The following is a 922,746-nucleotide window of genomic DNA, read 5'->3' as shown; positions in this document are numbered from 1 at the left end:
GAAGCACACGGTTATCGCAACAGCAGCACCGATCGCGTGCAGTTTTATTCGTTGATTCATTACCCGGCATCGCCGTCCGCGCGATGAGGGATATCGGCTAAACATCCCCTGTTTTTAAGGCGTCTTTCTGACTACAATAGCCGCCTTTCGCCATCAGACAGAAAATGAACAATATGCGCCTGCACGCAAATCATCTTGAATTACTCAGCCCCGCCCGCGACGCCGACATTGCCCGTGAAGCTATTCTGCATGGCGCAGATGCGGTTTACATCGGCGGCCCTGGTTTTGGCGCGCGCCACAACGCGGGCAACAGCCTGCGCGACCTGGCCGAACTGGTGCCGTTTGCCCATCGCTACGGCGCGAAAATCTTCGTCACGCTGAACACCATTCTCCATGATAATGAGCTGGAACCGGCGCGCCTGATGATCCACGATCTTTATCAGGTGGGCGTCGATGCGCTAATCGTGCAGGACATGGGCGTAATGGAAATGGACCTGCCGCCCATTGAAATTCACGCCAGCACGCAGTGTGACATCCGCAGCGTAGAAAAAGCCAAGTTTCTGTCTGACGTTGGCTTCTCGCAGATTGTTCTGGCCCGCGAGCTGAACCTGGACCAGATCCGCGCCATTCACCAGAACGTTGATGCGACCATCGAATTCTTTATTCACGGTGCGCTCTGCGTGGCCTATTCCGGGCAGTGCAATATTTCACACGCCCAGACGGGCCGCAGCGCAAACCGTGGCGACTGCTCGCAGGCCTGCCGCCTGCCTTACACTTTGAAAGATGATCAGGGCCGCGTGGTCGCCTTTGAAAAACATCTCCTGTCGATGAAAGATAACGACCAGAGCGCCAACCTTGCGGCGCTGGTAGAGGCGGGTGTACGCTCCTTCAAGATTGAAGGGCGTTACAAAGATATGAGCTATGTGAAAAACATTACCTCTTATTATCGTCAGCTGCTTGATGAGCTGATGGAGAGCCGTACCGACCTGGTTCGCGCCTCTTCGGGCCGCACGTCCCACTTCTTTATTCCGTCCCCGGATAAAACGTTCCACCGTGGCAGCACCGACTACTTCGTGAATGAACGTAAAATCGACATTGGCGCCTTTGACTCCCCGAAATTCATCGGCCTGCAGGTGGGTGAAGTGCTGAAGGTTGGCAAAGATCATCTGGACGTTGCCGTTAAGGATGAACTAACCAACGGCGACGGTCTGAACGTGCTGATCAAACGTGAAATCGTTGGCTTCCGCGCGAACACCGTCGAGAAAACGGGTAAAAATCAGTATCGCGTCTGGCCGAATGAAATGCCGGAGACGCTGAAAAATCTGCGCTCACACCATCCGCTGAACCGCAACCTCGACCATAACTGGCAGCAGGCGCTGCTGAAAACCTCCAGCGAAAGGCGAGTGGCGGTGGATATGGAGCTGAGCGGCTGGCAGGAGCAGCTGGTACTGACGCTGACCAGCGAAGAGGGCGTGAGTATAACGAAAACGCTTGAGGGGCAGTTTGAAGCCGCGAACAACCCGCAAAAAGCCTATGACAATCTGCGCGACGGTCTGACTAAGCTCGGGCAGACCATGTACTCCGCGCGCCAGGTCAACATCACCTTGCCTGAGCCGTACTTTGTCCCGAACAGCCTGCTAAACCAGCTTCGCCGTGATGCGGTCGATGCGCTGACTGAAGCGCGTTTAGCGCAGTATCAGCGCGGCTCCCGCAAAGCGGTTTCGGTACCTGCGCCGGTATATCCTGAAGAGCACCTGACGTTTCTTGCTAACGTCTACAACCACAAAGCGCGCGAGTTTTATCAGCGCTATGGCGTGAAGCTTATTGATGCCGCGTATGAAGCCCACGAAGAGAAGGGCGAAGTGCCGGTAATGATCACCAAACACTGCCTGCGCTTTGCGTTTAACCTCTGCCCGAAGCAGGCGAAAGGCAATATCAAGAGCTGGCGCGCTACCCCAATGCAGCTGGTCCACGGCGACGAGGTGCTGACGCTGAAGTTCGACTGCCGTCCGTGCGAGATGCACGTCATCGGCAAGATGAAAAATCATATTCTTAAGATGCCGCTCCCCGGCAGCATCGTGGCGACCATCAGCCCGGACGAACTGATGAAAACCCTGCCGGGAAAAGCCAAAGGCTAACGCATCCCTAAGCTAAAAAGTACACACGAACGCCCATTCCGATGGGCGTTCGATTACTGACAAAGAAGGAAAAAGCGTGGTTTTTCCTTCTTTGTGGTAAGCAGGCGAAAATCAATGAATTGATTTTCCTTGTTATCTATTCGGTGAGATCTTTGCGAAATTCGTTCGCTGTAGGTTTGTCATCAGTCTGAAACGCCCATTCCGATGGGCGTTTTTTTGGGCTTCGATCCTGATACATAGATAAATAATCTTTCGGTTTGGTCATCTGGTCCGATAAGTCGTGGGAAAGTAATGGCGGTAGAAAAATAACCGCAAAGCGGGACAAACAGAAACTATTGTTTGCCCATGCACGGCGGTAATTGACTGCTTTGCAACGCGATCTAAGGCTCCTTAGATCGTTCTCCCACCCTGAAACCCAGGATTAAAAGATGACAGTACTAAACCAACCAACCTGCAAATTGTTTACCGATACTGCACGTTTTACTCAGCTGTCGGGTTATTACGAAGAAGAGCGCCGCACGGTGTGGATGATGCTGCGGGCGCAGCCGCGGCCGTGCTTTAACCACGTCCTGATCGAAGAGATCATGAACCTTAGCTATCTGGTCCAGCAGTCGGGATTTGAGGTGGACTTTTGGGTTACCGGCTCGCTGGTCCAGGGGATGTACAATACCGGCGGCGACCTGGGCTTTTTCGTCGAGACCATACGGCAGGGGCGGCGTGAAGCTTTGCGGGCGTATGCTCGCGCCTGTGTCGATTGCGTTCATGCCGCCTCACGCGGTTTTGATACCGGCGCGATAAGCCTGGCGATGGTCGAAGGCAGCGCTCTGGGCGGCGGCTTTGAAGCGGCGCTTGCGCATCATTTTATTCTGGCACAGCGCGATGCGCGGCTGGGCTTCCCGGAAATTGCCTTCAATCTCTTCCCAGGGATGGGCGGCTATTCGCTGGTGGCCAGGCGCTCCGGCATGAAGCTCGCGGAAGATCTTATCTATAAAGGGGAGTCCCATACTGCGGAATGGTACGAACAGTACGGTTTAGTCGATGTATTGTTTGAACCTGACCAGGGCTACGTGGCAACCCGTACCTTTATCGATACGCTGCAGCCCAAGCTGAACGGCGTGCGAGCCATGCTCCGTGCTCGTCAGCGCGTCCTCCAGCTGCCAAGGGCAGAACTGATGGATATTACGGAAGATTGGGTAGATGCAGCGTTCTGCCTGCAGCCGAAGGATATTGCCTATATGGAAAGGCTGGTGCAGCTGCAAAATCGCCATACCTCGACCGCCCTGCGTAAAGCAAGCTAGCCTCTACAAAAGTAAGTAATACGGCTACGGGCCTGCCGTTCTTGACGCCGTTTCTTAACTGCGGCGTCTTATTATAATGAATACCGATGCGTATTATTTGATGCAGTGTTATTCATGCGCCCAATATTATTGGTCGTCACATCACTCAAATAAATAATAATAATTACATTTTTATAATTAGTTAATAGTGTTAATATTGAAGCTCAGCTCATATATAAGAGGTTTAAAATGGCTATGCCCGCTTACCTTTGGCTCAAAGATGATGGTGGTGCTGATATTAAAGGCGCAGTTGATGTCGCTGGTCGTGAACACAGTATAGAAATTTTCGACTTCATCCGGCCGGTTATCAGGGAATCAGTAAGGGCTGCATTACCTTACCCGTAAATCAGATTATCTATTATTACGCGAAGCGCTATTAAATTTGGCCCCGTTCATGGCCACTCCATCGCTTAGAGCATATGGCACAATACAGGTATATTGATGAAGCCTTTTCAATTTGTTATATTCTGGTTGGTTTTTTTATTTCATATTTCCTTTTCGTCCTGATTGGTTATCTAATTATACCCGAAGGTGTTTTGTTGGATGTTGCGATATATTATAAAGTCGATCTCACGAATGAAGCTTGGGATGATTTTATGGGTATTTTAATCTTTATCGGGGCTGCTTTTGTTAACGCGTTGTTTATATGGGGTGTGGTATGGTTTTATCAACGTGCGAAGGCGGTAGTTGGTCATGCCCCGTTAACAAAATAATCCTTGCCATTTTTTGACGCCGTTTTTTTACCTGCGGCGTATTCCTCAGGCTACCTGATTTATTTCAGGGTTGCCTTTTCGAACTTTCAGTTTATTATCGCGGCGCATCTTTTTTGCCACTATCACTTTCTGCCATATTCCCGTAGCTTCAAACGGGACGCCTATTCTCAGATTCATGGTTAAATTATCTTCGACGGCGCGCTTTTTATTATACGGTTTGCCACACAGGTCGATAATTCTAATACCTTCGTCACTCATGATAAAATTATCTTTGTGCGCGTCACCTGAGATAATTTCCAACTCATGCATCTTCTGAACTGCAGTCTTTAGTTCGTTCTTCATATCACGGGTAATAACCGGGAGTTTCGACAATTCTTTGCCCGGAATATACTCAAACAGCATTATGGAAACTTTGGCAAAGTTAATAAAGCGTCGCTCTGCCAGTAAAAAAAAGTCGTTAGGAAAATGAAACCCACAGTTTCGGGCATAGTCGATTTTTTTGATAAGATTGACGTTATAACTTGCCGTAAACAGAGATTTTATGAAGCGTTCTATCAGTTTAGTTCCCGGCGCGTAAATTTTCATGACGTACGGGCCGTGTTGAGTATTCAAAAGTGAAACGTGGGTATGCGACTCACTTTTGAATACTTTGGTAACGCTGATGGATTTTAAATTGCATGTCAATATGTCATCAAATATTTCAATGAACTTGCGATCGCCATCTTTTACGTAAGTATGAAAGCCTTTATGCCTGAGCTTCTTTATCATCGTTGCGCCCATTCTGAAGGTAAATACAGGGGAACGCCAGCGGCGCTGGCGAAGGGTAAATAACAATTTCTCCAGATATATTGACCTATAGGCTACGTATGACAAGCCTGGAATTGTTTAATAATAAATTGCCGGGCTAAGCTGCAGGGATCCTCTACCGTTCAAAGAGTCAGCGTGCCGTCCGCGCCTGATAACGTTTAAACCAGCGTTCAAAGGCGGCGGCGGGCATTGGCTTAGCAAAGAGATAACCCTGCCGTTCGTTGACGCCGTTTTTCGTCAGGAACGAATCTTCTTTTTGGCTCTCCACGCCTTCGGCAATCACCTGAAGATTCAGCGCCTGGGCCACGGCAACGATGGCACGAACCAGCGACTGCGAAACGGACTGCTTGTGAATATCCCGCACAAATGCCTGGTCGAGTTTGATCGCGTCAATCGGGAAGCGGGCGAGCTGCGAAAGGGAGGAGTAACCGGTACCGAAGTCGTCCAGGTGAACCTGCGCGCCGAGTTTGCTGAACTGCTGGATCACCGACAGCGCCAGCTCCTCGTTTTCAATCAGGCAACTCTCCGTCAGCTCTACGTCTATCGGGCAGTATTCAAAATTCAGATCCTTCAGCGCCTGCTTCAGATCGCTGAATATGGTCTGGTCAGCCAGCTGGCGGGCGGAGACGTTCACCGCCACGCGCAGGTTAATGCCTTTGTCACGCCACTTTGCGACCTGTTGCACCACGCTCAGCATTACCCAGCGGCCCAGCGGCACAATCAGGCCGGACTCCTCGGCGTAGGAAATAAAGTCGAGCGGGGGAATCAAACCGCGCTCTGGGGACTGCCAGCGTACGAGCGCCTCAAGGCTGCGGACTTCCCCACGCCAGGTCATTTTTGGCTGGTAGTGAATAACGAGCTGGTCTTTTTCCAGCGCCTTACGCAGATTGGTGTCCAGCCAGAGATACTCAAAGACGCGCTGGTTCATATCCGGCGAAAAGACGCAGAATTTACCGCGTCCGCTCTCTTTCGCCGTATACATTGCCGTATCGGCATTTCGGATCAGGCTTTCGCGATCATCACCGTGCTGCGGAGCAAGAGAAATGCCCAGCGAACAGCCGGTATAGACCTCAATCAGGCCGATGCGGAAGGGGGTTTTGAGTCGCGTAAGAATGCGCGAGGACATCGCCTCAAGCGTTGCCTGGGATGTGTCGGACGCCAGCACGATAAACTCATCGCCCCCCAGTCTTGCCAGTACCTGCCCTTCTTCAAGGCAGCTTAATATTGCCAGCGATACGGCCTGCAGAAGCTGATCGCCAAACATATGGCCGTAGGCATCGTTCACTTTCTTAAAGTTATCGAGATCCAGATAGACAACGCCTACCTGGCCCGCGCCGCGGTTTTCTATCGCGGAGCTGATCAAATCGTGAATGGCATTTCTGTTGGGCAGGCCGGTGATTGTATCCGTGTTGGCCAGCACGCGCAGACGTTCCTGAGCCCGGCGTTCTTCGGTAATGTCGGTGCCGGAACAAATCAGATAGATTTCGTTTTTGCCGCTGCCGCTGTGCACGAATTTATTGCGGAAGAGAAATAGCCGCTGGCCCTTGCGGGTTTTGATCCAGCGCTCCACTTCGTAGGAGTTACCATTGCGGAAAAAGCCGCTGATATTGCGCCTCGAGGCGGCGGCTTCGCTGCGGCTCATAAACAGCTTAAACACGTTCTGGCCGATAACCTCCTGCTCTTTCAGCCCGGTGTACTCTTCGCTGAGGCGATTAAAGCGCTGGATATTGCCCTGGCGGTCCAGAATGACGATAACTGAGTTAGCTTCGGAAACAACCTGCTCTGCGAAAGAGAGGCCCTGGGCCAGGTCGCGGGCGACGGAAGGGGTGTCGTGCCAGGCGGAGGCCGTGCCCGCCCATTCACGCTTTGAGACCTTCCGCCCTACAAGGTGGACGGGCACTTCAGCACCGAACAGTGAGATGGACATGGTGATGCTTGAGGTGATGACGGTCATGCGGCGAATATCATCTGCCTGCTCCGGTGTCAACGCCACAACCTGGCTGGTATCGGCTTGTTCATGAGCGGCAAGTTGCAGAGCATTGCTGTCCAGAAGCAATCGCCAGTATGGACTGGTTGTCCCTAAATAACGGTAAAGCAGGTTCTGCTCCATCTCGTCTTTCATGCTTTCTCCTGAACAGATGCATGGCGCGTCAGTTTAGTATTTATATTAGCAACATATAGCCAATGTCAGGCGTGCGATAGCCGTTAAAAAAATGAGAATTGCGTTAACCGTCAGAAAAATAGTACGAAGGTGCATATTTTCTGGCGTCATGTGGGCGTGAGGGTGATAAAAAGCACCGATAATAGCTTATTAATTTACAGGTGAAATTATAATTAAAGCAATGATATATTCAATGTCGGATAAAAAAACAGCGGCTTTTTGAGCATGAAATAAAGGGAGGCGAGGGCGTCAGAAAAGAAAAAGGCTGAATATTCATTCAGCCTTTGTGCGTCGTTATGAAAAACTAAACGGCGGGACGGGCGATCACGCTGCGGGTTTCCATGCGCACTTCGGCGATGGTTACGTCGATAACGTCAGTCACTTTGAAAGCCACTTCGCCTTTGATCTGGACGGTACCCTGCTCCTGGCTGCAAACCATTTCATCACGCACGGCGTGTATGAACGGGGCAGGAATAAATGCCACGGCCCCGTTGTCCACCAGGCGCACGCGCATACCGCCGCGGCTGACATCAATGATTTCGGCGGCGAAACGGGTGTCCGTGCCAGCCTTGTCCTTCAGGAAGCGGGCGTACAGCCAGTCGCCAACGTCGCGCTCGGCCATACGGTTCAGGCGGCGACGCTCGGCCATCTGGACGGTGGCTTCAGCGGCAGGGCGGTCGATGGTTTCACCTTTGATAATCGCCTTTAGCAGGCGGTGGTTAATCATGTCGCCGTATTTACGGATCGGTGAGGTCCAGGTCGCATAGGCTTCCAGGCCAAGGCCGAAGTGCGGGCCAGGCTCGGTGCTGATTTCAGCGAAGGACTGGTAGCGGCGGATGCGGCTGTCGAGGAAGCCTGTCGGCTGGGCGTCCAGCTCGCGGCGCAGCTTGCAGAAGCCGTCCAGCGTGAGTACTTCCTGCGCGTCGACGGTCAGACCGTGCCCTGCCAGCATGGTTGCCAGCTGCTCGGTGTTGGCCGGATCGAAGCCGGTATGCACATTGTAAATACCGAAGCCGAGCCTGTCGCGCAGCACAACGGCGGCGCAGACGTTCGCGGCAATCATCGCTTCTTCAACGATGCGGTTAGCGATACGGCGTGGCTCAGAGACGATATCCAGCACTTCGCCTTTCTCACCCAGCACGAAGCGGTAGTCAGGGCGGTCCTTAAAGACCAGCGCATGGTTGTGGCGCCATTCGCCGCGGCTTAAGCAGATACGCTGCAGCAGGCGAATTTGTTGGGCTATTTCGTCATTCTGCGGCTGCCATTCGCCTTTGCCTTCCAGCCAGTCGGACACTTCGTCATAAACCAGTTTGGCCTTCGACTCGATGGTGGCGGCAAAGAAGTGAATGTCGCTGGCAATAGCGCCATCCTGTTCGATCGTCATGCGGCAGGCGACGACGGGGCGGGTGACGTTGGCGCGCAGAGAGCAGAGGTCGTCTGACAGCTCACGCGGCAGCATCGGAATATTAAAACCCGGCAGGTAATTGGTGAACGCACGCACTTTGGCGATATTGTCCAGCATGCTGCCTTCGGCTATCCACGCGGTCGGATCGGCGATGGCAACGGTCAGCTGAAGCCTGCCGTCTGCCAGTTCTTGGACATACAGCGCATCGTCCATATCTTCGGTGCTGGCGCTGTCGATAGTGACAAAGTTAAGCGCGGTCAAATCTTCACGCACCAGTCCATCGTCCAGCATCTCGGTCGCCGCGCCGTCCGGCGCTTCACGCTCAAGATTATGACGGGAAAGGGTGACCCACCACGGTGCGAGATGATCGTCGCCGAAGGTAATGTACTGGGTCAGCTCGGCGTAGAAGCCGCGGTCGCCTTTCAGAGGGTGGCGTTTCATTTCCGCCACGGCCCAGTCGCCGTTCTGGAAATCATGCGTAACGTTACGGTCAGCCCGACACTGAATCGCGTCTTTTAACAGAGGATGGTCCGGTACGATGGACAGGCGGTCGTCTTTACGCTGGACGCGGCCAACGAAGCGGGTGAGAAACGGCTCGATAAGCTCTTCTGGCTCCGCGGACTCCCGGTCTTTATCCGAATGGATCACTGCGCTGACCCGGTCGCCGTGCATCACTTTTTTCATCTGCGGCGGCGGAATAAAGTAGCTTTTCTGGGAGTCGACTTCGAGGAAGCCAAAGCCTTTTTCAGTACCTTTTACCACGCCTTCAACGCGTGGAGTCTGGGAATGCAGTTGCTGTTTTAGCTGCGCGAGCAGCGGGTTATCCTGAAACATATTATTTAGTTTTCGTGGCCAAAAGAGCGGCTGACAGTTTTACGCGAATCCGCCCCTGGCAGCAAGTGATGTTTACCGTGAAATCACCCCAGGCGGCTGGGCTGGACGAGGGTGCCGAGACCGATTTTTAGGCGGTTTACCCAGCCAAACAGACCGGCGCTGACCAGCAGCCTCAGAACCTGAGAAGGGGTAAAACCATGATCGAACAAGGGCTGGATATGGGCGGCGCTGAATCTGTCCGGTGCGCGCGTCAACAGCTGCACGGCCTGAATGACAGCCCGTTCACGTGGGTGGTTATGGCTCCATGCCTGGAGCGCGCGCTCGCCGTTGCGCATAGCCTCCGGCAAACCGTTCTCTTCGCCCCACTGTTGTGCAGCCTGAGCAAAGCAGGCAGGGCTGCCGTTGATCCTCGCCGTCAGCATCATGACCAGCTTCTGTTCACCGCTCTGACCCGGGGCGGGCTGCCAGAGCAGGCGAATCAGCTGGCTTAAGCCGTTAAGGGCATGCGCATCGTGGGCCAGCAGCCAGTGCATGCCCTGTAGCGGGCCAAGCGGCTGGCTGACGCTCACTGCCTCAAGCTGCTCTGCCTGGGCGTAGCGCAGCTCGACGGGGGGTAAATCTGCAGCCCAGTCGGCACCTTCCGCGCTGAACAGCTCCACAGCCGCGTCCTGCAGCGTATCCAGACCGGGCAGCCAGCGTACGGGCAGACCCTGAAGCGCCTGCCAGACGGCGATAGCGCGTGCCTGGAAGCCAATAAACCCGATGAGCTGGTTGAAGGTCACCATGTCGTCGACGGACAGGCCTACCTCATCTAAATGGGTCCGGGACGTGCTGTCGATGAGCGTTGGCTGGCTGGCGAGCTGGCGAGCGTACTGGGTAATTTGCGTCAGACGCTGATTGCTTTCGCGGGAGGAGTCAGGCCCGGGCTGAGGAGCAAGACGAGCGGCATAGTGGTTGCACATCCGCTGCACACCGCACACCTGAGCCACGGTTAACGCGGTGCTCAACCTGTCATAGCTGCTCAGCGTGTGCAGGCGAGTCACGGTGACGTTTTCAGGCAGCAGCGTCTGGCCTGCGGTACGGGCCGCGTTAATCCACGAGTGTTCTTCGGCGAGCTGTTGAGGACTTAGCGTCAGGTCGAGTAAAAAACGATCGGCGTGGGCGGCTTCGGGAACTAACGGCAGCGCATCCGCCGGGCAGAGACTTGACTGGGTTTCATGATACCAGTGGTTTTTGCCCAAAATTTGGCGTTGTTCCATGGTCGTTCCTTGGTCAAAGAGTTAACAGGCCTGCCGGAAAGAAGGGGGCCTGGTTCGCTGCTTTATCCTGGCGTAAGCGTGGAAAGTGACAAAAGAATGATCGGTGATAACAAATATCAGTTTGCTATATGGAGAGGTGCGTGGAGGGGGATATGTAGAAAAGTATGGGGCGGACATGGGTCCACCCCATAGTCAAAACTTATTTCAGTTCCAGCTCGTTCATTGCGGCGATACTGAAGCCGCCGTCAACGTGGACCACTTCACCGGAGATACCGGCAGACAGGTCGGAGCACAGGAAGGCAGCAGAGTTACCTACGTCTTCGATGGTCACGGTACGACGAATTGGGGTAACCGCTTCGCAGTGGGCCAGCATTTTACGGAAGTCTTTGATGCCGCTTGCTGCCAGAGTACGGATTGGACCCGCAGAGATGGCGTTAACACGCACGCCTTCTGGACCCATTGCGTTCGCCATGTAGCGCACGTTAGCTTCCAGAGAAGCTTTCGCCAGGCCCATCACGTTGTAGTTAGGGATAGCACGCTCTGCGCCCAGGTAGGACAGAGTAAGCAGCGCAGAACCCGGGTTCAGCATTTCACGGCAAACTTTTGCCATGGCAACGAAGCTATAGGCGCTGATGTCGTGGGCGATTTTGAAGCCGTCACGGGTTACAGCGTTGACGTAGTCGCCGTCCAGCTGATCCGCAGGAGCGAAGCCGATGGAGTGCACGAAGCCGTCAAATTTAGGCCAGCTTTTCGCCAGTTCGGTAAACAGCGCATCGATGCTTTCATCTTCTGCCACGTCGCACGGCAGCACGATGTTTGAGCCCAGCTCAGCAGCGAAACCTTCAACACGGCCTTTCAGTTTGTCGTTTTGATAGGTGAAAGCCAGCTCGGCGCCTTCGCGGTGCATCGCCTGAGCGATACCGTAAGCGATGGAAAGTTTGCTGGCGAGGCCAGTGATCAGAATGCGTTTACCGGTAAGAAAACCCATAGCTTTGAATCCTTATAGTTTCTGCAAATTTATGACTTTAGCATCATGATGTTACTGATTGCTGGTCACAATTATTCAACACGAAACCGAAATTATATCCCACTGACGCCGGGATGTGTCACGTTATTTTTCCACGGCGGGGCGAGTGGTTAACGCCTCGCCAGAGGTCTGAACAGCTGTGCTGCGCTTATCCGGTCTATAAACTACAAACCACAAACTACGAATACGGTTGATGTTGTAGGGTGGATAAGCGCCAGCGTCATCCACCGGGTTAGCGGTCTTTCCGCCACGCATCCGCCGTCAGCGCTTCGCCGAAGTGGCTGGCGATCAGGCGTTTTGTCAGGTCGTGAAGCGGAGAGGCCAGCACGTCGGCGGTTGCGCCACGCTCAACCACTTCGCCCTGATGCATCACCAGCAGCTGGTCGCTGATGTGCTTCATCATGCCGATATGCTGGGTTACATAGACATAGGCGATACCCTGTTTTTCCTGCAGCTCAAGCATCAGGTTGATTAGCTGCGAGCGCATCGACATATCCAGCGAGGCCAGCGCCTGGTCGGCGATGATGACCTTCGGACGCAGGATTAGCGCGCGGGCCAGGCCCAGACGCTGTTTCTGCCCCGGCGCCAGCATGTGCGGATAGTAGCTGGCATGGTCCGGCAGCAGTCCGACCAGACGCAGCGTCTCGACGATTTGCTTATGCCGCGCCTCAGGCTCCATATCGGTATTCAGCCGCAGCGGAAAATCGAGGATTTGCGATATACGCTGGCGCGGGTTCAGGGATGTGCTGGGATCCTGGAAAATCATGCGGATATGCTGGCTGCGGTAAGTGTAGTCCCCGTAGTGCAGCGGATGATCGTCAATCACCAGCTCGCCGCCGGTGGGTTCAATCATGCCCACCAGCATTTTCGCCAGCGTCGATTTCCCTGAACCGTTCTCGCCAATAATCGCCAGCGTTTGTCTTTCGCGCAGGGTAAAGCTCAGCGGCTTGACCGCTTCCACGTGCTGGCGGCGGAACAGGCCAGTGCGGTAGCGAAACGTCTTACTTAAATTACGCACTTCGAGCAGCGTTTCAACCATTACTGACTCTCCATATTCAGCGGGAAGTGACAGGCGTACAGATGCGTTTTTGGCCCGTCAAGGCGCGGTGTTTCAATGCATTTACGCTGGGCGTAAGGACAACGTGGCCCTAAGCGGCAGCCGATGGGCAGATGCTCCAGCAGCGGGATAGCGCCGGGCATGGTATTCAGGCGGCTTTTGTGCGGCATTGAGCTGCCAAAGTCCGGAATGGCCCTGATCAGCGCCTGGGTATAAGGGTGGTGCGGCGTAGCAATCAGGTCTTCGCTGGTGGCGCTCTCTACCGTCTGGCCGCAGTACATGACGTTGATTTTATCCGCCCACTTGCTGAGCATCTGCAGGTCGTGGCTGATAAGCAAAATCGTCGTGTTGTTATACTGGTTAAGCCTGGTGAGCAGCTTAAAAATCTGCGATTGGGTCGTCGGCTCCATGGCGTTGGTCGGCTCATCCGCAATCAGCAGGCGCGGCTGGTTTGCAAGCGCAATGGCGATCATCACCTTCTGGCATTCGCCGTCGGTCAGCTCATAGGGATAGCTGCGCATCGCGTCTTTGTGATCTTTAATGCCCACGCGGTGCAGAAGCTCAATAGCACGACGCTTGCGCCAGCCAAAACGCTTCCACCAGCGGCCTTTATAGGTCCAGCCGGGAATGTTCTGCGTGAGCTGCAGGCCCACTTTTTCGGACGGGTCGAGACAGGACTGGGGCTCCTGGAAAATCATCGACACGTTATGGCCCACCAGACGGCGGCGCTCTCGCGCCGACAGACGAAGCAGGTCTATGTCATCGAAGCGCATACGGTCGGCCGAAATGCGCCAGTTATCTTTGGTCACGCCGCAGATTGCTTTGGCGATCAGGCTTTTCCCCGATCCCGATTCCCCCACCAGACCACGGATTTCGCCTTCATTGAGCGTCATGCTTACGCGGTCAACGGCCTTCACCCAGCCGTCGGAGGTCATAAATTCAATCGTCAGATTGCGGATATCAAGTAGCGGCATTATTGCACCCCCGCGTTAATCGCACGGCGCAGCCCATCGCCCAGCAGATTGACCAGCAGGACGCTAACCATAATCGCCGCTCCCGGCAGCATTACGGTCCAGGGCGCAACATAGATCAGCTCCAGCGCATCGCCCAGCATGGCTCCCCACTCTGGAGAGGGAAGCTGGGCACCGAGATCAAGAAAGCCCAGCGCGGCAATGTCCAGAATCGCCATCGACAGTGCACGGGTCACTTCCGTGACCAGCGTCGCAGCGGTATTGGGCATCACCGCGAACCACAAAATATTCAGCGTTGACGCCCCGTCCAGGCGAGCGGCAACGACATACTCTTTTTCCAGTTCGTCATGCACCGAGCTGTAGACCGAACGTACCATGCGTGGCAACAGCGCCAGCCAGACGGCGAACATGGCATGGATAAGATGCGGACCGGCAAAGGCCACTACAATAATGGCCAGCAGCAGCGACGGTATAGACAGCAGCGTGTCCAGAATGTGATTTAGCACCGCAGAGCGCAGCCCGTGGGTTGCACCTGCAAAGACGCCGAGCACCACGCCAAAAATTGTAGCAGCAAAAGTCACCACGAACGCACCGCCCACGGTCGGGGCCGCGCCGCTGAGCAGGCGGCTTAAAACATCGCGGCCCAGATCATCCGTCCCAAGGAAGAAGGAGACTTCCCCGTAGCGCGACCATGACGGTGGCAGCAGCTGATAGCCAAGGAACTGTTGATCCAGCCCATAGGGTGCAAACAGTCCGCCAAACACGCACAGCAAGACCAGCGCGCCGCAGCCGTACAGGCCAATCATCGCCGGGGTATCGCCGTAGAATTTGCCCCAGGTCAGGCGCAGCGTACTCGGCGGCCGTTTCTCGCGATAGACGCTATCGTAAGGCATACCATTCCTTATGTTTCAGTGGGTTTGCCATTGCACCCAAAATATCGGAAATCACGTTCACGATGATGACCAGCGAGCCAACCACCATCACTCCGGCAGAGATCGCCGCATAGTCCTGCTGGCGAATGGCGTTGATAAGCCAGCGGCCAAGTCCTGGCCAACTGAACACCACTTCAGTGATCATCGCCAGCGTCAGCATGGTCGAAAACTGGAGGCCCAGACGGGGGATCACCGGCGGAAGGGCGTTATGCAGCACGTGGCGGTGTAAAATTGTCAGGCGCGATAAACCGCGCGTAGCGGCAGCGCGAATATAGTTCTGGTCGAAAACTTCTATGGTGCTGAGACGCATCAGGCGAATGACTTCGGTCGTTGGCGCTACGGCCAGCGCTACGACAGGCAGCACCATATGGCGCAGGGCGCTTATGATCATCTCTTCGCGATAGGGCGAGTCGGAAAGCCAGGCGTCAACCAGCGCAAAGCCGGTTACGGATTTTACTTCATAGAGTAGATCAAAGCGGCCTGAAACCGGCAGCCAGCCAAGCGTCAGGGAGAAGAAGAGCGTCAGCAGCAGGGCAAACCAGAAGACCGGGATCGAAAAGCCGACCAGCGCCAGCGCGCTGATAAGCTTGTCCTGCCATCTGAAGCGGGTAATACCCGCCAGCATGCCCACTGGAATGCCAATCAGCAGCGCCAAGCCAAAAGCCAGGATGCAGAGTTCCATGGTCGCCGGGAAGACATCTCGCAGCTGTTCATTGATGGACTGTCCGTTAATGCTTGAAACGCCAAAATCCCAGTGCAGCAAGCTCTCAAACCAGAATACCCAGGCGTTCCAAAGGGAAGCCCCCTGAAGTGGCGCGTGAGGAGTGAAATAGCTCAGGCTGAAGCTGACTATTGCCAGGAACAGCAGCGTGATGAGCAACAGCAGCAAACGTCTTAGGGTGAAGATGATCATGGTTTTTTCACCTCTACGTCTTCGCGGGAGACCCCAGCAAAGGACGCGTTACCAAACGGGCTTAGCACAAGACCTTTAATATCATAACGATAGGCCTGCAGGCGCAATGAAGAGGCCAGCGGGAGCACCGGCAAATCTCTTGCCAGAATATTTTGGGCTTCGTCGTAGGCTTCGATGCGGGACGCGAGCTGCTGGGTGGCAAGTGCCTTTTGCAGCACGGTATCAAACTCAGGGTTACACCAGCGAGCATAGTTGGTCTGTGAGCGGATAGCGGCACAGCTCAGCATCGGACGGAAAAAGCTGTCCGGATCGTTGCTGTCCGTTGCCCAGCCGGCGAGGGTCAGATCGTGGTTCATGTCCATCAGGCGCGCTTCCTGGAAACGCCCCTCGACGGGCACGATCACCACCTTTACGCCAATCTGCGCCATGTCCGCCTGAATGAGTTCAGCGGTTTTCAGCGGGCTTGGATTCCAGGCCTGGGAGCTGGTCGGCACCCACAGGCGCAGTTCAAGATTGCTGATCCCCAGCGCTTTCAGGCGCTGACGCGCCTTTTCAGGATTGTATTCGGTAATTTTCGCGTCGCTGTCGTAGGCCCATGAGGCGCGGGGCAGAATAGACGCGGCGGTTTCAGCCGTACCGTAATAAATGGACTGCATCAGACGCTGGTTATTAATAGCCAGCGCGAGAGCATGGCGAACTTCCGGGTTGTTCAGCGGTGCTTTATTCGTGTTGAAAGCAAGATAGGCAATATTCATGCCCGGACGCAGCGTCAGGCGCAGGCGCGGGTCGTCACGCAGAATCGTTAGCTGACTGGCGGCAGGATAGGCCAGCACATCGCATTCGCCGGTCAGCAGTTTGGACAGGCGCCCGGTGCCGCCGGAGCCTAAATCAAGCACCACCTGCGGCATCAGCGGCACGCCGCGCCAGAACTTAGGGTTACGGGCCAGGCGAACGTACTGCCCGGCACGGTATTCGCTAAGCTGGAACGGACCGGTGCCGACCGGTTGGCGGTCCATCAGCTCCTGACGATCGATTTTTTCGAGCTGTGCCGCATATTCTGCCGACATTACCGAGGCGTAGTGGGTCGCCATATGCCACAGGAACGAGGCGTCTGGCTTCTCGAGCTTAAACTCAACGGTGTTGTTATCCAGCTTGTGGACGCTTTTCACCGAATCCGGGAACTGGAGGCTATCGAAATAAGGATAATTCCCGCCGTTGATGTTGTGCCACGGATGCTTGCGGTTAAAGATACGCTGGAAGCTGAACACCACATCATCGGCGTTCAGGGCACGGGTGGGTTTAAACCACGGCGTAGTCTGGAACTGCACGTTCGGGCGCAGGTGGAAACGGTAGGTCGCGCCGTTATCCAGCACTTCCCAGCTTTGCGCCAGCTCCGGCACCAGTCGGTAAGTGTAAGGATCAACGTCCAGCAGGCGGTCGAACAGCTGTGCGGCAAGCGTGTCGACGGTCAGGCCGCCGCTTGTCATCTGCGGATTAAAGGTGTTGACCTGGCCATTAACGCAATAGACAAACCCACTCTTGCGAATGTCGTCGGGCTTCTGGTCAGGCGTCGCTGCGAGCGCCACGCCGCTGAGGCAGCTCAGAACCAGTAAGAGAGAGGGGATTATTCCACGCATAAGTTTTTGAGTTTTCAAAGGTGATAGCCAAAGTGTATCGCACTCTGCGGAGCTTCCCAAAATATGTCAGGTCGTTTTGCTTTTTTTATAAACAAAGCCCGGTAAAAAGACCGGGTTTTGCTGTTTTTTGCAGCGAAGCGGGCGTTCTGTACTGGTCAGAAGCTGTTGTGAAAAATTAAAAGGCGTAGCTGGCCGTCAGCGTGCCGTTAAATCCGGTGCTGCTATTATCCGCCGCCAGCACATTTGCCCCCGCGGCCAGCGTCAGATTTCCCGTGGTCGCGCTGAGATTAATGCCCGTTTTGTAGAGATTTTTGCTGTTATACGCTGAAACCTGATCCACATTGATGCCGTACAGCGAAGCGTGGGAGGTTATCTGCGCGTCATCCAGCAGTCGTTCGTAACCGAAGTTAATGCCCGGCGTCAGCGCCCAGCTACCCGGCGTGAACGGCTTCAGGTGGATATCCAGATTGCCGACCAGGCTGGTTTGCGTCTCGTTTGTGCCGTCCACGTCCAGCGCCACTTCGCTGTTTGTTTCCTGCACGCCCTTGAGATGCAGATGCGTGAGCTGTACGCCAAAACTCGGGTCAAACGTCACGATGCCGGGAACAAACCAGCCAAGGCCTGCCCGCGCGCTGTAAAACTGTCCGCTGCTGTCGCCACGCGCGGCGTCAAAACCGCCGCCGGGACGGCGCTCGCTGCCGTAATCTACGTAGCCCGCCGTGCCCTGTAAGGTACCGTACGGCCCGTCCTGCAAAGAGCGGAGGGCATAACGTCCGCCAAGGGTGACGAACGTCGAATTTGTTTTTACCTCGTCGGCATTGCTGCTTATCGTCCCGTAGCTATAACCGATGCCGCCGTTAACAGAGATCTGCTCGTTTGCCCGCCAGGTGCTGCCCACGATGGCCCCGGCGGAATGTTCGTTGCTGCTGCTCCGGGCGCTGTTGCCATCGGTACCCAGGTAGCTGTCCATTCCGGTCATCCAGACGGAGGCCGAGCCAACGGTTAATGTGTTGCCCGCAATCCACGGCGATAATTTGTCGTTAATCTGCGAAGGCGCGCGCAAAAGATAGCTCGCCGCGTCGGCATAAACCTGCCCGCCGATGCGTTTTTCCATGCCGCCAAGCGAACCGCCGTCAATCGCCGATTGCAGGTAGTAGTTGTAAGCGGTGTAGCGTCCGGAGAGCGGGGAGTCCTGTAGAGCGTTCAGAAACGCTGCGCCCGCCGCGGCGTTGCCCGTGAAATTCTGCTGGCGGGGCAGCTGCGCGTAGTGAACCATCTTCGCCCGCAGAACGTAAATGGTTGCCTGATCCAGGCCCAGACCCTCTTTAAGATAATTATCGACGGTGCCATAGCTGATCAGGATCTGATCGAACCCTGCCTGCAGCCAGCTGGCCTGTACGCCCATCAGCGTGCGGTAGGTTTCGGCCATTGAGGGAGGAAGTGCAGCGACGGTCGCGTTAATTCTGGCGGCGGTGTACTCGTTGGTCGCCAGATAGTTCTGCATGATGTCGGCGGAGCCAACGCCCGCGATGGATTGTAGAATGGCTGCCGTCCAGCCCGTGCGGTCTTTGCCCGCCGTGCAGTGGAACAGCGCCACGCCGTCCGCCTCGGCAAGTTCACGGAATACCTCGTTCAGCCCCTGGCGGGCGTAGCTGCTGGTAACGAAACTCCGCTCGCCGTCCTCCATCATGGTGTTGACGCCAGCGGGAGTCAGGCCAGCGAGCGAGCTGGTAATGCTGCTGGTGCTGCCAGAGTTGCCAATCAGGTCGACGTTAACGTATCTGGCACCGGAGGGTAACGTATCCGACGTGGTAGCAATCTCTGCTGGCGTCCGTAAATCCACAACGCTGGTGATATTCAGCGTGTCCAGCACGGCCAGGTCAGACGGAGTCGGCGTGACTGCATTGGATCTGTAAAACACACCCTGACGCATAACGCCGTCGTTGGCGGTGGCGTAAGCCGTTGTGGTCCCGGCCACATCACGAAAGTTATCCATGCCCTGTAGATGAGGGGTATTTAACGCAGTATCGGCGGCCTGAGCACCGCAGCACAGCAGATAAACGATTGTTGCAGCGTAGGTTTTCTTGAGTTTCAAAAAGTAATCCTTATCAAAGTTAGGCAAGCGGCGCCGATTGTAGGATTGCTTTGTTAAGGAAATGTTGCAGTGTGGCGAGGGGGATGCTAAGCAGGCTAATTAAGCGCACAGAAAATATTTCAAAAGCGCATAAAAGAAGCGAGTTAAGGGCAGTTAATTGAAAAGCAAAGAATATAACGACTGGCTGACAGCATATGCCAGCCATAAATTTTTATTATTGCTCCAGCGACGGCGTGACATCGTGCTTCCTGAGCAGGGCGCGCAGCTGGTGGTAGGTTAGACCCAGTAAATCTGCGGCCCTGCGCTGATTGTATTTCGCCTGGAGCAGGCTGCGCTCGAGCAGCATTTTTTCCTGTTCGTTCTGCCAGCCGCGCAGGTCCAGCGGCAGCTGAGGAAGAGTGTCAGCGCTGGTTTCAGCTACGTGGACAGACGCCGCCTTTCGGGCAAAGGGGTCGAGAATAATCTCGTCAACTTCTTCTTCACTGCTCCCGTGGCGATAAACAGATCGTTCAACCACGTTCTTTAACTCGCGAATATTGCCCGGCCAGCCGTAATTCAGCAGCGTCTGCTGCGCCTCTTCGCTGAAGCCGGGGAAGAGCGGGAGCTGCAGCTCGCGGCACATCTGAATGGCAAAGTGCTCGGCCATCAGCATGATATCGGGTTTGCGTTCGCGCAGCGGGGGAAGGGTAACGACGTCAAACGCCAGCCGGTCCAGCAAATCCGCGCGGAATTTACCTTCTTCGGCAAGCTGTGGCAGATCGGCGTTAGTGGCGCACACCAGCCGCACGTTTACCTGCAGCGGCTGGCTGCCGCCTACGCGTTCCAGCTCACCGTATTCCACCACGCGCAGCAGCTTCTCCTGCACCATCATCGGCGCGGTTGCCAGCTCATCCAGGAACAGCGTGCCTCCGTCGGCGCGCTCAAAGCGGCCCGGATGGCGCTTTTGCGCTCCGGTAAAGGCTCCGGCCTCGTGGCCGAACAGCTCGGAATCCAGCAGGTTGTCGTTCAGCGCCGCGCAGTTCAGCGAGATAAACGGCCCCTGCCAGCGGCGGGACAGGAAGTGGAGGCGGTTGGCGATCAGTTCTTTACCGGTGCCACGCTCGCCGATGACCAGCACGGGCTTCTCCAGCGGTGCCAGGCGCGAAACCTGCTCGAGCACCTCGAGGAAGCTGTTTGCCTCTCCGATCAGATTATCTTTATGTTCTGCCATGGTGAAATTGACCAACTGTTAGCGAATAAAACCACTATAGCCGCTGCGTCAGCGGAGTCAAATTTTATCATTCCATTTAAAATCAATAGGATAAAAAGTTGGCACGGAGATTGTATTAATCCTATCGAGCAAGGTGCCAGGCACCGAAAATAATGACTTAAGAGGATTGAATTATGGGTATTTTTTCTCGTTTCGCCGACATCGTGAATGCCAACATCAACTCACTGCTGGAAAAAGCAGAAGATCCGCAGAAGCTGGTACGCCTGATGATTCAGGAAATGGAAGACACGCTCGTTGAAGTGCGTTCCACCTCGGCCCGCGCGCTGGCAGAAAAGAAACAGCTGTCCCGCCGCGTAGAGCAGGCAACGGCCCAGCAGGCCGAATGGCAGGAAAAAGCCGAGCTGGCGCTGCGTAAGGATAAAGAAGATCTGGCCCGTGCGGCGCTGATCGAAAAACAGAAATTAACCGACCTGATTGCCACCCTGGAAGATGAAGTGGTTCACGTCGATGAAACCCTGGCGCGTATGAAAAAAGAGATTGGCGAGCTGGAGAACAAACTCAGCGAAACCCGCGCCCGCCAGCAGGCATTAACGCTGCGCCACCAGGCTGCGTCCTCTTCCCGTGATGTTCGCCGCCAGCTCGACAGCGGCAAGCTGGATGAAGCGATGGCCCGTTTCGAGTCTTTCGAACGTCGCATCGATCAGATGGAATCGGAAGCGGAAAGCCACAGCTTCGGCAAGCAGAAAAATCTCGACACCCAGTTTGCCGAACTGAAGGCCGACGATGCTATCAGCGAGCAAATTGCGGCGCTGAAGGCGAAAATGAACGGTCAGGATCGCGGTTAACTATTAATGCTGCGGCTGCGCATGACGCGCCGCAGCTCGTTCGACTTGTAAGGAGTACACATGAGCGCGCTTTTTCTGGCCATACCGTTAACGATATTCGTGCTGTTTGTCGCCCCCATCTGGCTGTGGCTGCACTACAGCAACCGCTCAGCGGGCGGCGAGCTGTCGCAGGGCGAACAGCAGCGGCTGGCGCAGCTTACCGACGAGGCGAAACGCATGCGTGAACGTATCGTTGCGCTGGAGCAAATCCTCGACGCTGAGCACCCGAACTGGAGAGACAAATAATGGTGAATTCATTTTCCGGTCGTAAATTGTGGCGTATCCCTGAGAAGGGGATGCTGAAAGGTGTTTGCGCAGGTATTGCGCAGTACCTGGACGTCCCGGTCAAACTCGTACGCCTGATCGCTGTGTTATCAATGATTTTTGGCCTGTTCTTCTTCGTCATGGTGGCCTACATCGCCCTGACGTTTATTCTTGACCCGATGCCCTACGGTGCGGATCAGGTAAAGCCGCAGCCGACCAGCCGCGATCTGCTTGATGAAGTGGATGCGGAGCTGGCGGCGGGCGAGCAGCGTTTGCGTTCGATGGAGCGGTATATCACCTCTGATACCTTCACGTTACGCAGCCGTTTTCGCCAGCTTTAATCTGTTTGTAGGGCGGATGAGCTAGCGCCATCCGCCACGCCGTTGCGGTGGCTGACACGTTGTTTATCCACCCTATGAATTTTCCTCCCTACGGAGAAAGAACCCATGACTACATTTCGTTCCGCCAGCCAGAAAGCCAAACCCGGCCTGAAAATCGCCGGCAAACTGGTTCTGCTGGTCGCTCTGCGCTATGGCCCGGCGGGTGTAGCGGGGTGGGCTGTCAAATCCGTTGCGCGCCGCCCGCTGAAAATGCTGCTGGCGATGACCATCGAGCCGATGCTTGCACGCATGCTGCGTAAAGTTTCTGCTCGCTATAACGGGGGAGTGACAAAGTAGTATTCCCCCGCTTTCTTTATTTCCTGCCTATTGATTCGCTATATTCGAACCTTATTTATTACAATCAGTGAAGATACTTACCCGTTCGTTAAAAAATGGGTGCAACCAGGACGCATATGAACAGAATCAAGAATGAACTCAATGCGCTAGTGAACCGTGGCGTTGACCGGCATCTGCGCCTTGCGGTTACCGGACTTAGCCGTAGCGGAAAAACCGCATTTATCACGGCTATGGTTAACCAGCTTCTGAGTGTCAATAACGGCGCACGCTTGCCAATGCTTGCCGCCGCGCGGGAAGAGCGACTGCTGGGGGTGAAACGCGTGCCGCAGCGCGACTTAGGCATACAGCGTTTTACCTATGATGAAGGTATGGCGCAGCTGTACGGCACCCCGCCGAACTGGCCCACGCCAACCCGTGGCGTAAGCGAAATGCGGCTTGCGCTGCGCTATCGCTCGAACGATTCGCTGCTGCGCCACTTTAAAGACACTTCAACGCTGTATCTGGAAATCGTCGACTATCCGGGCGAATGGCTGCTGGATTTGCCGATGCTGGCACAGGACTACCTGAGCTGGTCGCGGCAGATGACCGGCCTACTGCAGGGCGATCGTGCGGAGTGGTCTGCCGAATGGCGCAGGCTTTGCGAAGGCCTGGATCCGCTGGCGCCCGCCGATGAAAACCGGCTGGGCGAAATTTCCCAGGCGTGGACGGACTACCTGCTGCGCTGCAAGCGCGAAGGCCTGCACTTCATCCAGCCGGGCCGTTTTGTGCTACCGGGTGATATGGCCGGTGCACCAGCGCTGCAGTTTTTCCCGTGGCCGGACGTTGACGGCTTCGGCGAGTCCAGGCTCGCTCAGGCCGACAAATCTACCAACCTCGGCATGCTTCGTTCCCGTTTCGAGTATTACTGCGAAAAGGTAGTTAAAGGCTTCTATAAAAATTACTTCCTTCGCTTTGACCGCCAGATAGTGCTGGTGGACTGTCTGCAACCGCTGAATAGCGGCCCGCAGGCGTTTAATGATATGCGTCTTGCGCTGACGCAGCTGATGCAAAGTTTTCAGTACGGCCAGCGTACGCTGTTCCGCAGGCTGTTCTCGCCGGTCATCGATAAACTTCTGTTCGCTGCGACAAAAGCAGACCACGTTACCGTTGACCAGCACGCCAACATGGTTTCGCTGTTGCAGCAGCTGGTGCAGGACGCCTGGCAAAATGCCGCGTTCGAGGGTATCGATCGGGAATGCATGGGCATTGCCTCGGTACAGGCCACGCAGAGCGGGCTGGTGGACGTTCAGGGAGAGCAAATCCCTGCGCTGCGCGGTAATCGTCTGGACGATGGTTCGCCGCTTACGGTCTATCCCGGCGAAGTGCCTTCACGCCTGCCGGGCAGCGCCTTCTGGGATAAGCAGGGCTTTAAGTTTGAACAGTTTCGCCCGCAGGTTATGGATGTCGACCGGCCTCTGCCGCACATTCGCCTCGACGCGGCACTGGAATTTCTGATTGGAGATAAATTGCGATGAGCGAACCATTAAAGCCGCGTATCGATTTTGCACAGCCGCTGGAAGTGGAAAAAGATCCCGTATACAAAAGTGCCCACGCCTTTAGCGAGCCGGAGGCCGAGAAGTTTACACCCGCGCTGGCGACCCTCGACGAAGTGGAAGAGGAGAGCCAGGCCGAGGCTGTTGTCGAAGCCGCGCTGCGCCCGAAACGCAGCATCTGGCGACGCATGGTGATGGCAGGGCTGGGGCTGTTTGGCATCAGCGTGGTGGCGCAGGGCGTGCAGTGGACGCATAACGCCTTTGTAACCCAGGACTGGATCGCGCTGGGGGGCGGCGTCGCGGGTGGGTTGATCATCGCCGCAGGCGTGGGTTCTGTCGCCACCGAGTGGCGTCGTCTGTGGCGTCTGCGCCAGCGGGCGGAAGAGCGGGACGAGGCTCGCGATCTGATGAACAGCCACGGCACGGGAAAAGGGCGCGCCTTCTGCGAAAAGCTGGCACGCCAGGCCGGGCTGGACCAGGGGCACCCCGCGCTACAGCGCTGGTACGCCTCGATTCATGAAACCCATAACGATCGTGAAGTCGTCGCGCTTTACGCCCAGCTGGTGCAGCCGGTGCTGGATAACCAGGCGCGTCGAGAAATCAGCCGCTCCGCAGCCGAGTCCACGCTGATGATTGCCGTCAGCCCGCTGGCGCTGGTGGATATGGCGTTTATCGCCTGGCGTAACCTGCGCCTGATTAACCGCATTGCCGCGCTGTACGGCATTGAGCTCGGTTATTACAGCCGTATCCGCCTGTTCCGCCTGGTATTGCTGAATATCGCTTTTGCTGGTGCCAGCGAGCTGGTGCGGGAAGTAGGGATGGACTGGGTTGGGCAGGATATCGCAGCACGTCTGTCCACCCGCGCTGCGCAGGGCATTGGCGCGGGCCTGCTGACCGCACGGCTTGGGATCAAGGCGATGGAGCTTTGCCGCCCGCTGCCGTGGATAGGCGAGGATAAACCGCGCCTCGGCGACTTCCGCCGCCAGCTGCTCGTGCAGCTGAAAGAGACAATGTCCAAAAAACCGGGCAATCCACCTGTCTGACGTCAGTTGACGCTGCGCTTATCCACTCTGCGGTAAAGTTTGGTAGGAAGGATAAGCGTCAGCGCCATCCACTGTGTTTATCTGTCAACTTTTCTTAACACATCTCTTCTGACCGGCAGGCATCTGGAGTATTATCACTGTATCTGATGATTCTGTTTACTGCGATAAAAGGTCACCCCCATGCGTCTGGAAGTTTTTTGTGAAGACCGCCTTGGTCTTACCCGCGAATTACTCGATTTGTTAGTCCTGCGTGGTATTGATTTACGGGGCATTGAAATTGACCCGGTGGGGATCATTTACCTCAATTTTTCCACCCTTGAATTCGACTCATTTAGTAGCCTGATGGGTGAGATTCGCCGTATTCCCGGCGTTAAAGACGTGCGCACGGTACCGTGGATGCCGTCCGAACGCGAACACCGCGCGTTAAGCGCGCTGCTGGAAGCGCTTCCGGAACCCGTATTGTCGCTGGACATGAGAAGCAAGGTCGAACTGGCGAACCCGGCAAGCTGTGCACTGTTCGGGCAGGGCGAAGAAAAACTGCGTAATCACAATGCGGCAAACCTGATCAACGGCTTTAACTTTATGCGCTGGCTGGAAGGCGGGCCTGCGGACTCGCATACCGAACATGTGGTGATCAACGGGCAAAACTTCCTGATGGAGATTACCCCGGTGCATCTGGACGGCGAGGACGGCAAATCTATGCTGGTTGGCGCTGTGGTCATGCTGCGCTCCACGGTACGTATGGGCCGCCAGCTGCAGAACATCTCCCAGGCGGATATTAGCGCGTTCAGCCAGATTGTTGCCGTCAGCCCGAAAATGCGTCACGTAGTGGAGCAGGCGCACAAGCTCGCGCTGCTCAACGCGCCGTTGCTGATCGTTGGGGATACCGGAACGGGCAAAGATTTACTGGCCCACGCCTGCCACCTTGGCAGCCCGCGCGCCCAGAAGCCTTACCTGGCGCTGAACTGCGGTTCAATGCCGGATGACGTCGTCGAAAGCGAGCTGTTCGGCCATGCGCCCGGCGCTTATGCCAACGCCGTGGAGGGTAAAAAAGGCTTCTTTGAGCAGGCGAACGGCGGTTCTGTACTGCTGGATGAAATTGGTGAAATGTCGCCGCGCATGCAAACTAAGCTGCTGCGCTTCCTCAACGACGGCACCTTCCGCCGGGTGGGCGAGGAGCATGAGGTTCATGTTGACGTGCGCGTGATTTGTGCGACGCAAAAGAATCTGGTTGAGTTGGTGCAGAAAGGCGAATTCCGTGAAGATCTTTATTATCGCCTTAACGTACTGACGCTGAACCTGCCGCCTCTGCGCGACCGTCCTCAGGACATCATGCCGCTGACGGAGCTGTTTGTTGCGCGCTTCGCCGACGAGCAGGGCGTGCCGCGTCCTAAACTTGCAAACGATCTCAGCAACGTATTAACGCGTTACGGCTGGCCGGGCAACGTGCGCCAGCTGAAAAATGCAGTCTACCGCGCGCTGACGCAGCTGGAAGGATACGAATTACGCCCGCAGGACATCCTGCTACCTGATTTCGATACGGCGAGCCTGGCGGTGGGGGAAGAGGCGATGGAAGGGACGCTGGATGATATTTCGCGTCGTTTCGAACGTTCCGTGCTGACCCAGCTTTACCGGACCTATCCAAGCACCCGTAAACTGGCTAAACGGCTCGGCGTGTCGCACACGGCGATTGCCAACAAGCTGCGTGAATATGGCCTGAGCCAGCGTAAAACCGAAGAGTAAATCACATAATGCCCCCCAGACAGGGGGGCATTCAGACTGATGACAAACCTAAACCGAATGGAATTCGAAAAGATCTCACCGAATAAATAACAAGGAAAATCAATTCATTGATTTTCGACTGCTAACCACAAAGAAGGAAAAACCACGCTTTTTCCTTCTTTGTCAACAATCTAGATGCCCCCTTTTTAGAGGGGGCATTCACACCTTAGGCCTTCAGGGCTTCCAGCGCAGCAGCGTAGTCAGGTTCGTTAGTGATTTCATTCACTAATTCGCTGAACACCACTTCATCATTTTCATTAATAACCACTACTGCACGTGCGGTCAGGCCTTTCAGCGCGCCTTCAGAGATAGCCACGCCGTAATCCTGCTGGAACTCAGGGTTGCGCAGGGTGGACAGGGTGACGACGTTGCTCAGGCCTTCCGCGCCGCAGAAGCGGGACTGGGCGAACGGCAGGTCGGCGGAGACGCACAGGACAACGGTGTTCTCCAGTTCTGTCGCCAGCTGGTTGAATTTACGCACGGACGCGGCACAAACGCCGGTATCGATGCTTGGGAAAATGTTCAGCACTTTACGTTTGCCCGCGAACTGGCTCAGCGTAACATCGGTAAGGTCTTTAGCGACCAGAGAAAAAGATGCTGCTTTGCTGCCAGCCTGAGGGATCTGACCTGCAACCGCAACCGGGTTGCCCTGGAAATGAACGAGTTGTGACATGTTTAATCTTCCTGTTTACATATAATTAACGCCGCAAACAGTGTATTCCAGGATTCATCGGATGAATATAAAAAACTGATACTGCACACAAAAGTGTTCGCTCCTATACTGAGCAAAACGCCGTTAACAAGGGTAATGATGAGAAAAGTTAAGGTTTATCAGGAAGCATGGCCGCTGCATACGCCATTCGTCATTTCGCGCGGTACCCGCAGCGAAGCTGTCGTTGTCGTGGTAGAGATAGAGGAAAATGGCGTAAAAGGTGTCGGAGAATGCACGCCTTATCCCCGTTACGGTGAAAGTGATGCTTCGGTGCTGGCGCAAATCACTACCATACTTCCGCAGCTTGAACTGGGCATGTCTCGAGATGAGTTGCAAACGGCCCTGCCTGCCGGGGCTGCACGTAACGCCGTGGATAGCGCTTTGTGGGATCTGGAAGCTCGGATTAAAAAAACAACCGTTGCTCACCTTGCAGAAGTGGCGCTACCGGATCTGTTGACTACTGCGCAGACGGTAGGCATTGCCCCGCCCGAACAGATGGCAGCCGCAGCTGCGCTGCTATGGCAGAAGGGCGCGCGGTTGTTGAAAATCAAACTCGACGACAGGCTAATTACCGAACGCATGGTTGCTATTCGTGCGGCGGTACCGGAGGCGGTGCTGATCGTGGACGCGAACGAAGCGTGGAAAAGCGAGGGGTTAGCCGCGCGCTGCCAGCTGCTGGCCGACCTGAACGTGGCGATGCTCGAACAGCCGTTGCCTGCCGGTGAAGACGGCACGCTGGCGAACTTTATTCATCCGTTACCGATCTGCGCTGACGAAAGCTGCCACACCCGCGAAAGCCTGGCGGCGCTAAAAGGGCGTTATGAAATGGTCAACGTCAAGCTGGATAAAACCGGGGGGCTGACCGAGGCGCTGGCATTGACGCGCGCCGCGCGCGAGCAGGGCTTTGATGTGATGCTGGGATGCATGCTCTGTACCTCCCGCGCCATCGCCGCTGCGTTACCGCTGGCGGCGAAGGTGCGCTTTGCCGATCTGGACGGGCCGACCTGGCTTGCGGTGGACGTCGAGCCCGCGCTGCATTTTGAAACAGGAAAACTTTTCCCGTAAAACGCTTAGTGATGCCAATGCAGCAGGCCCATCATGGCGTCCAGATAGCGCTCGCTGGCCTCATCCGCTGAAACAGGCGGGAACTCAGCGGTAATGCACGGCAGGTTAAGATCGGCACACCAGCTGCCGAATGAGCCTGGCGTTTCGTAGCCCACGCTGGTTACCAGCGGCAATTCAAAAGCGTCCGCCAGCCAGCTTCCCAAGGGCGAGCCGTGAGGATCTTCGATGCAGCCCAGCGGGTCGTGAAATGAAACAACCCACGCGGGTTTGAGCGAATGGATTAGCTGACAAAGGGCGGCAGTCTCTGGTTCTGAGCCAGGTGTCGCCCCGGTGGACAGCACTACGTCTCGTTCCTCCGCGCTGCTGTTCCAGCGGTATACCGTTTCCCCTGGCTTCCAGTTGGCCGAAGGGAAATTGCGGTTGAGATCGACGCCGTTGGCGTTGGCGCGCAGGCCAAGCTGACAGCCATCCGGGTTGACGGCGAGCACCACGTGATGGCCGCGATACCTGGATTCAAGCGTGCGTAGCGCGCAGGAAAGGGTGACCATTGCGGCATTTTCATCACCGTGCGTACCGGCAATAATCAGCCCGCTGCGAGTTTCAGAAGGGCTGGCCGGAAACCAGAGCAGGGGGGCGCCGAATACGGATTTACCATAGCGTTCGCTACCTTTAGGCAGATGACCCCGTTGCGGGCGAGGGCGGTGACCTGGCATAGCTGTCCTTAATATCGGGAGATAATGATTCATCAGTAATAGCAGTGTTTAATCACAATCTCATCTAAAACAAGCGGCTGTCAGACGGAAGCGGAGATTATTTAACCTCTTCCCCATAAAGATCGTTGGCGACTTCGCCTTTAAAAGGCTGTAGGCCGTCACAGGCATAGACATGGCTCCCCAGCGCCAGGCTGTACTCCATACCTTTAAGATTGTTTATCGCGCCGCCCCACACGATATTCGGTCGGCCAGTTGAGTCTTCTATAAAGGTCTGGGACAGGCTGTCGAACTTCACCGGTAAATATTTATCGTACTGCTTGTTGGCGGCGTTCTCGGTGGTTGAAGCAAAGAGATCCAGCTCGCCAGATTTATTATTTTTCAGCGCGATAATTGTATGTCCGGCATTTTTACCTTTCATTGCTGCAGACTGGATTTCTATACTTTTCCCGCAAAGCTGATGCTCTGTGGCTTTGAGATCACCAAGCATAGCTGGCGCAGGTTCTGCAGCACAGGCCGTGTTGAGACAGCCGGCAATTAACGCCAGCAAAAGAGAAGTGCGTAACATCTAAAGTCCTTGTAATCAATATTGATAATAAGGTGACAAAGGTGACAATAGTAGGAGGGATTTCTTATGCAGGAACCGTCTGAAAGTGCTATTTCGGGTAAAAAACCATTTTTCGGAATCTAGCGTCTGAGTATTTTTGTTAAAAACGTTGTCTGTCAGGGCTAAATCACGATGCACGGTTGCATAAAAGCAAGTAGTTTGCTTTTCTTATTGGCAAAACAAGCAATTGCGCCACGTAAGCGACCTTACTATCTCTGAAGGGTAACGGATGAAAACAACTTTTCGCATTACCTGCTGTGCGCTGGCCGTAGCGTGCACGTTCTCTACCGCCTGGGCTGCCGATGTGCCTGCCGGGGCTAAACTTGCGCCGAAGCAGGAGCTGGTTCGCCATATTAAAGATGAACCCGCCTCTCTTGATCCGATGAAAGCCGTTGGGCTGCCCGAAATTCAGGTCATCCGCGATCTGTTTGAAGGCCTGGTAAATCAAAATGAAAAAGGGGAACTGGTACCGGGCGTTGCCACCAAATGGCAAAGCAATGATAACCGCACCTGGACTTTTACTCTGCGTGACGATGCCCGCTGGTCTGACGGCAGTCCGGTGACCGCCCAGGATTTCGTCTATAACTGGCAGCGCCTTGTTGATCCTAAAAACACCTCCCCCTTTGCATGGTTCGCTGCCCTCGCGGGCATGACTAATGCGCAGGCGATTATCGACGGCAAAATGCCGGTAGATAAGCTGGGCGTAACCGCTGTTGATGCCAGAACATTACGCGTTCAGCTCGATAAGCCTGTACCTTACCTGCCTAATCTGACGGCTAACTTCTCGCTCTTCCCGGTGCCAAAAGCTACGGTAGAGAAATTAGGTCAGGACTGGACGAAGCCGGGCAACCTGGTCGGTAACGGTGCGTATTCGCTCAGCCAGCGCGTGGTGAATGAAAAGCTGGTCGTGGTGCCTAATACCCACTACTGGGATAACGCCAAAACCGTGCTAACGAAGGTGACCTTCTTGCCGATTAACCAGGAAACGGCTGCCACTAAGCGATACCTTGCCGGGGACATCGACATCACCGAATCTTTCCCGAAGGTGATGTACCAGAAGCTGATGAAAGATATTCCCGGTCAGGTATACACCCCGCCGCAGCTTGGCACCTATTATTATGCGTTCAACACCCTGAAAGGCCCGACGGCGGATCAGCGTGTGCGGCTTGCGCTGAGCATGACCATCGACCGGCGCATCATGGCGGACAAGGTGCTGGGCACCGGCGAGAAACCAGCCTGGCGCTTCACCCCGGACGTCACGGCAGGTTTTAAGCCGGAACAATCTCCGATAGAACAGATGAGCCAGCAGGAAGCAAACGCGCAGGCGAAGACCCTGCTTCAGGCGGCGGGCTACGGTCCGAATAAGCCGCTGCAGTTAACCCTGCTGTATAACACTTCTGAGAACCATCAGAAAATTGCCATTGCGGTGGCGTCAATGTGGAAGAAAAATCTTGGCGTGGACGTCAAGCTGCAAAACCAGGAGTGGAAGACCTACATTGACAGCCGTAATACCGGCAATTTCGACGTGATTCGCGCGTCGTGGGTCGGGGACTACAACGAACCGTCGACGTTCCTCTCTCTTCTTACCTCCACCCACAGCGGCAATATTTCACGTTTTAATTCCCCGGCGTACGACAAATTGCTGGCTCAGGCCAGCCAGGAAGTCACCGATGAGGCGCGAAATAAAGATTATAACCAGGCTGAAAGGATCATCCAGGAGCAGGCGCCGATTGCGCCGATTTATCAGTACACCAACGGGCGTCTGATTAAACCGTGGCTTAAGGGTTATCCGATCAACAACCCGGAAGATGTGGCCTACAGCCGTACCATGTATCTTCTGGCGCACTGACAAAATCCCGGCCCGCCCGCAGGTGCTATTATTGACACAGGCGAGTAGACAAACTTTCGGAGGTGGCAAATGGCATCCGGGTGGGCAAATGATGATGCAGTGCAGGAACAAATCGACAGTACTTTAGACGACGCTATCGCCCGCGCGCGCAGCGAATTACCAAAAGGTGAAAGCCTGGAATATTGCGAAGAGTGCGGGTCCGCCATCCCACTGGCAAGGCGTAAGGCGATTCCCGGCGTGAGGCTGTGTGTGAAATGCCAGCAGGAAGAAGATGCCAGGAAGGCGACCTTCTCTGGTTACAACCGCCGGGGTTCGAAAGACAGTCAGCTGCGCTAACTTTTCTATCCAGAAACCCTCTCTTTCCCTGTTAATTCAGTGTGATTGCAATCAGGTCTGTTGAATAACTAACGAAGATGGCTAGACTGGCAGCAGAGTTTTTGGCTGGAGAGAAAGCAGTGGATGTAATTAAAGGAGCCGATATACAGGTACCAGACGCCGTGTTTGCCTGGCAGTTGGATGGCTGCGGCGGCGTTAAACCTGTCGAAAATGATACCCTCATTGACAGCGAGCATCCTTGCTGGCTGCACCTGAATTATACCAATCGCGACAGCGCAGAATGGCTGGAAAAAACGCCGTTGCTGCCTAACTACGTGCGTGATGCGCTGTCAGGCGAAAGTCTGCGTCCGCGGGTATCGCGGGTGGGTGAGGGAACGCTCATCACCTTGCGCTGCATCAATGGCAGCACCGATGAGCGTCCGGACCAACTAGTGGCCATGCGGCTGTACATGGACGAACGGCTTATCGTTTCTACCCGGCAGAGGCAGGTACTGGCGCTGGACGACGTGGTAAACGATCTGAACGAAGGCACCGGGCCAACGGACTGTGGCAGCTGGCTGGTGGACGTCTGCGATGCCCTGACCGACCACGCAAGTGAATTTATTGAACAGCTGCACGACAAAATCATCGACCTTGAAGATAACCTGCTCGATCAGCAAATCCCGCCGCGCGGTTTCCTTGCGCTGCTGCGCAAACAACTGATTGTTATGCGTCGCTATATGGCGCCGCAGCGTGACGTCTACGCGCGCCTTTCCAGCGAGCGTCTGCCCTGGATGACCGACGACCATCGCCGTCGTATGCAGGACATCTCGGACCGTCTTGGACGCGGGCTCGATGAAATCGACTCCTGCATTGCCCGCACAGCCATAATGACCGACGAAATCTCGACGGTGATGCAGGAGGCCATGGGCCGCCGTACCTACACCATGTCGCTGATGGCGATGGTTTTTTTGCCCAGCACCTTCCTCACGGGCCTGTTTGGCGTCAACCTTGGCGGCATTCCCGGTGGCGAATGGCACTTTGGCTTCAGCCTGTTCTGTATGATGTTGGTGGTTGTGATAGGGGGTGTTGCCTGGTGGTTACATCGCAGTAAATGGTTGTAAAATTTCAGATTATCTGCTCAAGGCAGGGCAGGAAATGCCGTCTAAATTGAGCGAAGTCAATAAATCACCGGGCGGGGAGGTGCAAACTCTCTCTTGCAGGTGAATGCAACGTCAAGCGATGGGCGTTGCGCTCCATATTGTCTTACTTCCTTTTTTTGAATTACTGCATAGCACAATTGATTCGTACCACGCCGGCTTTGATAGTCGGCTTTTTTTTGTCTGCGATTTATTGACTATGCTTAAGGAGAGTAACCACAGGAGGCAAAGATGAACGAACATCGCGGCATGTTTATGAGTGACCCGGTTCCATCCGACCCGGTACCGATTCCCGATCCCATCCCGAAACCGCAGCCAATACCCGATCCGCCAATTGATCCCGATCCGAAACCGATAATCGACCCGCCACCGCATATGTGAAGCGTTCCCTCTCCAGAACGGAGAGGGATGAAGCATTTATTTGATTTCCAGCACGTCCAGACGCTGCAGCGGGGCATCGCTGTCATCTTCTTCAGGCTGCCAGCCAGCAGGCTGCATCGGGAGTTCTTCACGGTCAAAGGCCAGGTCGCCCCCGTCCACGACTTCAGCGCCGTGCTGCAGGCCTTTAAAGTCGAACAGTTCGGTATCACACAGGTGTGAAGGCACAACGTTCTGCATAGCGCTGAACATTGTCTCAATACGGCCCGGATAGCGTTTATCCCAGTCGCGCAGCATATCGCCAATGACCTGACGCTGCAGGTTCGGCTGCGAGCCGCACAGATTACAAGGAATAATTGGGTATTCGCGAGCAGTGGCAAAACGTTCAATATCCTTCTCACGGCAGTAGGCCAGCGGACGAATAACAATGTGCTTACCGTCGTCGCTCATCAGCTTCGGCGGCATGCCTTTCATTTTTCCGCCGTAGAACATGTTCAGGAACAGCGTCTGCAGGATATCGTCACGGTGGTGGCCAAGTGCGATTTTGGTCGCGCCAAGTTCGGTTGCCGTGCGATACAAAATGCCGCGGCGCAGGCGTGAACACAGCGAGCAGGTTGTTTTCCCTTCCGGGATCTTCTCTTTTACGATGCCGTAAGTATTTTCTTCGACAATCTTGTATTCGACCCCGATGCTCTCAAGGTAGGCGGGCAGGACATGCTCCGGGAAGCCAGGCTGTTTCTGGTCAAGGTTAACCGCGATCAGGCTGAAATTAATCGGCGCACTCTGCTGCAGATTGCGCAGGATTTCCAGCATCGTGTAGCTGTCTTTACCGCCGGAAAGGCAGACCATGATACGGTCGCCTTCTTCAATCATGTTGTAATCCGCGATCGCTTCACCCACGTTACGGCGAAGACGTTTCTGAAGTTTATTGAGGTTGTACTGCTCTTTCTTTTTAACTTGTTGATTATCTTGCATTATTTACTGTCTCTAAAACCAAAAGGGGCATATAAGGGGCAAAGTTTTTTAAAGCGCCAGCCTGGAATTTAGCATCAGCACCTGATCGCCGTTCAGCTCTTCGATCCATGCGCCATAAACCTCATAGACCATTTGTGCATTTTCATGCCCCATCTGATTCGCGATAAATGACGGGTTTGCACCGGCTGACAGAAGCCAGCAGGCAAAAGTATGCCGCGTATGGTACGGATTCCGGCGGCGAATGTCAGCACGTTTTACAGCTGCGTTCCATCGGTCACCGATGCTGGAAACGCTGTAGTAGGCTTTTTGCTCACCTTTACGCATGCGAGGCATGAACACAAAGCGTAGGCGCTGGATTTCAGTTTTACCGTATTCGCGATGATAGAACACGATTCTTGATTTTGGCTGGAGAGCCGTTAATTCCCGCTGGGCTTTCAGCGCTTCCAATGCTGGCGCCAGCAACTTTAGCGTTCTGATCCCTGCGTCGGTTTTCGGCGGCCCGAATGTACCGAGGATTGTCAGGTTGCGGTTCACATGGACAGTACCCTGATTATGTCCGATAGTGTTTTTTGCATGAATACATCAACTCACTGATAATAATGAAAAAAATGCATGAAAGAACATGAAAAAATTTTCGACACCCCCATTAGTACACAACTTGAATTTGTCAATGAAAAGCATGATTACATGCTAACATATTGAAATAGTCCATTATATGACTATGCTTGCTAAGTGATGCCTGTAAAATTCTGTGTAGCACTAAAATGGTGAGGTATTAAAATGGGCAGAGAAAAACGGTTAGATGGTGAGGGTACACGCTACGTTTTTTCTGCTGAAGTCGAAAAGCTTTTGAGCACCGACGAGCAAAGGGATATCCGAAGGGCTTTAGCAGGGCGCAATTTATTTGCCAGGCAATTGAAGAGAAATTACAACGTGATAGCTAATGGGTCGTAAATTAAACCTCCTGACCTGGAAAAAGTTAACCAAGCTCGACATGGAACGATATAATGGCAAAGCTTCCGGATTTAGCGATCTATAATTATATTAACGAACGATAATTTATAGGAAGTGGGTATGTTGAAAATGATAAAAATTATACTGTTCGTTCTTTTTGCCTCGTTCGCACAGCAGGGGTTTGCCACAACTTATGTTTGTTATAATCCATCCGGGGCAACATATTTAACGGTAAACTCCGGTGTGACTCAGGTTACTACAACGGATAACGTTGTTGGTTTTATTAAAGATCCGGCATATAGCTGGTCTTCATTAGGAACGTACGTACTGCATTGCGGATGTAGCGCAGGTTCTGAACATGCGTATTTTTGGGTTTTTACCGCCAGAATGTTGATCCCAGATAGTGGTGATGGCTGGTATTCCGTGAATGATTATCTTGATATTAAACAACGAATTTCAGTATCTGGCCAGCTGAAAGATGTACCTTTCACTAATCTTAATGGGGGAGTGGCATCGGATGATAATCACGTCTGCGGGTATGATCAAACCATGGCAAACACAGCTACAGGCAATAGTGGGAATTTCGCGTTAAGGATAAAAAAACCGTTTATTGGAACGGTTAACCTGGGTGTGATCCCAGTATCTGAACTCTATAGTTGTCTTTCCAATGATGGGCTATGCCCAACGTCAGGAGTTGCACCTGTACAGTATAAAATAACCGGCACTGTTGTTGTACCTCAAAACTGTAGCATCAATGCAGGCACTCAGGTTGTCGTTGATATGGGCAAATTCTATTCCGGTGATTTCAGCACCATCGGTCAAAAACCAGAACGTTACACTCCTAAAACCTTTACGATTCCAATAAAGTGCAATGATATTAGTGCATCAGCCAACCTGACGTTGCGTATTCAGGGGACTGCCTCAGCAGGAGTACCCAGTGCGCTTCAATCCGATAACAGTGATGTAGGCGTTGTGATAACAGATGACAGCGGTACCCCGTTGATTCCTAACGATACCGGTAGCGTTATTCCGTTTACTCTGAATGACGGCTATGAAAGTAATATTACCCTCCATGCTTATCCAGTGGGCACAACGGGTAATACACCAGCGCTCGGACAATTTACTACTCTGGCTTATCTCCGAGTGGATTTCTCCTGATTTTCTGAGACAGATAGTTGTGTTTTTTCGAGCCTCGGCATTTGCCGGGGCTTTTTCATATTTACTCCTGAATACAGGCTCACCCCTCAAAGGAAGTCATTATGTTGCGAGCACTATAATCGCCAGGCGCTGGTGAATGGTGTCCGTTCACCGCATCAAACCCGATATGGGGATTCCCATATCGCTCGTTTTTGGGGGCAAATTTGGGGGCAAAAATGGGACACGCCGGTTCCAGAAGGGGCAAAAAAGGGGCTTTTTCAGAGGTTGTTGGCGGGTATTAGCGGAGCTGTAATAGCATCGCAACTATATGAAAAAAGTACAAAAACAAGTAAAAACAAGCCATTGAAAAAATTAGTGCTTTATCTTGAGGTTGTACTGCTCTTTTTGACTGGTCATGGAGTTTTCGGGCTATAAACCAATACGCGTAACGCGCAATGCTGGCGTGTATGGTACGGATTGGCGAGCCGAATGCCAGCATGATTTGCACGCATGCCGCATTACCGGGTACTCAAAAAGGGGAGCCGGACGTTTTGTGTATGGTTGTGTTTATCAGAGACGCAGTTAGCGGGAGGGAGGGGGCGGCGAGACACTGACCTCTTACATGCTGATTATGAGCGGAAATCCATATCCTGAAACCAGCATCTCACCATAATAAAAAGAGCGCCAACGGACATTGGCGCCTGGGCTTAGTTGCCCTAATAAGAAACTGTCACCTGTAAAGTAACGGGGTGATCATAATTAATTGTGTGGAATTAATCATCGGAAAAGTGATTTATAAATAAATTTTGTTGGTAAATTTTTTACATTTTTGATTAGTGCATAATTGGTAAGGTTAAATTGACTTGTGTATTATTCGCCGCCTGACTTTCCAGTCAGGAAAGCCCGAGCGCACGAATTTTTCTCACGCATTGTTGAGAACGACCTCAGGAAGGGTTATTACCACCACTAGCTCATCGGAATAGCGACAACAGGATGTTGTAGTACGGGGTTCGAGGCTCCGGTGGCGGACCAATTTTTTAGGTTCAATCCTCTCTTATCCACGCTGAACGCTCCAGAGGCAACCTGCCACAATTCGCAAGCAATTAAGCCTACATAAATTCGCACTTAACCATGGCTGTAATGCGATGATTTGAATTAAGTTACTTAAAAATCAATAAGAATATATCCGTGCATTCTTCATGGAGGATGTTTATACATAGTGAACCTGTCACGGAAAAGACAGGAAGACTTCTGGTACTGCTGTGTGTTTACGGGGCCTGATCGATGTCGACAGGCTCCCGGATTTTTCTCTTCTTTTACGCCCTTCACAACCCCTGAAACTACTAACGTAAAGAGACACATTAGCGGCCCCGCCAGGTTGTGCTAGTTTTTTTATGGGTAATCATAAGAGAGTGGGTTAATGAGCCAGGATGAAGAGCGGGTACAGTTAATTGGTTGTGCAATCGGGGCTGCGGTAGTGAATCTCATTGCGGAGGGGCAGGAAATTAACCGCGATAATATCGTTAATGAACTTCAGCGGCAGGGTAAAACGTTTGGCGATGGGGTGGGCAGTATTATCAGCCACGAAGCGGTCGAGATTGTTATGCGAGGAATCTGAGGATTAAATTAATGAGGCCTGCGTGTGAAGGCCTTATTCGCTATTCAGGCTCAGCCGTCGCCGTTTTCGTTACGAACGTCGTGATCGCTTTTACGGTTATTCGGACCTCGCGGATCGCTTCTCTTGTTTTCATTAACGATATAATAGTTTAGTTACATTTCAGGATGGCAGGAAATGTGATCTGGTGCAGAGAAATGACCCCATCACGCGATTCTGCTAGACTACGCGCCAGCCGCTGCGTGCCAGCCCATCTAGTGAGAGTAATACTGTGACATCTTTTTCTACCCTGAACGTCCTGCCTGCGGAACAAATCACCAACCTTAATGAGCTGGGCTATCTCTCCATGACGCCGGTTCAGGCGGCCGCACTGCCCGCTATCCTCGCAGGGAAAGATGTCCGTGCGCAGGCGAAAACCGGCAGCGGCAAAACCGCCGCCTTCGGCCTCGGTCTGCTACAGCACATTGATGCCAGCCAGTTCATCACCCAGTCACTGGTGCTGTGCCCAACGCGCGAACTGGCGGACCAGGTTGCCAAAGAGCTGCGCCGCCTGGCACGTTACATGCCGAATATTAAAATCCTGACGCTGTGCGGCGGCCAGCCGTTTGGCGTCCAGCGTGACTCGCTGATTCACGCCCCGCACGTTATTGTGGCCACGCCAGGCCGCCTGCTGGACCATCTGAAGAAAGAGACGGTCAGGCTGGATGCGCTGCAAACGCTGGTGCTGGACGAGGCGGACCGCATGCTGGATATGGGCTTTGCGGACGCCATTGATGAAGTTATCAGCCATGCGCCCGCGAAGCGCCAGACGCTGCTGTTTTCCGCCACCTGGCCAACCGCTATCGCTGCAATCAGCTCCCGAGTGCAGCGTGAGCCGATGACCATTGAAATCGATTCAGTCGATGAGCTGCCGTCCGTTGAACAACAGTTCTTCGAAATCTCCCGCAGCGGCAAAATTGGCCTGCTGCAAAAGCTGCTCAGCAAGCATCAGCCCGCATCCTGCGTTGTTTTCTGTAATACCAAAAAAGACTGCCAGGCGGTCTGCGATGCGCTGAGCGAAAGCAACCAGAGTGTGCTGGCGCTGCACGGTGATATGGAACAGCGTGACCGCGACCAGACGCTGGTGCGCTTTGCAAACGGCAGCAGCCGCGTACTGGTGGCGACAGACGTTGCTGCGCGCGGGCTGGACATTAAGGCTCTGGAAATGGTCATCAACTACGAGCTGTCCTGGGATCCGGAAGTGCACGTCCACCGTATTGGGCGTACCGCGCGTGCCGGGCAGAGCGGTCTTGCCATCAGCTTCTGTGCCCCTGAAGAAGCCCAGCGGGCAAGCGTTCTGGCAGATATGCTGCATTTGTCCCTGAACTGGCAGCAGCCACCTGGCGGCATCACCATTAAGCCTCTTGAGGCTGAAATGGCGACGTTGTGCATTGACGGCGGCAAGAAAGCGAAAATGCGTCCCGGCGATATTCTTGGTGCGCTGACGGGGGACATGGGGCTGGCTGGAGCCGATATCGGCAAGATAGACGTGCACCCGATTCACGTTTACGTAGCCGTTCGGCAGTCAGTTGCCCGCCACGCCTGGAAGCAGCTGCAACAGGGCAAAATTAAAGGTAAGTCGGTTAAGGTTCGTTTGTTCAAGTAGAGTCGATATTAGCGCCTCTCCCTTGGCAAAAGGGGGTAAATTACGCCGACTCTGCCAACACAAACATCCCGTGGAAAGGGATCTCCATATAATAATTGTCCCCCGACGTCATCCACCGTATCGGCGATGGATGACCCTGCGCGGGGCGGTTTATTCGCTCGGTGCTTTTTCGGCTTTCCCTGCCATCTGGGCAAGGAAGTCGTATCTCTTCTGTAAGTCTTCTGCCGCATCCTTCCACAGCTGCTCGGCCACGTCCGGCTGCTGGGCGTTCAGGCGGCGGAAGCGCTGCTCTTTCATCAGCGTATCGGCCAGCGCGTCCGACGGCGGGCGGGAATCCAGCGCCAGCGGCAGTTTGCCTTCGTCCGCGCGGCGTGGATCGAAGCGGTAGAGCGGCCAGAAGCCTGTTGCGGTTAGCTGGCGCATCTGGTCATGGCTTAGCGCCAGATCGTAACCATGCTCCTCGCACGGGCTGTAGGCGATAATCAGCGACGGGCCCGGATAGGCCTCCGCTTCCTGAATCGCCTTCACCGTCTGGTTCAGCTGCGCGCCAAGCGAGATTTGCGCAACATACACATGCCCGTACATCATCATGCTGACCCCGAGATCCTTCCGCGCCTTGCGCTTGCCGTGCTCACCAAACTTGGTGACCGCACCGAGCGGCGTTGCTTTTGACGCCTGGCCGCCTGTGTTGGAGTAACACTGGGTATCCAGCACCAGAATATTGATGTTTTCAGTCAGGCTCAGCACGTGATCAAGGCCGCCGAAGCCGATGTCATACGCCCAGCCATCCCCACCAATCAGCCAGATAGATTTATCGACCAGCGCGTCGGCATCGGTCAGAAGCTGACGGACATCTGCATCGTCAACGTTGGCCAGATACTGGCGCAGAGCGACAACCTGCTCGCGGCGAACTTCTGGCGTAGCCTCAGCGTGAAGCTGCTCGTTGAGCTCCGCTGGCAGCCGGTCGGCAAATTTTTCCAGCAGGCGCATGACGCGGGCACGGTGTTGATCGACCGTTAACCGGAAGCCGAGGCCAAATTCGGCGTTGTCCTCAAACAGCGAGTTCGCCCAGGCCGGGCCGCGCCCGTTGGCGTCGGTGGTGTACGGTGTGGAGGGAAGGTTGCCGCCATAAATCGATGAGCAGCCGGTGGCGTTGGCAATTAACATACGGTCGCCGTAAAGCTGGGTCAGCAGCTTGATATACGGGGTTTCCCCGCAGCCGGAGCAGGCACCGGAGTACTCAAATAATGGCTGCAGCAGCTGCGAAGTACGGATGTCGATACGCTCCAGGCTGGTACGCTCCATTTCCGGCATGCTGAGGAAGAAATCGTAGTTCTCTTTCTCTTCTTCAACGTGCTCAAGGCGCGACATCATGTTGATGGCCTTGATTTCCGGATTCTGGCGGTCTTTCGCCGGGCAGACTTCCACGCACAGGTTACAGCCGGTGCAGTCCTCAGGCGCGACCTGAAGCACGTATTTCTGGCCTTTCATATCGCGGGACTTCACGTCCAGCGATTGCAGGGCGGCAGGAGCGTGTTCCATAACGTCCGGCTGAACCACCTTCGCGCGAATTGCCGAGTGCGGGCAGGCCGCAACGCAGTGGTTACACTGGGTGCAGATGTCCGGCTTCCAGATGGGGATCTCTTCGGCAATATTGCGTTTTTCCCACTGGGTGGTACCCATCGGCCAGGTCCCGTCCGGCGGCAGGGCGGAAACAGGCAGGGCGTCGCCCAGACCTGCCAGCATGGCCGCCGTAACAGTTTTGACGAAATCCGGTGCCGCATCGGAAACCACCGGCGGGCGCATCGGGCTGGTTTCGTTCACTTCCTGGAGCTGAACCTCCGCCAGGGATTCGCGGGCCAGTGCCAGCGCCTGCCAGTTGCGTTCGACCAGCTCCTGACCTTTGCTGCTGTAGCTTTTGGCAATCGCGCCCTGCAACTCGGCCAGCGCGCTGTCGCCGGGCAGGATGTTAGTCAGATGGAAGAACGCCATCTGCATGACGGTGTTGATACGTGCGCCAAGCTGGCATTCACGGGCAATTTTCGCTGCGTTAACCACGAAGAACCGCGCTTTCTTCTGATTTAGCACCGCCTGCACTTCCTGAGGCAGGCGGTGCCAGACCTCATCCGCGCCGTACGGCGTATTAAGAAGGAAGATACCGCCGGGTTTCAGGCGTTCTGCCATCTGGTACTTGTCGATAAACTGCAGCTGGTGGCAGCCGACAAAGTCGGCCCGATCGATCAGATAGGTGGCGTTAATAGGCTGCTCGCTGACGCGAAGGTGGGAAACAGTCAGACCGCCCGCCTTTTTCGAGTCATAAACGAAATAGCCCTGAGTGAAAAACGGCGTCGAGTTACCGATGATTTTAATGTTGTTCTTGGTTGCTGAGACGCTGCCGTCACTCCCCAGGCCGTAAAACAGCGCTTCCAGCTTCGAACGGGACGGCAGGGTGTTTTCCGGCAGCGGGAGGGAGAGGTTGGTCACGTCGTCGTAAATGCCAACGGTAAAGCGAGGGCGAGGCTTTGCCTGTTTCAGCTCATTAAATACCGCCAGCACGCAGTCCGGGCCAAACTCTTTGGATGAGAGGCCATAGCGCCCGCCAATCACGCGCGGCAGCGTTTCGCGGTCGCCACGGTTAAAGGCTTCAGCAAGGGAAGTCATCACGTCCAGATACAGCGGCTCCGCCAGCGCGCCGGGCTCTTTGGTTCTGTCGAGCACCGCAACGTGACGGGCGGTTTCCGGCAGTACTTCCAGCAGATGGTCCGCAGAGAAAGGACGGAACAGGCGAACTTTAAGGACGCCAACTTTCTCGCCGCCCTGTAAAAGCTCATCAACTACTTCTTCGCAGGTGCCGATTGCGGAACCCATCAGGATAATTACGCGTTCGGCCTGCGGATGGCCGTAATATTCAAACGGGCGATACTGGCGTCCGGTTGCGGCGGCGAAGCTGTCCATCGCCTGCTCTACGTGTTCGTAAACCGCGTTGTACCACGGGTTCGTCGCCTCGCGGGACTGGAAATAGGTGTCCGGGTTTGCAGAGATGCCGCGAATAACCGGGTGATCCGGGTTCAGCGCCCGGGCGCGGTGTTCGTCGATCTCTTTTTGCGGCAGAAGATCCAGAATTGTGCTGTCCGCCAGCGGAGCAATCTTGTTGATCTCGTGCGAGGTGCGGAAGCCGTCGAAGAAGTGAATAAACGGCACGCGGCTTTTCAGCGTCGCAATATGTGAAATCAGCGCGAAGTCCTGTGCTTCCTGGACGCTGCTTGCGCAAAGCATGGCGCAACCAGTCTGGCGAATGGCCATGACATCAGAGTGGTCGCCAAAAATTGACAGCGCGTGGGTCGCCACCGTACGGGCGGCAACGTGCAGTACAAACGGCGTTAACTGCCCGGCCAGCTTGTACAGCGTGGGGATCATCAGCAGTAAACCCTGCGATGACGTAAAGGAAGTGGAGAGGGCGCCAGTTTGCAGCGCGCCGTGCACGGTAGCGATAGCCCCGGCCTCGGACTGCATCTCTACCACGCGGGGAGTGTCACCCCAGACGTTTTTACGGTCATCCCCGGACCAGGCATCCGCCAGCTCGGCCATTGTCGAACTAGGGGTGATCGGGTAAATGGCAATAACCTCACTGGCACGAAACGCCACGGAGGCGACCGCACCATTGCCGTCGATAGTGATCATATGGTTGCTCTCATTGCGCAAAGATAAAAGACCCGCATAACCTCGGCGAGCCGAAGAATAATGCTTTAAGTCTAGCAAAGGGCGGGAAGCGCGATTTTCGCTTTTGTGTGATGGTCATTGGCGGAATGAATAATCCCTACCAGGAATTATCTGGAGTTTTATCCTAAAAGGTGATCGGTATTACAAATGTAGACACTTTTTGTTGCGTGACGCCCTCGACCCAGGCAGGGCTGGCACTTATGATTCATAGGTTTTGCAACGTTCAGGGGAGAAGAGGAATGCGCGCTGCGTTTTTAGCCGGCTGTGCCGCACTGGTGTTATCCACATCGCTGTTAACGGCATGTAGTAGTGAACCACCGCAACAGGCGACGGCTGCCCACGTTCCTCCGGGAATGAGAGCGGCGATGTCAGGTCAAAGTGAGGCGAATTGCGCAATGATTGGCGGGACGCTGAGCGTTGCTCGTCAGCTGGACGGATCGTCTGTCGGCATGTGCGCGATGCCCAACGGCAAACGCTGTAGTGAGAACGCGCTTGCCGCCGGAACCTGTGGGTCTTACTAGCCTTAGTTGACCAGATCGGCCAGCTTATACACTAAGGTGTGCTGGCTGGTTTTCAGCGTCAGCTGCTGTTTCGCTAAATCTACCTTCGCGCCGCTGGTCAGCATGTCGTTAAGCATGTGGTCCAGCTGGTTGAGCTGCGGCTCCACGCACATCATCATGGTCATACCCAGGCCTTTTGAAGACAAAATATTGTCCTCAAGCGTTGCCTGCCCCATAAAGCGGTTACACATCGCGCCGTAGATATGCATATTTTCACCGAAGCTCAGCTCCGGCATACGCTTGATGCCGGTCAGCGGCTTGCCGTCCACGCTTTGCAACACGTAGCGGTGATGCTGAAGATCCTGGGCGGTGACCGTTCCTTTATCACCGGACTGCGCACAGCCCGCCAGCACCATCGTGGCCAGCAGCAGTGAAGCTAATTTTTTCATTTCCTCTCCCTAAGGTATTGATTCCGTCAATGAGTTGGCGCCACTGTGGCAAAAAGCGGGCCGGGTTGCAGTAAGGATAATCTTATTTTTTAACTAATTCTCCTGGGGGATGAGGGCAAGCCTCACCAGACACAGCGCTATCGCTTAACTTTTACTCTCACCCAGCCCTCTCCCTCAATCTGCCTCTTAGTCACAACTCATCCCGGTTATACGTCAGGGGGATCTGTTAACCGGCTGGTTTTCCGTTCACCCGACCGTCTGGCTATCTCTGCTACCGTTGCGAACGGTGAACGTGTCATGGGGAATACGCCATCCCCCTGACGACCCCGGCGCCCGGCAAATAAATCGCCGCTGAAGCGGTAAACTCCGGTTTTTACCCAACATGCAGGGTCGTTCGCGATTCGTTCCAGACGATCGCTCTCTCACGTTGTTCCCGACAACGTGACCCTGCCTGAAGGGCAAAAACCGGAGCGATTTAAGCCGGGAACAGGGTGTCGCTTTAAGCCAGAAATAACATCAGAAATAGCATCGCTTTGAAATCTACAGCGACACTGGAGATGGGACATTCTTGGAAGTTAAAGCGAGGGTGTTGGGTCCGGCTTAAATCGCCTCCTTTTTTGGCTTCATGGCCGGGTCCAGCCGTCGGGAACGGCTGGAGGTTGTGATCGTCGGGAACGAATCGCAACCGACCAGGACAGGGAGCCAAAAATGGAGGTTTACCGCCGCAGGTGGCGATTTGTTGCCGGGAGTCGGGAGCCCAGAGGGTGTGACGGCGAACACCCTCTGGACGTTCACCGGTTCGGCAGCAACATATGCCACCTGACGTAAAGTGAACGGAACCTTCTCGATCTCGCCAGTAACTGTTTCAAAGACCTATATAAGAGACAGCTACCTCGAGGGAGAGAGGAATAAAAAATCGGTCAGTTTACCTGGTTAACGCAAGGTTCACCGTTCACAAGCTGACGCAGGTTCTCCAGCGTGGTCTCGGAGATGCTTGTTAACGCCTCGGCGGTCAGGAAGGCCTGATGCCCGGTGAACAGCACGTTGTGGCAGGCGGACAGGCGGCGAAAAACGTCATCCTGGATCACGTCATTGGACTTATCTTCAAAGAACAGGTCGCGCTCGTTCTCGTACACGTCCATGCCCAGCGCGCCAATCTTCTGGGTTTTCAGCGCTTCAATCGCCGCCTGGGAGTCAATCAGGCCGCCGCGGCTGGTATTAATCACCATCACGCCGTCCTTCATCTGGTCGAACGCGCTGCGGTTCAGCAGATGGTAGTTTTCCGGCGTCAGCGGGCAGTGCAGTGAGATAACCTCCGACTGGGCGAAAAGCGTCGGCAGGTCGACATACTCCACGCCCATCTCCAGCGCCGCCGCGCTTGGGTACGGGTCGAAGGCCAGCAGGCGCATGCCGAAGCCTTTGAGGATGCGCAGCGTCGCCACGCCGATTTTCCCGGTGCCGATGACGCCCGCCGTTTTGCCATACATGGTGAAGCCGGTCAACCCTTCGAGGGAGAAGTTGGCGTCACGGGTACGCTGATAGGCACGGTGAATACGACGGTTCAGACACATCATCATGCCTATAGCGTGCTCGGCCACGGCCTCAGGGGAATATGCAGGAACGCGAACCACCGGCAGACCCAGCTCTTTGGCCGCGTCCAGATCCACGTTATTGAAGCCCGCGCAGCGCAGGGCGATAAACCTTACCCCCTGCTTCTTCAGCTCTTCAAGCACGGGGCGGCTGCCGTCGTCATTGACAAAGATGCAGACGCCGTCGCAGCCGTGGGCCGTTTTGGCGGTTTTCTCAGTTAGCAGGAAGTCATAAAATTCAAGGTCGAAGCCATACTCCTGGTTAACATTCTGCAGATACTTCTTGTCATACTGTTTTGTGCTATACACGGCCAGTTTCATAAGACTTTTCTCCAGATGATTTTAAAGCTAAATTATCATGCTTAAAATTTTCTTACAATTCTTAAAAAAGAGTTTTTGAAGGCCTTTCGCCTCCTTCGAATGCCGCTCATCTAAGCTTAGTCGATGGCGCAGCCTTCACGCCCAATGCGAATCATGCCAGAATGGTGGCATCATCCGGCATAAATTGCCGCTGAATCAGGATATTAACCGCCCATGAAGGGTAAATATAAAGCCATAATTGCGCTGATATTGATACTCATTTTGCTGCCGCTGGCGCTGCTGCAGACCGTCGCCAGCTGGCTGCCGACCCTGGCAGGTGTCTGGCTCCCGCAGGGAACGCGCATCGCGCTGGAAAAAAGCCCCCGGCTGAGCCGCGGCGCAGTTATTATTCCCGATCTTCGTTACCTTGCCGAAGACTGCGAACTGGCGAGCCTAAAAGATGCCACCCTAAGCCATCCTTCCCGCTGGCGGCTGCACGTCAATGAACTGAATATTAATCCTGACTGTATCAGTAAAATCCCCGGGGACAATTCTGACCCGGCAGCGCCGCGTACGCTCGCCGAGTGGCAGTCATTGCTGCCCCGGACGCTGCTGACCATTGATAAAGTGAATGTGGCGCCCTGGCAGCAGTTCGCAGGCGGCTTACGCGTTTCGCTGACGCCCACGCAACAGGAGGTGCATTACTCTGGCCCGCTGCTCACCGTGGACGCAAAGTTAAAAGGGCAATCCCTGGAGCTGGAGCAGTTCAAAGTGCGTGCCTTTGAGGGGATGCAACCTGTAGAGCTGGTGGGCAAATTCACCCTGCCGCTTGTGCCGAATGGCTTACCGGAGCAGGGCTATGTGACCTCCACGCTGCGCATCCCGCAGGAGCCCGAGCTAATTCATGCCGTGCTCGACTGGCACGAGGAGCAAGGATCGCTGACCCTGCGTAAGTCACACGACAGCGAACCGCTGGCCAGATTACCCTGGACCATCAGCAGCAGCATGTTTGAGATCAACGGCGGCCAGTGGCAGTGGCCCTATGAGGGCGTTCCGCTGCGCGGCGGCATCGCGCTGCGGATCGATGACTGGCAGCAAGGGCTGGGCGGTGCCACCTTCAGCGGGCGCATGAACGTGGTCACGCAGGGCCTGGCAGGCAAAGCGAATGCGGTACTGAACATCGGCCCGGGCAAACTCAGCCTGACTAACAGTGCGCTGCCGTTGCAGCTGACCGGCGAGGCGAAACAGGATGCGATGGTCTTCTACGCCGTGCTGCCAGGTGAGCTAAGCGGCGCGCTGACCCACCCGCAGTTGCTGTTCAGGCCAGGTGCGCTGCTGCGTTCACGTGGCCGGGTCATCGACTCGCTGGATATTGACGAAATTCGCTGGCCGCTGGCCGGGGTGCGACTCACCGCGCAGGGCGTGGACGGGCGATTGCAGGCGATTATCCGCGCGCATGAAAATGAAATGGGCAGCGTCGTACTCCACCTGGACGGTAAAGCGGACAATTTCCTGCCGGACGCAGGGCTGTGGCAATGGCACTACTGGGGCAGCGGGGGCTTTAAGCCCATGAACGCCCGCTGGGACGTGAGCGGCAAAGGGGAGTGGCGCAACAGCAATATTGAACTGACTTCGCTGTCGACCGGGTTCGACAAGCTGCAATACGGCACCATGCAGATGAACACTCCGCGTCTGGTGCTTGAGAAACCCGTTCGCTGGGCGCGTGATAAAGCCCATCCATCGTTCACCGGGGCGCTTTCCCTTGATGCCGGAAGCACAACGTTCACCGGTGGCAGCACGCTCCCCGCATCCACGCTGAAATTTAGCGTGGACGGCGAGGATCCCACTTCGTTCCAGTTTAAAGGCGATCTTCACGCGGGGGCTATTGGCCCTGTACGGGTTATTGGCCGCTGGGACGGCGAGCGCCTGCGCGGTAACGCATGGTGGCCCGAGCAGGCGCTGATGGTTTTTCAGCCGCTTGTTCCGCCGGACTGGAAACTGGAACTGAAGGAGGGCAGCCTTTATGCCCAGGTCGCGTTCTCGGCGGCCAGCGGGCAGGGCTTTGAGGCCGGGGGCCACGGCGTGGTGAAAAAGGGCAGCGTCTGGCTGCCGGACAACCAAATCAACGGCGTTGATTTTGTCATGCCGTTCCGCTTCAGCGACGCAACCTGGCATCTGGGTACCCGTGGTCCGGTGACGCTGCGCATTGGTGAGGTTAAAAACCAGGTCATCGCGCAGAATATTACTGCCGATCTCGAAGGCTGGTATCCGTGGAGCGAGGACAGGCCGCTGGCGCTAAGCGACGTCAGCGTTGACATTCTTGGCGGCAAAATCCTTATGCAGCAGCTGCGCATGCCACAGCGCGATGCGGCGCTGCTGCGCTTACAAAATATCTCGTCAAGCCAGCTGGTGTCCGCCGTCAATCCTAAGCAGTTCACCCTGTCTGGGCCAATAAGCGGCGCGCTGCCGCTGTGGCTGAACCATCCGCAGTGGATAATCAAAGACGGCTGGCTGACCAATCCCGGCGCGCTGACCTTCCGCATGGACAAAGACATGGCGGACGCCATCGTTGCCAACAATATGGCGGCGGGAGCGGCAATAAACTGGCTGAGGTATATGGAGATTTCGCGCTCGTGGACCAGAATCAACTTAGACAACCTGGGCGAGGTGACGATGAGCGCAAGCGTTACCGGTATCAGCCACGTTGAGGACAAGAAAAATACCGTGCATCTCAACTATACCCATCAGGAAAATCTTTTTACGCTCTGGCGCAGCCTGCGCTTCGGCGACAATTTACAAACCTGGCTGGAAGAGAACGCCGCGATCCCGCGGGCGCGCTGCCAGAAACCCGGTGAAGCATGTGAGGATACACAATGAGATTTTACACTGCCGCAGGGCTGGCTGCCGGGGCAACACTGCTTGTGGGATGTACGCCGCGCATTGAAGTGGCGGCGCCGAAAGAGCCTATCACCATCAACATGAACGTGAAGATCGAGCATGAGATCCACATCAAAGTCGATAAAGACGTGGAAACCCTGCTGAAAAGCCGCAGCGATCTGTTTTGATGAGGGCTAAGACATGAAAACGACACTTAAAGCCGCGCTGATGTGCACGATGCTGTTCAGCCAGCCGCTGCTGGCGGTAACGCTGAATGAAGCGCGGCAGCAGGGGCTGGTCGGCGAAACGCTGAGCGGCTATATCGCACCGATCAAACAGGATAAAGAGACGCTGGCGCTGGTGAACAGCATCAACGAGGCGAGGGCGGCGCACTACCAGCAGCTGGCCGACAGCAATAATATTTCCGTTGATGAAGTGGCGAAGCTGGCCGGGCAGAAGCTGGTGACGCGTGCAGCTCCAGGCGAATATGTGCGTGGCATCAACGGGCAATGGATGAAAAAGTAGCGCCTATTGCCACCTCTTACGGTATTCACCCGGCGACACGCCAAAGCGCAGCTTAAAGGCGGTGGAAAAGTGGCTGTGATCGGTAAAGCCCCAGCTGTAGCCGATCCCCGCAAGTTTTTCGCTGGCGCAGGCGGTGCGTAAGGCCTGGGCGCACAAGTCCAGGCGGCGATTCCTGATGTACTGCGCAACCACCAGGCCTTTATCCGCGAACATGCGGTAGAGGCTGCGCACCGACATTCCCGCCTCGCCGGCAATCCACCCCGGGCGTAAAGCCTCCGACTGAATATTGTTATCGATCAGCGCCATGACCCGCGCGAGCTGCCTTTCTTTTTTAGAGACAGTGGCATCCCGTATCTGCAGCACCGGCCGCAGCAGGCAGATTATCGCTTCCAGCGCGGCCTCACTTTCGCAGGCGTTAAGATCCGGACTCTGCATGCTTTCATGCAGCAGACGCTGGCTCAGCTGAACCACGGGCATCTCACCATTCAGGCGCCTTGCGCAGGGGATATCGCCGCTGCGCAGGTTCTGTTCAACCAGATGGCGCGGCACCAGCAGCGAAACCTGCCTGGCGCGCTGTGAATAGATGAAACTGCTGGGGCGGGAGGCGTCGATGAGCGTAATATCCCCCCGGCGCATCACGGCCTGGCTGCCGCCTTGTTCCATCACCGCTTCCCCCTCCAGCTGGAAAACCGTATAGAACCAGGCGTCGTTGCTGCGGCTGACCTCATGCTGGGTACGGAACAGCCGTGCATGGGCGATATCTACCACGCTCAGCTTCATGTCATTGGCATGGTGTTCCTCAAGCGTACCGCGGAAACCCTCATCCAGCAGCTGCCCGGCAAAATGCCCGCAGGCCCGGTTGATGTGCCCCAGCCAGCTCTCAAAACGTTCTTTATTTTCCGGTACCGCCATTGATCCCCCCACGGCCTGCCAATGTGTTTATCAATACTTACAGGATGCGCGATGCGGTTGAAGCCTTTCGCGTCTGGTATAGGAATTCACTATAGATAAGCGCGGCGCCAAAATGACGGGCAATGTCGCCAAATGCGGAGGCTGTCACAGGGAGCAAAGTCATTGGCAGGAACGTGAAAGGCAATTATGGCGTCTGTGACTAGACTGGAAGCCATAAGCTTTAAGCCATGATAAGGAGAAAATATGTCCGCTCAAACAGTTGCCACTCTGGGATCCGTACAGCGTTTTCTGACGAGAAACCACGGGCTTTATATTGACGGAAGCTGGCAGGAGTCGACAAGCGACGCGCGGCTAAAGGTTTTTAACCCAGCTGATGGCCTGCAAATCGCCACCAGCGCGGACGCCAGCGAGCGGGACGTAGATAAAGCCGTAACGTCGGCCTGGCGAGCTTTTACCAGCGGCGTGTGGGCCAATATGCTGCCTGCCGGGCGTGAAAAAATCCTCCTGCGCTTTGCGGATCTGCTCGAAGAAAACGCCGAAGAAATGGCGCAACTGGAAACGCTGGAACAGGGGAAATCCATCAATATTTCCCGTGCTTTCGAGGTGGGCTGTGCGCTGAACTGGATGCGCTACACCGCCGGGTTGACGACTAAAATCAGTGGCCGCACGCTGGATGTTTCCATCCCGATGCCTGAAGGGGCGCGCTACCAGGCGTGGACCCGTAAAGAGCCGGTCGGCGTTGTGGCGGGCATTGTGCCCTGGAACTTCCCGCTGCTGATCGGCATGTGGAAAGTTATGCCCGCGTTGGCCGCAGGCTGCTCCATCGTGGTGAAACCCTCCGAAACCACGCCGCTGACTTTGTTACGCATGGCAGAGCTGGCCAGCGAAGCGGGCGTTCCTGATGGGGTATTCAACGTAGTAACGGGCTCGGGAGCGGGTTGTGGACGGGCGCTGACGGAGCATCCCCTGATTGCTAAGGTCAGTTTTACCGGCTCGACCGCGACGGGCAAAGGCATCGCGCGGGCAGCGGCAGACCGCTTAACTCGCGTCACGCTGGAGCTGGGCGGTAAGAACCCGGCCATTGTGCTGAAGGATGCCGATCCGGCAATGGTTATTGAAGGGCTGATGGCGGGCAGCTTCCTCAACCAGGGGCAGGTCTGCGCCGCCAGCTCGCGCATCTATATTGAATCTCCGCTGTTCGATTCGCTGGTCGGCGACTTTGAGCTGGCGGTAAAATCTCTTTCCGTAGGTGCGGGCATGGATACGGCCACGCACATCAATCCGCTGGTCTCGAAAGGGCATCAGCAAAAAGTGGCCGATTACCTGATTGACGCCCAGCAGCATAATGCGGAGCTGATAACCGGCAACGCTGGCCCGAAAAACGGGGGATATTACGTTCCGCCGACGCTGGTGGTTAACCCGTCCGCCGAACTGCGGCTGAACCAGGAAGAGGTGTTTGGCCCGGTGGTAAATCTGGTGCGCGTCAGCGATGCGGAAGAGGCGTTGCGGCTGGCGAACGACACTGAATACGGCCTGACGGCGAGTCTGTGGACCAGCAACCTGCAGGCGGCGATGAGCTACACTTCGCGCATTCAGGCAGGCACCGTCTGGGTTAACAGCCATACGCTGATCGACGCCAACATGCCGTTTGGCGGCATGAAACAGTCAGGTACGGGCAGAGATTTCGGCCCGGACTGGCTGGAAGCCTACACGGAAACAAAATCTATCTGCGTGCGTTATTAATCGGCATCTGGCACCTGCCTGGTCGACCCGCGTCGATTTGGCAGGTATATTTCGCTGGGATAACCGCGCACGTTCGCGCATACGAATAAGGGAACTCCATGGCAAAGCACCCCATTGGCAAGCATCTGCGCGCCCCGGTAACATTTAACGAGAAAAACGTCCTCATCTACGTAGTCCGTGGCTCACAAATTGAGCATATGCCGCCGGACGAGGACGAAGATTATCCGGGCGATATGCAGATGCTGATGCCGGTATTAACAAAAGATTTTGACGCGGAATTAAACAGTACGCTGGAGGAGTGCGGCGCTGGAGACGTGATCGTCTTTATGTGCACTACGGATCTTATATTTGAATATGGCTATTCGAAAATAAAAGCGATGCGCAGCGCCTGAAAATAACCCCGAGCGTTCGGGGTTATTATTTCGAATTAGTTACCGTAGAAAATTTCGCCTTTAACGGCACGCACAATTTTCCCTTCCGCATCGGTAATCAGCACGTAGTTGCCGCCCATATAGGTCCAGTGGCTGCCTGCTTCAGGCGCAGGAAGGTGGCGGATCTGCCAGGCGTCTATCTGATAAGGTTTAGTGCGATACAGGTCCGGCACAACGTCGCCAATAGCAAAGTGCTTATAGTCAGCAAAAAACTCTTTTAGCTCAAAAGAAGAAGGGTCGTTAGTTTTGGGAGTGGCTGCGGTTTTTGGCGTGGCGGCTTTTGCCGGTTCACCGTAGGCCTGTGCTGAAAAAGCAACGGGCAGCGTCATCAGAAGGACGGACAGCATTACAACTTTCGACTTACGCATAACTTTCACCTGTTAAAATTTTTGTGCTGATATGACCGTATCATCCCCTAAACAACTCTGTCGAATGATGAACAAACGTAACACAATGATAATGACCGACAAGGTGCCAGGCGGCAAGCAGCAATATTAAGCGTATTCACGCCTTTCGTTTAGGCAAGGTTGAGGTCAGACGGGCTATTTTGAGAGTCATCTGAAGTCTGCGCTTAATAAAACAGCAGGCTCAGCGAACAAAAATAAAATCTATCCATGCATCTTGAACCGTCACCAGAGTGGCGGTTTTTTTTCGTCGCCATAAAAAAGCCCCCCGAGATTTGCATCTGCGAGGGGCCGTGTTGGTGGGGGAGCATCACCGTTCATTAGTCATCCCATTTATGGCTCAGATAAGCGGCCAGAAAACCGGAAAAGACAATAATTCCCAGTACGGCCATAAATACGTTCATATTTCCCAGCATATTTATTCCTCTTTGCTGCGCATTTCGATAGAAATACCTCTCGTTAATTAAATGACTCAGTTGAGTGCCACAATATTAGTGGACACAAGTTAAACAAGAGCTAACCGGCTGTAAACTATTCGCCGGTTGAAGTAAATATTTTTCGCCAGGCCGCGGGGCTGGTGGCAAGCTGTTTACGAAAGTGATGGCGTAACGTCGCCGCGCTGCCAAATCCCGTCAGCTCTGCAATTTTCTCAACGGAAGCACTGCTGTTTTCTAATAAATCACGGCAGCGGGCTAAACGAGCGGCAAGGAGCCATTTTGCCGGTGTGGTGCCGGTAGCCGCTTCGAAACGACGCAAAAAGGTACGCGGGCTCATGCCGACAAATTTTGCCATGCTGGCAACGCTGTGCAGCCGGGCCAGGTTAGCATGCAGATAATCAAAGAGTGGACCCAGGCGATGGCTCTCATAGGCAACGGGAACCGCCTGCTCAATAAACTGTGCCTGACCACCGTCGCGGTGGGGAGGGACCACCAGACGACGAGCGACACTGTTTGCCGCCGCGCTGCCATAATCCCGACGAACCAGGTGTAAACACAGGTCGATTCCCGCTGCGCTACCGGCAGAAGTAAGTACGCTGCCGTTATCAATATAAAGTACGTCTGGCGTTACCTGGATGTTCGGATAGCGCTGCTGGAGCAGATCGGTATAGCGCCAGTGGGTCGTGGCCCGCTGGTTGTCCAGCAGGCCCGCGGCGGCCAGAACAAACACGCCAGAGCAGATAGTCAAAAGCCTGGCACCGCGATTATGCGCCGCAATCAGAGCCGCACACAGATCTGGTGGAACGGGCGCGTCGGCCCCACGCCAGCCGGGTATTATGATTGTTCCGGCTTGTTCCAGCAGATCAAGGCCTCCATCTACCGCAAAGCGTATGCCTCCGGTCGCCCTTAATTCACCCTGTTCGATACCCGCGACGGCAAAACGATACCAGTCGTCGCCCATTTCCGGGCGAGCCAGCCCGAAAATCTCCACCGCAACCCCAAACTCAAAAGTACAGAGGCCGTCATAGGCCAGGGCAACAACCAGCGTATTATTCATGAAATGTTCCGAAGTGAATTTGGCATGATGTTCACGCTATATGGCATTCCTGCCACCTGTCAACAAGGCAGCCGAGCACTATAGTGTTGGCACACCTACTGAGGAGCAGCCCATGAGCTACGTAACTGAATATACACCCGCCGCACCAGAAATCGCCGCCGCCCATTTTTTGCAGCGTCTGACTCTGGAAACCGACTGTGACGATGTGCACAGCTCAATGACAGAAGGGGATATGGATTTCGTGCTTTTGCATGTCGTGGGCACGCCAGAGGCATTTAACCGCCGCCATATCCCCGGCGCGCTGCATCTGCGGCACCGGGATATGACCGTGGAGCGCATGGCCGAGTGGCCGGCCGATACGCTGTTCGTGGTCTACTGTGCCGGACCACACTGTAACGGGGCCGACCGGGCAGCCCTGAAGCTGGCGCGCATGGGACGCCCGGTCAAAATCATGATCGGCGGCATCACCGGTTGGGCCGACGAGGGCTTTGAATTTGCGTGATTAAAACGCGGCGCGCAGAACCATGTCACCGCCAAGCAATAGTAAGCAGATAAGGAAGCCGCGTTTGAAGGTCAACGGGCTGATACGTTTGCGGATGCGCTGCCCGGCGAACAGGCCAACCAAAGCCGCCACTACGGCTATTGCAGAGGTTGCCGGGGAGATGGAGTGAAGCGCGCCGTGCCACCACAATCCTCCCGCCAGCGCCAGCGTTGAAAATGTGAAGGAAAGCCCCAGCGCCTGGACTAACTCATCCCGTTCAAGGCCGAGAGACTGAATATAGGGCACCGCCGGAATAACAAATACGCCCGTGCCGCCCGTCAGAAGCCCGGTCAGGAGCCCGATCAGCGGGCCGAGCCATTTTTCATGGCGGGGAGAAACGCGCAGCGGACGTGCGAATAAAGTCCACAGGGCATAAGACACCAGGGCGATGCCCAGGGCGCAGGTGGTGAGTTTATTGCTCCCAGAGGCCAGCCAGACGCTACCGCCGAGCGTGGCGCAGACAATCATCAGCATCATCGGCCACAGCCGGAAAAGCAGCCGCTTAAGATCTCCTCCTTCGCAGAGCTGGAACAGGTTGGTCAGAAAAGAGGGGAGCAACAGCATTCCCGCCGCCGCTACGGGAGAGATTAAAGAGCCAAGAATCCCCATAGCCACCGTTGGCAGACCCATACCGGTTACCCCTTTTACCATTCCGGCGAGGACAAATGTTGCCACAATGGCATAGCTGATCGATTCAGTCATGATCGTGCACCCCGCGGCTGTCTGTTGGTGCCTGAGCACGTTCGTCCATGCCGTAGTCACGCAGTACGTACGCGATGCGCAGATGATAATTTTCAAAAATTGAAGTTCTGCCTGCGGTCTGCGCCTCGCGGTGAAAAGCGATATTACGCCACTGTTTTACAGCCTCTTCATCGCGCCAGAACGAAAGCGACAGCAGTTTCCCCGGCGTTGCCAGGCTTGCGAATCGCTCAACCGAAATAAATCCTTCTATTTCATCAAGCATGGGTTTAAGTTCAGAGGCCAGATTCAGATACTCTGCCTGTTTATCGGCGGCAGGTTGTGCTTCAAAAATTACGGCAATCATCGGTGTCGCTCCTTTTGTCAGGGAGGGCCACCTTATCTCCCTGACCAACCGGATGCTTCGTTGACCATCGAAATATGGAAAGCAATTATTTAGAAACGCGACTTGCCGCCGTTGCGGCGGCCATTGCCGATAAAACCCGGTCAAGAATTCTGTGTGCGCTGATGGACGGCCGAGCCTGGACCGCCACTGAACTGAGCGTGATGGCGGAGGTTGCGCCCTCTACCGGCAGCAGCCATCTGGCAAAACTTCTGGACCTGTCACTGATTGCCTGTGTGCAGCAGGGGCGTCACCGCTATTACCGTCTGTACAGCCATCAAATAGCCGAAGCGCTGGAAGGGCTTATGGGCCTGGTCAGCGTGGACCGCAGCGTGCTGCGCAGCAAAACGCCGCACGATCTGCGCTACGCCAGAACCTGCTACGACCATATGGCCGGAGAAGTCGCCGTTGTGCTCCACGATCGGCTGTTCAGCCTGGGCTGGCTGGAAGGTGAGGAATACGCGTTAACAGCCGAAGGTTATGCCCAATGCGAAAGACTGGGCATCAAGACGAGAACGGGTAGCTCGCGTCGGCGTCTGGCCTGCGGATGCCTGGACTGGAGCGAGCGAAGGGTGCACCTTGGGGGCGTACTCGGCACTACGCTGTTACAGACCTGTGAAGCGAAAGAGTGGATAAAACGGGATTTAATCAGTCGGGAACTGCATTTTACCGCTGCAGGAAAACGCGGGTTGAAAAAGGTGTTTGGCATTAGCGTAGCCTAAGAAAAGCCCTCAGTAACAGGTGTACCGAGGGTTGCAGAGTGCAAGACTACCAATGCGAATAAACACTTAGGCTAACTTCAGAGGAATAGCCTTGAAGTTAACGCAATGTTAATTATATGTCTATATGTTTGTAAAAATAAGCGGGTTGCAGTATCACTCTCTATACCGACTATGGCATGTTGCCGTTGCGTAGGTCGGATAAGCGCAGCGTCATCCGACACAACCAGCGTTAAAGGTGGATGGCGTTCAAGCTTATCCACCTTATAAACGCTGATTGTTCCTCTTTATCATCCGCCCGGGTAAAGCAGTTTTCAGTTACTTCGCATCAGGCAGCGCGTAGGCAATAATGTAATCGCCGCGGTCAGGGGACTGACGCGCCCCGCCTGCGTTGATCACAATGTACTGCTTACCGGTTTTCGGTGACACATAAGTCATCGGGCCGGATTGGCTTCCCACTGGGAGACGAGATTTCCAGATCTCTTTACCGTTGGCGGTATCAAACGCACGCAGATAGAAGTCCTGGGTGCCAGCAAAGAACAGCAGGCCGGACTGTGTGGAGAGCGATGCTCCCAGCGTCGGCATACCAATTGGGATGGGCATATGCATGCGAATGCCCAGCGGGCCGGTGTCCTGCACGGTGCCCACCGGTACCTGCCAGACGATTTTTCCGGACTTCAGATCAACCGCTGACATCGTACCGAACGGGGGCTTCTGGCAGGGAATGCCCAGCGGCGACAGGAAACGTTCGCGCATTGCGCCGTATGGCGTCCCGTCCATCGGTACGATACCCATCTCGATGCCGCTGGCGTCTTTCGCCACGTTCGCGCGCGGCACCATATAGTTCGCAAGACCCAAACGCATATCGTTGACGAACATCAGGCTGTTGTTCGGATCCACCGAGACGCTTCCCCAGTTCATGCCGCCCAGCGAGCCTGGGTACTGCAGAGAGCGGTCCAGACCCGGTGGGGTGAAGACGCCCTGATGACGCATCCCCTTAAACTCGATGCGACAGATCAGCAGGTCTATTGGCGTGGCGCCCCACATATCCGATTCGGTCAGCGTTTCGTTGCCGATCATCGGCATGCCGACAGAATACGGCTGGGTTTTCGAATAGCGCTCGCCTTCCACGTTACCCTGCGGAACAGGGCGCTCTTCCACCTTCGCGACAGGCTCCCCGGTCTCGCGGTTGAGCATGAAAATCATGCCCTGCTTGGAGGTCTGCACGATAACCGGCGTAGTGCCGCCTTTGCCGTTCGGCAGGTCGTACAGCAGCGGCTGAGACGGCAGGTCGAAGTCCCACAGATCGTGGTGTGTAGTCTGGAAATGCCAGCGAACTTTCCCGCTGGTGGCATCCACCGCCACAAGGGAAGAGCTGTATTTATCATCTTCGGGGGTACGCGTGCCGCCAAAGAAGTCAGGCGTGGCGTTACCGGTAGGCAGATAGACCAGGTTCAGCTTCGCATCGTAGGACATAGCGGACCAGACGTTCGGCGTGCCGCGAGTATAGGTCTGGCCTTCAGGCGGTACGCCGGTAATGTTCGGATTACCCGGATCCCAGGCCCATGCCAGTTTACCGGTGTGAACGTCATAAGCACGTACCACGCCCGGAGGCTCGCCGGTAGAGAAGTTATCCGCTACGCGGCCGCCAACGATAACCACGTTCCCCGCGACGAGCGGCGTAGAGGTTTGCTGGTAATAGCCCGGTTTTACTTCGCCCATGCCGACTTTCAGATCCACGGTGCCGTGGTCGCCAAAGTCTTCGCACAGCTTGCCGTTATCGGCGTTGATCGCCAGCAGGCGAGCATCGGTAGTTGGCAGGAACAGGCGACGAGGACAGGCGGCTGGCTGTGCTGGCTCTGCAAGCGTGGCGGCGGCCTTTTGCGTGGTCTCTTCGAAATAACCTAAGCCACGGCAGCGCTGCCAGTTTGGTGCGGTCGCCTTGCTGTCAAAGCGCCAATTTTCTTTGCCGGAGTCCACGTCCAGCGCCAGCACCTTGCTGTACGGCGTACAGACGAACAGCGTGTCGCCTACCTGCAGCGGGGTGTTCTGGTCTTCCGCGCCAGAGCCGTTGCTCTGCGGAATGTCGCCCGTGTGCGCGGTCCACGCCACTTTCAGCTCAGAAACGTTGCCTTTGTTAATTTGGTCGAGCGCCGCAAAGCGGTCGCCGTGGGTGGTGTTACCCCAGTGCTTCCAGTCCTTTTGGGCTTCGGCAGGGGTGACCGGTTTCACCGGTACATCTTCTTTTGCCGCAACCTGAACCTGAGGCACAAACATCCAGCCAGCGCTCACCAGCATACAAACGGCAAGCACGGCGGCAATCCCGTAGGCGGGCGCTTTTTTTACCGTAGCCGCACCGTTAGCGGCACGCAGGATTGGCCAGGCGATAGCCGCCAGAAAAGCCAGCACGGCGAAGGTGAACAGACGTGAAAAGAGCGGCCAGAAATCCATACCGGCATCGCTGATGGCCCAGAAAATCGTGCAGATAAAGGCCAGCGCGTACAGCACCAGCCCTGAAGTTTTTTTGCGGAAAATTAAAACGGCGGAAACGAGCATCACGATGCCCATCAGCAGGAAATACCAGCTGCCGCCCAGCGAGACTAAATAAGCCCCGCCAATGCCGATGGCGAGGCCAATGAGGGCCATCAGTCCGCCAAGTAACCACAGCAGCCCTGATGCCAGGCCGCGCGGAGGGGAATTGCTTACCATATTGTTCTCCTGTCAGAACAGTGTCCTTGTACTGCACGTGCGAAAGCGACTCCGTAGCCGGAGATCGCAAAAGTGTACCGATTGGGGTAAACATGAACGCATCTGTTCGCGGTGGGTGCCATTTCAGGCAATAATTACGAACCAAATGGTGAATGTTGCGGCTATCATAATCCTCAGTGAGGATATTGCAAAGTTGTTAACGAGAAATTTCGCATTTATTGCGAACAGGAAATGATGCGGTGGATGACGCTGCCGCTTATCTCCCTATAAATTCATTTTGCAGGGAGGAAAAGCGGCCTCCGACAATCAGGCGATACGGCTGGTTTTTACCTGCCCGGTAAGGCTAACTTTTACCGGCACAGACTTAGACGTCGGCGTGCCCGTACCGTCACCGATGCTGTCCAGAGGAACCAGCGGGTTCGTCTCGGGGTAGTAAGCCGCAAGATTTCCACGCGGGATGGCGTACGGCACGATCTTGAAGCCGCTGACCTTACGGAGGATGCCATCGTTCCAGACCGTTTCAATATCCACCAGATCCCCATCCTGCAGGCCAAGGGCTGCCAGATCTTCCGGGTTAATGAACAGCACTTCGCGCTGGCCGTAAACCCCGCGATAGCGGTCGTCCAGCCCGTAGATTGTGGTGTTGTACTGGTCATGTGAACGTAATGTTTGCAGCACAAACGGGGCGTCCAGCTCGCCAGACAGAGAATCAGGCAGCGGGGCGGCGCTGAATTCTGCTTTACCGCTTGGCGTAGCGAAACGCAGCTCTGCCGCCGCGTTCCCCAGATAGAAACCTCCGGGAATATCGCACTGCTGATTGAAGTTCGCAAAGCCGGGAAGGGTAGCGGCAATGTGGTCGCGGATCAGGTTGTAATCGGCGGACAGGGCCAGCCAGTCGAGTTTATCCTTACCCAACACCGCATCCGCAATCCCCGCCACAATGGCCGTTTCCGAACGCTGAGTGACGGCAATCGGATTACCGATACCTTCTGAGGCATGAACCATGCTGAAAGAGTCCTCAACGGTGACAAATTGACGCCCCGTCGCCTGCACGTCAGCCTCGGTACGCCCGAGGGTTGGCAGAATCAGACCGTCTTTGCCCGGAACCAGATGGCTGCGGTTGAGTTTGGTGCTGATGTGCACCGTCAGGCCGCAGCGGCGCAGCGCCTCTTCGGTACGCGGGCTGTCCGGCGCGGCGGCGGCCAGGTTGCCACCCAGCGCTATCAGTACCTTAACTTCGTCACGCAGCATGGCCGCCAGCGCCTGAACGGTATTGTGGCCCGCAGCGCGAGGAGGCTCGAAGTCAAAATGTTCGGCCAGACTATCCAGCAGGACGGCAGAGGGCTTCTCATCGATACCCATGGTGCGGTTTCCCTGGACGTTACTGTGGCCGCGAACCGGACAAAGACCCGCGCCCGGTTTACCAAGATGCCCGCCCAGCAGCTGCAGGTTAACGATCTCGCGGACCGTATTCAGCGAATGTTTATGCTGGGTGATGCCCATCGCCCAGGTGCAAATCACCCGGTCGGCCTGCTGCCAGATAGCGGCGGCGTCGCGCAGCTGCTGTTCGCTTAATCCAGACTGACGGACGATATGCTGCCAGCTGGTGCCGTCGATTTCCGCAAACCAGGCCTCCGCACCGTGGGTGTGCTCAGCGAGGAACTGCTCGTCGAAAACGTCGCGCTGGCCGCCGCTGCGCCAGCTTTCCAGCAGCGCTTTCGCCATCCCGCGCACGGCGGCCATATCGCCGCCGAGATTCGGCTGGTAGTAGCTGGTGCTGATGGACCCGGCCATTGGCGTCACAACTTCGAGCGGCTTCTGCGGATCGGCAAAACGCTCAAGCCCGCGTTCGCGCAGCGTATTAAAGGTGACAATCTGTGCGCCGTTTTCCGCCGCATGGCGCAGGCTGTGCAGCATGCGCGGGTGATTTGTCCCCGGATTCTGGCCGAAGACGAAAATGGCGTTCGCCTTCTCAAAATCATTCAGGTGGAGGGTTCCCTTGCCGACGCCGATACTGCGCTTCAGGCCGCTACCGCTGGCCTCGTGGCACATATTCGAGCAGTCCGGGAAGTTGTTGGTGCCGACCATGCGGCCAAACAGCTGATAAAGATAAGAGGCTTCGTTGCTGGCGCGGCCTGAGGTGTACAGCTCCATCTGGTCAGGGTTGTCCATCTGGCAGATATGCGTAGCAATCAGCGTAAAGGCGTCGTCCCAGCTGACAGGCTCGTAATGGTCAGTCTGCGCGTTGTAGCGCAAAGGTTCGGTCAGTCGGCCCTGATATTCCAGAAAGTAGTCGCTTTGTTGGTACAGCTTGCTGACGCTGTGCGCTGCAAAAAATTGCGCGTCGATAAAGCGGCGCGTAGCTTCCCAGGTCACGGCTTTAGCACCGTTTTCGCAGAAGCTGAAGGTGCTTTTGTTATCGTCTCCCCAGGCACAGCCGGGGCAGTCAAAGCCTTTGGCTTTGTTCATACGCATCAGGTTGCGCAAATTTTTCAGGGCGTGCCTGCTGTCGAGAACGAAGCGGGTAGTGGCTTCCAGGGATCCCCAGCCGCCGGCTGCGGCAGAATAGGGCTTTATGGCAGGTTTAAATTTCATCGGTGTCTGTCTTGTTGCGCAAATAATTACAGCAAGTTTACTCCTGTTTAACAAAATAGCGCGGTCAAAAAGCGCCGTGCCGGGCGTTTGTTAAGATCACTATACTTGCTACCATGGCACGGCCTCGTCACCTGCACCTATAAAGGGCCCTGAAATGAAACACATTTTACCTCTTTCTCTGCTCGCTATTTTTCTTGCCGGCACCCCAGCCTGGGCCGCGTCCTCGTCCCTGGATGCGCAGCTTGCGGCGCTGGAAAAAAGTGCCGATGGCCGTCTTGGCGTCACGCTTATTGATACCGCCACGGGCAAGCGCTACAGCTATCGTGGAAATGAACGCTTTCCGATGACCAGCACCTTTAAAGTGCTGGCCGCAGCGGCAGTGCTCAGGAAAAGCGAACGGCAGCCGGATCTGCTGGATAAAAATGTTACCTGGCAGCAAAGCGACCTGGTGAGCTGGTCCCCCGTGACGGAGAAGCACGTCGGGAAGGGCATGAAAATGACGGATATCGCAGCAGCGGCAATTGAATGGAGCGATAACACTGCCGGGAATATCCTGCTTAAAGAAATTGGTGGGCCGTCAGGCATTGCCCAGCTTGCCGCAACTTTAGGGGACGGTAAAACCCACCTCGTCCGCTGGGAGCCGGAGCTGAACACCGCCATTCCAGGCGACGAGCGTGATACCACCACGCCGGAGGCAATGGCCGCCAACCTGCAAAAGCTGGTGCTGGGCAATGCCCTTAAAGCAGAGCAAAAACAGCTGCTGCAGAACTGGATGAAACAGAACCAGACGGGCGCGAAAAGTATCCGCGCGGGCACGCCGGAAGGCTGGGTGGTGGGGGATAAAACCGGCGCCGGGGATTACGGCACCACCAACGACGTGGCGGTGATCTGGCCGCCGCAAAAAGCTCCGCAGGTGCTGACCGTCTATTTCACCCAGCATAAGCAGGATGCCGAAGCGCGCCGCGACGTGCTGGCAAAGGCGGCGGAAATCGTTCTGCAGGGGAAATAAGCGGCATTTGTAGATAATTTGTTACGCAGCCCACACTTCTGAGCCATGTCCGTAATGCTTTGCTTTTGCAGGCCGATATCGACTTCACGATACCTTACCTACAAGAGACTCCAGGGACATGGCTACAAAAACAATCTCCTCGCAGGATTCAGTCTACTTCTGGCATCACATCCGCCTCGTTCCGCTGTTCAGCGCCATTCTCGGCGGCATTTTAGTGCTGTTTGCGCTGTGTATCGCGCTGGCGAGCTACTTTCTGATCCAGAGCAATAATGCCCTTCAGGACGTCACCGAGGAGATTCAGGTCAGAACGGGGATCTCGAATAGCTCAAACCACCTGCGCACGGCGCGCCTGAATATCATTCACGCTGGTTCCGCCGTCCGCGTGGGCGAAATGGAAGACAACAAGCGCAATATCGCCGAAGCCGAAAAACGCATTAAACAGGCTCAGGATGGCTTCAGCGCCTACATGAATCGACGCGTAAAAACGCCCGCAGATGAAGCGCTGGATGCGGATTTAAACGGGCGCTTTACCGCCTACGTCGCTCAGGGACTTCAGCCGATGATCAAATATGCCAAAAACGGCATGTTTGAGGCGATCATCAAGCATGAAACGGAAACGGCCCGCCAGCTGGATGCGGACTATAACTCCGTGCTGCTGAAAGCGATTGCCATCCGTACCGAAAGGGCAAACGCGCTGGGCCAGCAGGCGCATGCACGCACGCGGCTGAGCATGATTGTTATGGCGGGAGCCTTCGGGGTTGCGCTGTTTATGACCATTTTCACCTTCGTGATGCTGCGTCGGGTGGTCATTGGGCCATTACAGCAGGCCGCCGTGCGCATCGAAAGCATCGCCGCAGGTGATTTAACCCTGCCGCCGCAGCCGAGCGGGCGCAGCGAAATCGGCAGGCTCAGCCAGCACCTACAGGATATGCAGGCGTCGCTGGTAAAAACGGTGGGAACCGTGCGCGAAGGGGCCGAGGCGATTTATCAGGGCACCAGTGAGATCAGCGCCGGCAACACCGATCTCTCTTCGCGTACCGAAGAGCAGGCGGCAGCCCTGGAGCAGACGGCGGCCAGCATGGAGCAGCTGACCGCGACGGTGAAGCAAAACGCCGATAACGCCCATCACGCCAGCAGGCTGGCGGAAGATGCCTCCCATAAGGCAAGCGACGGAGGACGTATGGTTTCCGGCGTGGTGACGACCATGAACAATATCTCCAGCAGCTCGAAGAAGATCTCCGAGATCACTGCGGTCATCAACAGCATTGCTTTCCAGACCAATATACTTGCACTTAACGCGGCGGTTGAGGCAGCGCGAGCCGGGGAGCAGGGCAGAGGCTTTGCGGTTGTCGCCAGCGAAGTGCGCACACTTGCCCAACGCAGCGCGCAGGCCGCAAAAGAGATCGAAGGGCTTATCGGCGAGTCGGTAACGTTAATCGATGCCGGTTCCCGCCAGGTTATGCAGGCGGGCGACACCATGAACGGCCTGGTGGAGGCGGTGCGCCGCGTTACCGACATCATGCTGGAAATTGCCGCCGCGTCCGACGAGCAGAGCCGGGGAATTGTGCAGGTGGGCCAGGCTATCAACGAAATGGATAACGTCACCCAGCAGAACGCCTCGCTGGTGGAAGAAGCTTCGGCGGCGGCTGTTTCGCTGGAAGAGCAGGCCGCCCGCCTGACCGCCGCGGTAGGGATTTTTCGCCTCAACGCTCAGTCGCCCCAAAAAATGGCAAAACCAGAGGGTAAAATCACGAAGCTAAAAGCCGTGAAGGCGGTGGAAAACGATGACAACTGGGCTACGTTTTAAACGTCTTTTCTGATTAATAAAGAAAAAGCGCCGGATGCCGATGACTCTATTACCGTCGGCGTCCGGTTGCCGCCCAAACCACAGGAACACGCCGCGTGAGCATGATTCAGAATCTGATTAAAAAGGCCTTCGGGACGGTAAACGTCAACGAGGCGGCCAGCTTTTTAGCCAGCGCATGCAACCGGATGAAAAACAGCAGCAGAGCCGAAATCCTCCACGAAATCGAGCAGGCGCTGACTGGCGTTAATCTGCAGCGCGTGCCGGGGCAGGATCCGACCATGGCCGCCCGCTTGAAGGCGGCTGAGGCGGAGGTAGTACATCTGCGGGCCGAGCTGGCGAGCGTGCGGCAAAAAGTCCCGCCCCAGACGGAGGTACAGCGGCTAAGCGCCCGCCTTCACCTGCTGCAAAAGAGCCTGGACGGCGAGCGTGAGCACCATTACCGGGAGCTGGCATTGCTGCGCGAAACGATGCAGCGCCAGCTGGACGATTTGCACTGCACAATGCAGCGGGATACAAAGAGCCAGAGAGAGCTTCGCGAAGAGCTGGTGAAAAATGGTGATGCGCTAGTGGACGCGGTTCAGGCGTGTCAGACTTATATCAACGTGCTGAAAACAGATCTCAGCGAAGCCCGCGCCCTGGCCGAAGGGTACAACAGCGAAATCCGCGCGCAGATACAGATTAATCTAACTCTTCAGTCCTCTCTGGACGAACTGCTGAAAACAACGCAAAATCAGGCCTTCGCAAAAGAAAGCGCGCCGGGCGAACGTCAACAGAGCATCGGGTCGAAAAACTTTACGCGTTGGATTGCAGAAAAATAACTTACTCCCGCAGGATAATAAGCAATGAGTTACCGTTTTACCCTCACCGCCCTGGCGGTTTTTTCACTTTTGGGCTGTGCGAAACCCGTAACCGGCGAACCCGCGGCTGACTTCACCACCGGCCCGACGCTCGTCACCGTGGAACATGCATGGACCCGCGTTGACGATGGCACAACGGTGGTGGTTACCGTTGACGGTAAGGATGCCGCCGCGCTGAAAGTCGGCGAAAGCGTGGCGCTTCGTCTGCCCGAAGGGACCTACCAGATTGGCGGCTACGCAAGATCGCTGATTGGCAAAGTCAGCGTTGATTCTGTCAAGCTCACCACCAGCGTGAAGGGCGAGAAGGCCGTGGAGTATGCGGTCACCAAAAACAAAGCGGGCTTTAAAGAAGTCTCCCCGGACGAAATTAATAAGCCTGAGGACAAGCCGGAAGCCTGACCATTGCGGCGTGACCGCTTCGGGCGCGCCGCTGTAAAGTCATCACTCTTCCTTTCAGCACCATCTGATACCCAGCCCGACCGTGCCGATATATGATGCATACTGGTTTTTTGACACGGAGGGGTTATGTTGACGACAACTTTCCCGGCCTTACAGGCAACAACCATCGGGGCGATTAACACCCTGGGGCAGTGGCTGGCCCGCAATGATTTTGTTGAATCTCCCCAGGCGGATGACGCCGATCTCATCGTGCTGGCGGGTAACGCCGTGATCCCCACCATCGATGCCGCATGCCAGCTTGCCGCGGCCAGCGAACTGCCTTTGCTGATTACAGGTGGGATTGGCCATTCAACCACGTTTCTTTACGGCGCTATTGCCGTCCATCCACGCTATAACACCATACCGACCACCGGACGTGCGGAGGCGGCGATCATCAAAGACATCGCCACGGAGTTCTGGAAAATCCCCGCCGAGCGTATCGTTACCGAAGAGAAATCTACCAACTGCGGCGAGAACGCGAGCTTCACGAAAGAACGCCTTGCAGAGCAGGGAATGGCGCCCGCGCGAATCATCGTGATTCAGGATCCCACCATGCAGCGCCGCACCCTGGCAACGTTTGAACGCGCCTGGCAGGGGGAAAGCCAGCAGCCAGATTGGCGAAGCTGGCCGGGCATCGTGCCTTTGATGGTTGCCGACGAGCGCAGCAGCCAGTTTTCCCCTCCGCAGAAAGGGCTATGGCCCGTTGCCCGCTACATCTCGTTAATTCTGGGGGAAATCCCGCGAATTCGTGACGACCTGCAGGGATACGGACCGCAGGGCCGCGATTATATCGTCCAGGTTGAGATCCCCGTGCAGGTCATGAATGCCTGGCAGCTGCTGCAAAACGACAGCGCGCTGGCGCGCTTAATCGGCGAGCGGGGCCTGTAATTATTTTCTCCCCCGCACAGGCTGTCTCTTATATAGATCTTTGAGTCAGTTACTGGCGAGATCGAGAAGATTCCGTTCACTTTGCGTCAGGTGGCATATGTTGCTGCCGAACCGGTGAACGTCCAGAGGGTGTTCGCCGTCACACCCTCTGGGCTCCCGACTCCCGGCAATAAATCGCCACCTGCGGCGGTAAACCTCCATTTTTGGCTCCCTGTCCGGGTCGGTTGCGATTCGTTCCCGACGATCACAACCTCCAGCCGTTCCCGACGGCTGGACCCGGCCATGAAGCCAAAAATGGAGGCGATTTAAGCCGGACCCAACACCCTCGCGTCAACTTTCATGAATGTCCCACCTCCGATGTCGCTGTAGGTTTTAAAGCGATGCTATTTCTGATGCGATAGTTAACTCAAAGCGACACCCTGTTCCCGGCTTAAATCGCTCCGGTTTTTGCCCTTCAGGCAGGGTCACGTTGTCGGGAACAACGTGAGAGAGCGATCGTCGGGAACGAATCGCGAACGACCCTGCATGTTGGGTAAAAACCGGAGTTTACCGCTTCAGCGGCGATTTATTTGCCGGGCGCCGGGGTTGTCAGGGGGATGGCGTATTCCCCATGACACGTTCACGGTTCGCAACGGTAGCAGAGATAACCAGACGGTCGGGTGAACGGAAAACCAGCCGGTTAACAGATCAATCCTGACGTATGACCGGAGTGAGTTGTGACTAAGAGACAGCGCACTGGGGGAGACCGCCTTTAGCCGTCATAATTATGTCATCAGACTGTTTTATAACTCCGTGACACCAAAACCACGGATCCGTAAAACAATGAAATTAAAACCCCTTGCGCTGCTGGCTCTTTCTCTTTTCCCTCTGTTAAGCCAGGCCGCTGAGCCTCTGGTTAATCGTTACGTTGTCACTTTTCCGCAGGGTGACCGCGTCGCCTATACCGGCACGTACGCCAGCCAGTTTCCCGACGGCCTGCCGGTAGGCGTAGGCTCCGGACTACAGTTTCTGCGTAAAGAAGGTAACGACCTAATTTTCGCCACGGTGACCGATCGCGGCCCAAATGCCGACTCGCCGAAGGCGGGCAAAAAAGATTCTAAAATTTTTGCCAGTCCGAAGTTTACGCCGCTGCTGATGACCATCCGCGTAGTCGATGGCAAAGCGCTGGCGACCGACGCCCATCCACTGCACGACGACCAGGGGCCAGTCAGCGGCCTGCCGCTGCCGGAAGGGCTGATAGGCGCAACCAATGAAGTTGCTCTCGATGATAAATTGATGCGGCTGGCGAGTGACAAACGCGGGCTGGACACCGAAGGCATCACGCCGGACGGCAAGGGCGGCTACTGGCTGTGCGATGAATACGGCCCGTTTATCGTCAATATTGACGCCAGCGGTAAAATCCTTAAAAAGTACGGCCCGCAGGCGGAACAGGGCGAGAAGGGCGTGGCCGGGGGCCTGCCGAACATCATCAAATGGCGTCAGGCCAACCGAGGGTTTGAAGGGATAACGCGGATGCCGGACGGACGCATTATCGCCGCCGTGCAAAGTACGCTGGATATCGACGGAAAAAGTAAAAACAGCGCGCTGTTTACCCGCCTGGTCAGCATCGACCCGGCTACCGGCAAAACGGCGATGTACGGCTACCCAATCGATGCCGACGTCTACAAGAAGGCCAAAGATGCCAAAATTGGCGATATCGTGGCGCTGGACGACAACCGCATTCTGCTGCTTGAGCAGGGCGGTGATAAAAACAAAGTCATGCGCAATCTGGTCTACGTTGTCGATCTTTCCCAGGCTACGGACCTGAGCGGGTTCGATAAAGAGCAGGCACCAGAGTTTAACGATGCGCAGCAGCTTAAGTCGCGCGGCATCAGGCTGGCGGAAAAGAAAGAGGCGCTGGATCTGCGCAAGCTTGGCTGGCAGCAGGAAAAAGCGGAGGGTATGACGCTTATTGATAGCCAGACCATCGCGGTGATTAACGACAATGACTTCGGCCTGCAGCCGGTGCTGGAGAACCCGGACGATTACCAGGTTGACGGCAAAGGCCACCTGATCCGCGACGGCAAGGAAGTGTCTGTCAAAATCGGCCTGAAGCCGCTGGAGAAGCCGCAGTCGCTCAATGAGCTTTGGGTAATTAAGCTGCCGGAAAGTCTGAAGTAACCTTATTCCCATTCGCCCTCTTCCAGTCCGGCAGAGGGCGCACAACCCCAGCTTTATCTCCTGTCGCTGCTGCCAAAATAAGCAAAAAACGCTCAAAATGAATAACAAGATAGACTTTTGTTATTTGCCGCCCGCGCCTGCCTGTGATGATATTAATATTCAAAATAATAATCACACTATCCATTTGGCAAACTAATAAAGGCAACGCTATGACTACAGGGAAAACGCTTCTCGGGTTGTTAATCGCCGCTCTTTCCACCGCCGGTGCCGCGTATGCCGCGCCTGCCAGCACGCTGGTTTACTGCTCCGAAGCCTCGCCGGAATCTTTTAACCCGCAGATCGCCAGCTCCGGCCCGACCTTTGTCGCCAGCTCGCAGACGCTGTATAACCGCCTGATTACCTTCCGTCCGAGCGATAATATGCCCGTGCCGTCGCTGGCCACTGAGTGGAAAATCAGCCCGGACGGCAGAACCTACACCTTCACGCTGCGCAAAGGCGTGAAGTTCACCAGCAACAAATACTTTAAGCCGACGCGTGACTTCAACGCCGATGACGTTATTTTCTCGGTGATGCGCCAGAAAGATGCGAATCATCCGTATCACAAGGTTTCGCAGTCGAACTACGAATACTTCAACGACGTCGGGCTGGAAAAGCTCATCATCGACGTGAAAAAAATCGACGACTATCACGTGCAGTTTACGCTGAGCGAGCCGAATGCGGCGTTCCTTGCAGACTGGGGCATGGACTTTGCGTCTATTCTGTCCTCAGAATATGCCGATGCGATGATGAAAAAGGGCACCCCTGAACTGGTGGATACCCAGCCCATCGGCACCGGGCCGTACGCGCTGCAGGAATATAAGGTGGACTCCCTGATCCGCTACGTGGCGAACCCGAACTACTGGGACGGCGAAGTGCCGACTAAACACCTGATCTTCTCGATTACGCCTAACGTGCAGACTCGCCTGGCGAAGCTGCAAAAAAATGAGTGTCAGATTATCCCCGCGCCAAGCCCGGTCCAGTTCGACGCCATCAAGGCTAATAAAGACCTTGCGCTGCGCTCCATTGACGGCCTGAACGTGGGCTACCTGGCGTTCAACACAACTAAAAAACCGTTTGATAACGTGCTGGTTCGCCAGGCGCTTAACTATGCCGTGGATAAAAAAGCGATCGTTAACGCCGTGTTCATGGGCTCGGGCTCCGTCGCGAATTCACCAATTCCGCCGACCATGATGGGCTACAACAAAGATCTCAAGGATTACAGCTACGATCCTGAAAAAGCGAAGGCGCTGCTGAAGCAGGCCGGGCTTGAGAAGGGGTTTGAAACCGATCTGTGGTCAATGCCGGTGCAGCGCCCGTATAACCCGAACTCCCGCCGCATCGCGGAAATGATTCAGGCGGACTGGGCGAAGGTGGGCGTAAACGCCAAAATCGTCACCTTTGAGTGGGGCGAATACCTCTCCGGCATGCGCAAAGGGGAAGACGCTTCGGCGCTGTTCGGCTGGATGTCCGACAACGGCGACCCGGATAACTTCGCCGATACGCTGTTAGGCTGCGGCAGCATCGAAAGCGGCTCGAACGTCGCCCGCTGGTGCGATAAGGGCTACGACGCGCTGATCCAGAAGGCGAAGCTGACCAGCGACCCGGCTGCCCGTGCGAAGCTCTACGAGCAGGCGCAGGAGATTTTCTATCAGCAGGCGCCGTGGATCCCGCTGGCCAACGGCAAAACATTTTATGCCACGCGCAGCAACGTGAGTGGGTATAGTGTCAGCCTGAACGGCAGTGATTTTTCGAAGGTAAAGATTAACTAACCGGTGGATAAGCTAAAGCGTCATCCACCGACAAGAGGAGAAACCATGGCACATCTGGACGACGTTATCGCACGCGTAGACGCGCAAATTGCTGAGTGCAGCATTGAGCATATGAACGAACTGCTGATTGAGCTGAGCGACGATGCGGAATTAAGCCGTGAAGATCGCTATACCCAGCAGCAGCGTCTGCGCACCGCCATAGCGCACAAAGGGCATCATACCCGCGAAGAGGCGGAGCATCGCCGCGAAGAGTTAACCAAAGGCGGCACGATTATTTAGCAGGTTTCTACGATGGATGACGCTTACGCTATTTTTATTCAGTAAGGCGGATAAGTATCAGCGTCATCCATCGCTTGCACCACGTAAACGTTAATTAATCGAAATTCCGCTCTAGAATAGTGCAAATATATAATAAGAAAATCTTATGTTGAATCTATCCCACTGTAATAAATGCAAAATAAATAACTGGCACGCTTAATGCTTTAATACTCTCATCTTGTATACCAGATGGGATGCCAGCTTATGTCAGTTTCAACCCTATCCGAATGGGTCGCGTTTTATCGCCAGCAGCCGCAGCAGCTGGTGGCGGCTTATCAGAGCCTGGATGCTAATTTATCCCGCGAAGACAGCGCGTGGATATATATCGCCACGCATGACGAAATATATTCTCAGTTAACCTCGATATTCCAGCTGATTAATTCTGGCGAAAAGCAAGTTAATGACTTCCCGCTTTTAGGCGTGCCTTTTGCCGTAAAAGATAATATCGATGTCGCTGGCATGCCCACCAGCGCGGGCTGTCCGGCCTTTACTTATCTGCCGGAACAGGACGCAACGGTCGTCGCCCGGCTGAAAGCGGCGGGGGCAGTTGCCGTCGGCAAAACGAATCTCGATCAGTTTGCCACGGGCCTGGTCGGCACGCGCTCGCCGTTTGGCGCGGTGCAGAACGCTTTTGATCCTGAGTATGTCAGCGGCGGCTCCAGCTCCGGTTCCGCATCCGCGGTCGCTCGCGGGCTGGTTTGCTTTGCGCTGGGGACTGATACCGCCGGGTCGGGCCGCGTGCCGGCGGGGTTCAATAACATCGTGGGCCTAAAACCGACCAAAGGCTGGCTTTCTGCCCACGGCGTGGTTCCCGCCTGCCGCCTGAACGACTGCGTGTCCGTCTTTGCCCTAACGGTTGCCGATGCGCAAACCGTGGCGGCGGTAGCAGGCGGATACGATCCGCAGGATCCCTATTCCCGTGCAAATCCGAAAGCGGCCCCGGCTCGTTTCAGCGATAAACCCCGCTTTGCCATCCCTGACAAGCTGGAATTTTTCGGCGACAGGCAAAGCGAAGCAGCGTTTGCTAAATCGCTGGCACGGTTGCGGGAGCAGGGCGCAGAGCTGGTTGCCATCGACTTCGGCGATTTCAACGCGCTGGCGGAGCAGCTCTATAACGACGCCTGGGTGGCCGAACGCACCGTAGCGGTGGGGGAAATATTCAAAAATCAGCCGGAAGAGATGGATCCGACCGTGCGCGGCATCGTCGCTAACGGCCTGAACTTCAGCGCCTGCGACGCCTGGCAGGCGGAATATACCCGCGCCGAACTCTCCCGGAAAATTAACGCCCGGCTGGCTGAATTTGATGCGCTGGTCGTGCCAACCTCGCCAACAATTCATACCATCGCGGAAATGGCGCAGGAGCCGGTGCGTTACAACTCGCAGTTTGGCACCTACACCAACTTTACCAACCTTGCCGATCTCTGCGCGCTGGCGCTGCCGGGGGATTTTCGGGATGACGGCCTGCCTGCCGGGATCACGCTGATTGCCCCAGCATGGCACGACCAAGCGCTGAGCCACTTCGGCACCGCATGGCAGTCCGCGATAAATCTACCTTTAGGCGCCACGAACATAGCCTTGCCGGATGCGGCGGCGGAAAAACCGTCGGCGGATCACGTCCGTGTGGCGGTGGTTGGCGCGCACCTGCGCGGCATGCCGCTTAACCATCAGCTCACCACTCGCAATGCGGTTTTCATCAAAGAAGCCCGTACCGCCGACAACTACCGCCTTTACGCCTTAGCCAATACCCAGCCCGCGAAGCCAGGCCTGGCCCGCAGCCAGCAGGGACAGCCGATTGCGCTTGAACTGTGGGACGTCCCGCTGGCGCGCTTTGGCGAGTTTGTAGCGGAAATTCCCGCGCCGCTCGGCATTGGCACCCTGACGCTTGAGGACGGCACCACCGTGAAAGGGTTTATTTGCGAATCGTCAGCCCTTGCTGACGCCACGGATATCACCGCGTGGGGCGGCTGGAAAGCCTGGCTTGCCCGTCACCACAGCGCCTGAGGAGGAAATATGTTCAGCACAGTCTTGATTGCCAACCGTGGCGAAATAGCCGTTCGCGCTATCAGAACGCTTAAGAAAATGGGGATGACCAGCGTAGCGGTCTATTCCGACCCGGATGCAAATGCGCAGCACGTAATGGATGCTGACGTTGCCATCGCTCTCGGTGGTGAAAAGGCGGCGGAGAGCTACCTGGATATCGATAAAATTCTCGCAGCGGCAAAACAGAGCGGCGCGCAGGCCATCTTTCCCGGCTACGGCTTCCTGTCTGAACGAGCCGAGTTCGCACAGGCCTGCGAAGAGGCCGGGATTGTCTTTATCGGCCCGACGGCGGCGCAGATCCGTGATTTTGGCCTGAAGCACTGCGCCCGGGATCTGGCTTTCAAAGCGGACGTGCCGATGACGCCGGGCACTGGCCTGTTGCTCACCCTGCAGGAAGCACAGCTGGCAGCGGCAGAAATTGGCTATCCGGTGATGCTGAAAACCACCGCTGGCGGGGGCGGCATTGGCCTTACCCGCTGCGACGATGAAGCAGGGTTAACGGAAGCCTGGGCGAGCGTCAAACGGATGGGACAACAGTTTTTCAGCGATGATGGCGTCTTTATCGAGCGCTTTGTTGATCGGGCGCGTCATCTGGAAGTGCAGATCTTTGGTGATGGCAAAGGCAAAGTGGTGGCGCTTGGCGAACGCGACTGCTCGCTGCAGCGCCGCAACCAAAAAGTGGTAGAAGAAACCCCCGCGCCAAATCTGCCGCAGGCTACACGCGAGGCAATTCATGCCGCCGCAGTTGCCCTGGGTGAGTCCGTTAACTACCGCAGCGCGGGCACCGTGGAGTTTATCTATGATGCGGCTCGCGATGCGTTCTATTTTCTTGAGGTTAATACCCGTCTGCAGGTGGAGCACCCGGTTACCGAAATGGTCACCGGCCTGGATCTGATTGAGTGCATGGTTAACGTTGCGGCTGGCGTTACGCTTGACTGGCAACGTCTTACGAAGCCGCCAAAGGGCGCTGCGATTGAAGTGCGGATCTACGCCGAGGACGCACTGAAAAACTTCCAGCCAGCCCCGGGCGTGCTGACGGACGTTTGCTTTCCTGAGGATGTTCGCGTGGACGGCTGGGTGAGCACCGGCAGCGAAGTCAGCGCCTTCTATGACCCGATGATCGCCAAAGTGATCGTCCACGGTGACGATCGCCAGCATGCATTAAGTAAACTGAACGAAGCGCTGGCGACGACCCGTCTGCACGGCATCGCCACCAACCTGGACTACCTGCGCCAGATTGTTCAGCTGGCAGAATTCAAGGCCGGCGTGATGTGGACGCGCCTGCTGGATACGGTTGTTTACGAAGCCCATGCGATAGAAGTGCTGGAACCGGGGACCTGGAGCAGCGTGCAGGACAGCCCTGGCCGCCTCGGCTACTGGGACATTGGCGTGCCGCCGTCCGGCCCGATGGACGACTTTGCCTTCCGTCTGGCAAACCGCATCGTCGGTAACCATCCTGCTGCCGCCGGGCTGGAGTTCACCCTGCAGGGCCCGACGCTGCGCTTCCACAGCGACGCAACTATTGCCCTGACCGGCGCAGACTGCCCGGCGACGGTTGACGATGAACCTGTCCCGTACTGGCAGCCGGTGATTATCAAAGCCGGACAAACACTCAGGCTTGGTCGCGCCACCTCCGGCTGCCGTACCTATCTGGCCGTTCGCAACGGGCTGGACGTGCCGGTTTACCTCGGCAGCCGCTCGACCTTTGCGCTCGGGCAGTTTGGCGGCCACGCCGGGCGCACTTTACGCGTCGCGGACGTGCTGGCTATTTCGCAGCCGAACCTGCCGGCCTGCACCACGCCTGCGCCTATCTCTCTGCCGCAAACGCCGGAACCGGCGGTCATTCCGCAATATGGTGAAGTATGGGAAATAGGCGTGCTCTACGGCCCGCACGGCGCGCCGGACTTCTTCACCCCTGAATCGATGCAGACGTTCTTTGACGCGGAATGGCAGGTTCATTACAACTCCAACCGCCTCGGCGTGAGGCTTGTCGGGCCTAAGCCAGAATGGACGCGGGCCGACGGCGGCGAGGCCGGGCTGCACCCTTCCAATGTCCATGACTGCGAATACGCCATCGGCGCGGTGAACTTCACCGGCGACTTCCCGGTGATCCTGACGCGGGATGGGCCAAGCCTCGGGGGATTTGTCTGTCCGGTCACCATTGCTAAAGCGGAGCTGTGGAAGGTCGGGCAGGTGAAGCCGGGCGACCGTATTCGCTTCCACGCCATCACTTTTGAACACGCGCAGTCGCTCGAAATCGCGCAGGAGGTGGCGGTCACTAATCTGCTTCACGTTGCCACGCTGCCGGACCTGCATCCGGGAATTTTGCCCGATACCACATCCAGCGCGGCGATCCTGGCTGAACTGCCCGCGCAGAGCGGCTTCCCCGCCGTGGTTTACCGCCAGGCTGGTGATAATTACGTGCTGATTGAGTACGGCGATCAGGTACTGGATCTGGCCCTGCGCCTGCGCATCTACCTGCTCATGAAGGCGATTAAGCAGGCCAACGCGAACGGCGTTGAGGAGCTTTCGCCCGGCGTGCGGTCGCTGCAGGTGCGCTATGACAGCCAGCATATCTCCCAGACGCAGCTTTTAACGCTGCTGCTGGGACTGGAGAAACAGCTCGGCGACGTCACAAAACTCAAAATTCCGTCTCGGGTTGTGCATTTGCCTATGGCCTTCGAAGACAGCGCCACGCTGGCAGCCGTTGAGCGCTACAAAGAAACCGTTCGCCCAGATGCGCCGTGGCTGCCCAACAACGTCGATTTTATCCAGCGCACTAACGGACTCGCGAACCGTGACGAAGTGAAGCAGATCATCTTCGACGCCAGCTATCTGGTGCTGGGCCTGGGCGATGTTTATCTCGGCGCGCCTTGTGCCGTCCCCCTCGACCCACGGCACCGCTTACTTAGCTCCAAGTACAACCCGGCCCGCACCTGGACCGCAGAAGGCACGGTCGGGATCGGCGGGATGTACATGTGCATCTACGGGATGGATTCTCCGGGGGGCTATCAGCTTGTCGGTCGCACGGTGCCAATCTGGAACAAATTCCTCAAAAACGAGCAGTTTGGCGATGAGCCGTGGCTGCTGAAATTCTTCGATCAGGTGCGCTTCTATCCGGTAAGCGAAGACGAACTGACGGCATTCCGTTCGGCCTTCCGGGAGGGGCGTGCGCAGGTTCGCGTCGAAGAGGTCGAGTTTGATTTTGCGCAGTACAGCCAGTTCCTGGACGACAACGCCGACGACATCGCTGACTTCCGCCGTCGTCAGCAGCTTGCCTTTAACAGCGAGGTTGCCCACTGGAAAGAGCAGGAAAGTGCCACCGTGGAAAGCGCAATGCAGGCGGAGCAGGAAGTTGACGAGGATCTGAAGGGCAGGCTTATCAGCGCGGATTTGAACGGCAACATCTGGAAGATCTTAGTCGAGCCGGGTCAGGCAGTGAAGCAGGGCGATCCGCTGATTGTCGTGGAGGCCATGAAGATGGAGCTGATGGTCGCCGCCCCGTGCGACGGCACCGTGCTGCGCATTGGCTGCCAGCAGGGCCGCCCTGTGGGGCCAGGGGACGCACTGCTCTGGCTTGAAGCTTAACGGTGGATGACGCTGCGCTTATCCACCCTACGGCCAGGATTTATAGGGCGGAAAAGCGCAGCGGCTTGAGCGCGGGGAAATTATGCAAATTAGTAAAAAACCAGAAGGTATCGCAGAACGCATCTACCGTCAGCTCAAGCAGGAGATCTTCGATTTCCAGCTGCTGCCGGGCGACCGCTTCAGCGAAAACGACGTTGCCCGGCGGCTGGAAGCCAGCCGTACCCCGGTGCGCCAGGCGCTGTATGCCCTGGAACAGGAAGGTTACGTCGGGGTGCAGCCCCGCAGCGGCTGGCAGATCAAAACGGTGGATTTTGACTTTCTGGAATCGCTCTACGACCTGCGAATTGTGCTGGAGCTTGAAGCGGTGAAGCGGCTGTGTGCGCTACCGCCGGAGGTGAAGCCGCTGCAGACGCTGAAGCACTTCTGGATTGACTCTCCGCAGCTGGCGGACGGCGGCGAGGTTGCCAGCCACGACGAGGCGTTTCACATGACGCTGGTAGAAGCAGCGGGAAACCCTGAAATGGCCCGGGTTCACCGGGACATCACCGAAAAAATTCGTATCGTGAGGCGGCTGGATTTTACCCAACGGCCACGCGTCAGCGCGACGTACCACGAGCACGGGCAGATTTTGCTCGCCATTTTAGACCGTCATTTTCAGGAGGCGCAGAGCCGTTTACACGACCACATTGCCGCAAGTCAGAAAGAGGTTCGTCAGATTACTCTCCATATGCTTCAGCAGGCGAAGCGTGGGGTTTTTCCTTAATACTTTTGGAGTGACAACTATGCACCGTCGTACCTTTGTTAAAGCTTTTGCGCTCTCTGCCTCCGTTATCAGCATGGGGCTGGCGTTCAGCGCGCAGGCCGCCGACACCATCAAAGTCGGCATTATGCACTCGCTGTCCGGCACCATGGCCATCTCTGAAACGCCGCTGAAGGACGTGGCGCTGATGACCATCGCCGACATTAACTCGAAGGGCGGCGTGCTGGGTAAACAGCTTGAACCGGTAGTGGTGGACCCGGCGTCTAACTGGCCGCTGTTTGCAGAAAAAGCTCGCCAGCTGCTGAGCCAGGATAAGGCGGCGGTGGTCTTCGGCTGCTGGACGTCGGTGTCGCGCAAATCCGTGCTGCCGGTGTTTGAGGAGCTGAATGGGCTGCTGTTCTACCCGGTGCAGTACGAAGGGGAAGAGATGTCGCCAAACGTCTTCTACACCGGTGCGGCGCCTAATCAGCAGGCTATTCCGGCTGTGGAGTATCTGATGAGCGAAGACGGCGGGGAGGCGAAACGCTTCTTCCTGCTGGGGACGGACTACGTTTATCCACGTACCACCAACAAAATTCTGCGCGCGTTCCTGCACTCGAAAGGCGTGCAGGACAAGGATATTGAAGAGGTCTACACGCCGTTTGGCTACAGCGACTATCAGACCATCGTTTCCAATATCAAAAAATTCTCCGCCGGTGGCAAAACCGCAGTGATCTCCACCATTAACGGCGACTCCAACGTGCCGTTCTACAAAGAGCTGGCCAACCAGGGCCTGAAGGCAACGGACGTGCCCGTCGTGGCGTTCTCCGTAGGGGAAGAAGAGCTGCGCGGCATCGACACCAAACCGCTGGTCGGCAACCTTGCTGCGTGGAACTACTTCGAGTCCGTGGATAACCCAACCAACAAGCAGTTTGTTGCCGAGTGGAAGGCATACGCCAAAGCCCACAAGCTGCCGAACGCCGATACCGTAGTGACCAACGACCCGATGGAAGCAACCTACGTCGGTATCCATATGTGGGCGCAGGCGGTAGAAAAAGCGGGCACGACGGACGTGGATAAAGTCCGCGAGGCGATGGCAGGCCAGACCTTTAAGGCACCTTCCGGCTTCACGCTGACCATGGATGCTACCAACCATCATCTGCACAAACCGGTAATGATCGGCGAAATCGAAAATAACGGCCAGTTCAACGTGGTGTGGCAAACCGACGGCCCGGTTCGCGCCCAGCCGTGGAGCCCGTTTATCACCGGCAACGACAAGAAATCTGACGCGCCCGTGAAAACGGCGAGCAACTGAGTCAGACCCGCGGGGAAGGCGCTGCGCCATGTAGTGTGGCTAAGCGCAGCGTCATCCACCAAAAAAACAGGAGACGACCATGAAACTAGTTCGCTGGCTGCTTATCGTGGCCTGGCTGCTGCCGTGTCTCGCCCGCGCGGGGGATGCCGAAGATTTTGCGGCGGCTAACCGCAGCCAGCAGGCTAAGCTGCTGCAAAGCTGGGCCACAGCACCTGACACCGCTCGTCTGCCGCTGCTAAGCGCAATCACGCAGGAGAGTCTGGTCATTGACGAGCAGCATCACGCGTTTGCGCAGGGCGATGCCACGCTGAAGCCATTGGGTAACGTCCAGTCTCCGAACGGTGAGGTAAAAAAACTCCGCCTCACCAACCGCCTTCGCGTTCTGGCGGGCAGCGCGCTGGCCAGTCATCGCCTGGTAAGTGACAACGTAACGACAAGGTTAGGGGCGGCAAAGGCGCTTCAGCGCGATGCCGACCCCGATCTTCTTCCTCTGCTGGAACAAAAGCTTAAAGTTGAAGAGGACAGCGATGTTCGTGCTGCTCTTGAGGGCGCGGTAGCCCGTCTCCAGCTGGCAAGCCCGGATGCAAAGACAAGGCTTAGTGCCGTTGAGCTGCTGGGGCATTCCGCTGACCCGGATACCCAGGCGTTGCTCAAACCGCTAACGAACACACAGGCTGAGCCTGACGTACAGGTGCGAGAGGCGGCGGAAGAAGGGCTGCAAAAAATCCAGCACCGGCTGATGCTGGGTGACATTCTGGGCCAGGCGTTTATGGGCCTTTCACTCGGTTCAATTCTGCTGCTGGCGGCGCTGGGCCTGGCGATTACCTACGGCCTGCTGGGCGTTATCAATATGGCCCACGGCGAAATGCTGATGCTGGGCGCCTATTCCGCATGGCTGGTACAAACTGCTTTCCAGCACTACGCACCCGCCTGGCTGACCTTCTACCCGGTAGTGGCGCTGCCGGTCGCTTTTGCGATTACCGGCGGCATCGGCATGGCGCTTGAGCGCACGGTTATTCGCCATTTATATGGCCGCCCGCTGGAAACGCTGCTGGCGACGTGGGGCATCAGCCTGATGCTGATCCAGATTGTGCGCATGGTGTTCGGTGCGCAGAACATGGAGGTGGCTAATCCCGCGTGGCTTTCCGGCGGCGTACAGGTATTGCCGAATCTTATCCTGCCGTGGAACCGGCTGGTGGTGCTGGGCTTTGTCATGCTGGTGCTGCTGTTCACCTGGCTGCTGCTCAATAAAACCCGGCTGGGCATGAACGTGCGGGCCGTGACGCAAAACCGCGCCATGGCGGCCTGCTGCGGCGTGCCTACCGGGCGCGTCGATATGCTGGCGTTTGGCCTCGGCTCCGGGATTGCCGGGCTGGGCGGCGTGGCGCTTTCGCAGCTTGGCAACGTTGGGCCGGAGCTTGGCCAGGGCTATATCATCGACTCTTTCCTGGTGGTGGTGCTCGGCGGCGTTGGGCAGCTTGCCGGCAGCGTTGCCGCGGCGTTTGGGCTGGGCATCTTCAATAAAATCCTTGAGCCGCAGATTGGTGCGGTGCTGGGGAAAATCCTCATCCTCGTGCTGATTATTCTGTTTATCCAGAAGCGTCCGCAGGGCTTGTTCGCGCTGAAAGGGAGGGTAACTGACTAATGAGCCTGCCGCTGACTTTAACCGTGACCCGCCGCGCGCCTCGTTTTAGCGTGGTGCTGGGAACGCTGCTGGTGGCGCTACTGCTGACGCTGCCATTTTTAACGCTGCTGCCCGCCGGGCATCCGCTGGGCTTATCGACATACACGTTAACGCTGGTGGGCAAAATACTCTGCTACGCCACGGTGGCCGTGGCGCTGGATCTGGTCTGGGGCTACGCCGGGCTGCTTTCTCTCGGGCACGGCATTTTCTTCGCCCTGGGCGGCTACGCGATGGGGATGTACCTGATGCGGCAGGCTGCAGGCGACGGGCTGCCCGCGTTTATGTCGTTTCTCTCCTTGAGCGAACTGCCGTGGTTCTGGTGGGGAACGCAGCACTTCGCCTGGGCAATGGCGCTGGTCGTGCTGGCGCCGGGGCTGCTGGCGCTGGTATTCGGCTTCTTTGCCTTCCGCTCGAAAATCAAAGGCGTGTATTTCTCAATCATGACCCAGGCGCTGACCTACGCGGGGATGCTGCTGTTCTTTCGTAACGAAACCGGCTTCGGCGGCAACAACGGCTTTACCGGTTTTACCACGCTGCTGGGGATGCCGATCACCGCGACCAGCACGCGCATCGGGCTGTTCATCGCCACGGTGATCCTGCTGATCGCCTCGTTGGGCATTGGTTTTGCCCTTGCACGCAGCAAGTTTGGCCGCGTGTTGACCGCCGTGCGCGACGCGGAAAACCGGCTGGTGTTCTGCGGGTACGACCCGCGAGGTTTCAAACTGCTTGTCTGGACGTTATCCGCCGTGCTTTGTGGCCTGGCTGGCGCGCTGTACGTGCCGCAGGTGGGGATCATCAACCCTGGCGAAATGTCGCCGACTAATTCCATCGAGGCGGCAATCTGGGTGGCGCTGGGCGGGCGCGGCACGCTGATTGGCCCCATTCTCGGTGCGGGGCTGGTCAACGGCGCGAAAAGCTACTTCACCATGGCGGTGCCGGAATACTGGCAGTTGTTCCTGGGGCTGATTTTTATCGTCGTCACGCTGTTCCTGCCGCACGGCGTCATCGGATTACTGCGCAAGAGGGATAAATAATGCAGCCAGGCGAACCGCTGTTTACCCGTCAGCACCTGACGGACCGCTACCGCGACCAGACGGATCCGATCCTGATGCTGGAAAACATCAACGTGAATTTTGATGGTTTCCAGGCGCTGACGAACCTGTCGCTGAACATTGGCGTGGGCGAGTTGCGCTGCGTGATTGGCCCGAACGGCGCGGGGAAAACAACGCTGATGGACGTCATCACCGGTAAAACGAAGCCACAGACAGGTAAGGCATTTTACGACCAGTCTACGGATTTAATGCGCCTGGAGCCTGCCGATATTGCCAGGTGCGGAATAGGGCGCAAGTTTCAGAAGCCAACGGTTTTTGAAGCGCTAACGGTGTTCGAAAATCTGGAGATTGCGCAGAAAGCGGATAAATCCGTCTGGGCGAGCCTGAAGGCAAAACTCGGTTCGGAGCAGCGCGACCGCATTGACGAAATGCTCACCACGCTGCGCCTCAGCGCCGAACGTAACCGCCAGGCGGGGCTGCTGTCCCACGGGCAGAAACAGTTTCTGGAAATCGGCATGCTGCTGGTGCAGGAACCTCATCTACTGCTGCTGGACGAACCCGCAGCGGGGATGACCGACGCGGAAACGGAATACACCGCAGAATTATTCAAAAACCTCGCGGGCAAGCATTCCCTGATGGTGGTGGAGCATGACATGGGCTTCGTTGAAACCATCGCCGACCACGTAACGGTATTACACCAGGGCCAGGTGCTGGCGGAGGGATCGCTGCGCGAAGTGCAGGCCAACGAGCGGGTGATAGAAGTTTATCTGGGGCGATAATAATTTATGGCGGATGGTGCTGGTTTCGTTGCAGGGCGGAGAAGCGCAGCGTCATCCGCCGAAAGGGGTAATCAATGTTAATAGTCGATGATCTAAACCAGTTTTACGGCGGCAGCCACATCCTGCGCGGCGTATCGTTTGAAGCAAAAATCGGCGAAGTTACCTGCCTGCTGGGACGTAACGGCGTGGGGAAAAGCACGCTGCTTAAATGCCTGATGGGGCTGATCCCGGCAAAGTCCGGCAGCGTAAGCTGGCAGCAGAACAACATCACTTCCCGTAAGCCGCATCAGCGGGTCCAGGCGGGCATTGCCTACGTGCCGCAGGGAAGAGAAATCTTTCCGCGTCTGACGGTAGAGGAAAACCTGCTGATGGGGCTTTCCCGGTTTGCCGGCCGGGACGCTAAGCAGGTGCCTGAAGAAATTTATCAACTTTTCCCTGTTTTAAAAGAGATGAAGCTGCGCCGCGGTGGCGATCTCTCTGGTGGGCAACAGCAGCAGCTGGCGATTGGCCGTGCGCTGGCATGCAGGCCACAGCTGTTAATGCTTGATGAGCCTACCGAGGGCATTCAGCCGTCGGTGATCAAAGAGATAGGCCTGGTCATCAGCCAGCTTGCCGCAAGGGGCGATATGGCCATTCTGCTGGTGGAGCAGTTCTACGATTTTGCCGCCGGGCTGGCGGACAGCTATCTGGTGATGTCACGCGGTTCGATTGTGCAGCGGGGAGCGGGAAGGGATATGGAAACGGAGGGCGTTCGCGGGCTGGTGGCGATTTAATTAAGTGGTCTCCCGGAATAACTTCTTTTTGGCTCTATGGTTAAGGCCACTTTATCACTATAGTCAGGGTCACTGCTCACCGTTCCCGGAGGTTTGTCTTGGCTGGATCTATCAATGAATATCTGCAACCGATTGGCGACCCGATGCCCGACTGGCAGGCGCGTCCGCTTCCCCAGCGCGTGGTGCTGGAGGGAAAATACTGCCGTCTTGAACCTCTGGATCCCGAAGCTCACACAAAGTCGTTGCTCAAGGCCTGGGGCAAGGCGCAGGACGGTCGCGACTGGACCTATCTGGGCACAGGACCGTTTGCCAGTGAAGCGGAGTTTGCGGGGCACATTGACGCTATCGCCGCAAGCAATGATCCGCTGCACTACGCGATTATCGACAACCTGAGCGGATACGCGCTAGGCACCGTTGCGCTGATGCGTATCGACCCGACAAACGGCGTGATGGAAGTGGGTTTTGTGACCTTTTCACCGGAGCTAAAGCGCACCGTGCAGGCCACGGAAGCACACTATCTGCTGATGAAATATGCTTTTGACGAGCTGGGCTATCGCCGCTATGAGTGGAAGTGCGACAGCCTGAACGCCCCGTCGCGCAGCGCCGCCCTGCGACTTGGCTTTCACTTTGAAGGCGTGTTCCGCCAGCTGCTGATCTATAAAGGCAGAACGCGCGACACGGCCTGGTTTTCCATTATCGACGGCGAATGGCCGCTGGTTAAGGAAGCATTTGAGGCCTGGCTGTCTGACGCCAATCTGCCAGCGGGCAAGCAGCAGCGCACGCTTTCCAGCCTGCGTGAAGAGCTGGCCGCGCAGACCCCACGGAATTTGCTTTAAAACATGGAGGGAATGGTCGGTGACTTCACGGCCATTCCCCGCACAATCATGAAATAAGCCAGCACAATCGCCGCCATCAGCACGACGAAAAGTATCGACGGCGCAAACCACGTCAGCAGCAGGCCGGTGATCATCGGATTACAGGCTCCCCCCAGCCATCCCAGCTGTTGTGCCGCGAAGTAGCTCGCCTTCAGGCCCGGCGGGGCAATGTTATCTACCAGCATATATTCCCCCGGCGCGTAAATAAGCTCCCCGACGGTGAACACGGCGGCGGAAATCCCCCACAACAGCAGGTTATTTCCCGACAGCATAAAACCGGCCAGCCCGGCCATGAAAAACAGCGTGCCGTAGAACATCAATTTCCTGATGTTATCCGGGCGGATGCGCTTCCCTATCAGGTATTGAAAAACAACGACGACAAATGCGTTCACCGGCAGCACCACGCCGACGACTTTTTCCGCGAGGCTTGAGTCGGAAATGGCGATGGCGTACTGCGACAGGCAGGCGGCAAAAGATCCGTATACCAGCGAGCCAAGGAATGCCGACAGGGTGAAATACATCAACGCCCGGTCTTGCAACATTGTTCGTGGTGAAAGCACCGTTGTGCCTGGCTGCGCGTTTTCGTTAACCGGGGCACTGTGCACATAGCGGCTGATAAGAATGAACGGGATCACCGCCGTCAGGCCGGAGAGCCAGAACGGCAGGTTTGTGCTGTATAGCACCGCGAGCGTGCCAATCGGCGGCCCAACCGTCCAGCCGATGTTGGCGAAGGTATAGTTGAGCGAGAAAATTTTCGGCTTCTGGTGGATTTCCAGCGTGTCGGAAAAATAGCCTTTCAGCACCGTAGCGAAAACGGAATAGGCGCAGTTAATCAGCGAATAAAACACTACGACCAGCACGGCATTATTGACCAGCGGAATGGCGATAAAGCCGCCGAGGAAGAGAATAATCGACAGCAGCATAGAGATTTTTTTATCGAATTTATCCGCAAGAATGCCGAACCACAGGCTGAAGACAACGCCTGCCGTCAGGGCCAGCGTCAGAGCAAAGCCGATCTCTTTTAGCGGCATGGCGTACTGGCGGGACAGATAAATCGTCATAAACGGCAGCGTCAGGCCGCGTCCCACGGTGAGCAGCAGGGAGGCGATAAGTAACACGCTTGTTGATAATGCCTTACCGGAAAACCACTTCTTATAGATCGTCATTTTATCGTTATCATGGGGATCGTGCTGTCAGATCGTCAGATTTATCATGAAGAAACAGGCGTGTACAGGTACTGATTCTGGCAGGTGCACGCCATAACAAATCTGTATGGCAGTCATTAATTACGATCTGTATCTGTTCAGCGCGCCGTTTTAGGCTTAGGTTTTAACAAAATTGTTACTTACAGGGGCAGGGTATGACGCGTAAAGACGGATTACTGGCGATGCTAGTGGTCGTAGTGTGGGGACTTAATTTCGTAGTGATTAAAATGGGGCTGCATAATATGCCGCCGCTGCTGCTGGCAGGCTTACGTTTTTTGCTGGTGGCGTTCCCCGCGTTGTTATTCGTCGCCCGTCCCCGCATCCCGTTTCGATTACTTGCGGCCTATGCCCTGACCATCAGCTTTGGGCAGTTCGCCTTTCTGTTCAGCGCTATTAAATTCGGCATGCCAGCCGGGCTTGCGTCGCTGGTATTACAGGCGCAGGCATTTTTCACCATTATTCTGGGGGCCTTTGCCTTCCGGGAACGTTTACAGACGAAACAGATTGCCGGTATTACGCTTGCGGTCATCGGCGTGCTGATCCTGATTGAGGGTAGCCTCGGCGGCGAGCACGTCGCGCTGCTGGGCTTTATGCTGACGCTGGCGGCGGCGTTCAGCTGGGCGTGCGGCAACATCTTCAATAAAAAAATTATGCAGCTGGCCTCACGCCCGCCGATTATGTCGCTGGTGGTGTGGAGCGCGCTTATCCCGGTTATTCCGTTCTTTGTGGCAAGCCTGCTGATGGACGGCCCGGCGGTTATGCTGCAAAGCCTGGTGACTATCGATTTTGTCACCGTCGCGTCGCTGGTCTATCTTGCCTTTGTCGCCACCATTATCGGCTACGGCATCTGGGGCAGCCTGCTGGGCCGCTATGAAACCTGGCGTGTTGCGCCGCTGTCGCTGCTGGTGCCGGTCGTCGGCATGGCAAGCGCCGCTCTGCTGCTGGACGAAACGCTGTCTGCCACACAACTGGTCGGTGCGGCACTGATTATGGCGGGGCTGTATATCAACGTGTTTGGGTTGAAAGTCAGAAGGGCGGTTAACGGTTAAAAGCGGAGGGTGACGCTGCCTTCAGGCCGGATAAGCGCAGCGTCATACGAAGATTATTGAATCACTCGTGGCCGTTATAGTACGGTGTCCCCAGATGCTCGGACTTGTCGCTGATGGTGTTGCCGGCAGGGCTATCAGCAGGGGGCATCATCATGCCGCCGTGGTTGGCCTGGGAGGCGTTATAACTACCTGATTGTTCCGCCAGAACGTTGCCCGATACCAGCGCCAGTACCAGGGCTGCAGCGGCGATAAAGCGTTTCATGATTTCCTCGTTTACGCCTTAATAAACAGGCGCTTACAGCATTGATGACTTAATGATTTAGCGGATGAAGATACTTTCCGTCGCCGGCAAGGTGCGTGATGCGATACTTGTGCGGCGGCACGGAAAAATAGTTCTTGAACGTGCGGGTCAGCGTCTGCTGGGATTCAAACCCGTACCGTTCGGCTAAATAGAGAATCGGCTCGTCGCTCTCTTTCAGCTTCTGGGCGATCTCGGTCAGTTTGCGATTGCGAATATATTGTCCCAGGGAGTGCCCGGTCTCTTTTTTAAACATTCTTTGCAGGTGCCACTTAGAGTAGCCTGAACGCTGGGAAACCTTCTCTAGCGATAAAGGGGTTTCCAGGTTCTCTTCTATCCAGTCCAAAATGCTATGTACTGTCACTGCATCGTTATTGCGTCTGGACATCGTCTCACCTCATTTCAGCTTTACGGCAAAACCTTTGTCAGCAGGTGATAAAGCGCGTCGACTTCATCTGCCGTCAGGTTTTTAGTTAGTTCCTGGTGCAGGTCCTGGCCTACGAGGCTGTGGCATTTCTCACACAGCGTTTTCCCTTCGGGCGTCAGCCTCACCAGAACGCCGCGTTTATCGTTCGGGTTAGGCAAACGCTCGATCCAGCCCTTACAAAGCAGGCGATCGAGCATGCGGGTTAACGCGCCGAGATCTACCGACAGCACTTTCTTTAACTCAACCGGCGTTATGCACACCTGGCAATAGATGGAGCAGAGCACCTTAAATTGCGTGGCGGTGATATCCAGCGGCGAAAGATAATCGTTGAGCAGGCGGTCTTTATGCTGATTAACCATGTGAATCAGCCGACCGAGTGGGATCATTTCATTAAACAGATCGCTTGTACTTTTCACTATGGTTGCCCAGGCAAGTAGATTAATCACGCGAGATATTATTGCCAGGGCAAGTATAAGTCAACGTGATGGTCCATCGGCGAAAAAAAATGACACAAATAGCTAAAACGTTTCAGTGGGCAGGGCAAGTTTAACCCTGCAACAAAACCCTGACGGCATTAAGCGCAATTGATTAGTATACTCGGCTGAAATAACGTAACGGACATAGGGGCTTACTGATGATTGAATTACTGCAGGCCATTGGGCTTGGGCTGATGGTGCTCTTGCCGCTGGCAAACCCCCTGACAACGGTTGCGCTGTTCCTGGGGCTCGCAGGGAATATGAACGGCAAGGCGCGAAATCGCACGGCGGTAATGGCCTCGGTGAACGTGTTCATCATTATGATGGTTGCGTATTACGCCGGTCAGGTCGTCATGAGCACTTTTGGTATCTCAATTCCGGGCCTGCGTATTGCGGGCGGGCTGATCGTCGGGCTTATCGGTTTCCGCATGCTGTTCCCGCAGCAGAAGGCGCACGAGTCGCCGGAATCCAGAAGCAAGCATGAAGAGCTGAGCGAGGAGCCGGAGACCAATATTGCCTTTGTGCCGCTGGCAATGCCGAGCACCGCCGGGCCGGGGACCATTGCGATGATCATCAGCTCAGCCTCAACCATTAAACACGGCGTCGACTTTACTCCGTGGGTTGTACTGGTTGCGCCACCAATTATCTTCATGCTGGTGGGGATCATTCTGTGGGCAAGCCTCCGCAGCTCCGGTGCCATTATGCGCATGGTAGGTAAAAGCGGCATCGAGGCCATATCGCGCCTGATGGGCTTCCTGCTGGTCTGCATGGGCGTGCAGTTCATCATCAACGGCGTAATTGAAATCATTAAAACGTGGCCTGCGTAAGCCACAAGGAGGCGGATATGAAAAATCTCAAACTACCCCAGGATGACTACAACGCGGTAGTAGGGCATATCGTTGATTATATGGAGGACAAACACGATCTGCAGCTCGGCCAGTTCGAAGCCGAGTTCTTTCTTGACGATCTGGTGAAGAAGATCGCACCGCTCTTTTATAATCAGGGGCTTAACAAGGCGATGGACGTGATCAACAACAACGTGCTGACGCTCGAAGAGCTGCTGGATCTGGAGAAGGAAGTGTGAAATGAGGACGAGGGTGACAAACCATATATAACGCATATAATGGATATAACCGCGTAAGTAATAGCCGTACGGAGGTGACAAATGGTTTCGAAGGCAAATCTCGCCCGGCGTAATGATATGCCCTGTAACGTGCAGGCTTTGAGCGGCAAAGAACTGCATCATTTGAAGCTCAATAAGGAATCTGAATATCTCCTCATTGATTTAGGTGACATCTCCGGACGGCATGCTGCTTTTGGCGAAATGATGGAAATAGCGATAGAAGCTGCCGTAAACGCGGCGCTGTCATCGCTCATTTCACTGAACGATGAGGTGAGTCGCTCATCGCATCTGGCTGCTGCAGAAAAAAAGCAGCAGAGAGCCGAACGGAATGCTCGTCGTCTTGATAAGCTTAATGAGCAGATTTTGCAGGATTCTGTCTGGTTGTCGGCCCGTGAACTCTCCGATAAAGCCAATTTTAAAAATGGTAATCCAAGCGCTGGCCCAAATCGCTGGAAGGCATCCGGGGCAATTTTTGCTGTTCCAGTTAATGGCAAAGACAATTATCCCAGATATTTACTGGACGAAGGATACCGCCCGTTACCCGCGGTAAAAAAAATCCTCAGTATTTTTGGCGATAGCAAAACGCCCTGGGGCCTGGCAATCTGGTTTGGCTCAGGCAATAGCTGGCTTGATGGTCAAAAACCAAAAGATGTGCTGGCCACAATGTCCGAACGGGTAATTGCTGCCGCTAAGGAAGAGTGCGAGGGAGGACTCCATGGCTAAAGGACACAAGGAGGTGTCTGAAGCATCACGCGAATTTCCTGTCCCGCCCCGGAATTTAAGAGTCAATACCACACTCTGGCTCGCCGGGACTCAAATCTATCGTATCCATTCAAAACAATTTACGGCAGCCCAGTTTAACCCAGGTGCGGGTAATGCTCGTTTCAGCCCCTTGAGAAATGGTGTCAGCACGCTTTATGGCGGGGTGAGCACAGGCGTGGCTTTAATGGAGACGCTATTTCACGATCTCCCAGTCCATACAGATGGCGTATCGTTCGATCTCCGACGGGCCGAAAATGCGGTCCATTCTGTTCTCGCCCCCGTAAGTGATTTAATGCTGGCAGATCTGAATCCCAGGACGCTCCGCAAAATAGGCGTTACGCGCGCCGAACTGCTGGACTCATCGGCGTCACAGTATCCTTTAACGCGAGAGTATGCGCTGGCTATTTATGAGGCTCACCCGGAACTCCATGGGTTGCAGTGGTCATCCCGGCAGCACGGCGGATTTGCCATAATGCTGTTTGGCGACAGGGTTAAACATGACCTGCTTCAGGTGCTCGTTGAATCAGAATTATTGCTGGAGTCTGAGATGTTAATGGATATTCTTGAAGAAGAAGCCGATCAGCTTGGCCTGATATTGCTGGAGCCCGGCGGGGGGAGGAAATGAGCGGGTGGCGTAACGGCCACCCGAATTTGTTTAACTATGATGAGCCTGCTCTTCCAGCGCAGCGGGCCAGCGGCGGAAAATCAGTACCGACCAGATCAACGCCGCCAGCGCCGGTATCGCGCCCACCCAGCCGATGCTGGCCATCGACAGGTGCAGGCTGACCTGATTTCCCAACAGCGCTCCCGCACCGATGCCGATATTAAATATCCCGGAAAAGAGCGACATGGCCACGTCCGTGGCGTCCGGCGCCAGCGCAAGAACCTTCACCTGCATCCCCAGCCCGATCACCATGATGGCGATCCCCCAGAACATACACAGAATCGTCAGGTTAACGTTGCTGTCAGAGGCAGGCAGCAGCAGTACCAGGCACAGCACCAGTAAGGCAATGGCGCCGCTGATAAGCGTGGAAGCATGTTTATTGCCAAGCTTGCCAAACAGCACGCTGCCAATAATACCCGTGCCGCCAAGCACCAGCAGCAAAAGCGTCGCAAAATTCGCGCTTAGCCCGGCTACAGTGTTCACAAAGGGTTCAATGTAGCTGTAAGCCGTGTAGTGAGCGGTAACAACGACTGCCGTCAGCAGATAGGTGCTCACCAGCGCAGGACGGCGGAACAGCTGCGGAACGCTGCTCAGCGAGCCTGAGTGTTCGCTCGGCAGTTTCGGCAGCAGTTTTGTCAGGCAGACCAGGGTAATCGCCGCAACCACGCCGATAGCAAAGAAGGTGGTACGCCAGCCAAAATATTGCCCGACTATACGTCCCAGCGGCAGGCCGAGCACCATCGCGAGTGCTGTGCCGGTAGCAATCAGGCTCAAAGCCTGAGCTTTTTTCCCCGCCGGGGCCATGCGAATTGCCAGCGAGGCGGTTATCGACCAGAAAATAGCGTGGGCAAAGGCGATGCCGATGCGGCTAATAACCAGCACGGTAAAGTTCCACGCGAGGAAAGAGAGCACGTGGCTTGCGATAAACAGCATGAAGATGCCAATCAGCAGCTTGCGCCGTTCAACCATGCTGGTCATCAGCATAAACGGCAGCGACATCAGTGCCACCACCCAGGCGTAGATCGTCAGCATAATGCCGACCTGCGCGGTCTCCATGCCGAAACTGTTGGCAATATCCGACAGCAGGCCGACGGGCACAAATTCAGTGGTGTTAAAGATAAACGCCGCGACGGCAAGAGTGACGACTCGCAGCCACGCGGTTTTGCGTGAGACCGTGTTTAAAGTCATAAGAGAGTTTCGCGTAGGTCAAACAGACGGGAGAAAAGCGATCATAAAACCATCGATCGGGGCATACAACTCATTTTGTGATATATATCTCATTTATTTGCGGGGCGGCGAGGGTGTGAAAAATTGTATACGCTTACTCAATGGCTTATGGCAGTGTAAGCGTGATGCACAGACAAATAACAACGAGAGGTTTAGCTATGCAACCCATTGACTTTTACATGGTGGATGCTTTCGCCGACACCACCTTTGGTGGCAATGCCGCCGCGGTTTGTCCGCTCACGGAATGGCTGCCGGATGAAACGCTGCTAAATATGGCGAAGCAGCATAACCAGTCAGAAACGGCATTCTTCGTCACCACTGATTCAGGTTTTGAGCTGCGCTGGTTTACCACGCAATATGAAATCAATCTCTGCGGCCACGCCACGCTGGCGGCGGCCCACGTAATTTTTGAGCATCTCGATTATCCCGATGCGGTCATCCAGTTTGATACGCGCTTCGTGGGGCCGCTGAAGGTCACCCGTAATGGCGAATGGCTGACAATGGATTTCCCGGCCTGGGCAACGGAGCCGGTAATGCCTCTGCCGCTGCTGCTGGAAACGCTGGGGATCAGCGAATGCAAAGAAGTCCGCGTAGCGCGGGACTATATAGTCGTTCTGGAAAACCAGCAGCAGGTGGAAGCGGTTAAAGCAGATATCAACGCCATGATCCCGTTGGAAAAAATGGTCTGCATTACTGCTCCTGGTGACGGCGATTACGATTTTGTCAGCCGCTTCTTCTGCCCTGGCGAAGCCGTGGCGGAAGATCCGGTGACCGGCTCCACGCACAGCATGCTCATTCCTTACTGGGCGGAAAAACTGGGTAAAACGCAAATGCTGGCGCGTCAGGTATCCGAACGCGGCGGTGATTTGCGCTGCCAGCTCGAGGGAAGCCGCGTGCATATTGGCGGCAAAGCGTCAACCTATCTGATTGGCAAAGTCCTGCTACGCTAATGCATACGTGCCTCCACCGCGGTGGCACGCTCTAAACCCAGTGAGATTGCATATGGATTTGGTTAAAAAAATTCTGGCTGTATCCGTCGCCGCGCTGCTGTTTTCGCAGGCTGCTTTTGCCGCTAAAACAATAATCTACACCGACCATGAAGCGCTGGGCGGTATGCGTACACGCTTTCTGAACGATGTTTTCTTTCCAGCGGTGGAAAAAGAGTCTCATGGGCGGTTAAAAATAGAGCCGCACTGGGACGGTAAGCTTTCCACAAGCTACCGCGCCTTACAGACTGTTTCGAAAGGGGCCACGGCAGATATGGCCGTTGTGGTACCCGAATATTCCGCTGGCGAACTGCCGCTGCATCAGATTTTCAAAAGTTTTCCCGTCGGGCCTGCTGCCGATAAACAGGTCGCTTTTTTTCGTCGCGTGTATAAAGAAGTACCCGCTTTTCAGGCCGAGCTGCTTAGGGCTAACATCATGCCCGTCTTTATTGCTACAGGGTATCCCGTGGCATTTTTCAGCACCCATGAAATCAAAAAGCTCGACGACCTGAAGGAGACCAAATGGCGCACGGCGAGCTTCTGGCATCAGGACTTTCTGCGCAATGCCGGGGCCACGCCGGTCACCATGCCCTGGGGCGACGGCATCTACAAGGCGCTCGCGAACGGCAGACTGGACGGGGTGATGGTCAACGTGGACAGCGGCTATGAGCTCGAAGTGCATGAGGCCGCACCGTACGTGCTGATCTCCCCCGAGCTGTGGCTGGGGCATGTTTATCTGGTAGCGATGAATAAACAGACCTGGGATGGGTTAAGCAAGGAGGATCGGCAGGCTTTACGGCGCGCCGCGGCGTCCTCCTATATAACGCTGGGGGATATTATGAAGCAGAAAATGCTCATGCAAATCAGCGATATGAAAAAGCAGGGCGCACAGGTCAGGCTCGTCCGGCATGCGGAAATTCTGAAGTGGGAAAAGGCCACCCGCTACCAGGACGTTCAGGCAGACTGGGTGAAGGAGCAGGAAAGCAAGGGCATCACCGAGGCCGGGCCGGTTATGCACCGCGTCACCGAAATTATGAAAGAGAGTCGATAGAGGAGCTGGCGTGCAGGAGGATCGCCAGCATCGTCCAGGGTTAAGCGTCCGGGTTCAGCAGCCCCATAAACACATCCAGCTGGCGGGTTTTAGCGCCGCGGCGCCAGATAAGCCAGGTTTTCAGATAGCGCCAGTCGGGCGGCAGCGGCCAGGCGCTGGCCTGATGGCTGCCGGGCATGCTCTCCAGCATGCTGCGCGGCATCAGTGCAATGCCCGCTCCGGCGACCACGCAGGCCAGCATACCGTGGTAAGACTCCATTTCGTGAATTTTCCCCGGCATCGCGCCGTCGTGGTGAAACCAGCTTTCAAAGTGGCGGCGGTAAGAACAGTTGGCCCGGAAAGCATAAATGTCAGACCCGTTAACCTGCCGCGCATCCCTGATGGCAGGATGATCGCCCGGTGTGACTATCACCATTTCTTCTTCGTATACGGGCACGCCGTCGAGCGACGGATGCAGTACCGGGCCGTCGACAAAGGCGGCGGAGAGCTTGCCCTCCAGCACACCGTCAATCTGATCTCCGGAAGGGCCGGTCGCCAGCGAGAGCTGAATTTTAGGGTAGCGCTGGTTGAAAGAGGCGAGAAGCGGCGGGATCCTGACGGCGGCGGTACTTTCCAGCGAACCCAGTGCCAGCATGCCCTGCGGTTCATCGCCGGCGACCACCATTCTGGCCTCGTCCACCAGCATAAGAATGCGTTTGCTGTACTCGAGGAAGCTGTGTCCGGCGGGCGCCAGCTTCAGGCGCTGGTTTTCACGAATAAACAGATCGACGCCGAGATCGGCCTCCAGTTGCTTGATGCGCGTGGTGAGGTTAGAGGGCACGCGGTGAACCTTCTGGGCGGCGGCGTTAATGCTGCCTGTTTCGGCCACGGCGTTAAACATCTCCAGCTGTATCAGGTCCATTTTTATTCTCATTTCGTGAATGGTACGCTTAGTATTATTCATTTTTAAACATTTCGCCTCTAGGATAAGGTAGCCTTACATCCACTGAACGAGGAATAACAATGCATTCTGCAAACCCGCAAACGCACGCCATCTCCCTTAACCCGGCGAACGGAAAGCAGCTCGCCGCTTATCCCTTTGCCACCGATGCCCAGCTGGATACGGCTTTGGTCAACAATCACCGCGCTTTCCAGTCCTGGCGAAATAGTCCCCTTACTCAAAGGGCACAGAAACTCAGAGATCTCGCCGTCGTGCTGCGGGATAACGCGGAAGAAATGGCCTGTATGATTACCGCTGAAATGGGTAAACCGATTGCCCAGGCGAGGGCGGAAGTCACTAAATCAGCAAATCTGTGCGACTGGTACGCGGAGCACGGTCCGGCCATGTTGAGTACGGAATCAACGCTGGTGGAGGATAATAAAGCGGTGATTGAATACCGTCCGCTGGGTCCGATTCTGGCCGTTATGCCGTGGAACTTCCCGCTGTGGCAGGTACTGCGCGGTGCCGTGCCGATCCTGCTGGCAGGAAACAGCTATGTGCTGAAACATGCTCCCAACGTGATGGGATGCGCGGCGCTAATTCAGGAAATGTTTATTAAAGCCGAATTCCCGCAGGATTTATTCTCGGTAATTAACGTCATGCCCGAAGGCGTCAGCAGGGCGATAAAGGATCCGCGCATCGCCGCCGTCACGGTAACCGGCAGCGGACGTGCAGGCGCGGCCATTGGCGCTCAGGCTGGAGCAGCGCTGAAAAAATGCGTGCTTGAGCTGGGCGGTTCCGATCCTTTTATTGTGCTCAATGATGCCGACCTTGAAGAAGCGGTCAAAGCCGCAGTCGCCGGGCGCTACCAGAACACTGGGCAGGTCTGCGCGGCGGCAAAACGCTTTATCGTTGAGGCGGGCATCGCGGATGCGTTTACCGGTCTGTTTGTTGCCGCTGCGGCAAAGCTGGTATCCGGTGATCCGCTGTCAGAAACCACGCAGCTTGGGCCGATGGCGCGCTACGATCTGCGCGACGAGTTAAATCAACAGGTGACAACGTCACTTCGTGAGGGGGCGACGCTGCTGCTGGGCGGGGAGAAGATGGCCGGAGAGGGAAATTATTACGCGCCAACCGTGCTGGGCAACGTCACCCCTGAGATGACGGCCTTTCGTCAGGAGCTCTTCGGGCCTGTTGCCGCCATCACCGTTGCACGAGACGCACAGCACGCGGTGGAGCTGGCAAACGACAGCGATTTTGGCCTCTCCGCCACGATTTTCACCGCAGACGAGCAGCGTGCCGAAGAAATGGCGGCACGGCTTGAGTGCGGCGGAGTATTTATCAACGGCTATAGCGCAAGCGACCCGCGAGTAGCGTTCGGCGGCGTGAAGAAGAGCGGATTTGGGCGCGAGCTGTCCCACTTCGGGCTGCACGAGTTCTGCAATGTGCAGACCGTCTGGAAAGATCGTCGTTAGAAACGTCAGGCAGCGGGTGTCCACCGCACTCGCTAAGCTTTTAAAAGCAACTTTACAGCCGATACACAGCGCTTTACCGTTTCGATAATGCAGTTATTTTGCGTGATACCTCTTTCTGTCAGGCGCTCGGTAAGAACGGGCCGCGCACAACAAGCTCTGATATAATAGCGGGCGTAAAATTCCCGCCACTTCAGGAGCTTTGGGTGCCCGTTCAGTTAGATAGCCATTTGCTGGAAGAGATTCTGGCGCAGGTCAGGCCCCTTATCGGCCAGGGGCAGGTGGCGGACTACATTCCCGCGCTGGCAGAGGTTCAGGCTGATAAGCTGGGCATTGCCGTCTGCACCGTTGACGGCGATCTGTTCACCGCCGGCGACGCGCAGGAGCGATTTTCCATCCAGTCTATTTCTAAGGTTCTGAGCCTGGTCCTCGCCATGGGGCGCTACGAAGAGGCGGAAATCTGGCAGCGCGTCGGCAAAGAGCCCTCCGGCCAGCCCTTTAATTCCCTTGTGCAGCTAGAGCTGGAGCAGGGGAAACCCCGCAACCCCTTTATTAATGCCGGTGCGCTGGTAGTCTGCGACATGCTGCAAACCCGCCTCAGTGCCCCAAGGCAGCGCATGCTGGAGGTGGTCCGTCAGCTCGCGGACCAGCAGGATCTGGCCTACGATGCCCGTATCGCAAAATCAGAGTTCGAACATTCGGCGCGCAACGCCGCCATCGCGTGGCTGATGAAGTCCTTCGGCAACTTCGACAACGACGTCATCACCGTTCTGCAGAACTATTTCCACTACTGCGCGCTGAAAATGAGTTGCGCGGAGCTGGCTAAAACGTTTCTGTTTCTGGCAAACCAGGGGCAGACGCTGCAGCATGATGAGCCGCTAATCACCCCGCAGCAGACCCGCCAGATTAACGCTCTGATGGTGACCAGCGGCATGTACGATGGGGCTGGTGAGTTTGCCTACCGGGTTGGCATGCCGGGCAAGTCGGGCGTCGGCGGAGGGATAATCGCCATCGTCCCGCACGAGATGTCGATTGCCGTCTGGTGCCCGGAGCTGGACGCCTCCGGCAACTCGCTGGCGGGCACCGCCGCGCTGGAGATCCTGGCGAAGCGTATTGGCCGCTCTATTTTTTAAGTAAGCTGCAAAGAAAAAGCAGGATGATGGCCAGACAACATCCATTAAGAATTTATAACCACTGCCCCGTGCCGGGCCTTTGCTGACGTCTTTGGGCTACCAGAAAATCATGGTACCCGGATGCGTCAGCAGCAGCAGGCTGACCGAACTCACCGTTACCAGCACCGCGCCCATAATTATTGTCACCATCACCGCTTCAGCAAGCGTCGACTTTCTCAATCACTTCTCCAGGTAATCATTAGTCTGGCCAATATAATGCCGCCACCGTAAACGACGCGTAAACCAGCGCCTGAGTACAACCTGTTGTACTCGCTGAAAATAAATCTGCGCTACTTGTCACATTTTTACCCGCGAGAGATCGCTTCCCGACGGCTGAAAAGCAAAGTTTGATCCGTTTCACATTTGACGGCTCCCCTGACCGCCACACTGATTCCATCAGACCAGACCGGAGTCCAGCATAGTGGAATCAACCAAAGTCCCCGCCCTGACGCGATCTATTGAGATCATGAATTTTATTGCCCGGCACGGCCCGACCAGCGCCGCGACGCTTATCAGCGAACTGGCTATCCCAAAAAGCACCCTTTATCTGCTGCTGGGCGAGCTGCGAAAGCACCGTTTTGTATCGGTAGATGCTCAGGATAACTATTGCCTGTGGACAAAACTGGTGGAGCTGGCGGAGCAGGCGCTAAGCAAAATCGATCTGCGCGACACTGCCCGCAGGCGGCTTACCCGGCTGATGGAGCTGACGGGGCTGCTGTGCCATCTGGGGATCATTGATGATGGCAACGCCTACTACATTCTGAAAATTGAATCCTCCTCGACGATAAGCGTGCGCTCCCACGAAGGCAAAAGCCTTTCGCTTAGCCGCTCCGGAATCGGCAAATGCCTGCTGGCATGGCAGCCTTCGCCGCTGCGGGAGAGCATTATGGACGGGCTTGATTATTCTCCCCGCACGCCGACTTCCATCACCACGCCCGAGCAGATGCGCCAGGAAACGGACAAAATCCGCCGCCAGGGCTGGAGCTATGACCACGGAGAAGACTACCCGGACGTTCGCTGCGTGGCCGCCCCGGTATTTAACGGTCATAACGCGCTTACCGCCGCGATTTCCGTAGTGGGTACCCGGTTACAAATCAACGATGACAATCGCGATCTTATCGCCAGTCAGACCATAGCCTGCGCGAAAGACATTTCCCGCCTGCTCGGCTGGCGCAGCCCGTTCGACTTAAAAGCGTCTTAACGTAACGTAAGGAGACAGACTCATGAACTTACCTAAAATCAAAGAAGTGCGTGCATGGTACCTGGGCGGGGCAACCGCCGAAAAGGGCAGCGGCGGGGCGGACTATCACGATCAGGGCAATCAGCACTGGATCGACGATCATATCGCCACGCCAATGAGCAAATACAAGCAGTATGAGCAGTCGCGCCAGTCGTTTGGTATTAACGTGCTGGGCACGCTGGTGGTAGAGGTGGAAGCGGATAACGGGCAGGTTGGTTTTGCCGTGTCCACCGCCGGGGAAATGGGCTGCTTTATCGTTGAAAAACACCTCAACCGCTTTATTGAGGGCAGGTGCGTCAGCGACATCAGGCTTATCCACGATCAGATGCTGGGCGCCACGATGTATTACTCCGGCTCCGGCGGCCTGGTGATGAACACCATTTCCTGTATTGACCTTGCGCTCTGGGATCTGTTCGGCAGGGTCGTCGGGCTTCCCGTCTACAAGCTTCTGGGCGGTGCGGTGCGTGACGAAATACAGTTTTATGCGACCGGCGCACGCCCGGATCTTGCCAAAGAGATGGGGTTCATCGGTGGGAAAATGCCCGCCCATTATGGCCCGCACGACGGCGATGCCGGGATCCGCAAAGATGCGGCGATGGTGGCTGAATACCGCGAGAAATGCGGCGATGACTTCTGGCTAATGCTCGACTGCTGGATGAGTCAGGACGTGAATTACGCCACGCGGCTTGCCCACGCCTGCGCGCCCTACAATCTGAAATGGATTGAAGAGTGCCTGCCGCCGCAGCAATACGAAGGCTACCGCGAACTCAAAAGGAACGCGCCTGCGGGGATGATGGTAACAAGCGGCGAACACCACGGTACGCTACATTCCTTCCGCACGCTTGGGGAGACCGGTATAGATATTATGCAGCCGGACGTGGGCTGGTGCGGCGGGCTGACTACGCTTGTTGAAATTGCCGCCATCGCGAAGTCGCGCGGCCAGCTGGTTGTGCCCCACGGTTCTTCGGTTTATTCCCACCATGCGGTGATCACTTTCACCAATACGCCGTTCAGCGAATTCCTGATGACCAGCCCGGACTGCTCAACTCTGCGACCGCAGTTCGACCCTATTCTGCTCAATGAGCCGGTGCCGATGAAAGGGCGCATGCATAAGTCAGTGCTGGATAAGCCCGGCTTCGGCGTAGAGCTAAACAGGGATCTCAAGCTGAAACGTCCTTACAGCCATTAATTTTAAGCGTCACGTTTTGCAGCCAAATAGCATGAAGTAAACGTGACGTTGTCACTTAAAAACGACCTCATTGAGGATATTCGCTATGGATTTAATTCTGAAGAGCGCGGTGAAGAAGAATCGGGCGCGGCTGATCCCGTTCATGCTGGCGCTTTATATTCTGGCCTTTCTTGACCGCTCAAACATCGGCTTTGCCAAAGAGACCTATCAGATTGATACCGGGTTGAGCAACGAAGCCTATGCTCTTGGCGCCGGTATATTTTTCGTGGTGTACGCTCTGCTTGGCGTTCCGGCGAATCTTTTGATGCGCAGGTGGGGGGCGCGCAGATGGATTGGGGGGACCACGCTGCTGTGGGGATTACTCTCTGCCGCCATGGGTTATGCGGACACGGAAGCAAAGTTTCTGCTGGTGCGCACCCTGCTTGGGGCCGCTGAAGCAGGCTTCTTCCCCGGCATGATTTATCTCACCTCCCAGTGGTTCCCGCAGCAAAACCGCGCCGCCATTATGGGCATGTTTTACATGGGGGCACCGCTGGCCTTAACGCTTGGCTCGCCGCTTTCCGGTGCGCTGCTCGAGATGCATGGTTTTATGGGCAGCCCGGGCTGGTACTGGATGTTCCTGATTGAGGGACTTCTGGCGGTGGCCGCCGGGGTCTTTACCTTCTTTTATCTGGACGATACGCCGCAGAAAGCCCGCTTTCTGAGTGATGAGGAAAAGCAGGTGCTGTTAGCGCAGCTGGCGAGCGAAGAGCAAACCAAAACTGCTTCTCGCTTCAGGGATGCCATCAGCAATGGCCGCGTCTGGCAGCTCGCGATTATCTACATGACTATTCAGATTGCCGTGTACGGGCTGATTTTCTTCCTGCCGACCCAGGTCGCGCAGCTGATGGGCACTAAAGTCGGTTTTACTGCTTCCCTGGTCACCGCCATTCCCTGGGTGGCCGCGCTGTTCGGCACCTGGTTCATACCGCGCTATTCCGACAGAACCGGCGACCGCCGCAACGTGGCGGCGCTGACGCTGCTTGCCGCGGGGCTTGGCATCGGTGTCTCCGGACTCGTCAGCCCTGTACTTGCCATTTTGGCGCTGTGCATCGCGGCGGTTGGATTTATCGCCGTGCAGCCCGTGTTCTGGACGATGCCTACCCAGCTGCTGTCCGGCACGGCGTTGGCCGCAGGCATCGGCTTTGTGAATTTGTTCGGGGCCGTGGGCGGATTTCTCGCACCGCTTATTCGCGTGGAGGCAGAGAAGGCTTTTAACAGCCACGCTGCGGGGCTGCTTGCTCTGGCGGGGATCGCCGTTGTTGGCTCGTTAATTATTTTTACGCTGAGCGTGGCAAAGCAGAATCCGCTTGCCGATCCGCAGCGTTCCTAACCTGGAGGGAAGTTTATGAATTCGGTTTTAAGCAATCCGTTTAAGCAGGGCTTACTGGCGGGCAGGGTGCAGCTGGGGCTGTGGCTCAGCAGCACGTCATCGTATTTAGCGGAGATCGCCGCCACGGCGGATTACGACTGGCTGTTAATCGACGGAGAACATGCCCCCAATACCGTACAGGACCTTTATCATCAGCTGCAGGCTATTGCGGCCTACCGCAGCCAGCCGGTGATCCGGCCCGTTGAAGGGCAGAAAAGCCTCATTAAGCAGATGCTGGATATCGGGGCCAGAACGCTGCTGATACCGATGGTGGATACCGCAGAGCAGGCTCGTGACATCGTCAGCGCGACCCGCTATCCGCCGCTGGGGACGCGGGGCGTAGGGGCAAGCGTTGCCCGCGCTGCCCGCTGGGGGCGCGTGGGAAACTACATGGCGCAGGCAAACGAGGAGCTGTGCGTGCTGATTCAGGTTGAAAGCAAAATGGCGCTGGATAACCTCGACGAGATTCTGGAGGTGGAGGGCATTGACGGCGTCTTTATCGGTCCGGCGGATCTCTCCGCCTCGCTTGGATATCCTGATAATGCCGATCATCCCGAGGTACAAAAAATAATAGAGCAGAGTATTCGGCAGATTCGCCGCGCGGGTAAAGCGGCGGGCTTTCTGGCGGTGAGCCCGGATATGGCGCACAGGTGCATTGAGTGGGGAGCAAACTTCGTCGCCGTAGGCGTGGATACCATGCTTTATACCCAGGCCCTGGACGCGCGTCTCGCGCTCTTCACCGGCGGTATCCCCGAGAGCGATAAGCAGAGCTACTAGAGCCTGCGGCGACTCAGGGACGAGTCGCTATCACCGGCCACAGCTGAATGTGTACGACATCACATTACTTAAAATCACTTCGGCGAACGTAGCCGGGCAGGCAGGAGCGTAAAATAAAGATTAGCAGGCTATTAATGTGCAGAACGCATCAATAGATGCATAAATTGCACTTATGTCCGCGTCGCGGCGGGCGCACTCTGTTGGTTATCAAAAAGTTACTGACAATTAACGAAGTTGTTAATAATGGAGTGCTGAATGCCAGCTGCTATCCCTCTTACCACCGTCCGCGCGAAGGCCAAAGCGATCCTGCAGGTCACGTCGGGAAACTTCCTCGAGCAGTTCGACTTTTTCCTGTTTGGCTTTTATGCCACCTACATCGCCCATACCTTCTTCCCGGCGGAAAATGAATTCACCTCGCTGATGATGACCTTTGGCGTCTTCGGGGCAGGCTTCCTGATGCGCCCGCTGGGCGCGGTGATCCTCGGTGCATGGATTGACAAAGTAGGGCGTCGAAAAGGCCTGATTGGCACCTTGTCTATTATGGCGACGGGGACGTTTCTGATTGTGCTCGTGCCGGGATACGACACTATCGGCATCTGGGCGCCGCTGCTGGTGCTCAGCGGGCGCTTACTGCAAGGATTCTCTGCCGGAGCAGAGCTGGGCGGCGTGTCCGTCTATCTGGCGGAGATGGCGACGCCGAACCGCAGGGGGTTCTACACCAGCTGGCAGTCCGGCAGCCAGCAGGTTTCCATTATGGCGGCGGCAGCGCTGGGCTATATCCTTAATCAGGCCCTTAGCGAATCGACGATTCATGACTGGGGCTGGAGAATACCCTTCGCCATCGGCTGCCTGATCGTGCCTTTTATTTTCATCCTGCGTAAAAATCTCAACGAGACGGCGGAATATGCCAAACGCCAGAGCCACCCGACGTTAAAACAGTCCGTCAGGATTTTAATGGCGAACTGGCACGTGGTGCTGGCCGGGATGTTTATGGTGGCGATGACCACGACGGCTTTCTACCTGATCACGGTGTACGCGCCAACCTTTGGCAAGAAAGTGCTGCACCTTAGCGCATCGGACAGCCTGCTCGTTACTTTGCTGGTCGCCATTTCCAACTTTATCTGGTTGCCGATTGGCGGCATGGTTTCTGACCGCATCGGACGCAAACCCGTGCTACTGGCGATGACCGTGCTGGCAATCGCCACAACCTGGCCCGCGCTGCGGATGCTTACCCACGCCCCCGATTTCAGCATGATGCTGGGCGTGCTGCTGTGGCTGTCATTTATCTATGGCATGTACAACGGGGCGATGGTCCCTGCGCTCACCGAAATCATGCCGCTGGAGGTTCGGGTTGCGGGCTTCTCGCTGGCCTACAGCCTGGCGACAGCCCTGTTTGGCGGCTTCACCCCGGCTGTCTCAACGGCGCTGATTCAGTACACCGGCGACAAAGCCGCCCCCGGCTACTGGATGAGCTTCGCTGCTGTCTGCGCGCTGCTGGCAACCCTGTATCTCTACCGCCGCGCTTCACATCAGCAGTTCGGTACCGCCCGTCTGGCTAAGGAGAAGGCGTGAAAAATCAGGCCGTATTCATCCCGCTGCTGCTGGTAGCGGGCAGCTTCAGCGCCGTTGCTAACGCGCAGGACATTACCGTAATGATCTCCGGCGGTTTTTCCGCCGCTCTTGACGGGCTGGCTCCGGGATATCAACAAAAAACCGGCGATACGCTGCGCATCATTCACGGCCCGTCGATGGGAAAATCTCCCGAGGCGATCCCTAATCGTCTTGATAACGGCCAGCAGGCGGATGTGGTGATTATGGTGGGCTACGCGCTGGATGCGCTACAGCATTCCGGCAGGATCGCGTCCGGCAGCAGAACGGAGCTGGCGGATTCCCGTATTGGCGCCGTGGTGCGCAAGGGCAGCCCCGTGCCGGACATCAGCACCGTGGAGTCACTCAGGAAGGTGTTATTGCAGGCGAAATCTGTCGCCTATTCCGACAGCGCCAGCGGGCGCTACGTGCAGAGCGATTTTTTCATCAAGTTAGGCATTGCGGACGAGGTCAGGGCGAAGGCGAAGATGATCGAAAAGATCCCCGTTGCCACGGTGGTTGCGAAAGGTGATGAGGAGATCGGCTTTCAGCAGATAAGCGAGCTGCTGCCGGTGCCAGGAGCCACATTTATTGGCCCCGTACCCGAGTCTGTGCAGTATGTGACCCGTTTTGCCGGAGCCGTGGTGGCGAAATCTTCCCACCAGCAGCACGCCCGCCAGCTGCTTTGCTATCTTGCCTCCGCAGACGCGAAGGCCACGGTAGAGAAAACCGGGCTTACTGTTTTGCCAGCCAAACTGAACGACTGCGCAGCTTAAGCGCTGGCCTGATAAAAAGAGACGATCTCGGCTTCAAGCCCGGCGGCAAGCGGGGAGAGCGCTTTACCCGCTTTTTTGACGAGCCCGACCTGGCGTTTTACTACCGGGTCGGTGAGGGGAATCTGCACCAGTGACGAGCCAGCGTAGTCCGGCACGGCCATCTCCGGAGCTGCCGCTATACCCAACCCGGCATTGACCATGCTGAGCATCGCCGTAACGTGTCGCGTTTCACATACCGGCGGCCTGGCGGGCTTGATGCTGCCGAGAGCCTGATCGAGAAGCTGCCGGTTCCCCGACGGTTTATCCAGCCAGATATAGTCGCCCGCGAAAAACTCCGCCCAGCTGAGGCTGGCGCGCCGGGCCAGCGGATCGTCCCGGCGGCAGACGGCGCGGTAGGTTTCATCTACCAGCGGCATAAAGATCAGGCCGATGTCGATACTGGACAGAAAGCTCAGGCCAAAATCCGCCTGGTGGTGCTGAACAGCCGAAGCAACTTCCCCCGCGCTGGTGTCGACAACTTTAATCCTCGCTTTCGGGAAGCGCGTTCTGAAGCGGGTTATCACCTGCGGCATAAAATAGTTCGCCGCGGAGGGAACGCAGGCAACCGTAACCAGCCCCGTTCCGTGCGCCGCGCGGTCGCCAATCCCCGCTAAAGCATCCTCAAATTCAAGCAGCAGATGCTGCGCCCGCGGCGCGAAGGTTTTGCCGATCTGCGTTAGCGTGACCCGGCGGGTGGTTCTGTCAAACAATCTGACGCCCAGCAGGTTCTCCAGCTTTTCAATGCGGCGGCTCAGCGCGGACTGTGAAATACAGATAGCCTCGGCGGCGTAGCGGAAGCTGCCGTGCTCGCTCAGGGCGAGGAAGGCGTAAAGATCCTGTAAATCGAAGTTGGGCAAGGGGCGTTCCTTAACAATTTATCAACATCCCACTGTAGCGCATTGATGTTTATCAGGGACAGGTTTTTGTCTTTTTCCTCCCGGACGGACGACAGCCGTGGAGAGCGGCCAAATATCCTGAAAAAACGCCAGCCCAAATACCCTTTGGTATATTGCGGTTAATGAAAGATTATTATCCTCGTTATCAGCAGGGTTTTGAATTTATTACTTAATCAGACTCATCCGATCGGGTGGTGGGAAAACATGCTACTATAAATTCAAATTTCCTCTCTCTCCCACGGGCTTATTTTCCCGTCACGTGAACGCCTACATATGAATCTGAATCGCATGGCTAGCCACAAGAAGTTGGTTCTATTTTCCCCGGACAAAACGCTGGTCAATGCTATCGGGATATTTGTTATCACCACGCTGTTTTATTTCTTTGGCGCCGCGCTGCGTCTGATAGACGAACTGTCGCTTTTCTGGCCGCTAAACGCCGTGCTGGCGGCGGTCTTCGTTCGCAATCCCTTTCTTAACCGTGCGCTTTACTACGCCCTGTGCTACTGCGCGATGATCGTCTACGACGCCTTCACTGCCTCCTGGGGCTGGCAGTCGTTAATCATCAATTGTTCAAATATGGTATTTATTATTACCGTCGCGCGATTATTACTTCGTTATTCTTATCAGCACAGCGACAATAACTGGGCGGTTAACGCTTTTAATATTTTTCACTTTAGCCTGATTGGCGCGATATTTTGCTCTTTAGTCGGCGCACTTGGTTCAGTTGATAACATTGGCGATTATCCCAGATTGTTACCATTATATGCCGACTGGGTCAGCGAGCAATTTTCCACCGGGGTGCTGATGCTCCCGTGCCTGCTGTCGGCAAAATGGCCGGACTGGAGCAAAATCCCCCCGTTCAGACTCTCAAAACTCTATCCCCTGGTGGGGCTGGTGGTTTCTCTTTGTGCCTCGGTGGTCATCGGCGGTGCGGGCAGCCTGGCGTTCCCGCTACCGGCGCTTATCTGGTGTGCCATTCGCTACCCGCTGCCGATTACGGCGCTGGTCACGCTGCTGACCGGCGGCACGGAAATCATTCTGGTGGCCAGCTCGGTGATTAGCATTAATGCCGACCAGCCGCTGCTGGTAAACCAGATGTTTTCCGCACGGCTGGGGATCGCCACCATTGCCATCTGCCCGCTAATTGTGTCCGTGAGCGTGGATGCCATTAACCAGCTGATTAAGCAGACCTCGCTGCGCGCCGATTTCGATTATCTGACCGGCGTCTATTCCCGCTCTGGCCTGTTTGAATCGCTGAAAACGGCGCGGCACCCGTTAGCCGGAAAAGATAATTCCATCCTGTGCGTCATGCTGCTGGATATCGATTTCTTCAAGCGCATTAACGATAACTACGGCCACGAGTGCGGCGACATAGTCCTGGCCTCTTTCGCCACTAAGCTACGGCAAGCTGTCGGGGAAAAAGGGCTGGTGGCACGCATGGGAGGCGAGGAGTTTGTAGTCGTGGCAGGCGTAGAAAATGAGGCTCAGGGCTTTGCCCTGGCAGAGCGGGTGCGCAAAAGCATAGAGCTGGATTCTTTCCGCTATCAGCAGGAGAGCCTATATGTCACCGTCAGCGTCGGGCTTGCAACGGCCAGCATCACCCGTAGCCCATTACTGGATCTTTTTAACGAGCTGGTCCATGAGGCGGACAGGAACCTCTATACTTCGAAACGCAATGGCCGCAACCAGACCAGCACATCATCCGTTGGCCCGCAGGACGTTAGCGCCTCTTTACAATCTGCTCCCTAAGCCGAGGACGAAGCGTAGCTGGTCTTTTATCTGGAAATTTTACCCACAGGAAGGCAGCTCATGAATTCTGAATCCCCACCGCGTGACGTCGCAACCACTGATGAACTCACCGGCCTGCTGAATCAGCGGGGGTTCAATCTCCTTGCGGATTACCTGATGGTGGCGTCCCAACGCCGGGCCGAGCCGCTCAGTATTACGTTTATCGGTCTTGATAATTTTGGGCAGATCAATAGCCGCTGCGGTCTTGAAGAGGGCGATAAAGCGCTTGTAGCAATGGCTGGCCTGATGAAAAATGCTTTCCGCGATACTGACGTCATTGCCCGTGCCGGCGGTGACAAGTTTGCGATTATTTTTGCCGATACGGACGAAGCCGGTGCCTTTATTGCGCTGGAGTATCTGCGTGAGCAGGTAGGTGACTTTAATCGCACCTCCGGCCAGCCGTGGCAGCTCAATTATTCGGTGGGCATTGTCGAATACAATGAGCTGGTGTTTTCCGGCAGGGCGGATATTCTCCGTCGCGCTGAAAATGAGATGCAAAAGATGAAAGCGATCCATCAAAAATCCGTCGGTCATTGAGTTTTTACATTCCGTGCTCAATACCGACCGGCCCGAAGTTTTCATAACGCCGTTGTAATTACGTATAAGTTCCCCCTCATAAACTTTGCCCGTTGAATTTAAGGATTCTGAGGCGAGGGGAAATGACTATTCTTGACCAGCACGAGACGCTGCAGGCTGAAAATACAGGGCTGTCGACGATTATGGCTTTAATTGGCGGAGGACTTATTCCCGCTGATATCTGGCGTGAAAAAGCCTATCGGGCAAAATTCTGTCTGCGCACGCTCTTAGCCCCCCGCCAGACGCTGCGTTTCTTTAACGAGATGACACGCAATCGTCATTTTTCGGCGCTGCTTTCGGCCCAGAAAACATTACCCAGTAAAATCCATCGTCATTATTTGCATCTGGGCCTGGGCGCGGCTTCACGCGTCGATGCTATTGTTAGTCACTACGCGTTTATAGACAGGCTTGATGCAGGACAGTTAGGCCAGGCGCTGACCTCAGTGGATAAAGTCCCGTTAATTCACCTGACGGGGAAAGAGGGTGAGGAGATAACTGTTCGCGCCAGCTCCGCCAGCGGTGCGGAGCGTGAAGGGGAAAGTACGCTGTGGCTGTATATGAACGAAACGCTGCTGGCATCGGTTACTTTTTGCGTCACGGGTTCAGCGGGCAAGCAGCAGATTGTCATCGGCGGGCTGCAGGGCGCGAGCCGTCACGTACCGCATCAGACAATTAAAATCGCTACTAAAGTCTGTCATGGCCTTTTCCCCAAGCGACTGCTGATGGAAACTCTGTGGCTGCTGGCGCAGCGGCAGACTATCAAGGCTGTATACGGCGTCAGCGACGAAGGCCATGTATTTCGCGGGCTGCGCTACCGCCTGAGCAAAGGCAAGCACTTTCACGCCAGCTATAACGAATTCTGGAAATCGGTCGGTGGAGAAAAATATGACACTCATCTTTTCAGCCTGCCGCTTTCGCTGCCGCAAAAAGATCTGAGCGAAATTCCCAGCAAAAAACGCTCGGAATACCGTAAGCGTTATGCGCTGCTGGATGCGCTGAAGCAAGAATTTGCCCTGCTGAGATAAGTAATTCCTCTGACCCGGGCGATTGACGCCGGGCACCAGCTCTCTACTATGGTATGGCAAAAAACCGCCATTTAACGGAGAGATAGCGATGACCGATCGGCTCATTCGCGCACTGCCATTTTCCGAGTTTGCCTCCCGTATCCCGCAGCTCAATGAAGTCCTCATTGAATGCGTGGCCGGTGGGGCATCCGTCAGCTTTATGCACCCGCTTTCCGTCAGCAAAGCGACACAATTTTGGCAAAGCGTCGCGCTAAGCGTGGGCAATAACGAACGAATCGTGCTGATTGTCGAAGATGAAAACCAGCAGATCGTCGGCACCGTTCAGCTGATTACCAGCCAGCCGGAAAACCAGCCCCATCGTGCAGACGTCTCCAAATTGCTGGTGCATCCACGCGCACGCCGCCGGGGCATCGCGCAAAAACTCATGCGTCAGCTTGAAGCTACTGCCAGACAGGTCGGCAAAACGGTGCTTGTGCTGGACACCGCGACGGGAAGTGACGCTGAGATGTTATACCAAAGCCTGCGCTGGGTCAGAAGCGGAACCATCCCTGATTATGCGTTAACGCCCGATGGTGCCTTATGTTCAACGACTTTCTATTTTAAGCATCTGAAATTGGTATAATAACTTTGACTTGATCAAAACGGGGTTTTAGCGCTAAAGATTCTGCTACGTTAGCTGGACGTGTCTGTCGTCGTCCTTACCTCTGCTAACGAAGGAATCCTATAGTGAAAACGCTTAATCGTCATGATTTTCCCGGCGCTCAGTATCCCACCCGCATTATTCAGTTTGGTGAAGGCAACTTTTTGCGTGCCTTTATCGACTGGCAAATCGATTTACTCAATGAACACACCGATCTCAACGCGGGCATCGAAATCGTTCGCCCGATTGACAGCGCGTTTCCGCCATCGCTGTCCACTCAGGATGGGTTGTACACCACCGTAATTCGCGGCCTGAACGAGCAGGGCGAAGCCGTCAGCGATGCGCGTCTGATTCGCTCCGTTAACCGTGAGATTAATGTCTATCAGGATTACGAGTCCTACTTGAAGCTGGCGCACAATCCGGATGTTCGCTTCGTCTTTTCAAACACCACCGAAGCAGGCATCAGCTATCACGCAGGCGATAAATTTGAAGATGCGCCTGCGGTGAGCTACCCGGCTAAACTGACGCGCCTGCTCTTCGAGCGCTTCAGCCATTTCGACGGGGCCGCCGACATGGGCTGGGTCATCATTCCCTGCGAGCTTATCGACTATAATGGCGAAGCCTTACGGGAACTGGTGCTCCGCTATGCGCAGGAATGGGCGCTGCCAGCCGCCTTTACCGAATGGCTGGATGAGGCCAACACGTTTTGTTCAACGTTGGTTGACCGCATCGTGACCGGCTACCCCCGCGAAGAAGCCTCCGCCATTGAGCAGGATCTGGGTTACAAGGACACTTTTCTGGCAGCGGCTGAACACTTCTATCTGTTCGTTATCCAGGGGCCTGCGTGGCTGGAAAAAGAGCTGCGTCTGGATAAATATCCCCTCAACGTGCTGATTGTTGACGACATCAAACCCTACAAAGCCCGAAAAGTTGCCATTCTGAACGGCGCGCACACCGCGCTGGTGCCTGTGGCGTATCTGGCCGGGCTGAATACCGTTGGCGAAGCGATGAACGACCTGGACGTGTGCCGCTTTGTGGAAAAGACCATAGCCGAGGAGATTATTCCGGTGCTGGATTTGCCGCGCGACGAGTTGTTAACCTTTGCGGAAGCGGTCACTGGTCGGTTCCGCAACCCATACATTCAGCACCAGCTGCTGTCTATTGCGCTGAACGGCATGACTAAATTCCGCACCCGTATCCTACCGCAGCTCCTGGCCGGACAGCAGGCGAACGGAATATTGCCACCGCGCCTGACCTTCGCGCTGGCAGCGCTGATCGCGTTTTATCAGGGCGAGCGCAACGGTGAACGTTACCCGCTGCAGGACGATGAGCACTGGCTGGTACGCTACCAGCAGCTGTGGGCGCAGCTGCGTGACCAACAAATTACCATTCAGCAGCTGGTTGCAGAAGTCCTTAGCGACAGCGCGCACTGGGAACAGGATTTAACGCAGGTGCCGGGTCTGACCGCCCAGGTGGCTGCTAATCTGCAGCTAATTCAGAGTCTGGGCATGCGTACAGCCATGGCGAAGATATAAAGCGAAGGTCGGAAAAGCGCAGCGTCTTCCGACAGATCATTATGCTGCGGCTCATGCTACGGGCCAGACCCAGCGTGATATAGTGCCTGTCATTTCGGCTGGCAGGCACTTTTCATGGACAATACCGCGCTCTGGTTTCGTCAGTTCGGGCACCCCGAAGATGTCTTAACACTTGAATCTTACCCCCTCCCAGCTTGTAAGCCCGGCATGCTGCGCGTGCAGATGCGCTATTCACCCCTTAATCCTTCCGATTTGATCCCTATTACCGGCGCTTATCGCCATCGTGTTCTGCCGCCAAAAATTGCTGGCTACGAAGGCATGGGTGTTGTGGTTGAGGCGGATAATCTGGCGCTGTCGGGCCTGCGCGTTCTGCCGCTGCGTGGGGAGGGGACATGGCAACGGTTTGTGGATTGTGATGCAAGCCTTGCGGTACTCGTACCGGACGAGATCCCCGATATGCTGGCAGCTCGCGGCTATATCAACCCGCTGGCCGCCTGGGTGATGCTGAACCAGTGGCCCGTGCGGGGGAAAACGGTGCTGCTGACCGCCGCGAACTCTTCCTGCGCCGGGCTTCTGGCGCAGTGGGCAAGGCGGCAGGGGGCGAAAAAGATTTTTGGGGTTTATCGCTCTGCTGTCACAGAGCAAAGCGGAATAATACCGTTAGAAAAGGACGATCTTGCGGGGCTGGCGGAGGCGGCACGGCGCACGGACGTCGTTTTCGATGCCGTCGGCGGAGAGCTGGCTACAACACTGCTGCAGCGGCTGCCCGCCGACGCAAACTTTGTCTCTTATGGCCTGCTCAGCGGCCAGCCCTATCAGCTGAATGGCAGCAAGGTTAACCCCCAGCGCTTTCATCTGCGCGATACGCTCTCTACAACACGGCCTGACGTTTGGCAGCAGTGGTTTAAGGGGATCTGGACGCTATTACCCGAAAGTCAGCTGCCGGATGTGAGCGTGTTTGCGCTGAAGGAATGGCGGGAGGCTTTGCGGGCGTTCGCGGTGCCGGGAAGACGCCGCAAACCTGTTTTAGTGTTCTGAATATGAGGCCTTACGGTGGATGACGCTGGCGCTTATCCACCCTACGAACAACCGACGATGGTGGATGACGCTGGCGTCGCCTTACGAATAACCGGCAGTTCGTAGGTCGGATAAACGCTGCGTCATCCGACACAAAATTACGGCTTACCGCCCATAATCGCTTGCAGCGTCTCGGCATCCGGCAATCCCTGATGCTGCTGAAGGCGCCCGCTGTCATTCAGATAGTAAATGGATGGCGTGGCGTTCCCCCCCAGCTCGTCCATCAGCGCCAGATTGTTTTTCAACGCCTCGTTGATGACGGGCTTAATGGCCTCTGGTTTCTTCAGCGCCATCTTTCCCTGGCTGTTTTCATAATCCGCCAGGGCTTTCGCCGGGTCGTCGGCCATCATGATTGCCGCGGCTTTCTGCGCGCTGTCCGGGCGCAGCATGCCAACCATCAGCACCCGTAGCTGAACCTTGCCTGATTTCAGCCACGGCTGTGCGCTCTGCCAGAACTGTGTGCAGTACGGGCAATACGGATCCGCAAAAGCATAGACGATACGCGGCGCATCTGCCTTCCCGGCGGCAATCCAGTGGTTTTTCTCCAGCTTCTGCCACATCTCTTTAGCCATCGGGGCATAGATCCACTTTTCGACCTGCGCATCGCTGAGGTTTTTGCCACCGGCATCCACCATATTCCCCATGATGGCATGCTGCTTATCCGGGGTGAGATAAACTGTGGTGCCTTGTCCCTGATACTGCATGGCGTACCCCTGAAGATCGCCGGGTGCTTTAAATTCGCCTTTCAGTTCAAAGCCCTGTTTTTGCAATGCTTCAATGGGGGCCGGGAGCTTCGTTTCCGCCGCCAGCACGCCTGTGCTGGCAAGCAGAGTAAACGAGGCAAGCCAGGTTGATGCACTATTCATGTATTGTCCTTAGAGTTAGCGAATTTTTACCAGCGTTCGGCCCTGAATGGCGTTGTTCAGGAAATCTTCGGCAACGTCAGGCGCTTCTTCCAGGGCAATTTCCGTGGTGGCAGTTTCGTAGAAACTTTCTGGCAGAAGGGTTGCCAGGCGCTCCCAGGCTTCTGTGCGGCGTTCGAAGGGCGCGCTGACGGAATCCACGCCCTGTAAACGCACGTTGCGCAGAATGAATGGCATGACGGTCGTTGGCAGGTCGAAACCGCCTGCCAGGCCACAGGCTGCGACGCAGCCGGAGTAGTGAGTCTGGGCCAGAACCTTAGCCAGCACGCCGCCGCCGACGGTATCGACAGCACCTGCCCAAATCTGTTTTTCAAGCGGGCGGGTTTCCGCAAATTCGCTGCGTGGCACGATGCGTGACGCACCAAGTTTTAAAAGATAATCATGAGTGCTTTCGCGGCCCGTTACCGCCGCTACCTGATAGCCAAGCGCATGCAGAAGCGCGACTGCCGTGCTGCCAACGCCGCCGCTTGCGCCGGTTACTACCACTTCACCACTCGCTGGCTTCACGCCTGCTTCTTCCAGCGCCAGAACGCAAAGCATCGCGGTCAGCCCGGCCGTACCAATAATCATTGCTTTACGGGCAGACAGACCGGCAGGAAGAGGGACCAGCCAGTCGCTTTTTACCTGCGCCTGTTCAGCAAGGCCGCCCCAGTAGTTTTCACCCACGCCCCAGCCGGTTAACACGACCTGCTGGCCTGCGGTGTAACGTGCATCGTTGCTGTGCTTAACGGTACCGGCAAAATCAATGCCGGGAACCATCGGGAATTGACGAATAATTTTGCCTTTGCCAGTGATTGCAAGGGCATCTTTATAGTTCAGACTCGACCATTCCACGTCTACCAGCACGTCACCCGCCTGCGCGGCAGGCAAATCGGCCTGTTTAATCGTGGCCTGGGTTTTGCCTGCAATTTGCTCGAGCACTATCGCTTTCATTATTTTTCCTCTGCTTACGCCAGCATTTTTTATAAAATTGAGTCCGAAGGGTACCCTAAGCCTGTTTGCCAGCCGAATCAACACCGTGGTGAATGGGTTGCGGAGTAAGTTGATTTCGCTCAGTATGGCGCCCGTCATTTATACAGAATTCAGGACCCGCGCAATGAACACCCCTCCTTCAAAAGATCCTCTCCATGGCGTGACGCTGGAAGCCCTGCTGAACGCGCTGGTAGCACAGTATGGTTGGGAAGAGCTGGCTAAGAAAATCAATATCAACTGCTTTAAAAGCGATCCGAGCGTGAAGTCGAGCCTCAAGTTTTTGCGCCGTACGCCCTGGGCACGCAAAGAAGTTGAAAATCTCTATCTGGATTCACTGGAAGTACGGGCGGAAACCCCGGCGGACAGCCCGTGGGCCAACTGGCGCAGCAAGAAAACGGATTGATCGGCCTATAAAGGCTTATATTTTTCCTTAAGGTGCCGATAAAGACAGGGATCTTTCATCTTCAAGGGGAAAAATATGAACATAGGCTCCGCGGGAAACGCCGCTGCCGCAGCGAAAATGGAACAGCTATCGGCCCCCTCCGGCGGCGGCGGGAACATTGCCGCGCAGATCAGAATCGTCATGAATAAAATTACCGAGCTTGCGGAGTTTATTCAGAAAAACGCCGCCGGGATGAGTAAGGAAGAGCAGCAGAGCGTGCAGGAGCAGATGGCGATGCTGCAACAGCAGCTTGCAGACCTGATTCAGAAGCAGGCGCAGGAGGCGCAGCGCAGGCAGCAGATGTCCAGCGCTGACAGCATAAGCGCCGTCGAGACGCAGGTGAAGTCTACCACCATCGATATACGGGTCTGATGACCGGGGCCGCTCTGGCGGTCCCTTATCATTCGCCAATTTATTTTTAGATAAAATAATCACCAGCAAAGCACGATAAACGCAGCGTCAAAAGTCTCAGGCGACTAGCATGCGAATTCTTTTAACATTATTCATAACCCAGCGTTATTTCCGGGTTCTGTTTTGATATGGAATGCACATGCGATTTAAACAAATAATGCTTATTGCCGCCGCGGTGCTGGCGCTAACAGGCTGTAGCGCGGATGGCGACACCGCCAGCCAGCAGCGCGCCGCCATTGAGCACATGCGTAACGATACCCTCACTCAGCTATATAAGCTTCATCCTGAAATCAAAAATGAGATCAAAAAATCTCAGGGCTACGCCGTCTTTTCGAGCAACAGCAGCAAAATTTTTGTCGTCGGCTTCGGCGGCGGCTACGGGGTCGTCAAGGATTTCCGCTCCGGTAAAAATACCTATATGAAAATGGCGCAGGGCGGAGCGGGCCTGGGAATCGGCATTAAACAGCTGCGTACCTTGATGATCTTTAACGACAGTAAAGCGCTGGCCGATTTCATCACCAACGGCTATATCGTGGGAGCCGATGCGAACGTCGCGGCGAAATACGACGATCAAGGTTTGCCGGCAGTAGGCGCTTCCGCAAGCGCCGTGGCGCCAAGCAGCGTAGAAATACCGAAACCTGTTAGCGTTTATGAGCTGACGGAAAAAGGTCTTGCGGCCCAGGCGATGATCAACGGCTACAAATACTGGCCGGATGATGAGCTGAACGGGGTTAAATAACGCGGCTTGATCAGCTAATGAATTAAAATGTTGAGGCGCCTGACGGCGCCTTTTTTATGTGCGAGGCGAGCGTTTGTGGGTGCAGGGGAGGAAGGATAGTTGTGCGGTTATTGTGCAGGGCGTGCTACGATGAACCTCACTCATGGAAAGGTCAGCATCATGTCTCTCTTAGATTTCGCAATGAAGCGCTTCGGCAGCGCGGGCACCAGCTCCGCGACATGCCCGGTCTGTGGCAGTAAATCCTCTCACCCCAACGCTAAAATTCGCCAGGGGCAGACGCTGCTCTGTCCGAAGTGCAAGTCGATGTTTGTTGTGCCACGAAAGGGCGACTAAACGGGCAGGCCTGCCCGTTTGCGAGTCGAAAAGTGAAAGGGTGAGCAGCGTTGCTGCCTGATAAACACTGAGCTTAATGGCCAGAGCACAAGCACCTTCAGACGCTCCTCAGTCAGCTGCTCTTCAACGATCCCGACGTTGCCTGTCCCATACTCTTTACCCAGCAGATTTGTCAGCAAACAGTGGTTGCTGAGGTACAGCAGAGCAATCATGTTTCGCCCGCGGTACAGCTCCTGCCGGTTGCACAGGCTGGTAAATGTCATCATCCTTATCATGCTCAATGCCCTTCTGGCGCGCATCCAGCATCTCCATGATCAGTCTGGATTTATCGTCCAACGCGCTGGCAAGTTTTGCGACTTCCGGAAACATAGTGCCCTGTGCGGTAGTTTTCCATAATGGCGTCCCCAACAGATGGACGTGGTTAATAAGGGAGAACAGAGGGCGGGAGAAACGCACCATCATGAAAGTGATAAGCAGTAATGCAAGGGTGATGAAAATGGTGAGTCCGACAAAGTTATGTTGATGGTAACGGTTGATGCTGGCCTGCCACTGGTTGTCCGGCGTCAGCATAACCAGCGTCCATTTCAGCTTGCCCTCCGCATCGGAGATGGCTTTGCTTAGCATCAGGTTGTGATCAACGGCGGGACGAAGCAGGCTATCAGTACGGCCTGGGGAGGGCAGATGCTGGCCGGCATTCTGAATTTCATCTGCCGACAAGGGGGATGCGGCGGCAATCAGCTTCCCTTTTTCATTGAGCAGCATCAGCCGATGAGAATTATTGGTATCCAGTGACTGTAGCCAGCCTGACATCGCTTCCGGCTGAATTTCCGCCGATAGCACGCCCAGGAAACTCCCCCTCCGATCCCTGACCGGCTGTCGCCAGGTCATCGCCATACCCTGTCCAGCCGCATGGCGGTGCGTATGTTCCGTCCAGAATGGCTGGCTGGTTTCACGGGCATGCACGAACCAGAGCTGTTTCAGCACGGCCTGGTTTGTCTGGGCTGATGCATGAATCGTTTTAAAAGTGCCGTCTGTCGGATCGCGCTGAAGCACCGTGTAACTCCCGTTCGCGGTGGCAAAACTAAGTTTGCTGAGCGGCTGACCGTTGTTGAAATTAAGCTCGATAATCTGCTGGAGAATTCCGGCGACGGACGCCGGTTTGGCCGCAGACTCACCCGCTGAAAGCAGCGCCATCAGTTTTGCGGAAGCCTGAGGTTGATTAAGATATTTGCCGATTTGCTGTGACACCTGTTCACCGTCATTTTTCAGCAGCTGTTCGTTCATATCGGAGTAAATTTGTTTTACCGCCCGATCGAGGTAGCTGTTCAAACACAGCGCCACGATGGCCGAAGATATAATCATCAGAATGACCAGCGCTTTAGTCAACGAAACCGGGTATGTTTTAAATTTTGTCATGGCTTCCAACGATTACTCTGCATAAAAACAGGAAATGGTATTAATAAAATTGAGTTAATCGCATATATTGCCAAACGAACAATGCGAGTGGAATAGCTGCACGGTGCAGGATTAATGTTTTCTTGTTTAAATATAAATTGCCGACGCGATGCAATAACATCCCTGCTGCACAGTGTGTTTGTGTCGCCAATCTTTATGCACGGTTATGTTGGTGAATAAATAGAGATATTGCATTCAATCAATAAGCTTAAGTTATTTATTGCGGCCACCTTTTTTCTCTCGCTGCACAAGGTTGTGCGAAAGTGAGTTTATGATGAGATTTTAATTGGCTAAAAATTAAAAAGTGCTGTTGGTCTTTCATGGTGAAAACACGGTGTTACTGCATGCCTTAAATATGCACCCGCGCATCATAGACTATAACCGGACACATGCTGGTTATTCCCGCGCCGATGATGCTCGCAATGAACCTTGTCGCAAGCAGGCTGAATAAGCGGTAGCGCTGTCCGCCAGTTAATCCTCATTTATTGCTCTCGCGGACTGGTAACAAATCCGGTCACGGCCATTGTTTTTCGCTTTGTAGAGCTCGAGGTCTGCTTCTGAAAGCAGGTTGGGAAGGTTTTTTTTGATAACCCGAAGCGATGCCAAAGCTGGCGGTGAGGCGCAGTGTTTCATTAGCTTGTACGGTAATTTCAAGGCTGCGAATCTGCTCCAGCAGCCTGAAAGCATATTTCAGTGCCGCATTGGTATCGCCATTCTCGAATACCACGGCTAACTCCTCGCCGCCGATGCGGGCAACAACATCTTCACCCCGGCACACATTCTTTAGCATGGTGGCAAAGGCTACCAGCACCGCATCCCCGACCGGATGGCCCCAGGTATCGTTTATCGACTTAAAGTGGTCAATATCAATCAGCATAACCCAGGCGAAATTCGACTCGCTTGACCTGTGGACGATGTCACCCGCCAGCTTTTCGAATGCCCGACGATTAAGTAGCGAGGTGAGGGTATCCTCCTCGGAAGACTTTTGAAACTGCTCGCTCATTTCGGCCTGCTCGTTGAGCTTATTGCCAAGTGCACCAAGCGAAGACCACAGCTGCTGTACTTCCCCGGCGCTGTTGTTGGTCAGCAGCCCGATGGTTTTTCTGTCGCCTGAAATTAAACCGTGGGTAATTTCATTGAGCTTCATAATGGGCTTTAACACCCGCGTGCGGATGTAATAGACGGCCCCAATCACCAGAATATAAAGAATCAGCAGGATGCAGCACACCAGCATCAGGTTCATCATGGCCTTATTTTCACTGGCGATATAATTCTCTTTCAGATCGCTCAGGTAAACGTTTAACAGGTTGTTAAAAGATTTCAGGCTCGAGTGATATTTAACCGCAAAAATATCCGCATCCATCGTATAGCTGGCACCGTTATCACTTTGTTTTTGTAATTCTTCAATCAGCGTCATCCCCTGGCTTTCAAAGCGGTGCCGCGTCTGCGCCAGCAGCTCAGTGAACCGGGAATGTTCGCTGATTTCATTACAATGCATTCGGAAGTTTTGCGGTACAGCGCCTTATGGTAGAAATTTGTGGCAGCAACCATTTCGTCAATGGCATGCTGCTCGGCGACAGGATCTCGCGGCTGTACGGTCTGGTAACGATCCATCGTCCTACGCGAGTTAATTAAGTGTACTTTTGTAGCGTTGAGCAGGGAGTGCGTCAGGAATTTATGCGGTATCGTCCTGATGGCGGTTCTTTTATTAAGTCTTTACAGGAAATGAGCGGAATTTTATCAATGTCAGCGCTGGTCGGAGTTAGGGTTTGGACGTGGGCTATGCTTACAAAAGGATATTGATAGCATTTTTAAGAATCTGTTTGCTTGCACATCGTGCGTCAGTACACGTTTTTACAGTTAATTAAATTTTGTAATGTTGGTTTATTTTTAAATTTAAACTTTGCCGGCCCTGGCGCACGGTATATTCTGGGTTAAGATTTTTAATAAACAGCGCAACAATAACTTAAGAAATTAATTTTACACATGCTAGTCTTCCTTCTCGTTCTCTTCGCTAGTTCATTTTATTGTTCTGCCGATATGGCCCGCTTTGTTATGAACTATAGTAAAGAGCCAGCATTCGCCTGATAAGAAACAGAATATGCACAAAAATATCTGCCCGCTGCTGATTTTAATTCCTGCGTGTTTACTGTCAGCCTGCTCCGTTTCGCCGTCGTTACCGGTCTTTGGCGCCTCTTTCCCTGACTGGTTGTTCTGTCTCACCGGTGGGGTTATCGCAACCTGGTGCCTGCATCTTTTTCTGGTGAAAAAGAAGAAGGCCTGGTTTGCCCCTCATATTATTGGTTATCCACTGTTCACCGCGCTGGTAGCGATGGTGGCGTGGCTACTGATTTTCAGCCAGTAGAACAGGAAAATTATCATGTTAAAACTGCAAAAGTCTTTTTCGTTACTCCTGTTACTGCTGCTGGCGGCCATGGTTTTTATTATTGTGCTGTGGCGTATTGATAGCAGCCCACGCACCGACGATGCTTATGCCTATGCGGATACCATCGCTATCTCCCCGGAGGTGAATGGCCGAATTATCGCGCAGCCGGTACGGGATAATCAGCGGGTGCATAAAGGCGATCTGTTATTTCAGATTGACCCTCGGCCTTATCAGGCTGCGCTAAAGCATGCTCAGGCGAAGCTCGAAGGGCTGAATCAGCAAATCGAACTAACCCAGCGATCCGTCAATGCGCAAAAATTTAGTGCGGACTCGGCTCATGCCGCCATTGCCAGCGCCAGCGCCGCTGCGAAGCAGGCCACCGCCACGCTGCGCCGCCTGGAGCCGCTGCTCGCGCAGGGCTTTGCATCCGCCGAAGAGGTGGATCAGGCCCGCACGGCGAAACTTAGCGCAATCTCGAAGCTGGACACCCTGAAATTACAGGCCAGACAGGCAAAGGCAGGGGTGAGCGGGGTGGAAGCACTGGTCGCCCAGCGGGCGGAAGTGGCGGCGCTTATCGACGTGGCAAAGCTTAATCTTGAGTTTACAGAGATACGCGCCCCTTTTGATGGTCGTGTCGCTTCGCTGAAAACCACCGTTGGCCAGTTTGCAAGCGCAGGCAAACCCGTGTTTACCCTGATCGATACCTCGCACTGGTACGTCATTGCCAATTTCCGTGAAACCGAGCTTAAAAATATTAAAGAGGGTACGGTGGCGCAGGTTTATTTAATGAGCAATACCGGCGTTAAGTTCGACGGTCATGTTGATTCCATCAGCTACGGGATCACCCCGGAGGACGGCGGGAATCTGGCATCCGGCCTGCCTGACGTCAAACGCACCATAAATTGGGTACATGTTTCCCAGCGTTTTCCGGTGAAAATTCGCATCACCAATCCTGACGAGAGCCTGTTCCGTGTTGGGGCGTCCGCCGTCGCGACCCTGAAAACCAGGTCCTAACGGGGCGATATGAGCATCCATCCAACCAAATCGCTGGCTGATAAAATAAGCGCGCTGCTAGAGCTGCTGGCGGATTACCCGGGGCGGAGCAGCGTGATGATGCGCTGCCTTATTACCAGCGCGCTGGTCATTACGCTGTCAATGACCCTGCAGATCCCCTTTTTAGCCCTGTCGCTGATTGTCGTCTTTTACGTCACGCAAAAGAACGTTGTGCTGTCGAAGATGACCGCGATACTGTTTTTCTCGGGTACCACGCTTGCCGTAGGCCTGTCGATATTGACATTGAAATTAACCTATAGCTATCCAATGCTGAGGATCCTGCTGGCTTATGGGCTGTTCTTCTGCAGCGTTTATATGATGCGCGCCAGCAAAGCCGGGATAGTCTTCTTCCTGACCAGCGTGGTCATTATTTACAGCCATACGTTTGCCGATGCCACGGATAACCCCGAAATCGTGGTCAGGCTGATGCTCTGGCTCTGGGTGGCAATTAATTACTCGATTCTGCTGACGCTGATTACCAACCTGCTGTTTATCCCCCAGGACCCCGTTCAGCAATTTAAGCAGGTTGTGCTGCAGCAGAATAACGAGACAATTCGGCGGCTCGAGTGCCTGATTGAAAACACCTCACCCCCCGAGCCCGTGAGCGCGGAGACTTTGCAGAGCAAGATCCTGTCGGTTCAGCATTTGCTCGCCTTTGCGGTGATGCATAACCGACGCTATCGGGACACTAAAGCCTTTCAGCTTGCGCGTCTGAATACTATTTCAACTCTGTATCTGGCGGCACAGCACCTGGAGCCTGCGAATGATGGCGTCTGCAAAGAACAGCTTCAGCTGCTGCGTGATGCCTGCCTGGCGCTTAATACCTCAGTTGCAGAAGACTGCCCTTTCTTGCTGCCCGACAGGCAGGTCCCCGAAACCACGACGCCAGTGCTGAAGAAGATGCTGGACGCCCTGGTGGCTTTTTCACATCACGAGGAGAGGACCGATCCCTCGTCTCCGACGGTGCAAGCGGGAAAAAACTTTCAGCTCAACCCGACCTTCATAAAATTTGCCTTAAAAACGGTGCTGTCCAGTTTCATCTGTTATCTGCTCTACGCGGCGACGGACTGGCAGGGCATCCATACCATCATGCTCAGCTGCGTGATCGTGGCGCAGTCCAGCCTCGGTACCACCACACAGCGGGCGCTGCTGCGTGCGGTTGGGGCCGTCATTGGCAGCCTGATTGCGCTGCTGATGGTGATCCTGGTGATGCCGCACATCGACAGCATCGTTGGCCTGCTGCTGATGACGCTTCCCGTGGTTGCGCTGGGTGCCTGGGTGTATGCCGGAAGCGAGAAAATGAGCTATGCCGGGATCCAACTTATGTTCACCTTTGCGCTGGCGCTGCTGGAGACATTCGGGCCGACCTTCGATCTGGTTGAAATCCGCGACAGAATCATCGGTATCCTGCTGGGTGTGGGAATTGCAACGCTGACCCACGTGCTGTTATGGCCGGAGGTTGAAGGGGAGCAGCTGTGGAAAAGCATTGCGCGCATATTGCAGGACGCATCTGTGCGCATCAGACGTCAAACGGATCAATCGCTGGTTTCCCTGCAGCTCTGGCAGGCGCTGGCGAACTGCGAAAACACTGCCGCTCGGGTTGCCCTGGAACCGGGCGGGGCGCCTGGTGATGACCAGTCTGAATACGATATTTTCACCACGCAGGCCGTGCTGGGACACGTGCGCGAGGTGCTGTACATCATGGACAGCATAGCGGTGGGATCCAGCCTGGGACAGGATGAGATCTACGCGCCGCTACGGGAGCAGGCCGGAGAGCTTCTGGCGCTGAGTGCTCAGGCGGTGAGCGAACCTTCAGTGCTTGCCAACTGGCAGCGCGAGCACGCCATTCCTGACTCTCTTATCAACACGCAACCCCACTCCGTGCTGGTTAAAAAAGTGCAGCACCTCTTCTACGAAATTACCGAGCTGCTGGCGAGCCAGAAAAGCAGGCTTGCCCAGGAACGTGAGTTTACCAACTTATGAAAAATTCGATTACGCGTCATAATCTCAAACCGTTTAGCATGCTGCTTTGCGTGCTGCTGACTTCCTGTGCCTTAATGAATAATGACGACACGCCGCTGAAGCAGATCCAAAGCAGCGATGTGGTTCTGCCCGCTGATTTGCAGCTAACTAACGCCAGCTGGCCGCAGGAGCAGTGGTGGAAGACCTACCGAGACCCTCAGCTGGACGCGCTCATCGATCGGGCGATTAAAAACTCGCCGACCATGGCGCTGGCCCATGCCAAAGTGCAGCAGGCCCGCTCGGATGTGCAGATGATTGAGTCCGGGAGCAACCTGAAGATTTATGGTACGGCCAGCATCGATCAGGCACATGTTTCATCTAACGGCTACCTCGGGCCTTTTGCCAACGACCGCCCGGGGCTGGGGCTGACTGGCCCCTGGTATACCGAAGGGATAGTGGGCCTTGGTGCCACGCTGGACATCGATATCTGGGGCGAGCATCGCTCCAGGCTTGAGGCGGGCATGGGGGTACAGAATGCCCGCAGGCTTGAAGCTTCTGCGGTAAGCCTCGAAATTTCTGCCGATACGGCACAGCTCTATTATGCCCTGCAGACCTCCACCCAGCTGATTGCGCTGCTTGAAGAACAGAAGCGTATCGAATCCTATGCGTTACAGGGGCACGAAGCGCGGGCGGCACGCGGGCTGGAATCGCACGCGGAGGCAGAAGCCGCTAAAGCGCACCTGTTGAGCGTTGAACAGCAGATCTCTTCTGCCAGACAGCAGCGGATTAAACACCGTGAGTCGTTACGGTTGATAGTGGGCGGTGGTGAGCTTCCGGAACTGAAGCCGGTGACGCTTCCCGTACCGTCCACCGGGCTGCCAGCCTCCCTTAACTATCAGCTTCTGGCTCGTCGCCCCGATCTGCAGGCGGCGCACTGGTACGTGAAATCATCTATGAGCCAGATCGATGCTGCCAAAGCGGCGTTTTACCCTAAATTTGATATCAAGGCGTTCTTCGGCTTTGATGCGCTGCATCTTGACGACCTGTTTAACCACTCGAGCCAGCAGATCAACATCGTGCCTGGCCTGTATCTGCCTATTTTCTCCGGCGGCCAGCTGGAGGCTAATCTGGATAAATCCCGGCGCCAGCGCGACATCATGATTTCCCAGTACAACCAGGCGGTGCTAACGGCAGTGCGTGATGTGGCCGTCGTGGGGAGCGAAATAGAGTCCCTGCATGAGGAGGCGGAGCTTCAGGAACAGAAAATCTCTGCGGCGTCGTTTACGGCAAACAACGCCACCGCGCGTTATAAGAGGGGGCTTATCAGCAGGCAGGCAGCCACTTCCGCGGGCAGCCTGCTGATTGCTGAAAGGATCAAACAGCTGACGCTCAACAGCAGCATCGTCAGTAGCGATATCCTGCTCAATAAGGCACTAGGCGGTGGGAAAGCGGGGAAGTAAAGGGCTTCCCCGTTCCGCTAACCTACCAGGAATAGCCGACGGCCAGAATGGTATACAGCTCGCCGCTGTGCTGGACGAGCGGGCTGTCGGCGATGCTTTTATCGTAAAATTCATAGTTGGCGGCAAACAGCCCCATCCACCTGTCGGTAAAGCGGTAGCTGGTAATAATCGCCGTCATCGGGGAGAACGTTGTCCCGGTGTCCCACTCTTTGCGCTGCGGCGTGGCCTCACTGGCCGAGACGCCGCCAAAGTAGTAGTTCGCCATATTGGAACTGCGGATCATCATGCCCACCCCAGGCATAATCAGCAGCTTATCGCGGACAATAGGGAAGTCAGCCCACAGGAGCAGCTCCTGGCCATCGCTCTGGCCCGTGACGTCCGAACTGATTCGGGCGCTTAGCAGCGCATAGGGGGTGATCACCGTGCCGCCGACGCCCGCTTCAAACTCCGCCCTGCGTTTATGCATCCCTTTAAACTGGTCATGATCGTCAGGATCCAAATTGCCAAAGCGGAACCTGCCGTAGCCGTAGGCGGCAAATGAGTCGTTTAGCGCGAAGTAATAGCGGGCGCGATCGCCAAGATACATAAACTGGTCGCCAAAATAGAGCGCGCCGGGAATAAAATGAGTTTCAGTATCGTCAGCCTGATAGCGGTGCGTACCGGTAACCGCCGCGCCGCCGACCACCAGCCCCTTTGGAATAGGGCTTGTCGCACTGTCTTTGGAGAATAAATCAATCGATCCAAGGTCGACTTCGGCATAGGCAGAAGTTGAAAGCAGCAGCGCTGAACAGAGTGCCGAAAAAGTAATTTGCTTGAGTCTCATCATTGTTCCAGAATTGGTGAGTCGGTCATATTTTTGGCATCCTTGCCTTGCAGCCATCCGGAAGTTTACCCTATCTCTATCTCTCAAATTCCTCGCTGTAATTTAATTATCAACGAGATAGGGCAAAAAACGTTCGTTCAGGGCAATGCCTCGCTAAGATCGTTTATCTGCTCCGTACTGGCTGGCGCGTTTACCGGCTCACAAATGGGGTAAACGCCGCAGAGTGTAAAATCGCGATAGGCCTTCTGGGTGATATGGCTATGGCTGCCTTGCCCGCTACGCAGCTTCGTTGCTTCCAGCAGCTCCAGTAAACTGGCTCTGCCCATCTGAAGCGGGAACTCTTCAGGGGCATAGTGCGTCCCCCTTGGGTAATCATAGTAGGGCGCGCGACGTTCAACATGCGTACCAAGTATCTGCGCAACCGGACGGGTAGCGGTGAAATCGACCAGGCGCTGTGCGCTTGCTTGCATAAGATCTGGATTTCGCTCATTGATATACAGCCTTCCGGGATACAGCACATCGCCAGTCAACAGTATGGCTGTCTGTCGGTCATAGACGGCGATGCTGGTCGCGTCATGTCCGGGCGTTGGAATAATATCCAGAACTCGCCCACCAAGATCGAAACGTCCTGTCTCCTCCGGCCACTTATGAATGCCAAAGAATTGCTTCAGCGTCTCCACATCGCCCGGCTTAACGAAGGTGGTATCAGGACGCTTGATAAACTGCGCGTCTCCCCAGATATGATCGAAGTGCGAATGCAGGTGCGTGACGACTAAGGGAACAGACTGGCGATGGTTTTTTTTCAGCCATAGATTTATGACGCTGTCGACGGCTCCCACAACGTCAGGCACGCGGCCTGTAGTCGGGTCGGTGTCTTTCCCCGCGCCGGTATCAAAGAGAATCGCCCGGTCTTTTCCGAACAAAAGATAAAGGAAAGGTTTCTCGGTATGCACACAGCCTGATTCCCGCAGAATATAAAAATTTTCGTTGTACTGGTGCACCTGAAAATCGTCGCGGAAAGTGGTGCATTCCGGGCCGCCGGTACGCCATTTTTCCGGTAGCGTTCCTGCCTCATATTTCACCTGTGGCGCTCGTTCGGCTGCTTTGACGTTCGTCGATGCGATAATCACAATGCCTATGCAGCAGGCTTTAATCCAAAAGTTGGGGCTGGATTTCATCAATGCATTCCTTAAAGGAGTTGAACTCATTGTGGAGCGCCGGTTCAGTTTACCTGTTTTATTATTTCGCCGGGCTTCCTGCTAAGTCATCTCAGTATAGGAACGATGAGGGAAAATGCTTCGCCGTTTACTTGATAGCAAACCCCGCAGGCATTCACGGGCCAATTCCGCTGCCAATACTGCCCGGAAGACCTTAAAGATGCGATAGGTAACCGGGAGCATTACAAAAATAAGATTAATAAGGTTGCTGGAGGGGCAGTGCACACATATTCTGAATAGAACGGTCATATATTACGGGGTGATTTATGTTTAAGCGTCGAGGATTACTTTCAGCTGTCACCGTAGTTGTTTCACTGGCGCTGTTTACTGCTCCCGTTTTTGCTAATCCGGGTAACGGAAATGGCAACGGGAACGGTAATGGCAATAGCGGTAATCAAGGGCACGGTAACGCTCATAGCAACAAAGGCGGGCAGGGCAACGGAAAGTCTGACCAGGATCACGGCAGCCGTAAGAACTATGGCAAGCCGGATCACGTGGATTCGGACATCAGCTTTAAAGATGCACGTAGCCTGGCGGTTAACTATGGCCTGACCGGCTATAAATCTCTGCCTCCCGGCATCGCCAAAAACCTTGCAAGAGGTAAACCTCTTCCTCCGGGAATAGCCAAAAAGGCCGTACCCCGCTCGATGCTTGACCAGCTGCCGTATTATCCCGGCTACGAATGGCAGGCGATCGGGGACGATTTGGTGCTGGTTGCGCTCAGTACGGCTATCGTAACCACCATTATTAATGGCGTATTTGACTAACCCCCCCGCTATGTACGAAGCCCTGGCGTCCGTCGGGGCTTTTTTTCGTCCGCGGCAAGCGTGTTGTAGGAGATCGCCCAGCCAGCAGGCTTCCGGGCCCTGCTGGCGTCAACGCTTTCAAAGCTGCTGACCGCCACCATCGCAGGATTCTTCATTGGCCTGGCGTGGCCGGCCGGGCAAAGAGGTACCCGTTTTACGTAAATTCTGAGTAAGGTTTCATACTGTACTGGAGCCAGAATTTACGTTGCGCACCTAAAAAGTCTGGCGGTCATTACCACGGCGGAATGAGGACATCTTTATGACAGCAGAAATTAAGGGCGGTATCGACATCGCCATCAAAGTTCCCACCCATCAGTACCAGCAGACTCTCGACTTTTACCGCACCGTGCTCGGCCTTCCGGAGATCCTGGATAAGCCACCGGCGACCGGTTTCCTGCTTGGCCCCAATCGCTTGTGGATAGATGAAGCCCCGGCAATGAGCCAGGCTGAGGTCTGGCTCGAGCTGTTTACCCCCAATTTCCGACAGGCCGCGAAGCAGATGGAAGCCAATGGCGTTGTCCGTTGTGACGCGGTCGAACCGCTGCCCGATGGCTTCAAAGGGGGGTGGGTAATGAGCCCCTGTAATATTGTCCATATGCTCCGTGAGCCGGAAGCATGGTAATCAGCGGCCTGGCTACCAGCATTCAAGACGCCAGCCGCCGGGAAACAGCGACAGACGGTCTGTCAGATTCAGGCTGTCGAGAAAAACCTCATCGTGGGAGACGACTATCAGCGCGCCCTGATACGTGTGGAGCATAGTTTCCAGCGCCTGGACGGATGGCAGGTCCAGGTGATTGCTGGGTTCGTCGAGCAGCAGCAGCTCGGGGGCAGGGCTGGCATACAGCACGCAGGCGAGGGCGGCTTTAAGGCGTTCTCCCCCGCTTAACAACCCGCTGGGGATCTGAATTTTATGCGCGTCCAGGCCAAGCTGAGCCAGCCGCGTGCGCAGATCACCTTCACCTGCGGTGCGGTTAGCTTCAAGTATCTGCTCCAGTATCGTCCGCCGGGGATCCAGGCTTGCAAGATGCTGATCGAGCCAGCAGGCATCGGTAATGACCCGGCACCGCCCGCCGGATGGCACGAGGTGTCCGGCCAACACTTTCAGCAGCGTAGATTTCCCGCTGCCGTTATCACCTACGACGCCGACGCGCTGGCGCGCGGTCAGCATCAGATTCAAGGGCGGGGTAAATTTCGCAACAAAGGGGAGCTGCACGTCAACCAGCTCGACGATCTGACGCCCCGAAGGGAGGGTAACCTCCGGGGAGTGCACGACTATAGCTGCACTTTCTTCAACGTTTTTGGCCGCGTCGCGCACCCGCTGGTCGAGCGCGGCGTGGACAGCAAGATGCTGCTGGTTGAGCTTTCCTGCGGAGGCTTCGCTCCGCTGCCTCTGTCCGCCGAGCAGGATTTTGGCCTGGTTGGCCACTTTGCCCTGGCGATTGCCACGGGACTGACGCCTTGCAAGCCGCTCTTTCTGATTGCTCAGCTTTTTCTTTTCACGCTGCCGTTCGTTTTTCCGTTGCTCAAGCAGATGCAGCGCATTCTGGCTTTCCGCCGCTTTCACCTGCGCATAAAACGAGTAATTCCCGCCATAGACGCTAAGCCCCTGGGGAGAAAGCTCAACGATGCGGCTCATTGATTCGAGCAGTTCCCGATCGTGGCTTACCGCGATCAGCCCGCCAGGCCAGCGTGCAAGCTGAGCAATCAGCGCCTGCCGGCAGTGACGATCCAGATGGTTGCTGGGTTCGTCGAGGACCAAAAAATCAGCCTCCGCCAGCCAGGCGCCGATAAGCGATACGCGCATGGCCTCGCCGCCGCTTAGCTGATGCGCTGGGGTCGAGGCCTGCAGATTTCCCAGCCCATTTATTTCCAGCTCAAGCTTTAGCCGCTGGCGGATATCCCACCGGTCGCCGACTATCTCGAAATCCCGCCCGGATACGCTGCCATTTTCGATACGGCCCAGCGCGTCGATAACAGCCTGAACGCCAGCAAGCCCGGCGACGGTGGCCTCAGGCTGATGTGCAATGTGCTGTCCCAGATAATGCGTGGTTCCTGATGCTGTGCGGCTTCCTGAAGAGGGCATTAGCGTGCCCGCCAGAATTTTTGAGAGTACGCTTTTACCCACTCCGTTACGGCCAACCAGGCCCGTGGGACATGCGTCAAAGGTTTCGTTCAGCTGTGAGAACAGCGGGGTGCCGTCAGATAAGGTAAAGGCAACGCTTTCCAGCGCGATATAGCTATTCGTCATAATTACTCCATAGATGCCAGAACTGCCCGCAAAAGATCGGGACAATCGTTTGGCCGTCGGACGGACGGCAGCATCAATAGCGCATTGGACGAATACCTTTAAAGTAGGGAGGAATGGGCTATTTTAAATAGGATGAAGATAAAGTAAAGCGCACTGGCTGATGGACCGGGACGCAAGTACGAGCGGTCATCGGCAGGCCATTGATTGTCTGGAGAAAAATATGAGCCAAAAATTATCAGCGAGCTGCCACTGCGGCAACGTCAGATTTACCGTTGAGCTGGCCGAGGGGGGCTTTGACACGGTTCGCCGCTGTAACTGCTCTTTCTGCCGCATGAGGGGGGCGGTGGTCGTGTCCGCGCCTCTTTCCGGCATTGAGGTGCTGGCAGGGAAAGAATTTCTTACCGAGTATCGGTTTAACACCCGGCAGGCGGTGCATTATTTTTGCTCGGCGTGCGGGATTTATACCTTCCATCAGCGCAGATCTAATCCTGAACAGTATGGCGTGAACGTTGCCTGCCTGGAGGGCGTCTCTCCCTTTGATTTTGAAAGCGTTGATGTGACGGACGGCGTTCAGCATCCTAATGATGGCGCCAGCCGTGGCGTTGTTGGACACCTGATTTACCGCCCCGTGGAAAAAAAGAGTGGTTCTGAAGCAGGTAGTTAAATTCGTCCTGCTAACACCAGTCGCAGGCAGGCATCGTGATGGCCGCAATAAAACCTCGCCGGTCATGGCATGAGGGAGGCCATTCAGGCATTCCCGTGCCGTGCGCGATAACTGTGCGTTATCTATCCAGTGCGTGATAGGATGAATTTCGTTCCCTGAACCGCTAAGCGGCTGAAATTCCGCACAAGAACATCGCATAATTTTTAACCTATACTGTTAAGAAGACTCTTGCAGCTGTTAAATCCCTGATGCCTGACACCCCATCCTGAGAGAACGTTTCTGATCTGATTGAACAACTGCTTCTGTGCGTTCACCTCGCCTGTTGAGCAAATTCATGAAATTAATTCCTGCACGGTGGTTTACACGCGTTAAGCCACTGGATCTCCATCCTGATATTCCCGACTGGCTGGTCGCCGGGCCTGCCAGCGATAGCCCCATGAAAGCCGAACTGTTTTCTGCCGCCCAGATGGAGCGCTACGGCCAGAAGCTGGCTCGCTCGCATAAATTATCGGCCACCCGGCTGCCTTACTATTTACTGAAGCGTCTAGAAGATAACGAAGCCATCATTACCCGTAACTGCTATCTGCTCAACGCGGGCGAAAAGGCCGGCATCACCCCTGCGGGCGAATGGCTGCTGGATAACTATTACCTCATCGAAGAGCAGATCCGCGTGGTCCGCCATCACCTTCCCAAAAATTTTGGTAAAGGATTGCCGCCGTTAACGGCTCCACACAACTGTCCGCGCATTTATGCGATAGCTTCCGAAGCTATAGCCCATGCCGACGGACGCTGGGACGCAGCGAGCCTGGCGAGCTATATCGCAGCCTATCAACAGGTAACACCGCTAACGCTCGGCGAGCTCTGGGCGCTGCCGGGCATGCTGCGCCTGGCGCTGATTGAAAATTTACGTCGGGTCAGCATTGAGGTGGCCGGAGCGCAAAAAGAGCGCAATCTCGCTGACGCGTGGGTGACGCGAATTTTTGAGTGCGCCGAAAACGCGCCTGCGGATCTGATCATGGTGATTGCTGATATGGCGCGATCGCGTCCGCCGTTAAGCAGCGCGTTTGTGGCGGAGCTGGTTCGTCGGCTGCAGGGGCGGGGGAATATGCTCTCTTTACCGCTGACCTGGGTTGAGCAGCGCCTGGCCGAAACCGGCGTGACCCCGGACTACCTGATTCACCGCTTTAACCAGCAGCTTGCCGCAAACCAGCTCTCCGTCAGCAACAGTATTGTTGGCCTGCGGCTGCTGAGCGAAACCAACTGGGCCGACTTTGCCGAAGCCATGAGCCTGGCCGAACAGACACTGCGCCAGGATCCCTCAGGGATATACCCGGCGATGCACTTTGACACTCGAGACCACTACCGACACATTATTGAGATCCTCGCCAGGCACAGTCATTACGGCGAACCGGAAGTCGCCCGCCATATTCTGCAAATGGCGCAGGGCGCCGATCCAGCAACGCCTGCCCACCACGTTGGCTATTACCTGATTGGTGAAGGGCGCGCTGCGCTTGAACATGAACTCGGCGCTAACATCTCCTGGGGCGTACGGCTGCGCCATAGTTTTAACCAGATCCCGCTGCTTGCCTGGCTTGGGAGTTTAAGCCTGTTAACAACGGCCTTTACCGCCGACATTTTATTCCGCACCTGGCTTCAGGGTATGCACTGGCCGCTGGTGCTCCTTGCGTTGCCGCTGGTGGTGCTGGTTAGCCAGCTGGCGAGCAATTTACTGAGTGAGGCAACGACACGCTTCCGCTCACCGCTGCCGCTGCCAAGGATGGATTTCTCCACCGGCATTCCGGCCGGGTTCAGCACCCTGGTTGTTATTCCGTGCTTACTCACCAGCCGGGCAGGAATTGACAAGCTGTTCAATAGCCTGGAAGTTTGCTATCTCGGCAACAGCACGGCGAACCTGTATTTCGCGTTGCTGACTGATTTCGCTGATTCCCCCGATGAAAACTCGCCGGAAAATAGCAAGCTGCTTCACTGGGCTGAGGCTCAGATGCAGAATCTTAACCGTCGCTATGCTTCCCGCTCACAGCCACTTTTCTTCCTGCTGCACCGTCCGGCGCAGTGGAATCCTCAGCAAAACGTGTGGATGGGCTACGAGCGCAAGCGCGGCAAACTGTCGATGCTAAACAGTTGGCTGCGGGCGCCTGCGGCACAGTTTTCAGATGTGCATAACAACGAAATCGCGCCCCCGCAGGGGGTGAAATATGTCATTACGCTGGACAGCGATACCGTGCTGCCCCGGGATACAGCGCACAAGCTTGTCGCGACGATGGCGCATCCGCTCAACCACCCGGTCTACGATCCTTTAAAGCAACGCGTCGTGAAGGGTTACGGTATTTTACAGCCGGGCCTTGCTGAGGAAATCCCACGCAACGGGCAGGGGCGCTACGCGGCCATGTGCAGCAGCGTGCCGGGTAACGATCCGTACTCAATGATGGCTTCGGACATCTATCAGGATCTGTTTGGTGAAGGCTCGTTTGTTGGTAAGGGTATTTACGACGTGGATGCTTTTACGCAGGCCACGCACAATACTTGCCCGGAAAACCTGGTGCTGAGCCATGATTTACTGGAGGGATGCTACGCCCGCTCGGGCTTGCTCAGCGAGGTTCTGCTTTATGAACAATATCCCAATAATTACCTCACCGACGTGGCGAGGCGCAGCCGCTGGATACGCGGCGACTGGCAGCTGCTGAACTGGCTCAAATTTCGGGTCAGAAAAGAAGACGGAACGCGGGACAAAAATCCGCTCACTGCGCTTTCCCGCTGGAAGCTGCTGGATAATCTGCGTCGTAGCCTGGTGGCACCGTCACTGCTGGTCCTTATCTTTTGCTCGCTTTTACTGGTTCCCAATCCCTTTTACTGGCTGATGGTGATGGCCGTTGCGCTGCTGCTTCCCGGCGCGTTGGTGTTAGCTCAGGGCATGATTAACAAGCCAGCACGACGCCCGTTCCTCCAGCACTGGCTGCTGGTGTCATCCGGAGGGCTAAAGCGTCTGCTGCGTGTTGGCCTTGGATTTATCACGCTGCCCCACGAGGCAGGGTATTCGCTACATGCCATAGCCGTGACGCTGTGGCGGCTGGGTATCAGCCATCATAACCTTAATCAGTGGGCAAGCTTTGAGCAAATGACCGACGGTGCCAGAACCTCAACTCTGCGGTTTTACCGTGCGATGTGGCTCAATGTGGCTACCGGTGCCGCACTTATCCTGCTTACCGCATCCCTTGCCCCGATGCTGCTGTTTATTGCCGCCCCCATAGGCGTGCTGTGGTGTCTGGCTCCGATGATATTAAGCTGGTTAAGCCGCGAACCCATCAGGCCAGGCCTCGCATTTACTGCTGAAAATCAACGTCTGCTGCGTCAGAGCAGCCGGGAGATTTGGGCCTTTTTTGAAACTTTTGCCACCGTAAAAGAGAACTGGCTGCCGCCGGATAACTTCCAGGAGTTTCCCCATCCCGTTATTGCGCACCGCACCTCGCCGACCAATATCGGCCTGTCGCTAATGGCTAACCTGACGGCATGGGATTTTGGCTATATCCCTCAGGGTGAAATGCTGCAGCGTATTACGCTGACCCTCGATACGCTGGATAAAATGGAGCACTACCGCGGGCATTTGTATAACTGGTATGACACCCGCACGCTGGTGCCGCTTAATCCACGCTATATCTCAAGCGTGGACAGCGGCAATATGGCCGGGCATTTGCTCACCCTTAGTGCAGGCTTAACGGGCTTGCGTAACCAGCCGCTGCTCGACACGACGCAGGTGCTGACGGGTCTCGATGATACGCTGCAAATTCTCGAAAAAGCCTGGGGGCAGCATGCTCCGACGCTGCTTCGCCAGCTGCGTAGCCATTGTAAAGGCGCCGGCATGCTGTCCCCGGCGCTGCTCTTTGCTGAGCTGAAAAATATGCGCGCGCAGAGTAATCGTCTGCATGCGCTTTGCAGTCACGAAGATGGCCGCATCCGCCGCTGGGTGGAGCATCTTCAGCGTCAACTGGTGCTTATCTGCCATGAATGGACACATTTTCTGAGCTGGCTTCCCGGCAGCTGGCAGAACCAGGCGCTGCCGACTCTTAGCTGGCTTGCTCAGGCAACACATACCGGCGAGGGGACACCGTCAGAATCGGCGATTCGTCAGGCGCGCACCCGGCTGGATATTGTTTCCGAGCTTGAACAGCGGCTGAACGAGCACGCGAGAATGGATTTCGCCTTCCTGTATAACGAGGTTACCAGCCTGCTCAGCGTGGGGTACAACTGCGATAACAATAAGCTCGATAACAGCCATTACGACCTGCTACCCTCGGAAATTCGACTTACCAGCTTTCTGGCGATTGCCACAAACCAGCTGCCGCTGAAAAGCTGGTTTGCGCTGGGAAGGCTGTTTACCACCATTGATAACGAAACGGCGCTCATGTCGTGGAGTGGCTCAATGTTTGAATATTTAATGCCAAACCTGGTGATGCCGACCTATCCGGGTAGCCTTCTTGAAGAGATGAGCCAGTCGGCGGTTAAACGCCAGATCGACTGGGGCAAAGAGCGGGGCGTGCCGTGGGGGATCTCGGAGTCGGGCTATTACTCGTTCGATGCGCTGCAAAATTATCAGTATCACGCTTTCGGCGTTCCCGGCCTTGGCCTGCGGCGAGGGCTGGCCGATGACATGGTTATTGCTCCATATGCCACGCTTATGGCGCTGACTGTCTCGCCGCATAAAGCCTGTGAAAATCTCCGCAGGCTGGAAGAGAGCGGTTCGCGCGGCGAATATGGCTTCTATGAAGCGCTGGATTACACGCCTTCGCGCCTCGCCAGCGGCCAGATGTACGCGATCGTCCGTTCGTGGATGGCGCATCATCAGGGCATGGCCTTCCAGGCACTTTCTCACGTGCTGCTGGGTGCCCCAATGGTCGATCGGTTTATGACGAGTCCGTCGTTTCAGTCGGCCCGTCTGCTGCTGCAGGAACGCGTGCCTGACGCCGTAGAGCTGTACAGCCCACGTCGCCATTTCGAATCTCACGAAGGGGTATTACAGCCCGTACAGTACGAAACCCGTGAGTTTACCGACGTGGACAGCGTCATCCCTGAAGTTCAGCTTCTCGCAAATGCCGATTACCACCTGATGGTCAGCCAGTCCGGCGGGGGCTACAGCCGCTGGAAAGACCTGGCGCTAACCCGCTGGCGCAGCGACCCAACCTGCGACGGCTGGGGCGCATTTTGCTTTGTAAGTGACCCTGTCACAAATGAGGTCTGGAGCAATACCTGGCAGCCGCTGGGGGCGTCCGCCAGCCAGTATGATGTGGTCTTTACCGACGCCGGCGCGGAGTTCAACGTGGTGGCGGGCACGGTCAGCGTAAAAACGCAGATTGTCGTCTCGCCAGAAGATGATATTGAGCTTCGGCGTGTCACGCTTCTGCACCGCGGACGGCAGCCGCGTACCCTGGAACTGACAACCTACGCGGAGGTGGTGCTGGCACCAAAAGAGAGCGATCTGGCTCATCCGGCCTTCAGCAATTTGTTTATCCAGACCGAGCTGCTTGCCGACCAGCATGCGATACTTTGCCACCGCCGCCCCCGTTCGCCTGATGAACGCTGTCCGTGGATGTTTCACACGATGGTGGTACACGGGCAGCCGCAGAGCGAAACCTCGTTTGAAACCGACAGGGCTAAATTCCTCGGCCGGGGACGAACCCCGGCAAACGCCGCCGCAGTCGAACAGGGCGGCTCATTGAGCAACAGCGTCGGCCCGGTGCTGGATCCCATTCTTGCCATCCGCCGGTCCATCGTTCTGCAGCCCGGGCTGCCCGTTACCGTCGACATTATTTATGGCGTAACGGAGAGCCGTCAGCACAGCCAGGCGCTGGTGGAGAAATATCACGACCACCCGATTGCGGATCGCGTCTTTGAGCTTGCGTGGTCGCACAGTCAGATCGCTCTGCGTCAGATTAACGCCAACGAAGACGACGCTACGCTCTTCAACCGGCTGGCAGGCGCGGTGCTGTTCCCAGGACCAGAGCTGCGGGCTGATGCCAGAACGCTTAGCCGTAACCGGCGAGGGCAGCCAGGCCTGTGGGGATGGTCAATTTCAGGTGACCTGCCGATTGTTATCCTTAACGTCACCAGCGACGAAAGCGTTCTGCTTATCACCACGGTGATTCAGGCGCACCACTACTGGCGGTTAAAAGGACTGGCGGTGGATCTGGTTATCCTCAACGACAGCCACGGAGGCTATCAGCAGGAGCTGCAAAACCAGATAGTCGAGCTGATCGCGGCGGGATCTGAAGCCAGCCAGATGGACAAGCCCGGCGGTATTTTTGTGCGCAACGGTGAACAAATGTCGGCGGAAGACAGGCTGCTACTGCTGAGCGTGGCGCAAATCGTTCTTGATGACCGCGGTGGTGGCCTGAAAGAGCAGCTGAATCAGCGCCTTCAGCCGACACTGTCTTCGCAACAGGCTTTTACTCCGCGTGCGGGTCTTCCCGACAATCAGCACGATCCCTGGCAGCCCGATACCAGCGCGCTGGTGTTTTTCAACGGCCGCGGCGGGTTTTCGCAGGATGGCCGTGAATACCAGATTGTTCTGGATGAAAAGGACCAGACTCCGGCACCCTGGGCGAACGTTCTGGCCAATGCGGGATTTGGTACCGTTATCTCCGAAGCGGGACAGGCCTATACCTGGTATGAGAACGCGCATGAGTATCGCCTTACTCCCTGGGAAAACGATCCCATCAGCGACCGTTCCGGCGAGGCGTACTATCTGCGTGATGAAGAGAGCGGTGCCGTCTGGTCGCCGACGACGTTGCCGGTGCGTGGCAGCGGATATTATCTTTCACGCCACGGCTTTGGCTACAGCGTTTTCGCCCACCGTGAAACAGGTATCGATACGGAGCTGACTATCCTGGTGGCGGAACATGCTCCCGTAAAAATCGCTATTTTAACGCTCAGCAATACTTCGGGGCGTACCCGCAAAATTTCCGTGACCGGCTACGTGGAGTGGACGCTGGGTGAATCGCGCAGCAAATCAGCAATGCATGTCGTGACCCGGGCGTCCACAACGGGACGCGGCTGCGGGGTGCTGGCAAATAACTTCTATAGCAGCAACGGTTCGGAAAGAACCGCTTTCTTTGCGGTAACGGGGGTCCATTGTTCCGTGACGGGAGACCGCCGGGAATTTCTGGGGCGTAATGGTTCGCAGCGTGATCCGGCCGTCATGCAACAGCGCACGCTGTCTGATAAAACTGGCGCGGGGTTAGATCCGTGCGGAGCGGTGCAGTCCGCGACGACGCTGATTGACGGAGACCAGCGCACGTTTATCTTTGTACTCGGCACGGGCCAGAATCACCAGGACGCGGAAGCGATGATCGATCTGTATCTTAGCGAAGATGCTGCTCGCGGTGAGCTGGCAAATGTACACGCCCACTGGCACCGCATGCTCGACCAAATCGTCGTGGCGACGCCCGATCCTGCCGTTAATCTGCTTGCCAACGGCTGGCTGCTGTACCAGACCATTGCCTGCCGTCTGATGGCTCGTAGCGGCTACTACCAGTCCGGCGGGGCTTTCGGTTTCCGCGACCAGCTTCAGGACACCCTGGCGCTGAGCCATGCGGCTCCGGAGCGGCTTCGCGAGCAGATCCTGCTTTGCGCATCGCGCCAGTTCACCGAAGGCGACGTTCAGCACTGGTGGCATCCACCGTCAGGCAACGGAGTCCGCACCCGTTGTTCAGATGACTATCTCTGGCTGCCGCTGTCCATCTGCCACTACGTCGCCACAACGGGGGATACCGGTTTGCTCGACCAGCGCCTTCCGTACCTTGAAGGCCGCCAGCTCCAGCCCGGCGAAGAGTCGGTATACGATCAGCCGGTTGTCAGCGCCCTTGAAGACTCGCTGTGGCAGCACGGCGTGAAAGCCATTCGCCATGGCTTGCGCTACGGTCAGCACGGTCTGCCGCTGATGGGAGCAGGCGACTGGAACGACGGAATGAATCTGGTCGGGCTGGAAGGCAAGGGCGAAAGCGTCTGGCTAGGCTTCTTCCTGTATGACGTACTGCAGCGCTTTGCGAAGCTTGCCGGGCGTATTAACGACGAAGAAATCGCCACGCTTTGTCGCAGCGAGGCGACAAAACTACAGCGCAGCCTTGAGGCGGCCGGCTGGGACGGAGCCTGGTATCGCCGGGGCTACTTTGATAGTGGAGAAGCACTTGGCTCACAGAGTGCAATAGAGTGCCAGATTGACGCCATTGCCCAAAGCTGGGCGGTGCTGTCCGGGGCAGGGAGCGCAGAACGATGCTCCCAGGCCATGCAGGCGCTGGACGCGCGGCTGGTAGATAACGAGGCGGGGCTGATAAAACTGCTTACCCCGCCGTTTAACGGCAACGGCCCTAACCCCGGCTACATTCAGGGTTACCTGCCGGGGGTACGCGAGAACGGCGGGCAGTATACCCACGGCGCCATCTGGGCGGTAATGGCCTTCGCCCGCAGCGGCAACACCGAGCGGGCCTGGCAGCTCTGGTCGCTGATCAACCCGATCAATCACGGCCTGACGCCGGACGCCATCGAACGCTATAAAGTCGAGCCGTACGTCATGACGGCGGACATCTATAGCGTAGCGCCGCACACCGGGCGCGGAGGCTGGAGCTGGTACACAGGTTCTGCAGGCTGGGCGTATCGATTAGTCATCGAGACGTTACTGGGTATCGAGCGGCACGGTGATGCGATAACCGTTCTTCCATTGCTGCCCAAGAGCTGGCCATCCGTGAGCCTGGTCTACCGCCACGGTTCGAGTGATTATCAGATAAATGTATCGCGAAGTGAAGGTAGCTATCAGGTCATGCTGGACGACGTTCTGCTGCCGGAAAACCGCATCCCACTATGTGATGACGGGCAGCGGCATAGGGTGGAGATAAGCGCTGGAGAGGAAGACTATCACTCATTCTCAATCATGATAGATCGGTAATGCCTGTCATTTGGACTGCTGTGTAACTGCCGGTACGCGAGGTTCCGCAGGCTGGAGTTGCACAGACCTCCTTTATTGCGTGGATTTATAAATCTCGTCATTTTCACGCTTGCCAACGCCGATGACATAGACAGTCACCACATCCTCCTGAACGATATAAACAAGCCGATAGCCCGACGATTTTAGTTTTATTTTGTACTGATCTTTACGTCCGTGAAGTTTATCGCCAGGGACGCGGGGGGGGTGTAACCGCTCTGCTAATTTCTTTTTAAATTGGTCACGAATAACGGGCGAGAGTTTTTTCCATTCTTTCTGCGCCCGCTTTTCAAATAACAACCTATAGGTCATTGATATCGACCTCTATAAATTCAGCAACTTTCATGCGTTCATCGACCATGCGACCTAATTCGATATCTTCGGCGATTTCCATCAAATAAGCATAGACCGCAGGCGAAACACAATAGAACGCCGGTTCGTTACGATTGAGGATAGCCACAGATTCACCTTCGCCTGCCCGGAAGGTGCCCATAGGGTCCCTTTTCAGCTCGGTGATGCTTGCGGCAGTAGTCGTCAGGATTTCAAAAGCCATAATAGTGCTCCTCTAAATAATGAGCACTAACTATAGCATCTTTAAAAGCACTCCACCACGCGTTGCGTGAAGCGGATGATCCCTGGAGCGATGCCTGGTGTCTTTTATCCTGTTCGGCCTGAACCAGTTGAGCCATTTCCAGTGCCCACCGCTTTAGTCAAAATATCCAGCACCACCTCCGATGGCCTGCATAAACGAGTGCCCAGCGGGGTAACGACAATTGGCCGGTTAATCAGAATAGGGTGCTGCAACATAAAATCGATTAACTGCTCGTCAGTAAAGCGGTCTTCCGCCAGCCCTAACGCTTCAAAAGGTTCGACATTCTTGCGCAACAGCGCTCGAACCGTGATCCCCATATCTGCAATCAGCTTTACAAGTTCCTCGCGGGTTGGCGGTGTTTCCAGATAAAGAATAATCGTGGGTTCAGTCCCGCTGTTACGGATCATTTCAAGGGTATTGCGTGACGTGCCGCAGGCCGGGTTGTGATAAATAGTTATATTGCTCATATCAATATCTCATTACAAATTGAAAGACAGACGCAGCGCCAGTGCTGCCAGCGTGACAAGCAGCACCGGGATTGTCATGACAATGCCCACCCGGAAGTAATATCCCCAGGTAATTGTGATGTTTTTCTGCGAAAGAACATGCAGCCAAAGCAATGTTGCCAGACTCCCGATAGGGGTGATCTTTGGCCCGAGATCGCTGCCTATGACATTGGCATAAATCATCGCTTCTTTGATAACACCGGTTGCGGTGCTGCCATCAATCGACAGCGCACCGATTAACACCGTTGGCATATTGTTCATCACGGAGGAGAGGCAGGCCGTCAGGAAGCCTGTACCCAGGGTTGCCGTCCATAATCCTTGCTCTGCCAGGTGATTCAACACGGATGAAAGATAATGGGTCAGCCCGGTATTTCGTAAGCCGTAGACAACCAGGTACATTCCCAGCGAGAAGATAACGATTTGCCAGGGCGCACCACGTAACACTTTGGCTGTGTTTATGACATGGCCTTTCTTCGCAACAGTAAACAGGAGCAGGGCACCAACAGCAGCGACCAGACTGACAGGAACGCCCAGCGGATCCAGTCCGAAGAATCCTACCAGCAGCAAAACCAGAGCCAGCCAGCCGGCTTTAAAAGTCCCGACATCACGAATCGCATCTTTAGGTTCTTTCAACAGGGAAATGTCGTAAACGGCTGGAATGTCTTTGCGGAAGAACAGATGCAACATCACCAACGTAGTCGCTATGGCCGCCAGGTTTACCGGTACCATCACGGCTGCGTATTCAGAGAAACCCAGCTTAAAGAAATCCGCAGAGACGATGTTTACCAGATTCGAGACAATAAGCGGCAGGCTTGCCGTGTCCGCGATAAACCCTGCGGCCATGATAAACGCTAAGGTTGCCCCCCGGCTGAACCCCAGCGCCAGCAGCATCGCAATAACGATAGGCGTCAGGATCAGTGCGGCACCGTCGTTGGCGAACAGTGCAGCGACCGTCGCGCCAAGCAGGACGATCCAGGTGAAGAGCAGCCGACCCCGGCCATTTCCCCAACGGGCAACGTGCAGCGCGGCCCATTCAAAGAAGCCGGATTCATCGAGCAGAAGACTGATGATGATCACGGCAATAAAGGTGGCGGTCGCATTCCACACTATTTGCCAGACCACCGGAATATCCCCCAGGTGAACGACGCCAGTCAGCAATGCCAGAATTGCGCCCAATGCGGCACTCCAGCCAATCCCCAGCCCTCTGGGTTGCCAGATAACCAGGACGAGCGTGAATAAAAAGATAGCACCAGCCAGTAACATCAGAAACTCCATTCACATTTGTTTATTCGAATATATACATCGCCATCAGCAGGGGGCCGATGCCGCGCTACTGAGCTTGTTGCGTATGTTTTCTCGTTCACAATTCCAGGCTGTATCAATAATACCCGCAGCCCATGCAGGCATGTGTGGCGACAGGCGGTAATGTACCCATTTTCCTTCACGCCGGTCGATGACCAGTTCTGCTTCACGTAACAGCGCCATATGTCGTGATATTTTTGGCTGAGACTCTGCGGCTGCCGCACAGATGTCGCAGACGCACATCTCGCCGGACTCCCTGAGGAGCATCACGATAGTCGAACGGGTTTCGTCTGCGAGCAGTTTAAAAAGCTGAACAGGCTGTAGCATGCTTAACCTCGATAAAAATCAACAATACATATGATATTTCACATGTGATAGATTTTAAAGCACAGCTTATAAGATGGAGAGTTTTTTATGACGCACTTACCAGCAATAGAACCGGGGTGCTTTGATGCGACCATGCCAGCAACTTCTGGACGGCCCTGAAACCATACTGCGAATTCCTGTCCTTTAAGGCTCAGTTCGAGAGCGCTCCTACACAGGAAAAGGCTGGAGAAAAACACGAAGCTGATAATCGGGGCGATGATGCGCGAGCTGGAGTAGGGTGTCCTGAAATCAGGACACCCGTTCGATATACCGAAAATTCTTGTGCGCCATAACAGTATCTACAGAATTTCGGAGGTCGGACACTGTAGCTTATTTCATGTGGTGAGTTGTTTTGATCTCGGTAGCTTCTTTAATAACCTGGTCTGCGGTTTTATCGTTTAATGTCTTCTGCCATTTTTTCTCCAGCTCAGAATCATAATTCTTACCGCCCGATTGGATCAGTTCTTTGGCATTAAACTGACTCATCATCACAATTTTCATGGCATTACCAAATTCGGTGCATTTTTGAGGAGTAAGCGTATTGCAGATTTTTTCGGCTGAGGCTTTAAGCGACTCCTCACTTGTAGCATCAATTTTAGGCTCGCCACATCCGGTCAGCAGAAAAGCCAGTAAGGTGATGCTAATAATTTTTTTCATTGTGACTCCATCAAAAATAAAAACGTTAATTAATAACGGTTGTGATGATATGTTATACATTACCACTCAAGGGATTTATTGGAATCTTCAAGGTTTTTATTGTACATCATGTTAATGGTAGTGTAGTTACACATGTTGCTGGATGAATAACAATAATCGTGGATGACCTGATCCATAATCTTTTTGTTGGTCGCTTTCGTTGCTTCCTTAAACGCATCCAAATTACTTTTTTCCATCATTCTGAGTATTGACTCCTGGCACATTTGCGCCGGGCCATCACAGTAGTCATGTTTGACTCTTTCTTTGATGTACTGAATCACTTCTTCCTTCTGAACATCGGAATTATCAAATTCCATAGGATTGATGAGCTTAGCAAAGGCTAAAGCAGGGACGACACTCAGAGCGATGATGAACAGATTACGCATTACAAACCTCTAAAAACAGTAAAGAGTGTAGATAAACCTCGCTGTCAGCAGCCTCTTGCAGAGCACAGCAGTCGTTTATTCATAACGAATTGAATACTACAGCCTGATTAAGGAGGTAATGTGTATAAAATGTAATAAATTTTATTATGTACAAAATCACTTATTCCATCATCAATTAATGGTGTGGCCGTACAGGCTGTAATAACCATGAAATGGTATTGTCGGGTGAATATCGTTTTTTTAAAATAACTTCACATGGGGTTTATGTTGCCACTCCTTACAACATAACCCTTATTAAGGTGACGCACTTACATTTGTCATGATATTGTTCTACCAGTTTAAATTGCATTTTTTATTTCAAAGAAAGGGTGATTATTTATGGCGTTATTTATTGCGAAGAAAAATTACAAGATAACTGACATTAGCCGAAGAGTGAAAGTATGAATTCACTTTTAAAGAAAAAACTCCTGGTGTCATTAATCTCGATTGGCATCGCAGGCCTTGGCGCTCATGCTTGGATAAAACTCAGGGGACAGACGTCGTCAGTTTCTCAACAATCCACCCTCCAGGACACATTTAGTGCACAAGAACTGGATCAGCTGACAGCCCCTGTCGCTCTTTATCCTGATGCGTTGTTGTCACAAATATTAATGGCCTCAACCTGGCCTGCGCAGGTTATGCAGGCTGTGCAATGGTCTCATGATAACCCCGGTTTTGCCGGTGATGCCGCGCTCAGGAAAGTGACGAAACAAACCTGGGATACCAGCGTGAAATCGTTGGTAGCTTTTCCGGACCTGCTGGTGTCGGTGGGCCGTAACCCTGGCTGGATGCAAAATCTTGGAATAGCCTTTCTGAATCAGCCAGATGAACTGCTCGCCTCGGTGCAGCGATTACGCTTAATGGCGCAGAAAGAGGGCGTACTCAAATCCACACCACAACAAAAAATCACGTTCCAGTCTCCGTCGTCATTTACCTCAGCGGGTGAGACACCATTAGTCATGATTGAATCCGCCGATCCTCACATGGTTTATCTTCCTAAATATGACTCCCAGGAAATATTCACTGACTGGGAAGCGAATGCTTATCCTCCGGTAAGTTTCATAACGTCACCCTCGAGCGACTACTCCAGCAGCGATGGTGACTATGACACCGATATCACCATAGATAACGATAATACCTACATTATCGATGACAATAACGCCGATGATCAGGGTGATGATACGGGGGGGCACCCTCACCACCGCCGGCGTCTTATCCTTGCTTTCGGGGTTGGGGTGGTCACGGCCTATGCGCTGTACAGTTATATCGACTGGCCGCACCATGATCATGACCACGATCGCCATAACGATGATCCTGACAGAAAGGATCATGATTTTATCAGGATTAATACCGGTAAAGTGAATGTCATCAACGGTAAAAAAGCCGCTGCCGAGGATGGCAATACTGTTAAATGGCAGCACAAATCTCCCGCCCAGCCAGCAGGGAAAGTTCTGTTGCCCGCTCTGGCTGCTGAAAATAAAAGTATTGTCCGCGAACAGAATGATGTTTCCCGTCAGAGCATTGGCGAAAAATTACAACGTTCTTCAGAAGCAGGAGCATCCGGCACGACTCACCTGCACCAGACGCTCGTGCAGCATTTGCAGCAGACACATGAACATTCAGGCCAGTCTTCACCCTCCGATGAAAATGAGCTGCCGCAGAAGAGCAAATTAGCAAAAACGGCGCAGCAACTTGCCGACAAACGAAACAAGGAGGATGAGCCTCAGCCACATCCTGCTAAGCAAACGCAGGCAGAGCAGCAGCAGAGAGAAGTAGCCGTGCCAGCACTGGTTGAGAAGAAACAACAGGCTGAGGAAGTTCGCCAACAAGCAGAACACGAGCAGAAAGAAGCAGCCGCACAGGCGCTGGCTGAGAAGAAACAACAGGCTGAGGAGGTTCGCCAACAAGCAGAACACGAGCAGAAAGAAGCAGCCGCACAGGCGCTGGCTGAGAAGAAACAGCAGGCTGAGGAGGCGCTCCAACAAGCTGAGCAAGAGCAGAAAGAAGCGGCCGCACAGGCGCTGGCTGAGAAGAAACAACAGGCTGAGGAGGCGCTCCAACAAGCTGAGCAAGAGCAGAAAGAAGCGGCCGCACAGGCGCTGGCTGAGAAGAAACAACAGGCTGAGGAGGCGCGCCAACAAGCTGAGCAAGAGCAGAAAGAAGCGGCCGCACAGGCACTGGCTGAGAAGCAAAGGCAAGAAGCAGAAAAACAGCGGGCAGAAGCCGCCGCAGTCGCGGCACAGGAGAAGTTACGGCAGTAAAAATAGCGGCATTGCGACAGTGATGCCCTATGCCGGATGAAGCCCGAAGGTTTAACACCGTCAGGCTCGTGCTTTAGATGGAGGTACGACGGCAGCTGCGGTATTCGTCTGCGGGAAGGCTCACACCAGAAGATGGTAACGACTGTGACCGGTTATTGTCGCGTTTTCTCTTGACCTGCCGGGCAACGTCCAGCACATGGCCCAGCCTTTTATTATCTACAATCGCGACGGGATCAACTTCCGACAACCGGTCATAGGTGGAATAGGGGAGCAGCACACCGTTCAGGCGCAGTCCCTTACGCCCGTCAGGATAATGCCAGACATCGATACGCTTACCGATGGCCCGGCGGCTGTACTCACAATCTGCGGGGGATCCAGAGTCCGGCTTTTATCATGAGGCGGCTGATGGTTTCCTTGCCAAGGATCAGACCATGAACTTCCTCGAGCTTTTCCTGTGCAAACGTCGGTCCAAAATCGGGGTAGCATTCCCTAAGCGGACGTTACAACTTTGCTACTACAACGTCAGTGCGCATAATGTATATTATGTTAAATAGCTTTTGGGGGTCCTTTACTTCATAAATCCAACCCTTCCCCGCGACTTTACCTCCCTTTACGTTACGTGCGCACCACATGTTCTACATTTTAGACTTGCGCCAACCGGCGGTCCATTTTGCTGCTTATGGAGAAACTTACATGTCATTGCATCGATTATCCCGTCTCGGACTTTTATTAATGCTCTCCGCACCGCCTGGCTTTGCGGCAGATTCGCCCTCTTATGGTGCCAGGCTCGAAGGTTTTGACTACGGCTGGCCAACAAAGAATTTTGCCTTTACCTCTCAACAACAGACGCTGGAAATGGCTTATCTGGACGTCCGCCCCGAAAAATCAAACGGACGTACCGTCGTACTGATGCACGGTAAAAATTTTTGTGCAGGCACCTGGGAATCCACCATCCGGGCGCTGACCAATACTGGATACCGTGTCATCGCGCCCGATCAAATTGGCTTTTGTAAATCGAGCAAACCCCAGCATTATCAATACAGTTTTCAACAGCTTGCTAATAACACCCATGCGTTACTTAAAAAGCTTGGAATTGAACAGATTACGCTGATTGGGCATTCCACCGGAGGGATGTTAGCCACCCGCTACGCCCTGATGTATCCGCAGCAGGTTGAGAAGTTAGTAATGGTCAATCCCATCGGACTCGAAGACTGGAAGACCCGTGGCGTGCCCTATCAGTCAGTGGACCAATGGTATCAGCGCGAACTTCGCACCAGCGCCGAGGGCATCCGAAAATATGAAAAGAACACCTATTATGTCGGGCAATGGAAACCAGAATACGAACGTTGGGTGACCATGCTGGCTGGCCTGAATTACGGCCCGGGCAAAGAAATAGTGGCCTGGAACTCTGCCCTCCTCTACGACATGATCTATTCCCAGCCGGTTATCTATGAATTTGGCGAGCTGAAAATGCCGGTGCTGCTAATGATCGGTACCAAAGACAACACCGCCATCGGCAAGGATACCGCATCGGCGGAAGACCAGAAGAAATTAGGCAACTACGCGGTTCTTGGCAAAGAAACAGCGAAACGCATTCCTAATGCCACGCTAGTCGAATTTGACGATCTGGGACACGCTCCGCAAATGCAGGATCCTTCACGTTTTCATAACGCGCTGTTGAAAGGACTCGAGTGAAAAATCAGTAATATAGCCGCCATAACCCGATAACAACACTCTCCATTCGGGTTATCTCAATTCGCCGCCAAACTTTTATTTTAAATAATTTTACGGATCTCGTGTGCCCTCCTTTTTATATAATGGCCTGTTATTGTTAATCGTACACAACAAATATAGTTCACCTGGAGCACACTTGATGGAATCTAGCGATTTGATTACCGTTGAAAGAAGACTTGTCACCCGTTTTATGGATATGTTCATTAAATTCGGACTTATTCTGGCGTTGGCTACTTTCTGTTTTACCGTTTTTTCCCCCTTCCTTAATATGATGCTGTGGGGGCTAATACTGGCTGTCACGCTCTACCCTCTTCACCAGTATATCGCCGCCCGACTGGGTGGAAAACAAGGCTGGGCCTCAACTGTTCTGGTTTTGCTGGGGCTGCTGATAATCGTCATCCCGACCATTATCATGGTCACATCCCTTGGAGAAAGTGCCACCGCGTTGGTCGAGCAGGTAAACCAGGCTCACCTGGTTATTCCACCACCTAAAGCCAATATCGGTGCCATTCCAGTGATTGGTGACAAGCTTTATGCCTTATGGTTAAAAGCCTCAATGGATTTACCGGGCTTAATCAGTACTTACCACGCTCAGGTAGCGAAAGCCGCCAAACTGGTGCTGGTCGTTCTGGCGAGTATGGGCGGCGGCTTATTAGGTTTTGTTGCTTCGTTTATTGCCGCAGGAATTATGATGGCGGTTGGGCCAGCGGGTGTTAACAGTGCCACACGTATCGCCATGCGCATCACCGATGAAAAAAAAGGTGTCGCTCTGGTTACACTCTGCACGGGGACGATTCGTGCAGTGGCCCAGGGGGTGATCGGAGTCGCACTGCTTCAGTCATTGTTGGTGGGTATTATTATGGCTCTGGCGGGGATCCCGGCGGTAGGGATTTTCTTCATTGTGGCCCTGATTTTGGGGATCGCACAGGTTCCGCTGCTACTGGTTACCTTACCCGCAATAGCGATTATGTGGATGACAGGTGACCACGGCACCGCCATGAACGTCGTTTACACCCTTCTTTTAGTGGTGGCAGGCATGGTTGATAACGTGCTTAAGCCGATGATGCTTGGCCGCGGCGTCGATGCGCCAATGCCCGTGGTGCTGCTCGGTGCGCTCGGCGGTATGGCGGCAGACGGCATTCTTGGCATGTTTATCGGCGCAACGCTGCTGTCTATTGGTTATCTCATCTTTATGGCATGGGTGGACGAAGGCCTTAAAAAAACGGCTCTCGAAAACGCATCGCGATAAACGCCTCATCAGAAGTCCCGATGCGTCGGGGCTTCTGACAATGGCTGCAAAAAAAGTTATCCCTTGATGGTGGTGGCCAAAAGAGTCCCTTAACCGCTGCTAAGTTTGCTGTCTGACTCTATTCTCCATTGCCATCATCCGCTGATAAATGCGTATACCCCGGTGTATCCATGCCACAGCTGAACTAGGTGTTTCCGGAATCCGCATCCAGCAAGCGCATGCCACTTACTTTCCGGAAGAAATATCCGGGCGCCGTCATTAAATTCATAATGCGCATAACCCGCCCTTCATAAACAAGCGTGAAGGGCTTTTAGCGTTTACACTGCCAGCAATGTTTAGTTTTTGCAGGTGCATGGCCTGTCAGACGAGTCTTAATTCCTAAAATGCCTCTGATAAGGCTTCGGAGTATAACTTTCCCCCTCTAAGCCGTTGACATATATCTGGGGCGTAAGAAAATGCTGTGACTTTCCACGCGATGACCACACTCTGGAGCACACCATCAGCGATTCACTCAGCTTTCAATCCGTATCAAAACTCGGCGCGCTTGTTGCCGGTGCTCTGTTACTTGCCAGCTGTTCTTCGGAGCCGCCGAAATCTCTCGTCACGCCAGTTACGGGTAAGCCCTCGTTGCCAGCCAAACCTCAGCAAAGTCAGGAAATGCGCGGCGTGTGGCTGACTACGGTTTCGCGCCTGGACTGGCCGCCGGTAGCCTCGGTGAACAGCAGCCCCGCCCTGCGCATCAGCCAGCAGCAGCAGGCGCTGCGGGTAAAGCTTGATAATCTGAAAAGCCTTGGCATCAATACCGTATTCTTCCAGGTGAAGCCTGATGGCACCGCCCTCTGGGCGTCAAAGATTTTGCCATGGTCGGACATGATGACGGGTAAAATCGGCGAGGATCCGGGCTACGATCCGCTGAAGTTTATGCTCGACGAAGCGCACAAGCGCGGCATGAAGGTCCACGCTTGGTTTAATCCATACCGCGTCTCTACCAATACCAAACCTTCCACCGTTAGCGAACTTAACCGCACGCTGTCGTTAGATCCGGCGAGCGTTTTTGTTCTACACCGTGACTGGATCCGCACCGCGAGCGATCGGTTCGTGCTCGACCCAGGGATTCCTGAAGCGCGAGACTGGATAACCAATATCGTTGCCGAGGTGGTAACCAATTATCCCGTTGATGGCGTGCAGTTTGATGATTACTTCTACGCAGAATCGGCAGGCTCCGCACTTAACGACAGCCAGACGTTCATCAAATATGGCAAAGGTTACCATTCCAAAGCAGACTGGCGTCGGCATAACACACAGCAGCTGATTGAACAGGTCTCCCGCACAATCAAGCAGCTCAAACCCGGCGTCGAATTCGGCGTCAGCCCTGCCGGCGTGTGGCGAAACCTTTCTCAGGATTCAGCGGGTTCAGACACCCGCGGTGCCGCAGCCTATGATGAAGCCTATGCCGATACCCGTCAGTGGGTGCAACAAGGGCTGCTGGACTATATTGCTCCCCAGGTTTACTGGCCTTTCTCCCGCAAAGCGGCCCGTTATGACGTACTGGCGAAATGGTGGGCAGACGTAGTGAAACCCACGCATACGCGCCTGTATATCGGCGTTGCGCTCTATAAAGTGGGCGAGCCTTCAAAGATGGAGCCGGACTGGACGGTTGGCGGCGGCGTGCCGGAGCTGAAAAAGCAGCTCGATTTGAATGCCTCTACGCCGCAAATCAGCGGAACTATTTTGTTCAGAGAAAATTACCTCAACCAGCCCCAGACGCAGGATGCCGTAAACTATCTTCGCAGCCGCTGGGGAAGTTAATATGCAATTAACTCATTGAATGTGATGAAGTTATCTTAATATGACGCCGCTACGTGAATTTTGATTATTTTCCGGCCCCACTGGCCGTCAGATTTAACGTAGCGGCGCGATATTTTCAGCGCATAATTCCGGCCTGGGGGAATATTCCGCGCAGGCCGGTAAAAACCTACTGCGCTGCGCTTACCCGCCAGACGGTGTTCCCGGCGTCATCGGCAATCAGCACCCCGCCCTGTTTATCCATCGCCAGACCAACCGGCAGGCCCCGCACCTGCTTCTGGTCGTCGGTTAAGAAGCCGGTCACGAAAGGCTGAGGTAAACCAACGGGTTTGCCGTTCTCGAACTTAACCCAGGTCACCTGATAACCGTTCAGCGGCTTACGGTTCCAGCTGCCGTGCTCGCTGACGAACGCGCCGTCGCGATACTGCGGCATAGTGTCTCCGGTATAGAACAGCAGGCCCAGCGGTGCAACATGTGAACTGAGCGCGTAATCCGGCTTGAGGGCTTTCTCGACCAGATCCGGGCGAGGCGGTTGCACCCGCTCATCAACGTGCTGACCGTAGTAGCTGTACGGCCAGCCGTAAAACCCCTTATCCACCACTGACGTAAGATAGTCTGGCACCAGATCGGAGCCAATTTCGTCCCGCTCGTTGACAATAGCCCATAATTTACCGCTTTTCGGCTCCCACTGCAGGCCCGTTGGGTTACGCAGGCCGCTCGCAAAGATCCTGCTGGCCCCGCTTGCTGCATCAACTTCAAGGATTGCTGCGCGGCGATACTCTGCGCCAACGCCATTTTCGGTGATGTTGCTGTTGGAGCCAACGCCAACGTACAGCTTGCTGCCGTCAGGGCTGGCAAGCAGGGATTTTGTCCAGTGGTGGTTAATCGGACCGCCCGGCAGTTCCGTTACCACTTCTCCCGGTGCACGGATCTCCGTCTGCCCCTGCTGGTATGGGTATTTCACCAGGCTATCGGCGTTCGCCACCCACAGCATGTTGCCGATAAGCTGCATACCAAACGGTGAATTTAGGTGTTCGATAAAAATATGCTTCTCCCACTTCCCGCTGACGTTACGCAGCAGCGTGATGCGATTGCCGCCGTCGCCACCTTTACCGGAAGATTTTTGCACCAGGCTCATGATGATTTCTTTCGGGCGCGCTGCGGCCTTCTTCTCAGGAGCGTTTGCCTCCGCAACCAGGATGTCATTGTTCGGCAGAACGTACACCTGGCGAGGATGCTTTAAATCCCCCGCGATCTTTTCAATCTTCAGCCCCGGTCCTACTTTTGGCGTTTCACCCTCTTTCCAGGCCACGCCTTCAGGCACCTTCATCGGCGGCAACAGAAAGTTCTGCGCTTTGGGCAGCTCAGGGTTTGCTCCGATCTGCTTTTGCGGGTCGATTTGCGAGCTGTCATCGCAGCCGCTCAGCGCTGCTGTCAGGGCGATGGCGAACATTATTGGATTATATTTCATGGCCAATTTCTCCCTGAATGCTGCGCCCGCGCAGCGCAAGCTGAACGTTTGCCAGCAGCAGCAATACCACGACCAGCGTTGAAAGGATCGCGCCCACAGGCACTACGCCGAACGCGTCACGGCTGTGAATGAAGGCGTTAAAAATGGCGAATACAATCGCCAGCAGGTTCAGCCAGAAATGCGTTTTGAATGCTGTCGTGACAGGGTAACGTTTTCCACCCCACAGCCAGACCACGCTAATCAGACGCGGAATAACGGCAATCAGCAGGCCAAAAACAATCAGCCAGTTAGCCGCGTCGGTCCACGTTTGCATAAAAGTTTTCATGTAGATGACGTCGAAGATCCAGGCCGCGACAAAGAAACCGAGTGGTACCGGATTTAAGAGTTCATAGAGCGCCACGGCAACTGCCGGGCGCGTGTAGCGGGGGTACGTCTGCATGTCCTTCTCCTGCCTTACAGTGGATGTGCTGTAAAGGTTAGTAAAGAACCGGTTGATTAGCAGACACATTGTTAAAAGAGTTCATAAGCTGCTGCCCCGCCGGAGGCGGCAGCAGATTGTCGATGATGTTCCTCGACACTTCCACCCTGTCGATTTCGCCATTGTCATGATGATAAACGGTCAGCACCCGGCCTTTATTCAGCTCCATGGCAAGTCCGGACGTTATATGCAGACTGGCGGCCAGCTCGTTTTCTTTCAGCCCTGGCCTGCGACTGCGCCGTTCGACACCCCGGAAACGACGCTGGTTGTATTTTGCCCATGCAATCAGCACCAGACCGTTAAGCATCCCGATGACGGCATAAATCGTCACCGTATCAAGCGTAGAGAAGAACGGCCGGATGCCCAGGAACGGCGAATGCGCCAGGGCGGTCATCAGTCCGTTGTAGATAAGATAGCTAAAGCCGAACCAGGCAATCAGCGTCAGCAGTGTATCCAGTACTCTGGGGAGCGGGCGTCGTTCGGTAAAAATCAACGGTTGATTCATGGTTTTATCCTCCCAATACCGCGGTCCGGGCTGATCCAGCGTGCCCTTGTCCGCTGGCGTCTGAGCATGACTTTCGGAAATGCCACAAGCGTGGTGAACAGGCTAAGCATCCAGTAAACCACCGGGAACCAGATTATCCAGAACAGCGAGGCGACAATGCCCTTTTCGTACCGCCTCTCAATCACCAGACTCACCATAAACTGCAGCAGACACACCACGCCCAGCATCAGCCCGGTAAACGCAGGTGGAAACAGGTGGGCAACGTGCAGCGAATTCGGCAGCGGCACGAGCAGGCCAACCACAAACAGCAGGATGCTTACCGCGTAGGCGAAGGCCCATGCGGTTGACAGGCAGAACTCAATGAACAAAGGCCACATGCGGCGATACTCCCACGCCCACAGGCGTCGCATATTGACGATAAACACCTCTGCGCCTCCCTGCGCCCAGCGCAGACGCTGCTTCCACAGCCCTTTTAGCGTCTCCGGCATCAATATCCAGCACAGCGCCCGTGGCTCAAAGAAGACCGACCAGTGCCGCAGCTGCAGCTTCCAGCTGATGTCGATGTCCTCGGTTATCATATCGGGACTCCAGTAGCCCACCTCCGACAGCGCCCGACGGCGGAAGGCGGCAATCACGCCCGAGACGGTAAACACCTGCCCGTAAATGCGCTGGGTGCGCTTGATAAGCCCGATGATCGATGTAAACTCGCCGACCTGCACCCGACCGATGAGCGTTGAACGCGTCCGGATACGTGGGTTGCCGGTCACGGCCCCTACGCGTGGATACTGCAGCAGCGGCGCAACCATATAGGCTGCCGCGTCCTTATCCAGCAGCGCGTCACCGTCGATACAGACCAGGAAGTCGCTGCGCGCGGCGGCGGCCCCGGTTTTAAGCGCCACCGCTTTGCCCTGGTTTTCCGCCAGGTGAATGATGCGCAGCCGGGGATGCTCGTTTGCCAGCTGGTCAAGCACCTCGCCTGTGTTGTCCTTCGAACCGTCGTTAATGGCAATAACTTCGATATTGGTATAGCGCTGGCGAATGGCCGCTTCGATGGTTTCTCTCGCGTTATCCCCTTCGTTATAGCAGGGGATCAGAATGGAGATCAGTGGGTTGCCCTCAAGCGTCGGCGCTGGTGTGCCCTCGCCCCATTCCCAGTGGCGCTCGCGGTAGAACCAAAAATACAGCCCGCCGCTCATCCACAGCGCGGACATAAACAGCGGCCAGAAGAAAACGAAATTCAGGATCGCTTCGCCGGTAAAGACGGCCGCCATCCCCAGCGGCAGGCTGAACATCAGGCAAAGGATGAGGAAAGCTACAAGGCGATCGGTCATTTTTGCGGATACCAGTATGAGGAGAACGTCGACCGGATTGCCGACATCTCGGGTTTATCGTTAATGAAATCGTCCGGGTAGTAACCGTAGTTTTCCGCGCCGCTCAGCTTCAGCTGGCGCATCCAGTCGGCGATCCGCTTCCCGCTGATTTCGTCCTGCCCGCCGGCTTTGCGCCAGTCACGGGCCTGAAGCTCAAATACCGTTTTATCCAGCGCGCCGGGGTGCTGGCCTACGGCATTCACCAGCCTGTCCAGCCAGGCGTTGCTCTTATCCGCCGGGACTTTTTCCATCAGCGGCATTGCCATAGGGGCGGTCCAGTCATAGGCACCCAGGAAGTCGGTGAGGTTCTGCGCAAACCAGGCTTCGCTTTCAGGCTCCAGTATCGGCATGGCATAAATGTTACGGGCGGTTTTGACCTGCGGCCCGCGTATGTCCTTCACCGTCCGGGCAAGCTGTCCGGTAAAATCGATAAGCGCCCTGCTCTTGAAGCGTGTCCAGCGCTCAAAGGTCTGCGGGTCGCCGCGAATTTGTTCAATGCCTGCCGGGAACCCTGCGGCCTGATAAGCGGCCAGCGCGTCGGGCGAGGCATCTTCAAAGTCGGTCAGGAAGGCGTCGTCATGGAAGAGAATGCCTCTGAAGTTGGTGTTTTTAGCCAGGTCCTCATAGATTTCCGTGATGCGCTGTCGCGCCTGCTGGCTCCACGGGGAAAGGCGAATGTACTGCCCCTTGTCCACCGCGCTGCGCCCGGTTTTCGGATCCCAGGCGGTCACGCGCGGGATAGACTTATCCAGGTCGAAGGCGAGTACCGGCATCCAGGCATACACGGCGACGCCTCCCCGGGTCTGAAGCTGCCAGGCGACAAAGTTAAACAGGTCGGCGCGCATCGGCAGCCAGCGGTTGGGGAAATAGAGCTCGTGGATGTTGCCGTCGCCCGTCGGGTCCGCATAGGCCTGCAGGAAAACGTGCGAGATGCGCATGTCGAAAACGCGCTGGATGAGCTTATCGATGTTTCTACGCTGCTGCGCCGGATCCTTGTCATAGACGTAGTCCAGGTCCACGTGCATCACGCGCATCGTTTCGGTTTCGCGAACCTGTGCGACCTGGTTCGCAAAACGCTTCAGCCCCGGGTTGTTAGAAATCAGAATACGCGGCACATCGTCCAGGTTTGCGGCGTTAGCAAGCCCTTCGTTCAGGGTAAATGCCATCCGATAGCCGTGTTCTTTGGCAAGGCGCAGCGTTGTGCCGCTTGCGGCACCGTACGGCCAAACCCAGGCGCGGGGTGGCTTGCCGGTCACGCTTGTTATCTTATTCGTAATGAGATTCAGGTCTGCGGTAATGCGTTTCTCAAACTGCTCGTCCGTTTCGTACTGGCCGGTAGATTTATTGTACAGCCGGTTTGCCACGGCTGGCTCCTGGCTGCCCTGAGGGTTGGCGGTGCTGCCGTAGTGCGAAGCCCAGGTATGGGCACCGATTTCAACCAGCGGCGACTCACTCATCTCCTTCACCATCTGCCAGGTGGCAAACTTATTGCGGGGGGTGACCAGACCGCCGAAATCCACCGGCTTACCGGCTGGTGCATCTACCCAACTGCCCACCGGGGCCCACAGCGCAGGCCAGTTATAAGCTTTCAGCAGCGGCCAGACGCGGCTATAGAAACTGCTGTAACCGTCGTCGAAGGTCAGCAGCACGGCTTTTTCCGGCAGCGTTATTTTACCGTCGTGAGCATCCAGAATCTGCTGCACGCTGACCGGGTTGTAGCCGTTATCGCGCAGCCAGGCAATCTGGTCGTTGAGCGCGCTGGTGCGCACTGACAGATAGCGCTGGTCCGCTGCCTCATCCTCCACGTCGTGATAGGCCAGCACCAGAAAGCTGTTCTTCTGCCAGGGCTGGTCGGCGTTTAAAGGTACACGTTGTTCGGGAGGCACGTATCGCGGCGTTTCAGCATTGCCACAGGCGGTTATCAGGATCCAGCCTGAGATTAAAAGTGCGGCCCGCAGCCATTTAGTTAACATATCCATTCCTTAAAACCTGACGTTCAAATCGAAGGCGAGAGCGATGTTCCGCTCACGCTTCCCGTCGTACGGGCGCTTGTCCCAGGTCAGCATTAGTCCACCGTCCACCACGTTGTTCCACTGCACGCGCTGGCCGTAGCCGAGCTGGGTAATGGCGCCGCTGCCCTGCTTCTTCTGCCAGTAGCTGCCCAGTCCCGCCGTCATTTGCTGCTTCCACACGGTGTCGTACCGGCGATAGATAACCTGTTCCGCCCTCAGGCCAGGCACCACCGAGAAGTCACTTTTCGGGTTGTAGTAAGGGACGTTTTCTTTGGTGTTGGTGCTGCCGCCGATGCCGGGAACAAAATCAAGGATGAAGCGCGGCGTGGTGAGCAGACGCTCTTTGCCGCTAATGCCGTATTCAATACGGTCGTTACCGTCAGAGAAATGCGAAGCGGCGAAAGACAGCTGGTACTCACGCCTTTCATTTTGGTACCAGCGCAGATAAGCCTCGCCGCCGTTGGCGCTTACCCCGTTGCGCAGGGCGCGTAGCGGAGTGTTTTGCGACAGGCGTTCGGCAGAGCCGCCGATTCGCCAGCTATCATTAAAGTCGTGCCAGCCGGAAAACCGTCCACCGATCTTCTGCCCGTCGCCGTAGTTGTGGCCTGAAACTTCCATCTCTGCCCAGTAATTGCGGGAGGTCCATTCCGCCCCAGCGGCCAGTTCGCGATTAATCCCCTTACCCTCTTCGAATTCGCCTGTGGCAAAGTTAAAGCCGGTGAACAGGCGCCAGTTATCGTTGATGGGAGGGCTGTAAATCGCCGAGTTCCAGGTAAAGTCATGCTTGCCCGAAACGGGGCTGTCAGAGGCAATCCCCTGCGAGCCGCTGATGCGCAGCTCGGACCTTTTATGCACGTCGCGGATGCGTCCCAGCCGCAGACTCGCAGTATCGTCAGGGCTACGCGCCAGTACGTCGTCGGTCAGTTCATCGGCCTGCTTCCACTCCTGCAGATCGAGAGCGACATAGGCCTGCTGTCTCTCAAGCTCCAGATTGCTTGGTTCGAGCACCTCAGCAAGTTTTAACTCGCGCTCCGCCGCCCGCGGCAGCCCCCTGGCCTCAAGAACGGCGGCATAGCTAATGCGCAACCCCTGGTTACCGGAGCCGGTACGGGCCAGATGCTCAGCAAGCTTCTCGGCTTCGGGTAAGTCGTTAGTCGCCACCTGGTACTGCGTTAGCAGCGTTTGTCCCAGCAGCCAGTAGTCGTTCGGCTGCGGCGTGGGCGAACCGTATATGCGGCGCAGGTACGGGCTGTCTTTGATGACGGCGTATACCTGCCTTCTCGCAGCGTCGAAGTTTTCGCTGTCGATATGCGCGTAAAAAAATTCCTGATGATCTTCAGGCGTCAGCTGCGGGACAGGGGTACCAACGGGGGGAGAATAAATCTCCGTCAGCATCGCTTCGGCTTTCTCCGGCTGGCGCTCTACAAGCCAGGCTGTGGCAACCCAACGTTTGGCATAATCCGGCACCGGCTGCTCATCCGCGGACAGCTGCTGATATTCGCTAAGCACTTCTTTTGCACGTTTGCGAATCAGCAGGGCTCCCATGCGGTCTATTCTGGCTCGACGCAGGTCGGCCTGGGCGGCGGGGACGTTTTGCCACTCATTAATCAGCCGGTCGTAGCGGGCCAGAGCTTTGTCTGCCACCAGGAAACGTTCATCTTCATTACGCGCGGGCGTAAAGGCGACGCGCACTATCTCAGCTGCGGCGTCGAGTTCAAGCCTGCGCGCCAGCGGATCGGTCGCGGAACCGCTTCCGGAAAGCTCAAGCGCCGGGGCAGCAACCCGATTGGCTGACAATGCTGAAACTAACGTGGATTTCGTCGCATTATTCTGGGGATCCTCCTCGTCTGCCAGGCTTGCCGCCAGCAGCGCATCCCAGTTTTTACCCTGCGAGTGATAAACGTAGGCAACCAGCGCGTCGCGCTCCGGTCCGGGCTCGCTTTGCGCCCAGCTTTTGGCCTCCGTCAGCGCCTGTTGATGACGTTTCGCGTCGGCGAGCGTCATAATCCAGCCTGTGCGGGCATCCACATTGCCCGGCTCGGCGCGCAGCGCGCTCTGCCATATGGCCAGCGAGTCATCCCATTTTTTCTGGTTACGCAGGGTTCGGGCGACGGCAACCTGGCCACGAGCCGGTACGACCATGCTATCGCGATAGCGCTGCCAGACGCTAAGCGTCTGTTCATCGTTCTCCGCCCAGCTGGAAACCTGCAGCCAGTCAGCCACCTGTTCGGGCGTCAGGGTCGTGCTTTTTTCCTGTTGCTCCAGGTAGTTAAACAACGGCGTTCGGTCACCGCCTCGCGCCTCAATAATTAAATCATCGTAAGCGGTATTTGCGGCGAAGCAGTACGCCGGAAGAAGAAAAGCCGTGCTAATAATGCAGGCCCCTGACCGGAGGTAATAACCAGGAATGGTATGATATCGAATGCTAAACATAGCGACACTTATATCCTTCTGTCGGAATAAAGTAAGCATTATCATTTATTTGTTTCTGCTGTGTGACACTACAACCTCATTTCAATCCTCACGGAAAAAATGAAATTAATACTTTCTTCGTATTGCATGTAGTAATAAGCCGTTCTGCAACAAAGGTTTTATGTTAGATCGGCATCGGTCAAAAAGTTATCACTTAGTTACGAAGCAAACCAGAAATTATTTTAGACGCTCATTCATTAAAGTGTTTTCGGCCAATTTATTCTAATACTTCCAGGACGCCATGCTGCCGGAAGTGAAAATCAATAATATTTACCTGATAGCCAGCCTCTCTATTTAATTAATTAGTCGGCGATAAGATTCTTATAAAAATGATGGTGTTTTTTCATCACCTGATTATAAAAATTATTTCTCATCCCAATTAAAAGGGATATTTATCAACGGCTCTTCGTCGCCAGGGGGCATTGCCCTCTGTCCATGACAACAACGATCGTCGATCGGCTATCGCGTAGCTTCCAGCTGTAATGATTTGGTTACACTCGGCGTAAGGCTGATTTGACGGCATTTGCGATTTCCCTTACCCTGCGCGGCACAATGTCGTGTGTACAATTATAAATTCAGAGGGAAGCGTGAAGAATCGCACTCTTGGTAGTATTTTTATCGTGGCCGGAACCACCATTGGCGCAGGGATGCTGGCGATGCCGCTGGCTTCCGCCGGGGTTGGGTTTGGCGTAACGCTGCTGCTGCTTCTGGGTCTGTGGGGGCTGATGTGCTATACCGCGCTGCTGCTGGTTGAGGTCTATCAGCATGTCTCCGCTGACACTGGGCTTGGTACCCTCGCCCGCCGCTACCTTGGTCGTCCTGGCCAGTGGCTCACCGGCTTCAGCATGCTATTTCTGATGTATGCCCTGACCGCCGCTTATATTAGCGGCGCGGGGGAGCTGTTAGCGGCCAGCCTGAGTCAATGGTTAGCAACGACTATTCCGGCCACAACCGGCGTGCTGTTGTTCACCCTGGTTGCCGGCGGCATTGTTTGTATCGGCACCCATATGGTGGATATGTTTAACCGCGTGCTGTTCAGCACCAAAATTGTTTTGCTGGTTGTTATGCTGGCGCTGATGATGCCGCATATTCACCACACCAATCTTTTAACCTTACCCCTTGAACAGGGTCTGGCCCTATCCGCCATCCCGGTGATCTTTACTTCTTTTGGCTTCCACGGCAGCGTGCCGAGCATCGTCAGCTATCTGAACGGCGACATGCGCAAACTGCGCTGGGTGTTTATCATCGGCAGTGCCATCCCGCTGGTCGCCTACATCTTCTGGCAGCTGGCGACGCTTGGCGCCATTGATTCTGGCGTCTTCAGCTCGCTGCTGGCGGATCATTCCGGCCTGAACGGCCTGCTGGCAGCCGTACGCCAGGTCGTTGCCACGCCGCACGTTGAGCTGGCCGTTCATTTGTTTGCCGACCTCGCGCTGGCAACTTCGTTCCTGGGCGTCTCCCTGGGGCTGTTTGACTATCTGGGCGACCTTTTCCAGCGTAACCGCAGGGCCTCCGGGCGGATGCAGACGGGGCTGATGACCTTTGTTCCGCCGCTGATTTTTGCGCTCTTCTACCCGCAGGGCTTTGTAATGGCGCTGGGCTATGCGGGCGTGGCGCTGGCGATCCTCGCGCTGATCGTGCCGTCGCTGCTGGTCTGGAAAAGTCGGCAGCAGGATAACGCCGGAGGCTACCGTGTTGCTGGGGGCAAACCGCTGCTGATGCTGGTTTTCGCCTGCGGCGTGGCGGTAATTGTCATTCAGGCGCTGATCGCCACCGGCGCGCTGCCTGAGGTGGGGTAAGCCACCAGCAAAAGTCCCGGCCATCCGACAATGACAAAGGCGCGTCAGATTGTTATCTTGCGCGTCTGCTCAACGTTAATGAAGAAGCCGGGATGAAAGAAAAAGGCACAGAACTCAAAGCTAAAATTCTCGACGCGGCCATCACGCTGTTTACCGAAAAAGGCGTCGAGAAAGTAACGACCCGCGATGTCACCGAGCAGGTCGGCATTGCCCGCAGCCACATCTATCATTACTTCCCGGACTGGCAGACGCTTTGCCTTGAAGCCTTCACCCGTTTTATGTACGCCGAGCTTGAGGCCTACACCCAGAAAACCCAGCCCCTTTCTCCGGAGCAGGCCCTTAACGTTTTTATAGAAGACTATCTGCCGGATCGCGCCGATGCCATCTGGGAGCTTTACGGCTCTTTATGGCGGCTGGCGGTGCACAACAAAGCCTATGCCGACCTCGCCCTTGAAATGACGGAAAAGTGGGATGACCTGCTCGCAGGGATCCTTGAAAGAGGGATTTCAGACGGGGTATTCCGGGAAACAAACGTCCGGCGTGTTGCCAGGCAAATCAGCGCCCTGCTGAACGGCTATTCCGATCAGCTGATCATCGACAGCGCCCCGCTGGCCCGCCGACAGGCGCTGGACGATATTCAGGCATTCGTGAAGCAGGTATTGTAGACCGGCTATGTCGGATGGCGCTGCCGCTTATCCGACCTACAAAACTGCCAACCAGTCCCTTCGTAGGGCAGATAAGCATATGCGTCATCCACCAGAATCAGCACTCGGCTAAGGATAGGTAATCCCCGGCGGATTCACCTTCGAAGCCTCTACCTCTTCGCCCTTTTCTCCCCAGCGGTCAAGAACCTGCTGGTACTCACCACTTTTTGCAGCGCCATCCAGCGCAGCCTGTAACGCATACACCAGGCCATTGCCTTTTTTGGTCGTCGTTGCAACGTAGGCTTTCTTTGGCCCGAGCCCAACAACGCTGGTCTTACCGGTAAGCGCCAGTGCTCCTGATTTCATCTTCTCTCCTTACAGCACTTTGGATAAAAACTGCTGCGTCCGCACCTGCTGCGGGCGATTGAGCACCTCGTCGCTGCTGCCCTGCTCGACGATTTTACCGTCCACCATAAACACCACTTTGTCCGCCACCTCGCGGGCAAAACCAATCTCATGCGTCACCACCACCAGCGTCGTACCGGAGCGGGCCAGCTTTTTGATAACGTCGAGCACTTCCCCCACCAGCTCAGGATCCAGCGCCGAGGTCGGCTCATCAAACAGCATCACCCGTGGGCGCAGCGCCAGAGCGCGGGCGATGGCAATGCGCTGCTGCTGGCCGCCGGACAGATGGCGTGACCAGGCATCCGCCTTATTGCGCAGGCCGACAACATCCAGCAGCTCGTAAGCCCATTCGATAGCCGCTTTGCGGCTCAGCTGCCCATGGGCGATGGGGGCCTCAATCAGATTATCCAGCACCGTGAGATGGGGAAAGAGATTGAAGTTCTGAAACACGTAGCCGACGTTTACGCGCTGGCGGAGGATCTCCTTCTCTTTCAGCTCATAGAGCTTGTCGCCCGCCAGCCGGTAGCCAATGTAGTCGCCGTCTATCTGGATGAACCCCTCATCCACGCGTTCGAGATGATTAATCGCCCTAAGCAAGGTGGATTTCCCCGATCCTGAAGGGCCGAGGATCACCGTCACCGATCCCGGCGGCAGCTCGAGGGAGACGTCGTCCAGCGCTTTATGACGGCCAAAATATTTGCTGACGCCGGTAATGGAAATGTGTCCCGGCTGATTAAGAGCCTGATACATGAGCGGCCTCCTGGGTCTGTAGCGCGGGCTGACGAACGACGGAGCGGGACGCGCTCTGCGGATTAATGGCGGAACGACGCTCGCTGCGCGCAAGCCAGCGCTCAACAAGATGCTGAATAAGCGACAGGACGCTGGTGATCGCCAGATACCAGACCGCCCCCACCATCAGCAGCGGGATCACTTCCTGAGTACGGTTGTAGATCATCTGGATCGTGTAAAAGAGTTCCGGCATCGCCAGCACGTAAACCATCGCGGTCCCCTTAGCTAGGCTGATGATTTCGTTGAAGCCCGAAGGTAAGATCGTGCGCAGCGCCTGGGGCAGGATAATGCGCACAGTACGCCGCCAGGCAGGTAAGCCGAGCGCCGCAGCCGCTTCATACTGGCCGTGATCGACCCCCAGAAACCCGCCGCGAATTATTTCTGCGGTATAGGCACTCTGCACCAGCGTCAGGCCGACAACCGCCGTCGAGAACTGGCCTAGCACGTTTATCGTATCAACGCTGCCCCAGCTGATACGGGTGAACGGGATCCCCAGCGTCAGCGTGTCGTACAGGTAGGAGAAGTTATAGAGGATGATCAGCACCACAATCAGCGGCAGCGAGCGGAACAGCCAGATATATCCCCAGGCCAGCGCGTTCAGCAGCCATGACGACGATAGCCGCGCCAGCGCCAGCATGCCGCCTATTATCACGCTCAGCACGGTGCCTATCAGCGTCAGCTGCAGCGTCCGCGCCAGCCCTTCCAGTATCACCGGGTCGAAGAACCAGCGGGCAAAGACGCGCCACTCCCAGCGCGGATTAAACGCGACTGACTGAATAACAATCGCCAGCACAAAAAGCGCGGCAACGGCCCCGACGATGCGTAACGGATAGCGCGCCGGAACAACTTTAATGGTAGAGGGTGTTGTCATGTCGGATCCTCAGGCTGTTTTGCGGCTGTCCAGCGCCAGCGGTTTGCTAAAACGCAGCCGACCATCGTACGGTTCGACGCTGTACTCTTCAGGGTTGCGATGAATATCAAACTGCGGCTCGTACCCTTGCCCGAGGTAGAGCCTTACGGCCTCCGGCTGACGGAACCCCGTGGTCAGATAAACACGGCTGTAGCCTGCCAGCAGCGCCCTTCTTTCCAGCTCGCGCACGATGCGGCCTGCCAGTCCCTGCCTGCGTAAACCCGAATGCGTCCAGATGCGCTTCAGCTCGGCGGTATGCTCATCAAACGGCTTGTAGGCACCGGTCGCGATTATCTCCCCGTCGCGCTCCAGCACGATAAACAGCCCCTGCGGAGCGAGATACCACTCCGTCAGCTCCACTTCCGCATCGCGGGAGAAATAGTCGCCGTAGCGGGCCTCATACTCACCGAACAGCCCGGTAATAATGGGCTGCAGCTCCGACGCTTCCGGCGAGACGTCACGAAATTGTTCGCTCATCCTGTTCTCCTTAGTCGCCAAGACCGGCGGGGTTGATTTCAGACGCCGGGATCTGCTCGACGCTCTCCCCCCAGCGGCTCAGCACCCTGCTGTAATCGCCGTTTTTAATTACGCCGTTCAGCGCGGTTTGCACCGGCTCCGCCAGGCCGCCGCCTTTTTTCAGCGTTACCGCGATATGAGCCGCCTTCGGCCAGCCGCCGTCCACGCTGCCCACCAGGCGCGTTTTACCCGTCAGCGCGGCTTTCCACGCGCCAATGACGTTCGGGCCAAAAAAGGCGTCCGCGCGCCCGGACTGCAGCGCCAGCGTCAGGGCGGCGTCATCTTTGGTATACACCGGCGTGAACGGCTTCAGCCCCTTCTTCAGGTTCTCTTCATTCCACGCCAGCAGGATAGATTCCTGATTGGTGCCCGAGCCGACGATAATGCGCAGCCCGGCAATGTCCTCCGCTTTCTTTATGGCCTTGATCCGGCTGGAAGATTTGACGTAGAAGCCGAGGGAGTCTTTGCGGTAGGTGGCAAAATCAAACTTCTCTTTGCGGTCTCTGGTGACGGTGATGTTGCTGATCGCCGCGTCGTATTTGCCGGAGGTGACCCCCAGCGGCCAGTCCTCCCAAGACGTGGGCACCACGTTCAGCTCAAGACCCAGGCTGTCAGCGACCAGACGGGCAATATCCACCTCGCTGCCGAGCAGCGTTTTGTTATCGTCGGCAAATACGGTCAGCGGAGGCGAATTCAGCGCGGCCACCGCCACGGTAAACTTACCCGGCACGGCAAAGCGATACCCCTTCGGCAGTTCGGTGATGGCCTGGGGGTTCCTGGCGGTATTAACCGGCGTTTTGTTGGCCTCAAGGCTTACGCCCGCGCCGTTAATGGTGACTTCCTGTGCCTGAGCGGCATACGAGGACAGCGCCAGAGCGATAGCCAGGATCAGCGTAGATTTCTGCATAGAGGATTCTCTTATTATTGTTGTTGGCTGTATTGGTTGGCGGGCACGGAAAGCCCCAGGGTTTCGCGCAGCGTCGTGCCCGGATACTCCTTGCGGAACAGCCCTCTGGCCTGTAGTACCGGCACAACCTCATCCACAAAGCGCGGGAAGGTGTCCGGCGTACCGCCCTGAATAATGAAGCCGTCTGCGCCGTGGCTTTCAAACCAGCGCTGCAGGCCGTCGGCTACCTGCTGCGCCGTGCCGGAGAAGCGCGGGCGCGGTGTGGCTGACTCCAGCGCAACCTGCCGTAAGGTCAACTGGCGTTCGTGGGCGTTACGTTTGATTTCATCCGTCGTGCTGCGGAAGCTGTTCTGCCCCAGTTCGCCAATATCCGGGAACGGCGCGTCCAGCTCGTACTGGCTGAATTCATGATGTTCGAAGTAGCGCCCAAGATAGTTCAGCGCGTCCTCAACGGAGACGAGGGCGGCGGTCGTCTGATACTGGTTTTCCACGTCCAGCGCGTCAGAGCCGACAATCACGCTCACGCCCTGGAAGATATGCAGCTCTTCCGCTGTGCGGCCATGCGCCGCGAGCTGGCTTTTCACGTCGCGATAAAAATGTTGCGCCTCTTCCAGCGTTTCATGGTGGGTGAATATGGCGTCCGCGTGGCGGGCCGCTAATTTCTTGCCGTCATCGGATGCGCCGGCCTGAAATACGATGGGCCTGGCCTGCGGCGTGCGACCAATATTCAGCGGGCCAGCCACCTTAAAGAAGTCACCGTGGTGATTAAGCGCATGTAGTTTACCGGCATCGAAAAACTGACCGCTCGCTTTATCTCGAATAAAGGCATCTTCTTCCCAGGAATCCCACAGGCCTTTGACAACGTCCAGATATTCATCCGCTATGCGATAACGCAAAGCGTGTTCCGGATGTTTATCTCTTGAGAAGTTTTTAGCTGAACCTTCCAGCGGAGACGTCACGACGTTCCAGCCCGCGCGGCCCTTGCTCAGATGATCCAGGCTTGCGAACTGGCGTGCAACGGTGAATGGCTCGCTGTAGGAAGTAGACAGCGTGCCGACAAGCCCCAAATGCGTGGTAATACTGGCCAGCGCGGATAACAGCGTCAACGGTTCAAAACGATTGAGAAAATGGGGGATCGATTTTTCATTGATATATAAGCCGTCTGCTACAAACAGAAAATCAAGCTTTCCCCCTTCGGCCTTGCGGGCGGTCTGTTTTACAAACTCAAAATTAATACTCGCATCGGCCACGGCGGCGGGATGGCGCCATGCGGACATATTGCCGGACGCGCCGTGTAATATTGTGCCAAGCCGTAATTGTCTTTCAGCAGACATAACTCATCCTCATGGTCAGACATTATAAAGGTCGTCGGGGTAATTAGTTTTCGATCAGCGCCAGTTCAGCCAGCGAGGCGAAATATCGCGCGGCCTCATCTATCAGCGCCTCGTCAGGATCAAATGCAGGGTGGTGCAGACCGAATTCGCTGGCGCTGCCGATGCTGACAAACGCGCCGGGTATGGTTTTCAGGTAGACGGCGAAATCCTCCCCGCCCATATGTACGTCCGCCGTTTGCGTGCTGTAGCCGGTATCCTGCGCCACGCGGGTGGCAAACGCGGCCCATTTTTCATCGTTTACTAACGTTGTCGGCCCGGCATACCATTCCACTTCGAGCTGCGCGCCGAACGCGGTGGCGAACCCTTCCGCCAGTTCGCGGATGCGCTTCTCCACCTGCCGTTGGATATCTGCCCGATGCGTGCGTACCGTTCCTTCCAGCTCTACCGACTCCGGGAGCACGTTCCAGGTGTTCCCTCCCTGAATCCGCGTCACGCTCACCACAACTGATTCCAGCGTGCTGATATTGCGGCTGGCGATGGATTGCAGCGCGGTAACCAGCTGGCTCGCCAGCAAAATGGCGTCGTTTCCTTCGTGCGGTCGGGCCGCATGTGCACCTTTGCCTCTCACGCGGATCACAAAGCGATCGACGTTGGCATAAAAAGCTCCGCCTCGGGTGGCAAACGTGCCCACGGGCAGGCCGGGTTCGTTATGCATACCAAAAATAGCGCTGACGCCCTCCAGCGCACCGGCTTTGATCATTGCTTTTGCGCCGGTAAAGTTCTCCTCTGCTGGCTGGAAGATGATCCTCACCCTTCCCGGCAGCTGTTTTTCATGCTCTTTGAGCAGCAGCGCGGCCCCCAGCATCACGCTGCTGTGTACGTCATGGCCGCAAGCGTGCATGATACCTGGGTTAACGGAGCTGAAATCTACGCCGCTGGATTCTTCAATGGGAAGTGCGTCAATGTCCGCCCGCAGCGCGATGACCTTTTCGCCTTTTCCTAGCTCCGCCACGACTCCCGTGCTGAGCGGATACTGCGGAAGCCGTAGCCCCGCGCCTGCCAGCCATTTACGCAGGCGTGCCGTCGTTTCTACTTCCTGGCCCGAAAGCTCAGGGTGCTGGTGCAGCTCACGCCGCCAGTTAATAAGCTGTTGTCTGAAGGTCAATGTCACGTCTGTCACCTGTTTCCCCTTATCCGGCTTCATGTAGGGCAGCAGGTTTTGCATTTGCCGGATACGGCATACCTGCCGCCAGCAGGCGCAGCGAAAGCGTGCGGGCATGCGCTTCGGCAACCGGCGTGTCGATAATAAATTCATCGATACCGTATTGTTTCTGCAAGGCGGCCAGCCCGGCATGGACCGTTTCAGCGGTGCCTTTCAGCAGCGAGGGTTCACGTCTTACCAGGTTTTTGATCGGGCTACCGGCCTGGCGGGCAAAAGATTGCGCCTGACCCTCGCTGCCGACCGAGACGCGTTGCCCGTTTTCAAGCTCCACGCCCCAGATTTCCACCTGACCTGCCAGCTCATCGGCCTCCTGCGCCGTACCGGCGACGATGACCTGCACCGCGACCAGCGTCTCGCGCTGGCTGTGCCTGCGCCACGTAGTGAGAACCTCATCCAGCAGCGTCCTGTCGCCGTTAAGGTGCGCAGCAAAGACAAAATCCCAGTCCAGCTGGGCGGCCAGCAAAGCGCTTTCCCTGCTTGCGCCCAACAGAAAACGGTTGGCTCCACGCTGTGGAACAGGCGTGGCACGCAGCGCATTTTCATCTTCATCGGCAGCGGCGGGCAAAGAGAGCCAGTTGTCGAGCTGGGCCAGCTGGTCGGCAAAGGTGCCTTTCTCATCCTGATGCAGGCCGGTCTGCAATGCGCGGGTGGAGAGCGGCAGCCCGCCCGGCGCTTTCCCAACGCCAAGGTCGACCCGACCAGGGGCAATGGAGGCCAGCAGGTTAAAGTTTTCTGCGACTTTGTAAGGACTATAGTGTTGCAGCATCACCCCGCCGGAGCCGACGCGGATATGGCGCGTCTGCCCGAGAATCCAGGCAATCACCAGCTCCGGCGAAGGGCTGGCCAGCCGGGACGTATTGTGATGCTCCGCGATCCAGAAACGGTGATAACCCCAGTTTTCCGCATGCTGTGCGAGGCTGAGCGTACGCCTTAGCGCCTCCTCGGATGTTTCATTGACGGCAACCGGGCTTTTATCCAGCAGGCTGATTCGATAGGACATATCACGCACTCAATTTACTTAACATGTGTTCATTAATAGAGCGTCGCGTGGCCGCTGAGAAACAATTTATTTACATTTGGATAGTTGAATAACGGGAAAGGATAACCGCAAGAAATATGAGGAGAGGAAGGGATAAGAGCTTTATTTAAAGCCCTTAAGCCCATTATTTGGTGTTAATAGACACAAATAAAGCTCTGATTTTGAAAACCCCTCTCCTTGCGGAGAAAGGTTGCGGGAAGCAAATCAGAAGGTTTCCCAGTTTTCATCGGTGGCTGCTGTTTTCACCAGTTTGCGAGGTGCAGCGGCAGAGGCCGGAAGCTTAGGGGTTTTCAGCTCGGCGCCTTCGCCTGCCGCATTGTGGGTGATGCGGAACACGGAAACGGCCTGGGTCAGACGGCTGGCCTGCTCTTCCAGCGCGGCGGCGGCGGCGGCGGACTCTTCCACCAGCGCGGCGTTTTGCTGGGTCACGCGGTCCATTTCAGATACCGCAAGGCCGACCTGGTCGATACCCCGGCTTTGCTCGTCGGAAGCGGAGGCGATTTCACCCATAATATCGGTCACGCGGGTAACGGCATTGACGATTTCATCCATTGTTTCACCGGCACTTTCTACCAGCGTGGAACCGGTATCCACCTTGCTGACGGAATCCTCAATCAGGCCCTTAATCTCTTTAGCAGCCTGAGCGCTGCGCTGGGCAAGATTGCGCACTTCCCCTGCTACCACGGCGAAACCTCGACCCTGCTCGCCTGCACGGGCAGCTTCAACCGCCGCGTTCAGGGCCAGGATATTGGTCTGGAAGGCAATGCCGTCGATCACGCTGGTAATATCGGCGATCTTCTTGGAGCTGCCAGCGATATCGTTCATAGTGCGAACTACGTTATCAACCACTTTTCCGCCGCGCTGGGCCGTTTCCGAGGCGCTCAGGGCAAGCTGGCTCGCCTGGCGTGCGTTTTCGGCGTTCTGCTTCACGGTGGCGGTCAGCTCTTCCATGCTCGCTGCCGTCTCTTCAAGAGAAGCAGCCTGCTCTTCGGTACGAGAAGAGAGATCGTTATTACCAATGGAGATTTCACTCGCACCGCTGTAAATGGCGTTAGCGCCGTTACGCACGTCGCTCACTGTGCTGACCAGTTCGGCCTGCATGTGCCGCAGGCTGTCGGCCAGCTGACCCATCTCGTTGGTGCCTTCCACTTCAATTCTGCGTACCAGATTGCCACCGGCGATATGGCGGATGCTGGCGATCAGGCTGGTCAGCGGTGCGATCAGCGTCCTTTGAATGCCCAGCCAGACAATCACAATCACCACCAGCACGGCGAGCAGAATGGAAATCAGCAGCCAGATGGCCAGATTGTAGGAGCTGCCGTTGTCCTCTACGGCCAGCTGGTAGAGATGATCGTTCTGTTCGAGATAGCTGACGTACTGCTGCTCAAAGCCGTCCTGATATTTCTGCGTTGGCTGGTCAAAGAACTCGTTAATCTTACCTGCCCCCAACAGCTGAATCAGCTCGGCCAGTGCACCGTGGTAGATATCGTAGTTGCGCTTGATTTCAGCGATCGCCTGTTCGCTTTGACGAGGATCGCGCGGCAGGGCTTTATAAGCCGCCCACTGCTCTTCGGCACGCTTCAGGGAGGTGCTGGCGATTTGCATCAGCTCAGGGACGGTAGAGCCGCTGCCGGTGTTGGTAGTATCCATCATGTAACGGATGCCGGCGCGGTTGAGGGTATTACGGGTTTGCAGCAACGCAACCCAGCTTCCGTTCAGCGTGGACTGTTGCTGACGAATGGTTTGCAGGACGGTGAAGTTTTCCTTGTCGTTTTTCAGGGCGTTAAAGAACAGCCCGCCGGAGGTTAATTGCAGAATTCCGAACAATGCCAGCACAATCAGCAGGCTGGTAACAACTTTTATACGATTTAACATGCTTTCCCGATCTCATTCCAAAAGATGCATTGGGTTTCGGCACATTGGAGCAAAACTTTATGCTTAATCGTCTGCTGACTGGTATGACTAGCTGCGTTCGATCTCTTTTGCCGCCCGATCCAGGGTATCGATAATCTGATAGACCGTCTCCTGGGACAGATCGCCCTTGCCGAGACGGGTATTCAGCGCCATCCTGAAGTTGTGGATTGCCCGCTGCATTTCAGGAATGCGGCGGTTATCCCCCAGCACGCCCAGCGACGCCAGGCGCTGAATGACCTGGTCCACTTCCTGCTGTTGCTGCCCCAGGAAAGTGCTGCCTTCCGGGGTTAGCGTCCAGACTTTCTTGCCTCCTGACTCTACCGTGGCGCAGATCGCTCCCATCTCTTCAAGCAGCGTCAGGTTTGGGTAGATAATGCCCGGGCTGGGGACATATTCCCCTTTCGCCATCGCCTCAATGGTTTTGATTAGCTCATAACCGTGCGCGCTATTACCGGCAAGGCAGTGCAGGATCAGCAGGCGAATATCCTGGGCATCAAACAGCTTTTCGCGGCGGTGCCGCGCTTTTCCTTCCGGGCCGACGTGGCCGTCGTTGTGGATGCGCATATGCTCTCCCTTATTTACTGTGCCAGTAGGCAACGGCGCGCACGAAATCACTGTCAAGATTGCAGGAGGTTATCAGCTCGTCGCTCATACGTTTCACATCGGCACCTTCACCGGTTATCCAGACGAAGTAATCTTCTTCCGGGATAGCCAGCGTTTTTAATCGTTCAGTAAGGGAAGCTTCATTAAGCCATTCCACCGCGGCATGAGAGAACTCGCTCAGATAAGACTGGGTGTCGCTGTGATGACTGTTCACCAGAACCTGAACCGTCACGTTGTCGGGCAGCGAACGCAGGCGGCGGCGCACGGCGGGCAGCCCGCTTTCGTCGCAGACATAGAGCTGGTAAGCATACTCCGTTGGGATCACCAGCGATCCGCGTGGCCCACCGATCATCAGCGTGTCGCCTGCTTTGGCCTCCGCTGCCCAGCCGCTCGCCACACCGCCGTCATGAATATAGAAGTCGATGGTCAGCTCACCGGCGGCAGCGTCAAAAGCCAGCGGCGTATAGTCGCGGGAAAGCGGGCGCGGTCCGTCTCCCCAGACGATGCCCTCTTCTGTAATTGCGGGCATCTGCAGCTCACCGTTTTCTGCCGGGAAAAAGACCTTGATATGGTCATCGAAACCGTGGGAAGCAAAGCCGTTCAGCTGCTCGCTGGTGAAAACAATTCGCCAGAAGCAACCCGCCACGACCTGCTTACTTTTAACCACCAGCTTGCGAAATTTAAGCTCATTCTTGACGCGTTTTGGTAATTTTTCTTTGTTCAGTTGGGAAGTCATAGCCTGCTCCGCTGGATCATTAAGATATATCATAGCTATGTTTTAACACGCCATGGCAGACCCTGTCTTTCACAATTTGCGGCACTAATTCCTAAGACGTTGCCGGGTCGTGCAAACCTGTCCCGGAATGCGCTACCCCGATCGCAAATTGACAAACCCATACGATTCTAAGCTTCCCTTTGATTCCGTCTCGCCTCTACACTGGCGCTGGCAGCTAAGACTTATGCCCGGTAATACTCCATCCACCGACAAACGTCCCAGGGAGGTCAGATATGTTTCCAGAATATCGCGAGCTTATCACCGAGTTAAAATCCGCCAATCCACGCTTCCTCAGCTTGTTCGACAAACACAATAAGCTAGATGATGAAATCCTGCGCAGGGAGGGCCCGCAGGGTAACGGCTACTGCGAGAAGGTCATGCAGTTGAAAAAAGAGAAGCTGCGGCTCAAAGACGAGCTCTATCAGATGCTAAAACAAGCCAGCCGGTAGCGCCTCTTCAGGAAGGGGCTGTCCCCTTCCTTATCCACTTTCAGACAAAAGGGTTTTTATTGATATTTATTAGTCGGTTGGAGGGAATAACCCGGACAAGTGCATGATTTAGGAATATGAAGATATAGAAATTATGCGAACTGATGGTTACTCTATGTACGCCAGATTACTGCCGGTGCCACAAATATATCCTCTTTGAGGCATGGCTTTATTTTTAAATTTTTTATTCCGCTATCTCTTAATCAATTAAGATGATGTGCATGTATGCAGAGTGTCAATGGTGTTGAAGTTTTTACTTAAATTCGTTTTATTAGCGGCCTTTATTATTTCGCCATTTTTTGCTCCCCATGCCTCCATGGCGCATATGAGCGAGCAGCAGCCCCAGAGCGGTCCGCTGGTGCAGGCTAACCCTTTCCTGCCGGCAGAGTAACCGCCGGACGCTGGGGCAACCCGTAATACAGGCTGCCCTTTCCTGACCACGCAGCCAGCCATAAACCGGCGGCGCTCTTCGTGCACTTCGCCTGTTACTGTACCAGCGTGAAAGAAATAACGTACAGCTCATTCAGCCCAGGATATATTTCGCCAATCACCTGCTTTAACTGCGGCAGCGTCATATTTTCCTGACGGGCATGTTCATCGGTCAGCTCATCCATTTTTACTGGCAGCACGCTTTTTACGTCAATAGTACAAAAGTAAACATTATCCTCGTAGCGTCCTACCCGAAGCCGCTGTCCCTGCTGAAAGTGGGATTCAGCCTCATCGCGCAGGGTGATGGTCTTTCGTCCGGTGACAATGTCGGCTTCGAAACGCGCAAAGAAGGTAATATCGTTGTTCATGACGGGCACCCTGAAGAATCTAAAGCAAGACGCCCATCATACCTTTGCTCAGACAAACGCTGCCAGCGGATCTGCGGTTTCAAACGCAATCTTGCGATCCGCCTTCGGCGGGTAGATAAGTTCGCTGGTGATCGAAAGCTTAAGCTTTTTCGCTTCCGCGCGCGTCAGCTTCACATCCTGCTGCCACCCTTCGGTATAGACCGCGCCCCAGCCGCCCAGATCCAGACAGGTCACGTAGTTTTCCTGGCGATAGGTCAGCGGTGCGACGCCCAGCAGAGAAGCCGCGGCGTTATGCCCGACAAAGCGGCCCAGCATGATGGCATGCTGGCAGGTCATCAGCGCCACGTTGCCCTTGTCGTCGGTTGCTGCACGGGCAACGTCCCCGGTGGCGAAAATAGCGTCATAGCCCGGAACCTGGAGGAATTCGTTAACGTGTAGACGGCCCTGACCGTCACGTTGCGCAGCAATTTGCTGCGTCAGCTCGTTAGCCTGTACGCCTACCGTCCAGATGACCGTATTTGACTCAATGACTTCGCCGTCCGCCAGAATAATACCCTGCCCGTTCACTTCCGCAATCTCTGCGCCCAGACGCCATTCAACGCCCAGTTCGTCGCTGGCCTCACGAATCACTTCTCGCAGCTCTTCGCTCCAGCGGCCGCCAATCACACTCCCACGTTCAACGACAATGACGCGTGGCGTACTGCCTTCACCCAGAATCTTGCGCAGACGATGTGGCAGCTCGGTGGCAACCTCAATTCCCGTGAAGCCGCCGCCGCAGACGACGACGGTATTGCGTGCCTCGGTCTCAGGCTGCTCGCCGAGATGGCTAAGATGTTGTTCAAGGCGCAGCGCGGTTTCCAGCTGGTCAAGATCGAAGGCATGCTCTGCAGCCCCTTTCACTAAATCGCGGCGCAGGTGGCTGCCGGTTGCCAGTACCAGGCGATCGTAATGTTCAGGCGTGCTTTCATTTTTTGCGTTGCGATACCAGACGCATTTTCCTTCGGCGTCGATGCGCTGGGCTTCACCCTGCACAAACTTCACGCCGGTTACGTCAAACAGCGGCAGCAGCGGAGAAACTAACGTTTCCACCTTCTCTTCATAGAAGCGGGGGCGAACGCGCAGCTCAGGCTGGGGAGCAAGCACCACAATTTCGATATCGCTACGCTCGTGCATCGCCGCTAAACGAGCGGCGCTGAGCGCGGCCCACATGCCGGCGAAACCGGCGCCGAGAATAAGGATCTTTTGTTTCATTGGATCTTCCTTTACGAAATGAAGCCGACTCCGGCTGGTGACTACGACTATACTTGTCGCAGTTAACTCCGACAAGTATAGTCGTAGTTAGATTTAATCTCGCTTAAGACATGGCTTTCCATTGCATGCGGGAGAAGATATGCCTACATTACTCGGATTATTCACGGTGGGGGTTTTATGGCTTTTTACAGCGCGGGCGTGGAATACGGCATTCACAGCCTGGTGTGCATGGTGGACAGCAAAGGGAACGGCGTGGAGATGAGCGTGCGTGAAATCGCCGAGCTTCAGGGCGTACCCTACGACTACCTCGCCAAGATCTTCACCAAACTTTCAAAAGCCGGGCTGGTCGTCAGCAGCGAAGGCAAAGGCGGCGGTTTTACCCTGGCTCGCCTGCCGGAGCAGATAAGCGTACTGGACATCGTCGGGGCGATAGACGGCCCTAAAACAATCTTCGATTGTAAAGAGATCCGCCAGCGCATAGCAGTCTTTGACGACTCTCCCCCCGCCTGGGCCTGTGAAGGTATCTGCGGTATCCGCGCCGTGATGAATACCGCCCAGCAGCGTATGGAAGAAGCCCTGTCTCAGCACACGATTTTAGATCTGGCCCGCCGCTTCTACCGCAAAGCGCCGGATGAGTTTGTGGTAGAGGTGCAAGAGTGGATCAGGGATAAGCGCAGCCAGTGAATTGTCAGTTAAGTAGCGCTTAATTAGATTTTATGATTAATAGCTGCTTAATAAGATAAGAGGTAATTAAGCAGCTGCTTATTTATCCACCCACATCGACATGTCATATCGGGCTAACTTTATGTACAAAATGGCCTTCTCTGCGCGCTGATAATATTCTTCCGGGCGGAATAAAGGCCACGCTTTTGCTACGGATTTTATAGTTTATGACGGTAATTAATCGTCAGCAAAAATATTGATTCAATAAAATCGTTGCACCGTCATCAATAGATTTCAGCACCGCTTTTACGCAGCGGTTGACATCTTTTTCCGCCAGTCCTTCCAGTAAATCATCATAATTATGATGCCCCTGCGCTGTCTCTTGCGACTGCGGGTACAAATAGTTAAAACAAGGGCCAATACGCACCCATAACTGCTCGATGAGGACCGAGAGCGTCGGCATCTGCGCGTAGTCGTAGAGCTGAAAACGGAATGTGCGGTTGGCCTGTAACGCCTGTTCTACGTTGGCAGACAGTTTTGCCGTCCGGAAATGATCGTAGAGCTGGCGCAGCCTCTCAAGCTTCTCTGCGTCCATTAAGCGCACGGCTTCCGTCACCGCCATCACCTCCAGGCTCTTACGGATGGTAATAATTTCCTGATAGCGGCTTAATGAGATTTCCGGCACAAGAAACGCCTGTGCCGGGGTAGCGTCCAGCGCACCGGAAGAGACCAGACGTAATAACGCTTCCCTGACGGGAGTAATACTGGTGCCCAGCTGCTCAGCAATATCTTTGGTTACAAGCCGGGCGCCGGGTTTCAGTGCCCCGACAATAAGCGCACTTTTTAACCGGGCTTCAACCTGCAGAGTTAAACTCATTCTTTGCGCTTTTTCCAAATCGAACATGTTTATTTCCTATAGCAAAAAAACTATTTTGTATTTGTTTTTGCAGAACTGGTTTGTCATAAAGGGCAACTCTAAGATACAGGATGATTTTGCCCTTATCATTTTAATAATTAGCACGATTTTTATGTTAACTTTCCATAAGTTTTTAAACGCCAATAATGCACAGGATTGACTATAAATGAATCGACCGGGCCTTAAATTTACCACGCTGGCTGTCCTTTTAGCTTTATCCTCTTCGGTTAGTTATGCAAGTGAACTCACTATTGCCCAGCCTGCCTCCGCTGCAGCTATGGATCCGGGCTTTCTGAAAGAGGCGGCCACGCTGGTCGATAACATATTCGATACGTTAATCCTGCGCGACAGCGCCATGCAGCTCCAGCCGGGCCTTGCCACCTCATGGAAAGCGCTCGATGATACCACCTGGCAGTTCGACCTCCGTAAGGGCGTAAACTTCACCAACGGTGAGCCGGTTAACGCGGCGGCGGTGAAGTTCTCCATCGACCGTATTCTCGATCCGGCGAACCATGCCCCTACCATATCTTATATCCGAACCATAAAATCTGTTGAAGTATCTGGAGACTATCAGGTACGTATCCACACGGACGGCCCCGACCCGCTTTTGCCCACTCGCATGAGCCGTTACCCGACGTACATTGTCCCGCCTGCCTATCTAAGTAAAGTCGGTGCTGCAGAATTTGCACGAAAACCTGTCGGCAGTGGCGCGTATACATTAAAAGAATTTATACCAGATGAGCGGGTTGTCATGCAGGCCAACCCGGATTACTGGCGCGGTAAGCCGGCAATCGACACCGTCACCTGGCGCCCCATTCCCGAAGCCACGGCCCGTATTACCGCCCTGCTGACCGGTGAAGTCCAGCTGGTGGACAGCGTGCCGGCCGATCTGGTTGGCGCGCTGAAAAACAAACCCGGCATCCACCTGGAGCAGGTTAAAGGCGGCGGCCTGACGATTTATCTGGGCCTGAAAAATAACGAAAAACCACTGAATGACGTGCGCGTACGGCAGGCGCTGTCTTTAGCGCTTAACCGTCAGGCCTACACCAGTCAGCTGCTGCACGGTTTTGCTACGCCAACCGGTACCATGGCGGGGGCAAAAGATTTCGGCTATCTGAACGTCCCGGCTCCGGCGCAGGACATCGCCAAAGCTAAAGCGCTGCTGAAGGAAGCCGGTTACCCGGACGGATTTACTCTTAAATTCCAGGCTCCCCGCCGCTATATCGCCAGTGCCGAAGTCGGCCAGGCGATCGTACAGGATCTGGCGGCGATCGGCGTGAAGGCCCAGCTCGAAGTGCCTGAATGGTCGGTTTACACCCAGCAGGTGGCTTCAGGCAAGCAGGCAGATATGTACATGCTGGCCTGGGGATCAACACAAACGCTGGACGCCGACGCCGCGCTGTATCCTATTCTCCACTCCGGTGAACCGTACTCAACGGTCAATTCACCCGGGCTGGATAAGCTTCTTAACGCCAGCCGCAGCACCGTAGACAGCAAAAAGCGCGAACAGCTGCTGCAGCAAATCCAGCAGGAAGTGGCGAAAGAGCAGCCGCTGATCCCGCTGTACCGTGAAGATTCGCTTTATGCAAACGGCGACAGCGTGACGTTTAAAGGCCGTGCCGACGCGCGTATTCCGCTGTTTGACCTGAGAGTGAAATGATCTTCCCGAATAAATCGCTGACACGCCGTCCCCGGAAGCGCTTTTCCGGCGACGGTATCGTTGGGGGGGCCCTGCTGGCGATTGTCATACTCGCCGCGCTGATTTCCCCCTGGCTGCCCCTTCCCGATCCGTTAACCAACAGCCTGGCGGAGTTGTTCCAGCCGCCGGGTACTGCTACGGCTGGCGCGACCCACTGGCTTGGGACCGACCAGCTAGGGCGGGATCTGCTTTCCCGCATCCTCTCCGGCACAAGGCTGTCGCTGATGGTCGTCCTGCTGGCCGCGGCGATTGCCGCCGTCATCGGGACGCTGCTGGGGATGATCGCCGGCTACGTCGGCGGCTGGGTGGATGCCACCATCATGCGCCTGATGGATATTCAGCTCGCCGTGCCGTTTATCCTGCTGATCCTGCTGGTGATGGCGCTGTTTGGCACGACGCTTGAGAACATCATTATTATCATGGGCGTCACAAGCTGGGCGATTTACGCCCGCGTCGCGCGCGCCAAAACGCTCGAAATTCGTGAGCTGGAATATATCGAGGCCGTTCGCGGCATGGGGTTTTCCACCCCACGGATTCTGCTGCGCCACGTCCTTCCCAACCTGGCCACGCCGCTTATCGTCCTGCTGACGCTCGATATCCCCCGCCTGATTGTACTGGAAGCCTCAATTGGCTTTCTGGGCATGGGCATTCAGCCGCCAACGCCAACCCTGGGCAACCTGATCGGCGAGGGCCGCTCGTACATGCTGCTGGCCCAGTGGCTGGTGCTTTACCCCGGGCTGGTGATTGCCGCGCTGGTTATCGGCTGCAACCTGCTTGGCGACAGCCTGCTGCGCAAAACCCACACGAGGCTTGACTGATATGCTGCGCTACATTCTCTCGCGCCTCGGGCAGTCCGTGCTGGTCATGTTCGGCGTCTCGGTGCTGATTTTTTATAGCCTGCACCTCACCGGCGACCCGGCTGCGGTCATGATGCCGCCCGGCTCGAGCCAGGCAGAGATTGACCATTTCCGCCAGGCGATGGGCTTCGACAGGCCACTGCTTTGGCAGTACGGCCATTACCTGAATGCGGTTCTGCACGGCGACCTTGGCCAGTCACTGCGTTATGACCAGCCGGTTACGGAACTCATCGCCCAGCGCGTGCCGGCGACCCTGCTGCTGGCCGTGACTGCGCTGGCATGGAGCACGGTTGTTGGTTTACTGCTCGGGCTGGTGAGTGCCATCTGGCGTAATAGCTTTTGGGATCTGCTGGCGCGTTTGCTTGCCTTCAGCGGCCAGGCGATACCGGTGTTCTGGCTCGGCCTGCTGATGATTTTACTCTTCAGCCTGCAGCTGCGCTGGCTTCCTTCCAGCGGCTACGGCAGTGCCAGCCAGCTGGTCATGCCTGCCGTCAGCCTCGGTGCTTATTATATGAGCGCAATTGCCCGCCTGGTCCGCGCAAGCCTGATTGATGTGCTACACCTGGATTATATTCGCACCGCGCAGGCCAGAGGGCTGAGCCCGTGGCGCATCCTGATCCGCCACGGGTTGCGAAACGCGCTGATCCCTGTGGTCACCGTCCAGGGCATGTATTTCGCCTCGCTGCTAGGCGGCGCGCTGGTCACCGAAATCATTTTTGCCTGGCCGGGCATCGGCCGTCTGGCGGTGCAGGCCATTCAGAATCGCGACTTCCCGCTGGTGCAGGCGATCGTCCTGCTGGCGGCCCTGGTTTTTGTAATGGTTAACCTACTGATTGATTTGCTGTATGTCGTGCTGAACCCGAGGATCAGGTTATGACTCAACTTGACGCTACGCTTGCCCTGCTCCGGCAGCTCACGCCTTTTGAGAGCGTGGCGGGCAATCTGCCCCAACAACAAACCCTGGCTAAGTGGCTGGAAGAGTGGCTGGCCCACGAAGTGGATGCGCGGGTGATTTACCCGGTGCAGATGCAGCTGGGCGAAGATGCCCCGCCGCTGGTTCATGTCCGCATTGATATTGGCGCGCCCGAAACCGTCGTGCTGTACAACATGTATGATGTCATGCCCGCCACACCAGAAGGCTGGGACGTCGATCCCTTCGTGGGCGGCATCGTACACTGGCCCGAAAAGGGCGATGTGTTTATCGCCCGTGGCGCGGAGAATAATAAAGGTCCGCTGGCCGGCATGCTCATGGTCGTCCGGGATCTTTACCATTCAGGCCATTTGCACACCAATATAGAAATCCTGCTTGAGGGCGAAGAAGAGACCGGCAGCGGCCATCTGCGTCGCTATCTTACCCGTACGCCGTGCCCTGTCGACCCTGCTGCTGCGGTGCTGTTCCCTTCGCTTTGTGAATACGGCGGCGGCGTCCCGCGTCTTTACCTGGGCTTTACCGGCATGAGCGCAGGAAGGCTGAGTGTTAAAGGCGGAAGCTGGGGAGGGCCGACGGCGGCAATTCATGCCAGCAATGCGGCGTGGATCGCAAACCCCGTCTGGCGGCTGGTGCAGGCTCTTGGCACTCTTGCCCCCGCTCAGGCCAACGGAGTGCTGCAAACCCAGTCGCTGGATGAAGAAGCTGGCCAGCTGCTGGATGAGCTGGCCCAGGCGTTTAACCTGCAGGATGAACTGCGCTTCAGGCGCAGCGAAAAAATGGTGGTAGCGGGCGATACGTACAGCAGCCTCGCCTGGCTTCTTGGCAGTGCCGTGCTGAACATTTCGGACATCAGCAGCAGCCCGCAGGGGGGACGCGGGGTGATCCCATGGCAGGCCTGCGCTGAATTTGCGCTGCGTACTCCGCCCGGTATTGATGCCGATGCCCTGCTCAACCGCATGCGTCATCAGCTGCAAAATCCCGCTCTGGAAGGCGTTGAGCTATTGCTGAACGACAGCTATCCCGGACACCGCTTTAATCTGCACGACGCCGGGGTGCTGGAGCTGATGACCAGCTATCACCAGCAGCAGGCCCGACCGCAAATCTGGCCCTGGGCACCCGGCTGCGCGCCTGCCTACGCCTTTGCCCCCGTCGCCCCCGCCTTCCTGATTGGCGGGCTTGGCGAAGGCGGCAACGCCCACGGCATCAACGAATTTGTGACGCTGCGAGGATTAGCGCGGTATCAACAGTCGATTCGCGACTGGCTTCTGGCTTTCTAAAGGGAAATATCATGTCGGTAATGCGCTACTTAACTTACTCACAGGTAGCCGCTCTGGGGGGAAACGATCCGCTCAGCGCATTTGATGACGTTGTGGAGACAGTAAAGCTACTGCACAGCGGTGAGGCCAGCATGCCCGCTGAAACGCATGTGGATCTCACCTCGCCGCAGGGTAAGGTTTATTCCCTCCCAGCAACCGTCGGAGGTCGCTTTAACGCAGCCGGAGTGAAGTGGACGGCACACAGGCCGCAGGCACGGGACGGCTACCCGATGGCGATGGCCATGACGCTGTTAAACCGCGCGGACAACGGCCTGCCCGTGGCGATAATGCAAAGCGGATCGCTGACGGCGACCCGTACAGCTGCAGTCTCCGCACTGGCGTTACGCTATGCCAGCCCGAAACCGCCGCGGCGTATTTTATTGCTGGGAGCTGGCGTGCAGGCAGCAGCTCATCTGAAGATGCTTGCCGCACATTTCCCCGGGCTTGAAAAAATTTACTGCTGGAACCGCACGCCTTCACATCTGGAGGCCATGCTCAACCAGGCCGAAACGCTGCCCTGGCAAACAGAGAAGCTCACCAGCATCGAATATGCCCTCGCCCAGCCGTGGGATGCACTTATCACCTGCACCAGCGCCAGCCAGCCGTTCATCGGCCAGCAGTTTATCCAGCCGGGGCGAATGGTGATGCAGATTGGCTACCATGAAGTGAGCTTTGAGGCGATTGCCCGTGCAGATAAAGTGGTGGTAGACGGCTGGGGAGACTACTGCAATACCAGCGCCAAAAGCCTGTTCCAGATGTACCGTGCGGGAGAGTTCGTGGTGGATAGCGTGGGGGCAGATTTAAATGACCTGGTAGTAAACAACTGGCGCGCCAGCCCGACGGACAGCGTCTATTTTTCTTCGTTTGGACTGAACGTGTTTGATATCGCCCTTGCCGCCCGTGTGGCGCATGAGGCAGAGCGACAGGACGTCGGTACTGCGTTACCGCTGGAGTTCGCGCTCTCTTAGAAGCAGCGCCTGTCTGATATCGGGCGCCGCAGCCAGAAGCTGGCGGGTGTATTCATGGTTCGGACTTTCCAGAACCCTTGCCGTGTCGCCCATCTCGACGACCTTACCCCGGTACAGCACGACCACGCGGTCGCAGACCTGGCGCACAGCGCCCAGGTCGTGGCTGATAAACAGCACGGTTAAACCGAGCTTGTCACGCAGTGCCGCAAACAGCGCCAGGATTTGCCCGCGCACGGAGAGATCCAGTGCCGAAACCGCTTCGTCTGCCACCAGTAAATCCGGCTCCAGCGCTAACGCCCGGGCGATAGCGATACGCTGACGCTGGCCGCCGGAAAACGCCGCGGGCATGCGTGTCGCGAAGGCTGCATCAAGGCCAACCAGCTCAAGCAGCTCCGCTACACGCGCCGGAATTTGCGAAGCAGGCCGCAGTTTATGCACCCGCAGCGGTTCGGCGATCTGCTCGCCGACGGTCATTTTCGGATCGAGACTGGCGTAGGGATCCTGAAAGATAATTTGCGCCCTGCGCCGCATTTGCTGCAGCTCGCGCGAACTCGCACGCGATAAATTTAGCCCGTCGAACATCACCGTGCCGCTGTCCGGTGCAAGCATGCCGGTCGCGGTGCGGCCCAGCGTGGTTTTACCGGAACCCGATTCCCCAATAAGGCCGACGATTTCCCCCCGGCCAATGTCCAGCGTGGTTGAATGAAGCACCGCAGTCCGCTTTGGGGCAGCAAACGGCAGTGATGAAGTGACAGGGTAACTTTTTGTGACCTGAGACAGGTGAACCAGCGGCGTGCTGGCACGGCTGCGCCTGTCGAGCGGCATAATTACGGCTTCAGAGGCGGCGATTAGCCTGCGGGTATAATCCGCCTGCGGGCTGCCCAGCAAAACCGGCACCTCTCCCTGCTCAATAATGTTGCCCTGGTGCATGACGTACGCACGGTCGGCGTAGCGCGCCACCACGCTAAGATCGTGGGTGATAAATAACACGCCCATGCCCATGTCGCGCTGAAGCTCCTGCAGAAGCGCCAGAATCTGCGCCTGAATTGTTACGTCCAGCGCGGTCGTTGGCTCGTCGGCGATCAGCAGCGAGGGCTGGCAGCAGATGGCGCTGGCAATCATTACCCGCTGGCGCATCCCGCCGGACAGCTGGTGGATATACTGCTTTGCCCGCGCGGCAGGATCGACAATGCCCACCCGATCAAGCAGCGCGACCGCCTCACGGTGGGCCTGCTTCCAGCCCATATTCTGGTGGCGAACCAGCACTTCGGCAATTTGCTCGCCCACCTTCAGCACCGGATTCATGCTGCTCATCGGCTCCTGAAAAATCATCCCGATTTGCCTGCCGCGCAGGCCTTTTACAAAGGGTTTTCCAGGGGTTGCCACAACATCGTCGTTAAAACAAACCTCTCCGCCTGTTTGCCGGACACCCTCAGGCAGCAGGCCCATTACCGCGAGCGAACTCAGGGTTTTCCCCGACCCTGACTCACCGACCAGCGCAACGATTTCGCCCTTTTCAACGGCAAACGAAATGCCCTTTACCAGCGGGGAGTCATCCGACGTTGAAATCGCCAGTGAATTAACGGTTAGCAGAGATGGCTGGCCAGACATAGGCTTCCTGCGGCAGAGAAAACAAGGAGTTCCGAGACTATAAGATCGCGCTGCGGGGAACAAGATGAAATGCTGTTACCTTATTCATTTGTTTTATCTAGAGATAGCTACTTATACTTTGCCTGTTTATCACCAGAATGAATCCGCCATGACAGCCAAAGCCCTGAACCGCACAATGAGTCTCTCCGGTGGGATGATCCTGCTGGTGCTGGCCGCGCTTGCCATCATCACCGCCTCCCAACACTGGAGCGCCTTTATTCAGTGGTGCCTGAGCGTGCAGATCACCCTGCATCGCTACCTTGTGCTCTATCTGTTGCAGATTAATAACGCCCAGTACAGCGGTGGCATCTGGTTGCTGACCGGCAGCTTTATCTATGGCGTGCTGCATGCCATAGGGCCGGGACATGGAAAATTTATCGTCACCACCTACCTGAGCACCAACAATGAAACGCCTTTCGTCAGCCGTGCGGTGCCGTTTTTAGGCAGCCTGATGCAGGGCCTCACCGCCATTGCCTTTGTTTTTATCCTGTCGGTGTTGCTCAATCTTTCAGGCGGGGATTTAAGCCAGAGCCGCTGGTACGTTGAGAAGCTAAGCGCAATGCTGATCGGTGCGTTCGGGATGTTTATTATCTGGCGTGCGGTTCGCGGCTATCGGCCAGCGAAAATGCAGATAAAAAGCCTGGTGCCTGCCGGTCAGTCAGGCCATCAGCATGATGACCAGTGCGCTGCGGGCACAACCATGGCGTGGGCTACAGCGGACGGGACGGTAGCTGGATGACGCATCTGGGGGTGATTCTGGCCATCGGCGCAAGACCGTGCAGCGGCGCAATCATGATCCTGCTTTTCTCTAACGCGCTGGGGTTTATCACGTGGGGCATAATGGCGGTGATGACAATGGCGCTGGGGACAGCGCTGTCCATTATGACGCTCTCGGTAGCGGTGACCTGGGCGCGAGACGGTATCAGCAAACTCTATCTGACCCGCTCACCGCGGCATCGTCGCATGCTGACGCTAGTCCTGAAGGTCGTCGGCGGGGTTTTACTTATTCTCTTTGCCTGCGTGCTGTTTCTGACGGTGATACCGGTGAGCGCTAACGGGGATTATATCGCTGCGGGCTGCTGAATAAAAAAGGCCGGTCATCAAGACCGGCCTTTAGCGTTTCAACTGAAGTTACTTTGTATGAGTCCGTTTCAAACTATTAGTTACCTCCGTTCCGCCGTTACTGACCCCAACATACTCCTTCCCGTAACCCAGAAACAAAACCTGACTCACACTTTTGGCCTGGCGTATGTTTGAGGTTTATCAGAACAGCGAGAACATCAGCGCAACCGGAAAACTCATCGGCCAGGTCGCCCCAACCAGCACGGAACTTAACAGTTTGATTCGTTTAGATTCGTGAGACAAAAACCAGGTGATCACCGCAGAGATGCCCGACATTACAGCGTAAAAAACCAACATATGTTGATAAAGCGTCATTCTAATTTTTAATAATTGATAAAGAAATTTGGCAAATTATGCTCTTTTTATATGACGCAGATCAAGTTTTTACATCCCGAGAACAACGCTACGCGAGTGGTATCAGACAAAGCGTAGCGTCATCCCGCCTTCTAATGCTTTATCATCACGTGCCGGACTACCGTGTAATCCTCAAGCCCGAACAGCGACATATCTTTGCCGTAGCCCGACAGTTTCTGCCCGCCGTGCGGCATTTCGCTGACCAGCATAAAGTGCGTATTAACCCAGGTGCAGCCGTACTGTAACCGGGCGCTCATCCGGTGCGCGCGGCCTACATCCTGCGTCCAGACGGACGATGCCAGCCCGTAGTCAGAGTCGTTCGCCCAGCCCAGCACTTCCGCTTCATCGCTGAACGACGTCACGCTCACCACCGGACCAAAGACCTCTTTCTGCACGATGTCATCTTCCTGCTTTGCCCCGGCGAGCAGCGTCGGCTGGAAGTAGTATCCCGGGCCTTCCACCTTCGCGCCGCCTGCCACCACTTTCACATGCGGCAAAGCTTTCGCGGCCTCGACGGCTTTGCTCACCCTTTCAAGGTGCGCCTGTGAGCTGAGCGGCCCCAGCTCGGTGGATTCGTCATCCGGTGAGCCATACTTCAGACTGGCAACCGCCTCCCCAAGCTTTTCGACCAGCCTGTCGTAAATGCCCTTTTGCGCGTAAATGCGGCATGCTGCGGTGCAGTCCTGCCCGGCATTGTAGTAGCCAAAGGTACGGACACCTTCCACCACGGCATCCAGATCCGCGTCGTCAAAGACAATCACCGGCGCTTTGCCGCCCAGCTCCATGTGGGTGCGCTTAATCGAAGGCGCAGTATGGCTGATGATGTGCTCCCCCGTCGCGATAGAGCCAGTCAGCGATACCATCCTGACTTTATTGTGGCCGGTCAGCGCGTCTCCCACCGTTTGCCCACGCCCAAAAAGCACGTTCAGCACGCCAGCCGGAAAAACCTCTTTTGCCAGCTCTGCAAGTTTAAACGCGGTCAGAGGCGTGATTTCCGAAGGCTTAATGACGACGCAGTTCCCCGCAGCCAGCGCCGGGGCCAGCTTCCAGGCCGCCATCATCAGGGGATAGTTCCACGGCGCAATCGACGCCACCACGCCCACCGGGTCGCGGCGGATCATGGAGGTATGCCCGCTGAGGTACTCCCCGGCGGCCAGGCCATTCAGGCAGCGGCTCGCACCGGCGAAGAAGCGGAAAACATCTACCACCGCAGGAATCTCATCATTCAGTACGCAGTGGTAAGGCTTACCGCAGTTCTGCGATTCCAGGCGGGCGAAAACCTCAGCATTTTGTTCAATAACATCCGCCAGCTTCAGCAGATGCTCCGCTCGTTCTTTAGGGGTTGTCTGGCCCCACGACGTAAACGCCGCGTCTGCCGCCGTCACCGCCTCATTAACCTGCTCAACCGTCGCTTCGGCTATCTCCAGCAGCACTTCTCCGGTGGCCGGATTATAAACCGGCAGCTTCTCGCCCAGCCCATCCACTAACTGACCGCCTATCAACAGCTGGCTTTGCATAGTGATACCCCTGAAGTTATTCCCCATCCAAAAACAATAGCCTGAGCCAATATATCCTGTATGTACCAGGTGAAAAATTTCGTCAGCCTGTGATAGACCGCGCAGTAAACCCGCACGCAGGATCGCAGGCGCGGGTTAACATAAGCCTGTGTTTTTTAAGTGTAGACAGCAGGTCACCGCTGCGCTTCCTGGCAGCCCGCTTATTGCAAATTATAATAATTTCATATGGATGGAGGGGGTGAATGCAGGTTGCGCATATTGCACTATGGACCAACAATCTTGACTGGGGAAAGCTTCAAGGAAGCGGTAATTGGGTAATCTTGTTGAGATTACCTCCTGACTGCTGGCGGATGACGCAGGCTTATCCGCCCTACAGGCGACCTAACTACAGGGCGGATAAGCTTTAGCGCCCCGCCGCCGTGCCTTATTTATTCATTAACTGCAGATCGGCTTTACGCTGGCGCTTTAGCATCTGGTAGAAGTTTTCATGTGCGCCGAGGCTTAACAAGTAAAGCGCCAGGCGCGCATCAACCCAGCTGTAGCCCAGCAGCGCGAGCTGGCTGTTCAGATGAAATTTATGGACGCGCAGGTAGGCAAGATCGCCTTTTTTGCGCTCACCTATTTCCGGGTGAGCAATGACTTTCTCAATTTCATCTTCAACCTGCGTCAGCAGCGGGTACGGCAACTTTGCCAGCGCCTTGCCGAAGCGGGCCGTTTCATAGACAGTCAGGGGTTTGCTTTTTCGTTCTGCGGACATATTTCTGCACTCTGCCATTTTCCATTTCGCTTTGTGCCAGCATCGTCTCTTTGATAAAGCTGAACGGAAGATCCGGGTTATCCTCAACAATTTGCCCAATCTTCGCCCAGTATTCGATCTGCTTCGGCACGCTTCGGCTGCAGGCGTCGGCGTGAATTTTGACATCCGCTACAAACTGGTCATCTAACCGTATGCTAATAGCCATGTTCATGCTCCATCACCTCCTTGTGACCTTCAGTTATAAAGAGTAAAGCGCAATAAATCGCTACGCGCGACAAAATGTCGCACAAATGCGAGGCGTCTTCCAGAATTAAATTTCGCCGCTGTGATTCAGCTCTTTTTTATCCGATAAACCACATGCCGCCGCAGCGGATGGCCTGCCTCAAGCGCCGGATGGTCGAATTCCTCACCGCGCACCATGCCGATTTTGTCCATCACGCGCTGAGAAGGGGTATTCACCATAGCCGTGAAAGAGACAATTTCTGACATCCCATACTGTTCAAAGCCAATCTCCAGAGCTTTGCGTGCGGCTTCCGGCGCATAGCCTTTGCCCCAGAACGAGCTATCCAGCCGCCAGCCAATCTCAATACAGGGGGAAAATGGCAGCGGGTAAGACGGGACGTTAAGCCCGACGAAGCCGATAAACGCCCCGCTGCGCTTTTCCTCCACGGCCCAGAGGCCCCAGCCGTTGATTGCCATCTTTTGTTCGATAACATCGACCATGCCGTTGCTTTCTGCTGGCGTCAGCGTGTTAGGGAAATAGCGCATGACGTCAGGGCTGGCGTTCAGGCTGGCAAAGGGCCGCCTGTCGCTTTCTCGCCACGGGCGCAGTATTAGCCGATCGGTCCGGTAGTACATCAGGACTCCCTCATCTCTTTGATTAAACGTGACAACGTCACCACCGCCTGCTGCTCTCTTTCCCCCCACAGCCAGGAGGCATTAAGCCGGAAATAGTTGGCCCAGGCGTTCCCTGTGGTAAACATCTTCCCGGGCGCGATGCTGATTTTGTGGGCGATGGCCCGCTCGCTGAGCACGCTGGCGTCCATCCCCTCCGGAAGCTCCAGCCATAAAAAATAGCCGCTTTCGCTGTGGTGAATTTTTACGTCCACAGGCATGACCGCGTGCAGCGCCTGCCAGGCATGCTGTTTGCGTTCGGCCAGCACCCGCCGCAGGCGGCGCAGGTGCGTGTCGTAACGTTTGGTCGCCAGATAGTCCACCAGCGCCAGCTGCATCGGGGTGCTGGTGGATAACGTGCTCATTAACTGTAGCTGCTGGATGCGCCTTGCATGTTTCCCTGCCGCCACCCAGCCAATGCGAAAACCAGCCACCAGGCACTTCGAAAAGGAGGAGCAGTGCAGCGTGATGCCCTGCTCGTCGTAGGCGCGGGCCGGAAGCGGTCGCTCCCGTCCGAAGTACAGTTCGCTGTAAACATCATCCTCGATAAGCGTGACGTTATGCTCCTGCAGCAGCGTCACCAGCTGCCGTTTTTTCTCCGGCGTCAGGGTCACGCCAAGCGGGTTCTGGCTGTTGGTCATCAGCCAGCAGGCCTTAACCGGATAGTCGTTCAGCGCCTGTTTCAGCGCCGCCATATCGATGCCGTGCTGCGGATCGGTTGCCACTGAAACGGCCTTAAGCCGTAAACGCTCCAGCGCCTGAAGCGCGCCGTAGAAACAGGGGTTTTCGACTATCACCCAGTCCCCCGGCCCGGTGACGGCCTGGAGGCTTAAATTCAGCGCCTCCAGCGCCCCCGCAGTAATAACAATTTCGTCAGGCGAAACCTGCATCCCCTGCTGGGCGTAACGCCTGGCGATGGCGTGACGCAGCGCCTCGTTGCCCGGCGGGAGATTTTCTATCACGCTCATTGCCGCAACGGTACGCCCCACCGTCGCCAGGGATCGGTTTAGCTGCTGGAGTGGAAACAGGCGGGGATCGGGAAAAGCGGAGCCAAACGGCACCACCGAGGCGTCGCAGCTGGCCTGGAGAACGTCGAAGATATAGGTGTTAATGTCTACCGTTTCGTCGCTCATCACCTTTGCGGGCGCGGGAGTCGTCCGGGCAACCTGGCGCGGCGCAACGTAATAGCCGGACTGCGGACGGGCCACAATCACACCCTGGCTTTCCAGCACCTGATAAGCGTGGCCGACGGTCATAAAGCTCATGCCGCTGTTGGTCACCTGCTCGCGCAGGGACGGCAGTCTGTCCCCCGGCAGCCAGACGCCTAGCTCAATCTGGTCTTTAATCTGCTGCGCCAGCTGCTGATATTTCTTCATCTCGATTCCGCTCTCCGTGTCTATATCAGTCCGTTAAAAATACGCCATTTTCAAAAACTGTTATAGCTAAATAAGCGCTTTCGGTTTCTGCCATGGCCTGCAGCAACGCACTACCATAGCCTCGTCGTTATTGTGCTTTGAGGTTGTAAATGTTCGGTTTAGATGCGTTTCACCTGGCGAGGATCCAGTTTAATCGCGACATCGATAAATATAGATTTTTCAGCAAGTTGAGCAACAACTATGAGGCTCACCCCTATCAATCCCAGCATGAGTAATTGCTTAAAAACAATAAGATATAAATAGTTTTGCGGGTTAGGGGAAGAATGTGTAAGGGAGGAAACTGTTATGGTTTTATGCTTACAGTTTGTTTCTACAACCCAGACTTAGTGCGGCCTACAATCGAGATGAATGTTTTTTATACGGAGATTTGCATGTTCGGTTTAGATGCGTTTCACCTGGCGAGGATTCAGTTTGCATTTACTGTCTCCTTTCACATTATCTTCCCGGCCATCACTATTGGGCTTGCCAGCTACCTGGCGGTGCTTGAAGGGCTATGGCTGAAATCCAGAAATCCCGTTTACCGCTCGCTTTATCATTTCTGGTCGAAGATCTTCGCCGTTAACTTCGGCATGGGCGTGGTCTCCGGGCTGGTGATGGCCTACCAGTTCGGCACTAACTGGAGCGGTTTTTCCCAGTTTGCCGGGAGCATTACCGGCCCGCTGCTGACCTACGAAGTGCTGACCGCCTTCTTCCTGGAGGCCGGCTTTCTTGGCGTGATGCTTTTCGGCTGGCAGCGCGTCGGCCCGGGCCTGCATTTCTTTGCCACCTGTATGGTCGCGTTGGGCACCATTATTTCAACGTTCTGGATCCTCGCTTCCAACAGCTGGATGCAGACGCCGCAGGGGTTTGAAATCCACAACGGGCAGGTTGTCCCGGTGGACTGGTTCGCGGTGGTGTTCAATCCTTCCTTCCCTTACCGCCTGTTGCATATGTCCGTCGCAGCGTTTCTTAGCAGCGCGTTTTTTGTTGGCGCTTCTGCGGCCTGGCATCTGTTGCGCGGCAACAAAACGCCGGCCATTAAAACGATGTTTTCTATGGCGCTGTGGATGGCGGTCATCGTCGCCCCGCTTCAGGCGCTGATTGGCGATATGCACGGTCTGAATACGCTGAAGCATCAGCCTGCAAAAATTGCCGCCATTGAAGGCCACTGGGAAAACATTCCCGGCGAGCCAACGCCGCTGCTGCTGTTCGGCTGGCCGGATATGGAACAGGAGCGCACGCGCTACGGGCTGGAAATCCCCGCGCTTGGCAGCCTGATCCTCACGCACAGCCTGGAGAAACAGGTTCCCGCGCTGAAAGAGTTTCCGAAGGAGGACAGGCCAAACTCGACGATGGTGTTCTGGTCGTTCCGCATCATGGCCGGGCTCGGCATGCTGATGATCCTCCTCGGCGCCATCAGCCTTTGGCTGCGTTACAAAGATCGGCTTTTTGAAAGTCGCCCCTTCCTGCATTTCGCGTTATGGATGGGGCCGTCCGGGCTGATAGCCATTCTTGCCGGCTGGGTGACCACCGAGGTGGGACGCCAGCCGTGGGTGGTTTATGGCCTGCTGCGCACCAAAGACGCGGTATCCGCGCACGGTAATCTGCAAATGAGCATCAGCCTGCTGACGTTCTTTGTGGTCTATACGTCGGTATTCGGCGTGGGCTACAGCTACATGGTGCGGCTAATCAAAAAAGGCCCGCAGCCCTTTGATGCGCATCCGCCCGCCGCCCCTGGCACCCCTGCCCGCTCGCTCTCTGCGGTGAATGAATCTCTGGAGGAGACACGCTGATGGGTATCGATCTTTCCGTTATCTGGTTTGTGATTATCGTCTTTGCCACGCTGATGTATATCGTCATGGACGGTTTCGATCTGGGCATCGGCATCCTGTTTCCCTTTATCCGCAGCGCTGACGACCGGGATGTGATGATCAACAGCGTCGCGCCGGTCTGGGACGGCAATGAAACCTGGCTGGTGCTGGGCGGCGCGGCGCTGTTCGGTGCGTTTCCGCTGGCCTACGCGGTGATTGTCGACGCGTTGACCATCCCGCTGACGCTGATGCTGATCGGCTTAATCTTCCGCGGCGTGGCGTTTGAGTTTCGCTTCAAAGCGACGCCGGAACATCGTTCGTTCTGGGATAAAGCGTTTCTTGGGGGATCGATCCTGGCGACGTTCTGCCAGGGTGTGGTGGTGGGTGCTGTGATCACTGGCTTCCCCGTGGCGGGCCGAACGTTCGCGGGGACGCAGCTCGACTGGCTGACGCCGTTCAATCTGTTCTGCGGCGCGGGCCTGCTGGTGGCCTATGCCCTGCTCGGCGCCTGCTGGTTGTTGATGAAAAGCAAGGATCCTCTGCAGATCAAAATGCGCATGATAGTGAAGCCGCTGCTGCTGGCGCTGCTGATTATTATCGCTATCGTCAGCGTCTGGACGCCGCTATTGCATGAGCAGATTGCCGCCCGCTGGTTCAGCCTGCCGAACCTGTTCTGGCTGCTGCCCGTGCCGGTACTGGTTCTGCTTTGCAGCCTGTGGCTGTGGCGCAGCGCGGGCAGCAGTACCAGCCTGCACAGCACGCCGTTTGTCCTTACGCTTGCGCTGGTATTTCTGGGCTTCAGCGGTCTTGGGATCAGCATCTGGCCCTGGATTATCCCGCCGTCCATCACGCTATGGCAGGCCGCCGCCCCGCCGCAAAGCCAGGGGTTCATGCTGGTTGGCGCGCTGTTTATTATCCCGATCATTCTGGTTTACACCTTCTGGAGCTACTACGTATTCCGGGGCAAAGTGCAGCACGGCGAGGGGTATCACTGATGAACAAGATAAGACAGCTGTTATGGATGGTGGCGCTCTGGGCAGGCAGCGTGCTGTTGCTCGCCGCCGTGAGCATGGTGTTCCGGCTGCTGATGAACGCAGCCGGATTTAAATCATGACTGGCAGACTATCGGGCTATGGAGCTGCTGCCTGCGCAGAAGCGTAATCACCGCCAGCAGCAGCATGATCGCAATTTCCACTCCCGTAAATCCCATCATCGCCGTGAGATAATTCCCGTGGCTAAGGTCGCGAAACTGCAGGAACAGCGCGCCGAAGATTGCAGGACCAAGCCCAAGGGTGGACTGCTGGAGCGTGCTTAAAATCGCGCTTCCGGCCCCCGCATCGTTCGGGGCGATATCTCTCATCCCCAGCCGATAAAAGCTGTTGACGATCAGCGCCTGGCCATACCCTGTAAGGTGCGGGCTGCCAGCAGTTTTTCAACGCTGCGGGCAACGCCGCAAAACAAAGAGGCGATGCCAAACAGGGCCACGCCCCACATCAGCACGCGCCTGCGCCCCAGGTTATCACCCAGCTTGCTGCCCACCGCCAGGCAGACCGCAAAGGCGACGCCGTACAGCGCGACGATAAGCTCCAGCTGCGTGTGGCTGGTTCCCAGCGAACGGGTGATTGAGTCGAGGGCGACATTGGTGATTGAAGTATCGATCAGCGGCAGCATCTGGCTTGTCAGCAGCAGGATTAATCCGGCCCGCCCGAGAGAAACAGGGGTGATATTCATCAGGAACTCCATTGCATGGTTCAGGTTACCGGGCTAGCATTCACCAATCCATAACCGGGTACCAGTTCCTGCTTATACTGGTACTGGCACTACCCTGCAGGAGTTTGCTATGGCCACCGTAACCGACTTTGAACCGCGCCTCACCACGCTTGAGGACAATCGAAAAATGCTCGCTGCTTTTCTGCGAACCCGCAGGGAAAGCCTTGACCCTCAGCGTCTTGGCCTGCCGCGCAGCGGTCGCCGCCGCACACCCGGGCTGCGTCGGGAAGAGGTCGCCCTGCTGGCGGACGTCGGCGTCACCTGGTATACCTGGCTTGAGCAGGGGCGCGAGGTTAATCCCTCCGTCAGCGTCATGACCGCCATCGCCAGCGCGTTGCAGTGCAGTCCTGTAGAAACACGCCACCTGTTTATCCTTGCGGGGCTGTCACCTTCTGAGATCCCCGCATCGGCAATCTGTGAAAACCTCAGCCCCGCCTCACGCCGCCTGCTGGACGCGCTGATGCCCAACCCGGCCTGCATGCAGACCCCCAATTTCGATATCCTCGGCTACAACCGCAACTTTTGCCTGCTGATGGGTGTGGATCTGGATAGCGTCCCACAGGAAGAGCGCAACTGCATTTACCAGTATCTGACCAGTGAAACCTGGCGCAGCCGGCTGGGCGATAAAGAATCGTTGATGCCGTTGTTCGTGGGCTACTTTCGCGCGGGCATGACGGAAAACAGGGGCAATCCACGCTGGGAAGCGCTGCTGGAGCAATTTACCCGCGTCTCCGCAGAGTTTAAGACCTTGTGGCAACAGCGTTATGAAGTGAAAGGAATTGAAAACCATCTCAAAGAGTTCATCCACCCGCAGATTGGCACCGTTCAGATGCAGCAGGCCAACTGGTTCTCTACCCCACGAGACGGTGCTCGCCTGCTGGTTTACCTGCCGGTGGATGATGCCGGAGAGCGGGCTCTTGCGGGGCTTTCGGAATATTAGGTTGCCGGCAAGAAACCGCTTTATCACGCGGCTGCGCTTGCCCGGTAAACTAAATATCGCTACATTCCTCGGCTCCACGCTGGTCCTGACTGAAACGGATAACTGAAATGACCTATACCTGGCTGATTATTGCCATTGTGGCGGAAGTGATTGCCACCACCTCCCTGAAACTCTCCGAAGGCTTCAGCCGCCTGTGGCCGAGCGTTGCCACCGTGCTGTTTTACGCCGTGGCTTTTTATTGCCTGTCGCTGACCATGCGCACCATCCCCACGGGCGTGATTTACGCCATCTGGTCCGGCGCGGGCATTGTGTTGATTGGAGCAGTTGGCTGGATTTTCTTAGGCCAAAAGCTGGACTGGCCCGCAATCGCCGGTATGGCGCTGATTATTATTGGCGTGCTGGTGATAAATTTATTTTCGAAATCCGTCGCGCACTGATTGTTTGCGGTGGATGACGCTCGCGCTTATCCACCCTACAAAGACTTAACCTTTCATCAACAGAACTCAGTCTCCCTCCTCTTTTACACTGCTGACAATTCTTTAACGCTCTTTTGAATAATCAAATAGTCACTTACCGGAATTATCTATACAGTGTGGCCGTCACGTTAATGAGGTTTGGGAAAATGGTTAATAAACTGCGCGCAAGGCTGGGAATGATTTTACTGCTGATGAGCGCCGCACTCTTCTCCGGCCAGACGATGGCGGAGTCACACGGGCATCTGTTTCTGGTAGTAAAAAGTGCAGACATGCTGCTACGCCATCAGGCCGACAGCGATGAGATCCGCCAGAGCGCGGAAGAAGCCGCAGCGGATTTTCGTGAACGTTACCACCACGTACAAATAAAGAAAGCGCCAACGACCATTGGCTAAATAAACGGGCGGAGTAGCACGTATGCCATCCGCCGCATGAGTTTACTTCTCGCCGAAATGAATCACGGTACGAATCGATTTCCCTTCGTGCATGAGGTCAAACGCTTCGTTAATCTGCTCCAGCGGCAGGCGGTGGGTAATAAACGGATCGAGATTGATCTTTCCAGCCATCGCGTCCTCTACCATGCCCGGTAACTGCGTACGGCCTTTTACGCCGCCGAATGCGGAGCCACGCCACACGCGGCCGGTCACCAGCTGGAACGGACGGGTTTTGATCTCCTGGCCCGCACCGGCCACGCCGATAATCACGCTTTCGCCCCAGCCTTTATGGCAGCATTCCAGCGCGGAACGCATCACGTTCACGTTGCCGATGCACTCGAAGCTGAAGTCCACGCCGCCGTCGGTCATCTCAACGATGACGTCCTGAATCGGCTTATCGTAATCTTTTGGGTTGATGCAGTCGGTCGCGCCCATCTCCGTGGCGAGCTTAAACTTCTCCGGGTTGGTATCGACAGCCAGGATACGCCCGGCTTTTGCCTGTACGGCACCCTGAATGACCGCAAGGCCAATACCACCTAAGCCAAATACCGCTACGGTGTCGCCTTCTTTAACTTTTGCGGTGTTATGAACCGCACCGATACCGGTCGTCACGCCGCAGCCCAGCAGGCAGACTTTATCCAGAGGAGCCTGTTCGTTTACTTTCGCCAGTGAGATCTCCGCCACAACGGTGTATTCGCTGAAGGTGCTGGTGCCCATGTAGTGGTAAATTGGCTCGCCGTTGTAGGAGAAACGGGTGGTGCCATCTGGCATAAGACCTTTGCCCTGCGTGGTGCGAACGGCCTGGCACAGGTTGGTTTTACCGGATTTACAGAACTTACATTCTCCACATTCGGCGGTGTAAAGAGGGATAACATGGTCGCCCGGCTTCAGGCTGGTAACGCCCTCGCCCACTTCAACCACGATACCGCCGCCTTCATGGCCCAGCACCGCAGGGAATACGCCTTCCGGATCGTCGCCGGACAAGGTAAAGGCATCGGTATGGCACACGCCGGTATGGGTAATTTTTACCAGCACTTCGCCTTTTTTCGGCGGTGCGACGTCAATTTCTACGATTTCCAGAGGCTTGCCCGGACCGAATGCTACTGCTGCACGTGATTTCATTGTCTTCTTCCGTCGTCAGGTGGGAATGTATTTATTTTAGATAAGAGCGGATCAGATTACCGACTTCCGCCATACGCACGGCGCGCTGCTCCTCGGAGGTCTCCCCCGCGACCAGCTCATCCTTCAGGTGGATTTCCATCATCTCGCCCATCAGGCCGTTAGCGGCACCGCGAACGGCGGCGATCTGCTGCAGAATAGCGATGCAGGGATCGCCGTTTTCCAGCGCGCGCTCAATCGCCTCCGTCTGACCGCGAATGCGGCGCACGCGGGTCAGAATGCGTTTTTTGTCTTCCGGTGAATGGGGCATAGCGGCCTCCTGATACTATAGGGGGGTATCGTACATGTAATTAGGGCCCGGGTAATCATTATCTTTTAACTATTTTCACGGTACGGGCTAACCTTCACAGTGTTATCCGGCGCCAGCAGGCCGAGGAATGGCATCCGTGCCAGACGGCTCAAACGTGGCCGCGCTGTCGACACTGAATATCTGGTCCGGCAGCGTGAAACCGCGAAGTGCCAGCAGTGCCAGCGGTCCTTTGCCCAGCTGTGAGCGCAGCACCCACTGCAGGGTTCGACCGTCCGGCGCGGTAAAGCTCATCATCCACTGGCTGCGGTCGAGCTGTCGGCGTTTGCCCTGCTCCAGCCAGCGAATGAAGCCCCAGGTCCCGCTGTAATCCCCGAACAGGCGCGCGCCGGCGTTAACGGTGGTCCAGGTCAGCATGGTTCCCGGCCTGTACGTGTCTCCCGGCCAGCGGAAGGACTGCCAGTCAGCCATCTGATTGAAGTAGTGCAGCTTCTGACCGTCAATGGTCAGCTGGGTTTCCACCACCTGCGGTACAGGACGCGCCTGCAGCTCAAAGCTGATGCCCTGGCTGCCGTCGGTGAACAGAATGTCTGACAGCTGGCTCAGCTGATTCATCGCCCGCAGGAAGGCCGGGTTAAAGCTCAGCCCCTGGCCGTTGACCTTATCCGGCACCCACTGGCTGCCCTCCTTGTGCAGCACGCCGCTGAGCTCCGTCGTCAGGAAGCGCTCAATGCGTCCGCTGTCCTTGCGCAAAAACTCAGCCAGCATCGGCAGGGAGGCATCACTTTTGCTCGCCGCAAACGGGAAGCGCCCGTCAAAGGCGGTGTGCCAGTTCGCCACCACGGAGCGGCTCCACTTGTCATTGAGGCTGGCCGCCGACGGCTGAAGCACGGTCTCCCAGGCCTGGGTCAGCGGCTGCACAAACATCGTGCTGCCAAAGCCGCTCCACTCCTCGCCAAGGCTTGCGGAAATCAGGCTGCCGTACTGCTGGGTGTCGGTCAGGTCCACGCTTTTCCCCTGGAACACGGTCTGCGCCAGGGTCTGCATCATCTCCTGCGGGTCGGAAGCGCTGGCCACCTGTTGCAGACGCAGACGCACGCGGGTGATGCGGGTCAGATACGTCTGCAGGCTCAGGGAGGTGTCAGCCGGCATGACGTTGCTGCCTTTGTTTTTACCCATCAGCATCAGCAGCGGGCTAAAGGTTTCATCGAGCGGCCCCTGCGGGCCTGATGCAGACTGGTCAATCGCGGGTTTGTCTTTTCCACCCACCAGGTCTTTAGCCGATTTGAGGATGGAATCGGAAAGCCCTTCGCTTTGCTGGCCGGTCTGCCCCTGCCAGGCAATGGTGTTCATCAGGGCAATCAGCGGAGACTGGCGGACATCGCTCATCAGCGTCAGCTGGTCGGTGACGTCCGCAATATTATTTGCCGGATTAAGCCGCAGGCCGTTGAGGAAGCTCAGCCAGCTGCCGGCAAAGTCGGCGAAGTAGCGCTGCGTCAGACGCGCCTTCAGGGCCTCCGGCGACAGGTCAGCCGATACGGCCTGATGGGAGTCGCTGAGCACCCAGTCAATTTCATCCCGGCGTGAACGTGCCGCCTTCTCAATCGCCTGCTGAATGCCCCCTTCCCATGCCTGGCGGGTGAACATGCCCGGCACCACCTCATCGGTGGTAAACAGGCGGCGGGCGTCGGTACCGCTGGTCATGTCCTCCAGAGAGACATCGGCAAAGTTACGACGCACGGATTTGAGCATGTTCTCGTACAGCGTGCTTTCCGCGTTGCGCCGCCCTATCTGCTGCAGCAGCACCTGGCGGCTCTGGCTGACCAGCTGCATGTCCGGGGTGATTTTCCACTGCGGCTGCGCTGGCAGTGCGGAGAGATAAAACGCCCACAAATCCGGCGACAGGCTTTGCCACAGGCCGGTTGAGATACCCGTGCGCGTCGGCTGCACGGCCTTCATGGTCTGCGCGAAAAATGCGCCGTCGGCTTTATCCGGACGGGACATCATCAGCCAGGCTTTCAGCTGGTCATAGCCCGGCTTCGCCAGCCGTGCCCGCTGGTCGCCGTTGGGCGCGGAGTTTGCCAGCGCGCTGAGCTTCTGCGTCAGGGCGGCATTTGCCGGGTCGCGTATCAGGCGGTTGTTCGCCACGCCGTACCAGGGCAGCATCGCGTCGAGCAGCTGCCGGTTATGGTCCAGACCGAAGCGCTGGTACCAGGGTGCACCTTCCTGAACACGGTGCTGCAGGCGGCCGGCGTCATTACGCAGCGTATGCAGGGCCGTCAGCTGGTAATCCGAGACGGAAGGATGCTCCACCAGGGCATGCGCCTGCTGCGCCACAGAGACAATCTGCAGACGGTTGACCGCAAACGACAGCAGCGTCCCCGCCCCCCAGACACCAATAATAGCCATCAGCGTCCAGGCAAGCGTCTGCTCCCAGGCCATGCCGACACGGCTGCCACGAATACGGATACAGTCGTCCACGATGCCCTGCCAGGTTACCGGCAGGGTCAGCGCATGGCGTTGTGATTCAGGGATATATTTTTCTGCATCGGCCAGTGCAGAGGCAGCGGCTCCCTCTGACGTATCAGCGGGTTGATTCTCCGGCAGGCTGAACATCAGGCCACGCAGCGGCACGCGCTGCTGTGAGGCAGACAGCCATGGCACCAGCTGCTGGGCCCAGCGGGCGATACCGCCGTCTTTGAGGTGCTGGCCCAGGCGCAGCAGGAAGTCGTGGCCGTTGTTCTCAGCGACCTGACTCACCCCCTGCGTGCGCAGTGCCGGCAGCATCAGCTCAAGCTGGCGGGTAATATCGTCAGGCTTAGCACGCAGCGGGAAACTGGCCCCTACCGCCTGTTCAGTGCGTTTTGCCTGCGGCCAGGTGCTGTCGCACAGCTGCCACAGCCAGACCGGGGCGGAATAACGGAGCAGCTCGCTGATTTTTTCCAGGCCGCGTAAATCGTTGTCACTTATCCGCGGGGTCAGATTAAGCGACTGCGGCATGACACGCACAATCCCGTCCAGTGGGCGTCCGCGGCGCAGTTTGCGCAGCGCGGTGTATTTTTCCTTGTCGGGCTCAGCGGTCAGGCTGCCGCCGTAAAGCAGAACGGTACGGTTACCTTCAAGCCACTGGTTTTCCTGCAGGCCAGGTACCAGCTGCCCGATTGCGGCTTCGTCGCCGGTGATCAGCAGCAGGCGGGTTTTACGACGCCAGAAGATCAAGTACCGTCTTCTAAGATGTTTGATCAGTGCTGAATAATCATATTGATCCGACGCTCTTTCTCCATTGTGATTGTTTTCACCATCAGGCGTAACGGGAGAAGGATTTTGTTGCCAGAGCAAAGTAAAAAATACCACGGTGCATAATGTGGCACTCAGGATGATGAAACCTGCCAGCACATACCAGAAATTATCGTCACCGCTACCGGAGGGCAACTGTGCTGTCTGTGCAAGAACAAAGAGCACCATAAACAGGATTGCCACGATAAGTAGCCCCGCTCCCATGGGTTTCGAAACCTTTTTCATGCCGGTTATTCCTTTCCGGAGTGTCGTGCAACCCTGATAAATTCAGGGCGCTGAAAATGGGCTATAATTCGTCTCAACAAAATGGCCAGCCCGGGCAATGTCACTATTAGTGACAGCAGAAGAAGAGCGATCCCTGACGAGGAGAATGCAGTTGAAGGGAAATAGTGGATCATCAGGCTGTACAGTCCTGCGTTGAGCAGTAATGCCATCAGCACAGACCCCCCGGGAAAGGGTGGCTGAATAACCGAATGATCGTGCCCGACTGCGGGGGCAGAGTTTCCGAGTGCCACCGCCCAGGCATCATCTTCACCTTCGAGGAGGAGCCACTGGCAGGCGGGGCCATAAGCCGCCATCTCGGCCGCAGCCCCAATCATTGCCCAGCCAGCAAGACCGCTATACCGGACGCATGCACTGTCATAGTCAATAACACCGCCAGTACCAATGCCATCGTACAGAGGAACCGACAGATCATTCAGCACCCTGCTAATCGACTGCCGTGGTGCATCTGACAGCCCACTGTGCCAGATAAGGTGTTTTTTGCTGGCAGGCGTGAGGGCCATATCCCGTAATTCACTGAGTTCCGTTTCAAGCGTACGGGTGTTGAGCGGCATCGCCCGGAAAAGCCGCAACGCATTTTTTCCTTCACCTTGATTTAGCATCGACGGATGTACCATAAACAACGCGCTGGCAAATTCAGGCAGAACATCATCGGGTAGCCGATAGTGCATCACCAGAACCAGAACGGGCCGCTTTGTTGGCCCCATAAACTGATTCCAGTCATCAAAGGATGGGTCTACGTCCTGAAAATGAATCTCAGCTTTCCAGGGAGGGGAACCAGCTGACCAGATACGATGGAATAAATGAGATTCACGGTTTTTGTCGCTACCGTTGGTCTGAACAATAATCTGGAGCGAGCCCGAGGGATAACGTCGACGAACAGAAGGCGTTATCTGAGCAATGAGATGACGAAGTAGCTGCTCAAAACGTGAAATACCGGGCGTAAGGGGCTCTTCCGGCAACAGCGTTAAAGGCGGTATGTCCGCACTATCCCCTTCTTGTGTATGTGCAAGACGAGACAGCAATCCCGTATCTGCGGCGATGAAAACATGGCTGAGAATGACAAGATGCTGATGCGCGCGTAAGCGCCATTTCAGACGCGTGTTCCGGCACCACTCATTCCAGTTCCAGACACGAGTTGCCAGCATTTCCCAGCAGAAACTGTAGACAGCAATGACGGCCAAAATGCCCGTAAATGTCCAAATTGTCAGCGGCAGCCAGTACCCGCTGCTTAGCGAAGGTAATCCTGTGGTTGGGGATTTTAGTACAGCAACAAGCAACCCAATGAAAAAACCCAGGATAATAATCAACAGACAGATCCACGGCGACCAGGCTGGTGCCCGCTCTTTTTCAGGCACCTCCGGCAGAGACCATCCCATCAGCTAACCTCCATATCCTGCCGGCTTGCAATGACACGCGCGCCGCACTGCGTTTTACAACCATGCAATACGATTCCACGACCGTTTTCTTCATATGCAGAAACATCGCACTCAATGATTTTGTTTGTGCCGTGCTTCGGGCATGAAACAGTATCGTGTAAAAGCGCAGCATTCTTCCCTGAGATATCGAAGCTGGACGAGGCTGAAGTGACTTTGCCACCATGCGTAGTGGCATCCCCTAAAACAACAACGTTTTTCTCCATTTTCCATTTCCTTTTTAACTATTTCATTTGACTCTATAAAGCACGCTAAATATAAAAAATAGTATAAGCATACTCACGCCTTATTTAGGAGTGGCAAAGCTTTTCCAGGAGGCACGCCCATTATCATCAATACAGGTATCCAGGACCCGCGTTGGCTCAGCGCTGTTATTATTCACTTTTCATCTCCCTTTTAAATTTCACAAATCGAATTTTCGTTGGCTTAATATTGCTATCACAATGAAAACGAATGTCGTATTTTCTGTTTTTCAGGGTTTCCTTATCAAATTTAACGCTTCTGTTTTCAGTAACGTTATCCGAAAGGCTTTTACCATAAACAAAAGGTATCCTCTTTATCCCATAGTCATAGTCATCACCTCTAAAGAAAACATTATTACCAACCGTAAAAACAGTACCACTATGAGGATGACTTGAGGATTTTTCGTAAATTCGATCGTAAAATGTTTTCCCTCCATCCGTTGAAACCATCGCTCCCTGATAGCACCCCCGGTTATTATCGCATCCGCTCCATGTATTATTAACATAGGGAAAAGCCAGCGCGCCATTAGTCGCGTCGTACAGCAATATTCCTCTATAGGCCATAATACCATTTTTTACATTCTTTAACTGGATCTGCTCATCGCCTACCAGATAGTTTTTTATCACTGTTCCGTCATCTTTATGGTAATCGCGATCAACGGTATCAACCCTGGTCTTAATGCCCAAATTTGTATCATGGTAATAAATCTGCCCGCTTTTATCACAGGCAATATAGTTCTCCAGCGTCAGAAAACGGTGATCGTCAATGCGGAACACGACCTGCGGCGGTGCATCTGTCACCACGACCCTGTCGTCATTATCAGCCCTGGCTGGACGGGGCATTCCATAGCCAAAACTCCCGCCCACAGTGGGTAAATTGGATAATATTATCAATCCAACAATAAATAACACACAGAAGCCAGCTATAATGATTAACGTTTTATCCTTCATTTAATTACTCTCTCCAGCCAGGTGATTTCCATGTCATCAGTCGCCTGCGATTGGGTTAAAGAGGTTTCTCCAGCTTCAGAGGTAATACCTTCAACCACTTTTCCACCAGGTAACCTGGTACGGTATCTTAATTCCCTTTACCAGTGGTTTTTGGCTACAGGCCGTCCCATGCTACGATTCTTTCTCTCGGTCACATCAGAGGTAGACTCATCATTTAAGATTTCAGGTTTTGGAGGCACATTCAATATCCCTTTCTCCATATAACTGTCATAACCCTGCGTCCAGTCAGCAAAAGCCCTTAACTTTGCCATGAAGGCTTTATTTCGACTGGCATCACAAAACCCGATCGGAATATCATAGGCGACAACCCGACGCATAAACATTTCGCTTTTAGGCAAGGTGCTGTGATCCGTAGGTTGGGAGATATATTTCCCCACGCGGATATGGCGTTCTTCCACCGTTTCACGACGATAGCGGGGAAGACGGGTATAACCAACCTGCTCATACCCCGTCAGAACCTGTTCAAATGGGTACAGATTGATATAGTTCTGATAGGTATCGTCATTGGGAATATCTAAATTATTTTTTTCATGCGCATCTTTATCAAGCTGTCCCCATCCATAACCATATTTTTCACCCGGAATTTCTTTTTTACCACCACGTGTCTGATCAAATCCTAATTGTGTTAACTCAACTACCTTAATTGGTTTAGGAACCTTTTCACCATTAACATTCAGTGTCCAGTAGCCCGGATTGTTATAGGTTAACCAGTCGCCATCATCATCCCAGAATGGCTTACCATCGGTTGGGGTAAAGGAGGTTCTGGGCTCCGGGGTATCGCCGCAGGGGAGCCAGCGTGCCAGAATACGCTGGTAAAGGTGCCCTTTATGCTGTTCAAGCAAAGGGTGGGGACTGCCATCCGGGTTGTTTTTCAGCCCCTGCCAGCCAAGGCTCAGGAGTGGGCTGGCGCCCATCACCCTGTCATGCGGGTTGCAGTAAATATAAAACCGCCCATGGTTATCGCGCTCCGGGATTCTTGCTTCAACACTTGCTGAGGGCAAGGTTACATCCGGCGCCCAGCGTTTTTTATCGTCCGTTTTTCCGACGCACAGTGCATTATAATCGTCGGGTTTTAAGACCCCGGCCCGTGCGGCAATTTTATCCACAATTGCCGATAACGTCTGGCTACGGGCAGTGCCCGAAGAGACTTCATCAGCAGGCAGGGCCAGGCTGTCTGTCATTTTGGCTTCCATGGCATACGGCGAGTTAAGAATAAACAGCGCATCAGGTGCTTTTTTAGCCAGCGCTGTCGCCGCCATGGCAATCATCGTCCCCTGGCTGTGGGAGATAATACTTACCGTATCGTGAGGGTATTGTTCACGAATTAAATCCACTAAATCCGCCAGGCGCTTTGCCGCATGGGCGTAGTATTCTCTGGGCGGGGCGTCAGTTAACAGACGATCCAGATCGGGGGCAAACTGCTGAACGGGAACCACGCCCAGAACGTTCGCTTTAAACCCCGCTTTACTCCACAGTGACACCAGTTGGGTGGTACCGTTCTGAAACGGCCCCCCGCCCCAGAAAAAGGGGCCTTTTTTCCGAACCTCTTCTTCAGGCATGCCCTCCGCGATAAGCTGGTGATAATCTTCATTACGAATATTGACCAGCGGGATTTTATATTTCCCCTCCTCCCCTTCGGCAGAACGATAACCCCAGTAAAACCGGATCACCGGAGAACGACCTTCCTGCACTAATCGCCTGAATCCCTTATCAGCAGCGTCGCCATCGCAGCTATAAATATTTTTGCTTAACTTATAGCGGGTATCGGTAAGCCCAAGCCGATCGTTAAATCCTGCACAAAGGTTTTTTTCCGCAATTTCATACCACTCTCCGGTAGAGTTAACACCGTGAACAAAAATAACAATCCCAGGTAAATGGGGCGGAAGCTGACACTCACCACGCACTTTCACAGATTTAGGAGAAGCAAAACTTTTCCAAAAAGGGCGACCATTATCATCAGCGCAGGTTTCCAGTACCCGGGTTGGTTCCGTATTATTTTTACTCATTCTTCCATCGTCCGTTTGAATTTAACAAATCGAATTTCCGCTGGCTTAATCGTGTTATCACAATGAAAGCGAATATCGTATTTTCTGTTTTTCAGGGTTTCCTTATCAAATTTAACCTCGTTGTTTTCAGTGACATTATCCGTAAGTTTTTTTCCATAAACAAAAGGTATTTTCTTTACTCCATAACCGTAATCATTACCTCTGTAGAAAGCTTCATTACTAACAGTAATCACAGTACTAATACTTGGCCCATTAAAAGACTTTTCATAAATACGGCCATAGAATGTTCTGCCTTGATCTGTTGAAACCATCGCTCCCTGATAGCACCCCCGATTATTATCGCATCCGCTCCATGTATTATTAACATAGGGGAAAGCCAGCACGCCATTAGTCGCGTCGTACAGCAATATACCGCTATAGGCCATAATGCCATTTTCGACATTCTTTAACTGGATCTGCTCATCGCCTACCAGATAGTTTTTTACAACTATTCCGTCATCCTTATGGTAGTCACGATTAACAGTATCGACTCTCGTTTTAATCCCCATCTTCGTATCGTGGTAATAAATCTGCCCGCTTTTATCACAGGCAATATAGTTCTCCAGCGTCAGAAAGCGGTGATCGTCAATGCGGAACACGACCTGCGGCGGTGCATCTGTCACCACGACCCTGTCGTCATTATCAGCCCTGGCTGGACGGGGCATTCCGTAGCCAAAACTCGCGCCCACGGTGGGTAAATTGGATAATATTATCAATCCAACAATAAATAACACACAGAAGCCAGCTATGATGATTAACGTTTTATCCTTCATTTAATGACTCTCTCCAGCCAGGTGATTTCCATGTCATCAGTCGCCTGCGACTGAGTTAGCGATGTTTCTCCAGTTTCAGACGTAACGCCTTCAGTCATCAGCGCAGGTTTCCAGTACCCGGGTTGGCTCCGTATTATTTTTGCTCATTCTTCCACCGTCCGTTTAAATTTCACAAACTGAACTTTTGTTGGCTTAATCGTGTTATCACAATGAAAGCGAATATCGTATTTTCTGTTTTTCAGGGTTTCCTTATCAAATTTTACGTCTCTGTTTTCTGTGACGTCTCTGGTAAGGCTCCCCTTTCCAGTAATCTCACCATAAGCAAAAGGTATTCTCTTCACCCCATAGCCGTAATCATTACCTCTGTAAAAAGCATCATTACCGACTGTAAATACTGTCCGGACACTGGGGTTATTAGAAGATCTTTCATAAATGCGATCATAAAATGATCTTCCCCCATCCGTTGAAACCATTGCTCCTAAGTCACAGCCCCGATTATTATCGCAACCGCTCCAGGTATTATTGACATAGGGAAACGCCAGCGCCCCATTAGTCGCGTCGTACAGCAATATACCGCTATAGGCCATAATGCCATTTTCGACATTTTTTAACTGGATCTGCTCATCGCCTACCAGATAGTTTTTTATTAACGTTCCGTCATCTTTACGATGATCCCGGTTAACCGTATCGACTCTGGTTTTAATCCCCATCTTCGTATCGTGGTAATAAATCTGCCCGCTTTTATCACAGGCAATATAGTTCTCCAGCGTCAGAAAGCGGTGATCGTCAATCCTGAATACCACCTGCGGCGGTGCATCTGTCACCACGACCCTGTCGTCATTATCAGCCCTGGCTGGACGGGGCATTCCGTAGCCAAAACTCCCACCCACGGTGGGTAAATTGGATAATACTATCAATCCAACAATAAATAACACACAGAAGCCAGCTATAATGATTAACGTTTTATCCTTCATTTAATTACTCTCTCCAGCCAGGTGATTTCCATGTCATCAGTCGCCTGCGATTGGGTTAGCGACGTTTCTCCAGTTTCAGACGTAACGCCTTCAACCACTTTTCCACCAGGTAACCTAATACGGTATCGCTGGTTAGCTAATGGTTCTTGTGTCAGGCTATGGGTCAGTTTAAATTTCTCATCAAAGCTCTCCGGCTCAAACGATTTCATCACCCCCTGCATACTGCCGGAGCCGGCCTTTTTAATACCCGTATTCTTAATCAGCAGTTTGCCCGGCCCGCCAATCTCAACGTTCCCGCCTTTGATTTTGATATATCCCCCGCCGCAGACCAGCGTCAGCTCATCCTGGGCCGTGACGACCAGCTTCCTGCCACTCGAAATATGCGTGTCCTGCGTCGACCAGGTGGTGATATTTCCGCCCTGCGCCTGAATATCAATGTCGCTGTGCGAGCTGAACAGTTTTGCCCCTTCACGACTGTACAGGCTGAGCTGCTTTCCTGCCGCAAGGGTGAAGTCCTTCCGGACACCAATATCCAGCTGCCTGCCCGCCGTCAGCGTCAGATTTTCGCTGGCTGACAGCTGCATATCTTCACCGCTCACCAGCGCCATGCCTTTCGGTGCGCTCGCCAGGATCACCTCTTCATGCAGCCGTTCTATTTTTTCCTTCAGGCGTTTTTGCTGGCGACTCACATCTGCAGCCAGCGCCTGGGCCTGCAGTGCGCTGGCGGCAAGCGTTTCCATTTCCACTAATGCTGCTGAAAGCCGTGCGAGCGCTGGCTGCATCTCCAGCACCTGGCCCTGCGCTTTCGTCTGGCCATCAGCGCTGATGAACAGCCCCTTCTGTGCCCGTATCGCGCCCCAGCCGTCGGTTCTGAGCTCAAAGCCCTCACCGCGCTTCTGTTTTTCACTGTCGACGAGATGGCCCAGGTTCAGCTGACTCTTGCCGCCGTACTCCGTGGAGACCTTGATATGCTCCTGGCCGCGGCTGTCATCGAGGCGGATTTTGTTGTTCGCAGGCGTCCGCAGGACGTTACGCTTGTAGTTGCGGATGGTGACGTGGTCGCCGTGCGCCGAGTCGTGCAGCACGCCTGCGATGTACGGCCTGTCCGGGTTACCGTCCTCAAAGCCAATCGCCACTTCGGTGCCCGCCAGCAGCGGCAGGTGCAGGCCGTAGGTATCCCCTGCATACGGGCGGGACTGACGCACCCACAGGCTCTCGAACCCGGTTTCCCAGTTATCACGGTCAAACAGCATGCTGACGCGATAGCGACCGTCTTTATCGATGTGGCCGTAGGTGTCGTTCTCGGTGGTACTGGTCACGCGGGCCGGTAAGGTGCCGGCCATCACCGGGCGTGAGCCAGGCTGCGGGCGGAAACTAAAATCAGGGTTGTTCGGGATACCGTCGAAGTGAACGCCAAAGTCCTCATCCCGCCGCGCATGGCTGTGCATCGCCGTAATGACCACACCACGGGCAAATACGTCGGCCACTTCGTACCCGCCGGTGACTTTCAGCACCTGCCCCGGAAAGAGCGTCGGGCAGCTGGTGATGGCACGGGTCTGCGTCTGGCCGTTCAGGTAGCGCTCATGGCGAATGCGGGCGTAAAACGCCCCGGACTCCGGGGCCGGATGGCGGTCATACGCACTTCCCGGTGTCAGATAATTATCGCCGTAGTGATAGGCCTCCCCACAGGTGGTGGCGTCTCCGCGCGTCACATCCACCTGCGTATTCATATCTTCGGTGGCCTGCCGGTAGTTGTAATCCCGGGTGCTGACCTGCTTCTGCACCACGTTATGATGGCTCTCCATCCCCCACACCGAGTCCACACCGTCCGAATGCTGGCCCGACGGCGGCACCGATGGCAGCGTCAGGCCTTTTTCATACCCCTGCTGACCGTCGTAAAACTCCACCACGTCGATGTTCAGGCGCGTGTCGGTGGTAAAGCGGAACCAGATGCCGACCTCACCCAGCAGGCGGGTAATAAAGTGCAGGTCATCCTCGCCGTACTGCATCACCTGCTCACGGCGCGGGTACTCTTTTGAGAGCGAGAACAGAAAATCCTGACCGCGCATGCTGTGGCGCTCGCGCAGGATTTTTTCCACAATCTGCGGGACCGACATATCCTGATAAATGGCGTTCTGGTGCGAACGGTCAAGCAGCGCCAGGCGCGGCTGCAGCGTCAGGGCGTAGTGGGTTTCATCCTTTGAGGTGCTGAGGCGTTCAAAGCCGCTCACCACCCCCTGAAGGGTACGCACGGCCTGCTGCATTTTGATGCCGTAGCCCTGGTCCACCGGGGCCTGCAGCGTCAGGGAGGCTGCTTTCATCAGCATCATTTCTTTACTGATGGCATGGTCAGCGCTGGTGAATTCAATCCGGTAGCTGAACGGCGCGCTCATGGCCTCATCGCCTTCAAACGCCAGCACGTCCAGATCCGAGCCGCACCCTTTTACCGCCAGCAGGTGGTGGCTGTGGCTGAATCTTACAACAGGATTTGCACTCATAATTCCTCCACATTGCTGAACTCACAGATATCAGGAGCTTTAGGAACGGCTCAACTTTTTTATTTGGGAACCGCTCGTCAGACGATGTAAATTAATAATTTCGCTCGCGAGATATTTCTTTCTAAAATGATTCAGGCAAAAAATATTCATCCGCTGAATAAATTAATTTCTTTGACGAGTACAGTGTCACCACGGAAAATATACATGTTGATTCTAACGTCAACTTTGCTGCGGCGTAAAGCAAATAAAACGGAAGTGATGACTCCAGCAGGCAATAACAAAAGTTAAGCACTGCTACAATCTACCAATATAATTAGGCTAAGCCGTAATTATGTCTCGCGCATTCGAATAAAATAAAATTGATTGCGAACAAACTTAATAATCTTCACGCGTTTTTCTGAATTTACAGGCGGGTTAATATATATAAAAAAGAACGAACTTCCCCCTTCACATTATTTCCAGGCGATCTGACTTAGCATAACAGAGAGATCATTCTCTGCCCGGAGTGGGGTAACCCCTGTAAAGCCTTATCGCCCGGTAGTCGGCGTGTTCTGCAACTACCTTGTTTCCTCCCCCTTACGGAAAACCTGCGTGGTTTGGCCTAAAAAATTACTCCCGCTTACCCGGCAGCATGCGCACCAGCGTGTTGTCCTTCCAGATGTAATGATGGAACAGCGCCGCGAAGGCATGGATAGCAATCACGAAATAGCCCGTATTGGCAATCAGCTCATGGATTTCCTTCATGGTGAACTGGCGATCTTCATCCAGTTCCGGCGCGTGCGGCATGGGAATACCCAGAACCGACCAGTCGCTGCCTTTGTAGTAGACGGTGAGGAAGCCCATAACCGGCAGCACGATAAACATCAGATAGATGATGGTGTGCACCAGATGGGAAACGCCGATAATGGCAGGATGGGGTTTTGGCGTGATGGCCGGCGCGCGGTATTTGAGTCTGACCAGCAGGCGCAAAACCATTAGCACCAGCACGCTTAGCCCACAGGTTACGTGGGTGGCGTTAATCACCGGACGGTAGCTGCGCGGGAAAAAGCCTTTCAGCTCCATGGCGCAGTAGGCCGTGACGATTAAAAGAAAAACCAGCCAGTGGAGGGTTATCTGTAACGAGGTGTATTTGCTGCGCATTTAAAAGTCCTGACCCAAATCGCTAATGGCACCACGATAGCGGCTACATCTTAAAAAATCATTAACATCTGACGAAATTAGCCAGCAAATCACGCCCGTCGGCCCGGTTTGCGGCCCCTCTCATTATGAGCTATCACTAGTGGTGATTACGGTTTTTGCTACTTCCAACTGTAAATAATGAGGATCCCGTCATGAAAAAAATTGGTATTAATGGCTTTGGCCGCATTGGACGCCTGGTGCTGCGCCGTGTTCTGGAAACGAAAAGCGACGTGGAAATCGTTGCTATTAACGACCTCACCTCCCCGAAAGTGCTGGCCTACCTGCTGAAGCACGACTCCAGCTACCGCAACTTTGACGGCACCGTGGAACATACCGACGACGCGCTGGTGGTCAACGGCAAGACAATTAAGGTTTACGCCGAGAAAGACGCGAAGAATATCCCCTGGGGCAATGATGGCGTGGAGATTGTCATTGAATGCACCGGGTTCTACACTTCCGAAGAGAAGGCCAGCGCGCACCTGGATGCGGGAGCTAAAAAAGTACTGATCTCCGCTCCGGCTGGCGACATGAAAACCATCGTCTTTAACGTCAACTGCAACACTATTACGCCGGAAGATAAAATCCTCTCTGTTGCCTCCTGTACCACCAACTGTCTGGCCCCTATGGCGAAAGCCCTGCACGACAACTTTGGTATTAAGCTCGGCACCATGACCACTATTCACGCTTATACCGGGACGCAGTCGCTGGTTGATGGCCCGCGTGGGAAGGATTTACGCGCTTCGCGCGCCGCCGCGCAGAACATCATTCCCCACACTACCGGGGCAGCAAAGGCCATCGGGCTGGTTATTCCGGAACTTCAGGGCAAGCTTAAAGGCCATGCCCAGCGCGTGCCGACGCTGACCGGTTCGGTCACCGAACTGGTATCGATTTTAGAGAAAAAAGTCACGGTCGATGAAATCAACGCCGCGCTGAAAAAGGCCACCGAAGGCAATGAATCGTTCGGCTATACGGATGAAGAGATCGTCTCGTCTGATATCGTTGGCACCCATTTCGGCTCGGTATTCGACGCCACGCAAACCGAAGTTACCGAGGTCGGTGACCTGCAGCTGGTGAAGACCGTTGCCTGGTATGACAATGAATATGGGTTTGTTACGCAGCTGGTTCGCGTGCTGGATGCGGTAGCAAAAGAGTAGAAAAACGGAGAATGACGCCCATCAGCGTCATTCTCCGTTTAGTTAATCCGCAATCCGCTCTGCTCATCAAACAGATGCATCTGTGACACGTCCGGCTGTAATTGCATGGCGCTGCCCGGCGTCGTCTGTACCCTTTCGCGAAACACGGCGATAGCCTTTTGTTTACCGATATTAAGGGCGATTTGCGTTTCCGCTCCCGTCGGCTCCACCACGTTGACCTCCGCGACTACCCCGCCCTGATTAACCTGGGTGAAGTGCTCCGGGCGCACGCCGTAGAGCACGCGTTTGCCATGGTTCGCCGCCGGGACATTGTTCAGCGGCAGGCGCAGGCCATCGTCGGTAATAAACGAGTCACGGTCGACCGTCCCGCTCAGCAGGTTCATGGATGGCGAGCCGATAAACCCGGCGACAAAGGCATTGCGCGGGCGATCGTACAGCTCCAGAGGCGTACCAACCTGCTCGATAACCCCGTCTTTAAGCACCACTATTCTGTCCGCCATGGTCATCGCCTCCACCTGGTCGTGGGTGACGTAGACCATGGTGGCGTTCAGCCGCTGGTGCAGCGCTTTGATTTCGGTACGCATCTCAACGCGCAGTTTTGCATCCAGGTTGGAGAGTGGCTCGTCGAATAAAAAGACGCGCGGGCTGCGCAGAATGGCCCTTCCCATCGCCACGCGCTGCCTTTGCCCACCGGAGAGCTGGCCCGGCTTGCGTTTCAGCAGGTTGCTCAGCCCGAGCGTGGCGGCAACTTTCGCTACCCGCTCGTCTATTTCAGCTTTCTTCACGCTCTGCATTTTCAGCGAGAAGCCCAGGTTGTCCTCCACCGTCATATGCGGATACAGCGCGTAGTTCTGGAACACCATCGCGATATTGCGCGCCTGCGGAGAGAGGTCATTGATGACTTCGCCATCGAGCGCTATTTCCCCGTCGGTGATGCTTTCCAGCCCGGCAATCATGCGCAGCAGGGTCGATTTCCCGCAGCCGGAGGGCCCGACCAGCGCCACGAATTCTCCTTCGCGGATGGTTAGATCCAGCCCTTTAATAATCACGTTATCTTCATAACGCTTGTGGATGTTGCTTAAGGTAATAGTCGCCATAAATCAGTCCTTCAGGCCGCCAGCGGTCAGGCCGTGGACCAGATAGCGCCGCACCAGCAGCGTAAACGCCACCACCGGCAGCATCACCAGCGTGCCGCTGGCCGCTATCTTGCTCCACTCCCACCCTTCGTACTGGAGAAAGTTAACGATCGCCACTGGCGCCGTGACGGCCTGGGTGCGCGTCAGGATCAGGGCATAAAAGAAGTCGTTCCACGAAAAGATAAAGCAGAGGATGGCGGTTGCGGCCAGCCCCGGAGCCACCAGCGGCAGCGTTATCGTCCAGAAGGTCCGCCAGATGGAACAGCCGTCGAGCCAGGCCGCCTCCTCAAGCGCGGGCGGCACGGCGGCAAAAAAGGTCTGCATCAGCCAGATGACGATCGCCAGGTTAAACGTCAGATACACTATCGCAAGGCCGATCACCGTGTCCTGCAACCCGAGCCAGCGCCAGGCCAGATAAAACGGAATGGTGAAGGCAATCGGCGGAGCCATGCGGGTCACGAGGATCCACAGCGCCACGTGCCTGCGCCCCGGAAACTGCCAGCGCGTTAATACCCACGCCGCCGGAACGCCGATAATCAACGACAGGCCGGTAGAGAGCGTGCTGACCAGCAGGCTGTTGCCAAACGAATGCAGGAAATTGCCCTGCCACAGCGAGCGGAATGCGTCCAGCGTTGGCGTGAACCACAGCGTTAAATCAAAGGCCTCCATGGCCGGGCGAAACGCCATGATCACCATCCACATGAACGGCGCAAGCATTGCAAACAGAATCAACCAGGCTGCAAAGGCCCGCCCGCCCGGCAGCCGGAACGGCCTGCCTCTGCGTGCCGTTAAGGTATGAATAGTTTCAAGCGTCAGCTTTTCGCTCATCGCTCCACCCCGCTTTACCCACGATATAGCTCAACACAAAGACCCCGACGAGGATCACCACGGCGATAGCGCTGCCGTATCCCCAGTACGAGAAGTTAAAGGCCTGAATAAAGCCGTAGTAGTTAGTGACTTCGCTTACCGAGCCCGGCCCGCCGTCGGTTAACACGTAGATCAGCGGAAAGGCTTTGAAGCTGTCGATAAGGCGGAACAGCGCGCAAACAACCAGTACCGGCTTGATATACGGCAGCACGATATAACGAAAGATATTGCCGGGGCTGGCACCGTCAAGGCTCGCCGCCTCCAGCGGATCTTTGGGGATCATCTGTAACGCCGCCAGCACCATCAGCATGGTAAAGGGAAACCACTGCCAGATATCCGCTACGGCAATCGCCCACAGCGCCGTCGCCGGGTTAGCGATCAGCGACGGCAGCGTGATCCCCCACATGTCCAGCACCTGGTGCAGCGGGCTGATGTCCGGCGTGTAGATGATTTTCCAGATCAGCGCCACGATAATCGGCGGCAGTACCATCGGGATCAGAAATAGCGTCCGGGCGGTATGTAGCCATTTAGATGCGCCGTTGAGCAATAAGGCCAGCCCGAGCCCGATGATCACCTGAAACAACACGCTAACCAGCGAGAGCTTTAACTGCGTGACCACCGAGTTCAGGAATCTTGGGTTATCCAGCAGCTGGCGATAGTTAATGAGCGGATCGCTGAAAGTAAACGTTTCCTGCGGGTTCGTCAGGCTTAGCGGCGTCAGGCTGGTGACAATCAGCGCCACGGCGGGCAGCAGCGTGATTATCGCCAGCACGACGATGGACGGCACCAGCCCCGCAAGATACGCCATTTTTTGCTGGCGCTGCCAGTTGGATTTCGCGTGCATGGTCGCTCCTCAGATCTTCGCGCCGGAGCGTTTAAGATCGGCAATCGACGCGGTCTGCGCCTGCTGCATCGCCTGTTTTGCAGAAAGCTGGCCGGAGACAATCAGGGCGATGGCCTTGTTGAGCTGCTGGTCGACCTGCGGGAATACGTCCACCGTACGGTATTTCATGTAGCCGCCCTGGGCCGCGCGATCCACCGCGCTCAGGGAGAGTTGAGCCAGGTCGACGCCGTTGATGACCTGCCTGCTGCGGAACGCCTGCGAATCGATATCGCTGCGCCTTGTAGGCGAACCATAGCCCGCCGCCACCGCACGCTGGGTGTTCTGCTTCGAAAGCGCCCACTGGATAAACGCCCACGCGGCCTCTTTGTTCTTCGAACCTGCCGGAATGCCCAGCGCATGAACCGCCATGCCCGGGAAGCGCCCCGCTGGTCCCTGCACCATCTGGCCGAAGTTCACCGTTTTCAGGGTGCGCGAGGTCGCCGGATCGCCAAGCTGGGCCAGATAGGCCTGGCTCGAGTCGGAGAAGTTAACCCGGCCAAGTTTCAGTGCCTGGGTGGACTGGTCGGCGGTATAGGTCAGGCCGCCGTTCGGGCCGAACTCCCGGATCAGACGGGCAAAATAATCCGCGGCGGCAACGGCTTCCGGCGTATCCAGCGTTGGGAACAAATCGTCCGGCGGATTGCGGAATACGTTGCCGCCGAAGGCCTGCAGATAGGGAATAAACGTCCAGCCGTAGTGGTTATCCGTCACGTAGCCCGCTACGCGCTGCTTCTTGTTGACCGCCTGTAAAACCTTAAGCAGATCGTCAGTGGTGTCGGGGAATTTAAAGCCCGCCTCAGTTACCAGATCAAAGCGCGAAGAGCCTGCCAGCATCCCCTCTACCACCCACGGAATGCCATATAGCTTGCCGTCGCGCCCCGTTTCCGGCACCAGCCCGCCCTGCAGGAAGTCATGCACGTCCCATTCGGCGCTGGTCAGGTTCGGGTTGGCGATAAACTCGTCGAGCGGCGTCAGCCAGCCGGAGTTAATCCAGCGGCTGGTGTAGATAAAGGTGACGTTCACCACGTCATAGGCCGAGCCCCTGGTGGACAACTCCAGGTCCGCCCGCTGGTTGTACACCGGGAAGGACGGCGTGTCGAAGTTGACCTTTGCGCCGGTCAGCGCTTCAAACTCCGGCAGCCACTGGCGCAGCAGGGTTGGATAAGCGGTGCTAAACGTCGAGACATTCAGCGTAACGCCCTCGTATTTTTTCGCGCCGTTTGCCCCGCGGGCGAACGCAGGCACCATGGCGTATACCCCAAAGGCAGCCATCGCCTTCAATAAATCTCGACGTTGCATCATCATTATCCTTTTTATTATCGGCTGTCAGGCTACGGCGCTAACCGGCGACTGCTGTGCTGGATGGGAAACCGTGCGGCTGCGCGTGCCGTCAACGGCAACGGCAGCATCGCCTTCAATGGTCACGCGACGCACCAGACGCGGCTGATTGCCATAGTCGTTAACCGCATAGTGCTGGGTGGCGCGGTTATCCCAGATGACCACATCGTCCTGCTGCCAGCGCCAGCGCACGGTATTTTCCAGCTGGATGACGCGGTTTTGCAGCAGCTCGAACAGGCGTGCGGACTCGCGGCTGCTGAAGCCGGACAGGCGCTTAAAGAAGTGCCCTAGCAGCAGGGCTTTTTCGCCGCTAACAGGATGAACGTGAACAACCGGATGCTCGGCTTCATACACTGCGGAAACGAACACTTTGCGATGGTGATCCAATCGTTGCTGCTCGGCGACAATGCGCTCTGCGCCGTAGTCATAATCGTTGCTGTGCACGGCACGCAGGCTCTCGGCAAAGCGCTTCAACTCTTCAGGCAGTTTTTCATAGGCGCTTGCGGTATTCGCCCAGACGGTATCACCGCCGTACTCGGGGATTTTTAAGCCGCGCAGAATGGAGATTTTCGGGAAGGCTTCCACAAACGTAACGTCGGTATGCCAGGAGTCCGCCCTGCCGCCGCCTTTTGAAGCATCCAGCTCGAAAAGTTTGGTGCCGGTTGGTGCAGGAACGGTCGGATGCGCGACAATTTTGCCGAAGCGCGCGCCAAAGGCCTGGTGGCTTTCATCGGTTAGCTGCGTCTGATTACGGAAAAAGAGAACTTTATATTTCACCAGCGCGGCTTCGATCTGGGCAAATATTGCCGCGTCGATATCCGGCGAAATTTTAATATCCAGAATTTCAGCGCCAATATTACCGGCCACGCGGCGAATGGTCAGATCGGGAAAATCAGTATCAACAGAAGCGGTTGTCATAGCGGCAGACCCTTATTGTGAAATGGATCCGCAGTATAGAAACAGAAAATTAACACTTAAAAGAATCGATATTTATATCAATAGACTTTTCACCTGGCAAAGCTAAGCAGAAATTTAGCTAACCGAAAACTTGCGCTTTCGTTTATTCGCCACTGCTTGTTGAAATGCCCAATACCATGGCGTGATATATATCACAGAAAATTGATCACGAATGCGTTCCCCAAACTGTGACTCCCCCGCATCCCCTCCGCGTAAGAATTCCCTATCATAAACTCGAAGTTGTACATGATTGTCCATAGACAACTCTGAATGTTCAGGTGCGCATCATGAAAACGTTGAGTAAGAGTTCACAGATTCCCCTCTACCAGCAGGTAGTGGAGTGGATCAGGGAAAATATCTATAGCGGCGATCTGGCCGAAGACGACCGCATTCCGTCCGAATTCCAGATCATGGATATGCTGGACGTCAGCCGGGGGACGGTGAAAAAGGCAGTCAACCAGCTGGTTCGTGAGGGTCTGCTGGTACAGGTGCAGGGAAAAGGAACCTTCGTCTACGCGATTTTCTATACCCTCTCCAGTAACATCGGGCCGGCCGCGCAGGCAATGGTTGAACGCACCGGCATCAGCCTGCCGGTGGTTGACCTCGGCTGGCCGCCGCTGACAACCATTACCTAGGGCTCTCCGATTGCCCCCTTAGTGATCCGCTTAATCATGCTGATTAAGGTCGCGATGCTGGCGCTGAATAAAACGCGCACGGTGGGCGTAGACATGTGGAACTACTGGCACTTTGCGCTGGCCGGAACGCTGGTCTACCAGGGCTCCGTTTGGGAAACGGAAAATATTGTACATTAAGGCCGAATTTTGACCATTTCGATACGAGAGAACCGCTATCTGAAAGATTTCTCGTATCTTCTGAGGAAGCTCGATACGGCGCACTACCTAAACGATCTTAAGAGGATTCTTCTGAATCTTTGATCGTAATAGTATATGTTTTATCGAATTCTCCTGATTTTGAAAGCATTCCGCCACCAAAGCCGCCATGTACTCGCACTTTAACGATAGCTGCTTTTGTTGGCGTCCCCCTAATCTGAATGCAATTATTGAACTCATCATCATCACAATACTGTAGGTAGAGACCTAAATTATCTGGATGAATATCTCCTGCAATGACTTGCTTACCATAAATATCATAAGAAAGAACCACTCCGCCAAATATATTTATTTGATTATAATAGGGAATCCCAACAGTTGCATCATTAAGAATTTCTCCTTATGGAGTAAACTCTGCCTGTAAAGAACAGGCAGATAGTAAAAACAAAGATAAAACAAAAAATATTCTTCTCATTATTATTTCAATGGTTTAAAAACCATCCCTCCAAAAAATCTGTTAATAAAAAATTGCAAATCTCTTTTAGGTCTTATCCAGTTTCTTGTATTCCCCCAAGAAAATAATTCCAAACTAATATATCCGTTGGGATCTTGTGTGACTGAACCATCCCAGACAATCCAGAGTGTAGGTAACGTTGTTTTGTTTGAACTACTTACAAGAAGCCCATCATTTATTAATGTGACGACTCTATATCCTTGCTCTATATATTTATTTAAATCTCTGACTCCCTGGACGCCTGCCTGAGTGATTCCTACATTACTAAAGATCATTTCATAACCGGCTTTTTCAAACCACTCCGTCAGAGTTTGCCACATTGTATTATATTTTTATTAAAAGGGTCTCTGGAATCACCAATGGGATATTCTTTCGCAACAAATGGACGTTCCGGGATAGTGATTCTAATCTGCTTTGTTTCGCCCCCCTGACTCTCAGGCTTCATTGTCCCTTTTGACTCAAAATAGCAGGGATTTTCCCGTTTCACCGGCGACCAGGCTTTGCCTGATGCAAATTCTTCCAGCGTATACATTTTTGTGAACGGAACAGGCGTTACACAGTGCGTATGCAACATGGTTTTTCGGTAAAGTTTCATTTCCATAATATAAATAGTCGATAGTGACTCATTTATATTTCCGGTCATGTGGCTCTGTGTTTCATAATTCCCCTGAAAAGGCTGTTGTTTCACATCTACCAGGGGGTGTTTATTCCTGCTGGAGTCCATGCGATAAATACACAGGTCATACAGCAAAGAATCAGCCGGGGCGTTAGAGTTAACACGGGTACTGAGGTGGTAAATAGCCATAATTAATCCATTAATATATGCAGGTTAATATTTTCAGCGGATTCAGCATAATGCCACGCTGTCATCCCCTGGCTATCCGTATTCCCCGTTTCCGTGTGGCCATCCGGGAACATCAGAACATACCGGCAATCCACCATCAGTCTGCCATCATCATCTGCACACTGAAAACGAAGGGTATTACGTGAAGAATGTTGCCGGGCAGACCGGCTTTGTGCGCTGGCAATTTTTGCCGTTAACGGATTTCCTGCCGCAATAACGAAGTTCGTGCCGGTCGCACACCCGCAGCGTACTGGTGAACCATCGACGGCTACTGCCCTCCCTTGTGGATTGGTCTGCCGGAGATCGCCGGAAGCAATCACTCCAGGTTGTCCGCATTTCGGGCAGGGTGACGTTTTATCACCCACGTAGAGCTTTCGCCTTCCGTTCACTGACCAGCCCTGGCTTCCTGCATAACAGACTGCCCCTGTTGATGTTTTATCCCCATCAAGCCCGGAGTTTTTACCGTGCACACCACTCCATTTGTTGTCTGACATACAAGTTTTCCTCAGTCCGTAAGAATATGCAGGTTGATATCGTCTGCCGATTCGGCATAGTGCCACCCCGTAGCCCCGTGCTCATCGGTAACGCCAGCTTCAGAACGTCCGTCCGGGAGCATCAGGGTGTAGCGACAGCCAGCCATAAGCTGGCCATCGTCACCGGAGCATTGAAAGCGAATACAGTTCCGGGCGCTGGGATCCTGTGCCTACTGCGCCGGTACAGGAGACTGGCTGGTATTACGGGAGGTCAGAGAGCCAGTACCTGTGCTGGTAGACTGCGTGGCTGAACCGTAAACATAGTGATCGGGGCAACGGCACAGCACTCTGTCACCTGTGGCAGCATACGCTTTGCCTTCTTCTGCCCAGTCCTGTGCGGAGGCAAGGATTTCAAAATACCCGGTGCATTTGCTGCATGATGCCTTGTCGCCGGTTCGGGCTATTGCTTTACTTCCTTCGAACCAGGACGCAGTCGCTGAAATAATTTCTCCATAACTCGTTTTATCGCCCAGGCAGGCCAGTGCTCTTGCCATTATTAATCCCTCAATATATAAGCGGTTATACTCACCGGCAGCATACAGCAATCACGACTTAATCAAAATCACTCGCTTCTGATTATCGTTACGGTGCCTGGATGAAGCATATCTTTGGAGGGCCGAATCCTGTTGCATCCGCTGTTTCCCTTATGGACCCGTTCAATTCCCTGCTTCTGGCGCTTGTGGCAGCTCAGTAAGTCCCTATGCTACATCGCAGCCATCAGGTCGATAAGCATGTTATTGATGACGGTTATCACGGGGCTGGCGTTAAAGGAAACACGACGATTGAGCTTATCTGCGAAGGCCAGGACGAGCAGGCGTTTATGAACGAGCTGACAAACGGTTTCGCTCAGGGATTTGGCGAGACGGTGATGTAGGCCGGATAAGCGAAGCGTCATCCAGCAGTGTTATTGGATGACGCTGACGCTTTCATACCCTCTATCGGCAGGTTATTTAAAACTAATCCGAATCACATCATCCGGGCTGGTTGGCTCTTTTTCACGGGAACCCGCCTGCTTGACGCTGACAAACAGCGTTTGTCCATCGGCAGACAGCGCCATGCTGTTCGGGTGCGTAGGCGTATCGATGCTATCCATCAGGCTCAGGCTTTTCGCGTCAATCACGCTGACCTTACCGGCAGCACGATGCGTGACGTACACTTCATTACGCTTTTCGTTGTACAGCACGGCAAGGGAGACCGGCAGATCGATTTTCTTTATCACTTTGCTGGTTTCGGTATCTACTACCAGCAGCTGCGGTGATTTGGAATCGGTAATAAACGCGCGATGGTTCGCCGTATCCAGCGCCACGTTCAGATAAAAGTGTTCGCCGTCCTGGTCGAGCTTAGTGCGGCTGATCACCTTGTTGGTCCTGGTATCAATCACGATAAATTCATTATCGGCGTTGGTCATATAGATGCGCGATGCTTTTGCGTCGATGGCCAGACCGGTCGCTGACTTGCCCAGCCCTTCGATGGTGGTGCGCAGCGTTAAATCTTTACCGTCTACAACCCACAGCACGCTGGATTTACCCAGCCCACCTACATAAACGGTATCGGTCGCTTCGTTGACCACCAGTTCACGCGGCGCGAACGGGCGGAAATCTTCCGTGCGCTTACGGGCATCCAGAACCAACGTGTTCTTCACCTCACCCGTTTTCACATCAACAGCGGTAACCGCGCTGTTGACCGTATTGCCCAGGAACAGCGTCCCGGTCGCGTGATTGACGGCCACGCCAAACGGTTTAAGGTTATTGTGGATCACCTGGTTAACCGCAAGCGTAGCCGGATCCAGCCGATAAACAATGCCGCCCTTATCGAGCTTACGGCTCTGGGAAGTAGCGACATACAGCGCGGTAGGCTCGCCGGTCAGCGCCATCTCGTAGGCGCCCTTGCCTACCGGCTTGCGCTCAAGGGTGAAATTATCGTTAGCGAAAAGTGCCGATGAGAACAGAAGGGTTGAAAGTGCAAGCACAGGTAAAACGCGGCGTTTTGAATCCGTTACGGTAAACATAACTCTCCCTGATGGGTTGATGAATGTGGTAATGATTATCATTATCTAAAATAAGAAGTAAACGATTATCATTAACAAATCATTCATCGCTGGCAGAACGTGCGTTTCATGGCTACAATCCACTCACTCATCAACCAGCTGAATATAAGGAGGATCCCCATGCTGTACTGTAAAACGCTTATCGTTTTGCATACTTTTGGCGATCGCCGTTGCTCAAGCGTTATCGATGCCGTGCTGCGATAACTTCGGCTTGAGCGAAGACACCCCAATCTAAATCCTTCCCTCAGGCTTACTGAGTTATCGTCAGCTTTGTATGACGAGGCATTCCCATGCCCAACTCTTGAGTAAGCACAATGAGCACATTATTAACCGCACAATCCCTTAGCCTCGACACGGCCTTCGGCCCCCTGCTGGCTGACATCACTTTTACGCTTAAAAAAGGCGACCGCCTGGGTCTTATCGGCCATAACGGCTGCGGCAAAAGCACCCTCCTGAAACTGCTGGACGGCACCCTTGCGCCTGACAGCGGCAGCGTAACCCGCGCAAACCACTGTCTGATGGCCCGGGTTGAACAGCATCTGCCGGAATATCTCCATCCGCTGACAATGCTCGAGGCGGTGCTGGCGCAGCTACCCGCCTGCGAACACCACGGCGAAAGCTGGCGGGCCGAAGCGCTGCTGGCTGGCATGGGCTTTAGCGAAGAGGACTGGCATCTCACCGCCGGTACGCTGAGCGGCGGGCAGCATACCCGACTGCTGCTGGCGCGCGCGCTGATAAGTGAGCCGGATCTCATGCTGCTGGATGAACCCAGCAACCACCTCGATCTGCCCACTTTGCTGTGGCTGGAACAGTTTCTGAAGAGCTGGAGCGGCAGCTTCGTGCTGGTTTCCCACGACCAGCATCTGCTGGATACCGTTACCAATGGCACCTGGATCCTGCGTGATAAAATGCTCAGCTTCTTTCAGCTTCCCTGTTCACAGGCGCGGCAGGCGTTAGAAGAGCGGGACAGGACAGATGCCCACCGCCACCTGGCGGAGCAGAAAGAGATCGACCGTATAGCGGCCAGCGCTAAACGGCTGGCCGTCTGGGGCCGCGTGTATGACAACGAGGATCTGGCGCGCAAGGCCAAGCAGATGGAAAAACGCGTCGATAAGCTTAAGGACGAACAGACCGATCTGAGCGCCGGAAATCAGTGGCAGCTTATCCTGCGCGGCGAGCGGCTCCAGGCTGACCGACTGCTGGAAATGGAAGGCCTGTACGTCAGCCCTGCGCCTGACGCCGAACCGCTTTTCCGCCTGCCGTTACAGCGAGTGAAGAGCGGTGACCGCGTGGCGATTATTGGCCGCAACGGCTGCGGTAAATCCTCCCTGCTGCGCCTGCTGTGGCAGGAATATCAGCAGCCGGAACGGGAGGAAGGTATCCGCCTGCATCCTCGCGCGCAGATGGGTTATTACGACCAGACGCTGCACCAGTTGCGGGATGAGGATTCTCTGCTGAAAGCGCTCGAACCGTTTGCTCCTTTAACCGAACAGGACAGGAAAATGGCGCTGATCGGCGCGGGTTTCCCGTGGCTGCGCCATCAGCAGACGGTCAGTACCTTAAGCGGCGGCGAACGCTCTCGCCTGCTGTTCGTTGGGCTGACGCTGGCACGCTACTCGCTGCTTATGCTCGATGAGCCAACGAACCACCTGGACATGGAGGGCAAAGAGGCGCTGGCGGAAACGCTGCAATCCTTTGAGGGCGGCGTGCTGCTGGTCACCCACGACAGAACGCTGATCGCGAAAAGCTGCAACCGCTTCTGGCTGGTGGATAACGGTGAGCTGAGCGAATGGCACGATCTGGATCGGATGTACGAGCTGCTGACGGCGGAGGAAACCGGGGAGACGAGAGTTAAAACTGTACCCGGAGCCGTGGCGGTGGTTAATGAGGCAGACGCGCTGCTGGAGAGGCTGATAGAGCTGGAAGTCAGGCTGGCAGAGGATCTGGCGCGCAAGGAGAAGCACCAGAAACCAGCGTTACAACAGGAATGGCGGGCGGAGATTGCAGCCTTGTACGCTTTGCTTTCGTAAAACAAACGGCGGATGACGCTGTCGCTTATCCGCCCTACCAGACTATTTTGTAGGTCGGATAAGCGCAGCGTCATCCGACACCTTTACCAGACTTTATCCGCAATAGCCGTCACCAGGCGCACCTTATCCCACTGCTGCGCTGGCGTCAGGCTATTGCCCTCTTCCGTGGAGGCGAAACCGCACTGCGGGCTGAGGCAAATCTGGCTGATATCCACAAACTGCGCGGCTTCCTTAATACGCGCCTGAATTTGCTCCGGGTTCTCCAGCTCGCCATTTTTTGTAGTGATAAGGCCCAGCACAACCTGCTGTTTCCCCGGACGCACAAAGCGCAGCGGCGCGAAATCACCGGAACGATCGTTGTCGTACTCCAGGAAGAACGCATCGACATTCACGCTGCCGAACAGCACTTCAGCCACCGGCTCGTAACCACCTTCGGAAATCCATGTAGAGCGGAAATTGCCGCGGCAGACGTGCAGGCCAATAGTCAGGTCGTCCGGCTTGCCTTCCAGCGCTTTGTTTAGCACGCGTGCATAGATTTTTGCCAGCTCTTCCGGGTTATCGCCACGCTCGCGGATCTCTTTACGCTGCGCGTCGGAACATAAATAGGCCCACACGGTGTCATCCAGCTGCAGATAACGACAGCCGGCAGCGTAAAACGCCTGAATCGCATCGCGCCAGGCCGTGGCTAAATCATCAAAATACTCGTTCAGATCGGGATAAACGGTACTGTCGATGGCGTTACGGCCACCGCGGAAGTGAAGCACGCTCGGGCTTGGAATGGTCATCTTCGGCACCGCATTACCGCTGATGCTTTTCAGGTAGCGGAAATCCTCCAGCATTGGATGGTCACCAAACGCTACTTTGCCCACCACGCGCACGCTGTGCGTTTTAGTCTGTACACCGTTGAACTGAATCCCCTTTTCCGATTCATAACGCTCCACGCCTTCCAGGCCGTCGAAGAAATCGAAGTGCCACCAGGCGCGACGGAACTCACCGTCCGTTACAACATGCAGGCCGCATGCACACTGCTGTTCAACCGATGCTCGTATCGCTTCATCTTCAACTTTACGCAGTTGAAGTGCATCAATTTCACCCGCAGCGAACTGCAGGCGGGCTTCTTTAATTGCATCCGGGCGTAAAAAACTGCCGACGATATCGGCGCGGAACGGGGCGTGTTGACGTGTGGTGTGCGGCATGTGCATTCTCCTGATACCCCGGCTAACTAATTTAGCGAGGTGATAATTCATTATTTGAATATTTAGACGTCTGGACGTCTGTTTGTTGGGCGAGGATGCCACGCGCCGGGCTGCCCGGCAAACGAGGAAAATTCATGGTTATTGAAAATAATTCATGTTGTTAAAATAATGTGAAACAAATATTGATCTGGCTCACACTCTGCCGTTAAATATGGCGTCCTGCTTTAGAGCCTTGTCACTATGATTGTTCGTCCGCATCAACACTGGTTCATCCGCCTGTTCGTCTGGCACGGCTCCGTGCTGGAAAAGATCTACTCCCGCCTGCTGCTTAACCTTGTCCTGTCCATCTGCGTGATCTTCTTCCTGCCGTGGTACGAAAAGCTGGGTATCAAGCTCACCATGGCGCCGTTCAGCATCCTGGGCGTAGCGATTGCCATCTTCTTAGGCTTTCGTAACAGCGCCTGCTACGCCCGTTTCAACGAGGCTCGCCTGCTGTGGGGGCAACTTGCGATAACTTCACGCTCGCTGCTTCGCGAAGTGAAGAGTTTGCCCGCCGCAACGGATATCGACATTAATTATTTTGTGAATCTCCAGGTGGCGTTCTGCAACTGCCTGCGGCTGACGCTGCGTAAAAAGCCGATCGACGTCGCTCTGAAGCCCTGGCTTCCTGAGGTTGAACTGGCCTGGGTGATGCAGAGCCATGCGCCCTGCAACCGTATACTGATGCTGATGGGTAACTGGCTGGCGATGCAGCGGGCGAACGGCGTAATCTCCGATGTACTGTGGCGCAGCCTGGATAATCATCTTAATGAATATTCCGCCATAGCAGGGGGCTGTGAGCGCATTGCCAGCACACCGCTGCCGTTTGCCTACACGCTGATCCTGCACCGCACGGTTTATCTGTTCTGCATCATGCTGCCCTTCGCGCTGGTGACAGATCTGCATTACATGACGCCCTTCCTGTCGGTGTTTATCTCCTATACCTTTATTTCGCTGGACTGCCTTGCTGAAGAGCTGGAGGATCCATTTGGGACGGAGGATAACGACCTGGCGCTGGACGCCATTTGCAATACCATCGAACGCGACCTGCGGGATATGAACGGCGAGAGCGAACTCCCTGCAAAGCTGCTGCCAAACGCTTATTACCGCCTGAGCTAAAGCAAAATTAGAGGCCTGCAATGACGGGTGACGCTACGCTTACCCGACCTACGTAACTCATTGAAATCTAGGGTGGATGAGCATTCGCGTCATCCACCAAAATTTTCTCTCAGCCGCCGTTAATAGACGCGCCGCCATCCACCAGTGAGGCGGTACCCGTCACAAACGATGATTCGTCCGAGGCGAGCCACAGCGCGGCATAAGCAATCTCGTCCGGTTTACCGACGCGCTTGAGAGCGTGCAGGCTGGCAATGGCGTTCTGCGACTCTGCGGTATTATTCGCTTCGCGGTACATATCCGTCTCCACCGCACCGGGCAGCAGCGCGTTGACGCGAATGTTTTTCGGCCCAAACTCGGTGGCCAGCGCCTGGGTCAGCCCGATCAGCCCCGCCTTGCTGGCCGCGTAAGAGGCCATCTGGGGAAAGGCGACCGTGTAGCCCACCAGCGTCGAGGTAAAAATCACCGAGCCGCCGCCTTGCTTGAGCATCTCCGCAATCTGATGTTTAGCGCCCAGGAAAGAGCCGGTTAAATTCACCGCAACGGCATTAGCAAACCCTTCGGCGGAAACGTCGGTGCTTGGCCCTGCTTCCCCCAGCGTGCCCGCATTGTTGAAAGCGATATCCAGCCGTCCCCAGGTTTCCACTGCCTTCGCCACCAGCGCTTTGCCGTAAGCCTCATCGCTCACGTCGCCCGCCAGCGACACGGCTTCGCCTCCGGCGGCTTTGATTTCATCCACCAGCCGCGCAAGCTCCGCTTCACGCCTTGCTCCCACAACCACTTTTGCACCCTGCGCCGCAAACAGCTTCGCGGTGGCATAACCAATGCCGGAACTGGCACCCGTAACGATGGCAACTTTGTCAGCTAAACGATTCATGAGGAGACTCCGGTGAAGCGGTCAGAAATTGACCGCTTCAGGAGTATGGTACCGGCGGGAGATTATTGCATGTTTAGTTTTGGGCTGGATTTGTCGGATGGCGCTGGCGCCTATCCGACCTACGAGACCGGCCTGGGAAGTCTTCATCCGCCGATCGTTAACCGGTAATGGCTTCCATCGCCTGCAACACGCGCTTGTCGGAAATCGGATAAGGCGTGCCAAGCTGCTGGGCGAAGAAGCTGACGCGCAGCTCTTCGATCATCCAGCGGATCTCCTTCACGTCATCGTCTTCACGGCGTTTTGGCGGCAGCTTGTTGAGCCACTGTTGCCACACCTGCTGGACGCTTTCCACTTTCAGCATTTGCACGCGATCGCGGTGGGGATCGATAGCCATTTTCTCGAGCCGTTTCTCAATAGCCTGAAGGTAACGCAGCGTGTCGCCCAGCCGCTTATAGCCGTTGCCCGTGACGAAACCGCGATAAACCAGTCCCGCCATCTGCGCCTTCACGTCCGACAGCCCCAGCGCCATGGTCATATCCACGCGCCCTTTCAGCCGCTTGTTGATGCTGAACACGGCAGTCAGAATTTGTTCGACCTGCTTCGCAATTTCCACCACGGTTTCGTTGAGTTCTGCGCGCACCTTCTCATGCAGCTTCGCAAAGCCCTCCTCCGTCCATACCGGGCCGCCCGCCTGGGCAATCAATTTATCCACGCCGCAGGAGATACAGTCGTCGATTAAATCCATCACCTTGCCGTACGGGTTGAAGTAGAGCCCCAGCTTGGCCTTGTTCGGCAGCTTCTCGTGCAGATACTTAATCGGCGACGGGATATTCAGCAGCAGCAGGCGGCGCAGGCCTCGCCACATGGCCTGCTGTTGTTCAAGCTGGTTATCAAACAGCTTGATCCCCACGCTCTCTTTTTCATCCACCAGCGCCGGGAAAGCCTTCATCCGGTAGTTACCGCGTTTCTGCTCGTAGCTTTCCGGCAGCGCGCCAAAGCTCCAGATGTGCAGGCCGCTCTGCTCGATGCCGTCATCAGCAACGGCGGAGAGCGTTTGCTGAACTTTATCTTTCAGGCCGCCGCGAAGCTCGCTCAGGTCTTTGCCTTCTTTGAGCTTTTTGTTGTTCTCATCCACGACCCGGAAGGTCATTTTCAGGTGATCGGGCACCAGATCCCAGTGCCAGTCTTCCCGGTCGATGGTCACGCCCGACATGCGGCGGAACTCGCGCTCTAAGCTTTCCAGCAGCGGCAGTTCCAGCGGCGTGGCGCGGCCCAGGAATGCCTCGGCGTAGTTCGGCGCGGGCACAAAGTTGCGGCGCACCGGCTTGGGCAGCGATTTAATCAGCGCGATAACCAGCTCCCGCCGCACGCCCGGGATCTGCCATTCAAATCCCGCGTCTTCCACCTGGTTGAGCAGCGGCAGCGGGATGTGAACGGTTACGCCATCGGCGTCCGCGCCCGGCTCAAACTGATAGGTCAGGCGCAGCTTGAGGTTGCCCTGATGCCAGAAGTTCGGGTAGTCCAGCTTACTGACCTGCTCCGCGCCTTCTTTTATGAGCATGCTCTTTTCGAAGTTGAGCAGATCCGGCGTCTCTTTAGCGACCTTTTTCCACCAGTTGTCGAAGTGGCGGGCGGAGATCACATCGTGGGCGATGTGCTGGTCGTAAAACTCAAACAGCGTGTCGTCGTCGACGAGGATGTCGCGGCGGCGGGACTTATGCTCAAGCTCTTCAATTTCGTTGCGTAATTTAAGGTTTTCCCGGAAGAACACGTGGCGAGTCTGCCAGTCGCCCTCAACCAGCGCGTGGCGGATAAACATCTCGCGGCACAGCGCCGGGTCGATCTGGCTGTAGTTCACGCTGCGGGCAGCAACAATCGGCAGGCCATACAGCGTGACTTTCTCGGTTGCCATGACCGCGCCCTGCGCTTTCTCCCAGTGCGGCTCGCTGTAGGAGCGTTTAAGCAGATGCTGGGCCAGCGGCTCCACCCATTCCGGGTCGATACGAGCAGCAATCCGGCCCCACAGGCGGCTGGTTTCCACCAGCTCAGCAACCATCGTCCACTTTGGCGGCTTTTTAAACAGTCCGGAGCCAGGAAAAATGGAGAAACGGGCGTTGCGCGCCCCGGTGTACTCCTGCTTATCGGCATCTTTCTGGCCGATATGCGACAGCAGCCCCGTCAGCAGCGCGCAGTGAACCGAGCGGAAATCCGACGGCTCGCTGTTAATCGACAGACCAAGTTCTTTGACCACCTGGCGCAGCTGGGTATAGATATCCTGCCACTCGCGCACACGCAGGTAGTTGAGATAGTCCACCTTGCACTGGCGGCGGAACTGGTTAGACGACAGCTCTTTTTGCTGTTCGCCCAGGTAGTTCCAGAGGTTCACATAGGCCAGGAAGTCGGACTCTTTGTCGTGGAAGCGGCGATGCTTTTCATCCGACGCCTGCTGTTTGTCCATTGGGCGCTCGCGCGGATCCTGAATGGAAAGCGCAGAGGTGATAATCATCACTTCGCGTACGCAGCCAAACTTCTGCGCCTCCAGCACCATTCGCGCCAGGCGCGGATCCACCGGCAGCTGTGCAAGCTGGCGGCCAGAAGGCGTTAATTTATAAACGCTGTGATCCTGTTCGCTGGTGATGGCCCCCAGCTCTTCGAGCAGGCGCACGCCGTCCTGGATATTGCGCTTATCCGGCGCTTCCACAAACGGGAAGGCGGCGATATCGCCGAGGCCTAGCGAGGTCATTTGCAGGATAACGGACGCCAGGTTGGTGCGCAGAATTTCCGGGTCGGTAAACTCCGGGCGCGACAGGAAGTCATCTTCAGAATAAAGCCGGATGCAGATCCCTTCCGACACGCGGCCACAGCGCCCCTTACGCTGGTTGGCCGAGGCCTGGGAAACCGGCTCAATCGGCAAACGCTGGACTTTGGTGCGGTAGCTGTAACGGCTGATACGCGCCGTGCCAGGATCGATAACGTATTTAATGCCCGGCACGGTAAGCGAGGTTTCAGCCACGTTGGTAGCCAGCACGATGCGGCGGCCCGCGTGTGACTGGAACACGCGGTTCTGCTCGCTGTTCGACAGGCGTGCATATAAAGGCAGCACCTCGGTATGCGGCAGATTCAGCTTATTCAGGGCATCGGCGGTGTCGCGGATTTCGCGCTCGCCGCTCATAAAGATCAGGATATCGCCCGCGCTTTCGTGGCCCAGCTCATCAACCGCGTCAAAAATCGCCTGCAGCTGGTCGCGGTCGGTGTCGTCCGCGTCTTCGACAATCGGGCGATAGCGCACTTCCACCGGGTAGGTACGGCCCGAGACTTCAATAATCGGCGCGTTGTTAAAGTGGCGCGAGAAGCGCTCCGGGTCGATGGTGGCCGAGGTAATAATGATTTTCAGGTCGGGGCGCCGCGGCAGCAGCTCGCGCAGGTAGCCGAGCAGGAAATCGATGTTCAGGCTGCGCTCGTGGGCCTCATCGATGATGATGGTGTCGTACTGCATCAGCAGCCTGTCCTGCTGGATTTCCGCCAGCAGGATCCCGTCGGTCATCAGCTTGACCATGGTGTTATCGCCGACATGGTCGGTGAAACGCACCTTGTAGCCTACGCAGCCCCCCGGCTCCGTTTGCAGCTCTTCAGCAATACGGTTAGCCACCGTGCGTGCCGCAAGGCGACGAGGCTGCGTGTGGCCAATCAGCCCTTTCACGCCGCGGCCCAGCTCCATACAAATTTTTGGCAGCTGGGTTGTTTTGCCCGAGCCAGTTTCCCCGGCCACGATAACAACCTGGTGGTCGCGTATGGCTTCGAGAATGTCCTGCTTTTTCTGGCTGACCGGCAGGTTTTCCGGATAGGTAATCGCCGGACGGGAGGCTTCGCGCAGCAGGACTTTACCGGCGGCCGCTTCGATCTCCTGTTCCAGGCCATCTAACACCGCCTGCTGGGATTCAGGATTTTTCACCTTCTTCGCGCCGTGGATACGACGGGAGAAGCGCTGGCGGTCGCGCAGCATAAGGGCTTCTAAACGGGAAGATAACGAGGAGACTGAAGGTTTTGTGTTTTGCATAGCGTCATCATCATGGCAGCGCACTGCCGGAAAAGTCTTGTACGAGAATTCTCGCTAGATTATCACATCGCGGTTATCCGCGCCTTGTTCAAAAAAAATGAACGTAGGGTTCGATATATTGCGCTATCACTGCAATCGGATTGTGAATAAAGTAAGTCTCAGCGAACGGGCAATCTGTCCGAATGACCAAAAACAAAGGAATCACCCATGAGCAAAGTATTAGTTCTTAAGTCCAGCATCCTGGCAGGTTACTCTCAGTCTAATCAGCTTTCCGACTATTTTGTTGAACAATGGCGTGAAGAGCACTCTGCGGACCAGATCACCGTGCGCGACCTGGCGGCCAATCCGGTTCCGGTTCTGGACGGTGAATTAGTTGGCGCGCTGCGCCCATCAGATGCGCCGCTGAGCCCGCGTCAGCAGGAAGCGCTGGCCCTGTCCGACGAACTGATTGCCGAGCTGAAAGCGCATGACGTGGTGGTTATCGCCGCGCCAATGTACAACTTCAACATCCCAACCCAGCTGAAGAACTATTTTGACCTGGTTGCCCGCGCAGGCGTCACGTTCCGCTACACCGAAAAAGGCCCTGAAGGTCTGATTACCGGTAAGCGCGCCGTGGTTCTGACCAGCCGTGGCGGTATCCATAAAGATACCCCTACCGATCTGCTGGTGCCTTACCTGAACCTGTTCCTGGGCTTCATCGGTATTACCGACGTGAACTACGTGTTCGCAGAAGGTATCGCCTATGGTCCGGAAGTTGCAACTAAAGCACAGACCGATGCTAAAGCTGCCATCGACAGCATCGTTACCGCTTAAGCTTTAAGGTTAAATGGTGGATGGCGCCTGCGCTTATCCACCCTACAAAATTATCCGCCCTGCTTCACTTTATGGGCATCGTCGAACGTTATCTTACGGCGATGCTCCTCCACCTCGCGCAGCGGCTCGACCTGATGCATGGTCTGCTGGCAGCGGATGACTAAATCCTGATACTCCCGCGTCCCTTTCTTCTTCCATTCGATCTCTTCAGGACTCAGTTCACGAATTGCCTTTGCCGGGCTGCCGACGATGAGCTTATTGGCCGCAAACTCCGCTTTGGCTTTAATAAACGCCGCCGCGCCAACTATGCTGTTTTCGCCAATCTGCGCCCCGTCGAGGATCACCGCATTCATGCCAATCAGCGCGTTTCTGCCCACCACACAGCCGTGAAGTATCGCCCCGTGGCCGATGTGCCCGTCTTCTTCAACGACGGTCTCCTGCTCCGGGAAGCCGTGCATCACGCAGTTATCCTGCACGTTTGCACCATCTTTGACGATGATGCGCCCAAAATCCCCGCGCAGGCAGGCACCCGGCCCGATATACACGCGATGGCCGATAATCACATCGCCAATCAGCACCGCCATAGGGTGCACATAGCTGTCTTCCGGCACGACCGGGGTCAGGCCGTCTATCTGGTATACAGGCATACTTTCTCCTTACTGGCTCGGGGTCAGTCCCCCGAAGCGCTGGAAATAGCCGCTCCCCGGCTGCGGGAGTTCCCCTACCGAGGTTTCACCCTGCTCGCTGACGAACGCCAGCGCGCCGGGAGCAACGCGTTGATAGATATTGATGCATAGCTGGCGGGCGCTTTGCCCCTGCCAGTGCGGCGGCAAAAGCTCATCCGGAAGCAGCGGATCCTTAAGCACTACGCGGCGGTAGAAGTGAATGAGCAGCAGCTGGATCTGGAAGCAGCGCAGCGGGGTAAGCTCGCTGTCGTCGGCTTCGCGCAGCAGAGGCAGCAGAGGCCGAAACGACTGAATAAATTCGCCGTATCGCTCGTTTTTTTCCGTCAGCAGCCAGCACTCTTCGACTCTCGCTTTAAGTGCGGTTCTGGAAGTCTGAAGCGGCGAAGTCGCCTCAAAGCACATCACATTATCCGCCACGCCCGCTTCGTGCAGCAGATTCTGAACATCGTTGAGATTCTGTGAAGGGGATGCCATCAGGCTGGGGGCTAACGTGCCAAAACCCTGCCAGATCAGCTGTTTTTTGACCTGTGCGAGGGTGTTTTTCTCCAGCCCTTCGGAAAGCAACAGCAGCCATTTCCCATCCCACTCCGGCTGTCCTGCCCGGTAAATTTTGGCCTCTGCCCGCCGCGTCATGCGCTGCCCCATCTCCGTCAGGCGATAAAAACTGCGCCGCCCTATGCGTTCTACGTCAAGCCAGCCTTCTTTGTTCAGGCGGAATAACGAAGTGCGGACAAAGCGCTCGCCAAAGCCCAGCGACTCCAGCATGGTCGCAAGGCTCCCGAGCCAGACCTCACCGCCACGGTGCGCCAGCGCATCGCCGTACAAAGAGACTATCAGCGACGTCCCACTGATGGGCACCGCATTCACCGCCTGCCCGATAAACTGTTCCAGTTTGTTGCTCATTAGCCGCCAGAAATGTCGTTAAATTCCATAACAGCCTAAAACATAGCACAAAAAAGACACCTGAAATCATGTCATTAGCTATGCGATTCACAATTTTGAAAATTGACGAAAAAATGCAGCGCAATGGGTCTACCAGGAATGAAGATAAGGGATAAATTGCGTTAATATTTTCGTTTTGCGAGGTGTTTCCACATCACGGAATAAGCACATTGCCGCCCTTTAATTTTCCTTTTATTTTTCCGTTGAATATTAATTGTACGTATTTTATTCTCTGGAAACATAAGGAAAGCCCCTATGGAATGGGATGATACTGGTCTGGACGATCTGCTGAATTACCATGGCGCAATCTCTTACCGCACAGATGGTTACTGGTGGAAAATTGAAGCATGGTTGATACAACCAACGGTCTTTTGTCCACATGGCGTTAGATACAATCTGACCTTGCATAACCCCTCCAATAGAAGAATCCTGGGTTATGACAATGCGCATAGTATTAAGATCCCTGCCAAAAGTAACTTCAGTAACAGGATAGTTCGCGATCATATGCACCTTACATCGCAGGACAAAGGCCGGCCCTATGAATACACAACTGCAAGAAAATTAATGGCTGACTTTTTTACTTCAGTTGATGAAGTCATAAACTTGTTAGAAGGAAAAAACAGATGAAAGCGCATATAGGCATTTTGTCCGAGGAGCTTCAACGAAAGCGTATCCTTGCTGGTGTCTCAGGGAAATATAAAACCATGCCCGACGAGCCAAAAATATGGTTTTGCTCTTTTAGTTCACTCGGGAAAGTATTAAGCCCTGAAAATCTCGCACTTCTGCAAACCATGAAAAATAATCAGCCGGAAAGTATTGAGAAACTTGCCGAACTGTCTGGCCGAGAGCTGCCGCAACTGTTGATCGTCCTGGGAAGATTAAATGGACTTGGCTTCGTTGAACTTGAGCGGCAGGGTAAAAACGTCAAACCAAAAGCTCTGTTCACCGACTTTGTTATCCATGTCGACAGCACGTTAGAAGCTCGCATCAACGCCGCCTGAACAACGGGTTAAATTGCGTTATTCGCTCTACAGATAGCAATGTAGAGCGGATAAAAGGCGTGTCATCCACCGTTTGTTTACTGGTTCGCCGCCGTGCGCAGATCGCTTACACGAATGGCTTTGCCTTCCGAACGTGGCAGGCTACCGCAGTTAACGATGCTGATGTCCGTGGAGATGCCGACCATCGATTTTATGCGGTGGCGCAGCTGGTGACAGACCGAACAGCGCTGCTCGTGGCTCAGGTACAGGCTGCTCTCTTTCAGCTCCACCTTTACCGACAGCGTGTCCAGGTGGCCGTCGCGGTGCACTTCAAGCTGGTAATGCGGGGCGAGATGTTCAAATTTGACGATCTCCTCTTCCAGCTGCGACGGGAAGACGTTCACTCCCCGGATGATCAGCATGTCGTCCGAGCGCCCGGTAATTCTATCCATGCGGCGCATGGTGCGCGCCGTTCCCGGCAGCAGGCGCGTCAGGTCTCGGGTTCGATAGCGGATCACCGGCAGTGCCTCTTTGGTCAGCGTGGTAAACAGCAGCTCACCCTGCTCACCGTCATCCAGCGGCGTACCGCTAATCGGGTTAACGATTTCCGGGTAGAAATGATCTTCCCAGATGGTTGGCCCATCGGTGGTCTCCAGACACTCCATCGCCACTCCAGGCCCCATCACCTCCGACAGGCCATAGATATCCAGCGCGGTAATGCCCAGGCGGCGTTCGATTTCGCGACGCATGGCGTTCGTCCAGGGCTCGGCACCGAATACGCCAACGCGCAGCGAACAGTCACTCGCATCGCCGCCCATCTGGCGCTCCAGCTCTTCAATCAGGTTCAGGCACCAGGACGGCGTCACCATGATCATATCCGGCTGGAAGTCGCGGATCAGCTGCGCCTGTTTCTCCGTCTGGCCGCCGGACATGGGGATAACCGTCGCGCCAAGGCGTTCTGCACCGTAGTGCGCGCCCAGCCCGCCGGTAAACAAACCGTAGCCGTAAGCGACGTGGATTTTGTCTTTTGGCGTGCCGCCCGCGGCGCGCAGCGAACGGGCAACGATATCGGCCCAGGTATCAATATCTTTTTGGGTGTAGCCCACCACCGTTGGCTTGCCGGTCGTACCCGATGAGGCATGAATACGTACAATCTGCTCCATCGGCACCGCGAAGGTGTCGAACGGATAGTTGTCGCGCAGATCCTGTTTGGTGGTGCAGGGGAAAAGCTGAATGTCCTTCAGCTCTTTGAAATCGTCAGGGTGTACGCCCACCGCGTCAAACTTGCGTTTGTACATCGGCACGTTGGCGTAGGCGTGGTTAAGCGTCCACTTCAGGCGCTGCGTCTGCAGGGCCTGCAGCTCGTCTTTTGACGCGGTTTCAATCGGTTCCAGCTTTGCAGTAGAGGTTATCATTATAGGGTACTCGCAGGTTTGATTAGCTCACACGCTCAAGGATCAGGGCAATGCCCTGGCCAACGCCGATACACATCGTACAAAGGGCATAGCGGCCCTTCCGGCGATGCAGTTCGTGGCTGGCGGCCAGCGCCAGTCGGGCTCCACTCATGCCCAGCGGATGGCCTAAAGCGATGGCGCCTCCGTTGGGATTAACATGGGGGGCATCGTCAGGCAGCCCCAGCTGTCGTAATACGCCCAGCGCCTGCGCGGCAAAGGCTTCATTCAGTTCTATTACGTCCATGTCGTTGATGGAGAGTCCCGCCAGCTCCAGCACCTTGCGCGTAGCGGGTACTGGGCCAAGCCCCATATAGCGCGGTTCTACACCTGCGGTAGCCATTGCGACGATGCGGGTCTTTGGCGTCAAACCGTGGCGTTTAGCCGCTTCTGCGCTGGTAACGATCAGCGCCGCCGCCCCGTCATTTACCCCGGACGCATTCCCGGCGGTAATGACGCCGTTTTTACGGAACGGTGCTTTCAGGGCGTTAAGTTGTTGCAGAGTTGTTTCGGGGCGAGGATGTTCGTCGTCGCGAACTTCTGTCACCGCCCCCTTCTTGCCTTTCACCCTAACCGGCACAATTTCCTGCGCAAGAATGCCATTTTTCTGCGCCTCTTCGGTACGCTGCTGGCTGCGCCAGGCAAAGGCATCCTGGTCTTCACGGCTTATATTTAACAACTCGGCTACATTCTCTGCCGTTTCGGGCATGCTGTCAGTACCAAAATGCTCAGCCATGAGCGGGTTCACAAAACGCCAGCCAATGGTGGTATCGAACATCTCTGCCTGGCGCTGGAACGGCGCGGTTGCTTTGCCCATCACAAAAGGCGCCCGGGACATGGATTCCACGCCGCCCGCAATCATCAGCTGTGCATCCCCCGCCTTAATAGCCCTGGCAGCCATGCCGAGTGCGTCCAGGCCGGAGCCGCAAAGGCGGTTAATCGTTGTGCCGGAGATCGTCTGCGGCAGCCCCGCCAGCAGCGTAGCCATCCGTGCTATGTTGCGGTTGTCTTCCCCCGCCTGATTAGCACAGCCCATAATCACGTCGTCCACCGCGCTCCAGTCCACGGACGGGTAGCGCGTCATCAGCTCTTTCAGAGGAACGGCGGCGAGATCGTCCGCCCGCACTGACGACAGCGCCCCGCCGTAGCGGCCAATGGGGGTTCTCACGCCGTCACAGATAAATGCGTCATTCATAGCGTTGCTCCAGAGACAGGGGGGCCGATACGGTGCGAGCGCCCACGGAACAGGGCGACGGTTTTCTCGTGCTGATTGATGATTTCAATGTCGTATACGCCGGTCTGCCGTCCCTGGGTGCGCATCTGCGCCACGGCAGTTAATGTGTCGCCCGCTTGGCCCGGGCGAACGAAGTCAATACTGCACCCGGAAGCCACTGCCGCCAGCCCCTGGCTGTTGCAGGCGTAGGCAAAAGCGGTATCCGCAAGCGTGAAGAGCTGCCCGCCGTGACAGGTCTGATGGCCGTTGAGCATCGCTTCGGTCACCGTCATGGTCAGCTTTGCGAAGCCTTCCCCCATCTCCACAATCTCAATGCCCATCTGGTGGGCGCAGTTATCGTGGGCGTACATCTCGCGGGCGTTGGCCCAGGCATCAGTGTTCATGTTGCGTCTCCAGCAGCGCGCGCTGGCGCAGTAGCGAAGCCGGGCGATAGCGTTCTTCGCCGTAGTGTTGTTGCAGATTTTCCAGCAGGGTCAGCACCCGCTGCCAGCCGAGTTCAGCGCCCCAGGCCAGCGGCCCGTGGGGATAGTTGACGCCAAGGCGCATCGCGGTATCGATGTCCTGCTCGCTGGCAACGCCCTTTTGCAGCGCGTCCAGCGCTTCGTTCGCCAGCATTGCCACCGTGCGCCAGACCAGCATGCCCGGGTAATCGTTGATCAGCAGAACCTGCTTGCCCTGCAACTGGAAGAAGTGGACGGCTTTTGCGGTTTGCTCGGGTGTATTGCCAGCCGCAGCGGCCAGCACGACCAGTCCGGTTTTGCGCCAGTCGTTAATTAAATCGACCAGCACCACAGGACGTTTCAGGCGAAGCGCCAGCTGCGAGGCGGTTTCACCCTCGGTAACCTGAACCAGCACTTCATCAAGTTCAACGGAAGAAAACGTGACAACGTCACATAAAGCGTCGGAAATCTCACCGGTTTCGTAAGGTAAAGATTCGTTCAGCGGCCAGCGGTAGACGCCCTGCCCGGTTTTCTTGCCAAGGCGTTTGCCGAGCACCAGCTCCTGCTGAATCAGCGACGGCAGGAAGCGGCGCTCCTGCCAGAAGCCGTTAAACACCGAACAGGTGACGGCGAAGTTCACGTCCTGGCCAATCAGATCGGTCAGCGCCAGCGGCCCCATCGGAAAACCTCCGCAGTCGCGCAGCGCCGCATCTATAACGGCTGCCGGAGCAACCTGCTCCTCTAGCGCGCGCCAGGCTTCTGAATAGAACGGACGAGCCACGCGGTTGACGATGAAGCCCGGCGTGGAGTGACAGTGCACCGGCTGTTTCCCCCAGCGCATCGCCAGCCCGGTCAGGCCGTCCAGCACGGCTGGCGCGGTTTCCAGCCCGCTGACCACCTCAACCAGCCTCATCACCGGAGCCGGGTTAAAGAAATGCAGCCCGACCACGCGTTCCGGGTGCGGAATGCCGCTGGCAATCGCGGTGATGGAGATGGAGGAAGTGTTGCTGGCGAAAATCACCTCTGCTGAACAGACCCCCGCCAGCTCTCGGAAAATGGCCTGCTTGATATCTATCTGCTCCGCAGCGGCTTCGATAACCAGATCGGCCTGCGCCAGTTCGCTAAGCGTTTGTGCGACGGAAATTCTGGCAACGGCGGCGTGTCTGTCATCTTCGCTGAGCTTACCCTTCGTGACTCGTGCGCTAAGGGCGGTGGCAATACCGTCAACGGCACGGCGGGCCGCGTCGGGCTGAATATCGTATAGCTTCACGGCGTGACCGGCCTGTGCCGCCACTTGGGCAATGCCTGCGCCCATGGTACCACCGCCAATCACCGCAACAATGGAGTGAGGAGTCAGCATTATTATTTCCCCTTAAAGACCGGCGGGCGTTTGGCCAGAAACGCCGCCACGCCTTCGCGGTAGTCGTCGCTGCGCCCGGCAATGCGCTGGTAATCACGCTCCAAATCCAGCTGCACGTCCAGCGTGTTGCTTTCCGAGGCGAAGAGGGCTTTCTTCACAAGCCCCAGGCCGAACGTAGGCTGGCTGGCGAAATGCACGGCGAGCGCGCGGCTGGTGTCGGTGAGCGCGTCGTCATCCACCACCTGCCAAATCATGCCCCACTGGTGGGCCTGCTCCGCGCTGAGCTTATCGCCCAGCAGCGCAAGGCCCATCGCACGGGCACGCCCTGCGACTCGCGGCAGGAACCAGGTCCCGCCGCAGTCAGGGACCAGCCCTAACCTACTGAAAGACATGATGAAGTTAGCAGAGCGCGCGGCGATGACCATGTCACAGCCCAGCGCCAGCGTCGCTCCGGCTCCGGCGGCAACGCCGTTTACAGCAGCTATCACCGGCTTCGGCAGCTTGGCCAGCCGCCTGACCAGCGGGTTATAGAAGTTTTCGACGGAGGCACCAAGGTCTGGCGCGGCCCCGTTCGGATCGACGTTACGATCGTTAAGATCCTGGCCCGCACAGAATGCACGGCCCTCGCCGGTAATTAAAAGGCAGCGGATAGCGTCGTCATGCTCGGCCTGGTTCAGCGCCTCAGCCAGCTGCCGGTGCATCTCGTCGTTAAAGCTGTTCAGGCGCTCCGGGCGATTCAGGGCCAGCGTCATCACGCCGTTTTGTACATCGCTGAGAATGAAAGTCATGGCTATCGTCCTTTGAACGCGGCGGGTCGTTTTTCCAGGAACGCGGCAATGCCTTCCTGACGGTCGGAGGTGGCGGCAAGCAGCGTGAAGAGCTGGCGCTCCTGCTGTAGCCCCTGAGTCAGCGAAAGTTCGTGCGCCTGACGCAGAGCAATTTTTGCAGCCTGTAACGCAAGCGGCGCATGTTGAGTTATGCGGGCTGCAAGCTTCTGCGCATATTCCAGCGTCAGCGCTGTGGAGCAAACTTCAGCCGCCAGGCCCGCCTGTAGCGCCTGTTCCGCAGTGATAGCCTCTCCCGTCAGCACCATGCGGTAAGCCAGCGCCTTACCGATGGATCGGATAAGCCTCTGGGTGCCGCCAGCGCCGGGCATGATGCCCAGCGTGATTTCCGGCAGGCCAAAGCGGGCGTTGTCCCCCGCCAGCACGATGTCGCTCAGCATGGCAAGTTCGCAGCCAGCGCCCAGCGCATAGCCGTTAACCGCCGTCAGCAGCGGTTTGGGGAATCGTTCGATGCGTGCCCACAGCTGCGGGCGCGGATCGTTAAGCGTGGCAGGCATATCACGGCTCGCCATCTCTTTCAGGTCGGCACCTGCTGCGAAGCAACGCTCGCTGCCGGTAATGACCACCGCACCGATACCGTCATCGCTTTGTGCCGCTTCCAGCGCATCCGCAAGCTGCTCCAGCAGCGCGTTATTCAGCGCATTGCGGGCCTGCGGGCGGTTCAGCGTCAGCGTTAAAACCCGGTCGTTCTGGCTGCTAAGAAGTTCTCTCATCACAACCCCTGCGCGTCAAAGTCGAGCACCACGTCATCGCCTTTCGGCAGCGTCTGGCAGCTCAGGACGTAGCCCGCCGCCAGCTGATCGGGTTCAAGACTGTAGTTGATACCCATCTCAACCTCACCGCTCACCACCTTACAGCGGCAGGTGGCGCAGACGCCGCCTTTGCAGGCGTAAGGCAGATCCGCGCCCTGCCGCAATGCCGCATCAAGAATGCTTTCGTCGTGGGCGTCGAGGGTGATTTTGCGGTCGCGTCCGTCCTGGCGCAGAGTGACGACTTTGCCCGCCGCCTGTTCGCGACGGCGCAGGCTCGGTGCGGTACCCGGCGTATTGAAATGCTCGATGAAGATGTTCTGCTGCGCAACGCCCAGCGCCAGCAGCGCCGCTTCGGACTCCTGCATCATGCTTTGCGGGCCGCAGATAAAGGTGCGGTCGAAGCCGTTCAGATCCAGCAGCTGATCGCCCAGAGCCTTTAGCTTCGCGCCGTCAAGCCGCCCGCTGAGCAGATCGCTCTCCTGGCTTTCCTGACTGAACAGATAGATAAGCTGTAAGCGCTGCGGGTAGCGGTCTTTCAGATCGGCCAGCGCCTGGCGGAACATCATGCTGCGGCTGCTGCGGTTGCCGTAGACCAGCGTCACGGTGCTTTGCGGCTCGGTGGCGAGCGTGGAGCCAATAATCGCCAGCATTGGGGTTATGCCGGAGCCCACCGCCAGGGCCAGATAATTGCCCTGGGTTTCAGGCTGCGGCTGATAGCCAAACGTTCCCTGCGGGATCATCACGTCCATCGCCATACCGGCCACCAGGTCGCTGACCGCGTAATGGGAGAAGCGCCCGCCCTCGATTGCCTTCACGGCCACACAGATTTCACCTGGCTGCTCGGCCCGGCAGATGGAGTAGCAGCGGCGCAGTTCTTCGTCCCCGAGGCGGGTTTTCAGCGTCAGATGCTGGCCGGGTTTAAAAGCGTAATGGCTGCGCAGCTCTGCGGGAACCGCGAAGGTGATGGCCACCGCCTCCGGGGTTTCCTGTTCAATGCGTGCCACCTTAAGCGAATGAAACGTCGTCATGGCAACCTCAAATACATTTAAAGTAATCAAAGGGTTCGCGGCAGCTGTCGCAGCGGTAGAGCGCTTTGCAGGCCGTGGAACCGAATTCGCTAATCAGCGAGGTATGCAAACTTCCGCAGCGTGGGCAGCTGACTTCTGCACTCGCCGACGAGGCGTGACAGGCGTGGCCCTGCGGCGGGCTGATGCCGTATTCGCGCAATCGCGTTTTCGCCGCGGGGGTCATCCAGTCCGTTGTCCAGGCCGGGTGAAGCACCTGATCGATGTGCACGGGCTGCAAATCGGCTTCGGCCATCGCTTCGCGGATAGCCGCCAGCAAAAAATCCGTCGCCGGGCAGCCGGAGTACGTCGGCGTGAAGCCGATGTGCCAGCCGTCGTCACGATGGTGTACGCTGCGCACCATGCCCAAATCGGTGATGGTCAGCACCGGAATTTCCGGGTCGCTGATTTGCCCGAGAATGCGCCATACGTCGCGAACCTTAGCCGGCTCCAGCGCGTCGAGAGTTTGCATAGGCTGCCTCGCTACCATTGCAGTTCGGGATAAGCGCGCTGCAGGTACTGCATCTCCGCCAGCAGCGGGCCGAGGTGCTCGGTGTGCAGCCCCTGTTTTCCGCCGGTGCGGTACTGCGCTTCCTGCGGTTTCACCAGCGATGCATCATTCAGGGCGCTGAACACTTCCGCTTCCCATTCGTCACGCAGGCCGCGTGGATCGACGGCGATACCCTGCTCTGCCAGGCTGATTTCCAGCTCGTCGGCGTGAAACAGTTCACCCGTGAAGCGCCAGAGCTTGTTCAGTGAACTCTGCATCTTCTGCTGTGAAAGCTCGGTGCCGTTACCCAGCCGCACCAGCCAGCCGCGGCTGAAGCGCAGGTGGTAGCGCACCTCTTTAATCGCTTTTGCGGCGATGGCAGCCAGCTGCAAATCTCGGCTGTGCAGCAGGCGGCTGAAAAGGGCGACGTGCCAGGCGTCCAGCAGATACTGACGCATGAGCGTATCGGCGAAATCGCCGTTCGGCTGTTCTGCCAGCAGCAGGTTATGGTACTGGCGCTCGTCGCGTCCAAAAGCCAGCTTGTCCTCATCGAACTGCTCGCCCTGAATCTCTGCGGCATAGGTCAGAAAGTTGCGACCCTGGCCCAGCAGATCCAGGCCGATATTCGCCAGCGCCAGATCGATCTCCAGCTCCGGCGCATGGCCACACCAGCCGGTCAGGCGCTGGGCCAGCACCAGACAGGTATCGCCCAGCCGCAGGGTGTAGGTGGTTAACGGGGAATAAGTCATGGCGCGCCTCACATGTGCTCGATGCCGTCGGGCAGCGTGTAGAACGTTGGGTGGCGGTAGATTTTGCTTTCCGCCGGATCAAAGAACGCCGGGCGTTCCTCCGGCTGCGAGGCAACGATTTCGCTCGCCTTCACCACCCAGATGGAACAGCCTTCGCTGCGGCGGGTGTAGGCATCGCGGGCGTTTTCCAGCGCCATTTGGTCATCGGCTGCGTGCAGGCTACCGACGTGACGATGCGACAGCCCCTGTTTGCTGCGGATAAAGACTTCGTATAACGGCCAGTGGACATTGCTCATATGATTTTCCTTTTCTGGTGGATGGCGCTGACGCTTATCCCCCTACAAACTTCAAAATCTGCTTTCGGTGGATGGCGCTACCGTTTATCCACCCTACACATTCTGCTTTCGTATTTTCGTAGGTCGGATAAGCGCAGCGTCATCCGACATTTTTAGCAGCGTACGCAAGAGCGGCTTCGCGTACCCACGCGCCCTCTTCCCAGGCTTTACGCTTGGCGGCCAGGCGCTCCTCGTTGCATAACCCTCGTCCGGCAACCACTTCGTTAAATTCGTGCCAGTCGATTTCGCCGAATTCGTAATGACCGATTTCTTCATTCCAGCGAAGATCTTTGTCCGGCACGGTCATACCCAGCAGCTCAACCTGCGGAACGGTGTTGTCCACGAAGCGCTGGCGCAGCTCGTCATTCCCGAAACGTTTAATTTTCCAGGCCAGGCTCTGCGCGCTGTTCGGGGAGTTGTCGTCGTTCGGGCCAAACATCATCAGCGCGGGCCACCAGAAGCGGTTGATGGCGTCCTGCAGCATCTGCCGCTGGGCCTCACTGCCCTGGGCCAGCACATTGCAGGCCTCAAAACCCTGGCGCTGATGGAAGCTCTCTTCTTTACAGATTTTCACCATCGCCCGGGCATACGGCCCGTAGGAGGTCCGGCACAGCGCGACCTGGTTTACAATGGCCGCACCGTCAACCAGCCAGCCGATTACCCCGATATCCGCCCAGTTCAGCGTCGGATAGTTAAAGATCGATGAGTATTTCATCCTGCCGTCGAGCATCTTCTGGTAGATATCCTCCCTGGCGCAGCCCAGCGTTTCCGCGGCGCTGTAGAGATAAAGCCCGTGCCCGGCTTCGTCCTGCACCTTCGCCAGCAGAATGGCTTTGCGTTTCAGACTCGGGGCGCGGGTCAGCCAGTTTCCTTCCGGCAGCATGCCAACAATCTCCGAATGGGCGTGCTGCCCGATCTGGCGGATCAGCGTCTTACGGTATTCATCGGGCATCCAGTCCTGCGGCTCTATCGCAATCTCCCGTGCGATTCGCTCCTCAAAGCGGTGTTGTTCAGTCACGGCATCACCTTTTATGATTCAAATTAGATTCAATAAACGCGTTAAATGAATCACTTGATACCTAAAAGTTACAGACAAGTTAACGAAAACAGCAAAATTAATCCGCGTACTTTGTGAGCACTATCACGATAAATATTGCTAACTCACCATACTTCAGGATGTTAGATAGCAGACCCTCATCACTCCATTTCACATTGTTAACAAATTATTAAATTACACCTTGATTTTTATGATTCACAAATCAAACATTGGATGTATTAAATGTAATACTTATTGGAGAGTGTGATGCAACAGTTAACAAGCTATCTGGCAGGCGGCTGGGCAATGGGCCACGGAAAAGAACGTACGATCAATCATGCGATTAACGGCGAGGTGCTGTATCAGGTGACGAGCGAGGGGCTGGATATGGCAAAGGCGCGCCGCTACGCCATCGACCACGGCGGAAAGGCGTTAAGCGCCATGACGTTCGTAGAGCGTGCCGCCATGCTGAAAGCCGTGGCGAAGCATTTGCTGGCTAACAAAGAGGCGTTTTATGAGATCTCCTGGCAGACGGGCGCCACGCGTGCCGACAGCTGGGTGGACATTGAAGGCGGCATCGGCACCCTTTTCGCCTACGCGGGCATGGGCAACCGCGAACTGCCGGACGACGTGCTGTGGCCGGAAGATGAAATGATCCCCCTCTCAAAGCAAGGTGGCTTTGCCGCCCGCCACGTGCTGACGTCAAAATCCGGCGTCGCGCTGCATATCAACGCATTTAACTTCCCGTGCTGGGGAATGTTGGAGAAGCTGGCGCCAACCTGGCTTGCGGGCGTGCCTGCCATCATCAAACCCGGCACCGCCAGCGCGCAGGTTACGCACGCGATGGTGAAGTCCATCGTCGAGTCCGGTCTGGTGCCGGATGGCGCCATCAGCCTCATCTGCGGCGGCGTCGGCAACCTGTTCGATCTGCTGGATGAGCAGGACGTGGTGACCTTCACCGGCTCCGCCAGCACCGGGCAAAAGTTACGTTGTCACACCAATATCATCGCCCGCTCCGTGCCCTTCACCATAGAGGCGGACTCGCTTAACTGCTGTGTGCTTGGCGAGGACGTCTCCCCTGAACAGCCTGAGTTCGCGCTGTTCATCCGGGAAATAGTGCGTGAGATGACGGCTAAGGCCGGACAAAAATGTACCGCCATTCGCCGTATTATCGTTCCCAGTCAGCAGTTGGAGAACGTCACCCTGGCGCTGAAAGCCAAACTGGAGAAAATTCAGCCTGGCGACCCAACGCAGGAAGGCGTGCGCATGGGCTCTCTGGTCAGCCTTGAGCAGCGTGATGACGTGCAGCAGAAAGTGGATCTGCTTGTAGCCGCGGGTTGCAAAACCGTGGTGGGTGGCAAAGCAGATACCTCCACGGCTGGCGCTTTCTTCCCGCCTACTCTCCTGCTCTGCCAGCAGCCGGACGAGACGCCAGCCGTCCACGAGCTGGAAGCCTTCGGCCCGGTCGCGACCGTTATGCCTTATCGGGATGCAGAACATGCAATGGCCCTGGCGCGCGCGGGCCAGGGCAGCCTTGCGGGAACGCTGGTCACCGCAGACGGGAATATCGCCCGCCAGTTTGTTCTGGGCGCTGCCCGCGCGCATGGGCGTATTCAGGTGCTGAATCAGGAGTCGTCCGTCGAATCCACCGGCCACGGCTCGCCATTGCCGATGCTGGTTCACGGTGGGCCTGGGCGCGCAGGCGGCGGTGAAGAGCTGGGCGGCCTGCGTGCGTTGAAACACTATATGCAGCGCACGGCGATTCAGGGCAGCCCGACCATGCTCGCCGCAGTCAGCAGGCAGTGGAGCTACGGCGCGGCGGTCACAGAAGATCCGGTTCATCCTTTCCGCAGGCACTTCGACGACTTACAGATTGGTGAGAGCCTGCTGACCGCGCGCCGGACCATCACCGAGGCGGATATCGTCAATTTCGCTAACCTGAGCGGCGACCATTTTTATGCCCACGTCGACAAGATCGGCGCTGCGGAGTCGTTTTTCGGCGAACGCGTGGCACACGGCTACTTCGTTGTTTCTGCGGCAGCCGGGCTGTTTGTCGACCCCGGCGTGGGTCCTGTTATCGCCAACTACGGCATGGAAAATCTGCGCTTTATCGAACCGGTGAAAATCGGCGATACCATCCAGGTGCGCCTGACCTGCAAACGCAAAACGGCTAAACCGCAGAAAACGCCGGAGGACAGGCCCGTTGGCGTTGTGGAGTGGGCGGTTGAGGTGATGAATCAGGACGGCCAATCGGTGGCGCTGTACTCCATTCTGACGCTGGTTGCCCGTAAAGAATAATTTGCCGGATGACGCTGCGCTTATCCGGCCTACGGCTCCGTAAACGTAGGGGGGATAAGCGCAAGCTTCATCCACCGAGAAAATTGGCAAAATCAGCAAAGAGGTTGGCAAGCAGCACAATATATCCCGCCTGAGAAGTTGTTATGTTGAATTCAGTCCCGTCCAGCAAGCACACAACAACAAACGCCAGGAGTGAGACCTGTATGACTTTAACAACCGGAAAGAAAGCGCTGGCTGTAGCTATTGCCCTCCTGACCTCCCCAGCGGCCTTTGCCCACGGCGGCGAGGCCCATATGGTGCCGATGGAGAAAACCCTGACGGAGTTCGGCGCGGACGTGCAGTGGGATGACTACGCACAGATGTTTACCCTCGCCAAAGATGGCGCTTATGTAAAAGTTAAACCGAACGCCAAATCCGCCATCGTGAATGGCAAAACGCTGCAGCTGCAGGTGCCGGTGATCTTTAAAAACAAGACCGCGTATATCTCGGACGGGTTTATTAATGAAGTCTTCCAGTCGGGGCTGGATCAGACCTTCGCCGTGGAGAAGAAGCCGCATCCGCTGAACTCCCTGACCTCCACCGAAATTGAAAAAGCGGTATCCAGCGTTCAGGCTGCCCCTGACTTTAAACCAGGGATTCGTTTTACCGAGATCTCCCTGCACGAGCCGCCTAAAGAGCAGGTCTGGAAATTTGTCATGGACGGCACGCCGGTCACTGCCCCGCGTACTGCGGACGTTATCATGCTCGATGGAATGCATATTATTGAAAGTACCGTAGATTTGGACGCCGGAAAAGTGCTCTCCTGGCAGCCGATTAAAGGCGCGCACGGCATGGTGCTGCTCGATGATTTCGCCACCGTGCAGTCCATCATCAACGGCAGTAAAGAGTTTGCCGAAGCGCTGAAAAAACACGGCGTGGACGATCCCACTAAAGTGGTGACGACGCCGCTCACCGTTGGCTACTTCGACGGTAAAGATGGGCTGAAGCAGGATCAGCGGCTGCTCAAAGTAGTGAGCTATCTGAACACCGGCGACGGCAACTACTGGGCGCACCCGATTGAAAATCTGGTAGCGGTTGTCGATCTGGAAATGAAGAAAATCATCAAGATTGAAGAAGGCCCGGTCGTTCCGGTGCCGATGAATCCGCGCCCGTTCGACGGACGTGACCGCAAGGCTCCAGAAATCAAACCGCTGGAGATTATCGAGCCGGAAGGGAAAAACTACACCATCACCGGCGATACCGTTCACTGGCAGAACTGGGACTTCCACCTGCGCCTTAACTCCCGCGTAGGGCCGATTCTGTCCACCGTGACCTATAACGATAGCGGTACGAAACGCAAAATCATGTACCAAGGCTCGCTCGGCGGCATGATCGTACCTTACGGCGACCCGGACGTGGGCTGGTATTTTAAGGCGTATCTTGACGCCGGAGATTACGGCATGGGGACGCTGACTTCCCCTATCGCGCGGGGCAAAGATGCGCCGGGCAACGCCGTGCTGCTCGATGAAACCATCGCCGATTACACGGGCAAACCGACGACCATCCCGCACGCCATCGCCATCTTCGAGCGCTACGCCGGGCCGGAATATAAGCATCAGGAGATGGGCCAGCCGAACGTCAGCACCGAGCGCCGCGAGCTGGTCGTACGCTGGATAAGCACCGTGGGTAACTACGACTATATCTTCGACTGGGTATTTCATCAGAACGGCACCATCGGTATTGATGCTGGGGCGACGGGGATTGAAGCGGTGAAAGGCGTAAAGGCAAAAACCATGCATGATGCCACCGCCAAAGATGACACGAAGTACGGCACGCTGATAGACCATAACATCGTCGGCACTACACACCAGCATATCTACAACTTCCGTCTCGATATGGACGTGGATGGCGAAAACAATAAGCTGGTTGCGCTTGACCCGGAGGTGAAACCAAACGCCGCAGGTGGCCCGCGCACCAGCACCATGCAAATCAAACAGTACGACATCAACACCGAGCAGGAAGCCGCGCAGAAGTTCGACCCTGGGACCATCCGCCTGCTGAGCAATACCAGCAAAGAGAACAAAATGGGTAACCCGGTTTCCTACCAAATTATCCCTTACGCAGGAGGGACACACCCGGTCGCCACGGGCGCGAAGTTTGCCCCTGACGAGTGGATTTATCATCGCCTCAGTTTTATGGACAGACAGCTGTGGGTGACGCGCTACAGTCAGGACGAACGCTACGCGGAAGGAAAATATCCGAATCGCTCGGCGCACGACACCGGCCTGGGCCAGTACACAAAGGACAACCAGACATTAAACGACGGTGATGATGTGATCTGGATGACCACCGGCACCACCCACGTCGCCCGCGCCGAGGAGTGGCCAGTCATGCCGACGGAATGGGTTCACGCGCTGCTGAAGCCGTGGAACTTCTTCAACGAAACGCCAACGCTGAACCTGAACGGGAAGAAGGAGAAGTAAGGGTAAATCTGCCGGATGGATGAGCGACGCGTCATCCATCGGCAACTATTGCCCTGCTTGATGAAGGTCTAAATAAAGTCTATATTTAGTCCTTCATCCGTTTTAAGGAGAGTGATGATGAGAATTGAAACGATCAGCTTCGTTAAGAAAAATGCCGCATCTCTTGATGTTTCCGAACCCATCCTCGTCACGCAAAATGGTATCCCTGCTTACGTTATCGAGTCCTGGGAAGTGCAGCAGGAACGTGAGAACGCCATTGCCCTGCTCAAACTGATGACGTTGTCAGAACAAGACAAAGCCGAAGGCAAGGTTTTCACCAAAGACGAACTGTTGGCAGATTTAGGCATTAACAAATAATAATCAGGATCTTATATGGACAGTAAGAAGATTGTTATTGAGTACACCAGGACCGCAAAAGAGACGCTAAGGACGATTGCCAGTTTTCTGCAAATCACCGGTGGTGATTTAAAGATCATTTCTGACACGCTTGCAGTCTTTGAATCAAAAGCCCGTGAATTTCCACTTGGTAGCCAGATTTGCCCGGAACTGTTGAATCTTGGCTGCGCAAAGTATCGTGAATGTAATACCGAACAGGGGTATCGGGTTATTTATTCGGTCGATAATAATCTCCTCACGGTCCATGCCGTCCTTGCCCAGCGCCAGGATATCAAACAGCTCTTGTTTAAGAGACTGATCCAACCTTAATCAGACCAGCAGGCCCATACGCAAGACGTTGCATACCACAATATTTACATGACATTACCGCGTTTTGCGGGAGCGGTGAGTCGCCGGGTAACTGAATTTGCGGCTATGCTTAGGGCAATTTTAGCCTGAGGAGAGAAGCATGCAGGACTGGAACCCGGCACTTTATCTGCAGTTTGAAGCAGAGCGCACCCGCCCGGCAGCCGAACTGGCCGCGCGTATTAACCACCCTTTTGCAAAGCGGATTTCTGATTTAGGTTGTGGTCCGGGCAACAGCACCGCGCTGCTGCATGAACTGTGGCCCGACTCTCAGGTGACCGGGTTAGACAACTCCCCCGCCATGCTTGAAAAAGCCTCCACCGCCTTGCCTGGCTGTAAGTTTGAGCAGGCAGATATTGCCCGATGGCAGCCTGAAGAAAAGCAGGATGTGATTTACGCCAACGCCTCGCTGCAGTGGATCGGCAATCATCACGCGTTATTCCCGCACCTGGCTGAACAGCTGGCGGAAAACGGCGTGCTGGCCGTACAAATGCCGGATAACTGGCAGGAGCCGACGCACGGCTTTATGCGCCAGGCAGCCAGCGAGCTGGGAAATCCACCCGCCGGACGCGAAGCTTTGCTGGAAGCCAATGAGTATTACGATTTACTGACCGAACAAGGCTGCCGCGTGGACCTCTGGCGCACAACCTATTTCCATGTGATGCCTTCACATCAGGCGATCATCGACTGGCTGAGCTCCACCGGCCTGCGCCCTTACCTGGAAAATCTGGACGCCATTCAGCAGAAGGCGTTTCTGGAGCGCTATCACCACCTGCTGCAACAGGCTTACCCGGTACAAAAGGACGGCAACGTGCTGATGCTCTTCCCACGCCTGTTTATTATTGCCCGTAAAACTTAGGCTGACGAAGCTGCCCTGTCGCAGGGCAGCCTGCTGATTATCTGCTCGCCAGGTACTGCAGGCGACGGTTACGCAGCGCGTCGTAGCACCAGTTATAGATAACCGTGTACGGCAGGAAGAACAGGAAGAAGCCAATTTCCACCATAAATGCTTTCAGTAAAGTGACGTCCAGCATCCACGCTGCCAGCGGCAGGCCGATCAGGATAAAACCACCCTCGAAGCCCAGCGCATGGGCAATACGCAGCGGCAGACGACGCGGCTGGCCAACCGGGAAGAATTTATCGAAGCCGGTGTTATAGATAATGTTCCAGATCATCGCGACGGTAGCCAGCATGACGGCCAGCGCCCCCATCTGGAAAATAGGTTTGTTCATCAGCCACGCGGCGGCCGGGGCCGAAATACAGATAGCGATGACTTCAAAGCCGACCGCGTGCACCACGCGCTCAGCGAAAGATCTTTTTTGCGAATGCATAAATAACTCCAGTGTATTGCCTTGCGCCCTATTCTCATCGTAATTCCTGATAGAATGAAATGAAGAGCCATCGATAAAAGCGATAGATAATGCACTTCTCTCCTGAGTCACTCGAAGCATTCCTCCAGGCGGTGGAAACCGGATCTTTTTCGGCGGCGGCGCGCAAGCTGCGCAAAAGCCAGTCCACCATCAGCAACGCTATCGCCAATCTTGAGGCGGACCTGGGGATTACGCTGTTTGACCGCAGCAGCCGCCAGCCGGTACTCACCTCGCAGGGCTACCGTGTGCTGCCTTACGTGCAGTCAATTATTGCCGCCAGCGAACGGCTGGATGAAGTGTCGGTACGGCTGGCGGGCAACATCGAGCCGCGCCTCAGCTTCGTGCTTTCCGACGTTTGGCAAACCGCGCACCACGAATCGATCCTCAAACGCTTTTCCGGGAAGTTTCCGGATATTGAGTTTGAATGCCTGATTGCAGAAGACGAGGACGTTATTGATCTGATTCAGTCAGGCCGAGCCCACGTCGGTGTGCTGCGCGTACAGGAGCGTTATCCGGTTGACGTCACCGTCGCACGTTTGCAGGTTGGCGCCGAGATGTCGATTTTTCTGCATAGCCAGCACGAGCTGGCGCAGCTGCCATCCGTGGAACTGGACCAGCTGCATACCGTGCGTCAGCTGTGCCTGAAAACCTATAAGGACCCAACGCGGCAGACGGGCGGCGGCCCGGCCTGGTCATCCCCTTCACTTCTGATGCTGCTGGAGATGGCGGAGCAAGGCTTCGGCTGGGGAATATTACCCCGCTGGCTGGTGCAGCAGTTCGGCCACAGCGTGCTGAAAGAGCTGCCGGTGGCAGGTTGGCCCCAGCGCATTGACGTGGACGTGATGTGGTCAAATAAGGTGCCGCCCGGTGCGGCGGGACGCTGGATGATTGACCAGCTGCGGGCGCAGCAGGCCTGAGCCAGACGGCGAACATTCCTAAAGCGGCTGGCAGGTTCCGGGCTTTGGCTATACTCAATGGTGAATACACACCTAAGGAGTCCGACATGTTTGAGAAAGCCGAAGATAAATTGAACGAAGCAGCGGGTAAAGCACAGGAAGTTTTCGGTCGCGAGACTAACCGCCCTGACCACGCTGCGGCGGGTGCGGCAAAAAAATATGCCTCGCAGGCGAGCTACGCCGTAAGGGATGCCGCAGACACCGTGCGCGATCAGGTTTCCTCTAACCCACTGGGTGGCTTAGCCGTCGCGGGTGCGATTGGTGTAGTGATCGGTTTTCTGTTAGGCCGTAAATAACCGACTTTGTTTGCCGATAGTTCAACAGCAATAAAACAAAAAAGCCACTGTTTACAGTGGCTTTTTTTACAACAGGAGCTCAGGAATCAATGAATACCGAGGCTGTGTGCGTGGGAAATTTCTTCGCGCAGTTCTAGCGAGGTCAGCTCCATTAAGTCCGCAAACTCAAGCTTAAGCTGGTTGAACTTGACCAGGTACTGGGCCGGGGTCAGGCTCTCTGCTTCGCGACGAAGAAATTCAAACGCAAGCGTGGCCGGGCTGGTTTTGGTATTCATTGCAATCCTCAATATGTTCGTTGTGAAACCGACAATGATTGTAGCATAAATAGCCAGCTCAAAAAACCGTCAGTTTTATTCGGGCCGCTCATCCGTCCTCCAGCCACCGGTTTTGTAGAGTGGATAAACGCCATCCACCCTTTATTGAGCCAGACCGCGATTCTTCAGCATCGGTTCGCTGTAGGGATCGTGCCCGCGCCAGTCGCGATAGAGCTGAGACAGATCGCTGCTGTTTCCGCGGGACAAAATCGCCTCGCGGAAACGCTGGCCGTTCTCCGGCGTTAATCCGCCCTGCTCCAAAAACCACTGGTAGCCGTCGTCTGCCAGCATCTGCGTCCAGATATAGGCGTAATACCCTGCCGCATAGCCGCCGCCGAAGATATGGGCGAAGTAGCTGCTGCGGTAACGTGGTGGCACCGCCGCCAGATTTATCTTTTCTCGTTCCAGCGCGCCGCTTTCAAACTGCGCCACGTCTGAAACATCCGTTCCCGGCTGCAGGCTGTGCCAGTTCATATCCAGCAGCGCGGCGGCCAACAGTTCCGTCATGTCGTAGCCTTTGTTGAACTGCGCAGCTTTGAAGAGCTTTTCACGCAGTGGTTCAGGCATTGGCTCGCCGGTCAGATAATGGCGTGCGTAGTTGGCGAAAACTTCCGGCTGGCTTGCCCAGTGCTCGTTGATTTGTGAAGGAAACTCGACAAAATCACGCGGCGTATTAGTGCCGGATAACGTGGCGTAACGCTGGCTGGCGAACATGCCATGCAGCGTGTGGCCGAACTCATGGAACAGCGTCACCACGTCATCCCAGGAGATAAGCGCGGGTTCGCCTGCCGCGGGCTTCACGTAGTTACAGACGTTGTAAATCACCGGATCGTTTTCGAACAGGGTTGACTGTTCAACAAAATTCCCCATCCAGGCGCCGCCGCCTTTGCTGTCCCGCGCAAAGTAATCGCCGTAGAACAGCGCCATGCCGCGCCCGTCCTTATCGATGATTTCCCACACGCGCACGTCCGGGTGATAAGTCGGGATATCAAAGCGTTCAACAAATTTAAGGCCGAACAGTTTGCTCGCCGCCCAGAACATGCCGTTGTCCAGCACGCCGTTCAGTTCGAAGTAGGGTTTGATCTGCGCTTCGTCGAGGTCGTACTTCCCCCGGCGCACCTGCTCGGCGTAAAATGCCCAGTCCCAGACCTGCGCCTTAAAACCGCCCTGCTGTGCATCTATTACCTGCTGGATATCCGCAAGTTCGCGCTGCGCGCGCGCCGTGGCGGCAGGCACGATGTTACGCATAAACCCGAGCGCCGCATCCGGCGTTTTCGCCATCTGGTCGGCGATTTTCCACGCCGCGTAGTTGTCGAAACCTAACAGCTGAGCCTGCTCCGCGCGCAGCGTCGCCAGCCTTGCCACAATGGCGCGGGTGTCGTTGCCATCGCCGCGCTGAGTGCGTTCCCATCCGGCTTTGAAAAGCTTTTCACGGGTCTGACGGTCGCTCAACGATTGCAGCGCGGGCTGCTGAGTAAAATTCAGCAGCGGGATCAGCCAGCGCTCTTTCAGCCCCTTGTCTTCGGCGGCCTGTGTAGCCGCGGCGATTTCGCTGCTGCTGAGCCCATCCAGCTGAGAGGCTTTTTCAAGCACCAGACCGCCTGCCTTGCCCGCCGCATGCAGGCGGTTATTAAACTGGCTGCTGAGCTGCGCGGCTTCTTTATTGAGTATTTTCAGCCGGGATTTTTGTTGCGCATTGAGCGTAGCACCCGCCAGATGGAAATGCTGCCAGATGACCTCCACCAGGCGCAGAGACTCGCTGTCCAGATCCAAACCATGACGCTGCTGATAAACCGCATCGATACGGCTAAACAGGGCTTCATTAAGGCGTATGTCATCGCCCAGCTCCGCCAGCTCGCTGGCAAACTCTTCGTCCAGCTGCTGCAGATAATCGTTGGTGTGGGCCGCCGTCATGGCGAAAAAGACGCTGGTCACGCGGGACAGCATCCGCCCCGTTTTTTCCAGCGCCAGGATAGTATTTTCGAACGTGGGTGCTTCACCGGCCTGCGCGATCAGGGCCACTTCAGCGAGCTTAAGACGTTTAGCCTCATCGAAAGCGGGACGGTAATGGCTGTCTTTGATTTCGTCGAAGCGCGGTGCCTGGTACGGTAACAGGCTGACGTGGAAGAACGGGTTGTCGGACATTTAGGCCCCCGGAAAGGAGTGAACGGAAAGTATTGCCTTGATTGTAGGGCGGATAAGCGCCAGCGTCATCCGCCTGATTCAGAGGGCTGCCTGATAAACGGCAATAATCTCTGCCGCAATCGCCACGGCAATTTCCGCCGGGAGCTTGCCCTTCACGTCCGCAAGCCCCACCGGGCAGCGCATCGTATTAAGCTGCCGGGTGCTCACTCCCTTTCCTTCCAGACGATATTCAAAACGCTGGCGTTTGGTCTGCGAGCCAATCAGGCCAAAATAGCGGTAATCCCCGCGCCTGAGTATCGCCTCGGCCAGCTCCAGATCGCGTGGATGATGGTGGGTCATGACGACAAAGTAGCCGTCCGGCGCGGCAGCCGCCACCGCATCAAGCGGATCCTCAGCGTGAACAGCCTTTACCCCATCCGGCACGTTTAACAACTGATCCGGACGCTCATCGACCCAGGTAATACGACATGGCAGCGTTGCCAGCAGTGAGACGAGCGCTCTACCAACGTGACCCGCGCCAAATACGATGATCTGCGGCTGCGGCTGGATGAGCGGCTCGAACAGGACCTTCGTCATCCCTCCGCAGCACTGGCCCAGCCGCGCCCCCAGATTAAAGTGCTCCACCCGTGGCGTGCTGGCACTGTTTCCCAGCATTTCACGGGCCATCGCGATGCACTGAAACTCCAGGTGCCCGCCGCCGATGGTCAGCCAGGTTTGTTCCGGCCCGACCACCATTTTTGTGCCGCCGTTACGCGGCACAGACCCTTTTTCCTCCAGCACGGTGAGCAGGACGCAGGGTTCGCGACGCTCGCGCAGCTGCGACAGAATACCGATCCACTCGTCGTTCATCGTGCCTCCTGACAGCCCCAGAAGACGCGTTCAGGCGTGGCGGGCGCATCCAGTAAGGGATGTTTGCGATAGCCGCTGACGCTGGCAACCGCGTCCTGCAAGGCGCACCACACTGAAATGCCCAACATAAACGGCGGCTCGCCAACGGCCTTTGAGTGATAAACGGTCTGCTGCGGATTGGCGTGGCCGGCCAGCAGCGATACGCGAAAGTCCGCAGGCGCATCGCCAATCGCCGGGATTTTGTAGCTCATCGGGCTGTCGGTCATCAGCTGGCCTTTGTCGCTCCATACCAGCTCCTCACAGGTCAGCCAGCCCGCGCCCTGAATAAAGCCCCCTTCTATCTGGCCGATATCCAGCGCCGGGTTCAGGGAGGTGCCGACGTCATGCAGTATATCCGTGCGCAGCAGGCGATATTCCCCGGTCAGGGTATCGACAATCACCTCCGAGCAGGCCGCGCCGTAGGAGAAATAGTAGAACGGCTGCCCGCGCCCGGCGGCACGATCGTAATGAATGCCTGGCACCTTATAAAATCCGCTGGCGGAGAGCGGCACCTGGTTCAGCCACGCCATGTTTGCCACTTCTGCAAAAGTAAAATGATGGCCGGGTACTTTTACCACGCCGTTGCGAAACTCAACCTGCTCTGCAGAACAGCGGTGTAACCCGCATAGCATCTCCACCAGCCGGTCTTTTATGGTCTGCGCCGCGCTTTCTGCCGCCTTGCCGTTGAGATCGGTTCCGGAAGACGCCGCCGTCGGCGAGGTATTCGGCACTTTACCGGTGTTAGTGGCACAGACCTGAATCTGCTCCAGAGGAATTTGCAGCACGCTGGCGACAATCTGCGTCACTTTGGTGTTCAGCCCCTGGCCCATTTCCGTGCCGCCGTGGTTGAGCTGTACCGTACCGTCGGTGTAGATAACAATTAGCGCCCCGGCCTGGTTCAGGAAGCTTGATGTAAATGAGATGCCGAATTTGACCGGCGTCAGCGCCAGCCCGCGTTTGAGCACGGGACTCTGGCGATTAAATATTTCTATTTCTGCGCGCCGTGCCGCATAGCCTGCGCTCTCTTCCAGCTGGCGTGTGATTTCCGGCAGGATATTATGTTCCACCGTCTGATGGTAGTGGGTAACATTGCGCTCGTGCTCGCCGTAATAATTACGTTTGCGTACCTCAAGGGGATCCAGTCCCAGTTCGCGGGCAATGTGGTCCATGATCTGCTCGATGGCCACCATGCCCTGCGGGCCGCCAAAGCCCCGGAAGGCCGTATTGGAGGCCAGATTCGTACGGCAGCGGTAGCCGGTAATCAGCGCGTCGCCAAGATAGTAGGCGTTGTCCGCATGGAACATCGCCCGGTCGCAGATCGATCCTGAAAGATCCAGCGAATAGCCGCAGTTGGCCGCCAGATCAATAACCACGCCGTTCAGCATTCCTTCATCGGTAAACCCTACGTCATAACGCACAAAGAACGGGTGGCGTTTGCCGGTGATGCGCATATCGTCGCGTCGGGAAACGCGCATTTTTGCCGGGCGGCCGGTCAGCGTTGCCGCCAGTGCGGCATGGCACGCAAAGCTGGCGGCCTGCGTCTCTTTACCGCCGAAGCCGCCGCCCATGCGGCGCATATCGACGGTCACTTTATTCATTGAAATGCCCAATACCGAAGCCACCAGCTTCTGCACTTCCGTCGGATGCTGGGTAGAGGACCAGACCGTGACGCTGCCGTCCTCGCCGGGCTGCACCATGGCAATCTGCCCTTCCAGATAAAAGTGTTCCTGGCCGCCAATGTGAAACTGCCCCTGAACGCGATGCGCAGCAGCCGCCAGCGCGGATTTCGCGTCCCCGCGCTTGTGGATATGCGGCTCCTGAACGTAGCTCTTGCGCGCCAGAGCGGCCTCTACATCCAGCACAGGCTCAAGAATTTCATATTCAATTTTTGCGAGCTGGGCCGCAGCGCGCGCGGCTTCGGGCGTTTCGGCGGCGACGGTCAGCACGACCTGTCCGTGATACTCGACAATTTCTCTGGCAAACAGCGGATCGCCCGGCTCCAGCGGCCCGATATCCAGCTCGCCCGGCACATTCTGCCAGCCGAACACCCGCACCACGCCGGGGGCGGCAAGACAGGCGCTAACATCAATATTGACAATTCTGGCGTGTGCATGTTCGCTGAGCACCGGACACAGATGCAGCAGGCCGGGCAACGCCGGCCTGTCGTCGATATATTCCGCTTTGCCGCTGACCTGTTTATCGGCGCTTTCATGCCTGCTGCTGCTGCCCGCTCCGCCGGTCAGCTCGCGGGTAAACTGTTCAATCAGGGCCTGTTCAGAGAGGCGAACCGGGTTAGCTGACATAATTGTGTACCTCCAGCGGCATTTGAACGTCGCCGCTTTGCAGCATCAGGCGGCGCAGCAGGTTTTGCGCCACGGCAAGGCGGTAGCGACCGCTGCCGCGAAAATCACTCAGCGGCTGGAAGTCCTCACTCAGGGCACGGCTTGCCCTGGCAAGCGTCTCTTCATTCAGCGGCTGACCGATCAGCGTCTGTTCACAGCATTTTGCTCTGGCGGGGACGGCAGCCATCCCCCCGAAGGCTACTCTGGCGCTCATCACTACGCCTTCGTTGAGATGAAGGTTAAACGCGCCGAGCACGGTAGAAATATCGTCGTCCATGCGTTTCGACACTTTCCAGACGCTGAATTTTGGTGACAGTGTCACGCGAGGTATAACGATACGGCTGATAAACTCACCCGCGGCCAGGGCGGTCTGCCGGAAGCCGAGGAAGAACCGATCGAGCGGCAGCCTGCGAGTCTCAGCCCCGCTGCGCAGTTCAAGTACCGCATCCAGCGCTAACAGCACTGGCGCACAGTCCCCTATGGGTGAAGCGTTTGCCAGATTGCCGCCGAGGGTGCCGTGGTTACGAATCTGCCGGGAGGCAAAGCGCTCCAGCAGCTGGCTGAACGCCGGGATATGACCGGCCAGCGCCTGCTGACAGGCCTGTAAAGTGGCGGCGGAGCCAATGCGGATCTCATCGGCGGTGACGGTTATCTCCTGCAGCTCTTTTATCTGGCTGATGCCGATGATTAAAGGCATCGTTTTGTACTGCTGGGTGATGCTCAGCGCCAGATCGGTACCGCCCGCCAGCAACCGGGCCTCAGGGTTTTGCAGATAAATCTCTGCCAGCTGGTCGAGATTTTTCGGCAGCAGACAGCGATTGGATTTCATTAATACTGCGGTATCCGAGCTGCTCATCGCCTCCAGCCGACGGGCGGTCTGCTCTTCCTGCAGAGTGAACCGATCTGCGGACATGTTACAGGCCCGCTCCGCCGCCTCGATAATTGGCCGATAGCCAGTGCAGCGGCACAAGTTGCCGCCAAGATGCTGTTCGATATCGTGGCGGGTGGCTTCAACCTGCGTTTTTTGCAGCGCAAACATGGACATCACGAAGCCCGGCGTACAGAAGCCGCACTGTGACGCGTGGCAGTCCGCCATCGCCTGCTGCACCGGGTGAAGCGCGCCGTTATCGGCAAGATCTTCCACCGTCAGCAGCTGCTTACCGTCAAGCTGGCCGATCAGCGTAATGCAGCTGTTCGCCGTGTCATACCGCATCTTCCCGCCGTGGCTGCTGCCCAGCACAACGGTGCAGGCCCCGCAGTCCCCGGATGCGCATCCCTCTTTTGTACCGCAGCGCCGTTCACTGCCGCGCAGCCAGTTCAGCACGGTGGTATTCGGATCGACATCATCCAGCGTTTTCACCGTCTGATTAAGCAGGAACTGGATCATGCCGCCACCTCCAGCTCGTCTCGCTGCCAGGCGCATTTTCCGTCGACCCATGTTTGCCAGATATTGCGGTCATCCCCGAGCGTCATCAGGATAAACAGCTTCTCGTAGATATCGCGGCTATTGGCGTAGCGCAGTTTTTGCAGCGGGGTAACCGCCGGGTCGAGGATCACGAAGTCGGCCTCTTTGCCGGTCTGGAAGTTGCCAATCTTGCCGTCCAGATCCAGCGCGTGTGCGCCGCCAAGGGTGGCATGGTAGAACGCTTCACAAGCTGACAGGCGATAACTCTGCAGCTGCGCCACCTTGTAGGCTTCCGCCAGGGTTTGCAGCATATTAAACGTCGTCCCGGCGCCAACATCGGTGCCGATTCCCATGCGTACCTGCTTATGCTGACACTGTTTCAGGTTAAACAGGCCGCTGCCGAGAAACAGGTTTGAGGTCGGGCAAAAGGCCAAAGCTGAGTCGGTGTCGTGCAGACAGTCCCACTCGCACTCCTGAAGATGGATACCGTGGGCAAACACGCTGCGTTTACCCGTTAGATTGTAATGATGGTAAACGCCGAGATAGCTGGCGTGCGCAGGCCACAGGGCTTTGACCCAGTCCACTTCGCTGGTGTTTTCGCTCAGGTGGGTATGGACCCAGGTGTCCGGGAATTCTTCGCGCAGCTTCTGCACCGCAGCCAGTAACTCCGGGGAAGATGTTGGGGCAAACCGTGGGGTCAGCGCGTAATTGAGACGGCCCCGCTTATGCCAGCGCAGAATCAGTTCTCGCGTCTGCTGATAGCTCTGCTCCGGGGTTTCCGTCAGGTACTCCGGCGCGTTGCGGTCCATCATGACCTTTCCGGCGATCATCCGCATGCCGACATGTTCAGCCGCGCTGAACAGCGCATCTACGGACTGCGGGTGTACCGTACCAAACACAAGGGCTGTCGTCGTGCCGTTGCTTAGTAGCTGATTAAGGAAAAATACAGACATCCGCGCTGAATGGTCACGGCATTGATACTGGCTCTCCACCGGGAAAGTGTAAGTTTCCAGCCATTCCAGAAGCTGCTCGCCGTAGGCGCCAATCATCTCCGTTTGCGGATAGTGCAGATGGGTATCCACAAACCCCGGCAGGATAAGTTTGTCGCGACTATCCAGATAATCAGTTTCATGGCGCAGCAGGCCGCGCCCTTCTTCCCAGGGTAACAGCGCGGCAATGGTGCCGCCGTTCAGAAACAGAAGACCGTCGTCCAGATGACGAGCGTTGGTCTTCAGCGCCTCGGGGCTGGCCCCCACTTTCGCGATATCAAAAAACTGGCCGCGTATCGCCTGCGTATAATTAACCACCATCGCCGTACCCGTAAATGCTGAGGAATAGTCAACGTACTGTTGCAATCTTGATGCCAGATTAAAAGGTGATTGCAAACGGTTGCTTTGTAAACGGGTTGCGCAACAAAAGAGCAATGTTCACAAACTGCACCTTCATATAGCAGCAGATGCTTAGCGCTGCACTACTTTTGCGCAGCGGAAAACTTCGTTTATCGCAGGCCCGACAGCCATGCTAAGGTATAAAGACGTAAAAGCGTTGAGGAACAGTGACATGATTATTATGGTAACCGGCGCCACCGCTGGCTTTGGTGAGAGCATCACCCGTCGTTTCATCCAGAACGGACACAAAGTAATTGCTACCGGCCGTCGTCAGGAGCGCTTACAGGAGCTGCAGGAAGAGCTGGGCGACAGCGTCCTCACCCTGCAGCTGGACGTGCGTAACCGCGCCGCCATCGAACAGGCGATGGAACACCTGCCTGCCGAATGGCGCGACATTGATATTCTGGTGAACAACGCCGGTCTGGCGCTCGGTATGGAGCCTGCCCACAAGGCCGATGCCGACGACTGGGAAACGATGATCGACACCAACAATAAAGGGCTGGTGTACATGACCCGCGCCGTACTGCCGGGCATGGTCGAGCGCAACCGTGGGCATATCATCAATATCGGCTCAACCGCCGGGAGCTGGCCTTACGCTGGCGGCAACGTTTACGGCGCAACCAAAGCATTCGTTCGCCAGTTCAGCCTTAACCTGCGTACCGACCTGCACAAAACTGCGATTCGTGTGACCGACATCGAACCCGGTCTGGTGGAAGGCACCGAGTTTTCTAACGTGCGCTTCAAGGGCGATGACGAAAAAGTGGGTAAAACCTACGAAAACGCTAACGCCCTGACGCCGGAAGACGTGACGGAAGCCGTCTGGTGGGTCGCGACACTGCCGAAGCACGTCAACATCAACACCCTTGAGATGATGCCGGTCAGCCAGACCTTTGCCGGACTAAGCGTTCACCGCGAAGGCTAATGCTTTTCCCCTACCCGGATTAAATGTTCGGGTATGGGAGATCCCTCCGATCGGTGGTAAATTTAGTTAAGTTTTCTAAATAAGAACAAAGCCATGCCATCACCTTCGGTTCTCAATCCTACGCAGCCCGTTAATCAGCAAATTTATCGTATTCTGCGCAGTGATATCGTTCGTTGTCTGATCCCGCCGGGCACGCCGCTCTCTGAAAAAGAAGTTTCCGTACGTTTTAACGTTTCCCGTCAGCCGGTGCGCGAAGCGTTTATCAAGCTCGCCGAAACGGGCCTGGTGCAGATACGCCCGCAGCGCGGAACCTACGTGAACAGGATTTCCGTCACGCATGTTAAAAACGGCTGCTTTATCCGCGAGGCGATTGAGCGCGCGGTGGTAAAACGGGCGGCAAGCATGGCGACGGACAGCCATCTTTATCAGCTTGAACAGCTTCTGAGCCAGCAGCGCGTGGCGATTGATCGTCACCAGCTGGACGACTTTTTCCAGCTGGATGACGAGTTTCATCATCAGCTCGCGCTGGTGGCAGACTGCCAGCTTGCGTGGGACACGGTGGAAAACATTAAGGCGACAATGGACCGGGTGCGTTACATGAGTCTCGATCACGTCTCACCGCCAGACATGCTGCTGGCGCAGCATTACGACATTTTCGAAGCGTTACAAAGGCATAATGAGCACGATGTGGATCAGGCAATGCACCGACATCTGCATGAGATAAGTCAGTCCATCCTGTTGATCCGTCAGGAGAACAGAGATTGGTTTAGCGAGGATTGATAGTAAAGTAGGGTGGAAGGCGCTAAGGCTTTCTTAGTTCGGATAAGTACAGCGTCATCCGACATTCCAGCTTTCGTAGGTCGGATAAGCGCAGCGTCATCCGACAAAATCTGACGGATGACGCCCGGCCAATCAGTACTTCGCCACTGTTGCTTTAGCGCCGTTTTCGCGCACCGCAAGGTAAGCTTCTGTCACCTGCTTCACGAATTTCTCGTTTGCCGGTAAATCTTCGCCAAAGATGGTTTTCAGCCCCAGCAGCGCCTGCACACGGTTTTCCCCTTCTTTGCTTCCTGAAACCGCCTCCTGAATTGCCGACAGAAGCGGATCGCTGACTTCGATTATTTCGCCCTGCTCGTCCACGCCGCCGACATAGCGCATCCAGCCCGCCACGCCCAGCGCCAGCAGATCAAAACGGCTGCCGTTCGCCAGATGCCAGCGAATGGAGTCCAGCCAACGCTGCGGAAGCTTCTGGCTGCCGTCCATGGCGATTTGCCAGGTGCGATGCTTCAGCGCCGGGTTGGTGTAACGGGCAATCAGCGAATCTGCGTACTTGCCTAAATCAACGCCCTGCACTTTAAGCGTAGGAGCCTGTTCGTTAAGCATCAGCGCATGGGCGGTGCGGCGGTAGTTTTCATCCTGCATGCAGTCAGAAATATGCTGGTAGCCCGCCAGATAGCCCAGATAGGCCAGGAAGGAGTGGCTGCCGTTAAGCATCCGCAGCTTCATCTCTTCGTACGGCAGCACGTCCTTAACCAGCTCAGCGCCTGCTTTTTCCCACGCCGGACGCCCGGCAACAAAATTATCTTCGATAACCCACTGGCGGAACGGTTCACAGGCCACCGCCGCCGGATCCGCTACGCCTGTCGCCTGCTCAACCAGCGCCAGAGTTTCTGGCGTCACGGCTGGCACAATGCGGTCTACCATTGTTGACGGGAACGTGACGTTAGCTTTGATCCAGGCGCCCAGCTCCGGACTGATAGCGTCGGCTAAAGCGGTGATCACGTTGTGGGTCACGTGGCCGTTCTCAGGCATGTTGTCGCAGGACATCACGCTAAACGGAGGCAGTCCGGCGGCTTTACGGCGCGCCAGCGCTTCGACAATCACGCCCGGTGCGGACTGCGGCTGGTGCGGGTTTGCCAGGTCATGCACGATAAACGGGTGATCCATCAGGATGGTCCCCGTGGCCGGAGCGTGGCAGTAGCCCTTTTCCGTCACGGTGAGGGAAACAATCGCCACTTCCGGCTGCATCATGGCATCAAATACGGCTTCCAAGCCGTCAACCTGTCCGTGAATCGCCTTCCTCACTACGCCTACCACACGGCACTGCCAGCCGTCGGCGGACATTTCAGCCACGCTGTATAAATTATCCTGCTGTTTGAGGTCGGTAATCTGCTGTTCACCGCCGACCAGGTTTACTTCGCAATAGCCCCAGTCGCTGCCGTGCTCCTGGGCAAGGATATCGGCATAGACGGCCTGGTGCGCCCGATGAAATGCGCCGAAGCCCAGGTGAATGATGCGCGGAACAAGTTTGTTACGGTCGTAGCGCGGGACGGTGGCTTTTGCATTTAAAAACTTGTTTTCCATTTTTAAACTCGCTGATTAGGGATCTCGGGACAGCCACAGACTACCTGCCATGGTAGTCTGCATGTTGATTTGAGTTAATGTTACGTCATTTGGTATGACACTCCTTCAAAAGTTGTATGACAACTCACACTTCTTTCAGTTAATGCGTCACCGCCAGCGGCTTAACCGCTTTTGGCTGTTTGATGACGAAGAAGACTAAAACCGCACCGACGGCAGCCACGACCCCTGCGAGGATAAAGGCGCTATCAAACTTGCCGGTATTCTGCACGATGAAGCCGGTGACAATCGGGCCGATAATCCCGGAGATGCTGCCGACAAAGTGAATAAACCCGCTGACGCTACCGATACGCTTTTTAGTGACCACGTCCTGAATAATTGCCCAGTAAATAGAACCGGTGACGTACAGGAAGAAGATCGAGATGGACATCAGGATGACGGCCGGAACAACCGAGCTGACCGAGCCTGCAAGCGCAACGCAGATAGCCGCCGCCAGTAAGCAAACCACTAAGACAATTTTTCTGGAGAGCAGTAATTTTCCGGTGATGCGTAAAATAGCGTCGGAAATAACGCCGCCGAGTGCCAGGCCAACAAAGCCAACGATCCACGGGATCACGGTAGTGATACTCATCTCCTTAATATTCAGGCCGTGAGCCTGTACCAGGTAAGACGGGAACCAGCTCAGGAAGAAGAATAAAATGTAGTTGTAGCAGAAGAAGGCAAAAGCGGTGACCAGGATAATTGGCTGCTTGAGGTAGTGCCCCAAAGTATGGTCGGAAGCATCATCATTCAGGCCGCTGTTAGCTGCGTCATCCTGTGCTTTAAGCTCAGCAATAAAAGCCTGTTCTTCCACGCTGACGCGACGGCTTTTCTCCGGGCTGTCTGCCACGATAAAGAACCAGACCAGCATCCAGATGATACCGATGGAGCAGATGATCATAAACGCCGGGCGCCAGCCGAACGAAAGTGCCAGATAACCCACGATTGGCCCGGCAACCGCACCGCCCAATGGCGAACCGGCGCTGAGGAAGCCGACAGCAGTCGCCGCCTGTTTTCGCGGGAACCAGCCGTTGATCATCTTGTTAGCAGAGGAGCAAATCGGTCCCTCCGCCATACCGAACAGCACGCGCAGAATGAGCATCGACCAGAAGCCGGTGGCGAGCGCCGTCATCCCGCAGAAGATAGACCACAGGCCGACCGCGCTGCCCAAAACGACCATCGGGCCGAACTTATCCACCGCCAGACCGCCGATGAAATTAAATAACGCGTAGCCAAAGAAGAAGCTGCCGAATATCATCCCGAACTCTTCGGCATTAATGGTCAGATCCTTTTCGATCATCGGTAAGGTAATAGATAACGCGACCCGGTCGAGATAATTGATCATATAGACTAAAAACAGCAACAGTACGATTATCCAGCGTAAATTCTTAGCCATAACTACTCCATAAATACGGTCTTACTATTTTGTAGGGTACGCAAAACAACGAAATGAGCGTAATGATGTGTGGTTTAAAATTTCAAAAGAACCTTGCAGCAGTGCTTCTGGTCTTCTTCAAATATCTTCATCGCCTCCAGCACCTCGGTATAAGGGTACTGGTGGGTTATTAATTTCTCCGGCTGGATTTTTTTCTCCACCATCCAGCTGATTACCTGCGGGAAGCGGTTACTGTTCAGGCGTGAGCTGAAAATAGACAGCTCTTTACTGGTTATGCCCTGCTGGCTGATAACGCAAGGATCCGAGGAGAAGCCCATAATACCGATGCGTGCGGCCGGGGATGCGAGGCTAATGGCTTCCGGCAGAATTGATGGATGGCAGGCGGCGTCAATAATTACCGTTGGGCGAATGCCCTTTTCTTCCAGCCAACTTTTTAAATCGATATTCGTGTTGTTGATAACCCCGTCAGCACCGTTAAGCTTTGCCATTGCCAGACGCTCATCAATGCGGTCCGCCACGATAATCTCTTTCACGCCGTAGACGCCACGCAGCACCTGGATCGAGCTCAGCCCCATTGGGCCTGCGCCATACACCAGCGCCGTGTCTAACGGGCCAGGGTTTAGCTGGCTGCAAATGTTGGCGGCAATGGTGAACGGCTCCACCATCGTTGCTTCGTTATCGGGAATACTGTCCGGCACCACGTGGGCATTTTTAGCGGGCAGCGTAACAAACTCGCTGAAACCACCATCGCGGTGTACGCCAATGACCTGAAGCTCAGCGCATACGTTAGGACGACCAACAGAACAGGGATAACAGTGTCCGCAGCTCACCACCGGGTCGCCTACTACACGCTCTCCAATGCGCGACGCGTCCACGCCCTCGCCGACCGCGTCAATATGGCCAAAGAACTCATGGCCGATTACGCGCGGGTATTTCGCAAATGGATTGTGTCCACGATAAATATGTACATCCGAACCACATATTCCGGCGCTGGATACTTTAATACGGACTTCGCCAGACTGGGGATTAATAAGCGGGCGTTCCTCAATCTCTAATTTTCCTGGTGTCTGAATAGTGATGCTTTTCATTTCTTATTCTCCTGTTACCAGTTCCACAAGGTGCCATCTTCCAGACGGGCTACCGGCAGATGAGCGGGTTCATACGGGTATTTCGCCGCCAGCTTTTCATCAAATTCGATGCCCAGCCCCGGCTTCTCGCCCGGATGCATATAGCCGTTATCGAACGTCCAGCTGTGCGGGAACACTTCCAGCATCTGTTCGGAGTAGCCCATATATTCCTGCACGCCGAAGTTCGGTACCCACAGGTCAAAGTGCAGCGCGGCGGCCATGCAGATCGGGGAGAGATCCGACGGGCCATGTGAACCGGTACGCACCTGATAAAGCGAAGCAAAATCGGCGATGCGGCGCATCCCTGTGATGCCGCCCGCGTGGGTAATGGTGGTGCGGATATAGTCGATTAGCTGCTCTTCGATAAGCTGCTTGCAGTCCCAGATGCTGTTGAAAACTTCGCCGACGGCAATCGGCGTGACGGTGTGCTGGCGAATGAGACGGAAGCACTCCTGGTTTTCCGCAGGCGTCGGGTCTTCCATCCAGAACAGACGGTAATCTTCAATGCTCTTGCCGAAGCGCGCCGCTTCGATCGGCGTCAGGCGGTGGTGCATGTCGTGCAGCAGATGTTCTTCATAGCCGAACTTGCTGCGCACGGCGTCGAAAAGCTTCGGTGTGAAGTCGAGGTACTTTTCTGTGGACCACAGCTGCTCTTCCGGCCAGACCCCTTTTGTAGCAGGCTCGTAAGCCAGCCCCTTACCTTTTGACATGCCGTAGGTGGTTTTCATACCCGGCACTCCGCACTGCACGCGAATGGCTTTGAAGCCCATATCCTTATGACGAGCGTAATCCTCAAGCACATCATCAAGCGAGTGGCCGGTGGTGTGACAGTAAACCATCACGCCCTCGCGGGATGCCCCACCCAACAGCTGGTACAGCGGCATGCCTGCGGCTTTGGCTTTAATATCCCACAGCGCCATATCAACGGCGGAAATCGCAGACATGGTTACCGGACCGCGACGCCAGTAAGCGCCTTTATAAAAGAATTGCCAGATATCTTCGATGCGGTGTGCATCACGCCCTATCAGCTGCGGGCAAACATGATCCTGCAAATAAGAAGCCACCGGCAGTTCGCGTCCGTTAAGGGTGGCGTCGCCTATGCCGGTCATTCCATCGTCGGTGGTAATTTTTAACGTAACAAAGTTACGGCCGGGACAGGTGACAAATACTTCAGCCTTCACAATTTTCATTCTGCTTTCCTTACTACGGAGGTTTCCAGGTCGACAATGAGCAGAAAACTACCGCTGAACGAACTACCATACAAGTATATTTATTCGATTTTGACAGACTGAGTCACACTTTTCAGCGTGACTTAAGGATGGCTAACGGGAAGGGAAACAGAGGGTAAAACCGGCAGTAACAGAGTTCAGGCGCGGCCCCAGCCGGCCACGATAATCAGCATGCCGCAGAAAGCTACGCCGGCGCCAATCCAGTCGTAATGGCTAAGTTTTACGCCATCGACCACCCTGAGCCAAAGCAGCGCCGTGACAACATAAACGCCGCCGTAAGCGGCATACACGCGCCCGCTGGCGGCAGGGTGTAAAGTTAAAAGCCAGACAAAAATAGCCAACGAACAGGCGGCTGGCAGCAGGAGCAAAGGCGATGCCCCACGCTTGAGCCACAGCCACGGCAGGAAGCAGCCGAGAATTTCAGCAAGCGCGGTCGCAAAAAACAGCAATGTTGTTTTGATCATATTGAACTATGTCAGGGATAATAATGACTAACTGGCTCACCCTGTGGCGCACTGGATCCACAGTGGTATAGTAATGATGAATCGTGCTTCACCTTAAAAGGAAACTGCAATGAACACAATCCTTCGTAAACGTCTTTCTCAGGCTTTACTGCCACTGGCGTTACTGATGAGTGCATTTGCGTTAACCCAACCGGCTCAGGCAGAAACCAGCAAGCTGATTATTGAGTCCGGGGACAACGCGCAAACACGTCAGGATGCAGCGATGGACAAAGAACAATGGAATGACACACGCTCTCTGCGTCAAAAAGTGAACAAACGTGCGGAAAAAGAGTGGGATAAAGACGACGTCGCCTTCGACAACCGCGACAACTGCCAGCAAAGCGCGAACGTGAACGCCTACTGGGAACCCAATACGCTGCGCTGTCTCGATCGTCGTACCGGTCGCGCCATCACGCCGTAATAGCTGCATTGAACCGATAGGGCTTCTCTTCTGAAGCCTTATTTATCCAGAAAGGAATCCCCATGAGTACCGAACTCAGCATCAGGCTGCGCCCTCTTGAACGTGAAGATTTACGTTTCGTCCATCAGCTGGACAACAACGCGAGCGTGATGCGCTACTGGTTTGAAGAGCCTTATGAAGCCTTCGTTGAGCTTTCCGACCTGTATGATAAGCACATCCACGACCAGAGCGAACGCCGCTTTGTGGTGGAATGCAACGGCGAGAAAGCAGGCCTGGTGGAATTGGTCGAGATCAACCACGTTCACCGTCGCGCCGAGTTTCAAATAATCATCGCACCGGATTTTCAGGGCAAAGGGCTGGCCTCCCGAGCCGCTAAGCTTGCGATGGACTACGGCTTTTCCGTCCTGAATCTCTACAAGCTCTACCTGATCGTGGATAAAGAGAACGCCAAAGCCGTGCACATCTACAAGAAATTGGGTTTTATGGTGGAGGGAGAGCTCATACACGAGTTCTTTATCAACGGCGAGTACCGCAACACGATCCGCATGTGCATTTTCCAGCAGCAGTATCTGGATGCCCATCGCCCAACTGGCTCGATTTTAAAACCGACCGCGCAGTAAATTATTGCTGGGGGCAAGCCCCCAGCATTGAAGGCTAAGCCTGCAGATAGACCATCTGGGTCTGCAGGTATTCATTCAGGCCGTGACGCCCGTCCGCTCCACCGATCCCCGATTTGCGCCAGCCCGCATGGAACCCCTGCATCGCTTCAAAGTGCTCGCGGTTTATGTATGTTTCGCCGAACTTAAGCCCTTTTATCGCCTTCATGGCGGTATTCAGGTCGCGGGTATAGATTGAGGACGTCAGACCGTAGTCGCTGTCGTTCGCCATCGCCACCGCTTCGTCCAGCGTATCAAAGGTTGTCACAGGCAGCACCGGACCAAAGGTCTCTTCGTGCATGATGGTCATATCCTGGCGCACGTCGACCAGCAGCGTTGGCGGATAAAAGTAGCCTTTGCCCTCCGGCGTTTTGCCCCCGGTCAATACGCGAGCGCCTTCTTTCACCGCCTGTGCCACCTTCTGTTCCACGCGCTCAAGCGCGGCGGCGTTAATCAGCGGCCCCATTGCCACGTCGTTACGCTCCCCGGTGTCCCCAAAGCTAACCTGTTTAAATGCTTCGCTGAGGCGGGTAATAAACTCGTCGTAAATGCCCTTCTGCACGTATACGCGTTCCGCGCAGTTACAGACCTGCCCGGTATTGATCATGCGGGAGTCCACGACGGCTTTTACCGCGATGTCCAGATCCGCATCGTTCATCACGATAGCCGGGGCCTTGCCGCCCAGCTCCAGACAGACTTTAGTGATGTTTTTAGCCGCTGCCGCCATGATTTTCTCGCCCGCAGTGACGCTGCCGGTCATGCTGACCATCGCCACTTTCGGGTTACCGGCAAGCTCCTGGCCCACGGTTTCGCCACGACCCAGCACCAGGTTGAACACGCCTTTTGGCAGGCCGATGTCGTGAACTATTTCTGCGAAAGCAATCGCGTTATTCGGCGTGAACTCACTCGGTTTAATGACGATGGTATTGCCGGTGATTAACGCTGGCGCAAGCTTGCGGGCAATCAGGAAGAACGGGAAGTTCCACGGCAGGATGCCGGTGGTGACGCCCAGCGCACGCTTAAAGACCAGAATGTTTTCGCCAGGCCGGTCGCTTTGCAGGATTTCACCTTCGTAGCGGCGCGCCCACTCGGACATGTAATCCAGATAATCGGCGGTAAAGGCCACTTCCACCTCAGCCAGCTGCTGGGTTTTGCCCCCCTCGGCAACAATCAGCGCGCTGATGGCCGCCGCACGTTCACGAATGCCAACGGCGATTTTACGCAGCCAGCCCGCCCGCTCGATAGCAGGCAGCGCTTCCCACGCATCCTGCGCGCTGGCAGCGGCATCAATCGCGTCGCGAGCCTGCTGCGCGCTGCCGTCCGGAATGCGGGAAATCACCTCTTCGGTAGCCGGATTAATCACGTCAATCCACTTATCGCCCTGCCACTGAACAAACTGACCGTTGATGTACATCGGGTGCTGTACGGGTGCCGTCATGACCGTCTCCTGAATGTGCAGATGAATGTCTGCTGTTATCGATGCGTAAAGTATTTGTAACCATTTTAGGCATTTAAAAGTCCTGTTCGGGCAAAACGGTCATTTTTTGTGATGACACTCAATATATTCAACCCAAGAAGGATATTTTATTTACATATTAACAACATGAGGCTGACCGTTTTAGCGGCATTGCATTTAAAACGGTCAATACGGGCATATTTCAGCGGCTGCTGATTGCCAGTTTTGCGGCAAACAGCATAAATAAGCCGCCCGTTGCTCGGTCCATCCATTTCACTACGGCGGGAATGTTGAACAGGTTCGACGCGTAGCGGGTAGTGACAATCAGCGTCAGCGACCAGAGCGTACCAATAAACACGTGAATCGCGACGAGGAGAAAAGTCCAGATCACCGGGGAGTGCCCCGCCGGGATAAACTGCGGCAGAAAAGAGACGTAAAAAACGCCCATTTTGGGATTGAGAACGTTGCCCAACATCCCCCGGAAAAACCAGTTATCGCCGGGTTGGGCATCGGACTGAAAAGCATCAAACGTATGGCGCGGTCGGATGAGCAGCTGAACGCCCAGCCAGCATAAATACGCCGCTCCGCAGTATTTGAGTACGTCATAGGCCAGTTCAGAAGCAGCGAGTAAAGCACCGAGGCCAAAAGCAACCACCGCTCCCCAGATAAAACACCCGGCGTCTATGCCGAGCGCGGCATGAAATGCTTTCTTACCGCCTTCAACGGTGGCGGTGCGCAGAATAAGCGCGGTATCAAGACCTGGAGTAAGCGTGAGGAGTAAGGCGGCGAGGGAATAAGCAAGAAGTGCATCAGCGACGGACATTTTGTCTCTCCGAAAGAGTGGATGTTACTGAAAATTTGACATCCGCTCAATTGAAGAGATCTCATGATTGATGAATCACCAGTCCATCCATACCCCGCCCTGGTTGCTGCTGGCGCGCAGGGTTTCGATAAAGCGCATGCCGGACAGGCCTTCAACAATTCCCGGTAATAAGGGCGTCGTGCCACCGCGAATTTTCGTTGCCGCCTCACGGTAGATTTGCGCGAAGCCTTCCAGATACCCCTCCGGGTGGCCCGCCGGGGTGCGGCATTGGTGGCGGATTGAATCATGATTATTGACGCCGTTGCGCGTGACAACGTAACTATTTCCGTGCAGCGGATGGATCTCCAGCATCTCCGGCTGCTGCTGGCGGAAGCACATACTGCCCCTGCTGCCGACTATCCGCAAACGTAGATCGTTTTCAAAGCCCGGGGCAACCTGGCTTGCCCACAGGCGGCCCCGCGCGCCGTTGGCGTAACGCATTTCGGCATAAACTTCGTCGTCCAGCTCACGCCCTTCAATGCGGGTCAGCAGCTCACCGCGAATGGCTTCCGGCTCCATACCGGTGACAAATGCCGCCAGCTGCCAGGCGTGGGTGCCAATGTCGCCAATCGCCCCGGCCCCAGCGAACTGTGCTTTGCCGCGCCAGCTCGCCTGTTTGTTATCCGTCAGCTCCAGCCGGTCGTTCAGCCAGCCCTGCAAATATTCCACCTCTACGTTGCGGATATCGCCAATCTCACTGTTGGCGATCCGCGCTCGCGCCTCGCGCACCATCGGCAGCGCGCTGTAGTTATGGGTCAGAATAAAATGCGAGCCGCTCTGGTTGATGAGAAACGCCAGCTCTTCCCCTTCCGCAAGGCTGACGCCCAGCGGCTTGTCGCAGATGACATGAATTTTCTTTTCAACGAACGCTTTGGCAATGGGAACGTGCAGGAAGTTAGGCGTGACGATGGCTACGGCTTCAATACCATCCGATCTTGCGGCCTCTTGTTCTGCCATCTCCTGCCAGCTTTCATAGCTGCGGTCTGGCTCAACAAACAGCGCTTCACCGCTGCGTTTTGCTACCTCCGGGGATGAGGAAAACGCGCCCGCAATCAGCTCAAACTGGTCGTCAAGACGTGCGGCAATACGATGCACGCCGCCGATAAACGAACCTTCACCGCCGCCCACCATGCCTAACCGTATGCGTTTCATCGTTAACCCTCCAGCCCGAGCATTTTACGCACCGCCGCACCGTTGCTTTCGCTATGGGCAAAATCATCAAAAGCGTAGTCGGCAACGGGAATGATGTGGTCGGCGATAAATTTCGCCCCTTCGCGCGCGCCCGCTTCGCCCGATTTCAGACAGCACTCCCATTCAAGCGTAGCCCACCCTTCATAGCCGTACTGCGCGAGCCTGCTGAAAATGCCTTTGAAATCGACCTGCCCGTCCCCCAGCGAACGGAAACGCCCCGGACGCTCCACCCACGGCTGGAATCCCGCATATACGCCGCTGCGGGCAGAGCGTTGAAACTCCGCGTCTTTTACGTGGAATGCCTTAATACGGGAGTGATAGAGATCGATAAACCCGAGGTAATCCATGTGCTGCAGCAGCATATGGCTCGGGTCATAAAGGATATTGCAGCGCGGATGATTATCAACCAGTCCTAGAAAACGCTCAAATGTGACGCCATCATGCAAATCTTCACCGGGATGCAGCTCAAAACAGACGTCGACGCCTGCCTCATCAAAGACGTCCAGCACGGGCCGCCAGCGGTTTGCCAGCTCCTTAAAGGCTTCATCGATAAGTACGGCATTGCGCGGCGGCCACGGGTAGAAATATGGCCAGGCCAGCGCGCCGGAAAAGGTAGCATGGGCCTTCAGGCCCAGGTTTTGCGAAGCCCGTGCCGCCTGCTTCAGGCTTTCAACGCCCCACTGCTGGCGGGCTTTTGCATCGTGCGCCAGCTCCGGCGGGGCAAAGCCAGCAAAGGCGGCGTCGTAAGCAGGATGCACGGCGATAAGCTGGCCCTGCAGATGTGTAGAAAGTTCGCTGATTTGCAGGCCGACATTAGCCAGCGTGCCGCTGATTTCCGCGCAGTAATCTTTGCTTTCAGCTGCTTTGCGCAGATCGAAAATATGCGGCAGATGCGTCGGGATTTGCACCGCTTTGTAGCCCAGCCCGGCAGCCCAGGCCGCCAGGGTTTCCAGGGAGTTAAACGGCGGCCTGTCGCCGATAAACTGGGAAAGAAAAATGGATGGCCCTTTTAGCGTTTTCATTACAACACCTCCTTAATGTTCACCATGCGCTGCTCGCGCGCCGCGAGGTCAGCCGCCAGCACCACAGCCAGGCTCTCGATAGCCTGCTGCTGGTGCTGCGTTAAATCGTTATCGTCAAAAATTGCGCGGGCAAAGAACTTCTGTTCCAGGCGGCAGAGTTCGTAGTGGTCGGGTTCGCCGTCGGCACTTATCCACTCGTCCGGCGCGGCAAATTCGCCGTCGGCGTTCAGCCGGGAATGATGCAGGCGCAGGGATTCGGTGAGGGTATGGGCTTCAACGCTGGCGGACCGCCCTTCGCCGCCCGCCTCGCAGGCGACGATGGAGACGGAACCCTCCGGCCCGATAACGTCCTTAATAAAGAACGCCATCTGGCTCATCATCGGCCCCCAGCCCGCCTCGTACCAGCCCACCGAGCCGTCGGCAAAGCGCACCTGAAGCTGGCCGTAATTAAACTGTTTTGCCGGGATTTGATCGGTTAACCGCACGCCTATGGCGCTGACCGACAGCGGGCTGGACTGGGTCATCTGGCACATCACGTCCAGATAGTGCACGCCGCAGTCCACGATCGGCGACAGCGACTGCATCAGCATTTTATGGGTGTGCCAGGCGGCCCCGGCGCTCTGCTGGTTGAGGTTCATGCGCATCACCAGCGGTTTGCCGAGGGTATGCGCCAGTTCGATAAACTGCTGCCAGACCGGGTGATGACGAAGAATATAACCAACGACGAGTTTTTTACCCGCCAGCTGGGCCGTTGCCACCACGCGCTTCGCGCCGGATACGGTGGTGGCGATGGGTTTCTCGATAAACACATGGCAGCCCGCAGCGAGCGCCGTCAGCGCCAGCACTTCATGGCTGTCCGGCCAGGTGGCGATGCAGACCGCATCCGCCTGTGTTTGTATAATTGCCACCTGCATATCGTCGAACAGCGGAATATCGGCCCCCAGCTGCTGCCGGAGGCGATGTTTAGAGTCCCCACGGGCGAGCAGCCCGCAGAGAGTAAATTCCGGTAGCGCCTGATAGGCCAGAGCGTGAGCCGCGCCCATATTGCCGCAGCCCACTACCAGCACCCGGAGTGCCCTATCTGCCATTATTCGCACCTTCTTTGTAATGGAAGGTGAAGAAGAAAATGGCGGCAATCACGACCGCGGCGATAGCAGGCATCCACCAGAAGTGCTGCCACTGTACCAGCGCCTCGGCCCCCTGCGCGGTGACCGAGCGGTTGAATACCGCGCCGCTGATCTGCGAGCCGATGAGCATCCCCAGCCCGTAGGTGAACAGCACCAGCAGGCTCTGCGCCTGGCCTTTCACCTTGTCCCCCGCCACCTTATCGGTATAGATAAAGCCGATAACGAAGAAGAAGTCGTAGCACACCCCGTGCAGGATAATGCCGATGTAAATCATCCAGCGGGTTTCCTCCGCGATACTCAGCGCGAACATGGCGTAGCGGGCAAACCACGCGAGCATGCCGATCAGCAGCATCATCTTGATGCCGAGGCGGCGGAAGAAGAACGGGATCAGCAGCATGAACAGTAGCTCGGACATCTGCCCGAAGGCCATTACCCCGCTGACGTTCTCGAAGCCCAGCGCGGAGATAAACGGTGCGGCATAGGCGTAGTAAGCGGCCAGCGGAATGGAGATCAGCGTGGCGCAGATGATAAACACCATGAAGTGCTTTTGTTTCAACAGCGCGAAGGCGTCGGCGCAGACCAGGTCACGCAGGGAAAGTGGTTTGCCGCGATCCGGTGCTGGCGTGTTTGGCAGCGTGAAGCTGTAGATGCCCAACACCACCGAGGCGACGGCGGCCATGGTAAAGATGCCGGTACTGTCGGACAGCCCGCTCATCCCGACAATCAGCCCGGCAACAATCCAGCCGATGGTGCCGAAGGCGCGCACTATCGGGAAGCCCCTCTCGCTGTTTGCCAGGCTGTGGAACGCAACGTTGTTGCTGAGTGCGATGGTCGGCATATAGCAAAGCATGTAGGCGAAGACCACCCACAGCAGGCCGCTTTGCCCGCTTTCAAACATGCCCGGCAGCCACCAGAGCAGAGCCGCGCCGACCAGATGCAGAATGCCCAGCACTTTCTGCGAGGCAAAGAAGCGGTCAACCAGCATCCCGAGCACGAACGGCGAAAGAATCGAGGCGATTGGCCCGGTGGAGTACGCATCCCCTATTACCGCGCTCAGCCCGTATTTGCCCATCACCACGCCCAGCGTCACGTACCAGGCACCCCAGACGAAAAACTCCAGAAACATCATTAACGACAGGCGCGGGATAACCCACTTATGGGTTAACACCTGAGCCCCAACGGCTGATTGAGAAGACATACATCCTCCACGACAGAGTATTGAATTAAGGGTAAGAGGTTATTTTTGTAATCGATTACATTAACAGATCATTAAAAATGTAATCGATTTCAGAAGGGTTGCCATCATGCCTGCGGATTATTTGATACTATTGATGCAAATCTGGAATGTGCTTCACAAATAGCCAATGCGCTCAAAGGATCAGCATGTCGATAGATAAAGTCGCCCGCACCGCCGGAGTTTCCACCGCCACCGTCTCCAGAGTGCTGAACGGCAATCCCGCAGTGAAGCCCGATACCCGCGACAAAGTGCTGGCTGCTATAGAATCTTGCGACTACCAGCCCAACCTGCTGGCCCGCCAGCTTCGCACGGCTCGCAGCCGCATGCTGCTCGTTCTTGTCTCCAACATCACCAACCCCTTCTGCGCCCGCGTGGTGCGCGGCATTGAAGAAGAAGCGGAAAAACACGGCTATCACATTCTTCTGTGTAACTCTGAATCCCGGCTGACGCGCGAGTCCGCCTATCTGCAGCTGCTGAGCGGCAAAGTCGTGGACGGCGTGATCACTATGGACGCCATCAGCTGTCTGCCGGGCTTAACCACGCTTATCGGCGATTCCCCGTGGGTGCAGTGCGGCGAAGGCGATCCGGGTTATAACGCCTCTTCCGTCACGATCGATAACTTCAAAGCGGCGGCGGCTGCGGTGGATCACCTTACCAGCGCGGGCTACAAACGCATTGCGCTGATCAACGGCGATCTGCGCTATCTCTATTCCCAGCAGCGTGAGGCTGGGTATCGTTCCGCAAGAAGCAGTGCGTGGCAGGCCGTGGTCTATGCGGACAGCCTCGAATATCAGGCGGGCGTACAGGCAATGGCGGAACTGTTCACCCTGCCGGAGCCGCCGGACGCGGTGTTTGCCATCTCCGACGCCTTAGCCGGTGGCGCCTTGCATTACGCCCACATCAACGGACTGCGAGTCCCGCAGGACGTGGCAATTATGGGCTTCGACGGTGTGCCGTTCGGCTCGGTGACCAGCCCGCCGCTGACCACGGTCGAGCAGCCAATGCACCAGCTGGGCGTGCGCAGCGTGCAGCTCCTACTGGAGAGAATTGATAACCCAGAGGTGGAAACGGTGAATGAAATTCTGGACTGGAAGCTGGTGGTGCGGGGATCGGTGTAGGGCTGCGCACTGGTAATATGCCGGATGACGCTTCGCTTATCCGGCCTACGCAACTGTATTGATCGGTTGGTGGCGCTGTCATTGCTCATTTCGTGAAAAAACCGGGCCAATCTTAATCGATGTGGCTGGCAGCTTAGAGCGAGGAGCGGACGTACAGGAAATCACTACATCCATTGTCGATATCCCACTCACTGTTCCAATTCAGTCATCGCCAACTCGGCAACTTTTATAGTTGTTGAAACCGTATCGTTACTTGAGAGGGACCAGGCGGTTGAAAGCCCACACCATGCAATTATCCATTTGAGAAGACGATCTCTGTCCAGATCTGCCGTCTCGGCAACAATACTTAACCTCTGTTTAAATATCTCCGGTACAGTCGCGACACGAGGCACTGGATTACCAAGATCCGGATTAGTGAAAATATTGGCAAAGTCGAATCCCCGTTCCCCTATTAGTCCTTTTGGGTCAATGGCTAACCAGCCCGACGTTTCAAAATCAAGCACGTTACCGTGATGTAAGTCACCATGTAATGCGACCACATCTCGTGGAGAAGAAAGCAAATCTTCTGAAATTTCTGCGCAACGTGTCAGGATACCGCCATACTTCAATGCCGCTCGTTTTAGAGGATAAAACCACTCATGTAGAGGCGTAAGCTGGGGTAATGGTCTTTTGGGGAATGTATGAAGCCGGTTCGCAGTAATACACAAAATACGACAAGCTACATCATCCTGATCTTCACGGGACATAGCTGATAAAGATGCGGAACCTATGGCTCTTGAGAGAAGAATTGCTTCATTTTCATGTGCAAGAACCTGTGCCGCACCATTCCCTTCCCACCATGCCATGAGTGAATTACCGGCTTGTTCATCCGCATCATCCGTAACTTTTAACATGGCTTTAATACCATGTGCTGCCGTTTTGACCGGATATAACTGGGATGTATGAGTTATAAATGGAGTGCCATCAGGAATGAGGTTCCAGCGATTTAGCCAGGGTTTTAACTTGAACGTATCCATAAAGTCTTCTTAAACATCCTTATAGCACAAGCGGGAGATGGGTATGCATTCAGGCATTTTAAGCCATAGATGAAGCGCTTTCCTGCATGCTGATTTCTGGTAAGGCAACTTTCGTTCATTGTCGGTCGTTCACTAACCCTTCACCGAAAAAATACCGGATGGCGCTTCGCTTATCCGGCCTACGATACTTAATCGCCGTACGTAAGGTGAATAAGCATTAGCGTCATCCACCGAATACAAACCGCTGCAATAACGACCGGGACTCTGGCGTATCGCTCACGCGCGACAACAGCGCATCCCGATCTTTGCCCTTCATGGCAATTCTTTCGCTGCGGCTGGTGATGATTTGGCTCATTACCGGCGCGGTAAACTCCGGATGGAACTGCACCGAAATGGCCGTTGGGGAGTAGCGGATAATCTGATGCGGGTCGTGGCTGGATGCGCCCAATGCCGCTGCGCCCGGCGGCAGCGTCAGCACGCTTTGCTCGTGGCTCAGGAATACGTCAAAGGTATCGGGTAACTCACCCAGCAAGGCATCCTGTCTGGCAGCCGCGCTTAGCGTTACCGGCAGCTGCCCTACTTCGCTGCCCTGCGGATGGTAGTCCACCACGCCGCCCGTTGCGTAGGCCATAAGCTGATGACCGTAGCAGACGCCCAGCATCGGCACCCCGGCCTGCATCATTTCTCTTGTCCATTCGGCGGTGCGCTCGCTCCACGCCTCGTGGTCCGTCACCATCGACCATGAGCCTGAAATCACCGCCGCGCGAAACGTTCCTGCCACCGGCAGCGGGTCGCCGTCGAACGGGCAAACCACTTTCACCGATACCCTGTCGCCGAGCGCGGCGCGAAACCATTGCGGCTGTTCACCCACCGCATCACGAATATCCGCAGGCGGATGGCCCATCTGCACCAGCAGGATCGGAAGGGACTCAGGCATCGGGTTAATCCTTAATCGTTGTGGAACCTAATGATTAGCACAGATTGCAGCACGCCCCCAACGTCGATTTTCCCAATCCCCCAATAATTAGAAAAATATGGCGTCTCTTCTGCCGTTTGCTTCACGCACCGGTCGGTAAAATGTAATGCGTGAAGATGGCTCGAAAGGAGTCGTTAACAGCGGGATGATGACGTGGCAAAAACTTTACTGCGCAGCGGCAGTCTTGACGACTTTCTGGCGCTGGGTGAAAACGGACAGGCGGTGTTTGACTCGGCGCTGCAGATACGCGAAACCCTGCGCCTGCGTAAACAGCATGCGGTGGCGGACAGCCTTGCAATCCCCCAGCCGAACGACGAGGGCGACCGTGTTGACTGGTATGCGCCGCTCGAGGGCAGCGTGCTGAGCTGGGCCGCCGCCAGCGACGAGCAGCGAAAAAAAGCGCTGCGCTATTTGGATAACGGACTGGCGAACATCGCCACGCTCATTCAGCGCTGCCAGCAGGCGGAGAAAACGGCCATTCAGCTGTTTGGCTCGCTGCTCTCCAGCGCTTTGCAGTTCCCCGGCAGCCAGCATGTTTATCTGGTTAACGGCAAACCGGTTATCACTTTCTGGGGCTTTGTGAATCTTAATCAGGGCGCGCGTGATGACGTGCTGGACTGCCTGCGCGCGGCTGAACCCCATGAGCCGGTTATCGAATTTGTTCCCGAGCCTGATTTACCAGAAACTGCTCCCGCTCCCACCCAAATAAGCTCCCCGGACGAGCCGCTGGTTTATTCCCTGCCGATGCAGGCTGCTCCTGCCCCCGTTATCGTTCAGGAAGAGCCCGAAGCGCTACCGGCTGCGAAACCTAAATCCCGCTTATGGATGCTACCTGTTGCCGCAGCAGCGCTGGTTTTGATGGCGGCTCCCGTTGCCTGGAACTCTTTATCGACCCCGGAAGCAAAACCTTTAGCGTCGGTAAAAGCGAAGCCTGCATCCATTGCGCCTGCCGCGATCAAAACCGTCGATCAACCCGTTCCGCAGTCCACGCTGCCGCTGGCCCAGGCCAACGTAGTTGCCGCCCCCGCTCCTGAACCTGAGGCAGCACCAGAGCCCGCTCCCGCTTCTGCCCCTAAGCATGCCCTGATGCTCCCGGCGGAGGCGCTGAAAATTGGTTCGACGAAATTCCTTAACGGCTCCTGGCGCGTGACCATCGATGCCAGTAACCCGATCACCGGTAAACCTCCGGTGCTGCGCTATCAGATTGCGGATAACAAAGGCACCGCGCGGCTGGTTCATGGCGATAACATCAGCTGCAAAGTGGCGGTGTTCTCCGGCCTGCACAGCAACGGCGTGCTGATGATTAAAACCCGTGGCAGCGCGCGCTGTAGCGACGGCTCCCGCTATCCGATGCCGGAAATCTCCTGCAGGCCCGGCGATAACGGCGTGGCCCAGTGCAGCGGACGCTACGCGGGCGACACCGTAGTGCCGTTGACGTTTAAGAAAGTGGGTGACTGACCATGCTTGCCAACCTGTTCCATTACAAACCGGGCGTGACGCTCATTAAAGACAGCGGCATCCAGCTGCTGGACTTTGGCCTTGCCCCTCAGCCAGACGCCCCGCACACCGGGCGCTTCGTGCGTAAAACCGCCAATGGCCCGCTGCTGCGCCTCGATTACGATATCGTCCCCGGTAAGTTCACGCTGCCGGAAGGCCAGGGTGGCGCGCCGGAGGTGGTGAAGCCTGAGAGCACCGTTACCCTTGGCCATTCGCTGAAGGTGATGGATAAAACCTGGCTGCCGCTGCCGTTTGGCCGTTTCAACCCGCCGCGCACCTTCGTTGGCGGACCGGATAACTGGGCGCGCGTGCAACTCCGCCGTCTTGACGAGCCAGACTCTGCGGGCAACACCGTACGAATAAGCATTGCGCTGGATACAAAAATCTACGCGGATGACCACCCTGCCGCGCATCTGGCCCCCACGCAGAACGACGTCCGCAACGGCGCTCGCTTCACGCTGGCCTGGCAGAACCACGAAATCCACGATTTCCTCGACCAGACCTGGGTAGATGGCTGGCTGCGCGAGGTATTCACCCAGTTCGTCTCGCGCCACGAATCCCGCACGGAGCGTGAAATCGCCGGTGCGATGAAGATGTTCGAGTACCAGGCGCATTACCTGAATATCCTGGAAATGCTCGGCGCGCAGCTCTCCGTGCCGGAAGTGAAAATTGTCACCGCTACGCTGCAAGCCCCTGCTATCCCTGTGGACCTGGTGCTCGACGTTGGCAACACCCACACCTGCGGCGTGCTGATTGAAGATCATTGCGAAGCCAACGACGGCCTGCGCCAGACCGCCGAACTGCAAATCCGCTCCCTGAGCGAACCGCAGTTTATTAACGAGGCAATGTTCACCAGCCGCCTTGAGTTTTCCGAAGCCAGATTCGGCAAGCAGCACTTCTCGGTGGAGAGCGGGCGCGATGACGCCTTCGTCTGGCCTTCTATCGCCCGCGTGGGGACCGAGGCCCGCCGTATGGCGAGCGTGCGCCTGGGAACGGAAGGCGCCAGCGGTATCTCCAGCCCACGCCGCTACCTGTGGGACGAAACCCCGGCGAGCCAGGACTGGCGCTTCAGCCAGATGGGCATCAAAACCCAGCGCGAACCGCTCGCCACCGCCTTCCCGCTGATGAACCTGATGAACGACGACGGCCAGCCGCTCTACGATCTGCCAATGGACGAGCGCCTGCCGGTCTTCTCGCCGCAGTACAGCCGCAGTTCGCTGATGACGCTGATGCTCTGCGAGCTGCTCGCCCAGGCGCTGATGCAGATCAACAGCGTCGGCTCCCGCCAGAGCATGGGGCACCTGAACGCGCCCCGGCAGCTGCGCAATCTTATTCTTACCCTGCCTTCCGCCATGCCGAAGCAGGAGCGCGAACTCTTCCGCCAGCGCATGCGCGAGGCCGTCGGCCTGGTGTGGAAAGCGATGGAATGGCACCCGGCGGATGAAGGCTTTACCAACGAGCGCGATAAGCAGAAGAGCGTTGTCCCGGTCCCGGAGGTTCATATGGAATGGGACGAGGCGACTTGCGGCCAGCTCGTCTGGCTGTATAACGAAGCCATCGTGAACTACGCCGGGCAAAGCGGCGCTTTCTTTAAGCGCCTCGCCCGCCCGGACCGTCAGCTTAGCGAAGATGAACCTGCGGGCAAAACACTGCGCGTTGCTTCTATTGATATCGGTGGCGGCACGACGGACATGGCTATCACCCAGTATCAGCTGGACGACGGCGTGGGCAGCAACGTCAAGATCGCTCCGCGCCTGCTGTTCCGCGAAGGTTTTAAAGTCGCGGGTGACGATATTCTTCTGGATGTCATTCAGCGCTGCGTGCTGCCAGCTTTACAGGCGCAGATGCATAAGGCGGGCGTGGCGGATGTGACCGGGCTGATGACCACGCTGTTTGGCGAGTCGGGCCGCATGGATACGCGCGGCACCCTGCGCCAGCAGACTGCCCTGCAGCTGTTTATTCCGCTGGGCCATGCGGTGCTGGATTTCTGGGAAAACAGCGATCCGGACGATCGCCATGCGACGCTGGAAGCCACCTTCGACGAGCTGCTAACCCAGCGGCCAACGGATAACGTGATTAATTACGTTCAGCAGGCCGTACAGCACGCGCTGCCAGTCGACGCGCCGCAGTTTGACCTGTTCAGCGTACCGATCCAGGTCGAGCTTTCTTCGCTGCAGGAAGCGCTGATGGCCGGGCAATTCACGCTCACCGCGCCGCTTCAGGCCTTATGTGAAGTTATCAGCCACTACTGCTGTGATGTCCTGCTGATTACCGGCCGCCCGGCCTGTCTTCCGGGCGTGCAGGCGCTGCTTCGCCACCTGCAGCCGGTGCCGGTTAACCGCATCGTCTGGCTCGATAGCTACCAGACGCACGAGTGGTATCCGTTCAGCCAGCAGGGGCGCATCGGCAACCCGAAATCCACCGCGGCCGTCGGGGCCATGCTGTGCAGCCTGGCGATGGACCTGCGCCTGCCTGGCTTTAATTTCAAAGCCAGCGATATCCAGGCGTACTCGACCATTCGCCATCTGGGCATGCTCGACGGCAACAACGTACTGAGCGATGAAAACGTCTGGTACAGCGATATCGATTTGGATAATCCAAAAGCAACCCTGGATACCCGCCTGCACTTTCCGCTGCGCGGTAACGCCTGCCTGGGCTTCCGCCAGCTGGATAATGCGCGCTGGCCCGCAACGCCGCTCTATACCCTGGCGATTAACTCGGCCTCGCTTGCCAAATCTATCGCCGGAGACGGCGTCTTAAACGTGCGCTTACAGCAAACCCGCGATGCGGACGCCTTTGTATTAGCCGAAGCCTGGCTGCAGGACGGCAGCAAAGTGCCGCTCAGCCAACTGAGCTTTAAACTGAACACGCTCGCCGGCAGCTACAGCGGCGCGAGCCACTACTGGATCGACAGCGGGAGCGTCTATCAAAAATGAATACCCCCCCCGTACTGCCAGAGCTGGCGAACTGGGTGCAGAATACCCGCCAGCACGCCCCGCTTTTAGAAAACGAGGCGGACAGCCTGCTTGCCCGGCTTCTGCCGCTGCAGCGTCGCCAGCAGCAGCTGAATGCGGCGCAGCACGCACCGCTGACATTAGGCATCTGCGGCCAGTCACTGGCGGGTAAGCGGCACCTGCTGAGCGCGCTGCTGGCCAACCACGCAGGCCGCATTGAAGTCGAGCCTGGCGAGAAAACGCTGGATTACCTGACGCATATCGTTCCCGGACACGCCGCAGCTTCGCTGGCCGTGCGTTTTACCCAGCGCCAGGCACCGTCCAGCGATAAATTCCCGCTGCTGCTGACGCTGCAGGACGAAAGCGATCTGACGCAGCGAATGATTCGCCTGTACCACGCGCGCCCGCAGCAGCGCGTCGCCCAGTCCAGCACGGTTGCCGCCCGCCTGGCCGAATTGCAGCCCCACCGCCAGGCAGGAAGCGTGCCGGGTATCAGTAGCCACCAGATTGCCGATATCGCCCATTGTTACCATGCGCAGCTGCGTCGGCAGCACCATCTGGACGACGCGCTTTGGCAGCAGATGGCTGAGCTGATCCCCTGGCTGACCACCACCGACCGCGTTTCCCTTCTGGGGATGCTATGGGGAGAAGATGCGCAGCTTAGCGCGCAGTGGCAGCATCTCAGCGAAACTCTACATCACATCGGCGAGGCGCAGCAGTTTCTGGCCCCTGCCAGCCTGCTGGTCGACTCGTTCCTGCTGCCTGCCGAAGGTTTTCTGATCCCCGCAGCACCGGATGAAACGGACGTCCAGGCCGATGTGCTGATTTGCCCGCTCCGGGGGGACGAAATCGGCTCGCCGGTCAGCCTGCCACAGTCCGACCTGCTGGAACTTTGTGCTGAGGTCTGCCTGACGCTGTGTCATGCCCCCGCGCTGCAGGGCGTGGATATCATTGATATTCCCAATCGGCAGATTGACTATTATGCCGACCGTTTGCAGCCCGATACCCTGCTGGTCTGCAATGCTGCTGGCGATCGGGATGAGGTAAAAGCCATCGGCAAAACGCTTTCCCGCTGGGTTGACGATACCCAGGGAGCGCATGCCGCGCTTCCGGGGCTGATCTGGACGATAACGCCGCATGATGCACGCTTCACCAGCGGCGTCAGCGTGGACGACGGCGTGCAGCGCATGGTAGGCCAAGCCGGAAAGCGCTGGGGAACCCTCCAGACGCTGGACAGCCGCAATATGCAGCGTCTGCTGGAGTGGCTTTCTGACGCCGTCAGCGTCGTGCGCCGGAATAGCCGTCTGGCAGGGTTACAGGCCGAGCTGGATGCGAAAACTAAGGAGGTTTTCCACCGCTTCACGGACGGTCATGGCGTGGCCCCCGAAACGGCTCGTCTTCAGGCCGAAGGGCTGGTTCGCGCCCTGCAGTCCAGCGCAGCTCTGCACGGCGAGCTGCTGGCAGGCCTGGTGCCCGATCGCCACGCTCTTCAGCAGTGCTGGCTGCGTCATTACCATCAGCAGCAAAGCAAACCGGCTGGGTTCGTGCTGGATATTAACCTGTTCGCCGACGATGACGTTGAGGCACGCGGTCAGGCTGCGGCCACCAGCTATGCGCTGGCAGTTCATCAGCTGTGGGTTACCCACCTGCGCGGGCCTGGTCAACGGGCCGGAGCGGCTCAGCGGCTGGGGCTGGATGCCAGCCAGCTGCGGGCGCTGTGCGAACTGCTGATTGCCACCGGCTACCGGCTCGGTCTGCCGGATCTTCTGGAAGAGATGCTGGCATCCGGCGACGGCAGCATGGCGCAGGAGATCACCTGTGCGGCAGGCGTGCTGGGAGATTTTGTTAACTGGCTCGGTTATGCCAGCGCTGCGCAGGAAAACCGACCGGCAAGCCGCGTGAACAAAGGTGCGAAGGTGTTTTCACCTGCGGTGCAGGCCAGGGCGGCTACGCGCCTCACGCAGCTGGGGGAAACGCCAGCCCGCGGCAACGCCAGCTACGTTTATGACTGGCTGGTCGCCCTGTACGCTCGCGCAGTGGAAAATATCGATTATCGCCACCCGCACGACGTCAGCGAAGATCATCGGGCAAAACTGCGCGGGCTGCTGGCGAAAATTTAAAGCAGGATAGCCACGACGAGGGCAGAATCTGCCCTCGCTTATCAATAGTAATCAATCGTGTTTTTAATCGAGTAACGCGTGGTGGCGGGCGGAGTCACGCTGTCGTCGACGATATTAAGCTCGCAGGCGACCGGATTAAAGTGGCCGTCGTAATCACAGCTTTGCTTCGCCTGGGCGATGGCCTTGCCGTTAAGCGAGCTGGTCGCCGTATAATCCAGCTTTTTTTTACTATCGGCACCTGCTTTCGCCTCCACCGTCAGCGTGGCATCTTTCGCGGTAGTGATTTTCCCCAGCGGGTAGCCATCCGGGTCGTAGGAGTATTTCACTGAAACCTCTTTGCCATGCGCGGCTACCACGAAACCGTTGTCATCGGTATCGTAGGTAATCTGCGCGGCGGGCAGTTCGGCCAGCTGACATTTTCCCTGAAGCCTGACGCGTTTTTCCTGGCTGGTTGCGTCAACATAATAGTTCGCATCCAGCACCAGCGAAGCACCGCTGTTCTCTTCCAGGTCGTGGAACTCAAGGGTGTCAAAACAACCTTCCGCAGAAACCGATCCTGACACGCGCTTGACCACTTCGCCCTTTTCGTTCATCAGCGTCTGGCTGAAGTCTTTTACCGGCCCACGCAGCGGATCGAAATCGAACTCATTCGAGAAGCTCGCCATCTCCGGCGTGTAGCTCAGCGGAGTAGCCGGCTTATCGCATCCTGCCAGGGTCGCGACCAGCGCGCTGAGAATGATGATTTTCTTCACGTTAGTTCTGTTCCCGTTTTGAAATATCTCAACATGATATAAGCAAATACAAATATTTACAGCAGTTGGTCTATGATTATTGAACATCCTCAAGATAAAGGAAGAGATGATGAAGAAGTCAATCTGGCTGGCAGCTTTTGTACTGATGTCCGCCACCCCGGCGCTGGCGGCACAGGGCTCCTGCGATAAAGTTAAGGCCGACATTCAGCAGAAAATTATTAACAACGGCGTGCCGGAGTCAGGCTTTACCCTGACCATCGTGCCGAACGACCAGGCGGATAAGCCTGATGTTCAGGTCGTTGGGCACTGCGCAAACGATACGCAAAAGATACTCTACAGCCGCACCGGCAGCGGTAACGACTCCGCCGAAAACGCAGCCACCCAGGATGCGCCACAAGCGGAACAGCAGCAGTAACCTTTGGGGCGCCATGTGCGCCCTTCAGACTGATGACTAACCCAAACCGAATGGAATTCGAAAAGATCTCACCGAATAAATAACAAGGAAAATCAATTCATTGATTTTCGGCTGCTAACCACAAAGAAGGGAAAACCACGCTTTTTCCTTCTTTGTCAGCAATCCAGGGGCGCCATGTGCGCCCTTTTCTTGCCTGCATTTTCCCTTCCCCAATCACGCCAAAATTGACGGATGTTAATAAGTCATACCCCCAAGTAAGTACAATTTCTTTCAGAGGGTATTATTTGCCTGTTAATTAGTTAGGCATTTGCCCACCTCAGCTGCAATCACTAACAAAAACCTAAAATGACGCACCTTCTCAGGGAGTAGTCATGGAGTGAGCTATGTCTGATATAAACAACCCAGGCGGGATCAGCCGCCGAAGCCTGATGAAGTCAACGGCAATCGGGAGTCTTGCTCTCGCCGCCGGTGGGATTTCACTGCCCTTTGGACTGAAAGCCGCTGCCGTCGCCGTTAACGGCGCGCTGGAAAATCGCGACGATAAAGTGGTCTGGGGTGCCTGTTCCGTCAACTGTGGAAGCCGCTGTGCCCTGCGTCTACATGTGCGTGATAACGAAGTCTACTGGGTGGAAACGGACAACACCGGGCACGATGAGTACGGCGATCACCAGGTTCGCGCCTGCCTGCGCGGCCGTTCGATTCGCCGTCGTATTAACCACCCGGAACGCCTGAACTACCCAATGAAGCGCGTAGGCAAACGCGGCGAAGGGAAATTTAAGCGTATATCCTGGGACGAGGCGCTGGACACCATTGCCAAAAGCCTGAAAGGCACCGTAGAAAAATACGGCAACGAAGCCGTATACATTAATTACTCCTCGGGGGTGGTCGGCGGCAACATTACCCGCTCCTCCCCTTATGCTTCGCTGGTTGCTCGCCTGATGAACTGCTACGGCGGCTTCCTGAGCCATTACGGCACTTACAGTACAGCGCAGATTTCCTGCGCCATGCCGTATACCTACGGCAGCAACGACGGCAACAGTACTTCAGATATTGAAAACACGAAGCTGGTGGTGTTGTTTGGAAATAACCCGGCTGAAACCCGCATGAGCGGCGGCGGCATCACTTATTATCTGGAACAAGCGCGTGAACGTTCTCGCGCCCGCATGATCGTTATCGATCCGCGCTATACCGACACCGCCGCAGGCCGTGAGGACGAGTGGATCCCAATCCGTCCGGGCACCGACGCCGCGCTTGTCGCCGGTATCGCCCACGTGCTGATTAACGAAAACCTCGTTGACCAGCCGTTCCTCGATAAATATTGCGTAGGCTACGACGAGAAAACGCTGCCGGAAGGCGCTCCCGCTAACGGCCATTACAAAGCCTATATTCTTGGCGAGGGCGAAGACGGCATTGAAAAATCGCCGCAGTGGGCTTCTGCCGTCACCGGTATTCCGGTGGACCGCATCATCAAGCTTGCCCGCGAAATCGGCAGCACTAAACCCGCCTGTATCGTGCAGGGATGGGGGCCGCAGCGCCAGGCCAACGGCGAACTGACCGCCCGTGCTATTGCCATGCTGCCAATCCTTACCGGTAACGTGGGAATCAACGGCGGCAACAGCGGTGCACGTGAATCCACCTACAACATCACCATCGAGCGTATGCCGGTGCTGTCCAATCCTGTCAAAACGCAGATCTCCTGCTTTAGCTGGACGGACGCGATTGTGCGCGGCCCGGAAATGACAGCCAGACGCGACGGCGTGCGGGGCAAAGACAAGCTGGACGTGCCCATCAAGTTCATCTGGAACTACGCGGGCAACACCATCATTAATCAGCACGCTGAAATCAACAAAACGCACGATATCCTGCAGGATGAGAGCAAGTGCGAGATGATTGTCGTCATTGAAAACTTCATGACCTCCTCTGCCAAGTACGCCGATATTCTGCTGCCGGACCTGATGACCGTGGAGCAGGAAGACATTATTCCGAACGACTACGCCGGGAACATGGGCTATCTGATCTTCATTCAGCCCGCTACCGCACCGAAGTTCGAGCGCAAGCCTATTTACTGGATCACCAGCGAAGTGGCCCGCCGTCTGGGGCCGGACGTTTACCAGAAGTTCACCGAGGGTCGCACCCAGGAAGAGTGGCTCAGGCACCTTTACGCCAAAATGCTCGCCAAAGATCCGGCGCTGCCTTCTTACGAAGAGCTGCGCACCATGGGCATCTACAAGCGTAAAGATCCGAACGGCCACTTCGTCGCCTATAAGAAATTCCGTGAAGATCCGGCGGCCAACCCGCTGAAAACACCTTCCGGCAAAATCGAAATATACTCCGACCTGCTGGCGAAAATTGCTGCGACCTGGGAGCTGCAAAAAGACGAAACCATCAGCCCGCTGCCAGTTTACGCCTCCACCTTTGACGGCTGGGACGCACCGGAGCGCAGCTCTTATCCGCTGCAGATGTTTGGTTTCCACTACAAAGCCCGTACCCACTCCAGCTATGGCAACGTTGACGTGCTCAAGGCCGCCTGCCGCCAGGAAGTGTGGATAAACCCGATTGACGCGCAGCAACGCGGTATCGCCAACGGCGATCTCGTCAGCGTATTCAACGGGCGCGGTGAGATTCGCGTTGAAGCAAAAGTGACCCCTCGCATCATACCGGGCGTAACCGCAATGGGCCAGGGCGCCTGGCACGACGCCAACATGAACGGCGATCGTATCGATCACGGTTCCTGTATGAACACCCTCACCACGCAACGCCCGTCGCCGCTGGCGAAAGGCAATCCACAACATACCAATCTGGTCGAAATCAAAAAGGCGTGAGGCGTAGCGAATGACAACCCAGTACGGATTTTACATTGACTCAAGTCGCTGCACCGGCTGCAAAACCTGCGAGCTGGCCTGCAAAGACTACAAAAATTTAGGCCCGGACGTCAGCTTCCGCCGCATTTATGAATACGCGGGCGGCGACTGGCAGGAGGATAACGGTGTTTATCATCAGAATGTCTTCGCCTATTACCTGTCGATAGCCTGTAACCATTGCGAAGACCCGGCCTGCACCAGGGTCTGTCCGAGCGGTGCAATGCACAAGCGTGAAGATGGTTTTGTGGTAGTTAACGAAGATGTGTGCATCGGCTGCCGCTACTGCCACATGGCCTGCCCTTACGGCGCGCCGCAGTATAACGCCGAGAAAGGCCACATGACCAAGTGCGACGGCTGCTACGACCGCATCGCCGACGGCAAAAAGCCGATCTGCGTCGAGTCCTGCCCGCTGCGCGCGCTAGATATGGCACCAATCGACGAGCTGCGTAAAAAGTACGGCGAACAGGCCGCGATTGCGCCGCTGCCGTCCGCGCACTTCACCAAACCAAATATCGTCATTAAACCTAACGCCAACGGTCGCCCCTGTGGGGATAAGACCGGTTATCTGGCCAATCCGAAGGAGGTATAAGATGGGCAGTGGATGGCATGAATGGCCGCTGGTGTTATTTACCGTGCTGGGCCAGTGCGTCGTTGGCGGCGTTATCGTGATGGGCATGGCGTGGATGTCCGTCAGCAATAACAGCGAGCTGCAAAACAAGATTGTCCGCTCGATGTTCTTCCTGTGGGTGATTATGGGCGTGGCATTTGTCGCCTCCATCATGCACCTTGGCTCGCCGCTGCGCGCCTTTAACTCCCTTAACCGCGTGGGGCACTCCGCCCTGAGTAATGAAATCGCCAGCGGCTCGGTGTTCTTCGCGGTGGGTGGTTTCTGGTGGCTGGTTGCAGGACTGAAAAAGATGCCGGCTGCGCTGGGGAAGTTGTGGCTGGTGGTGTCAATGCTGCTGGGCCTGGTCTTTGTCTGGATGATGACGCGCGTTTACCAGATAGATACCGTGCCCACCTGGCACACTGGCTACACAACGCTGAGCTTCTTTATGACGGTAGTGCTGGGCGGTCCGCTGCTTGGCGCCGTGCTGCTGCGTCTGGTGAACTATCCGCTCGCGGGGACCAAACTCGCCGCACTTTCCGTGCTGGCGCTGCTGGTAACCGTTGGGGTAATTGTGCTTCAGGGCTTCAGCCTCTCCGGCATCAGCAGCTCCATCCAGCAGGCTTCCGCGCTGCTGCCGGACTACGCTTCGCTGCAGGTCTGGCGAATTGTGCTGCTGGCGCTGGGCCTGGGCTGCTGGATTTGCCCGCTGGCCCGCCGCCTGACGCCTTCCACCGCCACGTTACTGGCTGGTTTTGTGCTGGTGGTAGCCGGTGAGCTTATCGGTCGCGGCCTGTTCTACGGTCTGCATATGACCGTAGGCATGGCGATTGCAGGTTAATTAGTTCAAAATGCGCGGGAAACCCCGCGCAAATTTTTTGCAGGTATTACCAGGAAAAGAAATATGTCATCTCAAGATTCGCAACGACTGGCGGTTATCGCCCTTACGGGCCGCGTGCTCGGTGTGCTGTATCACCAGGCCCCTCAGAGCCGGGATGCGGCTCCGCTTTATGCCTCCCTTGCGAACCCTGTCTGGGCCGTCGAATGGCCGGTACAAGTGCCTGAACTTGCGGATATCGCACAGCGCATGGCGGAAGGCTGCAACTATCAGCAAGAGACGCTGAACGAGGCGTTCCAGCGCCTGTTCATCGGCCCTAACGCACTCCCTGCAGCGCCATGGGGTTCCGTTTACCTCGACAAAGAGAACGTGCTGTTTGGCGATTCGATGATTGAACTGCGCCGCTGGATGCGCAAGCACGAGATCGGCGTGGAGCTCGACCAAAACGAACCAGACGACCACATTGGCACCCTGCTGATGATGTGTGCATGGCTTGCAGAGCAGCGTCAGCCGCAGCGCGTGGACGAGCTTCTGGCCTGGCATATCCTGCCGTGGGCAGGGCGCTTCCTGGAGCTGTTTATCGAGAAGGCTGACCATCCGTTCTATCAGGGCCTGGGCGAACTGACCCGCTTAACGCTGGCCAACTGGCGCGAAGGTCTGCTGATCCCCGTCGCCAGCAAAGAGCTCTATCTCTAAGATTCTGAGTAGCGGTGGATGGCGCTGGCGCTTATCCACCCTACAATACTGAGGCAGGTTGCGCACGTTAGAGCGCATTCAGTCGCTGAACATTCAGACTTTCCAGCTTTCCATCCAGAATTTCCAGAAAATCATCGTGATACGGCATCGCGACGTGCTTCACCAAATCTTCCTCTGATTTCCAGCGCTCAATAAAGACAAATGACACTGCGCCCTCATTTGCCAGTTCGCGAACGTCCGCAATCGCCCGGCTTTCATGCAGATCGTATTGCAGACATCCGGCTTCCTGGTGCGTGAGCGGTACCATTGTTTGCGCAGCTTTTCTTATCGCAGGGATATGTTCAGGAAAAGGTGTCAGAGTAGCTACGATCTGAACTTCGCTCATTGAAAATCCTTGATTTATTGTTGCTGCCTCGGGGCCTACCCCCGGGAACTTGAACCAATCAGGCTAGCAGCGGGCGGGCTTTTACGCCAACCTTCTATCGGGGCCGGGCTGCCCGGTGGCGGATGGTGCTTATCGACCTTACAACTCCTCCCGTAGAGTAGGCCGGATAAGCGAAGCGTCATCCGGCACCCCGACGAAAGTTACAACGTCACGTACCGTTAACATTTTTAAGACAATTCTTTACGAAGCGTAACCAAGCGAGGCGGCAGAAGGCTCCTCAATGATTCACCGCATAAATCATTAGCCCCTTAATCATCACCCATGCTGGCATCCTCCCCGCGCCGTTGCTATAGCTTTCAACACCCTGCCGACACAAGGCATAACAACAGGCGCCTCTGGCAAAGCTCCACGGGCTGCTATAACGCGTGCAACAGGGAGACACACTGCAATGCAAAACGCATCCTTCGTAAAACGTACCCTTTTGGGTGCTCTGGCGCTGATTGTCGTGCTCGGGCTGCTGGTCTGGGGAATCGGGCCGGATATCATCCGGGCGCGAAAAGTCGATTTACTGTATCTGGGGCAGCAGCATCTGATTTTAGTCTTCAGCTCTATGGCGCTTGCGCTGCTGGTGGGCATTCCGAGCGGCATTATGCTCAGCCGCCCCGCCGCCCGCCGCTGGGCTGAATACGTGATGCAGATCTTCAACGTCGGCAACACTTTGCCGCCGCTTGCCGTTCTCGCGCTGGCGATGGTGATTCTGGGCATCGGCGACAAACCGGCGATTATCGCCCTCTTCCTGGCCTCTTTATTACCGATTGTCCGCAATACCTATGCGGGATTGTGCGGCGTGCCCGCCTCGCTTATCGAAGCGGCAAACGGCATCGGGATGACCAAATGGCAGCGCCTGCGTCAGGTGGAACTGCCAAACGCCTGGCCGGTCATTCTTTCCGGCATCCGCATTGCGACCGCCATCAACGTGGGTACCGCCCCGCTGGCGTTCCTGATTGGCGCAAGCAGCTACGGCGAGCTTATCTTCCCCGGCATCTATCTGAATGATTTCCCGACGCTGATCCTCGGCGCGGCGGCGACGGCTCTGTTTGCGCTGATCCTGGATATAGCCCTGGCGGGCCTGGGCCGCGTACTGAGCCCGCACATCGCGAAATAACAACAATAAGGAACGTTGCATGAATCCCTTAAAACGTCTGGTAACGGCCATTGCCGCCACGACTTTGCTGGCCGGAGCGGCCCACGCCGACCCCATTGTGCTGGCGACCAAAAGCTTTACCGAACAGCATATTCTTTCGGCTATGACCACCCAGTATTTGCAAAAGAAGGGGTTTCAGGTCACCCCTAAAACCAACATCGCCACGGTAATTTCCCGTAATGCGATGATCAACAAGCAGATCGATATGACCTGGGAGTACACCGGGACGTCGCTGATTATCTTTAACCACATCAACAAGCGCATGACGCCGCAGGAGTCTTACGACACTGTCAAAAGGCTGGATGGCAAGCTTGGTCTGGTGTGGCTTAAACCTGCGGATATGAACAACACCTACGCCTTTGCCATGCAGCGTAAGCGCGCCGAGAAAGAAAACATCAACACCATGTCGGAGCTGGTTGCCAGAATCGAACATATTCGCCAGACCGATCCGAATAACAACTGGATGCTGGGGCTGGACCTGGAGTTCTCCGGGCGCAGCGACGGCATGAAGCCGCTGCAGCAGGCCTACAACATGCCGCTGGAGCGATCGCAAATCCGCCAGATGGACCCGGGCCTGGTTTACAACGCGGTGCGCGACGGCTTTGTTGATGCCGGACTTATCTACACCACGGACGGCCGCGTGAAGGGTTTCGACCTCAAGGTACTGGAGGATGATAAAGGCTTCTTCCCGAGCTACGCCGTCACGCCGGTGGTGCGCAAAGATACCCTGGAAGCGAATCCAGGACTGGAAGAGGCGATGAACACCCTCTCCTCCCAGCTTAATAATGACGTGATTTCCACCCTGAACGCGAAAGTGGATATCGACCATGAAACCCCGCAGCAGGTCGCCCGCGAGTTCCTGCAGCAGAAAGGCTTGCTCTAAGGAGGCATCATGGACACGTTGCATTACATGATTGATAACGCCGGTTACCTGGGCAGCCTGACATTGCAGCACCTCTGGCTGGTGCTGATGGCCGTGGGCCTGGCGATAATTATTGGCGTGCCGCTGGGCATTCTTATCGTCCGTCACAAATGGCTGGCTACGCCGGTGCTGGGCATCGCCACCATCGTGCTGACCATTCCGTCCATCGCCCTGTTTGGCCTGATGATCCCGCTGTTTTCGATGGTCGGTCAGGGCATTGGCGTGCTGCCCGCCATCACCGCAGTGTTCTTATATTCGCTGCTGCCGATTGTGCGCAACACCCACACCGCGCTCGACAGCCTGCCGCCGGGCCTGCGTGAAGCGGGACGAGGCATCGGCATGACGTTCTGGCAGCGTCTGCGCTGGGTTGAAATCCCTATGGCCCTGCCCGTTATTTTTGGCGGTATCCGTACCGCCGTAGTGATGAACATTGGTGTAATGGCCATCGCCGCCGTGATCGGCGCAGGCGGTCTGGGTTTATTACTGCTTAATGGTATCGGCGGCAGCGATATTCGTATGCTGATTGCCGGAGCCGTCATGATTTGTGTTTTAGCCATTGTGCTGGACTGGCTGCTTCATCGCCTGCAGCTGGTACTGACACCGAAGGGGATCCGATAATGATAAAACTAGAAAACCTCACCAAACAGTTCGTTCAGAAGAACGGTCAGAGTATGAATGCGGTTGATAACATCAGCCTTAACGTGCCCGAAGGGGAAATGTGCGTACTGCTCGGCCCTTCCGGCTGCGGTAAAACCACCACGCTTAAGATGATTAACCGTCTTATTGCCCCGACCAGCGGCAATATCCTGATTAACGGTAAAAATACCAACGAGCTGGATACGGTAACGCTGCGCCGCAATATCGGCTACGTGATCCAGCAGATCGGCCTGTTCCCCAACATGACCATTGAAGAGAATATCACGGTCGTGCCGCGCATGCTGGGCTGGGACAAAGCCCGCTGCAAAGAGCGCGCCAGCGAATTAATGAGCATGGTGGCGTTGGATCCGAAAAAATTCCTGCATCGCTACCCGCGCGAAATGTCCGGCGGCCAGCAGCAGCGCATCGGCGTTATTCGTGCGCTGGCGGCGGATCCTCCGGTACTGCTGATGGATGAACCGTTCGGCGCGGTCGACCCGATCAACCGCGAAGTGATCCAGAACGAGTTCCTGGACATGCAGCGCCAGCTGAAGAAAACCGTCATGCTGGTAAGCCACGATATTGACGAGGCGTTGAAACTTGGCGACCGCATCGCGGTATTCCGCCAGGGTAAAATCGTGCAGTGCGCAAGCCCGGACGAGCTGCTGGCAAAACCGGCCAACGAATTTGTCGGCTCGTTTGTCGGCCAGGACCGTACCCTCAAGCGTCTGCTATTGGTACAGGCGGGCGACGTTACGGATCAACAACCGACGATTACCGCCCGTGAATCCACCCCGCTGCCGGAAGCTTTCGGCACCATGGACGATAACGATATGCGTTCAATTACGGTGGTAGACAGCGACGGCAAGCCGCTGGGCTTTGTAAAACGCCGGGAAGCACGAGGCGCAACCGGGGTCTGCTCGGAAATGCTGCACCCGTTCCGCATCACCGGGCGAGCGGAAGATAATCTGCGTATCGTGCTGTCGAAGCTGTACGAACACAACATGGTGTGGATGCCGATTACGGATGAGGACGGACGCTACAGCGGGGAAATTTCGCAGGATTATATCGCGGACTACCTCAGCTCCGGCAAGACCCGCCGGGCATTGAATATTTATCAGCCATAAGCAAAAACACGGTGGATGGCGCTATCGCCTATCCACCCCGCGACCGATTTGATAGGTCGGAAAAGCGCAGCGTCATCCGACAATTCTCGCTGGATGGTGCCGCGCTCCTCAGGCCTACACACTTCTTCTGAATTAATCCCGCTTGCCGCCCGTGATCCCTTCAATTTCATCCGGACGTAAACGAATTTCTGCCGCACGGCGGTGCGCCTGCATGCCTTCGGTACGGCTCTGGCGAATCGCCGGTTCCGCAATCGCCGCGATGCCGTGGTCGTCAATCCACTGATGCGTGCAGATCTTCACGTATGCGCCCACCCACAGACCACCGGTATAGCGCGCGGCGGCCATCGTTGGCAGCGTGTGGTTGGTGCCACAGCATTTATCAGAGAAAACCACGCTTGCGTTCTGGCCGATAAACAGTGAGCCGTAGTTGCGGATTTTGCTCGCCGTGGCGTGCGGATCGCGGGTATGGACCTGGAGATGCTCCGTTGCCATATGGTCCGCCCATGCAATCAGCTGCTCCTCATCGCGGCAAATCACAATCTCGCCCTGACGTCGCCACGCTTCCCCCGCCGTTACCGCCGTTGGCAGCGTTTTGAGCTGGCGTTCGATTTCGCTGAGGGTTTCGCTGGCGATACGCTCGCTGGTCGTCGCCATGCCTACGCGTGTATGAACGTCGTGCTCCGCCTGCGCCAGCAGGTCGGCGGCTAATATCTGCGGATTCGCGCTGTCGTCAGCAATCACGTAGATTTCGCTCGGGCCTGCCAGGGCGTCAATTCCTACCTTACCAAATACCTGGCGCTTGGCTTCGTTGACGAAGGCGTTGCCCGGCCCGACAACTTTATCCACCACCGGCACGGACTCCGTGCCCCACGCCATGGCGGCAATCGCCTGCGCACCACCGACCTTAAAGATTCGGTGCGCCCCGGCCAGGTGGCAAACGGCGATCATCGCCGGATGCGCGCCCGGCGGCAGACAGGCAATAATCTCGTCACAGCCTGCCACCACGGCCGGCACTATGGACATCACCGGCGCGGACAAGATGGGATAGCGCCCGCCCGGCACGTAGCAGCCGACCTTTTCGATAGGGATAATGCGGTGCCCCAGATGCACGCCAGGCAGCGTTTCCACCTCCAGCGGCTTCATGGTTGCCAGCTGCGCCTGGGCAAACCGCTTCACCTGGGCAATGGCAAACTCGCTGTCCCTGCGGGTCTGCGGGTCGAGATCCGCCAGTGCCGCTTTGATCTCGTCTGCCGATACTTCAAAGCTGTCCGGCACGGTTTTATCAAACTTCGCCGAAAAGTCCCGCAGCGCGGCGTCCCCTCGCGTCTTTACCTGTTCGATAATGTTATGAACGGTGTCCGTCAGCGTCCTGTCCGCCTGCGCGTCCTGCCCCTGCGGGCGTTTAAGAAACTGCACGTCTGCTTCACTGATTGCGCCCATCTCTTACTCCTCCATTTGACCCAGTTTGATTTGCGCCAGCAGCGCCAGGTGGTCGTAGACGACCCATTCATCGACGATTTTGCCGTTGACGATGTGGTAGTGGGACATGCCCATCACGAACAGGCGTTCGCCGGTTGGTTTGCCCAGCTCGCCGTAGCCCAGGTGGTGACCTTCCATAATCCAGCGTACCGCGACCTTGGTACCGCCCTCTTCGCACGGGTTGGAGCAGACGTGCTGCGGCAGCCACGCGCCGTCCGGGATCATGCCAATCAGCGCCAGCGTCTGGTGGATCACCGCCGCCTGGCCGTACAGCTCTTTCATCAGCGGGCCGTGCCACTGGACGTTGGTCGCGTACACGTCTTTGATTTTGCCCAGCATGCGGCGGTTGTAGATCTCATGCAGCCAGCGCAGGCACTGCTCTTCTGTGTCGGTATGGGCGATGGAAACGTCACATTCCATTTCCGGTGGATACTGACCTACCATGCGGCGGTTCTCGCCGATATCGGTCACGCGGAAGCCCTTATCAAACTGCTCTTTCGCCATGCCATACGCCACCGCGTCGGTATCCAGGCCAAGCTGGCGCATCATCGCCATGTTGTCGCTGACCACCCACTCGCGGTAGATTTTGTTCTCGTGGATCATGCAGTCCGCTACGGTGCGGGTTACAAAGGTGCGGTTCGTCGGCTTGCCCAGATGGCTGAACTGCGTATGACGACCGGTGCCGGTTACCAGGTGCGAGGTGTAGAAACCGTCAACGTCGTTACCGTTCCAGATAACCTGGGTCGCCATACCACGGCGCTCCGGGAAGGCAATCAGGCGCTGCAACGTATCCTGCACGACCTGCTCGCGGTTATACATGGTGCCCAGCGCGTTATATAAAACGCAGTTATGCGTGTAGTGTGAGTAAATTAAACCCACGTCGCGCTCGTCCCATATTTTATGCGTACAGCGCACGATATAATCCACAATATCGGTATAACAGTCGTCAAATCCTCTTAATGACTGTACGCGGGGACGTTTTTCTGGAACTAAATCCACAAAGTCACGGCGCTCAACCTGTAATACAGGCTCATCGCGAGTGGATTTAGTATTGGTTTTCTCAGCTACTACCGGCGTTTTATTTGTCGCTTCAGTTGATGACATATAACCTCCTGCGTTCGATGGATGCACTGAGAAATTTCCCGGCGCACTGTATTCGGGATGTAATTACCCCTCGCCTGCAAATAGTGACAGTTTGTTTTCAGAATCCAGGCAACAGCAGCCCCTGACAAATAAATTATCATTTACACGGGCTTTATTTATTCGGGGGGAGCTATCCCCCGCAGACTTAATTAAATATTTGTGACCAGATAGCTAACTCATCAATGCCCAGATATTCACGGATAATTAATCCGTCTCGCAGTTCCAGCTGGCTGATGCCGGTAATAGAGATCGGCCGACGCGTCGGCGCGCCGAATCGGCCATAGCCGTCGTGCCAGGTTAACAGCGACCAGCGCAGGGAGAGGCGCACGGGTTCGTTGGCGTCACGGCGGACAATAAGATGGTGCAGCTGCGTTTCGCTGTCGGCAAAGGAAGCCCGGTAGCCCGAGAGAAACGCGCCAATATCCTGCTCGCCGGTGCGCAGCACGTGCGCCGGACCGTGGAAGGTAGCCGCCGGATGATAAAGCCCCGGTACCACGCCGCTGTTACCCCCGGCCCACATAGAGAGATAGCGTTCAACGAGCCCGGCCAGCGGGCCGTCAACATCGTCGCCTTCCGGGCCACCTGCCCAGCGCGCGTCCATCTCCTCGGCGGAGGTATTCTCCAGCCCCAGCTCCTGACGGGCCGTCGCCAGCTGTAACGCAAAATCGCGCGCGCTGAGGCCAATCTGCGAGACAATCGCCGCGCGATCCTGCAGCAGCCATTCCTGCCGCACTGCGCCATCGGCACATACCCGGTCAGCCCAGGTGCGGACCCAAACCGCCTTGCCGCTAGGTTTACCGAAGAAGCCTTCACCCTGGTGCTGAATGCAGGCCAGCGTGCGCTGTGCCGCATAATACTCGAACTCCGGCGTGTGGGTGGTCAGAATATCTTCTGTCAGCACCGTGCGCTGCGGGAAGCTGTGCATGGCCTCAAGCGTCAGGCGCATAAAGCCGGAAAGATCGTTCAGCTGCTTTTCAGGCGTGTGGAAGACCACCGGCGTGGCGTAAAAATCCGCGAGCTGGCCGATGTCCTTCTGCTCCCAGACCACGTGGGTCAGCGTCAGAATAAACTGCTGTATGGAATCAAACTGAGGGCTAAAGCCCGGCAACCTGGTCATTCAACCTCCTGCGGCTGGAACAGAGACAATCCGTCTTTTTCGATTACGCCTGAGCGTGGGCGGCGCGCAGAGTGGCGGACAATCAGCGCCCCCTTGACCACCAGCTGTTCGGGTTCGATGTTTTCACTTTCTATCTGCTTCATCAGCAGCGCCACCGTGGCGCTGACCATCTCGTCCACCGGCTGCGAGGCGGAGGTCAGCGCGTAGGATGGCCAGCCGGACGGGCCGGTGTCGTCGTAGCCGATGACAGACAAATCGTCGGGGATACGCAGGCCGAACTCGTAGCGGGCGATATCCATCACGGTTAAGGCCATATGATCATTGGCCGCAAAGATGGCGTCCGGCGGCTGCGGTGACGAGAAAAGCTCCCGGGCGGCGCGGCTGGTTTGCTGCGCATTGTAATTACCCTGCACCACCCGGATATCCTCGACGCCTTTCGACCGCAGCGTACTGACGAACCCGCTCTGGCGCGCAACGTTTACCGATGAATCGGCAATCCCCGCAACATAGGCAAAGCGCTGGTGCTCACCGGCCAGTAAAAACTCGGCTATCTGGCATGCGGCGGCTTTGTTATCCGTGTTGACGCTGGAAACTATGCCGTTCTCATCGTCGCGGTTAAACAGCACCACCGGGATCCCAGCGGCCAGGCACTCTTCCGACAATTCAATGGATAGCGAAACGGACGCCAGCACGATGCCGTCTACCCGGTACTGCATGATCTGGTCAAAAATTCTGTCCACGTTGCCGTCGCGGTCGCCCACGAACAGCAGCAGGTGGTAGTTCAGCTCATCAAGCTTCTGCGCCAGCGCCTCAAGCACCTGCGGGTAAAACTGGTTGTCAAAATAGGACATCACCACGCCGACAATGCGTGAACGAGCGGTATTCAGCGACCGCGCGATAGCATTTGGCCGGTAGCCCAGCTCCCGCGCCGCTTTCAGCACTTTTTCACGCGTGGCCGGCGAAATGCTGGCCCCAGGCGTGAACGTGCGGGACACCGCCGATTGTGACACTCCCGCGATCTGCGCCACCTGCTGCGAGGTCACGGGTCCAAAAGTCTTACGTTTCATTGTCGCTGTTCCTTATCAACATTCCCGCCACGATGCATCTTACGTGAAAACAAGGCGTTGCATCAGTGTAACGGACCGCGAGGGGATTGCCAGCGTGGCCCTTTTTCCGCTCGCCAGAATGCCTGTTTTTAAGTCTTACACCATCTTTGCATGCGTATGCAACAGGCAATATTATTTTTTTCACATTTACAATCCTACCCTTTACAAAATTGAAACCTTTTCGTAACTTTCATTTTTGAATACGTATGCATGCAGTGCAAAAACGCCGTCAGTTTTTACCGGGGACAGGAGTCTCAGCCAAAGGATTGAACCGGTTTATGCCGTACTTGATTGGTTATAACCCATTAATTTTAGAGGTTCACCACCATGTTTCGTGCACTATTTAATCGATCCGAAGTCAGGCTGTTTTTCACCATCAGCGTCCTGTTCTTCATCTGTATCCACAGCATTGACGCCTTTCTGGCACCGATGCTGATCAGCGAAGGCATGCAGCCCGAAGTGGTCGGCATGATCATGGGTGCCAGCGGCCTGGCTACCCTGCTCGTTCGCTTCCCCATCGGCATTCTTTCGGACGTGGTAAAGAGCCGTAAGATATTTATTCAGGTCAGCCTGCTGCTGCCGCTGGTGACCTGGCCCATCGCTTACTTTGAACCAACCGCCGTTACGCTCTACCTCGCCAAGGCTGCCGACGGCTTCACGGCGGCCACCTGGGTGCTCTATAACATCCTGTTTATTCGCTACTTCGATCGGAAAGACGCGCCTGCTGCCGTTGCCCTGCTGGCGCTTGCCGGGCCGCTGGGCGTCTTTCTGGGGAACTGTATCGGCGGGACGCTTATCCACTTCTTTGATAAAAGCATCGGCTACTTCGTTTCAAGCGTTGCGGCGCTGCTGGCGCTGATATTGACCTTCCACATTAAGGAGTTTCATGATGCCGCCCTCGCGCCAACCCTCAGGGCCTGCGTTACCAGCGCTAAACGCCAGCTGGGCGACTCCTCCGTGTGGTTTATCGGCCTGCTGGCGACCATTGTAATTCTGGTGCCGTTTGCAACGCGCGATACCCTGACGCCGATATATGCCCAGCAGCTCGGGGCTAAAGCGGGCATTCTGACCCTGCTGAGCAACCTGCACCTGATTTTCTACGCGCTGGCTATCGCCCTGTGCAGCTCGGTGTTCTATAAGCGTTTAGGCCTGGCGAACACCGCCGTCATCGGCATTATGCTTCAGCTCGTCTCGACGCTTGGCGTGCCTTTCACCAGCAATATGTACCTGATCTACCTGCTACAATCCGTGGGCGGCTTCTCCTTCGGGATGGCGTTCGCGGTCTTTATGTCCCTGAGCGTGGTCAACACCGTCGAGGACGAGCAGTCCACCCGCATGGGCCTGTTCCAGACCATTTACTCCTGCGGGATGTTTGCCGGGCCGGTATTAATGGGGGTGATGCTGCAGCATATTAATTTATCCTCCGGCTATCTATTCATTTCAGGCCTGTGCCTGCTGGCGGCGGTATTAACTCCGTTAGCGGTTCGTAGCGTAAATCAGCGGCAGAATAAAAAGCCCGACGCCATAGCGGAAACAAATAATCTGGCTCCGGCACAGGATTACGGCAACAAAATTTAATTTACCACCCTACTTTCATAAAAAGAGTTTTCCTCCCGTTCAGTCGGGTGGGACAGACTCGCAAAATATTCATGGAGAACATCATGGCGCAGTATTTAAAAACCAGTAAATCTTTATCTGAACGCCAGCAGGCAAATAAACAGGTGAGCATGACCGTTGAAAATATCCTCGCCGATATTGAACAGCGCGGGAACGCCGCTATTCGCGAGCTGTCAATTAAGTTTGATAATTACGACCGCCAGGATTATCGCCTGTCGCAGTCTGAAATTAACAGCTGTATTAAACAGCTGAGCCGCCAGGACATAAAAGATATCGAATTCGCCCAGCAGCAGGTGTTTAACTTCGCCAGCGAGCAGAAAAAATGCCTGTTGGATCTGGAGGTGGAAACGCGTCCTGGCGTGATCCTCGGCCATAAAAACATTCCGATTAACTCGGTCGGCTGCTATGTCCCCGGCGGTAAGTACCCGCTTCTGGCATCGGCCCATATGTCCATCATCACCGCAAACGTAGCGGGCTGTTCGCGCATCATCAGCTGCGCCCCGCCGTTCCACTGCCAGCCCGCTCCGGCGATTGTGGCGGCACAGGCGATGGCTGGCGCAACCGAGATTTACGCGCTGGGCGGCATTCAGGCGATTGGCGCAATGGCGCTGGGGACAGAATCCCTGCAGCCGGTAGACATGCTGGTCGGGCCGGGCAATGCCTTTGTGGCGGAAGCCAAGCGCCAGCTGTTCGGACGCGTGGGCATCGACCTGTTCGCCGGGCCGACCGAAACGCTGGTCATCGCCGATGAGACCGTAGACGGAGAAATCTGCGCCACGGACCTGCTGGGCCAGGCCGAACACGGCATCACCACCCCCGCTATTCTGCTGACCAATTCCATGAAGCTTGCCCAGGAGACGCTGCGCGAAGTCGAGCGCCTTCTCACCCGCCTCCCAACTGCAGAAATTGCCAGCCAGGCGTGGCGCGACTACGGCGAAATTATCGTCTGCGACAGCTACGAAGAGATGCTTCAGGAAGCTGACCGCATTGCTTCTGAGCACGTGCAGGTTATGACCGACCGCGATGACTGGTTCCTGCAAAACATGACCAACTATGGCGCGCTGTTCCTTGGGCCGCGCACCAACGTGGCCTACGGCGATAAGGTCATCGGCACTAATCACACCCTGCCGACGCAAAAAGCAGCGCGCTATACCGGCGGCCTGTGGGTCGGCAAGTTTATGAAAACCTGTACCTTCCAGAAGGTGCTTACCGACGAAGCCTCCACGGAGATTGGCAGCTACTGCTCCCGCCTCTGCCAGCTGGAGGGTTTCTCCGGTCACGCCGAGCAGGCCAATATTCGTGTGCGCCGCTACGGCAACATGGACGTGCCTTACGCGGGGTCGGTGCCTCCCGTCGACGTGGCGAAGGCAAGCTGATGAGCCTTCCCCGCACCCCTGATTTCCGACTCGATAACCGTCGGGCGCTGGTCACGGGCGGCTCACGCGGTATCGGTTTCGCGGCGGCCGTTGCGCTGGCGCGGGCCGGGGCGGAGGTCTGGATTATCGCCCGCGATGCAGCACAGCTTCGCAAAGCGACCAATGCAGCCGCGCAGGAAGATCTGCGGCTGCATCCCGTCACGCTGGATATCACCGATACGCATCAGGTCCGTGAGACGCTTGCCGGGCTGCCCGCCTTCGACGTTCTGGTCAACAGCGCGGGCCTGGCGCGTCACCGGCCTTTTCTGGAGGTCAGTGAAGAGGACTACGACGCGGTAATGGCGCTCAACCTGCGGGCGACGTTCTTTCTCAGCCAGCAGGTTGCCCGCCGGATGAAAGAGAGCAGTATTGCCGGATCCGTTATTCATATTTCCTCCCAGATGGGGCACGTCGGCGGCCCGGCGCGCAGCGTTTACTGCGCCTCAAAGTTCGCGCTGGAGGGGCTGACCAAAACTATGGCGCTTGAACTGGGGGACGCGGGGATCAGGGTGAATACGCTGTGTCCGACGTTTATTGCGACCGAGCTGTCCCGCACAAACCTGGCCGACCCGTCGTTCCGCAGCTATGTGCTGGACAATATTAAGCTCGGGCGGCTCGGAACGATCGAAGACGTCATGGGGCCGGTGGTGTTTCTGGCCTCTCCGGCAGCGGCGCTGATCACCGGCTCCGCGCTGATGGTGGACGGAGGCTGGACGGCGACATGATGTTGGATAATCACGACACACCGCTGATTTTGCTGGGTGGCACGCTGTGCAACCACCGCCTGTGGCAGCCGGTCATCGAACGGCTTCGCGTCAGCCACGTAACCAGCATTGTCACCAGCGGCGCAGATTCCGCGCGGGAGCTTTCTTCCCGTCTGCTCGTGACTTTGCCACCGCGCTTCTGTGTGGCGGGGTTTTCCCTTGGCGCTATGGTCGCGCTGCAACTGCTGGCCGACGCCCCGGAGCGGATTGCCGGGCTGGCCCTGCTCTCGGTGAATCCACTTGCGGATTTGCCCGCTAACGCCGTCGGTCGGCGGGCGGCAGTTTCTGAAGCGCAGGCACTGGGTGCCGAACGTTGGGTGAGCGAAAAGATGTGGCAGAAGTACGTCGCGCCGGGGCATCTGGACGATGCTGGATTGCATTCGGTTATCACGACCATGGCTGACGAGTCCGGCATCGAAACCTTTTCCCGACAAACAGAAATAGCAATTTCCCGCGCCGACCACCGTGCACCCCTGGCAGCGTTCAGCAGACCTTCGTTAATCCTCAACGGCGCGCATGACGCCATTTGTACCCCACAACATCACCAGCTCGCCGCCGAAGCGGCTAAAACCGCACGCTGGTTAACCCACTCAGATAGCGGCCACTTTCTGCCGCTGGAAGCCCCTGACTGGGTTGCCACGGCCCTGCGGGTCTGGATCAAGGAGTCACAAGCATGAGAAAAAATTCGCTTAAAGAGGCCTTTCGCCGGCAGCAGCCGGTGATTAACGGCTGGCTGGCCATCCCTTCCGGCTACAGCGCTGAAATCGCTGGTCATCAGGGATACGATTCCGTCACCGTTGATATGCAGCACGGCATGATCGACTTTGCCAGCGCACTCGCCATGCTGCAGGCCATTTCCGCTACCCCGGCCACGCCGCTTGCCAGGGTGAACAGCAACGATCCCGCGCAGATCATGCGGCTGCTGGACGCCGGTGCCTGGGGCATTATCTGCCCGATGGTTTCCACGCCTGAGCAGGCGCAGCAGTTTGTTGCCGCCTGCCGCTATCCGCCGCTGGGTAACCGCTCATTCGGCCCCGCGCGTGCCCTGCTCTACGGCGGTAAAGATTATCCGCAGTATGCCAACGAAGAGATCCTGACGCTGGCGATGATTGAAACCCAGCAGGGGCTGGACAATCTTGACGCGATTCTGGCCACCGACGGGCTGGACGGCGTGTTTATCGGCCCCAACGATCTCTCGCTTACCCTCACCGGCAGCGCCAGCGCCGAATCACAGCACCCGAAAATGCTGGCCGCCGTGGAGCTCGTCGTTGCCCGCAGCCGGGCGCATAACAAAGTCGCCGGTATCTTCTGTACCTCCGGCCAGGCCGCCGCAAAGCGTCTGGCAGAAGGCTTTTCTTTTGTTACCCCCGCCAATGACGTCATGCAGCTTGGCCGCGCGTCCCGCGAGGCCGTGGCTTATGCACGCGGCGAAACGCCGTCCGCAAGCGGCTCTTCAGGCTATTAAGGAGAACAACATGCAATACGTAACACTGACTCAGGAAGAGGCGCGCCGCCGTCTCGTGCTTCCGGAAGACCGGGTTTCATGCAGCGTGGCGTTTATCGACTGCAAGCTGCCGGGTTCACACCTCAAGCAGAATTATTCGTTTATCGGGCCGGGCGTCACCCAGTCCGCCTCGCAGGTGGTGAACATTCCTGAAGCCCACGGCTTTAATATTGGCGCGGCCGCCATGCCCAAAGGCGTGACGAATAACCTCCATCTGCACTTCACCGCCGAAGTGTTCCTTATTCATGAAGGGAGCTGGCGCTTCCGCTGGGGGGCGAACGGCGAGCATGAGGCAGAGTTCAGCGCTCCGGCAATTCTGTCGATCCCGACGTGGATTTTCCGCGGCTTTACCAACGTCAGCCCGCAGGACACCAGCGGCATGGTCTTTACCGTGCTCGGCGGCGACAACACTGGCGGAATAATCTGGCACCCGTCGATTCTGGACGCGGCCAGCGAATACGGCCTGTATCTCAGCCGGGATAATATGCTGATTGACGTTGAGGCGGGCGCGCCGGTACCGGCGGAAAGCGAGCGGCTACAGCCTCTTGCCCCGGAGCAGATCGCTGCGCTGCGGGATTATTCCGTAGATGAGATGAGCCGCCGCGCGGTAACGGGTGAGCAGCGTCAGTGGTCCCGCGATGGGCTGCTGGATGCGGTTCTGCCCGGCCACGGCGGTGAAATCGCTCCGGTTATCGGCTTCGGCATCTCCCAGGATCGCAACAGCGCGCCCGCTATCGTTAACCCGCACGGTTTTTCCGTTGAGTGGCTGCGCATTCAGGACGGTTGCCTGGTTGGCCTGCACTGCTGCCCGGAAACGCAGGTGCTGATGGTGTTTAAAGGCACCCTGGAGGTGACCTGGAACCGCCAGGGCGAGGAAGTGTCGATTGTCGCAACCGAAGGTTCGGTGATCTCCGTGCCCGGCGGCAGCTGGCGTCGCTACCGCGCCACCGACGGCGTAATGGAGGCAATCCTGACCACCAAAGGCGACCAGCGCAAACGCCTTTATTGGGACAAAGACATTATCGAACGTGCCCGTGAAAATGACCGCTGCCTCGATCCGGACGGCTACGTTGCTATCGCCAGCATTTTGCCCGCCACCGCCCGTCGCGCGGGGCTGAAAATCGAACAGCCCGTATAATTACCCAGCCAGGGGTCCTGTAACGGACCCTTTTTCTTTCCGGAAGCTTAAGGGAAAGCAGTTTCTGCCGCACAATATCCCCCTTTTCCCGCTACGCTATTGTTTATGCAACGCTTAAATCACTTCCCCGATATCCATGGCATGCTCAGACGGCTGGTTTTCGCCGTCGGGATCGGCATAGCCTCCGCCGTTGTAGTCTGGCTGTTCCGCCAGTCGATGTATCTGCTTGAAGGCCTTTTTCTGGGCGACCACGGCGGTAGCCTGGTTGCGGCGGCTGCGGCCCTGCCTTCCTGGCGCAGGCTGATTACCCCCGCGATTGGCGGGCTACTGGCCGGTTTACTGCTCTGGGGTTGGCAGCGTGCAACTCGTCAACGCCCCAGCGCGCCCACGGACTACATGGAAGCGATTGAAACCGGTGACGGGCGGCTGGACGTGCCCGCAAGCCTGGTAAAATCCGCCGCCTCGCTGCTGGTTGTCGCCAGCGGCAGCGCCATCGGGCGGGAGGGGGCCATGGTTTTACTGGCGACGGTCTTCGCGTCGGTGTTTGCCCAGCGCTTTACCCGCAGCGATGAATGGAAGCTCTGGGTGGCCTGCGGGGCCGCCGCCGGGATGGCCAGCGCCTATCACGCGCCGCTGGCGGGCAGCCTGTTTATCGCTGAAATTCTTTTTGGCACCCTGATGCTCGCTTCGCTTGGGCCGGTAGTGATCGCGGCCGTGACCGCCCTGCTGGTCACTAACCTTCTCAGCGGCGGGCAGACGCTGCTTTATACCGTCAAAATTCTCAGCGCCCCAATCCCTCTCCAGTATGGTTTGATGGGCATACTTGGCGTACTGGCCGGCGTTGCCGGTCCCCTGTTCCTGTGGATGATGGCAACAAGCGGCGAGCTGTTTCGTCGCCTGCATCTGACGCCGCCATTACAGCTGGCTCTTGGCGGGCTGATTGTCGGCCTGCTTTCGCTTATCACCCCGCTGGTGTGGGGGAACGGCTATAGCGTGGTGCAGTCGTTTCTTTCGCGACCGCCGGCCCTGCTGTTTGTGGCAGCTATTTTGCTCTGTAAGCTTGCGGCGGTGCTGGCAAGCAGCGGGTCGGGGGCACCGGGAGGGGTATTTACGCCAACCCTGTTCGTGGGCGCGGCGCTGGGAATGTTGTTCGGGCAGTTCTGCGGCGTGTGGCCCGCAAGCGGGGAGTCGGTGGCTATTCTGATGGCGTTAACCGGCATGGCAACGCTGCTGGCGGCAACGACGCATGCGCCGATTATGGCGACGCTGATGGTTTGTGAAATGACCGGGGAGTTTTCGCTGCTCCCCGGCCTGCTGGTAGCCTGCGTGGTGGCATCCGCGCTGTCGCGCTGGTTACGCCCCCACTCGGTCTACCGTCAGAGCGCTGTCGAGCACGGATAAATCGATGTACTGCGCCAGCTCGCGCTGTTCGGCACGCGGCAGATAAGGCAGTTCGCCCATCAGCGGCCCCGGCAGCTTTTTGCTCAGCACGTCGATGATTTCAGCGTAGTGCGCCAGGCACGGATTAATACGGTTAGCCACCCAGCCCACCAGCGGCAGGCCGTCGTTGGCGATGGCCTGGGCGGTCAGCAGCGCATGGTTGATGCAGCCCTCCTGAATACCCACCACCATCAGCACCGGCAGCTGTTCCTGCACAACCCACTCCGACAGTGGACGAAGATCGTTCATCAGGCTGCGCCAGCCGCCTGTTCCCTCAATTACCACATGATCCGCCATACGGCTGAGGTTTTGCAGGCCATCCGACAGCAAAGTGTAGTTAATTGGGCAACTGTGGCTGACGCTGCTCTCCACTTCGCTTAGCGCGATTGGGTTAATGGCATCGTAGGGCAACTCCAGAGTAGAAACGCTCTGTAAAACCAGCGCGTCTTTGTTACGCAGTCCGTCCGGCGTCTCTTTGCTCCCTTTGGCTACCGGCTTGTAGCCGACAACACTTTTGCCACTGGTTGCCAGCGCCTGCAACAGCGCGCGTGACACCACCGTCTTGCCGACTGCGGTATCGGTACCTGTGATAAAGAAACGCTTAAGCATGATAACTCCCGAGGGTAATACGCAAAAAACTTTATTGAAAAATGAATAGTTCAGTGCCGGAAGTCTAAAAGATGCGGGAAAGGGGCGGTTTGAGATAGCGCAATATTTATTGCATCAATGAAAAGGATCATCCCTGCAGCAGGCGAATCAGTAACGAACCGTTATACATTGCGTCTTTGACCAGCGCCGCCCCGGCCATGGTGCCGCGGTGGTTGTACTGGGTGCTTTCCACGACCATGTGCTGGCTGTATGCGGGTAGCGACTGCTGACGGATACAGCTGGTGATCGCCGGATGCAAAATGTCGGCCGCGCGGTTAAGGGGGGAACCAATAAGTATCACTTGAGGATTAAATAAATTAACCATCATGGCCAGGATGCGGCCAACGTTAATCCCCACGCCCAGAATAATATCTTTCGCCAATAGATCGCCCTGTAAGGCAGCATCACAAAGCGATTCGACGGTGAGCGGCTGGCCGTGCAACATCGAACCCATCGACTGGTTCATGCGCTGTTGGGCAAGCTCGAGGATGCTTTCAATGCTGGCAATTGTCTCGAGGCAGCCGTGGTTTCCGCAGTAGCAGCGCTTGCCGTACGGGTCGACCTGGGTATGGCCAATTTCGACCAGGCTGCTGCTTCCCGCGTGCAGCAAACGCCCATCGGTGATAACGCCCGCCCCGACGTTATGATCGATAACAACCTGAATCACATCGCGGGCGCCGCGTGAAGCGCCAAACAGCCCCTCCGCCATCGTCCACGCGCTGATATCATGCTGAATAAACACCGGTACGCCGGTGTGCTTCTCCAGCTCTTCGCCCAGCGGCATATCACAGACGTCATAAAACGGCATCCGATGGACGATACCTTTTACCGTGTCGATGATGCCCGGCAGCGTAATGGCGATAGCGGTTAAGCGTTCGAGCCTGTGCTGATGGCGGATGAAAAACTGGTCGACCTGGCTAATAACGCGGGAAAGCAGCGGATTCGGGTCATCCAGCGGCAGAGAAACGGTATCCTCAACGATAAGCTGGCTACTGAGATCGTGCAGGCCAAGGGAGATTTCGCCGCGGTTAATGCGCACGGACAGATAGTGCCAGGCTTCTGTTTCCACCATTAAGCCCACCGCCGGGCGGCCCCGGCTGCCGGGATCCTGAATTTCCGTCTCCTGCACCAGGTGGGCTTCGAGCATTTCACGGACTATTTTCGTAATGCTGGCGGGGGCCAGCTGCGCCAGACGGGAGAGATCGATGCGCGAAACAGGGCCGTGCCGATCGATGAGGCGGTAAACCGCCCCCGCATTCGTCTGCTTAATCTGATCGATGTGCCCCGGCTGGCTATCAGCAACCACGTCATGCTCCCTTTATTTTCGCGCTTCGAAATAAACTTTGGGCTATGGTGAAACACTTCAAGCAGAGGAGTCAAATATTTACGTAGGGTTGTGATTTGCCGCACATATTTGAGCTTATTACGGCGCAGAATTTCCTATATTTGCCTCGGTCAGCAGGGCGCTGATGCGAACGGCAGCGGCGCTAAGCTCGCGATGTTTTGGCCAGACCAACCACATTTCCGACTGCGCTTCCGGCTCGCGGATAGGCAACCAGACGACGTCGCTAAGGCGCACGCGTTTGAAGGAGGCTGGCAGAATCGACACGCCCAGCCCGGCGGAGACCAGCCCAATAATCGTCATCGCCTCGCCCACTTCCTGGGTGATGTAGGGGGTAATTTCGTTACGGTGTAACAAACCGATGATGTCGTCGTACAGCCCCGTCCCGACGTGGGCGTCAAAAAAGACGAACGGCTCAAGGGCCAGATCCTGCAATGAGATAGCGGCCGCCCCGGCAAGCGGATGGTCCCGGTGCACCATTGCCAGCAGCGGCTCACGCAGCACCAGCTTCCAGTCCAGCGTGTCCGGCAGGCGCGTGTTACGCATCAGCCCGAGCTCAAGCTCGCCATCGTTGAGCGGCGCTATTTGCTGACGGGTATTGATTTCGCGCATCTGAATATGCACGTCCGGGTAGCGCCTGCGGAAGGTCGACAGGCTATCTGATACGCCCTTAATAAACGGCGCTGAAGAGGTAAAGCCAATGCGCAGCTCCCCCGTCTCGCCGCTGTGCAGACGCCAGGCGCGAACCGCCGCCGCCTCCACCTGGCTCAAAATCTGCCTGGCATCGTTCAGATACTGGCTCCCTGCCGCCGTCAGGCTCACGCTGCGGTTGGTGCGCGCCAGCAGCCTTGCACCAATCTGCTGCTCAAGGATCTGAATCTGCTGGCTTAGCGGAGGCTGCGAGATGCGCAGGCGCGCGGCGGCCCGGCCAAAATGCAGTTCTTCCGCCACCGCCACGAAGTAGCGCAGGTGTCTTAATTCGATAGTCATATCTGATATGTATCAATTGAGATTATTAATATATTAGACAGAACATTTACATTTTTCTACTCTCAGTGGACAGACCGTAAAGCGTAGTAAGGATTGATTTTGAGCCGTACATCTACCGTCAGCACTGCCCCCACAGAGGACGTTGACGAACGCATTTCAGCCAGCCCCCCTCTTTATATTAAGCGTGGTACGCCGCAGTTTATGCGCGTAACCCTGGCGCTGTTTTCAGCCGGGCTTGCCACTTTTGCCCTGCTGTACTGCGTGCAGCCGATCCTGCCCGTCCTGTCGCAGGAGTTTGGCGTTACGCCTGCCAGCAGCAGTATTTCCCTCTCCATTTCTACCGGCCTGCTGGCCATCGGCCTGCTGTTTACCGGCCCCCTGTCCGATGCGATTGGCCGCAAACCGGTGATGGTCACCGCCCTGCTGCTGGCTTCCTGCTGCACACTGCTGTCGACCATGATGACCAGCTGGCACGGCATCCTGATTATGCGGGCGCTGATTGGCCTGTCGCTCAGCGGGGTAGCGGCGGTGGGCATGACTTATCTCAGCGAAGAGATCCACCCGAGCGTGGTGGCTTTCTCTATGGGGCTGTATATCAGCGGCAACTCTATCGGCGGCATGAGCGGACGCCTGCTGAGCGGCGTGATAACGGACTTCTTCAACTGGCGCATTGCCGTCGCCGCGATCGGCTGTTTTGCTCTGGCTTCGGCCCTTATGTTCTGGAAAATCCTTCCGGAATCACGGCACTTCCGCCCTTCTTCACTGCGCCCAAAAACGCTGTTTATTAATTTCCGTCTGCACTGGCGCGACCACGGGCTGCCGCTGTTGTTTGCCGAAGGCTTCCTGCTGATGGGCGCGTTCGTCACGCTCTTTAACTATATTGGCTACCGGCTGATGGAAGCGCCCTGGTTCCTGAGCCAGGCCGTGGTGGGCCTGCTGTCCGTGGCCTATCTGACCGGGACATGGAGCTCACCGAAAGCGGGCGCTATGACGGCGAAATTTGGGCGTGGCCCGGTGATGATTTTCTCGACCGGCATCATGCTGCTGGGGCTTGTCCTCACCGTTTTTTCTCCGCTGGTTGTGATATTCGGCGGTATGCTGCTGTTCTCCGCAGGCTTTTTTGCTGCCCACTCGGTCGCCAGCGGCTGGATTGGGCCACGCGCGAAACGCGCAAAAGGCCAGGCTTCCTCTCTTTACCTGTTCAGCTATTACCTGGGATCCAGCATCGCCGGTACACTCGGCGGCGTGTTCTGGCATCAGTTCGGCTGGAACGGCGTAGCGGGCTTTATCGGTGCGCTGCTGGTGATTGCCCTGCTAACCGGTTCCCGTTTGCACCATCGCGCACAGTAACTACCGTCGGGCCTCGTGTTTTTCAACGCTTTTTGCTATTTTTTGCAGCGTCGATAACACTCGCGAGGCCCTATGGAAAAGCAAAACTATAACCATCTCACCCGCACCTTCCGCCGCCTGTCCCGCTTTGGACATCTTTCCGCCATCGCTGGCTGGGATATGTTCACCAATATGCCGCCAAACGGCAGCACCGCCCGGGGTGAAGCTCTGGCAGAGCTGAGCGTTCTGCAACATCAGATCCTGACCGACAAGAAAACCGTTACTTTCCTGCAGGCCGCCGCTCAGGAAGATCTTAACGATGTTGAACGCGCTAACCTGCGTGAAATGACGCGTCAGTATCAGGAAGCGGTAGTGTTGCCGGACTCGTTGGTTGAAGAGAAATCGCTGGTCGGCACCCGCTGTGAACACGGCTGGCGTACGCAGCGCCCGGCCAACGACTGGCAGGGTTTTGCCGCCAATCTGAAAGAGGTTGTCCGCGTGAGCCGCGAAGAGGCAAGGCTGCGCGCTGAAGCCAAGGGGAAAACCCCTTACGATGCGTTGCTCGATCTCTACGAGCCGGGCATGACCAGTGAAAAGCTGGACGTGCTGTTTGGCGATCTGCGAGGGTGGCTGCCTGATCTGCTGCAAAAAGTGGTCGATAAACAGTCTCAACGTCCTGCCCTCGACCCCATCGGCCCTTTTGCCATCCAGACGCAGCGTGAGCTGGGCCTTGAAACCATGCAGATGCTGGGCTTCGATTTCAACGGGGGGCGTCTGGACGTCAGCGCGCACCCGTTCTGCGGCGGCGTACCGGAAGACGTCCGTATCACCACCCGCTATGACGAAAGCGATCTGATTACCTCGCTTTTTGGTGTTATCCATGAAACCGGTCACGCTCGTTATGAGCAGAATCTTCCACGCGAGTGGCTGGGGCAGCCGGTGGCGCTTGCCCGCTCAACCGCCATCCATGAGTCCCAGAGCCTGTTCTTTGAGATGCAGCTGGGCCGCAGCAAAGCGTTCCTTAACCTGCTGCTGCCGAAGATTATTGCGCGCTTCGGGAACCAGGCCGCCTTCGATAAGCAGAATTTCATCGCCGTGAACCAGCGTGTGGAACGCGGGTTTATTCGCGTGGATGCGGATGAGGTAAGCTACCCAGCGCACGTCGTTCTACGCTACGAAATTGAGCGTGCGCTGATTAATGGCGATATTGAGGTGGACGACATTCCGGCGCTGTGGGATGAGAAGATGCAGCACTGGCTGGGCCTGTCCACCAAAGACAACTACCGCAACGGCTGTATGCAGGACATCCACTGGACGGACGGCGCCTTCGGCTATTTCCCGTCTTATACCCTGGGCGCAATGTACGCCGCGCAGCTGTTCAGCGCCGCCAGCCTCGCCCTGCCGCAGCTCGACAACGACATTGCGCAGGGAAATTTCACTGCGCTGTTCGACTGGCTACGCCAGAATATCTGGCAGCACGGCAGCCGCTTCACCACCTCGCAGCTGATGACCAATGCGACGGGGGAAGACCTTAACCCGCAGTATTTCCGCAAACATTTAGAATCGCGCTATCTGTAAGGCCCGTCGCCGGGAGCCTCCGTTCCCGGCGTTTTAGCCCCCACATCCCCCTTTTGTACATTGCGTTACACGCCGAAACCAATCACTCACTGAAGGCACTGGGCCGCAGGCCTATAGTTCATCTCAACGGCCCCATAGTGGGGTTACACAAAAACCAAATTCGAGGATGTCGAGATGAATAAAGTATTAGCGCTGACCGTTGCTGCACTGATGGGTTTGTCTTCCGCCGCTTTCGCTGCTGAAACTACTGCCGCTCCAGCACCTGCTGCCACCGTCGCCGCACCGGCTAAAGCACCAGCAAAAACTACCCATCATAAAAAGCACAAAAAAGCAGCTACCGAGCAGAAAGCTCAGGCCGCTAAGAAACACAAAAAAGAAGTGAAGAAAACAGAAGCTACCGCCGCTAAACCAGAGCAGAAAGCTCAGGCTGCTAAAAAGCACCATAAAAAAGCGACTCACTCTGCAACCAAGCCAGCTGCACAGCCAGCAGCATAAGTTTGTCGGGTTGATCCCGCTAACGACGTCCCCCCATAGAAACACCCGGCCTGCCGGGTGTTTCTTTCTGGAGACCGGATGATGCTGCGGCGCTACGGTTTTGAAATCATCCTCTCGCTGCTGATTATCTGCGGCATCATTACCTTTAGTTTTTGGATTTAAGAGCGTAGCACGCTGTTTTTACTCCCACTTTCGGCGTTACCCGTCTATAGTTATCCCATTCGTCGGGTTTATACATAATCATAATTAATCGCCCCATTAGAGAGTGATATGCTAAGAAAAGTTGTGTTGCTACTGGGAGCTTTGTGTTTACTTCCTGCCCTCTCCCATGCTGATGATGACAGCGCTGCAGATGTTAAAACGCTATTTTATGGCCACGATGACCGCGTACACGTCTCTGATCCGGAAAACAGCCCCTGGGATGCTATTGGTCAGTTAGAAACCGCCAGCGGTAATCTCTGCACGGCCACCCTTATTTCCCCTCATCTGGCGTTGACCGCCGGGCACTGTCTGCTGCAGCCGCCTCGCGGCAAACCTGACCGCGCGGTGGCGCTGCGTTTCATCTCGAACAAAGGGAAATGGCGTTACGAAATTCATGATATTGAAGGCCGCGTGGAAAGCACCCTCGGCCGTCGGCTGAAGGCGGATGGCGATGGCTGGATTGTCCCGGCCGGGGCTGCGCCGCATGATTTTGGGCTGGTTATTTTGCATAATCCGCCTTCGGGCATTACCCCGCTGCCGCTCTTTGAAGGCGACCGCGATGCGCTGACGGTGGCGCTGAAAGCCAGCGGCAGACAGGTCACCCAGTCCGGCTATCCGGAAGATCATCTCGACGATCTTTATACCCATACCGGCTGCCTGATCACCGGCTGGGCGCAAAAAACGGTGCTTTCCCACCAGTGCGATACCCTGCCGGGCGACAGCGGCTCGCCTTTGATGCTGAAAACGGACAAGGGCTGGCAGCTGATTGCGGTGCAAAGCTCGGCACCCGCCGCGAAAGACCGCTACCGCGCTGATAACCGTGCCATTTCCGTCACCGGCTTCCGCGACCGTCTGGAACAGTTAGCTACTCAGTGATTCGCTGTCATTGCTAACCCGCAGCCTGCGGTCCCGCGGGCTGCGAAGCTCCCTCAGGCAAGCTTAATAATCACCATACCCGCCAGCAGAATAACCAGCCCCAGCCAGCCCTTCCAGTTCAGCCGCTGGCCGAACAGGATCCAGCCCGCGGCGACGGTGGCAACGATGCCGAAGCCCCCCCACAGGGCATAGGCCACGGAAAGCTCGATGCCCTTTACGGCCTGCGCCAGCGCGCTAAACGCAGCGAGGACGGAGAGCAAGGAAAGCAGGCCGTAACCCAGACGGCGGAAACCATCGGAATGCTTAAGGAAGATGTTTGCCGTTATCTCCAGCACGATGGCGATCAGCAGCCAGCCCGCGTGAATCCATTCAAACGATTGCATGATCCCCTCCACGTTTCGCTTTATCGTCACGCCTGGTTCTGGTGGTGGTGCCTGATTTAATTAATACGATCCCTACTACCAGCGTGGTCAGCCCGGTAATTTTAAGCAGTGAGACCGACTCATCAAACAGCAGAACGCTAAACAGGGTGATGAATAAAATACCTATCCCTTCCCACATGGCATACGCCACGCCCAGCGCAATGCGCTTGATGGAGAAGGACAGCAAAATATAAGAAAGGGTGATCATGCCCAGCATGAAAATATAACCGAGGTTACTGTCGTTCACGCTCGACCATTTCATCGACAAGGTGCCAATAATTTCAGTGGCGATTGCCAATCCTAATAAAATCCAGTAAATCATGATTTCTCTCCTGACAGAGAAAATAACGGTGCAGCAGCATGCAATATCGCCAACGGCGACAGGCAGGCTAAAAATAGATCGTCAAAAAGCCTTGCAGCGCAAGCGTTTTGCGTGCAGGAATGTGCAGGAGAGCGGGGCTACAGCGCGTTGCGCCAGTGTTGTTCGCCGGACAGGGGGAAAGCAGAAGAGAAGATAACGCGGTGGTGCATTAATAACGTTTTGAACAGCTTGTTCGCACACATAATGTCCATAGTTTTTACAACATATCCGCGGTGTTGCTTCTCATCGGTTGCGGATAGTAAATTGTCCTCGGTAGTTAAACACGCCGGATTTATACCATATTTAAGGATTATCCTGCCTTCCCTTTTCACTTCTTTACTTTGCAATAACGCAGAAAATAAATGTACCGCGGCTTGCCCTTCCCCGTATTATGTCTCTAAACTCGGATAAATTAATCGCCCGGACAGATACCGGAACGACATTTATCTCACAATGATGTGGAGAACCTCATTTCATGGCAAAACCCATTGTCACCCTCAGCGGATTAAAAATTGTCATCATGCTGGGGATGCTGGTCATCATCATGGCGGGGGTGAAGATCGCCGCCGATATGATCGTGCCTTTTATTCTGGCGATGTTTATCGCGGTGATCCTTAACCCGCTGATCCGCCGTCTGGAGCGTTTGCGGGTGCCGCGGGTGCTGGCGATTTCACTCGTTGTGATGACGATTGTCATGCTGATGGCGCTGCTGCTGGCCTATCTGGGAACGTCCCTTAACGAGCTGGCGCGGACCCTGCCGCAGTACCGGTCATCGCTGATTACGCCGCTGCAGGCAATCGAACCCTGGCTGCAGCGCGCGGGAATTACGGTGTCGGTGGATGAACTGGTGAAGTATATCGATCCGAATGCTGCCATGACGCTGGTCAGCTCGCTTATCACCCAGCTTTCAAACGCCATGACGTCTGTCTTCCTGCTGCTGCTTACCGTAGTGTTTATGCTGTTCGAAGTGCCTCAGCTGCCGCTAAAACTTCAGCAGCTTATGTCACGCCCCGCCGAAGGGATGGGGGCCATTCAGCGAGCGCTGGACAGCGTCAGCCAGTATCTGGTGCTGAAAACGGCCATCAGCCTGGTAACGGGGCTTATTGTGTGGGTAATGTTAGCCACGCTGGACGTGCGCTTTGCCTTTGTATGGGGGCTGCTGGCCTTTTCGCTCAACTATATTCCTAACATCGGCTCGGTGCTCGCGGCCATCCCACCCGTCGCACAGGTACTGGTATTTAGCGGTCTCTACGATGCGTTACTCGTGGTGGCCGGGTATCTGGCCATCAATCTGGTGTTCGGCAATATCATTGAACCGCGCATCATGGGGCGAGGACTGGGCCTGTCGACGCTGGTGGTTTTCTTGTCGCTGATATTCTGGGGGTGGCTGCTTGGCCCTGTGGGCATGCTGCTCTCCGTTCCGCTGACCATCGTAGTGAAAATTGGCCTCGAACAAAGCGAAGGCGGCAAAGGGATTGCCGTACTGCTGAGCGATATGTCGAAAGCGCAAAGTTAACTGCCGCAGGCAGCCAGCGTAGGCTTCAACGGCTCTTATTATTATTGAAGCGATTAAGTGCTATCTGGAACATCCTCTAACTTATACCTTCAGAGATGCTTTCGGGAGTTGGGGAAATCATAGCGTTGATGACCTGAGTTACGAAACACAATGCAGGCAAGAATGGTGACAAAAAGATCTGTCGAAAAATGAGGTGCAATTACCAACGTTGAGAATACGTTAATACCCGCACCTCATCCAGCCGTTACAGGCTGTAGCCCGGTTTTCTGGCTAAGTTTTCAAGCTCTGGCGCTATTTCAACGTCGTAGACCTCTGCCTTCCAGCGCTCCTGCTCTACCGGGATAAGCGCCACAGACAGCGACGCATCCTTAGAGCCAAAGTGCTTCTTCACCGTCTCGCAGAGATCGTCTGCCAGGGCTTTTTTCTGTTCTTCGTTCAGTTCACGCGGGAAATGCTTAACGGTAATATGCGGCACGGGTCTTCTCCATTGGGGTGTTAATTTGTCTTCTGCATCACAAGATTAAACGCAGCGGTGAAAGTAGCAAGCCCGATACCATGCTGCTTATCGTCAAGGCGCAGGCCGAGCTGGGTTTGCAGCGCGTTGTATACGGCAACGGCATCGGGCAGCGCTTGTTTCTGCCCCGCCGCGTTCAGCTGATTATTACTGAGCGTGACGGTCTGCCCCTCTTCCCCTTTCAGGCACAGCGTCAGATTATGCCTGAAGTGGGAGGCGGGCCATGTAGCAACATAGTGATTCGCCATTTCATAATCGGCAAAGTACTGCGGTTGCAGATCGAAGCGGTACAGCGGCAGCCAGTCACTCTCTTCTTTTACGCTCAGCAGATAATCGTCATCAGCAGGCGTAAGTCGATACACGCCGTGTGGCGTAACTTGTTCGCTGTTCAGCTCCAGCTTAATCGGCGCCGTCAGCGTTTTACCGCCAAACCCCACATCCGCCAGCCAGCGTTCCTCACCAAGCGTCACCAGCTGCAGGCGGTGGGTTCTGGGCGGCATCTCCTGCGGGCGCATAATCACCACCCGCGCGGCTAAGTCAGCAACCTGAAAGCCAATTTCGACAAGTGCCCGCCGCAGCAGGGCGTTTTGCTCGTAGCAGTAACCTCCCCGCCCGGCAGCGACCAGCTTCGCGTAAACGCTGTTGTCATCAAGCAGAATCTGGCGTCCCAGCAGCACGTCCAGATTTTCAAAGGGGATGGTGCAGGTGTGGCGCAGATGTATCTGCTGCAAAGTTGCTAAGTCCGGTGCGCAGCCGCCGCTAAAGCGGATACGCGCCAGATAGGCCTTGAGATTGAACGACATGGACAGGCTCCGCTGTGTTAATTGAGTTCACTATAGCGAAAATGCGGAGGGCCATATGATCGATGGTGCGATCGCTACAGTTCATTGCGGCTCAAAATTTCATGCAATTCTTCGCGTGCCCGCACAGCCTGGGCAACGGCGTAGAGTTTAGGTGTATTTTGTTCAAACCAACCCTGCCGGGGGCGCCAGCTAATCATTGCGGCGAGGTAAGTATCCAGTATCGAGATGTGGTCGCCGAATACGTACGGCCCGTGCCCAAGCTGCGACTCAAGCCACAGATACAGCTGCTGCCGGTAGCGATTGGTGCTGTCGCGAAGCTCTTCGGCACCACTCTGTGTCCAGCGGTCGGGGTAGTCGCCGTAGGTGAATGTGGGATAGACATTCGCCACCAACCAGATCAGGAGGTGATGAAAGCGCTGGCGTTCGGATGAACCTGCAGGCGGGGCCAGCTCAGGATGACTATCAAGCAGATTCAGCGCAATGGCCGCGGTTTCCGTCAGGATGCTGCCATCGTCGAGCTTTAGCGTCGGCACCTGGCCAAGCGGGTTCAGCTCAAGCAGAGCGTCACGCTGCGGCCCCGGCTCGTCAAACCCCTCAACGTTAATCCAGCGGTACTGCTCACCCGCCAGCACAAACATCATTTCAACAATCGCCGAGCCGCACCCCGGCGCACCATAGAGTTTCATCATAATGGACTCCTCTCCTGCGATGACTTTATAGACCTTAGCGCATATTTTTCCCGTGTGTGATCGCCCCCGGAAGAACCCATCATGATTCTTTACAGCCCGGCGTTTAAAAATCATAGTGGCCGACAACTTTGAGCGCATCGCAACCCAGGATATCCATCTATGATCGTCAAAACCGGCACCTGCGCCGCTTCTCTTGCCGCCGTTCTGGCCCGCCGCGACTGGGAAAATCCTGGCGTAACGCAGATAAACCAGCTTCCTGCGCACCCGCCCTTTAACAGCTGGCGAGCGTCTGACCACGCCCGTGACGATCGCCCCTCCGCTTCGTTACGCTCCCTCAACGGCCGCTGGCGATTCAGCTATTTCACCCGGCCCGAAGCGGTACCGGAAAGCTGGCTGGAGCAGGATTTACCTGACGCAGATGACGTTGCGGTGCCTTCTAACTGGCAGATGCTGGGCTACGACGCGCCGATATATACCAACGTCACCTACCCGATCCCGCTAAACCCACCTTATGTACCGCAGGAAAACCCAACCGGGTGTTATTCGCTGCTGTTTCAGGTTTACGATGAGTGGCTAAGCGAGGGGCAGACGCGCATCGTGTTCGACGGCGTGAACTCCGCGTTCCATCTGTGGTGCAACGGCTGCTGGGTGGGCTACGCGCAGGACAGCCGCCTGCCCGCTGAATTCGATCTCAGCGCTGTGCTTACCCCCGGTGAGAATCGCCTGGCCGTGATGGTGCTGCGCTGGAGCGATGGCTCATATCTGGAGGATCAGGATATGTGGCGAATGAGCGGCATCTTCCGCGACGTCACCCTGCTGCATAAACCGCAAACCCAGATTGGCGATCTGCGCGTCACCACGCATCTTTTTGACAGCTTCACCAGGGCCGAACTGGAAACGCTGGTGGTCGTGACCGGCCATGCAAAAGCAGAAACGCATATTAACGTCCAGCTCTGGCGGGCCGACCAGCTTATAGCTGAAAAGCAGCAGCCCTTAGGCAGCGATATTATTGACGAGCGCGGGGCCTATGCTGACCGGACAACAGTTCGTATTCCCGTCGAGCGGCCTGAGCTGTGGAGCGCTGAAGTCCCTAATCTTTACCGTGTCGTCGTTGAGCTGAAAGATAGCCAGGGCGCGCTGATTGAGGCCGAAGCCTGCGATGCGGGCTTCCGTCAGGTTGGAATCGACAACGGGCTGCTGAAGCTCAACGGCAAGCCGCTGCTGATCCGCGGTACCAACCGCCACGAGCACCACCCGGTAAACGGCCAGGTGATGGACATCGAGACCATGCGCCAGGATATCCTGCTGATGAAACGGCATAACTTTAACGCCGTGCGCTGCTCCCACTATCCCAACCACCCTCTCTGGTATCGTCTTTGCGACCGTTACGGCCTGTACGTGGTGGATGAGGCAAACATTGAAACGCACGGCATGGTGCCGATGAACCGTCTCAGCGACGACCCCGTCTGGCTTCCTGCGATGATCGAGCGCGTCACGCGCATGGTGCAGCGCGACCGCAATCACCCCTCTATCATCATCTGGTCGCTCGGCAACGAATCCGGGCACGGGGCAAATCACGATGCCCTTTATCGTTGGATTAAATCCAACGACCCGACCCGTCCGGTGCAGTATGAGGGCGGCGGCGCGGACACCGCGGCAACCGATATCATCTGCCCGATGTATGCGCGCGTGGACCAGGACCAGCCCTTCCCGGCGGTGCCAAAATGGTCAATCAAAAAATGGCCTGGCCTGCCCGGCGAAAGTCGTCCGCTGATTCTTTGCGAATACGCCCACGCCATGGGCAACAGCTTTGGCGGCTTCCACAAATACTGGGCCGCCTTCCGCCAGCATCCCAAATTACAGGGCGGCTTTGTCTGGGACTGGGTGGACCAGTCGCTGATCAAACTTGATGAAAACGGCCAGCCGTTCAGCGCCTACGGCGGTGACTTCGGCGACAAACCGAACGATCGCCAGTTCTGCATGAATGGTCTGGTGTTTGCCGATCGCACGCCACATCCAGCCCTGTACGAGGCCCAACACGCCCAGCAATACTTCCAGTTCAACCTGGTTCGTGAGCCGTCATTGAAGATTGAAATTACCAGCGAGTATCTGTTTCGTACGGCAGATAACGAACGCCTGATCTGGACGGTAAAACAATCCGGTGAAGTGCTGGCGCGCGGCGAAGCGCTGCTTGAAATTAAGCCGCTGGGTAAGCAAGTTGTCGCGCTGGAAAATATACCGGACATCGTCAGCAGCGGCGACGTATGGCTGACCGTGCGGGTTCAGCAAATCGCAGCCACGGGCTGGTCCGACGCGGGCCATATCTGCGCCTGGGACCAGTGGCCGCTACCGGGCATTTTGTCCGTACCGGAATCTGTCCCGCAGAACGAAGCGCCGCATCTGCAAACAACAGACGCTAATTTTGAGATCGTTCACCGCAATTACCGCTGGGCGTTCAGCCGCGAAAGCGGTCTGCTGACGCAGTGGTGGAAGGACGGGAAAGCCACGCTGCTTTCGCCGCTGCAGGATCAGTTTACCCGCGCGCCGCTGGACAACGACATTGGCGTCAGCGAAGTCACCCGCATCGACCCGAACGCATGGGTGGAGCGCTGGAAAGCCGCTGGCCACTACGTTCTGGAACCTGAGCTTGTAAATTTTGAGGCCTTTACCGCGGGTGATGAAATTCAGATACGTTCCGTTCACCGCTGGCAACTCGGCAATCGAACCCTGTTTATCAGCAGAAAAACCTACCGCATTGATGGTCAGGGCGAACTGCATATCAGCGTGGACGTGGAGATTGCCTGCGGTACCCCGCCGCCGGCCCGTATTGGGCTAAGCTGCCAGCTAGCGGAAGTCCAGCCGACGGTAAGCTGGCTGGGGCTTGGCCCCCACGAGAATTACCCGGATCGCAAGCAGTCGGCGCTGTTCGATAAATGGCGCCTACCGCTCGACGAGATGTACACGCCGTACGTGTTTCCAACCGAGAATGGCCTGCGCTGCAATACGCAATGCCTGGAGTATGGCGATAACGAATGGCGGGGTGACTTCCAGTTCAACATAAGCCGCTATAGCCAGCGGCAGTTGCGGGAGACCTCCCATCGCCATCTGTTAAAACCGGAGGCGGGAAGCTGGCTCAACATCGATGGTTTTCACATGGGCGTCGGCGGGGACGATTCGTGGAGCCCGAGCGTGTCGCCGGAGTATCTGCTGGATAAACAGCGGTACCATTACGCGTTAAGCTGGGTGAAACGTTAAAACCGCCGGTGGATGACGCTGCGCTTATCCACCCTACGACTCACAACCGTAGGCCGGATAAGCATCAGCGTCATCCGGCAAATCCATCCCGCAATTTCCCAGCCGTAGACCGGGTAAGCACCAGCGTCATCCGGCAAATCCATCCCGCAGTTCCCCAACCGTAGGCCCGATAAGCACCAGTGTCATCCGGCAAATCCATTCCACAGTTCCATAACCGTAGGCCGGATAAGCACCAGCGTCATCCGGAAGAATCAACCCCCCAGGCTTCCTGCATTGCATCCAATAACTGCGTTAACAACGGCTGCGCTATTTGCCCCGGTTTTGACAGCGTCACCATCGGATGCGACAGGCCTGAATCACCAAATTCCGTTTCGACCCGTTCAACGTCGGGCCAGTTTTCCGCCCGAAAATGGTCCGGCAGGAACGCCCAGCCGTCTCCCGCCCCAAGCAGCTTCTCCAGCATGGCGATTTCATTTACACGCACCGTACGGTCAGCAATCCGTAACCGCTGCGCTAACCAGTCCGGCATGGCCTGGAAAGGGATCAGCTGCGTACTGGAAGCAAGCTGCAAAATGGAGACAGGCATTGCGGGGAAGAATCCCTTCGCGGCGTACACCGCCAGCGAAATGCTGCCGGTCACCCGCCAGCGCAGCGTACCGTTTACAGAACGGTTCATCGCCTGGAACAGGCCGATGTCGGCCAGCCCCTCCTCCAGCCACTGCTCCGCCTGGCTACGCTCGCACATAATTAGCTCTGGCTGAATCTGTCTGCTTTGCAAAAGTCTGGTCAGGCGGTACAGGAAATCACGCGGGGTAAACGGGTCGTAACACAGGGTGATATGCGCGCTCATCTGCTGGGGGATCTGCCTCGCTATCTGGGCAAACGCCTGCGCCTCGTGCAAGAACAAGCGGGCCTGACGATAGAGCAGCTGCCCGGCTTCGGTGAGCGTCAGCGGACGCGTTGAGCGGTCAAACAGCGGATAGCCGAGATCAAGCTCCAGATAATCCACCAGCTCGCTGATGGTCGTGCGGTCTTTCTTCAGTTTACGCGCCGCCTGGGTCAGGGTGCCGCTTTCACAGACGCACGCAAAGGCTTCGATTTGCGCAAGGGTAAAGTTGAGCAGGCTCATGCATCCTTCCTGAAGGGAATTAGCGGGTTAACTGATAGCTCTCATCGAGCAGCCCGAGGATCTCTTCCTCTGGCACTTTATCCAGCAGCACGGTCACCCAATGCTCTTTGTTCATATGGTAAGCGGGCAAAACACCCGGCATCATGCGCAGCGAGCCAATCATTGCCGGCTGAACTTTAAGGTTCATCGCCTCAACCAGCCCTTCTCCTTCCAGTCCAAGCTTTTGCGGCTCTATGCGGTAGACCAGCGCAAACCATTTACGTTTGAATTTGTGCCGCAGCACCGCGTAGTCGCTTAACTTCTGCCAGGGGTAATCAGGCTCTACCTGATACTTTTCATAGACGGCGGCAAAGAGATTTTCTCGTTTCACAGGCTGCTTACTCACCAGGGACGTTGCGAAGAGAATGAACGTTAACACATCGCCAGCTGAGATTACGATTCTTAAGCAATAACAGTGACATCATGAATAGCAAAGCAGGTTTTGCGTTGCCGCTAATTTCCTGCCAGGATTCACCGCCGAAATTTGTCATGTCCGCGATCCACAAACCACAGGACAGGCAGTTTCAAGGGTTAACACATCGAGACAAACAGGACAATAATGAAAACAACGCATAAAACCGAGGCTGAGCATCGCGCTGCCAAGAGGCGCTGGCTTAACTCTCACGACGCCGGCTATCACAAAGCAATGGGCAATAGACAGGTGCAGATGATCGCCATCGGCGGCGCCATCGGTACGGGGTTGTTTCTTGGCGCGGGTGCCCGTCTTCAGATGGCAGGCCCGGCGTTGGCGCTGGTCTATCTGGTCTGCGGCATCTTCTCCTTCTTTATACTGCGCGCGCTGGGCGAACTGGTTCTGCATCGCCCTTCAAGCGGCAGCTTCGTCTCTTATGCCCGTGAGTTTCTCGGGGAGAAAGCCTCCTACGTGGCGGGCTGGATGTATTTTGTAAACTGGGCGATGACAGGGATCGTTGATATCACCGCCGTAGCGCTGTACATGCACTACTGGGGTGCGTTTGGCGACGTGCCGCAGTGGGTTTTTGCCCTGGGCGCGCTGGCAATTGTCGGCACCATGAACATGATTGGCGTGAAGTGGTTCGCCGAAATGGAGTTCTGGTTCGCGCTGATTAAGGTGCTGGCGATCGTGGCGTTTCTGGTGGTCGGGACCGTGTTCCTGGGCAGCGGAAAAATGCTCGACGGCAACGCCACCGGCTTCCACCTGATCACCGATAACGGCGGCTTCTTCCCGCATGGCCTGCTGCCCGCGCTGGTGCTGGTGCAGGGCGTCGTCTTCGCATTTGCCTCTATCGAGCTGGTGGGCACCGCGGCGGGAGAGTGTAAAGATCCGCAGAATATGGTGCCGAAAGCGATCAACAGCGTGATCTGGCGTATCGGCCTGTTCTACGTTGGCTCCGTAGTGCTGCTGGTTCTGCTGCTGCCGTGGAATGCTTATCAGGCGGGCCAGAGTCCGTTTGTGACCTTCTTCTCAAAGCTTGGCGTGCCTTATATTGGCGACATCATGAACATGGTGGTTCTTAGCGCGGCGCTCTCAAGCCTGAACTCCGGTCTTTACTCCACTGGCCGTATCCTGCGCTCCATGTCTATGGGCGGTTCGGCACCAAAGTTTATGTCTAAAATGAGCAAACAGCAGGTGCCGTACGCGGGGATTTTGGTCACACTGGGAATTTACGTGATTGGTGTGATACTCAACTATTACGTGCCTTCGCAGGTGTTTGAGATCGTGCTGAACGTGGCGTCGCTGGGGATTATTGCTTCCTGGGCATTTATCGTGGTCTGCCAGATGAAGCTGCGTCAGGCCATCAAACAGGGCAAGGCGGAGGACGTCAGCTTTAAGCTGCCGGGCGCACCGTTTACCTCATGGCTGACGCTGCTGTTCCTGCTGAGCGTGCTGGTGCTGATGGCGTTCGACTACCCGAACGGCACTTATACCATCGCGTCCATCCCGCTGATTGCCGTTATTCTGGTGCTTGGCTGGTTCGGCGCGCGCAAGCGCGTGCATGAGCTTGCACATCAGGTGCACGATCACCACGAAGAAACGCCAGCGGAAAAGCTGACGCCGGCTGACGATCTAAAAGGCTAATCGCCTCAGGGTGGGTACCGCCTGGTATCCACCTTTCCCTCCGTACTCCCTACCCTGACGAACATCACTGGTTTCGCTAATTAAATCTCTCCAGCTTCCCCCCAATAAAAACTTGCAGCGTCCTGATTGATTTAATAACAAATATCCGTGCAGTTTTATTAACGTCGCTATTATTTTATTTTTATTGTCAGCAGCCATTTTATGGACTAGCAAATAAAATCCACTTCAACCGCAACTGATATTTAATGATATTAACGTCATGACATTGTCAAGCTGACGTTTTATTTATCAACTTATGCCATCCTGCCGCTAACAGACTATTCTTAACAAGACCGCCATGTTTTATAGGCATGGCTCCCGTTGGGCTTTCTTCGCTATCACAAAAAACGTGGAGTTCACTATGACCGACCGTAACTTTGCTGATACCAGAACTTATGACCCTGAATTAATTCCGGTACAGGGAACCTTCCTGAAGCGTATCTCCTGGAGCGCTATTTTTGCCGGTGTGGTTATTTCTATGGTGATCTATCTACTTCTCATGGTGTTAGGTACCGCAGTGGGTACCACGACAATCGATCCGCTTAAGGAACAAAATCCGCTGGACGGGGTGGCGACCGGCGCGGCTATCTGGACCGGCGTAAGCATGCTCATTGCCATCGCCGCCGGGGGGTATCTCAGCGGCTATCTGGCACACCGCGACGGCTGCCTGCACGGCGTCATGATGTTTGGCGTTAACACGCTTATTTGCAGCGTTTTTCTTCTCGCTATAGCGAATTACGCCGTAACCGGAGCGGCTAACGTGCTGGGGGCTGGCGTGCAGACGCTGGGCAACGGCCTGTCGGCTGCTGCGCCTTCGGTAGCCAATATGGCTAAAGAAAAGCTCGATGAAAACAACATCAATCTTGATGATCTACAGAATCAGCTGATGACAACGTTAAGGCAAACGGGTAAACCTGAGCTGCAGCCGGAGGCGCTGCAACAGCAGGCGACTAATGAAGGGCAAAGAGCACAGGATCAGTTAGGCCAGGGGGAAGACATCACCAGTTTCGTGAAGGGTCTGGCTTCCCGTAACAGCAGCACCTTTGAGGCGGCTGATAAAGAAGCGCTGAAGAATATTATTATGGCGCGTACGGGCAAAAGCGATGCGGAAGCCCAGCAGATAGTTGATCAAACCGAAAAGAACTATCAGGCGGCACAGGCGAAATACGCCGAGCTGAAAAAGCAGGCTGAACAAAAAGCTCGTGAAGCAGGCGAAAAAGCGGCTGCGGCAACGGCGAAGGCCAGCTGGTTCACCTTCTTTATGCTGATCGTCGAAGCCGTTCTGGCGGGTGCTATGGGGATGCTTGGCTTCCGTGGCTATTCGCGCAGGGTCGTCACTCATCCACGCTCTTTATAACTGGTGCCGCATACGCAGATCAGACTTAGCCAGGATTTATCTTAAACCGTTAAGTCTTTCCGGTGAATGATGCAGTATCGTCTATAAATAAAAGGCTTTTTAGCAGGTGAAGCAAGGGATGCTTTACCTGCTTTATTCCGGAAATTTTCCGGCTCTCCCCCTGACCTGTAAATGATGATCAACCTTTGAGGATCGTTTTGAATGACTGATATGCATATGAACAACTCTGTTCATACTATTCCCACGCAGTTTTTATCAGAATCGGCACTGGTTAATGCGGTAAAACAAAGATTAGTTGCGGAAAAAGGCTTTGCCACGCCGCGCGATTTAAAAATGGTGATTACTCAGCAACTGGAAAGCGAAACGAATGAGATTCTGGCGGATATATATCGCCAGACGCTGGCATTTTTATTTAGCGGCAATAAAACGCAGTCCTGGGCAGGCGTAACGCAACGGTAATATCCTTTGAAGCCCGGTTAAATTTGCTGGTTCAGTAAATCCGGGCGCTCTCTCTAAAATTCTAAGCCGTATGGCTGTACATGGTATATCCCTGCTCCTGCCAGTGGTCCAGCTGCTCTTTCTGACGCGGCGACATTTTGGGTCCCGCCCACACAAAAATATGCTGTCCTGGGAACATTTCCGGTCGCGGCGAATCCAGCGGCTCGGCCAGCACGTCAATGTGCCACCCCTGCTGCGACAGCCGCCAGGCTTCGAGCCACAGGCGCGTGCGGTCTTCGGTGTCCCACCCGATTAGCAGCGCTTCTTTGCCAGCTTTTTTCAGGGATTCCGCAAGCGACAGCACGGCAAAGTTTATCAGCGCGCCATCCAGCAGGCTGCTCATCACGCGTGCGGTGTTCTGTTCCAGACAAAGCCGCTGGCGTACCGGGACAAATACCCGGTCAATCAGATCGTCAACGGGATAATCGCGCCCCAGCGTGGCGAGGTTTGCCCGCAGCCTGGCCGGACGCACCTGGCGCAGGATGCCCATCATCTCTTCCTGTAGCGATGTCCAGCTATCGTCTGAGGTGATTTTTTTGCCTTCCAGCAGCGCTTTAACTTTGCCAACAGGCACGCCGTTTTTCATCCAGCGTTTTATTTCCTCGATGCGCTGGATATCTTCCTCGTCAAACTGCCGGTGCCCGCCTTCGCTGCGCTGTGGCTTCAGTAAGCCATAGCGTCGCTGCCAGGCGCGAAGCGTGACGGGGTTGATTCCGCATCGTTCGGCGACGTCACCGATACTGTAATAGGCCATAAGCTCTCCCCTGCGCAAACCCGATACGTCAATCTTTAAACTAACCATTCCGGTTAAGTTGTACAAATTTTATTTACCTGTACAAGCAGAAAAAGACTGAATAATCAGATCATCTTACACCAAGTGAGCATAGCAAATGGAAGTGATTGAAAATACATGTACAGCCGTTTGTACTGTATCAGCTGGGGATATCAGGAGAGAGTTGCGGCCGGAACGAATGAAGTCATTCTCCGACCACCGTGCAAAGGCTTAGATGAAGGGGACTTTTTTTTCTGGCCACGCAATCGCCGGGATGCCCGCCAGGCAAGGCCGGGCAAACAAGTGCCCCTGAAACTGATAAACGCCTGCGGACTCTAGCCACATCCACTCTTCCGCCTTTTCAACGCCTACGGCAATGACCGTGATTTCCAGCGATGTACAGCACCGGATGATGGCCTGAATAATGGCCTGACGCGGACCGCTTTTGTGCACGTCGCGGATTAAATCGCGGTTGATTTTAATCTTATCCGGCTGAAACTGCGCCAGTAGCGACAGCCCGGCAAAGCCTTCGCCAAAGTGCTCAATGGCAACCCGAATACCCGCCGCTTTCAGCTGCCGTACCGCATCGGTGAAGGCATCAAGGCGGGAAATTATCTCGCGCTCGGTGAACTCCACAATAATCTGTTCCGGTACCAGGCCGTTAATTTCAATCTCCTGCAGCAGAAAGTTGACCGCACCAGGAATATTCACCAGCGTCATTGGCAGCAGGTTCACGGTCAGGGTCTGCTCCCGCAGATTTAATTTCCGGGCCATGGCAAAGGCAACTTTTTTGCAGTCCAGGTCCGCTTCATAACTCTCATTGCCCGTCAGCCCTGCAAACCACGCCTCCGGGGAACCACCATCAGGCGTACGGAGTAAAGCCTCCAGCGCCACAACTTCCCTGGCCAGAGGATCTACGATCGGCTGAAACGCGAAGTTGCACTCCGTCTTGCTATCCATCGTCACCGTCGCTGGCGGCAGGATGGCGTCGTCGGCGATAAATTCCCAGGAGCCAGCGGGCGGAATTTCAAAGTAGTTTTCTTTTTCGGTCGATTCCACGAACGTCCGGAAGAACTGCAGCGCGCGATCGTCATAAATTAACTGGTACTTCGACGTGCCTTTATCCAGCACCGTTTGCAGGACGTCCTCCCTGTCATGCTCTCTTAAATCAAAGAGTTCCATCCCGGATTTCCCAAAACGTCGCGAGGGGGCGTAGTCGCGCATCAGCTCCACAACGTTGTAGTGCCGGGTATCTTCGCAAATGTGCTTATAGATAGCTGAAACGCTTTCGTCCGGCCCCTCAAGCAGCTGGAAAAAGTGCGTGCCGTTGAACAGCAGAATGCCCGTGACGTCCGCCTCGCCGTTTCGGCAGCTGGCAGCGGAAACCATATCCTCGAGTGATTTAACCGAGACGTTTTCGCAAATATGGCTGCGATAAAGGATTGTTGTGAGCATGAAGTTTCCGAAAGGGGTAAGCGTTAAGCTGTTCACATTAGCAGATTGTTGCCGTTTCGTCTCGAAAGTACACGTAAAATTAACAGGGAATTTACATAAGTTAAGCCTTTCGGCTCAGCAACTTAGCGCCAGACACAGCTTCGACTTTTCAGTTTTACCACAGATGTACAATATTACCGGTGCGTTACATTGCCCACCACCCTATAACTATATGTATTATAACGATTAGCACTTTTTGATCAAAAAACTTTAATTTTTTTGTACAGCTTTTATGTACAGCTTTGCAAAATGTGTATAGTTTAAATGTAACTTTTTGATGACCTAAATTTTACAGGAGCGAAAAATGCGCCAGAACAGTTACCTACCGGACACTGCCAACGATATCGCCCAGTACTTTAACAAAGCTGGCATGCCTTCTCAGCAGGAGACGCTGGGGCAAATCGTGGTGGAGATCCTGGGAGACGGCCGTAACCTGAACCGAAAAACGCTGTGTACTAAACTGCTCTCCCGCCTCGAGCATGCATCCGGGCCGGAAGAAGAGAGCCATTATCACGCGCTGATTGGCCTGCTGTTCGAGCGCGAGGTATAAGACCACCAGCAACGCTTTACCCGTTTATTTTTGTCAACTCTGGCAGAGGTAAGTTCACGATTTCACTTCTGGCTGCCAGTCTCCGGCGGACCTGTTCCATCGGAAAGTTGGCTTCTTGCTGCGCTTCCGGTGCTGGATAGTGTGGCCATCAGAGACGTAGTTATGAAAAGTAGTGAATTTGATCGACAGGCAGATGAACTTATTGGTGAAGCGGTTTTGGCCCTTCTGAAGGGCAAGGGGGCGATTAACACGCAAACCCTGGTAGCAAAACTGCGCGCCATGGAGGCTGGAGAAACCGACGTTCAGCGCCGTGAGGCCATCGTGCGTGTGATTAATGATGTAACAACGATGGCAACGAAACGCCGCCGTCTCAAGCATAAGTTAAGCGAAAGAGATCAAAGTAATAGTGAAATGCCCGGTTCGTTTTTCCGCGACGGGCAGCCGCAGGGCAAAGACAACATCCACTGACTTACAAAGGTCACTAACAATCAACTTACGGTGAAACGACATGATACAGGCTACGCAACAGCAATCCGATATCTATAAAGCCCTGTCAAACACGGCTATGTCAGAATATTTTCGTTGTGCTGGCGACCTGCTGGCCGAAGAGTCTGCCCTGTTGGGTTCCGCGATTAGCAATATTCTCGCTTCGGAAGGCCATGTTACGAACAAAGCGATCATTTTGTGGCTGGTGAATGCTCTGGAATGTACCGACGATGTTGTCACGGCTGACGTCATTCGTAAAACGCTGGAAATCGTTGTTGGTTACACAATGGACGACATCTGAACATAACGTTTGATGCTATCCATGGATGGATAATATTCCCCCCTCTGAAATTATTTCACATCCTGCTGACCTCTCCCCAAATCTCTAACGCTTTGTAGTGGCACAGAATAAACATGCCATTTACGCAAAATCGGCACTTCAACATTTTTGAAAACATAATATATTTACGACACCATAAGAAAACAATATTACTTTTCTGTTTTATTGCTATTCCGTTGGCGTTATTTTTATTTGCAGAAGGTTCTTTTATTTGTATAGTCACGGTGAGAAAATTAACAACTTATGCTCTCATAAAAACTCAGACCAATAATTTACTTTACATTAATCACTTTAGATAGATATCACCCCCTGCATATACAATATATTTCTTGTGCTGATACGCACATGACAACATTCGTTGTATTAATTATATTTCTATGAGGGCGTTATGAAAACTGCAACAGAAAGTGAAGTTTTTCTCAGAGCACTCGGTCCACTAGAAAGTTATGCATGGTTAATCGACCCAGTTAGCCCAAAACATTTCACGGTTACCGCCGAGATCGCCGGTAATACAACTATAGATGCCTGGACCGCAGCCCTGTATGCTGTCCAGTCGCGTCATCCATTAATTAACGTGCGCGTGAAGGCTGACAATGGATGGCCCCTGCATTTTGTTGCAGATTCCTCGGCCAAAATTCCATTACGCGTTGTCAGACTTGATAATACAACTGATATAGAACACGAAATTAAGCGGGAATTCTCCGCCCCGTTTGGTACAGGCGATTTGCCTTTACTCAGAGCAGCGCTGCTTTACAGCGATACGCGTTGCATTCTTATCATGACCTCACACCATTCTATTGCTGACGGCCTTTCTCTGACCCATTTTATTCGGGACGTACTGTCAGTCCTGACGGATGAAGTGCTGGAAGCTCTTCCGCTGCGGCTGGCCGTTGAAGATATTTGCACTAACGCTCAAACACCCGTTGCTGACATTAGCATGCCAGCAGGAAGACCAACGTCAGTGCCCTATACTGAACGCAGCCTGGCAAAACTAAACATCGTCAGAAGACGGCTTTCCGCAGAGCTTTCTGTCGGTATCCGCCTGCGAGCCAGAAGAGAAAACACCACCGTGCATGGTGCGCTGGCAGCCGCCTTTGCGCAGGCTTATTCTCGCTATTTTATCGATTCAAACAACCCTGTGCGTATTTGTACTCCCATTGATGCACGCAAGTTTTTCGATTTAGATTACGGGATGAGCTTTTCAGTACTTTTCCCAACCTATAGCTATGAGGCCTGCGCCACTAAAGCATTCTGGAACCTTGCCCGAGCGGTGACAGGCGATCTGCAGCCTGTCCGAACCCGATCGGGCATGGCCACATTTATTCATCATTTTCAGAGCTTTATGAATAATCCTGAAATAAATGCGTTAATTAATTTTGATAAGCAAAGCTGCGCTCCGGATATTTTAATCTCTAACCTTGGCGCGCTCCCTTTTCCCTGTAATTTCGGCGAGTTAACCTTAGAAGCGGTTTGGGGACCGAATGTTTTGATTGGTACAGAGGGGGAGCAAACCATCGGCGTTTCCACATTGCATGATGCCATACATCTTATACACACCAGCTACCAGCCATTACCTGAATTTTTAAAAACGGCTGAGGGGATTTTAACCTCGGCGTTAAATGACGCGTGACAAAGCTAATAGAACGCATCGCTTATTGATATTTAAAATTCGAACATCTGATTTAATTAATAATCAAGAGGTGATTTATGAGTGATTTAATTCAACGGGTTGTCGTCGTTACCGGAGCAAGCAGTGGAATTGGTGAAGCTATCGCTCTTTTTCTGGCCGAAAAAGGGGCAACGCTGGTGCTCGTTGCCCGGCGCATCGATCGCATCAATTCCCTGGTCGATAAAATTACCCAAACCGGTGGCCAGGCTATTGCTATTAAAGCCGACGTGACCCGCCTCAGCGAGGTTAAAAGTGTAGTGGACGTTGCTGTTGCAAAATTTGGTCGTGTTGATGTGTTCATCAACAACGCAGGCTATATGGCAATTGCTCCCCTGGCCTCGCTTAAAACGCAGGAGTGGGATCAGATGGTTGATACCAATATTAAAGGGGTACTTAACGGTATCGCTGCGGCGCTGCCCGTTTTCGAAAACCAAAAGTCAGGACATTTCATTAACGTGGCCTCGGTCGCCGGGATAAAAGTGCTGAGTCCGGGAGGTGCGGTTTATAGCGCGACAAAATTTGCCGTCAGGGCGCTAAGCGAGGGGCTGCGATACGAGGCTGGCAGTCATATCCGCACAACGCTTATCTCTCCAGGCGCCGTTGAAAGTGAATTGCAGCACGGTAGCTCTGACTCCGACAGCAAAGCGTTTCTGGGCGAATTCTATCAGCAGGCCATTCCGGCGCTGTTTATCGCCAAAGCGGTTGCTTACGCCATAGAACAGCCCGCGGAGGTTGACGTGAATGAGATAGTCATCCGCCCTACTCGCGAAGAATACTGAAGCCGCATGACGTTCCTCTGAATAAGGTAGACAGGCCATGAAATCCATCAATACGCTTGCAGACTTCTCGCTGCGTTCGGGTGCAGATATGCTGCTTGAAGTGCTTGAAAGCGAAGGCGTTGAATATATTTTTGGCAATCCTGGCACCACAGAGCTGCCGCTCATCGATGCCCTGCTTCGCCACGAAGATATTCATTATGTTCTGGCATTGCAGGAAAGCAGCGCGGTGGCTATTGCTGACGGATACGCAAAGGCATCAGGTAAAACAGGTTTTTTGAATTTGCATACCGCAAGCGGACTGGGCCACGGCATGGGTAACCTGATTAACTCACGAATCATGAAAACACCGCTTGTCGTGACGGTCGGCCAGCAGGACACCCGGCACTATGTGCGCGAGCCTTTACTTTATGATGATGTGGTGTCCATTGCTTCCCCCGTCGTGAAGTGGACAAAAGAAGTGACCAGCGCCGCTCAGCTTCCGGTGCTGGTAAGGCGAGCGTTTCACGATGCCAGCTATCCCCCGGCAGGTCCGGTGCTGCTCTCGCTCCCCATGGACGTTATGGAAGAGATGCACGATGCCAGCATTCTTGCCTCTTCGCGGGTGAATTACCATACCGTCGCCAGCTCGCTGGATGAGCTTGCGGTTGAGCTAAGCCATGTGCAGCCAGGTAAGCTGATGATGATTGCCGGTGATGAAATTCACAGCAACCACTCAACGGATGAGACTGTTCTGCTGGCAGAAATGCTGGGGGCGCACGTTTACGGTTCATCCTGGCCGTTAAATTTGCCCTTCCCGCCCCATCATCCCCTGTGGCGAGGGAATATGCCGACGGTGTCCCGGGATATCGCAAAAATCATTATGAACTACGATGCCGTCTTCATACTGGGCGGCAAAAGTTTAATCACTATTCTCTACAGCGAAGCTGAAGCTATTCCGCAGGACTGCGTTGTGTATCAGCTTTCTTCAGATATGAACGAGTTAGGCAGAACTTATCCCACCAGGCTGTCGCTGATGGGCGATATCAAAATCTCGCTTCAGCAGCTGTTACCTAAGCTCGAACGCCTGACCTATCGTAAGAAAACTCTTTTTCAGAAGCGTATTAACGAAGCGAAAAGCGAGCGTGAAAAAAGTCAGCAGCTGCTTGAGGCTGTTTTCACATTGGAATTTACTCACCCTGTTATTTCGCCCCTGGTCGCAGCCCACGAGGTTCTCCGCGCTATCCCGCCGGGCCTCACCCTCGTTGATGAGGCGATTGCAACAACCAACCACATCAGGAAATTTATTTCCGACCAACAATACCAGCGATATTACTTTATGCGCGGTGGAGGCCTGGGATGGGGCATGCCTGCTGCGGTAGGCCATTCGCTGGGGCTCGGCCGCGAGCCGGTAGTCTGTCTGGTGGGCGACGGCGCAGCAATGTATTCACCGCAGGCGCTGTGGACTGCCGCCCACGAAAAACTGCCGGTGACGTTTATCGTCATGAATAATTTTGAGTACAACGTGCTTAAAAACTTCATGAAAAGCCAGTCATCCTACACTTCCGTTGCCCAGGGGCGATTTATCGGCATGGATCTCGTCAATCCCTGCATTGACTTTCAGTCGCTCGCGGCGTCGATGGGTATTAGTGCGTGCCGGGTCACCCAGGCAGTGGACATCGCAACAGCGGTGAAGAGCGGCATAGCCAGCGGGAAGACTAATCTCATTGAGGTGATAATCTCAGCGGATTAGATAGCCCTGCCTGACGTTTGGAGCGGTTTTCCCGCTCCTCGTTTGTTTACAGCACTCTCCTTGCTCTTCGCCCCTTCTTCACCAACACTTATCATTAACGTAAAGTGCCTTTACAGTTTTCAAACTTTCTTCATAAGTATTAACATATGCGTAAATGTTCCAGATGGTTCGTCTGGACGCTCGCCCTTCTCACCTGATGAATTTGTACTGATGAAAATGATGCCACACGGAAAGTCCCGCCTGTCCCTGCTCCTGCTGCCAGCCCTGTCGCCATGGGTTTCTCCCGCCTTCGCCGGGGAGACGCCTAAAAATAACGAACAAACCATGGTGGTAACCGCCACGCCTGGCGTAGTTTCTGAACTCGACGCTCCCGCCGCAGTCAGCGTCGTTTACGGCGACGATATGCGCCAGGCCGCGCCGCGCGTGAACCTCTCGGAAAGCCTGAGCGCAGTCCCCGGTTTGCAGGTGCAGAACCGCCAGAACTACGCGCAGGATTTACAGCTGTCGATTCGCGGCTTTGGTTCACGCTCAACCTACGGCGTGCGTGGCGTAAGGATGTACGTTGACGGTATTCCTGCCACCATGCCGGATGGGCAGGGCCAGACGTCTAACATTGATATCAACAGCGTGGACAGCATCGAAGTCCTGCGCGGGCCGTTTTCTGCGTTATACGGCAACTCATCCGGCGGCGTAGTCAACGTTACGACCACAACCGGCACACAGCCGCCAACGCTTGAAGCCAGTACGTACTACGGCAGTTTTGGCAGCTGGCGCAACAGCGTCAAAGCCACGGGCTCTACCGGCGACGGCACGCAGGCTGGCGATGTCGATTATTCTGTGTCCGCTTCACGCTTTACCACCCACGGCTATCGTGACCACAGCAGCGCGCAGAAAAACCTCGGCAATGCCAAACTGGGCGTGCGCCTGGATGATGCCAGCAAGCTGACTTTCCTGTTCAACAGCGTGGATATCGATGCAAACGATCCGGGCGGCCTGACCGAACAGGAGTGGCACGACAACCCAACCCAGGCCCCGCGTGCCGAGCAGTACAACACCCGTAAAACCACTAAACAGACGCAGGCTGGCCTGCATTACGAGCGCCAGCTGACGGCGAATGACGATCTCAGCATCATGGCCTACGCCGGTGAGCGGGAAACGACGCAGTACCAGTCGATTCCCGTTGGGCCACAGCTTAACCCTACCCACCCGGGCGGCGTGATCCAGCTTTCCCGCCACTATCAGGGCATTGATTCCCGCTGGACGCACCGCGGCAACCTGCTCTCCATGCCGTTCACCTTCACGACAGGCCTTGACTACGAGACGATGTCCGAGAAGCGTAAAGGCTTTGAAAACTTTGTGGTGGAAAACGGCACCACGGTACTGGGGGAAAAAGGCAATATGCGCCGCGATGAACGCAACCTTATGTGGAACGTTGACCCTTATCTGCAGACTGCCTGGCAGTTCACCGATAAGCTCAGCCTGGACGCGGGCGTGCGCTTCAGCTCGGTCTACTTCGACTCCAACGATTTCTACGTTACCGGCGCCAACGGGGATGACAGCGGCGACGCGAGCTATCACAAATGGCTGCCTGCGGCGTCGTTAAAGTACGCGATTACGGATGCGTGGAACGTCTACACCTCGGCGGGCCGCGGTTTTGAAACGCCAACCATCAACGAGCTGTCCTATCGCGATAGCGGCCAGTCCGGGCTGAACTTTGGCCTGAAACCGTCCACCAGCGACACCATTGAAGTCGGCAGCAAAACCCGCGTTGGCAACGGTCTGTTCACCGCAGCCGTATTCCAGACGGATACCGACGATGAGATCGTCGTGGATCAAAGCAGCGGCGGGCGCACCACCTACAAAAACGCCGGTGAAACTCGCCGTCGCGGCGTTGAACTTTCGCTCGATCAGCAGTTTGCGTATGACTGGCGGGTGAAAGCAGCATGGACTTATCTTGACGCCACCTACCGTACTAACGTTTGCGGCGACGAAAGCTGTAAAGGCAACCGGATGCCGGGCATCGCCCGCAACATGGGATACGCGGCGGTGGAATACGCCCCTGCGGAAGGTTTTTATGCCGGTGCGGACGTGCGTTATATGAGTGATATCCAGGCCGACGATGAAAACGATGCGAAAGCGCCGACCTACACCGTCGCGTCGCTGAACAGCGGCTATAAATTCCGTATCCGCGAAAGCTGGCTGCTGGACGTCTGGGGACGGGTGGATAACCTGTTCGACCGGGATTATGTCGGGTCGGTCATCGTTAACGAGGGCAACGGGCGCTATTTCGAACCCGCACCGGGCCGTAATTACGGCGTTGGCGTAAACCTGAGTTATTCGTTCTTATAATGAGTTCTCCGTGGTGGATGGCGCTTGCGCTTATCCACCCTACGTACCCCCTCTCATCCGCGATTGCAAGCCTGCCCGCCAGGTAAGCAATGCGGTGAGTCTTTTATTACATTTCCGGGCATTCCACTTTGCCAATCGCGTCCCAGTAGTTTTGCTGATTGTTACGCTCCAGGGCTATTTTCGCATCGCGGACGTGGCGCTGGTTCTCTTCCGTAGACATGATTTTTGCGGCCAGCGCATCGTCAGTCATGGGCTTTTGGGTGTGGCAGGCCTTTTTCAGATCGCCCAGGATCTGTAGCTTGCTGTTCCCAAATTGCAGGTCCTTGAACGGGGAGTCGGCCAGCGCGCTGGTACAGAACAGGCAGCTTAAAAGCAGGACGGTTACTTTGGTAGCACTCATAAGATCTCCTTGAAGCATGAGCAGGGTGAGGTTTTCTTAACTATATGTACAGCGCTGTCAATGCGCAACCGGGCTGAGGCTTCGGTTCAGTCCGGCACCAGCCGACGACAGACGCCCAGCACCAGCGTTCTTAGCCAGCGGTGAGCCGGATCGACTTCGTTGCGCGGGTGCCACATCTGCGAAACGGTCAGGCCGCGAGTTTTCACCGGCAGCTCGAATACGTGAAATGCATAGTCTGCCTGATTCAGCAGGAAGGAGCCCGGCACCAGCGCAATGAGGTCGGACGCCTTTGCCACCGCAAGCGACGCCGGAAAGCCCGGCACCACGGCAGCAATATTGCGCTGCAAACCAATATCGGCCAGCGCTTCGTCTACCGGCCCCGTCACACGCTCCCGGCGGGATGCCACGACATGGCCGAATGCCACATAATGTTCAGCGTTTATCACGGGCATTGCGGCCAGCGGATGTCCTTTTCTGACGACGCCGACAAAGCGGTCCCGGAACAGCGCCTGCAGGCGGATCTCCGGCCCCATCTCCCCCAGCGTGCCAATCTCTAAATCCACCAGCCCCTCCCGCAGATGCTTTGCGCTTTTTTCAGGCTTTGGCGCAAAGCGTAAACGCGCCTTTGGCGCTGCTGCGGCAACCTCCGCAATCAGCTGCGCGCCAAACGCCTCGACAAATCCGTCGTTGGCCCGAATGACAAAGGTGCGGTCCAAAGCCGTCAGGGAGAGTCCGGCGGAAGAGGGGCTGAGCAGCGCGCGGGCCTCAAATGCCGCGTTTCTTGCCCGCTCGCGTATCTCCTGCGCGTAGGGCGTGAGCACCATGTTGCGCCCGGCTCTCACCAGCAGAGGATCGCCCGTAGCCGTTCGCAGGCGGCCTAGCGTGCGGCTCATCGCCGAAGCGCTTAATCCCAGGCGGCGGGCAGCCCCGGCCACGCTTCCTTCAGCCAGAAACGTGTCGAGGGCGATGAGTAAATTGAGATCGGGTTCAGTCATACCGCATCTTAGCATCAGATACGGCGTCTTGTGCAGGTAATAACTGCAACCGCTGCGTCTTCCGCCTTATCTCCTCGCTGGCTATAGTCCCCGCATCGACAATTCCCCACCGAACGGCAGAGGTAGTTAATGGCACTTTTTTCAGATCAACCCGGCGATGAGGGACTTCCGGGTCGCGAGCGGCGTTTAGCGACAATCGCCGTAATGACCACCACAACGATGGCGGTCTTCGACGGTTCGATGGTTAATATCGCGCTGCCGCAGATTGCAAAGGCGCTGAACGTAACGGCAGGCGCGTCCGTCTGGGTCGCCAACGGCTATTTATTATCTGCGGCAATGACGCTGGCGATTTTCGCCGCCCTTGCCACCCGCCTTGGCTTCCGCCGCCTGTTCACCTTTGGCCTGGCGCTGTTCACCTCTGCCTCACTCGGCTGCGCACTCTCTTCCTCTCTCGATATGCTGGTCGTGATGCGCATCGTTCAGGGGATCGGCGGCGCGGCAACGCTGAGCATTGCACCAGCTATCCTGCGGACAATATTCCCCAACCGGCTGCTGGGGCGCATCCTCGGTATGAACGCCCTGCTGATTGCCACCAGCACCGCCGTCGCGCCGCTGCTCGGCGGCACCCTGCTCTCTTCTTTAGGCTGGCCGTGGCTGTTCGCCATAAACGTCCCGCTGGGCGTTACCGCGTTTCTGCTCAGCCTGCGAGTTTTACCCGCTAATCAGACTAACCAGAGCAAACCCTTTGACTACGCGGGCGCCCTGCTTTCGGCTGTTATGCTGGGGGCACTGATCATGGCGGCGGTCAGCTTTGCCAAAGCAGACGCTCACGAGCTGCTCACCGCATCGGCCTATGGTCTGACCGCCGTCGCCGCAGCCGGGCTGTTTATCTGGCGTCAACGTCGTGCCGCGCAGCCGCTGCTGCCGCTGGAAATGTTCGCCTCAGCGCGATTCTCTCTTGCTGCGCTCACCTCGCTTGCTTCTTTTGTCAGCCAGGGCATCACGTTCGTCGCCCTGCCGTTCCTGTTCCAGAGCGTCTACGGCCACAGCGCTTTCGTTTCGGCGCTGCTGTTTATGCCGTGGCCGGTTGGCATCATGCTTGCCGCCCCGCACGCCGGACGCCTGGCGGACCGCTATCCGCCCGCAATGATTTCCACCGTTGGGCTCTGCGTATTCGCCGCCGGTCTGATCCTGCTCGCGCTCCTGCCGGAACAGGCTCAGATCTGGGATATCGCCCTGCGCAGCCTGATTTGCGGCCTCGGGTTCGGCTGTTTTCAAAGCCCCAATAACCGCGAGATGCTGGCTAACGCGTCGCGAGAGCAAAGCGGCTATGCCTCTGGCGTGCTGGCGATAATGCGTACTTTTGGACAATGCCTGGGCGCGGCGCTGGTCGGGGTTATTCTGTCGTTCTGGCTGCACACCGGAACCGGCGTGGTGCAGGAAGCTCAGGCGGTGCGCATGAGCCTGTGGCTGGCTGCGGCCGCTACGATTTTAGCCGTTGGCTTCAGCAGCCTGCGTAACCGACGCCGCCTGCCGCAGCGGGCCTGAGGCTATTTAAATCCGTATTAACGAGGCGCGGCGGCTGGCGTTTTGCTGGCCTTCGCCCCGTTCACCGTGATCTGACTCGCAAATTTCAGGCCGTTTTGCCTCCCCTTAACCGCTTATTCCGTCAGATAACCGCTTATTCCCCCCATTGACCGTTAAGCAGGTTTTCCCCTCCTTCGTGGTCAAATTTGGCACCCTGTTGCCCGAAAACAGGCCTCCTTCTCAGACATCAATTTTAAACATACAAATCTGAGAAGGCTTTTTCATTTGTCAGTAAATCACTGGGTTAATTATGAACAGAAACAATTTATTAAAGCATCTGCCCTGGATGGTTATCGCCATCCTCGGTGCCTGCTGCCTGGGCGTGGTTGCCCTGCGGCGGGGTGAACACATCAGCGCGCTGTGGATAGTCGTGGCTTCGGTCTCGGTTTATATCGTGGCCTATCGCTACTACAGCCTCTACATCGCGCAAAAGGTCATGCAGCTCGACCCTAACCGCGCGACGCCAGCCGTGCTGAACAACGACGGACTGAACTACGTGCCAACGAACCGCAACGTACTGTTCGGCCACCATTTTGCCGCTATCGCCGGGGCGGGTCCGCTGGTCGGGCCGGTGCTTGCCGCGCAGATGGGCTATTTGCCCGGCGTGCTGTGGCTGCTGGCGGGCGTTGTGCTGGCCGGAGCCGTGCAGGACTTTATGGTGCTGTTTATCTCCTCGCGCCGTAACGGGGCTTCCCTGGGCGAGATGATCAAAGAAGAGATGGGCCCGGTTCCCGGTACTATCGCCCTGTTCGGCTGCTTCCTGATCATGATTATTATTCTGGCCGTGCTGGCCTTAATCGTGGTTAAGGCGCTGGCAGAAAGCCCGTGGGGCGTGTTTACCGTTTGCTCTACGGTGCCGATTGCCCTGTTTATGGGGATCTACATGCGCTACATCCGCCCGGGACGCGTGGGCGAGATCTCGGTGATTGGCGTGATCCTGCTGGTGGCTTCCATCTGGTTCGGCGGCGTGATTGCCCACGACCCGTACTGGGGCCCGGCGCTGACCTTTAAAGATACCACCATCACCTTTGCCCTGGTTGGCTACGCGTTTGTCTCCGCCCTGCTGCCGGTCTGGCTGATCCTGGCCCCGCGCGACTATCTGGCGACCTTCCTGAAAATTGGCGTTATCGTCGGGCTGGCCATCGGCATCGTGATCCTGAATCCTGAGCTGAAAATGCCTGCCCTGACCCAGTACACGGACGGCACTGGTCCCCTGTGGAAAGGCGCCCTGTTCCCGTTCCTGTTTATTACTATTGCCTGCGGTGCGGTGTCGGGTTTCCACGCGCTGATCGCCTCCGGCACCACGCCAAAACTGCTGGCCTGCGAAACCGACGCTCGCTTCATTGGCTATGGCGCCATGCTGATGGAGTCATTTGTGGCGGTGATGGCGCTGGTCGCCGCTTCAATCATCGAACCCGGCCTCTACTTCGCCATGAATACGCCGCCTGCGGGCCTGGGCATTACCATGCCAAACCTGCATGAGCTGGGCGGAGAAAACGCACCGCTTATCATGGCGCAGCTAAAAGACGTGACCGCCCATGCCGCCGCCACCGTCAGCTCCTGGGGCTTTGTTATCTCGCCTGAGCAGATCCTGCAAACGGCGAAAGACATTGGTGAGCCTTCTGTGCTGAACCGCGCGGGCGGCGCTCCTACGCTTGCGGTCGGGATTGCGCACGTATTCCACAAGATCATGCCGCTGGCTGACATGGGCTTCTGGTATCACTTCGGTATTCTGTTTGAAGCCCTGTTTATCCTGACGGCGCTGGATGCGGGCACGCGTTCCGGGCGCTTTATGCTGCAGGATCTGCTGGGTAACTTTATTCCGGGACTGAAAAAAACCGATTCGCTGGTGGCGGGTATTATCGGCACCGCTGGCTGTGTTGGCCTGTGGGGCTATCTGCTGTATCAGGGCGTGGTCGATCCGTTAGGCGGCGTGAAAAGCCTGTGGCCGCTGTTCGGTATTTCGAACCAGATGCTGGCCGCCGTCGCGCTGATCCTCGCCACCGTCGTGCTGGTGAAGATGAAACGCACCCGCTATATCTGGGTTACCGTGGTGCCTGCACTGTGGCTGCTGCTCTGCACTACCTGGGCGCTGGGCATGAAGCTGTTCAGCACCAATCCGCAGATGGAAGGCTTCTTCTATATGGCCGGCCAGTATAATGAGCGCATTGCTAACGCCGGTGCGGATCTGACGCCGGAGCAAATCAGCAACATGCACCACATCGTCATCAACAACTATACTAACGCCGGGCTGAGCATCCTGTTCCTGATCGTGGTGTACAGCATTATTTTCTACGGCATCCGCGCGATTAAGCAGGCCCGTAATAACGACCAGCGAACCGACAAAGAGACGCCGTTTGTGCCGGTGCCTGAAGGCGGCATTGAGATCTCCAACGGCCATTAATCCTCCCTCTCAAGGCCCCGGATTGCCGGGGCTTTCTTTACGATCTAAAGGAGGAAAAATGTTTGATAACTTAGGTGCGGCAAAAAAGTATCTCGGCCAGGCCGCCCGCATGCTGGTGGGCATCCCGGATTACGATACCTACGTTTTGCATATGCAGACTAACCATCCGGATAAGCCCGTGATGACCTACAAAGAGTTTTTCCGTGAACGCCAGCAGGCGCGCTATGGCGGGGACGGTAAAGGCGGAATGCGTTGTTGTTAACAGGAAAAATTATGACCCCGATTGCGGTAACAGTTTTAACCGGCTTTCTCGGCGCAGGGAAAACCACCCTTTTGCAGCAAATCCTCCATAAGCAGCAGGATCATAAAATAGCGGTTATCGAGAATGAATTTGGTGAGATGCCCATCGACAGTCAGCTGCTTGGCGACGGCGCTACCCGCATCACCACGCTTGCCAACGGCTGCATCTGCTGTACCCGCTCCGGCGAGCTGGAAGCGGCGCTGCTGGATCTGCTGGACGGCTACGACAAAGGCGAGGTTTATTTTGACCGGCTGGTTATCGAGTGTACCGGCATGGCCGATCCGGGGCCGATTTTACAGGCCTTTTTCGCCCATGAAATTATTTGCGCACGCTATCTGCTGGATGGGGTTATCACGCTGGTGGACGCGGTGCATGCGGGTGCACAGCTGGATAAGTTCGCTATTGCCCAGTCGCAGATTGGCTATGCCGACCGCATCCTGCTGACCAAAACGGATATTGCCGGTGACAGCCCGGAGTTGATTGAGCGGCTGCAGCGCATTAACGCGCGGGCGCCCGTCTATAAAGTTGTACAGGGTGAGATCGACCTGGCGCTGCTGTTTGATACCCGTGGATTTATGCTGGAAGAGAACGTGGTGGTTGCGAAACCCCTCTTCCACCGCATCGCGCCAGCTGAAAACGCCGTCTCGTCCATTGTTGTGGAACTGGACTACCCGGTCGCGCTGGCCGCGGTGTCTGCCGTCATGGAAGGCCTGCTCAGCAGCTTTGCGGATAATTTGATGCGCTATAAAGGCATGCTGTGGATCGAAGAGCAGCCGTGCCGCCTGCTGTTCCAGGGCGTGCAGCGGCTGTACAGCGCCGACTGGGATCGCCCCTGGCAGCCGGACGAAACGCCGCGCAGCGCGCTGGTGTTCATTGGTCTGCAACTGCCCGAAGCCGAAATCCGCGAGGCCTTTGCCCGGCTACGGCCTGCCTGATACAACGGTGGGCTTTACAGCCCCACCGTCTCCTTCAGCGCTTTCAGATAGCGGCGGCTGACCGGCACGATTTGCCCGTCGCGCAGCAGCAGCTCCGCCTGATTTTTATCCTCCAGGCGGATCTCCTTCAGGTAATTCATGTTTACCAGGTACTGCCGGTGGCAGCGCAGCAGCGGCGTTCGCGTTTCCAGCGTGCGCAATGTCAGCTCGGTGAAGCTCTCCGTGCCGTCCTGACGGGTGACGTACACCCCGCCCACCCGGCTGCTGACAAAGGCGACATCTTCCAGCTGTAGCAGCCAGATCCGGCTGCTACTGAGGCAGGGGATAAATTTCAGCGGCTGCTGGTAGTCAGGCAGCTGCGAAACATCCTGCTGCTGATTTCCCTGCCGGAGCCTGTCCAGCGTCTTTTGCAGACGTGCCGTCTGAATGGGCTTCAGCAGGTAGTCAAAGGCGCACTGTTCAAAGGCCTGCACCGCGTACTCATCAAAGGCGGTGAGAAAAACAATGTGCGGGCGATGCTGCTCGTCGAGCATGCCGACCATCTCCAGCCCGCTGATGCGCGGCATGTGGATATCCAGAAATACCACGTCGGGACGGAGCTTATGAATGGTGCCAATCGCCTCTATGGCGTTGGTGCACTCCCCGACGATCTCAATATCGCTTTCGCCCTCCAGCAACAAACGTAAATTCTCGAGCGCCAGCGGCTCGTCATCAACAATCAGTATTCTCAACATGCGGATCCCTCCACCGGCAGTCTTAAAGTGACGCGAGTAAACTCATCGGGTTTGCAGCTTACGGTAATACCGTAATCGTCGCCAAAACGCGCGCGCAGACGTTTATCAACCAGGCTCATGCCCAGTCCATCGCTGATTTTTTCCGGCTGGTACAGCCCGGCGTTATCTTCCACCTCAATAACCACCAGCTCGTTTTCGGCGTAAGCGCGAATAATGATATTGCCGTTGCACAGCAGGTGCGAAGTGCCGTGTTTAATCGCATTTTCCACCAGCGGCTGCAGAGTGAATGCGGGCAGGCTGTGCTGTGACAGCATGTCCGGCACCTGTAAATCCACCTTCAGCTGGGTCGGGAAGCGCGCCAGCTCAATTTGCAGATAGGCGTTCACATGCTCCAGCTCGTCGGCCAGGGAGACCGTGCCGGAGGAGCGCTTAAGATTTTTGCGAAAGAATGTCGACAGGTAGTGCACCAACTGCCCGGCCTTCTCGCTGTCGTTACGGATGACCGCCATCAACGTATTCAGGGCGTTGAACAGGAAGTGTGGATTCACCTGGGCATGCAACAGTTTGATTTCAGACTGCGCCAGCAGCGCCTTTTGCTGTTCGAACTTGCCGGCCAGGATCTGGGCCGACAGCAGCTGGGCGATGCCTTCCCCCAGCGTGCGGTTGATGGAGCTGAAGAGCCGGTTACGTGCCTCGTACAGTTTTATCGTACCGATAACCCGCTTATTTTCACCGCGCAAAGGGATCACCAGCGTTGAACCGAGCTTGCAGTTGGGATGCAGCGAGCAGCGGTAAGGCATCTCGTTGCCGTCCGCATAGACCACCTCGTCATGCTCGATGGCCCGCCAGGTATAGTCAGAAGAGATACGTTTACCCACCAGATGGTGATCGTCACCGATGCCGGTAAAGGCCAGCAGCTTTTCGCGATCCGTGATCGCCACGGCACCGATATCCAGCTCTTTAAGCAGCACCTGCGCCACCTTCATACTGTTCTCTTCGTTAAAGCCCCGCCGCAGGATCCCTTCCGTAGAGGCCGCCACTTTCAGCGCCGTTGCCGAGAAAGCCGAAGTGTATTTTTCAAACATGGCGCGCCTGTCCAGCAGGATGCGCATAAACATCGCGGCGCCCAGAGTGTTGGTCACCATCATCGGCGCGGCAATATTGCTGACCAGCGACAGCGCGTCCTGAAAAGGCCGGGCGATAAGCAGAATGATCGCCATCTGCACCATTTCCGCCACAAATGTGACGCCGCCTGCCACCAGTGGATTAAAAATTTTATCGGGACGCCCGCGCTTGATAAGCACGCTGTGAACAAGGCCGCCCAGCAGCCCCTCCGCAATGGTGGAGATCATGCAGCTGAGCGCCGTCATTCCGCCCATGGAGTAGCGATGAATGCCCCCGGTCAGCCCCACCAATCCCCCGACCGCCGGCCCACCCAGCAGGCCGCCCATCACGGCACCAATGGCGCGAGTATTGGCAATCGAATCTTCGATATGCAGGCCAAAATAGGTGCCCATAATGCAGAAGATGGAGAAGGTGATGTAGCACAGCAGCTTGTGCGGCAGCCGCACGGTAACCTGCACCAGCGGAATAAACAGGCGTGTTTTGCTCATCAGCCAGGCGATAACCAGAAACACGCACATTTGCTGTAACAGCAGCAAAACTAAATTGAATTCATACATATCCGGACATCCGTTATCCAACACGCCGCGACTGTACCCTGCAACGGAAACTATTTCTTTGAATCAGCCTGAAGTTACCGAAACGCGCCGTGATAACGAGCTAAATTCATCAGCACATCAAGCGTTTTTTAGAAAGTGTCGGCAAGCGGCTTGATCGCTACAGCCTCCGGTCCAAGACTGGATATAATCACAGTATATAAAGGCGTCTTTTGAGGCATTTATGCTTCTGCTATGCTTCTGTAGTGCCTGGTAAATACGTAGCGATCCGCTCACGCTGCCTATATTGTCCACTATACTCAGGAATACTTATTTATGCTGTGCAGTAGCGTTTCTGAATAAATCGTCCGTAACAATATACAAGTATAATTTTGAAGCGAATTAACCAACGGTATAAAAATGAACAGAGAACATATATCAGACAAACTTATGGGCGTCACTTCTTTCAACCTGAACTTATTAACTATTTTCTGCCTTATCTATTCCACAAGAAGCATTACTGCTGTATCAGAGATATTGGGGGTAACTCCGCCCTCGGTTAGTCAGTCATTGCAAAAGTTGCGGCTTCATTTTCAGGATCCCCTTTTCATTCGTCATGGCAACTCTATTTCCCCTACTCTTTTTTCTGACGATCTTTATGTACAAACGCATAAACTTATTGAACAAATAAGTGACGCTGTCAATCACGTTGAAAAAACAAACAAAAGGGAAGAACTGGTAATCTACTCTCCCTTCTCTCTCGTGCTGCACGATCTACCCACCCTGCTAAAAAAGATAAAAGATGACAAAATACCTTATAAAATAAAATACATAGAAACGAACGTCTATCTACCTGATGCAGATGAGCTCCTCAACTTACGAAAAGTGGATGTTATTTTCTCCGCGGCACCTATCATCAATCCGGCATTGAAGTGCATTCAATACTCTAAAACAGAATTCGTTTTGGTTTGCCGTAGCACCAATCCTTACCATGAAAAAGACATCACATCAGAGCAACTAGAAACGCTTGATTTTGTTGGGTATATAAACTCAGACAGTTACGTAAAATACATTCAAAAGACCTCTATGGAGAGTGTTGGGAGTCGGCATTTCGTCTTTGAAACCAATTCTGTTCTGGCTCAGTTATCCGTCCTTTCACAAACTGACTGCATTGGTTTTGTTTCCAGCAAAACATTTTTTGACCTGGCTGGTTTTTTTAATCTGCGAGCGATAAAGCCTTTATTTCCTGTTCCAAAAATAGATATCTACATGACGTACCGCAAGGAAATGGAAGCATCAAATAATTTTCGGTTTTTTTTACAAATCCTTTTAAATAGGACCAGGCCATAATTAATTTTAAGTACGCTCATATGAATACGCTATGAAATTTAAAACTTTATTTTAATACCGACGATGCCACCATAATTTTTATTCTCTCCCGCCAGGGATTTTTCGTAGCTCATTGTACCGGTAAGCGAAACGCTGTTGTTAAACTGATGATCTTTCCCGGCAATAACCTGCCCCGATGTTCCTGATGTATTAGCGGTGAAAGGCACAGCGCCATCCTGCGAACTAAATTCCGTGCTGCTTTTCCCTTTGAACTCATGCAGGAGCCCCGGACGTAGCCAGAGCGTCGTTTGGGTCTGTTTATTCCTGTTTTTCTCTTTGCCGTTATGATCCCAGGTCTGGTGAAAACGTAAGCTTACCCGGCCTGTAAGCGACTCGCTTTTACTAAAGTTAACGGTAGCGGCATCATCATCAAGACGGTCCAGCTTTGCGGTTGAATAAACCAGCTGCGCCTGGGGTTCAACGAAACGCTTCACGTTTTTGTCAGGCTGCCATGGGTATCCTGTCTCCAGCGAGGCAGCTAAACCATAGCCCTTTGTCTTCACCGTAGCCAGGTCGTGCGGTGAAGACTCCGCATAATAGCGATTGTATTGCGCAACGGCATCCAGATAGGTGCCCGATGGTGTAAAATGAGTCCAGTAAACGCCTGCACCCCACGATTTGAGGGCATTCCTGCCCGCAAATTCACCCTCAGCGTGCGTGACCTTGCTATTAATTTTGCCCAAACTCCCCGTCACGCCGGCAAAATCGGAACGCCCTTCTTCATTCCTCCTACGGTATAAATCGATGCCCAGCTGAATGGCATTCAGCGTAAACCGTGATTCGGATTCATTTAAATCCAGACGTCCTTTTTTATAGATGGCACGCCCCCAGCTCATTGAAGGCGATGCTTCGGCTCTTTTAATATTTTCCGGGCTGGCGAATTGCTCGCCGGTACGTTCATGGAGGCTGTCCATGAGCATGCGATTGTAGAGTAAAGCCAGCTGCGGAAGCTCTTTATACAGCGAGGTTTCAGCTCGGTAATCAGGGACGACAGGTCGCTCAACAACCGGATCAGGGGGTGCCCCTTCCCCATCATTGCCTGTCTCATCGCTGCCTTCTGGCGGTTGTTTTCCCGGATCAGGCTTATTATCTGATGGAACGGCAGGGATTTCATCATCAGGTTTATTATCTGGTGGAATGGCAGGCGTTTCATCATCAGGCTTATTATCTGGTGGAATGGCAGGCGTTTCATCATCAGGCTTATTATCTGGTGGAATGGCAGGAATTTCATCATCAGGTTTATTCGGCGGGATAACGATATCATTGCCCGGGCTATCGGTTTCTTTATGTGAACGCAGGTACCACGCCTGCTCATTACTCCCGTCCACGCTTGATCGATATAGTGTGTACTGATACGGCCCCGCCTTCACTTTACTTAACAAGCTGAACGCTCCGGCTGTCGTGGTCCCACCATTGATGGCATCCACGACTTTAATACCGTTGCCGCGAGTCAGTGCGCCGCTGCCGTTGGTATTCGAGATTTTAAGATTGGTTGAGCCATCGGCATGTCCGCGATTAATCACCACCTGGTCCGAGGGGGAATTGTCATCGTGCAGATGCGTATTTAACGCAATTGTTCCGTTGTCGCCGTGATAATTATTCACCGTCAATGACTTATACTGATGGTTCTCTGACGTACTGAAATGAATAAGGCTTTGATTATTACTTAGCGTACCGAGCACAGAATTATCGGTTAAGAACCACAGGCTGGTGTTGTTCAGCGCGACTTCTGAATGTGCATTGTCCTGCGTTAACGCCGCACCGGTAGCCACACTCCCGGACAGATTAATATTAGCGTGACCCTGCAAATTACCCGCCCCATTGTTTACCTGTAACCACTGCCGTTCTCCTGTCACCCGGCTGTTCTGCATAGTGATATCCGCATAACCGGTGGTTTCAATGCCGTGGCCATGCTCCCCTGAAAGGGTCGTGTTCATTAAATTTGCCTGCCCGGTCCAGGCATCTGTTCCCTGAACGGCCAGCGCCGCCGCATTTTCGCCGTGCGCTGTGACCACGACATTATTCGCCTGAACCCGCCCGCCGTTGCTCGCCAGAATGCCGTGAGATAGCGCACCGTCGGTGGTTATCACAGTATTATTAGCCGTCAGCCCGGCACCTGCTTCAGCCCAGAGCCCAAGTGAATTATCACCATGCGTTGCCAGCGCGACGCCGTCCAGCGCCATTTCAGCGGTTTCAGATTTATATTTGCGGCCAGCAAACGCACCGGCCGCATTATCACCCAGCGTTTCGACGGAAACATTTGTCGCGGTCAGCCCCACGCTGCCCGGTTTTAGCACGCCGATACCGGCATATAAACCGATTGAGTTTTCCCCCAGCGTTTTGACTGACAGATTTCTCAGGATGATGCTTCCGCCGTCATCGGCGGTGGCACCGTAGGCCTGAGCGCCTTTTGTCACCAGGGTGGTTCCATCAACGGTGAGCATTGCACCGGGGCTGCGTGAGGCCAGGGCGTGAGGGAACGTGAGATTTGACTGTACCGGCGAGCCGTTGCCAGTCGTGGTGACGCTGCCTCCCGTTACCGTTACCGTAGCACCGCCGTTCGCCACAATCCCCATCGCATTATCATTGCCGGAGGTATTAATATGGCTGTTGGTGATGACTGCGGTGCTGTTGGCGACGCCAATACCGGTACCATAATCACCGGAGGTGGTTATTCTGCTTGTGTTCACCTCAAGCTGGCTGCCGCTGCCGGCACTGATCCCGCCGCTGGGGCTTTGCGTAGTGAAAATCTCGCTGTCTTTCAGAAGCAAGGATGAACCAGCTCCCTGAAGCAATATCCCCGGCGACCACGGACCAGTGATGCCCGAGCCTGCGGTAGTCAGCATTTTACTGCTGTAGATTTCGGCACTAGCTCCGTCGTTGATGTTCACACTTGAGCTGCGTGCGCCACGCGTTTCAATAGTTGTGTCGCGGATCAGGGCGCGGGAACCCGCACCTTCCACGGAGACACCGTGGCTTGTCATGCCGGTGGTGGTTAAGGCAGAGTGGGTCACGGAAACAGACGCCCCCGAAATGGCGCGAGCAGCGGCACTGGAATGCAGCGCATTTCCCGGACCGCTGACGGAGACCGTGCTGTTAACAAGGGAAATTTCGCTGTTCGCGCCTTCGGCACGGATTCCACCCTGATTTGTTCCGCTAACGTCGACAGACAAACCGGTCCCGCTGATAGCCGCACCAGACAATGCGTGCAGGGCTGCGGTGGTCGTCGTGCTGGTTGCCGTGCCGGTGGTCTCAACAAGAGTGTCAAATAAGGAGATCCGGGCATTATCTTCGGCTCTTACAGCACTCGCGCTCACGGCAGAAGAAGTTAACTGGAGGTCTCGTCCGGTAACCACGGTGTTTTCACCACTGGCCAGTAATACATGACTCAGGCTGAGCGTTTTTTCGTTATCCAGCGGGGCGGTAGCTGATATCGCTGCCCCTGACGTCTCTATTTTTCCACCGTTCTGCAGATTAACGTTGGCACCGCTACGCGCCCATAATCCAGTAGCCCCTTTGCCCGTAGTCTGGATGAGGCCGCCTGAAATCGTCGCCTCCGATGGACCATCGATGACTACCCCATGTCCATAGCCCCCGCCGGTGTAGATGGCGGTATCTTTTAAATCGAGTTTCCCCCCTTCGGTTGCCTTTACACCATATGCCGAGCCGCCGGTCGTGTTGATTGAGGCGTTTTCTGCATACAGCTGGCTTCCAGCGCTCTCTACAGTAATGCCATGACTGCCGCCATTATTCCCGCGAGTCCCGGTGGTCAGAATTTTGGTTCCCTCCGTAAGATTGATTCTGCCTCCTTGTCCTGCTGCTACGCCTACCGCCCCCCATGAAGACGTCAGTAGAGAGGAATTTTTCAGGGAAATTTCAGCGTCATCGCCGGAGACGACAGCGCCCCCATTATTATTCCCCTTTGCTCCCCCGCCGAGGATAACACTGGTGTTATCCAGAACCACACGGCTGCCAGAATTAACAACAATTCCTCTCATGTCATTTGCGGTCACTGTTGCGCCAGTACCCGTTTTGGGATCCATTAATACGGTAGTATCCGTGAGGGAAATATGACTATTCTCAGCGGCGCTGATTCCGACCTGACCCTTTGCTCCGGCAGCGGAGACAGCATTGTTTTTAATGCTTCCCAGGCTTAGAGAAATATTCGTATTGTTTTCTGCTTTGATGCCTGTGGTCCTGGTCGCATACATTTTTATATTTTCATCAACATATAAACCTGAACTGGTAATACCTGCATTTCCGGATGTGTTCACGTCGATGTCTGCATTTGCATCCATGCAACCAAAGCTTAGAACCCCGGCAATCAGGCTCGCGGATGTTTTTAAATGAAGAGAACAAGGGGCGTGATGAGCGTCCGTTGACAAAATTTTAATTATTTTCATATGAATGCCTCCAGACACCATAGTATTCTTGCAGCAGTGATCAATAAAAATTCATGGCAAGCATGAACCTTCCCATTACGCTCAAGGCAATGACGAAATAAATGCCTTAAAAAATAACCAGCGCACCTTATTCAATCATGTTAAATAAATATGCCAGCCACTAACATAAGCAGAATTTAATTGCGAATTAATTTGTGTTTAATCGTATGCAAGTGAAAATGTAATAAAAAATTAAATGAGAGGCGTGGTAGATCGCGTGATGCATTCCTGGAAAGGTATTTTCTCTTTCTCTGCTGCGACTGCTGGCTCCCGACCCTGCAAAAATAAATTCATCAGCACATCAAGCGCTTTTCAGAAAGTGTCGGCAAGCGACTTGATCGCGATAGCAATTCAGTTAACACTGTATGTATTCACAGTACATATGAGTAACCGATCATGATGTTGTACCGTCTTGACGTCAGCCTGAACTCCCCGACGCTTCCCCTTTACCTGGAGCGCATCTCTGCGGGTTTCCCCAGCCCGGCGGCAGATTATATGGATGAGGGGATCAACCTAGTAAAGCACCTGATCTCCCACCCTTCTGCAACCTACGTGCTGCGAGTCTCGGGCGAATCGATGCGGGATGCCGGTATTCTGGACGGCTCATTGCTGCTGGTAGACAGCAGCCTGCGGGCCGACCATCACGATATCGTTGTCGCCTGCCTGAACGGTGAGTTCACCGTGAAACGCCTGGTGCTGCGCCCCACCCCGCACCTGCGAGCAGAAAACCCGGAGTATGCGCCGATTTTGCTTAATGATGAGGACGATACCCGCATCGTGGGCGTTGTCACTACCGTCATTAATACTTTTCGTCGCGTTTGCACCCGCCAGTCAGCAAGTTGATCGCGCTATGTTTGCCCTTGTCGATGTGAATTCATTTTATGCCAGCTGCGAGCTGGCCTGGAATCCAAAGCTACAGGGCCTGCCGGTGGTGGTGCTTTCCAATAACGATGGCTGCGTGATCGCCCGCTCGGCAGAAGCTAAAAAGCTGGCTATCACCATGGGGGCGCCCTACTTCAAACAGCGGGATATCTTCGAGAAGCATAACGTTATCACCTTCAGCAGCAACTACGAGCTGTATGGTGATATGAGCTACCGGGTAATGGATACGCTGGAAGAGATCTGCCCACGCGTGGAGGTTTACAGCATCGATGAAGCCTTCGCCGACGTAAGCGGTATCCCCGATCTGGACGCTTTTGGACGAGAGATCCGCAGGACTATTTATAAACGCACCCGGCTGACCGTAGGGGTGGGCATAGCGCCCACCAAAACGCTGGCAAAGCTCGCCAACCATGCGGCCAAGCTTTGGACGCAGACCGGAGGCGTGGTCGACCTTTCCAGCCGTGAGCGGCAAAGAAAGCTGATGGCGCTGATGCCTGTCAGCGAAGTGTGGGGCGTGGGGCGGCGAATTGGTAAAAAGCTGAACGCAATGGGGATCGACAACGTAATCCAGCTGGCAGACAGCGATCTGCGGTTTATCCGCAAACACTTCAGCGTCGTACTGGAAAGAACGGTTCGCGAATTGCGCGGTGAGCCCTGTCTGGTATTTGAGGAGTTTGTGCCGATAAAGCAGGAAATTATCAGTTCCCGCTCGTTCGGCGCCCGCGTGCAGGATTACCGCTCCGTTCGGGAAGCGATATGCAACTATGCCGCACGCGCCGCCGAAAAACTTCGCGCCCAGCACCAGTATTGCTGCTACATCAGTGCCTTTATCAAAAGCAGCCCGTTCGATCTTCACGAACCTTATTACGGCAACAACTGCGGCACCCGCCTTATGACCCCCACGCAGGACACGCGCGATATTATGGCGGCGGCGACTCGCTGCCTGGATGAAATCTGGAAGAACGGGCCACGCTATCAAAAGGCGGGGGTCATGCTGGGGGATTTCTACAGCCAGGGCGTAGCGCAGCTGAATTTGTTTGACGATCGTGCTCCGCGCCCCAACAGTGAAGCCCTGATGAGCCTGCTCGACGAGGTGAAAAAGAAAGGTATGGGTAAACTCTGGTTTGCCGGGCAGGGCATTCAGCAGGAGTGGCAGATGAAACGCGCTCTGCTTTCCCCAGCCTGGACAACAAAAATTACGGATGTTCCTGTTGCTTACGCCCGCGGCTAGTTCCCCTAATAATCATTACTTATATCTTGTGCGATAATCTGTTGATGAATAGCGGAAAAAACGGCGCTTTCGCCTTCTCTTTGGCGGCCTTTTTTTGCATTATTCGCAAACGATAACCCGCAGATAAAAGGATGCACTATGCCTACAGTGGACCCGCAGCAGCTCGCCAGACGTATTGATACGGTGCTGGATATTCTGGTCGGCGGCGATCACGCCTCGGCGATTAACAATCTTGAGATCCTGAAGGCGGAGCTGCTGAGCATTGCCCGCGGCAAAGCGCCGCAGGACGGCGAGTTGAAAAAATCGCCGTGGGAGATTTGAGACACCTGATATTTCCTCTCCCGCAGGAGAGGAAATCATTTATCAGAGGCTTAAAGAACCAAAAGCGCCCTGCCAGTCTTTTTCAAAGGTAGCGATGGCGGCGGTAACGGCGGGTGTCGTCAGCAGCTGATCGGCGACGTCTACCGGTAAGGTGATGGACTCACAGCCCGCCAGCAGGCAGGACATGGCCTGATGCGGCGTGCGGAAGCTCGCGGCCAGCACTTTGGACCGTGGCGCATGCAGCGTCAGCAGCTGCTGCAGGTCCTGAACCATCTGAATGCCGTCGCCGCCCTGCGCGTCCAGGCGATTCACATACGGCGCAACATATTCCGCACCGGCCAGCGCGGCCAGCAGCCCCTGTGCCGCACCGTAGACAGCGGTGCCAAGCGTTGGGATGCCCAGAATTTTCAGCTGTTTCATCGCCGCAAGGCCTTCAACCGTCGTCGGTACTTTCACTACAATTCCCGGTACGCGGCTGGTCAAAAGCTGCGCTTCACGCACCATCTCATCCGCATTTGCCGCAATGACCTGGGCAAACAGCTTGCCTCCTCCACCCAGCGCATCCTGCAACGCAGGTAATACCTCCCAGATCGGCTTGCCAGCTTTGGCAACAATCGATGGGTTAGTCGTCACGCCCTGCAGTGGCAGGACGCGGGCCAGCCGCTTAACGGCAGCCGCGTCGGCGGTGTCTAAATACAGTTCCATAAGGTTCTCCAGATTCGTTGCAGATCTCATTGCCGTCATCATAGCTTCGCCTTCTGATTGATTCCTGATCGAAATCAATAAAACTTTCATTCGAAACCTATTTAATTTACGAAGGAAAGTTAAGGGGCGTAATTATGCTTTTCAATATCCAGCGTTACTCGACACATGACGGCCCGGGCATCCGCACGGTCGTCTTCCTGAAAGGCTGCTCTCTTAGCTGCCGCTGGTGCCAGAACCCTGAAAGCCGCGCCCGCACGCACGACATCTTATTTGACGAACGTCTCTGCCTCGCCGGGTGCGAGCTTTGCCAGCATGCCGCGCCGCAGGCGATCTCCCGCATAGATGAAAAAATGGTTATCGCTCGGGAAAAGCTCACCGAGGGCGACATTCTTGCTTTAAACGACTGCTGTCCGACGCAGGCGCTGACCGTGTGCGGCGAAACCCAAAGCGCAGACGCCATTATGGAAAAAGTGCTGCGCGATAAGCCATTTTACGACCGCAGCGGCGGCGGCATTACCCTCTCGGGCGGCGAGCCGTTTATGCAGCCTGAAATGGTACGCACGCTGCTGCAACGCAGCAAAGAAGCCGGAATCAATACCGCCGTAGAATCCTGCCTGCACGTGCCGTGGAAATATCTCGAACCTTCACTCCCGCATCTGGATCTGCTGCTGGCGGATCTGAAACATGTAGATAAACAACGCTTTAAGCAGTGGACGGACGGCAATGCCGACCGGGTGCTGGATAATTTTCGCAGGCTTGCCGCCCACAATGTGGAGATGACCATTCGCGTGCCGCTGATCCCCGATTTTAACGCTGATAAGCGGTCAATCCGTGCTATCAGCGATTTTGCTGCCGACGAAATCGGCGCGAAGACAATTCATTTTTTGCCCTACCACACCTTAGGTATTAACAAATACAAACTCCTGAACGTGCCCTATCTGGCAGCGCAGAAGCCCCTTGACGCGCCCGACCTGCTGCAGTTTGCCGAACAGTATGCCAGCCAGAAAGGCATGACCGCCTGGATAAGAGGATAAACATCATGACCGAACTCAACCTGAACTTTCTCAGCCCGCGCGTCAAAGCGCACAAAGAAGCGCTGATCCATATCGTGAAGCCGCCGGTGTGTACCGAGCGCGCCCGGCATTACACCGCGATTTATCAGCAGCATCAGGATAAGCCGCTGCCGGTTCGCCGCGCGCTGGCGCTGGCGCATCATCTGGCCAAACGCACCATCTGGATCAAACACGACGAGCTGATCGTCGGCAACCAGGCCAGCCACGTGCGCGGCGCGCCGTTCTTCCCGGAATATACCGTGGGCTGGATTGAAACAGAGATCGACGAGCTGGGCGACCGTCCGGGCGCGGGCTTCTCTATCACGGAAGAAGACAAAGCCGTGATGCATGAAATCTGCCCGTGGTGGAGGGGCCAGACGGTGCAGGATCGCTGCTACGGTATGTTTACCGACGAGCAGAAAGCGCTGCTGGCAACCGGCATTATCAAAGCCGAAGGCAACATGACCTCCGGCGACGCGCATCTGGCGGTGAATTTCCCGCTGCTGCTGGAACTGGGGCTTGATGGCCTGCGCGAAAAGGTCGCCGAACGCCGCGAACGTCTGCACCTCACCGACTGGGACGATCTGCATAAAGAGCAGTTCCTGAAGGCGATCGATATTACTTTCTGCGCCCTGAGCGAACATATCCTGCGCTTTGCGGCGCTGGCAAAAGAGATGGCGGGCAAAGAGTCCCGCCCTGCCCGCCGCGACGAGCTGCTGGCAATGGCGGATAACTGCGAACGCATCGCCCACCAGCCGCCGAAATCCTTCTGGCAGGCGCTACAGCTGAGCTACTTCGTACAGCTGGTGCTGCAAATTGAGTCCAACGGCCACTCCGTCAGCTTTGGTCGTCTGGACCAGTACCTTTATCCCTGGTATCGCCGCGACGTTGAGCTGGAGCAAACCCTGGGCCGCGACCAGGCTATCGAACTGCTGCAAAGCTGCTGGCTTAAGCTGCTGGAGGTGAACAAAATCCGCTCCGGCTCGCATTCCAAAGCCTCGGCGGGCAGCCCGCTGTATCAAAACGTGACCATCGGCGGCCAGACGCTGCTCAACGGGAATGCGGTCGATGCGGTCAACCCGCTCTCTTATGCCGTACTGGAATCCTGCGGCCAGCTGCGCTCAACCCAGCCAAATCTCAGCGTGCGCTACCACGCGGGAATGAGTAATGACTTCCTGGACGCCTGCGTTCAGGTCATTCGCTGCGGCTTCGGTATGCCTGCCTTTAACAACGACGAAATAGTTATCGACGAGTTCATCAGGCTCGGCGTCAGCCGCGAAGATGCCTACGACTATGCGGCGATTGGCTGCATCGAAACCGCCGTCGGCGGCAAGTGGGGCTACCGCTGCACCGGCATGAGCTTCATCAACTTTGCCCGCGTCATGCTGGCAACGCTTGAGCATGGCCGTGACGCCACCAGCGGGAAAGTATTCCTGCCGCAGGAAAAGGCGCTATCTGAAGGCAGCTTCACCTCTTTCGACGAGGTGATGAACGCATGGGACGAGCAGATTCGCTACTACACGCAGAAATCCATTGAGATCGAATGCGTGGTGGATACCGTTCTGGAAGAAAACGCCCACGATATCCTGTGTTCTGCGCTGGTGGATGACTGCATCGAACGCGGTAAGAGCATCAAACAGGGTGGCGCGAAGTACGACTGGGTTTCTGGCTTGCAGGTGGGGATCGCCAACCTGGGCAACAGCCTGGCGGCGGTGCGTAAGCTGGTGTTTGAACAGGGTGTGATTGGTCAGCAGCAGCTCGCCGAAGCGCTGGCGAACGATTTTGACGGGCTTAGCGGCGAACAGCTGCGCCAGCGTCTGATCAACGGCGCGCCTAAGTATGGCAATGACGAAGATGAAGTGGATCTGCTGCTGGCGCGAGCCTACCAGACCTATATTGATGAACTGAAGCAGTATCACAATACCCGTTTTGGGCGCGGGCCAATTGGCGGAACTTACTACGCGGGCACCTCGTCAATCTCTGCAAACGTCCCATTTGGCGCCGCAACTATGGCAACGCCTGATGGCCGTAAGGCGACAACTCCGCTGGCGGAAGGGGCAAGCCCGGCATCGGGTACTGACCGTCTGGGACCGACTGCGGTAATAAGCTCCGTTGGGAAATTGCCAACCAGCAAGATTCTGGGCGGCGTACTGCTTAATCAGAAACTGAATCCCGCCACGCTCGATAACCCGCGAGACCGTGAGAAACTGATGTTTATGCTGCGCACCTTCTTCGAAGCGCATAAAGGCTGGCACGTGCAATACAACATCGTTTCCCGTGAAACGCTGCTCGATGCCAAACAACATCCTGACAAGTATCGTGATTTAGTGGTGCGTGTAGCAGGTTATTCGGCATTCTTTACGGCCTTATCTCCGGACGCGCAGGATGATATTATAGCCCGAACTGAACATACTCTTTGATAACTTCGGCGGTGGCGAAAACCACCGCCTATAATTGGCTGACATGAATTCCAGACAACAAATCATATTACAGATGGTGATTGATCAGGGCCGCATGAGCGTGGCCGATCTCGCTAAAACAACCGGCGTTTCCGAAGTGACCATCCGTCAGGATTTGAATCTTCTGGAAAAGCTGAGCTACCTGCGTCGCGCCCACGGTTACGCTGTGCCGCTGGAAAGTGACGACGTCGAAACCCGCATGATGAACAACTTCACGCTTAAGCAGAATCTTGCCGGGTTTGCGGCATCGCTGGTTAACGATGGTGAGACGGTGTTCATTGAAAACGGCAGCAGCAATGCCCTTCTCGCCCGTACGCTTGCCGAACGCAAGCGCGTGACGCTTATCACCGTCAGCAGCTATATCGCTCATCTTCTGAAAGATACCAACTGCGAAGTAATTTTGCTGGGCGGCATTTATCAGAAGAAAAGCGAAAGCATGGTCGGCCCTCTGACCCGCCAGTTCATCCAGCAGGTTCACTTCAGCAAGGCGTTTATCGGGATTGACGGGTTCCTGCCGGAGACGGGGTTCACAGGGCGCGATATGATGCGTGCCGACGTGGTAAACGCGGTGCTGGAAAAAGGCAGTGAAGCCATTGTGCTGACGGACAGCAGCAAGTTTGGCTCAACCCACCCATACACCCTGGGCCCAATGGCACGTTTCAGCCGCGTCATCACCGATGACGGCCTGAACGATACCGCCCGACAGCAGCTGCAGGACAGCGGCATCCATATTGATATTGTCAGACAGTTCCCTCTGAGCTGACGCTATTCCCTGATACTGTCTGTCACGTTACAGACAGTGATCTAATCAGATTAATCCTGCCTCGCCTTTAAGAGTTTTCACCTGTATTAATTTTCTGTAACATTTAGACTAATTATTAGCGATATAACAGGAAGTAACAGCTATCCCAATTATATTTTGGGTTTATATCGCTATGCAGTTTCACGGAATCACCGCTTAAGAAGCTATACTTGTAGAGAGGCTTTGTTTCCGTGGATCAATTATTCAGGAGAAAAAATGATGACCTTAAATAACAAAAAAATTGCCGCCGTCGTGCTGGCTGTAACCGTTGCGATGTCACTGAGTGCTTGTTCAAACTGGTCCAAACGTGATCGCAATACCGCTATTGGCGCGGGTGCTGGTGCGCTGGGCGGTGCGGTACTTACCGATGGCAGTACCTTGGGTACCCTGGGTGGCGCAGCGGTAGGTGGTATCATCGGTCACCAGGTCGGTAAATAAGGCTGGATGCCAGCAAAAGCTTAATTGCTTTAACGAATTAAAAACGTTACGACTTTCAGGTCTTGCAGCAGACATAACAAAAGGCCACGGCAATTACCGTGGCCTGATCGTGCTGACAAAGAAGGAAAAAGCGTGGTTTTTCCTTCTTTGTGGTTAGCTGCCGAAAATCAATGAATTGATTTCCCTTATTTATTTTTTGTGAGATCTGTTCGATTCTCAAACGTTTTATGTTTGTCATTAGTCTGAGGCCACGGTAATGACCGTGGCCTGATAATTTCTATGAAATAAAAGCGTTAGCCGCCCGCCAGTTTTACTTTCATTCCTTTTGCTTCCAGCAATGATTTAATCAGGTCGCGTTTATCGCCCTGAATTTCAATCACTCCGTCCTTCAGCGCCCCCCCGCAGCCGCATTTTTTTTTCAGCTCGGCGGCAAGGGTTGCAAGAGAGGCATCATCCGCATCGATACCGGTAATCAGGCAAACCCCTTTGCCTTTTCGCCCGCTGGTCTGACGCTGAATTCGTACAATTCCGTCCCCTTTCGGACGCACCACTGCCGCTTTAGGCTCGTCAATTCGTCCCGTGTCCGTTGAGTAGACCAGACGGCTGTTCTCATCTTTCATGTTTATGCCCCCTGTTGCAGCGACGCGCGAATATCACGTAGCGTTTGCGCCGGATCGGCAGATTGGGTGATCGGACGCCCGATCACCATATAGTCCACGCCCGCCGTCTGCGCCTGAAGCGGTGTCATAATACGACGCTGATCGCCCGCCTCGCTGCCAACCGGACGAATGCCAGGCGTGACCAGCTTAAATGCCTGACCCAGCTCATTTTTAAAGCGCGCGGCTTCATGAGCCGAACAGACCACGCCGTCCAGACCGCAGTCTTGCGTCAGGCGCGCGAGGCGTTCAGCGTAATCTGCCGGGCTTGCGTTAATCCCTAAATCAGCCAGATCGCTGGCATCCATGCTGGTCAGCACGGTGACGGCGATCAGCAGCGGAGCATCTTTGCCAAATGGCGTTAACGCCTCACGTGCTGCGCTCATCATACGCGCCCCGCCGCTGGCGTGGACGTTAACCATCCATACGCCAAGCTCGGCCGCTGCCGCCACCGCACGGGCGGTAGTGTTTGGAATATCATGAAATTTCAGGTCGAGAAAGACATCAAAGCCGCGCTGCTGCAGATCGCTGACGAACTGCGGCCCGAAAAGCGTGAACATCTCCTTACCGACCTTCAGGCGGCAGTCCTGCGGGTCGATACGGTCGACGAATGCCAGCGCGCTGTCGCGCTTGTCGTAATCGAGCGCAACGACAAGTGGCGAATCGGTGGCAACACGGGAGGAGGATGCGGTTGAATTCATGACTTAACCTTCTGACTGTTGGGCACCAGCGCGGCGCAGGGGATAAACGGCAAGCATTCTACTCGGGCGCGGGGGAAATTTACAGTTGCCATTTAGGCCTGCCAGGCGATGGCTGCTCGATGCAAAAATGAGGAGGCAAAAACAGAGAAGTATGTTGTAACTAAAGTGCGGGCTTTTTTAAAACGGCGCTAGCCTGCCGCCGTTTTATTGTCCGTCCAGACCCCGAATGGGCTTAACGGTTGACCATGCCCGGCACGACGGGCAGTGCCAGTACATGGTGAAGGCGGTGAAACCACACTTCTGACAGCGATAACGCGGTTTGGTCCTCACCTGCTCGCCCACCATATCACGTAATACGATCAAACTCTCTTTCGCCCGCCCTTCTTCTGCTTCATGAAGATGGTAATCAATCAGGCGGTGGAATACGCGCATTGTCGGGTGGCGCTGCAGCTGCCGGTTGATATATACCTGCGCCGTATCGGCACCCTCTTTCTGCTCCAGAATACCAGCCAGCATCAGTTCCGCGACGGCACCGGCATTCTCTTCAACGCAGCGCTTGAGGAACGCTTCCCACTCGTCGGGCTTATTGAGCTGCTGGAAACAGACCTGCAGCATGTCCAGCGTTTCGCTGACCAGCTCGCTGTCCTGGTCGATAACGCGCTGTAAGGATTCCACGGCTTTGGCATACTCGCCTGTTGCCATGAAAATGCGGCCCATCATGATAGAGACGCGGGCACAGTTTTTGTCCGACGCCGCGCCCTTCTTCAGCAGCGACATGGCGCGATCCAGATCGTCGCTGCCCATCAACTGCAGCGCAAGCTCACAGTAAAAATGGGCAATTTCCGTACGCTGTTTGTCTTTACCAAGCTTGACCAGGCGTTCTGCAACGTCAATGGCTTTCTGCCAGTCGCTGGTTGCCTGATAAATCTGCAGCAGCTGTTGCAGCGCGCTGACTCGGAAGTCGGTTTCGTCTACCAGCTGGGCAAACATGTCTTCTGCCCGATCGTATAGCCCGGCAGCCATGTAATCCCGGCCCAGCTGTTGCACGGCCAGCAGACGCTGCTCGTAGGTCAACGAAGCGCTTTCCATTAGCGACTGGTGGATACGGATTGCGCGGTCGACTTCACCGCGAGAACGAAAAAGGTTACCAAGCGTAAGGTGAGCCTCTACGGTGCTGGTATCTTCTTTCAGCATATCCAGGAAGAGATCGACCGCTTTGTCCTGCTGATTAGACAGCAGGAAGTTCACCCCGGCGACGTAGTCTCGCGACAGGCGGTTGGCTTCCTGTTGTTTATCTTGATGCGCACTTCTGCGTCCCATGTACCAGCCGTAAGCGGCAGCCACGGGCAACAGCAGAAACAGCAGCTCCAGCATATACGGTTATTCCTTCACTGCCGGAACGGAGGTCGCTGGCACCACGGGCTCCACGGTCACCTGTTGCTCAAGGCGTTTAACTTTACGATCGGCACGCGCAAGAAGAATACGCACGCGCAACCAGAACAGGCTACAAATCAGCCAGCCGATGATAAAGCCAGCGGCAAAGAGTGTTGCCAGCAATGTGGAGACCCGGTATTCGCCCTGCGCCAGCAGGTAATTAAAGTTAACGACCTGATCGTTTTGCGCACCCAAGGTAACGGAAACCACAAAGATCGCCAGCAGCAGTAAAAAGATGAATAAATATTTCACATTACTTCCCGTTATGTGGTCTTGCGCGACTGTTATGCCCTAATGCTGTTCAACGGTATAAATTACCATTTCCGGGGAGCCCGGGGAATCCATTAGCGACGTCCAATTCATTAGAAATGGGGATTAAATCAATAATCTCAAGGTTCTTCATCCCTTTCGGCTATTTCCTGGTCTTCTTCCGCTGGCGGCGTAAGCGGTCCGCACCACTTTTGAGCAAGCCAGGTGGCAAGCGTGACCAGCAGCCAGGAGATGAGCGTAGCCACCGCCAGATCCCGTGGCCAATGCATGCCCAGCAGCAAACGGCTACCCATTACGCCTGTAGCCCATACCAGCAGCAGGACGAGGGTAAACGTGCGGCGACGCGGCCAGAGCAGCCCAACACCTAATAATGCCCAGCTGGCGGCAAACATAGTGTGGCCTGAGGGAAACGCAAAGCCGGTCTCTTTTTGCCAGTGCTGACGCAGCCAGCCAGGCACTTCGCTGTGGGTGGAAAGTTGATTTTTAACCAGCTCACCGCGCTGCTTACGCTTTAAATTGTAGAACTCATCGGTCGGAACATGCTGCGTTTTTTCAAGCCAGACCACAAACGGACGCGGCTCCTGGACTTTATCTTTAATCACCGACTTAACACCCTGACCAATAAGGATAGCCGAACCAAGGATAGCAAAAAGCATCAGCGCCGCTTTTAAGCGGAACCTGAGGCACCACAGGAACCAGCCGCAGAGCAAAACGTGCGTGATAATGCCCCAGGGCTGAGTCACGGTCTCTGTGACCCAATACATCGCTTTTAGCCAGGCGTTACCGCCGTCAGGTGCCCATTGCCAGCCAGAAAACCAGACGGTTAACGGCATGATTAATAGCAGTCCGGCACCGGCAGCCGTTCGTTTAGCGATAGCCCGCATTGTTGCTCCTTAACAATCAAAGTCGCCCAAGGATACCCGAAAAAGTGCACAGAAGGGAAAACGGCACGTTCTGCTACAGGTAAAAATAGCAGACCGGCCAGTCTATTAGGCGAAGTGTTCCGCCTTGTGGCAAAATAACGATAATCATTGCCGCCAGAAAGCTGGCAGTCGCCCCCGGGCGTCAAAATAAGTACCTGGAGAATCACATGCAGCTTAAACGTGTGGCAGAAGCCAAACTGCCAACCCCATGGGGCGATTTCCTGATGGTGGGTTTTGAAGAACTGGCAACCGGGCAGGACCACGTGGCCCTGGTTTTTGGTGATATTACCGGGGATCAATCCGTACTGGCCCGTGTGCATTCTGAATGCCTGACGGGTGACGCGCTGTTTAGCCTGCGCTGCGACTGCGGTTTCCAGCTCGAAGCCGCGCTGTCGCACATAGCAGAGGAAGGCCGCGGCGTGCTGCTTTACCATCGTCAGGAAGGCAGAAATATTGGGCTGCTGAATAAAATCCGTGCCTACGCCCTGCAGGACAAAGGTTACGACACGGTTGAAGCAAACCATCAGTTAGGCTTTGCGGCGGACGAGCGTGACTTCACCTTATGCGCGGATATGTTCAAGCTGCTGGGCGTGGACGCGGTGCGCTTGCTGACCAATAACCCGAAGAAAGTCGAAATTCTGAGCGAGGCGGGTATTAATATCGTTGAGCGAGTGCCGTTAATTGTGGGGCGTAACCCGAAGAACGCGCACTATCTGGACACGAAAGCGGCGAAGATGGGGCATTTGCTTTCCGAATAATTCTCGATCAATTGTAGGGGGGATAAGCGGCAGCGCCATCCACCAGACAACCCAGCGGCGGATGACTCTTCGTTTATCCGCCCTACGCTTCGGGCGGATCTCCTTTCTCACTTCAGCATATTACGGATCACGTAGTGCAAAATGCCATCGTTACGGAAATAGGTTAACTCATTGCCGGTGTCGATTCGGCAGCGACACTCCACCACCTCTTTGCGACCGTCGGCATGAATCAGCGTCACCGGCACCGTCGCGCCCGGCTTCAGGTCGTTCAGGCCGGCGATATCGAGCGTCTCGTCTCCCGTCAGGCCCAGCGTTTTGCGCGTCACGCCCTGCGGGAACTCCAGCGGCAGAATGCCCATGCCAATCAGATTTGAGCGGTGGATACGTTCGAACGATTCGGAAATAACCACCCTCACCCCCAGCAGACGCGGGCCTTTTGCCGCCCAGTCGCGGCTTGAGCCAGAGCCGTACTCTTTACCAGCGATGACCGCCAACGGAATGCCTTTGGCCTGATAGCGCATTGCCGCATCGTAGATGGACATCAGCTCATCGCCGGGCAGCAGGCGCGTCATGCCGCCTTCAATGCCGGGAACCATTTCGTTGCGGATACGGATGTTGGCAAAGGTGCCGCGCATCATCACTTCGTGGTTGCCGCGGCGCGATCCGTAGGAGTTGAAGTCTTTGCGCTCCACGCCGTGATTTTGCAGATAGCGTCCCGCCGGGCTGTCTGGCTTGATACTCCCCGCAGGTGAGATGTGGTCCGTAGTGACCGAATCCCCCAACATGGCCAGCACGCGGGCACCGTGGATATCCTCAACGGGCTTCGGCTCCGCTTCCATATCATCGAAGAACGGCGACAGACGGATATAGGTGGAATCGCTCTGCCAGCCATAGGTGTCAGACCGGTCAACCTGGATGTTGCGCCACTCCGGCGTGCCTTCGAAGACCTCAGCATATTCTTTGTTGAACATTTCAGTGGAAACCTGGGCTACCGCACGGGCGATCTCCTGGCTGCTCGGCCAGATATCTTTAAGATAAACCGGGTCACCTTTGCGATCGTGTCCCAGCGGATCGGTCACCAGGTTAACGTTCATGTTCCCGGCCAGCGCATAGGCAACCACCAGCGGCGGCGAAGCCAGCCAGTTCGTTTTTACCAGCGGGTGGATACGGCCTTCAAAGTTACGGTTACCGGAAAGCACCGCACCGACGGTAAGATCGCCTTTTTTGATGGCCTGCTCAATGGGATCCGGCAGCGGCCCGGAGTTACCGATACAGGTTGTGCAGCCGTAGCCTACAAGGTTGAAGCCAAGATCGTCCAGATACGGCGTCAGTCTCGCCTTCGCCAGGTAATCAGAAACAACTTTGGAGCCCGGAGCCAGGGAGGCCTTGACCCACGGCTGTCGTTTCAGCCCCAGCGTCAGAGCCTTTTTCGCCAGCAGCCCCGCAGCCATCAGCACGCTCGGGTTAGACGTGTTGGTACAGGAGGTAATGGCGGCGATAACAACGGCCCCGTCAGGAAGCTGATATTCGTGCCCGCCCATCATGTAATTAACCGGAGCGCGGTCTTTTTGCGATGAATTGACTTCGAGTTCGTTGCTGGCGCTAAAGGCTTTTGGCACATCACCCAGCGCGACGCGATCCTGCGGGCGTTTTGGCCCGGCAAGGCTCGCCTCAACTTCGTTCATATCCAGAGACAGCGTGCTGGTAAAGACAGGTTCATCACCGGTGTTGCGCCACATGCCCTGTGCTTTAGCATAGGCTTCAACCAGCGCAATCTGATCTTCCGTGCGGCCGCTGAGGCGCATGTAATCCAGCGTCACGGCATCTATCGGGAAGAAGCCACAGGTTGCACCGTACTCTGGTGCCATGTTGGCGATGGTGGCGCGGTCCGCCAGCGGCAGCGAGTCCAGCCCGTCACCGTAAAACTCAACAAATTTACCCACAACGCCGTGCTTACGCAGCATCTGGGTGACGGTCAGCACCAGGTCGGTGGCGGTAATGCCTTCGCCCAGTTTGCCGTCGAGCTTAAAGCCCACAACATCGGGGATCAGCATTGATACCGGCTGGCCGAGCATGGCGGCTTCCGCCTCGATGCCCCCCACTCCCCAGCCCAGAACGCCGAGGCCGTTGATCATCGTGGTGTGGGAGTCGGTGCCGACCAGCGTGTCCGGATAGGCCACGAGCTCATCGCCCTGCATTTCGCTCCAGACAGCTTTCCCGAGATACTCAAGGTTTACCTGATGGCAAATGCCGGTGCCCGGTGGCACGACGCTGAAACGGCTGAAAGCCTGCTGCCCCCAGCGCAGGAAGACATAACGCTCGTGGTTACGCTCCATCTCAAGGCGCACGTTCTCTTCGAAAGCATCATCATCGCCGAAGTGGTCAACGGTAACGGAGTGGTCAATGACCAGGTCGACGGGAGAAAGTGGGTTTACTTTGGCGGTGTCGCCGCCGAGACGTTTGACGGCTTCACGCATTGCGGCCAGATCGACGACTGCGGGAACGCCGGTAAAATCCTGCATTAATACGCGCGCAGGGCGGTAGGCAATTTCACGGTCGGCGTGGGCGTTTTTCAGCCAGCCCGCCAGCGCATGAATATCCTCTCGGGTCACCGAATCTTCATCCTGCCAGCGCAGCAGGTTTTCAAGCAGAACTTTTAGCGACTTGGGTAGACGGGTGATATCCCCAAGTTCCTTTGATGCCAGCGGCAGGCTGTAGTAGTGATAGGTTTTATCCAGCGCCTGTAGCGTATCCTTACTGGCTTCTCGTAGGGTTGACGACATAGCTCCTCCTTAACGATGTCCTGAGTGAATTCAGGGTCACTATTAAAGATAACACAAACATGTCGTAACGTTTTGATAACAACCCAAAATGATAAATGGCATTTTAGCGGCTGCGGAGACGAAAACGCCCGGGCTCGGAGCCAGGGCGTTTGAATTAGTTAGCCAGCGTGGCGATCAGTTGCGCCCAGAACAACACCGATACGGTGAACGCGCCAACCCATGACCAGTATTTAAGACTTCCGAAGTTAATCATAAGCATTACTCTTTTAATATACGCTATGCACATTGACTGACTAATTAAGCAGTCGCGAAGAATATTGCCGTGTGTAGTTATTAATAAGTACGCCAGTTTGCTGCCGCTAATATAAAAAGTGTGATTGACAGCAAGTTAATTAAACGTAAATGAAATGAGTAATTATTGTTTTTTGTGATCGTCAGCAGCAAAAAGATCGATAAAATCCTGCTGCTGCTTTGACAGTTTCCAGCGCTCGGGGGACACGTTTTTGGCGTTTTTTGCTCCCTTCTGCGTCTGAATGGCTTTGTCATCCTGTTGACACACAGGATTGGACTGCTGCACTTGTCCGTGAGTCACCATGTTCAGCTCCAGTAATGCCAGGCCACCAGCGCGACCACCAGCCAGAACAGGCCTGAAACCACAAAGACCGCAAGCCATGCTTTGCGTTTAAGCTCGGGATCCCTTTGCGGTTGTTCACGTCCTGCAGGCATTGCTAACCTCATACAATCGACACCACTTATCAGAAATTCATTAACAATCGGTATAAACAATCGTCTGTTGGGATTAATCCTAAAGAAACTCTAGCTCAAAAGCCAGCGAATTTGCGCGCTGTTTTCAGGAAAAGATTTAATCTTTTGACATGAAATAAGTTATTGAACACTGGGATTTGCGCTGCGGTTAATTGTTAACTACGCCTGTCGCATAATAGAGACATATTAACCATTATAATGTGAGGGGTATTAAGTGCGGGATTTAAATCCGGATGAGTCTAATTCGTATTCCTCTGTCGGAAAAGAACGGTACCCTCTTAAGCACAAGAAGATACCGTGCGTCATTATTTGGCAGGTAATTTAATATCTTTAAACATTGCTTCAATATCTTCATTGGAACGTAGCGCAACGGCGGTATCCACAACGTCTCGCGTCAGGTGCGGTGCAAAGCGCTGAATAAAATCATACATATAGCTGCGCAGGAAGGTGCTGCGGCGGAAGCCAATTTTGGTGGTGCTGTGGCTGAATACGCCCTGGGCTTCAATTCTTACCAGATCCGGGTCGGAGACCGGATCTACCGCCATGCTGGCGATGACCCCGACGCCAAGGCCAAGGCGGACGTAGGTTTTAATCACGTCCGCGTCGGTCGCCGTAAAGACGATGCGTGGCGTTAAGCCTGCGCGGTTAAACGCGGTGTCCAGCTCCGATCGCCCCGTAAAGCCGAAGGTATAAGTAACCAGCGGGTACTGCGCGAGCTCTTCGATGGTTACGGACTCTTTGGATGCCAGCGGATGATCCGGCGTAACGACAATGGAACGATTCCAGTGGTAGCAAGGCAGCATCACCAGGTCGTCATAAAGATGCAGTGCTTCGGTCGCGATGGCAAAGTCCGCATTGCCCTTAGAAACGGCCTCAGCGATCTGCGTAGGGGAGCCCTGGTGCATGTGTAAGGAAACGCGCGGGTAACGCTCAATAAAACCTTTGATTACGCCAGGCAAAGCATAACGTGCCTGTGTATGCGTGGTTGCCACGTACAGCGAGCCTTTATCCGGCCATGTGTGCTCACCGGCGACGGATTTAATAGCGTCCACCTTTGAAAGCACTTCCCGGGCAATACGAATAATCTCCTGCCCTGCCGGTGTGACCTGGGTGAGATGCTTACCGCTACGAGCGAAAATCTGGATGCCCAGTTCATCTTCCAGCATGCGTACCTGCTTGCTGATACCCGGTTGAGAGGTGTAAAGCCCTTCCGCCGTCGATGAGACGTTAAGATTGTGGTTAACCACCTCAACGATATAACGAAGCTGCTGTAGTTTCATGACTTACCATCCAGGTCAAAACGCCCCGTCGCAGGCGATGCGGGGAGTAAGACGATATGAAAGTGAAAAATGCAATGGGATCACTATATCAGTTATATCTTCTCTGTATAGATATTAAGAAAAAATAATAAAGATGTTATATAAGGGGATATAAAAAAACCGGAGCCAGGCTCCGGTTTTTCATTTCACAGGAAAATTACTTCTTCCCTTCGACCCATTTCCCGTCAACGAAGAAGGCGGACCAGCCGGTGGCCTTGCCGTCTTTCTCGGAGGAAACGTACTGCTGTTTGGTCTTACGGCTAAAGCGTACCACCGACTTATTACCCTCCGCGTCCTGCTGCGGGGCATTTGCCAGATAGCGCAGCTTTTCCGGCAGACGGTCACGGAAGCGGTACAGCTCTTCCACTAACGGCGCGCGGGTTTCACGCGATTTAGGGAAGGTGTTGGCTGCCAGGAACACGCCAGCTGCGCCGTCACGCAGAACAAAGTAGGCGTCTGATTTCTCGCACGGCAGCTCCGGCAATGGAACCGGGTCTTCCTTCGGAGGAGCCACTTCGCCGTTGCGCAGAATCTTACGGGTGTTCTTACAGTCTTCGTTGGTGCAGGCCATGTATTTACCGAAACGCCCCATTTTCAGGTGCATTTCGGAACCACATTTTTCGCATTCAACGATAGGGCCGTCATAACCTTTGATACGGAACTCGCCCTCTTCGATTTCGTAGCCGTCGCAGGTTGGGTTGTTACCACAAACGTGCAGCTTGCGCTTCGGATCGATAAGGTAGCTGTCCATCGCGGTGCCGCATTTAGCACAGCGACGCTTCGCGCGCAGGGCGTTAGTTTCCGCGTCGTCGCCCTCAAGGACGTTGAGCACTTCGTTTTCCGGCACCAGGTTAATGGTGGTCTTGCAACGCTCTTTCGGCGGCAGGGCGTAGCCGGAACAGCCCAGGAACACGCCGGTGCTGGCGGTACGGATACCCATCTGACGGCCACAGGTCGGGCAGTCGATGCTGGTGAGCACCATCTGGTTCGGGCGCATCCCGCCCTCTTCCGGTTCCTGCGCCGCTTTTTCAAGCTGGCCGCTGAAATCGGTGAAGAACTCGTCCAGCACCCCTTTCCACTCGGCCTGATTGTTGGCCACCTGGTCGAGGTTGTTTTCCATCTGCGCGGTAAAGTCGTAGTTCATCAGCTCGCGGAAGTTCTCTTCCAGGCGATCGGTGACTATCTCGCCCATTTTTTCCGCATAGAAACGACGGTTTTCCACACGCACATAACCACGATCCTGGATGGTGGAAATGATAGAGGCGTAAGTGGAAGGTCGACCGATACCACGTTTTTCCAACTCTTTTACCAGCGACGCTTCGCTAAAACGAGCGGGTGGCTTGGTAAAGTGCTGGCCCGGCAGCAGTTCAACCAGCGACATCGCGTCACCTTTGTTCACCGCAGGCAGCGTTTTGTCTTCGTCACCTTTGCGCAGCGCAGGCATCACTTTTGTCCAGCCGTCGAAGCGCAGGATACGGCCACGCGCTTTCAGGCGGTAATCACCGGCGGCGACGGTTAAGGTCGTGGAGTCGTACTGTGCAGGCGTCATCTGACAGGCCACGAACTGGCGCCAGATCAGCTGATAAAGCTTCTGCGCGTCCGCTTCCATATCCTTCAGGGATTCAGAAACTACGCCGACGTCAGAAGGACGAATCGCTTCGTGCGCTTCCTGAGAATTCTCTTTATTGGAGTACTGAAGCGGTGACTCAGGCAGGTATTTCTTGCCAAAGTTCTCGCCGATGTACTCACGCACCATGTTCACCGCGTCCTGGCTCAGGTTAGTGGAGTCGGTACGCATGTAGGTGATGTGGCCTGCTTCATACAGGCGCTGCGCCATCATCATGGTTTTCTTGACGCCAAAACCAAGACGGGTGCTTGCCGCCTGCTGCAGCGTGGAGGTGATAAACGGCGCGCCAGGTTTGCTACTGGTCGGCTTGTCTTCACGCTCAAGTACGCTGTAGCTCGCTTTTTCAAGCTCGCTGACCGCCGCCATGGTCTGTTCACGATTGACCGGACGGAAGGGTTTATCTTTGTGGTGGCTGACCTGAACCGGCAAATTGTCGCCCTTAGGCGTTGCCAGGTTGGCATCAATTTCCCAGAACTCTTCCGGCACGAACGCTTTAATTTCGCGCTCACGCTCCACAACCAGACGCACCGCAACGGACTGCACACGGCCTGCGGACAGGCCACGGGCAATTTTCTTCCACAGCAGCGGAGAAACCATGTAGCCCACGACGCGGTCCATAAAGCGACGCGCCTGCTGAGCGTTCACACGGTCAATATTCAGTTCGCCCGGCTTTTCGAATGCCTGCTGGATAGCATTTTTGGTGATTTCGTTAAACACCACGCGGCTATAGCGCGATTCATCGCCCCCGATCACTTCCCGCAGGTGCCATGCAATGGCCTCCCCTTCGCGGTCAAGGTCGGTTGCGAGATAGATATGGTCGGCTTTCTCAGCAAGGGATTTCAGTTCTGAAACCACCTTTTCTTTGCCCGGCAGCACTTCATACTGGGCTTCCCAGCTGTGCCACGGGTCGACACCCATACGGTTTACGAGCGCGCCGCGTTCATCCTTTTTGACCTTTTTGGTCGTTTTGGTGGAGGCAGAGTCAGCGCTCTTCTTGGTGGTTGATCCACTGGTCGGCAAATCACGGATATGGCCTACGCTGGACTTAACCACGTAGTCATTACCGAGATATTTGTTGATCGTTTTGGCTTTTGCCGGGGACTCAACGATGACGAGAGCTTTACCCATATTCACCTTTACCTAATTTAATTCATCCAGAATACGTCGCACGCTGTCTCAATCTCTCACAATCGGCGCGCCTTTTTTATATTGCGGCAGCCGCAAGGGAGATCAACTCTTTTTTCAAGCACCTAATCCGAAAGCTGAAGCAGCGCAGGTGATTGAGATAACGGCTCTTTCGTACAGGTGACATAGCACGACGGAAGTTTGGTTGAATGTCAAGCAAATCCTTTGCCAGATTTGCGAAAGCGTCACACTCTACCTGATAAAATCCGATACGCAACTTTATTAGCATGCAAAACCGTTTCTCGCCAGCATGGTCAACTTTTTGCAGGTCCACACTTTACAGGGAGATATTGCCCAACGCCGTCATGTGGACGTAAACTAACGCCAGTTTTCTGGAGGAGACAACATGCAATCTACTACTCAGCCTATTGACCGTGAGACGCTTCTTGCCGAGGCCAACAAGATCATCCGTGAACATGAAGATTTCATGCACGGCATGCATGCTACTGGCGTTGAGCAAAAAAATGGCGTGCTGGTATTTAGCGGCGAATACTTCCTTGATGAACAAGGCTTACCGACCGGAAAAAGCACTGCGGTATTCAATATGTTCAAACACCTGGCTCACCTGCTTTCTGAAAAATACCATCTACAGGACTGAAGCCGCCTGAAGTAAAAAGCGAGGCTATCAGCCTCGCTCTTAATCCTTCCTTTACAATAGCGGCTTTTCACCGCGTTGCCACCAGCGCAGCAACAAACGATCCAGACTGTTTGCCGCACTGCCCGTGAAACGATCCATCATTTTCTTGCGCTGGGCATAACGCACGCCAATGACATCATGGTTTGCCATCAGGCTGATAAGCAAATCGTCGCTGGTACTGACGTCGTCCACTAAGCCTTTTTCTTTTGCCTGCAGGCCGTACCAGTGTTCACCGGTAGCGACAGCTTCAATGTTCAGACTCGGGCGCATTTCGTGTACGAAAGACTTAAAAAGAAGGTGCGTTTCGTTCAGGTCTTCCCGGAACTTCTCGCGTCCCTGCTCGGTGTTTTCACCCAGCAGCGTCAGGGTACGTTTGTACTGCCCAGCGGTATGTAACTCGATATCAATATCGTTACGCTTTAAAAGACGGTGGAAGTTAGGCACCTGTGCCACGACGCCGATGGAGCCAATAATAGAAAACGGCGCGGCAACAATGCGATCCGCCACGCAGGCCATCATGTAGCCGCCGCTGGCAGCGACTTTATCTACTGCTACGGTCAGGCGAACTTTATGATCGCGCAGGCGCTGCAACTGGGACGCCGCGAGGCCATATCCATGCACCACGCCACCCGGGCTTTCCAGTCGCAACAGCACCTCATCTTCCGGTTTGATAACGGCCAGCACGGCGGTGACTTCTTCACGTAGAGAAGTGACCTCGTGGGCGTCCATACTGCCTTTAAAATCCAGCACATAGAGCGTTGGCTTGTCAGAACTGACTGTTTCACCGCGTTTGGCCCGCGCTTTGGCTTGTTTTGCCTCAAGCTTATGCTTTTTCTTCTGGCCTTTATGCCACTGTTTCTGCTGATGGTTATCAAGACGAGCGACCTGCATTTCTTCACGCATCTCCTGATACTGTTCGCTCAGGTTGGTGAGACGCAGTTCACCACGCTGGTGTTTTTTACGCACCGCGGCATTCACAACAATGAGAACAACAGCCGCGATCGCGACGACAACAGTGACAATTTTGGCCAGAAATAGTCCATAATTCGCAATTAATTCCATGCATTCCGCCTTTATTTCAGAGCATTAATCATCCGTGGAGTTTACCTGAGGGGGCAATCCACGTCTCCAGGCAACTTTATACGCTGCGAGACGCCTTCCTGAATCGAAAAATTGCCGTGAAACTTTTGCAAAATGTTAATCAACGGTAATGTCTCCTGATGGCTGATTGAAATACCCCCTCCTTTCAGGCATAAAGCCCTGTGAGTAAGACACCTTCAGAAATAAGACGTGAGCGTCTGCCTGCATCACGCGAGGAGTGAATTTTGCATTACCAACCGAAAATTGACCTGCTACAAAACCGCATTATTCTGGTCACGGGCGCAAGCGACGGCATTGGCCGTGAAGCCGCCCTGACCTACGCCCGTTACGGCGCGAGCGTGATCCTGCTCGGGCGTAACGAAGACAAACTTCGCGCTGTGGCGCAGGAATTACATCAATTAAACGGCGACACTGCACACTGGTTCACCCTGGATCTGCTGACCGCCACGCCGCAGGATTGCGAGCATCTGGCGCAGAAGCTAACTGGTCTGGTACCGCACCTTGATGGCGTGCTGCACAATGCCGGAATGCTTGGCGATGTGGTGCCGATGGACCAGCAGGATCCGCAAACCTGGCAAAATGTCATGCAGGTCAACGTCAATGCCACCTTTTTCCTAACTCAGGCGCTGCTCCCGCTGCTGCTGAAGTCCGATGCGGGCTCTTTAGTGTTTACCACTTCAAGCGTGGGTCGCCAGGGTCGCGCCGGATGGGGAGCCTACGCCGCGTCCAAATTTGCCACCGAAGGCATGATGCAGGTGCTGGCAGAAGAATATAAGCAGCAGAATCTTCGCGTGAACTGTATTAACCCCGGCGGCACCCGCACCACAATGCGCGCCAACGCCTTCCCGACGGAAGATCCGCAGAAGCTGAAAACGCCACGTGATTTAATGCCGCTGTATTTGTGGCTGATGGGCGACGACAGCCGTCGCAAAACTGGCATGAGCTTCGATGCGCAGCCTAACCGCAAACCAGGAATTTCCGAATGAGTGACGATCGTTACCAGCAGCGCGCCCAGCGACAGAAAGAAAAAGTTGATGCCCGTATTGAATCAGCGCAGGAAGAGCGTGGGATCCTGATTATCTTCACCGGCAACGGCAAAGGTAAAACCACGGCGGCGTTTGGCACAGCGACCCGCGCGGTGGGCCACGGAAAAAAAGTCGGCGTAATCCAGTTTATTAAAGGCCAGTGGCCAAACGGCGAGCGTAATCTGCTGGAGCCGCACGGCGTGGAGTTCCAGGTCATGGCCACCGGCTTCACCTGGGAGACGCAGAACCGGGAGACGGATACCGAGGCCTGCCTGACAGTCTGGCAGCACGCAAAGCGTATGCTGGCGGACAGCTCGCTGGATATGGTGATCCTCGATGAGATCACCTATATGGTGGCCTACGATTACCTGCCGCTTGCGGAAGTGATGGAGGCGCTGCAGCAGCGTCCGGCAAACCAGACGGTCATTATTACCGGCCGCGGCTGCCACAGGGATATCCTGGAGATTGCCGATACGGTCAGCGAGTTGCGTCCGGTTAAGCATGCGTTTGATATCGGCGTGAAAGCACAGATTGGAATCGATTACTGACGGGTGGGTGACGCCATCGCTGATCCCCTGCATAACCAAACGTAGGCCGGTTAAGCGAAGCGTCATCCAACAAGTCACATCACCTGTTGCCTACTGCGTAACCTCGCAGTGGCTGACCATACGCCATTGCCCCTGCAGAACATGAACGTCCCCCTCAACATTCAGCACGTCACGGCTGCGAATATCGCCGCTTGAGGCACCCACTCTTATTTCAAATTCGCCAGGCTCCACCACGCGCTGTCCGTAACGGCGGGTAAAGTTGAGCATATCCGTCGGCACATTGAACGTCAGCTCTGCACTTTCTCCGGCCTGTAAATATACGCGCTGGAAAGCCTTAAGTTCCTGCACTGGACGTACCATTGAGGCGACTTTGTCGTGAACGTAGAGCTGGACGACCTCACTCCCTGCTTCGCGACCACAGTTTGTCACCGTGACGCTTGCGATTATTTCACCGCCCTGGTTTTCAATCTTTTTACCGGCAAGTTTCAGCGGACCGTAGCTGAAGTCCGTCCATGTTTTTCCGTAACCAAATGGATAGCGCGAGCCAAAGTGGAAGGCGAACGGGGTGCCGCCGCTTTTTAGCTTGTGGTTATAGTAGTAAGGCATGGCCCCAGCGCTTTTCGGGACGGAAACCACCAGCCTGCCTCCCGGCTCGGCCTGCCCCGTTAGCACGTCCGCAATCGCATAGCCTCCCTCCTGCCCCGGTGCCCACGCCATCAGCAGCGCCGCCACATTATCTTCCTGACCGCCCAGGTTATAAGGACGCCCACCCGTCATTACCACCACCACTGGTTTGCCCGTTGCCACCAGCTCATCCAGCAGCTGCTGTTGAACGCCGGGTAGCGCCAGGCTGTCGGTATCTGACCCTTCCCCCACGGTGCCGCTCTGGAACAGCCCGGCCAAATCGCCGACGCAAAGTACGACAACATCACTCTGTTGCGCGATAAGCACCGCTTCCGGGATAAGGCTGATATCCTGCGAGACCGGGGAGCTTTGCATAGGTTTAGCGCCGCTATCGCCGGGGAAGACCGGCGCACCAGCCATGCGTTTTTCTATAATATGGCAGCCTTTAGCATAGCGGACATTTTCGCTGCCAAGCCGCTCACACAGCGCGGCCAGCGGGGTTACCACCTGCGACGTCTGCTCCAGCATATCGCTGATGATCAGGTGCACCGGGAAGCTGTAGCCGCTCAGCAGCGCCAGCGGGTCGTCTGCGGTAGGCCCAATGACGGCGACTTCAGGTGTGCCTTTTAGCGGCAACGTGCCGTCATTTTCCAGCAGGGTGATGGAGCGGGTGGCAACCTCGCGGGCAAGCTGTTTTGCCGAGTCACTCTGCAGCGCTACCTGGTTTTCATCGGCATAAGGATGTTCAAACAGGCCCAGGCGGAATTTTTCCTTGAGCACGCGAGCAACAATTTCATCAACTTTTGCCATGGTAATCAGCCCGCGCTCGACGGCCCCGGCCAGATGGCGTGCGCAGTCATCTTTGGGCAGCTCTACGTCCAGACCGGCATTAAATGCCAGCGCTGCCGATTCTGCAGGATCATGAGAGATACCGTGGTGCTGATGCAGGAGGCTGACACCGCCATAGTCCGCCACCACCAGCCCGTCGAAGCCCCACTGCTCGCGCAGAATTGTGGTGAGCAGGAACTCATCAGAGTGCCCGGGCTGGTTATCGATATCGTGATAGGCAGGCATCACGGAGCCTGCGTTCGCAAGCTTCACCGCCATCTCAAAGGGCAGCAGGAAAGTGTCGTTCAGCTCGCAGAAACCGAGGTGAACCGGGGCATGGTTGCGCGCGCCTTCGCTAAATGAGTGGCCGACATAGTGCTTAAGCGTCGCCAGCAGGTCACGTTTTTTACCCTGTAAGCCTTTCACGTAGCTGGTTGCCATCGTGCCGACCAGCCACGGATCCTCGCCAAAGGTCTCCTCCGTCCGGCCCCAGCGCACATCTCGCGAGACGTCCAGCACCGGTGCCAGCCCCTGATGGCAGCCCGTCGACCGGGCCTCTTTGCCTATCGCCTCAGCGGCACGTTCGATAAGTTCCGGATCCCAGGTTGAACCATAATTCAGCGGCGAAGGAAACAACGTGGCATCTTTGCACAGCAGGCCAACCAGGCACTCTTCATGGAACAGTGCCGGGATCCCCAGCCGCGTATCTTCCACCAGCGTTTTTTGCAGGCGGTTAGCTGCCCGGACGCCCTCTTGCGCATCGATGATGTGTGTGCCCAGCGGGCGCGTAATTTGGCCGATGCCGAGCTTTAAACGTTCGGCGAGGCCGGCCTGCTCCGTAACACCAGCAAACTCATCGCTCAGATCGGTTCTTTCCCGGTGATTGCCATCACTCGACAAAATCAGCCAGTACGCGTGCATCTGTGCGAATTTTTCTTCCGGCGTCATGCGTGAAAGTAAATCGGCAACGCGCTCGTTAACCGAGCGGCGGGCATCCTTATAGATAGCAGACATTATTTTCCCCTTAGAGGCTCATCGAATTTTGGCTCGTTAATTTCTCCATCGTTATTAGTGATATTGCGGATGAACCTCGCCCGCGGCAATTGCCGAAACAGACTGCGCGTTTACGATATTTGGTTTTCTCGACCGAATGTGATGAGTCTCAAAAACAGCATGAAAATATCTGCAACCGGTTACCTAAAATGCTTCACGGTGTGCATCTGCGTCACAATTGATAAGAAACATAATTTATAAGTTAAAAATCTCAATACCCGCCCCGACATTCACCGCTTACCTTCTTCTACGTACCCAGGGCTATTAAAATAGGTAAAACCATGTCGACAATAACGGGAAGAATTAGCAGTAAAGAAAAACTAGGCTTCGGGCTGGGTGATGCAGCAAGCCATATCGTGTTTGATTCTTCGGTGGCTATTCTGGCCTATTTCTACACGAATATTTACGGCCTGCCCCCTGCGGTGATGGGCACGCTTTTCCTGGTGGTCCGGGTGCTGGATGCAATAACAGACCCGATCATGGGCGCTATTGCCGATCAGACCAAAAGCCGCTGGGGAAGATTCCGTCCCTGGCTGCTGATAATCTGCGTACCATTTGCCGTAAGCTGCGTGCTGGTCTATTCCACGCCCGACTTCGAACAAACCGGAAAAATTATCTACGCCGTTCTTGCCTATATTTTTATGACGCTGATGTACACAGCAATCAATATCCCCTATTGCTCGCTGGGCGCCGCCATTACGGCGGATCCGCAGGAAAATTTATCGCTGCAGTCCTGGCGTTTTGCCATTGCGCCAATTGGCGGCGCAATGGGTACCGCTCTCATCCTGCCGCTGGCAGATTTTATTGCGCCGGGTGACCGGGCCAGCGGCATGCAGTGGGCAATGGGAATTTTCGGCGTGATTGGCTGCCTGATGTTCCTGGTCTGTTTTGCAACGACCCGTGAGCGCATTACGCCGGTTAAAGAAGAAAACCTTAATATTTATCGCGACGTCCGCATTCTGATGCAAAACGACCAGTGGCGTATATTGTCAGTTTATAACCTGGCAATGCTGTGCGGCGTTGTGGTTCGCGGCAGCTTACTGGTTTACTTCGTACAATATATTCTTAACCAGGGAAGCAATATTATTTCGCTCTTCATGCTTGCAACCACCGTTGCGGCTGTAATAGGCAGCTTATCCGCGAAATGGGTTGGCGCATGGATGTGTAAAATCCGTGCTTCGGTATGGGTTAATATTCTCAGCGCGCTGGTCGGCCTGCTGTTCCTGGTATTACCGACGGATTACTGGGTTCCAGCGTTTATCGTGCATATTATCCTTAACATACTTCAGGGTATTAACGCGCCACTTCAGTGGTCGATGATCACCGATGCGAATAACTATGGCGAATGGAAAACCCAGCGGCGGATCACCGGCATGAACGTCGCGGCGAATATATTCATTATTAAACTCGGCGTAGCTATCGGCGGCGCGTTAACGGGCTGGGGGCTGGCGTTTTATGGCTATCAGGCTGGCGTAGAGCAGCAGTCAGCGGAAGCGGTACGCGGCGTATTAATTCTATTCACCGTTTTACCGGCCGTGTTTTATCTGATTACCGCCTTCTCCATTCGTTACTATCGTTTAACCGAAGCGAGAATGAACGATATAGTCAGCGACCTGAGCGAAGGGAAATTCCAGGCTCAGGCGGAGTTAACAAAAGCATTGCCACAGTCGCACTAGAGATAAGTAAGGCGGGTGTTTTATCACCCGCCTTAGATTTTACTTATTAATTTCTGCCAGACTGAGCCAGGTTTGCACTACGGTGTCCGGGTTCAGGGAGAGGCTGTCGATCCCCTCTTCCATAAGCCAGGCAGCAAAGTCTTCGTGATCGGATGGACCCTGCCCGCAGATACCCACGTATTTTCCCTGCTTCTTCGCGGCTTTAATGGCCATCGACAGCAGCGCTTTCACCGCGTCGTTACGCTCATCAAACAGTTCAGACACCACGCCGGAGTCGCGATCCAGGCCCAGCGCCAGCTGCGTCATGTCGTTGGAGCCGATAGAGAAGCCATCGAAGTACTGCAGGAACTCATCCGCCAGCAGGGCGTTAGACGGGATCTCACACATCATGATGATTTTCAGCCCGTTCTCGCCGCGCTTCAGGCCCTGACGCTCCAGCTCTTCCACCACGGCTTTCGCCTGGGCGACGGTACGTACAAACGGTACCATCACTTCGACGTTGGTCAGCCCCATGTCGTTGCGCACGCGCTTCATGGCGGCGCACTCCAGGGCGAAGCAGTCACGGAAGCTGTCCGCCACATAGCGGCCCGCGCCGCGGAAGCCGAGCATCGGGTTCTCTTCTTCCGGCTCGTAGCGCTCTCCGCCGACCAGGTTGGCGTATTCGTTAGATTTGAAGTCTGACAGGCGAACGATGACGCGCTTCGGCCAGAACGCAGCGCCCAGCGTCGCGATCCCTTCGGTCAGACGTCCAACGTAGAACTCAACGGGGTCGTCATAGCCTTTCATCATTTCGCGGATTTCTTTTTGCAGCCCAGGCTCCTGCTGGTCAAACTCCAGCAGCGCACGAGGGTGTACGCCAATCATGCGGTTAATGATGAACTCCAGACGGGCCAGGCCCACTCCCTCGTTAGGCAGACAGGCGAAGTCGAACGCGCGATCGGGGTTGCCGACGTTCATCATGATTTTCAGCGGCAGGTCCGGCATGGTATCTACCGTGGAGCTCTTCACGCTGAAGTCCAGCAGATCCTGATAGACATAGCCGGTGTCGCCTTCTGCGCAGGAGACGGTCACGTTCTGATCGTCCTTCATGCGCTCCGTTGCATCACCGCAGCCAACCACGGCCGGGATGCCCAGCTCACGTGCGATGATCGCCGCATGGCAGGTTCGCCCGCCGCGGTTGGTCACGATAGCGGACGCCTTTTTCATGATCGGCTCCCAGTCCGGGTCGGTCATGTCGGTCACCAGCACGTCGCCGGGCTGGATAAGGTGCATTTCTCTGATATTGTGAATGACCTTCACCGGACCCGCACCGATGCGGTGGCCGATGGCACGGCCTTCCGCGACGATTTTTCCCTGGGAGTGCAGCTGATAGCGCTCCATAACCTGCCCCTGAGAGCGCACAGTTTCCGGGCGGGCCTGGACGATAAACAGCTTGCCGGTGTGGCCGTCTTTCGCCCATTCGATATCCATTGGGCGAGCGTAGTGTTTTTCAATCTGTACGGCCTGCTTCGCCAGCTCCTGCACCTCTTCAGGCGTAATGGAGAACCGATCGCGGTCCGCCTGCGGCACGTCTTCGATGCGTACCTGCTTGCCATGCTCCTGGCTTGGGGCATAGACCATGCGGATTTTTTTCGAGCCCATGTTACGGCGCACGATGGACGGCCTGCCGGCTTCCAGCGTCGGTTTATGGACGTAGAACTCATCCGGGTTAACCGCGCCCTGCACCACCATCTCGCCCAGCCCGTAGGCAGACGTAATAAACACCACCTGCTCAAAGCCGGATTCGGTGTCGATGGAGAACATCACGCCCGACGAGGCCAGATCAGAGCGAACCATGCGCTGAACCCCGGCGGAAAGGGCCACGCCGCGGTGGTCGTAGCCTTGGTGTACGCGGTAGGAGATGGCCCGGTCGTTAAACAGCGAAGCAAACACATGCTTCACCGCCACCAGCACCGCATCATACCCCTGTACGTTGAGGAAGGTTTCTTGTTGCCCGGCAAACGACGCATCCGGCATATCTTCTGCCGTAGCGGAGGAGCGCACGGCAAAAGAGGCTTCAGCGTCGTCAGCAGAAAGCTGTTCGTAGGCGTCGTGAATGGCTTTTTCCAGCTCGGGCTGGAAAGGCGTGTCGATGATCCACTGGCGGATTTGCGTTCCGGCTTTGGCAAGCGCGGCAACGTCGTCAATATCCGTTTTGTCGAGCAGCTCATAAATACGCTGGTTTACACCACTTTGGTCGAGAAAATAATTAAACGCTTCGGCGGTGGTGGCAAAACCGTTCGGCACGGAGACGCCCATACCTGAAAGGTTGGTAATCATTTCACCCAGGGAGGCATTCTTTCCCCCGACCCTGTCTACATCATTCATGCCGAGTTGGTTATACCAAAGCACCAGCGGTGACGAATTGGACATCGAGACAATCCTTTTGTGATATATGAATGGGTACAAGAAACGCATTACATCGTTATTAGCCTGCCATATTTGACCCGCTGAGTGAAACGGGTGAATCGTTCAAGCAAAATAAAAATATGAATTTTTCAGATACATTAACCCTCATTGTAAATCTTTGATTATTCATTTAATCCTCTTTTACTGTGTGGTTAATCTTTCATTTGATAAATGACGTAGCCATTTCATTAAAAATAAAAACACCTGTTCATTTTTCATTTTGCGATAAGGATTATCCCGATTCCCGTTGTTTTAATTTATGCTTTACGCAATTGCCGCAAATGTCAGGGACAAAACATGGATAACGCCGTAGACCGACAGGTTTTTTATATTTCCGATGGCACCGCCATTACCGCTGAAGTGCTGGGCCATGCGGTGATGTCTCAGTTTCCGGTTGCGATTAACAGCATCACGCTACCGTTTGTGGAAAATGAAAGCCGTGCCAGGGCCGTGAAAGAGCAAATTGACGCCCTTTATCAGCAGACCGGCATCCGGCCGCTGGTGTTCTACTCCATCGTGCTGCCCGAAATTCGCGATATCATCGTGACAAGCGAAGGCTTTTGTCAGGATATCGTTCAGGCGCTGGTCGCTCCTTTACAGCAGGAGCTGAAGCTGGACCCGACGCCTGTCGCCCACCGTACCCACGGTCTGAACCCCGGCAACTTAATCAAATATGACGCCAGGATCGCCGCCATTGACTACACGCTTGCCCACGATGACGGCATTTCCATGCGCAATCTCGATCAGGCGCAGGTGATTCTGCTGGGCGTCTCCCGCTGCGGCAAAACGCCGACCAGCCTGTACCTCGCCATGCAGTTTGGTATCCGGGCGGCAAACTATCCGTTTATCGCCGACGATATGGACAATATTCAGCTTCCCGCCGAGCTGAAACCGCTTCAGCATAAACTGTTCGGCCTGACAATTAACCCGGAACGCCTTGCCGCCATTCGCGAAGAGCGTCGTGAAAACAGCCGCTATGCCTCTCTGCGCCAGTGCCGCCTCGAAGTGGCTGAGGTCGAAGCTCTGTTCCGAAAAAATCAGATCCGCTACCTCAACAGCACCAATTATTCCGTCGAGGAGATGGCCACAAAGATTCTGGATATCATGGGCCTGAATCGTCGCATGTACTAAGAAACTAGTACACAAGATTTACATTGTATGTCAGGATAGACAGATTGCGATGGCGTTATTCCCGTTGTGCGGTTGAAATCGGCATAAATTGGTTTATCGTGATCGCCATCACTTCCCGGCACTCTCGCCGCGCAGAAGACAAAAATTTCTGAGACACACAATGAATAAAACAGATGAACTGCGAACAGCGCGCATCGACAGCCTGGTCACTCCCGCAGCGCTGGCCGACCGCTTACCTGTCTCGCCTGAGGTGGCACAAAACGTTATCGCCTCCCGCCGTCGCATCGAAAAAATCCTTAACGGTGAAGATAATCGCCTGCTGGTGATCGTGGGGCCATGCTCAATTCACGACCTGGACGCGGCCATGGATTACGCCCGCCGCCTGGAGGGGATGCGTCGGAAACATGGCGATCGCCTGGAAATCGTGATGCGCACCTATTTTGAAAAGCCGCGCACCGTGGTTGGCTGGAAGGGGCTTATCTCCGATCCTGAACTGAACGGCAGCTACCGCGTGAATCACGGCATTGAGCAGGCCCGCCGCCTGCTGTTGCAGGTGAACGAACTGGGCGTACCGACGGCGACAGAGTTTCTGGATATGGTGATCGGCCAGTTTATTGCCGATTTAATCAGCTGGGGCGCAATTGGGGCACGCACGACGGAAAGCCAGATCCACCGTGAAATGGCCTCGGCGCTCTCCTGCCCCGTTGGCTTTAAGAACGGCACTGACGGCAATACCCGCATCGCGATCGACGCGATTCGCGCTGCCCGCGCCAGCCACATGTTCCTCTCTCCGGACAAGCACGGCCAGATGACGATTTACCAGACCAGCGGTAACCCGTACGGCCATGTGATTATGCGCGGCGGCAAACAGCCGAACTACCACGCGGCGGATATCGCCGCGGCCTGCGACAGCCTGCAGGAGTTCGATTTGCCGGAGCAGCTGGTTGTCGACTTCAGCCACGGTAACTGCCAAAAGCAGCACCGCCGCCAACTCGAGGTGTGCGAGGACGTCTGCAGCCAGATCCGCAACGGCTCCCGCGCCATTGCCGGCATCATGGCAGAAAGCTTTATCCTCGAGGGCACCCAGAAGATCGTTGCCGGACAGCCGCTGAAATATGGCCAGTCCATCACCGATCCTTGCCTCAGCTGGGAAGATACAGAGACCCTGCTGGCAATGCTGGCGGACGCCGCCGGTAGCCGTTTTTAATTTTAATGGTGGATGACGTTTACGCTTATCCACCCCTCTCAATGCTTCCTTGCCGTGCGGATTAGCGAAAACGCATCCGCCTTTTTCCCTCTTCGCTCAAAATTGGTCCATTCACATTTTTCTTACAAATAACGCTTGCTGCTGCAATCGAGTTTATTGATATTGATTATCATTGTTACATTAATTGTCATTTGCACATGGAATGAATCGTATGGATAAACCTTTCACTTCTACCCTCCCGCAGCAGCCTGCTGGGCGGGCCGTGGTTCCTGGCGCTGATATTTCGTCAACGGAGAGAGACAGATGGCTGACATTCTTCAGGCACAGCGCATCTCGCTGCACGCAGCCGGTCGTAAGCTGCTGAATAACGTCAGCCTGACCCTGACGCCGGGCGAGGTTGTTGCGCTAATCGGGCCGAACGGCGCCGGGAAATCAACATTGTTACGGGTACTGACCGGTTATCAGCCGCCAGATGAGGGCATGGTGATACTGGCGGAAAAACCGTTAGGAGAGTGGTGCAATGAAGCCTTGTCGCGCAGGCGAGCGGTGATGCGTCAGCGCAGCGGCATGGCGTTTAGCTGGGCGGTGGAAGAAGTCATCGCCATGGGCCGCGCGCCCTGGCCTGCGGCACAGACCCCAGACGTGGTACAGGAAGTGATGGCGCTGACCGGCTGTGACGATCTTGCGGGACGGGATTTCTGCCAGCTTTCCGGGGGTGAGCAGCAGCGGGTTCAGCTGGCAAGGGCGCTCGCCCAGCTTTGGCATAACGGGCAGCCGCGCGGCTGGCTGTTTCTGGATGAACCCACTTCCGCGCTGGACCTCTACCACCAGCAGCATATTCTGCGTCTGTTGCGCAGGTTGGCACTGATGGGGACACTCTGCGTTTGCGTGGTGGTGCATGACCTGAATCTGGCGGCGCTGTGGGCGGATCGCATTGTACTTCTGCACGGCGGCAGGCTGGTTGCGCAGGGTACGCCGCAGGAGGTGCTCAATGAAACGACGCTTCAGCACTGGTATCAGGCCGAGCTAAAAGTGTCCAGCCATCCCGAACACTCCGCTCCGCAGGTCTGGCTGAAGCCGTAATGCGTTATCCGCCTGGAGGCTAGCTTGAACAGCTAACTTCCAGATGTTTACCCCAGTCCGGCGGGCGCTGGGTTAAATCCTCTTCATGGTCGGCAAACGGCTGGCTCAGCGCCTCATGCAGACGGACCACTGCGCTGATGTCCCCTGCTTCAGCGGCGCTGATTGCCCGCTGCGCCAGCCAGTTTCTCAGCACCACTGACGGGTTCGCTGAGGTCATCACCGCCTGTCTTTGCGCATCGCTCACCTGCTCAATCTGCAACCTTTCGCGATAGCGCGTAAACCAGCTGTCAAACGCTACCCTGTCGATAAACTCATCCCGTAGCGGCGAGGCGGCGTCGTTTTGTTCAGTTTGGCTCAGCATACGAAACGTTCGCGTGTAATCGCTGCGCTCTGTGCTCATCAGGGCAAACAGTTCGGTGAGCAAATCGTTGTCAGCCTTCTCCTCGGTGAGGAAGCCCAGCTTCGCACGCATCTTAGCCCCAAACGTGCGCATCAGCGCAAACTGATAGTGATCCAGCGTATCGTTCAGCACGTCCACATCAATAAACGGCGAAAGCGACTGCGCCAGACGCTGCAGATTCCACAGCCCCACGGCAGGCTGATTATCAAAGGCATAGCGGCCCTGATGATCCGAGTGGTTGCAAATAAAATCAGGCTGGTAGTCGTCGAGGAAGCCGTACGGACCGTAGTCCATGGTCAGCCCAAGAATCGACATATTGTCGGTGTTCATCACGCCATGCGCAAAACCAACGGTCTGCCACTGGGCTATCGTGCTCGCCGTGCGCTCGACGACATCACGGAACCAAAGCGCATAACGTTCTGGCTGTTCCGCCAGCTGAGGCCAGTGGTGGGCAATGACGTAATCCGCCAGCTGCTGGACTTTTTGCGGCTCGCGCCGGTAGTAGAAATGCTCAAAATGACCGAAGCGCACGTGGCTTTCTGCTATACGCATCAGCATAGCGCCCTGTTCGGTTGTTTCACGTCTTACCGGCGTTTCGCTGGTGACGATGGTCAGCGCACGGGTTGTTGGGATCCCCAGCGTATGCATCGCCTCGCTGGCCAAAAACTCACGAATCGTTGAGCGTAAAACTGCCCTGCCGTCGCCCATACGGGAATATGGCGTGAGCCCAGCGCCTTTCAGATGCCAATCGAATTTGCGGCCGTCGGAGAGCCGTTGTTCACCCAAAAGGATCCCTCGCCCGTCCCCCAGCTGGCCCGCCCAGACGCCAAACTGGTGCCCGCTATAGACCTGGGCTACGGGCTGCATGCCGGGAAGCAGCATCTCACCGCTCCAGACGCCGATATGCGCCGCGTCAAACAGCTCATTTCCCAGGGCAAGCTCGCTGGCGAGCTGGCGGTTATGATAAAGCAAACGCGGGTTGCGCAGCGGCGTAGGGCTTAATTCGCTGTAAAAGCTGGCGAGCTCGTCGTGCCAGCTGTTTTTAAATACGGGGTTATCAGTCATGGATCCTCCTGACTGATAGTGTAGTGGTTACGCCCGGAATAAAACACGGTCTGACAACAGGGTCTTTAAGGTCGCAGTATCAGTTCGCTAAGCGAATCCACCGGCACGGCAGGCCAGAACCCGCCCTGCATGGCCCTGAACCCCAGGGGAGCAGCTTTGCTAAGTGCGGCTTCATCGTCAATACCCGCAATTATCATATCGCGACAGAAAGGCGTCAGCTGAGAAAGTATGGCCAGCATAAACGGCGCGAAAGAGCGTGCATGTAGCTGTTTCTGAATAAATGCCCTGTCCAGCATTACGGCGGTAAACAGGCCATCGAGTATTGGTTTAGTCGTAATAACCCCCGCGCCAAAGTTAGCCAGCACCAGAGGGAACCGCCGGGAGAACGTGCGTAATTTTAAATTGTCGGCACCGAGATTTAAATCATTAAAAGATTCGGTAATAGTAAACGCCAGAAAAGGCAGCTGGTCGATAAGGGTAATGAGTTCCGGCGTGTCCGGAATAGCATTAACGATTTCTTCGCTTATATTTAGCCAGGTAACGAGTTGCTGAGCCTTAAAGAAATCTTGATGATTCACGAGTAATGATAATTTTTCGCGAAACAATTTTAGTTCTTGTTCAGGAGTAATATAAGGGGAAATGAGTTCCGTTGGAATACGGACGGGGGCGTCAACGCCGACAAAGTTAGTGATTAGCTCCACGCCAAAGAGCCGCCCTTCCGGCGTTCGCAGCGGCAGGAAATAAAACTGAGAGTGATAAACAATATCGAGAGTGACGTTCATGTTGCCAGCCATGATTCTAAAAAGGCGGACGACACCGTCGCGCGATGAACATCCAGTATCCACTGGATTGATTTTACATGGATTAAGTTCACTTGCTTCCCTGAAATACTTAAGATTATTCCTTTAAGATTATATTCAGCTTATCCTGGATACCTCTTTAAGGCTAGTTTTACTGATTGCCCCGCACTGAATCACGGTGAACAATCTGCGGCAGGAAACTTTCTTTCTCGCAGTGTTCATTCAATAATTTCCACGTCGCGTAGCGTGCCATTTCGCTAATCGGGAAATGGACGCTGGTTAATGCCGGGCGGACAAACGGGGCACGCTCCCCGCTGTCGTAGCAGATTAACGAGATATCCTGTGGGATGCGCAGCCCGCGTTCGTTAATCGCCAGCATCGCGCCCAGGGCCATCTCTTCATTACAACAATAGATCGCCGTGGGCCTGGCTTCCTGAAGCAGAAGGGTTGTCTGCTGATGCCCGCTCGGCATGTCGTAATCCCCCTCAAGCGTCGCAACAGGCTCCAGACCGGCCTTATGCATAGCGTCCAGAAAGCCCTGCCTGCGCAGCAGGCTGGAGGCTCGGCTGGTGGGGCCGTGCAGACAGGCAATTCTGGTATGCCCGCCGTTAATAAAGACTTGGGTGGCCAGTTCGCTTGCGCTGCGGTGATCGAAGACCACACAGCGATCCTCAAGGCCTGCCACTTCGCGATCCAGAACCACAAATTTGCGCCCCTGCTCCGCAAGCCTCAGCAAAGCCTCATCTTCAAGGGCGCGAATATGCAGAACCAGCCCATCGCAGCGCAGATTATATAACCGCTGAATAGCTCCCAGCTCATTTTCGGCAGAACTACGCCCCTGTGTCACCAGCAGCTGCATGCCGTGAAGCTCAGTTTCGCTCTGCACGGTATCCATCAGCGCGCCGAAGAAGCCGCCGCGATAATTGGTGGTGACCAGCCCGAGCGTATTACTCTGGCTGGAAGCCAGCGCGCGGGCGGCAGGATTAGGGGAATAGCCGAGTTCAGCAATAGCCGCTTCGACGATGAGGCGCGTCTGAGTCCTGACATTAGTGTCACCATTCACCACCCGCGAAACGGTCGCGCGGGATACCCCGGCGAGTGCGGCAACATCTTCCAGAGTAACCATCAGGCCCCTTTACACCAAATTTGCGACTCGCCGAATCAGATGCGGCGGGCCTGCCAGAACTTTTTCCGCCAGTAGACGTTATCCAGCGAAGAGCGCATTACGCCCCGGCTGGTGGAGGCGTGGATAAACTGATTGTCGGTGTCGTAGATGCCAACGTGTAGCCCGCTATCTCCAGCACCGGTTTTGAAGAACACCAGGTCGCCGGGCAGCAAATCACTTTTATCGATTTCCGTGCCTATTTCGGCTTGTGCGCTGGTTTCACGCGGAAGCTGCAAATCAAACTGGTCACGGAACGTGGTTAACACAAATCCGGAACAGTCGACGCCATGACGGGTCATACCGCCGTATCGGTATGGCGTGCCTCGCCAGCCGCTTAGCTGGTCGTTGAGCTTTGCTATTACCGTTATTGAGTCTGAAAGTCGCCCATTCGGCGGCGGAGCGTGATGACTACACCCTGCGAGTATCAGACATGCCACTGCTATAAGCCATACGCGCATTTTTCAGGCTAATCCTAAGCGTTTATAATTGTCTGTAATTTAGCGCTTACCGATGAATTGATGCAAGTTTTAGCCCCCAGAAAGCGGCGTAATCAGCATACTATGCCCCTCAATTTGTAACCGTCTGAAATGCATGTTGTAGGCTTTTGCTAAATGTTGCGGAGTAAGAACGTCGTCTCGTGCGCCTTGTGCAACCATTTTACCAGCCCTTAACAGCCAGGCAGTATGAGCATGGCGCAGCGAATGGTTTAAATCGTGGCTGCTCATTATGACCGCGATGCCTGACTCGCATAGCGCCATTAGCTGACGGTCAAGCGCCGCCTGCTGCGCCACGTCCAGGCTGTTCATCGGCTCATCCAGCAGCAGCAGGCTTCCCTGCAAATTAACGTCTGGATGAATTTGGAGGATCACTGCCGCCAGGCGCACCCTTTGCCACTCTCCTCCGGAAAGCTGATTCACCTGGCGGTTGAGCTTGTCCGTAAGCCAGAAGGCTTCCACCAGCCGCAGCATGACGCTTTCAGCCTGCTTTGCCGCCTGATGAAGCTGCAGGTAGTGCCAGACTGGCATGGCAAAGGGAGGGAGCTGCTGTTGCGTGAGATACGCGCGGCTGCGGGAAAGCTCTAAAGGAGACCACTCGGCAAGAGGCTGCTCCTTGAACACAATCTCCCCTTCCCCTGAAGACAGCCCCGCTAAACGAGTAATAAGGGTGCTTTTGCCCGCGCCGTTAGGCCCGACAAGGTGAACCAGCTCGCCGGGCTTTACCGAGGCAGTAATGGGGCCAAGCCTTCCGGCGACCCCGACATCCGTTAGCTGCAAAAGCGGCATAGTTTACTTCGCTAGCGCCATTTTGATGGCTTCCATGACGATAGGATCTTCCGGCGTCATATCCGGCGAGAAACGCTGCACGACCTGTCCGTCGCGACCGACCAGAAACTTTTCAAAGTTCCAAAGAATATCGTCCGGATAGAGCGGCGCACGGCCTTTGCTGCTGAGGCGTTCGTAAAAACCGCTCTCTTCAGGTGCGACAGCTGTCGGTGCTGCTTCGATCAGCTTCTGATACAGCGGGTGGCGGTTTTCACCGTTTACTTCCAGCTTGCTGAACATAGGGAATGTTACGCCGTAGGTCGTGCTGCAGAAGGTTTTAATCTCTTCTTCGCTGCCGGGCTCCTGACCAAGAAACTGGTTGCACGGGAAACCGAGCACGGTGAACCCTCTGTCTGCCCAGGCTTTATGAATATTTTCCAGCTGTTCGTACTGCGCAGTCAGGCCGCACTTCGAGGCGACGTTGACCAGCAGCAGCACGTTTCCCTTCCAGCGCTCAAGCGTCGTCGTTTCGCCATCAATGGTTTTGATCTCGGTGTTCAGAATATCCTGCATAGCATCCCCTTAATGTTTCGCGCGGTGAGGTGAACCCGGTAACAGACCGGTAGCCTGCTAAGCTACCATCCGGCCTTTAATAATAGCTATAGCAGCAAAGGTTTTTTGGTTTTTTTACCCGCGCCGGGGCTAAAATAGTGAATAACTTCAATCATCAACGACAGGAAAAGTCCATGAGCACCTTTTCACCTTCCATCGATCCCTCCCTTAGCCGTATTGCGCCGGGCTTCAGGGCGCTGAGCATCCTCGTTGAAGCCGCTCCGCTTCTTCACCCGGAAGTGGCAGAGGCCGCTTTAAAGCAGGCGTGCAAAGACGTAGTTGAAAATGATGTTCCCTGGGCGACAGCCCATCTGGATGCCTGGCATGAGGTGTTCAAAGCATTTGGCGCTAAGCCGAAGCGCACGCCAAACTCTGCCGATGCGCTGCGTAAACGCGTCCTGAAAGACGGCGACCTGCCCGCTATAGATCCCGTGGTCGACCTTTATAACGCCATCAGCATTCGTTACGCCCTGCCCGTTGGCGGTGAAAATAGTGAGGCCTACGTCGGCAACCCTCGCCTCACCTTTGCGGAAGGCAACGAAGCGTTTGATATCATGAAGGAAGGCGAGCCTACCGTTGAGTCCCCGGATGCCGGTGAAGTTATCTGGCGGGATGATAAAGGCGTAACCTGCCGCCGCTGGAACTGGCGCCAGGGCATCAGAACCCGCCTGGACTCTAAGGCGCGGCATATGTGGTTTATTCTTGAAAGCCTGCCCACTATGCCACTGGAAGCCCTGCAGCAGGCGGGGGAAGAATTTATTGCCGGTCTGCACAGCATGATGCCAGGGGCAATTATCACAACGCAGTATCTCAGCACCGAAGGGTAAACGCTCAGGCCGCCTGCTCGGGCGGCCCGCCAACCCATCACGTCTTTATTCCATCAAACCCAATCACTCTATAAATATTTTATTCCGCCGCACAACATTTCATGCATCTTTGAGATAGATATAGGCAGGTTAACGGCTGGATTTTAGCAATAAACCAATGAACACGGGAGCCCCGAGCGTAGCCGTCACCACGCCAATCGGAAGCTCGGCGGACGTCAGGGCCAGACGGGCAATAACATCAGCCCCCAGCAACGCCGTAGCCCCAGCCAGGGCGCTGGCGGGCAACAGAACCCGGTGATCGGTCAGCCCATTAAGGCGCAGCATATGCGGGATCACCAGGCCAATAAAACCAATAGCGCCAGCAAGCGCCACGCTTACCCCCACCAGCCAGCCGGTTGCAATCACCAGAATATTACGCCACATCGAGACGGACAGACCGAGCTGACGGGCCGACGTCTCCCCCAGGGCCATCAGATTTAACGGCGCGTAGCTGCGGCACAGCCAGGCCATAACCGGCAGCAGCGTGACCATCATCCACCACTGGCTCCAGTCCACGCCGCCAAAGCCACCCATCATCCAGTACATCAGTTGCCGCAGGTCCAGACTGCTGCTGAAGTAAACGGCCCATGTCATCAGCGCGCTGCAGATAATCCCCAGCGCCACGCCCGCCAACAGCAAACGGCTGGTAGACAGATGACGACGAGAAAAACGCAGCAGAATGAGCGTAATCAGCAAAGCGCCAGCGATGGCGCACAGGCCCAGAACCCACGTCGGCAGCATGCCATGACCCAGAAGCACACCGGCAATCAGCGCCACGCCAGCGCCGTTAGACACGCCCAGCAGGCCCGGTTCCGCCAGTGGATTTTCAAACAGCGCCTGCATAATAGTGCCTGAAATCGACAGCGCCGCCCCTACCAGCAGTACGGCGAGGGTACGCGGTAAACGTATCTGCCAGAGAAAGATTTGCGCGTCATCGTTGAGCCAGCGCTGCGGTGCGAACCACTGGTCCCCCGCGCACAGGCTCAGCACGCTCATGGCGATCAGCGTCACCAGCAAAGTAATAAGCCAGAAGCGTTCAAGGCGTCGTTGGTGGGTGACAAAAGTGAGCATCAGGCTGGTAGATCCATTCAGTGGCGGTCAGGCCGTTGATTTTACGAGGTGGATGTTGGAAAGAACAAGCAAAGAAAAAGGCCGCATCAGCGGCCTTTTTGGTTAACTCAGGTTACTCGTCTTTTGGCGACGCGTTTTCAACCCGACTCTTCAACTTCTGACCAGGTCGGAACGTCACTACACGGCGGGCCGTGATAGGAATGTCTTCACCGGTCTTCGGGTTACGCCCGGGACGTTGGTTTTTATCGCGTAAGTCAAAATTGCCAAAACCTGATAGTTTAACCTGCTCACCGTTTTCCAGAGCGCGACGGATCTCTTCAAAAAACAGCTCTACCAGCTCTTTAGCGTCTCGTTTGCTAAGCCCAAGCTTATCAAACAGATATTCTGACATTTCAGCTTTTGTAAGCGCCATACGTTCAATCCCTCAATGATGCCTGGAATCGCTCTTTTAATGCCTCTACGCATTTTGCAACGGTAGTGGCAATCTCCTCTTCTTCAAGTGTACGGCCGGTATCCTGAAGGATAAGGCTAATGGCCAGGCTCTTATAACCTTCGGCTACGCCCTTGCCACGGTACACATCAAATAAGTTTACGCCAACTACCTGATTTGCGCCAACTTTCTTACACTCGACCAAAACATCTGCTGCGGGAACGTTTTCAGCGACCACCACTGCGATATCGCGGCGGTTAGCCGGGAAGCGAGAAATATCCTGCGCATCAGGCACCACGCGGTCTGCGACCTTGTTCCACAGCAGTTCAAAGACCAGCGTACGGCCGTTCAGAGAAAGCTTACGTTCCAGCTCCGGATGGACAACGCCAATGAAACCAACGTATTCGCCCGATAAATAAATGGCAGCGCTTTGGCCTGGATGCAGGGCCGGGTTGCTCGCCACCCTGAATTCGATATCAGAAAGCTTACCCGTCAGATCAAGAATAGACTCAAGATCGCCCTTCAAATCATAGAAGTCGACGGTATTGCGCGCCAGATCCCAGTGTTCTTCAAAGCGGTTGCCGCAGAGAGCCCCTGCCAGCATAAGATCCTGGCGGATACCAAGGTCTGCCTGCGTATCAGGAACAAAGCGCAGGCCCGATTCGAAGATACGCGCGCGGCTCTGCTGGCGGTTCTGATTATAAACCACGGTATTCAGCAGGCCGGTCAGCAAAGAAAGACGCATCGCCGACATCTCGCTGGAGATTGGGCTTGGCAGAATCAGGTTCTCCTCACCCGGGTGCACCAGCTGCTGAATTTTTGGATCCACGAAGCTATAGGTGATCACTTCCTGATAGCCTTTGTCCACCAGCATGGTTTTCACACGCTTAAGAGAGAGATCCGCTTCACGGTGGCTGCCCATGATTAGACCAGCCTGCACCGGCTCGTCCGGGATATTGTTATAACCATAGACGCGGGCTACTTCTTCAACCAGATCTTCTTCGATCTGCATGTCGAAACGCCAGCTCGGCGCCACGGCGGTCCATTGATCCTGGCCTTCGGCCACTTCGCAGCCCAGACGGCGCAGAATGTCGCTTACCTGCGCGTCATCGATGTGATGGCCAATCAGGCGATCCAGTTTGCTGCGGCGCAGCGTAATAGTGGCGGCTTTTGGTAGATGCGTTTCGCTGGTTACGTCGATAACCGGGCCTGCTTCGCCGCCGCACAGATCGATCAGCAGACGGGTTGCACGCTCCATCGCTTTATATTGCAGTGCAGAATCTACGCCGCGTTCATAGCGGTGAGAGGCATCGGTGTGCAGACCGTGGCGACGCGCGCGGCCTGTGATGGACAGCGGGCTAAAGAACGCGCATTCCAGCAGGACGTTCTGGGTTTCATCATTCACGCCGGAATGCTCGCCGCCGAAGATGCCGCCCATGGCCAGCGCTTTGTTATGGTCGGCAATAACCAGCGTATCCGCTTTTAGTTTTGCTTCGTTGCCGTCGAGCAGGGTCAGGGTTTCGCCCTCTTCTGCCATACGAACCATGATACCGCCGTCGATGCGATCCATGTCAAAAGCGTGCATCGGCTGACCAAGCTCCAGCAGAACATAGTTGGTCACGTCAACCACTGCGTCTATGGAGCGAATACCGCAGCGGCGCAGCTTTTCTTTCATCCACAGCGGTGTAGGTGCCTTAACGTTGATGCCTTTAACTACGCGGCCCAGATAGCGCGGGCACGCTTCAGGTGCATCGACTTTAATCGCGATTGTATCGCTGATTGTCGCTGCCACCGGAGCCATCTCCGGCTCTACCAGCGGCAGCTTGTTCAGCACGGCAACATCACGCGCAACGCCGATGATCCCCAGGCAATCCGCACGGTTTGGCGTAACGCTAATTTCAATGGTGTTGTCATCAAGCTTCAGGAATTCGCGGATGTCGGTGCCGACTTTCGCATCTGCAGGCAACTCAATAATGCCGTTATGGTCGTCGGAAATACCCAGCTCTGAGAAAGAGCACAGCATGCCTTCAGACGGTTCGCCTCGAAGCTTGGCCGCTTTGATTTTAAAATCACCCGGCAGCACAGCGCCGACGGTTGCAACCGCAACCTTCAGGCCCTGACGGCAGTTTGGCGCACCACAGACGATGTCCAGCAGACGGTCACCACCTACATTTACTTTTGTGACGCGCAGTTTGTCAGCGTTAGGATGCTGACCACATTCAACGACTTCACCCACTACCACGCCGTGGAACGCGCCAGCAACGGCGTCAACGCCGTCAACTTCCAGGCCTGCCATGGTGATTTGATCGGAAAGCGCTTCGCTGCTATTGGCTGGGTTTACCCATTCGCGTAACCAGAGTTCACTGAATTTCATTGGCTATCCCGCCCTTATTTAAACTGTTTGAGGAAACGTAAGTCATTTTCGAAGAAGGCTCGCAGGTCTGTCACGCCATAGCGCAGCATGGTCAGACGCTCCATCCCCATCCCAAAGGCGAAGCCGGAGTAAACTTCTGGATCGATACCCACGTTACGCAGAACGTTCGGATGCACCATGCCGCAGCCTAACACTTCAAGCCATTTGCCGTTTTTACCCATCACGTCGACTTCCGCAGACGGTTCAGTGAACGGGAAATACGAAGGACGGAAGCGGATCTGCAAGTCGTCCTCAAAGAAATTATTCAGGAAGTCGTGCAGCGTACCCTTCAGATTGGTAAAGCTGATGTTTGTATCAACGATCAGCCCTTCCATCTGGTGGAACATCGGGGTGTGGGTCTGGTCATAATCGTTACGGTAGACGCGGCCCGGTGCGATAATGCGGATCGGCGGCTGTTTGTCTTTCATAGTACGGATCTGCACGCCTGAGGTCTGCGTGCGCAGCAGGCGCTTAGCGTCGAACCAGAAGGTATCATGGTCCGCACGTGCCGGGTGGTGGCCCGGGATATTCAGCGCGTCAAAGTTATGGTAGTCATCTTCGATCTCAGGACCGGTAGCCACAGTAAAGCCAAGCTCGCCAAAGAACGTCTCGATTCTGTCGATAGTACGGGTAACAGGATGCAAGCCGCCATTCTCAATGCGGCGGCCCGGCAGTGAGACATCGATGGTCTCCTGAGCCAGACGGGCATTCAGCGCAGCACTTTCAAGTGCCGCTTTACGGGCGTTTAACGCTTCCTGCACCTGCTCTTTGGCTTCGTTGATAACAGCCCCTGCCGCCGGACGCTCTTCTGCCGGCAGCTCACGCAGGGTGGTCATCTGAAGGGTCAGGTGCCCTTTCTTCCCTAAATATTCGACGCGTACGGTGTCTAACGCGGCAACATCCTGGGCCTCGTTTATGGCGGCCGTTGCACTGGCAACCAGCTCTGCGAGATGTGGCATGGTATTCCTCTTGTGCCGGTAACTTACCGGAGTAGTTTGTCTCAGTGAATTCGACATGCAAAAAAAAAGCCTCCACAAAGGAGGCTTTCAGCGCTGTTTTTCGTTTCTTCTCTTACGCGCAAAGCCCCCTGAGTCAGGCGCTAAAGTAAAAAAAGAAGCGGAAAATAGCAGCATTCATGCTTGCAGTTACCTTAATTAACGATTTCGTTGGGTGTATTGAAAGACCTCACACCTGAAATGTCAATATATTGATTTGGTTAGAAATTAAAAGAGGGAGACAAGCTCCCTCTGATAACTGGCTTACGCCAGAGCTGCTTTCGCTTTTTCGACCAGGGCAGAGAATGCCACTTTGTCGAATACCGCGATGTCAGCCAGGATCTTACGGTCAATTTCAACAGAGGCTTTTTTCAGGCCGTTGATGAATTTGCTGTAAGAGATACCGTTCTGACGAGCTGCAGCGTTGATACGTGCAATCCACAGCTGGCGGAACTGACGCTTACGTTGACGACGGTCACGGTAAGCATACTGACCAGCTTTGATAACAGCCTGGAAGGCAACGCGGTATACGCGAGAACGCGCACCGTAGTAGCCTTTAGCTTGTTTGAGGATTTTTTTGTGACGAGCACGTGCGATTACACCACGTTTTACGCGAGCCATATTAGCTCTCCTGTTCTATATTCTGAAAAAATTAAAAGTTGCTTATGCGTACGGCAGACATGCGACGACCAGACCCAGATCTCCTTTGGAGACCATGCCTTTTGGACGCAGATGACGTTTACGCTTAGTAGACTTTTTAGTCAGAATGTGACGCAGGTTAGCGTGCTTACGCTTAAAACCACCACCGGCGGTCTTTTTGAAGCGCTTAGCGGCGCCGCGTACTGTTTTAATCTTTGGCATTTGATTACTTTCCACTTCGCATTGTTAATTAAACGAACCAGAAGGCGAACAAATCCGGCGAGGCGAGCCTCACCGGAACTGTTACTTGTGTGCCTTACTGTTTCTTCTTAGGAGCGAGCACCATGATCATCTGGCGGCCTTCGATCTTCGATGGGAAGGATTCGACCACTGCCAGTTCACTCAGATCGTCACGGACGCGGTTAAGCACTTCCATACCGATCTGTTGGTGAGCCATCTCACGACCGCGGAAACGCAGCGTGATCTTAGCTTTATCACCCTCTTCCAGAAAGCGAACCAGGCTGCGGAGTTTTACCTGGTAGTCGCCATCGTCAGTGCCAGGTCGGAATTTAATTTCCTTAACCTGAATAACTTTTTGCTTTTTCTTCTGTTCCTTAGAAGATTTGCTTTTTTCGTAGAGGAACTTGCCGTAATCCATGATGCGGCACACAGGCGGTTCGGCATTGGGACTGATTTCGACTAAATCAACCCCAGCCTCTTCGGCTTTTTCCAAAGCTTCATTCAGACTGACAATACCAATAGGTTCGCCGTCTAAGCCTGTCAGACGAACTTCTGTGGCACGAATTTCTTTGTTTATGCGATTAGGACGCGCCGGTTGAACTCTTTTTCCGCCTTTAATAACTCTATTCCTCTAGTTGATTAAGATTGCGACTGCGAATTTCTAATTGCAGTTTTTCAATCATTTCGTTTACGTCCATGCTCCCTAAATCTTTGCCACGGCGAGTACGAACGGCTACTTTGCCTGCTTCGACTTCTTTATCGCCACAAACCAACATGTAAGGGACACGACGTAACGTGTGTTCACGGATTTTAAAGCCTATCTTCTCATTTCTCAAGTCTGCTTTTACTCGAATGCCTGCATTTTGTAGTTTACGGGTCAATTCGTTAACGTATTCAGACTGTCCATCAGTGATATTCATGACCACTGCCTGGACCGGAGCAAGCCAGGTTGGGAAGAACCCAGCGAATTCTTCGGTGAGGATACCGATAAACCTTTCCATGGAGCCGAGAATGGCGCGGTGAATCATAACCGGCACCAATTTCTCATTGTTTTCGCCGATGTACGACGCATTTAGACGCGATGGCAGGGAGAAGTCCAGCTGGACGGTACCGCACTGCCATGCACGATCGAGGCAATCATACAGGGTAAATTCAATCTTCGGACCGTAAAACGCGCCCTCACCCGGTTGGTATTCAAACGGGATTTCGTTCTCCTGCAGCGCGACCGCAAGGTCAGCTTCTGCACGATCCCACATTTCGTCTGTACCGATGCGTTTTTCTGGACGAGTGGACAGTTTTACGACGATTTTTTCAAATCCGAAGGTGCTGTACATGTCATAAACCATGCGAATACAGCTGTTCACTTCATCGCGAACCTGATCTTCAGTACAGAAAACGTGTGCATCATCCTGGGTAAATCCACGCACACGCATCAGGCCGTGAAGCGCACCTGACGGTTCGTTACGGTGGCAGCTACCGAATTCGGCCATACGCAATGGCAGGTCACGGTAGGATTTCAGCCCCTGGTTGAAGATTTGTACGTGGCCTGGGCAGTTCATCGGCTTGATGCAGTATTCACGGTTCTCGGAAGATGTCGTGAACATCGCATCTTTGTAGTTGTCCCAGTGGCCGGTTTTTTCCCACAGCACACGGTCCATCATGAACGGGCCTTTTACTTCCTGATATTGGTATTCTTTGAGCTTGGAACGCACAAATACTTCCAGTTCGCGGAAGATAGTCCAGCCGTCATTGTGCCAGAACACCATGCCCGGCGCTTCTTCCTGCATATGATACAGGTCGAGCTGCTTACCAATTTTACGGTGGTCCCGCTTAGACGCTTCTTCCAGACGCTGCAGGTAGGCATTGAGTTGTTTTTTATCTGCCCATGCGGTGCCGTAAATACGCTGCAGCATTTTATTGTTGCTGTCGCCACGCCAGTAGGCACCGGAGGTTTTCTGCAGTTTGAAATGATGGCAGAAACGCATATTCGGTACGTGCGGGCCGCGGCACATATCAACGTATTCTTCATGATGATACAGACCTGGCTGATCATCATGGCTGATGTTTTCATCAAGAATAGCAACCTTGTAGCTTTCGCCACGGTTGACGAAGGTTTCGCGCGCTTCGTGCCAGCTCACCTTCTTCTTGATGACATCGTAATCTTTCTCAGCCAGCTCGTGCATACGCTTTTCGAGCAGCTCAAGATCTTCCTGGGTCAGGGTGTGGTCAAGATCGACGTCGTAGTAAAAACCGTTGTCGATAACCGGGCCAATTGCCATTTTGGTATGTGGCCACAGCTGTTTAATAGCATGACCCAGCAGGTGGGCGCAGGAGTGGCGCAGGATTTCTAAACCAGCCTCATCTTTTACGGTGATGATGGCAAGTTTTGCATCGTGGTCAATCACATCGGATGCGTCAACCAGTTCACCGTCTACACGGCCTGCGATACAGGCTTTGGCAAGACCAGGACCGATATCAAGTGCGACATCCAGCGGGCTAACAGCATGGTCGTAATGGCGTTGGCTGCCATCAGGAAGGGTAATAACGGGCATGATGAGTCCTTATTTGCAGTGGTGACCCACACGTAAGATCACATACAATTTTATATAGTTTAAATAAATCAGCTAGTTAGGATGGGTTGAATGCTTCACTCTGCACACTGCGTCCATTGGAGAGTATAAAATACCGAATGTACCCACATCCGTCAGCTGATTACACCCGGCAATAGTACACGTCATTGAAAGAGGGATAAAGGCAGAACTTGGTTGCAACATGACGAACCAACAACAAATGCGTAAAGAATTTCACTTAGATCTATATTTTCGGATTATGTCAGGAATTGATTATGGATAAACGCTCACCCACTCCCAAAATGTGAAGAATATCTAGCCTTTCTCGCTGAAGAAGCTGAGGAAGATATACCCTATGACTCGGAACCTGTCGAGTGTTACAATCTACCGAGAGAAAAACAAATCAAACGTGGGCTTGTTGAGACAGATGCCAGTGAAAACCATAGTAGAGACATACAGAGTATAAATTTCAGAATGGTGAATTCGATGCATTTTGAGGCCGCCCTTCAGCATGTAAGGAGTGAGATAGTACCCTCATAACATTCCTCGCTACTGCCCTGTCCAGAGTTGACATACTATTTACCTCTGAAACCCATTGGGCACGGTAGAGCACCACTGTCCTGATGCCCTGATGCCCTGATGCCCTGATGTGCATGATTTTAAGCGTCCAGCCGATATTAATTTGATAATTAAGCTTTTAATACCGTTCAGGAATCTCACGATTTATAGAAACGAGCTTCCCGTTGCAAATTGTAATATAACCACCTCGCTTTAGGGCGGAAAGTACTTGAAAAACATAGCTTCGTGATAATCGGGTTCTCTTTAAAATAAAGGAGGCAACGCCTACATTAATGACTGTCCCCTCCTCAATTTTGAAAAGATAGCGATGAAGCATTTCCCTTATCGTAGCATAGCCAGAATCATTTACCCGTTCGTAATAGGCATGAATTAACCTCACGGATATAATAGACATAATTCGAGTGAGAAGCTGGGCATATTCCGGGTTATAAAAAAACAATTTATTAAAATCCTCAACCGTAAGTTGCACAACTGTTGCTTCGTTTTCAATATAATAGAAAAGAGGGATTTTATAATACTCTTCCATCAGCCCCACTGGAAAAAAAGGAACTGTATCACCAATGATAAGACTGTTTTTTTTACTGGTTGAGACGAGCATCCTCCCAGAAATGATTACTAGCACCTCATTTTTACCTGATTGAATAGTCATCCCTTTAGAATATTGCAACTTGCGGCCCACCGACAGTAATTGCTGTTTTAACGCCTCGAAATCATTCTTTGCAAATAATTCTTCGGCTTCGCTAAATTGTAAAATCATATTTTTATTCCTCTCCGTGCGGTTAAAATATGTTACGCAAGTTAACATGAACTCACACATCAATCACAAAATAAGCCAAAAATGAATGAAAAGCTAACATTGTCAGAGCAGAAATTATGTCATTCACCTCGTAGCATGGGTTGTCAAGTTATATGAACCGCACCGTTTCCGTACGTTTCAACGTATCCAGGAATGTTCCTTTGCTCGCATCGTGATGGAGATACGCCCGAAATAGCCAAGCCTATGATGGGGCTGGAGATGCTGCTGTGGGGTAGCGCAAATAGCTCCCGATGGGGCCATAAGAAAAAACCGGGTCTGGTAACCCGGCTTCGGTAATTACATTTTATAGCCGAGGGTAATGGCGGTCTTACGATCGGTGTGCTCTGGCGCAGAATCAGGCGGATTGGAGTTCCAGGTCAAGTTGTAGGAAACCTTAAGTCCAAAGTGTTCGTTGATTGCCACTTCCAGCCCGGTTTCTGAGTTAACCGTTGTATCTTCACTCCCCAGAACGGAGACGCCCTGAATGAACTTCGCGTTGTCCGTCAGCTGCCAGTTATAAATCCCGGAGGCATAGCCCAGCGCCTGGGTTTCATTGCCGCCATCGGTGTATGCGTCGTAGCGCACCCCAGGACCAAATTCCAGACGGAAGAAGTGTACCGGGCCGCTCAGGAACTGACGACCGTAACCCGCGGTCAGTACGTCTCGCGCCTGGTAGCCATTGAACCTGTCGGTTAACCAGCTTGCCTGTCCGAACAAATAGTCGCTGTCCGTCATGTTGTAACGGCTACGGCCACCCGCAGCGTATGTCTCTGAGGAGCGCTCGTCGTTAGCAGAGGTATTGTTGGCGTTACCCCAAAGAGACCAGGCCGTTGCATCGTTATACCAGGTCATATTGGTATTGGCAGTCAGCGTGGAGCTTTTGGTATTGCCCGACTGGGCAAGATAACCGGCGTTTAGGTTACCTTCAAAAGGTTTTTTTGCGGTGCTTGGGTCATCCATGACAGTGAAAACCGTGGTATCTGCAACTGCAAAGTGACTCAATAGCGCACTTCCGGTCAGCAAAATTGCAGCCGGTACTGTCTTAACAAGCTTCATTTATTAATCCGTACGACAAAAAAAGAAACCACCAAGGTTCCGGAATATTCTCTCGGGATCAAACGTTTGCGCCCCAGAGAAAGGTTACAAATTATAAAAAAGCCCGAATAACATAGCAATGAATTCATCTTTCATTTTTTGAATAAGAAGGCTCTCAAAACATGTTTATTTTCATATAGATAGCCAGCACTTGCTTTTTGACAATTAATTGAAAAATCATGACGTTAATTAAAATTTATCTCCGCGCTTTGGTGCTAAGCTCAAGATTCATGAAAAAGGAGGCCCCATGACACGCATCTATACTTTGACTCTTGCTCCCTCTCTAGACAGCGCAACCCTTACGCCGCAAATTTATCCGGAAGGTAAATTACGCTGCACCGCACCGGTCTTTGAGCCCGGCGGAGGCGGGATTAACGTCGCGCGCGCTATTTCACATCTTGGCGGTAAAGCAACCGCTATCTTCCCGGCAGGAGGCGCAACCGGCGAGCACCTCTCTACCCTGTTGCTTGATGAACAGGTCGCCATTGATACCGTAAATGCGCATGACTGGACGCGCCAGAATCTGCACGTGCACGCTGAATCAACCGGCGAGCAGTATCGTTTTGTGATGCCGGGTGCCGCACTGACGGATGAGGAGTTTCGTCGTCTGGAAGAAAAAGTGCTGGCCATTGAATCCGGCGCCATCCTGGTTATCAGCGGCAGCCTGCCGCCGGGAATTGAAGTTGCGAAACTCTGTTCATTGGTACAGGCAGCACAAGAGGCGGGCATCCGCTGCATCGTGGACAGCTCCGGCGAGGCGCTGAAGGCGACGCTGGAAATCGGCAACATTGAGTTGGTGAAACCTAACCAGAAAGAGCTGAGCGCGCTGGTGAATCGCGATTTGTCCCAGCCGGACGATGTGCGCCAGGCCGCCCAGGAGATCGTCAGCAGCGGTAAAGCCCGACGCGTTGTTGTCTCCCTCGGCCCGCAGGGTGCCCTGGGCGTGGATGCCACGGGCTACGTGCAGGTTGTCCCACCGCCAATCAAAAGTCAGAGCACCGTTGGCGCAGGCGACAGCATGGTCGGTGCCATGACGCTGAAGCTGGCGGAAGATGCCCCGCTGTTGGATATGGTGCGCTTCGGCGTGGCGGCCGGTAGCGCCGCAACGATTAATCAGGGAACTCGCCTTTGCTCCCTTGAAAATACGCAGAAAATCTACGATTACCTTCGCAGTTAGGCCCGGATGGCCTCCGTCTCAGGGGCCGCTACGCCAAAAGTCGCCATTTCATGCAGATCAACTATGCTAAAACCTTTGGGATAACAACGAGGTGAACCATGAGTAGTGGAGACATCGTGCGCTATGTCGTCACCGTAAAGTACAAAGAAGAGAGCCTTACGGATATCAATGAGCTCAATAACCACCTGACACGTGGAGGTTTTCTGCTAACCCTGAGCGATGGCGAAGGGAAAATCCATGAGCTTGGCACCAACACTTACGGGCTGGTCAGCGCCCTTAGCCCGCAGGAAGTGGAAGTGCTCGCGAAGGGTTTAGGGCACGTTGCCCTTGGCGTCGAGCCGGAAGTTACTGTGACTACCTGGGATGCGTGGGAAAAGCACCGCGAGCAATAATTTAATTTAAATCCTGACCGGGGTTGTGCGTTGGTTCCAGGTTTTTACCCGGTTAACAGTGCAGGCTAATGATCTACCAGAGCAACTGGGAGGAAATATCATGTGGCAAGCCATCAGTCGTCTGTTAAGTGAGCAGCTGGGAGAGGCTGAAGTTGAACAACGCACCGAACTGCCCGGCGGCGAAATCCACGCCGCCTGGCGGATCCGTTACGCCGGTCACGAGATTTTTGTCAAAAGCGATGAACGGGAAATGCTGCCGATCTTCACGGCGGAAGCCGATCAGCTGGAGCTGCTCGCACGTAGTAATACTGTGCGCGTACCGAAGGTATGGGGATTAGGCAGCGACAGAGATTATTCCTTCCTGCTGCTGGAGTATCTGCCCGCAAAACCGCTTGATGCCCACAATGCTTTCCTGCTTGGGCAGCAGCTTGCGCGGCTGCATGAGTGGAGCGATCAGCCGCAGTTCGGGCTCGATTTTGATAACGATCTGTCCACTACGCCGCAGCCCAATGCCTGGCAGCGCCGCTGGTCAACGTTTTTTGCGGAGCAGCGCATTGGCTGGCAGCTCGAAATGGCTGCTGAAAAAGGCATTCATCTGGGGGATATCGATCTGATCGTCGATTTTGTTCACCAGGCGCTCGCCTCCCACCAGCCGCAACCCTCTTTACTGCACGGGGATTTATGGTCCGGCAACTGCGCTCTGGGGCCTGAAGGGCCGTTTATTTACGATCCTGCCTGCTACTGGGGCGACAGGGAGTGCGATCTGGCCATGCTACCGCTGCACCCCGATCAGCCGCCGCAAATCTACGATGGCTATCAGTCCGTCTCCCCGCTTCCTCCAGGCTTCCTGGACCGCCAGCCCCTCTATCAGCTTTACACTCTGCTCAACCGCGCCATCCTGTTTGGCGGGCAGCACTTAGTCAACGCGCAAAAAGCCCTCGATCGCGTTCTGGCGGCATAAACGGAATAATAAAGAAAGGCCACTCCCGAACGGGAGTGGTTGTCTGCTAGATAAAGCCAAGCAGCGAGAAGAAGAAGTAGCCCGCCACAATCACAATCACCGGCAGAATATACAGCGGGAAGAACTGGAGAAAAATAGTGTGGCGTGGCACGACGATTTTCGCATCCAGCTGCGCCTTACTTAATCCCTCGGCCCCTTTCGCCTGCTCGAGAATCAGCTGATCCTGGACGCCTTCACGCAGGAACTTCGCCTGGCGGCTCATTCGTGCGCCTGAGGCCTGCAGCGCCAGCCCCACAAAAACCAGCGCAAAAATCACCCAGAACAGAATATTTGTCTGCTGATGAAAGTCTGGCTGCGGCGAGTTGTACCAGAAGAAATTGAGGAACGGCGTATTAAAACGCATCATCTCAATCATCACGTGGGCGAAGTCCATCATTACGGCGTCGATGCCCGGCTGCTTTTCGCTGTGCTGATACATAAATTTCAGAACTGAAATCAGCGTAGAGAGCACGGCGGGTATGAAAATCACCCAGCCGGCAACGCGCTTAAGAACAGCAATGCGTCCAGCTTGTTGATACGTCATTCTTTCCCCTTTGTTAAGACGTAACTTACTGGCACAAAGTCTACAAGGATTTGCTGCATTTCGCCTGAGCTTTGCGGGCGATTTTCACAAAAGCGGTGGCATCCGCCGATTTTTCCCGCTATTCATAAGGGCAACATTTTAAAATAAACGCTGACAGGAGTCCTGAGATGGCCGACACGCGCCAGGTAGTAGCCGCAATTTTTGATATGGATGGTTTGCTGATTGATTCAGAACCGCTGTGGGATGAAGCAGAATTAGAGGTGATGACAGGTCTTGGCGTGGACATTACCCGCCGTAATGAACTACCGGATACGCTCGGCCTGCGTATCGATCTGGTCGTGGATTTGTGGTTTGCCCAACAGCCCTGGAACGGTCCTTCACGCGAAGAAGTTACCCAGCGGGTGATCGCCCGCGCCATCAGCCTGGTTGAAGAGCGTCAGCCGCTGTTACCCGGCGTCCGTGAAGCCATCAACCTCTGTAAGGCGCAGGGGCTTAAAATCGGCCTTGCCTCCGCCTCTCCGCTGCACATGCTTGAACGCGTGCTGGCAATGTTTGCTTTGCGCGAGCAGTTTGATGCCATCGCCTCCGCAGAGCACTTACCATACAGCAAGCCTCATCCGCAGGTTTACCTGGATGCCGCAGCAAAGCTTGGGGTTGACCCGCTCTGCTGCGTTACGCTTGAAGACTCCGTTAACGGAATGATTGCCACTAAGGCCGCTCGTATGCGCTCTATTGTAGTGCCGGCAGAAGAAAGCCGAGCGAACGCGCGCTGGTGCCTGGCGGACGTAAAATTAGAATCGCTGCTTGCCCTTTCAGCGGATAATCTGCTGGGCTGAAATACCCGGGGCGGCAAAGTCGCCCCTCGCAATGCCACCTGCATCATATTTTTGAAACGCCATTTCACATTAATTTGTAATTCTAAGCCCCCCTACCTATCCTCATAAAACATGCGCCGCTGCGCGCCCGACTTTTACTGGGGATATTATGATTCTTGATGCTTTTAATTTGCAGGGCAAAGTCGCTCTGGTCACCGGGTGTGACACGGGCCTGGGTCAGGGAATGGCGCTGGGGCTGGCTGAGGCGGGCTGCGACATTATTGGCGTGGGCCGTAAAACTCCCCGTGACACGGAAGAAAAAGTCGTTGCGCTGGGCCGCCGCTTTAGCGCGATCCAGGCCGATTTGAGCCAGCCGTCCGTCATTCCGAGCGTTGTTGAGCAGACCATTGAGCAGCAGGGCAAAATCGACATTCTGGTTAACAACGCGGGTACCATCCGCCGACAGGATGCGCTGGCGTTCAGCGAGCAGGACTGGGACGACGTGATGAATCTCAATATTAAGTCATTATTTTTCCTCTCCCAGGCCGTGGCAAAGCAGTTCATCAGGCAGAACGACGGAGGAAAAATTATTAATATCGCCTCGATGCTGTCATTCCAGGGCGGGATCCGCGTGCCCTCTTATACCGCTTCGAAAAGTGCCGTGCTGGGCGTGACGCGCCTGCTGGCCAACGAGTGGGCGCAGTACCGTATTAACGTCAACGCTATTGCGCCCGGCTACATGGCAACGAACAACACGCAGCAGCTTCGCGAGGACGAAGTCCGGAACAAAGAGATACTCGACAGGATCCCCGCTGGCCGCTGGGGAACGCCGGAAGACTTACAAGGTGCCGTCGTGTTTCTGGCCTCCGGGGCGTCTGATTATGTCAACGGCTACACAATTGCCGTCGACGGAGGCTGGCTCGCCCGCTGAATTCCTTCACTGCTCAATATTCACGGCAGTGATAAAATGTTACAGCGTCACCTCTTCCGTCTACTGTACAAAAACCCTATACTGGATGAATCGACAGTTAGCATCCAGGTAGTATCATGACGGCGGAAGGCCACCTGCTTTTTTCTATAGCCAGCGCAGTATTTGCAAAAAACGCCGAACTCACCCCTGTGCTTGCACAGGGCGACTGGTGGCACATTGTGCCGTCTGCCATTCTGACCTGCCTGCTGCCGGACATTGACCACCCTAAGTCTTTCCTGGGCCAGCGCCTGCCGTGGATTTCAAAGCCCATCGCCCGCGCCTGTGGTCATCGGGGCTTCACCCACAGCCTGTTCGCCGTGTTTGCCGGACTGGCCCTCTTCTATCTTAAAGTGCCCGAAAGCTGGGTGATCCCGGCCGATGCACTACAGGGTATGGTGCTGGGCTATCTCAGCCATATTGTGGCCGATATGCTCACACCGGCAGGTGTTCCCCTGCTCTGGCCGTGCCGCTGGCGCTTCCGCTTCCCGGTTATCCGGCCGCAAAAAGGCAACCAGCTGGAACGTTTTCTGTGCATGGCGCTGTTCGGTTTTGCCGTATGGATGCCGCAGAGTCTGCCCGATAACAGTGCAGTGCGCTGGTCGTCGCAGATGATTAATTCCCTCCAGATGACCTTCATTAGCCTGGTAAATCATCATGCTGAACAATAAATGGACGAAACAATCCATTTAGTAATAATCAATTCCTTTTGAATATAAGTGACCTCGCGCACATCTGATACGATTTACAGCATAAAGATGGGCCAGCCTCATCTGCCTACAATAAATATCAGGAGATACGGGGATGAATTTTCCACTTATAGCGAACGTTATCGTGTTCGTTATTCTGCTGCTGCTGCTGGCGCAAACGCGTCACAAACAGTGGAGTCTGGCGAAAAAAGTACTGGTTGGCCTGGTGGTCGGCGTAGTGTTTGGTATTGCCCTGCATACCATCTACGGCGCGGACAGCCCGGTACTGAAGGATTCTATTCAGTGGTTTAACGTGGTCGGTAACGGCTATGTTCAGCTGCTGCAAATGATTGTTATGCCGCTGGTATTTGTCTCTATACTGAGCGCCGTGGCGAAACTGCACAACGCATCTTCACTAGGCAAGATTAGCTTCCTGACGATAGGCACCCTGCTTTTCACCACGCTGATTGCAGCGCTGGTAGGCGTGCTGGTAACTAACCTCTTCGGCCTTACGGCTGAAGGTCTGGTTCAGGGTACGGCAGAATCTGCTCGTCTGAGCGCAATTCAGTCCACCTATGTCGGTAAAGTTGCGGACCTGTCTGTGCCTCAGCTGATCCTTTCTTTCATCCCGAAAAACCCGTTTGCTGACCTGACGGGCGCAAATCCAACGTCCATCATCAGCGTCGTTATCTTCGCTGCATTCCTGGGCGTGGCTGCGCTGAAGCTGCTGAAAGACGATGCGCCGAAGGGCGAACGCGTGCTGGCAGCTATCGACATGCTGCAAAGCTGGGTGATGAAACTGGTTCGTCTGGTTATGCAGCTTACGCCGTACGGCGTGCTGGCGCTGATGACCAAGGTGGTTGCCAGCTCTAACCTGCAGGACATCATTAAACTCGGCAGCTTCGTGGTGGCATCTTACCTGGGCCTGGCAATTATGTTTGGCGTGCATGCCGTGCTGCTGGCCGTGAATGGCGTCAGCCCGCTGAAATACTTCCGCAAGGTCTGGCCGGTACTGACGTTTGCCTTCACCAGCCGCTCCAGCGCCGCAAGCATTCCGCTGAACGTTGAAGCGCAGACCCGTCGTTTGGGCGTGCCTGAGTCAATCGCCAGCTTCTCTGCCTCCTTTGGCGCGACAATCGGCCAGAACGGCTGCGCGGGGCTTTACCCGGCGATGCTGGCGGTAATGGTTGCCCCAACGGTGGGTATTAACCCGCTCGACCCAATGTGGATCGCCACGCTGGTGGGCATCGTTACCGTAAGCTCCGCTGGTGTAGCCGGCGTGGGTGGCGGCGCAACGTTCGCAGCCCTGATTGTGCTGCCAGCCATGGGCCTGCCGGTAACCCTGGTTGCCCTGCTGATTTCCGTTGAACCACTGATTGATATGGGGCGTACCGCGCTCAACGTCAGCGGCTCCATGACTGCCGGGACCATCACCAGTCAGATGATGAAGCAGACCGATAAAGAGATCCTCAACAGCGAAGAAGAGATTGAACTGGCTCATCGCTAAGCGCTAAACGATATGACAAGGCCGCAGATTCTGCGGCCTTTTTTTTGCTTATCAGTCAGATACGGTCGGCTTCGCTAACGAAGTATTCATCGGCTGTCCTGCTGCCATATAAAGTTTCATCACCGCAAACGCGGTCAGCAAACAGCACACTGCCAGATACATCGAAACATATACAGGTTTCCCGTCTGCAAGATTAACCAGCAGCGTACAGATAAGCGGCGTCGGCCCGGCCACCAGCATGCCATTCAGCTCGCGGGACACGCTGATCCCCGAGAAGCGATAGCGGGTCGGGAACAGATTGGCCAGCAATACCCCCTGCGGCCCAGCCATCCCGCCGTAGCTCACCAGGAAGCCTATCGACATGCCAAGGGTAATCAAAAAGAGATTGCCGGTATCAATAAACATAAACAGTGGCCAGGCGAACACCGCCGTGAAAAGCGCCGCGCCGATATATATTTTTGCCGGACTAAATTTATCTGCCATCCATCCCATAAAGGGCGCGCTGAAGACGCCGAATAATGCAGAGATAAAGACTGCGGTCAGCGCGGTTGAACGTGAAAGATGCATTGTGTTGGTCATATAGCTGATGCTGAACGCGCTCAGGATATAAACATTGGCATTGTGCCCGGTCATCGCCAGAAAACCCCATATCAACGACTTCGGGTACTTTGTCAGCACCACGCGCAGCGGGATATGATTCTCTTTCTTCTCCTGTGCCGCATGCTTCATTGCTTCAATATATTCCGGGGTTTCATCCAGATGACGACGGATATACAGCGCAATCACAAACAGCACGGCGGAGCTAAGGAACGGGACTCGCCAGCCCCAGCTTGTCATCGCCTCTTCCGACATCTGGGATACGCCCCAGAATGCTACGCTTGCCAGGATAATCCCCACCACCGTGGCCGACTGGAGCAGCGCAGTATAAAAGCCTCGTAAACGCTTGGGGGCATATTCATACAGCAGCGTCAGGGCGCCTGCGTATTCCGCCCCGGCGCCAAACCCCTGCGCCATACGCATCAGCACCAGCAATAAAGGTGCATAAATGCCGATTTGCCTGTAGTCAGGCAGCAGGCCTATTGCCACCGTGCCAAACCCCATCAACGCAATGGAGAAGACCAACGCCGGTTTTCGACCGTAACGATCGCCGATATGAGAGATAATAAGCCCCCCCAGCGGCCGGACAAAAAAGCCGACGGCAAAGGTGGCAAATGCGGCAAGCGTCCCGGCGAAAGCAGAGAGATCGGGGAAGAATATTTTATTAATAATAAGCCCGGCGGCGGCGCCATAGAGTGCGTAATCAAACCACTCGATAACCGTTCCCACCACCGACGCAGTGACCGCTTTTCTCAGTCCTGGTGTGTGTGCATGCTGCATAGCCTTCTCCCTGTGTTTATGGATGAATGTTCTTATGGTTAAGGGTTGTGTTTCTGCGATGTATTGTTGTGCGGATCAGGTGCGTTGTTCAGCCAGACAAATTGCGCCGGGTTAAGCCATATACCGTGCAGACGTGCATGTTGTAAGCTGTGCCAGCTCCGTTCGCCCGGCAATCGAACGGAAGAATACGGGTGAGCAGGAGCAGCACCATGACACTGGCGAATCAGCGCATTGAGCTGTGAATTCCAGACTTTTTCGCCGCAAATAAGACCCGGTGCGTACAGCGTGACCGTAAAAGAAGCGCCCCATCCTGAAGGGGGTTCTGCTCGTCCACCCCCACTCAGACAGCCCGCCAGAATTTCAACCATGAGGCTCAGTGCATAACCTTTGTGGCCGTGGCTCTTACCACCTAAAGGTAAAATGGAGCCCGGAGGCCGATCGTTAATCACCGCGGGGTTGCCCGTGGCTTTACCATGCCCGTCCAGCAACACTTCAGAACTAAAGTTTTCCCCGGCGTTGAGCTTGTGCTGTACGGCTCCGTTAGTCACACTCGAGGTCGCCATATCAATCCAGATCGGCGTCGCCTCGCCCGGCGCGCCAAATGCAACAGGATTAGAAGTCATTACAGGGGTTGTTCCTCCCCATGGAGCGACGCTGCTGTGCGCCGGATCGGTTAACGCTATCGACGCGACATAGCCCTTCGAAGTCGCCATTTCCAGATAAGCCGCCAGGCAGCCTGTATGGTGGCTATTTTTAACCGCCACCACCGCCACCCCATAGGCGGCAGCTCGCTGCATGCCACAGGCGATAGCCTGTTTCATCAGCCACGCCCCCGGTAGCTTTCGCCCGTCCCAGACCTGACATGCGTGAAAATCGCTCAGCACTTCATAGTGGCCTTCCAGCGCCATGCCACCGCTGGCAATCGCCTCCAGATAGGGCGTCAGCAGAGACAGACCGTGGGTTGCGGAACCTGTCGCTTCACCAAACACCAGAGCATCCGCCATCGCGGCGGCATAGTTTGCTGGTACACCATGGCTTTCCAGCTCGTGCTGACATGCGCTGTGCACGTCACTTAATGAATAGTGCTGCACCGGATGCTCCCCCTCTGCGGACAGATAATGAATTGTTTGTTTAATGTGATCGAAATGTAACCACAAAAACGAGATCATTCAAAAATGAATTTTGAATTTATATATGAAGATCACGCAATCCCCGCTCCATCAGCAATGAACAGAGACCTGGCTCGCAAAAAAGGAAAAACAGAGGGGGCGACCTGGGGATGGCCGCCAGAAGATAAATGATTTATCGGGTGGGGATGCCGCTGCGGATGTGCCGGGCGGTGGCCGTAAGCAGTTCGACGACGCTCTCAGGGGAGGGAGAATTCATGTGGTCCAGGTGCTTAACCCACGGACAGGCAAGCGCGGCAATAGCGTTCTCACCGCTGACCAGAAGCGGCACCGCGATGTTGTAAACGCCTTCAACCTGCTGGCTGGGCATAATTTCATATCCCTGCTCACGCACCTGCAGCAGGTGGTTACGCAGCTTTTCATCTGGCTCACCCGCCAGCTCGCCGCTCTCCTGAATCATATAGCGCTGCTCTTCGGGGGAGGCGAATGCCAGCACGACGTGACCTGAACCGGTATCCAGCAGCCCGATACGGGCCCCAACGCGGATACCAAGCCCCCAGTAGCCGGGAGCATCTACCTGCGCAATCGAGGTTAACGCTCCCCGCTCGTATATAACGATATGACAGCCCTGCTGCGCCCTACGGGAAAACTCCCGCAGATGGGGTAGCGACTGGGAGGCCAGACGACGCATTGGCGAATGGCGGTGTGCCAGCTCAAAGAGCTTCAGCGACAGCTGGTATTGATCGACGCTGGTGCGCACCACATAGCCTCTGCGGACCAGGCGATCGAGCATACGATAAATTTCATTTGGCTTACGTTCGAGCGCGGCGGCCAGTTCTGCCTGGGAAACGCCCTCCTCAATTTCTGCCAGTTTTTCCAGAATATCCAATCCCTTATCCAGGGCTGGTGCGCGATAGCGCTCCTCCTGAAGCTCCGGATCCAGCTTGTTTTGCGCCATACATCCCTCATCAGTCATCGCAGGAAGTTCAACCCTCTGAATATTACCACTTAATCCATCCGCTGCCCGCTTTGCCTGCAACAGACAAAATGTGATCATCATATATAAATTATAAATTCATATTTGAATTAAAATTAGATCTGTTTACAGTGAATTAACATCCAGAGCGTCACTTAACGAGGAACGAGCGATGGAAAGTGAAAAAAAGACGACCGTATTGATCACCGCCGCAGCCCAGGGTATCGGCTATGCGACCGCCAGACGACTTGCGGAAGCCGGCTTCCAGGTCATCGCGACAGATATAGACGAAGGGAAGCTCCATGAGCTTTCTGACATCCCCGGCATCCGAACCGAAGTGCTCAACGTTCTGCAACCAGAAGCTATCAGCGCACTCGTTGAGCGTCACGCCGTCATCGATGTGCTGTTCAACTGTGCCGGGATTGTCCACAGCGGGGACGTGCTGCATACCGAGAGCGACGAGATGAATTTTGCCTGGCACCTCAACGTGATGGCGCAGTATCACCTGATCCGCGCCGTGCTGCCGGGCATGCTCGCGCAGCAGGACGGCTGCATCATTAATATGTCCTCCATCGCCTCCAGTCTGAAAGCCGTACCTAACCGCTGCGCCTACAGCGTCAGCAAAGCGGCGGTCATCGGCCTGACAAAATCAGTGGCCGCGGATTACATCACCCAGGGTATCCGCTGTAACGCCATCTGTCCCGGCACGGTGGAAACGCCCTCCCTGCACCAGCGTCTTCGGGATACGGGAGATTATGAAACGGCACGAGCGGCGTTCATCTCCCGCCAGCCAATGGGCCGCATCGGACAGCCGGAAGAGATCGCCGGGCTGGTTCACTATCTGATTACCGCCACCTTCACGACCGGTCAGGTGCACCACATCGACGGCGGCTGGTCTGCCTGAATGACAATAAGGAATTACTGAAATGCGCTTACTTCGCTATGGTCAACCAGGGAACGAACGCCCCGGCCTGCTGGATTCAACCGGCAAAATTCGCGACCTGTCACAGCATATTGATGACCTGGATGCAAAAACGTTGACGCCAGAACTGCTCACCAAACTTGCCGCACTGCCTGAGGACGCTCTCCCTGTCGTAGCTGGCAGTCCCCGGCTCGGGCCCTGCGTGGGCGGAAGCCGGAAATTTATCTGTGTGGGTCTGAATTACTCAGACCACGCCGCTGAAACTAACGCCGTTGTGCCGCCGGAACCCATCATCTTTATGAAATCGCCCCACGCCATTGTCGGCCCTGACGACGACGTGGAGATCCCACGCGGCTCGCAAAAGACCGACTGGGAAGTGGAACTCGGCGTGGTTATTGGGAAAACGGCGAAATACGTCAGTGAAGATGAAGCGCTGGACTACGTAGCAGGCTACTGCGTTGTTAATGACCTGTCCGAACGAGAATTTCAGATTGAGCGCCAGGGTCAGTGGGTGAAAGGCAAAAGCTGCGACACCTTCGGCCCGATTGGCCCGTGGCTGGTGACCCGCGACGAAGTAGCCGACCCGCAGCAGCTCTCAATGTGGCTGGAAGTCGACGGCCATCGCTATCAGTCCGGCTCGACCAGCACCATGATCTATAGCGTGCGCTATCTGGTCTCCTACATCTCACAGTTTATGAGCCTGCACCCCGGTGACATCATCTCAACTGGTACCCCACCCGGAGTGGGCATGGGACAAAATCCGCCCGTTTATTTGCGCCCCGGTCAGACAATGCGTCTGGGGATTGAGGGACTGGGTGTTCAGCAACAGCGCACCTTTAGCGCAGAAGTACTGATGCAATGTGAGGGAGTGAAATAATGGCCGTCATCACCAGCGTTGAGATTTTCATGGTTGCGCTCGCGCCGAAAACCGTCCGCGAAGATGCCATCCAGTCATTTGTCTGCCAGGAAACGCCTTTCGTACGCATTATTGACTCCGAAGGCGCAGAAGGGTTGGGCTACAGCTACACCATCGGCACAGGCGGCCCGGCTGTCCTCTCGCTGCTGGAGAAAACCCTTGCACCGGCGTTGATTGGCAAAGAAGCCAATTGTATTGAGCAAATCTGGCGTGAGCTGCTATTTATGACGCACGCGACGGCAGTCGGAGCCATAACGTCTCTGGCGCTGGCCGCGATAGACACCGCGCTGTGGGATTTACGCTGTAAACGTACTGACCTGCCGCTGTGGCTGGCGGCGGGTGGCGCTCAGCGCAGCATTCCACTTTATAACACTGAAGGCGGCTGGCTGAACCTCTCCCCGGAGGAGTTAGTGGACAATGCCGTTGAGAGTCGTGAAAACGGCTTTGGTGCCGTCAAAGTCAAAGTAGGTCGTCCGGTACGGGAAGATGTTGCCCGCCTTCGCGCGGTGCGAGACGCGATGGGCGACGGATTCGAGATTTTCACCGATGCAAACCAGGCATTCCAGGTCGACGATGCCATACGGCGTGCGCGACATTACGAAGAGCTGGATATCGGTTGGTTCGAAGAGCCGCTACCCGCCGACGATGTTCAGGGGCATGTCAGACTCAATCAGCAAACTACCCTTCCGATAGCCGTGGGTGAAAGCATTTACAGTATCGGACAGTTCCGGGAATATTTGCAGCAGAACGCCTGCTCGGTAGTCCAGGTGGATGTTGCACGAATAGGGGGGATTACGCCGTGGCTTAAAACCGCGCACCTGGCGGAGAGTTTCAACGTCGCCGTCTGCCCCCACTTCCTTATGGAGCTGCACGTCTCGCTTTGTGCCGCCGTGTCGAACGCCCGCTGGCTGGAATATATTCCGCAGCTGGACAGCCTGACCTACAGCACGATGAAAGTTGACGCAGGACGAGCCATACCGTCGGATAAGCCAGGGCTTGGCATTGACTGGAATATATCGGCCTTAAAAGAACAAACGGTTGCAGGCAGCAGACGCCAGATCGCGAGTAAGTGAAATCTGAAAAGTCCCCCCGGTTCTGTCGCCGAACCGGGCTTCTCTCCACATCAGGAAATTTCATTCTCCTGACGTACCTGTGCCGCCCAGCGCTGCGCGGCTTCCGGTAGCGTAAACGCCGGGGACTGACGGAAGGCATCCCCCACCAGCACAAAAGCCACGTATCGGTTGCGCAGCAGCCAGACATCCTTAAACCCTTCCACCCGCCAGGCGTGGGAAGGCGGCGCGGGTTCGACACGCGGCTTGTAGGTGATAACGGGACGGTTGTTCTGTTGGCGCAGTGGTTTCATAGGCAATGGCATTCGAAACAGGATTAATGAATAACTTCACTATGATAGCGGATCCTCCCCCCGTTCGTCGCCTGGAGAAAATCATCGCCCCTTTTAGGACTGTTACCCGGCCCTCCGGGAAGCAGAGTTAGCGCATTGTTCTATAGTTAGAGGGGTTTTCCTCTTATAACAACCGGTTCTTCAGCAATGGAAACAGGAGACGAGTTCAATGTCGACGCATGATAAAAAACCTTTAAGCCATAGCGCACCGATTCACGACGCCGATGAATCTAAGCCCGGCATGGATTCACTTGCCCCGGCAGATGGTAGCCACCAGCCGGCCCAGGAGCCTACCCCACCAGGCGCACAGCCTACGGCGCCTGGCAGTTTCAAAAGCCCGGATACCTCTAATGAAAAACTGAAATCCCTGGATCCTCTCCGCAAAAATGGTGAAAACGTCCCCCTGACCACCAATCAGGGCGTGCGTATTGCCGACGATCAGAACTCCCTGCGGGCAGGTACGCGTGGGCCTACGCTCCTGGAAGATTTCATCCTGCGGGAAAAAATCACCCACTTCGACCATGAGCGTATCCCCGAGCGTATCGTGCATGCCCGTGGCTCAGCCGCCCACGGCTTCTTCCAGCCCTATAAAAATCTGAGCGACGTGACGAAAGCCGATTTCCTTTCAGACCCGGACAAAATCACGCCGGTGTTCGTGCGTTTTTCAACGGTACAGGGTGGCGCAGGCTCAGCGGACACGGTGAGGGATATTCGCGGCTTCGCGACAAAATTCTATACCGAAGAAGGGATCTTCGATTTAGTGGGCAACAACACCCCTGTGTTCTTTATTCAGGATGCCCACAAATTCCCGGACTTCGTACACGCGGTGAAACCCGAGCCGCACTGGGCGATTCCGCAGGGCGGCAGCGCGCACGATACTTTCTGGGACTATGTTTCCCTGCAGCCTGAAACGCTACATAACGTGATCTGGGCAATGTCCGACCGCGGCCTGCCGCGCAGCTATCGCACCATGGAGGGCTTCGGTATTCACACCTTCCGACTGATCAACGCCGAGGGCAAATCGACCTTCGTGCGCTTCCACTGGAAGCCAGTTGCCGGTAAAGCCTCGCTGCTGTGGGATGAGTCGCAGAAGCTCACCGGGCGCGATCCGGACTTCCACCGCCGCGATTTGTGGGAGTCCATTGAAGCAGGAGACTTCCCGGAATATGAACTGGGGCTGCAGCTGATCCCGGAAGAGGACGAATTTAAATATGATTTCGATCTTCTGGACCCTACCAAGCTTATTCCGGAAGAGCTGGTGCCGGTACAATTGGTCGGTAAGATGACGCTCAACCGTAACCCGGACAACTTCTTCGCCGAGAACGAACAGGCTGCCTTCCACCCGGGCCATATCGTCCCCGGTCTGGACTTCAGTAACGACCCTCTCCTACAGGGGCGACTCTTCTCCTATACGGACACGCAAATCAGCCGTCTGGGCGGACCAAACTTCCACGAAATTCCGATTAACCGCCCGGTCTGCCCGTATCACAACTTCCAGCGTGACGGCATGCACCGTATGGATATAGACAGCAACCCGGCGAACTACGAGCCAAACTCCATCAACGATAACTGGCCGCGCGAGACGCCGCCGGGGCCAAAACGCGGCGGCTTTGAAAGCTATCAGGCCCGTGTGGAAGGCCATAAAATCCGCGAGCGCAGCCCGTCGTTTGGTGAATACTACTCCCACCCTCGTCTTTTCTGGCAGAGCCAGACGCCAGTGGAACAGCAGCACATTATCGGCGCGTTCAGCTTCGAGCTGTCGAAAGTGGCGCGTCCGTATATCCGCGAGCGCGTGCTGGATCACCTGACACATATCGATATTTCACTCGCCCAGGGGGTAGCAGAAAACCTGGGGATCGAACTGTCTGATGAGCAGATGCACGTCGCCCCGCCAAAAGATGTGAATGGGCTGAAGAAGGACCCAAGCCTGAGCCTGTATGCCGTACCATCTGGTAATATTAAAGGGCGTGTGGTCGCGGTCTTGTTGAGTGAGAACGCCAGTGCGACGGATGTGCTGGCCGTGGTTAAAGGCCTTAAGGCTCAGGGTGTTCATGCGAAACTTCTGTTCTCCCGCATGGGGCAAATCACCGCCGATGACGGTTCAGTCGTGCCGATTTCCGCTACCTTCGCGGGTTCACCGTCCGTCAGCGTTGATGCAGTTATCGTACCTGGGGGGGATCTGAGCAGTATCCTCAACGACGGTCAAGCAGCCTACTACCTGCTGGAGGCGTATAAGCACCTGAAAGTCATCGGTCTGGCCGGGAACGCCCGTAAATTCAAGGCGAAACTGCACATTGACGATCAGGGTGAGGAAGGCATCGTTGAAGCGGATGACGCGAGCGGTAATTTCATCGATGAGTTCCTTAAATTACTTGCCGGACATCGTATCTGGACGCGCAGTAATAAGGTAGCGCACATCCCTGCATAATAATCTGCGCCATAGTCGCAATGGCTATGGCGTATTTTTCGTGCGTTTTAACTTGCGATAAAAATAAAAAAAGCCCGAGCACGATAATAATCGTATTCAGGCTTTTCTTTTCGTGCACGTTAACTGCTCCGGGCTATCCCATCTTCGCTATCGTAACGCAACACGAATTCCATTCATCCTTCAAGTTGCAGGGGTGTTGGCTGCTCTCTCTCACCCCAGTCACTTATTTATATAAGCTCCTGGGGATGAGTTCCCTTGCCGCCTACCTGCAAACTTGAATGCTAAAAGGAATTTAAAATGGAAATTACAGAGCGATAACGTTCGCTGCTGACGGGCCTTTGGCACCGTTTTCCACGCTGAATTTCACCTGCTGACCTTCTTCAAGCGTCTTGAAGCTGTCGCTCTGGATTGCAGAGAAGTGCACGAACACGTCCTTGCCGCCGTTGTCAGGAGTGATAAAGCCGAAGCCTTTATCAGCGTTAAACCATTTTACTAAACCAGTCAGTTGGGTAGACATAGATACTTCCTCAAAAAATTATTTCGCTACGCTGTAGCCACGTGGTCTGCGTTTCAGAATTACTTATGGGACTTTAGGAGAGACTCACGGAGAAGAGGTATCGGAGGATAACGCTTGAACTGAGAACTGCTTTACTAAAATGCTTTACATAAGGCCTGATGAACAAACCGAGGACGTCATTAACGCATGACGCGAAATATTAAGCAAGCCCCATTTGCATATAATCCGATTAAAGACACTTCTTTACTTAACGACCGGGAAATAACGAAACCGCAGCAACAAAAAAACCGCCTGAAGCAGGCGGCTTTCTCAAAGACAATTATTACTTAGCTGCCTGTGGGTCAGTATCGTATTCCGCACAGGTCTGATAACCAGAGTTAATCACGTGGCCTGTATCATCCAGCGCAACGAAGTAGGTTTCAGTTTTGCCGTCACGTTGACCCAGAATGTAGGTCTGGCAGGTACCACGAGCGTGGATCATGGTAACTTCTGAAGAAGGCTTACCGGCAACCTGCTGAACCTGCTCACGACTCATGCCCTTTTTCACATCCTTCACGACCGGGGTGGCAACCTGATCTTTTGTACGATCGTAAGCGGTACAACCTGCCAGCATTGTCATCACAGCCGCTGCACTTAAAATTCCTGCTAAGTTCTTGTTCATTTTATATCCTCTATTATCAGCGTATTGCTTGCGCGTGTAAGATAAGCCTGGAATATAAAAGAACATTTTTCAACTTGTTAGCGAAAATGATTCAAAATTAGGACAATTGGCTATCTCCGCAGGGTGGATCGCCCGATCGCTCTAAATCGCGTCAGTTAATCCCCCTTCTGCCCCCCTGAGCCTTGTCGTTTCTGCCGCAACGGGTTAGTTTTAACGGATGTGTTTTTTGCTGCCTGCACGCTGCAGGTATACCGTAACAGGAGGGGTTAAATGGCTCTGCAACAAGAGATTATCCAGGCGTTAGGCGTCAAACCACAGATAGACCCACAGCAGGAGATCCGCGTCAGCGTCGATTTTCTGAAAGCGTATCTGAAAACTTATCCATTTATTAAATCTCTGGTTCTGGGGATCAGCGGCGGCCAGGATTCCACGCTGACCGGCAAACTCTGCCAGATGGCTATCAGCGAGCTGCGCGCAGAAACCGGTGACGAGAGCTATCAGTTTATTGCCGTACGCCTGCCGTTTGGCGTGCAGTTTGACGAACAGGACTGCCAGGATGCGATTGCTTTTATCAAGCCCGATCGGGTGCTGACGGTAAACATCAAGGCCGCCGTGCTGGCAAGTGAAGAAGCCCTGCGCGAGGCGGGCATTGAACTAAGCGATTTTATTCGCGGCAACGAAAAAGCCCGTGAGCGCATGAAAGCCCAGTACAGCATCGCAGGGATGACCAAAGGCGTGGTGGCAGGTACGGACCATGCGGCAGAAGCCGTGACAGGATTCTTTACGAAGTACGGCGACGGCGGCACGGACATCAACCCAATTTTCCGCCTGAATAAACGTCAGGGCAAACAGCTGCTGAGAACCCTCGGCTGTCCGGAACATCTTTATCTGAAAGCGCCTACCGCAGACCTTGAGGACGATCGCCCTTCTCTGCCGGATGAAGTCGCCCTCGGTGTGACCTACGAAAACATTGACGACTATCTGGAAGGTAAAACGCTTGATAGCGCCATCAGCACCATCATTGAAGGCTGGTACACCCGCACCGAGCACAAACGCCGTCCGCCAATCACCGTTTTTGATGACTTCTGGAAGAAATAAAACGGTGGATGACGCAAACGCTTATCCGACAGTTTTTTGTCATTAGTTTTTTGTAGGTCGGATAAGCGCAGCGCCATCCGACAGCTGTTTTGAAGCCCTTTGTAGGTCGGATAAGTGCAACGTCATCCGACAAGCTTTCCCCCTTTGAGATCGCATGGACAGTTTCGCACAACGCGCCACCGCTTTTGGCCTTACAGCAATTCTTCTGTGGAGCACCTCCGTTGGGCTGCTGCGCAGCATCTCTGAACATTTTGGCCCCGTCGGTGGCGCAGCGCTGATTTATACCGTTAGCGCGCTTTGCCTGTGCATTGCCCGCGGCCTGCCAAAATTACGCGAGATGCCGCCCCGCTACCTGTGGGCTGGCGGCACGCTGTTTGTCACCTATGAGATTTTCCTGGCGCTGGCCATCGGTCTTGCCCACAGCCGCAGCCAGTCGCTGGAGCTGGGGATGATCAACTACCTGTGGCCCAGCCTGACCCTATTTTTCGCGCTCTTCATTAACCAACAGAGAGCGAGCCTCTGGCTCTGGCCCGGCCTTGCGCTCTCTCTGGCCGGTATTATTCAGGTCATGAAGGGTGACGGCAGCTGGTCGCCCGTTCAGATGTGGCACAACATTCTCGATAACCCCGTTGCCTATGGGCTGGCCTTCGCCGCCGCGCTGATCTGGGCGCTGTACTGCAACCTTACCCGCCGCTGGAGCGAGGGAAAAAGCGGCGTCACGCTGTTCTTCTGCGCGACGGCGCTGGTGCTGTGGATAAAGTACGCCTTCGTCAGCGAAGCAGCGCTTGGTTTCACCCTTCCGGCTACGCTTCAGCTGCTGTTTATGGGCATCTCGACCGCCGTTGCGTATTCGGCCTGGAACTACGGAATTCAACGTGGAAACATGACGTTGCTGGCGACTGCCTCCTACTTCACCCCCGTACTCTCCGCGTTGATTGCCAGCCTCTGGTTGGGTCTGCACCCCGGCTGGCCTTTCTGGCAGGGCGTGGCGATGGTAGTGGGCGGCTCGCTGCTCTGCTGGCTTGCCACCAGACGCTACGATTAAATTGCCGCTTTTTTGCGCTTCGCCTCCCTGCTACACTGTACGGGTAAACAGTATCAGGAGTGAAAAGTGGTCAGACGTATCAGCGCGCCGCGCCTGCAGTTTGAAGCGGCGGCGGTCTATGAATATCCCGAACATCTGCGTCCCTGGCTCGACTTCCTGCCGAAGCAGCCGGGGGTGTATGTCTTTCACGGTGAGAGCGACGTTATGCCGCTCTATATCGGCAAAAGCATCAATATCCGCACCCGGGTAATGTCCCATTTCCGGACGCCGGACGAAGCCGCCCTGCTGCGCCAGGCGCGGCGCATCACCTTTACCCGCACCGCCGGTGAACTCGGGGCCCTGCTGCTTGAAGCCCAGATGATCAAGGAGCAGCAGCCGCTGTTTAACAAGCGCCTGCGCCGCAACCGCCAGCTCTGTTCGCTTCAGTTTACCGGCGGCAGGCCGCAGGTGGTCTATGCGAAGGATGTGGATTTTTCGCGGCAGACCGATCTCTACGGCCTGTACGCTAACCGCCGCGCCGCGCTGCAGACCCTGCAAACGCTGGCCGATGAACATCAGCTCTGTTACGGTCTGCTGGGGCTTGAAGCGCTGAGCGCCGGGCGCGCCTGTTTCCGCGCCGGGTTAAAACGCTGTGCCGGGGCCTGCTGCGGCAAAGAGACCGTCGAAATGCACCACGGCCGTTTTCTGGCGGCGCTCGAGCGTATCCGGGTAATCTGCTGGCCATGGCGCGGCCCTGTGGGGCTGAAGGAAACCGGTGAGGGCATGACGCAATATCACATCATCGACAGCTGGTTTTATCTGGGGTCGGTGGAAAAGCTAAGCGAGGCGAAAACCCTGGCCGCGCCGCCAAAAGGCTTTGACAACGACGGCTACAAGATCCTCTGCAAGCTGGTGATGAGCGGGGACTATGAAGTGGTGGAGCTGGGCTGCCCCACCACGGCCTGACGGCTTATTTAATCATCGGCAGGTTCAGATCGTGTTCACGGGCGCAGTCCGCTGCGCTTTCGTAGCCGGCATCCGCATGGCGCATAACGCCGGTGGCCGGATCGTTCCACAGCACCCGGTCCAGCCGCACGTCCGCTTCCGGCGTGCCGTCCGCAACAATGACCACGCCAGCGTGCTGCGAAAACCCCATCCCCACGCCACCGCCGTGATGCAGGCTCACCCAGGTTGCCCCTCCGGCGGTATTCAACAGCGCGTTGAGCAACGGCCAGTCGGATACGGCATCGGAGCCATCTTTCATCGCTTCCGTTTCACGGTTGGGGGAAGCAACCGAGCCGCAGTCCAGATGGTCACGCCCAATCACAACCGGTGCTTTTAATTCGCCGCTGCGCACCATCTCATTGAAGGCCAGCCCGGCGCGATGGCGCTCGCCCAGCCCCAGCCAGCAAATCCTCGCCGGTAACCCCTGAAAGGCAATGCGCTCCTGGGCCATATCCAGCCAGCGGTGCAGGTTCTGGTTTTCAGGGAACAGCGCCTTGAGCTTCGCGTCTGTTTTCGCGATATCCTCCGGGTCGCCGGACAGCGCCACCCAGCGGAACGGGCCCTTGCCCTCGCAGAACAGCGGGCGAATGTATGCGGGGACGAAGCCCGGGAAGTCGAACGCGTTTTCCACGCCCTCGTCAAAGGCAACCTGGCGGATATTGTTGCCGTAATCCACCGTCGGCACGCCCATCTGCCAGAAATCCAGCATCGCCTGAACATGAACCGCCATGGAAGCGCGCGCGGCTTTCTCCACCGCTTTAGGCCGCGAGACGCGTTCCTGCTGCCAGCGTTCAACGGACCAGCCGGCGGGCAGATAGCCGTTCAGCGGATCGTGGGCCGAGGTCTGGTCAGTGACGATATCCGGGCGAACGCCTCCGGCTTTTGCACGCTTCACCAACTCCGGCAGAACTTCAGCGGCGTTGCCGAGCAGGCCAACTGAGATAGCCTTCTTCTGGCCGTTCGCCTCTTCTATCATCCCCAGCGCCTCATCAAGCGTGGTGGCTTTGAAATCGAGATAGCGGGTGCGCAGGCGAAAATCGATGCGGGACTCCTGGCACTCGATGGCCAGCACCGACGCCCCGGCGAGCACGCCCGCCAGCGGCTGCGCGCCGCCCATACCGCCAAGCCCGGCGGTCAAAATCCATTTCCCTCTCAGGTCGCCGCTATAGTGCTGACGCCCCGCCTCCGCGAACGTTTCAAACGTGCCCTGCACAATGCCCTGCGCGCCAATATAGATCCACGACCCCGCTGTCATCTGGCCGTACATCATCAGCCCGGCCTGGTCGAGCTTGTGGAAATGATCCCAGTTCGCCCAGTGCGGCACCAGATTGGAGTTGGCGATTAATACTCGCGGCGCATCGGCATGGGTGCGGAATACGCCGACGGGTTTTCCGGACTGCACCAGCAGCGTTTCTTCGGCTTTCAACGTCCGCAGCGAGGCGAGAATTTGTTCGAAGCATTCCCAGTTGCGGGCCGCTTTGCCAATGCCGCCGTATACCACCAGATCCTCCGGACGCTCGGCGACGTCAGGATCCAGGTTGTTCTGGATCATGCGGTACGCCGCTTCAATCAGCCAGTTTTCACAGTGCAGTTCGCTGCCGTGGGGCGCTCGTACCGTGCGGGCTACCGCCTGTTTTACAGATTCAGTCATGTTGGCTCCCGGCGTCAGGCCGAAGTAGAAGGAAGAAGATTAACGATGGCCGCAGGCCAGCGGTCGCTGCAGCCCCACAGGCGCATCTGCTCGATGTCCGGGGCCAGCAGGCGATCTTTTTCAAGAAAGGCAACGCGCTCACGGATGCCGCTAAATATCTTTTCCATGAGCGGTGAGCTGCGCAGCGGGCGGGTGAACTCAATGCCCTGTGCGGCGGCCATTGCTTCGATGCCGACAACCGCCGCGGTGTTAAAGCACATTGCGCCGAGGCGGCGTGCGGCATACGTTGCCATCGACACGTGGTCCTCCTGGTTCGCCGACGTCGGCAGGCTGTCCACGCTGCCGGGATGCGCCAGGGATTTATTTTCCGAGGCGAGGGCCGCCGCCGTGACCTGGGCAATCATGAATCCCGAGTTGATCCCGCCCTCTTTCACCAGGAACGGCGGCAGGCCGGACATCCCGGTATCGAGCATCAGGGCCAGGCGGCGCTCTGAGATAGCACCGATTTCGGCAATTGCCAGCGCCAGAATATCCGCCGCAAACGCAACCGGCTCGGCGTGGAAATTCCCGCCGGAGATGACTTCCCCCGTCTCGCTGAACACCAGCGGATTGTCCGAGGCGGCGTTGGCCTCAATTTGTAATACCCGCGCCGCGTGGCGCAGGTTATCAAGGCATGCTCCCATAACCTGAGGCACACAGCGGATGGAGTAAGGATCCTGAACGCGCCCGCAGTGCCGGTGCGAATCGACAATTTCGCTGCCTTCGAGCAGCGTGCGAACCGCTGCCGCAACGTCGATCTGCCCTGTCTGCCCCCGCGCTTCATGGATACGCGCATCAAAAGGTTTCACCGAGCCTTTAATCGCCTCAAGGGATAGCGCCCCGGCGACCAGGCCCGCGGCAAAGACCTTCTCGCCTTCAAACAGGCCGCGCAGAGCAAGGGCGGTGGAAACCTGCGTGCCGTTAAGCAGCGCCAGCCCTTCTTTCGGCCCCAGAATCAGCGGTTCGACGCCCGCAAACTCAAGGCCCTGAGGCGCAGGGATCTCTTCGCCATTTATGCGTACATTTCCCTCACCCAACAGCATCAGCGAAAGATGCGCCAGCGGCGCGAGATCCCCGGATGCCCCCACCGATCCTTTTTCCGGTATGACCGGCATCACCCCAGCGTTAAACAAAGCCAGCAGATTGTCGATAACCTGTAGCCGCACCCCGGAATGCCCGCGGGCGAGGCTGATAACCTTGCTGGCCATAACCAGGCGCACCACGTCGTCCGGCAGCGGCTCGCCAAGGCCGACGCTATGGGACAGCACGAGGTTCCTTTGCAGCTCGGCCAGGTGGTCGGCGGCGATAGTGGTTTGCGCCAGTTTGCCAAAACCGGTATTAATGCCGTAAACCACGTCGCCATGGTTAACAATCGCTTCTACCGTTTGCTGCGCTCGCTCCACCGCGCCGACGGCCTGCTTATCCAGCTCCAGCGTAACGTTGCCGTGGTAGATATCGCGCAGGGTGGACAGCGAGACGTGGCCGGGCGTAAGGGTACAGCGCTTCTTTTGCATCAACATAAGGACATCCTGTGGCATCAATTCATTTGAACGTATAGAGTTGTATAGACAAGTTAACTAACAAACCAAAAGTCCCGCCAGTCGGCCACAGGGAATTTTTATCGAACAGTGAGCGGGATCTCGCCAGGACCCTGCTAATTACAAGGACAAATCATGTTTGAGCTGCAGCCTCTGGAGCAGTTACGCTCCGCCATCAGCGACCTGCCCGCGCCTATTTATCTGCGCGTCAAGCAGGCAATCATCAGTCAGATCAGCAGCGGAGTCTGGCAGCCGCACCAACGTGTGCCGTCTGAAACCGAGCTGGTCAACGCCCTGAACGTCAGCCGCATGACGATTAACCGTGCGCTGCGGGAATTAACGGCTGAAGGCTGGCTGGTGCGGATGCAGGGGGTCGGAACATTTGTGGCGGAGCTGAAGGGCCATACCGCGATGCTGGAAGTCCGCAGCATCGCCGAGGAGATCGCCGCGCGTGGGCATCGCTATCGCAACTACGTTGTGGCGCTGGAAGAGGTGGCGGCATCGGAAGAGCTGGCGCTGGCGTTTTCCGTCCGGCCGGGTGACGCGCTGTTTTATTCGCAAATGGTGCACTACGACAACGACCAGCCCGTCCAGCTGGAGTCGCGCTATGTGAATCCCTCCCTGGCGGCAGATTATCTCAGGCAGGATTTCCGCCTGTTTACGCCGCACCACTACCTTAGCCAGATTGCGCCTCTCACCGCCGGAGAGCACGTGGTGGAGGCTGTGCTGGCCGACAAAACTCAGCAGACCCTGCTGGAAGTGAACGACCGCCAGCCCTGCCTGCTGGTTAACCGCCGCACCTGGCACCATTCGCAGGTGGTGACGGTAGCCCGGCTGCTGTACCCAGGCTCTCGCTACCAGCTGACGGGCAGCTTTACCGGCCAGTGATCACAGATAGGTAATTTCGCTGAACAGCAGCTGCCCTTCCGGTTTCAGCAGCCGCAGCGTATGGCGGCCCTCCTGCCACCATGCGCCCTGATCCGGTTTGAGCAATTTATCCCCCAGCTGCCACTCACCGCTCAGCACGTACACAATGCCGCCCCGTGGCGCAAAGGTGGTGAAAGTGCGATCGGCAACGCGCACCTTTGCCCGGCAGCGGTCGCGGCGGGTCATCACGTTGAAATCCATCGACATACCGTGAGTCAGTTCCGCCTTCACAGCCTGTTCGCCCGCAAAGGCAAACGGCTGATGCTTCCTGAGGGTATGGCGAAATGCCCTGCCGCCGTCCAGCACGACTTCCCCTCCCTCAAGCAGGGTAATCACCCGATCCACCTGAGGAAACGCAGAAAACTCACCGCTGCTGGCAATCGAGGCAATGCTCGCTCGCCAGTTAAAATCGCGTGTGGCAGGGGGAAAGCAGCAGATCTCGCGGGTTTCCCCGGCGCCGTTGCGCCAGAGGCTGACCGGCACTTTCCGGATATCGAAAAATTCCATTACTACTCCTGGAGGCTGCGCATCACCTGCGCAAATTGACTATTGCTCTGTTCATCGAGTGGGTGCTGCCCGTCAGTTATCACCTGCCTTCCAGCGACCCACACGTCTTTAATGTGTTCTTGTGCTCCGCCAAACAGCCAGCGGTTTATCAAGGCGTAATCTTCTACGTGCGTAAGCCATGCATCCTTTTCCAGCACCAGCCAGTCGGCGCGGTAGCCCGGCGCGATAGCCCCAAGCGCAACGCCGCACGCCTGCGCCCCACCCGCTACCGCCTGCCGCCACAGCACTTCGCCAACCTGCGGCAGCTCTGGCAGCACAATACGGTTACGGCGGCGGTCTCTGAGCCGCTGTCCGTACTCCAGCCAGCGCAGCTCTTCCCTGGCGCTGACCGACACGTGGCTGTCCGAGCCAATCCCCCAGTGTCCGCCCCGGGCAATAAAATCGCTGGCCGGGAATATCCCGTCGCCGAGATTAGCCTCGGTTGTCGGGCAAAGCCCCGCGACCGCCCGGCTTTCAACGATTTGCGTCACCTCGTCCGCCGCCAGGTGGGTGGCGTGAATCAGGCACCAGCGATCATCAACCGCAAAACGGTTATACAGCCAGTTGACCGGGCGCTCCCCGCTCCATGCCAGACAGTCTTCCACCTCTTTTTCCTGCTCGGCAATGTGGAGATGCACCGGCAGGCGAAAGTCGCTGGCCTCCAGCACGTCCTCCATTTGCTCCTGCTTCACCGCGCGCAGCGAGTGGAAGCACAGCCCCTGGTTGATGAGCGGATAGTTTTGCAGCGCTTTCGCCAGCGCCTGCTGCTGACGCAGATACCTGTCCACATCCTGAATAAAGCGTTTTTGCCCGCTCTGGGCAGGCTGCGCCCCAAATCCCGCGTAGCTATAGAGCACCGGCAGCAGCGTCTGGCCGATACCACTCTTATCGGCAGCAACCACCAGTTGCTGTAGCATCAAATCGCCTGCCGGATAGTGTTTGCCATTAACGTCATGATGCAGATAGTGAAATTCCGCAACCTGAGTGTATCCCCCTTTCAGCAGGTCAATGTACAGCCGGGTGGCAATTGCCCCCATTTGTTCCGGCGATAGCTTTTCAACCATGCGGTACATCAGCTCGCGCCACGTCCAGAAACTGTCCTGTGGGTTACCCGCCACTTCGGTCAGACCCGCCATCGCCCGCTGAAAAGCATGGGAGTGAAGATTGGCCATGCCGGGGATAACGACGCCGGGCAGCAGCGTGGCGTTTTCCGCGCTGGCACCTGCTTCGATATGGGTTATCACGCCCTCGTCACTGACGGAAATACGCACGCTGTGTCCCCAGCCCTGCGGGAGCATCACGATCGGAGCAAAAAATGCCGGCATAGATTTGGTTCCTTCTGATAACGATGACAATGATTTAGCGTTAAATCTTCGCCGACGCAAAAGATATATCGTCTGCTGGAAGGCAGCCCAACGTTTTTGCGTCGCCCTCGACAAAATCCTGCAACAGCGTCACCAAAACACCCGGCGACTGTTGATGAATTTAGCATGCTGTGCCAGGTTGAATGCAATTGTCTATACAACCTGACCGGAGCATGCCATGTCCCCTCCCCTTACCTGCGACAGCCTGTGGAGCGGTGCCACCTTTGTCACCCTGCGGGCAGGCCAGTACCACGCCATTGAAGACGGGGCGCTCGCCGTGCTGCGCGGTAAAATCCTCTGGATCGGCCCGAAAGCGGAAATGCCGGAAATCCACGCCGTCGAATATCATCGCTTTGAGGGCGGCATTGTGCTACCGGGGTTTATTGACTGCCACACCCACCTCGTCTTTGGCGGCAACCGCAGCGCGGAGTTTGAAAAACGTCTTAACGGCGTAAGCTATGCGCAGATCGCAGCCGAAGGCGGCGGCATTATCTCCACGGTGAAGGCGACCAGGGCCGCGAGCGAAGATGAGCTGCTGGCCTCTGCCCGACGGCGGCTGAAGCCTCTGCTGGCGGAGGGGGTGACAAGCGTAGAGATAAAGTCCGGCTACGGGCTGGATATCGACAATGAGATTAAAATGCTACGCGTCATCCGCAGGCTGGGCGAGCAGGAGCCGGTGGAGGTCTACGCCACCTGCCTGGCGGCCCACGCGATCCCGCCTGAGTTCAACGGCGACGGCGATGGGTGGATTGAGGTTGTCTGCAACCAGCTGCTGCCGCGCGTCGCCCAGGAAAAGCTCGCCGATGCCGTCGATGCCTTTTGCGAACATCTGGCGTTCAGCCCGACCCAGACCGCGCGGGTCTTCACGGCGGCCCGGGAACTTGGACTGCCGGTTAAGCTTCATGCCGAGCAGCTATCGCCGCTGGCGGGGAGTAGCCTGGCCGCAGGATTTGATGCCCTTTCAGCCGATCACCTCGAATACGCCACCGAAGCGGACGCCATAGCGATGGCCGAAAGCGGAACGGTTGCCGTCCTGCTGCCCGGCGCTTTTTATCTGCTGCGCGAAAAGCAGCTTCCTCCGGTGGCGGATTTTCGCCGGCATAGCGTTCCCATGGCAGTCGCCAGCGATGCTAATCCGGGCACCTCGCCCGCGCTGTCGTTGCGTTTGATGCTTAACATGGCCTGTACGCTATTTGGCCTGACGCCGGAGGAAGCGCTGGCAGGCGTGACGATCCACGCGGCGCAGGCTTTGGGCATTCAGGCCAGCCATGGCAGCCTCGAGACCGGCAAAATTGCCAACTTTGTGCACTGGCCCGTGGCGCGTCCTGCCGAACTGGTCTATTGGTTAGGGGGGCAATTGCCCTGCACCGTGATTTATCAGGGAGAGAGACGTGAAAGCAGCCTTTGAATTTAGCAAAGGGAAACTGCCGCTTCTGGTCAGTATTCCCCACGCGGGTACGGCATTAACGCCAGATGTTGAGGCAGGCCTGAGCGAAGCTGCCCGCACGTTGCCGGATACCGACTGGCACATTCCCGCACTGTATAATTTTGTTCGCTCCCTTGGCGCAAGCGTGCTGGTGGGCAACTACTCCCGCATGGTCATCGACCTGAACCGCCCGTCAGATGACAAACCGCTCTATACCACCGCCACTACCGGGCTTTTCCCGGATACGCTGTTTGATGGCTCAGCCACTTTTATGCCCGGCAAGACTCCGGATGCGCGGCAGCGTCAGGCCGCCCTGGACGCCGTCTGGCTACCGTATCATCAGCAGCTCCGGGATGAACTTGAGCGACTAAAAGCGGAGTACGGTTATGCGCTGCTGTTTGATGCGCACTCTATCGCCAGCCGCATTCCGCGCCTGTTCGAGGGAACGCTGCCTGACTTAAACCTCGGCACCCACGGAGGGCGCAGCTGCGATGCGCTGATTGAGGAGCACCTGGTCGCCCGTATGGCCAGCCAGCAGCAATACAGCTGGGTCGTCAACGGGCGGTTCAAAGGGGGATACATTACCCGCGCCTACGGCAACCCGGCGCAGGGCGTGCATGCCGTTCAGCTGGAGCTGGCACAGCGTAATTATATGGATGAGCAGCCGCCGTTCGGCTATCGCGAAGAGCGGGCAAACGCACTGCGGCCGCTGCTTGAACAGCTTATCAGCGCCATGATGAGCAGCGCCCAGCAGATTGCATAAAAAAGAAAACCGCCGGTCCTGTCCACAGCGATAACGCTTTGTGGACAGGACCGGCGGTCTTAAGCCAGTCGATCGATTATTGCTGATCGGTTGGCATTTTACCTTCATGGGCGTGACGTTCTGTCAGACGCTTCTCAAAATTGGCATTAAACTGCTTTTTCTGCTCCGGGGTCAGAATGTTGTAGATCTTATTCTGAGTTTCCATGTGGGCCAGCATGCGAGCCTTGTTCTGCTCGGCCATTTTGTCGATCTGTGCCTCAGCCTTCGCTTTATCGAAGCTGTCGCTGGCGATAATGCTATGTGCCGCACGACGCTCATCTAATGAAGGACGCTCCATTTTGCCACGCTGCGCTTTCATGATATCGCGCACCTGCTGTTTCTGCGCGTCGGTCAGGTTCAGGTCCTTAAACATCATGTCGTGGTGGCCGCCGCGCATGCCTTTATGATGCATCATCGGCGCGTCGGTTTTCGCCGCAGTGGTGGTCGTTGTGTCTGCCGCATGAGCCAGGTTCGCTGCGCCCAGAGCCAGAGTTGAAGCAACAAAGAGAGCTGTTAATTTACGCATGTTTTTTATCCTTCTCATTTAATTTATTTCTTTTCACGACTGGTTTGCCGTGTTGACGAGATTGAGTTTACGGGGTCAATCGTCAAGGAGTAGATTGCCGGAGTAAAGCATTGCAAGTATAAAAAATAATGACGCATCAATTATGGAGAAAATAAGGATTAAGGCGGGGATTATTGCTACAAAATATATCAATAAACTGATTTTCAAGGAATAATGGAGAAAGTGTATAGTAATTTTACCGCTGAAGAAAGCAGCAGGCTAGGAATTGTCTGTATATTTCTAAGCGATCGGGGAAAATACTGGCTCCCGTCCCTGAGAGCCCTGTTTTTATATTTCCCTGAGCATTAATCCTGCCCGCAGGCCCGGCGCAACGTCTGGATTAGGGAATAAAACAAATTCCTTATCTTCTTTCACTACGTAACGCGTATTGCCATCTTCTGCCAGCAGCGTGTCCTTCGGGAAGGCGGTGAAGTTTTGCGTCTGCGCGCCCATATGCAGTACGAAGGAGTCAGAAAGCCGGGTAATTTGCTGGGCTACCTCATAGCGCAGCGGCTCGGCTTCCGCTACCGGCACCTCTCCTCCGGTCAGCAGCGCGCTCAGCGCCGCTTTGGTGACCCCAAACTGGCTGAGATCGTTTTCGCCGAACGGCTGCGCCTTGCCTAACTCCAGCGTACAGCTCAGCGCGGTAAAGTGCTCGCTGCTGAAATGGGTGAAGGTGCCTCCCGGAGCCTTATGGAACACCAGCGCCTGCAGCCCAGCGCAGCCGAGCCATGCAAGGAAGGCTTCATCATAAGGAAGCGGACGCACGGGCAGCACGCCGAAACGAGGATGGTACGAGCTGCGGATAGCGGTATGCATATCCAGATGCCAGAGAATGGTTTCATCCCCCTGAGACCAGAACAGCTCAAGGGCATGCTCCAGGCGTCCCGCCCGCTGGGTCTCAATGCTTTCCGGGAACTGCTGCCAACGCCCACCGAACATGCGGTTCATGTCGCTATGCATATAGCGCTTATTACTGCGCAGTGCCGCCGGGTTGCCGAGGATCACCAGCAGGCGCCACTGCAAGGCCAGCCTGCCCGCCAGTAGATCATCCACCAGCTCCGCAAGGATTTCGACCGGTGCGGTTTCGTTACCGTGCACGCCAGCCGAGATCACCAGCGCTTTTTCCACCGGCATAAGCGGCGTGAGCGTTAAAATGCCCTCATCGCACCACTGCCAGCTAAGGTGGGCATTCTTTCCTTCCGTTTGCTTTGGCGCTTTCCCCGCCAGGGTCTGCGCCAGAAAATCCAGCATTTTGCCTCCTGAATGACCGAATGGGTGGGTAAATTGTCCACTCAGTAAATTATAGGTTCAAAACAGTAAGCTGATATACCTGATTTTAGTAGTGTTATTTGCAGATAAAAGCAAAGGCTGCCGGAAATCTGCAACTTTCACGCTGCAGATCCCCGCGCACTGTTACCGGTATCACAAAAAGCAATTCTCACAACACCGGTACAAGATCTCGCAATTGCCCCTTCTGATCGCTCTGGTCAATGATGAATACCGGTAAAGCATCATTTTATTTTCACCCCACCACCACAGGCGCAGAAAATGAAAGAAAAGATTACCCTGAAGGAAAAAATAAGCTACGGTCTCGGGGATATGGCCAGCCATATTGGCCTGGATAACGTCATTATTTTCCTGACATTCTATTATACCGATGTTGTAGGATTACCGGCGGCCTTCGTCGGCACCATGTTTTTACTGGCACGATCCATAGATGCCATTATCGATCCAGCAATGGGTTATCTCGCGGATAATACCCGGACAAAATGGGGTAAATTCCGCCCTTATTTATTATGGCTGGCCCTGCCCTTTGGCATTAGCTGTCTGCTGACCTATGCCGTGCCGGAATCTTTATCGCTCACCGGCAAAATGATCTTCGCCAGCGTCAGTTATTCTTTCATGATGCTAATGTATACGGCGATTAATATCCCCTACTGTTCTATGGGGGCGGTGATCACTTCCAGCAACGAACAGCGTATTTCTTTGCAGTCATACCGCTTCTTTCTGGCGACCCTGGGCGGGGCGATGTCGACCTTCCTGATGATGCCGCTGGCGACCTGGCTTGGCGGCGACGATAAGCTTTCCGGCTACCGCATGGCAATGGGAATTATGGCAGCACTTGCGGTGGTGATGTTCTGGATCTGCTTCGCCAACACCCGCGAGCGCATCAAAGCTCCCGCCTCTCACTCCAATTACCTCAGCGATTTAAAGGACTTATTCGCCAACGATCAGTGGCGCATCGTAGCCATGCTGGTGCTGACCAACATCGGCTTCGGCGTTATTCGTCTGGGCGCCATGATGTACTACGTCACCTACTATCTTGGCAGCGCCAGCTGGTTTATGTGGCTGCTGGGCGCGCATATCGCCGGTAAAGCGGCAGGCAGCGCAATGGCAAAACAGCTTACTCGCAAATATAACAAAGTGCAGATGTTTGGCACCTGTTCGGTGCTGGCAGGTGTATTAAGCATCGCGCTGTTCTTCGCGCCCAAACTGGTTATTGTGCTGGTCGTAATGACATTTATTATTTCCACCTTCTATCAATGCACCACAACATTAATGTGGGTAATGATGGCGGACGTGGCGGATTACGGCGAATGGAAGCAGGGTAAAAGAATGGACGGCATTGTCTTTTCAACTTTACTGGCCGTGCTGAAATTAGGCATGGCATTAAGCGGAGCTATTGTTGGCTGGACATTAGGATTTAGCGGCTACGTCGCCCATGCCGATATGCAAAATAGCACTGCCCTGCTGTGCATTATTTCATTATTTACCGTCGTGCCAGGAATACTTTCCCTCGCCGCTTTCGTCATGCTGCGCTGGTACAAACTTGACGACAGCGTGATGCACGAAATTAATCTTGCCAAACAAAATGCCTGAAGAATTTAAGGAGTAGGTCATGAGTGAATTATTTAAACGCGACAACGCTATCGAGTGGCATTTTGACCGGCAGACGCTGCGAATCGAACCCTGGGGTAAAAACAGCCTGCGCGTGCGGGCAACGCAGCGCGGCGCATTCTCTGAAAATCTCTGGGCGCTGTTACCTGTAACTTCACAGCAGGCGAGCATCAGCGAAGGAAAAGAGTCGCTGACCATCCGCAACGGCAATCTCTCCGCCACCGTTAACAGCAAGGGCCAGCTGGCTTTCCACAACCAGCACGGCGCACTGCTGCTTGAAGAGATGTGGCGCCAGCGCTCCACCGTAGGCATTGGCGCGACGGAAAAGAGCCAGGATAAATATATCAGCGCGCTGAAGCTCGATGGTCGGGAATTTAAGCCCAATCCGGGCGGGAAATATCAGCTCACCGTCCGCTTTGAGGCGGCCAAAAATGAGAAAATCTACGGCATGGGGCAATACCAGCAACCGTGGCTGGATCTGAAAGGCTGCACGCTGGAGCTGGCGCAGCGTAACTCCCAGGCCAGCGTGCCCTTCATGCAGTCCAGCCTGGGCTACGGCATGCTGTGGAATAACCCGGCGATTGGCGAAGCGAGTTTTGCCAAGAACGGCACCCAGTGGAAGGCGCTGGTCTGCGAAGAGATGGACTACTGGATCACCGCAGGGGATAGCCCACTCGAGATAACCCGCCAGTACGCCGAGGCCACGGGAAAAGCGCCGCCAATGCCGAAGTTTGCGACGGGTTTCTGGCAGTGCAAGCTGCGTTATCGCACCCAGCAAGAGGTGCTGGATGTCGCCCGCGAGTACCAGCGCCGCAACCTGCCGCTGTCGGTTATCGTTATCGACTTTTTCCACTGGCCGAATCAGGGCACCTGGTGCTTCGACCCTATCGACTGGCCCGATCCGCAGGCAATGGTCAGCGAGCTTCGCGAAATGGGGATCGAAACGATGGTCTCCGTCTGGCCAACGGTAGACAGCCGCACCGAAAACTACAAGGAGATGAAATCCAAAGGCTATCTGGTGACCACCGAGCGCGGCGTATCGGTCAATCTGGACTTTATGGGTAACTGCACATTTTTCGATGCCACCAACCCTGCCGCGCGCCAGTATGTGTGGAATAAGGTTAAAGAGAACTATTACGATGCGGGCATCCGCCTTTTCTGGCTGGACGAAGCGGAGCCGGAATACCGCGCCTATGATTTCGATAACTATCGCTATCACACCGGGCCGGTGCTGGAGGTCGGCAACAGCTACCCGCGCGATTTCGCCCAGGGCTTTTATGAAGGTTTGCAGGCGCAGGGCGAAAAAGAGATCGTTAACCTGGTGCGCTGCGCCTGGGCGGGCAGCCAGCGCTACGGCGTGCTGGCCTGGTCCGGCGACGTCCATTCGTCATTCCATGCGCTGCGCAACCAGCTTGCCGCCGGGCTGAATATGGGGATGGCGGGTATCCCATGGTGGACCACAGATATTGGCGGCTTCCAGGGCGGCAATATCCACGATCCGGCCTTCCACGAGCTGCTGATCCGCTGGTTCCAGTGGGGCGCATTCTGCCCTGTCTTCCGCCTGCACGGTTACCGAGACCCGCAGGTTCAGCCCCCGGAAGCCTTCCGCAACGGCATCCCGCAGTGCAACAGCGGTTCCCCGAACGAAGTCTGGAGCTACGGGGAAGAGAACTGCCAGATAATGTCCCACTGGCTGCAGGTTCGCGAAAGCATTCGCCCCTATATCGACGGCGTGATGGCGCAGGCAAGCGAACACGGCGATCCAGTTATGCGGCCGCTCTTCTACCACTATCCGCAGCAGAGCAACAGCTGGGAGATTGAGGATCAGTACCTGCTGGGCGAAGATCTGCTGGTTGCGCCGGTCATGCAGGCGGGCCAGCGCCAGCGCGATGTATGGCTTCCGGAAGGAGAATGCTGGATTTCCCTGCGCGGGGAGAACTATCAGGGCGGCCAGCTAATAGCCGTTGAGGCACCGCTCGAGTCTATTCCGGTGTTTATCCGCGCTGGAAGCGACGTGGAGAAGCTCTTGTTGAAATAAAACGCTGCCGGATAAGACCAACGCTTATCCGGCAATATTAGCCGTTAGATCTGGAAAGGATAGACCGATCCCAAATCCAGAATTCGCGTCAGCTCGTCCAGCGCTTCCCGCCCCTCGCGCAGCAGCTGCGGGTCGGCCAAATCAGCCTGGGTCAGACGGTCGCGATACCAGCGGTCCACCCAGCCGTTCAGCGTGACGAACAGCTTATCGTTCATCATCACCGCCGGGTTGACCGCCCGCTGCTCTTCCGCGGTAAGCACGACGCGCAGGCGCAGGCAGGCAGGGCCGCCGCCGTTCGCCATGCTTTCACGCAGGTCGAAAACCTTCAGCTCGCCGATGGGGTTATCGGCGGCCAGCAGCTCGTTCAGGTAGCCCCACACGCCCTCATGCTGGCGCGCCTCTTCAGGTAGCACCAGCAGCATGCTGCCATCGTCGCGGCTCAGCAGCTGGCTGTTAAACAGATAAGTTGACACGGCATCCGCCACCGATACCCGGCTGGCCGGGACCTCCAGCGCCGTAAAGCCGGGGATTTTCTGGCGCAGCGTGCCGTACAGCTCCTGCTGGTGCAGGAACGCCTGCTCGTGGCAGAACAGCACCTGGCGGTTCGATACCGCAATCACGTCATTATGAAATACGCCCTGGTCGATAACCGCCGGGTTTTGCTGGGCATAAACCACCAGTTCAGGCTCCACCTGGTTCAGGCGGGCTACGGCCTGGCTTGCCTCCAGCGTTTGCCTGGCCGGATAGCGCGCCGGTATTAGCCCGGCCTTCGCCTCTTCCCGCCCGTAAACAAACAGCTGGACGGACGGATCGCCGTATCCCCCACCGAGGCGGTTATGGTTCGCCGCCCCCTCGTCGCCGAACATGCCTACCTGCGGCAGCGCGCCGTGGACGGCAAAGTGGTGTTCATCGCGGAAAATGGCGTGCAGCAGGCTTTCAGTGGTTGGCGCTTCGCTCGCCCGGTGAAATTTGTTGTTCAGATTCGCGACCGTCAGATGCACTTTACCGTCCAGGCTGTCGGCGGACGGCGAGACGGTGGCGGCGTTTGCCACCCACATCGACGAGGCTGAGCTGGCGGCAGAAAGCAGCTGCGGAGCCTGTTTCGCCACCTTCTCAACAATCTGCACATCCGTGCCGGTAAAACCGAGCTGGCGCAGCACGGGAACGTTCGGTCGTTCCTGCGGGGGAATAACACCCTGCGGGAATCCGGCATCCGCCAGCGCTTTCATCTTCAGCAGCCCCTGCTTCGCCGCCAGCTTTGGGCTGGAAACACGGAACTGGTGTTTCGTCGAGGCCTCGTTCCCGAACGACAGCCCGGCGTAGTGGTGGGTCAGCCCCACCAGGCCGTCAAAGTTGGCTTCGCGGGCCTTCATGGCTGCTCCTTACGGCTGAAATCCAGCCCGGGACTTAATGTTTCAGGCAGTGGGAACGCCGGGCTCTCCAGCGTCGCCATCGGCCACGCGCAGTAATCAGCAGCATACCAGGCGCTGGCGCGATGGTTGCCCGAGGCCCCCACGCCGCCAAACGGGGCGGTACTGGCCGCACCGGTCAGCGGTTTGTTCCAGTTAACAATTCCCGCACGCGCCTCCAGCAGCAGCTGGTCAAACTGTTCGCGGCTCGGTGAAATAAGCCCGCTTGCCAGCCCGAAGCGGGTATTGTTCGCCATGCGGATAGCGTCGTCGAAGCTGTCATAGCGATAAACTGCCAGCAGCGGCCCGAAGACCTCCTCGTCCGGCACGTCCCGCAGGTCGGATAATTCAACAATGCCCGGCGTCAGCAGTGAGCCCCCCGCCTTCACCAGCTTCGGCTCCAGCAGCGGTTTGCCGCCGCGCGCCAGATGTTCCTGCCAGGCGCTCAGCACGCGCTCAGCCGCCTGGGCCGAAATCAAACCGCCGATAAACGGCTGCGGCGTCGCATCCCAGGCGCCTGGCCGTATACGCGCGGCCACTTCCACCAGCCGCTCGATAAATCTGTCGCCCTGCTCGCCCTTCTTCACCAGCAGGCGGCGAGCGCAGGTGCAGCGCTGCCCGGCAGTAATAAACGCTGACTGGATTGCCACATGGACCGCGCCGTCGAGATCTTCCGGGTTTTCAACGATCAGTGGGTTATTTCCCCCCATCTCAAGGGCGAGGATTTTTTCGGGCTGGTCCGCATACTGACGATGAAGCTGGTAGCCGGTATTGGCGCTCCCGGTAAACAGTAGCCCGTCGAGGTCGCCCTGCTGCGCAAGCGCCTGTCCGGTTTCACGTCCGCCCTGCACCATGTTCAGCACGCCTTCCGGCAGGCCAGCCTGTTGCCACAGTTTCATGACCTGCTCGCCAGTACGCGGCGTCAGTTCGCTGGGCTTAAAGATTAAAGTATTGCCCGCCAGCAGCCCCGGCACGATATGCCCGTTAGGCAAATGCCCCGGCAGGTTATACGGCCCGAATACCGCCAGCACGCCGTGTGGACGATGGCGCAACGTAGCCGCACCGTCCGCCATCGGCGTATGGGTTTCGCCGGTCCGCGTGTGGTACGCCTTAATCGAGATGGCAATTTTATTGATCATCGCCGTCGCTTCCGTTGCCGCTTCCCAGCGCGGCTTCCCTGTTTCCTGCGCGATGGTCGTGGTCAGCTCGTTTTTGTTTTCTTCCAACAGGCGGGCGAATTGCTCAACTATTGCCTGACGTTCGGCAAAGGATTTTTTAGCCCACGCAGGGAATGCCGCACGCGCCGCTTCGCAGGCTTGTACAACCTGTTCGGCGCTGGCGGAGACGCCTTCCCAGAGCAGCTCGCCGTTAACCGGATTATGCTTTTGCATCGCCTCGCCGAGGCCAGCCGTCCATTGTCCATTGATCCACTGGGTCATACTTTTTTCTCCTCAGGGCACAGGCGAACCAGGCGAACCTTGTCGCCGGTAGAGCAGTTCAGGGCTTCCGCCGTGGTGGCGTCGATGATCAGTCGGTCACCTTTCGGATTGGCTTTAATCAGCATCGCGCGGAAGTTGTGATAGTTTTCGTTGGCCACCAGGCAGACAGGCAGATCGTCCGTGGCGGGCTGGCCGATGACCACCTCCGTCATGCGGCTCTTGCGGATGGCCCGCACGCGGTCAATGTCGCACTCCAGCGTCGGGCCGCCGTCGAAGATGTCGACATAATTACGGTAGCGGAAGCCTTCGGCCTCCAGCACGGCGCGGGCGGGAGCGGTCTGCGGATGCACCTCGCCAATCACCGCCTGCGCTTCAGGTGAGAGGAAATCCGTATAGATAGGGTGCTTTGGCATCAGTTCGGCAATAAATGCTTTTTGCCCGGTGCCGCACAGATAGTCCGCGCGGCTGAACTCCATCGAGAAAAAGCGGTTGCCCAGGCTTTCCCAGAAAGGCGAATGACCGTGTTCGTCAATGACGCCGCGCATCTCCGCCACGACCTTGTCGTTGAAGCGTTCGCGGAAGGCCGCCATAAACAGAAAGCGGGATTTTGACAGCAGGTAACCGTTGCCCTCTTTACGCCAGTCGGCATCGAGGAAAAGCGTGCACAGCTCGCTGCTGCCGGTGTGGTCGTTGCTCAGGAACAGCGTCGGCAGCGCGTTATAGATATTCAGCTCTTTTGAGGCGTGTACCAGCGTGCCGAAGCGGTAGTTATACCAGGGGTCGTTCAACCCCACCGCAACTTCGATGGCGCAGATGCCTACCACTTTGCGGCTCGCCGTCTCCTCGAGGACAAAAACGTAGCCCTGGTCGCCCTTCGGCAGGCCGCCCTGCCAGGTATTAATGGAGCGTTCGATGCGCTCTGACAGCGTTTTTTCATCGACGGGCAGCGAGGTCAACCCACCCCCCGTTTTCCCCGCCAGCGCCATCAGCCCGGACAGATCGCCGCGCTCAACAGGACGGATGACCATCATGATGTCTCTCCCGCAGTGAAACGTTCGCAGGCGCGCTCAAAGCGGTCGAGTCCTTTGCGCACGTCCGCCTCGCTGATAATCAGCGACGGGGCGAAGCGCACCACGTTGGCACCCGCGATCAGGATCATCAGCCCTTCCTGAACGGCGGCCTGCAGAATAAGTTTAGCCTTGCCCGCGTGTTCCTGTTGCAGCACGCAGCCAATTAACAGCCCCAGCCCGCGGACTTCGCTGAACAGCTGATGTTTCTGATTGATCTTGTTAAGGCGCTCGACAAACCACTCGTGGCGCTGCTTCACGCCGTTCAGCACCTCCGGCGTATTAATCAGCTCCATGACGCGCCCGGCGACCGCGCCCGCCAGCGGGTTGCCGCCATAGGTCGTCCCGTGTGTGCCGACTACCATCACCTGCGAGAACTTATCGGTGGTCAGCATCGCGCCAATCGGGAAGCCGCCGCCCAGCGCTTTTGCGGTTGATAGCACGTCCGGCGTAATGCCGTAGTGCATATAGGCATACAGGGAGCCGGTGCGCCCGACGCCGGTCTGCACCTCATCGAAAATCAGCACCGCGTTATGGCGGTCGCAAAGTTCGCGCAGGCCCTGAAGGAACGTTGGATCCGCTGGCACCACGCCGCCCTCGCCCTGCATTGGCTCAACGATCACCGCGCAGGTGTTTTCATCGATAAGCTCGCTGGCGGACTGCAGGTCGTTATAGACGGCATGGCTGATATCCGCCGGCAACGGCGCAAAGTCTTTTGAATAGGCAGGCTGCCCGCCTGCGGAGACGGTAAACAGCGTGCGCCCATGGAAGGCGTTTTTGAAGGCGACGATGCCGCTTTTTTGCGGACCATAATTATCGTGAGCGTATTTACGGGCCAGCTTCAGGGCCGCTTCGTTGGCCTCCGCCCCGGAGTTACAGAAGAATACTTTGTCGGCAAATGTCGCGTCGATAAGCTGCTTTGCCAGACGCAAAATCGGCTCGTTGGTATAGCCGTTGCCGGTATGCCAGAACTTTTCGGCCTGGCCAACGAGCGCCGCGCGCAGGTCCGTGTTGGCGTGCCCCAGCGCGTTAACCGCAATCCCGCCCGCAAAATCGATGTAATCCTTACCCTGCTGATCCCACAGGGTGGATCCTTCACCGCGCACCGGAATAAAAGCCGCAGGGGCGTAAACGGGCATCATCCAATCGTCGAAGTTCTGGCGTGTAATTGATTGCGGCATAGTGACCTCTTCCGGTAAATAATAAGTAACTTAAATGTTAAATAACTGAGTGTTTGCACTGTGAATGTAGATTGCACGCTTCGTGCCAGCCAGCGATAAAAGTGCATAGCGAAGAGGTCAGAAAGGAAAATCAAGGAGTTACAAAATTAACCTATGCAATAAAAGTGAATATTAAGTGCATAGTTTTACCTGCGGGGCGGGTTGACCGGAGGAAAACAAGAAATATTATGCAACCGTAAAATATAATGCTGGAATTGTGATCGCTCGCGGGATTTGACCGCCATTTATGCACCAGTTCGGGGCGAATCGGGTCATTCTGGTGCAGATTTTGCCCGGTGGATGACGCTGCGCTTATCCCCTATCGCTTGTAGGTCGGATAAGCGTTAGCGCCATCCGACAATATGCTGGTACGCGGCGCAGCATTCACAGCGATTTTCTGCTACCATCCTGCAACCTTAACCTGCTATCCAGGCTGCGACTTATGAAATTTGTCTCTTTTAATATCAACGGCCTGCGTGCCCGTCCCCATCAGCTACAGGCTATCGTCGAACAGCACCAGCCGGACGTCATCGGCCTGCAGGAAACCAAAGTTCACGACGATATGTTTCCGCTTGAGGACGTGGCGAAGCTGGGCTACAACGTCTTTTATCACGGCCAGAAAGGCCATTACGGCGTGGCGCTGTTGACCAAAGAGACGCCCGTTGCCGTGCGCCGTGGCTTCCCAGGCGATGATGAAGATTCTCAGCGCCGCATTATCATGGCCGAAATTCCTTCCCCGCTCGGCAACCTGACGGTGATCAACGGCTACTTCCCGCAGGGCGAAAGCCGCGACCATCCAACCAAATTCCCGGCTAAGGCGAAGTTCTACCAGGATCTGCAGGACTACCTCAACAACGAGCTGAATAAAGACAACCCGGTGCTGATTATGGGCGACGTCAATATCAGCCCGACGGATCTGGATATCGGCATCGGCGAAGATAGCCGCAAGCGCTGGCTGCGCACCGGCAAATGCTCCTTCCTGCCGGAAGAGCGCGAGTGGATGGATCGCCTGATTAGCTGGGGTCTGGTGGATACCTTCCGCCACGCCAATCCGGAAACTCAGGATAAATTCTCGTGGTTCGACTACCGTTCGAAGGGCTTTGACGACAACCGCGGCCTGCGTATCGACCTGCTGCTGGCAAGCCAGCCGCTGGCGGAGCGCTGCGTGGCGACGGGTATCGACTACGCTATCCGCAGCATGGAGAAGCCGTCGGACCACGCCCCGGTCTGGGCGCAGTTCAAGCTGTAATTTGCCACAATAAGGAGCCGTTCGAGAATGCGTAAGCTGCTGTTCGTTGCGCTGCTGGTTATCGTTACGCTGCTCCTTCTACTTCTGCCGCCTGGCACCATTAGCCTGGCGACGCTTCAGCACTACCAGTCTAAGCTCTTACTCTGGCACGCCCTGCATCCATGGCTTGCCGCGCTGGCGTTTTTTGCCAGCTACGTTCTGGTCGCCACCCTCTCCATCCCCGGCGCGACGCTGTTGACGCTGCTGGGCGGCGCGCTATTCGGGCTGGTGCAGGGCACTCTGCTCGTGGCGCTGGGAGCCACCTGCGGCGCGACGCTTGCCATGCTGCTCAGCCGTTACCTGCTGCGCGACTGGGTGCAAAAGCGCTTCTCGAAAATGATGGCAAAGGTGAATAAAGGCATGGCGCAGGACGGCACGCGCTATTTGTTCGCACTGCGCCTGGCCCCCGTTTTCCCCTTCTTCCTGGTTAACCTGCTGATGGGGCTGACGCCGGTTTCCGCTGGCCGCTACTTTGCCGTCAGCTTCGTGGGCATGCTGCCCGCCATCGTTGTTTATCTGAACGCCGGTAAGGAATTGAGCCAGCTGCGCTCGGCTGCGGATATACTCTCTCCGGGTATGATCCTGACCTTCGCGCTGATCGGCTTTCTGCCGCTGGTCTCCCGTTGGGTTATCCGGAATACCGTTTCCCGTAGGGTGGATAAGCGATAGCGCCATCCACCAATTTAACGTTGAGGATCTCTTCGTGCGTTTACGCTCCCTGTTTTTGTTGCTCATTGCCCTGAGCTTTTCCGCCCTCGCCCAGCCTACCGCCTGGAACGATCTGCGCCAGCAGGCCAGCGGTCAGACGGTCTGGTTCAACGCCTGGGGCGGCGACCCGGCGGTAAACAGCTATCTGGACTGGACAAGCGCACAGGTGAAGGAACGTTACGGCATAACCCTTAAGGTTGTGCATCTGGCGGACGCCGCTGAAGCAGTGAAACGCATCCAGAGCGAGGACGCGGCGGGGAGAAAAACTAACGGTTCCGTCGACCTGCTGTGGGTGAACGGCGAAAACTTCCGCACCCTGAAAACCGCCGGATTGCTTAGCGAAGGCTGGGCGGAAACCCTGCCGGACTGGCAATATGTTGACGTTCAGAAGCCCGTGCGGGAAGACTTCTCCCAGCCGGTTGACGGCGCGGAGGCCCCCTGGGGAAGCGCCCAATTGATGCTGATCGGCGACGGCCAGCGCACGCCTGAACTCCCACGCAGCGCCGAAGCTTTGCTGACGTTTGCCAGAGCTAACCCGGGTAAGGTGAGCTACCCTCGCCCGCCGGACTTTACCGGTACGGCCTTGATCGAACAGCTGCTGATTGTGCTGACCGATGACCCGCATGCGTTACGCCAGGCGCCGGATCCGTCATCCTTTGAGAAAGTCACGGCCCCGCTGTGGCGCTATCTTGACAAGCTTCACCCTTATCTCTGGCGCAAGGGCAAAAGCTTCCCGGCAACGCCCGCCCGCATGGACCGCATGCTGGCGGACAGCGAGCTGCTGCTTTCCATCACCTTTAACCCCGCGCACGTGGACAACCTGATTGCCCGCAAGCAGCTGCCCGCCTCGGCACGCGCCTTTGGGTTTGAGAAGGGCATGCTCGGTAACGTTCACTTTGTGGCTATCCCCGCCAATGCAAAATCTAAAGCGGCAGCCATGGTGGTGGCCAACTTCCTGATGTCGCCGGAAGCGCAGATCCGCAAGGCAGACCCCGCCGTCTGGGGCGACCCGACTATTCTGGACAGCAAGCTGCTTCCCGCGCCGCTCGGTACGCGGCTGGCGGCGCACGTTCCGGCCAGCCTTGAGCCGGTGCCGTTCCTGGCAGAGCCTCACGCCGCATGGGTTGCCGCCCTCGAAAAAGCCTGGCTTGCCCGCTACGGTGCCCGATGAACCAAAAGATTACCCTCGCCGGGGTTCTGGCAGCGCTTGCGGTGGGCGTCGTTTTTTTACCGCTGCTGCCGGGCATGGCGCTCATAGCCTCACCGTTGCGCGAAGGTGAAATCTGGCTAAAGGTTTTGCAGGACGGTCAGTTTCCTCTCGCACTTCAGTCGACCGTGGTCTCAGCGTTAATCAGCGTTTGCGGCGCGCTGGCCCTAACGGTACTGATTATCTGCGGGCTGTGGCCCGGGCCGCGCTGGCAGAGCTACGTCCGCCGCCTGCCGCTGCTGCTGGCCTTTCCCCACGTGGCCTTTGCCAGCGGCCTGCTGTTTATGTTCAGCGCCAACGGCTGGCTCTCTCGCCTGCTTCACGTTGCCTTCCCCGTCGACGGCGCCAGCCTCGGGCTGGGCTTGATGCTGGCCTTCAAGGAAGCCTGGTTTTTATTGTGGTTTGCCAGCACGCAGCTAAGCCGGAGCGAGCTGGAGCAGCAGCTTATCGTGTCGCGCTCGATGGGCTACGGCCCGCTCCATAGCCGCCTGCTGGTTATCATCCCCCAGCTTCTGCCGCGCCTGGGCTGGGCGCTGGTAGCGGTGATGACGTACAGCCTGTCAGTAGTGGATGTGGCGATAATCCTCGGGCCGGATAATCCTCCGACGCTGGCGGTGCTGGCCTGGCAGTGGATGAACGACGGCGACCCTCAGCGGCAGGCAATGGGCATGGCGCTCTCTGCGCTGCTGGTCGTTTTACTGGCCGGATCCGGCACCGGCGGCTGGCTGCTGTGGCAAGGTTTACGCCGTCGGCTGGGGATGTTCTCAGGGCGGCGCAGGCAGACTGACGCCCGGCTGTTTTCGTCCGCGCTTGCATCAGGATTAACCGTTATCGTCATGGCCGCAGGCGCTATTCTGCTCTGTTGGTCGCTGGCGGAAAGCTGGTTTTATCCGTCGCTGCTACCGGAGGCCTTCAGCTTTTCCGGCTGGGAGCTTGCCCGTTACGACAGGCTGTTAACGACGCTTTGGCTGGCGCTGGCGAGCGGGCCTATCGCCGCGCTATCCGTTCTGCTGTGGCTGGAGGGCATCCCGCGCCGCTTCGACGTTCTGCTGCTGCTGCCGCTGTTCCTTCCTGCCCTGCCGTTGGCCGCCGGGCAGTATCAGGTGCTGCTGCGCCTGGCCCAGGAAGGCACCTGGCCTGCGGTAGTCTGGAGCCATCTGCTGTGGGTCATCCCTTATGCTTTACTGGTTCTGCGGCCCGCGTGGCAGCAGCTCGATCCCCGCCACGCCATTGCGGCGCGGACGCTGGGCCGGTCGGGCTGGCAGGTTCTGTGGACGATCAAAACGCCGCTGCTGCTGCGTCCGCTGCTCGGGGCGCTGGCGGTTGGCTTTTCCGTGAGCGTTGCGCAATATCTCCCCACGCTTTACGCCGGGGCCGGACGCTTCGCCACCGTGACCACCGAGGCCGTGGCGCTCAGCAGCGGGGGCGATCCTCAGCAGATGGCGATCCAGGCGCTGCTGCAGGTTATGCTGCCCGCCGGGATGTTTATCTTTACGCTGCAGGCTGCCCGCCTGGCCGGTCACTATCGACAAGGATTACGCTAATGCTGAGCGTTCGTAACTGTTCCCTTTCCCACGGCCCGCGCCCGCTGCTGCGCAACATCAGCTTTGATGCGCCAGCCGGTGAAATCATCACCCTGATGGGGCCATCGGGCGCCGGAAAATCCAGCTTTCTGAACTGGGCGGTCGGCGCGCTTCCAGCCGCGTTTACCGCAGAGGGTGAACTGTGGCTGAACGGGGAGCGCCGCGACACGCTGCCCATTGAACGGCGCCGCATCGGCATTTTGTTTCAGGACGCGCTTCTGTTCCCGCATCTTAACGTTTTGCAAAATTTGCTGATGGCGATCCCGGCGGAGCTTAAGGGAGCCGCTCTTCGACGGGAACTGGCTGAACAGGCGCTTGCGGGCGCAGGGCTTAAAGGTTTTGCCAGCCGCGACCCTGCTACGCTTTCCGGCGGCGAACGCGCGCGTATTAGCGTGCTGCGCGCCCTGCTCGCTAAGCCCGAAGCGCTTCTGCTCGATGAGCCGTTCTCCCGTCTCGATTTACCTCTTCGCGCTCAGTTTCGCGAATTCGTATGGGAGGCCTGCAGGCAGCAGTCGCTGCCCGTTGTGCTGGTGACTCACGATCCGCAGGATATTCCTCCGGGCGGCAAAATCGTCACTCTATGAGGTAACGCAAAGAACTCTGCGCCTCTCACGCGCACAATTGCGCCTCTTTGATTATCCTTCAGGTTATTAGATGAAACGTGTTTCTCAGCTAACCACCGCCCTGCTGCTTGCCGGGCTGTCATTCTCCACCCTTGCCGCGGCCCAGCCCATGAATTTTGCCCAGCTTCAGGCGCAAAAAGGAACGTTAATTGATACCCGTCCGAGCGCGTTTTATAACGGCTGGCCGCAAACCCTGAACGGTGCTGGCGGCCACGAGCCCGCCGCGCTGAATCTGTCCGCCTCCTGGCTGGACCTGATGAGCGACGAGCAGATAAGCCAGTGGGCGAAACAGCACCAGCTTACCGACTCCGGCCCGATCGCGCTTTACGGCGATAAAGAGGAAACGCAGGCGGTTAAATCTCGCCTGGAAAAACTCGGTTTCAGCCATATCGCCCTGCTGTCGGACGGCCTGCAAAACGCCGCCCGGCTGCAAAAAACGCCCCATTTCGAACAGTTAGTGTATCCGCAGTGGATCCACGACCTTCAGCAGAAGAAGCCTGTCACCGCCGCCCCTGCCGGGGAGTGGAAGGTCATTGAAGCTGGCTGGGGCGCGCCGAAAAAATACCTGCTGAGCCATATTCCTGACGCAGGCTATATCGACACCAACGAGGTGGAAAGCGAGCCGCTGTGGAACAAGGTTTCCGACGAGCAGCTTAAGGCGATGCTGGCAAAACACGGTATTCGCCACGACACCACCGTGGTGCTCTACGGTCGCGACGTTTATGCCGCCGCACGCGTGGCGCAGATCATCCTCTACGCCGGAGTGAAAGACGTCCGCATTCTGGACGGCGGCTGGCAAACCTGGAGCGATTCAGGCCTGCCCGTTGAGCGAGGATTACCTGCCAAAGTTCAGCCTGCCCCTGACTTCGGCGCGCCCATTCCGGGGCAGCCGCAGCTGATGCTGAACACGGAGCAGGCCCGCGGGCTTCTGCACCGCAAAGATGCGTCGCTGGTGAGCATTCGTTCCTGGCCTGAGTTTATCGGCACCACCAGCGGCTACAGCTACATTAAGCCAAAAGGCGAGATCGCCGGCGCCCGCTGGGGCCACGCCGGTTCAGACTCCACACACATGGAAGATTTCCATAACCCGGACGGCACCATGCGCGCCGCCGATGACATTGCCGCAATGTGGAAAAGCTGGAATATCACCCCGGATCAGCAGGTCGCGTTTTACTGCGGCACCGGCTGGCGCGCATCGGAAACGTTTATGTATGCCCGAGCGATGGGCTGGAAAAACGTGGGCGTTTACGACGGCGGCTGGTACGAATGGAGCGCGGATCCTAAAAACCCGGTAGAAAGCGGGGATCGCAAGCCGGAGTAAGCTGGCGTCATGGTGATGAGCCCTTATCGAAAGCAAAAAAATACCCGGCCTTAGCCGGGTATTAGATTGCTGACAAAGAAGGAAAAAGCGTGGTTTTTCCTTCTTTGTGGTAAGCAGGCGAAAATCAATGAATTGATTTTCCTTGTTATTTATTCGGTGTGATCTTTGCGGAATTCATTCGCTTTAGGTTTGTCGTCAGTCTGATACCCGGCCTTAGCCGGGTATTTGCTTTTCGGGACGAAGATCAGCGGCGGGCGCGAACGACCTGATACTTGCGGGTCAGGTACTCGACCGGTGCGCTCCAGACGTGCACCAGACGGGTGAACGGGAACAGCAGGAACAGGGTCATGCCCAGCACCAGGTGCACGCGGAAGATAAACGCCACGCCGTCCAGATGCTCAGATGCGCCGCCGTGGAAGGTCACCACGGATTGCGCCCAGCCCACCAGCTTCATCATTTCGCTGCCGTCCATATGCTGCGCCGAGAACGGAATGGTCAGCAGACCCAGCGCGCACTGAACCACCAGCAGCGTGAGGATCAGGATATCTGCTGCGGTAGACGTAGCGCGAACGCGTGGGTTGAACAGACGACGTTTAAGCAGCAGGAAACCGCCAACCAGCGTCATCACACCGCAGGCACCACCGGCGAGCATCGCCATTTTCTGCTTCACTTCAATCGGCAGGAAAGACTCATACATCCAGTGCGGCGTCAGCATGCCCAGGAAGTGCCCGGCAAAAATACCCAGAATACCGATGTGGAACAGGTTCGACGCCAGGTTCATGCCTTTTCTGTCCAGCATCTGGCTCGATCCCGCTTTCCAGGAGTACTGGCCATAGTCGTAACGCAGCCAGCTCCCGACCAGGAATACCGTACCGCAAAGGTATGGATAGATGTCAAAGAAGAATACATTCAGAAAATGCATTATCACTGTCCCCCAATATTCAGATACTGCGGAGCCACAGCCCCGGCAAAACGACGCTGGTGGCTGCTGATTTCAGATTCGCCGCAGCCCTGGTCGGCAATAAATTTCACCTGCTCTTCTTCCCACACCGCATCCAGAGCCTGAGGCGTATCGTCACGGGCTTCATCGGCGATCTGCTGGCTGACGCTTTCCACCGCCACGTTGCTTTGGGAAAGGCCAATCATCACCTCGAACAGCACCGCATACTTGCTTTCGCGCTGCTTAAGGCGTGCGCCCAGCAGGGCCAGAATCGGCGCGATGTCCTGCAGGCCGCCGCGAGCTTCCTCAGCAGAGCGCTGGGAGAGGTATTCCAGATAGAGCGGCAGGTGGTCCGGCAGCTCGCGGCTGTCGATTTCCATGCCGGCCTGTTCATACTGGCCCATCAGGTTCACCATCGCCTGACCGCGGTCCCGGGACTCACCGTGAACGTGTTCAAACAGCAGCAGCGAGGTTGCGCGGCCGCGGTCGAACAGTTCGCTGTAGCTCGCCTGGGCGTCCAGCAAATCGCCGCCGCAAAGCGTGGCGATAAACTCGTTCAGCTGCGCGGCCTGTTGCAGATCCAGAGCAACGCCATCGGCTAACGCATCGCGAAGCTCCTGCTGATGCTGCCACAGGGCAGCATCCGGGTATTCGAGCAGGCGTGAAATTACCAGAAGTTCAATCATGCTTGCGGCTCCGTTTTGCTGGAAACATCAATGGCGTCGATGCGTCGGCTGTTGAACAGGTTGAACTTAGAGTCCGACCCGTGGCAGCCGTCGCCGAAGCTGAAGCCGCACCCTTTGCTTTCCGGGAAGGCTTCTGCTGCCAGCTCGCGGTGGCTGGAAGGCACGACGAAACGGTCTTCGTAGTTGGCAATCGCCAGGTAGCGATACATTTCCTGCGCCTGGGCTTCGGTCAGGCCGACCTCTTCCAGCGCGCGGGTATCGGTAACCCCGTCAACGGTTTCGGCACGCTTATAATGGCGCATCGCCATCATACGTTTCAGGGCGCGTAGCACCGGCGCGGTATCCCCTGCGGTCAGCAGGTTCGCCAGATATTCAACCGGGATACGCAGGCTTTCCACGTCAGGCAGAATGCCGGTATGCGGCAGCTCACCCGCGTCCGCCGCAGACTGAATCGGCGACAGCGGCGGCACGTACCAGACCATCGGCAGAGTGCGGTATTCCGGGTGCAGCGGCAGCGCCAGCTTCCAGTCCATCGCCATTTTATAGACCGGCGACTGCTGGGCGGCGGTGATGACGCTGTGCGGAATACCGTCTTTCAGAGCCTGCTCGATAATTTTCGGGTCGTTAGGGTCAAGGAAGATCCCCAGCTGACGCTCGTACAGGTCTTGCTCGCTCTCGGTGCTTGCTGCCTGCTCGATGGCATCCGCATCGTAAAGCAGCACGCCGAGGTAGCGGATACGGCCTACGCAGGTTTCGGAGCAGACGGTCGGCTGACCGGCTTCGATACGCGGGTAGCAGAAGATGCACTTCTCTGACTTGCCGCTCTTCCAGTTAAAGTAGATTTTCTTGTACGGGCAGCCGGTGATGCACATGCGCCAGCCGCGGCACCTGTCCTGGTCGATCAGCACGATGCCGTCTTCTTCACGCTTGTAGATGGCGCCGCTCGGGCAGGTCGCCACGCACGCTGGGTTCAGGCAGTGCTCGCACAGACGCGGCAGATAGGCCATGAATGTATTTTCGAACTGGCCGTACATCGCCTTCTGCATGTTTTCGAAGTTCTGATCTTTGGCGCGCTTTTCAAATTCGCCGCCGAGGATCTCTTCCCAGTTCGGGCCCGCTTCGATTTTGTTCATACGCTGGCCGGTGATCAGCGAGCGCGGACGGGCGATCGGCTGATGCTTGCCTTCCGGCGCGTTGTGCAGGTGCTGGTAGTCGTAGTCAAACGGCTCGTAGTAATCGTCGATGCCCGGCAGGTGCGGGTTGGCGAAGATTTTACCCAGCAGCAGAGCACGGTTACCCATGCGCGGCTGCAGCTTACCGTTGATTTTACGGATCCAGCCGCCTTTCCACTTCTCCTGGTTTTCCCAGTCGTTCGGGTAGCCAATGCCCGGCTTGGTTTCCACGTTGTTAAACCACGCGTACTCCATGCCTTCACGGCTGGTCCAGACGTTTTTACAGGTCACAGAACAGGTGTGACAGCCGATGCATTTATCAAGATTCAGCACCATGCCGACTTGTGAACGAATTTTCATTTTACGCTCTCCTGTTTCTGGTCGTTGCCTTCACCGTCTAACCAGTTAATGTCTTTCATCTTGCGGACCACCACGAACTCATCACGGTTGGAGCCCACGGTGCCGTAGTAGTTGAAGCCGTACGCCAGCTGCGCGTAGCCACCAATCATATGGGTTGGTTTCGGGCTGATGCGGGTCACCGAGTTATGGATACCGCCGCGCTGGCCGGTAATTTCAGAACCCGGCAGGTTCACAATACGTTCCTGGGCGTGGTACATCATCGTCATGCCTTCCGGCACGCGCTGGCTGACGACCGCACGCGCCGTCAGCGCGCCGTTTGTGTTGAACACTTCGATCCAGTCGTTGTCTTCAATACCCAGATCTTTGGCATCGATTTCGCTCATCCAGACGATCGGGCCGCCGCGTGACAGGGTCAGCATCAGCAGGTTGTCGCTGTAGGTAGAGTGAATGCCCCATTTCTGGTGCGGCGTCAGGAAGTTCAGCGCCTTCTCAGGGTTACCGTTGGATTTTTTACCCATCACGCCTTTTACCGAGCGGGTATCAATCGGCGGACGGTAAACCAGCAGGCTTTCGCCAAAATCACGCATCCACTGGTGATCCTGATACAGCTGCTGGCGACCGGACAGGGTGCGCCATGGGATCAGCTCGTGGACGTTGGTGTAACCTGCGTTATAGGAAACGTGCTCATCTTCAAGGCCGGACCAGGTCGGGCTGGAGATGATTTTGCGCGGCTGCGCCTGGATATCGCGGAAGCGGATTTTCTCCTCTTCTTTGTTGGTCGCCAGGTGCGTGTGGTCGCGGCCGGTGAACTCGCTGAGCGCGGCCCAGGCTTTCACCGCGACGTGGCCGTTGGTTTCCGGTGCCAGGGTCAGGATCATCTCTGCGGCGTCGATGGCCGTATTGATCATCGGCTGGCCTTTCGCCGGGCCGTCTGCCTTGGTGTAGTTGAGCTTGCGCAGCAGATCCATTTCGGTCTGCGTGTTCCAGGCAATGCCCTTCCCGCCGTTGCCGATGGTTTCCATCAGCGGGCCGATGGAGGTAAAGCGCTCGTAGGTCGCCGGGTAGTCACGTTCAACCGTCACCAGGTGCGGAGCCGTCTTGCCCGGGATCAGGTCGCATTCGCCTTTTTTCCAGTCCATTACGCCGAACGGCTGAGCCAGCTCTGCGGCGGAGTCGTGCTGGATTGGCAGCGTCACCACATCGGTTTCTTTCCCTAAATGGCCGACGCACACTTCAGAGAATTTCTTCGCGATATCCTTGTAGATATCCCAGTCGCTCTTCGAGTCCCATGCCGGGTCAACGGCGGCGGAAAGCGGGTGAATAAACGGATGCATATCCGAAGTATTCATGTCGTCTTTCTCATACCAGGTCGCCGTTGGCAGCACGATATCGGAGTACAGGCAGGTGCTCGACAGGCGGAAGTCCAGCGTCACCACCAGATCCAGCTTGCCGTCGAGGCCGTTATCTACCCACTCAACTTCTTCCGGCATCACGCCGCCTTCTTTGCCCAGATCCTTGCCCTGAATACCGTTTTCGGTACCGAGCAGGTACTTAAGCATGTACTCGTGGCCCTTACCGGAGGAACCCAGCAGGTTAGAACGCCAGACAAACAGGTTGCGCGGATGGTTGTTGCCCGCATCCGGCTGCTCCGCCGCAAAGCGAATGTCGCCGCTTTTCAGCTGCTGAGCGGTGAAGTCAGCCGCGCTCATGCCCGCGGCCTTCGCCTGCGCCGCGATGTTCAGCGGGTTGGTGTTCAGCTGCGGTGAGGATGGCAGCCAGCCCATGCGTTCAGCGCGGACGTTAAAGTCAATCAGGTGGCCGCTATAGCGGGATTTATCCGCCAGCGGGGAGAGCAGTTCTTCCGCAGTCAGCGACTCGTAGCGCCACTGGCTGGAGTGGTTATAGAAGAACGAGGTGCTGTTCATGTGGCGCGGCGGGCGCTGCCAGTCAAGTGCAAACGCCAGCGGCGTCCAGCCGGTTTGCGGACGCAGCTTTTCCTGGCCCACGTAGTGCGCCCAGCCGCCGCCGCTCTGGCCGACGCAGCCGCAGAAGATCAGCATGTTGATCAGGCCGCGGTAGTTCATGTCCATGTGGAACCAGTGGTTCATCCCGGCACCGACGATGATCATCGAGCGACCGTGCGTTTTATCGGCGTTGTCCGCAAACTCACGGGCGATGCGCACGATGTTCTGACGGGAAACGCCGGTGATCTGCTCGGCCCACGCTGGGGTATAAGCTTTGACTTCGTCGTAGCTGGAAGCGCAGTTTTCATCGTTCAGACCGCGATCCAGGCCGTAGTTCGCCAGGGTCAGATCGTAAACGGTGGTTACCAGCGCGCTGCTGCCGTCTGCCAGCTGGATACGCTTAACCGGCAGCTTGTGCATCAGCACGCTGTCGAGCTTGACGTTGCTGAAGTGCTCGGAGCTTTCGCCGCCGAAGTAAGGGAAGCCCACTTCGGCCACTTCGTCGTGGCTGCCCAGCAGGCTCAGGCGCAGCTCGGCCTCTTCGCCGCTGGTGCCGTCGCGCTGCTCAAGGTTCCACTTGCCCTTCTCGCCCCAGCGATAGCCGATGGAGCCATTCGGTGCCAGCAGCTCGCCGTTCTGGTTATCCAGAGCAACGGTTTTCCACTGCGGATTGTTTTCCTGGCCCAGGTCGTCAACCAGGTCGGATGCACGTAGCATGCGGCCCGCGGCATAGAACCCGTCGCGCTTTTCGAGCATCACCAGCATCGGCATGTCGGTGTAGCGACGCACGTAGTCGGTGAAGTACTGGCTTGGGTTATCCAGGTGGAACTCACGCAGCATGACGTGGCCCATCGCCAGCGCCATGGCGGCATCGGTACCCTGCTTAGGTGCCAGCCACTGATCGCAAAGCTTAGCGATTTCCGCGTAGTCCGGCGTTACGGCTACTGTTTTAGTCCCTTTGTAACGCACTTCGGTAAAGAAGTGGGCGTCCGGGGTACGGGTCTGCGGCACGTTGGATCCCCAGGCCATGATATAGCTGGAGTTGTACCAGTCGGCGGACTCAGGCACGTCGGTCTGTTCGCCCCAGGTCATCGGTGACGCAGGCGGCAGGTCGCAGTACCAGTCGTAGAAGCTCAGGCAGGTCCCGCCAATCAGGGAGATATAGCGAGCGCCAGCGGCGTAGGAAACCATCGACATCGCCGGGATTGGCGAGAAGCCCGCGATACGGTCAGGACCGTAAGTTTTCGCGGTAAAGACGTTAGACGCCGCAATCAGTTCGTTCACTTCCTGCCAGCTTGAGCGGACAAAACCACCGCGACCACGGGCCTGCTTATAGCTTTTTGCTTTTTCCGGATCGTTGATGATGGATGCCCACGCGTCGACCGGGTCGGCGTGTACGGTTTTGGCTTCGCGCCACAGTTTGATCAGGCGCTTACGCATCAGAGGGTATTTCAGGCGGTTCGCGCTGTAGAGATACCAGGAATAGCTGGCGCCGCGAGGGCAGCCGCGTGGCTCATGGTTTGGCATGTCCGGGCGGGTTCGCGGGTAGTCGGTCTGCTGGGTCTCCCAGGTAACGAGGCCGCTTTTGACGTAAATCTTCCAGCTGCATGAGCCTGTGCAGTTTACACCGTGGGTGGAGCGCACAACTTTGTCGTGCTGCCAGCGCTGGCGGTAGCCTTCTTCCCAGTCACGGTTGGTATCGAGCAGCTGGCCATGTCCGTCGGCAAAGGTGTCGCCCTTCTGTTTGAAGTAACGAAACCGGTCAAGAAACTTACTCATCGGGATTCTCCTGATGTGGAGCCTGGAGGCTCTTCTGTGAAATCAACATTGCAGATTTGCCTGGCACGGTAGCGCGCGGTAATGACGTGAGAATTGATAACGATCAACACCGATGGCGCTGGCTGACGACAAAAAAAAATCAAATACCACCAAAGTGGCATAATAAAAAACTTCACATGATATTGTTTCATATAATGTATTTTCTAAAATTCGGTTCTGACAGGTAGGATAACGTAGCCTGGAGGTATTAAGGGGTAGGTACTACCAGATCCGCACTTCGGAGGAGCCAGTATCAGGCCAAATCAAAAAAAATATGTTGTAACTAATAACCAGAGAATATAAAAAACGCGGCCGAAGCCGCGCAAAAAATAACCAAAATGGCCATTCGGTTAAAATTTTTATTTGGCTGATTTACGCCCATAAACTGCCCAGGTGATCGCCACACAGACAATGTAAAACACCAGGAAGATTTTCATTGCCCCTGCCGGAGAACCGGTCAGTGCAAGCGAAGTTCCGAAAGCTTTAGGAATGAAGAATCCGCCTACGGCACCAATCGCTGAGATAAAGCCAAGTGCCGCCGCCGTGTCGGTTGCCGCTTCGCGCAGAGCATGTTCTTCCGTACCGCCCGCCGCTTTGACACGATCCATAGTCAGCTTACGGAAGATAACGGAGATCATCTGGAAGGTCGAACCACTCCCCAGCCCGGCAGTCAGGAACAGCATCAGGAACACGCCGAAGAAGGCGATAAAGTTGCCGCCCACGCCGTTATGCGGAAGCGTGGTGAACAGCAGCGCGCTGAATACGGCCATGAAAATGAAGTTAATCAGCGACACTTTTATCCCGCCAAAACGGTCAGAAATCGCGCCGCCCGCAGAGCGAGCCAGCGCGCCAAATAGCGGGCCGAAGAACGCAAAGTGCAGGATGTTAATGTCAGGGAACTGGGTTTTTGCCAACATCGCGAAACCAGCGGAGAAGCCGATGAACGAGCCGAACGTTGCCAGGTACAGCACGCCCATGATCCACAGATGCGTACGTTTCAGTACCGGCAGCTGCTCACGCAGCGAGGCTTTAGAGGCGGACAGGTCGTTCATGCCAAACCAGGCAGCGAGGGTGAAGATAGCCAGGAACGGCACCCAAATCCACGCGGCATTTTCGAGGAACAGCACGGTGCCGTCGGCCTGCTCAACGCCGGTACCGCCAAAAAAGGCAAACATGGACAGAGAGATAACCAGCGGCGCTACCAGCTGCATCACGCTCACGCCCAGGTTGCCCAGGCCGCCGTTGATACCCAGCGCCCCGCCCTGTTTGGCTTTCGGGAAGAAGAAGCTGATGTTGGCCATGCTCGAGGCGAAGTTGGCACCCGCGAAGCCGCAAAGCAGCGCGATGATGATAAAGACGCTGAACGGCGTGGTGGTATCCTGCACCGCAAAACCAAGCCAGACGCAGGGCACGATCAGAATGCCGGTACTAAAGGCCGTCCAGCGGCGTCCGCCGAAGATAGGCACCATAAAAGAGTACGGCACGCGCAGCAGCGCACCCGACACCGAAGGCAGCGCGGTGAGCATAAACAGCTGGTCGGTCGTGAAGCTGAAACCAACCTTGTTCAGGTTAACTGCTACCGCACTGAACAGCATCCAGACGCAGAAGGCGAGCAGCAGGCTCGGTACGGAGATCCACAGGTTTCGGCTCGCAATGCGATGCCCTTTTGTTTGCCAGAACTCTGCTTCTTCCGGACGCCAGTCCGTAATCAGCCCCGCGGATTTCTGCCCATTGGTCGACGACGCAGACATAAACACCTCAAATGTGTAAGAGTAATTGCCGCCACATTAGGGAGTATTGGTGAATCTAAATTGATGCATATCAAGGGATAATCGGACAGAATAGCGCTTATATTTTGACCATGACTCTTTGTGAGTAAGCCACAACTTCAAAAAAACTGTGGATTTTCACTGTTCTGGAAGGGTTTCAACAGGGTTGCAACCACCGCCATGTCATTCATGGCAATTAAGGGGTAATCATTAGGGGGTATGGGTATACTCCGGGGGATGACTGAAAATGTGCCCACTCAAGCATGGAGGATACCCGATAAATGTTGAAACGCCTGCTTTCCCCTCTCACTCTGGTTAACCAGTTAGCGCTGATTGTGCTGCTGCTGGCAACGCTCGGCGTGGCGGGAATGAGCCTTGCCAGCTGGCTCGCGCAGGGAATTCAGGGCAACGCCCACGCGATTAACAAAGCCGGGTCGCTGCGGATGCAGAGCTACCGCCTGCTGACGGCCATTCCGCTTACCGAAAAAGACGCCCCGCTGCTGGACGAAATGGCGCAAACTGCCTGGAGCAGTGACCTGCAGGAGGCCGCCCGCCGGGACGGGCAGCAGGTACAGCTGACCCAGCTGCAGAACTACTGGCGCGGCACGCTGGAACCCGCCATTAACCGTGCTAAATACGCCAGTCAGGTCACTCCCCACGTAGCGCAGTTTGTCGGCCGTATCGATCAGCTTGTCAGCTCGTTCGATAAAACCACCGAGCAGCGACTGAAGCGCATCGTTCAGTTACAAAGAGGCATGGCGGGGCTGATGGGGCTGCTGCTGATCTTCACCGTCGTCTGGCTGCGTAAACGCCTGCTGCGTCCGTGGCGGCAGCTGCTGGCGATGGCCTCGGCTATTGGGCAGCGTGACTTTACCCACCGGGTTAACGTGTCGGGCCGTAACGAAATGGCATCGTTGGGGAGTGCGCTTAACAGCATGTCCGCCGAACTGGCGGCAAGTTACGCCGTGCTGGAGCAGCGCGTACGGGAAAAAACAGCCGGGCTGGAGCAGAAAAATCGCATCCTCTCCTTTTTATATCAGGCAAACCGCCGCCTGCACTCCCAGGCTCCGCTCTGCCAGCGGCTCTCACCGGTACTAAGCGAGCTGCAGCACCTGACGCCGCTGCGCAACATCGAGCTTCGCGTGTACGAATACGAAGACGAAGAGAACTACGACGAATACACCTACCAGCCGGATAACAGCTGTGAGGCACAGGGCTGCCATCTTTGCCCGCGAGCCCCAGCGGCGGAGCCTGCCGAAACAAGCGCCGTGAAGTGGCGGCTCACGGATAACCATATTCAGTACGGCCTGGTGCTCGCCCAGCTTCCGCATGGCAGCAGCCTGACCGCCGATCAGCAGCAGCTGATAGAAACGCTCATCGAACAGCTTACCGCTACGCTTGCGGTTGAAAGGCAGCATGAGCACCAGCAGCAGCTGGTGGTGATGGAAGAGCGCGCGACGATTGCCCGCGAGCTGCACGACTCCATCGCACAGTCGCTCTCCTGCCTGAAAATGCAGGTGAGCTGCCTGCAGATGCAGGGTTCGGCGCTGCCGGAGGAGATGCGTGAACTGCTCGCTCAGATGCGCAACGAGCTAAACACCTCATGGCGCCAGCTGCGAGAACTGCTAACCACATTCCGCCTGCAGCTGGTTGAACCGGGCCTGCGCCCCGCCCTCGAAACGAGCTGCCAGGAGTTCAGCGTGAGGCTCGGCTTTGCCGTTGAGCTGGACTACCAGCTGCCGCCTCGCCTGGTGCCGTCGTATCAGGCCATTCACCTGGTGCAGATCGCCCGTGAAGCGCTGAACAACAGCTTTAAGCACGCCCAGGCCACCGCCTGCGGCGTGATCGTCGAACATCTCGACAAGCAGGTCAAACTAACCGTATGGGACAACGGCTGCGGAATACCCGATAACGGCGAGCGCAGAAACCATTACGGACTTATTATTATGCGAGACCGTGCGCAGAGCCTGAAGGGCGACTGCCAGATACGGACTCGCGCTGGTGGCGGCACCGAAGTGGTCGTCAGTTTTATGCCCGAATCACATTTGTCTTCTGCCACAGGAGTAAGCGATGAGTAACCCGGAAGCAGCAACTATTTTGCTGATTGATGATCACCCGATGCTAAGGACCGGCGTCAAACAGCTAATCAGCATGGCGCCCGAGCTGGCCGTCGTCGGCGAAGCGGGGAACGGGGCTCAGGGCGTTGAACTCGCGGAAGCGCTCGATCCCGACCTGATCCTGCTGGATCTGAATATGCCCGGCATGAACGGTCTGGAAACCCTGGACTGCCTGCGTGAAAAACCGCTGTCGGGACGTATTGTCGTGTTCAGCGTCTCTAACCACGAAGAAGACGTTGTTACCGCGCTGAAGCGCGGTGCGGACGGCTATCTGCTGAAAGATATGGAGCCAGAAGAGTTGCTTAAAGCTCTGCAGCAGGCGGCGGCAGGTGAGATGGTGTTAAGCGAAGCGTTAACCCCGGTGCTGGCGGCAAGCCTGCGCGCTAACCGCGCAACGTCCGACCGCGATGTGAATCAACTGACCCCACGCGAGCGCGATATCCTGAAGCTCATCGCCCAGGGGCTGCCAAACAAGATGATTGCCCGCCGCCTCGATATCACCGAGAGCACCGTCAAGGTTCACGTAAAGCACCTGCTGAAAAAGATGAAGCTGAAATCCCGCGTCGAAGCGGCGGTCTGGGTGCATCAGGAGCGTATTTTTTAGGGCACTATCCCCCTATTCCGGCAACTGTCTTTTATACAGATCTTGTAAACAGTTACTGGCGAGATTGAGAAGGTTCCGTTCACTCTGCGTCAGGTGGCATATGTTGCTGCCAAACTGGTGAACGTCCATAGGGTGTTCGCCGTTCGCAACGGTAGCAGAGATAGCCAGACGGACGGGTGAACGGAATACCAGAGGTTAACAGATCCCACCCTGACGTATGACCGGGATGAATTATGACTGGGTCAGTTTGGATATTGAAAATTATTGTACGTTAAGGTTTTTTTTTACCACTAAGGTGTGAGAAAACCGCTCTCTGAGCGGATTCTCGTATCTTGATGGGCGATGCTGAGAGCACCGCTTAAACGATCTTAAAAAGACCCTTCTGAATCTTTGATCTTAATAGTATATGTTTTATCAAATTCCCCACCTGTCGCTACATTAGTGCCAAACAATCCGCCTGATACTCGTACGGTGACGATCCCCGGCTTTACTGGTACTCCCTGAACCCTGACGCAATTGTGAGCTGGAGAATCATTACAATACCTTAAAGTTAATCCTGTATCGGATGGAGTTATTTCACCTACGAATCTTTCTTTTCCTCTAGAATCTAAAGATGATACAGCACCACCATTTATATTTATTTCACTGGCATACGGTGTTCCTACTATAGCATAGTTAAGTGAATTACCATCAGGAGTAACATCAGCATGTAAAGTACATGCTGATACTGCAAATGAAACAAAAATAACAGAAAATATCCTCATTGCTACTTTAATGGCTTGAAAACCACTCCCCCGAAAAATCTATTGATAAAAAATTGCAAATCTTTTTCCTGTTTAACCCAGTTAGTTGATTGCCCCCAGGAAAATAATTTTAAATTAACATACCCATTATTATCCTGTGTTACAGAACCATCCCATACAATCCAGTGCGTAGGTAATGTCGTGTTGTTTGTACTACCTTCAAGCAGTCCATCATTTATTAATGTCACAACTTTATAACCTTGCTCTACATATTTATTTAAATCTCTGATTCCCTGGACACCTGCCTGAGTGATTCCTACATTACTGAACACCTTTTCATAACCGGCCTTTTCAAACCATTCAGTCAGTGTTTGCCACATTGTGATACCAGCCACTGGCGAATCAAGAGCATCAAAGCTCAGCATGGTATTTTCTGAATCCCTGAGCCCAGCCAGTGTCATCCAGTCAAGCCCTAAGATCCTTGGCTGACCTCCACCTGTATAAAACATACCTGAAGGGTGCTTACACCCTTCGCCAGGGGAGATGGTCAGTGCACCTATTTTAGTCTTTCCATACCGCCATAATTCCCTGGCAGCTTGTGCATATACATCAGGACGGTCCATTTGAACACAGTAAAAAAATGCAGCAGGTCCACATACACTTGCCCTATCCTGATAAGGGTAAGAATAATGATAAAATCTGTCGTTTATTTCAGAATCAATTTTGTTTTTTTCAAACGGATCCTGCGGCGTTCCGATAGTATATTCTTTCGCTATAAATGGACGTTCAGGAATGGTGATTTTTATCTTCTTTGTTTCGCCCCCCTGACTTTCAGGTTTCATTGTCCCTTTTGATTCAAAATAACAGGGGTTCTCCCGCTTCACCGGAGACCAGGCTTTGCCTGACGCAAATTCTTCCAGCGTGTACATCTTAGTGAACGGAACAGGCGTTACACAGTGCGTATGCAACATGGTTTTTCGGTAAAGTTTCATTTCCATAATATAAATAGTCGAGAGTGACTCATTTATATTTCCGGTCATGTGGCTCTGTGTTTCATAACTCCCCTGAAACGGCTGTTGTTTCACATCTACCAGGGGGTGTTTATTCCTGCTGGAGTCCATGCGATAAATACACAGGTCATACAGCAAAGAATGAGCTGGGGCGTTAGAGTTAACACGGGTACTGAGGTGGTAAACAGCCATAATTAATCCATTAATATATGCAGGTTAATATTTTCAGCGGATTCAGCATTATGCCACGCTGTCATCCCCTGGCTATCCGTATTCCCCGTTTCCGTGTGGCCATCCGGGAACATCAGAACATATCGGCAATCCACCATCAGTCTGCCATCATCATCTGCACACTGAAAACGAAGGGTATTACGTGAAGAAGGTTGCCGGGCAGACCGGCTCTGTGCGCTGGCAATTTTTGCCGTTGACGGATTTCCTGCTGCAATAACGAAGTTCGTGCCGGTCGCACACCCGCAGCGTACTGGTGAACCATCGACGGCTACTGCCCTCCCTTGTGGATTGGTCTGCCGGAGATCGCCGGAAGCAATCACTCCAGGTTGTCCGCATTTCGGGCAGGGTGACGTTTTATCACCCACGTAGAGCTTTCGCCTTCCGTTCACTGACCAGCCCTGGCTTCCTGCATAACAGACTGCCCCTGTTGATGTTTTATCCCCATCAAGCCCGGAGTTTTTACCGTGCACACCACTCCATTTGTTGTCTGACATACAAGTTTTCCTCAGTCCGTAAGAATATGCAGGTTGATATCGTCTGCCGATTCGGCATAGTGCCACCCCGTAGCCCCGTGCTCATCGGTAACGCCAGCTTCAGAACGTCCGTCCGGGAGCATCAGGGTGTAGCGACAGCCAGCCATAAGCTGGCCATCGTCACCGGAGCATTGAAAGCGAATACAGTTCCGGGCGCTGGGATCCTGTGCCTACTGCGCCGGTACAGGAGACTGGCTGGTATTACGGGAGGTCAGAGAGCCAGTACCTGTGCTGGTAGACTGCGTGGCTGAACCGTAAACATAGTGATCGGGGCAACGGCACAGCACTCTGTCACCTGTGGCAGCATACGCTTTGCCTTCTTCTGCCCAGTCCTGTGCGGAGGCAAGGATTTCAAAATACCCGGTGCATTTGCTGCATGATGCCTTGTCGCCGGTTCGGGCTATTGCTTTACTTCCTTCGAACCAGGACGCAGTCGCTGAAATAATTTCTCCATAACTCGTTTTATCGCCCAGGCAGGCTAGTGCTCTTGCCATTATTAATCCCTCAATATATAAGCGGTTATACTCACCGGCAGCATACAGCAATCACGACTTAATCAAAATCACTCGGCAGATCCTTTAGCTGTCGGAAAGAGAATCATTGCTGGTGTTACCAGAGGATGAGTTAACGCTGACCCAAATGGCGTATTTCAGTTAGCATGATCTGGCGCTTATCAGTGCTCACCGTAAACCCACCAGCCGTTTTGGTTTTGCCGTTCTTCTCTGTTACCTGAAAAATGCAGGCTTTGCCCCAGATAAAAAAAACACCCCCAGATGCGTTGCTGAAGCATATCGCCAGCAGGCTGAAGATTAGCAGGGATCTCTGGCCTGCTTACCTTTACGGCGGGGATACAACTCGACGTGAGTATTTAACCGAACTGTATCTCTATCTTGGCGTAAAGTCGTTCACCGGCAGAAGGTTGTAGCGCGGATCTTCTGCCGGAGTCACCACCAGCGGCTCAGCCTGCTTAAGCGTAATCCAGTTCGACGTCACCTTCTGCCCCTTGTCATCCTCAAGCGTCACGGAGAGGTGGTATTCCCCCGATTCGCCATTCTGCACCGCAGGCATAATCACGCTCCAGCCGTCAGTGCTGCGGTTGTTGGCCGGAGGCGTCAGGCTTAGCACCCGGGTATCTCCCTGCCAGGTGATATTGCGGATGGCGTGGTTCGCCCGCACCTGCAGCTTGAGCTCGACGGTTTCACCCGGGTGCAGCTCCCACGGCGGCGTCGCCAAAAACACCGACAGGGTTTTACGCTGGCGATATTCCATCACCGGTAAATCATTTCTGTCGACGCTGTCGTAGCGGCTACCACGAAGCGAGCTGGTCGCCGCCACCTCCGCAGAAGAAATCTGTTTGGCAAAGGGCACGCCAAGGCGATAGTTCAGCTTCAGACCAAGGTTATTCTGCCCGACGCCGTTTTCCCCCTGCTTATGCTGGGCGGTAAAGGTCACCAGCGGCACCGGCGTATAGCTCAGGCCCATGGTCACCGCAACCGGGTTACGGTATCCCGTGCCGCTGTCGAACAGATCCACGCTGTCGCCAAAATACTGCTCGAGGCTCAGGTTTGTATTAATATGCCGGTAGAACGGCAGCCACGCCTTCGCCGTAATGTCATACCCCCGCGCCAGGCGCTGCTCCTGCGTGTCGGTATCGTCCTGCCAGCCCTTCATCGGATGGTAGTAGTTGGCGGACAGGCGCAGGAATTCACCCCACGCCTCAGCGCCCAGCCCGGCGCGCTGAAGATGCTTCGACAGCTGGGTATCGTAGAAAGTGTTGTAGCCCAGCAGCCAGCTGCCCGCTACCCAGCGCTGCCCGACGCCGAGGTTGCCGACCGTGCCCTCTTCCTGCTGGGTGAAGCCAATCTGACTCCAGGTAAGATAGCGCTCGTTATCCTGCCACGGCGAAAACAGCGAACCGCTGCTGCCGTTCCAGCTGCCGTGCTGATCCACCAGCAGGTTAAAGCTGGCTTTACCCCACGGGGAGAGCAGCGATTCAGCCTCGTCCACGACCCTGTCGGCCAGCGCGTCCCGCAGGCTGGTGAATGCCATAAGCCGTGCCTGGTCTCCGGCGTCCAGCCCGTTGTCGATCATGCTTGCCTCGCCGAATTTTTTAGCCATTTCAGCAATGTGCTTAGCGGCGGCGTCGGTTTCCGGGGCCATGCCTAAGTCGGGAAGTTCTGGCGGAGCAGGAGACAAAAGCGTATCACCCTGTTCGACGAAAGGCTGACGGGTAGCGGCGGCTCCTCCGGTGCTCAGGAGTGTGAAGTTCAGGATTAACAGCGGGACAGCTTTTTTAAACATCTGGAAATTATAACATCATGCGTGTTCTGAACACGCTTAAAGTCCCTGCCCGCACGCCAACTTATTCCTAAATTCGCGCTACGCTTATAGTTCCAGCCCTTTGAGCAACCCACTATGAAAACCTCGCTACGCTGTTTGTCCGCCCTGCTTTTGTGCGGCTGTTTTACCGCTCAGGCTGAAGGCTTGTTTATGCTGCAGTCCCCGGCGTTTGCCGATAACGCGATGCTGGATAAGCAGTACGCGGGCAACGCGAAGAATAACCCGAACTGTACCGGTCAGAATCTTTCCCCCCCGGTAGTCTGGAGCAATCCTCCTGCCACTACGCAGAGCTTTGCGCTGATAGTGCACGATCCGGAAGGGGCAAAAGGCCTGGGCGTGACGCATCTGGTGGCCTATAACATCCCGGCCAGCGCGACTGGTTTTACCGCTAACCAGCTGCGGGACGGTAAAGGTTTCACCGGAGGTAAAAATACCCCCGGCAGCCAGGCCTGGCACGGGCCGTGTCCTCCGCCAGGAAGCGGTGCGCACCACTACACCTGGACGCTGATCGCCACGGATTTGCGCGCCAATGCTCTTCCCGCTGGCCTGACCCGCGAAGAGCTTTTCGCTAAGCTCAAGGGGCACGCCCTGGCGGCGGCGGGGCTAATCAGCCGCTTTGGGCAGTAACGCCTTCAGCTCCGGGATGCAGGAGCCGCAGTTGGTGCCGCACCGCAGCTTCTCGCCCAGCATCGCGACGGTGTGACAGCCCGACGCGATGGCGCCCAGAATTGTCATCTCGCCCACGCTAAAGCAGCTGCAAACCGTTCTGCCCGGGGCCGCTGCTCCTCCGGGCGCCCGGCCCGCCAGCAACGAATGCCGCCCATGCGGCGCATTTTCAAACGCCGCCAGCACGGCCTGCCGGTCAATGTCCGGCCAGGCTTTTGCGGCATAGAAGGCCAGCCTTAACCTGCCGTCGTGCCACGCCAGCAGATGATACAGCTCCCCGTCGCAGCTGGCGTACTGCAGCTGCCAGCCTCGACCGGCTGTCAGCGTTGCCGCCCAGGCCCGCGGATCGCTGTCCGCCGCGCAAAGAAAATGCGCCGCGCCCGGCGACGCCTGCCGCCACCACTGAATATCCTCCGCAAAGACAATTTCACCGACTGTGAAGATCTCGCCGTACCACGCAGGCTGCCAGCGCTGAAGGCGGACTGCCGTCTGTTTGCTCTCCGGCTGGCCGGAATCGACATCGCATACTTTCGCCACCAGGCTGTTTATCTGCCCCTTACGGGCAAACTGCTGGCTCCAGTGCATCGGAGAAAAAAGGCTTCCCGGCTGCTGGTGTTCGCTCAGCTGCGCTCGGGCGATCATGCCGCCCAGCGGGGATGCAATGCGTACCAGCCCTGCATCCGTTATGCCATAGCGTTGTGCGTCCAGCGGATTAATCTCCAGGTACGGCATAACGGTATGCTGCATCAGGCCCGGCACGTACCCGGTTCGCGTCATGGTGTGCCACTGATCGCGAATTCGCCCGGTGTTAAGCAGTAACGGATAATTACGGTCGGTCAGGGCCGCTGGCAGCCGGGGATCACCCCCCGCCATCTGAAACCTGCCGCTTTTGCGCCAGCTTTTCACCGGGCCGTGGGGGGCTGCGGCAACGGGCCAGCGCACCGGCTCAAGCTCGTCGTACTGCTGGCGGGTCAGCGCTGCCAGCCCGCTGATATCAAAGGCGCGTGAGCCGTTATTCTCATAGCCCGACAGCGCCGCATGTTCGCAAAAAATTTCCTGTGGATGCTGCCAGGCGAACATTTTTTCATAGCCGAGCCGCCGGGCAATCTGCGACAAAATCCACCAGTCGGCGCGGGCTTCCCCCGGCGGCGACAGAAAGTCGCGCTGCCGCGAAATCCTGCGCTCTGAGTTAGTGACCGTGCCGTTTTTTTCTCCCCAGGCCAGCGCCGGAAAGCGCACGTGGGCGTAGCGTCCGGTGTCCGTTTTATCCACCACGTCGGAGACAATGACCAGCGGGCATTTCGCCAGCGCCCGCTCCACGCCGGAGGCATCCGGCAGCGAAACCGCCGGATTGGTGCCCATGATCCACACGGCTTTTATCTCTCCCCGCCCTATGGCATCAAATAGCTCCACCGCCATCAGGCCCGGCGTTTCGGCGATTCGCTCGCTGCCCCAAAAGCGCCCGAGCCGGGCGATGTCGGCAGGTTCAAAATTAAGGTGGCAGGCCAGCTGGTTTGCCAGCCCCCCGACCTCCCTGCCGCCCATGGCGTTTGGCTGTCCGGTCAGCGAAAACGGCCCGCAGCCCGCGCGCCCAAGCTTACCGCTGGCCAGATGCACGTTGATGATGGCGCTGCACTTGTCGCTGCCGCTTGAGGACTGGTTGATGCCCATGGTGTAGAGCGTCATGGCGCGCGGGCTGTCGGCAAACCACTGCCAGAAGGTGCCGATAGCCCCCGCATCCAACCTGCAAAAGTCGGCGCATTTCTCCAGCGGCCACCCGGCAGCCAGCGCCAGCGCTTCGGCCTCGCCGTCGAACGTCTGGCCCGGCGGCCTGTGCCGCGTCAGATAATGAAGCAGGCCGACAAACAGCCCGGCGTCGCTGCCGGGCCGCAGCGCCAGGTGCAGATCGGCGATATCGCAGGTCGGGGTGCGGCGCGGATCTATCACCACGACTTTCATCTCCGGGCGCTGCCGTTTGGCCTCCGCCAGCCGCTGATAGAGCACCGGGTGCGTCCAGGCCGCGTTTGAGCCTGCCAGCACCACCAGATCCGTCTGCTCAAGATCTTCATAGCTGCACGGCACGAAATCCGCGCCGAACGCACGTTTGTAGCCAACCACCGCCGAAGCCATGCAGAGCCGCGAATTAGTGTCGATATTCGCCGCGCCGATGAACCCCTTCATCAGCTTATTGGCAACATAGTAATCCTCGGTGAGCAGCTGGCCGGAAGCATAGAACGCCACCGCCTTTGGACCGAACTCCCGAATGATGTCCTGCAATTTTTGCGCGGTATGGTCCAGCGCCGCCTCCCAGGCAACGCGCTCGCCGTTAACCTCCGGGAACAGCAGACGCTCTTCCAGACCGAGCGTTTCGCCAAGCGAAGCTCCCTTTACGCACAGCCGCCCGAAATTGGCCGGATGCTGTTCGTCCCCGGCTATTTTCATGCCGCCGTTCTCATCGGTCCGGGCCGTTACGCCGCAACCTACCCCGCAATAGGGGCAGGTTGAACGCACCGGGGCGCTCATGATGCCTCCGCGCGCGTAATCAGCGCCTGGCTCCCAACCCAGACCAAGCCCTGCTCTACCTTCACCGGCCAGGCGCGAACCGCCAGCTCGCCGTCCGGGCTTCGGCCGTCGCGCAGGCGGAACCTGTGTTTATAAAGCGGAGAGATAACCACCGGTTCGCCTGCTACATCACCTACGATCCCACGCGAGAGCACGTTCGCCACGCTGCCCGGCTCGTGGTTATCAAGGGCGTAAATCGCCTCGCCGAAGCGGAACAGCGCAATTTGCAGATCCCCCAACCGGGCGCCAATGCCTGCCTGCGCCGGTATCGCGCTGATATCGCAGACGGCCTGCCACGGTTTCACCGGCGGTACAATCTGTTGCCGCGGCTCAGCATCCGCTGGCTGCAGCTGTCCACGCAGCATCTGCCGCTGCACGGCTTCGTCCGGTTTGTCGCTGTTAACGGTAGAGCGGAACAGCGCGAGGCGGTCCGGGCTGTTCAGCGTGGTCTGCCACTCGCACTGATAAGTAGCCACCACGCCCGCCATCTCTTTCTCCAGCTCTTCGCCCAGGCCCAGGCTGTCGTTGAGCACCACGTCGCGCAGGTATTCCAGCCCACCTTCGAGGTTATCCATCCAGGTGCTGGTCCGCTGGAGCCGGTCGGCGGTGCGGATGTAGAACATCAGCAGGCGGTCGACGGTGCGGATCAGAGTTTCGCGGTCAAGATCGCTGGCGAACAGATCCGCGTGGCGCGGCTTCATGCCGCCGTTGCCGCAGACATAGAGGTTCCAGCCCTTCTCAGTGGCGATGACGCCGATGTCTTTGCTTTGCGCCTCCGCGCATTCGCGGGTGCAGCCCGAAACGGCCATTTTGATTTTGTGCGGCGAGCGTAGCCCCTTGTAGCGGTTCTCCAGCTCAATCGCCAGCCCGGTGGAGTCCTGCACCCCGTAGCGGCACCAGGTCGATCCCACGCAGGATTTCACCGTGCGCAGCGACTTGCCGTAGGCGTGGCCGGTCTCAAAACCAGCCGCCACCAGCTCCTCCCAGATCGCAGGTAGCTCTTCGAGACGCGCGCCAAAAAGGTCGATGCGCTGTCCGCCGGTGATTTTGCTGTAGAGCCGATAGCGCTTCGCTACCTGCCCGATGGCGATCAGCCCGTCCGGCGTGATCTCCCCGGCGGGCACGCGCGGCACGATGGAATAGGTGCCGTCTTTCTGAATGTTGGCGAAATAGCGATCGTTGGTATCCTGCAGCGGCAAATGGGCCGGCTTGAGCAGGTATTCATTCCAGCAGGATGCCAGCACCGACGCCGCCAGCGGCTTACAGATTTCACAGCCGTGTCCCTGCCCGTAGCGGCTGATGAGCTGGTCAAAAGTATGCAGATGGTTGACCCGCACCAGGTGGTAGATCTCCTGGCGGGAGTAAGCGAAGTGTTCGCAGATGTCTTTTTTGACCTCTACGCCCTGCTGCTGGAGCTGGTACTCCATTACCTGCTTCACCAGCGCGGAGCAGCCCCCGCAGCCCGTCGCGGCTTTGGTGCAGGCTTTTATCGCCGCCATATCCCCCGCGCCGCCGTTTACCGCCGCGCAGACAGCCGCCTTGCTGACGTTGTGGCAGGAACAGAGCTGCGCCGTATCAGGCAAAGCGCCGACGCCAGGCGTTTTTGATGTCGCCCCCGGCGAGGCGGGCAGGATCAGCGTTTCGGGCTGCGCGGGCAGCGCCATGCCGTTGAGCATCATCTGCAGCAGCTGGCTGTATTCGCCGCTGTCGCCCACCAGCACGCCGCCAAGCAGGGTTTTGCCGTCCGCCGAAACGACGATTTTCTTGTAGATCTGCCGTGGGCCGTTGGTCCACCGATAGCTCTGGCTACCCGGCGTGCGCCCGTGAGCGTCGCCGAAGGAGGCGACCTCCACGCCGAGCAGTTTCAGTTTGGTGCTCATGTCGGCGCCGCGAAACGCCGTGCTTTCCCCGGCAAGGTTCGCCGCAGCCACCCGCGCCATCTGGTAGCCCGGCGCGACCAGGCCAAAGATTTTGCCCTCCCACAGCGCGCATTCGCCGATGGCGTAGATTGCGTCGTCGCTGGTCTGGCAGCTGTCGTTAATGACAATGCCGCCTCGCTCACCCAGCGCCAGCCCGCAGCCGCCCGCCAGCTTGTCCTGCGGGCGAATACCTGCGGAGAAAACGATCAGATCGGTATCCAGACTCTCTCCGTCGGCAAAACTGAGCCGCAGGCCTTCGGCTTCGGTGATCACCGTCGTCGCCTTGCCGGTCAGCACCCTGACGCCGAGGTCGGAAATTTTCGCGCGCAGCATGGCGGCCCCGTCGTTATCGAGCTGGACGGCCATCAGGTTTGGCGCAAACTCCACGACGTATGTCTCCAGACCGAGCTGTTTGAGGGCGTTAGCGGCTTCCAGTCCCAGCAGCCCTCCGCCGATGACCACGCCACGCGAGGCGCCGCGCGCGCGCTCCGCAATGGCATCCAGATCGTCGAGCGTGCGGTAGACAAAGCAGCCGGGTAAATCATTGCCGGGTACCGGCGGCACAAATGGCCAGGAGCCGGTTGCCAGCACCAGCTTGTCCCACCACGTTTCATGCCCTTCGCTATCCCGTACCAGACGCTGCTGGCGATCGATCTCCACGATGCCGGTGTGGCTGCGCAGTTCAATACCGTGTTCGGCAAAGAAATCTCCCTGCACCATAGACAGCGACTCCGCGCTGCGCCCGGAGAAGTATTCGGAAAGATGCACGCGGTCGTAGGCCGGATGGCGTTCTTCCCCGAACACCACGATATGGTGCGTTTTATGTAAATTCAGCGCGACGCACTGTTCGAGGAAGTGATGCCCGACCATGCCGTGCCCAATCACTACCAGCGTTGATTTTTTCATGTCGCCATCTCCGGCAGCCCGCGGCTGCATCTGGTGGGTAAAGTCGTCAAACAGGACGCCCGGAGTAACGGGAGCCGCGTTCAGAAGCACGTCTGTCAGGGCGCTGGCGGACTGAATGTCACCCATCAGCAGCGCGCCGGTGAGCCTGTCATCGCGCAGATGCAGGCAGCGGTAGTGTCGGGAAAGAGGATCGAACGCCGTCAGAATCCGGGTGCCGGGCCGCTCGCTTAAGTCGCCCGCTGAAAATAATGGAATGCCGCTGACCTTGAGCCGCGTGCCGCGATCCTGATAGCTGAAATCAGCGACAGGCAATCCCGCCAGCCTTGCGGCGAGCACGTCGGCCTGCTGCAGACAGGGAGCCACCAGCCCCCAGGTTTGCCCGTCAATCTCACAGCATTCCCCCAGCGCGCTGACGTGTGGGATCTGGCTGCGCAGCTGGGCGTCAACGCGAATCCCCCGTTCACAGGGCACGCCGCTTTTCTGCGCAAGGGAGATATTCGGCCTGACGCCGGTGGCGATAACGACCCGTCCGGCAGCCAGCTCGCGGCCATTGCTGAGCAGTACGCGGTCATTGCCGATGCTTTCAATGCCGCAGTTCAATTCGCTCACAATGCCGCGGGCCGTTAAAGACTCTTCCAGCAGCAGTCCCGCCTGCTGGTTAAGCTGAAGATCCATCAGCCAGGGCTGGCGGTGGATAAGCGTGACGGGGATACCCCGCGCGTTTAAGGCCGCGGCAGCTTCTACCCCAAGCAGGCCTCCGCCCAACACCGCCACGTTCCCCGCCCCGCGCAATATCGCCTCGACGTCCGCCAGGGTGCGGAAACAGTGGACGTGAGGCTGAGCATGGCCGGGGATCGGCGGGATAAAGGGCAGCGAGCCCGTGGCAAATACCAGCTCGTCGTACTCCATGCTGCGTCGGGAAGTACGAACAGTTTTGTCGGCGGTAGAAACTGAAAGAACGGCCTCACCGAACAACAAATTAATGCCCCGCTCCTGATACCAGGCCTGGTCGTGCAACTGCGTCGCGGCGGCAGGCCTCTCTCCTGCCAGAACCGGCGACAGCAGGATGCGGTTGTAGCTCAGCGTTGGCTCCTCACCAAATACCGTGATCTCCAGCCGGTCGGCCGCCAGCGAGGTGAGCTGTTCCACCAGGCGGACAGCCGCCATGCCGTTGCCGATAACAAGCAGGCGTTGCTTCATGGTCGGCTCCTCAGGCGGCCTTAGGCTGCTTTTCATAGAGGAATCGCAGCACCTGCTGGCGCAGAAGGTGGTAGCGTCCGTCCTCCGCAAGGGCAACCCGGTTGCGTGGTCGAGGCAAGTCAACGTGCAGCGTCTCGCCAACCGTAGCCGCCGGGCCGTTGGTCATCATCAGCACGCGGTCAGAGAGCAGCACGGCTTCGTCCACGTCGTGCGTTATCAGTACGATGGTCGTTTGCAGCTCCTGCTGGATGTGCATCACCGTATCCTGGAGATGCGCCCGGGTCAGCGCGTCCAGCGCGCCGAAAGGCTCATCCATCAGCAGAACCTTCGGCTTCATGGCCAGCGCCCGCGCGATGCCCACCCGCTGCTTCATGCCGCCGGAAATCTCCCCGGGATGTTTGTTTATCGCGTGGCCCATCTGCACGCGTTCCAGGTTGTGCACGATCCACTCCCGGCGTTCGACACGGCTCATGGTGCGGCTGAAAACCTTGTCCACCGCCAGCTCAACGTTCTCAAAACAGGTCATCCACGGCAGCAGAGAGTGGTTCTGAAAGACCACTGCGCGATCCGGGCCCGGGCCTGCTATCTCCCGGTTGTCGCACAGCAGCCCGCCTTCGGAAGGCAGCGTAATGCCCGCAATCAGATTAAGCAGCGTGGACTTGCCGCACCCGGAGTGGCCGATAAGGCTGATGGTTTCCCCCTCATGGATATCGAAACTGACGTTGCTTAAGGCCAGAAACTCACCGCTGGCGGTGGAGAAACGCTGGCTGACGTTCTGCAGCTGAATGATTTTTTTCATGGTTATCCCCTTATTTTTCCTGCCAGCTGAAGCGGCGGGCGAGCCACATCAGCCCCTGCTCAAGCAGCAGCCCCACCACGCCGATGATGACAATCGCAATCAGGATGTTTTCGACGTTGAGGTTGTTCCACTCGTTCCAGATCCAGAAGCCGATCCCCAGCCCGCCTGTGAGCATTTCCGCCGCCACGATCACCAGCCAGGCGATGCCGATGGAGAGCCGGACGCCGGTCAGCACGGCGGGCAGGACCGCAGGGAATAAGATGCGGCGCATCACCGTCCACTCGGAAAGCTGCAGCACGCGCGCCACGTTGTGATAATCCTCCGGGATGCGCTTTACCCCTTCGGCGGTGTTGATGATCATCGGCCAGATCGAACAGATAAAAATGGTCCAGCCCGAGGCCGGCTCGGCCTTCTGGAACAGCAGCAGGCCGATAGGCAGCCAGGCCAGCGGGCTGACCGGCCGCAGCAGGGCGATGACCGGGTTGAACATTCTGCCCATAAAGGTGAAACGGCCAATCAGAAAGCCTGCCGGGATCCCGACCAGCGCAGCCAGGCCAAAGCCCACCGCCACGCGCTGCAACGAGGCGAGCACGTTCCAGCCGATGCCCATATCGTTAGGCCCGGCGTCATAAAACGGATCGGCAAACAGGGTAATGGCCGAGTCCAGCGTGCTCAGAGGCGTGGGGAAACCTTTGCTGGTGACGGCGGCAATTTGCCAGCCGACCAGCAGCAGCACCATGCCCAGCCCTGCCGGGATCAGCCGTTCCAGCAGGCTCTGGCTGGTCTGCCGCCATCGCGGTTTACGTCGGCGAACCGTTACCGGCGGCAGGATAATCACTTCCGCCACCGGCGGCGCTGCGTCTTGCTCTGCTGTTTTTTGGGCCTGTGGATTCATCATATTTCCCCTCAACGTTTTATGGCGAAGCTTGCTGCGTAGGCGGCAGGGTTGCTGCCGTCCCATTGGCTGCCGTCCATCAGCGTGCTGGCGCGCATCGTGCTGGCAGGCACGGCTACGTTGCCTGCGGCCGCGGCGGCCTGCCGGTAAATATCAAGACGATTGATGCGCGTGGCGACGGCTAAATAATCAGGATCGCTATCCAGCAGCCCCCAGCGGCGGTGCTGGGTCAGGAACCACATGCCATCCGAGAGCCACGGATAGTTCACCTCGCCGTCACGGAAAAACTGCATGCCGTGGTCGTCGTGCCATTTTTTACCCAGCCCATTGTCGTATTCGCCGAGCATGCGCGGGGTGAGGTAGCCGACTTTAGTATTCAGGTAAGCTCGCCCGGCAAGCACGCTGGCGGTTTCGCGGCGGTTTGCCTCACTGGCATCTATCCAGCGGGAAGCCTCAAGCACGGATGCCACCAGCGCGCGGGCGGTATTGGGATTCTGGTCAGCCCATGCGCTGCGCGTGCCCAGAATCTTTTCGGGATGATCGGCCCAGATGGACTGGGAGGTTGCCGCCGTAAAGCCGATGCCGTCGTTGATGGCCCGCTGGTTCCAGGGTTCACCCACGCAGTAGCCGCTCATATTGCCGATACGCATGTTCATCACCATCTGCGGCGGCGGGACGACCACGGTGCGAACGTCGTTGAACGGATGGATCCCGGCGGCGGCCAGCCAGTAATAGAGCCACATGGCGTGGGTCCCCGACGGGAACGTGTGAGCGAAGGTGAAAGTACCGGGCGCGTTGGCGGCAATCAGCTTTTTCAGGCTCGCGGCATCGGAGACGCCTTGCTTCGTCAGCTCCATGGCAAGCGTAATGGCCTGGCCGTTGTTATTGAGCGTCATCAGGTTCGCCATCGCCTGCTGTTTGCCCGCGATGCCCAGCTCAAGGCCGTAAATCAGGCCGTACAGAACGTGGGCCGCATCCAGCTCGCCGGAGACCAGCTTGTCGCGCACCGCCGCCCAGCTCGCCTCTTTGCTCGGTACAATCGTTATGCCGTGTTTTTTATCGAAGCCCTTAACCGAGGCCATCACGATGGAGGCGCAGTCTGTTAGCGGGATAAAACCAACCTTCACCGTTTCCTGCTCCGGCCCGTCGCTGCCCGCTGCCCATGCGGCATTCATCAGGCCAGGCAGTAAATAAGCCCCGCCCAGCGCGGCGCCTGCCTGTAAGAATCGTCGGCGGGAAAGCGTTGTTGCGTTAACACCCATCTGCCTGCTCCTGAAAAAAAGTAAAAAAAAAGCGCCCGTCAGTGTGGGAATACACTGAAGGACGCCTTTGTCCGGCCAGGCCCGCCCCGCCGTTGGGGAAGCCTGAGAAAACCATATTGTTAAAGGAGTAATGCAACCCGCGTGCCAGCTTATAAACGCGATAATTCGGCATTATGATGCTTCACGCGAGTCAAAACGCACCAGGAAAATGCATCAAATGCCCACTCTCTGTGCAGCTACTCCTTTGGGGGTAATGTCCAGATGTCTGCCACGGCTACCATCGCGCCAGCCACTTCAACCATGCGCTTATTCTGATTCATCGCCATTTTACGTAGCGCCTGCCAGGCCTGCTCTTCGCTGTAGCCCTGATGGCGGATCAGCAGCCCTTTCGCCTTTTCGATAACCTTGCGTTCAGCGAGCGTCGTCTCCAGCGAGGCGAGCCTGCGGGCCATAGACTCAAGCTGCTGCGCCTGCTGGCGGACAAGCACCAGCAGATGGCGGTCGAGATAATGCTCGCCTGGCCGGAACTCTTTCACTCCCGCGATGAAATTCGCCATCACGTCGTCGCTGATATCCGGCTCTTTAAGCGCCTGCCCCAGCGCGCGCTGTGCCTGAGCCAGAACGTTGTGGATTAGCATTTCTTCTATGTCCCTCAGCGCATCAATGCGGGCTGTCAGCAGCGTGAACCAGCGTGAAACAAGCGCTGACGCATCCTCTGCGCGGTTAAGCCTCGTGCAGGCCTGTCGCCTGAGCTGCTCCATTTCCCGGCAGGGTTCGGCGCAGCGACGATACCGTTCGCGCAGCGGCTCGTCCGCCATGCTGTAGAAGGTGTCAAAACAGTGCTGCTGGCCGTCGATTCTGTCCACCAGCTGCTGGCGCAGCGATTCGTCAAATTCGCCCCGGATGAGGCCGAGCGCGCCAATTGCCCTCTCCTGCCCTGCAAGCTCCTTGCCCTGCATAAAGCTGAATAAGGTGGCCAGCGCCTGCGCCACGCCCGGTTCGTCCACCACGTTGCTGGTTTGCGGGACGATGCACAGTAAATGCCTCAGCGTGGTGTTGAACTGCTCCATGGCGTCGAAAGGGTCAATTTGCCGGCTGGCGATTCGCTCGCGCAGCGCCGCAAGCTGCTCAAGCGAGTACAGCGCGCAGGCGAGGCTGGCGACCAGCCCGCTGCCGGGAAGATATTCCGGCTGCAGCAGGCTCTGCTGAAAGCAGGCAATTTGCTGGTCAACTTCCCGCGCATAAACGAGACGTACTTCGCCAAACTGACGTCCCCCAGAACACAGCCAGATATTGGAGGCTCCGCGTTCACGCTGTAGCATATGGACCAGCTTCGCGATCCGCCCGGTAAGCTGCCCTATTTGCAGCAGATCCTGGAGCTGTGCGCGCTCCCGTGCCTTAGCAACAAGCAGAAAGTCGTGGGCAGTGGGATTCATAAACGCTCCTGAAGGATCTTTGCCGCTGATATCCTTTAGCGAAGCAAAAGTCGTGCCTTAAGGAGAAAAGGAGAGAGAAATGCAGAAAATTGTGATTATCGCCAACGGGGCCGCCTACGGCAGCGAGTCTTTGTTCAACAGCCTGCGGCTGGCTATTGCCCTGTGCGACCAGCCGCAGGCACCCGAGCTTAAGTTGTTTTTAATGTCCGATGCCGTCACCGCCGGCCTGCGGGGCCAGAGGCCCGCCGAGGGGTATAACATCCAGCAGATGCTGGAGATCCTTACCGCGCAGAACGTGCCGGTGAAATTGTGTAAAACCTGCGCCGACGGGCGGGGCATCACCAGCCTCCCGCTGGCGGACGGCGTGGCTATCGGCACGCTGGTGGAGCTGGCCGATTGGACGCTGCAGGCCGATAAAGTTTTGACCTTTTAACTCAGGTGGCGGCAAATCCCGACTCAAAGCTGCCGCCTTCCTGCTCCGGTTTCCGGAGCCAGTCGCGAACCTGATTGACCAGTTCATCCATGCAGTCGTCGTGCATGCCGCGATTTTTAAGCTCCTGTTCAAGGGAGAAAAGATACTGGGCGTTGGTGCCCAGCGGGCCGCTGGCGGCGGCGATAAGCGGGGCGATGATTTGGGCGCGGGTATCGGCTTCATACAGCGGGTGACGGGGATCCATAATAAATACCAGCGCGTTGACGGTGCGGCCATCGTCCAGCACCAGCCGGCACCAGGTCGGCAGATAGCAGCCGGTGATCATTTCACGTTTCCAGACCAGCGTCAGCTCTTCTTCCAGAATCGCTTCCGGTAGACGATACGCCAGGCCGGTGGTTCGGCCCCCCTCTTTCAGCGCCAGCATTCTACCCGGCTGGCAGACGGTGCCTCGCCCGACCGTCAGGCGCAGGCAGAAGGCGCGATGCCAGCCGACCAGCGTGCCGGGCGCTGACTCTTCGAATTCGAACGCCGGGTTCCACATTAAGGAGCCGTAGCCAAAAATCCATACCGGGCTCTGGTCTGGACGACAGGCAAGCGTTGCGGCAAGGGATGCCAAGCGCTGCTCCGGGGTCCACAGCAGCGATTCCTCTATGGAACCGAAAGCCGTTTTACAATCCGCTTTCATTAAGAAATCACGCGTTAACACCCTACACCTCCACCACCGCATACTTCCCTGTGACTACGTCAGATACGCCTTCCCGGCTTTATTTACTGCTCACTTATAAAGCAGTATTTTATTGACGATATGCAATTAGCGAGTCGCTGGCAAGTTTGATGACGATCACAAAATAATAAAAATGTCATCAAAACCTGCCAGGCTGTGGGAGGGGGTGGGGAAAGTGAAGCAAAAACATTCAATTATGCAGCGCTACTTTTTCCTGTGCCATTTCTCGTCGTCGCCCTTTTCATACTGATACTTCACGGCGGCCCAGGCGACTTTGTGGGCCGTCTCTTCGCGGCTGGCGTCACCCTTACGGTCTTCTTTATCTTTGTATTCGTCCCAGGCGCTGTTAAACGCCTCTTTATAAATAGCCTGCGCATGGGCAGGCAGCACGTTTTGCACGCTGTCCGGAAGGTCACTTTTGCTTTTGTATGGCATAGGTTCGTCTCCTGTTTGGGTAATACTTAAGTCTGAAACAGACGAGACCAGGACGCCAGCTTTTGGAGAATTTCTGTAAGTGACAACTTTTATCATCATGTTTTAAAATGGTTATTATTAAATAAGTATTACTTATACCCAATTCAGATGATTAACATGCTAAACCCGTAAAACTAGGTAAACTTTTCCGAATTGTTGCGGTTTTTTGCTATGGTTATACCGTCAAAAACTATGACTATAATGAAGAAATTGCATAACACCTGCGTAAATGGAGTAGCAGAATGACTAAAACAGCACACGAGGCGGTTAAAACCCGCCATAAGGAGAGTTCTCTCATTTTCCCGATTCTGGCGCTGGCCGTACTGGCAGTGTGGGGGTCCGGCCAGTCGTTGCCAGTGGTGATAGGCATCAATATTCTTGCGCTGGTAGGTATTTTAAGCAGCGCCTTTAGCGTCGTCCGCCATGCCGATGTGCTGGCCCACCGCCTGGGAGAACCTTACGGCTCCTTAATTCTTAGCCTTTCCGTCGTTATCCTTGAAGTCAGCTTAATTTCCGCCTTAATGGCAACGGGCGATGCCGCACCGACGCTGATGCGCGACACGCTCTACTCCATCATTATGATTGTTACCGGTGGCCTGGTGGGTTTCTCCCTGCTGCTGGGCGGTCGAAAATTCGCAACCCAGTACATGAATCTCTTCGGCATCAAACAATACCTGATAGCGCTGTTCCCGTTGGCGGTGATTGTGCTGGTGTTCCCGACAGCCCTGCCGGAAGGCAATTTCAGTACCGGACAAGCGCTGATGGTGGCGGCTATCTCTGCGGCCATGTACGGCGTGTTTCTGCTTATCCAGACCAAAACGCACCAGAGCCTGTTTGTCTACGAGCATGAAGATGAGGCCGACGACGATGACCCGCAACACGGCAAACCGTCGGCGCACAGCAGCACCTGGCATTCCTCCTGGCTGATTGTGCATCTGGTTGCGGTTATCGCCGTCACCAAGATGAACGCAGGCCCGCTGGAATCGCTGTTGGGTACGCTCAATGCTCCGGCGCAGTTCACCGGCTTCCTGGTCGCGCTGCTGATCCTCTCCCCGGAAGGTCTGGGCGCCCTGCGGGCGGTCCTGAACAATCAGGTACAACGCGCAATGAATCTGTTCTTCGGCTCGGTGCTGGCCACGATTTCCCTGACGGTGCCGGCGGTAACGCTGATCGCAATGCTGACGGGGAACGACCTGATCTTTGGTCTCGGCAAACCGGAAGTCGTGGTGATGCTGACCTCGCTGGTGCTGTGCCAGATCTCGTTTTCGACGGGGCGCACCAACGTCCTCAACGGTACGGCTCATCTTGCGCTGTTCGCTGCTTATCTGATGACGATATTTGCCTGATTTTGCCCCGGACATAAAAAAGCCCTTATCGCGAGATAAGGGCTTTTTTACTTTGGCATTGTCGGATGACGCTCCGCTTATCAGACCTACGAAAGTCTGTAGGGTGGATAAGCGTCAGCGTCATCCACCAACGAAAGCAATTTAGTGGCTGGTATCCAGCGGCTCGAAGCCTTTCACCAGATCGTCAATCGCTTTGATCTGCTTGAGGAACGGCTCGAGCTTCGCCAGTGGCAGCGCGGATGGGCCGTCGCAGCGGGCGTTGTCCGGGTCCGGATGCGCTTCGATGAACAAACCTGCCAGGCCCGTTGCCATACCCGCGCGCGCCAGCTCGGTAACCTGAGCTCGACGACCGCTGGACGCCGCGCCAAACGGGTCACGGCACTGCAGCGCGTGGGTAACGTCGAAGATAACCGGGGAACCTTTAGAAACCTGCTTCATTACGCTGAAGCCCAGCATGTCGACGACCAGGTTGTCGTAACCGAAGTTAGCGCCACGATCGCAGAGAATAATCTGGTCGTTGCCGCCCTCCTCGAATTTATCGACGATGTTGCCCATCTGGCCCGGGCTTACGAACTGCGGTTTCTTCACGTTAATGACCGCGCCGGTTTTCGCCATGGCTTCGACCAGGTCAGTCTGGCGAGCCAGGAACGCCGGCAGCTGGATAACGTCTACCACGTCAGCCACAGGCTGCGCCTGACTTGCTTCGTGCACGTCAGTAATGATTTTAACGCCGAAGGTTTGCTTCAGCTCCTGGAAAATCTTCATTCCCTCTTCCAGGCCCGGGCCACGGTAAGAGTGAATGGATGAACGGTTTGCTTTATCGAACGAGGCTTTGAACACGTAAGGGATACCCAGTTTCTGGGTCACGGTCACGTAGTGCTCGCAGATGCGCATCGCAAGATCCCGCGACTCCAGCACGTTCATGCCGCCGAACAGCACAAATGGCAGGTCGTTTGCGACCTTGATATCGCCAATCTTAACCACTTTTTGTTCCATCTTTATCTCGCCTTGTTGGGAAACATGTAAAAACTTAGCATCAGTGCAGGGTAATCTGCTTATGCGAAATCGAGTTAATTTGTGCCTTGATCATTTCGCTGACCGGGTCTTCAGGGCACTGCTCAACGAAATAGCTGAGATCGCTGAGCGCCACATGTTCGCAGTCGAGCTGCGCGTAAATCAGGCCGCGATCCCGGATTTCGTACGGATCTTCCGGGTTGAACTGCAGCAGGGCTTCACTTGCACGAAGCGCCAGCTCCATCTGCCGCTCTTCCATCAGGGCGGATTTCAGCGTGTCTAGCAGCTTTCGGATCACCTCGGCATTGTCGGACTCATCGAGGTCTTCTTCAAACAGCTCCGCGCCCGGGCTGATGTTGCCCTTCAGCCATACTTCCAGCGTATGCTCGTCCAGGGTATCGCCGTTGAACGGGTTGATCAGCCACATTTCGCCGTCCAGCCAGTCGCCGCGCAGAATCAGCTGCGTCGGGAAGATAACCGGCATCAACGGGATATCCAGGCTTTCGGCGATCCACAGCAGAATGGCTCCCAGCGAAACCGCGCTGCCGCGACGGTTCTTTAAGACCTGATCGAGCCACAGCACGTCTGAAAGACGGTAAACGCCGCCCGCATCTTTGAAACCCCATTCGCCATAAAACAGCTCCAGCAGCTTCTCCAGCTGGAGGTCCGCATCATCTGCCTCACAGATATCTTCACGGGCCTGGCGGACCAGCTGATCCAGCTGCGCACGCACTTCCGCAACGGGAAAATCATCACGAATTACCTGCGAAACTAAAATCATACCTTCACATAACGGCGCCTGATTGAATTCAAAATCGGCTAACGGACTCATACAAACCCCAATAACGGTATTTTTGTGGTGGCGAGTTTAACGATGATGTAGAGCACCACCAGGGCCAGCAGGAAGGCAATCCACCGTAACTGCTGGCTGCGCGGGCGTCGGCCCAGCACGATAAAACCCAAAGCGATGTAAATGATAACGCCAAACAGTTTCTCAGTCAGCCACGCCCCCTGTGGGGTGAACGGATAAAAGTGCGTCACCATCACCAGTGCGATACCGCTGCCCAACAATAGAGTGTCGTTGATATGCGGCACGATGCGCACCCAGCGCCTGCCGGACATCGGGCTTTCGCGGTACTGCCACCAGTAGCGTAGTACAAACAGGCTCACCGAAATGATGACCGTTAAAATATGCAAATGCTTGAGCGCAAAGTAAGTTGCCATCAAAAGCGTTCCTTATCTTAAAAATAGCGTCCCAGTGTCAGGCGGTCGTTGCCGCCGTAGTCCTGACAGGTCTCAACCTCAGCGAAACCCGCGGCATGGAACAGTTGCCGTACCTGCTGCGCCTGCTGCCAGCCATGCTCCAGCAGCAGCCAGCCACCGGGTTCAAGATGCTGTCGGGACGACGTAATCAGCGTGTGTAAATCCGCTAGCCCGTGATTATCGGCAACCAGCGCGCTGAGCGGCTCAAAACGCACATCGCCCTGCGCAAGATGCGGATCTTCGCGGTCGATATAGGGCGGATTGCTGACAATAATCGAAAAACGCTGGCCATTGAGCACACTAAACCAGTCGCTTTGCAAGACCCTGATATTGGTAATGCCAAGACGATCGGCATTCTCGCGAGCAAGCTCAACGGCTTCGGGAATGAGATCCATTGCGGTAACGGAACAGTCAGGGCGTTCGCTGGCGAGAGCAAGGGCAATCGCCCCCGTCCCCGTACCGAGATCGAGCACGGCACAAGGCTCAACGGGCATGCGGGCCAGGGCCTGCTCAACCAGACATTCGGTATCCGGGCGGGGAATAAGCGTGACGGGGGAAACTCGCAGGGGCAGCGACCAGAACTCTCGCTCCCCTACCAGATGCGCGACAGGCTCGCCTCGTACACGACGTGACAGCAGTTCATCGAGCTGCTGTTCCTGCGCTGTCGTAAGCACCGTCTCACCAAAGGCCAGAATGAACGTGCGGGCTTTTCCAGTGATGAATCCCAGCAAAATCTCCGCGTCGCGGCGCGGACTTTCACTTTCAGTAAGCTGGGCTATAGCCTGGTTAAGCCAGTGCTGAAAATCCATTAATCCTGCTCGGAGAGCGCCGCCAGCTGGTCGGCCTGGTATTCCTGCACGATAGGCTCAATCAGCCCGTCGATTTTCCCTTCCATCACTTCGTCCAGGCGGTAGAGCGTAACGTTGATGCGGTGATCGGTCACGCGGCCCTGCGGGAAGTTGTAGGTGCGGTTGCGGTCGGAACGGTCGCCGCTGCCCAGCAGGTTACGGCGCGTGGACGCCTCTTCCTGCTGACGTTTGGCCATTTCCGCCGCGCGGATACGCGAGCCGAGCACGGAGAGCGCCTTCGCTTTGTTTTTATGCTGGGAACGTTCGTCCTGGCATTCAACCACGATGCCGGTCGGCAGGTGGGTAATACGGATAGCGGAGTCGGTGGTGTTAACGTGCTGACCGCCCGCGCCCGAAGAGCGGAAGGTATCGATTCGCAGATCGCCCGGGTTGATATCCGGCAGCTCTGCTTCCGGGATTTCCGGCATCACGGCAACGGTACAGGCGGAGGTATGAATACGCCCCTGCGATTCCGTGGCCGGAACGCGCTGTACGCGATGGCCGCCGGACTCAAACTTCAGGCGGCCGTAAACGCCCTCGCCGCTGATCTTAGCGATCACTTCTTTATAGCCGCCGTGCTCACCTTCGTTGGCGCTCATGATTTCCACCTTCCAGCGGCGGGATTCCGCGTAGCGGCTGTACATGCGGAATAAATCACCGGCGAACAGCGCGGCTTCGTCACCGCCGGTCCCGGCGCGAACTTCCACGAACGCGTTACGTTCGTCATCCGGATCTTTTGGCAGCAGCAGGACCTGCAACTGCTGCTCTAACTCTTCGCTGGCACTTTTCGCCTCGTTGAGCTCTTCCTGCGCCATTTCGCGCATTTCCGGGTCGTCGAGCATGCTCTGTGCGGTTTCAATATCTTCCTGCACCTGGCGCCATTGCAGGAAACAACGCGAGACATCGCTCAGCTGAGCGTATTCACGGGAAAGCGCGCGAAAGCGGTCCTGATCGGCGATGGTGGTTGCGTCTCCGAGCAGGGCCTGAACTTCTTCATGGCGCTCCTGCAAGGCTTCCAGTTTGGCAACAATAGAAGGCTTCATGGGCGGTGTATCACCTTGTAATAAGAGTTGTTGTGCTAATCCAGCCCGAGGCTGTTACGAAGGATCTGCAGGCGTTCGTCATCCCCGTCACGGGCAGCCTGCGCAAGTGATTTGGTTGGTGCGTGGATCAGGCGATTGGTTAACTTCCATGCCAGATCCTGAAGTACGGCTTCGGCGTCGGCACCCTGAGAGAGCGCGGCAAGCGCCTTGCCGGCCAGATCGTCGCGAATCAGCTCCGCCTGGCTGCGGTAATCGCGGATGGTCTCGGTTGCGCTCTGTGCGCGCAGCCAGGCCATAAATTCACTGCATTCCTGCTCGACGATAGTTTCCGCTTCCACCGCCGCGGCTTTGCGCTGGGCAAGGTTGCTCTGAATAATCGCCTGCAGGTCGTCAACGCTGTACAGATAGGCGTTGGCAAGCTTGCCTACCTCCGGCTCCACGTCGCGCGGCACAGCGATATCCACCAGCAGCATCGGCTGGTTACGCCGCGCTTTCAGGGCGCGTTCAACCATGCCTTTACCGATGATCGGCAGCGGGCTGGCGGTGGAACTGATGATGATGTCGGCGTCGCGCAGGCGTTCGTCGATATCGCTCAGGCTGATGACTTCTGCCCCCACTTCATCGGCAAGCAGCTGTGCCCGCTCACGGGTACGGTTAGCGATAACCATCTTCTTCACGTTGTGCTCGCGCAGATGCCGGGCAACCAGCTCAATAGTTTCGCCCGCGCCGACCAGCAGCACGGTAACCGTTGAGAGCGATTCGAAGATTTGGCGGGCCAGCGTACAGGCTGCAAACGCTACGGATACGGCGCTGGCACCGATTTCGGTTTCGGTACGCACGCGTTTAGCAACGGAAAAGGATTTCTGGAACATACGTTCCAGCTCGCTGGAGAGCGAGTGGCCTTTTTGTGAATCGGCAAACGCCTTTTTCACCTGGCCTAAGATTTGCGGCTCGCCTAGCACCAGCGAATCCAGCCCGCTGGCCACGCGCATCAGATGGCTGACGGCGTGATTATCGTGGTGCCAGTACAAGCTTTTACGCACTTCCTCTTCGTTGAGGCTGTGGTAATCACAAAGCCAGCGCACCAGCTGTTCGTGGAGGTTATCCTGCTCTTCAACGCTCAGGTAAAGCTCGGTCCGGTTACAGGTAGACAGCACGACGCCGCCCTGTACGCTCGGCTGTTCAAGCAGGCTACCTAATGCCTGGTCGAGCGTGTCCGGCGAAAACGTGACGCGTTCTCGCAGCGATACGGGAGCAGTTTTGTGGTTGATGCCTAGCGCTAACAGGGTCATTGAGCGGTCTGAGTAATACCGATGTTGATAAGGATTTCTGCGCGCATCATACAGGATGCGCCCCCTCAATAAAAGAGAGCCATCCCTTGCGGCTAGCAGGCCATTTTTTGATTTAGGATAACATGACCATAGACGCCCCGGCTGTGCGCCGCTAGCATGAACGGTTAACTACAATAACGATTTATAAGGATTCATTGCGCTATGTTAATGCCAAAAGCCCGTCTGATGCGCCTTCTGCCCCTCGCAAGCCTGGTTCTGGCGGGGTGCGCGCTCAACCAACCTACCGGTCCTGGCAAAAGCCCGGATTCGCCGCAGTGGTTACAACACCAGCAACAAGTGCAAAAAATCACCCAGTATCAGACCCGCGGCGCTTTCGCCTATCTTTCTGATAGCCAAAAAGTTTACGCGCGCTTTAACTGGCAGCAAGCCGCGGCGGACAGATACCGCCTGCTGCTGACCAACCCATTAGGCAGCACCGAGCTTGAGCTGAATGCCAAACCGGGCGAGGTACAGTTAACCGACCGCAACGGCAAGCATTACGTTGCCGACGACGCCGAAGAGATGATTGGCAAGCTGACCGGGATGCCAATCCCGCTTAACAGCCTGCGCCAGTGGATGCTTGGCCTGCCGGGCGAAGCGACAGACTATAAGCTGGACAGCCAGTATCGCCTGAGCGAAGTCAACTACACTCAGGACGGCAAAACCTGGAAAGTGGTTTATAAAGACTACGACGATAAAGTACAGCCGTCCCTGCCGTCGAATATGGAACTGCGCGAAGGCGACCAGCGCATCAAGCTGAAAATGGATAACTGGACCGTTAAATAATGCAGACCCGCTGGCCGTCCCCGGCAAAACTGAATCTTTTCCTGTATATCACCGGCTGTCGTGAAGACGGCTACCATAATTTGCAGACGCTGTTTCAGTTTCTTGATTATGGCGACACCATTCTCATCGAGCCGCGTAGCGACGGGGTAATAAACCTGCTGACGCAGATAGAAGGCGTTCCGGACAAAGAGAATCTGATCGTCCGCGCAGCCCGTCTGTTACAAAAGGAAGCCTTTCGTCTGGGCGCGCTGCCCGACGGGGCCGGCGCTGATTTAGGTGTTGTAAAACGCCTGCCGATGGGCGGAGGACTGGGTGGAGGGTCTTCCAATGCGGCGACGGTTCTGGTGGCGCTTAACTATTTGTGGCAAACCGGTTTGAGCGAAGACCAGCTTGCTGAGCTGGGCATCTCGCTTGGGGCGGACGTCCCGGTGTTTGTGCGGGGTCACGCAGCCTTTGCTGAGGGCGTCGGGGAGAAGCTGACCCCCGTTAATCCCGAAGAAAAATGGTATCTGGTGGCCCACCCCGGCGTAAGCATTCCGACCCCCGTTATCTTTAAAGATCCTGAGCTGCCGAGAAACACCCCGAGACGCTCCGTCGAAACGTTACTAAAATGTGAATTTAGTAATGATTGTGAGCTTATCGCAAGAAAACGATTTCGTAAGGTTGATGAGCTGCTTTCCTGGCTGTTAGAATACGCGCCGTCGCGCCTGACTGGCACCGGCGCTTGTGTGTTTGCTGAATTTAACACCGAGTCCGCAGCCCGCCAGGTGCTTGAGCAAGCCCCGGAATGGCTGCACGGGTTTGTTGCGCGAGGCGTCAATCTCTCCCCGCTGCACCAGGCCATATCCGGGCAAGCTGAGTATTGGTGACAACGTCACCTCGTTTCAGACGTTGCATCAAGCTCTTTATACACCGCCTGGATGGGTGTTGCCCCACCCTTACCTGCCGCATCGTTGCGGTAGCATCCATCCGCCACTGGACGCATGCCTGAGGTTTTCTCGTGCCTGATATGAAGCTTTTTGCTGGTAACGCCACCCCGGAACTAGCACAACGTATTGCCAACCGCCTGTACACCTCTCTTGGTGACGCCGCCGTCGGTCGTTTTAGCGACGGTGAAGTAAGCGTACAAATCAACGAAAATGTACGCGGTGGTGATATTTTCATCATCCAGTCCACCTGTGCTCCCACCAATGACAACCTGATGGAACTCGTTGTTATGGTCGACGCCCTGCGCCGCGCCTCTGCAGGTCGTATCACCGCTGTTATCCCTTACTTTGGTTACGCTCGTCAGGACCGCCGCGTGCGTTCTGCTCGTGTGCCAATCACGGCAAAGGTAGTAGCTGACTTCCTTTCAAGTGTTGGGGTTGACCGTGTTCTTACCGTGGACCTGCACGCAGAACAGATTCAGGGCTTCTTCGATGTGCCGGTAGACAACGTCTTCGGTAGCCCAATCCTGCTGGAAGATATGCTGCAGATTGGCCTGGAAAACCCAATCGTGGTTTCTCCGGACATCGGTGGCGTAGTGCGTGCCCGCGCGATCGCTAAGCTACTGAACGATACCGACATGGCTATCATCGACAAACGTCGTCCACGCGCTAACGTCTCTCAGGTTATGCACATCATCGGTGATGTGAGCGGCCGTGACTGCGTGCTGGTTGACGATATGATCGATACCGGCGGTACCCTGTGCAAAGCAGCGGAAGCACTGAAAGAGCGTGGTGCGAAACGCGTATTCGCTTATGCCACTCACCCAATCTTCTCCGGCAACGCGGTTCACAACCTGCGTAACTCAGTCATTGATGAAGTGATTGTCTGCGATACCATCCCGCTGTCTGATGAAATCAAAGCGTTGCCTAACGTCCGCACCCTGACCCTGTCCGGTATGCTGGCCGAAGCTATCCGCCGTATCAGTAACGAAGAATCAATCTCTGCGATGTTCGAACACTAATCGGACCCGCTAAAAAAACCCGCTCCGGCGGGTTTTTTCGTTTTACCGGCCCCTATTGTTAAGCACAGCCTCCTTCACCTGCCTTTATGACAGATGATGCGCTCACGGATGAATTAAGTGAAAAACGTATCTTCTCGAGTTTTGCCTTTCCGCGCCCTGATTGACGCCTGCTGGCGCGACAAATATACCCTTTCCCGTTTTACCCGCGACGCCATCGCCGGTATCACCGTTGGGATCATCGCTATCCCGTTAGCCATGGCGCTCGCTATCGGCAGCGGCGTGGCCCCGCAGTATGGCCTCTACACGGCAGCCGTCGCCGGGATTGTCATTGCGCTCAGCGGTGGCTCCCGCTTCAGCGTCTCAGGCCCAACCGCCGCCTTTGTGGTTATCCTCTATCCCGTCGCCCAGCAGTTCGGTTTAGCGGGCCTACTTGTTGCCACGCTAATGTCCGGGGTTTTCCTGATCCTCTTCGGGCTGGCACGGTTTGGCCGCCTGATAGAATACATTCCGCTGCCGGTGACCCTCGGCTTCACGTCGGGGATTGGCATCACCATTGCCACGATGCAGATCAAGGATTTCTTCGGGCTGCAGCTTGAGCACGTGCCGGAACACTACCTGAATAAAGTCGCCGCGCTGGCGATGGCTATGCCAACCCTGAATGTTGCCGACGCCGCGATTGGCATCGTGACACTTGCCGTTTTGATCCTCTGGCCGCGCCTGGGCATTCGCCTGCCGGGCCACCTGCCCGCGCTGCTGGCGGGCTGCACCGTGATGGGCGTTATGCATCTTGCTGGATGGGACGTGGCGACTATCGGCTCCCGCTTCCATTACCTGCTGGCAGACGGCACCCAGGGCAACGGCATTCCGCAGCTGCTGCCGCAGCTGATGCTGCCGTGGAATATTCCGCACTCCAGCTTTACGCTGAGCTGGGATTCACTGACCGCCCTGCTTCCCGCCGCCTTTTCAATGGCGATGCTCGGGGCCATTGAGTCCCTGCTGTGCGCCGTCGTGCTGGACGGGATGACGGATACCAGGCATAACGCTAACGGCGAGCTTATCGGCCAGGGGCTGGGTAACCTGATCGCACCGTTCTTTGGTGGGATCACCGCTACTGCTGCTATTGCGCGTTCTGCGGCTAACGTCCGCGCGGGCGCGACGTCTCCCATTGCCGCCATCATCCATTCGCTGCTGGTGATCATGGCGCTGCTGGTGCTCGCCCCCTTGCTGTCATGGCTGCCGCTGTCGGCTATGGCCGCGCTGCTGCTGATCGTAGCGTGGAACATGAGCGAAGCGCACAAGGTTGTGGATTTGCTCAGGCGCGCACCGAAAGATGACATCATCGTCATGCTAATGTGCCTGTCGCTGACCGTACTGTTTGATATGGTTGTCGCTATCAGCGTTGGGATTGTTCTGGCTTCGCTGCTATTTATGCGCCGTATTGCCCGTTTGACCAGGCTGGCTCCGCTGAATATCACCGCGCCGCAAGGCGTGCTGGCGCTGAGGGTTACCGGACCGCTGTTCTTTGCCGCCGCAGAAGGGCTGTTCAGCCAGCTGGCCCAGCGGGTTGAGCAAAACCATCTTATTATTCTGCAGTGGGATGCCGTGCCGGTACTGGATGCGGGCGGGCTGGATGCTTTTATGCGCTTTGTGACAAAGCTGCCGGAGGGCTGCGAACTACGGGTAACGAATCTTGAATTCCAGCCGCTGAAAACGCTGGCTCGCGCGGGGGTAAAACCAATCCCCGGCAGGTTAACCTTCTTCCCTGACGTACAGGCCGCGCTGGAGGAATGACACAAAAAAGCTCAGCAATTTAGCTGAGCTTTTTTTAATTCCGCTTAATACTTAACTGTGGCGATGCTGCTCGTCGCGGCGGCAGCGTTTGTCATAATGGCGTATCCACCAGTAGCGGTCGCAGACCTGTTCACGTCCGCCCGCTCGCGCGCCGGCAAGCCAGAGCACCGCGCCGACAAAGATGCTAAGCACTGCTCCGTGGGCGAATATCTGTGGTAAATTAAACTGAGGCAGCTGGTTCAGAATGGAGTAACCAACGCCACCCACCATGACGAACAACCCCAACCCCATGAGAATATTACCGAGTAACGAAGCGTTTCTGCGTTTCATGTGTCACCTCCGGATGGTTCCTGGGTCGGCGGGGAATATCCCCTCTCCTTGTGTGTAAAGTATAGACAACACTGCCGCTTGCTATATGCGATGGCGATCGCAATTACGAATGAAATTATGACAAAAGTTTACAAATAAGCTGCTGAATTGCATGAGATTCTAATTGTTCAGTCGTTGAACTATTCATTAATTGAGCCAGCTGCGCATTGCGCTTTGTCATCGCGGCGGCGGCGCAGTAAACTACGCGGCTTGAGTCTGCTTTCAGGAAAGAAAACGTGAGTATTAAATTGATTGTCGGCCTGGCCAATCCGGGTGCGGAATACGCGGCAACCCGCCACAACGCCGGGGCCTGGTATGTTGATCTGCTGGCCGAACGCCACAACCAGTCGCTGAAAGAAGAAGCGAAGTTTTTTGGCTATACCGCGCGCATTAACCTGGCCGGTGAGGACGTTCGCCTGCTGGTGCCGACCACGTTTATGAACCTGAGCGGCAAAGCGGTCAGCGCGATGGCAACTTTCTTCCGCATCGCGCCGGACGAAATTCTCGTTGCCCACGACGAACTGGATCTGCCGCCTGGCGTGGCAAAATTTAAGCTCGGTGGCGGCCACGGCGGCCATAACGGCCTGAAAGACATCATTAACAAACTGGGCAATAACCCGAACTTTCACCGCTTACGGGTGGGAATTGGCCATCCGGGCGATAAAAACAAAGTTGTCGGCTTTGTACTGGGCAAGCCGCCGGCCAGCGAGCAGAAGCTTATTGATGACGCGGTAGACGAAGCGGCACGCTGCACGGAAGTCTGGCTGAAAGAAGGCCTGACGAAGGCGACCAACCGCCTGCACGCTTTTAAAGCTCAGTAAGGCCGCGCGCCCCGGGCCGCGCCATTTCCACGCACCTTTAAAACAGTTTAGGTGTATAATAGGCAAAGTTATTTCCATTTTTTCATTGAGTTAACATTAACTCATTGATATCAAAGCTATTAAGGTGATTTAAACCATGGGATTCAAATGCGGTATCGTCGGCTTGCCGAACGTCGGTAAATCCACCCTGTTCAACGCGCTCACCAAGGCGGGAATTGAAGCAGCAAACTTCCCGTTCTGTACCATTGAGCCGAACACCGGCGTGGTGCCGATGCCGGACCCTCGCCTGGACAAGCTGGCCGAAATCGTAAAACCTCAGCGTATCCTGCCTACCACCATGGAATTCGTTGATATCGCCGGCCTGGTGAAAGGCGCGTCTAAAGGTGAAGGCCTGGGCAACCAGTTCCTGACCAACATCCGTGAAACCGAAGCTATCGGCCACGTGGTGCGCTGCTTTGAGAATGACAACATTATTCACGTGAACAACAAGGTTGACCCTGCTGACGACATCGAGGTTATCAACACCGAGCTGGCCCTGTCCGACCTGGATACCTGTGAACGCGCTATGCACCGCATTCAGAAGAAAGCTAAGGGCGGCGATAAAGACGCGAAAGCCGAACTGGCCGCGCTGGAAAAATGCCTGCCGCAGCTGGAAAACGCCGGTATGCTGCGCGCGCTGAACCTGAGCGAAGAAGACAAAGCGGCAATCAAATACCTGAGCTTCCTGACGCTGAAGCCAACCATGTACATCGCCAACGTCAATGAAGACGGCTACGAGAACAACCCGTACCTGGACAAAGTGCGTGAAATCGCGGCAGCCGAAGGCTCCGTGGTTGTGGCGGTTTGCGCCGCGGTTGAGTCTGATATCGCCGAGCTGGACGACGCCGACCGTGACGAGTTCATGGCCGAAATGGGCCTGGAAGAGCCGGGCCTCAACCGCGTTATCCGCGCCGGTTACGAACTGCTGAACCTGCAAACCTATTTCACCGCTGGCGTAAAAGAAGTTCGCGCATGGACAATTCCTGTTGGGGCTACCGCGCCGCAGGCAGCAGGTAAGATCCATACCGACTTCGAAAAAGGGTTTATCCGCGCACAAACCATCGCCTACGAAGACTTTATCACCTACAAAGGTGAGCAAGGCGCGAAGGAAGCAGGCAAGATGCGAGCGGAAGGCAAAGACTACATCGTGAAAGATGGCGACGTGATGAACTTCCTGTTCAACGTTTAATCATCTTTCTCGTCATGAAAAATCCACGCTCAGGCGTGGATTTTTTTATGGCTGAAAAGCTAATTTCGCCAGAAGCACCGGAATGGCATAAACTGATCTGCCTGAGTAAACTCCAACGACAAAAGGCAGGCCAACAGCATGTCCGAAAATAACTATCAGCCACCGAAAGTGTGGACCTGGAACAAATCCGAAGCCGGGCAGTTTTCCAATATCAACCGTCCGGTCGCCGGGCCAACGCATGAAAAAACGCTGCCGATCGGCAAACATCCGCTGCAGCTCTATTCCCTGGGTACGCCAAACGGTCAGAAGGTCACTATTCTGCTTGAAGAGCTGCTGGCGCTCGGCGTCAGCGGAGCGGAATATGACGCGCACTTAATTCGTATTGGCGAAGGCGATCAGTTTTCCAGCGGATTTGTGGAAGTGAACCCTAACTCGAAAATTCCGGCGCTGGTTGATAACTCGGCCACCCCGCCGGTTCGCGTCTTCGAGTCCGGTTCGATTCTGTTCTATCTGGCCGAGAAGTTCGGACACTTCCTCCCAAAAGACGCTGCCGCCCGCGCCGAGACGCTGAACTGGCTGTTCTGGCTGCAGGGCTCCGCGCCTTATCTGGGCGGCGGTTTCGGCCACTTCTTCCACTACGCGCCGGTGAAAATCGAATACGCCATCAACCGCTTTGCGATGGAAACTAAGCGCCAATTAGACGTGCTGGATCGCCAGCTGGCCGACCACCGCTTTATTGCGGGCGATGAGTATTCCATTGCGGATATGGCAATCTGGCCGTGGTACGGCGCGCTGGCGAAAGGTGGCCTGTATGATTCAGCGGAATTCCTCGACGTCGCCTCTTATAATCACTTCCAGCGCTGGGCAGACGAAGTGGCAAACCGCCCTGCGGTGAAGCGTGGATGCATTGTAAACCGGACATGGGGCGAACCTTCAGAACAGCTGCATGAACGCCACGACGCCTCGGATTTTGAACTGCGTACTCAGGACAAGCTTGCATGATTTAAAAGGGCCTCCTGGCAGAGGCCCTTCATGGGTGGGTGGTGCTTGCACTTATCCCCCTACAAACCCCAAAATCAGCAGGTCGGAAAAGCCGGCGTCATCCGACAAAACAACGGCGCATGGCGTTGAAGCTACTTATTCATTCTCTGCAGCTGGATCTGGTCGGCCTGCTTCGCCTGCTCCGCCAGCGCTTTAAACTGCGGCGGCGTATAAAAGCCGTCCGGCACTTTCAGCCCTTTCATATTGCTGCCTTTGTGGATTTGTAATTCCCCGAGGCTGCTCAATGTCATGCCAGCCACCGTAGCGGGCATCACAAGCCGGTAGCGTTCCCTCTGCTCAAACGGGACTTCCGTCGGCAGGCGGTTTTCGCTCAGATCGTAATTACGGTTCAGCACCAGGAATTTATCCGGCACCCGGCGTTTGCTGTTCCACCAACCGCCGTCCACGTCGCGGAACTCTTTTTGGGTCTCTTCTTTGCTGACGGCCCCTAACTGTATCAGCGCAGCGTGCAGAGCTTTATCCATTGCGCGATCGTAGGCTTCAATGGAACCGGCCTGGCCCTGCAAGATTACATTGATTGCCAGACGCGCGCCGAGCAGGTTGGAGTAGAGATCTTCCGGTGAGAAAGCGGAAATCTCTTCAGAGAAACCCGGGACGGACTGAAAGCCGTACCACTGAGCAACTTCATGCCACTGGGCCATCTGAAATGCCAGATGGCCTGCCAGCCACGCGGCCAGGCTGTAGCGCTCCGCCATCGCGGCAGGTGGGGTAAAAGCATGCAGCTGGATACGTCGCAGGCCAAGTTCTTCGCTGAAGAATATCCGCCGCTCGTGGCCCAGTCGCGCATGGATTTGCGAGAAGAGATAGAGCGTGTTGTCGGCGGTATCACGAACGTGGGCAATATCAATGAAACCGCCGCGGTGAGTGTAGATCAGGCCGCTTTTCTCGTCGCTTAAGCCGACGATATTTTTAACAGCCCCGAACGCGCTGTCGTTGTAATGATGGTGCCCGAGGGTCGATACCGTCAGGACGTTACCAATCTGGTAGATTGGAATAGGTATGCCCATTGCCCGAACGTGCAGGTCATAGCCGAACGCACAGCAAGGGCGCAAGGACTCCGGCGGGGTAATGTTTTCCACTACGGGCCAGGCGCGCCTCGCCTGTTCAATGGGTAAAATATTCGCGACGGGTGGTTGAGCGCCGTAGCTAAAGGTTGCTATGCCAAGCAGCAGTGTGAAAAGCCATACCTGCATTAAAATGCCTCCGCGACCTGGAAGTAAAATCCAGCGCTCTCTTTCCCAAATCCTAAATCAAGACGAATGTTCATGTCCGGTTTCACCTCGAAGCGATAGCCGACGCCCGTTGTCGGCAGCGGCGCGTTATCCAGCAGATCGCCCATGCTGCCTCCCAGCGCGCCCATTCCCAGCCAGAGCACGTAGCCATTTCGCCAGTCGAGTTTTTTGCGGTATTCCAGCTGGGTGCTGACCACGTCTTTATCGCGATAGCGCCCCTGATAGTAGCCCCGCATCCGCTTGTCGTCCCCGAGTTCAGACAGGCGATCCCACGGCACATCGCCACGGGAAAAACGTCCCCAGAGGTCGAACGCCAGTACGTCCTCCTCGTTCAGGGGATGGTAATAATTATATTGCAGCTGCAGAACGGTAAAGTGAGTATCCGAGCCAAACGAAGGATCGAAGTTGCTGTATTCGGCGCTGAAAAATTGCCCACGCCGTGGCCGGGTGATGACATCACGCGAATCATAATTAAGCGTTGCCGTTATGCCCGAGCTTTTGGAGTCTTTAACCGCGCCGTAACGGGTGAAGTTATCGCCCGGATGCGTATCTTCCAGCTCAGTTGCATGCATGGTGGAATAGTCCCAGCCCACGCCTGCGTAGAGGTTATCAACGATCTGGCGCATGATCTGCGGATGCACGCTGACGGACTGGTCCGTGTATTTTTGTTCGTTCCCCTGCGCCGCGTCGTAACCGATACCCCAGAATCCCGTTGGGATATTCGCCAGCGAGCCGTCGATAAACATGCGCCATTTGTCGCCGCTGAAGAAAGTGTAAGACTTCATACCCACGCCAAGCGCACCGCTGCTGCTGACAAAGCCTGTGAATGAAATCGATGAGTTTTGCGTGGTTTTATCATTTGGATCGACGCGGTAAACCCCGGCAATCGCCGCGCCGAGGCCAAGTTTTAACTCGGGGGTATAGAACGGGCCGGGCAGCACGCTCCAGTTGATACCTTTGCTGGCATCATATTGATTGTCCGCGCCCAGCTTGCCGAGAAAACCGTCAATCTCCTCGCGGCTAACGCCCCGGGCGCTTTGCGAAATGGACAGCAGGCTCAGCACAGCAAGGAACAACGTTCCATATCTGTTCATCAGAATCGATATTCGCCCGCCACGAAGAAGCTGTTGCGCTCGTTAAAGCCAATTTCGGTCAGTACGTTAAAGTTTTGCGTAATTTCATACTGTGCGCCCAACAGCGTGTTCCACGGCGACGTGAGGTGCTGCTTAACGTCGAAACGGCCCTGATCGTCCTTGTTCACTGTGTTGATCAGCGGCTGAAGCTGCGCGGGCATGTGCAAATCAGACAGGCTGCCTTTGAATTCCTGCTGCACGTCCTGGTACATCGCCCCTACCCAAAGGCTCAGATGCGATGGCCCGGAGATGCCCTGAAGCTCAAAACGATAGCCAACGCGCGGCGAGACGGTCAGCGCTGAGATTTTACCGTCCAGAATATCAAAGTCTGTCCGGGTGTAGTTGGTATCTACCAGGCCGAACCAGTTTTGATAGCCTCCGGCGAGAGTAAAACCGGCCCCGTAGGTCTGGCCTTTGAAATCCAGCTGGAAGTCGATATCTTTCAGGTCGCCGCTTCGATTCAGGTTATGCACGGAGGAAGCGATAATGCGATCGATACCCGTATACAAAGACGGATCGGCATCTACTGAAACGTTAGAAACGGATGAGCCCTTGGTGTAGCCAACCAGGCCGTAGACGTTGAGGAAGGGAAAAACCCACATGTCCAGACGCAGATTCTCCGTTTTGCTGCGCTCGCGGGTGCTGCCGACGTCAATATTGAACATATCGGTCGGGATCGCGTGCGTACCAAGCTTCAGGCCGGAAAAAGTAATGCTGTCAACGTCAACGTTCTGACGCATATTCATGTAGCTAAAATTTACCCCAAACGGCAGTGGTATAGAGTAGCCGCGCGCGCGGGCCTCATCTCCCCAGATTGGAAATGTACTGCTGTCTGAGGTTGATTCTGTGTCAGCCGCCGCCAGCGCATGCCCGGATAACAGCAGCAGCGGCAGTGCAAGCATCCGGTACTGCTGTTTACCCTTAAAAATCGTCTTCATCCGAACCCTCTCAAAACTGCGCCCATGCGGAGGAACAGCCATGCTTTTATATATATGTTAGCGTTATCGTCTGGGGCAATAAATTCCTTTTACAGGCCCGCGCCAACGTTGAAATATACCGCCTGCTCGCTGTCGCTGAAAGCGACGTCTATCCCCGTGCGCAGGCCGAATTTGCGGGCCACCAGGTAGCGAAAACCGCCGCCCCATGCTACTTCCGTCTGGTGATAAAGCTCATCCGCCTCTTTGCTGGCGCTTCCGGCACCGACAAATCCCTGCAGCGTCCAGCGCGGCGTCATCTGCCATTCCAGCTGCGTTTGCACTGTGCTGACGTAATCCCCCTGGTAGCGGTAGCGCGAGATGCCCCGCAGATTAATATAGGGCCGAGCCATCGGCGGCAGATGCCCATCGTGGTTCGACAATGACTGATAGTCCCCCGCCAGCACCAGCGTCAAATCATGACCAAGGGGCTGAAAATATTTGCCGTCGATGGACAGTTGGTTGTAGCGATAGTCCCCGCCCAGGAAGCTGGAATAAAACTGGTACTGGCCCGTTACCGATAGGCCGCGCTGGGGATAAAAAAAGTTATCCGTCGTGTCGTACTGCACCATCAGCCCTAACGCGGAAGTCGTACTGTTTTCGCCCAGCACACGCTGCAGCGCCCGGTTAATAACCCTGTTGTCCGCAGAAATATCCATATTGGCGTAAAACTGCGATGCACCAACGAAGAATGGCGTATCGCTGACCCGAAACAGCAGCCTTTGCATACCGCCATAGCCTTTAGTCTGGGTGCTGACGCCCTTCCCCCCACCAAACCCCAGCGTATCGCCGGAATAAATGTCGAGATTGACGTCCGCATAGCCCAGCGCCACGAGGTAGCGGATGCTGTCATTATTCCACGTGTGGCGGTGTCCCCCGCCAACAAACCATGTCCCGTTCTGGGTCCCCCCCCCGCCGAACGCCGTCATGGCCGGGGGGATCATTTTGCCGCTCTGCCTGGCTTTTGAGTTTTCGCTGTCCGCCGTGTCGTGAAGGAACAGGCCAAACAGCCCTCCGCCGTAGCCCACCGCCGGTTCGGTGATCACTAGCGGAATGGGCAGAAAACCGTAACGGTTATCCGTCAGGTAATCACTCATATCAAGCATGCCATCCGTATCGTCTATAAAACCGCTGGCACAGGCGGCCACGGGCAGCCCAAGCCCAACGCTCAGAAGGTACAACAGCATCCTGTTCATAAGCAGTATCCGGAAAAAGGGTGATTTTGTTTTAATTTTCAAACACACACAATGATCTTTGGTGCTATATCACTGAATTGAGCATAGACCAGCATGAAACTTATACAAGAACGTCGCCCCACTGGAGCCGGGCGGTCATCAGCGTTCAGGATTACATGTTTTTGCCGTCAGGCCTCGCGGTTATTTATTTGTAGACAAAACTCGCCGCGATCCCCGGTTTAAAGCCTGCTGCTCTGGCCACACCGGGCAGATTGCCCCGAACAGCAGCTTCGCTTAAGAAATGATTAATGATTAAAGGAGTGAAATAAGATTTGCCAGCATGGCGAGGCTAAACGAAATTCTCGCTGCGAATAAATAAGGGCGGATGACGCTAAGCTTATCCGCCCTACGTGAAAGCTACTCGTAGAGCGGATAAGCCACTATTAAAGAGCTCTACGCCGCCATGATCTGCTGCGCCGTTTTCTCAACCAGCGCCAGCAGGATTTTAATGTCCTCCAGCGTCACCGTTGGGTTCAGTAGCGTCAGCTTCAGGCAGGTCACCCCGCCATGCACAGTGACCCCGACGTTGGCCCGTCCGCTTTCCAACAACGCGTCCCCCGTTTTCTGGTTCAGCAGAGCCACATCGGCGCTCTTCTCCAGCGGCCATTCAGCCGGGCGATAGCGGAACAGCACGCTCGCCAGCTGGGGCTGCATCACGAGTTCAAGCGCTGGCTGCTCGTGAACGTAATGAGCCACGTCCTGCGCCAGGCTCACGCCGTGGTCAATAATAGCCGCGTACTGCTTCTGGCCCAACGCCTCCAGCCCCATCCACAGCTTCAGCGCGTCGAAACGGCGCGTGGTCTGTAAGGATTTCGACACGAGGTTCGGCACGCCCTGCTCTTCGTCAAACTCGGAGTTGAGGTAGGCAGCCTGATAGCGCATCAGCTCGTAGTGGCGGGCTTCTTTTAGCAGGAAGGCGCCGCAGCTGATGGTCTGGAAGAACTGCTTGTGGAAGTCGAGCGTAATGGAATCTACCAGCTCGATGCCGTCCAGATAGTGGCGATACCGCTCTGAAAGCAGCAGCGCACCGCCCCATGCCGCATCCACATGCACCCAGATAGCGTTTTCGGCGGCCAGGCGTGCAATATCGCGCAGGGGATCGATCGCTCCGGCATCCGTGGTACCCGCCGTCGCCACAATAGCCATGACGTGCTCACCGTTGGCCTTCGCCAGCTCCAGCTTGTGGGCAAGGTCGCTTATGTCCATGCGCGCGAAGCAGTCGGTTTTGACCAGCGTTACCGACTGGTAGCCCAGCCCCAGCAGCGCCATATTTTTCTGTACGGAGAAGTGGGCGTGCTCAGAACAGAAAACTTTCATCTTGCTGAGATTGCCCACCAACCCGTCCTGCTGAACGGAATGCCCCTGACGCGCGAAGAAAGCGTCGCGTGCCAGCATCAGCCCCATCAGGTTGCTTTGGGTGCCGCCGCTGGTGAAGACGCCCGCGTCGCCCGCCCGGTAGCCCACAAGGTTACGCAGCCACTCGACCAGCTTCATTTCGATGAGGGTGGCCGACGGGCTCTGGTCCCAGGAGTCCATGCTCTGGTTGGTGGCGTTGATCAGCACTTCCGCCGCCTGGCTAACCACCAGGCTCGGGCAATGCAGATGGGCAACGCACTGCGGGTGATGCACCGACAGGCTGTCCTTTAAAAAGTATTCAACAGCACGTTCGATGGCGGCCTGGTTGCCCAGGCCCTGCGGGTTGAAGTCAAGCATGATGCGCTCGCGCAGCTGAGCAACGCTCTTACCCTGATACATTTCAGGCTGCTTAAGCCACTGCACAACGGCCTCGCTGCTCTGGGCGATGGCCTGCTGATAGGCCTCAATACTTTGCAGTGAAGAGGAAAGAATTGGGTTTTGCTCGGACATTACGCTTGTTCTCCGCCAACGGGCTTCAGGCCTGCGCCCAGCATTGCCTGCTCGAATTTGTCGAGGAACATACCCAGCTCTTCATTAGTAATGAGCAGAGAAGGCAGCAGGCGCAGCACGCTGCCGTGACGGCCGCCGCGCTCGAGGATCAGCCCTGACTCAAAGCATTTCTTCTGCAGCAGCGCCGACAGCTCGCCGTCCGCCGGGTAGCTGCCCATGTGGTCCTGCGCTTCGGACGGCTTGACAATCTCGATGCCGATCATCAGGCCCAGGCCGCGTACATGGCCGATAACCGGATAACGTTTTTGCAGCTCGCCCAGCTTCCCCTTCAACCATTCACCCTGCGCCGCCACTTTGTCGGCCACATTGTTATCTTTCAGCAGCTGTAATGTCTTAAGCCCGGTTGCCATCGCCAGCTGGTTGCCGCGGAAGGTGCCTGTGTGGTGGCCTGGCTCCCAGGCATCGAATGCTTTTTTGATGCCGAGCACTGCCAGCGGCAGGCCACCGCCCACGGCTTTGGACATCACGATAATGTCAGGTTCAATGCCCGCGTGTTCAAAGGCGAAGAATTTACCCGTACGCGCGAAGCCAGCCTGAACCTCGTCAATAATCAGCAGAATGCCGTGCTGCTGGGTCACCTTACGGATGCGCTGCAGCCACTCGACCGGGGCCGGATTCACGCCACCCTCGCCCTGAACGGCTTCCAGAATAACCGCCGCAGGTTTGCGCACGCCGCTTTCCACGTCGCCTATCAGATTTTCGAAATAGTAGGTCAGGGCTTTAACGCCGGCCTCACCGCCAATGCCCAGCGGGCAGCGGTACTGGTGCGGGTAAGGCATAAACTGCACTTCCGGCATCATGCCGTTGACGGCTTCTTTGGGTGAAAGGTTGCCGGTGACGGACAGCGCGCCGTGCGTCATGCCATGGTAGGCCCCGGAGAAACTGATGATACCGCTTCTGCCGGTGACTTTTTTAGCAAGCTTCAGCGCCGCTTCTACCGCGTCCGCACCGCTTGGGCCGGTAAACTGCAGGCAGTACTCTTTCCCCTGGCTGGGTAATAAAGAGAGCAAATACGCGGAAAACTGGTCTTTCAGGGGGGTGGTCAGGTCCAGTGTATGTAACGGCAAGCCGCTGGTAAGGACATTTTGGATGCTTTGCAGTACGTCAGGGTGGTTATGACCCAGCGCCAGCGTTCCCGCGCCGGCCAGACAGTCAAGATAGTGATTATTCTCAACATCGGTTATCCAGACGCCTTCGGCTTTGGCTATAGCCAGCGGCAGCTTACGGGGATAACTCCTGACATTCGATTCATATTCAGCCTGTCTTGCTAAATACGCTTCGTTGTTACCATTTAATGAATTTGCACCTAAAGTATCAATACGGACTTTATCCGTCATCATATCACTCCTACAACTGGGGGCATTCGTAACGCCACAGTTGAATAATTGAAAAATAAAAGTAACGAGCGTGAGAAAAGCGCGGCCAATATAGAGCCTTTTCCCCTGCGGCTCAATCATTAATTTCAATCCGAAATAATTAATTTAATTGTTATGTATCAATAGTTTATAAACAATATGGCCTTTCATGCTGCGTTAAGTGCGTTACACGGCTATTAATATGGAATGTAAAAAAATGTCACAAAAGCATTCTGCCTGCGGCCTGCCAATATTTTTGCTTACCGGCAATAGCGCTATCTTCTCCCTACTATTGCCGATCGCAATGTGTGCGGCGTGACTTTCCTGCTCTTTTATTAGGGACGTTATTTAGCACAGCAATTAAATAACGCTGGCCTTTTAATTCCGAGGATTCTGGCTAGCGGTAAAGGAATAAAAAATTGATTTAAGATTATCCTCAGGTTCACTTTTCCAACCGACAAAATGCGCTTTTTGAAGGGCAGGCTCCGTGAGACTTATCTACAATTTACTGTCTATTATTCAGCAAGATAGTATAAAAACCGAGTTTTTGCGCTGATTTTTCACGCTGACGGAGCGGTGGGAAGCAGGAGAATTATTATTGTCTGTTTTTCCCGCGATTTGTTAGCCGTCTCATTTAATGTTCTGGCGATGTTATCTCGCCATTGAATTGTTAATCAGGCTATGTAAAATCACGACTACTATGCTTAACCCATACGCTTAATTTTCTATCCCGGGCCAGGACTTCCCTGCCCACACGATAAAATTTTCAGGGAAAGTCACGATGAAATTGCGAAATCTGTTAGCCCTCCTTGTCGTCACAAGCGTCGTTGGCTGCAAAGCGCCGCCTCCGACCATGACAGATGACACCATTGTGACCAGCGTGGTGAACGGCGTTACGCTCACCCACCGCTATGCCGTATCCCCTCCTGCGGAATTCACGGCGATTGATGCGGACTACCGGGCGCTCTATCCGGGATCTATTTTGAGCAAGCCAGACTTCGGGGGCAAAGTTATCGGTCAGCTGGAAAACGGCCAGACCTATCGCGTGCTGGGCCAGGTTGAACATTCGTGGCTTGCCATCGCGGAAAAAGACAAGCAGCAGCTGACAGGCTACGTGCCGATGCGCGCGCTGGTTAAAAGTGAGCTGTACGCTCAGACGCTGAAAAAAGATCGCCCACGCCCCCGCAAAGCGGCTAAGAAAACAACCTGTGTTGCGGTGGACAACGCCAGTAAAGCCTGCCAGAACGCCAACAACGGCACCTGGATCATCGATTAGTCGTCCTGGCTGGTAGAAAGAAAGATTTAAAACAAACAGTTACCATGAGAATATAGGGGCGCATCCGGCATTTCTGCCCGGCTGCCGCGCCCCACTCATCATTCACTTTGGCTCAAGGATTATTATGAAACTCTGGCTGTCAGGCGTTGCGTTGCTGCTGGCATCAACAACCGTATGGGCAGGGAATTATCGTATTGTGCAGTCTCCCTCCCAGAAGCTGGACGTCTGGATCGACAACATCAAAAATAATTCGCCGCAGAGCTGGTGCGACACCGAGCTTCCCCTGCGCATTGTTGCCAACGGTGAGAAAACACCGTCAATTCTCAACAGCTTTATGCCCCGTCTGGGCGCGCTGCTGGAAAGCCAGTGCGAAAAAATCGAGCTGGTTAACTGGCGAATGGAAGACGATAAGGGTGACACCCTTGCCTTCGGCACGGCCACGAAAAACAGCGACTGGGCGGTGACCGTCGCGCCGGTCATAACGGAAAACACCTCTTCTGCCGAGCAGGCAAAAGAGATGTCGCCCCAGGCTGACCGCACGCCGTGGCAGGAGTTTACCCTGCAGGACGGCTGCCATCTGCGCACTTTCTGGCGTGGGGATGAAAACGCCTCCGCGCTCTTTATTCCCGATGGCAAATGCGAAAAAGGCGGCTGGCTGAACGGCCGCAGCGAAGTCATCCAGAGCGGGAAAAACGGCGAAAAACGCCTCGAAATGACCTTTGTTCACGGCTTCCCGGTCAGCGGCTTAAGCAACAATGCCAACGCGGATACGCTGCTTATCACCAGCCTGAACAACGAGCGTATGGTGGTCAGCAACGAACACGCCCCGCTTAGCTGGATGATCCTGCCCTACAAACCCGAGCTCAACGGCTGGCAAACCACCGGCACCATTGCCGTCGAAGTTCCCCGCGAAATGGCCCTTGATGAGTCCCGCCTGCAAACCCGGCTGAATGAGATCCGCAAGGTGTGGTCGGCCTGGCTGGAGCCCGACACAACCATTACGCTGTTGTTGATTGACTCCCTGCATCCGCAACTCCGGGACCCGGCGGTCGGCGCATGGCGCGCCCAGAAATAGTCCGAAAACTTTTTAATTTTGAGCAGAGAAGGCATCATGATAGTTAACGACTACACGCCAGGTGTCCCCGACGCGCTGCCGCCCGGTTATCGCTTTGACGAGTTTGAAATTCAGGAAGTCATCGACTCCACCAACACGGGCATTGTCTACCGTGCCTGGGACCATCAGCTTGAAAGGCCAATAGCAATTCGGGAGTTTATGCCCCGCGCACTAACCGTTCGCAGCGACGATATGCGCCTGGTCCTGCGCAGCAAGCAGGACAGCACGGAGTTCACTACCGGCCTGAACCGCTTTATTCAGGAAGCGCGTCAGCTTGCCCACTTCAACCATCCGAACCTGCTTCAGGTGCTGCGCTTCTGGACGCTTAACGAAACGGCCTATACCGCCACCCTGTTCTACAGCGGCATCAGCCTTGCGGAGCTGCAACAGCAACAGCCTGAAATCATCGATGAAGCCTGGCTGCGCCGCATGCTGCCAATGCTCTGCGGTGCCCTCGCGGCGCTGCACAGCGGCGGGTATATTCACCGCGATCTGTCGCTAAAAAGCGTTCAGATCCAGGACAGCGGCATTCCGCTACTACTGAATTTTGCCGCCTCACGCCGCAATGTCAGCGGGATGAGCGACGAGAGTAAAACTCTGCTGCACCCTGGTTTCGCGCCGCTGGAGCAGTACACCGAAGATCTTGAAAACCAGCTTGGACCGTGGACCGATATTTATGCCCTTGGCGCCATCCTCCATACGCTGATCGCCGGTAATACGCCGCAGGCAAGCGTGGCGCGCAGTATTCAGGATACGTGCGCGCCGCTGGTGCAAAGCCAGATTGAAGGCTATTCCACCAGCCTGCTGCAGGCTATCGACAAAGCCCTCTCGCTAAAGCCCGAGGATCGCCCGCAGTCCATCGAAGAATTTGCCACGCTGGCCGACATCCCGTTGGGTGAGGCTGGCGACGTGCCGGGGACAAAACAGCCTGGGACGATGCTGGTCGCGGTGGAAGAAGAAGAGGATGTTGCTGCAATCGCCGGATGGAAGCGCTATAAATCCCCGCTACAAATTGCCGCAGGCGTTGTCGTCGGCGTAATTGCCGGCGCGCTGATTTTTGGCCGCTCGTCGCCGGATGTGTCGGCAAAAGCTGTGAAAAGCCCAGCTGAACCCGCCGCATCTGCGCCTGCAGCTAAAACTGCCCCTGCTGGAGCGAGCCTGCTTGCCCGTGTTTACATTCATCTGAACGATGGCGACCAGATGGAGGTCAACGGCAAGCCACAGAAAAACGTTCCCACTACAAACGGCTATGGCATTCTTCAGCTCCCGGCGGGGAAATACGACATCACCCTGCGCAATCAGAGCCAAACCCGCACGGCCTCATTGTCCGTCGACAAACCCGGCACCTGGCTGTTAAACCCGCCGGAATAGCAAGCCGCGAGGAGGGTAATTTGTCTGCTTTCCTCACTTTTGCTACCTGACGACACGCAGCGGCTGTGAAATTCGTCTAAGGTTTTCATATGGTTGATCGCAGTAAACTTTCGCTGCGGTCCTGCAAAGGAGAACAATAGATGATAAATCCTGGTTTGCGCCGTCCGCGTACGTTACTGCTTGCTGTTCAGATGGCGCTGGGATGCGCCTTCGTCACCTTTACCCTTCCGGCTTCCGCCGATGAGACACCTCAGCTGCGGACGCAGCCCCAGCCGCCTGACGCGCTGCTTGGGCCGCTGTTCACCGATGTGCAGACTGCAAAGCTGTTTCCCGATCAGAAAACCTTCGCCGATGCGGTTCCCAACAGCGACCCGCTGATGATCCTTGCGGACTACCGCATGCAGCGGAATCAGTCCGGCTTTGACCTGAAGCATTTTGTGCAGGTTAACTTCATTCTGCCTAAGGAAGGCGAAAAGTACGTGCCACCGAAAGGGCAAACCCTGCGCGAGCATATCGACGGGCTGTGGCCGGTGCTGACCCGGACTACCGACAGCGCAGGTAAGTGGGATTCCCTGCTGCCGCTGCCGAAGCCGTACGTCGTGCCGGGCGGACGTTTCCGCGAAGTTTATTACTGGGACAGCTATTTCACCATGCTGGGGCTGGCGGAGAGCGGGCACTGGGATAAAGTGCAGGATATGACCGATAACTTTGCAAGTGAAATAGACACCTGGGGCCATATCCCTAACGGTAACCGCAGCTATTACCTGAGCCGCTCCCAGCCGCCGTTCTTCGCGTTTATGGTTGAGCTGCTCGCCAGCCACAGCGGCGACGAGGTTTACAGCAAGTACCTGCCGCAGCTCAAACAGGAATACGCATACTGGATGGAAGGCAGCGATGCGCTGACCGCAGGCCAGGCGAACAAGCGGGTAGTCAAACTTAAAGACGGGGCAATCCTCAACCGCTACTGGGATGACCGGGATACGCCGCGTACCGAATCTTACCTCGACGATGTCACCACGGCGAAGAACAACCCCAACCGCCCCGCCACTGAAATCTATCGCGATCTGCGCGCGGGCGCGGCATCCGGCTGGGACTTCAGCTCGCGCTGGATGGACAACCCTGAGCAGCTCGGCTCGATCCGCACCACAACCATCGCGCCGGTGGATCTGAATGCTTTGATGTATCAGCTCGAGAAAACGCTGGCCCACGCCAGCCAGGTGGCGAAGGAAGATGTCGCAGCGGCGAAATACCAGAAGCTGGCGGACGACCGCCAGAAGGCTATCGAAGCTAATATGTGGAACGCGAGAGAGGGCTGGTATGCGGATTACGATCTTAAACGTAACGCCGTACGCAGCCAGCTGACTGCCGCCGCGCTGTTCCCGCTCTACGTGCACGTAGCCTCGAAAGAGCGCGCCGATAAAATGGCGACGGCAACGCGCGCTCAGCTCCTCAAAGCAGGCGGTCTTGCCACCACCAACGTGAAGTCTGGTCAGCAGTGGGATGCGCCAAACGGCTGGGCGCCGCTGCAGTGGGTGGCAACCGAAGGGCTGCAAAATTATGGTCATAAAGATCTGGCCATGGAGGTCACTTGGCGATTCCTGACCAACGTGCAGCACACCTATAACCGCGAGCAAAAACTGGTGGAGAAATACGATGTATCAACCACCGGGACCGGCGGCGGTGGCGGTGAATATCCGCTTCAGGACGGCTTCGGCTGGACTAACGGCGTAACGCTGAAAATGCTGGATATGCTGTGCGGTAAAGAAAAACCGTGTGATTCGACGCCGGATAAGCTGCCCTCTGCAACACCGGGGCCGGTGACGAATGCCGAACCTGTGAAAGCAGTCCAATAACCTCACAGGGTGGGAGAGCCTGCTCATCCGACATTTTAGTCAGGCTTAACCACCCTTTTCAGCGTCTGGTAGCCACTCCATATGCGGGTCAACGTCGTCATCCAGCACAGCGCGCCAAACCCCCATGCCAGCCAGACAAAGGCCTCCGGCAGTAGGCACGCCAGCACAAACAGCGCGAGGGTTTCTGTGCCTTCGGTCAGGCCTCCCAGATAGTAAAACGACTTGTGCGCATAGCCGGGGTTCTCCAGGCTGTGCTTTTGCGCGACCGCTGCAAAGGCCAGGAAGCTGCTGCCGGTCCCGATAAACGCAAACAGCAGCCAGCCGCCCGCCACGGCGTTGTGTACCGGGTCCGCAAGGATAAAGCCGAACGGCACCAGCGCGTAGAACAGAAAATCTAGCGCGATATCAAGAAAGCCCCCCGCATCCGTCAGCCCTCGTCTTCTGGCCAGCGCTCCATCCAGACCGTCAAATAAGCGATTAAGCAGAATGACCGCCAGCGCTGCGCCATACCACTGTAGTGCCAGAAACGGCAGCGCCAGCACGCCAACGGCGAAGCCGAACAGCGTTAAGCCATCAGGGGTAACGGAGGGTTTATCCAGGACGCTCACCATCTGGTTAAGCGCGGGCTTAATGCGTGGATGCAGGTAACTGTCAAACATTGCGCTTTTCCCCGCCGTTCGGCACGCAAAGGCCCTGAGCGGGAATATCCAGCGCCGCGTTAAACCGAGCGGAGAGATTCTGAAAAGCGATCAGGGCGGTCAGTTCGGTAATCGCCTTGTCATCGAAATGGGTTTTAAGCGTGGCTTTCAGTTCATCACCGATCGCGGGCGGCGTAGCGGTCATAGCGTCCGCATAGGCCAGCACGGCGCGTTCACGCTCGCTGAACAGCGTCTCCTGCGGCCAGTTCGCCACCGCCAGCACTTTGTCCATCGACCCGCTGCGCTCTGCGAGCCGCAGGCTGTTGGCATCAATGCAGAACGCACAGCAGCACCGCTGGGACACGCGGGTCATCACCAGCGAGCGGGTGACAGCGTCGATCTTCGCGCGGCGACGCTCAAGGAAGCCGACAAACAGCGCGATCAGCCAGAAGAGGTACGGGGAACGCCCCCACCAGCGGGTGGGGTTCAGCACCGCGCCAAAATGCTTTTCCTGCATGGTCACAATCGGGCGCAGGCTCGCGGACAGCTTGTTAAGCGGCGCCACCCACGGGGATTTATTTGTCATGATTCAGCACGGCTCTCAGGGTTTTACGCGACGCCAGACCAGCGGGTTGGTACTCAGCGTTTTATCATCCCGCTGGCACTGCAGCAGGACACCGCCCTCGGCTTTTACCACCGCACCTTCGGAATAGTTTTTATCTTCATAGATACAGCACTGGCTACACGGCTGCGCGCGCTGAGTCTGGTTGGTGAAAACCTCCGGCGGGACGTTGATGTCAAGCTGTGAATCAAGACGCTGCGCCATCCCCGGCAGGCTCACCATCAGCGCCGCGACGCCGACGAGCAGGCTTTTTGTTCGCATCCTCACTTCCCTCTTTTTTTGCCCAGCTTTTGCGGGATTTTTTATTGTCTTCCGGTGCTTTTATACCTTTGAAGGCATGACGGACCGGGGTCGTTCTGGCCTGGTGAATCAGCTCATAAAGCGTATTCACCAGCGGCTGCATAAAGTCCTGATAGCGGCACTGCTTTTCACTGATTTGCGTTAGCGTTGATTCCCAGTGCGCAGTCATATCTGGTCTTGCGGCCAGCTCGGGCAGGGAGTGAATCAGTGCTCGTCCCGGAGGGGTGGAGATAATATAGCGCCCTTTTTTCACCAGGAAGGAGCGCTTGAACAGCAGTTCTATAATCCCCGCGCGCGTAGCTTCCGTACCCAGGCCATCCGTTGCGCGCAGGATCTTCTTCAGATCTTTATCCTGCACAAAACGGGCAATGCCGGTCATGGCCGAAAGCAGCGTGGCGTCTGTGAAATGGCGCGGCGGCTGGGTTTGTCGTTCCACCACCTCCCCCTTCTCGCACAGCAGCTCGTCCCCTTTAGCGACGACCGGCAGCGGGGTGCCGTCGTTTTCCTCGTCGCGCTCTTTGTTGCCCAGCAGCGTGCGCCAGCCAGCCTCGGCCAGGAATCTCGCTTTGGCGTTGAACTTGCCGCCCGCGATGTCCAGATCGATGGTGCATTTGCGGAACACCGCATCGGCGCAGAACTGCATTAAGTATTGTCGGGCAACCAGGTTATAAACTTTAGCTTCATTTTCCGTCAGCGAGACGCGGGAGCTGCGCGCCGTCGGGATAATCGCATGGTGGGCATCAACTTTTTTGTCATCCCAGCAGCGGTTGCGAATATCGGTGTCCACCGCAGGCTGCGGCAGCAAATCTGGCTGATGCACGCTGATGGCGTTCAGCACCGAATGCCGCCCGGCGTAATGCTCTTCCGGCAGATAACGGCAGTCGGAGCGCGGGTAAGTGATCAGCTTGTGGGTTTCGTACAGCTTCTGGCAGACGTCGAGCACGTTTTGCGCGCTGAGGCCGAAGCGCTTCGCCGCTTCGATTTGCAGGCTGGAGAGGGAAAACGGCAGCGGTGCCACTTCGGATTCCCGTTTATCGTTATAGGCGGTGACAATGGCGGGCTGCCCGCCAATGCGGTTAACGACGTGCTCGGCAAGCGGACGGTGTAATAAACGCCCCTCTTCATCCTGGTAGGGCTCGCAGGATTCGCTGGGGATCCAGGTCGCCACAAAACGTTCGTCTGCCGGGGTGACGATATGGGCTTTTACTTCGAAGAAGTCTTTCGCAACAAAGTTTTCAATCTCTTCGTCGCGCCGCACCACCAGGCCCAGCACCGGCGTCTGCACGCGCCCAACGGACAGCACGCCCTGGTAGCCCGCGTTGCGCCCAAGAATGGTGTAAGCGCGGGTCATATTGATACCGTAAAGCCAGTCCGCCCGGGCGCGCGCCAGGGCAGAGACACAAAGCGGGATGAATTCGCTGTTGGAACGCAGGCGGGAAATGGCGCGCTCTACGGCCTGCGGGTTGAGGTCGTTAATCAGGCAGCGCTGCACCTGCTGGCGCTTTTCAGGCGGAAGCTGGAGATAATCCAGCACTTCATCCACCAGCAGCTGCCCTTCGCGATCCGGGTCACCTGCGTGAACCACTTCGGTAGCCTGATCCAGCAGCCTGCGGATGGCATTGAGCTGTTTGGTGACCGAAGGACGAGGCTGCAGCTGCCACTTTTCCGGCACGATGGGCAGGTCGGCAAGATTCCAGCGCGCATAGCGCCCGTCGTAGGCGTCCGGCTGCGCCTGCTCCAGCAGGTGGCCGATACACCAGGTGACCACCTGCCCGTTGCCGCACTCGATAAAGCCATCACCTCGACGGTGGGGCTTAGGCAGCACGTCCGCTATCGCACGCGCCAGGCTCGGTTTTTCCGCAATAAACAGCCGCATGAGATTACAGGATCTCGATCATCGGTCGTCCCGCACGGGCGGTTTTCAGTTCGCCTATGGCGGTAAGTTTGATGCCATTTTTCTCTGCCACGGCGGCAACGGCCCGTTCGGCATCTTCACGAACGGCCAGCAGCAGCCCGCCGGAGGTCTGGGGGTCGCAAAGCAGATCGCGATGCGCATCGGACATCTCTCCCATCAGGTGGCCATAGCTGGCGAAGTTACGACCGGTGCCGCCCGGCACGCAGCCCTGGGCGATGTACGCTTCGACATCCGGCAGTTTTGGCACCTTATCGAACCACACCTCCGCCTGAACGCCCGCCCCCTGACACATTTCACTGAGGTGGCCCAGCAGCCCGAAGCCGGTCACGTCCGTCATCGCCGTAACGCCTTCGATGTCGGCAAACTCCGCGCCGGGCTTGTTGAGCTGGCACATCACTTCGGCGGCAAGGCCATAATGTTCGGGTTTGAGCAGGGATTTTTTCTCAGCGGTGGTCAGCACGCCAATGCCCAGCGGCTTGGTGAGATAGAGCTTGCAGCCCGCTTCCGCCGAGCTGTTTTTCTTCACGCGGTCTGTCGGCACAATGCCGGTAACAGCAAGGCCAAAAATCGGCTCCGGTGCGTCGATGGAATGCCCACCCGCCAGGGAAATCCCCGCCTGCTGGCAGACAAAACGTCCGCCTTCAATGACTTTACGGGCGATTTCCGGTGCGAGGGTATTCACAGGCCAGCCAAGAATAGCAATCGCCATAATCGGTTTGCCGCCCATGGCGTAGATATCGCTGATGGCGTTTGTCGCCGCGATGCGCCCGAAGTCAAACGGGTCATCCACGATTGGCATAAAGAAGTCAGTGGTGCTGATGACACAGGTACCGTTGCCCAGATCGTAAACCGCCGCGTCGTCGCTGGTTTCGTTCCCCACCAGCAGGTTCGGGTCGACAAACTTCGCCTGCTCCGACTGCAGAATAGTTTGCAGCACCTTCGGGGAAATTTTACAGCCGCATCCGGCACCGTGGCTGTACTGCGTTAAACGAACGGTTTGCTCACTCATGGACATCTCCTGTCATTGGCAATCGCTCTATGTTAGCGCTCAAATCAAGGAGTAGTAAGTGTGTGTGTCTGAATTGCGCTGCTTTCGCTCACAATCCAGACAGCTTTGCGTTAATTGCTCAGAAATGCCGCACGAATGGTGTGGTATCCGGCACGGAAATGGTAGTGGAGGCTTTCAGCTGCGGGGTGCCCAGATAGAGGAAGCCGACAACCTCGTCCTGCTCGCGGCAGTGAAGAGCTTCGCGAACCGCTTCGCTTTCGGTCCACAGCCCGGTGCGCCATATACCGTTAAAGCCCTGGGCCACCGCGGCCATCTGCATCGCCATGACGGCACAGCCCGCAGAGACAACCTGCTCCCAGACCGGAACTTTGTGCTCGTCATCGCAGTGGGCGACTACGGCCAGGATCAGTGGCGCACGGAACGGCGCGGTGCGCGCTTTCTCTATACCCTTCTCGTCCAACTCTTCGGCAACGGCGGCGGCTTCCAGCACTTTACTGAACCGTTCGCGGCCCTCGCCTTCAATCACGATGAAGCGCCACGGCTTTAATGTGCCGTGATCGGGCGCACGCATACCGGCGCGGAAAATGTTTTCCAGCGTTTCACCCGCCGGGGCTGGCTCGCTCAGTCGTGAGGCGCTGCGGCGATTTAGCAGTAGTTCGAGTGCATCCATTAGGTAACTCCTGTAGTGATTTTCATTCACAAAATTAACACGCCCGTGCTTTTTGTTACAGCGCCGGGCCGAATTCCTGCTGACTTTTGTCCGAGGGCTATTTAGGATAGCGGTCACTTTGGCTGTCATTCTGGACAGTCCTGGATTCAGACGGCGACGGAGAAGACATGCGTACCCTGGGGCGTTTTATTGCCGGTTTTTTCAAGTGGACATGGCGTCTGCTTAATTTCATCCGAGAATTCATTCTCAATATGTTCCTGATCCTGCTGGTGCTGGTTGGCGTCGGCATCTGGCTGCAGGTGAGCAGCACCTCTTCCGAGCCGTCCCGCGGCGCGCTACTGCTGGATATTACCGGCGTGGTGGTCGATAAGCCGTCGGTGAACAATAAGCTCGGCGTCATTGGCCGCCAGCTGCTCGGGGCCAGCTCCGACCGTCTGCAGGAAAATTCCCTGTTTGATATCGTGGATGCGATTCGCCAGGCGAAAGACGACCGCAATATCACCGGCATCGTGCTGGATCTGAAAGAATTCGCCGGGGCAGATCAGCCTTCGATGCAGTATATCGGCAAAGCACTGCGCGAGTTCCGCGACAGCGGTAAACCGGTCTACGCCACGGGCGACAGCTACAACCAGAGCCAGTATTACCTCGCCAGCTTCGCCAATAAAATCTGGTTGTCGCCGCAGGGTATGGTCGACCTGCACGGGTTTGCTACCAACTCGCTCTACTACAAATCCCTGCTGGATAAGCTGAAAGTCTCCACGCATATCTTCCGTGTGGGCACCTACAAATCAGCCGTTGAGCCTTATATTCGTGATGATATGTCCCCTGCCGCCCGCGAGGCGGACAGCCGCTGGATTGGCGAGCTGTGGCAGAATTATATCGGTACTATCGCCGCTAACCGCCAGATCACCCCTGAGCAGGCGTTCCCAGGGGCGCAGGGCCTGCTGGATAACCTGACTAAACTCGGTGGCGATACGGCGAAATACGCGCTGAACAGTAAACTGGTTGATGAGCTGGCGTCCGGCGCTACCGTCGACAAAGCGCTGATCAAGCAGTTCGGCTGGAGCAAAGAGAACAAAGACTTCAGCTACACCAGCATGTACGACTATCAGGTGAAGAAAGCGCCTGACCAGGGCGGCTCCATCGCGGTGATCTTCGCCAACGGCGCCATCATGGACGGCGAAGAAACGCCGGGCCAGGTCGGCGGCGACACCACTGCGATGCAAATTCGCGAAGCGCGCCTGGATCCAAAAGTGAAAGCCATTGTCCTTCGCGTTAACAGCCCTGGCGGTAGCGTATCCGCCTCAGAGGTTATCCGCGAAGAGCTAGCCGCAGCGCGTGAGGCGGGTAAACCTATCGTTGTTTCTATGGGCGGCATGGCGGCCTCAGGCGGCTACTGGATTTCAACGCCTGCGAACTACATCGTGGCTAACCCAAGCACTCTGACTGGTTCAATCGGGATCTTTGGCGTGATTAACACCGTGGAGAACTCCCTGGACAGCATTGGCGTGCATACCGACGGCGTGTCAACGTCGCCGCTGGCAGACGTTGCGGTCACCAAAGCGCTGCCGCCGGAAGTCGGGCAAATGATGCAGCTGACCATTGAAAACGGCTACAAACGCTTTATCGGCCTGGTCGCCGAGTCCCGTAAGAAAACCCCAGAGCAAATCGACCAGATAGCCCAGGGCCACGTCTGGACCGGTCAGGACGCGAAAGCTAACGGCCTGGTGGACAGCCTTGGCGACTTCGACGACGCCGTTGCCAAAGCGGCCGAGCTGGCGAAGCTGAAAAGCTGGCATCTGGACTTCTGGCAGGATGACCCGAGCTTCGTGGACATGGTGTTTAACAGCATGAACGGCTCAGTGCGCGCCATGCTGCCGGAGGCGATTCAGGCTTATCTGCCTGCCCCGTTGGCGAACGCAGCGCTGGCGGTGAAAGCGCAGAACGACAAGTTCGGCACCCTGAACGATCCGCAAAACCGCTACGCCTTCTGCCTCACCTGCGGAGATGTAAGGTAAGCATTAATTTCAGCCCGGCAATCGCCGGGCTGATTTTTTCCCACCAGCCCCTTATACTGCGCCCCATAATGTAAAAAGCCCTGAGTCCACTCATGCAAAAAAAATCCATCTACGTTGCCTATACCGGCGGTACCATCGGTATGCAGCGCTCCGAACACGGCTATATTCCGGTCTCCGGCCATCTCCAGCGCCAGCTGGCGCTGATGCCTGAATTTCATCGCCAGGAGATGCCCGACTTCACCATTCATGAATACCAGCCGCTGATGGACTCCTCGGACATGACGCCGGAAGACTGGCAGCATATCGCCGACGACATTAAAGCCCATTACGACGAGTACGACGGCTTCGTGATCCTGCACGGTACGGACACCATGGCGTTCACCGCCTCGGCCCTGTCGTTTATGCTGGAGAACCTCAGCAAGCCGGTTATCGTCACCGGATCGCAAATCCCGCTGGCGGAGCTGCGTTCCGACGGGCAGATCAATCTGTTGAACTCTCTGTACGTGGCGGCCAATTTCCCGATCAACGAAGTGACGCTGTTCTTCAATAACCGTCTCTATCGCGGGAACCGCACCACCAAAGCCCATGCCGACGGTTTTGACGCCTTCGCCTCCCCGAACCTCGCTCCGCTGCTGGAAGCAGGCATTCATATTCGCCGTCTTAATACCCCCGCTGCGCCGCACGGTGAGGGTGAGCTAATCGTTCACCCTATTACGCCGCAGCCGATTGGCGTGGTGACCATTTATCCTGGGATTTCCGCCGACGTGGTGGGTAACTTCCTGCGCCAGCCGGTCAAAGCTCTGATCCTTCGCTCCTACGGCGTGGGCAATGCGCCCCAGCACGGCGCGTTTCTGAAAGAGCTTCAGGAAGCTTGCTCGCGGGGCATTGTGGTGGTTAACCTGACCCAGTGCATGTCCGGAAAGGTGAATATGGGCGGTTACGCTACGGGCAACGCGCTGGCCCAGGCGGGAGTGATTAGCGGCTATGATATGACGGTGGAAGCCACGCTGACTAAACTGCACTATCTGCTTAGCCAGGGGCTGGACGTACAAGCCATCCGCGAAGCAATGTCCTGCAACCTGCGTGGCGAACTGACGCCGGACGAGTGAGGAGAGCCTATGAATAAGCGTGCATTGTTACTGGTCGATTTGCAGAATGATTTCTGCGCGGGCGGCGCGCTGGCCGTGCCGGAAGGCGACAGCACCATCGACGTGGCTAACGCGATGATCGATTACGCGAAAGCCCGTGGCGAACTGGTTATCGCCTCCCAGGACTGGCATCCGGCGAACCACGGCAGCTTTGCCAGCGTGCAGGCCACAGAGCCGTATACGCAGGGCGAACTGGACGGCTATCCCCAGACCTGGTGGCCGGATCACTGTATCCAGAACGGCGATGGCGCGGCCCTTCATCCGCTGTTGAACGCGGAAAGCATCGATGCAATCTTTCACAAGGGTGAAAACCCTGCCATCGACAGCTACAGCGCATTTTTTGATAACGGTCGCCGTCAGAAAACGGGCCTCGATGCCTGGCTGCGCGAGCGCGGCGTTTCAGCGCTGGCTATACTTGGCCTCGCCACCGACTACTGTGTGAAATTCACGGTGCTGGACGCGCTCGATCTCGGATACGAGGTCACGGTCATTACCGATGGCTGCCGTGGCGTGAACATCTCCCCGCAGGACAGCCTGCTCGCCTTTCAGGATATGTCCGCCGCGGGCGCGGGGCTGATGACCCTCTCTGATTTCTTCTGCCAGTAAATTATGGGCGCAGCCGCGCCCGGTTACTTTTCGACGCCGCTCTCATTTTTAACTTTCTTTCCTCGCGCTTGAATGAGAGCGCTCTCATAATAATCTTGCTTATTTATTCAGCGCTTTAGCTGATTTTAACCTGCTCGTTGTGGATCCCCGATGTGAGCAGGTTTTCCTGTATTGCCCGTCAAAGAGGAACCGCTATGAAATTCACGCGCAAGCTGCTGCCGCTGCTGGCAGTCATGCAACTCGTCTGGGCCAGCGCGGCCCAGGCAGAAAACTATCTTTCCGTCGGCTACTTCAACGGCGGCGGCGACGTTACCGCCGGTCCCGGCGGCGATATCGACAAGCTTGACGTCCGTCAGATAACCCACCTTAATTACTCGTTTGGACTGATTTATAACAACGAGAAAGGCGAAACCAACGTCGCCCTGAAGGATGCCGCGAAGCTGCACCAGATCTTGCTGTCGCCAAAAGTGATGTCCGATCTGCAAAAAGTGCCGCAGCTGCGTAATCAGAACCCGCAGCTGAAGGTCCTGCTGTCGGTCGGAGGCTGGGGCGCCCGGGGCTTCTCCGGTGCGGCCGCCACGCCGGAAAGCCGGGCAGTGTTTATCAGGTCCGCACAGGACGTCATTAATCAATATGGCCTGGATGGCATCGATCTGGACTGGGAGTACCCGATTAATGGCGCTTGGGGGCTGGTGGACGCAACCAAAGCCGACCGCGACAACTTCACCGCCCTGCTCAACGAGCTGCGCCAGGCTTTAGGCAAACAAAAACTACTGACCATCGCCGTCGGGGCCAACGTACAGAGCCCTAAAGAGTGGGTCGACGTGAAGGCCATTGCGCCCGCGCTGGACTACATCAACCTGATGACCTACGACATGGCGTACGGCACGCAGTATTTCAACTCTAATCTGTTCGATTCGAAAGCCTGGCCGACCGTCGCCGCTGCGGATAAATACAGCGCTGATTTCGTGGTAAACAACTATCTGGCCGCTGGTCTGAAGCCTTCGCAGATGAATCTGGGGATTGGCTTCTATGGTCGCGTACCCAAACGCGCCACGGAGCCTGGCATTGACTGGGACAAGGCTGATGCCGCCAAACATCCGGTTACCCAGCCCTGGTTCGGCGCACCAGAAAGGGCTGTTTTCTCTGCATTCGGATTAGACCTCACCAAAGACAGCTACTTCAAGTACAACGACATCGTCAGCAAACTGCTCAACGATCCGCAGAAGCGCTTTACCGAGCGGTGGGATGACGACGCAAAAGTCCCTTACCTGACCATGAAGTCTGCCGACGGCAAAGATCTGTTTGCTATCTCATACGAGAATCCAAAATCGGTGGCAATTAAAGGCGAGTACATCAAGAGTAAAGGTTTAGGTGGTGCGATGTTCTGGGAGTATGGCGCGGACGATAATAATCAGCTGGCGAAGCAGCTTGCGGAAACGCTGGGGATTAAGACAAAACACTGACCGTTAAACTAAACCCTCTCCGCTTCGGGAGAGGGTTTAAACACTTGGGGGATTCATCCACCTATAAAACGCTACAGCTTTACCGTCACAATCGGCGCAGGCTCAATGCCGAATTCCGCCTTCAGCTGCTGCTTGCTCTTCATCACGATGTTGCCGTCGGTGCCGATGGTCATATGCTGCGGATCGCTGTTATGGCGTGTCTGCCACATCATCACCAGCTGCATGCTGTTCTCTTTCTGTTCCGGAGTCAGCACCACGCCGTCCGGCCATTTTCCCGTTTCAACGGCGGTCATCAGCCGCTGATACACTTCCGGGGTCATCGATGCCAACATTTCGTCCAGATTCATCATGATTTACGCTTCCTGTGGAATAATTTGCTGAATCGATTCTTCAACCTTCAGTCTGCTCGCCGTTTTCCTCGTCGGTGAAGCTCAGCGAGGCGGAGTTGACGCAGTAGCGCTCACCCGTAGGCTGCGGGCCGTCGGGGAAAACGTGTCCCAGGTGCGCTTCACAGTTTCCACAGCGAATTTCGACCCGCTCCATGCCGTGGGAAAAGTCTTTGATGTAGGTGATAGCCGTCTCGCTGACCGGCTCGTAGAAGCTGGGCCAGCCGCAGCCCGAGTCATATTTCGAGTCGGACATAAACAGCGGCGCGTCGCAGACCAGGCAGTGGTAAACGCCTTCCCGCTTGTTGTGCAGCAGCCGCCCGGAAAATGGCGGCTCGGTGCCATGTTTCTGGGTAACGTAAAACTGCATCTCATTGAGATTTTTCTTCGCTGAATCAGGAGGTAATTGGTTAGCCATGGGCGTAGCTCTCATGCGGTTGCAACTGTTACTGATAACAGTATGATTCTAACAAAAAATTAACAACACCGCGCGGCTTTTTGATCTAAACTTAGCCCTGAATTTCTGGCCCGGCATCATATGTGATCGCAGTCACATTTTTGTTTCTGATGCCCTTTAAAATGCTCAAAACTGCCCCCATGTGCTTAGAAGCTCAAAGGGAAACGTGAAGCGGTTTTATCGTACAATTGCTGCTCCGATGATTGATTTGTCGCAATGATTGACACGATTCCGCTTGACGCTGCGTAAGGTTTTTGTAATTTTACAGCCAACCTTTTATTCACTAACAAATAGCTGGTGGAATATATGACTATCAAAGTAGGTATCAACGGTTTTGGCCGTATCGGCCGTATTGTTTTCCGTGCTGCTCAGGAACGTTCTGACATCGAAATCGTTGCAATCAACGATCTGTTAGACGCAGACTACATGGCTTACATGCTGAAGTACGACTCCACTCACGGTCGTTTCAACGGTACTGTAGAAGTGAAAGACGGCCACCTGGTTGTTAACGGCAAAACTATCCGTGTTACCGCAGAACGTGACCCGGCTAACCTGAAGTGGAACGAAGTCAACGTTGACGTTGTTGCAGAAGCAACGGGTCTGTTCCTGACTGACGAAACTGCTCGTAAGCACATCACTGCTGGCGCTAAGAAAGTTGTTCTGACTGGTCCTTCTAAAGACAAAACGCCAATGTTCGTTAAAGGCGCTAACTTCGATAAGTACGAAGGTCAGGACATCGTTTCTAACGCATCTTGCACCACTAACTGCCTGGCTCCACTGGCTAAAGTTATCAACGACAACTTCGGTATCGTTGAAGGTCTGATGACTACCGTTCACGCAACCACCGCAACTCAGAAAACTGTTGATGGCCCGTCTCACAAAGACTGGCGCGGCGGCCGCGGCGCAGCTCAGAACATCATCCCTTCTTCTACCGGTGCTGCTAAAGCTGTAGGCGTTGTTCTGCCAGAGCTGAACGGCAAAATCACCGGTATGGCGTTCCGCGTTCCAACTCCAAACGTGTCTGTTGTTGACCTGACCGTTCGTCTGGAAAAAGCAGCGTCTTACGAAGAAATCAAGAAAGCAATCAAAGCGGCTTCTGAAGGCCCAATGAAAGGCGTTCTGGGTTACACCGAAGACGACGTTGTTTCTACTGACTTCAACGGCGAAATCTGCACTTCCGTGTTCGATGCTAAAGCTGGTATCGCACTGAACGACAACTTCGTGAAACTGGTTTCCTGGTACGACAACGAAACTGGCTACTCAAACAAAGTACTGGACCTGATTGCCCACATCTCTAAATAAGTTGAGATGAGCAGTTGATTCCATAAGGGCGACCATCACGGTCGCCTTTTTTTTTCGCTTTCGATATATAGGTTGAGTCAATGATTAGTAAAATTTTTGCCCTTCCGGTTATTGAACAGATCGCTCCGGTTCTCTCACTTCGCAAGCAGGATGAGCTGGACGTGATTGTTGTCGACCATCCACAGGTTCGCGCATCCGTGGCTTTACAGGGGGCGCATCTGCTCTCCTGGCAGCCAGCGGGTGAGGAAGAAGTACTGTGGCTGAGCGACATCACGCCGTTTAAACACGGCAAGGCCCTGCGCGGCGGCGTGCCGATTTGCTGGCCGTGGTTTGGCCCGGCAGAACAGAAAGATCTGCCAGCGCACGGTTTCGCCCGTAATCTGCCGTGGACGCTGAGCGCCCATAACGAAGATGAAAACGGCGTGTCGCTGACCTTTGAGCTGCAAAACAGCGAAGAGAGCCGCAAACTGTGGCCGCACGACTTTACGCTGTATGCGCGTTTCAGACTCGGTAAAACCTGCGAAATGGAGCTGGAAGCACACGGTGAGTTCGAAACAACCGCAGCCCTGCATACCTATTTCACCGTCGGTGATATCAGCGCGGTTAAGGTCAGCGGCCTCGGCAAGGCCTACATCGATAAAGTGCTGGACGGCGCGAAAGGCGAGCTGACCGACGGCGTGCAGACCTTCCCGGACCGAACCGACCGCCTCTACCTTGAGGCAGACGACTGCAGCGTGATCCACGACGCCAGCATGAAACGCACCATCGACGTTGTGCACCATCATCAGAGCAACGTTGTGGGCTGGAACCCGGGCCCTGCGCTGTCCGTTTCGATGGGCGATATGCCGGATGACGGCTACAAAACCTTTGTCTGCGTTGAAACCGCGTGCGTGACAACGTCACAAAAGGCCACCGCTGACAAACCTTCTCGCCTGGCGGCCACGCTGCGCATCGCGAAGAAGAGCTAGACCATATCTAACGGCGTTTTGCGGCCCGGCGCCGGGAACGCCTTTTCCATCACCGCCAGTTCATCTTTGCTTAGTTCAACCGCCAGCGCCGCGGCATTCTCCCGCACGTGTTCGGTGCTTCCCGCTTTGGGGATTGCCATCACGCCCTCGTGGCTGATTACCCAGGCTAGCAGAAGCTGCGCCATAGTAACGCCCTTCTCCGCCGCCAGTTCGTTGAGGCGGGAGTGATTAAACAACCCGTTACGCAGGCGGCCTGCCTGGGCCAGCGGGCAATAGGCCATGACCGGGATAGCGTGCTGCTGGCACCACGGCAGTAAATCATGCTCGATACCGCGTGAAGCCAGATGATAGAGCACCTGATTAGTCGCGCACTCACCCCCGCCCTCAATGCCCAGCAATTCCTGCATATCGTCGGCGTCCAGATTTGACACGCCCCAGCGGCGGATTTTGCCCTGCTGCTTTAGCTTTTCCATCGCGACGACGGTTTCTTCAAGCGGGATATCGCCGCGCCAGTGGAGAAGATAGAGGTCGAGATAGTCGGTCTTCAGGCGTTTGAGGCTAGCCTCGCAGGCCGCAGCTGCCCGTTGCCCGCCCGCGTTCCAGGGATACACTTTTGACACCAGAAAAACGTCGTCGCGGCGTCCGGCCATGGCCTCACCAACAACCAGCTCCGCGCCACCGTCGGCATACATTTCCGCCGTGTCGATCAGCCGCAGGCCCAGATCGATGCCCGTTTGCAGCGCACGGACTTCATCCGCCCGTTTCGACGGTTCAACACCCATATACCACGTTCCCTGGCCGATAGCCGGTAACGCCGGAGCATGAGGAAAGAGAATTTGTTTTGTCATGACGCCTCCTTATTCGGTTGCACCACCATAATGCAAACGGGGCGAAAGCGCCCCGTGATAATACACAGATGCACCATCAGAAACTGTAGGTAATCCCGGTGAGGAGCACCCCGGTCCACTGCTTCTCAATCATCGGGCTATCCGTGACCTCATCGGCCAGGCGGATATAGCGGCCCATGCCGAAGACGTTCCAGCTGTCCGTCAGCTTATAGTTCACGGAAAGCTCCACGTATGGCGACCAGCTGTCGTCCGGATCGTACGAACGCAATCCGCTGCGGCTGGACTCTTTCTTGCTTATGCCATAGTAGTATTCATTCTGATTTTCGCTGCTCCACTGCACGCCGATGCCCGGCGTCAGCGTCAGACGATCGGTGTTATAGCGGTACAGCCACGCCATATCCCAGTTGATACCGTTACTGTTACCCAGCATGTCGCCTGCCAGCACGGTGCGCAGGAAACCATAATCGGTGTTGTGGACGTAGGATAGCCCGCCCATCATCGTCGATTTACGGCTGTCGAGCGAACGCATGCTGCTGTAGTTGCTGTCTTTCGGTTTGAAGTGCAGTGAATCGTAGTAAACGATCGCTGCGAGCTTGTCGACCTTGTCATTCCACAGGTAATAGCCGGCGTTAAAGCCGCGCAGGAAGAAGTCTTCTCCTTCATAACCAATCATGGGTACCGGATAAACCCGGTCCTGATCGCCTTTATACGGATTCGGGGTCACCAGCACTGCGGCGCCTAACGACCACGGGCCTTCGGCATGGGCTGCCGTAAAAGATGAGGCAATCAAAGCCCCTAATGCCAGAATTTTGAATTTGCTCACAATCCATTAAGTCCTTTAATCAAATAATCAGCGCTGGCAGTTTAACCGCCTCCGCCGCGTATCCCAAATTTTTTACCGATCATTGTTAACATTCAAACCACATACCATCACGGATGAACATGACGACGGGCTGTCAGTTTTGTGACGCCTGTATGAAAGCGCTTAGCCTTTGCGCAGATATATTAGGATGAGTTATTGATAAGTCATTGAAATTGGACCGCGGCCGTATGCAAGTTTTGCAAATGCCATCTACGCTTTATTTTAAGAAGGTGAATTACTCTGACGACAGTCCCACAAGCACCATGACAGAGAAGTTGGCATAAGGGTTGCTGTACTCAGAATACGTCTTCCGGGAGCCCCCATTACTATTACCTTCGGCTCTCTAACCTGTGCTAAAAACGAAAGGACGGCATGCCATGAATATATTCGATCACTATCGCCAGCGTTATGAAGCTGCCAAGGACGAAGAGTTCACACTGCAGGAATTTCTTGCCATCTGTAAGCAAGATCGCAGTGCCTATGCCAACGCGGCAGAAAGGCTATTGATGGCCATCGGTGAGCCAGTGATGGTGGACACTGCCACGGAGCCACGTCTATCCCGTCTCTTTTCGAACCGGGTTATCTCCCGCTACCCGGCATTTGAAGAGTTCTATGGCATGGAAGAAGCCATTGAACAGATTGTTGCTTACCTGAAACACGCAGCCCAGGGCCTGGAAGAGAAGAAACAGATCCTGTATCTGCTGGGGCCGGTGGGTGGCGGTAAGTCTTCACTTGCCGAGCGTCTGAAAGCGCTGATGCAGCGGGTGCCTATTTATACCCTTAGCGCCAACGGCGAGCGCAGCCCGGTGAATGACCACCCGCTATGCCTGTTTAACCCTCAGGAAGATGCGTCGATTCTTGAAAAAGAATATGGCGTGCCTAACCGCTACCTCGGCACCATTATGTCGCCGTGGGCGGCAAAACGTTTGCAGGAGTTCGGCGGGGATATCACTAAATTCCGCGTCGTAAAAGTCTGGCCGTCAATTCTCGCGCAGATTGCCATTGCCAAAACCGAGCCGGGCGACGAGAACAACCAGGATATCTCAGCGCTGGTCGGTAAGGTGGACATTCGCAAGCTTGAAAACCATGCGCAGAATGACCCGGATGCCTACGGTTACTCAGGCGCGCTGTGCCGGGCAAACCAGGGCATCATGGAATTCGTCGAGATGTTCAAAGCGCCGATTAAAGTGCTCCATCCGCTGCTAACCGCAACCCAGGAGGGGAACTACAACGGCACCGAGGGGATCTCCGCCCTGCCGTTCAACGGCATTATCCTGGCACACTCCAACGAATCAGAATGGGTGACTTTCCGAAATAACAAAAACAATGAGGCGTTCCTTGACCGCGTGTACATCGTCAAAGTGCCTTATTGCCTGCGCATCTCCGAAGAGATCAAAATCTACGAGAAGCTGCTTAAACACAGCGAGCTGTCCCATGCGCCTTGCGCCCCGGGCACGCTGGAAACCCTGTCACGCTTCTCCATTCTGTCGCGTCTGAAAGAGCCGGAAAACTCCAGCATTTACTCCAAAATGCGGGTGTACGACGGTGAAAGCCTGAAGGACACCGATCCGAAAGCGAAATCCTACCAGGAGTATCGCGATTACGCCGGTGTGGATGAAGGTATGAATGGGCTGTCGACGCGCTTCGCGTTTAAGATCCTCTCTCGCGTGTTCAACTTTGACCATGTGGAAGTGGCGGCTAACCCGGTGCACCTGTTCTACGTTCTGGAACAGCAGATTGAGCGCGAGCAGTTCCCTCAGGATATCGCCGAGAAATATCTTGAACACCTGAAAGGCTATCTGATCCCTAAATACGCCGAATTTATCGGCAAAGAGATCCAGACGGCGTACCTGGAATCCTACTCAGAGTATGGGCAAAACATCTTCGACCGTTATGTGACCTATGCTGACTTCTGGATCCAGGATCAGGAGTACCGCGACCCGGATACCGGCCAGCTGTTTGACCGTGAATCCCTGAATGCGGAACTGGAAAAAATTGAAAAACCAGCCGGCATCAGCAACCCGAAAGATTTCCGTAATGAAATCGTTAACTTCGTGCTGCGCGCCCGCGCCCACAATAATGGTCGTAACCCTAACTGGACCAGCTACGAGAAGCTGCGCACGGTCATCGAGAAGAAAATGTTCTCGAATACCGAAGAGCTTCTGCCCGTTATCTCGTTCAACGCCAAAACCTCGACCGACGAGCAGAAGAAACACGATGACTTTGTCGATCGTATGATGGAGAAAGGCTACACCCGTAAACAGGTCCGTCTGCTGTGCGAATGGTATCTGCGGGTGCGCAAATCTTCATAAACGTCTTAAGTCACCACCGGGTGCCACAGCCGTGGCACCCCTGCGCAGTTGGCAAAGAAGTTTGGGGGAACTATGGCCTATTTTATTGACAGGCGACTGAACGGCAAAAACAAGAGCGCGGTTAACCGCCAGCGCTTCCTGCGCCGTTACAAAGCGCAAATCAAACAGTCGATTTCCGGGGCCATCAACAAGCGTTCGGTCACCGACGTCGACAGCGGCGAATCTGTATCCATCCCCAGTGAAGATATCAGCGAACCGATGTTTCACCAGGGACGAGGCGGACTGCGCCATCGCGTCCATCCCGGCAACGATCATTTTGTGCAAAACGACCGCATCGAACGCCCGCAGGGCGGCGGTGGTGGCGGTGGTGCCGGGCAGGGCCAGGCAAGTCAGGATGGTGAAGGGCAGGATGAGTTTGTATTTCAGATCTCAAAAGATGAGTACCTCGACCTGCTGTTTGAGGATCTCGCCCTGCCCAACCTGAAGAAAAATCAGCACCGGCAGCTCAACGAGTTCAAAACGCACCGTGCCGGGTACACGTCCAACGGCGTGCCGGCCAATATCGCCGTGGTGCGCTCGCTGCAAAACTCACTAGCGCGGCGTACGGCAATGACGGCTGGTAAGCGTCGGGCGCTGCATGAGCTTGAAGACAGCCTGGAGATCGTCAGCAAAAGCGAGCCCGCACGGCTGCTGGAGGAAGAACGGCTGCGCAACGAAATCGCCGAACTGCGCGAGAAAATCAAGCGCGTGCCGTTTATCGATACTTTCGATCTGCGTTATAAAAACTACGAAAAGCGTGCCGAACCGTCGAGCCAGGCCGTAATGTTCTGTCTGATGGACGTCTCCGGCTCCATGGACCAGGCGACGAAGGACATGGCAAAGCGTTTTTACATCCTGCTCTATCTGTTCCTGAGCCGGACCTATAAAAACGTCGAGGTGGTCTATATCCGCCACCACACCCAGGCAAAAGAGGTGGACGAGCACGAGTTCTTCTATTCACAGGAAACCGGCGGCACCATTGTGTCGAGCGCCCTGAAGCTGATGGATGAAGTCGTGAAAGAGAGGTATGACCCGGCGCAGTGGAACATCTATGCCGCGCAGGCTTCGGACGGCGATAACTGGGCCGATGACTCCCCGCTGTGCCATGAGATCCTGGCGAAGAAACTGCTGCCGGTGGTGCGTTATTACAGCTACATCGAAATCACCCGTCGCGCGCACCAGACGCTGTGGCGCGAGTACGAGAATTTACAGTCAACGTTCGATAACTTCGCCATGCAGCACATCCGTGACCAGGACGATATCTATCCTGTGTTCAGGGAGCTGTTCCAGAAGCAGACTTCAGAATCTCATAACTAACTAATCAAATCAGCCAGTTAAAATAAAACCCTGGCTGATTTCTTTCTTTATCAATAGCTTATTCATGTTCAGAAAAGTCGCTGTGGGTTTCTGCGCCCTTTAATAAGCCTTCTCTTCATGGCTGCGTATCACCGCAGTCGCGCAGTCGGTCAAAAACACCGATGTAAAGGTGCAGAAGCACCTTTATGGCATCCTGCATACTTCCTCTTTTCAGTTAAAGTTAATTTTTCAATAATCCCACGCTTGTGGAAGGAATAGAGATAACTCTTCATTCTGAAAATGTTGCAAATCAATCAACTTTGATAAAAATAAGGATAAATGTAATATTCGTGTCATTTAAAATTAAATAAAAACGCTCTGTTAATAAGATCTCATTTAGCTTATCAATATAGGGTGCTTTCTCCAGCAGGTGAGAAATGCATTTGGAACATCGCTGCCTGAAGTCGCTTACCTGCCATTTGATGCAGACTGAACAGCCAAGGCGGTCGGTGTTTCATCTTATGAGAAATATTGCGAACTATTTAGAATACAGTTTCACCTAAATAATTCAGATTTAAGATTAGGAGTAATACTATGAAAAAAATGATTTTAACGCTTGTCCTGACTACCGCTACGTTTTCTGCATTTGCCAACCATCCGATTGCACGAACTACCGCAGTGGCATCCGCCGATCATCCTGTAGCGGTCGCTGCGGCTACTGGTGAAGGAAACAATCCTGTGGCCCGAACCGCCGCAGTAGCATCAGCCGATCATCCTGTAGCGGTCGCTGCAGCTACCGGTGACGGGCATCATCCTGTTGCCCGCGCTACCGTTGTAGCAAACTCTGATCACCCTGTCGCAGCGGCAGCCGTCACCGGTAACTAAGGGTATTCCTTCCCGGCTTATAAGGTCGGGAAGTCTTCTCCTACATTAATAAAACGCTTCACTAAAACGTCACCATAATGATTGTTAAAACTTAAATTCTATACATTAGGATTTAGTGATGTGTTTCATGATATGCCATCAATGTTTCACTGCAAACCGTAGGCTGGGTGTTTCCTTATTTAGCTGATTAATTAACCCGTTAAACCCTTCCTCATTACCTGACGATAGTCAAGCTTAGATATTACTCCTATGCAATCGCAGCGAGAAGCAATCCACCATCAGTCTGTCCGAAATATCTTTGAATGGCACTTTAGACAGGTCCGAAGAACTCACATCCCTGACGTGTCGTTCAAGCTTGATTTCTCTAAGCGAATTGAATTTTCTGAATTTATGAAAAGATAACCATCATCAGCGCGCCCGCGCGTTGATGATGGTTATATTACTGAGGCTACTTAGGTACGCGAAGCACCTGGCCAGGATAGATTTTATCCGGACTTTTCAGCATCGGCTTATTGGCTTCAAAAATCTTGTTGTACTGATTCGCATCGCCGTAAACCTGCTTTGAGATAGCGCTTAGCGTATCGCCTGATTTCACGGTGTAGTACTGGCTTTCTTCTGCAGCATCTTGCACCGTAACGTTGTCTTCAACGCCGGCAATTCCCTCTACGTTGCCGACGGCAATCAGGATCTTCTCTTTTGCTTCCTGACTTAACCCATCCCCGGTGACCACCGCCTTTCCGTTTTCTACCTTAACGTCAACTTTATCGGCGTCCTGTAGCCCTGTTTTCTTCAGATGCTCTTTAAGAAGTTCATTTTGATCCGCGGCGTGCGCCGTGCCGGTGACCGCGTGGAGTATCTTTTCACCTGCTTCCTTCACGAAACTGATTAAACCCATACATCCTCCCGTTCTGGTTGAAATACAGAATAGCGAAAACTTACGGGGTTAAGTTTAGCAGAGGCCTGAGCGGGTCGAGGAGAATGCCCGTTTAAGAGCCGTTTCCACTCTGGAAAGGGTTGTTACCAGCGATAGCGATCGAGTAGCAATACCGATGCCACCAGCGTGGAGATCATCGCGATAAAAGCACCGGTAATGTAAAGCACCTCGTAAAACAGCGGATCGTTCATCTCACTCTCCCACGTCAGGCCTGATTTGTCGGGCCGCAGGAGCAAGTAATATCAGCTTTCTGTTGCATATTTATGATGTAGGCCGCCGTCCGAGCTGGGCATTCGGTCACTTGCACAAATAGACGCTGCGCGGTGAAAAAGCGAAGCGAAATTAAAGCGCGACAGGTAGAGTGTTTATCAACAATAAAAAAAACACCTTCCCTTTGTTTTGCAAGGAAATGCCATGATCTTCGACTCAACGTTACTTATTTTACTTGGCCTCGCGGCCCTCGGGTTCGCCAGCCATAATACTACCGTTGCGGTTTCCATACTGGTGCTGATCATCGTGCGGGTCACGCCGCTCAGCCAGTTCTTCCCGTGGATTGAAAAACAGGGTCTTACCGTCGGGATAATCATTCTCACCATCGGCGTGATGGCCCCCATCGCCAGCGGCACCCTCCCCGCCAGCACGCTGCTACACTCCTTTACCAACTGGAAGTCGGTCGTCGCCATTATCGTCGGCGTTGCCGTCTCCTGGCTCGGCGGCCGGGGCGTTACGCTGATGAGCAGCCAGCCGACGCTGGTAGCGGGCCTGCTGGTCGGCACCGTGCTGGGCGTGGCCCTGTTCCGGGGCGTGCCCGTTGGCCCGCTGATTGCCGCAGGACTGGTCTCGCTGGTTATTGGTAAGCAGTAGCCCGGTGAAGGTCATAATGGCCGCCGGGTAGATCGGAACCCGGCGGTTAACCTGTTCCGCGACCGTAGTCAGCACGGTCTAAGCGCTCAGCGACGCCAGGTATCGCCCCGGCGTCGTCCCCAGCGCGTTTCTGAACATGGTAATAAAGGCGTTGGTGGACTCATACCCCAGCGCCTGCGCCACCTTCTGCACCGTTTCGCCGTCAATCAGCAGCTGCAGGGCAATAATCACCTGCAGCTGCTGACGCCAGCGGCGGAAGTTCAGCCCCGTCTCCTTCACCACCAGCCGGGCGAGGTTTCGCTCGCTCATCGCCAGCACCGACGCCCACTGCGCCAGCGTACGTCGCTCGGCGGGGTACGCTGCCAGGCGCTCGGCTATCTGGCGGATTTTCGGATGGCGGGACATGGGCAAGCGTAGCTGCTCCACCGGCTGATGCGGCAGCTCGTCAAACAGCACCTGCACAAGGCGCTCCTGGGCTGGCGTGGCTTCATCATGGGGCTGCTGCGCAAGCCTCAGTATCAGCTCCCTGACGAGCGGTGATATTTTCAGCGTACAGCACTGGTCCGGCATGGCAATCGCCCCGGGTTCGATAAACAGAAAGCAGATGCGGGCATGGGTCGTGGCACGGTTGCTGTGCGGCATTGAGCCGGGGATCCATACGGCGTACTGCGTCGGCACCATCCACATCGCCTGCTCAACTTCGCAGGTGATGCCCCCGTGCAGGGCGAGGATCAGCTGGCCTTTGCGGTGCTGATGAAACGGGATCTCCTTTACGCTCTCTGCCACACGGATACGAAACGCCTGCGCGGCCCGGATGTTACTGTCCGGGTCAAACCCCTCTAAGGCTAAGCCTCGCTCCATCACAATGTCCGATTTTAGGGATAATCTGGCATTTTACGTTGATTAAAACCATCCCGGAAGCGTGTATCTTCGTGGCTCGATTTTAAGGGATAACAACAATGACGACTTCCTCTTCGGCGAGCATCAAAAAGCACGGCCTGCTGCTGCTCGGTATTCTGATGATTGCCACCACGCTGCGCGTGACGTTTACCGGGGCGGCACCGCTTCTGGATATGGTCCGTGACGCCTTCGGACTCACTACGGCGCAGACCGGCATCCTTACCACTCTGCCCCTGCTGGCCTTCGCTATCGTCTCCCCGATGGCGGCAGGCATTGCACGCCGCTTTGGTACGGAACGCAGCCTGTTCGGGGCCATGCTGTTTATTTGCGCCGGTATCGCCGCGCGTTCTGCAGGCAGCATCGCATTGCTTTATGTCGGGACGGCGATGATCGGCTGCGGCATCGCCATGGGTAACGTGCTGCTCCCGAGCCTGATTAAGCGCGATTTCCCCGGCCAGGTGGCCCGCCTGACGGGTGCCTACTCGCTGACCATGGGCGTCGCCGCCGCGCTCGGTTCGGTGATGGTTGTTCCCGTTGCGCTGCACGGCTACGGCTGGCAGGGCGCAATGCTTTCGCTGATGATCTTCCCGATTGTCGCCGCGCTGCTGTGGCTTCCGCAGCTGAAAAATCATGCGCCCGCCAGCCTCAGCACCAACGCTGCGCTGCACAATCGCGGCATCTGGTCTTCGCCGCTGGCCTGGCAGGTCACGATGTATCTGGGCATAAATTCGTTTATTTACTATGTGATTATCGGCTGGCTCCCCTCCATCCTTATCAGCCACGGCTACAGCGAAGCGCAGGCGGGCTCTCTGCACGGCCTGCTGCAGCTGGCCACCGCCATTCCCGGCCTGTTTGTCGGCATGATCCTCAGCCGCCTGAAAGACCAGCGAGGCATCGCGCTACTGATGGCAGCGCTGTGGTGTGTCAGCGCTCTGGGGCTGTGGCTGCTGCCGGACTATGCCAGCGTGTGGGTCTGCGTGGGCGGCTTCGGCTCAGGCGCGGCGATGATCCTCGGCCTGTCATTCATCGGCCTGCGTACGGGGTCCGCCCACCAGGCGGCAGCGCTTTCCGGCATGGCGCAGTGCGTAGGCTATCTCCTCGCCGCGTTCGGCCCGCCGCTGATGGGGAAAATTCACGATATGTCCGACAGCTGGAGCATGCCGCTGCTGGGCCTCGCGGTATTGTCAGTTGTAATGGGGATCTTCGGCGCCAGGGCCGGGCGTAACGTGGAGATTGGTGCTACACCGGCCCGCTCCAACACTTAGAATTATTCCCTCGCCGCGCGAAGTAAAGCTTCCACCAGCGGGGCTGGCCGGTCTTTTAATACGTTTCTTTCGTGCTGAAAAAGCGTGCCCACGAAGAACGGGTGATCGGTCAGCTCAATCGCGCGGATGGCGCCCTGGTTATCCCAGCCGGTAGCTTTGAGCGGCTGCTGCTCCAGCGCTTCGATGAACAGGTCAGCAACACCGTAGCTACAGTGGTAGCCCTCTTCAATCTCAGTCCTGCCGTAGGCAGCCGCGATCTTTGATTCCGCTGCCAGCCTGATAACGTCCTTTTTTTCTACCAGCGAACAGGCAAGCGGGGCTATGACCAGGCGGCCCTCTACGTCGGTCTCTGCGTGGCCCGCATCGTCCCACCCCATTACGTTACGCGCGTATTCCACGATGGAATACTGGAACCCACCGCAGGTGCCCAGGAAAGGAATGCCGTTTTCACGGGCGTAGCGAATGGCCAGAAACGCGCCGTCGTCATTCTGGTAGGGGCTTGCCGGAACGCACCAGATGGCGTCATAACCCACCAGATCCTCCGGGCTGTTAACTTCGGGAGTGGGTAGCCAGTCATAGTCAGCCGTTACGCCGACGGCAAGCGCAGCGTTGTCTAAGGCCAGCGGTATAGCCTGATGGGCAATCACCGCCGGGTTAAAATCACCGACAAGAGCAATGCGCAGGGTTGATTTAAGGGTTGAGGCAGGCATTTTGTTGATTATCCTTATGAAAGCAGCACGGTACGACATAAGGAATCATAGGTTACCCGCATCTCTTTTGCGCGACAACGCCAAAAATTAGCAGGGTAGCCGCCGCATGCGCTCCTGTAGTAACGTAGCGATCCCCTTGCCTAAAACTTCGTGCTATGAAAGCAAAAATTCTGGTCAGCGCCTGCCTAATGGGTTTAAAAGTCCGCTATAACGGCTCTGAAAAAAGCCCGATGACGGAGCGGCTTGCCCGCTGGCAGCGGGAAGATCGTCTCGTCGTTCACTGTCCGGAGCTTGCTGCCGGGCTTGCCACGCCTCGCCTGCCCGCGGAACTTTACGGAGGTGACGGCTCTGCTGCTCTGCAGGGGACGGTACACATACTCGAAAGTGACGGCAGCGACGTCACGCAGCCCTATCTGTTTGCCGCATGGCTGGCGTTGCAAACGGCGCAGGAGAATGGCTGTCAGTTTGCCCTTTTAACCGACGGCAGCCAGAAGATTTATAACGGTCAGTTTCAGGGCAGTACGCTGCCGGGCCAGGGCGTCGCCGCAGCGCTGCTAAGGCAGCACGGGATTGAAGTGTTTGCCGACGGTCAGTCGGATGCGTTAGAACAGCGCATCGCGCAATTTGAAGGGAGTTCGGATGATTCGCTGTAAACGAGTTTATGATGAGGCTACGCAGGATGACGGTCATCGCGTCTTTGTTGACAGGCTCTGGCCTCGCGGCGTGAAGAAAACGGATTTGCAGTTCGACGAATGGGCCAAAATGCTGGCCCCGTCAAACGAGCTGCGCAAGGCGTTTCACGGCGAAGCCATCGACTTCAATGAGTTTTCCCGCTGCTATCGCGAAGAGCTGAACGCGCAGCGTGATGTGGCAGAGAAGCTGGCGCAGCGGGCAAAGGAGCAAACCGTCACCCTGCTCTACGGATCTAAAAATGCCGAACAAAACCATGCGCAGGTGCTGGCCGAGTATTTACGCCAGCTGGTGGATTAACGGACGGCCTGCTTCTGGGAGGTTTGCGAAACGGAGGGATTATCCAGCGGCATCAGATATTCAGCACGCACGAAAGCATACCCTTCACGACCATCGAACGACACCACGTCGCCCGTCACCAGCCACAGCGGATAGTTGGCCTCGAGGGGTAACTGCGTCACCACGCCGGTAACGGGGTTAACAAATCGTTCGCCCGGCAGGCACTGGCCAAACAGCTCAACGGCCTTGCCGATATTGACCCGGCCCCGGTCGGTACGGGAGCCGATAATTAACGCCTGCGCGCCAGGCTTAAACTGGTACATATCCCATCTCTTATTCTGTTTACTTGCTGCAAATATCAGAACATTCTTAAGCGAAAAAGTAAACAGCGGCAGGTTTTATATGTGTCGGATGGCGCTTCACTTATCCGACCTACGGCATGGGGAGGCGGGTTTTGTAGGGTGGATAAGCGTGAGCGTCATCCCCCATTGCCGCTGAATCGCGGAGGCTTAGCACAGCTGCAAACAGGAGCGGCAATGATGTAAAAACCCGCCGCAGCGGGTTTTGTGTTTAGTTCGGATTACGGGTCTGTACCCAGAACCCATGAATCAGGCCGGGGATATAGCCCAGCAGGGTCAGGATGATGTTCAGAATAAACGCCCAGCCAAACCCTTTACCGATGAGTACGCCAAGGGGTGGCAGCAAAATTGTAATAACGACACGCCAGAATCCCATAAACTCTCCTGTTTGAAATTCATCCAACTGCTTGTTAATAAAATCTATTTTCACTAATAGCATAGCCTGGAATGGGCCAAACGCCAGAGCATGGCCCGGCTTTTACCTTTCTTTAGACATGAAAAAACCCGCCGTGGCGGGTTTTAGTATTCGCTGAAAACTGCGGTCTTTTAAGACTTACAGAGCAACAACGTTCGCTGCTGCTGGGCCTTTAGCGCCGTTTTCGATAGTGAACTCAACTTTTTGACCTTCGTCCAGAGTTTTGAAATCGTTGCTCTGGATTGCAGAGAAGTGTACAAACACATCTTTGCTGCCGTCGTCAGGAGTAATGAAGCCGAAACCTTTCTCAGCGTTGAACCATTTTACTAAACCAGTCATTTTATTAGACATTGAGACTTCCTCGATAATTTTGGCCACTCTGTGTGGCGAACGTGGTCTGTATTCCAGATCGTTTCTTATTCAGGCGCTTAGGAGGAGACTCACGAAGAAGGGTATCTATGGTGAACTGCTTTACTAAAACTGCTTTCATAAGGTCTGTCTTGCAAACCGATGACGCATTTACGCATGCCCTCCGCTACTAAGCAAGAATTATTTTCATTTACGGCTTCGCTATCTCCTTGTTGCCGCTTCGTTTATTTTGCCCGCAGACCTAGTGCCAGTAAGGCCAGGCATAACCTCTTTCATCAGCTCAATAAATTTGCGCAGGCGGGCCGGATAATAGCTCGCGTACGGATATAACAGGTAAATAGGCAGCGGTGCAGCCTGCCACTCCGGTAAAATATGCTGCAGGATACCTGCTTTAAGATCCTCTTTTACCACCCATGATGACACCATACCCACCCCAAGCCCCTTTATTGCCGCTTTACGTACGGCATACAGGCTGTCCGTGCTCAGCCGTGGCGATATATCGAAGCGATAGAGTTCGCCGCTTGCGGAGTGATGTAGTGTCACGTCGTTACGATAAAAACTGCTCAGCGCAACCCAGGGTAAGCGTGCCAGATCTGCAGGCCTTTTCAGCGGCTCATAGCTAGCCAGTACCGATGGTGCCGCCACGACCAGTCGGGGCACCTCGGCCAGCAGCACAGCGACTACGGCAGGATCGGTAACCGGGCCAACGTGAATCGCACAGTCTATCCCTTCTGGAATAAAATCCGGCGAACGATCGTTGAGGATCCATTCAATACTGATTTGCGGATAGCGCTGCAGATAGTCGCCAAGCGCCCCGATGAGCTGATCCTGTCCGAAGGCATGAGGCGCACGTACCCTCAGCACCCCTGCCGGTTCGTCCCGCGCGCCGCTTACTTCATCTTCCAGCATTTGCCAGCTTTCAATGAGCCTGCGCGCATGCTGATAGCAGCGCTCACCGTCATCGGTCAGCTTCATGGTATGCGTCGTGCGCTGGATGAGCTTCACGCCCAGCATCTGCTCGAGCGTCTGTAGCCGTCGGCTGATCGTCGGCTGCGTCGTTTCCAGCTGCGCAGCCGCAGCGGTCAGGCTGCCGCTTTCCACTATACGCACGAAGGTCTGCATTATGGCTATACGATCCCCTGCGGGATTAAAGTTTTTATTCATACGCTTACTGTATAACAGTTGTACCCCCGCCGGGGCTACAGATGTGCGTCATTAGGGATAACAATAGCGGCACATTCACTGATTCAGGAGCGGCCCATGAGCCAGCTTTCCGCAGTCTCCACGCCCGCCGCTAACGCGCTGTCCGGCAAACTTGTTTTTTTGCTCGCCCTAGGGGCAGGGCTTAGCGTAGCGTCAATCTATTACAGCCAGCCGATGCTCGGCGTTATCGGCCGCGCATTTCATGCCAGCGTCAGCGATGTGGGACTGGTCCCTACCCTGACCCAGATTGGCTACGCGTTCGGTATCCTGCTGCTCGCACCGCTGGGCGATCGGTTTGACCGCCGCCGCATCATTCTTGTGAAAGGCACGCTGCTTGCGCTGACGATGCTGCTGTGCGGATTTGCCTCCTCGTGGCACGTTCTGCTGCTGAGCAGCCTGGCGATCGGCCTGGTCGCCACGGTGGCCCAGGATATCATTCCTGCCACCACGACGATGGCCTCTGACCATAGCCGGGGAAAAATTGTCGGAATGGTGATGACCGGGCTGCTGGCGGGGATCCTGCTCTCGCGCGTATTCAGCGGCGTAGTGGCAGAACTGCTGGGCTGGCGGGCGGTCTATGCGATCGCCGCGGTGGGCGTATGGCTGATCACCCTGACGCTCTGGTACGTTCTGCCCGCTTTCAAACCTGAAACAACGCTGCGCTACCCCGCTCTGCTGCGTTCGCTGGGCAAGCTGTGGACTGACTATGTCGCGCTGCGCCGTGCCGCACTGGCCCAGGGCCTGCTATCCATTGCCTTCAGCGCCTTCTGGTCAACGCTGGCCATCATGCTCGCCGAACGTTTCCATCTGGGCAGCGCGGTTGCCGGTGCCTTTGGCCTGGCCGGGGCCGCCGGGGCGCTCGCCGCACCGCTTGCGGGTTCGCTGGCTGACCGCAGAGGACCGAATTTTGTCACCAAAATTGCCTCCGCGCTGGTGGTAGCCTCCTTCGCACTGATGTTCGTCATGCCCCTGCTGCCGCTTCCGGCGCAGCTGGCGGTCATTGTCATCAGTGCGATTGGTTTCGACCTGGGGATTCAGGCCTCGCTGGTGGCGCATCAGACGATAATTTATGCCCTTAACCCGGCTGCCCGCAGCCGCCTGAACGCCATTATGTTTACCGTAGTATTCATCGGTATGGCGGCGGGGGCATCTCTGGGCAGCCTGGCGCTGGCTTCCTTTGGCTGGACAGGGATGGTGGCTCTGGCTACCGCTGCGGCAGCGGGCGGCCTGCTCATCCGCCTGACAACCCGTTAATTTACGTGCGGGGGGCCGCTGGCTCACCTAAATTCACTTGCCCTTTCGCTCACTATTTATTACTGTATATAAATACAGCTTTATTAAGGGTTTTTTGATGTTCGTTGAACTGGTATATGACAAGCGCAACGTGGCGGGGCTGCCCGGCGCAAATGAGAAGATCCTCGCAGAGTTAACCCGCAGGATGGCGTCCCTCTTCCCGGAGGCACTGGTAAAAGTGAAACCGATGCAGACCAACGCAGTACACAGCGACTGCACCAAAACCGAAAAAGAGCGGATCAACCGCCTGATAGAAGAGATGTTTGATGAAGCAGACTTCTGGCTCGTTCCCGACGAGTAAATGGTATTATCAGGCGCGTATCCCCTTTGACCATGGGACAACCGCAATGAGAAAAACCACAGTTGTGCTGATCGTCGTCGCCATCGTTGTCTGGCTGGCCAGCCAGCAGGGCTGGATTTAAGCCGCACCCTGTCGCCCTGTAACCTCCTCGTCGCCAGGGAGGTTCAGGTTGATAATCTGCCCTCTCCTTCAGAACCGCACCTTCCCCAGCCGGGACGGCGTCGCCCAGCGTTTTTATATTCCCACTGCGGTATCGGTACGCCAATGGAGATATTTTTTATTCAGGGAAGCGCACCGCTGACCGTTAATATAAAAAACGAGCCCAGACAGCATTGGTCCGAATAGGATGAGTTAACGCAAAATGTGGATCTAATGTTCGGGGGGAAACAGCCCGTACACGGTTTACACACGAAACCCAGGCGAAAAGCAGCCGAATTACAGGCAAAAAAAAGCCACTCTTAAGGTGGCTTTTTCTGAATGGTGGTGCCGACTACCGGAATCGAACTGGTGACCTACTGATTACAAGTCAGTTGCTCTACCTACTGAGCTAAGTCGGCGACGGGAGGCATACTACACAAAGCGACTCGTCGATGCAATTCCCTTACAAACCGTTTGCCGATTTATTAACCGCAAACAATTAAATAACGAAATCAGCAGTATGCCTTTCAACCCGTTTTAGAACTGATAGCTGTAGTTGACGCTGGCGAACCACATATACGGATGGCTGTAGCTGCCCTGTAACACTTCCGGCGAGGCCACTTTGCCTCCCTGCATGTGCAGGTACTCCATCGCGAAGCCCACGTTGCTGGCTGGAGTGAGCTGATATTGCGCCCCCGTGGCAAAACGCCACTCATCGCCCGTCGGCATCGAAACGGCGACGTCGCCCTGGCTGTGGTATGGCGTGCTGTCAAACGCCACGCCTGCGTTCAGACGCCACAGGTCTGTCGGGCGATACTGGACGCCCACGGCGGTATGCCAGGTATCTTTCAGGCGGCTGCTGTTATCCACCGGCTGGCCACTCACCGCGATCTGCGGCGCGCCGAACCGGCTCCAGTCCTGCCAGCCCAGATCCCCCATTACCGACCACTGAGCGTTGATATCATGAACCAGGCTCAGCATTAGCTGCTGGGGCTGGTAAACCTGAGCGGAGATCGGCAGGTTAAACTCGGTGCCAGGCAGGTTAGGCAGGCGCGCCTTGCCGTCGATGCTGAAATCGTATTTGGTTTCGCTGTTCCAGGTAATACCCGCGCGTGTCTGGTCGGTCAGCTGCATCAGCAGGCCGAGGCGGTAGCTCATCGCCCAATCATGATCTTTCTGCTTATGATCATCGCCGTCAACGGCACGCGTTAGCGACAGGAAACCGTAGTTGACGTTAGCGGAGGCGCCAACGGAAACTTTATCGCTGAGCTTATAGGCCAGAGATGGGCTGAAGGTCATCGCCAACAGGCTGCTTTTTTTAATCAACCTGTCTCCCGCCCAGTTACCATAATCAATACCGAGACCATAGTTGCCGTACATGCCAATGCCGGCGTAGAGATTGTCGGTAATTTTTTGGCTGTAGAAACCGCTGGCGTTCGGCATCACGTTCAGCACGTTGCCGGGGCTTTTAAGCGAAGGGTTGTCCAGCTGGTAGTCAATATTGCCGCCCAGTGCCTGGAGCCCACCGGTGATCATATGGTCCGGCAGCCGGGTCATCCCGGCGGGGTTGGTGACAATTGTGGACGCATCCTGAGCGCGAGCGGCTTGTCCCGCTCCGGCCAGCGCCGTGTCTTCCGTACCAATTTCATAGAAAAAGAGCGCACCCGCGTGGGTGACCGACGTGAATAACAACCCTGAACATACTATGGCTATTTTTTTCATTTACCAGCCGTCTCGTTATTTTCGATGCTCAGAGTATAGATGGATGCGAGATATGTGACAGTCTTGTCCGTTAAAATTCTCAGAAATAGCTTTGTATTCATTACTACTGATTAACTCCGCGATGATGATCTGCTAACACTTCTCATTTTCGAGAATATAGCGCAGAAAAAGTTTAAATATAAATATCACATGGGCGAAATACGACAATAATACCGACTTCAACCCGCAACAATCCAATTCCGGATCATCAATTTCATTTATTATTAAATTTAAATAGGTCCCAAAGGGTACTTTTTCAGAATAAATGATACAATCATCGCTTATTTTTATTGTAAATAGTTGATTAGCAAAATTCATTTCCATTATGTAATGGGAAGTTTCAAGGTTTTACTATACTGACTGTGGCCCTTTAATGACGGAGAGCCAACAGCACCGTTTTCTGGTGGGACTGTCGATTGACGGTCCACGGGAATTACATGACCGCTACCGCGTTATGCGCAGCGGCAAACCGACATTCGACAAAGTGATGAAGGGCGTCGAAGTGCTGAAAAAATACCAGGTTCCGTTCAACGCCCTCGTCACCGTCAACCGCACCAATGCACGCTTCCCGCTGGAAGTGTACCGTTTCATGACCCAAGCTCTTGGTGCCACTTACGTGCAGTTCAACCCCTGCGTCGAGCCTGTGGACTTCAAAAGTACAGCTCCGCAATTCTGGCGGGAAGACACCATTCCGGTAACGGGGACGCGCTGTGCAAAACCCGGCGACCTGGACTCCATCGTCACCGACTGGTCGGTTGAACCGGAAGACTGGGGCAAATTCCTGATTGCCGTCTTTGAAGAGTGGGTAAACAACGATTTAGGCCGCGTGCAGGTCAACTTGTTTGAAACTGCCGTCGCGCAGGTGATGGGCATGCCCGCGCAGATTTGCACCGCCTCAGAATTTTGCAGTAAGGGCTGGCCGTCGAGAAGAACGGCGATATTTATTCCTGCGACCACTACGTCTATCCGGAATATCAGATCGGTAATATTGAAAATACCAAACTGGCGCACATGGCCTTCTCTGAGCGCCAGCAGGCCTTCTGCATGGGGAAAAACGATACCCTGCCGGAATACTGCAAAAAGTGCCCTTACCTGAAGCTGTGCTGGGGCGAATGCCCGAAAAACCGGCTGGTGCGGACCAGGAATCTCTGGTGCGCATGCTGATTCTCGCCCTGCTGTGCGACGGCCACGTGTTGCTGGAAGGCTTACCGAGCCTTGCGAAAACACGTACGGTGCGCGAGTTAGCGACGCACGTAGAAGGCGAGTTCCGCCGCATTCAGTTCACCCCTGACCTGCTGCCGTCGGACATTACCGGCAGCGAAATCTATCAGCAGAACGCCACCCGCGAAGAAGACCAGTTCCGCTTCCGCCCGGGGCCGGGAAAACCTGGCCTCTGACCGGCGTTTTTATGGTGCTGGCGACGCAAAACCCGGTCGACCAGGAAGGCACCTGGCCACTTCCTGATGAAGGTGCTGGTTGACTACCCGTCGAAGGCCAACGAGCAGAAAGTGATGCAGCTGGTGCGCGCTGAACAGCAGCAAAAATATCTGGCAGGCGGCGAAGCGAAGGAAAAACCGGCAGAAATGCTGATGCTGTCGCAGCAGGATATCGCCACCTGCTGGCAGGAAATCTCTGCGGTGTACGTTGCCCCCGGTATCGAAGACTACATTGTGAACCTGATGGACATGACCCGCCATCCGCCTCGCCAGTCGGCCCAGGGCAAAGAGCAGAACTACAAGCCTGATGAAATTAAGCACGATCTGAAAAAAAATCAGGGCGTGAATCAGAAGGCAAGAAGCAGCCGGACCGCTTCTTGCCGGCGGCCAGCCTTGAGATGATGCAAAAAATCAATCAGTTCCATGCCGGTAACGACAGCACGCTGCACGCCGGCGACGTGGTAGAAAGGACCGTGACGGTAAAATCAGTCGGTATTCTGGCAAATCAGGTGCCGCAGCTACTGTATGCCATTCCCGGCACCGGACCCCAGCGGCTCACGCCGGTCAACACACTGCTGAAATCTGGCCGGGGGGATGTACAGGGCGCTCAGCATGTGGAGCGGCTGCGCTATCTGCCTTCGCAGGCAGGGACCATCACGCTGCCCCCCATTAAGTTACGCTGGTGGGATACCGCTCATCCGCAGTGGCAGACGGCTGAGCTGCCCGGCGCGTCATTTAACGTTGCCGGTGCCCGTGCGGCTGGCCGCGAGTCCGTTCTGCGCGGCACCACCGGCGAGGATAAATGGCATCTGGTCCTGTCCGTCGCGGCTATCGCCCTTGTCGGCCTGACTTTCTGGTTTATCCGCCGCCCTCTGTGGCGAAGTCTTAACTACCTGCGCCACGTCTGGCGTCGCTTCTGGGCCCCGGTTCAGCTTCCCGATCTCTCGCCCACTAAAAGGGGAAAATAATGAAACATAAACTGCTGCTTTCCGCTCTGCTCGTAGGGGCCGTTTGCTCCGCCCATGCCGACCCGCTCGCCAGCTGGAACGACACGGCGGCAAAGAAATCCATTGTAGAGTGGGTACAAAACGCCACCAACAAAGACCGCTCCACGTTCATTCCGCCTGAAAAGCGCTACGTGGTGTTCGATAACGACGGTACGCTTTGGCCGGAGGCGCCGCTGACCTTCCAGCTTCAGTTTGCGGTGGATGAAGTGAAACGCCTCGCCCCGGAACACCCGGAGTGGAAAACCGATCCTGTTGTCACCGCCGTGCTGAACAACGATTTAAAGGCCGTAGCGGAGTCGGGTCAGAAAGGGCTGATGAGGCTGCTGGAGCTGACGCACAGTGGTATCACCACCGAAGAGTTTGACCAGCGCGTCAGCAGCTGGATGGACGCGAAGAAAGACCCGCGCTTCGGCTGCCGCTACGATCAGCTGGGCTACCAGCCAATGCGCGAGCTGCTGGACTACCTGCGCGAGAACGGCTTTAAAACCTGGATTGTCTCCGGCGGCGGCATCGACTTTATGCGTGTCGTCTCGCAGAAAATGTACGGCATCCCGCCTGAGCAGGTTATCGGCTCGTTCGCCCTCAGCGACTTTACCCTCACCGACAACGGCACCGAGCTGCGCAAAAATATGAAGGGCGCGTTTTATGATGACGCGACCTCCAAGCCCGTCGCCTTTCATCTGTTTATGGGCCAGCGCCCGGTGGCGGCCTTCGGCAACAGCGACGGCGATCTTGCGATGATGCAGTACACCGCCGCCAACCCGGACTACAAAACCTTTGGCCTGCTCGTTCACCACACCGACGGCGAGCGGGAATATGCCTACGACAGCCACCCGTCCGCGAGCGGAAAACTGATTGAGGGGCTGACGCTGGCACCGCAGAATGGCTGGACGGTGGTTAACATGAAACAGGACTGGAAACAGGTATTTGACCCCAAATTATGCCCCATGAAGAACTGAGCAAAATTTTAAAACTGTGCAATGATTGAATCACTGGCGGCGCGCCAGCTTGCTGATAAAAGAGACAATCATGAGCACATTATTGGGACATCCTTTATTTTTATTCGTTACCTTGCTTCTCGTATTACCGCTGGCATCGGCGTTAGGGGTATATTGCCTGCGCCGACAAGGCAATCTGGATGAAGAGACGCTAAAGGATTTCGGGGTCGTCCAGGCGGCGACCCTCACCCTACTGGGTCTGTTGATAGGCTTCAGTTTTTCAAATGCGGTAGGCCATTACGACCAGCGTAAGGACACCGAATCCGAAGAAGCCAACGCTATTGGCACGGAATTACTGCGTGTTGATTTACTCACCCCGGCGAATGCCACCGTTGCCCGGGAGGAGCTGATTAAGTATCTGGATTTACGCATCGCCTTTTATCAGCTTCACGATAAAAATAAGCTCGCCGAGCTGGATAAACAGACCGCCCTTTCTCAGGCACGGCTCTGGAAAACCATAAAGGATGAAACCGATATCTCTAAAACACCCGTCACTGCGCTGGTCGCATCGGGCATGAACGACGTCATTAATACCCAGGGCTACACCCAGGCGGCCTGGATAAAACACTTTCCGCCTTCAGCCTGGATCCTGCTTATCTCCATTTCGCTGATATGTAATATTCTCATCGGCTATGGTTCGCACAGTAAAAAAGGCAATAAAGTTTACCTATTTATTCTGCCTGCGATTATTTCTATCGCGCTGGCCATGGTGGCGGATATCGGCAGCCCGCGCGGAGGCATGATTCGCATCGAGCCGCAAAACCTGGAGCTGCTGAAAGCGTCGCTGACGCCCGCAGGGGTTTAGGCATTAAAAAAACCGTCGCGTGAAGCTTATACAACAGTTTCACGCAGACGGTTTGAGCCAATGGCTAAAGTGGTTTAAGGGGATCTACCGGTTCCGTTATTCTGTCAGGATCGAACTCCGGATCGTCCGGAATCGGATCTTTATCAGGGACATCTGGAAGCGGTTCGCCATCGGGTAAAGGATCGATAAAATCAGGACGGTCAGACATAGTAGCCTCCGGACAGCAGTCAGCAACTGACACCGAAAGGGCATGACCTATTTTTTCTGTTTAGGTTTTTTCTCGTCATTCTTCGGCGATTTAACCGGGTCTTTTGGCTGCTCTTTCGACACGTTCATTACAATGCTTTTCATCGTTTACTCCGCCAGATTGGACAGCATTTTGCTGCCTTTGAAGTATAGTCTGAAGCCTGGTTAACGCGAGCGAAGCGGCACGCCATAACATCCACTCCTGTTACGGATAAAAATTAAAATTTCCTCGCTACGATCCCCCCGGATGCATGACAATGGGTGCCAAATCATGTAGCAACGAGGTTCTATGTTTACGTTTCCCGCCACCGTCATCTTTGATGAAGAAACCAGCCAGTACGAGATAAGTTTTCAGGATTTAGCCGGCATTGATGCGGTCTCATTTTCTCAAGAGGACGTTGAGCTGGATGCCCTGGATGCCCTGCTGGCGGGCGTGGGTGAACTCATTGATTCACGCAGCAGGATTCCTGCACCCACTGAACTGAAGGACGGTAGTTTCGCCGTTCATCTGCCGGTGCTGGCAAGCCTGAAAGTAGCGTTAAGTAATGCGATGCTGGCTACCGGTACGCCTAAAGCCCAGCTTGCCAGAAAGCTCGGCCTTAACGGCCCGCAAACGGAGCGGCTACTTGATATCGGCTATGCCTCGAAGGTTGAACTGCTGGAGCAGGCGCTCTACCTACTGGGCTGCCAGGTCTCGGTGGTGGTTACCCCACTCTGACACGTTCCCGCGCGCTGAAATCATCGCATGTTAATATAATTACACATGGTTACTGATAGCATGAGGTTATTGGTTTGCAACGGCTGAGATAAAATGGCGATGAAGTGGGATGATAAAGCGGCAACTTTGCTATTATTCTGTCTGGGGTTGCTTTGGCCCCTCATGCTGGTGAACACTTTTGATGCATCGGCTCATCTGGTTTCGTTTCTCGATAAGCTCGAAGGCCTGCACGTGTAAAATGGCCTTCCGGCGCGGCGTTTCCGGCCGAAAGGCGCTTATCTTAGTTCATCGCATTAGCCAGGTCTTCTTTCACCTGGGTGCGCTGCTCCGGCGTCAGCACCTGGTTCACGCCAAAATAGTACTTCACGCGGTAGTAACGAACTTGCTGATCCAGCTGGCCGAACGCGGCAAGCTGCTGCTTTACTTTAGCGTCGTCCCATTTGCCTGACTTCACCACGTCCAGCAGAGCACCTTCTTTAAAGCCGTCGATTTTGATGCTTTTAATATTGCTGTCGAACTGATTGTGCAGATCTTCGAGTTTAGCCACCTGCTCGTTGCTAAGCTTCAGGTGCTGAACAACGGGATCCTGCATCGGCGCAGGCACGGTATCGTTAGTCGCAGCCTGAGCGGCAACGGAGAAACCGGCGGTGATAGCGACGGCGAGTAGGGTGTTACGAAAAAGTTTGTTCACAACAAATCATCCTTAAAAAAAGCAAAAGAGGGTAGATTATCCCCCACGATGAGATGCTGCACTGCAACAAAGTGTAAAATTTAAATATAGATTTTTCAGATGGATAGTCGAGTTATGCGAGGCGGATGAGGTCACCTGGTTAGGCCCCGATCGCGAGGCCTGTTCTGACTCCAGATCTGTTTATGAGCGCTTTTCGCAGCCTGCCTGCGTCCGGTCGATAATCTGCGTCCCTTCGACGCGGTAGCCAAATTTGCCAAACAGGAAGGCGTGGTTAAGCTGGTAAATAACAACGTCGCTCAGGCCTACGGCGCACTTATCCTGTTCAATTGCCCTGTCCATCGCGGTTTTTACGCTTGGAATAGACAGCGGGAAGATAACAATTGTCGCCTTGTCTTCACCCGTAACGCGTTTGCCCTTCACAAATTTCGCAGCGTTAAGATTATAATTTTTGGTGCTGCCAACTGTCATATCCGCCACGCGGACGGTACAACCCGACAGTAATACTGCTCCTAGCGCAACGGCGATAAGTTTCTTCATATTCATAAAATTTTCCTTTTGCATAGACGCCGCCAGCTTATCAGTAATACCCTCACGTTTATAACAATAATAATCTGATAATTCTCTCAGCTGCTCAGAACAAAATCTTTTGTAAATAATGGGTTACGAAATTTCAAGCCGCACCATTTTATGTTACCTTTCCTTACAAGCTCATAAAAAAGAGATCTGACATGAAACTGACCTTATTTGTTAGCCTCCTTGGCTTACTTCCTGCCGCCGTCAATGCGGCTACGGCTACACAACTGTCCTGTTCGCTGCGCAAAAACGTCGTTATTTCACGCTTTAGCCATAATCTATCCACCATGAAATGGGGCGACCATTTCATTATTGCCTCCGGCGTGAAAAAAAATCGTACGGAAGAGAACGTGCCATTTCGCGTGACTAGCTTTCAGAACGGTGACGACCTGGTATTTTTTCCAGAAAGCGAAAAATATTATATGTTTTATTCCGGCAGCCCGGAGCCTGACAGATGTATCGTTCAGGGATCAAAAAATTATGAAATAACTCAGCTTCCCAGGTATGAAAAGCCTCAGGTTTAATACCCTTCGTAATCGAAAGAAACAGCCTGCCAGAAATACAGTTTCCGGCAGGCCTGTTGCGGCTAAAAAACGGGTATGCCGTAGCCAAAGTTATTTTTTGGCTTCGGTATCCGGGGCTGCCGAACGGCGTAAAAATTGCTCGGTGACCTGCGGCAGGTGATCGCGTGCCCAGTCAGCCATCGCCTGTTCCTGCTTGAGTATCGTTCTGAAGACTTCCGCCCCCGCAGGGTCTCCCGCCAGCTCCGCCGCCGCGATCAGAGAGGTGTAGCACGCGACTTCAAAGTTTTCGAAGACATAGCCGCTGATTGCCCCTTTCACCACTTCGTCCGGCGTCATCATGCCGCCCATCGTCTGGCCGAACGCCATCATTTTACTCATCGTATCTTTTAGGGTGGAGTTGGAGATGCCGTTTCTGTCGATCACTTCCTGCAGCAGCATTTGTTGATGGCGGGTCTCTTCAAGGTGCTGGGCAAGCCGGGCTTTTAGCTCAGGATAGTGTTCGATTCGCTCGGACATTTTTTCCAGCATGGATTCCGCCTGCTTCTCCATAGCGTGAGCGTCCCGTAACCAGTCATGATAATTCTCAATGTAAGTTGCCATATGAGTGTCTCCTTCATTAAGTATTTGACAGGGTTAACAGCAGGAAAGTATTCATAGGATCGGGTTAAGTAGTCCTTATTCCTGTGTAATGCAGACACTTCGGCTGAAATACATTCGCCTGAAGCGTAAAAAAATCATAGCAGGTGACAGGATGATCTGCTTTACCGTTCACTTTCTTCAGGAGCTTCATCAGCCCGGACGACGGTATAGCCAGCATTACCCACAGGAATGCCGCACCAGGGGGCTTTTCTTGATTAATTTCGGAGTAATATTCATATCACTCGCTGGTCATTAGTAAGTTAAAACATGTTATCTAACAGGTGACCCCCAGTTTAATTTAACTATTTCATCCGCCTGTTTTATTAACCGCCTCGCTTATTAATGAGGCTAGTTATAGCGTAGCGGCTAATAGTGAAGTCAACGAGATTTCTATTTTAAGAACAGTCCTGGAATTTTTTTCGTTTGTGTTTTCATTGTTTACTTAATGACAGCGAATAAACAATAACCCGAACGAATCAGGAGGCATACCTGTGAAAGCACTTACCTACCATGGTCCCCATAACGTTAGCGTTGATACAATGCCCGACCCGGGGCTTGAGGCCGCCGATGATATTATTCTGCGCGTCACCGCCACCGCCATTTGTGGTTCGGATCTCCACCTTTACCGCGGCAAAATTCCCGGCACCCACCACGGTGATATTTTCGGTCATGAATTCATGGGTGAAGTCGTTGAAACCGGTGCCGACGTCACCGCCGTCAGCAAAGGCGACCGGGTAGTGATCCCTTTCGTTATCGCCTGCGGCGACTGCTTCTTCTGCCACCTTCACCAGTACGCGGCCTGCGAGAACACCAACAGCGGCAAAGGGGCAGCCCTGAACCGCAAGAACATCACGCCTCCTGCCGCCCTCTTTGGCTACAGCAGCCTGTACGGCGGCGTTCCCGGCGGCCAGGCGGAATACGTTCGCGTACCGAAAGCCAATACGGGGCCGTTTAAAGTCCCGGACTCCCTGCCGGATGAAAAAGTTCTGTTTCTGTCGGACATCCTGCCCACCGCCTGGCAGGCGGTAAAAAATGCGGAGATAAAAAAAGGCTCGCGCGTGGCCATTTACGGAGCCGGTCCGGTCGGCCTACTTTGCGCGGCCTGTGCCCGCTACGAAGGGGCGGAGCAGATCTTTATGATTGACCACAATGATTACCGCCTTGCATTTACCCGTGAGCGCTACGACGTTGCTGTTATCGCGCGCTGCCATGCGGGCCTGACGGAAACGATGAAGGAGCCTGAAGAGGCCGGGCCAGGGAGCGCGTGAGTTAGCTTCCTGTCCCTTTGCCCTGAACGTCAGGGTGTAATGGGATCCTGGTGTATTTCATAAAATTCCGCTGAAGACATCTACTTAGGTCCGGGCTGCCGCTTATCATTATTTTTAAGATTATTCCTGGTGAGATATTTTTATTTTAGCCCTTCTCAGAGAGATATTAAATTTCTATACCCCCCCCCCTCCTTTCATTATTAAATCGTTACATTCCGAACAATTTTTTATTCGCCAAATCCTCACGAAAAACATTTACCCAGACAGGCTCCCTAACTTCATGGAATAAAAGGCAGATTTAGGAGGTGTTTTCACCGCTGTAAGGACAACATTGCCGTTTCGCTTTAGAACAATAACGTCGCCATGACATCCCTTATTAATTTGACACTGCCTGAGCATACGCTAATTTTATATTTCGACGCGATTGATATGTTTTTCATATCATCTTTTTCCAAAGCAACATGAGGACGACATTATGGCTGAACAACATAGAGGCGGTTCCGGTAATTTTGCGCAAGACAGAGAAAAAGCTTCGGACGCAGGACGTAAAGGCGGCCAGCACAGCGGCGGGAACTTCAAGAATGACCCGCAGCGTGCTTCGGAAGCCGGACGTAAAGGGGGTGAAAACAGCTATGGCGGCGGACGTAAGACTGAAAAGTAAGCCGGGCCTGACTAAGTAACACCCCACAAGCATGGGCGAATCTGTAATATCGGTTTGCCCATGTTGCCCCTAATGAAATAAAGAGCGAATTCTGGAGCGATCATGCAGATCAAAACCATTGAAGACCTTTTTGTTCATCTCCTTTCAGATACTTACAGTGCAGAAAAGCAGCTTACGCGTGCGCTGCCAAAACTGGCCAGGGCATCTGAAAATCCGAAATTAAGCGAAGCTTTCACCAGTCACCTTGAAGAGACCCGGGGACAGGTTGAGCGCATCGATCAGGTTGTGGACAGCATTCCTGACTTCCGGCTGAAACGCATGAAATGCGTGGCGATGGAAGGGCTGATTGAAGAAGGCCAGGAGATTATCGACGGCGTGGAGAAAGGCGCCGTGCGGGATGCAGGCCTCATCGCGGCAGCGCAGAAAGTGGAGCATTACGAAATTGCCGCCTACGGTACGCTTTGTACTCTGGCAGATTTGCTGGGCTACAGCGAGGCGAAAAAGCTTCTTGGCCAGACGCTTGAGGAAGAGAAGTCCGCCGATAATAAATTAACCACCCTCGCGGAGTCGGGAGTTAATCAAAACGCGAAATAACAGGTTAATTTGCTGCCCGGTTTGCTAACCGGGCCAGTCTCTTATTTATTACAATGGAATACATAAAGGGAGGGCAACTTATTTTCATAAGCAAGTTTTTCGTGATTAATTACTTCCCCACAAGCCCTCTCCCCACAAAGGCGTTTACGTTAATCAGTAAATGCGGAGCAAAATTTATTCCTCTCCTGGCTAACTGAACGGAGAAGAGGAATAAAATTCGTAGCATCTTTTATTTAAAGACACCTTTCGCTCGCGCCTCCTGGCATGAAATATAGCCGTAATGCTTACGGTTACCGCTGCTATCAAAGGCAGCATAGAACGGCATTGTTTCCCCGGCTTTGCGCAGCGTGTAGTTAACGCAGGTACCGTTGATTTCAGGAACGCTGACTTCGCTGTCCGGCTTGCCGCCAGCGGCAATAACCTTACTTTTGGTTGCGCCGTTGGCGTAGGTCGCCTGCACGACCGGCTCGTTGTCATACTTCATAAAAGAGACGCTACAGGCGCTTAAGAGTGGCACAAGTGCCAGCATTGCATAACGCATTACCTTTCCTTTTGTAATTAATAGTCTGAAAAGAAAAAATTAATATCCCGCGGCTTTATTAGCAGCTTTTATCCGTTTATTTCTGGCGTCTTTTTCCTGCTTATCAGTTGCCTGCATGATACCGCCTGCGGCATCCACCCAGTCGCTGGCCGTACAGCCTGATAGCGTCATACTTAAGACCAGTGCAAAAACATACTTCATTTGGCTTCCTACCCCACGCTGTGGAAAATCTTCCGTTTAAAAATCAAAATAATTGAAAAACAAGAGCACATTTTGACAAGAAATTTGATGTGGATCAAGTTCACTGCGGCAAGGTATGCTGTCGGCATAAACGGGAGAAGCGTGCCGCTGGGGCAAATATATGATGTTTAATCTTTTTTTGAGCGTTATTTTGGCGGCAATTTTTAGCTTTGACTAACTCAGCGGATCTGCTTAAATCCTTGTAGATTTACCTGACCACATCCTTATCCACGGGGATTTTCTGGCATAAAAGAGGCTTTATGAAAAATTTGATACTGGGTGTGATTGCTAAAATTTCCAAAATGGATGCCGAAGCCAAGCAGCTGGCGGCGAAGGTTGAGGCGCAGTCCCTGCTGATTGGCGCCCTGCTGCTCACCATTGCAAAAAATGGCGGGATGAATGAAATGTTGGAAAACGTCAGGAAGGCGATCAACGCGGCTTTAGACGCAGCCGATACCCCGCTGAAAACCGATGCGGAGATCCTGCTCAATGAGTTCAACAACCTCATTCAGCTGACGCAACTGCTTGAAACCAACGATGCGGAAATCGATCTGGAATCGTTAAAAACCAGGCCCGGCGAAACGGCGACGGATTAATTTATCCCCGTTTTCTTCGAGCGGAAATCTTGCGTAGCTGCCCCAGCCCTCCCCCAGCCTACCTTCGGGCACCGGTTTCTGACTGCCAGTAAAGTGGTGTCCCGAACGTCTCAACATAGTAATCAATCACCGCCCTGACGGTCAGAGGCAGGTGCCGCGCATGAGGATAGATGGCCGCAATATTCTGCGGCTCCGTCTTTATCGACGTCTCCATCTGCGGCAGGATTGCCACCAGCTCGCCGCTCCGCAGCCTCTCGCCAATCAGCCAGTCCGGAAAAAGCACGATCCCCATGCCCCCCAGCGCCGCGATGAGCAGGGTTTCAGCATTGTTGGATGACATCAGCGCGCGGACGGACTGGTGAATCCACTCCCCACCCGGCTGACGCACCAGCCAGCGGTTAGGCCCGGACGAGCCGCGGTAGACCAGGCAATTGTGGCGGCTTAAATCGCCTGGCCCTTCAGGCGTACCGTATTTGCGCAGGTACGCCGGCGAGGCGGCCAGGTGATAGTACTGCTGCCCGAAGATGCGCGCGTGGAAAGAGGAATCAGCCAGTCCGCCGATGCGGAAAATGACATCGGCGGCATCTTTGTGGGGGTCGATATAATCGTCGGTCAGCGTCAGCTCAATGCTGAGCCGGGGATAGCGATCCGCGAGCCCAGGCAGGCCCGGGGCAACGTGCCGCTGGCCAAAAAATACCGGGGCATTGATGCGGATAAGGCCGGATGGCTCGAGCATTCGCTCATCCAGCTCCCGGCGAGCTTCCTCCATATTATCGGCCATTGCCCTTGCGTAGCGGACAAAAAGATGGCCGCTTTCGGTCGGTATGACGGCGCGTGTATTGCGGTAAAACAGCTGCTGGCCGAGCGCGTCCTCAAGCTGGTGGATAATGCGCGAAACCTGCGAAGCTGAGATCCCCTCCCGGCGCGCAACCACGGAAAAATTCTGCGTTTCATACACGTCGATCAGGATCAGCAGCGAGCGCAGGCTGATGTTTCCGGCATTGTTCATTGATGCATATCATGCACAGGTGTTTACTGCATTATGGCATTTTTCTCACATCTGAACAGGCGTACTCTTCCTCGCCTGGAAACGTGAGAGCGATTGCTATGCAACTGGTACTGATTTTAATTGTTGTCGCGGGCGGCATGGGGCTGTCCGTGGAGGCTGGCCTGCTTGGGCCGCTGGCAGGGGAAGTGGGTGATTTATGGGCCACATTCAGCATCTTCGGCGTGGGGGCCGCGCTGACGTTTCTGCTGATGCTATTTTTCAGCCCGCGCAATAGCCCGTCGTTTTTCGCGCAGCCGTCATGGCAGCTGCTGGGCGGCGTGCTCGGCCCTGTCTACGTCGTCATTCTGACTCTCGCCACACCTGTCATCGGTATCGCCATGACGATGATTGGTATCCTGGCGGGACAAGTGTTTAAGAGCCTGATAATCGACCATTACGGCCTGCTGGGCACGTCACGTCGAAAAATTGACGGAAAACGCATTATTGCGCTGGTTTTCATCATCGCAGCGCTGGTTCTGGTTGCACAGGGGTAAGATAACGCTATGACAATAATCATGATTATTCTGGCCGTGCTCGGCGGTGCCACGCTGAGCATTCAGGCCGCCGTCAACGGACAGCTGGGCAGCAAAGTGGGCGTGTTCAAATGCGCGTTCCTGACCTTTTCCGTCGGGGCGCTGATAACGGGCCTGCTAATCTTCTTCTTTGAGCCCGCCCATACGCTCAGCCTGCTGGACGTGCCGAAATGGCAGCTGGTGGGGGCGCTGTTCGGCGTACCCTATATCGTCATTATGGTGCTCGCCGTGCAGCGAATCGGCACGGCGGTCGCCACAGTCGCAGTTATTTTCGGGCAGCTGACCATGAGCTTGCTCATAGATAATTTTGGCTGGCTGGGCAACGCCTCGATTCCGTTTTCCACCAGTCGGCTTGGCGCCATCGTTTGTCTGGGCATCGCGCTGATCTTCATCTACTCCAGCAGCAAACCGGCTAAGGCGTCAGCTGACCGACAGACGCAGGGCTAAGTCCTGCGGATAGGGGTCAAAATAGTTCTGCGCCAGCAGGTAGCGATCCGGATATTCAGCGAGATAGTGGTTCAGCAGCGTCAGGGGCGCGAGTATCGGCAGCAGCCCCTCCCGATAGCGGAGGATCACCTCACGCAGCTCGCCGCGCTGGCGCGTATTCAGCTGGTTACGGAAGTAGCCCTGAATGTGCATCAGCACGTTGGTGTGGTTTCTGCGCGAGGCGGGCTGCTTCAGGATCGCCATCAGCTTTTCGCGGTAGACAACAAAAAAGGCGTCCAGATCCTCCCACTCGTGCAGCGAGGCGACGAACGGCCCGATTTCACGGTAGCCCGCCTGGTGGTGCGCCAGCAGCTGTAGCTTATAGCGGCTGTGGAAATCCAGCAGCGCGCGACGGGTCAGGCCGCTGGCCCGCAGGGTATTCAGCTCGTGCAGGGCGAAGACGCGCTCGACGAAGTTTTCGCGCAGCACCGGGTCGTGCAGGCGGCCATCCTCTTCAACGGGCAGCCACGGATATTTCTCCAGCAGCGCCCCGGTAAACAGCCCCACCCCTTCTTTGCGTCCCCGGTTGCCTTTCTCATCGTACAGCCTCACGCGCTCCATGCCGCAGCTCGGCGATTTGGCGCAGACGATAAACCCTGCCAGCCCGCTCTGCCCGGGAAGGAAGCCCGCGGCGAACTCGGCCATTTTCTGCGTGACATCGTTATGCGGCGGCTTGCTGAACCACATTTCGGTACCCCCTGCGGAGGTCTGCACCAGGCGCAAAGCCGGACGAGGCACGGGCAGTCCGATAGCCATTTCCGGGCAGACGGGTCTGAAGCTCACCCACCGGGCCAGCTCTTCCATCACAAACGCCATCCGCTTATGCCCGCCGTCAAACCTGACCAGGGAGCCGGTTAAACATCCGCTGATGCCAATAACGGGTTGAGTATTCATGACGTTATCCTCTCTGCTGCGCCGTTCGGGTGAAGAAAAGGGTGACCGTGCCGACGACGATCCCAGACTTCTTAATCTCCGTTTATTAAAAAGATGCGTGCCGCCTGCAATGAGCCTTACCCAGCTGTGAACTACATGGCGGACACTTAAAACTTATACATTTATATTAATTTGCACAAGTTTTTGACGGGTTATATTTATTCTTTTTATTCAATTAATTAAAGTTGCATCAATCCGATCGTTTTTTTACATGCGGACTAAAGCAACCACCCTGGCGGCGGCGGAATGAAGTTCGTATCAGGCTTCCGGGGGCGGAACTAGAGAGGAATAATATCGAGGGAAACGACCTGCTGCTGCCAAAGGTCTATCTGCTTTTTACGTGCGGCGGTAAGTTTGCCGCCGGTGACCAGCAGCCACTTACGATCCGGGAAGATTTCCGGAGCCAGGGCGGCAGGCGGTACGGGAAGCACGTCGATGCGATGCCCCTGGCCCGTGCGCACGAGCGCCTCAAGCCAGATTTCGCAGGGATCGGTCAGATACCAGCCGGTAATCAGGTAGTTGTCACCCGGCGCTTTTTTATCCCCCTCCAGGCAGTAAGAGGTATAAGAGATGATGATGCCGTCGAGGATTTCGCGCAGGGTCATCATCACCGGCACGTTGGCCGAGACTTTACTGCGCAGCGGCCGCAGCACTTCCGTGACCAGCTCCGGGCGGGGGTATTCGCGGCCCGCATCATAAATCAGCTGGCGAAGGGAGTCGATTTTCCCCTCCTTCAGTCGCTGCAGCATGCTTTCCTGCAGGCTGAGCCAGTTGTTTGTACGGCGCACGCCGGGGCGGGCCAGCAGCGGCTTGACCTGGCTGACCGGCACCCCTTTTTTCACCCAGTCGAGAATTTTGAGCGCCTGCTGGATGTCGTCGTCGCTGTACTGACGGTGCCCGCCGTCGCTGCGCTGTGGCTTGAGCAGGCCGTAACGACGCTGCCAGGCACGAAGCGTGGTCGCGTTTATCCCGCAGAGCCGGGCAAATTCGCCGATTGAGTAAGACATAAGGGGCACCTGATGACGGATAATGCTCTCAATATACTACGAAATATGCCGGGATGAGTGCCGCACGGGCAGTTTCACTCTGCTTTATCCGCCGCCGTCACCGGACCGCGGAAAGCCCTGCGCCATTCGCTGGGGCTGACGCTGAACCTCGCTTTGAAGCTCTGGCGGAAAGAGACCGGCGACTGAAAACCGGCCATTTCGGCCACGCGCTCAATGCTGCTGTCCGTGGTTTCCAGCAGCTCCTGGCTTCTTTGCAGGCGCTCCGCGTTCAGCCAGTCTCCCGGCGTTGCACCGGTTGCCCTGAAAAAATGCCGGGTCAGCGTTCTCCGGCTCATATTGACGAATTCTGCCAGCGAGTCCAGATTGTGGTGCTTCTCCAGATTGCGGCGCAGATAATCCATCAGCTCGTTCATTTTGCCGTCGCGCGTCGATACCGGAACGGGGCGTTCAATAAACTGCGCCTGCCCCCCTTCCCGATAAGGCGGCACAACCATGCGTCTGGCTACACGGTTGGCCATCGCCGAACCGTAATGGTCGCGAATAATATTAAGGCAGCAGTCGATACCGGCCGCGGTGCCCGCGGAGGTGATAAGCCGTTCATCGCTGGTGTAGAGCGAGTTGCTGTCCAGATGAACCGAGGGGAATCTTTCGATGAAGTCCTGCTCGAATTCCCAGTGCGTTGCCGCTCTGTGACCGTCGAGCAGGCCGGAGTAGGCCAGTACGTAGGTGCCCAGACAAAGGCCCACCACCTCCGCGCCGCGCTGCCATGCCTTTGTCAGCGCATCCAGCAGCGCCTCGGAAGGCTTCTCTGCCGCATGATTCCAGTAGGGAACGATGACAATGTCCGCAACATCGAGCCGCTCTAAACCGTGCTCTACGTTAATAGAAAGGCCAATATCAGACAGGACCACGCCAGGTTTCTCAGCGCAAATCTCCACCCGGAAGAGATCAGGCTGCGGCATGGCAGACCCAAACAGTATGCAGGGTACGGAAAAGTGAAACGGACTGAATCCGTCCGTAGCGATCACGGCTACCGTCAGTGCAGGCATAATTTTGACCTTACCTTAAGAGGTTCGGGAGGCACGGCGGGAAAACATCTCTTCCCAACCTGCCCCGCTCAGGTAAAGTAGCTTATCAGAAAGCCAGGGTCTCGCCGTCCGCAGGAATAAGAACTTTATCCTCAATGCCGTGTTCAAGCGTGAACTCACGCAGCTCCGCGCGGGTCAGCAGGCAGTGGTTGATTGATTCCATATGCGAAGCCACGATGGTCGCGGCTGGCAGCAGCTTATGGGTGCGCAGCGTGTCCTCTTTGCCCATGATGATTGGGCCATAGAGATCGTTAACGGCATAGCCGGTGTTCAGCACAACAACGTCCGGCTGGAAGCGCTGCAGGCTTCTTACGTAAGGTTTTACCCAGACGGTATCCCCGGCGATATAAAGCGTTTTTTCGTTATGGTGGGTAAAGACCAGCCCACACGCGTCGCCAAGTAGCCCGCCCCATTGGGCATCTGCATACAGCTCGTTGCTGCCGTGCTGGCCGTCGGTTTTATAAATGGTCAGCCCGTCAACAAAATGGTTTTCATCTTTCAGCACGCGGATATTAAGAAAGCCCTGCGAGCGGACCAGTGCGGCGTCGTTCTCATCCTGCGTATAGATAAGCATATCTTTAGGCACGGCCTGCTGCGCCGCTTCGTCCCAGTGATCGGTGTGCGTGTGCGTCAGGATCACGGCATCGACGGCCAGCAAATCCTCTACGGCCATCGGCAGGGAAACCATGGGATTGCGCAGATGGGGACGGGCATTCCCGGCAAACCCGTCCCAGGCCTCTTTTTCCGCCAGCATAGGATCGATAAGAAATCTTTTACCGGCATAGTCCAGTACCAGCGTAGCGTTGCGAACCTGCGTTAATTTCATATTGTGACTCCCGATTTCCATCAGATTTTGTGGTTCAGCCACCGCGGCTGGTTAGCCCGACAAGGTAGCTGCGAGTGGAGCCACTATAAGAGCTGGCGCGAAAGGGCGTGACATGCCCACTGGTCATTAACCGATGAAATCGGGTCAACTGTAAAGTAACGTCGATAAAACGCTGTCAGTGGCGCATATCCTTCGTGCAGCGCTACTTCAGCTTTTTCACCCATTCAGTGCAAAAATCAAGATAAGCCCGCACGAGCGCTGAAGGATGTTTGCGGCGGGCATAGACGAGGTTTAACGGCATGGTTTGTCTGGCGGCTCCGGGCAGCAGCTGTACCAGCTCGCCGCTTTCCAGCCAGGGCCTGGCTGAGAAATCCATCAGCTGGGTAACGCCCATACCGCTCAGAGCATAATGAATTAATCCCTGTAAATTATTGGTGGAGAAAAACGGCTCGTATTTAACTTTTTCTGAGCCAGACCCCCATTCAAAAAAGCCGTGGTTCAGCGTTTCCCAGGCGGCAACCGGCAGCCGGGCCATTTCAGCCAGCGTTTCCGGCGTGCCGTAACGCGCCAGCAATTTCGGGCTTGCCACAAACAGGATTTCCACGTCCATAACGGTTTTTGCAATCACATCGTCCGTATTCAGGCTGCCCATTCTTAGCGCAACGTCTACGCCATCCTCGAACAAATCAACGACTCTCTCGCTCGAGTGGCAAAATACGTGGATATCGGGATAGCGTTGCTGGAATTCGAGCAGCAAATCCCACCACAGCGAGAAATTAGGTGGGACGGACAGGCGCAGCTTGCCCTGAAGCTTGTGGGCAGAGGTGACCGATCTCTGTGCATCCTCCAGTAGCTCGACGCCCGGACGGGCCTGTTCAAAAAACTGCTGCCCTTTATAGGTTGGCTTAACCCCCTGCCTTGAGCGGTCCAGCAGCTGTACGTTCAGGGCCTGCTCAAGTTCATTAATTTTTCGACTCAGCGTTGAGATCGGCACCCCCAACCTTTCGCTGGCCGCTGAAAAACTGCCTGCGTTAACCACCGCGATGAACAGCTTCGTTGCGTTAAAATCCACTTTTCTTTCCATATTTGGACATCAGGTGTTTATTTTTGGTGATTCCATTCCATTTTGCAAAGGGTAAAATTTTCCCATCTTATTTGCACCGGAATTAAAAAATGAACCGCGTCACTGAACTGCTGCATATCCGCTATCCGCTTATCCAGGCACCCCTCTATTTCCTGACCAATGCTGAACTCGTCGCTGCCGTTTCTAACGCCGGTGGCCTGGGCACGCTGGGGCCGCACGCCGGGCAGGACAGCCTGCCGGATTCGCGTTATACGGCCCTGGACCGCATGCGCCAGGAGATCAGAAAAGTCAAAAAGCTGACGGAAAACCCCTTTGCCGTAACCTTAATTAACGGGCCTGACATGAGCTTCTGGCGTCCAACCGCGGAAATGTTCGTTGAGGAAGGCGTGGAGGTGGTGCTTATCAACGAAGTGCTGGACGCCGAAATATATGATTTCTTCAGACGTAACCGCATAAAAACGCTCTACCGCGCCCTGACGCCCACCGTCGCTAATTCAAAAGAGGCCGAGAAATTAGGGGCCGACGTCATTATTGCGACAGGTTTTGACGAAGGGGGCACCGTCCCGACCCGCGTGATTGGTACGTTCAGCATCGTGCCGATGATAGCGGATAGCGTGAATATCCCGGTTATCGCTGCCGGGGGTATAGGTGATGTGCGAGGGGTGCGTGCCGCAATGGCGCTGGGAGCAGAAGGGGTCTTTGCGGGCAGCCTCTTTTTGACGGCCCTTGAGAACCCCGCAGATGAGAAAGTTAAGCGCCTGATCGTCAAGTCCTGCGCCGAAGATTTGCTGCTGTTCCGTACGCTTCCCGCGTATTACCGCACCCTGCCCACCGACCTAAGCCCGAAGCTGGCGGAGTTAGAGGCGCAGGACACCGATCGCGAAACCATGTTTGAAGCAATGAACGGCTACCACTCCCTGTGGCAGGCCATGAGGCTCGGAAATTTTGATCGGGGGATAGTGTCCACGGGCACGGGGATTTCAGTAATCAAATCAATTCGTCCGGCCGCAGAAATCGTAGCGGACCTTATGCAGGACTTTCAAAAGGGAAGCGGCGTCTGATTTGGCGCCGTCCGGTATGACCGTCTGCTCCTCACGAAATCGCATTAAAGGGTGCGACCGACTGACTTCGGCCAACCCAATGGGCCATACCGGATCCCGTATAGATTCCCACGAAGAACGCCTATTGATCTGGGGAGACATCGTCCATTATCCCCACATCCAGTTCGCGCATCCGGCGGCTTCCATTGTCTTCGACAGCAATCCTGCCCAGGCCGAAGCGACGCGAAGAGTATTACTCGACCAGGTAGCCAGGGAGAACATACTCGTTGCAGATATGCATCTGGACCAGACGGGATTTGCCCGCGTCCGGCGGGCCAATGACGGATATCAGCTTTATTGCTAATATAAACGGGAGCCATAAGCCGCAGGGAATCGATGAGGAATCGGAACAGGCAGGCGTAAGCATCACCTGAACCTTCCCTGCATCCCAACTGACCTCAGCCGTTTAATAACGTTTTTCGTTCGTGGTCAAGCAGCCATTCTTTACGGGCAATGCCTCCGCCGTAGCCCGTCATTGCGCCGTCTTTACCAATAATTCTGTGGCATGGAATGACGATGGCTATTCGGTTCGCGCCATTCGCTGCGGCCACAGCGCGTACTGCATTCGGTTTTCCAACCAGGACAGAAAGCGCCAGATAATGTGACGTTTGGCCATAGGGAACTAAACCTGTTTCCTGCCATACGGAGCGTTGGAAAGCAGTGCCGGGAGCATCAAGGGATAAGGTAAATTGCTGGCGATCCCCGCAAAAATATTCATTCATTTCAATTTCCGCCTGACGCGTATGATTATTTTCGCCCGAAATTATCCGCGCTTTAAATAAACGCTGGAGATCGCGAAACTCTCTCTCCAGCATTCGACGATCCGCAAACTCAAGCAGGCAAATGCCGCGTTCAGTGGCGCAAACAAACATAGGTCCGAGCGGTGAGGTAAAACGGTGTATCACAATCACCTCACTTTGACTCGTTGGAGCCGCACCTGTGAGTTGCTTAAAGGTATAACCGAAACCACTTAATGATTCGTAACCGTTATCTAACGCTACATCAGTGGCACCACGCCCCGCCTTTAATTCCTGAAGGGCAGTATTTACCTTCTGCATTCGTTGAAATGCCTGGAAGGTCATTCCATGATTTTGGATAAACCAACGCCGTACCCGCTCCGGGCTAATACCCTGATTACTTAGCGCCATATCGCTTATTCGTGTTTTAGGATTCGCACGCAGCAACGCAAGCGTTTGTTCGATGAGCAAGGGCGCACTGCGCGCGTTTTCTGTGGGGCGGCATACTTTGCAGGGACGAAAACCTGATTCCAGCGCGGATTCAAAATTGCTGTAGAACTCGACGTTCTCCCGTTTCGGCTTTCGCGCCCGGCATACTGAAATACAAAAGACGCCTGTCGTTTTGACGCCGACATAAAACACACCTGTGTACTCTGAGGCGCGATCAAGTAAGGCCTGATACCAGGTATTACATTGGTCTTTATCAGTAACTTTCATCTGCAAAAAGCCCTGCAAATGAGCGATCTGTTTGAATAGCTGACATCAACGCTTCCAGTTTTGACTGAACGGATGAATGCACGAAACTCCCCATAGAAATGCGTTTTACACCCAACGTTTCCAGTTTACTAAAGGTGGGTAGCTCCGGCATACACATGATGTTTAAAGGCAGGTTAAGCGCTTTGGTAATAACTGCAATATCATTTTCCGACGTCAGGCATGGAATAAATATCCCGTCTGCCCCCGCTGCCTCATACAGCTGGCCGCGTAATAACGTTTCGCGCAATGCTTGCTGATGATCAAGTAGGTATGTATCGGTACGAATATTTAAAAACAGATGGCAATTCGCTGAGACCAGTAACTTGCGAATCTCTTTTAATTTAAACGCAAAGGCATCGGGATCGCCCAACTGCCTGACACCATTAACCACGCAGCTGTCCTCGAGATTTACCCCCACAACACCGAGATGGGCCAGCCGCTTAAGATGAGCCGATATCTCTTCAACTGAACCACCAAATCCCGCTTCGATATCAACGCTTAATGGCAGATCGGTGACAGACCGGATACGAGAAACAATATAGAATAGTTCCTCAAACGACATTGCCTCTCCGTCATCGTAGCCTAACATCGCAGCAATCGCTGCACTTGAAGTACCCAGAGCTTTATAGCCCAGTTGGTCGGCGGTAATAGCGCTCACGGCATCCCAGACGTTGGCGATGATCAGAGGTTGGTTTTGATGATGAAGCTCAGTGAAGTTCATGAGTATCCCTCTATTGTTTAGATACAGATGAATCTAGAGCATTCGACAAAGGCCTCACAACCGAAAATTGGACGACCATTTTTTAAATTATCAAAATTAAACGGCTACCGGGGTCAATCTGACTAGAACGGTCATGGATTATCCAGAAGCGAGGTAGCAAAATAGCAATTCCCCTCTCTGAGATACTGAACAAGGAGAAGGCTACAATACCCAAAAACTGCTCGGACATAAGGCTCAAAAACAGACAGATCGTTACAACGATGACAGGGGAAAAGACTGGACGACAATAGCCGTTTAGGAAATTTCAGGAAGGGAGTTTTGATAACTTATTTTGATAAACTTTTGATAACCATTCATAAGCTAATAATAAAAACGGGAACCATCAGGTTCCCGTCGTCACATAACCAAAAAAATTGATTACATGTTTTTAATGATAGCGTCGCCAAACTCTGAACATTTCAGCAGCTTAGCGCCGTCCATCAGGCGTTCGAAATCGTAGGTTACGGTTTTGGCGTTAATCGCGCCTTCCATACCTTTGACGATCAGGTCTGCGGCTTCGAACCATTCCATATGACGGAGCATCATTTCTGCGGAAAGGATGATGGAACCTGGGTTCACTTTATCCTGACCTGCATATTTTGGTGCGGTGCCGTGGGTGGCTTCGAACAGTGCGCATTCGTCACCGATATTGGCACCCGGTGCGATACCGATGCCGCCAACCTGCGCAGCCAGCGCGTCAGAGATGTAGTCGCCGTTCAGGTTCATACAGGCAATCACGTCGTATTCCGCAGGACGCAGCAGGATCTGCTGCAGGAACGCATCGGCGATCACGTCTTTCACAACGATCTCTTTGCCAGTATTTGGGTTCTTGATTTTCACCCATGGGCCGCCGTCGATAAGCTCGCCGCCGAACTCTTCGCGAGCCAGCTGGTAACCCCAGTCTTTGAAAGCACCTTCGGTGAACTTCATGATGTTGCCTTTGTGCACCAGGGTCACGGAATCACGGTCGTTGGTGATCGCGTACTCGATGGCTGCACGAACCAGGCGTTTGGTGCCTTCTTCGGAGCAAGGCTTGATGCCGATACCGCAGTGTTCAGGGAAACGAATCTTCGTTACGCCCATCTCATCGCGCAGGAATTTGATGACTTTTTCCGCTTCGGCGCTGTCCGCTTTCCACTCGATGCCCGCATAGATGTCTTCTGAGTTTTCACGGAAGATGACCATGTTGGTTTCTTCAGGGCGTTTTACCGGGCTTGGCGTGCCCGCATAGTAACGCACGGGGCGCAGACAGACGTACAGGTCGAGCTGCTGGCGCAGCGCAACGTTCAGGGAACGAATACCGCCGCCGACCGGGGTGGTCAGAGGGCCTTTGATGGCCACGCGGTAGTCACGAATCAGGTCCAGAGTCTCTTCTGGCAGCCAGACGTCCTGGCCGTACAGTTCGGTAGATTTTTCGCCGGTATAGATTTCCATCCAGGAAATTTTCCGCTCGCCTTTGTAGGCCTTCTGCACGGCGGCATCCACCACTTTGATCATGGCTGGCGTCACGTCCACACCGATACCATCACCTTCAATGAAAGGAATGATCGGGTTGTGAGGAACGTTCAGTTTGCCATCTTGCAGGGTGATCTTTTTACCTTCCGCCGGAACAACTACTTTGCTTTCCATTAACCTCTCCTTCGAGCGCTTCTGTTTTGTTAATGATTTGTAATATGCGTGTCAATACTACTTGAATATCAGGCCCGCGCCAATCACTGGTGATTTCCGTTATAATGCGTTAATCGCTACCGTCTGAAAACACTATGAATAAAACTTCTTTTAGAAATCCAACAGTTAAACGATTCAGCACCCGCCGTCCTGCCAAAAAACCCGCGGACCGTGGACCGAAGCGGCTGGTTATCTTCAATAAACCCTACGATGTGCTGCCGCAGTTCACAGACGAAGCGGGACGCAGCACGCTGAAAGATTACATCCCGTTACAAGGTATCTACGCCGCCGGGCGTCTTGACCGCGACAGCGAAGGCCTGCTGGTACTGACGAACGACGGCCAGCTCCAGGCGCAGCTCACCCAGCCGGGCAAAAAAACCGGGAAAATTTACTACGTGCAGGTAGAGGGCGAACCAACGCAGGAAGCGTTAGAGTCGCTGCGTAACGGCGTCACGCTGAACGACGGCCCCACCCTGCCCGCAGGCGCCGAGCTGGTTGAAGAGCCGCAGTGGATATGGGCGCGTAATCCGCCGATTCGCGAGCGCAAGGCTATCCCCACCAGCTGGCTGAAAATCACGCTTTACGAAGGCCGCAACCGCCAGGTCAGAAGAATGACGGCGCACGTCGGCTATCCAACGCTGCGCCTGGTTCGCTTTGCTATGGGTAATCTGGAATTATCGGATTTAGCCCCCGGAGAATGGCGGGAAATCCCGCTGGACAGCATTTAAGGAAAACGCATGTTTAAACCGCACGTTACCGTCGCCTGCGTGGTTCAGGCGCAGGGGAAGTTTCTGGTTGTTGAAGAGACCATCAACGGCAGGGCGCTCTGGAACCAGCCTGCCGGGCATCTGGAAGCTGACGAAACGCTGATTCAGGCCGCCAGCCGCGAGCTGTATGAAGAAACCGGCATTCGCGCCGAGCCGCAAACCTTCATCCGCATGCACCAGTGGATCGCCCCGGATAATACGCCCTTCCTGCGTTTTCTTTTTTCAATAGATTTACCGGAGCAGCTGCCCACCGAGCCTCACGACAGCGATATCGATCGCTGCCTGTGGCTGGACGCGCAACAAATTGTTAACGCAGATAATTTACGCTCGCCGCTGGTTGCCGAAAGTATTCGCTGTTATCAGAAAGCGGAACGTTATCCGTTAGCCATGCTCGGCGCGTTCAACTGGCCCTTTAGTTAAGGGTGCCAGGGCCGGGGATGCGTGATAGAATACGCCGCCTTTAAGTTCAATGTCGTGAGTACTCCATGTCTGATAACAGCCAGAAAAAAGTGATCGTCGGGATGTCCGGCGGTGTTGATTCCTCCGTTTCCGCTTACCTGTTGCAACAACAGGGTTACAAGGTGGAAGGCCTGTTCATGAAGAACTGGGAAGAGGATGATGGCGAGGAGTACTGTACCGCAGCCGCCGATCTGGCGGACGCGCAGGCCGTATGCGACAAGCTCGGCATTGAACTGCATACCGTCAACTTTGCTGCCGAATACTGGGATAACGTCTTTGAACACTTCCTGGAAGAGTACAAGGCCGGGCGTACGCCAAACCCGGACATCCTGTGCAACAAAGAGATCAAATTCAAAGCCTTCCTTGAGTTCGCCGCAGAAGATCTAGGCGCCGACTATATCGCGACCGGCCACTACGTGCGTCGCGCCGACGTCGACGGCAAAAGCCAGCTGCTGCGCGGCCTGGACGGCAACAAAGACCAGAGCTACTTCCTTTATACGCTCGGCCACGAGCAAATCGCGCAGAGCCTGTTCCCGGTTGGCGAATTAGAAAAACCAGAAGTGCGCCGCATTGCCGAAGAGCTGGATCTCATCACCGCGAAGAAAAAAGACTCCACCGGCATCTGTTTTATCGGCGAGCGCAAATTCCGCGAGTTCCTCGGCCGCTACCTCCCTGCCCAGCCGGGTAAAATCCTTACCGTTGACGGTGAAGCCGTGGGCGAGCACCAGGGTCTGATGTACCACACCCTCGGACAGCGTAAAGGCCTTGGCATCGGCGGCACCAAAGAAGGCAGTGAAGAGCCGTGGTACGTTGTTGATAAAGACGTAGAAAACAATATTTTGATCGTGGCCCAGGGCGGCGATCACCCTCGTCTGATGTCCGTGGGCCTGATTGCCCAGCAGCTGCACTGGGTGGACCGCGAAACGCTGACTGCGCCGCTGCACTGCACGGTGAAAACCCGTTACCGTCAGACAGATATTCCCTGCACCATCACGCCGCTGGACGCGGACCGCATTGAAGTGCGTTTCGAAGAGCCGGTTGCGGCTGTGACGCCAGGCCAGTCCGCGGTGTTTTACCTCGGCGAAGTGTGCCTTGGCGGCGGCATTATTGAACAGCGTTTGCCTCTCATCGACTAAATTGTGGACAAGGACGATACACTGTGGCTAAGAATTATTTCGACATTACCCTCGCGCTGGCAGGTATCTGCCAGTCGGCCCGTCTGGTTCAGCAGCTTGCCCATCAGGGCCACTGCGATCAGGACGCGCTCCATGTCGCCCTCAATAGTGTTATCGATCTTAACCCCGGCTCTACGCTCGGCGTGTTTGGCGGCAGCGAAGCCAACCTTAAGCTGGGTCTGGAAACGCTGCTCGGGGTGCTGAACGCCAGTAACCGTCAGGGGCTGAACGCCGAGCTGACGCGCTACACCCTGAGCCTGATGGTGCTCGAGCGCAAGCTGCACGGCAGCAAAGGCGCGATGGACAATCTCGGCTCCAGCATCGCCGGGCTACAGCGTCAGCTGGAGCATTTCGATCTGGAATCCGACACCCTGCTCAGCGCCATGGCAGGCATTTATGTCGATGTGATAAGCCCGCTTGGGCCGCGCATTCAGGTTACCGGCTCCCCTGCCGTGCTGCAAAGCCCGCAGGTACAGAGCAAAGTTCGAGCCTCGCTGCTGGCTGGTATCCGCGCCGCTGTGCTGTGGCACCAGGTTGGCGGTGGCCGCCTGCAGCTCATGTTTTCCCGTAATCGCCTGTGCACGCAGGCCAAACAAATTCTTGCTCATTGTTAACCTCTCTGGAGTTGTAACTTATGGAATTATCCTCACTGACCGCCGTTTCACCCGTAGATGGACGCTACGGCGACAAAGTCAGCGCGCTGCGCGCTATCTTCAGCGAGTTCGGCCTGCTGAAATTTCGCGTCCAGGTCGAAGTTCGCTGGCTGCAAAAATTAGCCGCGCACCCAGCGATCAAGGAAGTTCCTGCTTTTGACGCCGACGCAAACGGTTACCTTGATAAAATCGTCGCGGAGTTCAGTGAACAAGATGCCGCACGCATCAAAACAATCGAGCGCACGACCAACCACGACGTGAAGGCCGTTGAGTACTTCCTGAAAGAGAAGGTCGAGGCGATCCCTGCCCTGCACGCGGTATCGGAATTTATCCACTTCGCCTGCACCTCTGAAGACATCAACAACCTCTCCCATGCGCTGATGCTGCAAACGGCTCGCCAGGAAGTGGTACTGCCGTACTGGCGCAAACTGATTGACGCGGTGAAAGACCTATCGGTGCAGTATCGCGATATCCCGCTGCTCTCCCGCACCCACGGCCAGCCGGCAACGCCGTCGACTATGGGCAAAGAGATGGCGAACGTGGCCTACCGCATGGAGCGCCAGTTCCGCCAGTTAGGTAACGTGGAGATTCTGGGCAAAATTAACGGCGCGGTCGGCAACTATAACGCCCACATCGCCGCCTACCCGGAAGTTGACTGGCACCAGTTCAGCGAAGAATTCGTGACTTCTCTGGGCATCCAGTGGAACCCGTACACTACCCAGATCGAGCCGCACGACTATATCGCCGAGCTGTTTGACTGCGTGGCGCGCTTCAACACCATCCTGATCGACTTCGACCGCGACGTGTGGGGCTACATCGCTCTGAACCACTTCAAACAGAAGACTATTGCCGGTGAAATCGGCTCGTCCACTATGCCGCATAAGGTCAACCCAATCGACTTCGAAAACTCTGAAGGCAACCTGGGCCTGTCCAACGCCATGCTGCAACATCTGGCGAGCAAGCTGCCGGTGTCCCGCTGGCAGCGTGACCTGACGGATTCCACCGTGCTGCGTAACCTGGGCGTGGGCATCGGCTATGCGCTGATTGCGTACCAGTCAACGCTTAAGGGCGTGAGCAAGCTGGAAGTGAACCGCGACCGCCTGCTGGCCGAGCTGGATCTGAACTGGGAAGTGCTGGCGGAGCCAATCCAGACCGTGATGCGCCGCTACGGCATCGAAAAGCCGTACGAGAAGCTGAAAGAGCTGACCCGCGGCAAGCGCGTGGACGCCGAAGGTATGAAGCAGTTTATCGACAGCCTGGCGCTGCCGGAAGAAGAGAAAACCCGTCTGAAGCAGATGACGCCAGCCAACTATATTGGCCGCGCAATCAGCATGGTTGATGAGCTGAAGTAAGTTCTCCTGACGCAGGTCTACCCGCCCTACGCTTTTTCCAAAGGTAGGGTGGATAAGCTTGCGCCATCCACCACTTTCCCTCACATTCCCCGTTGTTTATTCAAGGTTTACCCCCTTCCCGCCATAATTAGCGTTAAACTATCTGTGCCATTTATACATTGAGGAAGAGCGATGCGCGTTCTGGTTGTGGAAGATAATGCCCTGTTACGTCACCATCTGCAGGTGCAGCTGCGTGAGGCGGGTCACCAGGTGGATGCTGCGGAAGATGCCAAAGAAGCGGACTACTTCTTAAACGAGCACGCGCCGGACATCGCCATTGTCGACCTTGGCCTGCCCGATGAGGACGGCATGAGCATGATCCGCCGCTGGCGCAGCCACGACGTCACTATTCCGATCATGGTGTTAACCGCACGCGAAGGCTGGCAAGACAAAGTTGAAGTGCTGGGCGCAGGCGCGGACGATTACGTCACCAAACCCTTCCATGTGGAAGAGGTAGTGGCGCGCATGCAGGCGTTGATGCGCCGCAACAGCGGCCTTGCCTCACAGCTTATCTCCATGCCGCCGTTCCAGGTGGATTTGTCCCGCCGTGAGCTATCGGTTAACGACAACATCATTAAGCTTACCGCCTTCGAGTACACCATCATGGAGACGCTGATCCGCAACGCCGGGAAAGTCGTCAGCAAAGACGCCCTGATGCTGCAGCTCTATCCGGATGCGGAGCTGCGCGAAAGCCACACCATTGACGTGCTGATGGGCCGCCTGCGTAAGAAAATCCAGGCGGAGCACGAGCCAGAAGTCATCACCACCGTACGAGGCCAGGGCTACCGGTTCGATCTGGGCTGACCATGAGATACTTAAGCCACCTCCTCCCGCTCTCGCTGCGGGTTCGCTTTCTGCTGGCGACCGCCGCGGTGGTGATGGTGCTGTCCCTCGCCTACGGCATGGTAGCGCTGGTTGGCTACAGCGTCAGCTTCGATAAAACCACCTTCCGCCTGCTGCGCGGCGAGAGCAACTTGTTCTACACGCTGGCTAACCGCGTCGACGGTAAAATCCAGGTCGAGATCCCGGAACACCTGAATCTGCAAAGCCCGACCATGGCGCTGATCTATGACGAACACGGCAAGCTGCTGTGGACCCAGCGCAACGTGCCGCACATCGTCCAGCAGATAAAACCCGAGTGGCTGACCGCCAACGGATTTCACGAGCTGGAAGCCAATTTTGACACCAGCCGCGCGCTGCTGGCGAACGACAGCCCTCTACAGGAAAAGCTCAAAGACATCCACGAGGATGACGACGATTACGAGATGACGCACTCGGTGGCGGTGAACCAGTATCCGGCAACCGCGACTATGCCCGCGTTAACCGTCGTGGTGGTTGATACCATCCCGATTGAGTTGAAGCGCTCGTATATGGTGTGGAGCTGGTTTATCTACGTGCTGCTCGCCAACCTGCTGCTGGTGATCCCCCTGCTGTGGGCCGCCGCCTGGTGGAGTCTGCGCCCGATAGAAGAGCTGGCGAAAGAGGTGCGGGAGCTGGAAAAGCACGACCGCGACAGCCTGAATCCGGAAACCACCCGCGAGCTGACAAGCCTGGTCCGCAACCTCAACCGCCTGCTGCGCACCGAGCGTGAACGCTACGATAAATATCGCACGACGTTAACCGACTTAACCCACAGCCTGAAAACGCCGCTGGCCGTGCTGCAAAGTACCCTGCGCTCTCTGCGCACCCGCAAGCTGAGCGTAGAAGATGCCGAGCCGGTCATGCTTGAGCAGATCAGCCGCATCTCCCAGCAGATAGGCTATTACCTGCACCGGGCCAGCATGCGCGGTAACAGCACCCTGCTCAGCCGCGAGCTGCACTCCGTCGCCCCGCTGCTTGATAATCTCTGCTCGGCGCTGAATAAGGTTTACCAGCAGAAAGGGGTGGATATCTCGCTGGATATCTCGCCGGAAATCACTTTCATTGGCGAGAAAAACGACTTTATGGAAGTGATGGGCAACGTGCTGGACAATGCTTGTAAGTACTGTCTGGAGTTCGTGGAAATCTCTGCCCGCCAGCTGGATAACACGCTGCACCTGTACGTGGACGACGACGGTCCCGGCATCCCGGAGAGCAAACGGGCGATTGTTTTCGACCGCGGGCAGCGCGCCGACACGCTGCGTCCCGGCCAGGGTGTGGGGCTGTCCGTCGCCCGGGAAATCGTTGAGCAGTACAGCGGCGAAATCGTCCCGGCCAGCAGCGAACTGGGCGGCGCGCGGATGGAAGTCATTTTTGCGAGACAGCGTCCAGTCAGCGAAGAAGATTGAAAATACTCCCGTAATCGCCCGCCCCATCCGTTATAATCCAGGCAGGTTCCTTCACCTGCCGGATTAAAAAAAATGGAATACACCCTCGACTTAAACTGGCCCGATTTTATCGAGCGCTACTGGCAAAAACGCCCGGTGGTCCTCAAGCGCGGCTTCAAAAACTTCATCGACCCCATCTCCCCTGACGAGCTGGCAGGCCTTGCCATGGAAAACGAGGTGGACAGCCGCCTGGTGAGCCATCAGGACGGGAAATGGCAGGTCAGCCACGGTCCCTTCCAGAGCTACGATCACTTAAGCGAAAACAACTGGTCGCTGCTGGTGCAGGCGGTGAACCACTGGCATGAGCAAAGCGCCGGGCTGATGCGCCCGTTCCGCGCCCTTCCGGACTGGCGTATCGACGATCTGATGATCTCCTTCTCCGTCCCCGGCGGCGGCGTGGGCCCCCATCTGGATCAGTACGACGTGTTTATCATTCAGGGCGTGGGCCGCCGCCGCTGGTGCGTGGGCGAAAAAGTGCCGATGAAGCAGCACTGCCCGCATCCGGACCTGCTGCAGGTGGAGCCGTTCGCAGGGATCATCGACGAGGAGCTGGAGCCGGGCGATATCCTGTATATCCCGCCGGGCTTCCCGCACGAAGGCTACTCGCTGGAAAACTCGATGAACTACTCGGTAGGCTTCCGCGCGCCGAGCGGCCGCGAGATGATCAGCGGCTTTGCGGACTATGTACTGCAGCGCGAGCTGGGCAGCCTGCGCTATACAGACCCGGACGTGCCGTCCCGTCAGCACCCTGCGGACATCCTGCCGGAAGAGCTAGAAAAACTGCGCGGCATGATGCTGGATCTGGTGAACCAGCCGGAGCACTTCAAAGCCTGGTTCGGCGAGTTTATTACCCAGTCGCGCCACGAGCTGGACGTCGCCCCGGCAGAACCACCGTACCAGCCGGATGAAATCTACGATGCCCTGAAACAAGGCGACTCCCTGACCCGCCTGGGTGGCCTGCGCGTGCTGCGCATCGCGGATGAGGTGTACGTTAACGGCGAGAAGCTGGACAGCCCGCACCGTCCGGCAGTTGAAGCCCTGGCGAACCACATTACGGTGAATGCTGAAGTGATTGGCGACGCGCTGGAAGATCCGTCGTTCCTGGCGATGCTGGCCGCGCTGGTGAACAGCGGGTACTGGTACTTCGAAGACTGATCGCTTTTCTTATACCGCCTTCTTCCCTTCTCCCTTTTCCCCTCTCCTCTTTGGAGAGGGGTGGGATGAGGGAAACTTTACGCTGACCTGGCATTCTTCTTGCCCCCTTTTCCCTTTGAGAAGAGGGCTGGGATGAGGGAACGTTACACTAACTTGGCATTCTTCTTCCCCCTCGCCCCTCCAGGGAGAGGGGCGGGGTGAGGGGAAAAACGCACGCTTGTGTGACAGAACTCATGACCCCCCCCACTATCGGATGATATTTTCTAAATCAACACGCCTCACAATTGCTGAATTTTTTACACTGAACAAAATTGAAGCAAATTTTACTTAGGGATAGTTTAAATCCGCTGCGAAAGCAGCAGATTAGCCGGCAGGGTACAAGCTGGCTCACTCTTTGAAATGGAGTTTAAACTATGGCTATTCCAGCTTATCTATGGCTCAAAAACGACGGCGGCGTGGACGTTTGTCGTCCAATGAAGCGGTTAATCCTTCTGGGTCTGCTCTCTTGTCTGGTCTGGGCGGGTGGAAATGCTATCGACTGGCCCGCTTCGCTGAAGGACGTCGAATCAGGCGAGCAAGACTGGCTTGATAAGGTCCCGGAACTGGCGGCCACGGCGGACGTTAAGCAGGCCGCTGGTCTCGAAGATGCACTTTCTATAGCGTTACCAATGAATACCACGGGCGTTCTGGATACACTCGGCACCATCGACGCAAAATCATGGCCCCATATGATTGGGACGGACCTCGTTTGTGGCGTTCCCGCTGAACTGTTCACCAATGACGCAATGGTTGAAGATTATTACCAGCGAACCCGGCTGGCCCTGCTGGAAATGGACAAAAGAGCAACCTGTCTGTGGATCCTCGAAGCGACATACGAAGAATGGAAAGCAGACAACGCCAGTAAGGCTAAATAATATTTCGCCTTCAGGCACAAAGCACGGTCGACCAATTCGCCTTCGCAACCACCGTCAGGTACTAACTGCGAAGGCGACACCACTGATATTTAATGAATACCCGGCACCGCCTCGCCATCCAACATCGCCAGCCCGCTCTGATTTTTGTGACCAGCGATGAATTTATTCTTCTTAAAATCATAGTACTATGCGCACAGCATCATAAACAAAGGGACATGGAATGAATGCTTCGGATTATTTAAGGACAAGGTTTCAGAGTGACAGACAGCTCGCCATATATGCCAAAAATGGGTTCACCAACACGATGCAGGCAGCAAAGGGTATCGCCTCTGATATCTATTCAGGGCTGGAAAGGGCAAGTTGGTACTCAAGCTGTTTTATTCCCAGATATAACGATGTGTGCCAGGAGCTAATGGCAGAGGAAATCAGAACAGCCTATTCTATTCAGTCAATTTTTAGATACCATGACGTCCTTGGTCATATGCTTTATTTATACTTCCAGACTGTATGTAAGGATGTTAAAGAAGGAAATAAAGAGGGATCTGCACAGAAATTGGTTCGCGATGTGGCCCATCTAACAGCTCATTTTACAGTAGCAGGGGGTACCCGATTCGCTGTAGCATCAGCCATGGCGGTGACTATCGCAAAATCTGAGCTTCTGTCAAAAGTTGTGGCGCAGAAAGTGGCTGGAAAAATGCCGGTAGGAGTCTATCTCATTCAGGTCTTTGGTATTCAACAAAAAGCAGCCATGGCGGCACGCGCATTGAAAGCGATTAATCCAAACTATTACTGGATACTTTATCAAGCGAAGCTGGAGATGCTTTATTATTTCGTAGAACCGGTACTTTCTGAAATTACTGGCAACGTCAATGCTGGTGTCTACTCCACTCTCGATCAGCTTGCAGGGCATATCAGGGAGAAATTCGGTGTTTAAAAGCCTAATCTCACTTTTACTCTATAATCTTGTTCTCCCTGCAATATTGATTGGCTTCGCCTTACTCTGGCTATATTTTTCCCCAGAATATTGGTGGGGATTAATGCTCGTCACCATTATCGCTATTTTTTGGCTCTTTCCGATTATTACTGGCAAATTCGAAGTTCAAATGATGTAATGTTTTCAATATTGATTCAGTGAATACATAAAAGGAGTTTATGATGTCAAATCCAGCTTATCTTTGGTTAATGGATGCCAATGGATCACCGCTTGTCGGTTCGTCTCTGGTTTCGGATCGTATAGGTGCTATCGAAATAAAATCACTTACTCATAATGTGAATATTCCCGCAGATGGGAATACAGGGCGACTTACAGGAACTCGTATCCATGCACCAATTCAATTTCAGAAAGAATTTGATCGTGTAACCCCTCTTTTATACAAGGCCCAGAGCGAAGGAGCGACGCTCCAGTCTGCGACCATAAAAATGTACACCATCACTGAGGCTGGACTGGAAAAGGAATATTTCAATATCCTTCTGAACAACGTAAAAATAACCTCTATTACCGCAGACCTTTATCCTGGTGCTTCAACCGGAACACACCTTGAAACCGTCCTGCTGCGCTATGAAACCATTACCTGGAAGCATTGCGACGGGATATATCATATATACGGATGGATGGAATCAGCGCGTCGTGGCATAGCCATAATACCGATTAGCAGCAATTACGCGCCTTCTCAGCCTTGTTGAGAAGGCGCAATTGATTAGTGAATGCACGGCACGGCCTCGCCGTCCAGCATGGCCAGCCCGCTCTGATTTTTGTGACCAACGATGAATTTATTCTTCTTAAAATCATAGTACTATGCGCACAGCATCATAAACAAAGGGACATGGAATGAATGCTTCGGATTATTTAAGGACAAGGTTTCAGAGTGACAGACAGCTCGCCATATATGCCCAGAATGGGTTCATCAACACGATGCAGGCAGCAAAGGGTGTCGCCTCTGATATCTATTCAGGACTGGAAAGGGCAAGTTGGTACTCAAGCTGTTTTATTCCCAGATATAACGATGTGTGCCAAGAACTGAAGGCTGAAGAAATCAGAACAGTTTATTCCATTCAGTCTATTTTTAGATACCACGATGTCATTGCTCATATGCTTGTATTGTATTTTGAGATGATCTGCAACGATTTAGACAAGGGGAACGAGAAGAGTGGTATGCGTGGGTTGACGCGAAATGTTGCTAACGTTGCATCACATTTCGCTGTAACAAAAGCCACCAGAGGCGCAGTTGTACTGTCATTGGCTCAGGCCCTTGAAAAATCAAACTTTCTGACAAAAACTGTCGCCGAGAAATTAGCCGGTAGAACTGCCTTAGCTGTTGTGGCTGTCCAGTTTTTTGGAATGGAACAAAAAGCCGCAATGGCCGCAAGGGCATTAAAAGCGCTTGAACCTAAATATTACTGGATACTGTATCAAGCAAAGTTAGAGATGTTGTATTACTTCATTGAACCATTACTGTCAGACATCATCAAAAATGTTAATGCAGGATTGTACTCTGATTTTGAAGTTTTAGCCAATGACCTTAAGGGTAAATACGGTGTTTAAAAGTCTAATATCTCTTCTCATATCTGATTTTCTTTTTCCACTACTTATCTTCGCGGCTGCATTATTTTTTATTTATTTACTGCCAGAATACTGGCTTCCTTTAACATTTATATCAATAATACTACTAATTTGGTTTCTGCCAATATTCTCAGACAGGTTTGATAAGTATAAATAATATTCCCGCAGACTCAATAAGTTCAAATAACGTAACATTTTCAATATTGATTCAGTGAATACATAAAAGGAGTTTATGATGTCAAATCCAGCTTATCTTTGGTTAATGGATGCCAATGGATCACCGCTTGTCGGTTCGTCTCTGGTTTCGGATCGTATAGGTGCTATCGAAATAAAATCACTTACTCATAATGTGAATATTCCCGCAGATGGGAATACAGGGCGACTTACAGGAACTCGTATCCATGCACCAATTCAATTTCAGAAAGAATTTGATCGTGTAACCCCTCTTTTATACAAGGCCCAGAGCGAAGGAGCGACGCTCCAGTCTGCGACCATAAAAATGTACACCATCACTGATGGCTGGACTGGAAAAGGAATATTTCAATATCCTTCTGAACAACGTAAAAATAACCTCTATTACCGCAGACCTTTATCCTGGTGCTTCAACCGGAACACACCTTGAAACCGTCCTGCTGCGCTATGAAACCATTACCTGGAAGCATTGCGACGGGAATATCATATATACGGATGGATGGAATCAGCGCGTCGTGGCATAGCCATAATACCGATTAGCAGCAATTACGCGCCTTCTCAGCCTGGTTGAGAAGGCGCAATTGATTAGTGAATACCCGGCACGGCCTCGCCGTCCAGCATGGCCAGCCCGTCGGAAGTGCGGATAAAGCGCGGCGTTTTCAAATCGTCTGCCAGCATAGCCAGCAGTTCGCCCAACAACCCGATAATGTATTCCTGCTGGTCTGCCGGAGCCTGCTGGTTCAGCAGCACCCTAGTTAATGCACAGCAGTATTCCCGGACGGTCTCTGAATCTGTGGCCCGCGGGCTGCGGTACTCTTCTGTAACGCCAGCTTCAACGGTAAGCAGCTCAATAAGATGTTCCGGCAGCGGTGCTTTTAAAACTGCCTTCAACATATTTAGCCCGGCGAGAAGACGCCCGCACAGCGCTAAACATTCAGCGTGATTATTGGTTTCAGTTAATTCATCAGCATAGATCTGGCATATCGCCAGCACCTGGAATAAATCGTGCTCCGCGCCAAGCGGTAATTTCAGTAAGGCTGTGAGATCCTCCGCAAAATCAGAATGATTATGGGTGATTTCAGGGCGAGCGAGTGTGGTACTATTCTTAATAGCCATGGTGTTAGCCTCTATAACATTGTGGTCAGCCCTCGTCTGGTGTTCCACCACCATTCGGGGGCGCTTCTTTTGCAATGCTTTATTGCCTGCCCTACTACTCTCCTCTAAAAACACTGGATGGGTCAACAGGTAAACTGCTGTTAATTATTGGAAACCTGAATTTTACGGCGGGGATCGCAATATAAAATGAAAATCGACTTTTCGTTGCAGGATCTTAAACACAAATACTTTGGTAAAGGCGTCTCAGATATTAATAGGAAGCTAAATCAGAAATTTATCAATTATAAAATATTAACAATGGAAAAAGGTGGCGACAATAAAATATCCTGACTCACCCTATCCAGAATACAGGCTCAGTGGTATCAAGATGGGCTTTGTTGAATAAATCAGATTTGGGGTAAGCATCTTCGTAGCTGGTTGCAGTTGTCAGATAGTACGCACGCTTTCTGGCATGCCTGCCTTCGTCATTTTGTTCAGCGCACGCACCATGGCCAAAGCTTCTGCAACCTGACCATCGTAGTCACGCAACGTCAGCGAACCACCGAACAACTGCTTTAACCTGTACATCGCCGTTTCCGCTATCGACCGACGGTTGTAATCTGTTGTCCATTTCCACCGTGCATTGCTCCCGCTCAACCGTTGATTCGCAACAGCACGATTACGGTCTGCATACTCACCTGGCCAGTAGCCCGCTCCCTTTCGGGGAGGAATGAGCGCGCTGATTTTCTTGCGACGCAGTTCGTCATGACATCGCCGCGTATCGTAAGCACGGTCCGCCGCCGCTGACCTGATTTTTCGGTGGGTTTGCCGGATAAGCCCCGGGAAAGCTTCAGCGTCCGTGACGTTGTTCAGCGACAGGTCCACGCAGATGACTTCATGCGTACTCGCATCAACAGCCAGATGCAGTTTTCGCCAGATACGACGGCGCTCTTTGCCGTACTTTTTGACTTTCCACTCACCTTCACCGAAGACTTTTAGCCCTGTGAAATCAATCACCAGATGCGCAATCTCGCCCCGGGTGGGCGTTTTAAAACTGACGTTAACCGACTTTGCCCCCTTGCTGGCACTGGTGTAATCCGGACAGCGAAGAGGAACACCCATCATGGCAAAAATGGAATCAATAAAGCCCTGTGCGGTTCGCAGGGTCAGGCGGAATACACGTTTAACGACCAGGAAGGTGGTAATGGCGAGGTCAGAATAGTGTTGAGGCCGTCCCCGCGATGAGTGTGTAGCGAGCTCATACCAGGCCTGAATAGCTCGTCATCAAACCAGAAAGTGACGGAGCCGCGGTTGATGAGGGCTTTGTTGTAGTCGCGCCAGTTGGTGACTTTAAACTTCTGCTTTGCCATGGGACGGTCAGTGTTGCCGGATGATGCGTGATCTGATCCTTTAACTCAGCAAAAGTTCGATTTACTCAACAAAGCCCCATGCAGAATATATAACTACCATCACATTATTAGAAATAAACATGCCCTATCTGCTGAAGGAGAGAAATCAACAGGCTTGACTAAAAAATAATCTTGCTATAGTTTTTTTAATGATTTAACCACAAACTTATAAGGGATATATATGGCGTGGACTGGTTTCGGTGGAAGTTGGTCAGGTGGTGTTCACAGCGGTGGAGACAGCTCGGGTAGTATTGGCGGCAGTAGTAGGGGTATGCGAGCACCTTCACCTGCCGATATTGCTTCTCAATTCAATAGTTACGGTGGAACACAAATCACAGCATCGCAAGTCTCGAATATTAAAAGTGATGGATCTGGGGGTTATACTGCGAATATCCAGGGGCAAAATAACACTGTATCTTCTGAAACTGGCAGTCGAACTTCAAACACCGTGGGCGGGTTTTCAGGTGTATTAACTTCTGCGGGAAAAGTAAGCAGTAGTAGCGGTTCAACTAGTTCCAACAATTCCGTTGCTCCAGGAGGATGGAGTATCAAACCAGGGGATTGGAGCAAATTACCTGATGAATTCGATACAACGGTTGATCAATTCAAATATAAGGTGAAGTTAGATCAATTCGGTAAAGCTATTTCGATTACGCAAACAGCTCCCCGCCCATACACCAAAGCTGAAAATTTGAAAGTTGCAGTAGCAAAATCACAGAATAAAAACCCAGGTGATTTATATCCAGAACTTGACTTTTCAAAAGGAGAACCAGAACGACAGGCCAAGGCAAAAAAAGAAGCTGAAATATCTTGGAAAACATTGCCGCCTAATATCAGAACTTTTGATGTTAATGTTGAAGGCTTTAGATACACGGTAAAATTAAACGAGCAAGGAACAGTAATCTCAACCACTAAAATAGCTGATCGTCCCTACACTAAAGCTGAAAATCTCAAGGTAGCAGTAGCAAAAACAAATAAAAAGACTCCTGGGGAAATGTTCCCGGAGCTTGATTTTGCTAAAACTGATCCTGAGAGAAAGCAAAAAGCTTCACAAAGCGCACAGGATTTGTTCAGTTCTTTTCCAACTAATGCCATAAGCATAGCTTCCGATTTTTATAAAGCATTAACAGAAAAATTTGGTGATAAACTATCAAAAGAAGCTAAAGCGCTAGAAGCAGCGGCAAAAGGTAAAAAATTACGTAGTGCATCAGAAGCGATAGCTGCATATGATAAATATAAAGGTAACCTTAACAAAAAATTCAGCGTAGCTGACCGAACCGCAATTGCAAAAGCCCTTGAGTCATTAGACAAAGGTACTATGGCTGCACAGTTACAGAAATTTAGTAAGATGTTCGGTGTAGTTGGCGAAGCAATAGCTTGGGGAGCTTTTGTGAATGGAGTCGTCAAAGGTTTTCGAACAGGCAACTGGAACGATGCGATCATTGCTGGTGAAAAAATTGCCGCTACAAAAATCGCATCTTTATTAGTTGTTACTGCATATGCCGTCATAGCAACAACTCCAATCGGAATTATAGGTTTCTCGGCAATTCTCGCTATGACTGCTGCTTTAATTACAGACAAAGCGCTTGAGGATTTAAATAAATTCATCCTTAGCCTTTAATCCAATGAGCAAGAGATTGTCTATCTCTTGCTCATTTTATATAACACCAAAAAAATCCCCAGAGGTAATGACAAAACTAAGCACAATGTGAAAACACCGTTATTCCAATACTGGAGAGGAATGTCTCCTTTTTTGATTCCACGAAAAAAACTCGCAACAAAAGGAAAAAACAAACTGCTTAATAAGCAATATGAAATTAAGATTAAACTTTCATTTAAATTAAGATTTGAGTTAACCAGAACAAAAACAAAAACAAGGATGTAGAAGCATAAACATAAAAAAAAGTCAGCAAGGTACTTATTCATTATCATCCTCCCATTATCAAAAAATTAATTATCTCTTCCCACAATATTATCATACTCACCTTACTGGTAACCAGATTTATTGGTAGCAGCATGGACAGGTTTTTTATAAAGAGCACGGCTTTGTTGAATAAATCGAACTTTTGGCCGTAATCAGGATCAGATCACCACATTCCCGATCCTTTAGCGGTATCACGTGGCAAAACAAAAGTTCAAAATCACCAACTGTGCTACCTACAACAAGGCGCTCGTCAACCGGGGCTCACTGACATTCTGGCTTTATGAGTCAGCCATCCAGGCCTGGTATGACGAGCCCAACACGTCTTCACGTGGTCGTCCGCAACGTTATTCTGAGCTCGCTATTACCACCGTACTGATGCTCAAACGCATCTTTCGCCTCATTTTGCGCGCCGCGCAGGGATTTATTGACTCCATTTTTACCCTGATGAAGCTCCCACTCCGGTGCCCTGATGACTCCTGTGTCAGCAGACGGGCCAGGTCCGTCAATATCCCGTTCAAAACCCCCACGCGCGGCGAAATAGCCCATCTGGTTATCCACGCCACCGGATTGAAAGTCTTCGGGGAAGGAGAGTGGAAGGTGAAAAAACACGGCAAGGAAAAGCGCCGCGTCTGGCGTAAACTGCACCTGGCGGTGGACGCTGATACGCATGAAGTTATCTGCGCTGACCTTTCCCTGAACAATGTGACGGATGCAGAGGCCTTCAGGGGGCTTATTCGCCAGACCCACAGGAAAATCAGAACCGCCTGCGCCGACGGAGCATATGACACCAGACGGTGCCACGACGAACTGCGGCGTAAGAAAATCAAAGCACTTATCCCGCCGCGAACCCGCGCAGGTTATTGGCCAGCTGAATATGCCGACAGAAATCAGGCGGTTGCCCGGCAACGGCTGGCGGGAAGCAATGCGTACTGGAAATGGCACACGGTTTACAACCGACGTTCGGTGGCTGAAACGGCAATGTACCGTGTCAAACAGCTGTTTGGTGGGCATCTTACGTTGCGGGATTATGATGCGCAGGTTGGGGAGGCTATGGCCATGATCCGCGCATTAAACAAAATGACACGTGCAGGTATGGCAGAAAGTGTACGGATTGCCTGAGGGAGTCAGCGACTTAGAACGCAGCGCACGTGAAACATTGTTTGTATATTTTTTATTGTCATCATTTACTATGTAATCGTTAATTGTTTCTGTTATCTGAGTGCCGATACTGGCCTCAAAACCAAGATAGGAGCGTATCACCAGAGCGACAAAGATGAGAGGGATATACTCACTCCCACTGGACATGGCATTTTCAAGAGATAATGGCTTGAATGAAGGCGGGATATCTTTATCTTCTCCGGATATGCTGTTTTTTTCAATTCCATCGTCGAAATCGAAAGATAAATTACCGTGATCGTCTTTCTCACGGTTAGTTGTAAACTCGTCGTTGTTACCAATGTTACGACTGAACGATGCTATCAGTCGGTTTATGCTTTTCTCCGTTAAGAGCACGTCTGTTTGAGTTCTCAGTAATGATAAAGTCAGTTTTTCTCTTAAATACTCTGATGACAGATATCTTGATATTATAATTGGCATCAGACTTTCTTCGACCAGATCAATAATCTCATGATTGGTGTTAATACTCTTATCATTATAAATTGCATTAATCAGTCTGGTGAGCTCTTGTTTTGCATCGTTATAGGGCTTTTTTTCATGGAAAGGCAAATAAAGAGATGTTAAAGATAGGTAAATTGATGTGTGGCAGATATCGAGTATCAAACAGGTGCCTAAGGGCAATATACGAAATGTATGAACTGAGCTAACAGTGTATTCAATGTTGAAGTCGCTGTCAGAGGGTAGCTCAATACATTCAATAATCCTTTCTTTAACCGAGCTTTCAATTGCTTTGCTAATCCAGTCTTTTTTATAACCGTAAAGTGATGCGAGCCGGATTATCCTTTCAAGGCTAATTCCTTTAGCAATTTCGCCGGGGGAAACAGCGTCATTTAAAAAATAGAGTATTCTTAACTTCAGGAAGTAGCACTGATTTACGTTCTGATAGGGAAGGTAAACATTTGGTATATATGCTTTCTCTGTATGATCGGGATGGTAGGTGAGCGTGGAGATAACATCCTTTTTACGCCACGCTGACTCATTTCCCAATTGGTAGTGTACGTGTTTAATCAACTGATAAAAGTTTCGGATATTATGCCAAGACACAGAAGATAATATTTCCAGAATTGGCATACTATCACTCGACAGTTGAAGATTTTTTCTCAGCACATCAGCGTAAAAATTCATTCTGTCCAAGAAATCTTGAAGCTGATATTTTTTTCTCCAGTCTTTAACCCTAAAGTCCTCACTCAAATATTCTTTGATGTACTTTATCCTGGTCGAAATTAGTTTGTTAAAGTCCGGTGATTTGAGATGAATGATCTTGTCTTCCGGCCTAACGTCCAGAAAGCCTTTATCTTTATTCTTAAAGAAGGTGAATTCCCTGAGTGTGATGATAACTGTTGCACCCGACGCTTGGGTTATTAAATGAGATAAAGCATAAATTTCCTCTTGAAACGATTCGGAAGCACGGTCGACATTATCAATCACAATAATAACGGATTTGTTTTCCTTGACACGCTTTTTGAATATTTTTAATACTAGGCTCTGCCGGTTGATACTTTCCTGCTTAGCAGTTCAGCTTCTTTGATCATAAACATTTGTGGGTTTTTTGAAAATATATCCTTGTAGGGGCCGTTTTTTAAAACTTTAATTTCATGCGCAAATGTGATGCGTAGTTCATCTAGTGAAAACTCACTTTCATACTCGCTTTTTATCTTGTCATAAAGATAAGTGAATACAACATTTTTCACATCAATGCTGTGTTTTGAAACGTCATTTATTAAATCTATGATGATTGGGGTTGCATATATGTTCCTTTGCTGCCTGGCTTCTACTAAACATTTAGTCACCAGAGTAGTTTTTCCACAGCCAACAGCACCAGTGATGATGATTACTTTACCAGTATGGTGCTCCAGGATGAATTCTTTACCTTCAGAAGGTAAGAGATCTAATGCATCATTCGGAAGAAAGCTAGGTTTTGAATCTTTTAACGCTCTTTTTATTTCACCTTTAAACTGATCCAACTTAGAGTCACTGACAAAGCAGTGCTCCAGCATTTTTCGCTGATTGTTCTCTGTTATCTGGGAGAAAAAGTTTTCATAAAAATCGTCGATCCATTAATTGTCTTTGTTACTATCCCAAATGAAATCATGGACATGATCTTTTAGCATGTAACACACTTCTGACGGTACATGATTCAGTTCTGAGAGATAGCTATCCAGATGATTCTTTTCAGTGCTGTCCCTAGAAATGAGGTTGTACATTAGATCAAACGAAAACTCATATCCAAAGATGTTCCCAAAATAAACGCCTTTCATCGAATCAGTTGTTTTACCGGCTTTTGGCAGCATCGGGCAAACAAACCACTCTGCACCATTTGTGATTAATGCATATTGAACCGCTTTTTCGACACAGTATCTTTGTGCCTGATCGATAACCTCAGAAATTTTCTTATTGAATGCTTTTTTGAGATAGGCGACAGAGTATTCGTTCAAGGTTAAGGTGTTTTTTGGAAGTCCGAAAGTCGCGCCGATTTTTTTGGCTTCAACAACAAGGCGTGGCGTTCTTTCCATACTGAGTATATAATCGGCATACCCCGCTGTTCTGCAATAGGCTTCCGGCGTAAATTCTTCTTTATTCCAACCCAGTATGTTCAGGATTTCATCTATCACCAGTAAGCGGCTTTCAGCTTCATTTCCTTAAAAAAGAGTATCCTTTCTAGCGATATACCGTTTCTGAACTTCCTTAAATTTTTCGAAAGCCTTTTCTCTGCTCATACTTAGCCCCAATAAGAGCATTGAGAATTTCTGATCGGCGGCGCTTGCCTCAACGATCATGCTTTGCTGCTTGTTTTATAGCCTGTTATCGCATCTTTCCGAGATAACTGAAATAGGGACGACGTCATTTTCTAATGGGTAAGCCTGCTTTCGTGGCAAAGCATTCCTGAAATACTCCCCCTTGATTAAGGATAGCGTTGCAACGACCCGTTGAACTCACAGCACAAACCAGCCCAATCCAATTAAAAAAAGTGCCGCCCCAAAAGCCAGCACCTTTTAACTATTAGCTCTGTTTAGCCGTTAACTCAGCAATCCGCACAATCACCGCTACCGCTTTCTCCATTCCTTCCAGCGTCACGAACTCATGCTTGCCGTGGTAGTTATAGCCGCCGGTGAACAGGTTCGGGCAGGGCAGGCCTTTGAACGACAGCTGTGCGCCGTCCGTGCCGCCGCGGATTGGCTTCATGATCGGCTCTATGTTGCAGTCCTGCATTGCCTGGCGGGCGACGTCGATAATATAGGGGTGTTCCGCTACCTTCTCGCGCATGTTGTAGTAGCTGTCTTCGATGATAAGCTCAATGTAGCAGTCCGGGTGCAGGCCTTTGCCGACCTTTGTGGCGATGTCCATCATCCGGCGCTTGCGCGCTTCGAACTGCTCGCGGTCGAAGTCACGGATGATGTAATGCATCTCCGCTTTATCCACCGTGCCTTTTATGCCGTGCAGATGATAGAACCCTTCGTAACCTTCCGTGCATTCCGGGCTTTCATCAGTGGGGACTTCCGCGTGAATGCGGGCAGCGAGCGACAGCGCGTTAACCATCACCCCTTTTGCCGTGCCCGGGTGGACGTTGTTGCCCACAATTTTAATGATGACAGAAGCAGCGTTGAAGTTTTCGCTTTCCAGCTCCCCCACTCCGCCTCCGTCCACGGTGTAGGCCCAGCGGGCATCGAACGCCTCGACGTCGAAGAATTTTGCGCCTTTGCCGACCTCTTCATCCGGCGTGAAGGCCACGCGGATATCGCCGTGCGGGATATTCTTTTCTTTTAATACCGCCAGCGCGGTCATTATTTCCGCCACGCCCGCTTTATCATCTGCGCCGAGCAGCGTTTTGCCGTCCGTGGTGATCAGCGTCTGGCCCAGCAGCTGGTGCAGCACCGGGAACATCACCGGCGACAGCACTTCGTCGCCGATACCCAGTGCGATATCCCCGCCGCGATAGTTTTCGACGATCTGCGGATTGACGTTTTTGCCGGTGAAGTCCGGCGCGGTATCGACATGAGAAATAAAGCCGATGGCCGGGACGGGTTTAGCGACGTTGGAGGGCAAAGTGCCCATCACGGTGCCACGCTCGCCCAACGAAACATTCACGAGGCCCATAGCTTCCAGCTGCTCTTTAAGCAGCCTTAATAGCTTCCACTGCCCTTCGGTGCTGGGCACCTGCTTCACGCCGGGCTTTGACTGCGTATCCAGAGAGACGTAATGCAAAAAACGCTCTAATAATTTATCCATTTGGCTACCCTCGTATTTAGTACCGTTATTATCAATATGCCGTCGGGGTAAATATTGTTTCAGGTCACTGTTAGCCCGTTACGTCTAAAATTAGTCCTGATCTGGTGCTCTGACGATAAACTTAGTCGAAACAGGCGATTGAATTGGCTGCGGGGCCTTTCAAAGATTGGCGATTTTCGGACTTTGCCGTAGAATGCCAGCCCTTATCGAAATGTGCCAAACCTCAAGGTGGTTACTCACAAACCCCGCATCGCGGCTTTATCCGGTGCGTTATTTATGGGACAGCGTAAAAAATTGAATAAACAGCAATGTTCGCTCTCTCCGCTGGTTGAACTGGCGGGAGTTGGTAAGAGCTTTGATGGTAAATCCGTAATTTCTGATTTCTCTCTCACCATCAATAATGGTGAATTCCTGACGCTGCTTGGCCCTTCCGGCTGCGGCAAAACCACCGTATTACGTCTGATAGCCGGGCTGGAAAATGTGGATACCGGCACGATTTCCCTTGAGTCGCAGGACATTACCCAGGTCCCCGCCGAGCACCGCCACGTCAATACCGTCTTCCAGAGCTACGCCCTGTTTCCGCATATGACCGTGTACGAGAACGTCGCCTTCGGTCTGAAAATGCAGAAAACGCCCGCGGCTGAAATCCAGCCCCGCGTGCTTGAGGCCCTGAAAATGGTGCAGCTGGATGCGTTCGCACAACGTAAGCCACACCAGCTCTCCGGTGGCCAGCAGCAGCGCGTTGCCATCGCCCGCGCCGTGGTCAATAAGCCCCGCCTGCTGCTGCTTGATGAATCTCTTTCCGCGCTCGATTACAAACTCCGTAAGCAGATGCAGAACGAGCTGAAAGCCCTGCAGCGCAAGCTCGGTATCACCTTTGTATTCGTTACCCACGATCAGGAAGAGGCGCTGACCATGTCAGACCGCATCGTGGTGATGCGCGACGGGCGAATCGTGCAGGACGGCACGCCGCGGGAAATCTACGAAGAGCCTAAAAACCTGTTTGTGGCGAGCTTCATCGGCGAGATCAATATTTTCACCGCCACCGTCATCGAACGCATTGACGAGCAGCGGGTGCGCGCAAGCGTAGAGGGCCGCGAGTGTAATATCTTCGCTACCCTGCCGGTTACGCCGAGGCAGATACTGAACGTACTGCTGCGCCCGGAGGATCTACGCGTTGAGGAGATCAACGACGCCTCCGAGGTCGACGGCCTGATTGGCTACGTGCGCGAGCGCAACTATAAAGGGATGACGCTGGAGTCCAGCGTTGAGCTGGAAAATGGCAAGATGGTCATGGTGAGCGAGTTCTTTAACGAAGACGATCCGGACTTCGATCACTCGCTGGACCAGAAGATGGCCGTGACCTGGGTTGAAAGCTGGGAGGTTGTGCTGGCAGATGAAACGCTCGCGTAAGTTCCAGAATGGGGTGATCCTCACCGTCGTCGGCTGGCTGGTGCTGTTCGTCTTCCTGCCCAACCTGATGATTATCGGCACCAGCTTCCTGACCCGTGACGACGCGAATTTTGTCAGCATGGTGTTCACGCTGGACAACTACGCCCGCCTTGCGGATCCGCTGTATGCGGAGGTGCTGCTGCACTCGCTGAACATGGCGCTGATAGCCACCTTCGCCTGCCTGGCGCTGGGCTATCCGTTTGCGTGGTTCCTGGCCCGCCTGCCGCAGCGCGTGCGCCCGCTGCTGCTGTTTCTGCTGATTGTGCCGTTCTGGACCAATTCGCTGATCCGCATCTACGGGCTGAAGATTTTCCTCAGCACCAAAGGCTATCTTAACGCCGTGCTGCTGTGGCTGGGGGTTATCGACACGCCAATCCGCATCATGTACACCGAAAGCGCGGTGATCCTGGGACTGGTCTATATCCTGCTGCCGTTTATGGTGATGCCGCTCTACTCCAGCATCGAGAAGCTGGACAAGCCGCTGCTTGAAGCCGCGCGTGACCTGGGCGCCAGCAAGCTGCAAACTTTCCTGCGCATTATCATTCCGCTGACCATGCCGGGGATTATCGCCGGGTGCCTGCTGGTGATGCTGCCCGCGATGGGGCTGTTCTACGTTTCGGACCTGATGGGCGGCGCGAAGAACCTGCTTATCGGCAACGTGATCAAGAGCCAGTTCCTGAACATCCGCGACTGGCCGTTCGGCGCGGCCACCAGCATTACGCTGACGCTGGTGATGGGGCTAATGCTGCTGATTTACTGGCGCGCCTCGCGCCTGCTAAACAAGAAGGTGGAGCTGGAATGATCGGTCGCCTGTTACGCGGCGGCTTTATGTCCGCCATCTATGCCTATCTCTATATCCCGATCATCATTCTGATCGTCAATTCGTTTAACAGTTCGCGCTTCGGCATTAACTGGCAGGGTTTTACCACCAAGTGGTACAGCCTGCTGATGAATAACGACAGCCTGCTGCAGGCGGCGCAGCACTCGCTGACCATGGCGGTGTTTTCCGCCACCGCCGCCACGCTTATCGGCACGCTGACGGCGGTCGCCCTGTTCCGCTATCGCTTTCGCGGCAAGCCTTTCGTCAGCGGCATGTTATTCGTGGTGATGATGTCCCCTGACATCGTGATGGCCATCTCGCTGCTGGTGCTGTTTATGCTGCTGGGCGTGCAGCTCGGCTTCTGGTCGCTGCTGTTCTCACACATCACCTTCTGCCTGCCGTTTGTGGTGGTCACCGTCTATTCCCGCCTCAAGGGGTTCGACGTGCGCATGCTGGAGGCGGCCAGGGATCTGGGCGCGGGTGAAATTACTATTCTGCGCAAAATCATTATGCCGCTGGCGATGCCCGCCGTGGCTGCGGGCTGGCTGCTGAGCTTTACCCTGTCGATGGACGACGTGGTCGTCTCTTCGTTCGTGACCGGGCCGGGCTATGAAATTTTGCCGCTGAAAATCTATTCGATGGTTAAGGTTGGCGTCTCGCCCGAGGTGAACGCGCTGGCCACCATTTTATTAGTACTGTCGCTGGGCCTGGTCATCGCCTCCCAGCTTATCCTTCGTGATAAAACCAAAACTCAGGGGTCGTTTAAATGAAAAAATGGTCACGCCACCTGCTGGCTGCGGGTGCTCTGGCGCTGGGCGTCAGCGCCGCCCATGCCGACGACAGCAAGACGCTCTACTTCTATAACTGGACGGAGTACGTGCCGCCGGGCCTGCTGGAGCAGTTCACCAAAGAGACGGGCATTAAGGTTATCTATTCGACCTACGAGTCGAATGAAACCATGTACGCCAAGCTCAAGACCTATAAGGACGGCGCGTACGATTTAGTCGTCCCCTCCACCTACTTTGTGGCGAAAATGCGCAAAGAGGGCATGATCCAGAAGATCGACAAGAGCAAGCTGAGCAACTTCAAAAACCTTGACCCGGAGATGCTCAACAAGCCGTTCGATCCGAACAACGACTACTCGATTCCCTACATCTGGGGCGCGACCGCCATCGGCGTGAACAGCGAAGAGATCGACCCGAAAACCGTGACCAGCTGGGCGGACCTGTGGAAGCCCGAGTATAAGCAAAGCCTGCTGCTGACCGATGACGCCCGTGAGGTCTTCCAGATTGCGCTGCGCAAGCTGGGCTATTCCGGCAACACCACCGACCCGAAAGAGATTGAGGCGGCGTATCACGAGCTGCAGAAGCTGATGCCAAACGTGGCGGCGTTCAACTCCGATAATCCGGCGAACCCGTACATGGAAGGCGAAGTGAATCTGGGCATGGTGTGGAACGGTTCGGCTTATGTGGCCCGCCAGGCAGGCACCCCGCTGGAAATCGTCTGGCCGAAAGAAGGCGGCATTTTCTGGATGGATAACCTGTCGATTCCGGCGAACGCTAAGAACGTCGACGGCGCGCTGAAGCTGATTAACTTCCTGCTGCGCCCGGACGTGGCGAAACAGGTCGCGGAAACCATCGGCTACCCGACGCCAAACCTGGCTGCCCGCAAATTGTTGCCGAAAGAAGTCTCCGGTGACAAGACGCTCTACCCGGACGAAGCGGTGCTGAAGAACGGCGAATGGCAGAACGACGTGGGCGATGCCAGCACGATCTACGAATCTTATTTCCAGAAGTTGAAGGCGGGTCGATAAAGCCTTTCGGCGGATGACGCTGGCGTTTATCCACCCTACACCAGATTGAACGTAGGGCGGATAAGCGTAGCGTCATCCGCCGGTATGTAATGCCGTTTCACACGCCAGCGCCACGCTCAGCAGCAAACTCTCATCCCTCTTCCCGGACAAAATCTCCATCCCCACCGGCAGCCCTCTGCTGCTTATGCCGCAGGGAAACGTCACCGCTGGCAGCCCGCTGATAGCGGCTAGCTCTGGCGCGCAGCCCGGCGGCATCTTATCAAGGCTTACCGGGAGCTGGCTGACGGTTGGATAGAGCAAACCCTGCAGATTGTTTACCGCCAGCACTTCAGCAAGGCTCTGCCGCAAACGACGCTGGAATCTGCGTCCCGCCAGCCATTCCGGGTTTTTCAGGGTTTTCGCTTCCAGCAGCAGGGAGATAAACGGGGAAAATTCGGGCAGAAACTGCCCTGAATCGAAAATAGCCGCCAGACCTGCCGGAGCGTTAGCGTGTCCTTTTGACCAGGCATCAAAGGCAAGCCGAAACTCGTAGACGCTGAGGCAGGTTGCCTGCCGCACGGCATCCAGTTCAGGCAGAGTAATAAGGATGATTGTCGCCCCGGCCCGCCGCAATGTTTCCAGCGCCGCATGCCAAACCTGCCTCTGTACCTTGTCGTTCCCTTCCAGTGCTGAAACCACGCCAAGGCGTATGCCGGACAGCGGCCTTTCCGGCAGGGGCGCTGGTTTAATACCGTGGATAATCGCATGCAGCAGCGCGGCGTCCCGCACGGTATGCACCATCGGCCCTACCGTGTCCTTGCTTAAAGAAAGCGGTGCCACGCCCTCAAGCATTTCACGCCGGTGCGCGGGCCTTAGGCCAACCAGCCCGGTATAGCTTGCCGGAATGCGGATAGATCCGCCGGTATCCGTTCCCAGCGCGCCGTCAGCCATCCCGGCAGCAACCGCAGCAGCGCTTCCGCCGCTCGACCCGCCTGCCGTGACGCCCGTGGCTAAAGGGTTACGGACATCGCCGCCCAGCGAGCTGCGCGAGCGAACATCGAAGGCAAATTCTGACATGTTGGCGCGGGCCAGAATTATCGCTCCGGCCTCGCGCAATCGCCGCACGGCCAGTGAATCAGCTGTGGCATGTAGAGAGGCCAACCCCCGGCAGCCGAGCGTAACGGGCATTCCGGCGCTGGCAATATTATCTTTGGTGATGATGGGGAGGCCGTGCAGCGGGCCGAAAGAGGTGCCGCGCTGTGCTGCCCGGTAGCAGCGTTCCGCCTGGGCTACAGCATCCGGGTTAAGCCCGAGAATGGCATTAAGCGGACCGTTTGTTTCGACGGCATCTAAGCGGCGGGCGATATCGTCGCGGCAGTCGGCGACCGGCTTCAGGCGCATGGCTTTCATTTGCTTCCCAGTTTGAATACGTATGCAAATAAAATAGGCACAAAAGCAGAGGTTGTAAACGTTTGTTGGTGAGAGTTGAACGGGAGATTAAACGGTGGATGGCGCTACGCTTATCCACCCTACGCCATATTTCACGTTGGGCGGAAAAACGTAATGTTGATTAAGCCGACGTCCACTCCTCCCGTAGGTCGGATAAGCGCCAGCGTCATCCGGCACTTAAAGCCCTTTCAGCAACCTGTCGACATATTCAGGCACCACTTCGCTCGCCAGCCCGTAGTGCTTCTCTTCGAATTCGCTGCCGACCTGGCTTGGCTCCAGGTTCAGCTCGACGGTGTGCGCCCCCTGCAAACGTGCTTCATGCACGAAGCCCGCTGCCGGGTATACGTGGCCGGAGGTGCCGATGGCGATGAAGTAGTCCGCCGTCGCCAGCGCCTGGTAAATCTCATCCATGCCCAGCGGCATCTCGCCGAACCACACTACGTGCGGACGCAGCGCGGCGGAGAGCTGGCAGCAATGGCAGCGATCTTCGTTCGTGACGTCGCCCTTCCACTCGAGGATCTGCCCGCTCTGGGAGCAGCGCACCTTGAGCAGTTCGCCATGCATGTGAATGACGTTTTTGTTTCCGGCGCGCTCGTGCAGGTTGTCGATATTCTGCGTCACCAGCAGGAAGTGGTCGCCCAGCTCTTCTTCGAGCTTCGCCAGCGCCAGATGCGCGGCGTTGGGCTGGATCTCAGCCTGCTGGAGCTGCCGGCGGCGGGCGTTATAAAATGCCTGCACCAGCTCAGGGTCGCGGGCAAAGCCTTCCGGCGTGGCAACGTCCTCCACGCGGTGCTCTTCCCACAGCCCGTCCGTAGCACGAAAGGTGCGAATGCCGGATTCGGCGGAGATCCCCGCCCCGGTCAGTACCACTACTCTGGGTTTATCCATCGCTTCCGGTCCTGGTGTGTCTCTGAAAAAGGCGCGCTGGCGCAAACGCTGGCGCAGCAGGCGTTTGGTTTTGCGAAACCGGCTCAGCCGATGCTGACGACGCGAAAACATAGTTTACTCCGTAAGGTGGAGGAAGGCCGCGCCACGCATGCCACCGGCATCGCCATGACGTGCGGGTTCGATGCGCGGCACTTTAGCAACCGGCAATAAGTATTTTGGCAAACGTCCCGGCAGCTGCTTATAAATTTCCTGCAAGTTTGACAGGCCGCCGCCCACCACCACCAGATGCGCATCGATGGCGGTCAGCAGGCTACCCAGGCAAACCGCCAGCAGCTCCAGGAAGCGGTCAACGTGGGCCACCGCCTTTTCGTCACCCGCATAGAAACGGGCCACAATCTCTTTTGACTCCAGCGCTTCAGAGTAGAAGTGCTGGTAGAGCCACGCAAATCCTCGCCCGGAAAGATAGTTTTCGATACAGCCGTTTTGGCCGCAGCCGCAGCGCGTGAGGGGGAAATCGCGACCGACAACGTTCAGCGCGTCTACGGGCAGGCGGGTATGGCCGAATTCGCCGGTGATGTAGTTGCGCCCGGTGATGGATTTGCCGTTGACGATAATACCGCCGCCGACGCCGGTGCCGAGGATCAGGCCCATCACCACCGGATAGTCGCGGAAGTCGTCGTCCCAGGCTTCGGACAGCGCGAAACAGTTCGCGTCGTTATCCAGGCGGACATCACGCTCAAGCAGCCTGGTGAGATCGGCTTTCAGCGGTTTGCCGTTGGCGGCGGGAACGTTGGCGGCGTACAGCGTGCCGTCGTCGGTGACCGGCATGCCCGGAATACCCATCCCCACCGACCCCTTGATGCCAAAACGGCTATCGGCCTCCTTTACGAGGGAGACGATAGCCGCTAAGAAATTCTCATAACTGTCGTGCGGGGTGGGAACCCGAGTTTCCCACTGCAGGCGACGCTCCGCGTCATACACCCCAAGAGCCATTTTAGTGCCGCCAATGTCAAATCCGTAATACATCGCTGCTCCCCTTATCCCGTCATACTTCGAGCTGTAGGGGTGTTGGCTGCAGGAACTCACCCCAGTCACTTACTTAAGTAAGCTCCTGGGAATTCCTTTCCTGGCCACCTACCTACAACTAAAATTATTTAGGCTAATCAATAGATTGCTAATTTATTGTCCGCTTAATACCCGCGCCGGATCGATTCTGCTGGCGCGTCTGGCCGGATACCAGCTGGCGAGCAGGCTCAGCAGCAGCGCGGTGACCAGCACGTAGAACACGTCGAGCCAGTGCAGCTCCGACGGCAGGAAATCGATAAAGTAGATATCGCCGGACAGGAAACGGTGCCCAATAACCTTTTGAATAAAGTTAATGATGTTGGTCAGCTGCCAGGAGGCGAGCACCCCGACAATCACGCCGCTGACGCTGCCGAACAGCCCGGCCAGCAGGCCGTACCAGACGAAAATGGCGCGGATCAGGCCGTCTTTTGCCCCCAGGGTACGCAGCACGGCGATATCGCTGCTCTTGTCTTTCACCGCCATCACCAGCGTGGAGACGATGTTGAAGCAGGCCACGCCGATCACCAGCACCATCGCCAGATACATAATGGCGCGGATCATCTGAATGTCGCGGTACATGTAGCCGTAGGTGCCAATCCAGCTTTTGATGTAGACATAAGCGTTGGTGACTTCGCCCGCGTCGCGCACCAGTTTGTTGGCGTTAAAGACGTCATTCACCTTGATGGCGATGCCGGTGACACTGTCACCCATGTCTAAATAGCCCTGCGCGTCGGCCATCGGCACCATCGCGAAGCTGTGATCCAGCTGGCCGCTGAGGGCTAAAATGCCCGCCACGTGCAGACGCACGCGCTTCGGCTGCAGCAGCTTGGTGCCGCCGTCGCTGTTCGGGATCATAATGGACAGCCAGTCGCCCTGCTTCACCTTCAGCGCGTCGGCAACGCCCTTACCGATGATAATCTGCTGCTGACCCGCTTTGAAATCTTTCCAGGCGTTGTTCTGCACGTACTGCGGCAGCGCGCTGAGGTGCGCTTCCTGTTGAGGATCGACGCCCTTCACCTGGATTGCACGCAGGTTCGCCCCGCTCTCTACCAGGCCGGTAAAGTTAATATAAGGTGCTGCGGCAACAATGCCTTTTACCTTCTCAACGCGCTGCAGCACGCCGTTCCAGTCCTTGAAGGGCTGGTTGACCGGCTCGATTTCACCGTGCGGGACAACCGCCAGGATACGGTTATTCAGCTCGCGCTCGAAGCCGTTCATGGCGCTCAGGCCGACAATCAAAACCGCGACGCCCAGCGCGATGCCGACCGTGGAGATAACGGAAATCAGCGAAACCATGCCGCTGCGGCGGCGCCCGCGGCTAAAACGTAAACCAATCAGCAGGGAGAGCGGCGAAGCCATCAATCAGCCCCCATCAGGGTTAATTCTTGCGTCAGACGCCCGTCGCGCATCTCCAGCTGGCGGGACATGCGCTTAGCCAGCTGCAGATCGTGAGTGACGACAAGGAACGCGGTGCCCTGGCGGACGTTCAGCTCGCCGAGCAGTTCAAAGATGCTGTCCGCGTTGCGGGCATCGAGGTTACCGGTTGGCTCATCCGCCAGCACCAGGCGCGGGTTGTTCACCAGCGCACGGGCAATCGCCACGCGCTGGCGCTCGCCGCCGGACAGCTCCGAAGGGCGGTGGCTGCTGCGGTGCGCAAGGCCCACGGCTTTCAGCATATCCAGCGCGCGCTGCTTAGTTTCATCGGTGTTCTTTTTGCCGATCAGCAGCGGCATGGCGACGTTTTCCATCGCCGTGAAGTCCGGCAGCAGATGGTGGAACTGATAGATAAAGCCCAGCTCGCGGTTGCGCAGTTCGGCCTTGGCAGACGGCGACAGGGTGCTCATCGGCTGGCCGTTGAAAATCACGTCGCCGGAGGTGGGCGTATCCAGCCCGCCCAGCAGGTGTAATAAGGTACTTTTGCCGGAGCCGGAGCTGCCGACGATCGCCATTAGCTCGCCCACGTTGATGCTGAAGCTGACATCGTGCAGCACATCCGTTTGCACTTTGCCTTCCTGATAGCGTTTGCACAGGTTGTCACACTGCAGCAGGACAGAATTACTCATAACGTAAAGCCTCGGCGGGTTGTGTCGCGGCAGCGCGCCACGACGGATAAAGCGTGGATAACAGCGCGACGGCCATTGCCACGATGGCAATCACAATCACCTGTACAGGTTCGATGGCGACCGGCAGGGTTGCGCCGTCCAGCAGCGCGCCAATGATCGGCATCAGATTATTCAGCTGGCTGGCAAGCAGCGCGCCCAGTAGCGCCCCGAGCAGCGCGCCAATCACCCCGGCGCTGGCCCCCTGCACCATAAACACCGCCATGATCTGCCGCCGCGTCAGGCCCTGGGTCTGGAGGATGGCGACTTCGCCCTGCTTTTCCATCACCAGCAGGCCCAGCGAGGTAATAATGTTAAAGGCGGCGACCGCCACGATCAGGCTCAGCAGCAGCCCCATCATGTTCTTTTCCATGCGCACGGCCTGGAACAGCTCGCCCTTGCGTTCGCGCCAGTCCTTCCATTCCGTGCCCTGCGGCAGCTTCTGCTGGCTGAGTTCATCCACCTTCAGCGGCTGGTCGAGCCACAGACGCCAGCCGGTGATATTTCCCAGCGGGTAGCGCATCAGGCGCGAGGCGTCCTGCTGGTTCACCAGCATCTGGTAGCCATCCACTTCGCTGTTGGCGGCAAAGGTGCCAATGACGTTAAACAGACGCTGGCTCGGCACGCGCCCCATCGGCGTGAACTGGCTGGCGGACGGCACCATAATGCGGATGCTGTCGCCACGCTTAATGCCGAGCTGGCCCGCAAGCTGCTCGCCCAGAATGACGTTGTATTTCCCCGCCTCGAGGTCGGTTTGCTTCACGTTGACCAGGTACGGTGAAAGGGGATCTTTTTCCTGCGGCTGAATGCCGAGCATCACGCCCACCGCCACGCTGCGCGCGCTTTGCAGCACCACGTCACCGGTGGTAACCGGCGCAATGCGGTTAACGCCCTGTAGTTTGAGGCTGGCAGCGGGAAGTTTTTCAGGATTGATGGAGCCGGTCGGCGAGGTGATCAGCGCCTGCGGCATCAGGCCCAGAATATTATTCTGCAGCTCGCGCTCGAAGCCGTTCATCACGGAAAGTACCGTCACCAGGGCCATCACGCCGAGCGTAATGCCGATGGTGGACAGCCAGGAGACAAAGCGACCGAAGCGGTCGGATGCCCGCCCGCGCATGTAGCGCAGGCCTATAAATAACGCGACAGGTTGATACATGAAATCCGTCTTGTTGCAGTAGCGAAAGCAAAGTTGGCGAGAAGTATATAAGCGATACCCTATCAAGTAAATGAATTATAAAGTGTTTTTGAGGTTTCAGAACAATGGAAAAATCAATTGAATCAAACTCATAACGCTTTGTTTTTATGACTTTGTTACTGACAATTGCCCCCGTTTAACGCTCGTCACCCTGCGGAATATCCGAAAGCCGTCGGCATCTTTCCAAAAACAGACAAATCGAATTTCAATGTCTTCCCCCGTCCGCCAGCCTTAACGGCCACAATCTGTCAATGAGAGACGCTGTTTCCGGCATGAAAAACAAACAACTTTGGATCAACCACATCAAGGGGCTGTGCATTTGCCTGGTGGTTATTTATCACTCGGTCATCACCTTCTATCCCCATCTGACGTCCCTGCCCGTCGGGCTTAACCTCTATATCGCCAAGAGCTGGACCTACCTGAACCTGTACCTCGCGCCGTTCCGTATGCCGGTGTTCTTTTTCATTTCCGGCTATCTGATCCACCGCTATGTAGAGGAGGTGAAGTGGCGGGCGTGCATTGATAAGCGCATCTGGAATATTCTTTATGTTCTGGTCCTGTGGGGCGTTCTGCAGTGGCTGGGGATCACGCTTATCAATCAGTGGCTCGCGCCGGACCTGGTGCGCAACCCGGCTTCAAACGCGGCCTATGCCGACTCCGTAATGCAGTTTATTGCCAGCATGGCAAAAGCCAGCACCAGCCTGTGGTATCTGTACGCGCTGGTCGTTTATTTCGTGTTCTTCAAAGCGCTGCGCGCCTGGAAGGTGCCGGTGCTGATTGCCCTGCTGGGCATCAACGTGGTCATCAGCTTTATGCCGCTGCCGTGGTGGGGGTTGAACAGCGTGGTACGTAATATGTGTTATTACGGGCTGGGCGCGTGGTTCGGGCCACAGCTGATGGCCTGGATGAAAACCTTCAGCTTCCGCCAGCATCCGCTGATTTGCGCGCTGGTGGCCGTCGGTTCACTGGCACTCTACCTGGTAAACGTTCCGCTGGTAATTTCAGTGGTGTCGATTTTCGCGATCATGAAGATCTTCTATACGCTGGATAGCTGGCGTGAGAGCAGTGCGGACGCGTTCCTCAATGTTGTCGGCTCCAACACCATCGCGATTTACACCACGCACCGCATCGTCATTGAAGCGCTAAGCCTGTTTATGATCGCGCAGATTAACGCCGGTGAGCTGTCCGATAAGCTGGTGATGGCTATACTGCTGGTTTATCCGTTTGTGAGCCTGGCGATTTGTACGCTAATCGGACTGGGGTTCAGAAAGCTTTCCAGCGGCCTGTTCAGCGATATGTTCTTCTCGCCGCCGGCTAAGATTGCCTGACCCTTTCTGGTGGGTTGCTTTGCCAAAGCGATCGCGGATAATAATAACTATCTGAAGTTTATGGTCCGCGACACGCCTGCAACCCGAGAGATTCTGACATCCTGATGGCTGAACAATATCGTTATTCCTTACCTGTAAAAGCAGGCGACCAGCGCCTGCTTGGTGAACTCACCGGCTCCGCCTGCGCAACCGAGGTGGCCGAAATCGTTGAGCGACACGGCGGCCCGGTGGTGTTAATCGCCCCCGATATGCAAAACGCCCTGCGCCTGCACGACGAAATCAGCCAGTTTACCGACAGCCTGGTGATGAACCTGGCAGACTGGGAAACGCTGCCTTATGACAGCTTCTCGCCGCATCAGGAGATCATCTCTTCGCGCCTCTCCACGCTCTATCAGCTGCCAACCATGAAGCGCGGCGTGCTGATCCTTCCGGTGAACACCCTGATGCAGCGCGTCTGCCCGCACAGCTATCTGCACGGCCACGCGCTGGTGATGAAGAAAGGCCAGCAGCTTTCCCGGGATAATCTGCGCAGCCAGCTTGAGCAGGCGGGCTACCGCAGCGTGGATCAGGTGATGGAGCACGGCGAGTTTGCCACCCGTGGCGCGCTGTTAGACCTCTATCCCATGGGCAGTGACCAGCCCTACCGCATCGACTTTTTCGACGATGAAATCGACAGCCTGCGGGTGTTCGACGTTGACACCCAGCGCACGCTCGAAGAAGTTGAGGCGATTAATTTACTGCCCGCCCACGAGTTCCCGACGGACAAAAACGCCATCGAGCTGTTCCGCAGCCAGTGGCGCGATACCTTCGAGGTAAAACGCGACGCCGAGCATATCTATCAGCAGGTGAGCAAAGGCACCCTGCCCGCCGGGATCGAATACTGGCAGCCGCTGTTCTTCAGCGAACCGCTGCCGCCGCTGTTCAGCTACTTCCCGAAAAACACCCTGCTGGTGAATACCGGCGACCTGGAAAGCAGCGCCGAACGTTTCTGGCTGGACGCCAGTGCCCGTTTCGAAAACCGCGGCGTGGACCCAATGCGCCCGCTCCTGCCGCCGGAAAGCCTGTGGCTGCGGGTCGACGAGCTGTTCAGCGAGCTGAAAACCTGGCCGCGCATCCAGCTGAAAACCGAAAACCTTGCCGACAAGGCTGCCAATACCAATCTGGGCTATCAGGCGCTGCCGGACCTGTCCGTGCAGGCGCAGAACAAATCGCCGCTGGATAACCTGCGTAAATTCCTTGAATCCTTCGCCGGGCCGGTCGTGTTCTCCGTGGAGAGCGAAGGCCGCCGCGAGGCGCTGGGCGAGCTGCTGTCGCGCATCAAAGTCGCGCCGAAACGCATTCACCGTCTGGATGAGGCTGAGGGCCAGGGCCGCTTCCTGATGCTGGGCTCCAGCGAGCACGGCTTCATTGATACCCGGCGTAACCGCGCATTGATCTGCGAAAGCGATCTGTTAGGTGAGCGCGTCAGCCGCCGCCGTCAGGACAGCCGCCGCACTATCAACCCGGACACCCTGATCCGCAACCTAGCGGAGCTGCATATCGGCCAGCCGGTTGTGCATCTCGAGCACGGCGTCGGCCGCTATGCTGGCCTGACTACGCTTGAAGCGGGCGGCATCACGGCGGAATACCTGATGCTGACCTACGCGGGCGACGCGAAGCTTTATGTTCCCGTCTCCTCCCTGCATCTCATCAGCCGTTATTCCGGTGGCGCAGAAGAGAGCGCCCCGCTGCACAAGCTGGGCAGCGATGCCTGGTCACGCGCCCGCCAGAAAGCCGCGGAGAAAGTCCGTGACGTGGCAGCGGAGCTGCTGGATATTTACGCCCAGCGCGCGGCAAAACAGGGCTTCGCCTTTCAGCATGACAAAGAGCAGTACCAGCTGTTTTGCGACACCTTCCCGTTTGAAACCACCCCGGACCAGGCCCAGGCCATCAATGCCGTGCTGAGCGATATGTGCCAGCCGCTGGCGATGGATCGCCTGGTGTGCGGTGACGTGGGCTTCGGTAAAACGGAAGTGGCGATGCGCGCGGCGTTCCTGGCCGTGGAAAACCACAAGCAGGTCGCTGTGCTGGTGCCAACTACCCTGCTGGCCCAGCAGCACCTCGACAACTTCCAGGACCGCTTCGCCAACTGGCCGGTGCGCGTGGAGATGCTTTCACGCTTCCGCAGCGCCAAAGAGCAGACGCAGATCCTCCAGGAAGCCAGCGAAGGCAAAATCGATATTCTGATCGGCACCCATAAGCTGCTGCAGAATGACGTGAAGATGAAGGATCTCGGCCTGCTGATCGTCGACGAAGAGCACCGCTTCGGCGTGCGTCATAAAGAGCGCATTAAAGCGATGCGCGCGGACGTGGATATCCTGACTCTCACTGCAACGCCAATCCCGCGTACGCTGAACATGGCGATGAGCGGCATGCGCGACCTGTCGATTATTGCTACTCCTCCGGCGCGCCGTCTGGCGGTGAAAACCTTCGTGCGTCAGTACGACGAGCTGGTAGTCCGCGAGGCAATCCTGCGTGAAGTGCTGCGCGGCGGGCAGGTTTACTATCTCTATAACGACGTGGAAAACATCCAGAAGGCCGCGGACCGCCTGTCGGCGCTGGTGCCGGAAGCGCGCGTTGCCATCGGCCACGGCCAGATGCGTGAGCGCGAGCTGGAACGCGTGATGAACGACTTCCACCACCAGCGCTTCAACGTGCTGGTCTGCACGACGATCATCGAAACGGGTATCGATATCCCAACCGCCAACACCATTATCATCGAGCGTGCCGACCACTTCGGGCTTGCCCAGCTACACCAGCTGCGTGGCCGCGTCGGGCGTTCACACCACCAGGCCTACGCGTGGCTGTTAACGCCGCATCCGAAAGCGATGACCGGCGACGCGCAGAAACGCCTGGAGGCTATCGCCTCGCTGGAAGATCTGGGCGCAGGCTTTGCGCTGGCCACCCACGATCTGGAAATTCGTGGTGCGGGCGAGCTGCTGGGCGAGGGCCAGAGCGGTTCCATGGAAACCATCGGCTTCACGCTGTATATGGAGCTGCTGGAAAACGCGGTGGACGCGCTGAAAGAAGGCCGCGAGCCGTCGCTGGAGGATTTGACCAGCAGCCAGACGGAGGTGGAGCTGCGCATGCCCGCCCTGCTGCCGGAAGATTTTATTCCGGACGTCAACACACGCCTGTCGTTCTACAAGCGTATAGCCAGCGCGAAGAACGGCCACGATCTGGACGAGCTTAAGGTGGAGCTTATCGACCGCTTCGGCCTGCTGCCGGATGCCGCCCGCAACCTGCTGGATATCGCCGCCCTTCGCCAACAGGCGCAGAAGCTGGGCGTGCGTAAAATTGAAGGCAACGAGAAAGGCGGCGTGATTGAGTTTGCCGAGAAGAACCATGTCGATCCGGTGTGGCTGATTGGCCTGCTGCAAAAGCAGCCGCAGCACTACCGCCTGGACGGGCCAACCCGGCTGAAATTCTTCCAGGATCTTGCCGACCGCAAGGCGCGCATGGGCTGGGTGCAAAACTTTATGACCCAGCTTGCGGAAAACGCCGCCGCGTAAGCCAGTCAACGCCTCGTCGCGCGGCGAGGCGTTGCTTTTTGAAACATTTACACATTCTTTGCAATCCACCAGGGTTTCCCGACTCTCCCGCCACGCATAATTACCGATTAACTTTCAGTTACCTTAACCTTAAGAAAAATGAGGTTTTTTATGCGGTCTTTGCGACTCTTTTCCCCTGTACGCTGGCTGGCCTCGGCGCTGCTGGTTACCGCCTCCGTGGCGGCCTTCCAGGTCAGTGCCAACTCTTATCCCCTGCCCCCTGAGGGCAGCCGCCTGATCGGTCAGAATATGTTCCATGAGGTGGCCGACGACGGCGGCTCCCTTGAGGCGATTGCGAAAAAATATAACGTGGGCTTCCTGGCCCTGCTGCAGGCAAACCCCGGGGTCGATCCCTACGTGCCCCGCCCCGGAAGCGTTTTGACTATTCCAGGCCAGATGCTGCTGCCGGACGCACCGCGTGAAGGGCTGGTGCTGAACCTTGCAGAGCTGCGCGTTTACTATTATCCGGCGGGCAAAAATAGCGTCACCGTTTACCCTATCGGCATTGGTCAGCTGGGCGGCGATACGCTCACGCCGACAATGGTGACGCGCGTAAGCGACAAGCGGGCTAATCCTACCTGGACGCCAACCGCCAATATCCGTGCCCGTTACCTGGCGAACGGCATCAAGCTGCCTGCGGTTGTACCTGCCGGGCCGGATAACCCGATGGGCCACCACGCAATTCGCCTGGCGGCCTACGGCGGGGTTTATCTGCTGCACGGCACTAACGCCGATTTCGGCATCGGCATGCGCGTCAGCTCCGGCTGTATCCGCCTGCGTGACGACGACATTAAAGCGCTCTACAGGGAGATGCCGGTAGGCACACCGGTGCGCATCATCAATACGCCGATAAAAGTCTCCGTGGAACCGGACGGGCGTCGCCTGGTTGAAGTTCACCAGCCGCTGTCAAAAGCGATTGAGGACGATCCGAAGGTGCTGCCGATTGTGCTCAGCGAACAGATGAAGCAGTTCCAGAGCGCGCCTGAGACGGACGCGCAGGTCATGGAGCAGGCCATACGGCACCGTTCAGGCATGCCGGTTGAGGTGAACAGCCATCAGGACGTGGCCGACACCATTTAAATTTGTTCGCGCAATGCAAAAAGCCCTGTCGAAAGACAGGGCTTTTTTTATGGCATGGCATCTGAGGGTAAGCGCGTTGAGGGTTACGCTTATTTGTAGATAACAGCCGTGCCGTGCAGGGTGTTCGGGCCGGTCACGGATGTAATACGGAATGATTTAGCGCCCATTTCGTCGGCTTTGGCGGCCAGCTGGTCTTCCAGCGAGCCCAGGTTGGTCCCGGCGTTAGCGCTGATGGTACCGACTTTCTGCTGGTCAGCAGGGGTCGCCTGAACTTCTACGGCGGCGAAGCTTGCGAAAGAGAGTGAACTTAGCAGTGCTGCAGCGATGAGTGTTTTTACGTTTTTCATGATTTATGCCTTCTACAGGTGATTTGTATTGCCGTTAACTTATTTTGTTAACGATCGATAGGTAAATCATAAACGTGATCTGGGTCACACGTCAACATTATTTTATAATGACCGTTAATTAATCAGTAAAAGCCCTATTTTTCATTACCATAGGATTTATTTATTTCTAAGCAGAAGGCGCTGGCTACCTGCGGCGATCCTTTTTATAATGATCGTTCACTAAACAGACAAAGGTTCAACGGCATCATGTCTACCGACACAAGCGTTACTAAAAAAAGCCGTGGCCGACCGAAGGTGTTCGACAGGGAAGCCGCACTGGATAAGGCCATGTCTCTGTTCTGGCAGCACGGCTATGAGGCCACCTCGATGGCCCATCTTGTTGAAGCAACGGGCGCAAAAGCGCCGACGCTGTACGCAGAATTTACCAATAAAGAAGGATTGTTCCGCGCGGTGCTGGATCGCTACATCGCCCGCTTCGCGGAGAAACACGAGGCCTGCCTGTTCTGCGAAGAGCGCAGCGTAGAAGAAGCTCTGGAAGATTATCTCTCTACGGTGGCGAAGCGGTTTACCGATAAAGACACGCCGTCGGGCTGCTTTATCATCTGTACCTCTTCGGTGCTCGCCGCCTCTTCGGAAGATATTGCCGACACCATCAAAGCGCGCCACGCCATGCAGGAAGAGACGCTGGTGCGGTTCCTGGAGCAGCGGCAGGAGAAAGGCGAAATTCCGGCGGAAAGCAACGCTCGCGCGCTGGCGAAATACCTTTGCTGCATCATTCAGGGGATGTCGGTCAGCGCGCGTGAAAACGCCGGCTACGAGGATTTGCTGAGCATCGTGCAGACCACAATGCGGCTTTGGCCGGAGTTAAAGAAGGCGTGAGTGGTTTGTCGGATGGCGCTGCCGCTTATCCGACCTACGAAACTACAAACCTGTAGGGTGGATAAGCGCCAGCGTCATCCACCTTCTTTTCTAGCGTGCCCTTCCCTTGCTCCAGTACGCCATAAAGTTAATGGCGTCATGGTTCACCCCGCGCTCGCCGATCAGATGGCGTCGTAATAACTTCACCACGCTGGATTCCGCCGCCACCCAGCCGTAAAACTCCCGGCTGCAGCTGGTCGCTTTGTCCCACAACAGTTCGCCCTCGGCTTCTTCATGTACGGCTTCATCGCTGCTGTTTGCCTGCAGGGTGCGGGCATGCTGCTTCACGGCTGGAATTAAACATTCACCGTGCGTCGCGCCGTGCGGCTTACGCGGCAGCCAGTTGATTTCAGCAAAGCTGAACGTGCTTAAATCAGCGCAATCTCCTTCTTCCGGCACTTCAAAAAACGCCTGCACCTGCGGTGGATTTGCCTGCGCCGCCAGCATTTCCAGAATACCGCGCGCCGCCGGTAAGGCCGTTTCGTCGGCGATAATCAGCGCTTTCTTCAGCCCCTCCGGCGGCGTCCACTCGTAGCCGCCGCTGTCCTCCGGGTATTCCACGTTTGGGGCAACGATCTGGATAGCTTCGCCCGGCTGCGAATGAATTGCCCAGGCCGAAGCGGGGCCTTCCGTGCCGTGGCTGACAAACTCTACCGTCACTTCCTGACGCTGCCGATCCACATGGCGCAGCGTATAGGTGCGGATAACCGGCCTTTTCTCTTTTGGCAGCTCGAGGGATAACTGATACCACTGTCCGTCGTTCGGCAGCGACGGCGGCGTGCCGTCTTCGGACGGGAACAGCATCTTGATGCGCTGGTCCGGCGAATCACATTTCATCTTCGCCACGTCCTCGCCGCTGAACACCAGGCTCAGCAGCGACGGCGACACGGCCCTCTTACGCGCCAGTTTTACGTTGAACAGGCGATAGCCCTGAACTCCTGCCATAACTCTTCCTTACGCTTAAATTGCAGGCGATGTTCGGCTGCGCCAGATGACGCCCGACACCAGGGTAAATAACACGGCGGTCAGAAACGCCGCCATAATCAGCGCCGCGTCGCCGTGGGCTTTCGCCACCAGCGGCACCAGCAGCGCGCACAGGCCGTAGCCCAGCGTGTGGCTGGTGGCGATCCACCCCGCCCCGGCGCCGTCGGCAAGCCTGTCATTGAGAAGAAGCTGGTATGCCGGGGGAGCCATCGCCGCCCCGAATGAAAGCACCGCGCAGCCGACATAAAACAGCCAGAGCTGGCTGGATATCATCATTGCCAGCCCTGCGACCATCAACGCCCCGGCGGTCAGCAGTAAGGGAATGGGAGTTAATAACTGCGGGCGAAGCACGGCAAACTGCGCAACCAGCGATGCGATCGCCGCCACGCTCAGCAGCCAGGCAACCTGGTGGCTGATTGCCGCCGTGTCGCCCGCAAACTGACCGGCAAGCGCCGGGGAAAGCCCCAGCTGCATCAGGCTTACCGAGGCCGCCAGCAGCAGGGCACAAAGCATATATGGCAGGCAGTCCAGCCGCAGGCGCGCGCTTTTGCGCGTGGTCGCTGGCTGAGGAGGCGTACCCGGCAGGCGCAGCATCATCAGCAACGCCAGCAAAGGGGCCACCATCAGCAGCACCAGCGGCGCAAGCGGATGAATAATCAACATGCCCGCCGCGCAAAGCGGCCCGAATAATCTCCCACAGCTTAATCCCGAGCTGATGGTTGCCAGCGCAGTCATGCGCTTCCCTTCGCCAGCCCGCTGTAGCGCCCAGACCTGGCATGCGGGGACCATTGCCGATACCGTCAGGCCATAGATGACCCTGGCGATAACCAAAATCGCCAGTCCGACGTATCCGTCCACCGCGTTAAGCGCCAGCAGCGCGCAGCCAAGGCCGAGCAGAATAAAACTCAGGCCGTATCCGCCCAGCGAATACAAAACCACGGGCTTGCAACCCTGGCGGGCGATCTGCTTTCCCCACCACGGCGAGGACGGCAGAAACAGCATCGACCCCAGCGTTAACAAACCCGCCCACACCGACAGGCTTAAATGCGTCTGCATCACCAGCACCGGAATGGCCACCAGCAGGCCATTCTGGCCGACGCCAAGCAGCCCGGCGCTGAACGCCAGGGGCCAGCAGGAAAGGGATTTTTGCGGCGCTGCGGCTATGTCAAGGGATGTCACAATATTGCTAACCCGTAAAGTTTATGTATGTATTTGTAAAACTTATTTATCAGATTCTAACAATTGATATTGATAATGAGAAACGTTATCGGCAGAATTCGCATTATCATAACGCGTGGAAACTGTTTGATAATGAACGTGTCGACCAAAACGCAGGCCCCGGATGTGGCTGCGCAGTGCTTCCTGAACTCTCTTATCCGTGAAACCGCAGACTGGCGGCTCAGCGATACTCATCCCGCCGAACTCATTATCCCGCTGGGGGAGCAGCAGGCGCTTCACTGTAAAGTGACCTACTTCTCGCCAACCCAGCATCACCGCTTTGCCTTCCCGGCGCGCCTGGTGAACGGCAGCGGCAGCCGGGCGGTAGATTTTGCCACCCTCGCCCAGCTGATCGTCGATAAGCTGCAGCATCAGCAAATGCTACCGGCCACCGGCTGCGAGGCGTTTTACCAGCGGGTAATGGAAAGCCATGTGCATACGCATCAGGCGATAGATGCCCGCCACGACTGGCCCGCGCTGCGTGAAAAACAGCTGAACTTCGGCGAAGCCGAGCAGGCGCTACTGGTGGGCCACGCGTTCCATCCGGCACCGAAATCCCACGAACCGTTCAGCCAGCAGCAGGCCGGGCGCTATCTGCCAGATTTTGCGCCCCATTTCCCGCTGCGCTGGTTTGCAGTGGACAAAGCGCAGCTGGCGGGCGACAGCCTCCATCTCAGCCTGCAACAGCGTCTTACCCGCTTTGCCGCTGAGAACGCACCGCAGCTGCTAAGTGAACTGACCGACCAGCAGTGGCTGTTCCCGCTGCACCCGTGGCAGGCAGATTATTTGCTTGAACAGGCGTGGTGCCAGCAGCTGGTTGAGCAGGGCCTGGTCAAAGATTTGGGCGAGGCAGGAACGCCGTGGCTGCCCACCACCTCTTCCCGCTCGCTCTACTGCGCCACCAGCCGCGACATGATTAAGTTTTCCCTAAGCGTGCGTCTGACCAACTCCGTCCGCACCCTCTCGGTGAAGGAAGTGAAGCGCGGGATGCGTCTTGCGCGCCTGGCGCAAACCGGGCGCTGGCAGGAGCTTCAGGCCCGCTTCCCGACCTTCCGCGTGATGCAGGAGGACGGCTGGGCCGGGCTGCGCGACCTGCAGGGCAACGTCATGGAGGAGAGCCTCTTCGCCCTGCGCGAGAACCTGATTGTCGACCAGTCGCATAGCCAGACTAACGTACTGGTGTCGCTGACGCAGTCAGCCCCGGACGGCGGCGATTCCCTGCTGGCTGCGGCGGTTAAGCGCCTTAGCAGGCGTCTGAACATTACTGAGAAACAGGCCGCCCACGCGTGGGTTGATGCCTACTGCCAGCAGATCCTGAAGCCGCTGTTTACCGCCGAGGCGGACTACGGCCTGGTGCTGCTTGCCCATCAGCAAAATATTCTGGTGGAGATGCAGCAGGATCTGCCGGTTGGCCTGATCTACCGCGACTGCCAGGGCAGCGCCTTTATGCCCCACGCCGCAGGCTGGCTGGACGTGATTGGCGAAGCGCAGGCGGAGAACGTCTTCACCCGCGAGCAGCTCCTGCGCTACTTCCCTTACTACCTGCTGGTGAACTCCACTTTTGCGGTCACCGCCGCGCTGGGTGCCGCAGGCATGGACACCGAAGTCAGCCTGATGGCGCGCGTGCGCGATGCGCTGGACGCCGTGCGCCGCGAAGTGACGCACAAAACCTGTCTCGACTACGTGCTGGAAAGCCCGCACTGGAACGTGAAGGGCAACTTCTTCTGCTACCTGCACGACCACAACGAAAACACCATCGTCGATCCGTCGGTGATCTACTTCGATTTCGGCAACCCGCTGCTGGCTCAGGAGGGCTAAATGTTTCAGGCAACTATCGTTCACGACGGCCACGGCCTGCGCTGCGAAAAACTCGCTAAAACGCTGGCGCTGGGCTGGGGGCAGGACAACAGCGCGGTGCTGCACTGGCCCGGCATTCTTCCGGCAGGCTGGCTGCGCGACGCGCTGGACCAGATGTTTATCGCCGCGCCGCAGCTGAAAGCTATCGTTCTTCCCTACGCCGAATGGCGCGAAGAGCCGCAGGCGCTGGCCCTGTTTGACGGGCTGAAAAGCGACATCGTTCACCGCGAGGCATTCTGGCAGCTGCCGCTGTGGCTAAGCGCCCCGCGCAAAACGGCTTCCGGCGAGATGATCTTTGATGCCGAACGTGAGATTTATCATCCGCAGCGCCCCGCCCGCCCGGATGGCGAAGTTTACCGCCGTTACGACCCGCGAGTTCGCCGCACGCTGAGCTTCCGCGTGGCCGACCCGGCGCTTGATGCAGAGCGCTTCACCCGCTGGATGAACGATCCGCGCATTGAGTTCTTCTGGGAGCAAAGCGGCCCGCTGGACGTGCAGACCGCCTATCTGGAACGCCAGCTTACCGGCAGGCACGCCTTCCCGCTGATTGGCTGCTTTGACGATCGGCCGTTCGGCTATTTCGAAATTTACTGGGCGGCGGAAGACCGCATTGGCCGCCACTACCCGTGGCAGGCCTTCGACCGCGGCCTGCACCTGATGGTTGGCGAGCAGGAGTGGCGCGGCGCGCACTTTGTGCGGAGCTGGCTGCGCGGCCTGAGCCACTATCTGCTGCTCGACCAGCCCGCCACCCAGCGCCTTGTGCTGGAGCCGCGCGCCGACAACCAGCGCCTGTTCCGCCACCTGGAGCCTGCGGGCTACGCCACGATAAAAGAGTTCGATTTCCCCCATAAACGCTCCCGCCTGGTCATGGCCGAACGCCATAGCTTCTTCAGCGAGGTGGGCCTGTGATGAACCGCAAGGACTGGGATTTCGTTAACCGCCAGCTGGTCGCCAAAATGCTGGCGGAGCTGGAGTACGAGCAGGTTTTTCACGCGCAGGAGCAAGGTGAAAATCGTTTCTGCATCGGCCTGCCCGGCGTCGAATGGCACTTCACCGCCGAACGCGGCATCTGGGGCTGGCTGTGGATCGATCCGCAGTCGCTGCGCTGCGGGGACGAGCCGGTGCTGGCCCGGACGCTGCTGATGCAGCTCAAGCCCGTGCTGTCGATGAGCGATGCGACCGTTGCCGAACATATGCAGGATCTCAACGCTACCCTGCGCGGCGACCTGCAGCTGCTGAACGCCCGCCGTGGGATGAGCGCCGACGATCTTATCGATCTGGATGCCGACAGGCTGCAGTGCCTGCTGAGCGGCCACCCGAAATTCGCCTTTAACAAAGGCCGCCGCGGCTGGGGGCTGGAGGCGCTGGAGCGCTATGCCCCGGAATATGGCAGCACTTTCCGTCTGCACTGGCTGGCGGTTAAGCGTGAGCATATGGTCTGGCGCTGCGACAGTGAGCTGAATGTACGGCAGCTGCTGGCCGCCGCGATGGACGAGGCTGAATCAGCCCGTTTTAGCCAGGCGTGGAAAGAGAATGGCCTGGACGAGAACTGGCTGCCGCTTCCGGTTCATCCGTGGCAGTGGCAGCAAAAAATTGCTCTCGAATTCGTGGCTGACCTGGCCGAAGGGAAGATGGTCTCTCTTGGCGAGTTCGGCGACAGGTGGCTTGCCCAGCAGTCGCTGCGCACGTTGACCAACGCCAGCCGCCAGGGCGGGCTGGATATCAAGCTGCCGCTGACCATCTACAACACTTCCTGTTATCGTGGGATCCCCGGCAAATACATTGCCGCCGGGCCGCTGGCCTCCCGCTGGCTGCAAACCGTCTTTGCGACCGACAGCACGCTCCAGGGAACGGGCGCGGCGATCCTCGGTGAGCCAGCTGCGGGCTACGTTTCCCACGATGGCTACGCCGCGCTGGCGGAAGCCCCTTATCGCTACCAGGAAATGCTGGGGGTTATCTGGCGCGAAAATCCTTCCCGCTGGCTGAATGCCGACGAGACGCCGATCCTGATGGCGACGCTGATGGAGTGTGACGAGAACAACCAGCCGCTGATTGGCGCTTACATTGCCCGCTCCGGCCTCAGCGCCGAAGCGTGGCTGACGAAGATGTTCGAAGTGGCCGTCGTGCCGCTTTATCACCTGCTCTGCCGCTACGGCGTAGCGCTGATTGCCCACGGGCAGAATATTACCCTCGCCATGAAGGACGGCGTGCCGCAGCGCGTCCTGCTGAAGGATTTTCAGGGCGATATGCGTCTGGTGAAGGATGAGTTCCCGGAGATGGACTCCCTGCCTCAGGAGGTGCGGGATGTCACCGCCCGTCTGAGCGCCGACTATTTAATTCATGATTTGCAGACCGGACACTTTGTCACGGTGCTGCGCTTCGTTTCGCCGCTGATGGCGCGCCTCGGCGTGCCGGAACGACGTTTTTATCAGCTGCTGTCCGCAGTGTTGAGTGATTACATGCTGGCCCATCCGCAACTGTCGGCGCGCTTTGCGCTTTTCTCACTCTTTAAGCCACAGATCATCCGCGTCGTGCTGAACCCGGTAAAACTGACCTGGCCTGACCAGGACGGCGGCAGCCGCATGCTGCCGAACTACCTTGAGGATCTGCAAAACCCGCTGTGGCTGGTCACGAAGGACTAATCATGACAAACACTGTTGATTTTATCGGCGTAGGCGTTGGCCCGTTTAACCTGAGCATTGCGGCCCTTGCCCATGAAGCGGAAGGTTTTACGAGCCAGTTCTTCGACAGCCGCCCGAACTTTGCGTGGCACCCGGGCATGCTGGTGCCGGACTGCCACATGCAGACGATGTTTCTTAAGGATCTGGTCAGCGCCGTTGCCCCCACCAGCCCGTTCAGCTTTGTGAACTATCTGGTGAAGCGCAAAAAGTTCTACCGTTTCCTGACCACCGAGCTGCGCACCGTCTCGCGTGATGAGTTTTCGGACTATCTGCGCTGGGCCGCCGAGGGCATGCATAACCTGCGCTTTAACCAGACCGTTGAGCAGATTGATTTTGACGATCGCAACGGGCGGTTTGTGTTGCAGACCGGCCAGGGCGAGAGCTACGCGCGCAATATTTGCCTTGGCATCGGTAAACAGCCCCACCTGCCGCCCTGCGTGAAAACCACTACCTCAACCTGCTTCCACGCCAGCGAGATGAGCCTGCGCACGCCGGAATTAACCGGCAAACGCGTGACGGTTGTGGGCGGCGGCCAGAGCGGTGCCGACCTGTTCCTCAACGCCTTCAACGGCGCATGGGGCGAGGCGGCTCAGGTGAACTGGGTTTCGCGCCGCAACAACTTCAACGCGCTGGATGAAGCAGCCTTCGCAAACGAGTATTTCACGCCGGAGTACGTCACCAGCTTCGTTGGGCTGGGGGAAAGCGCCAGGCAGCTGATGCTTGACGAGCAGAAGATGACCTCCGACGGCATTACCGCCGATTCCCTGCTCAGCATCTATCGCGCGCTCTATCACCGCTTCGAAGTGCTCGGCCTGCCGCGCAACGCTCAGCTTCTGCCAAGCCGCTCGGTCACTGGCCTGCAGGGCAGCGGCCATGGCTGGCAGCTTCAGCTGCAGCATCACCTTGACCACGGCTATGACATCATCAACAGCGACGTGGTGATTTTTGCCACCGGCTACCGCCCCGCGCTGCCGCAGATGCTTTCGCCGCTGATGTCCCGCCTGAGCATGCGGGATGAGTGCAGCTTCAACGTGCGTGAGGACTTCACGCTGGAGTGGGAAGGCCCGCGTGAGAACAGTATTTTTGCCGTTAACGCCAGCATGCAGACCCACGGTATCGCGGAACCGCAGCTGAGCCTGATGGCCTGGCGCTCCGCCCGCATTCTGAATCGCGCTCTGGGGCATGATTTATTCGATCTCAGCATGCCGCCGCCGCTTATCCAGTGGCGCAGCGGCAGCAGGGAAATACCGCAGCACACGGCTGCTTTCAAAACCAATTCCTCTAAATCATTCGAGTTGTAGCAAGGCGGCAACTGAGCGGCATCCCTTGAGCGTAGATCGCTACGTGAATGGGTGACGTGATGGCAGCCAACACTGCTACAGCTCGAAGGATGACGAGGAAACGAGCCTTTGGGCTGATTATTGTTAGCCCGCACGAAGGAAGAATAATGATCTGCAAAAAACATACTCTCTGGGCGCTGAATCCGCTGCTTCTGGCTATGATGGCCCCGGCGGTAGCACAGCAAACTAACGAAGAAAATATCGTGGTCTCCGCCAACCGCAGCAACCGTACCGTTGCGGAGATGGCCCAGACGACCTGGGTGATTGAAAATGCCGAGCTGGAGGAGCAGGTCCAGGGCGGCAAAGAGCTGAAGGACGCGCTGGCTCAGCTGATCCCGGGTCTTGATGTCAGCAGCCAAAGCCGCACCAACTACGGCATGAACCTGCGCGGTCGACCGATGGTGATCCTGATTGACGGCGTGCGTCTGAACTCCTCGCGTACCGACAGCCGCCAGCTGGACTCAATCGATCCGTTCAACATCGAACACATTGAGGTTATCTCCGGCGCGACCTCCCTGTACGGCGGCGGCAGCACCGGCGGCCTGATTAACATTGTCACCAAAAAAGGCCAGCCGGAAACCCAGATGGAGTTCGAATCCGGGCTTAAATCCGGCTTCAACAGCAGCAAGGATCACGACGAGCGCATCGCCGCCGCCGTCTCCGGCGGTAACGATCACGCCTCTGGCCGCGTGTCCGTGGCCTACCAGAAATTTGGCGGCTGGTTTGACGGCAACGGCGACCAGACGCTATTAGATAACACCCAGACGGGCCTTCAGTACTCTGACCGCCTGGACCTGATGGGCACCGGCACCATCAACATTGATGAGACCCAGCAGCTGCAGGTCGTCACCCAGTATTACAAGAGCCAGGGCGATGACGACTATGGCCTGAACCTCGGCGAAGATTTTTCGGCAATCAAAGGCACCAGTGACGCTTACGTCAGCAAGGGGCTGGACTCTGACCGTATTCCCGGCACCGAGCGGCACCTGATAAGCCTGCAGTACTCCAACAGCGATTTCCTGGGCCAGGAGCTGGTCGGCCAGGTTTACTACCGTGACGAGTCGCAGCTGTTCTACCCGTTCCCGACGGTGAACGGCAGCAAGCAGGTGACCGCCCTTTCCTCCTCCCAGCAGGATACGGACCAGTACGGCGCGAAGCTGACGCTGAACAGCCAGCCGCTTGATGGCCTGCAGCTGACCTACGGGCTGGACGCCGACCACGAGCGCTTTACCTCCAACCAGATGTTCTTCGACCTGGATAAAGCCAGCGCCTCCGGTGGCCTGAACAATAAGAGCATTTATACTACCGGGCGCTATCCGGGCTATGACATCACCAACCTCGCGGCCTTCCTGCAGTCGAGCTATGACATCAACGATCTGTTCACCCTGAGCGGCGGCGTGCGCTACCAGTACACCGAGAACAAAATTGACGATTTCATCGGCTACGCGCAGCAGCAGTCCATCGCCGCCGGTAAGGCCACGTCCGCCGACGCCATCCCAGGCGGCTCCACCGACTACGACAACTTCCTGTTCAACGCCGGCCTGCTGATGCACCTCACCGAGCGCCAGCAGACCTGGTTTAACTTCTCCCAGGGCGTCGAGCTGCCGGACCCAGGGAAATACTACGGTCGCGGTGCATACGGCCCGGCAGTTAACGGCCACCTGCCGCTCACCAACAGCGTGAACGTCAGCGACAGCAAGCTGCAGGGCGTGAAGGTTGACTCTTACGAGCTGGGCTGGCGCTACACCGGCGATAACCTGCGCACGCAGATTGCCGCCTACTACTCCCTTTCCGATAAGAGCGTTGTCGCGAACAAAGACCTGACCATCAGCGTGCTCGACGACAAGCGCCGGATTTACGGCGTTGAAGGCGCGGTGGATTACTTTATCCCGGACACCGACTGGAGCACCGGCGGTAACTTTAACGTGCTGAAAACGGAGTCAAAAGTTAACGGCAAGTGGGAAAAATACGACGTGAAGGTCGCCAGCCCGTCGAAGGCAACGGCGTACGTTGGCTGGGCGCCGGATCCGTGGAACCTGCGCGTGCAAAGCACGACGTCCTTCAAAATCAGTGACGATGCGGGCAATGAAATCGACGGTTACACCACCATTGATTTCCTCGGCAACTACGAGCTGCCTGTGGGTAAACTGAGCTTCAGCATCGAAAACCTGCTGGACCGGGATTACACCACCGTCTGGGGCCAGCGGGCGCCAATGTACTACAGCCCTGGCTACGGCCCTGCTTCGCTGTATGACTACAAAGGCCGCGGCCGCACCTACGGCGTGAACTACTCCGTTCTGTTCTAAGCTTCCTCCCGCAGGCCCGCTGATTGCGCGGGCCTGCATTTTTACCCCTGCACACAACTTCCCCCTCGACCAGCCCCGCGTACTGCTATAAAACAGAGGGCTAAGTCTATTTGTACTATGTATTTATCACAGGGTATGCCTATGCTAGTTGGATTAATTGGTAACGGTGCCGTGGTGGAAACGGCGTATCTCCCGGCAATCTCTCGCCTGTCGCTTCCCACGCTGACCTTATACGGTTTCGATCCCGATCCGGCTCGCCGAAAAAGTGAAATTATCCCCTGCGACTCGCTGCATGATTTGCTCGCCCTGCCGCTGGATATGGTGCTGATCGCAACCCCTTCCCTTGCTCATCTTCCCGTGCTGGAAGCGGTGCTGAAAAGCGCCGTGCCGCAGATAGTGGTTGAGAAACCCGTCGCAGCCACCCTCGAGCAGATCGCCGTGCTGGACAGCCTGCTGGCCGATCCGGCGGTAGCGTCGCGCGTGTTAGCGCTGGATCACTGGATGGTGCGCACCGACGCCACGCGGTTTATTAACGATGTCAGTGAAATCGAACGCATAGAAGGCTTTCTACAGGAGCCGAGCGGCTTTAACGACGCGGGCGAACCCGTAGCCCTGAACTTTGCCACGGGCGAAGCGGATACGCGCACGTTACGCCATCCGGACGGGGTAATTGTCGATATCGGCACGCACGTGCTGGCAATGATTCGCGAGACCGTGCATCAGCTTGGCGGCACTAACGAACTGAGCCTCGGGCTGGTTCACGCCTGTGACCATCTCGGCAGGCCGATCAAAGAGGATGATGTCACCACGGCTGAAGGCAATGCGACCCTGCGCGGCACGCTTAGCGGGATCCCCGTCACGCTGGCACTGAATAAGTACGCGGGCCCGTCAGGCGGACAAAAAGGGATGAAAATCTATCTGCATGACGGACGGATTGTAAACGTCGATCGCCGTGGCGCAGATGAGGTGGTAGAGGTGCTGAACGCCAACAGCAGCCGTCAGCATATTATCGATGGCCCGCTTTACGATCGGTGTCTGGGTGAGAAGATTCTGGGTAAAGACCGATTGTTCGTCAGCGAACCGCAGGGAATTCCGGCGATGACGCGGCGAAGAATACAGGAAGTTAAGGCGCTATTAGCGTTACAGCAGGAACTTCGAGGGAAGCATTGAGATGGGCTTGTCGGATGACGCTTCGCTTATCCAGCCTACGATAGTTAACCGTAGGGGGATAAGCGGCAGCGTCATCCACCGGTGTTTTAAGCTTTGTTCAGCACCAGCTGACCGTTCCCATCAAGTGGGATCTGCGTACCCGGGTCTTTATCCATGCGGATTTTGCCCTGCTGATCGCCAATCTTATAGGTTACGTCATAGCCAAGCATTTTCTCTGACTTGTCGTAGACGGTTTTACAGCGCTGCTGGGTTGTGGTGTAGGTGTCACGATCCTGCATAGCGCCCTGCACCTGGTGACCGGCGTAACCGCCGCCCAGTGCACCCGCGACGGTCGCCACGTCTTTGCCTCGACCACCGCCAAACTGATGACCGATAACGCCACCCGCTACGGCACCCAGCGCGGAGCCAAGAATACGGTTTTCATCCTGTACCGGACGACGATGCGTCACTGCTACGTCGCGGCACTCTTTACGCGGCGTTTTCACCGTCTCTTTAATGGGGGTCGATGAGACCACCTGCGCATACTGAGGGCCACGGTCGAAAACGTTCATACTTGCAACCGCAGCAATACCAAGTGCTGCGGCCACGCCAATACCTATACCCGCCAACATTGATTTATTCACAGGACATCCTCCTGACTGTGTGATTACCCCCATTTTCCGCCGTAAGCGGCCGGGGACCAATCAGATAACGGATGAAAAAAGCAGATTCATACACAGAACGCATGGGTTTGAGAGGATTCTTAAGTATAAAAAAACCCGGCGCGTGGCCGGGTTTCGGGATGACGAATAATTTAGTGCAGCTTCAGGCGCGGGCGGATCACGCGGTTGATACTACCAACCAGCAACATCAGGCCCGTTTTGAAGTAGCCGTGCAGCGCCACCTGGTGCATACGGTACAGGGAGATGTACACGAAGCGAGCCATGCGCCCTTCCACCATCATTGAGCCACGCATCAGGTTTCCCATCAGGCTGCCCACGGTGGAAAACTTAGACAGGGAAATCAGCGAGCCGTGATCTTTATAAACATAGGATTTCAGCGGCTTGTCTTTCATCTGTGCAAGAATGTTGCTCAGCGCAAGCGAAGCCATCTGGTGCGCGGCCTGAGCGCGCGGTGGCACGAATCCGCCTTCCGGACGGGCACAGGATGCGCAGTCGCCAATCGCGTAGATATCCGGGTCGCGCGTGGTCTGCAGCGTAGGCTCGGTGACCAGCTGGTTGATACGGTTGGTTTCAAGCCCGCCGATATCTTTCATAAAGTCCGGCGCCTTGATGCCCGCCGCCCAGACCATCAGATCCGCTGCGATGTATTCGCCGTCTTTGGTGTTCAGGCCGCCCGCATCTGCGGAGGTCACCATGGTCTGCGTCAGGACGCGTACGCCCAGCTTGGTCAGCTCGCTGTGGGCCGCGGCGGAAATACGCGGCGGCAGCGCAGGCAGGATACGCTCACCCGCCTCCACCAGCGTCACGTTCAGCGCGTCGTTGGTCAGCCCTTTATAGCCGTAGCTGTGCAGCTGCTTAACCGCGTTATGCAGCTCCGCAGACAGTTCCACGCCGGTTGCCCCGCCGCCGACAATGGCAATATTTACTTTGCCGCTGGCGCCGAGGTTAGAAGAGTATTTGAGGAACAGATTCAGCATTTCCGAATGGAAGCGACGCGCCTGGTGCGGGTTGTCGAGGAAGATGCAGTTCTCTTTCACGCCGGGGGTGTTGAAGTCGTTGGACGTGCTGCCCAGCGCCATAACCAGCGTGTCGTAAGGTATTTTACGTTCCGGAACCAGCAGTTCGCCCTTTTCGTCGCGCAGCTCGGTGAGCGTCAGGGTTTTGGCTTCACGGTTGATATCCATGACGGAGCCCAGCTGGAACTGGAAGTGATGGTTACGCGCGTGGGCCAGGTAGCTCAGCGCATCCACGCCTTCGTCCAGGGAGCCGGTTGCCACTTCATGCAGCAAAGGTTTCCACAGGTGGCTGTGGTTTCTGTCCACCAGCGTAATTTTTGCTTTTTTGCCACGCCCCAGTTTTTTCCCTAACTGCGTAGCCAGCTCAAGCCCACCGGCACCACCACCGACAATGACAATTTTTCTTAATGACGTAGTCAAAGTGACCCCCTAAAATATCAACCAATTGTTAATTAAAAGTTATTTAAATAACGTTTAATTAACAACAATTTGCATTCACCCACGAAGGATATTGTCCAGAGAATAACATGAAGGGTGCATTGGTCATACCAAAATTGATGTACATCATTTTTAATGCTAAAAAGAGACCAAAAAAAGGGCCAGCCTGAGCTGACCCTGTTGCGTAACGCACAGTGGGAAGGAAACTTAACCCAGCGTTTTGAAGGCTTTGATGCGCTGCAGATGTGGAGAAATATTCTTGAATTTATGGCTCTGCTCTTCATCCCAGACAACCTCATAATAGGGGTGCAGCAGCCCTGCCGCCCGCTTGTTATCCAGCGACTCATCTTTACGGGAAAGAATGGTCAGGCAGCGATCGCGGTTTTTCTCACGGAAGTTCTGCACGCATTTGGTTGAAATGTCAGCGTACTCTTCCGGGCGGTCGATTTTGCCTTCCATGTTCTCCTGCGGGAACAGATTTGGATTGAAGATCACCTGACGAATATCACACAGGAAACCAATGCGCTCGGCCCAGAATCCCCCCAGCCCCACGCCGCAGATCAGCGGACGCTCGTCGTCGCTGAGCTGGAGCATTTTGTCGACCTCTTTCAGCAGGTGCTGCATGTCATGCTTAGGGTGCCGCGTGCTGTAGCTGATAAGCCGCACGTCCGGGTCGATAAACTGAAGCTGCAGTACCTTTTCATGGTTACCGGGACTGGTAGAGTCAAAACCGTGTAAATAGATAATCATCGCATCCTCACCGCATTTTCTGACCAGGGGCCAGGGTATTAAAGACCCGCCTTGTGGTCCTGCCACTGCTCATGCAACGCTTCCAGTTGCTGGTTAACCTGCTTCCAGCGCGTCGATGACATCAGCTCCTGACGGGTAAATGAACCTTTATGGTACAAACCTGTAACACGCTCTGCTTTGACCGGAGACAGGTTATCTAACACGCTCACCGCGCCATTACGATTATTGCAGACGAGGATCATATCGCAACCCGCATCCAGCGAAGCCTGACCCCGCTCGGCGTAGCTGCCCATAATTGCCGCGCCTTCCATCGACAGATCGTCGGAGAAAATCACGCCTTCAAAGCCCAGCTCGCCGCGTAATACGGTTTTTAACCAGTGCGGGGAGCCGCTTGCCGGACGCGGATCAACCTGCGTGTAAATCACATGGGCGGGCATAATGGCATCGAGCTTGTTTTCAGTAATCAGCGAGCGGAAGATTTTCATGTCGCGCTCGCGAATGACTGCTTCGTCGCGATCGTCGCGCGGGGTTTCTTTATGGGAGTCCGCCGTGACGGCACCGTGGCCAGGAAAGTGTTTACCTGTGGTTTTCATGCCCGCTGCGTGCATGCCGTCGATAAAGCGAGTGGCCATCGCCAGCACTTTGTGCGGATCTTCATGATAAGAGCGCTCGCCAATTGCCGCGCTGATATGGCCCACGTCCAGTACCGGAGCGAAGCTGATATCAATGTCCATGGCGATCATTTCGCTCGCCATCAGCCAACCTGCATCTTGCGCCAGCTCTCCTCCCTGTTCGAGGCCATGCAGCGCTGCGAAAGATTGCGCGGCGGGCAGGCGGGTGAAACCCTCGCGGAAACGCTGCACGCGCCCACCTTCCTGATCGACCGCCACCACGAGATGATTACGCGACGCCACGCGGATCTGGCGAACCAGCTCGCGCAGCTGCTCAGGGTCGTGATAGTTGCGGGTAAACAGTATCAGGCCGCCCACCAGCGGGTGTTTCAGGATCTCACGCTCTTCGGCATCCAGCTCGAAGCCTGCCACATCTAACATTACCGGGCCCACATCTACCTCTCTTTATCTGTTTTTCGCCCGCAGCAGGCTCCAGGCCTCGTCTGCCAGCGCTATAAATGTTCTGTCCTGCGTTTGCTGCCAGCGGCATTCATACCACGATGCCATCAGCATAATAACCCACGGTTGCCAGCGATTAACCTGGCGCCGTAACGTTTCTGGCGCAACGTTGCTCATCCTGGCGTAGCTTTTTATCAACGCTTCGCCGTTGAGATCGTTGGCCGCAACGGTCGCCGCCAAATCCAGAGCGATATCACCATCGCCGGCATACTCCCAGTCGATGAGCTTAATGCCGTTTTGCTGATGCACGAGGTTACCGGCATGGACGTCCATATGCAGCGGAGCCAGCCGCAGCGGCTTTGGCTCGCCGCGTCGCCTCATGCGTTGCAGGCAGCGTAACCACAGCAGGCTTCGTCGCCCCGGCGCTGCATGCTGCCAGTAATATTCCAGCAGCGGTAACAAACTGATTCGCCAGCCGAAGCGGGCCTGGCCGTGCAGATGATACAGCAAGGCAGCAAGTCGTGGCAGCGAGCCGATATCTGATTTTACGTCACCTGGAAGCCATTCGACGATCAGCCAGCCGTCTGCATTGCAGACCGGGCGCGGACCCATACCATGGGGAATGCGTTTTAATGCCCGATGCTGTCTGGAGAGTGAAACGCCAGGCATAGCCGCAGCGGGCTGCTGGCGCGCGACATATTCTTGTCCGCCAGCCATGAAATGCAGGCTTCCACCGCTCAGCCCCTCCAGCGCAGAAAAGCATCCGGCGGCCTGAGCCGCCGGAATATGCTTTATGATGACTGCCTGTAAGGCGACCTTACTGCGTTTGCTGTACGGCACCGCTACCGGACCAGATGATTTCGCCGGTCTGTACCAGCATCAGCTGCATTTTCACCGTAGGCGCCTGCACGCTGCCGCTCGCGCTGGTGTAGATGACATACTGCGCGCCGACGTTGCGCGCAATGCCAATCGCTTTGCTGCGCGAGCCCAGGCTGTCCTGCGGGGACAAACCCAGCTGCTGCTTCGCCATAGAGAGCTGCTGATCGGAAACCAGGGTAAATTTCCCGTTGTTCGCCAGCGCTCCGCGCAGTGCTTCGGTGGCTTTACTGGTGTTCAAAGAGCCGTTGGTACGATTGTTTACAGAATCGACCAGCAGCACGCCGCCCGCCGTGACCCCATCGGCCTGTAGCATTTTACCGACCATTGGCTGCATGGCGCTGCTCCAGTCGTAGGTCCGTACCTTTGGCGTAGCGGGGATAGTTGGCTGTGGCTCAGTAATCGGGCCCGGCTGCTCCGGCACAGCAGGAACGGTCGGTACCGTTGGCTCAGGCTGAACCGGCTGGCTTGTGCCTGGCTTTACTTCATCCACGGGAGCGGGCTGTTCGCCTCCGCCTTTAATACAACCGGACAGTATCATCGCTGCCGCGACCACTACCAGGTATCGATGGATTCCCTTAATCAAAATTCACCCCTTACAAAAAGAGAGATAGACGCACCTTACGCGCGTCCGGATAACTGGCCGTAGAAATTACCGCCACGGAAGATTGCGCAGGTATCATGACGGAACGTGCTTTTTCGTGCGGATAAATCTCCAGCCCTTTCGCGTCGTACCAGTAGAAACGATAGTGAACGACGACAGGAACAGAACGCTCATTATACAACTCGGAACGGGATACGGTGGCGCCCTTCAGGGAAGAAATATCTGGTTTTTCAGCGCTTATACCCGCTACCAGCACCGCAGCTTCCATCACCAGCGTCTGCTGGTCACTCACCGGAATGGCAGGCTTTGATCGGCACCCCGCCATCAGCATAGCCGTAAGCAGCAATAAGAGCGCGTTCCACTTCATCTGTTTATCCCTCGTGGGTGAGCATCGGCCCCAGAGCGCGGCCGCCCAGCAGGTGCATATGGATATGATAAACTTCCTGGCCGCCGTGGCGGTTGCAGTTCATGATCAAACGATAGCCGTCTTCCGCAATCCCTTCCTGCTCGGCAATTTTAGCCGCCACCGTCAGCATGCGGCCCAGCGCCAGCTCATGCTCGCTGGTGACATGGTTGACCGTCGGGATAAGAACGTTTGGGATGATGAGGATATGTGTAGGAGCCTGGGGAGAAATATCACGGAAGGCGGTAACCAGCTCGTCCTGATAAACGATATCTGCCGGAATTTCGCGGCGAATAATTTTACTAAAAATTGTTTCTTCGGCCATGACGCTTACCTTTATACATTTGCTGTTGGTATAGCGTAAGAGTATGAGCGACTTAGTCGTGCTCTTTCAACCTTAACCCGTGATTTCTTTAACGTATCCCCTACCAGACGCTTTCTTCACCGTTCTCCCCACCAGCCCTGCCGTCAGGCGATCAAAACGATATTTCAATCAGCCATGTAACATATATTTACACCATGTACATGAATGCGTATATTTCTCATTTGCATTACCATGCGCACCTGCGGGCGGACAGTTTTGTCCACGGGGCACAACTTCCAACACACAGTTAAGGGCTTATGATGTCTTTCACCGTTCAGACAAGGGACGGGCAGGTTTCTCCTGCCTGCGCGCTTTCCGTGCTGGCCTCCTGTATTACTTTCGCCTTGCTCTCCTCCGCCGCTAACGCCGCTGAAAAAAAAGCCGAAGAGACGATGATCGTCGAAAGCTCGGCGGCTGGCGGCGCCGGCGCGGAAGATCGGGACTACAGCGTCAAAACCACCACCAGCGGAACGAAAATGCTGCTGGTTCCCCGGGATATCCCGCAGTCGGTCAGCATCATCAGCGAACAGCGCATGACGGATCAGAAGCTGGATACGGTGGGCGACGTGCTGAAAAATACCACCGGTATTTCAGAGAGCGTTGCGGACTCCGACCGCAGCACGTATTACTCCCGCGGCTTCCTCATCGACAACTATATGGTCGACGGCATCCCTACCTTGTTTGAATCTCGCTGGAACCTGGGTGACGCGCTGACCGATACCGCGCTGTTCGAACGCATTGAAGTGGTGCGTGGAGCGAACGGGCTGACCACCGGCTCGGGCAACCCCTCTGCGGCTATCAATATGGTCCGCAAACACGCCGACAGCCGCGAATTCAAAACTAACGTGTCTGCGGAGTACGGCAGTTGGAACAAGCAGCGCTACGTGGCCGATCTGTCCACCCCGCTGACCGACAGCGGCAATATTCGTGGCCGCATGGTGGCAGGCTATCAGGACAACGACAGCTGGCTCGACCGCTACAACCAGAAGAAAAAATTCTTCTATGGCGTGCTGGATGCGGATCTGACCGAAGCGACCAGCTTCTCCGTCGGCTACGACTATCAGCAAACCAACGTTAACAGCCCGACCTGGGGCGGTATCCCGCGCTGGTACACCGACGGCAGCAAAACCAGTCCTGACCGCAGCGACAGCACCGCGCCGGACTGGTCGTATAACGACAAAGAGCAGAAGCGCACCTTCATGACGCTCAAGCAAAAGCTGGGCAACGACTGGCAGCTCACCGTTAACGGCACGCACACAGAAATGACGCTCGAGAGCAAGCAGATGTACCTCGACGGCCTGGTGGATAAGAACAGCGGCATGATGGTCAGCCCTTACGGCCCTTCTTATCCCTACGTCGGCGGCACGGGTTATAACACCGGTAAACGTAAGGTCGATGCGCTGGATACCTTCGCCAACGGATCCTATGAGCTGTTTGGCCAGCAGCACGAGCTGATGATTGGCACCAGCTACACCAAACAAAAAAACACCTACTTCAGCTCCTGGGAAAACGTGAGCGCCGATCAGCTTGGCAACTATTATGATTATGATGCCAACTTCCCGGAGACAAACTGGAACCCGCTGAGCCTCGCGCAGGAAGATACCGTCCATCAAAAATCTGCGTATATCGCGACCCGCATCACTCTGGCCGATCCGCTGCACGTCATCGTTGGCGCACGCTATACCAAATACAACCTCGATACGCTGACGCAGAACCTGGAGAAGAACAACACTTCTCCCTATGCGGGCATCATTTATGATATCGACGAAAACTGGTCTACCTACGCCAGCTACACCTCCATCTTCAGCCCGCAGACCCAGCGGGATATTCAGGGCAACTATCTTTCCCCCATTACCGGTAATAACTACGAAGCAGGTCTGAAGAGCGACTGGATGAACGGACGCTTTACCACGTCGCTTGCGGTCTTCCGCATCGAGCAGGATCATCTGGCGCAGTCTACCGGAGCGCTTATCCCGGGCAGCAACGGCGAAACGGCCTACCGTGAAGCCAATGGCACCGTAAGCCGGGGGGTTGAATTTGAAGTCAACGGTGCGTTGACGGACGAATGGCAAATGACGTTCGGCGCCACCCGCTATGTTGCGGAAGACTTCAACGGCGATGCGGTGAATCCAAACCTGCCGCGTACTACGGTAAAACTGTTTACCAGCTACACCCTGCCAGCGCTGCGCGAGCTGACCATGGGCGGCGGTGTTAACTGGCAAAACCACGTCTGGGCTGACGTAGCCGTGCCGGGTGGCACCTACCGTTCAGAACAAGGCAGCTTTGCGCTGGTTGACCTGTTCGCCCGCTATCAGGTTACCCAGGCGTTCTCCGTACAAGCTAACGTAGACAACCTCTTCGACAAAGAGTACGACACCAACGTAGACAGCCGCGGCCTGGTTTACGGCGCGCCTCGTAACTTCTCGGTTACCGCTAACTACGCTTTCTGAGTGAGGGAATGCCGGATGACGCTTCGCTTATCCGGCCTACACGATAGGTATCCGTTGTAGGGTGGATAAGCGCCAGCGTCATCCACCATTATTTGCCGGATGGCGCCTCGCTTATCCGGCCTACAGGAACTGAGATCCAGCATCATCCACCACTATATAGACGTAAAAAAGGGAGGCCGCAGGCCTCCCTTAGTCTCCCCAAATCACTGCTTAGCTGTTACGGATCCACTCATCCATTTCAGTTTTCAGGTTATCGGACTTAGTCCCGAAGATTGCTTGAACGCCTGAACCAGCTACTACCACACCTGCCGCACCCAGTTTCTTCAGGCCAGCCTGATCGACTTTAGATACGTCGGCCACGCTAACGCGCAGACGGGTAATACAGGCGTCGAGGTTAGTGATATTTTCTTTGCCGCCGAAGGCACTAACCAGAGCCGGAGCCATTTCACTTGTAGAAGTGGTGGACGTCTCAGCGGTGGCGTCTTCACGACCTGGGGTTTTCAGGTCCAGCGCTTTGATCAGCACGCGGAAGATCGTGTAGTACACGGCCGCGTAGCACAGACCAACGATAGGGAACAGCCACAGCTTGCTGCTGTTACCGCTCAGCACGATGAAGTCAATCAGACCGTGTGAGAAGGATGTTCCGTCACGCATACCCAGCAGGATACAGATCGGGAATGCCAGACCTGCCAGCACCGCGTGGATGATGTACAGAATTGGTGCCACGAACATGAAGGAGAATTCAATTGGCTCGGTAATACCCGTCAGGAACGCAGTCAGCGCTGCGGAGATCATGATGCCGCCAACTTTTGCACGGTTCTCAGGTTTCGCTGAGTGCCAGATTGCGATAGCCGCAGCAGGCAGACCGTACATTTTAAACAGGAAGCCACCGGACAGTTTGCCCGCAGCTGGGTCGCCTGCCATATAGCGAGGAATATCGCCGTGGAAGACCTGACCTGCTGCGTTGGTGTATTCACCAATCTGCATCTGGAATGGAACGTTCCAGATGTGGTGCAGACCGAACGGTACCAGGCAGCGCTCAATGAAGCCGTAGATACCGAACGCGACTACCGGGTTCTGGTAAGCAGCCCACTGAGAGAAGGTCTGAATCGCGTTACCTATTGGCGGCCAGATGAAGGACAGCACCACGCCCAGGAAGATCGCAGCCAGACCGGAGATGATCGGCACGAAGCGTTTCCCGGCGAAGAAGCCCAGATACTCAGGCAGCTTGATGCGGTAGAAGCGGTTAAACATATACGCGGCAATCGAACCCGCGATAATGCCGCCCAGCACGCCGGTATCGGCAAGGTGCTTGGCGTTAATTTCTTCCGCAGGCATATGCAGAACTAGTGGCGCAACCACCGCCATGGTTTTCACCATGATGCCGTAAGCGACTACGGCCGCCAGCGCAGATACGCCGTCGTTATTGGTGAAGCCTAATGCCACACCGATTGCGAAGATAAGCGGCATGTTGGCGAAAACTGAACCGCCCGCTTCCGCCATCACATGAGAAACCACGGCTGGGAGCCAGCTGAAGTTTGCAGAACCGACGCCCAGCAGGATACCTGCGATAGGCAGTACGGATACTGGCAACATCAGCGACTTACCCACCTTTTGCAGGTTAGCAAATGCATTCTTAAACATAATTGAGAGTGCTCCTGAGTATTTGTGCTTTTTTTACGCATTATGCGCATCGGACCGGGGGGAGAACCGGACCCTATTCAGGGCATCTAAGTACCCTTTATTTATTACGCAGAGTAAAATAAATCGAGAAAATTTTGTTTGACGGCTATCACGTTTTTTTGTGAGCCAGCGGGAAAACTTTCATTAATTTACACTACTCATGTCTGAATATTTCAAAAACGATGTGCTACACCCCTTTTGAGGCGGAGCACTGTACTCGCTTCGGTGATTAATTACGAGCTAAAAAATAAGTCAGCTAATCACGCTGATTGCAGGCGGGAGAGCGGGATATGAAAGAGCTCGGCAAAGTTATTCGTGGTCGCCGTCGCCAGCTCTTCAATTGAAACCCCCTTCAGTACCGCCATGTACTCAGCTACGTCACGGGTCATTGCCGGCTGATTCTCCTTGCCCCGATGCGGGACGGGGGCCAGATAAGGCGAGTCCGTTTCGACCAGCATGCGATCCAGCGGCACAAAGCGGGCGGCCTCGCGCAGCTGGTCAGCATTACGGAAGGTCAGGATCCCGGAAAAAGAGATGTAGAACCCCATATCCAGCAGCTTACCGGCAGTTTCCCGATCCTCAGTGAAACAGTGTAGTACCCCACCGCAGTCTGTCACTTTCTCTTCCTGCAGGATCGTCAGGGTATCAGCGCGGGCGTCACGGGTGTGCACGATGACAGGCTTGTTGAGCTCACGTCCAATGCGTATGTGGTTGCGGAAAGACTCCTGCTGGCGTGGCTTAGTTTCAGGCGTATAGAAATAATCGAGGCCGGTTTCACCCATTGCCACCACGCCAGGCTCGGCGGCCAGGCGACGAAGCTCTTCAACGTCGTACTCTTTGTCCTGATTTAACGGGTGTACGCCGCATGAGTAGGCAACGTTCTCCCGCTCTCCAACCAGCTCGCGCATGCTGCGGTAGCCTTCAAGCGTGGTTGCCACGGCCAGGCAGAACTTCACGTCCCGCGCGGCGGCTTTTTCAAGAACGTCATCGACGTTTTTGTGCAGGGATTCATAATCCAGGCCATCAAGATGGCAGTGTGAGTCGACAAGAAACATACGGGTACTCTTAAAGATGTGGAGAAGGAAGGATAGCACCCGGTCGCATGAGTCGCTCCCAAGTCAGCAGCTGTTCGGTAATAAGGAGTTCACGGTTAACGCCCACCACCGTCAGCAAAGATTCACGGCAGGTAAACCAACCCTGCAAAGTAGCCTGCAATACGGCGGGCTTCGCGCTATCAGCAAGGTTTGCGACAAGCGGCTGCATATCTGCGTTTGCCAGCCACTGTCCTGCGCCCTGCTGCCACTTAAGGGCATCCAGCAGCAGCGAGCTTAGCCACTGAATACGGCGAGTCGCCTCTTCATGGTTCAGCACCGGCAGCAGCGAAAGCATGTCCTTAGACGAGCAGGCCAGCGCGAGCTTTTCGCAAAGTGCCTGACGATGCTTCCAGTGTTCCGGCTCAAGCAGTTCAAGCGCCGCGGCAGGGGCACCGGCGGCCAGGCGCAAGGCCGCACGCAGCTGGGTGCTGTCCAGCGAACTTTCACGGGCAAGCCAGGCAAGGGAAAAGGACTCTTCCGGCGGCGTGAGATACCAATAAAGGCAACGGCTGCGCAGCGTGGCGGGCAGGCGGGCTGGTTCGCGGCTGCCAAGGAAAAACCAGGTGTTGGCGGGCGACTCTTCAAGCGTTTTCAGCAGGGCGTTCGCCGCCGCTTCGGTCAGCAGACCTGCATCTTTGAGCCAGACTACCTTTGCACCGCCCTGCTGGGCATGGCCGTAGAGCTTCTCGGTAATCTCGCGGATGCTGTCGATCCCCAGGCTGCTTTTACCTTTTTCCGGCTCGATGACGTAGCTGTCCGGATGGTTACCTGCCTGCATAAGCTGGCAGCTGCGGCACTGCCCGCAGCTTTTGTTACCCTGCGGCCGCTGGCACATCAGCCAGCGGCTGAGGGCATAAATCAACGCGTCGTCCCCCATTCCCGGCAGGGCGTGAAGCAACAGCGCGTGATGACCACGGCCTGACTGATACTGGCTGAGGATCTGCTCAAACGGTCCGCGCAGCCAGGGATACCATTTCATCAGGCCAGTTCCTTCGCCCAGTTAATCACCGCATTACGCACCGCAGCGGATACCTCGTCAAGCGTCTGCGTCGCATCGATGGTTTTGACACGATCGTCCGCCGCCGCCAGCTCCAGATAACGGGCGCGGGTACGGTTGAAGAAATCAATCGACTCCTGCTCGATACGGTCCAGCTCACCGCGCGCGCGCGCGCGCGTCAGGCCAACTTCCGGTGTCACATCCAGATAGAGAGTCAGATCCGGATAGAAATCGCCCAATACCGTGTTACGCAGCGCCATCAGCAACTGCTGGTCGATCAAGCGACCGCCTCCCTGGTAGGCCTGAGTGGACAGATCGTGACGATCGCCGATCACCCATGCCCCGCGCGAAAGTGCAGGTTTGATGACGGTTTCCACCAGTTGCACCCTGGCCGCGTAGAACATCAGCACCTCGGCTTTGTCTGTTACAACTTCGTCGCCGATGCCTTTGTTATTGAGCGTCAGTTCGCGCAGTCTTTCCGCCAGCGGCGTACCGCCGGGCTCACGGGTAAAGACCAGATCGGTCACGCCCAGCTCTTTTAAGGTCGCGACCACCACGTTGTGCGCGTTGGTTTTCCCTGCCCCTTCGAGCCCCTCAATAACGATAAATTTACTCACCATTCTTGTCCTTTAAGGCTTTGATATAGACCTGCACCGCCTGATTGTGGCTGGCAAGGTTAGTGTTAAAGGTGTGCCCGCCTTTACCGTCGGCAACGAAATAGAGATAAGGTGACTTCGCCGGATGCGCCGCCGCCTGTAATGAGGCCGCAGAGGGAATGGCAATCGGGCCCGGCGGCATACCGCTTATCACATAGGTGTTATAGGCGGTTGGCGTCTCCAGATCTTTGCGCGACAGCTTACCATTATAGCTCTCACCCATGCCGTAAATCACCGTCGGATCCGTTTGTAAACGCATGCCGATCCGCAGACGATTGATAAATACGGAGGCGACACGGTCGCGCTCGCTCGCGACCGCCGTCTCTTTTTCGACTATGGACGCCATGGTGACTAAATCATTCTGCGTTTTATATGGCAGCCCGTCGGCCTTACCCTCCCACGCTTCCTGCACGGCCTTTTTCATCCGCTCATGCGCACGTTTTAACAGCGCGACGTCCGTAGTATTGGCAGTGTAGAGCCAGGTATCCGGGAAGAACCAGCCTTCCGCCCAGTCGGCGTGCTCGAGCTTAAGCGTCTCCGCGACCGTGGCGTAGCTGTCGTCTTTCAGGGTGTGCTTGATATAAGGCGCTTCACGCATTTGCTTAAGCCAGTCGCTAAGGCGCATCCCTTCCACAAAGCGGATGGGGAACTGGGCTTCTTTGCCGCTGGCGAGCAGCGCAAGCATATCGCGCACCGTCATTTTCGGCGTCAGGCGATAGGTGCCAGCTTTAAAGTTCGCCAGCTCCGGTTTTACCTTCAGCAGCCACTGGAAGACCCGCGGGCGTGTTATCAGCTTCTCTTCATAAAGCTGCTTACCCAGCGCAAGGCGGCCAGTCCCTGCCTTGAGGGTGAAGATCGTTTCCTGCTTTATAGTCAGATGGCTGTTTGCCAGCTGGCGGACCTTCCATGCGCCAACACCGGCGGCAACCCCCAGAATCACCAGTAACAGCAGGAAAAAACGTAGCATCTTTTTCATCGGTAATCGTTTACTCACAAAGTGGCGCTAAATAATGATAAAGCTCGCGCGAACTGTAGCCCCAGGCCTGCGCCTGTTTTACCGGCACAACCGGCATCAGGGCGTTACAGATGACAATTTCGTCGGCGTCCGCAAGGGTTTCTACCCGCTCCCGTACTTCCTGCACCCGTTGGTCGGAATTCGCCAGCGCGGCAATAATATGCTGCCGCATAATACCGTTAACCCCCGCACGATCGACGTAAGGGGTAAACACCCTTTCCCCTTTACGCCAGAATAAATTAGCCGCACAGCATTCCGTAAGCCACCCGTCACTGTCAAGGACCAGCGCCTCGTTGGCGGGCGTCTGTTCAAGATGCGTACGGATGAGGACCTGCTCAAGGCGATTCAAATGTTTTATCCCTGCCAGGCTGGGATTGACACCAAGGCAGATCGGGCTGAGCGCAAGGGTAATCCCCTGCTGCTGCCACTCATCGTAAAAAGCTGGAAAAGGCGAAACGCCAAGAATACGTGTGGTATGTTCACATTGAGCCGCGCTGTAGCCTCGCCCCCCTGCTCCGCGAGTGATTATCACCTTCAGTACCGACTGCCCCTCATACGCGGCAAGCTGCTGCATTTCTTCTCTCAGCACCGCCCATTCCGTAAAGGAAAGCATCAGGGTCTTACAGGCAAGCTGTAAGCGACGGATATGCTGATCGATGAACCTGACCCGGCCGTTGCTCACCGCCGCGGTGGTAAAGCAGCCGTCACCAAACTGCACTGCACGATCGTTTGCCGGGATCGTCGTCTGCCACTGTCCATTGATTAAATACATAGCGGTTCCTCGGTGTCTGATGGCGTAAGGGTGCCAGTACGGGGAAAAAGCAGCAAGGGGGGAAGTCTGAAGCGCGGGCCAAAATGCATAAAGGGCCCGCAAGCGAGCCCTTTATGGGGACGGTTTAGATCTTTTTGAAGATCAGAGAACCGTTTGTGCCACCAAACCCGAAGGAGTTACACAGCGCGTACTCCATCCCGGACACCTGGCGCGCAACGTGTGGAACAAAGTCCAGGTCGCAGCCCTCATCCGGGTTATCGAGGTTGATGGTAGGCGGAACAGCCTGATCGCGCAGCGCAAGGATAGAGTAGATAGATTCTACTGCCCCTGCGGCACCTAACAGGTGACCGGTCATCGACTTGGTTGAGCTAACCATCACGCGGCTGGCATCGGCACCAAAGATAGACTTAACGGCCTGCGTTTCAGCTTTGTCCCCGGCAGGCGTTGAAGTGCCGTGCGCGTTAACATAGCCAATCTGGCCCGGAGCAATACCCGCATCACGCAGAGCATTTTCCATCGCCAGTGCTGCCCCTGCGCCGGTGTCCGGCGGAGACGTCATGTGGTAGGCATCGCTGCTCATACCAAAACCGACAATTTCCGCGTAGATTTTAGCACCGCGCTTTTTAGCATGCTCGTATTCTTCGACCATGATAACGCCAGCACCGTCACCCAGCACGAAGCCGTCACGGTCTTTATCCCACGGGCGGCTTGCCGCTTGCGGGTTATCGTTGCGGGTGGAAAGCGCACGCGCTGCACCAAAACCACCGACGCCCAGCGGCGTACTGGCTTTCTCTGCGCCACCGGCAAGCATCGCGTCTGCATCGCCATAAGCGATGATGCGGGCTGCATGGCCGATGTTATGCACACCAGAAGTACACGCCGTGGCAATGGAAATGCTCGGACCACGCAGACCGAACATAATGGTCAGGTGACCTGCCACCATATTCACGATAGTAGACGGTACGAAGAACGGGCTGATCTTACGTGGACCACCGTTAACCAGCGAGGTGTGGTTCTCTTCAATAAGACCCAGACCACCAATACCAGAGCCGATAGCGGCGCCAATACGGGTTGCATTCTCTTCCGTTACTTCAAGCCCAGAATCCAGCATGGCTTGGTGGCCAGCAACAATTCCATATTGAATGAAGGCATCCATCTTGCGCTGTTCTTTGCGCGAGATAATGTCATCACAGTTAAAATCCTTTACTAAGCCAGCAAATTTCGTTGCATAGGCGCTAGTATCGAAATGGTCGATCAGGCTGATGCCACTCTGACCGGCAAGGAGAGCACTCCAGGTAGACTCTACGGTATTGCCGACAGGAGACAACATGCCCAGTCCGGTCACAACTACACGACGCTTAGACACGTTTGTCCTCCAGGGAGGGAAAAAATTGGGACTTGTGGGACAATCAGATAAAACTCAGGCGGTCGAATGACCGCCTGGAGATGTTCACTTACGCCTGGTGACCGTTGATATAATCAATGGCAGCCTGAACGGTAGTGATTTTCTCAGCTTCTTCGTCCGGAATCTCAGTATCAAACTCTTCTTCCAGAGCCATTACCAGCTCAACGGTGTCAAGAGAATCAGCGCCCAGGTCCTCAACGAAGGAAGCGGAGTTGATGACTTCTTCCTGCTTAACACCCAGTTGTTCGCCAATGATTTTCTTAACGCGTTCTTCGATAGTGCTCATACTCTTAAATTTCCTATCAAAACTCGCTTTCGCGATGGTTTTCGTAGTGTATAAAATGTTGAAAAAGATGCAACTAAATCCCGGCAGGTCGTACCACGATTTTACGCTATTTTGCGGGCATTCGCCCAAATAACGCAAATAATTTTAATCGTGGTTAAACCATGTACATTCCGCCATTGACGTGCAGGGTCTCACCAGAGATGTACCCGGCCTCGTCAGAAGCTAAAAATGCTACTGCACTGGCGATTTCTTTTGCGTCACCTAAGCGACCCGCTGGAACCTGCGCCAGGATACCCGCACGCTGATCGTCAGAGAGCGCACGCGTCATGTCCGTTTCAATAAAGCCCGGAGCAACAACGTTTACAGTAATACCACGGGACGCCACTTCGCGCGCCAGTGATTTACTGAAACCGATCAAGCCCGCTTTCGCCGCAGCGTAGTTGGCCTGACCAGCATTTCCCATGGTACCAACCACAGAACCGATAGTGATAATACGACCATGACGCTTTTTCATCATAGCGCGCATTACCGCTTTTGACAGACGGAAAACTGATGACAAATTGGTTTCGATGATATCATCCCACTCGGCATCTTTCATGCGCATCAGCAGGTTATCACGAGTGATACCGGCATTATTGACCAGAATGTCCACTTCGCCAAATTCTGCACGAATATTTTCCAGAACCGCCTCGATAGAGGCCGGATCGGTCACGTTCAGCATAAAACCTTTGCCGTTCGCGCCTAAATAGTCACTGATGGCCTGCGCACCGCTTTCGCTTGTCGCTGTACCAATAACTTTTGCGCCGCGAGCCACCAGGGTCTCTGCGATCGCACGGCCGATACCACGGCTTGCGCCGGTTACCAGCGCAACTTTTCCTTCAAAACTCATGGTCTTCCTCGTTTTATTGCTCAAGCGCCGCTGACAGGGAAGCAGGCTCGTTAATGGCCGCTGCGGTCAGGGTGTCAACAATACGTTTAGTCAGGCCGGTCAGGACTTTACCTGGGCCGACTTCCAGCAACTGGGTCACACCCTGTGCCGCCATAAATTCCACTGATTTGGTCCACTGCACCGGGCTGTAGAGCTGGCGTACCAGCGCGCTACGAATCGCCTCCGGCGAAGTTTCGCACTTCACATCAACGTTGTTCACAACCTGAACGGCTGGTGCGTTGAAGGTAATATTTTCCAGCGCAACGGCAAGTTTGTCTGCCGCCGGCTTCATCAGCGCACAGTGTGACGGCACGCTGACAGGTAAAGGAAGAGCTCGTTTTGCACCAGCGGCTTTACAAGCGGCGCCCGCACGTTCAACGGCTTCTTTGTTACCCGCAATCACAACCTGGCCCGGAGAGTTGAAGTTGACCGGGGAAACAACCTGCCCCTGTGCCGCTTCTTCACAGGCTTTAGCGATAGAAGCATCGTCCAGACCGATAATAGCAGACATGCCGCCAGTACCTTCCGGCACCGCTTCCTGCATCAGTTTGCCACGCAGTTCAACCAGACGAACAGCGTCTGCAAAGTTAATAACGCCTGCGCACACCAGAGCAGAATATTCACCCAGGCTGTGACCTGCCATCAGCGCTGGGGTTTTACCGCCCTGCTGCTGCCAGACGCGATAAATGGCAACGGATGCCGCCAGCAGCGCTGGCTGAGTCTGCCAGGTTTTATTCAGCTCTTCGGCCGGGCCGTTTTGCACCAGCGCCCAAAGATCGTAGCCCAGCGCGTCTGAAGCTTCACGGAAGGTTTCTTCAACAATCGGATACGCGGTGGCTAACTCTGCCAGCATTCCGACTGTCTGTGAACCCTGCCCCGGGAAAACAAAAGCAAATTGCGTCATTTTCTCATTCCTTTAATCAAAAACGAACCAGTGCCGAACCCCAGGTAAAGCCGCCGCCGAACGCCTCGAGCAGCACCAGATGACCGCGTTGAATGCGACCATCACGTACCGCTTCATCCAGCGCTACCGGCACGGAGGCCGCAGAGGTATTACCGTGCCTGTCCAGCGTCACCACTACATTGTCCATGGACATTCCCAGCTTTCTCGCCGTCGCGCTGATAATGCGCAGGTTGGCCTGATGCGGCACCAGCCAGTCGAGATCGCCACGATCGAGGTTATTCGCCGTCAGGGTTTCATCAACGATGTGGGCCAGTTCGGTTACGGCAACTTTGAACACTTCGTTACCGGCCATCGTCACGTAGGACGGTTTGGACGGATCGAAACGGTCCTGGTTTGGCAGCGTCAGCAGTTCACCGTAACTGCCGTCAGCATGCAGATGCGTTGACAAGATGCCCGGCTCTTCGCTCCTGCCAAGCAGGACCGCACCGGCACCATCACCAAACAGAATAATTGTGCCACGATCGTCAGGATCGAGCGTGCGAGCCAGCACGTCAGCACCGATCACCAGCGCGTAATCTACCGCACCGTTTTTGATGTACTGATCGGCGATGCTCAGCGCATAGGTAAAGCCTGCGCATGCGGCCGCAACGTCAAATGCCGGACAGCCTTTGATTTCCAGCATGCTTTGCACCTGGCAGGCGGCGCTTGGAAACGCGTGTGTCGAAGACGTCGTCGCGACGATGATTAAGCCAATCTGTGACTTATCAACACCGGCCATTTCAAGGGCGCGGGTCGCAGCCTGGAAACCCATTGTGGCAACGGTTTCGTCAGGCGCGGCGATTCGGCGTTCACGAATACCTGTACGGGTGACAATCCACTCGTCAGAGGTATCCACCATTTTTTCCAGGTCGGCGTTAGTCCGCACTTGTTCGGGCAGGTAGCTGCCCGTACCAATAATCTTCGTATACATGTACGCTCAGTCACTCTTGGGTAATACAGATTCCAGGCGAGCGGCAATCCTTACCGGAACTTGCCGTCTCACCGCCTGCACTGCCTGTTCAATCGCGACAGCAAACGCTCGCTGATTGGCCGCACCGTGGCTCTTGATCACGGTGCCGCGCAATCCTAACAGACAGGCACCATTATACTGGTCGGGGTTGAGGTGACTGAATCGCCTGGTCAGATGCTTTTGTAACCAACGCTTCAATAAAATCAGCCACCACGACCTTTTTTTCCCTTCTCCCTGCGATTTGAGCAGGGTAAGGAACATCCTGACAACCCCTTCCATCGTCTTGAGCGTGACGTTTCCTACAAACCCATCGCACACCAGGACATCCGTTTTTCCGGTCAACAGTTCGTTGGCTTCAAGATAACCAATATAGTTGATAGAAGGCATTGTTTTTAATAATGCGGAGGCATCGCGAATGCTGTCGAGACCTTTGGTCTCTTCTTCACCGATGTTCAGCAGCGCCACGCGAGGATTCACCACGCCCAGTACTTCTTCCGCCATCACGGAGCCCATAATGGCAAACTGCACCAGCATATTGCTGTCGCAATCGACGTTGGCTCCGAGATCTAATACTACCGTTTTGCCCTTTTGCTGGTGCGGCAATACCGTCATCAGTGCCGGGCGCTCAATCCCCTCAATGGGCTTGAGCAATAATTTCGCCAGCCCCATCAGCGCGCCGGTATTCCCGGCACTGACGCAGGCTTCCGCCCGCCCCTCTTTGACCAACTCAAGCGCCACCCGCATAGAAGAACCGCGACTGTTGCGGATCGCTTGCGACGGCCTGGCATCACTGGCAATAACCGATTCCGCAGGAATAATCTGCAGACGCGAACGTTTATCAAAATCAGCTTTGGCAAGTAATGGCGTGATGGTGTCGGGACAACCGACCAGGAGAAGGCTTAGCTGGGAGTTAGAGTCCAGTGCCTGCAATGCTGCAGGCACTGTCACGGAAGGACCGAAGTCCCCACCCATGGCATCTAACGCAAGGGTTAGACGTGTCAAGGTATCGTCAGGATTACTTAACGATAACCTTGCGGCCGCGGTAGAAACCGTCGGCAGTCATGTGGTGACGCAGATGAGTTTCGCCAGAAACTTTGTCTACGGACAGGGTGCTGGTGGTCAGCGCGTCATGGGAACGACGCATGCCACGTTTGGAACGGGTTGGTTTATTCTGTTGTACGGCCATGGACCTTACTCCTCAATTACTTACGCTTTAAACTGGCTAATACGGCAAATGGGTTTGGTTTCTCCGCCTCTGCAGGCAGTTTGCCAAAGACCATGTCCGCCTCGGACACTTCACAGTGTTCAGAATCATGCACCGGAACTACCGGCAGGGAGAGGATGATTTCATCTTCTACCACCGCCAGAAGATCGATTTCGCCAAATTCGTTAACCTGAACTGGCTCATACGCTTCCGGGAGTGCTTCAGCCTGCTCGTCTTTGACGATCGGGCTAAAACAATACTGCGTGTAGACCTGATGCGCAAACGGCTTCCCGCAACGCTGACATGAGAGTGTTAACGAGACCTTCGCATCACCGGTTAAAACCGCGAGGCGTTGTTCATCGATAGCAAACCGCATATCGCATTCCACATCACTGTCTACACTGACCACAAATTCGGCGACGCGCTCTACCTGTTCAGGTGTATACACACCATGGTAATCAAGGCGTTTTTGAGCCGTACGAACCGGATCGAGAGTCAGGGGTAATTTTACCTTTTGCATAGGGCGCGCATATTAACTTTGTAACGTCATAGAGTCAAAGAAAAAGGCCTCGAAACAGCGCCTTTCGCCATTTATTCGCACACATTGCGGCGGCACAGTTTAAAATGCCTTTATCCAATTCGCTATCTTTAATGAAAAAAATATGAAACCTCTTGTGCTGGCCTCAACCTCTCCGTTCCGCCGTGCGCTGCTTGAAAAGCTTGATATGCCATTTATAACGGCCTCACCGCTTACTGATGAAACACCCCGGCCCGGCGAGAGCTCGCGTGAACTGGTCACGAGGCTGGCTCAGGCGAAAGCCCAGGCGCTGAAAGCGGACTACCCTTCTCATCTTATTATCGGATCGGATCAGGTTTGCGTCCTGGATAATAAAATTACCGGCAAGCCGCGCACCGAAGAGAACGCTGTCGCCCAGCTGATGCAGGCGCGTGGCAGCATTGTGACCTTCTATACCGGACTGGCGCTGTATAATTCGGACAACGGCCATCTGCAGACCGCCTGTGAACCTTTCGATGTTCACTTTCGCCATCTGAGTGAGGATGAGATTCGCGCCTACGTACGCAAAGAGCAGCCGCTGCAGTGCGCGGGGAGCTTTATGTGTGAGGGATTAGGCATAGCGCTGTTCGAAAGGCTTGAGGGACGCGATCCCAATACGCTGATTGGCCTGCCGCTTATCAGCCTGTGTGAAATGTTGCGAAATGAGGGGTGCAATCCGCTGGGGTATTAGCGCTTATCCGACCTACGCTATGAGGTTTATGTAGGATGGATAAGCAACAGCGCCATCCACCGGTAAGTTGACATAAAAAAGCTCCCGGGCGGGAGCTTCTGATCAGGCCGTTTTGCGCAGGACGGTAAGGCAGCGCTTCAGCTCATCGTCCATCGGCGCTTCGACGCGCATCACTTCACCGGTATTCGGGTGGGTGAACTTCAACGCGGCAGCGTGCAGGAAGAGGCGGCTAAGCCCGGTACCGTTCAACTGTTTGTCGAACTCGCGGTCTCCGTAGCGGTCATCAAAGGCGATGGGATGTCCGGCATGCAGAGTATGCACACGAATCTGGTGCGTACGGCCTGTCACCGGGCTGCAGCGTACCAGGGTTGCAAACTCATAGCGCTCTTCCACTTTAAAGCGGGTTTCGGAAGGCTTGCCCTCGCTGTTCACACGCACAATACGCTCACCGCTTTGCAGGATATTTTTCAGCAGCGGTGCCTGAACAACCTTGATGTGCGACTGCCACTGGCCGCGAACCAGCGCCAGATAATCTTTCTGCATGCCCTTCTCACGCAGCTGCTCATGCAGCGAACGCAGCGCGGAACGCTTCTTGGCCACCAGCAGGATCCCTGATGTATCGCGGTCGAGGCGATGTACCAGCTCCAGGAAACGGGCTTCCGGACGCAGAGCGCGTAATCCTTCGATCACCCCAAAGCTCAGGCCGCTGCCGCCGTGAACGGCGGTGCCCGAAGGTTTGTTTAGCACCAGTATGTGGTCATCTTCATAGAGAATGGCATCGGTAAGCGCCGCCACTTTCTGAAGATGAGGAGAGACCTGCACTTCTTCACGCTCGGCCACTCTCACCGGTGGGATGCGAAGCTGATCGCCATCCTCTAATTTGTACTCGGGCTTGACGCGTTTTTTATTCACGCGCACTTCACCCTTACGCAAAATGCGATAAATCATGCTTTTTGGCACGCCCTTGAGGCGGGCAAGCAAAAAGTTGTCGACACGCTGCCCGGCCTCATCGGCGGAAATAGCAACGATTTGTACTGAAGGAGATGGAGTCTGCGTTTTCATGGTCGGCGATTCTAATTAGCGCACGCGCATAGCGCCACTCATTTTTATGTGCTTAACTGACTTCAGCCTCATTTATCACAACTTAACCTGCTTTTATTCATTTTCTGTACAAATTGAAAAACTGCGGGTTAAAAAACTGTAAGAAACGAGGCATCAAAGGCAAAAGTCACCTTGCTATAACAAGCTTAGCAATGGAATAATGTTGCGGTTTTCCGTGTTAAGACTTGTCAGAACAGGAACTTTGCGGAATGACCAGTTTTGCCTGAATGTTCATCCACGCAGCAATGGCGTAAGACGTTTTGTACTTTCAGGCAGTTAGCGGGCTGCGGGTTGCAGCCTGACCGGTAAAATGGAATCAACTTTTAAGAAATATTCTAAGGTTATTCCCACGATAATTGCGCTGTATTTCCGTATGAAATACAGGCTACCGACACTTTGCGCCTCTCAGCAAGCGACAACCGTGAGGTTGGCGACTGTGCGATCAGTCACGAGGCCATCGGTTCATTCCCGGTCAGCGTCACCATGCCCGTAGCTTATCTACCAATGTAAGAATAATGAGTAAGTTACGATGAAGAGAATGTTAATAAACGCAACTCAGCAAGAAGAGTTGCGCGTCGCCCTTGTAGATGGGCAACGCCTGTACGACCTGGATATTGAAAGCCCGGGACACGAACAGAAAAAAGCCAACATCTATAAAGGAAAAATCACGCGTATTGAACCAAGTCTGGAAGCGGCATTTGTTGATTACGGCGCTGAACGTCATGGTTTCCTGCCTCTGAAAGAGATCGCCCGCGAGTACTTCCCGTCAAACTATTCATCTCATGGCCGCCCGAACATCAAAGATGTTCTGCGCGAAGGTCAGGAAGTGATCGTTCAGATTGATAAAGAAGAGCGTGGTAATAAAGGCGCGGCGCTGACGACTTTTATCAGCCTGGCCGGTAGCTATCTGGTTCTGATGCCAAACAACCCGCGTGCCGGTGGTATCTCCCGCCGCATCGAAGGTGATGACCGTACCGAACTGAAAGAAGCCCTCTCCTCGCTGGAGCTGCCGGACGGCATGGGTCTGATTGTGCGCACGGCCGGCGTGGGTAAATCCGCCGAAGCGCTGCAATGGGATCTGAGCTTCCGCCTCAAGCACTGGGAAGCTATCCAGAAAGCGGCGGAAAATCGCCCTGCTCCGTTCCTGATCCACCAGGAAAGCAACGTTATCGTCCGTGCTTTCCGTGACTATCTGCGCCAGGACATCGGTGAAATCCTCATCGATAACCCGAAAGTGCTCGAGCTGGCTCGCCAGCATATCGGCGCGCTAGGCCGTCCGGACTTCAGCAGCAAAATTAAGCTCTACACCGGTGAAATCCCGCTGTTCAGCCATTACCAGATCGAGTCGCAGATTGAATCCGCCTTCCAGCGTGAAGTCCGTCTGCCTTCCGGTGGCTCGATTGTTATCGACTCCACCGAAGCCCTGACCGCCATCGACATCAACTCCGCTCGCGCAACCCGCGGTGGCGATATCGAAGAGACAGCGTTCAATACCAACCTTGAAGCCTCCGATGAAATCGCCCGCCAGCTCCGCCTGCGCGACCTGGGCGGTCTGATTGTTATCGACTTCATCGATATGACTCCGGTTCGCCACCAGCGCGCGGTTGAAAATCGCCTGCGTGAAGCGGTGCGCCAGGACCGTGCGCGTATCCAGATAAGCCATATCTCCCGTTTTGGCCTGCTGGAAATGTCCCGTCAGCGTCTCTCCCCTTCCCTGGGCGAGTCAAGCCACCACGTTTGCCCACGCTGTAGCGGTACCGGCACCGTTCGTGATAACGAATCCATGGCCCTCTCCATTCTGCGTCTGATTGAAGAAGAAGCGCTGAAAGAGAATACCCAGGAAGTGCATGCCATTGTTCCGGTGCCAATTGCTTCCTACCTGCTGAACGAAAAACGTGATGCGGTAAGCGCTATTGAAACCCGTCAGGGTGGCGTCAAAGCCGTCATCGTACCGAACGATCAGATGCAAACACCGCATTACTCCGTGCTGCGCGTGCGCAAAGGCGAAGAGACCAAGACCCTCAGCTACATGCTGCCGAAGCTGCATGAAGAAGAGATGGCCATGCCTTCTGACGAAGAGTACGCCGAGCGTAAACGTCCTGAGCAGCCAGCATTAGCCACCTTCGTGATGCCGGATGTGCCACCAGCGCCGCAGGAAACTGCACCTGCTGCCGCGCCGGTCGCCGCTGCGAAACCAGTTGCGTCTGCCCAGCCTCAGACGCCTGCTCAGCCAGGCCTGATTAGCCGCTTCTTCAGCGCGCTGAAAAACATGTTTGCAGCGGAACCTGAAGCTAAAGAAGTTAAGGTCGAGAAACCGGCAGAAACCGAAACCCAGCGTCAGGGCCAGGATCGCCGTAACAACCGCCGTCAGAACAACCGCCGTGACCGTGGCGATCGCAATAATCGCGGTGAACGTGGTGACCGTGAGAACCGTGGTGAAAACCGCGACAATCGCGAAACCCGTGAACCACGTGAGCCGCGTGAAGCACGTGAGCCGCGCGAGAATCGTGACGAAAACCGTCGTAATCGTCGTCAGGGCCAGCAGCCAAATGCTGAAGTGCGTGAAGTTCGTCAGAACGTCGCCACCGAAGAAGCTGAAAAGCCTAAGTCACGTGACGAGCAGCAGCCGCGTCGCGACCGCAACCGTCGTCGTAGCGATGACAAGCGTCAGGCGCAGCAGGAAGTTAAATCCCTGCAGCGTGATGAAGTCGTTGAGGTTGAGTCCGAGCAGGAAGAGCGCGTTCAGACCATGCCGCGCCGCAAGCCGCGCCAGCTGAGTCAGAAAGTGCGTTTCGAATCTGCTGAAGATATCGCCAACGCTCAGGCAAATGCCGCCGCGCTTGAACTGGCCGCTCAGGAAGAGTCCTCAGCACCGACAGCCGTTGCACCGCATACAGAAGTCGCCACCCTTCCATTGCCAGCGGTTGTTGAAACCCAGGCAGCAGAGCAGGATGACAATGTAGATTCGCGCAACGATGCCAACGGTATGCCACGTCGTTCACGTCGTTCCCCGCGCCACCTGCGCGTGAGCGGCCAGCGTCGTCGCCGTTACCGTGACGAGCGTTACCCAACCCAGTCACCAATGCCGCTGACCGTTGCCTGTGCTTCACCAGAGCTGGCCTCCGGTAAAGCCTGGATCCAGTATCCGATTGCCCGCCCGGAAATTGCGTCGCATGAAGAGTTCCAGAGCAACACAGTGGAAAACAACGCGGCTGAGAATGCTGTTGAGCAGGTAGCTCCGATTGCTGCGGCAGTTGAGCAGCAGGTTGCGGCTCCGGCTGAAGTTGTCATGACTGAGCCAGTCGTTCAGGAAGCGCCGGTGGAGACACCTGTTGTCGAAACCACGCATCCGGAAGTGATTGCCGCTCCGGTTACCGAACAGCCTCAGATTGTTGAGCAGCAGGATGAAGCCGTGGCCGAGCAGGTGTTTGCAGAAGCGGCTCCGGCAGCGGAAGAGATCGGCGAGCAGCCGGTTCAGTCTGTGGAAATCGCCGAAGAGGCGCCTGTCGTGGTTGAAGAAGCTGCGCCAGAAGCACCGGTGGCTACCGTTGAAGAAAGCCAGCCAGCCGTTGCTGCACCTGCCCCGGTTGCTGAACCAGCACCTGCGGCTGAACCCGCTCCGGTTGTTGAGCCCGCTCCAGCGGCGAAACCAGCACCTGTTGCTGCTGAAGTCCCTGCTGCGGTACACGCCGTTAAGCATGCTACTGCGCCAATGACCCGCGCTCCGGCACCGGACTACACCCCAGAGCCAGCACGCCACAGCGACTGGGTACGCCCGGACTATGAGTTCAGCGGTCGTGGTTCTGCAGGTGGCCACAGCGCCACTCACCAGGCTACCGCGCCAGCTACTCGTCCGCAAAGCGTCGATTAAGCTAAAGCGCTAAGCTAAAAAGCCGGTCAGGAAACTGACCGGCTTTTTTTATCGCTGTTATTCCTGAGCGCAGGACAAAAAAATGCCCGCTCCGGGGTGCGGAAGCGGGCAGAGAAAGCGAGCCGGTTTCCAGGCTCGCCCAAACAACAAAAGATTACTTATTCAGCTGGAACAGCGACATCCCCTGCATATCGCTGAAGGCCTTATAGGACGCCTGAAGCGCGGCCTGCTGCATCACGTACGAGGAGATTGTTGAGTTCCAGTCAACGTCAACCAGATTGCTCATCTGGGTGGTTTGCCCCAGCGCCCTGTCAGACCCCAGCGAATCAAGCTTGTCCAGCTCGTTAAGTTGCGTGCCAAGTTCGGCACGTACGGTCAGCACGTTATTGAGGGAGTTTTTCAGGCCGCGGTTGGTTTTATCAATCACTTCTGCCTGTACGGCCTTTCCCTCGTCGTCCAGATCTGCCACCGGCGTTTTCAGCGAGGCAATCGCCGAGTCCAGCATTTCAAACAGATTAGTTTCTGAATCATCGCCGTTTGGCTCCTTCACCGCGTTGCTGGTGACGGAGTTGAACACTTCTGTGCCGGTATGGCCGATGGTCATGGTACGGGCGGCGTCTACGGTTTGTGTGATCCCTGTGCTGCCCCCTTCATAGCCGACCTTCCCCGTCGTCGCATCTTCCACGAACGGGGCGCTCTCGGTTTTATATCCGGCAAAGATGAACCGGCCGTTGCCGTCGGTGCTGTTTGCCAGGTTCAGGATCTGGTTGCGGATCCCTTCAAGGTCGGTGGCCAGCGACGCGCGGTCATCATCGCTTAAGGTTCCGTTACCGGCGTTAACAATTCTCTCCTGCGCGCTCTGGATAGCCGTCGTCACCTGCCCCAGCACGTTCTCTTCAAGAGAGACTTTCTGGGTGGCAAAGGTACGCGCCAGCGCATACTGGCTGTTCTGTGACTGGGCCTGAGAGAGCACCACCGCCTGCGAGGCGGCAATCGGGTCGTCGGAAGGACGGTTTACGCGCTTGCCGGTCGACATCTGCTCGCCGTAGCGTAGCCATTCGCTCTGGGCATTGGTTACGCCGCGCATATTCTGGTCGTACATCATTTGGGTGCTGATACGCATACGTTGCTCCTGTTAACGAATGGCCAGTAGGGCATCAAACATCGACGATGCGGTCTGTAAAACCTGAGCATTCGCCAGGTAATACTGCTGGAAGCGCTGCAGGTTACCGTACTCTTCATCAAGGTTGACGCCGGAGATGGACTGCTGCTGGTTGCTCAGCTGCGTGACCACGTTGCTCTGGGTGGTACTGGTGACTTTAAGGCTGGCGGTTTTGTTCCCAACGTCGCTGACCAGGCTTGCATAAGCGTCGTTAAACGATTTATTTCCACCGACCTCTTTCGCACTCTGCAAATCAAGCAGCGCCTGCGCGTTGCGGTTATCGCTCTCGCCTGCGGTCGGATCGCTTGCCAGCGCCAGCTCGCTTTCGTCGCTGATAGCCACGTCCATATTAACGATGACGTTGCTGACCGGCTTGACGGTGAAGCTGTCATTTTTAGCAGGCGCGCCGCTGATATCGATTTTCAGCCCGTCAAAATTCAGGCTTTTATTGCCGCTGCCGTCATCGGCAACGCCCGGGTTTATTTTGGCGTTGTCAGACAGGCGGGTCACCTGCCAGTTGGTGCCGTCGAACGTCACTTTGTAATCGCTGGCCTGCACTTTAGTGCTGTCGGCAACGTTTGCGGAGAGGGACGTTCCCGGCGTGTTCCTGCTGTTGCTGATAACCGTCGGGCCACCGAGATCGAAAAGCGCCTCGCCCTTGTGGCCGTTGGCGTCGTAGCCCTGGGTATGCTGATCGTTAAGCGCGGTCCCGAAGGCAAGCGCCAGCTGGCCCAGACGGTTGCGTGCGCTGTCCAGATCCTGAGAGCGGAAGGCAAGCAGGCCGCCGAGAGAGCCGTTAGTAAGCTGCTTCTCCGGGATTTCCGTGGTGCCGGATACTTTATCTACATAGGCCACGGTCGTGCGGGTCGGATCCGCGCTGGACGGCACGGCCGCCAGCTGGTTTGCCGTTGAACCCTGCACCAGGTTGATGCCGTTGGCGATTGAAACGTTGTAGGTGCCGCCGTCCTGCACGCTGACTTCAACGCCGACAATCTGGTTAAGCTGGCTGACCAGCTGGTCACGCTGATCCAGCAGATCGTTAGGGGATGCGCCTGCGCCCACGCCCTTCAGGCGGGAGATCTGATCGTTAAGGTTGGCAATCTGGCTGGCGTAGCTGTTGATCTGCTCCACGCTGCTGGTGATGGCAAGGTTGACCTGCTTGTCCTGGTCACGCAGATACTGGTCGGTTACCTTAAACTGGTTAACCAGACCGTCCGCTTTTCCCAGCATCGCCTGGCGGGCCGCCGAATCAGAGGCGTTGCTGACCAGCGTTTGCAGGCTGGTAAAAAAGTCCTGCATGGTGGTGGCGAGCGTGTTGGTGGAGCCGGACAGCATGTCGTCGATTTTCGACATCTGCTGATACTGCGTCGTTAGCCCGCTGCTTTGGTTCTGCGCGCCGCGCAGCTGGTTGGTGATAAATGAGTCATATTCACGCTGCACGCCGCTTACGTAGACGCCGTTACCCACAAAGCCACCGGCGCCCAGCGTACTGTTAGCCTGGGCGAGCAGCGTCGTCTGGCGGGTGTAGCCCGCGACGTTATAGTTGGAAATGTTATTACTGACGGTGTTCAGTGCCGACTGGGCAGCACTCAGGCCACTCATGGCACTGTTAATCAGGCTACTGGACATGGATTTTCCTTAAGCACGTATAGTCACGGGTCCCGTCGAATAGTATCGGCAGCACGCCGCAGGACTTGAGTCGAATCAGAACAATTTGGACAAATCGTTACCGTAGGCTTTGGCGACCTTCTCGCTCATGCCTTTCAGCTGCTGGATCATGCCCGTCAGCTTGCGGGCGTAGTTCGGATCTGTGGCGTAGCCTGCGTTTTGCAGCGCCTGGGCACCCTGCTCTGGCGTGCTCGCACTGGTAACGGCGGCATAGCGAGGATTACGGGTCAGCATGCCAACATAGTCAGAAAGCGCCTCCAGATAAGAGCCGTAGACGCGGAATTTCGCCTTCACCTTCTTCGCTTCGCCGTTTTCAAATTCGGTAGTCGTGATTTCGGCAACCGGTCCCTTCCAGCTGCTCGTCGCCTTCACGCCAAAAATATTGAAGCTCGGCTCGCCGCTGCTGGTGAGGATCTGCCGCTGCCCCCAGCCGGACTCCAGCGCGGCCTGCGCCAGAATCAGGTGATGAGGAATGCCGCTTTGCTCGCTCGCCAGCCGCGCCGGGAGGGAGATCTGGGCCAGGAAGTCTTTGCTGTCGCCGCTCAGAGGCTCTTCGTTTGACGGGGCCTTTGGCACCGCCTGGCGTACCATCTGCGTCAGCGCCTGGTTCTGGAAGCTGGTCACCGTCTGCAAATCAAACTTCATCGGCACCCTGCCCGCCTCTTCCGACGGGTCGGCGTTTTCCCCCATCTGTTTGACCATCATGTCCGCAAAGCCCAGCCCTTTGCTGCTGAGCTGCTGGGAAATTTGCTGATCGTACATGCTGGTGTACATGCGCGTTGAGTCGCTGCTGAAAATGCCGTCTTTTGGCAGCGCCTCGCGCATGCTTTTAAGCATCATCTGCACGAACATCCCTTCCACTTCACGGGCCACCGATTTCAGGTGACCCTTCGGATCCTGGCCGACTTTCGCTTTCAGCTCGTTTAAAGAGCTGGCATCCCATGCGGCGCTGGCCAGTGACCGGGTGTCGTTCAGCATCAGATGATTTCCACTTTTGCACGCAGGCAGCCCGCGCTCTGCATAGCCTGGATGATGGACATCAGCTCCATCGGCGACGCGCCGAGGGTATTGAGCGCGCGCACCACGTTATTCAGGTTGGCGCTGGCGTTAACCCGCTGCATCGCCCCGCCGCTCTGGCGCAGATCGATTTGCGTTTGCGGGGTGACCACGGTCTGACCGCCGCCAAACGGCGTATCCGGCTGGCTGACCTGCGCGGAGCGGTTGACGGTGACCGACAGGTTGCCCTGCGCAATCGCGCAGCTGTCCAGCGTCACCTCGCGGTTCATCACTACGGAGCCGGTGCGGGAGTTAATGATTACTTTCGCATCCTGCACCGCTACGTTGACCTCAAGATTCTGAATACTGGCCAGCAGGCGCACCTGCGAGCTGTTGCCGCTCGGGGTACGAATCTGTACGGTGCGGGCATCCAGCGCGGACGCGCTGCCGTAGCCCTGGGCGCGGTTGATGGTGTCGGTGATTTGCTGGGCGAGCGTAAAGTCGTCGTCGTTCAGCTGCAGGTTGATAACGTTGCCCTGGCCGAAGGTACCCGGCAGCTCGCGCTCGATGACCGCACCGTTGGTGATGCGCCCGCCGTTAAGCTGGTTGACCTGCACGCTGCTGCCGCCTGCGGAAGCCCCGGCTCCACCTACCAGAATGTTACCCTGCGCCAGCGCGTAGACCTGGTTATCCACCCCTTTCATCGGGGTCATCAGCAGCGTGCCGCCGCGCAGGCTTTTGGCGTTACCCATAGAAGACACCACGACGTCGATGTTCTGCCCGGAGCGTGCGAACGCGGGATATTTGGCCGTCACCATAACGGCGGCCACGTTCTTGAGCTGCATGTTGGTGCCGGCCGGAACGGTGATCCCCATCTGCGAGAGCATGTTATTCAGGCTCTGGGTGGTGAATGGCGTCTGCGTCGTCTGGTCGCCGGTGCCGTCAAGGCCGACCACCAGCCCATAGCCGATCAACGAGTTCTCACGCACGCCCTGAACGCTGGTCAGGTCACGGATACGCTCGGCCTGGGCCAGCGTTGCCACCAGCATCAGCATGCCGATTAAATATTTGACCATGTGATTCCCCACTTACATCGGTGACAGGTTAAGGAAGAAACGCTGCATCCAGCCCATGTTCTGCGCCTCGTTGATATAGCCGTTACCGACGTATTCAATGCGGGCATCGGCCACCTGGGTGGACGGTACGCTGTTGCTGCCGCTGATGGTGCGCGGGTTCACGACACCGGAGAAACGTATGAACTCCGTTCCCTGGTTAATGGCGATCTGCTTTTCGCCCACCACGTGCAGGTTGCCGTTGGCAAGCACCTGATCGACCGTGACGGTAAGCGTACCGCTGAAGGTGTTGCTGGCATTGGCGCCGCCTTTGCCGTTGAAACTGTTGCCGCCGGAGCCGTCAATGGACGCGCGATCGTTGCCAAACAGGCCTTCGAGGTAGCGCGGCGTGACGTCCAGGCCAAAATTAGTTTTGCCATCACGGCTGGCGTTGGCCGACGAGCTTTTGCTCGCGCTGACGTTTTCCTGAAGCTGGATGGTCAACGTATCGCCAACGTTACGCGGGCGACGGTCCTCAAACAGCGGCTGATAGCCGTAGTTCACCGGCTGCGCGGTCTGGAAAATAGAGCCGTTGATAACCGGCGCAGGGCCGGGCACCGGCTGGGCAGTGGTCGCCCCTTCAACCAGCGGTTTGGTGGGGATCAGGGCGCAGCCGCCGGTTGCCAGCAGCAGGCAGGCAATAGCGGGACGAAGAACCAGTTGTTTTTGCATTGCTTTCATCTTCAGGTCTCAGCTGCCGGCGCGCGGACGCACCGGCAGGCATCTTACAGCTGCGTCAGTTTTTGCAGCATCTGGTCTGTGGTCGAGACCGCTTTACTGTTGATTTCGTAGGCGCGCTGGACCTGGATCATGTTGACCAGCTCTTCCGCCACGTTGACGTTAGAGGTTTCGACATAGCCCTGATACAGCAGCCCCGCGCCGTTAAGCCCCGGCGTACTTTCATTCGGCGTACCGGATGACTGGGTTTCGGCATAGAGGTTTTCCCCAAGGCTTTCCAGACCGGTATCGTTCATGAAGGTCGTCAGGTTCAGCTGACCAACCTGAACGGGCTGCGCCTGGCCCTGCTGGGTGACGCTGACGATACCGTCGCGGCCAACGGTGATGGTCAGTGCGTTCGCCGGGATAGTGATCGCAGGCTGAACCTGATAGCCGCTGGAGGTCACCAGCTGGCCGTTCTGGTCAACCTGGAACGAGCCGTCGCGGGTATAGGCGTTCGAGCCGTCCGGCAGCTGCACCGTGAAGAAGCCGTCGCCTTTGATCGCCACGTCTTTGCTGTTGTTCGTCTGGGACAGGTTGCCCTGGCTGTGCAGACGTTCCGTCGCAACCGGACGCACGCCGGTACCAATTTGCAGGCCGGAAGGCAGCGTAGTCTGCTCGGAAGACTGAGCGCCCGGCTGACGAATGGTCTGATAAAGCAAATCTTCAAATACCGCGCGCTGACGCTTAAACCCGTTGGTGGAGACGTTTGCCAGGTTGTTGGCAATCACATCCATGTTGGTTTGCTGGGCGTCGAGACCGGTCTTGGCGATCCATAAAGAGCTGATCATGTTGATTTCCTGTTAGTTATGCCTGGGCGCTTAGCTCATCGACAGCAGCTGGTTGGCGCGCTGCTCGTTTTCATCAACGCTTGAGATCATCTTCATCTGCATCTCAAAGCGGCGGGCGCTGGCAATCATGTCGGCCATCGCCTCCACCGGCTTCACGTTGCTGCCTTCCAGCACGCCCGGCATCACTTTGATGGTCGGGTCGGCCTGCAGGGTAGCGCCACGTGCAGCCAGGGCGGTCGGGTTCAGGCGGAAAAAGCCGTCGTCCCCGCGCACCACTTCCTGCGCGGTTGCCTTAACCAGCTTCAGCTTGCCAATCGGCGCAACCGTGTTGGGGTTATCGCCCGCGTTTAGCGCAGAGAGGGTGCCGTCGGCCGCGATGGTAACTTCCGCCCCTTCCGGAATGGCAATCGGGCCACCGTCTCCCATCACGGGCTGACCGTGCAGGGTGAGCTGGCCGGTTGGGCTGCGCTGCATGCTGCCGTTGCGGGTGTAGGCTTCGGTGCCGTCAGCACTTTGTACCGCCAGCCAGCCATCCTGCTGCAGGGCGACGTCGAGCGGGCGCTGGGTGTAATCCAGCTGGCCCTGGCTCATATCCACCCCGGGCGTAGAGGCGGTGACGAGGGTACGGGTTGGCAGTGAGAGCCCTTCTACCGGAACCGCACGCAGCGCGGTAAGCTGCGCGCGAAAGCCCGGCGTCGAGGCGTTGGCCAGGTTGCTGGCCGTCACCGCCTGCTGGTTCAGCGTCTGGCTTGCCGCGCCCATGGCGGTATAAATTGCGTGATCCATTAAGCCGTCCCGTCAGGCGCTTAGCGCAGGTTAACCAGGGTGTTGAGGATCTGATCCTGGGTTTTGATGGTCTGCGCGTTGGACTGATAGTTACGCTGCGCGACGATCATATTCACCAGTTCTTTACTCAGGTCCACGTTCGAAGACTCCAGCGCGCCGTTGGTCAGCGTACCGAAGTTGCCACTGCCCGCCGTGCCCAGCAGCGCCACGCCGGAGGCGTTGCTCGCCGACCAGACGTTATCGCCCTCGGAAGAGAGGCCTTCAGGGTTGGCGAAGTTGGACAGCACGATCTGGCCCAGCAACTGGGTCTGTTCGTTGGAGTAGTTGCCGACCACGGTGCCGTCATCGTTGATCTGGTAGGACACCAGGTCGCCCGGCTTATAGCCGTTCTGGCTGACCGCCACGATGTTGTTGGAGCCGGTGTTCTGCTGCATGGAGTTCTGGAAGCTCAGATCGAAGGTGGCAGGCGTTGCGCCGGGGATGGTATCCGTCGCCAGGCCTTTAATTTCACCGCCGGACAGCAATACGCCACTTTCTGAGAATACCATTGGGTCTTGCGGCTTCGCGGTGCTGCCCGCAACGCTGCTGTCCTGGGTGTAAACGTCCCAGGTATTCGCGGTGTCAGACTTCACAAAGTAGATGTTTATGTCATGGGCGTTACCCTGGCTGTCAAAAACCGTCATCGTGCCTTTTTTGTTATAAGTGTCCGAATTAGTGACATCAAAAGGCTTGGTTGCCGGTTCGGCATCCGTCGAGTTCAGGTTGACCTGCATAGCCGCAGTCGAGGTGGTTTTCGCCGCCATCAGCGTATTCGGCACGGACAGGCCAACCGGGTTAGCGCCCTGCTGGATAGTAGGCGGTGTACCGGTTGCCGGGTAGCCGGTGAGCTGTAAACCCTGCATGTTCACCAGGTTACGGTTTTCATCCAGCTTGAACTGGCCGTTACGGCTGTAGAACACCGAGCCCGCGCTATCCACCAGGCGGAAGAAACCGTTCTGGCTGATAGCCACGTCCAGGCCGCGCCCGGTATTGGTGGTGGTGCCGTCGTTAAAGTCCTGGGTGATGCCCGCCACTTTTACGCCGAGGCCCACTTTTGAACCGGCAAACATGTCGGCAAAAGAGGCGGAACCGGCTTTAAAGCCGTAGGTGGCGGAGTTGGCAATGTTGTTACCAATCACGTCCAGGTTGGTGGCCGCAGCATTCAGGCCGCTGACCGCTTGAGAAAAGGCCATGTCTTACTCCTGCAAAGGTTGAAGGCTTAAATGATCTGCCTGATTTGGTCGAGGGTGGTGGTGCCGTAGGTGCCGAGGTCGAGCTGGGTCGCGCCGTTGCTGAGCGTGACGCCGAAGACCTGGGCAAAGTTAAGCGGCTGCGCGACCAGCTGCGTGCTGCCGTTGCTGGCGTTGATCGCCACGTTATAGGCGCCGTCCGGTGCGGTGGTGCCGTCCGTCATGCTGCCGTCCCAGGTAAAGGTGTGGACGCCCGCGGTCAGCGCGCCGATATCAATCGTGCGCACCACTTTGCCGCTGGCGTCGGTAATTGTTGCGGTGACTTTATCCGCGGCCTGCTGAAGCTCGACGCCGAACGGCGTGGTGGCTTCGCTGCCGGAGAGAATTTTGCTGCCGGGGATCATCACGCCGTGGCCAATCAGCGTACTGGCCTGAACCTGCTGATTGTTGCTGATCTGGCCTGAGACTGAGCCTAAGGTCGTGTTCAGTTTTTCGATGCCGCTCACCGTGCTGATCTGCGCAAGCTGCGTGGTCAGTTCGTTGTTCTGCATCGGGTTGGTCGGATCCTGGTTTTTCAGCTGGGCTACCAGCAGGGTCAGGAAGCTGCCCTGTAGATCCGAAGCGCTGCTGCCCGTCAGGCTGCTGGTGCCGGTGTTAGTACTGGTTGCGGCGCTGGCGGTGGTATCGTTTACGTTAACGGCAAGAGACATGCGTTACTCCTTTATTGACCGAGAGTCAGGGTTTTCAACATCATGCTCTTCACGGTGTTGAGCACTTCCACGTTGGCCTGGTAGCTGCGCGAGGCGGACATGCTGTTCACCATCTCACCCACCACGTCGACGTTCGGCATCTTCACGTAGCCTTTGGCATCCGCCATCGGGTTACCGGGCTGATAAACCATGCGGTCCGGATCCTGGCTTTCCACGACTTCACTGACCTTCACGCCGCCGGTCTGCGCGCCGGGAGCGGCGTCGACCTGAAACACGACCTGTTTGGCGCGGTAGGGCTGTCCGTCCGGCCCCGTGGCGCTGTCGGCGTTGGCCAGGTTACTGGCCGCCACATTCAGGCGCTGGGACTGGGCCGTCATTGCCGAGCCGGCAATATCAAAAATATTCAGTAACGCCATGGATTAGCCACCCTGTTGCAGCACGGACATCATGCCTTTGATTTGCCCGCCCAGAACCGTCAGGTCGGATTGATACTTCAGGCTGTTATCAGCAAATTGCGTACGCTCGCGGTCCATATCGACGGTGTTGCCATCAAGCGCGGGTTGGTCAGGAACACGGTAAAGAAGGTCCAGCTGCGGTACGCTTTGCGTCTGCGCCGGAATATGACGAGCCGAGGTCAAAGCAAGCGATACGCCTGTGCCCTCCGCGCGCCCGCGATCCATCACTTTCTTCATTTCGCTGGCAAAATCGATATCCCGCGCCTGATACCCGGGGGTATCCGCGTTGGCGATGTTGGCTGCCAGAATCTCCTGACGCTGGGCACGCAAATTAAGCGCTTCCTGCTGAAATCGCAGCGCGGCATCCAGTTTGTCGAGCATGTCCCCTCCGCATAATTAGGATTTGTCCGACAGCTTACGGCCCCTTACGCGTGCGTTATCGACGGAATAAACGCAAAATGCATCGCTATTTGTCGCCTTGATCAATTCCTCCTGCGGGTAGAATCGCTGCAACCTGAACAAGGAGTGGCATCATGAACAAAGTGAAAATCTGCGCTGGCGCCGCGGCTTTGCTGGCTGCGTTTTATGCAGGCGCCGGCCAGCTGGACGCGCCGCTGACCCAGTTTTTCCAGCAGCGTCTGGCGGGCATCAGCGATGACGTGGCGGTGATGATAAAAACGCCTGATGCGCAGCTCCCCGCCTGCCCCCAGCCTGAGTTCGTGATGCCCGGCAACGGTCGCCTGTGGGGAAGCGTCAGCGTAATGGTCCGCTGCGGCAGCGATAAGCGTTTTATCCAGGTTGCAGTAGCGGCCAGCGGGAATTACGTCGTTGCGGCACAGGCCTTAACGCGCGGCACCCTGCTTAGCGAAAGCAACGTGCGGATGAAATACGGTCGTCTGGATCGGCTTCCGCCGCGCACCATGTTCGATCTGAAGCAGGCGGCGAATGCGACTACGCTGCGGGACATCGCGCCGGATCAGCCGATTATGCTGTCGATGGTTCGCCAGTCCTGGCGGGTAAAAGCGGGCCAGCATGTGCAGGTGGTCGCCTCGGGGGAAGGATTCAGCGTCAACAGCCAGGGTCAGGTATTAAATAACGCCGCGGTGGCGCAAAATGCCCGCGTGCGGATGGCCTCCGGGCAGATTGTCAGCGGCACGGTAGACCCTGATGGGAATATTCTGATTAATCTATAATCTTTTTAAAGATTCAGTGGCGGCTGCCGATAAATAGTTAACGAAGAAACTGACTGGCTCTCCGCCGTGAGCCTCCCCTCGAAGAGGATAAAATAATGAGCATTGACCGCACGTCGCCTTTGAAGCCGGTTAGCACTGTCCAACCGCGTGAAACCACCGATACTCAGGCGCAGAAAAACCGTCTGGAGAAAAGCACCACGGCAAACAGCACCAGCGTGACCCTAAGCGATGCGCAGGCTAAGCTGATGCAGCCAGGCAGCAGCGACATCAATATGGAACGTGTTGAGGCGCTGAAAACCGCAATCCGTAACGGCGAACTGAAGATGGATACCGGCAAAATCGCCGACGCGCTGATTCAGGATGCCCAAAGCGATTTACAGAGTAACTAATTGCATGAGTCGTCTGTTAGAAGTGCTCGACCAAATGACTGCGGTGCTTAATTCACTCAAAGAGGTGATGGACGCCGAACAGCAGCAACTCTCTGCGGGCCACGTGAACGGCAGCGCGCTGCAGCGCATCACCGAAGATAAAAGCTCGCTGCTGGCGACGCTCGACTACCTCGAGCAACAGCGCCGGGCGGAGCAAAACCCCGAAGCGCAGTCGAGCACGGACGTAAGCCAGCGCTGGCAGACGATTACCCAGAAAACGCAGCACCTGCGCGATATCAACCAGCACAACGGCTGGCTGTTAGAAGATCAGCTGGAGCGTAACGAGCAGGCATTAGCGGTACTGAAGCCGCACCAGGAACCCAATCTATATGGGGCCGATGGGCAAGCCACGACGATGAATCGCGGCGGAAATAAAAAGATTAAGATTTAGGTATTTAAGTGTCGGATGGCGCTTACGCTTATCCGACCTACGCTCTGTGTCAGTATAAATAGGGTGGATAGGCGCCAGGCGCCATCCACCGCTATGACTAACGTGGCAGCGCCTTGAGGATTTTCATGGTGGCATCCACGTCAATTTCATCTTCTGAGAAAATCAGCGTGCTGTTCTGGAATGTGGTGATCGCCAGCTTTTTCAGCGTACGCATCTCCCCTTCTTTCTTGTCATCCTTCGGACGGATGCTGTTCATCAGCAGGCCCACCGAAAGCACCGTCTTCTCTTTATCGATCTTCGAATCCGCAGGCACTTCTTCGCTGTAGACCAGGAAAGACTTGATGGCGGTGATTTTGATACGCTCACCGGCAATAAAAATGTACTTGCTGTCTGGCTCAACCTTGACCGCAAAGGCGGACAGACCTTTGTTATTGGTGGTTGGCTCAAAGGTCACCGCCGCATCTTTCTTTATCAATTCTGGATTAGCGACTTTGATGACGTGGAAATAACGGTTATCGCCGTTTTCATCTTTGATAAAACCAAACCCTTTTTCTTCAAACCAGGTTGTGATTGTCCCGTGCATAGCTCTGTTACCTACTTAAAAATTCAACATATAAATAGTAGGGCGGATAAGCGCGCGCGTCATCCACCGCAGGAAAGTTATTGCGTTCGTCGTGCGAAGTCTTTCACTTTGAAGCCCAGCACCATCAGCGTACCGAAGTAGGCGGCGATCCCCGCGACCACCACGGCCATCAGACGTACCAGACGATAAGCCATGTTGCCGACGTCCCAGGCTGGCATGACGTGCATCATACCTAACAAGACGGCGGACATCACGACCACGGCGGCAAGCAGACGCCAGAGGAATGACGCCCAGCCCGGCTGCGGCTGGAAAATATCCTGCTTACGCAGCTGCCAGTACAGCAGGCTGGCGTTAATACAGGCTGCCAGACCAATGGACAGCGACAGGCCAGCGTGCTTCAGCGGCCCGATGAACGCCAGGTTCATCAGCTGGGTGAGGATCAGGGTCACAATCGCGATTTTCACCGGCGTTTTTATGTCCTGGCGGGAATAAAATCCCGGGGCCAGCACCTTTACCACGATAAGCCCCATCAGCCCTATGGAATAGGCCACCAGCGCACGCTGCGTCATCGCCGCATCAAAGGCGGTGAATTTACCATACTGGAACAGAGAAACGGTCAGAGGTTTAGCCAGGATGCCCAGCGCGACGGCGCTTGGCAGCGCCAGCAGGAAGCACAGGCGCAGGCCCCAGTCCATCAGTCGTGAATATTCATCGTGGTTGCCGCTGGCAAAGCTCTTCGCCAGGGAAGGCAGCAGGATAGTCCCCAACGCCACGCCCAGCACGCCGGACGGAAACTCCATCAGCCGGTCTGCATAGTACATCCAGGAAACCGAGCCGGAAACCAGGAACGAGGCAAAAATCGTGTTGATAATAAGCGAGATCTGACTGACGGAAACGCCCAGAATCGCAGGCCCCATCTGCTTAATCACCCGCGTAGCGCCCGCGTCCTTCAGATTGATGCGCGGCAGCACCAGCATGCCAATTTTCTTCAGGTGCGGCAGCTGATAGGCCAGCTGTAATACCCCACCAACGGTAACCGCCCATGCCAGCGCCATGATCGGCGGGTGGAAGTGCGGCGCGGCAAACAGGGCAAAACCAATCATGCTCAGGTTGAGGAAGGTAGGCGCAAAAGCCGGAACGGAAAAGCGGTTCCAGGTATTAAGGATTGCCCCGGCCAGCGATGCCAGCGAGATCAGCATGATATAAGGGAAAGTGACGCGCAGCAGGTTAGTGGTTAGCGTGAATTTGTCCGCGGTGTCGGCAAAACCCGGCGCGGTCACCAGAATCACCCACGGTGCGGCTATCATGCCCAGCAAGGTGACAACCGCCAGCGCTAGCGTCAGGAGGCCCGAAACATAAGAGACAAACACGCGGGTTGCATCTTCACCCTGCTTGCTTTTGTATTCGGCCAGAATGGGCACGAACGCCTGGGAAAAGGCCCCTTCGGCAAAAATACGGCGTAAAAGGTTCGGCAGCTTGAAGGCCACAAAAAAGGCGTCAGTCGCCATCCCTGCCCCAAACACCCTTGCCACAATGGCGTCGCGCGCGAACCCGAGCACGCGAGAAAACATGGTCATCGAGCTGACGGCAGCCAGCGATTTTAAGAGATTCATTCTTATTCGGTTCCACAAACATCAACGCCTGCAGCGCAGGCGTTGTCAGGGACAAATTATTTCGTGCGCGTAGTCTACCGATACACCGCGGAAATACTACCCTCAGTTGTTACAGCTATTCGCTCATCGCCTCGCGCAAGAGCTTTTCTACCACTCTTTGCGCCAATAGCGCCTGCTCCCCGGATGTTTCAGGAACCGTCTGATTTGCCACGCAGTCGAGGAAGTGACGAGCGCAGCCCGCAAAGCCCCGCTGCTCAAGCATACTCTGCCAGCCTGGGACCGGACGAGTGACGATGCCGGAACCGCACTCTTCGCGCCAGTCACGCATATCGGTGACGTCATATAAGCCGCCGTCGGTAACGACCTGAACCCACTCGCGCTGGCTACCCGCCCGGCGGTGCATGCTGGTGGTGATTTGCAGATGCTCCTTAGCGAAATGATGCTCGGCAAAAAGCATGTGCCCCTGCTCGTTGGTTTGCAGCGTGCCGCTTTGCAGTTGGGCTTCGCCACCGGCAAGCCAGAGCGCGGTATCCACCACGTGAAGATAGTCATCCAGCAGGGTGAAGCGGAGATCGTTTGGCCCTACGCTGTCAGTGCGGTGCTTGTCCATGCGCAAAGACGCGCCGCTGGACAGCTTCTCTTTTAGCTCCCGATAAAGCGGCGAAAAACGGCGGTTGAACCCTACCATCAGCGTGCGCTTTTTGCGTTCCGCCAGTTCGACCAGCCGCTCCGCATCCGCCAGGCTTTCGGCAAGAGGTTTATCCACGCAGACGCTAACGCCCGCGTTCAGTAGTTCGCTGACCACGGCAAAATGGCTGCTGGTGGCGCTGTGTACGAAGACCGCATCGCACTGCGCGGCCAGTTCCGCAACGGAGGAAACGTAGGGTATGCGGTATGTATCGCAAACTTTTTGGGCTTTTTCTTTGGTCGGGGAGAAAGCCCCCTGCAGGTGCCAGTCGCCTGCGGCACTCAGCACCGGCAGCCAGGCCTTCTGCGCAATGCCGCCCAGCCCTACTACGCCAACTCGTAATTTTGTCATGGTTTAATCCCCGAGATGCGCGAGCAGTGAGTCCAGGCGCAGTTTTAATTCGGCCACTTCTTCTTCCAGCAGGGCTACCCGCGCATTCAGATCGTTGGCGGGTAGCGCGGAAACCACGGCGTCCGCAACGGTTGCCAGCGTCTCTGACTCACCGTTGAACAGATGCCTATAGCGGCTTTCACGCTTGCCCGGCTCGCGCGGCAGACGCACGACAAACGGGCCGTCTTCGCGGCTGGCAAGGGTTTCAAGCACGTTTTCAACCTGGGCCATATCGGTAAATTCGAACATTCGCCCGGCCCGACTGCGGAGTTCGCCGGGCGTTTGCGCCCCGCGCAACAGCAGCGTGGTAACCACGGCGACTTCAGCAGCGGACAGCTTCAGATCGCCAAATTCAGAGTTGCAGAAGCGCTGCTCGTACTTGGTCACCCGGTTGCCAAATCCGCTGACCGTGCGCAGGAAGTGGCGTTTAACCAGCGTATCCAGCGTTTCCTGAACGTCATGCTCTTTAAGATCCATCACCGGTTCGCGGTTCGTTTTCTGATTGCAGGCCGTGACCACGCCGTTCACCGACATGGGATATTGCTCCGGCGTCGTGACCTGTTTTTCCATCAGGCTGCCCACCACGCGCGCTTCTATCGCAGTTAACTGATACTTCATCTCATATCCTCAACGGCCAGGGGTCCATAGTTTTGACGTCAGCGCCGTCAGAACGTGATCGCGCCAGACGCCGTCAATAAGTAAATAATCTTTGGCATAGCCTTCTTTTTCAAAGCCCAGACGCGCCAGAAGGTCACCGCTGCGCTGGTTATGAGGCATGTAGTTGGCCATGATACGGTGAATGTGCTGGGTGCGCTGCATATAGCGGATGGCCGTGGTCAGCGCCTCAAACATCAGCCCCTGCCCCTGCCATTTTTCACCCAGCGAATAGCCGAGATAGCAGGCGTGGAACGATCCGCGCACCACGTTTGAAAAGTTGGCCACGCCGCGAATTTCTTTTTCTTCTTCATCGAGCAGGGCGAAGTAGTAAGCGCTGCCGGTTTTGTGCATTTCGTTAATCATGCCCAGGCGAGCCTGCCAGCCGGAGGGATAACAGTGGCTGTCATCGCGAACGGGTTCCCAGGGCTTCAGGAACTGGCGATTTTCAGCGTAGTAATCAGCCAGCCGCCAGGCGTCCCGTTCATAGACCAGACGTACCACCAGCCTGTCGGTAGTTAAACGCACCTTCGGCACGTTACTGCGATAACCAAACATGTCCCCAGCTCCTCACATCCCATAGTTTTCAACCCGTCATCATTACTATACCTGCCCCTTACGGAGGAAGGAAAACAACAACATGCAGAATTCTTCTTCCGTCATACATTTTTTCGATGAATAGCTTCAATCAAACGCGCCGAACGATAAAAAAATATTGTCGCCTGTCCATCTGTCAAAAAATGTAAAGGCGGTGGAGAATGAATCCCTGTCGCATTTTGAACACTTACCCGGGAGGGAAGATGGCGCGGGTGGCGCAGGCAAGAAGCCTGGGTAAATATTTTCTGCTGCTTGATAACATGCTGGTGGTTTTAGGCTTCTTCGTGGTCTTCCCGTTAATCTCAATTCGCTTCGTTGACCAGATGGGCTGGGCGGCCTTAATGGTCGGGATTGCCCTGGGCCTGCGGCAGCTTACGCAGCAGGGACTGGGGATATTTGGCGGCGCCTTTGCCGACCGGCTGGGGGCCAAACCGATGATCGTCACCGGCATGCTGCTGCGCGCGGTCGGCTTCGCGCTGATGGGCATCGCGCATGAACCCTGGGTGCTGTGGCTCTCCTGTTTTATCTCGGCCATTGGCGGCACGCTCTTCGACCCGCCTCGTGCGGCGCTGGTGGTCAAACTTGTTCGTCCGCACCAGCGCGGGCGCTTTTTCTCCCTGTTGATGATGCAGGACAGCGCGGGAGCCGTGATCGGCGCCCTACTCGGCAGCTGGCTGTTACAGTATGACTTCCGTCTGGTTTGCGCCGCCGGGGCGGTAATGTTCATCATCTGCGCCGGGGTCAACGCCTGGCTTCTGCCGGCCTACAGGCTCTCCACCATCCGCACGCCGGTGCTTGAAGGCATGGGCCGCGTGATGAGGGACAAGCGTTTCGTCACCTATGTGCTGACCCTGGCGGGCTATTACATGCTGGCCGTGCAGGTGATGCTGATGCTGCCGATCATGGTGAACGAAATCGCGGGCACGCCGGCGGCGGTAAAATGGATGTATGCCATCGAGGCGGCGCTATCTCTGACGCTGCTCTACCCCGTTGCCCGCTGGAGCGAAAAGCGTTTCCGGCTTGAACAGCGCTTAATGGCCGGGCTGCTGCTGATGACGCTAGCTATGATACCCATCGGCTTCACCAGCACGCTGCAGCAGCTCTTCACGCTGATCTGCGTTTTCTACGTCGGTACCATCATCGCAGAGCCAGCACGCGAAACGCTCGGGGCCTCGCTGGCCGACTCCAGAGCGCGCGGCAGCTATATGGGCTTCAGCCGTCTGGGTCTGGCTCTGGGAGGCGCGGTTGGCTATGCGGGAGGCGGCTGGCTATTTGACGCGGGCAAAGTGATGAATCAACCGGAACTGCCGTGGATGATGCTGGGCATCGTCGGCTTTATCACCCTGCTTGCCCTGTGGTGGCAGTTCAGCATGAAGCCCGTTGCACCTTCCATGCTGGAACCGGGCAGCTAATTTGCGGTAGCCCACGTTCTCTTCCATACTCATTTGTTAACGGATTTTATCCGCTTATCAATGGAGGAGAACGTGAAATTATATATTTACGATCACTGCCCGTTCTGCGTTAAAGCGCGCATGATTTTTGGCCTGAAGAATGTCCCCGTTGAGCTGAACGTGCTGCTTAACGACGACGAGGCGACGCCAACGAAGATGATTGGCAAGAAAATGGCGCCAATTCTGCAAAAAGATGACAGCCGCTATCTGCCTGAAAGCATGGACATCGTTCACTATATCGACAGGCTGGACGGCAAGCCGCTGCTGACGGGAGCGACCAACGCCGCCATCGGCGAATGGCTGCGCAACGTGCAGGCTTACACCCAGAACCTGATCATCCCGCGCGTAGCAAAAGCACCGTTCGATGAGTTCGCCACACCCGAAGCCCGCGCTTACTTCGTGAAAAAGAAAGAGGCGATGATTGGTTCTTTCGAGGAACACCTCAGCCACTCGCCGGGCCTGATTAAAAAAATTAGCGACGATTTGCGCAAGCTCGACAAGCTTATCGTCCAGCCCAACGCCGTTAACGGCGAACTTTCGGAAGATGATATTCACCTCTTCCCGTTACTGCGTAGCCTCTCCCTGGTGGCAGGCATTGAATACCCAAGCCGGGTAAGGGATTACCGCGATAACATGGCCAAGCAAACGCAGATCAACCTGCTCTCTTCCATCGCGATTTAATCTTCTGCCGGCCCCGTGCCGGCATTTCATCCTTTTCCTGTAGCACGGCCTGCGCTGGTGCATCATGCTGCTTTATGTCACGATTCGGGGCCAAAGCAGGATGTTGAGGAACGTCATGAAGAAGATTATTTTTACCGGACTGTTAATACTGACCGGACTGCTGGTTGGCTGTAACCAACTTACGCAGTACACCGTTAGCGAACAAGAGATTAACCAGGCGCTGGCTAAGCACAACAACTTCTCGAAGGACATTGGCCTGCCGGGCGTGGCCGATGCGCATATTATTCTCTCCGATCTTGCCTCACAAATTGGCCGCGAAGAGCCTAATAAAGTGACCCTGACGGGCGATGCAAAGCTGGATATGACTTCGCTGTTTGGCAATCAAAAAGCCAATATCAAGCTGAAGCTGAAAGCGCTGCCTGTGTTTAATAAAGAGAAAGGGGCGATCTATCTGCAGGAGATGGAAGTGGTGGATGCTACCGTCGAGCCGAAAAAAATGCAGACGATTGTGCAGACACTTATTCCCTACCTGAATCAGTCTTTGCGCAAGTATTTCAATGAGCAGCCGGCCTACGTGCTTAGCGAGGACAGAAGCGAAGGTGAATCCATGGCGAAGAAATATGCTAAAGGCATAGAAGTGAAGCCTGGCGAAATCATCATTCCTTTCGTTAACTGATCTTCCCTCCGGGCAGCTCACGCCGCCCGGAGGGGTTGCACAAAGAAATCTCGCAACAAAGTCGTGCAAACGAAAACGATTCCGCCTATCCTTAGTGCCCGGCATAAAACCAGCCCAATATGACTGTTTTTCCCTTCCAGCCGGAGCATCGCAATGACCGTATTACCTCAGGTATTAAAAATTCGCCGCCCAGACGACTGGCACGTTCATCTTCGTGATGGAGACATGCTGAAAACGGTGGTGCCAATGACGTCTGAAACCTACGGTCGCGCGATTGTGATGCCAAATCTGGCACCGCCTGTCACCACCGTAGAAGCCGCCATCAGCTATCGCCAACGCATTCTTGACGCCGTGCCGCAGGGACACAGCTTCGAACCGCTAATGACCTGCTACCTGACCGACTCGCTGGATCCCAACGAGGTTGAGCGCGGCTTTAACGAAGGCGTGTTCACCGCCGCCAAGCTCTACCCTGCTAACGCAACGACCAACTCCAGCCACGGCGTCACCAGCACCGCGGCCATCATGCCGGTCCTGGAACGCATGCAGAAAATTGGCATGCCGCTGCTGATCCACGGCGAAGTTACCCATGCCGATATCGACATTTTCGACCGCGAGGCCCGCTTCATCGAAACGGTGATGGAGCCGCTGCGCCGCCAGCTGCCCGCGCTGAAAATCGTCTTCGAGCACATTACCACCAAAGATGCAGCGCAGTACGTACAGGAAGGTAACTCCCTGCTCGGGGCAACCATCACCCCCCAGCACCTGATGTTTAACCGCAACCACATGCTGGTGGGCGGCGTACGGCCCCACCTGTACTGCCTGCCAATCTTAAAGCGCAGCACCCATCAGGAAGCGCTACGTGCGCTGGTGGCCAGCGGCTGCGACCGTGTATTCCTCGGAACGGACTCAGCCCCTCACGCTCGCCACCGCAAAGAAGCCAGCTGCGGCTGCGCCGGGTGCTTCAACGCCCCTTCCGCGCTGGGTGCCTACGCCACGGTGTTTGAAGAGCTGAATGCGCTGGAACACTTTGAAGCCTTTACGTCCCTTAACGGCCCGCGTTTCTACGGCCTGCCGGTTAACGAAGAGTCTATCGAACTGGTTCGCGAACCCGTGCTTATCCCGGAAACCATCGCCACCAGCGACGACACCATCGTGCCGTTCCTCGCCGGCGAGCAGGTGGCCTGGTCTATGAAAGGCTAACTATTTTCACTCCCCCTGTTGCAGGATGTGCACTTTAACTGTATAAATAAACAGTATATTGTACAGGGGGTTGTTATGCGTATAGAAGTGACCATTGCCAAAACCACGCAGTTGCCGGCCGGCGCAGTAGATGCGCTGACACAAGAATTGACTCGCCGTATTACCCAGCATTTTCCGGAGACGGACAACCACGTCCAGGTGCGCTACGCCACGGGTAACAACCTGTCGGTGCTGGGCGGGGCTAAAGAAGATAAAGACCGCATCAGCGAAATCCTGCAGGAAACCTGGGAGAGCGCAGATGACTGGTTTGACTCAGAATAAATAAAGAATCCCTCCTTGTTTTATTTTTTGCCGGGTGTCGCCATCCGGTTTTTTTATCTCTTTTTTTACTTTGGCTAAATTTCAGGCATAATTCTGATTGCTATTGATAATGCACAGAATCATCCGAATAACTTGCCGCTTTATTGTTCAGACAGCTTCAATAATATAAAAAAAGTGCTGTAAGGTATTTATTTCTTCCGCGAAATCCCTTAATCATTGATATACTTAACTGGCTTCACATTAAACAAGCATTAAACCTCGCTAGCCGTTGTCTTAACACACGTATATAAGGGGTTATGATGGAAAAAAATAGTGATGTAATCCAGACCCATCCCCTCGTCGGATGGGACATCAGCACCGTTGATAGCTACGATGCGCTGATGCTTCGCCTGCACTACCTGACATCCGATAAGCAAAAGCAAGATGAAACAGAAATCGGCCAGACTTTGTGGCTGACCACGGATGTTGCCCGGCAGTTTATTTCTATTTTAGAGGCCGGGATCGCAAAAATTGAATCAAGTGAATACCAGGTAAACGATCATCGTAAGCATTGACGAATAATGCGAACGTTTAAGCGAAGGCACCAAAGTGGTGCCTTTTTTCGTTTTTATGCCCGGTTCATTTGCCTGCCAGTTAAGAATTATTTACTCTGCTGGCTACTATTTGCGGGAGGAGAAAAAGCGACATGCATTACGATCTTATCATTGTCGGGAGTGGCTCTGTGGGTGCCGCCGCAGGATGCTACGCGGCGCATTCCGGGCTGAATGTCCTGATGATCGACAGCGACCATCCACCTCATCAACAGGGCAGCCATCATGGCGATACCCGGCTGATGCGCCACGCCTACGGCGAAGGTGAGAAGTATGTCCCGCTGGTGCTGCGCGCGCAGAAGCTCTGGGAGGTGCTGGAAGAGATCGGTGGCGAAAAACTTTTCCATCGCACCGGCGTTATCAACCTCGGTCCCAAAGACTCCGCGTTTATTTCTACGGTGCAAAGCAGCGCGCAACAATTCTCTTTACCGCTCGAGACACTGCAGGCTGATGCCGTTATGGCACGCTGGCCCAACATAAGCGTTCCCGACGGCTACATTGGCCTGTTCGAACCTAATTCCGGCGTACTGCGCAGCGAAGTCGCCGTCGCCACTTATATCCGCCTGGCGAAACAGGGTGGCTGCGCTCAGCTGTTCAACTGTGCCGTAACCGGCATCCGTCATACCGAAGAGGGCGTGGTAGTCGAAACCGCCGAAGGCGAATACACAGCAAGCAGGCTTCTGGTCAGCGCGGGTACGTGGGTAAAAAAACTTTTGCCTGACCTACCCGTTTCCCCTGTACGTAAGATCTTCGCCTGGCACCAGGCAGACGGACGCTACAGCGAAGAGAATCACTTCCCGGCCTTCACGGGCGAAATGCCCGACGGCAGCCAGTATTATGGGTTTCCGTCTCAGGATAACGAGCTGAAGATCGGCAGGCACGACGGCGGACAGCCTCTCAGCGAGCCCGCGCAGCGCAAGCCTTTCGGCAGCGTGGCAAGCGACGGCAGCGAAGTATTTGGCTTCCTGCGTAAGTTTCTGCCCGGCGTCGGCGTCTGCCTGCACGGCGCGGCTTGCACCTACGATAATTCCCCGGATGAGGATTTCATCATCGATACTCTTCCCGGCCACGACAACACGCTGGTTATTACTGGACTTAGCGGGCACGGGTTTAAATTTGCCTCCGTGCTGGGGGAAATCGCCTGCCTGTTCGCTCAGGGGAAAACAACGGACTACGATCTGACGCCTTTTTCACTCCAGCGTTTCAAATAACTTCCGCCAGAGCCCGCCAGTAGCGGGGCTCTGGTTATTCGGACTGCAACTTATGCGTCGCTTTATTTTGTTTCTTGTTAACAATGTCCGCGAACACTTAATGCTGTACCTTATTTTATGGTCCTGCCTGGCGCTGCTCGATATCGCTTATATTTATTTCTACTGACTTTAGAACCGTATGTAATATTGACGCATCCTGACATTTCGTTGATAAAAATAGAGATATGAGCAAATTTTTAGCTGAAGTCGACCTGACCCTTCGCATAACAAACCCCGCTCACACAGTGCATTCCAGGCATAATATCGCCTCTTCATTCTAATCAAATGATGTTGATCGCCGGTTTTCATTCAAATTTTCAGGTTGAGATTTATATTATTTCTTCGCGACCTTTTTTATGTTGCGTCGACGTTAACAGTCAGTTTATGTTCTGCCTTATTCGGAACGGACAACGGGCGCATTAATATGCATTGGCGTAACACTTCTCATAGCTACGGGCATATATCAGTCCTTCTCCACTGGCTTATCGCTTTAACCGTATACGGGATGTTCGGCCTCGGTCTGTGGATGGTCACCCTCGGCTATTATGACGGTTGGTATCACAAAGCACCGGAGCTGCACAAAAGCATCGGCATGGTCGTTCTGCTGGCAATGGTCATTCGCGTTTTTTGGCGCTTTATTTCCCCTCCTCCGCCAGCGCTTGCCAGCTATTCGCGTGCAACGCACTTCGGCGCCGTAGCGGCCCATATTCTGCTTTACGCCCTGCTGTTCGCCATCCTGCTGAGCGGCTACCTGATTTCAACCGCAGACGGTAAGCCCGTCAGCGTATTCGGCCTGTTTGAGATCCCTGCCACCCTCAGCGGCTATGGTGCCCAGGCGGATCTGGCCGGCACCCTGCACCTCTGGCTGGCATGGGGAGTCGTGGTGCTTTCCGTGCTGCACGGCCTCGCGGCCCTGAAGCATCACTTTATTGATAAAGACGTTACGCTCAGGCGGATGCTTGGGAAACCTTCTCGTTAATTTTGGAGCGAATGATGATAAAAAAAAGCCTGCTGGGCATTGCCGCTGGCGCCCTGATGTTCACCACCGGCTCGGCCGTTGCCGCCGATTATAAAATTGATAAACAGGGGCAGCACGCCTTCGTTAACTTCCGTATTCAGCACCTTGGCTACAGCTGGCTGTATGGAACATTCCGCGATTTTGACGGTACCTTCACCTTCGATGAGAAGAACCCGGCTGCGGATAAAGTCAGCGTCACCATCAACACCACCAGCGTCGATACCAACCACGCCGAGCGTGACAAACACCTGCGCAGCGCTGAGTTCCTCAACGTGAGCAAATTCCCGCAGGCGACGTTCGTGTCTACCGGGGTAAAAAAGGACGGCGACGATCTGGATATTGCCGGCAATCTGACACTCAACGGTGTGACAAAGCCGGTAACGCTTGAGGCAAAACTAATCGGTCAGGGTGACGATCCGTGGGGAGGCGTGCGTGCCGGTTTCGAAGCGGAAACTAAGATCAAGCTGAAGGATTTTAATATCACGACCGATCTCGGCCCGGCCTCGCAGGAGGTGGATTTAATTATCTCTGTGGAAGGCGTCCGCCAGTAGCTCGCATCGGGTTTGATATATAACGCTGCGCTTACCCGGCCTGGGGTCAAGCGCAGCATCACACACTGTTATCTTTTATTCCGGGTCCGGGATACCCAGCGTGGTGTTCAGCGCACCGCGAGATTTGTTAAAGATTTTATTGCCATTTTCACGGCCCGCGCGGCGGCGCCGCTGCTCTTCTGGCGACAGGGCCAACTCTTTACGACAGACTTCGCTACAGCACCCTTCAAACTTCGCTGCGCATTCAGGACACTGAATAAACAGCAGGTGGCAGCCGTCATTTTTACAGTTGGTGTGGCTGTCGCAGGCGGTGCCGCACTGGTGACAGTGCGCGATAACATCGTCTGAAATGCGTTCGCCCATGCGTTCGTCAAAGACAAAGTTTTTACCCACAAATCGAACCGGGATCCCCTGCTCGCGTGCACGACGGGCGTATTCGATTATTCCGCCTTCAATGTGATAGACGTTTTTAAAACCGTTATAGCGCATCCAGGCGCTCGCCTTCTCGCAGCGAATACCGCCGGTGCAGTACATGACGATCTTTTTATCTTTATCGTCCTGCAGCATATCAACCGCTTTAGGCAGCTGTTCGCGGAAAGTATCCGCCGGAATTTCCATCGCGTTCTGGAAGTGGCCCACTTCGTATTCGTAGTGGTTACGCATATCGATGAAGACCGCTTCCGGGTCATCCAGCATCGCATTCACTTCTGCGGCTTTCAGATAGTCACCCACGTCGCTGGCATCAAAATCAGGATTTTCAATCCCGTCGGCCACAATGCGGTCACGCACCTTCATGCGCAGCACCCAGAAAGACTTGCCGTCATCGTCCAGCGCGACGTTCAGACGCAGGTTGTCCAGCGCCGGATGGAAGCCATACAGGGTTTCACGGAATGCCTCGACGCGGCTCTGCGGCACGCTAATCTGAGCGTTGATCCCTTCCCGGGCGAGATAGACACGGCCGAAAACATCCAGCGCGACGAAGGCTTTATACAGCGCGTCGCGGGTGGCCTGCGGCTCATCAATGGTGAAATACTTGTAGAATGAGATAGTGGTGCGCGGCTCGGTTTCAGCGAGCATGCGCACACGCAGTTCATCATTCGATATGCGGTTGTGTAACACTGGCATGGTGTTCGCTCTGCAATCGTAAAAAAAGAGGTGCGCATGATAAAGCAATTAACGTTAATTTACATCCCTGTGTTTTGCGCTACATTTCCCTCATCTGAAGGCAGATAAAATAACATTCTGGCGAAATTTCAGGCATCCCGCCGCCGTTAATTTTGGCTCAACCTCAAAAAATGCCACAATAGCCTTATCACGAAGATCCGGCATTTGCCGTCACAATAGGTTTTACATGACGAACTTACCGCAATTCTCGCGCGCTTTACTTCATCCCCGCTACTGGGGAACCTGGTTTGGCATCGGCCTACTGTACGTTGTGACCCTGCTGCCCTATCCGGTTATCTATCGTCTTGGGCGCGGCCTTGGTCAGTTAGCCATGAAGTTTATGAAGCGCCGCGTCAGGATCACCCGACGCAACCTTGAACTGGCCTTCCCGCAGAAAACGCCAGCGGAACGCGAAGCTATCCTGGTAAAAAACTTTGAGTCCGTTGGCCTGGGGCTACTGGAAACGGGGATTGCCTGGTTCTGGCCCCTGTGGCGCATTCAGCGCTGGTGCGACGTCTCGGGGGTGGAAGAGATTCATAAGGTACAGGAAGCAAAGCGTGGCGTACTGCTCATCGGCATCCACTTCCTGACGCTGGAGCTGGGCGCACGCATGTTTGGGATGAATACACCCGGTATCGGCGTTTACCGTCCGAATGACAATGCGCTGCTGGACTGGCTGCAAACGTGGGGCCGTATGCGCTCCAATAAGAGCATGATTGATCGTAAAGATCTGAAAGGCATGATCCGCGCGCTGAAGCAGGGCGAGATAATCTGGTATGCCCCGGATCATGACTACGGCCCGCGCGGCAGCGTCTTCGTGCCATTTTTTGGCGTAGATCAGGCGGCTACCACTTCGGGCACCTATACGCTGGCACGAATGTCGGGAGCGGCCATCGTGCCGATGGTGCCGCGCAGGAAGCCAGACGGTAAAGGCTACGAGCTGATTATTCTGCCCGCCGAGTTCGAGCCGCCCCTGGAAACGCCGGAAGGCACCGCGCTGTGGATGAACAAGATCGTCGAGCAGTGCATTCTGATGGCGCCGGAACAGTATATGTGGCTACACCGCCGCTTTAAGACCCGCCCGGAGGGCGTGCCCTCCCGGTATTGATGCTGTTCTGCAACGCAGGTTGGATGGCGCTTGCGCCTTCCAATATCCCTGCGGATGACGGACGTCTCTTCCCGCTGTTCGTCATTTAGCTAAAAACGCTTTCCGGTTTGCCACTTTCCATTCATCAGGCGCATACTTAGCAGGGTAATATTTTCTTGTTACCAGCTATATTACTGGAGCGGTATGACCTCCCCTGACAGCAGTATCAACTGGAAGCGTAATCTCACCGTCGCCTGGCTGGGATGCTTTCTCACCGGCGCAGCCTTCAGCCTTGTAATGCCTTTCCTGCCGCTGTACGTCGAACAGCTCGGCGTCACCGGACACAGCGCGCTGAATATGTGGTCGGGCCTGGTGTTCAGCATCACCTTCCTGTTTTCCGCCATCGCCTCCCCCTTCTGGGGCGGACTTGCCGACCGTAAAGGCCGCAAGATCATGCTGCTGCGCTCGGCGCTGGGCATGGCGGCGGTGATGGTGCTGATGGGTTTTGCACAAAATATCTGGCAGTTTCTTGCCCTGCGCGCCCTGCTGGGGCTGCTGGGCGGCTTTGTTCCCAATGCTAACGCTCTGATAGCCACCCAGGTGCCGCGCAATAAAAGCGGCTGGGCACTCGGCACGCTTTCCACCGGTGGCGTGAGCGGTGCGCTGCTTGGCCCGCTGATCGGCGGCCTGCTTGCCGACAGCTACGGGCTGCGACCGGTCTTCTTCATTACCGCAGCGGTGCTGTTCGCCTGCTTTATCCTTACGCTGCTCTATATCCGGGAGGAGTTCACCCCGGTAACCAAAAAAGACATGCTTCACGCCCGCCAGGTGCTGACCTCGCTCAAAAATCCTAAGCTGATCCTTAGCCTGTTTGTCACCACGATGATTATTCAGGTCGCGACCGGCTCGATTGCGCCGATTCTTACGCTCTATGTGCGTGACCTTGCAGGCAACGTAAGCAACCTGGCGTTTATCAGCGGCATGATTGCTTCGGTGCCCGGCGTTGCCGCGCTGATCAGCGCACCGCGGCTGGGCAAACTTGGCGATCGCATCGGGCCGGAAAAGATCCTGATTTGCGCGCTGGCGATCTCCGTTCTGCTGCTGATCCCTATGTCGATGGTGCAGAATCCCTGGCAGCTTGGGCTGCTGCGCTTCTTACTTGGCGCTGCCGATGGTGCGCTGCTTCCCGCAGTGCAGACCCTGCTGGTTTATAACTCCAGCAACCAGATTGCCGGACGCATATTCAGCTATAACCAGTCCTTCCGCGATATCGGTAACGTCACTGGCCCGCTCATCGGCGCGGCGGTTTCAGCTAACTATGGCTTCAGAACCGTGTTCCTGGTCACCGCAAGCGTGGTGCTATTCAATGCGTTTTACTCCTGGTACAGCCTGCGCCGCCCGGCGGCACGGATACGCATTCCCGGAGAATAACGCCGCAGAGCAATCTCATACTTGCAACTTCGCGAACAGCGTCAACAATTAACATGAAATTGTAATGGAGCACCCGCTCCCCGACCTCTGCCATAAGGAGATATTTCATGAGCATGTACGCAACGCTTGAAGAAGCCATTGATGCCGCACGAGAGTTATTCCTCGCCGACAATACGGATGTGGACGAGGAGACGGCCAACGTGCAGCAGCTCAACGTCCAGAAATACATCCTGCAGGATGGCGATATCATGTGGCAGGCGGAATTTTTCGCCACCGACAGTGAAGACGGTGAGTGTTTACCGATGCTGAGCGGTGAAGCCGCGCAGAGCGTGTTTGACGGCGAGTTTGACGAGATCGAACTGCGTCAGGAGTGGCTGGAAGAGAATACGCTGCACGAATGGGATGAAGGAGAGTTTCAGCTCGAGCCGCCGCTGGATACCGAAGAGGGGCAGGCCGCCGCGGATGAATGGGATGAACGGTAATCGTTACTCGTAAGGGCCGTGGCTGACGTCAATTGGCAGCAGCAGCGTGTCAAACACCAGCGAGAACGGTAAATCCAGCACGGTGATGTAGCGCCACGCGCCGTCACGCATGTCCCACTGCACGCCGGGGTAATACTGATTGCCATGTCCCTGCCCCGGTACCGCACGGCTAATGATGCTGCCGCAGCCGCTCAGCGCGCAGGCCGCCACTATCACAACTATCGCTCTTAACAACGCAGGTCTCCCGTCAGCAAAAAAATGCCGACCAATTGGTCGGCATTTCGCGTTATGTAAGGTGGATAGCATTCCTCGCCATCCACCGAGGACATTTTTTATAAATACTTTTACTTAATCGGTAAAGCAGCTGGATTCAGCTTTACCGCTTTGTAGCTGTCTACCCATGACGAATAACGATCCGGATTCGACCACACGCGGTAATGCATGCGCGAGAGGGTGACAGGGTCGCTCAGCAGCACCAGACGACGGTCGCGATTGAGCTTGTCCGGCGTTTCGTTCAGCGCCTGCTCAACGTGACGGTCGCGGGCAATTTCCAGCACCTGGCTAGCACGGTGACGGGCCGTTGCCATCGCCGTGGTGAGGGCATTAAACGACGGGTTGAACACCGCATGCATAAAGCCATCTTCCAGCGTACGGCTGCGGTTAAGCTTCAGGTAATTGTCGGTATCTACCAGCACCTTCGGCGGCGAGTACTCTTCCGGGATCAGGAACAGCTTCCAGCGCTTGGTTCGCAGACCCACCGTTGCCCGGCTGGAAATCACCGACACGAACGGGGAGAGGATCAGCGAGAACACGATAGGTGCCAGCCAGAACAGGAAGCGTAAATCCAGCCACGCCATGCCAACCGCCCAGACCAGGCCCAGCAGCAGCTGGGAACCATGACGCATGAAAGCTTCGCCCCAGGGGGTGGAGTCATCATCACGCTGCGGCGAGTTCCACACCACTTCCCAGCCCAGGAACGCGCTGACCACAAACACGGTGTGGAACAGCATGCGCACAGGTGCAAGCAGCACGGAGAACAGCACTTCCAGCAGCAGGGAGAGCGTGACGCGCAGGAAGCCGCCGTACTCCTTCGAGCCTTTGCACCAGATGAGGATAATACTCAGCAGCTTCGGCAGGAACAGCAGCACCATGGTTGACGCGAACAGCGCAATCGCCAGCTCCGGACGCCACTGCGGCCACACCGGGAAGAGCTGGCGCGGCTGCAGGAAGTACTGCGGCTCGGTCAGCGCATGCACCACCTGCAGGGCCGTCGACAAGGCCAGGAACATAAACCACAGCGGCGCGGACAGATAGGACATCACGCCCGTCAGGAATACTGCGCGGTGTACCGGGTGCATGCCTTTTACCAGGAACAGGCGGAAGTTCATCAGGTTACCGTGACACCAGCGACGGTCACGCTTCAGCTCATCCAGCAGGTTCGGCGGCAGCTCTTCGTACGAGCCCGGCAGATCGTAGGCAATCCAGACGCCCCATCCCGCACGGCGCATCAGCGCGGCTTCCACGAAGTCGTGGGACAGGATGGAACCCGCGAAGGAACCTTCACCCGGCAGCGGCGCGAGCGCACAGTGCTCAATGAACGGCTTCACGCGGATAATGGCGTTGTGGCCCCAGTAGTGGGACTCGCCCAGCTGCCAGAAGTGCAGACCGGCGGTAAACAGCGGCCCGTAGACTCGAGTCGCAAACTGCTGGCAGCGTGCGTACAGCGTATCCATACCGGACGCTTTCGGGGAAGACTGAATGATCCCGGCGTTCGGGTTCGCTTCCATCAGGCGTACAAGGTTGGTCAGGCAGTCACCGCTCATCACGGAGTCTGCGTCCAGCACCACCATATAGCTGTACTGATTGCCCCAGCGGCGGCAGAAATCATCGATGTTACCGCTTTTACGCTTCACGCGACGACGGCGACGGCGGTAGAAGATCTGGCCTTCGCCCTGCACTTCGGCGATCAGTTCCATCCAGGCTTTTTGCTCGGCAACGCAGATGTCCGGGTTGTAGCTGTCGCTCAGGATGTAAACGTCGAAATGCTTCTCCTGGCCGGTAGCCTTAACCGACTCCCAGGTCGCCCGCAGGCCGGCAAACACGCGATCCACGTCTTCATTACAGATAGGCATAATCAACGCGGTGCGGTGCTCCGGGTTGATTGGCTCATCCCCAACGGTTGAGGCGGAAATACTGTATTTGTCCTTGCCCATCAGCAGCTGCAGGAAGCCCATCAGCGCGGTCCAGAAACCGGCGGAGACCCAGCAGAAGAGGATGGCGAAGAGGATCAGAATGCCCGTCTGCAACACATAAGGCAGCAGCTGCATAAAGGAGACCAGAAGATCCTGCCCCACCATGTCGGAAGGGTTGATCAGCGCCCAGCCCTGGTAAGGCAAAATGGTCTTCATGTACCAGGTAGCGACAACCGTCTGCGCAAGGGTCAGGATCAGCAGGATGTAACGACGGATGGTCCCGACTGTGCGCCACTTCTGCTCGGCTTCCGCTTCTTCTTTAGACAGGTAACGGGGATTAACCTCGCGGCCTCGCAGACGGTCCCAGAAGCGCCCAATTGGGTTGGTGCGCCACGGGTCCGGGAACATCGAGGAGCGGGTTGCTTTCGGCATGGCCTGGAGTTGAGTACGCCCTTCCTCATCCTGGATAAGCTGACTGCCGCCCAGCGAGCCGGGCCAGCTTGCTTTAAGCCGGGCCTTAACGGACGCTAAAGGGGAGTCGTCCGCGCGGTCGAAATGCTGCTTTTGCTCATCCAGGGCTTCATGCACCGCTTGCAGATCGCTTGCAGGAAGCGCCGCCTTTTCGGCGGCGGTCAGGGGGAGTGCCTCAATATAGTCAGGCGAAATTTCGGTAGACTTATTCATTAGCAGGTAACTGGTAGCTCCAGGTTTCACTCAGTGTCCGATCGCCATTGACCAGCGCCGCACGCATTTCCGTCGGCTTCTTGTCGTCTTTGACTTTCAGGCGCATCGTTAAGCGCCAGCCTTTGGTGACCGGGTTGTACTGCACCTTGCTGTCAACGATTTCACCGTTGTCGCCGATGCTTGTCTGCGCGGTTACCGGGGTATCCTGCGGCAGTTTTTTCATCTCCGCACCGGTGTAGTCCACCACGAAAGCGATGGTGCCGTCCGGCTGGCGGATAAGATTAGACTGCTTCACATCACCCGTAGAACGACGAGTCTGCAAGACGTACGCACTTTCCGGCGCGTGCATTTTGTCTTCGTCGCGGCTGAAGGTAATGGTGTACTTGAAGTTCATCTCCTTGCCCGGATCCGGCAGCTGGTCCGGCGTCCAGTAGGCAACAATGTTGTCGTTGGTTTCGTCGTTGGTCGGGATTTCTACCAGCTCAACGCGCCCTTTACCCCAGTCGCCCTGTGGTGCAATCCACGCGCTTGGACGCTGGTCGTAGCGATCGTCAAGATCCTCGAAGCGAGAGAACTGACGGCCACGCTGCAGCAGGCCAAAGCCCACCGGGTTTTCAGTCGCAAATGAGCTTACCGCCAGGTGCTTAGGATTGTTCAGCGGACGCCAGATCCATTCACCGTTACCGGCATGAATCGACAGGCCGTTGGAGTCATGCAGCTCTGGACGGAAATTGGTGGTCGGCGACGGCTGGTTTGGCCCGAACAGGAACATACTGGTCAGCGGCGCTACGCCCATTTTGCCGACTTTATCGCGCAGATAGACCTTAGACTGCACGTTAACGACCGTGTCACGTCCTGGCGTTATCACAAAGCGGTACGCACCGGTGGCACGAGGGGAATCCAGCAGCGCATAAAGGGTCAGCGTTTTTTCGCCAGGCTTTGGACGTTCAATCCAGTACTCGCGGAAGCGCGGGAACTCTTCGCCGGACGGCAGTGCCGTATCAATTGCCAGACCACGGGCAGACAGGCCATAAACCTGACCAGAACCGATCACGCGGAAGTAACTCGCCCCGAGCATGCTGACAATTTCGTCGTTCTTATCTTTGCTGTTGAGCGGATAGAGCACTTTGAACCCGGCGAAGCCGAGGTCTTTGACGGTATCTTTGTCGTGTTTGACGTTACCGAAATTAAAGTAATCCGGACTGTACTTGATCTTATGGACAGCGGTGGCGGTCACTTCGTTAATGCTCACCGGCGTATCGAAGTACATACCCTGATGGTAGAATTCGAGCTTAAATGGGGTCTTTAATTTGCTCCAGTAGGCTTTGTCGTGGTTGAACTGGATCTGCTGATAGTCCGCATATTTCATGTCGCGAAATTGCGAAGGCAGATTAGTTTTAGGTGCCTCGTAGCTTTTGCCCGCTAAGGTTTTCGCCTGTTTTGCGACGTCATCGATAGTGAAGGCCCAGACCGTAGTGGTATAAAGGGACAGCATCACTGCAGCACCCAGCGCACACATTTTCATCATTTTTGGTTTATGTTTCATATTAACCAGCACATCCCCCTTTGTGTGCTTAAATCAATCCAATCCATTTTAATGGAAACTTCTGCTTTCCGACAACCAAATACCCGCATCGTTCAGCGCGCCGGCTCAGGCTTTAAGCAAAAAAAGACAACTGCTTACGCTTTAAGAGTCCACTCTACAGACAGAATGTCACGGTTAGTGTAGGGTTGCCACGGAAAGTATCCTATTAGTGCTGGAGCCTGATGGATAATGTTCTTAAGGATAAGACGATTAGTCCGATAATGTCTGGAGTATTATGAGTAACGCACCTGTTCAACGCGAGTTTTTCCTGGATTCTATCCGGGCCTGGCTAATGTTATTGGGTATTCCCTTTCACATTTCTTTGATTTACTCCAGTCACCAGTGGCACGTGAACAGCGCCCTGCCCTCCTGGTGGCTGACCCTGTTTAATGACTTTATTCACGCGTTTCGTATGCAGGTGTTTTTTGTCATTTCCGGCTATTTTTCCTACATGCTTTTTCTACGCTATCCCCTTAAGCGCTGGTGGAAAGTGCGCGTCGAGCGTGTAGGCATCCCTATGCTGACGGCCATTCCGCTGCTGACGCTGCCTCAGTTTCTGATGCTGCAGCATATCAGTGGTAAAGGCGCGAACTGGCATAACCTCACGGCTTATGAGAAGTACAATACGTTGGTGTGGGAGCTGATCTCACATCTATGGTTCCTGCTGGTGATGGTCGTCCTGACTACGGTCTGTCTTTTTGTGTTTAAAAAGATGAACAGATACATTACCCGTCATAAAGAAACCCGTGATGCCCCCTGGTCTTTAGGAACCCTCTCACTCATCTTCCTGGCCTGTGGCGTACTGTATGGCGCGCTTCGCCGGACGATTTTTATTATTCACGCACCGTTATTAAGCGATGGATTGTTCAACTTCGTGGTGATGCAGACGCTCTTTTACCTGCCCTTCTTCCTGCTCGGCGCGCTGGCTTTTACCCGTCCTGGCTTGAAAGACCTTTTCACTAAGCCTTCACCGTGGTGCGCCGTTGGCGCAGCGCTGGCCTTTGCCGCTTATTTACTGAACCAGCGCTACGGTAGCGGCGATGCCTGGATGTATGAAACGGAAAGCGTGATTACCATGTTGATGGGGCTGTGGATGGTCAACGTAGTCTTCTCGCTGGGGCACAAATTACTAAACTTCCACTCGCCGCGCGTGACCTACTTCGTGAATGCGTCGCTGTTTATTTATCTGGTCCACCATCCGCTGGTACTCTTTTTCGGCGCTTACATTACTCCGCTCATCACATCGAACGCGCTTGGTTTTATTGCCGGGTTAATTTTTGTCATGGGGATTGCCATCGCGCTATATGAAATCCACCTGCGCATACCGCTGCTGCGCTTCCTGTTCTCCGGCAAGCCGCAGCGTAAAGCTGTTAAAGCCAGCTAGAGCAGCCACTCCACCGGCAGCCGGTAGACCAGGCGAACCAGCACCCGCTGCCAGAAGCGGGTGTGCGGTTCTTTCTTCCAGACAATTTCTTTACCCTCGCTGTTTTCCACCCAGTTCACTCGCCCCCAGCGGTCCAGACGTAGCGCCCAGGCGGCCTCTTTCTGGCTGCGGGTGAATTTTTTGTGGATGTCCTCGGCAAGCTTTGCGCTCTCGATGACAAACCCCATCTCGGTATTAAGCATGGCGGAGCGCGGATCGAAATTAAACGAGCCGATAAACACCTGCTGCTTATCGACGCTGAAGGTTTTGGCATGCAGGCTGGAGCCGGAGTTACCCGTCAGTCCCCGATCGTGGGGAACATAGCGGCCATCGTGTTTAGGCTTGAGCTCGAAAAGCTGCACGCCGTGGCGCAGCAGTTTTTTACGCCAACGGGCATAGCCGGCATGCACCGGGGCCACATCGTTGGCAGCCAGTGAGTTGGTGAGGATAGCGACCTTTACCCCTTTGCGAACCAGCCCAAGAATCTGCGCCACGCCCGCACGGGTTGGGACGAAGTAGGCGGAGATAATATCGATCTCTTCTTTCGGCTGGCCAATCACCGACAGCAGGCGTTGCGGCAACAGCGTATGGTTACGCGCTTTCCCCTGCCCTTTACGCGGGTCGTCGCTTAGCAGCTTTGTTTTCGCCCAGTACATCTCAAGCGTACGGGAAACGAGGCTGGTGGCAAACTGGCTGGTGGTCAGGCGGTCAAGATAGCGCCTCGCGATAGGATCGTCCTTCCAGTCTTCCGGCAGCGTCACGCGTTCGTGCAGCGCCTCCTGATCCACTTCGAGCACCTTCTCCAGCGTTGAGACAGACTGGCAGTGCCAGTAGCGCTCGAAGTCGTGACAGACCTCGGCTACCACCGGTCCCACCGCCAGCACGTCCAGATCGGAGAACAGCGGCTGTTCACCGGCGCCAAAATAGGCATCCCCGACGTTACGCCCGCCGATGATTGTCGTTTCGCCGTCTACGGTAAAACTCTTGTTGTGCATGCGCCTGTTTAAGCGCGCGAAATCAGTGAGATAGCCGATGGCGCGAAACAGACGAAACGAGAAAGGATTAAAAAGACGGATTTCGATTTCCGGATGAGCATTGAGCATCCGTAGCGTGTCATCCATGCCGTTGGTATTATTATCGTCAAGCAGCAATCGGACCTTTACGCCGCGATCGGCTGCCGCCAGCAGGGCGCTGAACAGCAGGCGGCCGGACATGTCGTCTTCCCAGATGTAGTACTGCACATCCAGCGTTTTTTCAGCCATGCCGCAAAGTAAATAGCGCGCGGCAAACGCGTCCAGGCTGTCGCCAAGCGTATGAATGCCGCTGAGACCCGGATGCTCGGCGGTCGTAGGGGTGATGGCCCGCCCCAGGCGGGTTGCGTGTTGGTTTTCCACGTCAGAGCTGGGCAAGGTATTGCTGATAGATACGGGTATTTTCGGTGTCAAAACAGACAAAAACCACCTCTTCGGGCAGCGGCCTGATGCCGATATATTTATAAACTACGTCCACCGCAATGCGCGCGGCCTGCTCCTTCGGATAGCCGTAGACGCCGGTGCTGATAGCCGGAAACGCAATCGTGCGGTAGCCATTGGCCGCCGCCAGATCCAGGCAGTTGCGGTACGTCTGCTCCAGTATCTCGGGCTCATGGCGGTCGCCGCCGTGCCAGACCGGGCCCACGGTATGAATAATCGCTTTTACCGGAATATTCCCGGCCTCGGTGATCACCGCGTGTCCCGGCGCGCATTCGCCCTGCTGCTGCACGATGAGTTTGCACGCTTCCAGCAGCGCTGGTCCCGCAGCCCGATGAATGGCGCCATCCACACCGCCTCCGCCCATCAGAGAAGCATTCGCCGCATTCACAATGACGTCCACGGCAGCGGTCGTGATATCGCCCTGAACTACCGACATTCGTTCACTCATTGGCAAACCTCCAGTTAGTCTTTGATAATAGTCTAAACTTAGCCAACAGCTGACGTATACCACTTACTGAGGGTTTTCCTGACCCCCGATTAGCTACACCTCTGCATACTCTTTGATAACCAGTAATTTTCAGAAATTCTTGATCAACTTTTCACTGCCGGCGCCCTTTCCCGAGCGGCCTTCGCTGCAAAAATGAGTAATGAAATGAAACGAAGGGGCATCTCAAACGGGACTTTGCCGATAGGCACGCCTCTTTTTGCCGAAGCGTGCCGTAAAGCTGGAAAAAAGCGTTACATCAGAACTCCACGGACATGGAAAGTTTCAGCATGCGCGGGTCGCCCTGGGTGAGATAGGTGCCGGAATCATCTACCGATGCCCAGTATTTCTCATTAGTGATGTTTTCCACGGCTGCACGCCAGGTCAGCGTCTGCTCTTTTACTTTCATGCTGTAGCGTGCGCCCAGGTCAAGGCGCGTCCAGCCGTCCAGCTTGATGGTATTGCTGGCGTTGGCGTACTGCGAGCCGGTACGGGTTACGGTGCCGGTGGCGGTCAGATTCTGGATCCACGGCAGATCCCACTCTCCGCCCAGAGTGACGGCATAGCGTGGTACGCCCACGGCGTCGTTACCGTCGTTCACCCCACCTGTGGTTTTGCTCAGTTCAGGATCGAGCCACACTGCGCTGCCCAGCAGACGCACGCCGTAGACCGGCTCGCCGAAAACGTTCAGCTCCATGCCGCGACTTTGCTGCTCGCCGTACAGGCCGTAGACGTTTTTATCATCGACCATGCCGACAGGTTTCTTGATTTCAAACAGCGCAAGCGTCCCGCCTATGCGGCCAAAATCGATCTTCATCCCAACTTCGTTTTGTTTCGACTGCACGATACCGACCACCTGACCGGCGTTCACGGCTTTGCTGCTGGCGGTTGGCCCTGGCTGCAGCGCTTCGATATGGTTGGCGTAGAAAGAAACCTGTTCCCACGGCTGCACCACCAGGCCATAGACGGGGGTTACTTTAAAAGCATCAAAGCGGGTGGCTGGCGTTTCCACGCCGTTATAATCGTAGTTGCGCACGGTGACATCCTGCCGACGGGCGCCAACGGTCAACAGGACACGTTCATCAAGCGCCGAAAGCGTATCGGATATCGAAACGCCTGAAGTTCTGGTGCGGCTGCGGTCGTTCGGGTCACCCATATTACCGCCGCTGTAAAGCGTCGGCGGGTAGTTAATCGTCGTTGGATCATAAATATTAATGGTGCTGGTCGCGCCGGACAACGTGTAGGCCGAGCGGGTTTTACGGTACACGCCGGAGTAACCCAGATTCACGCTGTGGCCTATTACGCCAGTGTCGAACCTGCCGCGAATGCCGGTCATACCGGAGAAGCTGTCTGCAACGTAGCGTGTTCCCAGACGGCTTACGCTCGCGTTGCCTTCGTTATCCAGCAGTTTCGGGAGGCTGTACTCGCCGCGCTCGTCGGTATTGTTGCCGCCGATGCCGCCATAAAACGTCCAGTTATCCACCACGTCATATTCACCCCGCAGGGCGGCAAAACGGGTCGTCATATCTGAATAGACCCACTGCTGACTGTAGTTGTCACTGTTATCAGGAACTTCCGGCATTTCCGTGATGGCCCCTACCCCGATGCCAATCCTGCCGTTATGCATGGTGGATTTCTGCCAGCCCGCATCGAGGGAGCCGCGCAGGCGATCGCCTTTGTAGTCCAGCCCAACGCTGGCAAGCGTGGTGCGATCCTTCTCGTTATCAATGGCGGTTTCACCTTCTCTGTGCAGCACGTTAACGCGCGCGCCAAACTGGTCACGGTCACCGAAGCGGCGCCCGGCATCCAGCGAGGTACCGATTTGCGAGTCAGATCCGTAATCTATACTGGCACGGGTTAGCGGGAGGCTATCCGCCCGCTTCGGCTCAACGTTGATAGAGCCGCCAACGCCCGAGCCGCCCGGCGGCACACCGTTAAGAAACGCGTTCGACCCTTTAATCACTTCGACACGCTCCGCAATAGTGGTCGTCACCACCTGGCGAGGCAGTACGCCATAAAGGCCACCGAAGGCGATATCGTCGCCGTCGAGCTGGAAGCCACGAATTCTGTAGGATTCGGCAAAATTGCCGTAGCCGCGCACCGCCTGCACCGTGGCATCGTTACGAATGACGTCCGTAAGCGTTGTGGCCTGCTGGTCCTCAATCATCTTTGAGGTATAGCCAATGATATTAAAGGGAACGTTTTTCGCCTCCTGCTCGCCCAGCATGCCCAGGCGGCCACCGTTGGCAACCTGTCCATCAAGATATGCAGGCACCAGCTCATCGCCCCCGGCGCGGAAAGATTCCTGCGGTGCGGCGGTAACGGTGAGGGTATCCTCTTTGGGCGATGCATCCGTAGGTTCCGCTGCCACGACTGCGGGCGTGATGCTGGCACTGATAAGGGCAGCGAGAAGGCGCGGTCGCAGCCCTGGCTGAGCAAGAGTCGGTCGTTGCATGAGAGATCCCTGACAAACAATAATGATAATGCTTCTTATTTTGAGTGTAATTATCGTTTGGGAACTAAGAATTGCAAGCAGAAATGACATGGCGTTTCAGGATACATCATCCCTACCTGACGGAATCTCTGGGATGCCAGCAATACACGGCAAACAAACGCGGATAAAGATAAGCGTGGGAATATAATTTGTAATATTTTTGGTGAGTATGACTTATTTACCGCGTCCTTTACTTGCGCAAGAAACGTCTTAATTGCCGGCAGTAATTAAGACAAATCTCCCCTGCTTGATTGAAATATGGTGCTCATATTGGCATCATAGCGCCCTTTGCTTTGGAGATGACATGCAGGAATTTTTACTGCTTCTGAAGAATTACGGCATGGAATTAAATAAATATGCTTATTTAGTCATTATGCTGAGCGTGATTATACTGACCGCTGTTGTCGTACATTTTATTCTGCACCGCATTGTCCTGCGTGTCTTTGAAAAGCATGCCAACGCCAGCTCGAAGCTCTGGCTGCAGATTATTACCCAAAATAAATTATTCAACCGTGTCGCCTTTACGCTGCAGGGGATCATCGTCAATTTCCAGGCAGTGATCTGGCTGCATAAAAATGGCCAGGCCAGCGAAATTATCTCTTCCTGCGCGCAGCTGTGGATAATGCTTTTCGCGCTGCTTTCGCTTTTCTCACTGCTGGATATCGCGTTAAAAATCTCCCACAAATTCGCCATTGCCTCGCAGCTGCCTCTCAAGGGCATCGTCCAGGGCATTAAGCTGGTCGCCGCCATTATTATTGGCATCCTGATGATTTCCGTAATGCTTGATCAGTCCCCGGCGATACTGATTAGCGGCCTGGGCGCCATGGCCGCCGTGCTGATGTTGGTCTTTAAAGATCCGATCCTCGGTCTGGTGGCTGGCATTCAGCTTTCCGCCAACAATATGCTGATGCTCGGTGACTGGCTGGAAATGCCGAAGTTTGGTGCCGACGGCTCGGTGATTGATATTGGCCTGACGACGGTAAAAGTACAGAACTGGGATAATACCATCACCACCATTCCCACCTACGCCCTTGTTTCTGATGCATTTAAAAACTGGAGCGGCATGTCAAAATCAGGTGGCCGCCGTATTAAGCGCAGTATTAATATTGATGCCACCAGCATTCATTTTCTGACGCCAGAAGAAGTTGAACACCTGTATAAATCCCGGGTGTTAAAGCCTTATATTGAAGCGCGTAATAAAGAAATTAGCAGCTATAATCAGCAATATAACGAGGATGAAGGCAACGCGCTTAACTGCCGCGGCATGACCAATATCGGCACCTTCCGCGCCTATCTGGCGGAATATTTACAGCACCACACGAAAATCCGTAAAGACATGACGCTGATGGTGCGCCAGCTGGCTCCGGGCGCTGAAGGCATGCCGCTGGAAATATATGCCTTCACCAACACCACCGCGTGGCTGGAATATGAAGCTATTCAGGCAGATATTTTTGACCATGTTTATGCCGTGATGGGCGAGTTTGGCCTGCGGGTTTATCAGTCGCCTACCGGGAATGATCTGCGCAACCTGACGGCGCTTGCGGGTGCGGGCCAGCAACAGATCTAAAGTAAAACCAGCTCGGGCGTGAATTCGGCAGGGAAAGGTTCACGCCCGCAGCAGGCAATCAGCGCACCGTTGACCACCAGATGCGTCAGGTAGCGGCCCGCCGGGCAGAGCGTGTCCAGCGGCAGCTCCAGCGAAGATATCTGCCACACCGTCCCCCCCTGTTGCTTCAATACCGCCTCATGCGCTGTCCATAAGCGCCAGAAAGCCTGTAATTGCTCCTCCACCGGTAGCGCCTCGAGCCACTCCACCAGCCCGGTTGAAAAACTGTGTCGTGCCACCGCCATAAAACGAGGACGTGGCCGCAGCAGCTCCATATCACAACCCACTTCCCTTTTGCCCAGCAGCACCGCCACGCCTGTCGCACTGTTGCTGATATTAAAGTGCGGAAGCTGCGGGTGGGAGGGTTTGCCGTTAGGGCCAATATCCAGCAGAGGTAGCGCCCCTTCATCCAGCAGCATGGCCAGCAGAGTACGACCGGCCAGCCATATCGGGCGGCGGTTGCCAGACGGTGCCGTGGCGATCAGCTCAGAGCTAAGCCAGCGCCCGGCAAGCGCATCGTCCGCTAAGCGCTGAATGTCCGCTAAGGCCAGGCGATAGGGTTTCACGGCCAACGGCGAAGCACCAGCGAAGTATTAATTCCCCCGAAAGCAAAGTTATTGCTCTGGATGAATTCGGTATCCAGACGTCGGGCACTGCCCATGATGTAATCCAGCTCGCCGCACGCTTCGTCACGGTTACGCAGGTTAAGAGTCTCTGCAAACCAGCCCTCCCGCATCATTTCAATGCTCATCCATGCTTCCAGCGACCCACACGCCCCGAGCGTATGGCCAAAATAGCTCTTCAGCGAAGAGATCGGCGTTTTGTCGCCGAAGACGGCAGCGGTCGCCTGGGTTTCAGCGATATCGCCCCGGTCCGTCGCCGTGCCGTGCGCACTGATATAGCCGATGTCGCTGGCGGCAAGCCCGGCAGACGCCAGGCCACGCTCGATACAAATCTGCATGGTCTCTTTCTGGGGCTGGGTGATATGCGCCGCATCACAATTGGTATGAAAACCGATAATTTCGGCGTAGATCTTCGCCCCCCGGGCCAGCGCGTGGTCAAGATCTTCAAGGATCAGTGTACCTGCACCTTCGCCAATAACCAGGCCGTCACGCGTCTGGTCAAAGGGAGCCGGCGTGCTTTTTGGCTGTTCGTTGCGCTGGCTGGTAGCAAACAGCGTGTCGAACACGGCGGCTTCCGAAGGACAAAGCTCTTCCGCGCCGCCTGCAACCATCACGGTTTGGTAGCCATGGCGAATCGCCTCCCAGGCATAGCCGATGGCCTGGCTGCCTGATGTACAGGCGCTGGAGGTTGGGATCACCCGGCCACGCAGGCCGAAGAATAACCCGGCGTTGACCGCCGCGGTGTGCGGCATCATCTGCACATAGGTGGTGCCAGTGATATTGCGGGTATGCTTTTCCGTCAGCATCGTAGCGAACTCACTCACCGGTCCCGTGCTGCCCGTAGATGACCCGTAGGCAATGCCCGAATCTCCGCTGGTGAGTACCGGATCGTCAAGCAAACCGGCCTGCTCCAGCGCAAGCTCCGTTGCGCGAGTAGCCATCAGCGACACACGCCCCATGGCACGGATGCGTTTGCGGGTGTAATGCCCGGGGAGGACAAATTTATCCACCGGCGCGCCGAGCAGGGTATTCAGGCCTTCGTAAATCTGCCATTCCGGCATGTGCCTGACCGCATTCTGACCGGAACGCAGCCCGGCGGAGACCGACTGCCAGTCTTCACCAAATGCGGTCACCCCTCCCATTCCCGTTACCACCACGCGTCGGATCACAGCATCCCCCCGTTAAGGGAGATGACCTGCCGGGTGACATAACCTGCCACCGGCGACATCAGATAGCGGGCAAGCCCGGCCACTTCTTCCGGCAGGCCCATGCGCTGCAGCGGGATAATGCGTATTGCTTCTTTGAGCGCCGCCTCTTCCATTTCAATCATGCCGGTATCAATCAGCCCCGGCGCGATGCAGTTCACGGTAATTTTGCGTTTTCCCAGCTCAACCGCCAACGCTTTCGTTGCGCCGATAATGCCCGCCTTGGCAGCGCTGTAGTTCACTTGCCCACGGTTGCCCATGAGCCCGGAGACGGACGACAGGGTAATAATACGCCCGCCGTCGCGCAGACCAATCATTGGCATCACGCAGGGCTGAATAACGTTATAGAAGCTGTCGAGATTGGTATGGATAACCCCGTCCCAGTCTTCGTCGCTCAGCGCAGGAAATGCGCCGTCTCGTGCAATACCTGCGTTGTTTACCACGCCCCAATAAGCGCCGTGAGCTTCGATATCTGTCTGCAGGACTGCACGACACTGCGCCCGGTCCGAACTGTCGAACTGCATCAGACGGCCCGTGCCGCCCTGCTGTTCAATAAGATTTAGCGTTTGCTGTGCGCCATGAATATCGCGGTGGTAATGCACCACCACGGAAAAGCCGTCTTCCGCCAGCCCAAGGGCGATCGCCCTGCCGATGCCTTTGCTGGCTCCGGTCACCAGTACTGTTCGTGTCATACCTGCTGTCCCATTAAAATAATTGTTCTAATTCGTTCTTATCTGGTTGATACGTATTCACTCGCCCGCTTGCCACAACACGGTTATCTGCGAGGATTTCGCCTTCAAAACTGCCAATTTTATCGTCACGCATTAACAGCGTGACCTTACAATCCAGTAGCGTATTAGCCGGAAATTTTCCGTCAGGACAGCGCAGCCCGCGCCCGCCGAGGAGCATCCCAACACCAACCGACTCTTCACCAGCGCTCACCGTATGCCAGCCGGACCATACCCCTACCGTCTGCGCGATGATTTCGATGGCAAACCAGCCCGGCAGCGTGCCGTCATCGTTAAGAAAAGGAGACAGCACGCCCGCTGAGCTGACTTTTACCTGACAATGGGCGCCTGTTTCTGTGACCTCCACGACCTTTTCGAGCAGGCACATCGGCGCTTTATGGGGCAGGTAACGCTGCGGAGGAGAATAGTCAGTCATGTGCGGATCCAAAGATCAGGGTGGCGTTGTTGCCGCCAAAGGCAAAAGAGTTAGAGAGCATGACCGGCTTATACTCCGCCCGGGGTGAAGTCAGTAACCCGCACGGTGCCAGTCCTGTGTCCTGAGTACAATCGCTGAAATCCTGCGCCGGCAAAGATAAACGGCGGGTTAACATCAGATAACAAAGCGCCGCCTCGCAGGCCCCCGCTGCGCCGAGAGTATGCCCTGTCAGATGCTTCGTTGAGCTGCCCGGCACGCCTTCGCCAAACAGCGTATTGACCACCTTCGCTTCGATCTCGTCATTTAAGCGCGTGGCTGTGCCGTGCATATTGATATAGCCGATATCTTCAGCGGTTAACCCCGCCTCCTTCATCGCCATTTTAACGGAGCGAATGGCTCCCGCCCCTTCCGGGTGCGGCGCGGACATATGCCAGGCGTCGGAAGACTCCCCTACGCCGAGCAGCTGAACCGGGCCGGATTCACGGCTGAGCAGCAGCAGAGCGGCCGCTTCACCGATAGTAATACCGTTGCGTTCAGCGCTAAATGGCCGACAGCGCCGCTCGCTGAGAGATTCCAGGCTGTTAAAACCGTTTATCGGCATGCGGCTTAACGTGTCTGCCCCGCCCACAATTGCCGCGTCCACCATGCCGGACTCAATCAGGCGTTTGCCGGTAATGACCGCCCGGGCGCTGGAGGAGCAGGCGGTGGAGACCGTCAGCGCCGGGCCGTCGAGGCTGAGGTATTCACTGACGAAGCGCGACGGATCGCCCAGCTCCTGCTGCCCGTAATAGTACGTTTCGTGCGTGCCGCTCACTTTTCGGTCTGCTTCATCAAGCCCCGAGGTGCTGGTGCCCAGCACTACGGCAACCCTGTCCCGGCCATAGCGTGTAATCAACTCATCTGTCTGCGGCCCGATCTGTGCCAGCGCCGCCAGCAGCAGACGGTTGTTTCGGCTGTTGTGCTGGGGCAGCGTGTCGGGCATCGGTGGAAGCTCGCCCGTCACCCGACCAACCCAGCAGTCGCCCTGCTGCAGCCAGTCTTCGGTGTCTGGCACCATGCCCGGTGAGCGTCCTGCAGCCAGGTTGTCGGCAATCTCATCGAGCGAATTCCCCATGGCGTTAACCATGCCCACCGCGGTAACGAAAATCATGACTGGCCGTCCAGGTTCTGAATGGCGATCAAATAGCCAAAGCGGTGATGCTGAATGCTGACGGGCAAACGTTTACCGTCGCGGGTGACGTAGCTGATGGTCTCGATAAGCGCGTTGGTGTCATCACGCAGTTCGCGCGTTGCGCCGCTATCTTTCAGCGTCCAGCCCTTCGGCAGCTGGGGCTGCCAGGCGCTGACAGGCCAGTGGCTGAGCATAATATCCGCCAGCACCTGGCTTGCCGGGGGCATTTCCGGCAGCGTTATCGACTGCTCAGTTTTCACGCCGCTCTTGTCATAGGTCAGGCGGAACAGGCGAATGCCAAGCGGCGACAGGCCCGCCAGCATAACCTTCTGGTCATCGGCGTTGAGCAGCACCATCAACGACTGCGTTTTGCCTTTCAGGCTGGCGGTCAGCAGCTGCTGCTGATTGACAGCGGGCGCAATGCCCGGCGCAGGCAGCGTCACCAGCGTCCCCGGTTTAAGCCAGGCCTGCGGGCGAGTGGTATCCGGTTCAGGTGAGCTGCAGGCGCTCAACAGCGATACGCCCAGCAATAAAGCGCAAACGGCTAACTGGCGGATGGCGCGTTCGCCTGTCCGCCCTACAAAACCAGAATAACTCCGTTGATTCAATTTCATGATTTTCCTTTGTCCCTGGCCGGCATCGCCAGCGGCGCGGTCAAAAATGCGCAGAAGATCCCGCAGCTCAGAACAATGCCGAAGCTGGCAATAGCCTGGGTGTGGCTAAAGACCAGCATGCCGAGCGTCAGCAGCGCGGTCAGTAAGGCAACGCTCACCGCCAGCATGGAGGTCAACGGTGTACCGCGCGGATTGCTGAAGAACAGCGTGTAGTTAATGCCGATCCCCAGTACAAGCACAAGGGCCAGCAGCGAGAATAAGTTCAGATCGTGACCGCTAAACGCCAGTGCCGCAAGCCCGCCGCCAAGGGAGAGCAGCGAAGGCACCACGTTGAGCAGCCCTCTTTTAATCCCGAGGCGCAGCACATAGCTGACGGCGATAGCCGCTACGGCCGCAGCCAGTAAACCGGCCAGCAAAGCGCGATAAAAGCCAAACAGCTCGTTGAAAGAGGATTTGCGATCCACCCAGCTCACGCCCGGCTGCTTAGCGGCAAGGCTTTTCAGCGCCGCGCCGTCATGCACACCGTTTACCGGCACTAACGCCCCGCTCCGTCCGTCGGGCAGCGACAGCCACAATAAACGCCAACCGCTGCTGATGACGCTTTTCTGCCAGAGATCCGGCGTGACCGGCATTTGCTGCAGATTCGGGGCGCTCACGTTCATGCCCGTCTCCGCCAGGCGCTTTTGCAGCACCGGAGCAGCTTCGCGCAGCAGGCGCAAATCGGCCTGCTGGCGCTCAAGGGAGGCCAGGGGGAGCAGGCGGTAACCGTCAATAAGCTTGCGTTCACGCAGCTTCGCCAGCTCCGGCGCCAGCTTTTCCAGACGCTGCAGGGTCTCTTCCGCGCTGGTGCCGTAAACCATAAACCATTTCTGATCCATGCCCTGCCCGGTCAGCAGGGTCATCGCCTGCTCTTCACGCAGCAGATCCTGCGGCAGGGCCTGCAGGCTGGAAATGTCGTCATTAATGCGCAGCAGCGAGATGCCCGCAAGGCTGATAGCCAGCAAAACACAGGGGATCCCCACCCGCACGGCATTCTTCGTTTGCCAGGCCGCAAGCCAGGCCTGCATCCAGCCACGGCAGGGAACCGGACGCACCGGCAGGCCGCGCACCGCGAAGGGATACAAGCAGACAACCGTGAGGCAGGAAGCGGTTAACCCGCTGGCGGCAAATACGGCGAGCTGCCGGATACCCGGGAAAGGTGCGAACATCATAATGAGCCAGGCCAGCACCGTCGTCCCCAGCGCCAGCAGCAGGGCGGGAAGCACTTTGCGCATGCTTCCAGACGGCGAACTTTCCGCCCCGTGCACCATCCTCTCCGTCAGGTAATAGAGCGTGTAGTCAGCCGATACGCCGACAATTCCCAGGCTCATCACCAGCGTCATCAGATGCAGCTGGCCAAAACAAAGCAGCGTGATAGCCGTACCCGCAAGCGCGCCGACGGCGACGGAGGTGACGCAGAGCATCAAAGGACGAACCGACCGGAAAACCAGAAGGATCAGTAGCAGTACACCAGCTACCGTCGCAAGCCCCAGGGTGGAAACATCGTGCTTCGCCTGCTGGCTGGCATAGTCACTGTAAAACAGCGGGCCCCGGGACATGACTTCTGCTGCCGGAAACTGGCGTTGCAGGTTGTGCTGCAGCGCCCGCAGCTGGCTTACTGCCTCGCGCCCGCGCTGCATATCAAATGAAGAGCCTTTCAGCTCACCGTGCAGCAGGTACCAGTAGCGGCCCTGTTTATCCCGCGCCACCAGCCAGCCGCCGATTAGCCTTAGCTGGCTGGCGCTCTGCTGCAACGCCAGCTGGGAGCCGCGCACCAGCATTAAAGGATCGTTTGCCAGCTCTTTACCGCTGACGCCGGAAAAGGCAGAGTAGAGCTGCGCCAGCACCCAGTCGGCCTGGGCATCCCCTCCTTTTTGCAGTCGGGAGCGGGTCTGCGCATCCACCAGCCCGTTGCGATGTTCGAAATAAAATTTGCCCCAGGCCTGCTGCCCCGCCGCGTCCATTGGGCCCTCAACGCTTTCTAAAAAAGGCTGCTGCTTAAGCCGGGTCTGCCAGGCTTTCGCCACGGCGGGGTCCGGTCTGGTGCCTGGGCTGACCAGCCAGAGCATCTGCCTGTCGAGACGCTGCAGGAAGCCCGCCTCAATAGCCGGGGGCACTTTGCCCAGGCTCTGAGCTGGCAGCAAAGAGAGCACGCTGCTGTCCAGCCGGGCTTTTGGCAGCAGCAGACACAGAACAACGATCAGCAGGGCGACAACACTCAGCCAGCCCCACGCCAGGCGGCGCGGCCACTCAGAAGGCAAAACGCTGCTGCTCTTCATACGTTAACGTTCGCGGTTCCGGGCGCTGGTTGCTGAAGGTGATTTCCGTGAAATCACCCTGGGTATCGTTAAGCTCGATGACGTTAAGGTACTTCTTCCCTTTGAGGGTGAGCGTGCTGAAGAGCTTATCGAGCGGCGTGCTGGTCGGGGTCAGCACCAGCTGCCACTCACCCTTGCCGAGGTCGGTAAATTCGTGGGTGAAGTTCTCGTCGAGCACTTTACGATCGGCCTGAAACAGCGCGCGCAGCAGATGGTTAAACTGGAACATCTGCGGGTTGCTGTCGGCGGTGATGACCTCCGGGGCCTGGGTACCCATCACCTGCACCATATGGCTGTCATCGAGGATCAGCGTCATCGGGAAAGGGTGCTTCTGCTGCCACCACAGCCCGGTGTTTTTAGCGATCAGCACCTCCCCGCTGGAGTAAAGGGGCTGGCTCATGCCGCTAATCTGGCGCTCCTGCTGGAATTTGGCGCGCACAACCGGCTGGGCGGCAAAGCGCTGCTGAATATCGTCAAGCGTGACGGCACCGGCGGGGTAGCTGACCAGCAGCAGCGCTGACAGTAAGAGTTTTTTCATGGCTTCATCCCCATGCGTTCAAATAACACGTCCGGAGAGACAAAACACATCTCGCCGGATGCGGCGTCTACGGCAACCTGAATGGTATAGCCCGTGGTGGTACGCCTGCCGCTGGCGGCATCAACGATTTGATAACCGATCTTCAGGCGGTTTTCGAACTCCAGCACGCTTGCCTGCACGAGGATCTGTTGCCCAAAGGTCACCACGCCGCGGTATTTTACTCTGGTATCGACCACCGGCCACACGTAGCCGGAATCCCGCATGGCGCGATAGCCATAATCAAACTGATCCAGCAGCGCCTCGCGGGCGATTTCAAAATAGCGAAAGTAGTTGCCGTGCCAGACGACTTCCATGGCGTCGACATCGTGAAACGGCACCTTAATGCTGACCTCAACGTGAAAGCGCGGGTCACTCAGCATGCGGACTCCTTTTCCGGCGGAAGCTGCCAGAAATCATAAAAGTTAAACCAGTCGAGCGGCGAGCGTAAAGCATAAGCCTCAAGCCGTTCGGCGTAGCGATCTACGGCCAGTTGAAGAGCCTGCTGGCGCGTGGACCGAGGTAAAAGTAGCGGGTCAGCAAATGGCTCGGCATGAATACGGAGCTTTCCCTGTTCACGCAGAACCATCATCAGAATAACCGGGCAGCGCAACGCGGCGGCAAGAATAAAAGGCCCCTGCGGGAACGGAGCAGACGCCCCCATAAACGGGCTCCAGCATATGCGCCTTTCGCCGCCGCGCTGGGGGTTAACCGCAATTCTGTCGCCGACTATAGCAATCCACTCCCCGGCGTCGAGTTTCTCGCGCAGCATCATGGCCGTTTCCGGGCCAATATGGGTAACTGGCAGCAGATTAACGGCGGCTTGCGGAGCAATCTCTTCAACTATCTGCCGGAAGCGCCGGGCGTGATCGGTAAAGACCAGGGCGTTGATCACCAGCCCTTCGTCAACCTGCGCCAGCGCGCGGCTGGCCTCAATTTCGCCAAGATGCGCGGCAAGAATAAGCTTTCCGCTGCCCGGCTTGGGCTGCAAAACTTCGCGGCTGCCGGGGGCGAAGCTAATATCCCTTCCCCATTTGATATCCCCTCGCCAGGCGGCAATTTTGTTGAGCATCGCGTCGCCGAAACGTAAAAAGTGGCGGAAGCTGTTTAGCCCGCCCGGCAGCGCTATGCCTTTACTCTTCGCCTGCTGTTGCACACGCTGCAGCCAGCTTTGCGATGCCTGACGCTGAGCGCCACCGGTCAGCCACATCCACGCCACCACAGGGTAAAGCAGCAGCGTAAAGGCTCGCCGCCCCAGAACCTGGTAGATGCGCAGCATCAGGCGCATGCCCGCCAGCCCTTTGCGCTCTGGCACCTGTGCCCAGTGATCCGCGTTACGGCGGTGGCGCATCAGCAGAGCGGGAATGCGCGGCAGCATGCCGAAGAACAGCTTCGTATGCATCCACGAGATGCGCAGGTTGTCATGCAGGGCGTCAAAGTGCGACAGGCCGTCAGCGGGATAGGTAACGCGGGTGCGCAGGAAGCGGCTATCCACGCCGGACCAGTAAAGGCGCACCATGATTTCGGTGTCGAAATCCATACGCCTGCCCGGCGGATGCTGCGCAATCAGGGCGAGCGTAGAGGCCAGCGGATAAACGCGGAAGCCGCACATGCTGTCCTTCAGCGACAGCGACAGCGTTTCAATCCACACCCAGACGTGGGTGACGTAGCGGCCATAAAGGCGCGCCTTTGGCACCGAGTCGTCGTATTCCGGCCGCCCGGAAATCAGCGAGTCAGGGTGGAGACGGGATTCATCAAGGAAACGGGGAATATCTTCGATACGGTGCTGCCCGTCGGCGTCCAGCTGGACGGCGTGGGTGAAGCCTGCCCGCTGCGCCGCCTGCAAACCGGAAATCACAGCCTGCCCTTTGCCGCCATTAATGGCCAGGCGAACCAGCGTCACGTCGGAATGGCTGGCGGCCAGCGCCACGAGCTGGTTTGCCGTCTGCGGCTCGCTGCCGTCGTCGACGATAAAACACCGCAGCGCAAAAGGCTGCAGGCGCGCAAGCACGTCCGGCATTGCGGCCCCGTGGTTATAACAGGGGATCACCACGCAGGGGCGAAAATCAGAGGGCTTTACTGACATAGCTTGATTTTTCCGCTGCTGACCGGCTGGCGCGCATCATCGTTAACCAGCCGATATTCAAAACTCAGCGCGCTGCGGCCCACATCCCAGCGTAAGTTCAGCTCCAGCAGGCTGTCGGGCAGCACCGGACGCTGGAACTTGACGTTCTCAATTGAGCTGAATCTCAGCCCTGGCGCAAGTTCCGCGCCGTAGGCCATGACCCAGTCAAGCTGGGCAACGCCCGGCAGCAGCGGCTGCACGGGAAAGTGGCCGCGAAACCAGCTCGTTTCGGCTGGAATGCGCAGCAGCAAACACAGCTGGTTCGCTTCCGGCTGCGTGCGGCTCTCTTCAAGGGGTCTCATCAAATAATTCCTGTAGTTGCGACCACGACCGCTTGCTCTGGCTGTTAAGCGGAATGCTTTCGACGATGCGCCAGTAGCGGGGGATGGCCACCGGCTCGAGCCACCGGCTCAGGGAGTCGCGCCACTGGGCTTTCAATTTTTTCAGCGGCTCATGTGGCTGCTGTAATACCACGACGGCGCCGGGCACCGTGCGTCCGCCACGCGTCAGGGTGACAACCGCCACGTCTTTGATCATCGGCAGCGCCAGCAGGCGGCGCTCAATTTCGCTGAGCGACACCCGTTTCTCTTCAATTTTAACGATGCGGTCGCGGCGGCCCAGCAGCGTAAATTCACCGTGTTCGGTGAAAGCCAGGCTGTCATCAAGATTACACACGCCACCCTCAACTAATGGGGAACGTACCGACCATCCCTGTTCGTCAGCGGCAAACTTAACTTTCGGAAACGGCTGCCAGGGCTGCCCGGCCTTCAGATGCTTTCGCCACGCCAGCACGCCCGTTTCGGTCGTACCGTAGATTTCGCAAACCGGCTCACCCAGCCATTCCCCTGCCCGCTGCGCGGTGTCGTCATCCAGCTTGCCGGCTGCCGAAATCGTCATCCGACAAGGGGGAGCCGTAAGCCCGTTATCCAGCCGCTTCAGAAACGCGGGGCTGCTGATAAACAGTAAAGGAAAGCCCCTACGGGCAGAGAGCTGCTCGGGGAAATGAAGCATAGCGGTGTCGCACGGCAGGCCCAGCGTCATCGGCAGCATAATGCGGAACGTCAGGCCGTACATATGCTGATGGCTGACCGACGCGACAACCCGGCAATTCGCCAGCGCCTTCCCCCACAGCGCCGCGAGCCAGGCGCTCTCCTCATCCAGCGCCCGTACGGTTTTGAAGATCTGCGTGGGCTGGCCGGTCGAGCCGGAGGTGAACAGCACGACGCCAGCGCAGTCGGGAACGGGCGGTAAAGTAATATCTAAATCGCAGGCAAGGCCATCAGGCACGATGACTGGGCAATCAAGCAAAAAAGGCTGGTCGGCAATCACGCCGCTAAAAAACGTGTGCTGTTCCCGCAGTTGCGCTTCGCGGCAGTGGCCGGGAAGAACGGGCGTTTTACCCGCGTGAAGCGTAGCCAGTAGCGCAACAAGAAAACGGTAGCCATTATCAAAACAGAGCGCCCAGCGTTCGCCGGGCCGGTGGCGCAGTTCGCCATATAAGCGATGAACATCGCGTTGCAGCATCTCCTGCGTCCAGCCCTTGTCACCCTCAAAGGCAACCAGATGCCCGGCGCTGCGCGAGGCGCTCAGCCACTGGCCCAGCGGCAGAATATCAACCATGGCGGCGCTTCACCCGCAGGCGTACCAGCCACTCTACTGCGAACAGCGTGCCCATCAGAAGATAGCTGAGCATACCGTTCCACAGCGTCCAGATATACAGATTGTCGTGCAGGCAGGTCCACAGGGCCACGGCCCCGTTAACGACGAAAAAAATGCACCAGACCTGGGTGACCTGCCGCGTATAGTGAACCGCCGCCGGGGTGAGATCCCCATCTCGCCAGCGGGCGAGACGCTCAATGAGCGGCATCCGGCTGAACAGCGAGCCGCCAAAAAGAGCGAACATCACGATGTTCACCACGACGGGATACCACATCAGCAGCCGGGCCTCGCGAAGCCCGACGCTTGCCAGCGTCAGAATAATAGCGACGCCCGCCAGCCCCTGAGCGGCACGGCTTAGCGTACCCGTTTTACCGCGCAGCGCGGCCAGGCGCAGAACAAAAAGCAGGGCCAGCAGCGGCAGCAGCCAGCGCAGGTGCGGGAATGTTAGCGCAAGCCAGACGGCAAAAGGCCAGCCGATAACGGCCAGCCATCCTGCAATGCTCAACGCTTTTGCGCCCTGCCCGCGCATCAGGAGTCCTGATACAACCGTTCTACAGCGTCAACCACATCCTGTACGGTGCGTACTGCTTTAAAATCTTCCGGCCTGATTTTCTTTGCACTGCGCTTTTGCAGGTGAACAACCATGTCCACGGCGTCGATGCTGTCCAGATCCAGGTCTTCGTACAGGCGGGCTTCAGGTTTGATCTGGGCTGCATCCAGCTCAAACAGCTTGACCAGCAGCTCGGTGACTTCTTGATAAATCGCTTCTTGATTCATAACTGACTCGTTCTTTTTCAGGCGCTATGGCCGGGATTTTGGCTGGCAATAAAGGCCGCAAGCGTCGCTACAGAGTAAAAATGCTGACGCATAGCTTCATTTTCCGCTGAGAGGACGACGCTATAACGCTTTTTGACCGCAAGGCCCAGTTCGAGGGCATCAATGGAGTCCAGTCCTAAGCCATCTTCGCCGAATAGCGGCACGTTGCTGTCGATATCATCCACGGCCGTCTCTTCAAGATTCAGCGTGTTGATGATTAATTGCTTTATGTCGTTCTGTAAGGATTCCATATGTGCATCCGGGTCTTAACGGGGGTCAGGGACAAGCGCCTGACGTAAATAGTGGCTCAGGCGACGCGCCGCCAGCGCCGGGGCATCGTCGCACTTTTCCACAAAATCCAGGCTTTCGATGCGCTGGCGCACCGATACCGTAATCATTGGCCTGCGCGCCGGGATCTGATACCAGCGGCTCTGCTTGTCCAGATAGCGCTGGTCACAATCAATATGCACCAGCCGTAGCGGGCAGGCGCTGCGCACCGCAATCTGCGCCGCGCCTCGCTGTATCGTCAGAGGCTCCCCTGGGCGCGTGCGCGTGCCTTCCGGGAATATAAGGATGCTCTCACCCGCCGCCAGCCTGCGCTGACTTTCCGGCAGCAGCGTTTCTCCCTGGCTGTTAATCAGGTAGTCTGCGGCCCGAATTACGCCCCGGAAACAGGGGTTACCGATCAGGCTCGCTTTCACCAGGCAGCCGATCTCCGGGGCCAGGGAGGCAATAAAAACATAATCAAGCAGCGTGGGATGGTTGGCAACGATGAGGCTGCCTTTTTCGGCTCGCAAAGCCTCCGCACCCTCAATCTGGTAATCAAACACGCCGAGCAGCCTGCCGATGCGCAAAAACAGACGAAAGCTTGCGCTGATGCTGCGGCGGGCAAAGCTGCGGCGTTTAACCGGCGCGCGCACGGCAAGGAGCAGCAAATTGAACCATACCAGCGACAAAACCAGGCCACCGCTGCCAAACAGGATGAACAGAAAGCCGGTCATGATGACGCGCCAGCCCCATGCCATCCGCCGCCGGACCAGGAGCCACATCAGCTGCGCGTCCACTGCCAGGTTAACCGCTCGCCGGTGACGGCAAAATTGCTTTCCTGACCCAGCCAGGCATGAAGAAAAGCCAGGCTCTGGGGTAACCGCTGCGCGCATTTTTCTGCTGCGGGCTTACTTTCAACCCGCAGCTGCTCCCCCGCTTCCAGAAGCAGACCCACGGCGTAAGGGTAATGTTCATCGCACTCGTCAAGATGCGGCTGATAAAATTCAGGGATCGCCCCGTCAAAATCCACCAGCAGCACGCGGCGATAGCCAGCATGCTGAAAAGCAGCCACCTCGATCAGGGCCTGCAAAAAGGTGTCGCGCCCGGCCGAAACGGAAGAGGAGACATACGGCGTCTTCGCCGCGATGGTGACGTTGCCCACGGCAGAATTATGAACGGACATGGCAAAATCGGTAGGCGAGAGCGCCTGCTGTTCAGCAAGCGCGGTAAGGATTCGGTAGTTGCGCTCCAGTTCGCCGTGGCGGCTGGAAAAAACCAGCGCATCGGCCTGACGGCGGGCGAGCACGGCAAGGGCCGTATCAACGGCGAGGCGGCTACCGGAAGCCAGGCGTCGGGCCGTCATCATGGGCAGATGCGTGCATTTTGCAATTGACGCTTTTGCGTCAATTGCCGCCGGAGCGTCTCCCCACGCGCGCCAAAGCGCGACGTCAGACAGACCGGGAGCGATCGCCTGCCAGTCAGTAATGTTAAACCCTAACTTCATTCTCGCTACCATCATCATTTGCTGCGACCCGCATATGTAGCTTTTTTTTATGGCGCGGGATATCGAATAACTCTTAATTCTTCGGACAATCCTCAGCAATGAAGCCTTTCCATCGTTGCAAGTTCCGAAGGCCCGGAATAGTAACAAAACCAGCACGGAAATAAATCATCACTTTTGCAAACGGCTGATCCGGAGGACCGGACCAGAGGGGATCATTCGTAGGCCACGCTGACAATAGCCAGGCGTTTTTGCGGGTCGAGGTAGCGAATGTTGGTGTGCATGAGGCTGTCACCGCGAACGGACCAGACGTTCAGGCCCGATAGTGCGACGGTATGGGTGACAGGTTTTCCTTTATTGCTGCAGATGATATTAATCCACTGTTCCTGTGGCGAGAAGCCGCATCCACCTTCGACTATCTCCCCACGGAAATGAATCACGCCGCTATTTTTGTCTGCATGAGCGAAGGTAGAAACGCTGGCCAGCGCGGCAATACATAAATAAATCTTTAAAGTCGCTTTTACCACGATGTTGACTCCTCAACGCAAAGTGTACTGAGGGTTATCGGCAAACGATGAATCCACTACAGTAAAACATTGGTTCAGGAACGACATATTCGCAACAATATATTTACAAATAAAAACCCTTGAAACGTTGTTACGTTTTCCCCGGCATAACCCATTGTTTTTCTATATTAATATTATTACCGTCGCTCAGCGTCACAGTGATCGTCACCGTATCGCCGGGTTCAATATTCAGGCTCAGTCTGGTCAGACTGATCGGCTCATTGGCCTTAATAAAGAGGGTTGAACGTTGTTTACTGGTACTGCTTCCCCCTGCCCCGGCTCGCGTAGCCGCCAGCTGCATGGCACAACGACAATCGGTAGTCAGTGTGGCAACGGGCTCAATGGTGTAAATATTGCCCTGCTGCTGGGTAGTAAAGGTCAGCTGATTAGAAAGGGCTGCTAACAAAATTAAGGTGTGCATGCTTTTCTCCCATAAAAAAACAGGGCCATGGCCCTGTTTTTATATAGCGCAGATTCTCAGTTAGTACTGGGAAGCCGTCGCATGGTTACCAAAGCCAACCTGAGTAACCTGGACGTGTGAACCAGATGCGGTCTGGTCGACAACAGCACCGTTACCCCCGCCGTATTGACGGACGGTAATATCAGACTGTTTGCCGTTCCACTGGTCGATGGTGGCGTTGTTAGCAAAACCGTTCTGAGAAAGTTCTACTGAACTGTCGTCAGAACCCTGGCCGACATCGGCACCGTTGCCCCCACCAGACTGTTTAATGTCTGTAATAGAGTTTTTAGCGTCAGACTGCAGCGCAGTTGCGTTGTTACCGCCACCCTGCTGATAAATTTTCAGGGTTGAATTTTCATTTGATTGTGGCATACCGCCACCAGGATATCCGCCGCCGCCACCGCCGAATCCTGCTGCCAGTGCACTACCTGAAACCACCAACGCTGCTAATGCTGCCACTTTGAAAAAGTTCATGGTGAAACCCCCATCGGATTGAGAATGTAAGCCCAAATAGTTTGTGTATTATCGTTGGATAACACGAACCGCCATTTGCGACTGTTTCTGCACTACAACTGCTGTTTTTTGCGTACCGTCCTGAATAATGCTTGCTTTATTACCAGAACCTTTCTGAATAATAAGGGCTGCATTTCCAGAATTACTCTGCTTAATATCCGCATCATTGGCGCTGCCCTGCTGCGAAATATAAGCAAGATTATAACTTCCTGATTGATCGACATTTGCCCGGTTGTTACTCCCGTACTGAGAGACTTCCGCCAGCTGCCGATAACCTTTCTGGTTGACGTCGGCACTGTTATTGCCGCCGTACTGACCAATAATTGCTGCCTGATTAAAAGAGGCTTTGCTTAATTCATTAACTGCAAAGTTATACTCTGAAGCAGCGAGGTCAGAACCTGCTGCTAATACATAACCAGGTGCACCCAGCAATGCTAACACCATAAATAACGATCTGTTTTTCATGTTGTCATCCTGGACCTGGATGCTGCCAGGTAATTAAGCGAAAATTATTTCCTGTTAACGCCAGCGGTAAGAAGTTATTGCTGCGTTACGGAAATGAGTATGTCTGTCGAAACATTTAAAATATCTCACCCGCACGTTGTATTTTTATAATTATACTCACCACAAAGCATGAGTTATTTAAAAAAAACCAATGCCAACAAAGCGTTCTTTGGATAAAAAAAGAGGCCTGCATCACTCGTCACCCACTGAACTATCAGTGGATCTATTTTTGCCGTCTGGCTGAGAAGCCTTACGAGGAGAACAACAAATTATTCATAACCCATGTCATCAAGGCGTGTTTTCTTAAGCGAAGCGGCAACTCGCAGTAAGTTACCTGTCACTTACATATGTTAAAAGTAATTCATAGCGGAACTAATTCACAAAAAACCATAAAATACAATAAGATACAATTGTTTGTACGACATGTATAATTGTGCAAACTAATAAATTTGTACAACTTTAGTATCAGGACTAAATAGTCAAAATTTCTTTATGCAACATTTTAATATTCACAGTTACATTAAGTTACACGTTTAACACTTGCTTTAAGATTAGTAACCGCTAGATTGGAATCAGCAGTAATGATTTCCTTTAACACTCTCAGCGTATTTAAATCGCATTCATGAAAGTGTTTTTATCTTTAACACACAGCAGTGCCGCACTTATCAGTACCTCTGGTGAATTAACTTCCTGTTAATTCAGCTGATAGTGCATAAAAACCGGGTGGAGTTCCAACATGTTTAATGAAGTCCATACATTAAATGGTCACACATTGTTGTTGATCACCAAACCTTCGCTGCAGGCTACAGCTTTATTACAACATTTAAAGTCGTCTCTGGCTGTTAACGGAAAACTTCATAACATTCAACGCTCTCTTGAAGAGATAGCGGGCAATGTTCTGGTGCTCTTCGATATGGTAGAGGCGGATAAGAAGCTTATTAATTATTGGCAAGATACCTTAAGCCGCAAGCACAACAGCATCAAGCTTCTTCTTCTTAATACTCCTGAAGAGTATCAGTTCCGTGACATTGAAAACTGGCCGCATATTAATGGGGTGTTTTATACCACAGAAGAGGAACCGCGTGTCGTAGAGGGGATTCGGGGGGTCATGGATGGCGAATGCTACTTCTCACAAAAGCTTGCCAGCTATTTGATCAACCATTCAGGAAATTATCGCTTTAATAACGTTGAGTCGTCGTTATTAACGCACCGTGAAAAGGAAATCCTTAATAAATTACGCATTGGCGCTTCAAATATTGAAATTGCCCGTTCGCTGTTTATTAGTGAGAACACGGTAAAAACACATCTCTACAATCTTTTCAAGAAGATAGCTGTTAAGAACCGCACTCAGGCGGTCTCCTGGGCAAACGATAATCTCAGGCGATAAGGCCATGAAACGACACCCTGCTTTACTGCTGGCGACAGTTTTACTGTGCGCTCCAGGCGGCGTTCGCGCCGTTGAAGTGGAGATCCCCGGACTGCTGACGGATCACACCGTTTCTTCTGTGGGCCACGACTTTTACCGTGCCTTCAGCGATAAGTGGGAAAGCAGTTTTACCGGGAATCTGACTATTAATGAACGGCCCAGTGCCCGTTGGGGAAGCTGGATAACCATTACTATCGATCAGGACGTGATCTACCAGGCTTTTTTATTCCCCACGAAACGTGACTTTGACCGCAACGTTGAAGTCGCACTGATTCAAACTGATGAGGCAATTAAACGCCGGCAGGTCGACAAAGCATTGTTGAGTACCGGTGATTTAACCCACGATGAGTTTTAGGAGGCTGTCATGCGTATTGTTCATGCAGTTTTACCGTTAATGCTGGTCACACCGCTGGCCTGGGGAGGAAACATGGTTTTCCAGTTCGTAAACCCTAACTTTGGCGGCAACCCCAATAACGGCTCGTATTTGTTAAACGGAGCACAGGCGCAAAATTCGTATAAAGATCCCAGCTATGACGACGATTTTGGTATTGAGACTCCATCCGCACTGGATAACTTTACCCAGGCTATTCAGTCCCAGGTACTGGGCGGACTGTTGACCAATATTAACACCGGTAAACCTGGTCGCATGGTCACCAACGACTTTATTGTTGATATCAAGAATACGGATGGCCAGCTGCAGCTCAACGTCACTGACCGCAAAACCGGGAAAGTCTCAACCATTCAGGTTGCCGGCTTACAAAGTAACTCTACTGATTTTTAGTGGGCTTAAACAATCAAAAAGTATTTAAGGATAAACATCATGCAGCGCTTACTTCTTATCGTAGCAGTGTGTTTATTAAGTGGTTGTTTAACCGCGCCACCTAAAGAAGCTGCACGCCCTACTCTGATGCCTCGGGCCCAGAGCTACCGCGATCTCACCCATCTGCCGGAAGCTCAGGGAAAACTGTTTGTCTCGGTCTACAACATTCAGGATGAAACCGGTCAGTTTAAACCTTATCCGGCGAGTAACTTCTCTACGGCCGTACCGCAAAGCGCCACCGCGATGCTGGTGACGGCGCTGAAGGACTCGCGTTGGTTTATTCCTCTGGAACGTCAGGGATTACAAAACCTGCTTAATGAACGAAAAATTATTCGTGCAGCCCAGGAAAATGGCACCGTCGCAGATAATAACCGGCAGCCTCTGCAATCTCTGATGGCGGCAAACGTTATGATTGAAGGGTCGATTATTGGCTATGAAAGCAATGTGAAATCCGGCGGGGTCGGGGCGCGTTACTTTGGGATTGGCGCCAATACGGAATATCAGCTAGATCAGATTGCGGTGAACTTACGCGTCGTTAATGTAAGCACCGGTGAAGTCCTTTCTTCAGTCAACACCAGCAAAACTATTTTGTCTTACGAAGTACAGGCCGGGGTATTCCGCTTTATCGACTACCAGCGCCTGCTGGAGGGTGAAATCGGCTATACCAGCAATGAACCGGTCATGATGTGCCTGATGTCCGCCATCGAAACCGGGGTCATTTACCTGGTCAATGACGGTATCGACCGCGGGCTGTGGGACTTGAAAAACCCGTCCGACAGAACTAACCCGATTCTCGTTAAATATAAAGAGATGTCGGTGCCTCCGGAAGCCTGATGCGCCCCGGGTAATAAAAAACCAGCCTCGGCTGGTTTTTTTTATTCAGGAATGACAGCCATTCGTTTCGCTTTTCTTGCCGCAAGCCAGAGCCCGCTGTTCTTCATCGCAAAACCAAACGCCAGCCCAAGCAATAAAGAAGGCACGACTACCCGCCACTCGCCCTGATTGGCAAAAATCGCACAGGCGCCGATAAAAGTGCCGGGAACAAATGAAAGCAGGACGTGCCGGGCCTGGAGGCACATCAGGAAGGCCACAACGCCGGTAACCACATAGCCGAGCATCTCCAGATGCGGCGCAAGCGCGCTACCGTGGATAATGACCAGCGCCCACATAACCCCGCTGCACAGCGTGCAAAGTGAGATAAACAGGCCCTTCAGCCCCCCTTGCGGGCAGGCAAAGTAGGCCGTACAGCCGAGGAAACCTGCCCAGCTAAGCAGGCCAAGACTCACCGCCACCCAGCCCCAAAGGCCTGAGAGGATACCGGTAGTCAGTGCAAGAGAAATGAGTATGTTCATGGCGGCGTATCATAGCAGAGCCTTTCTGCTCAACCACGATCTGCCGCACATTTTATTAAAGAAACAGAAATTTATTGCAGCTTAATTGCTATTTAAATCACACTTATTCCTCTTCAGCTTCTTCCAGCTCGTCACGCATCGCCTGAATCGCTTCACGGCTGACGGCCGCCAGCGTGCGGTAGAAAGGCGTGGTGGCATGTGCTTCAACCTTACCGAGGAAAATGCCGCACCAGGGCAGCAGATACTCGTCGAACAGCGTGATCTGCGCTTCGTATTCGTCTTCCTGAGACTGATCTTCAAGCCAGGAGGCTGCGAGCAGCAGCGTACCAAAATGGTCGGCAGGCGTTTCCGCCAGCGGCATGCCTCGCGACTTCAGAAACTCGCGTACTTCCCCTTCCTGGCTGCCCTCTTCCCAGGCCGAGCGGTAAGGTGAAACGCTGCACGCTTCGCCCACGAACAGCGCGTTGTAATCTGCCGCCATCTGCTGGGGATCGCAGCTCTGCTGCAGGCGCACCAGCAGCGCGTCCTGCTCCAGAGGCCAGCTTGCCGCAAGCTTTCCTTCGCGGATCATAGTCAGTAGCGGCACCAGCAGGGGATCCTGCGGCTGACGATAAAACAGCGATCCTAAAATACGGCAAATAATTGAGAACTCATTCATGCTCAGGGTCCATTCAGGGGTGAAGATTAAAGCGTGGCGAACTCAGCAATCGGTGCCATGCCACGGGATTCAAGAAATGCTAATAAACGGCGCGGCGAAACGTTAAGAATACGCTCCTCCGGGAAATCAACTTCGTCGACGATTTTACGGCATTCACTGAAGTCGCCAAGGCTAAAAGCCGTATGGGAGTCAGATCCCAGCGCCAGCCAGCCGCCCGCGTCACGCACGGCGGCCGCAACAGCACGGCAGTTCGGGCCGCTGCCCTTGCGGGAATGGGTAAAGGAGGAGTTATTCAGCTCGAGCGCCACATGGTATTTCGCTGCGGCTTCTGCAATTGCAGGAATATCGACGGGGAACTTAGGGTTGCCGGGATGGCTGATGATATGCACATCCCCCGCCGCCATCGTGGCAATCATGGCTTCGGTATGGGTCGCTTCATCCTGCGGGGGGAAAACAGGCTCGTGGAAACCGGCAATAATCAGGTCGAGAGCGTCCAGCATCGGGCCTGTGCAGTCGATTTCCCCGCTGGTATTTTTAATGTTCGCTTCAATACCGCGCAGGATGCCCACGCCGTCAACCAGTCGCGGCCAGATGCGCATATTCACGAAATGCCAGTAGTGCGGGGCGTCGGCCATGTCCGGGCCATGATCGGTGATCGCGAATAATTTAATGCCTTTGCTTTTCGCGATGGCGATGTAATCGTGGAGGGTACTGTAGGCGTGGGTGCTGGCGACGGTATGCATATGCAGGTCAACGGGATACATGGCTCTCTCCTTTTCTCTTTTAGCCAAGGATAGCAGTTATCGCCGCTGAATTTTAGCCCGGCATGGCCGCCGGGCATCGGTTTAGTAGCCGTACTGCAGGGAAACTTCCCCTGTCGGCTTCTCGCCCTTCTCAATCTGGCCGATGGTTTTCGCGATATAGGTCATCGCTTCGTCCGGACGCGTTACCGCCGCAATGTGTGGAGTAATGGCCACGCGAGGATGCTTCCAGAGCGGGCTGTCGACAGGCAGCGGTTCTTTGGCAAAGACATCCAACATTGCACCTTTAACCTTGCCGCTTTCAAGCGCCGACAGCAGATCGGCCTCAACAAGATGCACGCCGCGCGCCAGGTTGAGCACAAAGGCCTGGTCGGCAAGCTGGGACAGGAGAGACTGATTGATGATGCCAACGGTCTGCGGCGTGTTGGGCAGCAGGTTAATCAGCACCCGCGTCCCCCGCAGGAATTCTCCGAGCTGCTCTTCGCCCGCAAAGCTGGTCACGCCAGGGTAATCCTTCTTGCTGCGGCTCCAGCAGCGCACCGGGAATCCCCACGCAAGCAGGCTTTCCGCCACCTTGCTGCCCAGCACGCCTGCGCCAAGCAGGCCAATCGTGAACTCCTCGCGACGATAATCTTCCAGCGTCTGCCATTTCGCCTCCCCCTTCTGCGCCTGATAGTCATCAAAGCGGCGGAACCAGTGCAGCACCTGGCTTACGGCATATTCCTGCATCTGAAGTCCCATACCGGTATCTTCCAGACGGAATAAAGGCACGCCGGCAGGCAGCATATCGGGATGCGCCTGAAGCCGACTAAGAATCGAGTCCACGCCAGCGCCAAGGGCGAAAATCGCTTTCAGCTGCCTACGCCCGGCAAGCATCTCCACCGGCGGGTGCCAGACCAGCGCGTAATCGGCAGGTTCATTATCGCCAGGCTTCCATTCCCGAACGCGTGCGTCGGGCATTAACTTTTGCAGGCCAGTCAGCCAGGACCGGGTATCGAACGTTGGGTGATAAAATATGATATCCACGCTTTCTCCTCTTTTTTCCCAGGATTACGCGAAACGCGAATCAATTCAAGTACTGAATGTAATAAAAAAGCAGCGCCCTTTGCTGGTTTAAAGCGCAAGTTGTTTGAAGTTTGTCTAAACGCGCGAATTTCGGTAAAAATAGCGTTGACGCCCCATGCCATTTTCCCTACATTAGCGCCCGTTCCAGCAGCGCTGGAGCAACAATATGGTGAGGTGTCCGAGTGGCTGAAGGAGCACGCCTGGAAAGTGTGTATACGGCAACGTATCGAGGGTTCGAATCCCTCCCTCACCGCCATACTTAAAGAAGAGCCTGAACTCACGTTCGGGCTTTTTTATTGCCCGTAGCCCCTAAAAGGGAGCGGATGAGAACTCTCGACAGGGTTCGACAACAGGTTAAGCCTGTTGGACAGCGGAGACATTCATGGCTCCGCTGCCCGCAGGGTGAGCGCAGCGAATCAATCCCTCCCTCACCGCCATATTTCATAGGAAAGCCTGAACTCATGTTCGGGCTTTTTTATTGCCCGTAGCCCCTAAAAGGGAGCGGATGAGAACTCTCGACAGGGTTCGACAACAGGTTAAGCCTGTTGGACAGCGGAGACATTCATGGCTCCGCTGCCCGCAGGGTGAGCGCAGCGAATCAATCCCTCCCTCACCGGCATACTTAAAGAAGAGCCCGCATGCAAATGCGGGCTTTTTTTCGTCTTTAAAACCTCCGGTGGATGGCACTGCGCTTATCCACCCTACCAGTCCACACGTAGGGCGGATAAGCGCAGCGTCATCCGCCGTTTATTCTCATCCAAACGACAACAAGATCTTTTCAGGCCCTTTTGCTCACCCCTTGAGCAAACGCGCTATAAAGAATAAATTACGCTTGACCGATAGGGGCTTACTCCCTATAGTAGCGCCCCGTTGCCCCCGTAAGTGGGTAGCAAAAACAATACGGTGAGGTGTCCGAGTGGCTGAAGGAGCACGCCTGGAAAGTGTGTATACGGCAACGTATCGAGGGTTCGAACCCCTCTCTCACCGCCACATTCAAAGAAGAGCTCGCATGCAAATGCGGGCTTTTTTTTCGCATATAGCACCACGAGAGAAGGGTGAGAATCCTCGACAGGGTTCGACAACAGGCTTTAGCCTGTTGGACGTCAGGGACAGATATGGCCATGACGCCCGCAGGGTGAGCGCAGCGAATCAACCCCTCTCTCACCGCCACATTCAAAGAAGAGCCCGCATGCAAATGCGGGCTTTTTTTGACCATCAAACACCGAAAGCTTAAAAGGCAATGAATTGATCATTGCCTTTTTTGTTATAAATCTCTGAATGACCCCAGCCGATAGCCACGTCGGGCAATCGCCTCTTTGAGCGTCGCCGAAGTCAACACGTCCAGCTCCGCAAGCCTTGGGTAGCAGTATTTGCTGGCCAGCACCGTATTGTCGATAAACGACGGGTGGCACATGATTTCTAGCGATTGCTCGTTGCGCGCGGTGCTGCGCTCGAGCGTTTCAAGAAACAGCGCTTCGGAAATCGCCTCGCCGTAGAATCCGCTGTCGAAACCCTGGCTGCTTTTCGCACCCTGAAGCTTCATCTCGCCCTGGCGCAGATCGTCCCGGTCAATACGGATTGCGATCCCTTTATCTTTCGCGAAGGCCTCTACGATGGGGAAGATTTGCGGGATCATATGGACGTGGTGGTGGCTGTCGAGGTGCGTTGGCAGTCGGCCAAAAAGATCGATAAAGCGCGCAAACTGATATTCCAGCTCGTGTTCTATTTCATCCAGCGGCAGCGTGCCCGCCTCGCCCATCTCCCAGATCCATTTACCCAGCTCACCGTTTTCACGGGTCAGCCCCGGCATGGCGGAAAGCGGACGGCCCAGCGTCAGCACAAAGTGCATGCCCACGGACAGATCGGGATGCGCCTTGCTCAGCTTCACAGCATGCTCAATCCCCGCCGCGTTAACCATCGCAGTGGTGGACGTCACGACGCCATGGCTGAACGCCTCGATAATGCCGTAGTTCTGCGCCTTGCAGAGGCCAAAATCGTCGGCATTTACGATCAATAACTTTTCCATACAGGCTTCCTTATGTCGGATAACGCTATGCCCCGGCTTACTGCAACTTTGTAGGGTGGATAAGCGTAAGCTTCATCCACCGTGAGGTTATTTCAGACCCGCAATGGTGCCTGCGAAGTTAGGCAGCAGCGCTTCGTGCGCCATCAGCATCTCGCGCGCCAGTTTCTCCGCGTCTTTATCGGAGTGGATCAGGGGGCTGAGGTTCAGCGCCAGCAGCACGTCGTCCAGCTTACCGCTTAACGCCGCTTCGCTTGCCGCCACTTCAAAGCCCTTGATGGTATAGATCAGGCCGAGAACCTTCTCGTCAAAATGCTTAATGCGCGGTGAAGGCGTCGCGCCGTCGCGGCCAATGGTACAGGTCATTTCGATAGCCCAGTCGGCCGGGATGTTGTCAATATGGCCCTTGTGCGGGAAGTTGACGTAGTGCTCGGTCTGCTTGTCGTTGTAAATCGCGCTGATGACTTCGCAGGCCGCATCGGAGTAGTACGCGCCGCCGCGCAGCTCCAGCTCTTTAGGCTTCACGTCCAGGTTTGGATCTTTATACAGCTCGAAAAGCTGCTTTTCTACCTGCTGCACCACGGTTGCGCGGGCGCCACCCTTATAGAATTCGCCCATTTCGATGGCCAGCATCTCTTTCGGCTTAAAGTAGTAAAGCAGGTAAGAACATGGCAGCAGGTTCAGCGAACGAATCAGCCCTTCGCTGAACGGCAGGTCGAAGATGTTTTTCACACCGCTCGGCTTCAGCGTACCGGTGGCAACGCCGTCCAGCAGCTCGGCAAAACGTGATTCGCCGTTCACCAGCACATCACGGATAAACACCAGGTGGTTCAGGCCGAACAGATCGATGTTCAGCTCGTCTTCCGGCTTCACCTTCAGCACGTCCTGAATGAACATCTTCATGCCCACCGGGATGTTGCACACGCCGATAAATTTCTTAAATTTGGTGTGGCGGAAGACGGCTTCCGTCACCATGCCTGCCGGGTTGGTGAAGTTGATAACCCAGGCGTTCGGGCAGATTTCTTCTACATCTTTAATGATGTCGAAAATCACCGGAATGGTGCGCAGGCCTTTGAACAGGCCGCCCGCTCCGTTGGTTTCCTGACCGAGATAACCGTTGCTCAGCGGAATACGTTCGTCAAGCTCGCGCGCTTTCAACTGCCCAACGCGCAGCTGGGTGGTGACGAAATCTGCGTCTACCAGGGCTTCGCGGCGGTTAAGGGTTTTGTAGATTGCAATCGGCACGCCCGCGTGTTCCACCATGCGCAGGCAGAGATCGTAAATAATATCCTGCTTCTCTTTACCGGCTTCAACATCCACCAGCCATAATTCGGTGATCGGTAACTGGTCGTAGCGTTTAATAAAGCCTTCAAGTAATTCTGGGGTATAGCTACTTCCGCCACCGATGGTGACCACTTTCAGTTTTTTGCTCATGGGAACTCCCGTACAATTTTATTGCACTGCAAATTAAAGACTGCGATATAGATGAATGGCTGAAGATTAACATTAATCTTAATTAATTCATCTACGAACTAATTATTGATGCTGCACAATTGTTTCCGGTATTGCTTTGGCGTGAATGAGGTGAGCTTCTTAAAGTTTTTAATAAACATGCTCGGACTGCTATAACCTGATTCAAAAGCAATGTCCGTCACGGAATAATTGGTTATCTCAAGCTGCTTTTTAGCAAAATCAATGCGGATTTCATTAATAATCTGCATCGGTGTTTTGCCATAGTGACGCTGGGTAGCGCGGGTTAAATATTCCTGCGACTTACCGGACAGCTCCACCATATTAGCCAGTGCCCGGTCGCCAAAGCGGGCTTTATCATGCATTTTCTCAACGGTAATCTTTAGCCAGACCGGAATATCCGTAATCACTTCTGATTCCCGATGGTGACGCAGCCGGTTGACAATATAAAAGGTCACGACCTCCAGGAACTCGTTAAACTCACCGTCTCTGAAATTTAGCGAGGCAATCACTGATTCGATATAGGTCAGAAATTCGCTCTTGACCTGATAAACCTGCGATGCGACAAAGCGCGGTGGTAATAACGGTAAATAGTGTTTTTCAAAAAATGCTTTACTGATACCCACATTTAATATTCTGGTGGCACCAAATTCATAATAGCTCTGGTGGTTAGACCCCAGCGGGATAAAAACAAAATCGCCGCGCTCTAACAGTACCCGCTTACCGTTAATGTCCTGGTAATATCGCCCGGTCAGCACCACGGTAAATTCGTAGTAGTCATGTTCATGCAGCCCGGAGATGCTTTCTACTTTGTTGTAGATAAAAACATGGAAATTTTGACCATCGAAAAGCTGATTTTCGCGTGCTGTTTTGATTTCCATGCTCAGTACCGGTGTCTGCATTATGACTCCTTACGTTATTTTATTTTTTCATGAAGCTCAATGAGTTCGGTCACGAGTTCGCGTGCCAGCATCGAGGTCATCAGATGATCCTGAGCGTGGACCAGCACCAGGCTAACTTTCGTTTTACCTTCGCCCTGGTCGCCTTCAATCAGTTTGGTCTGTACCAGGTGCGCTTCATTCAGCGCCAGGCGGGATTTGCCCATCAGCTCTTTTGCCTGCTCAAAGTCCCCTGCTTTTGCCTGTTTCAGCGCGGCGTAGGCCAGGCTGCGGGCCTGCCCCGAGTTGATGATTAAGTCCATCACCACCTCTTCCAGGTCCTGCGCTTCGTCTTCTTTGTCTACAATATTGTCTAAATCAAACATGTTTATTTCCCATTAAATCAGTATGTGCGGGAAGGTATTCGCTCCCCGCCTCGATTAGAATTTCAGTGCGTTAGCTATATCTTCTTCGCTTTCTTCTTCTTCGATAACCGCCTGCGCTTTGTTCGACAGGATAACGAACGGCATGTAGACCAGCGTCGCGATACCCAGGTTGAACAATGCGACCAGCAGTGCCGCAATGCTGCCGTTAGAGTTGAAGAAGGCGCCCAGGCCGGTTGGCATGACCCACGGCGCAAGGTTGGTCACCGGCGGGATGATGCCCATGGAGTAAGCCGCAAGCGTGATGGCCGCAAGAATCGGCTGGATCAGCACGAACGGGATGAACATTACCGGGTTCATGATGATTGGCAGACCGAACAGGATAGGCTCGTTAATCTGGAAGATGCCGGAAGGCAGCGCCAGCTTAGCCACCTGACGATGGTCAGCGCGGCGTGAAACGATAAAGATAGCGATGATAAGCCCCAGCGTCGCCCCGGAGCCACCCAGCAGGATGTAGGAGTCGAGCATAGGTTTCGCCCAGAAGTGGAACTGTTTGCCAGCGTCGATTGCCGCCTGCACAGAGCCGTACTGGTTGTAGATTGCGATGTTTTCCAGCGCCCATGGGGTCATGATGCCGTTATCCAGCGCGGTCAGCGCCAGCGAACCGTGCACGCCGAAGAACCACAGCAGGGAGTTGAAAATAACGTACGCCCAGCCGACAACGGCTCCCATTGACGCCAGCGGCGTTGAAATGGAGTCCATGATGATCTGGTGGAAGTTACTGCCGTAGCTCGCCAGTAGCCAGGAAATAATTCCGAAGATTGACAGAATAATAAAGCCTGGAATAATCGCCGAGAATGAGCGAGAAACAGATGTCGGCACGCTGTCTGGCAAAGTAATAACCCAGTTGCGGCGAATAACAAAAGTAAACAGCTCTGCGACAACCAGACCGATAATAATGCCAGAAATAATATTCTGACCGCCTAACCAGTTAGCGCCTACGGCATAGGCTTCGCCCACGCTATAAGGGGTAACGGTCATGAAGGCCGCGACGGATAATAACCCTGCCGCCATGGGGTCGACTTTTCTTTCTTCAGCTAATGCCATCCCTATAAAAAAGGGAGCCATCAATGACATTATGCCCAACGTACCGTTGTACACATTGCCGCCGATGGCTTTCAACCCATTAAGGGTTTCAATGGTCGAGGGGTCTAAACGAACACCTAAGGAATAAAAGAATGAACCGGCGCCAAAACTTAAAAATACGTTATTGATGAGAACAAACATCGCCCCCGCCAGCGTTAACGGCATTAACTTAATAAAACCATTTTTAATTGCGTTAACGTGCGGCTGCTTTCCTATTTTGACGGCAAAAGGAAGGAGTACCTTTTCAAGTGAATCAATGACTTTACTCATTTGCAGTTTCCTTTAATGCCGCCGGGTCGGCGGCCAGGGTGTGTAAGGTCGTTCTTTGACGGAAAAAATAAATCAAAAGTTAATATTAATTATTTGCTGCTGCTTTCTTGATTGACGCGACGGCCGCTTTCAGAACACCGAGTCCATCAATTTTGCCATACATGACCGAGTCAATAACTTCGACCGGCTTGTTCGGTAATACTTTTTGAATTTCTGGCAACATATAGGCAATTTGTGGACCGAGCAAAATCAGATCCGCAACGCTGCCCTTTTCACCCGCCAGGGTTTCAGGAAATGCTTCAATAATGACCGGTACTTCATACTTCTCGGCCTGAGCCTTCATTTTAGAAACCAGAAGAGAAGTGGACATGCCGGCGGAGCAAAACAGGTAGATAACTTTCTTTTCCATGATGAAATCCTCGTATTCCGATAGGTTGCAGGTCAGACAAAGGTCCTTCTTTATCGCTGTGTTGACGGGCCAATAGCCTAAAATTTAAAAATAGTGATTGTCTCTGCTTGAGTCGAGTATACGGCATCGCCGTGGGCCAGGATAATTCCCGCTCTTCAAAAATCGTCTCTCCTTGACCAATCCTTTTGACCCCCTTCACATTTCGGGCAAATAATTCGCGCAAAGAAAAAAGCCCAAACGCAGTTTGGGCTTTTCAGATCGTTAACAATTATTTTCAGTCGTAAGCGTTTAACGTCCTCTGGCACAGGGCCGAGCGGACACAATCCTGCTTGCCAAATCTGACCACACCCACCATCTCATCTTCTTCGAACCGCGCCAGCGCATCGCTCAATCCTGACTTCACACCCGCAGGCAAATCGCACTGCGTGATGTCGCCGTTAACGATAACCGTGACGTTTTCCCCGAGGCGCGTCAGGAACATTTTCATCTGCGCTGCGGTAACGTTCTGCGCCTCGTCAAGAATCACCACCGCATTTTCAAAGGTACGTCCGCGCATGTAGGCGAACGGCGCAATTTCAACTTTACCGATTTCGGGACGCAGGCAGTACTGCATGAAAGACGATCCCAGACGCCGCACCAGGATGTCGTACACCGGGCGGAAGTAAGGGGCGAATTTTTCCGAAATATCCCCGGGCAAGAAGCCGAGATCTTCATCAGCCTGCAGGACCGGACGGGTGACAATTATCCTGTCGACATCCTTATGTATCAGGGCCTCAGCGGCTTTCGCTGCGCTGATATACGTTTTACCGCAGCCGGCTTCACCAGTGGCAAATATCAGCTGTTTTCTCTCGATGGCGTTAAGATAGTGCTCCTGAGCTTCGTTTCGCGCGGCGATTGGCGAGTTATCGCGGCAATCTCTTGCCATGCCAATAGATTCCACGCCGCTCATCTGCACAAGCGATGTGACCGATTCCTCTTCACGTTGCCTGTGGCTCCGCGAATCTCGTCTCAGCACACGTTTTGCTTCACGACGAGCTTTGATCACTGCTTTCTGTCTTCCCATGGATGGCACCTTACAGTTGGTTTCATTTCCCGCGCCACAAAGGTGTGCGCGATTATGCTTACTAACGGATGAGGTTTGGCTTCCTTGTAAGCCATGAACTGCCGGTTGAGATGATGCACCAGTCAGACGACGGGCGTCGCTTAGCGCATCGTTAACACGTTGAGTGGAGGGGATTTCGGGAAATTGAGCGGTGAAGAAAGCGAAGCCGGAGGAGAGGCCTCCGCGCTGGTTTGTGCGGGTAAGATGTTTTTTAAGCCGTCCGGTACTGGACCCTACCATTCGCGATCTCCATTGTGATTGAACTTCACAGCCGGGAACTACCGCTCATGCTTTAAGTACATCAAAAATTATCTAAAACGCAACATCTTTTTTACTTTAAATCAACATAAGCGAATCGCGGTGCGGCTGCGATGGTTATGCCACAGTAATATTACAATTTTATATCAAAGGGATAGTCATACAAATTTATTATTTTCTGCGCTGGGTGAATTTATTAGCGAATGAAAAATTGGCAGGAAAAGGATACCGGGAGAAGCGCGCAGGCCGGATAAGCGAAGCGCCATCCGGCGATCCACGATTGATGGCGCGTACGCTCTTCTACCCTACGGAAACAAATAACCTAAGCCTCTAACAGCCCCTGCCCCAGATAATGCTGGTTATCCGGCACGCCCGGCAGCGCAAAGAAATAGCCGCCGCCGATGGGCTGCACGTACTCTTCCAGCGCCTCGCCGTTCAGGCGGTTCTGCACGGCCAGGAACCCTTTTTCCAGATCGTGCTGGTAGCAGACAAACAGCAGCCCCATATCCAGCTGCCCGGATTTTGACACCCTCAGCGAGTAGCTGTAGCCACGGCGCATCATCAGGCTGGACTGGGTCTCTTTGGTACGCGGATTAGCCAGGCGAATATGCGAGTCCAGCGCGATGACGCTGCCCTCCGGGTCGGCGGTATAATCAGGCTCATCGCGCTCGTTTTTCATCCCCAGCGGCGCGCCGCTGTGCTTGTCGCGCCCAAAAATCGTCTGCTGTTCTTTCAGCGGCGTACGGTCCCAGGACTCCACGTGAAACTGGATAATGCGAATGGCCTGATAGCTGCCGCCCGTGCTCCACGCAGGCTCGCCCTGTCCTTTTGTCACCCACACCACGCTGTCCATCAGCGGCTGGTTGCTGCTGTCCGGGTTCGCCGTGCCGTCCTTGAAGCCCAGCAGGTTGATCGGCGTCTCTTTCCCACGGCTGCGTGCCGCGTGATTAGAGATAAACCCCTCCCGCCGCCAGCGCACGCTCAGCAGGTCCGGCGTGTGCTTGATGATGTCACGTAACGCGTGGATGACCGTGTCGGCGGTATTGGCGCAAATCTGTAAAAGCAGGTCGCCGTGGCAGAGGCTGGCATCAAGAGAGTCGTTAGAGAAACGGTCCATGCGCTGCAGCTTGTTCGGCTTCTGCGCTTTCAGGCCGTAGCGATCGTCAAACAACGAATTGCCCACGGACAGGGTTATCGTCAGGTTATCCGGGTAAATCTCGGCGCCCAGAATGCCGGAATCCATCGGCGGCAAGCGCGGATTAGGCGTGTCCGGCGCAGCCCCGCCGGTTGTCAGAAAGTCAAAGCGGGACGAAAGCAGGCGGAACAGACGCTCCAGATCGGCTTTGTCAGCGGCGAGCACATCGAATGCCACCAGCATGATTGAAGCCTGCTGCGGCGTCAGGATCCCCGCCTGATGCGGTCCGTAAAAGGGCTGTTTTTCCCTGCGCGCATCCGGTGGCAGCGTACCGGGTGAAGTCTCACTTTTTGCGGCATGGGCCACAGGGCAGCCACCCGCGACGACGAAGGCCCCCCCAAGGGCGCCCAGCGTTTTCAGTAGCCGTCGGCGCGCGGGAACAGGCGCGCCACTTTTTGTTTTATCATCCATTACGCTTAGTCCAGGCCCAGTACACCACGCAGCTGCGACAGGTCTTCCGCCAGAGCAGTCACCGGCCCTTTCAGGACGTTACGGTCAGCATCCGTCAGTTTATCGTAGGTTTCATAGCCGTCTTTGGTACGGTATTTCGCCAGAATAGTGTCAACCTTTTTGAAGTTCGCATCGACTTTTGCCAGCAGCGGCGCATTGTCTTTGCTCAGCAGAGGACGAAGCAGATCGACAATTTTCTTCGCACCGTCGACGTTGGCCTGGAAGTCCCACAGGTCGGTGTGGCTGTAGCGATCTTCTTCACCGCTGATTTTGCTCGCCGCCACTTCCTCAATCAGGCCAGCCGCGCCGCCAACCACTTTGCTCGGCGGGAAAGCCAGCTCGGAGATACGGGTTTGCAGATCCTGTACGTCGGTATTCAGCTGCTCAGCATACTTTTCCATGCCTTTAGTGGAGTTATCACCAAACAGCGCTTTTTCGAGGCGGTGGAAGCCGGTGAACTTCGGATCGCTGGCCTGCTGCTCGTAGTCATCTTCACGGGCGTCGATGCTGCCGTCCAGGTCAGAGAACAGCTCGGCGATAGGTTCAATGCGCTCGTAGTGCTGGCGCGTTGGCGCGTACAGGGATTTCGCTTTTTCGATGTCCCCCGCTTTCACCGCGTCGGTGAAAGCTTTGGTGTTTTTAACCAGATCGGCAACTTCGGCGGTGACGTAGGCTTTATATTCGGTAATCGGCCCGGATAGCGCCATTAGATCGTTTTTAGGCGCGGCCCCATCGCCTGCCGCCTTAACCACCAGCTTGCCTTTCGGGTTGCTGAGCAGGCCACAGGTCATGTCGTACTCCCCCGCTTGCAGGTTTGCGGTCATCTTTTGGGAGAAGCCAGGCGCGATATTTTCACGCTCTTCCACCACCATCACGCCTTTGAGGATCTCCCACTCCAGCGCTTTCTGGCTGTTGTTCTGGATAATGAACTGGGTCTTGCCCTCGTTAACCGTGATGTTCATCGGCTCACACTGTTTATCCGTAACGGTAACTTTTACCTGAGGAACATCTGCAGCCTGTACCGCAAAAGCAGATGAAACGAGGGTGAACAGCGCAGCGTGCAAAGCCTTACGACGAAAATGTGTAGTCATGGCCAATCCCTTTAAAAGATTAGTATGTTGTAACTAAGTGGCGGTATCCCCGCCACAAGCATATTAACGAGCGTTATTTGTCACCTGATTACTCAGCCGCGGCGGCAGGGCGAACAGCACCAGGGCCGGAATAAGATAGATAAAGTACATTGCCACTTCGCTGACGGTCGGCGCTTCCTGATAGCCGAAGATGCCCTCCAGCAGCGTGCCGGTCAGGGAGTGGGTGGAAAGGACGTTGCTGAGCTCGAAGGCGATCTCCTGGAAGTGGTTCCACAGGCCCGCCTCGTGGAAGGCGCGAATCGCCCCTGCCGCAAGCCCTGCCGCCACCAGCAGGATGAACAGGCTGGTCCATTTGAAGAACGCGCCAAGGTTCAGGCGAATGCCGCCCAAGTAGATCAGGAAGCCAAGCACGATAGCCGTTGCCAGACCGAGCATCGCCCCCAGCGGCGGCATGATGCCCACGTCCTGCTGGAATGCCGCCAGCAGGAAGAACACCGATTCCAGCCCCTCCCGGGCAACCGCAAAGAAGACCATGCCAATCAGCGCCCAGCCGTGGCTGCTTTTGTTGTTCAGCGCATTGTCCACCGCCTGTTCGAGCTGGACCTTCACGTTGCGCGAGACTTTACGCATCCAGAACACCATCCAGGTAAGAATAACGACGGCGATGACCGCCACGATGCCCTCGAACAGCTCCTGCTCTTTTTGCGGAAACTCGCCGGTGGTTTCGTTGATGAAGATACCGAGCGCCAGACAGAGCGCGGCGGCAGCGACGACCCCAACCCACATTACGCCGATCCACTGGCCGCGCTGGGTGCGCTTAAGGTAGCTGGCAATCAGGCTGACAATCAGCGCCGCCTCCAGCCCTTCGCGAAGCATAATAAGAAACGGAACAAACATTCCGGACACCTCAGGTGTGAAGTCAGGTCAAAAGACGTAAAGAAAAGTAAAAAAGAACGATAGTGATTATCATTACCACCAAAAGAAATACAAGCGTCTTCGTCGGGTTATTTATATCCGGATGTAAAAAAGGCCGGGAAGCCCGGCCTGAGATTGCTGACAAAGAAGGTAAAAGCGTGGTTTTTCCTTCTTTGTGGTTAGCAGCCGAAAATCAATGAATTGATTTTCCTTGTTATTTATTCGGTGAGATCTTTTCGAATTCCTTTCGGTTTAGGTTTGTCATTAGTCTGAGGCCGGGAAGTCCGGCCTGTCTTTTACTCTGCTGCTCTATTTTAGGTTTTGAGAGGTGGATAAGCGTTCGCGTCATCCACCATTGACGCTGGCTGTGTCGGATGACGCTGCGCTTATCCGACCTACCGGGCTAAAGGCAGTTACTCAGCCTGCAGCTTAGAAGGTGCTGGCGTATGGTAAATTTCATCTGCATCCGCAAAGCGCTTGCTCATTGCAGCAGAAGGCGCTTTCCCCATCAGGCTCACCACAACGATACCGATGCTGGCAAAGATGAAGCCTGGGATGATTTCATACAGCCCCAGCCACGCAAACTGCTTCCAGACGATAACGGTGACGGCACCGATGATCATACCGGCCAGCGCGCCGTTGCGGGTCATACGTGACCACAGCACGGAGAACAACACCACTGGACCAAAGGCGGCGCCGAAGCCTGCCCAGGCATAGCTGACCAGGCCCAGCACGCGGTTTTCCGGGTTCGCAGCAAGGGCAATGGCTACCAGCGCAACCACCAGCACCATGATCCTGCCGACCCACACCAGCTCTTTCTGGCCCGCACCCTGGCGGAAGAACGCTTTGTACAGGTCTTCGGTGATGGCGCTTGAGCACACCAGCAGCTGGCAGCTCAGCGTCGACATGACCGCAGCCAGAATCGCCGACAGCAGAATACCGGCCACCCACGGGTTAAACAGGATCTGCGCCAGCTCAATAAATACGCGCTCGCTGTTCTGGCTTACCCCACCGGCCTGCGCTGGGTTATTAGAGAAGTAAGCGATGCCGAAGAAGCCCACGGCACACGCCCCTGCCAGGCAGAGGATCATCCACGTCATACTGATGCGGCGTGCGTTAACGATGGTGTGGTGGGAGTCCGCCGCCATAAAGCGCGCCAGAATGTGCGGCTGGCCAAAGTAGCCCAGCCCCCAGCCCATCAGCGAGATGATGGCGACAAAGTTCAGCCCCTTGAGCATATCGACGTTTTCGATGCTCTTCTGCTTGATAACCAGCAGCGAATCGTCCAGTCCGCCGACCGCCATAATCACCATGACCGGGGTCAGGATCAGCGCAAAAATCATCAGGCTCGCCTGCACGGTGTCAGTCCAGCTAACTGCCAGGAAACCGCCCACGAAGGTGTAGAGGATAGTTGCCGCAGCCCCGGCCCACAGCGCCGTTTCATAGCTCATGCCAAAGGTGCTTTCGAACAGACGCGCCCCCGCGACGATGCCGGATGCGCAATAGATGGTGAAGAACAGCAGAATCACCAGCGCGGAGATAATACGCAGCAGGCGGCTTTTATCCTCGAAGCGCCCGGTGAAATAATCCGGTAGCGTCAGGGCGTTGTTATTTACTTCCGTGTGAACGCGCAGGCGGCCCGCGACCAGTTTCCAGTTAATATAAGCCCCGACGGTCAGGCCGATGGCAATCCAGCTTTCGGAAATCCCGGACAGGAATATCGCGCCGGGCAGGCCCATTAATAACCAGCCACTCATATCCGAAGCACCGGCGGACAATGCCGTCACCAGGCTGCCGAGGCTGCGTCCGCCGAGAATATAATCATCAAAGTTTTTTGTTGAGCGCCAGGCGATAAACCCTATCAATATCATGCCAAAGATATAAACAAGGAAAGTCACCAGCATTGGTGTACTCATGGTCATGCATCTTCTCCAGATTTAGTTACCGGTTAATTTTTACTGTCGTTACCGGTAGCGCCTCGCCGGAACGCGGCGGGGCCTGTTGAGTTGTCGGTTTGCGACCGTATCCTGACGGAAGCCTTATTTATTCACAAACGTTTTAACATGCTATTCACAAGAAATTCACTATGTAAAAAATAGCTTTTGCCGGGAGGTTGCACTTGCTCACGCTTTTACCGGTTGCACCCGTCGAAAGTGTTAACTATGTCGGCTAATTAGCCTCGTCTGCAAATAATTATCCAGATCGCTTTCTTATTTTAAGTTTAACAAACTGACTCTTTTCCCGACCTGCTAGCTGGCTCACATTTAACAAGGTTGCACAAAGTTGCAACCTGATAGATATTGCCGGGTAACTTTTATCAACCACCACTTTACCCCCCTGAAGCAATCGAATTGTCTGCTGGTAGCCGCTCGAAGCCTGACGGGAAAAAGGAGTTGTTTTCATGGGCACAACCACCATGGGTGTAAAACTCGACGAAGCGACCCGCGAACGTATTAAGCACGCCGCTTCACGCATTGACCGTACGCCGCACTGGCTAATTAAACAGGCCATCTTTAACTATCTTGAACGCCTGGAAAATAACGACGAGCTGCCTGAACTCCCTGCCCTGCTCGCCGGTGCCGCTAACGAAAGTGATGAAACGCCAATGGCCGCCGAAGAGACGCATCAGCCGTTCCTCGATTTTGCCGAGCAGATCCTGCCGCAGTCCGTTACCCGCGCGGCGATTACCGCTGCGTGGCGGCGTCCGGAAACCGACGCCGTGCCGATGATTCTTGAACAGGCTCGTCTGCCGCAGGCCATCGCCGAACAAACCCATAAGCTTGCCTACCAACTTGCTGAAAAGCTTCGCAATCAGAAGAGCGCTTCAGGCCGGGCGGGCATGGTACAAGGTTTGCTGCAGGAATTCTCCCTTTCCTCACAGGAAGGCGTGGCGCTGATGTGCCTGGCGGAAGCGCTGCTGCGTATTCCGGACAAGGCCACGCGCGATGCGTTAATCCGCGACAAGATCAGCAACGGCAACTGGCACTCCCACATTGGCCGCAGCCCGTCGCTGTTCGTTAACGCCGCCACCTGGGGCCTGCTGTTTACCGGCCGCCTGGTCTCCACGCATAACGAAGCCAGCCTCTCCCACTCCCTGAATCGCATCATCAGCAAGAGCGGCGAGCCGCTGATCCGCAAAGGGGTGGATATGGCGATGCGCCTGATGGGCGAGCAGTTTGTGACCGGCGAGACGATTTCCGAAGCGCTGGCCAACGCCCGCAAGCTCGAAGAGAAAGGCTTCCGCTACTCTTACGATATGCTCGGCGAAGCCGCGCTGACCGCCGCCGACGCGCAGGCTTATATGGTTTCCTACCAGCAGGCCATTCACGCCATCGGCAAGGCCTCAAACGGCCGCGGTATTTATGAAGGCCCGGGCATCTCAATCAAGCTCTCTGCCCTGCACCCGCGCTACAGCCGTGCCCAGTACGATCGCGTCATGGAAGAGCTGTATCCTCGTCTGAAATCCCTGACGCTGTTAGCTCGCCAGTACGACGTAGGGATTAACATTGATGCCGAGGAAGCCGATCGCCTGGAGATCTCTCTCGATCTGCTGGAGAAACTCTGTTTTGAGCCGGAGCTGGCGGGCTGGAACGGCATAGGTTTTGTTATCCAGGCCTACCAGAAGCGCTGTCCGTTCGTCATCGATTACCTGATCGATCTCGCCACCCGCAGCCGTCGCCGCCTGATGATACGTCTGGTGAAAGGGGCTTACTGGGACAGCGAAATCAAACGCGCGCAGATGGAGGGCCTTGAGGGCTATCCGGTTTATACCCGCAAGGTGTACACCGATATCTCTTACCTCGCCTGTGCGAAAAAACTGCTTACCGTGCCGAACCTGATTTACCCGCAGTTCGCCACCCATAACGCCCACACCCTGGCGGCAATTTATAATCTTGCCGGTCAGAACTACTACCCGGGCCAGTACGAGTTCCAGTGCCTGCACGGCATGGGCGAGCCGCTGTACGATCAGGTGGTCGGGAAGATTGCCGACGGCAAACTGAACCGCCCTTGCCGTATCTACGCGCCGGTTGGCACCCATGAAACATTGCTGGCCTATCTGGTGCGCCGCCTGCTGGAGAACGGCGCGAATACCTCATTTGTTAACCGCATCGCCGATAACACCCTGCCGCTGGACGAACTGGTCGCCGATCCGGTTACCGCCACCGAAGGACTGGCCAGTAAAGAGGGCCAGCTCGGCCTGCCACACCCGAAAATTGCCTTACCGAAAGATCTTTACGGTGCGGATCGCAGCAATTCGGGCGGTCTGGACCTGGCGAACGAGCACCGACTGGCATCGCTTTCCTCTGCCCTGCTCAACAGCGCGGCGCAGAAGTGGCAGGCGCTACCCATCCTTGAAGAAGCCGTTGCCGAAGGTGATTTGGTCGCGGTGAAGAACCCGGCGGAGCCGAACGACACCGTGGGTTACATGCGCGAGGCAACCAGCGAAGAGGTTTCCCGAGCGCTGGAAAGTGCGGTTAACAACGCACCTATCTGGTTTGCCACACCGCCGCAGGAGCGCGCAGTTATTCTTGAGCGCGCAGCGGTGATCATGGAAGGCCAGATGCAGCAGCTCATCGGCATCCTCGTACGAGAGGCAGGTAAAACCTTCAGCAACGCGATTGCCGAAGTGCGCGAAGCAGTGGATTTCCTCTACTACTACGCGGGCCAGGTGCGCAACGACTTTGATAACGAAACGCACCGCCCGCTTGGCCCGATAGTCTGCATCAGTCCGTGGAACTTCCCGCTGGCTATTTTCACCGGTCAGATTGCCGCAGCCCTTGCGGCGGGTAACTGCGTGCTGGCAAAACCTGCCGAGCAGACGCCGCTGATTGCCGCTCAGGGTATCGCCATCCTGCTGGAAGCGGGCGTGCCTGCGGGCGTGCTGCAACTGCTGCCGGGCCGTGGCGAAACCGTTGGCGCACAGCTGACAGGCGACGCCCGCGTTCGCGGCGTGATGTTCACCGGCTCAACCGAAGTCGCCACCCTGCTGCAACGTAATATCGCCGACCGTCTGGATCCGCAGGGGCGTCCAACGCCGCTCATCGCAGAAACAGGTGGCCTTAACGCCATGATCGTTGATTCTTCCGCGCTTACCGAACAGGTCGTGGTGGACGTGGTAGCCTCAGCGTTTGATAGCGCGGGCCAGCGCTGTTCTGCCCTGCGCGTGCTGTGCATTCAGGAAGACGTTGCCGAGCACACGCTGCAAATGTTGCGTGGCGCGATGGCGGAGTGCCGCATGGGCAACCCTGGCCGTCTGACGACGGATATCGGCCCGGTTATCGACGCGGAAGCAAAAGAGAACATTGATAAGCATATCCAGGGGATGCGTGCGAAAGGCCGCAAGGTATTCCAGGCCGTCCGCGAAGACGATATGGATATGAAAGAGTGGCAAAGCGGTACTTTCGTGGCCCCTACGCTTATCGAGCTTGAGAGCTTCGACGAGATGCAAAAAGAGGTCTTTGGTCCGGTGCTGCACGTGGTTCGCTACAGCCGTAACAACCTTGAGGCGCTGATCGCGCAGATTAACGCGGCGGGCTACGGCCTGACGCTCGGCGTCCACACCCGTATCGACGAAACAATCGCTCAGGTCACCGGTTCAGCCCACGTTGGCAATATGTACGTGAACCGAAACATGGTAGGCGCGGTCGTTGGCGTCCAGCCGTTTGGTGGCGAAGGCCTGTCGGGCACCGGCCCGAAAGCAGGCGGCCCGCTTTACCTGTATCGCCTGCTGGCTAACCGCCCGGAAACAGCCCTGCTGACAACGCTTAACCGTCAGGATGCAGAGCTGCCTGTCGATGCCACACTGAAAGCAAGCCTTCAGGAAGCGCATAAGGCGCTGACCGAATGGGCCGTAAGCCGGAGCGAACTGCACGCCCTGAGCCAACGCTTCGCTGAACAGGCGCAGAGCGGCACGCTGCGTCTGCTGCCCGGCCCGACGGGCGAACGCAACACCTATGCGCTGATGCCGCGCGAACGCATTCTGTGCGTGGCGGACAGCGAACAGGATGCGCTGGTGCAGCTTTCAGCGGTAACCAGCGTGGGTAGCCGTGTACTGTGGGCGGATGACAAACTGCATCGCGATCTGGCTAAACAGCTGCCCGCTCTGGTACAGCAGAAGATTGATTTCGCAAAAGCAGAAACGCTGTTGGAACAGCAATTTGATGCGGTTATCTATCACGGTGACTCCGACCAGCTGCGTGAACTGTGTGAAAAAGTCGCGGCCCGTAACGGAGCGATTGTTTCGGTGCAGGGCTTTGCCCGCGAAGAAACCAATCTGCTGTTGGAACGTTTGTACGTGGAACGTTCGCTGAGCGTCAACACCGCCGCAGCCGGGGGCAACGCCAGCCTGATGACAATCGGTTAAGTTTTCGCTACGCTGAAATGGCTCCTTTCATGGAGCCATTTTTTTTGAGGGACTATTAATGAAACGCCTTTGTTTACTGATTGCTGCTTTGCTGATTAGCGCCAACGTGCTGGCCGACACCTGCGATAACGAAACATCCCAGGCCGGGCTGAACGAGTGTTACGGTAAAGAGTATAAAAAGCAGGACGAGCTCCTGAATCAGACCTACGGGCAGGCGATGAAACTCGCGACAGACGCCCAAAAAACCCAGCTCAAAGCGGCACAGAACGCTTGGATTGCCTTCCGCGATGCGGACTGCGCCTTTTTATCCTCCGGCGCTGACGGCGGATCTGTCGCTCCGATGGTGCATGCCCAGTGCATGACGGATAAAACCGTTGAGCGTACCGAACTGCTGAAAAGCACGCTGCACTGCGATGAAGGCGATGTCAGCTGCGTCTTCCCGCCGCGCTAGCGCACCCGGATCCCTTCAATAATCATCCGCTGCACGTTTTCCACCGTGCGGCGGAAAAAATCCTCATCGCTGAGATTGCTGCCCGTCACTGCCTCAACCTGGCTTGCGAAATCCGCGTAGTGCTGGGTTGTGGCCCACAGCATAAAAATCAGATGGTGCGGATCGACGTTCGCCAGCTTTCCGCTGGCAACCCAGCCGGCAATAATCTCCGACTTGTCCTCTACCAGCGTTTTTAAGCCGCCGGTCAGCTCTTCTTTTAACAGCGGCGCCCCCTGGAGCATCTCAAGGCAGAACAGCCGCGAAGCCTGCGGAAAGTCTCGGGACACTTCGAGCTTGAGCCGGATGTACTCGCCTATTGCCACCAGCGGCTCTAGATCCTCGCGAAACGCGCGCAGCGGCGCGAGCCAGATATCAAGGATTTGCTTAAGCACCGCCACGTACAGCGCTTCTTTGGAAGGATAGTAATAAAGGAGGTTGGTTTTGGAGACCTCGGCCCGCTCGGCCACCCGCTCGATGCTGGTGCCGTGAATGCCATACTGGGAAAAAAGCTCCAGCCCGGCCTCGAGGATGGCCTGCTTCTTGGCGGCTACGGCCAGCGAACGCCGTCCGGTTTGTTTTGTCTGCACTGCGCCTGCGCCCATGCGCATTCTCCTTGAATCAATTTGACTCAAGCATAGCAAAGGCGTGGATTGACAACGACTTGTTTAAGCTGGCTTGCAGCGGCAGACAATAAAAAGCCGCCGGACGGAACCGGCGGCGGGACATGCGATTAGCCGTAAGTTATGGGACAAGGAGGCTAATTGCTAAAGCTTCGGCTATTTGCTTTTGCCGCTACCGCTGCCGTGGCTGTTTTTGCCCCCTTTCTGGCCTGCTTCTGATGCGCGCTGTGGGTCGTTTTTAAAGTTCCCACCACTGTGCTGGCCACCTTTCCGACCTGCTTCTGATGCTCTTTCACGGTCTTCAGCGAAATTACCTGAACCACCACGATGGTTTGCCATTTCTAACCTCCAGATTGGTGAAATTAATAAGTCATCATTCTGCATTCCGTCAAAAGAACACTCTTTCAACGAGCGGCTAAGGCTTGCGCCCTGAACGTTGCCGCGTGGAACTAAGCTTAGTGCAGCAGGCGTAATTGACCAGCAAACCGTAATATTTTGCAACATGAAATCGCCAGAAAGGGTGATTTCTCAAGCGGCAAATCCATAAGGTATTCTTATTTTTGACCAAAAATACCACCGTTAAAAATGTGACCTGATGCTACATTCTGGCGCTTCCCCGGCAAATTGTGATGCATCAAGGAAAAGCCACTCTGGTTTGCACTCTCGGTCACAGAGCATATCTTTAAAGGAGGGCAGCATAACGCTGCGTTAAACCCAGGAGTAAAGCAAGATGGCTAAAGTACTGGTGCTCTATTATTCAATGTATGGACATATCGAAACGATGGCTCACGCCGTGGCGGAAGGGGCGCAGAAGGTCGATGGTGCGGAAGTCACCGTTAAACGCGTTCCGGAAACCATGCCGGGCGAGGCCTTCCTTAAGGCCGGCGGGAAAACGCAAAATGCCCCGCAGGCGACGCCACAGGAGCTGGCCGAGTACGACGCCATCATATTTGGTACCCCTACCCGCTTTGGCAATATGTCAGGCCAGATGCGCACCTTCCTCGACCAGACCGGCGGCCTGTGGGCATCCGGCGCGCTGTACGGCAAACTAGCCAGCGTCTTTAGCTCCACCGGCACCGGTGGCGGTCAGGAACATACCATCTCGTCTACCTGGACTACGCTTGCCCACCACGGGATGGTTATCGTGCCGATTGGCTACGCGGCGCAGGAACTGTTCGATGTTTCGCAGGTTCGCGGCGGCACGCCTTATGGCGCAACAACCATTGCCGGAGCCGATGGCTCTCGTCAGCCAAGCGAGGAGGAGCTGTCGATCGCTCGCTATCAGGGTGAATACGTGGCAGGTCTGGCAGTCAAACTTAACGGTTAATTTCTGGAGGAGCATATGCCTGGTCAAGAATACAAAGCGCATCACGTGGGTGAATGGGCAAGTCTGCGTAACACCTCTCCTGAAATAGCGGAGGCTATTTTTGAAGTGGCTAAATACGATGAAAAACTCGCGGAGAAAATCTGGGAGGAAGGCAGCGATGAGGTACTGCTAAAGGCGTTTGAGAAAACCGATAAAGACTCGCTTTTCTGGGGCGAACAAACGATCGAGCGGAAGAACGTTTAACGCAAAATCCTCCCGTAGCGGCGGGGGGATTTCATATTATCGGTGGATGACGCTGCGGCTTATCCACCCTACGCTGGCATTCGTAGGCCGCATAAGCGAACGCGCCATCCGACAAAAACTATTTATCGGCCACCGTCTTGTTCAGCACCTCGGTAAACTTATCCCACGGACAAAAACCATTTGCATCCGTTGGGCAACCGGCGAGCTGTAGCGTCACGCGCTGCGGCGGCTGCTGCAGGCTTAACACTTCGCCTTTTCTCAGCTGATCGCTGCTCTGATAAACATATTCCACCTTCATCAGCTCACGATTGGCGTTCTTGTCGTGCCAGCGCTGGAACATAATTTTGCCGCCGATTGGCGTGCGTTCATTCTGCTCCGGCAGCTGATAAGGCTTAAAGTCCAGCGCCGTCAGCAGCGAGGCGATATTCGAATCATGTCCCACCAGCAGCGTCACTTTCGGCCCGGCAGTTTCTTTGCCCGCCAGCGCCTTCTGAATATATTTCACCAGCGGTGCCGCAACGTCACGGGCCACCTGCGGCGAGGTAAACAGCGTGTCCTGATAGCCGTTTTTCAGCCGGGAAAGCACCTGCCACTGTTTATCCGTTTTGATCTGGCCCCAGGCCACCTGTTCCAGCGGGAAACCTTCGTAATATTGCAGGGTAAAAGCGTCTACCAGCGAGTTCCCGACCTTAAGCGGCCCGCTTACACCCGGCTCTTCAGTCGCGTTGGCGGTAAATTTGTCTTTTCCCGCCGTCAGGTCGCACTGCTGTTTCTCTTTACAGGTTGGCGAATCGCTGAAGGCCGTAACCTGTTCCAGCAGCTTATAGCTTTCGTCCAGCTTATAGTGCTCGCGCTGGGCTTCCATTGCCTTAACCGCCGCCTGCTTAAATTCAGGCGAGTCATTGGTGATGACCGGGTTAAACGTTGGATCCATGGTGCCCATTTTTTCCTGATGATGAACAGGGATGTCACAGCCGGGGAATGCGCCGGTGATAAAGAACTGCGCGGTGGCGACAGTACGCTGGAGGCTGTTGGCATAGGCGTAGACGCTTTGCGGCGTTGGGCATTCCCCGCTCTTCACCAGCCCCTGCTGTGCCAGCCATTCGCGCATATAGTGGCCCATATAAACCTCCAGCACACCGCCTTTCGTGGTGAGCTGCCCGCCGGGGACATCCCATGCCGGCCAGGACTGTGCGGTGGACTGTTCCAGCACGCTGCCGTTATTCGCCAGCGGCGCACGCAGATTGTGGCGGCTCATTAGTAAAACCTGTTCTAGCTGATAGCCATCCGGCGCGGCTTCGGCATTCGCCAGTCCCGGCGCAAAGCAGGCCACCGCCAGCAGCGAGGCGAGTATTTTTTTATTCATCCCTAATTCCTCAGAAGGTTATGACAGAAATGTGACAACCTGAGTCTGACAGAAAATCGCGTGCATACCTGGTAACAGGATCGCAAAACGGCAGATTGGTCCATCGGCTGCCAGGCACCTGTTGAGCTGAGGATCATGGAGATGTGCCCGGAGAGGGACGGTAGCGAGAAATGAGCACGTTCGCACCAAAAGGGACGGGACCAGCAAATCGTGGTGGTCACGCTGTCCCAGTGGGGCACTGAACATCTGCCTGGCTGCAAAGAAAACGGCACCAAGCTGTCAGGCAGCAAACGCCATCAGCCGCTGCGTAAAATGTTGGCACAAACCCTGGAGATAAGAACACGCTTAGCGCAGGGAACTGTGCCGCGCCAAAAAACACTTCCTGATTAAAAATCACCCGGCAAAAAGGTTGCTTAGCAAACACTGCAACCCTATTATTTATGTGGTTTTATTTTAAACTTTTTTCTAATTGTTTTAACAAGGAGGTTTACCCATGTCTACATGCCGCTCGATTGCTGTGATCACCGGCTCCTCATCTGGCATTGGCGCCGTCTACGCCGACCGTTTCGCCGCTCGCGGCTACGATTTGCTGTTAGTTGCCCGCCGCGAAGAGCGCCTGCAGGCGCTGGCGAACAAGCTGCAGTCAAGGTACAAAGTTATTGTCAATTTCCTGTGCGCCGATTTGGGCAATGAGGCGGGCATCCGCGCGGTTGAGGATGTTTTGCAGAAAAACTCTCGCATCAGCGTGCTGGTGAACAATGCCGGAACCGCGCATCTGGCGTCGTTTACCAGCGGCAGCGCCACGCAGCACCAGGGTGATATTATGCTCAATATTACCTCCCTGACCCGCCTTAGTCTCGCGGCGCTGGCTCAGTTTCAGGCGCGTAACGCCGGAACGCTGATTAATATCTCGTCAGTTCTCGCCCTGCATTCAGGCGCTGGCAATGCGGTATACAGCGGTACGAAAGCCTATGTGCTGAACTTTACGAGAGGATTACAGGAGGAAGTTGCGGGAAGCAACGTGCAGATCCAGGCAGTGCTGCCTGCAGCAACCGCAACAGAAATTTGGGAGACGTCCGGCGTGCCGCTCGCTTCACTGCCTGCGAATGCGATCATGTCGCCTGAAAACCTGGTCGATGCGGCATTGACCGGCCTTGATCGGGGCGAAAGCATTACCATTCCACCCCTGCATGATTTGAAATTATGGGAGCAATATGAAGCTGCTCGTCTTGAAGTTTTTGTCGCTGCCAACACCGGTCTCCCTGCTCCGCGCTATCAGCGGTAACTGCAAATAGTATGCACCAGACACATGTTATCAGCGGGCTATCGCCCGCTTGATGTTTAAATCCCAATATTACGAAGCTTCTCACCCGACATCAGTTTCTTCTCGATATGCTCAAGGGTGACGTTTTTGGTTTCCGGTATTAGCCAGTAAGTGATACCGACGAACGCAAGGTTTAGCACGGTATAGATCCAAAATGTTGAAGCGGCGCCAAAATTATCCAGCAGCGTCAGGAACGTAGCGCCGATAATCATGTTGGACACCCAGTTAGTGGTCGTGGAGCAGGTCACCCCGAAGTCACGGCATTTCAGCGGCTGGATTTCAGAACAGAGGATCCAGACGACTGGCGCGGCACTCATCGCATAGCCTGCAATACACATCATCGTCATGCCTACGGCCAGCCAGGAGAGCCCGGTTGAGGCCGCGCCGCTGTCGACCTGCATCAGGCAATAGCCCAGCACCAGCGTGCCAAGCGCCATAACGGTAAAACCGATTTTCAGCGCCGGTTTGCGACCGTTTTTATCAACGGTGAAGACAGCAATAAATGTTGCAAACATAAAGGTTAATCCGACTACCACCGTCGCCATCATCTGATCGTGGGTGGAGCTGAACCCCGCCATTTCGAATATTTTTGGCGCGTAATACATGATGATGTTCATACCGGTAAACTGCTGCATAGCCTGCAGCAGCATGCCCAGGAAAACAGCCCGCCTGACGTTACGGTTGTTTTTAAACAATGCCCAGCCGCCCTGCTTCACCTTCAGGCTTTCGCGGATCTCGTTTAGCTCTTCACGCGCTTTTTCCGACGTATCGCGTAGCATGCGTAACACTTCTTCGGCCTTAACATGCTGGCCTTTCGCCGCCAGCCAGCGCGGGCTGTTGGGCAGGAAAATAACCATCGCCAGCAGCACTACGGCCGGAAGCGCCAGCACACCAAGCATTGCACGCCAGTTGCCGCTGTAGCTCAGCGCGGTATCGGACAAGAAGGCCAGCACGATCCCCAGCGTCACCATCAGCTGATACATACTGATCATTTTGCCACGAACTTTTTCCGACGCCATTTCAGACAGATAAAGCGGAGCCGTATAAGAAGCGATCCCCACGGCAACGCCCAGAATCACGCGGGCAAACAGCAGAACTTCAAGATTTGTGGCGAAGGCGGAGCCAAGCGAACCGGCAATGAACAATATCGCCCCGGCCAGCAGGCTGTACTTACGCCCCAGGCGATGCGATAGCCAGCCGTTAAACAGCGCGCCGAACGCGGCGCCCAGCATCATGCTGCTGACCACCCACTCCTGCGCCCGGCTGGTTAAAGAGAAATGATCGGTTAAAAAAGGCAGCGCACCGGCAATCACGCCAATATCCAGTCCGAACAGCAGACCGGCCACCGCAGCGGAGACTGAGACGAACATATTCATGCGGCGAACTTTGCGCTCGTGCGATTGCTGAACAACCGGGGCATGACTGACATAAGACATGGTACAACTCCTGCCTTTATGGAAAGTATGGGTTTTCCTAACGGTAAGAGATTAGCGGCGGGGCGGGTCAGGCCAAAAACAGGCGAAGAGATGGATGATACTGCTGCACTACCGCGTTTTGTGATGCAGGTTTCATATAGCGATGTTATTGAGTGGACGAATTTCATTCATCAACATTTTAAATTTTAAGAAGAAATACCTAACGATCATATGTACTAACCTGATTACCATAAAAAATGAATATGGATTAATTATTCAACAAAAGCTGCGCAAGCCCGACTTAAGGACGAGACAAAAATGGCGGGCGCGCTGAGCAGGTTGCAGAGCTGGCTCCTTTTGCTTCATGGCTGGAGGAGCCGACAGGCAAGCACTAAGTGAGAGGTTTAGCTCCCCCGATAGGTTGAATATCCATACTGGCTCAGGAGCAAAGGGATATGAAGCTTTTCGTTCGTCTTAGTCACGTTGAAAATGACGGGGACAGACGGGAAGAAGGTTTTCATGTCATTAGACTTAAAGTAGTCCCCCACCCTGAACGTCACCTTATAAATGCCGGGCTCCATCTCACCGCTGGCCGGGTAAAGAGATTTTATTCTGCCGTCCGCATCAGTTTTAGAGGTTGCAAGATGTTGCCAGGAAGCACTGTCCTGTTTATCCAGTTCCACCACAACCCCCGCTGAAGGGAGGCCGGTTTGCTGGTTGAGGATGTGTACGCTCAGGGTCCCTTCCGGGGCAGCAAAAGCACTAAAACTGAGTAGCGAGATAATCGTAGCCGTTAGTATTTTCATGACGTTAACCAGTAGTTAAGAAGTAGCGTAACTATAGACGCAGCCTCAAAATTTAAAATTAAACTTTTTGTTATATTTCTCTGGCGGTTAGCGGAGTGTTGTGGAAGAAAAAACGGTGGCATTCAGCGGCCCCAAAAGCAAAAGGGGTCGCCTTTCGGCAACCCCTTTAAGCCCCTCGTTCATCCCACTGACCCGCGCCAGCTGGGTGCGCGCATGGGTATACCAGGCGCAAGTCTGCAGCTCCACGCCGTTGATTTCAAACAGGGTGAGCGACAGCTTTTCCACCTGATGCCAGTCGACGTCCGGGCATGCCGGATGCGTCAGTTTACTCATCTCATCGCGCAGTGCCTGAAACTCAGGCAGTGAACGCGGATCGCCGCCGGTTCTCACCGGCCGGGGTTGTTGGTCATACATGTTTTGGTTGTCCGTGGGCATAAAAAGAGCAGGGTCAAAGTCAGAGGCGGGGGTTACTCAGGGAGCAGAGGAGCAATCATCGTAAAGAACGCTTCTTCATCAAATGGGGCAGGATTTACGCTCAGCGCTCCCGCCGGACAACAGGTCCATCCCTCCCCCTCACCGCTGCGCATAAACAGGCGGTACAGGGGCCGGATATCGCCCGCTGTACTCAGGCAGACCTCAACACAGCCGGTCACGCCCTGGCCGTAAAGAAAGATGGGGGTAAAGCGGATATTCCGCTGCTGATAGTGCAGGACGATACCCGGGACGGAAAATGTGCTACCGCCAATCAGAAACTCAACCAGCGCCGTGTTTGTGGTTTCAGTGCGCACTTCTGTTCCGGCAAGCCATGTTTCCATTGACGCCTGAAGCTGGCTTATTCCCTGGCGAAAGGCCGCGATATCAGCTTCGGCCTTCGTGCCAAAGGCCGTGCTGCGGGGGTGTTGATCCTGCAATTTTTTCAAAAAACGGGCTTTTGCCGACATACTTTCACTGTCCGTCAGGAGGTTAGAGGCGGGTTTGAGCGTCAAGATACTGCTGCTGTTTAAGGTGGCGTATCAGCACCCGCCCCTCAGGCATAAATTCGGTGCCGTAGCGCACCAGGCCGACCCCTTTGAGCTCAGCATCGATGGCATAGCGAAGTTCACCGGGAATGTTCTGGTCGAGGAGGATGACATCGATGCTTTTCAGTCGCGGTTCGTATTTGAGTAATACGGCTGATAAGGTGCCCATCAGTTCATGGGCCGTTCCCGGCATTCCCTGCAGGATTTTAGTCATATCCGGCAGGCCATAGTCAGGCAGGTGCGCCAGCGTACCGGCACGGCAGTTGAGGATGCGCTGCATATTATCCAGCACCGAGAGAATCACCTGGTTCTGCTCGCTGACCAGGTGAAGATCGAGACCGCCGGTGAAGTTGCCAAACAGGGCTTCATACAGCGATGGACGCGGTGACTCACTCATCTTTCAGCGCCTTCAGGGTCAGGCGGTTGTTACCGGCCTCAATTACCCGGGCTTTATCCGGATCGAGGTCGTCCCGGCTCAGCACCACGCGCCAGGTGTTGTTCACCTGGTCCGGCGACATAAACATCCCGGCCACCGCCACATACTGCGCACTTTCCTCCATCGGCATATCGACCGTCACGGCCCCGCCCGGCTGCAGGCGAATGTCTTTCTCTGCCACCAGGTCTGCCTTGATGGCCTGACTGTCAGACTTAAACAGTGACGGGTAATCCGTACTGTCGAAGGTTTTACGGTCCTTGAGCTGATAGATACGCACCACTGTGGACAACGGAACGCCGCCAGCGTTGCTGTTTACGGCCTCACGGGCCCGCAGATCCAGATGCAGGGTCTTTATCTGCTTATAAAAAATCGATTTGGTCACAGCGACAGTGCCGTCGCTGACGCTCTGGGTCAGCCCACAACCGGTCAGCATCAGTGTGATGCCGGCGGTCAGTGCCACCAGGGTGGATTTACCAGCGGTAGTCGCCATCTTCATCGGTCTCCCTGCGGTGAATATGTTCCTGAACCCGCTCATAGCGACCCAGGTTAATGGTGATTGTTTTAGGGTGTGAGGCGGTCTTAGCCGCATTTAGTGGCCGCATGACGGCAGTGCGACCCAGCTGCACAGCGCCTGCTTTGGGATTCGTGCTCATCGTCGCGTCCGGGAGCAGGCTGCGGTCGACGCACAGCTGCAGGCGAACATCGAGCCGCGAGCCAAGATAGACATGCAGCAACGCCATCAGGTCCGTGTGAAGCTCACCACCGGGCAGCCAGCCCTGCACCTCATCCGGATTAGTGGACGTCAGGCGCATCAGCACCTGGCTGTTCACATCGGTGGCATAGTTTCCCATCACCGGGCGACTGGTCAGGGTGACGGGCTGGCTGACACTCATGGTCAGCGGCTTTTTCAGCGGCACGCGGCGCTTGTCGTGGTGCCAGATTTTCGCCTGTGTGTCAGGTGCCAGCAGGCGTACCAGCGAGGCCAGACCTTCGGCCGTTCGCCCCGGCAGAAGCATCACCGGCAGCAGCGCGAGGAAGCGTGACGCAGGGGCGGCGATGCTGTCCGTGCAGCCGTCAATACCAAGGCCTGCCAGGCCCAGCAGATACTGCGAGATGTCGTCCTTACCGCCGGCTTCAAAGCTCGCCGGGTAAGAGTATTTGCGCCAGATGCGGTAATACTGAGCAATCAGCCGGTGGTTGAAGATATCGAGGAAATCCGCCGTGGCCTCATAGCCTTCCCGTCGCTGGGTGATGTCATCGATATAGTGCGTCGGCAGCGGGGACTCCACGCCGTAGAGCCCCATAAAGGTGATGCGCACCGTCGGTGGCAGATGGGTATGTTCAGACGGCTCAATCCCTTTGATTTCAGACGCCGGGAAGCCCATTCCCGGATGAGGCCGGAAGCGCACCGGCTCATGGCGCACCTGCCAGCTGCTGCCGATAACCGGTTTACCCGGCTGGCTCTGCTCCAGTACCTGGCAGAAGCGATAAAAGTTCATGTACGGCAGGTACTGCCGTAGCCGCTCCATCAGCCGGGCAGGCGCGGACTGTGATTCTCTTTCCACCGGATGCACTTTCCTTCTGGCTGAACAATAAGGGTGAGCTGGTTAAACTGGTTCATATCGGCATAGAGGCCAAAGAACCGGTTGAGCATTTCGCCAAACAGGTGAATATCCCCCTCCCCTGTGAAACCGTTGCTGTCGAGGGTGACCTCGATGTCCAGCCCACGCAGCAGATACCCATGTTCAAAACGCTGAAGCCGATGATGGGTCACCTGCTGAATAGCCTCCAGCCGGCGGTTATTGAGCTCATCTTCCTGCCAGTTATACAGCGCCAGGGTACCGCGCAGCACTTCAGCGGTACTCATCATATTGAGGAAGCCGGAGCCGAGGTGGCTCAGCACCCGCCAGTGAAAACGGTCTTCGGCAGGGGGATAGACCGGGAGTGTAGGCTTGCAGAGGTTTCTGACCGTTAACGGGGCCTGCACCACCTGTTCACAGCGGTCAAGGAGCGTACTCTGGAGTGCCCGGCGCGGTAACTGGCCGTTGGTGCCGGTGATTTGCAGCGAGACGGCTTCACGCTCAAACATCCGGTCATCTTCCCACTGGTGGCCTCCCAGAATAAGCCAGGTGTCATACAGCCCGGTCACACTGCGTTTCACGCGGGTGTGGTAGTAACGCGGTGGTGCCTGACGGCGCATCATGCCGCCTTTATGCCGGAAGCTGCTGAACGGCACATACTCCGCATCACGGGTCCGGTTTGAGCCCGTGACTGAGTCGACGGCATAAATCTCGGTGTGTCCGTCCTGCAGTCGTTTAGGTCGCAGCAGATATTCGCTTTCAAGCCCGGTGATGGTGAGCGGGTCTGCTTCCAGGGTGAACAGGTTAATCACCGGTACGCAGTGAAGATGAACCGCGTCATCGGTGACCGGCAGGTCTGATGGCCACGGTGTACTGAACACGACTTCAATATCGAAGTACTCCGCCCCGGCGGGCGGCGTAATACCGTCCAGGCCATTGAGATGGACAAACATAAACTTGTCGCGGAAGGTGAAGTACTCCAGCAGCAGCTGATAGCCGCTGAAGGCGGTATCGCCTTTAGGCCACAAGCCGTCCTCTTCAGCAAACCCGCCGGGGGAAAAATACCCTTCAAGGCGGATACGGTCAGTCTGCCCGGGCAGACGCATGTACAGCGCCGCCTGCCGTTTGGTCAGCATCAGGTGCAACTGGCTGCTGACCGGCGCATCCGCCCCGAGATACAGGCTCAGGTGACTGAGGTCAGCATGGGACCAGTCCGCCTGTGTACTGCAGGCAAAGCGCATGCGCAGGAGCGAGCGTCCGTCCGGTTCGGTGGTCATGGTGACACCCGAAACACTGAGCGGATTGAGCATCATATCCTGGGTCGTGCGGTAGCGACAGACCGTGTTTTTCGGCCCCACCGGGCGGGAGTATACTTCCAGACCCGCGGGCATCACTTCTGCCATTTTCACGGACTGAAGCGCGGGTGTAAACGCCACTACCGAAAGTGACGGAATGGTACGCAGATAGTGTGGCCAGAGCATGCTGACCAGCCCTTCGGTGAGCTCCGGCAGGTCGTCGTCAATTTTTTCACGCAGCCGTCCCATCGAGAAGGCAAAGCCTTCGAACAGGCGTTCAACGTACGGGTCGGGTGTGCCCGCTTTATCCAGGTCCAGCATCGCGGCCCGGTCAGGATGGGTCTGGGCAAACTCTTTGGCTGCTTCACGGAGGTAGCGCAATTCCGCGTCGTAATAACGCAGGGTTAAATCTTCCATTCAACAATATGCCTTAACGAACCATGTTCCATGGTCTTAAATTAATAAAAACTTATTCCAACAAGACTTCACTCTTTTATGCTAAAGTCGGAATCCTGCTATGGAACAAACAATCTCATTCAGAACAATCAATACAAGTAAACCTTTCTGATTTTGAAGGCTTAAAAACCTGATTAACTCACGCAAAAAAATAACAGCGATAAATTCCTTAGTCATATCAAAATTCCATTTTCTGGATGCACCCGTAGATGAATCGCCCTGATTGCTTTTGCTCAGGACTTTGTCCGATGACTATCTCACCATCATAACTTTCTGTATCATCGACTTGGCTATTGCTGCTCTTAACTGGTTTAACGAAGAGAACATTCTCCATGCCCAGCCATTCGTCTTCGTTCGTAGGTTGGGCTCCTAGATTTTTAACAAGAGTGATCATATCGCCCTTAGCCTCAGCAAGCAAAACAGCACCGCCCTCACCCACGTTTTGCTGGACGTTGTATATGTTGTTTTCTTCTATCAATAATGGTTCTGCAAAACTGTAAGTAAAATTGTTATATATATCGTCATCACCAAAAACTATAGAAGCACCAGCTTTCTTCAAAGTACTATCGCTTTTATTATTTCCTGCAAGGCTTATTCCATCAGAGCGCTGACAGAGTAATGCCTTTGATAATGAATAGATGACCGCTTTTCTTGCAGCCACCGAACCTGCATCTGGCGCAGCAAACAATACAGTTGAACGAAAAATGAGAGCCAGACAAATGCTCCATGAAGTTAATCGAAACACCCCAAGTTCACCTTTTTTAAAACGAACAGTTAACTACAGAGAACAGCGGCGCGAGCGGGGTCGACCGCAATCAGACTGGCCAGCAGCTGGTCCATCACCGGCGCGAGGCGGGCCTTGTCAGCCTCACTGCGACCGGCTTTCAGCCGCAGCAGTTTCAGGTGGCGGGCCTGGACTTCAAACAACAGCTCAGGCTCCCATTCAGTAAGGGTGACGTCACGGACCCGTTCGCCCAGCTCGGCAAACAGATGTACCGCCAGCTCATTCTTCCCGTACTGCTCAGCAATACGGCCCATCAGCAGACGCAGCAGCCACTGCTGGCGTCTGCTGTTGATGCCGGGCCTGGTCTGTAGCCAGGTCAGTGCCGCCTCCGGGCCTTCGCTGTCCGCCAGTGCCACGGCTTCCGGCTCCAGCGCCAGAATATCGTCGTGACCAGAGGTGACCGGGGCTGATGGGGTGTCATCACCCCACCCACCGACGGTGTCCAGCACGCTCTGCTGGATCCAGTTCAGCGTCACTTCATCCGCAAACGGCGTGCCGTCACTGAAGGCCAGCATTTCCAGGCCTGACAGGCGGCTCAGCAGCCCTTTCAGATCAGCCGCCACAATGTCCGCCAGCGTGACCTGACCGGACTTCATCAGGGCCTGGTGGATATACCACTGCAAATCCAGCCACAGATGGTTGGCCCCGCGGGAGAAGGTGCTGTCTGCCGTCTCAAGCATTTCACTCCAGTTCTGCTGCAGGTAAAGGCGCTTGAGTAACGCCCGCTGGTCCGCTCTTGGCGGCTCGATGCGCGTGCGACCCTGTGCATCGGGGGCCGGAATGGCATGCAGCGTATCGTGACGCAGACTTTTCATCAGGTGATGGGCTGACAACCAGCCGTCAGGCTGTTCACGCAGATATTCGGCGAAGGTACGTGCCTGGGCCAGTAAATCCTGGCCGGAGGTGATACGCCCTGTTACCGGGGCGTCACCGTGACGTATTGTGGATTGCGGTTCGCTGTTGCTGGCGTTCTGCGGTACAACTGCGTCCACACCACCGGCTCTCTGCAGTCGGCTCTCAAGTGCACCGTACAACGCATTAAGCTGCGGACGGGTTTCATCGGGCTCATTTTCGGTTAACTGTGCAATCAGCAACAGTGCACCGGTGGTGCGCACCGCCTCTTCCCGGACCACTTCCGGGTACAGCAACAGGCTGTCGGTCATGCGGGAGCCTGCCAGCCACTCCAGCGCTGCTTTGCGGCTGCGGTCACGTTGTGGATGCAGTTGGGCACCAAAGCGCTCAAGGAGTCCGGCCAGCAGTTCGAGTCCCTCCGCCAGGCCCTGCTCACCCTCACGGTGCAGTTTTGCCCAGCAATAGTACGTCGCCACCCGAATGTCTTTCGCCGTACCGGTGAGCAGCTTCTCCGCCAGCTGGCAGATGAGTTCCGTATCCGCCCCGGAGAGTTTGTTGACCTCTTCGCGCATCTGCTGAAAGTCATCGTCGTAGCCCGGGTCATCCCCGACGGGGGATGCCTCTGACAACGGCTTCAACCAGCTGTCCCATTGCGCCACCCGCTCCCGGGTGATGTGCAGCAGCGCCGCTTCTTCTTGCTGGCAGGCGCTGAGTAATGTGTTCAGGTTGCTCATCAGTAATCCTCCCCGGTGCCCGCACTGGCAACCCGGTCTGTCGGTGCCGCCCCGGCTGTGCTGAAAATGGTCTCCGGCAAACGGAAGTGACGCAGTTTCAGCAGCGCCAGCGGCCCTTCTCCGGCTTCGGTTCGCAGGGTGTAATTCAGGGGACGACCGTCCTGTGCTTTCCAGCTCAGGCTGTAGCTGCTGCCCGTCCCCGGGTACGCGCTGACCGCCGCCGTGTCGAGCAGGCGTATCCACCCCCAGGCACCGGGAATATCCGCATACTGGCGGGTACCCGCCTGCGTACTTATCCAGCTCAGGTTAGCGCCGGGCGCCTCGGTATCCGCAGGCCATGTGAAGCGCTTCCACGCCGGCAGTTGGTTAACGTAGGTCAGTTTCTGACTGTCGATAATCATGTCCGTCTGCATCACCCCGGCGGCAGTGCCCGGACGCAGCTCAAAGTTCATGCCGGCGTTGCCTTCGGTAAAGGCCACATCCGAGATATGACTCAGGGTGTTGATGGCATTGAGGAAGGCCGGGTTAAAGGTCAGTCCCTGCGAATTGATGCTGTCCGGTACCCAGTGATTACCTTCCCGGTGCAGCACACCTTTGAGACGGGTCTGCAGGAACTGCGCGATACGCCCGGAATCGGCATTGAGGTATTTAGCCAGCAGCGGCAAGGAAACGTCGCTGCTGCTGTTACTGAACGGATAGCGACCACCAAAGGCACTGTTCCACTCACTGACCACGGCCTGCTGCCACTGCGTATTGAGGCTGTCGGCCGCCGGGGTCAGCACCTGCTGCCAGGCCTGCTCCATCGGGTTCACAAACACCGTCTGACCAAAACCGCTCCACTCCTGGCCGAGGCCAGCGGCAATCAGGCTGCCATAGTCGCGGGTTTCGGTCAGGTCGACCGCCTTACCCTGGAATACTGTCTGGGCAAGGGTCTGGGTCATCGCCTGTGGGTCAGCGGCGTTGGTCACCTGCTGCAGGCGCAGACGTACCTGGGTAACACGGGTCAGATACGACTGGAGGCTTTGGGCCTGCGTCCCGGAGCGGGTTTTATCCATCAGCGCCAGCACCGGACCAAAGGTGGCATCCAGTGGCCCGTGAACGCCTGCACTCTGATCAATCGCATCTTTGTCATCCCCACCCAGCAGATTCTTCGCCGATTTCACCAGCGAGTCAGAAATCGCTTCACCCGTTTGCCCGGTGCGCCCCTGCACGTTCAGGGTGTTCATCAGGGCCACCAGAGGCGACTGGCGGACGTCAGCCATCAGGGTCAGCTGGTCAATCGAGTCCGACAGCGTGGCAGCCTGATTCCAGCGCAGGCTGTTAAGGAATTCCAGCCAGGCTCCGCCAAAGTCCGCAAAGTAGCGGTCCGTCAGACGCTTCTTCAGCGCTTCCGGGGAGGTTTCATCCTGTGCCGCCGCCGGCCGCTTGCTGTCCGTCAGCACCCAGTCGAGTTCGTCCCGGCGTGCCTTCACCACTTTCTCGATGGCGGGCTGAACAGACTGCTCCCAGGCCTGACGGGTGAACATCCCCGGCACCACCTCAGAGGTACTGAACAGGCGTGCCGCGTCTGTATCGCCGGCCATGTCATCCAGACGCATATCGACATACAGGTGTGCGACCTGAGAGAGCATCTTCTGGTACAGGGAGGACTCGCTGTTGCGCACGCCCATCAGGCGAACCAGCAGCGAACGTGCCTGGCTGACCATGCTCTCATCTGCAGGCAGACGCCACTGAGGATGAGCCGCCAGCTGCGCCCCGTAAAACGTCAGCAGTGATGGAGCCATCCCCTGCCAGACGCCGTCTTTCACGCCACTGCGTTTTGGCCAGTCGTGCAGCAGCGCCGAACTGAACCAGGCGGCGTCCATATGTTCCGGACGGGCCAGCATCAGGTAGAGTCTGAGCTGGTCATAGGTCGTTTTTGCCATCTGCTCACGCAGCGGGCTGCCCGGCGGCAGCGCGTTAAAGGCACTAACCTGCTTTTGAAGATGGTCAGCGGCCGCATCCCGCAACAGCGGCAGCGCGCTGTCCTGATAGCGTGGCCAGAGTGCGGCCAGCAGGGCATTGTTCTGGCTCAGCCCGGCCTGCTCATACCAGGGCGCACCGTGCTCAGCGCGGTACTGCAGACGGGCCAGCGTTTTCTGGAGTTCAGACAGCGCGTGCAGGCGCTGTTCCAGCGGCTGATTCTGTCGGGCGGCAAGTGCGGCCTGGGCATTCGCACCGTCAATCTGGCTGCGGTTGGTGACATACGCGATGCTCATCCACGCAGCCCAGCCCATCATTGCCAGGGCGACAACTGATGCGAACACTTTGCGCCAGGGAATACCCGGTTTGCGCGGACGGAGTCCGGCCGGGAGTGTCCGGACAGATTCAGGCAGAATATCCCAGCGCTTATCCATGCCCCAGTGGTGCGTCACAGCACGTTCAGCACCGGCAGAGGGCTGACTGAACACCACGCCGGCCAGCGGCAGCGGGCGGTACGGATTGAGCATCACCGACAGTGGCGCAGTCACGCTCTGTGGCTCACGAATAAGCTGGTCAGCGAGCGTCAGTAAGAAGTTATGTTTAACCTCGCCGCAGGTCTGCTGCAGACCCTGCGAGGTCAAATCCGGCGTCAGGGCGGAGAGCTGTTCTGCCAGTCCTTCGGTACGACACCCGACAGGTAACAGGCAGCCGGTCGCCTGCGTAATGCGCCCTTCCGGCTTACCGGCGCGCGGGTGCAGGGACCAGACATACAGCGGGAGTTTCCAGCCAAGCGTTTCCATACGTGCGCTGATGGCATGAGACAGGGAGTCCATGGTGCTTTCAGACGGTACCGGTACCGGCAGCGGCTGCTCCAGCCCCGGTGCTGAGAGCTGGTCAAAGGCCGAGGTGACCCACACCAGGCCATCCACCGGACGACGACGCAGCTTACGCAGCGCGGTCAGCCAGGCACTGTCTGCCGGGGTATTGAGGTCCCCGCCCCACAGCAACAGCGTGCCGCGGTCTTCCTGCCAGAGCTGAACTGTCAGACCCGGGGTCAGTTGCTCAACCTCAGCGGAAGTACCCGTTATCAGCAGGATGCGCGTTTTACGTCCCCAACGCCGACCGTAGAGGTTACGCATGGCTTCACGGATGGTATCAACGGTGACATTGCGTGGTGCGGTCTGCTTGACGCGGCCTTCATCGGCCGGCAGGACATTCTTTCGCTTTGCCTGAAAGCGATGCCAGCGCTCCTGGATTGCCTGACGCACGATCCCACCATGGCGAATGAATAAGACTAAAATCAAAGCGCCTGCAAACCCAAGCCATTTTAAGCCTGAAGTATCCAAACCAATCAAGTGACCGTAGTTCCAGATTAGCCAGGCGACTACTGCAGTAATAATTATTGTCAGCCCGAAACGCCCCCAGTTACCACGCCATACAGTATCCTCAACTGCTTTCATTCTTATTCCCTGTTGTCACTGTATTAATAAAACGCTGCCCTTCACCTTCCGATAACATCAAACAGTTTGTCTTTAATAGCTGTATCGCATCACTGACTATGGCAGTCATTATCCAGGGGGAGAATGGTCCGCAGCGCCCGGCATATGTCTCAAGCCAGTGCAGTTGTTCTGTTTTCCAGTGTCCCTGATATAACTCACTCGCTTTAAGCATCAAGGAAAACGACTGCCCCCAACGAACGTGGTCACCGATGATATGCTGTGTGTTGATAGACTGGGTCTGGGTAGAAAAGTAGAGATCGAATTCACTGAACAGGTCATCGCCTTCCAGAGACATAGGACGGAGCAAGCGTACGTCGTGGTCTAGTTCATATTTGGTCGCAACATCATCAGTTGTCAGCAAGAGCGTAGCAAGCGCATCGCTATACCGATCACGACCACACAACTGTTGAACCATGACAAGCTCAACTGAAATATCTGGCGTTTTGATCCTTCGTTCTACGGAATCAAATGAAAGAGAGCGTTGCACTGACAATGTGGGGACTGGGCGTTCCGTTGGCATCAACTCACGCCAGCAATCTTCAAAGATTACTCTTAGCTCAGTGTCTTCCTCGGCAGAATCAGTTAGCAGAACTACCTTCAACGCTATTTCTGTTGGTAATCGCATCAGCGCATCTTTAACACCTTCAAGCTGAATCAATGATGCTGCCATAGCTGGGCTAATATCAAGCCGCATGGCCAACCCGTTGTATTCTTCTAATTCTGTACTTACAGGTATAAACATTGGCACTGTCAGTGACTGAGGCAGGATCACTTCGCTGCTCATTACGGCCAAATAACGCCCAGCCCATTCGGTCCATTGCTGTTGAGAGTAATCAGCTTCTTTCGATTCAAATTCGTGCTTATCAATACCATTGTTATAGAGCCAGGCTCTCAGGCAAATGCAGAAAATCCAGATTAGTGGTGGAGAGCCGGACACAACCCAAATATTGTAATTCTGCCCTGCACCCAGCAACTGATTAGCATGGAGAACAAAGAGCAACCCTCCAGCGATCAGGGCAGCGAGACCACCGATAAGCCAGATAAGAAGAGAAGGTTCTTCCGGCATCGGAGTAACATGTGATTTTTGACGCTCCCAGCTCATTAATTATCCTATAGCGCAATCCGGCGCGCTGGAGATGACCTGACAACCACATTCACAATGGCAACCATCCACGACAACTGATTTACCATCAGAAGACCATTCAGGCGAACCTTCTATGATAGAGTTTATTCCGTGGCCTTCTTTTGGACAGTTTATTTTATCTCCCACCAGTGCGACTTTCTTATTATTAACGATCATAGTGGATGATGCTGAGATCACTGCACCACCATGCGTTGTCTTATCACCTAGCAAAACAAAACCATTAGACATTTTAAAACCTCGTTGTAAAAATGGTCATCAAAAATAGTTATTACTCTAGCAATCCACACACGAATTCAATCATCGTTTAACTAACCATCATTTTTTGAAATTGATTGAAGTTTTTTAAAGTCAGGAAAATCTTTCCCATGAGCATCAATGGTCCCATCAGGATACTTAAAGACTGTATAATTATTATTGTTTATAGAATTCTTCCTTGGACCTTCAGAATAAACAACGCCTTTAAAATTGGAAATTAAATCAATATTAACAGAGTTTGCATTTTTAACTCCGTAACTATATAGATTTCGATCTCCAAGCATAATCAAACTAACACTTTTACCATGATTCCCCATGAAATCAGTATCTATCCATGGAAAATACTCCCTTTTGATTTTTACATCTTCAGATGAGATATTCTCAATATTACCGTTATAATTTTGCGGAAGATTATCGTCGAAGACTAAGACAATTGAATTCCTTATGCTTGTGTTAATTTCTTTATCAAATTTATTTTTGTCATACATTAATTTTACAGTTACATTGCTCAATTTCCATTTACAATCTCCACCGCCATCAATTGGAATTGATGCATTCGAAATCAAGCCTATAACTTTGACATTTTTCTGAATGAAGTTATACCCAGCCTCTTTGTATTTCTTTCCTTTGGAATCATACCTTTCAATAAAGCAGGAATTGGATCGATACATAACACTAATTGGTAATACATTTATGTCTGATTCTGAATTAACTTTAATATCTACGAATTTGCTATTTTCGGGAGGAGATAGCGATTCATCTTTTTTACAGCCAATTATGATAAATGGGAATATTCCGCACATTAGCTTAGTTAATATATTCATGATCTTCCTTCGCTACTTTTTTGAATCTTGCCAATGAATTATTCCATGCATCTTTTGACTGCGAAATCTCTAATGTTTTTGGAAGCATATTCTGTAGCACTAAGAACATTTTATTTCTATTGACTTCATCTTGCGAAACGCTTTTCCCTAATTTTGACGCCTGTTCTACCTGCTCAGAAAATTCTTCACGTTTTTTCTTTCTTTCCATTTCACGTGTCGGATCAACTAATTCAATTATCTCATTATTGTTAAATGGCATGTATTTATTTGACATAGAGTGATTTGCTGGATTTGTCCAAGAGTCAACATCTGGATTGGTATTTTTAGGAAAATAATGTCTTAAGATTCCAGGAGACAAACATTTTACAAATTTATTTTGCTCTTCAGCTGTAGTGCAAAATATTTGCTCATTAAGTTCTGGAACAAGATATAGCTTACATTTATCAAATGATATATCCCTTATTGACATATAAGGGGTTCTAACACCCATACCTATAAGTGGCATTATTCTTTTTGAGTACTTAACAATAGACTGTTCAGCCTTAAAAAAGCAGACAGTGCTACCATGATGCCAATAAGGATCACCAAACTTAACACCGCCCCCTTATTCTGGAAGAGATAGCAAAAAGTATAGCACTATTCCGCTCAGCTACTTAGTCCAGAGGGGCGGCATTAGCATATTCAATTAAACTTTTTACTGTGTCTACTTGAAATGTTTTCTAGTTTATTAAAATCTGGGAACGCATCTCCATTATTGACAACCTCACCGTCTGGATAAATATATCTTGTGAAATTCCCACCACTTTCATTTTTAACTTTTGGACCGATCGAATAAGTTATTAAATCGGAATTAGACTCAGGTGCGAATAAAATCTTATAAGTATTTTTTGTTTTATAGGTAGAATATAATCTTTTACTGTATGTCCATAAGTCCCTTGAATGCCCATTTAAAAAACGCTCATTGATCCATGGGAAATAACGTTTTGATATTAATAAATCTCCAGTGACATCTTCATAAACACCATCGTCTCTTTGTGGATGATTATCATCAAAAATAACAATAATGCCGGAACCTACAACATGATCAACTTTTCCTTTGAATGCGTCAGCCCTATATTGGATATCAATAGTCACATTACTCAGCTTCCAATCACATTGCCCTCCTCCATCGGATGGAACTAACGAACTATAATCAGAGCCATTTTTTTCTTTTTTTAACTGTATTTTTGTATATTTAAAACCTGGTTCCGTATATGATTTCCCATCAGAGTTATAACGTTTTTTATGACAAACATTTGAACGATATATGACCCCAACAGGTAATAATTCCATTTCATCCGGAAGTTTCACTACCAACTTAACGCTTCCCATTTTGGAGTCTGTGGTAAATTTGTCATTTCCATCGTATTCAGTAATTTTTAAGGTTAACAGTATAACCAATATAGCTTCAGCTGATATCTTCATACTCTTCCTTAGCGATGTATTTAAAGCGAACAAGACTATTGCGACAAGTAGTATCAGTAGTGGAAATATCTAACGTTCTGGAATGAATGGGTTGTAACGTTAGGAGCCAACCATTTTTTAACACTTCATCAATAAACTAGTTTAGCATGCATGAATATTACTCACTAATTAGTGATTGAATCTTTTTATAGTCAGGAAAATAAGGGGAGGATTTAGTCGTTCCATCCGGATAAGTAATAGACATATATTCTCCGACTTTTTGTTCTTTAGGCTCTACGGCATAAATAGTTTTGGTAGAATGAAATCGCGGATGAAAAGAAACACGCCCTCCGTTACGTACCCGATACATCTTATCAGGAGTACTTCTAATAATTGATTCGCTTTTTTTATAGCCATTGATGTGATATGTAGTAACCATTGGGAAATAATCACCAGTTAGATCAAGATCCCCATTAACATCTTGGTATGATCCACTAATCCGTTGAGGATCATTATCATCGAAAATTACAACCTCACTAATTGGAACACTATGAGAAGCACCATCCCCAAGAATGCTGTGAAAACTAAGTGTTAAGTTGCTTAGCTTCCACTTGCAATCACCGCCGCCATCTCTAGGGATTGGTAATTTGTACCCTTTTTCCTTGCCCTCATTATTTAATGAAAGCTTCATAGTTTTATAACCTGGTACCTCATAACTATGTCCAGCACCATTAACTTGCTTTTTATGGCAAATATCGGAACGATACATAACCCTCAGAGGTAGCATTTCTAGAGATTTTGGCAATTGGATAGAAATCAAAACATTCTCTCCTTTTTCTGAAGGAGAGAATGCCTCATCTTTATTACAAGAGCATAAAAACAAGGATATTGCTGGAAGAAGATATTTAGTTAATGTTTTCATATTGTTCTTTCGCCCTCTGGTTAAAACGAACGAGTGCATTCTCGTTTACAACACTTCCCTGAGTAGCTTTCAATGCCTGAGGCAAAAGATGTTGCAATTCTAGAAATAACTTATTGCGCACAGCTTCATCCATTGATGTCTCATCAGATGAATTAATTGATTTATCAACCATAGATTCAAACTCCTTCCGTTTAATTTTTCTTTCCAATTTTCTTGAAGAGTCTGTCAATTCCAAAAGTTGATTATTCAAAAATGGAACATATTTATTTTCCATTGAGTGATTTGCAGGGTTCGTTAATGAATCAAGATCAGGGTTTGTATTCTTCTTAAAGAATCGCTCAATACTTTTAGGATCAAGACACCCGATGAATTTTTCTTGTTTTTCCTTTGATTCACAAAATGCACTTTCATTAAGCTCTGGAACGAGATATAACTTTGCTTTTTTAAATGCAATTTCTTTTATTCTTACAATAGGAGAGTTGCTACCAAAATCAACACCCGTAGCTGCAAACTGCCTTTTTTTGAACCTAACTACCGTTTGCTCGGCTTTTAAGAAGACAACAATATCTCCGTGATGCCAATATGGATCCTGTGATTTATTTTTGATACTGATAGCAGTGTCAGCAAGAGCTTTGGGGAAACCGAAAACGACAGCCATATTGGCCCAAAGTTTATACATTTCATTATCAACATCAACTTCCATAGGTATACTGGTTACCGTATCAGTATCATTTACATGTCTATAGTGTGTAATGTTCCCCAACGACGATATCGCGTTTCTTGTAAACGTACGCGGCATGCCGTAAGTATAAATAACAGGGTGGTAATTTATCAGCTTTGATGCTTGTAGCAATGTCAACGCGCCACCTAAGCTATGCCCACAAATAAATAACTCTCGTCCTGCAAGCAAGGAATTTAATCGTTCAAAATCTTCAGGGAAAAGTCGTTGCGCATGCCTAAATGCCTCTAAAAAACCTCGATGACACTGCCCTACGGGGGAAATATCTAGGCAGGGCACTGGAACGAATTTAGCATCTGTCACTATATCTGCACCTGCAGATGGCTCAGTACCTCTCCATGCAACTATTATCTGCTTGCCATTATGAAGATAAAATAGTTGTGTCCCCCCTTCTCCATTATTTCCTTCTGTCGTATCTAAAAAAACCGGGTCTATATAGCGTTCACTAAAAGGTACATCTATAACTATAGGACAATAGCCTAACAAGGGAACTTCAGATAAATCTTGGAATTTTTCATTAAATAAGGAAAGAACATCTACTTTTTCTTTATATGCGTAATTAGCCAACAAACCTAAATTCATAGCATTAACAATCGAATATTCTTTTGTATGATGGAGAAGAATATTCCAAGCCCTAAACGGACAGGTTTTCACTATTACTCTCGCATTAAAATACATATTCGAGATCGTTAAACCTGAAAACTCTGGATCTGGAAAGTGAAATTCAGGTAGTTCCTTGGCTTCCCAACCTAGTATTTGAGGTGCTTTGTCACATAGCTGTCCTATAACCACATAATAGCAAATAAGATTGGTCTTCTTATCTACGATAACCGGTGACATTTTCATCGAATAGGAATTAGTCCTTTCAATGTTTAGTGTCCTTTTTTCCATTTCATCGGCAAGTGGTTGAGCTTCGACAAAAAGGGTGAGGTCAGGATGAAGCAAGTCATCGATCCTAAACACCCCTTCAGAATTGGTTATTCCAGTATATGGTTCTATGACCTTATCGCGTGATGCCTCATTTTCAGCGCGACAAGCCATATTTGTTACAGGGTTGTCATTTTCATCAACTAATTGAATCTCAATCCAGCATTTCTTTTGCGCTGGAGCCTGGGCTTTTCCGAATGTTCCTACCGCTGATGTTCTTGATTCGCTCATGATGACGCTCCTTGTTCGCTGTCAGTACTGCTTAGAGGAAACTCAATTTTCATTGATGACGGAGACGCAGTATAAATTGGCATAGTATTGCCGAGCTTATCTGTTGTCCCTGAATAAACATCACCTTCAGCGGTGGTTACCTTATAAAGAGTGTACGGCATCACCTCACCCGTATCCTGATTAGTTATTGCAAACCCGCCTTTAAATCCTTTAGGCAGTTCCTGAGGAGACAGATTTAAATTTGCCGCCCCCATTTTTTGCACATTCGCAGCTTTCAGCAGGATGTTACCCGGGCACCCAATTTCAATATTTCCGCCACTGATCTTGATATAAGCCCCATTACAAACAAGGGTTAATTCCTTGCTGGCATTTACCGTCACGCTACCGCTATTGCTGGTAACAGTGACATCCTTCAATGCCTGAACATTCAGTGCATCTCCCTGTGCCTGCACATCCACTTTGCCCAGCCCGGCAAAAAGTTGCATCCCTGCACTTTGTGCAAATAGACTGACCGTTTTCGACGCCGCAACAGTTACCGACTGAGCTGCGCTTATGTCCGTATTGCGACCAGATACGATTCCTACACTTTGACTTCCAGACGCGATCCGAACCGCTTCGGGAGTGACCATCCCAATTCCCATCGGTGAATGAGCTAATATCCCTGGTTTTTGCAGTCCGGACAGCGCACTATTCAGACTCGATTGGCTATCTGAATCTGCCGAAGTTGCTTTTGCTGTTTCAGCTGCTTTGCTGAGACTTTTTGCGAGAGAAAGAGCCTGTTCCAGCTGCTGTACAGCTTCATGCATATCGAGCATTATACCGTCAGCATTTGGTTGAGAATCAGCACTTAGGAAAATCCCTTTCCCCCCCCGAACAGCTACCCAATCATCGGTGCGCAACTCTGCACCTTCTCCTCTAACCACGCGCTCCTCATCGACGTTGTGCCCTAAATTAAGCTGGGTCTTGCCGCCATACTCAGTACTGAGCTTGACGTGCTCTTCGCCGCGCTTGTCCTCCATCCGCAGTTTGTTCAGCCCGGCGGTACGGATAACGTTGCGCGTGCTGTTGGCCTCCGTAACATGGTCAACATGGCGGGAGTCGTGCATCGCGTGGGCTATATACGGGCGGTCCGGATCACCTTCATGGAAGGCGATGGCCACTTCCGTGCCCTGAATCAGCGGGAAGTGGAAGCCGTACTTGTCACCACCGTAAGGCTTGGCAAAACGCACCGGCATACTTTCCATGCCCTGGCGCTTATCGTCGCGGTCGGCATCGAACTTCACCCGGTACATGCCCGAAGCATCCTGCCAGGCGTAGATATCGTTGTCTTTGGCGCTGGTCACGCGCGCCATCAGGGTGCCGCTGACCACCGGGCGTTTTTTGGCCTCAGGTCGCCAGCAGCGATTCTCGTAGTACGGCATCGCCGCCCACTCCACCTTCAGGGCGTTCTGACGACTGGCGGTGTAACCGGCACTGACGATGATGAGCCCGTTCTCGGTTTCACGCGGCAGGGTCGGCGGAATAGCCGCTTCGGTAATGGTCAGCACCTGGGCCGGCCCGAGGGTGTGGTCGGTGCTGCTGCCGGTCACCGTCGTCTGGTTTGACAGGAAGCGTTCATGCTCCAGACGCGCCCAGAAGTTGGCGGTTTCTGCCGCAGGGGTAATTTTGTCACCCCGTTCAAGATGGCGCGGGCGGTGGTGATACACATCCCCGTAAGTGACACCGTCCCCGTCACCCCGGGTCATGTCTGCCGGTACCGAAGAGAGGACGTTCTGAGCTTCCCTGTGGTTGTAGTCATTGGCCGTCACAGAGCGTTCCACCACGTTGTGCCAGACATGTATATCCCACACCGAATCCACCGCGTTATCGTTTGTTCCTGACGGGCTGTTCAGCGGCAGCTTTTTACCGAACGTCCAGGCGCTCTGTTTGTCTGCAAAATGCACCACTTCGGTCTGCGTGTCCGGCTGCAGGGTAAAGAAATAAAATATCCCCACTTCGGCCAGCAAACGTTCGATAAATGCGAGGTCATTTTCCTGATACTGATTAATCTGTTCCCGCTTCGGATAGTCGGCTTTGAGCGTGAACTCATACTCCCAGCCTTTCAGCCCATGCTCCTGGAGGACTTCGGTGACCACCTCCGGTACCGATTTATTGACGAAAAAGCGGTGGGTACGGAATTGATTTTTTAACAGTGCCAGAAACGGTTCAATGATAATCTGGTAAGTCGCCTGGTCGCGTGACCCTTTGATACGCTTAAAATGCGTGACCACACCGTGGACAACTTTTCGGTCAGTCAGGGCGAACAAATCACCTGCCCCCATGGTCAGAGTCGCTGGTTTGCTCAGCATCTGGCGGGCATCAATGTTGAGATCAATGCTGGTAAACAGGACGGTGTAATAATACAGATCACTCATAAATTCTTTGCCGCTGAACTCCTCCACATCCAATGAAGATGTACAGGAAGGAATATCCAGACGGTAGCGGTTCATCCCGTCTTCAGTTACTGCAGACAGGGTGTTCTTCAGCGTATCAGTCAGACTCATGATGTAACTCCATGGGATAACCTGCTGTCCATGATTCTATTACCGGCAGGCAAATTACAGGTTTAATGAAGGGTACTCAGCGAGTACAAAAAAAAGTAAGTACGGCACCAGCTCCGACAGCGCATAAGAGCGCTTTTATCAGCAACATGGTCATTTCAAAGTTGTTCATGGCGAATTCGCCATCGCCACTGATGGGAATAAAGTGCTTAACGAATGTGTAGATAAAAGCATCGGGAAGAAACAGAACACCGACAATAACGAGCAGGAAGAAGATAATTACTTTCATTGAGCCACCTGCAACGATTATTAGAGTTAAAAAATTAAATCTATATTTCCTGATGAATTATTAAGCCCTGTCACTCATGAGGCTTACTCCTCTGATACTTCAATTGAGCCATACGGTCTTGCTATTTCACGATCGGTGAGAGGGAAATTATAAAATTGACTATGGTTAACCTCTACACCAACAACAAATTTTCTTGGTTCATCGATATTCCTGTCAGAGGTCAAGACAAAATCAACGATATATTTCCTATTATCTGCAAAATGATAGAACGATGGAGGAATACATAACTGCTCAGATTTAATTGAAAGTGGTGGGCTATCAACAAACGCTTGTTGTTTCGAAGGTGTTCCTCTTAGATTTATCGATATAATCGCAGGATGATAATCCTGTGCATCTGTAATGTGAAAACAAACATTGCCGTCAATCAACTTGACCTGAGTCGTTTCATTTAGCCGAAATCTATCCCCCTGACCTGGACATCCTGTTAGCAGGAAGATACATGACAAGGTGAGCGTGCTCAAAAATAACGTTCTGTATTTTTTAATCACCATGGAAACCCTCTTAACGCCTCTTTATAATGTTGTCGAATGGCACTTTCTGAGATATCGCCATCCAGAGTAACGTCACTTGATCTCCGTAATGTAATCCACGCTTTATAACCATGACTCTGCAACGTAAAATTATCCGCAATGATTTGTGCCTGCTGCTCCATCGGGTATTCACTTAGCAGACGTCCATCAAGTGTGTAGTGATAACTGACCATCCAACTCACCAGACCCCGCCCTATAACATTCATCCCTCTGGTCAACTGCCAGACGTGGCTCATTTCATGGATAAACATATGCTGAAGATCGTATGTTGACTGTGAAAAATCCCCCCGGTACTGATTACGAAAATACAGCTCACCATTCGGCGTCATTGCCGTATTTTCATTCTGCAGATTAAAAGGCAGATAGCTGTCCTTGTGGATCCACACGCTTGCATAATCAATCGTCGACGCAAATACCGACTGTGCCAGCTGTATCTCACCTGTCGTCAGTAATCTGACACCACCTTGCTCTAAGTCATCCTTGTCCTGCTTTTTCTCAGTCATGAGCAAACTCCAGCATAATGCCGTCTTCCTCATCCCAGCCCAGCGTCAGCGACTGGGGTTTCTGTTTCGCGGCCATGTGGGTCAGCAGCTGCTGGCTCAGCACCGGCAGAATTTGCTGGTTGAGCAGGCTGTCGACGTTGCGGGCCCCGGTATCCGGCAGCAGGCATGCTGCGGTCAGCGCGTCATACAGGCTCTCGCCGATGTTTGTTGTCAGGCCGTAGTGGCGATGCAGACGCTTACTCACCTGGGCGAGCTTCATTTCCACGATGGTGCGCATGGCAGGCTCACTCAGCGGACGGTAAATCACGGTCTGGAAGCGGGCCAGCAGCGCCGGCTGGAAGTGGTCACGCAGAATGGGCCGCAGCAGTTCGTGCAGGTCGCCTTCGCTGGCGTCCGGCTGTTCATCCAGCAGCTGCATAATGTGGTCGCTGCCGAGGTTGGAGGTCATCAGGATAACGGTGTTGCGGAAGTCGATTTCGCGCCCTTCGCCGTCGCGCATGAAGCCGCGGTCGAACACCTGGTAGAACAGGTTCATCACGTCCCGGTGCGCCTTTTCGACTTCATCGAGCAGCACCACGCTGTATGGGCGCTTGCGCACCGCTTCGGTGAGAATACCGCCCTGACCGTAACCCACATAGCCCGGAGGAGAGCCCTTCAGCTGCGAAACGGTATGCGGCTCCTGGTACTCCGACAGGTTGATGGTGATAAGCGACTTTTCACCGCCGTACAGCACGTCCGCGAGCGTGAGTGCCGTTTCGGTTTTACCGGTGCCGCTCGGGCCGACCAGCAGGAACACGCCCTGCGGACCGTTCTCGGAGGTGAGTCCGGTTTTGGCCGCGCGCATACGCTGAGCAATGGCGTTGAGCGCCACATCCTGGCCCACCACACGCTTGCCGATTTCCGCTTCCAGGTTCAGCAGTTCGGTTTGTTCATCCTTCATCAATGAGGAAAGCGGCACCCCGGTCCAGTCGGCAATGACGTTGGCGACGGTGCGGGGGTCGACATCCACCTGAATCAGGGCATCGCCCTGCTGCTCCTGTGTTAGTTGCTGTTGCAGAGCCAAAATTTCCGCCTGCTGGCTGATATCCTTCCTACTGGCCATCAGCTGCTGTGCCAGTGATTTTTCGTCGATAAAACGGGATTCAAGCTGTGTCAGAGCGTTGGTTTTTTCCTGCCGCTGCTGTTCATTCATGCTCAGCCGGTCACGGTGTGTATTGCCCCCGACCGCGATATCTTCCAGCAACGCCTGCTCTTCCAGCTCCAGCGCGGTCAGTTGCGCTTTCAGGCGCACTATCGCTTCCGGCACGGTGTCGAGACTCATGCGGACGCGTGCGGCGGCGGTGTCCAGCAGGTCAACGGCTTTATCGGGCAGCTGACGCCCGGTCAGGTAACGACGCGACAGGGTGACCGCGGCACGTACCGCATCATCAGTGATGTGCACGCTGTGGTGTTCGGCGTAGCGCGATTTCAGTCCTCTGAGCATCAGGCAGGCCGTGTCGTCGTCCGGCTCGTCAACTTTCACCATCTGGAAGCGACGTTCCAGCGCGGCATCACGTTCAAAATACTGCTTGTACTCGCTCCAGGTGGTGGCGGCGATGGTCCGCAGCTCGCCGCGTGCCAGCGCCGGTTTTAACAGGTTGGCCGCATCCGCGCCGCCCGCCTGGTTGCCCGCGCCGATAATGGTGTGCGCTTCGTCGATAAACAGCAGCACCGGGTTCGGCGACTGCTGTACCGCGTCGATAACGTTTTTCAGGCGCTGTTCGAATTCACCTTTCACGCCCGCCCCCGCCTGCAACAGGCCGAGGTCGAGGGTCCGCAGGCTGACGGCTTTCAGCGATTCAGGCACGTTGCCCTCGGCGATACGCAGCGCCAGCCCTTCCACCAGCGCGGTTTTCCCCACGCCCGGCTCCCCGACCAGAATGGGGTTGTTCTTGCGACGACGGGACAAAATATCCACCATCTGACGGATTTCGGTATCACGGCCAAACACCGGATCGATGTTGCCCTCTTTCGCTTTGGCAGTGACGTCAAGGGTGAATTTATCCAGCGCGTTCTGCAGCGCCGGGCTGAGTTCACCGTCTTTTACTTCGGCTCCCACCGAACGACCCACCATTTCAACATCGCCGCCCTGCCGGGCGAGTTCCGCTTCCTGCTGCAGCTCCGGACGCTCGTCGGACTGCGCATCAATCAGCGGACGCAGGCGCTCCAGCTGACTCTGGCCCAGCGTCAGCAGAGGCCACAGGCCGTCACAGCGTGCCAGTTTCGGTTTATCGACCAGCGCCATCAGCAGATGGATGCTGCGGATTTGCTCCTCGCCGTTCAGTGAAGCAAGCAGCCAGGCCTCCTGCATCAGTGTCTGAATACTGTCAGATAACTGAGGGCGACCGCGCACCGAGCGCGGCAGGTTATCCAGCCAGCCGAGCAAATCCTGCCACAGGGCGTCCATGTCCCATTCGTAGCGACGCGCCAGCACCGTCAGGTCACCTTCGCCCTGCTCCAGCAGTTTCAGCAGCCAGTGCTCTGGCAAAATTTCCGCATGCGCGCGGGTCTGGCAGAGCGAAGCCGCCCCTTCCATCGCTCGGGCACAGTAAGGGTTCAGACGTCGCAACAGGATGGCTGGATTTTCCATGAGTTTCTCTCTTTGTGTATTCCGGACACGCTACCGCCCTTCGCTGTTTCCTGTGGTTCAGGAGACCAAAGCGCATAAGGTCGGGCAGGCAGATTGTGGGTTTCTTTGCTGAAAGCCCGTTTCAGACAGGCACTCAGCAAAAAAACTGCGGACAGGAAACCCTGTCCGCATCGGGCTTACGCGGTGGCGCGTTCGTTCCAGGAGTCGGAATGAATGATGTTGCCGTCTTTGTAGGTCCAGGTGATTTTTTCGTAGCGCAGTTCAATTTCTTCCAGGTGGTTATGCTTCTCTTTGGAAGGATCTTTGATGTCGTGCATTTTCGGCGCGACTTTCACCAGCTTGACGTTTTCCAGCTTGGTGTTGAAATACTCCACTTCCTGACCGGCATCGTTGATTTTGTACCATTTGAATTCGGCAGATTTCAGGGTCTGACCGGTAGTCACCGCCTTGTAGAGGTACGGGCTGGACGAGTCGATTTCCTTGGTGAATTTGAACGGCGTGTGGATACGGGTACCGGTCAGCTTGCCGGTGTTATTATCGGTAGGGATGTACAGGGTGTGATCCTGTGCAACCACTTCGATGCTGCCTTCACGATCCTGAACGTCCACAGAACCTTTAATGTCCGCGCCGCCGTCGTCCTTCAGCCACAGATAAACAGGAATTGCCATGGTTACTTCTCCATTTCTTGAGTTGAAGCGTCGCCATCATCCGTTGAATCCGGTGACGCTTTTGATGAGTCCGGCACCTGACAGGCATCGGCCTGCGGTACCAGACTGATTTCGACCCGGCGGTTGAGCGCGCGTCCTTCCGGGGTGTCGTTGGTTGCGATCGGGCGGCTCTCGCCATAGCCCTGCACCGCAAAACAGCTTTCCGGCACATCACCGGTATCACGCATCCAGTCACGTACCGCTTCGGCACGTCTCAGGGACAGCGTCTGGTTCAGTTGGGGATTGCCTGTGTTATCGGTATGACCGGCCACGACAATCAGCCAGCCTGGCTTTGCCTTGATGCCCACCAGCGAGTTCACCAGCATTTTGGTCGAACCCGCTTTCAGCACGGACTTCCCGGAATCGAACAGCGACATGCTGTCGAGGCGAAGGGTTTTCGGACCCTGGATGATTTTCTTAATGACCGGTGGTGGTGGTGGTGGCGGAGCCCAGTCGCTGACGGCGGCCTCAACAGGTGGAACCAGGCGCAGCCCCTGATACAGTCCCAGGCGATAACGCAGTGGCTCCCCGCGACGCTGCCAGTCATCCAGCAGTGCGCCATCAGCTCTGAGGCGCTGCTGCGCCCGCAGTTTCGGGGCAACAGGCTTACCCGTCAGCTGGTGATATAACGCAAGGTGATCGCCAACATTACGGATGAGGCGCTGGTTGTTCATCCAGGACGCCAGCATGGCAAGTGCCAGGAAAATTCCGCCCAGTAATCCGGCATAGCGCCAGAACACCATTCTGCGGCTGACACCACGTCGGCGTGGTAACGCCGGCAGCAGCAGTTCAGGCAGCGGCAGTGGTTCGGTGGTGACAACGACATCCGGTGGCAGCGCCGTCACGGAAGTGATGTGCTGTTGCCAGAGATTGCCCGCGATACCGCTCACCGGCACCATGCACATGCCCTGCACGCACGGCTTCATCACCGGCAGTTCGCCCTGGCGTACCGACAGCAAGTCATTCACCGCGCTGTTCTGCCAGGTAAGCAGACTGTCCAGCCAAAGGCCCTGACTCAGACGCGAAAGACGCCCGTCTGAGCCGGCTTCCCGGGTCCATTCCGTCAGTGACACATTGCCCTGACCAGGCTGATACACCTGAATACCGCTCCGTTGGCTGACCGTGGTAAACCAGACGGGCTCTTCCTCCGCGCAGGCCACAGGAGGCGATACCCAGGTCACAGTCCACAGCGGGGGGAGAGTGCCAAATGCCGCACGGCACTGGACAACAGCCCGCTGCCAGCCCCGCAAAGACTGGGTAAAATCATCGCCGGAGGTGTGCTGTTCAGGTACCACCGCCAGCATGACGGAGATTTGCGACACCAGGGCCGGGCGCACCAGGCTCAGGTGCTGAGCCAGGAGTGGCAGCTGTTCCGCATCCTTCACCCACAGATACCAGCTCTGCCGGGTTTCCCGGTGACGGGAACCGGACACAAACAGCGGGGCGTTATCGCCACAGACGAGGGTAACCGCCCCCTGAAAATCTTCCGGCGGCAGGTGTTCATCCACAATGTCCCGGACAGCGGTCGCCCGCGCCTGCGAAGCCCGACGCTGACGCCAGAACATCACCCCGGACACCAGAATAACAAGCAGGCTGAGTGCCACACGGCTGCCTGTCGACAGCGGCCAGAATCCCAGAATGAGCCACAGCGCCAGCACGGCACCCAGGGCAGTTAACAGACTTCGGTACGCATCCCGCATCGCTTACCCCGGCCTGACAGTCTGGCTTACCAGCCCGGTAAGCGAAGACGAAAGGAAGAACCAGAGCGCCACCAGGGCGACAGCGGCCACAACCCAGGTCAGCCAGTACCAGCGACGGCCGCTGCGCAGGCGTGATGCCCGGGCAACAATGGGGGCGTCCTGTGCCAGCGAGAAGGCCGGCACCCGTTCCGCGAGCGCGCGAACGATATCTTCCCGGCGTTCATCATCCTGGGCACGATACTGACCGACGAACCCCAGCTGCAGGGTCCGGTACATGCAGGTCAGGACGGCGGCGTCAGGGGCGGTTTCTTTCAGCAGGTTGCGGATCCGCTCCCACAGCTCCTCACCGGCATTGAGGGTGCCAAAGAAGTGAGCCTGCAACGGATCACGACGCCACGTCAGGTAACCATCATCGGTGGTTCCCCGGTTCATCACGCTCTCATCAAGCAGTGCACACAGTGCATACACCATATGGTCACGGCTGATGTCGCTGTAACCGGCCTCCGTGAGCGCCGCTTTCGCATCCTGCACCAGACGGCAGGCCCGGCGATAGAGCCCTTCCCCGTCCCGGACTTCCTGCCCACCGCGCAGCTGGCTGGCCATCAGCCAGCCCGGGTAGAAAATGCGTTCTATCTGGCTGAGTTCGGATTTATTCATGAGCGCAGCACCGCAAAGAGTTCAAGATTCACATCCCCCAGTGAGCGCGGGGTGTAGAAGGTGCAGCTGCCCATTTCAAGCATTGCGCGAGCCGCCTCAGTACTCAGATCCAGCGAGAAATACTGGTTCTCAAGACGTAACGGGATAGCGGCCGGAACATGGGTCAGCGGCTTGATAACCATTCCGCTCAGGGCCACGTTCACCACGTCAGACACATCATCAAAGCTGCCCGCTTTACACAGCTGCGGGAATTTCGTCTGAAGTTCATGGTTCGGCATGGAGGAGCGTACGGAGAGGTAGAAGTCTGCGCCTTCACGCAGGCGCGCATCGTGCAGGGCACCTTTCCAGATCTGATCCTGATGCTCCAGGTGAATACTCACCACCCGCGACGGCAGGCTCGCTTCCAGCAGCTTGTCGAGCAGTGCCAGCAGCGGCGGGAACACCCGCTCCGGTACATCGTGCTGATAAGCAGGAATATCGCTGGCGTCGTGCTCCAGCGAAAAGGTCAGCAGACTGCCGGCCAGACGGGTCAGTTCGCGGTACAGCAGTTCCGGGTGACGATCCGGCGTCTGCAGCAGTTCCGTCAGCACCGGCTCAGCACTGTTCAGGGCATTGAGCAGCCAGAACAGGGAGACATCCGCGACCGCAAAGTCGGCCATCCGCTCATTGCTTTCACGACGCATGGCCATCAGGCGACGACGACGGGCCTGCAGGCGAACCAGCAGGTCACCCAGTTCGGTGGTCAGTGACGGGCTCGCAGCAACCGACAGCATCGGCGGGATAAAGGCCGGGTCACGGCTCCATTGTCCCTGTGCATTGCGCACCAGACGGGCGACCGGACAGGTCAGGTATGCCGTGTTTTCCTGGCTGGACAGACGCAGGGTCAGCGCATTACGCAGGATCGCAAGTTCCCCGCTTTCATGCCCGGCCAGCTCCTGCACCACCACACGCTCCGCTTTCCAGCGACGCGGGCGTTCACTGTCCTGACCGTTATCGAGGTTGCCGCCGCTGGCACTCAACAGCGGCAGCGCGACAACCACGTCAACAGCCTCACTGCCGGCGGCAACAGACAAATCACAGACCGGAGGAAGGGTATCTGCCAGGTCGGTATCCACAAGGGTACCGTCCTGAAAGCGCACCACCAGACGGGTGGCGTTCAAGCGCGAGAGCGCCAGTGCGGCATCATCAAATTCTGCCGCCACCACGCCCCAGGGATGAGAAATACCCATCCGGGCGACCATGTCGGCAACGTGTTCACTCCAGCGGGCCTGCTGCTGGAACTGTTGCGGGGCCAGAGCGGCCCCATCCTCCCAAAGTGGGCGGTAAATTTTCATCCCTGATTTCCCCTCGCCTTACGATTTGGCTTTCGGCATCTGAGAAACCAGTGACAGGTTGACGTCCATGCCTTCCACCTGGAAGTGCGGGATAGCGAACAGGCGGACTCGGAAGAAGCCCGGGTTGTCTTCGATGTCTTCGACAATCACTTTGGCGTCACGCAGCGGGTGAGACGCCTGCAGTTCGTCGCCCGGATCGGTCATTTCGGTCACCAGTCCACGGACCCAGGTGTTCAGCTCAAGTTCCAGCAAACGACGGTCTTTAGTGGTGCCGATGTTTTCACGCTGAATGAGCTTCAGGTAATGCGCGATGCGCGACAGCAGGAAGATATACGGCAGACGTGAGTTAATACGGCTGTTAGCGGTCGCATCGGCCGTGTCATACAGTGCCGGTTTCTGGGTAGAGTTCGCCGAGAAGAAGCAGGAATAGTCGCGGTTTTTGTAGTAGGACAGCGGAATGAAGCCCAGATTGGCAAATTCAAATTCGCGGGTTTCCGGGATCATCACTTCACTCGGAATTTTCACCTGATTACCGGTACCGAGGTCATACAGATGAATAGGCAAATCCTGCACTGCGCCACCTGCCTGCGGGCCACGGATCTGGACACACCAGCCGTTGTTGATAAAGCTCTTCACCATGTTGGCGGCAAATGCAAAGGAGGCGTTAGTCCACAGATATTTATCGTGGTCAGGGCCTTTGACTTCTTCAACGTAGTTGAAGCTGCGCACCGGCACGGTATCCGGGCCATACGGCAGGCGACCCAGCACACGCGGCATCACCAGTCCCAGATAACGGGAATCGTCGGTCTCGCGGAACGATTTCCATTTGATATATTCAGCACGGTCGAAATAGTTGCCGATGTCCTTGATGGCGGCGACCTGCTCCATATCGTCTTTTAAAAAGAAGGCCGGTCCCGCGGAGCCAATAAATGGCATATGAGCAGCAGCGGAAACTTTTGATATATTCCGCATCAGCGCCACATCCTGGGCTGAGGCATCAAACTCATACGCTGAAATGACGGCAGCGACAGGCTCGCCACCCGGTGTGTCGTATTCCGCAATATAGGTCTGCTTGTACAATCCGCTCTGAATAATCTCCGGGCAGTCTTCGAAATCCTGCCGCAGTTCTTCCTTAGATAAATCAAGCACTTCCAGCTTAATATTCTGCCTGAAATCTGTTTTGTCAACGAGGGATTTAAGTCCCCGCCAGACGGACTCCACTTTCTGGAACTCATCGCTATGCATGATCTCATCAAGCTGGCGGCTGATCTGAAAGTCAAGCTCCGCGATATGATGGTCCAGCAGGGTCTTATCTAATTTTTCGACTTTCTGTCCGGATTTCTGCAGGCACTGCATAAAGACCTGAACTGCGGCGGTCACACGGGCATTCGCAGACGTTTCCGCCATCACGGTATTATCATCAAAGCCATTCAGATTGCCCATTTCGGCAACCGGCTGCAGATTTATTTTTTCGAACAGTGAGGCATAGACACCGCCGTCCGGAAGTGTTTTTTCAATTGTTGCACCCGCCGCCGGGCTCTTGGCTTCGTTATTGACTGACATAAGCATTCTTTCCAGTTATTCCGTTAATATTTCCGGTACCTGACAATTAATTCCGGGACGGGGCCAGCGCATTTAGTTCGTTACGCAGCTCATCGCTCAGCGCAGGATCTTTCAGAATTTTTTCGAATTCTTTCTTAAAGGTTGTGTTGTCCAGGAGATTCGATTTCAGGTCGCGCAGTAAATTACGCATGGCGAGCATGGCTTTAAGCTGGGGAATTTGACGGACAACAGCTTCAGGTTCGAAGTCTTTCATCTTGCTGAAGCTCAGATGGACATTTTCTTCCGAGCCATCGTCTGCAAGCGTGTTTTTTACGGTGAGACTGACTTCAGGGTTCAGCTCTTCGAGGACCGAGTCGAAGTTGTTTTTATTAACATTTAATTTACTTCTTTCCGACAGGGTGCCGGTGGCTTTGCCATTGCTGAAGTCACCTACACTCAGTAATTTAAGGGGAAGCTCAACTTTCTTTTGCGCACCTCCCGTGTGTAAATCTAACGAAATGTTAACGCGCGCCTTCGGGATTTCTGATTGAAATGAATCAGCCATGATTTATTATCTCCATGAATGCTTAAATTATTTTTCTGAATAAATACGCTCACTGAAGTACTACTGCTCTTCAGCATACCTATTTCACACAATGCAAATGTTAATGCATGGTATTGCACTCCGCGGTCAGGCTAGAAACATCACAATAAGAAGGAAGCTTACAATGCAAAATAGTGAATGAACAGATCCTAGCAAAAAATATAGATACACGTAAATGTTCACATTCACGGTGCCTATGAGTATTCATAGGCACCGTGAATGTGAAAAACGAGAGAATGCTGAAGCACCTGACATGTGCGTAACAAAATGACACACACCGACAAGGTTTGTATTTAAAAAATAATAACCATGAAGGCGAGATTTATTAAAATATATACCACCGCATCCTTAGTTACGCCTTGCACACTTCGCATGATTGCTTTCCTATAAATGAGGTGAGATTATGTGAACAGGAAATAAATCATGTATTCGATTCTGGTAACATACATCAATGAGTGCTTCGAACGTATCTACAGAAAACTTCACTTTGATGTTTTTGATATGAAAGTCAAAGGAAGAAGTTGATATTTCAGCTAACTCCGCCACTCTGGCCCGTTTAAAGCCTTTGAGAATAAAGTATAATACCTTGGATTCCGTAGCAGTCAGATTATACTCAGAGAAATTTGACACTTTGAGTGACCGTGATGTCCCTTCCAGGTTTCCATACTCCAGGTGATGATTAAAAATGGCCGCCGTGGCCATGGTTCCACCAGGAGAACCATTTTGGTGGTAGATAATATCTTTTTGGGTGAACAAATTAACCTTGCTCAGACCGTTCAATGGTTCAATTACCGAGTAAACATTTCCCGACAGAACATCCTTTTCATGATTAATATACAAATCCTGTGAATCCCCCCAAGGCATATCACTGTCAGACAAACCGATCAATGCCTTAGCAGAAAAACCTGAAAATAATTTAAAGTTATTATTTGAAGCAATAAACCTATGGGAGGAATCTTTAACGAGCAGGATACCCTGGCGCCAGAGTATTACGGGATTATGGAGATAGTATTCCAAAAATAAATTATCATCTTGTGATATAAAACTTGGTTTGTTAGGATTGTATCTGGACATAATAAACTCATTAAAACGAGACTCACCTGCGGCTTTGTTTTAGTAATCATTATTTACATTAAAGGGAAAATCAATGACATCAAATGATAATGTAAAAATTAAAACCTACAACGTTCCCGAGCTCAAAGGCAACCTTAAGGATTACTGGGTCGCCATTTATGAAGGTAATATAGAAGGTGCCGAGACTGAAGATGAGGCCATTCAAAAAATATTAAATAAACGTATTGATCTCCAGTAAAATCAAGCCATTTTAATCGCCTCTAATTTTTACATTTCTCATTCCGTACAGAAAGAACCCCAGTTCCTGACGTCTGCAACTTCTTTCAAGGCAGTGCGTACTCTGGCATCAAATCATTTCCAGAAGTTTCATTTCATACGCTTCCCTGGCTATATTGCCGTATACCCTCCGTCGATTGAATGCAGCGATCCTGTGATAAACCCAGCCTTTTCACTGCATAAAAAATCCACAAAGTCAGCAACTTCCTTTGCTGTGCCTATACGTCTGAGAAGTTGTTCATTACATTCATCTTCATGCAAAGATTCGAAGGTTTTCCCCAATCGCTCTGATGCACGTGTCAGTGCATTACGATAGAGTGGCGTATCAATAGTTCCCGGGCAAACAGCATTACAGCGTATATTATAGGGGGCATAGTCAATGGCCACTGTTCTAGCCATCGATGCAACCGCCGACTTGCTTAAATTATATGCAAAACTATTTTTTTTGCCCACAAACGCTTGATCTGAAGATACGAGGACAATACTCCCACCATTATTTTTCATATGTGGAAGACTTTCTTTGATTGCAAGATAAGCGCCTTTAACATTAACCCCAATAACTCTTTCAAAGTCTTCAGTCATCGTTGACTCTACGTTACCAGAGAAATGAACACCTGCACTAATGACCAGATGGTCTATGCTGCACTCACTCTCAGATATTCTATTCATTGCCTGTTGAATACCTTCAGAAGATGAAACATCGCATTCAATAAATTGTCCGTATGCACCGGGTTTAATGTCAAAGTTATATACTCGATATCCGCTGTGAATGAACTTCTCACACACCGCTTCACCGATCCCATTACTTCCCCCCGTAACAAGACATACTTTCGACATATCAACAACCTACCAAAACCCATTCTTAGTGTCGTCATTGTCTGTTATTTATTAAAAATAGCATCCTTTTGTTTGTTTAAAATTAAATATTTCAACAATCAAAAAGTTACCACCTAAGTGTCAGCTCAGTCGATAACAGAGCGACTTAACGCACTTTGTAGGCTGCTCACGGAAAGCCCACAATATTTGCACTTCCGCACATTCATCATACCCAGACATTCACTTAATATAATTTAATAATAAAAGTCCTATAACGGACCAGGCATAAATATTTCTGCGTTGTCAAAATGCTTTAATGGACAACACCTGGCAGAGCCCCACTGAATAGCGTGCAATTATTTGCTTAAATGATGATTCTATTTATTAATTAAACACATTACATTCACCATATCGATGAATGGAATTTATATCCGGAACTTTCTGGCAAGATTGGCGGCATCAGGTCAGCTAATATACATATGTGGCTGCAGACTGAAACGGAGCTACGGGATAAATGAGTAAGGCAAAAAGTTCGTCAGAGACAAAAAACCACAAGGTGAGCTGGACCCTCGATGAAATAAACTATTTTGAAGCCAATTACCGAGCGTCAGGTCCGGAAGCGATTGCCACACACCTTGGCAGGACAGTACAAGCCGCCAAAGGGATGGTCAGGAAACTGTTGCACCCTGAAAAAACGGTTCAGAGCTGGTGCGAGGCCGAAAGGACTATCCTGACAAACCATTATGAAACCCAGAAACCAATACGGGGCATTGTCGCCATGCTCCCGGGGCGTAGCGCACTGGCGGTAATGGCCATGGCCGGAAAAATGGGACTGTCACGACCAGAAGACACATGGACTGAGGATGAACTTAGCTGTCTGTATCAATATTACCCATGTGAAGGTCAGCATATTCTGAGCCGTTTGCAGGCTAAATCAGATGAGAACATTCGTGGTAAAGCCCGTGAACTGAGTCTTGTCTCGCCAGGACACACCTGTGCCCGCCAGTAGCGTAAAGAGGAATAGCAGCTTCTCAGTCAGAACCGACACCGCAAATCGCTGACGGTCATGCCGCTTTTTCCCGACAGGGCCTTTCGTCCATTAATAACGCCCTGCTACGCCTGAAGCGCGTCAGAGGAGAACAACCCCACCCTGCAGTGCCTGACCGTTATCTTTGAAGCGGAGAAGGCCACCCTGCTGCGCTGGTATGAAAGCAGCACGATCCTTGATGAGATAATGGCGATGCTGCCAGGCAGAAGACGGCAGTCAGTTTTACTTTTGCTCGCAAATTGGGGCTGCCCCGCCCGTGAACTGCTCTCCGTTGATTAGTACACCCCGATGTTAATAATGTCTTCATAAGCCACATGAGGACATCCTCATGAAGAAGCGTTTATCCGACAAACAGATCATCAGTATTGCCCGCGAGGTCGAAGAGGGGTATCCGCCCGTGAACTCCGCCGCAAATACGCCATTTCTGATGCCACGTTTTAAACCTGGCGTAAGATGTATGGCGGTATGGATGTGCCTGAGGTTAAGCACCTTAAGTCGCTTGAGGAAGAGAACGCAAGGCTCAATAAGCTGCTTGCCGAAGCCATGCTGGATAAGGAGGCGCTTCAGGTGGCTCCTGGGCGATAGTACTGACGACAGACCAGAAGCATGAAGCCGTGATGTTAATGTGTGATGCGACTGGATTTTTGCAACGTCGTGCCTGCAGGACCACAGGTTTATCCCTGTCGACCTGCCGCTATGACGCCTGGTGCCCAGCTGCTGATGCCCATTTATTAGGGCGCATCACCGAACTGGTACTGGAGCGCAGGCGTTTTGGCTACCGCAGCATCTGACAGTTACTGCGCCGTGAAGGCGCTTCATGTTAATCACAAACGTGTGTACCGCCTTTATCATCTGAGCGGGCTGGGCGTAAAACGCAGACCACGTCGTAAAGGGCTGGCAACAGGACGTCTGCCGCTGCTCCGCCCAGCGGCGCCCAATCTGACCTGGTCAATGAATTTCTTCATGGATGCACAGGCCACCGATCGCAGTATCAAGTGCCTAACCTGCATCGATAACTTCACGAAGGAACACCTGATTGTCACTGTTGTCTTTGGGATTTCAGGCGTGCAAGTCACGCTTATTCTGGGCAGCATTGTACTGTTTCGCGGCTTTCCGGCGACGATAAGAACTGACCAGGAGCAAGAGTTTATCTGCAGAGCACTTGACCAGTGGGCCTTTGAGCATGGCGTGGAGCTGCGGCTTATTCAGCCCGGCAAGCCGACACTGAACGGATTTATTGAGAGTTTTAATGGACGCTTTCGCGATGAATGCCTGAATGAACACTGGTTCAGCGACGTCATTCATGCCAGGAAAATCATGAGTGAATGGCGTCAGGATTATAACGAGTACCGCCAGCACTCCAAGCTAAATTATCAGACGCAGTCTGAATTTGCGGCGGGCTGGAGAAAGGGGAATTGGAGAGTGCGGGATCTGACATTACGAACTGAGCGTTGTATCTAATCCTGGGGGTAGGTCAGAAGTTGTAAAAAATATGTTATGACACAAACTAAATGATAATTAAGGGAGGCGAGAAAAAACTAAAAAATATACCAAGTGAATATACCAACACTTTACCAACACCCCAAAAACAAAAGGGGTCGCCTTTCGGCAACCCCTCCAGAATGTTGGCGGAAGCGCAGAGATTCGAACTCTGGAACCCTTTCGGGTCGCCGGTTTTCAAGACCGGTGCCTTCAACCGCTCGGCCACACTTCCAACGAGGCGAACTATAAACATACCCATACTTCATGTAAAGCACGAATTTGTTCGTTCGCCTGAAAAATAGCCAACTTTAGTTTATTTGACTGAAATGCCAACAAGTTGTCTAGTTTAACAACACTTTTTAGTGTCTTATCACTCTACTTCTCTGTGATTGATGATGTACATATCTTTGGTGTAGTTGTTGCCGAGGTTGTTTGGCACGTCTCCCCCTACATAAGGTTTCACCAGCTGCACCAGAACATAGTGTCAAACAGGGAACGCAGGAACATCTTTCGTCAGCAGATTTTCTGCCTGCTGATAGAAGTTCCCCCGCTCCCCCACGTTACTCGCTTTTGCAGCATCATCAGGTAAAGATGGGTAAAATACCTTCCGTTAAATAAGGGTGCCGCTTATTCTTCGCCACTATATACATTAAAGAGAGAGTTTCTGAATGGATCGCATAATTACCTCCTCGCGTGACCGTTCGTCACTGTTAAGCACTCACAAGGTGCTGCGAAACACCTATTTTCTGCTCAGCCTGACCCTGGCATTCTCCGCCATGGTGGCGACAGCCAGCACCGTGCTGATGCTGCCATCTCCGGGCCTGATCCTGACGCTGGTCGGGATGTACGGACTGATGTTCCTGACTTATCGCCTGGCCAACAAACCATCGGGGATTATTGCAGCCTTCGCGTTCACCGGTTTCCTGGGTTATATCCTTGGCCCAATTCTTAATACCTACCTGTCTGCTGGCATGGGCGACGTTATCGGTATGGCGCTGGGCGGAACTGCGCTGGTGTTCTTCTGCGGTTCGGCCTATGTGCTGACTACCCGTAAAGATATGTCTTTCCTGGGTGGTATGCTGATGGCGGGCGTGGTGGTAGTGCTGGTAGGCATGGTCGCTAACATCTTCCTTCAGTTGCCCGCTCTGCACCTGGCGATTAGCGCGGTATTTATCCTGATCTCTTCCGGCGCAATTTTGTTTGAAACCAGCAATATCATTCGCGGCGGCGAGACAAATTACATCCGCGCCACGGTGAGCCTGTACGTTTCACTGTACAATATCTTCATCAGCCTGCTGAGCATTCTGGGCTTCGCCAGCCGCGACTAACGGCTGCGCAATCTGAACTTTATGGCCCCGCTTTTGCGGGGCTTTGTTTTTTCCGCGCGGGCAAATTTGTTACACTGCCTCGAATTTAAATAATGTCGTGGATGAGTATGTTGACGTTCGAAGGCAAAACCATCGAGACGGATACTGACGGGTATCTGAAAAACAGCGCCAAGTGGAGTGAACCGCTGGCGGTTGCGATCGCAGAAAAAGAAGGAATTACGCTTACGGTTGAGCACTGGGAAGTGGTGCGTTTTGTGCGCGAGTTCTATCTGGAGTTTAATACTTCCCCGGCCATTCGTATGCTGGTCAAAGCGATGGCAAATAAGTTTGGCGAAGAAAAGGGAAACAGCCGTTATCTGTACCGCCTGTTCCCTAAAGGGCCAGCCAAGCAGGCCACGAAAATCGCAGGTCTCCCTAAGCCTGTTAAGTGCATTTAATAGCGAATGCCAAAGTTGGTCCATTCTCTGTCGGGCTGGTGCGGTTCGGTAAGCACTTTATCAACCCTGGCGCTGCGTGGGCCACCGGCCTTCAGCCAGTCGATAAGCTGTTCAACCTTCTGTGCCTCACCGCACGCCAGCACCTCCACGCTGCCATCATCCATGTTGCGGGCATAGCCAGTTAAACCCAGATTTTGCGCTTCGCGCTGCGTGCTGTAACGAAAACCAACGCCCTGAACCATACCGTAGACCCAGGCTTGCGTGCATACTGATGCCATAACTTCCTCCGTTTAGGGTTCTTACGTTGCATTTAGCGGGTGTAACCCGGAAAATGACGGCTAATTCTTAGCAAAACAGCATATCAAAATATGACCGTACGTTTAGTGTTAACCAAAGGGCGTGAAAAATCTTTATTACGCCGTCATCCGTGGGTATTTTCTGGAGCAGTTGCCCGCGTAGAAGGAAAGGCGAATCCTGGTGAAACCATCGACGTTGTGGACAGCAACGGAAAGTGGTTAGCCCGCGCCGCTTACTCCCCATCTTCGCAAATCCGTGCGCGCGTCTGGACGTTCGATGCAGGCGAAGATATCGATATCGCCTTTTTCACCCGCCGGTTGCAGCAGGCACAGCAGTGGCGCGAATGGCTCGCTAAACGTGACGGACTGGACAGCTATCGCCTGATTGCCGGCGAGTCCGACGGTATGCCCGGCGTGACTATCGACCGCTTCGGTAACTTTCTTGTTCTGCAGCTGCTGTCTGCCGGGGCTGAATATCAACGCCCTGCCCTGGTCGCGGCCCTGCAGCAGTTATTCCCGCACTGCGCCATCTATGACCGCTCTGACGTGGCAGTGCGTAAAAAAGAAGGCATGGAACTGACCCAGGGTCCGGTAAGCGGCGAGTTACCGCCTGATCTGCTGCCCATCGAAGAACACGGTATGAAGCTGCTGGTGGATATTAAAGGCGGCCATAAAACGGGTTACTACCTCGATCAGCGCGACAGCCGTTTCGCGACGCGCCAGTATGTGAAAGATAAGCGTGTGCTTAACTGCTTCTCCTACACCGGGGGCTTTGCCGTTTCAGCCTTAATGGGCGGCTGCAGCCAGGTGGTGAGCGTTGACACGTCTCAGGATACGCTTGACGTGGCTAAGCAGAACGTAGAACTCAATAAGCTTGACCTGAGCAAAGCAGAATTCCTGCGCGATGACGTTTTCAAATTACTGCGTAAGTACCGCGATGCCGGCGAGAAGTTCGACGTTATCGTCATGGATCCGCCTAAGTTTGTGGAAAATAAGAACCAGCTGATGGGCGCATGCCGTGGTTATAAAGATATTAATATGCTGGCCATCCAGCTTTTAAACCCCGGCGGCATCCTGATGACTTTCTCCTGTTCGGGCCTGATGACCACCGATCTGTTCCAGAAAATTATCGCCGACGCCGCCGTAGATGCCGGACGTGATGTACAATTTATAGAGCAGTTCCGTCAGGCGGCCGATCACCCGGTGATCGCAACCTATCCGGAAGGTCTGTATTTGAAAGGGTTTGCCTGTCGCGTCATGTAGCTTGAAAAGGGGAAAATTGGCCGCATATCACAATGCAGAGCAATATTCCCGGGAGGTGACTATGATTGCCAGCAAATTCGGTATTGGTCAGCAGGTGCGCCACTCATTGCTGGGTTATTTAGGGGTAGTGGTGGATATCGATCCAGAGTACTCCCTTGATGAACCCGCCGAGGACGAACTGGCTGACAACGATGCTTTGCGCACCGCTCCCTGGTACCACGTCGTGATGGAAGATGACGATGGCCAGGCCGTGCATACTTATCTCGCCGAGGCCCAGCTAAGCTGGGAATTTCAGGCTGAGCATCCGGAACAGCCGTCAATGGATGAACTGGCGGCGTCAATCAGGCAGCAGCTTCAGGCACCTCGCCTGCGTAACTGACAGGACCCCGCATTCGCGGGGTTTTCTTATTTAGCCAGTCCGAGTCTCGGGATTTCAATCGCCGGACAGCGGTCCATGACGACATTCATTCCCGCATCCTGCGCCAGCACGGCCGCCTGTTCATTGATAACGCCCAGCTGCATCCACAGCGTTTTAGCACCGATCGCTATCGCGTCTTTCGCTACTTCCCAGGCCGCTTCTGAGTTACGGAACACGTCTACCATATCGACCGGCTCTGGGATCTCTGCCAGCGTACCGTATCCCTGCTGGCCGAGCAGCGTTTTCCCGGCCACTTTAGGTGAGACAGGAATAACCTTGTAGCCCTGATCCAGCAGATATGCCATCACACGATAGCTTGGACGGTCAGGCTTATCGCTGGCTCCGACCAAAGCAATGGTTCTCGTATTTTTCAAAATACTTTCAATATCCGTCGGTTTCATGACGCTCTCCGCCTTAAGGGTGTAGGCAAAAGTGTATGCCAAACGTTACTGCCTCACCATCTTTCCCATACGGATGTATGAGAGCAAAAGCTCAGAATATGTCTATATGTTAATAAAGCTGATTTGTGAAAAGTTTTGATACATTCAGGCACGATTATTCCGGGGCACGCAGGCGGTGGAGAAAAGAATGAATACCGGGCCAATTTTACTCGTCTTAAGCGCCCTGCTCTTGCCCAGTGCGGGGTGGGCAACAACCTTGCGCCTGTCACCCGACATCGACCTGCTGGTGCTAGACGGCAAAAAAGTATCAAGTTTTTTGCTAAAAGGCGCTGACAGCATTGAACTGGATAACGGCCCTCACCAGCTGGTGTTCCGCGTTGAGAAAAACGTGCGGGCGAGCCTGCGGGAGCAACGGCTTTATATCTCCCCGCCGCTGGTCGTCAGCTTTAATACGAGGGAGATAAGCCAGGTTAATTTCAATCTACCCCGCATAGAAAGCGAGAAAGAGAGCGAAGCCTTTAGTAGCACACCCCACCTGCAGCTTCTTGACGGCAGTTCGGCCGTTATTCCCATTAAACTGGACGTGCTGGCACTAAGGCCCACATCGCAGGGTATCGATTATGAAAACGATACTCAGCGCTACAACAAAGCGGGGCAAACCGCCTCTGTGCCGCAGTTTGCGATTATGATGGCGGACGACAGCGCTCTGCTTTCCAGCACGTCCGAATTAGACCCCCCCGTACGCCCGTCAGAGATGCTAACCGAGCAAAGGCTTAAATACTGGTTCACCCAGGCGGATAAAACGACTCGCGAAAACTTTCTGCAGTGGGTGAAAGATCATCCTTCTCAGTAATGACGCGCATTTTTGATTCCCTTCTCTTGCAGCATCAGCGACTTCCAGTAAGCTGTGGTCAACGTTAATCAATTGGAAATTGTCATGGAATCAACGACCCGTACCCTCGCGGCCCGCAAGCATATTGCGCTGGTCGCACATGACCACTGCAAAGAGTCGCTTCTTAAGTGGGTTGAACGTCATAAGGCATCCCTGAGCCAGCATGTGCTCTATGCCACCGGCACTACTGGTAATCTGATTCAGCGAGGCAGCGGGCTGGATGTGAATGCGATGCTAAGCGGCCCGATGGGCGGTGACCAGCAGGTTGGGGCGCTGATTTCTGAAGGGAAAATTGATATATTGATCTTCTTCTGGGATCCGCTGAATGCCGTGCCCCATGACCCGGACGTAAAGGCGCTGCTGCGGCTGGCGACCGTATGGAATATTCCTGTCGCCACCAACCTCTCCACCGCCGACTTCATTATTCAGTCACCGGGTTTCAGTCAGGATGTGGAAATCCTCATTCCTGATTATCAGCGCTACCTGGCTGAACGCCTGAGGTAATTAAGGGCGGCCAGCCGCGGGCACGCCGAGGCGTTTGAGAATGTCGACAAAATCAGACGGCTCTTTTTTGTTAAACATCAGCCAGACACGATGGCGTGCCCGCGTCATTGCCACATACAGCAGACGCCGCTCCTCGGCGTCCAGATACGCTTCCGGCTGCGGAAGCAGGGCCTGTTCCATCACCGATTCCCTTGCCGGAGCGGGGAAACCGTCCTTGCCCTGCTGTAGGCCCAGTACGATGACATAATCAGCCTGCTGGCCCTTGCTGGCGTGGATGGTCATAAAATCGATCTGCAGCTTCGGCCAGCGCGTTGCCGCCTTTTCCAGCGCTGGCGGACGCAAATGATGATAGCGGGCCAGTACCAGTATCCGCTGCTCGGGCTTCGCGTAGCCGCTAAGCTTATCGAGCAGCGCCTCCAGCTGGTCTTCCACCAGCAACATCACCGATTTTTTATCGCCTTTCGATAAGCTATTAAGCGGCTTCGCCAGCTGATTCGGGTTTTGCTGAATGAAGCTGTTAGCTATTTCACCGATGCGGTGATTGAAGCGGTAGGTCGTGTCCAGCGCACACTGGTCCCCTTCCCCAAAGTAATGTGCAAAGGCCGTCGTCAGCGCCATTTCGGCCCCGCTGAAACGGTAGATTGCCTGCCAGTCGTCTCCAACGGCATAAAGTGAAGTATGGGAATTTTGTCGGCGCAGTGCCGCCAGCAGAGCCGCGCGCTGGGGTGAAATATCCTGAAATTCATCCACCAGAATATGCTTCCACGGGCTGATGAAACGCCCTTTCTCCAGCACGTTAACCGCCTGGTGAATAAGGCCTGAGAAGTCCACCGCCTCTTCAGCCTTTAGGGCGGCTTTCCAGCATTTCAGCAAAGGCGCCATGAGCTTAACGCGTCTGGTAAAAACGTGGCGCACTTCTTCCGGACAGGCGGCGATCATCTCTGCCTGAGAGCCGCCGTGCATGCGCATCAGCCCCAGCCAGCGATCCAGCCTGCTTGCAAGGCGTTTTGCTAAACGTTCATCGCGCCAGAATTCGCCTTCAGGGACATCCCACTGCAGTTCATCGCTTAGCCATTCGCGCCATCCTTTTGCCTGAGCTTTTTTCTCGCAGCATTGCTGCTGCCAGTTTTCGATTAAGAGCCTGTGGCGTGCGCTGGTATCAGATTCCAGCTCGCTGATGCGTGGAGCTTTCTTGCTCCCCTGCTGGATAATATGCAGAGCCAGAGCGTGGAAGGTTCTGGCGGTTATGGCGTCGGTATGCAGACGCTCAGCGATGCGCTGATCCATTTCCTCTGCGGCCTGACGCCCAAACGCCAGCAGCAGAATTTGATCTTCCGTTGCCTCGCCGCGTTGCAGTAGCCAGCCTGCTCGCGCGACCAGCACGGATGTTTTACCGCTCCCGGCTCCGGCAAGCACCAGCAATGAGTCCTCACCGTTGACTACCGCCCGCGCCTGGGAAGGGTTCAGCGGTGAACTTTCCACCCGTTCAAAGAAAGTGGCATATTTTTCAAGCATTCGGTCGGTGTAGACAGCATTCCTTTCATGGCGACGTTTTTCGCCCTGCTCGAGCCAGGCTTTGCAGTTCAGCCACGCTTCCCGGCAGTTATCAAACTCTTCAAGACGTGCCTTCGGAAGCGGCAACGCGGTGAAAGCCGACCTGACATTCTGCTGCAGGGCCTGCATGTCGCTGCGTTTAAACCATTTTTCCTGCTGTGTCCGGCGCAAGATTTCGTCGTACTGCTCGTTGAGAACCTGAGCGGCAACTTCGCTCATTTCTGCGCTCCAGCTTTGCCAGAGCGCATGCAGATGCTGATAAAAGCGTTGGGTATCACCCCACTCGGTGCCGTGCAGGCGAACGACTTTATCGTCCGGGAGCACGAATTCGAGCTCCCCCCAGACCAGACCGCGCTTGATGTTAATCGCCACCAGCTGGTTGAATGGGATAAGGTATTCGTGACGATCGCCCTTTACCTCAACGCCCGCGCTGAGCAGCTTCACGCGATTGTAGGGATGCTGTGCTAAATGTTTGCCAAGGGCGGTCGCTTTGAGTTCCATGACGCTTTGTCTGCTCCTGAATATGGTTGCCGCTCAGTTTACCCGCCGAAGGAATCACGCTCCAGGGTAAAAACGCGTTACAATTGCTGTGGTTATTCATTGTATGACATTTACTAACGAAGAGTGCTTATGCGTACCGTCCTTAATGTATTGAACTTTGTGCTGGGTGGATTTTTGACAAGTCTTTCCTGGCTGGTGGCCACGCTCGCCAGCATTATTTTTATTTTCACGCTTCCGCTGACGCGCTCCTGCTGGGAGATCACCAAACTCTCTTTCGTACCCTATGGTAACGAAGCCGTTCATGTCGATGAGCTTAATCCGCAAGGTAAAAGCGCGGTAATGAATACCGGTGGCACCCTGATGAACATTCTGTGGCTGATTTTCTTTGGCTGGTGGCTTTGCATTATGCACATCATGACCGGCATTGTTCAGTGCATAAGCATCATCGGTATCCCTGTGGGTATCGCCAATTTTAAGATTGCCGCCATCGCACTGTGGCCAGTGGGTCGCCGGGTGGTTCCTGTCGAAGTCGCACAGGCCGCCCGCACCGCTAACGCCCAGCGTCGCTTTCAGTAATGCAGAGGGAAATGGCTTCTGATGCTTAGTCCTTTACTGCGCCGCTATACCTGGAACAGCGCCTGGCTGTATAACTTACGCATATTTATTGCGCTAACCGGTACGGCGGCCCTGCCCTGGTGGCTCGGAGAGGTGAAGCTAACCATTCCGCTCACGCTCGGGGTGGTTGCTGCAGCCTTAGCCGATCTGGACGATCGTCTTACAGGCCGGCTGCGTAATCTGGTCATCACCCTGGTCAGTTTTTTTATTGCCTCCGCATCTGTAGAGCTTCTCTATCCATGGCCGTGGCTGTTTGCTCTTGGGTTAATGATTTCCACCAGCGGCTTTATTCTGCTTGGCGGTCTGGGACAGCGCTACGCCACTATCGCTTTTGGCGCACTGCTGATTGCCATCTATACCATGCTCGGCATCTCTTTATATGGCCATTGGTATCAGCAACCCCTGCTGCTGCTCACCGGTGCCGTCTGGTATAACCTCCTCACCCTTGCCGGGCATTTGATCTTTCCGATACGCCCGTTACAGGACAATCTGGCCCGCTGCTACGATCATCTGGCCCAGTTTCTGGATGTTAAAGCCACGCTTTTCGATCCTGATATAGAGGATGAAAGCCAGGCGCCGATGCTGAAACTGGCGATGGCAAACAGCCAGCTGGTCACCACGCTTAATCAGACCAAGGCCTCTCTGCTGACACGTTTGCGGGGCGATCGGGGGCAACGAGGCACCCGGCGTACACTACATTACTATTTCGTCGCACAGGACATCCACGAACGCGCAAGCTCTTCACATATTCAGTACCAGGCATTGCGGGATAAGTTTCGTTACAGCGATATCATGTTCCGCTTCCAGCGGCTGCTTACCATGCAGTCCCATGCCTGTCAGCAGCTTTCGCGCTCGATTTTGCTGCGTATGCCCTACCAGCATGACGCAAGTTTTGAACGCGCATTTACTCATCTCGAGGCAGCTATCGAGCGCGTCAACGCAGCAGACCCGACGGGAAGTGAAAGAAAGGCGCTCGGTTTCCTGTTGAATAACCTGCGCGCCATCGATGCGCAGCTGGCGACGATTGAATCTGAACAGGCGCTGGCAGCCCCAATTAATGAAATGGAAACCCGGCTAGCCGATGACAGGCTGACGGGCTTTGGAGATATCTGGCAGCGACTGGCCCGAAACCTGACACCTGAATCAGCCCTGTTCCGCCATGCTGTGCGCATGTCTACCGTGCTTTGCGTCGGCTATGCGTTCATTCAGTTTACCGGCCTGCAGCATGGATACTGGATACTGCTGACCAGCCTTTTTGTGTGTCAGCCCAACTACAGCGCCACGCGCCGACGCCTGGCATTGCGTATCGTGGGTACGCTTATCGGCGTAGCACTCGGTCTGCCGATCTTGTTCTTTGTTCCTTCGCTGGAAGGCCAGCTGATCCTTATCGTGATTACCGGCGTACTGTTCTTTGCCTTCCGTAATGTTCAGTACGCGCATGCAACGATGTTCATTACGCTTCTGGTTCTGCTGTGCTTTAATCTGCTAGGGGAAGGCTTCGAGGTGGCGTTGCCTCGCGTTATTGATACGCTTTTAGGCTGTGGTATCGCATGGGCCGCAGTCAGTTTTATCTGGCCCGACTGGCGTTTCCGCCGCCTGCCGCTGGTAGTGGAACGAGCGTTCAATGCGAATTGCCGATACCTGGATGCCATCCTTGAGCAATACCATCAGGGGAGGGACAACCGCCTCGAATACCGCATCGCGCGCCGGGATGCACATAATCGCGATGCGGATTTAGCCTCCGTGGTGTCAAATATGTCTTCAGAGCCCCGTGTACCGCCAGAAATGCGGGAGACGGCATTCCGCCTGCTGTGTCTGAACCATACCTTTAACAGCTATATTTCAGCGCTGGGTGCGCATCGTGAGAAACTCAGCAATGCACAAATCCTGCTCCTGCTTGACGATGCCGTTTGCTATGTGGACGACGCTCTTCATCATTTGCCTGCGGACGAAGAGCGTGTACAGCAGGCGTTAAGCAGCCTTTCAGAACGAATTGCGCAAATCGACGCCTCTCCGGAGACGAAGGAGCCTCTGGTCCTGCAACAGATTGGCCTGCTTGTCGCCTTGCTGCCGGAAATTTCTTGCCTCCAGCAGCACATTTTACAGGAGGCTGTTTAACGGCGTTTTCGCTGCTCATATTGTTTGTACCAGTCAGCCAGCTCCTGGCGTACCCTCGCCGGGAGAGCGGCTTCATGCGTACCGGATATCGCACCTGCCAGCGCCAGCAGAATCTTAAGGCCAACGCATTTTTTAACGGTGCGCAGCTTTATCCAGCTGCGTCTCGCGCCGTAAGCATACAGGGTGTGGATGTCCCTGATCCCTGCTTCCCAGAGCATGATTTCCAGATTGGCAGTCAGGTTAGGCAAATCTTTCAGACGCAGCTGAACCTTTCGACCCGAACGTTCACGGCGTGCGCTTCTGAGTGCATGTGAGGAAAGGTACAAAAGTTGTTTGGAATCTTTCCAGAGCTCTTCATCAACGCGGTAGTAGCTCAGGGCAATAGGACGACCACGCTTACTGAAGATGAGGGGAGGCGAGGCTTTTTTCACGAAGTAGCTTTCGCACTCTTCACAAGCCCGGAGGTACAGTTCGCCCTCTGAGACCATAGCAAAGACCACATCTTCTACTGCCAGACTGTATCCACCGAACTGGGAGCGATAATCGATTTCCCCCAGCGCTGAGAGGCATTCTCTGGATTGATGTATTCGCACATATGACTTCACTCTCATGAATATGTCCTTAATTATCATGAATTAAATTTTACTGGCTTCGTTACCCCTTCCCGTAACAGGAAAATAAGTAACCTGGCAGCAGGCTGCAATAGCAATTTAACAAATGAGCAAAGTACGTGAAGATTTTGCGAGATGTCTTCCGAAATTTTGATTGATCTTTACCCGCACAGGCATTACTGTATATGCATACAGTAATCCACCAGGCGGGACTCACTATGCACACATTCAACTACCGAACTGAACTTGCTCAACGCGCGGCCAAAGCGCTCTCCCCTGCCGCTTCTCAGGCAGACCATGAGGTCAGAGGATTGATTAGTGAAGTGGTCTACAGCGAGGACCAGCCATGGATGACGCAGCTTCTGCTGTTACCGCTTCTTCAGCAGCTCAGCCAACAGTCACGCTGGCAGCTTTGGCTCACGCCAAAACAGAAATTAAGCCGTCAGTGGGTTGAGGCTTCCGGGCTGCCGCTGGCAAAAGTCATGCAGGTGAGCCAGCTGGATGCACTTTTCACCGTTGATGCTATGGTAAAAGCATTAGAGACTGGAAATTACAGCGTTGTTATCGGTTGGTTATCGGACGAAATTACCGATGAAGAACATTTTCGACTTGCTGATGCAGCAGAAAAAGGTAACGCGATCGGGCTCATTATGCGGCCTAAGCGAAGCAGTGGATCTGCAAACAGACCACGAAGCGAGCTAAAAATTCATTCTAGTTTGTATCATTAAGTAAATTTAAGAAAAATCTTGGGACTTTTTATGTCATTCGGATAACACGCTGTGTTTATTCGCGAATCCCCTTCGCAAGCCGCTTCTGGCGGGATTCCCGCCCAAAATTCGCGTTCACATTACAGTCATGTTTGTTAGCAAATGTGTACGCAAGTCGTTTTTTTTCATATGCCTGACCGAGTTCACACTTGTAAGTTTTCAACTACGTTGTAGACTTTAGCTCGCCAGGGTTGCTCTTCATAACACCGATTGATCGGTAGAGTAACAATTGAGCGTGAACCCGGGCGAAGGATTAAAACCCTGGGCTTTAAGATTTAAGGCTCATGGCCTATTTGGATGATAATGAGGCGCAAAAAATGAAAAAGACAGCTATCGCGATTGCAGTGGCACTGGCTGGCTTCGCTACCGTAGCGCAGGCCGCTCCAAAAGATAACACCTGGTATGCTGGTGGTAAACTGGGCTGGTCTCAGTTCCATGACACCGGTTTCTACGGTAATGGTTACCAGGGCGGCATCGGCAACGGTCCTACCCACGAAAGCCAACTGGGTGCTGGTGCCTTCGGTGGTTATCAGGTTAACCCATACGTTGGTTTTGAAATGGGTTACGACTGGTTAGGTCGTATGCCATATAAAGGCGACGTAAACAACGGCGCTTTCAAAGCACAAGGCGTTCAGCTGACTGCTAAACTGAGCTACCCAGTAATGGACGATCTGGACGTATACACTCGTCTGGGTGGTATGGTTTGGCGTGCAGACTCCAAAGCAGCATATAACAACGGTGCTGGCGGTCGTCTGAAAGACCACGATACTGGTGTTTCTCCAGTATTCGCTGGTGGTGTTGAGTGGGCTGTTACTCGTGACATCGCTACCCGTCTGGAATACCAGTGGGTTAACAACATTGGTGATGCACAAACCGTTGGGACTCGTCCAGACAACGGTATGCTGAGCGTAGGTGTTTCTTACCGTTTCGGTCAGGAAGATAACGCACCAGTTGTAGCTCCAGCTCCAGCTCCAGCGCCAGAAGTACAGACCAAGCACTTCACTCTGAAGTCTGACGTTCTGTTCAACTTCAACAAAGCAACGCTGAAGCCGGAAGGTCAACAGGCACTGGATCAGCTGTACACCCAGCTGAGCAACCTGGATCCGAAAGATGGTTCTGTTGTCGTTCTGGGCTTCACCGACCGTATCGGTTCCGACCAGTACAACCAGAAACTGTCTGACAAACGTGCACAGTCTGTTGTTGATTACCTGATCTCTAAAGGTATCCCAGCTAACAAGATCTCCCCACGTGGTATGGGCGAATCTAACCCAGTTACTGGCAACACCTGTGATAACGTAGCGCCTAAATCTAAACTGATTGATTGCCTGGCCCCAGATCGTCGCGTTGAGATCGAAGTTAAAGGTATCAAAGACGTTGTAACTCAGCCTGCGGCATAAGTTACCGTTCTAAAAAAACCCCGCCTTGGCGGGGTTTTTTATTGTCTGAAATCTACCAACGGAAAAGCGGCCGGGAGGGCAATTTAGCCCTACTCTTTACCGAGTAAGGCCTGCAGATCCTGTTTCAGATTCGACATTTGGCTTGCGTACTTCTCTTTACGCTCGGCATCTTCAATCAGTTGCACAATAGTTTCTGAAAGCGTACAGCCGCGCCGATGTGCAAGCCCCGCAAGTCGCTGCCAGACCAGATATTCCAGATCGATAGATTTCTTGCGTGTATGCTGGTGTTCCGCATTGAAGTGACGCTTACGGCGGGCACGAATCGTCTGCTTCATGCGATTATGAAGCACAGGATTCATGTGCTGCTCAATCCAGCCCAGTACCTGTACAGGTTCATTTTCCAGGCTGAGCAACGCGTCAACGGCTTCTTGTGCCGCACTGGCTTCGATATAGCGGGTGATGAGTTCACCCTCCCGGTGTTTCTTAACCAGATACTTCCACTTCCAGCCGCTCTCGAGATTTTCTAACTGTTGATATTTCATCGCGATCTCAGTGTGACCGTGTAACTTACTTCAGGATAACAGTTTTTTCCGCTTTCGCTCACCTGAAAAATGAAAGCTGTGAGCCGTATAAACTTGTTCTCTGCATTAACCGTGTGCTGTCCTCCCTATTCTTGTATAATCGCGCCTTTACATCTAATTAATAAATAGCGACTTTGACGACTAATCGACTTGAATGGCGTGCGCTTGTTCCCGATACCGAGAGTTATCAGGAACTGTTTGCGCAGCCTTATGACACCGACTCTGCTCCCTTCTCCGCTGTCCAATCACGCCTGTTTTATGGCCTGCAACAGCTGAGCCAACCGGTAGCCTCGGCTGATCTGATGCTGGTAAAAGCTGCTGAAGAGTCCGAGTACCTTAACCTTATTGCCGCGGCGACCCGTGAAGTCTGGCAGACGGCTGAGACGCTCACCGGCGGTCACTATGTGATTGAAGGTAGCCGCATCACGCTGTGTCCAGCACAGACAGTTGAAAACAGTTTTGCAGGCACGGGCGACGTAGTCGCTGCCGACTGGATTGAAGCCGAGCAGCTGTTTGGCTGTGTACGCCAGTTCAGCGGCGAAATTAGCCTCACGCCAGGACTTATCCACCGTGCAAATGGCGGTGTGCTGGTGCTGTCCTTACGTAGCGTCCTGGCACAGCCCCTGCTTTGGTTACGCCTGAAGCAAATGGTGACGCAGAAGCGTTTTGACTGGATTTCTCCCGATGAAACGCGTCCGCTGCCGGTGAGCATTCCTTCTTTGCCTCTGGAACTTAAGCTGATTCTCGTAGGCGAGCGCGAATCTCTGGCTGATTTTCAGGATATGGAGCCAGAGCTGGCTGAGCAGGCAATTTACAGCGAATTTGAAGAGAACCTGCAGGTTAACTCTGCGGAAGAAATCCTTTTATGGCGTCAGTGGATCCATGCCACCGCACAGACTAAGCAGCTCCCCTCACCTGGTGAAGATGCCTGGACAGTCCTGATCCGTGAAGCTGTGCGTTACAGCGGCGATCAAGAAACGCTCCCGTTGAGTCCTCTCTGGCTCACTCGTCAGCTACGTGAAGTGGCGGCATTTTCCGAAGGTGAAACCTTCAGCGGCGAGCAATTCGCCCAAATGCTGCTTCAGCGTGAATGGCGTGAAGGTTTCCTGGCGGAACGCATGCAGGACGAAATTCTGCTTGAGCAAATCCTTATCGAAACCGAAGGGGAAATGGTCGGCCAAATCAACGCGCTGTCGGTGATTGAGTTCCCGGGCCATCCCCGAGCTTTCGGTGAACCTTCTCGCATCAGCTGTGTTGTGCATGTAGGCGACGGTGAGTTTACGGACGTTGAGCGTAAAGCTGAATTAGGTGGCAACATTCACGCCAAAGGCATGATGATCATGCAGGCATTTTTGATGTCTGAACTTCAGCTTGAACAGCAGATCCCCTTCTCGGCCTCTATTACCTTCGAGCAGTCCTACAGCGAGGTCGACGGGGACAGTGCGTCCATGGCTGAGCTTTGCGCGCTGATCAGCGCCCTGTCTAACGTGCCGATTTATCAGCATATCGCCGTGACGGGTTCAGTCGATCAGTTTGGCCGCGTGCAGCCTGTTGGCGGGCTAAACGAAAAGATTGAAGGCTTCTTCCGCATCTGCCAGCAAAGAGAGCTAACCGGACAGCAGGGTGTGATTATCCCAGTCTCTAACGTGCGCCATCTCTGCCTGCATCAGGACGTTCTGGATGCGGTTGAAAAAGGACAATTCACAATTTGGGCCATCGATGAAGTCGCTGATGCGCTACCCTTATTAACGAATATGCCATGGGATGGTGAAGGACAAAATACGCTGATGCGTGCGGTCCAGGAGCGCATCGCTCAGGCCTCCGCTCAGGACATTCGGCACCGCTACCCCTGGCCACTGCGTTGGCTCAACTGGTTCAACCACAACTGATCGGACTTGTTGAGCGTACACGTGTTAGCTAACCTGCGTGCTTCTTTATAATAAGGCTTACTGTAGACATGGTAGATAAACGCGAATCCTATACGAAAGAAGACCTTCTTGCCTCTGGTCGCGGCGAACTGTTTGGTGCTGAAGGCCCACGGTTACCTGCGCCACCAATGCTGATGATGGACCGCGTGGTCAAGATGACCGAAGACGGCGGTAACTTCGATAAAGGTTACGTTGAAGCAGAACTGGATATCACCCCCGACCAGTGGTTCTTTGCTTGCCACTTTATTGGCGATCCGGTAATGCCGGGCTGTCTGGGTCTGGACGCAATGTGGCAGCTGGTAGGGTTCTACCTCGGCTGGTTGGGCGGCGAAGGTAAAGGCCGTGCGCTGGGCGTGGGTGAAGTTAAGCTTCAGGGCCAGATCCTGCCGACAGCTAAGAAAGTGACCTACCGTATTCACTTTAAACGCGTTATTAATCGTCGCCTGATCATGGGCATGGCGGATGGTGAAGTGCTGGTTGATGGCCGCGTGATTTATACCGCAACCGACATGAAAGTAGGCCTGTTCAAAGACACCACTGCTTTCTGATTCCGTTGTAACATCCCCAAAAACGTGAAACCTCCGCAGAGCGGAGGTTTCTTTTCTAAAGAGACAGTGATTACGCGGTAACCGCCCTGTCCTCCATGGCTTCTCGCCAGCCTCCCATCCAGTACGACCTCTGATTTAGTGTCTGGTAAGGACATAACTCTTTGGAACGTCCTGCGATACCTGCTTGATAACCACGTTGATGAGCCCGTTCCAGGCGATCTCGTTTTTGTCTCTTCATGCCTCGTTTCCCTCATTACTTTAGTCTGGTGGAAAGAAAACAGTGATTACGAAACGTGCAATCACATCTAACGAATACCCGCAAACTTCTCTTCCGTCAATGCGCAAAATTCACGCCAACGTCATATTTGTGAGCTACGCGGGATATCATTTGTACAAAAACTGTGAGTTCGCACAGGTAAAGAATTCAAGCCAAAAGAAAAGCTGCGCTTTACCCAAAGGATAAAGTACGCAGCTTTTTTGTGCGGTACAGATGAATTAATTCAGCCGCGAAAGCTCGCTTGCAATGCTCTGAGCCTCCTGCTGCCAGGCCTGAGCAAGCGTTTTCACCATCGCGTCGTAGCCATCATCCTGCTGTTTCATCTCAATGTGGAAGGGCTTTTTGATGAGCTGTCCCTGATGATTAAGCAGCCACTCGCCGCTGACCACTACCTTACCGTCGTAGCGCCCATGGAATCCGGTGACGTTAATATTCAGAGTATCCTGATCGTAACCCAGCGGTTGCGAAGCCACTACCCAGCCCGGCAACGCGCTGCCCAGATTGCTGACCAGCGTGGAACGCAGCTGCTGGTCCAACGGGCTGGCCCACAGATTGCTGGTAGCAATAACGTATTTCACCTCGCTGGTCTGGTAAACCACGCCGTTGCCGGCGAGGTAATCAGGAACAGAAACCTGCTCCACCCATAACAGATGGGTGCCAGGCTGACTCACAGCCTGCATAGCAGGCTTAGAACTTTGAGGGAGCTGATAGTACGTTTTACCATCATCGCTGCTGCTGCAGGCACTCAGCGCCATTACCGCACATAGCGTTAGCCACTTTTTCATTCTTTAGCCCTCTTCGGCTGGGGATCTTTTTTATCCTTCGCTTCAAAGATCAGCGAATTGCTCTTATCGTTCAGGGTTCGCAGCACCGGCTGTAGCTCGCGCAGAACCTGATCGAGGCGCTGCATATCCCCTACCATCTTATTGTAAGCGGCGGAGCCAGGCTGGAAGCCCTGCATGCTGCGGTTCAGCTCGCGGAGCGTGGCCTGCATGTTTTCCGGCAGAGACTGCGTTGCCTTGTTGGCCATCAGCTTGTTCATGCTATCGATGGTCACCTGCAGGCGCTGCATCGTCCGCTGGGTTTCGGCAAGCGATTTGGTCGACTGTTCGATCATCGGATTCAGCGGCAGATTATTAATCTTGTCCAGCGTCTGCAGCAGGCTCTGCTGAATTTGCGCAAGGCCACCGCTCATCGTAGGAATGATTGGATAACCACCGAAACTCTTCATGTCTTTAATCGGATCTGCTTTCGGATAGAAGTCCAGATCGACATAAAGCGCGCCCGTAAGCAGATTGCCGGTTTTAAGCGAGGCTCGCAATCCGCGCTGCAGCAGGCTTTGCAGGCTATTTTTAACATCCATTTCAGAGCCGACAATATTCTGCAGGCGCTCCGGCTCAATGCGGATCAGAATCGGGATACGGAAGTCATCATTGAGTTTCTGACGCATGCCCGGCGTGAAGAACGGCACGCGCGCAACAGTACCCAGGCGAATACCGCGGAATTCAACCGGTGCGCCAGGCTGCAGGCCACGCACGGAATCTTTGAAGAACATCAGGTAGTCAATATGCTCGGTATAGAGCGAATCCGAAATGCTTTTCTGATCGTCAAAGAGTTTGAATTCACTGCCCGTCTGCACCGGTTCGCCCGTTTCCAGCGAGTCCGGCACGTCAAAGCTCACCCCACCGCTGAACAGCGTAGTCAGGGAGCCCATCTCAACGCGCATCCCCTGGGAAGAGAGATCGACCGCCACGCCGCTGTCTTTCCAGAAGCGGACGTTATTGGTGACCAGACGATCGTTCGGCGCGCTAATGAACAGCTGATAGCGGATACTGCGCTTGGTCGGATCGAAGGTGCTCGTTTCAACAGATCCCACGCGATAGCCGCGGAACAGTACCGGATCGCCAGGAGAAAGCTGGCCCGCTTTGTTACTGTCGAGAATAACCCGAATACCTTTGGCATCAGGCGAGGCCAGCGGTGGCGAATCAAGCAGATCGTAGCGCTCCGGCCGCGGTCCTTTTGTGCCCGGCTGCAGCTCTATATATGCACCGGACAGCAGAGTGCTCAGTCCGGAGACGCCGCCGCGCCCTACCTGCGGCTTAACAACCCAGAACACCGAGTCCTTATGCAGCAGTTTTTCCATTCCGGAATTGAGACGAGCGGTAATCTGAACGTGTAGCAGGTCATCAGAAAGCACGGCGCTTTCCACGACGCCGACATCCACGCTGCGGCTTTTGATGGTGGTTTTACCCGCCTCAATGCCTTCCGCGCTGGTCGTAACCAGCGTCACTTCCGGTCCCTGATGGCTGTAGTGATAAAACAGGATCCATGCGCCAATCAGCGCGGTCACAATGGGGAAGATCCACACCGGCGACCAGTTTTTCACCTTTTGTACTTTTGCTTCCCCGCTTTTATTTTCCATGCTCAGACGACTCCTCATGGGTTGAATCTGATGCGCGATCCCATGACAAGCGAGGGTCAAAGGTCATCGCAGCAAACATTGTCATAATAACCACAAACGCAAACATAATGGCGCCGATAGCCGGATAGATATTCATCAGTGCGCCCATCCTGACGAGAGCTGAGAGCACCGCAATGACAAAGACATCTATCATTGACCAGCGGCCTACAAATTCCACAACTTCATAAATCATGTGCATGCGTTCGCTGTCACGATCGCCGTGGCCTTTGGCGTCCCAGCATAGCCAGGCAATAGCCAGCATTTTCAGTGTTGGCACCATGATACTGGCGATGAAAATGACCATCGCCACCGGGAACGAACCTTCATTCCACAGCAGGATAACCCCTGCCAGAATGGTGGAGGGATACTTGCTTCCCAGCAGTTCCGTAACCATGATCGGCAGCAGGTTCGCCGGGAGATACAGCATAATCGAAGTGAGCAACAATGCGATGGTCCACTGCAGGCTATGACGCTTTCTGATGTAGCCTTTGGTTTCGCAACGGGGGCATATTAGCTGGTCAGCTGGCACGATGGCGGTACAGCATGGGCACGAGCGCAGGCCCTGGTTAATGCCTGCTACGCCTGGTTTCAGCGGCTGGTCAATGACCGGCATCGGAGCGATATCGTCCCAAAGCCAGCGTCTGTCAACGCACTGAAACGCACGTAGCTGCAGCAGGCAGAAAAGACACCACGGAAGGAAGCTGCTGCCAACGCCTATATCACCATAGGCCATCAGCTTAACGAAGCTGACCAGCACGCCGGCCAGGAAGATCTCCGCCATTCCCCAGGATTTCAGCTGGAACAGCAGACGCGCCAGAGCACGCTTGAGGCGGTCTGGCAAAATAACCTGGTTAACCAGCAGCAGAATAGAAAGCAGGCAGAGGGTTGGAACGGCCTGCACAAACAGCATAAAGAAGGCGCCGAGGCTGGAATAATCCTCGGAGAACATCACGCCGGGGATTTCCAGCAGCGTCACTTCGCTGGTAATGCCCGCGACCTTCATATTGATGAAAGGGAACAGATTAGCCAGCAGCAACATAAAGAGCGCTGCGATGGCATAGGCGGTAGGCCGCTGTCGCGGAGATTCCCATTGGGTGACAAGCGTTGTGCCACAACGTGGGCAGGCGGCCTTGTGGCCCTCCTGCAATGCTGGCAGTGCTACCAGTAAGTCACACTGTGAACACAATATGTGCGAACTCGGATGATGCGTGGCACACATATTGGGTCTCCTTAATTTACGCGCCGTTTTTCAGAGACTCGAGGTACTCCCAGCGTTCAAAAGCGTCTTCCAGTGCTTTCTCTGCCGTGGCCAGTTCGCTCAAAACTTTTTGCGTTGCGTCATGCGATTGGTTAAAGAACTCGGGGTCACCGACTTTCGCCTGCAGCTCGCCCAGCTCCGTCTCAAGTTGTTCGAGACGTTGAGGTAGCTGCTCCAGTTCACGCTGCAGGTTATAGCTTAGTTTGCTATTGCTGCGTTTTACAGCATCAGACTTTGCAGGCTCGCTCTTTTGTTGCTTATCCTGAGTGGGCTCACGCAAAGATCGAGCCGAGCCCTGCTGCCCTTTCGCATCGTGATAGCCGCCGACGTAGCGGCCGATGCGCCCTTCACCTTCGAAGATCCAGCATTCGGTCACGGTGTTATCTACGAACTGACGGTCGTGGCTCACCAGCATCACGGTGCCCTGGTAGCCGTCGATCAGCTCCTCAAGCAATTCGAGCGTTTCGACATCCAGGTCGTTCGTCGGTTCATCGAGGATCAGCAGATTGCTTGGCTTTAGGAATAATCTCGCTAATAACAGGCGGTTACGCTCCCCGCCGGACAAAGCTCGCACCGGTGTCATGGCGCGCTTAGGGTGGAACAGGAAGTCCTGCAGATAGCCAAGAACGTGGCGCGGCTTGCCGTTCACCATCACTTCCTGTTTACCTTCGGCCAGGTTATCCATTACGGTGCGATCCGGGTCAAGCTCGGCGCGGTGCTGGTCAAAGTAAGCGACTTCCAGCTTCGTTCCGCAATGCACACGGCCGCTGTCGGCTTCCAGCTGGCTGAGCATCAGCTTCAGCAGGGTGGTTTTGCCGCAGCCGTTCGGGCCAACCAGCGCAATTTTATCGCTGCGCTGTACCTGGGCGGAGAAATCTTTAACCAGCACCTTACCAGCCACCTGGTAGCAAACATCTTCCATTTCAAAGACGATCTTGCCTGAACGGGCCGCTTCTTCGACCTGCATTTTGGCGCTGCCCAACACTTCACGGCGCTCGCCGCGCTCACGGCGCATGGCTTTCAGCGCACGAACACGGCCTTCGTTACGCGTGCGGCGCGCTTTGATGCCCTGACGGATCCACACTTCTTCCTGGGCAAGCTTGCGGTCGAACTCTGCATTTTGCAGATCTTCCACGCGCAGCGCTTCCTCTTTCGCCAGCAGGTACTGGTCGTAGTCGCCAGGATAAGAAACCAGCTTGCCGCGATCCAGATCGACAATACGCGTTGCCATATTGCGGATAAACGAACGGTCGTGGGAGATGAAAATAATGCTGCCCTGGAACTCTTTCAGGAAGCCTTCCAGCCAGTCGATGGTTTCGATGTCCAGGTGGTTCGTAGGCTCATCCAGCAGCAGAACGCGAGGCGAACTGACCAGCGCACGGCCCAGCGCCGCTTTACGCAGCCAGCCACCGGAAAGTGCAGACAGCTCGGTGTCCGCATCCAGGCCCAGCTGTTCGAGCACTTCGTTAATACGGCTGTCCAGCTGCCAGAGGTTCTGGTGATCCAGAATCTCCTGAATACGCGCCATTTCGTTAAGGTTCTTGTCGCTAGGATCGGTCATGACCTTGTGCGAGATATCATGATAGGCCTTCAGATATTCAGCCTGCTCTTCCACCCCTTCAGCAACGAAATCATAAACGGTGCCCGCAACGTTACGCGGCGGATCCTGTTGCAGGCGTGCAACAATCAGATCCTGTTCGTACACCATGCGGCCATCGTCCAGCGGCACCTCGCGGTTAAGAATTTTCATCAGCGTCGATTTACCGGCGCCGTTACGGCCTACCAGACAAACGCGTTCGTTTTCTTCGATGTGCAGTTCTGTGTTATCTAACAGCGGCGCGTCGCTAAACGACAGCCAGGCACCGTGCATACTAATTAATGACATTAAAATTAATCCTTGGCCTGATGGGTAACAAGCCAGCAGTTATGAATCTGGCGATTACGGGCGAAGTCCTGCGACAGGGTTTTCTGAGTAATTTCCTGTGCTTCCAGACCCAATTTTGCAAGCCCGTCAAAGTCCATTTTGAAGCCACGTTTGTTGTTGGAGAACATGATAGTGCCACCGCGACGCAGCAGGCGCTTGAGATCGCGCATCAGATCGATGTGATCGCGCTGCACGTCAAAAGACTCTTCCATGCGTTTTGAGTTAGAGAACGTCGGCGGATCGATAAAGATCAGGTCGAACTGTTCGTCGGTTTCAGCAAGCCAGCCCAGGCAGTCGGCCTGAATCAGGCGGTGATCGCGACCGGTCAGCCCGTTAAGGCGCAGGTTGCGTTCAGCCCACTCCAGATACGTACGGGACATATCCACCGTGGTTGTGGTTTTCGCCCCGCCCAGGCCCGCATGCACCGTGGCGCTGCCGGTATAGGCAAACAGATTGAGGAAGTCTTTGCCCTTGCTCATTTTGCCCAGCATATGGCGGGCAATACGGTGATCAAGGAACAGGCCGGTATCCAGGTAATCGGTGAGGTTGACCCACAGACGCGCGTTGTATTCGCCGACTTCCATGAAGTCGCCCTTCTCGCCCATTTTCTGATACTGGCTCTTGCCTTTCTGGCGTTCGCGAGTTTTGAGGATCAGACGGTTAGAGGGCAGTTCCAGCACGGACAGAGTAGCCGCAATAACGTCAAACAGACGCTGGCGAGCTTTATTGGCATCAACAGTTTTAGGCGGCGCGTATTCCTGCACCACAACCCAGTCGCCATAGCGGTCTACGGCGACGTTGTAGTCTGGCAAATCCGCATCATAAACGCGATAGCATTCTATGCCCTCCTGGCGCGCCCACTTATCGAGCTTCTTGATGTTTTTGCGCAGGCGGTTGGCGTAGTCTTCTGCCAAACCGCTGCTAACCGCGCCGGAGGTATTCTCGCCCAGCTGATAGTTTTTCTGGACGCAGTCCAGCGGGCCATTTTTCGCCTTGAACTGGCGGTCAGCGCGCAGCTGGAGGCAGCTCAGCAGCTCTGGAGATGCGCTGAACAAAGAAAGGTTCCAGCCGCCAAAGTGTGCTTTCATGTTGCGACCCAGCAGGCTATGCAGCGCAATCAGTGCAGGTTCGCTGTCCAGCCGCTCGCCGTACGGCGGGTTGCTGACTACGGTACCCGTGGGGCCTTCCGGCAGCGGATTAGTCAGTTTGGCAACGTCTTTGACTTCAAAACTGATGAGATCGGCAAGCCCGGCACGGCGGGCGTTTGCGCGAGCGCGCTCAATGACGCGGGAATCATTATCTGAGCCAAAAAAGCGAGAGGCGTAGTCACCAAGCCCTTTGCGAGCGCGGACCTGCGCTTCGGTCGTCACTTCTTTCCACAGCTCAACATCGTGTTTTGCCCAGCCCAGGAAGCCCCAGTGTTTACGGTGCAGGCCCGGCGCGCGGTCGGTGGCTATCATCGCTGCTTCAATCAGCAGCGTGCCTGAACCGCACATAGGATCCAGCAGCGGGGTGCCCTGCACCCAGCCAGAACGCATCACGATAGCCGAGGCCAACGTTTCTTTTATAGGTGCCGCACCGGTGGCGTCACGGTAGCCGCGCTGGTGCAGGCCTTCGCCGCTTAAATCCAGCGCAATGCTGGCAGTGTCTTTATTCAGCCAGACGTTGATTCGCAGATCCGGCTGTTCGCGGTCGACGTTCGGACGCGGCAAATTTTTACGGGTAAAGGAGTCAACGATCGCATCTTTTACCTTTAGCGCGCCGTACTGGCTGTTACGAATAGTTTCGTTCAGGCCGCTGAAGTGGACGGCAAAGGTCGCGTCTGGGCCAAAAATAGAGGGCCAGTCGATCACCTGCACGCCCAGGTATAAATCCAGGTCGCTGTAAACCTTACATTCGCTCAGCGGCAGCAGGATGCGGGACGCCAGGCGGCTCCACATCAGGCTCTGGTAGACCAGACGATCGTCCCCCTGGTAATGTACGCCGCCCTGAACTACCTGGCAGCCCTGCGCGCCGAGGCCTTCCAGTTCAGTTTTTAACAGCTCTTCGAGCCCACGCGCCGTACTGGCAAACAGAGAATTCATATCGTCACTTATTGGTCAGAAAAAGAAAATAGTGGCGCATTATAGCTAATCCGCACCGCATGTCATAAAGTTGCCCTTCTTTATTGTAGATCCCCGCATGGAGGCTTTCGTGATTAGCTTATCCCAACTCTATATTCATCCGGTTAAATCCATGCGCGGGCTGGCCCTGTCTCACGCGCAGTTGGCCACCAGCGGTCTGGCCTTTGATCGTATATTTATGATCACCGAACCGGATGGCACCTTTATTACGGCACGTCAGTATCCGCAAATGGTGCTGTTTACGCCGGCCATTCAGCATGATGGACTTTACCTCAGCGCGCCGGACGGCAGCTCGGCGGCGATCCGCTTTGCTGACTTCCTGCCTACTCCTGCCGCAACAGAAGTGTGGGGTAATCACTTCACCGCGCTTATCGCCCCGGAAGATATTAATAGCTGGCTCAGCGGCTTTTTCTCACGCCCGGTACAGCTGCGTTGGGTGGGCGAAGAGCCAACGCGCCGTGTTAAACGCTTCGAAGAGGTCCCGCTCTCTTTTGCCGATGGCTTTCCTTTCCTGTTAACCAACGAAGCTTCGCTGCGCGACCTGCAAAACCGCTGTCCGGCCAGCGTCAAAATGATCCAGTTCCGCCCCAATCTGGTGGTCACAGGTGCCGAGGCGTGGGCCGAAGATAGCTGGCAGGTGGTGCGCATCGGAGGCGTTACCTTTGACGTTGCCAAGCCGTGCAGTCGCTGCATTTTTACCACCGTAAGCCCGGATCGCGGCCGCAGGCATCCGAGCGGCGAACCGCTCAGGACGCTGCAAAGCTTCCGCACCGCCCAGGATAACGGCGACGTTGATTTTGGCCAGAACCTCATCGCCCGCAGCAGCGGAATTATTCGCGTCGGCGATGAGCTGGAAGTACTGGCAAGCAAGCCGGCCAGGGTGTATGGCGCAGGCGCAGTAGACGAAGAGAGTGAACCGTTCGAGCAGCAGGAAAGCAGGGTGACAATTGGCTGGCAGGGGCAAAGCTTCCGCGGCAACAACCAACAGATTTTGCTTGAGCAGCTGGAACTACAGGGCATCCGTATTCCCTATTCCTGCCGGGCAGGCATTTGCGGGAGCTGCCGGATTCGCTTAGTGGAAGGTGAAGTAAAAGCGCTGAAGAAAACGGCCACCGGGGAAGACGGCACTATTCTATGCTGTAGCTGCGTACCGGATGGAGATGTGAAGCTGGAAAAGGTTTAAACGGCCTGGTCAAGACTGAGGCTGTTGCCGGGCGGCAGGGGCCTTAGTCTGTCATTCATCACTTTGATAGCATCACCAAGCTGCATGGTACGCCCGGCAAGCTGTAGACCGGGCTGGGCCAGCAGACACAGCGCGGCGTTATCGCCGGTTTCAACGACCAACAGATTCACCTGCTGCATATCTTCGCTCACCCAGACGCAGGCTGCATCGCCGGGTAACGGCTGCCAGCACTCTCCATGGGAGACAAAGTGCCAGCTTTTTGGCATCTGGGGTTTAAGGTAGCGAATAGCCACCAGCGCATTTAAAACCAGTTCGGCACGCTGCTCGTTGCTGACATCCAGATCGCGGCATTTCTCATCAAAGGAGAAAAACAGCGCCGCATCATCTACGCAAAAGCCTGCATTTTCAAAGGCATCCGGGGTTAGCATCTTGCGCGGGAAACGAGAGCGGAAAATCATACCATTGGCCAAATCGAGCATCATACGATCGTGCTCTTCATCGAAATACCAACGCCAGTTATCGTCCGGTTTTATCCGCATAATGACTTACCCTTTTGTCTTTTCCGCAAACTTAAAACATCCTTATCGCCGCCTGATTAACAGCCCTATAATAAAAGACTAATATGTATAATTAAGCAACACCCACGGAATATAAAACAACCAGGGCGGAAAATAAAGCCCCGGTTGTCCTAAATCCCTTACAGGTGGTTAAGGATTTCTTTAATCAGCGGCGGGCCTTTAAATATGAAACCGGAATAAATCTGAATAAGTGAGGCACCCGCCGCCATTTTTTCACGCGCGGCAATCACCGAATCAATGCCCCCGACGCCAATAATGGGTAAGCGGCCATTTAATTCTTGCGACAGACGTCGAATAATTTCCGTGCTTTTAAGTTGCACCGGACGACCGCTCAGGCCCCCCGTTTCGTCGCAATGCTCCATGCCCTGCACAAGGCTACGGTCTAAAGTTGTATTGGTCGCAATGACCCCATCGATATTATGGCGAACCAGACTGTCGGCTACCTGGATCAACTCTTCCTCAGAAAGATCCGGGGCGATCTTAACGGCGATCGGAACATATTTATGATGCAATTCCTGGAGCGCCTGCTGCTTAATTTTGATCGCGCCAAGAAGATCGTCTAACGCTTCACCGTATTGCAGTGAACGTAATCCCGGAGTATTCGGAGAAGAGATATTGATCGCAATATAACCGGCATACGGATAAATTTTATCCATGCAGATCAAATAATCATCTTTCCCCTGTTCCACCGGAGTGTCTTTATTCTTACCGATATTGATCCCGAGCACGCCGTCGAAGTGGGCCTTTTTAACGTTCTCGACCAGGTTATCAACGCCCAGGTTATTAAAGCCCATGCGGTTGATAAGCCCCTCGGCTTCTACCAGACGAAAGATGCGCGGCTTGTCATTGCCCGGCTGCGGGCGAGGCGTAACGGTACCAATCTCAATGGAACCAAAGCCCATCGCGCCAAAGGCGTCAATGCATTCCCCGTTTTTATCCAGCCCCGCGGCTAAACCAAGCGGGTTCTTGAAAGTCAGCCCCATACAGGTTACCGGCTTAGACGGCACGTTTTGACGCACCAGCCATTCAAGCGGGGTACCTGTTACACGACGTAATTGCTGAAATGTCACTTCATGAGCGCGCTCTGGGTCGAGCGTGAATAGGGCTTTACGAACGAAGGGGTAGTACATGAACTCTCCTGGATTCCGGTGTGCAAACCGGGGCCGTATTATTATCGATTACGCTGATGAATGGAATTGACCTGCAACAAAAAAGCCCGAATCCACGCAATCGTTTTCTCTTCCCTCCACTTCTTATGCGTTTTTTAGCAATTGTTAACCAGATAAATCATTTAAATGAATAACGCGCCTCTGCCACTATCCTTCCAATTGTTATCAAAGTTAACAGTAAGCAAACAAAAGGTTATAAGGAGCTAAGATGCGTGTGATTACTCTCGCCGGAAGCCCGCGCTTTCCGTCCCGCTCCAGCGCGCTGCTGGAATACGCTCGTGAAAAACTCAGCGCGCTGGATATTGAGGTGTGCCACTGGCATCTGCAAAATTTTGCGCCGGAAGATCTTCTCTATGCCCGCTTTGACAGCCCGGCTCTGAAAACGCTGGTTGAACAGCTGGAGGGCGCGGACGGCCTGATCATCGCTACGCCCGTCTATAAGGCTTCCTTTGCCGGAGCGTTAAAAACGCTGCTCGACCTGCTGCCTGAACGTGCGCTGGAGAAGAAAATAGTCCTGCCGCTGGCTACCGGCGGCACCGTCGCCCATATGCTGGCGGTGGATTACGCTCTGAAACCCGTGCTCAACGCGCTGAAGGCTCAGGAGATCCTGCACGGCGTGTTTGCCGACGATAGCCAGATTGCCGACTACCAGCACAAGCCCGCCTTTACCCCGAATCTGCAACAGCGGCTGGATACGGCGCTGGAAACCTTCTGGCAGGCCCTGCACCGCAGGGACTTCTCCGTCGCCTCACCTTTTATTCAGCAAGGAGCCGCCTATGTTTAATCTGCTCAAACGAAATGCCCCCTGGTTAGCCTTCGCTGGATTGCTCAGCCTGAGCGGAACGGTCAGCGCCGCGCCGTCAGCGCCCGACCAGCTGCGTATTGGCTATCAGAAAGGGTCGGTCAGCATGGTACTGGCGAAAAGCCATCAGTTTTTGGAGCAGCGCTATCCACAGACTAAATTCTCGTGGATCGAATTTCCGGCGGGACCGCAATTGCTGGAGGCCCTGAACGTGGGCAGCGTCGATTTGGGCAGCACCGGGGATATTCCGCCGATCTTTGCCCAGGCCGCCGGGGCGGATTTAGTGTACGTAGGTTCCGAACCCGCCAAGCCGAAAGCCGAAGTGATTCTGGTTCCGGAGAACAGCCCGCTGAAAACCGTTGCCGATCTTAAAGGGCATAAAGTTGCCTTCCAGAAAGGTTCCAGCTCACACAACCTGGTCCTGCGCGCCCTGCAGAAAGCCGGGCTTAAATTTACTGATATCCAGCCTGCTTATCTGTCGCCTGCCGACGCCCGCGCCGCGTTCCAGCAGGGTAATGTTGATGCCTGGGCTATCTGGGACCCCTACTACTCTGCGGCGCTGCTGAACGGCGGCGTGCGTGTTCTGACAGACGGCAGCGAACTTAATCAGACAGGATCGTTCTATCTTGCTTCGCGTCCTTACGCCGAAAAGAACGGAGAGTTTCTGCAAGGCGTGCTGAAAACGTTCAGCGATGCCGACGATCTCACCCGAACGCAGCGCGCGGAAAGCGTGACCTTACTTGCCAGGACCATGGGCCTGCCGGAGCCGGTGATCGCCACCTATTTTGACCATCGTCCGCCGACCGACATCACCCCGGTCAGCGCAGAAACCGCAGAAAAGCAGCAGAAGACCGCCGATCTTTTCTACGACAACCACTTAGTGCCGAAAAAAGTCGATATTCGCACCCGCATCTGGCAGCCGACCGGCACCGCAAAAGGAGATAAATCATGAGCCTCAACCTCTTCTGGTTCTTACCTACCCACGGCGACGGGCACTATTTAGGCAGCAACGATGCCGCCCGCGCCACCGACCACGGTTACCTACAGCAGATAGCGCAGGCGGCAGACAGAATTGGTTTTACCGGCGTGCTGATCCCGACGGGCCGCTCGTGTGAAGATGCCTGGCTCGTGGCCGCCTCCATGATCCCCGTTACCCAGCGGCTGAAGTTCCTTGTGGCGCTACGCCCGAGCGTCGTTTCCCCTACGGTTGCAGCCCGCCAGGCCGCGACCCTGGACAGGCTTTCCAATGGCCGCGTGCTGTTTAACCTGGTCACGGGAAGCGACCCTGAGGAGCTGGCGGGCGACGGTGTGTTCCTTGACCATACCGAACGTTACGAGGCCTCGGCAGAGTTTACCCACGTCTGGCGTCGCGTGCTGGAAGGCGAAACGGTCGATTACGAAGGTAAACATATTCAGGTGCAAGGAGCGAAGTTGCTCTTCCCGCCGGTGCAGCAGCCGCGCCCGCCCCTTTACTTCGGCGGTTCGTCGGATGTGGCACAGGATCTGGCGGCAGAGCAAGTTGATCTTTACCTGACATGGGGCGAGCCGCCGCACCTGGTGAAAGAGAAAATCGAGCAGGTGCGCGCCAAAGCAGCTGCGCTCGGCCGCACGGTGCGGTTCGGGATCCGCCTGCACGTGATTGTGCGTGAAACCAATGAAGAAGCCTGGCAGGCAGCAGACCGGCTAATCTCCCAGCTCGACGATGCCACCATCGCCAAAGCTCAGGCTGCGTTTGCGCGTACCGACTCAGTCGGCCAGCATCGTATGGCAGCCCTTCACGGCGGCAAGCGTGACAATCTTGAAATCAGCCCTAACCTGTGGGCGGGCGTTGGCCTGGTGCGTGGCGGTGCCGGAACGGCGCTGGTCGGCGATGGACCAACCGTTGCCGCCCGTATCAACGAGTACGCCGCGCTGGGTATCGACAGCTTTATCTTCTCCGGCTATCCGCATCTGGAAGAGGCGTATCGCGTGGGCGAACTGCTTTTCCCCCACCTGGACGTCGCTATTCCCGAGATCCCGCAGCCGCGCCAGCACCGCGAGAAAGGCGAAGTCGTCGCCAACGACTTTATTCCCCGCAAAGTGGCGCAAAGTTAAGGAGCTCCCATGACCAACAGCACCCGTAAACTCTTGCATCGTCTCGCCCCGTGGGCGCTGCCGGTGGTGATTGTGGTTGTCTGGCAGCTGGCATCCGTGACCGGCTGGCTGTCTACACGCATCCTGCCCTCACCGGAGGGCGTGGTGATTGCGTTCTGGAGCCTCTCTTCCAGCGGTGAGCTGTGGCAGCATCTGGCGATAAGTTCGTGGCGCGCCGCGATCGGCTTCAGCATCGGCGGATCCTTAGGGCTGATCCTGGGCCTGATCAGCGGCCTGTCCCGCTGGGGCGAACGCCTGCTGGATACGTCAATTCAGATGCTGCGTAACGTGCCGCACCTGGCGCTGATCCCCCTAGTGATCCTGTGGTTCGGGATCGACGAAAGCGCGAAGATCTTCCTCGTGGCGCTCGGCACGCTGTTTCCGATTTACATCAACACCTGGCATGGCATCAAAAATATCGACCAGGGGCTGCTGGAGATGGCCCGCAGCTACGGTCTTTCCGGATTTAGCCTGTTCGCCCAGGTGATCCTGCCCGGCGCCCTGCCCTCGATCATGGTTGGGGTGCGCTTCGCCCTCGGCCTGATGTGGCTGACGCTGATAGTGGCGGAAACGATCTCTGCGAACTCCGGCATCGGCTACCTGGCGATGAACGCCCGTGAATTCCTGCAAACGGACGTGGTGGTGGTTGCCATTATTCTTTACGCCCTGCTCGGCAAACTGGCTGACGTCAGCGCACAGCTGCTGGAACGCGTCTGGCTGCGCTGGCATCCGGCCTACCAGATCAAAGAGGAAAGCATATGAATACCGCACGTATTAATCAGGGTACGCCTCTGTTGCTCGACGGCGTGACCAAACGCTACGGCGATAAAACAATCCTGAACGAGCTGGCATTGCATATTCCTGCCGGGCAGTTTGTTGCGGTTGTCGGGCGCAGCGGCGGTGGCAAAAGTACGCTGCTGCGGCTGCTGGCAGGCCTTGAAAACCCGAATGCCGGATCGCTGCTGGCGGGCAACGTCCCCCTGCGTGAAAGTCAGGACGACACTCGTATGATGTTCCAGGACGCGCGCCTGCTGCCCTGGAAATCGGTGATTGATAACGTCGGACTGGGTCTGAAAGGGAACTGGCGAGACGCAGCATTTCGCGCGCTTGAAGCTGTCGGTCTGGAAAGCCGGGCTGAAGAGTGGCCTGCCGCACTTTCAGGAGGTCAAAAACAGCGTGTGGCTCTGGCACGGGCGTTGATCCATCGCCCCGGCCTGCTGCTGCTGGACGAGCCGCTTGGCGCGCTTGATGCCCTGACGCGCATTGAGATGCAGGAGCTGATCGTCTCGCTCTGGCAGGAACACGGCTTTACCGTGCTGCTGGTAACGCACGACGTCAGCGAAGCCGTGGCAATGGCCGACCGGGTGCTGTTGATTGAGGATGGCAGGATTGGTCTGGATCTAACAGTGGATTTGCCAAGGCCGCGCCGTCTGGGATCGGTGAAGCTGGCGGAGCTGGAGTCGCAGGTGCTGGACAGGGTCATGCAGCGAAAAACAGAAGAACCGGCGCGCTCGGTGCGCACCGGTTAGCTTAATGTCGGATGACGCTACGCTTACCCGACCTACGTAATTCAAATGTAGAGTGGATAAGCGTCAGCGTCATCCACCTGCCAACAAATATTATGCCAGCGCCTTGCTGATTTTCTCGAACAGATCGCCGGACAAATTCTCCAGGCCTTTCAGCTGCTCGAGCGCCGCGCGCATCATCTCCTGACGTTTTGCATCGTAACGGTTCAGACGGATTAGCGGTTCGATCAGGCGTGACGCTACCTGCGGGTTACGACGGTTCAGATCGCTGAGCATCTCCACCATAAACTGATAGCCGCTGCCATCAACCGCATGGAATGCCGCCGGGTTGCCCGCCGCAAATGCACCAATCAGGGAACGGATGCGGTTCGGGTTGCCGAGGCTGAATGAACGGTGATGAAGCAGCTCGCGCACTTTCGCCAGCGTATTTGCCGCCGGGCTGGTCGCCTGCAGCACGAACCACTTGTCCATTACCAGTCCATCCTGATGCCACTTCTCGTCATACTGCGCCATCAGCTCTTCACGACATGGCAGCTGAGCGGCCGACGCTGCGGAAAGTGCCGCAATGGCGTCAGTCATGTTATCAGCCCTTTCATAGTGGGCGCGCACCAGCTGCTCGGCCAGCGCTGTCTCACCGTAGGCCAGGAAGCGCAGGCAGGTATTACGCAGAGCGCGTTTGCCAATATCAGCATGCTCAACGCGATACGCATCCAGCCTGTTAGCGTTGTAGATCGCCAGGAACTCGTCCGCCAGTTCGCTCGCCAGCGTGCGGGTCAGGGCTTCGTACACTTCCGCTATGGCGATTGGGTCGATTTTCTGGAACAGCTCGGCGATTTCGTTCTGAGACGGCAGCGTCAGAATTTCTGCCGCCAGCGCCGGATCGATCTTCTCATCAAGCAGAATGGCACGAAACGCATCCGCTACATGCAGCGGCAGCGACAGCGGCTGTTTCTGCTGGCTGCGGTTGACGTTAATTTTGATATAGGTTGCCAGCAGGCTTTGTGCTGCGTCCCAGCGGGAGAAATCATTGCGAGCGTGGCGCATCAGGAACGTCAGCTGCTGGTCGCTCCATTTATATTCCAGCCTGACCGGCGCTGAAAACTCGCGCAGCAGGGACGGTACCGGCTGGAAATAGACGTTATCAAAAACAAACGTTTGTTCAGCCTGCGTCACGTTCAGCACGTGATGAACGGGGTGGCCGCCCTTCTGTAGCGGAATGACTTTGCCTTCGTTGTCATACAGTTCGATGTCGAATGGAATATGCAGCGGCAGTTTTTCCTGCTGCTCCGCCGTAGGTGGCGTCATCTGGCTGATGGTCAGGGTGTACTGCTCGGTTTCCGGGTTGTAGTCGTCACGCACGGAAACAACCGGCGTGCCCGCCTGGCTGTACCAGCGGCGGAAATGGGACAGGTCTACGTTTGAAGCATCTTCCATCGCCTGCACGAAATCGTCGCAGGTCGCAGCGCTGCCGTCGTGGCGTTCAAAGTACAGCTGCATGCCTTTCTGGAAGTTTTCTTCACCCAGCAGCGTGTGCAGCATACGAATCACTTCTGAACCTTTCTCATACACCGTCAGGGTGTAGAAGTTGTTCATTTCAATGACTTTGTCCGGACGAATCGGGTGCGCCATCGGGCTTGCGTCTTCGGCAAACTGCAGCGCGCGCATGGTGCGGACGTTCTGGATGCGGTTAACCGCGCGTGAACCCAGATCGGAGCTGAACTCCTGGTCGCGGAATACGGTCAGGCCCTCTTTCAGGCTCAGCTGGAACCAGTCGCGGCAGGTCACGCGGTTGCCGGTCCAGTTGTGGAAATATTCGTGACCGATAACGCGTTCGATATCGAGATAGTCTTTATCCGTTGCGGTTTCAGCGCGGGCCAGCACGTATTTGGAGTTAAAGACGTTGAGGCCCTTGTTCTCCATGGCGCCCATATTGAAGAAGTCGACGGCGACAATCATATAGATGTCGAGGTCATACTCGAGGCCAAAGCGGGTTTCGTCCCACTTCATGGAGGCTTTCAGCGAGGTCATTGCCCAACTGGCGCGATCCAGGTTGCCACGGTCGACAAACAGCTCCAGCGCAACTTCTCGGCCGGAACGCGTTTTGTAGCTGTCGCGCAGCACGTCGAAATCACCCGCTACCAGCGCGAACAGGTAGCAAGGTTTTGGGAACGGATCCTGCCACTGTACCCAGTGGCGGCCATTTTCCAGCTCGCCTTCAGCAATGCGGTTGCCGTTGGAAAGCAGAAAAGGATATTTGATTTTATCTGCAATCAGTTTGGTGGTGAAGCGCGCGAGCACGTCCGGGCGGTCCAGATACCAGGTAATATGGCGGAAGCCTTCTGCTTCACACTGGGTGCAAAGCGCTTCGCCGGACTGATACAGCCCTTCCAGCGCGGTATTCGTCGCCGGGCTGATTTCATTGACGATAGTCAGCGTGAAGGTCTCTGGCAGCTGTTCAAGCACCAGCGTGCTCTCTTCCAGACGATAATTTTCCCAGGCCTGGTCGTTGACGTGAATACTGACCAGCGTCAGTTCGCCGCCGTCGAGGCGTAAGGCGGCGTCCGCAGCGCCCTGGCGGCTGACTTTGCTGATGGCGGTGACCAGGGTTTTTGCGGCATCCAGGTCAAAGGTCAAATCGATGTCACTAATCGTGTAATCCGGCGCACGGTAGTCGTGGCGGTATTTGGCTTGTGGCTGTTGTGTCATAAAAAACCTTATACATCGTCTGTGGCAAATACGTTATCAGGGAAGATCCTTAGAATAAGCCTTAAGACTAACGTTGAACAGGACGCTCGCTTCGGATGTGCCCATTTACTTCACAATAATCTTCGCGATGGGCAACCAGCCCAGGTTTTAACCAGTGCAAAAAAGTAGCGGTGAACGAATGTGATCGATTTTGATTGCCGCTGTTAAACGTCAACGGTTGCGCCAGTCAATAATTATCACCCTGTTCAAATCCCACTCAGGAAATATATCGTTATCGATGGTTGATATTTAATCAGCACGTAAACCAACCGCCTTTATAGCAATTTTTTAACTATTATGCTTTCTGTTTATTTTTAATTTGCGACACAAGAAAATCCCGTATAAATAACAACCTTATATTGTAAACTTTCTTCAACAAGCAAAAGTTTAGTAAGCAATAGAAATAACTTTAAATAATCATGGAAACATATTTGTCAGGTGTTACCGTCAATGACATGGGGTAAATGGATTGATTTTATTAATGATTTTTGAGAAATTAATTTGATGGAGTGGAAGATTAATCATACTCTTGCATGCCCAAAAACAGGGACGTCATTTGCTCAGATATCAACTAGCAATCTCAGGCTCATTTTATGGTATCGGGGTGATTACTTTTTGCGGGAAGGAAATATCGTTGCCACCAGCCCCTTCGGAGTCATTGTCAACGACAGGATAACCGAAATTGAATTCATCCACGCCTTCCCTTTCACAATGCAACTTTGGGAATCTTTTAAAACAAATACGGATTGTCCCGGCAATCAAGACCCATTAATCACGAAGTGCTGTAGAAGGCCGCACTGTTTATTGCAAAATTGCCCTTACGGAGTAACGGCTAAAAACTAACCTGGATTCACTTTTCCTTTATCCCATGCTAATTAACAAACATCAGTGGCCGGACCCGCCTGGCTATGAGGTGCTCTCCGGATGCGGGCTGTAAGGTGCAATTGCCGCATGAACCAGCAGCGCTCTTCATGGGCTTCATCAGAGTCTCAAAAGGGGAAATTGCGTAATACGTGCATTTTAATTTCAAAGGGTTATGCGCTTTTACGCTACAAATTTTTAACATGCGGCACGAAATGCCCTCGACCCGAAACGAGCCTTGTGTTGTGATCTGGCTTTAATAAACAGATAATCAGGGTATACTCCTGCGTCTTTATCTGCATTTACCCCTTGATGGAAACGCTCCTGTGAGAGGATGCTGCAACGCGCCATGACACGATACGCTTCCCCGATTTTGCAAACGCTACTGGATACTGACGCCTACAAGCTTCATATGCAGCAGGCGGTGTTTCACCGATATTATGACGTGAGCGTGGCCGCTGAGTTTCGCTGCCGCGGTGACGATCTGCTGGGTATCAATGCAGATGCTATCCGTCATCAGGTTGACCACATGCAACACCTCGCGCTCAGCGACGAGGAATTTGCCTGGCTTGAGGGGCTGCCCTTCTTTAAAGCAGATTACCTCGCCTGGCTACGTGATTTCCGCTATGACCCTTCCCAGGTTGTCATCACCAATAACGGTGGTCATCTCGACATTCGTCTGAGCGGACCCTGGCGTGAGGTTATCATGTGGGAAGTGCCGCTGCTGGCCGTCATCAGCGAAGTGGTGCATCAGCACCGCTCCCCAGTTGTCACGACGCAAATGGCCCTGGATCATCTTGAAAGTAAACTGGCACAGTTCAACGAACTGACGTCGGACATCGATATGTCTGCGTTCCGCCTGATGGATTTCGGCACGCGTCGCCGCTTCTCGCGAGAAGTGCAGGAAGCGATTGCAGGTCGGCTGCAGCAGGAGCCATGGTTTATCGGCACCAGCAACTACGACCTGGCACGCCGCCTAAACCTTACCCCTATGGGAACCCAAGCGCATGAATGGTTCCAGGCCCACCAGCAGATCAGCCCGGTTCTGGCAAATAGCCAGCGCGCGGCGCTTGAAGCCTGGCTGGAAGAATATCCCGATCAATTAGGCATCGCGCTGACCGACTGCATCACGATGGATGCTTTCCTGCGCGACTTTGATCTGGCCTTCGCCACACGCTACCAAGGCCTACGCCACGATTCCGGAGATCCGGTTGAATGGGGTGAAAAAGCCATCGCCCACTATGAAAAGCTGGGCATTGACCCGATGAGTAAAGTCCTGGTTTTCTCTGATAACCTGGACTTAACGAAAGCGGTCGATCTTTATAAGCATTTCGCCGCCCGCGTGAATCTGAGCTTCGGCATTGGGACGCGCCTGACCTGCGATATCCCCCAGGTCAAACCGCTGAATATCGTTATTAAGCTGGTGGAATGCAATGGTAAACCCGTTGCCAAGCTCTCTGACAGCCCGGGAAAAACCATCTGCCACGATAAAGCCTTCGTCCGCGCTCTGCGCAAAGCATTCGATTTACCGCTGGTCAAAAAAGCCAGCTGATTCAAATAATACTCATGGGCCATATCATTACGGCCCATGAGTTGCCCCGCTTTCCTTTATTTCTTCATGTGCAGTGCGATTTCTGCTTGTCTGATGGCGCGTGACAGGTAACATAGATATCCCCCAATTGTGGGTAACTTATTTTTGTCATTGACCATTTAATAGAGAGAAAACTATGAGCGTTGTGCCTGTAGCCGACGTACTCCAGGGCCGCGTAGCCGTTGACAGTGAAGTCACCGTGCGCGGGTGGGTGCGTACCCGAAGAGATTCAAAAGCTGGTATTTCCTTCCTCGCCGTCTACGACGGTTCCTGCTTCTCTCCTGTACAGGCCGTCATCAATAATTCTCTGCCTAATTACAATGAAGACGTGCTACGCCTGACGACCGGCTGCTCGGTAGTGGTCACCGGTAAAGTGGTGGAATCTCTTGGTCAGGGCCAGAGCTTTGAAATTCAGGCTACTCAGGTTGAAGTGGCGGGCTGGGTTGACGATCCGGACACCTACCCAATGGCGGCAAAACGCCACAGCATTGAATACCTGCGTGAAGTAGCCCACCTGCGCCCGCGTACCAACATGATTGGCGCCGTCGCTCGCGTTCGTCATACTCTGGCGCAGGCGCTGCACCGCTTCTTCCATGAAAACGGTTATTTCTGGGTTTCCACCCCGCTGATCACCGCTTCTGATACAGAAGGTGCCGGTGAGATGTTCCGTGTTTCCACGCTGGATATGGAAAACCTGCCGCGTACCGATGCGGGCAAAGTCGATTTCGATAAAGACTTCTTCGGTAAAGAAGCCTTCCTGACCGTGTCCGGTCAACTGAACGGCGAAACTTACGCCTGTGCGCTTTCAAAGGTTTACACCTTCGGCCCAACCTTCCGTGCTGAAAATTCCAACACCAGCCGCCACCTGGCCGAATTCTGGATGCTGGAGCCGGAAGTGGCGTTCGCAAATCTTGACGATGTGGCCGGACTGGCAGAAGCCATGCTGAAGTATGTCTTCAAGGCGGTGCTGGACGAGCGCATGGACGACATGGAATTCTTCGCCGAGCGCGTCGATAAAGATGCCGTCGATCGTCTGCAACGCTTCATCAGCGCCGACTTCGCGCAGGTGGATTACACCGACGCAGTTGCCATCCTGGAGAAGTGCGGCCAGAAGTTCGAAAACCCGGTTTACTGGGGCGTTGATCTCTCTTCCGAGCATGAGCGCTATCTTGCAGAGCAGCACTTCAAGGCTCCGGTGGTGGTGAAAAACTATCCAAAAGATATTAAGGCGTTCTATATGCGCCTTAATGAAGACGGGAAAACCGTTGCGGCAATGGATGTGCTGGCACCGGGCATCGGTGAAATCATCGGTGGTTCCCAGCGTGAAGAGCGTCTGGACGTGCTGGACGCCCGCATGGCTGAGATGGGTCTGAATAAAGAAGACTACTGGTGGTATCGCGATCTGCGTCGTTACGGCACCGTGCCGCACTCTGGTTTCGGGCTTGGGTTCGAACGCCTGATTGCCTATGTGACCGGCGTACAGAACGTTCGCGATGTTATTCCTTTCCCGCGCACGCCTCGTAACGCCCAGTTCTGATTTTTTCTACTCTTCCAAGGCCAGCTCTGCTGGCCTTTCTTTTATCTGACGTCCAGACATGGTTTTTCTTCAACAGAAGTTAAGCAAATGTCAATTTCAACCCCCTTCACTCGTTTCAACGTTACTAACTGTGTCCATGACACAGTTACTCACAAAACAACCGCAACAAACGTGATGCTTTTTGCCGAAACCACTTGCTTAGCATAATTGCGCAAAAGATGCACAGACATCTGGACATCCAAAATCCATATTCAGAAATGCTAAAAAAATGTGAAATAGCGTTCTTTTTTTGAGTTATGCAAATTAAACATAAGTAATTCATATATATATGCAAAGAAAAGCGATTTAACTCAGCAAACGAAGCGGAAATTTGAGTTAGTTCACAAAGTTCCGTAAAATAAACATTTAGTTACACATATTTTCTTCTTGTAACTCAGTTACGATATTTGTAGCACTTTCAGGCTAGCGAAACGGTTTCATGAATGGAAAGATGCCTGACAGATACAGAAAGACACCAAACTCTCATCAATGGTTTCGTAAAGAATTATTGACGGCAGTGGCAGGTGTCACAAAAAAACCAATGAGGGTAATAAATAATGATGAAGCGTAACATTCTGGCAGTGGTTATCCCTGCTCTGCTGGTAGCCGGTGCAGCAAACGCTGCAGAAATCTATAACAAAGACGGCAACAAAGTTGATTTATACGGGAAAGCAGTAGGTCTGCACTATTTCTCCAAAGATAACGGCGATAACGCTTACGCGGGTAACGGCGACAAAACTTACGCTCGTCTTGGTTTTAAAGGCGAAACCCAGATCAACGATCAGCTGACTGGTTATGGCCAGTGGGAATATAACTTCCAGGGTAACAACTCTGAAGGTGCCGACGCGCAGGCTGGTAACAAAACTCGTCTGGCATTTGCGGGCCTGAAATTTGGTGACGCTGGCTCATTCGACTACGGTCGTAACTACGGTCTGGTATACGACGCAATCGGCGTAACCGATATGCTGCCAGAGTTCGGTGGTGACACCAGCGGCAGCGACAACTTCTTCTCTGGCCGTACCGGCGGTCTGGCGACTTACCGTAACACCGACTTCTTCGGTCTGGTTGACGGCCTGAACTTCGGCGTTCAGTACCTGGGTAAAAATGAGCGTGCAGGTATCCCAACTCGTTCAAACGGCGACGGCTGGGCGACTTCTTTAAGCTATGACTTCGAAGGCTTCGGCATCGTTGGTGGTTACGGCGCAGCAGACCGTACCAACGCACAGCAGGCTCTGTCTCGTGGTACCGGTGATAAAGCTGAGCAGTGGGCAACCGGCCTGAAATATGATGCTAACAACATCTACCTGGCAGCCCTGTACGGCGAAACCCGTAACGCCACCGTTATCGACGGCGGCTATGCCAACAAAACTCAAGATTTCTCAATGGTTGCGCAGTACCAGTTCGATTTCGGTCTGCGTCCATCTATCGCTTATTACAAATCTAAAGCGAAAGATGTTGAAGGCGTGGGCAGCGAAGACTTCATCAACTACGTTGAAGTTGGCGCAACTTACTACTTCAACAAGAACATGTCGGTCTATGCTGATTACATCATTAACCAGATCGATGGCGACAACAAACTGGGCGTGGGTTCTGATGACACCACCGCAGTGGGTATCGTTTACCAGTTCTAATTATTCGACAACTTCTCTGTTGAATATAAGAAAAACAGGGCTTAGGCCCTGTTTTTTTATGCCTGCTAAGTGAAAAGAACCAAGTTGTGAAGTGGGTAGTTTCTTTTTGTAGCAAACGGTTGGCAATTGTGAAAACAGCAGTTAACCTGAGTACGCTTGTCCCTTCGAAATCACAATGGAACCTCGTCATGTTTGAGAACATTACCGCTGCCCCAGCCGATCCAATTCTTGGTTTGGCCGACCTGTTTCGTGCCGACGACCGCCCAACCAAAATTAACCTCGGCATTGGGGTTTATAAGGATGAAACCGGCAAAACGCCGGTGTTGACCAGCGTTAAAAAAGCCGAAGCTTATCTGCTGGAAAATGAAAATACCAAAAACTACCTTGGTATTGACGGTATCCCCGAGTTTGGGCGCTGCACCCAGGAATTGCTGTTTGGCAAAGGTAATGCAATCAGTGATGCAAAACGTGCGCGCACGGCACAAACCCCCGGCGGCACTGGCGCACTACGCGTGGCGGCTGATTTCCTGGCAAAAAACACCTCAGTAAAACGCGTCTGGGTAAGTAACCCAAGCTGGCCAAACCACAAGAGCGTGTTTAATTCCGCCGGTCTGGAAGTTGTCGAATACGCTTACTATGATGCAGAAAGCCACTCGCTGGACTTTGACGGTCTGGTGGACAGTCTGCAAGGTGCGCAGGCAGGTGACGTGGTACTGTTCCATGGCTGCTGCCATAACCCAACGGGTATCGATCCTACGCTTGAGCAGTGGCAGTCGCTCGCAAATATGTCACAGGAAAAAGGCTGGCTGCCGCTGTTTGACTTCGCCTATCAGGGCTTTGCCCGTGGTCTGGAAGAAGATGCTGAAGGCCTGCGCGTTTTCGCAGCAACGCATCAAGAACTGATTGTCGCCAGCTCCTACTCCAAGAACTTTGGCCTCTACAACGAGCGCGTCGGTGCCTGTACTCTGGTTGCCGCTGATGCGGACACCGTAGATCGTGCGTTCAGCCAGATGAAATCTGTTATTCGCGCAAACTACTCTAACCCACCGGCGCACGGTGCTTCTGTAGTAGCAACAATCCTGAGTAATGATGCGCTGCGCGCCATCTGGGAACAAGAGCTGACCGATATGCGTCAGCGTATTCACCGCATGCGCCAGCTGTTTGTGAATACCCTGCAGGAGAAAGGCGCGAACCGCGACTTCAGCTTTATCATCAACCAGAACGGCATGTTCTCGTTCAGCGGTCTGACGAAAGAGCAGGTGCTGCGTCTGCGTGAAGAGTTTGGCGTTTACGCCGTGGCTTCCGGTCGCGTTAACGTGGCGGGGATGACCCCGGACAACATGGCGCCGCTGTGCGAAGCCATCGTTGCCGTGCTGTAAGCAAAAAACATAAAAAAGAGCCGCTGATGCGGCTCTTTTTGCTTTACCAGACCGGTAATTCATCCTGCAAAAATGGGTTATGCAGGCGCTCATAGCCGAGCGTTGAAAGCGGTCCGTGACCGGGAATAAAGGCCACGTCATCCCCCAGCGGCAGGAGCTTGCGTTTGATCGAGTCGATCAGCGCCGCATGATCCCCCTGCGGGAAGTCGCTACGTCCTACTCCACCTTTGAAAATCACATCACCTGAAATCAGCAGGCTCGCTTTATCATCAAAGAAGACGATGTGGCCCGGCGTGTGGCCAGGGCAATGCAGCACCTGCAGGGTGACATTGCCAACCATGACGCTATCCCCTTCGTTCAGCCAGCGGTCCGGCGTCAGCGGCAGGCACTCGTCAAGGCCAAACATGCGGCTCTGTGCGGGCAATCCCTGCAGCCAGAATTCGTCTGCTTTTTCCGGCCCGATAATCGGCACACCGTAATGCTTAGCCAGTTCGGCCGCAGCGCCTACATGATCCAGATGTCCGTGTGTTAACAGGATCTGGCTGACGTTCACGCCTTTATCCGCAACTTCCTGCTTAATTTTGTCTGCCTGGCCGCCCGGATCCACCAGCGCTGCCTGAAGGGTTTCTTCACACCAGAGCAAAGAACAGTTCTGAGCAAAAGCGGTGACCGGAATGATGTGATAATTCATGCTGCTCCATTACCGGCTACTACTGCCGGATTCCGTAGTTTTACCAATGCCTTAACGGCCCGGTATCAATATGCACAAAGTTGCTTCGCGGGTAGTATCCTACACCACCTGCGCGCATAGATAATGCTGCTTTGCGTACATTGCTTAACGAAATCCCTTCAATATGGAAATCCATGGCCTGACCTTTGGTATGGTAGCTTTTTTTGGCCACACCGCGGCTGTGGGCGCGCAGCTCATTGTTGGTATCTAACGAGCGGTAGCCGGAGACAAGCTGAACGGGCTTATTGGTGCCCAGCAGGCCCTGCAGGCGATAGAGTTGGTCGAATAATTTGGGATCGATGGATTTAATTTTATTCGCGCGATAGTCGCGGAAGAAGTGATTAAGTCGAGCTAATTCATCCTGAATATAGCCTCTGCCATCGAAGAACTCGGCCTTTAGCGACTCACCGGTATGGAGATTGTTGAGCGTTAAAATGCGCGGGCGCGGTGTCGAGAGGGTTGCAAACGCCTGCGTCGGTAACAGTGCGGCACCGAAGGCCACGCTGCCTAACGCCAGCAGCTTGCGGCGATTAGCGTCAAATTTGTCCATGATATCCAGGTCTACAGGTAAATAACGGTCGAATAATATGCACTTTGGGCGCACGCCACGCACCTTAACTGCCAAAGAACGGGGAGTCAAGGCGCAGTAAAACCCAAGAAAACCGGGCCCTGCAGAGGGCCCGACTGAGCATTACCACTCTTCCGACAACTAATTCATTAGTATTACTGCATTTACCTTATCAATTGACCGGCTTTTGTGAGGATTTGTGCACCAGATCGCGCCGTGAGATCGTAATTGTAAATATCTGTTCGATACTGGGTACGACCATCTTCACCCACAAAAGCGGTCAAATAGTAGAGGTTGACCGGGATCTTTTGCCGAATGTTCACGTAGCGCGTATTTCCCGCTTTCAGCTGACTTGAAATTCTTGCGTCATTCCAGCCGGCATCTTGCAGTAGCATGTTAGCCAGTTCCGATGCCTTATTGACACGGACACAGCCGGAGCTAAGCGCACGGGCATCTTTCTGAAACAGCGTATGGTTCGGCGTATCGTGCAGGTAGATGGCGTCAGAACTCGGCATATTGAACTTATAAAGCCCTAACGCGTTATGAGCGCCCGGCTTCTGCTGGAAGCGGAACGGCAGATTGCCAGGTGTGATGGTCTGCCAGTCAACGCGGTACGGGTCGATGGCCTCAGCGTTATTGCTCCAGCCGCGCAGCACGCTGTAACCGTGGCGGTCGAGATAGCCTGGGTCCCGACGGACTTTTGGCAGAATATCATTGCGGGCAAGCGTATTCGGCACGTTCCACGGCGGGTTGACCACCACGTTGTTTAGCGCGCTGCTCATCATCGGCGTTTTACGGTCCGGACGCCCGACTATCACACGGGATGCCAGCACTTCGCTGCCGTTCAGGTAGTAGACAAGCGAGTAGTTAGGGATGTTTACCATGATGCCGGTATCAAGCTTATTCGGCAGCAGGCGCAGACGCTGAATATTGAGGGCAACCAGAGAAGCCCGCTGCTGCGGCGTGACATTGAGCCAGTCGCGGGTGAGATGGCCGATAGCGCCATCCGCGCCTAACCCCTGCCATTTCTGAAAGCGCTTCACGCCCTCTACCAGCTCACGGCTGTAGGCACTGCGCACGGCAGTAGCCGATCTCTTTTTCGACCCGGCAGATGCGGCAGGCACTCCTTGCGCATTACCTTCAACGTCACCTTCAACCGCAATGGCGGAAGGGCTTAGCGCTGGGGCAGTGCGGGGATTTGTGCTGTCGTCACCCGGCAGCGGAATAGCTGGCTCGGCCTGCATCATGCCGCTACGGGCGAGGATTTCACGCAGAGCGGGAACGTCATTGCTCCACTGCCCCGGCCTGAGGGTCTCTTTCCCGTTCAGCTGCGGCCACGGACGCGTATCACCAAGCAGATGAACCAGCGAGTCGTGCATATGGGCATACTGCGGATGCTGAGGGGCGAGGGTAGCAACAAAGCTCACCAGCGTGCCCTGATCGATTGCGACCTGCCACTGATTAATAACGGACAGCGGCGCGGTCTGCATTTTGTACGGGGTCGTACTGTATAACCAACGGTTGCCTTCCGTCGGAATGCCCGACACGAACTGAAGGTAACCCATCATGGCATCAGACAGTACGACATCGCGCGCCATACCTGTCACAGACGGATCGGTGAGCAGTTCAACCCACGTCGTGAACTGCGGCTGAATACCAGCGATAGCAAGCTCAGCCAGTTGCTGCTGAAAAGCATGCACCGCGTCGCGGTTCTCCCACATCGGCTTCATATCCCGAGCGGCATAAAACGCGGAAAGTGCGTTGAGATAAACGGGCGTATAGCCGGAAGGTAACTGAGCGATCAACTGTGAACGGCTTTGCGCCGCTGACATCGAGGCGGAATTAAGCGGCATAGTGCCTGCCATCGTCGCCGTTGCCGTCGACTGCGCTAACGGCTCGTCAAGCGCAGTAGGCTGCTCTGCTGTGACAGCGGAGCTGTCTGATGGCACAATGGCAGGTTCTTCCGCCTGCGCCTGTCCTGTAAACAGCGGAGCCATACTGAGCGCCAGGCAATAGCCAATGGCTGACGCTCGAAAACCGTGCAATTTATTAAGCAACATCCCTTGCCCCCTGTTTTACTGTTTTATCGTCACCGGCGTTTCGCCTGGTTCTCTTCTCAGTATATAAACAGTAAAACTCAATTGCCCGCATAAATGTAAAGAAAATTAAACATTAAGATATTGTTGCGATCAAAAAAGCGGACCGTAGTCCGCTGTAATGGATATACCCGCTATGAAGCTTCCGCGTCCCCCATAACCGGCTCAAGTAGTGGAGGGGCAAAGCCTCGCAGGCCCACAACATGCACATGCTCATGGTTGTTAAACACCTTTCGAACCAACTTGTAGGTAGTGCCTTTTTCCGGGCTGATGTTCTCAGGTGCAGCAATAATTAGTTGCATTTCAAGGCGTTCGCACAGCTCAAAGAGCGTGGCGATTGACTTGGCATCCAGACGAGCCGCTTCATCGAGGAACAGCAGGCGGCAAGGGGAGATGTCTTTACCGCGCAGGCGGCGCGACTCCTCTTCCCAGCTCTGCACAACCATCACCAGAATCGACATGCCGGTACCGATCGCTTCACCCGTTGACAGCGCGCCACTTTCCGCACGCAGCCAGCCGTCGGTACCTCGGTTAACTTCCACTTCCATCTCAAGATAGTTGCGGTAGTCCAGCAGCTCTTCACCGATGGTCTGCGGCGTGCGCTGGCCCATGTCAATCTGCGGATTCAGACGCTGGTAAAGCTTAGCCAGCGCTTCCGAGAAGCTCAGACGGTTGCTGTTAAACAGATCCTGATGCGCCTCATGCTGTTCGGACAGCACGTTAAGCAGCGTGGCGTGGGTTTCCCGTACATTCACGTTAAGACGCACGCTGTTAACCTGGCCGAAGGAAACGCTTTGCAGCCCCTGGTTCAGCATGCGGATACGGTTCTGCTCACGCTGAATTGTTTTACGAATAATGTTCGCCACGCTCTTCGTGCTGATAGCCAGCTTCTGTTCGCGTGATGTCAACTCTTCGGTCAGGCGGCCCAGCTCGATTTCCATCTGCTCGATGGCTTCGACCGGGTCGTCTGTGCGGATGATATCCTGACGGATACGCTCGCGCAGATGCTGGTAAACCGCCACGAAGAACTGGATTTTACGCTCGGGGCGTTTTGGATCTTCGGACATGCGCAGCACATCGCGCAGATGTTCGTTGTCCGCCACGGCCAGTCGCAGCGCACCCAGCGCCTTATCCGACATAGAGCGTAATTCGTCGCCGGACTGGTAGGCAAGCTCGCGACGGTGCAGACGACGCTCAACGCCGTTGTCTTTCACCATTCGCATCACGGCGCACCAGCCAGCCTTCGCCGTGACGACCTGCTCACGCATCTCAACGTAGTCACGTTCCTGACGTTTGAGTTTGCGGGTCAGGTTGTCCATTTCCGCTTCACAGTAGGTCAGCGCTTTTTCAAGCTGGTTGCGGCGGGAACGGTTGTTGCTTAGTGCGGTATGCAGTTCGTCACGACGTGCGCGAGCACGTTCTTCCGCGCCAATATCCGCCCGCACGCCGATATCCTGTAGCTCTTTATGCAGATCGTTAAGCAGCTCTTTCTTGGTATCGAAGGAGCTTTTCAACGACGCCATTAGCTGGCTGAACTGGCTGAGCTGCTGGGCGTGGCTACGCAGCGCTTCACGAGAACGGGTACGCTCCGTTTCTGCCTGCGCCAGACGGGCGCGCAGCTTTTCATTCAGGTCGCTGTTGCCGTCCAGCATGGCTGCAGAATCGGAATAACCGAAGTGCGCGCGACGCTGCACAACTTCCGTTAAGGCAAAGGCCTGCTGGCGGGCGTCGCGCTGGATCTGCTGCGCGTACTGATAATCTTCTTTTAACTGTTCGAACTGCTCGGGGTCACTTTGCAGTACAGAGGCCACCGCTTCCAGTTTTGCCAGCTGATTGCCGTGCTGATGAATAAAGCGTGCCGCTTCTTCGGCTTCCATCAGGCGTTCGCGAATTTCGTCGCAGCGGTCTGCAAGGGTTTCATCGCTCAGCAGGCTGATACGCGGCAGCAGGCGGTTAAGCTGAGCTACGCCCTCTTTTGCCTGATCGAACTGCTGACGCTGCTGCTGGTTATCATTCTCATGGCTGCTGATGGCGCGCTCAATTTCGCCGCGGCGAGTATTAAGCTGACGGATCTCCTCTTCCGGATCTTCGTCAAACGCCACGCCCAGATGCTGGCCGATAAAGCGGCTGAACGACTGGTGTAAACGCTGAGATTTCTGCACGTCAAACGACAGCGTAGCGAAGCGTTCTGCCAGCGTTTCACGTTCGGCATGCAGCTTCTCGAGACGGTTTTCACGCGCCGCGCGCCCAAATAGCGGCAGCTCCGGCAAGCGGGAATAGCGCCACTGGCGCTCGGCGGTTTTCACCAGCACCGCGGCATCCATCTCTTCGACGGTAAAGACGCTGTCATCGAAGGACGACGGGTCCCCTTCGATCAGATAAAGGTCTTCCGGGCACTCTTCAAGACTTTCGAGCTGCTCACGAACCAGCGACAAGTCCGGTACCACGATGGCGTGGCGGGACGGGCCGTAAAGCGCAGAGAAGTAAGGCGCATCGTCCAGGCTGATATCGTCATAAATTTCTGACAGCAATACGCCGCCAAACCGTTCGGCCAGCGCGTTCAGACGCGGATCTTCTGCACCGCCCGGCTGGCTGAGGCGTTCGATCTCTTCATCGATAGCGCGTTTGCGGGCACCTACTTCATCGCGTTCAACGGTGACGTCGCGCTCACGCTCAAGCAGCTGCTGCATGTATTCGGTAACGTGCTGGCTGCTTTCAAACTCTTCGTTGCTCTGCTCACACAGCTGGTTAAGGCTGGTCTGCGCGGCAAGCCAGATCGGGGCCCGCAGGCTCAGACGTTTGATTCGCGTCTGAATCTGCTCCTGCTCCTGGCGCAAAGAAACACGCGCTTCGCTGGCGTCAGAGACGCTCTGCTGCAGCGTGGCGATGCGCTCTTCCAGTTCTTCATGGAAAGCTTCGAGATCTTCGGGGTCGAACTGCTTGCCCTGACGCTTGCAGAAATCGGCCAAAAGACGCTCGGCCTCCTGCTGTTCGCGCAGGCGCTGTTCAAGCTCGTTAAGACGCATGCGCAGCGGCTGAACCTGTTCGGTCAGATGACGCTGGCTATTGCTGTCGCGCAGCAAATCGCGCGCGGCAGCCCACGCGTCGCTGCGGCTGACCGGGCCGCTGATCGCGGTAACAAGCTGATAAGCATGCTCAAACTGGCTGTGCGCAGTTTGCGCCACGCTCATTTTTTGTTCCAGCGTCAGCAGTTTTTCCGTTGCTTCCTGTTCTTTCGCCTGGAAAGTGTCCAGCCACTCGTCGGCGCTGTCTGCTGTCAAATCAGGCAGATGACAAACGGCACGGGCACGTTCCAGCGCCTGCAACGCCTGCTGATACTGAATCGCACGGGTTTGCTGCACATCCAGCGCCTGCTGGTAGTCAGCAAGCTGGCTTTTCAGTTCATCCACTTCCAGCTCGGCGGCTTCGGCGCGTGCTTCGTTCTCTTCTTGCTGATCGTGGGCTTCCGCAACGATTTCGTTCTGCTCTTCGAGGCGCATTTGCAGCTCTTCGAGGTCGGTCTCGTAGCGTTCGATTTTTTCCTGCTGACGGATAGCGGTCTGCACCAGGTTCAGGTGGTCGCTGGCGGCCTGGTAATCCGTTTCCAGATCCCCTTCCGCACCGCTGTGTTCAGCCAGCTCACGCGCCATATCAACGTGCTTATACTGTTCAGCGCTTAGCTGCTGACGGCTTACCAGCAGATCGCGACGATACTCGAGCGCTTTATCCAGATGAATACGGCGTTCGTTGGCGTGGCGCATATAGTCCGCTGCCACGTAGTTTGTGGCTTCGGAGATCAGATGCTTAAACAGATCACGATCGGACTGGGTGACTCGAATGGCCTCCAGCGTCATGCGGTTTTCACGCAGCGCGGCTTCCATATCCTGGAAGGCTTTACGCACGCCGCTGTTCTCCGGCAATAGATAGTCGCGCAGGGAGCGGGTGATGGCGCTGGAGATCCCGCCGTACAGCGAAGCTTCAATCAGGCGGTAGAACTTGCTGCGGTCCGAGGCGCTGCGCAGACGACGCGCAACAATGCCCAAATCGAACATCAGCGAGTGGTAGTCGGTAATGGAGTTGAACTGTTTAAACTGGACGCCTTCGATGGCCTCCACCTTATCTTTCAGCTCCGGCAGGCTCAGCACGCGGGCCTGACGCTCGTTGATGGTCTCCGTCAGCAATTCGGTGGGCTGCAGTGAATCTGGCAGCCCCTGAATAGCAAACGGTTTGATATCAACCTTACGGTCGCGCCCGGCAACCTGCTGCAGACGGACGCCAACCAGAACGCGCTCGCCGCGGGAGTTGATCACGTCCAGCGTCGAGTAGCAGACGCCCGCTTTCAGCTTACCGTGCAGGCCTTTATCACGCGAACCGGAAGTCGCACCAGCTTCGGTGGTGTTACGGAAGTGAAGCAGCGTCAGGTCCGGGATTAGCGCGGTAACAAACGCCGCCATGGTAGTGGATTTACCGGCACCGTTACCGCCCGAAAGCGTGGTGACCAGCTCATCTAAATCAAACGTACGCGCGAAGAAACCGTTCCAGTTTATCAGCGTTAGTGAGCGAAACTTTCCGCGATCGATCATTCCTGTTCTTCCTCCGCGTTGTCCTGGATTGTCTGTGGCTCTTCGGCTTCGTCGTTGAGCTGTAAGCGGCTTTCAACAGGCATTGCTTCACCGTCACGAATCATGCGCAGCTGCGCTTCGCGCGGATCGTCACCGGTGCGTACGTCAGCACCAAAGCGGAATACCGATTCTGTAATGCGGAACTTGCTGCTGTCATGCCCCATAAACCAGATCATGCCGAGACGGCGCAGACGAGTAAGGGACGCGCGAACCTTTTCCTGTAGCTTCTGGCGATCGAGATCGGAGCCGGTTGAGCGGTTGTTCACCAGCTTCAGCAGCTTGCTTTCGTCGGCCAGGGTCAGCAGCTCGTCGTACAACTCCTGCTGGGTAAAAATCCCTTCGTTGGCCAGGCGTTCCGGGCTGAGATAGAGGTAGCAAAGGATTTTGCCGACCATCATGTCCAGCTCGGACAAGACCGAGCGCGGAATAAGCGTTGTGGAACGGGGGCGCAAATAGAAGAATCCTTCCGGCGCGCGGATAAGCTCCACGTTGTAGCGGGCGTAGAACTCTTCCAGATAGTCCTGGAAGTCCATTAAAAAGGCATGATTATCCAGCTCGTCGAGGCCGACGTGCCGTCCTGCACGCAGCTGGCTGTCGAGGGCCGGGAATAACGGATTTGCCAGTGCCTGTGCCAGTTTAACCGGCATCACTTTTTCAATATTTGTTGATGACATGCGCCTGTACCTTGGCTCCGTAATCGTTGATTGCCTGCCACTGCGGCGGCAGGCCAGTAAAGTCTGCTTCAGCCACACCGAGGCGTACCGCCTGGTCGACCACGATTCGTGCCACATCAAAATGGCGCGCGCGCGGGTATTGGGTGAGATAGTCACGCATCACTACGCCTAAATCCAGCGGCACCTGTCTGGTTTTGTAAACCTGTAGCGCCGCTTCAATCATGGCCGCCAGCTGTTCGCGAATCTCGTTGAACTCTTCGAATTCCAGATCGGTTGGCAGTTCGCCGGTCACCTCTTCGTCGCGAAGCGTCATCTCTTCGTCACGCATATCCAGCAAACGTTCCGCGCTGGAGTAGGTGAGCGCCCACGGAGCATCGAAGTAGTTCTGTACCGAAACGCGCAGACGCTGGGCGAAGACGCGGTTTTTATCCATGTCGATAGCGGTACGAATGAATTTGTGCACGTGCCGGTCGTAGCCGATCCACAGGTCGATGGCCTGCTGGCCCCAGCTGGTGATTCGGTCGAGCTTGCTTTGCAGGTCGAAGACAAGGCGATCGACAAAGTGCAGGTCGTCGCGCCCCATAGTAGAGTCCTGAATGCGCAGTAAGTTCGCCTGCAGTTTGTCCCCTGCCGCCTCCAGCGTGTCCTGGAGTTCACGCAGGGTACCGGACGTTTCAGAAAGCAGCAGTTCGCAGCTGGAGATAGCCGCGCGCCAGTCTTTGTTCAGCAGCTGGGCGATATCGTCTTTTACCTGCTGCTGCTGTTCGTCCATGATGCGCTGGGTGAGATCGATACTGTCGAAGATCTCTGCCACGGAGTATTTCAGCGGCGCAAACACGTTACGGTGCCAGTGGAACTCATCACCGTTTTCATCGGCGGCATCTGCTGCGCGCTTGAGTTCACCGGCGACGATTGAAAGCTGCATAGAGAGACGCAGCGTAGAGAACTCACGCTGACGTATGTAGTAATCGGTGATACCGATCCCCAGCGGCGTGAGGCGGTAGATTGAATTCCCTTCGTGGATTTCACTGGTAAAGCGGTTGAGCAGACGCTGGCGCACCATGTCGTTAATGGCATTGTTCGCGCGAACGTTAATGGTCTCAGTGGTCTGCTCGAAACCGTCGCTCACGTGGCGGAACGCATCCACCAGCTCCCCTTCACTCAGCTCGCCGTCAAGCCTTTCGCCGTTAAGCGTGGCAACCGCCAGAAGAAACGTCAGGCGTTCCGTTGGCAGCGAGATGGCGAAATCATTTTTCCTGGCCCAGGCAACCAGTTCAGGCACTGTCTGGGAAACATCACTCATAATTTTTCCTTGGCTCAAGCGGCTTGACTGCCGTCACGTGGATATAGCGACCGAGGCTGATAAACGGCTCCTGGCGGCAATATCGCGTTTCAAGTTCAAGCAAATCGTCAAAACCATCGCGTTGTTTGTGCTTGTCTCGCAGGTAATCGTGGAACACCCGCACCCCGGTTTTGCCGGTAATCTGCCAGCCAATTTGCTCCAGCCAGTGATAAACCTGTTCTGGCTGCAGCGGATTGTCAGGCGACAGGGTTTTCCTTTTATTTTTTTTCATGCCCTGCATCACGTATTCGAAGTTGCCCACGAACATATTGCGCATCAGCAGGCCGTTAGCATTGTAGAACATCAGCGACAATGCGCCGCCGGGCGCAAGGCATTCCCACAAAGACTTAAGCACGGCTTGTGGATCCACGACCCATTCCAGCACCGCGTGAAACAATATCAGATCAACCGGGCTTTCCAAATGTTGTCCGATGTCCTGGGCTGCGGAATGTACGAAATGCATGTTGCTGCTCACACCTTTTTCGCAGGCCAGAGCCTGGGCACGAGCGATCATCCCGGCGGAAACGTCGCAGTGGGTGACGCTATGACCCAGTTCGGCCATACGGCAGGCCGTTTGCCCTTCCCCGCCGCCTGCGTCTAATACGCGCAGTTTCTCAGGCATGTTGCTGAGCAAAGCATCGAGATCCTGCCAGAGGATCGCCTGCCGCAGCAGGCCTTTGGTCGTACCATAGATGTTGCGTGAGAACTTCTCGGCAATGTCATCAAAATTGCGGTCACGCACGGGTACTACTCCACGGCTTTTAGGGGTCAGTCTGAGAAAACCGCTATTTTGGCACAGCTTGCACGAGAATGAACCTGGCTGGTGTAATATCAGCAGCGTTTGCCGCCTGGGTGGTTAAAAAAGGAGCCAGAATTCATGCTATTCGTACTGAAAAAATATATCGGTGGCCTGCTGCTGCCCCTGCCTCTACTCCTGATGGTGATTGGCGTGGCGATTTTATTGCTGTGGTTTACCCGCTGGCAAAAAACCGGAAAAGCGCTGCTCACAGCGGGTTGGCTGGTTTTATTCTTAATTAGTCTTCAGCCGGTTGCCGACCGCATGCTTAAGCCTATAGAAGATACTTATCCTACCTGGCGCGGCGGCGAGCGGGTGAATTACATCGTGGTGTTGGGAGGGGGATATACCTGGAACCCGAAATGGGCGCCCAGCTCAAATCTGATCAATAACAGCCTGCCGCGCGTAACCGAAGGCGTACGCCTCTGGCAGGCTAACCCCGGCGCAAAAATGATCTTTACCGGCGCTCCGGCGATGACCAACCCGGTGAGCACCGCAGAAGCAGGCGCTCGCGTTGCTGAAAGCCTCGGCGTGCCTCGTTCGGCGATAATCACGCTCGATACGCCAAAGGATACTGAAGAAGAAGCGGCGGCTGTGGCTAAGGAAATTGGCAAACAGCCGTTCCTGCTGGTGACCTCCGCCTCACATTTGCCGCGGGCGGTGATTTTCTTCCGGCATGCGGGGCTCAACCCCTTACCTGCACCGGCTAACCAGACGGCGATAGACTCCCCGCTGAATCCGTGGGAAAAAATCACGCCCTCGCCTTTATGGCTGATGCACAGCGATCGCGTTGCCTATGAAACCATGGGCCGCATATGGCAGTGGCTTAAAGGCTCGTCAGGCGATCCAGGGCAATAATCCCTTAGAAGCGGCGTCAAAGGCGGGTCGGTTTACGCGGCCCGTCTGTATCAGCTGATCTACCGCGTCCCACAGGACGTACAGCCAGCGCCGCCACAGGAAAGATTCCGCCACCGGCGCGCGCTGTAAATAGTGCCAGAAGAGGCTTTCCGCCTGCCCTTCCTCATACAAACGGAATATTTCGTATTCACGGGGTGCCCACAGCACCACCCCGGGGTTAACCATCGCCAGAAGCTGATCGCTGCGCCCGTCCTTAAGCATGCTGCGCAGGGTGAAATTACCGTGCACCAGCACGCAGTTGTCGTTAAATCCTTCAAACATGCGGGGCAGACACTCCCGTGAACGGAACAGAATGCGCCGATCCTGCATCGTCAGACCGGTATTTTTGAACTGATTGAGGGTAGTCCATAGCACTTCAATGCGCTGACGGTACCAGGAGGGCCAGATATTTTCCTGGGTGCTGTCCACACTGCCTACACAGCCCCTGCTGTCCACGCGATGCCATGCAAGCAGGCCTTCCACTATCTGGTCCTTCAACTGCTCCCAGCGCTCTGGCGTTCTGGCCGGTGCCTCAACGGAGACGCCTCGCAGGCGCTCCATCAGGATCACATCCGGTCCCGGATGGTCATCATGGGTGACGATGCCATACACCACCGGCAGACGAAGGGTGCCCGAGCGGGCGAGCATCGACATTTTCCATGCCTGCTGCGAGGCCACTCCCGGCGTAGTAAAGCTCTTGGCCAGCAAAGGCATGGCATGCCCGTGGCTGTCATACAGCGACCAGACCGCGGTATCCGTTCGTTCGCTGATACACTCAATGCGGCTTAGCTTTTCACCGAGCAGATGACTTAACTCCCTACGCAGCAACTCCATATCCCGTTACCCCTATGAACACTGGTACTTTTCATTCTGAGCGCGCTTTTACGAGATGTCATCCTCTGAGATCAATATGTCGACAGATAAAAAAAACCGGCGCGGTGGCCGGTTTGTTTGCAGCTGAAGGCGGAACTAGCGCATTGCGACGCGCACGCGCTCCAGATCTTCCGGGGTATCAACGCCAATGCTCGGGATCTCTTTGGCGACGGCAACGTGAATTTTCTCGCCGTTCCACAGCACGCGGAGCTGCTCTAGCATTTCGATTTGCTCAAGCTGGCTTGGCTCCCAGCTGATATAGCGACGAATAAAGCCTGCGCGGTAGCCATAGATACCAATGTGGCGCAGAAAGGTGTCACCAATCTGTTCGCGGGACTGGGCGAAGCGGTCGCGATCCCATGGGATGGTCGCACGGGAGAAGTAAAGCGCGTAACCCTGCGCGTCCATCACAACTTTTACGGCATTCGGATTAAAGGCTTCTTCAGCAGAATCGATCGGCACCGCAAGCGTTGCCATACCGGCCTGGCTGTTGGCCACGTTTTGCGCAACCTGGCGAATGATGACCGGTGGGATCATCGGCTCATCGCCCTGCACGTTGACGATAATGGTATCGTCGCTGAAAGCGCATTTTTCGATAACTTCAGCCAGGCGCTCGGTGCCGGAGTGATGATCTGCCCTTGTCATGCAGACTTCGCCCCCCGCCGCCTCAACCGCGCGGGCGACCTCTTCGTTATCCGTGGCAACGATAATACGTTCCGCGCCGGACTCACGGGCGCGCTCGAGCACGTGTACCACCATCGGTTTGCCATTAATGTCTTTCAACGGCTTGCCCGGCAGACGTGTGGACGCATAGCGGGCGGGAATAATAGCCACAAAACTCATGGATTAGTCTCGTCGAGGGTCAGGGTACGCGCCTCGGTTTCCAGCAGCACCGGAATGCCGTCGCGGAACGGGAAGGCCAGGCCATCAGGCTTACAGATAAGCTCCTGCTTTTCCTGATTATAATAGAGCTTGCCGTTACAAACCGGGCAGGCAATGATTTCAAGTAAACGGTGATCCATAGTTACTCCAGAATGGGCGCCATCAGTGGCGTCAGGATAGCATATCTGATGAATTTTTCGGGGTAATTTCCCAGCCGCTGCCCCATACGGCAGCAAGCGGGGCCGGGATATTCCCGAGCGTAATCCGTTCGGCACTTTGCCAGCAGGCAAATTCGCTCAGGGCATCGTGCAGACCATCGATCGTGTTGAGATGTAGTTTAACGCCTTCCTCAAGATACAGGCCGATCACCTCAAGCGTTCCCTCTTTACGATGCATTTTTGCGTCCATTCGGCCCACCAGCACGCCCTGATGCAGCAGGGGCAGCACGAAATAACCGTACCTGCGCTTTTCCGCCGGGGTATAGCATTCCAGCCGATAGGAGAAATTGAATAACGCTTCTGCACGTTTGCGGTCCCAGACGACAGGATCGAAAGGCGACAGCACGGCGCTGCGGGTCGCTTTAAGCTGGTTTTGTTCTGCGCGGGGCAGCAGCCCGGACAGTGAATGGTCAACATACATCTCGCCCAGCATTTCAACCTGAACCGGAAGGGCTTTGCCTTGTTCGACCCACCCGGCAACAAGCGACTTAATCGGAATATTTTTCAGCCGATAGTAATCGGCCAGCCATTCCGGGCGGAAAATACCCAGGCTGCGGGCGCTTTTTTCCAGCATCAGCCGCTCGGCGTCCTGCTGCTGAACCAAATGCAATTTGTCATCCCAGTCGGGCATCACGCGAGAAGTAAGATCGTAAACGCGCTGAAAGTTACGCCGCTCTCTTACCATCACCTTTCCTGAAGTAAACAAGCCTTCAAGATGTTTTTTGTGCGGCTTCCACTCCCACCAGCCGCCTGCCCCTTTACGCGGATGTTCAAAATCCACTGAACGTACGGGACCGTTGTCCTGAATATAGGCGAGCAGCTTTTCTATTTCTTCGGCGTTCTCCTGCATCCATTCAGCACGGTATTTCCAGCCCATTTTTTCGGGGTTGAGCATTCTGTGGCGCACCAGCGCAAAATCTTCTTTTGGCAGGAAGCAGGCCTCATGCGCCCAGTATTCTATAAGCTCACCGCGCCTTAATGCTTCATCAAGCCATGCCGGGGCATAATGCCCAAGACGGCTAAAGAGGACGAGATAGGGGCTGCGGGCGACAATATTAATCGTGTCGATTTGCAGCAGAGACATTCTGGAGATGGCCAGGAGAATATCGGATGGCCGGGCGCGGCGGCGGGGTTTCAGCAGCAGCCCCTGGGCTGCCAGATGAAGATTACGGGCGGAGCGTAAGGTCAGGTACGGTACGGACATAGCGTCTTCCTGTCATCAACAAAGCTGTTCATGACCGCGCTGAAACTTACTTAATCAGCGCGCTCACCGATTGCAGCAGCTGTTCTGCCTGGGGTTCCGACAGATGGGCATCAACCGGCAGATACCACCAGTTTTGGTGTCCGGCCGCAAATGCCCGACATTTCACCGCGTCTTTTTCTGTCATCAGCAGCGTCTGCCCATTTTGAACCAGCTTCGAGACGTCGGCTTCGTTCAGCGCCTGGTGATCGGCCAGGCTTACGGTGCGGACAGGCTCTAAACCACAGTGCCGTAGGGTAGTAAAGAAACGAGGCGGATGGCCGATGCCCGCCATAGCCACAACGTTATTCAAGCTCTGCACGGCCCGGCGCTCACCCGTTTCGAGATTAACCGCCTCACCGGGTTGCAAATGCATGGCTATCTCACCGCCGCGAGTATCGCCGCCGTTTACGATAACGGCGTCAACGGACTGTAAACGTCCGGCTCTTTCACGCATCGGGCCTGCGGGCAGCCACCAGCCGTTGCCGAACCGACGAACGCCATCCACGACGACAATTTCTTTATCGCGGGCTAAAGCGTAATGCTGAAGGCCGTCATCAGTAATAATTATCTGCGGGTGGGCATGCTGGATCAGCGCTTTAACCGCTGCGCTGCGATCGGGCGCAACGGCAACCGGCGCGCCGGTACGCTGATAAATCAGAACGGGTTCGTCACCGGCCTGAGCCGTTGTGCTCTGCTGAGTGAGCAGCAGCGGATAACTCTCCGCTTTGCCGCCGTATCCACGTGAGACAACGCCCACCCGAACACCACGGGCCTGCAGCTGCTCCACGAGCCAGATAACGACGGGCGTTTTGCCGTTGCCGCCTGCGGTAAGGTTGCCCACCACCACAACGGGCACCGGCGAGCGCCACGCCTTTCGTAATCCTAGTTTATAGCTAAGACGAATGGCACCGCTCACCAGGCCATAAAGCCAGGCGAGCGGTAATAACAGCAGATAGAGGGGAGATTTTCCCGACCAGATGCGTTCGATCATTCGCCGAACTGCATTTTGTGCAGTTGGGCGTACACGCCGCGATGGGCAATCAGCTCCGCGTGAGGACCACGCTCGACGATACGACCATCTTCCACTACAACGATTTCGTCGGCCTGTTCAATGGTGGACAGGCGGTGGGCAATAACCAGCGAAGTACGGTTCTTCTGCAGCTCATCTAACGCCGCCTGAATGGCGCGCTCAGATTCTGTATCCAGTGCAGAGGTCGCTTCATCCAGAATCAGAATTGGGCTGTCGCGCAGCAGCGCACGGGCAATCGCGATACGCTGACGCTGGCCGCCTGAAAGCAGCACGCCGTTCTCACCTATCACCGTATCCAGGCCTTTATCCATCTTCTCAATAAAGTCCATCGCGTAAGCCATACGTGCCGCTTTTTCGATATCTTCACGGCTGTACTGCTCGGTGCGGGCGTAAGCGATGTTGTTGGCGATGGTGTCGTTAAACAGGTGCACATTCTGAGAAACCAGCGCCACCTGATTACGCAGGGACGAAAGCGTATACTCGCGAATGTCCACGCCATCTATCTGAATGCTGCCTTGCTGAATATCGTAGAAACGAGTGATCAGGCTGGCGATAGTAGATTTACCGGAACCAGAGCGACCAACCAGGGCAACCATTTTACCAGCAGGGATCTCGAGGTTGATATTATGCAGCGCCGGGATCTCACGGCCTGGATAAGTAAAGGTCACGTCGCGGAAGGCCACATCGCCTTTCGCACGATCAATAGTACGTGTGCCTTCGTCTTTCTCCTGCTCTGAATCCAGAATAGAGAACAGCGTCTGACATGCCGCCATACCGCGCTGGAACTGCGCGTTGACGTTGGTCAGTGATTTCAGCGGACGCATCAGGGCAATCATGGAGGAGAAGACGACAGTAATGGTACCAGCGGTCAGCGTTTCCATTACGCTCGGGAAGCTCGCGGCATACAGCACAAAGGCCAGCGCCAGGGAGGCAATCAGCTGAATGATAGGGTCAGAAATTGACGAGGCGGACACCAGCTTCATGCCCTGGTGACGCATCCGGTTACTGACCTTATTGAAACGTTCGGTTTCAACTTCCTGACCACCAAAAATCAGAACTTCTTTATGTCCTTTCAGCATCTGCTCGGCGCTGGTAGTCACCTGCCCCATGGTGTTCTGCATGTTTTTGCTGATGTTACGGAAGCGTTTTGAGACGAAACGAATCGCAAATGAGACGACCGGCGCCAGCACAATCAAAATCAGCGACAGCTGCCAGCTGTACCAGAACATCAGCGCAAACAGGCCGATGATGGAGGCGCCTTCGCGTACAACGGTGATGAGCGCGCTGGAGGAGGAGGAAGCAACCTGCTCTGAGTCGTAAGTGATGCGGGACAGCAGCGTGCCCGTTGACTGTTGGTCAAAGAACGCGACGGGCATGCCCATCATATGGCTAAACAGGCGACGACGCATATTCATAACCACCTGACCAGAAACCCATGAAATACAGTAGCTTGAGATATAGCTGGTAATGCCGCGCATAACCATAAGCCCAATAACCACCAGCGGCATCCACAACAAAACTGACTTGTCCGCTTTCCCAAACCCCTCATCCAGCAGCGGTTTAAGCAGCGATAGCATAAAGGTATCGCTGGCTGCGTTGAGGATTAACGCAATCCCAGCCACGATCAGACCTGCTTTAAAAGGCGAAATCATCGGCCATAAACGGCGGAAGGTCTGCAATGTGGAGAGATCTTTATCGTTCTGCATTAAGTCGAACCAGCTTGTGATGAAATAGCCGCATATTCTACCTACTATCTCGGGTTACGCCAAACCACTGATGATACCAACGGGGCAATAATTGCTCTCTGAAGCCATTGATTTGCCATTTATCACTGTTTATTCGAATAGTGATCTGCCCGGAATGGGCTGTGTCATACCATCTGTAGCCCTGCTTTTGATACCGTGCGATAACTTTTACTGACGGTAAACGCCAGGCGTTATAGCGAGAAGCGGAGGCCAGCGCAGCCTGGCCCGATACCGCCCGTAGCAGCGGACCGCCTGATGACGTCCGGCTCCCGTGATGAGGAACCTGAATAATATCAGCCTTTAAAACCTGCCACCGCTCCTTGAGCATAGCCAATTCTGCCGGGGCTTCCACATCGCCCGTCAATAACATTCGGAAGCGACCGTCGCTGACCATCACCACACAGGAGCCGTTATTCCCTTTATATCCGTTTCCGGGCGGCGGCCAGTGCACGGTAAAGTTCAGACCCTGCCAGCGCCAGCGCTGTCCTCGAAAACAGGGGCGATGATTAGCCCACCCAAGCGAACTTCGAACCTCCAGCTTTGGCCACGTCTTTAGCAGACTGGGAAGCCCACCCCGATGATCAAGGTGCTCGTGGCTTAGTATTACGCCCTCGGGTGACAAGTTTTTCCATCGCAGCCAGGGAATAATTACCTGCTGCGCGCTGTCTCCACCGGGCCAGGCACCTCCGGTATCATAGAGCATCACTTTTCCATGGCGCACGACCGCTAAAGCAAGCCCGTGGCCAACGTCCAGCATAGTAACTTCCCACGAGGAGCGATCTTTTTTGGGCAGGACACCCGAGGCCAGTACCGCCAAATAACCTCCAAGAACCACAAGCGACAGCGGTGACGTTTTTAAGATTGCCAGGCGATAAACGACAATGGCTAACCACCCCGCAAGGCTCAGTATCAGAAAACGAGAATCCAGCTCCAGCCATTGACCAGGTAATCGCGCCAGAATGGAAAATAGCCATGCCAGCAAAGTATCAACGCTTCTCCACAGCGCTTCTTCAACCCAGGGAGTCCCCGTCAATACCAGACCTGCCAGCAGAAGAGGCACAACCAGCAGCGAAACATAAGGAACGGCAATTAAATTTGCCAGCAGCGCATTGACGCTGACGCCATGAAACATGAACAGCTGCACGGGCATTAGTAAAAGCGTGATGCCAATTTGCAGATGGAGGATGCCTGCGAGGTAACGAAAATACCCTTTCCAGGCTGCCATTCTCGGTGGCAGCGGTATCCACTGATACCAGAAAATCAGGCAGCCAACTGCCAGCACCGACAGCCAGAAACTGTCTGACAGAACCGTCAGCGGGTCAAAAAACAGGATGCCGCAGAAACAGCATAACCAGACCTCCCATGCTGACCACTGCCGTCCGTTCAGGCGCAGAAGCAGCCAGAGGGCCAGGCCCGTCAGCGCCCTCATGGCCGGAGGGTTACCCCCAGCAAGCCATGCATAGACTCCGGCGGTCACCAGGCTTGCCAGTAATGGTAAACGGAAACCAATTCGCCAGGCAGGAAAGCAAAGCTGGATGCAGCGGGCCAATAGCCACCCAGCTCCAGCAGCCAGCGAGATGTGCAGACCAGAAATAGCCATCAGGTGTGCAGTCCCGGTCTGCCGCAGGAGATCTTTCACTTCTGCACCGATCCCAGTCCGCTCCCCAAAGGCAAGCGCCAGAATAATGCCTTGCCACTCCAGCTGCTGTGTTGCCGCCGTCACGCGCATCATCCATTGCGCCCGGAGCGAGCATGTTTCGCTAAGCCTGGTTGCTTCTGTCATTCGGCCACGTAGGGGAAGATGCTGCGCCAGAGCGTAGCGCTGGCTATCAAATCCTCCTTCGTTGAGTCGCCCATGAACCGGGCGCAGCCGCAGTTTCATCAGCCACTTCTGGCCCGGGCAAACCGATGCCGGAAGGTACACGCCTTTTAAAGCCACGCCCACCGGCGGGAAAATAAGATGATTATCAACGCGGGTAATCTGCAGCTCATGGTTTTGAGCGCCGTCCGTACGCATAACGACGACCTGCGCGGCAACCGGCTTCTGGATCAGATTTTCAAACGGCTCGAGGCTTTCTCGCGCGGCAAGCAATCCCCAGCATAAAGACAGTGCAACGATGCCGAGGTAACGACACGTCAGATGTCTCGGAATGAGTAGACATAAACCTGCGGCCAGCAGTACAGCGATAACTTTAATCCCGGGAATAGCCGGTAGCCATAGCAACGGCATGATTCCTGCGATAATACTTATGCATAGCGCTGACAGATTTATCACTCTCGCCTCCTTTTTAATGGGAGTGTGCGGCGAAAGATTTCCAGCGTCGAAGGGTGAAAAAGGAAATTGCGCAGGGCTTTCAGAGAAAAATGAGGGGTGAATATTCGACACAAAGAGAATTGCGAGCAGTGCCGAATAACCCGAATTGCAGGCAAAAAAAACGGCACCCGAAGGTACCGTTTTTAACAGCTCAGTCCAGAGACTCAGTTGCCATAAATATTGGCGCGGTCACGTAGCTCTTTACCTGGTTTAAAGTGCGGAACGTATTTACCTTCCAGATCCACTTTATCGCCAGTTTTCGGGTTACGTCCGGTGCGTGGCGCGCGATAGTGTAAGGAGAAACTGCCGAAACCCCGGATTTCAATACGCTCGCCAAGGGCAAGCGTAGAGGCCATATGTTCCAACATCTCTTTAACTGCATCTTCCACGGCTTTAGCGGGAATATGAGATTGCTGGGTAGCAAGTCTTTCAATCAATTCTGACTTGGTCATGATTCCTCCGGTTTCCTTTCAGGAAAATTAGCTTACAGCTATCAATCGAACAAGGGCGGCCGTAGCCGCCCTGATTTAGCGCTCGGACGATTACTCGCCTTTAGCTGCTTTGAATGCTTCAGCCATTGCGTTAGAGAAGTTGCCTTCTTCCTGTTTGTTGTTAACAGTCGCAATTGCATCTTTCTCGTCAGCTTCGTCTTTCGCACGAACAGACAGGCTTACAACACGGTTTTTACGGTCAACGCCGGTGAATTTAGCTTCAACGTCGTCGCCTACGTTCAGAACCAGAGTTGCATCTTCAACGCGGTCACGGGACGCTTCAGAAGCACGCAGGTAGCCTTCTACGCCATCTGCTAATTCAACTGTAGCACCTTTCGCGTCAACTGCCGTTACTTTACCAGTAACGATAGTACCTTTCTTGTTCAGCGCAACGTAGTTGTTGAACGGATCTTCTGCGAGCTGTTTAACGCCCAGGGAGATACGTTCGCGCTCTGCGTCAACCTGCAGAACCACAGCTGCGATTTCGTCGCCTTTCTTGTATTCACGTACTGCTTCTTCGCCTGTAACGTTCCAGGAGATGTCAGACAGGTGAACCAGGCCGTCGATGCCGCCGTCCAGGCCGATGAAGATACCGAAGTCAGTGATAGACTTGATTTTACCTTCAACGCGGTCGCCCTTGTTGTGGGTCTCAGCAAACTGCTGCCATGGGTTGTTTTTGCACTGCTTCAGGCCCAGGGAGATACGACGACGTTCTTCGTCAATATCCAGAACCATCACTTCCACTACGTCACCAACGTTAACAACTTTGGATGGGTGGATGTTTTTGTTGGTCCAGTCCATTTCTGAAACGTGCACCAGGCCTTCAACGCCTTCTTCGATTTCAACGAAGCAGCCGTAGTCGGTCAGGTTGGTCACGCGGCCAGTCAGACGAGTACCTTCTGGGTAACGCTTAGCGATAGCGACCCATGGATCTTCGCCCAGCTGTTTCAGGCCCAGAGAAACACGAGTACGCTCGCGGTCGAACTTCAGCACTTTAACAGTGATTTCGTCGCCAACGTTCACGATTTCGCTTGGATGCTTAACGCGTTTCCATGCCATGTCAGTGATGTGCAGCAGGCCATCAACGCCGCCCAGATCAACGAATGCACCGTAGTCAGTAAGGTTCTTAACGATACCTTTAACTTCCATGCCTTCCTGCAGGTTTTCCAGCAGCTGATCGCGTTCTGCGCTGTTTTCAGATTCGATAACAGCACGGCGAGAAACAACAACGTTGTTACGTTTCTGGTCAAGCTTGATTACTTTGAACTCAAGCTCTTTGCCTTCGAGGTGCAGAGTGTCGCGAACCGGACGAACGTCAACCAGGGAACCTGGCAGGAACGCGCGAATACCGTTCAGCTCAACAGTGAAGCCACCTTTAACTTTACCGTTGATAACACCGACCACAGTTTCAGCTTCTTCGTAAGCTTTTTCCAGCGTGATCCAGGCTTCGTGACGCTTAGCTTTCTCACGGGACAGCAGAGTTTCGCCGAAGCCATCTTCAACTGCGTCCAGAGCAACATCAACTTCGTCGCCTACCTGGATTTCCAGTTCGCCAGCAGCGTTTTTGAATTGCTCAGCAGGGATCGCAGACTCAGATTTCAGACCGGCGTCAACCAGTACTACGTCTTTGTCGATAGCAACTACAACGCCACGAACGATGGAACCCGGACGGGTTTCGATTGTTAACAGGGATTCTTCAAAGAGTTGAGCGAAAGATTCAGTCATGTTGTTAATCTTCAAGGTTCTTTAGTTTAACGTCCATTTAGCGTCCCGCCGAATGGGGTTGTTTGACATACCCCGCCATTGGCTCCTTGCCGGCAGGGTTAGATTACAGGGGGCAAATTTTACCCGATCTGTAGGGTTATCGCCATGGCAATGTCATGACAATATTGACAAAATTCTTCTTTAATGGCCGCTTACGCTGCCAGCACTTCCCGTGCGTAGGCCAGTGCGCGTTCAATGACTTCGTCAATCGACATGCTGGTCGAATCCAGCACTAAGGCATCTGCTGCAGGCACCAACGGCGCTACGGACCGGTTACGATCGCGATCGTCGCGTTCTTTTATTTCGGCCAAAAGTCGCTCAAAGTTAACACTAAAGCCCTTTTCCTGCAACTGTAGCATACGTCTGTGTGCGCGTTCCTCGGAGGAAGCATCGAGGAAGATTTTTACAGGTGCATCCGGAAAAACCACGGTGCCCATATCTCGTCCGTCAGCGATCAGGCCCGGCGCTTCACGGAAAGCACGCTGGCGGCGCAATAGCGCTTCACGAACGCGAGGGAATGCCGCAACCTGAGAGGCAGCGTTCGCCACTTCCTGAGTACGAATTTCACCGCTGACATCTTCGCCTTCGAGTATCACTTCAAGTTCGCCGTTGCTGGCAACAAAACGCACGTCGAGGTGGGCGGCCAGGGGAACCAGCGCCTCCTCGGAAGCGACATCAACCTGATGATGTAACGCAGCCAGAGCAAGCACACGATATATTGCGCCGGAGTCAAGCAGATGCCATTGCAGCGCTTCCGCCATAGCCTTACACAGCGTGCCTTTACCTGCACCGCTAGGGCCATCAATGGTTATTACTGGAGCGGGTGCCGTCATCTATTTCTCCTTCTCGCAGAAATGCGGGCTTAATCTTAAACGCCGCGCATTATACGCCAGCCCTGCCAGGACTGTTATCTTTCCTGCGAAATATCCACGGGATCCACGCTGAGTGTAGAAGATTTGCGCAACAACGTTGTAAGGAAAGGTAGGGGAGATAAAAAAACCGCATCGAATGATGCGGTCATAAAGCATTAGGCTGGAGTGCTGATGCCGGCGAGTCGGTCAAAATAGTCCGGGAAGGTTTTCGCGGTGCATTTCGGATCGAGGATGGTTACAGGGGTATCAGACAGCGCCACCAGTGAGAAACACATTGCCATACGATGATCGTCATAGGTGGCAATTTCAGCGAACTTCAGCTGCGCCGGAGGCGTGACGGTGATGTAGTCTTCACCCTCTTCCACTTCTGCTCCAATCTTACGCAGCTCGGTAGCCATCGCTGCCAGACGGTCGGTCTCTTTGACGCGCCAGTTGTGAATGTTACGCAGTGTGGTAGTCCCTTTGGCGAACAGCGCCGCAGTCGCAATAGTCATGGCCGCGTCAGGTATATGGTTCATATCCATATCAATGGCGTTCAGCTCACCCCGCTCGCAGGCGATAAAGTCTTCACCCCAGGTTACCTTAGCACCCATTTTTTCCAGCACGTCAGCAAAGCGAATATCACCCTGTACGCTGTTGCGCCCAATGCCGGTCACTTTTACGATGCCGCCTTTGATGGCGCCCGCGGCCAGGAAGTAGGAGGCGGAGGAAGCATCGCCCTCGACCAGATAAGCACCAGGCGACTGGTAATGTTGGCCGCTGCGAATTACAAAGCTGCGATAATCACGGTTTTCGACGTCCACACCGAAGGTTTTCATCAGGTGCAGCGTGATATCGATATAAGGTTTAGATACCAGCTCACCTTTAATAGTGATTTCGGTATCAGCAGCCGCCAGCGGCGCGGTCATCAGCAGCGCGGTCAGGAACTGGCTTGAAACGCTACCGTCAACGGAAACTTGTCCACCAGCAAAACCACCGCGCAGGCGAAGCGGCGGATAATTTTCCTGCTCAAGATAATCAATCTGCGCGCCGCCCTGGCGCAGGGCATCGACAAGATGACCGATCGGGCGCTCTTTCATCCGCGGCTCGCCCGTCAGGACGATGTTATTGCTGCCGAGGCACAGCGCCGCCGCCAGCGGGCGCATTGCCGTTCCGGCATTGCCAAGGAACAGCTCCAGTTCGCCCGGAGCCTGCAAAGCGCCACCCATGCCGGTAACTTTGCAGCGGGTGCGATCGGCCGAAAGCGTATAGCTGACGCCCAGCGCGCTAAGCGCGTTAAGCATATGACGAACATCATCGCTATCAAGCAGGTTAGTCAGTTCCGTCGTGCCACGGGCAAGGGCTGCCAGCAGCAGAGCCCGGTTAGAGACGCTTTTTGAACCAGGAAGATTGATGGTGCCGTTAACCAGCGCGATGGGTTGTAACGTCAGGGATTCCAGCATGGGGAATGTACTCTCAAATCAAACAAAATAAACCCCGCGAGCGTCGCCCGCGGGGAGAAACACAACGCGCGCGGCTTAACCGTGGCGACGTTCGAAGTTAACCATAAAATCAGTCAGCACCTGTACGCCTTCCAGCGGCATTGCGTTATAGATTGACGCACGCATGCCGCCAACAACCCGGTGACCTTTCAGAGCATGCAAACCTGCTGCGAACGACTCTTCCAGGAAGAGTTTATCCAGCGCGCTGTCCGCCAGCTGGAATGGCACGTTCATGCGTGAACGGTTAGCGGGAGCCACATCGTTTCGGTAGAAGTCACTCTTATCGATAACGCCATACAGCAGGTCCGACTTCGCCTGGTTGATTTTGTCCATCGCGCTCACGCCGCCCTGCTCTTTCAGCCACTTGAATACCAGGCCGGAGAGATACCAGGCGAAGGTCGGTGGCGTATTAAACATCGAGTCATTTTCGTTGAGCACGGTGTAATCAATAATAGAAGGGCAGGCCTGATGGGCTTTACCCAGCAGATCTTCGCGGACGATAACGATAGTCAGGCCAGCGGGACCGATATTTTTCTGCGCGCCGGAATAGATCACGCCAAAACGGCTGATATCCAGAGGCTGGGAAAGAATAGTCGAAGAGAAGTCGGCGGTGACCACGGTATCGCCAAAGTCAGGCGTTTCGTGGATGGCTATGCCGTCAATGGTTTCATTCGGGCAGTAGTGCAGATAAGCGCTGTTGTCGGAAACCTGCCATTCGCTCATCGGCTTGATAGCGCGCAGGCCGTCAACGGTGGTTTTGGCATCGAATACGACCGGCGAGCAGTATTTTTGCGCTTCGTTAATTGCGCTGTGGGCCCAGTAGCCGCCGTCAATATAGTCGGCCGTTGTTTTATCACCCAGCAGATTTAACGGTAAGGCTGAAAACTGGCCGCGACCGCCGCCGTGGCAGAACAATACTTTATAGTTCGAGGGGATTTGCAGCAGATCGCGAAAATCCTGTTCGGCCTCTTCCGCGACCTGAATGAACTCTTTACTACGGTGGCTGATCTCCATAACGGAGGTGCCTAAACCATTCCAGTCACAGAGATCGCGCTGTGCACGGCGAAGCACTTCGGCCGGCAGCATTGCCGGGCCAGAACTAAAATTGTATACCTGAGCCATTTCCCCTCACCAACCTTTGAGCAATAAGTTTTATTACGTTATCGGTTTTATCATTCACTCGCGGAGGCTGCAACGGTTAATCAGGCAGCCGGGGAGAATGTGCGCCATATCACACAAAACAATTCACCATCCCGGCTGCAAAAAACCCTATTTTCCCCGTCAGGTCACACGCTTAGCGGTAGAGGCTTTTACCCACTGATGATGTTCGCAACGCGGACACTGCGATTTTTCACCAGCATTAAAGGTCACCACTTCACTGCAGCGAATGCAGGCGTAATCACCCTCTTCCGGCACTTCTTCAAAGCGTTCGTTGCAGGGCTCAGGCAGGATCGACAGGCCGGGCCTGACGAGATGATCGGGGAAGAAATAGACGCTTATCTGCCCGTTGGTTTCGAGAATTGCCAGCCGCACCTGGCCCAGGTGTTCCACGCCGTGCAGACGCAGTTCCATAAAGAATTCAAACTCCGTCATGTTCTGGGACTGCATTTTTTCCCACGCAAACTCGCCCTCTTCAATAATGACGGCAGGTTTACCTTCAAACAGGTTTTCAAGCTTTTCACTGTGGCTCATCAGCCACATGACCAGACGATAGAGGCAGGCGAGCGTGATAAAGACCACAAAGACCGGCAGCATCGGCACATCATGATAAAACGCCACATCGCCCGCCGCCGAGCCCAACGTCAGGATAATCAGCACTTCAAAAAGCGACATCTGCCGCACGCCGCGGCGGCCCGTGATTTTTAAAAACAGGAAAACAAGAATAAAGGTATAAACGCTGCGCACGGCGACTTCCCATAAGAAGTCCGGGGGCATTTCATCAAACGCCATACGCTGTAAATCAAATGTCTTCATTTTCTTCGCCATTACAGTCAGTTACTGACCATAAGCATAGCCTGTTATGCTAGCTTCGCCTGCAAGCGGCCTGGGATAGCCTCAGCCTGCTAAAACCCGTATCATTGCGCGCTTTGCGTACGACAAAAGTGAACCCCTGATGACCCAAACCTTTATTCCTGGCAAAGATGCCGCACTGGAAGATTCCATCGCTCGCTTCCAGAAGCAGCTTGCCGACCTCGGTTTTAATATTGAAGAGGCCTCCTGGCTGAATCCGGTGCCCAACGTCTGGTCCGTGCATATTCGTGATAAAGACAGCGCGTTGTGCTTTACCAACGGCAAGGGCGCGACCAAAAAAGCCGCTCTGGCTTCCGCGCTTGGCGAATACTTCGAGCGTCTGTCCACTAACTATTTCTTCGCAGACTTCTGGCTGGGTAAAACCATCGCTAACGGTCCGTTCGTGCATTACCCGAACGAAAAATGGTTTGCGATCCCGGAAGATGAGCAGCTGCCGGCAGGGATTCTCGACGATCGCCTGCGCGCGTTTTACGATCCTGAAAACGAACTGACCGCCAGTATGCTGATTGACCTTCAGTCGGGCAACGAAGAGCGTGGTATCTGCGCCCTGCCGTTCACTCGTCAGTCGGATCAGCATACTGTCTATGTTCCAATGAATATTATAGGCAACCTGTACGTCTCCAACGGCATGTCCGCTGGTAACACCGCCAACGAAGCGCGCGTTCAGGGCCTGTCAGAGGTGTTTGAGCGTCACATCAAAAACAAAATTATCGCCGAAAGCATCAGCCTGCCTGAAATCCCGCAGGAAGTGCTTGCTCGTTACCCAGGCGTTGTCGAGTCTATCGCCACGCTTGAAGCAGAAGGCTTTCCAATCTTTGCCTACGACGGCTCGCTCGGCGGTAAATATCCGGTGATTTGCGTCGTGTTGTTCAACCCGGCTAACGGCACCTGCTTCGCCTCTTTCGGCGCGCACCCGGACTTCGGCGTTGCGCTGGAGCGTACGGTGACCGAGCTGCTGCAGGGTCGTGGCCTGAAAGATCTGGACGTGTTTACCCCGCCGACCTTCGATGATGAAGAAGTCGCGGAGCATGCCAACCTTGAAACCCACTTCATCGACTCAAGTGGCCTGATCTCCTGGGATATGTTCAAGCAGGACGCAGATTATCCGTTCGTTGACTGGAGCTTCTCCGGCACCACGGAAGAAGAGTTCACTACGCTGATGGCCATCTTTGATGCGGAAGACCAGGAAGTTTATATCGCGGACTATCAGCATCTGGATGTTTACGCCTGCCGTATCATCGTGCCGGGCATGTCGGATATCTACCCGGCTGAAGACCTGCTGTTAGCCAATAACAATATGGGCTATCACCTGCGTGAAACTATTCTCGCCCTGCCGGGCAGCGAGTGGGAACAGCAGGACTATCTCAATCTGATTTCTCAGCTGGATGAAGAAGGCCACGATGACTTTACCCGCGTGCGCGAGCTGCTGGGTCTGGCAACAGGTAAAGATAACGGCTGGTATACGTTGCGCATCGGTGAACTGAAGGCGATGCTGGCGCTGGCCGGCGGCGACACCGAGCAGGCGCTGATCTGGACAGAGTGGACGATGGAGTTCAACGCCTCCATATTTAGTGCAGAACGGGCTAATTACTACCGCTGCCTGCAAACGCTTCTGCTGCTGGCCATGGAAGAGGAACGTGAACCGCTACAGTATCTGAACGCCTTCGTTCGTATGTACGGCGCAGAAACCGTTGAAGCGGCAAGCGCTGCGCTTTCCGGCGAAGCCGCCTTCTACGGTCTGCAGGCCGTGGACGACGATCTGCAAGCCTTCCCTGCCCATCAGGCACTGTTAGCGGCCTATGAAAAGCTGCAGCGTGCCAAGGCGCGTTTCTGGCAGGCCAGCTAGCAATCAGCCGTTTCGGGTGATTCGATCGCCCTCTCTACGCTATATTACGGGGCAATTTAATTGCCCCTTGTTTTTATTGCGGCGAAAATAATTCCATATGTAATCCGCGAGTTAAATAATGGTGACATAGTTAAAGATTAACCTATAAATTATGTTGCAATTATTTTGGAATACTCCGTTTTAATTAACCTTGAAAAGGAGCATGACCCGCTAAATTCAAATTACCGTATAATTATTAAAATTTATTTTCATAAATATAATCAAAAAGTTACCTTGAAAACAGGCTAATCACCTGCTTTTAATAGGCCTATAAGCTTGGCGAGATATGATCCATGTCAAATTTTACTCTATAATGCTTTGTTAGTATCTCCTCGCCGAATAAATAAGAGAGAGTTAGTGTGAAAACTGACAACCCTTTTGAAGTATTACTTCCTCCAGCCATGGCAAAAGTTGCCGAAGACGCTGGCGTCTATAAAGCAACAAAACATCCGCTGACTACGTTTTATTTAGCGATCACCGCTGGCGTATTCATCTCGATTGCCTTCGTTTTTTACATCACCGCCACTACCGGTACCGCGGGCGTCCCCTTTGGTATCGCAAAGCTGATTGGCGGCACATGCTTCTCTTTAGGTTTGATTCTTTGTGTTATTTGCGGAGCTGACCTCTTCACCTCCACAGTGCTGATTGTCGTCGCTAAGGCGAGCGGTCGTATTACGTGGGGACAGCTAGCCCGTAACTGGATAAATGTTTATATCGGTAACCTGATTGGCGCATTGCTGTTTGTGCTGCTTATCTGGCTGTCAGGTATGTATATGACCGCTAATGGGGCCTGGGGCATGAACGTGCTGCAGACCGCCGACCATAAAATGCACCACACGTTTATCGAAGCCGTGTGCCTCGGTATTCTTGCGAACCTGATGGTTTGTCTGGCGGTCTGGATGAGCTACTCCGGTCGCAGTTTAATGGACAAGATGTTTGCTATGATACTGCCGGTCGCCATGTTTGTTGCCAGCGGCTTTGAGCACAGTATCGCAAACATGTTCATGATCCCTATGGGTATCGTGGTACGTAACTTCGCAAGCCCGGAATTCTGGACCGCAGTCGGGTCGTCTCCGGACAATTTCTCGCATCTGACCATTATGAACTTCATCATCGATAACCTGATTCCGGTCACTATCGGGAACATCATCGGCGGTGGTTTGTTGGTTGGATTGACATACTGGGTAATTTATCTGCGCGGTGGCGACAAGCACTAAGTGCCGCTCATTACGCAGGGAATAAGAAATCCACATTAGAAGGTAGGTGTTAAATGTCCGAGCTTAATGAAAAGTTAGCCACAGCCTGGGAAGGTTTTGCCAAAGGCGACTGGCAGAATGAAGTAAACGTACGTGACTTCATTCAGAAAAACTACACTCCTTACGAGGGCGATGAGTCCTTCCTGGCAGGTGCGACTGACGCAACTACCAAGCTGTGGGACAACGTTATGGAAGGCGTTAAACAGGAAAACCGCACTCACGCGCCTGTTGACTTCGATACCGACCTCGCTTCAACCATCACTTCCCATGATGCTGGCTATATCAATAAGTCCCTCGAAACCATCGTGGGCCTGCAGACTGACGCGCCTCTCAAACGTGCCATCATTCCGTTTGGCGGCATCAAAATGGTTGAAGGTTCTTGTAAAGTATACGGTCGTGAACTCGACCCAATGCTTAAGAAGATCTTCACCGAATACCGTAAAACGCACAACCAGGGCGTGTTTGATGTTTACACCAAAGACATCCTGAACTGCCGTAAATCAGGTGTTATCACCGGTCTGCCAGATGCGTATGGCCGTGGTCGTATCATCGGTGACTACCGTCGCGTTGCGCTATACGGCATCGACTTCCTGATGAAAGACAAATTCGCTCAGTTCAACTCACTGCAGACCAAGCTGGAAAACGGTGAAGATCTGGAAGCGACTATCCGTCTGCGTGAAGAGATCTCCGAACAGCACCGTGCGCTGGGTCAGATCAAAGAAATGGCGGCTAAATATGGCTGCGATATCTCTGGTCCTGCGACTAACGCACAGGAAGCTATTCAGTGGACTTACTTCGGCTACCTGGCTGCGGTTAAATCTCAGAACGGCGCTGCAATGTCCTTCGGTCGCGTATCTACCTTCCTGGATGCCTACATCGAGCGTGACCTGAAAGCAGGCAAAATCACCGAAACTGACGCTCAGGAGATGATTGACCACCTGGTCATGAAACTACGTATGGTTCGCTTCCTGCGTACCCCTGAGTACGATGAGCTGTTCTCCGGTGACCCAATCTGGGCAACTGAATCTATCGCCGGGATGGGCGTTGATGGCCGTACTCTGGTCACCAAATCCAGCTTCCGCTTCCTGAACACCCTGTACACCATGGGGCCGTCTCCGGAGCCGAACATCACCATCCTGTGGTCTGAAAAACTGCCGCTGAACTTCAAAAAATACGCGGCTAAAGTCTCCATCGATACCTCTTCTCTGCAGTACGAGAATGACGATCTGATGCGTCCTGACTTCAACAACGATGACTACGCTATCGCTTGCTGCGTAAGCCCAATGGTTGTTGGTAAGCAAATGCAGTTCTTCGGTGCTCGTGCGAACCTGGCGAAAACCATGCTGTATGCCATCAATGGCGGCATTGATGAAAAACTGAAAATGCAGGTTGGTCCTAAAGAAGCGCCAATCACTGCAGAAGTGCTGGACTACGATAACGTGCTGGACCGCCTGGACCACTTCATGGACTGGCTGGCTAAGCAGTACGTCACCGCGCTGAACATCATTCACTACATGCATGATAAGTACAGCTACGAAGCGTCTCTGATGGCTCTTCATGACCGTGACGTTGTTCGCACCATGGCTTGTGGTATCGCGGGTCTTTCCGTTGCTGCTGACTCCCTGTCCGCAATCAAATACGCGAAAGTTAAACCAATTCGTGACGAAGATGGTCTGGCGACCGACTTCGAAATCGAAGGTGAATACCCAATGTTCGGTAACAACGATCCTCGCGTAGATGACATCGCTGTTGACCTGGTAGAACGTTTCATGAAGAAAATTCAGAAGCTGACTACTTACCGTAACGCTATCCCGACTCAGTCTGTTCTGACCATCACCTCTAACGTGGTTTATGGTAAGAAAACCGGTAACACCCCAGATGGCCGTCGCGCAGGTACTCCGTTCGGTCCAGGTGCTAACCCAATGCACGGTCGTGACCAGAAAGGTGCCGTTGCCTCTCTGACCTCCGTTGCTAAACTGCCGTTTGCCTACGCGAAAGATGGTATCTCTTATACCTTCTCCATCGTGCCAAACGCGCTGGGTAAAGACGACGAAGTGCGTAAAACAAACCTCGCGGGTCTGATGGATGGTTACTTCCACCACGAAGCGTCCATCGAAGGTGGTCAGCACCTGAACGTGAACGTGATGAACCGTGAAATGCTGCTGGACGCAATGGAACATCCTGAGAAATATCCTCAGCTGACCATCCGCGTATCCGGTTACGCCGTACGTTTTAACTCCCTGACTAAAGAACAGCAGCAGGACGTTATTACCCGTACCTTCACCCAAACCATGTAATACCCGGTTTGTCTGAAAAGGCGTAGAATAAAGGCTCCACTTCGGTGGGGCCTTTTCTTATGTCAGAGCCAGTTTTGCAGGATAACTGCTAGATAACTTTTAATTTTGTACCCTAAATAATTTAATTTGCAGTTAGGCGGCAAGGGAGTAAATCCCCGGAGCTTACTAAAATAAGTGGCTGGGGTGAGGGAGTGCAGCCAACCCCCCTGCAAGTTGAAGTATGACGGGTATCCTGCAAAACTGATTCGACGCGGCATTCTGGACATAGACCGCGCTCAACCTGACGGAGGCAGCAGCATCCGTCAATACTGGAGAAAACACCGCAATGTCAGTAATTGGCCGAATTCATTCCTTTGAATCATGCGGTACCGTGGATGGCCCCGGTATTCGTTTTATCACCTTCTTTCAGGGCTGCCTGATGCGCTGCCTGTACTGCCATAACCGTGATACCTGGGATACGCACGGCGGCAACGAAATCACCGTGGAAGAGCTCATGAAAGAGGTGGTGACCTATCGCCACTTTATGAATGCTTCCGGCGGCGGCGTGACCGCCTCCGGCGGCGAAGCCATTTTGCAGGCCGAGTTTGTGCGCGACTGGTTCCGCGCCTGCCACAAAGAAGGTATTCACACCTGCCTCGACACCAACGGTTTTGTTCGCCGCTACGATCCGGTGATTGATGAACTGCTGGAAGTGACCGATCTTGTGATGCTCGATTTAAAACAGATGAACGATGAGATCCACCAGAATCTGGTTGGCGTCTCTAACCACCGCACCCTCGAATTTGCTAAATATCTGTCGAAGAAAGACATCAACGTCTGGATCCGCTACGTGGTTGTGCCGGGCTGGTCCGACGATGATGATTCCGCGCACCGCCTGGGCGAATTCACCCGCGATATGGGCAACGTCGAGAAAATCGAACTGCTGCCGTATCACGAACTGGGCAAGCACAAGTGGGTCGCGATGGGCGAAGAGTACAAGCTGGATGGCGTACACCCGCCGAAGAAAGAGACCATGGAGCGCGTGAAAAGCATTCTCGAACAATACGGTCACAAAGTTATGTATTAAAAAATGGCCCTCAATGTAATGAGGGCCATTTTCACATCTGCACTAAGCCATTCAGGCGTGCGCCACCGGCGTTGGGTGCTGCCCTGCTTTACGCAGCAGCATCAGCAAATAAACAAACGCGACGCCCGCAATCATCACAAACAGCAGATCGTCCGAGTAACTCTGCATCAGCATCGCAGTAAGCGTAGGCCCCAGCAGGCTGCCAATGGTGTAGCTCAGCAGCAGCGCCTGGTTCATTGCCACCAGCTGATGGTGCTCTACTTTCTCACATGCCCAGGCCATGGCCACAGGGTAAAGCGTGAAGCCAGCCGCGCCGAGGACAAACAGCACCGGCCCCATCGCAGCCCCGGTAAGCATTGCCAGGCAGCCAAGAATAATAACGAATACCTGCACGCGTAAAACAAGCAGGCGACCATAGCGATCGGCCAGGCGCCCTACCGGCCATTGCCCAACAATTCCCGCGCTGACCATCACCGCCATCCAGAAGCCGATGCCGGAATCGCTGACGCCCTGGTGGTTGAGGTAGAGCGGCATCAGGCCATACAGCGAGCCCAGAACGATACCGGAGATAATGCAGCCGTTGACCCCAAGGCGTGCGTGACGCAGGCGCAGCATTGGCCACACGGGAGTTGACTCCTGATTCTCACTGCGGTCATTTACGATGCGAGTGAACAGCAGAGGCAGAATGGCGGCCAGAATCATGCCGGTGACCCACGGCAGCACGCTGACGATATCCGTTGGCATCTTGCTGACCATCAGTTGGCCCAGCACGGTACCCACATAATAAACCATCATGTAAGCAGCCAGCAGGCGACCACGGTTGCGCGAAGTCCCGCTGCACATCAGCGCGCTTTCCACCACCACCCAAATCATCGCGCAGCCAACCCCGGCAACGAAGCGCCACATCATCCAGCTCCAGAAGCCGACCATCAGGCCCAGCCCGACGCAGCCAACGGCAAAAATCAGCGAGGCCAGATGATAGCTGCGGTTAAAGCCGTAGCGCTTAATTAACCAGCCGGTGACCAGCGTACCCAGCAGATTGCCGGTAAAATAGGACGAGCCAACCATACCCACCTGCCAGGTTGGCAGGTGTTCGTGGGCAAGCCATAGCGGCACCAGCGTATTTAAAACCGCTATGGCCAGGGTCAACAGCATCAGGCCACAGAGCAAAAGCATCACTGGCCGGGTATAGGTGGACATGTAAAAACCGCGAGGAAGAGAAGAAATTTGTGCGCATAATGCCACCGGCAAAACTATTGTCAATCCAGTGCTGACGGGGCCTGTGGCGAAATCAGGTCTGTCGATTTGTAAAACTAATCCTCCCGACGACCCTGCCGCTAAGCTAAATTGCTATCCCGCTGTTTTTGATGGGATCATGCAAAATAAAACGCAGCGGATCGGATGAAAAATTTCATGGTAAACGACAGGATATTTTCTTATTCGAAAGGCTTAACAGGTGCCGGAAATAAAAAACGCGCCCGCAGGCGCGCTAATTAATTAAGCCGAAATTAACTGGCAATAGCCATGCCTACCGTCATATGCAGACCGTAGAACACGCCGCGACCGATCAGCTCACCCGCCACCACCAGCACAAAGGCTAGTGTCAGCAGACCCACGTTAGGCTGACGTCCCTTAAGCTGCGGCACTATCCAGCAAACCAGCGCTACCACCAGCAGGGCGAGGCGCCAGGACATCAGCGTGCCGTACTGAGGGATCAGCGCAGAGGCCTGCTGAATCGAGCTTTGAATCATTGCCAGCTCCATACCCTGCAAAAGCACGACAACGGTGCTGACGATCAGTCCAGCTAGCGTGATTACCGGCAGCAAACGCATGCCCCAGCCCGTTACGCCCGCCGCACGGAGCAGCAGATAGCCCAGCAGCGGGCCGCCGATAAACATCGTCAGGAAGAAACTCAGCGGCGTATAAACGCTGTACCACGTTGGCACGGTGTCAATGAGGTACACGCGGCACATCATCCAGACGAAGAAGACGCCCAGCACCATCGTGAGGATCATCCACAGCTTCCCTAACCCCGCGTGCATTTTGCCCATCACGGTAATAAGCCACCAGAAGCCACCGATGGCGAAGAACACCGAGCCGCTTGCAATTTCGTTGCTAAGCGCAGAGGCGCCAATGCGGTTAAGGGAGTTAAAGGCGCGCAACGGTGAGCCAAGATGGAGAATGGAAGCGATGAACCCAATTCCCATAAGCACCCAGAGTACGATCATTGCCCACTGCACCCGCTTTTGCTGAGCGCGCTCGTCAACGCCGTTCAGCAGTGCAAGCGCCATGACGATAAACCCACCCGCTACGCACTGGCCGAGCACCGTAAAAATCATCAGCGGCCATTCATGCCATCCGTTACCCATCTCAGACCTCCTTCGGGTTGGCCAGATAGCCGGTTTTATCCCCGCAGGGGCGGCCGTTGGCGTTAGGTTTAATGACGATATTCGGTTTGGTGAAGTGCGCGGACGGCAGCGGCGCAATGGCAGCCTGTTCGCCGTGCTTTTTACGCAGCTCGTCGATTGGTGCCATATCCAGCGCGCGCAGCGGGCAGGACTCGACGCAGATCGGCTTTTTGCCGTCGGCGATGCGGTCGTAGCAGCCGTCGCACTTGGTCATGTGACCTTTCTCAGCGTTGTACTGCGGCGCGCCGTAAGGGCAGGCCATGTGGCAGTAGCGGCAGCCGATGCACACATCTTCGTTAACCACCACAAAACCATCTTCGCGCTTGTGCATTGCACCGCTCGGGCAAACCTTGGTGCAGGCCGGGTCTTCGCAATGGTTACAGGCTATCGACAGGTAATAGGCGAAGACATTCTGATGATAAACACCGTTATCCTCCTGCCAGTCGCCGCCCGCGTATTCATAAATGCGGCGGAAGCTGACGTCCGGGCCTAAATTTTTGTAGTCTTTGCAGGCCAGCTCGCAGGTTTTGCAGCCGGTGCAGCGACTTGAGTCAATGTAAAATCCGTACTGGGTTGTCATCAGCTACTCCTTACGCCTTCTCGACCTGAACCAGGTTGCTGTGGGATGGGTTACCTTTCGCCAGCGGAGACGGACGTTGGGTGGTTAACACGTTGATACTGCCCGCATGGTCAATTTTATTTGCATCCGGGTTGTACCAGGCCCCTTCCCCCAGCGCGACAACGCCAGGAACGATACGAGGAGTGACTTTGGCATTAATGCGTACTTCGCCGCGGCCATTAAAAATCCGCACAACATCGCCGTTGGCGATGCCGCGCTTCTGCGCGTCGATTGGGTTAATCCACATTTCCTGACGGCATGCGGCCTTCAGCACATCAACGTTGCCATAGGTGGAGTGAGCACGCGCTTTGTAGTGGAAGCCCGTCAGCTGCAGCGGCCATTTTTCGGCAAGCGGATCGCCGTAGTTTTCGAACCCAGAGCTGTAAACCGGCAGCGGATCGATAACGTCGCCTTCCGGCAGTTGCCAGGTCGCGGCGATTTCTGCAAGCTGGGCCGAGTAGATTTCGATTTTGCCAGACGGTGTTGTCAGCGGGTTGGCCGCCGGGTCTTCACGGAACGCTTTGTACGCCACGTGATGCCCTTCCGGATCGCGCTGCTTGTAGATGCCCTGCTGCTGGAATTCCTCGAAGCTCGGCAGGTCTGGAATCGCTTCCTGAGACTGCTTGTACAGGTGGCGCATCCAGCCTTCCTGAGTCCGGCCTTCGGTGAACTGCTGCTCAACGCCCAGGCGTTTAGCAAGCTCGGTGGTCATCTCGTAGATGGTTTTGCATTCGAAGCGGGGCTTGATGGCCTGCCCGGCAAAAATCACGTAGGACATGTTGCCGCAGGAGGCATCCAGGCAGAAGTCCATCTGCTCAGACGCGGTGCAGTCTGGCAGCAGGATGTCGGCATACTTAGCCGAGGAGGTCATGTGGTTATCGATAACCACAATCATCTCGCACTTCTTTTCGTCCTGCAGGATATCGTGGGTACGGTTGATTTCGGAGTGCTGGTTAATCAGGCAGTTGCTGGCGTAGTTCCAGACCATCTTGATTGGTACGTCGAGCTTGTCCTTACCGCGCACGCCGTCACGGGTGGCGGTCATTTCCGGGCCGCGCTCAATAGCATCTGTCCACATGAACATGGAGATGCTGGTCTGCACCGGATTTTCAAGCGTTGGCATGCGCACGAACGGCAGACTATAAGATCCTTCACGCGCGCCACTGTTGCCGCCGTTAATCCCCACGTTACCGGTCAGAATAGAGAGCATTGCAATAGCCCGGGAAACCAGCTCGCCGTTTGAGTGACGCTGCGGCCCCCAGCCCTGGCTGATAAACGCAGGTTTCGTACTGCCGATTTCACGGGCTAGCTTAATGATGCGATCGACCGGAATACCGGTGATCTGCGAAGCCCACTCCGGCGTTTTCGCTATGCCATCTTCTCCCTGGCCCAGGATGTAAGCTTTATAGTGCCCGTTAGCAGGCGCACCCGCTGGCATCGTCTTTTCGTCATAGCCAACGCAGTATTTATCGAGGAACGGCTGATCGACCAGATTTTCAGTAATCATCACCCACGCCAGCGCTGAAATCAGCGCCGCATCGGTGCCCGGACGAATCGGGATCCATTCATCTTCGCGGCCTGCGCCGGTGTCGGTATAGCGCGGATCGATGATGATCATACGGGCGTTAGATTTTTCGCGAGCCTGCTCAAGGTAGTAAGTCACCCCGCCGCCGCTCATACGCGTTTCGCCTGGGTTATTCCCAAAGAGCACAACCAGCTTGCTGTTCTCAATGTCTGAAGGGCTGTTGCCGTCCGCCCAACCACCGTAGGTATAGTTCAGGCCTGCGGCAATTTGCGCGGTAGAGTAGTCGCCGTAGTGGTTGAGATAACCGCCTACGCAGTTCATCATGCGGGCGATTAGCGAGGAGCCTGGCGGCCAGGAGCGGGTCATCGTGCCACCCAGCGTGCCGGTGCCGTAGTTCAGGTAAATCGCTTCGTTGCCGTACTCTTTGATAATGCCCTTCATGCTGGCGGCGATAGTATCAAAGGCTTCTTCCCAGCTGATGCGCTCGAACTTCCCTTCCCCGCGAGCGCCTACGCGCTTCATCGGGTACTTAAGACGGTCAGCATTATAGACGCGACGGCGCATGGAGCGGCCACGCAGGCAGGCGCGCACCTGGTGCAGCCCTTCGTAATCGTCATCGCCGGTGTTGTCGGTTTCCACGTATTTAATTTCACCATCTACCACGTGCATGCGCAGCGGGCAGCGGCTACCGCAGTTGACCGTACAGGCGCTCCACACTACTTTTTCGTTGCCGCTAACGGTGCCGGCAGGAGTCTGTGCGAAAGCCATACGGGAGAACGGTAATGTGAAGGCGCTGCTCGCCGCAGCCAGCCCACCGATAGCCGTGGTTGTCACCAGCTTACGGCGGCTTACCTCTGCCGCGAGGATCGCGTTAGGGGTTTTATCAGTCATGATGACCTACTTTGTTTGCTCACGTTTAAAATAAGCTGTCAGCACAACCGCAGGATCAACGGCCCGCGGCTCCATTGCAGCCAAAGAGAGAAAGTAAGCGTCGGTGAAATTAGCGTTATGCTGATTAGCCTGTCGCGTCACGTCATGTAAATCACGGCGGCCAAATGATAAGTTTCTTGAATAAATAATTATGAAATCATCACCCACTTTCTGGCGACAATGATACTTCCTTAGGGGTAGGCGTTATTGTCTCGCGTCAAAGAAGGCGGATAATCTGCTGGGTTGGGATTGTTTCGCGCATAAAAAAAGCGCCCTGAGGCGCTTTTTACATTCAACCCATAGTTGAGTTGAATAATTAACCAATATAGTCGAGCCCGTTCATGTACGGACGCAGCGCTGCCGGTACTTCGATGCGGCCATCTGCCTGCTGGTAGTTTTCCAGCACGGCAACCAGCGTACGGCCTACGGCCAGGCCGGAACCGTTCAGTGTGTGCACCAGACGGGTTTTCTTGTCGGCCTTGCTGCGGCAGCGTGCCTGCAGGCGGCGCGCCTGGAAATCCCAGCAGTTAGAGATAGAAGAGATTTCGCGGTAGGTGTCCTGCGCCGGAAGCCAGACTTCCAGATCGTAAGTTTTGCGAGCGCCAAAACCGATATCGCCGCTGCACAGCAGGACTTTACGATAAGGCAGACCCAGCAGCTGCAGCACTTTCTCAGCGTGACCGGTCATCTCTTCCAGCGCGTCCATAGAATCTTCCGGACGAACAATCTGTACCATCTCAACTTTGTCGAACTGGTGCTGACGGATCAAACCACGGGTGTCACGACCGTAAGAACCCGCCTCGGAACGGAAACACGGCGTATGCGCGGTTAGCTTCATCGGCAGAGAATCTTCGTCGATGATTTCGTCGCGCATCAGGTTGGTCAGCGGGACTTCTGCGGTTGGGATCAGCGCATAGTTGCTGGCATCAGCTTCTTCTTCCAGCGGACGGGTATGGAACAGATCGCCGCCGAACTTCGGCAGCTGGCCTGTGCCGTACAGCGTGTCCTGGTTTACAAGGTACGGTACGTAGTTTTCAATATAGCCGTGCTGTTCGGTGTGCAGGTCGAGCATGAACTGGCTCAGAGCACGGTGCATACGGGCAATTTGCCCTTGCATCACAACAAAGCGAGAGCCGGTCAGCTTAACGGCAGCAGCGAAATCCAGGCCTTTAGCCATCTCGCCCAGCGTTACGTGGTCGCGCACTTCGAAATCGAATTTACGCGGCTCGCCCCAGCGGCTGATTTCAACGTTTTCGCTGTCGTCTTTGCCCAGCGGTACGCAGTCGTCCGGAATGTTTGGCAGCGTCAGCGCAATATTACGGATCTCCGCCAGCAGCTCGTCGAGCTCGGCCTTCGCAGCGTCCAGCTCTTCACCCAGCTTGTTCACTTCCAGACGCAGCGGCTCGATGTCTTCCCCACGCGCTTTCGCCTGGCCGATGGATTTCGATCGCGAGTTACGTTCAGCCTGCAGGTTTTCTGTATTGACCTGCAGCACTTTACGACGCTCTTCTAAGGAGCGCAGCGTTTCTACATCCAGCTTGAAGCCTCGGCGTGCCAGTTTTTCAGCGACTGCGTCTGGCTCTGTACGCAGCAGATTGGGATCGAGCATGCTTATCCTGTGCTTATCGAATTAAATGAAGGGGATGCGGTCACAGCCTGCAACCGCACTGATAGTCTTGCTAACCTTACCGCAACGACTGCATTAGCGGTAGCGTTTTGTGGGGCTTTTCTGATCCTGTTCAGCAAGCCAGGCGAGCTTTTCACCTATCTTGCCCTCAAGACCTCTGTTTGTCGGGGAATAATAGCGTGTTTGTGCCATTTCCTCCGGGAAGAAGACTTCACCCGCGGCGTAGGCGTTGGGTTCGTCATGGGCGTAGCGATACTCCTGCCCGTAACCCATCTCTTTCATCAGCCTGGTTGGTGCATTGCGCAGATGAACCGGCACGTCGTAATCCGGACGCTCGCGGGCATCTGCCATCGCGGCTTTAAAGGCGGTATAAACGGCGTTACTTTTCGGCGCGCAGGCCAGGTAAACGATAGCCTGGGCAATGGCGCGTTCCCCTTCTGCCGGGCCAACGCGTGTAAAGCAATCCCAGGCTGATATGGCTACCTGCATGCCGCGCGGATCCGCATTGCCCACGTCTTCCGAAGCAATGGCGAGTAAACGACGCGCAACGTACAGCGGATCGCCACCAGCGGTGATAATCCTCGCATACCAGTAAAGTGCTGCATCCGGCGCTGAGCCACGCACTGACTTATGCAGCGCGGAAATCAGGTCATAAAAGCGGTCGCCTTTATTATCAAAACGGGCGCTGCGTTCACCGGCAATCTCAGTGAGCAGCGTGGTCTGCAAAACTCGTTTGCCTTTGGCGTCCGTTTCCGCCATGTCCGCCATCATTTCCAGCGTGTTCAGGGCACGACGAGCATCGCCGTTTACCAGCTCAGCGATGGCTTTACGGGTTTCATCAGGTAAGACCAGGTCAGTCTGCTTACCGTAGCCGCGATCGCTGTCTTTCATTGCCTGATCCAGCACCTGTTCGATATCGTCCACGGTAAGGGATTTCAGCAGATACACACGGGCGCGGGACAGCAGCGCCGAGTTCAGCTCGAAAGAGGGGTTTTCGGTGGTGGCACCGATGAAAGTGATGGTGCCATCTTCAATGTGCGGCAGAAATGCATCCTGCTGGCCTTTATTGAAGCGGTGGACTTCATCCACAAACAGAATAGTGCGGCGGCCTGCGTTGCGGTTCTGGCGGGCTCGTTCTATAGCTTCGCGGATCTCTTTCACGCCCGAGGTAACCGCTGAAATCCGTTCTATGTCGGCATTCGCATAGCGACCAATCACTTCCGCAAGCGTGGTTTTACCGGTGCCGGGTGGCCCCCATAAAATCATTGAATGCAGGTGCCCTGCTTCAATCGCCCGCGGCAGTGGTTTGCCAGGGGCCAGCAGGTGCTGCTGGCCGATGTACTGCGCCAGGTTCTCTGGCCGCATACGGGCGGCCAGAGGCTGGAAGGTGTTATCAGAAAAATCGAGCGACAGATTGCCCACTCAGACCTCTACTTACGCTGGTCGTCCACCGTTACGTCTTTTGGCGGGGTGAACGTAAACTTGCTCATGTCCACCGCACCGTTCTGCTGGGTTTTGAGCGCGTAGCTGCTGCGCTGCTCGTCCTGCTCTACCGCGCTGAACTGGTGGATGATTCCGTCACGCCCTACGTTGATGGTGAACTGCTTGAGGTTACCGGCGCTGGTTTTCGGCGTCAGCACAAAGTCATCACCATTTTGCTTGATGTTGTATTGCTGCCAGTCGCTGGTCTGGTTACGTGCGATCAGCATAAATGGCGTGTTGCTGGTGGCGTCTTTCAGCCAGGTCGCGCTGACCTGCTCAACAAACGGGTTGTAGAACCATAAGGTTTTGCCGTCGGACACAAGTATGCTTTCGTCCGGCTGGGTCATGTGCCAGTTAAACAGATTCGGACGCTTAACCCACAGGTCACCCTGGCCTTCCTGCACCGCAGCACCGCTGCCGTCGGTGACTTTCTGGGTGAAGCTGGCGTGGAAGCTGCTGACTTTATCCAGGCGCCCTTTCAGGTCACCTGCGGCATCTGCCCAAACGCTGGTTGCGGCAAAAGTAGTTAACAAAGCACAGGCAATGGCGATCTTTTTCATTATTATTCCTCTGTATTCAGTAGCCCCCGCGCGACGGCGCGGCGGCGCTTCTGCTGTCCACTCTAGTGCAGAGCGAAAGCGGAACAACAGAAGAAAAAGCTGATTTTCCGGCAATTTACCCTTCTTTGCATAAAAGCCGCAGCCACGGCTTTTATGCAGGTCACTACTCAAACGGCGGCGGTGCAAGCACTTCGCGGTTACCGTTATGCCCCTGCGGACTCACGATACCCTGCGCTTCCATTTGTTCAACGATGCGCGCCGCGCGGTTATAGCCGATACGGAACTGGCGCTGAACGCCAGAAATTGACGCTTTGCGTTTTTCAACGACAAAGGCCACGGCCTGGTCAAACAGCGGATCCAGCTCTTCATCGCCGTCAAGACCGCCACCCGCTCCGCCTTCACCCTCGCTATCGGAGGTGATGCCGGAAATATATTGCGGACGACCGCGCGCTTTCCAGTCCTGTACCACCGCATGAACTTCCTGATCGCGCACAAAAGCGCCGTGCACACGTACAGGCGTGGTGGAGTTAGGGCCGGAATAAAGCATATCACCCATGCCTAGCAGTGATTCCGCGCCGCCCTGATCCAGGATGGTACGGGAGTCGATCTTGCTCGATACGGTAAAGGCGATACGCGTCGGGATGTTCGCTTTTATCAGGCCGGTGATAACGTCAACGGATGGGCGCTGGGTAGCAAGCACAAGGTGGATCCCCGCCGCACGCGCCTTCTGCGCCAGGCGAGCAATCAGCTCTTCGACTTTTTTACCCACGGTCATCATCAGGTCGGCGAATTCATCCACCAGCACCACGATATACGGCAGTTTTTCAAGCATTGGATGCGTGACGTCCATGCTGTCGCCCGGTTTCCAGAACGGATCCGGAATTGGACGCCCCATGCGTTCGGCTTCCAGCACGCGTTCGTTATAGCCTGCAAGATTACGCACGCCGAGCGCGGACATTAATTTGTAGCGGCGTTCCATCTCATTGACGCTCCAGCGCAGGGCGTTGGCGGCGTCTTTCATGTCGGTAACCACTTCGGTCAACAGGTGAGGAATGCCTTCATAGACCGACAGCTCAAGCATTTTCGGGTCGATCATGATGAACTTAACTTCTTCCGGTGTCGCCTTGTAGAGAATGCTGAGGATCATCGCATTCACGCCCACGGACTTACCGGAACCGGTTGTACCCGCCACCAGCAGGTGAGGCATTTTCGCCAGGTCGGCTACCACGGATTCCCCCCCGATGTCTTTACCCAGCACAACGGTCAGCGGAGAAGTGCTATCGCGGAATTTCGCGCAGTCGAGCACTTCACGCAGATAAACCGTCTGGCGCTTTTTATTTGGTAATTCCAGGCCAACATACGGCTTGCCCGGAATAACCTCTACTACGCGCACGGCGACGGTCGAGAGCGAACGTGCAAGGTCACGGGACAGGTTAGAGATACGCGCCGCCTTGACGCCAGGGGCTAAATCCAGTTCGAAACGGGTGATAACCGGGCCCGGAGAGTAGTCCACGACGTCCGCTTTAATGCGGTAATCCGCCAGGCGGGCTTCCACCAGGCGCGCCATTTGCTCAAGCGCGAAGGTATCAATCGGCTCAACCTCTTCAGGTGGAGAGGTAAGCAGATCCAGCGACGGCAGCGGCGTGGTCGGTTTTTGTAATGGACGATCGTCACCGTTACGCATCAGGAACGGGTGAATCAAACTTTCCTGTGGCTGTGGCGCGACGGGCTGCTGCGGCTGGTAAGCAGGCTGCGCATTGGCGGCCTGATACTGCTGCTGGGCCGGTTGCTGACCATAACCCTGCGGGGAAGCTGGCTGAACCGGGGTCGGTTCTTCGATTACGCTCGGGGTAAACAGCGGCTCGCTTGGGCCATCGTCCACCAGGACTTTCATTGGTGAGAAGTCGAAATCATCCAGCGAGAACGGTGCATTTGCAGGCGCAGGTACCTGCTCGTAACGCTGCTGTTGCTGAGCTGCAAACTGGCGTGCCAGCTCTGCCTGCTCAGCGGCATCTTCGTCTTCCTGAGAAGACTGCTCCGCTTCGTATTCCTGACCGTAACGCTGCTGTTGCTGAGCGGAGAACTGGCGGGCCAGCTCATGCTGTTCCTGCTCGGCGGCGTTATCATCCTCGTAGTCGTCGTAGCCACCGTTCTGGCGACGCTCTTCTTCACGCGCGGCCTGCTCTTCTGCCATACGCTGGGACGGAAGCTTAATGCCATAAGAGGCCAGCTCACGACGCGTTGGGACACGGACACGATTAGGACGCGGAAGCTGCGGACCTATCCCCTCTTTCACCTGCGTACGCGGTGCATCGCTGGCGATACCGAATACCGGCGTAAATGCAGCAGCCGTGGCGGCAACCTTCGCCGCTTCCTGAACAACAGGCGCAACAGAAGTAACATCTGGTGTAGGAATAGCCGGGATGCCCTGCTGTATTGACGGGCTAGCAGAAGGTGCAGCTGATATTGCTGCCTGCGCTACCGTGTGCTCGTACGGATCGGGCTTAGGTTCATGAACCGGCTGATACCATGCCGCAAGCTGTTCGCGTTCACGAGCGCGCTGGGCCTCCACTTCTTCGAAATGGTAAAGCGGCGGGCGCGACGGCTTAGCTTCTTCTACCGGTTCAGGCTGATACTGCGGCTCGGCTTCTGGCGCAGCAGGCGCTGACCAGTGGCTGGTCACCTCCTGCGGGAGCTGCTGTTCCGCCTGCGGGGATGCGGCATAGCTTTCCGGTGCCGGTGCAATAACGGGCTCCGGGGTCATCGTTGTTGGCGCTGGCTCCCAGGCAATGGACGGAGAGGTCCCCGTCTCCGGAGAAGGCGTCTGTACCGCCGGCATTGGTGCCGTAGGCACTGCCGGGCCAGCATAGGCCTGGTTAGCCATTGTCGCGGCGGCTGCGGCAGCCACAGGCTCGGCAATGGAGTAGCCGCTCAATAACGGGTCGTATTCTTCGTTTTCTGGCAGCGTCGCTTTATTGCCGGAAAATAAGACGTCATTCGCGTCGGCTTCAACGCCACGGGCGCAGAACAACACGTCGTCTTCATCATCCATGCGTTTGCCGGAGAACAGCGCAGCGTCTGTTTTACGCGCGTTAGGATTAGCAAACTTTTCCGATATACGCTGCTTGCGGGCTAAAGCGCCACGCAGGATACGGGCACGACGAGACTCACGCTTCTCCATTGCTGGCTCGTGTTCTTCGTCAGGCTCTGCTGGCTCTTCGTCGTAGTCGTATTCCTCGTCCTGCCAGGTGTTGTCCCTACGGGTGCGATTGCTGGCAAAAGTCAGTACGGCAAGCACGGCGCTACCGATTTTTTCAGCGATACCTACCCACGACCAGCCGGTGAACAGCGTCAGACCCGCGGCCCAGACACACAACAGCGCGATAGTGCCGCCGCTGCTGTTGAGCAGTGGCATCATCGCCGTACTCAGCAGGCTGCCAATCACGCCGCCGGAGGCGAAGTACCAGATATCATCGGCGTTAATAGAGGCAAGACCGCAGGAGGTCAGCACCATGGCCAGCACGCCAATCAGGCGCAGCGAAACGGCAAAATAGTCGATGTAATCTTCGCTGCCTCTTTGCTGCCACGTGAACCAACAGCCGCCGATGATGATCACCGGGATGGTGTAGGCCATGACGCCAAAGATGAACAGCAGGGTATCCGCAAGCCATGCACCTGGCGCCCCACCCAAATTATGGATAGGTTCATGCCAAGCCGTTTGTGACCAGCTCGGATCTGACGGGTTAAAACTCAGTAATGCAGCCATCAGGTAGACAGCGAAAATGGCAACAAGGATCAGCAATGCCTCGAGTAAACGGCGCCCGCTGCTGAGCTTCCTCAATGTAACTTCTTTATCTTCAGTATATTCCTGGCTCAAGTAAGACTCTCCAGGTCCTTAACTTTCATGGAAAACAACAGTGCCGGGACAATCCCGGCACTGAAGCTGTATGGATTACCAGGAGTGTAACCAAAATACGCCGATTTTGCACCTGGCCCGTGTTAACGGGTCTTAATAACCAGACGATTACTCTGTTTGACCTCTTCCATGACCACATAGGTACGGGTGTCATTAACGCCCGGCAGTCTTAACAGGGTTTCGCCTAATAATTTGCGATAGGCCGACATATCCGGTACACGGGTCTTCAACAGATAGTCGAAATCGCCGGATACCAGGTGACACTCTTGAATTTCTTCGAGTTTCTGCACGGCGGAGTTAAATTGCTCGAACACGTCCGGTGCGCCACGATTCAGAGTAATCTCAACAAATACCAGAAGTGATGCATCCAGATAATGCGGGTTTAACAGCGCCGTATAGCCCTGAATAAAACCCTGGCGTTCCAAACGACGCACGCGCTCGAGGCACGGGGTCGGTGAAAGCCCAACACGCTTAGAAAGCTCTACGTTTGAAATTCGCCCGTCTTTTTGCAGTTCGTTGAGAATATTGCGATCGATGCGGTCGAGATCTTTGCCAGGGCGCTTCTTGCTATCTACCATTATTATTGTCTCTCTCTATTCCTTCCATCACCTGCCATAACCCTGGTAACGTCACTGTTCCGGGAGTACGTGAGAAGACCGGTGCCAGCTGGCTGCTATCGATATCACGCATGGCGTCTGTCCACACCATGCGTAGATTTCAATTGCCCGGTTAATGCATCAGGTATGCGTGATGATATTGTGTCATCACACCAAATGTTTTTCCTTCCTCGAATGTTTTCGCAAATGCTTAGCGGATTGTCAAAGCAAAACATCTAAATTTAGTGGAACGTGCCAGTTATTACCGCTACTTGACGATTATTCATCACTTTACCTCCGTGACTACTCTTCCTAAGAAAGTGAGTATTTATGCGGTTTTAGCGCTATTTCACCGGGTTGATTGCCTATGGCTATTACACATATTGTTAACACTGTTCACCCTGAGGGCCCTGGCACCTTTTTTTAACGCGCCAAATTCCCTACAATCCCCCGATTGTCAGCAAACGTTCAATGAGGAACTCATGAGCACAGCTAAACACAGTAAGTTGCTTATTCTGGGCTCCGGCCCTGCGGGCTATACCGCAGCGGTCTACGCGGCTCGCGCTAACCTTAATCCGGTTCTGATCACCGGCATGGAAAAAGGTGGGCAGCTCACCACCACGACCGAAGTGGAAAACTGGCCGGGTGACCCGCACGACTTGACGGGGCCGCTGTTGATGGAGCGCATGCACGAGCACGCGACGAAATTCGAGACCGAAATCCTGATCGACCACATTAATAAGGTTGATTTACAGACCCGCCCGTTCCGCCTGACCGGCGACAGCGGCGAGTACACCTGTGATGCGTTAATCATCGCAACTGGTGCTTCCGCTCGCTACCTGGGTCTGCCATCAGAAGAAGCGTTTAAAGGCCGCGGCGTTTCAGCCTGCGCAACCTGCGACGGCTTCTTCTACCGCAACCAGAAAGTGGCGGTCATTGGCGGAGGCAACACCGCAGTGGAAGAAGCGCTGTACCTGGCGAATATCGCCTCAGAAGTGCACCTCATCCACCGCCGCGATACATTCCGTGCGGAAAAAATCTTAATTAATCGTCTAATGGAGAAAGTGAAGAACGGCAACATCGTTCTGCACACCAACAAAACGCTTGATGAAGTGACCGGTGACCAGATGGGCGTTAGCGGCCTGCGTCTGCGCGATGCGCATAACAGCGACCAGACTGAAGAGCTGGAAGTAGCGGGTCTGTTTGTTGCAATCGGCCACAGCCCGAATACGGCGATTTTTGCCGGTCAGCTGGAGCTGGAAAACGGCTACATTAAAGTGCAGTCCGGCATCCACGGCAACGCGACGCAGACCAGTATCCCCGGCGTCTTCGCAGCCGGTGACGTCATGGATCACATTTACCGTCAGGCAATTACCTCTGCTGGCACGGGCTGTATGGCCGCGCTGGACGCCGAGCGTTATCTGGACGGCCTGGCCGAACAAAAGTAGTGAGTATTACGGTGGACGTTCTCCGGGTCGTCCACCGCCTGCCCCGCCGACGAGCATCACTCTTCTTGCCCCTACGTTTCCTGACAGTTCTCTGCGTCCCCGATCCTCGCCTTTCTTCTCTTTGCGTTGTAACATGCCAGCAAAATTTGCCTGATAATTCCTTTATCTACCTGCACTGGCCGCCATGAATAAAACCCGTCAACAAGAACTTAATCGCTGGCTGAAACAGCAAAGTATCATTTCCCGCCGCTGGCTTGGCCTCTCACGTATTTTAGGGCTGGTAAGTGGTCTGCTGATCGTGGCCCAGGCCTGGATACTTGCGCGCCTGCTCGACCATATGATCATGGAAAATATTCCTCGCGAGGCGCTGCTGCTGCCGTTTATCACGCTGGTACTGATCTTTATTCTGCGGGCATGGATTGTCTGGCTGCGCGAAAAAGTGGGATTCCATGCGGGGCAGCACATTCGCCATGAGATCCGCCGTAAGGTGCTGGATCGCCTGCACGCCGCAGGCCCGGCCTGGATCCAGGGCAAGCCAGTCGGCAGCTGGGCTACGCTTGTGCTGGAACAGATCGAAGATATGCATGACTACTACGCCCGCTATCTGCCGCAAATGTCGCTGGCGGTCATGGTCCCGGTACTGATTCTGCTAACTATTTTCCCCGTTAACTGGGCTGCCGCCCTGATTCTGCTTGGCACTGCTCCGCTGATCCCGCTGTTTATGGCAATGGTCGGCATGGGTGCCGCAGACGCAAACCGTCGTAATTTCCTGGCGCTCGCTCGCCTGAGCGGCCATTTCCTCGACCGCCTGCGCGGTATGGAAACCCTGCGCCTGTTCAACCGCGGGGCCGCGGAAACAGAAAGCATTCGTAGCGCTTCCAAAGACTTCCGCCAGCGCACTATGGAAGTGCTGCGCCTCGCGTTTCTCTCTTCCGGCGTGCTGGAGTTCTTTGCTTCTTTATCTATAGCCCTGGTCGCGGTCTATTTTGGCTTCTCTTATCTGGGCGAGCTTAATTTTGGTCATTATGGCGTTGGCGTCACGCTTTTTGCCGGGTTCCTGACGCTTATCCTCGCGCCGGAGTTCTTCCTGCCGCTGCGTGATTTAGGGGCTTTTTACCACGCCAAAGCTCAGGCTGTGGGTGCCGCGGACAGCCTGATTACCTTTATGGAAGCCCCTTTACAGCGCAAAGAAGAGGGGAGTATCCAGCTTCCTGCTGGTGCGCCTTATACAATTGAAGCGCGCAATCTGAAAATTTCTTCCGCCGAAGGCCATCCGCTTGCCGGGCCGCTGAACTTTACTCTGGCAGCCGGAGAACGCGTTGTGCTGGTCGGGCAAAGCGGCGCGGGAAAAAGCTCGCTGCTTAATGCCCTGTCCGGCTTCCTGCCGTATGAGGGAGAACTGAAAATTAATGGCACCGAGCTTGCGCATCTCGACTCCTCCTGGTGGCGCGAACAGCTCAGTTGGGTGGGACAAAACCCCCAGCTTCCGGCCGGTACTTTGCGGGAAAACGTCCTGCTGGCTAACCCCGATGCGAGCGATGAAGCCTTGCATGAGGCGCTTGAGAAAGCCTCCGTCAGCGAGTTTTTGCCCTTGTTGCCGCAGGGACTTGATACGCCGCTGGGGGATCAGTCCGCCCGCCTGTCGGTTGGACAGGCACAGCGTGTAGCCGTTGCCCGCGCTCTACTGGTTCCCACCGAGTTCCTGCTGTTGGATGAACCGGCTGCAAGCCTTGATGCCCACAGCGAGCAGCGCGTCATGGAAGCGCTTAGTGAAGCCTCGCGACAACAGACTACCGTTATGGTCACTCACCAGCTCGACTACATCACCGAATGGGACTGCATCTGGGTGATGCGCAACGGCGCCATCGTCCAGCAGGGCGATTTTGCTACCCTGGCCGCTCAGGACGGCCCATTTGCCGAGCTGCTGGCCAATCGCAAGGAGGAGATCTGATGCGCGCCTTACTGCCCTATCTCGCACTCTATCGCCGCCATTTCTGGCTGCTTTTCCTGGGCGTCGTGCTCGCCATTGTTACGCTTCTTGCCAGCATTGGCCTGCTGACGCTTTCCGGCTGGTTCCTGTCGGCCTCTGCCGTCGTAGGGGTGGCCGGTCTTTACAGCTTTAACTATATGCTGCCTGCTGCCGGTGTGCGTGGCGCAGCTATTACCCGAACGGCCGGACGCTACTTCGAGCGTCTGGTCAGCCACGACGCAACGTTCCGCGTTTTGCAGCATCTTCGCGTCACGACCTTCAGCAAGCTGCTCCCCCTCTCCCCTGCCGGACTTGCACGTTTTCGCCAGGGCGAACTGCTCAACCGCCTGGTTGCCGACGTCGACACGCTCGATCATCTCTACCTGCGGGTGATTTCACCGCTGGTTGGGGCATTCGTCGTTATTCTGGTGGTGATCTTTGGCCTGAGTTTTATTGATATAACTCTGGCACTCACGCTGGGCGCGATTCTGCTGGCAACGCTGATTATTCTGCCGCCGCTGTTTTACTACGCCGGGAAATCGGCCGGTGAAGCCCTGACCGCTCAACGCGGGCAATATCGCCAGCAGCTTACCTCCTGGCTACAGGGACACGCGGAGCTGACCATTTTCGGAGCGGCAAACCGCTACCGCGAACAGCTCGACAGCACGGAGATTCACTGGCAGGAAGCTCAGCGCCGCCAGTCAGAACTAACGGCACTCTCCCAGGCGATGATGCTGCTCATCGGTGGTCTGGCGGTGGTAGTCATGCTGTGGATGGCGGCGCACGACGTCGGGGGCAATACCACGCCGGGCGCGCTGATTGCGCTGTTTGTCTTTTGTGCGCTGGCCGCTTTTGAAGCGCTGGCGCCGGTCACCGGGGCGTTTCAGCACCTTGGGCAGGTCATTGCTTCCGCCTTACGCGTAACCCAGATTACCAGCCAGCAGCCCGAGGTCACATTTAAATCTGGCCCGCAGGAAGCGCTGGCTCAGGTCTCCCTGGCAATGGATCAGGTAAGCTTCACCTACCCGGGCCAGCAGCAGCCTGCGCTCAAAGAAATTACGCTTACAATTCCGGCGGGCCAGCACATTGCCATTCTTGGGCGTACCGGCTGTGGCAAATCAACATTACTGCAGCTGCTTACTCGCGCCTGGGACCCTCAGCAGGGCTTGATTAGCGTCAACGGCCAGCCGCTGGGCGAAGTGAGTGAAGAGACGCTGCGCGCCGCAACCAGCGTTGTGCCACAGCGCGTACATCTGTTCAGCGCAACGCTACGCGACAACCTGCTGCTGGCCGCGCCTCAGGCAACGGATGAACAGCTCACTGCCATACTTGAGCGCGTGGGGCTTGAAAAACTGCTGCCGGAAGCCGGGCTGAACAGCTGGCTGGGTGAAGGGGGCCGCCAGCTGTCCGGCGGTGAGCTTCGCCGTCTCGCTATCGCCAGGGCCTTACTGCACGACGCGCCGCTGATGCTGCTGGATGAGCCAACTGAAGGTCTCGATGCGGAAACTGAACGGCAGATCCTTGATTTACTTGCGGAAGTAACCGCAGGGAAAACCGTTCTGATGGTCACGCACCGCCTGCGCGGACTGGCCCGTTTCGGCAGCATAATTGTGATGGACAACGGACAAATTATTGAGCAAGGTAATCACGCCGAACTGATGGCTACCGGTGGTCGCTACTACCAGTTCCGCCAGCGTTTGTAACGCGGCAATTAGGCTATTATCAATCAATATTTCCTGCGTTGTCGGAGTGATGAAGTCATGCGCCTGATACAGCTTTCTCGTGACTCTATCGCCTTCCCCTCTCCGGAAGGCGCGTTGCGTGAACCGAATGGGTTACTGGCACTAGGGGGCGATCTCAGCCCGGCCAGACTGCTGATGGCGTACCAGCGCGGGATTTTTCCTTGGTTCTCGCCGGGGGATCCTATCCTGTGGTGGTCCCCGGATCCCAGGGCCGTGCTCTATCCGGAGCAATTTCACCTCAGCCGCAGCATGAAGCGCTTCCACAGCCGCTCGCCGTTCCGGGTGACGCTCAACCATGCTTTTGAAAAAGTCATTACCGGCTGCGCCCAAGATCGTGAAGAGGGTACGTGGATTACCCAGGATATCGTAGAGGCCTATCAGCGCCTGCATGAGCTGGGCTACGCGCATTCTATTGAGGTCTGGGAAGGCGAAGAGCTGGTTGGCGGCATGTACGGGGTGATTCAGGGGGCGTTATTCTGCGGCGAGTCCATGTTCAGCCGCCGGGAGAATGCCTCTAAAACAGCGCTGCTGGTATTCTGTCGGCACTTTTTGCGCCACGGCGGCAGGTTGATTGACTGTCAGGTTCTGAACAGCCATACCGCGTCTCTGGGAGCCATCGAGATCCCCCGCCGGGATTATCTCCGCCACCTGGCCGATTTACGTACGGAGCATCTAATTTCCCACTGTTGGGTGCCACAAACCCTACCGGACTAATAATGTTTACGGCACATTTTTGTTGAGGGTGTTATAATTAGCCGCGCAGAGTGAACTCTGCCCATTACCCCGCCGCCGTATGGGAACTGCAATTAAAGGGAACGCCCCTCGTTTATCTCTTCGCACCCCTTGTTGTTAGCGCATTTGATGCAGCTTTCGCGTGGTTTATGGGTAATGTGCAAAATGCACTTTGCTGGTGAATTCACCAACAATTCTTTACATGATAAGCGAACTTCGGCATTATCTTGCCGGTTCAAAACATTGGTAGTGATACCCCCGAGGATTAGATGGCCAAAGAAGACAATATTGAAATGCAGGGTACCGTTCTTGATACGTTACCTAACACCATGTTCCGCGTTGAGCTGGAAAACGGGCACGTGGTAACCGCTCATATCTCCGGTAAAATGCGTAAAAACTATATCCGCATCCTGACGGGTGACAAAGTCACTGTAGAGCTGACCCCGTACGACCTGAGCAAAGGCCGCATTGTCTTCCGTAGTCGTTAAGAGTTTTTTGCTGTCGTAGCCGGGCGCTGCGACCGAGCAGTCGCTAATAAAAAGGCCGCATTGATATGCGGCCTTTTTTTGTGCTCAGAGCAGCTAGTGTGCCGCTTCCGGCTTGCGCTTCTGGGCGCTGACAAAGTTGTAGGTCAGCTGGTTATTCTCCAGCGCCACGGTCACCTGTCCGCCGTCTACCAGTGAACCAAACAGCAGCTCGTTGGCAAGCGGTTTTTTCAGGTTGTCCTGAATGACACGCGTCATAGGGCGAGCGCCCATGGCACGGTCATAACCTTTCTCCGCCAGCCAGTCACGCGCTTCCTGGCTGACTTCCAGCGAGACGCCTTTCTGATCCAGCTGCACCTGAAGCTCGACAATAAATTTGTCGACCACCTGATGAATCACCTCGGTGGAGAGGTGGTTGAACCAGATGATGTTGTCCAGACGGTTGCGGAATTCCGGCGTAAAGATCTTTTTGATCTCTTCCATGGCGTCGGTGCTGTTGTCCTGACGAATCAGGCCAATAGACTTACGTTCGGTTTCACGCACGCCGGCGTTAGTGGTCATCACCAGAATCACATTGCGGAAGTCCGCTTTGCGCCCGTTGTTATCGGTCAGCGTGCCGTTATCCATTACCTGCAGCAGCAGGTTAAAGACGTCCGGGTGCGCTTTTTCTATCTCATCAAGCAGCAGTACCGCATGCGGATGTTTGAGCACCGCATCCGTCAGCAGCCCACCCTGGTCAAAACCAACGTAGCCCGGAGGCGCGCCAATCAGGCGGCTTACCGTATGGCGCTCCATGTACTCGGACATATCGAAACGCAGGAGCTCAATGCCCAGCGATTTAGCCAGCTGTACGGTCACTTCCGTTTTACCTACGCCCGTTGGGCCAGCAAACAGGAAGGAGCCTACCGGTTTATGATCCTGCCCCAGACCCGCACGGCTCATCTTAATGGCTTCGGTTAACGCCTCAATGGCTTTATCCTGACCAAAGACCAGCATTTTCAGGCGGTCGCCCAGATTTTTCAGCGTATCGCGATCGCTCGCAGAGACGCTTTTTTCCGGAATACGCGCGATGCGGGCAACCACGGTTTCAATATCCGCCACGTTAACGGTTTTCTTGCGCTTGCTTACCGGCATCAGGCGGCTGCGAGCACCGGCCTCGTCGATAACGTCAATCGCTTTATCCGGCAGGTGACGGTCGTTGATGTACTTCACCGCCAGCTCCACCGCTGCACGAATCGCTTTCGCGGTATAGCGCACGTCGTGGTGCGCTTCGTACTTGGTTTTCAGGCCGTTGATGATCTGCACGGTCTCCTCAACGCTTGGCTCAGTGATATCTATCTTCTGGAAACGGCGCGCCAGCGCGCGGTCTTTTTCAAAGATGTTGCTGAACTCCTGATAGGTGGTTGAACCGATAACGCGGATCTTGCCGCCGGAAAGCAGCGGCTTGATTAAGTTTGCCGCATCGACCTGGCCGCCAGAGGCCGCACCAGCGCCGATAATGGTATGGATTTCATCGATAAACAGGATGCTGTTCTGATCCTGCTCAAGCTGTTTAAGCAGCGCCTTAAAGCGTTTCTCAAAGTCACCGCGATATTTAGTCCCGGCCAGCAGCGAGCCGATATCCAGCGAGTAGATCGTACAATCAGCCATGACTTCAGGCACGTCGCCCTGCACAATGCGCCAGGCCAGGCCCTCCGCAATAGCAGTTTTACCCACGCCGGACTCCCCCACCAGCAGCGGGTTGTTCTTACGGCGACGACATAGCACCTGAATGGCTCGCTCAAGCTCCTTGTCGCGGCCAATCAGCGGATCGATACCGCCCACGCGCGCAAGCTGGTTGAGATTGGTGGTGAAGTTTTCCATACGTTCCTCCCCGCCTGCTTGCTCTTCATTGACCGGATTGTCGGCACCCGGCGCCTGGTTTGGCTCGTCTTTACGCGTGCCGTGGGAGATGAAGTTCACCACATCGAGACGGCTGACTTCGTGTTTGCGCAGCAGATAGGCTGCCTGGGACTCCTGCTCGCTGAAGATGGCAACCAGCACGTTGGCACCGGTTACTTCACTGCGGCCAGAAGACTGGACGTGGAAAACCGCGCGCTGCAGAACACGCTGGAAGCTGAGCGTAGGTTGCGTATCTCGCTCTTCTTCACTGGCAGGCAGCACCGGTGTGGTTTGTTCGATGAAGGCTTCAAGTTCCTGACGCAGCGCCACCAGATCCACGGTACACGCTTCCAGCGCTTCCCGGGCCGATGGGTTACTGAGCAAAGCCAGTAACAGATGCTCGACGGTCATAAACTCATGTCGGTGCTCGCGCGCTCTGGCGAAAGCCATGTTTAAACTGAGTTCCAGTTCTTGATTGAGCATAGGCACCTCCCCCAAATTGTTGCCTTCTTCAGGCTTGTTCTAGCGTACACAGCAGCGGATGCTCGTTCTCCCTGGCATACTGGTTCACCAGCGCTACTTTGGTTTCTGCCACTTCCGCAGTAAATACCCCGCAGATGGCCTTCCCCTGATAATGAACCGTGAGCATCAGCTGTGTGGCTCGCTCTACATCATAAGAAAAGAACTTTTGCAGCACGTCAATAACAAATTCCATCGGCGTGTAGTCATCGTTCATTAACATCACTTTATACATAGAGGGTGGTTTAAGCGCTTCGCGCAGTTTATCGCCCACTAATTGGTCAAAGTCTAACCAGTCGTTCGTCTTACCCATTGCGCATCGTCATCATATTAAATCGTCTGGCCTTCACCAGAACGAGGCCCTTAGGTTGAGTGTAATACGCTTTTGGCTACTGCAACTAATTGTGTTGCAAAGTGATGGCTGGAACCCTTAGCGAGCCAGATCACAATATTAGCAATAGCGTTAACTGCTTCAAATTTCTGAGTGATTGTCCCCCCTTCTTCCCGGCTGAACGCTTGACGCAGTGATTAAAATATCTACATTGTACTGGCGTGAGTTGGCGAGGTTATGAACAGCCCGCCCTTACCCACCGGTTCATTCCATCTCAATTATAAGATTTACGAAGGATGTCGAAGCATGGAGACGGGTACAGTTAAATGGTTCAATAACGCCAAAGGGTTCGGCTTCATCTGCCCCGAAGGCGGCGGCGAAGATATTTTCGCACACTACTCCACCATTCAGATGGATGGGTACAGAACGTTAAAAGCCGGGCAAGTTGTCAGGTTTGATGTACATCAGGGGCCAAAGGGCAATCACGCCAGTCTTATCCTTCCACTCGAAGTGGAAGCGGCGGTTGCCTAGCCCCGTTGATTTATTGTGTACATCCCAAAGCCAAAATGCCAGCCCTGACGGCTGGCATTTTTATTGTCAGCAAAATACCAGGCTACTCCCTCGCCAGCGCGTCAATCGGGTTCAGCCTTGCAGCGTTACGCGCGGGCAGCCAGCCGAACAGCACGCCTGTCGCGGTTGAGCAGGCAAACGCGGTGAGCAGCGCCATCGGCGAGAAGCCAATCTGCCAGCCGGGTAAAAACAGCCCCAGCGTGAAGGCTATCAGCAGCGAAAGCGAAATCCCCAGCGCCCCGCCCACCAGACAAACCAGTACGGCTTCGATTAAAAACTGCTGTAAAACGTCGCTTGCCCTGGCCCCTACCGCCATACGGATCCCGATCTCTTTCGTACGCTCGGTCACCGATACCAGCATGATATTCATCACCCCGATACCGCCCACCAGCAGAGAAATCACCGCCACCAGCGTCAGGAACAGCTGTAGAGTACGTGTGGTCTTTTCCGCCGTTTTCAACAGCCCGTCCATATTGTAGGTGAAAAAATCTTTCTTGCCGTGGCGCAGCTCGAGCATGCGGTTAAGCTGCAGCTCTGCTTCATGGCTGTCATAGCCATCCTTCACGCGAACGGTAATGGTGTTGAGCCAGCTCTGCCCCATCACCCGCCCGGCCATGGTATTGTAGGGCAGCCAGACGCGCAGCACCTTGCTGCTGCCAAACATCGACTGCTTCTCTTCCGCCACGCCAATGACCGTGGCGGGCATATTGCCTACCAGGATCACCTCGCCGATCACGTTAGCCTTGTTCGGGAACAGCTGACGCTTACTGTTGCTGTCCAGCACAACGACCTGGGCACGCCCGGCAAGCTGCTCGCTGTTGAAGGTGGTGCCCTGGCTCATGGTCATGCCGTAGACGTCAAAATATTTGCCGTTAACGCCGTTGACGCTCGCGGCCGCGTCCACGTTGCCGTAGCGTAACCGCAGATTGCTGGAGATGGACGGCGTTGCGGACGTTACCCACGGCTGCTGTTCAATCGCCGCCAGGTCGGCGTACTTCAGCGCCTGCTGGTACTGCGGATCGTCATCGCCAAAATCCTTGCCGGGATAGACGTCGATAGTGTTGGTGCCTATTGCGCGAATATCCTCGAGCACCAGCTGCTTTGCCGCATCGCCCACTATAACTATCGACACCACCGAGGCGATGCCGATAATAATCCCCAGCATGGTCAGTAGGGTGCGCATCTTATTGGCGGCCAGCGCCAGCCAGGCCATTGAAAACGCCTCGCGGAAGCTGCTGATGGTTTGTTTTATGCCGGAAGCCGTCGGGCGCGTAGCCGCATCGCTTTTTGCCTTTACGTCCCGTGAGATGGAAGGAGGATTGCTGATAATTTCGCCGTCGTGGATCTCGATGATGCGCTGCGCCTGGGCGGCAACCGTCGGATCGTGGGTAACGATAATCACCGTGTGCCCCTGCTCGCACAGTTGCTTGAGCGTGGCCATCACCTCTTCGCCGGAATGGCTGTCCAGCGCCCCGGTCGGCTCATCGGCAAGAATAACTTGCCCGCCGTTCATCAGGGCGCGGGCGATACTCACTCGCTGCTGCTGGCCACCCGAAAGCTGCGAGGGGAGATAGTCAACCCGCTCCGCCAGCCCCAGCCGCATCAGCAAAGCGCGGGCGCGCTGCTGGCGGTAGACCCGGGCCGTTCCCGCATACACGGCGGGAACCTCAACGTTTTGCGTCGCGTTGAGGTGCGACAGCAGATGATAGCGCTGGAAGATAAAACCAAAATGTTCCCGACGAAGGGTTGCCAGCTCGTCGCTGTTCAGCGCGGAGACGTCCACCCCCGCCACTTTATAGCTGCCGCCCGAAGGTTTATCCAGGCAGCCGAGTATGTTCATCAGCGTGGACTTGCCGGAGCCGGACGCCCCGACAATCGCCACCATCTCACCCGCTTCAATCGTGATGCTGACACCTTTGAGCACTTCAACCTGCTCGTCCCCGGAGGGGTAGCTGCGGCGAATTTCCTTGAGCTCAAGCAGTGCCGTCATGGTGCGCTCCCGGCGTTCGAGCGGCCCGTCACGACCTCTTCTCCTTCGGTCAGCCCCGTTGCAACCTGTACCTGGGTATCGTTACGCATGCCGATGGTGATTTCACGCTCGCGGGTTTCACCGTTGCGCAGCACGGTAACTTTGTAACGGTTATCGCCCACCGGTTCGCCAAGCGCCGCCAGAGGAATGGTCAGAACGTCTTTCACGCCGCCGAGCTGGATGTGGACCTGAGCGGTCATTTCCAGACGCAGCACGCCCTGCGGGTTCGGCACTTCAAAGCGCGCGTTATAGAAAATCGCGTCGTTAACTTTATCCGGGGTCGGCAGGATATCTTTCAGCGTGCCTTCATAGCGTGTCAGGGGGTCGCCCAGCACCGTAAACCACGCTTTCTGGCCTGGCTTAAGATGAATAACATCCGCCTCGGAAACCTGTGCCTTCACCAGCATAGTGCTGAGATCCGCCAGCGTAAGAATGTTTGGGGCCTGCTGTGCCGCGATCACGGTCTGCCCCTGCAGGGTCGTGATCTGGGTGACTTCGCCAGCCATTGGCGCAACGATGCGCGTAAAGTCGAGGTTGGTTTTTGCGGTATCCAGAGAAGCCTGATTGCGCTGGATTTGCGCTTCGATAGTGCCTATCTGGGCGATCTTAACGTCGAGGTCCGTTGCCGCGGTGTCCAAATCCTGACGCGACACGGCCTGGGTTTTCGCCAGCGCCTGCTGGCGGCTCAGCGTCACCTGAGCGAGTTTTGCCTGCGCCTGGGCCTGGCGACGCTGGGCGCGAAGCTCCATCAGCGTAGCCTCGACCTCTTTAATCTGGTTCTGCGCCTGTTCTGGGTCGATAACCCCCAGCAGCTGATCCTTTTTCACTTTATCGCCGATATTCACCGACAGCGTTTTTAACTGGCCGCTCACCTGCGCGCCGACGTCAACCTTGCGTAATGCATCCAGCTTGCCCGTTGCCAGCACGCTCTGCTCGAGCGCGCCTTTGCGCACAATCATGGTCTGGTAGGTGGGCGTGGGCGCGTTCAAAAACTGCCACAGCCAGATGACCAGCATCAGCACCAGTAGCGCAAGAAGCCAGTAACGTTTTTTTATTTTTCCCTTGAATCTCATAGGCATCCCGGAGGTAAAGCTCAGTTAAACAGAGCGTCAACAAATGTAAAAGCTCTCTCGTGACGCACGGCCCGATTGAGCGTTGGTTGAGGTTAACGGTGCTGAAATAGCCGTCTTAACCGCAAACCGAGTAATGATTATGTCGCAGATAGCCGTAAACCAACAGACAACGACAGCGCCTCAGAGCGGCTGGCAGCTGTTTCTTTCCCTCGCGAAAGGTGTGCAGCAGCCGGGTTCTGCGTGGCATAACCCGGGCTATCGCCACAAATTCATGCTGCGCTCTTTGCTGACGCCGTTCACAACAGGCCAGCTGCTGTCAGCGCTGGCGCAGCAGCCGCTGCTTGATGTCCTGCTTAGCGCCCAGCCAGGGCTGCCCTGCCGCCTGCATCGCCCCTATCTGACGGCGAATTTTAACCGCAAGGATACCCTGAATGCATTGTGTTTCCACTACCGGACGCTGGAGGATGCGCTGCCGGAAAAGCTGATCCGCCGCCATTTAACCATCGGCGGTGCCCGTCTCGCCGAGCTAGAGGGCAAGAACGATTTTCGCTATTACATCGATTTTTGCACGCTTGCCGATCTGGATAAAGAAGGCGAAGCCACGCTGGTGATGCGCAACGAAGAGGGAACCACGCTTGCAGAGCTGACCTTTACCCTTTGTGAAATTAACGGCAAATCCACGCTGTTTATTGGTGGCCTGCAGGGGGCAAAATCCTGGGTCCCGCACGAAGCCATTCAGCAGGCGACCAAAGCGTGCCACGGTTTATTTCCTAAACGCCTGCTGCTGGAGGCGGCCTGTCAGTTGGCCCGGCACTTTAACGTTGAGCAGATCCTTGCCGTCAGCAACAGCGCGCATATCTACCGCTCATGGCGCTATAAAAAGAAGAAAAAAGGGAAGCTGCACGCGGACTACGACAGCTTCTGGCAGTCGATGAGCGGCGAGCTGCAAACCAGCGGCTTCTTCCGCCTGCCGGAAAGCGTCGCCCGCAAGCCGCTGGAGGAGATTGCCAGCAAGAAACGCGCTGAATACCGCCGCCGCTACACGCTGCTGGATGCCATGAGCGACGGCATTGCTGGCAAGCTTTAGTCTGCTCTGCCTCGCGCCAGCCACAGCACCCGCGAGAACATTTTCCTCAGGACTGGAGGAATGGAGTCCACGCCGCGCCGTCCCGCCTCCATCGCCACTTCAATAGCCAAATCCGGTTTGGAAGAGCGATGGATTGCCTTGACGATTATGCGGCGCATATTCATATGTACGTTCTCAGGAATTTGCGACACGCGATGATAGACGTCCGCGAATCCCTGGCGGTACATAAAGTGTTCCATATCCAGCGCCGGGAGCGCCGTCAGGTGGTCCCGCTCCTGGTCTTTATCGTTATCCAGCAGCCCGCGCACCGTAGCAGCATACTTCTTCCCAGCTTCATCCCCGTCCACCAGCACATGCCATTCAATGCCCATGCGGCGGGCAAATTTGATCAGCGGTTTCAGTCCGGACTGCGCAAATTCAATAACCTTCACCCCTTCCGCATCAAAATGGTGGCCGCACTGGCGCGCGAGCTCGTTCATCACCCAGACTTCCGTCTCCCCTTCAACCAAAAGCCAGCAGCGGGCAAACAGAGATGAGGCGCGGTTAAAACGGATGTGGAAGGCGATACGGCGGCTGTCTTCGGCGTTCATGCCGCCAGGGCCAAGCCGCCAGGCGGCGACCCTCGATGATTCGCGCACCAGCCGACAGACCTGCTCAACCGGGGTTAGCGACAGAAGCTCGCCGGAATTGGTGGTGGTAATTTTTTGCAGCGGCAGCAGGTTCAGCAGGTGCCAGGCAACGGAGAGCATTATAGGATGCAGCCTGGTCTCCGGATCTTCCACCAGCAGCAGCGGGCGCGCATCGCGATCGAGCGTAACGGAACCTTTGGCCTGCAGCAGCGTAGAGAACATGCTCAGCAGGATCATCCGGTGGGTGCGGCTGTTGGGCCTGTCGATCATCCGGTTAATGACGTCCAGATAGCGCCAGCTGCGCTGCTCGTCGTGAGAGCGGCGGCGCATCAGCCTCTTGTGGGCAACGGCCCCCTGCTCAGAAAAATAATGCTCCAGCAGCTGCACCATGGCGGAAAGCCCCTGCCGCAGCTGGGCGTCGGTAAGATTCTGCGGCCGGGAAACCAGCTCGCGAGCCAGAAAGTCCAGCTGGCGGGCAGTCATTTCGGTTTCCGGCATCGCGGGTATGCTGCCGTTGCGTAAACGACGCATAAAGCGCGCGTCCCGCAGGCGCAGAACTGGATTCAAACGGGTGATCTGCTGTGCCAGAGAATCAATATCAACAAGTTCTATGGCTCTGCCTTTGTTGTCCAGGAAACTGCGCAGTGTCAGCACCGAATCGTCTTCTGCAAGCTCCCCTTCCAGACGATAAAGAATGCGGTGATAACCGTCACTGCCTTCACCCCACAGCGGCGCAAGCTCACGGTAGCGACGACCAAGATGATGGCCCGGCACGGTTTCCCGAAACGTCAGAATGATATGAAGATGGTGCTCGCGCCCCGGCATGTCTCCGGGTGGAAAATAGAAATCGTCACGAGAAAAGTGGTATAGCTGCTCCTGCGGCGAAAGCAGCAGCGTCAATGCATCCAGCAGGCTCGACTTACCCCAGGCATTCTCGCCGATTAGCACGTTGTTCTGCTCAAGCTGTAATGACAAACGATTGATGCCGCGAAATCCGACAACCTCTACGCGTTCAAGAAACATACTCCCTCCAGGATCTGAACGACCAGTTCAACTGGCGCTCCAGGCGGCATGTTGTCGAGTATAGCGGCAAAGTGGTGGTCGTTAACACCACCCTGAACTTGTGCAGAAATAAACAAAATAGATCAAAGAAAGCTGCTTCAAATAACGGAGAAATTATTTATTTTTGTACAACCCAAGAAAAATCCTACTTTATTCTGAATATGACTATACTTTTCACTGGTATATTCTTAAAAGGAATCGCACCTCATTGCCTTAAATCAAACTAGTTGGATATATTGCGCTGGCTCTGGGTAGACGAATTCTTTAAAATTTCCAGGCATTTTTTCGTCATACCCTTAATGACGGTAATAAAACAGCAATACAAGCAGGCGTTAATTAGTAACGTAGGTTAGCTATTGTTGTTTTTTCAACACAGAGGTGGTTATGTTTAGAAAATTAGCAGCAGAGTTCTTTGGAACATTCTGGCTGGTATTCGGTGGCTGCGGCAGCGCGGTATTAGCAGCGGCTTATCCTGAACTGGGGATTGGTTTTGCTGGAGTTGCGCTGGCATTCGGTTTAACCGTGCTGACGATGGCTTATGCCGTTGGCCATATTTCCGGCGGTCATTTTAACCCGGCGGTAACTCTGGGCCTGTGGGCTGGCGGTCGCTTCCCGGCGAAAGAAGTGGTTGGCTATATTGTTGCGCAGGTTATCGGCGGTATTGTTGCGGCGGGTATTCTGTATTTAATCGCCAGCGGTAAGGCTGGTTTTGATGTCGTAGCAAGCGGTTTTGCATCGAACGGCTATGGTGAGCATTCACCTGATGGCTACAACATGCTTTCTGCCATTATTATCGAAATCGTATTAACCTGCGGCTTCTTAATTGTTATTCACGGCGCGACGGATAAATTTGCTCCGGCTGGTTTCGCACCTATCGCCATCGGCCTTGCGCTGACCCTGATTCACCTGATCAGCATTCCGGTCACCAACACCTCTGTTAACCCTGCACGCAGCACCGCAGTGGCTATCTTCCAGGGTGGCTGGGCGCTACAGCAGCTGTGGCTGTTCTGGCTGATGCCAATTATCGGCGGTATCCTTGGTGGTCTGATCTATCGCCACCTGCTGGAAAAACGCAGCTAATAAATTAAGATGCTGTGCAAAAGGCCTGGCCCGTGCCAGGCCTTTTTTTTGCGTCATGATGCATAAACATCCTGATATTGTGTGACTTTACTCACTTAACTTCTTTGGGTAGTGTGTAACCCGCCGTCATACCTATCGCAAGGACTCACCACCACATGTTTTCGGGATTGTTAATCATCTTAGTGCCGCTGATTGTCGGATACCTTATTCCCCTGAAGCAAACAAGCCTCCTGAAGCTCATCAACCGCCTGCTCAGCTGGATTGTCTACGTCATCCTGTTTCTGATGGGGGTCAGCCTCGCCTTTCTGGACAACCTCGCCAGCAACCTGCTGGATATTTTTCATTACTCCGCCGTCAGCGTCATTGTCATTCTGCTGTGTAACGCCGCAGGCCTGCTGTGGCTCGAGCGCACCCTGCCCTGGCACCATAGCCACCAGCAGGAAAAGCTGCCGTCGCGCATTGCCATGGCGCTGGAATCCCTGAAGCTGTGCTTTGTTGTGGTAGCGGGCTTTTTGCTGGGGCTGACCGGCTGGGCATTCCTGCAGCACGCCACCGAGGCCAGCGAGTACACTTTAATATTCCTGCTGCTGCTGGTCGGCGTCCAGTTGCGCAACAGCGGCATGACGCTGAAGCAGATCGTGCTTAACCGTCGGGGGATGATCATCGCAGTGGTCGTGGTCCTGAGTTCGATGGTGGCAGGGGTCATCAACGCCCTGATTCTTGGCCTGCCGATCAAAACCGGGCTGGCGATGGCCTCGGGCTTCGGCTGGTATTCGCTGTCCGGCATCCTGATGACCGAGTCCTACGGGCCGGTTATCGGTAGCGCAACCTTCTTCAACGATCTGATTCGTGAGCTGCTGGCCATCGTCCTGATCCCGGGGCTGGTGGCTAAAAGCCGTTCGACGGCGCTTGGCCTGTGCGGAGCAACATCCATGGACTTCACCCTGCCGGTACTGCAGCGCAGCGGCGGCCTGGAAATTGTACCCGCCGCCATTGTGCATGGGTTTATCCTCAGCCTGCTCACTCCGCTGCTCATGGCCTTCTTCGCCTCCTGATATCCGGCTGGCGGCAGGCTCCTGCCGCCAACTTTGCGCTAAATCAATCTCTCGTCAGGTTCCGGCAAAAAACGCTTTTCTCCCGATCCCCACAGGCATAACCTTAAATATGTATATTAAATATAACTTTAAAAGGTACGATCATGTTTTGTGTGCAATGTGAACAAACGATCCGCACCCCTGCGGGTAACGGCTGCGCTTACGCTCAGGGGATGTGTGGCAAAACTGCCGAAACTTCAGACCTGCAGGACCTGCTGATTGCCGCCCTTCAGGGCCTGTCGGCCTGGGCCGTTGCCGCACGAAACGTGGGCATCATCGACCACGAAGTTGACAGTTTCGCGCCGCGCGCCTTTTTCTCGACCCTCACTAACGTTAACTTCGACTCCCCTCGCATCGTTGGCTACGCCCGCGAAGCCATCGCGCTACGCGGCAGCCTGAAGGCTCGCACTCTGGCCATTAAGCCGGACGCTGTGGTCGACAATCCGATGGCGGATCTGCAGCTGGTCAGCAGCGATTTGGGCGAGCTCCAGCGCCAGGCGGCAGACTTTGCGCCAAACTGCGATAAAGCGGAAATCGGCGAAGACATTCTTGGCCTGCGCCTGCTGTGCCTGTACGGCCTGAAAGGCGCGGCGGCCTATATGGAACACGCCCACGTGCTGGGCCAGTATGACAATGACATTTACTCCCAGTACCACAAAATCATGGCGTGGCTCGGCACCTGGCCTGCGGACATGGGCGCGCTGCTCGACTGCTCCATGGAAATCGGCCAGATGAACTTCAAAGTGATGAGCATTCTCGATCGCGGCGAAACCACAAAATACGGCCACCCGACGCCGTCCCAGGTGAACGTTCGCCCGGTAGCGGGCAAATGCATTCTGATTTCCGGGCACGATCTTAAAGATCTCTACAACCTGCTGGAGCAGACCGAAGGCACCGGCGTTAACGTCTTCACCCACGGTGAGATGCTGCCCGCCCATGGCTACCCGGAACTGCGTAAATTCAAACACCTGGTGGGTAACTACGGCAGCGGCTGGCAGAATCAGCAGAGCGAATTCGCCCGCTTCCCCGGGCCGGTCGTGATGACCTCAAACTGCATTATTAACCCGGAAGTCGGCTCCTATACCGACCGCATCTGGACGCGCAGCATCGTCGGCTGGCCGGGCGTCAGCCATCTCGAAGGGGATGATTTCGCTCCGGTGATTGCCCAGGCGCAGCAGATGGCGGGCTTTCCGTACAGCGAAATTGAACATCTGATCACCGTCGGCTTTGGCCGCCAGACTCTGCTGGGCGCGGCCGACACGCTGATTGATTTAGTCAGCCGTGAAAAGCTGCGCCACATCTTCCTGGTTGGTGGCTGCGACGGCGAACGCGGCGAGCGCAGCTACTTTACGGATTTTGCCACCAGCGTGCCGAAAGACTGCCTGATCCTGACCCTTGCCTGCGGCAAATACCGCTTCAACAAGCTCGACTTCGGCGACATTGAAGGGCTGCCGCGCCTGGTGGATGCGGGCCAGTGCAACGATGCCTACTCGGCGATTATTCTGGCGGTCACCCTCGCAGAGAAGCTCGGCTGCGGCGTTAACGACCTGCCGCTGAGCCTGGTGCTCTCCTGGTTCGAACAAAAGGCGATTGTTATTCTGCTGACCCTGCTGTCGCTGGGCGTCACCAACATCGTCACCGGGCCGACCGCGCCGGGCTTCCTGACGCCAAACCTGCTGGCGGTTCTCAACGAGAAGTTTGGCCTGCGCGCCATCACCACCGTTGAACAGGACATCAAAGCGCTGATGAGCGCATAAGGAGCCGCCATGACTATGCCTACGCCGCTGTGCCCGTACCGCATGCAGGTGCATCACATTCATCAGGAAACGCCGGACGTCTGGACGCTGTCGTTAATCAACCACGACTTCTACCCTTACCGGGCCGGGCAGTACGCATTAGTAAGTATTCGCAACAGCGATGAAACGCTGCGCGCGTATACCCTTTCCTCGACGCCGGGCCTCAGCCCGTTTGTGACGCTGACCGTACGCCGCATCGAAGGTGGTGCAGGCTCAGGCTGGCTGACTCAGGAAGTGAAAGTGGGTGATGACTTATGGCTGTCGGAGGGCCAGGGGGAGTTCACCTGCGAGCCGCTAACCACCGACCGCTATCTGCTGATGGCCGCTGGCTGCGGCGTCACGCCGGTTATGTCGATGCGCCGCTGGCTGGCAAAACATCGCCCTCAGGCGGACGTGCAGGTGATTTATAACGTGCGCTCCCCGGAGGACGTCATCTTTGCCGACGAGTGGCGTCACTATCCGGTTACCCTGGTGGCCGAAAATAATGCGGCACACGGCTTCATCGCCGGACGCTTAACGCGTGAACTTCTTGCCGCCGTTCCCGATATCGCCTCCCGTACGGTCATGACCTGCGGCCCGGCGCCTTATATGGATCTGGTAGAAAAAGAGGTGAAGGCACTTGGCGTAACTGAGTTTTATCAGGAGAAATTCTTCACCCCCGTTGCCGCACCCGCTGAGAGTGGTCTGAAATTTACCACCCTTAAACCAATGCGTGAGTTCTACGCTCCGGCTGGCACCACGCTGCTGGACGCGCTGGAAAGCAACAGCGTGCCGGTAAATGCCGCCTGCCGCGCGGGCGTATGCGGCAGTTGCAAAACCAGGGTCGAGTCCGGCGATTACACGGTCAGCAGCACCATGACGCTCACCGAAGCCGAAATTGCCAGCGGCTACGTTCTGGCCTGTTCCTGCCATCCACAAAGTGATTTAGTCCTCGCCTGATCTCCATCATGCCATCCGCTACGGGTGGCACTTTCTGCACGGTCACCTCCTTTTCATTGACTAAGCTTGTTAACGGTAACTGAATCGTGACAAGGAGAAACGATGAAACAGAACGTAGCCAGCTATCTGACAAAAACACTCGAAAGCGCAGGAGTGAAACGCATCTGGGGCGTCACCGGGGATTCCCTCAACGGCATCAGCGACAGCCTTAACAAGATGGGCACCATTGAATGGATGCCGACGCGTCATGAAGAGGTTGCTGCCTTTGCCGCTGGCGCAGAAGCCCATATCACGGGCGAGCTGGCGGTCTGCGCCGGGTCATGCGGCCCGGGCAACCTGCACTTGATCAACGGCCTTTTCGACTGCCACCGCAACCGCGTGCCGGTGCTGGCTATCGCAGCACATATTCCCTCAAGCGAAATCGGCAGCGGCTACTTTCAGGAAACGCACCCCGAAGAGCTGTTCCGCGAATGCAGCCACTACTGTGAGCTGGTGTCATCCCCGGAACAGATCCCGCAGGTGCTGGCCATTGCCATGCGTAAAGCCGTGCTCAACCGTGGCGTTTCCGTGGTGGTTATTCCAGGGGACGTGGCGTTAAAACCGGCGCCTGAAAACGCCAGCACTCACTGGTATCCGGCACCGCAACCGGTGACAGTGCCTGCCCACCAGGAGCTGCAAAAGCTCGCCCAGCTCTTACGCTATAACGACAATATTGCGCTGATGTGCGGCAGCGGCTGCGCGGGTGCGCACGAAGAGTTGATCCAGTTTGCCGCCATGCTGAAAGCGCCGATCGTTCACGCCCTGCGCGGCAAAGAGCACGTCGAATATGACAATCCTTATGATGTCGGCATGACCGGGCTTATTGGCTTCTCCTCCGGCTTCCACACCATGATGAACGCCGACACGCTGATCCTGCTCGGCACCCAGTTCCCGTATCGCGCCTTCTACCCAACGGATGCGAAAATTATTCAGATTGATATCAACCCCGGCAGCATCGGGGCGCACAGTAAGGTGGATATGGCGCTGGTTGGCGATATCAAAGCTACGCTCGCGGCCCTCCTCCCGCTGCTGGAAGAGAAAACCGATCGCAGCTTCCTCGATAAAGCGCTGGATAACTATCGTGAAGCGCGCGAAGGGCTGGACGAGCTGGCAAAACTTGGCGATGGCAAGCTCATTCATCCCCAGTACGTCGCCCAGCAAATCAGCAAGTACGCCGATGAGGACGCGATTTTCACCTGCGACGTGGGTACGCCGACCGTCTGGGCCGCACGCTATCTGAAAATGAACGGCAGGCGTCGTCTGCTCGGCTCCTTTACCCACGGCTCCATGGCGAACGCCATGCCTCAGGCGCTTGGGGCGAAAGCCACCGCGCCGGACCGCCAGGTCGTCGCCATGTGCGGCGACGGCGGCTTCAGCATGCTGATGGGCGATTTTCTTTCCGTGGTACAGATGAAGCTGCCGATTAAAATCGTCGTCTTTAACAATAGTGTGCTGGGCTTTGTGGCGATGGAAATGAAGGCCGGTGGCTATCTCACGGATGGCACAGATCTGCACAGCACCAACTTCGCGAACATCGCCAACGCCTGTGGCATTACCGGTATCAGGGTAGAAGATCCGGCCGAGCTGGATAACGCCTTACAGCGCGCCTTCAGCATTGACGGCCCGGTGCTCGTAGACGTCGTGGTCGCCAAAGACGAACTCGCTATTCCACCGCAGATAAAACTCGAACAGGCTAAAGGTTTCAGCCTTTATATGCTGCGCGCTATCATCAGCGGGCGGGGAGATGAGGTGCTGGAGCTGGCGAAAACCAACTGGTTCCGGTAAAACATTGGGTTACTGTGGATATTGATAAGTGTTGTAGAGTGGATAAGCGTGAGCGCTATCCACCCTACAACACAAAATCCCGCGGCGGATGGCACTTCGTTTATCCGGCCAATATTATTAACTTTTCAGGAACCTACCGTGATAGATCTGCGCAGCGACACCGTAACCCGCCCTTCCAGAGCCATGCTCGAACGTATGATGGCCGCGCCGACCGGCGATGACGTCTACGGTGATGACCCGACGGTCAACGAACTGCAGGCGTATGCCGCAAAAATCAGCGGTAAAGAGGCCGCTCTGTTTTTGCCAACCGGCACGCAGGCCAACCTCGTTGCCCTGCTGAGCCACTGCGAGCGCGGCGAGGAGTATATCGTCGGTCAGCTGGCGCATAATTATCTCTACGAGGCTGGCGGTGCCGCCGTACTGGGCAGCATCCAGCCTCAGCCCATAGAGGCCAGTCAGGACGGCACGCTGCCGCTTGATAAAGTCGCGGCAAAAATCAAACCAGACGACATCCACTTTGCCCGCACAAAATTACTCAGCCTTGAAAACACCCACAACGGCAAAGTCCTTCCTCGCGAATATTTCCAACAAGCGTGGGAATTCACCCGCAACCACAACCTGGCTCTGCACATCGATGGCGCGCGTATTTTTAACGCCGTGGTTGAGTATGGCTGCACGCTGGAAGAAGTTGTGCGCTACTGCGACTCCTTCACCATCTGCCTGTCAAAAGGCCTGGGTACGCCGGTGGGTTCACTGCTTGTGGGCAGCCACGATTACATAAAGCGCGCTATTCGCTGGCGTAAAATGGTTGGCGGCGGGATGCGCCAGGCGGGAATTCTGGCGGCGGCAGGGCTGTACGCGCTGGAGAACAACGTCCAGCGACTGAAAGAAGACCATGCCAACGCCCACTGGCTGGCTGGTGAGCTGCGTGAAATCGGCGTCGATGTCAGCCGCCAGGATACCAATATGGTCTTCGTTCGCGTGCCAGCGGAAGAGACCGATAGCCTCGGCAAGTTTATGCGCGAGCGTGGCGTACTGATGAGCGCTGGAGCCGTTACTCGTCTTGTCACACACATTGATGTCAGCCGCCAGCAGCTCGCCGAAGTGGTTAACCACTGGCGCGCCTTCGCACAACGCTGAAAAGGGAGTCAGGGAAGATGACGCAGCCGCAAAAAATTCTCGTACTTGGCGCAAGCGGGTATATTGGCCAGCATCTGGTGCCGAAGCTTGTTGAAGCCGGGCATCAGGTTGTGGCCGCTGCCCGCCGTGTGGAGTGGCTGAAGAAGCAGCAGTGGCCGGGCGTCGAGTGTCGCCACGTAGATTTACAGTGGCCACACCACCTCCCCGAGCTGCTCGCGGGCGTGGATACGCTCTACTATCTGGTGCATAGCATGGGTGACGGGCCGGACTTCGTGGCCCATGAACGGCAGGCGGCGCTAAATCTGCGCGACGCGCTCGCCGGTCAGCCCGTAAAACAGATTATCTTCTTAAGCTCGCTCCAGGCGCCCAACGGCGATCGGAGTTCTGACCACCTGCGCGCCCGCCAGCTCACAGCGGATATTCTGCGGGATTCCGGCGTGCCGCTTACCGAACTGCGGGCCGGGATTATCATCGGTGCTGGTTCGGCGGCCTTTGAAGTGATGCGCGACATGGTCTATAACCTGCCTGTCCTGACGCCGCCGCGCTGGGTGCGATCGCGAACAACTCCCATCGCGCTGGAAAACCTTCTTTATTATCTGGTTACGTTGTTAAAGCATCCTTCGCAGGAAAACCGGCTATTTGAAGCCGCCGGACCGGAGGTGCTCAGCTACCAGCAGCAGTTTGAAAAGTTCATGGCTATCAGCGGACGCCGCCGCCCTTTGATTCCGGTGCCGCTGCCCACCAGCTGGATCTCCGTCTGGTTTCTGAATGTGATCACCTCCGTGCCGCCAACGACCGCGAAGGCGCTGATCCAGGGGCTTAAACACGATCTGCTGGCGGACGATCGTGAGCTGAGAGCGCTGATCCCGCAGCAGCTCATCTCGTTCGATGACGCGGTGCGCGCAACGCTTGCCGACGAGCACAAATTAGCCAACTCTCAGGACTGGGGATACGATGCGCAGGCCTACGCCCGCTGGCGTCCAGAGTACGGCTTCTTCCCGAAACAGGCGGGCTGCACCGTAGAAACCAGCGCCAGCCTTGCGGCTATCTGGGAAGTGGTAAACCAGCTGGGAGGCAAAGAGGGCTATTTCTTTGGCAATGCGCTCTGGAAAACCCGCGCGTTTATGGATCTGCTGGTTGGTCACCGGCTGGCTAAGGGCCGCCCGGCTCATCCGATGCTTAAGGTGGGCGATACAGTGGATAGCTGGAAAGTCATTATTGTCGAACCGCAAAAGGAGCTGGCGCTGCTGTTTGGCATGAAAGCTCCGGGACTTGGCAGGCTGACCTTCACGCTGAATGATAAAGGCGATAAGCGAACGTTGGACGTTCGGGCGTGGTGGCATCCGCACGGCACCGCAGGGCTGTTCTACTGGCTTGTGATGATCCCCGCCCATCTGTTCATTTTTAAGGGGATGGCGCGGAGAATTGTAAAATTAGCCGAACAATGTTCGCACAAGGCGTATCCTTAGTTCTTATTCTTACTGCTCTTACTCTTTTATTCATTGCAAGCGCTGCCGTTTCACGGAAAAATGCGCAGCGTTAATCTCAATCAAAATGAGTTGGTCGACATGAAGGTACTGGTCACGGGCGCCACCAGCGGTTTAGGCCGAAACGCGGTCGAATATCTGCGGGCCAAAGGCATAAGCGTACGGGCCACGGGCCGCAACGAGGCCATGGGCAAGCTGCTGCAAAAAATGGGCGCAGAGTTTGTCCATGCCGACCTGACGGAGCTCGTCTCCTCGCAGGCAAAAGTGATGCTGGCGGATGTCGACACGCTCTGGCACTGCTCGAGCTTTACCTCTCCCTGGGGAACCCAACAGGCCTTTGATCTGGCTAACGTGCGCGCCACCCGCCGGCTGGGCGAATGGGCCGTGGCCTGGGGCGTGCGCAACTTCATTCACATCTCCTCCCCGTCGCTCTATTTTGATTACCACCACCACCGCAACATCAGCGAGGATTTTCGCCCGGTCCGCTTCGCCAATGAATTCGCCCGCAGCAAAGCCGCCAGCGAAGAGGTGATCCAGCTGCTGTCGCAGGCAAACCCGCACACGCGCTTCACTATTTTGCGTCCGCAAAGCCTGTTCGGACCGCACGATAAAGTGTTCTTCCCGCGCCTGGTGCAGATGATGCGCCACTACGGCAGCGTGCTGCTGCCGCGTGGGGGAGACGCGCTGGTAGATATGACGTATCTGGAAAACGCCGTACATGCGATGTGGCTGGCAACCTGTCAGGATAACCTGCCGTCTGGCCGCGCCTACAACATTACTAACATGGAAGCGCGTCCGCTGCGCACCATCGTGCAGAAGCTGATTGCTGAACTGGGCATTGAGTGTCGTATTCGCTCCGTGCCCTACCCGATGCTGGATATCATCGCTCGCGGCATGGAAAAATTTGGCAATAAAGAGTCCCGCGAACCGGCGCTGACGCACTACGGCGTCTCTAAGTTGAACTTCGATTTAACGCTGGATACGACAAGGGCAGAAACGGAGCTGGGCTACCAGCCTGTCGTCTCCCTTGATGAAGGTATTCGCCGTACCGCGCTGTGGCTGAAAGACCACGGTACGCTGCATCGCCAGAAGGGCTGACCTCAGCCCTGCCCGTATTTTTCCAGCAGCGCTTCTGCAATCGCCTGACTTTGTGCATCCGCCACGCCGTTATACAGCGCCGGGCGAAAATGCATCTGGAAGGCGCTAATCACCCTACGCTGCTCTGCCTTCGTCATCCCCCTGTTCACCTGATAACCATAGCGCGACAGCAAATCCAGCAGGCTTGCGGTGTCCACCGGGGAGTATGGATCGCGCCCGTTAAGATAAAAAGCTACGCGTGCTGCATCCGGCCAGGCGCCGATGCCCTTTTCCGCCAGCTGCTGCCAGGGGAAGAGCGGGCCCGGATCGACCTTGCGCTGGGGAGCAACATCACCATGCGCCACCACGTTCTGCGGGGCGATGTGATAGCGTTCGATAATGTCTTTCGCCAGCTTTTCCAGCACGTCTATCTGCGGGGCGTTAAACGGGTAAAACTGTTTTACGCTGCCGTGGCGCGTATAGCCGGTGTTCTCCAGCTCAATACCAATCGAAGTATCGTTGATACGGGTTGCGCCACGCCAGAAGCTGACACCTGCATGCCATGCAAGCTCGCTTTCAGGCACCAATTGCCAGATTACCGGCTTGCCGCCGGACAGCGGAGGGGTATTGGGAATGAGATAGTGTGAACTAACGTTGGCGCCGGTCAGCGTGGTCAGCGAGCCGTGGAAATCATCGGCGGTATAATGAATAACCAACACTTTTACACGCGGGTAAGCAGCTTGCGCCCGGCGGCTGGCGTCGATTTTATAGCTGCCCTTATCGACGATGACCTTTTCGACGCTGTCCTTCTCGCTGGCGCAGCCCGCCAGCAACGTGGCGACCAGCAGCGCGGCAATACGACCATTCATCAGCGGGTTTTCACTGCGGTGCCGGTAATGCTGACCATCAGCATGCTGCTGTCTTTGCCCACGGTTTCGTAATCAATATCGATACCGACGACGGCATTGGCCCCCAGGCCTTCGGCCTGCTCCTGAAGTTCGCGAAACGCGATTTCACGCGCTTTTCGCAGCTCCTTTTCGTAGGCACCCGAGCGCCCGCCTACGATATCGCGTACACCCGCAAAGAAATCTCTGAAAATATTGGCCCCAAGAATAGCCTCCCCGGTGACCACACCGCAGTATTCCGTGATGCTCTGCCCTTCCAGGGTTGGGGTTGTTGTAAATTGCATTGCCTTCTCCTCTCTTTGGATCAATATCTTAGCGCACGGTCTGTCACGCATTTTGACAGCGATACGCTATGCTAAGGTAGACCTCCAGCAAAAAATAAGGAAATAAAAATGCGCAGCTCCGTTTTGGTTCTTCTGCCGTGCGCCATGATTCTCTCGGCCTGTACGACAGTGACTCCTGCTTATAAAGATATTGGCACCCGCAGCGGCTCGTGCATTGACGGCGGCCCGGATACCGTGGCGCAGAAGTTTTATGACTACCAGATTGCCCATAAAGCGCAGGGTACCGCCGCGCTGACCGGAATGCGTCCGTACCTCAGCGATGCGCTCGCTCAGGACCTGCAGAAAGCCAGCGCCTCCCCTAATGCTCAAAATGCCTTTATGCGCGGCAATATCTTCTCCAGCAGCGCGGACGGGGCGGACAAGGCGGACGTTGCTTCTGCCTCCACCATTCCGAATACCGATGCACGCAACATTCCGCTTCGCGTGAACTTGAGCAAAGGTAGCCTTAACTGGCAGGATGAAGTGCTGATGATCCGCGAAGGGCAGTGCTGGGCCGTGGACGACGTGCGTTACCTGGGCAACAACAGCCATGCGCCTTCCGGCACCCTCCGTCAGGCCATTGAAACCAACTGATCGACACGCCGCTGCAATCGTAAAGGGGTTAAATTCATAACCCCTATAAATAGTCTGGAGTTTATGCATAACGCCGACATTTATTCTTACCCCCATCCCGCCCCGCTATTTTGTGCTACTTTTAAGTATAGATCCCGGTTGTTTTTTAAGTTTTCACGCACAAAGATTGCATAACTATTCTGTTAAAGGTAATCTTTGCGGCCTCAATTGCTATGTAACCCGCAACGAATGAGCATTCAACTAAACGGCATAAACTGCTTTTACGGCGCGCATCAGGCGCTGTTCGATATCACCCTTGAGTGCCCGCATGGCGAAACGCTGGTGCTGCTTGGGCCAAGCGGAGCGGGCAAAAGCTCGCTGCTGCGCGTACTGAACCTGCTAGAGATGCCGAAATCCGGCCAGCTCAACATTGCGGGTAATCATTTTGACTTCGTGAAAGCGCCCGGCGATAAGGCGATTCGCGAACTGCGTCAGAACGTTGGCATGGTGTTCCAGCAGTACAACCTGTGGCCGCACCTGACCGTGGTGCAGAACCTGATCGAAGCGCCCTGCCGCGTGCTGGGGTTAAGCAAAGATCGGGCGCGCGCCCGTGCCGATAAGCTTCTCGAACGTCTGCGCCTGAAACCGTACATGGATCGCTATCCGCTGCACCTGTCCGGTGGTCAACAGCAGCGCGTGGCGATTGCCCGTGCGCTGATGATGGAGCCGCAGATCCTGCTGTTTGATGAGCCAACCGCCGCGCTCGATCCCGAGATCACCGCGCAGATCGTCAGCATCATTCGCGAACTGGCAGAAACCAACATTACTCAGGTCATTGTTACGCACGAAGTGGAAGTGGCGCGTAAAACCGCCAGCCGCGTGGTGTATATGGAAAATGGCCATATCGTGGAGCAGGGTGACGCGAGCTGCTTTGCTAATCCACAGACCGATGCGTTTAAATTCTATTTATCACACTGATGTTGAACGGGAAAATGACAATGAAAAAAGTTTTGCTTGCCACATTGCTTGCCGGTTTGAGCCTGAGCGCCACGGCGGCACAAACCATTCGTTTTGCCACAGAAGCGTCTTACCCTCCGTTTGAATCCATGGATGCCAGCAACAAAATCGTTGGTTTCGATGTCGATCTGGCTAACGCCCTGTGTAAAGAGATGGAGGCGACCTGCACCTTCTCTAACCAGTCTTTTGACAGCCTGATCCCAAGTCTGAAATTCCGCCGTATCGACGCGGTCATGGCCGGTATGGACATCACGCCAGAGCGAGAAAAGCAGGTGCTGTTCAGCAGCCCGTACTATGACAACTCCGCGCTCTTCGTGGGCCAGAAAGGCAAAGTTGCCGATATCTCCGCACTGAAAGGCAAGAAAGTTGGCGTGCAGAACGGCACCACGCACCAGAAATTCATCATGGATAAACATCCGGAAATCACCACCGTCCCTTACGACAGCTACCAGAACGCGAAGCTGGATCTGCAAAATGGGCGTATCGATGCGGTATTCGGTGACACAGCAGTAGTGACCGAATGGCTGAAAGCCGAACCGAAGCTGGCACCGATTGGTGACAAAGTGACGGATAAGGGCTACTTCGGCACCGGTCTGGGCATCGCGGTTCGTCAGGGCAACACTGACCTGCAGGCGAAGTTCAACACCGCCCTTGCCAAAGTGAAGCAGGATGGGACCTACGAGACCATCTACAAAAAATGGTTCCAGAAGTAAGCCGCCTGAATGAACGAAATTTTTCCATTAGCAAGCGCCGCCGGGATGACCGTCGGCCTTGCCGTTTGTGCACTGGTCATCGGCCTTGCGCTGGCGATGATCTTTGCCGTCTGGGAGTCCGCCAGCTGGCGTCCCGTAGCATGGGTCGGCTCCGCGCTGGTCACCGTGCTGCGCGGGCTGCCTGAAATTCTGGTCGTCCTCTTTATCTACTTCGGCTCTTCTCAGCTGCTGCTGACCCTGTCGGACGGCTTTACCCTGAACCTTGGATTTGCCCAAATTCCCGTTCAGATGCAGATCGAGAACTTCGACGTCAGCCCGTTCCTGTGTGGCGTTATCGCCCTCTCCCTGCTCTATTCCGCCTACGCTTCGCAGACGCTGCGCGGCGCGTTAAAAGCGGTGCCCGTCGGGCAGTGGGAATCCGGCCAGGCGCTGGGGCTGTCGAAAGTCGCTATCTTCTTCCGCCTGGTGATGCCGCAGATGTGGCGTCACGCGCTCCCCGGCCTGGGAAACCAGTGGCTGGTGCTGCTGAAGGATACCGCGTTAGTGTCACTTATCAGCGTGAACGACCTGATGCTGCAAACCAAAAGTATTGCGACCCGTACCCAGGAGCCGTTTACCTGGTACGTGATTGCCGCCGCTATCTACCTGGTGATTACCCTGCTCAGCCAGTACATCCTTAAGCGTATCGATCTGCGCGCCACTCGCTTTGAAAGGAGACCGGGCTGATGCTTGAGTATTTACCGGAGCTGATGAAAGGGCTGCATACCAGCCTGACGCTGACCGCTGCCTCCATCGTGGTGGCGCTGATTCTGGCGCTGATTTTCACCATCATCCTGACGCTGAAAACGCCGGTGCTGGTGTACATCGTCCGTGCGTATATCACGCTGTTCACCGGCACGCCGCTGCTGGTGCAGATCTTCCTGATTTACTACGGGCCGGGCCAGTTCCCTTCGATTCAGAACTACCCGGCGCTGTGGCACCTGCTTTCCGAGCCGTGGCTATGCGCGCTGATTGCCCTGTCGCTGAACAGCGCCGCCTACACCACGCAGCTGTTCTACGGTGCGATTCGCGCCATTCCGGAAGGGCAGTGGCAGTCCTGCGGTGCGCTGGGGATGAGCAAGAAAGACACGCTGGCAATTTTGCTGCCTTATGCATTTAAGCGCGCCCTCTCTTCCTACTCTAACGAAGTGGTGCTGGTGTTCAAAAGTACCTCTCTGGCCTACACCATTACGCTGATGGAAGTGATGGGCTACGGCCAGCTGCTGTATGGCCGTACCTACGACGTCATGGTGTTTGGCGCAGCGGGGCTGGTCTATCTGGTGGTCAACGGTATTCTGACGCTGCTAATGCGGCTGATAGAACGCCGGGCGCTGGCGTTTGAACGGCGGAGCTAAACGGCAAAACAAGGCGGGGATTTCCCCGCCTTTTTATTATCCCGGTAAATATAAATATACAATTTTATTGCATATAAATTCACGCACTGGCAAGGTTATCTGACGTCGGGAAACGACGATTTCATAACAACACGACAGACGGGAGCAGCACCTATGAAGAAGTTATTTTTGGCCGCCATGTTCGCAACAACCGCATTCAGCACCGCCGCCGCAGATAAAATCAGCTTCGGTTCCTCGGCGACCTATCCGCCTTTTGAATCGCTGAACGCCAGCAGCCAGATCGTCGGGTTTGATATCGATCTCGCCAAAGCATTATGCAAACAGATGCAGGCCGACTGTACCTTTACCAACCACGCCTTCGACAGCCTCATCCCGTCGCTGAAGTTCCGTAAGTACGATGCTGTTATTTCGGGTATGGACATAACCCCCGAGCGCAGCAAGCAGGTTGCTTTCACCGATCCGTATTACGCCAACTCCGCAGTGGTTATTGCAAAAAAAGGCGCGTTTAAGTCGCTGGATGAGCTGAAGGGCAAGCGTATCGGGATGGAGAACGGCACTACACATCAGAAGTATTTGCAGGATAAACATCCGGAGATTAAAACCGTCTCTTATGACAGCTACCAGAACGCGATTATTGACCTGAAAAATGGCCGTCTTGACGGGGTGTTCGGCGATACCGCCGTGGTCAACGAGTGGCTGAAAACCAATCCGCAGCTGGGCACGGTGGGCGAGCACGTCACCGACCCGCAGTACTTCGGCACCGGCCTGGGCATTGCGGTACGTCCGGATAATAAGGCTCTGTTGAAAAAACTGAATGACGCGCTGGCGGCCATTAAAGCCGACGGAACGTACCAGAAAATCAGCCAGCAGTGGTTCCCGCAGTAAAGATTAGCTAACGGCGGATGACGCGCTGCTTATCCGCCCTTCAGAACGTAGGTCGGATAAGCGTAGCGCCATCCGGCATCTGCAGAACATTCAGGCCACCTTCACCAGCAGCACCAATACTTCGTAGTGCGCGGTATGCGGGAACATATCTAAGAGCTTCACGCGCTCAACCCGGTAGCCGGAAAGCGAGGCGATATCCCGGGCCATGGTCTGAGCATTACAGCTTGAATAGATGATGTGCTGCGGGGCCATATTGTTGAGGAAGTAGCACAGCGCCTGGCCAATACCGCGACGCGGCGGATTCACCAGCACCAGGTCGGGCATGTCGCTCTGCTCAGTCGCGAACCGGGTAGAGTCCAGCGCCTGAAAATGAATGTCTTTTAGCCCCAGCCTGTCCGCCGACTGGCGCGCGCTGGCGATAGCCTCCGGCGAAATTTCAATCCCCGTCAGCTTCATCTCAGGCGTTGCGCAGTGCAGGCCAAAGCCGCCCACGCCGCAGAACAGATCCCACATGTGCTTTACCGGCAGCGCACTGACCCAGCTGCGGGCCGTCGCATACAGCGAGGCGGCTACCGTCGGGTTTGTCTGGAAGAAGCTTTGCGGACGGATATACAGCGGCACACCGTTGAAGCTCTCTTCAAGCGCCCGCTGTTCGCTTAACGGTATCTCCTGCTCTCCTTCCATAATTGCCATATGCACCGGCTGGATATTCGCGGAGATAACCTTCAGCTGCGGAAGCTGCTGTTGCAGCCACGGCAGCGCGGCGCGCAGCTGCTCAAGCTTGGCTTCGGAGCGCAGGACAAAGCGCAGCATCAGGCCACCGTCCAGCTGGCTTTCCGTCAGCAGCAGATACTTCAGCTCACCGCGCTTGCGCGAGACGTTGTAAGGCGTCAGCCCGGCGCGGGCAATAAAAGGTTTAAGCGCGGTAAATACGGCCTGGAAAGAGGCGGGATAAAGCGGACAGTCGGTTAAGTCTTCGGGCGTGCCGTCGCGATGCAGCATGCCCAGCAGCGGTTTTTCCACGCTGCCGCTGACGACCATTTTGGCTTTATTACGAAACGCTTGTTCAGGACCGCTGACCGGATCACTCCACTCTTTAACCGCCGTATCCTTCAGCAATAGCTGAAGATCGTTCATCTTCGCGGTGAGCTGATCGGTGACCGGCTGTTCAATCCACTGGCAGGAGCGGCAGCGACCGGCCTGATAAAGCGCGCAATGCATAATGAAATCCTGAAACGGGGGAGCGCAGAGTGTACCACCACGCGCTTACTGAAGTTTGAAAAAAAGCCTGCTGCGAGAGGGAACAAAAAGCAGGAAAAGCACCAGCAGATCCGGCAGCTTCTGGGTCATCAGGGAGCGGAAAATCTCGCGCTTTGACTCACCGGGAATACTGAACAGTTCGGGATAGCCCCAGCCCAGGGAAGCGGTCCACAGGTAGCCGACCGAAATCACCTGCGTAGCCAGAAACAGCCAGCGCCCCCAGCTTCGGCCTTTAAGAATGACGAACGCGCAGCGTACCTCGACGCACAACATCACCAGGCTGCCGAAGAAGATCAGCGTCAGCGGCCAGGTTTGCACGCTGCGGTGAACAAAATCCAGTATGCCCCGCACGCCGAGCAGGTTAAGCAGCATCAGCAGGTCCAGAAGCCGGGTCGAAAGAATAGCAATAGCCGCCACTGCGACAAGCGTAGGGACGTTTAATTTGGCCTGGTTATTACGTCGCTTCCTGAAAATTTGCTTAACCTCGCGTTCCATACGACACAGTGCCGCAAAACGGCGGCACTGGAGGCAATAATGATTACAGATTTTAAGCGTTTCAGCTACGCCTTGCACGCTGGATATCGCGCAGCCGCTGCTTTTCTGCTCGCGCCATAAACCACCATGCTATGAATCCTATTATACCGACAACGCCAAGAATAATAGACGCCAGAGCATTTATTTCTGGATTAACGCCCATACGCACGCTGGAGAAAACCAGCATCGGCAGCGTTGTCGCACCGGGCCCTGAAACGAAACTCGCAATCACTAAATCGTCCAGCGAGAGCGTAAAGGCCAGCAGCCAGCCGGAAATAATCGCCGGGGCGATCATCGGCACGGTGATGACAAAAAAGACTTTTAGCGGCGTTGCCCCCAGATCCATAGCCGCCTCTTCGATTGAGCGATCAAGCTCCCTCAGGCGCGAGCTGATAACCACGGAAACATAGGCGGTACAGAACGTTACGTGCGCAAGCCATATAGTCAGCATGCCGCGGTCGCTCGGCCAGCCGATAGCGTGTCCCAGCGCCACAAAAAGCAGCAGCAATGACAGGCCGGTGATGACGTCCGGCATAACCAGCGGCGCGGTGAGCATAAAAGCAAAACCCGTTGAGCCCCGGAAAGTGCCGAAGCGCACCATCACCACGGCGGCTATCGTCCCCAGCACCACGGCCATAGTGGCCGCTGCCGCCGCGATTGTCAGGCTGAGCCCCACGGCGTTCATCATCGCCGAGTCCTGGAACAGCGCCACGTACCAGCGCGTAGACCAGCCCGCCCATACAGTCACCAGTTTTGAACTGTTAAACGAGTAGATCACCAGCATCAGCATCGGCGCATACAGGAAGGTAAAGCCGATAATCAGGATCAGAATCCGCCACGGAGAGCGTACAACCGGCAGGTTATTCATGCGTGATCCCCCGTCATTTTATTCTGGTATTTGTGAAACCACATGATCGGCACGATCAGCAACAGCAGCATGATAATGGCGACGCCCGAAGCCACCGGCCAGTCGCGGTTATTAAAGAACTCCTGCCACAGGACGCGGCCAATCATAATGCTGTCCGGCCCGCCGAGCAGCTCCGGGATGACAAACTCCCCTACCGCGGGAATAAACACCAGCATCGACCCGGCGATAATTCCGCCTTTGGTCAGCGGCACGATGACGCTGAAAAAGGTCTTCAGCGGGCGGGCCCCTAAATCCATAGAAGCCTCCACCAGCGAATAGTCGATGCGCGTCAGCGCGGTGTAAATCGGCAGCACCATGAACGGCAGATAGGCATAGACGATGCCGATATACACCGCGAGATTGGTATGCAGAATGGTCAGCGGCTGATCGATAACCCCCAGCCATATCAGCACGTTGTTCAGCACACCGTTGTTTTTCAGAATGCCCATCCAGGCGTAAACGCGGATCAGAAACGACGTCCACGAAGGCAGGATCACCAGCAGCAGCAGGATATTCCGCGTAGAGGGCTTGCTGTGCGCTATCGCCCAGGCGAGCGGATAGCCCATCGCCAGGCAGCAAAGCGTTGAGATACCGGCAACCTGAAGCGACTGCAAATACGCCTCCGCGTAGAGCGGATCGTCCGTCAGCTGGAAGTAGTTGGCAAAGTTAAGGGCTATCTGGAGCTGGTCATCCGCCCATGTCGCCAAATCCGTGTACGGGGGTATGGCGCGCGCCATCTCCGCAAAGCTGATTTTAAAGACGATGAGAAACGGCAGCATAAACAGCAGGATCAGCCACAGGTACGGCAGGGCTATCACCAGCTTGCGGCCATGCTTCATCTGTACGCGCGCCAGCCAGGGCTTAAACCCGCTGGCGGGTGGCGTAGCCGAACGTTCGGTAATCAGACTCATGGTGCCCCCTAAACCGTCAGAACCACGCAGCTGTCCGCGTCCCAGCACAGGCGGACTTCATCGCCCCAGGTCGGCGCGCCTTTGCGGTAGCGGCGATCGTTCTGCATCTGTGAGCTGATCATCTGCCCGCTTTTCAGGCGCACGTGATAAATCGAGAGGTCGCCCAGGTAGGCAATGTGCACCACTTCGCCCACCGCAAAGTTGAAGCCCTCCGCGGGCGGCTCGTCGCAGAGCATGACCTTTTCAGGACGCAGCGCGACGTACACCGGCACGTTGTCGACCACGGACGCATCCGGATCTACTTTTAGCGGGTGGATTAATCCCGGGCTGTCTATCACCAGACCGTCTGCTTCGCGCGATTTCAGTAGCCCCTCAAAAACGTTTACCGATCCGATAAATTCGGCGCTGTAGCGGGTCGTCGGGTGTTCGTATATCTCTTCCGGTTCGCCGATTTGCACGAACTTACCGCGGTTCATAATGGCGATACGGCCGGCCATGGTCATCGCTTCTTCCTGATCGTGCGTCACCATCACGCAGGTCGCCCCGACGCGTTCGAGGATATCCACCACCTCCAGCTGCATGCGGTCACGCAGCTTTTTATCAAGCGCGCCCATAGGCTCATCAAGCAACAGTAGCTTCGGGCGCTTCGCCAGGCTTCGCGCCAGGGCCACGCGCTGCCGCTGGCCACCGGAAAGCTGGTGGGGCTTTCGTTTGGCAAACTCCTGCATATGCACCAGCGCAAGCATCTCCTGTACGCGCTGGGCAATCTCCGTCTTCGGCAGCTTGTCCTGCTTCAGGCCGAAGGCAATGTTCTGCTCAACGGTCATGTGCGGGAACAGTGCGTAGGACTGAAACATCATGTTGATTGGCCGCTGGTAAGGCGGCACGTGTGAGAGATCCACGCCGTCCAGCATAATCTGCCCGGCGCTGGGCGGCTCGAAACCCGCCAGCATGCGCAGCAGCGTCGACTTGCCGCAGCCGGATGGTCCGAGCAGCGCAAAAATTTCGCCTTTATAAATGGTCAGGCTGACGTCGTCCACGGCGTGCTGTCCGTCGAAAGACCTGGTCAGGTTGCGGATTTCCAGCAGCGGCGTGAGCGCCCTGCGCGTCTTCGCCTGCGGGCGGGGAATTGCGTCGTTCAATTATGTTGCTCTCCGGCAAAAGCAGATAAGGGTACGGCCCGGTTGCCGTACTAATAACGCGACGCGAGCCGAAGCCCGCGTCCGTATTGGGGCAGTCGCACCATCAGGGTGCAGTCCCCCGTTGCAAACCGGGCTAAGTGCCTGGCAGGTTTGCTTATTTCCCGGTCTTAACTTTAGTCCACGAACGGGTGATCACTCGGTCGACTTTCGGCGAAAGAACGGATTGTGTGAAGAGCTTCGCACGGACGTCCGCAGGGGGATAAATGCCCGGGTTGTCCCGTACTTCCGCATTCAGCAAAGGCGTGGCCTCTTTGTTCGCATTCGCGTAATAGACGTGATTGCTGATATTGGCCACCACGTCCGGCTTCATCAGGTAGTTAAGGAACTGATACGCCTCTTCTTTATTCTTCGCGTCGGCTGGCATCGCGAACATATCGAAGTAGACCATCGCCCCCTCCTTCGGAATGGTATAAGCAATATCCACGCCATTTTTTGCCTCTTTCGCGCGGTTAGCTGCCTGCAGGATGTCGCCGGACCAGCCAATCGCCACACAGATGTCGCCGTTCGCCAGATCGTTGATGTATTGGGAAGAGTGGAAGTAGCGGATAAACGGACGCAGCTTCATCAGCAGGTCGTTCGCCGCTCCGGTGTAATCTTTAGGATCGGAACTGTTGGGATCTTTACCCAGATAGTGCAGCACGCTGGCGTAGATTTCACTTGGTGCGTCGAGGAACGACACGCCGCAGCTTTTCAGCTTCTCCAGATTTTCCGGCTTGTAGACCAGGTCCCAGCTATTTACCGGCGCGTCTTTACCCAGCGCGGCCTTCACCTTTTCAACGTTATACCCAATGCCGGTGGTGACCATCATATAAGGGATGCCGTACTTGTTATCTCGATCATTCTGCGCCACCAGCTTGAGCATTTCCGGATCGAGATTTTTATAGTTTGGCAGCTTGCTTTTATCGAGCGGCTGGAAGATCCCGGCCTGCGCCTGGCGCTCAAGGAACTGCGACGAAGGCACCACGAGATCGTACCCGGTGCTGCCCGCCATAAGCTTGCCTTCCAGCACCTCGTTGGAATCGAAAACGTCATAAACGACCTTGATGCCGGTCTCTTTAGTGAAGTTTGCCAGCGTGTCCGGCGCAATATAGTCGGACCAGTTGTAAACGTGCAGCGTCTTTTGCTCTGCCGCAGACGAGGTGGCAGAAACCGCCATCAGCGCACCAGCGACCAAAGCCGACAACCATTTTTTATTGGCGAGCATATCTCATTCCTTCTGAATAAAAGTTATCAGGCGTGACCTTCCCACGCTGCGTGCCATGCAAGAATCATGCACCTCTATGCAAACTGTAGTTAAAAAAGGACGGCGTCCCCCGTCGACGTTGCACGTTTGTGACAGCCCCGCAAGAATAACTGTAGCCCGCGTGAGCGAACAGTGAGCAGAGAAAAAAACGTCATTTATCGATTTTTGAAGGAGATGTGGTCTATGAGATCCCCCGGAGGGGCGGCAATGCCAGAGGATAGTGCTATAGAGGGGGCTTTAAGGCAGGATAAAAAATCGTTGAACGCAGCGAGCCTGGCAGCCACTGCGCCTGACGATGCAACGTTTAGTGCAGGAAGTGAGCCTGCGTGGTTATGCCAACCGGCTCTTCCTCTTCAGCGATAAACAGCAGCTGATTTGCGCACGCTTCGAGGATAACCATCGAGATCTGCTCTTCGCTCTGCTTCACGAAGGCGGCAAACTGCTCGCGGGTAATGCCGACCGAAGCCTGCAGGGACTGGCAAACCACCAGCTTCGGCAGGTTATCGTCCTGCACGTCGAGAAAGGCCTTCACGGTCAGGGAGCTGGCGTTGATGGAGGAGAGGTCGGAAGCCAGCGGCAGCAGCGCGGAGGGCTTCACTTCGGCAAGCGCCGAGAACAGCACAATATTATCCACCAGGTCGATTTTGGCATCGTAAACCCCATCGAAATTCTGCATATGCGGCAGATGCAGCGCCTGGCAGGTATCGCACTCGAAAATAGTCACGCCGATCTCATCGAGCCAGCGGCGTAAGATGTCCAGGGTCGGGACAACGAGTGAATCCATAAATGCAGATGCCTCTTAGAGATGGTGAAAGTCGCGCCATAGCTTACGCAAAAACGGCGCGTCATACTATTACTATGCGTCCATTTGGCGGGGGTTATCCCCTCAAATGACCGGCTAACGTTGATTATCCGCCCGTTTTCAGACAGTAGCCCGGCTGGGCCTGATGCTCAATCCATTCGATCATAAGCGTGGCGATATCCACCCCGCTCGTCTTTTCAATCCCTTCCAGACCGGGCGAGGCGTTTACCTCCATCACCAGCGGGCCGCGATGGGCGCGTAGAATATCGACTCCGGCAACGTCCAGCCCCAGCGTCGCCGCTGCTTTCAGCGCAATGTCACGCTCCCGATCGGTAATCATAACCCGGTTAGCCTGTCCACCACGGTGCAGGTTGGATCGAAAATCGCCGGGCTTTGCCTGCCGCTCAATGGCCGCAACAACGTTGTTGCCTACCACCAGGCAGCGAATATCCCGCCCCTTCGCTTCTTTAATGTATTCCTGCACCAGGATATGGGCATTCAGGCCGCGGAACGCGTCAATCACGCTTTCTGCCGCCTGACGCGTTTCCGCCAGCACCACGCCAATGCCCTGGGTGCCTTCCACCAGCTTCACCACCAGCGGCGCGCCGCCTACCATATCAATCAGGTCGCTGGTGTCGTCCGGGGAGTGGGCAAAGCCGGTCACCGGCAGGTCAATACCCTGGCGGGCGAGCAGCTGTAGCGAACGAAGCTTGTCCCGCGCGCGGGTAATAGCCACCGATTCATTAAGCGGATAGCTGCCCAGCATTTCAAACTGGCGCAGCACGGCGGTGCCGTAAAACGTAATGGCCGAGCCAATCCTGGGGATAACCGCGTCATAATGCGGCAGCTGGCGCCCTTTATAGTGCACCGACGGGGAAAGCGGGTTGATGTTCATATAGCATGACAGCGGATCGATAATTTCCACCGTGTGGCCACGGCGCACCGCCGCCTCACGCAGGCGTTTACAAGAATAAAGCGTTCCATCCCGGGATAAAATGGCGATTTTCACCCTGCACCTCAGCGTTTCCGGACCGATAATAACAGCCCGACTATCATATCACCGCCCTGCGCTTTCAACGATGGGCAGCGTGTCGGGGGATTTCTTTAACGCGTCTATAAGCTGCCTTGTTGTCGAGGTGAGCTGACCGGGATCGTAGACGGCATAGAGATCTGCTGGGATCGGCTTACTGGGCGGGCGAAACACAACGCCGGGCCAGTTCATCTGCGCGTAGCTGTCCGCCATAATCGTCAGCCCCAGTCCGATGCTGACCAGCGCCAGTACCGTTTGCGGCTCCACCGCTTCACGCACCACACGCGGCGTAAAGCCTGCCTCACGGCACTCCCGCTGCAGAAACGTCCAGTCGGAATGGACTGCCGTCATGGTGACAAAAGCTTCGTGGCGCAGCTGTCCTATCTCTACGGTGGCCTGCTTTGCCAGCGGATGCTGCTCTGGTAGCGCCACCATAAAAGTGGCTTCGTGGAGCTTTTCGCTTTTCAGCCCGCCTGGCGGGCTGGTTTCCATGCGCCAGATGCCCGCGTCGATATCGTGACGCTCCAGCAGGGCCAGCTGGTCCCCCGGCGATTTTTCGCGGAACAGTATATCGATGGCCGGGTAATCCGTGATAAAGCGCTGTAGTGCAAGGCGCAGCCCACCCCAGATAGCGGTGCCGACGATGCCCAGATGAATGCGACCGCCCTCCCCGCGGCCAATTTGCTCTACGCGGGCAAAGGCCATACTCGCGTTATCCAGCAGCTGCCGGGTTTCCTGAAGCAGCACCTCCCCGGCATGCGTTAACGCCACGCTGCGGGAGTGACGAATAAACAGCATCGTGCCCAGCTGGGACTCCAGCTCCTTGATATGGAAGCTGAGCGGCGGCTGGGACATGTTCAGCCGCACGGCCGCTTTGCCAAAATGCAGCTCTTCGGCGACCGCCTGAAAATAACGCAGAAGTTTCAGGTCCGTACGGTAGACGCGCTGGGAAGTGTTCATGGGACTCCTTGTTAGTGGACGCCCCATAAGCTACCACCCCGCGGCGCGCATGCAACGCCTCCGGGGCTAATGTGCGAGCGGTGCCGAAGCGTTGAGCGTAGGCGTGTGCTGGTACTGGAAGCTAAAGTGGAAGATAACCGCCAGCACCAGCGCGTAAGCCGCGAACACCAGCCAGATCGTCGTCCAGTCTTTGATCCCTCCGACCGTGAAATAATCCACCACCTAGCCGCTCAGTATCGCACCCGCATAAGCCCCTACGCCGTTGACCATGGTCATAAACAGCCCCTGCGCGCTGGCCCGGATACGCGAATCCACCTCCTGCTCCACGAACACCGAACCGGAGATATTAAAGAAGTCGAACGCGCAGCCGTACACCACCATGGAGAGCAGCAGCAGAACAAAACCGATGGCCGACGGGTCACCCCAGGCAAAGAGCGCAAAACGCAGCACCCAGGCGACCATGCTCATCAACATCACCTGCTTAATGCCAAAACGACGCAGGAAGAAGGGAATGGTGAGGATAAACGCCACTTCCGACATCTGCGAAACGGAAAGCAGTATCGACGGATAGCGCACCACGAAGCTATCGGCAAACTCTGGCTGGCGGGCAAAGTCATGCAGGAACGGATTGCCGAAGGTATTAGTTATTTGCAGCACCGCGCCCAGCAGCATGGCGAAGAGGAAAAACACCGCCATACGGGGATTTCTGAACAGCACGAAGGCATCCAGACCCAGGCGTCTCACCCAGCTGCGGGATACCTGTCCTCGGGCAACAGGCGTGGTAGGCAGCGTCAAAGCGTAAAGGGCCAGCGCCACAGACGCCCCCGCCGCGATATAGAGCTGAATATTACTTAGCTCAAGGCGCAGCAGGCTTACCGCCCACATCGCGGTGATAAACCCAACGGTGCCAAAGACGCGGATGGGCGGAAACTGGCTGACGGTATCCATCCCCGCCTTTTCCAGGCTGGCGTAAGAGATGGTGTTAGACAGCGCAATGGTCGGCATAAAGGCCATCGCATTGCCGAGCATGATCCAGAACATCAGCCCCGGCTGGCTGACGCTGGCCGCCCAGACCAGCATCACCGCACACGTCGCGTGACACAGGGCATACACTCGGTTTGCTGGCAGCCATTTATCGGCAATGATCCCCACCAGCCCCGGCATCAGCACTGCCGCCAGCCCCTTTGTGCTGTAGACCATGCCCACGTCCGCCCCGTGAAAACCGAGAGTGTTGATCATATAAGAGCCCAACGTCACCAGCCAGGCACCCCAGATGAAGTACTGCAAAAACAACATGATTTTCAGGCGGGGTTTTATCGCCACGGAGTTAATCGCCATGTGTTTTATCCGGTTTGGTGGGTATCCCTCAGACCAGCTTGCCGAGGAAGCCGCAGATTAGATTAATGAAGTTCTGACGGGAGAGCTGCGCAGCTGCCAGCGTCTGCGCGTGGGACAGCTGCACGCTGCCCAGCCCTTCGGCAAGGTTAGTGATAGCCGAGACCGCCACCACCTTCAGGCCGCAATGGCGGGCGCTGATCACCTCCGGCACAACGGACATGCCCACTACGTCACCGCCGATGATTTGCATCATGCGGATTTCCGCCGCGGTTTCAAAGTTTGGCCCAGGATAAGAGACGAACACCCCCTCGCTCAGCGGGAAGCCCTGCTCTTTTGCAACCTGCTGAAGTACGCCGCGATAGTCCGCGTCATAAGCATTTGCCAGCGAGAAGAAACGTTCGCCGAACCGGTCGTCGTTTAATCCAACGGTCGGCGTGCCCGGCATGGTATTGATATGGTCGTTCAGTGCCACAAGGCAGCCAGGCCCGACGTCCGGACGCAGCGAACCGGCGGCATTCGTTGAGAACAGGATTTCGCAGCCCAGCAGTTTGAAAGTGCGTACAGCGCTGGTCATGACCGACATGCCTCGCCCTTCATAGAAGTGGCCACGCCCCTTCATGCACGCAACCGGAACGCCTGCCAGCGTGCCGACAACCAACTCGCCCGCGTGGCCATGAACGGTGCTTACCGGAAAGCCCGGCAGTTGGTCATAAGGAAAGACAACGGGCTGCTCGATCTTATCGGCCAGCTCGCCCAGCCCGGAGCCAAGGATAAAGGCAACGCGGGGGATCAGGCCGTTAATGCGGGAGCGGATAATATCTGCGGCGTAGTACGGAGAATTGTCCAGGGTGGTCGACATCAGGGGCTCCTTATCATGCTCGGATTAAAATTTGTCTTCACGACAACCTTTATACCGACCGGTTGCGGCCCCTCACCAATACCGTTTGCACCCCGGATTCATAGCGAAAATGTATCAATTAAAAAAGGCGACCGAAGTCGCCGCTCAGACTGATGACAAACCTAAACCGAATGGAATTCGAAAAGATCTCACCGAATAGATAACAAGGAAAATCAATTCATTGATTTTCGGCTGCTAACCACAAAGAAGGAAAAACCACGCTTTTTCCTTCTTTGTCAGCAATCTAAACGGCGACCGAAGTCGCCGCTTATTTTATCTTGTTGCCCACCCCTGCTTGTGCAGATAATCCAGAATGAACGGACGGCTTTCTTTGATCACCGTGCGGCGGATATGGTCGCTCCAGGTGTCGCGGCGCGCGTTGCTGTCGCGGGAGAGATAATACTGCGCCATCTCTTCGTCATACGCGGCCAGCACGTCCGGGTCGACCGGCTGATAGTGATTTTCATGAACCAGCATGGCGGCAGGCATGCGCGGCTTCACACTATGATCCTGAACCGGCCAGCCCAGGCACAGGCCGAACAGCGGCAGCACGTGCTGCGGCAGGCCCAGCAGCTCCGTTACGGTCTCAATATTATTACGAATGCCGCCAATATAGACGCCGCCGAGACCAAGCGATTCCGCAGCGGTGAAGGCATTCTGCCCCATGATGGCGGTGTCTACCGCGCCTAATAACAGCTGCTCGGCCAGACCAAGCTGCGCATCCGGGCAAATTTGTAGCAGACGGTTAAAGTCGGCGCAGAAGACCCAAAACTCAGCGGCCTGGGCAATGTGTGGCTGTCCACCTGCCAGGGTAACAAACTGCTCGCGCATCGCTTTATCAGTAATGCGAATAATAGAGCTGCACTGCAAAAAGCTGGAGCTGGAAGCCGACTGGGCGCTGGCGAGAATCGCCGCACGCTGTTCGTCTGTGATGGGCTCATCGGTAAATTTACGAATAGAGCGATGTGAGCGGAGCAGATCAATTGTCGGCGTCATCTCGTTTTTCCTTTGTCTTGTCTGATTGCGATTCTGGTGCCGGGCCTTTGGTCAGCAGCGGCGCAACGTTTTGCGCCATGGCCCAGACCATACACGCCGCCGCCGGTATCATCAGCGCAACACCCAAAAATACCATGACTATCGCAGCGGTGGCTGTACCTATTGGTGCGGGCAATGAAACATATCCGTTCAGGGAAAGGTACGAAAACAACAAAAAAGCGATACCGAAAACTTCCAGAATCAGTACCGACCTGGGTAAGGCCCCTAATGAACGCATCTGCTTGTCTCCGAAGGCAATTAGCGAATCAGTATACACCAGCGAAAACCTTGCTCCGCGATTTACTATAGCCTGCGGATATCAAACTAAGAGGCAGGACCTTCTTTTCATTCCCCCCGGTTATCGGCATTATAGTCTCCATTCGCCGGTTCGTTCGGCCACAAAAACTGAGGAGATTACATGTTTGCAGTTATTTTTGGGCGCCCTGGCTGCCCGTATTGTGTCCGTGCTAAAGAGCTGGCTGAGAAACTGACCGCCGAGCGTGACGACTTCAACTTCCGCTACGTAGACATCCACGCGGAAGGCATCACCAAAGCCGATCTGGAAAAAACCGTCGGTAAGCCGGTGGAAACCGTTCCACAGATCTTCCTCGATCAGCAGCACATTGGCGGCTGCACCGATTTCGAAGCTTACGCGAAAGAGCACCTGAACCTGTTCCAGAACGCAGAATAAGTTTCAGACAGAAAAAAAACCGGCTACTCAGCCGGTTTCAGACTGATGACAAATCTACAACGAATGGAATTCGAAAAGATTTCACCGAATAAATAACAAGGAAAATCAATTGATTGATTTTCGCCTGCTTACCACAAAGAAGGAAAAACCACGCTTTTTCCTTCTTTGTCAGCAATATCAAACCGGCTACTCAGCCGGTTTTTTTTCGTCTTCGCGTCGCCTGCGCACCATGTTTATCATCAGAAAGCACAGCGACCCGAGAGAGGTCCAGAACACCGCGCCGCATAGCCAGGCTACTTCCTGCCAGAACGAACGAGTCGGGGTAAATAAGGTATGCAGAATGACAAGACAAAGCGGCAACGCCAGCATCGCCCCTAGCAATGGTCCGATAACCTGATCCTGTTTAGATATGAAGCTGGCAATCGCACCGGGCAGGATAAACAGCAGCAGCCCGAGTTGAAGATGGCCGGAAGTCATCATGCCCTCCGCAACCTGCAGGTGCAGCGATAAAAAAACCAGAATGAAAAGTAAAAAGCAGCAGATCACCCCCAATCCGCGTTGGCCACGCCTGTACATACCCTCTCCTTTCCGTCATCTGTATCGAACCCTTTGCAGGTAGAACTCTGCTGCGCAGAGATAGCCCAGTCTGATAAAGCTGTGGCAGTCCATGCCAAAAAAGCGCGCTCAAATAAGCACAATATTCTTACTGGCTGTTAAACCTCATAAAGATTAAACTAGCGGCCAGCGTCAGGGTGCGGTTCGTGATATTTCACGGCGATTGTTTAGAATGACTACAATTCGTTTTAAGTAAAAACCTTAGCGCAAAAAACCCTTTCTTTCAACAGCTTACTGGTAAACAAGAAGTTAGCCTTCGTGAATATAAACGTCGCAGATTTGTTAAACGGGAATTACATCCTGTTATTATTTGTGGTGCTGACCTTAGGGTTGTGCCTGGGTAAATTACGCCTTGGTTCAATCCAACTGGGTAATTCCATTGGTGTTTTAGTAGTCTCTTTATTACTGGGACAGCAGCACTTCGCCATCAACACCGACGCCCTTAACCTGGGCTTTATGCTGTTTATTTTCTGCGTCGGTGTGGAAGCCGGGCCTAATTTTTTCTCTATCTTTTTCCGCGACGGTAAAAACTACCTCATGCTGGCGCTGGTGATGGTCGGTACCGCCATGCTGCTGGCCTTTGGTTTTGGCAAATTGTTCGGCTGGGATATAGGCCTGACGGCGGGGATGCTCGCCGGATCCATGACCTCAACCCCCGTGCTCGTTGGCGCCGGAGACACGCTTCGCCATTCGGGCATGTCGAAAGAGATACTGGCTGACTCCCTGGACCATCTGAGCCTGGGATATGCGCTGACCTATCTGATTGGCCTGGTCAGCCTGATTATTGGCGCGCGCTACATGCCGAAGCTCCAGCATCAGGATTTACAAACCAGCGCCCAGCAGATTGCCCGTGAGCGCGGTCTGGACACCGATGCGGCACGTAAGGTCTACCTGCCCATTATCCGCGCGTATCGCGTTGGCTCCGAACTGGTCGCCTGGGCGGACGGCAAAAATCTGCGCGAGCTGGGCATCTATCGCCAAACCGGGTGCTATATCGAACGTATCCGCCGAAACGGCATTCTCGCAAACCCGGACGGTGATGCGGTGCTACAAAAAGGCGATGAGATATCCCTGGTTGGTTACCCGGATGCTCACTCACGCCTTGACCCGAGCTTCCGCAACGGTAAAGAAGTCTTCGACCGCGACCTGCTCGATATGCGTATCGTCACCGAAGAGATCGTGGTTAAGAACCACAATGCGGTAGGCCGTCGCTTGGCACAGCTCAAGCTGACGGACCACGGCTGCTTCCTGAACCGCGTAATCCGCAGCCAGATTGAAATGCCTATCGACGATAACATCGTGCTGAATAAGGGAGATGTGCTTCAGGTCAGCGGCGATGCAAGGCGTGTTAAAACCGTTGCCGAACGCATCGGCTTTATCTCGATTCACAGCCAGATCACCGACCTGCTCGCCTTCTGCGCTTTCTTTATTATCGGCCTGATGATCGGCATGATCACCTTCCAGTTCAGCTCCTTCAGCTTCGGCGTGGGCAACGCGGCGGGGCTACTGTTTGCGGGCATCATGCTGGGCTTCCTGCGAGCTAACCACCCGACTTTCGGCTATATCCCACAGGGGGCGCTGAACATGGTGAAAGAGTTTGGTCTGATGGTGTTTATGGCAGGTGTGGGCCTGAGCGCGGGCAGCGGCATCAGCCACGTCGGCGCGGTCGGCGGACAAATGCTGATTGCCGGGCTGGCCGTCAGCCTCATTCCGGTAGTGATTTGCTTCTTGTTCGGGGCCTACGTGCTGCGCATGAACCGAGCGCTGCTGTTCGGCGCAATGATGGGTGCCCGCACCTGCGCACCGGCAATGGAAATCATCAGCGACGTCTCCCGCAGCAACATCCCGGCGCTGGGCTACGCAGGCACCTACGCCATCGCTAACGTGTTGTTAACCTTAGCAGGTACGCTAATTGTCATCATATGGCCCGGAATGTGACGAAGACCACAGACAAAGAAAAATAATTATTTTTTATGACCGGTCGAACTTTTTCCTAAGGTGCCAGTCTTAATTAATGCCACTGCTTTTCTTTGATGTCCCCAATTTGTGGAGCCCATCAACCCCGCCTCTTTTGGTTCAAGGTTGATGGGTTTTTTATTGCCTGAAATTTATAACCTTTCATATCAGCACTTTACCCTATCCTACCTGAGCCAATGGCGACAAAATGGCGGCAGCGCCTAAAGAGACATAGCTACCTGACCTGAACGGGAAGGATGTGGCTGCACCGCATGGGCTTCTTTCGGACAGGCAATCGAACGGACAAAAGTTTCATGCGTGATAAAGGTGTGGCTGCAGTTTATGTTCTGGCACTGGTTATAGCGTTCTTTAGTCGTCGAAGATACCTGAAAGCTGCTGCGGGTGTGGGCGGAGTTCCCACACAAAGGACAATTCATCATTTTTACGCCCTCGCTATTTTTCCACTATTCGCAATAATCATACCTTATTATTTCATCATGTGAACTTAAAGTTCTGGAATGTGAACTAATTATTCCATATCAAGATCATCAATCTTCACCTCAAGCTCCAGGCTTGTCGTAAAGCCGTTATCCGGACTGACGGAATGCGTCAGGGTGGTAATGGTCCATTCCGCATCATCAATCGGCTGTTTGAACCCTGTCACCTTCACCGGCATTTCCGTATAGAGATCGGCTCGTCCTTCTGCCAGCTGCAGAGTGAAGGACGCCACGCCCCGCTGCAGGCGTTCCCACTGCATTTTTGCGGCACGCTCCGCATTGCTGCGGTTGGCATAGGTGCGGTTCAGAACCAGCACGTTTTCATCCGTTCCCACCAGATAATCACCCTGCTTTGCTTCCGGCTCCTTGGTTGCGGTGGTTTTACGTCGGCGCTTAACGCTTGTGGTTTGCTTCTTCGCAGGCTCCCGCGTATGCAGCCAGCTGGCAATCACTCCCGTATAGGCGCCGCGGTCTGCCAGGGTGAAACGGTGGCCGTCACCTGCGCTTCGGGCGATCGTGATGACCGGCAGCGGTTTGCCGCTGGCGGTTCTGCCCTGCCCCTGCCGGATAAACAACAGATTGCCGTTTTTCACTGAGGCAATAGCGCCGGACTGGCGGGCCAGCTTCATCAGAAAACTGGCGTCGCTTTCGTTGGTCTGGTCCAGATGGTCAACGGGCCTGTCCGTCAGGTCTTTGCCCAGCGCCATCTTGAGCTTGTGCCGGGCGGCGATAGCTTTTACCACCTCCCCTACGGTGGTCTGATGCCAGGACTTTTCACGACGGGTATTGAGCGTTTCGCGGAAATCCGCGCTGCGGGCGCGGATGGTCAGCCGGTCAGGTGCGCCCGCGTGTTCAATTTCATCCACGGTAAACGCCCCTTTCGGGAAAAGCGGCTGACCTTTCCAGCCCAGCGCCAGTGTGATAACCGCACCCCGACGCGGCAGGATTATCTGCCCGTCCGCGTCGTCCAGCTCCAGATCGAGCTGGTCGGCCTCAAATCCCCGGTTATCCGTCAGCGTCAGGCTCATCAGTCGCGGGTCCAGCACCGTCGTCACGTCCTTTCCCTCTATGCTGATGCTGAATGCCGGGGTTTTGCTGTTGAGGTCAATATTCACTGCAGCATGCCTCCCACCGTACTGGTAATGTTGCCAATCGCAGACGTTGCGGTGTCCTGCAGGCTAACCAGCTGATCGCTGAGGCTGCCAAACATATCCGTCAGCGATTCATCCACGCGCTTAAGGGTGAGCGTAAACTCAATCCGGCGCGGCATCCCGCTTTGAAAAAACTCCGCTTTGGTCTGGCTCAGGCTCTCGATAACAAACATTCCGTAGATGGTCCCGCTGCCCTCGATAAGAGGCCATGCCTTGCCCAGCTCCGCCATCTGCTCCAGCGCCAGAAGTGACAACCTGCCTCCAGTGATTTCAGGCAACAGCACACCGGAAAGCGTCAGCGAATCATTATCCGGGCCAAGAAATTGCGTGGACGGACGGCGGCTCACCCGGCTGTTGGTCGCGTGTCGCCAGCTGCGCTGATACTGCAGCTCCTGATAAGGAACCGTGCGCAGCTGAAACACGTATAAACCCAGCACCATCATCATGAATCATATCCCCCCTGGTCACTGAAATTACTGCGGGCTTTCGCCTGCGTCTGGCGTTCGCGGGCATCAAGCTGGCGCGCCACTTCCCGCGCAATGTCCTGCGCGCTTTGTCCGGGCTGCGCGTAAATGGTAATGGGCGCATGGGTTTCAAAATGCATCACCGGCGCTGCGCTGGCTGGCTTGTTCGTTTGTGGCTGGTACGACGGAGCGGGCAGGCTCATTGGATGCAGTGGCGCGGCTTCAACCGGGGCCGCCGCAACGCCCATCACGCCTGCAACCACCGAGGCCAGTACAATCTGGCGAACCGGGGATTCAGGTCTGACTGCTGCGGGCGCGTTGACCGCCATCGGTACCGGATTAATTTCTGACGCGTAGCGTGCCAGCTCCGCCGTGCGTCTGCGGCTGGTCACGTTCGCCGGACCGTTAACAATCTCCGGGCCGTTCTCCCCGACGATCCCGAACTGACCACGGGGAATAATGCCGCCGCTGTCGTACATACCCGCATACCCCATGGAGGGAAAACCGCCCGGCGGTAAGACCACCCTGCCGTCACCATTCACCGTGGCGGGCTGCTGCGGCGGCAGCTTCGCCTTTGCCGCCTCCCTGCTGACCATGCCGAGCTTCTCAAGCAGCCATGAGACGCCGGATTTCAGCGACTCCAGCGGGTGCATGACCATTTCCAGCCCGGCTGCCAGCGCCTCACCAAACTGCCGCCCCATTGCTGCCGCGTTCTGCAGCTCTGCGGAGGTGGATTTAACCGGGGCCAGCAGATCGGTGAACCAGCTCCAGAGAGACTGCACCTTATCGCCAATCCACTGAAAGACCGGTTTTAGCGGTTCGAATGCCGCACTAATCGGTGCCGCAGCCGCTTTGAATCCTTCAACTACGCCCCCTAAAAATGCGCTGATGGGCTGCCAGTATTTCCAGATAACCAGCGCCACACCTGTCAGCGCCGCAACAACCAGACCAATCGGACTCAGCAGCGCGCCCAGCAGGCCGGAAACGCCATACAGCGCCATGCGCAGCAGCGCCAGCGGACCGGATACCAGAAAACGCATCAGGCTGCCGGCAGCGGATAGTCCACCCCGCAACGCCGCCAGCGGATTCATCACCATGCCAATAATGGCCCGGATGCCGGACAGCCCGGTGCGTAACATTGCCAGCGGTGCCCCGGCTATCGCCCTGACAGAATTTGCTGTCAGACCTGCAGAGCGGCGCAGGGCATTCAGTGGCCCGGCCAGTAATCCGGTTCTGCTACCGGATGCAGCAAGACCACGGCGCAGCAGCGAAAGCGGCGCGCTGGCAAGCCATGACAATCTGTTGCCGGTGCGGGTTACGGCTGATGCCAGAGACGGCAGCGTTTTAGCTCCCAGCATGGACAGGCCAAATCGAATCACCGCCAGCGGCCCCAGCACCGCCGCAATGGCCACGGCGAAGGTGCCGAGCGCCACGGTGATCGCCGCCGTCGCTGCCGCCACTTTCATCAGCGTGCCCGCCAGCTGCGGATTTTGTTCAACCCAGCGGCGCAGCGCCCCGGTGACATTCTTCACGGTATCCATGATATCCAGCAGCGGCTGGCGCAGCGTTTCGCCCAGGCTGCTGAACACGTTCTGCGCCCCGGTTTTAACCAGCAGCCACTGCGCGGACAGTGAATCCTTGTTGATATCGGATTCTTTCTGCATGGAGCCATTCGCCCCGCTGCCTGCGGTCAGGCTTAGCTGCCGCTGCAGCTCCGGCAGGTTATTGGCAAGCTTTGCCGCGTCGTCCCCAAACTCTTTGCCAAAAATCATCGTCATGGCGGACAGGCGCTTGTCCTGCGGCAGATGATTAACCTTTTCCAGCACGCGCTGGATGGTGCCCATTGCATCCTTTGTCATCTGCTTTTCAATCTCTGCCGGATTGAGTTTCAGCAGATCCATGCCTGCAAAGAATCGCTTACTCTGCATGGTGGCAATGGACAGTTCGCGAACCATGGCGTTTGACGCGCTGGCGGCAATTTCAGGCGCGGCGCCTAATGACAGGAAGGTGGAACCGAGAGCGGCGGCCTTGCGGTAATCCAGACGGTCAGCAACCCCGCCCATACGCTGCAGCACGTCGATGATGTCCGCGCCCTTTGACATGGCGTTATCGTCCAGGTAGTTCAGCGCGTCGCCCAGCTGTTCAATGTTGCGGGTTGGCACCCTGTAGAGCTGGGCAATTTTCCCCAGCCCCTCCGCCAGCTCGTCTGCAGGCAACTCAAACGCCGTTGCGGCTTTCGCCGCCGTACTGGCAAAGGCCAGCAGGTCACGCTTCTGGTCCTTCCAGCTGTCATTGGGGTTCGCCACGTTCATCCGGGCGCCGCCTTCAACCAGCGCGGCAAAGTCCACGGCTCCGCGCTCCATCGGCAGCTGTTCACTGGCGGCCTTTATGGCATCCTGCATTTCATAAAAGCGGGCGGTGCGGTTGCCATTATCATCGCGCAGACCGTTGACCTGCTTTGCCACGCCCTTCATGGCATCTTCCATGCTGGCATAGCTCTTCACTGCAGCCATTACCGGCGCGCCCATCGCCACCCCGGCAGCCGTGGTGGTTGCCCCGGCTCCGGCAATACGATCGCGCACTTCCAGCGAACGGGAATACCGCGCTCGCGCGGCGTGCATTTTCCGCTGCTGCTCACCAAGGCGTTTGAGTGATGCCAGCTGCTTATCGAGTGCTTGTCGTGTTTCATCAGCTTCCTTGCGCAGCCTGATTTGCTCACTACTAAGCTTCTTAGTATCAATTCCAGATTCTTTAAGAGCCTGACGCTGACGCTGCACGGATTGCCGCAGCCCATTGTATTTGGTCTGTAATTGGCTTACACGGGCTTTGGCTTGTTCAAAGCGCTTAATCTGTTGCACCATTTCACGTGTAGTTGCGGCGTACTGTGTCGATAGTGCAGTGGCTTCCTGCTTTGCTGCGGACAGGCTCTTTTCTGTTTCAGCGAGTTGAGAGCGAGCCTTGCGAAAGCCATCAACCTTTCCAGCCTGTGAATCAAGCTCTTTAAGCTGAGTTTTGCTTTGTTGTACGGCGGCCGCCAGCGCTTTCGAACTGGCCTGTGCTGCCCGGAATGGGCGGGTGATTTTATCAACCGCATTAAGAATGACCTGCAGGCGCAGGTTGTTGTCACTCATCGCTGGCCCCGCTTCTCTGAATCGCTTTGTGCCGCCACGCCAGCACTTCGGTCAGCGGCATAACGTCCGTTACGGATGGCGGCCAGTGAAAGATGGTGGCAATATCTGCCACCAGGTCATCAACCGTCAGGCTGTCGGTAAATCGGCAAGCACCGATTTCTTCAACAAAAAAGTGACCACCTCCACGGATAACGAGGTGAGATCGGCGGGGTCCAGCTCTGCCATTTCCTGCGCGGTCAGGGTCGGTGTGGAGATACGGGGGATGACGGTCATCATAGCGCCCACATCCATATCCATAATGGCCTGCAGGCGCGTACCGCGTAATGCGCCGGACTGCGGCTTGCGCAGCACAATTTCGGTGATTTCAGTTTTCCCACGTTTGATTGGGGTATCCAGCTGTACGGTTTTTTCTGTCAGTTTGTCGCTCATGTTTATGTCCTGATAAAAGGGGATACTGGCGCGGCTAACCGCGCCGCGTTGCTAACTTAAAAGCCGAGCGCGTTGCGGTGCGCTTCCATCAGATCCACGCCGCCCACGATTTCAATCATGTTGACCAGATCGACCTCGTAGAGCACCTCACCGTTGATGGTCAGCTTCGCGTAGCTGTTGGTGCTGCTGACTTTGGTGCTGCTGCTCTCGCCCGTTTTCCATTCGCCGGAATCCAGCTCCTTATGGCGTCCGCGTACGACGAGCTCCACGGCCTGCACCTCCCCGGTATCATCACGCTGGATGGAGCCGGTAAAGCGCAGCTGAATCCCGTCAACGGTAGCGGCGCCCATCTGCTTGAACAGCAGCAGCTCGGTGCCGCCAATGGTAAATTCCGAATCCAGAGAGCCGTCATCCAGCCCCATATCCACGTCCACCGCGCCGGGCATCCCGCCGCCGCGATACTTTTCAAACTTGCGCGTGAATTTTGGCAGGGTCAGGGATTCGATCAGCCCCTGCCAGTTGTTCCCGTCGTTGAACAGGTTCAGGTGTTTTAACTTGCGTGGTAATGCCATGGGGTCCCCTTACGCGCTGACCTGACTGGAGAAGTCCAGCAGGTACTGGTCGGTGATGCGCTGGCGCAGCATCAGGTTTTCAAGCGGCGGTACCGGCGTGTAGTCGTAGTCGATGGTCAGCTTCCCGGCCTTCAGGGAATCCTTATCGTTCACCGACTCATCCAGCCAGCAGTCCCCGCCGATGAGATAGCCCTGGCTCACCAGGCTGCGAATTTTGGCGCGGATGCCTTCGATAATGTCGCGAGCCAGCGACGGGTTTAGCGGTTTATCCACCGCCCACATATGCCCTTCCGCAATGGTATCTGCCAGCACCTGCGCCGTGCGGGTGTAGTTCTCAAAGGCAAACAGCGGATCGTCACTGAGGCAGCGCGAACCCCAGAAGCGGAAGCCGTCCTTACGGATCAGGGTGGTGACGTCGTTCTGGTTCAGCAGACCGGCATCCGTTGCCGGGTCCTGTAAATCCCAGAACACGTCCGCAGAAAGACCGGTGACGCCGTTCACGCCGACGTTAGACAGGGTTTTATGCCAGCCGGTCTGCTCGTCAATTTTGGCGCGCAGGCCGAGCGCACGGGCGGAGGCGTAGGCCGTCGCATCCGCGTTCAGCACGGTGTCAAAGTTGATAAAGTCAGGCCAGATCAGCATGCCTTCGCGCTGGCTGAAATTGTCGCGGTAGGCAATGGCCTCTTCGACCGTTTTACAGCCGTAGGCGGACAGGTAGGCAAAACCGCGCAGGCTCTGGGCAATGCCCATCAGCTCAGTAGCAACGGCCTGCGTATCATGCCCCGGCACGCCGAGGATACGCGGCTTAACGCCGAGCTGGGACTGTGCGGACAGCAGCGCCTTCATGCCCGTTTTCTTACCGTCTGCGGTCACGCCGCCAATAATATTGGTGGTGGTTTCCGCTTCGGTTTCGCCCTGGGCAACGCGCACCACAACGGTGACGGGTTTAGCCTGATCAGCGATGGCATCCAGCGAACGGGCCAGCGTGCCGGACTCGCCCGCTTTGCCGCTGGCGGTCAGCACATCGGTCAGCAGAACCGGCTTGTTGAGGGGAAACATCGCCGCGTCGGCATCATCGCCGGTGCAGACCATGCCCACGATAGCCGTGCTTACCGTGGTGATCGGTCGGGTGCCCTCGTTGATTTCAACAACGCGCACCCCGTGGTGGTAGTCCTGAGCCATAAGGCAGTCTCTCCGGTTTACAGGGGGTCTGCTTATGTTCTGGTGGTTGCGCGCGCGGTGCACGTGATGGCGGTTGTGTCGGCACTGGCACAATATGGGGCGCTGCGGCTTACTGCGTACCCGCTGGAAACTTTCGGTATAGCGACGATATCGCCACATCATAAATAATGGCGACTCTCTGCCTGGATTCCCCGGCATCAATAAGTCTTCCGGCCTGCGCCCATTGATCCTGTGTTAATTTCGGCCTTCTACCCCCGATCCGTCCCTGCTCTCTCGCTGCAGCAAGACCGGCGCGGGTACGTTCAACGATTAATTCACGCTCCATTTCCGCCAGCGCGCCCATGACATGAAAGAAAAAGCGGCCCATAGGCGTTGAGGTATCAATGCTGTCCGTCAGGCTGCGAAAGTTAATCCCGCTTACGCGCAGTTCTTCAATCAGCGTGACAAGATGGCGCATGCTCCTGCCCAGCCGATCCAGCTTCCAGACAACCAGCGTGTCACCTGCAGCCAGCGTTTTGAGCACCTTTTTAAGCCCCGGCCTGTCCGAGGTTTTGCCGCTTATTTTGTCCTCAAAAATCAGCTCACATCCTGCGCTTTGCAGTGCGTTTCTCTGCAGTGCCGTGTTCTGCTCATTTGTTGACACCCTCACGTACCCGACAAGCATGGTTTTTCACTCCCCAAAAGGCCGCAAGCATGCCATGCAGGAACAGAATCTGCATTTTCTTAAAGGTTGGTTTGGGAGAAGCAAGGTTTGTAACCAGCCGGGGAAGGAATGCCAATGGCTGCTGGGTTATCTGGTCAGACGGAGCTATTGAATTATTTGGGATTAGTGGGGTACACGTAGCGGGTAAAGCCACTATTACCTACCCAATCGCACTACCAGCCATTTCACGCTACATCAGCATTGCAGAGAGAATTTCTTCTGATACATCCGGGGCGGCCCTTCATGTGTCATTGATTATTGATAATGAAGTTACTAACACTGGATTTGCTGCGCGCTGCCAGTTCCCGGACGCAACACCATCATCTAATTCATTTTCATGGAGGGTAATTTATGCGCCTGTTTAATCCCATAACAATGACCGAGGTACTTTCCGGCATTCATGAAGTACAAGGGGCTATTGAATTACCGGAGCAGAACTGGTTTTTTACAACCACTGAAATACCGGAAGGAAAAGCGCTCGCCGTTAACGAAAGCGGCGAGCCAATTCTTAGAGATATTACTGAGCGGGAAGAGTAGGCCATTCAATTTCTGGGGCGCTTAAAGTATTAACTGCTTCAAGCGCATCTAAATAATCAAGCCAGACTCCGTACAGTTCGGTTTCATTGTCCTTAAGACGCCCCATTGCTGCTTTGCCGGGCCATTGCTTGCTGTTCATGTAATCATTGGCCTGACTGATAAGGAATGTTTTTTGTATGTCTGCTAACTCAACGTAATCAACAACAGGATCAGAGAGAGCAGGCATCCCGTTCTCATTGATTATAATAATCTTCCCTTCCTCCTGCCCCGCTAAAAGTTCCTGCTGTAGTTCGTCTGTTATTTTCACAGCATCGCCGGGTATGTTTTGCTCTCCTATGCCATTAATATAAAAACCGTTTGTTGCCACCGAATAATAAATCATTTTTTATACTCCTACCGCAATCCAGAAACTTGAAGCAATCGACCCATACGTTGCGCCAGGTAACATGGTCCAGTTAAAACCGCTTGTTTGTGTATTCGTCGCTGTTGCTCCTGCGCAGCCGGTATTTCCTGAAACGGCATTCAATGAGATGGCTAATCCCAATAAAAGGTTAAAGGTCACGGGATACGAAACTGCCTGACTTGAACCCGGAGCGGGCGGCATGACTCTACCCCACTGGATAATCAATCCGCCCGGTAATTTTTGCCAACCACTGGTATTAAGATTTCTGGTGAAGCTACTCATATCCGGGATTTGATTGTCATTGGTGCCAACATCTCGTTTTGCAGCCTCTCCCAAACCAAGGTATGAGAGAAGCCCAGCAACGTCCTTCCCGCTCAGGCTGGTCAGCGTTTTGTCCAGCGGTTGCTTCCCTGCCAAGGCATTTGTCATGGTGGCGGCAAAGTTGGCATCATTACCCAGCGCGGCGGCCAGTTCGTTCAGCGTATCCAGTGCTGCGGGGGAAGAGCCAACCAGTGCCGCAAGGGCCGCTTTCACAAATGCCGTGGTGGCAATCTGCGTATTGTTCACGCTTTGCGCTGGCGTTGGGGCTTTCGGTGTACCGGTCAGCGTCGGGCTTTCTTTCGGCGCGTATTGCGTGTGCGGGTCGGCAGCAGCAAGGTGCTTTGCCATCAGATCATCCACATAGAGCTTAAGCTCCAGCACCTTGTCATCCACGTATTTACGGGTTGCCAGCACCACTGCCGGGTCAATTTTCAGGGTGATGTTGTCGGTGCTGCTGGTAATCATCACCATGCGCACCGTCTGCGTGCGTCCACTACCCTCCGCCAGCTGCGGCTTGTAGCTTTCGGGACAGTTGCCGATGGCAATCAGGGCGCCGGTTTCATCAAACAGGCCAACCTCACGGATCCACCAACCGCCCTCCGTTTCCGGGATCACCTGTTCAGCAATAATCTGGCTGCTGTTCTGCGGGTCGATGTACAGCATATTAAGATCAGCGCGGCGCTTCTCACCAACCAGCGCCGTCTGCTGTGCGTTAGGCGTTGGCAGCGTTCCGCCACCGTCGCCCACTGCCATCTTAGTAATTTTTAACGGGACGCCGAGCGCGGCAGCGCTTGCCAGTTTCGCCGCGCCGATATCCGTCAGCAGGGTGTAAAATTTTGCGCTCATGGGTTCACTCTCATTGTGTCGATAACATGGACCGCCCCGCCCTCATAGGCGGTTCCGCCGGAGATTATGGTTTCGTTGATATAGGGATAAATCGTCAGCTCTTCGCCCGTATAGGTGGCAGCGCCCACCCATAACGGCCCGTTGGTCTGTAGATTAATGGACATGCCGATCAGGTGGCGGCTGCACGGCTTTGCATCGCTTATCAGGCGCTCAAGCTCCAGATAGGTTTCTTCCGTTATGCCCTGGTCCTGCACGCCGATATCCAGACGAAACGTGCCCGGTGCCTCACCGGTCTGCCACCACTCAATGATGCGGATCAGAAAGCCGAACGGCTCCACCACGCGGCGAACGGCGCTGGTTGTGCCCTTGCGCTGATGGATATAAAACGCATCCTGCACCACCCGGCGCTTAACGTTTTCCGCCCAGCCTTCGTCCCAGCGGTCCACCGAAAACGCCCAGGCCAGATACGGCAGAAAATGGACCGGGCACGTTGCCGGGTTCCACAAATCACGCAATGAAACCTGCAGATCGGATATGCCGCTGCAGCTCTGCGCCAGACGGCGCTCAAGCGTGGTGGAGCCGGGCGGCAGCAGGCTATTCATCCGTACCGCCGTTAATCACACTCCACTCTGTACAGGACGCGGCCTGCGTTTTGTCCAGCACCACATCCGCCAGCGGGGAAGCCAGCTCCACGCGTTGCACTCCCTCCACGTGCAGGGCCGCATAAATGGCACTGCGGCGGATATCCCGTCCAAGACGCGTCTGGCTGGCAATGTATTTCTGCAGGCTCGCTTTCGCGGCGGCCATGACCGGCTCCGCCTCCGGTCCCGGATAAAGGTAAATCGTCGCATCGACGCGATAAGGGATAATTTCCGCGCTGCGCACGGTCAGCCGGTCAGCAACCGGACGTACGCTCTCGCTGTTCAGCGCCTTTTCAACCAGTGCCAGCAGATCATCCGCAGCCGTACCGTCTCCCTCACGGTTAAGCACGGTCACCACCACTTCTGCCGGGGCCGGGCTGGTTGCGCTGGCGTCCGCCACGCGTCCGTCCGTGCTTTTCGCGTGGAATTCATAGGCCGCCGTCGGCCCTGCCACGGACAGCCCCTCAAACGCAGCGGGCACGCGCTGGCGCAGGGATTCATCACTTTCTTTCACGGCGGCAACCGGCGGCACCGCGTCATCGTCGGCGGGCGTCACAACAAGACGTTGCACGTTGTTATTAGCCGCCAGCTGGTCCAGATCGCTGCCCATGGCGTAGGCCACCATGACGGCCTGCGTGGCCTCATTGATACGCTGGCGCAGCAGGATTTCGCGATAGGTGTTTTCCTGCAGCTGTTTGGTAACGGGTTCGGATTCAAGAGATAACGTGCGCCAGACGGCCTCCTGTTCATCTGCAGGATAAAGGGCTACAAATGCTGCCTTTCGCTCCGCCAGCAGCGTTTCAAAATCCGGCACATCCACAATTTGCGGGGCGGGCAGCTGGGAAAGGTCAATTACCGCCATTCTCTGCTCCTGTTGATACGGAAAGGGAAACCGGTACGCCGTCATTGCGCTGCCCGGTCAGCTCCACCACCATCGAGCCGTCAATACTGCTGCTGATGTTGATGGCGTCCAGGGTAAGCCGCGGCTCCCAGCGATTCAGCGCCACGTAAACGGCGGACATTACCTGCAGGCGGAGCGCCGGGTTCTGGGGCTGGTCAATCAGCGTGGACAACAGCGAGCCGTATTCCCGGCGGGCAATACGGCTGCCCTGCGGGGTCAGCAAAATATCGCGCACGGACTGGCGCAGGTGATCGGTATCGGTCACGGCCTGCCCGGTGCTGCGGTTCATCCCAATGTACAACGTCATACCGGGCCTCCTGATGTATCGCCGCCGGACTTCACTTTGCTGTGGGCGTGGCTATCAACCACGATCCCGTTTGAACTCATCGCGCCGCCGCTTTGTGTGACCTCGCCGTTTATCACCACGTCGCTATTGATGCGGGTCCTGTCAGCCTCCACCACAAACTCACCGGTTTTAAACGTGACGTTTTCCGCAGCCTCAATCACCATGGATTTAATACCCCGGACGTACCAGCGGCCCGTGGCTGGCTCGTATTCAAACCAACCGCCGTCCGGGTATTCGGTCACGCAGCCATCAACGGAATCAGAAGGTGCAGCAAACTGGCTGGAATAAATGGCGGGCAGCACAAAAGCCGTCTCAAGGTTACCGCCCATGCTCAGCACCACTACCTGCTCCCCCGGCGATGGACACCACCACGTCCGGGCACCACCGGCACGCAGCGTCAGCCAGTTAATCCAGTTGGTTTCGAGGTCACCCGTTTTCACCCGGCACAGCCAGTTCTCCCGATCCACTTCGGTCACTATGCCGGTTCGGACCAGATTGGTGATAAGGCGCATGATTTCGGTAAGTTGTGTGTTCATGGCTATATGTTGCCATTAGTCACTTTTGATATGCAGTGTGGTAACTTGTGTGATTATCCACACAAAACTACAAACGATGAAAATGAGTGAACGCAAATACCCTACTTATGAGCTACGTGAATATGACGATGCTTCAGAACTTTGGGATGCTTTATCCCCGACAAAGAAGATCGACCCAAATTGTGTTGATAATATTATTTATAGAGGACAAGGTGACTCCGAATGGAATTTAATTCCGTCAGCTCTTCGTAACCCTCCGAATTACTTAGCAAGAAGGGCCAATCCTAAATCAGATGACATTGTGGCAAGTGAGATAATGATCCTGAAGTCTTTCGTTAGCCATTGCGACAGAATTGGCGTGAGAATCCCAGGTGATAGTCCAGATTTTCGTGAAAAACACGTTGAGATATGCAACCAAGATTATTGGTTTTTAAATCCCTCATCATGGCCTAACCCAAATGTACTGGATTTAATGGCCTTGGCACAACATCATGGCGTCCCAACTAGGCTTCTGGATTGGACTCGCATACCCTATATTGCCATTTATTTTGCAGTTAGTTCATGCATTGCTAATTACATGAATTGGAACGAATCAAGTAAATTGGCTATATGGGCCTTTAACAAAGAATGTATCAATCTTCATCCTCAAATCAATTTACACTCCACGGCAGGATCAATCAGCCCTCACCTTGCAGCTCAGTCTGGACTTTTTAGCATTCATCCTCATACAGGCGGCAGAGGACGAGATGCAATAATTCATAGCCTCGAAGAGCTTTCTGGTGATTACCCTCACCCGGTATTTTTTAAATACACACTCCCTATTAAAGAGGTAATTAAAGCATACCGACTGTTGAACAAAGCAGGATTCAGTGCCGCCACCATTTATCCCTCCGCAGACGGAGCAGGAAAAGCGATTAATGATGAAATCAATCTCAACCGCGCCCGGAGTAAACTTGACGAATTAGAAGCCCCTCTCTAACACAACCAAGCGAGTAGGTGTGCTTTTGTAATACGATCAACTTCATCGTTGATACCGAGCAACCGCCGCTCCGAATAATGCACCTCCGGCCCCCTACGGCTTACACGATCCCGTAAGCCGTAATGATGCACCCTGGCAATACGCTGCACCTGCCCGGCAAACTGTACGCTAGCAGAGTCGGGGCTGGCGGTGGTTTTCAAATATTTTGCGGTGCGCAGTTTCGAAAACATTTGCCGCTTAATGCGCCCTTTCTTACTCCGGGCCGTTACTTTTCGCGCCTCGTAAGCCGTCCCGTCCGGGTTGCATTGCAGCCTGATATTATTCTGCTGGGTGCGGCGCAGCTGCTGAGCTAAATCCCTCATCATGCGCTTGCGGGCTGGCGGCTCAATGCTAGCCAGCAGCGCCGTCAGCCAGTCATCAACCTTCTGCAGCTCAGACACGTTTCACCGTCCACATCTCTTCCGGCTGGTCTGGTTCTTCCACGGCCTCCACGCTGGACACGCTGCCGTCCGTATTGACCAGCACACGCTCTGTCAGCTGCAGGTTCAGGCTGATATCGCAGATATCATTGCGCAGAATATCCACCTCAAACGTAAACAGCTTTTCGCGCAGCTCCGGGTTGCTGATAGCATCTTGCTGGTTTTCACTGAGCCACAGCAGAACCGGCGCCATCAGCAGGTTCTGGTCACCGCTGAAATCTTCAATCACCACGTTCAGGGTATATCGATACTCCCACGACATGGAGCTGGCGCCGGTTGCCACCAGTGCGCCGTTATCCACAAACAAATGCAGCTTGTCCGGGTTATCACGGGCATAAGGCACGGCCTTATTCAGGGCGCTGCGTAAGGACTGCGGCTTGTTCACTGTCACGCTCCTGACACGCAATTATCGTGTCTACCTTATCGGCACAGACCGCCCAGGCGGCCTCCGTTTCATCCAGTACCCTGAGCAGATCGCCATTACTGCGCGGCGCTGACCTTTCCAGGCGGCACTGCGTCACCTTTGGACAACCACTCACGGTAAGCTGTACCTCCGGCGAGGGCTGGACGCTCCCGCAGCCGGACAATATCAGCAGGCAAAGGAGTATCAGCCCAGCGGCGTAAATCCTCGTTTTCACGTTTCAGTTCCTCGGTCCGGTGCTGTCGGCTTCGCAGCAGTGATGTGGTTTGTTCTGCTGCCGCATAAAGCCGCGCCTGCTCCCGGCTATTGGTTTCGGACAGGATGGATAAAGAGATCAGCTGGCTGTTCTTTTTGCTCAGATCCTGCGCCATGCTGGTCAGTGTGGCGCCCTGGGTTTCAATGGTGTGACGCGCGTTATTAAGCTGCCACGCCTGCCAGCCCAGCACAGACAGCATCAGCACCATAAAAGCGGGATATAAGCGCATCATTAAGAAGCACCTTTTAAGCACCATGCCATTTCCCGCGCCCGACGATTGTCCAGCCCCTTATTGAACACACCTTTGACATATACCCAGCGCGGCAGCTGGCGGCACGCATCAGCCCAGCGTTTCTGTTTAAGAAGCTTAACCAGCGTGGAGCTACAGGCATTGCCGGTTCCCACGTTGAAAGCAAAGGACACCACCGCGTCATAGACTTTTTGTGGCATGGTCTGCGCCACACATTTTTCGAGCGTATGTTCCACGCGCAGAACATTGTTAATCAGCCCCAGCGCCGCCTGCCGTTCCGTAATTGCCCTCTTTGGCACCACGCCGGACGTATTGCCAATCCCGTCGGTCCAGACGCCCGCGCTGCACTGATACGGCTGCAGGCGGCCCCCCTCGTAATCCGCAATCAGTTTCAGGCCGTCCACGGAGGTATGCAGCTGCTGAAATCCGGGCAGCGTGGCGGCGATAGCCAGCACCACCCCGACCATGCAACGCTTAACGATTGAAGGATTCATATTCCCCCCGCGTAATTTTTCCGGCGCTCAGCAGCTGGAAGGTTTTGTGTTTGTAGTACCAGTTGATTGCCAGCATTAGCATGCCAATCAACACGCCCCCAACCGTTGAGGCATCTTTAAGCGACAGATCGCCCATCCATGCCAGCAGTACGGCAATGCAGTACGTGATAAAGGCGCTGATTCGTTCAAGCGTCATAATTCAGTCCCATAGCTGGACAGTCTGCGCCGTGGTTGATGCCGTGATTTCCGGCAGCTCCACCTGCAGCCCGTGAGGTAAAAAGGGGCCGTGCTCAGCCAGCCCCGGATTTGCCCGTAATACCTGCTCAGTGACACCCTGCGTGCGCCCGTAATGACGCCAGCAAAGCGCGTCCACCGTGTCATACTGATGCGCACGGACTTTCATCAGATAAGCTCCACCGTCATGCGAGGCATATCCTGCAGGCGACTCAGCGACCAGCGCACATCACGCCAGAGTTCATCCACTGAGCTGTCCAGTTCGTCCGCCTTTTTGCTACCGCTGCCGGTCGCGTCAAAGCTGCGGTAACGTTCTGTCAGGCTCGCCTTTGTCCAGCACCACACAGCTCGGCGATAAAGCTGCAGGCGCTGGCTTTCCCCGTCGATGTATTCCGCCGGAACATCAGCAAGCGAGCCGTACCCCGCAGATAGCTGCTTTTGCTTAAATCCATACAGCTCGGCATTCACTTCCGCTATGGCCGTCAGTACGGCCTGCCGCAGCCGCAGCGGCGTCACCGTGCCGTCATTGCGCATCTCATCGCGATAATCTTTCAGGTTCAGATCCGGCCAGAACGGGGTATTGGTGATGCTGTCCTTCACCGTTTCGTCTGACTGTTCCGGGGCAATAAATTTCATGTTCATGGCTCACTCCATAGTTGGGCGGTGGACGGGGTTTTGATACGGCTTAAAGCCTGTCGCCACCCCGTGCCGCCCCGCGCGGGTGCACGTATGGTCAGCCATTGCTGGCTTTTCGCAGCTGGCGCGCCAGCTGTTCAATGTCTTTCTTCACCCCTACCCGGTTATCCAGCTGCAGTGCTCGGGTCAGATGGTTATGCGCGGCCACAGCCTGGTCGTTTTCACGCAGGGCATAGCCCAACGCCTTATGGAGACGGGCGCGGGACTGGTCAGGCATATCGTGGGGATCGGTGAGGTCCAGCGCCTGCGTGAGCAGGGCCGCGCTGAATGGCAGACCGGCATCAAACGCTCGCATAGCCGCATCAGCAAATTCTTCTGCAATGGCGGTGGCCGTGGTGCGGTTGAACCGGGACGGCAGCACCCAGCCATGGCTCAGGGCGTGGCGACCAATTTCCAGCGCACCGGCATAGTCACCTGCATCGATACGCCAGATAAGCAGCGTCATGGCTACATCGTCCTGGCGGGTCCCTTCCCCGGCCAGCACACCTGTCACCCACTCGGCATACTTAGGGATCATGCCGCGTTTTAGTTCGGCCTTTTTCTCAGTGGACTGGGTACGTTTGAGCTGGCGCTGGTCCTCGACCAGCTGCATCAGCATTTGCTCATAGCCCGTTGCGTGTCGGGAAGGCCCGCCCTTTCGGGCGGACTGTTCTGCCTGAACACGCATACGGTGAGCACGGGCAGGACTCATGCTCATGGGTTACGCTTCCTCGCTTTCCTGTGTGGTTTCCCCTTCAGCAGAGACGGTGAAATCATCCTGCATGATGTTTTCCACCAGACAGCCGCAGCGGTAGTCTTCCACCACGTAGGCTTCGTTGACCGATTCAAAGTTTTCGATGCGGTCACGCTTCGGATTGTCGATAAGCGAGCGGCGGCGGGTGCCTTCCTGCCAGTAGATGGACAGGTTATCCAGACGGGTGATCAGCAGCGCGTTATCCGGGAAGTAAGGCGCACGCACCGCCTGCAGGCCGCCCATGCGTTTCTGGCTGATAATCATATCTGCCGCCAGCTTTTCGCTGTTTTCCTGCTGCTTGTTGACCAGAGGGAAATACTTATCAGCCAGCAATGAGCGACCGCAGATCACGACCAGCTCCGGGTCATCCTGGTAAACCACATCGACCAGTTCACTGACCGCATCCATGACCAGCGCGTCAAGGTTGGTATAGGTGCCGCCCGGCCCGACCTTCACTTGTCCGACAGTTGTCACGCCGCTATCGTCGGTGGTGCTGCCCAGCACGCTGTCCGGGGCATCTTCACGGTACTTCTGCAGCCAGCCCTTGTTGACGTCCTGCAGCAAAGTATTGGCTGCACGGTTGGAGGTTTTGGAACGCTTCACGCCGTTAAAGCCAATCATGATGCGGTCCAGCGCCTGCCGGGTGGTGATGGCGTTGCGGATACGGGTCTGGAAGTCCTGAAACTTCGCCCAAAGATCCAGCTTCGCGTAGGTTAGTGCCGTATCAAAGTTGGTTTGCTCGCACTTGTACTCCACGCCTGCAAGCTGGGTCGGGTCGGTTGGCTCACGTTCACCCTGAGTGGTATCCGTGGTGCCCGCCACCGTGCCGCCCACGCCCAGCCCCAGCAGTTCGCCGGACTGCTCTGCAACAGGCACAACGTTAATCAGCGTCAAAAAGGCCGCGGACTGCTGAATGGTATCTTCCAGCGTCTGGGCCACGGACGGCTCCACGCTGAACTTACCGGACAGCTCCGCCACTTCCACCCCGTTAATACGGGCCAGCTGCGTCAGGTAGGCGTTAAACTTAAATTTCGTCTCTTTTTTCATGAATTCTGATGCTCCATCAGCAGTTGGTCAGATGTTCAGTGGCGTGGGAATTGCCACCCGGCGCGCGCGGGCGGAAGTCCTGACGGCCATCCTGTGAGGACAGCTTTACTTCCAGCTCGTCAAAGCGGGTTTGCAGCTCGGTGAAACGCTGCTGCAGCGTATCGTTACCCTGGCTCAGGCTGGTTTGACTGCCAGCAAGCTCATCAACACGCCCGGACAGGTTCTGATGCTCTTCGGCAACCAGACCAACCGCCTGATGTACGTCGTTAAAGCGGGCATCGTCCGAGGTCTGTTTAGCCGAAAAGAGTTCTTTAATGCGTGTGAAGAGCGCCGGTTTCGGATCGGGGATTTCTTCAAATTCAAGAAGGGTTTCTTCTGCCGCTGAAAACAGGTTTCCGGCATCCAGCTTGCGCGAGGCCAGCGGGTTCTGTTTCGCGCCTGCGCTGAACTCCAGAATTTCCGTGCCGAGGCTTGCCGGGTCGTCAGTCACGGCCAGGCCTACCAGATAGGCTTCGCCGGTATCGGAAAAATCAGGGTTAATTTCCATGGAGGTGAAAAGTTTCTGGCCTTTCTTGTTCATCAGGACCAGATCGTCAGTCGGTTCAATATCCGCTGACAGCGCCATTTTACCGGCCAGTTTGCCTTCGGTAATTTCTTCGGCATACAGCGCGCTCACTTTGCCATAACGGCGAAACGGGCTATCAGGCGTGTAGCCTTTGATGTGCTCCATATTAATCAGGGCGGTGTACACGGTTGGATCGTAGCTGGCGGCCATCTGCGTCAACCAGCTGCGCTCAATCTTGCGGCCGTCCGTGGTGGCACCTTCCACCCCGATACGGAAACGCTTTGCTTTCTTTGCCATGCTTCAGGCTCCGGTCAGTCAAATCAGGAGCCTTATGGTTGCTGTGAGGGCGGGGTGTTCACAATGGCATGGCATTGTGGAGGAAATGACACAACAGGGTGAAGCGGAAAGGCGGGGCGGCGGGCCGTAGTCTGACAGTATGACAACGACGACACCTGTTAATCCAGACCTCGATCCCCGCCGTCAGGCCATGTTCCTGTACTTTCAGGGGTTACGCATCGCCCGCATTGCCGAAATGCTGGGAGAGAAACCCGCAACCGTGCACAGCTGGAAGAAGCGCGACGGCTGGAGCAAGATCGGCCCGCTCGACCAGATGCAGCTGACCACGGCGGCGCGTTATTGTCAGCTCATTATGAACCCCGCGAAGGAGGGACGGGACTTTAAGGAAATCGACCTGCTGGCACGTCAGGCAGAGCGTCACGCACGCATTGGCAAATTCAACAACGGCGGCAACGAAGCCGATCTGAACCCCAACGTGGCGAACCGCAACAGCAGCCCACGGAAGCCCCCGGAAAAGAACGTATTCAGCGATGAACAAATCGAAAAGCTCCAGGAGGTTTTTCACGACTCACTGTTTGGCTATCAGCGCAACTGGTGGGATGCGGGTAATAAGCACCGTATCCGCAACGTGCTCAAATCGCGCCAGATTGGCGCCACCTACTACTTTGCCCGCGAGGCGTTGATTGATGCGCTGACCAGCGGGCGCAACCAGATTTTTCTCTCCGCAAGCAAGGCACAGGCGCACGTTTTCAAACAGTACATTCTGGAGTTTGCCCGCGAAGTGGACGTGGAGCTGAAAGGCGACCCAATGACGCTAAGCAACGGCGCGTGCCTGTATTTTCTGGGCACCAACGCCCGCACCGCCCAGAGCTACCACGGCAACCTGTATCTGGATGAGTATTTCTGGATACCGAAATTCCAGGAGCTGCGCAAGGTGGCCTCCGGGATGGCGTTACATAAGAAATGGCGACAAACCTATTTCTCAACGCCGTCCAGCCTTACGCACAGCGCCTACCCGTTCTGGTCCGGCGCGCTCTTCAACAAAGGGCGCGCCAAAACGGATCGCGTGGATATTGATCTGACCCACAAGCATCTTGCACCGGGCGCGTTCTGCGCTGACGGCCAGTTTCGTCAGATTGTTACCGTAGAGGATGCGGTACGCGGCGGTTGTAACCTGTTCGACCTCGACCAGCTGCGCCTCGAGTACAGCCCGGACGAGTACCAGAACCTGCTGATGTGCGAGTTTATCGACGATCTCGCCTCCGTGTTCCCACTGGCGGATATGCAGGCGTGCATGGTGGACAGCTGGGAGGTCTGGGAGGATTTCGAGCCGATGATGATCCGCCCGTTCGGCTGGCGCCCGGTGTGGATTGGCTACGACCCGGCGAAAGGCACGCAGAACGGAGACAGCGCGGGATGCGTGGTAATGGCTCCACCTATTGTACCTGGCGGTAAGTTCCGCATTCTGGAACGCCATCAGTGGCGGGGTATGGACTTCCGCGCCCAGGCGGCCGCCATAGAAGCGCTGACCAAACAGTACAACGTGACCTATATCGGCATTGACTCAACCGGCGTGGGCCACGGGGTTTATCAGAACGTGAAGCAGTTCTTCCCCGCTGCGCGAGAGTTTGTCTACAACCCCAACGTCAAAAACGCCCTTGTGCTTAAGGCGTACGACATCATTAGCCATCGCCGTCTGGAGTTTGACGCAGGCCACACCGATATCGCCCAGAGTTTTATGGCTATCCGCCGCGCCACCACGGCCAGCGGCAACCGCCCGACATACGAAGCCAGCCGCAGCGAAGAAGCAAGCCACGCAGATTTGGCCTGGGCAACCATGCACGCGCTGTTTAACGAACCGCTGGAAGGCGTGACCGCCAGCAATACTAATATCGTGGAGATTTTTTAATGGGCAAGCGTAAGAACCGCCAGCAGAACATGCGTAACCATTCAGGTTCGGCAGCCGCCGAGGCGTTTTCCTTTGGTGACCCTGTGCCGGTGCTGGACCGCCGGGAACTGCTGGATTATCTGGAATGCGTGCAGATGGACAGATGGTATGAGCCGCCGATCAGTTTTGACGGGCTGGCCCGCACGTTCCGCGCCGCCGTCCACCACAGCTCGCCGATTTTCGTTAAGCGTAATATTCTGACCAGCACCTTTATCCCGCATCCGCTGTTAAGCCAGCAGGCGTTCAGCCGGTTCGCCCAGGACTTTCTTGTTTTTGGCAATGCATATCTGGAGAAGCGCACTAACAGAATGGGTGGCACACTGAAACTGGAGCCATCGCTGGCTAAGTTCACCCGCCGCGGCACCGACCTAGACACCTACTGGTTTGTGCAATATGGCTACGACCAGCAGCCCTATCAGTTCACGCCCGGCAGCGTATTCCACCTTATCGAACCGGATTTGAATCAGGAGATTTACGGCCTGCCGGAGTACCTGTCCGCCATCCCATCCACCCTGCTGAACGAGTCGGCTACGTTGTTCCGCCGCAAGTATTATCTCAACGGCAGCCATGCAGGTTTCATCATGTATATGAGCGACCCGGCAGCGCAGCAGTCAGACGTGGACAATATCCGCGAAGCAATGAAGAAATCAAAGGGGCCGGGCAACTTCCGTAATCTGTTTATGTATTCCCCGAACGGGAAGAAGGACGGCATCCAGATCATCCCACTATCAGAGGTTGCTGCAAAGGACGAGTTTCTGAATATCAAAAACGTATCACGGGATGACATGCTGGCCGCTCACCGCGTACCGCCACAAATGATGGGAATTATCCCGAGCAACGTTGGTGGGTTTGGGGATGTGGAGAAGGCTAGTAAGGTTTTTGTTAGGAATGAACTGATGCCATTGCAGAGGCGAATGCAAGAGCTTAATGGGTGGATAGGGGAAGAAGTGATCCGGTTTGAGCCGTATACATTGCATTTGCAAGAATAGCAGGAACAAAAAAAGCGCTCATTTTGAGCGCCTTTTCCTATTTCTTAATCAGCAAACGGCATAGGTACCGTCAAATCCAGGAGAATGAACCTTCTTTGATGCTACTTCATTGCTCCGACGCTGGATTACCTTTGCAATACTTTTCAAAATCGAAGGAGAAGCGTTACGAATCTTCAATTGACTCAATACCTTAGTGGCTCCGAATTTAACAACAAGCACACCAAATATTTCATCCGAGTAGGATTCAGAAATTGAATACACACCACTCAAATCCAAATCTACAGAGTTACCTTCGATGATAAAAAACTCGATTTTATGCCGTTGGGGGATAGCCTGATTGCGCGAAGCCAGGTCACCCTCGGGCAACTTGTATGCGATTTTGTTCATCACTCTCCTCCTAATGCCTGCATGATTTCCATAAGCTGAGGGTCATTTTCTTCGTTATCTTTATCGACTGCTAGTTCATGAATCTTAAAACGGCACGATACAGCAACTCCAAGCCACTCATGGCGTAACTCAGTATAGCTCACTTCATCACCAATCGCCTCTAAGCATACATTTCCTGTAGCCAGTTGCAATTCCCCGTTATAAGTTTTTACCAATTTCATCAAGTGATGTAATCCAAGCCCTTGATGGTTATTCTCTTTTTCTTTTACTGCAACCCCGTGACCAAACATGCTACCCCCAATAAAATCGTGGGGAAGCTGCTGAGCCCAATCATCTTGCAGATCGGCATGTTTAGAAGAGTGCCCTTCCTGTATGCACCATGCAATTGCGTCTTGATGTGTTTCGATACCAGATATACCCGCACGACGCAGCTCTCTAAGAAAACCCAACCCACAGTCTGCCAAAGAAAACTCTAAAAAATGCTCTCTTCTATTTGTACGAGGTACTGCAGAACGCTGCGCAAATGAAAAACCCGTAGATTTCCCGTGAGACCAGACATTGTCATGAAGTTCTCCGATTACGTGGGTGAGATCAGTCAGACCTTTTGGATATTCATTTGAGTCTCGGTCAGGGAATGTAAGTTGCCTGACACAGCTATTGATACTGCTGGTCGCGACATCGACAGCTTCAACATTGGTTAATGCAGTGACAAGACTGTAATTTCTACCAACATTGACACGTTCCTGCTGATACTGATCCTCACCCCAGAGCGCCCCTTGCAGATTAATTGCGCGCATGTATTCAGGACTTGATAAAGAACAGCTCTCCTCGGTAATCCCATGGTGATTCACGTAGGCAGCTAAAACCGTAATAAAACCTGGATGCCAATGGTCGTTCGGCAAAAGCAACTGATTAGTTTCTTTCTGATGAAACGCAGCAGTATGCACAATAGCATCTTTTAATCCTAAACCCATTGACCATGTCCCACGAAGTAATTTCGTCCATGATATCCCCAGAAGTTTAATTTCGCAAAACAATGAGTTCCATGCTAAAGCTCAGCGCGCAATCGTATCCCCGCCACGCCTACCCGCTTTAGGGAGTGGTTTTCATGCAGATGCATGACGGGCCAGAAAGCACGCCAGCGCTGGCGGTTCTGACCCGTTGCGATCCTTTTGCGATCATGCGAATTCATGCACCATAGATATGCACCGCCTTCGCATGACTTGCAGTGCCATGTGGGAGGGAGTTTCCCCTGGCAAAAATTCGCTAATGCGTGCTTTCATCCTGCCCTACTTCGTGCACGTTTAGCCTGGTAACCAGCTCGCTTGTCAGTTCCGACAGCCATGAAATGGCAACCTCCTTATCGTCATCGCTGCAGTCAGAACCAGCGACCAGCCGGGCCATAAGTTCGATACGCTGTAGTGCAAGTGACTCCATGAACAAATCGTTCACAACTCCCTCCCATCATTACTGTTTATATATACAGTACATCAAATGTAAATAAAGCTGAAATACTTTTTTACTCAGCTAACCCTTTGAATAATAGATAACCTCATTTCCCGCAAACCTGCGGCATCAGTACCACTGCCGCCATTTATCATCCTCCTGCAGCCTTTCGTTTCGGTAAAAAATCCTCATGCCTGCACCTGATGGGATACTGCCGCCACGAAGAAGCAAATCAACCTCCTTCTCTGAACCTTCAAAGCCCCTTGTGACCAGTTCTGACTCAAGCTGTAGCCGCTGCTGACCCGTTATTTTCTGTTTGTACCCTTTCCGGCGCTTCGGTTTGACCAGGCGCAGCCGCGCGGTCAGCTCCCGCAGTTCCTTTTTGCTCATATTTTCAAAGTCTGGCAGCGGTGAAGCTTCTTCACCGCCGGATAAATCGCCCCCTGATATGTTTAAATTTTCTACAGGGGGACAGTTATTGCCACGAGTCCAAGGGGCGCAAGCGCCCTGGTCGGCTGCCGCCTCCTGAACATCAACGGCCTTACGAACCTTTTTCCACTTCACCGCGTGCGTACAGATGCGGCCCTGCGTTAACGGGGACCAGACACCATAAATACGGATGCCGTGATCGCCGTAGGTGCTCGGCTCGTCGTTAAGCTCG

At 55.3% G+C, this 922,746-nt stretch carries 849 protein-coding genes, 4 tRNA genes, 26 pseudogenes and 1 other annotated feature (2 of these 880 running past the window's edge); of the genes and pseudogenes, 371 read left to right on the top strand and 508 right to left on the bottom strand.

The window, feature by feature from the left end; translation table 11 throughout:
• From ACA108_11560 to ACA108_11540, 5 genes and pseudogenes are all read left to right on the top strand, one after another.
• Positions 1-87, top strand: the final stretch of a protein-coding gene (locus tag ACA108_11560; GenBank protein ID XEX94060.1) for a helix-turn-helix domain-containing protein. It extends 459 nt beyond the left edge of the window; 87 of the gene's 546 nt are visible here — the last part of the coding sequence; the start codon falls outside the window, past its left edge; the stop codon is at positions 85-87.
• 86 nt (positions 88-173) lie between these two features.
• Positions 174-2,138: a U32 family peptidase gene (locus tag ACA108_11555; protein XEX98083.1), complete on the top strand. Its 1,965-nt coding sequence runs from the start codon at positions 174-176 to the stop codon at positions 2,136-2,138.
• Between the two features lie 428 nt (positions 2,139-2,566).
• Positions 2,567-3,436, top strand: coding sequence for a crotonase/enoyl-CoA hydratase family protein (locus ACA108_11550; GenBank protein XEX94059.1), 870 nt, complete (start codon positions 2,567-2,569; stop codon positions 3,434-3,436).
• Between the two features lie 228 nt (positions 3,437-3,664).
• Positions 3,665-3,760: pseudogene (locus tag ACA108_11545) on the top strand (type VI secretion system tube protein Hcp).
• A gap of 134 nt (positions 3,761-3,894) precedes the next feature.
• Positions 3,895-4,188 carry a hypothetical protein gene (locus ACA108_11540; GenBank protein ID XEX94058.1) on the top strand — a complete coding sequence of 98 codons (294 nt, stop codon included), beginning with the start codon at positions 3,895-3,897 and terminating at the stop codon, positions 4,186-4,188.
• Between the two features lie 45 nt (positions 4,189-4,233).
• Here the strand turns inward: ACA108_11540 and ACA108_11535 are convergent, their stop codons facing one another.
• The 12 genes from ACA108_11535 to pspF all read right to left on the bottom strand — a co-directional run bounded on the left by ACA108_11535 (position 4,234) and on the right by pspF (position 20,496).
• The gene (locus tag ACA108_11535) at positions 4,234-5,022 is read right to left on the bottom strand and encodes a lipopolysaccharide core heptose(II) kinase RfaY (GenBank protein ID XEX94057.1); all 789 of its coding nucleotides are present in this window, start codon (positions 5,020-5,022) and stop codon (positions 4,234-4,236) included.
• 103 nt (positions 5,023-5,125) lie between these two features.
• Positions 5,126-7,117 carry a cyclic di-GMP phosphodiesterase gene (gene pdeR / locus ACA108_11530; protein XEX94056.1) on the bottom strand — a complete coding sequence of 664 codons (1,992 nt, stop codon included), beginning with the start codon at positions 7,115-7,117 and terminating at the stop codon, positions 5,126-5,128.
• Between the two features lie 343 nt (positions 7,118-7,460).
• On the bottom strand, positions 7,461-9,395 hold the full coding sequence (locus tag ACA108_11525; protein XEX94055.1) for an exoribonuclease II: 1,935 nt from the start codon (positions 9,393-9,395) through the stop codon (positions 7,461-7,463).
• Positions 9,396-9,478: 83 nt separating this feature from the next.
• On the bottom strand, positions 9,479-10,654 hold the full coding sequence (locus tag ACA108_11520; protein XEX94054.1) for a CMD domain-containing protein: 1,176 nt from the start codon (positions 10,652-10,654) through the stop codon (positions 9,479-9,481).
• A 199-nt stretch (positions 10,655-10,853) separates the two neighbouring features.
• Complete coding sequence (gene fabI / locus ACA108_11515) at positions 10,854-11,642, bottom strand: enoyl-ACP reductase FabI (GenBank protein XEX94053.1); 789 nt, start codon at positions 11,640-11,642, stop codon at positions 10,854-10,856.
• A 271-nt stretch (positions 11,643-11,913) separates the two neighbouring features.
• Positions 11,914-12,720: a putrescine export ABC transporter ATP-binding protein SapF gene (sapF, locus tag ACA108_11510; GenBank protein ID XEX94052.1), complete on the bottom strand. Its 807-nt coding sequence runs from the start codon at positions 12,718-12,720 to the stop codon at positions 11,914-11,916.
• Positions 12,720-13,712 carry a putrescine export ABC transporter ATP-binding protein SapD gene (sapD, locus tag ACA108_11505; GenBank protein XEX94051.1) on the bottom strand — a complete coding sequence of 331 codons (993 nt, stop codon included), beginning with the start codon at positions 13,710-13,712 and terminating at the stop codon, positions 12,720-12,722. Before sapD ends, sapF begins: the two co-directional genes overlap by 1 nt.
• The gene (sapC, locus tag ACA108_11500; GenBank protein ID XEX94050.1) at positions 13,712-14,602 is read right to left on the bottom strand and encodes a putrescine export ABC transporter permease SapC; all 891 of its coding nucleotides are present in this window, start codon (positions 14,600-14,602) and stop codon (positions 13,712-13,714) included. The genes sapD and sapC overlap by 1 nt, the downstream gene beginning before the upstream one ends.
• Positions 14,589-15,554, bottom strand: coding sequence for a putrescine export ABC transporter permease SapB (sapB, locus tag ACA108_11495; GenBank protein ID XEX94049.1), 966 nt, complete (start codon positions 15,552-15,554; stop codon positions 14,589-14,591). Before sapB ends, sapC begins: the two co-directional genes overlap by 14 nt.
• The gene (gene sapA, locus ACA108_11490; protein XEX94048.1) at positions 15,551-17,191 is read right to left on the bottom strand and encodes an ABC transporter substrate-binding protein SapA; all 1,641 of its coding nucleotides are present in this window, start codon (positions 17,189-17,191) and stop codon (positions 15,551-15,553) included. Before sapA ends, sapB begins: the two co-directional genes overlap by 4 nt.
• A 175-nt stretch (positions 17,192-17,366) precedes the next feature.
• Complete coding sequence (locus tag ACA108_11485; protein XEX94047.1) at positions 17,367-19,286, bottom strand: tyrosine-protein phosphatase; 1,920 nt, start codon at positions 19,284-19,286, stop codon at positions 17,367-17,369.
• Between the two features lie 214 nt (positions 19,287-19,500).
• Positions 19,501-20,496, bottom strand: coding sequence for a phage shock protein operon transcriptional activator (gene pspF / locus ACA108_11480; protein ID XEX94046.1), 996 nt, complete (start codon positions 20,494-20,496; stop codon positions 19,501-19,503).
• 173 nt (positions 20,497-20,669) lie between these two features.
• On the opposite strand from pspF, the gene pspA reads away from it, so the two are divergent.
• The 7 genes from pspA (at position 20,670) to tyrR (ending at position 26,639) form a co-directional block, all read left to right on the top strand.
• On the top strand, positions 20,670-21,341 hold the full coding sequence (gene pspA, locus ACA108_11475; protein XEX94045.1) for a phage shock protein PspA: 672 nt from the start codon (positions 20,670-20,672) through the stop codon (positions 21,339-21,341).
• A gap of 60 nt (positions 21,342-21,401) precedes the next feature.
• Positions 21,402-21,626 carry an envelope stress response membrane protein PspB gene (pspB, locus tag ACA108_11470; protein XEX94044.1) on the top strand — a complete coding sequence of 75 codons (225 nt, stop codon included), beginning with the start codon at positions 21,402-21,404 and terminating at the stop codon, positions 21,624-21,626.
• Complete coding sequence (gene pspC / locus ACA108_11465) at positions 21,626-21,985, top strand: envelope stress response membrane protein PspC (protein XEX94043.1); 360 nt, start codon at positions 21,626-21,628, stop codon at positions 21,983-21,985. Before pspB ends, pspC begins: the two co-directional genes overlap by 1 nt.
• Positions 21,986-22,090: 105 nt before the next feature.
• The gene (gene pspD / locus ACA108_11460) at positions 22,091-22,321 is read left to right on the top strand and encodes a phage shock protein PspD (protein XEX94042.1); all 231 of its coding nucleotides are present in this window, start codon (positions 22,091-22,093) and stop codon (positions 22,319-22,321) included.
• A 116-nt stretch (positions 22,322-22,437) separates the two neighbouring features.
• Positions 22,438-23,835: a YcjX family protein gene (locus tag ACA108_11455; GenBank protein XEX94041.1), complete on the top strand. Its 1,398-nt coding sequence runs from the start codon at positions 22,438-22,440 to the stop codon at positions 23,833-23,835.
• Positions 23,832-24,896: a TIGR01620 family protein gene (locus tag ACA108_11450; protein ID XEX94040.1), complete on the top strand. Its 1,065-nt coding sequence runs from the start codon at positions 23,832-23,834 to the stop codon at positions 24,894-24,896. The genes ACA108_11455 and ACA108_11450 overlap by 4 nt, the downstream gene beginning before the upstream one ends.
• A gap of 180 nt (positions 24,897-25,076) precedes the next feature.
• Positions 25,077-26,639, top strand: a complete 1,563-nt coding sequence (gene tyrR / locus ACA108_11445; protein ID XEX94039.1) for a transcriptional regulator TyrR — start codon at positions 25,077-25,079, stop codon at positions 26,637-26,639.
• Positions 26,640-26,844: 205 nt separating this feature from the next.
• Here the strand turns inward: tyrR and tpx are convergent, their stop codons facing one another.
• On the bottom strand, positions 26,845-27,351 hold the full coding sequence (tpx, locus tag ACA108_11440) for a thiol peroxidase (GenBank protein XEX94038.1): 507 nt from the start codon (positions 27,349-27,351) through the stop codon (positions 26,845-26,847).
• Positions 27,352-27,489: 138 nt separating this feature from the next.
• On the opposite strand from tpx, the gene ycjG reads away from it, so the two are divergent.
• Positions 27,490-28,455, top strand: a complete 966-nt coding sequence (gene ycjG, locus ACA108_11435) for an L-Ala-D/L-Glu epimerase (protein ID XEX98082.1) — start codon at positions 27,490-27,492, stop codon at positions 28,453-28,455.
• A 5-nt stretch (positions 28,456-28,460) separates the two neighbouring features.
• Here ycjG and mpaA read toward each other — a convergent pair whose 3' ends face one another.
• Both mpaA and ACA108_11425 read right to left on the bottom strand, forming a co-directional pair.
• A complete protein-coding gene (mpaA, locus tag ACA108_11430) occupies positions 28,461-29,168 on the bottom strand; it encodes a murein tripeptide amidase MpaA (protein ID XEX94037.1) in 708 nt (235 codons plus the stop codon).
• A 97-nt stretch (positions 29,169-29,265) separates the two neighbouring features.
• Positions 29,266-29,733, bottom strand: a complete 468-nt coding sequence (locus ACA108_11425) for a hypothetical protein (protein XEX94036.1) — start codon at positions 29,731-29,733, stop codon at positions 29,266-29,268.
• Between the two features lie 268 nt (positions 29,734-30,001).
• Between ACA108_11425 and ACA108_11420 the strand changes: the two genes are divergently transcribed.
• The 4 genes from ACA108_11420 to ACA108_11405 all read left to right on the top strand — a co-directional run bounded on the left by ACA108_11420 (position 30,002) and on the right by ACA108_11405 (position 33,477).
• Positions 30,002-31,621 carry an ABC transporter substrate-binding protein gene (locus tag ACA108_11420; GenBank protein ID XEX94035.1) on the top strand — a complete coding sequence of 540 codons (1,620 nt, stop codon included), beginning with the start codon at positions 30,002-30,004 and terminating at the stop codon, positions 31,619-31,621.
• A gap of 69 nt (positions 31,622-31,690) precedes the next feature.
• The gene (locus ACA108_11415; GenBank protein ID XEX94034.1) at positions 31,691-31,957 is read left to right on the top strand and encodes a DksA/TraR family C4-type zinc finger protein; all 267 of its coding nucleotides are present in this window, start codon (positions 31,691-31,693) and stop codon (positions 31,955-31,957) included.
• A 119-nt stretch (positions 31,958-32,076) separates the two neighbouring features.
• On the top strand, positions 32,077-33,060 hold the full coding sequence (zntB, locus tag ACA108_11410; GenBank protein XEX94033.1) for a zinc transporter ZntB: 984 nt from the start codon (positions 32,077-32,079) through the stop codon (positions 33,058-33,060).
• A gap of 267 nt (positions 33,061-33,327) precedes the next feature.
• The gene (locus ACA108_11405; protein XEX94032.1) at positions 33,328-33,477 is read left to right on the top strand and encodes a hypothetical protein; all 150 of its coding nucleotides are present in this window, start codon (positions 33,328-33,330) and stop codon (positions 33,475-33,477) included.
• A gap of 36 nt (positions 33,478-33,513) precedes the next feature.
• Here ACA108_11405 and ttcA read toward each other — a convergent pair whose 3' ends face one another.
• Both ttcA and ACA108_11395 read right to left on the bottom strand, forming a co-directional pair.
• Complete coding sequence (gene ttcA, locus ACA108_11400) at positions 33,514-34,449, bottom strand: tRNA 2-thiocytidine(32) synthetase TtcA (protein XEX94031.1); 936 nt, start codon at positions 34,447-34,449, stop codon at positions 33,514-33,516.
• A gap of 48 nt (positions 34,450-34,497) precedes the next feature.
• Positions 34,498-34,998: pseudogene (locus ACA108_11395) on the bottom strand (tyrosine-type recombinase/integrase).
• A gap of 525 nt (positions 34,999-35,523) precedes the next feature.
• Here ACA108_11395 and ACA108_11390 point away from each other — a divergent pair.
• The 4 genes from ACA108_11390 to dbpA all read left to right on the top strand — a co-directional run bounded on the left by ACA108_11390 (position 35,524) and on the right by dbpA (position 39,800).
• Positions 35,524-36,561: a fimbrial protein gene (locus ACA108_11390; protein ID XEX94030.1), complete on the top strand. Its 1,038-nt coding sequence runs from the start codon at positions 35,524-35,526 to the stop codon at positions 36,559-36,561.
• A gap of 132 nt (positions 36,562-36,693) precedes the next feature.
• Positions 36,694-36,975, top strand: a complete 282-nt coding sequence (locus tag ACA108_11385) for a hypothetical protein (protein ID XEX94029.1) — start codon at positions 36,694-36,696, stop codon at positions 36,973-36,975.
• Between the two features lie 985 nt (positions 36,976-37,960).
• The gene (locus ACA108_11380) at positions 37,961-38,158 is read left to right on the top strand and encodes a hypothetical protein (protein ID XEX94028.1); all 198 of its coding nucleotides are present in this window, start codon (positions 37,961-37,963) and stop codon (positions 38,156-38,158) included.
• A 268-nt stretch (positions 38,159-38,426) separates the two neighbouring features.
• On the top strand, positions 38,427-39,800 hold the full coding sequence (gene dbpA, locus ACA108_11375) for an ATP-dependent RNA helicase DbpA (protein XEX94027.1): 1,374 nt from the start codon (positions 38,427-38,429) through the stop codon (positions 39,798-39,800).
• 150 nt (positions 39,801-39,950) lie between these two features.
• Here dbpA and nifJ read toward each other — a convergent pair whose 3' ends face one another.
• Complete coding sequence (gene nifJ, locus ACA108_11370; protein ID XEX94026.1) at positions 39,951-43,481, bottom strand: pyruvate:ferredoxin (flavodoxin) oxidoreductase; 3,531 nt, start codon at positions 43,479-43,481, stop codon at positions 39,951-39,953.
• Positions 43,482-43,759: 278 nt separating this feature from the next.
• On the opposite strand from nifJ, the gene ACA108_11365 reads away from it, so the two are divergent.
• A complete protein-coding gene (locus ACA108_11365) occupies positions 43,760-44,041 on the top strand; it encodes a DUF333 domain-containing protein (protein ID XEX94025.1) in 282 nt (93 codons plus the stop codon).
• Positions 44,042-44,043: 2 nt separating this feature from the next.
• Here ACA108_11365 and hslJ read toward each other — a convergent pair whose 3' ends face one another.
• Together hslJ and ACA108_11355 are read right to left on the bottom strand one after the other, a co-directional pair.
• Positions 44,044-44,469 carry a heat shock protein HslJ gene (gene hslJ, locus ACA108_11360; protein XEX94024.1) on the bottom strand — a complete coding sequence of 142 codons (426 nt, stop codon included), beginning with the start codon at positions 44,467-44,469 and terminating at the stop codon, positions 44,044-44,046.
• Positions 44,470-45,389: 920 nt separating this feature from the next.
• Complete coding sequence (locus ACA108_11355) at positions 45,390-46,379, bottom strand: 2-hydroxyacid dehydrogenase (GenBank protein XEX94023.1); 990 nt, start codon at positions 46,377-46,379, stop codon at positions 45,390-45,392.
• Between the two features lie 213 nt (positions 46,380-46,592).
• On the opposite strand from ACA108_11355, the gene ACA108_11350 reads away from it, so the two are divergent.
• The 3 genes from ACA108_11350 to ACA108_11340 are packed head-to-tail and all read left to right on the top strand — an operon-like array spanning position 46,593 to position 49,760.
• A complete protein-coding gene (locus ACA108_11350; protein XEX94022.1) occupies positions 46,593-49,235 on the top strand; it encodes a YdbH family protein in 2,643 nt (880 codons plus the stop codon).
• Positions 49,232-49,423 (top strand): YnbE family lipoprotein, encoded by a 192-nt coding sequence (locus ACA108_11345; GenBank protein XEX94021.1) that lies wholly within the window; start codon positions 49,232-49,234, stop codon positions 49,421-49,423. Before ACA108_11350 ends, ACA108_11345 begins: the two co-directional genes overlap by 4 nt.
• 13 nt (positions 49,424-49,436) lie before the next feature.
• Positions 49,437-49,760 (top strand): YdbL family protein, encoded by a 324-nt coding sequence (locus ACA108_11340; GenBank protein ID XEX94020.1) that lies wholly within the window; start codon positions 49,437-49,439, stop codon positions 49,758-49,760.
• Positions 49,761-49,763: 3 nt separating this feature from the next.
• On the opposite strand, the gene feaR is transcribed toward ACA108_11340, so the two are convergent.
• On the bottom strand, positions 49,764-50,672 hold the full coding sequence (feaR, locus tag ACA108_11335; protein XEX94019.1) for a transcriptional regulator FeaR: 909 nt from the start codon (positions 50,670-50,672) through the stop codon (positions 49,764-49,766).
• A 243-nt stretch (positions 50,673-50,915) separates the two neighbouring features.
• Here feaR and ACA108_11330 point away from each other — a divergent pair, with 243 nt between their 5' ends.
• The gene (locus ACA108_11330; GenBank protein ID XEX94018.1) at positions 50,916-52,415 is read left to right on the top strand and encodes an aldehyde dehydrogenase family protein; all 1,500 of its coding nucleotides are present in this window, start codon (positions 50,916-50,918) and stop codon (positions 52,413-52,415) included.
• 98 nt (positions 52,416-52,513) lie between these two features.
• Entirely contained in the window at positions 52,514-52,807 is a 294-nt protein-coding gene (locus ACA108_11325) for a hypothetical protein (GenBank protein ID XEX94017.1), read from the top strand.
• 35 nt (positions 52,808-52,842) lie between these two features.
• Here ACA108_11325 and ACA108_11320 read toward each other — a convergent pair whose 3' ends face one another.
• From ACA108_11320 to ftrA, 3 genes are all read right to left on the bottom strand, one after another.
• Positions 52,843-53,214, bottom strand: a complete 372-nt coding sequence (locus ACA108_11320; protein ID XEX94016.1) for an RcnB family protein — start codon at positions 53,212-53,214, stop codon at positions 52,843-52,845.
• A gap of 356 nt (positions 53,215-53,570) precedes the next feature.
• Complete coding sequence (gene mgtS / locus ACA108_11315; GenBank protein XEX94015.1) at positions 53,571-53,666, bottom strand: protein MgtS; 96 nt, start codon at positions 53,664-53,666, stop codon at positions 53,571-53,573.
• Between the two features lie 115 nt (positions 53,667-53,781).
• Complete coding sequence (ftrA, locus tag ACA108_11310) at positions 53,782-54,744, bottom strand: transcriptional regulator FtrA (protein ID XEX94014.1); 963 nt, start codon at positions 54,742-54,744, stop codon at positions 53,782-53,784.
• Positions 54,745-54,856: 112 nt separating this feature from the next.
• On the opposite strand from ftrA, the gene ACA108_11305 reads away from it, so the two are divergent.
• On the top strand, positions 54,857-55,246 hold the full coding sequence (locus ACA108_11305) for a rhodanese-like domain-containing protein (GenBank protein ID XEX94013.1): 390 nt from the start codon (positions 54,857-54,859) through the stop codon (positions 55,244-55,246).
• Here the strand turns inward: ACA108_11305 and ACA108_11300 are convergent, their stop codons facing one another.
• Complete coding sequence (locus tag ACA108_11300) at positions 55,247-55,987, bottom strand: sulfite exporter TauE/SafE family protein (protein XEX94012.1); 741 nt, start codon at positions 55,985-55,987, stop codon at positions 55,247-55,249.
• On the bottom strand, positions 55,980-56,330 hold the full coding sequence (locus ACA108_11295) for an antibiotic biosynthesis monooxygenase (GenBank protein ID XEX94011.1): 351 nt from the start codon (positions 56,328-56,330) through the stop codon (positions 55,980-55,982). The genes ACA108_11300 and ACA108_11295 overlap by 8 nt, the downstream gene beginning before the upstream one ends.
• A 74-nt stretch (positions 56,331-56,404) precedes the next feature.
• Between ACA108_11295 and ACA108_11290 the strand changes: the two genes are divergently transcribed.
• The gene (locus ACA108_11290) at positions 56,405-57,088 is read left to right on the top strand and encodes an ArsR/SmtB family transcription factor (GenBank protein XEX94010.1); all 684 of its coding nucleotides are present in this window, start codon (positions 56,405-56,407) and stop codon (positions 57,086-57,088) included.
• Positions 57,089-57,403: 315 nt separating this feature from the next.
• Here ACA108_11290 and ACA108_11285 read toward each other — a convergent pair whose 3' ends face one another.
• Positions 57,404-59,794: a glucose/quinate/shikimate family membrane-bound PQQ-dependent dehydrogenase gene (locus tag ACA108_11285; protein ID XEX94009.1), complete on the bottom strand. Its 2,391-nt coding sequence runs from the start codon at positions 59,792-59,794 to the stop codon at positions 57,404-57,406.
• A 306-nt stretch (positions 59,795-60,100) separates the two neighbouring features.
• A complete protein-coding gene (locus ACA108_11280; GenBank protein XEX94008.1) occupies positions 60,101-62,389 on the bottom strand; it encodes an FdhF/YdeP family oxidoreductase in 2,289 nt (762 codons plus the stop codon).
• Between the two features lie 154 nt (positions 62,390-62,543).
• Here ACA108_11280 and bla point away from each other — a divergent pair, with 154 nt between their 5' ends.
• The 6 genes from bla (at position 62,544) to ACA108_11250 (ending at position 69,548) form a co-directional block, all read left to right on the top strand.
• The gene (gene bla / locus ACA108_11275; protein XEX94007.1) at positions 62,544-63,398 is read left to right on the top strand and encodes a class A beta-lactamase; all 855 of its coding nucleotides are present in this window, start codon (positions 62,544-62,546) and stop codon (positions 63,396-63,398) included.
• A 118-nt stretch (positions 63,399-63,516) separates the two neighbouring features.
• Entirely contained in the window at positions 63,517-65,205 is a 1,689-nt protein-coding gene (locus ACA108_11270; GenBank protein XEX94006.1) for a methyl-accepting chemotaxis protein, read from the top strand.
• A gap of 95 nt (positions 65,206-65,300) precedes the next feature.
• Positions 65,301-66,023, top strand: coding sequence for a hypothetical protein (locus tag ACA108_11265; GenBank protein XEX94005.1), 723 nt, complete (start codon positions 65,301-65,303; stop codon positions 66,021-66,023).
• A gap of 24 nt (positions 66,024-66,047) precedes the next feature.
• Positions 66,048-66,461, top strand: a complete 414-nt coding sequence (locus tag ACA108_11260) for a hypothetical protein (GenBank protein XEX94004.1) — start codon at positions 66,048-66,050, stop codon at positions 66,459-66,461.
• Between the two features lie 126 nt (positions 66,462-66,587).
• Positions 66,588-67,388: a YdcF family protein gene (locus tag ACA108_11255; GenBank protein XEX94003.1), complete on the top strand. Its 801-nt coding sequence runs from the start codon at positions 66,588-66,590 to the stop codon at positions 67,386-67,388.
• An 822-nt stretch (positions 67,389-68,210) separates the two neighbouring features.
• Positions 68,211-69,548, top strand: a complete 1,338-nt coding sequence (locus ACA108_11250) for an esterase-like activity of phytase family protein (GenBank protein XEX94002.1) — start codon at positions 68,211-68,213, stop codon at positions 69,546-69,548.
• Here ACA108_11250 and ACA108_11245 read toward each other — a convergent pair.
• Positions 69,523-69,723 carry a hypothetical protein gene (locus tag ACA108_11245; GenBank protein ID XEX94001.1) on the bottom strand — a complete coding sequence of 67 codons (201 nt, stop codon included), beginning with the start codon at positions 69,721-69,723 and terminating at the stop codon, positions 69,523-69,525. The two genes, ACA108_11250 and ACA108_11245, sit on opposite strands and share 26 nt — an antisense overlap.
• A gap of 34 nt (positions 69,724-69,757) precedes the next feature.
• Between ACA108_11245 and ACA108_11240 the strand changes: the two genes are divergently transcribed.
• The 11 genes from ACA108_11240 (at position 69,758) to ACA108_11190 (ending at position 84,480) form a co-directional block, all read left to right on the top strand.
• Positions 69,758-71,356: an ABC transporter substrate-binding protein gene (locus ACA108_11240; GenBank protein ID XEX94000.1), complete on the top strand. Its 1,599-nt coding sequence runs from the start codon at positions 69,758-69,760 to the stop codon at positions 71,354-71,356.
• A 45-nt stretch (positions 71,357-71,401) separates the two neighbouring features.
• Positions 71,402-71,635, top strand: coding sequence for a DUF2526 family protein (locus ACA108_11235; GenBank protein ID XEX93999.1), 234 nt, complete (start codon positions 71,402-71,404; stop codon positions 71,633-71,635).
• Positions 71,636-71,878: 243 nt separating this feature from the next.
• Complete coding sequence (gene atzF, locus ACA108_11230) at positions 71,879-73,675, top strand: allophanate hydrolase (GenBank protein ID XEX93998.1); 1,797 nt, start codon at positions 71,879-71,881, stop codon at positions 73,673-73,675.
• A 9-nt stretch (positions 73,676-73,684) separates the two neighbouring features.
• Positions 73,685-77,302 carry an urea carboxylase gene (gene uca, locus ACA108_11225; GenBank protein ID XEX93997.1) on the top strand — a complete coding sequence of 1,206 codons (3,618 nt, stop codon included), beginning with the start codon at positions 73,685-73,687 and terminating at the stop codon, positions 77,300-77,302.
• Between the two features lie 82 nt (positions 77,303-77,384).
• Positions 77,385-78,065 carry a GntR family transcriptional regulator gene (locus ACA108_11220; protein XEX93996.1) on the top strand — a complete coding sequence of 227 codons (681 nt, stop codon included), beginning with the start codon at positions 77,385-77,387 and terminating at the stop codon, positions 78,063-78,065.
• Between the two features lie 19 nt (positions 78,066-78,084).
• A complete protein-coding gene (urtA, locus tag ACA108_11215; GenBank protein XEX93995.1) occupies positions 78,085-79,356 on the top strand; it encodes an urea ABC transporter substrate-binding protein in 1,272 nt (423 codons plus the stop codon).
• Between the two features lie 79 nt (positions 79,357-79,435).
• Entirely contained in the window at positions 79,436-81,001 is a 1,566-nt protein-coding gene (urtB, locus tag ACA108_11210) for an urea ABC transporter permease subunit UrtB (protein XEX93994.1), read from the top strand.
• Positions 81,001-82,074 (top strand): urea ABC transporter permease subunit UrtC, encoded by a 1,074-nt coding sequence (gene urtC, locus ACA108_11205; protein ID XEX93993.1) that lies wholly within the window; start codon positions 81,001-81,003, stop codon positions 82,072-82,074. Before urtB ends, urtC begins: the two co-directional genes overlap by 1 nt.
• Positions 82,074-82,871, top strand: coding sequence for an urea ABC transporter ATP-binding protein UrtD (gene urtD / locus ACA108_11200; GenBank protein ID XEX93992.1), 798 nt, complete (start codon positions 82,074-82,076; stop codon positions 82,869-82,871). Before urtC ends, urtD begins: the two co-directional genes overlap by 1 nt.
• A 74-nt stretch (positions 82,872-82,945) precedes the next feature.
• Positions 82,946-83,644, top strand: coding sequence for an urea ABC transporter ATP-binding subunit UrtE (gene urtE, locus ACA108_11195; GenBank protein XEX93991.1), 699 nt, complete (start codon positions 82,946-82,948; stop codon positions 83,642-83,644).
• Between the two features lie 143 nt (positions 83,645-83,787).
• Positions 83,788-84,480, top strand: coding sequence for a GNAT family N-acetyltransferase (locus ACA108_11190; protein ID XEX98081.1), 693 nt, complete (start codon positions 83,788-83,790; stop codon positions 84,478-84,480).
• Here ACA108_11190 and ydeE read toward each other — a convergent pair.
• Positions 84,477-85,685, bottom strand: coding sequence for an efflux MFS transporter YdeE (ydeE, locus tag ACA108_11185; protein XEX93990.1), 1,209 nt, complete (start codon positions 85,683-85,685; stop codon positions 84,477-84,479). The two genes, ACA108_11190 and ydeE, sit on opposite strands and share 4 nt — an antisense overlap.
• A gap of 194 nt (positions 85,686-85,879) precedes the next feature.
• On the opposite strand from ydeE, the gene eamA reads away from it, so the two are divergent.
• A complete protein-coding gene (gene eamA, locus ACA108_11180; GenBank protein XEX93989.1) occupies positions 85,880-86,773 on the top strand; it encodes an O-acetylserine/cysteine exporter in 894 nt (297 codons plus the stop codon).
• A 61-nt stretch (positions 86,774-86,834) separates the two neighbouring features.
• On the opposite strand, the gene marB is transcribed toward eamA, so the two are convergent.
• The 3 genes from marB to marR are packed head-to-tail and all read right to left on the bottom strand — an operon-like array spanning position 86,835 to position 87,914.
• Complete coding sequence (gene marB, locus ACA108_11175) at positions 86,835-87,035, bottom strand: multiple antibiotic resistance regulatory protein MarB (GenBank protein ID XEX93988.1); 201 nt, start codon at positions 87,033-87,035, stop codon at positions 86,835-86,837.
• Positions 87,036-87,084: 49 nt separating this feature from the next.
• Positions 87,085-87,459: an MDR efflux pump AcrAB transcriptional activator MarA gene (gene marA, locus ACA108_11170; GenBank protein XEX93987.1), complete on the bottom strand. Its 375-nt coding sequence runs from the start codon at positions 87,457-87,459 to the stop codon at positions 87,085-87,087.
• Between the two features lie 20 nt (positions 87,460-87,479).
• Entirely contained in the window at positions 87,480-87,914 is a 435-nt protein-coding gene (gene marR, locus ACA108_11165; GenBank protein ID XEX93986.1) for a multiple antibiotic resistance transcriptional regulator MarR, read from the bottom strand.
• 218 nt (positions 87,915-88,132) lie between these two features.
• Between marR and ACA108_11160 the strand changes: the two genes are divergently transcribed.
• The 4 genes from ACA108_11160 to ACA108_11145 all read left to right on the top strand — a co-directional run bounded on the left by ACA108_11160 (position 88,133) and on the right by ACA108_11145 (position 90,484).
• Positions 88,133-88,801 (top strand): MarC family NAAT transporter, encoded by a 669-nt coding sequence (locus ACA108_11160; GenBank protein ID XEX93985.1) that lies wholly within the window; start codon positions 88,133-88,135, stop codon positions 88,799-88,801.
• Positions 88,802-88,818: 17 nt separating this feature from the next.
• The gene (locus ACA108_11155) at positions 88,819-89,058 is read left to right on the top strand and encodes a DUF2164 family protein (protein ID XEX93984.1); all 240 of its coding nucleotides are present in this window, start codon (positions 88,819-88,821) and stop codon (positions 89,056-89,058) included.
• 81 nt (positions 89,059-89,139) lie between these two features.
• Complete coding sequence (locus ACA108_11150; GenBank protein XEX93983.1) at positions 89,140-89,820, top strand: integrase; 681 nt, start codon at positions 89,140-89,142, stop codon at positions 89,818-89,820.
• Positions 89,813-90,484 carry an RES family NAD+ phosphorylase gene (locus tag ACA108_11145; protein ID XEX93982.1) on the top strand — a complete coding sequence of 224 codons (672 nt, stop codon included), beginning with the start codon at positions 89,813-89,815 and terminating at the stop codon, positions 90,482-90,484. Before ACA108_11150 ends, ACA108_11145 begins: the two co-directional genes overlap by 8 nt.
• A gap of 30 nt (positions 90,485-90,514) precedes the next feature.
• Here the strand turns inward: ACA108_11145 and ACA108_11140 are convergent, their stop codons facing one another.
• Positions 90,515-91,711 carry a sugar transporter gene (locus ACA108_11140; GenBank protein ID XEX93981.1) on the bottom strand — a complete coding sequence of 399 codons (1,197 nt, stop codon included), beginning with the start codon at positions 91,709-91,711 and terminating at the stop codon, positions 90,515-90,517.
• A 197-nt stretch (positions 91,712-91,908) separates the two neighbouring features.
• Between ACA108_11140 and ACA108_11135 the strand changes: the two genes are divergently transcribed.
• On the top strand, positions 91,909-92,700 hold the full coding sequence (locus ACA108_11135; protein XEX93980.1) for a PhzF family phenazine biosynthesis protein: 792 nt from the start codon (positions 91,909-91,911) through the stop codon (positions 92,698-92,700).
• A 52-nt stretch (positions 92,701-92,752) separates the two neighbouring features.
• Entirely contained in the window at positions 92,753-93,787 is a 1,035-nt protein-coding gene (gene dctP, locus ACA108_11130) for a TRAP transporter substrate-binding protein DctP (GenBank protein XEX93979.1), read from the top strand.
• Between the two features lie 40 nt (positions 93,788-93,827).
• Here dctP and ACA108_11125 read toward each other — a convergent pair whose 3' ends face one another.
• Complete coding sequence (locus ACA108_11125) at positions 93,828-94,688, bottom strand: LysR substrate-binding domain-containing protein (protein XEX98080.1); 861 nt, start codon at positions 94,686-94,688, stop codon at positions 93,828-93,830.
• 101 nt (positions 94,689-94,789) lie between these two features.
• Between ACA108_11125 and sad the strand changes: the two genes are divergently transcribed.
• Both sad and glsB read left to right on the top strand, forming a co-directional pair.
• Complete coding sequence (gene sad, locus ACA108_11120) at positions 94,790-96,181, top strand: succinate-semialdehyde dehydrogenase (protein XEX93978.1); 1,392 nt, start codon at positions 94,790-94,792, stop codon at positions 96,179-96,181.
• Between the two features lie 203 nt (positions 96,182-96,384).
• Positions 96,385-97,311, top strand: a complete 927-nt coding sequence (glsB, locus tag ACA108_11115) for a glutaminase B (GenBank protein XEX93977.1) — start codon at positions 96,385-96,387, stop codon at positions 97,309-97,311.
• A gap of 96 nt (positions 97,312-97,407) precedes the next feature.
• On the opposite strand, the gene ACA108_11110 is transcribed toward glsB, so the two are convergent.
• Complete coding sequence (locus tag ACA108_11110; protein XEX93976.1) at positions 97,408-97,530, bottom strand: hypothetical protein; 123 nt, start codon at positions 97,528-97,530, stop codon at positions 97,408-97,410.
• A 238-nt stretch (positions 97,531-97,768) separates the two neighbouring features.
• On the opposite strand from ACA108_11110, the gene ACA108_11105 reads away from it, so the two are divergent.
• The 6 genes from ACA108_11105 (at position 97,769) to ACA108_11080 (ending at position 104,330) form a co-directional block, all read left to right on the top strand.
• Positions 97,769-98,551 (top strand): IclR family transcriptional regulator, encoded by a 783-nt coding sequence (locus tag ACA108_11105; protein ID XEX98079.1) that lies wholly within the window; start codon positions 97,769-97,771, stop codon positions 98,549-98,551.
• A 22-nt stretch (positions 98,552-98,573) separates the two neighbouring features.
• Positions 98,574-99,779 (top strand): L-rhamnonate dehydratase, encoded by a 1,206-nt coding sequence (gene rhmD / locus ACA108_11100; protein ID XEX93975.1) that lies wholly within the window; start codon positions 98,574-98,576, stop codon positions 99,777-99,779.
• An 85-nt stretch (positions 99,780-99,864) separates the two neighbouring features.
• Complete coding sequence (locus ACA108_11095) at positions 99,865-101,151, top strand: MFS transporter (GenBank protein XEX93974.1); 1,287 nt, start codon at positions 99,865-99,867, stop codon at positions 101,149-101,151.
• Positions 101,152-101,166: 15 nt separating this feature from the next.
• The gene (gene yfaU, locus ACA108_11090; protein XEX93973.1) at positions 101,167-101,967 is read left to right on the top strand and encodes a 2-keto-3-deoxy-L-rhamnonate aldolase; all 801 of its coding nucleotides are present in this window, start codon (positions 101,167-101,169) and stop codon (positions 101,965-101,967) included.
• Positions 101,968-102,222: 255 nt separating this feature from the next.
• Positions 102,223-103,539 (top strand): MFS transporter, encoded by a 1,317-nt coding sequence (locus ACA108_11085; protein XEX93972.1) that lies wholly within the window; start codon positions 102,223-102,225, stop codon positions 103,537-103,539.
• Positions 103,536-104,330, top strand: coding sequence for a substrate-binding domain-containing protein (locus ACA108_11080; GenBank protein ID XEX93971.1), 795 nt, complete (start codon positions 103,536-103,538; stop codon positions 104,328-104,330). Before ACA108_11085 ends, ACA108_11080 begins: the two co-directional genes overlap by 4 nt.
• Here ACA108_11080 and ACA108_11075 read toward each other — a convergent pair.
• Positions 104,327-105,226 carry a LysR family transcriptional regulator gene (locus ACA108_11075; protein XEX93970.1) on the bottom strand — a complete coding sequence of 300 codons (900 nt, stop codon included), beginning with the start codon at positions 105,224-105,226 and terminating at the stop codon, positions 104,327-104,329. The genes ACA108_11080 and ACA108_11075 overlap by 4 nt on opposite strands.
• A gap of 312 nt (positions 105,227-105,538) precedes the next feature.
• Here ACA108_11075 and ACA108_11070 point away from each other — a divergent pair, with 312 nt between their 5' ends.
• The 6 genes from ACA108_11070 to ACA108_11045 all read left to right on the top strand — a co-directional run bounded on the left by ACA108_11070 (position 105,539) and on the right by ACA108_11045 (position 111,867).
• The gene (locus ACA108_11070) at positions 105,539-107,014 is read left to right on the top strand and encodes a diguanylate cyclase (GenBank protein ID XEX97995.1); all 1,476 of its coding nucleotides are present in this window, start codon (positions 105,539-105,541) and stop codon (positions 107,012-107,014) included.
• Positions 107,015-107,074: 60 nt separating this feature from the next.
• Positions 107,075-107,590 (top strand): GGDEF domain-containing protein, encoded by a 516-nt coding sequence (locus tag ACA108_11065; GenBank protein XEX97994.1) that lies wholly within the window; start codon positions 107,075-107,077, stop codon positions 107,588-107,590.
• A gap of 122 nt (positions 107,591-107,712) precedes the next feature.
• Complete coding sequence (locus tag ACA108_11060; GenBank protein XEX97993.1) at positions 107,713-108,654, top strand: VirK/YbjX family protein; 942 nt, start codon at positions 107,713-107,715, stop codon at positions 108,652-108,654.
• Positions 108,655-108,742: 88 nt separating this feature from the next.
• Entirely contained in the window at positions 108,743-109,276 is a 534-nt protein-coding gene (locus ACA108_11055; GenBank protein XEX97992.1) for a GNAT family N-acetyltransferase, read from the top strand.
• A 104-nt stretch (positions 109,277-109,380) separates the two neighbouring features.
• Entirely contained in the window at positions 109,381-110,829 is a 1,449-nt protein-coding gene (locus ACA108_11050; GenBank protein XEX97991.1) for a tagaturonate reductase, read from the top strand.
• A 114-nt stretch (positions 110,830-110,943) separates the two neighbouring features.
• The gene (locus ACA108_11045) at positions 110,944-111,867 is read left to right on the top strand and encodes a zinc-dependent alcohol dehydrogenase family protein (GenBank protein XEX97990.1); all 924 of its coding nucleotides are present in this window, start codon (positions 110,944-110,946) and stop codon (positions 111,865-111,867) included.
• A 137-nt stretch (positions 111,868-112,004) separates the two neighbouring features.
• Here the strand turns inward: ACA108_11045 and dsbG are convergent, their stop codons facing one another.
• Together dsbG and ACA108_11035 are read right to left on the bottom strand one after the other, a co-directional pair.
• Positions 112,005-112,772 carry a thiol:disulfide interchange protein DsbG gene (gene dsbG / locus ACA108_11040; protein XEX97989.1) on the bottom strand — a complete coding sequence of 256 codons (768 nt, stop codon included), beginning with the start codon at positions 112,770-112,772 and terminating at the stop codon, positions 112,005-112,007.
• Positions 112,773-112,787: 15 nt separating this feature from the next.
• Positions 112,788-113,762, bottom strand: a complete 975-nt coding sequence (locus ACA108_11035) for an MDR family oxidoreductase (GenBank protein XEX97988.1) — start codon at positions 113,760-113,762, stop codon at positions 112,788-112,790.
• A 163-nt stretch (positions 113,763-113,925) separates the two neighbouring features.
• Between ACA108_11035 and ACA108_11030 the strand changes: the two genes are divergently transcribed.
• The 4 genes from ACA108_11030 to ACA108_11015 all read left to right on the top strand — a co-directional run bounded on the left by ACA108_11030 (position 113,926) and on the right by ACA108_11015 (position 115,726).
• Positions 113,926-114,204 (top strand): VF530 family DNA-binding protein, encoded by a 279-nt coding sequence (locus tag ACA108_11030; GenBank protein XEX97987.1) that lies wholly within the window; start codon positions 113,926-113,928, stop codon positions 114,202-114,204.
• Between the two features lie 75 nt (positions 114,205-114,279).
• Positions 114,280-114,615 (top strand): hypothetical protein, encoded by a 336-nt coding sequence (locus ACA108_11025; protein XEX97986.1) that lies wholly within the window; start codon positions 114,280-114,282, stop codon positions 114,613-114,615.
• Between the two features lie 667 nt (positions 114,616-115,282).
• Positions 115,283-115,393, top strand: a complete 111-nt coding sequence (locus ACA108_11020; GenBank protein XEX98078.1) for a hypothetical protein — start codon at positions 115,283-115,285, stop codon at positions 115,391-115,393.
• Between the two features lie 159 nt (positions 115,394-115,552).
• Positions 115,553-115,726 carry a YnfU family zinc-binding protein gene (locus tag ACA108_11015; protein ID XEX97985.1) on the top strand — a complete coding sequence of 58 codons (174 nt, stop codon included), beginning with the start codon at positions 115,553-115,555 and terminating at the stop codon, positions 115,724-115,726.
• Between the two features lie 156 nt (positions 115,727-115,882).
• Here the strand turns inward: ACA108_11015 and ACA108_11010 are convergent, their stop codons facing one another.
• Positions 115,883-117,142 carry a hypothetical protein gene (locus ACA108_11010; protein XEX97984.1) on the bottom strand — a complete coding sequence of 420 codons (1,260 nt, stop codon included), beginning with the start codon at positions 117,140-117,142 and terminating at the stop codon, positions 115,883-115,885.
• 553 nt (positions 117,143-117,695) lie between these two features.
• A complete protein-coding gene (locus tag ACA108_11005; GenBank protein ID XEX97983.1) occupies positions 117,696-118,598 on the bottom strand; it encodes a GGDEF domain-containing protein in 903 nt (300 codons plus the stop codon).
• A 684-nt stretch (positions 118,599-119,282) separates the two neighbouring features.
• On the opposite strand from ACA108_11005, the gene ACA108_11000 reads away from it, so the two are divergent.
• The 4 genes from ACA108_11000 to ACA108_10985 are packed head-to-tail and all read left to right on the top strand — an operon-like array spanning position 119,283 to position 124,042.
• On the top strand, positions 119,283-119,546 hold the full coding sequence (locus tag ACA108_11000; GenBank protein ID XEX97982.1) for a YtcA family lipoprotein: 264 nt from the start codon (positions 119,283-119,285) through the stop codon (positions 119,544-119,546).
• Positions 119,547-119,561: 15 nt separating this feature from the next.
• Positions 119,562-120,581 carry a multidrug transporter subunit MdtN gene (mdtN, locus tag ACA108_10995; protein ID XEX97981.1) on the top strand — a complete coding sequence of 340 codons (1,020 nt, stop codon included), beginning with the start codon at positions 119,562-119,564 and terminating at the stop codon, positions 120,579-120,581.
• Between the two features lie 9 nt (positions 120,582-120,590).
• A complete protein-coding gene (locus ACA108_10990; GenBank protein XEX97980.1) occupies positions 120,591-122,603 on the top strand; it encodes an FUSC family protein in 2,013 nt (670 codons plus the stop codon).
• Positions 122,600-124,042, top strand: a complete 1,443-nt coding sequence (locus tag ACA108_10985) for an efflux transporter outer membrane subunit (GenBank protein ID XEX97979.1) — start codon at positions 122,600-122,602, stop codon at positions 124,040-124,042. The genes ACA108_10990 and ACA108_10985 overlap by 4 nt, the downstream gene beginning before the upstream one ends.
• A 22-nt stretch (positions 124,043-124,064) precedes the next feature.
• Here the strand turns inward: ACA108_10985 and ACA108_10980 are convergent, their stop codons facing one another.
• The gene (locus ACA108_10980; protein ID XEX97978.1) at positions 124,065-124,868 is read right to left on the bottom strand and encodes a MipA/OmpV family protein; all 804 of its coding nucleotides are present in this window, start codon (positions 124,866-124,868) and stop codon (positions 124,065-124,067) included.
• A 134-nt stretch (positions 124,869-125,002) separates the two neighbouring features.
• A complete protein-coding gene (locus ACA108_10975; protein ID XEX97977.1) occupies positions 125,003-126,043 on the bottom strand; it encodes an MBL fold metallo-hydrolase in 1,041 nt (346 codons plus the stop codon).
• A gap of 305 nt (positions 126,044-126,348) precedes the next feature.
• On the opposite strand from ACA108_10975, the gene ACA108_10970 reads away from it, so the two are divergent.
• From ACA108_10970 to ACA108_10960, 3 genes and pseudogenes are all read left to right on the top strand, one after another.
• Positions 126,349-126,849: an anti-virulence regulator CigR family protein gene (locus tag ACA108_10970; GenBank protein XEX97976.1), complete on the top strand. Its 501-nt coding sequence runs from the start codon at positions 126,349-126,351 to the stop codon at positions 126,847-126,849.
• A 69-nt stretch (positions 126,850-126,918) separates the two neighbouring features.
• Positions 126,919-127,050, top strand: a pseudogene (locus ACA108_10965) (hypothetical protein).
• 97 nt (positions 127,051-127,147) lie between these two features.
• Positions 127,148-127,510, top strand: a complete 363-nt coding sequence (locus tag ACA108_10960; GenBank protein ID XEX97975.1) for a VOC family protein — start codon at positions 127,148-127,150, stop codon at positions 127,508-127,510.
• A gap of 12 nt (positions 127,511-127,522) precedes the next feature.
• Here the strand turns inward: ACA108_10960 and ACA108_10955 are convergent, their stop codons facing one another.
• Positions 127,523-129,136, bottom strand: a complete 1,614-nt coding sequence (locus ACA108_10955; GenBank protein XEX97974.1) for an ABC-F family ATP-binding cassette domain-containing protein — start codon at positions 129,134-129,136, stop codon at positions 127,523-127,525.
• A 220-nt stretch (positions 129,137-129,356) separates the two neighbouring features.
• On the opposite strand from ACA108_10955, the gene ACA108_10950 reads away from it, so the two are divergent.
• Positions 129,357-129,800: a GFA family protein gene (locus tag ACA108_10950; protein XEX97973.1), complete on the top strand. Its 444-nt coding sequence runs from the start codon at positions 129,357-129,359 to the stop codon at positions 129,798-129,800.
• Between the two features lie 334 nt (positions 129,801-130,134).
• Positions 130,135-138,753 carry a GH36-type glycosyl hydrolase domain-containing protein gene (locus tag ACA108_10945; GenBank protein ID XEX97972.1) on the top strand — a complete coding sequence of 2,873 codons (8,619 nt, stop codon included), beginning with the start codon at positions 130,135-130,137 and terminating at the stop codon, positions 138,751-138,753.
• Positions 138,754-138,825: 72 nt separating this feature from the next.
• On the opposite strand, the gene ACA108_10940 is transcribed toward ACA108_10945, so the two are convergent.
• The 7 genes from ACA108_10940 to ACA108_10910 form a co-directional block, all read right to left on the bottom strand.
• Positions 138,826-139,101, bottom strand: coding sequence for a type II toxin-antitoxin system RelE/ParE family toxin (locus ACA108_10940; protein ID XEX97971.1), 276 nt, complete (start codon positions 139,099-139,101; stop codon positions 138,826-138,828).
• Positions 139,091-139,342 (bottom strand): type II toxin-antitoxin system Phd/YefM family antitoxin, encoded by a 252-nt coding sequence (locus ACA108_10935; GenBank protein XEX97970.1) that lies wholly within the window; start codon positions 139,340-139,342, stop codon positions 139,091-139,093. The genes ACA108_10940 and ACA108_10935 overlap by 11 nt, the downstream gene beginning before the upstream one ends.
• 104 nt (positions 139,343-139,446) lie before the next feature.
• On the bottom strand, positions 139,447-139,848 hold the full coding sequence (arsC, locus tag ACA108_10930; protein ID XEX97969.1) for a glutaredoxin-dependent arsenate reductase: 402 nt from the start codon (positions 139,846-139,848) through the stop codon (positions 139,447-139,449).
• A gap of 12 nt (positions 139,849-139,860) precedes the next feature.
• A complete protein-coding gene (locus tag ACA108_10925; protein ID XEX97968.1) occupies positions 139,861-141,150 on the bottom strand; it encodes an arsenic transporter in 1,290 nt (429 codons plus the stop codon).
• Between the two features lie 45 nt (positions 141,151-141,195).
• On the bottom strand, positions 141,196-141,516 hold the full coding sequence (locus tag ACA108_10920; GenBank protein XEX97967.1) for a metalloregulator ArsR/SmtB family transcription factor: 321 nt from the start codon (positions 141,514-141,516) through the stop codon (positions 141,196-141,198).
• A gap of 369 nt (positions 141,517-141,885) precedes the next feature.
• Positions 141,886-142,212, bottom strand: coding sequence for a DUF6694 family lipoprotein (locus tag ACA108_10915; GenBank protein ID XEX97966.1), 327 nt, complete (start codon positions 142,210-142,212; stop codon positions 141,886-141,888).
• Positions 142,213-142,271: 59 nt separating this feature from the next.
• Positions 142,272-142,637 carry a hypothetical protein gene (locus ACA108_10910; protein XEX97965.1) on the bottom strand — a complete coding sequence of 122 codons (366 nt, stop codon included), beginning with the start codon at positions 142,635-142,637 and terminating at the stop codon, positions 142,272-142,274.
• 440 nt (positions 142,638-143,077) lie between these two features.
• Here ACA108_10910 and ACA108_10905 point away from each other — a divergent pair, with 440 nt between their 5' ends.
• Positions 143,078-144,937, top strand: coding sequence for a DUF3300 domain-containing protein (locus ACA108_10905; protein ID XEX97964.1), 1,860 nt, complete (start codon positions 143,078-143,080; stop codon positions 144,935-144,937).
• Between the two features lie 95 nt (positions 144,938-145,032).
• Here the strand turns inward: ACA108_10905 and ACA108_10900 are convergent.
• Positions 145,033-145,301: pseudogene (locus tag ACA108_10900) on the bottom strand (ISNCY family transposase).
• A gap of 329 nt (positions 145,302-145,630) precedes the next feature.
• Here ACA108_10900 and ACA108_10895 point away from each other — a divergent pair.
• The 3 genes from ACA108_10895 (at position 145,631) to ACA108_10885 (ending at position 149,729) form a co-directional block, all read left to right on the top strand.
• A complete protein-coding gene (locus tag ACA108_10895) occupies positions 145,631-146,632 on the top strand; it encodes an alpha/beta fold hydrolase (GenBank protein XEX97963.1) in 1,002 nt (333 codons plus the stop codon).
• 178 nt (positions 146,633-146,810) lie between these two features.
• Positions 146,811-147,920, top strand: a complete 1,110-nt coding sequence (locus tag ACA108_10890) for an AI-2E family transporter (GenBank protein XEX97962.1) — start codon at positions 146,811-146,813, stop codon at positions 147,918-147,920.
• 498 nt (positions 147,921-148,418) lie between these two features.
• Positions 148,419-149,729, top strand: a complete 1,311-nt coding sequence (locus ACA108_10885; GenBank protein ID XEX98077.1) for a glycoside hydrolase family 10 protein — start codon at positions 148,419-148,421, stop codon at positions 149,727-149,729.
• A 166-nt stretch (positions 149,730-149,895) separates the two neighbouring features.
• Here the strand turns inward: ACA108_10885 and ACA108_10880 are convergent, their stop codons facing one another.
• Genes ACA108_10880 through pgaA form a run of 6 tightly spaced genes read right to left on the bottom strand, consistent with a single transcriptional unit; the run spans position 149,896 to position 157,995 of the window.
• Complete coding sequence (locus ACA108_10880; GenBank protein ID XEX97961.1) at positions 149,896-151,197, bottom strand: sorbosone dehydrogenase family protein; 1,302 nt, start codon at positions 151,195-151,197, stop codon at positions 149,896-149,898.
• Positions 151,187-151,636, bottom strand: coding sequence for a DUF2231 domain-containing protein (locus tag ACA108_10875; GenBank protein XEX97960.1), 450 nt, complete (start codon positions 151,634-151,636; stop codon positions 151,187-151,189). The genes ACA108_10880 and ACA108_10875 overlap by 11 nt, the downstream gene beginning before the upstream one ends.
• A gap of 37 nt (positions 151,637-151,673) precedes the next feature.
• Entirely contained in the window at positions 151,674-152,180 is a 507-nt protein-coding gene (pgaD, locus tag ACA108_10870) for a poly-beta-1,6-N-acetyl-D-glucosamine biosynthesis protein PgaD (GenBank protein ID XEX97959.1), read from the bottom strand.
• Entirely contained in the window at positions 152,177-153,511 is a 1,335-nt protein-coding gene (gene pgaC, locus ACA108_10865; protein ID XEX97958.1) for a poly-beta-1,6-N-acetyl-D-glucosamine synthase, read from the bottom strand. The genes pgaD and pgaC overlap by 4 nt, the downstream gene beginning before the upstream one ends.
• Positions 153,508-155,523, bottom strand: a complete 2,016-nt coding sequence (gene pgaB / locus ACA108_10860; protein ID XEX97957.1) for a poly-beta-1,6-N-acetyl-D-glucosamine N-deacetylase PgaB — start codon at positions 155,521-155,523, stop codon at positions 153,508-153,510. Before pgaB ends, pgaC begins: the two co-directional genes overlap by 4 nt.
• Positions 155,524-155,532: 9 nt before the next feature.
• Positions 155,533-157,995: a poly-beta-1,6 N-acetyl-D-glucosamine export porin PgaA gene (gene pgaA, locus ACA108_10855; GenBank protein ID XEX97956.1), complete on the bottom strand. Its 2,463-nt coding sequence runs from the start codon at positions 157,993-157,995 to the stop codon at positions 155,533-155,535.
• A 626-nt stretch (positions 157,996-158,621) separates the two neighbouring features.
• Between pgaA and tyrP the strand changes: the two genes are divergently transcribed.
• Positions 158,622-159,833, top strand: a complete 1,212-nt coding sequence (gene tyrP / locus ACA108_10850) for a tyrosine transporter TyrP (protein XEX97955.1) — start codon at positions 158,622-158,624, stop codon at positions 159,831-159,833.
• Between the two features lie 92 nt (positions 159,834-159,925).
• Positions 159,926-160,498, top strand: a complete 573-nt coding sequence (locus tag ACA108_10845; GenBank protein XEX97954.1) for a TetR/AcrR family transcriptional regulator — start codon at positions 159,926-159,928, stop codon at positions 160,496-160,498.
• A 108-nt stretch (positions 160,499-160,606) separates the two neighbouring features.
• Here the strand turns inward: ACA108_10845 and ACA108_10840 are convergent.
• From ACA108_10840 to ACA108_10795, 10 genes and pseudogenes are all read right to left on the bottom strand, one after another.
• Positions 160,607-160,825: pseudogene (locus ACA108_10840) on the bottom strand (ABC transporter substrate-binding protein).
• A 27-nt stretch (positions 160,826-160,852) separates the two neighbouring features.
• On the bottom strand, positions 160,853-161,632 hold the full coding sequence (locus ACA108_10835; GenBank protein XEX97953.1) for an amino acid ABC transporter ATP-binding protein: 780 nt from the start codon (positions 161,630-161,632) through the stop codon (positions 160,853-160,855).
• Positions 161,616-162,542, bottom strand: coding sequence for an amino acid ABC transporter permease (locus tag ACA108_10830; GenBank protein XEX97952.1), 927 nt, complete (start codon positions 162,540-162,542; stop codon positions 161,616-161,618). The genes ACA108_10835 and ACA108_10830 overlap by 17 nt, the downstream gene beginning before the upstream one ends.
• Positions 162,543-162,551: 9 nt before the next feature.
• Entirely contained in the window at positions 162,552-163,058 is a 507-nt protein-coding gene (locus ACA108_10825) for a GNAT family N-acetyltransferase (GenBank protein XEX97951.1), read from the bottom strand.
• 10 nt (positions 163,059-163,068) lie between these two features.
• Positions 163,069-165,338, bottom strand: a pseudogene (locus tag ACA108_10820) (NtaA/DmoA family FMN-dependent monooxygenase).
• A 43-nt stretch (positions 165,339-165,381) separates the two neighbouring features.
• Complete coding sequence (locus ACA108_10815; GenBank protein XEX98076.1) at positions 165,382-166,503, bottom strand: amidohydrolase; 1,122 nt, start codon at positions 166,501-166,503, stop codon at positions 165,382-165,384.
• 25 nt (positions 166,504-166,528) lie between these two features.
• Entirely contained in the window at positions 166,529-167,560 is a 1,032-nt protein-coding gene (locus tag ACA108_10810; GenBank protein ID XEX97950.1) for an MsnO8 family LLM class oxidoreductase, read from the bottom strand.
• 243 nt (positions 167,561-167,803) lie between these two features.
• Positions 167,804-169,474, bottom strand: a complete 1,671-nt coding sequence (gene tsr, locus ACA108_10805) for a methyl-accepting chemotaxis protein (protein XEX97949.1) — start codon at positions 169,472-169,474, stop codon at positions 167,804-167,806.
• A gap of 87 nt (positions 169,475-169,561) precedes the next feature.
• A complete protein-coding gene (locus tag ACA108_10800) occupies positions 169,562-170,077 on the bottom strand; it encodes a PadR family transcriptional regulator (GenBank protein XEX97948.1) in 516 nt (171 codons plus the stop codon).
• A gap of 10 nt (positions 170,078-170,087) precedes the next feature.
• Complete coding sequence (locus tag ACA108_10795) at positions 170,088-170,852, bottom strand: siderophore-interacting protein (protein XEX97947.1); 765 nt, start codon at positions 170,850-170,852, stop codon at positions 170,088-170,090.
• 272 nt (positions 170,853-171,124) lie between these two features.
• Here ACA108_10795 and ACA108_10790 point away from each other — a divergent pair, with 272 nt between their 5' ends.
• Positions 171,125-171,340, top strand: a complete 216-nt coding sequence (locus ACA108_10790; GenBank protein XEX97946.1) for a YdcH family protein — start codon at positions 171,125-171,127, stop codon at positions 171,338-171,340.
• A 524-nt stretch (positions 171,341-171,864) separates the two neighbouring features.
• Here the strand turns inward: ACA108_10790 and yqfB are convergent.
• Together yqfB and ACA108_10780 are read right to left on the bottom strand one after the other, a co-directional pair.
• Positions 171,865-172,176, bottom strand: a complete 312-nt coding sequence (gene yqfB, locus ACA108_10785; protein ID XEX97945.1) for a N(4)-acetylcytidine aminohydrolase — start codon at positions 172,174-172,176, stop codon at positions 171,865-171,867.
• A 48-nt stretch (positions 172,177-172,224) separates the two neighbouring features.
• On the bottom strand, positions 172,225-173,427 hold the full coding sequence (locus ACA108_10780) for an NAD(P)/FAD-dependent oxidoreductase (GenBank protein ID XEX97944.1): 1,203 nt from the start codon (positions 173,425-173,427) through the stop codon (positions 172,225-172,227).
• A gap of 177 nt (positions 173,428-173,604) precedes the next feature.
• On the opposite strand from ACA108_10780, the gene ACA108_10775 reads away from it, so the two are divergent.
• The gene (locus tag ACA108_10775) at positions 173,605-174,111 is read left to right on the top strand and encodes an Rrf2 family transcriptional regulator (protein XEX97943.1); all 507 of its coding nucleotides are present in this window, start codon (positions 173,605-173,607) and stop codon (positions 174,109-174,111) included.
• Positions 174,112-174,334: 223 nt separating this feature from the next.
• On the opposite strand, the gene ACA108_10770 is transcribed toward ACA108_10775, so the two are convergent.
• Positions 174,335-174,994 carry a GntR family transcriptional regulator gene (locus tag ACA108_10770; protein XEX97942.1) on the bottom strand — a complete coding sequence of 220 codons (660 nt, stop codon included), beginning with the start codon at positions 174,992-174,994 and terminating at the stop codon, positions 174,335-174,337.
• A gap of 178 nt (positions 174,995-175,172) precedes the next feature.
• Here ACA108_10770 and ACA108_10765 point away from each other — a divergent pair, with 178 nt between their 5' ends.
• Genes ACA108_10765 through ACA108_10745 form a run of 5 tightly spaced genes read left to right on the top strand, consistent with a single transcriptional unit; the run spans position 175,173 to position 180,777 of the window.
• Complete coding sequence (locus ACA108_10765; protein ID XEX97941.1) at positions 175,173-176,666, top strand: ABC transporter substrate-binding protein; 1,494 nt, start codon at positions 175,173-175,175, stop codon at positions 176,664-176,666.
• Positions 176,663-177,523: an ABC transporter permease gene (locus ACA108_10760; protein ID XEX97940.1), complete on the top strand. Its 861-nt coding sequence runs from the start codon at positions 176,663-176,665 to the stop codon at positions 177,521-177,523. Before ACA108_10765 ends, ACA108_10760 begins: the two co-directional genes overlap by 4 nt.
• A gap of 1 nt (position 177,524) precedes the next feature.
• Positions 177,525-178,439 (top strand): ABC transporter permease, encoded by a 915-nt coding sequence (locus tag ACA108_10755; GenBank protein ID XEX97939.1) that lies wholly within the window; start codon positions 177,525-177,527, stop codon positions 178,437-178,439.
• Positions 178,436-179,770: a M20/M25/M40 family metallo-hydrolase gene (locus ACA108_10750; protein ID XEX97938.1), complete on the top strand. Its 1,335-nt coding sequence runs from the start codon at positions 178,436-178,438 to the stop codon at positions 179,768-179,770. The genes ACA108_10755 and ACA108_10750 overlap by 4 nt, the downstream gene beginning before the upstream one ends.
• A 20-nt stretch (positions 179,771-179,790) precedes the next feature.
• Positions 179,791-180,777: an ornithine cyclodeaminase family protein gene (locus ACA108_10745; GenBank protein ID XEX98075.1), complete on the top strand. Its 987-nt coding sequence runs from the start codon at positions 179,791-179,793 to the stop codon at positions 180,775-180,777.
• Here ACA108_10745 and ACA108_10740 read toward each other — a convergent pair.
• Positions 180,751-182,388, bottom strand: coding sequence for a dipeptide ABC transporter ATP-binding protein (locus ACA108_10740; GenBank protein XEX97937.1), 1,638 nt, complete (start codon positions 182,386-182,388; stop codon positions 180,751-180,753). The genes ACA108_10745 and ACA108_10740 overlap by 27 nt on opposite strands.
• 193 nt (positions 182,389-182,581) lie before the next feature.
• Here ACA108_10740 and ACA108_10735 point away from each other — a divergent pair.
• Positions 182,582-183,510: pseudogene (locus ACA108_10735) on the top strand (nickel/cobalt transporter).
• A gap of 180 nt (positions 183,511-183,690) precedes the next feature.
• Here the strand turns inward: ACA108_10735 and ACA108_10730 are convergent.
• The 6 genes from ACA108_10730 to ACA108_10705 all read right to left on the bottom strand — a co-directional run bounded on the left by ACA108_10730 (position 183,691) and on the right by ACA108_10705 (position 188,447).
• Positions 183,691-183,864: a GhoT/OrtT family toxin gene (locus ACA108_10730; GenBank protein ID XEX97936.1), complete on the bottom strand. Its 174-nt coding sequence runs from the start codon at positions 183,862-183,864 to the stop codon at positions 183,691-183,693.
• A 131-nt stretch (positions 183,865-183,995) separates the two neighbouring features.
• Positions 183,996-185,420, bottom strand: a complete 1,425-nt coding sequence (gene patD / locus ACA108_10725; GenBank protein XEX97935.1) for an aminobutyraldehyde dehydrogenase — start codon at positions 185,418-185,420, stop codon at positions 183,996-183,998.
• A gap of 424 nt (positions 185,421-185,844) precedes the next feature.
• Complete coding sequence (locus tag ACA108_10720; GenBank protein XEX97934.1) at positions 185,845-186,177, bottom strand: type II toxin-antitoxin system RelE/ParE family toxin; 333 nt, start codon at positions 186,175-186,177, stop codon at positions 185,845-185,847.
• A complete protein-coding gene (locus ACA108_10715; protein ID XEX97933.1) occupies positions 186,137-186,382 on the bottom strand; it encodes a hypothetical protein in 246 nt (81 codons plus the stop codon). Before ACA108_10715 ends, ACA108_10720 begins: the two co-directional genes overlap by 41 nt.
• 125 nt (positions 186,383-186,507) lie before the next feature.
• On the bottom strand, positions 186,508-187,035 hold the full coding sequence (locus tag ACA108_10710; GenBank protein ID XEX97932.1) for a GNAT family N-acetyltransferase: 528 nt from the start codon (positions 187,033-187,035) through the stop codon (positions 186,508-186,510).
• Positions 187,035-188,447 (bottom strand): PLP-dependent aminotransferase family protein, encoded by a 1,413-nt coding sequence (locus ACA108_10705; GenBank protein ID XEX97931.1) that lies wholly within the window; start codon positions 188,445-188,447, stop codon positions 187,035-187,037. Before ACA108_10705 ends, ACA108_10710 begins: the two co-directional genes overlap by 1 nt.
• A gap of 431 nt (positions 188,448-188,878) precedes the next feature.
• Between ACA108_10705 and ACA108_10700 the strand changes: the two genes are divergently transcribed.
• Genes ACA108_10700 through ACA108_10690 form a run of 3 tightly spaced genes read left to right on the top strand, consistent with a single transcriptional unit; the run spans position 188,879 to position 191,411 of the window.
• A complete protein-coding gene (locus tag ACA108_10700; protein ID XEX97930.1) occupies positions 188,879-190,279 on the top strand; it encodes a cytochrome ubiquinol oxidase subunit I in 1,401 nt (466 codons plus the stop codon).
• Positions 190,279-191,292: a cytochrome d ubiquinol oxidase subunit II gene (gene cydB / locus ACA108_10695; GenBank protein ID XEX97929.1), complete on the top strand. Its 1,014-nt coding sequence runs from the start codon at positions 190,279-190,281 to the stop codon at positions 191,290-191,292. The genes ACA108_10700 and cydB overlap by 1 nt, the downstream gene beginning before the upstream one ends.
• A complete protein-coding gene (locus ACA108_10690; protein ID XEX97928.1) occupies positions 191,292-191,411 on the top strand; it encodes a DUF2474 domain-containing protein in 120 nt (39 codons plus the stop codon). Before cydB ends, ACA108_10690 begins: the two co-directional genes overlap by 1 nt.
• On the opposite strand, the gene ACA108_10685 is transcribed toward ACA108_10690, so the two are convergent.
• Entirely contained in the window at positions 191,406-191,657 is a 252-nt protein-coding gene (locus tag ACA108_10685; protein XEX97927.1) for a hypothetical protein, read from the bottom strand. The two genes, ACA108_10690 and ACA108_10685, sit on opposite strands and share 6 nt — an antisense overlap.
• A 41-nt stretch (positions 191,658-191,698) precedes the next feature.
• Positions 191,699-192,028 (bottom strand): annotated as a pseudogene (locus tag ACA108_10680) (MFS transporter).
• Positions 192,029-192,137: 109 nt separating this feature from the next.
• Between ACA108_10680 and ACA108_10675 the strand changes: the two are divergent.
• The 3 genes from ACA108_10675 (at position 192,138) to ACA108_10665 (ending at position 193,875) form a co-directional block, all read left to right on the top strand.
• Entirely contained in the window at positions 192,138-193,007 is an 870-nt protein-coding gene (locus ACA108_10675; GenBank protein XEX97926.1) for a helix-turn-helix transcriptional regulator, read from the top strand.
• Positions 193,008-193,114: 107 nt separating this feature from the next.
• Entirely contained in the window at positions 193,115-193,444 is a 330-nt protein-coding gene (locus ACA108_10670) for an SMR family transporter (GenBank protein XEX97925.1), read from the top strand.
• Positions 193,445-193,629: 185 nt separating this feature from the next.
• Positions 193,630-193,875, top strand: coding sequence for a DUF2554 family protein (locus tag ACA108_10665; protein XEX97924.1), 246 nt, complete (start codon positions 193,630-193,632; stop codon positions 193,873-193,875).
• Between the two features lie 42 nt (positions 193,876-193,917).
• On the opposite strand, the gene ACA108_10660 is transcribed toward ACA108_10665, so the two are convergent.
• From ACA108_10660 to cybB, 11 genes are all read right to left on the bottom strand, one after another.
• Positions 193,918-195,036 carry an S-(hydroxymethyl)glutathione dehydrogenase/class III alcohol dehydrogenase gene (locus ACA108_10660; GenBank protein XEX97923.1) on the bottom strand — a complete coding sequence of 373 codons (1,119 nt, stop codon included), beginning with the start codon at positions 195,034-195,036 and terminating at the stop codon, positions 193,918-193,920.
• 31 nt (positions 195,037-195,067) lie between these two features.
• Complete coding sequence (locus ACA108_10655; protein ID XEX97922.1) at positions 195,068-195,343, bottom strand: metal/formaldehyde-sensitive transcriptional repressor; 276 nt, start codon at positions 195,341-195,343, stop codon at positions 195,068-195,070.
• Between the two features lie 102 nt (positions 195,344-195,445).
• Positions 195,446-198,862, bottom strand: coding sequence for an ImcF-related family protein (locus tag ACA108_10650; protein ID XEX97921.1), 3,417 nt, complete (start codon positions 198,860-198,862; stop codon positions 195,446-195,448).
• A 5-nt stretch (positions 198,863-198,867) separates the two neighbouring features.
• Positions 198,868-200,298 carry a hypothetical protein gene (locus ACA108_10645; GenBank protein ID XEX97920.1) on the bottom strand — a complete coding sequence of 477 codons (1,431 nt, stop codon included), beginning with the start codon at positions 200,296-200,298 and terminating at the stop codon, positions 198,868-198,870.
• Entirely contained in the window at positions 200,298-200,561 is a 264-nt protein-coding gene (locus ACA108_10640; protein XEX97919.1) for a PAAR domain-containing protein, read from the bottom strand. The genes ACA108_10645 and ACA108_10640 overlap by 1 nt, the downstream gene beginning before the upstream one ends.
• 168 nt (positions 200,562-200,729) lie before the next feature.
• Entirely contained in the window at positions 200,730-201,548 is an 819-nt protein-coding gene (locus ACA108_10635; protein ID XEX97918.1) for a hypothetical protein, read from the bottom strand.
• 137 nt (positions 201,549-201,685) lie between these two features.
• Positions 201,686-203,614, bottom strand: a complete 1,929-nt coding sequence (locus tag ACA108_10630) for a hypothetical protein (protein ID XEX97917.1) — start codon at positions 203,612-203,614, stop codon at positions 201,686-201,688.
• A complete protein-coding gene (locus ACA108_10625) occupies positions 203,611-204,426 on the bottom strand; it encodes a hypothetical protein (protein ID XEX97916.1) in 816 nt (271 codons plus the stop codon). The genes ACA108_10630 and ACA108_10625 overlap by 4 nt, the downstream gene beginning before the upstream one ends.
• A gap of 143 nt (positions 204,427-204,569) precedes the next feature.
• A complete protein-coding gene (locus tag ACA108_10620) occupies positions 204,570-205,400 on the bottom strand; it encodes a hypothetical protein (protein ID XEX97915.1) in 831 nt (276 codons plus the stop codon).
• A complete protein-coding gene (locus tag ACA108_10615) occupies positions 205,397-207,898 on the bottom strand; it encodes a type VI secretion system Vgr family protein (GenBank protein XEX97914.1) in 2,502 nt (833 codons plus the stop codon). Before ACA108_10615 ends, ACA108_10620 begins: the two co-directional genes overlap by 4 nt.
• Before the next feature lie 609 nt (positions 207,899-208,507).
• Positions 208,508-209,038, bottom strand: coding sequence for a cytochrome b561 (gene cybB / locus ACA108_10610; protein ID XEX97913.1), 531 nt, complete (start codon positions 209,036-209,038; stop codon positions 208,508-208,510).
• A gap of 191 nt (positions 209,039-209,229) precedes the next feature.
• Between cybB and gap the strand changes: the two genes are divergently transcribed.
• Positions 209,230-210,231: a type I glyceraldehyde-3-phosphate dehydrogenase gene (gene gap, locus ACA108_10605; protein XEX97912.1), complete on the top strand. Its 1,002-nt coding sequence runs from the start codon at positions 209,230-209,232 to the stop codon at positions 210,229-210,231.
• A 38-nt stretch (positions 210,232-210,269) separates the two neighbouring features.
• Here the strand turns inward: gap and ACA108_10600 are convergent, their stop codons facing one another.
• From ACA108_10600 to ACA108_10580, 5 genes are read right to left on the bottom strand one after another with little or no spacing between them, the layout of a single operon-like run.
• Positions 210,270-211,328 carry an ABC transporter ATP-binding protein gene (locus tag ACA108_10600; protein XEX97911.1) on the bottom strand — a complete coding sequence of 353 codons (1,059 nt, stop codon included), beginning with the start codon at positions 211,326-211,328 and terminating at the stop codon, positions 210,270-210,272.
• Between the two features lie 3 nt (positions 211,329-211,331).
• A complete protein-coding gene (locus ACA108_10595; protein ID XEX97910.1) occupies positions 211,332-212,195 on the bottom strand; it encodes a carbohydrate ABC transporter permease in 864 nt (287 codons plus the stop codon).
• The gene (locus ACA108_10590; GenBank protein XEX97909.1) at positions 212,173-213,078 is read right to left on the bottom strand and encodes a carbohydrate ABC transporter permease; all 906 of its coding nucleotides are present in this window, start codon (positions 213,076-213,078) and stop codon (positions 212,173-212,175) included. The genes ACA108_10595 and ACA108_10590 overlap by 23 nt, the downstream gene beginning before the upstream one ends.
• A 9-nt stretch (positions 213,079-213,087) precedes the next feature.
• On the bottom strand, positions 213,088-214,422 hold the full coding sequence (locus ACA108_10585) for an ABC transporter substrate-binding protein (GenBank protein XEX97908.1): 1,335 nt from the start codon (positions 214,420-214,422) through the stop codon (positions 213,088-213,090).
• A gap of 21 nt (positions 214,423-214,443) precedes the next feature.
• The gene (locus tag ACA108_10580; protein ID XEX97907.1) at positions 214,444-215,373 is read right to left on the bottom strand and encodes a TauD/TfdA dioxygenase family protein; all 930 of its coding nucleotides are present in this window, start codon (positions 215,371-215,373) and stop codon (positions 214,444-214,446) included.
• A gap of 326 nt (positions 215,374-215,699) precedes the next feature.
• Between ACA108_10580 and ACA108_10575 the strand changes: the two are divergent.
• Both ACA108_10575 and ACA108_10570 read left to right on the top strand, forming a co-directional pair.
• Positions 215,700-215,925 (top strand): annotated as a pseudogene (locus tag ACA108_10575) (GntR family transcriptional regulator).
• Positions 215,922-216,185 (top strand): annotated as a pseudogene (locus tag ACA108_10570) (PTS transporter subunit IIC). Before ACA108_10575 ends, ACA108_10570 begins: the two co-directional pseudogenes overlap by 4 nt.
• A 136-nt stretch (positions 216,186-216,321) precedes the next feature.
• On the opposite strand, the gene ACA108_10565 reads toward ACA108_10570, so the two are convergent.
• The 6 genes from ACA108_10565 to ACA108_10540 form a co-directional block, all read right to left on the bottom strand.
• Positions 216,322-216,576, bottom strand: a complete 255-nt coding sequence (locus tag ACA108_10565; GenBank protein XEX97906.1) for a hypothetical protein — start codon at positions 216,574-216,576, stop codon at positions 216,322-216,324.
• Positions 216,577-216,719: 143 nt separating this feature from the next.
• Positions 216,720-217,076, bottom strand: coding sequence for a hypothetical protein (locus tag ACA108_10560; protein XEX97905.1), 357 nt, complete (start codon positions 217,074-217,076; stop codon positions 216,720-216,722).
• Positions 217,061-217,561: a hypothetical protein gene (locus ACA108_10555; GenBank protein XEX97904.1), complete on the bottom strand. Its 501-nt coding sequence runs from the start codon at positions 217,559-217,561 to the stop codon at positions 217,061-217,063. Before ACA108_10555 ends, ACA108_10560 begins: the two co-directional genes overlap by 16 nt.
• Before the next feature lie 2 nt (positions 217,562-217,563).
• On the bottom strand, positions 217,564-218,094 hold the full coding sequence (locus ACA108_10550; protein ID XEX97903.1) for a PAAR domain-containing protein: 531 nt from the start codon (positions 218,092-218,094) through the stop codon (positions 217,564-217,566).
• A gap of 11 nt (positions 218,095-218,105) precedes the next feature.
• Positions 218,106-218,240, bottom strand: coding sequence for a hypothetical protein (locus ACA108_10545; protein XEX97902.1), 135 nt, complete (start codon positions 218,238-218,240; stop codon positions 218,106-218,108).
• A 63-nt stretch (positions 218,241-218,303) separates the two neighbouring features.
• The gene (locus tag ACA108_10540; GenBank protein XEX97901.1) at positions 218,304-218,627 is read right to left on the bottom strand and encodes a PAAR domain-containing protein; all 324 of its coding nucleotides are present in this window, start codon (positions 218,625-218,627) and stop codon (positions 218,304-218,306) included.
• 260 nt (positions 218,628-218,887) lie between these two features.
• On the opposite strand from ACA108_10540, the pseudogene ACA108_10535 reads away from it, so the two are divergent.
• A pseudogene (locus tag ACA108_10535) lies at positions 218,888-219,007 on the top strand (HPr family phosphocarrier protein).
• Positions 219,008-219,079: 72 nt separating this feature from the next.
• On the opposite strand, the gene ACA108_10530 reads toward ACA108_10535, so the two are convergent.
• Positions 219,080-220,141 carry a YncE family protein gene (locus tag ACA108_10530; GenBank protein XEX97900.1) on the bottom strand — a complete coding sequence of 354 codons (1,062 nt, stop codon included), beginning with the start codon at positions 220,139-220,141 and terminating at the stop codon, positions 219,080-219,082.
• Positions 220,142-220,494: 353 nt separating this feature from the next.
• Between ACA108_10530 and ACA108_10525 the strand changes: the two genes are divergently transcribed.
• On the top strand, positions 220,495-222,210 hold the full coding sequence (locus tag ACA108_10525) for an ABC-F family ATP-binding cassette domain-containing protein (protein ID XEX97899.1): 1,716 nt from the start codon (positions 220,495-220,497) through the stop codon (positions 222,208-222,210).
• Positions 222,211-222,293: 83 nt separating this feature from the next.
• Here the strand turns inward: ACA108_10525 and ACA108_10520 are convergent, their stop codons facing one another.
• Positions 222,294-223,406 carry a cobalamin-independent methionine synthase II family protein gene (locus tag ACA108_10520; protein XEX97898.1) on the bottom strand — a complete coding sequence of 371 codons (1,113 nt, stop codon included), beginning with the start codon at positions 223,404-223,406 and terminating at the stop codon, positions 222,294-222,296.
• Between the two features lie 240 nt (positions 223,407-223,646).
• Here ACA108_10520 and ACA108_10515 point away from each other — a divergent pair, with 240 nt between their 5' ends.
• Positions 223,647-224,564, top strand: a complete 918-nt coding sequence (locus ACA108_10515) for a bestrophin family protein (GenBank protein XEX97897.1) — start codon at positions 223,647-223,649, stop codon at positions 224,562-224,564.
• Between the two features lie 109 nt (positions 224,565-224,673).
• Here the strand turns inward: ACA108_10515 and ACA108_10510 are convergent, their stop codons facing one another.
• Together ACA108_10510 and hrpA are read right to left on the bottom strand one after the other, a co-directional pair.
• Positions 224,674-225,438, bottom strand: coding sequence for an SDR family oxidoreductase (locus ACA108_10510; GenBank protein ID XEX97896.1), 765 nt, complete (start codon positions 225,436-225,438; stop codon positions 224,674-224,676).
• 157 nt (positions 225,439-225,595) lie between these two features.
• Positions 225,596-229,495 (bottom strand): ATP-dependent RNA helicase HrpA, encoded by a 3,900-nt coding sequence (hrpA, locus tag ACA108_10505; GenBank protein ID XEX97895.1) that lies wholly within the window; start codon positions 229,493-229,495, stop codon positions 225,596-225,598.
• Between the two features lie 207 nt (positions 229,496-229,702).
• Here hrpA and azoR point away from each other — a divergent pair, with 207 nt between their 5' ends.
• Positions 229,703-230,308, top strand: a complete 606-nt coding sequence (gene azoR / locus ACA108_10500) for an FMN-dependent NADH-azoreductase (GenBank protein ID XEX97894.1) — start codon at positions 229,703-229,705, stop codon at positions 230,306-230,308.
• Positions 230,309-230,358: 50 nt separating this feature from the next.
• On the opposite strand, the gene paaY is transcribed toward azoR, so the two are convergent.
• Positions 230,359-230,955: a phenylacetic acid degradation protein PaaY gene (gene paaY, locus ACA108_10495; protein ID XEX97893.1), complete on the bottom strand. Its 597-nt coding sequence runs from the start codon at positions 230,953-230,955 to the stop codon at positions 230,359-230,361.
• 9 nt (positions 230,956-230,964) lie between these two features.
• A complete protein-coding gene (gene paaX, locus ACA108_10490; GenBank protein XEX97892.1) occupies positions 230,965-231,897 on the bottom strand; it encodes a phenylacetic acid degradation operon negative regulatory protein PaaX in 933 nt (310 codons plus the stop codon).
• A 294-nt stretch (positions 231,898-232,191) separates the two neighbouring features.
• On the opposite strand from paaX, the gene ACA108_10485 reads away from it, so the two are divergent.
• Together ACA108_10485 and ACA108_10480 are read left to right on the top strand one after the other, a co-directional pair.
• Positions 232,192-232,563: a DUF6516 family protein gene (locus ACA108_10485; protein ID XEX97891.1), complete on the top strand. Its 372-nt coding sequence runs from the start codon at positions 232,192-232,194 to the stop codon at positions 232,561-232,563.
• Positions 232,560-232,937, top strand: coding sequence for a transcriptional regulator (locus ACA108_10480; GenBank protein ID XEX97890.1), 378 nt, complete (start codon positions 232,560-232,562; stop codon positions 232,935-232,937). The genes ACA108_10485 and ACA108_10480 overlap by 4 nt, the downstream gene beginning before the upstream one ends.
• 77 nt (positions 232,938-233,014) lie before the next feature.
• On the opposite strand, the gene paaK is transcribed toward ACA108_10480, so the two are convergent.
• The 11 genes from paaK to paaA form a co-directional block, all read right to left on the bottom strand.
• On the bottom strand, positions 233,015-234,331 hold the full coding sequence (gene paaK / locus ACA108_10475) for a phenylacetate--CoA ligase PaaK (GenBank protein XEX97889.1): 1,317 nt from the start codon (positions 234,329-234,331) through the stop codon (positions 233,015-233,017).
• 22 nt (positions 234,332-234,353) lie between these two features.
• The gene (gene pcaF / locus ACA108_10470; protein ID XEX97888.1) at positions 234,354-235,562 is read right to left on the bottom strand and encodes a 3-oxoadipyl-CoA thiolase; all 1,209 of its coding nucleotides are present in this window, start codon (positions 235,560-235,562) and stop codon (positions 234,354-234,356) included.
• Positions 235,559-235,984, bottom strand: coding sequence for a hydroxyphenylacetyl-CoA thioesterase PaaI (gene paaI, locus ACA108_10465; GenBank protein ID XEX97887.1), 426 nt, complete (start codon positions 235,982-235,984; stop codon positions 235,559-235,561). The genes pcaF and paaI overlap by 4 nt, the downstream gene beginning before the upstream one ends.
• On the bottom strand, positions 235,974-237,401 hold the full coding sequence (locus ACA108_10460) for a 3-hydroxyacyl-CoA dehydrogenase (GenBank protein ID XEX97886.1): 1,428 nt from the start codon (positions 237,399-237,401) through the stop codon (positions 235,974-235,976). Before ACA108_10460 ends, paaI begins: the two co-directional genes overlap by 11 nt.
• 2 nt (positions 237,402-237,403) lie before the next feature.
• The gene (gene paaG / locus ACA108_10455; protein ID XEX97885.1) at positions 237,404-238,189 is read right to left on the bottom strand and encodes a 2-(1,2-epoxy-1,2-dihydrophenyl)acetyl-CoA isomerase PaaG; all 786 of its coding nucleotides are present in this window, start codon (positions 238,187-238,189) and stop codon (positions 237,404-237,406) included.
• A gap of 2 nt (positions 238,190-238,191) precedes the next feature.
• A complete protein-coding gene (paaF, locus tag ACA108_10450) occupies positions 238,192-238,959 on the bottom strand; it encodes a 2,3-dehydroadipyl-CoA hydratase PaaF (protein ID XEX97884.1) in 768 nt (255 codons plus the stop codon).
• The gene (gene paaE, locus ACA108_10445; GenBank protein XEX97883.1) at positions 238,959-240,026 is read right to left on the bottom strand and encodes a 1,2-phenylacetyl-CoA epoxidase subunit PaaE; all 1,068 of its coding nucleotides are present in this window, start codon (positions 240,024-240,026) and stop codon (positions 238,959-238,961) included. Before paaE ends, paaF begins: the two co-directional genes overlap by 1 nt.
• 7 nt (positions 240,027-240,033) lie before the next feature.
• Positions 240,034-240,534: a 1,2-phenylacetyl-CoA epoxidase subunit PaaD gene (paaD, locus tag ACA108_10440; GenBank protein ID XEX97882.1), complete on the bottom strand. Its 501-nt coding sequence runs from the start codon at positions 240,532-240,534 to the stop codon at positions 240,034-240,036.
• An 11-nt stretch (positions 240,535-240,545) separates the two neighbouring features.
• Positions 240,546-241,301: a 1,2-phenylacetyl-CoA epoxidase subunit PaaC gene (paaC, locus tag ACA108_10435; protein XEX97881.1), complete on the bottom strand. Its 756-nt coding sequence runs from the start codon at positions 241,299-241,301 to the stop codon at positions 240,546-240,548.
• 8 nt (positions 241,302-241,309) lie between these two features.
• Positions 241,310-241,597: a 1,2-phenylacetyl-CoA epoxidase subunit PaaB gene (paaB, locus tag ACA108_10430; protein ID XEX97880.1), complete on the bottom strand. Its 288-nt coding sequence runs from the start codon at positions 241,595-241,597 to the stop codon at positions 241,310-241,312.
• 139 nt (positions 241,598-241,736) lie between these two features.
• Complete coding sequence (gene paaA, locus ACA108_10425; GenBank protein ID XEX97879.1) at positions 241,737-242,654, bottom strand: 1,2-phenylacetyl-CoA epoxidase subunit PaaA; 918 nt, start codon at positions 242,652-242,654, stop codon at positions 241,737-241,739.
• Positions 242,655-242,939: 285 nt separating this feature from the next.
• Between paaA and paaZ the strand changes: the two genes are divergently transcribed.
• The 5 genes from paaZ to tam all read left to right on the top strand — a co-directional run bounded on the left by paaZ (position 242,940) and on the right by tam (position 249,032).
• A complete protein-coding gene (paaZ, locus tag ACA108_10420; GenBank protein XEX97878.1) occupies positions 242,940-244,970 on the top strand; it encodes a phenylacetic acid degradation bifunctional protein PaaZ in 2,031 nt (676 codons plus the stop codon).
• 203 nt (positions 244,971-245,173) lie between these two features.
• The gene (gene tynA / locus ACA108_10415; protein XEX97877.1) at positions 245,174-247,432 is read left to right on the top strand and encodes a primary-amine oxidase; all 2,259 of its coding nucleotides are present in this window, start codon (positions 245,174-245,176) and stop codon (positions 247,430-247,432) included.
• Positions 247,433-247,549: 117 nt separating this feature from the next.
• Positions 247,550-247,789: a type II toxin-antitoxin system Phd/YefM family antitoxin gene (locus ACA108_10410; GenBank protein ID XEX98074.1), complete on the top strand. Its 240-nt coding sequence runs from the start codon at positions 247,550-247,552 to the stop codon at positions 247,787-247,789.
• A 15-nt stretch (positions 247,790-247,804) separates the two neighbouring features.
• The gene (locus ACA108_10405) at positions 247,805-248,137 is read left to right on the top strand and encodes a type II toxin-antitoxin system RelE/ParE family toxin (GenBank protein ID XEX97876.1); all 333 of its coding nucleotides are present in this window, start codon (positions 247,805-247,807) and stop codon (positions 248,135-248,137) included.
• Between the two features lie 139 nt (positions 248,138-248,276).
• The gene (gene tam, locus ACA108_10400; protein XEX97875.1) at positions 248,277-249,032 is read left to right on the top strand and encodes a trans-aconitate 2-methyltransferase; all 756 of its coding nucleotides are present in this window, start codon (positions 248,277-248,279) and stop codon (positions 249,030-249,032) included.
• Between the two features lie 37 nt (positions 249,033-249,069).
• Here tam and ACA108_10395 read toward each other — a convergent pair whose 3' ends face one another.
• Entirely contained in the window at positions 249,070-249,504 is a 435-nt protein-coding gene (locus ACA108_10395; GenBank protein XEX97874.1) for a multidrug/biocide efflux PACE transporter, read from the bottom strand.
• Between the two features lie 89 nt (positions 249,505-249,593).
• On the opposite strand from ACA108_10395, the gene ACA108_10390 reads away from it, so the two are divergent.
• Together ACA108_10390 and ACA108_10385 are read left to right on the top strand one after the other, a co-directional pair.
• Complete coding sequence (locus ACA108_10390; GenBank protein XEX97873.1) at positions 249,594-250,460, top strand: LysR family transcriptional regulator; 867 nt, start codon at positions 249,594-249,596, stop codon at positions 250,458-250,460.
• Between the two features lie 86 nt (positions 250,461-250,546).
• Complete coding sequence (locus tag ACA108_10385) at positions 250,547-250,795, top strand: CsbD family protein (protein XEX97872.1); 249 nt, start codon at positions 250,547-250,549, stop codon at positions 250,793-250,795.
• 86 nt (positions 250,796-250,881) lie between these two features.
• On the opposite strand, the gene ACA108_10380 is transcribed toward ACA108_10385, so the two are convergent.
• The 6 genes from ACA108_10380 to guaD all read right to left on the bottom strand — a co-directional run bounded on the left by ACA108_10380 (position 250,882) and on the right by guaD (position 259,199).
• Positions 250,882-251,070 carry a YdiH family protein gene (locus tag ACA108_10380; GenBank protein XEX97871.1) on the bottom strand — a complete coding sequence of 63 codons (189 nt, stop codon included), beginning with the start codon at positions 251,068-251,070 and terminating at the stop codon, positions 250,882-250,884.
• Between the two features lie 141 nt (positions 251,071-251,211).
• Positions 251,212-253,254, bottom strand: a complete 2,043-nt coding sequence (gene dcp / locus ACA108_10375; GenBank protein XEX97870.1) for a peptidyl-dipeptidase Dcp — start codon at positions 253,252-253,254, stop codon at positions 251,212-251,214.
• A 78-nt stretch (positions 253,255-253,332) separates the two neighbouring features.
• The gene (gene xdhC / locus ACA108_10370; protein XEX97869.1) at positions 253,333-254,103 is read right to left on the bottom strand and encodes a xanthine dehydrogenase accessory protein XdhC; all 771 of its coding nucleotides are present in this window, start codon (positions 254,101-254,103) and stop codon (positions 253,333-253,335) included.
• Entirely contained in the window at positions 254,100-256,445 is a 2,346-nt protein-coding gene (gene xdhB, locus ACA108_10365) for a xanthine dehydrogenase molybdopterin binding subunit (protein XEX97868.1), read from the bottom strand. Before xdhB ends, xdhC begins: the two co-directional genes overlap by 4 nt.
• A complete protein-coding gene (xdhA, locus tag ACA108_10360; protein XEX97867.1) occupies positions 256,435-257,871 on the bottom strand; it encodes a xanthine dehydrogenase small subunit in 1,437 nt (478 codons plus the stop codon). The genes xdhB and xdhA overlap by 11 nt, the downstream gene beginning before the upstream one ends.
• Entirely contained in the window at positions 257,868-259,199 is a 1,332-nt protein-coding gene (guaD, locus tag ACA108_10355) for a guanine deaminase (GenBank protein XEX98073.1), read from the bottom strand. Before guaD ends, xdhA begins: the two co-directional genes overlap by 4 nt.
• Before the next feature lie 250 nt (positions 259,200-259,449).
• Here guaD and ydfG point away from each other — a divergent pair, with 250 nt between their 5' ends.
• Both ydfG and ACA108_10345 read left to right on the top strand, forming a co-directional pair.
• A complete protein-coding gene (gene ydfG, locus ACA108_10350) occupies positions 259,450-260,199 on the top strand; it encodes a bifunctional NADP-dependent 3-hydroxy acid dehydrogenase/3-hydroxypropionate dehydrogenase YdfG (GenBank protein XEX97866.1) in 750 nt (249 codons plus the stop codon).
• A gap of 93 nt (positions 260,200-260,292) precedes the next feature.
• The gene (locus ACA108_10345) at positions 260,293-260,979 is read left to right on the top strand and encodes a GntR family transcriptional regulator (GenBank protein XEX97865.1); all 687 of its coding nucleotides are present in this window, start codon (positions 260,293-260,295) and stop codon (positions 260,977-260,979) included.
• Between the two features lie 132 nt (positions 260,980-261,111).
• Here ACA108_10345 and ACA108_10340 read toward each other — a convergent pair whose 3' ends face one another.
• The 5 genes from ACA108_10340 to ACA108_10320 form a co-directional block, all read right to left on the bottom strand.
• Entirely contained in the window at positions 261,112-262,563 is a 1,452-nt protein-coding gene (locus tag ACA108_10340) for a mannitol dehydrogenase family protein (GenBank protein ID XEX97864.1), read from the bottom strand.
• 139 nt (positions 262,564-262,702) lie between these two features.
• Positions 262,703-263,995 carry an MFS transporter gene (locus ACA108_10335; GenBank protein XEX97863.1) on the bottom strand — a complete coding sequence of 431 codons (1,293 nt, stop codon included), beginning with the start codon at positions 263,993-263,995 and terminating at the stop codon, positions 262,703-262,705.
• Between the two features lie 74 nt (positions 263,996-264,069).
• Entirely contained in the window at positions 264,070-265,083 is a 1,014-nt protein-coding gene (locus ACA108_10330; protein XEX97862.1) for a Zn-dependent oxidoreductase, read from the bottom strand.
• Positions 265,084-265,097: 14 nt separating this feature from the next.
• The gene (manD, locus tag ACA108_10325; GenBank protein ID XEX97861.1) at positions 265,098-266,312 is read right to left on the bottom strand and encodes a D-mannonate dehydratase ManD; all 1,215 of its coding nucleotides are present in this window, start codon (positions 266,310-266,312) and stop codon (positions 265,098-265,100) included.
• 176 nt (positions 266,313-266,488) lie between these two features.
• Complete coding sequence (locus ACA108_10320; GenBank protein ID XEX97860.1) at positions 266,489-266,815, bottom strand: YnfA family protein; 327 nt, start codon at positions 266,813-266,815, stop codon at positions 266,489-266,491.
• Between the two features lie 109 nt (positions 266,816-266,924).
• Here ACA108_10320 and ACA108_10315 point away from each other — a divergent pair, with 109 nt between their 5' ends.
• Positions 266,925-267,275 carry a DUF1283 family protein gene (locus tag ACA108_10315; protein ID XEX97859.1) on the top strand — a complete coding sequence of 117 codons (351 nt, stop codon included), beginning with the start codon at positions 266,925-266,927 and terminating at the stop codon, positions 267,273-267,275.
• Between the two features lie 62 nt (positions 267,276-267,337).
• Positions 267,338-267,895 carry a spermidine N1-acetyltransferase gene (speG, locus tag ACA108_10310; GenBank protein XEX97858.1) on the top strand — a complete coding sequence of 186 codons (558 nt, stop codon included), beginning with the start codon at positions 267,338-267,340 and terminating at the stop codon, positions 267,893-267,895.
• A gap of 34 nt (positions 267,896-267,929) precedes the next feature.
• On the opposite strand, the gene aldA is transcribed toward speG, so the two are convergent.
• The 6 genes from aldA to ACA108_10280 form a co-directional block, all read right to left on the bottom strand.
• On the bottom strand, positions 267,930-269,369 hold the full coding sequence (aldA, locus tag ACA108_10305; protein XEX97857.1) for an aldehyde dehydrogenase: 1,440 nt from the start codon (positions 269,367-269,369) through the stop codon (positions 267,930-267,932).
• A gap of 220 nt (positions 269,370-269,589) precedes the next feature.
• Complete coding sequence (locus ACA108_10300) at positions 269,590-270,210, bottom strand: LysE family translocator (GenBank protein ID XEX97856.1); 621 nt, start codon at positions 270,208-270,210, stop codon at positions 269,590-269,592.
• Positions 270,211-270,285: 75 nt separating this feature from the next.
• Complete coding sequence (locus ACA108_10295) at positions 270,286-271,401, bottom strand: Gfo/Idh/MocA family protein (GenBank protein XEX97855.1); 1,116 nt, start codon at positions 271,399-271,401, stop codon at positions 270,286-270,288.
• A gap of 2 nt (positions 271,402-271,403) precedes the next feature.
• Positions 271,404-272,462 (bottom strand): sugar phosphate isomerase/epimerase family protein, encoded by a 1,059-nt coding sequence (locus tag ACA108_10290; GenBank protein XEX97854.1) that lies wholly within the window; start codon positions 272,460-272,462, stop codon positions 271,404-271,406.
• Positions 272,462-273,550, bottom strand: coding sequence for a Gfo/Idh/MocA family protein (locus ACA108_10285; GenBank protein XEX97853.1), 1,089 nt, complete (start codon positions 273,548-273,550; stop codon positions 272,462-272,464). The genes ACA108_10290 and ACA108_10285 overlap by 1 nt, the downstream gene beginning before the upstream one ends.
• Positions 273,540-274,787 (bottom strand): MFS transporter, encoded by a 1,248-nt coding sequence (locus ACA108_10280; GenBank protein ID XEX97852.1) that lies wholly within the window; start codon positions 274,785-274,787, stop codon positions 273,540-273,542. Before ACA108_10280 ends, ACA108_10285 begins: the two co-directional genes overlap by 11 nt.
• Positions 274,788-274,972: 185 nt before the next feature.
• On the opposite strand from ACA108_10280, the gene ACA108_10275 reads away from it, so the two are divergent.
• Positions 274,973-275,944, top strand: a complete 972-nt coding sequence (locus ACA108_10275; protein XEX97851.1) for a LacI family DNA-binding transcriptional regulator — start codon at positions 274,973-274,975, stop codon at positions 275,942-275,944.
• A gap of 188 nt (positions 275,945-276,132) precedes the next feature.
• On the opposite strand, the gene ACA108_10270 is transcribed toward ACA108_10275, so the two are convergent.
• Together ACA108_10270 and ACA108_10265 are read right to left on the bottom strand one after the other, a co-directional pair.
• Positions 276,133-276,960: an aminoglycoside phosphotransferase family protein gene (locus tag ACA108_10270; GenBank protein XEX97850.1), complete on the bottom strand. Its 828-nt coding sequence runs from the start codon at positions 276,958-276,960 to the stop codon at positions 276,133-276,135.
• A 223-nt stretch (positions 276,961-277,183) separates the two neighbouring features.
• Positions 277,184-277,897 (bottom strand): glutamine amidotransferase, encoded by a 714-nt coding sequence (locus ACA108_10265; GenBank protein ID XEX97849.1) that lies wholly within the window; start codon positions 277,895-277,897, stop codon positions 277,184-277,186.
• A 192-nt stretch (positions 277,898-278,089) separates the two neighbouring features.
• Here ACA108_10265 and ACA108_10260 point away from each other — a divergent pair, with 192 nt between their 5' ends.
• The 3 genes from ACA108_10260 to ACA108_10250 are packed head-to-tail and all read left to right on the top strand — an operon-like array spanning position 278,090 to position 284,507.
• Positions 278,090-279,394 carry an SrfA family protein gene (locus ACA108_10260; protein XEX97848.1) on the top strand — a complete coding sequence of 435 codons (1,305 nt, stop codon included), beginning with the start codon at positions 278,090-278,092 and terminating at the stop codon, positions 279,392-279,394.
• Between the two features lie 2 nt (positions 279,395-279,396).
• Positions 279,397-282,369, top strand: a complete 2,973-nt coding sequence (locus ACA108_10255; GenBank protein ID XEX97847.1) for a virulence factor SrfB — start codon at positions 279,397-279,399, stop codon at positions 282,367-282,369.
• Positions 282,366-284,507: a virulence factor SrfC family protein gene (locus ACA108_10250; GenBank protein ID XEX97846.1), complete on the top strand. Its 2,142-nt coding sequence runs from the start codon at positions 282,366-282,368 to the stop codon at positions 284,505-284,507. The genes ACA108_10255 and ACA108_10250 overlap by 4 nt, the downstream gene beginning before the upstream one ends.
• Before the next feature lie 41 nt (positions 284,508-284,548).
• On the opposite strand, the gene ACA108_10245 is transcribed toward ACA108_10250, so the two are convergent.
• Positions 284,549-285,259 (bottom strand): YnfC family lipoprotein, encoded by a 711-nt coding sequence (locus ACA108_10245; protein XEX97845.1) that lies wholly within the window; start codon positions 285,257-285,259, stop codon positions 284,549-284,551.
• Positions 285,260-285,368: 109 nt separating this feature from the next.
• On the opposite strand from ACA108_10245, the gene ACA108_10240 reads away from it, so the two are divergent.
• The 5 genes from ACA108_10240 (at position 285,369) to dmsD (ending at position 290,676) form a co-directional block, all read left to right on the top strand.
• Positions 285,369-285,674 carry a DUF1161 domain-containing protein gene (locus tag ACA108_10240; protein XEX98072.1) on the top strand — a complete coding sequence of 102 codons (306 nt, stop codon included), beginning with the start codon at positions 285,369-285,371 and terminating at the stop codon, positions 285,672-285,674.
• Between the two features lie 383 nt (positions 285,675-286,057).
• On the top strand, positions 286,058-288,496 hold the full coding sequence (gene ynfE / locus ACA108_10235; GenBank protein ID XEX97844.1) for a selenate/tellurate reductase subunit YnfE: 2,439 nt from the start codon (positions 286,058-286,060) through the stop codon (positions 288,494-288,496).
• Positions 288,497-288,506: 10 nt separating this feature from the next.
• A complete protein-coding gene (locus ACA108_10230) occupies positions 288,507-289,124 on the top strand; it encodes a DMSO/selenate family reductase complex B subunit (protein XEX97843.1) in 618 nt (205 codons plus the stop codon).
• 1 nt (position 289,125) lies between these two features.
• Positions 289,126-289,983 carry a dimethyl sulfoxide reductase anchor subunit family protein gene (locus tag ACA108_10225; GenBank protein XEX97842.1) on the top strand — a complete coding sequence of 286 codons (858 nt, stop codon included), beginning with the start codon at positions 289,126-289,128 and terminating at the stop codon, positions 289,981-289,983.
• A gap of 63 nt (positions 289,984-290,046) precedes the next feature.
• Positions 290,047-290,676: a Tat proofreading chaperone DmsD gene (gene dmsD / locus ACA108_10220; protein XEX97841.1), complete on the top strand. Its 630-nt coding sequence runs from the start codon at positions 290,047-290,049 to the stop codon at positions 290,674-290,676.
• A gap of 67 nt (positions 290,677-290,743) precedes the next feature.
• Here the strand turns inward: dmsD and ACA108_10215 are convergent, their stop codons facing one another.
• Entirely contained in the window at positions 290,744-291,061 is a 318-nt protein-coding gene (locus ACA108_10215; protein ID XEX97840.1) for a putative quinol monooxygenase, read from the bottom strand.
• Between the two features lie 448 nt (positions 291,062-291,509).
• Here ACA108_10215 and osmY point away from each other — a divergent pair, with 448 nt between their 5' ends.
• From osmY to osmV, 4 genes are read left to right on the top strand one after another with little or no spacing between them, the layout of a single operon-like run.
• Positions 291,510-292,226, top strand: coding sequence for an osmoprotectant ABC transporter permease OsmY (gene osmY, locus ACA108_10210; protein XEX97839.1), 717 nt, complete (start codon positions 291,510-291,512; stop codon positions 292,224-292,226).
• Between the two features lie 19 nt (positions 292,227-292,245).
• Complete coding sequence (gene osmX, locus ACA108_10205) at positions 292,246-293,148, top strand: osmoprotectant ABC transporter substrate-binding protein OsmX (protein XEX97838.1); 903 nt, start codon at positions 292,246-292,248, stop codon at positions 293,146-293,148.
• 9 nt (positions 293,149-293,157) lie between these two features.
• The gene (gene osmW, locus ACA108_10200) at positions 293,158-293,805 is read left to right on the top strand and encodes an osmoprotectant ABC transporter permease OsmW (GenBank protein ID XEX97837.1); all 648 of its coding nucleotides are present in this window, start codon (positions 293,158-293,160) and stop codon (positions 293,803-293,805) included.
• Positions 293,805-294,950 (top strand): osmoprotectant ABC transporter ATP-binding protein OsmV, encoded by a 1,146-nt coding sequence (gene osmV / locus ACA108_10195; protein XEX97836.1) that lies wholly within the window; start codon positions 293,805-293,807, stop codon positions 294,948-294,950. Before osmW ends, osmV begins: the two co-directional genes overlap by 1 nt.
• Before the next feature lie 132 nt (positions 294,951-295,082).
• Here osmV and hisD (ACA108_10190) read toward each other — a convergent pair whose 3' ends face one another.
• From hisD (ACA108_10190) to ACA108_10175, 4 genes are all read right to left on the bottom strand, one after another.
• Positions 295,083-296,390: a histidinol dehydrogenase gene (hisD, locus tag ACA108_10190; protein ID XEX97835.1), complete on the bottom strand. Its 1,308-nt coding sequence runs from the start codon at positions 296,388-296,390 to the stop codon at positions 295,083-295,085.
• 3 nt (positions 296,391-296,393) lie between these two features.
• Entirely contained in the window at positions 296,394-297,533 is a 1,140-nt protein-coding gene (locus ACA108_10185; protein XEX97834.1) for an ester cyclase, read from the bottom strand.
• Positions 297,534-297,717: 184 nt separating this feature from the next.
• On the bottom strand, positions 297,718-298,689 hold the full coding sequence (locus tag ACA108_10180; GenBank protein ID XEX97833.1) for a nuclear transport factor 2 family protein: 972 nt from the start codon (positions 298,687-298,689) through the stop codon (positions 297,718-297,720).
• Positions 298,686-299,756, bottom strand: a complete 1,071-nt coding sequence (locus ACA108_10175) for a LacI family DNA-binding transcriptional regulator (protein XEX97832.1) — start codon at positions 299,754-299,756, stop codon at positions 298,686-298,688. Before ACA108_10175 ends, ACA108_10180 begins: the two co-directional genes overlap by 4 nt.
• A gap of 366 nt (positions 299,757-300,122) precedes the next feature.
• On the opposite strand from ACA108_10175, the gene ACA108_10170 reads away from it, so the two are divergent.
• The 7 genes from ACA108_10170 (at position 300,123) to clcB (ending at position 307,634) form a co-directional block, all read left to right on the top strand.
• Positions 300,123-301,373: an MFS transporter gene (locus tag ACA108_10170; protein XEX97831.1), complete on the top strand. Its 1,251-nt coding sequence runs from the start codon at positions 300,123-300,125 to the stop codon at positions 301,371-301,373.
• An 83-nt stretch (positions 301,374-301,456) separates the two neighbouring features.
• Positions 301,457-302,788: a histidinol dehydrogenase gene (gene hisD / locus ACA108_10165; GenBank protein XEX97830.1), complete on the top strand. Its 1,332-nt coding sequence runs from the start codon at positions 301,457-301,459 to the stop codon at positions 302,786-302,788.
• Positions 302,788-303,552: an SDR family NAD(P)-dependent oxidoreductase gene (locus tag ACA108_10160; protein XEX97829.1), complete on the top strand. Its 765-nt coding sequence runs from the start codon at positions 302,788-302,790 to the stop codon at positions 303,550-303,552. The genes hisD (ACA108_10165) and ACA108_10160 overlap by 1 nt, the downstream gene beginning before the upstream one ends.
• On the top strand, positions 303,549-304,268 hold the full coding sequence (locus ACA108_10155) for an alpha/beta fold hydrolase (GenBank protein ID XEX97828.1): 720 nt from the start codon (positions 303,549-303,551) through the stop codon (positions 304,266-304,268). The genes ACA108_10160 and ACA108_10155 overlap by 4 nt, the downstream gene beginning before the upstream one ends.
• Positions 304,265-305,056, top strand: coding sequence for an HpcH/HpaI aldolase/citrate lyase family protein (locus ACA108_10150; protein XEX97827.1), 792 nt, complete (start codon positions 304,265-304,267; stop codon positions 305,054-305,056). Before ACA108_10155 ends, ACA108_10150 begins: the two co-directional genes overlap by 4 nt.
• A 10-nt stretch (positions 305,057-305,066) precedes the next feature.
• Positions 305,067-306,233, top strand: coding sequence for a cupin (locus ACA108_10145; protein XEX97826.1), 1,167 nt, complete (start codon positions 305,067-305,069; stop codon positions 306,231-306,233).
• Between the two features lie 105 nt (positions 306,234-306,338).
• Positions 306,339-307,634 (top strand): voltage-gated ClC-type chloride channel ClcB, encoded by a 1,296-nt coding sequence (gene clcB, locus ACA108_10140; protein ID XEX97825.1) that lies wholly within the window; start codon positions 306,339-306,341, stop codon positions 307,632-307,634.
• On the opposite strand, the gene bioD is transcribed toward clcB, so the two are convergent.
• From bioD to ACA108_10125, 3 genes are all read right to left on the bottom strand, one after another.
• Entirely contained in the window at positions 307,587-308,282 is a 696-nt protein-coding gene (bioD, locus tag ACA108_10135; GenBank protein ID XEX97824.1) for a dethiobiotin synthase, read from the bottom strand. The two genes, clcB and bioD, sit on opposite strands and share 48 nt — an antisense overlap.
• A gap of 127 nt (positions 308,283-308,409) precedes the next feature.
• Entirely contained in the window at positions 308,410-309,627 is a 1,218-nt protein-coding gene (gene mlc, locus ACA108_10130) for a sugar metabolism global transcriptional regulator Mlc (GenBank protein XEX97823.1), read from the bottom strand.
• Positions 309,628-309,744: 117 nt separating this feature from the next.
• The gene (locus ACA108_10125) at positions 309,745-310,653 is read right to left on the bottom strand and encodes a LysR family transcriptional regulator (protein XEX97822.1); all 909 of its coding nucleotides are present in this window, start codon (positions 310,651-310,653) and stop codon (positions 309,745-309,747) included.
• A 99-nt stretch (positions 310,654-310,752) separates the two neighbouring features.
• On the opposite strand from ACA108_10125, the gene ACA108_10120 reads away from it, so the two are divergent.
• From ACA108_10120 to ACA108_10105, 4 genes are all read left to right on the top strand, one after another.
• On the top strand, positions 310,753-312,003 hold the full coding sequence (locus tag ACA108_10120; GenBank protein XEX97821.1) for an MFS transporter: 1,251 nt from the start codon (positions 310,753-310,755) through the stop codon (positions 312,001-312,003).
• A 72-nt stretch (positions 312,004-312,075) separates the two neighbouring features.
• Positions 312,076-313,560: a carboxypeptidase M32 gene (locus ACA108_10115; GenBank protein XEX97820.1), complete on the top strand. Its 1,485-nt coding sequence runs from the start codon at positions 312,076-312,078 to the stop codon at positions 313,558-313,560.
• 174 nt (positions 313,561-313,734) lie between these two features.
• Positions 313,735-314,055, top strand: coding sequence for an acid resistance repetitive basic protein Asr (gene asr / locus ACA108_10110; GenBank protein ID XEX97819.1), 321 nt, complete (start codon positions 313,735-313,737; stop codon positions 314,053-314,055).
• A gap of 270 nt (positions 314,056-314,325) precedes the next feature.
• The gene (locus tag ACA108_10105; protein ID XEX97818.1) at positions 314,326-315,132 is read left to right on the top strand and encodes a serine protease; all 807 of its coding nucleotides are present in this window, start codon (positions 314,326-314,328) and stop codon (positions 315,130-315,132) included.
• Positions 315,133-315,185: 53 nt separating this feature from the next.
• Here ACA108_10105 and mdtI read toward each other — a convergent pair whose 3' ends face one another.
• Entirely contained in the window at positions 315,186-315,515 is a 330-nt protein-coding gene (gene mdtI / locus ACA108_10100) for a multidrug/spermidine efflux SMR transporter subunit MdtI (GenBank protein ID XEX97817.1), read from the bottom strand.
• Complete coding sequence (gene mdtJ, locus ACA108_10095) at positions 315,502-315,879, bottom strand: multidrug/spermidine efflux SMR transporter subunit MdtJ (GenBank protein ID XEX98071.1); 378 nt, start codon at positions 315,877-315,879, stop codon at positions 315,502-315,504. Before mdtJ ends, mdtI begins: the two co-directional genes overlap by 14 nt.
• Positions 315,880-316,390: 511 nt before the next feature.
• Between mdtJ and ACA108_10090 the strand changes: the two genes are divergently transcribed.
• Positions 316,391-317,431, top strand: a complete 1,041-nt coding sequence (locus ACA108_10090; GenBank protein XEX97816.1) for an AI-2E family transporter — start codon at positions 316,391-316,393, stop codon at positions 317,429-317,431.
• A 244-nt stretch (positions 317,432-317,675) separates the two neighbouring features.
• Here the strand turns inward: ACA108_10090 and pptA are convergent, their stop codons facing one another.
• The 3 genes from pptA to ACA108_10075 all read right to left on the bottom strand — a co-directional run bounded on the left by pptA (position 317,676) and on the right by ACA108_10075 (position 319,437).
• A complete protein-coding gene (pptA, locus tag ACA108_10085; GenBank protein XEX97815.1) occupies positions 317,676-317,906 on the bottom strand; it encodes a tautomerase PptA in 231 nt (76 codons plus the stop codon).
• 20 nt (positions 317,907-317,926) lie between these two features.
• A complete protein-coding gene (locus ACA108_10080) occupies positions 317,927-318,748 on the bottom strand; it encodes an arylamine N-acetyltransferase (protein ID XEX97814.1) in 822 nt (273 codons plus the stop codon).
• A gap of 74 nt (positions 318,749-318,822) precedes the next feature.
• Positions 318,823-319,437 carry a glutathione S-transferase family protein gene (locus ACA108_10075; GenBank protein XEX97813.1) on the bottom strand — a complete coding sequence of 205 codons (615 nt, stop codon included), beginning with the start codon at positions 319,435-319,437 and terminating at the stop codon, positions 318,823-318,825.
• 159 nt (positions 319,438-319,596) lie between these two features.
• Here ACA108_10075 and ACA108_10070 point away from each other — a divergent pair, with 159 nt between their 5' ends.
• On the top strand, positions 319,597-322,692 hold the full coding sequence (locus tag ACA108_10070; protein XEX97812.1) for a beta-galactosidase: 3,096 nt from the start codon (positions 319,597-319,599) through the stop codon (positions 322,690-322,692).
• Here ACA108_10070 and ACA108_10065 read toward each other — a convergent pair.
• From ACA108_10065 to ACA108_10055, 3 genes are all read right to left on the bottom strand, one after another.
• Positions 322,689-322,835 carry a hypothetical protein gene (locus ACA108_10065; protein ID XEX97811.1) on the bottom strand — a complete coding sequence of 49 codons (147 nt, stop codon included), beginning with the start codon at positions 322,833-322,835 and terminating at the stop codon, positions 322,689-322,691. The genes ACA108_10070 and ACA108_10065 overlap by 4 nt on opposite strands.
• A gap of 95 nt (positions 322,836-322,930) precedes the next feature.
• The gene (locus ACA108_10060; GenBank protein XEX97810.1) at positions 322,931-323,821 is read right to left on the bottom strand and encodes a LysR family transcriptional regulator; all 891 of its coding nucleotides are present in this window, start codon (positions 323,819-323,821) and stop codon (positions 322,931-322,933) included.
• Positions 323,822-323,840: 19 nt separating this feature from the next.
• Complete coding sequence (locus ACA108_10055; protein ID XEX97809.1) at positions 323,841-324,191, bottom strand: MmcQ/YjbR family DNA-binding protein; 351 nt, start codon at positions 324,189-324,191, stop codon at positions 323,841-323,843.
• A gap of 228 nt (positions 324,192-324,419) precedes the next feature.
• Between ACA108_10055 and ansP the strand changes: the two genes are divergently transcribed.
• From ansP to ACA108_10040, 3 genes are all read left to right on the top strand, one after another.
• Positions 324,420-325,919, top strand: a complete 1,500-nt coding sequence (gene ansP, locus ACA108_10050; GenBank protein ID XEX97808.1) for an L-asparagine permease — start codon at positions 324,420-324,422, stop codon at positions 325,917-325,919.
• A 400-nt stretch (positions 325,920-326,319) separates the two neighbouring features.
• Positions 326,320-327,315 carry a hypothetical protein gene (locus ACA108_10045; GenBank protein XEX97807.1) on the top strand — a complete coding sequence of 332 codons (996 nt, stop codon included), beginning with the start codon at positions 326,320-326,322 and terminating at the stop codon, positions 327,313-327,315.
• A gap of 201 nt (positions 327,316-327,516) precedes the next feature.
• The gene (locus ACA108_10040; protein ID XEX97806.1) at positions 327,517-327,774 is read left to right on the top strand and encodes a biofilm-dependent modulation protein; all 258 of its coding nucleotides are present in this window, start codon (positions 327,517-327,519) and stop codon (positions 327,772-327,774) included.
• A gap of 61 nt (positions 327,775-327,835) precedes the next feature.
• On the opposite strand, the gene ACA108_10035 is transcribed toward ACA108_10040, so the two are convergent.
• Both ACA108_10035 and ACA108_10030 read right to left on the bottom strand, forming a co-directional pair.
• Positions 327,836-328,567: a MerR family transcriptional regulator gene (locus ACA108_10035; protein ID XEX97805.1), complete on the bottom strand. Its 732-nt coding sequence runs from the start codon at positions 328,565-328,567 to the stop codon at positions 327,836-327,838.
• A 249-nt stretch (positions 328,568-328,816) separates the two neighbouring features.
• Entirely contained in the window at positions 328,817-330,040 is a 1,224-nt protein-coding gene (locus ACA108_10030) for a diguanylate phosphodiesterase (GenBank protein ID XEX97804.1), read from the bottom strand.
• A 343-nt stretch (positions 330,041-330,383) separates the two neighbouring features.
• On the opposite strand from ACA108_10030, the gene ycgZ reads away from it, so the two are divergent.
• The 7 genes from ycgZ to pqqU all read left to right on the top strand — a co-directional run bounded on the left by ycgZ (position 330,384) and on the right by pqqU (position 337,981).
• The gene (gene ycgZ, locus ACA108_10025; GenBank protein XEX97803.1) at positions 330,384-330,629 is read left to right on the top strand and encodes a regulatory protein YcgZ; all 246 of its coding nucleotides are present in this window, start codon (positions 330,384-330,386) and stop codon (positions 330,627-330,629) included.
• Positions 330,630-330,791: 162 nt separating this feature from the next.
• Positions 330,792-331,097, top strand: a complete 306-nt coding sequence (locus ACA108_10020) for a hypothetical protein (protein XEX97802.1) — start codon at positions 330,792-330,794, stop codon at positions 331,095-331,097.
• Positions 331,098-331,137: 40 nt separating this feature from the next.
• Positions 331,138-331,416, top strand: coding sequence for a biofilm/acid-resistance regulator YmgB/AriR (locus ACA108_10015; protein ID XEX97801.1), 279 nt, complete (start codon positions 331,138-331,140; stop codon positions 331,414-331,416).
• 427 nt (positions 331,417-331,843) lie between these two features.
• The gene (locus ACA108_10010; GenBank protein ID XEX97800.1) at positions 331,844-333,085 is read left to right on the top strand and encodes a condensation domain-containing protein; all 1,242 of its coding nucleotides are present in this window, start codon (positions 331,844-331,846) and stop codon (positions 333,083-333,085) included.
• A gap of 77 nt (positions 333,086-333,162) precedes the next feature.
• Positions 333,163-333,903, top strand: a complete 741-nt coding sequence (locus ACA108_10005) for an SDR family oxidoreductase (GenBank protein XEX97799.1) — start codon at positions 333,163-333,165, stop codon at positions 333,901-333,903.
• A gap of 37 nt (positions 333,904-333,940) precedes the next feature.
• Complete coding sequence (locus ACA108_10000) at positions 333,941-335,632, top strand: thiamine pyrophosphate-binding protein (protein ID XEX97798.1); 1,692 nt, start codon at positions 333,941-333,943, stop codon at positions 335,630-335,632.
• 219 nt (positions 335,633-335,851) lie between these two features.
• A complete protein-coding gene (gene pqqU / locus ACA108_09995; GenBank protein ID XEX98070.1) occupies positions 335,852-337,981 on the top strand; it encodes a TonB-dependent receptor PqqU in 2,130 nt (709 codons plus the stop codon).
• A gap of 106 nt (positions 337,982-338,087) precedes the next feature.
• On the opposite strand, the gene ACA108_09990 is transcribed toward pqqU, so the two are convergent.
• Both ACA108_09990 and ACA108_09985 read right to left on the bottom strand, forming a co-directional pair.
• Positions 338,088-338,381: a YicS family protein gene (locus tag ACA108_09990; protein XEX97797.1), complete on the bottom strand. Its 294-nt coding sequence runs from the start codon at positions 338,379-338,381 to the stop codon at positions 338,088-338,090.
• 86 nt (positions 338,382-338,467) lie between these two features.
• On the bottom strand, positions 338,468-339,376 hold the full coding sequence (locus ACA108_09985) for a LysR family transcriptional regulator (GenBank protein ID XEX97796.1): 909 nt from the start codon (positions 339,374-339,376) through the stop codon (positions 338,468-338,470).
• Positions 339,377-339,505: 129 nt separating this feature from the next.
• On the opposite strand from ACA108_09985, the gene ACA108_09980 reads away from it, so the two are divergent.
• The 4 genes from ACA108_09980 to yjiA all read left to right on the top strand — a co-directional run bounded on the left by ACA108_09980 (position 339,506) and on the right by yjiA (position 344,603).
• Positions 339,506-340,924 (top strand): DHA2 family efflux MFS transporter permease subunit, encoded by a 1,419-nt coding sequence (locus ACA108_09980; protein XEX97795.1) that lies wholly within the window; start codon positions 339,506-339,508, stop codon positions 340,922-340,924.
• A gap of 289 nt (positions 340,925-341,213) precedes the next feature.
• The gene (locus ACA108_09975; GenBank protein XEX97794.1) at positions 341,214-343,367 is read left to right on the top strand and encodes a carbon starvation CstA family protein; all 2,154 of its coding nucleotides are present in this window, start codon (positions 341,214-341,216) and stop codon (positions 343,365-343,367) included.
• 58 nt (positions 343,368-343,425) lie between these two features.
• Entirely contained in the window at positions 343,426-343,629 is a 204-nt protein-coding gene (locus tag ACA108_09970) for a YbdD/YjiX family protein (protein XEX97793.1), read from the top strand.
• 11 nt (positions 343,630-343,640) lie between these two features.
• Positions 343,641-344,603, top strand: coding sequence for a GTPase (gene yjiA / locus ACA108_09965; protein ID XEX97792.1), 963 nt, complete (start codon positions 343,641-343,643; stop codon positions 344,601-344,603).
• 14 nt (positions 344,604-344,617) lie between these two features.
• On the opposite strand, the gene btsR is transcribed toward yjiA, so the two are convergent.
• A complete protein-coding gene (gene btsR / locus ACA108_09960) occupies positions 344,618-345,337 on the bottom strand; it encodes a two-component system response regulator BtsR (protein ID XEX97791.1) in 720 nt (239 codons plus the stop codon).
• On the bottom strand, positions 345,331-347,019 hold the full coding sequence (locus ACA108_09955; GenBank protein XEX97790.1) for a LytS/YhcK type 5TM receptor domain-containing protein: 1,689 nt from the start codon (positions 347,017-347,019) through the stop codon (positions 345,331-345,333). The genes btsR and ACA108_09955 overlap by 7 nt, the downstream gene beginning before the upstream one ends.
• Positions 347,020-347,415: 396 nt before the next feature.
• On the opposite strand from ACA108_09955, the gene ACA108_09950 reads away from it, so the two are divergent.
• The gene (locus ACA108_09950) at positions 347,416-348,345 is read left to right on the top strand and encodes a LysR family transcriptional regulator (GenBank protein XEX97789.1); all 930 of its coding nucleotides are present in this window, start codon (positions 347,416-347,418) and stop codon (positions 348,343-348,345) included.
• Between the two features lie 38 nt (positions 348,346-348,383).
• On the opposite strand, the gene ACA108_09945 is transcribed toward ACA108_09950, so the two are convergent.
• Positions 348,384-352,787 (bottom strand): autotransporter outer membrane beta-barrel domain-containing protein, encoded by a 4,404-nt coding sequence (locus ACA108_09945; GenBank protein ID XEX97788.1) that lies wholly within the window; start codon positions 352,785-352,787, stop codon positions 348,384-348,386.
• Positions 352,788-353,222: 435 nt separating this feature from the next.
• Here ACA108_09945 and umuD point away from each other — a divergent pair, with 435 nt between their 5' ends.
• The 3 genes from umuD to ACA108_09930 all read left to right on the top strand — a co-directional run bounded on the left by umuD (position 353,223) and on the right by ACA108_09930 (position 355,260).
• A complete protein-coding gene (gene umuD / locus ACA108_09940; protein ID XEX97787.1) occupies positions 353,223-353,669 on the top strand; it encodes a translesion error-prone DNA polymerase V autoproteolytic subunit in 447 nt (148 codons plus the stop codon).
• A 7-nt stretch (positions 353,670-353,676) separates the two neighbouring features.
• The gene (gene umuC / locus ACA108_09935; protein ID XEX97786.1) at positions 353,677-354,939 is read left to right on the top strand and encodes a translesion error-prone DNA polymerase V subunit UmuC; all 1,263 of its coding nucleotides are present in this window, start codon (positions 353,677-353,679) and stop codon (positions 354,937-354,939) included.
• Positions 354,940-355,077: 138 nt separating this feature from the next.
• Positions 355,078-355,260, top strand: coding sequence for a hypothetical protein (locus ACA108_09930; protein XEX97785.1), 183 nt, complete (start codon positions 355,078-355,080; stop codon positions 355,258-355,260).
• A gap of 42 nt (positions 355,261-355,302) precedes the next feature.
• On the opposite strand, the gene fsa is transcribed toward ACA108_09930, so the two are convergent.
• Complete coding sequence (fsa, locus tag ACA108_09925; protein XEX97784.1) at positions 355,303-355,965, bottom strand: fructose-6-phosphate aldolase; 663 nt, start codon at positions 355,963-355,965, stop codon at positions 355,303-355,305.
• Between the two features lie 134 nt (positions 355,966-356,099).
• Between fsa and ACA108_09920 the strand changes: the two genes are divergently transcribed.
• From ACA108_09920 to osmB, 4 genes are all read left to right on the top strand, one after another.
• A complete protein-coding gene (locus tag ACA108_09920; protein ID XEX97783.1) occupies positions 356,100-356,999 on the top strand; it encodes a glycyl-radical enzyme activating protein in 900 nt (299 codons plus the stop codon).
• A 5-nt stretch (positions 357,000-357,004) separates the two neighbouring features.
• On the top strand, positions 357,005-359,437 hold the full coding sequence (locus ACA108_09915; protein XEX97782.1) for a formate C-acetyltransferase/glycerol dehydratase family glycyl radical enzyme: 2,433 nt from the start codon (positions 357,005-357,007) through the stop codon (positions 359,435-359,437).
• Between the two features lie 43 nt (positions 359,438-359,480).
• Positions 359,481-360,239: a DNA-binding transcriptional regulator YciT gene (locus tag ACA108_09910; GenBank protein ID XEX97781.1), complete on the top strand. Its 759-nt coding sequence runs from the start codon at positions 359,481-359,483 to the stop codon at positions 360,237-360,239.
• A gap of 258 nt (positions 360,240-360,497) precedes the next feature.
• Positions 360,498-360,716, top strand: a complete 219-nt coding sequence (gene osmB / locus ACA108_09905) for an osmotically-inducible lipoprotein OsmB (protein XEX98069.1) — start codon at positions 360,498-360,500, stop codon at positions 360,714-360,716.
• 293 nt (positions 360,717-361,009) lie between these two features.
• Here osmB and yciH read toward each other — a convergent pair whose 3' ends face one another.
• The 5 genes from yciH to pgpB all read right to left on the bottom strand — a co-directional run bounded on the left by yciH (position 361,010) and on the right by pgpB (position 364,661).
• Positions 361,010-361,336 (bottom strand): stress response translation initiation inhibitor YciH, encoded by a 327-nt coding sequence (gene yciH, locus ACA108_09900; GenBank protein XEX97780.1) that lies wholly within the window; start codon positions 361,334-361,336, stop codon positions 361,010-361,012.
• 2 nt (positions 361,337-361,338) lie between these two features.
• The gene (gene pyrF / locus ACA108_09895) at positions 361,339-362,073 is read right to left on the bottom strand and encodes an orotidine-5'-phosphate decarboxylase (protein XEX97779.1); all 735 of its coding nucleotides are present in this window, start codon (positions 362,071-362,073) and stop codon (positions 361,339-361,341) included.
• A gap of 204 nt (positions 362,074-362,277) precedes the next feature.
• Positions 362,278-363,447: a lipopolysaccharide assembly protein LapB gene (gene lapB, locus ACA108_09890; GenBank protein ID XEX97778.1), complete on the bottom strand. Its 1,170-nt coding sequence runs from the start codon at positions 363,445-363,447 to the stop codon at positions 362,278-362,280.
• A gap of 6 nt (positions 363,448-363,453) precedes the next feature.
• The gene (locus tag ACA108_09885) at positions 363,454-363,759 is read right to left on the bottom strand and encodes a LapA family protein (protein XEX97777.1); all 306 of its coding nucleotides are present in this window, start codon (positions 363,757-363,759) and stop codon (positions 363,454-363,456) included.
• Between the two features lie 137 nt (positions 363,760-363,896).
• A complete protein-coding gene (gene pgpB / locus ACA108_09880) occupies positions 363,897-364,661 on the bottom strand; it encodes a phosphatidylglycerophosphatase B (protein ID XEX97776.1) in 765 nt (254 codons plus the stop codon).
• A 206-nt stretch (positions 364,662-364,867) separates the two neighbouring features.
• On the opposite strand from pgpB, the gene ribA reads away from it, so the two are divergent.
• Positions 364,868-365,458, top strand: coding sequence for a GTP cyclohydrolase II (ribA, locus tag ACA108_09875; protein ID XEX97775.1), 591 nt, complete (start codon positions 364,868-364,870; stop codon positions 365,456-365,458).
• Positions 365,459-365,565: 107 nt separating this feature from the next.
• Here ribA and acnA read toward each other — a convergent pair whose 3' ends face one another.
• From acnA to topA, 6 genes are all read right to left on the bottom strand, one after another.
• The gene (gene acnA / locus ACA108_09870) at positions 365,566-368,241 is read right to left on the bottom strand and encodes an aconitate hydratase AcnA (GenBank protein XEX97774.1); all 2,676 of its coding nucleotides are present in this window, start codon (positions 368,239-368,241) and stop codon (positions 365,566-365,568) included.
• Positions 368,242-368,395: 154 nt separating this feature from the next.
• Entirely contained in the window at positions 368,396-368,494 is a 99-nt protein-coding gene (ymiC, locus tag ACA108_09865) for a small membrane protein YmiC (GenBank protein XEX97773.1), read from the bottom strand.
• 162 nt (positions 368,495-368,656) lie between these two features.
• Positions 368,657-368,836 (bottom strand): hypothetical protein, encoded by a 180-nt coding sequence (locus ACA108_09860; protein XEX97772.1) that lies wholly within the window; start codon positions 368,834-368,836, stop codon positions 368,657-368,659.
• Positions 368,837-368,838: 2 nt separating this feature from the next.
• Positions 368,839-368,967: a YmiA family putative membrane protein gene (locus ACA108_09855; GenBank protein XEX97771.1), complete on the bottom strand. Its 129-nt coding sequence runs from the start codon at positions 368,965-368,967 to the stop codon at positions 368,839-368,841.
• Positions 368,968-369,311: 344 nt separating this feature from the next.
• Positions 369,312-370,286 carry an HTH-type transcriptional regulator CysB gene (gene cysB / locus ACA108_09850; GenBank protein ID XEX97770.1) on the bottom strand — a complete coding sequence of 325 codons (975 nt, stop codon included), beginning with the start codon at positions 370,284-370,286 and terminating at the stop codon, positions 369,312-369,314.
• 196 nt (positions 370,287-370,482) lie between these two features.
• Positions 370,483-373,080 carry a type I DNA topoisomerase gene (gene topA, locus ACA108_09845; GenBank protein XEX97769.1) on the bottom strand — a complete coding sequence of 866 codons (2,598 nt, stop codon included), beginning with the start codon at positions 373,078-373,080 and terminating at the stop codon, positions 370,483-370,485.
• A gap of 403 nt (positions 373,081-373,483) precedes the next feature.
• Between topA and ACA108_09840 the strand changes: the two genes are divergently transcribed.
• Positions 373,484-373,735, top strand: a complete 252-nt coding sequence (locus tag ACA108_09840) for a YciN family protein (protein ID XEX97768.1) — start codon at positions 373,484-373,486, stop codon at positions 373,733-373,735.
• A 51-nt stretch (positions 373,736-373,786) separates the two neighbouring features.
• On the opposite strand, the gene sohB is transcribed toward ACA108_09840, so the two are convergent.
• The gene (gene sohB, locus ACA108_09835) at positions 373,787-374,836 is read right to left on the bottom strand and encodes a protease SohB (GenBank protein XEX97767.1); all 1,050 of its coding nucleotides are present in this window, start codon (positions 374,834-374,836) and stop codon (positions 373,787-373,789) included.
• A 263-nt stretch (positions 374,837-375,099) separates the two neighbouring features.
• Here sohB and ACA108_09830 point away from each other — a divergent pair, with 263 nt between their 5' ends.
• Both ACA108_09830 and cobO read left to right on the top strand, forming a co-directional pair.
• Entirely contained in the window at positions 375,100-375,861 is a 762-nt protein-coding gene (locus ACA108_09830) for a YciK family oxidoreductase (GenBank protein XEX97766.1), read from the top strand.
• Positions 375,858-376,448 carry a cob(I)yrinic acid a,c-diamide adenosyltransferase gene (gene cobO / locus ACA108_09825; GenBank protein XEX97765.1) on the top strand — a complete coding sequence of 197 codons (591 nt, stop codon included), beginning with the start codon at positions 375,858-375,860 and terminating at the stop codon, positions 376,446-376,448. The genes ACA108_09830 and cobO overlap by 4 nt, the downstream gene beginning before the upstream one ends.
• Before the next feature lie 90 nt (positions 376,449-376,538).
• Here the strand turns inward: cobO and ACA108_09820 are convergent, their stop codons facing one another.
• On the bottom strand, positions 376,539-378,914 hold the full coding sequence (locus ACA108_09820; GenBank protein XEX97764.1) for a glycoside hydrolase family 3 N-terminal domain-containing protein: 2,376 nt from the start codon (positions 378,912-378,914) through the stop codon (positions 376,539-376,541).
• 320 nt (positions 378,915-379,234) lie between these two features.
• Here ACA108_09820 and ACA108_09815 point away from each other — a divergent pair, with 320 nt between their 5' ends.
• Positions 379,235-380,629 carry a glycoside-pentoside-hexuronide (GPH):cation symporter gene (locus tag ACA108_09815; protein XEX97763.1) on the top strand — a complete coding sequence of 465 codons (1,395 nt, stop codon included), beginning with the start codon at positions 379,235-379,237 and terminating at the stop codon, positions 380,627-380,629.
• A gap of 39 nt (positions 380,630-380,668) precedes the next feature.
• Here the strand turns inward: ACA108_09815 and ppsA are convergent, their stop codons facing one another.
• Positions 380,669-383,086, bottom strand: a complete 2,418-nt coding sequence (ppsA, locus tag ACA108_09810) for a phosphoenolpyruvate synthase (GenBank protein ID XEX97762.1) — start codon at positions 383,084-383,086, stop codon at positions 380,669-380,671.
• A gap of 288 nt (positions 383,087-383,374) precedes the next feature.
• Here ppsA and ACA108_09805 point away from each other — a divergent pair, with 288 nt between their 5' ends.
• The 3 genes from ACA108_09805 to ACA108_09795 all read left to right on the top strand — a co-directional run bounded on the left by ACA108_09805 (position 383,375) and on the right by ACA108_09795 (position 386,498).
• Positions 383,375-384,208 (top strand): pyruvate, water dikinase regulatory protein, encoded by an 834-nt coding sequence (locus ACA108_09805; protein XEX97761.1) that lies wholly within the window; start codon positions 383,375-383,377, stop codon positions 384,206-384,208.
• A gap of 160 nt (positions 384,209-384,368) precedes the next feature.
• Positions 384,369-385,415, top strand: coding sequence for a 3-deoxy-7-phosphoheptulonate synthase (locus tag ACA108_09800; protein XEX97760.1), 1,047 nt, complete (start codon positions 384,369-384,371; stop codon positions 385,413-385,415).
• A gap of 303 nt (positions 385,416-385,718) precedes the next feature.
• A complete protein-coding gene (locus ACA108_09795; GenBank protein ID XEX97759.1) occupies positions 385,719-386,498 on the top strand; it encodes a heme ABC transporter ATP-binding protein in 780 nt (259 codons plus the stop codon).
• 19 nt (positions 386,499-386,517) lie between these two features.
• On the opposite strand, the gene selO is transcribed toward ACA108_09795, so the two are convergent.
• The 6 genes from selO to ACA108_09765 all read right to left on the bottom strand — a co-directional run bounded on the left by selO (position 386,518) and on the right by ACA108_09765 (position 391,763).
• Positions 386,518-387,963: a protein adenylyltransferase SelO gene (gene selO / locus ACA108_09790; protein XEX97758.1), complete on the bottom strand. Its 1,446-nt coding sequence runs from the start codon at positions 387,961-387,963 to the stop codon at positions 386,518-386,520.
• 65 nt (positions 387,964-388,028) lie between these two features.
• A complete protein-coding gene (locus ACA108_09785) occupies positions 388,029-388,808 on the bottom strand; it encodes an EAL domain-containing protein (protein ID XEX97757.1) in 780 nt (259 codons plus the stop codon).
• A gap of 106 nt (positions 388,809-388,914) precedes the next feature.
• Positions 388,915-389,889, bottom strand: coding sequence for a LacI family DNA-binding transcriptional regulator (locus ACA108_09780; GenBank protein XEX97756.1), 975 nt, complete (start codon positions 389,887-389,889; stop codon positions 388,915-388,917).
• 35 nt (positions 389,890-389,924) lie between these two features.
• Positions 389,925-390,386 carry an NlpC/P60 family protein gene (locus ACA108_09775; GenBank protein ID XEX97755.1) on the bottom strand — a complete coding sequence of 154 codons (462 nt, stop codon included), beginning with the start codon at positions 390,384-390,386 and terminating at the stop codon, positions 389,925-389,927.
• Positions 390,387-390,455: 69 nt separating this feature from the next.
• Complete coding sequence (gene btuD / locus ACA108_09770) at positions 390,456-391,211, bottom strand: vitamin B12 ABC transporter ATP-binding protein BtuD (protein XEX97754.1); 756 nt, start codon at positions 391,209-391,211, stop codon at positions 390,456-390,458.
• 3 nt (positions 391,212-391,214) lie between these two features.
• Positions 391,215-391,763, bottom strand: coding sequence for a glutathione peroxidase (locus tag ACA108_09765; GenBank protein XEX97753.1), 549 nt, complete (start codon positions 391,761-391,763; stop codon positions 391,215-391,217).
• A gap of 173 nt (positions 391,764-391,936) precedes the next feature.
• Here ACA108_09765 and ACA108_09760 point away from each other — a divergent pair, with 173 nt between their 5' ends.
• Positions 391,937-392,629 (top strand): B3/4 domain-containing protein, encoded by a 693-nt coding sequence (locus tag ACA108_09760; protein ID XEX97752.1) that lies wholly within the window; start codon positions 391,937-391,939, stop codon positions 392,627-392,629.
• Positions 392,630-392,758: 129 nt separating this feature from the next.
• Here ACA108_09760 and btuC read toward each other — a convergent pair whose 3' ends face one another.
• The 11 genes from btuC to ACA108_09705 all read right to left on the bottom strand — a co-directional run bounded on the left by btuC (position 392,759) and on the right by ACA108_09705 (position 403,457).
• Complete coding sequence (btuC, locus tag ACA108_09755) at positions 392,759-393,739, bottom strand: vitamin B12 ABC transporter permease BtuC (protein ID XEX97751.1); 981 nt, start codon at positions 393,737-393,739, stop codon at positions 392,759-392,761.
• Positions 393,740-393,851: 112 nt separating this feature from the next.
• On the bottom strand, positions 393,852-394,151 hold the full coding sequence (gene ihfA, locus ACA108_09750; protein XEX97750.1) for an integration host factor subunit alpha: 300 nt from the start codon (positions 394,149-394,151) through the stop codon (positions 393,852-393,854).
• A gap of 4 nt (positions 394,152-394,155) precedes the next feature.
• The gene (gene pheT / locus ACA108_09745) at positions 394,156-396,543 is read right to left on the bottom strand and encodes a phenylalanine--tRNA ligase subunit beta (protein XEX97749.1); all 2,388 of its coding nucleotides are present in this window, start codon (positions 396,541-396,543) and stop codon (positions 394,156-394,158) included.
• Between the two features lie 14 nt (positions 396,544-396,557).
• The gene (pheS, locus tag ACA108_09740) at positions 396,558-397,541 is read right to left on the bottom strand and encodes a phenylalanine--tRNA ligase subunit alpha (protein XEX97748.1); all 984 of its coding nucleotides are present in this window, start codon (positions 397,539-397,541) and stop codon (positions 396,558-396,560) included.
• 59 nt (positions 397,542-397,600) lie between these two features.
• Positions 397,601-397,724: a sequence feature (Phe leader region), on the bottom strand.
• Positions 397,675-397,719, bottom strand: a complete 45-nt coding sequence (gene pheM / locus ACA108_09735) for a pheST operon leader peptide PheM (protein XEX98068.1) — start codon at positions 397,717-397,719, stop codon at positions 397,675-397,677. Its footprint overlaps the feature before it by 45 nt.
• A 117-nt stretch (positions 397,725-397,841) precedes the next feature.
• Positions 397,842-398,198 (bottom strand): 50S ribosomal protein L20, encoded by a 357-nt coding sequence (gene rplT / locus ACA108_09730; protein ID XEX97747.1) that lies wholly within the window; start codon positions 398,196-398,198, stop codon positions 397,842-397,844.
• A gap of 42 nt (positions 398,199-398,240) precedes the next feature.
• Entirely contained in the window at positions 398,241-398,438 is a 198-nt protein-coding gene (rpmI, locus tag ACA108_09725) for a 50S ribosomal protein L35 (GenBank protein XEX97746.1), read from the bottom strand.
• Positions 398,439-398,532: 94 nt separating this feature from the next.
• Positions 398,533-399,075: a translation initiation factor IF-3 gene (gene infC / locus ACA108_09720; GenBank protein XEX98067.1), complete on the bottom strand. Its 543-nt coding sequence runs from the start codon at positions 399,073-399,075 to the stop codon at positions 398,533-398,535.
• Positions 399,076-399,079: 4 nt separating this feature from the next.
• Positions 399,080-401,008, bottom strand: a complete 1,929-nt coding sequence (gene thrS / locus ACA108_09715) for a threonine--tRNA ligase (protein ID XEX97745.1) — start codon at positions 401,006-401,008, stop codon at positions 399,080-399,082.
• Between the two features lie 715 nt (positions 401,009-401,723).
• Positions 401,724-402,362: a helix-turn-helix domain-containing protein gene (locus ACA108_09710; protein ID XEX97744.1), complete on the bottom strand. Its 639-nt coding sequence runs from the start codon at positions 402,360-402,362 to the stop codon at positions 401,724-401,726.
• Between the two features lie 336 nt (positions 402,363-402,698).
• The gene (locus tag ACA108_09705; GenBank protein XEX97743.1) at positions 402,699-403,457 is read right to left on the bottom strand and encodes a YdiY family protein; all 759 of its coding nucleotides are present in this window, start codon (positions 403,455-403,457) and stop codon (positions 402,699-402,701) included.
• Between the two features lie 286 nt (positions 403,458-403,743).
• On the opposite strand from ACA108_09705, the gene pfkB reads away from it, so the two are divergent.
• The 3 genes from pfkB to ACA108_09690 all read left to right on the top strand — a co-directional run bounded on the left by pfkB (position 403,744) and on the right by ACA108_09690 (position 406,026).
• Positions 403,744-404,673, top strand: coding sequence for a 6-phosphofructokinase II (gene pfkB / locus ACA108_09700; protein XEX97742.1), 930 nt, complete (start codon positions 403,744-403,746; stop codon positions 404,671-404,673).
• A gap of 98 nt (positions 404,674-404,771) precedes the next feature.
• On the top strand, positions 404,772-405,065 hold the full coding sequence (ghoS, locus tag ACA108_09695) for a type V toxin-antitoxin system endoribonuclease antitoxin GhoS (protein ID XEX97741.1): 294 nt from the start codon (positions 404,772-404,774) through the stop codon (positions 405,063-405,065).
• A 100-nt stretch (positions 405,066-405,165) separates the two neighbouring features.
• On the top strand, positions 405,166-406,026 hold the full coding sequence (locus tag ACA108_09690; protein XEX97740.1) for a fructosamine kinase family protein: 861 nt from the start codon (positions 405,166-405,168) through the stop codon (positions 406,024-406,026).
• Positions 406,027-406,072: 46 nt separating this feature from the next.
• Here the strand turns inward: ACA108_09690 and ACA108_09685 are convergent, their stop codons facing one another.
• On the bottom strand, positions 406,073-406,609 hold the full coding sequence (locus ACA108_09685) for a YniB family protein (GenBank protein XEX97739.1): 537 nt from the start codon (positions 406,607-406,609) through the stop codon (positions 406,073-406,075).
• Between the two features lie 167 nt (positions 406,610-406,776).
• Here ACA108_09685 and hxpB point away from each other — a divergent pair, with 167 nt between their 5' ends.
• The 4 genes from hxpB to ACA108_09665 all read left to right on the top strand — a co-directional run bounded on the left by hxpB (position 406,777) and on the right by ACA108_09665 (position 410,587).
• Positions 406,777-407,445: a hexitol phosphatase HxpB gene (hxpB, locus tag ACA108_09680; protein ID XEX97738.1), complete on the top strand. Its 669-nt coding sequence runs from the start codon at positions 406,777-406,779 to the stop codon at positions 407,443-407,445.
• A gap of 148 nt (positions 407,446-407,593) precedes the next feature.
• Positions 407,594-408,355, top strand: coding sequence for a 2-dehydro-3-deoxy-D-gluconate 5-dehydrogenase KduD (kduD, locus tag ACA108_09675; GenBank protein ID XEX97737.1), 762 nt, complete (start codon positions 407,594-407,596; stop codon positions 408,353-408,355).
• A 116-nt stretch (positions 408,356-408,471) separates the two neighbouring features.
• The gene (locus tag ACA108_09670) at positions 408,472-409,062 is read left to right on the top strand and encodes a metal-dependent hydrolase (GenBank protein XEX97736.1); all 591 of its coding nucleotides are present in this window, start codon (positions 408,472-408,474) and stop codon (positions 409,060-409,062) included.
• A gap of 133 nt (positions 409,063-409,195) precedes the next feature.
• Positions 409,196-410,587: an L-cystine transporter gene (locus ACA108_09665; GenBank protein ID XEX97735.1), complete on the top strand. Its 1,392-nt coding sequence runs from the start codon at positions 409,196-409,198 to the stop codon at positions 410,585-410,587.
• Positions 410,588-410,638: 51 nt separating this feature from the next.
• Here the strand turns inward: ACA108_09665 and ACA108_09660 are convergent, their stop codons facing one another.
• From ACA108_09660 to ACA108_09650, 3 genes are all read right to left on the bottom strand, one after another.
• Positions 410,639-411,964 (bottom strand): MFS transporter, encoded by a 1,326-nt coding sequence (locus tag ACA108_09660; GenBank protein ID XEX97734.1) that lies wholly within the window; start codon positions 411,962-411,964, stop codon positions 410,639-410,641.
• A 38-nt stretch (positions 411,965-412,002) separates the two neighbouring features.
• Positions 412,003-413,055, bottom strand: a complete 1,053-nt coding sequence (locus tag ACA108_09655) for an Ldh family oxidoreductase (GenBank protein XEX97733.1) — start codon at positions 413,053-413,055, stop codon at positions 412,003-412,005.
• A 211-nt stretch (positions 413,056-413,266) separates the two neighbouring features.
• Positions 413,267-414,049 (bottom strand): IclR family transcriptional regulator, encoded by a 783-nt coding sequence (locus ACA108_09650; GenBank protein ID XEX97732.1) that lies wholly within the window; start codon positions 414,047-414,049, stop codon positions 413,267-413,269.
• A 190-nt stretch (positions 414,050-414,239) separates the two neighbouring features.
• Here ACA108_09650 and ACA108_09645 point away from each other — a divergent pair, with 190 nt between their 5' ends.
• The 3 genes from ACA108_09645 to ACA108_09635 are packed head-to-tail and all read left to right on the top strand — an operon-like array spanning position 414,240 to position 416,978.
• Positions 414,240-414,971, top strand: coding sequence for an SDR family oxidoreductase (locus ACA108_09645; GenBank protein ID XEX97731.1), 732 nt, complete (start codon positions 414,240-414,242; stop codon positions 414,969-414,971).
• A gap of 22 nt (positions 414,972-414,993) precedes the next feature.
• Positions 414,994-415,866, top strand: a complete 873-nt coding sequence (locus ACA108_09640; protein XEX97730.1) for a fumarylacetoacetate hydrolase family protein — start codon at positions 414,994-414,996, stop codon at positions 415,864-415,866.
• Positions 415,866-416,978 carry a mandelate racemase/muconate lactonizing enzyme family protein gene (locus ACA108_09635; protein XEX97729.1) on the top strand — a complete coding sequence of 371 codons (1,113 nt, stop codon included), beginning with the start codon at positions 415,866-415,868 and terminating at the stop codon, positions 416,976-416,978. Before ACA108_09640 ends, ACA108_09635 begins: the two co-directional genes overlap by 1 nt.
• A 50-nt stretch (positions 416,979-417,028) precedes the next feature.
• Here the strand turns inward: ACA108_09635 and cedA are convergent, their stop codons facing one another.
• On the bottom strand, positions 417,029-417,268 hold the full coding sequence (cedA, locus tag ACA108_09630; protein ID XEX97728.1) for a cell division activator CedA: 240 nt from the start codon (positions 417,266-417,268) through the stop codon (positions 417,029-417,031).
• Positions 417,269-417,476: 208 nt separating this feature from the next.
• Here cedA and katE point away from each other — a divergent pair, with 208 nt between their 5' ends.
• Complete coding sequence (gene katE, locus ACA108_09625) at positions 417,477-419,735, top strand: catalase HPII (protein XEX97727.1); 2,259 nt, start codon at positions 417,477-417,479, stop codon at positions 419,733-419,735.
• A 304-nt stretch (positions 419,736-420,039) separates the two neighbouring features.
• Here the strand turns inward: katE and cspA are convergent, their stop codons facing one another.
• Positions 420,040-420,252 carry an RNA chaperone/antiterminator CspA gene (gene cspA, locus ACA108_09620; GenBank protein ID XEX97726.1) on the bottom strand — a complete coding sequence of 71 codons (213 nt, stop codon included), beginning with the start codon at positions 420,250-420,252 and terminating at the stop codon, positions 420,040-420,042.
• A gap of 322 nt (positions 420,253-420,574) precedes the next feature.
• Positions 420,575-420,913 carry an osmotically-inducible lipoprotein OsmE gene (gene osmE, locus ACA108_09615; protein ID XEX97725.1) on the bottom strand — a complete coding sequence of 113 codons (339 nt, stop codon included), beginning with the start codon at positions 420,911-420,913 and terminating at the stop codon, positions 420,575-420,577.
• Positions 420,914-421,183: 270 nt separating this feature from the next.
• On the opposite strand from osmE, the gene nadE reads away from it, so the two are divergent.
• The 3 genes from nadE to cho all read left to right on the top strand — a co-directional run bounded on the left by nadE (position 421,184) and on the right by cho (position 424,001).
• The gene (nadE, locus tag ACA108_09610) at positions 421,184-422,011 is read left to right on the top strand and encodes an ammonia-dependent NAD(+) synthetase (GenBank protein XEX97724.1); all 828 of its coding nucleotides are present in this window, start codon (positions 421,184-421,186) and stop codon (positions 422,009-422,011) included.
• 154 nt (positions 422,012-422,165) lie between these two features.
• Positions 422,166-423,056 (top strand): aromatic amino acid DMT transporter YddG, encoded by an 891-nt coding sequence (gene yddG, locus ACA108_09605; GenBank protein XEX97723.1) that lies wholly within the window; start codon positions 422,166-422,168, stop codon positions 423,054-423,056.
• Between the two features lie 66 nt (positions 423,057-423,122).
• The gene (gene cho, locus ACA108_09600) at positions 423,123-424,001 is read left to right on the top strand and encodes an excinuclease Cho (GenBank protein XEX97722.1); all 879 of its coding nucleotides are present in this window, start codon (positions 423,123-423,125) and stop codon (positions 423,999-424,001) included.
• A gap of 4 nt (positions 424,002-424,005) precedes the next feature.
• On the opposite strand, the gene hutU is transcribed toward cho, so the two are convergent.
• A complete protein-coding gene (gene hutU, locus ACA108_09595) occupies positions 424,006-425,691 on the bottom strand; it encodes a urocanate hydratase (GenBank protein ID XEX97721.1) in 1,686 nt (561 codons plus the stop codon).
• 14 nt (positions 425,692-425,705) lie between these two features.
• Positions 425,706-427,250 (bottom strand): histidine ammonia-lyase, encoded by a 1,545-nt coding sequence (gene hutH / locus ACA108_09590; GenBank protein ID XEX97720.1) that lies wholly within the window; start codon positions 427,248-427,250, stop codon positions 425,706-425,708.
• A gap of 153 nt (positions 427,251-427,403) precedes the next feature.
• Between hutH and hutC the strand changes: the two genes are divergently transcribed.
• Positions 427,404-428,156 (top strand): histidine utilization repressor, encoded by a 753-nt coding sequence (hutC, locus tag ACA108_09585; protein ID XEX97719.1) that lies wholly within the window; start codon positions 427,404-427,406, stop codon positions 428,154-428,156.
• Here the strand turns inward: hutC and ves are convergent, their stop codons facing one another.
• Together ves and ACA108_09575 are read right to left on the bottom strand one after the other, a co-directional pair.
• Positions 428,157-428,702, bottom strand: coding sequence for an environmental stress-induced protein Ves (gene ves / locus ACA108_09580; GenBank protein ID XEX97718.1), 546 nt, complete (start codon positions 428,700-428,702; stop codon positions 428,157-428,159).
• 2 nt (positions 428,703-428,704) lie between these two features.
• Positions 428,705-430,066, bottom strand: a complete 1,362-nt coding sequence (locus ACA108_09575; protein ID XEX97717.1) for a formimidoylglutamate deiminase — start codon at positions 430,064-430,066, stop codon at positions 428,705-428,707.
• A 217-nt stretch (positions 430,067-430,283) separates the two neighbouring features.
• Here ACA108_09575 and hutI point away from each other — a divergent pair, with 217 nt between their 5' ends.
• Together hutI and hutG are read left to right on the top strand one after the other, a co-directional pair.
• Positions 430,284-431,513, top strand: coding sequence for an imidazolonepropionase (hutI, locus tag ACA108_09570; GenBank protein ID XEX97716.1), 1,230 nt, complete (start codon positions 430,284-430,286; stop codon positions 431,511-431,513).
• Entirely contained in the window at positions 431,497-432,294 is a 798-nt protein-coding gene (gene hutG, locus ACA108_09565; GenBank protein XEX97715.1) for an N-formylglutamate deformylase, read from the top strand. The genes hutI and hutG overlap by 17 nt, the downstream gene beginning before the upstream one ends.
• Before the next feature lie 76 nt (positions 432,295-432,370).
• On the opposite strand, the gene spy is transcribed toward hutG, so the two are convergent.
• On the bottom strand, positions 432,371-432,859 hold the full coding sequence (gene spy, locus ACA108_09560) for an ATP-independent periplasmic protein-refolding chaperone Spy (protein ID XEX97714.1): 489 nt from the start codon (positions 432,857-432,859) through the stop codon (positions 432,371-432,373).
• A 327-nt stretch (positions 432,860-433,186) separates the two neighbouring features.
• Positions 433,187-434,152, bottom strand: a complete 966-nt coding sequence (gene astE / locus ACA108_09555; protein ID XEX97713.1) for a succinylglutamate desuccinylase — start codon at positions 434,150-434,152, stop codon at positions 433,187-433,189.
• Between the two features lie 297 nt (positions 434,153-434,449).
• Here astE and ACA108_09550 point away from each other — a divergent pair, with 297 nt between their 5' ends.
• Both ACA108_09550 and ACA108_09545 read left to right on the top strand, forming a co-directional pair.
• Positions 434,450-435,781, top strand: coding sequence for a glycoside-pentoside-hexuronide (GPH):cation symporter (locus tag ACA108_09550; protein XEX97712.1), 1,332 nt, complete (start codon positions 434,450-434,452; stop codon positions 435,779-435,781).
• A gap of 19 nt (positions 435,782-435,800) precedes the next feature.
• Positions 435,801-437,837: a TIM-barrel domain-containing protein gene (locus ACA108_09545; protein XEX97711.1), complete on the top strand. Its 2,037-nt coding sequence runs from the start codon at positions 435,801-435,803 to the stop codon at positions 437,835-437,837.
• A gap of 44 nt (positions 437,838-437,881) precedes the next feature.
• Here the strand turns inward: ACA108_09545 and astB are convergent, their stop codons facing one another.
• From astB to ACA108_09525, 4 genes are read right to left on the bottom strand one after another with little or no spacing between them, the layout of a single operon-like run.
• Positions 437,882-439,210, bottom strand: coding sequence for an N-succinylarginine dihydrolase (gene astB, locus ACA108_09540; GenBank protein ID XEX97710.1), 1,329 nt, complete (start codon positions 439,208-439,210; stop codon positions 437,882-437,884).
• The gene (gene astD, locus ACA108_09535) at positions 439,207-440,685 is read right to left on the bottom strand and encodes a succinylglutamate-semialdehyde dehydrogenase (protein XEX97709.1); all 1,479 of its coding nucleotides are present in this window, start codon (positions 440,683-440,685) and stop codon (positions 439,207-439,209) included. The genes astB and astD overlap by 4 nt, the downstream gene beginning before the upstream one ends.
• Positions 440,682-441,716: an arginine N-succinyltransferase gene (gene astA / locus ACA108_09530; protein ID XEX97708.1), complete on the bottom strand. Its 1,035-nt coding sequence runs from the start codon at positions 441,714-441,716 to the stop codon at positions 440,682-440,684. Before astA ends, astD begins: the two co-directional genes overlap by 4 nt.
• On the bottom strand, positions 441,713-442,933 hold the full coding sequence (locus ACA108_09525) for an aspartate aminotransferase family protein (GenBank protein ID XEX97707.1): 1,221 nt from the start codon (positions 442,931-442,933) through the stop codon (positions 441,713-441,715). Before ACA108_09525 ends, astA begins: the two co-directional genes overlap by 4 nt.
• A gap of 481 nt (positions 442,934-443,414) precedes the next feature.
• Here ACA108_09525 and xthA point away from each other — a divergent pair, with 481 nt between their 5' ends.
• From xthA to ACA108_09495, 6 genes are all read left to right on the top strand, one after another.
• A complete protein-coding gene (gene xthA / locus ACA108_09520; protein ID XEX97706.1) occupies positions 443,415-444,221 on the top strand; it encodes an exodeoxyribonuclease III in 807 nt (268 codons plus the stop codon).
• 27 nt (positions 444,222-444,248) lie between these two features.
• Positions 444,249-444,929 (top strand): TVP38/TMEM64 family protein, encoded by a 681-nt coding sequence (locus tag ACA108_09515; GenBank protein ID XEX97705.1) that lies wholly within the window; start codon positions 444,249-444,251, stop codon positions 444,927-444,929.
• Between the two features lie 34 nt (positions 444,930-444,963).
• Positions 444,964-446,139 (top strand): ABC transporter substrate-binding protein, encoded by a 1,176-nt coding sequence (locus ACA108_09510; GenBank protein XEX97704.1) that lies wholly within the window; start codon positions 444,964-444,966, stop codon positions 446,137-446,139.
• Entirely contained in the window at positions 446,136-447,719 is a 1,584-nt protein-coding gene (locus ACA108_09505) for an ABC transporter permease subunit (protein ID XEX97703.1), read from the top strand. Before ACA108_09510 ends, ACA108_09505 begins: the two co-directional genes overlap by 4 nt.
• On the top strand, positions 447,719-448,342 hold the full coding sequence (locus tag ACA108_09500) for an ATP-binding cassette domain-containing protein (GenBank protein ID XEX97702.1): 624 nt from the start codon (positions 447,719-447,721) through the stop codon (positions 448,340-448,342). Before ACA108_09505 ends, ACA108_09500 begins: the two co-directional genes overlap by 1 nt.
• Positions 448,343-448,412: 70 nt before the next feature.
• Positions 448,413-449,702 (top strand): sulfurtransferase, encoded by a 1,290-nt coding sequence (locus ACA108_09495; GenBank protein ID XEX97701.1) that lies wholly within the window; start codon positions 448,413-448,415, stop codon positions 449,700-449,702.
• Between the two features lie 244 nt (positions 449,703-449,946).
• On the opposite strand, the gene narI is transcribed toward ACA108_09495, so the two are convergent.
• From narI to ACA108_09470, 5 genes are all read right to left on the bottom strand, one after another.
• Positions 449,947-450,624, bottom strand: coding sequence for a respiratory nitrate reductase subunit gamma (gene narI, locus ACA108_09490; protein ID XEX97700.1), 678 nt, complete (start codon positions 450,622-450,624; stop codon positions 449,947-449,949).
• A 2-nt stretch (positions 450,625-450,626) separates the two neighbouring features.
• Positions 450,627-451,328, bottom strand: coding sequence for a nitrate reductase molybdenum cofactor assembly chaperone (gene narJ / locus ACA108_09485; protein ID XEX97699.1), 702 nt, complete (start codon positions 451,326-451,328; stop codon positions 450,627-450,629).
• A complete protein-coding gene (narH, locus tag ACA108_09480) occupies positions 451,325-452,860 on the bottom strand; it encodes a nitrate reductase subunit beta (GenBank protein XEX97698.1) in 1,536 nt (511 codons plus the stop codon). Before narH ends, narJ begins: the two co-directional genes overlap by 4 nt.
• On the bottom strand, positions 452,857-456,603 hold the full coding sequence (locus ACA108_09475; protein XEX97697.1) for a nitrate reductase subunit alpha: 3,747 nt from the start codon (positions 456,601-456,603) through the stop codon (positions 452,857-452,859). Before ACA108_09475 ends, narH begins: the two co-directional genes overlap by 4 nt.
• 398 nt (positions 456,604-457,001) lie before the next feature.
• The gene (locus ACA108_09470) at positions 457,002-458,393 is read right to left on the bottom strand and encodes a NarK family nitrate/nitrite MFS transporter (GenBank protein ID XEX97696.1); all 1,392 of its coding nucleotides are present in this window, start codon (positions 458,391-458,393) and stop codon (positions 457,002-457,004) included.
• Between the two features lie 299 nt (positions 458,394-458,692).
• Between ACA108_09470 and narX the strand changes: the two genes are divergently transcribed.
• Positions 458,693-460,489, top strand: coding sequence for a nitrate/nitrite two-component system sensor histidine kinase NarX (gene narX / locus ACA108_09465; GenBank protein ID XEX97695.1), 1,797 nt, complete (start codon positions 458,693-458,695; stop codon positions 460,487-460,489).
• Entirely contained in the window at positions 460,482-461,132 is a 651-nt protein-coding gene (gene narL, locus ACA108_09460) for a two-component system response regulator NarL (GenBank protein ID XEX97694.1), read from the top strand. The genes narX and narL overlap by 8 nt, the downstream gene beginning before the upstream one ends.
• Before the next feature lie 368 nt (positions 461,133-461,500).
• On the opposite strand, the gene ACA108_09455 is transcribed toward narL, so the two are convergent.
• From ACA108_09455 to ACA108_09435, 5 genes are all read right to left on the bottom strand, one after another.
• Positions 461,501-461,896, bottom strand: a complete 396-nt coding sequence (locus ACA108_09455; GenBank protein ID XEX97693.1) for a hypothetical protein — start codon at positions 461,894-461,896, stop codon at positions 461,501-461,503.
• Between the two features lie 2 nt (positions 461,897-461,898).
• Positions 461,899-463,077: a hypothetical protein gene (locus tag ACA108_09450; GenBank protein XEX97692.1), complete on the bottom strand. Its 1,179-nt coding sequence runs from the start codon at positions 463,075-463,077 to the stop codon at positions 461,899-461,901.
• Between the two features lie 2 nt (positions 463,078-463,079).
• Entirely contained in the window at positions 463,080-463,610 is a 531-nt protein-coding gene (locus ACA108_09445) for a PAAR domain-containing protein (protein XEX97691.1), read from the bottom strand.
• Positions 463,611-463,621: 11 nt separating this feature from the next.
• Positions 463,622-463,756, bottom strand: coding sequence for a hypothetical protein (locus ACA108_09440; GenBank protein XEX97690.1), 135 nt, complete (start codon positions 463,754-463,756; stop codon positions 463,622-463,624).
• A gap of 63 nt (positions 463,757-463,819) precedes the next feature.
• Entirely contained in the window at positions 463,820-464,143 is a 324-nt protein-coding gene (locus ACA108_09435; protein XEX97689.1) for a PAAR domain-containing protein, read from the bottom strand.
• An 88-nt stretch (positions 464,144-464,231) separates the two neighbouring features.
• On the opposite strand from ACA108_09435, the pseudogene ACA108_09430 reads away from it, so the two are divergent.
• Positions 464,232-464,565, top strand: a pseudogene (locus ACA108_09430) (DUF4158 domain-containing protein).
• Here ACA108_09430 and ACA108_09425 read toward each other — a convergent pair.
• A complete protein-coding gene (locus ACA108_09425; protein ID XEX97688.1) occupies positions 464,535-465,950 on the bottom strand; it encodes a YchO/YchP family invasin in 1,416 nt (471 codons plus the stop codon). The pseudogene ACA108_09430 and the gene ACA108_09425 sit on opposite strands and share 31 nt — an antisense overlap.
• A 114-nt stretch (positions 465,951-466,064) precedes the next feature.
• Here ACA108_09425 and ACA108_09420 point away from each other — a divergent pair, with 114 nt between their 5' ends.
• Positions 466,065-466,616, top strand: a complete 552-nt coding sequence (locus tag ACA108_09420; GenBank protein ID XEX97687.1) for a YbhB/YbcL family Raf kinase inhibitor-like protein — start codon at positions 466,065-466,067, stop codon at positions 466,614-466,616.
• On the opposite strand, the gene ACA108_09415 is transcribed toward ACA108_09420, so the two are convergent.
• The 6 genes from ACA108_09415 to ACA108_09390 all read right to left on the bottom strand — a co-directional run bounded on the left by ACA108_09415 (position 466,593) and on the right by ACA108_09390 (position 477,634).
• A complete protein-coding gene (locus tag ACA108_09415) occupies positions 466,593-469,178 on the bottom strand; it encodes a molybdopterin-dependent oxidoreductase (GenBank protein ID XEX97686.1) in 2,586 nt (861 codons plus the stop codon). The genes ACA108_09420 and ACA108_09415 overlap by 24 nt on opposite strands.
• Positions 469,175-473,242: a nitrite reductase large subunit NirB gene (nirB, locus tag ACA108_09410; GenBank protein XEX97685.1), complete on the bottom strand. Its 4,068-nt coding sequence runs from the start codon at positions 473,240-473,242 to the stop codon at positions 469,175-469,177. The genes ACA108_09415 and nirB overlap by 4 nt, the downstream gene beginning before the upstream one ends.
• 10 nt (positions 473,243-473,252) lie before the next feature.
• Complete coding sequence (locus tag ACA108_09405; protein ID XEX97684.1) at positions 473,253-474,041, bottom strand: ABC transporter ATP-binding protein; 789 nt, start codon at positions 474,039-474,041, stop codon at positions 473,253-473,255.
• Positions 474,042-474,051: 10 nt separating this feature from the next.
• Positions 474,052-474,936 (bottom strand): nitrate ABC transporter permease, encoded by an 885-nt coding sequence (gene ntrB / locus ACA108_09400; GenBank protein XEX98066.1) that lies wholly within the window; start codon positions 474,934-474,936, stop codon positions 474,052-474,054.
• An 11-nt stretch (positions 474,937-474,947) separates the two neighbouring features.
• A complete protein-coding gene (locus tag ACA108_09395) occupies positions 474,948-476,198 on the bottom strand; it encodes a CmpA/NrtA family ABC transporter substrate-binding protein (protein XEX97683.1) in 1,251 nt (416 codons plus the stop codon).
• Positions 476,199-476,434: 236 nt separating this feature from the next.
• Positions 476,435-477,634, bottom strand: coding sequence for a nitrate- and nitrite sensing domain-containing protein (locus ACA108_09390; protein XEX97682.1), 1,200 nt, complete (start codon positions 477,632-477,634; stop codon positions 476,435-476,437).
• A 79-nt stretch (positions 477,635-477,713) separates the two neighbouring features.
• Here ACA108_09390 and ACA108_09385 point away from each other — a divergent pair, with 79 nt between their 5' ends.
• Entirely contained in the window at positions 477,714-478,067 is a 354-nt protein-coding gene (locus tag ACA108_09385; GenBank protein XEX97681.1) for a DsrE/DsrF/TusD sulfur relay family protein, read from the top strand.
• A 1-nt stretch (position 478,068) separates the two neighbouring features.
• Here ACA108_09385 and ACA108_09380 read toward each other — a convergent pair whose 3' ends face one another.
• Together ACA108_09380 and chaB are read right to left on the bottom strand one after the other, a co-directional pair.
• Entirely contained in the window at positions 478,069-478,773 is a 705-nt protein-coding gene (locus ACA108_09380) for a gamma-glutamylcyclotransferase (protein XEX97680.1), read from the bottom strand.
• 222 nt (positions 478,774-478,995) lie between these two features.
• Entirely contained in the window at positions 478,996-479,226 is a 231-nt protein-coding gene (chaB, locus tag ACA108_09375; protein XEX97679.1) for a putative cation transport regulator ChaB, read from the bottom strand.
• A gap of 281 nt (positions 479,227-479,507) precedes the next feature.
• On the opposite strand from chaB, the gene chaA reads away from it, so the two are divergent.
• Positions 479,508-480,611, top strand: coding sequence for a sodium-potassium/proton antiporter ChaA (gene chaA, locus ACA108_09370; GenBank protein XEX97678.1), 1,104 nt, complete (start codon positions 479,508-479,510; stop codon positions 480,609-480,611).
• A gap of 141 nt (positions 480,612-480,752) precedes the next feature.
• On the opposite strand, the gene kdsA is transcribed toward chaA, so the two are convergent.
• From kdsA to hemA, 6 genes are read right to left on the bottom strand one after another with little or no spacing between them, the layout of a single operon-like run.
• Entirely contained in the window at positions 480,753-481,607 is an 855-nt protein-coding gene (gene kdsA / locus ACA108_09365) for a 3-deoxy-8-phosphooctulonate synthase (protein ID XEX97677.1), read from the bottom strand.
• Between the two features lie 40 nt (positions 481,608-481,647).
• Positions 481,648-482,457 (bottom strand): invasion regulator SirB1, encoded by an 810-nt coding sequence (gene sirB1 / locus ACA108_09360; GenBank protein XEX97676.1) that lies wholly within the window; start codon positions 482,455-482,457, stop codon positions 481,648-481,650.
• Positions 482,454-482,849 carry a SirB2 family protein gene (locus ACA108_09355; protein XEX97675.1) on the bottom strand — a complete coding sequence of 132 codons (396 nt, stop codon included), beginning with the start codon at positions 482,847-482,849 and terminating at the stop codon, positions 482,454-482,456. The genes sirB1 and ACA108_09355 overlap by 4 nt, the downstream gene beginning before the upstream one ends.
• Positions 482,850-482,866: 17 nt before the next feature.
• Entirely contained in the window at positions 482,867-483,697 is an 831-nt protein-coding gene (gene prmC, locus ACA108_09350) for a peptide chain release factor N(5)-glutamine methyltransferase (protein ID XEX97674.1), read from the bottom strand.
• Positions 483,697-484,779 (bottom strand): peptide chain release factor 1, encoded by a 1,083-nt coding sequence (gene prfA / locus ACA108_09345; GenBank protein XEX97673.1) that lies wholly within the window; start codon positions 484,777-484,779, stop codon positions 483,697-483,699. Before prfA ends, prmC begins: the two co-directional genes overlap by 1 nt.
• Positions 484,780-484,814: 35 nt before the next feature.
• Positions 484,815-486,071, bottom strand: coding sequence for a glutamyl-tRNA reductase (hemA, locus tag ACA108_09340; GenBank protein ID XEX97672.1), 1,257 nt, complete (start codon positions 486,069-486,071; stop codon positions 484,815-484,817).
• A gap of 201 nt (positions 486,072-486,272) precedes the next feature.
• Between hemA and lolB the strand changes: the two genes are divergently transcribed.
• The 4 genes from lolB to dauA all read left to right on the top strand — a co-directional run bounded on the left by lolB (position 486,273) and on the right by dauA (position 490,635).
• On the top strand, positions 486,273-486,896 hold the full coding sequence (lolB, locus tag ACA108_09335) for a lipoprotein insertase outer membrane protein LolB (protein XEX97671.1): 624 nt from the start codon (positions 486,273-486,275) through the stop codon (positions 486,894-486,896).
• Complete coding sequence (ispE, locus tag ACA108_09330; protein XEX97670.1) at positions 486,896-487,765, top strand: 4-(cytidine 5'-diphospho)-2-C-methyl-D-erythritol kinase; 870 nt, start codon at positions 486,896-486,898, stop codon at positions 487,763-487,765. Before lolB ends, ispE begins: the two co-directional genes overlap by 1 nt.
• A 131-nt stretch (positions 487,766-487,896) precedes the next feature.
• Positions 487,897-488,844, top strand: coding sequence for a ribose-phosphate diphosphokinase (gene prs, locus ACA108_09325; GenBank protein XEX97669.1), 948 nt, complete (start codon positions 487,897-487,899; stop codon positions 488,842-488,844).
• A 117-nt stretch (positions 488,845-488,961) separates the two neighbouring features.
• Positions 488,962-490,635, top strand: a complete 1,674-nt coding sequence (dauA, locus tag ACA108_09320) for a C4-dicarboxylic acid transporter DauA (protein ID XEX97668.1) — start codon at positions 488,962-488,964, stop codon at positions 490,633-490,635.
• A 51-nt stretch (positions 490,636-490,686) separates the two neighbouring features.
• On the opposite strand, the gene ychH is transcribed toward dauA, so the two are convergent.
• Entirely contained in the window at positions 490,687-490,965 is a 279-nt protein-coding gene (ychH, locus tag ACA108_09315) for a stress-induced protein YchH (GenBank protein XEX97667.1), read from the bottom strand.
• Positions 490,966-491,240: 275 nt separating this feature from the next.
• Here ychH and pth point away from each other — a divergent pair, with 275 nt between their 5' ends.
• The 3 genes from pth to yghU all read left to right on the top strand — a co-directional run bounded on the left by pth (position 491,241) and on the right by yghU (position 494,055).
• Positions 491,241-491,825 (top strand): aminoacyl-tRNA hydrolase, encoded by a 585-nt coding sequence (gene pth, locus ACA108_09310; protein XEX97666.1) that lies wholly within the window; start codon positions 491,241-491,243, stop codon positions 491,823-491,825.
• Between the two features lie 136 nt (positions 491,826-491,961).
• On the top strand, positions 491,962-493,053 hold the full coding sequence (ychF, locus tag ACA108_09305; protein ID XEX97665.1) for a redox-regulated ATPase YchF: 1,092 nt from the start codon (positions 491,962-491,964) through the stop codon (positions 493,051-493,053).
• A gap of 138 nt (positions 493,054-493,191) precedes the next feature.
• Entirely contained in the window at positions 493,192-494,055 is an 864-nt protein-coding gene (gene yghU, locus ACA108_09300; GenBank protein XEX97664.1) for a glutathione-dependent disulfide-bond oxidoreductase, read from the top strand.
• A gap of 131 nt (positions 494,056-494,186) precedes the next feature.
• Here the strand turns inward: yghU and ACA108_09295 are convergent, their stop codons facing one another.
• From ACA108_09295 to ACA108_09270, 6 genes are all read right to left on the bottom strand, one after another.
• Positions 494,187-495,308 carry a DUF4056 domain-containing protein gene (locus ACA108_09295; protein XEX97663.1) on the bottom strand — a complete coding sequence of 374 codons (1,122 nt, stop codon included), beginning with the start codon at positions 495,306-495,308 and terminating at the stop codon, positions 494,187-494,189.
• Positions 495,308-496,441 (bottom strand): BamA/TamA family outer membrane protein, encoded by a 1,134-nt coding sequence (locus tag ACA108_09290; GenBank protein ID XEX97662.1) that lies wholly within the window; start codon positions 496,439-496,441, stop codon positions 495,308-495,310. The genes ACA108_09295 and ACA108_09290 overlap by 1 nt, the downstream gene beginning before the upstream one ends.
• A complete protein-coding gene (locus ACA108_09285) occupies positions 496,441-497,418 on the bottom strand; it encodes a hypothetical protein (protein ID XEX97661.1) in 978 nt (325 codons plus the stop codon). Before ACA108_09285 ends, ACA108_09290 begins: the two co-directional genes overlap by 1 nt.
• 89 nt (positions 497,419-497,507) lie before the next feature.
• The gene (locus ACA108_09280) at positions 497,508-498,650 is read right to left on the bottom strand and encodes a BamA/TamA family outer membrane protein (protein XEX97660.1); all 1,143 of its coding nucleotides are present in this window, start codon (positions 498,648-498,650) and stop codon (positions 497,508-497,510) included.
• A 432-nt stretch (positions 498,651-499,082) separates the two neighbouring features.
• Positions 499,083-500,555, bottom strand: a complete 1,473-nt coding sequence (locus tag ACA108_09275; protein XEX97659.1) for an aspartate aminotransferase family protein — start codon at positions 500,553-500,555, stop codon at positions 499,083-499,085.
• Entirely contained in the window at positions 500,555-501,952 is a 1,398-nt protein-coding gene (locus ACA108_09270; protein XEX98065.1) for a diaminobutyrate--2-oxoglutarate transaminase, read from the bottom strand. Before ACA108_09270 ends, ACA108_09275 begins: the two co-directional genes overlap by 1 nt.
• 799 nt (positions 501,953-502,751) lie before the next feature.
• Here ACA108_09270 and ACA108_09265 point away from each other — a divergent pair.
• From ACA108_09265 to treA, 4 genes are all read left to right on the top strand, one after another.
• The gene (locus tag ACA108_09265) at positions 502,752-503,246 is read left to right on the top strand and encodes an SH3 domain-containing protein (GenBank protein ID XEX97658.1); all 495 of its coding nucleotides are present in this window, start codon (positions 502,752-502,754) and stop codon (positions 503,244-503,246) included.
• Between the two features lie 124 nt (positions 503,247-503,370).
• On the top strand, positions 503,371-504,321 hold the full coding sequence (locus ACA108_09260; protein XEX97657.1) for a hypothetical protein: 951 nt from the start codon (positions 503,371-503,373) through the stop codon (positions 504,319-504,321).
• Positions 504,322-504,357: 36 nt separating this feature from the next.
• On the top strand, positions 504,358-505,731 hold the full coding sequence (locus tag ACA108_09255) for a serine/threonine protein kinase (GenBank protein ID XEX97656.1): 1,374 nt from the start codon (positions 504,358-504,360) through the stop codon (positions 505,729-505,731).
• A gap of 140 nt (positions 505,732-505,871) precedes the next feature.
• A complete protein-coding gene (gene treA / locus ACA108_09250) occupies positions 505,872-507,584 on the top strand; it encodes an alpha,alpha-trehalase TreA (protein XEX97655.1) in 1,713 nt (570 codons plus the stop codon).
• 35 nt (positions 507,585-507,619) lie between these two features.
• On the opposite strand, the gene ACA108_09245 is transcribed toward treA, so the two are convergent.
• From ACA108_09245 to ACA108_09220, 6 genes are all read right to left on the bottom strand, one after another.
• A complete protein-coding gene (locus ACA108_09245) occupies positions 507,620-508,243 on the bottom strand; it encodes a CDP-alcohol phosphatidyltransferase family protein (GenBank protein XEX97654.1) in 624 nt (207 codons plus the stop codon).
• A complete protein-coding gene (locus tag ACA108_09240) occupies positions 508,236-508,808 on the bottom strand; it encodes a carboxymuconolactone decarboxylase family protein (protein XEX97653.1) in 573 nt (190 codons plus the stop codon). Before ACA108_09240 ends, ACA108_09245 begins: the two co-directional genes overlap by 8 nt.
• Before the next feature lie 15 nt (positions 508,809-508,823).
• Entirely contained in the window at positions 508,824-509,066 is a 243-nt protein-coding gene (locus ACA108_09235) for a DUF1496 domain-containing protein (protein XEX98064.1), read from the bottom strand.
• Positions 509,032-511,020 carry a DNA topoisomerase III gene (locus ACA108_09230; GenBank protein ID XEX97652.1) on the bottom strand — a complete coding sequence of 663 codons (1,989 nt, stop codon included), beginning with the start codon at positions 511,018-511,020 and terminating at the stop codon, positions 509,032-509,034. The genes ACA108_09235 and ACA108_09230 overlap by 35 nt, the downstream gene beginning before the upstream one ends.
• 4 nt (positions 511,021-511,024) lie before the next feature.
• Complete coding sequence (selD, locus tag ACA108_09225; GenBank protein ID XEX97651.1) at positions 511,025-512,068, bottom strand: selenide, water dikinase SelD; 1,044 nt, start codon at positions 512,066-512,068, stop codon at positions 511,025-511,027.
• Between the two features lie 118 nt (positions 512,069-512,186).
• A complete protein-coding gene (locus tag ACA108_09220; GenBank protein XEX97650.1) occupies positions 512,187-512,738 on the bottom strand; it encodes an NAD(P)H nitroreductase in 552 nt (183 codons plus the stop codon).
• Positions 512,739-512,905: 167 nt separating this feature from the next.
• Here ACA108_09220 and sppA point away from each other — a divergent pair, with 167 nt between their 5' ends.
• From sppA to ACA108_09200, 4 genes are all read left to right on the top strand, one after another.
• Entirely contained in the window at positions 512,906-514,756 is a 1,851-nt protein-coding gene (gene sppA / locus ACA108_09215) for a signal peptide peptidase SppA (GenBank protein XEX97649.1), read from the top strand.
• 92 nt (positions 514,757-514,848) lie between these two features.
• Positions 514,849-515,865, top strand: a complete 1,017-nt coding sequence (ansA, locus tag ACA108_09210) for an asparaginase (GenBank protein ID XEX97648.1) — start codon at positions 514,849-514,851, stop codon at positions 515,863-515,865.
• Between the two features lie 9 nt (positions 515,866-515,874).
• Entirely contained in the window at positions 515,875-516,510 is a 636-nt protein-coding gene (gene pncA / locus ACA108_09205) for a bifunctional nicotinamidase/pyrazinamidase (GenBank protein XEX97647.1), read from the top strand.
• 194 nt (positions 516,511-516,704) lie between these two features.
• A complete protein-coding gene (locus ACA108_09200) occupies positions 516,705-517,976 on the top strand; it encodes a glycoside hydrolase family 18 protein (protein XEX97646.1) in 1,272 nt (423 codons plus the stop codon).
• Between the two features lie 71 nt (positions 517,977-518,047).
• Here ACA108_09200 and ACA108_09195 read toward each other — a convergent pair whose 3' ends face one another.
• Together ACA108_09195 and msrB are read right to left on the bottom strand one after the other, a co-directional pair.
• Positions 518,048-518,323: a YeaC family protein gene (locus ACA108_09195; protein ID XEX98063.1), complete on the bottom strand. Its 276-nt coding sequence runs from the start codon at positions 518,321-518,323 to the stop codon at positions 518,048-518,050.
• Positions 518,324-518,366: 43 nt separating this feature from the next.
• Positions 518,367-518,780 (bottom strand): peptide-methionine (R)-S-oxide reductase MsrB, encoded by a 414-nt coding sequence (msrB, locus tag ACA108_09190; GenBank protein XEX97645.1) that lies wholly within the window; start codon positions 518,778-518,780, stop codon positions 518,367-518,369.
• Positions 518,781-519,125: 345 nt separating this feature from the next.
• On the opposite strand from msrB, the gene gapA reads away from it, so the two are divergent.
• Together gapA and ACA108_09180 are read left to right on the top strand one after the other, a co-directional pair.
• Complete coding sequence (gapA, locus tag ACA108_09185; protein XEX97644.1) at positions 519,126-520,121, top strand: glyceraldehyde-3-phosphate dehydrogenase; 996 nt, start codon at positions 519,126-519,128, stop codon at positions 520,119-520,121.
• Between the two features lie 80 nt (positions 520,122-520,201).
• Positions 520,202-521,089 (top strand): D-hexose-6-phosphate mutarotase, encoded by an 888-nt coding sequence (locus ACA108_09180; protein XEX97643.1) that lies wholly within the window; start codon positions 520,202-520,204, stop codon positions 521,087-521,089.
• On the opposite strand, the gene ACA108_09175 is transcribed toward ACA108_09180, so the two are convergent.
• Both ACA108_09175 and ACA108_09170 read right to left on the bottom strand, forming a co-directional pair.
• Positions 521,086-521,937 carry an aldo/keto reductase gene (locus tag ACA108_09175; GenBank protein ID XEX97642.1) on the bottom strand — a complete coding sequence of 284 codons (852 nt, stop codon included), beginning with the start codon at positions 521,935-521,937 and terminating at the stop codon, positions 521,086-521,088. The genes ACA108_09180 and ACA108_09175 overlap by 4 nt on opposite strands.
• A 76-nt stretch (positions 521,938-522,013) precedes the next feature.
• Positions 522,014-522,760 carry a MipA/OmpV family protein gene (locus ACA108_09170; protein XEX97641.1) on the bottom strand — a complete coding sequence of 249 codons (747 nt, stop codon included), beginning with the start codon at positions 522,758-522,760 and terminating at the stop codon, positions 522,014-522,016.
• 416 nt (positions 522,761-523,176) lie between these two features.
• Between ACA108_09170 and yeaG the strand changes: the two genes are divergently transcribed.
• The 3 genes from yeaG (at position 523,177) to ACA108_09155 (ending at position 527,331) form a co-directional block, all read left to right on the top strand.
• Positions 523,177-525,111 carry a protein kinase YeaG gene (yeaG, locus tag ACA108_09165; GenBank protein XEX97640.1) on the top strand — a complete coding sequence of 645 codons (1,935 nt, stop codon included), beginning with the start codon at positions 523,177-523,179 and terminating at the stop codon, positions 525,109-525,111.
• Positions 525,112-525,183: 72 nt separating this feature from the next.
• Positions 525,184-526,467, top strand: coding sequence for a YeaH/YhbH family protein (locus ACA108_09160; GenBank protein XEX97639.1), 1,284 nt, complete (start codon positions 525,184-525,186; stop codon positions 526,465-526,467).
• Positions 526,468-527,040: 573 nt separating this feature from the next.
• On the top strand, positions 527,041-527,331 hold the full coding sequence (locus ACA108_09155) for a hypothetical protein (GenBank protein XEX97638.1): 291 nt from the start codon (positions 527,041-527,043) through the stop codon (positions 527,329-527,331).
• Positions 527,332-527,779: 448 nt separating this feature from the next.
• Here ACA108_09155 and lysM read toward each other — a convergent pair whose 3' ends face one another.
• Positions 527,780-528,226, bottom strand: coding sequence for a peptidoglycan-binding protein LysM (gene lysM / locus ACA108_09150; protein XEX97637.1), 447 nt, complete (start codon positions 528,224-528,226; stop codon positions 527,780-527,782).
• A 122-nt stretch (positions 528,227-528,348) separates the two neighbouring features.
• Positions 528,349-528,456, bottom strand: coding sequence for a small membrane protein YoaI (yoaI, locus tag ACA108_09145; protein XEX97636.1), 108 nt, complete (start codon positions 528,454-528,456; stop codon positions 528,349-528,351).
• A 226-nt stretch (positions 528,457-528,682) separates the two neighbouring features.
• Here yoaI and ACA108_09140 point away from each other — a divergent pair, with 226 nt between their 5' ends.
• Entirely contained in the window at positions 528,683-529,129 is a 447-nt protein-coding gene (locus ACA108_09140; GenBank protein ID XEX98062.1) for a DUF441 domain-containing protein, read from the top strand.
• Here ACA108_09140 and ACA108_09135 read toward each other — a convergent pair.
• Both ACA108_09135 and ACA108_09130 read right to left on the bottom strand, forming a co-directional pair.
• Positions 529,124-529,201, bottom strand: a pseudogene (locus ACA108_09135) (amino acid ABC transporter permease). The gene ACA108_09140 and the pseudogene ACA108_09135 sit on opposite strands and share 6 nt — an antisense overlap.
• 6 nt (positions 529,202-529,207) lie before the next feature.
• Positions 529,208-529,990 (bottom strand): helix-turn-helix domain-containing protein, encoded by a 783-nt coding sequence (locus tag ACA108_09130; protein XEX97635.1) that lies wholly within the window; start codon positions 529,988-529,990, stop codon positions 529,208-529,210.
• A 98-nt stretch (positions 529,991-530,088) separates the two neighbouring features.
• Here ACA108_09130 and ACA108_09125 point away from each other — a divergent pair, with 98 nt between their 5' ends.
• Positions 530,089-531,294 (top strand): CynX/NimT family MFS transporter, encoded by a 1,206-nt coding sequence (locus ACA108_09125; protein ID XEX97634.1) that lies wholly within the window; start codon positions 530,089-530,091, stop codon positions 531,292-531,294.
• Between the two features lie 2 nt (positions 531,295-531,296).
• Here ACA108_09125 and ACA108_09120 read toward each other — a convergent pair whose 3' ends face one another.
• Positions 531,297-532,004, bottom strand: coding sequence for a CTP synthase (locus ACA108_09120; GenBank protein ID XEX97633.1), 708 nt, complete (start codon positions 532,002-532,004; stop codon positions 531,297-531,299).
• Positions 532,005-532,159: 155 nt separating this feature from the next.
• Here ACA108_09120 and ACA108_09115 point away from each other — a divergent pair, with 155 nt between their 5' ends.
• Both ACA108_09115 and ACA108_09110 read left to right on the top strand, forming a co-directional pair.
• Positions 532,160-532,657 (top strand): DUF523 domain-containing protein, encoded by a 498-nt coding sequence (locus tag ACA108_09115; protein ID XEX97632.1) that lies wholly within the window; start codon positions 532,160-532,162, stop codon positions 532,655-532,657.
• Positions 532,644-532,994: a DUF488 domain-containing protein gene (locus tag ACA108_09110; protein XEX97631.1), complete on the top strand. Its 351-nt coding sequence runs from the start codon at positions 532,644-532,646 to the stop codon at positions 532,992-532,994. The genes ACA108_09115 and ACA108_09110 overlap by 14 nt, the downstream gene beginning before the upstream one ends.
• Here the strand turns inward: ACA108_09110 and ACA108_09105 are convergent.
• From ACA108_09105 to ACA108_09090, 4 genes are all read right to left on the bottom strand, one after another.
• Complete coding sequence (locus ACA108_09105) at positions 532,991-533,296, bottom strand: hypothetical protein (protein XEX97630.1); 306 nt, start codon at positions 533,294-533,296, stop codon at positions 532,991-532,993. The two genes, ACA108_09110 and ACA108_09105, sit on opposite strands and share 4 nt — an antisense overlap.
• Before the next feature lie 247 nt (positions 533,297-533,543).
• Complete coding sequence (locus ACA108_09100; protein ID XEX97629.1) at positions 533,544-533,708, bottom strand: YqaE/Pmp3 family membrane protein; 165 nt, start codon at positions 533,706-533,708, stop codon at positions 533,544-533,546.
• Positions 533,709-533,885: 177 nt separating this feature from the next.
• Positions 533,886-534,098 carry a cold shock protein CspG gene (cspG, locus tag ACA108_09095; protein ID XEX97628.1) on the bottom strand — a complete coding sequence of 71 codons (213 nt, stop codon included), beginning with the start codon at positions 534,096-534,098 and terminating at the stop codon, positions 533,886-533,888.
• Positions 534,099-534,317: 219 nt separating this feature from the next.
• Positions 534,318-535,280 (bottom strand): LysR family transcriptional regulator, encoded by a 963-nt coding sequence (locus tag ACA108_09090; GenBank protein XEX97627.1) that lies wholly within the window; start codon positions 535,278-535,280, stop codon positions 534,318-534,320.
• A 96-nt stretch (positions 535,281-535,376) separates the two neighbouring features.
• On the opposite strand from ACA108_09090, the gene ACA108_09085 reads away from it, so the two are divergent.
• The 3 genes from ACA108_09085 to ACA108_09075 all read left to right on the top strand — a co-directional run bounded on the left by ACA108_09085 (position 535,377) and on the right by ACA108_09075 (position 537,034).
• Complete coding sequence (locus tag ACA108_09085) at positions 535,377-536,573, top strand: MFS transporter (GenBank protein ID XEX97626.1); 1,197 nt, start codon at positions 535,377-535,379, stop codon at positions 536,571-536,573.
• Between the two features lie 97 nt (positions 536,574-536,670).
• A complete protein-coding gene (locus ACA108_09080) occupies positions 536,671-536,913 on the top strand; it encodes a DinI-like family protein (protein ID XEX97625.1) in 243 nt (80 codons plus the stop codon).
• Positions 536,879-537,034 (top strand): hypothetical protein, encoded by a 156-nt coding sequence (locus ACA108_09075; protein XEX97624.1) that lies wholly within the window; start codon positions 536,879-536,881, stop codon positions 537,032-537,034. Before ACA108_09080 ends, ACA108_09075 begins: the two co-directional genes overlap by 35 nt.
• Positions 537,035-537,394: 360 nt before the next feature.
• Here ACA108_09075 and ACA108_09070 read toward each other — a convergent pair.
• Both ACA108_09070 and ACA108_09065 read right to left on the bottom strand, forming a co-directional pair.
• Positions 537,395-537,470, bottom strand: a tRNA-Thr gene (locus ACA108_09070).
• Between the two features lie 118 nt (positions 537,471-537,588).
• Positions 537,589-538,773: an OmpP1/FadL family transporter gene (locus ACA108_09065; GenBank protein ID XEX97623.1), complete on the bottom strand. Its 1,185-nt coding sequence runs from the start codon at positions 538,771-538,773 to the stop codon at positions 537,589-537,591.
• Positions 538,774-539,197: 424 nt separating this feature from the next.
• On the opposite strand from ACA108_09065, the pseudogene ACA108_09060 reads away from it, so the two are divergent.
• From ACA108_09060 to ACA108_09040, 5 genes and pseudogenes are all read left to right on the top strand, one after another.
• Positions 539,198-539,949, top strand: a pseudogene (locus ACA108_09060) (SPASM domain-containing protein).
• A pseudogene (locus tag ACA108_09055) lies at positions 539,925-540,524 on the top strand (AAA family ATPase). Before ACA108_09060 ends, ACA108_09055 begins: the two co-directional pseudogenes overlap by 25 nt.
• A gap of 122 nt (positions 540,525-540,646) precedes the next feature.
• Positions 540,647-541,216, top strand: a complete 570-nt coding sequence (locus ACA108_09050; protein XEX97622.1) for a hypothetical protein — start codon at positions 540,647-540,649, stop codon at positions 541,214-541,216.
• Positions 541,216-542,214 carry an HAD family hydrolase gene (locus ACA108_09045; protein ID XEX97621.1) on the top strand — a complete coding sequence of 333 codons (999 nt, stop codon included), beginning with the start codon at positions 541,216-541,218 and terminating at the stop codon, positions 542,212-542,214. Before ACA108_09050 ends, ACA108_09045 begins: the two co-directional genes overlap by 1 nt.
• A 70-nt stretch (positions 542,215-542,284) precedes the next feature.
• On the top strand, positions 542,285-543,058 hold the full coding sequence (locus tag ACA108_09040; protein XEX97620.1) for a hypothetical protein: 774 nt from the start codon (positions 542,285-542,287) through the stop codon (positions 543,056-543,058).
• Positions 543,059-543,122: 64 nt separating this feature from the next.
• Here ACA108_09040 and ACA108_09035 read toward each other — a convergent pair whose 3' ends face one another.
• A complete protein-coding gene (locus ACA108_09035; protein ID XEX97619.1) occupies positions 543,123-543,266 on the bottom strand; it encodes a hypothetical protein in 144 nt (47 codons plus the stop codon).
• Between the two features lie 327 nt (positions 543,267-543,593).
• On the opposite strand from ACA108_09035, the gene ACA108_09030 reads away from it, so the two are divergent.
• On the top strand, positions 543,594-544,022 hold the full coding sequence (locus ACA108_09030; protein ID XEX97618.1) for a hypothetical protein: 429 nt from the start codon (positions 543,594-543,596) through the stop codon (positions 544,020-544,022).
• 280 nt (positions 544,023-544,302) lie between these two features.
• On the opposite strand, the gene ACA108_09025 is transcribed toward ACA108_09030, so the two are convergent.
• Positions 544,303-544,713: a Spy/CpxP family protein refolding chaperone gene (locus tag ACA108_09025; GenBank protein ID XEX97617.1), complete on the bottom strand. Its 411-nt coding sequence runs from the start codon at positions 544,711-544,713 to the stop codon at positions 544,303-544,305.
• Between the two features lie 180 nt (positions 544,714-544,893).
• Entirely contained in the window at positions 544,894-545,250 is a 357-nt protein-coding gene (locus ACA108_09020) for a hypothetical protein (GenBank protein XEX98061.1), read from the bottom strand.
• A gap of 191 nt (positions 545,251-545,441) precedes the next feature.
• Here ACA108_09020 and ACA108_09015 point away from each other — a divergent pair, with 191 nt between their 5' ends.
• A complete protein-coding gene (locus tag ACA108_09015; protein XEX97616.1) occupies positions 545,442-545,810 on the top strand; it encodes a hypothetical protein in 369 nt (122 codons plus the stop codon).
• 90 nt (positions 545,811-545,900) lie between these two features.
• On the opposite strand, the gene ACA108_09010 is transcribed toward ACA108_09015, so the two are convergent.
• On the bottom strand, positions 545,901-546,410 hold the full coding sequence (locus tag ACA108_09010; protein XEX97615.1) for a ferritin-like domain-containing protein: 510 nt from the start codon (positions 546,408-546,410) through the stop codon (positions 545,901-545,903).
• 530 nt (positions 546,411-546,940) lie between these two features.
• Here ACA108_09010 and ACA108_09005 point away from each other — a divergent pair.
• The 3 genes and pseudogenes from ACA108_09005 to ACA108_08995 all read left to right on the top strand — a co-directional run bounded on the left by ACA108_09005 (position 546,941) and on the right by ACA108_08995 (position 548,972).
• Positions 546,941-547,633: pseudogene (locus ACA108_09005) on the top strand (alcohol dehydrogenase catalytic domain-containing protein).
• Between the two features lie 559 nt (positions 547,634-548,192).
• Positions 548,193-548,378 carry a general stress protein gene (locus tag ACA108_09000; protein ID XEX97614.1) on the top strand — a complete coding sequence of 62 codons (186 nt, stop codon included), beginning with the start codon at positions 548,193-548,195 and terminating at the stop codon, positions 548,376-548,378.
• Between the two features lie 102 nt (positions 548,379-548,480).
• Positions 548,481-548,972, top strand: coding sequence for a ferritin-like domain-containing protein (locus ACA108_08995; protein ID XEX97613.1), 492 nt, complete (start codon positions 548,481-548,483; stop codon positions 548,970-548,972).
• Between the two features lie 229 nt (positions 548,973-549,201).
• On the opposite strand, the gene ACA108_08990 is transcribed toward ACA108_08995, so the two are convergent.
• A complete protein-coding gene (locus tag ACA108_08990) occupies positions 549,202-549,513 on the bottom strand; it encodes a hypothetical protein (protein ID XEX97612.1) in 312 nt (103 codons plus the stop codon).
• 39 nt (positions 549,514-549,552) lie between these two features.
• Positions 549,553-549,714, bottom strand: coding sequence for a hypothetical protein (locus ACA108_08985; GenBank protein ID XEX97611.1), 162 nt, complete (start codon positions 549,712-549,714; stop codon positions 549,553-549,555).
• Positions 549,715-550,013: 299 nt separating this feature from the next.
• Between ACA108_08985 and iraP the strand changes: the two genes are divergently transcribed.
• The gene (gene iraP / locus ACA108_08980) at positions 550,014-550,349 is read left to right on the top strand and encodes an anti-adapter protein IraP (GenBank protein ID XEX97610.1); all 336 of its coding nucleotides are present in this window, start codon (positions 550,014-550,016) and stop codon (positions 550,347-550,349) included.
• A gap of 58 nt (positions 550,350-550,407) precedes the next feature.
• On the opposite strand, the gene ACA108_08975 is transcribed toward iraP, so the two are convergent.
• Positions 550,408-551,358: a LysR substrate-binding domain-containing protein gene (locus ACA108_08975; GenBank protein XEX97609.1), complete on the bottom strand. Its 951-nt coding sequence runs from the start codon at positions 551,356-551,358 to the stop codon at positions 550,408-550,410.
• 98 nt (positions 551,359-551,456) lie between these two features.
• Between ACA108_08975 and ACA108_08970 the strand changes: the two genes are divergently transcribed.
• Entirely contained in the window at positions 551,457-551,891 is a 435-nt protein-coding gene (locus ACA108_08970; GenBank protein XEX97608.1) for a DMT family transporter, read from the top strand.
• Positions 551,892-551,900: 9 nt separating this feature from the next.
• Positions 551,901-552,377 (top strand): DMT family transporter, encoded by a 477-nt coding sequence (locus tag ACA108_08965; GenBank protein XEX97607.1) that lies wholly within the window; start codon positions 551,901-551,903, stop codon positions 552,375-552,377.
• Here ACA108_08965 and ACA108_08960 read toward each other — a convergent pair.
• The 5 genes from ACA108_08960 to ACA108_08940 form a co-directional block, all read right to left on the bottom strand.
• Complete coding sequence (locus ACA108_08960; GenBank protein ID XEX97606.1) at positions 552,351-553,310, bottom strand: YbgA family protein; 960 nt, start codon at positions 553,308-553,310, stop codon at positions 552,351-552,353. The genes ACA108_08965 and ACA108_08960 overlap by 27 nt on opposite strands.
• A gap of 317 nt (positions 553,311-553,627) precedes the next feature.
• A complete protein-coding gene (locus ACA108_08955; GenBank protein XEX97605.1) occupies positions 553,628-554,356 on the bottom strand; it encodes a MerR family transcriptional regulator in 729 nt (242 codons plus the stop codon).
• Between the two features lie 74 nt (positions 554,357-554,430).
• Complete coding sequence (locus tag ACA108_08950) at positions 554,431-555,405, bottom strand: GlxA family transcriptional regulator (GenBank protein XEX97604.1); 975 nt, start codon at positions 555,403-555,405, stop codon at positions 554,431-554,433.
• Between the two features lie 85 nt (positions 555,406-555,490).
• Positions 555,491-556,270, bottom strand: a complete 780-nt coding sequence (locus tag ACA108_08945; protein XEX97603.1) for an MBL fold metallo-hydrolase — start codon at positions 556,268-556,270, stop codon at positions 555,491-555,493.
• Positions 556,271-556,472: 202 nt separating this feature from the next.
• Positions 556,473-557,342: a LysR family transcriptional regulator gene (locus tag ACA108_08940; GenBank protein XEX97602.1), complete on the bottom strand. Its 870-nt coding sequence runs from the start codon at positions 557,340-557,342 to the stop codon at positions 556,473-556,475.
• A 101-nt stretch (positions 557,343-557,443) separates the two neighbouring features.
• On the opposite strand from ACA108_08940, the gene ACA108_08935 reads away from it, so the two are divergent.
• Positions 557,444-558,415: an NAD(P)H-dependent flavin oxidoreductase gene (locus tag ACA108_08935; GenBank protein XEX97601.1), complete on the top strand. Its 972-nt coding sequence runs from the start codon at positions 557,444-557,446 to the stop codon at positions 558,413-558,415.
• 82 nt (positions 558,416-558,497) lie between these two features.
• Positions 558,498-558,758 (top strand): annotated as a pseudogene (locus tag ACA108_08930) (MBL fold metallo-hydrolase).
• A gap of 94 nt (positions 558,759-558,852) precedes the next feature.
• On the opposite strand, the gene ACA108_08925 reads toward ACA108_08930, so the two are convergent.
• Together ACA108_08925 and ACA108_08920 are read right to left on the bottom strand one after the other, a co-directional pair.
• Positions 558,853-559,908, bottom strand: coding sequence for a bifunctional transcriptional activator/DNA repair enzyme AdaA (locus tag ACA108_08925; protein XEX97600.1), 1,056 nt, complete (start codon positions 559,906-559,908; stop codon positions 558,853-558,855).
• Entirely contained in the window at positions 559,895-560,668 is a 774-nt protein-coding gene (locus tag ACA108_08920; protein ID XEX97599.1) for an isocitrate lyase/phosphoenolpyruvate mutase family protein, read from the bottom strand. The genes ACA108_08925 and ACA108_08920 overlap by 14 nt, the downstream gene beginning before the upstream one ends.
• 196 nt (positions 560,669-560,864) lie before the next feature.
• On the opposite strand from ACA108_08920, the pseudogene ACA108_08915 reads away from it, so the two are divergent.
• Positions 560,865-560,966: pseudogene (locus tag ACA108_08915) on the top strand (hypothetical protein).
• A 119-nt stretch (positions 560,967-561,085) separates the two neighbouring features.
• On the opposite strand, the gene icd reads toward ACA108_08915, so the two are convergent.
• A complete protein-coding gene (icd, locus tag ACA108_08910; GenBank protein XEX97598.1) occupies positions 561,086-562,336 on the bottom strand; it encodes an NADP-dependent isocitrate dehydrogenase in 1,251 nt (416 codons plus the stop codon).
• A gap of 134 nt (positions 562,337-562,470) precedes the next feature.
• On the opposite strand from icd, the gene rluE reads away from it, so the two are divergent.
• The 13 genes and pseudogenes from rluE to ACA108_08845 all read left to right on the top strand — a co-directional run bounded on the left by rluE (position 562,471) and on the right by ACA108_08845 (position 574,471).
• Positions 562,471-563,103, top strand: coding sequence for a 23S rRNA pseudouridine(2457) synthase RluE (gene rluE, locus ACA108_08905; protein ID XEX97597.1), 633 nt, complete (start codon positions 562,471-562,473; stop codon positions 563,101-563,103).
• Positions 563,104-563,112: 9 nt separating this feature from the next.
• Positions 563,113-563,562 carry an NUDIX hydrolase gene (locus ACA108_08900; GenBank protein XEX97596.1) on the top strand — a complete coding sequence of 150 codons (450 nt, stop codon included), beginning with the start codon at positions 563,113-563,115 and terminating at the stop codon, positions 563,560-563,562.
• 65 nt (positions 563,563-563,627) lie between these two features.
• A complete protein-coding gene (mnmA, locus tag ACA108_08895; GenBank protein XEX97595.1) occupies positions 563,628-564,737 on the top strand; it encodes a tRNA 2-thiouridine(34) synthase MnmA in 1,110 nt (369 codons plus the stop codon).
• Positions 564,738-564,760: 23 nt separating this feature from the next.
• A complete protein-coding gene (hflD, locus tag ACA108_08890) occupies positions 564,761-565,390 on the top strand; it encodes a high frequency lysogenization protein HflD (protein ID XEX97594.1) in 630 nt (209 codons plus the stop codon).
• A 20-nt stretch (positions 565,391-565,410) separates the two neighbouring features.
• A complete protein-coding gene (purB, locus tag ACA108_08885; protein XEX97593.1) occupies positions 565,411-566,781 on the top strand; it encodes an adenylosuccinate lyase in 1,371 nt (456 codons plus the stop codon).
• 171 nt (positions 566,782-566,952) lie between these two features.
• Entirely contained in the window at positions 566,953-567,624 is a 672-nt protein-coding gene (phoP, locus tag ACA108_08880; GenBank protein XEX97592.1) for a two-component system response regulator PhoP, read from the top strand.
• 2 nt (positions 567,625-567,626) lie between these two features.
• Positions 567,627-569,087 (top strand): two-component system sensor histidine kinase PhoQ, encoded by a 1,461-nt coding sequence (gene phoQ, locus ACA108_08875; protein XEX97591.1) that lies wholly within the window; start codon positions 567,627-567,629, stop codon positions 569,085-569,087.
• Between the two features lie 72 nt (positions 569,088-569,159).
• Positions 569,160-570,281 carry a JmjC domain-containing protein gene (locus tag ACA108_08870; GenBank protein XEX97590.1) on the top strand — a complete coding sequence of 374 codons (1,122 nt, stop codon included), beginning with the start codon at positions 569,160-569,162 and terminating at the stop codon, positions 570,279-570,281.
• A 413-nt stretch (positions 570,282-570,694) separates the two neighbouring features.
• Positions 570,695-571,195, top strand: a complete 501-nt coding sequence (locus tag ACA108_08865) for a hypothetical protein (GenBank protein ID XEX97589.1) — start codon at positions 570,695-570,697, stop codon at positions 571,193-571,195.
• 220 nt (positions 571,196-571,415) lie between these two features.
• Positions 571,416-572,129, top strand: coding sequence for a hypothetical protein (locus tag ACA108_08860; protein XEX97588.1), 714 nt, complete (start codon positions 571,416-571,418; stop codon positions 572,127-572,129).
• Between the two features lie 221 nt (positions 572,130-572,350).
• Positions 572,351-572,831 (top strand): annotated as a pseudogene (locus tag ACA108_08855) (Hcp family type VI secretion system effector).
• Positions 572,832-573,023: 192 nt separating this feature from the next.
• Positions 573,024-573,737, top strand: a complete 714-nt coding sequence (locus tag ACA108_08850; GenBank protein XEX97587.1) for a hypothetical protein — start codon at positions 573,024-573,026, stop codon at positions 573,735-573,737.
• Positions 573,738-573,990: 253 nt separating this feature from the next.
• A pseudogene (locus tag ACA108_08845) lies at positions 573,991-574,471 on the top strand (Hcp family type VI secretion system effector).
• 61 nt (positions 574,472-574,532) lie between these two features.
• Here ACA108_08845 and ACA108_08840 read toward each other — a convergent pair.
• The gene (locus ACA108_08840; GenBank protein XEX97586.1) at positions 574,533-575,063 is read right to left on the bottom strand and encodes a hypothetical protein; all 531 of its coding nucleotides are present in this window, start codon (positions 575,061-575,063) and stop codon (positions 574,533-574,535) included.
• A 426-nt stretch (positions 575,064-575,489) separates the two neighbouring features.
• Positions 575,490-576,444, bottom strand: a pseudogene (locus ACA108_08835) (IS5 family transposase).
• A gap of 188 nt (positions 576,445-576,632) precedes the next feature.
• On the opposite strand from ACA108_08835, the gene ACA108_08830 reads away from it, so the two are divergent.
• Positions 576,633-578,072, top strand: a complete 1,440-nt coding sequence (locus ACA108_08830; GenBank protein ID XEX97585.1) for a colicin-like pore-forming protein — start codon at positions 576,633-576,635, stop codon at positions 578,070-578,072.
• A gap of 498 nt (positions 578,073-578,570) precedes the next feature.
• Positions 578,571-579,494, top strand: a complete 924-nt coding sequence (locus tag ACA108_08825; protein XEX97584.1) for an IS5 family transposase — start codon at positions 578,571-578,573, stop codon at positions 579,492-579,494.
• On the opposite strand, the gene ACA108_08820 is transcribed toward ACA108_08825, so the two are convergent.
• From ACA108_08820 to pepT, 4 genes are all read right to left on the bottom strand, one after another.
• Positions 579,444-580,979: a hypothetical protein gene (locus ACA108_08820; GenBank protein ID XEX97583.1), complete on the bottom strand. Its 1,536-nt coding sequence runs from the start codon at positions 580,977-580,979 to the stop codon at positions 579,444-579,446. The genes ACA108_08825 and ACA108_08820 overlap by 51 nt on opposite strands.
• Positions 580,980-581,029: 50 nt before the next feature.
• Entirely contained in the window at positions 581,030-581,515 is a 486-nt protein-coding gene (locus tag ACA108_08815; GenBank protein XEX97582.1) for a GTP-binding protein, read from the bottom strand.
• Between the two features lie 93 nt (positions 581,516-581,608).
• Positions 581,609-582,163: a hypothetical protein gene (locus ACA108_08810; GenBank protein ID XEX97581.1), complete on the bottom strand. Its 555-nt coding sequence runs from the start codon at positions 582,161-582,163 to the stop codon at positions 581,609-581,611.
• 388 nt (positions 582,164-582,551) lie between these two features.
• Positions 582,552-583,778: a peptidase T gene (gene pepT, locus ACA108_08805; GenBank protein ID XEX97580.1), complete on the bottom strand. Its 1,227-nt coding sequence runs from the start codon at positions 583,776-583,778 to the stop codon at positions 582,552-582,554.
• A 276-nt stretch (positions 583,779-584,054) separates the two neighbouring features.
• Between pepT and potA the strand changes: the two genes are divergently transcribed.
• Genes potA through potD form a run of 4 tightly spaced genes read left to right on the top strand, consistent with a single transcriptional unit; the run spans position 584,055 to position 587,863 of the window.
• On the top strand, positions 584,055-585,191 hold the full coding sequence (potA, locus tag ACA108_08800) for a spermidine/putrescine ABC transporter ATP-binding protein PotA (GenBank protein ID XEX97579.1): 1,137 nt from the start codon (positions 584,055-584,057) through the stop codon (positions 585,189-585,191).
• Complete coding sequence (potB, locus tag ACA108_08795) at positions 585,175-586,032, top strand: spermidine/putrescine ABC transporter permease PotB (protein XEX97578.1); 858 nt, start codon at positions 585,175-585,177, stop codon at positions 586,030-586,032. The genes potA and potB overlap by 17 nt, the downstream gene beginning before the upstream one ends.
• Positions 586,029-586,820: a spermidine/putrescine ABC transporter permease PotC gene (gene potC / locus ACA108_08790; GenBank protein ID XEX97577.1), complete on the top strand. Its 792-nt coding sequence runs from the start codon at positions 586,029-586,031 to the stop codon at positions 586,818-586,820. The genes potB and potC overlap by 4 nt, the downstream gene beginning before the upstream one ends.
• The gene (gene potD / locus ACA108_08785; GenBank protein ID XEX97576.1) at positions 586,817-587,863 is read left to right on the top strand and encodes a spermidine/putrescine ABC transporter substrate-binding protein PotD; all 1,047 of its coding nucleotides are present in this window, start codon (positions 586,817-586,819) and stop codon (positions 587,861-587,863) included. The genes potC and potD overlap by 4 nt, the downstream gene beginning before the upstream one ends.
• A 72-nt stretch (positions 587,864-587,935) precedes the next feature.
• On the opposite strand, the gene ACA108_08780 is transcribed toward potD, so the two are convergent.
• The 6 genes from ACA108_08780 to lolC form a co-directional block, all read right to left on the bottom strand.
• Positions 587,936-589,252 (bottom strand): amidase, encoded by a 1,317-nt coding sequence (locus ACA108_08780; GenBank protein ID XEX97575.1) that lies wholly within the window; start codon positions 589,250-589,252, stop codon positions 587,936-587,938.
• A 216-nt stretch (positions 589,253-589,468) separates the two neighbouring features.
• Positions 589,469-590,290: a Sir2 family NAD+-dependent deacetylase gene (gene cobB, locus ACA108_08775; protein ID XEX97574.1), complete on the bottom strand. Its 822-nt coding sequence runs from the start codon at positions 590,288-590,290 to the stop codon at positions 589,469-589,471.
• 3 nt (positions 590,291-590,293) lie between these two features.
• Complete coding sequence (gene nagK, locus ACA108_08770) at positions 590,294-591,205, bottom strand: N-acetylglucosamine kinase (GenBank protein XEX97573.1); 912 nt, start codon at positions 591,203-591,205, stop codon at positions 590,294-590,296.
• 153 nt (positions 591,206-591,358) lie between these two features.
• Entirely contained in the window at positions 591,359-592,603 is a 1,245-nt protein-coding gene (gene lolE / locus ACA108_08765) for a lipoprotein-releasing ABC transporter permease subunit LolE (GenBank protein XEX97572.1), read from the bottom strand.
• A complete protein-coding gene (gene lolD, locus ACA108_08760; protein ID XEX97571.1) occupies positions 592,603-593,307 on the bottom strand; it encodes a lipoprotein-releasing ABC transporter ATP-binding protein LolD in 705 nt (234 codons plus the stop codon). The genes lolE and lolD overlap by 1 nt, the downstream gene beginning before the upstream one ends.
• Positions 593,300-594,499, bottom strand: coding sequence for a lipoprotein-releasing ABC transporter permease subunit LolC (gene lolC, locus ACA108_08755; GenBank protein XEX97570.1), 1,200 nt, complete (start codon positions 594,497-594,499; stop codon positions 593,300-593,302). The genes lolD and lolC overlap by 8 nt, the downstream gene beginning before the upstream one ends.
• 311 nt (positions 594,500-594,810) lie before the next feature.
• On the opposite strand from lolC, the gene ACA108_08750 reads away from it, so the two are divergent.
• From ACA108_08750 to ACA108_08740, 3 genes are all read left to right on the top strand, one after another.
• On the top strand, positions 594,811-595,866 hold the full coding sequence (locus tag ACA108_08750) for an acyltransferase family protein (GenBank protein ID XEX97569.1): 1,056 nt from the start codon (positions 594,811-594,813) through the stop codon (positions 595,864-595,866).
• Positions 595,867-595,970: 104 nt separating this feature from the next.
• Positions 595,971-599,417, top strand: a complete 3,447-nt coding sequence (mfd, locus tag ACA108_08745; GenBank protein XEX97568.1) for a transcription-repair coupling factor — start codon at positions 595,971-595,973, stop codon at positions 599,415-599,417.
• 150 nt (positions 599,418-599,567) lie between these two features.
• On the top strand, positions 599,568-600,536 hold the full coding sequence (locus tag ACA108_08740) for a L,D-transpeptidase family protein (GenBank protein ID XEX97567.1): 969 nt from the start codon (positions 599,568-599,570) through the stop codon (positions 600,534-600,536).
• An 89-nt stretch (positions 600,537-600,625) separates the two neighbouring features.
• Here the strand turns inward: ACA108_08740 and bhsA are convergent, their stop codons facing one another.
• The gene (gene bhsA / locus ACA108_08735; protein ID XEX97566.1) at positions 600,626-600,883 is read right to left on the bottom strand and encodes a multiple stress resistance protein BhsA; all 258 of its coding nucleotides are present in this window, start codon (positions 600,881-600,883) and stop codon (positions 600,626-600,628) included.
• Positions 600,884-601,129: 246 nt separating this feature from the next.
• Here bhsA and ACA108_08730 point away from each other — a divergent pair, with 246 nt between their 5' ends.
• Positions 601,130-601,762: a TetR/AcrR family transcriptional regulator gene (locus tag ACA108_08730; GenBank protein ID XEX97565.1), complete on the top strand. Its 633-nt coding sequence runs from the start codon at positions 601,130-601,132 to the stop codon at positions 601,760-601,762.
• A gap of 90 nt (positions 601,763-601,852) precedes the next feature.
• Here ACA108_08730 and ACA108_08725 read toward each other — a convergent pair whose 3' ends face one another.
• Positions 601,853-602,746 (bottom strand): siderophore-interacting protein, encoded by an 894-nt coding sequence (locus ACA108_08725; protein XEX97564.1) that lies wholly within the window; start codon positions 602,744-602,746, stop codon positions 601,853-601,855.
• A gap of 15 nt (positions 602,747-602,761) precedes the next feature.
• Positions 602,762-603,964, bottom strand: coding sequence for an MFS transporter (locus tag ACA108_08720; GenBank protein ID XEX97563.1), 1,203 nt, complete (start codon positions 603,962-603,964; stop codon positions 602,762-602,764).
• A gap of 132 nt (positions 603,965-604,096) precedes the next feature.
• Between ACA108_08720 and iucA the strand changes: the two genes are divergently transcribed.
• The 6 genes from iucA to ACA108_08690 all read left to right on the top strand — a co-directional run bounded on the left by iucA (position 604,097) and on the right by ACA108_08690 (position 613,357).
• Positions 604,097-605,821 (top strand): aerobactin synthase IucA, encoded by a 1,725-nt coding sequence (iucA, locus tag ACA108_08715; GenBank protein XEX97562.1) that lies wholly within the window; start codon positions 604,097-604,099, stop codon positions 605,819-605,821.
• Complete coding sequence (gene iucB / locus ACA108_08710; GenBank protein XEX97561.1) at positions 605,822-606,769, top strand: N(6)-hydroxylysine O-acetyltransferase; 948 nt, start codon at positions 605,822-605,824, stop codon at positions 606,767-606,769. It abuts the gene before it with no gap.
• A complete protein-coding gene (iucC, locus tag ACA108_08705; protein XEX98060.1) occupies positions 606,769-608,502 on the top strand; it encodes an aerobactin synthase IucC in 1,734 nt (577 codons plus the stop codon). The genes iucB and iucC overlap by 1 nt, the downstream gene beginning before the upstream one ends.
• A gap of 2 nt (positions 608,503-608,504) precedes the next feature.
• The gene (gene iucD, locus ACA108_08700; protein ID XEX97560.1) at positions 608,505-609,842 is read left to right on the top strand and encodes an NADPH-dependent L-lysine N(6)-monooxygenase; all 1,338 of its coding nucleotides are present in this window, start codon (positions 608,505-608,507) and stop codon (positions 609,840-609,842) included.
• 146 nt (positions 609,843-609,988) lie between these two features.
• Positions 609,989-612,187: a ferric aerobactin receptor IutA gene (gene iutA, locus ACA108_08695; GenBank protein XEX97559.1), complete on the top strand. Its 2,199-nt coding sequence runs from the start codon at positions 609,989-609,991 to the stop codon at positions 612,185-612,187.
• A 141-nt stretch (positions 612,188-612,328) separates the two neighbouring features.
• On the top strand, positions 612,329-613,357 hold the full coding sequence (locus ACA108_08690) for a Gfo/Idh/MocA family oxidoreductase (GenBank protein ID XEX97558.1): 1,029 nt from the start codon (positions 612,329-612,331) through the stop codon (positions 613,355-613,357).
• Between the two features lie 86 nt (positions 613,358-613,443).
• Here ACA108_08690 and ACA108_08685 read toward each other — a convergent pair whose 3' ends face one another.
• The 8 genes from ACA108_08685 to hinT all read right to left on the bottom strand — a co-directional run bounded on the left by ACA108_08685 (position 613,444) and on the right by hinT (position 619,501).
• On the bottom strand, positions 613,444-613,980 hold the full coding sequence (locus ACA108_08685; GenBank protein XEX97557.1) for a glycine zipper 2TM domain-containing protein: 537 nt from the start codon (positions 613,978-613,980) through the stop codon (positions 613,444-613,446).
• Between the two features lie 170 nt (positions 613,981-614,150).
• The gene (locus tag ACA108_08680) at positions 614,151-615,455 is read right to left on the bottom strand and encodes an NAD(P)/FAD-dependent oxidoreductase (GenBank protein ID XEX97556.1); all 1,305 of its coding nucleotides are present in this window, start codon (positions 615,453-615,455) and stop codon (positions 614,151-614,153) included.
• A gap of 225 nt (positions 615,456-615,680) precedes the next feature.
• A complete protein-coding gene (gene ycfP, locus ACA108_08675; GenBank protein ID XEX97555.1) occupies positions 615,681-616,223 on the bottom strand; it encodes an alpha/beta hydrolase YcfP in 543 nt (180 codons plus the stop codon).
• A gap of 38 nt (positions 616,224-616,261) precedes the next feature.
• A complete protein-coding gene (nagZ, locus tag ACA108_08670) occupies positions 616,262-617,287 on the bottom strand; it encodes a beta-N-acetylhexosaminidase (GenBank protein XEX97554.1) in 1,026 nt (341 codons plus the stop codon).
• Between the two features lie 12 nt (positions 617,288-617,299).
• Positions 617,300-618,133 (bottom strand): thiamine kinase, encoded by an 834-nt coding sequence (thiK, locus tag ACA108_08665; GenBank protein XEX97553.1) that lies wholly within the window; start codon positions 618,131-618,133, stop codon positions 617,300-617,302.
• The gene (gene lpoB, locus ACA108_08660) at positions 618,111-618,710 is read right to left on the bottom strand and encodes a penicillin-binding protein activator LpoB (protein XEX98059.1); all 600 of its coding nucleotides are present in this window, start codon (positions 618,708-618,710) and stop codon (positions 618,111-618,113) included. The genes thiK and lpoB overlap by 23 nt, the downstream gene beginning before the upstream one ends.
• 55 nt (positions 618,711-618,765) lie before the next feature.
• Positions 618,766-619,140 (bottom strand): YcfL family protein, encoded by a 375-nt coding sequence (locus ACA108_08655; protein XEX97552.1) that lies wholly within the window; start codon positions 619,138-619,140, stop codon positions 618,766-618,768.
• A gap of 4 nt (positions 619,141-619,144) precedes the next feature.
• Complete coding sequence (hinT, locus tag ACA108_08650; protein XEX97551.1) at positions 619,145-619,501, bottom strand: purine nucleoside phosphoramidase; 357 nt, start codon at positions 619,499-619,501, stop codon at positions 619,145-619,147.
• Between the two features lie 299 nt (positions 619,502-619,800).
• On the opposite strand from hinT, the gene fhuE reads away from it, so the two are divergent.
• A complete protein-coding gene (gene fhuE, locus ACA108_08645; GenBank protein XEX98058.1) occupies positions 619,801-621,990 on the top strand; it encodes a ferric-rhodotorulic acid/ferric-coprogen receptor FhuE in 2,190 nt (729 codons plus the stop codon).
• Positions 621,991-622,200: 210 nt separating this feature from the next.
• Here fhuE and ptsG read toward each other — a convergent pair whose 3' ends face one another.
• From ptsG to yceD, 14 genes are all read right to left on the bottom strand, one after another.
• Complete coding sequence (ptsG, locus tag ACA108_08640; protein ID XEX97550.1) at positions 622,201-623,634, bottom strand: PTS glucose transporter subunit IIBC; 1,434 nt, start codon at positions 623,632-623,634, stop codon at positions 622,201-622,203.
• Positions 623,635-623,933: 299 nt separating this feature from the next.
• Positions 623,934-624,728, bottom strand: coding sequence for a metal-dependent hydrolase (locus tag ACA108_08635; GenBank protein XEX97549.1), 795 nt, complete (start codon positions 624,726-624,728; stop codon positions 623,934-623,936).
• A 10-nt stretch (positions 624,729-624,738) separates the two neighbouring features.
• Positions 624,739-625,746: a DNA polymerase III subunit delta' gene (gene holB, locus ACA108_08630; protein XEX97548.1), complete on the bottom strand. Its 1,008-nt coding sequence runs from the start codon at positions 625,744-625,746 to the stop codon at positions 624,739-624,741.
• Positions 625,746-626,384: a dTMP kinase gene (gene tmk, locus ACA108_08625; protein ID XEX97547.1), complete on the bottom strand. Its 639-nt coding sequence runs from the start codon at positions 626,382-626,384 to the stop codon at positions 625,746-625,748. The genes holB and tmk overlap by 1 nt, the downstream gene beginning before the upstream one ends.
• On the bottom strand, positions 626,374-627,396 hold the full coding sequence (gene yceG, locus ACA108_08620) for a cell division protein YceG (protein XEX97546.1): 1,023 nt from the start codon (positions 627,394-627,396) through the stop codon (positions 626,374-626,376). The genes tmk and yceG overlap by 11 nt, the downstream gene beginning before the upstream one ends.
• 10 nt (positions 627,397-627,406) lie before the next feature.
• Complete coding sequence (gene pabC / locus ACA108_08615) at positions 627,407-628,207, bottom strand: aminodeoxychorismate lyase (protein XEX97545.1); 801 nt, start codon at positions 628,205-628,207, stop codon at positions 627,407-627,409.
• Positions 628,208-628,331: 124 nt separating this feature from the next.
• Positions 628,332-629,573, bottom strand: coding sequence for a beta-ketoacyl-ACP synthase II (gene fabF / locus ACA108_08610; GenBank protein XEX97544.1), 1,242 nt, complete (start codon positions 629,571-629,573; stop codon positions 628,332-628,334).
• An 88-nt stretch (positions 629,574-629,661) separates the two neighbouring features.
• The gene (acpP, locus tag ACA108_08605; protein ID XEX97543.1) at positions 629,662-629,898 is read right to left on the bottom strand and encodes an acyl carrier protein; all 237 of its coding nucleotides are present in this window, start codon (positions 629,896-629,898) and stop codon (positions 629,662-629,664) included.
• 154 nt (positions 629,899-630,052) lie between these two features.
• A complete protein-coding gene (gene fabG / locus ACA108_08600; GenBank protein ID XEX97542.1) occupies positions 630,053-630,787 on the bottom strand; it encodes a 3-oxoacyl-ACP reductase FabG in 735 nt (244 codons plus the stop codon).
• A 13-nt stretch (positions 630,788-630,800) separates the two neighbouring features.
• Complete coding sequence (gene fabD / locus ACA108_08595) at positions 630,801-631,730, bottom strand: ACP S-malonyltransferase (GenBank protein XEX97541.1); 930 nt, start codon at positions 631,728-631,730, stop codon at positions 630,801-630,803.
• Between the two features lie 16 nt (positions 631,731-631,746).
• On the bottom strand, positions 631,747-632,700 hold the full coding sequence (locus tag ACA108_08590; protein XEX97540.1) for a beta-ketoacyl-ACP synthase III: 954 nt from the start codon (positions 632,698-632,700) through the stop codon (positions 631,747-631,749).
• A 6-nt stretch (positions 632,701-632,706) separates the two neighbouring features.
• A complete protein-coding gene (gene plsX, locus ACA108_08585; GenBank protein ID XEX97539.1) occupies positions 632,707-633,741 on the bottom strand; it encodes a phosphate acyltransferase PlsX in 1,035 nt (344 codons plus the stop codon).
• 13 nt (positions 633,742-633,754) lie between these two features.
• On the bottom strand, positions 633,755-633,925 hold the full coding sequence (gene rpmF / locus ACA108_08580; protein ID XEX97538.1) for a 50S ribosomal protein L32: 171 nt from the start codon (positions 633,923-633,925) through the stop codon (positions 633,755-633,757).
• Between the two features lie 16 nt (positions 633,926-633,941).
• Positions 633,942-634,463 (bottom strand): 23S rRNA accumulation protein YceD, encoded by a 522-nt coding sequence (gene yceD, locus ACA108_08575; GenBank protein ID XEX97537.1) that lies wholly within the window; start codon positions 634,461-634,463, stop codon positions 633,942-633,944.
• 142 nt (positions 634,464-634,605) lie between these two features.
• On the opposite strand from yceD, the gene ACA108_08570 reads away from it, so the two are divergent.
• Positions 634,606-635,190: a nucleoside triphosphate pyrophosphatase gene (locus tag ACA108_08570; protein ID XEX97536.1), complete on the top strand. Its 585-nt coding sequence runs from the start codon at positions 634,606-634,608 to the stop codon at positions 635,188-635,190.
• A gap of 102 nt (positions 635,191-635,292) precedes the next feature.
• Here ACA108_08570 and rluC read toward each other — a convergent pair whose 3' ends face one another.
• Positions 635,293-636,252: a 23S rRNA pseudouridine(955/2504/2580) synthase RluC gene (gene rluC / locus ACA108_08565; GenBank protein ID XEX97535.1), complete on the bottom strand. Its 960-nt coding sequence runs from the start codon at positions 636,250-636,252 to the stop codon at positions 635,293-635,295.
• 568 nt (positions 636,253-636,820) lie between these two features.
• Between rluC and rne the strand changes: the two genes are divergently transcribed.
• A complete protein-coding gene (gene rne / locus ACA108_08560) occupies positions 636,821-640,162 on the top strand; it encodes a ribonuclease E (GenBank protein ID XEX97534.1) in 3,342 nt (1,113 codons plus the stop codon).
• Positions 640,163-640,316: 154 nt separating this feature from the next.
• On the opposite strand, the gene flgL is transcribed toward rne, so the two are convergent.
• From flgL to flgB, 11 genes are all read right to left on the bottom strand, one after another.
• On the bottom strand, positions 640,317-641,285 hold the full coding sequence (gene flgL, locus ACA108_08555) for a flagellar hook-associated protein FlgL (protein ID XEX97533.1): 969 nt from the start codon (positions 641,283-641,285) through the stop codon (positions 640,317-640,319).
• A gap of 12 nt (positions 641,286-641,297) precedes the next feature.
• Positions 641,298-642,953, bottom strand: coding sequence for a flagellar hook-associated protein FlgK (gene flgK, locus ACA108_08550; GenBank protein ID XEX97532.1), 1,656 nt, complete (start codon positions 642,951-642,953; stop codon positions 641,298-641,300).
• 75 nt (positions 642,954-643,028) lie between these two features.
• The gene (gene flgJ / locus ACA108_08545) at positions 643,029-643,970 is read right to left on the bottom strand and encodes a flagellar assembly peptidoglycan hydrolase FlgJ (GenBank protein XEX97531.1); all 942 of its coding nucleotides are present in this window, start codon (positions 643,968-643,970) and stop codon (positions 643,029-643,031) included.
• Entirely contained in the window at positions 643,970-645,064 is a 1,095-nt protein-coding gene (locus tag ACA108_08540) for a flagellar basal body P-ring protein FlgI (GenBank protein XEX97530.1), read from the bottom strand. The genes flgJ and ACA108_08540 overlap by 1 nt, the downstream gene beginning before the upstream one ends.
• A 12-nt stretch (positions 645,065-645,076) precedes the next feature.
• Positions 645,077-645,772 carry a flagellar basal body L-ring protein FlgH gene (locus tag ACA108_08535; GenBank protein ID XEX97529.1) on the bottom strand — a complete coding sequence of 232 codons (696 nt, stop codon included), beginning with the start codon at positions 645,770-645,772 and terminating at the stop codon, positions 645,077-645,079.
• 53 nt (positions 645,773-645,825) lie between these two features.
• Entirely contained in the window at positions 645,826-646,608 is a 783-nt protein-coding gene (gene flgG / locus ACA108_08530) for a flagellar basal-body rod protein FlgG (GenBank protein ID XEX97528.1), read from the bottom strand.
• Between the two features lie 30 nt (positions 646,609-646,638).
• Complete coding sequence (locus ACA108_08525; GenBank protein XEX97527.1) at positions 646,639-647,394, bottom strand: flagellar basal body rod protein FlgF; 756 nt, start codon at positions 647,392-647,394, stop codon at positions 646,639-646,641.
• 20 nt (positions 647,395-647,414) lie between these two features.
• A complete protein-coding gene (flgE, locus tag ACA108_08520; GenBank protein XEX97526.1) occupies positions 647,415-648,626 on the bottom strand; it encodes a flagellar hook protein FlgE in 1,212 nt (403 codons plus the stop codon).
• 26 nt (positions 648,627-648,652) lie between these two features.
• Positions 648,653-649,333, bottom strand: coding sequence for a flagellar hook assembly protein FlgD (flgD, locus tag ACA108_08515; protein XEX97525.1), 681 nt, complete (start codon positions 649,331-649,333; stop codon positions 648,653-648,655).
• Positions 649,334-649,344: 11 nt separating this feature from the next.
• Positions 649,345-649,749 (bottom strand): flagellar basal body rod protein FlgC, encoded by a 405-nt coding sequence (gene flgC, locus ACA108_08510; GenBank protein XEX97524.1) that lies wholly within the window; start codon positions 649,747-649,749, stop codon positions 649,345-649,347.
• Between the two features lie 3 nt (positions 649,750-649,752).
• The gene (flgB, locus tag ACA108_08505; GenBank protein ID XEX97523.1) at positions 649,753-650,169 is read right to left on the bottom strand and encodes a flagellar basal body rod protein FlgB; all 417 of its coding nucleotides are present in this window, start codon (positions 650,167-650,169) and stop codon (positions 649,753-649,755) included.
• Positions 650,170-650,321: 152 nt separating this feature from the next.
• Between flgB and flgA the strand changes: the two genes are divergently transcribed.
• The 3 genes from flgA to flgN all read left to right on the top strand — a co-directional run bounded on the left by flgA (position 650,322) and on the right by flgN (position 651,800).
• Entirely contained in the window at positions 650,322-650,981 is a 660-nt protein-coding gene (flgA, locus tag ACA108_08500) for a flagellar basal body P-ring formation chaperone FlgA (GenBank protein ID XEX97522.1), read from the top strand.
• Positions 650,982-651,076: 95 nt separating this feature from the next.
• Entirely contained in the window at positions 651,077-651,370 is a 294-nt protein-coding gene (gene flgM, locus ACA108_08495; protein ID XEX97521.1) for a flagellar biosynthesis anti-sigma factor FlgM, read from the top strand.
• Between the two features lie 4 nt (positions 651,371-651,374).
• A complete protein-coding gene (gene flgN, locus ACA108_08490) occupies positions 651,375-651,800 on the top strand; it encodes a flagella biosynthesis chaperone FlgN (protein ID XEX97520.1) in 426 nt (141 codons plus the stop codon).
• 97 nt (positions 651,801-651,897) lie between these two features.
• On the opposite strand, the gene ACA108_08485 is transcribed toward flgN, so the two are convergent.
• The 5 genes from ACA108_08485 to rimJ all read right to left on the bottom strand — a co-directional run bounded on the left by ACA108_08485 (position 651,898) and on the right by rimJ (position 656,286).
• A complete protein-coding gene (locus tag ACA108_08485; GenBank protein XEX97519.1) occupies positions 651,898-652,383 on the bottom strand; it encodes a cold-shock protein in 486 nt (161 codons plus the stop codon).
• A gap of 77 nt (positions 652,384-652,460) precedes the next feature.
• Positions 652,461-653,996, bottom strand: coding sequence for a murein biosynthesis integral membrane protein MurJ (gene murJ, locus ACA108_08480; protein ID XEX97518.1), 1,536 nt, complete (start codon positions 653,994-653,996; stop codon positions 652,461-652,463).
• 115 nt (positions 653,997-654,111) lie between these two features.
• Positions 654,112-655,035, bottom strand: coding sequence for a Gfo/Idh/MocA family protein (locus ACA108_08475; protein ID XEX97517.1), 924 nt, complete (start codon positions 655,033-655,035; stop codon positions 654,112-654,114).
• Positions 655,036-655,038: 3 nt separating this feature from the next.
• Positions 655,039-655,692, bottom strand: coding sequence for a YceH family protein (locus tag ACA108_08470; protein ID XEX97516.1), 654 nt, complete (start codon positions 655,690-655,692; stop codon positions 655,039-655,041).
• 9 nt (positions 655,693-655,701) lie between these two features.
• Positions 655,702-656,286: a ribosomal protein S5-alanine N-acetyltransferase gene (gene rimJ / locus ACA108_08465; GenBank protein XEX97515.1), complete on the bottom strand. Its 585-nt coding sequence runs from the start codon at positions 656,284-656,286 to the stop codon at positions 655,702-655,704.
• 242 nt (positions 656,287-656,528) lie between these two features.
• Here rimJ and mdtH point away from each other — a divergent pair, with 242 nt between their 5' ends.
• The 10 genes from mdtH to ACA108_08415 all read left to right on the top strand — a co-directional run bounded on the left by mdtH (position 656,529) and on the right by ACA108_08415 (position 664,063).
• On the top strand, positions 656,529-657,737 hold the full coding sequence (gene mdtH / locus ACA108_08460; protein XEX98057.1) for a multidrug efflux MFS transporter MdtH: 1,209 nt from the start codon (positions 656,529-656,531) through the stop codon (positions 657,735-657,737).
• 72 nt (positions 657,738-657,809) lie between these two features.
• On the top strand, positions 657,810-658,457 hold the full coding sequence (gene grxB, locus ACA108_08455; protein XEX97514.1) for a glutaredoxin 2: 648 nt from the start codon (positions 657,810-657,812) through the stop codon (positions 658,455-658,457).
• A 115-nt stretch (positions 658,458-658,572) separates the two neighbouring features.
• On the top strand, positions 658,573-659,133 hold the full coding sequence (locus ACA108_08450) for a lipoprotein (GenBank protein ID XEX97513.1): 561 nt from the start codon (positions 658,573-658,575) through the stop codon (positions 659,131-659,133).
• Between the two features lie 153 nt (positions 659,134-659,286).
• Positions 659,287-660,333, top strand: coding sequence for a dihydroorotase (gene pyrC / locus ACA108_08445; protein ID XEX97512.1), 1,047 nt, complete (start codon positions 659,287-659,289; stop codon positions 660,331-660,333).
• A gap of 75 nt (positions 660,334-660,408) precedes the next feature.
• The gene (gene dinI, locus ACA108_08440) at positions 660,409-660,654 is read left to right on the top strand and encodes a DNA damage-inducible protein I (GenBank protein ID XEX97511.1); all 246 of its coding nucleotides are present in this window, start codon (positions 660,409-660,411) and stop codon (positions 660,652-660,654) included.
• A 299-nt stretch (positions 660,655-660,953) separates the two neighbouring features.
• On the top strand, positions 660,954-661,208 hold the full coding sequence (gene bssS, locus ACA108_08435) for a biofilm formation regulator BssS (protein XEX98056.1): 255 nt from the start codon (positions 660,954-660,956) through the stop codon (positions 661,206-661,208).
• A 131-nt stretch (positions 661,209-661,339) separates the two neighbouring features.
• On the top strand, positions 661,340-662,455 hold the full coding sequence (gene solA / locus ACA108_08430) for an N-methyl-L-tryptophan oxidase (GenBank protein ID XEX97510.1): 1,116 nt from the start codon (positions 661,340-661,342) through the stop codon (positions 662,453-662,455).
• A gap of 52 nt (positions 662,456-662,507) precedes the next feature.
• Complete coding sequence (locus ACA108_08425) at positions 662,508-662,621, top strand: YceO family protein (GenBank protein ID XEX97509.1); 114 nt, start codon at positions 662,508-662,510, stop codon at positions 662,619-662,621.
• A 297-nt stretch (positions 662,622-662,918) separates the two neighbouring features.
• Entirely contained in the window at positions 662,919-663,473 is a 555-nt protein-coding gene (locus ACA108_08420) for a cytochrome b (protein XEX97508.1), read from the top strand.
• Positions 663,474-663,490: 17 nt separating this feature from the next.
• On the top strand, positions 663,491-664,063 hold the full coding sequence (locus tag ACA108_08415; protein ID XEX98055.1) for a YceI family protein: 573 nt from the start codon (positions 663,491-663,493) through the stop codon (positions 664,061-664,063).
• Positions 664,064-664,138: 75 nt separating this feature from the next.
• Here ACA108_08415 and ACA108_08410 read toward each other — a convergent pair whose 3' ends face one another.
• A complete protein-coding gene (locus ACA108_08410; GenBank protein ID XEX97507.1) occupies positions 664,139-665,188 on the bottom strand; it encodes a rhodanese-related sulfurtransferase in 1,050 nt (349 codons plus the stop codon).
• Positions 665,189-665,414: 226 nt separating this feature from the next.
• Between ACA108_08410 and ACA108_08405 the strand changes: the two genes are divergently transcribed.
• From ACA108_08405 to ACA108_08395, 3 genes are all read left to right on the top strand, one after another.
• On the top strand, positions 665,415-666,335 hold the full coding sequence (locus ACA108_08405) for a Kdo(2)-lipid IV(A) acyltransferase (protein XEX97506.1): 921 nt from the start codon (positions 665,415-665,417) through the stop codon (positions 666,333-666,335).
• Between the two features lie 183 nt (positions 666,336-666,518).
• Positions 666,519-667,745: a multidrug efflux MFS transporter MdtG gene (mdtG, locus tag ACA108_08400; protein ID XEX97505.1), complete on the top strand. Its 1,227-nt coding sequence runs from the start codon at positions 666,519-666,521 to the stop codon at positions 667,743-667,745.
• A 107-nt stretch (positions 667,746-667,852) separates the two neighbouring features.
• The gene (locus tag ACA108_08395; GenBank protein XEX97504.1) at positions 667,853-668,227 is read left to right on the top strand and encodes a MysB family protein; all 375 of its coding nucleotides are present in this window, start codon (positions 667,853-667,855) and stop codon (positions 668,225-668,227) included.
• Positions 668,228-668,230: 3 nt separating this feature from the next.
• Here the strand turns inward: ACA108_08395 and ACA108_08390 are convergent, their stop codons facing one another.
• The 3 genes from ACA108_08390 to mdoG all read right to left on the bottom strand — a co-directional run bounded on the left by ACA108_08390 (position 668,231) and on the right by mdoG (position 672,631).
• Complete coding sequence (locus ACA108_08390) at positions 668,231-668,461, bottom strand: YceK/YidQ family lipoprotein (GenBank protein XEX97503.1); 231 nt, start codon at positions 668,459-668,461, stop codon at positions 668,231-668,233.
• 110 nt (positions 668,462-668,571) lie between these two features.
• Positions 668,572-671,103: a glucans biosynthesis glucosyltransferase MdoH gene (gene mdoH / locus ACA108_08385; GenBank protein ID XEX97502.1), complete on the bottom strand. Its 2,532-nt coding sequence runs from the start codon at positions 671,101-671,103 to the stop codon at positions 668,572-668,574.
• The gene (gene mdoG, locus ACA108_08380) at positions 671,096-672,631 is read right to left on the bottom strand and encodes a glucans biosynthesis protein MdoG (protein XEX98054.1); all 1,536 of its coding nucleotides are present in this window, start codon (positions 672,629-672,631) and stop codon (positions 671,096-671,098) included. Before mdoG ends, mdoH begins: the two co-directional genes overlap by 8 nt.
• A gap of 292 nt (positions 672,632-672,923) precedes the next feature.
• On the opposite strand from mdoG, the gene mdoC reads away from it, so the two are divergent.
• Positions 672,924-674,072, top strand: coding sequence for a glucans biosynthesis protein MdoC (mdoC, locus tag ACA108_08375; protein XEX97501.1), 1,149 nt, complete (start codon positions 672,924-672,926; stop codon positions 674,070-674,072).
• Here mdoC and ACA108_08370 read toward each other — a convergent pair.
• From ACA108_08370 to ACA108_08360, 3 genes are all read right to left on the bottom strand, one after another.
• Positions 674,069-675,544, bottom strand: a complete 1,476-nt coding sequence (locus ACA108_08370; GenBank protein XEX98053.1) for a phospholipase D family protein — start codon at positions 675,542-675,544, stop codon at positions 674,069-674,071. The genes mdoC and ACA108_08370 overlap by 4 nt on opposite strands.
• Positions 675,507-676,031, bottom strand: coding sequence for an O-acetyl-ADP-ribose deacetylase (ymdB, locus tag ACA108_08365; GenBank protein XEX97500.1), 525 nt, complete (start codon positions 676,029-676,031; stop codon positions 675,507-675,509). Before ymdB ends, ACA108_08370 begins: the two co-directional genes overlap by 38 nt.
• Positions 676,032-676,326: 295 nt before the next feature.
• The gene (locus ACA108_08360) at positions 676,327-678,522 is read right to left on the bottom strand and encodes a TonB-dependent receptor (protein ID XEX97499.1); all 2,196 of its coding nucleotides are present in this window, start codon (positions 678,520-678,522) and stop codon (positions 676,327-676,329) included.
• 379 nt (positions 678,523-678,901) lie between these two features.
• Between ACA108_08360 and ACA108_08355 the strand changes: the two genes are divergently transcribed.
• Positions 678,902-680,128: a mechanosensitive ion channel family protein gene (locus ACA108_08355; GenBank protein XEX97498.1), complete on the top strand. Its 1,227-nt coding sequence runs from the start codon at positions 678,902-678,904 to the stop codon at positions 680,126-680,128.
• Here the strand turns inward: ACA108_08355 and ACA108_08350 are convergent.
• From ACA108_08350 to csgB, 21 genes are all read right to left on the bottom strand, one after another.
• Positions 680,125-680,733: a 4'-phosphopantetheinyl transferase superfamily protein gene (locus tag ACA108_08350; GenBank protein XEX97497.1), complete on the bottom strand. Its 609-nt coding sequence runs from the start codon at positions 680,731-680,733 to the stop codon at positions 680,125-680,127. The two genes, ACA108_08355 and ACA108_08350, sit on opposite strands and share 4 nt — an antisense overlap.
• Positions 680,730-681,959, bottom strand: coding sequence for a beta-ketoacyl-ACP synthase (locus ACA108_08345; protein ID XEX97496.1), 1,230 nt, complete (start codon positions 681,957-681,959; stop codon positions 680,730-680,732). The genes ACA108_08350 and ACA108_08345 overlap by 4 nt, the downstream gene beginning before the upstream one ends.
• A complete protein-coding gene (locus ACA108_08340) occupies positions 681,956-682,687 on the bottom strand; it encodes a 3-ketoacyl-ACP reductase FabG2 (protein ID XEX97495.1) in 732 nt (243 codons plus the stop codon). Before ACA108_08340 ends, ACA108_08345 begins: the two co-directional genes overlap by 4 nt.
• Before the next feature lie 13 nt (positions 682,688-682,700).
• Positions 682,701-683,159 carry a 3-hydroxy-fatty acyl-ACP dehydratase gene (locus tag ACA108_08335; protein XEX97494.1) on the bottom strand — a complete coding sequence of 153 codons (459 nt, stop codon included), beginning with the start codon at positions 683,157-683,159 and terminating at the stop codon, positions 682,701-682,703.
• Entirely contained in the window at positions 683,152-684,309 is a 1,158-nt protein-coding gene (locus tag ACA108_08330; protein ID XEX97493.1) for a beta-ketoacyl-[acyl-carrier-protein] synthase family protein, read from the bottom strand. Before ACA108_08330 ends, ACA108_08335 begins: the two co-directional genes overlap by 8 nt.
• Positions 684,306-684,944, bottom strand: a complete 639-nt coding sequence (locus tag ACA108_08325) for a DUF3261 domain-containing protein (protein XEX97492.1) — start codon at positions 684,942-684,944, stop codon at positions 684,306-684,308. Before ACA108_08325 ends, ACA108_08330 begins: the two co-directional genes overlap by 4 nt.
• Positions 684,941-687,262: an MMPL family transporter gene (locus ACA108_08320; GenBank protein XEX97491.1), complete on the bottom strand. Its 2,322-nt coding sequence runs from the start codon at positions 687,260-687,262 to the stop codon at positions 684,941-684,943. Before ACA108_08320 ends, ACA108_08325 begins: the two co-directional genes overlap by 4 nt.
• On the bottom strand, positions 687,234-687,839 hold the full coding sequence (locus ACA108_08315) for an outer membrane lipoprotein carrier protein LolA (GenBank protein XEX97490.1): 606 nt from the start codon (positions 687,837-687,839) through the stop codon (positions 687,234-687,236). The genes ACA108_08320 and ACA108_08315 overlap by 29 nt, the downstream gene beginning before the upstream one ends.
• Positions 687,836-688,258 carry an acyl-CoA thioesterase gene (locus ACA108_08310; GenBank protein ID XEX97489.1) on the bottom strand — a complete coding sequence of 141 codons (423 nt, stop codon included), beginning with the start codon at positions 688,256-688,258 and terminating at the stop codon, positions 687,836-687,838. Before ACA108_08310 ends, ACA108_08315 begins: the two co-directional genes overlap by 4 nt.
• Complete coding sequence (locus tag ACA108_08305; protein ID XEX97488.1) at positions 688,252-689,961, bottom strand: glycosyltransferase; 1,710 nt, start codon at positions 689,959-689,961, stop codon at positions 688,252-688,254. The genes ACA108_08310 and ACA108_08305 overlap by 7 nt, the downstream gene beginning before the upstream one ends.
• The gene (locus ACA108_08300; protein ID XEX97487.1) at positions 689,952-690,302 is read right to left on the bottom strand and encodes a hydroxymyristoyl-ACP dehydratase; all 351 of its coding nucleotides are present in this window, start codon (positions 690,300-690,302) and stop codon (positions 689,952-689,954) included. Before ACA108_08300 ends, ACA108_08305 begins: the two co-directional genes overlap by 10 nt.
• Positions 690,289-691,620, bottom strand: a complete 1,332-nt coding sequence (locus ACA108_08295) for an AMP-binding protein (GenBank protein XEX97486.1) — start codon at positions 691,618-691,620, stop codon at positions 690,289-690,291. Before ACA108_08295 ends, ACA108_08300 begins: the two co-directional genes overlap by 14 nt.
• Complete coding sequence (locus ACA108_08290; protein XEX97485.1) at positions 691,613-692,188, bottom strand: hypothetical protein; 576 nt, start codon at positions 692,186-692,188, stop codon at positions 691,613-691,615. The genes ACA108_08295 and ACA108_08290 overlap by 8 nt, the downstream gene beginning before the upstream one ends.
• Positions 692,188-692,436, bottom strand: coding sequence for an acyl carrier protein (locus ACA108_08285; protein ID XEX97484.1), 249 nt, complete (start codon positions 692,434-692,436; stop codon positions 692,188-692,190). The genes ACA108_08290 and ACA108_08285 overlap by 1 nt, the downstream gene beginning before the upstream one ends.
• A gap of 17 nt (positions 692,437-692,453) precedes the next feature.
• Positions 692,454-692,726 carry a phosphopantetheine-binding protein gene (locus tag ACA108_08280; protein XEX97483.1) on the bottom strand — a complete coding sequence of 91 codons (273 nt, stop codon included), beginning with the start codon at positions 692,724-692,726 and terminating at the stop codon, positions 692,454-692,456.
• 15 nt (positions 692,727-692,741) lie between these two features.
• Positions 692,742-693,500: a lysophospholipid acyltransferase family protein gene (locus tag ACA108_08275; GenBank protein ID XEX97482.1), complete on the bottom strand. Its 759-nt coding sequence runs from the start codon at positions 693,498-693,500 to the stop codon at positions 692,742-692,744.
• Between the two features lie 23 nt (positions 693,501-693,523).
• A complete protein-coding gene (locus tag ACA108_08270) occupies positions 693,524-694,246 on the bottom strand; it encodes a beta-ketoacyl synthase chain length factor (GenBank protein XEX97481.1) in 723 nt (240 codons plus the stop codon).
• Between the two features lie 212 nt (positions 694,247-694,458).
• A complete protein-coding gene (locus ACA108_08265; GenBank protein XEX97480.1) occupies positions 694,459-694,770 on the bottom strand; it encodes a hypothetical protein in 312 nt (103 codons plus the stop codon).
• Positions 694,771-694,900: 130 nt separating this feature from the next.
• Positions 694,901-695,230, bottom strand: a complete 330-nt coding sequence (csgC, locus tag ACA108_08260) for a curli assembly chaperone CsgC (protein XEX97479.1) — start codon at positions 695,228-695,230, stop codon at positions 694,901-694,903.
• 60 nt (positions 695,231-695,290) lie between these two features.
• Positions 695,291-695,743, bottom strand: coding sequence for a curli major subunit CsgA (gene csgA / locus ACA108_08255; protein ID XEX97478.1), 453 nt, complete (start codon positions 695,741-695,743; stop codon positions 695,291-695,293).
• Between the two features lie 48 nt (positions 695,744-695,791).
• Entirely contained in the window at positions 695,792-696,247 is a 456-nt protein-coding gene (gene csgB, locus ACA108_08250) for a curli minor subunit CsgB (GenBank protein XEX97477.1), read from the bottom strand.
• A 775-nt stretch (positions 696,248-697,022) separates the two neighbouring features.
• Here csgB and csgD point away from each other — a divergent pair.
• The 4 genes from csgD to csgG are packed head-to-tail and all read left to right on the top strand — an operon-like array spanning position 697,023 to position 699,366.
• On the top strand, positions 697,023-697,673 hold the full coding sequence (gene csgD / locus ACA108_08245; GenBank protein ID XEX97476.1) for a biofilm master transcriptional regulator CsgD: 651 nt from the start codon (positions 697,023-697,025) through the stop codon (positions 697,671-697,673).
• A 4-nt stretch (positions 697,674-697,677) separates the two neighbouring features.
• Entirely contained in the window at positions 697,678-698,067 is a 390-nt protein-coding gene (gene csgE, locus ACA108_08240) for a curli production assembly/transport protein CsgE (GenBank protein XEX97475.1), read from the top strand.
• Between the two features lie 9 nt (positions 698,068-698,076).
• Positions 698,077-698,493: a curli production assembly/transport protein CsgF gene (gene csgF, locus ACA108_08235; protein XEX97474.1), complete on the top strand. Its 417-nt coding sequence runs from the start codon at positions 698,077-698,079 to the stop codon at positions 698,491-698,493.
• Between the two features lie 39 nt (positions 698,494-698,532).
• Complete coding sequence (gene csgG, locus ACA108_08230) at positions 698,533-699,366, top strand: curli production assembly/transport protein CsgG (protein XEX97473.1); 834 nt, start codon at positions 698,533-698,535, stop codon at positions 699,364-699,366.
• Between the two features lie 41 nt (positions 699,367-699,407).
• On the opposite strand, the gene ACA108_08225 is transcribed toward csgG, so the two are convergent.
• The 4 genes from ACA108_08225 to ghrA all read right to left on the bottom strand — a co-directional run bounded on the left by ACA108_08225 (position 699,408) and on the right by ghrA (position 702,329).
• Positions 699,408-699,884 carry a DUF1097 domain-containing protein gene (locus tag ACA108_08225; GenBank protein XEX97472.1) on the bottom strand — a complete coding sequence of 159 codons (477 nt, stop codon included), beginning with the start codon at positions 699,882-699,884 and terminating at the stop codon, positions 699,408-699,410.
• A 103-nt stretch (positions 699,885-699,987) separates the two neighbouring features.
• The gene (locus ACA108_08220; protein XEX97471.1) at positions 699,988-700,542 is read right to left on the bottom strand and encodes a molecular chaperone; all 555 of its coding nucleotides are present in this window, start codon (positions 700,540-700,542) and stop codon (positions 699,988-699,990) included.
• 26 nt (positions 700,543-700,568) lie between these two features.
• Entirely contained in the window at positions 700,569-701,306 is a 738-nt protein-coding gene (locus tag ACA108_08215; GenBank protein XEX97470.1) for a phosphatase, read from the bottom strand.
• A gap of 81 nt (positions 701,307-701,387) precedes the next feature.
• Positions 701,388-702,329, bottom strand: coding sequence for a glyoxylate/hydroxypyruvate reductase GhrA (gene ghrA, locus ACA108_08210; protein XEX97469.1), 942 nt, complete (start codon positions 702,327-702,329; stop codon positions 701,388-701,390).
• Positions 702,330-702,536: 207 nt separating this feature from the next.
• Between ghrA and ACA108_08205 the strand changes: the two genes are divergently transcribed.
• Positions 702,537-702,624: transfer RNA gene (locus ACA108_08205), tRNA-Ser, on the top strand.
• A gap of 646 nt (positions 702,625-703,270) precedes the next feature.
• Positions 703,271-703,358, top strand: a tRNA-Ser gene (locus ACA108_08200).
• Positions 703,359-703,632: 274 nt separating this feature from the next.
• Here the strand turns inward: ACA108_08200 and chbG are convergent.
• The 12 genes from chbG to ACA108_08140 all read right to left on the bottom strand — a co-directional run bounded on the left by chbG (position 703,633) and on the right by ACA108_08140 (position 716,361).
• Entirely contained in the window at positions 703,633-704,394 is a 762-nt protein-coding gene (gene chbG / locus ACA108_08195) for a chitin disaccharide deacetylase (protein ID XEX97468.1), read from the bottom strand.
• Between the two features lie 87 nt (positions 704,395-704,481).
• Positions 704,482-705,825: a 6-phospho-beta-glucosidase gene (locus ACA108_08190; GenBank protein ID XEX97467.1), complete on the bottom strand. Its 1,344-nt coding sequence runs from the start codon at positions 705,823-705,825 to the stop codon at positions 704,482-704,484.
• 98 nt (positions 705,826-705,923) lie between these two features.
• Positions 705,924-706,763 carry a transcriptional regulator ChbR gene (chbR, locus tag ACA108_08185; protein ID XEX97466.1) on the bottom strand — a complete coding sequence of 280 codons (840 nt, stop codon included), beginning with the start codon at positions 706,761-706,763 and terminating at the stop codon, positions 705,924-705,926.
• A 14-nt stretch (positions 706,764-706,777) separates the two neighbouring features.
• Positions 706,778-707,125: a PTS N,N'-diacetylchitobiose transporter subunit IIA gene (gene chbA / locus ACA108_08180; protein ID XEX97465.1), complete on the bottom strand. Its 348-nt coding sequence runs from the start codon at positions 707,123-707,125 to the stop codon at positions 706,778-706,780.
• Positions 707,126-707,179: 54 nt separating this feature from the next.
• Complete coding sequence (gene chbC / locus ACA108_08175) at positions 707,180-708,538, bottom strand: PTS N,N'-diacetylchitobiose transporter subunit IIC (protein ID XEX97464.1); 1,359 nt, start codon at positions 708,536-708,538, stop codon at positions 707,180-707,182.
• An 85-nt stretch (positions 708,539-708,623) separates the two neighbouring features.
• Positions 708,624-708,947 (bottom strand): PTS sugar transporter subunit IIB, encoded by a 324-nt coding sequence (locus ACA108_08170; GenBank protein ID XEX97463.1) that lies wholly within the window; start codon positions 708,945-708,947, stop codon positions 708,624-708,626.
• Positions 708,948-709,221: 274 nt separating this feature from the next.
• A complete protein-coding gene (gene phoH / locus ACA108_08165) occupies positions 709,222-710,010 on the bottom strand; it encodes a phosphate starvation-inducible protein PhoH (protein XEX97462.1) in 789 nt (262 codons plus the stop codon).
• A 619-nt stretch (positions 710,011-710,629) separates the two neighbouring features.
• Entirely contained in the window at positions 710,630-711,913 is a 1,284-nt protein-coding gene (gene efeB / locus ACA108_08160) for an iron uptake transporter deferrochelatase/peroxidase subunit (GenBank protein XEX97461.1), read from the bottom strand.
• A gap of 5 nt (positions 711,914-711,918) precedes the next feature.
• The gene (gene efeO / locus ACA108_08155) at positions 711,919-713,043 is read right to left on the bottom strand and encodes an iron uptake system protein EfeO (GenBank protein XEX97460.1); all 1,125 of its coding nucleotides are present in this window, start codon (positions 713,041-713,043) and stop codon (positions 711,919-711,921) included.
• 63 nt (positions 713,044-713,106) lie between these two features.
• Positions 713,107-713,940, bottom strand: a complete 834-nt coding sequence (gene efeU, locus ACA108_08150) for an iron uptake transporter permease EfeU (GenBank protein ID XEX97459.1) — start codon at positions 713,938-713,940, stop codon at positions 713,107-713,109.
• Positions 713,941-714,371: 431 nt separating this feature from the next.
• Entirely contained in the window at positions 714,372-715,880 is a 1,509-nt protein-coding gene (gene putP, locus ACA108_08145; GenBank protein XEX97458.1) for a sodium/proline symporter PutP, read from the bottom strand.
• A gap of 271 nt (positions 715,881-716,151) precedes the next feature.
• Positions 716,152-716,361 (bottom strand): hypothetical protein, encoded by a 210-nt coding sequence (locus ACA108_08140; protein XEX97457.1) that lies wholly within the window; start codon positions 716,359-716,361, stop codon positions 716,152-716,154.
• On the opposite strand from ACA108_08140, the gene putA reads away from it, so the two are divergent.
• Together putA and ACA108_08130 are read left to right on the top strand one after the other, a co-directional pair.
• Positions 716,360-720,322: a trifunctional transcriptional regulator/proline dehydrogenase/L-glutamate gamma-semialdehyde dehydrogenase gene (putA, locus tag ACA108_08135; GenBank protein ID XEX97456.1), complete on the top strand. Its 3,963-nt coding sequence runs from the start codon at positions 716,360-716,362 to the stop codon at positions 720,320-720,322. The two genes, ACA108_08140 and putA, sit on opposite strands and share 2 nt — an antisense overlap.
• Positions 720,323-720,380: 58 nt before the next feature.
• Complete coding sequence (locus tag ACA108_08130) at positions 720,381-720,773, top strand: lysozyme inhibitor LprI family protein (protein ID XEX97455.1); 393 nt, start codon at positions 720,381-720,383, stop codon at positions 720,771-720,773.
• Here the strand turns inward: ACA108_08130 and rutR are convergent.
• Together rutR and ACA108_08120 are read right to left on the bottom strand one after the other, a co-directional pair.
• Positions 720,770-721,414: an HTH-type transcriptional regulator RutR gene (gene rutR, locus ACA108_08125; GenBank protein ID XEX97454.1), complete on the bottom strand. Its 645-nt coding sequence runs from the start codon at positions 721,412-721,414 to the stop codon at positions 720,770-720,772. The genes ACA108_08130 and rutR overlap by 4 nt on opposite strands.
• A 174-nt stretch (positions 721,415-721,588) precedes the next feature.
• Positions 721,589-721,771: a general stress protein gene (locus ACA108_08120; GenBank protein XEX98052.1), complete on the bottom strand. Its 183-nt coding sequence runs from the start codon at positions 721,769-721,771 to the stop codon at positions 721,589-721,591.
• Positions 721,772-722,162: 391 nt separating this feature from the next.
• Between ACA108_08120 and wrbA the strand changes: the two genes are divergently transcribed.
• Both wrbA and ACA108_08110 read left to right on the top strand, forming a co-directional pair.
• Positions 722,163-722,759 carry an NAD(P)H:quinone oxidoreductase gene (wrbA, locus tag ACA108_08115; protein XEX97453.1) on the top strand — a complete coding sequence of 199 codons (597 nt, stop codon included), beginning with the start codon at positions 722,163-722,165 and terminating at the stop codon, positions 722,757-722,759.
• Between the two features lie 15 nt (positions 722,760-722,774).
• Complete coding sequence (locus tag ACA108_08110) at positions 722,775-723,002, top strand: YccJ family protein (protein XEX97452.1); 228 nt, start codon at positions 722,775-722,777, stop codon at positions 723,000-723,002.
• A 118-nt stretch (positions 723,003-723,120) separates the two neighbouring features.
• Here the strand turns inward: ACA108_08110 and agp are convergent, their stop codons facing one another.
• On the bottom strand, positions 723,121-724,368 hold the full coding sequence (agp, locus tag ACA108_08105) for a bifunctional glucose-1-phosphatase/inositol phosphatase (protein XEX97451.1): 1,248 nt from the start codon (positions 724,366-724,368) through the stop codon (positions 723,121-723,123).
• A 210-nt stretch (positions 724,369-724,578) separates the two neighbouring features.
• Here agp and ACA108_08100 point away from each other — a divergent pair, with 210 nt between their 5' ends.
• Together ACA108_08100 and ACA108_08095 are read left to right on the top strand one after the other, a co-directional pair.
• Complete coding sequence (locus tag ACA108_08100; protein ID XEX97450.1) at positions 724,579-724,758, top strand: hypothetical protein; 180 nt, start codon at positions 724,579-724,581, stop codon at positions 724,756-724,758.
• Positions 724,759-724,861: 103 nt separating this feature from the next.
• Positions 724,862-725,653, top strand: coding sequence for an SDR family NAD(P)-dependent oxidoreductase (locus ACA108_08095; GenBank protein XEX97449.1), 792 nt, complete (start codon positions 724,862-724,864; stop codon positions 725,651-725,653).
• Between the two features lie 56 nt (positions 725,654-725,709).
• On the opposite strand, the gene ACA108_08090 is transcribed toward ACA108_08095, so the two are convergent.
• Positions 725,710-727,128, bottom strand: coding sequence for a sugar porter family MFS transporter (locus ACA108_08090; GenBank protein XEX97448.1), 1,419 nt, complete (start codon positions 727,126-727,128; stop codon positions 725,710-725,712).
• 27 nt (positions 727,129-727,155) lie between these two features.
• On the opposite strand from ACA108_08090, the gene ACA108_08085 reads away from it, so the two are divergent.
• Positions 727,156-727,317, top strand: a complete 162-nt coding sequence (locus ACA108_08085) for a hypothetical protein (GenBank protein XEX97447.1) — start codon at positions 727,156-727,158, stop codon at positions 727,315-727,317.
• 194 nt (positions 727,318-727,511) lie between these two features.
• On the opposite strand, the gene uraH is transcribed toward ACA108_08085, so the two are convergent.
• From uraH to ACA108_07940, 29 genes and pseudogenes are all read right to left on the bottom strand, one after another.
• On the bottom strand, positions 727,512-727,913 hold the full coding sequence (gene uraH, locus ACA108_08080; GenBank protein ID XEX97446.1) for a hydroxyisourate hydrolase: 402 nt from the start codon (positions 727,911-727,913) through the stop codon (positions 727,512-727,514).
• Between the two features lie 168 nt (positions 727,914-728,081).
• Positions 728,082-728,327 (bottom strand): annotated as a pseudogene (locus ACA108_08075) (type VI secretion system ImpA family N-terminal domain-containing protein).
• Between the two features lie 53 nt (positions 728,328-728,380).
• Complete coding sequence (locus ACA108_08070) at positions 728,381-728,899, bottom strand: hypothetical protein (protein ID XEX97445.1); 519 nt, start codon at positions 728,897-728,899, stop codon at positions 728,381-728,383.
• Positions 728,877-729,329 (bottom strand): type VI secretion system baseplate subunit TssE, encoded by a 453-nt coding sequence (tssE, locus tag ACA108_08065; GenBank protein XEX97444.1) that lies wholly within the window; start codon positions 729,327-729,329, stop codon positions 728,877-728,879. The genes ACA108_08070 and tssE overlap by 23 nt, the downstream gene beginning before the upstream one ends.
• The gene (gene tssJ / locus ACA108_08060; protein XEX98051.1) at positions 729,322-729,858 is read right to left on the bottom strand and encodes a type VI secretion system lipoprotein TssJ; all 537 of its coding nucleotides are present in this window, start codon (positions 729,856-729,858) and stop codon (positions 729,322-729,324) included. Before tssJ ends, tssE begins: the two co-directional genes overlap by 8 nt.
• A complete protein-coding gene (gene tssG, locus ACA108_08055; GenBank protein XEX98050.1) occupies positions 729,839-730,897 on the bottom strand; it encodes a type VI secretion system baseplate subunit TssG in 1,059 nt (352 codons plus the stop codon). The genes tssJ and tssG overlap by 20 nt, the downstream gene beginning before the upstream one ends.
• Positions 730,897-732,660 (bottom strand): type VI secretion system baseplate subunit TssF, encoded by a 1,764-nt coding sequence (gene tssF / locus ACA108_08050; protein ID XEX97443.1) that lies wholly within the window; start codon positions 732,658-732,660, stop codon positions 730,897-730,899. The genes tssG and tssF overlap by 1 nt, the downstream gene beginning before the upstream one ends.
• Before the next feature lie 217 nt (positions 732,661-732,877).
• Entirely contained in the window at positions 732,878-733,444 is a 567-nt protein-coding gene (locus tag ACA108_08045; protein XEX97442.1) for a hypothetical protein, read from the bottom strand.
• A 29-nt stretch (positions 733,445-733,473) separates the two neighbouring features.
• Entirely contained in the window at positions 733,474-735,069 is a 1,596-nt protein-coding gene (tssA, locus tag ACA108_08040; GenBank protein ID XEX97441.1) for a type VI secretion system protein TssA, read from the bottom strand.
• Complete coding sequence (locus ACA108_08035; GenBank protein XEX97440.1) at positions 735,069-738,491, bottom strand: ImcF-related family protein; 3,423 nt, start codon at positions 738,489-738,491, stop codon at positions 735,069-735,071. The genes tssA and ACA108_08035 overlap by 1 nt, the downstream gene beginning before the upstream one ends.
• Complete coding sequence (locus ACA108_08030) at positions 738,478-739,632, bottom strand: hypothetical protein (GenBank protein XEX97439.1); 1,155 nt, start codon at positions 739,630-739,632, stop codon at positions 738,478-738,480. The genes ACA108_08035 and ACA108_08030 overlap by 14 nt, the downstream gene beginning before the upstream one ends.
• A gap of 3 nt (positions 739,633-739,635) precedes the next feature.
• Positions 739,636-739,902: a PAAR domain-containing protein gene (locus tag ACA108_08025; GenBank protein ID XEX97438.1), complete on the bottom strand. Its 267-nt coding sequence runs from the start codon at positions 739,900-739,902 to the stop codon at positions 739,636-739,638.
• 80 nt (positions 739,903-739,982) lie between these two features.
• Positions 739,983-740,753 carry a hypothetical protein gene (locus ACA108_08020; GenBank protein ID XEX97437.1) on the bottom strand — a complete coding sequence of 257 codons (771 nt, stop codon included), beginning with the start codon at positions 740,751-740,753 and terminating at the stop codon, positions 739,983-739,985.
• Positions 740,737-741,258 (bottom strand): hypothetical protein, encoded by a 522-nt coding sequence (locus ACA108_08015; protein XEX97436.1) that lies wholly within the window; start codon positions 741,256-741,258, stop codon positions 740,737-740,739. The genes ACA108_08020 and ACA108_08015 overlap by 17 nt, the downstream gene beginning before the upstream one ends.
• A 176-nt stretch (positions 741,259-741,434) precedes the next feature.
• Positions 741,435-742,217 (bottom strand): hypothetical protein, encoded by a 783-nt coding sequence (locus ACA108_08010; protein ID XEX97435.1) that lies wholly within the window; start codon positions 742,215-742,217, stop codon positions 741,435-741,437.
• Between the two features lie 157 nt (positions 742,218-742,374).
• Positions 742,375-743,118 carry a hypothetical protein gene (locus tag ACA108_08005; GenBank protein XEX97434.1) on the bottom strand — a complete coding sequence of 248 codons (744 nt, stop codon included), beginning with the start codon at positions 743,116-743,118 and terminating at the stop codon, positions 742,375-742,377.
• Positions 743,102-745,015, bottom strand: coding sequence for a lipase family protein (locus ACA108_08000; GenBank protein XEX97433.1), 1,914 nt, complete (start codon positions 745,013-745,015; stop codon positions 743,102-743,104). Before ACA108_08000 ends, ACA108_08005 begins: the two co-directional genes overlap by 17 nt.
• Positions 745,012-747,558, bottom strand: a complete 2,547-nt coding sequence (locus ACA108_07995) for a type VI secretion system Vgr family protein (GenBank protein ID XEX97432.1) — start codon at positions 747,556-747,558, stop codon at positions 745,012-745,014. The genes ACA108_08000 and ACA108_07995 overlap by 4 nt, the downstream gene beginning before the upstream one ends.
• A gap of 76 nt (positions 747,559-747,634) precedes the next feature.
• Positions 747,635-747,844, bottom strand: a complete 210-nt coding sequence (locus tag ACA108_07990; protein ID XEX97431.1) for a hypothetical protein — start codon at positions 747,842-747,844, stop codon at positions 747,635-747,637.
• Positions 747,845-747,927: 83 nt separating this feature from the next.
• On the bottom strand, positions 747,928-748,395 hold the full coding sequence (locus tag ACA108_07985; protein XEX97430.1) for a putative T6SS immunity periplasmic lipoprotein: 468 nt from the start codon (positions 748,393-748,395) through the stop codon (positions 747,928-747,930).
• Positions 748,389-748,937: a type IV secretion protein Rhs gene (locus ACA108_07980; protein ID XEX97429.1), complete on the bottom strand. Its 549-nt coding sequence runs from the start codon at positions 748,935-748,937 to the stop codon at positions 748,389-748,391. The genes ACA108_07985 and ACA108_07980 overlap by 7 nt, the downstream gene beginning before the upstream one ends.
• A complete protein-coding gene (tssH, locus tag ACA108_07975; protein ID XEX97428.1) occupies positions 748,930-751,566 on the bottom strand; it encodes a type VI secretion system ATPase TssH in 2,637 nt (878 codons plus the stop codon). Before tssH ends, ACA108_07980 begins: the two co-directional genes overlap by 8 nt.
• Positions 751,567-751,742: 176 nt before the next feature.
• Positions 751,743-752,234: an Hcp family type VI secretion system effector gene (locus tag ACA108_07970; GenBank protein XEX97427.1), complete on the bottom strand. Its 492-nt coding sequence runs from the start codon at positions 752,232-752,234 to the stop codon at positions 751,743-751,745.
• 2 nt (positions 752,235-752,236) lie between these two features.
• Positions 752,237-753,973 carry an OmpA family protein gene (locus ACA108_07965; GenBank protein ID XEX97426.1) on the bottom strand — a complete coding sequence of 579 codons (1,737 nt, stop codon included), beginning with the start codon at positions 753,971-753,973 and terminating at the stop codon, positions 752,237-752,239.
• 3 nt (positions 753,974-753,976) lie between these two features.
• Positions 753,977-754,630: a type VI secretion system protein TssL, short form gene (tssL, locus tag ACA108_07960; protein XEX97425.1), complete on the bottom strand. Its 654-nt coding sequence runs from the start codon at positions 754,628-754,630 to the stop codon at positions 753,977-753,979.
• Positions 754,627-755,964, bottom strand: a complete 1,338-nt coding sequence (tssK, locus tag ACA108_07955) for a type VI secretion system baseplate subunit TssK (protein XEX97424.1) — start codon at positions 755,962-755,964, stop codon at positions 754,627-754,629. Before tssK ends, tssL begins: the two co-directional genes overlap by 4 nt.
• A gap of 18 nt (positions 755,965-755,982) precedes the next feature.
• Positions 755,983-757,533, bottom strand: coding sequence for a type VI secretion system contractile sheath large subunit (gene tssC / locus ACA108_07950; GenBank protein ID XEX97423.1), 1,551 nt, complete (start codon positions 757,531-757,533; stop codon positions 755,983-755,985).
• A 40-nt stretch (positions 757,534-757,573) separates the two neighbouring features.
• Positions 757,574-758,071: a type VI secretion system contractile sheath small subunit gene (gene tssB, locus ACA108_07945; protein XEX97422.1), complete on the bottom strand. Its 498-nt coding sequence runs from the start codon at positions 758,069-758,071 to the stop codon at positions 757,574-757,576.
• Positions 758,072-758,494: 423 nt separating this feature from the next.
• Positions 758,495-759,184: a helix-turn-helix transcriptional regulator gene (locus ACA108_07940; GenBank protein XEX97421.1), complete on the bottom strand. Its 690-nt coding sequence runs from the start codon at positions 759,182-759,184 to the stop codon at positions 758,495-758,497.
• A 73-nt stretch (positions 759,185-759,257) separates the two neighbouring features.
• Between ACA108_07940 and ACA108_07935 the strand changes: the two genes are divergently transcribed.
• Positions 759,258-759,422, top strand: coding sequence for a hypothetical protein (locus ACA108_07935; protein XEX97420.1), 165 nt, complete (start codon positions 759,258-759,260; stop codon positions 759,420-759,422).
• Between the two features lie 149 nt (positions 759,423-759,571).
• On the opposite strand, the gene ACA108_07930 is transcribed toward ACA108_07935, so the two are convergent.
• A complete protein-coding gene (locus ACA108_07930) occupies positions 759,572-760,297 on the bottom strand; it encodes an SDR family NAD(P)-dependent oxidoreductase (protein XEX97419.1) in 726 nt (241 codons plus the stop codon).
• A 493-nt stretch (positions 760,298-760,790) separates the two neighbouring features.
• Here ACA108_07930 and ACA108_07925 point away from each other — a divergent pair, with 493 nt between their 5' ends.
• Positions 760,791-761,285, top strand: coding sequence for a hypothetical protein (locus ACA108_07925; GenBank protein XEX97418.1), 495 nt, complete (start codon positions 760,791-760,793; stop codon positions 761,283-761,285).
• Between the two features lie 367 nt (positions 761,286-761,652).
• Positions 761,653-762,772: pseudogene (locus ACA108_07920) on the top strand (IS3 family transposase).
• 178 nt (positions 762,773-762,950) lie between these two features.
• Here the strand turns inward: ACA108_07920 and ACA108_07915 are convergent.
• Both ACA108_07915 and ACA108_07910 read right to left on the bottom strand, forming a co-directional pair.
• Positions 762,951-763,038, bottom strand: a tRNA-Ser gene (locus tag ACA108_07915).
• A 138-nt stretch (positions 763,039-763,176) separates the two neighbouring features.
• A pseudogene (locus ACA108_07910) lies at positions 763,177-763,386 on the bottom strand (oligopeptide ABC transporter substrate-binding protein OppA).
• 88 nt (positions 763,387-763,474) lie between these two features.
• On the opposite strand from ACA108_07910, the gene yccA reads away from it, so the two are divergent.
• Both yccA and tusE read left to right on the top strand, forming a co-directional pair.
• Complete coding sequence (gene yccA, locus ACA108_07905; GenBank protein ID XEX97417.1) at positions 763,475-764,134, top strand: FtsH protease modulator YccA; 660 nt, start codon at positions 763,475-763,477, stop codon at positions 764,132-764,134.
• Positions 764,135-764,241: 107 nt separating this feature from the next.
• Positions 764,242-764,571 carry a sulfurtransferase TusE gene (tusE, locus tag ACA108_07900; GenBank protein ID XEX97416.1) on the top strand — a complete coding sequence of 110 codons (330 nt, stop codon included), beginning with the start codon at positions 764,242-764,244 and terminating at the stop codon, positions 764,569-764,571.
• On the opposite strand, the gene yccX is transcribed toward tusE, so the two are convergent.
• Positions 764,568-764,849, bottom strand: a complete 282-nt coding sequence (gene yccX / locus ACA108_07895) for an acylphosphatase (protein ID XEX97415.1) — start codon at positions 764,847-764,849, stop codon at positions 764,568-764,570. The genes tusE and yccX overlap by 4 nt on opposite strands.
• A 90-nt stretch (positions 764,850-764,939) precedes the next feature.
• On the opposite strand from yccX, the gene rlmI reads away from it, so the two are divergent.
• Positions 764,940-766,130 carry a 23S rRNA (cytosine(1962)-C(5))-methyltransferase RlmI gene (gene rlmI, locus ACA108_07890; GenBank protein ID XEX97414.1) on the top strand — a complete coding sequence of 397 codons (1,191 nt, stop codon included), beginning with the start codon at positions 764,940-764,942 and terminating at the stop codon, positions 766,128-766,130.
• Between the two features lie 61 nt (positions 766,131-766,191).
• Entirely contained in the window at positions 766,192-766,509 is a 318-nt protein-coding gene (hspQ, locus tag ACA108_07885) for a heat shock protein HspQ (GenBank protein ID XEX97413.1), read from the top strand.
• A gap of 26 nt (positions 766,510-766,535) precedes the next feature.
• On the opposite strand, the gene ACA108_07880 is transcribed toward hspQ, so the two are convergent.
• Positions 766,536-766,949 (bottom strand): CoA-binding protein, encoded by a 414-nt coding sequence (locus ACA108_07880; protein XEX98049.1) that lies wholly within the window; start codon positions 766,947-766,949, stop codon positions 766,536-766,538.
• Positions 766,950-767,136: 187 nt separating this feature from the next.
• Between ACA108_07880 and ACA108_07875 the strand changes: the two genes are divergently transcribed.
• Together ACA108_07875 and mgsA are read left to right on the top strand one after the other, a co-directional pair.
• Positions 767,137-767,802: a DUF2057 family protein gene (locus ACA108_07875; protein ID XEX97412.1), complete on the top strand. Its 666-nt coding sequence runs from the start codon at positions 767,137-767,139 to the stop codon at positions 767,800-767,802.
• 84 nt (positions 767,803-767,886) lie between these two features.
• A complete protein-coding gene (mgsA, locus tag ACA108_07870; protein ID XEX97411.1) occupies positions 767,887-768,345 on the top strand; it encodes a methylglyoxal synthase in 459 nt (152 codons plus the stop codon).
• On the opposite strand, the gene helD is transcribed toward mgsA, so the two are convergent.
• Positions 768,346-770,400: a DNA helicase IV gene (gene helD, locus ACA108_07865; protein XEX97410.1), complete on the bottom strand. Its 2,055-nt coding sequence runs from the start codon at positions 770,398-770,400 to the stop codon at positions 768,346-768,348. It lies immediately after the preceding gene.
• Positions 770,401-770,529: 129 nt separating this feature from the next.
• Between helD and ACA108_07860 the strand changes: the two genes are divergently transcribed.
• Positions 770,530-770,976, top strand: a complete 447-nt coding sequence (locus ACA108_07860; protein ID XEX97409.1) for a YccF domain-containing protein — start codon at positions 770,530-770,532, stop codon at positions 770,974-770,976.
• 21 nt (positions 770,977-770,997) lie between these two features.
• Positions 770,998-773,133 (top strand): YccS family putative transporter, encoded by a 2,136-nt coding sequence (gene yccS / locus ACA108_07855; protein ID XEX97408.1) that lies wholly within the window; start codon positions 770,998-771,000, stop codon positions 773,131-773,133.
• Here the strand turns inward: yccS and ACA108_07850 are convergent.
• Positions 773,130-773,744 (bottom strand): TfoX/Sxy family DNA transformation protein, encoded by a 615-nt coding sequence (locus ACA108_07850; GenBank protein XEX97407.1) that lies wholly within the window; start codon positions 773,742-773,744, stop codon positions 773,130-773,132. The genes yccS and ACA108_07850 overlap by 4 nt on opposite strands.
• Before the next feature lie 218 nt (positions 773,745-773,962).
• Between ACA108_07850 and sulA the strand changes: the two genes are divergently transcribed.
• Positions 773,963-774,472 (top strand): SOS-induced cell division inhibitor SulA, encoded by a 510-nt coding sequence (gene sulA / locus ACA108_07845; protein XEX97406.1) that lies wholly within the window; start codon positions 773,963-773,965, stop codon positions 774,470-774,472.
• A gap of 356 nt (positions 774,473-774,828) precedes the next feature.
• Positions 774,829-775,908, top strand: a complete 1,080-nt coding sequence (ompA, locus tag ACA108_07840; protein ID XEX97405.1) for a porin OmpA — start codon at positions 774,829-774,831, stop codon at positions 775,906-775,908.
• 89 nt (positions 775,909-775,997) lie between these two features.
• On the opposite strand, the gene matP is transcribed toward ompA, so the two are convergent.
• Positions 775,998-776,450: a macrodomain Ter protein MatP gene (gene matP / locus ACA108_07835; GenBank protein ID XEX97404.1), complete on the bottom strand. Its 453-nt coding sequence runs from the start codon at positions 776,448-776,450 to the stop codon at positions 775,998-776,000.
• 173 nt (positions 776,451-776,623) lie between these two features.
• Between matP and ACA108_07830 the strand changes: the two genes are divergently transcribed.
• Together ACA108_07830 and fabA are read left to right on the top strand one after the other, a co-directional pair.
• Positions 776,624-778,378, top strand: a complete 1,755-nt coding sequence (locus ACA108_07830) for an AAA family ATPase (GenBank protein XEX97403.1) — start codon at positions 776,624-776,626, stop codon at positions 778,376-778,378.
• Positions 778,379-778,446: 68 nt separating this feature from the next.
• Positions 778,447-778,965, top strand: a complete 519-nt coding sequence (fabA, locus tag ACA108_07825; GenBank protein XEX97402.1) for a bifunctional 3-hydroxydecanoyl-ACP dehydratase/trans-2-decenoyl-ACP isomerase — start codon at positions 778,447-778,449, stop codon at positions 778,963-778,965.
• A 70-nt stretch (positions 778,966-779,035) separates the two neighbouring features.
• Here fabA and rmf read toward each other — a convergent pair whose 3' ends face one another.
• From rmf to rlmKL, 6 genes are all read right to left on the bottom strand, one after another.
• Complete coding sequence (gene rmf / locus ACA108_07820) at positions 779,036-779,203, bottom strand: ribosome modulation factor (protein XEX97401.1); 168 nt, start codon at positions 779,201-779,203, stop codon at positions 779,036-779,038.
• Between the two features lie 257 nt (positions 779,204-779,460).
• Complete coding sequence (gene pqiC / locus ACA108_07815) at positions 779,461-780,027, bottom strand: membrane integrity-associated transporter subunit PqiC (protein XEX97400.1); 567 nt, start codon at positions 780,025-780,027, stop codon at positions 779,461-779,463.
• Positions 780,024-781,664 carry an intermembrane transport protein PqiB gene (gene pqiB, locus ACA108_07810; GenBank protein XEX97399.1) on the bottom strand — a complete coding sequence of 547 codons (1,641 nt, stop codon included), beginning with the start codon at positions 781,662-781,664 and terminating at the stop codon, positions 780,024-780,026. Before pqiB ends, pqiC begins: the two co-directional genes overlap by 4 nt.
• The gene (gene pqiA, locus ACA108_07805; protein ID XEX97398.1) at positions 781,654-782,922 is read right to left on the bottom strand and encodes a membrane integrity-associated transporter subunit PqiA; all 1,269 of its coding nucleotides are present in this window, start codon (positions 782,920-782,922) and stop codon (positions 781,654-781,656) included. The genes pqiB and pqiA overlap by 11 nt, the downstream gene beginning before the upstream one ends.
• A gap of 16 nt (positions 782,923-782,938) precedes the next feature.
• On the bottom strand, positions 782,939-784,846 hold the full coding sequence (locus tag ACA108_07800) for an ABC transporter ATP-binding protein (protein ID XEX97397.1): 1,908 nt from the start codon (positions 784,844-784,846) through the stop codon (positions 782,939-782,941).
• A 5-nt stretch (positions 784,847-784,851) separates the two neighbouring features.
• Positions 784,852-786,969, bottom strand: a complete 2,118-nt coding sequence (gene rlmKL / locus ACA108_07795) for a bifunctional 23S rRNA (guanine(2069)-N(7))-methyltransferase RlmK/23S rRNA (guanine(2445)-N(2))-methyltransferase RlmL (protein XEX97396.1) — start codon at positions 786,967-786,969, stop codon at positions 784,852-784,854.
• A 151-nt stretch (positions 786,970-787,120) separates the two neighbouring features.
• On the opposite strand from rlmKL, the gene ACA108_07790 reads away from it, so the two are divergent.
• Positions 787,121-788,191: a YcbX family protein gene (locus ACA108_07790; GenBank protein XEX98048.1), complete on the top strand. Its 1,071-nt coding sequence runs from the start codon at positions 787,121-787,123 to the stop codon at positions 788,189-788,191.
• Here the strand turns inward: ACA108_07790 and ACA108_07785 are convergent.
• Both ACA108_07785 and pyrD read right to left on the bottom strand, forming a co-directional pair.
• Entirely contained in the window at positions 788,188-788,730 is a 543-nt protein-coding gene (locus ACA108_07785) for a cell division protein ZapC (GenBank protein ID XEX97395.1), read from the bottom strand. The two genes, ACA108_07790 and ACA108_07785, sit on opposite strands and share 4 nt — an antisense overlap.
• 158 nt (positions 788,731-788,888) lie before the next feature.
• Entirely contained in the window at positions 788,889-789,899 is a 1,011-nt protein-coding gene (pyrD, locus tag ACA108_07780) for a quinone-dependent dihydroorotate dehydrogenase (protein XEX97394.1), read from the bottom strand.
• Between the two features lie 247 nt (positions 789,900-790,146).
• Here pyrD and ssuE point away from each other — a divergent pair, with 247 nt between their 5' ends.
• The 5 genes from ssuE to ssuB are packed head-to-tail and all read left to right on the top strand — an operon-like array spanning position 790,147 to position 794,402.
• Positions 790,147-790,722, top strand: a complete 576-nt coding sequence (gene ssuE / locus ACA108_07775; protein ID XEX97393.1) for an NADPH-dependent FMN reductase — start codon at positions 790,147-790,149, stop codon at positions 790,720-790,722.
• The gene (locus ACA108_07770; GenBank protein ID XEX97392.1) at positions 790,715-791,692 is read left to right on the top strand and encodes a sulfonate ABC transporter substrate-binding protein; all 978 of its coding nucleotides are present in this window, start codon (positions 790,715-790,717) and stop codon (positions 791,690-791,692) included. Before ssuE ends, ACA108_07770 begins: the two co-directional genes overlap by 8 nt.
• Positions 791,689-792,834: an FMNH2-dependent alkanesulfonate monooxygenase gene (gene ssuD / locus ACA108_07765; protein ID XEX97391.1), complete on the top strand. Its 1,146-nt coding sequence runs from the start codon at positions 791,689-791,691 to the stop codon at positions 792,832-792,834. The genes ACA108_07770 and ssuD overlap by 4 nt, the downstream gene beginning before the upstream one ends.
• Before the next feature lie 9 nt (positions 792,835-792,843).
• Positions 792,844-793,635, top strand: coding sequence for an aliphatic sulfonate ABC transporter permease SsuC (ssuC, locus tag ACA108_07760; GenBank protein XEX97390.1), 792 nt, complete (start codon positions 792,844-792,846; stop codon positions 793,633-793,635).
• The gene (ssuB, locus tag ACA108_07755) at positions 793,632-794,402 is read left to right on the top strand and encodes an aliphatic sulfonates ABC transporter ATP-binding protein (GenBank protein ID XEX97389.1); all 771 of its coding nucleotides are present in this window, start codon (positions 793,632-793,634) and stop codon (positions 794,400-794,402) included. Before ssuC ends, ssuB begins: the two co-directional genes overlap by 4 nt.
• Positions 794,403-794,492: 90 nt before the next feature.
• Here ssuB and pepN read toward each other — a convergent pair whose 3' ends face one another.
• Positions 794,493-797,105, bottom strand: coding sequence for an aminopeptidase N (gene pepN / locus ACA108_07750; GenBank protein ID XEX97388.1), 2,613 nt, complete (start codon positions 797,103-797,105; stop codon positions 794,493-794,495).
• Between the two features lie 1,249 nt (positions 797,106-798,354).
• On the opposite strand from pepN, the gene pncB reads away from it, so the two are divergent.
• The 4 genes from pncB to ACA108_07730 all read left to right on the top strand — a co-directional run bounded on the left by pncB (position 798,355) and on the right by ACA108_07730 (position 804,182).
• Positions 798,355-799,557, top strand: coding sequence for a nicotinate phosphoribosyltransferase (gene pncB, locus ACA108_07745; GenBank protein ID XEX97387.1), 1,203 nt, complete (start codon positions 798,355-798,357; stop codon positions 799,555-799,557).
• A gap of 175 nt (positions 799,558-799,732) precedes the next feature.
• On the top strand, positions 799,733-801,133 hold the full coding sequence (gene asnS, locus ACA108_07740) for an asparagine--tRNA ligase (GenBank protein XEX97386.1): 1,401 nt from the start codon (positions 799,733-799,735) through the stop codon (positions 801,131-801,133).
• A 596-nt stretch (positions 801,134-801,729) separates the two neighbouring features.
• Entirely contained in the window at positions 801,730-802,803 is a 1,074-nt protein-coding gene (gene ompF, locus ACA108_07735) for a porin OmpF (protein XEX97385.1), read from the top strand.
• A 188-nt stretch (positions 802,804-802,991) separates the two neighbouring features.
• Entirely contained in the window at positions 802,992-804,182 is a 1,191-nt protein-coding gene (locus tag ACA108_07730) for an amino acid aminotransferase (GenBank protein XEX97384.1), read from the top strand.
• 43 nt (positions 804,183-804,225) lie between these two features.
• On the opposite strand, the gene ACA108_07725 is transcribed toward ACA108_07730, so the two are convergent.
• The 7 genes from ACA108_07725 to cmoM all read right to left on the bottom strand — a co-directional run bounded on the left by ACA108_07725 (position 804,226) and on the right by cmoM (position 814,956).
• Positions 804,226-804,873, bottom strand: coding sequence for an MBL fold metallo-hydrolase (locus tag ACA108_07725; protein ID XEX97383.1), 648 nt, complete (start codon positions 804,871-804,873; stop codon positions 804,226-804,228).
• A 40-nt stretch (positions 804,874-804,913) separates the two neighbouring features.
• On the bottom strand, positions 804,914-805,462 hold the full coding sequence (locus tag ACA108_07720) for a DUF882 domain-containing protein (GenBank protein ID XEX97382.1): 549 nt from the start codon (positions 805,460-805,462) through the stop codon (positions 804,914-804,916).
• A gap of 182 nt (positions 805,463-805,644) precedes the next feature.
• The gene (ldtD, locus tag ACA108_07715; GenBank protein ID XEX97381.1) at positions 805,645-807,540 is read right to left on the bottom strand and encodes a L,D-transpeptidase; all 1,896 of its coding nucleotides are present in this window, start codon (positions 807,538-807,540) and stop codon (positions 805,645-805,647) included.
• A gap of 170 nt (positions 807,541-807,710) precedes the next feature.
• Positions 807,711-812,159, bottom strand: coding sequence for a chromosome partition protein MukB (gene mukB, locus ACA108_07710; protein ID XEX97380.1), 4,449 nt, complete (start codon positions 812,157-812,159; stop codon positions 807,711-807,713).
• Positions 812,156-812,872, bottom strand: coding sequence for a chromosome partition protein MukE (gene mukE, locus ACA108_07705; protein XEX97379.1), 717 nt, complete (start codon positions 812,870-812,872; stop codon positions 812,156-812,158). The genes mukB and mukE overlap by 4 nt, the downstream gene beginning before the upstream one ends.
• Positions 812,853-814,175: a chromosome partition protein MukF gene (mukF, locus tag ACA108_07700; protein ID XEX97378.1), complete on the bottom strand. Its 1,323-nt coding sequence runs from the start codon at positions 814,173-814,175 to the stop codon at positions 812,853-812,855. Before mukF ends, mukE begins: the two co-directional genes overlap by 20 nt.
• A complete protein-coding gene (cmoM, locus tag ACA108_07695; protein XEX97377.1) occupies positions 814,168-814,956 on the bottom strand; it encodes a tRNA uridine 5-oxyacetic acid(34) methyltransferase CmoM in 789 nt (262 codons plus the stop codon). Before cmoM ends, mukF begins: the two co-directional genes overlap by 8 nt.
• A gap of 135 nt (positions 814,957-815,091) precedes the next feature.
• Between cmoM and elyC the strand changes: the two genes are divergently transcribed.
• The gene (elyC, locus tag ACA108_07690; protein XEX97376.1) at positions 815,092-815,868 is read left to right on the top strand and encodes an envelope biogenesis factor ElyC; all 777 of its coding nucleotides are present in this window, start codon (positions 815,092-815,094) and stop codon (positions 815,866-815,868) included.
• Here elyC and ACA108_07685 read toward each other — a convergent pair.
• The 13 genes from ACA108_07685 to ACA108_07625 form a co-directional block, all read right to left on the bottom strand.
• A complete protein-coding gene (locus ACA108_07685) occupies positions 815,848-816,741 on the bottom strand; it encodes a YcbJ family phosphotransferase (protein ID XEX97375.1) in 894 nt (297 codons plus the stop codon). The genes elyC and ACA108_07685 overlap by 21 nt on opposite strands.
• A 135-nt stretch (positions 816,742-816,876) precedes the next feature.
• On the bottom strand, positions 816,877-817,623 hold the full coding sequence (gene kdsB / locus ACA108_07680) for a 3-deoxy-manno-octulosonate cytidylyltransferase (GenBank protein ID XEX97374.1): 747 nt from the start codon (positions 817,621-817,623) through the stop codon (positions 816,877-816,879).
• Positions 817,620-817,802 carry a protein YcaR gene (gene ycaR / locus ACA108_07675; protein XEX97373.1) on the bottom strand — a complete coding sequence of 61 codons (183 nt, stop codon included), beginning with the start codon at positions 817,800-817,802 and terminating at the stop codon, positions 817,620-817,622. The genes kdsB and ycaR overlap by 4 nt, the downstream gene beginning before the upstream one ends.
• A 31-nt stretch (positions 817,803-817,833) precedes the next feature.
• A complete protein-coding gene (locus ACA108_07670) occupies positions 817,834-819,084 on the bottom strand; it encodes a winged helix-turn-helix domain-containing protein (GenBank protein XEX97372.1) in 1,251 nt (416 codons plus the stop codon).
• 46 nt (positions 819,085-819,130) lie between these two features.
• Entirely contained in the window at positions 819,131-820,114 is a 984-nt protein-coding gene (gene lpxK / locus ACA108_07665; GenBank protein ID XEX97371.1) for a tetraacyldisaccharide 4'-kinase, read from the bottom strand.
• Complete coding sequence (gene msbA / locus ACA108_07660; protein ID XEX97370.1) at positions 820,111-821,859, bottom strand: lipid A ABC transporter ATP-binding protein/permease MsbA; 1,749 nt, start codon at positions 821,857-821,859, stop codon at positions 820,111-820,113. The genes lpxK and msbA overlap by 4 nt, the downstream gene beginning before the upstream one ends.
• Before the next feature lie 37 nt (positions 821,860-821,896).
• Positions 821,897-824,128 carry a ComEC family protein gene (locus ACA108_07655; GenBank protein ID XEX97369.1) on the bottom strand — a complete coding sequence of 744 codons (2,232 nt, stop codon included), beginning with the start codon at positions 824,126-824,128 and terminating at the stop codon, positions 821,897-821,899.
• A gap of 248 nt (positions 824,129-824,376) precedes the next feature.
• Entirely contained in the window at positions 824,377-824,664 is a 288-nt protein-coding gene (gene ihfB / locus ACA108_07650) for an integration host factor subunit beta (protein ID XEX97368.1), read from the bottom strand.
• 90 nt (positions 824,665-824,754) lie between these two features.
• The gene (rpsA, locus tag ACA108_07645; GenBank protein ID XEX97367.1) at positions 824,755-826,428 is read right to left on the bottom strand and encodes a 30S ribosomal protein S1; all 1,674 of its coding nucleotides are present in this window, start codon (positions 826,426-826,428) and stop codon (positions 824,755-824,757) included.
• A 191-nt stretch (positions 826,429-826,619) separates the two neighbouring features.
• Positions 826,620-827,300, bottom strand: a complete 681-nt coding sequence (gene cmk / locus ACA108_07640; GenBank protein ID XEX97366.1) for a (d)CMP kinase — start codon at positions 827,298-827,300, stop codon at positions 826,620-826,622.
• A 194-nt stretch (positions 827,301-827,494) separates the two neighbouring features.
• A complete protein-coding gene (gene aroA / locus ACA108_07635; protein ID XEX98047.1) occupies positions 827,495-828,778 on the bottom strand; it encodes a 3-phosphoshikimate 1-carboxyvinyltransferase in 1,284 nt (427 codons plus the stop codon).
• A 78-nt stretch (positions 828,779-828,856) separates the two neighbouring features.
• Complete coding sequence (serC, locus tag ACA108_07630) at positions 828,857-829,942, bottom strand: 3-phosphoserine/phosphohydroxythreonine transaminase (GenBank protein XEX97365.1); 1,086 nt, start codon at positions 829,940-829,942, stop codon at positions 828,857-828,859.
• A 159-nt stretch (positions 829,943-830,101) separates the two neighbouring features.
• On the bottom strand, positions 830,102-830,794 hold the full coding sequence (locus ACA108_07625) for a DUF421 domain-containing protein (protein XEX97364.1): 693 nt from the start codon (positions 830,792-830,794) through the stop codon (positions 830,102-830,104).
• A 139-nt stretch (positions 830,795-830,933) separates the two neighbouring features.
• On the opposite strand from ACA108_07625, the gene ycaO reads away from it, so the two are divergent.
• The 4 genes from ycaO (at position 830,934) to pflA (ending at position 837,355) form a co-directional block, all read left to right on the top strand.
• On the top strand, positions 830,934-832,697 hold the full coding sequence (gene ycaO, locus ACA108_07620) for a 30S ribosomal protein S12 methylthiotransferase accessory factor YcaO (GenBank protein ID XEX97363.1): 1,764 nt from the start codon (positions 830,934-830,936) through the stop codon (positions 832,695-832,697).
• A gap of 398 nt (positions 832,698-833,095) precedes the next feature.
• Positions 833,096-833,953 (top strand): formate transporter FocA, encoded by an 858-nt coding sequence (focA, locus tag ACA108_07615; protein ID XEX97362.1) that lies wholly within the window; start codon positions 833,096-833,098, stop codon positions 833,951-833,953.
• Between the two features lie 53 nt (positions 833,954-834,006).
• Positions 834,007-836,289, top strand: coding sequence for a formate C-acetyltransferase (gene pflB / locus ACA108_07610; protein XEX97361.1), 2,283 nt, complete (start codon positions 834,007-834,009; stop codon positions 836,287-836,289).
• Between the two features lie 325 nt (positions 836,290-836,614).
• The gene (gene pflA, locus ACA108_07605; GenBank protein ID XEX97360.1) at positions 836,615-837,355 is read left to right on the top strand and encodes a pyruvate formate lyase 1-activating protein; all 741 of its coding nucleotides are present in this window, start codon (positions 836,615-836,617) and stop codon (positions 837,353-837,355) included.
• 51 nt (positions 837,356-837,406) lie between these two features.
• Here pflA and ACA108_07600 read toward each other — a convergent pair whose 3' ends face one another.
• From ACA108_07600 to lrp, 9 genes are all read right to left on the bottom strand, one after another.
• Complete coding sequence (locus ACA108_07600) at positions 837,407-838,555, bottom strand: MFS transporter (GenBank protein ID XEX97359.1); 1,149 nt, start codon at positions 838,553-838,555, stop codon at positions 837,407-837,409.
• Positions 838,556-838,863: 308 nt separating this feature from the next.
• Positions 838,864-839,724, bottom strand: a complete 861-nt coding sequence (locus ACA108_07595) for a dimethyl sulfoxide reductase anchor subunit family protein (protein XEX97358.1) — start codon at positions 839,722-839,724, stop codon at positions 838,864-838,866.
• Position 839,725: 1 nt separating this feature from the next.
• Complete coding sequence (locus ACA108_07590; GenBank protein ID XEX97357.1) at positions 839,726-840,343, bottom strand: DMSO/selenate family reductase complex B subunit; 618 nt, start codon at positions 840,341-840,343, stop codon at positions 839,726-839,728.
• Between the two features lie 10 nt (positions 840,344-840,353).
• Positions 840,354-842,798, bottom strand: coding sequence for a dimethylsulfoxide reductase subunit A (gene dmsA / locus ACA108_07585; GenBank protein ID XEX97356.1), 2,445 nt, complete (start codon positions 842,796-842,798; stop codon positions 840,354-840,356).
• 355 nt (positions 842,799-843,153) lie between these two features.
• The gene (gene serS, locus ACA108_07580; GenBank protein XEX97355.1) at positions 843,154-844,446 is read right to left on the bottom strand and encodes a serine--tRNA ligase; all 1,293 of its coding nucleotides are present in this window, start codon (positions 844,444-844,446) and stop codon (positions 843,154-843,156) included.
• 93 nt (positions 844,447-844,539) lie between these two features.
• Positions 844,540-845,886 carry a replication-associated recombination protein A gene (locus ACA108_07575; protein ID XEX97354.1) on the bottom strand — a complete coding sequence of 449 codons (1,347 nt, stop codon included), beginning with the start codon at positions 845,884-845,886 and terminating at the stop codon, positions 844,540-844,542.
• An 8-nt stretch (positions 845,887-845,894) separates the two neighbouring features.
• Positions 845,895-846,506, bottom strand: a complete 612-nt coding sequence (lolA, locus tag ACA108_07570; GenBank protein ID XEX97353.1) for an outer membrane lipoprotein chaperone LolA — start codon at positions 846,504-846,506, stop codon at positions 845,895-845,897.
• Between the two features lie 163 nt (positions 846,507-846,669).
• Complete coding sequence (locus tag ACA108_07565; GenBank protein ID XEX97352.1) at positions 846,670-850,383, bottom strand: DNA translocase FtsK 4TM domain-containing protein; 3,714 nt, start codon at positions 850,381-850,383, stop codon at positions 846,670-846,672.
• Positions 850,384-850,505: 122 nt separating this feature from the next.
• Positions 850,506-851,000 (bottom strand): leucine-responsive transcriptional regulator Lrp, encoded by a 495-nt coding sequence (gene lrp, locus ACA108_07560; protein ID XEX97351.1) that lies wholly within the window; start codon positions 850,998-851,000, stop codon positions 850,506-850,508.
• 500 nt (positions 851,001-851,500) lie between these two features.
• On the opposite strand from lrp, the gene trxB reads away from it, so the two are divergent.
• The 5 genes from trxB to infA all read left to right on the top strand — a co-directional run bounded on the left by trxB (position 851,501) and on the right by infA (position 857,397).
• Positions 851,501-852,466, top strand: coding sequence for a thioredoxin-disulfide reductase (trxB, locus tag ACA108_07555; GenBank protein ID XEX97350.1), 966 nt, complete (start codon positions 851,501-851,503; stop codon positions 852,464-852,466).
• Between the two features lie 184 nt (positions 852,467-852,650).
• Positions 852,651-854,417, top strand: a complete 1,767-nt coding sequence (gene cydD, locus ACA108_07550; protein XEX97349.1) for a cysteine/glutathione ABC transporter permease/ATP-binding protein CydD — start codon at positions 852,651-852,653, stop codon at positions 854,415-854,417.
• Positions 854,417-856,138, top strand: coding sequence for a cysteine/glutathione ABC transporter ATP-binding protein/permease CydC (cydC, locus tag ACA108_07545; protein XEX97348.1), 1,722 nt, complete (start codon positions 854,417-854,419; stop codon positions 856,136-856,138). Before cydD ends, cydC begins: the two co-directional genes overlap by 1 nt.
• Before the next feature lie 57 nt (positions 856,139-856,195).
• Positions 856,196-856,891: a leucyl/phenylalanyl-tRNA--protein transferase gene (aat, locus tag ACA108_07540; GenBank protein ID XEX97347.1), complete on the top strand. Its 696-nt coding sequence runs from the start codon at positions 856,196-856,198 to the stop codon at positions 856,889-856,891.
• 287 nt (positions 856,892-857,178) lie between these two features.
• Positions 857,179-857,397, top strand: coding sequence for a translation initiation factor IF-1 (gene infA / locus ACA108_07535; GenBank protein XEX97346.1), 219 nt, complete (start codon positions 857,179-857,181; stop codon positions 857,395-857,397).
• Positions 857,398-857,490: 93 nt separating this feature from the next.
• Here the strand turns inward: infA and clpA are convergent, their stop codons facing one another.
• Together clpA and clpS are read right to left on the bottom strand one after the other, a co-directional pair.
• On the bottom strand, positions 857,491-859,758 hold the full coding sequence (clpA, locus tag ACA108_07530; GenBank protein ID XEX97345.1) for an ATP-dependent Clp protease ATP-binding subunit ClpA: 2,268 nt from the start codon (positions 859,756-859,758) through the stop codon (positions 857,491-857,493).
• 28 nt (positions 859,759-859,786) lie between these two features.
• Positions 859,787-860,107 (bottom strand): ATP-dependent Clp protease adapter ClpS, encoded by a 321-nt coding sequence (gene clpS, locus ACA108_07525; protein ID XEX97344.1) that lies wholly within the window; start codon positions 860,105-860,107, stop codon positions 859,787-859,789.
• A 324-nt stretch (positions 860,108-860,431) separates the two neighbouring features.
• On the opposite strand from clpS, the gene cspD reads away from it, so the two are divergent.
• On the top strand, positions 860,432-860,656 hold the full coding sequence (gene cspD / locus ACA108_07520) for a cold shock-like protein CspD (GenBank protein ID XEX97343.1): 225 nt from the start codon (positions 860,432-860,434) through the stop codon (positions 860,654-860,656).
• 82 nt (positions 860,657-860,738) lie between these two features.
• On the opposite strand, the gene macB is transcribed toward cspD, so the two are convergent.
• Positions 860,739-862,685, bottom strand: coding sequence for a macrolide ABC transporter ATP-binding protein/permease MacB (gene macB, locus ACA108_07515; protein ID XEX97342.1), 1,947 nt, complete (start codon positions 862,683-862,685; stop codon positions 860,739-860,741).
• Positions 862,682-863,797 carry a macrolide transporter subunit MacA gene (gene macA, locus ACA108_07510; GenBank protein XEX97341.1) on the bottom strand — a complete coding sequence of 372 codons (1,116 nt, stop codon included), beginning with the start codon at positions 863,795-863,797 and terminating at the stop codon, positions 862,682-862,684. Before macA ends, macB begins: the two co-directional genes overlap by 4 nt.
• Positions 863,798-863,936: 139 nt before the next feature.
• Between macA and ACA108_07505 the strand changes: the two genes are divergently transcribed.
• On the top strand, positions 863,937-864,884 hold the full coding sequence (locus ACA108_07505) for a VirK/YbjX family protein (GenBank protein XEX97340.1): 948 nt from the start codon (positions 863,937-863,939) through the stop codon (positions 864,882-864,884).
• Here the strand turns inward: ACA108_07505 and ACA108_07500 are convergent.
• Complete coding sequence (locus tag ACA108_07500) at positions 864,881-866,536, bottom strand: ATP-dependent endonuclease (GenBank protein XEX97339.1); 1,656 nt, start codon at positions 866,534-866,536, stop codon at positions 864,881-864,883. The genes ACA108_07505 and ACA108_07500 overlap by 4 nt on opposite strands.
• Positions 866,537-866,959: 423 nt before the next feature.
• Between ACA108_07500 and aqpZ the strand changes: the two genes are divergently transcribed.
• From aqpZ to ACA108_07460, 8 genes are all read left to right on the top strand, one after another.
• Complete coding sequence (gene aqpZ / locus ACA108_07495) at positions 866,960-867,655, top strand: aquaporin Z (protein XEX97338.1); 696 nt, start codon at positions 866,960-866,962, stop codon at positions 867,653-867,655.
• A 155-nt stretch (positions 867,656-867,810) separates the two neighbouring features.
• Positions 867,811-868,710, top strand: coding sequence for a lysine exporter LysO family protein (locus ACA108_07490; protein ID XEX97337.1), 900 nt, complete (start codon positions 867,811-867,813; stop codon positions 868,708-868,710).
• A 143-nt stretch (positions 868,711-868,853) separates the two neighbouring features.
• A complete protein-coding gene (hcp, locus tag ACA108_07485) occupies positions 868,854-870,506 on the top strand; it encodes a hydroxylamine reductase (GenBank protein XEX97336.1) in 1,653 nt (550 codons plus the stop codon).
• Positions 870,507-870,515: 9 nt separating this feature from the next.
• Positions 870,516-871,484 carry an NADH oxidoreductase gene (hcr, locus tag ACA108_07480; GenBank protein XEX97335.1) on the top strand — a complete coding sequence of 323 codons (969 nt, stop codon included), beginning with the start codon at positions 870,516-870,518 and terminating at the stop codon, positions 871,482-871,484.
• A gap of 102 nt (positions 871,485-871,586) precedes the next feature.
• Positions 871,587-873,308 (top strand): ubiquinone-dependent pyruvate dehydrogenase, encoded by a 1,722-nt coding sequence (gene poxB / locus ACA108_07475; GenBank protein XEX97334.1) that lies wholly within the window; start codon positions 871,587-871,589, stop codon positions 873,306-873,308.
• A gap of 138 nt (positions 873,309-873,446) precedes the next feature.
• On the top strand, positions 873,447-874,448 hold the full coding sequence (ltaE, locus tag ACA108_07470; protein ID XEX97333.1) for a low-specificity L-threonine aldolase: 1,002 nt from the start codon (positions 873,447-873,449) through the stop codon (positions 874,446-874,448).
• 17 nt (positions 874,449-874,465) lie between these two features.
• Positions 874,466-875,917 carry a DUF2867 domain-containing protein gene (locus tag ACA108_07465; protein ID XEX97332.1) on the top strand — a complete coding sequence of 484 codons (1,452 nt, stop codon included), beginning with the start codon at positions 874,466-874,468 and terminating at the stop codon, positions 875,915-875,917.
• A gap of 99 nt (positions 875,918-876,016) precedes the next feature.
• Entirely contained in the window at positions 876,017-877,033 is a 1,017-nt protein-coding gene (locus ACA108_07460; protein ID XEX98046.1) for an NAD-dependent epimerase/dehydratase family protein, read from the top strand.
• A gap of 2 nt (positions 877,034-877,035) precedes the next feature.
• Here the strand turns inward: ACA108_07460 and ACA108_07455 are convergent, their stop codons facing one another.
• Together ACA108_07455 and ACA108_07450 are read right to left on the bottom strand one after the other, a co-directional pair.
• On the bottom strand, positions 877,036-877,881 hold the full coding sequence (locus ACA108_07455; protein ID XEX97331.1) for an N-acetylmuramoyl-L-alanine amidase: 846 nt from the start codon (positions 877,879-877,881) through the stop codon (positions 877,036-877,038).
• Complete coding sequence (locus tag ACA108_07450; GenBank protein ID XEX97330.1) at positions 877,881-878,201, bottom strand: heavy metal-binding domain-containing protein; 321 nt, start codon at positions 878,199-878,201, stop codon at positions 877,881-877,883. The genes ACA108_07455 and ACA108_07450 overlap by 1 nt, the downstream gene beginning before the upstream one ends.
• 108 nt (positions 878,202-878,309) lie before the next feature.
• Here ACA108_07450 and ACA108_07445 point away from each other — a divergent pair, with 108 nt between their 5' ends.
• From ACA108_07445 to artJ, 6 genes are all read left to right on the top strand, one after another.
• Complete coding sequence (locus ACA108_07445) at positions 878,310-878,834, top strand: lipoprotein (GenBank protein ID XEX97329.1); 525 nt, start codon at positions 878,310-878,312, stop codon at positions 878,832-878,834.
• A 228-nt stretch (positions 878,835-879,062) separates the two neighbouring features.
• A complete protein-coding gene (gene artP / locus ACA108_07440) occupies positions 879,063-879,791 on the top strand; it encodes an arginine ABC transporter ATP-binding protein ArtP (protein XEX97328.1) in 729 nt (242 codons plus the stop codon).
• Between the two features lie 20 nt (positions 879,792-879,811).
• Positions 879,812-880,543 carry an arginine ABC transporter substrate-binding protein ArtI gene (gene artI / locus ACA108_07435; protein XEX97327.1) on the top strand — a complete coding sequence of 244 codons (732 nt, stop codon included), beginning with the start codon at positions 879,812-879,814 and terminating at the stop codon, positions 880,541-880,543.
• A gap of 9 nt (positions 880,544-880,552) precedes the next feature.
• Positions 880,553-881,269, top strand: a complete 717-nt coding sequence (gene artQ / locus ACA108_07430) for an arginine ABC transporter permease ArtQ (GenBank protein ID XEX97326.1) — start codon at positions 880,553-880,555, stop codon at positions 881,267-881,269.
• Positions 881,269-881,937, top strand: a complete 669-nt coding sequence (artM, locus tag ACA108_07425) for an arginine ABC transporter permease ArtM (protein ID XEX97325.1) — start codon at positions 881,269-881,271, stop codon at positions 881,935-881,937. The genes artQ and artM overlap by 1 nt, the downstream gene beginning before the upstream one ends.
• A gap of 153 nt (positions 881,938-882,090) precedes the next feature.
• Complete coding sequence (gene artJ / locus ACA108_07420) at positions 882,091-882,822, top strand: arginine ABC transporter substrate-binding protein ArtJ (protein ID XEX97324.1); 732 nt, start codon at positions 882,091-882,093, stop codon at positions 882,820-882,822.
• A gap of 90 nt (positions 882,823-882,912) precedes the next feature.
• Here artJ and rlmC read toward each other — a convergent pair whose 3' ends face one another.
• The 13 genes and pseudogenes from rlmC to ACA108_07355 all read right to left on the bottom strand — a co-directional run bounded on the left by rlmC (position 882,913) and on the right by ACA108_07355 (position 895,219).
• Positions 882,913-884,043, bottom strand: coding sequence for a 23S rRNA (uracil(747)-C(5))-methyltransferase RlmC (gene rlmC / locus ACA108_07415; protein ID XEX97323.1), 1,131 nt, complete (start codon positions 884,041-884,043; stop codon positions 882,913-882,915).
• Positions 884,044-884,088: 45 nt separating this feature from the next.
• Entirely contained in the window at positions 884,089-884,577 is a 489-nt protein-coding gene (locus ACA108_07410) for a YbjO family protein (GenBank protein XEX97322.1), read from the bottom strand.
• A gap of 61 nt (positions 884,578-884,638) precedes the next feature.
• Positions 884,639-885,484 (bottom strand): putrescine ABC transporter permease PotI, encoded by an 846-nt coding sequence (potI, locus tag ACA108_07405; GenBank protein ID XEX97321.1) that lies wholly within the window; start codon positions 885,482-885,484, stop codon positions 884,639-884,641.
• The gene (gene potH / locus ACA108_07400; GenBank protein ID XEX97320.1) at positions 885,481-886,434 is read right to left on the bottom strand and encodes a putrescine ABC transporter permease PotH; all 954 of its coding nucleotides are present in this window, start codon (positions 886,432-886,434) and stop codon (positions 885,481-885,483) included. Before potH ends, potI begins: the two co-directional genes overlap by 4 nt.
• Positions 886,435-886,442: 8 nt before the next feature.
• Entirely contained in the window at positions 886,443-887,576 is a 1,134-nt protein-coding gene (gene potG, locus ACA108_07395) for a putrescine ABC transporter ATP-binding subunit PotG (GenBank protein XEX97319.1), read from the bottom strand.
• 154 nt (positions 887,577-887,730) lie between these two features.
• On the bottom strand, positions 887,731-888,840 hold the full coding sequence (potF, locus tag ACA108_07390; protein ID XEX97318.1) for a spermidine/putrescine ABC transporter substrate-binding protein PotF: 1,110 nt from the start codon (positions 888,838-888,840) through the stop codon (positions 887,731-887,733).
• Positions 888,841-889,183: 343 nt separating this feature from the next.
• Positions 889,184-889,663, bottom strand: a complete 480-nt coding sequence (locus tag ACA108_07385; GenBank protein ID XEX97317.1) for a YbjN domain-containing protein — start codon at positions 889,661-889,663, stop codon at positions 889,184-889,186.
• A 124-nt stretch (positions 889,664-889,787) separates the two neighbouring features.
• Complete coding sequence (gene rimK / locus ACA108_07380) at positions 889,788-890,690, bottom strand: 30S ribosomal protein S6--L-glutamate ligase (protein ID XEX97316.1); 903 nt, start codon at positions 890,688-890,690, stop codon at positions 889,788-889,790.
• Positions 890,691-890,738: 48 nt separating this feature from the next.
• Entirely contained in the window at positions 890,739-891,671 is a 933-nt protein-coding gene (locus ACA108_07375; GenBank protein ID XEX97315.1) for a LysR family transcriptional regulator, read from the bottom strand.
• Between the two features lie 66 nt (positions 891,672-891,737).
• Positions 891,738-892,994: pseudogene (locus ACA108_07370) on the bottom strand (nucleoside permease).
• A 43-nt stretch (positions 892,995-893,037) separates the two neighbouring features.
• A complete protein-coding gene (gene xapA / locus ACA108_07365) occupies positions 893,038-893,868 on the bottom strand; it encodes a xanthosine phosphorylase (GenBank protein XEX97314.1) in 831 nt (276 codons plus the stop codon).
• A gap of 312 nt (positions 893,869-894,180) precedes the next feature.
• Entirely contained in the window at positions 894,181-894,903 is a 723-nt protein-coding gene (gene nfsA, locus ACA108_07360; GenBank protein XEX97313.1) for an oxygen-insensitive NADPH nitroreductase, read from the bottom strand.
• Positions 894,887-895,219, bottom strand: coding sequence for a YbjC family protein (locus ACA108_07355; GenBank protein ID XEX97312.1), 333 nt, complete (start codon positions 895,217-895,219; stop codon positions 894,887-894,889). The genes nfsA and ACA108_07355 overlap by 17 nt, the downstream gene beginning before the upstream one ends.
• Positions 895,220-895,360: 141 nt before the next feature.
• Between ACA108_07355 and ACA108_07350 the strand changes: the two genes are divergently transcribed.
• Complete coding sequence (locus ACA108_07350) at positions 895,361-895,633, top strand: GrxA family glutaredoxin (protein XEX97311.1); 273 nt, start codon at positions 895,361-895,363, stop codon at positions 895,631-895,633.
• Between the two features lie 186 nt (positions 895,634-895,819).
• Here the strand turns inward: ACA108_07350 and ybjM are convergent, their stop codons facing one another.
• A complete protein-coding gene (ybjM, locus tag ACA108_07345; protein ID XEX97310.1) occupies positions 895,820-896,209 on the bottom strand; it encodes an inner membrane protein YbjM in 390 nt (129 codons plus the stop codon).
• Between the two features lie 297 nt (positions 896,210-896,506).
• Here ybjM and ACA108_07340 point away from each other — a divergent pair, with 297 nt between their 5' ends.
• A complete protein-coding gene (locus ACA108_07340) occupies positions 896,507-898,186 on the top strand; it encodes an aspartate:alanine antiporter (protein XEX97309.1) in 1,680 nt (559 codons plus the stop codon).
• A 239-nt stretch (positions 898,187-898,425) separates the two neighbouring features.
• On the opposite strand, the gene ACA108_07335 is transcribed toward ACA108_07340, so the two are convergent.
• From ACA108_07335 to ACA108_07295, 9 genes are all read right to left on the bottom strand, one after another.
• The gene (locus ACA108_07335; GenBank protein ID XEX97308.1) at positions 898,426-898,644 is read right to left on the bottom strand and encodes an ogr/Delta-like zinc finger family protein; all 219 of its coding nucleotides are present in this window, start codon (positions 898,642-898,644) and stop codon (positions 898,426-898,428) included.
• 89 nt (positions 898,645-898,733) lie between these two features.
• On the bottom strand, positions 898,734-899,816 hold the full coding sequence (locus tag ACA108_07330; protein XEX97307.1) for a phage late control D family protein: 1,083 nt from the start codon (positions 899,814-899,816) through the stop codon (positions 898,734-898,736).
• Positions 899,813-900,298 (bottom strand): phage tail protein, encoded by a 486-nt coding sequence (locus tag ACA108_07325; GenBank protein ID XEX97306.1) that lies wholly within the window; start codon positions 900,296-900,298, stop codon positions 899,813-899,815. Before ACA108_07325 ends, ACA108_07330 begins: the two co-directional genes overlap by 4 nt.
• The gene (locus tag ACA108_07320) at positions 900,295-903,447 is read right to left on the bottom strand and encodes a phage tail tape measure protein (GenBank protein ID XEX97305.1); all 3,153 of its coding nucleotides are present in this window, start codon (positions 903,445-903,447) and stop codon (positions 900,295-900,297) included. Before ACA108_07320 ends, ACA108_07325 begins: the two co-directional genes overlap by 4 nt.
• Positions 903,440-903,559 (bottom strand): GpE family phage tail protein, encoded by a 120-nt coding sequence (locus ACA108_07315; GenBank protein ID XEX97304.1) that lies wholly within the window; start codon positions 903,557-903,559, stop codon positions 903,440-903,442. The genes ACA108_07320 and ACA108_07315 overlap by 8 nt, the downstream gene beginning before the upstream one ends.
• A 14-nt stretch (positions 903,560-903,573) precedes the next feature.
• Positions 903,574-903,876 carry a phage tail assembly protein gene (locus tag ACA108_07310; GenBank protein XEX97303.1) on the bottom strand — a complete coding sequence of 101 codons (303 nt, stop codon included), beginning with the start codon at positions 903,874-903,876 and terminating at the stop codon, positions 903,574-903,576.
• Between the two features lie 56 nt (positions 903,877-903,932).
• Positions 903,933-904,448, bottom strand: coding sequence for a phage major tail tube protein (locus ACA108_07305; protein ID XEX97302.1), 516 nt, complete (start codon positions 904,446-904,448; stop codon positions 903,933-903,935).
• A gap of 9 nt (positions 904,449-904,457) precedes the next feature.
• The gene (locus tag ACA108_07300) at positions 904,458-905,630 is read right to left on the bottom strand and encodes a phage tail sheath protein (GenBank protein XEX97301.1); all 1,173 of its coding nucleotides are present in this window, start codon (positions 905,628-905,630) and stop codon (positions 904,458-904,460) included.
• A 109-nt stretch (positions 905,631-905,739) separates the two neighbouring features.
• Positions 905,740-906,294, bottom strand: coding sequence for a recombinase family protein (locus ACA108_07295; GenBank protein XEX97300.1), 555 nt, complete (start codon positions 906,292-906,294; stop codon positions 905,740-905,742).
• 390 nt (positions 906,295-906,684) lie between these two features.
• Between ACA108_07295 and ACA108_07290 the strand changes: the two genes are divergently transcribed.
• Positions 906,685-906,870 carry a hypothetical protein gene (locus ACA108_07290; protein ID XEX97299.1) on the top strand — a complete coding sequence of 62 codons (186 nt, stop codon included), beginning with the start codon at positions 906,685-906,687 and terminating at the stop codon, positions 906,868-906,870.
• Here ACA108_07290 and ACA108_07285 read toward each other — a convergent pair.
• The 6 genes and pseudogenes from ACA108_07285 to ACA108_07260 all read right to left on the bottom strand — a co-directional run bounded on the left by ACA108_07285 (position 906,851) and on the right by ACA108_07260 (position 910,864).
• Positions 906,851-907,252 (bottom strand): tail fiber assembly protein, encoded by a 402-nt coding sequence (locus ACA108_07285; GenBank protein ID XEX97298.1) that lies wholly within the window; start codon positions 907,250-907,252, stop codon positions 906,851-906,853. The two genes, ACA108_07290 and ACA108_07285, sit on opposite strands and share 20 nt — an antisense overlap.
• Positions 907,253-907,522: 270 nt before the next feature.
• A pseudogene (locus ACA108_07280) lies at positions 907,523-908,440 on the bottom strand (phage tail protein).
• On the bottom strand, positions 908,437-909,042 hold the full coding sequence (locus ACA108_07275; protein XEX97297.1) for a phage tail protein I: 606 nt from the start codon (positions 909,040-909,042) through the stop codon (positions 908,437-908,439). Before ACA108_07275 ends, ACA108_07280 begins: the two are co-directional and overlap by 4 nt.
• Positions 909,035-909,943 (bottom strand): baseplate assembly protein, encoded by a 909-nt coding sequence (locus ACA108_07270; GenBank protein XEX97296.1) that lies wholly within the window; start codon positions 909,941-909,943, stop codon positions 909,035-909,037. The genes ACA108_07275 and ACA108_07270 overlap by 8 nt, the downstream gene beginning before the upstream one ends.
• On the bottom strand, positions 909,930-910,289 hold the full coding sequence (locus ACA108_07265) for a GPW/gp25 family protein (protein ID XEX97295.1): 360 nt from the start codon (positions 910,287-910,289) through the stop codon (positions 909,930-909,932). Before ACA108_07265 ends, ACA108_07270 begins: the two co-directional genes overlap by 14 nt.
• The gene (locus ACA108_07260) at positions 910,286-910,864 is read right to left on the bottom strand and encodes a phage baseplate assembly protein V (protein ID XEX97294.1); all 579 of its coding nucleotides are present in this window, start codon (positions 910,862-910,864) and stop codon (positions 910,286-910,288) included. Before ACA108_07260 ends, ACA108_07265 begins: the two co-directional genes overlap by 4 nt.
• A gap of 49 nt (positions 910,865-910,913) precedes the next feature.
• Here ACA108_07260 and ACA108_07255 point away from each other — a divergent pair, with 49 nt between their 5' ends.
• The gene (locus tag ACA108_07255; protein XEX97293.1) at positions 910,914-911,843 is read left to right on the top strand and encodes an FRG domain-containing protein; all 930 of its coding nucleotides are present in this window, start codon (positions 910,914-910,916) and stop codon (positions 911,841-911,843) included.
• Here ACA108_07255 and ACA108_07250 read toward each other — a convergent pair.
• The 11 genes from ACA108_07250 to ACA108_07200 all read right to left on the bottom strand — a co-directional run bounded on the left by ACA108_07250 (position 911,840) and on the right by ACA108_07200 (position 917,315).
• Positions 911,840-912,283: a phage virion morphogenesis protein gene (locus tag ACA108_07250; GenBank protein XEX97292.1), complete on the bottom strand. Its 444-nt coding sequence runs from the start codon at positions 912,281-912,283 to the stop codon at positions 911,840-911,842. The two genes, ACA108_07255 and ACA108_07250, sit on opposite strands and share 4 nt — an antisense overlap.
• Complete coding sequence (locus tag ACA108_07245) at positions 912,276-912,707, bottom strand: phage tail protein (protein ID XEX97291.1); 432 nt, start codon at positions 912,705-912,707, stop codon at positions 912,276-912,278. Before ACA108_07245 ends, ACA108_07250 begins: the two co-directional genes overlap by 8 nt.
• Entirely contained in the window at positions 912,670-912,918 is a 249-nt protein-coding gene (gene lysC, locus ACA108_07240; GenBank protein ID XEX98045.1) for an Rz1-like lysis system protein LysC, read from the bottom strand. Before lysC ends, ACA108_07245 begins: the two co-directional genes overlap by 38 nt.
• The gene (lysB, locus tag ACA108_07235; protein ID XEX97290.1) at positions 912,803-913,231 is read right to left on the bottom strand and encodes an Rz-like lysis system protein LysB; all 429 of its coding nucleotides are present in this window, start codon (positions 913,229-913,231) and stop codon (positions 912,803-912,805) included. The genes lysC and lysB overlap by 116 nt, the downstream gene beginning before the upstream one ends.
• Positions 913,231-913,743, bottom strand: coding sequence for a lysozyme (locus ACA108_07230; protein ID XEX97289.1), 513 nt, complete (start codon positions 913,741-913,743; stop codon positions 913,231-913,233). The genes lysB and ACA108_07230 overlap by 1 nt, the downstream gene beginning before the upstream one ends.
• Positions 913,724-913,939, bottom strand: coding sequence for an HP1 family phage holin (locus ACA108_07225; GenBank protein XEX97288.1), 216 nt, complete (start codon positions 913,937-913,939; stop codon positions 913,724-913,726). Before ACA108_07225 ends, ACA108_07230 begins: the two co-directional genes overlap by 20 nt.
• Before the next feature lie 3 nt (positions 913,940-913,942).
• Positions 913,943-914,146 (bottom strand): tail protein X, encoded by a 204-nt coding sequence (locus ACA108_07220; protein ID XEX97287.1) that lies wholly within the window; start codon positions 914,144-914,146, stop codon positions 913,943-913,945.
• Positions 914,146-914,613 (bottom strand): head completion/stabilization protein, encoded by a 468-nt coding sequence (locus ACA108_07215; GenBank protein ID XEX98044.1) that lies wholly within the window; start codon positions 914,611-914,613, stop codon positions 914,146-914,148. Before ACA108_07215 ends, ACA108_07220 begins: the two co-directional genes overlap by 1 nt.
• Before the next feature lie 97 nt (positions 914,614-914,710).
• Positions 914,711-915,370 carry a terminase endonuclease subunit gene (locus tag ACA108_07210; protein XEX97286.1) on the bottom strand — a complete coding sequence of 220 codons (660 nt, stop codon included), beginning with the start codon at positions 915,368-915,370 and terminating at the stop codon, positions 914,711-914,713.
• Between the two features lie 3 nt (positions 915,371-915,373).
• A complete protein-coding gene (locus tag ACA108_07205) occupies positions 915,374-916,453 on the bottom strand; it encodes a phage major capsid protein, P2 family (protein XEX97285.1) in 1,080 nt (359 codons plus the stop codon).
• Between the two features lie 16 nt (positions 916,454-916,469).
• The gene (locus ACA108_07200; protein ID XEX97284.1) at positions 916,470-917,315 is read right to left on the bottom strand and encodes a GPO family capsid scaffolding protein; all 846 of its coding nucleotides are present in this window, start codon (positions 917,313-917,315) and stop codon (positions 916,470-916,472) included.
• Positions 917,316-917,454: 139 nt separating this feature from the next.
• On the opposite strand from ACA108_07200, the gene ACA108_07195 reads away from it, so the two are divergent.
• Positions 917,455-919,224 (top strand): terminase ATPase subunit family protein, encoded by a 1,770-nt coding sequence (locus ACA108_07195; protein ID XEX97283.1) that lies wholly within the window; start codon positions 917,455-917,457, stop codon positions 919,222-919,224.
• Positions 919,224-920,252 (top strand): phage portal protein, encoded by a 1,029-nt coding sequence (locus tag ACA108_07190; protein ID XEX97282.1) that lies wholly within the window; start codon positions 919,224-919,226, stop codon positions 920,250-920,252. The genes ACA108_07195 and ACA108_07190 overlap by 1 nt, the downstream gene beginning before the upstream one ends.
• 48 nt (positions 920,253-920,300) lie before the next feature.
• Here ACA108_07190 and ACA108_07185 read toward each other — a convergent pair whose 3' ends face one another.
• The 4 genes from ACA108_07185 to ACA108_07170 form a co-directional block, all read right to left on the bottom strand.
• The gene (locus tag ACA108_07185; GenBank protein ID XEX97281.1) at positions 920,301-920,639 is read right to left on the bottom strand and encodes an STAS-like domain-containing protein; all 339 of its coding nucleotides are present in this window, start codon (positions 920,637-920,639) and stop codon (positions 920,301-920,303) included.
• A complete protein-coding gene (locus ACA108_07180; GenBank protein ID XEX97280.1) occupies positions 920,639-921,613 on the bottom strand; it encodes a hypothetical protein in 975 nt (324 codons plus the stop codon). Before ACA108_07180 ends, ACA108_07185 begins: the two co-directional genes overlap by 1 nt.
• Positions 921,614-921,905: 292 nt before the next feature.
• Complete coding sequence (locus ACA108_07175; GenBank protein ID XEX97279.1) at positions 921,906-922,091, bottom strand: hypothetical protein; 186 nt, start codon at positions 922,089-922,091, stop codon at positions 921,906-921,908.
• A 123-nt stretch (positions 922,092-922,214) separates the two neighbouring features.
• A protein-coding gene (locus ACA108_07170) for a replication endonuclease (protein XEX97278.1) crosses the window boundary here: on the bottom strand, positions 922,215-922,746 show its 3' end. The gene runs 1,859 nt beyond the window's last position; 532 of the gene's 2,391 nt are visible here — the last part of the coding sequence; the start codon falls outside the window, past its right edge; its stop codon occupies positions 922,215-922,217.

The sequence above is a fragment of the Dryocola sp. LX212 genome, assembly GCA_041504365.1.
GTDB lineage: Bacteria > Pseudomonadota > Gammaproteobacteria > Enterobacterales > Enterobacteriaceae > Dryocola.
Note: the sequence above shows the minus strand (reverse complement) of the source record. Positions and strands in the feature narration are given on the sequence as shown.

What these genes read in the sequence shown, in the direction of transcription:
- rpsA (XEX97367.1), bottom strand. Translation starts at nt 826,428, where the DNA reads ATGACTGAATCTTTCGCTCAACTCTTTGAAGAATCCCTGTTAACAATC.
- ACA108_10315 (XEX97859.1), top strand. Translation starts at nt 266,925, where the DNA reads ATGAACACAATCCTTCGTAAACGTCTTTCTCAGGCTTTACTGCCACTG.
- pspA (XEX94045.1), top strand. Translation starts at nt 20,670, where the DNA reads ATGGGTATTTTTTCTCGTTTCGCCGACATCGTGAATGCCAACATCAAC.
- matP (XEX97404.1), bottom strand. Translation starts at nt 776,450, where the DNA reads ATGAAATATCAACAGTTAGAAAATCTCGAGAGCGGCTGGAAGTGGAAG.
- ACA108_09805 (XEX97761.1), top strand. Translation starts at nt 383,375, where the DNA reads ATGGATAACGCCGTAGACCGACAGGTTTTTTATATTTCCGATGGCACC.
- ACA108_09860 (XEX97772.1), bottom strand. Translation starts at nt 368,836, where the DNA reads ATGGTGACTCACGGACAAGTGCAGCAGTCCAATCCTGTGTGTCAACAG.
- ACA108_11000 (XEX97982.1), top strand. Translation starts at nt 119,283, where the DNA reads ATGCACAAAAATATCTGCCCGCTGCTGATTTTAATTCCTGCGTGTTTA.
- ACA108_10690 (XEX97928.1), top strand. Translation starts at nt 191,292, where the DNA reads ATGAACAAGATAAGACAGCTGTTATGGATGGTGGCGCTCTGGGCAGGC.
- ACA108_09820 (XEX97764.1), bottom strand. Translation starts at nt 378,914, where the DNA reads ATGTCTGCTATCTATAAGGATGCCCGCCGCTCGGTTAACGAGCGCGTT.
- ACA108_09265 (XEX97658.1), top strand. Translation starts at nt 502,752, where the DNA reads ATGAAATTGCGAAATCTGTTAGCCCTCCTTGTCGTCACAAGCGTCGTT.
- fsa (XEX97784.1), bottom strand. Translation starts at nt 355,965, where the DNA reads ATGGAACTGTATTTAGACACCGCCGACGCGGCTGCCGTTAAGCGGCTG.
- ACA108_09970 (XEX97793.1), top strand. Translation starts at nt 343,426, where the DNA reads ATGTTTGATAACTTAGGTGCGGCAAAAAAGTATCTCGGCCAGGCCGCC.
- pgpB (XEX97776.1), bottom strand. Translation starts at nt 364,661, where the DNA reads ATGCGGGCTATCGCTAAACGAACGGCTGCCGGTGCCGGACTGCTATTA.
- dcp (XEX97870.1), bottom strand. Translation starts at nt 253,254, where the DNA reads ATGTCCGACAACCCGTTCTTCCACGTCAGCCTGTTACCGTACCAGGCA.
- lpoB (XEX98059.1), bottom strand. Translation starts at nt 618,710, where the DNA reads ATGATACTGTCCGGTTGTATTAAAGGCGGAGGCGAACAGCCCGCTCCC.
- ACA108_10160 (XEX97829.1), top strand. Translation starts at nt 302,788, where the DNA reads ATGAGCCTTCCCCGCACCCCTGATTTCCGACTCGATAACCGTCGGGCG.
- ACA108_10590 (XEX97909.1), bottom strand. Translation starts at nt 213,078, where the DNA reads ATGCACGCGAAATCCAACTGGCAGCGCCAGCAAAAAATGGCGTATCTT.
- ACA108_08985 (XEX97611.1), bottom strand. Translation starts at nt 549,714, where the DNA reads ATGAAGTATGTTTTTGCACTGGTCTTAAGTATGACGCTATCAGGCTGT.
- ACA108_09355 (XEX97675.1), bottom strand. Translation starts at nt 482,849, where the DNA reads ATGGCAACTTACTTTGCGCTCAAGCATTTGCATATTTTAACGGTCATC.
- ACA108_08965 (XEX97607.1), top strand. Translation starts at nt 551,901, where the DNA reads ATGACAATAATCATGATTATTCTGGCCGTGCTCGGCGGTGCCACGCTG.
- ACA108_09515 (XEX97705.1), top strand. Translation starts at nt 444,249, where the DNA reads ATGCGTAAGCTGCTGTTCGTTGCGCTGCTGGTTATCGTTACGCTGCTC.
- ACA108_07190 (XEX97282.1), top strand. Translation starts at nt 919,224, where the DNA reads ATGGGCAAGCGTAAGAACCGCCAGCAGAACATGCGTAACCATTCAGGT.
- ACA108_09200 (XEX97646.1), top strand. Translation starts at nt 516,705, where the DNA reads ATGAAATTCACGCGCAAGCTGCTGCCGCTGCTGGCAGTCATGCAACTC.
- flgK (XEX97532.1), bottom strand. Translation starts at nt 642,953, where the DNA reads ATGTCCAGTAGCCTGATTAACAGTGCCATGAGTGGCCTGAGTGCTGCC.
- paaY (XEX97893.1), bottom strand. Translation starts at nt 230,955, where the DNA reads ATGCCTGTATACCAGATAGACGGCCTGACCCCGGTCGTGCCGGAAGAC.
- ACA108_09035 (XEX97619.1), bottom strand. Translation starts at nt 543,266, where the DNA reads ATGTCTGACCGTCCTGATTTTATCGATCCTTTACCCGATGGCGAACCG.
- ACA108_10275 (XEX97851.1), top strand. Translation starts at nt 274,973, where the DNA reads ATGTCGATAGATAAAGTCGCCCGCACCGCCGGAGTTTCCACCGCCACC.
- ACA108_07350 (XEX97311.1), top strand. Translation starts at nt 895,361, where the DNA reads ATGTTTGCAGTTATTTTTGGGCGCCCTGGCTGCCCGTATTGTGTCCGT.
- ACA108_07595 (XEX97358.1), bottom strand. Translation starts at nt 839,724, where the DNA reads ATGGGTAACGGATGGCATGAATGGCCGCTGATGATTTTTACGGTGCTC.
- osmE (XEX97725.1), bottom strand. Translation starts at nt 420,913, where the DNA reads ATGAACAAGAACTTAGCAGGAATTTTAAGTGCAGCGGCTGTGATGACA.
- flgJ (XEX97531.1), bottom strand. Translation starts at nt 643,970, where the DNA reads ATGCTGAACGACACCCGGTCACTGGCCAGCGCCGCATGGGATGCCAGC.
- ACA108_10795 (XEX97947.1), bottom strand. Translation starts at nt 170,852, where the DNA reads ATGACTTCCCAACTGAACAAAGAAAAATTACCAAAACGCGTCAAGAAT.
- phoP (XEX97592.1), top strand. Translation starts at nt 566,953, where the DNA reads ATGCGCGTTCTGGTTGTGGAAGATAATGCCCTGTTACGTCACCATCTG.
- xapA (XEX97314.1), bottom strand. Translation starts at nt 893,868, where the DNA reads ATGTCGACCACCCTGGACAATTCTCCGTACTACGCCGCAGATATTATC.
- mgsA (XEX97411.1), top strand. Translation starts at nt 767,887, where the DNA reads ATGGAATCAACGACCCGTACCCTCGCGGCCCGCAAGCATATTGCGCTG.
- wrbA (XEX97453.1), top strand. Translation starts at nt 722,163, where the DNA reads ATGGCTAAAGTACTGGTGCTCTATTATTCAATGTATGGACATATCGAA.
- ACA108_10880 (XEX97961.1), bottom strand. Translation starts at nt 151,197, where the DNA reads ATGAAATATAATCCAATAATGTTCGCCATCGCCCTGACAGCAGCGCTG.
- tssA (XEX97441.1), bottom strand. Translation starts at nt 735,069, where the DNA reads ATGAGCAACCTGAACACATTACTCAGCGCCTGCCAGCAAGAAGAAGCG.
- ACA108_09930 (XEX97785.1), top strand. Translation starts at nt 355,078, where the DNA reads ATGCCTACAGTGGACCCGCAGCAGCTCGCCAGACGTATTGATACGGTG.
- ACA108_09635 (XEX97729.1), top strand. Translation starts at nt 415,866, where the DNA reads ATGGCCGTCATCACCAGCGTTGAGATTTTCATGGTTGCGCTCGCGCCG.
- ACA108_08420 (XEX97508.1), top strand. Translation starts at nt 662,919, where the DNA reads ATGCATTGGCGTAACACTTCTCATAGCTACGGGCATATATCAGTCCTT.
- ACA108_08085 (XEX97447.1), top strand. Translation starts at nt 727,156, where the DNA reads ATGGGTTTTCCTAACGGTAAGAGATTAGCGGCGGGGCGGGTCAGGCCA.
- pyrC (XEX97512.1), top strand. Translation starts at nt 659,287, where the DNA reads ATGACCGTATTACCTCAGGTATTAAAAATTCGCCGCCCAGACGACTGG.
- pncB (XEX97387.1), top strand. Translation starts at nt 798,355, where the DNA reads ATGACACGATACGCTTCCCCGATTTTGCAAACGCTACTGGATACTGAC.
- iutA (XEX97559.1), top strand. Translation starts at nt 609,989, where the DNA reads ATGATCTGCAAAAAACATACTCTCTGGGCGCTGAATCCGCTGCTTCTG.
- osmY (XEX97839.1), top strand. Translation starts at nt 291,510, where the DNA reads ATGCAAAACGCATCCTTCGTAAAACGTACCCTTTTGGGTGCTCTGGCG.
- osmW (XEX97837.1), top strand. Translation starts at nt 293,158, where the DNA reads ATGGACACGTTGCATTACATGATTGATAACGCCGGTTACCTGGGCAGC.
- tusE (XEX97416.1), top strand. Translation starts at nt 764,242, where the DNA reads ATGTTGACGTTCGAAGGCAAAACCATCGAGACGGATACTGACGGGTAT.
- bla (XEX94007.1), top strand. Translation starts at nt 62,544, where the DNA reads ATGAAACACATTTTACCTCTTTCTCTGCTCGCTATTTTTCTTGCCGGC.
- ycfP (XEX97555.1), bottom strand. Translation starts at nt 616,223, where the DNA reads ATGATTATCTATTTACACGGTTTTGACTCTACCAGTCCCGGTAACCAT.
- paaC (XEX97881.1), bottom strand. Translation starts at nt 241,301, where the DNA reads ATGACTTATTCCCCGTTAACCACCTACACCCTGCGGCTGGGCGATACC.
- ACA108_10105 (XEX97818.1), top strand. Translation starts at nt 314,326, where the DNA reads ATGCTAAGAAAAGTTGTGTTGCTACTGGGAGCTTTGTGTTTACTTCCT.
- ACA108_10545 (XEX97902.1), bottom strand. Translation starts at nt 218,240, where the DNA reads ATGGCTGGCTGTCGCTACACCCTGATGCTCCCGGACGGACGTTCTGAA.
- lysM (XEX97637.1), bottom strand. Translation starts at nt 528,226, where the DNA reads ATGGGTTTAATCAGTTTCGTGAAGGAAGCAGGTGAAAAGATACTCCAC.
- ACA108_10950 (XEX97973.1), top strand. Translation starts at nt 129,357, where the DNA reads ATGAGCCAAAAATTATCAGCGAGCTGCCACTGCGGCAACGTCAGATTT.
- ACA108_09085 (XEX97626.1), top strand. Translation starts at nt 535,377, where the DNA reads ATGAGCCAGCTTTCCGCAGTCTCCACGCCCGCCGCTAACGCGCTGTCC.
- potF (XEX97318.1), bottom strand. Translation starts at nt 888,840, where the DNA reads ATGCTCGCCAATAAAAAATGGTTGTCGGCTTTGGTCGCTGGTGCGCTG.
- ACA108_07230 (XEX97289.1), bottom strand. Translation starts at nt 913,743, where the DNA reads ATGAATCCTTCAATCGTTAAGCGTTGCATGGTCGGGGTGGTGCTGGCT.
- ACA108_09155 (XEX97638.1), top strand. Translation starts at nt 527,041, where the DNA reads ATGAAAAAAATGATTTTAACGCTTGTCCTGACTACCGCTACGTTTTCT.
- csgE (XEX97475.1), top strand. Translation starts at nt 697,678, where the DNA reads ATGAAACGACACCCTGCTTTACTGCTGGCGACAGTTTTACTGTGCGCT.
- ACA108_07465 (XEX97332.1), top strand. Translation starts at nt 874,466, where the DNA reads ATGACGCAGCCGCAAAAAATTCTCGTACTTGGCGCAAGCGGGTATATT.
- ACA108_08220 (XEX97471.1), bottom strand. Translation starts at nt 700,542, where the DNA reads ATGAATGAGTTCTCAATTATTTGCCGTATTTTAGGATCGCTGTTTTAT.
- lolC (XEX97570.1), bottom strand. Translation starts at nt 594,499, where the DNA reads ATGTATCAACCTGTCGCGTTATTTATAGGCCTGCGCTACATGCGCGGG.
- urtE (XEX93991.1), top strand. Translation starts at nt 82,946, where the DNA reads ATGTTAATAGTCGATGATCTAAACCAGTTTTACGGCGGCAGCCACATC.
- paaI (XEX97887.1), bottom strand. Translation starts at nt 235,984, where the DNA reads ATGAACACTGATGCCTGGGCCAACGCCCGCGAGATGTACGCCCACGAT.
- ACA108_09015 (XEX97616.1), top strand. Translation starts at nt 545,442, where the DNA reads ATGAAACTGACCTTATTTGTTAGCCTCCTTGGCTTACTTCCTGCCGCC.
- ACA108_11150 (XEX93983.1), top strand. Translation starts at nt 89,140, where the DNA reads ATGGTTTCGAAGGCAAATCTCGCCCGGCGTAATGATATGCCCTGTAAC.
- ACA108_08010 (XEX97435.1), bottom strand. Translation starts at nt 742,217, where the DNA reads ATGAAGATATCAGCTGAAGCTATATTGGTTATACTGTTAACCTTAAAA.
- rlmKL (XEX97396.1), bottom strand. Translation starts at nt 786,969, where the DNA reads ATGAATTCTCTGTTTGCCAGTACGGCGCGTGGGCTCGAAGAGCTGTTA.
- nifJ (XEX94026.1), bottom strand. Translation starts at nt 43,481, where the DNA reads ATGATCACTATCGACGGCAATGGTGCGGTCGCCTCCGTGGCGTTTCGT.
- pfkB (XEX97742.1), top strand. Translation starts at nt 403,744, where the DNA reads ATGACACGCATCTATACTTTGACTCTTGCTCCCTCTCTAGACAGCGCA.
- hisD (XEX97830.1), top strand. Translation starts at nt 301,457, where the DNA reads ATGGCGCAGTATTTAAAAACCAGTAAATCTTTATCTGAACGCCAGCAG.
- sapB (XEX94049.1), bottom strand. Translation starts at nt 15,554, where the DNA reads ATGATCATCTTCACCCTAAGACGTTTGCTGCTGTTGCTCATCACGCTG.
- tssF (XEX97443.1), bottom strand. Translation starts at nt 732,660, where the DNA reads ATGGAAGATTTAACCCTGCGTTATTACGACGCGGAATTGCGCTACCTC.
- ACA108_08270 (XEX97481.1), bottom strand. Translation starts at nt 694,246, where the DNA reads ATGAAGTTAGGGTTTAACATTACTGACTGGCAGGCGATCGCTCCCGGT.
- ACA108_10810 (XEX97950.1), bottom strand. Translation starts at nt 167,560, where the DNA reads ATGTCCTATCGAATCAGCCTGCTGGATAAAAGCCCGGTTGCCGTCAAT.
- hisD (XEX97835.1), bottom strand. Translation starts at nt 296,390, where the DNA reads ATGGGCGCAATCAGTGAAGCAGACGTGCAGTTTCTTAAACGCCCGCAG.
- ACA108_08315 (XEX97490.1), bottom strand. Translation starts at nt 687,839, where the DNA reads ATGAAAAAACTCTTACTGTCAGCGCTGCTGCTGGTCAGCTACCCCGCC.
- ACA108_10955 (XEX97974.1), bottom strand. Translation starts at nt 129,136, where the DNA reads ATGACGAATAGCTATATCGCGCTGGAAAGCGTTGCCTTTACCTTATCT.
- ACA108_10550 (XEX97903.1), bottom strand. Translation starts at nt 218,094, where the DNA reads ATGTCAGACAACAAATGGAGTGGTGTGCACGGTAAAAACTCCGGGCTT.
- ACA108_09260 (XEX97657.1), top strand. Translation starts at nt 503,371, where the DNA reads ATGAAACTCTGGCTGTCAGGCGTTGCGTTGCTGCTGGCATCAACAACC.
- sapA (XEX94048.1), bottom strand. Translation starts at nt 17,191, where the DNA reads ATGCGTGGAATAATCCCCTCTCTCTTACTGGTTCTGAGCTGCCTCAGC.
- elyC (XEX97376.1), top strand. Translation starts at nt 815,092, where the DNA reads ATGCTATTCGTACTGAAAAAATATATCGGTGGCCTGCTGCTGCCCCTG.
- ntrB (XEX98066.1), bottom strand. Translation starts at nt 474,936, where the DNA reads ATGAATCCACAGGCCCAAAAAACAGCAGAGCAAGACGCAGCGCCGCCG.
- sapF (XEX94052.1), bottom strand. Translation starts at nt 12,720, where the DNA reads ATGGTTGAAACGCTGCTCGAAGTGCGTAATTTAAGTAAGACGTTTCGC.
- ACA108_10380 (XEX97871.1), bottom strand. Translation starts at nt 251,070, where the DNA reads ATGAATACCAAAACCAGCCCGGCCACGCTTGCGTTTGAATTTCTTCGT.
- fabD (XEX97541.1), bottom strand. Translation starts at nt 631,730, where the DNA reads ATGACGCAATTTGCTTTTGTTTTCCCGGGGCAGGGTTCACAGACAGTC.
- ACA108_07385 (XEX97317.1), bottom strand. Translation starts at nt 889,663, where the DNA reads ATGGATTCACTCGTTGTCCCGACCCTGGACATCTTACGCCGCTGGCTC.
- ACA108_10045 (XEX97807.1), top strand. Translation starts at nt 326,320, where the DNA reads ATGACCGACCGTAACTTTGCTGATACCAGAACTTATGACCCTGAATTA.
- ACA108_08525 (XEX97527.1), bottom strand. Translation starts at nt 647,394, where the DNA reads ATGGATCACGCAATTTATACCGCCATGGGCGCGGCAAGCCAGACGCTG.
- arsC (XEX97969.1), bottom strand. Translation starts at nt 139,848, where the DNA reads ATGAGCAATATAACTATTTATCACAACCCGGCCTGCGGCACGTCACGC.
- urtD (XEX93992.1), top strand. Translation starts at nt 82,074, where the DNA reads ATGCAGCCAGGCGAACCGCTGTTTACCCGTCAGCACCTGACGGACCGC.
- ACA108_11125 (XEX98080.1), bottom strand. Translation starts at nt 94,688, where the DNA reads ATGGACCTGATACAGCTGGAGATGTTTAACGCCGTGGCCGAAACAGGC.
- ihfA (XEX97750.1), bottom strand. Translation starts at nt 394,151, where the DNA reads ATGGCGCTTACAAAAGCTGAAATGTCAGAATATCTGTTTGATAAGCTT.
- ACA108_10830 (XEX97952.1), bottom strand. Translation starts at nt 162,542, where the DNA reads ATGACAACACCCTCTACCATTAAAGTTGTTCCGGCGCGCTATCCGTTA.
- ACA108_10655 (XEX97922.1), bottom strand. Translation starts at nt 195,343, where the DNA reads ATGCCCCATTCACCGGAAGACAAAAAACGCATTCTGACCCGCGTGCGC.
- ACA108_10335 (XEX97863.1), bottom strand. Translation starts at nt 263,995, where the DNA reads ATGGCTAAGAATTTACGCTGGATAATCGTACTGTTGCTGTTTTTAGTC.
- hinT (XEX97551.1), bottom strand. Translation starts at nt 619,501, where the DNA reads ATGGCCGAAGAAACAATTTTTAGTAAAATTATTCGCCGCGAAATTCCG.
- ACA108_08300 (XEX97487.1), bottom strand. Translation starts at nt 690,302, where the DNA reads ATGAGACCCCTTGAAGAGAGCCGCACGCAGCCGGAAGCGAACCAGCTG.
- ACA108_08590 (XEX97540.1), bottom strand. Translation starts at nt 632,700, where the DNA reads ATGTATACGAAGATTATTGGTACGGGCAGCTACCTGCCCGAACAAGTG.
- ACA108_10280 (XEX97852.1), bottom strand. Translation starts at nt 274,787, where the DNA reads ATGTCTTCTCAATCAGCCGTTGGGGCTCAGGTGTTAACCCATAAGTGG.
- mnmA (XEX97595.1), top strand. Translation starts at nt 563,628, where the DNA reads ATGTCTGATAACAGCCAGAAAAAAGTGATCGTCGGGATGTCCGGCGGT.
- ACA108_10720 (XEX97934.1), bottom strand. Translation starts at nt 186,177, where the DNA reads ATGTCCGCAGAACGAAAAAGCAAACCCCTGACTGTCTATGAAACGGCC.
- ACA108_07335 (XEX97308.1), bottom strand. Translation starts at nt 898,644, where the DNA reads ATGATGAATTGTCCTTTGTGTGGGAACTCCGCCCACACCCGCAGCAGC.
- ACA108_11010 (XEX97984.1), bottom strand. Translation starts at nt 117,142, where the DNA reads ATGACAAAATTTAAAACATACCCGGTTTCGTTGACTAAAGCGCTGGTC.
- ACA108_09670 (XEX97736.1), top strand. Translation starts at nt 408,472, where the DNA reads ATGACGGCGGAAGGCCACCTGCTTTTTTCTATAGCCAGCGCAGTATTT.
- marA (XEX93987.1), bottom strand. Translation starts at nt 87,459, where the DNA reads ATGTCCAGACGCAATAACGATGCAGTGACAGTACATAGCATTTTGGAC.
- potI (XEX97321.1), bottom strand. Translation starts at nt 885,484, where the DNA reads ATGAATAACCTGCCGGTTGTACGCTCTCCGTGGCGGATTCTGATCCTG.
- ACA108_07940 (XEX97421.1), bottom strand. Translation starts at nt 759,184, where the DNA reads ATGTCCAGATACAATCCTAACAAACCAAGTTTTATATCACAAGATGAT.
- pgaC (XEX97958.1), bottom strand. Translation starts at nt 153,511, where the DNA reads ATGACCGATCGCCTTGTAGCTTTCCTCATCCTTTGCCTGATGTTCAGC.
- ycaR (XEX97373.1), bottom strand. Translation starts at nt 817,802, where the DNA reads ATGGATCACCGTTTACTTGAAATCATTGCCTGCCCGGTTTGTAACGGC.
- guaD (XEX98073.1), bottom strand. Translation starts at nt 259,199, where the DNA reads ATGGTGGTTAATTATACGCAGGCGATACGCGGCCAGTTTTTTGATATC.
- hcp (XEX97336.1), top strand. Translation starts at nt 868,854, where the DNA reads ATGTTTTGTGTGCAATGTGAACAAACGATCCGCACCCCTGCGGGTAAC.
- yciH (XEX97780.1), bottom strand. Translation starts at nt 361,336, where the DNA reads ATGAAAGATGAGAACAGCCGTCTGGTCTACTCAACGGACACGGGACGA.
- ACA108_07860 (XEX97409.1), top strand. Translation starts at nt 770,530, where the DNA reads ATGCGTACCGTCCTTAATGTATTGAACTTTGTGCTGGGTGGATTTTTG.
- ACA108_11325 (XEX94017.1), top strand. Translation starts at nt 52,514, where the DNA reads ATGGCAAAGCACCCCATTGGCAAGCATCTGCGCGCCCCGGTAACATTT.
- flgC (XEX97524.1), bottom strand. Translation starts at nt 649,749, where the DNA reads ATGGCGTTACTGAATATTTTTGATATTGCCGGCTCGGCAATGACGGCC.
- ACA108_11255 (XEX94003.1), top strand. Translation starts at nt 66,588, where the DNA reads ATGTTGACGACAACTTTCCCGGCCTTACAGGCAACAACCATCGGGGCG.
- ACA108_11060 (XEX97993.1), top strand. Translation starts at nt 107,713, where the DNA reads ATGACTATTCTTGACCAGCACGAGACGCTGCAGGCTGAAAATACAGGG.
- flgD (XEX97525.1), bottom strand. Translation starts at nt 649,333, where the DNA reads ATGTCTCTTGCCGTTAACGTAAACGATACCACCGCCAGCGCCGCAACC.
- ACA108_08140 (XEX97457.1), bottom strand. Translation starts at nt 716,361, where the DNA reads ATGAAAACAACTCCTTTTTCCCGTCAGGCTTCGAGCGGCTACCAGCAG.
- ACA108_10910 (XEX97965.1), bottom strand. Translation starts at nt 142,637, where the DNA reads ATGCGTAATCTGTTCATCATCGCTCTGAGTGTCGTCCCTGCTTTAGCC.
- ACA108_11065 (XEX97994.1), top strand. Translation starts at nt 107,075, where the DNA reads ATGAATTCTGAATCCCCACCGCGTGACGTCGCAACCACTGATGAACTC.
- rluC (XEX97535.1), bottom strand. Translation starts at nt 636,252, where the DNA reads ATGAAAACGCAGACTCCATCTCCTTCAGTACAAATCGTTGCTATTTCC.
- ACA108_07210 (XEX97286.1), bottom strand. Translation starts at nt 915,370, where the DNA reads ATGAGCATGAGTCCTGCCCGTGCTCACCGTATGCGTGTTCAGGCAGAA.
- ACA108_08410 (XEX97507.1), bottom strand. Translation starts at nt 665,188, where the DNA reads ATGCCAGTGTTACACAACCGCATATCGAATGATGAACTGCGTGTGCGC.
- ACA108_10555 (XEX97904.1), bottom strand. Translation starts at nt 217,561, where the DNA reads ATGGCTATTTACCACCTCAGTACCCGTGTTAACTCTAACGCCCCGGCT.
- ACA108_10040 (XEX97806.1), top strand. Translation starts at nt 327,517, where the DNA reads ATGACTGATATGCATATGAACAACTCTGTTCATACTATTCCCACGCAG.
- kduD (XEX97737.1), top strand. Translation starts at nt 407,594, where the DNA reads ATGATTCTTGATGCTTTTAATTTGCAGGGCAAAGTCGCTCTGGTCACC.
- narH (XEX97698.1), bottom strand. Translation starts at nt 452,860, where the DNA reads ATGAAAATTCGTTCACAAGTCGGCATGGTGCTGAATCTTGATAAATGC.
- ACA108_10710 (XEX97932.1), bottom strand. Translation starts at nt 187,035, where the DNA reads ATGTACTACCGGACCGATCGGCTAATACTGCGCCCGTGGCGAGAAAGC.
- kdsB (XEX97374.1), bottom strand. Translation starts at nt 817,623, where the DNA reads ATGAGTTTTGTGGCTATTATTCCCGCCCGCTATGCGTCCACACGTCTG.
- nadE (XEX97724.1), top strand. Translation starts at nt 421,184, where the DNA reads ATGGCTCTGCAACAAGAGATTATCCAGGCGTTAGGCGTCAAACCACAG.
- ACA108_10875 (XEX97960.1), bottom strand. Translation starts at nt 151,636, where the DNA reads ATGCAGACGTACCCCCGCTACACGCGCCCGGCAGTTGCCGTGGCGCTC.
- ACA108_09115 (XEX97632.1), top strand. Translation starts at nt 532,160, where the DNA reads ATGAAAGCAAAAATTCTGGTCAGCGCCTGCCTAATGGGTTTAAAAGTC.
- artI (XEX97327.1), top strand. Translation starts at nt 879,812, where the DNA reads ATGAAAAAAGTTTTGCTTGCCACATTGCTTGCCGGTTTGAGCCTGAGC.
- ACA108_07195 (XEX97283.1), top strand. Translation starts at nt 917,455, where the DNA reads ATGACAACGACGACACCTGTTAATCCAGACCTCGATCCCCGCCGTCAG.
- ACA108_08955 (XEX97605.1), bottom strand. Translation starts at nt 554,356, where the DNA reads ATGTCTTACTCAATCGGCGAATTTGCCCGGCTCTGCGGGATAAACGCG.
- ACA108_10405 (XEX97876.1), top strand. Translation starts at nt 247,805, where the DNA reads ATGGACAGTAAGAAGATTGTTATTGAGTACACCAGGACCGCAAAAGAG.
- ACA108_10600 (XEX97911.1), bottom strand. Translation starts at nt 211,328, where the DNA reads ATGGCGACTATTACCTTAAGCAACATCCACAAGCGTTATGAAGATAAC.
- ACA108_08395 (XEX97504.1), top strand. Translation starts at nt 667,853, where the DNA reads ATGAGCATGTACGCAACGCTTGAAGAAGCCATTGATGCCGCACGAGAG.
- ACA108_09065 (XEX97623.1), bottom strand. Translation starts at nt 538,773, where the DNA reads ATGAAAAAAATAGCCATAGTATGTTCAGGGTTGTTATTCACGTCGGTC.
- pgaB (XEX97957.1), bottom strand. Translation starts at nt 155,523, where the DNA reads ATGTTAACTAAATGGCTGCGGGCCGCACTTTTAATCTCAGGCTGGATC.
- artM (XEX97325.1), top strand. Translation starts at nt 881,269, where the DNA reads ATGCTTGAGTATTTACCGGAGCTGATGAAAGGGCTGCATACCAGCCTG.
- ACA108_11140 (XEX93981.1), bottom strand. Translation starts at nt 91,711, where the DNA reads ATGACTTTAAACACGGTCTCACGCAAAACCGCGTGGCTGCGAGTCGTC.
- putP (XEX97458.1), bottom strand. Translation starts at nt 715,880, where the DNA reads ATGACCATGAGTACACCAATGCTGGTGACTTTCCTTGTTTATATCTTT.
- mgtS (XEX94015.1), bottom strand. Translation starts at nt 53,666, where the DNA reads ATGCTGGGAAATATGAACGTATTTATGGCCGTACTGGGAATTATTGTC.
- ACA108_08850 (XEX97587.1), top strand. Translation starts at nt 573,024, where the DNA reads ATGAATGCTTCGGATTATTTAAGGACAAGGTTTCAGAGTGACAGACAG.
- ACA108_10125 (XEX97822.1), bottom strand. Translation starts at nt 310,653, where the DNA reads ATGACTATCGAATTAAGACACCTGCGCTACTTCGTGGCGGTGGCGGAA.
- ACA108_07625 (XEX97364.1), bottom strand. Translation starts at nt 830,794, where the DNA reads ATGAAGACATTTGATTTACAGCGTATGGCGTTTGATGAAATGCCCCCG.
- ACA108_07875 (XEX97412.1), top strand. Translation starts at nt 767,137, where the DNA reads ATGAATACCGGGCCAATTTTACTCGTCTTAAGCGCCCTGCTCTTGCCC.
- ACA108_10410 (XEX98074.1), top strand. Translation starts at nt 247,550, where the DNA reads ATGAGAATTGAAACGATCAGCTTCGTTAAGAAAAATGCCGCATCTCTT.
- ACA108_11455 (XEX94041.1), top strand. Translation starts at nt 22,438, where the DNA reads ATGAACAGAATCAAGAATGAACTCAATGCGCTAGTGAACCGTGGCGTT.
- ACA108_10320 (XEX97860.1), bottom strand. Translation starts at nt 266,815, where the DNA reads ATGATCAAAACAACATTGCTGTTTTTTGCGACCGCGCTTGCTGAAATT.
- dinI (XEX97511.1), top strand. Translation starts at nt 660,409, where the DNA reads ATGCGTATAGAAGTGACCATTGCCAAAACCACGCAGTTGCCGGCCGGC.
- cobB (XEX97574.1), bottom strand. Translation starts at nt 590,290, where the DNA reads ATGTTTTCGCGTCGTCAGCATCGGCTGAGCCGGTTTCGCAAAACCAAA.
- btuD (XEX97754.1), bottom strand. Translation starts at nt 391,211, where the DNA reads ATGCCGCTTTTGCAGCTAACGGATGTCGGGGTCGCCGGAAGGCTTGGC.
- ACA108_10020 (XEX97802.1), top strand. Translation starts at nt 330,792, where the DNA reads ATGAAAAGTAGTGAATTTGATCGACAGGCAGATGAACTTATTGGTGAA.
- uraH (XEX97446.1), bottom strand. Translation starts at nt 727,913, where the DNA reads ATGAAAATACTAACGGCTACGATTATCTCGCTACTCAGTTTTAGTGCT.
- hspQ (XEX97413.1), top strand. Translation starts at nt 766,192, where the DNA reads ATGATTGCCAGCAAATTCGGTATTGGTCAGCAGGTGCGCCACTCATTG.
- ACA108_09475 (XEX97697.1), bottom strand. Translation starts at nt 456,603, where the DNA reads ATGAGTAAGTTTCTTGACCGGTTTCGTTACTTCAAACAGAAGGGCGAC.
- pheS (XEX97748.1), bottom strand. Translation starts at nt 397,541, where the DNA reads ATGCCACATCTCGCAGAGCTGGTTGCCAGTGCAACGGCCGCCATAAAC.
- xdhB (XEX97868.1), bottom strand. Translation starts at nt 256,445, where the DNA reads ATGTCAGCTAACCCGGTTCGCCTCTCTGAACAGGCCCTGATTGAACAG.
- ACA108_07995 (XEX97432.1), bottom strand. Translation starts at nt 747,558, where the DNA reads ATGAGTCTGACTGATACGCTGAAGAACACCCTGTCTGCAGTAACTGAA.
- ACA108_09175 (XEX97642.1), bottom strand. Translation starts at nt 521,937, where the DNA reads ATGACAAAACAAATTCTCTTTCCTCATGCTCCGGCGTTACCGGCTATC.
- ACA108_08830 (XEX97585.1), top strand. Translation starts at nt 576,633, where the DNA reads ATGGCGTGGACTGGTTTCGGTGGAAGTTGGTCAGGTGGTGTTCACAGC.
- ACA108_08275 (XEX97482.1), bottom strand. Translation starts at nt 693,500, where the DNA reads ATGGCATGGGGCTGGCGCGTCATCATGACCGGCTTTCTGTTCATCCTG.
- ACA108_08860 (XEX97588.1), top strand. Translation starts at nt 571,416, where the DNA reads ATGAATGCTTCGGATTATTTAAGGACAAGGTTTCAGAGTGACAGACAG.
- pgaA (XEX97956.1), bottom strand. Translation starts at nt 157,995, where the DNA reads ATGTTTAGCATTCGATATCATACCATTCCTGGTTATTACCTCCGGTCA.
- ACA108_10665 (XEX97924.1), top strand. Translation starts at nt 193,630, where the DNA reads ATGGTTAATAAACTGCGCGCAAGGCTGGGAATGATTTTACTGCTGATG.
- ACA108_10730 (XEX97936.1), bottom strand. Translation starts at nt 183,864, where the DNA reads ATGACGCTTTATCAACATATGTTGGTTTTTTACGCTGTAATGTCGGGC.
- ACA108_09280 (XEX97660.1), bottom strand. Translation starts at nt 498,650, where the DNA reads ATGAACAGGATGCTGTTGTACCTTCTGAGCGTTGGGCTTGGGCTGCCC.
- ACA108_09945 (XEX97788.1), bottom strand. Translation starts at nt 352,787, where the DNA reads ATGAAAATAATTAAAATTTTGTCAACGGACGCTCATCACGCCCCTTGT.
- ACA108_10670 (XEX97925.1), top strand. Translation starts at nt 193,115, where the DNA reads ATGACCTATACCTGGCTGATTATTGCCATTGTGGCGGAAGTGATTGCC.
- ACA108_08355 (XEX97498.1), top strand. Translation starts at nt 678,902, where the DNA reads ATGGAATTAAATAAATATGCTTATTTAGTCATTATGCTGAGCGTGATT.
- ACA108_09690 (XEX97740.1), top strand. Translation starts at nt 405,166, where the DNA reads ATGTGGCAAGCCATCAGTCGTCTGTTAAGTGAGCAGCTGGGAGAGGCT.
- ACA108_08935 (XEX97601.1), top strand. Translation starts at nt 557,444, where the DNA reads ATGAACCGCGTCACTGAACTGCTGCATATCCGCTATCCGCTTATCCAG.
- ACA108_09955 (XEX97790.1), bottom strand. Translation starts at nt 347,019, where the DNA reads ATGTATGAATTCAATTTAGTTTTGCTGCTGTTACAGCAAATGTGCGTG.
- ACA108_10640 (XEX97919.1), bottom strand. Translation starts at nt 200,561, where the DNA reads ATGGAGAAAAACGTTGTTGTTTTAGGGGATGCCACTACGCATGGTGGC.
- ACA108_09470 (XEX97696.1), bottom strand. Translation starts at nt 458,393, where the DNA reads ATGTCTGCGTCGTCGACCAATGGGCAGAAATCCGCGGGGCTGATTACG.
- ACA108_07785 (XEX97395.1), bottom strand. Translation starts at nt 788,730, where the DNA reads ATGCGGATAAAACCGGACGATAACTGGCGTTGGTATTTCGATGAAGAG.
- pyrF (XEX97779.1), bottom strand. Translation starts at nt 362,073, where the DNA reads ATGAATTCAACCGCATCCTCCTCCCGTGTTGCCACCGATTCGCCACTT.
- ACA108_11280 (XEX94008.1), bottom strand. Translation starts at nt 62,389, where the DNA reads ATGAAATTTAAACCTGCCATAAAGCCCTATTCTGCCGCAGCCGGCGGC.
- hutC (XEX97719.1), top strand. Translation starts at nt 427,404, where the DNA reads ATGTTTGAGCTGCAGCCTCTGGAGCAGTTACGCTCCGCCATCAGCGAC.
- ACA108_09275 (XEX97659.1), bottom strand. Translation starts at nt 500,555, where the DNA reads ATGTCCGAGCAAAACCCAATTCTTTCCTCTTCACTGCAAAGTATTGAG.
- pgaD (XEX97959.1), bottom strand. Translation starts at nt 152,180, where the DNA reads ATGAATCAACCGTTGATTTTTACCGAACGACGCCCGCTCCCCAGAGTA.
- yccA (XEX97417.1), top strand. Translation starts at nt 763,475, where the DNA reads ATGGATCGCATAATTACCTCCTCGCGTGACCGTTCGTCACTGTTAAGC.
- ACA108_10035 (XEX97805.1), bottom strand. Translation starts at nt 328,567, where the DNA reads ATGGCCTATTACAGTATCGGTGACGTCGCCGAACGATGCGGAATCAAC.
- ACA108_11070 (XEX97995.1), top strand. Translation starts at nt 105,539, where the DNA reads ATGAATCTGAATCGCATGGCTAGCCACAAGAAGTTGGTTCTATTTTCC.
- ACA108_08215 (XEX97470.1), bottom strand. Translation starts at nt 701,306, where the DNA reads ATGTATCCCGTTGACCTGCATATGCATACCGTCGCCAGCACCCACGCC.
- ACA108_10080 (XEX97814.1), bottom strand. Translation starts at nt 318,748, where the DNA reads ATGTCGTTCAATCTCAAGGCCTATCTGGCGCGTATCCGCTTTAGCGGC.
- ACA108_09645 (XEX97731.1), top strand. Translation starts at nt 414,240, where the DNA reads ATGGAAAGTGAAAAAAAGACGACCGTATTGATCACCGCCGCAGCCCAG.
- rimJ (XEX97515.1), bottom strand. Translation starts at nt 656,286, where the DNA reads ATGTTTGGTTATCGCAGTAACGTGCCGAAGGTGCGTTTAACTACCGAC.
- tssC (XEX97423.1), bottom strand. Translation starts at nt 757,533, where the DNA reads ATGCTTATGTCAGTCAATAACGAAGCCAAGAGCCCGGCGGCGGGTGCA.
- ACA108_08000 (XEX97433.1), bottom strand. Translation starts at nt 745,015, where the DNA reads ATGAGCGAATCAAGAACATCAGCGGTAGGAACATTCGGAAAAGCCCAG.
- ACA108_10000 (XEX97798.1), top strand. Translation starts at nt 333,941, where the DNA reads ATGAAATCCATCAATACGCTTGCAGACTTCTCGCTGCGTTCGGGTGCA.
- ACA108_10765 (XEX97941.1), top strand. Translation starts at nt 175,173, where the DNA reads ATGAATCGACCGGGCCTTAAATTTACCACGCTGGCTGTCCTTTTAGCT.
- putA (XEX97456.1), top strand. Translation starts at nt 716,360, where the DNA reads ATGGGCACAACCACCATGGGTGTAAAACTCGACGAAGCGACCCGCGAA.
- hxpB (XEX97738.1), top strand. Translation starts at nt 406,777, where the DNA reads ATGGCCGACACGCGCCAGGTAGTAGCCGCAATTTTTGATATGGATGGT.
- ACA108_10775 (XEX97943.1), top strand. Translation starts at nt 173,605, where the DNA reads ATGGCTTTTTACAGCGCGGGCGTGGAATACGGCATTCACAGCCTGGTG.
- ACA108_10745 (XEX98075.1), top strand. Translation starts at nt 179,791, where the DNA reads ATGCGCTACTTAACTTACTCACAGGTAGCCGCTCTGGGGGGAAACGAT.
- tsr (XEX97949.1), bottom strand. Translation starts at nt 169,474, where the DNA reads ATGTTAAATCGTATAAAAGTTGTTACCAGCCTGCTGATTGTGCTGGCA.
- urtC (XEX93993.1), top strand. Translation starts at nt 81,001, where the DNA reads ATGAGCCTGCCGCTGACTTTAACCGTGACCCGCCGCGCGCCTCGTTTT.
- gap (XEX97912.1), top strand. Translation starts at nt 209,230, where the DNA reads ATGAAAAAAATTGGTATTAATGGCTTTGGCCGCATTGGACGCCTGGTG.
- hemA (XEX97672.1), bottom strand. Translation starts at nt 486,071, where the DNA reads ATGACCCTGTTAGCGCTAGGCATCAACCACAAAACTGCTCCCGTATCG.
- asr (XEX97819.1), top strand. Translation starts at nt 313,735, where the DNA reads ATGAATAAAGTATTAGCGCTGACCGTTGCTGCACTGATGGGTTTGTCT.
- ttcA (XEX94031.1), bottom strand. Translation starts at nt 34,449, where the DNA reads ATGCAAGATAATCAACAAGTTAAAAAGAAAGAGCAGTACAACCTCAAT.
- ACA108_08865 (XEX97589.1), top strand. Translation starts at nt 570,695, where the DNA reads ATGGCTATTCCAGCTTATCTATGGCTCAAAAACGACGGCGGCGTGGAC.
- clpS (XEX97344.1), bottom strand. Translation starts at nt 860,107, where the DNA reads ATGGGTAAGACGAACGACTGGTTAGACTTTGACCAATTAGTGGGCGAT.
- selD (XEX97651.1), bottom strand. Translation starts at nt 512,068, where the DNA reads ATGAGTGAGCAAACCGTTCGTTTAACGCAGTACAGCCACGGTGCCGGA.
- ACA108_09665 (XEX97735.1), top strand. Translation starts at nt 409,196, where the DNA reads ATGAATTTTCCACTTATAGCGAACGTTATCGTGTTCGTTATTCTGCTG.
- ssuD (XEX97391.1), top strand. Translation starts at nt 791,689, where the DNA reads ATGAGCCTCAACCTCTTCTGGTTCTTACCTACCCACGGCGACGGGCAC.
- ACA108_10070 (XEX97812.1), top strand. Translation starts at nt 319,597, where the DNA reads ATGATCGTCAAAACCGGCACCTGCGCCGCTTCTCTTGCCGCCGTTCTG.
- csgA (XEX97478.1), bottom strand. Translation starts at nt 695,743, where the DNA reads ATGAACTTTTTCAAAGTGGCAGCATTAGCAGCGTTGGTGGTTTCAGGT.
- ACA108_07670 (XEX97372.1), bottom strand. Translation starts at nt 819,084, where the DNA reads ATGTCCGTACCGTACCTGACCTTACGCTCCGCCCGTAATCTTCATCTG.
- flgN (XEX97520.1), top strand. Translation starts at nt 651,375, where the DNA reads ATGAGTCGTCTGTTAGAAGTGCTCGACCAAATGACTGCGGTGCTTAAT.
- ACA108_10700 (XEX97930.1), top strand. Translation starts at nt 188,879, where the DNA reads ATGTTCGGTTTAGATGCGTTTCACCTGGCGAGGATTCAGTTTGCATTT.
- ACA108_07375 (XEX97315.1), bottom strand. Translation starts at nt 891,671, where the DNA reads ATGAACACTTCCCAGCGCGTCTACCGTACGGACCTGAAACTTCTGCGT.
- solA (XEX97510.1), top strand. Translation starts at nt 661,340, where the DNA reads ATGCATTACGATCTTATCATTGTCGGGAGTGGCTCTGTGGGTGCCGCC.
- ACA108_09425 (XEX97688.1), bottom strand. Translation starts at nt 465,950, where the DNA reads ATGTTTAAAAAAGCTGTCCCGCTGTTAATCCTGAACTTCACACTCCTG.
- ACA108_10540 (XEX97901.1), bottom strand. Translation starts at nt 218,627, where the DNA reads ATGGCAAGAGCACTGGCCTGCCTGGGCGATAAAACGAGTTATGGAGAA.
- ACA108_07460 (XEX98046.1), top strand. Translation starts at nt 876,017, where the DNA reads ATGAAGGTACTGGTCACGGGCGCCACCAGCGGTTTAGGCCGAAACGCG.
- paaG (XEX97885.1), bottom strand. Translation starts at nt 238,189, where the DNA reads ATGACTTTCATTCTCAGCGATGTACAAAACGGCGTGATGACGCTGGCC.
- lapB (XEX97778.1), bottom strand. Translation starts at nt 363,447, where the DNA reads ATGCTGGAGCTGCTGTTTCTGCTGTTGCCCGTGGCTGCCGCTTACGGC.
- ACA108_10615 (XEX97914.1), bottom strand. Translation starts at nt 207,898, where the DNA reads ATGAGTGCAAATCCTGTTGTAAGATTCAGCCACAGCCACCACCTGCTG.
- ACA108_09815 (XEX97763.1), top strand. Translation starts at nt 379,235, where the DNA reads ATGTCGACAATAACGGGAAGAATTAGCAGTAAAGAAAAACTAGGCTTC.
- ACA108_10155 (XEX97828.1), top strand. Translation starts at nt 303,549, where the DNA reads ATGATGTTGGATAATCACGACACACCGCTGATTTTGCTGGGTGGCACG.
- chbA (XEX97465.1), bottom strand. Translation starts at nt 707,125, where the DNA reads ATGTTTGATTTAGACAATATTGTAGACAAAGAAGACGAAGCGCAGGAC.
- ACA108_08840 (XEX97586.1), bottom strand. Translation starts at nt 575,063, where the DNA reads ATGGCTATTAAGAATAGTACCACACTCGCTCGCCCTGAAATCACCCAT.
- iucC (XEX98060.1), top strand. Translation starts at nt 606,769, where the DNA reads ATGAACCGCAAGGACTGGGATTTCGTTAACCGCCAGCTGGTCGCCAAA.
- pqiC (XEX97400.1), bottom strand. Translation starts at nt 780,027, where the DNA reads ATGAAAAAGTGGCTAACGCTATGTGCGGTAATGGCGCTGAGTGCCTGC.
- ACA108_07970 (XEX97427.1), bottom strand. Translation starts at nt 752,234, where the DNA reads ATGGCAATTCCTGTTTATCTGTGGCTGAAGGACGACGGCGGCGCGGAC.
- phoH (XEX97462.1), bottom strand. Translation starts at nt 710,010, where the DNA reads ATGGGAAGACAGAAAGCAGTGATCAAAGCTCGTCGTGAAGCAAAACGT.
- ymiC (XEX97773.1), bottom strand. Translation starts at nt 368,494, where the DNA reads ATGATTAACTTCGGAAGTCTTAAATACTGGTCATGGGTTGGCGCGTTC.
- ACA108_10290 (XEX97854.1), bottom strand. Translation starts at nt 272,462, where the DNA reads ATGAAAACGCTAAAAGGGCCATCCATTTTTCTTTCCCAGTTTATCGGC.
- ydfG (XEX97866.1), top strand. Translation starts at nt 259,450, where the DNA reads ATGATTATTATGGTAACCGGCGCCACCGCTGGCTTTGGTGAGAGCATC.
- ACA108_11250 (XEX94002.1), top strand. Translation starts at nt 68,211, where the DNA reads ATGAAATTAAAACCCCTTGCGCTGCTGGCTCTTTCTCTTTTCCCTCTG.
- ACA108_11305 (XEX94013.1), top strand. Translation starts at nt 54,857, where the DNA reads ATGAGCTACGTAACTGAATATACACCCGCCGCACCAGAAATCGCCGCC.
- lysB (XEX97290.1), bottom strand. Translation starts at nt 913,231, where the DNA reads ATGATGCGCTTATATCCCGCTTTTATGGTGCTGATGCTGTCTGTGCTG.
- ACA108_10980 (XEX97978.1), bottom strand. Translation starts at nt 124,868, where the DNA reads ATGATGAGACTCAAGCAAATTACTTTTTCGGCACTCTGTTCAGCGCTG.
- ACA108_07770 (XEX97392.1), top strand. Translation starts at nt 790,715, where the DNA reads ATGTTTAATCTGCTCAAACGAAATGCCCCCTGGTTAGCCTTCGCTGGA.
- ACA108_09705 (XEX97743.1), bottom strand. Translation starts at nt 403,457, where the DNA reads ATGAAGCTTGTTAAGACAGTACCGGCTGCAATTTTGCTGACCGGAAGT.
- mukB (XEX97380.1), bottom strand. Translation starts at nt 812,159, where the DNA reads ATGATCGATCGCGGAAAGTTTCGCTCACTAACGCTGATAAACTGGAAC.
- ACA108_07850 (XEX97407.1), bottom strand. Translation starts at nt 773,744, where the DNA reads ATGAGAGTGAAGTCATATGTGCGAATACATCAATCCAGAGAATGCCTC.
- ACA108_11235 (XEX93999.1), top strand. Translation starts at nt 71,402, where the DNA reads ATGGCACATCTGGACGACGTTATCGCACGCGTAGACGCGCAAATTGCT.
- yeaG (XEX97640.1), top strand. Translation starts at nt 523,177, where the DNA reads ATGAATATATTCGATCACTATCGCCAGCGTTATGAAGCTGCCAAGGAC.
- ACA108_07980 (XEX97429.1), bottom strand. Translation starts at nt 748,937, where the DNA reads ATGACTGAGAAAAAGCAGGACAAGGATGACTTAGAGCAAGGTGGTGTC.
- ACA108_09800 (XEX97760.1), top strand. Translation starts at nt 384,369, where the DNA reads ATGAATAAAACAGATGAACTGCGAACAGCGCGCATCGACAGCCTGGTC.
- ispE (XEX97670.1), top strand. Translation starts at nt 486,896, where the DNA reads ATGCAGACCCGCTGGCCGTCCCCGGCAAAACTGAATCTTTTCCTGTAT.
- xthA (XEX97706.1), top strand. Translation starts at nt 443,415, where the DNA reads ATGAAATTTGTCTCTTTTAATATCAACGGCCTGCGTGCCCGTCCCCAT.
- ACA108_07600 (XEX97359.1), bottom strand. Translation starts at nt 838,555, where the DNA reads ATGTCCACCTATACCCGGCCAGTGATGCTTTTGCTCTGTGGCCTGATG.
- rlmI (XEX97414.1), top strand. Translation starts at nt 764,940, where the DNA reads ATGACCGTACGTTTAGTGTTAACCAAAGGGCGTGAAAAATCTTTATTA.
- ACA108_07225 (XEX97288.1), bottom strand. Translation starts at nt 913,939, where the DNA reads ATGACGCTTGAACGAATCAGCGCCTTTATCACGTACTGCATTGCCGTA.
- ACA108_09840 (XEX97768.1), top strand. Translation starts at nt 373,484, where the DNA reads ATGCAATCTACTACTCAGCCTATTGACCGTGAGACGCTTCTTGCCGAG.
- ACA108_10340 (XEX97864.1), bottom strand. Translation starts at nt 262,563, where the DNA reads ATGGAAAACAAGTTTTTAAATGCAAAAGCCACCGTCCCGCGCTACGAC.
- hrpA (XEX97895.1), bottom strand. Translation starts at nt 229,495, where the DNA reads ATGCAAAACACAAAACCTTCAGTCTCCTCGTTATCTTCCCGTTTAGAA.
- dctP (XEX93979.1), top strand. Translation starts at nt 92,753, where the DNA reads ATGGATTTGGTTAAAAAAATTCTGGCTGTATCCGTCGCCGCGCTGCTG.
- iucD (XEX97560.1), top strand. Translation starts at nt 608,505, where the DNA reads ATGACAAACACTGTTGATTTTATCGGCGTAGGCGTTGGCCCGTTTAAC.
- ACA108_07265 (XEX97295.1), bottom strand. Translation starts at nt 910,289, where the DNA reads ATGACGTTGTACATTGGGATGAACCGCAGCACCGGGCAGGCCGTGACC.
- chbC (XEX97464.1), bottom strand. Translation starts at nt 708,538, where the DNA reads ATGAGTAAAGTCATTGATTCACTTGAAAAGGTACTCCTTCCTTTTGCC.
- ACA108_10905 (XEX97964.1), top strand. Translation starts at nt 143,078, where the DNA reads ATGAATTCACTTTTAAAGAAAAAACTCCTGGTGTCATTAATCTCGATT.
- ACA108_11285 (XEX94009.1), bottom strand. Translation starts at nt 59,794, where the DNA reads ATGGTAAGCAATTCCCCTCCGCGCGGCCTGGCATCAGGGCTGCTGTGG.
- ACA108_10790 (XEX97946.1), top strand. Translation starts at nt 171,125, where the DNA reads ATGTTTCCAGAATATCGCGAGCTTATCACCGAGTTAAAATCCGCCAAT.
- rluE (XEX97597.1), top strand. Translation starts at nt 562,471, where the DNA reads ATGAATAAAACTTCTTTTAGAAATCCAACAGTTAAACGATTCAGCACC.
- pqiA (XEX97398.1), bottom strand. Translation starts at nt 782,922, where the DNA reads ATGTGTGCCACGCATCATCCGAGTTCGCACATATTGTGTTCACAGTGT.
- ACA108_10630 (XEX97917.1), bottom strand. Translation starts at nt 203,614, where the DNA reads ATGAGTAAAAATAATACGGAACCAACCCGGGTACTGGAAACCTGCGCT.
- ACA108_11095 (XEX93974.1), top strand. Translation starts at nt 99,865, where the DNA reads ATGGATTTAATTCTGAAGAGCGCGGTGAAGAAGAATCGGGCGCGGCTG.
- ACA108_09550 (XEX97712.1), top strand. Translation starts at nt 434,450, where the DNA reads ATGAAAGAAAAGATTACCCTGAAGGAAAAAATAAGCTACGGTCTCGGG.
- pflB (XEX97361.1), top strand. Translation starts at nt 834,007, where the DNA reads ATGTCCGAGCTTAATGAAAAGTTAGCCACAGCCTGGGAAGGTTTTGCC.
- ACA108_08945 (XEX97603.1), bottom strand. Translation starts at nt 556,270, where the DNA reads ATGAAATTAACGCAGGTTCGCAACGCTACGCTGGTACTGGACTATGCC.
- ACA108_11340 (XEX94020.1), top strand. Translation starts at nt 49,437, where the DNA reads ATGAAAACGACACTTAAAGCCGCGCTGATGTGCACGATGCTGTTCAGC.
- clpA (XEX97345.1), bottom strand. Translation starts at nt 859,758, where the DNA reads ATGCTCAATCAAGAACTGGAACTCAGTTTAAACATGGCTTTCGCCAGA.
- ACA108_11240 (XEX94000.1), top strand. Translation starts at nt 69,758, where the DNA reads ATGACTACAGGGAAAACGCTTCTCGGGTTGTTAATCGCCGCTCTTTCC.
- acpP (XEX97543.1), bottom strand. Translation starts at nt 629,898, where the DNA reads ATGAGCACTATCGAAGAACGCGTTAAGAAAATCATTGGCGAACAACTG.
- ACA108_10530 (XEX97900.1), bottom strand. Translation starts at nt 220,141, where the DNA reads ATGTTTACCGTAACGGATTCAAAACGCCGCGTTTTACCTGTGCTTGCA.
- ACA108_08925 (XEX97600.1), bottom strand. Translation starts at nt 559,908, where the DNA reads ATGAAAGTTACTGATAAAGACCAATGTAATACCTGGTATCAGGCCTTA.
- icd (XEX97598.1), bottom strand. Translation starts at nt 562,336, where the DNA reads ATGGAAAGCAAAGTAGTTGTTCCGGCGGAAGGTAAAAAGATCACCCTG.
- tssL (XEX97425.1), bottom strand. Translation starts at nt 754,630, where the DNA reads ATGAATAAATCCGAACTCAGCCAGATAGAACGCATTTTCTACCCGGGC.
- ACA108_11045 (XEX97990.1), top strand. Translation starts at nt 110,944, where the DNA reads ATGGACAATACCGCGCTCTGGTTTCGTCAGTTCGGGCACCCCGAAGAT.
- ACA108_09120 (XEX97633.1), bottom strand. Translation starts at nt 532,004, where the DNA reads ATGCCTGCCTCAACCCTTAAATCAACCCTGCGCATTGCTCTTGTCGGT.
- ACA108_08360 (XEX97499.1), bottom strand. Translation starts at nt 678,522, where the DNA reads ATGCAACGACCGACTCTTGCTCAGCCAGGGCTGCGACCGCGCCTTCTC.
- ACA108_09255 (XEX97656.1), top strand. Translation starts at nt 504,358, where the DNA reads ATGATAGTTAACGACTACACGCCAGGTGTCCCCGACGCGCTGCCGCCC.
- ACA108_10715 (XEX97933.1), bottom strand. Translation starts at nt 186,382, where the DNA reads ATGGCTATTAGCATACGGTTAGATGACCAGTTTGTAGCGGATGTCAAA.
- ACA108_09980 (XEX97795.1), top strand. Translation starts at nt 339,506, where the DNA reads ATGGCACTTTTTTCAGATCAACCCGGCGATGAGGGACTTCCGGGTCGC.
- ACA108_08535 (XEX97529.1), bottom strand. Translation starts at nt 645,772, where the DNA reads ATGCAAAAACAACTGGTTCTTCGTCCCGCTATTGCCTGCCTGCTGCTG.
- ACA108_09080 (XEX97625.1), top strand. Translation starts at nt 536,671, where the DNA reads ATGTTCGTTGAACTGGTATATGACAAGCGCAACGTGGCGGGGCTGCCC.
- nfsA (XEX97313.1), bottom strand. Translation starts at nt 894,903, where the DNA reads ATGACGCCGACAATTGATCTGCTCCGCTCACATCGCTCTATTCGTAAA.
- chaA (XEX97678.1), top strand. Translation starts at nt 479,508, where the DNA reads ATGACTAAAACAGCACACGAGGCGGTTAAAACCCGCCATAAGGAGAGT.
- tpx (XEX94038.1), bottom strand. Translation starts at nt 27,351, where the DNA reads ATGTCACAACTCGTTCATTTCCAGGGCAACCCGGTTGCGGTTGCAGGT.
- ACA108_10515 (XEX97897.1), top strand. Translation starts at nt 223,647, where the DNA reads ATGATTGTTCGTCCGCATCAACACTGGTTCATCCGCCTGTTCGTCTGG.
- asnS (XEX97386.1), top strand. Translation starts at nt 799,733, where the DNA reads ATGAGCGTTGTGCCTGTAGCCGACGTACTCCAGGGCCGCGTAGCCGTT.
- mukF (XEX97378.1), bottom strand. Translation starts at nt 814,175, where the DNA reads ATGAGTGATGTTTCCCAGACAGTGCCTGAACTGGTTGCCTGGGCCAGG.
- ACA108_09450 (XEX97692.1), bottom strand. Translation starts at nt 463,077, where the DNA reads ATGGCTGTTTACCACCTCAGTACCCGTGTTAACTCTAACGCCCCAGCT.
- manD (XEX97861.1), bottom strand. Translation starts at nt 266,312, where the DNA reads ATGAAAATTGTGAAGGCTGAAGTATTTGTCACCTGTCCCGGCCGTAAC.
- rne (XEX97534.1), top strand. Translation starts at nt 636,821, where the DNA reads ATGAAGAGAATGTTAATAAACGCAACTCAGCAAGAAGAGTTGCGCGTC.
- efeB (XEX97461.1), bottom strand. Translation starts at nt 711,913, where the DNA reads ATGGATGATAAAACAAAAAGTGGCGCGCCTGTTCCCGCGCGCCGACGG.
- tssH (XEX97428.1), bottom strand. Translation starts at nt 751,566, where the DNA reads ATGGAAAATCCAGCCATCCTGTTGCGACGTCTGAACCCTTACTGTGCC.
- ACA108_08295 (XEX97486.1), bottom strand. Translation starts at nt 691,620, where the DNA reads ATGGTTGATATTCTGCCGCTGGGCCAGTGGCTGAGCGCCTCGCGCAGC.
- ACA108_09685 (XEX97739.1), bottom strand. Translation starts at nt 406,609, where the DNA reads ATGACGTATCAACAAGCTGGACGCATTGCTGTTCTTAAGCGCGTTGCC.
- pspB (XEX94044.1), top strand. Translation starts at nt 21,402, where the DNA reads ATGAGCGCGCTTTTTCTGGCCATACCGTTAACGATATTCGTGCTGTTT.
- ACA108_07305 (XEX97302.1), bottom strand. Translation starts at nt 904,448, where the DNA reads ATGGCATTACCACGCAAGTTAAAACACCTGAACCTGTTCAACGACGGG.
- ACA108_10935 (XEX97970.1), bottom strand. Translation starts at nt 139,342, where the DNA reads ATGGCTTTTGAAATCCTGACGACTACTGCCGCAAGCATCACCGAGCTG.
- xdhC (XEX97869.1), bottom strand. Translation starts at nt 254,103, where the DNA reads ATGAACGACGAGTGGATCGGTATTCTGTCGCAGCTGCGCGAGCGTCGC.
- pabC (XEX97545.1), bottom strand. Translation starts at nt 628,207, where the DNA reads ATGTATTTAATCAATGGACAGTGGCAGACGACGATCCCGGCAAACGAT.
- ACA108_10240 (XEX98072.1), top strand. Translation starts at nt 285,369, where the DNA reads ATGAAGAAGTCAATCTGGCTGGCAGCTTTTGTACTGATGTCCGCCACC.
- tssB (XEX97422.1), bottom strand. Translation starts at nt 758,071, where the DNA reads ATGGCTGATTCATTTCAATCAGAAATCCCGAAGGCGCGCGTTAACATT.
- ACA108_11260 (XEX94004.1), top strand. Translation starts at nt 66,048, where the DNA reads ATGAGTTACCGTTTTACCCTCACCGCCCTGGCGGTTTTTTCACTTTTG.
- sapD (XEX94051.1), bottom strand. Translation starts at nt 13,712, where the DNA reads ATGCCGCTACTTGATATCCGCAATCTGACGATTGAATTTATGACCTCC.
- ACA108_11270 (XEX94006.1), top strand. Translation starts at nt 63,517, where the DNA reads ATGGCTACAAAAACAATCTCCTCGCAGGATTCAGTCTACTTCTGGCAT.
- ACA108_08015 (XEX97436.1), bottom strand. Translation starts at nt 741,258, where the DNA reads ATGCCACTTATAGGTATGGGTGTTAGAACCCCTTATATGTCAATAAGG.
- ACA108_11055 (XEX97992.1), top strand. Translation starts at nt 108,743, where the DNA reads ATGACCGATCGGCTCATTCGCGCACTGCCATTTTCCGAGTTTGCCTCC.
- ACA108_07285 (XEX97298.1), bottom strand. Translation starts at nt 907,252, where the DNA reads ATGATTTATTATTCGGTGGCAACAAACGGTTTTTATATTAATGGCATA.
- pcaF (XEX97888.1), bottom strand. Translation starts at nt 235,562, where the DNA reads ATGAATGACGCATTTATCTGTGACGGCGTGAGAACCCCCATTGGCCGC.
- ACA108_10945 (XEX97972.1), top strand. Translation starts at nt 130,135, where the DNA reads ATGAAATTAATTCCTGCACGGTGGTTTACACGCGTTAAGCCACTGGAT.
- cmk (XEX97366.1), bottom strand. Translation starts at nt 827,300, where the DNA reads ATGACGGCACCCGCTCCAGTAATAACCATTGATGGCCCTAGCGGTGCA.
- ACA108_09385 (XEX97681.1), top strand. Translation starts at nt 477,714, where the DNA reads ATGCAGAAAATTGTGATTATCGCCAACGGGGCCGCCTACGGCAGCGAG.
- efeU (XEX97459.1), bottom strand. Translation starts at nt 713,940, where the DNA reads ATGTTTGTTCCGTTTCTTATTATGCTTCGCGAAGGGCTGGAGGCGGCG.
- nirB (XEX97685.1), bottom strand. Translation starts at nt 473,242, where the DNA reads ATGAAGCAACGCCTGCTTGTTATCGGCAACGGCATGGCGGCTGTCCGC.
- yoaI (XEX97636.1), bottom strand. Translation starts at nt 528,456, where the DNA reads ATGAACGATCCGCTGTTTTACGAGGTGCTTTACATTACCGGTGCTTTT.
- mdtH (XEX98057.1), top strand. Translation starts at nt 656,529, where the DNA reads ATGGCGCGGGTGGCGCAGGCAAGAAGCCTGGGTAAATATTTTCTGCTG.
- ACA108_09160 (XEX97639.1), top strand. Translation starts at nt 525,184, where the DNA reads ATGGCCTATTTTATTGACAGGCGACTGAACGGCAAAAACAAGAGCGCG.
- yfaU (XEX93973.1), top strand. Translation starts at nt 101,167, where the DNA reads ATGAATTCGGTTTTAAGCAATCCGTTTAAGCAGGGCTTACTGGCGGGC.
- ACA108_11005 (XEX97983.1), bottom strand. Translation starts at nt 118,598, where the DNA reads ATGACGCTGATTGAAGAATTACAAAAACAAAGTGATAACGGTGCCAGC.
- pqqU (XEX98070.1), top strand. Translation starts at nt 335,852, where the DNA reads ATGCCACACGGAAAGTCCCGCCTGTCCCTGCTCCTGCTGCCAGCCCTG.
- ACA108_11450 (XEX94040.1), top strand. Translation starts at nt 23,832, where the DNA reads ATGAGCGAACCATTAAAGCCGCGTATCGATTTTGCACAGCCGCTGGAA.
- paaZ (XEX97878.1), top strand. Translation starts at nt 242,940, where the DNA reads ATGCAACAGTTAACAAGCTATCTGGCAGGCGGCTGGGCAATGGGCCAC.
- sirB1 (XEX97676.1), bottom strand. Translation starts at nt 482,457, where the DNA reads ATGAGTCCGTTAGCCGATTTTGAATTCAATCAGGCGCCGTTATGTGAA.
- ACA108_08320 (XEX97491.1), bottom strand. Translation starts at nt 687,262, where the DNA reads ATGAAGAGCAGCAGCGTTTTGCCTTCTGAGTGGCCGCGCCGCCTGGCG.
- pyrD (XEX97394.1), bottom strand. Translation starts at nt 789,899, where the DNA reads ATGTACTACCCCTTCGTTCGTAAAGCCCTATTCACGCTCGACCCAGAG.
- ACA108_07290 (XEX97299.1), top strand. Translation starts at nt 906,685, where the DNA reads ATGCGCCTGTTTAATCCCATAACAATGACCGAGGTACTTTCCGGCATT.
- tyrR (XEX94039.1), top strand. Translation starts at nt 25,077, where the DNA reads ATGCGTCTGGAAGTTTTTTGTGAAGACCGCCTTGGTCTTACCCGCGAA.
- holB (XEX97548.1), bottom strand. Translation starts at nt 625,746, where the DNA reads ATGAAATGGTATCCCTGGCTGCGCGGACCGTTTGAGCAGATCCTCAGC.
- ACA108_07180 (XEX97280.1), bottom strand. Translation starts at nt 921,613, where the DNA reads ATGGGTTTAGGATTAAAAGATGCTATTGTGCATACTGCTGCGTTTCAT.
- cspA (XEX97726.1), bottom strand. Translation starts at nt 420,252, where the DNA reads ATGTCTACCCAACTGACTGGTTTAGTAAAATGGTTTAACGCTGATAAA.
- chaB (XEX97679.1), bottom strand. Translation starts at nt 479,226, where the DNA reads ATGCCATACAAAAGCAAAAGTGACCTTCCGGACAGCGTGCAAAACGTG.
- pspF (XEX94046.1), bottom strand. Translation starts at nt 20,496, where the DNA reads ATGGCAGAACATAAAGATAATCTGATCGGAGAGGCAAACAGCTTCCTC.
- ACA108_11155 (XEX93984.1), top strand. Translation starts at nt 88,819, where the DNA reads ATGAAAAATCTCAAACTACCCCAGGATGACTACAACGCGGTAGTAGGG.
- ACA108_09660 (XEX97734.1), bottom strand. Translation starts at nt 411,964, where the DNA reads ATGCAGCATGCACACACACCAGGACTGAGAAAAGCGGTCACTGCGTCG.
- ACA108_09295 (XEX97663.1), bottom strand. Translation starts at nt 495,308, where the DNA reads ATGCAGGTATGGCTTTTCACACTGCTGCTTGGCATAGCAACCTTTAGC.
- paaD (XEX97882.1), bottom strand. Translation starts at nt 240,534, where the DNA reads ATGCAAACTCTCGACGCGCTGGAGCCGGCTAAGGTTCGCGACGTATGG.
- cysB (XEX97770.1), bottom strand. Translation starts at nt 370,286, where the DNA reads ATGAAACTACAGCAGCTTCGTTATATCGTTGAGGTGGTTAACCACAAT.
- osmV (XEX97836.1), top strand. Translation starts at nt 293,805, where the DNA reads ATGATAAAACTAGAAAACCTCACCAAACAGTTCGTTCAGAAGAACGGT.
- ACA108_08990 (XEX97612.1), bottom strand. Translation starts at nt 549,513, where the DNA reads ATGCGTTATGCAATGCTGGCACTTGTGCCACTCTTAAGCGCCTGTAGC.
- ribA (XEX97775.1), top strand. Translation starts at nt 364,868, where the DNA reads ATGCAGCTTAAACGTGTGGCAGAAGCCAAACTGCCAACCCCATGGGGC.
- ACA108_10685 (XEX97927.1), bottom strand. Translation starts at nt 191,657, where the DNA reads ATGAGAGATATCGCCCCGAACGATGCGGGGGCCGGAAGCGCGATTTTA.
- ACA108_07800 (XEX97397.1), bottom strand. Translation starts at nt 784,846, where the DNA reads ATGTCATTAATTAGTATGCACGGTGCCTGGCTGTCGTTTAGCGACGCG.
- ACA108_11555 (XEX98083.1), top strand. Translation starts at nt 174, where the DNA reads ATGCGCCTGCACGCAAATCATCTTGAATTACTCAGCCCCGCCCGCGAC.
- patD (XEX97935.1), bottom strand. Translation starts at nt 185,420, where the DNA reads ATGCAAAGCCAGCTGTTGATAGGCGGTCAGTTAGTGGATGGGCTGGGC.
- ACA108_08970 (XEX97608.1), top strand. Translation starts at nt 551,457, where the DNA reads ATGCAACTGGTACTGATTTTAATTGTTGTCGCGGGCGGCATGGGGCTG.
- ACA108_09415 (XEX97686.1), bottom strand. Translation starts at nt 469,178, where the DNA reads ATGAGCGCCCCGGTGCGTTCAACCTGCCCCTATTGCGGGGTAGGTTGC.
- yqfB (XEX97945.1), bottom strand. Translation starts at nt 172,176, where the DNA reads ATGAACAACGATATTACCTTCTTTGCGCGTTTCGAAGCCGACATTGTC.
- ACA108_08750 (XEX97569.1), top strand. Translation starts at nt 594,811, where the DNA reads ATGAAAAACAAACAACTTTGGATCAACCACATCAAGGGGCTGTGCATT.
- ACA108_11145 (XEX93982.1), top strand. Translation starts at nt 89,813, where the DNA reads ATGGCTAAAGGACACAAGGAGGTGTCTGAAGCATCACGCGAATTTCCT.
- ACA108_09500 (XEX97702.1), top strand. Translation starts at nt 447,719, where the DNA reads ATGCTGAGCGTTCGTAACTGTTCCCTTTCCCACGGCCCGCGCCCGCTG.
- ACA108_08340 (XEX97495.1), bottom strand. Translation starts at nt 682,687, where the DNA reads ATGACACGAACAGTACTGGTGACCGGAGCCAGCAAAGGCATCGGCAGG.
- pheT (XEX97749.1), bottom strand. Translation starts at nt 396,543, where the DNA reads ATGAAATTCAGTGAACTCTGGTTACGCGAATGGGTAAACCCAGCCAAT.
- ACA108_09545 (XEX97711.1), top strand. Translation starts at nt 435,801, where the DNA reads ATGAGTGAATTATTTAAACGCGACAACGCTATCGAGTGGCATTTTGAC.
- ACA108_11015 (XEX97985.1), top strand. Translation starts at nt 115,553, where the DNA reads ATGTCTCTCTTAGATTTCGCAATGAAGCGCTTCGGCAGCGCGGGCACC.
- ACA108_09920 (XEX97783.1), top strand. Translation starts at nt 356,100, where the DNA reads ATGCTTTTCAATATCCAGCGTTACTCGACACATGACGGCCCGGGCATC.
- ACA108_09765 (XEX97753.1), bottom strand. Translation starts at nt 391,763, where the DNA reads ATGCAGGATATTCTGAACACCGAGATCAAAACCATTGATGGCGAAACG.
- speG (XEX97858.1), top strand. Translation starts at nt 267,338, where the DNA reads ATGAGTACCGAACTCAGCATCAGGCTGCGCCCTCTTGAACGTGAAGAT.
- msrB (XEX97645.1), bottom strand. Translation starts at nt 518,780, where the DNA reads ATGGCTAACCAATTACCTCCTGATTCAGCGAAGAAAAATCTCAATGAG.
- ACA108_10825 (XEX97951.1), bottom strand. Translation starts at nt 163,058, where the DNA reads ATGAGCGAACAATTTCGTGACGTCTCGCCGGAAGCGTCGGAGCTGCAG.
- ACA108_09000 (XEX97614.1), top strand. Translation starts at nt 548,193, where the DNA reads ATGGCTGAACAACATAGAGGCGGTTCCGGTAATTTTGCGCAAGACAGA.
- hutH (XEX97720.1), bottom strand. Translation starts at nt 427,250, where the DNA reads ATGTTGATGCAAAAGAAGCGCTGTACCCTTACGCCCGGCCACGTCTCG.
- murJ (XEX97518.1), bottom strand. Translation starts at nt 653,996, where the DNA reads ATGAATCTCTTAAAATCGCTGGCTGCCGTCAGCTCGATGACCATGTTT.
- ACA108_10345 (XEX97865.1), top strand. Translation starts at nt 260,293, where the DNA reads ATGCCATCACCTTCGGTTCTCAATCCTACGCAGCCCGTTAATCAGCAA.
- ACA108_08280 (XEX97483.1), bottom strand. Translation starts at nt 692,726, where the DNA reads ATGGAATCCTTACAGAACGACATAAAGCAATTAATCATCAACACGCTG.
- astB (XEX97710.1), bottom strand. Translation starts at nt 439,210, where the DNA reads ATGAAGGCCCGCGAAGCCAACTTTGACGGCCTGGTGGGGCTGACCCAC.
- ACA108_09125 (XEX97634.1), top strand. Translation starts at nt 530,089, where the DNA reads ATGACGACTTCCTCTTCGGCGAGCATCAAAAAGCACGGCCTGCTGCTG.
- ACA108_08570 (XEX97536.1), top strand. Translation starts at nt 634,606, where the DNA reads ATGAAACCTCTTGTGCTGGCCTCAACCTCTCCGTTCCGCCGTGCGCTG.
- uca (XEX93997.1), top strand. Translation starts at nt 73,685, where the DNA reads ATGTTCAGCACAGTCTTGATTGCCAACCGTGGCGAAATAGCCGTTCGC.
- tynA (XEX97877.1), top strand. Translation starts at nt 245,174, where the DNA reads ATGACTTTAACAACCGGAAAGAAAGCGCTGGCTGTAGCTATTGCCCTC.
- ACA108_09775 (XEX97755.1), bottom strand. Translation starts at nt 390,386, where the DNA reads ATGCGCGTATGGCTTATAGCAGTGGCATGTCTGATACTCGCAGGGTGT.
- ACA108_10230 (XEX97843.1), top strand. Translation starts at nt 288,507, where the DNA reads ATGACAACCCAGTACGGATTTTACATTGACTCAAGTCGCTGCACCGGC.
- ybjM (XEX97310.1), bottom strand. Translation starts at nt 896,209, where the DNA reads ATGTACAGGCGTGGCCAACGCGGATTGGGGGTGATCTGCTGCTTTTTA.
- ACA108_08095 (XEX97449.1), top strand. Translation starts at nt 724,862, where the DNA reads ATGTCTACATGCCGCTCGATTGCTGTGATCACCGGCTCCTCATCTGGC.
- ACA108_07260 (XEX97294.1), bottom strand. Translation starts at nt 910,864, where the DNA reads ATGAACACACAACTTACCGAAATCATGCGCCTTATCACCAATCTGGTC.
- ACA108_08780 (XEX97575.1), bottom strand. Translation starts at nt 589,252, where the DNA reads ATGAAAGCCATGCGCCTGAAGCCGGTCGCCGACTGCCGCGACGATATC.
- rmf (XEX97401.1), bottom strand. Translation starts at nt 779,203, where the DNA reads ATGAAGAGACAAAAACGAGATCGCCTGGAACGGGCTCATCAACGTGGT.
- ACA108_07730 (XEX97384.1), top strand. Translation starts at nt 802,992, where the DNA reads ATGTTTGAGAACATTACCGCTGCCCCAGCCGATCCAATTCTTGGTTTG.
- ACA108_08090 (XEX97448.1), bottom strand. Translation starts at nt 727,128, where the DNA reads ATGTCTTATGTCAGTCATGCCCCGGTTGTTCAGCAATCGCACGAGCGC.
- ydeE (XEX93990.1), bottom strand. Translation starts at nt 85,685, where the DNA reads ATGACGATCTATAAGAAGTGGTTTTCCGGTAAGGCATTATCAACAAGC.
- ACA108_09795 (XEX97759.1), top strand. Translation starts at nt 385,719, where the DNA reads ATGGCTGACATTCTTCAGGCACAGCGCATCTCGCTGCACGCAGCCGGT.
- ACA108_07295 (XEX97300.1), bottom strand. Translation starts at nt 906,294, where the DNA reads ATGCTTGTCGGGTACGTGAGGGTGTCAACAAATGAGCAGAACACGGCA.
- ACA108_09650 (XEX97732.1), bottom strand. Translation starts at nt 414,049, where the DNA reads ATGGCGCAAAACAAGCTGGATCCGGAGCTTCAGGAGGAGCGCTATCGC.
- ACA108_10650 (XEX97921.1), bottom strand. Translation starts at nt 198,862, where the DNA reads ATGAAAAAGGTTTCGAAACCCATGGGAGCGGGGCTACTTATCGTGGCA.
- ACA108_09010 (XEX97615.1), bottom strand. Translation starts at nt 546,410, where the DNA reads ATGGCAACTTACATTGAGAATTATCATGACTGGTTACGGGACGCTCAC.
- ACA108_09440 (XEX97690.1), bottom strand. Translation starts at nt 463,756, where the DNA reads ATGGCTGGCTGTCGCTACACCCTGATGCTCCCGGACGGACGTTCTGAA.
- ACA108_10645 (XEX97920.1), bottom strand. Translation starts at nt 200,298, where the DNA reads ATGGGATGGTCTCTGCCGGAGGTGCCTGAAAAAGAGCGGGCACCAGCC.
- acnA (XEX97774.1), bottom strand. Translation starts at nt 368,241, where the DNA reads ATGTCGTCAACCCTACGAGAAGCCAGTAAGGATACGCTACAGGCGCTG.
- ldtD (XEX97381.1), bottom strand. Translation starts at nt 807,540, where the DNA reads ATGTTGCTTAATAAATTGCACGGTTTTCGAGCGTCAGCCATTGGCTAT.
- trxB (XEX97350.1), top strand. Translation starts at nt 851,501, where the DNA reads ATGAGCACAGCTAAACACAGTAAGTTGCTTATTCTGGGCTCCGGCCCT.
- potC (XEX97577.1), top strand. Translation starts at nt 586,029, where the DNA reads ATGATCGGTCGCCTGTTACGCGGCGGCTTTATGTCCGCCATCTATGCC.
- hslJ (XEX94024.1), bottom strand. Translation starts at nt 44,469, where the DNA reads ATGAAAAAATTAGCTTCACTGCTGCTGGCCACGATGGTGCTGGCGGGC.
- marB (XEX93988.1), bottom strand. Translation starts at nt 87,035, where the DNA reads ATGAAACGCTTTATCGCCGCTGCAGCCCTGGTACTGGCGCTGGTATCG.
- ACA108_11025 (XEX97986.1), top strand. Translation starts at nt 114,280, where the DNA reads ATGAACATAGGCTCCGCGGGAAACGCCGCTGCCGCAGCGAAAATGGAA.
- ACA108_08330 (XEX97493.1), bottom strand. Translation starts at nt 684,309, where the DNA reads ATGATTTTCGTTACCGCGGTGGGCATGGTTAACGCCATGGGGAATTCG.
- ACA108_08740 (XEX97567.1), top strand. Translation starts at nt 599,568, where the DNA reads ATGCGGTCTTTGCGACTCTTTTCCCCTGTACGCTGGCTGGCCTCGGCG.
- cspD (XEX97343.1), top strand. Translation starts at nt 860,432, where the DNA reads ATGGAGACGGGTACAGTTAAATGGTTCAATAACGCCAAAGGGTTCGGC.
- ACA108_10755 (XEX97939.1), top strand. Translation starts at nt 177,525, where the DNA reads ATGCTGCGCTACATTCTCTCGCGCCTCGGGCAGTCCGTGCTGGTCATG.
- ACA108_10300 (XEX97856.1), bottom strand. Translation starts at nt 270,210, where the DNA reads ATGTCCGTCGCTGATGCACTTCTTGCTTATTCCCTCGCCGCCTTACTC.
- ACA108_10010 (XEX97800.1), top strand. Translation starts at nt 331,844, where the DNA reads ATGAAAACTGCAACAGAAAGTGAAGTTTTTCTCAGAGCACTCGGTCCA.
- yghU (XEX97664.1), top strand. Translation starts at nt 493,192, where the DNA reads ATGTCCGAAAATAACTATCAGCCACCGAAAGTGTGGACCTGGAACAAA.
- ACA108_07725 (XEX97383.1), bottom strand. Translation starts at nt 804,873, where the DNA reads ATGAATTATCACATCATTCCGGTCACCGCTTTTGCTCAGAACTGTTCT.
- yccS (XEX97408.1), top strand. Translation starts at nt 770,998, where the DNA reads ATGCTTAGTCCTTTACTGCGCCGCTATACCTGGAACAGCGCCTGGCTG.
- ACA108_08405 (XEX97506.1), top strand. Translation starts at nt 665,415, where the DNA reads ATGACGAACTTACCGCAATTCTCGCGCGCTTTACTTCATCCCCGCTAC.
- ycjG (XEX98082.1), top strand. Translation starts at nt 27,490, where the DNA reads ATGAGAAAAGTTAAGGTTTATCAGGAAGCATGGCCGCTGCATACGCCA.
- serC (XEX97365.1), bottom strand. Translation starts at nt 829,942, where the DNA reads ATGGCTCAGGTATACAATTTTAGTTCTGGCCCGGCAATGCTGCCGGCC.
- azoR (XEX97894.1), top strand. Translation starts at nt 229,703, where the DNA reads ATGAGCAAAGTATTAGTTCTTAAGTCCAGCATCCTGGCAGGTTACTCT.
- flgM (XEX97521.1), top strand. Translation starts at nt 651,077, where the DNA reads ATGAGCATTGACCGCACGTCGCCTTTGAAGCCGGTTAGCACTGTCCAA.
- ACA108_10915 (XEX97966.1), bottom strand. Translation starts at nt 142,212, where the DNA reads ATGAAAAAAATTATTAGCATCACCTTACTGGCTTTTCTGCTGACCGGA.
- mdtN (XEX97981.1), top strand. Translation starts at nt 119,562, where the DNA reads ATGTTAAAACTGCAAAAGTCTTTTTCGTTACTCCTGTTACTGCTGCTG.
- ACA108_09180 (XEX97643.1), top strand. Translation starts at nt 520,202, where the DNA reads ATGATTAGTAAAATTTTTGCCCTTCCGGTTATTGAACAGATCGCTCCG.
- mpaA (XEX94037.1), bottom strand. Translation starts at nt 29,168, where the DNA reads ATGCCAGGTCACCGCCCTCGCCCGCAACGGGGTCATCTGCCTAAAGGT.
- ACA108_07410 (XEX97322.1), bottom strand. Translation starts at nt 884,577, where the DNA reads ATGGAACGCGAGGTTAAGCAAATTTTCAGGAAGCGACGTAATAACCAG.
- poxB (XEX97334.1), top strand. Translation starts at nt 871,587, where the DNA reads ATGAAACAGAACGTAGCCAGCTATCTGACAAAAACACTCGAAAGCGCA.
- ACA108_09110 (XEX97631.1), top strand. Translation starts at nt 532,644, where the DNA reads ATGATTCGCTGTAAACGAGTTTATGATGAGGCTACGCAGGATGACGGT.
- ACA108_10005 (XEX97799.1), top strand. Translation starts at nt 333,163, where the DNA reads ATGAGTGATTTAATTCAACGGGTTGTCGTCGTTACCGGAGCAAGCAGT.
- ACA108_11320 (XEX94016.1), bottom strand. Translation starts at nt 53,214, where the DNA reads ATGCGTAAGTCGAAAGTTGTAATGCTGTCCGTCCTTCTGATGACGCTG.
- ssuB (XEX97389.1), top strand. Translation starts at nt 793,632, where the DNA reads ATGAATACCGCACGTATTAATCAGGGTACGCCTCTGTTGCTCGACGGC.
- yccX (XEX97415.1), bottom strand. Translation starts at nt 764,849, where the DNA reads ATGGCATCAGTATGCACGCAAGCCTGGGTCTACGGTATGGTTCAGGGC.
- ACA108_09020 (XEX98061.1), bottom strand. Translation starts at nt 545,250, where the DNA reads ATGAAGAAACTTATCGCCGTTGCGCTAGGAGCAGTATTACTGTCGGGT.
- ychF (XEX97665.1), top strand. Translation starts at nt 491,962, where the DNA reads ATGGGATTCAAATGCGGTATCGTCGGCTTGCCGAACGTCGGTAAATCC.
- ACA108_08025 (XEX97438.1), bottom strand. Translation starts at nt 739,902, where the DNA reads ATGTCTAATGGTTTTGTTTTGCTAGGTGATAAGACAACGCATGGTGGT.
- ACA108_10215 (XEX97840.1), bottom strand. Translation starts at nt 291,061, where the DNA reads ATGAGCGAAGTTCAGATCGTAGCTACTCTGACACCTTTTCCTGAACAT.
- tssK (XEX97424.1), bottom strand. Translation starts at nt 755,964, where the DNA reads ATGAAAATTTACCGCCCACTTTGGGAGGATGGGGCCGCTCTGGCCCCG.
- ACA108_10620 (XEX97915.1), bottom strand. Translation starts at nt 205,400, where the DNA reads ATGAAGGATAAAACGTTAATCATTATAGCTGGCTTCTGTGTGTTATTT.
- pspD (XEX94042.1), top strand. Translation starts at nt 22,091, where the DNA reads ATGACTACATTTCGTTCCGCCAGCCAGAAAGCCAAACCCGGCCTGAAA.
- mdoG (XEX98054.1), bottom strand. Translation starts at nt 672,631, where the DNA reads ATGATGAAAATGTGTGCGCTGGGTGCTGCAGTGATGCTGTCCCTTTAT.
- ACA108_07490 (XEX97337.1), top strand. Translation starts at nt 867,811, where the DNA reads ATGTTTTCGGGATTGTTAATCATCTTAGTGCCGCTGATTGTCGGATAC.
- potA (XEX97579.1), top strand. Translation starts at nt 584,055, where the DNA reads ATGGGACAGCGTAAAAAATTGAATAAACAGCAATGTTCGCTCTCTCCG.
- ACA108_08540 (XEX97530.1), bottom strand. Translation starts at nt 645,064, where the DNA reads ATGGTCAAATATTTAATCGGCATGCTGATGCTGGTGGCAACGCTGGCC.
- pdeR (XEX94056.1), bottom strand. Translation starts at nt 7,117, where the DNA reads ATGAAAGACGAGATGGAGCAGAACCTGCTTTACCGTTATTTAGGGACA.
- ACA108_10925 (XEX97968.1), bottom strand. Translation starts at nt 141,150, where the DNA reads ATGTTACTGGCTGGTGCTATCTTTTTATTCACGCTCGTCCTGGTTATC.
- ACA108_11085 (XEX93972.1), top strand. Translation starts at nt 102,223, where the DNA reads ATGCCAGCTGCTATCCCTCTTACCACCGTCCGCGCGAAGGCCAAAGCG.
- ACA108_11425 (XEX94036.1), bottom strand. Translation starts at nt 29,733, where the DNA reads ATGTTACGCACTTCTCTTTTGCTGGCGTTAATTGCCGGCTGTCTCAAC.
- ACA108_08170 (XEX97463.1), bottom strand. Translation starts at nt 708,947, where the DNA reads ATGGAAAAGAAAGTTATCTACCTGTTTTGCTCCGCCGGCATGTCCACT.
- ACA108_10510 (XEX97896.1), bottom strand. Translation starts at nt 225,438, where the DNA reads ATGAATCGTTTAGCTGACAAAGTTGCCATCGTTACGGGTGCCAGTTCC.
- ACA108_08485 (XEX97519.1), bottom strand. Translation starts at nt 652,383, where the DNA reads ATGCACGGGACAATCACAACCTGGTTTGAAGAAAAAGGGTTTGGTTTT.
- thrS (XEX97745.1), bottom strand. Translation starts at nt 401,008, where the DNA reads ATGCCCGTTATTACCCTTCCTGATGGCAGCCAACGCCATTACGACCAT.
- pepN (XEX97388.1), bottom strand. Translation starts at nt 797,105, where the DNA reads ATGACACAACAGCCACAAGCCAAATACCGCCACGACTACCGTGCGCCG.
- ACA108_08470 (XEX97516.1), bottom strand. Translation starts at nt 655,692, where the DNA reads ATGAAGTATCAGTTAACTGCGATAGAAGCGCGCGTGGTGGGCAGCCTG.
- ACA108_07985 (XEX97430.1), bottom strand. Translation starts at nt 748,395, where the DNA reads ATGGTGATTAAAAAATACAGAACGTTATTTTTGAGCACGCTCACCTTG.
- ACA108_09075 (XEX97624.1), top strand. Translation starts at nt 536,879, where the DNA reads ATGAAGCAGACTTCTGGCTCGTTCCCGACGAGTAAATGGTATTATCAG.
- narI (XEX97700.1), bottom strand. Translation starts at nt 450,624, where the DNA reads ATGCATTTTCTGAATGTATTCTTCTTTGACATCTATCCATACCTTTGC.
- ACA108_08950 (XEX97604.1), bottom strand. Translation starts at nt 555,405, where the DNA reads ATGCCTGCACTGACGGTAGCCGTGATCGCTACGGACGGATTCAGTCCG.
- ACA108_11190 (XEX98081.1), top strand. Translation starts at nt 83,788, where the DNA reads ATGCCCGACTGGCAGGCGCGTCCGCTTCCCCAGCGCGTGGTGCTGGAG.
- sulA (XEX97406.1), top strand. Translation starts at nt 773,963, where the DNA reads ATGCACACATTCAACTACCGAACTGAACTTGCTCAACGCGCGGCCAAA.
- ACA108_08335 (XEX97494.1), bottom strand. Translation starts at nt 683,159, where the DNA reads ATGACTGACTATTCTCCTCCGCAGCGTTACCTGCCCCATAAAGCGCCG.
- ACA108_10090 (XEX97816.1), top strand. Translation starts at nt 316,391, where the DNA reads ATGGCAAAACCCATTGTCACCCTCAGCGGATTAAAAATTGTCATCATG.
- yddG (XEX97723.1), top strand. Translation starts at nt 422,166, where the DNA reads ATGGACAGTTTCGCACAACGCGCCACCGCTTTTGGCCTTACAGCAATT.
- ACA108_10145 (XEX97826.1), top strand. Translation starts at nt 305,067, where the DNA reads ATGCAATACGTAACACTGACTCAGGAAGAGGCGCGCCGCCGTCTCGTG.
- ACA108_07505 (XEX97340.1), top strand. Translation starts at nt 863,937, where the DNA reads ATGTCGCAGATAGCCGTAAACCAACAGACAACGACAGCGCCTCAGAGC.
- ACA108_10330 (XEX97862.1), bottom strand. Translation starts at nt 265,083, where the DNA reads ATGAAAAGCATCACTATTCAGACACCAGGAAAATTAGAGATTGAGGAA.
- feaR (XEX94019.1), bottom strand. Translation starts at nt 50,672, where the DNA reads ATGGCGGTACCGGAAAATAAAGAACGTTTTGAGAGCTGGCTGGGGCAC.
- ACA108_10015 (XEX97801.1), top strand. Translation starts at nt 331,138, where the DNA reads ATGATACAGGCTACGCAACAGCAATCCGATATCTATAAAGCCCTGTCA.
- dmsD (XEX97841.1), top strand. Translation starts at nt 290,047, where the DNA reads ATGTCATCTCAAGATTCGCAACGACTGGCGGTTATCGCCCTTACGGGC.
- ACA108_08285 (XEX97484.1), bottom strand. Translation starts at nt 692,436, where the DNA reads ATGAATCAAGAAGCGATTTATCAAGAAGTCACCGAGCTGCTGGTCAAG.
- ACA108_07450 (XEX97330.1), bottom strand. Translation starts at nt 878,201, where the DNA reads ATGCAATTTACAACAACCCCAACCCTGGAAGGGCAGAGCATCACGGAA.
- ACA108_09290 (XEX97662.1), bottom strand. Translation starts at nt 496,441, where the DNA reads ATGAACAGATATGGAACGTTGTTCCTTGCTGTGCTGAGCCTGCTGTCC.
- csgC (XEX97479.1), bottom strand. Translation starts at nt 695,230, where the DNA reads ATGCACACCTTAATTTTGTTAGCAGCCCTTTCTAATCAGCTGACCTTT.
- ACA108_09405 (XEX97684.1), bottom strand. Translation starts at nt 474,041, where the DNA reads ATGAAAAAAATCATTCAGCTGCAGAACGTCAGCCAGCGTTTCTCCACC.
- ves (XEX97718.1), bottom strand. Translation starts at nt 428,702, where the DNA reads ATGGAATTTTTCGATATCCGGAAAGTGCCGGTCAGCCTCTGGCGCAAC.
- ompF (XEX97385.1), top strand. Translation starts at nt 801,730, where the DNA reads ATGATGAAGCGTAACATTCTGGCAGTGGTTATCCCTGCTCTGCTGGTA.
- yceG (XEX97546.1), bottom strand. Translation starts at nt 627,396, where the DNA reads ATGAAAAAGATGCTACGTTTTTTCCTGCTGTTACTGGTGATTCTGGGG.
- ACA108_08900 (XEX97596.1), top strand. Translation starts at nt 563,113, where the DNA reads ATGTTTAAACCGCACGTTACCGTCGCCTGCGTGGTTCAGGCGCAGGGG.
- ACA108_10675 (XEX97926.1), top strand. Translation starts at nt 192,138, where the DNA reads ATGGCCACCGTAACCGACTTTGAACCGCGCCTCACCACGCTTGAGGAC.
- aqpZ (XEX97338.1), top strand. Translation starts at nt 866,960, where the DNA reads ATGTTTAGAAAATTAGCAGCAGAGTTCTTTGGAACATTCTGGCTGGTA.
- ACA108_09575 (XEX97717.1), bottom strand. Translation starts at nt 430,066, where the DNA reads ATGCCGGCATTTTTTGCTCCGATCGTGATGCTCCCGCAGGGCTGGGGA.
- ACA108_07500 (XEX97339.1), bottom strand. Translation starts at nt 866,536, where the DNA reads ATGTTTCTTGAACGCGTAGAGGTTGTCGGATTTCGCGGCATCAATCGT.
- narX (XEX97695.1), top strand. Translation starts at nt 458,693, where the DNA reads ATGTTGAAACGCCTGCTTTCCCCTCTCACTCTGGTTAACCAGTTAGCG.
- rplT (XEX97747.1), bottom strand. Translation starts at nt 398,198, where the DNA reads ATGGCTCGCGTAAAACGTGGTGTAATCGCACGTGCTCGTCACAAAAAA.
- ACA108_11290 (XEX94010.1), top strand. Translation starts at nt 56,405, where the DNA reads ATGGAAAGCAATTATTTAGAAACGCGACTTGCCGCCGTTGCGGCGGCC.
- ptsG (XEX97550.1), bottom strand. Translation starts at nt 623,634, where the DNA reads ATGTTTAAGAATGCATTTGCTAACCTGCAAAAGGTGGGTAAGTCGCTG.
- ACA108_09780 (XEX97756.1), bottom strand. Translation starts at nt 389,889, where the DNA reads ATGGTTACTCTGGAAGATGTTGCCGCACTCGCCGGGGTATCCCGCGCG.
- lolE (XEX97572.1), bottom strand. Translation starts at nt 592,603, where the DNA reads ATGGCTTCGCCGCTCTCCCTGCTGATTGGTTTACGTTTTAGCCGCGGG.
- ACA108_10225 (XEX97842.1), top strand. Translation starts at nt 289,126, where the DNA reads ATGGGCAGTGGATGGCATGAATGGCCGCTGGTGTTATTTACCGTGCTG.
- ACA108_10075 (XEX97813.1), bottom strand. Translation starts at nt 319,437, where the DNA reads ATGATGAAACTCTATGGTGCGCCGGGGTGCGGCTCGGCGATTGTTGAA.
- csgD (XEX97476.1), top strand. Translation starts at nt 697,023, where the DNA reads ATGTTTAATGAAGTCCATACATTAAATGGTCACACATTGTTGTTGATC.
- ACA108_11330 (XEX94018.1), top strand. Translation starts at nt 50,916, where the DNA reads ATGTCCGCTCAAACAGTTGCCACTCTGGGATCCGTACAGCGTTTTCTG.
- ghoS (XEX97741.1), top strand. Translation starts at nt 404,772, where the DNA reads ATGAGTAGTGGAGACATCGTGCGCTATGTCGTCACCGTAAAGTACAAA.
- ACA108_10895 (XEX97963.1), top strand. Translation starts at nt 145,631, where the DNA reads ATGTCATTGCATCGATTATCCCGTCTCGGACTTTTATTAATGCTCTCC.
- clcB (XEX97825.1), top strand. Translation starts at nt 306,339, where the DNA reads ATGCAACGCTTAAATCACTTCCCCGATATCCATGGCATGCTCAGACGG.
- ACA108_10890 (XEX97962.1), top strand. Translation starts at nt 146,811, where the DNA reads ATGGAATCTAGCGATTTGATTACCGTTGAAAGAAGACTTGTCACCCGT.
- iraP (XEX97610.1), top strand. Translation starts at nt 550,014, where the DNA reads ATGAAAAATTTGATACTGGGTGTGATTGCTAAAATTTCCAAAATGGAT.
- ACA108_10625 (XEX97916.1), bottom strand. Translation starts at nt 204,426, where the DNA reads ATGAAGGATAAAACGTTAATCATCATAGCTGGCTTCTGTGTGTTATTT.
- ACA108_07275 (XEX97297.1), bottom strand. Translation starts at nt 909,042, where the DNA reads ATGAATAGCCTGCTGCCGCCCGGCTCCACCACGCTTGAGCGCCGTCTG.
- ACA108_10940 (XEX97971.1), bottom strand. Translation starts at nt 139,101, where the DNA reads ATGACCTATAGGTTGTTATTTGAAAAGCGGGCGCAGAAAGAATGGAAA.
- flgG (XEX97528.1), bottom strand. Translation starts at nt 646,608, where the DNA reads ATGATCAGCTCTTTATGGATCGCCAAGACCGGTCTCGACGCCCAGCAA.
- tam (XEX97875.1), top strand. Translation starts at nt 248,277, where the DNA reads ATGCAGGACTGGAACCCGGCACTTTATCTGCAGTTTGAAGCAGAGCGC.
- aldA (XEX97857.1), bottom strand. Translation starts at nt 269,369, where the DNA reads ATGACGGCACCCGTACAGCACCCGATGTACATCAACGGTCAGTTTGTT.
- btsR (XEX97791.1), bottom strand. Translation starts at nt 345,337, where the DNA reads ATGTTGAGAATACTGATTGTTGATGACGAGCCGCTGGCGCTCGAGAAT.
- cedA (XEX97728.1), bottom strand. Translation starts at nt 417,268, where the DNA reads ATGAAACCACTGCGCCAACAGAACAACCGTCCCGTTATCACCTACAAG.
- ACA108_10660 (XEX97923.1), bottom strand. Translation starts at nt 195,036, where the DNA reads ATGAAATCACGTGCAGCAGTAGCATTCGGTCCGGGCAAGCCTCTGGAA.
- ACA108_08475 (XEX97517.1), bottom strand. Translation starts at nt 655,035, where the DNA reads ATGACAAAATTACGAGTTGGCGTAGTAGGGCTGGGCGGCATTGCGCAG.
- ACA108_11135 (XEX93980.1), top strand. Translation starts at nt 91,909, where the DNA reads ATGCAACCCATTGACTTTTACATGGTGGATGCTTTCGCCGACACCACC.
- ACA108_09640 (XEX97730.1), top strand. Translation starts at nt 414,994, where the DNA reads ATGCGCTTACTTCGCTATGGTCAACCAGGGAACGAACGCCCCGGCCTG.
- rutR (XEX97454.1), bottom strand. Translation starts at nt 721,414, where the DNA reads ATGGGCGCAGGCGCAGTGCAGACAAAACAAACCGGACGGCGTTCGCTG.
- ACA108_09915 (XEX97782.1), top strand. Translation starts at nt 357,005, where the DNA reads ATGACCGAACTCAACCTGAACTTTCTCAGCCCGCGCGTCAAAGCGCAC.
- ACA108_09270 (XEX98065.1), bottom strand. Translation starts at nt 501,952, where the DNA reads ATGACGGATAAAGTCCGTATTGATACTTTAGGTGCAAATTCATTAAAT.
- cydB (XEX97929.1), top strand. Translation starts at nt 190,279, where the DNA reads ATGGGTATCGATCTTTCCGTTATCTGGTTTGTGATTATCGTCTTTGCC.
- ACA108_09040 (XEX97620.1), top strand. Translation starts at nt 542,285, where the DNA reads ATGAGCACATTATTGGGACATCCTTTATTTTTATTCGTTACCTTGCTT.
- ACA108_10800 (XEX97948.1), bottom strand. Translation starts at nt 170,077, where the DNA reads ATGCGCATCCACAACGACGGCCACGTCGGCCCGGAAGGAAAAGCGCGG.
- fabI (XEX94053.1), bottom strand. Translation starts at nt 11,642, where the DNA reads ATGGGTTTTCTTACCGGTAAACGCATTCTGATCACTGGCCTCGCCAGC.
- flgL (XEX97533.1), bottom strand. Translation starts at nt 641,285, where the DNA reads ATGCGTATCAGCACCCAAATGATGTACGACCAGAATATGCGCGGCGTA.
- paaX (XEX97892.1), bottom strand. Translation starts at nt 231,897, where the DNA reads ATGAGCAACAAACTGGAACAGTTTATCGGGCAGGCGGTGAATGCGGTG.
- ACA108_07320 (XEX97305.1), bottom strand. Translation starts at nt 903,447, where the DNA reads ATGAGTGACAACAACCTGCGCCTGCAGGTCATTCTTAATGCGGTTGAT.
- ACA108_08655 (XEX97552.1), bottom strand. Translation starts at nt 619,140, where the DNA reads ATGAAGTGGAACGCGCTCTTATTGCTGCTTACGGCTATGCTGATGGCG.
- cobO (XEX97765.1), top strand. Translation starts at nt 375,858, where the DNA reads ATGAGTGACGATCGTTACCAGCAGCGCGCCCAGCGACAGAAAGAAAAA.
- ACA108_10115 (XEX97820.1), top strand. Translation starts at nt 312,076, where the DNA reads ATGGAAAAGCAAAACTATAACCATCTCACCCGCACCTTCCGCCGCCTG.
- ACA108_10170 (XEX97831.1), top strand. Translation starts at nt 300,123, where the DNA reads ATGTTTCGTGCACTATTTAATCGATCCGAAGTCAGGCTGTTTTTCACC.
- hutU (XEX97721.1), bottom strand. Translation starts at nt 425,691, where the DNA reads ATGACTGAATCTGTAAAACAGGCGGTAGCCCGCACGGTACGAGCGCCC.
- ACA108_09455 (XEX97693.1), bottom strand. Translation starts at nt 461,896, where the DNA reads ATGAGGATATTTTCTGTTATTTTTGTTTCATTTGCAGTATCAGCATGT.
- bssS (XEX98056.1), top strand. Translation starts at nt 660,954, where the DNA reads ATGGAAAAAAATAGTGATGTAATCCAGACCCATCCCCTCGTCGGATGG.
- katE (XEX97727.1), top strand. Translation starts at nt 417,477, where the DNA reads ATGTCGACGCATGATAAAAAACCTTTAAGCCATAGCGCACCGATTCAC.
- ACA108_09710 (XEX97744.1), bottom strand. Translation starts at nt 402,362, where the DNA reads ATGATTTTACAATTTAGCGAAGCCGAAGAATTATTTGCAAAGAATGAT.
- ACA108_08450 (XEX97513.1), top strand. Translation starts at nt 658,573, where the DNA reads ATGAAGAAGATTATTTTTACCGGACTGTTAATACTGACCGGACTGCTG.
- bioD (XEX97824.1), bottom strand. Translation starts at nt 308,282, where the DNA reads ATGCTTAAGCGTTTCTTTATCACAGGTACCGATACCGCAGTCGGCAAG.
- osmX (XEX97838.1), top strand. Translation starts at nt 292,246, where the DNA reads ATGAATCCCTTAAAACGTCTGGTAACGGCCATTGCCGCCACGACTTTG.
- rhmD (XEX93975.1), top strand. Translation starts at nt 98,574, where the DNA reads ATGAACTTACCTAAAATCAAAGAAGTGCGTGCATGGTACCTGGGCGGG.
- agp (XEX97451.1), bottom strand. Translation starts at nt 724,368, where the DNA reads ATGAATAAAAAAATACTCGCCTCGCTGCTGGCGGTGGCCTGCTTTGCG.
- ACA108_11520 (XEX94054.1), bottom strand. Translation starts at nt 10,654, where the DNA reads ATGGAACAACGCCAAATTTTGGGCAAAAACCACTGGTATCATGAAACC.
- ACA108_08020 (XEX97437.1), bottom strand. Translation starts at nt 740,753, where the DNA reads ATGAATATATTAACTAAGCTAATGTGCGGAATATTCCCATTTATCATA.
- paaE (XEX97883.1), bottom strand. Translation starts at nt 240,026, where the DNA reads ATGACGACGTTTCATTCGCTTAAGGTGGCACGCATTGAACAGGAAACC.
- ACA108_11380 (XEX94028.1), top strand. Translation starts at nt 37,961, where the DNA reads ATGAGCCAGGATGAAGAGCGGGTACAGTTAATTGGTTGTGCAATCGGG.
- ACA108_09855 (XEX97771.1), bottom strand. Translation starts at nt 368,967, where the DNA reads ATGCCTGCAGGACGTGAACAACCGCAAAGGGATCCCGAGCTTAAACGC.
- ACA108_09910 (XEX97781.1), top strand. Translation starts at nt 359,481, where the DNA reads ATGAATTCCAGACAACAAATCATATTACAGATGGTGATTGATCAGGGC.
- flgE (XEX97526.1), bottom strand. Translation starts at nt 648,626, where the DNA reads ATGGCCTTTTCTCAAGCGGTCAGCGGCCTGAATGCTGCGGCCACCAAC.
- ACA108_07300 (XEX97301.1), bottom strand. Translation starts at nt 905,630, where the DNA reads ATGGCTCAGGACTACCACCACGGGGTGCGCGTTGTTGAAATCAACGAG.
- ACA108_09100 (XEX97629.1), bottom strand. Translation starts at nt 533,708, where the DNA reads ATGGGATTCTGGCGTGTCGTTATTACAATTTTGCTGCCACCCCTTGGC.
- selO (XEX97758.1), bottom strand. Translation starts at nt 387,963, where the DNA reads ATGACTGATAACCCCGTATTTAAAAACAGCTGGCACGACGAGCTCGCC.
- ACA108_10750 (XEX97938.1), top strand. Translation starts at nt 178,436, where the DNA reads ATGACTCAACTTGACGCTACGCTTGCCCTGCTCCGGCAGCTCACGCCT.
- ycgZ (XEX97803.1), top strand. Translation starts at nt 330,384, where the DNA reads ATGCGCCAGAACAGTTACCTACCGGACACTGCCAACGATATCGCCCAG.
- hutI (XEX97716.1), top strand. Translation starts at nt 430,284, where the DNA reads ATGTCCCCTCCCCTTACCTGCGACAGCCTGTGGAGCGGTGCCACCTTT.
- ACA108_09990 (XEX97797.1), bottom strand. Translation starts at nt 338,381, where the DNA reads ATGAGTGCTACCAAAGTAACCGTCCTGCTTTTAAGCTGCCTGTTCTGT.
- ACA108_11365 (XEX94025.1), top strand. Translation starts at nt 43,760, where the DNA reads ATGCGCGCTGCGTTTTTAGCCGGCTGTGCCGCACTGGTGTTATCCACA.
- gapA (XEX97644.1), top strand. Translation starts at nt 519,126, where the DNA reads ATGACTATCAAAGTAGGTATCAACGGTTTTGGCCGTATCGGCCGTATT.
- ACA108_10175 (XEX97832.1), bottom strand. Translation starts at nt 299,756, where the DNA reads ATGAAACGTAAGACTTTTGGACCCGTGACCTCGCAGCAGGTGGCGCAG.
- ACA108_11415 (XEX94034.1), top strand. Translation starts at nt 31,691, where the DNA reads ATGGCATCCGGGTGGGCAAATGATGATGCAGTGCAGGAACAAATCGAC.
- ACA108_07965 (XEX97426.1), bottom strand. Translation starts at nt 753,973, where the DNA reads ATGCGGGATGCGTACCGAAGTCTGTTAACTGCCCTGGGTGCCGTGCTG.
- urtB (XEX93994.1), top strand. Translation starts at nt 79,436, where the DNA reads ATGAAACTAGTTCGCTGGCTGCTTATCGTGGCCTGGCTGCTGCCGTGT.
- ihfB (XEX97368.1), bottom strand. Translation starts at nt 824,664, where the DNA reads ATGACCAAGTCAGAATTGATTGAAAGACTTGCTACCCAGCAATCTCAT.
- ACA108_11345 (XEX94021.1), top strand. Translation starts at nt 49,232, where the DNA reads ATGAGATTTTACACTGCCGCAGGGCTGGCTGCCGGGGCAACACTGCTT.
- ACA108_07655 (XEX97369.1), bottom strand. Translation starts at nt 824,128, where the DNA reads ATGCCGTTGCTATGGCTACCGGCTATTCCCGGGATTAAAGTTATCGCT.
- ACA108_10970 (XEX97976.1), top strand. Translation starts at nt 126,349, where the DNA reads ATGTTTAAGCGTCGAGGATTACTTTCAGCTGTCACCGTAGTTGTTTCA.
- fabA (XEX97402.1), top strand. Translation starts at nt 778,447, where the DNA reads ATGGTAGATAAACGCGAATCCTATACGAAAGAAGACCTTCTTGCCTCT.
- ACA108_09390 (XEX97682.1), bottom strand. Translation starts at nt 477,634, where the DNA reads ATGAATCCCACTGCCCACGACTTTCTGCTTGTTGCTAAGGCACGGGAG.
- ACA108_09495 (XEX97701.1), top strand. Translation starts at nt 448,413, where the DNA reads ATGAAACGTGTTTCTCAGCTAACCACCGCCCTGCTGCTTGCCGGGCTG.
- chbR (XEX97466.1), bottom strand. Translation starts at nt 706,763, where the DNA reads ATGCAGACACCGGTACTGAGCATGGAAATCAAAACAGCACGCGAAAAT.
- ACA108_09760 (XEX97752.1), top strand. Translation starts at nt 391,937, where the DNA reads ATGAGCACCTTTTCACCTTCCATCGATCCCTCCCTTAGCCGTATTGCG.
- ACA108_10960 (XEX97975.1), top strand. Translation starts at nt 127,148, where the DNA reads ATGACAGCAGAAATTAAGGGCGGTATCGACATCGCCATCAAAGTTCCC.
- ssuE (XEX97393.1), top strand. Translation starts at nt 790,147, where the DNA reads ATGCGTGTGATTACTCTCGCCGGAAGCCCGCGCTTTCCGTCCCGCTCC.
- eamA (XEX93989.1), top strand. Translation starts at nt 85,880, where the DNA reads ATGACGCGTAAAGACGGATTACTGGCGATGCTAGTGGTCGTAGTGTGG.
- ACA108_08005 (XEX97434.1), bottom strand. Translation starts at nt 743,118, where the DNA reads ATGAAAACATTAACTAAATATCTTCTTCCAGCAATATCCTTGTTTTTA.
- ftrA (XEX94014.1), bottom strand. Translation starts at nt 54,744, where the DNA reads ATGAATAATACGCTGGTTGTTGCCCTGGCCTATGACGGCCTCTGTACT.
- ACA108_09525 (XEX97707.1), bottom strand. Translation starts at nt 442,933, where the DNA reads ATGCCGCAATCAATTACACGCCAGAACTTCGACGATTGGATGATGCCC.
- astD (XEX97709.1), bottom strand. Translation starts at nt 440,685, where the DNA reads ATGACCCAGTGGATCAATGGACAATGGACGGCTGGCCTCGGCGAGGCG.
- ycaO (XEX97363.1), top strand. Translation starts at nt 830,934, where the DNA reads ATGACCCAAACCTTTATTCCTGGCAAAGATGCCGCACTGGAAGATTCC.
- mdoH (XEX97502.1), bottom strand. Translation starts at nt 671,103, where the DNA reads ATGAATAAGTCTACCGAAATTTCGCCTGACTATATTGAGGCACTCCCC.
- xdhA (XEX97867.1), bottom strand. Translation starts at nt 257,871, where the DNA reads ATGATCCAGTTCCTGCTTAATCAGACGGTGAAAACGCTGGATGATGTC.
- ACA108_10255 (XEX97847.1), top strand. Translation starts at nt 279,397, where the DNA reads ATGCTTGCCAACCTGTTCCATTACAAACCGGGCGTGACGCTCATTAAA.
- ACA108_10460 (XEX97886.1), bottom strand. Translation starts at nt 237,401, where the DNA reads ATGCTGACTCCTCACTCCATTGTTGCGGTGATTGGCGGTGGTACCATG.
- ACA108_10845 (XEX97954.1), top strand. Translation starts at nt 159,926, where the DNA reads ATGAAAGAAAAAGGCACAGAACTCAAAGCTAAAATTCTCGACGCGGCC.
- ACA108_09435 (XEX97689.1), bottom strand. Translation starts at nt 464,143, where the DNA reads ATGGCAAGAGCACTAGCCTGCCTGGGCGATAAAACGAGTTATGGAGAA.
- ACA108_09445 (XEX97691.1), bottom strand. Translation starts at nt 463,610, where the DNA reads ATGTCAGACAACAAATGGAGTGGTGTGCACGGTAAAAACTCCGGGCTT.
- lrp (XEX97351.1), bottom strand. Translation starts at nt 851,000, where the DNA reads ATGGTAGATAGCAAGAAGCGCCCTGGCAAAGATCTCGACCGCATCGAT.
- ACA108_08325 (XEX97492.1), bottom strand. Translation starts at nt 684,944, where the DNA reads ATGAAATTGAATCAACGGAGTTATTCTGGTTTTGTAGGGCGGACAGGC.
- ACA108_08130 (XEX97455.1), top strand. Translation starts at nt 720,381, where the DNA reads ATGAAACGCCTTTGTTTACTGATTGCTGCTTTGCTGATTAGCGCCAAC.
- ACA108_10390 (XEX97873.1), top strand. Translation starts at nt 249,594, where the DNA reads ATGCACTTCTCTCCTGAGTCACTCGAAGCATTCCTCCAGGCGGTGGAA.
- prmC (XEX97674.1), bottom strand. Translation starts at nt 483,697, where the DNA reads ATGGATTTTCAGCACTGGCTTAACCAGGCTATAGCCCAGCTTACTGAA.
- efeO (XEX97460.1), bottom strand. Translation starts at nt 713,043, where the DNA reads ATGACTACACATTTTCGTCGTAAGGCTTTGCACGCTGCGCTGTTCACC.
- ACA108_11220 (XEX93996.1), top strand. Translation starts at nt 77,385, where the DNA reads ATGCAAATTAGTAAAAAACCAGAAGGTATCGCAGAACGCATCTACCGT.
- pncA (XEX97647.1), top strand. Translation starts at nt 515,875, where the DNA reads ATGAATAAGCGTGCATTGTTACTGGTCGATTTGCAGAATGATTTCTGC.
- ACA108_07685 (XEX97375.1), bottom strand. Translation starts at nt 816,741, where the DNA reads ATGGAGTTGCTGCGTAGGGAGTTAAGTCATCTGCTCGGTGAAAAGCTA.
- ACA108_08730 (XEX97565.1), top strand. Translation starts at nt 601,130, where the DNA reads ATGTCTACCGACACAAGCGTTACTAAAAAAAGCCGTGGCCGACCGAAG.
- ACA108_08870 (XEX97590.1), top strand. Translation starts at nt 569,160, where the DNA reads ATGGAATACACCCTCGACTTAAACTGGCCCGATTTTATCGAGCGCTAC.
- sohB (XEX97767.1), bottom strand. Translation starts at nt 374,836, where the DNA reads ATGGAATTAATTGCGAATTATGGACTATTTCTGGCCAAAATTGTCACT.
- ACA108_10985 (XEX97979.1), top strand. Translation starts at nt 122,600, where the DNA reads ATGAAAAATTCGATTACGCGTCATAATCTCAAACCGTTTAGCATGCTG.
- ACA108_09975 (XEX97794.1), top strand. Translation starts at nt 341,214, where the DNA reads ATGAACAGAAACAATTTATTAAAGCATCTGCCCTGGATGGTTATCGCC.
- umuD (XEX97787.1), top strand. Translation starts at nt 353,223, where the DNA reads ATGATGTTGTACCGTCTTGACGTCAGCCTGAACTCCCCGACGCTTCCC.
- ACA108_09420 (XEX97687.1), top strand. Translation starts at nt 466,065, where the DNA reads ATGAAAACCTCGCTACGCTGTTTGTCCGCCCTGCTTTTGTGCGGCTGT.
- ACA108_08425 (XEX97509.1), top strand. Translation starts at nt 662,508, where the DNA reads ATGCGTCGCTTTATTTTGTTTCTTGTTAACAATGTCCGCGAACACTTA.
- ACA108_11035 (XEX97988.1), bottom strand. Translation starts at nt 113,762, where the DNA reads ATGAAAGCGATAGTGCTCGAGCAAATTGCAGGCAAAACCCAGGCCACG.
- cspG (XEX97628.1), bottom strand. Translation starts at nt 534,098, where the DNA reads ATGTCTAATAAAATGACTGGTTTAGTAAAATGGTTCAACGCTGAGAAA.
- rpmI (XEX97746.1), bottom strand. Translation starts at nt 398,438, where the DNA reads ATGCCAAAGATTAAAACAGTACGCGGCGCCGCTAAGCGCTTCAAAAAG.
- lpxK (XEX97371.1), bottom strand. Translation starts at nt 820,114, where the DNA reads ATGATCGAACGCATCTGGTCGGGAAAATCTCCCCTCTATCTGCTGTTA.
- lolD (XEX97571.1), bottom strand. Translation starts at nt 593,307, where the DNA reads ATGAGTAATTCTGTCCTGCTGCAGTGTGACAACCTGTGCAAACGCTAT.
- flgB (XEX97523.1), bottom strand. Translation starts at nt 650,169, where the DNA reads ATGCTCGACAAACTGGATGCCGCGCTGCGATTTCAGCAGGAAGCGCTT.
- tssE (XEX97444.1), bottom strand. Translation starts at nt 729,329, where the DNA reads ATGAGTGAGTCACCGCGTCCATCGCTGTATGAAGCCCTGTTTGGCAAC.
- hcr (XEX97335.1), top strand. Translation starts at nt 870,516, where the DNA reads ATGACTATGCCTACGCCGCTGTGCCCGTACCGCATGCAGGTGCATCAC.
- ACA108_10265 (XEX97849.1), bottom strand. Translation starts at nt 277,897, where the DNA reads ATGCCTGAGTCCCTTCCGATCCTGCTGGTGCAGATGGGCCATCCGCCT.
- ACA108_11350 (XEX94022.1), top strand. Translation starts at nt 46,593, where the DNA reads ATGAAGGGTAAATATAAAGCCATAATTGCGCTGATATTGATACTCATT.
- lolA (XEX97353.1), bottom strand. Translation starts at nt 846,506, where the DNA reads ATGAAAAAGATCGCCATTGCCTGTGCTTTGTTAACTACTTTTGCCGCA.
- ACA108_10705 (XEX97931.1), bottom strand. Translation starts at nt 188,447, where the DNA reads ATGAAGAAATATCAGCAGCTGGCGCAGCAGATTAAAGACCAGATTGAG.
- ACA108_10030 (XEX97804.1), bottom strand. Translation starts at nt 330,040, where the DNA reads ATGCTCACAACAATCCTTTATCGCAGCCATATTTGCGAAAACGTCTCG.
- ACA108_10060 (XEX97810.1), bottom strand. Translation starts at nt 323,821, where the DNA reads ATGAGCCTGCTCAACTTTACCCTTGCGCAAATCGAAGCCTTTGCGTGC.
- spy (XEX97714.1), bottom strand. Translation starts at nt 432,859, where the DNA reads ATGCGTAAATTAACAGCTCTCTTTGTTGCTTCAACTCTGGCTCTGGGC.
- ACA108_11300 (XEX94012.1), bottom strand. Translation starts at nt 55,987, where the DNA reads ATGACTGAATCGATCAGCTATGCCATTGTGGCAACATTTGTCCTCGCC.
- msbA (XEX97370.1), bottom strand. Translation starts at nt 821,859, where the DNA reads ATGCAGAACGATAAAGATCTCTCCACATTGCAGACCTTCCGCCGTTTA.
- ACA108_09240 (XEX97653.1), bottom strand. Translation starts at nt 508,808, where the DNA reads ATGACAAATAAATCCCCGTGGGTGGCGCCGCTTAACAAGCTGTCCGCG.
- dmsA (XEX97356.1), bottom strand. Translation starts at nt 842,798, where the DNA reads ATGACTGATAAAACCCCTAACGCGATCCTCGCGGCAGAGGTAAGCCGC.
- sapC (XEX94050.1), bottom strand. Translation starts at nt 14,602, where the DNA reads ATGCCTTACGATAGCGTCTATCGCGAGAAACGGCCGCCGAGTACGCTG.
- ACA108_09985 (XEX97796.1), bottom strand. Translation starts at nt 339,376, where the DNA reads ATGACTGAACCCGATCTCAATTTACTCATCGCCCTCGACACGTTTCTG.
- ACA108_08035 (XEX97440.1), bottom strand. Translation starts at nt 738,491, where the DNA reads ATGAAAGCAGTTGAGGATACTGTATGGCGTGGTAACTGGGGGCGTTTC.
- prfA (XEX97673.1), bottom strand. Translation starts at nt 484,779, where the DNA reads ATGAAGCCTTCTATTGTTGCCAAACTGGAAGCCTTGCAGGAGCGCCAT.
- ACA108_10270 (XEX97850.1), bottom strand. Translation starts at nt 276,960, where the DNA reads ATGGATACGTTCAAGTTAAAACCCTGGCTAAATCGCTGGAACCTCATT.
- pspC (XEX94043.1), top strand. Translation starts at nt 21,626, where the DNA reads ATGGTGAATTCATTTTCCGGTCGTAAATTGTGGCGTATCCCTGAGAAG.
- pepT (XEX97580.1), bottom strand. Translation starts at nt 583,778, where the DNA reads ATGGATAAATTATTAGAGCGTTTTTTGCATTACGTCTCTCTGGATACG.
- ACA108_10065 (XEX97811.1), bottom strand. Translation starts at nt 322,835, where the DNA reads ATGGATTTGCCGGATGACGCTGGTGCTTACCCGGTCTACGGCTGGGAA.
- rlmC (XEX97323.1), bottom strand. Translation starts at nt 884,043, where the DNA reads ATGCATTGCGCGCTTTATCAGGCCGGTCGCTGCCGCTCCTGCCAGTGG.
- ACA108_08690 (XEX97558.1), top strand. Translation starts at nt 612,329, where the DNA reads ATGCTAGTTGGATTAATTGGTAACGGTGCCGTGGTGGAAACGGCGTAT.
- ACA108_08225 (XEX97472.1), bottom strand. Translation starts at nt 699,884, where the DNA reads ATGAACATACTCATTTCTCTTGCACTGACTACCGGTATCCTCTCAGGC.
- artP (XEX97328.1), top strand. Translation starts at nt 879,063, where the DNA reads ATGAGCATTCAACTAAACGGCATAAACTGCTTTTACGGCGCGCATCAG.
- urtA (XEX93995.1), top strand. Translation starts at nt 78,085, where the DNA reads ATGCACCGTCGTACCTTTGTTAAAGCTTTTGCGCTCTCTGCCTCCGTT.
- mdtI (XEX97817.1), bottom strand. Translation starts at nt 315,515, where the DNA reads ATGCAATCGTTTGAATGGATTCACGCGGGCTGGCTGCTGATCGCCATC.
- artQ (XEX97326.1), top strand. Translation starts at nt 880,553, where the DNA reads ATGAACGAAATTTTTCCATTAGCAAGCGCCGCCGGGATGACCGTCGGC.
- ACA108_10990 (XEX97980.1), top strand. Translation starts at nt 120,591, where the DNA reads ATGAGCATCCATCCAACCAAATCGCTGGCTGATAAAATAAGCGCGCTG.
- ychH (XEX97667.1), bottom strand. Translation starts at nt 490,965, where the DNA reads ATGAAACGCAGAAACGCTTCGTTACTCGGTAATATTCTCATGGGGTTG.
- tssG (XEX98050.1), bottom strand. Translation starts at nt 730,897, where the DNA reads ATGGAGCGGCTACGGCAGTACCTGCCGTACATGAACTTTTATCGCTTC.
- serS (XEX97355.1), bottom strand. Translation starts at nt 844,446, where the DNA reads ATGCTCGATCCCAATCTGCTGCGTACAGAGCCAGACGCAGTCGCTGAA.
- ACA108_07270 (XEX97296.1), bottom strand. Translation starts at nt 909,943, where the DNA reads ATGGCGGTAATTGACCTTTCCCAGCTGCCCGCCCCGCAAATTGTGGAT.
- purB (XEX97593.1), top strand. Translation starts at nt 565,411, where the DNA reads ATGGAATTATCCTCACTGACCGCCGTTTCACCCGTAGATGGACGCTAC.
- ACA108_10835 (XEX97953.1), bottom strand. Translation starts at nt 161,632, where the DNA reads ATGTATCAGGCTCTTAATCAGCCGGGACACATTTCCATTACCGGCGTC.
- ACA108_07590 (XEX97357.1), bottom strand. Translation starts at nt 840,343, where the DNA reads ATGACAACCCAGTACGGATTTTACATTGACTCAAGTCGCTGCACCGGC.
- ACA108_10525 (XEX97899.1), top strand. Translation starts at nt 220,495, where the DNA reads ATGAGCACATTATTAACCGCACAATCCCTTAGCCTCGACACGGCCTTC.
- ACA108_08960 (XEX97606.1), bottom strand. Translation starts at nt 553,310, where the DNA reads ATGAATACTCAACCCGTTATTGGCATCAGCGGATGTTTAACCGGCTCC.
- ACA108_08290 (XEX97485.1), bottom strand. Translation starts at nt 692,188, where the DNA reads ATGCGCGGGCAGGGCGCAAAAGCGTTGAGCATTGCAGGATGGCTGGCC.
- ACA108_09030 (XEX97618.1), top strand. Translation starts at nt 543,594, where the DNA reads ATGTTTACGTTTCCCGCCACCGTCATCTTTGATGAAGAAACCAGCCAG.
- phoQ (XEX97591.1), top strand. Translation starts at nt 567,627, where the DNA reads ATGAGATACTTAAGCCACCTCCTCCCGCTCTCGCTGCGGGTTCGCTTT.
- ACA108_08190 (XEX97467.1), bottom strand. Translation starts at nt 705,825, where the DNA reads ATGAGCAAAAAACTGAAAGTGGTCACCATCGGTGGCGGAAGTAGCTAT.
- ACA108_08120 (XEX98052.1), bottom strand. Translation starts at nt 721,771, where the DNA reads ATGGCAAACCATCGTGGTGGTTCAGGTAATTTCGCTGAAGACCGTGAA.
- ACA108_10485 (XEX97891.1), top strand. Translation starts at nt 232,192, where the DNA reads ATGGAATGGGATGATACTGGTCTGGACGATCTGCTGAATTACCATGGC.
- ACA108_09285 (XEX97661.1), bottom strand. Translation starts at nt 497,418, where the DNA reads ATGAAGACGATTTTTAAGGGTAAACAGCAGTACCGGATGCTTGCACTG.
- macB (XEX97342.1), bottom strand. Translation starts at nt 862,685, where the DNA reads ATGACGGCACTGCTTGAGCTCAAGGAAATTCGCCGCAGCTACCCCTCC.
- nagK (XEX97573.1), bottom strand. Translation starts at nt 591,205, where the DNA reads ATGTATTACGGATTTGACATTGGCGGCACTAAAATGGCTCTTGGGGTG.
- topA (XEX97769.1), bottom strand. Translation starts at nt 373,080, where the DNA reads ATGGGTAAAGCTCTCGTCATCGTTGAGTCCCCGGCAAAAGCCAAAACG.
- osmB (XEX98069.1), top strand. Translation starts at nt 360,498, where the DNA reads ATGACCTTAAATAACAAAAAAATTGCCGCCGTCGTGCTGGCTGTAACC.
- ACA108_09220 (XEX97650.1), bottom strand. Translation starts at nt 512,738, where the DNA reads ATGGATGCACTCGAACTACTGCTAAATCGCCGCAGCGCCTCACGACTG.
- ynfE (XEX97844.1), top strand. Translation starts at nt 286,058, where the DNA reads ATGTCTGATATAAACAACCCAGGCGGGATCAGCCGCCGAAGCCTGATG.
- csgG (XEX97473.1), top strand. Translation starts at nt 698,533, where the DNA reads ATGCAGCGCTTACTTCTTATCGTAGCAGTGTGTTTATTAAGTGGTTGT.
- ACA108_10385 (XEX97872.1), top strand. Translation starts at nt 250,547, where the DNA reads ATGTTTGAGAAAGCCGAAGATAAATTGAACGAAGCAGCGGGTAAAGCA.
- mdoC (XEX97501.1), top strand. Translation starts at nt 672,924, where the DNA reads ATGAGTAACGCACCTGTTCAACGCGAGTTTTTCCTGGATTCTATCCGG.
- ACA108_08030 (XEX97439.1), bottom strand. Translation starts at nt 739,632, where the DNA reads ATGAGCTGGGAGCGTCAAAAATCACATGTTACTCCGATGCCGGAAGAA.
- ompA (XEX97405.1), top strand. Translation starts at nt 774,829, where the DNA reads ATGAAAAAGACAGCTATCGCGATTGCAGTGGCACTGGCTGGCTTCGCT.
- ACA108_07325 (XEX97306.1), bottom strand. Translation starts at nt 900,298, where the DNA reads ATGATGATGGTGCTGGGTTTATACGTGTTTCAGCTGCGCACGGTTCCT.
- pqiB (XEX97399.1), bottom strand. Translation starts at nt 781,664, where the DNA reads ATGGAAAATAAAAGCGGGGAAGCAAAAGTACAAAAGGTGAAAAACTGG.
- ACA108_07935 (XEX97420.1), top strand. Translation starts at nt 759,258, where the DNA reads ATGACATCAAATGATAATGTAAAAATTAAAACCTACAACGTTCCCGAG.
- ACA108_07930 (XEX97419.1), bottom strand. Translation starts at nt 760,297, where the DNA reads ATGTCGAAAGTATGTCTTGTTACGGGGGGAAGTAATGGGATCGGTGAA.
- ACA108_09090 (XEX97627.1), bottom strand. Translation starts at nt 535,280, where the DNA reads ATGAATAAAAACTTTAATCCCGCAGGGGATCGTATAGCCATAATGCAG.
- yjiA (XEX97792.1), top strand. Translation starts at nt 343,641, where the DNA reads ATGACCCCGATTGCGGTAACAGTTTTAACCGGCTTTCTCGGCGCAGGG.
- pflA (XEX97360.1), top strand. Translation starts at nt 836,615, where the DNA reads ATGTCAGTAATTGGCCGAATTCATTCCTTTGAATCATGCGGTACCGTG.
- fabG (XEX97542.1), bottom strand. Translation starts at nt 630,787, where the DNA reads ATGAGTTTTGAAGGAAAAGTTGCGCTGGTAACCGGCGCAAGCCGTGGT.
- ACA108_11160 (XEX93985.1), top strand. Translation starts at nt 88,133, where the DNA reads ATGATTGAATTACTGCAGGCCATTGGGCTTGGGCTGATGGTGCTCTTG.
- ACA108_10180 (XEX97833.1), bottom strand. Translation starts at nt 298,689, where the DNA reads ATGACCAGGTTGCCGGGCTTTAGCCCTCAGTTTGATTCCATACAGCAG.
- ACA108_07200 (XEX97284.1), bottom strand. Translation starts at nt 917,315, where the DNA reads ATGGCAAAGAAAGCAAAGCGTTTCCGTATCGGGGTGGAAGGTGCCACC.
- potB (XEX97578.1), top strand. Translation starts at nt 585,175, where the DNA reads ATGAAACGCTCGCGTAAGTTCCAGAATGGGGTGATCCTCACCGTCGTC.
- ACA108_10585 (XEX97908.1), bottom strand. Translation starts at nt 214,422, where the DNA reads ATGATGATGCAACGTCGAGATTTATTGAAGGCGATGGCTGCCTTTGGG.
- ACA108_07445 (XEX97329.1), top strand. Translation starts at nt 878,310, where the DNA reads ATGCGCAGCTCCGTTTTGGTTCTTCTGCCGTGCGCCATGATTCTCTCG.
- ACA108_09395 (XEX97683.1), bottom strand. Translation starts at nt 476,198, where the DNA reads ATGGGTGTTAACGCAACAACGCTTTCCCGCCGACGATTCTTACAGGCA.
- ACA108_07925 (XEX97418.1), top strand. Translation starts at nt 760,791, where the DNA reads ATGAGTAAGGCAAAAAGTTCGTCAGAGACAAAAAACCACAAGGTGAGC.
- ppsA (XEX97762.1), bottom strand. Translation starts at nt 383,086, where the DNA reads ATGCGTTTCTTGTACCCATTCATATATCACAAAAGGATTGTCTCGATG.
- tmk (XEX97547.1), bottom strand. Translation starts at nt 626,384, where the DNA reads ATGGTGAGTAAATTTATCGTTATTGAGGGGCTCGAAGGGGCAGGGAAA.
- ACA108_10760 (XEX97940.1), top strand. Translation starts at nt 176,663, where the DNA reads ATGATCTTCCCGAATAAATCGCTGACACGCCGTCCCCGGAAGCGCTTT.
- iucB (XEX97561.1), top strand. Translation starts at nt 605,822, where the DNA reads ATGTTTCAGGCAACTATCGTTCACGACGGCCACGGCCTGCGCTGCGAA.
- ACA108_10480 (XEX97890.1), top strand. Translation starts at nt 232,560, where the DNA reads ATGAAAGCGCATATAGGCATTTTGTCCGAGGAGCTTCAACGAAAGCGT.
- umuC (XEX97786.1), top strand. Translation starts at nt 353,677, where the DNA reads ATGTTTGCCCTTGTCGATGTGAATTCATTTTATGCCAGCTGCGAGCTG.
- ACA108_10975 (XEX97977.1), bottom strand. Translation starts at nt 126,043, where the DNA reads ATGAAATCCAGCCCCAACTTTTGGATTAAAGCCTGCTGCATAGGCATT.
- ACA108_10185 (XEX97834.1), bottom strand. Translation starts at nt 297,533, where the DNA reads ATGTCATCAACTGAAGCGACAAATAAAACGCCGGTAGTAGCTGAGAAA.
- ACA108_09130 (XEX97635.1), bottom strand. Translation starts at nt 529,990, where the DNA reads ATGGAGCGAGGCTTAGCCTTAGAGGGGTTTGACCCGGACAGTAACATC.
- dsbG (XEX97989.1), bottom strand. Translation starts at nt 112,772, where the DNA reads ATGAATAGTGCATCAACCTGGCTTGCCTCGTTTACTCTGCTTGCCAGC.
- ymdB (XEX97500.1), bottom strand. Translation starts at nt 676,031, where the DNA reads ATGAGTGAACGAATGTCGGTAGTTCAGGGCGATATCACGACCGCTGCC.
- mukE (XEX97379.1), bottom strand. Translation starts at nt 812,872, where the DNA reads ATGTCATCAACAAATATTGAAAAAGTGATGCCGGTTAAACTGGCACAG.
- treA (XEX97655.1), top strand. Translation starts at nt 505,872, where the DNA reads ATGATAAATCCTGGTTTGCGCCGTCCGCGTACGTTACTGCTTGCTGTT.
- ansA (XEX97648.1), top strand. Translation starts at nt 514,849, where the DNA reads ATGCAAAAAAAATCCATCTACGTTGCCTATACCGGCGGTACCATCGGT.
- lolB (XEX97671.1), top strand. Translation starts at nt 486,273, where the DNA reads ATGTTAATGCCAAAAGCCCGTCTGATGCGCCTTCTGCCCCTCGCAAGC.
- flgA (XEX97522.1), top strand. Translation starts at nt 650,322, where the DNA reads ATGAACAAAGTGAAAATCTGCGCTGGCGCCGCGGCTTTGCTGGCTGCG.
- ACA108_10770 (XEX97942.1), bottom strand. Translation starts at nt 174,994, where the DNA reads ATGTTCGATTTGGAAAAAGCGCAAAGAATGAGTTTAACTCTGCAGGTT.
- ACA108_07455 (XEX97331.1), bottom strand. Translation starts at nt 877,881, where the DNA reads ATGAATGGTCGTATTGCCGCGCTGCTGGTCGCCACGTTGCTGGCGGGC.
- ACA108_08975 (XEX97609.1), bottom strand. Translation starts at nt 551,358, where the DNA reads ATGAACAATGCCGGAAACATCAGCCTGCGCTCGCTGCTGATCCTGATC.
- bhsA (XEX97566.1), bottom strand. Translation starts at nt 600,883, where the DNA reads ATGAAAAACGTAAAAACACTCATCGCTGCAGCACTGCTAAGTTCACTC.
- ACA108_07205 (XEX97285.1), bottom strand. Translation starts at nt 916,453, where the DNA reads ATGAAAAAAGAGACGAAATTTAAGTTTAACGCCTACCTGACGCAGCTG.
- ACA108_10780 (XEX97944.1), bottom strand. Translation starts at nt 173,427, where the DNA reads ATGAAACAAAAGATCCTTATTCTCGGCGCCGGTTTCGCCGGCATGTGG.
- potD (XEX97576.1), top strand. Translation starts at nt 586,817, where the DNA reads ATGAAAAAATGGTCACGCCACCTGCTGGCTGCGGGTGCTCTGGCGCTG.
- ACA108_09050 (XEX97622.1), top strand. Translation starts at nt 540,647, where the DNA reads ATGATGCAAAAAATCAATCAGTTCCATGCCGGTAACGACAGCACGCTG.
- ACA108_09235 (XEX98064.1), bottom strand. Translation starts at nt 509,066, where the DNA reads ATGGTGAGCCTGCCGGGGATGGCGCAGCGTCTTGATTCACAGCTTGAC.
- potH (XEX97320.1), bottom strand. Translation starts at nt 886,434, where the DNA reads ATGAGTCTGATTACCGAACGTTCGGCTACGCCACCCGCCAGCGGGTTT.
- ACA108_10285 (XEX97853.1), bottom strand. Translation starts at nt 273,550, where the DNA reads ATGGCAGATAGGGCACTCCGGGTGCTGGTAGTGGGCTGCGGCAATATG.
- ACA108_09950 (XEX97789.1), top strand. Translation starts at nt 347,416, where the DNA reads ATGAACAGAGAACATATATCAGACAAACTTATGGGCGTCACTTCTTTC.
- ACA108_07220 (XEX97287.1), bottom strand. Translation starts at nt 914,146, where the DNA reads ATGAAAGTCCGTGCGCATCAGTATGACACGGTGGACGCGCTTTGCTGG.
- ACA108_10250 (XEX97846.1), top strand. Translation starts at nt 282,366, where the DNA reads ATGAATACCCCCCCCGTACTGCCAGAGCTGGCGAACTGGGTGCAGAAT.
- cydC (XEX97348.1), top strand. Translation starts at nt 854,417, where the DNA reads ATGCGCGCCTTACTGCCCTATCTCGCACTCTATCGCCGCCATTTCTGG.
- ACA108_08920 (XEX97599.1), bottom strand. Translation starts at nt 560,668, where the DNA reads ATGAACTTCACTGAGCTTCATCATCAAAACCAACCTCTGATCATCGCC.
- ACA108_09505 (XEX97703.1), top strand. Translation starts at nt 446,136, where the DNA reads ATGAACCAAAAGATTACCCTCGCCGGGGTTCTGGCAGCGCTTGCGGTG.
- ACA108_11550 (XEX94059.1), top strand. Translation starts at nt 2,567, where the DNA reads ATGACAGTACTAAACCAACCAACCTGCAAATTGTTTACCGATACTGCA.
- atzF (XEX93998.1), top strand. Translation starts at nt 71,879, where the DNA reads ATGTCAGTTTCAACCCTATCCGAATGGGTCGCGTTTTATCGCCAGCAG.
- ACA108_11405 (XEX94032.1), top strand. Translation starts at nt 33,328, where the DNA reads ATGAACGAACATCGCGGCATGTTTATGAGTGACCCGGTTCCATCCGAC.
- chbG (XEX97468.1), bottom strand. Translation starts at nt 704,394, where the DNA reads ATGGAAAAGTTATTGATCGTAAATGCCGACGATTTTGGCCTCTGCAAG.
- ACA108_10580 (XEX97907.1), bottom strand. Translation starts at nt 215,373, where the DNA reads ATGACAACCGCTTCTGTTGATACTGATTTTCCCGATCTGACCATTCGC.
- ACA108_07720 (XEX97382.1), bottom strand. Translation starts at nt 805,462, where the DNA reads ATGGACAAATTTGACGCTAATCGCCGCAAGCTGCTGGCGTTAGGCAGC.
- ACA108_10520 (XEX97898.1), bottom strand. Translation starts at nt 223,406, where the DNA reads ATGCCGCACACCACACGTCAACACGCCCCGTTCCGCGCCGATATCGTC.
- ACA108_11390 (XEX94030.1), top strand. Translation starts at nt 35,524, where the DNA reads ATGTTGAAAATGATAAAAATTATACTGTTCGTTCTTTTTGCCTCGTTC.
- ACA108_08305 (XEX97488.1), bottom strand. Translation starts at nt 689,961, where the DNA reads ATGTCAGTAAAGCCCTCTGATTTTCGCCCCTGCGTGGTGATCCCCTGT.
- ssuC (XEX97390.1), top strand. Translation starts at nt 792,844, where the DNA reads ATGACCAACAGCACCCGTAAACTCTTGCATCGTCTCGCCCCGTGGGCG.
- ACA108_10560 (XEX97905.1), bottom strand. Translation starts at nt 217,076, where the DNA reads ATGTGGCAAACTCTGACGGAGTGGTTTGAAAAAGCCGGTTATGAAATG.
- astE (XEX97713.1), bottom strand. Translation starts at nt 434,152, where the DNA reads ATGCTGGATTTTCTGGCGCAGACCCTGGCGGGGAAAGCGCCAAAGCAA.
- artJ (XEX97324.1), top strand. Translation starts at nt 882,091, where the DNA reads ATGAAGAAGTTATTTTTGGCCGCCATGTTCGCAACAACCGCATTCAGC.
- ACA108_11030 (XEX97987.1), top strand. Translation starts at nt 113,926, where the DNA reads ATGAACACCCCTCCTTCAAAAGATCCTCTCCATGGCGTGACGCTGGAA.
- ACA108_08995 (XEX97613.1), top strand. Translation starts at nt 548,481, where the DNA reads ATGCAGATCAAAACCATTGAAGACCTTTTTGTTCATCTCCTTTCAGAT.
- mdtG (XEX97505.1), top strand. Translation starts at nt 666,519, where the DNA reads ATGACCTCCCCTGACAGCAGTATCAACTGGAAGCGTAATCTCACCGTC.
- ACA108_09045 (XEX97621.1), top strand. Translation starts at nt 541,216, where the DNA reads ATGAAACATAAACTGCTGCTTTCCGCTCTGCTCGTAGGGGCCGTTTGC.
- ACA108_08110 (XEX97452.1), top strand. Translation starts at nt 722,775, where the DNA reads ATGCCTGGTCAAGAATACAAAGCGCATCACGTGGGTGAATGGGCAAGT.
- csgB (XEX97477.1), bottom strand. Translation starts at nt 696,247, where the DNA reads ATGAAAAACAGATCGTTATTTATGGTGTTAGCATTGCTGGGTGCACCT.
- kdsA (XEX97677.1), bottom strand. Translation starts at nt 481,607, where the DNA reads ATGGAACAAAAAGTGGTTAAGATTGGCGATATCAAGGTCGCAAACGAC.
- astA (XEX97708.1), bottom strand. Translation starts at nt 441,716, where the DNA reads ATGATGGTCATCCGTCCTGTTGAGCGCGGCGATCTGTCCGGGCTGATG.
- ACA108_09105 (XEX97630.1), bottom strand. Translation starts at nt 533,296, where the DNA reads ATGTACCAGTTTAAGCCTGGCGCGCAGGCGTTAATTATCGGCTCCCGT.
- ACA108_07880 (XEX98049.1), bottom strand. Translation starts at nt 766,949, where the DNA reads ATGAAACCGACGGATATTGAAAGTATTTTGAAAAATACGAGAACCATT.
- ACA108_09230 (XEX97652.1), bottom strand. Translation starts at nt 511,020, where the DNA reads ATGCGGCTGTTTATTGCGGAAAAACCGAGCCTGGCGCGTGCGATAGCG.
- aat (XEX97347.1), top strand. Translation starts at nt 856,196, where the DNA reads ATGCGCCTGATACAGCTTTCTCGTGACTCTATCGCCTTCCCCTCTCCG.
- ACA108_08725 (XEX97564.1), bottom strand. Translation starts at nt 602,746, where the DNA reads ATGGCAGGAGTTCAGGGCTATCGCCTGTTCAACGTAAAACTGGCGCGT.
- ACA108_10740 (XEX97937.1), bottom strand. Translation starts at nt 182,388, where the DNA reads ATGTCTGGCCAGCCATCTCTGCTAACCGTTAATTCACTGGCGATTTCA.
- ACA108_07790 (XEX98048.1), top strand. Translation starts at nt 787,121, where the DNA reads ATGCGCGGGCTGGCCCTGTCTCACGCGCAGTTGGCCACCAGCGGTCTG.
- paaK (XEX97889.1), bottom strand. Translation starts at nt 234,331, where the DNA reads ATGATAACCTCTACTGCAAAGCTGGAACCGATTGAAACCGCGTCAAAA.
- yceD (XEX97537.1), bottom strand. Translation starts at nt 634,463, where the DNA reads ATGCAAAAGGTAAAATTACCCCTGACTCTCGATCCGGTTCGTACGGCT.
- csgF (XEX97474.1), top strand. Translation starts at nt 698,077, where the DNA reads ATGCGTATTGTTCATGCAGTTTTACCGTTAATGCTGGTCACACCGCTG.
- ACA108_11525 (XEX94055.1), bottom strand. Translation starts at nt 9,395, where the DNA reads ATGTTTCAGGATAACCCGCTGCTCGCGCAGCTAAAACAGCAACTGCAT.
- ACA108_10150 (XEX97827.1), top strand. Translation starts at nt 304,265, where the DNA reads ATGAGAAAAAATTCGCTTAAAGAGGCCTTTCGCCGGCAGCAGCCGGTG.
- btuC (XEX97751.1), bottom strand. Translation starts at nt 393,739, where the DNA reads ATGCTCACTTTTGTCACCCACCAACGACGCCTTGAACGCTTCTGGCTT.
- iucA (XEX97562.1), top strand. Translation starts at nt 604,097, where the DNA reads ATGAACGTGTCGACCAAAACGCAGGCCCCGGATGTGGCTGCGCAGTGC.
- ACA108_11355 (XEX94023.1), bottom strand. Translation starts at nt 46,379, where the DNA reads ATGAAACTGGCCGTGTATAGCACAAAACAGTATGACAAGAAGTATCTG.
- paaB (XEX97880.1), bottom strand. Translation starts at nt 241,597, where the DNA reads ATGAGCAATGTCCACTGGCCGTTATACGAAGTCTTTATCCGCAGCAAA.
- ACA108_10635 (XEX97918.1), bottom strand. Translation starts at nt 201,548, where the DNA reads ATGAAGGATAAAACGTTAATCATTATAGCTGGCTTCTGTGTGTTATTT.
- narL (XEX97694.1), top strand. Translation starts at nt 460,482, where the DNA reads ATGAGTAACCCGGAAGCAGCAACTATTTTGCTGATTGATGATCACCCG.
- ACA108_07990 (XEX97431.1), bottom strand. Translation starts at nt 747,844, where the DNA reads ATGAAAGTAATTATCTTCTTCCTGCTCGTTATTGTCGGTGTTCTGTTT.
- ACA108_11540 (XEX94058.1), top strand. Translation starts at nt 3,895, where the DNA reads ATGGCACAATACAGGTATATTGATGAAGCCTTTTCAATTTGTTATATT.
- ACA108_08635 (XEX97549.1), bottom strand. Translation starts at nt 624,728, where the DNA reads ATGTTTCTTGTCGACTCACACTGCCATCTTGATGGCCTGGATTATGAA.
- ACA108_07215 (XEX98044.1), bottom strand. Translation starts at nt 914,613, where the DNA reads ATGAAATTTATTGCCCCGGAACAGTCAGACGAAACGGTGAAGGACAGC.
- ACA108_09195 (XEX98063.1), bottom strand. Translation starts at nt 518,323, where the DNA reads ATGAATCTGGACGAAATGTTGGCATCGATGACCCCGGAAGTGTATCAG.
- mfd (XEX97568.1), top strand. Translation starts at nt 595,971, where the DNA reads ATGGCTGAACAATATCGTTATTCCTTACCTGTAAAAGCAGGCGACCAG.
- ACA108_07310 (XEX97303.1), bottom strand. Translation starts at nt 903,876, where the DNA reads ATGAGCGACAAACTGACAGAAAAAACCGTACAGCTGGATACCCCAATC.
- ACA108_07185 (XEX97281.1), bottom strand. Translation starts at nt 920,639, where the DNA reads ATGAACAAAATCGCATACAAGTTGCCCGAGGGTGACCTGGCTTCGCGC.
- helD (XEX97410.1), bottom strand. Translation starts at nt 770,400, where the DNA reads ATGGAACTCAAAGCGACCGCCCTTGGCAAACATTTAGCACAGCATCCC.
- macA (XEX97341.1), bottom strand. Translation starts at nt 863,797, where the DNA reads ATGAGATTCAAGGGAAAAATAAAAAAACGTTACTGGCTTCTTGCGCTA.
- ansP (XEX97808.1), top strand. Translation starts at nt 324,420, where the DNA reads ATGAAAACAACGCATAAAACCGAGGCTGAGCATCGCGCTGCCAAGAGG.
- cydD (XEX97349.1), top strand. Translation starts at nt 852,651, where the DNA reads ATGAATAAAACCCGTCAACAAGAACTTAATCGCTGGCTGAAACAGCAA.
- rpmF (XEX97538.1), bottom strand. Translation starts at nt 633,925, where the DNA reads ATGGCCGTACAACAGAATAAACCAACCCGTTCCAAACGTGGCATGCGT.
- narJ (XEX97699.1), bottom strand. Translation starts at nt 451,328, where the DNA reads ATGATTGAACTTCTGGTAATTTCACGCCTGCTCGAATACCCGGATGCT.
- ACA108_10295 (XEX97855.1), bottom strand. Translation starts at nt 271,401, where the DNA reads ATGAAACGCATACGGTTAGGCATGGTGGGCGGCGGTGAAGGTTCGTTT.
- ACA108_11420 (XEX94035.1), top strand. Translation starts at nt 30,002, where the DNA reads ATGAAAACAACTTTTCGCATTACCTGCTGTGCGCTGGCCGTAGCGTGC.
- ACA108_10920 (XEX97967.1), bottom strand. Translation starts at nt 141,516, where the DNA reads ATGCTACAGCCTGTTCAGCTTTTTAAACTGCTCGCAGACGAAACCCGT.
- fhuE (XEX98058.1), top strand. Translation starts at nt 619,801, where the DNA reads ATGTCTTTCACCGTTCAGACAAGGGACGGGCAGGTTTCTCCTGCCTGC.
- paaF (XEX97884.1), bottom strand. Translation starts at nt 238,959, where the DNA reads ATGAGAGAACTTCTTAGCAGCCAGAACGACCGGGTTTTAACGCTGACG.
- ACA108_09245 (XEX97654.1), bottom strand. Translation starts at nt 508,243, where the DNA reads ATGTTTGACAGTTACCTGCATCCACGCATTAAGCCCGCGCTTAACCAG.
- sad (XEX93978.1), top strand. Translation starts at nt 94,790, where the DNA reads ATGCATTCTGCAAACCCGCAAACGCACGCCATCTCCCTTAACCCGGCG.
- ACA108_08310 (XEX97489.1), bottom strand. Translation starts at nt 688,258, where the DNA reads ATGCTGAGTGACCCGCGCTTTCACGTTGAGGTCAGCATTAAGGTGCCG.
- ACA108_10595 (XEX97910.1), bottom strand. Translation starts at nt 212,195, where the DNA reads ATGAGCGAAAAGCTGACGCTTGAAACTATTCATACCTTAACGGCACGC.
- ACA108_11295 (XEX94011.1), bottom strand. Translation starts at nt 56,330, where the DNA reads ATGATTGCCGTAATTTTTGAAGCACAACCTGCCGCCGATAAACAGGCA.
- ACA108_10395 (XEX97874.1), bottom strand. Translation starts at nt 249,504, where the DNA reads ATGCATTCGCAAAAAAGATCTTTCGCTGAGCGCGTGGTGCACGCGGTC.
- sppA (XEX97649.1), top strand. Translation starts at nt 512,906, where the DNA reads ATGCGTACCCTGGGGCGTTTTATTGCCGGTTTTTTCAAGTGGACATGG.
- tssJ (XEX98051.1), bottom strand. Translation starts at nt 729,858, where the DNA reads ATGGCGACTACCGCTGGTAAATCCACCCTGGTGGCACTGACCGCCGGC.
- infA (XEX97346.1), top strand. Translation starts at nt 857,179, where the DNA reads ATGGCCAAAGAAGACAATATTGAAATGCAGGGTACCGTTCTTGATACG.
- cybB (XEX97913.1), bottom strand. Translation starts at nt 209,038, where the DNA reads ATGCGCAGCAAATACACCTCGTTACAGATAACCCTCCACTGGCTGGTT.